Here is a 910,526-nt window from a genome sequence, read left to right as displayed (position 1 = left end):
CCCGGCTCCGGGTGGTCGGCCACGTCCCGGATGCGGCTGAGCAACAGCTCCGTGAGGTCGGTCGTCCCGGTCATCGGCGTTTCCCCGAGGGCCGGCCGCGTCCCCTGCCGCGGGAGGTGGGCTGGTTGCGGGGGCCGACGACCGCGGGTGCCGCTTCGTCGCTCTCGTCGTCCGCGTACGCTGCCCCGTCCGCGTCGGCCGGTGCCTGCTCGCCCTTGGCCGCCCCTTGGGCACGCTTGGCGAGGACCCGCTTCTTGAGGGCCTTCATCTGCGGCTCGGCCTCCTTGAGGTCGGCGACGAGCGGCGTGGCGATGAAGATCGAGGAGTAGGCACCCGCGGCGAGGCCGACGAACAGCGACAGCGAGATGTCGTTGAGCATGCCGGCGCCGAGGACGCCGCCGCCGATGAACAGCAGGCCCGCCACCGGCAGCAACGCGACCACCGTGGTGTTGATGGAGCGGACCAGGGTGCTGTTGATCGAGCGGTTGGCGATCTCCGCGTAGGTCCAGCGGGTCTGCTTCGTGATGTCCTTCGTCTGCTCCTTGAGGCTGTCGAAGACGACGACCGTGTCGTAGAGCGAGTAGCCGAGGATCGTCAGCAGACCGATCACCGTGCCCGGTGTGACCTCGAAGCCGACGAGGGCGTAGATGCCGACCGTGATGGTGATGTCGTGGATCAGGGCGACGAAGGCGGCCAGTGCCATCCGCCACTCGAACGCGATCGCCAGGTAGATCACCACGAGGACCATGAAGATCCCGAGGCCCTGCCAGGCCTTGTTCGCGATCTGGTCGCCCCAGCTGGGACCGACCAGGTCGGCGTTGATCTTGTCCGCCGGGACGTCCAGCTTCCCGGAGAGGTCTTCCTTGATCCGGTCCGACTGCTGGGTGTCGGTGCCCGCGATCTGGATGCGGAGGCTGCCGTCGCCGAGCTTCTGGACGATCGCGTCGTGGCCGGAGGCGTCCTCCGCCCAGGTCTCGGTCTGGGCGACCGAGGCGCTCATGTTCTTCGGGGTGGTGAAGACCGCGCCGCCCTGGAACTCGATGCCCATGTGCAGGCCGCGCACCGCCAGGCCGACGATGGCCGTGATGGTGATGAGGATCGAGATGCCGTACCAGATCTTGCGGTTCTTGACGAAGTCGTAGCCGACCTCGCCGTGGTGCAGTCGGGCGCCGAGTTGTCCGAGCTTCGACATCTCTCACGCCTCCTTCGGGTCGACAGGGCCGGCGGCAGGACGGGACGGACGGCGGGTGCGACGCAGCGGGGGCTTGGCACCCAGGGCCTTGGGGTCGAGCCCGGACCACTTGTGACCGCTGGCGAAGAACTTGCGCCGGGCCATCAGCGTCAGCAGCGGCTTGGTGAAGAGGAACACCACCACCACGTCGAGCAGGGTCGTCAGACCGAGCGTGAACGCGAAGCCCTGCACCTTGCCGACGGTGACGATGAAGAGCACCGCGGCGGCGAGGAAGGACACGAAGTCGGAGACCAGGATGGTGCGCCGGGCGCGCGGCCAGGCCCGCTCGACCGCGGGACGCAGCGTGCGGCCCTCGCGGATCTCGTCCCGGACGCGTTCGAAGTACACGATGAACGAGTCCGCCGTGATGCCGATCGCGACGATGGCACCGCACACGGCCGGCAGGTTCAGCGCGAAGCCGATGGTCGGGCCGAGCAGCGCCATGATCACGTACGTGAGGCCGGCCGAGACCAGCAGCGAGCAGACGGCGATGAACGACAGGCCGCGGTAGTAGAACAGCAGGTAGAGGACGACCAGGGCGAGGCCGATCGCGCCCGCGATCAGACCGGCGTGAAGCTGCTCACCGCCGAGCGCGGCGGTGACGGTGGTGACGCTGTCCTCCTTGAAGGTCAGCGGCAGCGCGCCGTAGGACAGCATGTTGGCGAGGCTCTGGGCCTCTTCCTGGTCGAAGCTGCCGGAGATCTCCGCGTTGCCGCCGGTGAGCTCCTGGCTGACGTACGGGTCGGAGACGACCTCGTTGTCCAGGACGATGGCGAACTGGTTCTGCGGGGACTGCTTCTGGGCCAGCTGGCCGGTGATGTCCGCGAACTTCTTGCTGCCCTTGTCCGTGAACTTCATCGTCACGGTCCAGCCGGCGGCGGTCTGCGTGTTGTAGACGGCGTCGGCCTTGTCGACCTCCGTGCCGTCGACCGCGGCGGGGCCGAGGATGTACTTCTGCCACTGGCCCTGCGCGTTCTGGCCGCAGGCCACCGTCGGGTCGCCCGGCTTGGCGCCCTTGCCGGCCTTGGCGCGGGCGTTGGCGTCGGTGCAGTCCAGGGCCGCGTACTGCTGCTGCAGCTTGGCGGTCGCGTCGTCGCCGGAGGCGCTGGCGCTCGGGGACGGGGAGGCGCCGTCGGAGCTCTTCGCGGAGGGGCTGGGGTCGGCCTTCAGGGCGTCGCTGGCGGCGCGGCCCTGGGTGGTGGCGCTGGCCGACGCGGGGTCGGACGGCGTGCCGCTGCTCGGCTTGTCGCCGTCGGTGGCCTTGTCGCCGTCGGTGGCCTTCTCGGTCGCCTTGTCCGAGGCGCCGCCGGTCTCGCTCGGCGAGGGGCTGCCGGTCGCGTTGGCGCCGGAGAGTTCGGTGGCGAGGACCGGACGGAAGTACAGCTTGGCGGTGGTGCCGACCTGCTCCCGGGCTTCCTTCGAGTTCGTCCCCTTGGGGATGTTGACGATGATGTTCCGGTCGCCCTGGGTCTGGACCTCGGCTTCGGAAACGCCCAGACCGTTGACACGGCGGTTCATGATCTCGACCGCGGTGTCCATGTTGGTCTTGTTGATCGCGGACTCCTGGCCGGCCTCCGGGACGGCCCGGAGCGTGATGCTCGTGCCGCCTGCCAGGTCGATGCCGAGACGCGGAGTCGTGTGTCCGGAGGCGAACATGCCCCCGGTGAGCGCCACGATGGCGATCAGGATCAGGGCCAGCGAGCGCCCGGGCTTACTCTGAGCGCTCGCATTCTTTCCCTTTTTAGGTGCTACCACCTTTGTGTACTCCCTCTCGGGCCGCTTGGCGCCCAGAAGGCGTCACCGGCGGCCATCACATGGTGTCCGGATCCGTGCGAGCCGCGCGTCGCGCGGGGTGCGCGGGAACCCGTCCCGCGCACCCCGGGGCACGGCTTACTTCGCCTCGGAACCGCCGTCGGACTTCTTCGCCTTCTCGTCCGTCTTCGCCTCGGCGGGCGCGGCGTCGGCCGTCGGCTCGTCGACCGTCTCGTCGGCGGGCTCTTCGGCCTTCTTGCCGAGGTCGACGGACTTCTCGTCGGAGGCGGCGTCGGCGGGGGCGTCGGTCTCGGTGAGGGAGGAGGCGTCGTCGGGGACGACGTCCGCGTCGGACTTCAGGTCGTGCTCGATGCCGTGAACGATGCGGTTGTACTCGTCGTCGGTGAGGACGGCGCCGATGCTGTTCTTCGCGAAGAGCAGCTCGACTCCGGGGCCGGCGTCGAGGAGGACCGTGTCGTCGTTGACCTCCTTGACCGTGGCGTACATGCCCCCGATGGTGCGGACACCGGATCCGGGCTGCATCTCGTTCCGCATGTTGGCGGCCTGCTGCTGCTTCTTCTTCGCCGACCGGGTCATCAGGAACATGGCCCCGATGAGCACGATGAACGGGAGGAGGGTCACGAGACTCACGGGTCGGTACTTCCTTCACACGACCGCGATGGTGAGCGGCCTGATGGTTGGGGGTGTGTACGCCGCCGACAAGGGCGGCATCGGCGGAGTCTAGGCGAGTCCGCGCGCATGGAACAACGCCCAGCATGGCACCGGGGTTCCTGCTCCGGCGAATGTGCCTTGCGTGAGCGGGTCGTCACGCCCCGAACAAGTCCTGTTGTCCGTTTCCTGAACTCTGTGAACGCAGCGGGGTGAGGCCGAGATGCGCCCATGCGGCCGGAGTGGCCACGCGCCCGCGTGGGGTGCGGGCGAGCAGGCCCTCCCGTACGAGGAAGGGTTCGGCGACCTCTTCCACTGTCTCACGCTCCTCCCCCACGGCTACGGCGAGCGTGGACAGGCCGACCGGTCCGCCACCGAACAGCTTGAGCAGGGCCTCCAGCACGCCCCGGTCGAGGCGGTCCAGGCCCCGGGCGTCGACCTCGTAGACGGCGAGGGCGGCCGCGGCGATCTCCTGGGTGATCAGGCCGTCGGCCTTGACCTGGGCGTAGTCGCGGACCCGGCGCAGCAGGCGGTTGGCGATGCGGGGGGTGCCGCGCGAGCGGCCGGCGATCTCGGCGGCACCGGTGGCGTCGATCTCCACGTCGAGCAGGCCGGCCGAGCGGTGGATCACGCGCTCCAGTTCCGCCGGTCCGTAGAACTCCATGTGGGCGGTGAAGCCGAAGCGGTCGCGCAGCGGGGGCGGCAGCAGGCCCGCGCGCGTGGTGGCGCCGACCAGGGTGAACGGTGGCAGCTCCAGCGGGATGGCGGTGGCGCCGGGGCCCTTGCCGACCACGACGTCGACGCGGAAGTCCTCCATCGCCATGTAGAGCATCTCCTCGGCGGGCCGCGACATGCGGTGGATCTCGTCGAGGAAGAGGACCTCGCCCTCCTGGAGGGAGGAGAGGATCGCCGCGAGATCGCCGGCGTGCTGGATGGCGGGGCCCGAGGTGATGCGGATGGGGGCTTCCATCTCGGCCGCGATGATCATCGAAAGGGTGGTCTTGCCGAGGCCGGGGGCGCCGGAGAGCAGTACGTGGTCGGCGGTGGCGCCCCGCGCGCGTGCGGCGCGCAGCACCAGGTCGAGCTGTTCGCGGACCTTCTCCTGGCCGATGAACTCGCCCAGGTCCTTGGGGCGCAGGGCGGCCTCCACGGCCTGGTCCTCGCCGTCGGCGACAGCGCCCACCAACCGCTCGGCGGCGGCCTCCGCGTCGGTCGTGTCGTCCCAGTTCACTTCGTTCTCCTTGCCGTGGCGCACCGGGTCGGTGGTGGCGGGCGTGGTCAGCGGGCGCGGTTCAGCGTCTGCAGGGCGGCCTTGAGCAGCGCGCCCACCTGCGGGGTGCCCTCGGCGGCCTCCGCCTGCGGGGTCACGGCGGTGACGGCCTCGTCGGCCTCGCGGGTGGCGTACCCGAGGCCGATCAGGGCGGCGTGCAGCTGGTCGCGCCAGCCGGTGCTGACCGGGGCGCCGACGGCGGGGGCGCCGATCGGTTCGCCGAGCCGGTCCTTCAGCTCCAGGAGCAACTTCTGGGCGCCCTTCTTGCCGATGCCGGGGACGGCGGTGAGCGCCTTCTCGTCCCCGGTGGAGACGGCTCTGCGCAGCGCGTCGGGCTGGTGCACGGCGAGCATGGCCTGGGCGAGGCGGGGGCCGACGCCGCTGGCGGTCTGGAGCAGCTCGAAGACCTGGCGCTCGTCGTCGTCGGCGAAGCCGTAGAGCGTGAGCGAGTCCTCGCGCACGACGAGCGAGGTGGCGAGCTTGGCGGGCTTGCCGAGCCGCAGGGTGGACAGCGTGTTCGGCGTGCACTGGACGGCCATGCCGACGCCGCCGACCTCGACCACCGCGGCGTCGGGGGCGAGGGCGGCGACGGTGCCGCTGACGAAGGCGATCATGCGGGGCGGCCTTTCGACGGGTGGGGGGTCTGCGGGCGGCGCGCGCCCTGTGCGGTGTGCAGGGCCACGGCCTGCTGGAGCCGGTTCTGTGCGGGGGCGCGCCAGATGTGGCAGATGGCGAGCGCGAGGGCGTCGGCGGCGTCGGCCGGCTTGGGCGGGGCGGCGAGCCGCAGCAGGCGGGTGACCATGGCGCCGACCTGCGCCTTGTCGGCGCGCCCGCTGCCGGTGACGGCGGCCTTGACCTCGCTGGGGGTGTGCAGGGCGACGGGGATGCCGCGGCGGGAGGCGCACAGGATGGCGACGGCGCTGGCCTGGGCGGTGCCCATGACGGTGCGGACGTTGTGCTGGCTGAAGACGCGCTCGACGGCGACGAACTCCGGCCGGTGCTCGTCCAGCCACCGCTCGATGCCCTGCTCGACGGCGACGAGGCGGTGACCGAGGTCGGCGTCCGCGGGCGTGCGGACGACGCCGACGCCGACCATGGTGAGCGGCCGGCCCGCGACGCCCTCCACGACGCCGACCCCGCAACGGGTCAGCCCCGGGTCCACCCCCAGTACCCGCACCCTCGCCCACCCCTCTCGTCGATCACCTGTTTGTGCAGGCTATCGGGTGCCACCGACAAAGCGACGGGCCGACGGGTTGTGTCCCCGTCGGCCCGCTGAGCAGGGGACGCGTTACGCGTCCACCTTCTCCATGACCTCGTCGCTCACGTCGAAGTTGGCGAAGACGTTCTGCACGTCGTCGCTGTCCTCCAGGGCGTCGATGAGCCGGAAGATCTTCCGCGCGCCCTCCTCGTCCAGCTCGACCTGCATGGTCGGGACGAAGTTGGCGTCGGCGGACTCGTAGTCGATGCCGGCCTCCTGGAGGGCGGTGCGGACCGCGACCAGGTCGGTGGCCTCGCTGAGCACCTCGAAGGACTCGCCGAGGTCGTTGACCTCCTCCGCGCCCGCGTCCAGGACGGCGCCGAGGACGTCGTCCTCGCCCAGCTCGCCCTTGGGCACGATCACGACGCCCTTGCGGTTGAACAGGTACGACACCGAGCCCGGGTCGGCCATGGAGCCGCCGTTGCGGGTCATGGCGACGCGGACGTCGGAGGCGGCGCGGTTGCGGTTGTCGGTGAGGCACTCGATGAGCACCGCGACGCCGTTGGGGCCGTAGCCCTCGTACATGATCGTCTCGTAGTCGGCGCCGCCGGCCTCGAGGCCGGCGCCGCGCTTGACCGCAGAGTCGATGTTCTTGTTAGGGACCGACTGCTTCTTCGCCTTCTGGATGGCGTCGTACAGCGTCGGGTTGCCGTCGATGTCGGCGCCCCCCATGCGGGCCGCGACCTCGATGTTCTTGATCAGCTTCGCGAAGAGCTTGCCGCGCTTGGCATCGATGACGGCCTTCTTGTGCTTCGTCGTGGCCCATTTAGAGTGGCCGGACATCTGCCTGTCTCCTTCGCGTAACCCGTCTTTGTACGAACGGAGGAATCCTACAAGGACTCCGCCGCCCGGTTCGCGCGCACCATGTCGGCGAAGAGCCGGTGCACCCGGTGGTCGCCGGTCAGTTCCGGGTGGAACGACGTGGCCAGCGCGTTGCCCTGGCGGACGGCGACGATGTGGCCGTCGTGCTCGGCGAGCACCTCGGCGGCCGCGCCCACGGACTCGACCCAGGGGGCGCGGATGAAGACGCCCTCCACGGGATCGCCCTCGACGCCCTTGACGTCGACGGCGGCCTCGAAGGACTCGTTCTGCCGCCCGAAGGCGTTGCGGCGCACGATCATGTCGATGCCGCCGACCGTCTCCTGCCCGGAGCGCGGGTCGAGGATCTTGTCGGCCAGCATGATCATGCCGGCGCAGGTGCCGTAGACGGGCATGCCGTCGCGCACGCGCGCGCGGAGGGGCTCCATCACGCCGAAGAGGACGGCGAGCTTGGAGATGGTGGTGGACTCGCCGCCGGGGAGGACCAGGCCGTCCACCTCGGCGAGTTCTTCGGGGCGCCTCACCGGCCTGGCCACGGCGTCGGCCACGGCCAGGGCGACGAGGTGCTCCCGTACGTCGCCCTGGAGGGCCAGGACGCCGATGACGGGGGTGTCACTCATGGATCGGACGCCTTACCAGCCGCGGTTGGCGTAGCGCTCGGTCTCGGGGAGCGTGTCGCAGTTGATGCCGACCATGGCCTCGCCGAGGTTGCGGGACGCGTCCGCGATGATCTTCGGGTCGTCGTAGAAGGTGGTGGCCTTCACGATGGCGGCGGCGCGCTTGGCCGGGTCGCCGGACTTGAAGATGCCGGAGCCGACGAAGACGCCCTCGGCGCCCAGCTGACGCATGAGCGCGGCGTCGGCGGGGGTGGCGACACCGCCGGCGGAGAAGAGGACGACCGGCAGCCTGCCCAGCTCCGAGACCTCCTTGACCAGCTCGTACGGGGCGCGCAGCTCCTTGGCGGCGGCGTACAGCTCGTTGTTGTCACAGCCGCGCAGCCGGGCGATCTCGTTCTTGATCTGGCGCAGGTGGCGGACGGCCTCGACGACGTTGCCGGTGCCGGCCTCGCCCTTGGAGCGGATCATCGCGGCACCCTCGGCGATGCGGCGCAGGGCCTCACCGAGGTTGGTGGCGCCGCAGACGAAGGGGGTGGTGAAGGCGAACTTGTCGCTGTGGTTGACCTCGTCGGCCGGGGTGAGGACCTCGGACTCGTCGATGTAGTCGACGCCGAGGGACTGCAGGACCTGGGCCTCCACGAAGTGGCCGATGCGGGACTTGGCCATCACCGGGATGGAGACGGCGTTGATGATGCCCTCGATCATGTCCGGGTCGGACATCCGGGCCACGCCGCCGTCCTTGCGGATGTCGGCCGGGACGCGCTCCAGCGCCATGACGGCCACGGCGCCCGCGTCCTCGGCGATCTTCGCCTGCTCCGGCGTGACGACGTCCATGATGACGCCGCCCTTGAGCTGCTCGGCCATGCCGCGCTTCACGCGGGCGGTGCCGGTCTCGGGTGCCTGGTTTTCGGGGAGCGTGCTGGACACGGGTACCTCGCTGAGGGGAAGGGGGTTTCTGCAGCAACGAGGAAACGCGAGGCGAGCAGGCCACAGCAAGGGCCAATGGGAAGGCGGTGGATCGTTTTCGTTTCCCCGGCGGCACTGGTCTCAGGCCGCGCGCTCCACCAGGGCGGTCGGCGACTCGTCGTCCATCTCGAAGGCCAGCGGGAAGGGCGCGTGCCCGGCGAGACGGAACCAGCGGACCTTGCGGTGCTCACGCAGTCGGCGCGCCGCCCCCACCGCGTCGTTGTGGAAACGCCGGGCCATCGGCACCCGCCGTACGGCCTCGGCCAGCTCGTTGGCCGCCGCCTCTCCCCCGGGCGCCTCGCGCAGCGCGTCCACCTGCTGCGCGTCGGCGAACACGGCGCGCAGGGCCTGGCTCAGCTCGCTCTCGGCGACCTCCCGCAGCTCCTCCTCGGCCTGCCGGGCGGCGTGTGCGGCCTCGTAGAGGACCATGGAGGCGGCCGGGTCGAGCACGCCGGAGGTGGCGAGTTCCTGGGCCACGGACGCCCTGCGCAGCAGTTGCGCGTCCAGGGCGGCGCGGGCGGCGTCGATCCGGGCGTGCAGCCGGTCCAGGCGGCCCGCCGTCCAGCTCAGGTACAGGCCGACGGCGACGAGGACGACCAGGATCCAGATGAGGGTTGCGGTCACGGGCCGCAAGCCTATCCGTGGGCGGGACGGCCCCTGCGGGTCAGTCCCTCGCCAGGCCGAAGCGGGCCCGCAGACCCGTCGCCCGGTCGTCCGTCGCCACCGCCGCCGCTCCCGCCGTGACCGTCTCGTAGACGGACAGGATGTCCGCGCCGACCGTGGACCAGTCGAAGCGCCGTACGTGGGCGCTGCCCCGCTCCCGCAGGGCGGCACGCCGCTCCGGGTCGCCCAGCAGGCGTACGGCCGCCTCGGCCAGGGCGTCGGCGTCCTCGTTGGGGAAGAGTTCGCCGGCCGCCCCCTGGTCGAGGACCTGGGCGAAGGCGTCGAGGTCGGAGGCGAGGACGGGAGCGCCCGCCGACATGGCCTCGACGAGGATGATGCCGAAGCTCTCGCCGCCGGTGTTGGGTGCCACGTACAGGTCGACGCTGCGCAGGAAGCGGGCCTTGTCCTCGTCGCTGATCATGCCGAGGAACTCCACGCGGGAGCGCAGTTCCTTCGGCAGGCTCTCGACGGCCTCCTCCTCGTCCCCGCGGCCCGCGACCAGGAGCCGGGTCTGCGGGCGGGCGGCGAGGATCCCGGGCAGGGCCCGCATGAGCACGGGCAGGCCCTTGCGGGGCTCGTCGATGCGCCCTATGAAGCCGATGGTGTCGCCCTGCCACTCGGGCCTGGGCTCGGCGTCGGCGAAGAAGTCGACGTCGACGCCGTTGGGGATGACGACCGCGTCGCCGCCCAGGTGCTCGACGAGCGTGCGGCGGGCGTACTCGCTCACCGCGATCCGGGCGCTGATCTTCTCCAGGGCGGCCTGGAGGATCGCGTACGCGGCGATCATCGCGCGGGAGCGCGGGTTGGAGGTGTGGAAGGTGGCCACGATCGGGCCCTGCGCCGCCCAGCAGGTCAGCAGGCCCAGCGAGGGCGAGGTCGGCTCGTGGATGTGGATGACGTCGAAGGCGCCCTCGTGCAGCCAGCGCCGGACCCGCGCCGCCGACAGGAACCCGAAGTTCAGCCGGGCCACCGAGCCGTTGTACGGCACCGGCACCGCGCGGCCCGCGGAGACGACGTACGGGGGCAGCGGGGTGTCGTCGTCGGCCGGGGCGAGGACGGACACCTCGTGGCCGAGGCGGATGAAGTACTCGGCGAGGTCCCGGATGTGGAACTGGACGCCGCCCGGCACGTCCCAGGAGTACGGGCAGACGATGCCGATCCTCACGACGCGCCGCCCCGCCCGCCGGCCGCCCCCGGCGCCTTGGCCGGGTCGAGATCCTTGAGCCACAAGCGCTGCAGCATGTGCCAGTCCTCCGGGTGGTCGGCGATCCCCGTGGCGAAGGCGTCGGCCAGCGCCTGTGTCATGACAGACGTCTTCTCGGCCCGGGTGCCCGACTCGGGCACCTCGACCGGCGGGTGCACCCGGCCCTGCATCACGGGCGAGTCGTCGTACCAGAGGGTCACCGGCAGCAGCAGCGCGCCCGTCTGCTGGGCGAGCAGGGCGGGGCCGGCCGGCATCCGGGCCGTCTCGCCGAAGAACGCGACCTCCACGCCGGAGGCGGACAGGTCGCGGTCGGCGACCAGGCAGACCAGGCCGCCGTCGCGCAGCCGCCGGGCCAGCGTGCCGAAGGCGGTGCCGCCGCTGTGCGGCAGGACCTCCATGCCGAGGCCCTCGCGGTAGGCGACGAAGCGGTCGTAGAGGGTCTCCGGCTTGAGGCGCTCGGCGACGGTGGTGAAGGGGATGCCGAGCTTCGTGGTGACCCAGGCTCCCGCGAGGTCCCAGTTGGCCAGGTGGGGCAGGGCGAGTATCACACCCTTGCCCGCGGCCATGCCGTCGGTGAGGTGGTGCAGGTCCTTGGGGGCGAAGCCGCCCTTGATCCGCTCGGTGCTCCACGCGGGGAGCCGGAACGACTCCATCCAGTAGCGCAGGTAGGAGCGCATGCCCGCGCGCGAGAGCGCGGCGAGCCGCTCGGGGCTCGCGCCGGGCACCACGCGCGCGTAGTTGCTCTCCAGGCGGCGCACTCCCGTGCCGCGCTGCTTCCAGGCGAGGTCGGCGATGGTACGGCCGAGGCGCACGGCGGCGGGCTCGGGGAGCTTCTTCACGGTGCTCCAGCCGGCGCCGTACAGACCGTCGGTCAGCCGGTCCCGAGCGCTCACTTCGCCGCCTCGGTGCCCTGGCTCTCCTGCGCGGCGGCGTCCGCCTCGGCGGCCTCCCGGCGCACCGTGACGACGCGCTGGACCAGCGTGACGAGGCTGCCGACGGCGACGAGCCACAGGGCGATCGGCAGCAGGTACTGGATGCCGGGCACACCGAACTTGTGCAGTCCCGCGAATCCGGCGGCGACCAGCGAGACGACGAGGCGCTCGGCGCGCTCGACCAGTCCGTTGACGGCCACCGGCAGGCCGATCGCCTCGCCGCGCGCCTTGGTGTACGACACCACCTGCCCGCTGGCCAGGCAGAAGATCGACACGGCGCACAGCACGTTGTCGTCACCCGACCCCGCGTACCAGAGGGCGAGGCCGCCGAAGATCGCGCCGTCCGCGACCCGGTCGAGGGTGGAGTCGAGGAACGCGCCCCAGCGGCTGGAGCGGCCCAGCTGGCGGGCCATGTTGCCGTCTACGAGGTCGGAGAAGACGAAGAGCGTGATCACCACCGTGCCCCAGAAGAACTCGCCCCTGGGGTAGAAGACCAGCGCACCCGCGACCACACCGGCGGTGCCGATCAGCGTGACCGTGTCCGGGCTGACGCCCCGGCGGATGAGAAACGCGGCGAACGGTGTGAGGACACGCGTGAAAAAGGCACGCGCGTACTTGTTCAGCATGGCCTTCTGGCCTTCCCGACGGTCGGTGTGGCGCCGCGGCCCTTGCTGGCCACCGGCTGGCCCATCGTAGTCACGCGCGCGCGTGGGCGGTGGCCGGGCACCCGGAGCCACTGCCGGGCGACGGGCGGGCGGCGGGATCGGGTTCTTCGTATGGACGGGGCGTGACGGGAGTGGAAAGCTCGAAGGACCGCGGGCGTCGCCGGAGCCGCCAGTGAACGCGGTCCCGCGTGTCCGCGCCCACAGTGACCTCACCGTGCACGGGAGGCAAGGACATGGGCGACAAGACACACACCCACCCCGGAGCCGCCGGAAGGGCAACGGCGGCCGACCACCCCGCGTCCGTACGGAACGTGGTGCTGGTCGGCCACTCCGGCTCGGGCAAGACGACTCTGGTGGAAGCTCTCGCGCTGACGACGGGAGCGGTGAACCGGGCGGGCCGCGTGGAGGACGGCGGCTGCGTCTCGGACTACGACGACATGGAGCACCGCCAGCAGCGCTCCGTACAGCTCTCCCTGGTACCGGTCGAATGGGACGGCATCAAGATCAACCTTTTGGACACCCCCGGGTACGCCGACTTCGTCGGTGAACTGAGGGCCGGTCTGCGCGCGGCGGACGCGGCCCTCTTCGTCGTCTCGGCCTCCGACGGCGTCGACGGCGCGACCCGCATGGTCTGGGAGGAGTGCGCCGCCGTCGGCATGCCCCGCGCCATCGTGATCACGCACCTGGAGGCCGCTCGCGCGGACTTCGAGGAGATGACGCGGACCTGCGCGGAGGCCTTCGGCGGCGACGACCCCGACGCCGTACTGCCGCTGTACCTGCCGCTGCACGGCCCGCCCGCCCCCGACGGGCACGCGCCCGTGACGGGCCTGGTGGGCCTGCTGTCGCGCAAGCTCTTCGACTACGCGTCGGGCGAGCGCGTGACGTCGGAGCCGGGTGAGGCGGAGCTGCCGCAGCTCGACGAGGCCCGTTCCCTGCTGATCGAGGGGATCATCTCGGAGAGCGAGGACGAGACCCTCATGGAGCGCTATCTCGGCGGCGAACAGGTCGACGTCAAGACGCTCATCGAGGATCTGGAGCGCGCGGTCGCACGCGGGGTGTTCTTCCCCGTGCTGGCCGCCGCACCCGCCGCCGACGGCGCCCGGCAGGGACTGGGCACGGTCGAGCTGCTGGAACTGATCACGCGCGGCTTCCCGACCCCACTGGAGCGCACGGCACCCCGGGTCACCACGCCCGAGGGCGCCGGGCGCGAACTGCGGATGTGCGACCCGGAGGAGTCGCTGGTCGCGGAGGTCGTCAAGACCTCCTCGGACCCGTACGTCGGCCGGATCTCGATGGTCCGCGTCTTCTCCGGCACCCTGCGCGCCGACCAGACGGTGCACGTGTCCGGGCACGGGATGACCGACCGCGGGCACGAGGACCACGACGTCGACGAGCGGATCGGCGCCCTGTCCACGCCGTTCGGCAAGCAGCAGCGGCCGGTCACGCACGTGATCGCGGGCGACCTCGCCTGCGTGGCCAAGCTGACCCGCGCGGAGACCGGGGACACCCTCTCGGCCAAGGAGGACCCGCTGCTCATGGCGCCCTGGGAGATGCCCGACCCGCTGCTGCCGCTCGCCATCGAGGCCCACAGCAAACCCGACGAGGACAAGCTCTCCCAGGGGCTGGCCCGGCTGGTCGCCGAGGACCCGACGATGCGCCTGGAGCACAACCAGGACACCCACCAGGTGGTCCTGTGGTGCCTGGGCGAGGCCCACGCCGACGTGGCCCTGGAACGGCTGCGCAGCCGCTACGGCGTCCGGGTCGACGTCGTACCCCACCGGGTCTCCCTGCGCGAGACGTTCGGCGGCCGGGCGGCCGGGCGCGGGCGGCACGTCAAGCAGTCCGGTGGGCACGGGCAGTACGCCATCTGCGAGATCGAGGTGGAGCCGCTGCCGGGCGGCTCGGGCATCGAGTTCGTGGACAAGGTCGTCGGCGGCGCCGTGCCCCGGCAGTTCATCCCGTCCGTCGAGAAGGGCGTACGCGCGCAGGCCGCCAAGGGCGTCGCCGCGGGCCACCCGCTGATCGACGTGCGGGTCACACTGCTGGACGGCAAGGCGCACTCGGTGGACTCCTCCGACGCCGCGTTCCAGACGGCGGGCGCGCTGGCGCTCCGGGAAGCCGCGGCCGACGCGAAGATCCACCTGCTGGAGCCGGTCGCCGAGGTGAGCGTGCTGGTCGGCGACGACTACGTGGGCGCGGTGATGAGCGACCTGTCCGGACGGCGCGGCAAAGTGCTCGGCACCGAGCAGACCAGCGGCGGCCGGACCCTGATCAGGGCCGAGGTGCCCGAGATCGAGATCGGCCGCTACGCCGTGGACCTGCGCTCCCTCTCGCACGGCACCGCCCGCTTCGACCGCCGCTACGCCCGGCACGAACCGATGCCGGCCCAGGTCGCGGACCGGCTGCGCGAGGAGGTGCGGGCGGCGTCCTAGCGGAGCCAGGCCCTCCGGTGCGGGGTTCCACCGCACCGGAGGGCGGGCTCCCCCGCGTCGGTAGCCGCCCTGGCGTCGGCGTCCCCGCCCCGGCGTGCGACGGCGCACCGGCGGTCAACCCGCGCGCGTGAGGGCGCCTTTGGGCGTCCCGTGACGCACGGCGCTGCCGACGGATACGCTGATGACCAGATCAACAGGTGTGCGGGGCAGGGAAGTCGGGAAGGCCGCAGGAGCGACAGTGGTGGCGATCGGGGGCGGGAATGACCGTTGACGGCGGTTACGCGGACTTCTTCGGACCGCAGGTGCCGCGCACGGACGACGGCGGCCAGACGGCCACGTTCGCGCTGGCCTCGGCCGCCTACCGGGACACCGAGGCCGAGGAGATACTCAAGGCCAACAGCGAGTGGCACAAGTCGTCCGTGAGCAAGCCCCGGATCAAGCTGTTCCGGCCCAATCTCGGCGAGGCCTACTCCCGCGCCATCATCGACCGGATGCTGGGCCCCAAGCGGGCCCCGCTCATCCAGTCCTTCGGCACCCAGCCCCAGGTGGTCGTGGAGCACAGCCTCGCGGCGCACCGCATACGCAGGGACCGGGACAACTGGCTGAGCGCCGTCATGGTGCTGTGCGGGCTGCTGTTCCTGCCCGGACTGCTGATCTGGCTCCTGGTCTTCCAGATCCGCACCACCGTCGCCCGGCGCGAGGACAAGCGGGCCGGCGCGCTCGCCACCGCGCTGCTGCTCGCGATGGCGGTCCTCGCCGTGCTCTTCCTGCTCAAGATGCCCTTCGGCGGCTTCTGGGCCTGGTACGCGCGCGCCTGCGTGGTCGCCCCGGTGATCGGCTGGTTCTGGGCGAAGCGCATCTGCGAGCGCACGGCGCGCGACCTCCGGGAGCGCTGGAGCGGCCTCCTGTCCGGTGCCGGGGTGGGCGCCAAGGTGCCCGAGGCGGTGCCGAGCAGCCCCGGTGAGACGGCCGCCGAGGAACTGCGGCAGTCCCTGGCCCGGCTCAGCGCCGAGCAGCAGTCCAACTCCGTCTTCTACGCCGGCCCCAAGGGCATCCTCGGCATGGGCACCCGCTGGGGGAACTGGCAGCTCGCCGAGGAACTGGTCCCCGCCGACCCGGACCGGGAGATCAACCCGTTCCGCAGCTGGGACGTCATCAAGGCCATCCACGACCGGCTGCGCATGCTGGAGCGCGGCCCGCTGCACACCGGCGGCTTCACCAAGCCGACCGTGCGGCACTGGATCGTGACCCCGATCGGTGAGAACGCCGACTCGGTGTCCCGGCCCGAGGGCACCGACGTCGAGGCGTACCAGGTCAAGCAGCACGCGATACAGGAGATCTGCGACAAGCAGCAGTTCGGCGCGGGCGACCGGCACTACCTGGGCGTGCAGTGGACGCTGTGGGACGGCCAGTTGGTCATCTCCATGCTGATCACCGTGACGGTGCTGCACGAGACACTGCGCATCGAGGTCACCGGGCACGCCCTGGGGCCGGTGCACTCCCTGTTCACCAGCAAGCCGGCCGCCAAGGAGAAGACGGTCCAGAAGTCGGTCAAGTTCTGGGAGACCCGCACGGTCAAGCTGCCGCTGGTCGACACCGACGAGGTGGTACGGCTGGCCGCGCGGGCCCCGCTGACCTGGTATCCCCCGCTGCTGTACTGGCTGGGCGGCAAGCTCACGCTGCCCGAGCCGTTCGGCGTGCGGCACGCCTGGGCGGACCGGCCCTGGCGGCACCGCTTCATGGCCGACGACGCGCTGCGCGCCGCCACGCCGGTGCTGCGGGCGGTGCACTCGGCGGCGATCAAGGTGCTGAAGGAGAACGGCGTGGACACGGAGAAGTTCGGCGCCCGCGCGGGCGGCCTGAGCGGGGCCGTGCAGGAGGCGGTGCCGAAGAAGGCGGACGTCTACGACGCGTAGGCCTCCGGCGGTGGGGCGGGGGTGTTGGGGTGGGCGTCCCTGGGGGCTGCGCCCCCAGACCCCGCTTCGGCCTGGACGGCCTCGTCCTCAAACGCCGGACGGGCTGATTGGTCCACCCCTCGGCCGAGGGCTAAGCCGTCGGCCAGGCCTCCGCCAGCATTTTGCGGGTGTCGCCCAGGAGCTGGGGCAGGACCCTCGTGTGGCCGATCACGGGAAGGAAATTGGTGTCACCGCCCCAGCGAGGCACCACATGCTGGTGCAGGTGGGCGGCGATGCCCGCGCCCGCCACGGACCCCTGATTCATGCCGATGTTGAAGCCGTGGGCGCCCGACGCGGTGCGCAGGGCCGTCATTGCCTGCTTCGTCAGCTCGGCCAGTTCCGCGGTCTCCACGGTGTTCAGTTCGGTGTAGTCGGCGACGTGGCGATAGGGGACGGTCATCAGGTGGCCGCCGTTGTAGGGGTACAAATTCAGCACCGCGTACACGTGCTCACCGCGCCGGATGATCAGACCGTCCTCGTCGGACTTGGCCGGGATCGAGCAGAAGGGGCAGCCGTCGTCGGCGCCGGGGCCGCTCGGCTTGTTCTCGCCCTGGATGTACGCCATCCGGTGGGGCGTCCACAGACGCTGGAAAGCGTCCGGTGTCCCCACTCCCAGCTGCTGCTCCGGCTCACTCGTCATGCGTGCAGCATATGGCGTCGGCGCCAGGACACTGAAAGGGCCCCCGGGAGCTTCTCCCGGGGGCCGACCCCCGCGTGTGCGGGGAGCAAAGCACCTTCGTGTGTCCGACAACCGGTATGAACGGACCATCCCCGCCGGTGCGGGGAGCATGTCACACCTGAACCCGGCGCTCCACCACATCAACGAGCTTCGCCAGCGCCTGGTCACGCGGGATGCCGTTCTCCTGCGACCCGTCGCGGTAGCGGAACGACACCGTGCCCCCGTGCATGTCCTCGTCACCGACGATGATCATGAAGGGGACCTTCTGCTTCTGCTGCGTGCGGATCTTCTTCTGCATCCGGTCCGAGGACGAGTCCACGTCGACGCGCAGTCCCTTGCGCCGCGCCTCCGCCGCGAACTCCTCCAGGTACTGCACGTGAGCGTCGCCCACTGGAATACCCACCGCCTGCACCGGCGCCAGCCACGCCGGGAAGGCGCCCGCGTAGTGCTCCAGGAGCACCGCGAAGAACCGCTCGATGGAGCCGAACAGCGCGCGGTGGATCATGACCGGGCGGGTCTTGGTGCCGTCCGCGGCGGTGTACTCCAGGTCGAAGCGCTCCGGCAGGTTGAAGTCGAGCTGGATGGTCGACATCTGCCAGGTGCGGCCGATGGCGTCCTTGGCCTGGACGGAGATCTTCGGACCGTAGAAGGCGGCGCCGCCCGGGTCCGCCACCAGCTCCAGGTTCTGCTTCTCGGCGACCTGGCGCAGCGTCTCGGTGGCCTCTTCCCAGGCCTCGTCGGTGCCGACGAACTTCTCCGGGTCCTTGGTGGACAGCTCCAGGTAGAAGTCGGTCAGGCCGTAGTCGCGCAGCAGGTTGAGGACGAAGGTGAGGGTCTTGTCCAGCTCCTCCGACATCTGCTCGCGGGTGCAGTAGATGTGCGCGTCGTCCTGGGTGAAGCCGCGGGCCCGGGTCAGGCCGTGCACGACGCCCGACTTCTCGTACCGGTACACGGTGCCGAACTCGAACAGGCGCAGGGGCAGTTCACGGTAGGACCGTCCCCGGGCGTCGAAGATCAGGTTGTGCATCGGGCAGTTCATGGGCTTGAGGTAGTAGTCCACGCCCTCGTCGAGCTGCATGGGCGGGTACATGCCGTCGGCGTACCAGTCCAGGTGGCCCGAGGTCTCGAAGAGCTTCCCCTTCGTCGCGTGCGGGGTGTAGACGAACTCGTAGCCCTCCTCCTCGTGGCGCCGCCGCGAGTAGTCCTCCATGACCCGGCGGATGATGCCGCCCTTGGGGTGGAAGACGGCGAGGCCGGAGCCGATCTGCTCCGGGATGGAGAACAGGTCCAGCTCGCTGCCGAGCTTGCGGTGGTCGCGCTTCTCGGCCTCGGCGAGGAACTCCAGGTGCGCCTTCAGCTCCTCCTTGGTGGGCCAGGCGGTGCCGTAGATGCGCTGGAGCATCGGGTTCTTCTCGCTGCCGCGCCAGTAGGCGGCGGCGTTGCGCATGAGCTTGAACGCCGGGATGTTGCGGGTGGTGGGCAGGTGGGGACCGCGGCAGAGGTCCTTCCAGCACAGCTCGCCGGTCTTGGCGTCCAGGTTGTCGTAGATCGTCAGCTCGCCGGAGCCGACCTCGACGTCCGCGCCGTCGTCGTGGGACGCGGAGCCCTTGAGACCGATCAGCTCCAGCTTGTACGGCTCGTCGGCCAGTTCCTCGCGGGCGGCGTCGTCGGTGACCACGCGGCGGGAGAAGCGCTGCCCCCGCTTCTGGATCTCCTGCATCTTCTTCTCGATGGCCTTGAGGTCATCGGGGTGGAAGGGCTTCTCGACGTCGAAGTCGTAGTAGAAGCCGTCCTTGACGGGCGGCCCGATGCCCAGCTTGGCCTCCGGGAACAGCTCCTGCACGGCCTGCGCCATCACATGCGCGGTGGAGTGGCGCAGGATGTTCAGGCCGTCCTCGGAGGAGATCTCGACGCCCTCGACGGTCTCGCCGTCCTTGACCTCGTAGGCGAGGTCCTTGAGCTCACCGGCCACGCGCGCCGCGATGATCGAGCGCCGGCCGGCGAAGAGCTCGGCGGCCGTAGTGCCCGTCGTCACCACGCGTTCTTCCTGCTCCGAATCGCGTTGGATGATCACACGGACGTCTGACACCGGTCTCTCCTGACTGAAGGTGGGGCTGCGGCGCCATACCGGAGCGCACGCATGAGGGCGATCGTACCGACCCGGGCCCGCCCACCGCGAAATCAGTACCGGCGCTCGCCTCCGTCGCCGCAGGCCTCCTCGAGGAAGGCCGCGACCTCGACGTGCTCCTGGACGGCCTTGAGCAGCCGGTCCCGCTCCGCCTCGTCGACCTGGACGGGCGTGATCTCGCAGGCTCCGGTGAGCCGGCGGAACCCGCCCCGGCTCTCCAGCCGCCCGAGCACCCGCACCGGCAGCCCGACGAGGTGGGCGTGCCCGGCGATCCGGTAGGCCTCCTCGTCGAGCGCGACGCGCACGTGCGGCACCTCGGCCCCGGCCAGCACCCGCAGCCGTACGGTGCCCGGGCCGCGTGGTCCGGGCCGGCGCATGCGGACGACGGTGCCGGTGATCCGCACCGGGACGGAGGGCTCCGCGCGCAGGTAGCGGGCGGCGGCCTCGCGCAGGGCGGGCAGGTCGCCGGGCGAGAACTCGACGGGTTCGGCGTGGGCGCCGCAGCCCTCGGGGACGCCCGCGGCCGGTGCCCAGCCGACCGCTATCCGGGCGCCCTCGGTGCCGCGGACCAGGGATACGAGCGACTCGGCCAGCTCGTGGCTGACCCCCGCCGCGACGGCCGAGTCGAAGGCCTCGGTGCCACCGGTGGCCCGCCGGTAGTCGACGGCCTCACGCGCGGCGTACAGGGCCTGGTGGAGGCGTACGGCGAGGGCGCGGCCGGTGTCGACGGGGAGGAACGCCGTGAGCAGGCGGCCACCCGGGGCGGGTCCCACCAGGACGTTCTCCAGGGCCGCGGCGGCGGCGTGCCGGTGCCGGGCGCCGTAGTAGCCCGCACGCGCGCGTGTGGCGAGGGCGCCGGCGAGGAGCATCCGCCGGGCGGCGGAGCGCAGCTGCTCTTCGGCGGCCCAGGAGGCGGTGTCGGCGGGCCCGGTCGGGACGTCGCGTTCCCAGCGGATCTCGTCGCTGGGGACGGCGAGGGAGAGCAGGATCTCTCGGGCGGCGGGCGTACCGCTGCGGGACAGGGCGTGCAGCGCCTCGGCGAGGAGGTCGTCGCTGTCGGGGAAGGCGCGGCTGACCGGTACCAGGAGGCTGGTGGCTCCGGCGGCCCGGCCGGGCGGGGTCCAGCGGCCGTAGCGGCCCGGTGCGCCGCCGCGGCGCTGCCAGCCGTGCCGGTGGAGCAGGGCGGTCAGCACGGTCGGGTCGACGGCGTCGGGCCGGGACGGGAGGCCGTCCGGGGTGGCGTCGTCGAGGGTGTCGGCCGGGTGCGGCCGTACGGATCGCAGGGGCTGGACGGACCGCGGGGGTTCGCCGGCCGGGCGGTGCGTCATGGTTTGCCTCCCGTCCCGACCCGCGTCATGATCTCGCACAGCGCCCGGTCGTCGAAGATCCGCGCGGTCGGTATCCGCACGGTGGTGCGCCGCCGTCCGGTGACCGGATGTCCGGCGAGGTTGGTCCAGTAGCAGCAGTGCCTGAGGTCGAGCCGGTCGTGGCCGGCGCGCAGCCACTGGTCCCGGGACCGGGGGACGATCATCACGACCAGGATCTTGTGCACCGACACCGGGGTGCGGGCGAGCTTCGTCAGGTGGTCGTTGTCGAGGGTGAAGGAGAAGAAGCGGCCGGGCGGTCCGGGGGCGATCTGGTAGGTGGCCTTGAGCTGCACCTTGATGGTGACCTCGTCGTCGACGGTGTGCCCGGGGGCGCTGTGGCTGACGTGCCAGTCGATGCCGTTGTCCGGGAAGGGCTGGGAGAGCGAGCAGCCCGCGGCGGCGGCGACCGCGTGGAGGTAGCCGACCTGCAAGGTCTCCATGCAGGCGGTGGTGGCGAGAGAGCCGCGTGGGGGTGCGGTGCGCTCCGGAAGCAGCCCGCCCCGTTCGGGCTGCGCAATGGCCATGACCAACAGCCTTCCAGAACTGGTGAATCCCCGTAGCGGGTCTGTGAACTGCAAAGACCCGTACTCCTGTTGTGTCCTTCCGGCGTACGTCGCAAACAGCCCGGGTATCACCGAACCGGGACAAGGGACGGCGCGTCAGCTGCCGCGCTCGGACGAGGAGTTGAGTGCCCTATGACGAGCTGGTTCGAGGGGCCGCTGGCCGCCTTCGACACGGAGACCACGGGTGTGGACACCGAGACCGACCGGATCGTGTCGGCGGCCCTCGTCGTCCAGGACGCGCCGGGGCTGCGCCCGCGGGTGACCCGGTGGCTGGTGAACCCGGGCGTGCCGGTGCCCGAGGCGGCGACGGCGGTGCACGGGCTGACCCAGGAGCATGTGGAGCGGCACGGGCGGTGGCCGGCACCGGTGATGTACGAGATAGCCGAGGCGCTGACCGAGCAGGCCCGCGCCGGGCGGCCGCTGGTGGTGATGAACGCGCCGTTCGACCTCACCCTGCTGGACCGGGAGTTGCGCCGGCACCGCGCCTCGTCGCTCGGCCGCTGGCTGGAGCGGACGTCGCTGCACGTGCTGGACCCGCGGGTGCTGGACAAGCACCTGGACCGTTACCGCAAGGGCCGGCGCACCCTCACCGACCTGTGCGCGCACTACGGCGTGGAGTTGCAGGGCGCGCACGACGCGGCGGCCGACGCGCAGGCGGCACTGGAGGTCGTACGGGCGGTGGGGCGCCGCTTCCAGGCGCGGCTCGAGCGCCTGTCCCCCGCCGAGCTGCACACCCTTCAGGCGGTGTGGCACGCCGGTCAGGCGCGCGGGCTGCAGGCGTGGTTCGCGCTCAACGGCACGGAGGAGGCGGTCGACCCGGCCTGGCCACTGCGACCGGACCTGCCGGCGGCGGCGTGAGCACATGAGAAAGCCGGTCCGCCTGTGACGGACCGGCTCTTCCCGGTGGGCGATACTGGGTTCGAACCAGTGACCTCTTCGGTGTGAACGAAGCGCTCTCCCACTGAGCTAATCGCCCGGGAACGCACTGAACAATACAGTGCGCTCGGCGTTTCCATCAAACCGCTTGCCGGCCCCCTGCCAGGTGGGCGGCGAGCCCCCGTCGCCCGGCCCGCATCATGAGGCGGTGGTTGGCCCGGAACAGGGGCCTTCCCGGCACCGTGAGGCGCCGCAGCAGGGGCTTGCCGACGACGACCTCCTGGTCGTAGCGGACGAGGGTGCCGGCGCCGTGCGAGGCCACCGTCCAGCGCGCCCAGCCCTCCATGTCGCCGCTTATCACGACCTCCAGCACCCCGGCGGCGGGGTCCCGCCGCCCCTCCCGCAGGACCGTCGTCAGGTCGTACGGGAGGAGGGAGCGGACCCGCAGGACGCCGCTGGTGTCGTCGCGCCGGGTGACCTCGCGCACCTGTGGCCACCAGCGGGGGTAGTCCTCGATGCGTTCCAGGGCCCGGTAGACGTCGGGGGCGGGCGCGGGCAGGGCCCACAGGCTGCGGAAGCGGTAATGGTTCCAGTCCACCCGTGCAGTGTGCCCGCGCCCGCGCCGGCCGGGGGCCCGCTACGGCATCCTGTCCCCCAGGAGTGCGAGGTTCTCGATGGCGGCGAGGCCGTAGAGCGCGGTGTCGTTGGTGGAGACCCAGCTCGCCTCGCTGCCCGGGACCAGGGCGGCGGGACCGCTCACCTTCTCCGTCTTCCAGGGCGCCGACTCCTTGTAGCCGTCGGAGTCGTAGAACTTCTGCCACGCGCGCGTGGCGAGCTTGTCGTCGCCGGTCCGCACGGCGGCGTAGGCGTCGAGGCGCGAGTGGCCCTGGAAGAGGATGAGGCTGCCGAAGTTGGAGCCGTAGCGCTCGGCCTGTTCGGTCTTGCTCGCGTTGAAGTAGCGGCAGTAGTCGTAGTACGCCTCCTCGAACTCCGGCAGGTCGACGAGGTCGATCAGCTCGGCGCACAGCTCGTTCAGGCCGAAGACGGCCGACAGGTGGGAGACCTCGACCTTCGGGGTGTCGGCGACGGCGAACCTCCCGGTGTCCAGGTCGTAGAGGCCGCTGCCCTGGACGAAGCCGTTGGGCTGGGCGGCGATGGTCTCCATGGTGGACAGGACGCGGTCGCGGGCCTTCTCCCATTGCGGGCCCTTGCGTTCCCACTCGGTGAGCCAGGCCGAGACCAGGCCGCTCCAGTCGGTGCCGAAGCCGATCGAGAGGGCGTTGCGGTCGGGGGTGTAGGGCTCGGTGCGGATCTTGCGGAGCGGGTCGAGGGCGAGGAAGGTCTCGTCGGAGTCGACGTTGGCGCGCATGAGGTCGCCGACGCGTTCGTCGGCGGTGAGGAAGTAGTAGAAGCGCCGGTAGGTGGTGTTGGCGATGCGCTGCTGCTTGGCGCTGTCGGCGTAGTGCTGGACGCCGTGGCGGGTGCCCAGGCCGGCCCATTCGCCGAGGTGGTAGACGTCGACCTCGCCGGTGTGCCGGGTCATGGCCTCGGCGAAGCGGAAGATGTCGGTGCGGCCGGAGCGCAGGTAGGCGTACCAGAGCCAGAGGTCCGGGGAGAGTTCGGAGTTGTCCCAGGCGTAGCCGCCGATGTCGTACCGCCAGGTGTGCCGGGCGGCGTCGTAGGTGTGCATGATGTCGCCGTAGTCCCAGAAGCCGTACCAGCGGCGCTGCTCCACCTGGTCCTTGTAGTAGGTGAAGAGGAAGTCGAGGTGGTCCTCGATCCTGGCCTTGGCGGGGGTGGAGCGGTCGGGCTCGGAGTAGAGGCCGGGGCCGAAGACCTTGGCCTTGATGAGCTGCTTCGGCGGGGCCGCCAGTTGCGGCAGGACGCGCACCGCCTCGACCTGTGCGGCGAGCTTCTCGGCGCTCGGGGTGGCGGCGTTGGCCCAGAAGAGGAGTTCCGAGGTGCGGGCGATGCCGTAGGGGGTGCCGAAGCCGGGTTCGTAGTCCTCGTAGGTGATGTTAAGGCCTTCGAGCTGTTCGGGGAACGTGTCCTGGCCCATGCCGTCGTGGTAGAAGCGCAGGTCCATGGGCTGGGCCTCGGGCGACCAGAGCCAGAGGGTGACCTCCGCCTCGTCGGTCCGGGCGTCGCGGATGTCGAGCTGGGCGGGGTGCTTCTCCCAGAAGTCGCGCAGGCCGAAGGAGAGGCCGCCGCTCGCGCCGCCGACGTAGCCGAAGCCGGAGGCGCGCCGTCCGCCGCCGGCGCCGATCCAGCCGTGGCCCTTCTTGGTGCGCTTGCGCACGGTGAAGCCGTCGGCGGAGAGCTGGGAGAGGGTGTAGTCGCCCCATTCGGGGATGTACTGGAGGCGGGTGGTGACCCGCTGGTCCCAGGTGGACGGGTCGGGCAGCTTCTCACCGGCGAACTGCGCGGCCTGCACGGCCGCTCCGGGGTCGCGGCGCAGTCCGGTGATGCCCTTGACGGCCTCGCGGAGCAGGCCGGTGCCCTCGCCGCCGATCCGGATGTGCCGGTCGTAGGCCTCGTCGCGCATCGGGACGGTGAAGCGGACGCCGAGGCCGCGGATGAAGTCGCCGCTTGCCTTGCCGGGTTCCTGCTTCCCGTCGAACGTGACGGTGTGCACCATGCGGAAGGAGTCGGCGCCCGCGTAGAAGTAGAGGCGGATGGAGAAGGGGAGCCAGCCGCGGTGGCCCTTGCGGTGCTTGCCGACGATGCGGACGACGGCGCGGACCGGGCCCTCCTGTTCGACCTTCACCTCGTCGACGGCGCCGTCGAAGCGTTCGTACTTCACCGTGCCCTGGTCGCCGTCCTCGATCTCGGGCTGGCGCAGCAGGACGAGGCGGCCGTTCTTGGCGATCTCGGTGGAGCCGCGGGTGACCGACTTGATCAGGGTCGACCCGGACGTCCCTATTCTCGCGGTGATGACGCCGGTCGATATGTCGATGGTGCCGCCGTGCCGGTCGACGGTGACCTTCTTGGCGGGGGCGGCGGGGGTGCCGGCGGCCAGGGTGAGCTTGCCGTTTCCGGAACCGACGGCGTGGGCGGTCCACTTGAGGGAGCCGTCGGGCCAGTACGCGAGCGGCCAGGACTGTACGGGTACGGCCGTGCCGTCGGCGTCCGTGACGGCGAACGACTGGTCCTCCCGGAAGGTGCCCCTGGGCCAGGGGACGCCGACGGTGGAGCCGGGGGCGGCGCCCAGGCCGCCGTCCTCCAGCCAGTTCAGGGTGACGGGGCTGTCGTCGGCGACCGGCGCGGCGGCGGGCGCGGCCTGCGCGTTCTTCGTGCCCAGTGCCCAGCTGAACTGGGCGGCGGCGCCGGCGACGGCGGCTGCCTTGAGGAGGGACCTGCGGGGGATGGGGGACATGGCCTTTCCTTTCCGTGCGGGTGTGCAGGGGTGTCAAGGGCATGACAGCCAGAGGTGCGACGCCGGGGCGCCGACCTCGGTGGGGGGGGCGGCCGCTCCGGCACGGGACCGCCCCGGGATCAACGGCGCCGGTAGCGCTCCTCCACCGCGACGGCCGCCGCGGCGACGGCGCCCAGGACGGCGACCGCCAGCGGGGCGCTGAACCAGGCGGAGCAGACCACGACGGCCAGCCCGCCGACGAGGAGGAAGGAACCGGCCGGGTCGAGCACCGTGCGCCGCCCCGCGCCGGCCAGCAGCGACCGCCAGGAGGCACCCGGGCGCCAGTCCGCCGCCGCGCGCAGTCCCGCGACGACCGCTCCGATGAGGGCGAGGACGCCGACGGCGCCGACCAGCGGGCCGCCGGGCAGACCGTCCCGTACGGCCCGTACGTCGACCCAGACCACCGCGAGGGCGGCCCACCCGGCGACCCCGACGAGCCATCCGCGACGCACCGCCGCCCGGAAGTCGGCGACGAACTCCCGCCAGCCGCCCCGCTCGTGAGCCATCCGGCGCCCGAGGTGCCGGGCGCCGGCCGCGAAGGCCGCGGGGTAGGTGACCAGCGGCAGCGCGGCCACCGCGATCCACACGCCGGTGAGCAGGCATTCGGCGAACAGGGCGAAGCCCTGGGCGAACCGGGACTCCCCCGGCCGGGTACGGGCCTTGGCACGCGCTTCGGTCATCGCGGCCCCACCTCAGCCCTTCAGGCCGGACGTCGCCATGCCGTCGATCAGATAGCGCTGGAACGCCAGGAAGAAGGCGAGGACCGGCAGCAGGGCGACGAGCGACATGGCGATCATGCCGCCGTAGTTCGCCAGGCCCTCCTGGTCGACGAACATCTTCAGGCCGAGGGAGATCGTGTACTTGCCGGGCTCGTTGAGGTAGATCAGCGGGCCCATGAAGTCGTTCCAGGAGTTGATGAAGGTGAAGATCGCGCTGGTGATCAGCGCCGGCCGGCACAGCGGAAGCACGATCGACCAGTAGATGCGGAAGTGCCCGCAGCCGTCGAGCCGGGCGGCCTCGTCCAGCTCTCTGGGCAGGTTCCGCATGAACTGCACCATCAGGAAGACGAAGAACGCCTCGGTGGCCAGGTACTTCCCCAGCAGGAGCGGGGTGTACGTGTTGATCATGTCCAGGTTGCGGAACAGCACGTACTGCGGGATGAGCAGCACGTGGTAGGGCAGCAGCAGCGTGCCGATCATCAGGGTGAAGAGCAGGTTGCGGCCGGCGAACCTGATCTTCGCGAAAGCGTAGGCGGTCAGCGAGCAGGAGATCACGATCCCGATCACGGAACCGACGGCGAGGAAGAGCGAGTTGAAGAAGAACGTGGAGATCGAGATGTCCGCGATGCCGTCGGCCAGGCTCGTGTAGTTGTCCGTGATCGGGTCGCCCGGGAAGAGGTCCAGGCTGCCGACGATGTCGCCGCTCTCCTTGAACGAGCCGCCGATGACCCAGAGCACCGGGTAGAGGATCACGGCGAGGATCGCCAGCGAGCCGAGGTGCCAGGCGAGCGACCCGGGCAGCCTGCGCCGGAGCACGGCCGCCCTGGTGGACCGGGGCGGTGGGGCGTCTGTGACGGGTGTGACGTCGGTGGCCTGCGCGCTCATCGGCCGCCCTCCTCGTAGTGCACCCAGCGCTTCTGGGACCAGAACAGCACCGCGGTGACCAGGGCGACGGCGACCAGCAGCATCCACGCCATGGCGGAGGCCAGGCCCATGCGGCTGTTCTCGAAGCCCTGGACGTACAGGTAGCAGGTGTAGACCATCGTCCCGTCGGCCGGGCCGCAGGCGTTGCCTCCGGCGCCGCCGCCGACGATGTAGGCCGAGCTGAAGATCTGGAAGGAGTGGATGGTCTCCAGCAGGACGTTGAAGAAGAGGACCGGGGAGATCATCGGCAGGGTGATGTTCCAGAACTGCCGCAGCTTCCCCGCGCCGTCCACGTCGGCCGCCTCGTACAGCTCGCGCGGCACCTGCTTCAGACCGGCCAGGAAGATGACCATCGGGGCGCCGAACTGCCAGACGGTGAGCGCCACCAGGCTGTAGATGATCAGCTCGGGGTCGCCGGTCCAGCCGCCGGCGTCGATCCCGAAGAGCTGCTGGGTGCGGTCGACGACCGCGTCGTCCGAGAAGATCGCCTTCCACACGATGGCGACGGACACGCTCGCGCCGATCAGCGACGGGGCGTAGAACGCGGCCCGGTAGAAGGCCTGGCCGCGCCGCTTCTGCGCCAGCAGCAGGGCGACGCCGAGCGCGGCGATCAGCTTGATCGGCGTGCCGACCACGACGTACCACAGGGTGACCCGGACGGAGTGGCGCCAGCGCGGGTCGCCGAACATCTCGGAGAAGTTGTCCAGGCCGATCCACCGGGGCGCGTCGAACAGGTTGTAGTCGGTGAACGCGAAGTAGAGCGAGGCGACCATCGGTCCGGCGGTCAGCAGCAGGAAGCCGGCGATCCAGGGGGACATGAAGAGGTATCCGGCCAGGTTCTCCCGGCGGCCCCGCTGCTTCGGCCCGGCGGGGCGCGGGGACTTCACCGGACCGTGGCGCGGCTCGGCGTCCGTCCGGGCCTCCGTCGCGGGGGCGTGTGTCACGGCGCTTCCCATCAGCCGGCGAGAGCCGTCTTCGACTCGGTGAAGAACTGCTTGACGGCTTCCTCGACGGACCGCGAGCCGAGCGCCATCTCCTCGGCGATGCGCAGGAAAGCGGCCTCGCAGATGTCGGCGCCGTTCGGGTGCGGGGTGATCTGCTCCAGGACGCCGGCCTCGACGAGCGACTCCTCGTAGGCGGCGATGGCCTTGTTGACGGGATCGGTCGGCTTGTACGCGTCGTACTGGGTCTGCGTCGTCGGGACACCGCGGTCGTAGCCCATGATCTTGGCGACCTCGGGGTCGTGGACCATGAAGTCGATGAACTGGGCGACCTCCTTCGGGTGCTCGGTGCGCTTGTAGGCGCTGAGCATCAGGGAGCCCAGGTACTGGCCGGTCCGCTTGCCGTCGGTGGTCGGGATCGGCGCGAGGCCGTACTCGCTCTTGCCCTCGGAGGTGTAGCGGACGGTGAAGTTGTCCCACGTGAACTCGCTGCCGGCGAGTTCGGCGGAGAGCGCCGACTTGGGCTTGATCTGGGCGACCTTCTTGGGGTCGGCGAACAGGCCGGACTTCACGTCCTTCTCCGCCTTGGTCCACCAGGTGGTCAGGTCGGCCTCGGTGAAACCGAGTCCGTCCTCGGTGAAGAAGGCCTTGCCGTTCTGACGCAGGTACAGGTCGTAGAGGTACATGACGCCGTACATGCCGCTGTCGCCGGCCCGTCCGGTCTTGTCGCGGACCTTCGTCATCGCCTCGTCGAAGTCGTCCCACGTCCAGCCCTGTTCGGGCTTGATGCCGGCCCGGGTGTAGACGTGCTTGTCGATGACCAGGGCCATCGAGTTGGAACCGACGGGCACGCCGAGGAGTTTGCCGTCGATTTCGCCGAACTTCTCCAGGCCCGCGCGGAATCCGTCCATGGAGAGGTTGCCCGCCTCGACCTGTCCGCTCAGGTCGAGCAGCACATTCTTGGCATCGTATTTGCGGAGAAATCCGATGGCATTCTGGAAGACGTCCGGTGGATTGCCTCCAGACGCCTGGGTGTTGAACTTCTTCCAGAAGTCGGTGTACGGCTGGAAGTCGGTCTTGACCTTGATCTTCGGATACTTCTTCTCGAAGAGCGCGATGGTCTTGTTGATGCGTTCGGCCCGGTCCTCGGCACCCCACCAGGAGTAACGGATCGTCACCGTTCCGTCCCCCGAGCCGCTGCCGCCGCCGCACGCGGTGGCCGTGGCCCCCAGTCCCGCGACGGCCAGCGAGGCCCCCGCCGCCTTGAGGATCGTGCGCCTCCCGGCCTGCCGCTCCGCATTCCCGCTCTGCTGCATACGAGCCTCCCCGCGACGTCGCGTCCGCCTCATGAATCGTTTCAAGTAAGCGCTTGCTGGCACAAGGTACGGAGGGCCCGGGGGCGCGTCAATGATTCGGACAGGAATTCACGGGCACCGCCGTGCGAGGGCGACGGCACTCGCTCGTGGTCTCGCGGTCGACGGCAGGGAGAACAGCCAGGTCGGCGCGGTGCGGCCGACGGGCCGAACGCCTGAGGGCCCGCCTGAGCGGGTGGCGCGGAAGGTCACGGTTGGGTGAAGGCGGGCGGAAGCGGAAGGCCCCGGGCCGGGACCCTGCCGACCCCGCGCGACGCGCCTTCGCGAGCCGGCCCACCAGGACGCACGGCCCAGGAAGGCGGGCACCCGCTCACCGGCCGACGCACCCCCGCGTACGGCACACCAAGGCGGCCCCGCTCACTTTCGTGAACGGGGCCGCCTGATGATCCGGTGGGCGATACTGGGTTCGAACCAGTGACCTCTTCGGTGTGAACGAAGCGCTCTCCCACTGAGCTAATCGCCCGGACGCAGGAAGAACATTACCCCATGTCAGAGACGCCCGTGACCAACGGGGGCCGCGACGGCGCACCCCCGCGGGCGATCACTGGTCCTTGATGTTCCAGGGCATCTCGAGGCCGAACTTCCACAGGTAGACACCGGCCAGCACGGCGATGATCACCACACCGGTCGCGGTCAGGATGATGTTCCGGCGCCGCACCTTCGGATCGAGGGCACGCTGCGCCGCCTCGGTGACCTTGCGCTTGGTCCAGCGCAGCACCAGCTGGGCCCAGACGAACTCGGTCGCCCAGATCGCCATGCCGCCGAAGATCACGACCCAGCCCGGTCCGGGCAGCACCAGCATGGCGACGCCGGCCACCACGACCGCGAGGCCGACGACGAAGACACCGACCTGCCAGCTCAGGTGCAGCGCACGGCGCGCCTTGACGAATTCCGGCGCACGGGAGCCGAGCGCGCGCTGCGCCCCGGCCTCGTCCGTCCCCGTACGGTCTTCCGCCACGACTGCCTCGCCGGGCTTGTCACTCCCCGTGTTCATACGGCCAAACACTACCGGAGCGAAACGTGTCACCGGAATGGGCGCACGACCCGAACGATCTCTCGGCCGGAAGAGTTACGTAAACACACGCAAAACACTCAGAGGGGTTTACAACGGCACCGTAGGTGGCATGTCGATTTCGCCGACGTGCGAATCCCCGAGCGCACACTGAGCGAAAGGCCCTGGCGCTTATGAACACCACGGTCAGCTGCGAGCTGCACCTGCGCCTCGTTGTGTCGAGCGAGTCCTCCCTGCCTGTCCCCGCAGGCCTGCGGTACGACACGGCCGACCCCTACGCCGTGCACGCCACCTTCCACACCGGAGCCGAGGAGACCGTCGAGTGGGTGTTCGCCCGCGACCTCCTCGCCGAAGGTCTCCACCGTCCCACCGGGACCGGCGACGTCCGTGTCTGGCCGTCGCGCAGTCACGGCCAGGGCGTCGTGTGCATCGCTCTCAGCTCCCCGGAGGGCGAAGCGCTGCTCGAGGCCCCGGCGCGGGCCCTGGAGTCCTTCCTGAAGCGCACAGACGCCGCCGTGCCCCCCGGCACGGAACACCGGCACTTCGATCTCGATCAGGAGCTCTCGCACATCCTGGCGGAAAGCTAGGGCGGGGCCCCGCGTGAAGCCGCCCGTCGCCGTCGACTCGGGGTGACGGCACGGGCCCGGACAACCGCATACGGCACACACCGGCGTCGCCGCCGCGGATCACCGCGGGGGCGGCGCCGCTGCGTGCGCGGCGCCGGGAACGAAGGCGGGCCGACCGTCGTTGTAGGGGCAGTCTTCAGGGCAATCGGCGGCCGGGACCGGATCGTGACCGGTTCGCCCGCCGCGCGAGCCACTACCATCGGCCAGCATCGGCGGGCGCCCGCCCGACCCCCAGGCCAGGGAGCGAAACGTGCTGATCACCCACGACACCCGGTGCGCGCTCGACACCGTGGTGGATCTGGTGAACACCGTGCCGGAGGACGAATCGGCCCCGGACGGACTGCCGGACGTCGCGTCCCTCCAGGAATTCGTGGGAACGCACGAAATCAGCGACGTCGGCGTGCTCTCGGACGTCGACCTCTCGGCGGTGCGCAGGATTCGCGGACGGTTCGCGGCGGTCTTCGCCGCCCCCGACGCGCGCACGGCCGCCGGACTGATCAACGACCTGGTCGCGGCCGCCGGCACCACACCGCGTCTCACCGACCACGACGGCTACGACTGGCACATCCACTACTTCGCGCCCGGCGCCTCCGTCGCGGACCACCTGACCGCGGACTGCGGGATGGCGCTGGCGTTCTTCGTGGTCGCCGGGGAGCAGGAGCGGCTGCGGCGCTGCGAGGCCCCGGACTGCCGGCGCGCCTTCGTCGACCTCTCCCGGAACCGCTCGCGGCGGTACTGCGACAGCCGCACCTGCGGAAACCGCTTGCACGTGGCCGCGTACCGGGCCCGGCGCAAGGAGGCGGCGGGCTGACGCCGGCCTCGGGGCTTCGGCGGCCGCGGATGCGCGGACGGCGACGCGGCCCCCGGCGGGTGGCGCCGGGGAGCGCGGGTACGGCTCACAGCAACAGCAGATCGTGCAACGAAGCCATGAGCAGCAGACACCCGATCACCGCTAGGAAGATCATGAGCGGTGGCTGGGAAAGGGCGAAGAGGCAGCCGCGTGGTTCTTCCTGCGTCCGCGCGGTTTCGCTCTGTCTCGGGTCCAGCTGGGAATCCAGCTGAGTGGTGTCCGGCATCTCGCCGCGATGATGACGCAGCGGGCGGCGTCCACGCGATCAACACGCCCGCCGAGACCGGGAGTTCGTTGAATGTCGCGATCTTCGTTCGGATCGTGATCATTCCGGAGCACGCGCTGTCGGCCTCGGACCGCTGTGCCGCCTCGGGCTCGGACGCCGGGCGGTGTCTCCCGGGCGCCGCAGGTCCCCGTCCGGGGCCATGCGGGCCCCGCGGTCATATCCCGTGCTTCTTGAGGATGGCCTCGATGTCGCTGAAGTCGTCGTCACCGCCCCGGGACGCCTTCGCCGGCCGGGGCGCGGGCTCGGCGGCCGGACGGGAACCCCCCGGTCCGAGGGAGGGCGCGGAGGCCCCCGGAGCCACCGCGTCGCGCTGTGCGGCGGCCCGGGCCGCCTTGCGCTCCTTGCGGGTGCCGCCGCGGCGGCGCTCCACGGCGCGTGTGGTCATGAAGAGCACCCAGGCCACGCCCAGCACCCCGAAACCGGCCCAGGCCACCGGGCTGAAGGCCGTGTCGGCCAGCCACTCGACGACTCCGGTCATCACCAGGCCGATCGGGACCAGCGAGTAGGCGGCGATACGGGCGGCCGTGAGGAAACGCCTGCGGTACGCGGTGACCGCCGCGATGCCCAGGCCCGCCGCGGACACCGCGGAGCAGACGGTCTCGGCAATCATCCGGTCCTCCAGGCTGGGCTCGATCGGGCATGAGTACTTCGTCCCTTCCATCCTGCACCGTCCGACCACCGTGGGGCCATGCCGCGAGCCCGAGATCAGGGAGATCTCGGGGTCGGCTCCTCCGCAGGTGCCGGCGAGCGGCGTACGACGCCGGTTGGGGCGGCGCGACGTGGGCTGGGAGGATGGGGGCATGAGCGACTCCTCCCCCGTCCGTCCCGCCGCGCCCGTCCTCGACGTCTGGTGCGAGCTCCAGTGCCCGGACTGCCACACCGCCCTGGACGACCTCCGTGCCCTGCGCGCCCGCTACGGCGACCGCCTGGAGGTGCGGCTGCGGCACTTCCCGCTGGAGAAGCACAAGCACGCCTTCGCCGCCGCGCAGGCCGCCGAGGAGGCCGTCGCCCAGGGCATGGGCTGGCCGTACGCCGAAGCCGTCCTGGGCCGGGTCGCGGAACTGGACCGCAAGGGAGAGGCCCTCCTGGTCGAGGTGGCCCGGGAACTGGGACTGGACGCGGAGGAGTTCGACACGGCGCTCGTCGACGGCCGGCACATCCTGATCGTCGACGCCGACCAGGCGGAGGGCAAGGCGATCGGCGTGACCGGCACCCCCACCTACGTGATCGGCGGCGAACGCCTCGACGGCGGCAAGAGCCAGGAAGGGCTGCGCGAACGCGTCGAGGAGATCGCCGACCGGCTGCTCGCCGAGCAGCAGGGCTGAGGAGGTTCCGGACGGCCGAGCCGGGGATTCCGACGGCGGGCCCGAGGACGGGGCGGAGGCGGCCGGGACCGGCCGCCGCCCCGTCACAGCAGCGGTTTGCTGTAGCTGTACCGCGTGGTCCGATAGCCGAGCGACTCGTAGAGCCGCTCGGCCGGGGTGTTGCCCGCGAAGACGTTGAGGCCGATCAGCGGGCGGCCGGCGGCGATCGCCTGGGCCTCGGCCAGCAGCATCAGGGTGCGGCCGTGGCCCCGGCCCCGGTGGGCCGAGTCGGCCTCGACGTCGAAGACGAAGGCCCGGTCCTCCCGCAGCGCCAGCCACAGGATCCCGACCCGCTCGCCCTCGTGCTCCAACACGCTGAAGAGCATGTTCTCGGTCTCCGGACCGCGCGGCAGCAGCACTTCGTGATCCCGGCGGGCCTTCGCGTGCGCGGCGGCCTCGGGCACGCCCCGCTCCATCCAGGTCCTGGCGTAGTGCTCCGTTTCGTACGCCTGCCAGGCGGCGAAGTCCTCCGGTGTCATGGGCCGGGCCCGGCTGCCGTCGGGCAGGCGGGGCGGGGTGTCGCCGAGCGGTTTGGTCATGGTGCGGTTGCGCAGGACGTAGCCGAGCGCCTCCGCGAGCCGGGTGCCCGCCTCGGCGTCGCCGGCGACGCTCGCCTCCATCAGCCGGCAGCCCCAGCCGCGTGCCACCTCCTCCGCGGCGAGCGCGGCCACCGTGCCGCGGCCGCGCCGCCGGTCCGGTTCGTCGACGCGCAGCTTGCGGATCACGGCCACCGAGTCGCCGAGGTCGCGTGACGTGCCGAGGTGAAGCACGCCGACGGGACGGCTGTTCACACACACCTGGTAGTGGCGCGAACGGGTTCCGTCGGCGGCGCGCTGGAGCGGCTCGGTCGGCCGCAGGGTCGTTGTCATCACGGCAGTTCTACCCACCGGGGACGAGAACGGCAGCTGTATTTCGGCGGCTCTACGGATCCAGGTCGTCCCCGGACCGCTCCTCGAAGACGCGCATGGCCTTGGCGGTCACCGGCCCCGGGGCACCCGGCAGTTCGCGGCCGTCGACGCGGTGCACGGCCTGTACGTCCCGCAGCGTGGAGGTGAGGAACACCTCGTCGGCGCGGTCCAGGACGTCCAGCGGGAGGTCGGTCTCGCGGGCCCCGGTCCACTCGACCGTCAGGGCACGGGTGATCCCGGCGAGACAGCCGGAGGCGACCGGCGGGGTGTGGATCTCGCCGTCGAGCACGACGAAGACGTTGGACCCGGTGCCCTCGCACAGCTGCCCCACCGTGTTGCCGAACAGCGCCTCGGTGGCGCCCCGTTCGCGGGCACGGGCGAGGGCGACGACGTTCTCCGCGTACGAGGTGGTCTTCAGGCCGGTGAGCGCGCCGCGTTCGTTGCGGGTCCACGGCACGGTGATCACGGCGGTGGAGTCGGGACGGCGGCCGGCCTCGCCGAGGGCGACGACGAGGGTCGGGCCGTGCTCGCCGCGGTCGGAGCCGAGGGGGCCGTGGCCGCCGGTGTAGGTGATCCGCAGCCGGCCGAGCGGCACGGCGTTGGCCCCGATGACGGCCTCGCAGGCGCGGCGCACCTCGTCGAGGTCGGGGTCGGGCAGGCCGAGGCCCCGGGCCGAGCGGGTCAGCCGGTCCAGGTGCCGGGTCAGTGCGAACGGCCTGCCGTCCATCGTCTTGACCGTCTCGAAGATGCCGTCGCCCACGGTCAGCCCGTGGTCGAACACGGAGACGCGGGCGGTATCGATGTCCCGCAACCCGCCGTCGAGCCAGATCTTCACGTCGCCAGTGCCTCTCCACTCACGTTCGCCTCGTACGCCCCCGACGCTACCGCGAGCAGCCGGGACGCCTTCAGTTCGGTCTCCCGCCACTCGCCCTCCGGGTCGGATCCCCAGGTGATGCCGGCGCCGGTGCCGAAGCGCAGCCGCGCGGCGGGGGCGTCGGCGGCGCGGTCGATCCAGAAGGTGCGGATCCCGACGGCCAGCTCGCCGGTGCCCCGGTCGGCGTCGACCCAGCCGATGCCGCCGCAGTACGGGCCCCGGGGCGCGGTCTCCAGCGCTTCGATGATCCGCAGGGCGCTCGCCTTGGGCGCGCCGGTGACGGAACCGGGCGGGAAGGCGGCGTCGAGCAGTTCGGGCCAGCCGGCGCCCGCGCGCAGCTCGCCGCGCACCGTGGACACCAGGTGGACCAGGCCGGGGTGCTTCTCCAGGACGCACAGGTCGGGCACCGAGACCGTGCCCGTGGCGCAGACCCGCCCCAGGTCGTTGCGGACCAGGTCCACGATCATGACGTTCTCGGCGTAGTCCTTCTCCAGCAGGTCGGCCTCGGTCCGCCCGGTGCCCTTGATCGGCCCGGACTCGACCGTCCGGCCGACCCGGCGCAGGAACAGCTCGGGCGACGCGGTGGCGATCTCGACGCCGTGCTCCGGCAGCCGAATCGTTCCGGCGTACGGCGCCGGGTTGCCGCGGGCCAGCAGGGCGGTGAGCGCGTCCACGTCGGCGCCCGGGCCGATCGGCGCCGTCAGCACCCGGCAGAGGTTGGCCTGGTAGACCTCGCCGGCGGCTATGTGCGCGCGGATGCGCCGTACGGCCGTCGTGTACGCGGCGCGGTCGAGGGAGGACGTCCAGTCGCCGACGGCGGGGCCCCGCCACGTTCCCGGCGCGGGCGCGGGCACCGGCTCCTTCCGTACGTCCGCGAAGCGTGCGCAGGTCAGGCGGCCCTCGAAGTCGGCGCAGACGGCCCAGAACCCCTCGGAGTCGAGGGCGGCGGGATCGCTCGTGACGTCGAGGAGACCGGTCGCGAGACGGTCCCCGAAGCGGGCGAGGGGAGGGAGGTCGAGCACGCTGTCGAGTCTAGGCGGGTGGCCCCGAGGTGACCCGAACGTGTCCTTCCGGGTGCCCTGACCAGGTCCGCGAGCGGACGCACCGCAGCACGCTGCACAAACGCGTTTTTGTGCTGGCCCCGGAATCCGCTAGAGTTCATCACGTCGCCGGGACGCGCAAGCGGACCGAACCGACAGGCGGACGTAGCTCAGTTGGTAGAGCGCAACCTTGCCAAGGTTGAGGTCGCGAGTTCGAGCCTCGTCGTCCGCTCGCAGGAACAGGGGGCCTCCCGGGCCTCCTACGCTCCTGGTGGAGTGGCCGAGAGGCGAGGCAACGGCCTGCAAAGCCGTCTACACGGGTTCAAATCCCGTCTCCACCTCCAAGGACGATTAGCTCAGCGGGAGAGCGCTTCCCTGACACGGAAGAGGTCACTGGTTCAATCCCAGTATCGTCCACTGATCCGCAAGGATCACCGGTCCGCAAGGATCCCCGCGCGATTAGCTCAGCGGGAGAGCGCTTCCCTGACACGGAAGAGGTCACTGGTTCAATCCCAGTATCGCGCACGCAGTACCGCACCTGGTGCTTCCAGGACGATTAGCTCAGCGGGAGAGCGCTTCCCTGACACGGAAGAGGTCACTGGTTCAATCCCAGTATCGTCCACACGGAACGAAGCCCCCGGCCGCCTCGAGCGGCCGGGGGCTTCGTCGTGGGCTCAGCTGGAGAAGAGCATCCGGCCGAAGCTCTTCTGACGGTGGTGGCCGTAGTGACCGTGGCCGCCGTGCGGGGCGCCCCAGGCCGGCGCCTGGGCCGCCGGGTAGGCCTGCGGCGCGGCGGGCGGGGCCGGCGGCGCGGGCTGGGACCACTGGGCCTCCAGGCGGGTCAGCGACTCCAGCTCGCCGTAGTCGAGGAAGATGCCGCGGCAGCCGCTGCACTGCTCGATCTGAACGCCGTTGCGGTTGTAGGTGTGCATCGGTGCGTGGCACTTGGGGCACTGCATGCTCGGCTCAACTCCTCGCCGGTCGGTCCTGCTTCGCGTTTCGCCAGGACAGACTCTGTCCCGCCGCGGGTCGGTTGCACCCTACTGCGCGGAACTTCGCCTCAACCGTGCGGGGCGTCGGGCCGGACCGACGCCATGCGCGCGCAGGCGTCGACTAGGGCGCGCTCCACCTCGTCCAGGGGCCGGTCCGCCAGGACCGCCTTGGTGACGGCCCGCGCCGCGGTCTGGGCGGTGAGGGCGCGGGCCGGGACGTCCAGGGCGGGCCAGGGGTCGCCGTCGGCGGGGACGGCCGGTCCGCCGCGGGCGCGGTAGGCGGTCAGGAAACGGTGCCACTCCTCGGGCGGGAGCAGCCCGCAGGCGTACCAGGCGGCGGGGCGGGCCAGGTCCCAGGCCGGGACGCCGGTGCCGAGGTCGTCGACGTCGATCAGCAGCCAGGGGCCGTCGGGGGCGGGGTGGCGTATGAGCTGGCCGAGGTGGAGGTCGCCGTGGCAGAGGGTGGTGGTGTCCGGCATGGCGGCCGCGCCGCGCGCCCAGGCGGGGAGCGCCGCCCAGGCCGCGCGTACGGGCGCGGTGGCGGGGTGGCCGGGGGCGGTGTCCCGGAGGCGGGCCACCGCCAGGGCCGCTTTCGCGGGTCCGCGCATGGGCGGCACGGCGAGGGGGGCCGCGGTGCGGTGGAGGCGGGCGAGGAGGGTGGCCGCGGCCTCCCACGGCGCCGCGTCCGGATCGTCCGGGTCCACGGGCGCGCCGTAGGGCCAGTACGTGACGAGCCGCCCGTGCAGGACGACGGGGGCCGGGGCGAGCGGGGGCAGGAGTACGCCGGGGAGTCGGGCGGCGGCCGTGACACGGAGGGCCAGCTCGGCGGGGTCGGCGTCGGCGGCGTGGGCCTTGGCGACGGTGCCGGCGTGCCGGACGACGGTGGCGTCGGGGCGGTCGGCGAGGGTGGCCGCGCCGCAGGGACAGGCCGGGGTGCGGGCGTGGGCCGTTTCCCTGACGCGGGCCTCGAGGGCGGGGAGGAGGGCGGGGGCGTCCGTGGTCACGTGGGTGAGGGTACGCAGGAGGGGGTGCCGCCGTGCTCGGTCCCGGCCCGATGCGACGCGGGGGCGGAAAAGCAATGCCGGCGCAGCTCCCCAGCTGCGCCGGCATTTTTGCCGTCCGCCGCACCCCCGTCCCCACGGGGTTTCATGGATGGGTGTCCCCGCCCGGACCGCTCTTCCGGGCCTGGGGTCGCCGCTCAGCGCCCCAGCACCACACCCACGGACGACGCCTGTGTGGCCACTGTCTCCCACCCGTCGAAGACGAGGAGGAGCAGGACCGCCAGGGGCAGGGCCATGAGCGTCGCCACCGCGGGGTGGCGACGGCCGTGACGGCGGCTTTCCCGGGTGCGGACCACTGTCCGCGGAGCCGTCTGGGCCATGGTCCCTCTCCTGACCGTTTCGTTGTCGCGTGTGTTGTCTCGCTGCAGCGGCGGGTGTCTGACCTCGGGGGACGAGTGCTGCACCCGCCGCTTGACCTCAAATCTATGCGTCGGGCGATCGCCCGACGTCATGCCCTCGTACCGATTGCCGGGCCTCCCGGAGGATGAGCCACGACCTGCCGCGTACTCCCCTGGGTGGAGACCGGCTTCCGGGTCTCGGGGTCTTCCCGGACGGGGTGCCCACCGTGTCCGGGTATCTCCGGGCTGTCCGGTGACTTCGCTCACTTCGGCCGCCTCCCGGAACACCTCCGTCCCCGTCCCGGACCCCGCTCGGCCGTCCACCGCGCAACCGCCGCGCGGTGTCCCGCCGCCCTCCCCGGCCGCCTCCGCCCGACCGCCGTCGCCCGGTCCAATCCCCCCGTCCCGGCGGCCGGTTGGGATCATGGACGCGGCGCGGCCGGTCCGTCCGCGCGATCGCTGACCGGGCCTCAACTCTCGCGCGGGGCACTGACAATCCGTTGTCCCGAGAGGGCGCGGCCTCTGCGCACGGGCGGCCGTGGAAACGTAAGCTGTGGCACGTCACAGGGACCGGGCAGCGGGGATGAACATGGCGATGATGCGCCTGAGGCGCGAGGACCCGCGCGTCGTCGGCTCGTTCAGGCTTCACAGGCGGCTCGGCGCGGGTGGAATGGGCGTGGTCTACCTGGGCTCCGACAAGAAGGGGCAGCGGGTCGCGCTGAAGGTCATCCGGCCGGACCTGGCCGAGGACCAGGAGTTCCGGTCGCGGTTCGCGCGCGAGGTCTCGGCGGCCCGGCGCATCCGGGGCGGCTGCACCGCCCGGCTGGTCGCCGCGGACCTGGAGGCCGACCGCCCCTGGTTCGCCACGCAGTACGTGCCCGGCCCCTCCCTGCACGACAAGGTCGTCGACGGCGGCCCGCTCGGCGCGGCCGACGTCGCGGCGGTGGGCGCCGCGCTGTCCGAGGGCCTGGTCGCCGTGCACGAGGCCGGTGTGGTGCACCGGGACCTGAAGCCGTCCAACATCCTGCTGTCCCCGAAGGGGCCGCGGATCATCGACTTCGGCATCGCCTGGGCCACCGGTGCCTCCACGCTCACGCACGTCGGCACCGCGGTCGGCTCCCCCGGCTTCCTCGCACCGGAGCAGGTGCGCGGTGCCGCGGTCACGCCGGCGACGGACGTGTTCTCGCTCGGCGCCACACTGGCGTACGCGTCGATGGGCGACTCGCCCTTCGGGCACGGCAGTTCCGAGGTGATGCTGTACCGGGTGGTGCACGAGGAGGCCCAGCTGCACGGCGTCCCGGACGCGCTCGCCCCGCTGGTGCGGGCGTGCCTGGCCAAGGACCCCGAGGAGCGCCCCAGCACCCTTCAGCTGTCGCTGCGGCTCAAGGAGATCGCCGCCCGGGAGGCACAGGGCATGGCCGACGTACGGCCGCCCGCACCGCGCAGTGGTGAGGCCGACGTGCCCACGGGCCGGCTCGCCGACACCTATCCGGAGCGTGCCCAGCGGCGTCCTCAGGGCCGGGCGGGCGCGCCGGGCACTCCCGCGCCGCGCGGCACGTCGGGGTCGCGGGGGTCCGCGTCCCGGGGTTCCGTGCCGTCGCGGGGTGGAACGCCCGCGCGCGGCGCAGGCCCCTCGCGCGGTGGCACGCCGTCGCGGGGCGGCGGTACGGGGGCGCGGTCCGGGTCCAGGCCCACGCCGTCCCGCGACACCACCGGCCGGAACGCCTCCCGCAACGACGGAGGCCGGTCCGCACCCCGCAGCGGAGCCGGCCGTACGGCGCCCCGGACGACGGGGACCGGCTGGCGGCGGCCCGCCAATCCGCGGCTGCTGCGGCAGCGCCTGTTCGTGTTCGTGGTGGTGACGCTGCTGGTCGCGCTGGGCATCGCCGCGGCACAGGGCTGCCAGGGGCCGGCGCGTGGGCTCGGCGACGACCGCGGCGGTGTGCGGGCCGCCCAGCAGGAGCGGGTGGATCCGCCCGGCGACCTGTCGGAGCGGCGGGCACCCCGAGTCTGAGACGCCGAGTCCGAGGCGCCGGGTCCGGGCGCCGCGGGCGGTCTACGCCGTGGGGCGTCCTGCCGTCACCGCGTAGAAGGCGACCGCGGCCGCCGCGCCCACGTTCAGGGAGTCGACGCCGTGGGACATCGGGATGCGGACCCACGTGTCGGACTTCGCGAGGGCCCGCCGGGACAGGCCGCTGCCCTCGGCACCCAGCATCAGGGCCACCCGGTCCATCCGGTGCGGGGCGACCGCGTCGAGGGACTCGGCCTGTTCGTCGGGGGTGAGGGCGAGGAGCGTGAAGCCCGCCTCGCGGACCTCCCTGAGCCCGGCCGGCCAGAGGTCGAGGCGGGCGTACGGCACGGAGAAGACCGCACCCATCGAGACCTTGACGCTGCGCCGGTACAGCGGGTCCGCGCAGTCCGGGGAGAGCAGCACCGCGTCCATGCCGAGGGCGGCGGCGGAGCGGAAGATCGCGCCGATGTTGGTGTGGTCGTTGACGGACTCCATGACGACGACGCGCCGGGCGGTGGTCAGGAGACCGGCGGCCGTGGGCAGCGCCTTGCGCTGCATCGAGGCGAGCGCGCCCCGGTGCACGTGGTACCCGGTGACCCGTTCGGCGAGCGCGGGGTCGACGACGTACACCGGGGCCGGGGCCTCGTCGATGATGTCGCGCATGGTGTCGACCCACTTGGCGGACAGCAGCATGGAGCGCATCGCGTAGCCCGCCTCGCCGGCCCGTCTGATGACCTTCTCGCCCTCGGCGATGAACAGGCCCTCGGCGGGCTCGCGGTGGCGGCGCAGCTCGACGTCGGTCAGGCCCGTGTAGTCGTGCAGGCGCGGGTCGTCGGGGTCGTCGACGGTGATGAGGTCGGCCATGTCAGACCGTCCCGTGCGGTCCGACGGCGACGACCGCGCCGACGACGATGACGGCGGGCGGCCTGACCTCCTCGGCGACGACCGTCTCGGCGACGGTGGCGAGGGTCGCGTCCACCCGGCGCTGGGCGGCCGTGGTGCCCTCCTGGACGAGGGCGACCGGGGTGTCGGGGGACTTGCCGTGCGCGACGAGGGTCTCGGCGATCCTGCCGATCTTGTCGACGCCCATGAGGATCACCAGCGTGCCGGTGAGCCTGGCCAGCGACGGCCAGTCGACCAGGGAGCGCTCGTCGTCGGGGGCGACGTGCCCGCTGACCACGGTGAACTCGTGGGCGACGCCCCGGTGGGTGACCGGGATGCCGGCCGCGCCGGGGACCGAGATGGTGCTGGAGATGCCGGGGACGACGGTGCACGCGATGCCCGCCTCGGCCAGCGCCTGCGCCTCCTCCATGCCCCGGCCGAAGACGAACGGGTCGCCGCCCTTGAGCCGTACGACCGACTTGCCCTGCTTGGCGTGTTCGATCAGCGCGTTGTTGATGGCCTCCTGGGCCATGTAGCGGCCGTACGGGATCTTGGCGGCGTCGATGACCTCGACGTGCGGCGGCAGTTCGGCGAGGAGGTCGCGGGGGCCGAGCCGGTCGGCGATGACGACGTCGGCCTCGGCGAGCAGGCGGCGGCCGCGGACGGTGATCAGGTCCGGGTCGCCGGGACCGCCGCCGACCAGGGCGACGCCGGGCGTACGGGTGCGCCGGTGCGGGGCGACGAGGGTGCCGTCGCGCAGGCCCTCCACCACCGCGTCGCGGATGGCGGCGGTGTGGCGGGGATCGCGGTGGCGTGCGTCGGTGGTGAGTACGGCGACGGTGACGCCCTCGCTGTGTCCGGTCGCCGGGGTCCAGGCCGTGGCCAGGTCCGCGTCGTCGGAGCGGACGCACCAGACGCGGTGCCGCTCGGCCTCGGCGGAGGCGGCGTTGTTGGCCCCGGTGTCGCTGGTGGCGATCAGGGCGTACCAGGCGTCCGCGAGGTCGCCCTCGGCGTAGGGGCGCCGCTCCCAGGTGATCTCCCCGGCGTCCGCCATGGCTTCGACGGACGGGGTCGCCTCCGGGGAGACGAGGCGGACGTCGGCGCCGGCCGCGATGAGGGCGGGCAGACGGCGCTGGGCGACCTGCCCGCCGCCGAGGACGACCACACGACGGCCGGTGAGGCGGAGGCCTACGGGGTAGGCGGGGTGTTCGGCCATGAGGGGACGGCTCCTCTTGCGGCGGTGGCGCTGACGTGCGGATTTTACGGCGGGGTGGCCCGTGGGGGCTCGGTTGGTCCGGTGGGTGGACCGACTGTCCGGTGGCTGGACGGCCGCCGGACGGGGCTGCGGGCACGGGAGCCCCGCGGGGCCCGGCACGGTGGTCCGGGGCCCCGCGTCGTGCGGCCGCTACTTCTCGGTGACGCCCGCCGAGTCGAACGTCGCCACCTCGTGCATGGCCCGCGCGGTGCTCTGCACCATCGGGAGCGCGAGCAGTGCGCCGGTGCCCTCGCCGAGCCGGAGGTCGAGGTCGACCAGCGGGCGCAGGCCCAGCTTGTTGAGCGCGGCGACGTGGCCGGGCTCGGCGCTGCGGTGACCGGCGATGCAGGCCGCCAGGACCTCGGGGGCGATCGCGCGGGCCACCAGGGCGGCGGCACCGGCGCTGACGCCGTCCAGGATCACCGGGGTGCGCAGCGAGGCGCCGCCGAGCAGCAGGCCGACCATCGCCGCGTGCTCGAAGCCGCCGATCGCCGCGAGCACGCCGATCGGGTCGGCCGGATCCGGCTGGTGGAGTTCCAGGGCGCGGCGGACGACCTCGGTCTTGCGGGCCAGCGTCTCGTCGTTGATGCCGGTGCCGCGGCCGGTGACCTCGGCCGGGTCGGCGCCCGTGAACACGGAGATGAGCGCGGCGGACGCGGTGGTGTTCGCGATGCCCATCTCGCCGGTCAGCAGCGCCTTGTTGCCGGCCGCCACCAGGTCGCGGGCGGTCTCGATGCCGACCTCGATGGCCTGCTTGGCCTCCTCGCGGGTCATCGCGGCACCAGTGGTCATGTCGGACGTGCCCGCGCGCACCTTGCGGGGCAGCAGGCCCGGCGTGGCGGGCAGGTCGGTGGCGACACCGACGTCCACGACGCACACCTCGGCACCGACCTGGGTGGCGAAGGCGTTGCAGACGGCTCCCCCGCCCAGGAAGTTGGCCACCATCTGGGCGGTGACCTCCTGCGGCCAGGGGGTGACGCCCTGGGCGTGCACGCCGTGGTCACCGGCGAAGACCGCGACCGCCGCGGGCTCCGGGATGGGCGGCGGGCACTGCCGGGACAGTCCGGACAGCTGGGCGGAGATGATCTCCAGCATGCCGAGCGCGCCGGCCGGCTTGGTCATCCGCTTCTGCCGCTCCCAGGCCTCGCCGAGCGCCTTGGCGTCCAGCGGGCGGATCTGCGCGACGGTCTCGGCGAGCAGGTCGTGCGGCGCCTCGCCGGGCAGGGCGCGACGGCCGTACGTCTCCTCGTGCACCACCCAGGACAGCGGGCGGCGCTTGGACCAGCCGGCCTGCATCAGCTCGGGCTCGTCCGGGAACTCGTCGACGTAGCCGACGCACAGGTAGGCGACGACGTCCAGGTGCTCGGGCAGGCCGAGGGCGCGGACCATCTCGCGCTCGTCGAAGAAGCTGACCCAGCCGACGCCGAGGCCCTCGGCGCGGGCGGCGAGCCAGAGGTTCTCGACGGCGAGCGCGGAGGAGTACGGCGCCATCTGCGGCTGCGTGTGGCGGCCGAGGGTGTGGCGGCCGCCGCGGGTCGGGTCGGCGGTGACGACGATGTTGACCGGGGTGTCGAGGATGGCCTCGATCTTCAGTTCCTTGAACTGCTTGGCCCGGCCCTTGGGCAGCGACTTGGCGTACGCGTCGCGCTGACGCATCGCCAGTTCGTGCATGGCGCGGCGGGTGTCGGCGGAGCGGATGACGACGAAGTCCCAGGGCTGCGAGTGACCGACGGAGGGCGCGGTGTGCGCGGCCTCCAGGACCCGGAGCAGCACCTCGTGCGGGATGGGGTCGCTGCGGAAGCCGTTGCGGATGTCGCGGCGCTCGCGCATGACCTTCAGTACGGCCTCGCGCTCGGCGTCGTCGTAGGCGGGGGCCGCCGGTCCGGCGGGCTGCCGTGCCTCCGCCGGCTCTTCGGGCTCTTCGGGCGCTTCGGGTGACTCGGGTGACTCCGCAGTCGCTTCGGTGGGCTCGGCGGTCGCTTCGGCCGCCTCCGCCACGTGGTCGTCCTCGCCGGCGCCGCGGGTGTCCAGGTCGTCGACGCTCTGGGCGAGTTCGGGGTCGGCCTCGCGGGGTGCCGGCACCGCCGCCGGGGCGTCCTCGGCCACCGGGGCGGCGGCGACGGGCGCCGGGGCCGCCTCCGGCGGGACCAGGACCGCCTCGGGCGGTGTGGGCGCGAGGTGCGGCGTCGTGGGCACCTGCCCGCCGTCGACGGGGAGGAACTGGCCCACGGGCTGGGCGAGGTGTGGTTCCCGGGCGACGGGGGCCGGCGCGGGCACGGGCTCCTGCGCGGCGGTGGCGCCGGAGGCGGACGTGTCGGGCGCGGACGCTTCGGGCTCCGCCGCTACGTCGGCCACGACGACTTCCTGCTCCTGCTCCTGCATGGTGGCGTCAGTGAGGGACTGAGGGCCCTGGGCGGGCTGCGGCGCGGGGTGGACGTCCGGCTGCGGCGCATCGCCCGGGGCGCTCTGTGCCTCCGGTTGCGAGGGCTGCGCGGGCTCCGGCGACACCGGGGCGGGCTGCTCCGGGGCCGGGGCCGGGGATGGCTCGGGGGCGGCAGCCTCGGGCGCGGCAACTTCGGGCGCGGGCGCGTCGGGTGCGGGCGCATCGGGCTCCGCGACGGCCACGGGCGCGTCGGACGCCTGAGCGTCGCCGAGTTCGGGCTCGGGCTCGGGCTCGGGCACCTCGGCGGGCGCGGGCTCCTGCGGTGCGGCGGCGTGCGGGGTGTCGGCCGCTGGGGCATCGGCCACCGGGGCGTCCGCCACCGACCGTTCGCCGAGTGCCTGCGGTGCTTCTGCCGGGGCCGGGGCCGGTACTTCGCCCGGTGCCGGCGCCGGTACTTCGGCCGGTGCCTCTGCCCGTGCCTCGGCCGGTGCCTCCGCCGCTGCTTCTTCCGGAGCCGGCTGCGCGGGGGCCTCCGGCGCCTCCTGAACAGCGGGTGCTCCCGGCGCTTCCTGACCCGCGGCGGCTTCCTGGATCTCCTGCACCGCAGGCGCCTCCTGGGCCTCCTGAGCGGCAGGCGCCTCCGGGACATCCGTGGCGTCCGGAGCCGCCTGGACGGGCTCGGCCACGGGCTCCGCGGGAACCGTCTCGGGAGCCGCCTCGGGAACCGGTACGGCTTCCTCCGCGGGACCGGTCGCCTGTCCCGCGTCGGTGTGTGCCGGCTCTGTCGCCGGGGCCTCCTGCGGTTCGCCGGGCTCCCCGGCGTCCGCGCGCGTCCCGCCGGTCGCCGCCACGGCCTCCGTCGCCACGCGGGTCACGAGCGCCTGGGCCGCACCCACCGGCTCGGCCGGCTGCTGCTCCGGTACCGGAACAACCGTTTCCGCATGCCCCGCCCCGGTGTTCACCGGCGCCTCCTGGGCCTGCGGTGCCTGCTGGGCCCCCCAGGGCGCCGCCGCCTGCGGGGTCGCCACGGCGGCCTGCGGCACGTCGAGGTACTCGGGCCCCGCGGTCGGCGGGCCGGGATGACGTACCGGCGCGTCGGCGGGGCCGCGGTCGGCGAGCGAGCGGACCGGGCTGGCGGAGGTGTCCGGGATCGGCGGACCGAGGTGCAGGGGTCTGCGCGGCGGGGCCGGGGCGGCAGCCGCGTCCTGAGCCGGTTCGGGCAGGCGGACGCCACTGAGGTCGACCGAGCCGCTGTCACGGCCGGACATCTCGTGCGGGCCGGGCTGGTGCACGGTCTCGACGACCGGCTCCGGCGCCGGCGGCGCGACCTCGTTGCCCCAAGCACTCTGGGCTCCCGGCAGCAACAACAGGTCCTCGTCCTCGGCGGTGGCCTCGGAGAGGTAGGTGTACGCGCCGGGTGCGGGGACGCCCGGCTGCTCCACCATGCCTGCGTTCTCCGGCAGCCCCTCGCCCGGGATCTGGCCGGTGTCGGTCATGCGTAACCCCTCGCCCATCGGTTAGTGCTTCTACGACCAGCTCACCCGGGACGGCGCACCGACCGCCCCGTAGTGAAGAACGAGCGTGCGTGCCCAGCGGCACGAACGACCTGCCGGAAAAGACGACAAAGCCATTCAGTGGCATTGTCGCGGTCGTTCCCCCGCCACGACAGCTTGATCCGCGACGGCCCGCTGTGGACTGCGCCACGTTGCGCGTCCTCCGGTTCTGCCGTACCACACCCACCCCCGAAGGTACGGGTTTTTACGGACATCGCCCGACGAACTGCCGGGTGTCCGCACGCGGTACAACAATCCGCCAGCCTACCCCGCGCAGTATGAACAACCGATCACGGGGCGCGGTCGCCGCCGGTCCTCAGCGGGGTGATTCGCGCCGCACGATCTCTCCGCTGAGCAGGAACGCGACGCTCCGCTCGGTCTCCGTCCAGGCCCGGGTGTCGAGTCCGACGGACTGCAGCAGGGCGCACTCGACGCGGTAGCCGTGCTCCGTCAGGTCCCTGCCGACGAGTTCGGCCGCGTCCCGGGTCGCGGCGTGCGCGACGATGCGCTGCGGGCGGCGGTCGGCGACCGCGGAGACCACGGCCGCTCCCCCGCCGCCGACCCGGACGACATCCGGTTCGGGGAGGTTCTCCAGGACGTGCGGGGCGTTGCCGTGCACGGTCTGGAGCTGGACGCCGAAGCTCCGTGCGGTGGCCTCGGTGCGGGCGCAGGCGTCCCGGTCCCGGTCGACGGCGATGACGGCGGCGCCGGCGCGGGCGGCCTCGGTGGCGAAGGCGCCGCTGCCGCAGCCGATGTCCCACACGAGGTCGCCCAGGCGCGGTCCGAGGCGGGCGAGTTGGGCGGTGCGGAGCAGGTCGGTCTCGCCCTCGCCCAGGTCGCCGCCGTACGCCGTGGCGGGCAGGGACCAGCCGCGCGGTCCGGTGGCGGGGTCGCGGCCGGCGATCCAGCCGGCGCCGTCGCCCGCGGTGGCGGGGCCGGTGCTGCCGCCGGCCACGATGACCACGTTCGGGTCGCGCCAGGTGTGGTCGGCGGCCTTGTCGGAGGTGACGACGGTGACCCGTTCGCGGGTGGTGCCGAGTTCCTCGCAGATGACGAAGGTGCGGTGGACGCCCTCCATCAGCAGCCCGAGTTCGGCCGGCCCGGCGCCCGGTGAGGTGAGGACGGCGACCTTGGGGTGGGCCCGGCACACGTTCACGGCGCGGCGCAGGGTGCGGGGGTGGGCGACGACCACGTGGGCGTCGTCCCAGGGCATCCCGGCGCGGGCGAAGGCGGCGGCCACGGAGGAGACCGCGGGGACGACCTCCACCTCCAGGCCGAACTCGGGGGCCCGCAGGGTGCGTACGACGCCGAAGAAGCCGGGGTCGCCGTCGGCCAGTACGACGGTCGTACCGCGATGGGCGGCGAGGCGGCGGGCAGCGAGGGCGACGCTGCCGAGGCGGATGCGCTCGGCGGCGGGCGGTACCTCGGGAAGTGCCAGGTGGTGGGGGGCGCCGGCCACCAGCGTGGCGGCACCCAGTGCTGAGCGTGCCGCGGCGGTCAGCGGCGAACCGTCCCAGCCGATCACCGTGACCCGGTCGGCCATCGTCGTCAGTCTCCAGGGTTTTCGCAGGTCGTGGTAGCGGAACCGGCGCGGGCGCGCCCCGAGAGGTTACCCGGTGCGGTCCGGGCCCGGGGTGGTGCGGGTGGCCCCGTGTCTCAGTTCCAGTCCGTGAAGGTGGTGAAACCGTCGGTGTCGGTGAGCTGTCCGGTGGCGCCCTCGAGGTCCTCCGGCAGCAGGCTCCACACGATGAAGTCGGTGCGTACGTCCGTCCAGACGCCGTCGTCGGTGCGGGCGCGCGCCATGCAGGCGCCGCGCAGGACGCCCTCGCTGATGCAGCCGATCTTCTGGGCGACCTGCTGGGAGGCGGTGTTGTCGGCCGCGGTGCGCAGTTCGACGCGTTCGAACTTCTGGTCGCCGAAGAGCCACTGGGCGGTGGCCAGCGCGGCCTCGGAGGCGTACCCCTCACCCCGGGCCCAGGGGGCGACTATGTAGGAGAGTTCGGTGGACCGTACGTGCCAGTTGGTCCTGGTCAGCTGGACGACGCCGACCAGTCGCTGGGTGAGGAACTCGGTGACGGCAAGGTCGAGCCCGCGGCCCGCGACGCGTTCGGCGGGGGCGTGGTCGCCGATCCAGGCGGCGGCGTCGGCCTCGGTGAAGGGCTGGGGGACGTGGGTCCAGGCGGCGACCTGCTCGTCGTTCATCATCGCGGCCAGCGCGGGGACGTCGTCCTCGTCGAGGGGGCGCAGCACCAACCGCTCCGTGCTGATGGAGATGTTGGGGAAGGTGCTCGTCATGCGCCGCTCCGTAACCTGGGTAACCGTCAGGGCCTGCTCGAACTGCCCAGCATGCAGCATGAAAGCACTCAACCACACCACCGGGTCCGCCCCGTAGGCACGGAGCGGACCCGGTGGGTGACGCGGGGTTCCGGCCCGGGAAGCGGGCCGGGGGCAGGGTCAGAACGAGGGCAGGACGGCGCCGTCGTACTTGTCCTCGATGAACTTCTTCACCTCGGGCGAGTTGAGGAGCTTCGCGAGCTTCTTGACGCGCGGGTCGTCCTCGTGGCCCTCCTTCACGGCGAGGAGGTTGCTGTTCGGGTTGCCCTTGGCGCTCTCCAGGACGAGGGCGTCCTCGGCGGGCTTCAGGTCGGCCTCGATGGCGTAGTTGCCGTTGACGACCGCGGCGTCCACGTCGTCCAGGGAGCGCGGGGTCTGGGCCGCCTCCAGCTCCTTGAACTCGAGGTTCTTCGGGTTCTTGGTGATGTCCGCGGGGGTCGCCGCGGTGCCGACGCCGTCCTTGAGACCGATGATCCCGTTGGCGGCGAGCAGCTGCAGGGCGCGGCCCTCGTTGACGGTGTCGTTGGGGACGGCGACGGTCGCACCGCTCTTCAGGTCGTCGGCCTTCTTCACCTTGTGGGAGTAGAGGCCCAGGGGCTCCAGGTGCACGTCGACGACGGACACGATGTGGGTGCCGTTCTTCTTGTTGAAGTCGTCGAGGTAGGGCTGGGTCTGGAAGTAGTTGGCCCCCACGGAGCCGTCCTCCGTCGCCGTGTTCGGCGTGACGTAGTCGGTGAACTCCTTGACCTCGAGGTCGAGGCCCGCCTTCTTCGCCAGGTTGTCCTTGACGTAGTTGAGGATCTCGGCGTGCGGGGTGGGGCTCGCGGCGACGACCAGCGGGCCGGAGGTGTCGGAGGCGGAGTCCTTGTCGGAGCCGCAGGCGCTGAGGCCGAGGGTGAGGGCTCCGGCGGCGAGGACGGCGGTGGTGATCTTGGCGGTGTTACGCACGAAAAGTGCCTTTCCTGAGGTGGTGCGACCCCGTTCCGGGTGGCGGACGGGGAGTCTTGAGGGGTGGGGCTACGCGACCTTGCTCACGTCGGCCGCGGCGGGCTCCTTGGCCTTGAGCAGCCGGAGCCTGGGCCCCGCGCCACCGCGTCCGCCGCGGCGGTGCAGGGTGCGGGCCGCGTAGTCGCCGGCGAACTGGATGAGCGAGATCGCGACGGCGAGGAGCGCGACGGTGATCCACATGAAGCCGGGCTCGAAGCGCTGGTAGCCGTAGCGGACGGCGAGGTCGCCGAGGCCGCCGCCGCCGACGGTGCCGGCCATGGCGGAGTAGCCGATGAGGGCGATGACCGTGGTCGTGGTGGAGGCGATCAGGGAGGGGAGCGCCTCGGGGACCAGCACCTTGCGGACGATGGTCCAGGTGTTGCCGCCCATGGACTGGACGGCCTCGACGAGCCCTCCGTCGACCTCGCGCACGGCGGTCTCGACGAGCCGCGCGAAGAAGGGGATGCCGCCGATGGCGAGCGGCACGATCGCGGCCTCGCTGCCGATGGTGGTGCCGGTGACCCAGCGGGTGAAGCTCATCAGCGCGACCATGAGGATGATGAACGGCATCGAGCGGCCGATGTTCACGACCTGCCCGATGACCTTGTTCACCAGGACGTTCTGCAGCAGGCCGCCGCGGTCGGTGAGGACGAGGAGCACGCCGAGCGGGAGCCCGAGGACGACGGCGATCAGGGTGGACCAGCCGACCATGATCAGGGTCTCCCAGGATGCCTGCTCCAGCAGCGGCTGCATCTGCGACCAGGTCACTTGGCACCTTCCTTCACCAGCGAAGCCGAGGCGGCCGAGTCGGCGGACCCGCCCGGTGCGTCCGCCGTCTCGTTCACCACGTCGATCTGCAGGCCCTGTTCGCGCAGGAAGCCGACGGGTACGACGTTGTCCTCGTAGCGGCCGGGCAGTTCGATGCGCATCCGGCCGACCTGGAGGCCGCCGACGGTGTCGATGGCGGCGCCGAGGATCGATATGTCGATGTTGTAGGTGCGCGAGAGCTGGGAGATGACCGGCTGGGTGGCGGCCTCGCCGTGGAAGGTGACGTCGAGGACGGTGCGGTCGTCGCCGGAGGCCTGGCCGCCGACCGGGAAGAGCGCGGCGGCCAGTTCGGAGCCCGGGGTGGCGAGGAGTTCGCCGACCGTGCCGGACTCGACGATGCGGCCCCGGTCCATGAGGGCGGCCGAGTCGCAGACGCTCTTGACGACGTCCATCTCGTGGGTGATGAGCAGGACGGTCAGCCCGAGCTGCCGGTTCAGGTCGCGCAGCAGCTGGAGGATGGAGCGGGTGGTCTCCGGGTCGAGGGCGCTGGTGGCCTCGTCGGAGAGCAGGACCTTGGGGTCGCCGGCCAGGGCGCGGGCGATGCCGACGCGCTGCTTCTGGCCGCCGGAGAGCTGGGCGGGGTAGGCCCCGGCCTTGTCGGCGAGTCCGACGAGGTCGAGCAGTTCCAGCGCCTTGCGGGAACGTTCCTTCCCCGACTTGCCGAGGATCTCCAGCGGCAGTTCGACGTTGTCCTGGACGGTCCGGGAGGAGAGCAGGTTGAAGTGCTGGAAGACCATGCCGATACGGCTGCGCGCCTGCCGCAGTTCCCGGCCCGCGCGGGGGCCGCGCCCGGCCAGCGCGGTGAGGTCCTGGCCGGCGACGGTGACCGTGCCGGCGGTGGGGCGCTCCAGGAGGTTGACGCAGCGGATGAGCGAGGACTTGCCGGCGCCGGACTGGCCGATGACGCCGTACACCTCGCCCTCGCGGACGTGCAGGTCGACGCCGTCCAGGGCGGTGACCTCACGGCCGCGTGAACGATAGACCTTGGTGAGGCCCGATGTGGTGATCACGTGGGTTTCCGTCACTGTCGAGTGCGCGGCACGGTGGTGTGCGCCGGGCACGGGGCGTTGTTCTTCGGGTTCTCGGGGCCCTTCGGAACGCGGCACGGTTCTCGCGGTGGCGGTGCGCCATGGCGGTGGGACCGGGGAGAAACGTGTGCGCGGGGCGTGGCTCGGCCGCGTGCGCGCGGAGCGCGGGCGGAGCAGGAGCGGGCGCTCGCTTCGGGGCGCGAGGCTCAGGTGGTGCGGGGGCCCTCTAGAAGGCGCACATTCGCAGGCACATACAACGAGCACCGGGCGTCGTGGTCGCCTCGGTCGCAGGGGTGCGGTCGCTCGTGGTGCTCATGCCGATCAGTAAAGCAGACCGGCTCCTGTGAGCGGACACCGCTGTCCGCATGGTGGACAGCGGTGGACGGTGGCCGGTCGCGGGGGCGCGGTTCAGTCCCGTACGGAGATCTCGATTCCCGCGTCGGTGACCAGTGCGGACAGGGCCGAGAGGTCCTCGACGACCAGGTCGGCGTCGAGTTCGCCGGCCGGGTGGGTTGTGGCCAACGCCACGGTCCGCATGCCCGCCGCGCGGCCCGCCCGCAGTCCGGCGGGGGCGTCCTCGAAGACGACGCAGGCGGCCGGGTCGACGCCCAGGGCGCGGGCGCCGAGCAGGTAGGGCTCGGGGTCGGGCTTGCCGCGGGTGATGTCGTCGGCCGCCACGAGGGACTTGGGGAGGATGCCGACGGCGTCGAGGCGGGCCTCGGCGAGGCGCCGGGTGGCGGAGGTGACGACGGCCCAGCGGTCGGCCGGGAGCGCGTCGAGGAACTCGCGGGTGCCGGGCAGCAGGTGCACGCCCCCGCCCGGCACGTCCTCGACCTCCAGCTGTTCGATCCGAGCGACGGCCTCGGCGACCCTCGCGGTGGGCAGCAGGTCGGCGGCTATCTCGGCGGCCGGCCGCCCGTGCAGTTCCACCCGCCCGAACCGCTCGGCGGTGATCCCGTACTCGACGGCCCAGCGCGTCCAGCAGCGGCGCACGGAGTCCAGGGAGGAGACGAGGGTGCCGTCGTTGTCGAACAGGAGGGCTTGTGCGTGGAGCTTCATGCCCCCGACCCTACGGGGCCGGGGACCGCGGTCCCTTTCGGCCGTAATAGGCTCGCTGCCATGCTTGACGTCCTGACGCTGGTGACCGGCGTCGCCGCCCTGCTGCTCGCCGCCTGGTGCGGCTGGGCCGCCTACCGTGACCAGCCGACGAAGGACTGGCACTTCATCGGCATGGCCGTGGTCTCGGCGCTGGCACTGATCCAGCTGGTGGTCGGGATCGTGCAGCTGGCGCGGGGCGAGGACCCGGAGCAGGGCACGACGATCTTCGTGGCGTATCTGCTGGGCGCCTTCGCCTGCGTACCGGCGGCGGGGTTCATGTCGCTGGCCGAGCGCACCCGCTGGGGTTCGGTGACGGTCGCCGCCGGCGGTGTCGTCCTCGCCGTCCTCGAGGTCCGGCTGTATGACATCTGGGGAGGCTGACATGGTGGCCACGGAGGAGAAGCAGACCGGACAGCGGCTGATCAGCGGGCCCGGCATCCTGCTGGTGTGGCTGTACGGCGTGATGGTCGTCGGCGCCGTGTCGCGGTCGGTGTACCAGATCGCCACCGAGCTGGACCGCGCACCGCTCGCCTACTCGCTGTCGGCGGTCGCGGGCGTGGTCTACGGCTTCATCACGTACACCCTGGTGCGCGGCGGCGAGACGGCCCGCAGGGCGGCGCTGGTGTGCTGCGCCGCCGAGCTGGTGGGCGTCCTGACGGTCGGCACCTGGACGCTGGTGGAGCCGTCCGCCTTCCCGGACGCGACCGTGTGGTCGGACTACGGGATGGGGTACCTCTTCATTCCGGTGCTGCTGCCGCTGTCGGCCCTGTACTGGCTGCGCCGGGCCCGCACCGCGTAACGGTCGTCGGGGCACCGGCGGTCGCTCAGGCCGTGGTCGCGTACGTCTCCGCCGGCTTCTCCAGGACGATCATGGGTACGCCGTCGGCGCCCTCGGCGGTCCCCACCGTCTCGTAGCCGACCCGGCGGTACAGCCGCAGGTTGCTCTCGCTGCGGTGCCCGGTGTGCAGCCGGAAGCGCTTGGCGCCGCGCTCCTCGACCAGAGCGGACTCCGCGGCCCGCAGCAGCCGGGCTCCGATGCCGTGCCCCTGGAGGCGGGGGTGGACGCAGAGTTTGCCGATGGACGCCGCCCCGTCCTCGGTCACCCGTCCCCGTACCGAGCCGACGACCTCGTCGCCGAGCCGCGCCACGAAGACGCAGTCGGCGGCGACCTCCTGGCGCACGGAGTCCAGGGTCTGGACGAGCGGGTCGATGCGGTAGTTGGCGTACAGCGCCGCCTCGCTCTGGAAGCAGAGGTACTGCAGCCGGAAGATCTGCTCGGCGTCCTGTTCGGTCGCCGCCGAGATGGTCACGCTCATGCCCATGTGCGCATGCCTCCCGCTCACCTGATCACCTGTGGTCCCCCACTCCTATCCCCGTCCTCAGCCGGCCGCAACCTCCGGCGTCAGCAATCGCCGCAGACATCCCAGACATCGGGAGCGTTCCGGACCAAGACTGCCCTGTGAGATACCCAACTCCCCCGCGATTTCCCGGTATGTGAGGTCCTTGGGCGACAACAGGGCCTCCACCAGCCGGGGGCAGCGGCCCGGCAGCCGGCGCACGGCGTCCCGCAGCGCGCGGTGCCGGGCCGCGGCGAGCGCGAGCCGCTCGGGCTCGTGGGCGTACTCGGCGACACCGGCGGGTTCGGTCCCGTACGGCCGCTCGTTGCGGACCCGGCGGCGGGTGCGGCGGGCCTCGGTGCGCACGGCGCTGCGCAGCCAGCGGTGCGGGTCCGAGGGCGGCCCCTCGGACTCCAGGCGTTCCAGCAGGCGCAGCCAGACCGCCTGTTCCAGGTCGCCGGGTTCGGCCCCGGAGGCCTGTGCCTCGGCCGAAGCCTCCGCGGCGAGGAGGGGATGCAGGGAGGTGACCAGGTCGTGCGTCATATGCACGTCGACGCGGCCGCCCGGGCGACGGGTTGCCCGGGCGGCCGGGGCTTCACCCCAACCGGGGCTGTCCGCTCAGCCGTTGACGAAGTCCTCGCGGGCCAGCACACCCGTGTCCGGGTTGTCCGTGAAGACACCGTCGATGCCGGTGGCGAAGTAGGTCCGGAACGCGCCGAAGACGTCGCCGTAGGCGTCGGGGTCGCCGCCCTTGCGGAACTCCGCGGGCAGGAAGGGGTTCTCGTTGCGCATGGTGTACGGGTGCAGGATCAGACCCGCGCGGTGCGCGTCGCGGACGAGCGTCGTCGGCTCGGTGAGGCGGCCGGCCGAGTCCTTGGGGATGACCAGGTCGAGGGTGGGGCCGATGCCCTGGGCGTAGGAGGCGATCTCCTTCAGGCCCTCGGGGGTGATGAGGTCGGCGGTGGTGCGCGGGTCGCCGGTCTCGACGAAGTCCCAGGGACGGCTGTTCGCGCCGGACAGCAGGACGGCGAGGGGGTTGCGGACCAGCTTGCTCATCCGCTGGATGCTGGTGGGTTCGAAGGACTGGATGATGACGGGCGAGTGCTTCCGGTCCTTGCCGTACCTGCGCAGCAGCCGCGCCAGGCGCTCCTCCGTGCCCAGGCCCAGCTTGCGGAAGTAGGTGGGGTGCTTGAGTTCGGGGTAGATCCACACCTGCTTGCCGCGCTTGCGGGTCTGCTCGTTCTGCCAGCGCAGCACCTCCTCGAAGGTGGGGATCTCCCAGCGCCCGTCGTACAGCGTGTTGTGCGGCCGGTTGGCCGGGATGCGTTCGGTGGCGCGGAGCGTCTTGAGCTCGGCGAGCGTGAAGTCCTCGGTGAACCAGCCGGTGACCGAGACGCCGTCGAGCGACTTGGTGCGCCTGCGGTCGGCGAACTCGGGGTGGTCGGCGACGTCGGTGGTGCCGCCGATCTCCGGCTCGTGCCGGCAGACGAGGTGACCGTCATTCGTGGGGACCAGGTCGCCGGCCTCGACGATGTCGGCGCCCAGGTCGAGGGCCAGCTCGTAGGAGCCGAAGGTGTGCTCGGGGCGGTAACCGCTGGCGCCGCGGTGGCCGATGACGGTGGGGACGGGCAGGCTCTTCACCCCGCCGCCGTGTCCGCCGCCGTGCCGGGTGCCGGCGGCTCTCGCCGCGCCGGGCAGGCCGAGGACGGCCCCGCCCGCGCCGAGCACCGCTGCCCCGAGGAGCGCCCGCCGTCCCGTGGTGCCGCCCGTCTGCTCGTCCGACTCCTGCGTTCCCATGGGGCCCTCCTGTCGTCGACCGTCCCGTGCGGGCCGATCGTAGGGGCGCGTACATGGCGAGCGGGAGACCGCGGCGGGAACACACGGGTGCGTGGAGGTGTCGGGTCGCGGGTGCGTGAGGCCGTGGGCGGGCGGACGGCCGGTGTGCCGACGGCGTGCCGGGGTAGGCGGGAGGCACAGGCCCCGGTGGTGTCGCCCGGGCGGCGCGCCTCACGCGGTGCGCGCGCCGCGTGTGCTTGGATCCGGGCCGTGTCCGCACCACGGAACGCCGCTCCGGTGCTCGCGGACGCGACCTGCCTCACATCCGGGCGGGGTCGCGGTCGCGCGCGGGGCCCCGGCTCCGCAGGTGAACGCGCGTCAACCCCGCGCGGCCCCGGGACAACCCGAGGTGCGTGACCCCCCGGACCGCGAGTAATGTCCTCACCTGCACAGACTTCATACCGCATCCCCGACACCGGAGGGCCCGTTGTCCCGCTTCGTGTTCATCAAGGCAGTGCTCGGTCCGATCATGCGCCTGATGTTCCGCACACGGGTGGAGGGTGTGGAGAACATCCCGGGCGACGGTCCGGTGATCCTGGCCGGCAACCACCTCACCTTCATCGACTCGGTGATCATGCCGCTGACCTGCGACCGGCAGGTCTTCTTCATCGGCAAGGACGAGTACGTCACCGGCAAGGGCCTCAAGGGGCGGCTGATGGCCTGGTTCTTCACCGGGGTCGGCATGGTCCCGGTCGACCGGGACGGCGGCCGGGGCGGGGTGGCGGCGCTGATGACCGGCCGCCGCATCCTGGAGGAGGGCCACGTCTTCGGCATCTACCCGGAGGGCACCCGCTCCCCCGACGGCCGTCTCTACCGCGGTCGCACCGGCATCGCCCGGCTCACCCTGATGACGGGCGCCCCGGTCGTCCCGTTCGCCGTCATCGGCACCGACAAGCTCCAGCCGGGCGGCGCGGGTCTGCCCCGGCCGGGCAAGGTCACGGTCCGCTTCGGCGAGGCGATGGAGTTCTCCCGCTACGAGGGCATGGACCGCGACCGCTACGTCCTGCGGGCGGTGACCGACTCCGTGATGACCGAGGTCATGCGGCTGTCCGGCCAGGAGTACGTGGACATGTACGCGAGCAAGGCGAAGGCGGCGTAGTTCCGCGAAACCCCGTACGCGACACGGCGGGCCGCCCGATGGGTGGTCCGCCGTGTCGCGTGGGTGCGCGGTGGCGCCGCTACGGGTGTTCCACCCCGTCCTCCAGGCGCTGGCCCCGCAGCAGGAACCAGGCCGCCGCGGCGGCGGCCAGGAGCACCGCCGCGCCGACGCCCGCCGCGAGGGTCAGACCGTCGACGAAGGCCTGCCGGGCGGAATCCAGCAGCGCCTGACCGGTGGGGCCGGGCAGCTGCGCGGCGGCCTCCACCGCGCCGCCCAGTGACTCGTGGGCCGCGTCCGGGGTGCCCGCGGGGCCGGTGAAGTCGCGGTAGACGCCCGTCACGATGGAGCCGAGCACCGCGATGCCGAGGGCGGCGCCGAGTTCGTACGCCGTCTCGGAGACCGCGGAGGCGGCGCCCGCCTGTTCCCCGGGCACGCTGGAGAGGATCACGTCGGCGGTGACGGTGAACGCGAAGCCCGCGCCGAGGCCGACGACCAGCAGGGCCGTGCCGAGCAGGGGGTAGCCGGTGTGCTGTCCGATGACGGTCAGCGCGGCGAGCGCGAGGCCGACGGCGGCGAGTCCGCCGGAGACCACGGCACGGACCGAGAAGCGCCGGGCCGCACGGCCGGCGATCAGACCGGCGACCACCGCGCCGACGGCGGCGGGCAGTTCGGCCAGGCCCGCCTCGAAGGGCCGCCTGCCCTGGACGAGTTGCAGGTACTGGGAGAGGAAGAACACCAGCCCCGACAGGCCCAGGATGGTCAGCAGGTCGGCCAGGACCGCGCCGCTGAAGCCGCGGTTGCCGAACAGCCGCATGTCCAGCAGCGGGACCGGCATGGTCAGCTGGCGGCGGACGAAGCCGTAGAGCGCGGCGGCGCCCAGCAGACCCGCGCCGAGCGTGGCCCAGGCGAACCCGTGGGCGGCGATCTCCTTCACGGCGTACACGACACCGACCATGCCGACCAGGGACAGGACGACGCTGAGCAGGTCCCAGGGGCCCGGGTTCGGGTTGCGGGACTCGGGAAGCAGCTTCACGCCGACGACGACCAGGACGGCCATCACGGGCAGGTTGATCAGGAAGACGGAGCCCCACCAGAAGTGCTCCAGCAGGAACCCGCCCACGATCGGACCGACCGCCGTGCCCGCGGAGGCGGTGGCGCCCCAGATGCCGACGGCGAGGCTGCGCTCACGCGGGTCGTGGAAGAGGTTGCGGATCAGGGCGAGGGTGGCGGGCATCAGGGTGGCGCCCGCGACGCCGAGCAGGGCCCGGGCGAGGATCATCACCTCGGGGGTGTGGGCGTAGGCGTTGAGGACGGAGATCGCGCCGAACGCCGTGGCGCCGACGAGCAGGATCCGCTTGCGGCCGATGCGGTCGCCGAGGCTGCCCATGGAGACGAGCAGGCCGGCGATGACGAACGAGTAGACGTCGCCGATCCAGAGCAGCTGGGTGCCGGAGGGGGCGAGGTCCTCGCTGATGTAGGGGGTCGCGAGACCGAGGACGGTCGCGTCGACGGCCACCAGCAGCACGGCCAGCACCAGGACGGACAGCGCCAGCCAGCGGCCGGGGCGCCTCACCGCCTCGGTCGGGCGGGCCGGCTGCAGGGTGCGGTTCATGGTTCCTCTCTCCGGAGCGCGCCGCCGAGCAGCAGCTCGGCGATCATGTGGGTGAAGTCGTTGCGGGCCACGCGGCCCTCGGTCACCGCCCAGGCGCCGGAGGCCAGCAGGCCGTACAGCGCCTCGGTGAGCCAGGCGGGCGTGAGGTCGATGCGGAATTCGCCGCCCTCCTGGCCCCTGCGGAACAGCTCGGTGAGGCCGGCGTCGATGCGGGCCCAGCCCTCGTTCTGCTCCTCGCCCTCGAACAGCTGGTTCTCGGTGTAGAGGAAGGCGAGCAGAGCGGCGGAGGGTTCCATCTCGCGGACCAGTCGGCGCACCGCGTCGGCCGCCGGGCCCTCGTCGGTGCGGGCCGCCGCGAGGGCGGCCTCGCACTCGGCGATGCCCAGCGACTCCAGCGCCCGCACCAGGGCGTCGCGCCCGGCGAAGTGCCGGTGCAGCGTGGCCCGGCTGATCCCGGCGGCCCTGGCGACCTCGTCCATGGTCGCGGTGGACTTCCGGGTCAGCAGGGTGGCGGCGCTGCGCAGTACGTGTTCACGATCGACGGCCATGAGACAACGATAACCCACATGAGACATTTTTGTCTCACTCGGAGTGCGCGTAACTCACCGCTCGGGGCGGTCACGGATCCGGGGAGCCCGGCGGTCTCAGTGCCAGGGCAGCTGTCCGCGCCGCTCCCAGTAGGCGCCGGGGGTCTCGACGAGGGTGCCGAGGCGTGCCACCTGGTCGCCGTCGAGGTCGACGACGGCGGCGTGCAGGTTGGAGCCCAGCTGGTTCACGGTCGCGGCGCCGGACAGCACGACGCCGGCCCAGGGCTGGCGCAGGATCAGGGCGAGGGCGACCGCGTCGCAGCCCAGCGCGGTCTCCTCCGCGACGGCCTTGAGGACGGAGGGCGCGTACTGGTCCGCGAGGCGGCCGTTGGCCATGCCCTCCTTGACGATCACGGTGAGCCCGGCCTCGTGCGCCTCCGCCAGCGCGGGACCGGCGGAGGTCTCCAGCGCGTTGTACGTCGACTGGACGGTACGGAAGAGGGGCTCGCCGTCGACGGTCACGGCGAGCGCGGCGCGGATGGCGTCGGCCTGGGCGGGGCCGCTGGTGGAGAAGCCGATGGTGCTGCCCTGCGCGGCCGCCTCGGCCAGCCTCGCGTGCAGGTCCTTGTCGGTGAGGGCCGGGCTGTCCGGGGTGAGCGAGTGGATCTGGTAGAGGTCGAGCCGGTCGCCGAGCAGGGCGTCGGTCTCGGCGCGCTGGCGGTCGTACGTGGCGACGCCGTGGTCCTTGACCTCGTGCTTCTCGGCGTCGGTCGACCAGTCGGCGGTGTAGGTGTAGCCCCACTTGCTGCCGACGACCACGTCGTCGACGTCGGGGCGGTCCCGGAGCCAGTCGGCGAGGAACTCCTCGGAGCGTCCGTAGGAGCGGGCCGCGTCGAAGTAGCGCACGCCCTGCGCGTAGGCGGCGTCGAGGAGGTCGTGGGTGCGTTCGCGCAGCGCCTCGACGGTCCTGTCGGCCGGCAGGTCGCGGTCGCGGCCGAGGTTGATGTAGCCGGGGCGGCCGACGGCGGCGAGACCCAGTCCGATGTGACAGGTGGGGGTGGTCGCCGCGGCCAGGCGGGCGAAGGGCATCGCGGGCTCCGTTCGGTCGGCTGCTGAAGCTGTTGCGCCGCTCAGCCGTTGGGCTGCTGAGCTGTTGACCAACGTAACCGCGATGCCCTCCGGGCACACCGGCGGCCGCCGCGTGCCGCTACTTCTTGGCGTCCGCCCAGGCGTGCTGGGCCGCCACGTCCGCCTTCACCTCGGCGAGCTGGACGGCGACCGCGCCGGGCGCCGTACCGCCGCGTCCGCTGCGGGAGGCGAGGGCGCCGGGGACGTTCAGCACGGTGCGCACCTCGGGGGTGAGGTGCTCGGAGATCTTGGCGAACTGCTCGTCGGTCAGCTCGTCCAGCTCCTTGCCGTCGGCCTCGGCGACCTTGACGCACTCGCCGGCCACCTCGTGCGCGACGCGGAACGGCACGCCCTGCTTGACCAGCCACTCGGCGATGTCGGTGGCGAGCGAGAACCCGGCCGGGGCCAGCTCCTCCATCCGCTCGCGGTGCACGGTGAGGGTGGCCATCATGCCGGTGAAGGCGGGGAGCAGGATCTCCAGCTGGTCGATGGAGTCGAAGACCGGCTCCTTGTCCTCCTGGAGGTCGCGGTTGTAGGCGAGCGGGAGGGCCTTGAGGGTCGCCATCAGGCCGGTCAGGTTGCCGATCAGCCGTCCGGACTTGCCGCGGGCCAGCTCGGCGATGTCGGGGTTCTTCTTCTGCGGCATGATCGAGGAGCCGGTGGAGAAGGCGTCGTGGAGGGTGACGAAGGAGAACTCCTTCGTGTTCCAGATGATGATCTCCTCGGCGATCCGGGAGACGTTGACGCCGATCATCGCGGTGATGAAGGCGAACTCGGCGACGAAGTCCCGGGAGGCGGTGCCGTCGATGGAATTGCCGGCGCTGCCGTGCTCGAAGCCGAGGTCACGGGCGACGGCCTCCGGGTCCAGGCCGAGGCTGCTGCCCGCGAGCGCGCCCGAGCCGTAGGGGGAGACGGCGGTGCGCTCGTCCCACTGGCGCAGCCGCTCCGCGTCCCGGCCCAGCGCCTGGACGTGGGCGAGCACGTGGTGCGCGAAGAGCACCGGCTGGGCGTGCTGGAGGTGGGTGCGGCCGGGCATGGCCACGTCCGGGTGGGCCTCGGCGAGGCCGATCAGCGCGTCCTGGAGGTCGGCGATCAGACCGCCGACGGTGCGGGCGTGGTCCCGCAGGTACATGCGGAAGAGGGTCGCCACCTGGTCGTTGCGGGAGCGGCCGGCGCGCAGCTTGCCGCCGAGGTCGGGGCCGAGGCGCTCCAGCAGGCCCCGCTCCAGGGCGGTGTGGACGTCCTCGTCGGCGATGGTGCCGGTGAAGGAGCCGTCGGCGACGTCCGCCTCCAGCCGGTCCAGCCCGGCGATCATCCGGGTCAGCTCGTCCTCGGTGAGCAGGCCCGCCTTGTGCAGCACGCGCGCGTGGGCCCGCGAACCGGCGATGTCGTAGGGCGCGAGCCGCCAGTCGAAGTGGACGGACGCGGACAGCTTGGCCAGGGCCTCGGCGGGACCGTCGGCGAAACGGCCGCCCCAGAGCCGGACGTCACCGCTGTTGCTGCTCACTTGGGTCGCTCCTCACCGTACGATCACTGTCATGCATGAGTATGCAGAACTCTGCATGATTCGTCAATCTCGCTGCTCGACTGCCCCCGCCACACCCCGCACCCCCATAATCGTTAGGCATGGGAAAGACTTACGAGCGCATAGACGGCAGACTCCGCACCTTCATCGAGGCGCAGCCCCTCTTCTTCACCGCCACCGCTCCCCTGGCCGGCGACGGCACGGTCAACCTGTCCCCCAAGGGCCTCACCGGCTGCTTCGCGGTGCTCGACGAACTCACCGTGGCCTACCTCGACTTCGCGGGCTCGAACGCGGAGACCATCGCCCACCTGCGGGAGAACGGACGCATCACCCTGATGTGGTGCGCCTTCCAGGGCCCGCCGAACATCGTGCGGGTGCACGGCCGCGGCGAGCCGGTCTTCCGCGACGATCCCCGCTTCCCGGAGCTTCTCACCCACTTCCCCGACATCGACACCAGCGTGCACGGCCTGCGCGCGGTCATCGTCGTGCACGCCGAACTCATCCGCGACACCTGCGGCTACGCCGTCCCCTTCATGGCCTACGAGAGCGACCGGGACCTGCACGGCAAACGGTTCGCCCGGGAGGACGACGCCTCGCTCAGCGCCTACTTCACCAAGAAGGAGCACATCGCCCACAGCATTGACGGCCTCCCCGGGCTGCCGCTTCCCCTGCCCCCGTCTACCGTCTGAGCCATGCGCCCCGGTGTCCTCGTCGCCGTCCTCGTCTCCGCCTCCCTCCTCACGCTCGGTGCCGCTCCCGCCGACGGGTCCGCCGCCCGGCCGCTGCCGGCCCGGATGACGGACACCGGCGGCGGCACCCAGCTGATCACCGCGGTCGCGCCGGACACCGGATCGACCACGGGCACCGTCACCTGGTGGGACCGCGGGAGCGGCGGCGACGGCCGCTGGGTGGCGGCCGGTTCCGCGCCCGCCCGCTTCGGCTCCGGCGGACTCACCGAAGGGGCGACGCGCGTCCAGGGCACGAACACCACGCCGACCGGGCTGTACGACCTGCCGTACGCCTTCGGCATCGAGGCGGCGCCGCACGGGACGGCGTACCCGTACCGGCCCGTCCGGCAGGACTCCTGGTGGTGCCAGGACAACGCCTCCCGTTCCTACAACCGCTGGACCGAGCCGCGCCCCGCCGACTGCCGCGCCGCCGAGGCCGAGCACCTGGTCACGTACCGGACCCAGTACGCGTACGCCCTGGTCGTCGGCTTCAACTACGACCGCCCGGTGCGCGGCCGCGGCGCGGGCATCTTCCTGCACGTCGACGGGCGCGGGGCGACGGCGGGCTGCGTATCGGTGCCCGAGGACGCCATGCGGCGGATCCTGCGGTGGGCCGAGCCGGAGGAACGGCCGCACCTCGCGATCGGGACCTCGGGCGGGGCGACGGCGATCACCCGCTACTGAATCCGGAGGGCACGACCGGCGCGGGCTGAACGCTCGACCGGCACGGCGCGTATCTGTGGGCCAAGGGCCAAGTCCCCACGGAGGAACCGTGACCACCACGCTCGCCGGCGGCCGTGCCGCCCGCCGTCAGACGATGCGGCGCATCCGTCCGCGCCGCTCCCCCGCCGTCCCCCTGCTGCTCGCCGTGTGGGCGGGCGCGGCGGGCGTGTTGTGGCTGTGGTGGCGCAACACGCCCGCCATCTCCGACGACACCGGCAGGATTCTCGGCGCGGGCCGGATCACCGGCCTGCTCGCCGGGTACCTGATGGCGCTGGTGGTGCTCCAGATGGCCCGGGTCCCGGCGCTGGAGCGGCGCGTCGGGTCGGACCGGGTCGCCCGCTGGCACGCCATGACCGGCCGCTACACCCTCTGCCTGGTCCTGGCCCACGTCTTCCTGATCATGTGGGGCTACGCGGCGCAGGCCGGCAAGGGCCTCGGCGACATCGTCGCGCAGACGGTCGACTCCGTGAACCAGCTGCCCGACATGGGCAAGGCCGCCGTCGGCACCGGCCTGCTGGTCGTCATCGGATTGCTGTCCGCCGGCCCCGTGCGCCGCCGCATCCCGTACGACGCCTGGTACCACGTGCACCTGCTCACCTACGCGGCGGTGTTCCTGACCTTCTGGCACCAGTTGACCACCGGCAACGACTTCGCCGTCGAGCCGCTCGCCAGGACCGTCTGGTACGCGCTGTACGGCTCCGTGACCGCCCTGGTGCTCTGGTACCGGGCCCTGACCCCCCTCCGGCTCAACCTGCGGCACCGGATGCGGGTGGAGGCGGTGATCGAGGAGACGCCCGGGATCGTGTCGGTGCTGATCGGCGGGCGCCGGCTGCACCGGATGGGCGCCGAGGCGGGGCAGTTCTTCCGCTGGCGGTTCCTGGCGCCCGGCATGCGGTTCAGCTCCCACCCGTACTCGCTGTCGGCGGCGCCCCGTCCGGACCTGCTCCGGATCACCGTGAAGGCCATCGGCGACCACAGCGCCCGGCTGCGCGAGCTGGAGCCCGGCACCCGGGTGTGGGCGGAGGGCCCGTACGGCGCCCTGACCGCCCAGCGCCGCAGCCGCGGCAAGGTGCTGCTGGTGGCGGGCGGGGTGGGGATCACGCCGATGCGGGCCCTGTTCGAGACGCTGCCCGGCGCGTCCGGCGACATCACGCTGCTCTACCGGGCCAACAGCACCCAGGACCTGGCGCTCTGGGACGAGCTGGCGGGGATCGCCGACGAGCGCGGCGCCCGGCTGATGTACGCGGTCAACAGCCCGGACGGGGAGCGCCCGGACATCTCCGCGGAGACCCTGGCCCGGAAGATCCCGGACGTCGAGCGCCACGACGTCTTCCTGTGCGGGCCGCCCGGCTTCGCCCAGTCGGTGTACGAGGCACTGCGCGGCGCGGGGGTCCCCGCCCGCCGTATCCACCACGAGTCGTTCGAGATGTGAGCGACGGACATCAGGAGTCCAGGACCCATGAGGAAAAGCCACCCCGTTCGGCGTGCCGTGCTCGCCGGGGCCGCCACCGTGTCCGGGATCGTGCTGCTGCTGTCGCTGAAACCGGCGTCCGACCCGGGCTCCGCCTCTGCGGCGGGCGGCGCGGTGCCGCCCGTGGCCGCACAGTCGCCGCAGGGCGGCCGGGGCGCCGGAGCCGGCACCGTCACGGGTGACGCGGCCAGTACGCAGTACGGCCCCGTGCAGGTCCGGCTCACCGTGAGCGACGGGAAGATCACCAGGGCCGAGGCCGTGCAGGCACCCAAGGGCGGGCAGAGCGACCGGGTCACCGCCGACGCCGTGCCCAAGCTGAACCAGGCGGCGGTCGCGGCCGGCAGCGCCGACATCGACGCGGTGTCGGGCGCCACCTACACCAGCGCCGGGTACGTGAAGTCACTCCAGTCGGCCCTCGACAAGGCGGCTGCGGCGGCCGGCTCCAACGCCGGAGCCGGAGCCGCCGAGGAGGGCGCCGGAGCCGGGCAGGGCACGCAGGTGCTCACCGGTGACGCCGCGCAGACCCAGTACGGCCCCGTGCAGGTCCGGGTGACCGTCAGCGGCGGGAAGATCACCGGGGTCGAGACGCTGCAGGCGCCCAAGGGTGGCCGCAGCGACCAGGTGACGGCCGACGCCGTACCGAAGCTCGACCGGGCCGCCGTCGCCGCGGGCAACGCCGACATCGACGCGGTGTCGGGCGCCACCTACACCAGCGCCGGGTACAAACAGTCCCTCCAGTCGGCACTGGACCGGGCCGGTGGCTGACCCCGGGACCGGGACCGAGTCCGGGTCCGGGTCCAAGGGCGCGTCCGGGACCGAGCCGGAGTCCGGGTCCGGGGCCGCGTCCGGGGCCGGGTCCGCGTCCGGGGCCGCGTCCGGGGCCGGGGCCGCGTCCGGGGCCGGGGCCGCGTCCCGGGCCGGGGCCGCGTCCCGGGCCGGGGCCGCACAAACTCCCGTCGCGGTGCGTCACGTGGAGGAGGCGATGGGGACCGTCTTCTCCTTCGACGTCCGCGGCGGGAAACCCGCGGCGGTACGGGCGGCGCTGGCCGAGGCGGTCGCCGGACTGCACCGGGCGGACGAGGTGTTCAGCACCTACCGGGACGGCAGCGACATCTCGCGGCTGGCGCGCGGCGAACTGACCGTCGAGGCTTGTGCGCCGGAGGTCGCCGAGGTGCTGGAACTGGCGGCGGAGGCGGAGCGGGTGAGCGACGGCTGGTTCAGCACGCGGTACGGGGGACGGCTCGATCCGACCGGCATCGTCAAGGGCTGGGCCGTGGAGCGCGCCGCGCGGCGGATCTCGGCGATGGTCGCCGGTGCGAGCGGGGTCAGCGTCAACGGGGGCGGGGACGTGCAACTGCTCGGTACGCCCGGGGCGGCGCGGCCGTGGCGGGTCGGGGTGTCGGACCCGCTGCGGCCCGGCGGCCTCGCGGCGGTCGTGTCGGCGGCGGGGGCGGCGGAGCTGGCCGTGGCGACGTCCGGCTCCGCCGAGCGGGGCGCGCATGTCGTCGACCCGCGCACCGGGCGCTCGGCGGTGACCGACCTGCTGTCCGTGACGGTGGTCGCGCCCCGGCTGACCTGGGCGGACTGCTGGGCGACGGCGGCGTTCGCGATGGGGGCGCGGGACGGGCTGCGGTGGCTCGAGTCGCTGCCCGGCGTCGAGGGGCTGCTGATCACGGCGGGGGACGAGGTGCGGTGTACTGGGGGTCTGGCGGCGTGGCTGGGCTGAACCCGGCCCACGGGTGACCGGCGCCGCCGGGCAGGCGTCCGTACGTGGGAGGAGCCCGGAATGGCGGAAGTGCGCGGTGTCGAGGTCGTCGTGTGCGACGTGCTCGGCACGATGGTCGACGAACCGGGGGGACTGCGGACCGCGTTGCGGGAGGCGGTGCCCGGTGCCGACGAGGCGTCCGTCGACCGGTGGCTGACGGTCTGGCAGGAGCACGTCGAGCAGGAGATACGGCGCGTCAACGCCGGGAAGCGGCCGTACGCCGACTCGGGGGTCCTGGACCGCGAGGCGGCGGAGCGGGTCGCCGGGCACGCCGGGCTGACCGACGCGGACGCCGTCGCGCGGCTGGCCGGTGCGGGGCGGCGTCTGGAGCCGTGGCCCGACTCCGTCTCCGGGCTCGCGCGGCTGGCCGAGCGGTTCCCGGTCGTGGGCCTGTCCAACGCCTCCCGTGCGACCCTGCTCCGCCTCAACGAGCACGCCGGGCTGCGCTGGCACCAGGCCCTGTCGGCCGAGGACGCCCGCGTGTACAAGCCCGCGCCCGAGGTCTACCGGCTCGCCCTCACCGCGGCCGGCTGCCCGCCCGAGCGGGTGCTGATGGTCGCCGCCCACGCCTGGGACCTGCGCGGTGCCCGGGCGGTGGGGATGCGCACCGCCTACGTCGGGCGTCCGGTCGGCGACCCGCCGACGCCCACGGACGCCTTCGACTGGGCCGTGGACGGTCTGGACGAGCTGGCCGCGGCGCTGACGGAGGGCTGACCGCCGGGCAGCGCCGTGCTCCCCGCTCAGCCCCCGTTCTGGGCCAGCCGCAGCAAGTGGTCCGCCAGGGCCTGCCCGCCCGCGGGCTCCCGGCTGATCAGCATCAGCGTGTCGTCGCCCGCGATCGTCCCCAGGATGTCGTGCAGTTCCGCCTGGTCGATGGCCGAGGCGAGGAACTGCGCCGCACCCGGAGGGGTGCGCAGGACCACGAGGTTCGCGGACGCCTCCGCGGAGATCAGCAGCTCCGCGGAGAGCCGCCGCATCCGCTCCTCCTTCGCCGACTCCCCGAGCGGTGCCCGCGGGGTGCGGAAGCCGCCCTCGCTGGGCACCGCGTAGATGAGGTCGCCGTCGGTGTTGCGGATCTTGACCGCGTTCAGCTCGTCCAGGTCCCGGGAGAGCGTCGCCTGGGTGACGGTGAGCCCGTCGTCGGCGAGCAGCTTCGCCAGCTGGCTCTGCGAGCGGACCGCCTGCCGGTTGAGGATGTCCACGATCCGGCGGTGGCGTGCGGTGCGGGTCTGCGGCAGGGCGGGCCCGGCCGTCTGCTCGTGCTCCTGCGCGTGGCTCATCGTCGTCTCATTCTCCGGATCGTCCGTCCCCGTGGGCCGTCTCGGCGGCCTGGTCAAGGATGCCGGGCAGCGCCCCGAGGAACGCGTCCACCACGTCGTCGCCGAGGTTCAGCGCGGGCATCAGCCGTACGACATCGGGCGCGGGCGCGTTCACCAGGATTCCGGCGTCCTGAGCCGCCTGCTGCACCCGGGCGGCGAGCGGCTCGGTGAGCACGATACCCAGGAGCAGTCCGGCGCCCCGGACGTGGGCGACGAGCGGGTGGCCGAGGGCTTCGACGCCGCCCCGCAGCTTCTCGCTCTGCCGCTTGACGTTGTCCAGCAGCCCCTCGTCGGCGATGGTGTCGAGGACGGCGAGTCCGGCGGCGCAGGCGACCGGGTTGCCGCCGAAGGTGGTGCCGTGGTGGCCGGGCTGGAGCAGGTCGGCGGCGCGGCCGAAGGCGATCGTCGCGCCGAGCGGCAGTCCGCCGCCGAGGCCCTTGGCGAGGGTGACGACGTCGGGCAGGACGCCTTCGTGGGCCTGGTACTCGAACCAGTGCCCGGTCCGGCCGACGCCGGTCTGCACCTCGTCCAGGACGAGCAGCGCGCCGGTGGCGGCGGTGATGGCGCGGGCCGCCTTCAGGTAGCCGGGGGGCGGGACGACGACGCCGTTCTCGCCCTGGATCGGCTCGATGATCACCAGCGCCGTCTCCTCGGTGACGGCCGCGGCCAAGGCCTGCGGGTCGCCGTACGGCACGTGTGTGACGTCGCCGGGCAGCGGCAGGAAGGGCTCCTGCTTGCCGGGCTGGCCGGTCAGGGCCAGGGCGCCCATGGTGCGGCCGTGGAATCCGCCCTGCGTGGCGACCATGTGCGGGCGGCCGGTCAGCCGGCCGATCTTGAAGGCGCCCTCGTTGGCCTCGGCGCCGGAGTTGCAGAAGTAGACCTTGCCGTCGCGGCCGAAGTGCTGGAGCAGCCGTTCGGCGAGGGCGACGGGCGGCTCGGCGATGAAGAGGTTGGAGACGTGGCCGAGGGAGGCGATCTGCCGGCTCACGGCGTCCACCACAGCCGGGTGGGCGTGGCCGAGCGCGTTGACCGCGATGCCGCCGACGAAGTCGAGGTACTCCGTGCCGTCGGCGTCCCACAGCCGGGAACCCTCACCGCGCACCAGCGGCAGGCGCGGCGTGCCGTAGTTGTTCATGAGCGTGCCCTGCCACCGCTCGGTCAGCTCCGCGTTGCTCACGACTCCCCCTCTTCGTCCGGCACGACCATCGTGCCGATCCCCTCGTCGGTGAAGATCTCCAGCAGGATCGAGTGCTGGACCCGGCCGTCGATGACGCGGGCGGTGGTGACGCCGTTGCGCACCGCGTGCAGGCAGCCCTCCATCTTCGGCACCATGCCGCTGGCCAGGTCGGGCAGCAGTTTCTCCAGCTCGGACGCGGTGAGACGGCTGATCACCTCGTCCGAGTGCGGCCAGTCCTCGTAGAGGCCCTCGACGTCGGTGAGGACCATGAGAGTCTCGGCGCCGAGCGCCGCAGCGAGTGCCGCAGCCGCCGTATCAGCATTGACGTTGTAGACATGGTGGTCGTCCTGGGAACGGGCGATCGACGAGACGACCGGGATGCGGCCGTCGGCCAGCAGGGCCTCGATGGCGCCGGTGTCGATCTCGGTGATCTCGCCGACCCGTCCGATGTCGACGAGCTCGCCGTCGATCTCGGGCTGGTGCTTGGTGGCGGTGAGGGTGTGCGCGTCCTCGCCGGTGAGGCCGACGGCGAGCGGTCCGTGCTGGTTGAGCAGCCCGACCAGCTCCCGCTGGACCTGCCCGGCGAGCACCATCCGTACGACGTCCATGGCGTCCTCGGTGGTGACGCGCAGGCCGGCCTTGAACTCGCTGACGATGCCGTGCTTGTCGAGGGCGGCGCTGATCTGCGGTCCGCCGCCGTGCACGACGACGGGCTTGAGGCCCGCGTGGCGCAGGAAGACGACGTCCTGGGCGAAGGCGGCCTTGAGGTCCTCGTCGATCATGGCGTTGCCGCCGAACTTGATGACGACGGTCCTGCCGTGGTGCCGGGTCAGCCAGGGCAGCGCCTCGATGAGGATCTGGGCCTTGGGCAGCGCGGTGTGCTTCCGCGTGGGTGCGTTGCTCGTTCCGTCGCTCATGAGGAGTACGCGCTGTTCTCGTGGACGTAGTCGGCGGTGAGGTCGTTGGTCCAGATGGTGGCGGTGGCATCGCCCGCGGCGAGGTCGGCCACGATGTGCACCTCGCGGTAGCGCATGTCGACCAGCTCGCGGTCCTCGCCCACGCCGCCGTTCTTGCAGACCCAGACGCCGTTGATGGCGACGTTCAGCCGGTCGGGCTCGAAGGCCGCGTCGGTGGTGCCGATGGCGGAGAGGACGCGGCCCCAGTTGGGGTCCTCGCCGTGGATGGCGCACTTGAGCAGGTTGTTGCGGGCGATGGTGCGGCCCACCTGGACGGCCTCGTCCTCGGTCGCGGCGTTGACGACCTCGACCTTGATGTCCTTGCTGGCGCCCTCGGCGTCCCGGATGAGCTGCTGCCCGAGGTCGTCGCAGACGGTGCGGACGGCCTCGGCGAAGGCGTCGTACTCGGGGGCGACGCCGGAGGCGCCGGAGGCGAGCAGCAGCACCGTGTCGTTGGTGGACATGCAGCCGTCGGAGTCGACCCGGTCGAAGGTGACGCGGGTGGCGGCGCGCAGGGCGCGGTCCAGGGCCTCGGTCTCCAGGTCGGCGTCGGTGGTGATCACGACGAGCATCGTGGCGAGCCCCGGGGCGAGCATCCCGGCGCCCTTGGCCATGCCGCCGACGGTCCAGCCGTCCCGCGTCACGACGGACGTCTTGTGCACGGTGTCCGTCGTCTTGATGGCGATGGCGGCCTTCTCGCCGCCGTGCTCGGAGAGCTGACCGGCGACCGCTTCCACGCCGGGGAGCAGCTTGTCCATGGGCAGCAGTACGCCGATGAGCCCGGTGGAGCAGACGGCGACCTCGCCCGCCCCCGTCCCGAGCACGTCGGCGACCTTCTCGGCGGTGGCGTGGGTGTCCTGGAAGCCCTTGGGCCCGGTGCAGGCGTTGGCGCCGCCGGAGTTGAGCACGACGGCGGTCAGCTCACCGCTCTTGAGCACCTGCTCGGACCACAGGACCGGCGCGGCCTTGACGCGGTTGGAGGTGAAGACGCCCGCGGCGGAGCGTCGGGGGCCGGTGTTGACCACGAGGGCCAGGTCGGGGTTGCCGCTCTCCTTGATCCCGGCGGCGATGCCCGCCGCCGTGAATCCCTTTGCTGCCGTCACACTCACGGCGCAACTCCGATCGTCGTCAGTCCGGTGGTCTCGTCGAGACCCAGGGCGATGTTCATGCTCTGGACGGCACCGCCCGCGGTGCCCTTGGCCAGGTTGTCGATGGCGCCGACGGCGATGATCCGGCCCGCGGCGGCGTCGTACGCGACCTGCACCTGGACGGCGTTGGAGCCGTACACGGAGGCGGTCGCGGGCCACTGTCCCTCGGGCAGCAGGTGCACGAAGGGCTCGTCGGCGAAAGCCTTTTCGTAGGCCGCCCGCACCGACTCGGCGGTGACACCGGGCTTCGCCTTCGCGGTGCAGGTGGCGAGGATGCCGCGGGGCATCGGTGCGAGGGTCGGTGTGAAGGAGACGGTGACCGGCTCACCGGCGACCGCGCCGAGGTTCTGGATCATCTCGGGGGTGTGCCGGTGGCCGCCGCCGACGCCGTACGGCGACATGGAGCCCATGACCTCGCTGCCCAGCAGGTGCGGCTTGGCCGCCTTGCCGGCCCCGGACGTCCCGGAGGCGGCGACGATCACCGCTTCGGGCTCGGCCAGCGACGCGGCGTACGCCGGGAAGAGGGCCAGGGACACGGCCGTGGGGTAGCAACCGGGCACCGCGATGCGCTTGGACCCCTCCAGCGCGGCGCGGGCACCCGGAAGTTCGGGGAGGCCGTAGGGCCAGGTGCCGGCGTGCGGGGAGCCGTAGAACGTCTCCCAGTCGGCCGCGTCCCTGAGCCGGAAGTCGGCGCCCATGTCGACGACCAGGACCTCCGGGCCGAGCTGTTCGGCGACGGCGGCGGACTGCCCGTGCGGCAGCGCGAGGAAGACGACGTCGTGCCCCGCGAGGACGTCCGCCGTGGTCGGCTCCAGCACCCGGTCGGCCAGCGGCAGCAGGTGCGGCTGAAGCGCGCCGAGCCGCTGACCCGCGTTGGAGTTGCCGGTCAGGGCGCCGATCTCGATCTCGGGGTGGGTCAGGAGCAGGCGCAGCAGCTCACCGCCCGCATACCCGCTCGCTCCGGCCACCGCCGCACGTACCGCCATGGAAAACCCTCCTCCTGGATGGCATGACTATACGTTTCGCTGCACGTTTATGCAATCCAGTGAATACCGACCCACGGCGGGGCCGAGCGGGACCTCAGCCCTTGACGGCTTCCGCGATGTGCCGCGCGGCCCGGTCGGGCGTGAGGTGTGTGGTGTCGACGACCTCGGCCTCGGCGTGCAGCCAGGTGCGGGCGGCCTCGGCGTACGGCTCGAGGTACCGGAGACGGAACGGCGAGTTGGGCCCCAGTTCGGTGTCGCCCGCGATGCGCCCCCGCAAGGTCTCCCGGTCGGCGTGGAGGACGAAGTGCCGTACGGGGATCCCGTGCGCGGCGAGGCCGCCCGCGATCTCCCGCCAGTACGCCTCGACCAGCACCGTCATCGGCATCACCAGGGTGCCGCCGGCGTAGTCGAGTACCCGGCGGGCGGTCTCCACGACGAGCGGGCGCCACGGCGGCCAGTGCTGGAAGTTGTCCGTCTCCGGCAGGCCGGGCGTGATGTCCATGAGCGTCTCGCCGACCTTCTCGGCGTCGAACACCCGGGAGTCCGGGAGCAGCCGCTGCACGAGCGCGGCGGTCGTCGTCTTGCCCGCACCGTGGGTGCCGTTCAGCCATACGATCATGCGTCCCCAGGCTAGCCGGGACCGGCGACGCGGTGGGGTGGTCGCGTCGCCGGTCCCGGTCGGGCGCTGCCGGGCTATCGCTGCCTGATCCGCAGGAACGTCACCGAGTTCGGCGGGAAGGTGTACGTGAACTCGCTCGCCACTCCCGAGAAGGTCGAGGTCACCGGGGTCACCGGGGTGTCCGTCTCGGTGTTGACCGCGTCCTGGTCGGCGGCGAGGGTGGTGACCGCGGCCCTGGACGCCACCTTCGCGCCGCCGAGGTCGACGGCGGTGCGGGCGGCCGTGTCCTGGGCGTTGACGACCTTGACGATCAGTTCGCCGGTGCGGTCGTCGCGCGTGACGATCTGGCGGAAGGGCTCGGCCGGCTTGTCGTCGGTGAAGCTGCCCCACTCCTCACCGTCGAGGTAGAGGGTGACCTGGCGGCCCCGGACCTTGACGTCGATGTCGTAGGCGCGGCCCGTCTCGATCGATCCGGCCTTGGACAGGAGCGTCGACTTGCCGCCGTCGGAGGCCTGCTCCACGGCGGACTGGGTGTTGTTCCAGCCGCCCAGGTTCCACCAGTAGTAGTTGCCGGTGTCCTTGACGCCGAAGGCGACCAGGAAGCCCTCCTTGCCGGACTTCTTCGTGGCCTTCACGTGCAGGTCGTAGTCGTGCCAGGCGGGGTCACCCGCCGTGACCAGGGTGTTCTCCGCCGCCGTGTCCGTCTGGACGTACTGGCCGTCCTGGACGGTCCAGCTTCCGGCGCCCGAGTGGGTCCACTGGGAGGCGTCACCGGAGAAGTCGTCGGACAGGAGGGTATCCCCGTCGGCCGAGGTCACCTTCACGTCGTCGTACGCCGCGCTGGTGGCCCAGGTCGACAGGCCGACGGCGCCGGTGATGGGGCCGCTGACGGCGGGGGTGCCGGTGGCCTTCGAGGGGACGACGCGGTCGCCGGTGTTGTTCATGAAAAGCTTCTGGACCTCGTAGTTGGCCGAGCCCCAGGACGCGTGGTTGTTGAACCAGATCAGGTCCGGGCTCCACTGCACGTAGTCCTCGTTGGACAGCAGCGGGGCGTAGGAGGCCAGCTCGACCACGTCGGCGTTGCGTTCCAGGCCGGTCATGAACGCGGCCTCGGCGAGGGCGTTCTTCCAGGCGTTGCCCTGGGAGGCGTACTCGCCGAGGAAGACCTTGGGGCCGTTGCGGTCGTAGGAGTCGTAGCGGTCGTTGTTCTGGAGGAACCACTGCGGGCTGTTGTAGTAGTGCTCGTCGACCATGTCGACGCCCGCGTCGCGGTTGAGCTGCCAGGCGGTGTCGAAGGTGGTGCCGGAGTCGTCGGGACCGGAGTTGGAGACGACGGTGATGTCCGGGTACACGGCCTCGATGGCGGCGCGGAACCGCTCGAAGCGCGCGAAGAACTCCTTCGGGAGGTTCTCCTCGTTGCCGACTTCGAGGTGGGTGAGGTGGAAGGGCTTGGGGTGGCCCATCTCGGCGCGCTTCTTGCCCCATTCGCTGGTGCGGGGGCCGTTGGCGAACTCGATGAGGTCCAGGGTGTCCTGGATGTGCCGCTTCAGCAGCGCGTCGTCGTCGACGGCCCTGTTCTGGCCGCAGCCGGTGACCAGGGCGGGGACGACGGGCAGCGGCATGGCGCCAATGTCCTCGGCGAAGCGGAAGTACTCGTAGTAGCCGAGGCCGTAGCTCTGGTTGTAGCCCCAGAAGTTGGCGTTGGTGGCGCGTTCCTCGACGGGGCCGATGGTGTCCTTCCACTGGTAGGAGCGCTTGCGCTGCCAGCCGGAGTCCGCGCTGTAGTCCTCCATGGAGCCGGTGTTGACCAGGCAGCCGCCGGGGAAGCGCAGGAAGCCGGGCTCCAGGGCCTCGATCTTCTCGGCGAGGTCCTTGCGCAGGCCGTTCGGCTGGTGCTTGTAGGTGTCGCGGGGGAAGAGGGACACCATGTCGAGCGCGGCGGGGGCGGTGGTGGCGACGGCGAGGCGGCCGCGGTTGCTGGTGCGGGTCGCGGTGAAGGTGGCGGTGTACTTGCGCCACTTCCCCTCGGCGGCCACCTCGCGCACCTTCGCGAGGGTGCCCGCGGCGTCCCGGAGGGTGACGGTGAGGGTGGTCCCGCTCCCGGCGCGGGCCCAGAGCGAGAAGTCGTACCTCTTGCCCTTCTCGACGCGGATGCCTGTGTTGTAGCCCGCGTTGGTAACGGTGGAACCGGCGCCCAGGGAGAGGTAGTTGCGGTTGCGCTCGTTGAGGCGGCCGTCGTCGTTCACGACCCGGGCGGTGCCGTCGGCGGTCCATGCGGTGAGCGGGGTGTAGGAGGCGTTGTCGGCGGTGGAGTACTCGAAGGAGCGGTTCTGCACGAGTTCGGCGTACAGGCCGCCGTCGGCGGCCCGGTTGATGTCCTCGTAGAAGACGCCGTACATCGTGTCGCCGATCGCGGGGCCCCGGTCGGTCGGGTCGACGGTGATCGTGTAGTCGGCGGCGGCCTCCGCGTGCGCGGGGGACGGCAGCAGGGCGGACGCCGTCAGGAGGGCGGTGACGCTGAGACCGAGTCTCCAGCGGGTGCGTGACATGGATACTCCGCGGCTCGAATGGATCGTTCGGACCGTTCAGGTTGTTCGAAATATCGGACGTTGGTCAGCACTTCGAACGGCAAGATAGGGAGGGGGACCAGGCGCGTCAATGGGTCGCGCGGCAACCAGTGGGCCGGAGCGGGAAAGCGAGGGGAAATGGGCGAGTTGTGGCCGGTGCCCGACGTACTGGCGTTTCTCGCGGGGCGCTGGCGCACCGAGCGGTCGGTGCGGGACCTGGCGAGCGGCCTGGAGGGCCGGTTCGCGGGCGTCACGTCCTTCGACGCGCTCGACGCCGGCGGGCTGATCAGCCGGGAGTCGGGCGTCTTCACCTGGCAGGGCGTGTCCCGGCCCGCCGAGCGGACGCTGCGCTACGGGCCGGGGGGCGAACCGGGCCGTGCGGACGTGCGCTTCGCGGACGGCCGCCCCTTCCACGGCCTGGACCTCACCTCGGGACACCACGTGGCCGACCACCCGTGCGCCGCCGACCTCTACCGCGGCGAGTTCACCGTCCGGGGCCCGGACCGCTGGCGGACGGTGTGGCGGGTGGGCGGCCCGGCCAAGGACCTGCTGCTCACAACGGATTACCTTCGCGAAACACCGGGCGGGTAGCGCCCTGGTCCGGTGCGCCCTCGAAGCGGAGGTTCCAGCGGCCCGCGCGGCCCGTCACGGTGGTCGTCGACAGCGGACGGACGTCCAGGTTCCAGTACGTTCCGGGCGGCGCCTTGAGCGCGTAGACCAGTGCCGCGCGGATCACGGAGGGTTCGGCCACGGCGACGATGCGGTCGCCGTCCTCGCCGGGACGGGTGTCGAGCCAGCCGCCGACCCGGGTGATGAAGCCCAGCAGCGACTCCCCGCCGTGCGGGGCCGAGCGCGGGTCGGCGAGCCAGGCGTCCACGGCCGCCGGTTCGCGGGCCATGGCCTCGCCGAGCGTCAGGCCACGCCATCGGCCCATGTCGCAGTCGCGCAGGGCCAGTTGGAGCAGCGGCGCACAGCCGAGGGCGTCCCCGGTGGCGCGACTGCGGGGCGTGGGCGAGCAGTAGCGCAACTCGGCCGCGGCGAGCGGCCGCAGGTCGCCCGCCGCGCGCAGCACCTCGTCCCATCCGGCCTGGTCGAGCGGCCGGTCGTCGTCGAAGCGTTCCGCGAGCAGCGGTGAGCTGCGTGCGGCCGCGACGAACGTGACCCGAAGCGCCATGCGGTGATGGTGGAGCGAGCGGGTGCCCAGGTCAAGGGGTGTTACCTGTGGGTCACCCTGGGTGCGCCCCGGCTCACCGACCGCTCGCCCGGCCGCGCGGCACCCTGGTGTGCGCCCGCGTCAGCGGCCCCCCACCTCCAGCCAGGCGGTGCGCAGGCGGCGTACGCCTTCCGCGATCTCCCCGACGTTGGCGACCGCGGCGAAGCTCAGCCGGAAGTGGGCGGCCGGGGGTTCGGCACTGAAGTACGGGCGGCCGGGGGTGATCGCGACGCCCGCGCGCAGGGCGGCCGCGGTCAGGGCCGCCTCGTCGGCCCCCTCGGGCAGGCGCGGCCACAGGTGGTAGCCGCCGGAGGGGACGTGCGCCAGGGTGATCTCAGGGAGTTTCAACCGCAGTGCGGAGGTCATCGCGTCCCGGCGGGTCTTCAACTCGGCGGACACGGCCCGCAGGTGGCGCGGCCAGGCGGGCGAGCCGACGAGTTCCAGCGCCGCCTCCTGGAGGGGCCGGGGCACGAAGAAGGTGTCGACGACCTGGATGGCGCGCAGCCGGTCGAGGACCGGTCCGTGTGCGGCCAGGGCGCTGACCCGGAAGCTGGGCGAGGTCGCCTTGGTGAGCGAGCAGACGTGGACGACGACGCCGTCCGGGTCGTCGGCGGCGAGCGGGGCGGGCAGCGGGCCCGCGTCCTCGTGCACGAGCCGCCGTACGAAGTCGTCCTCCACGACGAAGGCGCCGGCCGCCCGCGCGATGCCCAGCACCTCGCCGCGCCGCTCGGGGGCGAGCACGGCGCCGGTCGGGTTCTGGAACAGGGGCTGGCAGACGAAGACGCGGGCGCCGGTGGCGCGGAAGGCGTCGGCGAGCAGGGCGGGCCGTACGCCGTCGGCGTCCACGGGGACGGGTACCGGACGCAGGCCGGCCGCCCGTGCGATGGCGAGCATGCCGGGGTAGGTCGGGGACTCGACGAGGACGGGGGCGCCCGGCGGGGCGAGGGCGCGCAGGGCGGTGGCCAGCGCGGACTGGCCGCCTGCGGTGATCAGTACCTCGGCCGCCGTGATGGCCCCGCCGATGCCGCGCGCGAACCACTCCCGCAGCTCGGGCAGCCCCTCCATCGGCGGCCGCCCCCAGGCGCCGGGCCGCCGCCCGGCCCGCGCCAGCGCCGCCGCCATCGCCCGCTCCGGTTGCAGCGACGGGTGGAGGTAGCCCCCGTTGAACTCCACGACACCGGGCGGCGGCGCGGCCAGCGAGACCAGCACCCCGGAGGCGTCCACGGAGCGCGGTACGAGGTCGGCTGCACCGTCGGCGCTGAGCGCGACCTCCTGCCAGGAGGTGTCCCCGGCGGGGGCGGCCGAGGGGCGCGGCCGGGCCCGGAAGGCGCCGGCGCCGGGCCGGGTGACGACCAGCCCCTCGGCGGCCAGCTGGGCCAGGGCGCGGGAGACCGTCACCGGACTCACCCGGAACCGGTCGACGAGGGCCCGGCTGGACGGGAGCTTTCCTCCCGGTGAGTAGCGGTCGAGCTCCCGCCGCAACACGGTCACCAGGTCAGCGACGCTGCTACGCTCTTGCATGAGAGCACAGAGTAGCGCTATCGCGGCGCCCCGGATAGCAGTCGGCGTCACGAGCGGGGACACCGGCGGCGGGTCCCTCGGCACGGTCCAGGCCGCCCTCGGCGTCGTCGCCTTCTCCCTCACCTTTCCCGCCACCGCCTGGGGGCTGGAGGGCTTCGGCCCATGGTCCCTGATCGCCGTGCGCAGCATCCTGGCCGCCGCGGTCGCCGGGGCCTGTCTGCTGGTGCTGAGGGTGGCACCGCCCGAGCGGCGGCACTTTCTGGGCCTCGCGGTGGTGGGCGCCGGGGTCGTGCTGGGCTTCCCCCTGCTGACCACGCTCGCGTTGCGGACCTCGACCACCGCGCACGCCGCCGTCGTGGTGGGTCTGCTCCCGCTGACCACCGCGCTGTTGTCGGCCCTGCGCGTCGGCACGCGTCCCTCGCGCACCTTCTGGATCGCGGCCCTGGCGGGTGCGGCGGCCGTAATCGCCTTCACGGTGCAGCAGAGCGGCGGCGCGTTGACCTCGGCCGACGCCTATCTCTTCGCGGCGCTGCTGGTGTGCGCGGCCGGTTACACGGAGGGCGGCCGGCTGGCCCGGGAGATGCCGGGCTGGCGGGTCATCGGCTGGGCGCTGGTGCTGTGCCTGCCGCTGACGGTGCCGATGGCGGCGGTGGCGCTGTCCTACGAGCCGGTGCATCTGACGGCGCACAGTGTGACCGGGATGCTGTGGGTGGCGATCGGGTCGCAGTTCCTCGGTCTGGTCGTCTGGTACCGGGGCATGGCGGCGATCGGCATCCCGAAGGCCAGCCAGTTGCAGCTGGCCCAGCCGCTGCTCACACTGGTGTGGTCGGTACTTCTCCTGGGCGAGCACCTGCCGGTGGCCGCTCCGCTGACGGCCGCGGCCGTACTGGGGTGCATCGCGGTGACCCAGCGGGCCCGGGGGTAGGGCGCTGCCCGGCGGCACACAGGTGAGGAGGCCTCACGGATGCATGCAATCAAGGGCGACCGGTTGGTCCAGCACGGCCGGGTGGTCGGTGAGCACGACAAGGTCGGGGAGATCGTCGAAGTCCTGGGCCGGGACGGCAGTCCCCCGTACCGGGTCCGCTTCGAGGACGGGCACGAGGGCGTGTGCTCGCCCGGCCCCGACACGGAGATCCGGCACAGGGAGGTCCAGCTCTAGAGAGTCGGGGGCTCGGCTCGGCGCGGGACGGCGGCCGGCCGCGTGTAGTGGTCGGCGGCCAGCCGCGCCATCGCGCCGCCGGGGTCCTCGGCGACGTCCTTCGCGGAGAAGTAGACGTGCCCGCGGACCTCGGGGTAGCGGGCGGCCAGCGTGAGATGGCGGGAGAGTTCGGCCGGGTCCCGCCAGGCGGCGGGCTGGGCCGGATCGCCGGACTTGTACAGCGCCTCGCCCACGTACAGCTGGGTGCGGCTGTCCTTGGCCACCCCGGCCCACCACGGCAGCAGCTTCGCGTAGTCGGCGCCGTCCATGCCGATGTGCCAGTACAGCTGCGGCACGACGTAGTCGAGCCAGCCCTCGCGCACCCACTTGCGGGTGTCCGCGTACAGGTCGTCGTACGTCTGCACGCCCGCCCGGGTGTCCGAGCCGCGTCCGTCGGTGGCGGCGTTGCGCCACACGCCGAAGGGGCTGACGCCGAAGCGGGCGGCCGGGCGGATCTGCTTGACGCGGGCCGCCGTCTCGCGCACCAGGCGGTCGATGTTGTCCCGCCGCCAGTCGGCCTTCGTGGCGAAGCCGGTGCCGAAGGTGCGGAAGGTCCCGCCGTCGGCGAAGCTCTGACCGGCCACCGGATAGGGGTAGAAGTAGTCGTCGAAGTGGACCCCGTCCACCTCGTACCGCGCCACCGCGTCCATCATGGCGTCCTGCACGAAGGCCCGGACCTCGGGCAGCCCGGGGTTGTAGTAGAGCTGTCCGCCGTACGGCACCACCCAGCCGGGATTCTTGCGGGCGGGATGGGAGGAGACGAGGCGGGCGGGGTCGTCGTGGACGGCGACGCGGTACGGGTTGAACCAGGCGTGCAGCTGCAGGCCGCGGGCGTGGGCCTCCTTGACGGCCGTGCCCAGCGGGTCCCAGCCGGGGTCGCGGCCCTGGCTGCCGGACAGGTACTGCGACCACGGCTCGTACGGGGAGGGCCACAGCGCGTCGGCCGCCGGCCGGACCTGGAACATCACGGTGTTGAGGCGGTGCCGTACCGCGTTGTCGAGGTGCGCGATCAGCTCCGCGCGCTGCTCGGCGGCGCGCAGCCCCGCGCGCGTGGGCCAGTCGTGGTTGGCCACGGTGGCCAGCCACATCCCGCGCATCCCGGCGGCGGCGCTGCGCGAGGGCTCCGGCTTCGCCGGCGCCGAGGCCGCTGCCGACGGTCCCGGCGCCAGTGTGAACGCCGACAACGCCGCCGCCGTGAAGGCACGGCGCGAGACACCGCCCATGGGACAACCTCCTGAACGCAGTGGATCCGCGCGGTCACGGATCGTGTACGGGGCCTCAGCATGCCCGACCCGGGAGACGGATCCGTGACCATTCGGGGGTAACGTGCTCGATCGGAGCAGGCGACGGGGACCCCGGCATGTCTGCTGCCAGCCGTGGAGTCAGCGAAAGGGACGATGTGACCGGCATCTCGGGAGATATCGCACGCGTCGGCGTGGTGGGCTGCGGTCAGATGGGGGCGGGCATCGCCGAGGTGTGCGCCCGCTCCGGTCTGGAGGTGGTGGTCGCCGAGACCACCGGCGAGGCTCTGGAGATCGGCCGCACGCGGCTGTACAACTCGCTGTCCAAGGCGGCCGAGCGCGGCAAGATGACCGAGGAGGAGCGGGACGCGACGCAGGCGCGCCTCAGCTTCACCACCGACCTCGGCGAGTTCGCCGACCGTGATCTGGTGATCGAGGCCGTCGTCGAGAACGAGCAGGTCAAGACCGAGATCTTCCAGGTGCTCGATCAGGTCGTGACCCGGCCGGACGCGATCCTGGCCTCCAACACCTCCTCGATCCCGCTGGTGAAGCTGGCGGTCGCCACCTCGCGGCCCGACCACGTCATCGGCATCCACTTCTTCAACCCGGCCCCGGTGCAGCAGCTCGTCGAGCTGATCCCGGCGCTCACCACCTCCGAGGGCACGCTCAGCCGGGCCCAGCTGTTCACCGAGAAGGTGCTGGGCAAGCACGCGATCCGCGCCCAGGACCGCTCCGGCTTCGTGGTCAACGCGCTGCTGATCCCGTACCTGCTCTCCGCGATCCGGATGTTCGAGTCGGGCATCGCCAGCCGCGAGGACATCGACAACGGCATGGAGATGGGCTGCGCCCACCCGATGGGTCCGCTGAAGCTGGCCGACCTGATCGGCCTGGACACGGTCGCCTCGGTGGCGTACTCGATGTACGAGGAGTACAAGGAGCCGCTGTACGCCGCTCCCCCGCTGCTCCAGCGCATGGTCGACGCGGGCCGCCTCGGCCGCAAGAGCGGCTCGGGCTTCTACGCCTACGGCTGATCCCGCCCGAGCCTGAGGTGGTGCAGGAGGAGTAACGCGGCCGCCATGTTGGCGGCCGGGACCTCCCCGCGGGCGACGAGGTCGGGTACGAGCTTGAGCGGCACCCATTCCCGGCGGTCCGACTCGAAGGCGTCCACGGGGGGTCCGAGGTACCTGCCCTCGTCGGTCCAGTAGATGTGGTGCCGGGCGTCGGTGAGGCCGTTGGAGGGCTCCACGCTCATCAGATGGCGCAGCGGTCCGGGCCGCCAGCCGGTCTCCTCCTCCAGTTCCCTGGCCGCGGCCACCGCGAGGTCCTCGCCGTCCTCGACGACGCCGGCCGCGAGTTCCCAGCCCCAGCTGTCGGTGATGAAACGGTGCCGCCACAGCAGGAGTACCTCGTCCGCCTCGTTCACGACGGTGGCCGCGGCGACGGGGCGCATCCGTATCAGGAAGTGGTCGAGGTGCCGGCCGTCCGGGAGCGCGACATCGGCCAGATTCACGCTGAACCAGCGATTCGAGTACACATTCTGTTCGCTCTCTTTCGTCCACTGCACGGTTCTGCCACCTTTCTTTGAGTAGGTGGCAATATCGCAGCAGCCGACGTGCCGGCAGCAGGCGTACGACGGCCGCTCACGGCGCAGGGGCGGGCGCAGGGCCGGGTGTCACAGCGGGACGCGCAGCGCCCCGTCGATGAGTTCGGCGGCCTCGGCCGTGCCCGCGCACCCGCTGCTCACCAGGTGCTCGCGCACCGCGCGCAGTCGGTCCCGCAACCGCTGGGACTCCATGCCCCGGGCCTGTTCCGCCATCCGTACGGCGGTGGCCACCGCCTTGTCGGCATGCCCCTGGCGCAGCTCGATCGTGCTGAGCATGGCGAGCCGGTGCACGCGTCCCCGGTCGTGCGCCGGGGTGTCGACGGCCGCCGCCGCGTGCTCTCCGGCCGCCGCGAGTTCGCCGAGGCTCAGCAGTGCCTCCGCCACCTGGACGTTGACCAGGCCGGGCTGGACGTAGCCGGTCTCGTCGGGCTCGTATCCGCGCCGGATGCGCTCGGCGGCCTGCTCGGCCCGGCGGATGCAGGACAGTGCGCTGCTGCCGTCGCCCAGGTGCGCGTACGCCTTCGCCTGCATCGCGTACAGGTCGGAGGCGAGCGCCGGGGTGATGTGCCGGCCCGCGGCGCGCAGCGCGGCCTCGGCGAAGGCGACGGCCTGCCGGTACTCCCGCATGAAGAGCGCCTGGTTGACCAGCAGTGCGATGACGTAGGCGCCGAGCCCCCGGTCGCCGCTGGCCTTGGCGAGCCGGAGCGCCTGGTGGAAGTAGCGCTGCGCGAGACCGTGCGCGTCCGAGTCGTACGCGCAGATCCCGGCGACGGCCACCAGTCCCCCGGTGACCCGGTGCAACTGCCGTCCCGTGGCGTCGGTGTAGCTGCCGCGCAGCAGGGGCGCGGCCTCGGAGTTGAGGAAGCCGACGATGCGGGCGCGGGTCGCGATGCCGCCGGCCTTGCGGTACATCTGCTCGTAGTGCGTGCGGGCGCAGCGCACCATCTCCAGGTCGGCCGCGGTGACCCGGTGCCGTCCGCCGCGGGAGACGTCCGTGTCCTCGGGCGGGTTCTCCCACTCCCACACCGGCAGCACGGCGGGCGTGCCGGTGAGGGCCGGGGCGCCGAGGATGTGCGGGCGTTGCTGCTGGTCGGAGCGCCACAGGGCGGTGGCCCGCTCCACGAACCCGGACAGCGAGCCGGTGTGCGGGGCGGCGGGTTCGCCGGGCACGCCGAGGCCGATGTCGTCGAGGGTGACGGGGCGGTGCAGCCGGGACGCGAGGACCTCGCAGATCAGGTCGGGCACCTGGCCGCGTGGCCGCTGACCCTTCAACCACCGTGCGACGGCGGTGTGTTCGTACCTCAGTACGAGCCCGCGCGCCCGCCCCGCCTGGTTGACGTGTGCGGCCAGTCCCGCGTGCGAGATCCCGGCTTCGTCGAGGATCGCGTCGAGCAGGGTGTTGGGCTGCATGGGTGGCCCCCCGGTGAATCGGTGCCGACAGCGTAGTGCGTCGGTCTTCACACGGGGTGTGAACGGAGTGCGCGCATCCGCAGCGTGTGCGCGCTGTCGCGGAGAGTTCCGGGCCGGTTGACTGAAGGGCCTCGAAAGAGGCCGGCCGGGCCGCCGGCTCCCCCTCGTACAGTGCGGCGGCCCGTATCCACGCCGTCCGCCCGGCTGCCTGCCCGACACTCCGTGGCGGGGCGGACGGCTCCGCCGGCTTCGCGGTGCGACCAGTCGCCGTTCAGGGTGCGGGTGCGTTGTCGAGTGCGGGTGCGTCGTGGTTGGTCGCGCAGTTCCCCGCGCCCCTCATCGGCATGACCGCAGCGCCCCTCAGAAGGCGACGGGGCGCTGACGTCCCTCAAGGGGCGCGGGGAACTGCGCGACCGGCCACCGACTGCCCGCGGCCGCCGAACCGGCAGAAACCCCACGCCCCTTGGGCGAACCGAACCGCTAACTGCGCAGTACCGCTCCGACCCGCTCGCCCGCGAGGGCAACCGCCGCGTCACGGGCGGCCGACGCCTCGTCGACCGTCAGCGTCCGGTCCCCCGCGCGGAAGCGCAGCGCGTACGCGAGGGACTTGCGCCCCTCACCCAGCTGCTCCGCGTTGTCGTACACGTCGAACAGCCGGATGGACTCCAGCAGTTCACCCGCGCCCTCGCGCAGCGCGGCCTCGACCTCGGCCGCCGGGACGAACTCCTCGACGACCAGGGCGACATCCTGCGTCGCCACCGGGAAGGTCGAGATGCCCGGCGCCTGCGGGGTGTCGTCGCCGACCCGCTCCACCGCGTCGAGGTCCAGCTCCATCGCACAGGTCCGCGCGGGCAGTCCGAGCGCCTTGAGCACCCGCGGGTGCAGCTCCCCCGCATGCCCGATCACGCGCTCCTCACCGTCCACGGTGACGAACAGCTCGGCGCAGCGGCCCGGGTGCCACGGCCCGTACTGGCCCTTGCGGACGCCCAGTTCGGCGCCGGCCTCGCGGGCGACGGTGCGGGCGGCCTCCACCGCGTCGGCCCAGTCGGCCGGGCGGCCCTTGCCCCACCAGCCGGCCTGCTCGCGGGCGCCGGCCAGGACCACGGCGACGTGCCGGGGCTGGTCGGGCAGCGCGGCGTCCAGCGCGGCGAGGTCGTCCGCGCTCGGGCGCCGGTCCACCGGCAGGTTCGCGGCGACCCGCTGCTCGTCGCGCGGGAGGAAGACCAGGCCGGTCTCGAAGAGCGCCAGGTCGTGCGCGCCCCGGCCGTCGTTGCGGCGCAGCGCGCCCAGCAGGCCGGGCAGCAGCGAGGTCCGCAGCGCGGGCTCCTCGTCGCTGAGCGGGTTGACGAGCTTGACGACACGGCGGGCCGGGTCGTCGGCGTCCAGGCCGAGCTGGTCGAAGACCTGCTCGCCGACGAACGGGTAGTTCAGCGCCTCGACGTACCCGGCACCGGCCAGGGCACGCCCGACGCGGCGGTGCAGCCGCTGGCGGGCGGTCAGGCCGCGGCCCGCCGGAGGCCGGGGCAGCGTGGAGGGCAGGTTCTCGTAGCCCTCCAGGCGGATGACCTCTTCGGCCAGGTCGTTGATGTCGTCGAGGTCCGGCCGCCAGGACGGGACGGTGACGATCAGCTCGTCCTGTCCGTACACGTCGCAGCCGACCTCCTGGAGGCGGCGTACGACGGTCTCGCGGCCGTAGGTCACGCCCGCGACCCTGTCCGGGTGGTCGGCCGCCACGGTGATCGTGTGCGGCACGGGCGGGGCGCTGATCTCGGTGACGCCGGACTCGGCGGTGCCGCCCGCGAGCAGCACAAGGAGGTCGACGGTGCGCTGCGCGGCAGCGGCGGCGGCCTGCGGGTCGACGCCGCGCTCGAAGCGGCGGGACGCCTCCGACGACAGCTTGTGGCGGCGGGCGGTGCGCGCGATGGCCACCTGGTCGAAGTGGGCGGCCTCGATGACCACGTCGCTCGTCGCCTTCTCGGCGTCGCCGTGGTCGGCGATCTCCGTGTTGGCGCCGCCCATGACGCCCGCGAGGCCGATGGGGCCGCGGTCGTCGGTGATGACCAGGTCCTCGGCGTGCAGCTTCCGCTCGACTCCGTCGAGGGTGACGATCTTCTCGCCCTCCTCGGCCCGGCGCACGCCGATGGTGCCCTGGACCAGTGAGCGGTCGTAGGCGTGCAGGGGCTGGCCCAGCTCCATCATCACGTAGTTGGTGACGTCGACGGCGAGCGAGATCGGGCGCATGCCGACCTTCTGGAGCCGCCGCTGGAGCCAGATCGGCGAGCGGGCCTCGGCGCTGAGGCCGGTCACGGTGCGGGCGGTGAAGCGGTCGCAGCCGGTGGGGTCGGCGATCTTCACGGGGTAGCCGTAGGCGTTCGGCGCGGGCACGTCGAGCAGCGCCGGGTCGCGCAGCGGCAGGCCGTAGGCGATGGCGGCCTCGCGGGCGACGCCGCGGATGGACAGGCAGTCGCCGCGGTTGGCGGTGACGGCGATGTCCAGCACCTCGTCGACCAGCTCGAGCAGCTCGATGGCGTCCTTGCCGACCTCGGTCTCCGGCGGCAGCACGATGATGCCGTGGGTGCCGTCGTCGCCCATGCCCAGCTCGTCGCTGGAGCAGATCATGCCGTGGGAGACCTTGCCGTAGGTCTTGCGGGCGCTGATCGAGAAGCCGCCGGGCAGGGTGGCGCCGGGCAGGACCACGACGACCTTGTCGCCGACCGCGAAGTTCCGGGCGCCGCAGACGATCTCCTGGGGCTCACCGGTGCCGTTGGCCTGGCCGACGTTCACCGTGCAGAAGCGGATCGGCTTCTTGAAGCCCTCCAGCTCCTCGATGGTCAGCACCTGGCCGACGACGAGGGGGCCCTTGAGGTCGGCGCCCAGGTGCTCGACGGTCTCGACCTCCAGGCCGGCCGAAATCAGCTTGGCCTGCACGTCGCGGCCGGTCTCGGTGGCCGGCAGGTCGACGTACTCCCGCAGCCAAGAAAGCGGGACCCGCATCAGATCTCCATCCCGAACGGCCGGGTGAACCGGACGTCACCCTCGACCATGTCTCGCATGTCCTCGACGTTGTGGCGGAACATCAGCATCCGCTCGATGCCGAACCCGAAGGCGAAGCCGCTGTACTTCTCGGGGTCGACGCCGCAGGCGGTGAGCACCCGCGGGTTGACCATGCCGCAGCCGCCCAGCTCGATCCAGCCCTCGCTGGAGCAGGTGCGGCAGGGCCGGTCGGGGTTGCCGACGGACGCGCCCTTGCAGACGTAGCAGAGCATGTCCATCTCGGCGGACGGCTCGGTGAAGGGGAAGAAGTTCGGCCGCAGCCGGGTCTTCATCTCCGCGCCGAACAGCGACTGGACCATGTGGTCCAGGGTGCCCTTGAGGTCCGCCATGGTCAGGCCCTCGTCGACGGCGAGCAGCTCGACCTGGTGGAAGACGGGGGTGTGCGTGGCGTCCAGCTCGTCGGTGCGGTACACGCGGCCGGGGCAGATCACGTAGACCGGCAGCTCGCGGGAGAGCGCGGAGCGGATCTGCACGGGCGAGGTGTGGGTGCGCAGCACGACGCCGGACTCGGCGCCGCCGTCCGGGCCCTGGACGAAGAACGTGTCGGCCTCGCCGCGGGCCGGGTGGTCCGGGCCGATGTTGAGGGCGTCGAAGTTGAACCACTCGGTCTCGGCCTCGGGGCCCTCGGCGACCTCGTAGCCCATGGCGACGAAGATGTCCTCGATGCGCTCGGACAGCGTGGTGAGCGGGTGGCGGGCGCCGGCCGGTACGCGGTCGTAGGGCAGCGTGACGTCCACGGCCTCCTCGACCAGGACGCGCGCGTCGCGCTCGGCCTCCAGCTCGGCCTGGCGGGCCGCGAGCGCCTTGTTCACGGCGCCCCGGGCCATGCCGACGCGCTTGCCGGCCTCGGCCTTGGCCTGCGGGGGCAGGGCGCCGATCTCGCGGTTGGCCAGCGACAGCGGGGAGGTGCCGCCGGTGTGGGCGACCTTGGCCTCCTGGAGCGCGTCGAGGGAGTCCGCGGCGGCGAAGGCGGCGAGCGCCTCGTCCCGCATGCGCTCGATCTCTTCCGGTTTCAACGCCTCGACCTCGACAGGGTCGTACGACTTATTCGGTGCCGACATCTCTTCCCGTGCTTCCGATTGGCTGGCTGGGACGCCCCGTCTACGGTCCTCAGACGGCGCGGAGACGCTTCGTCGACGCTTCGTCTGCGGATCTGGACGCAAAGGTGCCAAAGACCGAGTCTAACGGGGTGGTGGAACGCTGATTACGCCCGTGGGGGCCGTCGGCCGTCTCAGGTGCTTGTCAGCTGAGGTACGCCGGTGCCGCCACGGGCAACGTAAATCGGAACTCGGCGCCGCCGCCGGGGGCGCGGCCGACCGTGATGGTGCCGCCGTGGGCTTCGACGATGCCCTTGACGATGTACAGCCCGAGGCCGGTGCCGCCGCGCTTGCTGCCCCGCCAGAAGCGGGTGAAGACGCGGTTCATGGATTCCTCCGGGATGCCCGCCCCCTCGTCGCTCACCGTGACCGACGTGCCGGTGTCCTCCCCTTCGCGGGGCGACGCCGTGGGCGTGATGTCAATGGTGACGGTTCCCTCGCCGTGCCGCACGGCATTTTCCAGCAGGTTGCTGAGCACCTGGTCGACCTTGTCGGGGTCGGCCCACAGGTCGGGCAGCGGCTGCGCGAGGCGGAGCAGGAACCGGTCGGCCTCCTGGCCGGCGGCGACGTACGCCTGGATGTGCCGGCCGACGGCGGCGCCGATGTCGACGGGCTGGCGACGCACCTCCAGCCGGCCGGAGTCGATGCGGGAGATGTCGAGCAGTTCGGCGATGAGCCGGGTGACCCGGTCGGCGTCGGCGTCGACGGTCTCCAGCATCAGCCGCTTCTGGTCGTCGGTGAACCTCTCCCACTTGGCCAGCAGCGTGGCCGTGAAGCCCTTGACGGAGGTGAGCGGGGAGCGCAGTTCGTGGGCGACGGTGGCGATCAGCTCGGCGTGGCTGCGCTCGGTGCGGCGGCGGGCCTCGGTGTCGCGCAGGGTGACGACGACGCGGTGGACGGGGCCGAGGGGTTCGGTGCGGACGTAGCGGGCGGTGACCAGGACCTCGCGACCGCCGGGGAGCAGGAGGTTGCGCTCGGGCTGGCGGACGCGGATGGCGAGGCCGCCGTAGGGGTCGGTGAGCTGCCACCAGCGCCGCCCCTCCAGGTCTTCCAGGGGCAGCGCGCTCTCCAGGGGCTGTCCGAGGGCCGCGGCGGCGGGGGTGGCGGTGATGCGGACGGCGGCGGCGTTGAAGCAGATCACCCGCCCGTGCTCGTCCGCGACGACCAGCCCGTCGGGCAGCTGGTCCGGGTCGACGCCGAGGCCGGCGGGAGCGGCAAGATCGCCGGGAGCACGGGGCGCGGGCGGACGCGGCGCGCCCCCTGCTCCCGGTGCGCTGCTCGTGCCGACGCTCATCCCCGTACCCCACCTCTCAACCGCGCAGGGGCCCTGAGCTGGTCACCCTACTAGCTCGTGGTGACGGAGCGGCACCCTCCGGCGGCGCGCTGTGCACGCGCCGACGCGTAGAGACATACGGCGGCGGCGGTCGCCAGGTTCAGACTCTCCGCCTTTCCGTGGATCGGGACGCGCAGCACGGCGTCGGTGAGGGCGCGGGTCTCCTCCGGAAGCCCCCAGGCCTCGTTGCCGAACACCCAGGCGGTGGGGCCGCCCATGGTGCCGGCGTCCAGCTCGGTGTCGAGGTCGTCCTCGCCCGCACCGTCGGCGGCCAGCACCCGGACCCCGGCGTCCCTGAGCCCGGCGACGGCGCGCTCGACGGGGACGCCGACGGCGACCGGCAGGTGGAACAGGGAGCCGACGGAGGCGCGTACGGCCTTGGGGTTGTACAGGTCGACGGAGGCGTCGGTGAGCACGACCGCCTCGGCCCCGGCGGCGTCGGCGCAGCGCAGCACGGTGCCCGCGTTGCCGGGGTCCCGCACGTGCGCGAGGACGGCGACGAGCTTGGGCCGGGCGGCGAGGATCTCCTCGAACGGCGTGTCGAGGAACCGGCAGACCCCGACCAGACCCTGCGGGGTGACGGTGGTGGAGATGTCCTGGATCACCGCGTCGTCGGCGAGATGCACCCGCGCGCCCACCTCACGCGCGGCCCCGACGATGTCGGCGTACCGCTCGGCGGCCTCGACGGTGGCGAACAGCTCGACCAGCGTCTCCCCGTACCCCGCGGCCTCCCGCACGGCCTGCGGCCCCTCGGCCAGAAACAGCCGCTCCTTCCCCCGAAAGTTCCGCTTCCCCAGCCGCCGCGCGGCAGCGACACGGGGGGAACGGGGAGAAATCAGCTCGGGGCTGCCAGGTCGCACTCTTGCTCACCTTCACATTTGAATCAACGCGGACTGCAACGCGCCCCTCAGGGGCGCGGGGAACTGCGCGACCAGCCACAACGCACCCGCGGCAGACAACGAACCCAACGACGGCAATCGAAGGGACCCGCAGGCTCCAGCCTGCGGGTCCCTTCAACTACGGCTCAAGCCAGCGCAGCGTCACGCCGCCTTCGGCGCGTTCACATCGCTCGGCAGCGCCTTCTGCGCGACCTCGACGAGCGCGGCGAACGCGTTCGGGTCGTTGACGGCCAGCTCGGCGAGGATCTTGCGGTCGACCTCGACGTTGGCGGCCTTCAGACCCTGGATGAAGCGGTTGTACGTGATGCCGTTGGCGCGGGCAGCGGCGTTGATGCGCTGGATCCACAGCTGGCGGAAGTCACCCTTGCGCTTCTTGCGGTCGTTGTAGTTGTAGACCAGCGAGTGGGTGACCTGCTCCTTGGCCTTGCGGTACAGGCGCGAACGCTGACCGCGGTAGCCGGAGGCCTGCTCGAGGATCGCCCGGCGCTTCTTGTGGGCGTTGACTGCCCGCTTGACGCGTGCCACTTGTTAACTCCTTGTAGCGGGGCCGCGGTGGTCCTCACGCGGCCCGGTATCGATTGGGTCCCGGTCCTGCCGTACGGCGCTCAGCGGCGCCCGTACGTCACTTGCCGAGAAGCTTCTTGATCTTCGCGGCGTCGCCCGGGGCCATCTCGGCGTTGCCGGTGAGGCGACGCGTCACGCGGGACGACTTGTGCTCGAGCAGGTGGCGCTTGCCGGCGCGCTCACGGAGCACCTTGCCGGAGCCGGTGATCTTGAAGCGCTTGCTGGCACCGCTGTGCGACTTGTTCTTCGGCATAGCGCCGTTCTCTCCTCGTCGGTGGCGCTCCGGTGCCCGGTCGTGAAACCGGGCACGGTGTGGAGCGTCGCTCTTGTATCGGTTGTGTCCTGGGGACTGGCGGTCCCCCGGGGTCACGCGTCGGCGGGCGCCTCGGCCGGGGCCTCGGCTTCGGCCTCCGCGGCGTTCTGCGACTTGCCGGGGTTCGCCTTCGCGTCCGCCTTGCGCGCTTCCTGCGCCTGGCGGGCCTCGGCCATCGCCTCGGTCTTCTTCTTGTGCGGACCGAGGACCATGATCATGTTTCGGCCGTCCTGCTTCGGGTTCGACTCCACGAAACCGAGGTCCTGGACGTCCTCCGCGAGACGCTGCAGCAGTCGGTAGCCGAGCTCCGGCCGGGACTGCTCGCGACCACGGAACATGATCGTGATCTTGACCTTGTCGCCCTGCTTGAGGAACCGGACGACGTGACCCTTCTTGGTGTCATAGTCGTGCGGGTCGATCTTCGGCCGGAGCTTCATCTCCTTGATGACCGTGTGCGCCTGGTTCTTGCGCGCCTCACGGGCCTTCATGGCCGACTCGTACTTGAACTTCCCGTAGTCCATGAGCTTGCACACGGGCGGACGGGCGTTCGCCGCGACCTCGACGAGGTCGAGGTCGTACTCCTGCGCAAGCTCCAGGGCCTTGGCAAGCGGGACAATCCCGACCTGCTCGCCGCTGGGACCGACAAGTCGCACCTCGGGAACGCGAATCCGGTCGTTGATGCGGGGCTCGGCGCTGATGGATCCTCCTCGGTAGCACCACGCGACGGTCTGGCGGACAGCCGCGTAACGTCTGTGTTCGATAGACCTAACCGCGCCGGCACACAAAAAATGCCCCGGACGATCACAGGCGGGGCTCCTCGAACTGCTACCGGAGCACCGCCGCGATGACCGCGGGGCGCGATTTCGGGCTGGTCACCGCCGCTGGGACGGGACCGCCTGACCGGTGACCCGCCGTCCGGAGGACGGCCAGGTGGGAGTTCGAAGCCTCCACTTGTGGGCCGGATCCGCTGCCGTGGGCGTACGTGTCCGACCGGTCGTTACACAAGGTTAGCAGCTCGGGAGAGCGTGCGCTAACCCGGTGTCTCCCCGCCCTCCTGCTGTCAAGGGGGCCGGGCCGGGGCCTTATCGTGTGCGGCATGAGTGAGACCCCTCCCGAATCCTCGGCGAATCCCGACTTCGACGCCATGACCCGCGACATCGCCGAGGTCCCGGCGGTCGAGGTGATCGTGACGGTCGCCGTCAACCTGATGAGCGCCGCCGCCGTGAAGCTGGGCCTGACCGAGGAGGGCGAGGACCACAAGGACCTGGACGAGGCCCGCAAGCTGGTGCACGCGCTGGCCGGTCTGCTGGACGCGACCGCGACCGAGATCAGCTCGTTCCACGCGGCCCCGCTGCGCGACGGCCTGAAGTCGCTCCAGCTGGCCTTCCGCGAGGCCTCCCTCGTCCCCGACGAGCCGGGTCAGGGCCCGGGCGAGAAGTACACGGGCGCGGTCTACGGCTGACCGCCGCCCCGCCGCATCCGGAAGCTACCCCCGCACGTACAAGGGCTCGCCCGGCGGCGTCGCCCCGGCCGGCAGCAGTGCCAGGTCGAGGCCGCGCACCAGGCGGGCCCTCAGTGTGTCGTCGGCGGCCAGCCGCTCGGCGACCGCGCGGGCGGCCTTCGCCGCGTCGGCGTCCGGGTCCAGGACCAGCGCCAGGGTGCCGTCGGCCCGTCCCGGCCCGAGGTGGGCGCGGAGCACGGCGGGCTCGTCGGCGAGGGCGGCGCGCACGGCCCCGGCGACGGCGGGGTCGGCGAGCGGGTCGGTCGTCGTACGCCCCTCGGCCAGCGCCAGCAGCACCTGCCCGGTCAGCTCGAACGCCACCGGACCCGCCAGGTCCAGTACGACGGTGTCCGCCTTCTCGTGCGCGGCGGCCTCCAGCGCCTGGTGCACGGCCACGGCGACGGGGCGCGCGGCGGGGTCCCAGCGGGCGAGCGACGCGGTGGACGTGAACGCGGGGAGCGCGGTGCGGTCGCCCGCCTTCAGGGTCGGGACGGCCATGTCGCTGGTCTTCTCCCGGCGCAGCCCGTTCTCGTCCTCCTCCACTTCACCGAGTACGGCGACGACGGGTACCAGCAGCCGGGCGCCCTTGAGCGCCTCGAGGACCGGCGTCACGGCGGTGCGGTCCTCGGCCCAGGCGGCGAGCGCGGCGCTCAGCCGGGGGTCGGCGGTGCCGTCGTCGTCGGAGAAGGCGGAGTCGGGGATGTTCTTGTTCGCCACGGTTCCCGACCCTATCGGGGTGCGGGTACGGCGCTTCCCACCGGCCTCTCAGGGATCTCCGACGTATCTCTGGCCCGGGTCTCACCCCCGTCGTGGGCGCCGTATCGTCGTCGGCTTCGGCACCCTCGGGCGGGGAGGAAGCGGTGGAGACGGTCGAGCCGGTGGAGACGGTCGAGCCGGTCGAGACGGCCGGGCCGCAGGGGGACGGTGACGCGCGACTGGCCGCGGCCATGACGTCGGTGCCGGTGGCGGACGGCGCCGAGGTGTCGGTGGCGGTGCTGGACCCGGACTCCGGCGAGAGCGCCTCGTACGGCACGGGCGCCTACGACACGGCGAGCATCGTGAAGGTCGACATCCTGGCGGCGTTGCTGCTCCAGGCCCAGGACGCGGGGCGTTCACCGACGGCCGCGGAGAAGTCGTACGCCGCCGCGATGATCGAGAACAGCGACAACGACTCGGCGTCGGCGCTGTGGCGGGCGATCGGGACGGCCGACGGACTCGACGCCGCCAACGCGCGCTTCGGCCTGACGGGGACGGAGGGCGGCGAGGGCCCGCTGTGGGGGCTGACGCAGACCACGGCGGCCGACCAGGTCGCGCTGTTGCGGCAGGTGTTCGTCGCCGACGGCTCGGAGCTGACCGCGGCCTCGCGGGCTTGCGTACGGGAGCTGATGGAGCGGATCGCCGACGGTCAGCGGTGGGGCGTGTCGGCGGCGGCCGACGGGCCCGGCGGGACGGGCGGTTCCGGGCGGGCGCTGAAGAACGGCTGGCTGCGCCGCAGCACCACCGGGCTGTGGGTGGTCAACAGCATCGGGCGGGTCGAGTCCGGTGGCCACGGCTACCTGGTGGCGGTGGTGTCGCGGGGCAGTGGCACGCAGGCGGAGGGGATCGCACTGACGGAGGCGGCGGCGCGGGCGGCGGTGGGCGTGTTCACGGAAGACGGCTCGGAGGACCACTAGCGGCTGCTCGCCGGTAAGGGTGATCAGAGGTCGTCGGGGTGTTCGCGGCGGCCTCGCCACAGGACCACGGCCGCGACCACCAGGACGCCGCCCGCGCCGCCGGCCAGCGGGGCGGCCCAGGCCGAGGTGTCGTCGTCGGAGTCGGGGGCGTCGGGTCCCGGGCCGAAGTACTCGTCGCCGTGCGCCGCCGCCCTGAGGCCCTCGGGCTTCAGCCGTCCGGCGGCCTTCATGGCGGCGACCGGGTCGATGAAACCGAAGCCGCGGGAGTCGTCGCGGCCCTCGGCCGGGGCGTTGCGGGCGGTGTCCTCCAGGAGGGCCTTGACCTGGGCCGGGGTGAGATCGGGGTGGGCCGCCTTCACCAGGGCGGCCGCCCCGGAGACGAAGGCGGAGGCGGCGCTGGTGCCCCAGCCCTCGTAGTAGCGGTGGTCGGGGTCGGCGATGATCACGTCGACGCCGGGAGCGCTGACCGTGGCATACCAGCGGCGGGTGGAGAAGGAGGCTCGGGTGCCGTAGCGGTCGACGGCCGTCGCGGCGATCACGCCCGGGTAGGCGGCCGGGTAGGAGACGTGGTCGCCCAGCTCGCCGCCGTTGCCGGCCGAGGCGACGACGACCACGCCCTTTTCCAGGGCGTACTGGATGGCCTCGTCCTCGGCGGGCTCGGGGTGGGCGGAGGCGGAGTCGTCGCCGAGGGAGAGGTTGATGATGTCGGCGCCGTGGTCGGCGGCCCAGCGGATGCCCTCGGCCAGGGCGTTGCCGCGGGTCTTGCGGGCCTTGGCGCGGGAGGGGTCACCGTCCTCCAGGATCACGCGCACGGGCAGGATCCTGGCCTCGGGGGCGATGCCCATGACGCCCTCGGCGTTGCCGGGGCCGTGGCCGTGACCGGCGATGATCCCGGCCATGGCGGTGCCGTGCCGGGCCCAGGAGCGGTCGCCCTCGCTCGCGCCGAAGCCGACCAGGTCCTTGCCGGTGAGGACGTTGCCCGCCAGGTCCGGATGGTCGGCCTCGACGCCGGTGTCCAGGACGGCGACGGTGATGCCCGCGCCCTTGGTGGTGCGCCACGCCTCCTGGGTGTGCAGGGCGCCCAGCGCCCACTGCTGGGCGCGGATGCCGTCGGCGTACGCGGCGGACGCCGGGACGAGGGCGAGGGCGGCGGCGAGGAGGAGGGTCAGCGCCCCGCTCCCGCGGCGGATGTCTGCGGGGGTCACGAGGGGTGCTCCGTGGGGTCGCCGACGTTCTTGCGCAGGGCGCGTTCGACGCGGTCGGCGAGGCCCTGCGCCTCGTGGCCGAGGCCGGCCTGGGCTGGGGCCGACGTGGCGCCCGACTCGATGGCCTCCTCGGCCGGTTCGGGTTCGTCCACGGTGCGGTCGTCGGCCCAGCCGGAGACGGCGTAGACGACGACGGGTGCGTCGGTGAGCACGGAAACGGTCCACGAGGCCCGCTGCGGGGCGCCGAAGCCCTCGGCGACGGTGTCCTTCGCCGCGTACGGCAGGGGCATGAGGTCGGTCCGGCGGCCGAGGCCCTCCTTCTCGAAACGGCCCGCCAGCGAGGTCATGGCGGCGGCGTCGGCCTTGGTGAAGAGCAGGCCGACGGTGGTGACGTAGCTCTGGGTGGCGTCGGTGTAGGTGGCGCGCAGCAGGCGGGAGCAGCCGACCGGGTCGAGCACCTTGGCGAGGAGCCGGTCGAAGGCGCCGGCGCAGTCGCCGTCCGGGGCCACGGCGACCCGCGTCCAGGTGCGGTCGGCTCCGCCGGGGCCCGCGCCCTTGCCCTGGACAGTGGGCGGGAACAGCTGGTCGACGGGCACGCTGTGCCACAGCTCCCCTGCCTCGGCGTACGCGCTGCGCGCGCCGTCGTCCCCGGAGTCCCCGGCGAGCCAGCTGCCGGTGACGGCTCCGGTGAGCAGTCCCACGCCGAGCACGAGGCAGACGGCGGCGGCGAGGGCCTGCGGCTTCGGGCGCCCGCCGAGCGGACGGGGCCGGGCCAGGCCGTCGTACCCCTCGGGCTCGCCGAAGGAGATCCTGGGGCGTGCGTCGTCCGGGAGGGCCGGGGCGCCCGGGGTGCTCCAGGAAAGGGCGGGGGCGGGGGTGGCCGGGGCGGCCGGTCGTGGGGTGGGGAGTGGTGTCCGGGCCGCTGGTTCCGGTGGCGGATCCTGCGCCGTGTCCGCGGGGATCGGGCGCAGTCGGGTGGTCGTCTCGGTCGGTGTCTCGGCGGGGGCACCGGGGCGGTGGCGCGGCGTCTGCGGTACCCCGCCGCCGCGCGGAACCTCACGGCCGACGGTCGGCGCGGTGTCGGGGAAGCGGGCGGAGGCCCGGGGCGGCGCGGGGTCACCGGACCGGCAGTCACCGGACCGGGAATCCCCGGACCGGGAGTCACCGAGCCGGAAGCGCGGGTAACGGGTCCGGGCATCGGAGCCGCCGGAGTCGCCGGGGGTCCCGTCCCGTCCCGCGTCCGAGGCGACACGCCCGTCCGCACCGTCCCCAGGCTGCGCCGGGGTGGCGGAGGAGGACGCTCCGCCGCGCCCCTTCGAGTCGCCCTGCGCGACCTCGGACCCGCCACCAGGCTCCGCCGGGCGCGAGGGGATGCGGGTGTCCGCACGCGGCGGTGCCTGCGGACCGGTCGGGTCCGCCGGACGAGCGCAGGCACCGCCACCCGCTACGGGGTCCGTATCCGACCGGGAATCCGTGCGGGGCGACGTCTCGGGACGGGGGTGAGACCCCCCGGGAGACGAGTCAGAGCGCGACGGCATCCCCGCACGCGGCGGGGTAAGGCGGGGGGAGGTCCCGGGAGGCGACGGCATCCCCGCACGCGGCGGCGTGCTGGGGCGGGGCGGCGTCTCCGTACGCGGCGGCGCGGTAGGGCCGACCGGCGCCTCCGTACGCGGCGGCGTGCCAGGGCCGACCGGCGCCTCCGCACGCGGCGGCGCGGCAGGGCGAGGTGGGGTCTCCGGGGCCGGCGGCGTCGGAGGGTGGGGCGGCCTCGCGGGAGGCGGCGGGGAGGCGGGGCCGGCCGGTGTCTCGGTGTGCGGCGGCGTGGCAGGGCGGGGCGGGGTCTCGGGCTGCGGGGGGAGGGAGGCGCGGCGCGCTTCCGTGCTCATGCACCCCCCGTTTCCTCGGGCCCGGGCCGTTTCTCCGACGCGGGCCGGTGATGTGGTCTCCTGCCCCGGCCCGGCGCGGAACCGATCCGTCCCGGGCACGCATACCCGCACGGGAGGGCCGCCATCCCGGCACGGGCTACGGGGCCCTGCCGCCGGGTTCGGGCCCGCCGTGCGTGCGCGTCACTCTACGGCGTGACCCGGCCGGAGGGGGAACCAGTCCACGCGCCCGTGGCATTGGCCCGGATCGTCCCCCTACCCTGCGGTAATCCTGTCTGGCAGGCTGCCGTCATGACCGCACGCGCCGCAGACCGGGCCCGTTACGACCGGGCCACCGCCCATCTGGACGCCCCCGTGGCGATCGTGGACCTGGAGGCCTTCGACGCCAACGCGGACGACCTGGTCCGCCGCGCCGGCGGCAAGCCGATCCGGGTCGCGAGCAAGTCCGTACGCTGCCGGGCGCTGCTGGAACGGGCCCTGGCCAGGGACGGTTTCGCGGGCGTCATGTCGTTCACGCTGGCCGAGTCCCTGTGGCTGGCGCGCTCCGGTTTCGAGGACGTCCTGCTCGCCTATCCGTCGGCGGACCGCGCCGGGTACGCCGAGCTGACCGCCGACCCGAAGCTCGCCTCCGCCGTGACCGTGATGGTCGACGACCCGGCGCAACTGGACCTCGTCGACGCGGCGCGCGAGGGCGACGGCGGCCGGGAAGTCGTGCGGGTGTGTCTGGAGTTGGACACCTCGCTGCGGTTGTTCGGGGGCCGGGTGCGGGTCGGGGCCCGGCGCTCGCCGCTGCACTCCCCCGCCGAGGTCGCCGACCTGGCCCGCGCCGTGGCCCGTCGGCCGGGGTTCGAGGTCGTCGGCATCATGGCGTACGAGGGACATGTGGCCGGCGTCGGGGACGCGGTGGCGGGTCATCCGTTCCGGTCGCGCGCGGTACGGCTGATGCAGGCCGCCGCCCGTCGCGAACTGGCCGAGCGCCGGGCCGCGGTGGTGCGGGCGGTCCGGGCCGTGGTACCCGGCCTGGAGTTCGTCAACGGCGGCGGCACGGGCAGTGTGCAGCACACCGCCGCGGAGGACGCGGTCACGGAGATCGCCGCCGGGTCCGGCCTGTACGTGCCGCGGCTGTTCGACAACTACACGTCGTTCCGCGGCCGTCCCGCGGCCCTGTTCGCGCAGCCCGTCGTACGGCGGCCCGGCGTCGGGGCCGTGACCGTGCTCGGCGGCGGATACCCGGCCTCCGGCGCGGCCGGCGCCGACCGGCTGCCGGTGCCGTATCTGCCCGAGGGGCTGCGCTACGACCCCCAGGAGGGCGCCGGCGAGGTGCAGACGCCTCTGCTCGGCTCGCCCGCCGACGACCTGCTCATCGGCGACAAGGTGTGGTTCCGGCACGCCAAGGCCGGCGAGCTGTGCGAGCGGTTCGACGCGCTGCACCTGGTGGAGGGGGACGCGGTGACGGCGACGGTGCCGACGTACCGGGGCGAGGGGCACACCTTCCTCTAGTCCGGCCGGCTCCTCGCGGCGGGGTCAGTCCGTCGGGCCGAGGCCGCTGCCGACGCCGCCGCCGGTGTCCGCGTCGCCGATGGGCCGGATGCCCTTGGTGATCTCGTCCATGACGGCAAGGGGCGGCCCGTCCTCGCCGGCGTCGCAGACGTAGCGGACGAGGATCGGGGACTCGGTGCCGACGGTGGAGGGGAACACCATCGACTGCACGTAACCGCCGGGCCCCTTGGCCGTCGTCACCCGCCAGCGCACGTAGTACCCGGCGCGTCCGGCGACCGCGACGGGGCCGGACGCCACCTCCTTGTGGGACTCGATGCCGCCGAAGGGCTTGTTGCCGATCAGGTCGCGGTCGTAGGCGTCGTCGGCCGCGTCCTCGATGTCCTGCTGGGCCAGGACCTTCGGGGAGGACTCGGCGTTGGCCGTGACGGTGCGGGAGACGACGAGGCCGTGCCGGCAGACGCTGCCGTCGGCGGGGCAGTCGTAGGTGCCGTCGGTGGTCATCATGACGTCGTCCTCGGCGACGTACTTGGGCCGGACCCAGCCGTCCGGCAGCGGGAAGGTCACGCCGTTGAGCTGGTCCTCGACCACGGCCGGGTCGTCGGCGGCGGGTGCGGAGGCGGTCGGTGAGGGGGAGGGCGGTGAGGGGGAGGGCGGGTCGTTGACCGGCGAGGGGTCGGTGGCGGTGGCCGTGGCCGGCGGGGTCTGTGTCCGCGGGGTGCCGCCGTCGTCCTCTCCCAGCACGAACACGCCGGTGACGATCGACGCGACCAGGACGGCCGCGGCGCCGGTCACCGCGACGGCCTTCCCGCGTCCGCCGGTGCCCGCCGCCGGTCCGTACCCGACGGGTTCCGGGGGGCGGCGGTGCTCCGTCCAGGCCGTGCCGTCCCACCAGCGCTCCAGGTGCGGGGCCGACGGGTCGCGGTACCAGCCGGGCGGCGGCGTCATGCTCATCCCGGCACTGTAGGACGCCGTGCGCGGGGATCTACAGCGGTGTGACGTACGCCCCCGAGATCCCGCCGTCGACCAGGAAGTCGGTGGCGTTGACGAAGGAGGAGTCGTCGCTGGCCAGGAAGGCGACGGCGGCGGCGATCTCCTCGGCCTCGGCGAACCGGCCGAGGGGGATGTGGACGAGGCGGCGCGCGGCGCGTTCCGGGTCCTTGGCGAACAGCTCCTGGAGGAGCGGGGTGTTGACCGGCCCCGGGCACAGGGCGTTGACGCGGATGCCCTCCCGTGCGAACTGCACGCCCAGTTCCCGGGACATGGCGAGGACGCCGCCCTTGGACGCGGTGTACGAGATCTGCGAGGTGGCCGCGCCCATCCGGGCCACGAAGGACGCCGTGTTGATGACGGAGCCCCGGCGCCGGCGCCGCATGTAGGGAATGGCGGCCTTGCAGCACAGGTAGACGGAGGTGAGGTTGACCTCCTGGACGCGCTTCCACGCCTCCAGCCCGGTCTCCAGGATGGAGTCGTCGTCGGGCGGCGAGATGCCGGCGTTGTTGAACGCGACGTCGACGCTGCCGTAGGTGTCGTACGCCGCCGCGAACAGCGCCTCGACCTGCTCGGCGTCGGTGACGTCGGCCTTGACGAAGATGCCGCCGGTGTCCTCGGCCGCGGCCCTGCCCCGGGTCTCGTCCACGTCGCCGCAGACGACGTGGGCGCCCTCGGAGGCCAGCCGGCGGGCGGAGGCGAGGCCGATGCCGCTGCCGGCTCCGGTGACGACGGCGGTACGGCCGACGAGCCTGCGGCAGACGATGTCTTCGCTCACTGTGCGGGGTCCTCCGTGCTCGACGAGGTGGTGCTGATGAAGACGTTCTTGGTCTCGGTGAACGCGGTCAGCGCGTCCGGCCCCAGCTCGCGGCCGAGGCCGGACTGCTTGAACCCGCCGAAGGGCGTCCAGTAGCGGACGCTCGCGTGGGAGTTGACGGAAAGGTTCCCGGCGCGTACCGCGCCCGACACGCGCAGGGCGCGGCCGACGTCCCGGGTCCACAGCGAGCCGGACAGGCCGTAGTCGGTGGCGTTGGCCAGTCGGATCGCGTCGGCCTCGTCCTCGAAGGGGAGAACGACGGCGACGGGCCCGAAGACCTCCTCGACGGCCACGCGCGCGTGCGCGTCGACGCCGGTGAGGACGGTCGGCGGGAACCAGAAGCCGGGGCCGCCCTCGGGTGCCTTGCCGCGGATGCCGTCGGCGCCGTCGGGGACGTGGGAGCGGACGCGCTCCAGCTGGGCGCGGGAGATCAGCGGGCCCATCTCGGTGCTCTCGTCGGCCGGGTCGCCGACGCGGACGGCCTCGATCGCGGGGGCGAGGAGTTCGAGGAAGCGGTCGTGCACGGACCGCTGGACGAGGATGCGGGTGCGGGCGCAGCAGTCCTGGCCCGCGTTGTCCAGGAACGACATGGGTGTGGCGGCCGCGGCGGCCTCGACGTCGGCGTCGGCGAAGACGATGTTGGGGCTCTTGCCGCCGAGTTCGAGGGTGACGGGTTTGAGGAGGGCGGCGCCCTTGGCGGCCACCCGCCGGCCCACGGCCGTGGACCCGGTGAAGACGATCTTGGCGACGTCCGGGTGCTCGACGAGCGCGTCGCCCGCGACTGGCCCGTGCCCGGGCAGCACCTGGAACAGACCCTCGGGCAGGCCCGCCGCCAGGGCGAGTTCGGCCAGGCGCAGAGCGGTGAGCGGGGTCGTCTCGGCGGGCTTGAGAAGGACGGCGTTGCCCGCCGCGAGCGCGGGTGCCGTGGCCCAGGCCGCGATCGGCATCGGGAAGTTCCAGGGGGCGATGACGCCGACGACGCCGAGCGGTTCGAGAAGCGTGACGTCCAGGCCGCCGGCGACCGGGATCTGGCGTCCGGTGAGGCGCTCCACTCCCCCGGCGGCGTAGTCGAGCAGGTCGCGGACGTTGCCGGCCTCCCAGCGGGCGTTGCCGAGGAGGTGCCCGGCCTGGCGGACCTCCAGGCGGGCCAGTTCCTCCAGGTGCGCGTCGACGCCGGCGGCGAAGCGGCGCAGCAACCGGGCCCGGTCGCCCGGGGCGAGGGCGGCCCAGGCGGTCTGGGCCCGGGCGGCGCGGGCGACGGCGGCGTCCACGTCGGCCGCGGTGGCGGCGGGGACGGTGGCGACGACTTCTTCGGTGGCGGGGTTGAGTACCCGCAGCTCGTCGGGGAGTTCCTCTGACAACTCGGACAACCGGTGCCTCACATGCGTTCGAAGGAGCGGCGCAGTTCCCAGTCGGTGACGGCGGCGTCAAAGGCGTCCAGTTCGACGCGCGCCATGTTGCGGTAGTGGGCGACGACCTCGTCCCCGAAGGCGGCCTTGGCGAGGGTGCTGTTCTCCCAGAGTTCGGCGGCCTCGCGCAGGGTGGTGGGGACGTGTGCGAAGTCGGCGGCGTAGGCGTTGCCGGGGCAGGGCTCGGGCAGTTCCAGCCGCTGTTCGATGCCGTGCAGTCCGGCGGCGACCATGCCGGCCACCGCGAGGTAGGGGTTGACGTCGCCGCCGGGGAGCCGGTTCTCGAAGCGCAGCGAGGGGCCGTGGCCGACGACGCGCAGGGCGCAGGTGCGGTTGTCGTGGCCCCAGGCGACGGCGGTGGGGGCGAAGGAGCCGGGCTGGAAGCGCTTGTAGGAGTTGATGTGCGGGGCGTAGAGCAGGGAGAACTCGCGCAGCGCCACCAGTTGCCCGGCGAGGAAGTGCCGCATGACGTCGGACATCCCGGACCCGTCGGCCATCGCGTTGCGGCCGTCGGCGTCGGCGAGCGAGAGGTGGATGTGGCAGGAGTTGCCCTCGCGCTCGTTGTACTTGGCCATGAAGGTGAGGGACATGCCCTCCTGGGCGGCGATCTCCTTGGCGCCGGTCTTGTAGACGGCGTGCTGGTCGCAGGTGACCAGGGCCTCGTCGTAGCGGAAGGCGATCTCGTGCTGGCCGGGGTTGCACTCGCCCTTGGCGGACTCGACGGTGAGGCCGGCGCCGGCCATCTCGTTGCGGATGCGGCGCAGCAGGGGTTCGACGCGGCCGGTGCCGAGCACGGAGTAGTCGACGTTGTACTGGTTGGCCGGGGTCAGGCCGCGGTAGTTCGCGTCCCAGGCGTGTTCGTAGGTGTCCCGGAAGACGATGAACTCCAGCTCGGTGCCGGCCTGGGCGGTGTATCCGTGTTCCGCGAGCCGTTCCAGTTGGCGGCGCAGGATCTGGCGGGGCGCGGCGAGCACCGGGGAGCCGTCCGCCCAGGCGAGGTCGGCGACGACCATCGCGGTGCCCTCGTTCCAGGGCAGCCGGCGCAGGGTGGCCGGGTCGGCGTGCATGGCGAAGTCGCCGTAGCCGCGGTCCCAGGAGGACATGGCGTAGCCGTCGACGGTGTTCATGTCGGCGTCGACGGCGAGGAGGTAGTTGCAGCCCTCGGTGCCGTGGGCCAGGACCTCGTCGAGGAAGAAGCGAGCGGCGAACCGCTTGCCCTGGAGGCGGCCCTGCATGTCGGGGAAGGCCAGGACGACGGTGTCGATGTCACCGGCGGCGACGAGGGCGTGCAGTTCCTCGACCCCGAGCGGGGGTGTGCGGTCTGCCACGGGGAGAGCCTCCTTCTGGCCGGGAGCCATAAGGTATTGCCGGGAACCATTGGTTGGGAAGGGGGCGCGGCCGCGTGCGGGAGGAATCCGGCGGGAGTGGCGGGAGCGTGACGGACCGGCTGGCGCCGGTACTGCGGCCGGTGCGGGCCGGGAACGGCTTCGAGGAGGCGCTGGAGCAGATCCTCCAGGTCGTGCGGCTGGGCCTGGTGGCGGGGGGCGAGCGGCTGCCGGCCGAGCGGGAGCTGGCGGAACGGCTGGGGATCAGCCGGGTGACGCTGCGCGAGGTGCTGCGGGTGCTCCAGGACCAGGGGCTGGTTCAGGCGCGGCGGGGGCGGTACGGCGGCACGTTCGTGCTGCCGCGGGCGGACGCGGCCGGTGAGGACGAGCTGCGGCGCCGGGTGGCCGGGGTGGACATCGAGGACGTGCTGCGGTTCCGGGAGGTGCTGGAGGTGGGCGCGGCCGGGCTGTGCGCGGCGCACGGGCTGACGGACGCGCAGGCGGGCCGGTTGCGGGAGGCGCTGGCCGGGACGCGCGAGGCGCCGCTGGCGCAGTACCGGCGGCTGGACACGATGCTGCACCTCACGCTCGCGGAGCTGTGCGGCTCACCGGCGCTGGCCGCGCAGTACGCGGCCGTCCGGGCCACCCTCAACGACCTGCTGGACTGCATCCCGCTGCTGGTGCGCAACCTGGAGCACTCCCAGCGCCAGCACGCCGCGCTGGTGGAGGCGGTGCTGGACGGGGACGCGGACGGGGCGCGGGAGATGACGCGGGAGCACTGCGCGGGGACGGCGGCGCTGCTGCGGGGGTTTTTGACCTGAACGCCTTGCCGTGGCGGCGCGCTGCGGCAAGGGTGTGGACGGCAAAGGTGTGGACGCAGCCCATTACCTGGTCCGATCTTCTGGAGGGTGGATGGCGGACAGGCCGCTGATCGGTGTCAGCACGTATCTGGAGTCCGGGGCGCGCTGGGGCGTGTGGGAGCTGGAGGCGGTGCTGCTGCCCGCCGGGTATCCGCGGCTGGTGCGGCGGGCGGGCGGACTGGCCGCGATGCTCCCGCCGGACGATCCCGAGCACGCCGCGGCGGCCGTCGCCCGCGTCGACGGGCTGGTGATCGCGGGCGGCCCGGACGTGGAGCCGGTCCGCTACGGCGCCGAGCCCGACCCGCGCACCGGCCCTCCCGCCCGGGCCAGGGACACCTGGGAGCTGGCGCTGATCGAGGCGGCCCTGGCGGCACGCGTCCCGCTGCTGGGCGTCTGCCGGGGCATGCAGCTGCTCAACGTCGCCCTGGGCGGCACCCTCGTCCAGCACATCGAGGGGCACGCCGAGGTGGTGGGCGTGTTCGGCGGCCACCTGGTCAAGCCGGTGCCGGGGACGCTGTACGCGGGTGTGGTGCCCGAGGAGACGTTCGTCCCGACGTACCACCACCAGGCGGTGGACCGCCTCGGCACGGGCCTGGTCGCCTCGGCGCACGCCGCGGACGGCACCGTGGAGGCCCTGGAACTGCCGGCCGCACCCGGCTGGGTCCTCGGCGTGCAGTGGCATCCGGAGATGGGCGAGGACACGCGCGTGATGCGCGCCCTGGTGGACGCGGCACGGGCGGGCTGAACGACTCCGACGGCACATCACTCCCCCGCCGGACGGCGGACCCCCCTCGGCACCGGCCCGACGGCGGCGGGCCACGCCCTGGACATCACCGGGGGCCCGGAAGCCTTACGAAGGTGCGGCGGGTGCCGTCGCCGGGCGGAACGGGCGGGTTCCGGCGGCCCGCGGGTGCGGTCCGTGCGCCGAGACGACCCCGGCCGCACGTCTACGCCCGGGTCAGGGACAGCAGCCGGCGGGCCGGGCCCGTGGGGCGGTGGCCGGTGGGCCAGACCGCTCGCAGGTCGCGGGCCAGGACGACGTCCGCCACGGGGACGCTCACCAGGCGCCGGGTGGTCAGTTCCTCGCCGACGGCGAGTTCGCTGAGGACGGAGGGGCCGGCGCCGCCCACCGCGGCCGCCTTCACCGCCGTGGTCGACGACAGCTCGATCAGGGGGCGGGCCAGACCGCCCAGCGCCGCGTCCAGGACCTGCCGGGTGCCGGATCCCTTCTCCCGCAGGATCAGGGGGGTCGACGCCAGCTCCGCCGCCTCCAGCGGGCGCCGGCGGCGGGCCCAGGGGTGGCCCGGCGCGGTCACGACGATGAGCCGGTCGTGGCCGATGACCGCGGAGTCGAGGCCCGTCGGCACGCTCACCCCCTCCACGAACCCGAGGTCGGCGTCGTCGGCCAGCAGACGCTCGGCGACCGTCGCCGAGTTGCCGGCGAGCAGCGACACCGCGGTGTCCGGCAACTGGGCGCGCAGCGCGACCAGCCAGCCCGGCAGCAGGTACTCGGCGATCGTCATGCTCGCCGCGACCCTCAGCCGCGAGTCCCGCCGGTCCCGCAGGGCCTGCGCACCCGCGTCGAACGCGTCCGCGGCCTCCACGATCCGCCGCGCCCAGTCCGTGACCAGGGCGCCCGCGTCGGTGAGCCGGGAACCGCGTGGCGAGCGGTCCACCAGGGCGACGCCCAGCTGCCGTTCCATCGAGCGGATGCGGCTGCTGGCGGCCGGCTGGGTGATGCCCAGTTCGCGCGCGGCCCCGCCGAGGCTGCCCAGGCGGGCCACCGCCAGCAACAGCTCCAGGGCCCCGAGGTCCGGCACCCGGTGCGCCAGCGAGCCCGCCACGGACCGCCCCCGGTCGCCCTGCCCGCCCTCGGCGCCACCCGTGCCACCGCCCGCACCACTCGCCGTACCCCTGCTCATAACCCCAGCTTATGCCCTCATAGAGACATGGTCCCTGGTCAGGGCTTTCCCCGGCCGGGACGGTGGAGTCATGGTCACCGCAGCCCAGCCTCGTTCCCCTTCCGCCTCCTCCGCCGTCGGCCCGGCCGTCCGGCGGGTGCCGGCCGTCCGGCATCTCGGGCCCAACTGGTACGCCTGCGTCATGGGCACCTCCATCGTCGGCACGGCGGGAGCCGCGCTGCCCGGTCATGTGCCCGGCCTGCGTTCCCTCTGCACCGCGGTCTGGGCCCTGTCGCTCGTCCTGCTGGTGGTGCTGCTGGCCGCCCGGTCCCTGCACTGGCTCCACCACCGCGACCAGGCCCGCGCCCATCTCCTCGACCCGGCCGCGGCCCCGTTCTACGGCTGTCTGTCGATGGCCCTGCTGGCCGTCGGCGGCGGCGCCCTGGCGCTCGGCCGGGACTGGATCGGCCTGCCGGCCGCGGTCGCCCTGGACACCGTGCTGTTCGTCGCCGGCACGGCGATCGGACTCGCGGCGGCGGTGGCCGTGCCGTACCTGATGGCCGTACGCCACCGGATCGAGCCGGGGCAGGCCAGCCCGGTGTGGCTGCTGCCGCTGGTGGCGCCGATGGTGTCCGCGGCCGTCGGACCGCTGCTGGTGCCGCACCTGCCGCCGGGACAGCCCCGCCAGACGCTGCTGCTCGCCTGTGTCGCGATGTTCGGGGTGAGTCTGTTCGCGACGCTGGTGACGCTGCCGGTGATCTTCGGCCGGCTGCTCACCGGCGGACCGCTGCCGCTGGCGCTCACCCCGTCGCTGTTTCTCGTCCTGGGCCCGCTCGGCCAGTCGACGACCGCCGTCGGCAAGTTCGCGGACGTGGCGCCGGGCGTCTTGCCGGGCCCGTACGCCGAGGGCTTCTCGGTCTTCGCCGTGCTGTACGGGGTGCCGGTGATGGGCTTCGCGGTGATGTGGCTGGCCCTCGCCGCCGCGCACGTCGTACGGGCCCGCCGGGCGGGCATGGGCTTCTCGATGACGTGGTGGTCGTTCACCTTCCCGGTGGGCACCTGCGTCACCGGCGCCGAGGCGCTGGCCCGGGAGACGGGTCTGGTCGTCTACGACGGTCTCACCGTCGCCCTGTACGCCCTCCTCGTGGCCGCCTGGGCCGTGGCCGCCGTGCACACCGCGCGGGGTCTGCTCAGCGGTGCGCTGCTCGCAGGGCCGCGGCCAGGGCCCGGGGCGCCTCGGCCAGTGACGGCCCGTACCACGTGAGGTACCGCCCGTCGACGAGGGCGCAGGGCAGGCCGGGGAAGGCCTCCGGGCCGTCGTCGGCGGTGAAGCGGTACGGCTCGTCCGGCAGGACCACGACGTCCGGGCGGGCCGCCCGCAGTTCGTCCAGCGGAATCCTCGGGTAGCGCTCGGCGTGCGTGGCGTACAGGTGGTCGACGCCGAGGCGGGCCAGGACGTCCCCGGCGAAGGTGTCGCGGCCCAGCACCATCCAGGGCCTGCGCCAGATCGGTACGACGGCCGTGGCGCGCCGCCCCGGGACGGGTGGGTCCGCCCAGGCGGCCTCCGCCTCGTCGAGCCAGCGGGGCCGCGAGGGCGCCCCGCAGGCGGTGAGCGTCCGGTCCAGCTCGGTGACGGCCTGCGGGACGGTGCGCACCTCGGTCACCAGCACCTCGACGCCCCCGGCGCGCAGGGCGTCGAGGTCGGGGGCGCGGTTCTCCTCCTCGTTGGCGATCACCAGGTCGGGGGCGAGGGAGAGGATCCGGTCGGTCTTCGGGTTCTTGGTGCCGCCGACGCGTACGACGTCCAGGCCGGCCGGGTGCGTGCACCAGTCGGTCGCGCCCACCAGCGCCCCGGGGACGGTGCGGGCCACCGCGTCGGTCAGCGAGGGCACCAGGGAGACGACCCTCACGCGCACGCGCTCACCTGCGTCACCTGCGCGGACCTTCCCGGACCGCCTCGATGTGCTCGGCGACGGCGACGACGATCAGCCGGGTGTCGGGCACCGTGGCCCGCCAGCGGTGCCGCACCCCGCCGGTGAGGTACAGCGTGTCGCCCCGCCCGAGCCGGTAGGCGCGCCCCTCGGCCTCGATCTCCACGGCGCCCTCGGCGACGAACATCAACTGGTCGTTGCGGTACTGCAGTTCCCGCCCGGCGTCGTGGTCGCCGGTGAACTCGGAGGCGTGCATCTGGTGGTGCCCGCGCACCAGCGAGCGCACCCTGGGCGCGAAATCGGGGTCGGGGTCCTCGGCGCGGACCACGTCGACGCTGCACGCGGGGTCGGCCGCGGCGAGCAGTTCCACGGCGGTGGTGCGCAGGGCGTCGGCCACCTTCTCCAGGGAGGTCTGGCTGGGCCGTGCCCGGTCGTTCTCGATCTGGCTCAGGAAGGGCACGGACAGGCCGCTGCGCTCGGACACCACGGCGAGGGTGAGTTCGAGGTCGCGGCGCCGCCGCCGTACGGCCGCGCCCACCCGGAGGTGCTGATCTTTGTGGTCGCCCATCGCTCCGGCTCCCTCCTTCACCCGTCCGCGTGCCGTCGACGTGCCCCGTGCGGGGTGCCGTTCTCCTGATGAGTTCTCTGCACCCTACGCATGTTCGGCAAACCGTTTCATGCGGCCGTCACATCGATGTCACGTTGGGGTGGCCGCGACCTCACAGTTCTCGCCACCCGCGGACCGGTCCGCGCACCCTACCGGTTCAAGGCGTGGACGGCCTTCGGTGTTCCCGCCAGCCGCTCCCGTCCCGGCGCGGCCCTGCTCGGGCCGCCGCGTGGCGCTCCGTGGTTGGCCGAATCCCTACCGTGTCCGGGCCGCGAACGACCCGAGGGGCGGGCCGGGCGGTGCGTCTGTCGGGAGAGACGCCGCCGGGCCCACCCCTCGGGGTGACCGTCACGAAGTACCGCGCCGTTACGGGGTCATCCGGCCGACCATGTCCGGGTGCTCCTTCAGCCAGGCCGCGACGGCTTCCTCCTCGTGGCCCTGACCGCGGTCCTTGATCTCGGCCTCCAGGCTGCCCAGCTCGTCCTCGCTCATCTTGAAGTTCTTGATCCACTTCGTGAGCTGCGGGTACTGCTCGGGGAACTTCTTGCTGGAGATGGTCCGGATCGTATTGCCCTCGCCGAAGGCCTTCTTCGGGTCCTTCAGCTTGGTCAGCTCGTAGTCGCTGTAGGCCCAGTGCGGGGACCACAGGGTGACCGCGACCGGCTCCTTCTTGGCGAGGGCGCGCTTGAGCTCGGCCAGCATCGCGGGCGTGGAGCCGTCGACGACCTCGTACTCGTCCTCCAGGCCGTAGCCCGGCAGCACCTCGTTCTTCAGCAGCTGCATCTCACCGGTGCCTGGCTCGATGCCGATGATCTTTCCGTCGAAGAGGTCGCTCTTGCCCTTGAGGTCCGCGAGGGACTTGACGTCCTTCACGTACGAGGGGACGGCGATCTCCAGGGAGGTCGGCTCGTACCAGGTGCCCAGGTCGACGAGGTTGTCCTTGTGCTTGTTCCAGTAGTTGCTCTGGGCGTAGGGCAGCCACGCGTCGAAGTTGAGGTCGATGCCGCCGGAGGCCAGACCGGTGTAGACCGGACCGACGTCCATCTGCTTCAGGTTCATCTTGTAGCCGCGGCGCTCGAGGACGTTCTTCCACAGGTAGGTGACGGCGACGTCCTCCTCCCAGGGGAACCAGGCCACGTCGAGCGGCTGCTTGGCCTCGGCGGGGGTGCCGCCGGAGGCGTTCTCGACCGGGGCGAGCTTGTCGACGACGCCCGGGTTGGCCTTGAGCCAGGTGCGGACGGCCTGCTGCTGCTGTCCCTTGCCGGCCTTGTTGATCTCGGCCTCGAGGCTGGTGAGCTGCTTCTCCGTCATGGAGAAGTCCTTCAGCCACTTGGCCACGACCGGGTTGTCGTCCGAGAAGCCCTTGCGGGACAGCGAGTGCACGCCGTCGCCCTTGCCCCAGGCGCCCTTGGGGTCCTTCAGCTTCTTCAGGTCGTAGTCGTTGTACGCCCAGTGCGGGGACCACAGGGTGACGACGATCGGTTCCTTCTTGCTGTAGGCCCGCTTCAGCTCGGCCAGCATCGCCGGCGTGGAGCTGTCGACGACCTTGTACTCCTTGTCGAGCCCGTACTCCTTGAGGATCTTGCTCTTGAGCAGGTTCATCTCACCGGCGCTGGGCTCGATGCCGGTGATCTTGCCGCCGAAGAGGTCGGCCTTGCCCTTGAGGTCCTCGAGGGAGTTGACGTCCTTCATGTACGACGGGACGGTCAGCTCCAGCGAGGTCTCGTCGTACCAGGAGCCGAGGTCCTCGAGCTGCTTGCCGTACTTCTTCCAGTACTGCTCGTGGGTCGTGGGCAGCCACGAGTCGGTCTGGAAGTCGATGTTGCCCTGGGCCAGCGCGGTGTAGAGCGGGCCGGCCTCGAACTGCTTGGCCTCGACCTCGAAGCCGCGCTGCTCCAGGATCTCCTTCCACAGGAACGTGGAGGCGACGCCCTCGTCCCAGGGGATGTAGCCGATGGAGACCTTCTTGCCGTTGCCGACGTTCTTGCCGCTGCCGGCCGTGTCGGCGTCGCCGGAGCCGCCGCCGAACATGCCCATGCCGCCGGCCACCAGGCCGAGGACGACGATGCCGATCACGGCGACCTGCGGCTGGGGGCGGTAGGACCAGATCTTCAGGCCCTTGGCGGCGCGTGCCTTGGCGGCGGCGCGGCGGCCCAGCGGGGAGACGTGCGTGCCCAGCGCGCTGGTCATGCGGTCCAGGTAGATCGCCAGGATCACGATGGCGAGACCGGCCTCGGCGCCGAGGCCGACGTTGAGCTGGCCGATGGACTCCATGACGTCGCCGCCGAGGCCGCCGGTGCCGACCATGCCGGCGATGGCGGCCATGGACAGGCCGAGCATGATGACCTGGTTGACGCCCGCCATCACCGTGGGCAGCGCCAGCGGGAGCTGGACGCGCAGCAGGGTGTTGCGGGGCGTGGTGCCGAACGCCTCGGCGGCCTCGACCAGTTCCTTGTCGACCTGGCGGATGCCCAGCTCGGTCATGCGGACGCCGGGGGCGAGCGCGAAGATCAGGGTGGCCACGATGCCCGGGGCGGAACCGGTCCCGAAGAACAGGATCGCGGGGATCAGGTAGATCATCGCGGGCAGCGTCTGCATGAAGTCGAGGATCGGCCGCACGAACGCGCTCACGCGGTCCGAGCGTGCCGCCCAGATACCCACCGGCACCGCCACGACCAGGGCGATGATCGTGGCGACCAGCAGGAGCGCCAGGGTGACCATCGCGTTCTCCCACAGTTCGAGGGAGTCGATGAAGGCGAACCCGGCGAAGGAGAGGATGCCCGCGAAGGTGCCGCGCAGCCAGAAGGCGATCACGGCGAAGATACCGGCGAGCAGCAGCGGCTCGGGGGCCTGGAGGACGGCGTTGATGCCGTCGTAGGCGCCGGTAAAGATGTCCTTGAGGAAGGTGAAGAGCCAGGAGACGTTGTCGAGCAGCCAGTCGACGCTGCTGTTGACCCAGTCGCCGAGGGGGATCCTAGGCACGGCTGATCACCTTCTTGCCGCCCTTGTCCCGCGGGGACTGGCAGACGCCGGGTTCGACGTCCTCGTCGCCGAGGAAGCCGATGAGGCGCTGGGCCGGGACGACGCCGACGAGCCGGCGCTCGCCGTCGACCACCGCGACCGCGTGGGGCACCCGGGCGCTGATCGCGCACAGCTCCGAGAACGGCGTCTCGGGCGTGGCGGTCTCGCAGTCGCAGTCGGCCTCGTCGCCGCGCACGTCGGTCTCCATGACGGCGGCCGCGGTCAGGACGCGGGAGCGGTCGACGTCCTTGGTGAAGGAGGCCACGTAGTCGTTGGCGGGACGTATCAGGATGTCCTGCGCGCTGCCTATCTGCACGATCCGGCCGTCCCGCATGACGGCGATGCGGTCGCCCAGGCGCATGGCCTCGTTCAGGTCGTGGGTGATGAAGACGATGGTCTTCTTCAGGGTCTTCTGCAGGTCGAGCAGCTGGTCCTGCATGTCGCGGCGGATCAGCGGGTCGAGGGCGCTGAAGGACTCGTCCATCAGCAGCAGGTCGGCGTCGGTGGCCAGCGCGCGGGCCAGGCCGACGCGCTGCTGCATGCCGCCGGACAGCTCGTCGGGCCAGGACTTCTCCCAGCCGGCCAGGCCGCACAGGGCGAGCGCCTCGTCGGCGCGGCGTTCGCGCTCGGCGCGGGGCACGCCCTGCACTTCAAGACCGTAGGCAGCGTTGTCACGGACGCTGCGGTGCGGGAAGAGCGCGAAGTGCTGGAAGACCATGCTGATCTTCTTGGAACGGACCTCGCGCAGCTCGCGGTCGCTGAGTTCGGTGAGGTCCTGGCCCCCGAAGCGGACGTGCCCGGCGGTCGGCTCGGAGAGACCGTTGAGCATGCGCAGCAGCGTGGACTTGCCCGATCCGGACAGACCCATGACCACGAAGATCTCGCCGGGCTCCACGGTGAAGGACGCGTCGATGACGGCGGCGGTGGTGCCGTCGGCGCGCAGCTCCTCGCGGACGTCCTTCCGGTCCTTGCGGACCTCTCCCTGGTCCTTGCCGACGTCCCCCTGGCGCAGTCGCTCGACGGCCTGGTCCGGTTTCCTGCCGAAGACCTTGTACAGGTTCTCGGCCTCTAGTCTGGCTGACACGCTTACCTCTTGGCTCGGGGGCAGGGGCAGGGCCCAAAGCTCCCCTGACAGTTGAATGCATCAACCAGCTTCGGCCCGGCTGCGCGCCTGCCCCGATGCTTATGCGCCAAACATTTAAGTGAGCCAGTTCACACGTCCTCCCCGGCCCGCCCGCATGACCTGCGGCATGATTGCGAGGCGTGACCGGACGACTCATGCTTCTCGACACCGCTTCCCTCTACTTCCGCGCCTACTTCGGCGTGCCGGACTCGGTGAAGGCGCCCGACGGCACGCCGGTGAACGCCGTGCGCGGGCTGCTGGACTTCATCGACCGCCTGGTGAAGGACCACCGCCCCGACCACCTGGTGGCCTGCATGGACGCCGACTGGCGCCCGTACTGGCGGGTGGAGCTGATCCCCTCCTACAAGGCGCACCGGGTGGCCCAGGAGCGCCCGGCGGGCCCCGACGAGGAGGAGGTGCCCGACACGCTGTCCCCGCAGGTGCCGGTCATCGAGGCCGTCCTGGACGCGCTCGGCATCGCCCGCGTCGGCGTGGCCGGGTACGAGGCGGACGACGTCATCGGCACCTACACGGCCCGGGCCGCGGGCCCGGTCGACATCGTCACCGGCGACCGGGACCTCTACCAGCTCGTCGACGACGCCCGCGGCGTGCGCGTGCTCTACCCCGTCAAGGGAGTGGGCACGCTCAACCTCGTCGACGAGGCCGCGCTGCGCGAGAAGTACGGCGTCGACGGCAGCGGCTACGCCGATCTGGCGCTGCTGCGCGGCGACCCGAGCGACGGTCTGCCCGGGGTGCCCGGCGTCGGGGAGAAGACGGCGGCCAAGCTGCTGGCCGAGTTCGGGGACCTGGCCGGGATCCGGGCCGCCGTGGACGACCCGAAGGCGAAGCTGACGCCCACGCAGCGCAGGCGGCTCACCGAGGCCGGGCCGTATCTCGAGGTCGCCCCGAAGGTCGTACGGGTGGCGGACGACGTCCCGCTGCCGGACGCCGACACGGCGCTTCCGCACGGCCCGCGCGACGCCGGGGCGCTGGAGGAGCTGGCCGCCCGCTGGGGGCTCGGCGGGTCGCTGCAGCGGCTGCTGACCACGCTGAGTGCCTGAACCGTGCGGCGCGGGCACCCGTTCCCCGGGCGTCTGACGCAGCCGGGATGCTAGCTTAGGCATACCTAACTCGGGGAATCGCACGCAGGGAACAGGGAGGCCGTCATGGCAGACCGTCCGGCACGCAAGCCGCGCAAGCCGCACACCGCGCAGGTCGTCCGCACCGAGCGGCTGACCCCGCACATGCAGCGCGTGGTGCTCGGCGGCGAGGGACTGGCCGCGTTCTCGGCGGACACCTGTACCGACCACTACGTGAAGCTGCTGTTCCCCTCCGGGGGCGCCACCTACCCGGAGCCCTTCGACATGGAGCGGATCCGCGAGGAGTTCCCGCGGGAGCAGTGGCCGGTGACCCGGACGTACACCGTGCGCCACTGGGACGCCGAGCACCGGGAGATGACGCTGGACTTCGTCGTCCACGGCGACGAGGGTCTCGCCGGGCCCTGGGCCAAGCGGGTGCGGCCGGGCGAGCGCATCCACTTCATGGGCCCGGGCGGTGCCTACGCCCCCGACCCGGCCGCCGACTGGCATCTGCTCGCCGGTGACGAGAGCGCGCTGCCCGCGATCGCCCGTTCCCTGGAGGCGCTGCCGGACGGTGCCCGCGCGTTCGCCTTCGTCGAGGTCGAGGGGCCGGAGGAGGAGCAGAAGATCGACTCCGACGTGGAGGTGGTCTGGCTGCACCGCGCGGGGCGCCCGGTCGGGCAGGCCCTGGTCGAGGCCGTGCGCGCGCTGGAGTTCCCGGAGGGCCGGGTGCACGCGTTCGTCCACGGCGAGGCGGCCTGCGTGAAGGAACTGCGCCGGTACCTGCGGGTGGAGCGCGAGATCCCCCGCGAGGACCTGTCGATCTCCGGCTACTGGCGGCTCGGTCACAACGAGGACGGCTGGCAGGCCTCCAAGCGCGAGTGGAACGCCCGCATCGAGGCGGAACAGGAGGGCCCGGCGGCGGCCTAGCATCCCTCTCCCTGCCCTTCCCTCCGCGCTCGCGCCGTCAATCGCCGCGCACGCGTGCGGGCAGGTGCGTGTCGTCGCGGCCAGCGGGGTGGAGCAGCGCGCTGCGCCCGGTGGCCGCGAGTGCGGAGTTCAGCGCCCGCGCCGGGCACCCCGCCTGCCGGGACGCCCGGTTCGGTCCGGGGTCACGGTCCCTCTCGATCAATCGCCGCGCACGCGTGCGTGCAGGTGCATGTCGTGCCAGCCGTCGGGGTGGAGCAGGGCGCTGCGCTTGGTGCCCTCCAGGGCGAAGCCGGCCTTCTGCGCCACTCGGCACGAGGCCTCGTTGGCCACCGCGTGGGAGAGTTCCAGGCGCTGGAAGCCGATCTCGTCCAGGGCCCAGCGGGCGAGGGTGCGCGTGGCCCGCGCGGCGACGCCTCGGCCGCGGGCGCCCGCCGTCGTCCAGTAGGCGACCTCCGCCACTCCGTCGCCGAGCAGCACCTGCCGCAGGGCGACCCGGCCGAGCAGCCGGTCGTCGGCCGCGTCGGCGACCGCCCACTGGACGTTGCTCTCCCGGTCCCACGCCTGCTGCCACTCGGCGATCCAGCCCCGTACCTCCTCCTCGGAGTCGGCGGCGCGGATGTGCCACTGGTGCATCACCGGGTCCTGGAAGGCCGCGTGCACGGCGGGCGCGTCCTCGGCGCGCCACGGGCGCAGCAGCAGCCCGTCGCCGGTGGGGATCGTGGGCTGCGGGGTGCGGGACAGGGTGCCGGCGGGGAGGACCGGGCGGTTCAGGTAGGGCATGGGCGGCATCCTGCCAACGGGGGCGGGCGGCGGCCCAGCGGTTTTCCCGGACCACGACTTCCGCCTCGGCCCACCGCCGCAGGTCCCCGCCTCGTACGCTGGCGGTGATGAGACGCCGTACCCCTCCCCCGCCCTCGCCCCTGCCGCAGCGCGACGGCATCGACGCGGTGCGGGTGCGGCTGCCCGCGGACGGGCCGTGGTCCACGGTGCGGGAGCACCTGGTGGAGCGGCTGTCGGGTGCGGGCGCCGGCGTGGTCGACGGCATGTTCGACGCCGGGGCGTTCGTCGGTGCGGACGGGCGCCCCGTGGCGGGCGACGCGCCGTACGAGCCGGGCATGTTCGTGTGGTTCCACCGCGAGCTGCCCGCCGAGGTGCCGGTGCCCTTCCCGCTGGAGGTCGTGTACCGCGACGAGCACGTCGTCGTCGTGGACAAGCCGCACTTCCTGGCCACCACTCCGCGCGGCGGTCACGTCACGCAGACCGCGCTGGCACGGCTGCGCCGGGAGCTGGGCCTCCCGCAGCTCGGCGCCGCGCACCGGCTGGACCGGCTCACGGCGGGGCTGGTGCTGTTCACCGTGCGCCCGGAGGAACGCGGCGCCTACCAGAGGCTGTTCGCCGACCGGCGGGTGGGCAAGGAGTACGAGGCCGTCGCCCCGTACGATCCCTCGCTCGCCCTCCCCCGGACGGTCCGCAGCCGGATCCTGAAGGAGCGCGGGGTGCTCGCCGCCCGCGAGGTGGACGGCGAGCCGAACGCCGTGACCCGCGTCGAGCTGCTCGCCCGCCGGCCGGAACGGGGGCTCGCCCGGTACCGGCTGGTGCCCGGCACCGGTCAGACCCACCAGCTGCGCGTGCACATGAGCGCGCTCGGCGTGCCGATCCTCGGCGACCCCCTCTACCCCGAGGTGGCCGCCCCCGTGCCGGCCGGTGATTTCCGACGCCCGCTGCAACTGCTCGCGCGGGAGCTGGCGTTCACCGATCCCGTCACGGGGCGCGAGCACCGCTTCCGCAGCGGCCGGTCGCTCGGCGCCTGGACGGCGTACCAGGACTGGGCCGCGTACGGCGACGGGCGTCAGTAGCCGCGCCACCAGCGCAGGAAGCGCTGCCAGGCGCCGCGGGGAGGCTGCTGTTCCGCGGTCGGTACCTGCTGGGGCGCGGCGGCCGTCACCGACACGGGCTGCGGCGGGTACGACGGCAGCGGCGGCTGCGTGCGCTGTTCCGGCTTCGGCATGCCGACGTGCCAGGGGGCGCGCCGTTCCGGGACGGGGGCGTGGCTCGGCTGCTGCCTGATGTCCTGCTGTGCCCTGGGTTCGAAGCGCACCGGCAGTTCCACCAGGTGCCGCGACGCGATGGAGGACCGCCACCGCAGTTCGTCCTCGTCGCAGTCGAGCCGGACGTCGGGCAGCCGCATCAGCAGCGCGTCGATGCCGGCGTCGGCGATGGCCCGCCCGATGTCCTGCCCGGGGCACTCGTGCGGGCCGCCGCCGAAGGCGAGGTGGGCGCGGTTGCCCATCATGTCCGCGCTCAGGTCCGGGCGGATGCGCGGATCGACGTTGCCCGGCGCGATGCCGAGCAGCAGGCCGTCGCCGGCGCGGATGCGCTGGCCGCCGAGTTCCGTCTCCTGCTTGGCGAAGTAGGCGAAGACGGTGCTGAACGGCGGCTCGTCCCACAGGGACTGCTCGACTGCCTGGGGCACCGTCATCTGCCCGCCGCTGAGCTGGGCGCGGAAGCCCGGGTCGGTGAGGACCACGCGCAGCACGTTGGAGATCAGGTTGACGGTCGCCTCGTAGGCGGCCAGAAGGACCACCCGCAGGTGTTCGCGGACCTCGTCGTCGGTGAGTCCGGCCGGGTGGGTGACGAGGCGGCCGGCGATGTCGTCGGCCGGGGCGGCCCGGCGGGCGGCGGTGAGCCGGCCCAGTGCCTCCATGACGTAGGCGTGGCTGGCGATCGCCGTCTCGGTGCCCTTGAGGGTGTCGCGGGCGGCCTCCACCAGCCGGTCGCTGTACTCCTCGGGCATGCCGAGGAGATGGCACATCACGCCCATCGGCAGGTGTTCGGCGAACTGGCCGACCAGGTCGGCGCGGCCCTCCTCGCAGAACCGGTTGACGACGCGCTGGGTGTAGCGCTTGATGTGCCGGCGCAGCTCCCGGAAGTCGAGGTCGGACATGGCGCTGGTGACCGCGCCGCGCAGCCGCTTGTGCTCGTCGCCCTCGGCGTGGGAGCAGATGGGCTGCCACGCGATGTGCGGCATCAGCGGGTGGTCGGGCTTGACCATGCCCTCGTTCAGCGGGGTCCAGATCCGGCTGTCGCGGCAGAACTGGGAGGGGGTGCTGACCATGTGCAGGTTCTCGGCGTGCCCGAGGACCACCCACATGGGTACGTCGTCGTGGAGCAGCGCGGGCGCCACCGGCCCGTGCTTTTCGCGCAGCTTCTCGTAGAGCTCCTGCAGGTCGTCGGCCTCGTGCAGCCGGTGCAGTCCGCCCGGCCCGAGGCCGTGCGCGGGGCAGCCGGGCGGGGGTTCGAGCAGGGGTTCGCCCGTTCCGGTCGGGGCGTGGCGTTCAGGCGTCACAGTCTCGCTCCGCAGCAAAAGATGTGGATCACGTCAAATAAGTGGAGGGTGTCGGCGGGGCGCGCCGGTCAGGTCAGCGCGCCCTTCATGGCGAGGGCGTGCAGGAAGCGCATCAGGGTCATCAGCACGTCCCGGCTGGAGGCCCGGCGCCGCACGTCGCAGTCGAGGATGGGGATCTCCTCGGGCAGGTCGAGCGCGGTGCGCAGCTCCGCCATGGGGTAACGGGGCGCGTCGGGGAAGGTGTTGACGGCGACCACGAAGGGCACGCCGCGCTCCTCCAGGCGTCCCATGACGTCGAAGCTGACCTCCAGGCGGCGGGTGTCGACGAGGACGACCGCGCCGAGGGCGCCCTCGAACAGGCCGTTCCACAGGAACCAGAAGCGTTCCTGGCCGGGCGTGCCGAAGAGGTACAGCACCAGTTCGTCGGTGATGCTGATGCGGCCGAAGTCCATGGCGACGGTGGTGGCCGTCTTGGAGGCGGAGCCGTAGTTGTCGTCGACGCCGATGCCGGCCTGGGTCATGGTCTCCTCGGTGGTCAGCGGTCTGATCTCGCTGACCGAGCCGACCATCGTGGTCTTGCCGACCCCGAAGCCGCCCACGATGACGATCTTCACGGCGGCCTCGGCGGTGTGGGGCAGCCGGTCCTCGGTGCGTGGGCCCGGGATCGTGTCAGAGCTTTTGAAGTCCATGCATCACCGCTTCGAGGAGGTTTCGGTCGGCGACCTTCTGGCGGACGATCGGGGCGCGGGCCTGCACCAGCTCCTTCGCCAGCAGGTCGGTGAGCAGCACGGTCACCACGCTGAACGGCAGGCCCAGGTAGGCCGACAGCTCGGCTGTGGACAGGGGGGCCGCGCACAGCCGCAGCAGGGCGGCCTGCTCCGGGGTGGCGGAGACCGGGGGGTCGGCGCGGGCCACGATCAGGGTGACGAGGTCGATGTCGGCGCGTTCGCCGCCCCCTTCGCCGCCGATGACGAAGAGCCGCTCGGGGTTGCGGAGTTCGCCCTCCTTGGCCGGTGCGCCGTCGGGGGCCGGCGCGGCGGGGCCGTCCGGCCCGGGGGTTCGCCTCTGGCGCTGGGGAGGAGTCATACGGTCTGCCCGTTGCGCCGTGCGGGACTGGTGAGGTGGGGTCCGATCCGGGCGACCAGGTCGGCCATGCTCAGGCCCATCCGGCCGGGTTCGCAGCGGACGTCGGAGAGGACGGCGAGGTAGGCGTTGGGGCCTGCGGCCATCAGGTAGAAGTAGCCGCCGTTCATCTCGATGAGCACCATCTTCATGTCGCCGTCGCTGGTGGGGATCTCCTGGCTGACGGCGCTGGCGAGGCTCTGCAGTCCGGCGCAGGCTGCGGCGACGCGGTCGGCGGCGTCGGGGTCGCCGGAGTAGCGGGCGATGCGCAGGCCGTCGGCGGAGAGCACCACGATCATCTCGATGCCCGGGACGCCGTCGTAGAGGTCCCGGAGCATCCAGTCGAACTTGCCTTGCTGCTCGATCACTTGAGGTTCCCCTCGTCGTCTGCCGGGGCGTGGGCCGGCTCGCTGCTGCTGGACTGCTGGTGGGTGGTGCCCGGGTGCTGCTTGAGGCCCTCCCAGAAGGCGCCGATGAAGTGACCCGGCGGCAGGCCGCCCTGGTCCTTGTCCTGTTGGGGCTCCGGGTCCGCGGGCGCCGGGATGCCGTTGCGGGCGCGTTCCGCCGCCTGGCGGGCCTCGCGTTCGGCGTCCTCCCGCTCCCAGGCCGCCTGCTCGGCGAGGCGCTGGCTGAGCGGCATCTTGACCCGGCTGCGGCGCTGTGGCAGGCCGCCCGCCGTCCATTCGGTCACCTCGGGGACGTCGTCCTCCAGGGAGACGGTGGCGGGGATCCGCGGGCTGGTGGGGCGGCGCTTCTTGGGCTTGCGCTGCGGTCCGGGCAGGGCGTCGGGGCCGGGGGTGGGGATGGAGGTGGCGCCGATGCCGTGGGCGAGGCCGACGCCCGGCTCGGTGGTCATCATCTTGCTGGGCACGATGAGGATGGCGCGGACGCCGCCGTACGCGGAGGCGCGCAGCGAGACGTCCATGCCGAACTGCGTGCACAGCCGTCCGACCACGGACAGGCCCAGGCGCGGGTGCTGGGCGAGGTCCTGCACGTCGGTGCCGCGTTTGGCCTGTTCGAGCAGGCCCTCGATGCGGCCGCGGGACTCCTCGCTGAGGCTGACGCCGGCGTCCTCGATCTCGATGCACACACCGCTCTGCACCTCGGTCGCGGTGACGTGCACCTTGGCCGCGGGCGGCGAGTAGCGGGTGGCGTTGTCGAGGAGTTCCGCGGCGGCGTGGATGACCGGTTCGACCGCGGTGCCCTTGATGTTGACCTTGGCGATGGAGGCCAGGTTGATCCGGCGGTACTCCAGGATCCGGGACATGGCGCCGCGCAGCACGCTGTAGAGGGCGACCGGCTCGGGCCACTGGCGTCCGGGCCGGCCGCCGCCGATGACGGAGATGGAGTCGGCGAGGCGGCCGATCAGGGAGGTGCCGTGGTCGATGCGCAGGAGGTCGTCGAAGACCTCGGGGTTGCGCCCGTGGTCCTCCTCCATCTCGCGGAGTTCCTTCTGCTGCTGGTGGACGATCGCCTGGACGCGGCGGGCGATGTCGACGAAGGAACGCTCGGCGGACTCGCGCATGGAGTCCTCGTGGTCGACGATCTCGCAGACCATCCGGATCAGCTCGCGCTGGGGCTCGCCCAGTTCCGGGTAGGAGGGGTCGACCTCGCCGAGGCGGTTCATCACCTCGCGGGGTGTGGCGCCCCGGCGCATGAAGTGCAGGACGTTCGGGATGACCTCGGCGCCGAGGCGGACCATCTCGTCGTGGTGGCCCGCGGCCCGGTGTTCCAGATACGCGCTGTGACGGGCGTGCTCGGCGCGCAGGGTCCGCAGCATGCGGCCGCGGCGTACGGCTTCGGCGGCCGCGACGAGCACCAGGACGATGGCGAGGCCGCCGCACAGGCCGACGGCGAGCCGGGCCGGTTCCGTCACGAGGGCGACGGCGGCCCCGGTGGCCGCGGCCATCAGTATGGCCGGCAGCAACAGCACGCGCGCGTAGGGAAGTTCGCGGCGACCTGGAGGGGAATCAACACTCACCATGTAGGCCCTCTGAAAACGAATAGGCGGGGATGGGGATGCTTGCGGCGGGGTATGTCTGGGAGTTGTCGGGATCTTCGGCGCATTGGGAACAAGCGCGCGATTACACCTCAACTCGGTGCGCTGCGGGCGAGCTTAGTCCGGTGGGATCATCGCTGTGTCATATTCGGCAAGCACCTGAAACGGGCCCGGGGACTGGAGTATGGTCGGGCCCATTTGCACGCCGGGGAGTCGTTCGAACACATGGAGTAGCGCCCTCAAGGTGTACGAAAATCACTCACCGTGATGAGCGAAGGGGCCGCCCGGGGCGGCCGGGAACGCGTGCGGCCCGGCGGGGATTCCCGCCGGGCCTGTGGGGTGTCGGGGCCGGGGTCAGCCCACGGACGAGTAGGCGACCACTCCGCGCAGCAGCTCGTCGACGGCCTTGCGCGCGTTCTTCGGGACGGTGGAGCCCGCGCCGGGCGCGGCGGCCGCGATCTGGCCGAGGACGTCGATGACCTGCTTGCACCAGCGCACGAAGTCACCGGCCGGCATCTCCGCCTCGCGCAGCACCTCGTCCAGCCCCTTGCCGGACGCCCACATGTACGCCGCCCAGGCGAAGCCGAGGTCGGGTTCGCGCTGGCCCACGCCCTCGGTCTGGCTGATCCGGAAGTCCTCCTCCAGGGCGTCGAGCCGGCCCCAGATCCGGACCGTCTCGCCGAGCGCGGCCTTCGCCTTGCCCGAGGGCACCTTCGGCGCCATCGCCTCGTCGGCGGCCCGGGACTCGTAGACCAGCGCGGAGACGCAGGCGGCCAGCTCGGCCGGGGACAGCCCCTCCCACACGCCCTCGCGCAGGCACTCGCTGGCGAGAAGGTCCAGCTCGCCGTAGAGCCGCGCGAGGCGCTTGCCGTGCTCGGTGACCTCGTCGCCGCGCAGGTAGTCCAGCTCGGTCAGCAGCGCCACGATCCGGTCGAAGGTGCGGGCGATGGTGTTGGTCCGGCCCTCGATCCTGCGCTCCAGCTGCGAGGTGTCGCGCAGCAGCCGGTGGTAGCGCTCGGCCCAGCGGGCGTGGTCCTCGCGGTCGTCGCAGCCGTGGCAGGGGTGGGCGCGGATCGCCTTGCGCAGCCGGGCGATCTCCCGGTCGTCGGCGGCCTGGGAGCGCTTCTTGCGGGCCCGCTCCGGCGGGATGTGCCCGGCCTTGGTGCGCAGCGCGGAAGCGAGATCGCGGCGGGACTGCGGCGAGCGCGGGTTGAAGGACTTCGGGATCCGCATCCGGTCCAGCGCCTCGACGGGCACCGGGAAGTCGATCGATGCCAGCCGCTTGACCTGCCGCTCGGCGGTCAGCACCAGCGGGCGGGGCCCGTCGTGGTGGTCGAAGCCGCGGTGGCCGTTGGACCTCCCGGCGGGCAGCCCCGGGTCGAGGACGAGGGCGAGGCCCGCGTACTTGCCCGTGGGCACGTGGATGACGTCGCCCGGCTTCAGCTTCTCCAGCGCCACGGCCGCCTCGGCACGCCGCTGGTTGGCGCCCTGCCGGGCCAGCTCCTGCTCGCGGTCCTTCAGCTCGCGGCGCAGCCGGGCGTACGCGTCGAAGTCGCCGAGGTGGCAGGTCATGGAGGCCTTGTAGCCCTCCAGGCCCTCCTCGTTGCGCTGCACCTGGCGGGAGATGCCGACGACCGACTTGTCGGCCTGGAACTGCGCGAAGGACGTCTCCAGCAGCTCCCGCGAGCGGTGCCGGCCGAACTGCTCGACCAGGTTGACCGCCATGTTGTACGACGGCTTGAAGCTGGAGCGCAGCGGGTACGTGCGGGTACCGGCCAGTCCCGCGAGGTGTTCGGGGTTCATGCCGCGCTGCCACAGCACCACGGCGTGCCCCTCGACATCGATGCCGCGCCGGCCGGCCCGGCCGGTGAGCTGGGTGAACTCGCCGGGGGTGATGTCGGCGTGCTGCTCGCCGTTCCACTTGACGAGCTTCTCGAGGACGACCGAGCGGGCGGGCATGTTGATGCCGAGGGCGAGGGTCTCGGTCGCGAAGACGGCCTTGACCAGGCCGCGGACGAACAGCTCCTCGACGACCTCCTTGAAGGTGGGCAGCATGCCCGCGTGGTGGGCGGCGATGCCGCGCTCCAGCCCTTCCAGCCACTCGTAGTAGCCCAGGACGTGCAGGTCCTCGCGAGGGATGGAGGCGGTGCGCTCCTGGACCAGGGCCCGGACCTGCTCCCGGGCACCCTCGTCGTTGAGCCTGAGGCCTGCGTACAGGCACTGCTGGACGGCGGCCTCGCAGCCGGCCCGGCTGAAGATGAAGGTGATCGCGGGCAGCAGCCCCTCGGAGTCCAGCCGCTCGATGACCTCGGGCCTGCTCGGCGTCCAGATGCGCGAGCGCTGTCTGCGCTCCCGCTCCCGGTCGGCCTCCTTCATGGCGCGGCCACGCCTGCGGTCCTGGTAGGACGGGCGGCTCGCCTCCAGGCGCGCCATGCGCGTCAGGTCGGGGTTGACGGCCTTCTTGTGGCCCTCGGCCTCCTCGAACAGGTCGTACATGCGGCGGCCGGCCAGCACGTGCTGGAACAGCGGCACGGGCCGGTGCTCGGAGACGATCACCTGGGTGTCGCCGCGCACGGTGTCGAGCCAGTCGCCGAACTCCTCCGCGTTGGACACGGTCGCCGACAGTGACACCAGGGTCACCGACTCGGGCAGGTGGATGATCACCTCCTCCCAGACGGCGCCGCGGAAGCGGTCGGAGAGGTAGTGCACCTCGTCCATGACCACGTACCCGAGGCCGAGGAGGGTCTGCGAGCCCGCGTACAGCATGTTCCGCAGGACCTCGGTGGTCATGACGACCACCGGTGCCTCCGAGTTCACGCTGTTGTCGCCGGTGAGCAGGCCCACTTTGTCCGCGCCGTAGCGGCGGCACAGGTCGGCGTACTTCTGGTTGGACAGCGCCTTGATGGGCGTCGTGTAGAAGCACTTCCGGCCCTGCTGGAGGGCGAGGTGGACGGCGAACTCGCCGACGATCGTCTTGCCGGAGCCGGTGGGCGCGGCCACCAGCACGCCCTTGCCCGCCTCGAGCGCCTGACAGGCCTCGATCTGGAAGGGGTCGAGGCCGAAGTCGTACATCTCGCGGAAGGTGGCGAGCGCGGTGGCCTGCTCGACAGCGCGCTGACGGGCTGCCGCGTACCGCTCGGCCGGTGAGAGATCCTCTGTCATCGTGCTTTCGAGCGTACCGGGCCGCACTGACAACAGGACGATCATTATCCGGATCGGCCGTGCGGGGGGCCGCGGGGCGCGGTGGGGTCCTCGGGAGGTCCCGTGGGGGCGGCGACGCCTGCGGTCACCGCCCCGGCTTCCCTCAGGTCACGTCGTCGTACCCGTTGACCCGGTCCGTGGTGGCCTGCTCGGGCAGGGCGCGGGCGGTGGTCACGGCCTCGACCTCGCCGATGGCCTCGGGGGTGAGGTCCAGCTCGGACGCCTCGTCGTCGTCGGGCTCCAGGGCCTCGCGACGGGCCTTGCGGCGGTCGTTCAGCAGCGCGACGGTGACCGCGCCGAAGTACAGCACCCAGATCGGCCCGGCCAGCATGAGCATGGTCAGGGGGTCCGTGCTGGGCGTGGCGATGGCCGCGAACAGCGTGATCCCCATGATCATCGCGCGCCACCAGCCGAGCATCCGCTTGCCCGTGAGCACGCCGGTGAAGTTGAGCATCACCAGCAGCAGGGGCAGCTCGAAGGAGAGGCCGAAGACGAGCACCATGCGCGTGACGAGGTCGAGCAGTTCGTCCAGCGGCAGCAGGTTGTCGACGTCGTTCGGGGTGAACTCGATCAGCACCTTCGCCGAGGTGGGCAGCACCGCGTAGGCGAAGTAGGCGCCGACGAGGAACAGCGGGGCGCCGGTGGCGACGAACGCGTAGGCGTACTTCTTCTCGTTCCGGTGCAGGCCCGGGGCGACGAACGCCCACAGCTGGTAGAGCCAGACCGGCGAGGCCAGCACGACACCGGCCGTCAGGGACACCTTCAGCGCCAGGGTGAACGGGCCGAGCAGACCGTTGATGGTGATCTGCGCGCACGGCTCCGAGCCGGCCTTCGACTGGGCCAGCTCCGCGAACGACTTGTCGCAGCCGATCGACTCGAGGATCGGCTCGGTGAGGAGGTTGATGATCTCCTGATAGAAGAAGGCGGCGGCCACGGTGACGACGACGATGGCCAGCAACGCCTTCGCGAGCCGGTTGCGGAGCTCACGAAGGTGCTCCGCGAGCGGCATCCGCCCCTCGGGATCCTTCTCCTTGTTGCGGGCAGACTTCAGCAACCCACGTTCCCATCTCGTGCGGCGGGCCGGAGGTCACCGGCCCTGCGTCAGCGCTTGGTCGTGTCCGTCGGCTCGGTGACCGGCCGGGAGCTGGTCACGTCGCCGGGGGCGGCCTGGATGGTGCGCTGCGCCGCGGACTGCTCCGGGTTCGGCGGGTCGGCGGGGGCGGCCTCGTCGGACTTGCCCTCGCTCTTCATCGCCTTGGCCTCGCTCTTGAGGATGCGCGCCGACTTGCCGAGCGACCGCGCCATGTCCGGAAGCTTCTTCGCGCCGAACAGCAGGATGATGACGACGAGGATGAGAATGATCTCGGGGGCGCCGAGCCTTCCGAACATAAGTCTTTACCTTCTCACCGAGGCGGCTGGGTGGGGGTGCTGTCCGACCGGTCGGACAGGTGTCCGATCGATCGTGTTGTGCAGCGATCGTAACGCTCAGGGGTGAACGCGAGGCAATCCCCGTGCGTACTCCCGTCCGCGACCGGGCCTCGTTTTCCTGGCCGCGACCAGCAGCGTACCGTCCGAAACCCGTGAGGTGACAGGGCGAAGTGTCCCAAAACATAACTCACACCCGCCCGTCGGGGCACCGGAGCCGACCCGCGGTGGGGTTCACACGGTCACAAGGCGTCCACGGCACGGGCGGCGCTCTCGGTCGCCCGCTCCAGGTCCTCCGCGGCACGGCTGATCCGGCGGGCGGAGTCCGTCACCTGCCGGCCGAGGCGCTCGGCCTCCACGAACACCTTCACGGCGAACACCGCGAGGACGGCAAGACCCAGGAAACCCACGGCAACCGCGAACATCGGCCAGAACATGAGGTCGAGACTAGGGCCTGTCCGGCGGATCATGCCACAGACGCGGGGTCTGGCACGCACATCCGCGGCGTTGTCGTCGGTTGCCGACGCTCCGCGTCGACGCCCTCCTCCGCCTTGCGGCTGCACGCACCAGACCCCGCTCACCAGCGTCGACGAGTTGCCGCGTCTTTCCTGCGACCTGATCCGCCGGACAGGCCCTAGACGGTGGAGTGCAGCCGCAGCGTCCTGACCCCGCCGCCGGTGAGCAGCTCCACGACCCGCTCCCCGGCCGGCTTGCGCACGGCCGACCCGCAGTCGGGGCAGGTGAACGAGTAGAACGTGGTGCGGCTCGTGGCGCCGATCGCCAGGCGCAGGGCGCTCGCGGCGAGTTCGAACCGGCCCCGGCACTCCGGGCAGCCCGCCTTGAAGACGACCGGTGACACACGTCTCATGCCGGCGAACGCGGTCGCCGCCGTCATGCCCGGCCCGGACGGTCCGGGCGTCCCTGCTGGTCCCGTCGGTCCCAGGGGGTCGCTCACAGTGCTCGCTCCTGCCTGTCGTGCCGCCCGTCGACCGCCCCGGCGCCCCGGCGCGCACCGGCCCCGGCGACCGTCCCGGCGTCGCCGTGCTCCCCGGCCGCCTCCACGCCGTCGTACGCGGCCAGCGCCTCGCGGGCGGCCTGCCGGGCACTGTCGGCGAGCGCGGACGGGGAGACGATCCGCCCGTCGCGCCCGAGCCGCAGCGCCAGCCTCCGCAGGGAGGCCGGGTCGGGCGTGCGCAGGGTGATACGCAGGCCGCCGTCGGGAAGTTCATCCGCGCTGTCGTGCGGGTAGTACTCGGCCACCCAGCGCCCGCCCGGGCCGACCTCCACGACCACCTCGGGATCCTCGGCGGCCGGCTGCACCAGCCCCTCCGACAGGTCCCGCAGCTCCACCTCCGGCGGCGCGGACGGCTCGTCCAGGATGCGGATCTCGGCCACCCGGTCCAGCCGGAAGGTGCGCCGGGCCTCCGAGCGGCGGCACCACGCCTCCACGTAGGTGTGCCCGACGCTGACCAGCCGGATGGGGTCGATCTCCCGCTCGGTGACCTCGTCGCGGGCCGGCGAGTAGTAGCGGATCCACAGCCGGCGGCGCTCCGAGATGGCCCGGTCGACGTCGGCGAAGACACCGCCCTCGGACTCGAAGGTGACGGACAGGCGCGAGCTGGCGCCGGCGGCCTCCCCGGCGGAGGTCTCCACCTTCGCGGTCGCCCGCAGCAGCGCCTGCCGGTCGCTCTCGCGCAGCCCGGGCAGGGTCGCCACGGCCCGGGCTGCGACCAGCAGCGCGGTCGCCTCGTCGGCGGCCAGCCGCAGCGGCTCGGCGGCGTCCGCGCCCAGCGCGGCGGGATTGTGCCACCAGATGCGCTCGCCGTCGGTGTCGATGTCGAGGAGGTCGCCGCCGCGGAAGCTGGTGCCGCACATCGGAAGCACGTCGAGGTCGGAGACCAGCTCGTCCTCGGTGATGCCGAAGGCACGCGCCACGTCCTCGATGCGGGCCCCGGGGCGCTCGCGCAGATACGTCACCAGGGACAGCATCCGACGTGTCTGGTCGATGGCGTTCACGGGCCTGACCGGTTTGCCTGCCACTGTGTTGTCCGCTCCCCCTCAGCCCTTGGCGACGGCACGCAGCCGGTCCACCACGTCCGCACGCAACTCCGCCGGCTCCAGCACCACCACGTCCGGCCCGAACTCCACCAGCCAGGCGTCCAGGCCGTGCCCGTACGGAATCTCCAACTCGTCCCAGCCGTCACCGAGTTCCCGCACCCCGGTGGCCTTCGCCCGAAGGGGGTACCCCGCGCCCGTGCGCAGCCGGATCAGCGCGGAACGGTCGGCGGTCTCCCCCGCCCAGCCGGCGACCGTCTCCCGCACGGTGACGACGTCCGGCACCGGTGCGGTGAACCGCGCGCCGCGCGAGCGCACCTTCCCCGTGATCCGCGACAGCCGGAACACCCGCTCCGCACCCCGGTCGCGGTCGAAACCCGCCAGGTACCAGTGGCCGCGCCAGCACTCCAGCGCCCACGGCTCCACATGCCGGGACTCGGGGTGGGCGGCGTTCGCCTTGCGGTAGTCGAAAACGACCGGCCGGCGGTCGCGGCAGGCCAGCATCAGCGGCTCGAAGGCCGCCTCGTGCACCGGGATACGGGGCTCCAGCGCACCGTGCGCCTCGTACGGGTCGACGTCCTCGGGCAGCCCGGCCGCCCGCAGCTTCTGCAGCGCGCCACTCGCGGCCCCGGCGAGCCGCGCCTGCTGCCACACCTTCGCGGCCAGCCCCAGGGCGGCGGCCTCCTCGGCGTCCAGGGTGATGGGCGGCAGCCGGTTGCTGTCCCGGCGGGCCAGGTAGCCGATCTCGCCGTCCAGGCTCTCCACGGTCTCGATGACCAGTCCGAGTTCGCGCAGGTCGTCCTTGTCACGCTCGAACATGCGGTTGAAGGAGTCGTCGGAGCCCGCCTCGAGGTAGGCCTCGACCGACTCGCGCAGCTCGCGCTTGCTGAGTGGCCGCCGTGTCCCGAGCAGACACAGCGCCAGGTTCATCAGCCGCTCGGCCTTGGCAATGGCCATCGACGCCCTTCTCCCTATGGTGCTTACGACGGATGACCGTACCGCCCCGCGGCGGCGCGGCAAAAGCCGAGGGCCCATGCCCGGACAGGCATGGACCCCAGGTGACCGGCTCTGATCGCCGTCCGTTCGGACTTCGATCAGACTCCGAGCAGATCGACCACGAAGATCAGCGTCGAGCCGGGCGGGATCGCCGGGGTGGGGCTCTGGTCGCCATAGGCGAGGTGCGCGGGGATGGTCAGCTGGCGGCGGCCGCCGACCTTCATGCCCTGCACGCCCCGGTCCCAGCCGGCGATGACGCGGCCGCCGCCGAGCGGGAAGCGGAACGGCGTACCGCGGTTCCAGCTGGCGTCGAACTCCTCGCCCGTGCTGAAGGTCACGCCCACGTAGTGCACGGTCACGGTCTGACCGGCCTCGGCAACCGGGCCGTCGCCCTCCCAGATGTCCTTGATCTCGAGGTCCGCCGGGGGCTCGCCGCCCGGGAAGTCGACCTCGGGCTTGTCGATGCTCACGTGTTCAGCTCCTGCTTGTCTGCGGAAAGGCAACGCCCAAGTCTTACATCCCCGGACATCACATCTTCGCGAGGATGTCCACGGAGAAGACCAGCGTGGAGTCCTTCTCGATACCGCTGCCCTCCGGCGGATTGTCCCCGTAGCCCAGGTCCGGCGGGACGACGATGAGGACGCGGCTGCCGACCTTCTTGCCGGTCAGCCCCTGCGACCAGCCCTTGACGACCTGCTGCAGCGAGAACGACGTCAGCTGCTTGCGGGCGTACGTGGAGTCGAACTCCTTGCCGCCGTCCCACAGCACACCCTTGTACTGCACGAGCACACTGTCCTGGGCACCGACCTCGGCGCCGTCCCCCTCCAGGACGTACTCCGCGACGAGCTTCTTCGGCGCGTCGGCCTTCGGCACCTCGATGGAGGGCGCCTTGCCGTCGGTGTTGGTGCCGACCTTGGGCAGGGCCGCGTCGTCCTGCGGGACCTTCTTGCCCTGGGCGCTGCTCCTGGCGTTGAAGGTGTCCTGGACGTCGACCACGAACACCAGCGTGTCGTCGCCCTTGATGCCCGCCTGCTCGTTGCCCTGCTCGCCGTACCCCCAGGTGGGCGGAACGGAGAACTCGACGCGGCTGCCGGTCTTCTTGCCGGTGAGCGCGTACCGCCAGCCGTCGATGATGCTGCCCTGGGCGAGCTGGATGACGAGCGGGGTCTTGCGGTCGTAGGAGTTGTCGAAGACCTTCGCGCTCTGCCAGATCTGGCCCAGGTAGTGCGCCGCGATGAAGTCGCCCTCCGCGACGGCCTTGCCGCCGCCCGCGACGACCGTCTTGACCGCGAGGTCCTTGGAGGGCTCGCCGCTGCCCTTGGCCACGGTCGGCTTCTCGCCGAACTTCGTCCCCGCGGTGATCGCCGGCAGCGGACCGTCGACGATCTTCGGCGGCGGCGCGGAGCCGGCCGACGCCTGCGGAGACGCGCTGTCGCTCGCGTCGCTCGATGAGCCGGAGTCGTCACCGCAGGCGGCGAGCGTGACCAGTCCCGCGGGGACGGCGATGAGGAGGGAACGTCGGCGCACGGTGGGGGCCTCGTATCGGTGTCGGGTCGGTCCTGATGGCTGGCGTGCGCGCAACTCTACGGCGTGAGAAGGGCACCGTACGGCTAACGTACGGTGCCCGTGTGGCGTTCCGCCCTTTCGTGCGGAAAGCCCGGCTCTCACCCCGGCGGGGTCACATCCCGGCGATCAGCTTCTCCACCCGGTCGTCCACCGAACGGAACGGGTCCTTGCACAACACGGTGCGCTGCGCCTGGTCGTTGAGCTTGAGATGGACCCAGTCGACCGTGAAGTCCCGGCGCTGCTCCTGGGCCCGCCGGATGAAGTCGCCGCGCAGCCGGGCCCGAGTGGTCTGCGGCGGGACGGACTTGCCCTCGAAGATCTTCAAGTCGTTGGCGACCCGGGCGGCCTGGCCCTTCTTCTCGAGCAGGTAGTACAGCCCACGACGACGGTGGATGTCGTGGTAGGCGAGGTCTATCTGCGCGACCCGCGGATGCGACATGGTCATGTTGTGCTTGGCCCGGTACCGCTCCAGGAGCTTGTACTTCATGACCCAGTCGATCTCGGTGTCGATGCGGTCCAGGTCCTCTGCCTCGATCGCCTCCAGCGTGCGGCCCCACAGCTCCAGCACCCGCTCCACCGTGCCGGTGCGGATACCGCGGCGGTCGACGAAGTCGACGGCCTTCTCGTAGTACTCCCGCTGCACCTCCAGCGCGGACGCCTCCCGGCCACTGGCCAGGCGCACCTTGCGCCGCCCGGTGATGTCGTGGCTGACCTCGCGGATCGCCCGGATCGGGTTCTCCAGCGTCAGGTCCCGCATCACCGTGCCCGCCTCGATCATGCGCAGCACCAGGTCGGTCGCACCGACCTTGAGCAGCATCGTCGTCTCCGACATGTTCGAGTCGCCCACGATGACGTGCAGCCGCCGGTAGCGCTCCGCGTCGGCGTGCGGCTCGTCACGCGTGTTGATGATCGGCCGGGACCGGGTCGTCGCCGAGGAGACGCCCTCCCAGATGTGCTCCGCCCGCTGACTGACGCAGTACACCGCACCGCGCGGCGTCTGCAGCACCTTGCCGGCACCACAGAGCAACTGCCTCGTCACCAGGAACGGAATCAGGATGTCCGCCAGCCGCGAAAACTCCCCGTGCCGGGCCACGAGATAATTCTCGTGACAACCGTACGAGTTGCCCGCGGAGTCGGTGTTGTTCTTGAAGAGGTAGACGTCGCCCGCGATTCCCTCCTCGTGCAGGCGTCGTTCGGCGTCCACCAGGAGTCCTTCGAGAATGCGCTCGCCCGCCTTGTCGTGGGTGACGAGTTCGGTCACGTTGTCACACTCGGGTGTCGCGTATTCCGGATGTGATCCCACGTCGAGATACAGGCGGGCGCCATTGCGCAGAAAGACGTTGCTGCTGCGGCCCCATGACACGACACGGCGGAAGAGGTAGCGCGCCACCTCGTCAGGCGACAGGCGGCGCTGTCCCCTGAACGTGCACGTGACGCCGTACTCGTTCTCCAGCCCGAAAATGCGGCGGTCCATGACTGAACATTACGCCTGATGACCCGAACTGAAACGGGGTTCGACGGCACGGTTTGGATCATTTTCCGATGAAGCCGCAACCACCGCTCCCCGCACCGGAGCTGCGAGGACCCGCCCGGTGCACGCCAGCACCAGCAGCGAGACACACCCCGCCGCCCCCGGCACCGCGAAACCCCACAGCGCCCCGCCGTACTCCACGACGGGCCCCGCCAGCCCCGTACCCACCGAGGCACCCACCGTGAACGTCGTCACCAGCCACGAGAACGCCTCCGTCACCGTCCCCCTCGGCGCGTGCACATCCACCAGGACGAACGCACACGCGATGCACGGCGCCAGGAACACCCCCGCCACGACCGTCAGCAGCACCATGGCCACCGCGCCCGGCATCAGCATCAACGGCAGGTAACAGACCGCCAGCAGGGCCACCAGCACCCGCAGTCGCCGCGCCGGCTCACCCGCCCACCGCCGCGCCCCGTACACCACGCCCCCGACCAGCGCACCCAGCCCCAGCGCCGCCATCAGCCACCCGTACACGGCGTCACCACCGTGCTCGTCCGCGTACGGCACCGAGGCCACCGTGATCGACCCGAGCGCCATCCCGATGAACAGGAAGGCCCCCAGCAGCGCCAGCAGCCCGCCCGACCGCAACGCACCCAGCCAGTGCGCCTCCCGCGGCGCCGACCGCCACGCCCGCGAAGGCGGCGACACGACCACGGACAGCGCGCCCAGCACACCGATGCCGTTCAGCACCAGCAGGGCCGCCTGCGGCGACCACAGCGACACGCACACCGTCACCAGCAGCGGCCCGACGGTGAACATGACCTCCTGCGCCACGGCGTCCATCGCGTACGCCGTATGCACCTGATCCTCCTTGCCCAGCACACTCGGCCACAGCGCCCGCAGCCCGCCCTCCAGCGGCGGCGTGAACAGCCCCGCCGCCCCCACGGCCGCATACGCGAGCACGGCCGCCCCGGTACCCGCGAAGGCGAACACGGCCATCGCCAGCGCCGACAGCACCGCCGCCGGCAACTGCACCCGCGGCTGCCCGTGCAGGTCCACCAGCCGCCCCAGCACCGGCTGCCCCACGGCGTTCGCGACGCCGTACACCGCCGCCAGCGCCCCCGCCAGGCTGTACGAACCGCCCTCGGCCCGCACGAACAGCACGATCGCGATCGCCGCGGTCGCGTTGGGCAACCGCCCGACCAGCGTGCCGGCCAGCAGCCGTACGGCATGCCGCGCCCGGAGAATGTCCAGATACCCGGCGACCACGACGCACCTCCCCGTCCTCGATCAAGCAGGCGTCAACAAGTGTTACGTATAACTTCCGCTGTCATACGTACCATGTCGCCTGTTCAGCAGTCCAGACGAAAGCGCAGGCGAACGGTGGCACGAGGCAGCACCCGCCCCACGAGCCGGGACGTCGCCCAGGCCGCCGGCGTCTCCCAGGCAGCCGTCTCCCTGGTCCTCGGCGACAAATGGCGCGGACGCGTCTCCGAACCCACGGCCCAGCGCGTCCGCGACGCCGCACTCGAACTGGGCTACCGCCCCAATCTCGCCGCACGGAACCTGCGTCTCGGCCGCACCCGCACCGTCCTGCTCGTCGTCCCCGCCCTCACCACGGAATTCTTCGCCGAGGTCTACACGGGCGCCGCACGCGTCGCCGCCCAACACGGCTTCGGAGTCGTCCTCTACCCCTCACCCGAAGGCGTCGGCCCCGCCCGCGACCCCTTCGCCTCCGCACAGGCCGCACTCGACGGCGTCATCGCCTCCTCCATGGCCGCCGACGCCCTCACCGCCATCCGCGGCGACCAGCTCCCCCTGGTCATGCTCGACAGCGACCCCGAGGGCAGCCTCGGCGCCGCCACGGTCAACCTCGACATCGCCGACGGCATCCGCCAGGTCACCGAGCACCTGCTGAGCCTGGGCCACCGCAGCTTCCTCCACCTCGCCGCCGACATCCCCTCCTGGACCTTCGAGGTACGCGCCCGCGAACTGGCCTCACGGCTCGACGCCGCCCCCGGCACCCTGCTGCGCACGATCAGGGCGCCCATCTCGATCGAGGGCGCCCTGGAGGCCACGGAAGCCGCCCTCGCCGCACCCGGGCCCCGGCCCACGGCACTCGTCTGCGACGACGACAAACTGGCGGCCGGCGCCTACAAGGCCATCCGCCGCGCCGGACTCCGCGTCCCCGACGACCTCTCCGTCACCGGCCTCGACGACCTCGGCCTCGCCACCGCCATCGACCCCGAACTCACCACCGTCCGCCTCGACGCGGAAGCCTTCGGCGAACGAGGCATGCGAGCCCTGCTCGCGGTACTGGAAGGCAGGCCCCCCGAGAAGGGGGACCTGCCGGTCAGCCTGGTGGTACGGGGATCAACGGCCCCGCCCCGGTGAGGTGCGCGCCTACTCCTCGTCCGCCCCGGAGCCGGAGCCGGAGTCGGCCTCGGACCCGCCCTGCGCGGAGGCTTCACCCGCGCCCGCGCCCGATTCCAGCAGCCGCGACAACTGGCCACCCACGAGACGCTTGAACTTGCGCTGCTGCGGACGCGTCCGGTCCAGCACCGCGACCTCCAGCCGCTCCGCCGGAATCTCCCGCTCACTCCCATTGGTGTCGCGGGACAGCGCCTGCACCGCCAGCTTCAGCGCCTCGGCCAGCGTCATGCCGTCCCGGTGCCGCTGGTCCAGATACCCGCTGATCTGCTCCGCGTTGCCCCCGACCGCAACCGAGCCGTGCTCGTCCACGATCGAACCGTCGTGCGGCAACCGGTAGATCTGGTCGTTCTCCGGGCTGTCACCGACCTCCGCGACGACCAGCTCCACCTCGTACGGCTTCTCGGCCTGGCTGGAGAAGATCGTGCCCAGCGTCTGGGCGTACACGTTGGCCAGACCGCGCGCCGTCACATCGTCACGGTCATAGGTGTAACCCCGCAGGTCGGCGTAGCGCACGCCACCGATCCGCAGGTTCTCGTACTCGTTGTACTTGCCGGCGGCCGCGAAGCCGATCCGGTCGTAGATCTCGCTGAACTTGTGCAGCGCACGGGACGGATTCTCACCGACGAACACGATGCCGTCGGCGTACTGCAGCACCACCAGGCTGCGGCCACGCGCGATGCCCTTGCGGGCGTACTCCGCCCGGTCGGCCATCGCCTGCTGAGGAGATACATAGAACGGCGTCGACACCGGTTATCCGTCCCTTCCTGTCGAAATCACTGGACCACCTGACAACACGAGGACCGCTCCCGCTACAGCAGCGCGGCCCGCGGACCGTCGGGCTGCTCGAGCCGCCGCTCGAGCACCGAACGGGCCAGCTCCGCGGACTCGTCCTCGCCGAGCCGGCGGAAACCGTCCTCGGTGATCACAGTGATGATCGGATAGATCCGGCGGGCGACATCGGGACCACCGGTCGCCGAGTCGTCGTCAGCCGCGTCGTACAGCGCCTGCACCACGAGCGTCGTGGCCTGCTCCTCGGTCAGGTCGTCACGGAACAGCTTCTTCATCGCACCGCGCGCGAAGACCGAGCCCGAACCCGTCGTCGCGTAGTTCCGCTCCTCGGACCGGCCGCCCGTCACGTCGTACGAGAAGATGCGCCCCCGGCCCCGGTCCACGTCGTAACCGGCGAACAGCGGCACCACGGCCAGCCCCTGCATCGCCATGCCCAGGTTGGACCGGATCATCGTCGACAGGCGGTTCGCCTTGCCCTCCAGGGACAGCTGGGCGCCCTCGACCTTCTCGAAGTGCTCCAGCTCCAGCTGGAACAGCTTCACCATCTCCACGGCCAGGCCGGCGGTGCCGGCGATACCGACGGCGGAGTACTCGTCGGCCGGGAAGACCTTCTCGATGTCCCGCTGGGCGATCATGTTGCCCATGGTGGCCCGCCGGTCACCGGCGAGGACGACACCGCCGGGGAACGTGACCGCCACGATCGTGGTGCCGTGCGGTGCCTCGACGACGCCCTGCACCGGCGGGAGCTGCCGGTTGCCCGGGAGCATCTCCGGCTGGTGCTCACCGAGGAAGTCCATGAAGGAGGAGGACCCGGGCGTCAGGAAGGCAGCTGGTAGACGCCCGGTGCTACGAGTGTTGGCTTCCACGAAGTTCCCTCCAGGTAGGCGGCAGCCCGACGAACAGCGTCGGGATCGTCTCCCAACTTGCCGATGGCCGAATTGCAGTTGAAGCACAGTACGCCACGGACCTTACCCGTCTTGTGACAGTGATCCACATGTACGGCCGGAGCCTTCAAGCAGATCACGCAGAGGCCCTTTTGAGAGGCGATGATCTTGTCCCGCTCAGCCTCGGTGAGGCCGTAGTGACGCTCTAGGTGACGCGCACGCCCAGCCACTGCCCGGCATGCCTTGCAACGCGTCGACAACCCGTCCGACGCCGCCGCGTTGCGATGCCACTCGTTCCACGGCTTGACCTCGTCACAACCCAGGCAGTGCTTGTACCCCTCGGGCACGTCTGCTCGACGGACCTTCTTGCCTTGAGCCTCCCGGCGGCGGCGGTATGCCTGGGCCCCGCATTCGCGGCAACGGTCCTGAAGCCTGTCGAGCTTGGACCTGTTGGCCGCGAATGCACTGGCAGGCAGAGTCCGCTTGCATGCCGAGCACTTCTTCCCGGCATCCAAATTGGACATTAGGGACTATTCCCCACCCTTTTGGACAAATGACCTCACGAAGTCCTCGGCATTCTCTTCGAGCACATCGTCGATCTCGTCCAGGACGGAGTCCACGTCGTCGTTCAGCTTTTCCTGGCGTTCCTTGAGGTCCTCGGAGGCCTGCGCGTCCTGCGCCTGCTCCTCGACCTCCTCGGTGGACCGCGTGGCCTTCTGCTGCCCGCCGCCGGTGTCCTTGGTCGCCATAACCCTCACCCCGCTCGGTTCGCCCGACACAGTTGCTCGGTCAAGATCAGACCCTACAAGCCCGGTCCGACATCGGCCCCGCACTTTCCTCAACGTACGGGGACCATCTCCATGGTTCCCGGACCTGGGGTATTCCACCCCGTCCGGCTGTCTACTCCCCGGTGCCCGCTCCGTCCGTTCACCCGCCGGACAGGACCCTGACCAGGTCGTCCGCGGTGCGGCAGCGGTCCAGGAGCTCCTTGACGTGATTACGCGTTCCGCGAAGCGGTTCCAGGGTTGGGACCCGCTGGAGCGAGTCGCGCCCCGGCAGGTCGAAGATCACGGAGTCCCAGGAGGCCGCCGCGACGTCGTCCGCGTACTGCTCCAGGCAGCGTCCGCGGAAGTAGGCGCGGGTGTCCTCCGGAGGCTTCGTACGGGCCCGCTCGACCTCGTTCTCGTCCAGCAGGCGCTTGATTCGGCCGCGGTCCACCAGACGGTTGTAGAGGCCCTTGTCGGGCCGCACGTCGGCGTACTGGAGGTCGACGAGGTGCAGCCGGGCGGCGTCCCAGTCGACGTTGTCGCGGCGGCGGTAGCCCTCCATGAGTTCTCGCTTGGCGACCCAGTCCAGCTCGCCGGCGAGGCTCATCGGGTCGTTCTCGAGCCGGTTGAGGGTGTCCTCCCAGCGGCCGAGGACGTCCTTGGTCTGGTCGTCGGCGTCCGCGCCGTACCGTTCCTCGACGTATTTGCGGGCCAGCTCGTAGTACTCCATCTGGAGCTGTACTGCGGTCAGTGTGCGGCCGCTGCGCAGGGTGACGAGGTGCTTGAGGGTCGGGTCGTGCGAGACCTGGTGGAGGGTGCGTACGGGCTGGTCGACGGCGAGGTCGACGGCGATGAAGCCGTCTTCGATCATGGAGAGGACCAGGGCCGTCGTGCCCAGCTTGAGGTAGGTCGAGATCTCCGACAGGTTCGCGTCGCCGATGATCACGTGCAGGCGGCGCCACTTCTCGGCGTCGGCGTGCGGTTCGTCGCGGGTGTTGATGATGGGGCGCTTCAGCGTCGTCTCCAGGCCGACCTCGACCTCGAAGTAGTCGGCGCGCTGGCTGAGCTGGAAGCCGTGTTCGTGGCCGTCCTGGCCGATGCCGACGCGGCCGGCGCCGGTGAAGACCTGGCGGGAGACGAAGAAGGGCGTCAGGTGGCGCACGATGTCCGAGAAGGCGGTTTCCCGCTTCATCAGGTAGTTCTCGTGGGTGCCGTAGGAGGCGCCCTTGTTGTCGGTGTTGTTCTTGTAGAGGTGGATGGGCTGGGCGCCGGGCAGTGCCGCGGCGCGTTCGGCGGCTTCGGCCATGATGCGTTCGCCGGCCTTGTCCCAGAGGACCGCGTCGCGGGGGTTGGTGACTTCCGGAGCGCTGTATTCGGGGTGGGCGTGGTCGACGTAGAGCCGTGCTCCGTTGGTGAGGATGACGTTGGCGAGGCCGATGTCCTCGTCGGTGAGCTGGCTGGAGTCGGCGGCTTCGCGGGCGAGGTCGAAGCCTCGCGCGTCCCGCAGCGGATTCTCCTCCTCGAAGTCCCAGCGGGCCCGGCGGGCCCGGTGCATCGCCGCCGCGTAGGCGTTGACGATCTGGGACGAGGTGAGCATGGCATTGGCGTTCGGGTGGCCGGGGACGGAGATTCCGTACTCCGTCTCGATGCCCATTACTCGCCGTACGGTCATGCGGCCCTCCTTGCCCGGCAGCGCCCGTAGTGGGCGCCGCTCAAGTACCGCTGGCGCTCCGATGCGTGTGCGGTGCCCGTCCCCGCACTGCGCGACTCGGCGGTAGTGAAGAGCCTAGAACGCCTTTGCGCTGGCGGGGAGATCATTTGCGTCATTGCCTTGCTCCAGCCGGGGCTCCGGAAAACAGTCGGCTGCGGGTACCCGGTGAGGGCACCCGCAGCCGCCCCGCCTTTTACAGGTACTGACCGGTGTTCGCCACCGTGTCGATGGAGCGTCCGGTGTCCGCGCCCTGCTTTCCGGTGACGAGCGTACGGATGTACACGATCCGTTCGCCCTTCTTTCCGGAGATGCGGGCCCAGTCGTCGGGGTTGGTGGTGTTGGGCAGGTCCTCGTTCTCCTTGAACTCGTCCACGCAGGCCTGGAGGAGGTGGGAGACGCGGAGGCCCTTCTGGTTCTTGTCGAGGAAGTCCTTGATCGCCATTTTCTTGGCGCGGCCCACGATGTTCTCGATCATGGCGCCGGAATTGAAGTCCTTGAAGTAGAGGACTTCCTTGTCGCCGTTGGCGTAGGTGACTTCCAGGAAGCGGTTCTCCTCGGATTCGGCGTACATCTGTTCCACCGCCGTCTGGATCATGCTCTGGACGGTGGCCGCCTTGTCCTTCTCGTGTTCCGCGAGGTCGTCGGAGTGGAGGGGGAGGCGTTCGGTGAGGTACTTGCCGAAGATGTCCTTGGCCGCTTCGGCGTCCGGACGTTCGATCTTGATCTTCACGTCGAGCCGGCCGGGCCGCAGGATGGCGGGGTCGATCATGTCCTCGCGGTTGGAGGCGCCGATGACGACCACGTTCTGCAGGCCTTCCACGCCGTCGATCTCGGCGAGGAGCTGGGGGACGATGGTGTTCTCCACGTCCGAGCTGACGCCGGAGCCGCGGGTGCGGAAGAGGGATTCCATCTCGTCGAAGAAGACGATGACGGGGGTGCCCTCGCTGGCCTTTTCGCGGGCTCGCTGGAAGACGAGGCGGATTTGCCGCTCGGTCTCGCCGACGTATTTGTTGAGGAGCTCGGGGCCCTTGATGTTGAGGAAGAAGCTCTTGCCGGCGGCCTGGCCGGTGACCTCGGCGACCTTCTTGGCCAGCGAGTTGGCGACGGCCTTGGCGATGAGCGTCTTGCCGCATCCGGGGGGTCCGTAGAGCAGGACGCCCTTGGGGGGACGCAGCTCGTGCTCCTTGAACAGGTCGGGGTAGAGGTAGGGGAGCTCGACCGCGTCGCGGATCATCTCGATCTGTCCGCCGAGGCCACCGATCTGCTCGTAGCCGATGTCGGGGACCTCTTCGAGGACGAGTTCTTCGACCTCGCTCTTGGGGACGACCTCGTAGACGTAGCCGGAGCGGGGTTCGAGCAGGAGGGCGTCGCCGGGGCGGATGGTGAGTCCGCGCAGGGGTTCGGCGAGCCGTACCACCCTTTCCTCGTCGGTGTGGCCGAGCACCAGGGCGCGCTCGCCGTCCTCGAGGATCTCCTTGAGGGTGACGATGTCGCCGACGCTCTCGTACTCCATGGCCTCGACCACGTTGAGTGCTTCGTTGAGCATCACTTCCTGGCCGCGTCGGAGCTCGTCGAGCTCGACGCTCGGGCTGACGTTCACCCGGAGTTTGCGGCCGCCGGTGAAGATGTCGGCGGTGCCGTCCTCGTTGGCCTGCAGGAAGACGCCGAAGCCGGCCGGTGGCTGGGCCAGCCGGTCGACTTCCTCCTTGAGGGCCACGATCTGGTCGCGGGCCTCGCGGAGGGTGCCGGCGAGTCGCTCGTTCTGGGCGGACACGCCGGCCAGATTGGTCTGCAGTTCGACGATCCGCTCTTCGAGAATTCTCGTGTGTCGCGGAGATTCGGCGAGCTTGCGTCGCAGGACGGCGATCTCCTGCTCAAGGTAGGCCACCTGCCCGGCCGGGTCCTCGGACCCGCGTCCCGGGCGGATGCCGCGGTTCATGTCGTCGTCGTGGGCTGCCACGGTCCTCACCTCCTCCAAGGGGAGCTGGACGCTTCCAGACCCTACCTGGGTGGGTGTCGATTGAAACCCCTAGATCACAAAGACGGTAGGGGTGTGTCCGATCTTCACCCTTGCGCTCTCCCTCACGCCAGGGGAATACCCACGGAACGTGGGGGGAACCCCGGCGGGGGTAGGCTCGAAGTGTTCAACACCCGTCAGAGCTGGCCGGATTCCCGAACGGCTGGGCACAGGAAACGGCAGGAGAGATGAGCGTGCAGCAGGAGGCCGTTGTCGACGGTGAGGCTCTGGAAGTCTGGATCGACCAGGACCTGTGTACCGGTGACGGTATCTGCGCCCAGTACGCGCCCGAGGTGTTCGAGCTGGACATCGACGGTCTGGCGTATGTGAAGGGCGCCGACGACGAGCTGCTGCAGGCTCCGGGGGCGGCAACGCCCGTGCCGTTGCCGCTTCTCACGGATGTGGTGGACTCGGCGAAGGAGTGTCCGGGCGAGTGCATTCACGTGCGTCGTGTTTCGGACAGGGCCGAGGTCTACGGTCCGGACGCAGAGTGACCGAATCGTAACTTGGCGCGTACGGTCCGTGACCGCTGTCTGGTGTGTCACACCGTTTGTCCCGGGGCGCCGGTCAGACGGTGCGTGCCTGTGAGGGCGTGTCGCTGACGAACGCGCCGTTCTTCCACTGCCACTTCACGTGGTCGGTGACGTCGGGGCAGCAACTGGGCACGTCGGGCGAGGAGTAGCCGAGGAGCGTGGCGCGGACGGCGCCGTCGCGCACCGAGAGTTCGGTGGCGGTGTGGCGGTCCTTGGGGTCGACGAGGGTGGCGACGACGCGGGGCTCGCCACCGTCGGTGTTCCGTGTGATGACGTACACGCCGTCGGGCGGGGTGCCCATGGGGGCGTCGCAGTGCACGGAGGCCACGGTCTCGGGCCGGCCGTCGCCGTCGAGGTCGCCGGTGGCCTTCTTCTGGACGACGGCTTCGACGGGGCCGCATTCCAGGGGGAAGGTCACGGTGGCGGGGTCGGGCGGCGCGATGTGCGCGGGCGCGCTCTTGGGTCCGGCCGCGGTGGTGTGGCCGCCGGGCTGGGCCGCTGTCGCGGCGTCGGGCTGGAGGACCGAGGACAGGGCGACCACGCCGGCGACGGCCGTGGCGGTGGCGACCCAGTGGATCGGCCGGGTGTGCGTGTGCGAGAGATCCGGAACGGCGGGGTGCTGCACGAGGAGTGTCTCCTGTGAGGGCTGTGCCGGTGGGGGTGGCCAGCATCGTGCCACACGTCACAGTGCGGGGGAACGGCGGGGTGGGTACTGGCTTCCGTTTTCCGCGGGGTCGCTGCTCGCGTCGGGCGGTGGCGGTCAACGCGGCGACGCCGTGGTGGAGTTCCGGGACGCTGCCGGAACTCCACCACGGCGTCTGTTCGTTGCGTGCGGCGCCGGGCCGGGTCAGCGGCCGGAGCCTCCGCCGGCGTTGGGACCGTCGTAGTCCTCGCCGTAGGCGCCCTTGGCGGGGCGGCGGCGGCGCATGGGCGGCTCGACGCCGTCGGCGAGGCGGCGGGCGGTGAGGAGGAAGCCGGTGTGGCCGATCATGCGGTGGTCGGGGCGGACGGCGAGGCCCTCGACGTGCCAGTTGCGGATCATGGTTTCCCAGGAGGTCGGCTCGTTGAAGCAGCCGATCTCGCGGATGGACTCCACGGTCCGGGCGAGCTGGGTGGTGGTGGCGACGTAGCAGCACAGGATGCCGCCGGGCACGAGCGCCTTCTTGACGACGTCCAGGCACTCCCAGGGGGCGAGCATGTCGAGGATGACGCGGTCGACGTCGGTGTCGGACAGGTTGTCCTGGAGGTCGCCGACGGTGAGCTGCCAGGCGGGGTGCGGGCCGCCGAAGTAGCGCTGCACGTTCTGCTGGGCGATCTCGGCGAAGTCCTCGCGGCGCTCGTAGGAGTGCAGCATGCCCTGGTCACCGATGGCGCGCAGCAGGAAGCTGCTGAGGGAGCCGGAGCCCACGCCCGCTTCGACGACGCGTGCGCCGGGGAAGATGTCGGCGAAGGCGAGAATCTGCCCCGCGTCCTTCGGGTAGACGACGGCTGCCCCGCGGGGCATGGACAGGACGTAGTCGGGGAGCAGGGGGCGCAGCGCGAGGTAGGCGACGTTCCCGGTGGTGCGGACAACGCTGCCCTCGGGAGCACCGATCAGTTCGTCGTGGGGGAAGGAACCCTTGTGGGTGTGGAAGTTCTTCCCGGCCTCGAGCGTGAACGTGTAGTGGCGGCCCTTGGGGTCGGTCAGCTGAACCTGGTCCCCGACCTTGAAGGGCCCGCGCCTGCGGGCGGCACCGGTCGGTTCGGACATGTGACCAGCCTACCGGTTCCCTGCCGGGGGCTTGACCAGCGTGGGCGGCTGGTGGCCGTGGTGCGTGCGAACGGCGCGGGGCGTATGGGGTTGCTCGCGCGGTTCCCCGCGCCCTTTCGGGGCGGGTTCAGCTGGGCCTTGCCATGGCCTTGACGAAGGCGCGCTCGACGTCGGCGGCGGACAGGACGCCGTAGATCTCGCCGGTCTCCTCGACGACGAGGTATTCGGTGGCGGGGTTGGCGCGCAGGGCGTCGAGGAGTTCTTCGCCGGACAGTTCGGCGGAGACGCGCATGCCGTCGGTGAGGTCCTGGGCGAGGGTGCTGACGGCCACCCAGGGGCGGCGGTGCTCGGGTACGCCGACGATGGCGGCCTCGCGGACCAGTGAGGCGGGGGTGCCGTCGGCGTCGACGACGACCAGGGCGCGGGCGCCGGAGGCGTTGGCGCGGCGCAGGGCCTCGGAGAGGGGGGTGTCGGCCTGGACGGGGACGGCGCGCCGGGTGAGGGCGCGGGCGCGCAGTTCGGGGAGGTGTTCGCGCAGGCGGGCCATGCGGAGGCTGTTTCCGGCGCCGGTCCAGATGATCGCGGCGAGGATGGCGGCGAGCAGGGCGTCCAGGACGGTGTCCATGCCCACGTCGTCGGCGGCGTTGCTGCCGAGGGACTGGGTGGCCAACGGCAGGCCGATGAGTACGGCGATGGCGAGGGCGCGGCCGACCCAGGCGGCGGCGACGGTGCCGCTCATGGGCTTGCCGGTGAGTTTCCAGACGACGGCGCGGAGCATGCGGCCGCCGTCGAGGGGGAGGCCGGGCAGCAGGTTGAAGACGGCGACGATGAGGTTGGAGGCCATCAGTCCGGCGAGGAGGACGCCGGGGACGCTGTCGGGTTCGACGGGCAGGAGGGCGGCGTAGAAGACGCCGGACAGGACGAGGGAGAGCAGGGGGCCGACGAAGGCCAGCATGAACTCGCGGCCGGGGGTTTCGGCTTCCTTCTCGATCTCGGAGACGCCGCCGAAGAACTGGAGCTGGATGCGGCGTACGGGGAGCTTGAAGCGGAGGGCGGCGACGGTGTGGGCGAGTTCGTGGACGAGGACGGAGGCGTAGAAGGCGACGGCGAAGAAGAGGGAGACGAGGTAGCGGGCGGCGCCGAGCTCGGGCAGTACGCGGTCGAGCTGGCCGCCGAACACCCACGTGATCAGGGCGGCGACCAGGAACCAGCTGGGGGCGACGTACACGGGCACGCCGAAGGGGCGGCCCATGAGCAGTCCGCCTCCGGGTTCCGGTCGGCGCTGCGGGGGCCGTCCCGGGCCGCCTCCGCCGGGGGTGTGGGCTTCGGTGCGGTGGTGGGGGGCGCCGGCGTCGCTCTCGGCACCGGCGGACGGGCCTGCCGGCGGGCGGGCGGCCGCGTCGTCGCCGGCGGCCGGCTGCTTCGGCGGTTCCCCTGCCGTGCCGTGTCCGGCGGCGGGGGTGGACTCGGCGGCGCTGTCGGGGCGGGGTGGGCGCTGGGGGGTCGGGGCGGCGTCCGGGGGCGTGTCCCCGGTGCGCGGGGCGTCCGGGTCGATGCCCTCGGTGGGGCTGAGTGCCGGGTCCGGGGTTCCGGGCGGGGTGTCCGGGGCGTTCCGGCCGGGCGGGGTGTCCGGGGCGTTCCGGCCGGGCTCGTCGCGCGGGGCGGAGGCTTCGGCGGGGGTTTGCTCCGGGCCGGCGGGGGTCTCGCCCGGGCCGGCGGAGGTCTCCCTCCGGCCGGCGGGGGTCCCGCCCGGGCCGACAGGGGTCTCCCCCGGTTCGGCGGGGGTCCCGCCCGGGCCGACAGGGGTCTCCCCCGGGCCGACAGGCGTCCCGCCCAGGCCGGCAGGCGTCCCGCCCAGGCCGGCAGGGGTCTCCCCCGGGCCAGCGGGGGTCTCTCCCCGTTCGGTGGGCGTCGGTGCGCCGGTGTCCGGCGACTCGGGGACCGGGGTTCCTGCTTCCGACGTCTCGTGGTCCGGTGTGCCGGGGTCCGTGGCTGTGGGGCCGGTGACCGTGGGGCCCGTGGGTTCCGGCCGTGTGGTATCGGCGGGGTCGGCGGCCGGGGCCGTGGGATGTTCCCGGGGCTCGGCCGACTCGTCGTTGCCGGACCGCGGCTGCCCGCTCCCGCCGCTCACGTCCACGATGTCCCCTCGTTCGAAGCGTCTCCCGCCTGCCGACGGGAGGGTCTCGTGTCGATGGTATGCGTCCGTCCCGGCCCGTTCAGCCCCGGCACCCCTGTGCTTGCCCTCTGTCACACGGGTCACGGCGTCGGACTGGGTCGCTGTCAGTGTCCGGCCGTAAGGTCTGTGGGCATGGAGACGAGTACCGAGGACGTCGCGGAGGACGCCGGCGGATCCCCCCGACCGGCGGCGGCCGTGGCGGATCAGCCGGGCGTGGTGGTGGAACGGGCGGTCGTGGCGTTGGACGCGCCGACCGGCGATGCCCCGCCCGCGCCCGTGGCGACCGCTCGCGCGGCGACCGCGCCCGCCTCGCTCTCGCCCTCGCGGGCCGGGGACTTCATGCAGTGCCCGCTGCTGTACCGGTTCCGGGTCATCGACCGGCTGCCGGAGAAGCCCAGCGAGGCGGCGACCAGGGGAACCCTGGTGCACGCGGTGCTGGAGCGGCTCTTCGACGCGCCGGCGGCCGAGCGGACGGCTCCGCGGGCCAAGGCGCTGGTGCCGGGCCAGTGGGACCGGCTGCGGGAGAGCAGGCCGGAGGTCGGTGAGCTGTTCGCGGACGATCCGGAGGGTGCCCGGCTGGCGCAGTGGCTGTCGGAGGCGGAGCGGCTCGTCGAGCGCTGGTTCACCCTGGAGGATCCGAGCCGGCTGGAGCCCGCCGAGCGGGAGCTGTTCGTCGAGGCCGAGCTGGACTCGGGGCTGCGGCTGCGCGGCATCATCGACCGGGTCGACGTGGCCCCCACCGGCGAGGTGCGGATCGTCGACTACAAGACCGGCAAGGCGCCCCGGCCGCAGTACGCGGAGGGGGCGCTGTTCCAGATGAAGTTCTACGCGCTGGTGGTGTGGCGGCTGAAGAAGGTCGTCCCGCGGCGTCTGCAGCTGGTGTATCTCGGCAGTGGTGACGTGCTCACGTACGACCCGGTCCCGGCCGACCTGGAGCGGGTCGAGCGCAAGCTGCTGGCGCTGTGGGAGGCGATCCGGCTGGCGACCGAGACCGGCGACTGGCGGCCGCGGCCCACGAAGCTGTGCGGCTGGTGCGACCACCAGGCGCACTGCCCGGAGTTCGGCGGCACTCCCCCGCCCTACCCGCTGCCGGTGAGGGCGGCCGACTCCGGCGGGGCCGAGCAGGGCAGAATGGGACTGGATTAGGGCCTGTCCCATCGAAGGAGACTTACGTGGCCATCCGCGTCCTACTGGTCGACGACCAGCCGCTGCTGCGCACGGGCTTCCGGATGATTCTGGAGGCGGAGCAGGATCTCGCGGTCGTCGGCGAGGCCGGAGACGGCCTCCAGGCCCTCGACCAGGTGCGGGCGCTGCAGCCCGACGTGGTCCTGATGGACATCCGCATGCCGCGGATGGACGGGGTGGAGGCGACCCGGCAGATCACCGGACCCGAGCGGGACGGCCCGGCGAAGGTGCTGGTGCTGACCACCTTCGATCTGGACGAGTACGTGGTGGAGGCGCTGAAGGCGGGCGCCAGCGGCTTCCTGCTCAAGGACGCCCCGGCCAACGAGCTGGTGCAGGCGATCCGCGTGGTGGCGAACGGCGAGGCGATGCTGGCGCCGAGCATCACCCGTCGGCTGCTCGACAAGTACGCCACGCATCTGCCGTCCGGCGACGAGCCGGTGCCGGACACCCTGCACACGCTGACGGACCGTGAGGTCGAGGTGCTGAAGCTGGTGGCGCGCGGGCTGTCGAACGCGGAGATCGCCGCCGACCTGTTCGTGAGTGAGACGACGGTCAAGACGCACGTGGGCCATGTGCTGACCAAGCTGGGTCTGCGGGACCGGGTGCAGGCCGCGGTGTACGCGTACGAGAGCGGTCTGGTGCGTCCCGGCGCGCAGTAGCCGGGCCCGCCGCACAGCCTCTCGCGAGGCACGTGAACAAGCCCGAAGGGCGCCCTCCTCCGTTCGGAGGAGGGCGCCCTTCGGGCTTGTTCGTGCCGACGTCAGCCGCTCACGCCCCGCCCCAGCTCCCAGAGCTGGAGGGAGGAGGAGGAGTTGAGGACGTAGGCCGTGCCGGTGACGTCGTCGCGGGTGGCGACGTACTGCTTGCCCTGCCAGAGCGGGATCAGCGGGACGTCCTTGGCGGTGATGTCCTGGATTTCGGTGAGGTCGTCCACCGCGGAGAGCCGGTCGGCCTCGCCGCGGGAGGCGGGGATCAGCTCGTTGATGATCTGCGAGTTGGAGTACGGGATGTTGAGGGTGTTGCCCTTGTCGAGGAACGGGGCGACAAAGCTGTCGGCGTCCGGGAAGTCGGGGAACCAGCCCATGCCGAAGACGTCGTACTCCCGGTTGCGCTCCGCCTTGTGGAACTTCTCCCAGGGGGTGCCCTTGATGTCGACGTCGAACAGACCGCTGTCGTTCAGCTGCTTCTGGAGGTGCTCGAACTCCGGCTTGGTCGCCGCGCCGTAGTGGTCCGTCGTGTAGTGCAGCGTCAGCTTGACCGGCGTGGTGATGTCCGCGTCCTCCAGCATCGCCTTCGCCTTGGCGACACTGGGGTCGCCGTACTTGTTGAAGAACGAGTTGGAGTGGCCGGTGATGCCGGCCGGAACCATCGAGTACAGCGGTTCGGCCTGGGACCCGTAGACCGCGGAGACGAGTTCGCTGCGGTTGATGAGCTGGGCCATGGCGGCACGGACGGCCTTGTCCTTGACCGTGGCGGCGTCCGTGTTGAAGGCGAGGTAGCGGATCTCGAGACCGGCCACCTCGACCAGGTCGACGTCGCCGTCCGTGGCCTTGGACAGGCTCTGGATCTGTTCCGGCGTCATCGCGCGGGTCATCACGTCGATGTCCCCCTTGTCGATGGCGTCGCCCATGGCGTCGGCGTCGGCGAAGGACACGAGCTCGACCTTGTCGTTGTTCACCTTGAGACTCCCCTTGTAGTTGGGGTTCTTGGTGAACACTGCCTTGGTCATCTGGTCGCCCTTGACCTCGGCCTTCATCGTGTACGGGCCCGAGCCGGTCAGCTCGAAGCCGTCGCGCAGCTTGTCCTTCTGGTAGTCCTTCGGGTTGACGATGCCGGCGACCGGTGTCGACAGCTTGAACGGGAAGGTGGCGTCGGCGGTGTTGAGGTGGAAGATGACCTCGCGGTCGCCCTTCGTCTCGACGGTGTCGACCGTGGAGAGGAGGGAGGCCACCTCGGTGTCGGCGTTTATCTTGCGGACTCGCTCGATGGAGTACTTCACGTCCTCGGCGGTGACCGGGTCACCGTTGGCGAACTCCAGGCCGTCTCGCAGGGTGCAGGCGTAGCGCTCGTTGCCGGTGTCGGTGAATCCGCACTGCTGGGCAGCCTCGGGCACGGGTTCGCCGTCACCACGGGGCAGCACCATCAGCGTCTGCGAGGTCTGGCGCATGATGTTCCAGGCGCCGACGTCGTAGGCGTACGCCGGGTCGAAGGGCGCGGTGATCTCCTTCGAGACGCTGAACCCGTCCGTGGTGCCGACGACGATCGCGTCCCCGTCGCCGCTGCCGCTGTCCGATCCTCCGCAGGCGGCGAGCACCGGCGCGAGCAGGCCGACGACGGCCGGCAGCACCAAAGTCTTGCGGTTCATGCTCGAGTTTCTCCAGAGCTGTCGGTCCGTGTATCCGGCATGCAGGGGTGTCGCGGCGGATCACGGGGGTAGTGGCCGATGTTCTCGCGACGAGATTAGTCCGCGCCCGCACGGGGGTTCGCAGCCACCGGAGTTGAGGGCTCATCACGGAGCGAAACCGGGTGTGGACACACCGAAAACCCGACAGTGGAAGGATTAGTGCAGGGTTTCACCAATCAGGACACAAAGGCTCCCCGACAACGTTCGCCTAGCCGGATGTGGCACACCCGGGCACGCCTGTCGACCCCTGTCGGCGTGGTGAACGTCACAGTTGGTCTTCGATCGCCGGTGCCGGAATTCGGCCATCCGAGGCGAGGGAAATAGCCCGGGAACAGTGGTGGGGCCGCTCGGGGCGGGCCTTCCCGGAATTGGCCGCTTAACGCCGCTGCACGCTCGGTGAACGGCTAGCGCATTTGTGTCATCAGGCCGCGCAGAAATGTCAGATCGACCTCTTCCAGGGAGGCGACCACGGTGCGCCGGGCGGCCGGGGTGATGGGAGCGACCGAGGGCACGGCCACGACGTGACAGCCGGCGGCCTCCGCTGCGGCGACCCCGGTCGCGGTGTCCTCGACGACGGCGCAGCGGGCCGGGTCGACGCCGAGTCCGGCCGCGGCGGCCAGGTAGGGGTCGGGGTGGGGCTTGGTGCGCGGCACCTCGTCGCCGGCGACGGTGAGGGCGAAGTGGTGGGGGCCGAGCGACTTCAGGACGCGGTCGATGATGCGCCGGTGCGAGGCGGAGACCAGGGCCGTGGGGATCTCGTGCGTGGAGAGCTCGGCGAGCAGCCGGGCGGCGCCGGGCATGAGCGGCAGGTCACGGCCGATGCGCTCCTCGAAGCCGTCGTTGAGCAGGACGCTCAGTTCGGCGAGGGTGATGTCGGCGCCGGTGGCCTCGATCAGGAAGCCCGCGCTGCGGGTCATGGGGCCGCCGACCACGACGTGGCGCCAGGAGTCGTCCAGGGTGTGGCCCAGGGAGGCGAAGACCTCCGTCTCGACGTCCCACCAGAAGCCCTCGGTGTCCACCAGGGTGCCGTCCATGTCGAGGAGCACGGCTTGCAGGGCGGACCCTTCGGCCGTACGGGTTCCGAGCGCGGGGACCGTACTGGTCATCCACGTACCTCCTTGAGGGACGATCAGGCCGGCTCCCACGAAGGGAGCCGGCCTGCGGTGGACCGACCAGTGTACGTCGTGCGGGATGCGAACGCCTGGTGTGGCCGACGGGGCGGGTACGGAGCGCCTAGCGGGCGTTGAAGTACTTCGCCTCGGGGTGGTGGATGACGATGGCGTCGGTGGACTGCTCGGGGTGGAGCTGGAACTCCTCGGAGAGGTGGACGCCGATGCGCTCGGGCTCCAGCAGGGCGGCGATCTTGGCGCGGTCCTCCAGGTCGGGGCAGGCGCCGTAGCCGAGGGAGAAGCGGGCGCCCCGGTACTTCAGGGCGAACATGTCCTCCATGTCGGCCGGGTCCTCTCCGGCGAAGCCCAGTTCGGAGCGCACGCGTGCGTGCCAGTACTCGGCGAGGGCCTCGGCGAGCTGGACGGACAGTCCGTGCAGCTCCAGGTAGTCGCGGTAGGCGTTGGCCTCGAACATCCGGGCCGTCTCCTCGCCGATGCGGGAGCCGACGGTGACGACCTGGAAGCCGACCACGTCGATCTCGCCGGACTCCTCCGGGCGGAAGAAGTCGGCCAGGCACAGGCGCCGGCCGCGGCGCTGGCGCGGGAAGGTGAAGCGGGTGCGTTCGTTGCCGTCGTCGTCCAGGACGATCAGGTCGTCGTCCTTGGAGACACAGGGGAAGTAGCCGTAGACCACGGCCGCCTCCAGCAGGTTCTCCGTCTGGAGCCGGTCCAGCAGGCCCCGCAGGCGGGGCCTGCCCTCGGACTCGACGAGTTCCTCGTAGGAGGGTCCCTCGCCGGTGCGGGCCTGCTTGAGGCCCCACTGGCCCTTGAAGAGGGCGCCCTCGTCGAGCCAGGAGGCGTACTCCTTGAGCTGGATGCCCTTGACGACGCGGGTGCCGCGGAACGGCGGCTCGGGCACGGGGTTGTCGGTGGCGACGTCGGAGCGGACGCTGCCCTCTTCCGGACGGTCCTCGATCTCGACGGTGGCCGCCCGCACCCGGCGCTGCTTCAGCTCGGGCAGCTTGGCGCCGGGAACGCCGCGCTTGATGCCGATCAGGGCGTCCATCAGGCGCAGGCCCTCGAAGGCGTCGCGGGCGTAGCGGACCTCGCCGTCGTAGATCTCGTGCAGGTCCTGTTCGACGTAGGCCCTGGTGAGTGCGGCGCCGCCGAGGATGACCGGGTAGTCGGCGGCCAGCTTGCGCTGGTTGAGCTCCTCCAGGTTCTCCTTCATGATCACCGTGGACTTGACCAGGAGGCCGGACATGCCGATGACGTCGGCCTTGTGCTCGTCGGCCGCCTCCAGGATCGCGGACACGGGCTGCTTGATGCCGAGGTTGACGACGGTGTAGCCGTTGTTGGACAGGATGATGTCGACGAGGTTCTTGCCGATGTCGTGGACGTCGCCGCGGACGGTGGCCAGCACGATGGTGCCCTTGCCGTCGTCGTCGGTCTTCTCCATGTGCGGCTCCAGGTGCGCCACCGCGGTCTTCATGACCTCGGCGGACTGGAGCACGAACGGCAGCTGCATCTGGCCGGAGCCGAACAGTTCGCCGACGACCTTCATGCCGTCGAGCAGGGTGTCGTTGACGATGTCGAGCGCGGGACGCTCCTGGAGGGCGTCGTCCAGGTCCTGTTCGAGGCCGTTCTTCTCGCCGTCGATGATGCGGCGCTTGAGGCGCTCCTCCAGCGGGAGGGCGGCCAGCTCCTCGGCCTTGGACGCCTTCAGCGACTTGGCCGTGGCGCCCTCGAAGAGCTGCATGAGCTTCTGCAGCGGGTCGTAGCCCTCGCGGCGGCGGTCGTAGATGAGGTCGAGGGCGGTGGTGACCTGCTCCTCGTCGAAACGGGCGATCGGCAGGATCTTCGACGCGTGCACGATCGCCGAGTCCAGGCCCGCCTTCACGCACTCGTCGAGGAAGACGGAGTTCAGCAGGATGCGGGCGGCCGGGTTGAGGCCGAAGGAGATGTTCGACAGGCCGAGCGTGGTCTGTACGTCCGGGTGGCGCTTCTTCAGCTCCCGGATGCCCTCGATGGTGGCCAGGCCGTCCTTGCGGGACTCCTCCTGGCCGGTGCAGATCGTGAAGGTCAGGCAGTCGACGAGGATGTCCGACTCGCGGATGCCCCAGTTGCCGGTGAGGTCGTCGATGAGCCGTTCGGCGATCTCGACCTTCTTCTCGGCGGTGCGGGCCTGGCCCTCCTCGTCGATGGTCAGCGCGATCAGCGCGGCCCCGTGCTCCCGGGCCAGTCCGGTGACGCGGGCGAAGCGGGACTCGGGGCCGGCTCCGTCCTCGTAGTTCACCGAGTTGATCACCGCGCGGCCGCCGAGCTTCTCCAGACCCGCCCGGATCACCTCGACCTCGGTGGAGTCCAGCACGATGGGCAGCGTCGAGGCGGTGGCGAACCGGCCGGCCAGCTCCTCCATGTCGGCGACGCCGTCCCGGCCGACGTAGTCCACGCACAGGTCGAGCATGTGCGCGCCCTCGCGGATCTGGTCGCGGGCCATCTCCACGCAGTCGTCCCAGCGGCCCTCCAGCATGGCCTCGCGGAACTTCTTGGAGCCGTTGGCGTTGGTGCGCTCGCCGATGGCCAGGTAGGAGGTGTCCTGGCGGAAGGGCACGGTCTGGTACAGGGAGGCGGCGCCGGGTTCGGGCCGCGGGTGGCGCTCGGTGGGTTCGCTGCCGCGGACCCGCTCGACGACCTGGCGCAGGTGCTCGGGGGTGGTGCCGCAGCAGCCGCCGACCAGCGACAGGCCGTACTCGCGGACGAAGGTCTCGTGGGCGTCGGCCAGCTCGGGCGCGGTCAGCGGGTAGTGGGCGCCGTCCTTGCCGAGGACGGGCAGACCGGCGTTGGGCATGCAGGTCAGCGGGATCCGGGCGTGCCGGGCGAGGTAGCGCAGGTGCTCGCTCATCTCCGCCGGGCCGGTGGCGCAGTTCATGCCGATCATGTCGATGCCGAGCGGCTCCAGCGCGGTGAGCGCGGCGCCGATCTCGGAGCCGAGGAGCATGGTGCCGGTGGTCTCGACGGTGACGGAGACGATGACGGGCAGGTCGAGGCCGAGGGCGTCGAGGGCGCGCCGGGCGCCGAGCACGGAGGCCTTGGTCTGCAGCAGGTCCTGGGTGGTCTCCACGAGCAGGGCGTCGGCGCCGCCGGCGACCAGGCCCTCGGCGTTGCGCTGATAGGCGTCGCGCAACACGGTGTAGGGGGCGTGGCCCAGGGTGGGGAGCTTGGTGCCGGGGCCGATGGAGCCCAGGACCCAGCGCTGCCGCCCGTCCCCGGCCGCGAATTCGTCGGCGACCTCGCGGGCGACGCGGGCGCCGGCCTCGGACAGTTCGTGGACGCGCTCGGGGATGTCGTACTCGCCGAGGGCGGAGTGGTTGGCGCCGAAGGTGTTCGTGCCGACGCAGTCGACGCCGGCCGCGAAGTACTCCTCGTGCACCGAACGCACGATGTCCGGCCGGGTCACGTTCAGGACCTCGTTGCACCCCTCCAGCTGCTGGAAGTCGTCCAGCGTGGGGTTCTGGGCCTGGAGCATGGTGCCCATGGCGCCGTCGGCGACCACCACACGGGTGGCGAGGGCCTCTCGGAGGGCGGACACGCGGGTGCGGGTGTCGGCGGGCGGGGTGGATGGCGACGAGGCCATGAAAGGGCTCCCTAGGATGCGACGGCTGTCGGCTTTGCGCCTGCCCGGTGCCGTCCGTCGTGGACGTCCCCGGGGAGTACGCACGCCGCCAGGGTAGCCGGGTCCGGGGGCGGATGGTCAGGGCGTCCACGAGACGGACGAGGATGGCAGGGCGAATACCGGCCGAACGGACGAGTCCGCCGTCCCCCGAAGGGCCCCCGAGGGCGGCAGCGCGCGCCCGGTGCGCGTGGCTTCCCGGAGGGCGGCCGCGGTCCTCGGGAGGTGGCCGGAGTGCAACAGTTGCCCGCCGACCATTAGCGGGAGGTCGGCATGGACCGGTAGTGTTCGGCATTGCCGAACGACGTCAGCGACGCCGAGGTCGGCAGTCGAAGGGGACGGAGGCAGTACGTCGATGGCACGGAACATCCAGTCGCTCGAGCGGGCGGCCGCGATGCTGCGCCTGCTCGCGGGCGGCGAGCGGCGGCTCGGCCTGTCGGACATCGCCTCGTCGCTGGGTCTGGCCAAAGGCACCGCGCACGGCATCCTGCGCACCCTCCAGCAGGAGGGCTTCGTCGAGCAGGACGACGCCTCCGGGCGCTACCAGCTGGGCGCCGAGCTGCTGCGTCTGGGCACGACCTATCTGGACGTGCACGAGCTGCGGGCCCGCGCCCTGGTGTGGACCGACGACCTGGCCCGCTCCAGCGGCGAGAGCGTCCACCTCGGCGTCCTGCACCAGCAGGGCGTCCTGATCGTGCACCACGTCTTCCGGCCCGACGACAGCCGGCAGGTCCTGGAGATCGGGGCCATGCAGCCGCTGCACTCGACGGCGCTGGGCAAAGTCCTGTCGGCGTACGACCCGGTGGCGCACAGCGAGGCGCTGGAGGCCGACCGCAAGGCGTTCACGGACCGCACCATCTGCGAGCCGGACCGCTTCGAGCACGTCCTGGACATCACGCGCGCGCGTGGGTACGCGGCCGACGTCGAGGAGACCTGGGAGGGCATCGCGTCCATCGCCGCCCCCATCCACGACCGCAGGCGGATGCCGGTCGGCGCGGTCGGCATCACGGGGGCCGTGGAGCGGCTGTGCCGGGAGGGCGAGCTGCGGCCCGAGCTGGTCGCGGCGGTACGGGACTGCGCGCGGGCGGTCTCGCGGGACCTGGGCGCCGGGCGGTTCTAGGGCGCGCACACGGGCGGGGCGGGCCGGGACACCGAGGGTGTTCCGGCCCTTTGCGTGTCCGCGGACGGCCGCGGACGTGGGAAGGGCGACCCGCCGGGCCGGCCGGGCAGAGATCGATAGCACACGACGATCAATAACGATCGTGCTTTCGATAACACAGCTCTTGACGCACGCCTGACGCCGAACGAGACTCGCGTCCATCGGTCGGCATTGTCGAACACCTACCGGCAATACGCGTTAGAGTGTGCACAGTGCCAAGGGCCGCCATCGCTCTCACACCGAGGGCGCCGGAACACCCGGAGGGACCCGGGGGTTCGGCTTCCCCTGGACGAAGGACAAAGGAGTCGCGGGTGTCCAGCTCCGACATCTTCATCGGCGAGACCATCGGTACCGCCATACTCATCCTGCTCGGCGGCGGCGTCTGCGCCGCCGTGACGCTCAAGGCCTCCAAGGCCCGCAACGCCGGCTGGCTGGCCATCGCCTTCGGGTGGGGCTTCGCCGTCATGACGGCGGTGTACATCTCGGGTCCGCTCTCCGGCGCCCACCTGAACCCGGCCGTGACCGTCGGCATCGCCATCAAGGACGGTGAGTGGAGCAACGTCCCCACTTACTTCGCCGGACAGATGCTCGGCGCCATGATCGGCGCGGCCCTGGTCTGGCTGGCCTACTACGGCCAGTTCCTGGCCCACCTCACCGACCAGGAGATCGTCGGCGGGCCGGGCGCGCAGGACACCACGGCCAAGTCGGTCGAGGCGCAGGAGAAGGGCGCCGGCCCGGTGCTGGGCATCTTCTCCACCGGGCCCGAGGTCCGCAACGCGGTGCAGAACCTCTCCACCGAGGTCATCGGCACCTTCGTGCTGGTACTCGCCGTACTCACCCAGGGCCTGAACGACGAGGGCAACGGCCTGGGCATCCTGGGCGGCCTGATCACCGCGCTGGTGGTCGTCTCGATCGGTCTGTCCCTGGGCGGTCCGACCGGCTACGCGATCAACCCGGCCCGTGACCTCGGCCCGCGCATCGTGCACGCCCTGCTGCCCCTGCCCAACAAGGGCGGCTCCGACTGGTCCTACGCCTGGGTCCCGATCGCCGGTCCGCTGATCGGTGGTGCGATCGCCGCAGGTGTCTACAACGTCGCGTTCGCCTGAGCGGGCTCCCGCTCGGCGATCATCGAGCCGCAGACCACGCGCCGTAAGCACCGGCCACCCACCACGGAACCCCAGGAGCACACAGTGACCGACGCCCACACCGCCGGAATCGCCTCGCACGGCCACGGGCCGTTCATCGCCGCGATCGACCAGGGCACGACCTCCTCGCGCTGCATCGTCTTCGACCGCGACGGCCGCATCGTCGCAGTCGACCAGAAGGAGCACGAGCAGATCTTCCCCAAGCCCGGCTGGGTCGAGCACGACGCCGCCGAGATCTGGACCAACGTCCAGGAGGTCGTCGCCGGAGCGGTCGAGAAGGCCGGCATCACCCGTGACGACATCAAGGCCATCGGCATCACCAACCAGCGCGAGACCACCCTCGTCTGGGACAGGAACACCGGTGAGCCCGTCCACAACGCCATCGTCTGGCAGGACACCCGCACCGACGCCCTGTGCAAGGAGCTCGGCCGCAACGTCGGCCAGGACCGCTTCCGCCGCGAGACCGGCCTTCCCCTGGCCTCGTACTTCGCCGGTCCCAAGGCCCGCTGGCTGCTCGACAACGTCGACGGTCTGCGCGAGCGCGCCGAGGCGGGCGACCTGCTCTTCGGCACCATGGACACCTGGGTCATCTGGAACCTGACCGGCGGGGTGAACGGCGGCAAGCACGTCACCGACGTCACCAACGCCTCGCGCACCATGCTGATGAACCTGCACACCATGGCGTGGGACGAGAAGATCGCCGAGTCGATCGGCGTGCCGATGCAGATGCTCCCGGAGATCCGCTCCTCCGCCGAGGTGTACGGCGAGATCACCGGCGGCCGGCTCGGCGAGCTGCTCGGCGGCATCCCGGTGGCCTCGGCGCTCGGCGACCAGCAGGCGGCCCTGTTCGGCCAGACCTGCTTCTCCGAGGGCGAGACCAAGTCGACGTACGGCACCGGCACCTTCATGGTGATGAACACCGGTGACAAGCTGATCAACTCCTACTCGGGCCTGCTCACCACCGTCGGCTACAAGATCGGCGACCAGGACACGGTCTACGCCCTGGAGGGCTCGATCGCCGTCACCGGTTCGCTGGTGCAGTGGATGCGCGACCAGATGGGCCTGATCTCCACCGCCGCCGAGATCGAGACCCTCGCCCTGACGGTCGAGGACAACGGCGGCGCCTACTTCGTGCCGGCCTTCTCCGGCCTGTTCGCCCCGTACTGGCGCTCCGACGCCCGCGGTGTGATCGCCGGCCTCACCCGGTACGTCACCAAGGCGCACCTCGCGCGCGCCGTCCTGGAGGCCACCGCCTGGCAGACGCGGGAGATCGCGGACGCCATGACGAAGGACTCCGGGGTGGAGCTGACCGCCCTCAAGGTCGACGGCGGCATGACCTCCAACAACCTGCTGATGCAGACCCTCGCCGACTTCGTGGACGCCCCCGTGGTGCGCCCGATGGTCGCCGAGACCACCTGCCTCGGCGCCGCCTACGCCGCCGGTCTCGCCGTCGGCTTCTGGAACAGCACCGACGACCTGCGCGCCAACTGGCGGCGGGCCGCCGAGTGGACCCCCCGCATGGACGCGGACACCCGCGACCGTGAGTACAAGAGCTGGCTCAAGGCCGTCGAGCGGACCATGGGCTGGCTCGAGGACGAGGAGTAAGAACCACCATGACCACGCAGTCCACCCTGCAGTCCGTGCCTGCCCTGGGTACGCACCCGGCCTCCGGCTCGAACCCGAGCCGGGCCGAGACCCGGGAGCAGCTTTCCAAGGCGTCGTACGACCTTCTCGTGATCGGCGGCGGCATCCTGGGCATCTCCACCGCCTGGCACGCCGCGCAGTCCGGCCTCAGGGTGGCCGTGGTCGACGCCGGCGACTTCGCCGGCGCCACCTCCTCCGCCTCCTCCAAGCTGCTCCACGGCGGTCTGCGCTACCTGCAGACCGGCGCGGTGAAGCTGGTGGCGGAGAACCACTTCGAGCGCCGTGCGGTCTCCCGCCAGGTGGCCCCCCACCTGGCGAACCCGCTCACCTTCTACCTCCCCGTGTACAAGGGCGGGCCGCACGGCGCGGCGAAGCTCGGGGCCGGTGTCTTCGCGTACTCGGCGCTGTCTGCGTTCGGCGACGGCGTCGGCCACCTGCTCTCCCCGGCCAAGGCCGCGCAGGACGTGCCCGAGCTGCGCACCGACAACCTCAAGGCCGTGGCCGTGTACGGCGACGACCAGATGAACGACGCCCGCATGGCGCTGATGACCGTCCGCGCGGCGGTCGAGTCCGGCGCGGTGGTCCTCAACCACGCCGAGGTCACGGGACTGCGCTTCACCAACGGCCGGGTGACCGGCGCCGAGCTGAAGGACCGGCTGTCCGGCGACGAGTTCGGGGTGAACGCCCGCCTGGTGCTCAACGCCACCGGCCCGTGGGTCGACCACCTGCGCCGCATGGAGGACCCGAACGCGGCGCCGTCCATCCGCCTGTCCAAGGGCGCGCACCTGGTGCTCAAGCGCACCGCGCCGTGGCGGGCCGCGCTGGCCACCCCGATCGACAAGTACCGGATCACCTTCGCCCTCCCCTGGGAGGACATGCTGCTGCTTGGCACGACCGACGAGGAGTTCGAGGGCGACCCGGCGGACGTCGCGGTCAACGACAAGGACGTGGCCCAGATACTCGACGAGGCCGCGTTCTCCATCCGCGACCAGCAGCTCGACCGGGACCTCATCACATACTCCTTCGCGGGGCTGCGCGTGCTGCCGGGCGGCCCCGGCGACACGGCGAAGGCCAAGCGCGAGACGGTCGTGACCGAGGGCCGCGGCGGCATGCTGTCCGTCGCCGGCGGCAAGTGGACCACCTTCCGCCACATCGGCCGTACGGTGATGAAGAAGCTGGAGGCGCTGCCGGGCCACCCGCTGGGCGACGACTTCGAGCCGATCGCCTCGCTGCCGAAGAAGCTGCCGCTGCCCGGCGTCGCCAACCCGCGCGCGGTGGCCCACCGGCTGCTGGTGGACGGTTCGGCGCCCGGCCCGCGCATGGCCGCCGACACCGCCAAGCACCTGGCCACGCACTACGGTTCGCTCGCCTTCGACATCGCCCGGCTCGCCAACGAGAGCCCGGAGCTGGCGCAGCGTGTCCACCCGGACGCCCCGGAGATCTGGGCGCAGGTCGTGTGGGCCCGCGACAACGAGTGGGCCGAGACGGCGGACGACGTGCTGCGCCGCCGCACCACGCTGACCATCCGCGGCCTGGCCACGGACGAGGTCCGCGCGCAGGTCCAGGAGGTGCTCGACAAGAAGTAGGAGCCCCTTTCAACGACGGGCGGCGGGTGTCCGCACGCCGGGTACGGGGCAGTGATCGGTTCACTGCCCCGTGCAAAGGGGCTGCGGGCGGCCCCTCGGCACGCCGTAAGGTTGGGGGGTACGCGAGGGCACGTCGGAAGGAGGCGCTGGGTGATCGAGCTCGAGGGGGTTCCCGAGCTGGTCGACCCGGTCATGGTGGCCGCGTTCGAGGGCTGGAACGATGCCGGTGACGCCGCCTCCACCGCGGTCGCGCATCTCGACAGGGAGTGGAAGGGCGAGGTGTTCGCGGCGCTGGACGCCGAGGACTACTACGACTTCCAGGTCAACCGTCCCACCGTGTTCATCGAGGACGGCGTCCGCAAGGTCACCTGGCCGACGACGCGGCTCTCGGTGGTCCGGGTCGGCGGCGAGAAACCGCGCGACCTCGTGCTCGTGCGGGGCATCGAGCCGTCCATGCGCTGGCGCTCGTTCTGCAACGAGCTGCTGGGCTTCGCCCACGAGCTGGGTGTCGAGATGGTGGTCGTCCTGGGCGCCCTGCTGGGCGACACGCCGCACACCCGGCCGGTGCCGATCAGCGGGACCACGTCGGACGCCGACCTGGCCCGGCGCATGGACCTGGAGGAGACCAAGTACGAGGGGCCCACGGGCATCGTCGGCATCCTCCAGGAGGCGTGCACGCACGCGGGCGTGCCGGCCGTGTCGCTGTGGGCGGCGGTGCCGCACTACGTGTCGCAGCCGCCGAATCCGAAGGCCACGCTGGCCCTGCTGAACCGGCTGGAGGACCTGATCGGCGTGCGGGTCCCGCTGGGCGAGCTGCCCGAGGACGCGCGGGCCTGGCAGGTGGGCGTGGACCAGCTGGCCGCGGAGGACACCGAGGTCGCCGAGTACGTGCAGTCGCTGGAGGAGGCCCGGGACACGGCGGAGCTGCCGGAGGCGTCGGGCGAGGCGATCGCGCGGGAGTTCGAGCGGTATCTGCGGCGGCGGGACGGGGGCGGGCCGGGAGGGCACGCCACGGCGGACGGGGGCGAGGGCCCGGCCGGCACGCCGTTCCTGCGGGACAATCCGAGTGGGCGGAGCCGGCCGTCTCGGCCGCCGAAGCCGAGTGGGGACGACGAGGAGTCGTCGGAGGACTGAGCCCTGGCGCATTGCTGAGGGGCGCTTCCCTGGTGGGAGCGCCCCTCAGTCGTTTCGGTGCGGGTTACTGCGGGAGATGCGGGCCGGCGCTGGCCGGGCGCCGCCTGCGCCCACCCGTGCCGCCCCAGCGGCACGACTGCCCGCAGCTGGGGCGGGCGGCGTGGCGACTGCCCCAGCTGGGGCGGGCGCGTGGCGGTTGTCCGGAGTTCTACAGCGCTACGCCCAGCAGGGCGTCCACCGCTCGGGAGACCACGCCCGGGGCGCCGATGTCCGTGCCGCCCGACTGCTGCTGGAGGGCTGCCCAGCGGTCGACCGCTTCCAGGGCGGCCGGGGAGTCCAGGTCGTTGGCCAGGGCTTCGCGGATCTCCTCCACCAGGGCCTCGGCGGGCGGGCCGTCGGGGCGGGAGACGGCGGCGCGCCAGCGGTCGAGGCGGGCGAGGGCGTCCTCCAGCACCTGGTCGGTCCACTCCCAGTCGGAGCGGTAGTGGTGGGCGAGGAGCGTGAGCCGGATGGCGGCCGGGTCGACGCCCTCGCGGCGCAACTGGGAGACGAAGACCAGGTTGCCCTTGGACTTGGACATCTTCTCGCCGTCGAGACCGACCATGCCGGCGTGCACGTACGCCTTGGCCATCGGGAACTCGCCGGTGAGGGCCTGGGCGTGCGAGGCGCCCATCTCGTGGTGCGGGAAGGCGAGGTCGGAGCCGCCGCCCTGGACGTCGAAGCCCATGCCGAGGTGGTCGAGGGCGATGGCGACGCACTCGATGTGCCAGCCGGGGCGGCCACGGCCGAGCGTGCCGCCGTCCCAGCTGGGCTCGCCCTCACGCGCTGCCATCCACAGCATCGGGTCGAGCGGGTTCTTCTTGCCGGGCCGGTCGGGGTCGCCGCCGCGCTCGGCGGACAGCAGCCGCATCGCGGAGGCGTCGAGGTGGGAGACGCCGCCGAAGTGCGGGTCCGCCTCCACGGAGAAGTAGACGTCGCCCTCGAGCTCGTAGGCGGCGCCCGCGTCGCGCAGCCGCTCGACGAGCGGGACGATGCCGGGTATGGCTTCGACGGCGCCTATGTAGTGCCGGGGCGGGAGCATCCGCAGCGCCGTCATGTCCTCGCGGAAGAGGGCGGTCTCCTGCTCGGCGAGGGCGGTCCAGTCGACCCCGTCGCGCACGGCCCGCTCCAGGAGCGGATCGTCCACGTCGGTGACGTTCTGGACGTAGTGGACCTGCCGCTTGGTGTCGAGCCACACGCGCTGCACGAGGTCGAACGCGTTGTAGGTCGCCGCGTGCCCCATGTGGGTGGCGTCGTACGGGGTGATGCCGCAGACGTAGATGCGGGCGACGGGACCGGGGTCGAGGGTGACCAGGCCGCCGGTCGCGGTGTCGTGGATCCTCAGGTCGCGGCCCTGACCAGGCAGGGCGGGGACCTCGGAAGCGGGCCAGGCATGCATGTCATGAGCCTAACCGGACGGATGTTCCGTACACGAACCGGACCGGGCCGGATGGCCGGTAAGGCGCTCTTGCGCATCACCGGCCGGCGTGGCATCGGGTCTCTACACCGGGGGCCACGGGATGGCCGGCCACTCGCCGCTCGGTTCCGGGTGCTTTCCGGAGGCCAGCAGGGCGTCGACCCGCGCGCGCGTGGCGTCGAGTTCGGCGCCGGTGATGAGCGCGGCGAGCCGGGTCGCCAGGGTGCCGCCGTCCTTCAGCGCCTGTCTGAGGGCGTCGAGGACCGCCAGGGCCTCCGCGGTGAGCGGGTCGCCCGCCCAGCCCCACAGGAGGGTGCGCAGCTTGTTCTCGGCGTTGAAGGTGACCCCGTGGTCGATGCCGTACAGGCGCTCCCCCGTCGCGGGCAGCAGGTGGCCGCCCTTGCGGTCGGCGTTGTTGATCACGGCGTCGAGCACGGCGAGCCGGCGCAGCCGTTCGTCGTCGGCGTGGACGAGCAGCGCGGTGCGGCCCTCGCCGACCTCGGCCAGGGCGATGCCCTTCCAGCCGGGGCCCGGTTCCTCCTCGTCGACCAGGGCGAGCAGTTCCGTGTCCGGGACGGCCTCGATCCACAGCTGGACCATGCCCTCGCCGTACGGGCCGTCGCGCAGCACGGTGGGCGGGACCAGGCCCCAGCCGGTGGCCTCGGAGACCTCGTAGGCGGCGACCTCGCGCTGGGCGAGGGTGCCGTCGGGGAAGTCCCACAGCGGGCGTTCCCCGGCGACCGGTTTGTAGACGCAGGCCGCCTCGCGTCCCTCGTGCGTCACCGTGCAGTACAGCGCCGCGTTGGACGCGTCACGGATGCGTCCGCGTACGGTCAGTTCGCCCAGGGCGAGCAGTTCGGCCGCCGCCGCGTCGGTGGTCACGCTCCGCGGCGGTATCCGTTCTGGCGCGGACATACGTGTCCTTCCGGGTCGAGCGGGAGGCTGCACAGCGGGCACGGCGGCCGCCCGGCGTTGACGACGTCGAGGGCGCGCTTGGCGAAGGCCCTGGCCTGCGCGCCGGTGAGGCGGACCCGGAGCATCGGCGGGCCGTTCTCCTCGTCCTGGAGGAGCCGTTCCTCGGCCTCCGCCAGGTCCTCCTCGGACTCGGCGTCCAGCTCCACGAGGGCCTGCGCCTCGACGATCATGCGCTGGTCCTCACCGTCCCAGGCCAGCGCCATGGTGCCGACGCGGAACTCCTCCTCGACGGGGGTGTCGAGGGGCGCGGTGTCGGCGGGCCCGGTGGGTGCGGTGGCGGGGACGGCGGTGCTGCCGCCGCTGCGCCGTACGACTTCGTCCAGAAGCTCGTCCATGCGCTCGGCGAGGGCGGCGACCTGGGTCTTCTCCAGGGCCACGCTGGTCACCCGGGAGCCGGCGGAGGCCTGGAGGAAGAACGTACGGCGCCCGGGCAGCCCGACCGTACCGGCCACGAAACGTTCCGGTTGGTCGTAGAGGAACACCTGACGGGACACGTCCTGTCTCCATGGGAGTCGGGGAAAGCGGAAGATCGGGGGCAGTGCTGCCGCGACCGGTTCACCCTACTGCGGCGGACGATCACGGTGCGCCCGCACCACCCCCGACCGGCGCTTCGTCACCGGACGGCTCCTCGCGCGGGGCGAGGGAGGCGAAGTCGCCGGTGTCGCCGAGGCGGACGAGGAACGGGCGCAGCCGGGTGTAGCGGATCGCGGTGACGGAGCAGGGCTCGACGGAGATCCGCTGGAAGAGGTCGAGGTGGAGGCCGAGGGCCTCGGCGACGAGGGACTTGATGATGTCGCCGTGGGAGCACATGAGGTAGACGGCGTCGGGTCCGTGGTCGCGCTCCACGCGCGCGTTCCACTCGCGTACGGCCTCGGCGGCTCGGGTCTGCATGGCGCGCATCGACTCGCCGCCGGGGAAGGCCGCGGCGGAGGGGTGCGCCTGGACGACCTCCATCAGGGGCTCGTCCTTGAGTTCGGCGAGCTTGCGGCCGGACCAGTCGCCGTAGTGGCACTCCCCGATCCGTTCGTCGGTGTGCGCCCGCAGTTCGGGCCGGGCGTCGAGCAGCGGCCGGAGGGTCTCCTGGCAGCGTTGCAGGGGGCTGGTGACGATCTCGGAGAGCGGCAGGCCGGCGAGCCGCCCGGGGAGCGCGGCGGCCTGCGCGGCGCCGCGCTCGTCGAGGGCGACGCCGGGCGTCCAGCCGGCGAGCAGTCCCTCGGTGTTGGCGGTGGAGCGTCCGTGCCTAACCAGGATCAGCGTGGGCATGCGGCCAGGGTAGGCGTACGGCGCGGCGCAGGGGCGTCCGGGCGAGGGGAGAATGGGTTCGGTGATCGTCGACTGTGCCATCTACCGGGACGGGCACCGCACGGACGGGCCCGACGACCTCTCCGACGCGCTCGGTGCGGCGCGGGGGGCGGGCGGTTTCGTGTGGATCGGGCTGCACGAGCCGACGGCGGAGGAGTTCGACCTGGTCAGCCAGGAGTTCGCGCTGCATCCGCTGGCGGTGGAGGACGCGCTCAAGGCCCATCAGCGGCCCAAGCTGGAGGTGTACGACGACTCGCTCTTCGCCGTCCTGAAGCCGGTGGTGTACGAGCCGGACAGCGACGCGGTCTCCACCGGCGAGCTGATGATCTTCCTGGGCGACGCGTTCGCGGTGGTGGTCCGGCACGGCGAGGGCTCCCCGCTGAAGGCCGTGCGGCAGCGGCTGGAGCACGAGCCGGAACTGCTCGGCAAGGGGCCCACCGCGGTGCTGTACGCGATAGCGGACGCCACCGTCGACCACTACCTGGACGTGGCGGTCGAGCTGCAGACGGACCTGGAGGAGCTGGAGGCGGAGGTCTTCTCGCCGGAGGGCGGCGGCTCCCGGCACACCGCGTCGCGGATCTACACCTTCAAGCGGCAGGTGCTGGAGTTCCGCCGGGCGACGGGCCCGCTCGCGCCGCCGCTGGCCCGGCTGGCCGGTACGGGCGGCTACGGCGGCACGGTGCCGTTCGTGAACGACAAGGCGCGGCCCTTCTTCCGGGACGTGAGCGACCACCTCACGCGCGTGAACGAGTCGGTGGAGAGCCTGGACCGGCTGGTGTCGGACATCCTGTCGGCGCATCTGGCGCAGACGAGCGTCCGGCAGAACGACGACATGCGGAAGATCTCGGCGTGGGCGGCCATGGCGGCGGTTCCCACGATGCTCGCGGGGATCTACGGCATGAACTTCGACCACATGCCGGAGCTGCACTGGGTGTGGGGCTATCCGGCGGTGATCGCGCTGATGGCCGTCCTGGAGGTGCTGCTGTACCGGCAGTTCAAGCGCCGGGGCTGGCTGTAGGGGAGACCGGTGGCCCTCAGGGCTCGGGACTCGGGGCTCGGGACTCGGGGCTCGGGGCTCGGGGCTCGGGGCTCGGGCAGGTCAGGCGACCTCGGGGGCCGCGGTGGCGGGTCCGCCGAGCGCGTCGCGCCGTTCGGGCGCCCGCAGGCTCACCATGCGCCGCCAGCCGGCCGCCCGCTCGGCGGCGTACATGGCGTGGATGCCCGCCGCGAGCAGCGCGGACCTGGCGCGCGACCAGCCGAGGATGCGTCCCATGCGGGCCATCACGGCGAGGCTGACGTCGCGGTGGACGCGGATCTCGGCGTGCGCGCACTCGCGCAGGGTGCGCCGGATGTACGGGCCGTGCCCCGCGGCGGCGTAGCGGAGCAGTTCCTCGTGGGAGTAGGCGAGGTGGTTGTCCTCGTCGGCGGAGATCATCCGGACCGCCCGGCCCAGGTCGGGGTGGTCGGCGAAGTACTTGAGGAGCATCGCCATCTGTTCGGCGGCGCGCTGCTCGGTGACCCTGCTGTGGGCGAGGTAGGTGATGACGTCCCGGACGGTGAGCGGCTGGTCGGCCCTGAGCTTCTCGTGGGCGAGGCCGATGCCGTGCCGCTCCAGGAGCATCGTGTAGTCGGTGTCGGCCGGTACGTCGACGGGTTCGAGGCCGCGCTTCTTCAGCAGGGCGTTGAAGATCCGGCCGTGCTTGTCCTCGTCCGCGCCGTGCCGGGTGATCTTGGGGGCGAGGGCGCGTTCGCTCTCCGGCACCAGCGCGGCGATGCGCGCGTTCTCCCAGCCGCCCTGGGACTCACCGCTGGCCGCGATGGAGCAGAAGAGGCGAAACGCCTCGTCGTTGTCGAGGATCTCCTGGAAAAGGCTCTTGGCCGAAAGCATCGGGGCACCTCTCTGCCGCTGCGTGGGTCCGCAGGTTCCGCACACTCCGCGAAGCCGAGTCAAGTGCGGGCGAGGGGGCACGGCAACAGGTGCGGCGCACGACTGCGCCGAAAGAAGGACGGCCGGACAAGCGCGGGGGCGTAACCCCGCGCGCGTGGGCGCGTTGTTCCTCGTGACGGCCGTGGCGGGGAAGACCCCCGAGCCCCCACCACGGCCGCAGAAACTTTTCCCCCTCCGTTACGCCAGTCCGGCGCGCTCCAGGGCCTCGGTGCCGGCGCGCAGGGCGGCGAGCCGCTCGTCCAGGGTGAAGCCCGCGGGGGCGAGGGTGAGGGTGGTGACGCCGGCCGCGGCGTAGGCCTTCATCCGGTCGGCGATGCGGTCGACGGAGCCGAGCAGCGTCGTCTGGTCGATCAGCTCGTGGGGGACGGCCTCGGCGGCGCCCTGCTTGTCGCCGGACAGGTACTTGTCCTGGATCTCGGCGGCCTCCCGCTCGTACCCCATGCGCTGGGCGAGCTGGTTGTAGAAGTTCTGCTTGCGGCTGCCCATGCCGCCGACGTAGAGCGCGGTGTAGGGGCGGAAGGTGTCGGCGAGGGTGGTGACGTCCTTGTCGTCGCCGAGGGCGAGCGGCAGGGTCGGGCAGACGTCGAAGCCGTCGAGGGTCTTGCCGGCCTTCTCGCGTCCGGCGCGCAGGTGCCTGACGGCGGTCTCCTCCAGGTGGTCGGCGGAGGGGAAGATGAGCAGGGCGCCGTCGGCGATCTCGCCGGTCTGCTCCAGGTTCTTCGGGCCGATGGCGGCGATGTAGAGCGGGATGTGCTCGCGCTGCGGGTGCACGGTCAGCTTGATCGGCTTGCCGGGACCGTCGGGCAGCGGCAGCGTCCAGTGCCGTCCCTCGTAGGACAGTCGCTCCCTGGTCATGGCCTTGCGCACGATCTCGACGTATTCACGCGTGCGGGCGAGCGGCTTGTCGAACTTGACGCCGTACCAGCCCTCGGAGACCTGCGGCCCCGACACGCCGAGGCCGAGGCGGAAGCGGCCCTTGGACAGGGAGTCCAGGGTGGCGGCGGTCATCGCGGTCATGGCGGGCTGGCGGGCGGGGATCTGGAAGATGGCCGAGCCCACGTCGATGCGCTCGGTCTGGGCGGCGACCCAGGTGAGCACAGTGGCAGCGTCGGAGCCGTAGGCCTCTGCGGCCCAGCACACGGCGTATCCGAGCCGGTCGGCCTCCTGGGCAACGGCCAGGTTGTCCGCGTCCATTCCGGCACCCCAGTAGCCGAGGTTGATCCCGAGCTGCATGGCCGATTCCCCTTACCGATCAGTAACGTGGCTGGTGCCCCGACCTTAGCGCGCGGAATTCGGTTGTCCACAGGCCCCCACAGGGCAAGCCGTGGCCAGTAATGTCGGCGTTCATGGAGCAGAGGCATCTCGGCCGCACCGGCCTGCGCGTGTCCCGCATCGGTCTCGGCACCCTGACCTGGGGCCGCGACACGGACGAGCACGACGCCGCGGACCTCTTGAAGACCTTCTGGGAGGCGGGCGGGACGCTCGTCGACACGGCGGACGTGTACGGCGACGGGGAGTCCGAGTACCTGCTCGGGCGTCTGATGGAGGGCCTGGTGCCGCGCCGGGACCTGGTGATCTCGACCAAGGCGGGCAGCGTTCCGGATCCCGACCGCCGGTTCGACGGTTCGCGCGCCCATCTGCTCTCCGCGCTGGACGCCTCCCTGGCCCGCCTGGGCACGGACCACGTCGACGTGTGGCACCTGCACGCCTTCGACCCGCACACGCCGCTGGAGGAGACGCTGCACGCCCTGGACGTGGCGGTGAGCAGCGGCCGGGCGCGCTATGCGGGGGTCTCGAACTTCTGCGGCTGGCAGCTGGCCAAGGCGGCGACCTGGCAGCTGGCGGCGCCGGGGGTCCGCAACCGGGTGGCGAGCACCCAGATGGAGTACTCGCTGCTCCAGCGGGGCGTCGAGCGGGAGGTGCTGCCGGCCGCCCTGGACCTGGGCATCGGGCTGCTCCCCTCGTCCCCGCTGGGCCGCGGGGTGCTCACGGGCAAGTACCGCAAGGACGCCACGCCCACGGACTCGCGGGGCGCCTCGGACCACATGGCCCCGTTCGTCGAGCCCTACCTCGACGACACGGCCGGGCACATCGTGGACGCGGTCGCGACGGCGGCGGACGGGCTCGCGGTGACCCCGCTCCAGGTGGCGCTCGCCTGGGTCCGCGACCGGCCCGGGGTGGTCGCCCCGATCATCGGCCCGCGCACCGCGCAGCAGCTCACGGCGGCGTTGTCAGTGGAGACCCTTAGTCTTCCTGACGAGATCTGCCGGGCGCTCGACGACGTGTCGGCGCCCGTGCACCGCTATCCCGATCACGACTGGAGCACGCTGTGAGCACGGAGCCCGAGCCCGCCTCGAAGGACGCCACGGACACCGTGGACACCGGGCCGGAGACCCCGGGCACGGCGGAGGCGTCCGCGCCCGGGGCCGCCGGCCCGGCCGAGGTGTCCGCGCCGGACGCCGCCGGGCCGGAGACCGCGGCCGGGCCGGACGCCGCGGCCGATGCGGGGGCCGCCTCCGAGGTGCGGCCGGACGAGCCCGCCGGGCAAGGGTCCGATGCCGGGGACGGGGCCGAGGCGGCCGCGCAGGTGTCCGAGGCCGAGGCCGAGCTGGCGGCGCAGCGGGCCGAGCGGGAGCGGATCGAGCGGCGGAAGGCGGAGAAGCAGGGGCCGATCGACGCCGGGGGGAAGCTGAGTGGCACGGCGGCCGATCTGCTCGCCGCAGTACGCGCCGTGGAGAGCGGCGAGAAGCCGGCGGCCCCGGTCTTCGGCGCCCCCGAGCCCGCGCGCCGCCCCGCCCCGGAGTCGGCACGCCGGGCCCGTCCGGAGGCCGCCGCGCCGCCCGCCGCCCACGCCGGGCCCGTCGGTCCCGCGGGTCCGGCGCCGGAGACGGTGCAGTCGGTGCGTCGTGTGCTGGCCGAGGGCGGCGCCCCCGAAGCGCTGGCGCCGCAGACCGCCGCGCTCCTCGGCGAGGGCGCGGCGGACGCGCTGCGCGCCGACCCCTGGCAGTTGCTCCGGGTCGGCGGCGTGCGGCCGGAGCAGGCCGACGGGTTCGCCCGGGCCCTGCTCGGCGCGGAGTGCGGCCCGGACGACGAGCGGCGCGGCCGTGCCGTCACCGTGTGGCTGCTGGAGCAGGCGGCCCTGGCCGGGCACACGGCGCTGGAGCTGCCGCGGCTCACCGCCACGCTGGCCCAGCGGGGCGTTCCGGACCCCGACGCGGCCGTGCAGAGCACGCTCGCCGAGGGCGAGGCCCTCGCCTTCCAGGACGCCCTGGAGGAGTCCGGCGCCCGGCCCGAGCGCGCGGCGGGCGGTGCGGAGGGCGCGTACGCAGAGGGCGCTGAGAGCGGGGAGGGCGAGGAGGGCGAGGAGCGTCCGGTCCGGGTGCTGATCGGTCTCGAGCGGTACGCGCTCGCCGAGGAGAGCCTCGCCGACGGTCTGGCCCGGCTGGTCAACTCGGCGCCCAAACAGGACGGTTCCGCCGCGGACTGGGAGCAGGCCGCCGCCTCCGCACCGGGCTCCGCCGCAGACCTGATCCGTGCCGTCGCGGGCCACGGCCTGGTGCTGCACACCGGCGGCGAGGCGTCCCTGGCCGAGCCCGCCGCCCTGCTGCGCGCGGCGCACGCCCTGGGCCTGCGGGCCTGGGCCGCCGCACCCGGCCCGCTCGGCCGCGACCGCTTCGCCGCCCTGCTGGGCACCCCGTCGTCCGACCCGGCCTCCCCGGGGCCGGCCGCTCCCGCCGTCGTCACCGTGACCGGACTCCTGACCGGCGCGGAGGGGCCGGGGCGGGACGCCGACGGGGCGCTGGACCTCGATCTGCTCGTCGTCCTCGACGCGCCCCAGCTCGACGTCGAGGCGGGCGCCCTGCTCGCGGAGTCATTGCCGGACGGGGCCCGGCTGGTGCTGGCCGGTGACCCGGCGGTGCTCTGGTCCGTGGGCCCCGGCCGGGTCTTCGCGGATCTGCTGGCGGCACGGGTCTGTCCCCAGGTCGCCTCGCGGCTCCCGGACCCCGGCCCCCTCGGCGAACTGGTCTCCGGCATCGGCATCGGCGAGCTGGGCCAGGTGGAGGCGCCCGGCAAGGAGATCGTGATCGTGCCGGTGCGGGACGCGGGAGAGGCCGTGCACCGCACCGTCCAGCTCGTCGCGGACTCGGTGCCGCGCGCGATCGGCGTTCCGGCCGAGGAGACCCAGGTGATCACGCCGGGCCACGGCGGCGCGGCGGGCACGCGCGCGCTCAACGCCGCGCTGAAGGACCGCCTCAACCCCGGCCCCGGCCGCTTCGGAGGCTTCGATCCCGGTGACCGGGTCGTCCACTCCCCCGCGCCGGGCCGGGTGCTGCCGGGCCGGGTGGTGACGGCCGACGCCGACGGGCTGCACCTGTCGTGCGCGGGCGGGACCGTGGTCGTGCCCAGGGACCGGGTGGAAGCGTCCGTGCGGCACGGCTGGGCGCTGACCGCCCACCAGGCGCTGGGCGGCCGCTGGCCCGCCGTGGTCGTGGTCCTGCCCGGCGACGCCGTGCAGGCCCTCAGCCGCCCCTGGATCTACACGGCGTTCGGCCGTGCCGCCCGGCACCTGTCCGTGGTGCACGGCGTGGAGCAGGCCCTTCCCCGCGCCGTGGCGGAGGTCCCGGCCAAGCCGCGCACGACCAGGCTGCCGGTCCTGCTCGCACCCCAGGTCCCGGTCACCGACTGACCAGGCCCGGCCACGGGCGCCGGGCGGCCACGGCACGCAGCCGACACCGTGCCGGGTTCACGGCACGCGGCCTGCCCGGCTCCGTGCTGTGGCTCGGGAACTCAGCGGTCCGCCTCCAGGCGTGCCGGTTCACCGTCCTCGTCCAGGTCCGTGTCGAGGTCCGTGTCGAGATCCTCGTCCAGCTCCGGCAGATCGCCGTCGCCGTCGCCCTCGTCGCCGTCGTCGAGGCCGTCGTCGAACTCCTCGTCGAAGACCGCGCTGACGTCGAAGCGGCAGACCACCCGCTGCGGGTCGACCTGTTCGAACGGGGCCTCCAGCCACTCCCCCGGTTCGGCGCTCTCGTCCGCGGCCGTCACCCAGAGGGTGGAGTCGCCCTCCTCCAGCCCGAACTCCTTGTGCCGGGAGGCGATCTCGTCCGGCTCGAACTCGCCGAACAGGAGGCCGAGCGCCCCGTGCACCGTGTCCGAGGACTCCGCGCCCGGGCCCTCCCCGTCCGCCGCCTCGACCCGTCGGGCCTGGGCCATCAGGCGCTGCGGCTCGGCGACCTCGTAGTCGCGGCGGATCAGGACGCTGAGCGCGCTGGGTTCCTCGGGGCCCGTGTACGGCGGCATCGTGTCCTCGCCGGGGATCTCGAAGGGCGTGACCTCGTCGTACCGGTCGTAGAGCAGTTCGTCGTACGCCTCCGCGGCCGCGGCCAGCTCGTTGAACGCGTCGTAGACGGCCGGGTCTTCCTCTCCCGACCGGCGTTCGACCGCGGCCAGGTGGCGGTCGAGCGCGGTCTTGACCGCCTCGGCGGCGGCGCGTACCTCGGCAGCGGTGGGCTGCGCAGCATCAGACATAGTGCAGACGCTATCCGTACCGGGCCCCAGCCCGCACAATAGATTCGATGCCGGAATACGAATTTGTCGATGTGTACCTACCGCGCGGGGTCACCCGCAAGGAGGCGACACGTCAGCTGACGGACCATGCCGAGTACGGACACTGGGAGTTGTACCGCCTGACCCTGCTGCGTGACGGCAGCCGCAAGGTGCGGTTGCGGCGGCGGATCATCCGCCAAGTGCGCGCCACCTGGTGATCCGGGGCCCGGGCCCGGTCGGGCCCGGGTGACGGAGGCGGACACGGAGCGGGCCCCGCCGATGCGGAGCCCGCTGCGTGTGCCGGTGTGCCCGTCTCACGCCGAGGCGCGTGCCTTGCGGTAGAGCACCGTGCCCGCGAGCAGCGCGCCGGCACCGACCGGCAGGGCGAGGCCCAGCGGCAGGTCGCTGCCGGTCTCGGCGAGCGCCGCGTCGCCTCCCGGCTGGGCGACGTTCTGGGTGCCCGGCTGGTTGTCGTCCGTGGAGTCGCCCGGCGTATCGCCGTCCGAACCGGACGGGTTGTCCGGGGTGTCGGGGTTGCCCGGCTTCTCGGGAGGCGTCTCGTGGTCGCCGGGGGGCGTCGAGTGGTCCTCGCCTCCGCCCCCGTTGTCGCAGTCGTTGCCGAAGGCCGGGTTGAGGGCGCCGATCACGTCGATGCTGTTGCCGCACACGTTCACCGGCACGTCGATCGGCACCTCGACGTGGTTGCCGGAGCCGACGCCCGGCGAGTCCGAGGCGTGGCCGCCCGCGTGAGAGCCGCCGCCGCCGTGCGAGCCGCCGTGCGACCCGTCATGGCTCCCGGAGTCGCCGTATCCGCCGGAGCCGGAGTCGCCGTGTCCTCCGGTGGCACCGCCGCCCTTGTTGGCGCACGAGTTGCCCATCGCCGGGTTGAGGACGCCGACCACGTCCACCGTGTTGCCGCAGACGTTCACCGGCACGTGCACCGGGGCCTGCACCGTGTTGCCGGAGAGCACGCCGGGCGAGCCCGAACTCGCGCCGTGCGCGCCCGAGTCCGCGTGGGCGGTGCCGCCCGCGGCGGCGATCACGCCGGTGGCCGCCGCCATCGTCATCAGGCCCTTGCGGGTGACCTGTCGCATTTCCTGAATCCCTGCCTTGTCTGGTCCCGTGGTACCGAGAATGCGAGCGTGCCGGAATTCCGGCGCTGCCGTCGTCCCCTCGCCTCGAATGTCCCCCGAAAGGCCGTCGGCCCCGGAGCGCATGGCGTGCACTCCGGGGCCGGCGGAATCAGATCCTCACGGGGCGAGGCACAACGTCACTTGTTGACGCAGACGTTGCCGAAGGCGGGGTTCAGCAGACCGATCACGGAGATCGTGTTGCCGCAGACGTTCACCGGGACGTGCACGGGAACCTGAACGACGTTGCCGGAAAGGACGCCGGGCGAGTGCACGGCGGCACCCTGGGCACCGGAGTCGGCGACGGCCATGCCCGCGCCCGCGAGAACCAGACCACCGGTGGCAGCCGCGGCGGCGACGACCTTCTTGAGCATTGTTCCTCCTAGTTGGCAAACGCGATCCCAAAATTGCCGATCGCATCACCTGTAACGAGGAGGGAGTAATGAGGCTACGAGCTTATGAGCGCATTCACTCGTCCCGGTCGCCTCCCGTACACACAGACGATTCAGGAGGCGTCGATGAAGCGGTCGAGCACCCGCACGCCGAACTGAAGTCCGTCGACCGGCACCCGCTCGTCGACGCCGTGGAACATGCCCGCGAAGTCCAGCTCGGGCGGCAGCTTGAGCGGCGCGAAGCCGAAGCCCCGGATGCCCAGGTCGTCGAAGGACTTGGCGTCCGTGCCGCCGGAGAGCATGTAGGGGATCGCCTTCGCGGCCGGGTCCTCGGCCACCAGCGCGGACTGCATCGCGTCGACCAGCGCTCCGTCGAAGGTGGTCTCGACGGCCTTGTTGGCGTGCACGTCCTCGCGCCGCACGTGCGGTCCGAGGATGCGGTCGAGGTCGGCGAGGAACTCCTCCTCGTACCCGGGCAGATAGCGCCCGTCGATGTGTGCGGTGGCCTCGCCCGGGATGACGTTGACCTTGTAACCCGCGCCCAGCTGGGTCGGGTTGGCGGTGTTGCTCAGGGTCGCGCCGATGAGCTTGGCGATGCCGCCGAGCTTGGCGATCGTCCCGTCCATGTCCTCCGGGTCCAGCTCGGTGCCGAGCGCGTCGCCGAGTTCGTCGAGGAAGGCACGGGTGGTCTTGGTGACGCGGACCGGGAACTTGTGCCGGCCCAGACGCGCGACGGCCTCCGACAGTTCGGTGATGGCGTTGTCGCGGTGGATCATCGAACCGTGCCCGGCCGTGCCGGCCACGGTCAGCTTCATCCAGTGGATGCCCTTCTCGGCCGTCTGGATCAGGTACAGGCGGCGCTGCTCGTTCACGGTGAAGGAGAAGCCGCCCACCTCGCTGATCGCCTCGGTGACGCCCTCGAAGAGGTCGGGGTGGTGGTCGACGAGGTGCCGGGCGCCGTAGGTGCCGCCGGCCTCCTCGTCGGCGAGGAACGCGAGCACGATGTCCCGCGGGGGCTTGCGCCCGCTGCGCAGCCGGTCGCGGACGACCGCGAGGGTCATCGCGTCCATGTCCTTCATGTCGACCGCACCGCGCCCCCACACGCAGCCGTCGGCGACCTCCCCGGAGAAGGGGTGGTGGGTCCAGTCGTCCGCGTTGGCCGGGACCACGTCGGTGTGGCCGTGGATGAGCAGCGCGGGCCGGGACGGGTCCTCGCCCTCGATCCGGGCCACCGTGGAGGCGCGTCCGGGGTGGGACTCGAAGATCTTGGGTTCGAGTCCCACCTCGGCGAGCTTCTCGGCGACGTACTCGGCGGCCTTGCGCTCGCCCGGTCCCGAGTGGTCGCCGTAGTTGCTGGTGTCGATCCGGATCAGCTCGCGGCAGAGGTCGACGACCTCGTCCTCGCCGGTGACGCTCCTGGCCGTGCCCGAGTCACTCACGTGGTTCCTCCCGCTGTCACTGCTGATGTCACTGCTGGTGGGTCCCCCTCATCCTCCCCCTGCGGCCGTCCGGGCCCAAGGAGGGGGTGATCGGCCACCCCGGAAAGCCTGGTAATGTTTACGTCGTCGCCAAGGGGAAAACCCGCGCGACAGACACCTTGTCCGGGTGGCGGAATGGCAGACGCGCTAGCTTGAGGTGCTAGTGCCCTTTATCGGGCGTGGGGGTTCAAGTCCCCCCTCGGACACCAGCTGAAACCCCTGCTGAGCAGGGGTTTTCTGCTTTTCCACGACAGTCGCCGCGACCACCTGGAGTTGTCGCCATGACCACCCCTGCCTGCCCCTGCGGACGGTCCGAGCCATACGAGAAGTGCTGCGGCCGTTTCCACGCCGGGGCCGCCGCCGCGCCGACCGCCGAGGCTCTGATGCGCTCCCGTTACAGCGCCTTCGTGAAGGGCGACGCGGGCTATCTGCTGCGCACCTGGCACCCGCGGACCCGGCCCGCGCGGCTCGACCTCGACCCGGGCATGCGGTGGACCGGTCTGGAGATCCTGGAGACGTCCGACGGCTCCGCCTTCCATGCCACCGGGACCGTGACGTTCCGGGCGTCCTACCGCGGCGGCTCGCTGCACGAGCGGAGCCGGTTCGAGCGGGTGGACGGGGCGTGGGTGTACGTGGACGGGGAGTTCCTCGACTGAGGACGCCTCCCGCCCGACGCCGCCGGCGCTCAGGGCGCCAGGATGTCCAGCTCCTGCAACGCACCCTCGGTGATCTCCCGGGTCAGTCGCTCCGCGCGCTCGGCGTCGCGGGCGCGGACCGCCTCGGCGACCTGGACGTGCAGGGTGACGGCGGCCGGGTCGGGGTCCTCGAACATCACGTCGTGGTGCGTGCGGCCGGTCAGGACCTCGGCGACGACGCCTCCGAGGCGGGCGAACATCTCGTTGCCGGAGGCGGTGAGGATGACGCGGTGGAAGGCCACGTCGTGGAAGAGGTACTCCTCCAGCCGGTGACCGCGTGAGTTGGCGACCATGCCGAGCGCGCACTCGGTCAGTTCGGCGCACTGCTCCGACGTGGCGAGCCGGGCCGCCAGTCCCGCCGCGACCGGTTCGACGGCGGACCTGAGCACGGTCAGGGAGCGCAACTGCCGGGGGCGCTCGGAGCCGGCCAGGCGCCAGCGGATGACCTGTGGGTCGTAGACGTTCCACTCGCACTCGGCGAGGACGGTGACGCCCACGCGGCGGCGGGACTCGACGAGGTGCATGGACTCCAGCACCCGGACCGCCTCCCGCATCACGGAGCGCGACACCTCGAAACGCTGGGCGAGCTCGTCCGTGCGCAGCACGCTGCCCGCGGGGTATTCGCCCGCTGTGATCGCGGGGCCGAGGGTGTCCAGTACGCGGCCGTGCAGCCCCCGGCCCGGTGTGCTCATGCACTCAGCGTACGAGGCAGGCCACGGGAACAAAAAGTCAGACTTATATGTCACAGACTCTTGAAGTTGTCGTACTAATGAGTTTCAGTTGCGTCGACATCAGGTGTCGACGAAGACAGCAGACAGCGAGAGTGCGATGCAGCAACTGCACACCCCCCACGTGGTCGTGGTCATGGGCGTCGCGGGCACCGGGAAGACCACCATCGGTCCCCTGCTCGCGGCCCGGCTCGGCGTTCCCTACGCCGAGGGCGACGACTTCCACCCACCGGCCAACATCGCCAAGATGACGGCCGGCACCCCGCTCACCGACGAGGACCGCTGGCCCTGGCTGGACGCCATCGGCGGCTGGGCGCACGGGCGTGCCGGGCTCGGTGGGGTGGTGAGCAGTTCGGCGCTGAAGCGGTCGTACCGCGACCGGCTGCGGGCCGCCGCTCCCGGTGTCGTCTTCGTGCATCTCACGGGCAGCCGTGAGCTGATCGAGGACCGGATGTCGCACCGGCAGGGCCACTTCATGCCGACGGCCCTGCTCGACTCCCAGTTCGCCACGCTCCAGCCGCTGCAGCCGGACGAGGCGGGAGTCGCGGTGGACGTCGCCGGCACCCCCGAGGAGATCACCGGACGGGCGGTCGACGCCCTGAAGGACCTCCCCGAGCCGGTGCAGTAACCCCCCTCACCCCCCACCTCCCCCGGGGTCGTGCCGCCCCCGCGCGCACGGCCCCGAACTCCCCCCGAATCCCCATCACCGCAAGGGAACCACCGTGACCAGACTCAGCGTCGAGATGCTGGCAGCGGACCCCGTCGAGCCGATCACCTCGGCGGGCCACGCCCAGCTGGGCATCGCCGTGCTCCTGGGCATCGCCGTCATCGTCCTGCTCATCACCAAGTTCAAGCTGCACGCCTTCCTGTCGCTGACCATCGGGTCGCTGGCGCTCGGCGCGTTCGCCGGGGCGCCGCTGGACAAGGTCATCACCAGCTTCACCGCCGGGCTCGGCTCCACCGTCGCGGGCGTCGGCGTCCTGATCGCCCTCGGTGCGATCCTCGGCAAGATGCTCGCCGACTCCGGCGGCGCCGACCAGATCGTGGACACCATCCTCGCCAAGGCGACCCCGCGTTCGATGCCGTGGACGATGGTGCTGATCGCCTCGGTCATCGGTCTGCCGCTGTTCTTCGAGGTCGGCATCGTCCTGCTGATCCCGGTCGTCCTCATGGTCGCCAAGCGCGGCAACTACTCGCTGATGCGGATCGGCATCCCGGCGCTGGCCGGTCTGTCCGTGATGCACGGCCTGGTCCCGCCGCACCCCGGTCCGCTGGTCGCCATCGACGCGGTGGACGCCAACCTCGGTGTGACCCTGGCGCTGGGCGTGCTGATCGCGATCCCCACCGTGATCATCGCCGGTCCGGTCTTCTCGAAGTACGCGGCCCGCTGGGTGGACGTCCCGGCCCCCGACCGCATGATCCCGCAGCGCGCCTCCGAGCAGCTGGACAAGCGTCCGAGCTTCGGCGCCACGCTGGCCACGATCCTGCTGCCGGTCGTGCTGATGCTGCTCAAGGCCCTGGTCGACATCATCATCGACGACCCCGAGAACGTGGTGCAGCGCACCTTCGACGTCATCGGCAACCCGCTGATCGCCCTGCTGGTCTCGGTGATCGTCGGCATCTTCACGCTGCTGCGGCCCGCCGGGTTCGGCAAGGACCGTCTCTCCGGCCTGGTCGAGAAGGGGCTGGCGCCCATCGCCGGCATCCTGCTGATCGTCGGCGCGGGCGGCGGCTTCAAGCAGACGCTGATCGACTCCGGCGTGGGCCAGATGGTCCTGGACATCTCCAAGGACTGGTCGATCCCGGCGCTGCTGCTCGCCTGGCTGATCGCGGTGGTGATCCGGCTGGCGACCGGTTCGGCGACGGTGGCGACCGTCTCGGCGGCCGGTCTGGTCGCGCCGCTCGCGGCCGACATGTCGACCACGCACGCCGCCCTGCTGGTCCTGGCCATCGGCGCCGGCTCGCTGTTCTTCAGCCACGTCAACGACGCCGGCTTCTGGCTGGTGAAGGAGTACTTCGGGCTGAACGTCGGCCAGACCATCAAGACCTGGTCCGTCATGGAGACGATCATCTCCGTGGTCGCCGGTGCGCTGGTGCTGCTGTTGTCCCTGGTCATATAGCCGCACCACGCACGGGTCAGAAAGGATCAGGAGTACGACGATGACGGCTCACCCCCTCTTCGACATCGGCGGGCGCACCGCCCTGGTGACCGGCTCCAGCCGGGGCATCGGGCTGGCGCTGGCCCGGGGCCTCGCGGAGGCCGGCTGCCGGGTGGTCCTCAACGGACGCGACGGCGACCGGCTCGCGAAGGCCGCCGCCGGGCTCCCCGGCGAGGTCCACACGGCGGTCTTCGACGTGACCGACGGCCCGTCCGTCACCGCCGGGATCGCCGAGGTCGAGGAGCGGGTGGGCCCGCTCGACATCCTGGTCAACAACGCCGGGATGCAGCTGCGGGCGCCCCTGCTGGAGTTCGCGGACGCCGACTGGCACCGCGTCCTGGACACCAATCTCACCAGCGCCTTCCTGGTGGGCCGGGAGGCGGCGCGCCGGATGACCGAGCGCGGCCACGGCAAGATCGTCAACATCTGCTCGCTGCAGAGCGAGGTGGTCCGCCCGGGCATCGCGCCCTACGCCGCCACCAAGGGCGCGCTCAAGATGCTCACCAAGGGCATGTGCGCCGACTGGGGCCCGTACGGCGTCCAGGTCAACGGGCTCGGCCCCGGCTACATCGAGACCGAGCTGACCCGGCCGCTGGTCGAGGACGAGAAGTTCAGCGCCTGGGTGCGCGGGCGCACTCCGGCGGGCCGGTGGGGCCGTACGGAGGACCTGGTGGGCGGGCTGCTGTTCCTCGCCTCGCCCGCGGCGGACTTCGTCGGCGGACAGATCCTGTACGTCGACGGCGGAATGACGAGCGTCCTGTGAGCGCCGGGGAGGCCTCCGCGCCGGGCTGTGTGATCCACGGTGCGGGCGACCTGCGGGTCGAGGACGTGGCCGTCCCCCGGCCCGGTCCGGGCGAGGCGCTGGTCGCCGTGCGCTACGGCGGCGTCTGCGGCTCCGACCTGCACTACTGGCGGCACGGCGGAGTCGGCGACTTCCGTCTGCGGGAGCCGATGCTGCTCGGGCACGAGGTGGGCGGGACGGTCGTTGCGTACGGCTCCCCGGACACGGCGGGGCCAGCGGCGGGTACGTCCGTCGCCGTGCACCCGGCGACCCCCTGCGGGACGTGTCCGGAGTGCGCGGACGGGCGGCGCAACGTCTGCGGGGACACCCGGTACCTGGGCAGCGCGGCCCGCTTCCCGCACGTCCAGGGCGGCTTCGCGGCGCGGATCGTCGTCCCCGCCGAGCAGTTGCGCGCCCTCCCGGCCGGCCTGGACCCGCGCCGGGGCGCTCTGGCCGAGCCGCTGTCCGTGGCTCTGCACGCCGTGCGCCGGGCCGGGGAGGTGGCCGGGCGGCACGTGCTGGTCACCGGCGCCGGGCCGATCGGCGCCCTGGTGGTCGCGGCGGCGAAGGCGGCGGGCGCGGCCCACGTGACGGTGACGGACCTGCTGCCGGCGGCCCTGGAGTACGCCCGGGCCGCCGGCGCCGACACCCTCGTACGGGCCGACGACCCCGGGGACTGCGGATGGCCGGTGGAGGTGGACACGGCGATCGAGGCGTCCGGTGTGGCCGCGGGCCTCGACACCTGTCTGCGGCTGGTGCGGCGCGGCGGCGTGGTCGTGCAGCTCGGCATGCTGCCGCCGGGGCACAGTCCCTTCGCGGGGAACCTGGTGGTGAGCCGGGAGATCGAGCTGCGCGGGGCGTTCCGCTTCGACGGCGAGTTCGACGACGCGCTGCGCCTGCTCGCGGCCGAGCCCGCGTTCGACGCGCTGGTCAGCGCGGTGGTGCCGGTGCGGGACGCGGCGTCGGCGTTCGAGCTGGCGGCGGACCGGAGCCGGTCCTGCAAGGTGCTGCTGGACTTCGGCGCGGCCCCGGCCGGCTGAGTCGGGCCCACCCCGCGTGCCTCGGGCCCCGGTCGGCCGAGCCGCCGGGGCCCGAGGCATGCTCGGGGGTCCTTCCGTTGTTCGGGGATCCTTCCGTTGTCAGGAGGACGCGGCCTTGTCCAGCTGGAAGGCCTCGTTGCCCTGGCCGATGCGGGCGTGCCGTTCGGGGGCGCGGGAGCGCAGGATCAGACCCTGGACCACTCCGGCGACGGCCGCGAGGCCGATGATGCCGGGCAGCACCCAGCTCAGGGCGGAGCCGGGGCCCGCGCCGACGAGGACGTCGAAGTCCTTGACGGTGTATCCGGCGATCACCAGCAGGGCCAGGCCCGCGACGGTGGAGGTGACCAGGCGTACGCCCTGCGCGCCGGCGGCGCCGCGCCGGACGAAGAAGGCCACCACGGAGAACGAGGCGGCCGCCATCAGCACGATCACGCCGAGGGCACCGATGTTGCCGCCCCAGGTGAACAGGTGGAGCACGGGCTCGGTCGGGTCGCCGTTGGGCTTGTCGTCGGCGACGGCGAAGCCGACGACGACGATCGCGGAGACGGCGGTCTGGAGCAGCGAGCCGGTGCCGGGCGCTCCGCTGCTGCCGCTGGTCCGGCCGAAGGCGGCGGGCAGCAGGCCCTCGCGGCCCATGGCGAAGGCGTACCGGGCGACGACGTTGTGGAAGCTGAGCAGCGCGGCGAACATGCCGGTGACGAACAGGACGTGGAGCACGTCGGTGAAGGTGTCGCCGAGCCGCGACTCGGTCAGGAAGAACAGCAGTCCGGCGCTCTGCTCCTGCGCGGTGCCGACGACTTTGTCGGGTCCGGTGGCCACGGTCAGGGCCCAGCTGCTGAGCGCGAAGAAGACAGCGACCCCTGCGACCGCCAGGAACATGACACGCGGAACGAGCACGTGCGGCCGGCTGGTCTCCTCGGCGTACACCGGCGCCTGCTCGAAGCCGAGGAAGGCGGCGATGCAGAAGCACAGCGCGGTGCCGACCCCGGCGCCGGTCAGCGTGTCCGGGTTGAAGGCGTGCAGCGACAGGCCCTGCGCCCCCGGGTCGGCGACGGCGGCGATGTCGAACACCACCACCAGGACGACCTCGATGAGCAGCAGGACGCCCAGCACGCGCGCGTTGACGTCGATCTTCAGCCAGCCCAGCGCGCCGACCGCGAGGACCGCCAGGAGGGCCGGGATCCACCAGGCCACGTCGAGGTCGGCGTAGGTGGACAGCAGTCCGGAGACCTCGAAGCCGAAGATGCCGTAGATGCCGACCTGGAGGGCGTTGTAGGCGACCAGCGCGACCAGGGCGGCGCCCGCGCCGGCGGTGCCGCCCAGGCCCCGGGAGATGTAGGCGTAGAAGGCGCCCGCGTTGTGCACGTGCCGGCTCATCTCGGCGTATCCGATGCTGAAGAGGATGAGCACGACGCCGAGCACCACGAAGAGGAGTGGCTGTCCGACGATGCCCATGACCGCGAAGGTGGTGGGCATGACGCCCGCGACCACCATCAGCGGGGCGGTGGCGGCGAGCACGGACAGGAGCAGTCCTCCCGTGCCCAGCCGGTCGGCGCGCAGGGCGCGCTCCTCGCCCTTGAAGGTGCTGATGGCGCCACCGCTCGCGGATCTGCTCGTGCTCGAACTGCCCGTGGTCATCGCAGGACGTCCTTCTCTCGTGTTCCTCGTGGGTGATGTGCTTCGGGTTCGTCGGGCGATCAGGTCGTGCCGAGGGCGCCGGCGCGGGCGGCGCGGAAGGCGGAGAGCGGGTCGCGGTCCGGGTACGACCACGGGGCCGGCGTGGCGTGCTCGCCGATGCGGTGGAACAGGGCGGCGGCCTCGGCGCCGCGGCCCTCGCAGGACTTGGCGTGGGCGAGGAAGTTGAGGTCGATCAGCCGGCGCGGGTGGCCGTCCTGCTCCCACTCCAGCCACCAGTCGAAGGCCGCCTTCATCACCAGCCGGGCACGCCGGCCGACCCAGTGCCCCGAGGCCGCCGGGTCGGGGGACTCGTGTCCGGCGGCGGCCAGCACGCGGTAACGCTCGGCGTGCGCGACGACCGGGAGGATGGCCAGCGGGGAGTCGGCGGGTGCCTGCTCGGCGGCCCAGTTGGCGAAGTCGTACACCTCGTGCAGCGGGTCGGGGCCGTCGCCGCCGCGCTCGGCGAGCCGGGCCGCCATCAGGTGGTGGGCGTGGTGGTGGTCGGCGTACCGCCCGCGCACCTCGTCGAAGACGCGGACGACGTCCTCGTCGGCGCCCAGGGAGCGCTCCAGCACGAGCAGCCCGAGCCAGGGCGTGGGGTCGGCCGGGAGGAGGGCGGCGGCGTCCCGGCACGCCTCGCGGACCCGCGCGGGCTTCTCCTTGCCCCGCAGGGCACGGTGGACCAGGGCGTGGGCGAGGAGCACCGAGGCGTCGGCGGAGCCGGGGTCGGCGAGCAGCCACTCGCGGGCCCAGGGGGCGCAGTGGGGCTCCTTGGCCAGGACGGAGACCCGGTGCCCCCGGCGGTCCCAGTCGTCACCCGTGTGGACCAGCAGGGAGCGGACGGACTGCCAGCGTCCCTGGGCCAACGCGGCGCGGGCGGCGATGAGTTCGGCGTCGTCGAGGGCCTCGTCGAAGGCCTGGGCCGCGCGTTTGCGGCCGCGGCCGAGGGGAGGCGGAGGTGGGGACACCGCGGGAAACTTCCTCACGCGACGCGGTAGGTCGTCGTAGCCGGACTGCCATGACCGGATTGCCATGAACTGATCACGCACAGCAAACCGGCAGCCAAGGCTTGACGTCAAGAGGAACCGTGGCGTTACACGCGTCAACTCACGTGACTGGAGGGGAACTTGTGCGACGGCGGGCCACCGTCTCCGTCCCGGAAGCCCGTCGGTGGGCCGCACCCCGAATGCGCCGCCCGCCCGGCACCCGGCGGTCACCCGCACTAGAGTCGGCCCCGACGCCCCCGTGACCCGACTGACGATCGAGGTACGCAGCGTGTCGGTTCTGGTTCTGGTCCTCGCCGTGTGCGCCGCGTGCTGTCTGGGTTTCGGTTTCGTCCTCCAGCAGAACGCGGCCGAGCGCGCTCCGCTGGGCGACTTCCTCTCGCCCCGCCTCCTGCTCGACCTCGCGCGGATGCCGTGCTGGCTGGCCGGTACGGGGCTGATGGTGGCCGGTCTGGTCCTCGGCGCGCTCGCACTGGGCGGCGGCGAACTGAGCCTCGTCGAACCGCTCCTGGCGACGAACCTCCTCTTCGCCCTCGCGCTGTCGCGCATCCGGACCAAGCAGCCGCTGGGGCGCCAGGGCTGGGCCGGCCTCGCACTGCTGGCGGGCGGGGTGAGCGCGTTCATCCTCGCGGGCGAGCCGCGCGGCGGCAGTGCGGTGACCGACCCGGTACGGCACTGGCTGATCGTCGGCGTCATGCTGGGCCTGGCCCTGCTGCTCACACTGTGGGCCGGCCGCGTGCGGCTGACCTGGGGGCCCGCACTGCTGGCACTGGCCGCCGGCCTGGTGTACGGGGTGCAGGACGCGTTGACCCGGGTCAGCGGCCGGCGCTTCACCTCGGGCGGCCCGGCGGAACTGCTGACGGGCTGGCAGCCGTACGCCGTGGTGGTGCTCGGCATCACCGGCCTGCTCCTGGTCCAGAGCGCCTTCGAGACGGCGCCCCTGCGTCGGTCGCTGCCCGCGCTGACGGCGGCCCAGCCGCTCGCCGGGATCGCCTGCGGGGTCGGGTTCCTCGGCGACCGGCTGCACACCGACGCCGGGGCGCTCGCGTGGGAGGCGGGCGGCCTCGCGGCGATCGTGGCGGGCATCGTCCTGCTGGGCCTGCACCCGGCGATGCCGCAGGGGGCGGGCACGGGGACGGGCGAGAGCGGGCGGGAACCGGCGCTGGAGCGGGGCTGAGGGGCACGGCGGTACGGCGGGGGCGGGCCGGTCGGCCGGGCAGGCGGGCCGTTTGGATGGGCGGGCTGTTTGGATGGGCGGATGAGTTCTGCTGACGAGATCCTCGACGTCGTCGACGAGAACGACCGCGTGGTCGGGCGGGCCCGGCGGGGCGACGTGTACGACCGGGGGCTGCGGCACCGGTGCGTCTTCGTGTGGGCGCGCGACCCCGAGGGGCGGGTGTTCGTCCACCGCCGGACGGCTTCGAAGCTGGTGTTTCCCGCGCTGTACGACATGTTCGTCGGCGGGGTGGTGGGCGCGGGCGAGTCGTACGACGACGCGGCGCTGCGGGAGGCGGAGGAGGAGCTGGGGGTGAGCGGGCTGCCGCGGCCGGAGTTCCTGTTCAAGTTCCTGTACGACGACGGGGGTGGGCGGACCTGGTGGTCGGCGGTGTACGAGGTGCGGGTGGCGGGGGCGGTGTCCCCTCAGGTGGAGGAGGTGGCGTGGTACGGGTTCCTGTCCGAGGGGGAGCTGGAGCAGCGGGTCGGGGAGGGAGTGTGGGAGTTCGTGCCGGACGGGGCGGCGGCGTATGCGCGGCTGCGGGCCTGGCGGGGCGCTCGCTGAACCGGGGTTCATTGGTGAACCGGCGTGGTGGTGGACGCGGGGCGGGTTGCGCGGCCCGGCGCTACGGGGTGCCGCTGCGCCCACCCGTGCCGCCCCAGCGGCACGACTGCCCGCAGCTGGGGGGGGAGGGCGGCGACCGCACGCAGCTACGGGGTAGGGCGGGTGACTGCCCGCAGCTGGCGGGGGCAGGGCGGCGACCGCACGCAGCTGGCGGGGGCAGGGCGGCGACTGCACGCAGCTGCGGGGCGGGGCGGGTGGGTGCACGCTGCCAGGGGGCCGGGCGGCGGATAGGGTCCCCGGGTGAGTGAATTTGTGCGGAGTGTTCGGTTGTGGTTCGTGCCCGGGGAGGTGCGGCGGGAAGGGGGGACCCCCGATTACCGGTTCTCGCTGGCCAACGAGCGTACGTTCCTGGCCTGGCTGCGTACCGCCCTCGCGCTGATCGGTGGCGGGTTCGCGGTGGACCAGTTCCTGCCCGACCTGCGGTGGGGCTGGCGGGTCGGGCTCGCGCTCGCGCTGCTCGCCGCCGGGGTGCTGTGCTCGCTGCGGGCCGTGAACCACTGGGCACGCTGCGAGCGCGCCATGCGCCGCGGCGAGGACCTCCCCGTCTCCCGTTTCCCGGCGCTGCTCAGCCTGGTCGTGGCCGTGGTCGCGGTCGTCATGGTCGTCGTGGTCCTCGTCGGCTGGGAGGGCTGAGCGTGAGCGGCGCCGACGCGGACCCCGCGGACCGCGATCCCGGGCTCCAGCCCGAGCGCACCCGGCTCGCCTGGCGCCGTACCACCCTGTCCGGCACGGTCGTCGCCGTACTCGCCGTGAAGGCCGCGCTGCACGGGGGCGCGACGGCCGTCTCGGTGCTGGCCGCCGCCCTGTGCTGCGTCCTCTGGCTGGCCTTCCTCCGCATCGCCCACGGCCGTATCCGCACCCTCGCCGCGGCGAACAGGCCCCGTGCGCTCACCCCGCCGCATGCCGCCGCCGCGGCTCTGTGCACGCTCGCCCTCGCCGCCTGCGGGGCGGTCCTGGTCCTCTGAATCCGAAACCGCGCCCGGCCCCGCCCGTAACACCGATCACGTTCCGTCCGCCCACTGGACGACATACCGACCGGTCGGCATCATGTGGGGGTACCGTTCGCCTGCCCCAGGGAGAGCCGATGAGCCCCGACCACCCGCCCGGACTCGATCTCGACCGGTTGCGCGTCCTGCTCGACCGCGAGCGGCCCGGCCTGGTGACCGGGCCGCTGTCCGGCCGACTGATCGAGGGCGGACGGTCGAACCTCACCTACGCCGTCTCGGACGGCGCCGCCCGCTGGGTCGTACGCCGCCCTCCGCTCGGCCACGTCCTGGCCACCGCCCACGACATGCGGCGCGAGCACCGCGTCATCAGCGCCCTGCATCCGACGGACGTGCCCGTGCCGCGCCCGGTGCTGCTGTGCGAGGACGAGGAGGTGCTGGGGGCGCCCTTCTACGTGATGGAGTTCGTGGAGGGCACCCCGTACCGCACCGCCGAGCAGCTCGCGCGCCTCGGCCCGGAGCGCACCCGCGCCGCGGTGCTGAACCTGGTCGACACGCTGGTCGGGCTGCACGCGGTGGACCCCGCCGAGGTGGGCCTCGCGGACTTCGGGCGTCCCGAGGGCTTCCTGGACCGCCAGCTGCGCCGCTGGGCCAAGCAGCTCGACGCCTCCCGCAACCGTGACCTGGCCGGCATCGACGAACTGCACGCCACCCTCGGCCGGGAGCTGCCCCGCTCCCCCGCCCCCACGGTCGTGCACGGCGACTACCGCCTCGACAACGTCCTGATCGGCAGCGAGGGCGACGGGATCCGGGCCATCCTCGACTGGGAGATGTCCACGCTCGGTGATCCGCTGACCGACCTGGGCCTGCTGGTGATGTACAGCAGCCCGCTGGGCATGCCCGACTCCCCCGTCTCCACCACCGCCCAGGCCCCCGGCCACCCCGCGCCCGCCGAACTGATCGAGCGGTACGCCGCCCGCTCGGGGCGGGACGTCACCACGGTCGCCTGGTACACGGCGTTCGCGTGGTTCAAGCTCGCCGCGATCCTGGAGGGCATCCACTACCGCTACACGCTGGGCCAGACGGTCGGCCGCGGCTTCGACCGCATCGGCGACCTCGTCCCCGTCTTCATCGAGCACGGCCTGACCACCCTTCAGAAGGGCTGACCCCCATGGACTTCGCGTACGACGCACGCACCGAGGAACTCCGCGCCAGGCTGCTCGCCTTCATGGACGAGTACGTCTACCCGGCCGAGCAGGTCGCCCACGAGCAGCGCGCGCGCCTCGCCTCCCCGTGGGAGACGCCGCAGGTCGTGGAGGACCTCAAGGCCGAGGCCCGCCGCCAGGGGCTGTGGAACCTGTTCCTCCCCGACGCCGAGCACGGCGCCGGCCTCACCAACCTGCAGTACGCCCCGCTCGCCGAGATCACCGGCCGCAGTCCGCAGCTGGCCCCGACCGCGACGAACTGCGCGGCGCCGGACACCGGGAACATGGAGGTGCTGGCCCAGTTCGGCGACGAGGCGCAGAAGAAGCAGTGGCTTCAGCCGCTGCTCGCCGGTGAGATCCGCTCCGCGTTCGCGATGACCGAGCCCGACGTGGCCTCCTCGGACGCCACGAACATCACCACGCACATCGAGCGGGACGGCGACGAGTACGTCGTCACGGGCCGCAAGTGGTACATCTCCGGGGCGATGAACCCGGACTGCGGGATCTTCATCGTGATGGGCAAGACCGACCCGGACGGCGAGGACATCCGCCGCCAGCAGTCGATGGTGCTGGTCCCGCGCGACACGCCCGGGGTGACGGTCGACCGGGCCATGCAGGTCTTCGGCTACGAGGACCACTACCACGGCGGCCACGCCGAGGTGACCTTCGACCACGCGCGCGTGCCGGTGACGAACCTGATCGGTGAGGAGGGCGGCGGCTTCGCCATCGCCCAGGCCCGGCTCGGTCCCGGCCGGATCCACCACTGCATGCGGCTGATCGGCATGGCGGAGCGGGCGATCGAGCTGATGTGCCGCCGCGCGGTGTCCCGCGAGGCCTTCGGCAAGACGCTGGCCCAGCAGGGCGTGGTGCACAACTGGATCGCGGACGCCCGGGTCACCGTCGAGCAGTTGCGGCTGCTGGTGCTGAAAACCGCCTGGCTGATGGACACCGTCGGCAACCGGGGTGCGCACACCGAGATCCAGGCCATCAAGATCGCCACGCCCCGCGCGGTGGTCGACATCATCGACCGGGCGATCCAGTTGCACGGGGCGGGCGGCGTGAGCCAGGACTTCCCGCTGGCCGAGCTGTACGCGGGCGCGCGGACATTGATGATCGCCGACGGTCCGGACGAGGTGCACCAGCGTTCGCTGGCCCGCCGGGAGATCAAGAAGTACCTCTGACCGCCCTCCCGCGGGCGGCCGGTCAATAGCCGCCCGAGTAGTGGTGGTCGGCGCGCGCGAGGGCGCGGAGGAAGGCGACGAGACGGGGCCAGGGCGAGGGTCTGCGAGTCATGTACTCAGGCTGGCTCGCGGACCGGGCAGCGGTCCAACAGATGGTTTCGCTGGGACCCATCTCCGGAATAGATCAGCTCTCTCTAGAGTGGGTTGATGGAGATCCGTCAGCTCCGCCACTTCATGGCGGTCGTCACCGAAGGCGGCTTCACCGCCGCCGCGCGCCGCGAACTGATCGTGCAGTCGGCGCTCAGCACCTCGGTCCGCAACCTGGAACGGGAGCTGGGCGCCGACCTGTTCGACCGCACCGGCCGCCGGGTGGTGCTGACCGAGGCGGGCCGCGCCCTGCTGCCGCGGGCCCGTGCGCTGCTGGCCGGCGCCGAGGACGCCCGGCAGGCGGTCGCGGCGGTGACGGGGCTGGCCACCGGACGGGTGGCCATCGGCACCATTCAGACGCTCACCTGCGTCGATCTGCCCGCCGAACTGGCCACGTTCCACCGCCGGTTCCCGGGCGTCCAGGTGTCGGTGCGGGACGCGCCGGTCGGTGAGCTGACCGACGCGCTGCGCGCGGGCGAGCTGGATCTCGCCTATCTCGTGCCGGACGCGGGCGCGTTGGCCGAGGGGCTCACCCCGTACGCGTCCTGGCAGGAGGAGCTGGTACTCATCACCGCTGTGGGCCATCCCCTCGCCGAGGCCGGGCGGACGCTGGTCAGGGACCTCGCCGAGGAGCCGTTCGTCGACTTCCGCGCGGGCACCGGCCTGGAGACGGCCGTACGGCGGCTCGCGGCCCACTGCGGTCTGGAGCGCCGCATCACCTGTGACGTGACCCAGATCGGGCTGCTGGTCGACCTGGTGCGGGCCGGGATCGGCGTGGCGTTCGTGCCGCGCCGGATCGGTGAGCGCGCCGGGCTGCCGTGTGTGGCGATCCGGCAGCCGGAGCCGGGCCGGACCGTCGTACTGGCCGGGCGCGGGCCGCGGCCGCGCAATCCCGCGGCGGCGGCCCTGGCCGATCACCTCACCGGGCGCCTCACGGACGCAGCGCCCGCAGCAGCAGGTCCGCCAGGTGGTCGGCGACCTCCTGCGGGCTGAGCGGACCGTCGGGGCGGTACCAGGTGGACAGGTGGTGGATGGAGCCGAAGTGGTAGTCCACCACCAGGTCGGCCGGGGTCTCCTTCGTGAAGACGCCGGTCCGCTGCCCCTCCTCGATGAGCGCCCGGAAGCGCTCGTGGTAGCGCCGGCGCTCCGCACGCACCTGCTTGTTCTTCTCCGGGCTGAGCTGGTGCATGGAGCGGAAGAAGATCGACGCGTCGTCGAGGTTCTCGATGGTGGTGACGACGACGTCGGCCGCCGCGTCCCGCACCCGCTTCTCGACCGGGTCGTCGGCGTCGGCGAAGGCGTCCAGGCGTTCCTGCTGGAGGCGCAGCACGCGCGCGTACACCTCGTGCAGGAGATCGTCCTTGGAACCGAAGTAGTGGTACAGCGCACCCTTGGTGACGCCTGCCGCCTCGACGATCTCCTGTACCGAGGTGCGGTCGTAGCCCTGCTCGGCGAAGAGCCGGGTGGCGGCGGCCAGGAGCCGCTGCGGCACCGGAGTGCCGTCCCCGTCCGTGGTCCTGGGCACTGCCGTCACCTGCCTTTCCGTTTCACTGTCCGTTCACTGTCGGGTCCTGCCGCGTAGGGGAACGCGGTTCCCGACGGAGGATCTTCCCACTTTCCGGCTCCGGCGCGTCGGGCAGGGCGCCCGGCGCGGGGCGGGCGCCGGGCGTGCGGTCACCCGGCCGTCGCTTCCTCCCACTGCCGCTGGACCCGGTTCATGCCGCGCATCCAGCGGTCGGGGTCGGCGGCCCGCGCCTGGTAGTACCCGGCGACCTCGGGGTGCGGCAGGATCAGGAAACGGTCCTCCTCGATGCCCTGGAACAGGGCGTCCGCGACGTCGCCCGGCTCGATCGCGGTGGGCCGCAGCACCAGGTCGCCGGCGCTGCCGGTAGCGGCCAGCATGTCGGTGCGCACACCCTGCGGGCAGATGGCGTGGACCTTGATCCCGCGGTGCCGGTACGTCAGGGACAGCCACTCGGCGAAGGCGTAGGCGCCGTGCTTGGTGACGCTGTACGGGGCGGCGCCGATCATGGTGAGCAGTCCGGCGGCGGAGACGGTGGAGACGAAGCGGCCGCTGCCGCGCTCCAGCCAGTCGGGGAGCAGTGCGTGGGCCGCGCGGACGTGTGCCATGACGTTGACGTCCCAGGCCAGGGCCCAGACGGACTCCTCCGCCGCCTCCGAACCGCCGCACCCCACGCCCGCGTTGGCGCAGTACACGTCGACCGTGCCGCCCAGCGCGTCACGGGCCTCGGTGACGATCGCGGAGGCGTCGCCGGGGACCGCGATGCCGCCGATCTCGTCGGCGACGGCCTTCGCCCGCCCGGCGTCCAGGTCGTTGACGACGACCCGGGCCCCCTCGGCGGCGAAACGCCGGGCCAGCGCGGCCCCGATGCCGCCTCCCGCCCCGGTGACGACGACTCCGGCGTCCTGCACGGCTTCCACCATCGGTCTCCTTCGACTCGCGACACGCGACACGGCTCGGGCACTGCTCGCTCCCCGTTGCAGCGCCAGACTAACCAGTCGGTATGTGCGGCGGAAGAGGCGAACCGCGGTCTACTCCATTCCCTGCGGCCCGAGCGCGGGTTAGCGTGCGTGCGCATGACACCCGCCGCGATCACGGAGGTCACCGCATGACGCTGTCCAGACGCAACCTGCTCGCCACGACGGCCGCGGTCGCGGCCGGCACCACCACCGCCGCCGTGTCGACCGGCACGGCGCACGCGGCACCCGCGGGGCACGGGGGCCGCCGGCTGCGCACCGGCTTCGAGCGCCTCGCGGACGGCGGCTACGCCCCGCTCGACGGGCAGAAGGTCGGCATCGTCACCAACCCGACCGGCATCACCCGGGACGTACGCCACATCGTCGACGTCATGCACGCCGACGACCGGGTGAACCTGACCGCCGTGTTCGGCCCCGAGCACGGCTTCCGGGGCACGGCGCAGGCGGGCGGCTCGGAGGGCCGCTACGACGATCCCGCGACCGGGCTGCCGGTCTACGACACGTACCTCAAGAGCGGGCAGCCGCTCGCGGACGTGTTCACGGCGTCCGGCGTGGACACCGTCGTCTTCGACATCCAGGACGTGGGCGCGCGCTTCTACACGTACATCTGGACGCTGTTCGACTGCATGGAGGCGGCCTCGCTCGCGGGGAAGCGGTTCGTGGTCCTGGACCGGCCGAACCCGGTGACCGGGCGCGCGGCCCTCGGGCCGGTCCTGCACAAGGAGTTCGCCACCTTCGTCGGGCGGCAGCCGATCGCGCAGGCGCACGGCATGACGGTCGCCGAGCTGGCGCTGCTGTTCAACGGCGAGTTCCTGACCTCGCCGGTGCCGCTGGAGACGGTGACGATGACGGGCTGGAAGCGCTCGGAGTTCTACGACGCCTCCGGGCTGCCCTGGGTGCCGCCGAGTCCGAACATGCCGACGCCGGAGTGCGCGCTGGTGTACTCGGGGACCTGTCTGTTCGAGGGGACGAACCTCTCCGAGGGGCGCGGCACGACCCGCCCGTTCGAGCTGCTCGGCGCCGAGGGGATCGACGGGGGCTGGGCCGCCGCCGCGAACGAGGCCGGGCTGCCGGGTGTGCGGTTCAGGGAGGCGTACTTCGCGCCCACCTTCTCCAAGTTCCAGGGCAAGACCGTCGGCGGTGTGCAGCTCCACGTGCACGACCGGGCCGCGTTCGACCCGGTGCGCACCGGCATCGCCCTCCTGGTGACCGCCAGGCGGACCTGGGAGGGCTTCGCCTGGCGGTCGGACAACTGGATCGACAAGCTCACCGGGTCCACGCAGGTGCGCACGATGATCGACGCGGGCGCGGACACCGACGAGGTGGTGGACGGCTGGGAGCGGGAACTGGCGGCGTTCCGCAGGACCCGCCGCCAGTACCTGCTCTACAAGTGACCGTGGGGCCGGCCGGTCACCGGTGGGACGTGAACTCCACGACCTGCTGGTAGGTCGGCCGGTTCTGCCAGCCGATGCCGCCGTGCTTGATGCCGCCGAGGGTGCGGTGGATCACCGAGTCGGCGCACCACTGGTCCCCGGCCGAGCAGTTGTCGTCGCCGGGATAGACCTGGGCGGCCGTGCGGCCCGCCGCCTCCTTCAGCGTGGAGACCAGGGTGTCCCGGCAGGCGGCGAGGTCGCCGTCGCCGCAGTACGTGTGCGCGAGCGGGCCCTTGACGGACTCGCCGAGCACGGCCCGGATGTCCTTGTCGACATAGCTCCACCAGCCGTACTGGAAGGCGCTGCCGGCGTGGGCGCCGGTCGGGCCGTGGGCGGCGGACGGGGACTCGTCGACGGGCAGGTTGCGGGTGAAGGCGGTGTAGAGGTCGGTGCCGAGGCCGGGTTCGAACTCGGCCTTCACCAGCAGCGGCCACCAGGCGTCCAGGGTGCGGATCGCGTCGGCGTGCGCGTACTTCTTCGAGCCCGCCGAGGTCTCCGTGCGCAGGCCGCCGCCCTCCGACAGCCACGCCTTCAGCCCGTCCACGGCCGCCTTCGCCGCCGGGTCGGTCACCGGCGCGGACTCGACCACCTTCAGCAGGTCGGGCAGGACGTCCTCGGCGCGCAGGTCGGCGAGGGCGGCCTCGGCCATGGCCTTGACCAGCGCGGTGCGGGTGACGCCGCCGTCGGCGACCAGCTTCCTCACCCGGTCGTCGAGGAGGTTGCCGCGGTGGACGGAGCCGTTGCCCCAGGAGGCGGCGGGGTAGTCCTTGGCCTGCTTGTTGTTCCAGGAGATGTAGTAGTCCTGGTCGACCGACTGCGGGTGGGCCGCGGCGCCGGTGTACCGGGCGGTGTTGTCGGCCGGGTCCCAGCCCCGCCACTCGTACGCCTGCCGGGCCCAGACCGGGAACTCGGCGTCGACGCCGTCCGCGCGCACCGGGTTGTCGCCGCTGTTGTAGTACGCGGTGTGCTCGGAGTCGGCGTAGAACCAGTTGAAGGTGTAGTTGATGTGCTGGACCGCGCCCTGGAAGCGCTCCGGGCTGTTGAGGTAGTCCGGGTCGTTCAGCATCTGGAAGCCGATGATGGAGTCGGCCTCGTGCAGGTAGGAGGAGCGCAGGGTGGTGTAGGCGACCTTCTTGCCGCCGACCGTGGCGCGGGACTCGACGGGGCCGTACTTGGTGCGCCAGACGCGCATCGTGTAGGAGCCGGCCGCCGTGGAGTCGGCGACGGTGGGCTTCCAGGCGTTGTGCCGCTCGACCTTCTCCATGGGCGTGCAGGTGCCGCGGTAGAGGTAGTGGTAGTCGTCCTGGCACAGCTCGACCGCGTAGGTGTCGATGATGTCCTGGCCGGAAGTGGTCGCGCTCCAGGCGTAGTCCTGGCCGCGGCCGAGTTCGACGTACATGCTCAGGCCCGCGAAGGAGGCGCCGCGGGCGCTGATGCCGGGGCCCTGGATCTCCTGGAGCATGAGCAGTTGCGGGGCGAAGTAGCCGGTCTGGGGTCCGAAGACGGCGACCGGGTGTCCGCTCGCGGTGTGCTCGCCGCTGACGACGAGGGCGTTGGACATGCCGCGCCGCGCCGAGGTCACGGCCGCGTCCGCCGCCTTCGTGGAGGCGCCGGTCGCGCTCGCCGCACCCGCGCTGCCCGTACGGTCGTACACCAGCGGTTCCGCCTCGACCGAGCCGGCGTCGGGCAGGGCCCGGCCCTGCGGGTCGTCCGGGGTGGGCAGGTACGGGAAGCTGCCGTCCTGCTGGGTGAGGACGGCCTCGGGGTCGTTGCGCTGGCGGAAGGACTCCCAGACCTTCGTGCCCTCGGCGACGCCGTGCTTCTCCTGGGCGGCGAGGAGGGAGAGCGCGTTGTTGACCTCGCCGCCGCCACCGGCGCCGAAGAGGGAGCCGATGACGGAGGCCAGCGCGATCAGGTCGGTGCGCTTGAAGTGCTCGATGGTACCGGCGTTGGTGATGGCGTCCTTGTGTCCGGTCAGGACGTACTCGCCGGGGAAGTAGCGGCCCTTGTCGGAGGCGTCGATGTAGGCGTTGACACCGGCGACGTAGGCGTCGACGTCGGCCAGCGCCAGTTCGCCGCGCTCTCCGGCCTTGGCGGCGGCGCTCTCGATCTGCGCCTCCAGGTCGGCCTCGGTGTAGGGGGCGCTGCGCCAGAACTGCTGCTCCAGGCCCTGGTTGGCGGGGGCGCCGCCGGCGAAGGGGGTCAACTGGCCGCGTCCGACGTGCCGGAAGAGGTCCATGAGCCACAGCCGGTCCTGGGCGGCCGCGTAGCCCGCGCCGAACTCGGTGCCGTAGCGGGTGGTGCCGGTGATGTGCGGCACACCGGTCTTCTTGTCGCGGACGATGGTCACGTCGTCGCGTCCGGCGGGGCGGACGGTGGAGGCGGCCTGGCCGTCCGGGACGCCGAAGGAGGCGTCGTTGAAGAAGGTGTTGATCTTGTCGTTGGTGAGGCCCTTGTAGCCGGTGGCGAGGTTGGCGTAGGGGCCGAGCTGGTCCTCGGCGTGCGCCGGCTGGGTGCCGAACGCCTGGTTGAGGAGGATCTGGGCGAGGGTGGCGTTGCCGTTCTGGCCGGGCGGCAGGATGTCGGAACACTGGCCGCCGCAGTGGTCGTTGGCGGTGGCCTCGGCGGCCGTGACCTCGGTGGACGCGGTCCCGGCGGCCATCGCCGGGGAAAGCGGTGACAAAACTCCGGCAATGAGGGCGCATACGGATGCGGTCTTCAGGAACCCGTGGAGGCCGCGGGGAGTTCTGAGTCTGTCGAGGGCGTTGCGTGGGGTGCGCCGTGGCATGGCAGCTCCTCCCGACGGGGGTGTGGCGGGACGTTACCGCCGGTATCCCCGAGTGGGAAGGTGAACATGCGTCACTTTTTTGGAGCGGGTGGATCGGCTTATGGGGGGCATCGGAAATCGGATGGAGCCGAATCGGTTGTCGATACGTCTATTCGGCGACGTCCGTACGACGACGCCGAAGTGACCGAAGTACAGGTGCAGGTGTGACGGAGGTGCAGGGCGATGGCCGGTTTCCGAAGTCTGGCGAGACAGGTCCGCGATCCACGGTGCGACCTGGCGCTGCGGCGCTATTCGCTGCGCAAGTGCCTTGAGCGTTTCGCCCCTTATGGGCACAGGGCGACCTGGGACCATCTCTGCTCCCGGGCCGGGTTCGGTCCCGAGGACCGCTCCCCCGACCCAGCGCGGCTCGTGGCCGCACTGGAGGAGCTGGAGGAGGCGCGTTCGGTGTGGCTGGCCTACGAGGTCGGGTTCGCGGAGCGGCGCAGGAAGGAGAAGCACGACGGGCTGCGCAGGCCGGGCAGCGTGGACGACTGGCACCGGCTGACCTGGGGCGGGTTCGGGGTGGCCTGGTGCGACGACCCCCGGGTCCACCCCGACGGGCCGCTGGCGGAGGTGCTGCGCCGGCTGATCTCGGCGCTGGAGCGTGAGCCGGGGTCGGTGTGCCCGGTGTGCGACGGGGAGCGCCTCGTGTGGAAGTACGACCTGGACCACGAGCCCTCGACGGGCCCGGTCTGCACGGACTGCGGCATCCTCGTGCCGCGCCCCGTCCTCACTCCGGACGCGCGGGCGGCCGCCCGCCGGGGCCGGTTGCTGATGTCGGCGTAGCCGGCCGCGGGAGTGTGCCGGGGATGCCGCACTCCCGGTGGCCGGTACGGCACCCGAGGGGCGCCGTGCGGATGGTGCCCGTGCCGCCGAGGGCCGACGGGGACTCCCTCACTGCCTCAACGGCGTGGGAGACGCCCCGCCCCGGCGGCGTTGTCAGTGGTGCCCGGCACCATGGGGGAATGGTGCAGTTGTGTGCGAACGGGGCGCGGGGGAGCGCCGACGGTGCGGTGGTGCCGCTGTCGCCGGAGGCGGTCGCGGACTCGGTGGCCGAGGCGGTCGCCGCCGGGGCCACGGACGTCCATGTCCACCCGAAGACACCGTGCGGGCGGGACACACTGTCGCCGCGGGTGCTCGCGGCGACACTGGAGGCGATACGGGCGCGAATGCCGGCCCGTGTTCCGGTCGGGGTCACGACGGGCGCCTGGGCCGAGCCCGATCCGGCGGCCCGGGTGGCGCGGATCCGCAGCTGGACGGCGCTGCCGGACCACGCGTCGGTCAACTGGCACGAGCCGGGCGCCGAGGAGACGGCCGCCGCGCTGCTCGAACGCGGGGTGCCGGTGGAGGCGGGCGTCTGGTCCGGCACGGACGGGGCGGACCGGTTCCTGCGCTCACCGCTCGCGCCGAAGGTGCTGCGCGTCCTGGCGGAGGTCACGGACGCCGACCCGGCGACCGCGCCCGACTCGGCGCGGGCCCTGCTGACCGGGCTCGGCACGACTCACGGCCGCCCCGTCCTGCTTCACGGCGAGGACGGCGGGGCGTGGCCGGTACTGCGGCTGGCCGGCCGGCTGGGCCTGGCGACCCGGATCGGTCTGGAGGACACCCTGTTCCTGCCGGACGGCAGCCGGGCCGCCTCGAACGCCGAACTGGTCACCGCGGCGCTGAGGGAGTGGGCCTCGGCCCGCCGCGACGCGGGGTGGACCTCGACCCACCGCGACGGCGGCTGACCAGAGGCCGGGCCGGAGACTGACCAGCGACCGCGACGGCGGCTGACCGGCGGCCGGGCCGGAGGCTGACGGGCGGCCGGGCCGGAGGCTGACGGCCCACCGGGCCGGAGGCTGACGGGCGGCCGGGCCGGGGTCACCGCGCGGTCAGTCGCCGCAGCACGGCACTTCCGGCTCCCGGGCGCCGCTCGGCCGTCGGCCGCCCTTGGCGGCTGAACCGCGTCGCTCCACGAGCAGCCGGGAGCCGACGCGGCGTTCGCCGAAGGCGTCGTCGGGGTTGGACAGGACGCAGGTCTCCAGGGACAGGCAGCCGCAGCCGATGCAGTCGGTGAGGTGGTCGCGCAGCCGGTTGAGCTGTCTGATGCGCTCGTCCAGTTCGGAGCGCCAGGACTCGGAGAGCCGGGCCCAGTCGTCCGCGGTGGGCGTGCGCCCCTCCGGCAGTTCGGCGAGCGCCTCGCGGATCGTGGCCAGCGGGATGCCGACCCGCTGCGCCGCGCGGACGAAGGCGACCCGGCGCAGCGTGTCACGGCTGAAGCGGCGCTGGTTGCCCGAGGTGCGGCGGCTGTGGATCAAGCCCTTGGACTCGTAGAAGTGCAGGGCGGAGACGGCGGCACCGCTGCGCGCGGCGAGCTGGCCGACCGTGAGCTCTTGGAGCTTCTCTGGAATCTGGGGCACCCCTCGAACCCTACCGACCCGGTCACTCGTCCGGCGGGCTCGTTGACACGGACTGCGGGGACCACCATGCTAAGCAGTTGCTTAGACTGACACAGAGCGCAGACTCGCTTGGACCAGTACGACTTGGGAGGCCGGGACATGGCAGAGCCGAGGATCTTCGCGTCCGCCGACGAGGTGAAGGCGGCGGTGGGCGAGCAACTCGGGTACACCGACTGGGTGGAGGTCGACCAGAAGCGGATCGACCTGTTCGCCGAGGCGACCGGGGACCACCAGTGGATCCACGTGGACCCGGAGAAGGCGGCCGCGGGACCGTTCGGCAGCACGATCGCGCACGGCTATCTGACCCTGTCGCTGCTCCCGCTCTTCGGACCGCAGCTGATCAGGGTCGAGGGCGTGAAGATGGGCGTGAACTACGGCACCAACAAGGTCCGCTTCCCCGCCCCCGTGCCGGTCGGCTCGCGGCTGCGCGCCACGGCGACGATCACCGGCGTCGAGGACGTCAAGGGCGGGGTCCAGGTGAGCGTCGCCTTCACCGTGGAGCGCGAGGGCGGCGACAAGCCGGTGTGCGTCGCCGAGTCGGTCTCCCGCTACTACCTCTGAGCGGCCCCCGAGGGTTCGGCCCCCACCATCCGCAGCACGAGGTCGGCGTAGAGCGCGCCGACCTCGTCGGGCGTCCGGGGCCCGTTCACGTTGAACCAGCGGGCCACGTCGATGCAGAGCGACAGCACGGCCAGCGTGGTGCCCTTGACGTCCGGCACGTCGAACTCGCCCGTCGCCACGCCGTCGTCGATGATGCCGCGCACCGCGGCGTCGCACTGCCGGCGCAGCGTGAGGATCTCCTCCCGGGCCTCGGGACCGAGCGCGTCCAGTTCGTACTGCACGACCCGCGCGGTCGTACGCCGTCCGGCATGCCAGCGGACGAAGGAGCTGACGGCGTCGGCGAGCCGTTCCGCCGCGCCGCCCTCGCCCTGGGCCGCGGAGCGCAGGATGGCCACCGCCCGGGTGTGACCGATGCGGCTGATGCGGTGGAGCAGCTCTTCCTTGGTCTTGTAGTGGATGTAGAGCGCGGCCGGGCTCATACCGGCCCGTCCGGCGATGTCGCGGGTCGTGGTCGCGTGGTACCCGCGCTCGGCGAACGCCTCCACGGCGGCGACCAGGAGCCGCCGGGCCGCGTCAGGCGTGACCTCTTCCCACGGCTCGATGTCGCCGCCCGTCGTCTCGGCCGCCGTACTCATCGCGTGTTCGCCCCTCTCGGTGACAGGAGCACCACCATACCGCCGAAGGTGAGCGGTCGCTTAGGGGCGCTGGCCCGCAGGGGTGCCGCCCGGCTTCTGGAAGGGGTCGTGCTCGACGAGGATCTTGTCGAGCCGCGCCTGGTCCACCCGGCTGACTATCTGGCCGACCTCCTGCCGGTCCCGGATGATCTTGGCCAGCGTGAAGGCCGAGGTGACCAGGTACAGGACGGCGATGGCGAGGAAGGCCCGCACCCAGGCGTCGGCCTGGAGCTGGTAGATGCCGATGGCGGTGGCGGCCATGGCCACCGCGAAGGAGGCGACGGCCTGCCCGTAGAAGGCCGCCGTGTTCTGCTGCTTGACCGGTGTCTCACTCATGGGGACAAGGGTCGGCGGACGTGGCGCGGGCCACATCCGCCGGGATACTCAGGCCGGGTACTCAGAACGCCGAAACCCCGGTCAGCGCACGCCCGATGACGAGCTTCTGGATCTGACTGGTGCCCTCGTAGAGGGTCATCACGCGGGCGTCGCGCAGCAGTTTGCCGGCCGGGTACTCGTCGATGTAGCCGTAGCCGCCGAAGACCTGGAGGGCGTTGTTGGCGGCACGGACAGCGGCCTCGGAGGCGAAGAGCTTGGCCTTGGAGGACTCGACGGCGAAGGGCTGCCCACGGTCGATCAGGTCGGCGACCCGCCAGGTCAGCAGCCGGGCCGCGTCCACATCGAGGGCGATGTCGCTGATCAGCTCCTGCACCAGCTGGTGGCGGGCGATGGCTTTGCCGAACTGCTCGCGCTCCCCCGCGTACTTCACGGCCGCGTCCAGCGCGGCCTGGGCTATGCCGACGCAGCCGGCCGCGACCGACATCCGCCCCTTGGCGAGGGCCGACATGGCGACCGAGAAGCCCTTGCCCTCGGGGCCCAGCATGGCGGAGGCGGGGACGCGGACGTCCTCCAGGACCAGTTCGGCGGTCGCCTGGCCGCGCAGCCCGAGCTTGCCGTGGATGGTGCGGCGGGTCAGACCGGGTGTGTCGGTGGGGACGAGGAAGGCGGAGACGCCCTTGTGGCCGGGGGCGTCCGTGGAGCGGGCGAAGAGCAGGACCACGTCGGCCCAGGTGCCGTTGGTGATGAACATCTTGGTGCCGTTGATGACGTAGTCTCCCCCACTCTCGGCTCCGCTCGAGCGGGAGGGGCCCCCATCGTCACGCACCGCCCGGGCCGTGAGGTTCCCGGCGTCCGACCCGGTGCCGGGCTCGGTGAGGCCGAAGCAGCCGACGTACTCGCCGGAGGTGAGGCCGGGCAGCCAGCGCCGCTTCTGCTCCTCGCTGCCCCAGGCGGCGACGGTCTTGGCGACCAGGCCGAGGGAGACGGAGACGATCCCGCGCACGGAGCTGTCGCCGCGCCCCAGCTCCTCCGTGACCAGGCAGTAGGCGAGGTGGTCGCCGCCACTGCCGCCGTACTCCTCGTCGATGGTGAGGCCGAGGAAGCCGACCTCGCCGAGCTTCTTCACGATGCCCCGGTCCACCTCCTCGGCGCGGTCCCACGCGACGACGTGGGGGGTGATCTCCCGGGCCACGAAGTCCCGGGCGAGCCGCTGTACGGCGCTCTGCTCCTCGCTGAGCTCCAGGTTCATGCCGAGTCACCCCACAGGAAAGAGATCTTGGAAGCAGTACATTGAAAGCCGTACATTTAAATTAGCACTGCTAGTTTCCGTTCGCAGCCCTACTATGTGCGCCATGGCCCGACCGCGCAAGCCCCTGCTCAGCTCCGACCGGATCGTCGAGACGGCCCGCACGCTGGTGGACGCGGAGGGCCTCGCGGCCGTCTCCACGCGTCGGCTCGCCGCGGAACTGGGGGTCAGCGGGCCCTCGCTCTACAACCACTTCCGCACCAAGGACGAGATCCTCGAGGCCGTCGCCGACTCGGTGAGCGCGCAGGTCGACCTGTCGATGTTCGAGGACGGCCGGGAGTGGCGGACCGCGCTGCACGACTGGGCCGTCTCCTACCGATCGGCGCTGCGCGACCACCCCAACATCGTCCCGGTACTGGCCCACGGCCCCGGCCGCCGTCCGGCCGCGCTGCACCTCGCGGACGCCGTCTACGGCGCGATGGTCCGGGCGGGCTGGCCCCCGGCGCAGGCCACGTCCATCGGCGCGCTGATGCGGTACTTCATCATGGGCTCGGCGCTCGGTTCCTTCGCCGGCGGCTTCGTGACGGACGCCGGTGCCTACGACCCCGCCGACTACCCGCACCTCCAGCAGGCCCACCTCCTGGCCGAGCAGCAGGAGAAGATCGACGAGCGGGCCTTCGAGACGGGCCTGACGGCGTTGCTGGACGGCCTGGCGCAGCAGTACGCGCAGGTCGCGCAGGACGCCTGAGAACAGTTCGGCGGCCGCCGAAGCGTGCGTGGCTCATCCTGGACGCATGACCGAGAGGGACAGGAACACCGAGGCACCCGGCCTCGCCCGGCTGGCCGGGCTGATCGCCGACGAGACGCGGGCCGCCTGTCTGCTGGCCCTGCTGGACGGGCGGGCGTGGACCGCCGGTGAGCTGGCCCGGCACGCCGGGGTCGCCGCGTCGACGCTCAGCGAGCACCTGGGCAAGCTCGTCGCGGGCGGGCTGCTCGCCGAGGAACGGCAGGGGCGGCACCGGTACGTGCGGCTGGCCGACGACCGGGTCGCGCAGCTCGTGGAGGACCTGGCGGCCCAGGTCGCGCCCGAGGCCGCCGCCCGGCGTCCGCGCACCCTGCGGGCGTCGAGCGCCGGGTCCGCGATGGCCCGGGGACGCACCTGCTACGACCATCTCGCGGGGCGGCTCGGCATCGCGGTGACCGACGCGCTGACCGGGCGCGGGCTGCTGCGCCAGGACACGGGGTTCGCGCTCACGGACGCGGGGCTCGGCTGGTTCGACACCGCCGGGATTGCGCTGCGGCCCACCGGTCGCCGGCCGCTGGCCCGGGCCTGCCTCGACTGGACGGAACGCCGTCCGCACCTCGCGGGCGTGGCGGGCGCGGCCCTGTGCCGGCACGCCCTGGACGCGGGCTGGTGCCTGCGCATCGGCTCGGAGCGGGCGGTGAAGGTGACACCGGAGGGTGAGCGAGCGCTGTCCGAACTGCTGGGCATCGACGCGGAGTCGCTGCGCTGAGCGCGGCCCCCGTCCGACGCCGACCACTCGGACCGGCTCACCGTCCGAAATCCGCCAGCGGGAGCACCTCCCGCTGCCTAGCCTCAGGAGCATGATGAGCAGCACCCGCACGTCTTCTCCCGCCCCCTGGCACCGTCGCCCCGAGCTGCTCGCGGCCGGCGCGGCCACCGTCACCGTCGTGCTGTGGGCCTCCGCCTTCGTCTCCATCCGCAGCGCGGGCGAGGCGTACTCACCGGGCGCGCTGGCACTCGGCCGGCTGCTGGCGGGCGCGTTGACACTCGGGGCGATCTGCCTCGTGCGCCGCGAGGGGCTGCCGCCGCGCTCGGCCTGGCGCGGGATCGCGATATCCGGCCTGCTGTGGTTCGGCTTCTACATGGTCGCCCTGAACTGGGGCGAGCAGCAGGTGGACGCCGGTACGGCCGCCCTGGTCGTGAACGTCGGGCCGATCCTCATCGCGCTGCTCGGCGCCCGGCTGCTGGGCGACGCGCTGCCGCCGCGGCTGCTGGCCGGGATGGCGGTGTCGTTCGCCGGTGCGGTGACCGTGGGCCTGTCCATGTCGGGCGAGGGAGGCTCCTCGCTGCTCGGGGTGGTGCTGTGCCTGCTGGCCGCGGTGGCGTACGCGGGCGGAGTGGTCGCGCAGAAGCCCGCGCTGGCCCACGCGAGCGCCCTTCAGGTGACGACGTTCGGCTGCCTGGTCGGGGCGGTGCTCTGCCTGCCGTTCACGGGTCAGCTGGTGGCGGAGGCGGCCGACGCTCCCGTCTCCGCGACGCTCAACATGGTCTACCTGGGCGTGTTCCCGACGGCGCTGGCGTTCACCACGTGGGCGTACGCGCTGGCCCGTACGACCGCGGGCCGCATGGGCGCGACCACGTACGCCGTGCCCGCCCTGGTCGTGCTGATGTCGTGGCTGGCACTGGGCGAGGTGCCGGGCCTGCTCACGCTGGCGGGCGGCGCGCTGTGCCTGGCGGGCGTGGCGGTGTCCCGCTCGCGCAGGCGCCCGGCCGCACCCTCGGAACACATCGAGCCCGCGACGGAACCGCGCCGCGAGGACGCGGGACGGATCTAGGCACCGCCCCGCGTCCCGCACGAGAACACCAGCGGCCCTCAGCGGCCCGCGAGTGCGGCGCACGCATCGCCCGGTCACGAGACCTTCCGGCCGTGGACCGGGCGGCGCGCACCGGCCCCGGCCCGGGGCCCGTGGCACGGGCCGAGAGGGCTGGAACGGCTCACGAAGACGCACGGCCGCGCCCCTGACCCGGGCGTGACGCCGACGTGGACCCGGCGGCCCACGACCGCCCCATCCCCCAGCCCGGCACAGGGCCCGTAGCACGGGCCGAGAGGGCTTGAGCGACTCACAAAGACTCACGCCCGCGCCCCTCGCCCGGGCGTGACGCCGACGTAAACCCGACGGCGCACGACCGCCCCATCCCCCGCCCCGGCACAGGGCCCGTGGCACGGGCCGAGAGGGCTGGAACGGCTCACGAAGACGCACGGCCGCGCCCCTCGCCCGGGCGTGACGCCGACGTAAACCCGACGGCGCACGACCGCCCCATCCCCCGCCCCGGCACAGGGCCCGTAGCACGGGCCGAGAGGGCTGGAACGGCTCACAAAGACGCACGCCCGCGCCCCTCGCCCGGGCGTGACGCCGACGTAAACCCGACGGCGCACGACCGCCCCATCCCCCGCCCCGGCACAGGGCCCGCGGCACGGGCCGAGAGGGCTGGAGCGACTCACGAAGACGCACGGCCGCGCCCCCGGCGCGGGCGTGACGCCTGCGTGGCCCCGGCGGTGTACGGCCGCCCCCTCCCCGGAACCGGACCGGACCACGACGGTGCCCTCGGCGGAAGACGCTGGCCGGGTCCATGGGGCAGTGGATCACGCCGCGACCCGGGATGTCGGCGAGCCTCGATCGGCCCCCGGTGCGGCCCACGCCCGACCGTGGCACGGGCCGGCGAAGCCCGCCGGGGCTGCCGGCCCGCAGGAGGAGCCCCTCGGCTCCGCGCCGTGCCCGGCCTGTCCGGCTCCGTTGCGGCGGCGGGGGATTCGGCGAGTCGTCGAGCGGGGGCTAGAACACCACCAATGCCCGGCCGCCCTTGCCCGCCAGCATGTTCTCGAAGGCTGCCGGGATGCCGTCGAGGGCGATGCGTTCGGTGACCAGGGCGCCGAGGTCCAGGCGGCCGGCGCGGGCGTGTTCGGCGAGGACCGGGAGGTCGCGGGCGGGGTCGGCGTTGCCGTAGACGCAGCCGGAGAGGGTGCGGCCCCAGTGGAAGATCTCCAGGGCGTTGAAGGTGACCTGCTGGTCCTTGCCGCCGATGCCGACGACCGTGGTGCGACCGCCGCGCCGGGTGGACTCCCAGGCGGTGCGGATGGTGGCCGCGCGGCCCACGCACTCCACGGCGACGTCGACGCCCTGCTTGCCGGTGAGGGCGCGGATCTCGCGGGCGGTGGTGTCGGAGGCGAGGAGGTAGTCGGTGGCGCCGGCGGCGCGGGCCAGCTCCTCCTTCTCGGGGGACACGTCGACGGCGACGATCTTCGACGCGCCCGCGATCCGCGCCGCCTGGAGGGTGGCGAGGCCCACTCCCCCGACGCCGAAGACCGCGACCGTCTCGCCCTCGCGGACCTTCGCCGAGTGGTGGACGGCGCCGTAGCCGGTGAGAACGGCGCAGCCGAGCAGTGCGGCCTCGGTGAGGGGGATGCCGTCGGGAGCGGGCAGGAGGCAGGACGCGGACACGACCGTCTCCTCGGCGAACGCGGCGACGTTCAGGCCGGGGTGCAGGTCGGTGCCGTCGTCGGCGCGGTGGGCGTGCACGTTCGCCGCGCCGGTCAGGGCGTTGGCGCACAGCCACACCTCGCCGAGCGAGCAGGCGTGGCAGGTGCCGCAGGACGGGGCCCAGTTGAGGACCACGTCGTCGCCGGGGGCCACGTGGGTGACGCCCTCGCCCGCGGCGACGACGGTACCGGCGCCCTCGTGGCCGAGGACGGCGGGCAGCGGCACCCGCATGGTGCCGTTGGACAGGGACAGGTCGGAGTGGCAGACCCCGGCGGCGGCGAGCTTCACCCGGACCTGCCCCGGGCCAGGCTCGGGCAGCTCGATCCCGGTGACCTCCAGGGGGGCGCCCACGGCGGGGACGACGGCGGCACGGACTGCGGTACGGACGGCCATGAGGTGAAGACTCCCCTACGGGCTGGAAGCGGGCTGGAATCGGGCTGAGGGCGGGCTGAAGCGGGCTAGAACTGGAGGGACTTGGTCTGGAGGTACTCGGCGAGCCCGTGGGCGCCCAGTTCGCGGCCCACGCCCGACTGCTTGTAGCCGCCGAAGGGCGCCACCGGGTTGAACCGGCCGCCGTTGATGTCGACCTGCCCGGTGTCCATCCGGCGGGCGAAGGCGACCGCCTCGGCCTCGTCCCCGGCCCAGACGGCGCCGGCGAGGCCGTAGACCGTGCCGTTGGCGATGCGCAGGGCGTCGTCCTCGTCCTCGTAGCGGAGGATGGACAGGACGGGCCCGAAGATCTCCTCCTGGGCGATGGTCATCTCCTCGGTCACGTCGGCGAAGACCGTCGGGCTCACGAAGTACCCCTGCTCGCGCGGGGCTTCGGGGCCGCCCGCGACCAGGCGCGCCCCCTCGGCGACGCCCTTCTCGATGTAACCGCGCACCCGCTCCCGCTGCTTGGCGTTGACGACGGGGCCGATCCGGTCGCCGTACTTCGCGGCGGCCTCGGCGGCGAGCGACACCGCCTCGTCGTACTGGTCGCGGTGGACGAGCATGCGGGTCCATGCGCTGCACGTCTGGCCGGAGTTGGACATGACGTTGGCGACGCCGACGTTGACCGCCCTGGCGAGGTCGGCGCTCGGGAGGATGACGTTGGCGGACTTGCCGCCGAGTTCGAGGGCGACCCGCTTGACGGCGGCACCCGCGGTGGCGCCGATGCGGCGGCCGACGGCGGTGGAGCCGGTGAAGGAGACCAGGTCCACGCCGGGGTGTTCGGCGAGCGCCTGGCCCGCGACCGGGCCGAGGCCGGTGACCAGGTTGAAGACACCGGCCGGGACGCCCGCCTCGTGCACCGCCTCGGCGAAGAGCTGCGCGACGAGCGGGGTGTCCTCGGCGGGCTTGAGCACGATCGTGCAGCCGGCCGCCAGCGCCGGGGCGACCTTCGCGACGATCTGGTGGAGCGGGTAGTTCCAGGGGGTGATGGCGCCGACCACGCCGACCGGCTCGTGGTGGACGACGGACGTGCCGACCTTCTCCTCGAAGGCGTACGTCGCCGCCAGCTCTGCGTAGGAACCGGCGACCGCGATCGGGACGGCGGCGTGCACGGCCTGCGAGAGCTTCGGCGGGGAGCCCAGTTCGGCGGTGACCGTCTCGGCGATCTCGTCCTTGCGTTCCACCAGTACGTCCCGCAGGGCGGCAAGGCGTGCGGCGCGTTCGGCGGGCGGGGTGGCGGCCCAGCCGGGCAGGGCGGCGCGGGCGGCCCGTACGGCGGTGTCGACGTCCAGGGCGTTGCCCGCGGGGACGCGGCCGATGACCTGCTCGTCGGCCGGGTTCACGACGTCGATCGTGTCCCGGCCGTCGGCGGGGCGCCAGGCTCCGTCGATGTACATGCCGTCGTGTGCCTTCATCGCGTTCCTTCCGGGCGGGCCTCGTCGTCAGCCCCAAACTAGCGCCGATAGTTTTACGGCACCAGGGGCTCCCACGATGGTGGCGCGGCTCACCCTCCCGGCGTGCGGAATCCCGGCCGGATCACTCCTCCAGCTCGGGCAGCCGCGCCGGGGCCGGGCAGATGCGGTCGCCGTGCTGGTCGAAGACGAACAGGTGGGCGAGGTCGACGAGGAGAGGCACCTGCATGCCGTGGCGGAGGTCGATGTCGGGGGTGGTCCGGACGATCAGGTCGCCGGGCAGGCGGCCGTCGGGGGCGGCGACCGCGGGTTCGGGCTCCTCGGGTTCGTCCATGACGACCACCGGCCCGGCACGCAGGACGCCCGCGCGTTCCCGCAGCCGCTCCAGGACCGTGCCGTCGCGACGGCGGCGCCTGTCCGGGCGGGTCGCCACCCGCGGGGCCTCCAGGTCGGGCACGACGGCCGGCTGCGAACCGGTGTTGAAGTGCACCAGGACCTCGTGGCCCTGGAACTCGACGTGCTCCACGAGCCCGGTGAGCAGCACCTCGCCGGGGCGGGCGGACGAGGGCTTCGCGATCCGTACGGCCTCCGAGCGCAGGCCCACGATCACCTCGCGGCCCTGCTGGACGCGGAGCAACTGGTGGTCCAGGGAGAGCGGTTCGGGCAGCCGCAGGAACTGCTTGCCCAGGCTGATCGTCATCGCCCCGTCCAGCGGGGCGCGCACGAGGCCGCGCAGCAGGTTGATGCGCGGGGTGCCGATGAAGGCGGCGACGAAGACGTTGCGGGGCAGGGCGTAGACGGCGCGCGGGGTGTCCACCTGCTGGAGGACGCCGCCGCGCAGGACGGCGACCCGGTCGCCCAGCGACATGGCCTCGGACTGGTCGTGGGTGACGTAGATCGTGGTGACGCCCAGCTCCCGGGTCAGCCGGGTGATCTCGGCGCGCAGGTGGTTGCGGAGCTTGGCGTCGAGGTTGGACAGCGGCTCGTCCATCAGGAAGGCGGTGGGGTGGCGGGAGATGGCCCGGCCCATGGCGACCCGCTGGCGTTCGCCGCCGGAGAGCTGGGCGGGGAAGCGGTCGAGCAGGTCCTCGATGCCCAGCATCCGGGCGGTGGCGTCCACGCGCGGGGTGTGGTCGGTCTGCGGGTCCTCGACGCGCAGCGGGAAGCCGATGTTCCCGCGGGTGGTCATGTTGGGGTACAGGGCGAAGTTCTGGAAGACCATCGCCATGCGCCGTTCGGCCGGGAGCAGGTCGTTGGCGTACGCGCCGTCCAGCGTCAGCTCCCCCTCGGTGATCTCCTCGAGCCCGGCGATCATGCGCAGCACGGTCGACTTGCCGCAGCCGGAGGGGCCGAGCAGGACGAGGAACTCGCCCGGCGCGATGTCCAGCGACAGCCGGTCCACCACGCGGACGCCTCGCGCGTAGGTCTTGCTCACGTCGTGCAGGGAGATGGCGCGTGTCATGGAGGTGCCCCCGGGGGCTCACTGAGCGCTTGTGCTCCGCGGTCGGACGCCCTCGTGCGGGTCGTACGGGGCGTGTGAGTCACGGAAGTTAACGGACCGTGCCCGGCCGGGGGAAGACACCGGACCACAACTCGGCGCGAACGTCCATCTGGTGAGAAAGCGGACGGCCGGATTCAGGGCTCGGGGCGTCTCACGGGGTGATCACAGCGGGTCGGCCGCCGGTTCGGCCTCCGGATCAGCCGTCCGACGAGCCTTCCGGGTCGCCGCCCCGGCCGCGGTTGCCGCCGGACCGGCCGGACGCGCGCACCAGTTCGCCGGCCGCCAGGGTCGCCGTCGCCACCGCGCGCGTCCACGGCGGGCCGCCGCGGGCCGCCCACACGACGCAGGCGCAGCCGCCGGCGACGAGGAGCAGGAGGACGGAGAGAATGATCAGGACCACGTTCATCCCTTCGCTTGCCGGCACGGGCGGCCGTCGGCGGCCCGGTCCGGGACATCATGCCCGACCGCCGGACGCCGCCGGCCGGCCACGTCCACCGAAGGTGCCCGCAGGGCGACGCCCGAGGAGAGCAGGAGGAGGGCGCCCAGCATCACGAACGGCGCGGCCACGCCCGCGACGCCCGCGATCAGACCCGCGGCGGCGGGTGCGGCGACCTGGCCGAGACGGTTGCCGGTCAGGCGCAGCGCGAGAGCCGTGGAGCGCGCCTCGTCGGGGGCCGCCTGCACGACCGTCGTCATCGACAGCGGCTGGCCGACGCCCAGACAGAAGCCGAGGACGACCAGCATGGCGGCGAGCGCCCACACCGGCACCGGCAGCGCGACCCCGGCGCACAGCAGCGCGGCCAGCAGGCACGTCGTCGTGAGCAGTACCGTGCGGCCGAGCAGCCGCAGCAGGGGCGTCAGCACGAGCCGGCAGGCGATCGTCGCGGCGGCCCGCAGGCTGAGCAGTACGCCGATCACGGCCGGGGAGATCCCCCGGTGCTCGCCGACCACCGGCAGGTAGGCGGTGAGGATGTCGGTCGCGGAGAGCACGGAGAGGCTGATCATGATGCCCGCGGGCACACCACGGGCCCGCAGGATGCTCCCCACGGGAACGCGCGCACCCTGTTGCGTACGGGACTTGGCGGCCCCCGGGTGCTCGATGCGCCACAGGGACGTGAAGGCGACCGCCGCTCCCGCGCCCGCCACCACCAGGGCGAGCGCGCTGCTGCCGGCCATGTCGGGGCCGCCGATCAGCGCGCCCGCGGCGATCGGGCCGATCAGCTGGCCGAGCGAGGCGCCGATGGTGAAGTGACCGAAGTTGCGGTCCTGTTCGTGCGGCGCGGACTGGCGGGCGACGAGCGACTGGGCGCCGATGACGAAGCAGAGGTGCCCGAGGCCCATGACGCCGCTCCACAGGGCCATCGCCCACAGCGACCCGGCGACGCCGCTCAGCGCGCAGCCCCCGGCGACGAGCACCACCCCGACGGGCAGCAGCGGCGCGCAGCGGCCGTGGTCGGTGCGCCGGCCCAGCGGAACGGCGGCGAACAGCGGCAGCAGCGCGTACACACCGGCGATGACGCCGACGGCTCGTTCGTCGGCGCCCAGCGCGAGCGCCCGGTAGGAGACGGCGGGCCGGGCCATCGACACCGCCCCCTGCGCGAAGCCGAAGGCGATGACGAGGCGGAGCAGCCAGCCGCGGTTCCCACCGGGCGCCATGATCGTGTCCCTTCCTGATGATCCGACGGTCAGATGATGCCGAACAGAATGCCCGCCGCGAGAATCACCAGGCTCGTCAGGACGGCCCACTTGACCACGAACCGGGTGTGGTCGCCGAACTCGACCTTGGCCATGCCGACCAGGACGTACACGGCCGGCACGAGCGGGCTGGACATGTGCAGCGGCTGGCCGACGATCGAGGCGCGGGCGATCTCCAGCGACGACACGCCGTGCGCCTGGCCGGCCTCGGCGAGCACCGGCAGGACGCCGAAGTAGAAGCCGTCGTTCGACATGAAGTAGGTGAGCGGCAGGCTCAGCAGGCCGGTGACCAGGCCCATCTGCGGGCCCATGCCGTCGGGAATGGTGTCCACGAGCCAGTTGGCCATGTGGTCGACCATGCCGGTGCCGGTGAGGACGCCGGTGAAGACGGCGGCGGCGAAGACCATGCCGGAGACGTTGAGGACGTTGTCGGCGTGGGCCGCGATGCGGGCCTTCTGGTCGGGGATGTGCGGGAAGTTGACCGTGAGCGCGAGCGCGGCACCGATCAGGAAGAGCACCGGGATCGGCAGCAGCTCCATGATCATGGCGGTGAGCAGTGCGACCGTGAGCAGCGCGTTGAACCAGTACAGCTTGGGGCGCAGGGTGGGCCGGTTCGGGTCGAGACCCTTGAAGTCGTCACCGGACTCGGCGTCGGACTCACCGGCGGACCCGCCGGCCCCGGCGTCCCGGTCGGCCGCCGCGCCGGAGCCGCCCGCCGCACCGCGAGCCGCACCGGAGCCGCCCGCCGCACCGGCACCGGCACGCGCACCGGATGCCCCGGCGGCCGCACCCGCGCCGACCAGCACCGTCTCGCTCTCGTGTTCCTGCTCCCGCTCCTGCTCCCGCACCAGCGGCCCGTCCAGCGACAGCGTGCCCACCCGCCTGCGCTCACGCAGACCCAGCACGTACGCCAGGACGACGACCGCGACCAGGCCCACGGCCAGGGCCGGGATCATCGGGACGAAGATGTCGGTGGCGTCGACCTTCAGCGCGGTGGCGGCGCGGGCGGTGGGGCCGCCCCAGGGCAGCGTGTTCATCACGCCGTTGGCCATCGCGGCGACGCCGGTCATCACGACCAGGCTCATCTTGAGCCGCTTGTACAGCGGATACATCGCCGAGACCGTGATCATGAAGGTGGTGGAGCCGTCGCCGTCCAGCGAGACGATCGCGGCGAGCAGCGCCGTGCCGACGACGATGCGCATCGGGTCGGCCTTGCAGAACTTCAGGATGGCCCGGACGATCGGGTCGAAGAGCCCGACGTCGATCATCACACCGAAGTAGACGATCGCGAACATGAGCATCGCCGCGGTGGGGGCGAGGCTGGACACGCCGTCGATGACGTAGTCGCCCAGATGGGCGCCCTTGCCGACGAACACGCAGAACAGCGCGGGAATCAGCACGAGCGCCGCGATCGGCGACATCTTCTTCATCATGATCAGGACCAGGAAGGTCGCGATCATGGCGAAGCCGAGGATGGTCAGCATGAGTGAGTACCTAACGTTCGCCCTTGAACATCCCACCGGGCAGGCGGTGCGAGCGACGTTAGGTGGCGTGCTGGAGCGTTAACAAGACGTTGACATGCGAGCAATAAGCGCAAAACTCCAGGTCACAGCCGTGCACCGGTCAGCGGGGTCAGCTCGACGGGTACGCCGTTGAGGACGGCGTTGCCCGAGAGCGGGTCGAGCGTGCCGCCGTCGAGGAGCTGGTTGACGTTGACGCCGGGATCGCCGGCGGCGTGGGTCTGGCGGGTGCCGGGCCGGTCGTGGCCCCAGCCGTGCGGGAGGCTGACCACGCCGGGGCGCACGGTGTCGGTGACCTCGGCGGGCGCGGTCACCGCTCCTCCCGCGCCCTTCACGCGGACGGGCTGCCCGTCGCGCACGCCGAGCCGTGCGGCGTCCTCGGGGTGGAGGTGCAGGGTGCAGCGGTTGGAACCGCCGGTGAGGACCGGGATGTTGTGCATCCAGCTGTTGTTGGAGCGCAGGTGGCGGCGGCCGACGAGGACGAGCCCGGCGGGACGCTCGTCCCGGGCCCGGGCCAGGCGCGGCAGGTCGGCGGCGATCGGCTCCGGCAGCAGCTCCACCTTGCCGCTGCGGGTCTTCAGCGGCTGCGGCAGGCGTGGGCGCAGCGGGCCGAGGTCGATGCCGTGGGGGTGGGCGAGGAGGCGGGCGAGGGTGAGACCGTCCGGCCGGGCGCCGAAGCCGTCGCCGTAGGGGCCGAGGCGGAGCATCAGATCGAGGCGCCGCTCGGGGCCGTTCTCGCCGGTGAGCAGGGCGGTGAGGTCGCCGGGGTCGCGGCCGTGCACGGGCGAGTGCGGCTCGCGCACGGCCTTGGCGAGGGTCTGCTCGATCACCATGGCGTCGACGGCCGCGGGATCGGTGCCGTGCGCCCCGGTGACGGCCAGGGTGAGCCGGGCGAGGATCTCCGTCTCGGCCATCCTGCCGGGCTCCAGGGGGACCGCGGGGCGGGTGTAGCGGACCTGGTTGCGCACGGCGAGGGTGTTGAAGGCGAAGTCGTGGTGCGGACTCTGGGCGGGCGGGGGCGGCGGCAGTACGACATGGGCGTGGCGCGAGGTCTCGTTGAGGTACGGGTCGACGCTCACCATGAAGTCGAGGGCGCCCAGTGCCTTGTCGAGCCGGTCGCCGTCGGGGGCGGACAGCACGGGGTTGGCGGCGACCGTGAGCAGCGCGCGGACGGGCTCGCCCGCGCCGGTGGCGGTGTCGATCTCCTCGGCGAGCGCGGACAGCGGCAGTTCGCCCTTGGCCTCGGGGTGTCCGCTCACCCGGGAGTGCCAGCGGCCGAGCGCGAAGCCGCGGCCGGGCCCGGCGGGGCGCGGTGTCCGGTCGGTGGCGGCCTGCGGGAAGAGGGCGCCGCCGGGCCGGTCGAGGTTCCCGGTGAGGATGTTGAGGACGTCCACGAGCCAGCTGGCGAGGGTGCCGTGCGGGACGGTGCAGCTGCCGATGCGCCCGTACACCGCGGCGGTGGGGGCGGCGGCGAGTTCGCGGGCGAGGGCGCGCGTCACGTCGGCGTCCACGTCGCAGGCGGCGGCGACGGACTCGGGGGTGAAGTCCCGTACGGCTTCGCGGACTTCGCCGACGCCCGTGACGTGCGGGGCGAGGGCGCCGAGGTCGACCAGGTCCTCCTCGTAGAGCACGTGGGCCATCGCGGCCAGCAGCAGCGCGTCCGTGCCGGGGCGGATGGCCACGTGCCGGTCGGCGAGCTTGGCGGTGCGGGTGCGGCGCGGGTCGACGACCGTGAGGGTGCCGCCGCGGGCCCTGAGCGCCTTGAGCCGGCCGGGGAAGTCGGGGGCGGTGCACAGGCTGCCGTTGGACTCCAGCGGGTTGGCGCCGATCAGCAGGAGGTGGTCGGTGCGGTCGAGGTCGGGCACGGGGATGGCGTTCGCGTCGCCGAAGAGCAGCCCGCTGGAGACGTGCTTGGGCATCTGGTCGAGCGTGGACGCGGTGAAGAGGCTGCGGGTCCCGAGAGCGCCGAGCAGGACGTTCGGGTAGAGGGCGCCGGCCATGGTGTGGACGTTCGGGTTGCCGAGGACCACGCCGACGGAGTGCGGCCCGTACCGCTCGACGACCGGCCGGACGCCGGCGGCGACCGCGTCGAAGGCCTCCTCCCAGGTGGCCTCGCGCAGGACCCCGTCCCTGCGGACCAGGGGCGTGCGCAGCCGGTCGGGGTCGGAGTCGACGGCCCCGAAGGAGGCGCCCTTGGGGCAGATGAAGCCGCGGCTGAAGACGTCGTCGCGGTCTCCGCGGGCCGCGGTGACCGTGGTGCCGTCGACGGTGAGGGCCAGGCCGCAGGTGGCCTCGCACAAGGGGCAGATACGCAGGGCGGTGCGGGACACGGGTCCTCCCGTAGGGGGGCGGTGGCGCTCGTCCCGGGTGAGCATACCGACCGGTAGGCATGCTGGGGAGGGGTCGGCCGGACGTGCGGACGCCCCGGGCGCCCCGTCCCGTCAGTCGAGCACGCGCCCGAGATACGCCCGCAGCAGCTCCCGGGCCTCCTCGATGATCTTCTCGTCCCCGTCCGGTGCGACCCGGAAGGCGAGCTGGACGAGGGTGTCGGCGGTCTCCACGGCGACCAGGAAGACGCGGCGCAGGTCGTCGTCGGGACGGCGGCCCAGGTAGCCGGAGAGCAGTTCGGTGAGCCGCTCGGCGACGCGGTGGTTGGGCACGGCGTGGCGGTCGCCTACGGGGATCTGGTTGCCGAAGTCGATCAGGGAGAAGCCGGGCGCGGTCCGCTTCATCGCCAGGTACTCGTCGAGCACGGCGTCCAGTGCGCCGCGCCAGCCGCCGTCCTCCGTCTCCGTCAGCCGTTCGGTCACGCGCTCCGCGTAGCGCTCCAGGTTGCGCTGGGCCAGGGCGTCGGCCATCTGCCGCTTGTTGCCGAAGAAGCGGTAGACCGAGCCGATGGGGACGTCCGCGCGCAGCGCCACGGCCCGGGTGCTGAGGGCGTCGTACCCGACCTCGTCGAGGAGGTCGGCGCAGGCGTCGAGTATCCGGGTCAGCCGTTCGGCGCTGCGCCGCTGCACGGGGGCGCGGCGGAGCGGGGTCGCGTGGGACACGGTCCTCATGATGCCCTGCGGGACCGGTCGGGTGAACCGCGGCCTCCGCACCGGCGGGGGAAGCCGCTCCGGGCGCGGGCGGCGCTCACCGGTCCGTCGCCGGTTCGGTGACCGTCCGGCCCTCGATGTCCTCCGGCTGCGTCGCCCCGGTCGGCTCCGCCTCCGAGGCCGTGATGTCCGCCGTGCTCTCGACGGGCTCGCCGTCGACGGCCCAGACGGTGTCGTCGTCGGCGTACAGGCGGACGGTGAGCTGATGCGTGCCGCGCGGCACCAGGTCGGCGGCGAGGCGGTAGCGCGGGCCGCGCAGGCGGGTGAGGTGGTCGCCGTCGAGGAAGAGGCGGGCGACGCCGCGGCCTGCCACGGCCTTCGCCTCCGTGCCCTCCGGCGAGAACCGGAAGTCGCGGACGGTCAGCCGGACGTCCCAGCTGTCGTCGGCCTCGGGCTGCACCTCGATCCCGACCTCGGGGGCGTGCTCGGCGTCCACCTCGCGGTAGCGCCGGCCCTCCTCGTCGGCGGTGTCGAGCAGCCTGCCCACCGGAGTGGCCGAATCCCCGGCCTCCGATGCACCCACGTCACCGGAGTCGCAGCCCGCCGATCCCGTCAACAGCAGGACACAGACCGCGAGCACGGCGAGCACTCCCCGCGTCCACGACATGACGGGAGACTAGAACACGGGTCCGACACTCCGGATCCCCCGGGGGTCTGGTTCCGGTCATCCTCACGACGGACGGCCGGGCAGGAGCGGAGCGGGGTAGTCCTCTTGTGCCCTCTTGCGCGCGGGAAACCGCAATCCTACGGTGTGCCATAGGAATCGATGTGCCACAGGAATCGGGTCGCGAGGATTCGGGTTGCGAGGGAGCGAGCGATGAGCGGGGACGCGCGGAAGACCGCGGAGGGGCTGGCCTATCTGTCCGGTTTCGGCAACGAGCACAGCTCGGAGGCCGTGGCGGGCGCACTGCCCGAGGGCCGGAACTCGCCGCAGCGGGCGCCGCTGGGCCTGTACGCGGAGCAGCTGAGCGGCACGGCGTTCACGGAGCCGCGGGCGCACAACCGGCGGTCGTGGCTGTACCGGATCCGCCCGTCGGCCGCCCACCCGGCGTTCACCCGTTCCGGCAACGGCACGATCCGCACGGCGCCCTTCAACCAGGCCGTGCCGGACCCGAACCGCCTGCGGTGGAACCCGCTGCCGGTGCCCGGGCCCGCCACGGACTTCGTCGCGGGACTGTGGACACTCGGCGGCAACGGCGACGCGGCCCAGCGCACCGGCATGGCCGTGCACCTCTACCACGCGACGGCCTCCATGGAACGCGTGTTCAGCGACGCCGACGGCGAGCTGCTGATCGTCCCGGAGAACGGCGGCCTGCTGCTGCGCACCGAGTTCGGGCTGCTGCACGCCGAGCCGGGCCACGTCGCGCTGATCCCGCGCGGGGTCCGCTTCCGCGTGGAGCTGCTGGACGGGAACGCCCGCGGGTACGTCTGCGAGAACTACGGCGCCCCGTTCCAGCTCCCCGACCTCGGCCCGATCGGCGCCAACGGCCTGGCCAACGCCCGGGACTTCCGGGCGCCGGTCGCGGCGTACGAGGACGACGAGAGCGCGCCCGGCCCGGTGGAGGTGGTCAACAAGTTCTGCGGCAACCTCTGGACGGCCGAGTACGACCACTCCCCGCTCGACGTCGTCGCCTGGCACGGCAACCACGTGCCGTACGTCTACGACCTGCGCCGTTTCAACGTCATCGGCACCATCTCGTACGACCACCCGGACCCGTCGATCTTCACGGTGCTCACCTCGCCGTCGGACACCCCGGGCCTGGCCGGCGTGGACTTCGTCGTCTTCGCGCCGCGCTGGCTGGTGGGCGAGGACACCTTCCGGCCGCCGTACTTCCACCGGAACGTGATGAGCGAGTACATGGGCCTGATCGAGGGCGCCTACGACGCGAAGGCGGAGGGCTTCGTGCCGGGCGGCGGCTCGCTGCACAACATGATGTCGGCGCACGGTCCGGACCGGGAGACCTTCGACCGGGCGAGCGCGGCCGAGCTGAAGCCGCAGCGGATCGACGACGGGCTGGCGTTCATGTTCGAGACCCGGTGGCCAGTGACCCTCACCCCCCACGCGGCCCGCGCCGAGCACCTGCAGCCCCGCTACGACGACGTCTGGCAGGGTCTGGAGCGGCACTTCCGCCCCTTGCACTGAGGTTTCCCCTACCGGTACGGATGGCCCGTGACCTCCTTCGCCCCGGACTCCATCGTCCTGAACCGCAAGCTGCCGCTGTGGTACCAGGTGTCGCAGTCGCTGCGCGCCTCGATACTCGGCCGCTCGCCCCGGGACCCGCTGCGCCTGCCCACCGAGGAGCAGCTGGCCGGGCACTACGGGGTGAGCGTGCTGACCATGCGGCAGGCGCTGAAGGAGCTGGAGGACGAGGGGCTGATCACCCGGCACCGCCGCCGGGGCACGTTCATCGAGCCGCACGCCCGCCGGGGCGCCCCGGTGCGGCTGCTCGGCTCGGTGGACGCGATCGTGGCCCAGCAGTCCGGCATGAAGGCCGAACTGCTGGACCACAGCACCGCCGCCGTACCGCCCGAACTCGCCGAGTTCTTCCCGGAGCTGCCGGAGGTGGCGACGTACCACCGGCTGCGCTGCGACGAGAAGACCGGCGAGCCGACCAACCACGCCCGCAACTACGTCCGTCCCGAGCTGGCCGGCCGCATCGACCTGGACGACCTCGCCCGGTGGCCGATGACCAAGGTGCTGCGGGACGTGGTGGGCACGGACATCAGCCGGATCACGGACACCGTGGAGGCCCGGCTCGCGGACCCGGAGACGGCACGGCTGCTCGAAGTCCCGCTGCTCAGCCCGATCCTGCACTACACGGGCATCACCTACGACACCGACGGCCGGGTCCTGGACGTGGCGGTCATCCACTACCGGGGCGACCGCTTCTCCTTCACGGTCACCCTGGACGCCACGTGAAGCCGCGGTGCCCCGTCGTACGATGCCGGGCGTGACGCACGACGACGCTCCGCCGCTGGCGGACCTCATGCCGTGGTCCGTCGCACCGCCGCGGCTCGGCCGAGGGTGGCCGGCGGCTCCCGACCCGGGGTCCCTTAAGGCCCGTTGGGACGCCCTGCTGAAGGCCGCGGGACCCGACCGCGCGGCCCTCTTCGAGCCGACCCGCTCGCGCACGCCGTACTCGGCGGTGGGGCGGCTGCCGGGCGGCCCCGGTGGCACCGAGCGCCTGGCGCGCGCCTCGGGGCCCTGTCCCGAGCCGGTCCGGGTGCTGCGGGCGCCGTTCGACGAGCAGTGGCTGATTCCCGACCACCGGCTGATCGACGCGGCCCGTCCGGAGTTGTGGCGCGTGGCGGACGAACGGCAGGTGTTCGCCGTGGAGATCCCCGACGCCGCCGGACCGCCGCTGCTCCTCGCGACCTCGCTGCCGCCGCTGTTCGGACCGGCCCGGATCCGGCCGCTGTACCGCCGCCCCGGCGGCGCGGAGCCCAACCTCGCACCCGGCCTCCTGGACCACCTGTCCGCCCGCCTCGGCCTGCGCCCCGGCCCGCTGGACGTGCTCGCCTGGTCGGTGGCGGCCGTGCGGCCCGGTTCGCCGGTCCCGCTCACCACGGACCCGGAGCTGTGGCAGCACGGCGTCGAGCTGGGCCGACGCGCCCTGTGGCTGATGCGCCGCGACGGAGAGCGCCCCAAGCTGCCCGGCGGCCGCCGTCCGTACGTCCGCGCCCCGCTGCCGCCGCGCCCGCTGACCCTGCGCTACGACCGGGACGAGGAGGCCCTCTTCCTGGACGAGGGCCGCATCTCCCCCGTGCCGCCCGGCGCCTGGGACTTCGAGGTGGGCGGGGCAGGGGTGCTCGAGCAGTGGTTCGCGGCCCGCACGGCGGAGGGCGAGCCGGGCACGCTGACCGCGATCCGTCCGGCCGGCTGGCCGCAGACCTGGACGTCCGAGCTGCTGGAGCTGATCACGGTGCTCGCACTGCTGGCCGAAGTGCGGGACATGTGCCGGGGGTTGACGGTCACGGACGGCATCACCGCCACCGAGCTGCGCGAGGCGGGCGTACTGCCGGTGCCGGCGGCGGCCCGTCGGCCGGCCTCGGTCCTGGACGAACGGGAGGAGGGGCCGGAGGGGCAACTGGCGCTGCTGTGACGCCCGGCGGAGCCGGGCCCCCGGCTCAGGCGAAGCCGTCCAGCACCCGCGTCAGCGCCCGCTCGAAGACGCCCTCCAGGTCGATCGGCCCCGCGTCCTCCGCGAAGGACGCCGCCAGGCGCGGATAGGCGCCGCTCGCGACCTGCCGGCCGAGGTAGGCGATGCGCGCCGCGTTCTCCTGCTCCTCGGACCAGGGCAGCGAGCGGGTGCGCTCGGCGGTGGCGATCTCGTTGCCGACGTACGTCGTCACCACGCCGTTCACCATCGCGACCAGCTCCATCTTGGTGCCGTAGGGCCCCTCGAAGGAGTCGAGGCAGGCCAGACAGTGCTCCAGGTAGCGCAGGGCGTTGGGGCTGAAGCCGTAGACGGGTGACATCAGCCGGGGCAGCCAGGTGTGGCGGTGCATCAGGTCACGGGTCTGATGGGCCACCCGGATCATGTCCGCGCGCCAGTCGCCGCTGGGCTCCCACAGCTCGTGCTCGCCGCTGACCGCGTCCATCATCAGCTCGTACAGGTCCTCCTTGCGGGGGACGTAGTTGTACAGCGACATGGTGCCGCAGCCCAGCTCACCGGCGACGCGGCGCATCGTGACCGCGTCCAGGCCCTCGGCGTCGGCGATCCGCACCGCGGCGGCGGCGATGTCGGCGCGGGAGTACGCCGGTCTGGGCCCCCGGCCGGTGCGCTCGGGGCGCGACCAGATCACTTCGGGTACGGCCGCTCGGCCCGCCATCGTGCATCACCTCGGCCACCATCCTAGTTACGTACAACGTACGTAGTGCGCTATGGTCGACGCATGACTACTACGTACGCTGTACTTAGTGAGGGTCTGGAGAAGCGCTTCGGCACCGTGCACGCGCTGCGGGGCCTGGATCTCGCGGTGGCCGAGGGCACCGTCTGCGGGCTGCTCGGGCCGAACGGGGCGGGAAAGACCACGGCGGTCCGGCTGCTGACGACCCTGCTGCGGCCGGACGCGGGGTCGGCCCGGGTCGCCGGTCACGACCTGGTGCGCGAGGCGTCGGCGGTGCGGCGCCGGATCGGGGTGACCGGGCAGTACGCGTCGGTGGACGGCGACCTCACCGGACGCCAGAACCTGCGGCTGTTCGCCCGGCTGCACCGGGTGCGGGACGCGGCGGCGCGCGCCGACGAGCTGCTGGACCGCTTCGGCCTGGCCGAGGCCGCCGACCGGCCCGCCGCCACCCTGTCGGGCGGCATGCGGCGCCGCCTGGACCTGGCCGCGAGCCTGGTGCGCCGGCCCGACGTGCTGTTCCTGGACGAGCCCACGACCGGTCTCGACCCGGCCAGCCGCAACCGGATCTGGGACGCCGTGCGCGCCCTGAAGGCGGACGGCACCACTGTGCTGCTGACCACGCAGTACCTGGACGAGGCCGACCGACTGGCCGACGACATCGTGCTGGTGGACCGGGGCCGGGTCGCGCACACGGGGTCACCGGCCGAACTCAAGGCGCTGGTGGGGGCGTACGCGGAGGCCGTCGTCGCGGACGCGGACGCGCTGGCGGGGGCGGCGGCGGTCCTGGACCGGCTGACCGGTGCCGAGCCGGTCCTTGACCACGAGCGGCGCACCGCCGGCGCCGTCAGCGCCGATCCGACGCTGACGCTCCCCCGCCTGGTGCGCGAACTCGACGCGGCGGGCGTGCCGCTGGTGGACGCGAGCCTGCGGCCGCCGACCCTCGACGACGTCTTCCTCCGCCTGACCGACGGCGGCGGCAGCAGTGGCAACGGCAACTACGACGGCAAGAACGACGGCAAGGAGCTGGTGGCATGAGCACGGTGACGACGAGGCCGCACGACCCGGCGCCCGGATCGGTGCACGGCGCGGCGTACGGCTCGGCGTACGGCCTGGCCTACGAAGGGGCGGCCATGCTGGGCCGTCAGTTGCGGCGGGTCCGGAACAACCCGGGGCTGCTGATCCTCACCCAGACCATGCCGATCACGATGCTGCTCTTCTTCGGCTACGTCTTCGGCAGCGCGCTGGCCATGCCGGGCGAGGAGTACCGGGCGTTCCTGGTGCCGGGCCTGCTGGTCGCCACGGCCGCGAACGGCATCATGACCGGGATGTTCCAGGCCGCCCAGGACACCCACCGGGGCGTGACGGACCGTCTGCGCACCCTGCCGGTGAGCCGGGCCGCCGTGCCGCTCGGGCAGTCGGTCGCCGACGTGCTCGTCACGGCCGCCGGGACGGTGCCGCTGCTGCTCGTCGGGCTCGCGGTGGGCTGGCGGGTGGAGGGCGGAGCGCTCGGCGCGGTGGGCGCGGTGGGGCTGCTGCTGCTGTTCCGGTTCGCCACGACGTGGATCGGGATCTTCCTGGGGCTGCTCACCCGCAACGAGGAGGCCGCCGGTCAACTGGGCGGCGCGACCTTCATCCTTCCGCTGCTGTCCAACGCCTACATCCCGACGGACGGGCTGCCGGGCTGGCTGCGCACGGTCGCGGAGTGGAACCCGATCAGCGCGGTGACCACGGCGCTGCGGGACCTCTTCGGCAACGCATCCGTACCGGAGGGGGCCGCCTGGCCGGTGTCACATCCCGTGGCCGGATCGCTGGCCTGGTGTGCGGTACTGCTCGCGGTGTTCGTCCCGCTCGCCGTGCGCCGGTACGCACACGGAGGCCGCTGAACGAGCCGGGGTGCGTCACCGCCGGTGGGGAGACGGCGGGACGCGGACGCGGCACGGGAGGGTGAGAACGCCTGCGGGACGGGCACGGGGTGTCGGGTCCGTCGGGGACGGTCCGCGCTCGGGGAGCACACCGGGGCGCCGCTGCGTGCCGTGGGGATGACGGACGAGTGCCGCGGCGCCGCGCCGGGAGGTGTGACCACCGGCGCGCGGGCCTCAGTTGCCGCCGAACAGCGAACGGCGCAGTCGGCGCAGCGGCGCGAACAGCGAGACGCGGCGCACCCGGGCGCCCCTGTTGCTGGGCTTGTGCGCGGGCTCACGCGCGGTCAGCTCACGCATCAGCGACGTCGCCTCCACGGTCTCCCGCGGCGGGAGGGCGGGCCCTCCGAGTACCGCGAGATGACGGTCGAGGCGCGAACTGCTCGCGCTGCTGCCGCAGGTGATCGCAGGGACCCTTGCCCTGCTGCGCACTGTTATCTGTTCCATGTCACTCCCCACCCGTACGAGTCCACCCGGCCCGGGCAGGGTAACCCTATCGCCCCGGTACGGCATGCGTGTATCGCGGTCACAGGATTCACCTTCCCCGTAAGGGGGTTGACGATTACTCTCCGAATCCAACAGATTCCAGGGCGAGTTGGACAACCGGGTTACTCGTCGGCCGGGCCGACCCCCCGGCGGGTTCGACCGTCACCGCGAGTGACGTGGCCGAGCGGCCGAGGCCGGACGCGATCAGGGGCGTGTCGCCGTCGAGGAGCCCGAGGGAGCGCGGCTCGGCGCCGGGGCGCATCAGCCACAGCTGGCGCACGCGGTCGCCCGGCGGCTCGCCGTACCCGCTCAGGGTGACCACCGCACGCCCCTCGGACGCGGAGGCGACCACCGCGACACCGCGGCCCCGCTCGTCGGCGCCCCTGGTGGCGCGGACGTCCGGAGCGGCGAGAACGTGGGCGATCTCACGTGCCCTTTCCCGTGCGGAGTCCAGCTCGTCCTGGGTGCGGCCCGCCTGCACGGCGAAGAGCGAGGCGACCACGAGCGCGGCGGCGGCCGTCGCCGTGGCGAACGGCACGAGCAGCGGGCGCGTCCGGGAGCCTCGGGAGCGCTCGGCCGGCGGCCGGCCGCCCCACACGTGGGCGGGCAGCCGCAGGACGGGCCCGGTCGAGGGCGCGGGCTCCTGCGCGGCGGTGCGTACGGCGGCCAGGACCCGTGCGCGCAGGGCGGGCGGCGCGGGTGCGGCCGTGGACCGGGCCAGCCGGACGGCGTCCTCGGTCAGCGCCCGCACCTCGGCGGCGCACCGCTCGCAGCCCTCCAGGTGCCGTTCGAAGCGGACCCGTTCGGCGCCGTCCAGGGCGTCCAGGGCGTAGGGGGCGGCGAGCGAGTGGAGGGCGCCGCGGCGGCGGCCCGGCAGTCGGCGGACGGGGCTCATGCGGCACCGTCCAGACAGTCGCGCAGGCGGCCGAGCCCGTCTCTCATTCTCGTCTTCACCGTGCCCAGCGGGAGGCGGAGGCGCTCGGCCACCTCGCGGTAGGTGTAGCCGTCGTAGTAGGCGAGGGTGACCGACTGGCGCTGCAGGGCGGTCAGCCGGTCCAGGCAGCGGCGCACCGACTCGCGTTCGAGCCCGGCCTCGACCTCTTCCGCGACCTGGTCGTAGGCGGGGTGGTGGGCGCGGCGGGCCTCGCGCAGGTCGCGTTCGCCGGCCGCGCGGGCGCTGCGCACCCGGTCTACGGCGCGGCGGTGGGCGACGGTGAGGATCCACGACAGTGCGCTTCCCCGGCGCGGGTCGAACCGGGCGGCTGACCGCCACAGTTCGAGCAGCACCTCCTGCGTGACCTCCTCCGACTGGGCGGGGTCGCGCACCACCCGCCGTACGAGGCCGAACACCGGGCCCGACACCAGTCCGTACAGCTCCTCGAAGGCCTTCTGGTCGCCGTCCGCCACGAGCGTCAGCAGCTCGTCCGCCTCCACCGGTCCCCCTCTCCGCGGACCGCGCTCCGGTCCGTCGACGTCGTCGCCGGGCGCGCGTGGCGTGCGCTCCCCGCAGGGGATACGGACGAGCGGCCCGAAAACGCCAGTCGCCGGGCCGGACCGGTTCCGCCGGGGCGCGAGGGAGCCGGAGACCCCGCCGCGCGGGATCTCCGGCTCCGTTTCTCGTCCTCCTTCCGCTCCGGGTCAGGCGGCGCCGTTGAGGACCGGCAGGTAGCCGCCGGACTGGCCGGCCGCGGTGGGGTGGTACGACTCGCCGATGTTCAGCCAGTTGACGCTGTGCAGCCAGGAGCTGCCCGAGCACAGCTCGTGGCCGGTGAAGGTGGTGCGGACGTCGCCGAAGGTGAAGCCGTGGGCGGCGACGCGCTGGGCGATGACGGTGTTGAGGTGGTCGGAGGCGTTGTTGATCGCCTTCCGCTTGGTCTCGGACAGGCCGATGCAGCTGGTGCCGAGCTTGTAGAAGCGCGGGTAGCCGATGACGACGACGTGGGCGTTGGGGGCCTTGTCGCTGATCGCCGAGTAGACGCCGTCGAGCTTGCCGGGCAGCGTCGAGTCGACGTACGCCTCGGCGGTGGCGATCCGCGACAGGCAGGAGCTGTCGGACTGGAGCACACACGCCGTCATGACGTCGCCGAAGCCCGCGTCGTTGCCGCCGATGCTGATGGAGACGAGGCCGGTGGCGGAGCTGAGCGGTCCGAGCTGTCCGGCGAGAACATCACCCGTACGGGCGCCGGAGCAGGCGGTGAAGTCGAACGTGGAGGGCGAGTGGGCGGCCGCCCACAGGTACGGGTGGGACTTCGTGCTGCGCTTGCAGTCGCCGCTGGAGCCGATGTAGCTGCCCGATCCGACCCCGGAGGAGTAGGAGTCGCCGAGGGCCACATAGCCGTCGGCTGCGGCGGGTTGGGCCGCCTGGGCGGTCGCGGCCCCGGTGAGGGCGGCGCCGGCGGCGAGGAGGAGTGAACTCAGGAACCCGACAAGTCGGAAACGTCTCATGGAACCTCCCTTAGCAGGATTGCTGCCACAACCGTGGTACCGGCTACGCGCGTTGATAGGAAGTGTCCATGCCAAAAATTGGCTGACACTCGTTCAACTCGGGACCAAATCAAAGGGGGTGGGGGTGAGGACCGGGAGCGGCGCGTCGAGCGTTCGTGCGACGCGTGTGCCCGGGAAAGCGGGTGCGGGCGGCGGCCGGGTGCCGGATCATGGCGGCATGTCCGTGAACCCGCACGAAGTCCTGCCGATCCGGCTCAACGTGGACGACAGCGACTCCCCGTCCGACGTCGTCGACGCGCTGTTCCTCGGCCGTTTCGCCACGGGTGAGCAGCCGTACTCGCACGCGGCGAACATCGACCGCGTGCGGTCCGGCGCCACGCTGCTGCCGCCCGGCGCACGGGTGCTGCGGATCGCCCGCGACGACGACCGCAGCGCCACCCTGGCGGAGGGCGAGGGCTGGACCCTGCTGGTCTCGCGCTGGAACCGGGGCGCCGACGTCACGGTGACGGCGACCAGCGCCGAACTGGCCGAGAAGGTGCTCGGCCAGGCCACGGACGGGGCGGCGGACGAGCCCGAACCGCAGCCGGAGAACGTGACGATGGGCTTCTGGTACGTCTCCCCGCGGCGCGGCCCGCACCGCACCACCCGCCAGATCGCCGCGGGCACCTGGGACGAGGTCCGGGCCAACTACACGGCGCCGGTCGCCGAGGCGATGGACGGCCTGATGAAGACGACGCCCGAGGACATCGCGGGCCGGCTGCTGCTCCTGCACGGCCCGCCGGGCACCGGCAAGACCTCGGCGCTGCGCACGCTGGCCCGATCCTGGCGGGACTGGTGCCAGGTGGACTGCGTGCTCGACCCGGAGCGGCTCTTCTCCGACGTCGGCTATCTGATGGACATCGCCATCGGCGAGGAGGACGCGGCGGGCAAGGGCCGCTGGCGGCTGCTGTTGCTGGAGGACTGCGACGAACTGATCCGCGGCGAGGCCAAGCACACGGCGGGCCAGGCCCTCTCCCGGCTGCTGAACCTCACCGACGGGCTCCTCGGCCAGGGGCGCAACGTCCTGGTGGGCGTCACGACCAACGAGGACCTGGAGCGCCTGCACCCCGCCGTCGTCCGCCCCGGCCGCTGCCTGGCCCGTATCGAGGTCGGTCCGCTCACCCGCAGGGAGGCGGTGGACTGGCTCGGCACCGAGGAAGGGGTCGGGCGCGAGGGCGCGACGCTGGCGGAGCTGTTCGCGCTGCGCCGGGGCACCTCGCCCACCGCCCTGCCGGAGCCGCGGGCGGGCGCGGACGCCGGGCTGTATCTGTAACACGGTGCTTTGATGGGGCCATGCCCCTGTTCGTCGGCACGTCGGGCTGGCAGTACCGGGACTGGCGGGACGCCTTCTACCCGCCCGGTCTGCCGGTCCGGCGCTGGCTGGAGCACTACGCGGCCGCCTTCGCGACGGTCGAGATCAACAACGCCTTCTACCGCCTGCCCGCCCGGGAGACCTTCGCGGCGTGGCGCGAGCGGCTGCCGCCGGACTTCACGGTCGCGGTCAAGGCGAGCCGCTACCTGACGCACATCAAACGCCTGCGCGACCCGGCGGAACCGGTCGACCGCCTGATGACCCACGCGGCCGGCCTGGGCGACCGCCTCGGCCCGGTCCTGCTGCAACTGCCCCCGACCCTGCGCGCCGACCCGGACCTCCTGGACACCTGCCTCGCCTGCTTCCCGCCCGGCACCCGGGTCGCGGTGGAACCCCGGCACGCGTCGTGGTGGACACCCGAGGTCCACGAGGTCCTGGTCTCCCGGCAGGCGGCCCTGTGCTGGGCGGACGTCCGCGCCCGCCCGGCCACGCCGCTGTGGCGCACCACCGACTGGGGCTACGTCCGCTTCCACGAGGGCCGGGCCGCGGCGTGGCCGCACTACGGCCGCCGGTCGCTGTCGACGTGGCTCACCCGCATCGCCACGACCTGGCCGGCCACGAGCGACGTCTACACCTACTTCAACAACGACCCGAACGCGGCAGCGGTGACCGACGCGGTGTTGTTCGCGAAACTGGCCCGCGCTTCGAATCAGGCGGTCACCCGGACGCGCCTTGAAGGGGCGCGGGGAACTGCGCGACAAGCCACAACGCACCCGCAGCCGAAAAGCAGCCCACCCCCCAACGGCGCTCACCCGTAAGCCGCCCGCAGGGCATCCCGCACCGCGCCGAGCGCGTCCCCCTCACTGAGCCCGAGCCGCCGAGCCCGCTCGGCATACCCCTGGGCCGCGGCGGCCACCTCCCGCTGAGCCGCAGAGCCCGCGGCAGCGACGAACGTTCCGTTGCGCCCCCGCGTCTCGATCACCCCGTCCCCCTCCAGCGCCCGGTACGCCTTGGCGACCGTGTTCGCGGCGAGCCCGAGGGACTCGGCCAGTCCGCGGACGGTGGGCAGCCGGTAACCGACCGGCAGGGCGCCCGACCGCGCCTGTTCGGAGATCTGCGCGCGCACCTGCTCGTAGGGCGGCGTGCCGTCGTCGATACGGATCTTCAAGGTCACCCGGTGATTGTCCCGTATCCCCGGGAAAATGAGAGGCACCCGACCGCCCGGCCGCCGTAGCGTGCGCCCCCATGACCGTTCTCGTACGCGATCTGCGTCCCGACGACCCGGCCGACCTCGCGGCCTTCACCCATGTCCGCCATCGCGCCCTGCCGTTCATCCTGTGGACGCCCGAAGCCGTCGTCCACCGGCTCGTCCACACCCACCCGGACGCCCGGAGCCGGTCCCTGGTCGCGGAGGAGGACGGGGAGGTGATCGGCACGGCCCAGATCGGGCTGGTGCACGACAGCCCGGTGCCCGGCCAGGCCTTCCTGAACATCTACGTCCACCCGGAGCGGGAGCGGCGCGGCGCCGGCGGCCTGCTGGTGCGTACGGCCGAGGAGTACCTGACCGGCGAGGGCGCGACCAAGCTGTACGCCTGGGCGCTGGACGGGCCCGCCAACCTGGCCTTCGCCGAGCGGCACGGCTACCAACGGCGGCGTGCCGCGTACTTCCTCCGGCTGGATCTGTCGGACGCCGCGCTGCCGCCGCTGTGGTCTCCTCCCCCGGGTGTCGAGCTGCGCACCGCGGCCGACTTCGCGGACGATCCGCGGCCCATGTTCGAACTGGACGCGGAGACGGTCGCGGACGAACCGGGTGACGTCGACATCGCGTTCACGGACTACGAGACCTGGCTGGCGGAGACCTGGCGGCACCCGCTGCTCAACCGCGAACTGACCACCGTCGCGGTCGTCGACGGCCGGCCGGCCGCCTTCAGCGTCGCCTACACCGACGGCACCCGGTACTCCACGGCGATGACGGGCACGGTCCGTGCCCAGCGCGGCCGGGGCCTGGCCAAGCTCGCCAAGACCGACTCCCTGCACCGGGCCCGCGCGGCCGGCTACACGGAGGCGCTCACCGGCAACGACACCGACAACGGCCCGATGCTCGCCATCAACAAGTGGCTCGGGTACGAGATCTGCGCGACGGAGGTGCGTCATGTCCGCGAACTCGGCTGAGCCGACGGCCGAGGTGAGCGTCGTGCTGGTCAAGGCGGGCCGGACGAAGATCCGGTACGGGGCCACGCTGCTGCACGACGACGGCACCCGCCTCGCCGTCCGCGCCCCCTGGGCCGGTGACGGCGTGCGCGACTTCGGCTTCGTGCGCTTCGAGGCCGGCGACGTCTTCACCGAGTACTACTGGCGCGACCGGTGGTACGCGGTGAAGGAGGTCCGGACCGGGGCCGGGGTGCTGAAGGGCTGGTACTGCGACATCACCCGCCCCGCCGTGCTGACCGGCACGGAACTGGTCGTCGAGGATCTCGACCTGGACCTGTGGCGCTCCGCCGACGGCACGGACGTACGGCGGCTCGACGAGGACGAGTTCGCCGAGAGCGGGCTGGCGGACCGGGATTCCCGGGCCGCCGACGCCGCCGTGGCCGCGCTGGACGAACTGGAGCGACTGGCCCGCGGGAACGGCTTCACCGGCCTCCTGGCCTAGCGCTCCTGGCCTACCGCTCCTCGCCCGGCGCACCGCCCGGCTCATCCGTACGTCGCCACCACCGCGTACCGCTCGTCCGTGACCTCCCTGCCCCACAGCGACGGGTCGTCCGACAGCCGCTCCACCCGGGCCTGCCCGGCGAGCGGGGCGAGCAGGGCGGTGAGCCGGCCGGCGGGTATGCCGACGGGGGCGACGCTCCCCCACACGCCCTCGACGAGGACCAGCCGTCCACCGGGGCGCAGCAGCTGCCGCCAGTGCCGCAGTGCCCGTCCGGGGTCGGGCAGCGTCCACAGCACGTGCCGCACCAGCACGGCGTCGAAGCGCTGCTCGCCCACGGGCGGCGCCGTGGCGTCACCGGTCAGGAACACCGCGTCACGACCGGCGAGTTTGGCCCTGGCCCGCTCCACCATGGCCGGGGAGAGGTCGACGCCGGTGACGCGGTGCCCCCGCTCGGCCGCGAGCAGTGACAGGCTGCCGGTGCCGCAGCCCAGGTCGAGCACGTCGCCGGGCCGCTCCGGCAGCCAGGAGGCCAGCCGGGTGGCCCAGGCCCGGCGTACGTCCGCGTCCCGCAGACCGTGGTCCGGCTCGTCGTCGAAGGAGGCGGCCAGCGCGTCCCAGTCGACACCCGGCGCGGTCGCTTCGTCACTGTTCTCACTCATGCGCCCAGGGTGACACCCGGCACTGACAACGGAGTCGGGGCGCGGGAACGTGACAACCGCCACTGACAGGGATGCATCGATGAGTGAGTCTCGGGGAAAGGGTCTACCTCCGTGAGAACGCGGAACCCGGTGGATCCGTAAGGAGGCAGCCATGCGCCGTCTGACCGTGCAGAAGCCCCTGAAGAAGACCGACGCCCGCCGAGTCCGCGAGGAGGCCGACGAGCGCCCGTCCGGGCGCCCGGAGGTCCGCAGGGACATCGCGCGCACCTGGTGGCCGGAGAGCTGACCGGGCAGGGCGCGCCATGAGACGCCTCAGAGCAGCCGCTTGCGGTAGTGGACGCGGTCGTAGGGCCCGTCCACGCGGCGTTCGACGACTTCGTAGCCGTACTTCGGGTAGATCTCCCGGTTCTCCCACATCATCGCGTTCGTGTAGAGCCTGACCTCGGGCAGGCCCAGCGCACGCGCGTGCGCGTCCACGAACCGCAGCAGCCGCCGCCCCACTCCCCCGCCGTGCGCGTCGGGGTGGACGGCGATGCTGTCGAGGAACAGATGGTCCGGCCGCGCCTCCACGACGACGAGACCCGCGACGCCCCCACCGGGCCCGTCCGTGACGAACACCTTCCCCGCCGCCACGTCCGCCGCGTGGTCCGCCTCCATGGGCTGCGGCACCACGCCGATGCGCGCCACGTAGGGGCGGTACGCGGCGTCGGTCACCGCCTTGACCGCCGGCACGTCCGAGGCGACCGCCTGCCGGATCCGCTGTCGTTCCATGCCGTGAACGGTAGCTACCTCAGGCCAGCCTCAGCACTCCCTTAACGCGACCATAAGGATCTCCGTCACCCGCCTCCAGCAGGCGATTTCACGGTGTCCTGGGGCTAGCTTGCTGATCAACCCCACGGGTTCCGGCCCGAGTTCCCCAGTCCCCCGTGATCGTTTCGAGGAGTTCCGCATGCCCGCACCGTCCGCGTCCCGCAGGGCCGCCGCCGTCGCCGTCGCCGGTCTCGCCCCGCTCGCCCTGACCACGCTGGCCGCCGCTCCCGCGTCGGCGCACGGTTCGATGGGCGACCCGGTCAGCCGGGTGTCGCAGTGCCACGCCGAGGGGCCCGAGAACCCCAAGTCGGCGGCGTGCGAGGCGGCGGTCGCGGCGGGCGGCACGCAGGCGCTCTACGACTGGAACGGCATCCGCATCGGGAACGCCGACGGCAAGCACCAGCAGTTGATCCCGGACGGCAAGCTGTGCAGCGCGGGCGACCCGGCGTTCAAGGGCCTCGACCTGGCCCGCGCCGACTGGCCCGCGACCGGCGTGAGCAGCGGCTCGTACACTTTCAAGTACCGTGTGACGGCCCCGCACAAGGGCACCTTCAAGGTGTACATCACCAAGCCCGGCTACGACCCCTCGCAGCCGCTCGGCTGGGGCGACCTGGACCTGTCCGCCCCGGTGGCGACCGCCACCGACCCGGTCGCCTCGGGCGGCTTCTACACCTTCTCCGGCACGCTGCCCGAGCGGTCCGGCAAGCACCTGCTGTACGCGGTGTGGCAGCGCTCGGACAGCCCCGAGGCGTTCTACTCCTGCTCGGACGTCACTTTCGGGGGCGCCGACGGCGGCAACGGCGGCAGCGGCAACGGCAGTGGCGGCGACACGGCCGGTGGTGCCGCTCCGGCACCCGAGGCCTCCGCGCCGTCCGAGGAGCAGATCGCGGCGGCGGCCGACAAGTCGACGATCGAGCACCACGGTCACGGTGACCAGGACGCGAAGACCACCACGGACCCGACGGATCCGGCGGCCGCCCCCGACGCGCCGGAGGAGGCTCCGGAGGCCGCCGCCGAGCCCAACCGGGTCAAGGCCGCCGGCGGGGGCACCGAGAACCTCGCCGAGACCGGCGGGGACGGCACCACGCCGTACCTCGCCGTCGGCGGCGCGGCCGCCCTTGCGCTCGGCGCGGCCACCCTGTTCGCGTCGGTCCGCCGCCGCGCCGCGACCGGGGGCCGGCACGGCCGCTGACCCGGGCCCGGGGGAACGCGGGGGAACGCGGGGTCCGTCCGGCGGCTCAGGCCGGGCGGACCCCGCGTGGCGTGCGGCGGGGTGCGGGGGGCGTCCGTCAGCCGAAGACGGAGGCGCAGGTGGTGGGCGTGGCGTGCGCCGGGTCCAGGGCGTTGGTCACCTCGTGGAAGGCGATCCGGTCGAACAGCCCGATCGCCAGGTGCTCGGAGAGGTCGAGCGGACACAGGTCCTGGAGCAGGACATTGCGCACGCCGGGACCGTCGAGGAACTGGCTGCGGTACGGCGTGACCACCTCGTCGTACTTCGTGGCGAGAACGGTGTAGCGCACGCCGGGCACGGTGTCGCCGCCCGCGTTGAGTTCGGTGAGCACGTCGGAGCCGACGACCTGGTCGGCGAGGGCGGGGGTGTGTTCGTTCAGCAGGTCCTCGACGCCGGGGAAGTACGGCAGCAGGCGGGTGAGGCCGGACAGCGTGGTGCCGTGGTTGCTGGGCGCTATGCCGACCAGGGCGTTCACCTTGTCGGCCCCGCCGAGGAACTTCAGGTAGTAGCGGGGCATCATGCCGCCCTGCGAGTGGCCGACCAGGTCGGTCTCGGCGGCGCCGGTCGCGGTGAGCACCTTGTCGACGTAGGCGGCCAGTTGCTCCGCCGACTTCTCGACCGGGCCGAGCCCGTGGAAGAGCGGGACGCCGGGCAGTTGGCCGTAGTCGAGGGAGAAGACGCAGTAGCCGCGGTTCGTCAGGTAGGGCGCGAGTCCCAGCCAGTTGTCGACGGAGTTCCCGAAGGTGCCGTGGACCAGGACGACGGGGCGGGGGTGTGCGGCGGAGGGCTCGCAGGTGAAGTCGTTCCAGCCGGAGCTGGGGCGCGCGTCCGCGGCGGGTGCGGCGGTGGCGGTGACGGCGGGGAGGAGGGCGACCGCGGCGGTCAGCAGCAGCACGGTCAGTGGTCTGAGCAGTCGGCTCCAGGGCAGCATCGGGTGAACTCCTTGCGGATGTGGGGAGTTGCGATGGCAGGACGCCCTGTGATCCGGATCACGGGATGCTGTTCACTCGTCAAGTTACGGGCGAGTAGTGCAAGTGTGAAGTTACGCGTCAGTAAAAACTTCCAGGGATAACCCAGTGATGACCGACGCCGTCGACGCCGCAGGTGAGAGGGTCGGGTTCACCAGGCGGGCCGGATCGGCCCGCCCGGCGCCACCCGCAGCAGGCCGTCACGCAGCGCCCGCACCCCGCCCTCGCCGAGCACGTCGGCCCACGCGCCCACGACCTCGGCGGCCGCCTCCTCCGCGGCCCGCGTGCAGGCCCACCCCGACTCGGTCAGCACGACCAGCCGGGCGCGCGCGTCGTCGGGATGCGGCCGGCGCTCGACGTATCCCCTGCGGACCAGGTCCTCCACGAGCTGGCTGGCGGCCTGCTTGGTCATTCCGAGGTGCACGGCCAGGTCGGTGACGGTCGCACCGTCCGGAGCCAGCCGGGTGAAGGCGAACCCGTGCGCGGGCCGCACCCCCTCGAAGCCCCGGGCGACGACCCCCTCGTGGATGCGCTGCGTGAGCTCGCCGGCCGCGGCGAGCAGGGCGGCGGTCAGGGCCATGGCGTCGGAGTTCTGCACGAGGGCATTGAAACACCCTTGACACATTGGTCAAGCAGCTTGACCATAGAGGCCGTGGAGATAGTCAACCTACTTGACCAAGTATCCAGAGGAGCCCGTCATGCCCGTCGTCCGCTCGTCCGCCGGCACCACCCACGAGATCCACGGCACCCGTTTCGTCTCGTACGCCGGTCCCCGCACCGGCAGCAAGGAGCTGTGCGCCTGGCGGGGTGAGATCCCGGCGGGGACGAAGGCGCCCGCGCACACCGTGAGCCGGGAGGAGGTCTTCCATCTGCTCGCCGGCGAACTGCTGATCACCCTCGACGGCCGCACCGAGCGCGTCACCGCGGGCGACACGGTGATCATCAATGCCGGGGCGGCCTTCGCCGTCGAGAACCCCACCGACCGGACCGCGACCTCCTGGGTCACCACCTCCGTCGGCCTGACGGCGGAGATGGCCGACGGCACCCGCATCGCTCCCCCGTGGGCCAACTGACCCGCGGGCGGGGACTCATGCCGCCAGCGACCCCGGCATCACCGCCCGCGGCCCGAACTTCGCCCGTGCGCGGTCCGCGACCTCCTCGATCCGGCGGACCTTCTCGTCCACGGGGTCGAAGGTGAGCTGGTGGGAGGCGTGTTCGGCCGGCGTGAGGCTTTCGGCGCGCAGGGCGATCGAGCGGACCCGGGCGCGCTGGAGGCCGAGCGCCTCGTACAGGTCGTACGCGGTCCGGGTCAGGGCCGCCGAGTGCGCGGTCGGCTCGGACAGGGTGCGGCTGCGGGTGGTGGCCGACCGGTCGGCGTAGCGGACGGTGAGGGTGAGGGTGCGGCAGACCTTGCCCACGGCGCGCAGCCGGGCGCCCAGCTCCCCGGCGGCCGAGAGCAGGGCGCGGCGGTGCCGGTCCGGGTCGAGTTCGTCGCGGTCGAAGGGGCGGTCGGCGGCCAGGGACCGGGAGACGCCGTTGGGGACGACCCGGCCTCGGTCGACGCCCCGGGCCTTCTCGTGCAGCTCGCGGCCGGCCTTCGCGCCGACCAGGCGCTGGAGCGTGGACAGCGGCGCGGCCGCGACCCGGCCGAGGGTGTCGAGGCCGTACTCGCACAGGGTGCGGGCGGTCGTGGTGCCGACGCCGGGCAGCGCGGCTACGGGCTTGCCGTCGAGGAACGCGCGCTCCTCGCCGCCGGGCACCGCGCGGGTCAGTCCCGGCCGGGCGTCGCGCAGGGCCATGCGGGCCAGCATCGGTCCGGGTCCGGCGCCGATCACACAGTCGACGCCGTACAGCGCGAGGGCACGGACCCGGATCACCGAGGCCAGTTCCACGGCGTCGCGCCCGAAGTACCGCTCGGCGCCGCGCAGGTCGGCCAGCGCCCCGTCGGGCGGCAGCGCCTCGACGACCGGCGTGAACTCCTCCAGGAGCCCGAGCAGTTCGGGCAGGGCCGCCTCGTACATCGGCGGCAGCTGGAAACGTACGCAGAGGATCGTCATCCCGCACTCCCCGGACTCTGGTGCCACAACTTCCTTCCGACCGCGGGCCCTTCGCCCGCGGGGCGCAGATCGGCCCAGGGGTGCATCTCGTACCCGGTGGACATGCGGATCGTCCGCTGCTCCATCGGGTCCCGGGCCGCGGAGCCGGCCGGCGCGGGCCGTCCGTCCGAACCGGCGAGCCGGCGGCGCGCCGGACCGCCCTCGGGGTCGCCGTCCCCGTCCGCTCCTCGGGTCCCGCCCGCCGCGGCCAGCCGGGCGGCGACGCCCTCCAGACCCTCCTCCCGGCGGACCTCCAGCAGGTCGGCGAGGTTCCAGGCGGCAGAGCCGACGACGCTGAGGCTGCGCGGGCCGCGCCGCTGCACCACCCCGCGCACCAGCAGCAGCCAGGAGTGGAAGACGGTGTGCGCGCAGGCGTCGTGCGAGTCGTCGAAGAAGGCGAGGTCGACCAGGCCCGAGCCGTCGTCCAGGGTGGAGAAGATGACCCGGCGGCCGGAGCGGATCGGCGGGGTCTGGGTGGCCGCCTTGGCGCCCGCGACCAGCACCGTCTCCCCGTGCCGCGCCTCGCGCAGCCGCTTGGCCGACACCACGCCCAGCTCGCGCAGGAAGGTGCGGTGGTCGTCCATCAGGTTGCGCGAGGCGTCCATGGAGAGCACGCCGAGTTCGGCGCTGAGCTTCTCCGCCGAGGTGAGGTCGGGCAGCCCGGCGGAGGCGGTCTTCCGGCCGCCGGCCAGGGGCAGTTGGTCCCCGCGTCCGCCCCGGGCGCCGCGGTGCAGCTCGGTCAGGTGCAGTTGCAGGTCGCGGCGGTTGGCGCCGAACGCGTCCAGACCGCCGACCTGGGCGAGCCGCCCGGCCAGCGGTCTGCTGGGGCGGGCCCGTTCCCAGAAGTCGAGCAGGGAGGCGTAGGGCTGCCCCTCGGCGATCCGTTCCGCCTCGGCCTCGCTGATGCCGTGCACGTCGGAGAGGGCGAGGCGCAGGCCCCAGGTCTTCGCCCCGCGTTTCCGTGATTCAGACACCAGTTCGATCCTGTGTGCGACCCCGGACTTGTTCACGTCCAACGGCAGGATCGGCACCCCGCGCCGCCGCGCGTCCGCCAGCAGCAGCCGCTTCGGGTACATGCCGGGGTCGTGCGTGAGCAACCCCGCGTAGAAGGCGGCCGGGTGATGGGCCTTCAGCCACGCCGACTGGTAGGTCGGCACCGCGAAGGCCACCGCGTGCGCCTTGCAGAAGCCGTAGCTGCCGAAGGCCTCGACGATCTCCCAGGTCCGCTGGATCGTTTCCGCGTCGTAGCCGTTCGCCGTCGCGTGCTGGGCGAACCACACCTTGATCCGTCCCTGCGACTCGGGGTCGGAAAGACCGCGCCGCACCCGGTCCGCCTCGCCGCGTCCGCAGCCGGTCATGATGTCGACGATGTCGATGATCTGCTCGTGGAAGACGACGACCCCGTACGTCCCCGCCAGCGGCTCCGCCAGGTCCTCGTGCGGGTAGCGCACCGGCGCCCGGCCGTGCCGGGCCTCGATGAACGGGCGCACCATGTCGGCGGCGACCGGTCCGGGCCGGAAGAGCGAGATGTCGACCACGAGGTCGTGGAAGGTCGCCGGCTGGAGCCGCCCCACCAGGTCCCGCTGGCCCGGCGACTCGATCTGGAAGCAGCCCAGCGTCTCGGCGGACTGGATCATCCGGTACGTCGCGGGGTCGCCCTCGGGTACGGCGTCCAGGTCGACCTCGGCGCCGGTGGCCCGCTTCACCTCGGCGACCGCGTGCGCCATCGCCGACTGCATCCGCACCCCGAGCACGTCCAGCTTGAGCAGCCCCAGGTCCTCCACGTCGTCCTTGTCGAACTGCGCCATCGGAAAGCCCTCGCCGCTGGTCGGCACGACCGGCGTACGGGAGAGCAGGGAGGCGTCGGAGAGCAGGACGCCGCAGGGGTGCATGGCGATGCCGCGCGGGAGGGCGTCCAGGCCCTCGACCAGCTCCCAGAGCTTGCCGTACCGCCCTCCTCCGTCCCGCCGGGACTCCCCCGCCAGCTCCTTCAGCTCGGGCAGCTCCTCCAGGGCCGCGCGGGCGTCGCGGGCACGGATGTGCGGGAAGGACTTGGCGACCCGGTCGATCTCGGCCGGGTCCATGGACAGGGCGGCGCCCACGTCGCGGATGGCGTGCCGCACCCGGTACGTCTCCGGCATGGCGACGGTGGCGACCCGCTCGGTGCCGAACCGGCCGATGATCGCGCGGTAAACCTCGAGCCGGCGCGCGGACTCCACATCGATGTCGATGTCGGGCAGGACCACCCGCTCCTTGGACAGGAACCGCTCCATCAGCAGCCCGTGCTCGACCGGGTCTGCGTGGGCGATGCCGAGGAGGTGGTTGACGAGCGAACCCGCGCCGGAGCCGCGCGCGGCGACCCGGATGCCCATGTGCCGTACGTCGTCCACGACCTGGGCGACGGTGAGGAAGTACGAGGCGAAGCCGTGGTGGGCGATGATGTCCAGCTCGTGGTGCATCCGCTCCCAGTACTCCCGGTGGCCCGGGCGCCGGTCGTAGCCGCGTCGCACCATGCCCGCCGCCGCCCGGGAGGCCAGCGCCCGCTGGGCGGTGCGGCGGCCGGCGCCGACGAGGTGCGGCTCGGGGAAGTGGACGGCGCCCATGCCGAGGTCGTCCTCGGGGTCGACCAGGCACTCGTCGGCCGTGGCCCGGGTCTGCTCCAGCAGGCGGTGCGCGGCCTCGCGCCGGAAGCCCGCGGACTCGACGATCCGCTCGGCGGCGTGTCGCATGGCACCGGCGTCCTTGAGCCAGGCCTCGCCGGAGTCCAGTTCCTTGGTGGCGTCGATCGGGACCAGGCGGCGTGCGGCGTCCAGGACGTCGGCGACCTCGCCCTGGCCGGGGTCGGCGTAGCGGACGGCGTTGGAGAGCACCGGCCGGATGCCCTGCTCGGCGGCGAAGCCGACGGTGCGGGAGGCCAGGCGCAGGGAGCCGGGGCCGGTGCCCTTGCGGCCGTGCCAGACGGCCTCCAGGCGCAGGGCGTCGCCGTAGACCTCGCGCCAGGGGGTGAGGAGCCTGGCCGCGCGGTCGGGGCGGCCGGCGGCGAGGGCGCGGCCGACGTCGGAGTCGGGGCCGAGCAGGACGGTCAGGCCGTCGGCGTGGTTGTCGGGCCAGGACAGCAGCGGGGTGCCCTCGGCCGTGTGGGCGGCGGAGACGAGGCGGCACAGGTCGGCCCAGCCGCGGGCGCCGTCGCGGGCGAGGAAGGTCACCCGCGGGGCCGACTCGTCGACGAAGGCGCCGCCGCGCACGGGGGCGCGGCGCCGGTCCCGGCGTACGGAGGTGTCCGTGCGGTCGGCTCCGGGCTCGGGGGCCGCCACCGCCAGCTCCGCGCCGAACAGCGGACGGACGCCCGCCTTCGCGCAGGCCTTGGCGAAGCGGACCGTGCCCGCGAGGGTGTCCCGGTCGGTGAGGGCGAGGGCGTCCATGCCCCGTTCGAAGGCGCGCTCGGCCAGTCGCTCCGGGTGGGAGGCGCCGTAGCGGGCGGAGAACCCGGAGACGGTGTGCAGATGCGTGAAACCCGGCATCACGCACCTCCCGACTCATGAACCGACGTATGACCACGTAGGCCCGAACGCCATTATCGAACGCCTGTTCCCAGCTACTCCACCCACCATACCTCCATCTTCGAATGTGTGTACGACATCCGTTCGGCCGCGTCCCACCTGCGCAAACACCCCCCGACCCGGACTGTGGGGACATGTCACACACACCGGCGGGCTCCCGCACGCGCAGCGGCTCCTTCCTCGGTGAGGTGAAGGACGCCGTCACCCCGCGGGCCACCCTGCTCGTGCTCGGCGTGATCGCGCTCCAGCTGCTGTTCATCGCCTCCTACGTGGGGGCGCTGCACGACCCGAAACCGGAGGACGTGCCCTTCGGGGTGGCCGCACCCGGCGCGGCCGCCGGACAGACGGTCGACCGGCTGGAGCGACTGCCCGGCTCCCCGCTGGACCCGCGCACGGTGGCCGACGAGGCGGACGCCCGGAAGCAGATCATGAACCGGGAGATCGACGGCGCCCTGATCGTGAACCCCGGGGGCGGACCGGACACCCTGCTGGTCGCCTCCGGCGGCGGCACCGCCCTCGCCACCACCCTGGAGCGTGTCGTCGGCAAGGCGGAGCAGGCCGAACAGCGCACGGCACGGACCGTCGACGTGGCCCCGGCCTCGCCCCACGACTTCAACGGGCTGTCGTCCTTCTATCTGGTCGTGGGCTGGTGCGTCGGCGGCTATCTGTGCGCCTCGATCCTGGCCATCAGCACCGGCGCCCGGCCGTCCAACCCGCGCCGGGCGGCGATCCGGCTGATCGTGATGGCGCTGGTCGCGATCGTCGGCGGGCTCGGCGGCGCGGTGATCGTCGGGCCGATCCTGGGCGCGCTGCCCGGCGGTGTGCTGGACCTGTGGGGGCTCGGCGCGCTGATCACCTTCGCGGTGGGCGCCGCCACGCTCGCCCTCCAGGGCGTCTTCGGGATCGTCGGCATCGGTCTGGCGATCCTGCTGGTGGTGATCGCGGGCAACCCGAGCGCGGGCGGCGCCTTCCCGCTGCCGCTGCTGCCGCCGTTCTGGAGGGCGATCGGCCCGGCGCTGCCGCCGGGCGCGGGCACCTGGGCGGCCCGCTCGATCGCCTACTTCAAGGGGAACGACACGACCGCCGCCCTCCTGGTGCTGTGGGCGTGGGCGGTCCTGGGGACGGTGATCACGATGCTGGCGTCCGTGCTGCCGCGCCGGGGACGGCAGGAGGAGGAGCTGCCGCCCACTTCGGCCGCGCCGACCGGCTGACCGCCGTACGGGCACGGGGGCGCGGCCGAGGACGGACACACGGAAGCCCACGCGGACACGCGGAAGTCCCGCCCCTCGCGCGCGGGACGGGACTTCACAGGTGTGCGGGTACGGCTCAGCCGATCTGCGTACCGGTGGCCGACAGGGCCTCCGTCACCGGCTGGAAGAAGGTCTCGCCGCCCGAGGTGCAGTCGCCGCTGCCGCCGGAGGTGAGGCCGATGGCCTTGTCGCCCGAGAAGAGCGAGCCGCCGCTGTCGCCGGGCTCGGCGCAGACGTCGGTCTGGATCAGGCCGTTGACGATGTCGCCGTTGCCGTAGTTCACGGTGGCGTCCAGGCCGGTGACCGTGCCGTCGTGCACCTGGGTGGTGGAGCCGCTGCGGGTCACCTGCATGCCGACGGTGGCCTCGGCGGCGCCCGAGATGGCCTGCGAGGAGCCGTTGTAGAGGTTCACCTCGCTCGGGTGGTCCACGTCGGCGGTGTACTTGACCAGGCCGTAGTCGTTGTCCGGGAAGCTGGAGGCCGCGTTCTCGCCGATGACGTTCCCGGAGGAGTCCGACCAGGTCGAGATGGACTCGGTGCAGTGCCCCGCGGTGATGAAGTACGGCTCGCCGCCCTTGGTCACGTTGAAGCCGAGCGAGCAGCGCCCGCCGCCTCCGGTGATGGCGTCGCCGCCCGAGACGAAGGGCTTGTACTCGCCCTTGGTCCGCTTGAGCTCGGCCTTGGCGCCCAGTCCGTCGACCACCTTGGTCAGCTTGGCCAGTTCGGCCTCGGAGACCGTGCGGTCGGCGGTGACGACGACCTTGTTGGTGGTCGGGTCGGTCGCCCAGGACGTGCCCGGGATGGTCGCGTCCTCGGTGAGGGTGGTGCGCGCGCTCTTCAGGTCGGCGAGCGAGTTCTCGACGACTCTCGCCTTGGCGCCGGCCTCCTCGACGGTCTGCGCGGCGTTCTCGTCGAGCACGTTGACGACCAGGCTCTTGGCCTGCGCGTCGTAGTACGTGCCCGCCGCGTCGGTGCCCAGGTCACTGAGCAGCGTGGAAGCGAGCTTTCCGGCCGCCGTGACCGACAGGGTCTCGGGCGCCGCGGCCGTGGGGGCCTCGCTGGCGTTCGCGGTCTGGAAGGTGACCCCGGCCGCGACCAGTGCGGTGATGCCCGCACCTACCACGGCGACCCGCCGCCTGGGTATGCGTCGGTGCTTCAACTCACGTCCTCCTGTGGGGGGGCGGTGCACGAGGTTGTGGGGACCCCGTGCACCGGAAGGCTGGTTGACGAGCGTTAACTCTTCCGATCCCACAGGCCGTACACAAGGTCGACTTCAGGACGTGCGCACGACAACTCCAGTGTGGTCACACGGCCTTCACCTCTCTGTCGCGAGCGGGCCCCGGTGCGCGCGCCGGAGGAGGGCGCGCGGCCGCGGTCTCCGCCCACGGCGGGAGTCCGGGTTTCGACCGTGGGCGGATGACGGGGAGATCACCGCGCCGGAGGCTTCGGACATGACTTCTTCACGAACTGCCGGGGATCCGCCGGTCATCAGGGTCGAAGGGCTGACCAAGCGTTACGGCCGCAGAACGGCGGTCGACGACCTGTCGTTGACGGTCCGGTCCGGGAGTGGCCCGGCCGACCGCCGGCGAGCCGGATGACGCACCACACGATCCTGTCGGTGGTCTCGGCCGGATGGGTACTGGCCGCCTGGACGGTCGCGGTCGCCCTGGTCGCGGTCTTCGTCGAGCGACGGCGCGACCTGGCGTGAACGCGCTCCTCCGGCGGATCCGGGCGGCGTACGGCCTGGCGGTCGCGCGCCGCTCGGCGCTGTTCGACCTCGCGCTGGCGACGATCACGACCGGGGTGGAGACCGGACTGCTCTGCGACGACGGGCCCCCGGTCGCCGTGGCCCCGGTCGTGGTGACGGTGCTGGCCGGCTCGGCCCTGCTCGTCCGCCGCCGCGCGCCCCTGACGGTGCTCGTCGCGGCCTGTGCGGGTGCCGCGGTGCTCCTGCCGCTGGGTTACTCGCCGGGCGGGGCGCCCGTCGTGGTCGCCCTCGCCTCGCTCGCCGACCTGCGCGAGCGGAGCGTCTCGGTGGCGGCGCTCGTCCCGACGGCGCTGTTCCTCCAGTCGGCGAGCATCTCCTCGCTGCCCGTCTCGATCGGCGCGTGGGCGCTCGGCTCGTACCTCCAGACCCGGCGGCGCTACACCCGAGCGCTGGAGGACCGCGCGGCCACCCTGGAACGCGAGCGCGAGCAGCTCGACCAGATCGCGGCACAGCGGGAGCGCACCTCCATCGCCCGCGAACTCCACGACATCGTCGCGCATTCGGTCACCGTCACGCTGATCGGCGTGCGCGGCGCCCGGGACATCCTGCCGACCGAGCCCCGGGTCGCGGCCGAGACCCTGGAACGGGTCGAGGTCAACGCCGAGCAGAGCCTGGCCGAGCTCCGCCGGATCCTCGGTCTGCTGCGCACGCCGGACAACGGCGCGCAGTGGCGGCCCCAGCCGTCGCTCGGCCGGCTCGACGAGCTGGTCTCCGAGTACCGGACCACCGGGATGCCCGTGCGACTGGAGATCACCGGCACGGCACGGCCGCTGGCCGGCGGCCTGGAACTGTCGGCCTACCGCATCGTCGAGGAGGCGCTGACCAACGTGCTCAAACACACCGACCCCACCCGGGTCGCGGTGACGCTCCACTACGGCCGGACGCACCTGCGCGTCACGGTCGAGGACGACGGCGGTGGCGGAGCCGAGGGCGGCGGCGGCCACGGCATCCTCGGGATGCGGGAACGTGCCGCGGTGACGGGCGGCACCCTGGACGCCCGCCGTACCGCCGACGGATTCGTGGTGACCGCCCGCCTGCCGGTCGCGGAGAGCGGGGAGGTCGAGGACGAGGCATGACCATCCGTCTTCTCATCGTCGACGACCAGGAGCTGATCCGCATCGGCTTCCGGCTGTTCCTGCAGACCCAGGACGACCTCGAGGTGGTGGGCGAGGCCGCCGACGGCCGCGAGGCGCTCGACCGGGCCGCCGCTCTGCGCCCCGACGTGGTGCTGATGGACATCCGCATGCCCGGCATGGACGGTGTCGAGGCCACCTCCCGGCTGACCGCCTCCGGCTCCCCGCCCCGGGTGCTGATCCTCACCACCTACGACCTGGACGAGTACGTCTTCGGCGCGCTGCGGGCCGGTGCGTCGGGCTTCCTGCTGAAGGACGCCTCGCGCGCCCGCCTGCTGGAGGCGATCCGGGTCGTGCACGCCGGTGAGGCCCTGCTGTCGCCGTCGATCACCCGCCGGCTGATCGAGGACTACGCCACCCGCGCCGCACCCGTCCGGCCGCGGGCCACCGCGCCGGCCGGTCTCACCCCGCGGGAACGGGAGATCCTCCTCCTGGTGGCCAGGGGCCTGTCGAACCCGGAGATCGCCGCGCACCTGGTCGTGACCGAGGCGACGGTGAAGAGCCACATCGGCAGCATGTTCGCCAAGCTCCAGCTGCGGGACCGCGCCCAGGCCGTGGTGTTCGCCTACGAGAACGGCATCGTCTCGCCCGGCAGCACGGGTTGAGCCCCCGCACACCGTCGCTCCGGTGTACGGGGGCTCGTCACGCTGCCGGCCGCGCTCGGGCGTGACCCGGGACAGGCCGGGTCACGCCGCCGTGCGGTCTAGTAGACGCTGACGCCGTAGGCGTTCAGGGCCTCCGTCACCGGCTGGAAGAACGTCGTACCGCCGGAGGAGCAGTTGCCACTGCCGCCGGAGGTCAGACCGTACGCGGTGCCGTTGCTGCCGTAGAGCGGACCGCCGGAGTCGCCGGGCTCGGCGCAGACCGTGGTCTGGATCAGACCGCCGACGATGTCGCCGCCGCCGTAGTTGACGGTGGCGTTCAGGGCGGTGACCCGGCCGCTGTGGGTGCCGGTGGTGGAGCCGTCACGGATGACGGTGGTACCCACGCTCGGGGTGGCCGCGCGGGTGATGTCCACGCCGCCCGCGGTGCCGGGCTTGCTGACCGAGGTGTTGGTGTACCGGACGATGCCGTAGTCGTTGCCCGGGAAACTGGACCCGGCCGTCGAGCCGAGCACGGTGGAGTGCCCGGAGTTGGACCACCAGGTGCCGGCGCCGTCGGTGCAGTGACCGGCGGTCAGGAAGTACTCGGCGCCGCTGCTGGTGCGCACGTTGAAGCCGAGGGAGCAGCGCCAGCTGCTCGCGTAGATGGCGTCGCCGCCCTGGATGAGCTTGTTGAACGTGCCGGGGGTGCGCTTGATCGTGAGCGCGCCGGCCTTGTCGCCGGCCTGCTCCTTGATCTTCGCGATCTCGGCCTGGGAGACGGTGCTGTCGACGGTGAGCAGCACCCGGCCGGACTTGCTGTCGACGGCCCAGGCGGTGCCGGGGACGTCGGCCTGGAGCACCGCGCCGCTGGCGCTGTTCAGTTCGGCGGTGCTGAAGGTGGCCGGGGTGGGTGCCGCGTTCGCGCTGGGGATCGCGATGGCGGCGGCGGCCACGAGGCCGGTGGATACGGCGATCAGCCGAGTCCGTCTCGTGATGCCGCTGCGGGGGTTGGTGCGCTTGATCCTCACTTTTCGTTCCTCCACAGGGGAAGTCGGGGGCCCCTCTTGTGGGGTTGGGGCCCGTGAGGCGCAGCCAGGGACGGACCTCCGGGTTCCGGAAACGTCGTGCCCCTGACAAGCGCTGAGGTTGGAGTATTCGGCCGAACGACCGGTCGGCGCAAGAGTGCCTTTCGGCCGTCAAGCTTTGAACGACTTTTACCCGACTCCCCATCACCAACCGTTGACCTTCGGTGCGGTTCGCCCTTCGCGGCCTCGGCGGGGATGTCCGGAAGTCGCCCCTCCGGATGACCGGGCCTGCCCCCGCCGAGTCAAGCCGCGCCGAACCGTGCCGAGCCGTGCCGGACCGACGGAGGCTGACGGAGCCTCAGCAGCTGCAACCGCAGTCGCACCCGTCACAGCCGCAGCCGCACCCGTCGTCGCCGCAGCAGTTGCTGCAGCAGTCACAGCAGTCGCAGCAGTTTCCGCAGTCGCAGTTGGAGCAGAGCCCTTCCTTGCGCTGACCGCTCCACGGGTCGTGGTAGGTGCCGCAGCACATCTGGCACGTGCAGGCCAGCCCGAGCCACACGGCGCAGCCCGCGAGCAGCCCGCGCCGGTCGCGGCGCGGCGGCTCCGGGGGCGTCGGACCACCGGGGCCGCCGGGCGCACCGGGGGCGCCCGGGGCGCTGCCGGGAGGGGCGTACGGATGGCCGGCGTGGGCGCACGAGACGGTGCCGAACGCGCGGTCCACGGAGGTGCCCAGCTCGTGCACGAGCAGCCGGTGCACCAGCCGCCCGTCGGTGAACTCGGCCTCCCGCAGGGCCAGCCGCACCCCGTGCACGGCGTCGTCGGCGAGCCGCCGGGCCTCGGCGAGCGGCGTCCCGGTGGCGGTGAGCGGGTTCCAGGCGCCGGACGCGGCGTCGGCCGCCCGGTCCTCGACGGCGTCCAGGAGGTGGGCGAGCCTTCCGAAGAGCCGCCCGGCCTCGGCGAGCGGCGCGGCGTTGTCCGGCCGGCCGGCGAGGTGCGCGGTGTGCGCGAAGGCGGCGGCGGTCGCGGTCTCGGTCGGCTCGGTGACGGTGAGCAGCGGCGTACCGGGCCCGGCGAGCGCCTCGATGCCGCCCTGCCGGTCCACGGCGTCGACCAGTACGGCGGTGTCGAACCCGACGGCGCTGCCGCCGCGCGCCCCGGCCGCGTCCCAGCCGCCGGCGATCCGGCGGGCGGCGAGGGCGACCGGCCGGCGGGCCAGCAGGCCGTCGCCGTCGGCGACATGGTCGCGCACCTTGGCCGAGGCCAGTACGAGAGAGACGGCCGCCGCGAGCCGGGCGCCCTCACCGTGCGCGACGGACGCGGTGCGCATCCCGCGCAGCGGGCAGGGCCCGGCGGTGCGCCGCCCGGCACCCGCACCGCCGCGCTCCGCCTGAGCCTCCGTCAAAACCGATATGAGCAGCCCGTCATAGTTCGTCACGATCCGCGCGAACTGTCCGTGGTCCTTGCGCAGTGCGAGGCACAACCCGCACAAATGAGCCATCCACTGGCTCGCGAGGCTCTCCCCGAGCCGGTGCCTGCACGGCCTGACGATTCCGAACACGACGCTCCCCCGTGATTGGTACGACGCTGAGCTGCGGCATCGTACCGACCACCGCCATCACCCGTACGCACCCGCCCTCACCCGTGTGCCGTGAAGAATCATATTTCACTCACAGTCAGCAGCCGTTTGGGAAACGACCCTTGGGACACAAGGACTCTCGACGGATCCGCTGTGCACCAGTACCGTCACAAACCCCCCGCGCGGCGTCTATCCACTTGGCGCGACGTCCGCATCATGGATGACCATAGGGATGCGGAAGCACGAAAGACCGCTGTGAGAGGAGGCGTCCATGGGATCGGTACGCAAGGCGAGTGCGTGGCTCGGCCTCGTCGACGACAACGATGACGAGCGCTACTACGACGACGACTACTCCGAGGGCAACGAGACCGGCGACGCCTGGGTCACGGACCCGCGGGTCAAGGTGGCCTCGGACGTGGCCGAGGAGAAGGGCCGCCGCATCGCGACGGTCACCCCGGACAGCTTCCGGGACGCACGGGCCATCGGCGAGCTGTTCCGGGACGGCGTCCCGGTCATCGTCAACCTGACGGCCATGGAGGGCACCGACGCCAAGCGCGTCGTCGACTTCGCGGCCGGACTCATCTTCGGCCTGCGCGGTTCGATCGAGCGGGTGTCCACCCGGGTGTTCCTGCTGAGCCCGGCCGACACCCAGGTCATCAGCGGCGAGCCCGCCGCGCACCGTTCCGACGGTTTCTTCAACCAGAGCTGAGGCGGGGCCGCGCACCACGGCCCCGCCCCACCCCGCCGGACTCCTACCGGTACCGGCTTCCTACCGGAAGGCGTCGAGTCCGGTGAGCGCCTTGCCCAGCACCAGCTGGTGCATCTCTACGGTGCCCTCGTAGGTGAGCACCGATTCCAGGTTCGTCGCGTGCCGCATCACGGGGTATTCGAGCGAGATCCCGTTGGCGCCGAGGATCGTTCGCGCCGTACGGCAGATGTCGATGGCCTCGCGGACGTTGTTCAGCTTGCCGAAGCTGACCTGCTCGGGACGCAGGCGGCCGGCGTCCATGCGCCGCCCGAGATGGTGGGCGAGCAGGATCCCCTTGTGCAGTTCGACCGCCATGTCGGCGAGCTTGGCCTGGGTCAGCTGGAACCCGCCGATGGCCCGCCCGAACTGCTCCCGCGACTTCGCGTACTCCAGGGCCGCCTCGAAGGAACTGCGCGCCGCCCCCATCGAGCCCCAGACGATCCCGTAACGGGCGTGCGACAGACAGCTCAGCGGCCCGCGCAGCCCGGTCACCTCCGGCAGCACCGCATCGGCGGGCAGCCGTACGTCGTCCATGACCAGCTCGCTGGTGACGCTGGCCCGCAGGGACCACTTGTGCTTGATCTCGGGCGCGGAGAAGCCGGCGCTGTCGGTCGGGACGACGAAGCCCCGGACGCCCTCCTCGGTCTGCGCCCAGACGACGGCGACACCGGCCACCGAGCCGTTGGTGATCCACATCTTGCGCCCGTTGAGCACCCAGTCGCCACCGGCGTCCCGCTTGGCGTGGGTGCGCATGGCGGCCGGGTCGGACCCGTGGTCGGGCTCGGTCAGCCCGAAGCACCCGATGACCTCACCGGCGGCCATGCGCGGCAGCCACCGCTGCTTCTGCTCCTCGCTCCCGAAGCGGTGGACGGCGTACATGGCGAGGGAGCCCTGCACGGAGACCAGGGAGCGGATGCCGGAGTCGGCCGCCTCCAGCTCCAGACAGGCCAGCCCGTACTGGACGGCACTGGCCCCGGCGCAGCCGTACCCGTCGAGGGACATCCCGAGCGCGCCGATGGAGCCGAGCTCGCGCGCCAGCTCCCTGATCCCGGGCAGCTCGCCCTTCTCGTACCAGTCCGCGACGTACGGCAGCACCCGGTCGGTCGCCCAGCCCCGTACGGTGTCCCGGATCGCGAGGGCCTCCGGCTCGAGCAGGTCGTCGATGCCGAGGGGGTCGGCGGGGTCGAACGCGGGCAACTTGGGGGACGCGGCCATGGGACACCCTCCGGAACTATTAAAACTAGCGCCGCTAGTCACGGCTGTCGTTGCCGACGTTACGATGCGGCGCCCCACACGTCCACCATGCCCGTCACCCACCCGCGCACCACCCGTTCACCGTCAAGAGCGGAGTGGACGTCGCCCGTGGGGCTGATCCACCGTCGGCGGCTTGCGGTACATGCCCGGCAGCAGGACACGGCCGCCCGCTGCCTCCCGGCAGCCCCGTCCACTGCCGACGGCCTCGCGGACGACGGCAAACGGGTGGTGCATGGGTGGGAGACCCGCGAAAACGGCCCGCAGCCGCCGACGCTCCTAGGCCACCCACGTGAAACGCCCACCCCTCGGCCGATGGTGAACGGGTGGTGCGTGGGTGGGTGAGGACGGGGTCACACCGAGACACGGGACTGGGGCTCCACGGCACCCCGAGGCGCCGGCACCGAAACCTCCTCGCACTGCATCACCCGCGGCAACCGCAACGCCATCACCGCCCCCAGCAGCAACAACCCCGCACTCACCACCAACGTCACATGCAGCCCGTGCACGAACGCGTCCCCCGCGGCCCGCCGCAGCGCGACCCCCGCCGGCCCCCCGAGCCGCGCGGCAACCTCGTACGCCTCCCCCAGCGAATGCCCCGCCGCCACCGACGCCGACGACGGCACCCCCGGCACGCCGCCCGTCAGCCCGGGCGCGTACGCCGCGTTCATCACGCTGCCCAGCAGGGCGATGCCGATCCCGGCGCCCAGCTGGTACGAGGTCTCCCCGATCGCCGCCGCGCCTCCCGACTGCTCCTGCGGCGCCTCGCTCAGCATCGACTCGTACGCCCCGAACAGCGTCGTCTCCAGACCGAAGCCGAGCAGCACGAACCCGGTCAGCAGCAGCGCGCAGTTGTCGGCGCGGCCCATCGCCGTCAGCAGCAGCACCGCGAAGGCGGTCAGACAGAACCCCGCGCACACCATCCGCCGCGGCCCGAACCGCCGCAGCAGCCGCGCGCCCGCCAGCCCCGCCCCCATCGCCGCGAAGGTCAGCGGCAGCAGCCGCAGCCCGGTCTCCAGCGGGGAAAGACCGAGCACGAGTTGCAGGTACTGCGCCGCGATCAGTTCGAGCCCCACCAGGGCCAGCATGGCCAGCACGATGCACCCGACCGACGTACTGAACGCCGGCCGCCGGAACATCGCGAGGTCCACCAGCGGGTGCGCGCGCCGTCGCTGTCGGCGTACGAAACCCGCCAGCAGCGCCGCGCCCGCCACCAGCGGCAGCAGGGTGAGCAGGCTGGCCACCGGCTCGCCGCCGCCCAGCCGCTTCACCCCCAGCACGACGCCGAACAGACCGCCCGCCGCCATCAGCGCGCCGAGCACGTCCCAGGGCCCGCGGCCGTCGCCCTTCGACTCGGGCAGCAGCAGCCGCCCCACCGGCAGGCTGACCAGCATGAGCGGGATGTTGACGAGGAAGACCGAGCCCCACCAGAAGTGCTCCAGCAGGAAACCGCCGAGCAGCGGTCCGACCGCCGCGCCGACCGCGGCCACGGCGCTCCAGATGCCGATGGCCAGCGCCCGCTCCCGCCGGTCGGGAAAGACCTGCCGCAGGATCGACAGCGTCGCCGGCATGATCATGGCGCCGCCGACGCCGAGCAGCGCACGGGCCGCGATCAGCACCTGGGCGCTCTCGGCGAGGGCCGCGAGCGCGGAGGCGACGCCGAAGAGGGCGTAGCCGAGCAGCAGGACCCGTCTGCGGCCCACCCGGTCGCCCAGCGTGCCGAAGAGGATCAGCAGCGAGGCGCAGACGAGCGGGTAGACGTCGACGATCCAGAGCAGTTCGATGGCGCCGGGCCTGAGGTCCTCGGTGACGGCGGGGACCGCCACGTGCAGCACGGTCGCGTCGACGGCGACGAGCAGCAGGCTGACGCAGAGGACGACGAGGACGACCCAGCGGTTGGCACCGGCCCCGGCCGCCCGACGGCGCGGCGCGGCGGCAGCCGTGGTCGTCCCGGACATGTACGTACCTCCAAGATGTTCCCTCGCGTCCGGCGGGCCGTGGGGTGGGGACTCCCCTGCGGCTCGGCCGGAGGGGAGCGGGGGGCTCCGGGCCGTGCAACGGAACGCGAGTGATTCGCCAGAGTACGCCAGACCGTGCGGTGCACACGTGGCAGGCCTCACACATCCCGCCTCACCCGTGTGGCGTGCGCCACTGCGGCCGCCGTCCCGCCCGCCCGGCGGACCGGCGGCCCTCGCGCCCGGCAGATAATCGAGTCCGTGACCGATCTTGAAACGCGCACCGCGGGCCGCCTCGGCGCCCCGGGCCCGTCCGGTGTCCTGCGTCGGGCCGCCCCGGCGCTCCTCGGCTACGCCGCCGTACGCGCGCTGGGCCTGCTCGCCCTGGCCGTGTGGAGCGCCACGCGCGACAAGAGCGCGTACACGCTGCTGACGGCCCGCTGGGACTCCCTCTGGTACACCAGGGTCGCCGAGCTGGGATACGGCTACGAGGTGCGGCTGCCGAACGGTGACGTCCACTCCAACCTGGCCTTCTTCCCGCTGCTGCCCTGGCTGGAGCGGCTGGGCGCGGCCGTCTCCCCGCTGTCGTACGCGGACGCGGGCTTCGTCGTGAGCCTGCTCGCCTCGCTCGCCGCCGCCTGGGGGATCTTCGCGGTGGCGGACCACGTGTACGGTCGCCGCGCGGGCGTCTGCGCGGTACTGCTGTGGGCCGTGCTGCCGGTCGGGATCGTGCAGTCGATGGCGTACAGCGAGTCCCTGTTCACAGCCCTGGCCGCCTGGTCGCTGTACGCGGTGCTGACCGGGCGCTGGGTGACGGCGGGAACGCTGGCCGCGCTGGCCGGGCTGACCCGCCCGGTCGGGCTCGCGGTGGCGGCGGCGGTGTGGGCGGCCGCGCTCACGGCGTACGTGCGCGACCGGCGCGAGGGCGGTACGGACGGCGGGCGCGGCGTTCGGCGGGTGCTGGGCATGCTGCTCGCGCCCCTGGGCGCCGCCGGTTACGTCCTGTGGGTCGGCCACCGCACCGGCAAGGGCCCGTTCGGCTATCTCGACGTGCAGGCCGGCTGGCGCAACGGCTTCGACGGGGGCGTGGCCTTCGCTCGTTTCGTCGCCGGGAAGTTCACCTCGTTCCCGGCGGCCCTGGCCGGCGTCGGGCTGATCGTCGCGGTCGCGCTGCTGGCCCGGCTGTGCGTGGTGTGCGTACGGCAGCGCCAGCCGCTCCCGCTGCTGGTGTACGCGGGGGTCGTCACCGTGCTCGCCCTGTGCGCGTCGAGCTACTTCGGCTCGAAGCCCCGGCTGCTGCTGCCCGCGTTCCCGCTGCTGTTCCCCCTGGCCGTGGCCCTGGCCCGGCTGCGTACCGCCAGGTCGGCGGCGGTCGTGTGCGGTGTCGCGGCGGTGTCCGCCGTGTACGGGGCCTTCTGGCTGAACGGCTCCGGCCCGCCCTGACCGGCGGGCCAATTCCGTACCAGCATTCGGTGAACTCATTCATAAGCACGATAAAACCGCCGACCGGACAGATCAAAGGAATTGAAGTCCACCGCCGAACGGGATTGCGGATTACCCGGAAATAGGGCACCCGCTGAGAGGAATCCCACATCACATCGTCATCACAAAGCCGTTGATTCGTCAGGGATCACTCCTCACTCGCTGTAACGTCGATTGGGTGCGTACCGAACGGAAGCCCACCCGTCTGGACCGGGTGTTCGCGAGACTGGACCGGGAGCCGGAACGACCGGAGCTCCTGGACGCGCCGGAGATGTCCCGGCACAGGTTCGCGCTGTTCGCCGGAACCCTCGCGTTCTACCTCGCGATCGTGTGGGCCGTGGTGATCACCTCGTGGCTGGTCCGGCTCGACTGGCAGGTCATGTTCTTCCGGCCCTACCAGCAGTGGCCCGAGATCCACGCGTTCGTCGACTACTACGTGGTGCTCGGCCAGCGCGGACCCACCGCCGTGATGGTCGCGGCCTGGCTCGGCTGGCGCTCCTGGCGGCAGCACACGCTGCGTCCGCTGCTGGCCCTCGGGGTCTCCCTGCTTCTGCTGAACGTCACGGTCGGCGCCGCCAAGTACGGCATGGGCCGCCTCGGACCCCACTACGCGACCACGATCGGCGCCAACGAGATGTGGCTCGGCGGCGATATATTTCCGAGCGGTCACACCGCGAACGCCGTCGTGACCTGGGGCATCCTCGCCTATCTGGCCTCGACGCACCGTGCCCGGCGCTGGCTGTCCGCGCTGTCCGCGGTCACCTCGCTGGGGGTGGGCATGTCCACCGTCTACCTCGGCACGCACTGGCTCAGCGACGTGCTCCTGGGCTGGGCGGCGGGGCTGCTGATCCTGCTGGCGCTCCCGTGGTTCGAGCCGCTGATCACCCGCGCGGAGGCGTGGATCCTCGGCCTGCGCGACCGCTGGTACGCCCGCCGCGGCCGGCAGAGGACGGCACGGCGGCCGGTCGGCCCGCCCGTCGCGGTCACGCCGCCGGGCTCCGGCCGGGCGGAGGCACCGGCCCGCGAGCCGGTCGCCGCGCCCCGTACCGCCCGTGCCCCGGCCCACCTGGCGCCGGGCCCGCACACGGCCCGCTCGGACCGTTCGCCGGTGACCCCGGCCGGCAGCCGCCGGCCGCCGCACGCCGACCGCCACCCGCGCAGCTCGGCCCCGGCGGCACGCCCCCTGTCGGGCGGCTGAGCGTGCCGTCGGGGGCGCGTGCGGCGGGTCTCAGCCCTTCCAGGCCCGGGCGACCCGGCCGTCCTTCACCTCGAAGTTGAGGCGGCCCACGCGGTACTCCATGGTGATCACCGTGCCCGGTGCCAGGGACCGCACCGTCGACCAGCCCCGCTCCCGCGCCAGCCGTTCGGCCGCGCCGGAATCGAGGCCCACGTAGGTGTCCGGGCTGTCCTGGGGTTCGGCCGGTGGGGTCGGAATCGGTGCCATGCCGCCACGCTATGCCCTGCCCGGGGAGCGGGGAAGCCCACGCCGGTAACACGGGTCACGGGTGCACCTACGGTCACATTTCTGTCACAGGATCATGATGCGCGTTTTGCTGGAACGCGTTCACACGGACGGACGATTTTGCCCAAGTTCCGAAGACCGCCCAGGTGAATTGTCGCGCGTCGCGGTACCCCGTCGAATAGGCGAGCGGAAAAGGCACTCGGGTCGGCCCGGCGGCACTCCGCATTTCACGCCCGGAGACTCCCGAACACACTTCCGTGCGCCGTGCGGAAGGGCCCGCGGATCGCTTACACGAATCGAACATCGGACACGCCAGCGGTCCCGTCCCGCGCATCCCGCGGCGGTCCGGCTTCAGGCGTTCAGGCGTTCAGGCGTCCAGCGCGACGACGGCGAGCGACAGGTCGTTGTCCCGGGTGTAGTACGGCCCGGCCTCCACGGGGCCGTGCGGCGTGCGCACGCGGGCGCGGGGAAAGGTGAAGACCGGGTTCTTGTCGGCGACGTCGTCCAGCAGCCGCGCGAGGCGCACCGCCGGGCCGTGGTCACCGGCGGGCCGCAGCCACAGGTCCCACACGCCCGGCGCCAGGCCGCCGTAGGGCACCGTGAAGGCGAACTCGGTCCGCTCCGCGACGACCTCCACCCGGCGCACGCCGCCGCCGTCCCGGCCGCCGTCCCCGTCTCCCGGCCGGGCGCGCAGCTCCGCGTCGGCCCCGGGCACGAGCTGGGTGCCGTACACCCGCCCGCGTACGGTCAGGCCGCCGCCGGTGAGGCGCAGGTCCACCGCCTCGGCGTGCGGGGCGCGCAGCCAGCTGCGGACGGTGAGGTTGCCCTGCCGGGTGGCGTACGGGATGCGGACGGCGACATGGCCGAGCAGCCCGCTGGGAGTGCGGTCGGCGAGGGAGCGCAGATCAGTGACGCCGGGCACCAGGCGCCGCGGCTCACCGTCGGAGAGGCGGGCGTACGCGTCCCAGCGGCCCTCGGGAAGGGACACGCTGCTGGGCAGCGCGGCGCGCAGCCGGCCGGCTGCCGCCGGGGCCAGCGGCAGGCTCACCGTGTCTCCGGCGGCGTCGACGGCCTCGTCGGAGCCGCGGCGGCGCAGGATGAGCAGGGCCGCCCCGGGGTTTCCGCGCGCGGCGACGTCGAAGGTCAGACCGCCCGCGGAGTCGCCGATGCAGTCGGCGCGCAGCGGGGCGGCCGGCGGGGCCGGCGGCGTCATGCGGTGCGGTTCCTCCCATGGGCTTGTCGTCGTCCGGTTAGACCCGGAACCCCGCCTTCTGGTTGTCCGTGTCCGATTGCGATGTGGTCACGACCGGGGCGACCGCTCGGCGACGACCATTTCCAGTCACCCTGTTCATTCGCTGATTTCATGATTTGTCGACTCACGGGCAGGCCGGCCAGAGCTGACCCGTCGGCTCAACCCCTGTTCACGGCAGTCGACTTGGGGGCACGGCGACGGTCGCGACGCCCGGAAGACCTGGTGGGTCGCATGGTTCGATTCCGTCGGCCACGGGGCGTGACTCCCGCCACGGATCGCCCGTTGTCTTTGCATGAGCCGGGACCCGCCCGGATCACGGCCCGGGAGCCACCCGGTCCGGCCACGACCGCATCCCGAGGGAGCCACCCGTGCCGCGCATGCTCGACGTCAGCGACGACGTACGCGCCGAGATCGGCGACGAAGAAGCCGACCGCCTGCTGGCCGGGGAGTCCGCCCCGGGCAGCTACGACTGCACGTCCTGCCGCACTCCCGGCGACTGTGAGCAGGAGCGCACCAGCACCGTCCTGTTCATCGGGGACGAGACCGCCGTGCTCGCCTTCGCCCACGCCGGCTGCCTGCCCTCGCAGGTCGTCAAGGTCACCGAGGAGCAGCTCCAGGGGGCCGTGCGGTCCATCAGCGCCGACCAGGCCCGCTCCGAGCCCGCTCCCGCCGCCCCCGAGAAGGCCGCCCCCGAGCAGGCCGTGCTCGGGGTGACCAGCGGACTGATCCTCATCGCCGGGGAGCTGCACCCGGCCCTCGTGGTGGAACCGACCGCGCCCATCGCGCGGCCCGGCACGGTGGGCTCCGGCGACGACTTCCTGCCGCTGCTGATCGAGCAGGGCTTCATGCCGGTCACCGAGCTGTCCACCGCGCCGGCCGTGCTGCACGGCTGGTCGGTGCTGCTCGCGATGGGCCAGCTGCACGCGGTGCTCCAGCCCGGGACGAACGGCGGCCGGCCGGTCGCCTGGTGGCAGGCGCACCAGCCGCTCCAGGTCACCGAGGGCTGGCGCACGGCGGCCAACAAGCACCAGCAGGTGCTGATGTTCGCGGCACCCGTCGGGTCCATCGGCCGGCAGCCGCGCGAGGACCTGCTGCGGGACGCGCTGGACAAGGCGGCGGCGAACGGACAGCTGGTCGCGGCCGCGCTGCCGCTGGCGGGAACCTGAGCCCTTCCGCACGGCCGCCGAACGGCTGTCCCGGGGGCCGCATCCCTTCCCGCGCGAGGTCGTTTGGACATACGTGTACGCATACGACGCCTTCCACCGCCACGGCGGCCCCTCGGCCACGCCGATCTACGACGCGCTCTACGCCGAGTACGTCCGGTCCTTCCGATCGCTGCCCGGCGATCGCAGCGGTGAGGAGGAGCTGGGATTCACGGCCTTCCGGAGCATCCCGCGCGGCAGAAGCGCCTACAGCGCCTACAGCGCGGGGGCCCAGAGCGCCCGCGTCGGCCAGCAGTCGGTGTGGCAGCGCGTCGGCGGCACGCACCACGTCCCGGCGGCACTGCCCCCGGCCCCGCGATCCGGCACCTGACCGCCGTACAGCGGCCGGACGACCAAGGGAGAGGGCGCCCCGAGCGGGGCGCGCTCTCCCTTGGCTGTACGCGCTGCTTGACGTCGTAGTCGTGCGCGCTACTTCTTCTTCGCGCCGCGCTTCTCGCGCACCCGCACGGAGATATGGATCGGCGTCCCCTCGAAGCCGAACTCCTCGCGCAGCCGGCGCTCGATGAAGCGCCGGTAGCCCGCCTCGATGAAGCCGGAGGCGAAGAGCACGAACCGCGGCGGCTTGGTGCCCGCCTGGGTGCCGAAGAGGATGCGCGGCTGCTTGCCGCCCCGCACCGGGTGCGGGTGGGCGGCGACCAGCTCGCCGAGGAAGGCGTTCAGCCGGCCCGTGGGGACCCGGGTCTCCCAGCCCGCCAGGGCGGTCTCGATGGCCGGGACGAGCTTCTCCATGTGCCGGCCGGTCTGCGCCGAGACGTTGACCCGCGGCGCCCACGCCACCTGGCCCAGCTCGGTCTCGATCTCCCGCTCCAGGTAGTAGCGGCGCTCCTCGTCGAGGGTGTCCCACTTGTTGTAGGCGACGACGATGGCGCGGCCCGCCTCGACGGCCATGGTGACGATCCGCTGGTCCTGGACCGAGATCGACTCGGAGGCGTCGATGAGGACGACGGCGACCTCGGCCTTCTCGACGGCGGCGGCGGTGCGCAGCGAGGCGTAGTAGTCGGCGCCCTGCTGGAGGTGGACGCGCTTGCGGATGCCCGCCGTGTCGACGAACTTCCAGGTGACGCCGCCCAGTTCGATCAGCTCGTCGACCGGGTCGCGGGTGGTGCCGGCCAGTTCGTTGACGACGACGCGCTCCTCGCCGGCCACCTTGTTCAGCAGGGAGGACTTGCCGACGTTGGGGCGGCCGATCAGGGCGATGCGGCGCGGGCCGCCGACTGCGGTGCCGAAGGTCTGCGCCGGGGCCTCGGGCAGGGCCTCCAGGACCTTGTCGAGCATGTCGCCGGTGCCACGGCCGTGCAGCGCGGAGACCGGGTGCGGCTCGCCCAGGCCCAGCGACCACAGGTAGGAGGCGTCGGCCTCGCCGCTGGGGCCGTCGACCTTGTTGGCGCACAGCACGACGGGCTTGCCGGCCTTGCGCAGCAGCCGGACGACCGCCTCGTCGGTGTCGGTGGCGCCGACCTTGGCGTCCACGACGAAGACGACGGCGTCGGCGGCCTCGATGGCGTACTCGGCCTGCGCGGCCACGGAGGCGTCGATGCCGAGGACGTCCTGCTCCCAGCCGCCGGTGTCGACGACCTTGAAGCGGCGGCCCGCCCACTCGGCCTCGTAGGTGACGCGGTCGCGGGTGACGCCGGGCTTGTCCTCGACGACGGCCTCGCGACGGCCGATGATGCGGTTCACGAGGGTCGACTTGCCGACATTGGGGCGGCCGACGACGGCGAGGACCGGCAGCGGTCCGTGCCCGGCCTCCTCGATGGCGCCCTCGACGTCCGCGATGTCGAAGCCCTCTTCGGCGGCCAGCTCCATGAACTGCGCGTACTCGGCGTCGCCGAGCGCCCCGTGGTCGTGCTCCTCGCCCGAGCCCTCGGGGTGGATGTGGTCGTTCATGAAGTCCGTACCTCGTTCATCGTGGTGATCGGTGGAACACCCCTGTACCGGGTGATCCACTACTCAAGTGTCACTCAGCGCCCGGTGAGGCGCCTGGCGTTTTCCAGGTGCGCGGTGAGCTGCTTCTGGATGCGCTCGGTGGCCTCGTCCAGTGCCCTGCGGGTGCGCCGCCCGCTGCCGTCGCCCGCGTCGAAGGGGTCGCCGAAGACGACGTCGACCCGGGAGCGCAGCGGGGGCAGCGCCTTTATCAACCGTCCGGGACGGTCCGTGCTTCCCAGCACCGCGACCGGGACGATCGGGGCGCCACTGCGCACCGCGAAGTAGGCGAGCCCGGCCCGCAGGGAGGCGAAGTCGCCCTCGCCCCGGGTGCCCTCCGGGAAGATGCCGAGCACGCCGCCGTCCGCCAGCACACCGAGCGCCTGCCCTATGGCCGTGCGGTCGGTGGAGTGGCGGTCCACCTTCAGCTGGCCGATGCCGGTCAGGAAGCGTCCCAGCGGGCCGACGAACGCCTCCTTCTTGATCAGGAAGTGCGTCGGCCGGGGCGCCACGCCCATGACCATCGGGCCGTCGATGTTGTGCGAGTGGTTGACGGCGTAGATCACCGGGCCGGTGGCGGGCACCCGCCAGGCGCCGAGCACGCGCGGCTTCCACAGCCCGTACATCAGGCCGACGCCGATGCGCCGGCCGACCTCGGCGCCCTTCTCCGAGGGGACGGGCGCTGTGGAGGATGCGGTCACTTGCCCGCCCGCTTCTCCTCGACGAGGGTGACGACGCACTCGATGACCTGCGGCAGGGTGAGGGCGGTGGTGTCCACCTCGACCGCGTCGCCGGCCTTGGCCAGCGGGGAGGTCTTGCGGCTGGAGTCGGCCGCGTCCCGCTTGATCAGGGCCTCGCGGGTGGCGTTGACGTCGGCGCCCTTCAGCTCGCCGCTGCGGCGGGCGGCGCGGGCCTCCGCCGAGGCGGTGAGGAAGATCTTGAGGTCGGCGTCGGGCAGCACGGTGGTGCCGATGTCGCGGCCCTCGACGACGATGCCGAGCGGTGCGGCGGCGGCGATGGAGCGCTGCAGCTCGGTGATCCGGGCGCGGATCTCCGGTACGGCGCTGACCGCGCTGACCTTGGAGGTGACCTCCGGGGTGCGGATCGGGCCGGCCACGTCCACGCCGTCGACCGTGATGGTCGGGCCGGCCGGGTCGGTGCCGGAGACGATCTCGGGCTTGCCGGCCGCGGCGGCGACGGCGTGCGGGTCGTCGGTGTCGATCCCGTTGCTCACCATCCACCAGGTGATCGCCCGGTACTGGGCACCGGTGTCCAGGTAGCTGAGGCCGAGCTGGGCGGCGACGGCCTTCGACGTGCTCGACTTGCCCGTGCCGGAGGGGCCGTCGATGGCGACAATCACGGCCGGGGCGGTCGGGGCGGCGCCGTTTTCCACGGGGGGACACCTTCCTGGTGCGGTGCGGTGGGTGGTGTGCGGGACGCGAACGCGTCCCGCACAAGGTTACCGGGCCGCTGGGACCCCTCCGACAGGCGTCCGGCGCCCCGCGCTCACTGCCGGATCGCCCAGCCCCGCTCCTCCAGGGCCGCCGTGAGAAGGGCGGCGGCCTTCGGCTCGACCATCAGCTGCACCAGACCCGCCTGCTGCCCGGTCGCGTGCTCGATCCGTACGTCCTCCACGTTGACCCCGGCCCGTTCCGCGTCCGCGAAGATGCGGGCCAGCTGGCCGGGCTGGTCGTCGATGAGGACGGCCACCGTCTCGTAGGCCCGCGGCGCCGACCCGTGCTTGCCGGGGACGCGGACCTGCCCGGCGTTGCCGCGCCGCAGCACCTCGGCGATGCCGGTGCCGCCCTCGCGGCGCTTGTCCTCGTCGGAGGACTGCAGGGCGCGCAGGGCCCGTACCGTCTCCTCCAGGTCGGCGGCGACGTCGGTGAGCAGGTCGGCGACCGGGCCCGGGTTGGCGGAGAGGATGTCGATCCACATCCGGGGGTCGGAGGCGGCGATCCGGGTCACGTCGCGGATGCCCTGCCCGCACAGCCGTACGGCGGCCTCCTCGGCGTGCTCCAGACGCGCGGCGACCATGCTGGAGACCAGGTGGGGCATGTGGGAGACGAGGGCCACGGCGCGGTCGTGGGCGTCCGCGTCCATCACGACGGGCACCGCGCGGCAGTGCGAGACCAGCTCCAGGGCGAGGTTCAGCACCTCGGTGTCGGTGTCCCGGGTCGGGGTCAGCACCCAGGGGCGCCCCTCGAAGAGGTCGGCGGTGGCGGCCAGCGGGCCGGACTTCTCCCGGCCGGACATGGGGTGGGTGCCGAGGTACGCCGACAGGTCGAGCCCGCGCGCCTCCAGCTCCCGCCGGGGGCCGCCCTTGACGCTGGCGACGTCGAGGTAGCCCCGGGCGACGCCGCGGGTCATGGCGTCGGCGAGCACGTCGGCCACCAGGGCGGGCGGTGCCGCGACGATCGCGAGGTCGACCGGGCCGTCCGGGGCCTCGTCGGTGCCGGCGCCGAGCGCGGCGGCGGTGCGGGCCTGCTCGGGGTCGTGGTCGGCGAGGTGGACGGTGACGCCCCGGTCGGTGAGGGCGAGGGCGGCGGAGGTGCCGATGAGGCCGGTGCCGATGACGAGTGCGGTTCTCACTGGGCGATGTCCTTGCGCAGGGCCGCGGCGGCGCCGAGGTAGACGTGGGCGATGTCGGCGCGCGGCCGGTCGGACTCGATGTGGGCGAGGACACGCACGACCCGGGGCATCGCGCCCTCGATGTCCAGCTCCTGGGCGCAGATCAGCGGCACGTCGGTGATGCCGAGCCCGCGGGCGGCGGCGGCCGGGAAGTCGCTGTGGAGGTCGGGGGTGGCGGTGAACCACAGGCTGATCAGGTCGTCGACCGTCAGGCCGTTGCGCTCCATGAGGGCGGTCAGCAGGGCCGCGACCTGCTCGTCCATGTGCCCGGCCTCGTCCCGTTCCAGTTGGACGGCGCCCCGGACCGCTCGTACCGCCACGGCGATGCTCCTTGCTGACGTTGCTGCCGATGTTGCTGACGCGTGTATCGGTTCTTGGTCCGTCCAGCCTAGTCAGGCCGCCGCGTACCGGCCCGGGGCGCCCGTCCCCTGAGACGCTGGCCCCACCGCCCGGAAGCCCTCTCCCCCGGAGTTGCGACATGACCCACACCCCGAGCCGCCGTACGGTCCTCCGCTGCACGGGCGCGGGCGCGGCGGCGCTCTGCGCGGGCTGCGGCGGCGGAGGCGACGACGACTCCTCGGCCGCCTCACCGGGCCAGGAGCTGGCGCGCACGGGTGACATCCCGGTCGCCGGCGGCAAGGTCCTCACCGAGGAGAAGATCGTCGTGACGCAGCCGCGGAAGGGCGAGTTCAAGGCGTTCTCGGCGGTCTGCACCCACCAGGGCTGCGTCGTCTCGGACGCGCGGGACGGCACCATCGACTGCGCCTGCCACGGCAGCAGGTTCGCCGTCGCCGACGGCTCGGTCGTGCGGGGCCCGGCGACGAAGCCGCTGCCCGGGAAGCGGATCACGGTGGAGGGAAATTCGATCCGCCTGGCGTGAGCCGCCCGCGTACGCTCCCGCCATGCGCCCCGAACCCCCCGGAAACCACGCGACCCTGGTCCGCGACCACACGATCTACTCCTGCGTCATGGGCTCGCGCGCCTTCGGTCTGGCGACGGAGGACAGCGACACGGACCGCCGGGGCGTCTTCCTCGCGCCGACCGCGCTGTACTGGCGCTTCGAGAAGCCGCCCACGCATGTGGAGGGTCCCGGGGAGGAGCAGTTCAGCTGGGAGCTGGAGCGCTTCTGCGAGCTGGCCCTGCGCGCGAACCCGAACATCCTGGAGTGCCTGCACTCCCCGCTCGTGGAGTCGGTGGACGACACCGGCCGCGAACTCCTCGCCCTCCGCGAGGCGTTCCTCTCCCGCCGGGCCTACGAGACCTTCACCCGCTACGCCCACGGTCAGCGCCGCAAGCTCGACGCCGACGTGCGCACCCACGGCGCCCCGCGCTGGAAGCACGCGATGCACCTGCTCAGGCTGCTGACCAGCGCCCGCGACCTGCTGCGCACGGGCGTCCTGACGATCGACGTCGGTGAGGCGCGGGAGTCGCTGCTCGCCGTGAAGCGCGGCGAGGTGCCCTGGCCGGAGGTGGAGGCGCGGATGAACCTCCTGGCGCGGGAGGGCGAGGAGGCGACCCGGCACAGCCCGCTCCCCGAGGAGCCGGACCGGCGCCGCGTGGAGGACTTCCTGATCCGCACCCGCCGAGCCTCAGCGCTCCAGCCGGACCCGTACGACGAAGTCGTGCAGGGCGTCGTACCCGGCCGGGGCGTCGGGAAGCGCTGAGGCGGCCTGGGCCTCGTCCAGCACGGCGTGCAGCCGCTCCACGTCGGATCGCACGCGCGCGTGGTCGACCCCCGCGTCCCCGTGCTCGCGCTCAGCCTTGGCGGCGACCAGCTCGGGCAGGTACCCCGGAGCGGTGTCGATCTCCTCGACGAGGGTGGGCAGGTGGGGCTGCACCTCGCCGGTGCGCATCAGGTGGATGCCGGTGAGCAGCACCCGGAAGGTGTACAGGAGCGGCTTCAGCTGGCCGGTCTTCTCGAACAGCCGCCACTGGGTGCCCGCGAATCCCCGGTAGTGGTGGGCATGGTGGCGGGTGAGAACACCCGGCGCGAGGGCGGCCAGCTCCCGGTGCGCCTCGGTGGTGTGCACGACCAGCGGGGAGAGCAGCTGCTCCAGTACGTAGCCGTTGCGGCGGAGCATCAGCCGGACGAACTTGCGCAGGTCGTGCGTGACCAGGTCCATCTCGACGCCGTCCCGGTCCCACATCCGCGACCGCGTCTCCTCCGGCTCGCGCAGCCCGACCAGGTCGGCGGCGGGCAGCAGGTGCACGCCGCGCAGGTCGACGTCGGAGTCGCGGGAGGGGAAGCCGTAGAGGTGGGCGCCGGAGACGGTGGCGAACAGCACCGGGAAGGGCTGTTCGGCCACCACCGGGGCCAGGTCGATGTCGAGGGCGTCGATCATGGGCTCAAGCGTCCCAGAGGGCGCCGAGGGCCAGCAGGTCGCCCCGGTACTCGATGCGGTCGGCCCAGTCGGCCGGCCAGGCGTCGGCGCCCAGGTGCGCGCCCGCGAAGGCGCCCGCGAGGCAGGCGATGGAGTCGGAGTCGCCGGAGGTGCAGGCGCCGCGGCGCAGGGCGGTGAGCGGCTCGTCGACGAAGAGCAGGAAGCAGAGCAGCCCGGCCGCCATGGCCTCCTCGGCGATCCAGCCCTCGCCGACGGCCAGGCAGGGGTCGGTCTCGGGCGAGACGGTGCGCACCGCTTCCTGGAGCCGGTCGAGCGTGGCCAGGCACTCGTCCCAGCCGCGCGCGATGAAGTGCTCGGGCGTCGGGTCCTGGGAACGGCTCCACAGGTCGCCGAGCCAGCGCTCGTGGTACCGGGTGCGGTTGTCGTAGGCGTACGAGCGCAGCAGCCCGACCAGGCCGGTCGGCTCGGCGCCCTCCGCCAGCAGTCGTACGGCGTGTGCGGTGAGGTCGGAGGCGGCGAGCGCGGTGGGGTGCCCGTGGGTGAGCGCGGACTGCAACTGGGCGGCGCCCGCCCGCTGTTCGTCGCTGAGGCCGGGGACGAGGCCGACGGGCGCGACGCGCATATTGGCGCCGCAGCCCTTGGAGTGGATCTGACTGGCGTCCTGCCAGGGGCGGTCGGCGCGCTCCAGCAGGTCGCAGGCGCGCAGGCAGGTGTTGCCGGGGGCCCTGTTGTTGTCGGGCGAGCGGTTCCAGGCGATGAACTCCTGCCGTACCGGCTCGGTCATCGCCTCGGGTGCCAGGACGCCCCGGTCCATCGCCGTCCGCAGCCCCTTCCCCAGCGCCAGCGTCATCTGCGTGTCGTCGGTGACGACGGCCGGCCGGGGCAGCTCCATCTCCCGCCAGGGGCCGCACTTGGCGAGGATCGACGGGACGTCGTTGAACTCGGTGGGGAAGCCCAGCGCGTCGCCGAGGGCGAGGCCGATGAGCGCTCCGGTGGCGGCGCGTTTGGTGCCGGGGGTCGTGGTCATGCGGGGCGTCCTTCCCGAGAGGTGCGGAGCAGCGGTGGGTGCAGGGTGGTGGCCGGCCCCGCGCGGTACACGGCGGCGGGCTTGCCGCGGCCTCCGGTGAGGCGGGCGGCGCCCGGGACGGGCTCGACGAAGCCGGGGGTGGCGAGGACCTTGCGGCGGAAGTTCGGCCGGTCCAGGGCCGTGCCCCACACCGTCTCGTAGACCTGTTGCAGCTCGCCGAGGGTGAACTCGGCCGGGCAGAAGGCGGTGGCCAGGCAGGTGTACTCCAGCTTGGCGCCGACGCGGTGCCGGGCGTCGGCCAGGATCCGGTCGTGGTCGAAGGCGAGGCCGCGGGCCTCGTCGTACGGCACCCAGCGGGCCTCGGCCGCGTCACCGCCGCCGTGCGGCTCTGGAGGGTCCGGGAGCAGCGCGGCGAAGGCCACGGACACGACCCGCATGCGGGGGTCGCGGTCGGGCTCGCTGTAGGTCCGCAGCTGCTCCAGGTGCAGCCCGGTCACGTCCGCGAGGCCGGTCTCCTCGGCCAGCTCGCGCCGGGCCGCAGTCTCCGCCGACTCCTGGGGCAGCAGGAAGCCGCCCGGCAGCGCCCAGCGGCCCGCGTACGGCTCCTGGCCCCGCTCGACGAGCAGCACGTGCAGCGCGCCCGCGCGCAGCGTGAGGACGGCGAGGTCGACGGTGACGGCGAAGGGTTCGAAAGCGTGCTTGTCGTAGCCGTGCACGAAACACCCACCCCCTTAATAGTCAGTACGACTATAAAGAAGGCGGGCGCTCGGAACAACCCTCGGAGATGTGGGAGACCTAGAGGTCGACCTCCTGCATCAGCATCCCGACCTCCGTGTTGGACAGCCGGCGCAGCCAGCCCGACTTCTGGTCGCCCAGCGTGATCGGGCCGAAGGCGGTGCGCACCAGCTTGTCGACGGGGAAGCCCGCCTCCGCGAGCATCCGGCGGACGATGTGCTTGCGGCCCTCGTGGAGCGTGACCTCGACCAGGTAGTTCTTGCCGGTCTGCTCGACGACCCGGAAGTGGTCCGCGCGCGCGTACCCGTCCTCCAGCTGGATGCCGTCCTTGAGGCGCTTGCCGAGGTCGCGCGGGATCGGGCCCACGATGTGCGCGAGGTAGGTCTTCTTCACGCCGTACCGGGGGTGGGTCAGGCGGTGGGCCAGCTCGCCGTGGTTGGTGAGCAGGATGACGCCCTCGGTCTCGGTGTCGAGCCGGCCGACGTGGAAGAGGCGGGTCTCACGGTTGGTGACGTAGTCGCCGAGGCACTGGCGGCCCTCCGGGTCCTCCATGGTGGAGACGACACCGGCGGGCTTGTTGAGCGAGAAGAACTGGTACGACTGCGTGGCGACGGTCAGGCCGTCGACCTTGACCTCGTCCTTCTCCGGGTCGACGCGGCGGCCCTGCTCCAGCACGATCTCGCCGTTGATCTCGACCCGGGCCTGCTCGATCAGCTCCTCGCAGGCGCGCCGGGAGCCGTAGCCCGCGCGCGCGAGGACCTTCTGCAGCCGCTCGCCCTCCTGCTCGGCGCCCGGGAAGGTCTTGGGCAGCTTGACGTCCTTCTTCCCGGCGTACCGCTCGCGGTTGCGCTCCTCGGCCCGCGTCTCGTACTCGCGGGACGTGGCGGGCGCGCTGCGGCCGCGCTGCTGGGGCCGCTTGGGGCCGCCCTTGGCGCCGCCCCGGGCCGAGGGACCGCGGCCCGACTTCGGGCCGTCCTTGGTGGCGCCGGGGCCCACGTCGTAGCGCCGCTCCTCCGGGCGCGGCTTCTTGGGACGGCCGCCCTGCTTGTCGTCGCGGTTGTTGCCGGCGCCGCGGTAGTTGCCGCGGCCCCCGCTGCTCCCGCCGCGGCCGCCGCTGTTGCCACCACGGCTCCCGCCGTTGTTTCCGCTGCTGTTCCTGCCGCTGCTGCTTCGCATCAAAATTCCGTCTTGTCGTCTGCGTCCCCGGCATCCGGGGCGTCCGGATCGAACGACGGGACCCCTTCCAGCGTGTCGGCCTCGATCGCCTCCGCCTCCGGGAGGAAGGGCGCGAGCTCCGGGAGCTCGTCCAGGCCGCGCAGGCCCATCCGCTCCAGGAAGTAGTTCGTCGTCACGTACAGGATCGCACCTGTTTCGGGTTCCGTGCCCGCCTCCTCGACCAGCCCGCGCTGCAGGAGGGTGCGCATCACGCCGTCGCAGTTCACGCCGCGGACGGCGGAGACGCGGCTGCGGCTGACCGGCTGGCGGTAGGCGACGACGGCGAGGGTCTCCAGGGCGGCCTGGGTGAGGCGGGCGTGCTGGCCGTCCAGGACGAAGCCCTCGACGGCCGCGGCGTACTCGGGCCGGCTGTAGAAGCGCCAGCCGCCCGCGACCAGGCGCAGCTCGAAGCCGCGCCCCTGGACGGCGTACTCGTCGGCCAGCTCGCGCAGGGCGTCCGCGATCCGCCGCCGGGGCCGCCGCAGTATCTTCGCCAGCTGCTCCTCGGTCGCGGGCTCGTCGACGACCATGAGGACCGCCTCCAGGGCCGGCTTGAGGGCGAGGGCGGCGACGCCGTCCGGCTGGTCCGGAGCCTCGGTGGTTGCTTCACTCATGCCTTCTGCTCCTCCTTCGGCGTCTCGGGCGGCCGGTCGAACTCATCGGTCACCACCGGCTGCGTCTCCCCGTCGCCGCCGGTCCAGCGCACCAGCAGGTCGCCGAGCGCGGTCTCCTGGTCCAGCTCGACGGCCTTCTCCCGGTACAGCTCCAGGAGGGCCAGGAAGCGGGCGACGACGGTCAGGGTGTCCTCGGTGTCCCGGACCAGCACGTGGAAGCTGGCCTCGCCCAGTTCCCTCAGCCGCGCGACGACGATCCCGGCCTGCTCCTGCACGCTGACCAGGGGGGCGTGGATGTGCTCGACGTAGACCTGCGGCTTGGGCTTGGGCTGCATCGCCTTCACGGCGAGCTTGGCGAACCCCTCGGGGCCGATGCTGATGACGACCTCGGGCAGCAGCTCGGCGTGGTGGGCTTCCAGGCCGACGGTACGGGGGTAACGGCGGGCCTCGGCGGCCAGCCGGTCGTTGAAGATCTCCGCGATCTGCTTGTACGCGCGGTACTGGAGCAGGCGGGCGAAGAGCAGGTCGCGGGCTTCGAGGAGGGCCAGGTCGGCCTCGTCCTCGACCTCGGCGGCGGGCAGCAGGCGGGCCGCCTTGAGGTCGAGCAGCGTCGCCGCGACCACCAGGAACTCGGTGGTCTGGTCGAGGTCCCAGTCCGGCCCCATCGCCCGGATGTGCGCCATGAACTCGTCGGTCACCTTCGACAGGGCGACCTCGGTGACGTCCATCTTGTGCTTGGAGATCAACTGGAGCAGCAGGTCGAACGGCCCCTCGAAGTTGGCCAGCCGCACCTTGAAGACACCGTCGCCGGCTTCGTCGGTGATGTCCTCCGAAGGCTTCTGGGACGAGGCGGCGCCGTGCCGCCCGGAGCCCTCCTCGGCGTGTGCCCCGGAAGCCTCCTCACCGCCGACTCGCGGTGCGTCCTGCGGCCCGCCGACCGCGGGCTCCCCACCCGTGGGGGGCACGCTGCCGCGGGGCCCGACGCCGGGCTCCGGCCCGACACCCCCGGGCGCGCCCGGGGCGGCCGGTGCCGCACACGCGTCGGCCGCTGCGACCGCCCCGGTCGCCGGGACCGGCCGCTCGACCGGCGCGAGACCGTCGTGGTCCGCCGCCCGGGGAGATTGTCCCGGCACGGGTGGCGGATCCGTGGCGGGAGCCGCGTCGGGCGGGCCACCCGCCCGTGCTGACTGATCGGCACGCGCGGCGCCCTGTCGGCCGGCTTCGACCGGGGCCCGCCCGATCGCCGCCTCCTCCGTGCCCGTGTCCGCGTCCGGCGGCTCCGCCGCCGAGGGCACTTCCGGACCGGTGGCATCCGGCTCCGTTCCGGTCGCCCCGGCGTCCGAAGTGCCGGCAGAGACTCCGCCCCGAAGGCCCTGCTCGGTGGACTCCACTCCGATGGCCCCGGCGTGGCCCGTGGCATCCGGCTCCGTTCCGGTCGCCCCGGCGTCCGAAGTACCGGCAGAGGCTCCGCCCCGAAGGCCCTGCTCGGCGGACTCCACTCCGGTGGCCCCGGCGTGGCCGGTGGGGTCCGGTCCCGCTTCGGGCGCAGCCGCGCCCGGAGTCCCGGGGTGGTACTCCTCCGCGTCCGGCGCCGCCATCTCGTGGATCCTCGCCGGGTCTCCGGGGTCGGCGGCCGATGCGGCGGCCGGTCCGGCGGGCGCCGGTCCGGCCCGGAGGTCCTGCTCGGCGGGTGCCGCTCCGGCGGTCCCGGACGCGCCGTCGCCGGAGGGCGTCTGCGCGGTGAGCGGCGCGGCCGCCGGCGCCCCCGGCCCCCTGCCCAGCGCACGTCGGCGGCCGGCGCGCGGGGTGCGGCCGGGGTGGGGGGCGTCGTTCGAGGTCATGGCCCCCGCAGGCTACCGCTACCGCCCGCGCAGCCGTCGTACGAGGATGCTGGCGTCCCCGCGGGTCTCCAGGTCGGCGAGGACCACGGCGACCGCCTCGCGGACGATGCGGCCCCGGTCCACGGCCAGGCCGTGCTCGCCCCGCAGCACCAGGCGGGCGTGCTCCAGGTCCATCAGCTCCTCGGCGGAGACGTACACGGTGATCTTCTCGTCGTGGCGCTCACGCCCGCTGGGGCGCCGTGCGGCGGCCCGGCCGCGCTTGCGGGGCCGGTCGGCGCCGGGGGCGGCAGAACCTTCCTGCGCGCCCGTGCCGGGCCCGGAGCCCCGCGCGGCACGCTCCGTGCCGCGGGTGCGCGACTCGCCCGCCGAGCCCGGCTCCGCGTCCGCCGCGGCATGTTCCGCGCCCTCGCCGTCACCGCCCTGGGCGGGCACCGACTGCGGTGCGTCCTCGGCGGCGGCCTGGTCGCTCTCCCCCGCCGGGGCCGGCACCCGGGCCTCGCCGCCCGCCGGTCGCCGCGGGGTGGACGCCTGGAGCGCCATTCCCCCTGTCGTACGGAAGAGTTCGTCGGCCCCCGGCAGACTCACTCGGCGTGACACCGGGCGAGCACCTCCCTGGCGAGCTGGCGGTAGGCGGCGGCACCGACGGAGTTGGACGCGTACGTGGTGATCGGCTCCCCGGCGACCGTGGTCTCCGGGAAGCGGACCGTGCGTCCGATGACCGTGTGGTAGACGTGGTCGTCGAACGCCTCGACGACCCGCGCGAGCACCTCACGGCTGTGCACCGTGCGCGAGTCGTACATCGTGGCGAGGATGCCGTCGAGCTCCAGGTCGGGGTTGAGCCGCTCCTGGACCTTCTCGATCGTCTCGGTGAGCAGCGCGACACCGCGCAGCGCGAAGAACTCGCACTCCAGCGGCACGATCACCTTGTGCGCGGCGGTCAGCGCGTTGACCGTGAGCAGACCGAGCGAGGGCTGGCAGTCGATGACGATGTAGTCGTAGTCGTCCATCAGCGGCTTGAGCGCCCGCTGCAGCGTGGACTCGCGCGCGACCTCGCTCACCAGCTGCACCTCGGCCGCCGACAGGTCGATGTTGCTGGGCAGCAGGTCCATGTTGGGGACCGCGGTCTTCAGCAGCACCTCGTCGGCCGCCATGCCCCGCTCCATGAGCAGGTTGTAGACGGTGAGGTCGAGCTCCATCGGGTTGACGCCGAGGCCGACCGACAGCGCGCCCTGCGGGTCGAAGTCGACGAGCAGCACCCGGCGCCCGTACTCGGCGAGCGCGGCACCCAGGTTGATGGTCGACGTGGTCTTGCCCACGCCGCCCTTCTGGTTGCACATCGCGATGATCTTGGCGGGACCGTGCTCGGTCAGCGGGCCCGGGATCGGGAAGTACGGCAGCGGGCGTCCGGTCGGGCCGATACGCTCACGGCGCTGTCGGGCCGCGTCGGGCGCGAGCGTGGCGGCGTACTCGGGATCCGGCTCGTACTCCGCGTCCGGGTCGTAGAAGTGCCCCTCGGGCAGTTCGTCGTAGTCGGCGAAGTGGTTGCGTGGCGCGCCACTTCCGTCGCCGGCCATGGCGTTCACGTGTTGGCCATCCATACTCATGTGTGCTGTCCGAGTTGCCTGCGGACTGTGGTGGTCGGCTGCGGAGGTGCGTACAGCTACGGAGCCGACGGCCTCGAGACGCCCGGGACCGCTGGTCCGTGCCGGCATTCCTGGTTGACCACCCCCGGGAGTAAATGTCGACTCATTCACAAGTCGTCTTACCTCCTTGGTGACCAGGGAACTTCTAGACAGGTCAGCGTGGCACCATGCCGACGTTCGGCGACTCTATGGCGTGTCGGCCGTCCGCAGCAACACAATCCGCCGGACCCGGCCCGATGTGTCGGCAATGAAACATCCCTCTGTCAAGGGCGTACGGCCGTCGCACAGCAGGTTTCACCGGTGCGCGAATCGGTTGAAGCGTTACGTTCGAGGCGAGTTGACCGAGAATCGCAAAGTGACCATACACACACCCGGCCGGACCTTGTCGGGCAAGGTCCGGCCGGGTGTGCGGGGTTGACGACGCCTGTTGACGTATCGCCTTTGCCGTTTGATGACTTAGGCGAGCAGAGTCGCCGGGTCGACATACTCCAGGCCGTGCGCCTCGGCGACCTCGCGGTAAACCACCTTGCCGTCATGCGTGTTGAGGCCCTTGGCCAGCGCGGGGTCGCGGCGCAGCGCCTCGGCCCAGCCGCGGTCGGCCAGCTCGACGATGTAGGGCAGCGTGGCGTTGGTCAGCGCGTTGGTGGAGGTGTTGGGCACCGCGCCCGGCATGTTGGCGACGCAGTAGAAGACCGAGTTGTGGACCTTGAAGGTCGGCTCGGCGTGCGTGGTCGGGTGCGAGTCCTCGAAGCAGCCGCCCTGGTCGATCGCGATGTCGACAAGGACACTGCCCGGCTTCATGCGGGAGACCAGCTCGTTGGTGACGAGCTTCGGGGCCTTGGCGCCCGGGATGAGCACCGCGCCGATGACGAGGTCGGCATCGAGGACGGCCTTCTCCAGCTCGAAGGAGTTGGACATGACGGCCTTGACCTTGGTGCCGAAGATCTTGTCGGCCTCGCGCAGCTTGTTGATGTCGCGGTCGAGCAGGGTCACGTCGAAGCCCATGCCGACGGCGATCTGGGTGGCGTTCCAGCCGGAGACACCGCCGCCGATGACGACGGCCTTGGCGGGGGTCACGCCGGGCACGCCGCCGGGCAGCACGCCGCGCCCGCCGTTGGGGGCCATCAGGTGGTAGGCGCCGACCTGCGGGGCGATCCGGCCCGCGACCTCGGACATCGGGGCCAGCAGCGGCAGCGCGCGGTTCGGCAGCTCGACCGTCTCGTAGGCGATGGCGGTGGTGCCGGACTCGACGAGCGCGTCCGTGCACTCCTTGGAGGCGGCCAGATGCAGGTAGGTGAAGAGCGTCTGGTCCTTGCGCAGGCGGTGGTACTCCTCCGCGATCGGCTCCTTGACCTTCAGGAGCAGGTCCGCGGTGGCCCAGACCTCGTCGGCGGTGTCGAGTATGCGCGCACCGGCCGCCACGTACTCCTCGTCGGGGATGGAGGAGCCGACGCCGGCGTCGCGCTCGACGACGACCTGGTGACCGTGGCGCACCAGCTCGTGCACGCCGGCGGGGGTGATGGCCACCCGGAACTCGTTGTTCTTGACCTCGCGGGGGATGCCGACCTTCACGTGGATCACGGTCCTTGGCTCAGAGGATGGGTTATTACAAGGCATACCCGCTCAAGCGCGGGCACACCGGGTCAGACCGCAGGAGAAAGTGCGGCAGAGCCAGTTTAATGAAGGTGTTCCCTCTGTCTAGCCTTTCAAAGCATTAATCTTCAGACTCTGCGCTACGGATTTCGCAGGCGTCTGCGGGATCTTCCCTCAACATGCGCTCGGCCGCGCTCCGCTGCAGCCCGGCCGCGGTGGGGTCGCCGAGCCGGTCGAGGGTGTCGGCGAGCCGCAGGTGCAGCGCGGCCTGGAGCCGGTCGTCCTCGGCCCGGCGGGCCCAGTCGACGGCCTCCTGACAGGTGCGCAGCGATTCCTCGGGGCGCCCGGCGTACTCCTGGACCCGGGCCAGCTCGGACAGCGCCCGCGCGTGCGCGGCCACGTCGCCGGTCCTGCGGTACCCGGCGATGGCGGCCCGCCAGGACCGCACCGCCTCGCCGTAGCGTCCGGCGTAGGTGTGGGCGGTGGCGATACGGCCGTAGACCCGGGCGGCGTCGGCGCGCTCGTCCCGGGCGAGGCGCTGGGCGAGGGCCCGGCCGAACCAGTCGGCGGCGCGGTCGTAGTCCCCCAGCTCCAGGTGGGCGCCGCCCACGGATTCCATCGCGCGGCCGGTGGCGTAGGGGTCGTTCGCCTCGCGTCCGGCGTCCAGCGCGGCCCGGTAGCGCACCAGGGCCTCGGCGGTACGGCCGGTACGGGCGTCCAGGTCGGCCAGGTTCAGCAGGGCCGCCGCCTTCTCCCGGGGCAGCTCGCGGCGCTCGGCCACGTCGAGGACGAGGCGGTGGACGCCGTACAGGTCGGGGGCGGCCGCCTGGGTGCCGAAGTGCGCGACCATGGCCCGCACCAGCTGGGACATGAGCCGGCGGGCGAGGGTGTCCAGCTCACCGTCGGCGACCGCGAGGCGGGCCGCCGCCAGCAGGGCGGGGCGTCGGGCGCGCAGCCAGTCGGCGGCGGCCCTGGGGTGCGGAAAGCGCAGGTCGCGCGGTGTGGCGAGGACCTTCTCGCGGGCCTGCGGGCTGTCGGTCTCGGTGACCGCCCGGCAGGACTGGAGCAGGCGCACCGTCCGCTCCAGCATGCGGGCCCGGGCCAGTTGCAGCTCGGCGGGCCGCTCGTGCTTGCGGGCGAGGCGCGTCAGCCGCTCGTGCAGGCACCCGGGGACCTCGTACTCGGGCAGCGGGGAGTCGGCGGCGCGCAGCAGACCGAGGGAGACGAAGTCGTCCAGGGTCGTGCGGGCGCCGCTCACCGAGCAGCCGGCGAGCGCGGAGGCGGTGTGCGGGTCGACCAGGCCGGCCGGGGCGAGGGAGAGCAGGCGCAGCATCCGGGCGGCGGTGCCGGGCAGGGAGGCGTGGACGAGGCGGAAGACGCGGTCGAGCGCGCTCCCTTCCTCGGCCTCCGCGTGCAGGTGCTTGGCCAGGTCGGCGACGGCCGCCTGGGGGCGGGCCGCGAGCCAGCCGCCGGCCAGGGTCAGGGCGGCGGGCTGGGCCTGGCAGAGCTCGACCAGCTGTTCGGCGGCCCGGGGGTCGACGGTGATCCGGACCGAGCCGGTGTGGCGGGACAGCAGCTCCACGGCCGATTTGGTGTCCAGGCCGCCCAGCGTGCAGGGGCGGACGTCCGCGATGCCGGTGAGCGGGCCCTCGGCCACGGCGACGGCCAGGCAGTCCGGGGTGTCCGGCAGCAGCGCGTCGACCTGCTCGGCGTCGGCGACGGCGTCCAGCAGGAGCAGGACCCTGCGGTCGGCGAGCGAGGCCCGCAGCGCCTCGGTGAGGTCGTCCTCGTCGGCGCCGGGCGGGGCGGTGCGGTCCAGCTCGGTGAGCAGGTCCCGGGCGAGGCGCGCGACGGGTACGCGGGTGCCGTCCGGCTCGCTCAGCCTGGCCCGCAGGACGCCGTCGGGGTAGGCGTCCGCGACCTGTGCGGCCAGCTCCTCGGCGAGTGCGGTGCGCCCCGAGCCGGGTCGGCCCGCGATGAGCAGCACGCGCGCGCGGGGGGCCTTGCGGCCGGAGAGGGTGTCGAGGCCGGCGCGCTCGATGTCGGCGCGCAGCTCTTTCAGCTCCCGGGTGCGGCCGAGGAACCCGCTCTCCTCAGCAGGGTCCTGAGACAGCCGTACGCCGTCCGTGTCCACCGCCTGATCCGTCACGGGCCACACTCCCGATCCCACCGCACGCCGGTGCCCGCCGGAAGCCCGGTTCGGGCGATTCCCGAGCCTAGTTCACGCTCTGCGACGTTCCCGGCGGAGCGCGGCGGGCACATCCCCCGATCAGATCAACCGATCGTCACACCGGTCGGGCCCGAAGGCGAAGCAGCGCCGGCCGGGACCCGGGCCCGGCCTCGGGTGGGGCGGCTCGCGCACGGGCACGGTCCGGCCCGGCGACCGACCGGGTCTACCCGCCCCAGGCACGCGGCCCCTGACCCCGGCCACCGGCCACCGGCCACCGGCCACCGGCCAGGGCAACGCCGGGCGGTCGGTTCTGGACGCGGGTGGCACCCGGGCGCCGAACGGCTGCGCGACCCGCCCGGCGGCGTCCGCACCCGTGACTCGCTGGGTACCGCCGCGCACCGGGGGCCTGCCCGGCGGTTCATGCCGCGGACGCGGGGGCCGGCGCACTCTCCCCCACTGCCTCAAGGGCGTGGGTCGTCCAGGGCGTCGTCGTCGGTCGCAGACTCCGCCACGTTCCGCTGCGCCGGCGGGAGGGGCACCGCCGCCCCCGTTCATCGGCGGCAGTGGGGCGCCGCGGGTTTCCTGCGACCGGATCCGCCGGACGGGCCTACGCCTCGAAGGGCCGCGCCGGCCAGGGCGCCTCGGCCGGACGGAGGGCGTCGAGGCCGTCGCCGTGCTCCGCGGCGACCAGCGAGAGCACACCCACGACCAGGCAGTTGTTGTGCAGCTCCCCCGCGAGCACCCCCCGGACCAGGTCCGCCACGGGCACCCGCGTCAGCTCCATGTCGGCCTCTTCGTCCTCGACCTCGAAGCGTTCACCGGCGGCCTCGGACAGACCCCGGGCGAGGAAGATCCGTACGGCCTCGTCGCAGCCGCCGGGCGTGGTGTAGACGTCGGTCAGCACCCGCCAGTGCTCGGCCTTGACGTGCGCCTCCTCGTACAGCTCGCGCTGGGCGGCGTGCAGCGGGTTCTCGCCGGGAACGTCGAGCAGCCCGGCCGGGATCTCCCAGAGCTTCTCGCGCACGGGGTGCCGGTACTGCTTGATGACCAGCACCCGGCCCTCCTCGTCCAGGGCGAGGACGGCGACCGAACCGGGGTGGACCTGGTAGTCGCGGGAGACGACGGAGCCGTCGGGCATGACCACGTCGTCCGTGCGGACCGAGGTCTTCTTGCCCCGGAAGGGGGTCTGGCTGCCCCGGATCTCCCACTCCTCGGGAGTGTCCTTGATCGTGCTGCCCGTCATTGCCTGACCTGCCCTTCCAGACGTACGCGAAAGCCGGGGCCCGCGCCGTTGAATGCGCGTGCCCCGGCCACCGTACAACTGGTGTGTTACTTCGACGTCTTCCGCTCGACCGCGGCCTTGACCAGCCCGGCGAAGAGCGGGTGCGGACGGGTCGGGCGCGAGCGCAGCTCCGGGTGGGCCTGCGTGGCGACCAGGTACGGGTGGACGTCCCGCGGGTACTCGACGTACTCGACGAGCTTGCCGTCCGGGGAGGTGCCCGAGAAGACGATGCCGGCCTTCTTCTCCAGCTCCGCGCGGTAGGCGTTGTTCACCTCGTAGCGGTGGCGGTGCCGCTCCTCGACGTACTCCTTGCCGTCGTAGACCTCGCGCACGATGGAGCCCTCGGCCAGCTTGGCCGGGTACATGCCGAGCCGCATCGTGCCGCCGAGGTCGCCCTCGCCGGCCACGATGTCCAGCTGCTCGGCCATGGTGGAGATGACCGGGTGGGCGGTGGCCGGGTCGAACTCGGTGGAGTTGGCGTCCGCGATGTCGGCCAGGTTGCGCGCGGCCTCGACGACGATGCACTGCAGGCCCAGGCAGAGGCCGAGCAGCGGGATCTTGTTCTCGCGGGCGTACTTGATCGCGCCGACCTTGCCGGTCACGCCGCGCTCGCCGAAGCCGCCGGGGATGCAGATCGCGTCGACGTCGCCGAGCTGCGCCTTGGCACCGGCCGGGGTCTTGCAGTCGTCGGAGGTGACCCACTTGATCTTCACGCGGGCCCGGTTGGCGAAGCCGCCGGCGCGCAGCGCCTCGGTGACCGAGAGGTAGGCGTCGGGCAGGTCGATGTACTTGCCGACCAGGGCCATGACGATCTCGTGCTCGGGCTGGTGCACGCGGTCGAGCAGGTCGTCCCAGGTCGTCCAGTCCACGTCGCGGAAGGGCAGGTCCAGCTTGCGGACGACGTAGGCGTCCAGCCCTTCGGTGTGGACGACCTTGGGGATGTCGTAGATGGAGCGGGCGTCGGGGCAGGCCACCACGGCCGCCTCGTCGACGTCGCACATCAGCGAGATCTTGCGCTTGATCGCGGTCGGCACCTCGCGGTCGCAGCGCAGCACGATCGCGTCCGGCTGGATACCGATGTTGCGCAGGGCGGCGACGCTGTGCTGAGTGGGCTTGGTCTTCAGCTCGCCCGACGGGCCGATGTAGGGCAGGAGCGAGATGTGGACGACGAAGACGTTGTCACGGCCGACCTCGTGCCGGACCTGACGGACGGTCTCCAGGAACGGCAGCGACTCGATGTCGCCGACGGTGCCGCCGACCTCGGTGATCACGACGTCGACCTCGTCCGTCGCCATGCGGCGGATGCGGTGCTTGATCTCGTTGGTGATGTGCGGGATGACCTGCACGGTGTCGCCCAGGTACTCGCCGCGCCGCTCCTTGGCGATCACGGCCGAGTACACCTGGCCCGTGGTCACATTGGCGGTGCCGTCCAGGTCGCGGTCGAGGAAGCGCTCGTAGTGGCCGATGTCCAGGTCGGTCTCGGCGCCGTCGTTGGTGACGAACACCTCACCGTGCTGGAAGGGGTTCATCGTGCCGGGGTCGACGTTGAGGTACGGGTCGAGCTTCTGCATCACGACGCGCAGGCCCCGGGCCTTGAGCAGCATGCCGAGGCTGGAGGCGGTGAGCCCCTTGCCGAGCGAGGAGGCGACACCCCCGGTGACGAAGATGTGCTTGGTCGTCGAGGATTTGGGCGGCATGGCCAAGAGGGGGCTCCCGTGGTCGCGGTCTGGGGTGCGGTGCGTTCGTCCTCCGCCCCGGTCGTACCGGGAGTCGTCGGCGGCGCCGTCGCTGCGGTTCCGGGGTTCTTCTCCCACCGGTCCACGGGCTACCAGCGTAACAGCGCCTCGGGGCGATGGCTTCCGGCCACCCTCCGCGCACGCCCGGACACGCAGAGGGGAACGTCACCGATTCCTCACCCCGCGCTCACCCGTTCGGCGGACCCGGCTTGCCCCGAGCGGCACACAGATCATCTACGTGCGTCGTATCCTGCTCGGACGTTCGCTGCCGAGCCCGCCCGGCGACACGGCACCACCCCTCGCCCGTCACCACCGGAACAACGAGAGCTCGTCCGTTCGTTGAGCAACAATTGTCCCTCGGGGCACCACGTTTGGCTTCCGGGCCGAACGGCTGCTTTGCTTCATGGCTCAACGAGGCATGACACGCGGGGCACACATCCCTCGACCCACATTTCCTGACCCAGACCCCTGACCCCACCCTTGACCGCTGACCGCACTAGCGACCGCCCCCACGCGGGGTGACGTGGCCGTTCGACTGGAGTTGCACGTGGCCGGGCGCATCGAAGACTACGCACTCATCGGAGACATGCAGACCGCTGCCCTGGTCTGCCGGGACGGCACAGTCGACTGGCTGTGCCTGCCCCGCTTCGACTCGCATGCCATCTTCGCCGGCCTGCTGGGCACAGGGGAGCACGGTTTCTGGCGGCTCGGCCCCGCCTACGCCCCCGGCGCCGAACCGCCCACCGCCGCCCGGCGCACCTACCGCGGCGACTCCTTGATCCTGGAGTCCGAGTGGGACACCCCGCGCGGCACCGTCCGGGTGATCGATTTCATGCCGCCGCGCGACGGCGCGCCGCAGCTGATCCGCATCGTGGAGGGCGTCTCCGGCCGGGTGCCGATGCGCTCGGAGCTGCGGATGCGGTTCAGCTACGGCCGGGTGGTGCCCTGGGTGCACAAGCAGGAGGGCCGCACGGTGGCGGTCGCGGGCCCGGACTCGGTGTGGTTCGACACGGAGGCGGAGACCTACGGCAAGGCGCTGACCACGTACGCGGACTTCACGGTGGCGCCGGGTGACCGGATCGCTTTCACCATCTCGTGGGAGCCCTCGCACAAGGAGCCGCCGGCGCTGCCGGAGCCCGAGCAGTCGCTGGTGGCGACGGAGGACTTCTGGCGCGACTGGGTCGAGCACTGCACGTACCACGGTCCCTACCGGGAGGCCGTGGTCCGCTCCCTGATCACGCTGAAGGCCCTGACGTACGCCCCCACCGGCGGCATCGTCGCGGCGCCCACCACCTCCCTGCCGGAGGACATCGGCGGCGTCCGCAACTGGGACTACCGCTACACGTGGCTGCGCGACGCCGCGATCACGCTGTCCTCGCTGCTGCGCACCGGCTACCGCGAGGAGGCCCGGGCCTGGCGCGAGTGGCTGCTGCGCGCGGTCGCGGGCGACCCCGAGAACCTGCAGATCATGTACGGCATCGCGGGTGAGCGGGAGCTGGGCGAGGCGGAGCTGGACTGGCTGCCGGGCTACGAGGGCTCCACCCCGGTCCGGGTCGGCAACGGCGCGGCCCACCAGCTCCAGCTCGACGTGTACGGCGAGGTGACCGAGGCCCTGCACCTGGGCCACATGACGGGCCTGGCCCGCAACGACTACGCCTCGGTGCTCCAGCTCAAGCTGATCCGCTACCTGGAGGACCACTGGAACGAGCCGGACGAGGGCATCTGGGAGGTGCGCGGCCCGCGCCGCCACTTCGTGCACTCCAAGGTGATGGCCTGGGTCGCCGTCGACCGCACCATCAAGCTGATCGAGTCCGGCGACGCGGACGGCCCGCTGGAGCGCTGGAAGCAGCTGCGCGACGACATCCACCGGGACGTGTGCGAGAAGGGCTACGACAAGGAACGCAACACCTTCACGCAGTCCTACGGCTCCCAGGCGCTGGACGCCTCCCTGCTGCTGATCCCGCAGATGGGCTTCCTGCCGCCGGACGACAAGCGGGTCATCGGCACCATCGAGGCGATCCAGCGCGAGCTGTCCACCTCGGACGGCTTCATCCTGCGCTACCCGACGGACGGCGAGGAGGAGGGCGTCGACGGCCTGCCGGGCGACGAGGGCGCCTTCCTGGCCTGCTCGTTCTGGATGGCGGACGACCTGGCGATGATCGGCCGGGTGGACGAGGCCAGGAAGCTCTTCGAGAAGCTGCTGTCCCTGCGCAACGACCTCGGTCTCCTGGCCGAGGAGTGGGACCCCCGCCTGCAGCGCCAGGTGGGCAACTTCCCGCAGGCCTTCAGCCACGTGCCGCTGATCGACACCGCTCTCAGGCTGACGGCGAGCGGGGCGTACGGGGGCTGAGAACACTCAGGAGGAAGGAGTGGCCGTACCCGCCTAGGCTGGAGACAAACCCCAACCCTTTCCGGAAGGGGGCGGCCATGACTTCCCTCTCGACGGCAGATGCGGCGGTGACCGCGCTGCGCGAGGAACTCACCGGCGAGGTGTTCATCCCCGGTGGCCCGGGTTACGACGAGGCCCGGACCGTCCACAACGCCATGATCGATCGGCGGCCCGCCGTGATCGCACGCTGCGCGCACGAGGACGACGTGGTGCGCGCCGTGCGTTTCGGCAGGGAGCAGGACCTGCCCATCGCGGTTCGCGGCGGCGGTCACAGTGTGTCCGGCCAAGCCCTCAACGACGGCGGTCTGGTGATCGACCTGCGTCTGATGCATGAGGTGACGGTCCACCCCGCGGCCGGGACGGTGCAGGTCGGCGGCGGGGCGACGATGAGCCACCTCGACCGTGGCACACAGCCCTACGGCCTCGCCACCACCGGCGGCCGCGCGTCCACCACCGGTGTCGGCGGCTTCGTGCTGGGCGGCGGCACCGGCTGGCTGGACCGCTGGTGCGGACTGGCAGTGGACAATCTGCTCGGTGTGGAACTGGTCACCGCCGACGCCCGGAGGGTCCGGGCCGGCCCCGACGAGAACGCCGACCTGTTCTGGGCACTGCACGGCGGCGGCGGGAACTTCGGCATCGCCACGGCGCTCACCCTGAAGCTGCACGAGCTGCCGGAGTTCTCCATCGCCCTCGTGCTCTACCCGCCGGAGTCCGGCGAGCACGTCGTCCGCACCTATCGGGACATCATCGAGTCGGGTCCGGACGAGGCAGGCGGCGGCGTCCTCTACTTCACCGGTCCGCCCGCGCCATTCGTGCCAACTCACCTGGTGGGCCGCTTGCTGTGCGGGGCGCTCTTCACCTACGTCGGCCCCGAGGCGGGCCTGCGCGAACTCGCCGAGCCTCTGCTGGCACCGCCTCACGAGGCCGAGGTCGTCGGTGCGGTCCCCTACGCCGATCTGCAGTGCATGCTCGACGACCCGCCGGGACTGCGGAACTACTGGTCGGCCGAGTACCTGACCGGGCTGCCCGACGAAGCGGTGGCCGTGTACTGCGCCCGTGCGGCCTCCATGCCCGTGCCGAGCGGCACTCAGCACACCCTGTTCCCGCAGGGCGGTGCGATCTCCGACGGTCCGTCCGAGTACCCGGTGCCCTACCGGGACGCCGCTTGGGTGGTGCACCCCTTCGGGGTGTGGGAGGACCCGGACGACGACGAACGCGCCGTCCGTTGGGTCCAGGACGTCCGCGCGGACGTCCGGCCGTGGAGCACCGGGGCGGTGTACCTGAACTTCATCGGCGACGAGGGCGCGGACCGGGTGGTGGCCGGGCTCGGTACCGAGAACACCCGCAGGCTCGGGGAGCTGAAGCGTCGGTACGACCCGGACAACGTGTTCCGGTTCAACCACAACATCCGGCCCGCGTGACTCACCGGCGCGGGGCGCCCTCACGCGATGTGCCCGTCGGCGGCTCGCGCGGGTAGCGTCCGGCTCATGGACAGCGGCATGAACAGCGGATTCGACACCCAGGGCGCCGGGATCACGGTGCGGCGGGCACTGGAGCTGCCCGGGCTGCGCAGTGGTCTGCCGGAGGTTCTCGCGGGCGCCGACCGGCTGCACCGCACGGTGCGCTGGGTGCACGCCGGTGAGGTGCCCAACATCGCCTCGCTCCTCAAGGGCGGCGAACTGCTGCTGACCACGGGGTACGGCCTGGGCACCCGCCCCGCCGAACAGCGGGCGTTCGTGCGCACGCTGGCCGAGCGCGGCATCGCGGCCCTCGTCGTGGAGCTGGGCCCGCGCTTCGCCCGGCTCCCCGCGGCCCTCGTGGACACCGCCCGCGCGGCCGGGCTGCCGCTGGTCCAGCTGCACCGCGAGGTGCCGTTCGTGACGGTCACCGAGGAGATCCACACCGAGATCGTCAACGGCCACTACGCGCTGCTCCAGCGGGCCGAGGAGGTGCACCGCCGCTGCACCGAGGCCCTGCTGGGCGGCGGCGGGGTGCCCCAGGTCCTCGGCATCCTGGCCGACTTCGCCGGCAACCCCGTGTTCCTGGAGACCCCGGACGGCCGCCTGCTGTACGCCGCCGGTTCCGGCCCCGAGGGCGCCGACCCGCTCCAGGTCTGGGAGGGGCTGCGGGGACCGCACAAGGACGCGCCGCCCCCGGCGGGCTCGGTCCTCGTGGAGGTGCCGGGCGGCGGGCCCGGCACCGGGTCGGTGCGGGCCCGCCTCGTGCTGCTGCCGGTACGGTCCCCGCTGGCGCCGGTGCACCGGATGGCGGCGGAGCGGGCGGCCGGCATCCTGGCCGTGGTGCTGATGCAGGCGCGGCAGGAGGAGGAGTTGGCGGCGCGCGGGCGGGGCGACTTCCTCACCGACCTCGCGGAGGGCCGGATCACGGCGCAGGACGCCCCGGCGCAGGCCCGCGTCCTGGGCTTCAAGCCGGGCACCGGACCGCTGCTCCCGGTGGTGATGCGGCTCGGCGACGCCCTGTCCCCGGCGGGCGGCGGCTGGGCGGTGCTGGCCCGCGCGGTCGCCGAGGAGCTGGCGTCGGTGGGGGTGCCGGTGCTGCTGGGCGTGCGGCCGGTGGAGGGCCGGGTGCCGCTGCTGCTGGGGCTGCGCTCGGAGTCGGAGCGGGTGACGATCGCGGACCGGGTCGCGGCGGCGCTGCGGGCGGGCGTGGAGCGGGCCGGGATGCGGCGGCCGGGGGCGCAGCCGCCGGTCGTGGTGGTCGGTGTGTCCGGCGGCTGGGCGGCGGCGTCGGCGGGTCTCAGGCACGCGGCGGAGACGGCGACGGCGGCGCAGGGCCTGACCGACCGGCCCTGGTACGACGCCCGGCGTCTGGACATCGATCTGCTGCTGTGGCGGCTGCGCGACCATCCGGACCTCGCGGCGTTCGTGGACCGGGCGATCGGCCCGCTGCGGGACCACGACGACCGCTCGAAACCACCTCTGCTGCCCACCCTCCAGACGTACTTGGCGCACGCCGGCCGCAAGGCGGAGACGGCGCGCGAGCTCCATCTCAACCGGCAGACGCTCTACAACCGGCTGGCCCGGATCGGGGAGTTGCTGGGCACGGACCTCGACGACCCGCAGACCGTACTGGCGTTGAGCCTGGCCCTGCGCGCCCGCCGGCACGTTCCGTAGCGGCCGGGGCGCCGGGACGGGTGCCTAGAGCAACGGCGTGGGCTGCGTCAACTCGTCGTAGATGCTCAGGACCTGGGCGACGGTCTCGTCCTCCGTCGGCCAGGTGGCCGCCTGTCGTACGCCCCGTTCCCGCAACTCCTCCTGGCGCGCCGGGTCGGCGAGCAGGCGGACCACGGCGTCGGCGAGCGCCACCGCGTCGCCGGGCGGCACCCGTTCGGCGGCGGCGCCGACCAGCTCGGGGATGCCGCCGACGTCACTGGCGACGAGCGGCACGCGCGCGTGAAGGGCCTCCTGGGCGAGGAGGGAGCGCCCCGGCTCCCGGCGGCTCGGCAGCAGCGCGAGGTCGGCCGCCGCCAGCAGTTCGGGCACGTCGTCGCGGCTGCCGACGAGCACCACCGGCAGCCTTTCGCCCTCGATCCGCGCCTGCAACTCCCCGCGCAGCGGCCCCTCCCCGGCGACGACGACCAGCGGCGCCGGGTTGAGGCGGCGCCACACGCGGGCAGCGTCGAGCAGGACGTCGTAACCCCGGTGCCGGTCGAGGGAGCCGACCGCGATCAGCAACGGGCGGTCGACGGCGCCGAGTTCGGCCCGGACCTTGGGGCGCAGCCGGTCGGGGTCCTCGGGTCCGGGCGGCGGGCCCGGCCGGGCGGGGAGCGCGACGGGGCCGAGCCGGGCGTCCCGCGCGCCGGTCCGTCGTGCCCCGTCGACCAGCTCCGAGGTGGCGCCGAGCACCACGGTGGCGGCCTTCATCACCCGCCGCTCCAGGACGCGCAGCAGCTGGGCGCGGGCCCCTTCGGCGTGCACCCGGTCGTGCCAGGTGACGACGAGCGGGGTGCGCACGCGCCGCCCGCCGAGGGCCAGCACGGCCCGGAAGGAGGCGTGCAGTCCGTGGGCGTGCACCAGGTCGGCGTCCGCGCACACCGTCCGCAGCGCGGCCACGGAGACGGGGTCGCTGCTGCGCGGCACGGGCACGTGGTCGGCTCCGGCGCCCGTGAAGTCGTAGGTGTACTCGGCATCGGAGGGGGCGCACACGGTCACTTTCACGCCCCGTGCGACGAGCCCCGCGGCCAGCGAGCGCACGTGCGTGCTGCTGCCTGCGTTGCCGCCGCCCAGCACCTGCACGGTGCGCAGCGACGACTGGCCGTGCGGTGAGTGGCTGCTCACGGGGGTCACCTGGCCGGGGCTCCTGGTGTTCGGCGGGGGACGGTCACGAAGAACGTACAGAAGGATGGTGCGGACGGGGCGCGCCGCGCGCATTCGGGTGCGCCGCTGCGTCAAGGATGCCAGGCCGTACGGGTGTTCCGGGAACGACGACCGCCGCGAGCGGACCGACGGTGGGACGACGACGGCGAACCGCTTCACCCGTACGAGTGAAGGTGGCGCGTGCGCCCCGAGCCACCGGGGCGCACGTCCCGAAGCGCCCCGGAGCCCGGCGAAGGGTGCCTGCGCGCAGCGCCCCCGACGGTGCCCCGCCGGCGGGACCTCCTACCGGTCCGCCCGGGCCGTCTCCAGCAGCTCCTCCGCGTGGGCGCGGGCCGTCTCGGAGTCCTCCTGACCGGCGAGCATCCGGGACAGCTCCCGGACCCGGTCCTCGCCCTCCAGGACCTTCACGCCGGAGCGCGTCACCGAGCCGTCGTTGGTCTTCTCCACCAGGAGCTGCCGGTCGGCGAACGCGGCCACCTGCGGCAGGTGCGTGACGACCACGACCTGCGCGCTCTTCGCCAGCCGCGCCAGCCGCCGGCCGATCTCCACCGCCGCCTTGCCGCCCACCCCGGCGTCGACCTCGTCGAAGAGATAGGTCGGCACCGGGTCGGTGCCCGCGAAGACGACCTCCACGGCCAGCATCACGCGCGACAGCTCACCGCCGGACGCGCCCTTGGCGATCGGCCGCGGCGGCGCGCCGGGGTGCGGGGCGAGCAGCAGCTCGACCTCGTCGGCGCCCGACGGGCCGTAGGCCACCGTGCGCCCGCCGACCTCGACGCCCTGCTCGTCCTCGGTCTGCCGGATCTCGAACGACACGCGCGCGTGGGGCATGGCGAGCGAGGCCAGCTCGGCGGTCACGGCGGCGGCGAACCGCTCGGCGGCCTCGGTACGCGCGTCGGTCAGCGCCTGGGCGAGCCCGCCCAGTTCCGCCCGCAGGGCGTCCCGCTCGGCGGTCAGCTCGCCGATCCGCTCGTCGTCGCCATCAAGCTCGGTCAGCCGCGCGGCGCTCTGCTCGGCCCAGCCGAGGACGGCGGCGATGTCCTCGCCGTACTTCCGGGTCAGCCCGGTGAGCGCGGCCCGCCGCTCCTCGACGGCCGCCAACCGCAGCGGGTCGGCGTCCAGGTCGTCGGCGTACCCGGCGAGTTCCCCGGCCACGTCGCGCAGCAGGATGCCGACCTCGCCGATCCGCTCGGCGAGCGCGGCCAGCGCCGGGTCGTGCGACCGTACGGCGTCCAGGGCCCGCTGGGCGCCCGCGACCAGCGTCGCGCCGTCCACGCCCTCGGGGTCCTCCGGATTGCCCGCGAGGGCGGCGTGGGCGGCCGTGGCGGCCGACGCGAGCGCCTCGGCGTGTCCGAGCCGCTCCGCCTCCTCCGCCAGCTCCACGTCCTCACCGGCGCGCGGTTCGACCGCGGCGATCTCGTCGAGGCCGTAGCGCAGCAGGTCGGCCTCCTGGGCGCGTTCCCGCGCGCGCGTGGTGATCTCGTCCAGCTCCGTGACCACGGCCCGCAGCCGCCGGTACGCCTCGGCGTACTTGGCGAGCGGCCCGGCGACCGCGTCGCCCGCGTACCGGTCGAGCGCCTGCCGCTGCCGGGACAGCTTGAGCAGCCCCTGCTGGTCGGTCTGCCCGTGCACGGCCACCAGTTCGTCGGCGAGCTCGGCGAGCATCCCCACCGGCACCGACCGCCCGCCCAGATGCGCCCGCGAGCGCCCCTCGGCGGAAACGGTACGGCTGATCAGCAGCGCCCCGTCGTCCAGCTCGGCCCCGGCCTCCTCGGCCCGGACGGCGGCAGCGGCGTCGTCGGGCACGGCGATGCGCCCCTCGACGACCGCGCTCTTCGCCCCGATCCGCACGAGCGCCGCGTCCGCGCGTCCGCCCAGCAGCAGGCCCAGGCTGGTGACCACCATCGTCTTGCCGGCACCCGTCTCACCGGTGACAGCGGTGAACCCGGGCGACAGCTCGACCACGGCGTCGTCAATGACCCCGAGCGACCGTATCCGCATCTCCTCAAGCACGGACACGACCATACGAGGTCGAGGCCGGAAAGCGCACACAGCCCACCCTTGCAGCGCCGTGCGGTGGACGCCGCTCAGGGGCGCGGGACTGTGCTGATAGCGGCTGCGCCGCGGGGCGCGACCAGCCACAACGTGCCCGCAGCCCGCGACGCACGAAAACCACCCCTTCGGGACCGCTAGTGCGGCGCCCCGCGCCACCCGGAAACGGGCAACGCGAACTTCGCCACCAGCCGGTCGGTGAACGACGCATGGTGCAACCGAGCCAACCGCACCGGCACCGCCCCCCGCCGCACCTCCACCCGCGCCCCCGGCGGCAGCTCCACCGTCCGCCGCCCGTCGCACCACAGCACCCCCGGAGGGACGTGCGGCAGCACCTCGACGGCGAGCACCGAGTCCGGCGAGGTCACCAGCGGCTTCGCGAACAGCGCGTGCGCGCTGATCGGCACCATCAGCAGCGCCTCCACCTCGGGCCACACCACGGGCCCCCCGGCCGAGAAGGCGTACGCCGTCGACCCGGTCGGCGTCGACAGCACGATGCCGTCGCAGCCGAACCCGGTCACCGGCCGCCCGTCGATCTCCAGCACGACTTCCAGCAGCTTCTCGGCGCCCGCCTTCTGCACGGCGGCCTCGTTCAGCGCCCAGTCGGTGTGCACGATGTCGCCGTTGCGGTGCACGACGACGTCGACGGTCATCCGCTCCTCGACCTCGTAGGCCCGGTTCACCACCCGGTCGACGACCTTGTCGAGGTCGTCGCGCTCGGCCTCCGCGAGGAAGCCGACCCGCCCGAGGTTGACGCCGAGCATCGGCACCCCGGACGCGCGGGCGAACTCGGCGCCGCGCAGCAGCGTGCCGTCGCCGCCCAGCACGATCAGCAGCTCGCACCCGTCCAGGCACTGCGGAGTGGCCTCGCCGACCAGGTCCACCTCGCCCGGCAGCGGCAGGTCGCGCGCCTCGGCCTCCAGGACGCGGACGCCGATCCCGGCCCGCAGCAGCCCCTTGACCACCAGCTCCGCGCTGCGAATGGCAGCGGGGCGTCCGGTGTGGGCGAGCAGGAAAACAGTACGCGCTCGGTTCTGTGTCAACGCGGCCCCTCCGCCACTGCACGGTCAACATCGGCCGGGTCCGGTTCACCGGCACCGGCCCGCAGCCACAGAAAGTACTCGACGTTCCCGGAGGGACCGGGCAGCGGACTGGCGGTGACCCCCTTCACCCCGAGCCCCAGCTCCCAGGCCCGCTGCGCGACGCCCCGCACCGCCTCGGCCCGTAGCTGCGCGCTGCGTACCACTCCCCCGCTGCCCAGTCGTTCCTTCCCCACCTCGAACTGCGGCTTCACCATCATCACCAGGTCGGCGTCCGGCCGGGTGCACCGCACCAGGGCGGGCAGTACCAGCCCGAGCGGGATGAAGGACAGATCCCCCACAACCAGGTCCACGGGCTCCCCATCGATCGCTTCCAACGTCAACTCGCGTACGTTCGTACGGTCCTTGACGGTGACGCGTTCATCCTGCCGGAGACTCCACGCGAGTTGTCCGTATCCGACGTCCACGGCGACGACGTGCGCGGCGCCCGCCCGCAGCAGTACGTCGGTGAAACCGCCGGTGGACGCGCCGGCGTCCAGCGCCCGCCGCCCCTCGACGACGAGGCCCTGCGGCAGGAACGCGGCGAGGGCGCCGGCGAGCTTGTGCCCGCCGCGCGAGACGTAGTCGGGGTCGCTGTCGTCGGCCCTCACCACGATCGCGGCGGCGGTCTCGACCTGCGTGGCGGACTTCGTCGCGACGGTCTTGCCGACGGTGACCCGTCCGGCGGCGATCAGCTGGCTCGCGTGCTCGCGCGAGCGCGCCAGCTTGCGGCGCACCAGCTCCGCGTCGAGACGGCGGCGTGCGACTCCTGCCACGTTCGGTTCAGCTCCTGCGGTCGTACGGTGATGGCGGCGGGGGCGCCGGTGGTCCCGGGCGCCCCGGGGGCTCCGGAGGTCCCTGGCGGGCGTCGAGCGCGGTGAGCGCGTCGCGCAGCCCCCGGTGTACATCCTCGTACACCTCGACGTGTCCGTCGGTGGCCAGGTGGTCGGCGTCGGCCAGCCGCGCCAGCCGCGCGTCGACCTCGGCGTTCCCGGTGGGGACGCGCGGGACGTCCAGCGGGGCGGGGGCGGCCGGCTCGTACCCGGGGTCGGTGTGCGGCCCGGGCTCCGCCTCCTCGGTCTCGGAGTCCGGCTCCGGTACTGCGTCGCTCATGCCCCGACGCTACCGCGCGGCGCTGCGGTACGGTCGGTCCCGATGGCGACGACTGAGGAGTGCCGTGCCGCACTCGACAAGCTTTCGGACAACATGCGCGGCGCCGAGGGGGACGTGCGGGCGGCCACGGAGCTGGACCGCTCGGTGAGCTGCCACATCACCGACCTGGACGTCACCTTCGCCGGACGCATGGCGGACGGCCGCATCGACGTGCGCGAGACCCTGGAGGGGCCGCCGCGCGAGAAGGCCGAGATCAGGCTGGCGATGACCGGCGACGACCTGGTGGCCCTGGTGGCGGGCGAACTGAACTTCGCCCGCGCCTGGGGCGCGGGCCGGGTGAAGCTGGAGGCGGGCCTGCGCGACCTGTTCCGGCTCAGGAAGCTCCTGTAACGGCCGCCTTCTCCCGCTGGGTACGCCCCTTGCGCGCGGCCGGCACGACCAGCGGCGTGCCCGTCTCCGGGTCGTCGATGATCTGGCAGCGCAGCCCGAAGACCCGCTCGACCAGGTCGGCGGTGACGACGTCCTTCGGCGCTCCCTCGGCGATGACCTCCCCGCCGCGCAGGGCGATGAGGTGGGTGGCGTAGCGGGCGGCGTGGTTGAGGTCGTGCAGCACGGCCACGAGGGTGCGGCCCTGCTCCTCGTGCAGTTCCGCGCACAGGTCGAGGACGTCGATCTGGTGCTGGATGTCCAGGTAGGTCGTCGGCTCGTCGAGCAGCAGCAGCGGGGTCTGCTGGGCGAGCGCCATGGCGATCCACACGCGCTGGCGCTGGCCGCCGGAGAGCTCGTCGACGTAGCGGTCGGCCAGTTCGGCGATGCCGGTCTGCGCCATCGACTCCTGGACGACCCGCTCGTCCTCGGCCGACCACTGGCGCAGGATGCCCTGGTGCGGGTAGCGGCCGCGGCCGACGAGGTCGCCGACGGTGATGCCGTCGGGCGCGATGGACGACTGCGGCAGCAGGCCGAGGGTCCGCGCGACCTGCTTGGCGGGCATCGACTGGATGACCGACCCGTCGAGCAGCACCCGGCCGTCGCTCGGCCTGAGCATCCGCGACAGGGCCCGCAGCAGGGTGGACTTGCCGCACGCGTTCGGGCCGACGATCACCGTGAAGGAGTTGTCGGGTATCTCCACCGACAGCTTCTCGGCGATGACCCGCTGGTCGTAGGCGAGGGTGACGTTCTCGGCGGACAGACGGTTCACGTTGCTCCTTGGGTTGTTCGTCCCGCTGCGGTCGCCGCTGCCGGCGCTCATATCCGGCCCGCCTTGCGCTCGGTGACCAGCAGCCACAGCAGGTAGACGCCGCCGAGTACGCCGGTGACGACGCCCACGGGCAACTGGTCGGCACCGAAGGCCCGCTGCGAGACGAAGTCCGCGCCGACCAGCAGGGCGGCCCCCATGCACAGGGACGGCACCAGGTTGGGGCCGGGCGAGCGGGTCAGGCGCCGGGCGAGCTGCGGGGCGGTGAGCGCGACGAAGCTGACCGGTCCGGCGGCGGCGGTGGCCGCGGCGGTGAGCAGGACGGCGGCCACCATCAGCAGCGCCCGCACCCGCTCGACGCGCACCCCGAGGGCGTAGGAGACGTCGTCGCCCATCTCCATCATCCGCAGCGCCCGTCCGTTGGTGAGCACGAGCGGGACGAGCACGGCGCACAGACCGAGCAGGGGCCAGACCTGGTCCCAGTCACGGCCGTTGAGGGAGCCGGTCATCCAGACGACGGCGCGGGAGGCGTCGACGATGTCGGCCCGGGTCATCAGGTAGCCGTTGACCGCCGTGACGATCGCGGAGACACCGATGCCGACCAGGACCAGCCGGTATCCGTGCACGCCCCGCTTCCAGGCGAGCAGGTAGATGGCGAGGCCGGTCACCAGGCCGCCGACGAGGGCGCCGACGGTGACCTGGGCGGAGCTGCCGGAGAACAGGACGATCATGATGAGCGCGCCGGCCGTCGCGCCCTGTCCGAGACCCAGCACGTCCGGACTGCCGAGCGGGTTGCGGGAGATGGCCTGGAAGAGCGCGCCGCCGACGCCGAGGGCGCCGCCGACCAGCAGCCCGACCAGGACCCGTGGCAGCCGCAGTTCGTTGACGATGAACTCCTGCCCGGCGTCGCCCCGGCCGACCAGGGTCTTCAGTACGTCGGCGGGCGGTATGTCGAAGTCGCCGGTGCCGATCAGCAGCACGCTCGCGGCGAGGGCCAGGAGCAGCAGCAGGGCGACCACGACGGTCGCCCGCACGTCCAGGCGGACGGACAGCCCGCCCGGGCTGCGCACGGCACGGCTGGTCTTCACGGTCTTGCGGTCGTTCCCGTTCTTCACAGCTGGGCCGTCCTCCGCCGTCGTACGAGCAAGATGAAGACCGGCCCGCCGAGGACGGCGGTGACGATGCCGACCTGGAGCTCCGAGGGCCGTGCCACGATCCGGCCGAGGACGTCCGCGCCGAGCAGCAGCACCGGGGACAGGATCGCCGCGTACGGCAGGATCCAGCGCATGTCGGGTCCGGTGAAGGAGCGGACGATGTGCGGGATCATCAGCCCGACGAACACGATCGGCCCGCAGGCCGCGGTCGCGGCGCCGCACAGCACGGTCGCGGCGAGCATGGACAGCGCCCGGGTCCGGTTCAGGTTGGCGCCGAGGGCCTTGGCGGTGTCGTCGCCCATCTCCATGGCGTTGAGCGGCCGGGCGAGCGCGAGGGCGAGCACGGTGCCCACCACGAAGAAGGGCAGCACCTCCCGGATGGTGCCGGTCGTCGCCGAGGCGAGCGAACCGACCGTCCAGAAGCGCATCCGGCCCAGCGCCGCGTCGTCCATGATCATGACTGCCTGGAGGTAGCCGAAGAGCGCGGCGCTGATCGCGGTGCCGGCCAGCACCAGCCGCACCGGCGTGGCCCCCCGGCTGCCGCCCAGGAACCAGACCAGCGCGCCGACCCCCGCCGCACCGGCGAACGCGAACCACACGTACCCGGTCAGCGAGGTGACGCCGAAGAAGGTGATGCCCGTGACGACGGCCGCCGAGGCGCCGGCGTTGATGCCGAGCAGTCCGGGGTCGGCCAGCGGATTGCGGGTGAGTGCCTGCAGCACGGCTCCCGCGAGGCCCAGGGCGGCGCCGGCCAGCAGGCCGAGCACGGTCCGCGACAGCCGCTCGCCGACGACGACGTCGCCGTACGTGCCCGTGTCGTGGAAGAGGCCGTGCCAGACCTGTGCCAGGGACAGGTCCTTGGCGCCGATCGCGATGCTCGCCATCGCGACGCACACCAGGACCGCGACGGAGACGGGCAGCCCCGCTGCGCGCAGGACGCGGCGCTTGGAGGGCGGCGCGGGAGCGGTCTCCGCGCGCTGTTCGGGGGGACTGTCGACCAACACGCAGTTAGGTTAGCCTACCCTGCCAATCGATCACGATCCCCGAGCCCTCCGGGGCACGGCTCGTCCCGGCCCGTGACCCCCCGGACGCACCCGGACACGACACGCCCCCGGCCCGCGAACGGGCGCCTGCCCCGATACGCCGTCTCACAATCCCAGCCGCGCCAGCGCCTTCCCCGAGTCCAGCCCGCAGCCCCGCTCCCCGCCCGCCGTCCAGGCCGCCGCGCACAGGGCCCGCAGCCCGTCCAGCGGGGTGCCGTCGCCCGCCAGCTCCAGCCGCTCCTCGCCGGCCGTCGCCGTCCAGCCGCCGCACCGGAAGCCGTCGTCCGCACCGCCGGTGACCTCCGGCTGGCCGGTGAGCAGCCCGCGCAGGTCGGCGTCGACGTACGTCGGCCGGTGCTGCGGCGGCGCCGCCAGCAGCTGCGCCCCGTCGGTCACGCCGGTCAGGACGAGCAGCGAGTCGACCTCCCCGTTGAACGCCCCCTCGATGTCCGTGTCCAGCCGGTCGCCCACCACCAACGGGCGCCGGGCGCCGGTCCGCAGGATCGTCTCCCGGTGCATGGGGGGCAGCGGCTTCCCCGCGACCTGCGGCTCGGCGCCGGTCGCGATCCGCACGACCTCCACCGCCGCGCCGTTGCCCGGGGCGATCCCCCGGGCGCTGGGAATGGTCAGGTCGGTGTTGGAGGCGTACCAGGGGACACCGCGCGCGATCGCGTAGCACGCCTCGGCGAACCGGCCCCACGGCAGCTCCGGGCCACCGAACCCCTGCACGACGGCTGCCGGATCGTCCTCGGCCGACTCCACGGGCTCGAGACCGCGCTCGCGCAGCGCCACCCGCAGCCCCTCACCGCCGATCACCAGCACCCGCGCCCCCGAGGGCACCTGCTCGGAGATCAGCCGGGCCACCGCCTGCGCCGAGGTGATGACGTCACCGGCGTCCGTCGCTATCCCCAGCTCCGTCAGGTGCGCGGCCACCGTGTCGGGCGTCCGGAGCGCGTTGTTGGTGACGTACGCCAGGCGCATGCCGCCGTCCCGGGCGGTACCGAGGGACTCGACGGCGTGCACGATCGCGTTCCCCCCGGCGTACACCACACCGTCCAGGTCGAGCAGCGCCGTGTCATAGGCCTCGTTCAGGCCCTGCCCACTGCCCTCGGGACTCGTCCTGACGCTCCGGCTCATTCCGCATCGCTCCTCGTTGGTCGCCTTTCCCCCGATCATCCCCCATGCCACTGACACACGTACGATGCCGGGATGAACTCTGCAGGTCACCCGGAAGCAACGGCGCGCCGGGGCCTGGAACTCACCCCGTTCCGAGGCCTCCGCTACGACCCCGACCGGGTCGGCAGCCTGGCCGCCGTGACCTCCCCTCCCTACGACGTGGTGGTCCGCCCCGACGGCCTGCTCCACCTGGAGTCGGCCGACCCGTACAACATCGTCCGGCTGATCCTGCCCCAGGCCGCCACGCCCGAGGCACGCAACGAGCAGGCCGCCCGCACCCTGCGGCGCTGGACGGCGGAGGGCGTCCTGACCCCCGACCCCGAACCGGGCCTGTACGTCTACGAACAGCGCGACGGCGAGGGCATGCTGCAGCGCGGCATCATCGGCGCCGTGCGCGTGTCGGACCCGTCGGAGCAGGTGGTCCTGCCGCACGAGGACGTCATGCCCCATGTCGTCGCCGACCGCGCGGCGCTCATGCGGGCCACCCGGGCCAACCTCGAACCCCTCCTGCTGACCTACCGCGGCGACGGCGAAACGCCCGCCACCACCGCCCTCGTGGAACACACGGCCGAACGGCCGCCGCTCCTCTCCACGACCACGGAGGACGGCTTCTGCCACCGCCTGTGGTCGGTCACCGACCCGGACGCCGTGGCCCGGGTCCGGACCGAGCTGTCCCGCCACCAGGCGCTCATCGCCGACGGCCACCATCGCTGGGCGACCTACCGCACCCTGCGCGCGGAACACCCCTCCCCCAGCCCCTGGGACCACGGACTCGTCCTCCTGGTCGACACGGCCCGCTATCCGCTCCGTGTCCGCGCCATCCACCGCCTGCTGCACGACCTCCCGGTGCCCGACGCCGTGGCCGCCCTGGACGGGCACTTCCGCGTCCGCCGCCTGGACACACCGCTGGACGCCTCCCTGGACACCCTGGCGAAGGCGGCCGACACGGGCAACGCCTTCCTCCTCGCCGGCGACGGCGCCTTCCACCTCGTCGACCGGCCGGACCCCGGCCTGCTGGCCCGCACGGTTCCCACCGACCGGCCCGAGGCCTGGCGCACGCTGGACGCCACCGTCCTGCACGCCACGCTTCTCGCCCATGTCTGGCACGTCCCCGACGACTCGGCGGCCCACGTCTCCTACATCCACGACACGGCGGCCACCGTCGAGAAGGCCGAACGCGACGGCGGTACGGCGGTGCTGATGCACCCCGTCCGCGAGGACGTCGTCCGTGAACTGGCCCGACAGGGCGTCACGATGCCCCGCAAGTCGACGTCCTTCGGCCCGAAGCCGGCCTCCGGCCTGGTGCTGCGCACGCTCGACGCCTGACCCGGCCCACGACGCGGAGAGGGGGCGGACCCGGTTCACGGGCCCGCCCCCTCTCGTCGTGCGGAACGTCAGTCCTCGTCGCCGTCCTCGGCGGAAGCACGCTCCACGCCGCTACCGGACTCGGTCTCGCCCCGGTCCCCGTCCTCGGCCTCGTCCTCGTTCAGGGCGTCCATGAACTCCACGCCGTCCAGCTCGGCGAGCCGGTCGGAGGCGTCCGTGCTGCCGTCCCGGTCGGACTCGACCGCTTTCGCGAACCACTCCCGCGCCTCCTGCTCCCGGCCCGCGGCCAGCAGCGCGTCGGCGTAGGCGTACCGCAGCCGCGCGGTCCAGGACTGGACGGAGTGGGAGGCCAGCTCCGGGCTCTGCAGCGTCACGATGGCCGCGTCCAGCTGCCCCATGTCACGCCGGGCACCGGCCGCCACGAGGCGCATCTCGACCTGGCCGGCCTTGTCCAGCTTGTGCACCTCGGGGGCACCGGCCATGTCCAGCGCCTTCTCCGGCCTCCCGAGCCCACGCTCACAGTCCGCCATGACCGGCCACAGCTCGACGGATCCGGTCATCCGCCGCGCCGCCCGGAACTCCGCCAGCGCCTCGCCGTACTTCTGGTTGGCGTACGCCGCGAACCCGGCCGCCTCGCGTACGGCGGCGACACGGGACGCCAGACGCAGGGCCACCCTGGAGTAGCCGTACGCGGCCTCCGGGTCCTCGTCGAGCAGCCGCGCGACCATCACCAGGTTCCTGGCGACGTCCTCGGCCAGCGTCTTGGGCAGGCTCTGCAGCTCCTGCCGCACGTCCTTGTCGATCTCGTCGCCCGTGACCTCCTCGGGGATCGGCAGGCGCTTGATCGGCTCACGGTCCCGGTCGCGGTCCCGCTCCTCGCGGAAACGCCCACCGCCGCCCTGCCGGTCGTCACGCCCCCGGTAGCCCCCGGGTCGCCCACCGCGGTCGTCGCGCCGGGGCCCACGTCCCCCACGATCGTCGCGCCCGCGGAAGCCGCCGCGGTCGCCGCCCCGTCCGTCGTCCCGCCGGTCGTCCCGCCGACCGAAGCCACCGCGGTCACCACGGTTGTCGTCCCGACGGAAGCCACTGCGGTCACCACGGTCCCCGCGGTCGTCGCGCCGGAAGGGGGGACGGCTGTCACGGCGGTCGTCACGGCGGTCGTCACGCCGATCATCACGGCGGTCGTCACGGCGGTCATCGCGGCGGTACGAGGGACGGTCGCCGCGGTCCCGGCGGTCGTCGCGGTCGTCGCGCCGATAGGAGGGACGGTCACCACCCCGGTCGTCACGACGGAAGCCCCGGTCACCACCCCGATCGCGGTCGTCCCGACGCCCGTAACCGCCACCGCGGTTGTCGTCGCGGCGGGGGTCACGGCGGTCATCACGCCGATCATCGCGGCGGTCGTCACGACGGAAACCGCCGCGCTGCCCTCCACGGTCGTCCCGCCGGCTGTCGTCACGCCGGCCGAAGCCACCCCTGTCATCGCGCCGGTCGTCACGACGGTCGTCACGTCGGTACGCAGGACGGTCGCCGCGGTCCCGGCGGTCGTCACGGTCGTCGCGGCGGAAGGTCGGACGATCACCGCGGTCCCCGCGATCGTCGCGGCGGAAGGACGGACGGTCGCCGCGGTCCCGGCGGTCGTCACGGTCGTCGCGCCGGTAGGACGGACGGTCACCACCCCGGTCGTCACGACGGAAGCCCCGGTCACCACCACGATCGCGATCGTCCCTGCGCGGGCCACGGTCACGGTCGTCACGGCGGAAACCGCCGCGCTGTCCGCCGCGGTCATCGCCTCGACGGTCGTCGCGACGGAACCCGCCACGGTCTCCGCGCTGACCCCTACGGTCATCGCGGTCACCACTGTCCCGTCGCCGCTGGTCGCGCTCCGGTCGGTCGTCGGGAGAGTTGGTGGACATCGGTGACTCCTGTCTTCGGTACCGCAAGTCATTCTCGCGCAGCCGGGTACCCGGTGCGCCCTGGAAAAACGAAAGGACCCCTGGTCCCCAGCTGAACGCTGGGGACCAGGGGTCCTTTCCAAAGATTGTTCGGCGGCGTCCTACTCTCCCACAGGGTCCCCCCTGCAGTACCATCGGCGCTGTAAGGCTTAGCTTCCGGGTTCGAAATGTAACCGGGCGTTTCCCCTACGCTATGACCACCGAAACCCTAATGGTTTCGAGCGAACAAGCACACTCTTTAATTATGCGTTCTGCTCAAAGCCGGCAACGGTCGTTGCCTCAGAACTAACACAGTGGACGCGAGCAACTGAGGACAAGCCCTCGGCCTATTAGTACCGGTCACCTCCACACCTCACGGTGCTTCCAGATCCGGCCTATCAACCCAGTCGTCTACTGGGAGCCTTACCCCATCAAGTGGGTGGGAGTCCTCATCTCGAAGCAGGCTTCCCGCTTAGATGCTTTCAGCGGTTATCCCTCCCGAACGTAGCCAACCAGCCATGCCCTTGGCAGAACAACTGGCACACCAGAGGTTCGTCCGTCCCGGTCCTCTCGTACTAGGGACAGCCCTTCTCAAGACTCCTACGCGCACAGCGGATAGGGACCGAACTGTCTCACGACGTTCTAAACCCAGCTCGCGTACCGCTTTAATGGGCGAACAGCCCAACCCTTGGGACCGACTCCAGCCCCAGGATGCGACGAGCCGACATCGAGGTGCCAAACCATCCCGTCGATATGGACTCTTGGGGAAGATCAGCCTGTTATCCCCGGGGTACCTTTTATCCGTTGAGCGACGGCGCTTCCACAAGCCACCGCCGGATCACTAGTCCCGACTTTCGTCCCTGCTCGACCCGTCGGTCTCACAGTCAAGCTCCCTTGTGCACTTACACTCAACACCTGATTGCCAACCAGGCTGAGGGAACCTTTGGGCGCCTCCGTTACTCTTTAGGAGGCAACCGCCCCAGTTAAACTACCCATCAGACACTGTCCCTGATCCGGATCACGGACCCAGGTTAGACATCCAGCACGACCAGACTGGTATTTCAACGACGACTCCACCCACACTGGCGTGCGAGCTTCACAGTCTCCCAGCTATCCTACACAAGCCGAACCGAACACCAATATCAAACTGTAGTAAAGGTCCCGGGGTCTTTCCGTCCTGCTGCGCGAAACGAGCATCTTTACTCGTAGTGCAATTTCACCGGGCCTATGGTTGAGACAGTCGAGAAGTCGTTACGCCATTCGTGCAGGTCGGAACTTACCCGACAAGGAATTTCGCTACCTTAGGATGGTTATAGTTACCACCGCCGTTTACTGGCGCTTAAGTTCTCAGCTTCGCCTGGACGAATCCAAGCTAACCGGTCCCCTTAACGTTCCAGCACCGGGCAGGCGTCAGTCCGTATACATCGCCTTACGGCTTCGCACGGACCTGTGTTTTTAGTAAACAGTCGCTTCTCGCTGGTCTCTGCGGCCACCCCCAGCTCACGGAGTAAATCCGGTCACCAGGTGTGGCCCCCCTTCTCCCGAAGTTACGGGGGCATTTTGCCGAGTTCCTTAACCATAGTTCACCCGAACGCCTCGGTATTCTCTACCTGACCACCTGAGTCGGTTTAGGGTACGGGCCGCCATGAAACTCGCTAGAGGCTTTTCTCGACAGCATAGGATCATCCACTTCACCACAATCGGCTCGGCATCAGGTCTCAGCCGTATGCAAGGCGGATTTACCTACCTTGCGGCCTACACCCTTACCCCGGGACAACCACCGCCCGGGATGGACTACCTTCCTGCGTCACCCCATCACTCACCTACTACAGGTCTGGTTCGTCGGCTCCACCACTCCCACTGACGGCAAAGCCGGCAGCAGGCGGTCTCACGGACTTAGCATCGCCTGGTTCGATGTTTGACGCTTCACAGCGGGTACCGGAATATCAACCGGTTATCCATCGACTACGCCTGTCGGCCTCGCCTTAGGTCCCGACTTACCCTGGGCAGATCAGCTTGACCCAGGAACCCTTAGTCAATCGGCGCAAACGTTTCTCACGTTTGTATCGCTACTCATGCCTGCATTCTCACTCGTCAACCGTCCACAACTACCTTCCGGTGCTGCTTCACCCGGCAGACGACGCTCCCCTACCCATCCATACAGGCGTTGGCCCTATTGTATGAATGACACGACTTCGGCGGTACGCTTGAGCCCCGCTACATTGTCGGCGCGGAATCACTAGACCAGTGAGCTATTACGCACTCTTTCAAGGGTGGCTGCTTCTAAGCCAACCTCCTGGTTGTCTGTGCGACTCCACATCCTTTCCCACTTAGCGTACGCTTAGGGGCCTTAGTCGATGCTCTGGGCTGTTTCCCTCTCGACCATGGAGCTTATCCCCACAGTCTCACTGCCGCGCTCTCACTTACCGGCATTCGGAGTTTGGCTAAGGTCAGTAACCCGGTAGGGCCCATCGCCTATCCAGTGCTCTACCTCCGGCAAGAAACACACGACGCTGCACCTAAATGCATTTCGGGGAGAACCAGCTATCACGGAGTTTGATTGGCCTTTCACCCCTAACCACAGGTCATCCCCCAGGTTTTCAACCCTGGTGGGTTCGGTCCTCCACGACCTCTTACAGCCGCTTCAACCTGCCCATGGCTAGATCACTCCGCTTCGGGTCTTGAGCGTGCTACTGAATCGCCCTGTTCGGACTCGCTTTCGCTACGGCTTCCCCACCCGGGTTAACCTCGCAACACACCGCAAACTCGCAGGCTCATTCTTCAAAAGGCACGCAGTCACGAGATACGTGCAAGCACGTATCCGACGCTCCCACGGCTTGTAGGCACACGGTTTCAGGTACTATTTCACTCCGCTCCCGCGGTACTTTTCACCATTCCCTCACGGTACTATCCGCTATCGGTCACCAGGGAATATTTAGGCTTAGCGGGTGGTCCCGCCAGATTCACACGGGATTTCTCGGGCCCCGTGCTACTTGGGTGTCTCACAAGCAAGCCGCTGACATTTCGACTACGGGGTCTTACCCTCTACGCCGGACCTTTCGCATGTCCTTCGCCTACATCAACGGTTTCTGACTCGCCCTGTTGCCGGCAGACAACAGAAGTGAGATCCCACAACCCCGCACACGCAACCCCTGCCGGGTCTCACACGTGAACGGTTTAGCCTCATCCGGTTTCGCTCGCCACTACTCCCGGAATCACGGTTGTTTTCTCTTCCTGCGGGTACTGAGATGTTTCACTTCCCCGCGTTCCCTCCACACTGCCTATGTGTTCAGCAGCGGGTGACAGCCCATGACGACTGCCGGGTTTCCCCATTCGGACACCCCCGGATCAAAGCCTGGTTGACGACTCCCCGGGGCCTATCGTGGCCTCCCACGTCCTTCATCGGTTCCTGGTGCCAAGGCATCCACCGTGCGCCCTTAAAAACTTGGCCACAGATGCTCGCGTCCACTGTGCAGTTCTCAAACAACGACCAACCACCCATCACCCTGCCGCAAGCAGCAAGTTCACTGGGGCCGGCAACCGAAGACCCAGCCTCACGGCCGTGCCCTCAGACACCCAACAGCGTGCCCGACCCGGTCCCTGCCCGGACTCACGTTCCACGCCGAAGCAGTACTAGTGATCCATCAAAGGAAACCGTGCCGAGTAGTCAACGTTCCACCCATGAGCAACCGTGCAAGACATTTGCTTGCAGTCGGCCATGTGCTCCTTAGAAAGGAGGTGATCCAGCCGCACCTTCCGGTACGGCTACCTTGTTACGACTTCGTCCCAATCGCCAGTCCCACCTTCGACAGCTCCCTCCCACAAGGGGTTGGGCCACCGGCTTCGGGTGTTACCGACTTTCGTGACGTGACGGGCGGTGTGTACAAGGCCCGGGAACGTATTCACCGCAGCAATGCTGATCTGCGATTACTAGCGACTCCGACTTCATGGGGTCGAGTTGCAGACCCCAATCCGAACTGAGACCGGCTTTTTGAGATTCGCTCCACCTTGCGGTATCGCAGCTCATTGTACCGGCCATTGTAGCACGTGTGCAGCCCAAGACATAAGGGGCATGATGACTTGACGTCGTCCCCACCTTCCTCCGAGTTGACCCCGGCGGTCTCCCGTGAGTCCCCAACCTCCGAAGAGTTGCTGGCAACACGGGACAAGGGTTGCGCTCGTTGCGGGACTTAACCCAACATCTCACGACACGAGCTGACGACAGCCATGCACCACCTGTACACCGACCACAAGGGGGGCACCATCTCTGATGCTTTCCGGTGTATGTCAAGCCTTGGTAAGGTTCTTCGCGTTGCGTCGAATTAAGCCACATGCTCCGCCGCTTGTGCGGGCCCCCGTCAATTCCTTTGAGTTTTAGCCTTGCGGCCGTACTCCCCAGGCGGGGCACTTAATGCGTTAGCTGCGGCACGGACAACGTGGAATGTTGCCCACACCTAGTGCCCACCGTTTACGGCGTGGACTACCAGGGTATCTAATCCTGTTCGCTCCCCACGCTTTCGCTCCTCAGCGTCAGTATCGGCCCAGAGATCCGCCTTCGCCACCGGTGTTCCTCCTGATATCTGCGCATTTCACCGCTACACCAGGAATTCCGATCTCCCCTACCGAACTCTAGCCTGCCCGTATCGACTGCAGACCCGGGGTTAAGCCCCGGGCTTTCACAACCGACGCGACAAGCCGCCTACGAGCTCTTTACGCCCAATAATTCCGGACAACGCTTGCGCCCTACGTATTACCGCGGCTGCTGGCACGTAGTTAGCCGGCGCTTCTTCTGCAGGTACCGTCACTTTCGCTTCTTCCCTGCTGAAAGAGGTTTACAACCCGAAGGCCGTCATCCCTCACGCGGCGTCGCTGCATCAGGCTTTCGCCCATTGTGCAATATTCCCCACTGCTGCCTCCCGTAGGAGTCTGGGCCGTGTCTCAGTCCCAGTGTGGCCGGTCGCCCTCTCAGGCCGGCTACCCGTCGTCGCCTTGGTGAGCCATTACCTCACCAACAAGCTGATAGGCCGCGGGCTCATCCTGCACCGCCGGAGCTTTCGACCCGCCAAGATGCCCTGGCAGGTCAGTATCCGGTATTAGACCCCGTTTCCAGGGCTTGTCCCAGAGTGCAGGGCAGATTGCCCACGTGTTACTCACCCGTTCGCCACTAATCCCCACCCGAAAGTGGTTCATCGTTCGACTTGCATGTGTTAAGCACGCCGCCAGCGTTCGTCCTGAGCCAGGATCAAACTCTCCGTGAATGTTTGCCGGTTATCCGGCGTACACCACGAGAGCGGAACATCGGGAGGAATAGTCCCGACGTTCACAGCGTCCTCGCTGTGTGTTTCAAAGGAACCTCGTCCCAGCCTGATAGCCGGAGACGGGGTATCAACATATCTGGCGTTGACTTTTGGCACGCTGTTGAGTTCTCAAGGAACGGACGCTTCCTTTGTACTCACCCTCTCGGGCTTTCCTCCGGGCGCTTCCCTTCGGTCTTGCGTTTCCGACTCTATCAGATCCTTTTCGATCAGATTCCCTGTCGGCGGGTTTTGTCGTCAGCTTCCGGCTTTCGCTCGTCGGCCTTTCGACATTCACTACGTTAGCCGATTTCTCCGGGGACTCATAATCGAGTCCCGCGAGTTCGAATTCGAGCATGCGGACATGCCGAAGTCGCTCCCGCTAAGGGAAGTCGTAGGTAGTGGGTTGGCCGCTTCCGGCTGCAGGCGATTGCCGTACCCGGGTCAAGCGGCTCGGGCTACGTTACGCGTCTGCCAAAGGAGAGTCAACTTCGGCGCTTCCTCGGGACGTGTGCCCGGTAAGGGCTGACGGTCGGGTCGTCGGCGACCCAGTAGCGCCAGGGGTGGACGCCGCCTTCGCCGGCCACACCCGTACGGGGGCCGTTGCGTACCTGGTCACCGGGGACGGCAGCACCCGTCAGGATGCGCAGCGGGGTGTCCTCGGAGGTGCACGCGTCCGTGCCGTTCAGCGCGCGGTCCACGCCCAGGGCGGTGGCGAGCCGGGCCGGGCCTTTGGCCAGTTCCTTGTCGTTGCGGGCGGAGAGCCGACGGGTCCGGGCCAGCTCGGCGCCCTCGATGATCTCGCCGGCCCGGAGCAGAACCGCGCTCGCCCGCCCCTCGGGACCGCACACCAGGTTCATGCAGAACCACATGCCGTAGGTGAAGTAGACGTACACGTGGCCGGGCGGGCCGAACATCACTTCGTTGCGGGGGGTGCGGCCACGGTAGGCGTGGGAGCCCGGGTCGTTCTGGCCGTCGTAGGCCTCCACCTCCGTCAGGCGGAGGGCGATCGGACCGTCCGGGGTGTTGCGCAGCAGGATGCGGCCCAGGAGGTCGGGTGCCACCTCGAGAATGGGGCGGTCGAAGAAGTTCCTGGGCAGGGGCGTACGGTCGGGGCTCGCGATCATGCCGTCCGAGCGTAACGCAGCCGGGACCGTGCGCGGGGTGGTCAGGGAGCGTCCGCCTTGCCAGGGTGTGGGGCGCGGAACCGGCCACGGCCGGATCGCGTTTGTATGGATCGAGGATCCACACGTAAGCCTGGAGAGGGAGAGACATGGCGTTCAAGAAGCTGCTCGCGAGCCTGGGGGCCGGCGGGGCTTCGGTCGAGACCGTGCTGAGCGAGGTCAACGTCGTTCCGGGGGGTGTCGTCCAGGGCGAGGTGCGGATCCAGGGAGGGTCCGTCGACCAGGAGATCGAGGGGCTGTCGGTCGGACTCCAGGCCAAGGTCGAGGTGGAGAGCGGCGACCAGGAGTACAAGCAGGACATCGAGTTCACCAAGGTGCGGCTCGGCGGTGCCTTCGAGCTGAAGGCCGGTGCGGTGCACGCGGTGCCGTTCGGTCTCGAAATTCCGTGGGAGACGCCGATCACCATGATCGACGGTCAGGCGCTGCGCGGGATGAACATCGGCGTCACCACGGAGCTGGAGATCGCGCGCGCCGTGGACTCCGGTGACCTGGACCCGATCAACGTGCACCCGCTGCCGGCGCAGAAGGCGATCCTGGACGCGTTCATCGGCCTGGGCTTCCGTTTCAAGAGCGCGGACATGGAGCGCGGTCACATCCGGGGTACGCGGCAGCAGCTGCCCTTCTACCAGGAGATCGAGTTCTTCCCGCCGCAGCAGTACCGCGGGCTGAACCAGGTCGAGCTGAGCTTCGTGGCCGACGCCCAGGCGATGGACGTCGTGCTGGAGATGGACAAGAAGCCCGGACTGTTCAGCGAGGGCAGCGACACGTTCCGTTCCTTCAAGGTCGGGCTGAACGACTACCAGGGCACCGACTGGACGGCGTACCTCAACCAGTGGCTGTCGGAGGTCGGCAGCAAGCGCAACTGGTTCTGAGGGATCCAGGGGGGGGGAAGCCCGTAGGCTCGGTCGTCTCTGCACCAGAACATCAGGAGGTACCGAGGTGACCGAGCTGAAGCGGCGTCCGCTCCCCCATGACTTCCACCCGCCCGTGCCGTCGTTCACCGTCACGAGTGAGGACGTGCAGGAGGGCGGGACGCTCAAGGACGCTCAGGTCCACGCGGCCGGGAACACCTCGCCGCATCTGCGGTGGGAGGGATTCCCGGCCGAGACCAAGAGCTTCGCCGTGACGTGCTACGACCCGGACGCCCCCACGGGCAGCGGGTTCTGGCACTGGGTGGTGTTCGACATCCCGGCCTCGGTGACCGAGCTGCCGGTGGGCGCGGGCAGCGGCGCGTTCGAGGGGCTGCCCGCGGGGGCCGTACAGGCGCGCAACGACTACGGCAGCAAGGAGTTCGGCGGTGCCGCGCCGCCGCCCGGGGACGGACCGCACCGGTACGTGTTCACGGTGTACGCCGTGGACCAGGAGAAGCTCGGTCCGGACGCGGACGGCACCCCCGCCTTCGTCGGCTTCAACCTGCGGTTCCACACGATCGCGCGTGCCCAGCTGATCGGTGAGTACGAGGTGCCCGCGGACAGCTGAGTGTTCCGAGCGTTCATGGAACGTTTGCCCGCCCCCGGTCTTGGAATGGATCAGGGGCGGGCATTTTTGTTGCCGGGGGTGGCGAGGGGGCATCCCTCGTTGGAGCAGCAGATATTGCGTTGTCCATCCCGGCGTGCCCGGCCAGAGTTGTTCCCAGCCCGCCAGGGGGTGGGCCGGTGCGCACGGGAGGTGGGCTGGTATGCGGGACACGCTGGTGCTGAACGCGAGCTTCGAGCCGTTGTCGACGGTGACGTTGAATCGAGCCGTCGTTCTGGTGCTCCAGGACAAGGCCGTCGTCGAGCAGGCCCACCCCTCGCTGCGGATGCGCGGAGCCGCGCTCGACATACCCGCGCCGCGGGTGATCAGGCTGTGCCAATACGTCCGGGTGCCGTTCCGAAGACGTGCTCCGTGGTCGAGGCGGGGGGTGCTGGTCCGGGACCGGCACCGGTGCGCGTACTGCGGGCGGCGGGCGACGACCGTCGACCACGTGGTGCCGCGGTCGCACGGCGGGCAGGACACGTGGCTGAACACGGTGGCCTCGTGCGCGGAGGACAATCACCGCAAGGCGAACCGGACGCCGGAGCAGGCGGGGATGCCGTTGCTGCGGGAGCCGTTCGAGCCGACTCCCGCGGATGCGATGTTGCTGGCGCTGGCCCGGGACGACTTCGCCGCGCTGCCGGAGTGGTTGGTGTTGGACGCGGCGTGAGTGTGCGCCGTGGGGGTGATGTGCATCGCTGGCTGCGGGCCCGTTGTGGCTTGTCGCGCAGTTCCCCGCGCCCCTTGCGGGGGCGCGGATGGAACCCTGCGCCAAGTGGTGCCGCCTAGTCGATCGACGGCTTCTCGCGGCGTTCCTGGGCCGGGACGCTTGCGCCGCCGTTGCCGCTTCCACTGCCCGAACCGCCGCCCAGGCCGCCGATGTTGCCCATGGCGCCGGAGAGGCCCTTGAGGGCGTCGCCGATTTCGCTGGGGACGATCCAGAGCTTGTTGGCGTCGCCCTCGGCGATCTTCGGGAGCATCTGGAGGTACTGGTAGGAGAGCAGCTTCTGGTCCGGGTCGCCGGCGTGGATGGCCTCGAAGACGGTGCGGACGGCCTGGGCCTCGCCCTCGGCGCGCAGGGCGGCGGCCTTGGCCTCACCTTCGGCGCGCAGGATCTGGGACTGCTTCTCGCCCTCGGCGCGCAGGATCTCGGACTGCCGGACACCTTCCGCCTGGAGGATCGCGGCGCGCTTGTCGCGGTCCGCGCGCATCTGCTTCTCCATCGAGTCCTGGATGGAGGTGGGCGGTTCGATGGCCTTGAGCTCGACCCGGTTGACGCGGATGCCCCACTTGCCGGTGGCCTCGTCGAGGACGCCGCGCAGGGCCGCGTTGATCTCCTCGCGGGAGGTCAGGGTGCGCTCCAGGTCCATGCCGCCGATGATGTTGCGAAGGGTGGTGACCGTCAGCTGCTCGATGGCCTGGATGTAGCTGGCGACCTCGTAGGTCGCGGCGCGGGCGTCGGTCACCTGGTAGTAGATGACGGTGTCGATGTTGACGACCAGGTTGTCCTGGGTGATCACCGGCTGCGGCGGGAAGGGGACGACCTGTTCGCGCAGGTCGATGCGGTTGCGGATGGTGTCGATGAACGGGACCACGATGTTGAGGCCCGCGTTGAGGGTCCGCGTGTAGCGGCCGAAGCGCTCGACGATGGCGGCGCTGGCCTGTGGAATGACCTGGATGGTTTTGATCAGGGCGATGAAGACCAACACCACCAGGATGATCAGGACGATGATGATCGGTTCCATCGTGGTTGTCCCCGTCCCCTTCTCCGCCTCGGCGCTCCGGCAGATCCTATTGGCGACCAGACCGCTGTCTGGCTCTGACTACTGCTGATCTTACGGCTGTTGAGGATCTTGCTGGTCGAGTCTGACAGACCGTCGCGCGACTCGGGGGTCGTTCGGGCCACTTGTGGCACGGCGGGGTCACATGACGACGGCCGTGGCTCCGTCGATCTCCACCACGTCCACTTCCTCGCCGGGCTCGAAGACCCGCCCTGCGTCCAGCGCGCGTGCCGACCAGATCTCTCCGGCGAGTTTGATGCGCCCGCCGGCGGCGTCGACGCGCTCCGTGACGACGGCCTGTCTGCCCTTCAGCGCGGCCACGCCGGAGGCCAGTTGGGGCTGTTGGGCGCGGTGCCGGGCGGCGACGGGCCGTACGACGGCGATGAGGGCGACCGAGACGATGACGAAGACGAGGACCTGGACGACCAGGTCCGCGCCCAGCCCGGAGGCGACGGCGGCGGCGACCGCGCCGACGGCGAACATCCCGAACTCCGGCATCGCGGTCACCACGAGCGGGATCCCGAGGGCTGCCGCGGCGACGAGCCACCACACCCATGCGTCGATGTCGTTCACGCTGTCATGGTAGGTCCGTTGGGGACGTCGGGGACAGGGCGCACGGGGGGCGGGTCAGGACAGCGGGAGTCCCTTCGCGGTCCACCGGTCCCCGGCCTGCTCGACGACGAGCGGGAGTCCGAAGCACAGGGACAGGTTGCGGGAGGTGAGTTCGAGCTCCAGGGGGCCGGCGGCCAGGACCTTGCCCTGACGGATCATCAGGACGTGGGTGAAGCCGGGGGCGATCTCCTCGACGTGGTGGGTCACCATGATCATGGAGGGGGCGATGGGGTCGCGGGCGAGCCGGCCGAGGCGGCGGACGAGGTCCTCGCGGCCGCCGAGGTCGAGGCCGGCGGCGGGCTCGTCGAGGAGGAGCAGCTCGGGGTCGGTCATCAGGGCGCGGGCGATCAGGGTGCGCTTGCGCTCGCCCTCGGAGAGGGTGCCGAACCTGCGGTCCAGGTACTCGGTCATGCCGAGGCGGTCGAGGAAGGCGCGGGCGCGCTGCTCGTCGATGTCCTCGTACTCCTCCTGCCAGCCGGCGGTCATGCCGTACGCGGCCGTCAGGACGGTCTGCAGGACGGTCTGGCGCTTGGGCAGCTTGTCGGCCATGGCGATGCCGGCGACGCCGATGCGCGGGCGCAGCTCGAAGACGTCGGTGCCGGGCTTGCCGAGGGTCTCGCCGAGGATGGTGGCGGTGCCGGTGCTCGGGTAGAGGTAGCTGGACGCGACATTGAGGAGGGTGGTCTTGCCGGCGCCGTTGGGGCCGAGGATGACCCAGCGCTCGCCCTCCTTGACCGACCAGGAGACCTGGTCCACCAGAGCCCGGCCCTCGCGGACCACGGATACGTCCTGAAGCTCCAGAACATCGCTCATGAGCGCGTTGTCTCCCCTTGCATTGTGGCCGGTCTCGGCTGTCGCGTACACCTGTGACTCGGGCCGCGGCGCCGGTGGGCGCAGGCCCCTCCACGAAATCTACGCCACCGGTCGGCTTCACTGTTCCATCGGTCCGGTCCTTAGGGTGGGGGCATGCTCTCGGAACCACGCGCAGGGCGCCTTGCCGCCTGGGGAAATGCCCTTATTGCCCATATGGTCTCGCCGGACGACGCCGCGGTCGCGATCGTGGGCGACGACGCGGTGCACCGGGTTGCGGAGCTGCCGGGCGAGGACGCGCCGGTCGGTCTCACGCTCGCACTGGGGCGGCTGCGGGCGCTCGGGGCGAGCGGGCTGCGGGTCGCGCTGCCCGCGCCGGGGCATCCGCTGGGGCTGAGCGGGCCGCCGGAGTTCAACGCGCGGGCCCTGGAGGCCGAGGAGGCGGTGATCTGCGAGGGGGCGGCGCTGGGGCTGGTGCCGGAGGTGTACGAGGCGGGGCCCGAGGGTGACGTGCACGTCGAGGTGGTGTGGCACTGCCTGCCGGCGCGGGAGGCCCCGCCGGCGGACGTGCCCTCGCTCGGGGAGGCGGAGCGGGAGTTGGCGGAGGCGCTGCGGGACGCGACGGAGGTGCTGACGCGGCTGGACGTCGCCGGGTCGGGGCCGGTGGCGGAGGCCGCGGTCGCGGCGTACCGGGCGCGGGCGGAGCGGTCGTCCGGGCGGGAGGTGCTGGCGCCGGGGTATCCGCCGCGGGCGGTACGGGTGCTGGAGTTGGCGCAGCGGGTGGGGATGCTGGTGTCGCTGGCGTCCGAGAACGGGCACGGGGGTGCGGTGAGCGCGTCCGAGATGGCCGCGCGGGGGGATGCGCTCAGGCCGGTGGAGCGGGTGGCCCGGCGGGCGCAGGTCGCGGCGTACAACTCCGTTGTGGTGGAGCGGGGGATGCGGTGACCGTTTCTCCGGTCTGTGCTCCGTGCTGGTGTCACCGTCTCGGGGGCTGCGCCCCCAGGCCCCCGCTTTCGGCCTGAACGGCCTCGTCCTCAAACGCCGGACGGGCTGGTTGATGCCGATGCGGCCTCCCGGGAGCCCGGGAGGCCGCAGGCATCGTTGGCGACTGGGGTCAGTGGTTGACGCCCAGGTTGCCGAAGGCCGGGTTCAGGACGCCGATGACGTTGACGCTGTTGCCGACGGCGTTGACCGGGATGTGGATCGGCGCCTGGACCAGGTTGCCGGAGGCGACGCCCGGGGAGGCGATGGCCTCGCCGTGGGCGTGGGCGCCGCCGTCGGTGGCGGAGGCCATGCCCGCACCGGCGGCGATCAGCCCGCCGGCCACCATCGTCACGGCCGCTGCCTTCTTCAGGTTCTTCACTTACGAGCCCTCCTTGCGATCACCGGGGCAGTCGCCGCGGTGCGCACTGAAGAACGGCCGGACCCCTCGAAGGATGCGCCATATGGGGGACATTCCCACGACGGTATGAATCTCCGACCGGAGGGGAACCCTCCGGCGCGTCGTCGCGTACCGGGTCAGCCGGTCACCCCGTGGCGCACGGCCCACAGGGCGGCCTGGGTGCGATCGGCGAGGTCGAGCTTCATGAGGATGTTCGAGACGTGGGTCTTCACGGTCTTCTCGGAGAGGACCAGCGCACGTGCGATCTCCCGGTTGGAGCGGCCGTCCGCGATCAGGCCCAGCACCTCGCGCTCCCGCTCCGTGAGGGAACCGGCTCGGCCCGGTCCGGAGCCGCTCTCCTCCTGGCTCAGCAGGGCGCCCGCGACCTCGGGCTGGAGCAGGATGTGGCCGGCGTGGACGGAGCGGATGGCGCCGGCCAGCGCGTCGGGGTCCACGTCCTTGTACACGTATCCGGCGGCGCCCGCGCGCAGGGCCGGGACGACGGTGCGCTGCTCGGTGAAGCTGGTGACGACGAGCACACGCGCGTGGTTGTCCAGTTCCCGGAGTCTGCGCAGGGCGTCGACGCCGTCCATGCCGGGCATCTTGACGTCCATGAGGATGACGTCGGGTTTCAGCTCCTGGGCGCGGTCGACGCCCTCGGCGCCGTCGGCGGCCTCGCCGACCACTTCGATGTCGTCCTGTACCTCCAGGAAGGTGCGCAGTCCCCGGCGGACCACCTGGTGGTCGTCGACGAGCAGGACCTTGATCGCGTCAGCCACCGGGAACCTCCATCTCGATCGTGGTGCCCTCGCCGGGCGCGGACCGCACGGTCAGCCGGCCGCCGGTGCCGTTCGCCCGGTCCCGCATGGAGACCAGGCCCAGGTGGCGTCCGGCGCGGCGCACCGTGCGGGGGTCGAAGCCGCCGCCGTCGTCGGTGACGCGCAGGACGGTTGCGGTGCCCCGCCGGTGCAGGGTCACGTCGACGTGTTCCGCCCCGGAGTGGCGCAGGGCGTTGTGCAGGGCCTCCTGGGCCACGCGCAGCATCGCCTCCTCCTGGGCGGCGGGCAGGGCCTTGACGCCGCGGCCGGTGAAGGTGACGCGGGCGGTGTGGGCGCGGTCGAGGACCTGGATCTGGGTGCGCAGGGTGGCGACGAGGCCGTCCTCCTCCAGGGCGGCGGGGCGCAGCTCGACGACGGCGGCGCGCAGTTCGTCGGCGGCCTCGGCGGCGAGCGTGGCGACCTGGTGCAGCTCTCCCTTGGCCCGTGCGGGGTCGCGGTCGACCAGGGCGGTGGCGGCCTGGGCGGTCAGGCGCAGTGAGAAGAGCTTCTGGCTGACCGCGTCGTGCAGCTCGTGGGCGAGGCGGGAACGCTCCTCGGCGATGGTCAGCTCACGGCTGCGCTCGTACAGGCGCGCGTTGGTGAGGGCGATCGCGGCGTGCTGGGCGAGGATGCCGAGCAGTTCCTCGTCGTCCTGCGTGAAGCCGCAGGTGCCTTCCGGCTTCGGACAGTTCTTGTTCGCCAGGAAGAGGGCCCCGATGACCTCGTCGCCGTCGCGGATCGGCAGACCGAGGAAGTCGATCAGGTCGGGGTGGGCGGAGGGCCAGCCGCCGAAGCGGGGGTCCTTGCGGACGTCGCCGAGGCGCTCGGGGGTGGCCTCGTGGAGCATCGCGGCGAGGATGCCGTGCTGGCGCGGCAGGGGGCCGATGGCCTTCCACTGCTCGTCGCTGACGCCGTCGACCACGAACTGGGCGAAGCCGCCGTGGTCGTCGGGGACGCCGAGGGCGGCGTACTGCGCGTCGAGCAGCTCGCGGGCCGAGGCGACGATCGTCTTGAGGACGTCGCGCACCTCGAGGTGCCTGCTCATGGCCAGCAGCGCGGAACTCACCGCGGTGAGGCCGGACCGGGGGCCGTGACTCATGTCCTCACGGTACCCGCGGGGGGTGGGGGCGGGATCGGCCCGGTGACGGGCGTCGCCTAGGGCCGTGGGACTAGGTCCCGGGTCCCGCCCGCCGGGCCTAGGGCGAAGGGCCCGCCCCGGTCGGGACCCGTGCCCGAGGTGACCGGCGGCGCCGGGTTCCTACGTTGGGCCCACGCCGGCCGGACGGGCGGCGGGGACGACGAAGGGGACGTGTGTCATGCCGGTTGCGATCATCACGGGGGCGTCCAAGGGACTGGGCCGGGCGCTCGCCGAGGCCCTGGCGGCACGGGGATGGGACCTGGTGCTGGACGCCAGGAACCCGGAGGTGCTCAAGGAGACGGCGACGGCGCTGGAGGCGTACGGCACGCGCGTGACGGCGTTGCCCGGCGACGTCACCGACTCCGGGCACCGGGCGGGGCTGGTGGCTCAGGCCCGGCGGCTGGGCGGCGTGGATCTGCTGGTCAGCAATGCGAGCGCGCTGGGCGCCGAGCCGCTGGTGCGGCTGGAGGAGCTGCCCCTGGAGGGCCTGCGGCGGGCCCTGGAGGTGAACGTCGTGGCCGCGCTCGGCCTGGTGCGGGAGGCGCTGCCGTTGCTGCGGGCGGCTCCGGCGGGCGCGGTGGTGACGGTCAGCTCGGACGCGGCCGCCGAGGCGTACGAGACGTGGGGCGGCTACGGGGCGTCCAAGGCGGCTCTGGACCAGCTGGCGGCCGTGCTGGGTGCCGAGGAGCCGGGGCTGCGGGTGTGGGCGGTCGATCCGGGGGACATGGCCACGGATCTGTACGCCGCGGCCGTACCGGACGACGACGATCCGCGGCCGGATCCGGCGAGTGTCGTGCCGGCGTTGCTGCGGCTGCTGGACGAGCGGCCCGCGAGTGGGCGCTACGGGGCTCCGGCGCTGCTGGAGGCGCGGTGATGTCGTCGCTGGCGGTGAGGGTCCCGGAGGAGTTGTCGGCCCGGGTGCCGGTGGAGCAGCGGGGGCCGGGCCTGGACCGGGACGGCGTTCGCCTGCTGGTGTCGCACGGCACCGAGGTGTCGCACCACGCGTTCGGGGAGCTGCCGGGGCTGCTGCGGGCCGGTGATCTGCTGGTCGTCAACACCTCGCCCACGCTGGCCGCCGCCGTGGACGGCCGGGTCGGGCACGCGCGCGTGGTGGTGCACTTCTCCACGCGCGGGGACGACGGCCGGTGGGCGGTGGAGCTGCGGGAACCGGACGGGAGAGGCACTACGCGCGCGCGTGCGTTGGGAGTGGTGGGGCTCGGGTGCGGTGGTCTGGCGGGGACGAAGGTGCGGTTGCCGGGTGGGGCCCGGCTGGCGCTGGAGGAACCGCTGAGTGCGCGCGGCGAGCGGTTGTGGTGGGCGCGGGTGTCGGGGGTGGCGGTGCCCGAGCTGCTTCGGGAGCACGGGCGGCCCATTCGCTACTCCTATACGGACCGGGACCAGCCGCTGTCCGTCTACCAGACGGTGTTCGCGCTGCCGGCCGCGGACGGGACGGGCAGTGCGGAGATGCCGAGCGCGGCGCGGCCCTTCACGGCGCGGCTGGTGGCGGAGCTGGTGAGCCGCGGGGTGCAGTTCGCGCCGGTGACGCTCCACACCGGGGTGGCGTCGGCGGAGTCGCACGAGCCGCCGTATCCGGAGCGCTTCGCCGTGCCGGAGGCGTCGGCGCGGCTGATCAACGCCGCGCGCGCCGGTGACGGGCGGGTGGTGGCCGTGGGGACGACGGCCGTGCGGGCGGTGGAGTCGGCGGCCGGTGCCGACGGGGTGGTGCGGGCCCGGGCCGGGTGGACCGATCTGGTGGTGACTCCTGAGCGCGGGGTGCGGGTGGTGGAAGGGCTGCTGACGGGCCTGCACGAGCCCGAGGCCTCGCATCTGCTGATGCTGGAGGCGGTGGCGGGGCGGGCGGCGATCGACCGCGGGTACGAGGCGGCGGTGCGGGGCCGGTACCTGTGGCACGAGTTCGGGGACGTCCATCTCCTGCTGCCGTAGCAGGGCGTCGCACACCCCCTTACACATCGCATTGCTTCAGCAACCAAAAGTGAGAACGGCGGGGGGTCGATGTGAGCCCGGGCATAGGGCGCACGTCACGTACGAAGGGGAGTAGGAGAACGACTCGTCCGTTTTGAGCGGGGCAGATGGTCCAATCTGCCCCGCTTTGCCGTTCCCTGATCCACTATCCCGGATCGTACGTCACACCTTTGCCTCCGGATTTTGCGGCCGCTAAGAATTGCTCTCGTCGCTCAGCGCCGTGGGTTCTCCCCCGCGGCGTTTGTGCCGGAAGCACCAACTGTCCCCACCGGACGAGAGCGACCTCCGCGCTATTCGAAGAGGTCTATCCCGCCATGCTCAAGAACATCCTCCCCCGTGGCCGCAGTCGTTCCCTGAACCGCAACCAGAAGGCCGCGATCGCCGGCGTCGGCGCGCTCGGCGCCGCCGCCGTCGCCCTCACCGCCGTCCCGGCCAGCGGTCAGACGACGACCACGAGCGAGGCCGCTCCGACGGCCAAGGTGGCGTACAGCACCAAGCAGATCCAGGACGTGCACGCCGGTGTCACCGGCCAGCTCGCCGGCGCCAGCCAGAAGGTCGCCGCGATCGAGGCCAAGCAGGAGGCGGCCGCGAAGAAGGCGACCGCCGAGAAGAAGGCCGCCGCCGAGAAGGCCGCCGCCAAGCGTGAGGCGAAGGAGTCCACCAGCCGCTCCGCCCAGCGCACGGAGGTCAAGAAGGCCGCGCCGAAGTCCTACCCGAACAACCTCGACGGCTGGATCCGCGAGGCCCGGGCCATCATGAAGAAGCACGGCATCCCCGGCTCCTACGAGGGCATCCACCGCAACATCATGCGGGAGTCCTCCGGCAACCCGATGGCCATCAACGACTGGGACATCAACGCCATCAACGGCATCCCGTCGAAGGGCCTGCTCCAGGTCATCCCGCCGACGTTCAAGGCCTACCACGTGCCCGGAACCTCGAAGAACATCTACGACCCGGTCGCCAACATCGTCGCCGCGTGCAACTACGCCGCGGACAAGTACGGCACCATGGACAACGTCGACAGCGCGTACTGAGGTCGGCGCGGACCTCTTCACGACGTCGCCGACGCCGCACCGTATGCCGAAGGGCGGCACCCTCCTGACGGGGCGCCGCCCTTCGGGGCGTGCGGGGGCCTGCGGGCCCGCCGACGGATTCCGGGCTACTTGCGCATGACCTCGGGCTCGTGCCGGCGCAGGAAGCGGGCCACGAAGAAGCCGCAGATCACGCCGAGGACGATCAGCGCGACCATGTCCAGGCCCCAGGCGCCGACGGTGTGCTCCCACAGCGGGTCGGCCTCGGCCCCCTTCTCGGGCGGGCTGATCTTGTTGAAGTCCAGCGTGGCACCGGCGGCGGCGACCGCCCAGCGCGAGGGCATCAGGTACGAGAACTGGTTGACGCCGACCGCGCCGTTCAGCGCGAAGAGGCAGCCGGTGAAGACGACCTGGATGATCGCGAACATCACCAGCAGCGGCATGGTCTTCTCGGCGGTCTTCACCAGCGAGGAGATGACCAGGCCGAACATCATCGAGGTGAAGCCGAGGGCCATGATCGGCAGGGACAGCTCGACCAGCGTCATCCCCCCGAGGACCAGCCCCTCCTCCGGGATCTCGCGGCTGGCGAAGCCGATCACGCCGACCAGCAGGCCCTGGAACACCGTGATCAGGCCGAGCACGAAGACCTTGGACATCAGGTACGCGGACCGGGACAGCCCGGTCGCGCGCTCCCGCTCGTAGATCACGCGTTCCTTGATCAGCTCACGGACCGAGTTCGCCGCGCCGGCGAAACAGGCGCCGACCGCGAGGATCAGCAGGACCGTGGTGGCGGTGCCGTTCGGGATGATCCGGCCGGTCTGCGGGTTGGCCGGGTTGGGCAGCAGGCCCTTGTCCGCGTCGATGAGCAGGCTCACCGCGCCCAGCACGGCCGGAAGGATCACCATCAGGGCGAGGAAGCCCTTGTCGGAGGCGATCACCGACACGTAGCGCCGCACCAGCGTGACGAACTGGGACATCCAGCCCTGTGGCTTCGGCGGCTTCATCGCCTGCATGGGCGGCACCTGTACGGACTGCGGGGCGACGGCGTCCAGGTCCGCGGCGTACATCTGGTAGTGCTGCGAGCCCTTCCAGCGGCCCGCCCAGTCGTAGTCGCGGTAGTTCTCGAAGGCGGAGAAGACGTCGGCCCAGGTGTCGTAGCCGAAGAAGTTCAGCGCCTCCTCGGGCGGGCCGAAGTACGCCACCGAGCCGCCCGGCGCCATCACCAGCAGCTTGTCGCAGGTCGCCAGCTCGGCCACCGAGTGGGTGACGACGAGGACGGTGCGGCCGTCGTCGGCGAGGCCGCGCAGCAGCTGCATGACGTCGCGGTCCATGCCGGGGTCGAGGCCGGAGGTCGGCTCGTCCAGGAAGATCAGCGACGGCTTGGTGAGCAGCTCCAGGGCGACGGAGACGCGCTTGCGCTGGCCGCCGGACAGGGACGTGACCTTCTTGTCCTTGTGGATGTCCAGCTTGAGCTCGCGCAGCACCTCGTCGATGCGGGCGTCGCGCTCGGCGGCCGTGGTGTCGGCCGGGAAGCGGAGCTTCGCCGCGTACTTGAGCGCCTTCTTGACGGTCAGCTCCTTGTGCAGGATGTCGTCCTGCGGGACCAGACCGATGCGCTGACGCAGTTCGGCGAACTGCTTGTACAGGTTCCGGTTGTCGTAGAGGACCTCGCCCTGGTCGGCGGGCCGGTAGCCGGTCAGCGCCTTGAGCAGGGTCGACTTGCCGGATCCCGAGGGGCCGATGACCGCGATCAGCGACTTCTCGGGTACGCCGAAGGAGACGTCCTTGAGGATCTGCTTGCCGCCGTCGACCGTGACGGTCAGGTGACGGGCGGAGAAGGAGACCTCACCGGTGTCGACGAACTCCTCGAGCCGGTCGCCGACGATCTGGAACGTCGAGTGGCCGACACCGACGATGTCGGTCGGGCCCAGCAGCTGGGTGCCGCCCTTGGGGATCGGCTGGCCGTTGACGTACGTGCCGTTGTGCGAGCCCAGGTCGCGGATCTCCATGCGCCCGTCGGGCGTCGAGTGGAACTCCGCGTGATTGCGGGAGACCTGCAGGTCGGAGACGACCAGGTCGTTCTCCAGGGCACGGCCGATGCGCATCACGCGGCCGAGCGAGAACTGGTGGAACGTGGTCGGGCTGCGGTCGCCGTAGACCGGTGGCGCCCCCGCCGCGCCGCCGGGGCCCTGCTGCTGGGGGAAGTGCGGCGCGGCCTGCTGCGGCTGCTGCTGTTGTTGCTGCCAGCCGGCCTGCTGGGCCTGGTGCGGGTGACCGTGCTGCGGCGCCTGCTGCGGCGGGGTCTGCTGCGCGACCGGCTCCTGCGCCGGCGGTGCCTGCTGGGCCCAGCCCGCGTTGGCGCCCTGCGCGGCGTACGGCTGCTGCTGCGGCTGTGGCTGGGCCTGCGGTGCGCCGGCCGGGGCCTGCGCACCGGTCAGGCTCACGCGCGGCCCGTCGGTCGCGTTGCCCAGGTTCAGCACCGTGCCGGCGCCGAGCTCCATCTGCTGGACGCGCTGTCCGTGCACGAACGTGCCGTTGGTGCTGCCGTGATCCTCGACCACCCAGCTGCGGCCGTTGAAACTGATCGTGGCATGCCGCCAGGAGACCCTGGCATCGTCGAAAACAAGCTCCCCCTGCGGATCGCGCCCTAGCGCGTATGACCGGGACGGATCGAGCGTCCAGGTCCGTCCATTGGATTCCAGTACGAGTTCCGGCACTCCATGCCCCACTGAGTTGTCCCCCGATGTGCTCCCGTCGCGGGGAGTCTAGGGATGTCGAACATCGGGGGGAACTATTTCAGGCTCGCCCCCCTGACCGAAAGTCGGGCCTTGTGAAAACTGCGTAGGCACCCATCGGCCGTTCCCGTTGACGGGGTTGAAACCTGCCCGGAGAGTGGTATTCCACGCGAGGGGGACATGCGCGGCAACCTGACCGCGCAGCGGATCGGGGGGTCTGCCATGAGCGCGTCCACGAGCGTCGGAACCGAGGGGTACGGCATCCGTGTGCCGTGGGGCGACGTCCTGCTGTCCGCGGTCGCCTCCGTGAGCTGGGCGTTGATCGGCATGGCGGGTACGGCTGTGCTCGGTCTGCGGCTGCTGGACGCGGACGCGGCGGGCTCGCTGGGACCGATGACCGCGGCGGTCGTGGCGCTCGGGGCGGGTGGGTCGGTCACTCCGGACGGTGATGTGTCCGCGTTCGGACTGAAAGGGGCCGAGGCGCACACGGCCATCGAGATCACGCCACTGGGCGTGAGCCTGGTCGGCGCGCTGTTCCTGTCGTTCTTCTTCCTGCGGTCCCTGCGGGCGGCCGGAGTTGTCGTCTCCCCCGCCGAACTCCTCGCGCGCGGGGGCGCGGTGGTCGCGCTGTTCGTGGCGATGACGGGCGGACTGGCCTGGGCGGGTCACGACGTCGTCACGATCGACGGCGCCTCGCTCGGGCTCGACGACCTGCCCGGGGGCGACGGCGGTGGCGGCGGGCCGGAGATTCCGGGGCTCGGTGACGTGGGCGGCGACATCGGCGGGCTGCTGCCCGACCGGATCGGCGACCTCGTCGACGCCCGGGCCGCCGTCGGGTTCACCATCGACACCGCGCCGACGCTGCTGGGCGGTCTCGTCTGGTCCGCGGGAGTACTGCTGATCGCGTTGCTGGCCTCGCGCCGCACTCCGCTGCCGCGCGGGTGCGAGGCGGTGCACCGGGTGGTGCGGCCGGCAGTGTCCGCCCTGGTCACGGTGGCGCTGACGACGGTGGCGGCCGGCCTCGCGGCGGCGGCCTGGGCGGCGATCGGCGACGACCGTCCCCGGCGGATCGTCGGCGCCGCACTGCTGGGAACGCCGAACGGGGTCTGGCTCGGTCTCCCCGTCGGCCTGTTCGTGCCCTGGGAAGGGCGGGCCACCGGCGCGCTGGTCGGCGTCCTCCCGGCTCCCCTGGACGACCTGCTCGGCTCGGGCACCGGGGAGCCGGTCACGCTGGGGCGGCTGGCGGAAGCGGACGGGCGGGTGTGGCTGCTCGGGGTGGCCGCGGCGCTGACGATGCTGCTGGCCGGGGTGCTGACGGCGGTCCGGACGCCGGTGGGGCCGGGTGAGGCACGCTCGCTCGCCTTCACCGGGCGCTGTGCGCTGCGGCTGGGCGTCACCGGCGCGCTGACGCTGCCGCTGCTGTCGTGGCTCACGGAGGTGTCCGTGGACGCCTCCCTGTCCGTGCTCGGGATCGACGCCTTCGGCGCGGGCATCGACCTGCGCGGACATCTCGGGGCGGCACTGCTGCTGGGCGCGGTGTGGGGTGCGGGCGCGGGGGCCGTCGGGGCGCTGCTGGCGCGGGTGAGCGGGGCGGTGGGGACACGGGCGTCGAGGTTGGCACTCAGTGCCGGGGCGGTGACGGAGGGTTTCGGTGCGGGTGGTGGGAGCGGCGGCGTGACGTCCGTGGGGGCGCCCTCGGAGCCGTACCGGCCGGGTGAGCCGTACCGGCGGGGGCCCGGCCCGGGCACGCATCCCTACGTGTGGTCCGGGGAGGTAGCCGGGCCCGGCTCCGGCACGGCACCGAGCGGATGGGAACCCGAAGACGCGCGCCCGCCCGACGCGACGCGGTTGCCGGGGCCGGGCCATACGCAGCCCGGGACACCGCCGCCCGACGGCGGCACGGGGTGGGGGCAAGGGCGGGACCGGGGCGCCTGGCAGGGACACGGGCAGGAGCCGCGGGCGACGCGAAGGCAGGAGCAGGCGCTGGGAGAGACGGGCCCGGCGCGACCGGGAGGGAACAGCGTCGGCGGTCGGGGCTCCGGCCCCGGGCCGTACGGCGACGAGGCGGGGCGCGGGGCCGACGGGACGGGCGGGGAGGACCACTGGGCGGCGCGCGAGGCCGACGGGACGGGCGGGGAGGAGGACTACGGGGCCGGGCGCGAGGCCGCCGCGGCGGACCGGTGGGACCACTGGGCGGGCCAGGAGCACGGTGCGGCGGACCGGCAGGAGGACGACGGGGCGGACCGGCGGGCCGACGAGGGGGCGGATCGGCAGGCCGACGACGACGTGTACGGAGCCCCCACGGTGGCCGGGCCGCTCGCCCCTCCGCCGGGACGGCCGCCGCGGCCGGGGGAACGCCGCCCGTCCCGACCCTGGGGCGAGCGTCCTCCGCCCCCTCCACCACCTCCTCCCGCCCCGCCAAGACAACCCGGGGACGGACAGTGAAGGACGGCCGCCGGCAACCATCGTGCCGCGCCTCACCGCCCGAGGCGAGGAGCACCTGTCTCCCGCTCACCTGGGCTGACCGTGGAGAAGGCCGGGTCGCACGGCGCCCCTGGTGTCCCTACGGTGCGGCGTGGGCATCGGGGCTTCGGGTGCGCCGGGACCGAACCCCGCTGCCGCCCCTGCCGCGTGGACCCGCGCGCCTCTCCGCGCCGGCTGTCCGCCAGGCGGACCTCGGGAGCGGGCGGCACCGGGTGCCGGATACGGTGGGAACACCATGAGCGCTACGCAGACCTCTGACGTTCCCACGCTTCTCGTCAAGATCTTCGGCAAGGACCGGCCCGGCATCACGGCCGGCCTCTTCGACACCCTCGCCGCCTACTCCGTCGACGTCGTCGACATCGAGCAGGTCGTCACCCGTGGCCGGATCGTGCTGTGCGCGCTCGTGACCGAGCCGCCCCGCGGACTGGAGGGCGATCTCCGGGCGACCGTCCACAGCTGGGCGGAGTCGCTGAAGCTGCAGGCGGAGATCATCTCCGGCATCGGCGACAACCGGCCGCGCGGCCTCGGCCGCTCCCTGGTCACGGTGCTGGGGCACCCGCTCACCGCGGAGGCGGCCGCCGCCATAGCGGCCCGGATCACCGAGTCCGGCAGCAACATCGACCGTATCTTCCGGCTGGCCAAGTACCCGGTGACCGCCGTCGAGTTCGCAGTCTCCGGCGTGGAGACCGAACCGCTGCGCACGGCCCTGGCCACCGAGGCCGCGGCGCTCGGCGTGGACATCGCGGTGGTCGCGGCGGGGCTGCACCGGCGGGCGCAGCGCCTGGTCGTGATGGACGTGGACTCCACGCTGATCCAGGACGAGGTCATCGAGCTGTTCGCCGCCCACGCCGGCTGCGAGGACAAGGTCGCCGAGGTGACCGCGGCCGCGATGCGCGGGGAGCTGGACTTCGAGCAGTCGCTGCACGCGCGCGTGGCCCTGCTGGCGGGCCTGGACGCCTCGGTGGTGGACAAGGTGCGCGCCGAGGTGCGGCTGACGCCGGGTGCCCGCACCCTGATCCGCACCCTGAAGCGGCTCGGCTACCAGGTGGGGGTCGTCTCCGGCGGCTTCACCCAGGTCACCGACGCCTTGCGGGAGCAACTGGGGCTGGACTTCGCGCAGGCCAACACGCTGGAGATCGTCGACGGCAGGCTGACCGGCCGGGTGACCGGGGAGATCGTGGACCGGGCGGGCAAGGCGCGGCTGCTGCGCCGGTTCGCCGCCGAGGCGGGCGTACCGCTGTCGCAGACCGTGGCGATCGGCGACGGCGCCAACGACCTGGACATGCTGAACGCGGCCGGGCTCGGCGTCGCCTTCAACGCCAAGCCGGTGGTGCGCGAGGCGGCGCACACCGCGGTGAACGTGCCGTTCCTGGACACGGTGCTGTATCTGCTGGGCATCACCCGCGAGGAGGTCGAGGCCGCGGACACGCTGGACGAGGGTCTCGGCGACAGCCTCGGTCTCTCCGCCGAGCGCCTCTGAAGGTCGGCGAACCGGACGGAGGCGGCGGAACGGGCGGACGCCCGGCACGACGAGGGCCCGGACCGCGAGGGTGCCGGGCCCCGTGCCGCGGATGCGGTCAGTCGGTCGGCGCCCAGTAGTCGACCAGGGTGGCCATGCCCGGCTCCACGTCCTTCCAGGAGCCCGTGAAGGTCAGGACGGCGAAGGCGGCGGTCGGGAAGCCCCGGCGGTTGATCCGCTCGCGGACCTCGGCCTCGGCGGAGCCGGCCAGGATCTCGGTCAGTGCCTCCATGCCCGGGTTGTGGCCGATCACCAGCACGTTCGACAGGTCGTCGGGGGTTTCGTTGAGCACGGCGATCAGCTCGCCGGGCGAGGCCTCGTAGATCCGCTCCTCATAGACGGTTTTCGGCCGGTGCGGGAACTCCTGGACGGCGAGCTTCCAGGTCTCCCGGGTGCGGACCGCGGTGGAGCACAGGGCCTGGTCGAAGGTGACTCCGGTGTCCGCGAGCCGACGCCCGGCCTCCGCGGCGTCCATGCGGCCCCGGTCGGCGAGCGGCCGCTCGTGGTCGCTCACCTGTGGCCAGTCGGCTTTCGCATGCCGGAAGAGAACAATCCTGCGGGGTTCTGCGACGCTCATGGCATCCAGCTTCGCATGAAACAGGCCACGGGGCTCTGGGAGTTGACATGCGGATCCACCACGAAGGGCCGGGGGCCCGTGACGGAGCGCGGTCGGCGCTCAGCGTGCGGTCAGCTGCTCCACCCGCTCCAGCAGCTGGGCTATCGCGGGCTGCTCGGCGGCCGCGTGGGCGTCGGCGGGATTGAGGATGAGCAGGAGCAGCGCGACGAAGGCCAGCACGGGCAGGGCCACGGCCCACCAGGGCAACCGGATGTCGACACCGCCCCGGGTCGCCTGGGGAGGCCGGGTCTGAATAGGGGCCGACATGAGTGCCTCCGCTGGTCTTCGGGCGTCCCTGGTCCGTGCTCCGCGGCCCGCCTGTCGCGGGCACATCTCGAAGTTACGGAATCCGCGGGACCCAACCCATCCGGAGGTCCACCCACTTGACCCTGACCCTCACCCCCTAGGGGATGGGGGGTTAACCCCACCATCCATTCGGTGAGGGCGGCGTCACGGAGAGGCGATGGTCGCGATGACGCCGATGATCACGAAGATCGCGAGGAAGGAGCCGAAGACGATCAGCATCTTCTTCTGGCCCTGCTGGGGGTTCGGATCGAGGACTGGCATACGGCAAGTCTCGCATCCCCCGCGCGGACGGCTCCCAGCGCCCCACCGGCCGGCTCGGCGGATCGGCCAGTGGGAGCGACGCACCGAGCGCGCACCGAGCGACGCACCGCCCGCCGGGCTCAGCGGGCCGCCTCGTCCTCCACCGTGCGGTCGCGCCCCGCCAGGACGCCCACCACGATCTGCGGCACCATCAGCGCGCTCATCAGCGCGATCGGCAGTCCCCAGCCACCGCTGTGCTGGTAGAGGACGCCCACCAGGAGGGGACCCGGAATGGAGATCAGGTAGCCGGTGCTCTGCGCGAAGGCGGAGAGCTGGGCGACACCCGCGCCCGTCCTGGCCCGCATGCCGACCATGGTCAGCGCGAGCGGGAAGGCGCAGTTGGAGACGCCGAGCAGCAGGGCCCAGGCCCAGGCGCCGCCGACCGGGGCGAAGTACAGACCGGCGTATCCGGCGAGTCCGCACAGGCCCAGGACCAGCACGATCGGGCCCTGGTGGGGCAGGCGGGTCGCCACGCGCGGGATGACGAAGGCGAGCGGCACGCCCATCACCATGATGACGGCGAGCAGCAGCCCGGCGGTGCCGGCGGAGACGCCCGAGTCACGGAAGATCTGCGCCATCCATCCCATCGTGATGTAGGCGGCGGTGGCCTGGAGGCCGAAGAAGACGGCGAGCGCCCAGGCCGTACGGCTGCGGGTGATCCGCAGCGGGGGCTGGTCCGCCGGCTTCTCGGCGGGCCGGGCGCTCTCCCGCCGCGGCTCCGACGCGGACGGTCCGGCGGCCGTCGGCGCCTTCCGGTTCCGTACGAAGGGGAGCCACGGCACGACGGCCAGGGCCGGCAGTACGGCCCAGACCGCGAGACCGGGCTGCCAGTGGCCGCCCAGCGCGTTCGTCACGGGCACGGTCGCCGCGGCGGCGACGGAGGTGCCGAAGGCGAGGGCCATCGAGTACAGGCCGGTCATGGAACCGACACGGTCGGGGAAGTAGCGCTTGACGATGACCGGCATCAGGACGTTGCTGACCGCGATGCCCATCAGCGCCAGGGCGGTGGCGGCCAGGAAGCCGCCCGTGCCGCCGGCGTACGGGCGTATCAGCAGGCCGGCGGTGATGGCGACCATGCCGGCGCAGACCACCGCTCCGGGCCCGAAGCGGCGGGCCAGCCGGGGGGCGGTGACGCCGAAGACGGCGAAGCAGAGCGGGGGCACGGAGGTGAGCAGTCCGGCGACGCTGCCGCTCATGCCGAGCCCGTCGCGGACCTCTTCCAGGAGCGCGCCCAGGCTGGTGATGGCGGGGCGCAGGTTCAGCGCGGCCAGGACGATCCCGAGGATCAGCAGCCGGGTCGTCCAGGTCGTCCACGCGCGCGTGGTGGGCGCCTCGCCGGGTACCTCGCGCATACCGCTCTCCGCGCGCGTCTCGGCGCGCACGTCCGTACTCGCCTCCGTACGTATCTCGGTCCGGGTCTCGTCACTAGCCATGTGGCCCATCATAGAATCATGGGATGATTGGTTGTCCACACGCTCGTCCGCTCGTGTGCGAAGGTGAGCCATGCCACTGAGCCATCCCCGTCGTTCGGCCCTGTCCGAGCAGGTCATCGCCGCGCTGCGGCAGCAGATCGCCTCGGGCGAGTGGCCGGTCGGTTCACGCATCCCCACGGAGCCCGAACTGGTCGAGCAGCTCGGCGTCGCCCGGAACACGGTCCGTGAGGCGGTCCGCGCCCTCGCGCACAACGGGCTGTTGGACATCCGCCAGGGCTCGGGCACGTACGTCGTGGCGACCAGTGAGCTGGCCGGCGTCATGCAGCGCCGCTTCGCCGGCGCCGAGCCCCGGCACATCGCCGAGCTGCGTTCCACGCTGGAGTCGGCCGCCGCGCGCCTGGCCGCCGAGCGGCGTACGGAGAAGGACCTCAAGCAGATCGACGCCCTGCTGCTGCGCCGGGAGGACGCCTGGGAGTCGGGCGAGGCGGAGGCGTTCGTGGCGGCGGACGCCACGTTCCACCTGGCGGTCGTGGCCGCCTCGCACAACGACGTGCTGACCGCCATGTACGCGGACCTGAGCGAGGTGCTGCGGGACTGGCTGCGGGGCGACGTGGGCGAGGGCATGTCCCCGGCGTCGCACATGGACCACGGACGGCTGGTGGACGCGATCCGCGCGGGTGACGCTGCGACGGCGGCGGAGGAGGCCGGGGCCTATCCGTTCGTGTGCCGTCCGGGGCTGTTCGACCCGCCCCCCGGCGACTGACTCGCGCACCGGCCGGGGCGGCACGGGCGCCGCTCCGGCGACGACGGAAAGACGAACGGGCGAACGGCGAACGGCGAACGGCGAACGAGCCAACGAGCGGAAAGACAAGGGCCCGCACCCCGTACACGGGACGCGGGCCCTCGGTGAGGCGGCCGGTCAGGCGCCGATGGCGTGCAGACCGCCGTCGACGTGGACGATCTCGCCCGTGGTCTTCGGGAACCAGTCGCTGAGCAGCGCGACGATGCCGCGGCCGGCCGGCTCCGGGTCCTTCAGGTCCCACTCCAGCGGGGAACGGCTGTCCCACACGGAGGCGAGGTCCGCGAAGCCCGGGATGGACTTGGCGGCCATGGAACCGATCGGGCCCGCCGAGACCAGGTTGCAGCGGATGTTCTGCTTGCCGAGGTCACGGGCCATGTAGCGGCTGGTGGCCTCCAGCGCGGCCTTGGCCGGGCCCATCCAGTCGTACTGCGGCCAGGCGTACTGCGCGTCGAAGGTGAGGCCGACGACCGAGCCGCCGTTCTGCATCAGCGGCAGGCAGGCCATGGTCAGCGACTTCAGGGAGTACGCCGAGACGTGCATGGCCGTGGCCACCGACTCGAACGGCGTGTTCAGGAAGTTGCCGCCGAGCGCGTCCTGGGGCGCGAAGCCGATGGAGTGCACGACGCCGTCGAGACCGCCCAGCTCCTCGCCGACGACGTCCGCGAGCCGGGCGAGGTGCTCGTCGTTGGTGACGTCCAGCTCGATGACCTTGGTGGGCTTGGGCAGCTTCTTGGCGATGCGCTCGGTCAGCGTCGGCCGCGGGAACGCGGTCAGGATGATCTCGGCACCCTGCTCCTGGGCCAGCTTCGCGGCGTGGAAGGCGATGGAGGACTCCATCAGCACACCGGTGATCAGGACGCGCTTGCCCTCGAGAATTCCGCTCATGGTGATCAGTGACCCATTCCCAGTCCGCCGTCAACGGGGATGACGGCTCCAGTGATGTACGAGGCGTCGTCCGAGGCGAGGAACCGCACCGTCGCGGCGATCTCCTCCGGCCGCGCGTACCGCCCCAGCGGCACCTGCGACACGATGTTCGCCCGCTGCTCGTCGGTGAGCACCTTGGTCATGTCGGTGTCGACGAAGCCCGGCGCGACGACGTTGAAGGTGATGTTGCGCGACCCCAGCTCACGGGCGAGGGAGCGCGCGAAGCCGACCAGGCCGGCCTTGGAGGCGGCGTAGTTCGCCTGCCCCGCGGAGCCGAGGAGCCCGACCACCGACGAGATGAGGACGACGCGGCCCTTCTTGGCGCGCAGCATGGCGCGGTTGGCGCGCTTGACCACGCGGAAGGTGCCGGTGAGGTTGGTCTCGAGGACGGAGGTGAAGTCCTCCTCGGACATGCGGATCAGGAGCTGGTCCTTGGTGACGCCGGCGTTGGCGATCAGGACCTCGACGGGACCGTGCGTCTCCTCGATCTCCTTGTAGGCCTGCTCCACCTGCTCGGTGTCGGTGATGTCGCACTTGACGGCCAGGAAGCCCTCCGGCGGCTCACCCGAGCGGTACGTGATCGCGACCTTGTCGCCGGCGTCGGCGAAAGCGCGGGCGATGGCGAGGCCGATGCCCCGGTTTCCTCCGGTGACGAGAACCGAGCGGCTCAACGGATCACCCTTTCCCTAGCGGTCGTCCACCCGCCCGGTCACCCGTACGGCGGACGGCGACGGCAGGCGGCTTCCTCGAAAATCTATCGGTCCCCGGCCTCCCCCAAAGACTCGGGCACCCACAGTGGCTTACGGGGCTCTCTGTCGGGTCCCTACAGAACCGGTCCCTGGCGCGGCGGGAAAGGTGTGGTCGCCGGACCGCGGACGCGACATGATGCGGCGCAGCCCCCGGTGTCGCGGCAGACGACCGGTCACGTCGACAGAAAGAGACGCAGGTGCCTCACAGCATCGACGAAGCCTTCACGGCACTCCCCCTACGCGCCCTCGCCGACGCCGCCCTCGCCCGGGCGCGTGCGCTAGGTGCGGAGCACGCCGACTTCCGGTTGGAGCGGGTGCGCAACGCGTCGTGGCGGCTCAGGGACGCCAGGCCCGCCGGGTCCTCGGACACCACCGACCTCGGGTACGCGGTGCGGGTGGTGCACGGCGGCACGTGGGGTTTCGCGTCCGGCGTGGACCTGACCCTGGACGCCGCCGCCAGGGTCGCCTCGCAGGCGGTGGCGATGGCGAAGCTGTCGGCGCAGGTGATCAGGGCCGCCGGGTCGGACGAGAGGGTCGAGCTGGCCGGTGAGCCCGTGCACGCCGACAAGACCTGGGTCTCGGCGTACGAGATCGACCCCTTCGGCGTGCCCGACGCGGAGAAGGCGGCGCTGCTGGCCGACTGGAGCGCGCGGCTGCTGGCGGCCGACGGGGTCGACCACGTGGACGCCTCGCTGCTCACCGTGCACGAGAACAAGTTCTACGCCGACACCGCCGGGACCGTGACGACGCAGCAGCGCGTACGGCTGCACCCGGTGCTCACCGCGGTGTCGGTGGACGACTCCAGCGGCGAGTTCGACTCCATGCGCACGCTGGCGCCGCCGGCCGGGCGGGGCTGGGAGTACCTGACCGGGACCGGCTGGGACTGGGACGCCGAGCTGGCCGAGATGCCGGAGCTGCTGGCCGAGAAGATGCGGGCGCCGAGCGTCGAGGCGGGGCTGTACGACCTGGTCGTGGACCCGTCGAACCTGTGGCTGACCATCCACGAGTCCATCGGCCACGCCACCGAACTGGACCGCGCCCTCGGCTACGAGGCGGCCTACGCCGGCACCTCCTTCGCCACCTTCGACCAGCTCGGCAAGCTGCGCTACGGCTCCGAGCTGATGAACGTCACCGGCGACCGCACCGCCGAGCACGGCCTGGCGACCGTCGGGTACGACGACGAGGGCGTCGAGGGCCAGTCCTGGGACCTGGTGAAGGACGGCACGCTGGTGGGCTACCAGCTCGACCGGCGGATCGCGAGGCTCACCGGTTTCGAGCGGTCCAACGGGTGCGCCTACGCCGACTCCCCCGCGCACGTGCCGGTGCAGCGCATGGCCAACGTGTCGCTGCGGCCGGATCCGGGCGGGCTGTCGACCGAGGACCTGATCGGGGGCGTCGACCGCGGGATCTACGTCGTCGGCGACCGGTCCTGGTCCATCGACATGCAGCGCTACAACTTCCAGTTCACCGGTCAGCGCTTCTTCCGGATCGAGAACGGGCGGCTCGCCGGTCAGCTGCGGGACGTGGCGTACCAGGCGACGACCACCGACTTCTGGGGGTCCATGGCGGCCGTCGGCGGCCCGCAGACGTACGTCCTGGGCGGCGCCTTCAACTGCGGCAAGGCCCAGCCGGGGCAGGTCGCGGCCGTCTCGCACGGCTGCCCGTCCGCCCTCTTCAAGGGAGTCAACATTCTGAACACCACGCAGGAGGCCGGTCGATGAGCGTCCGCAGCAGCAAGCCGCACGAGATCGTCGAGCGGGCGCTGGAGCTGTCCCGGGCCGACGGGTGCGTCGTCATCGCCGACGAGGAGTCCACCGCCAACCTGCGCTGGGCGGGCAACGCCCTCACCACCAACGGCGTCACGCGCGGGCGCACGCTGACGGTCGTCGCCACCGTCGACGGGCAGCAGGGCACGGCGTCCGGTGTGGTGTCGCGCTCGGCCGTGACCGTGGACGAGCTGGAGCCCCTGGTGCGGGCCGCCGAGGCCGCCGCGCGGGGTGCCGGTCCGGCCGAGGACGCGCAGCCGCTGGTCCCGGGCGGGCCGGGGTCGCCGGACTTCACCGACGCGCCCGCCGAGACATCGTCGGCGGTGTTCGCCGACTTCGCGCCGGCCCTCGGGGAGGCGTTCGCACGCGCGCGTGCGGGCGGCCGGGAGCTGTACGGGTTCGCGAACCACGAGATGACATCGACGTACGTGGGCACGTCGACGGGGCTGAGGCTGCGGCACGACCAGCCGAACGGGACGCTGGAGCTGAACGCCAAGTCGCCGGACCGGACCCGGTCGGCGTGGGCGGGGCAGGCCACGCGGGACTTCAAGGACGTCGACCCGGCGGCCCTCGACGCCGATCTGGCCGTACGGCTCGGCTGGGCCCAGCGGCGGGTGGAACTGCCCGCGGGGCGCTACGAGACGCTGCTGCCGCCGACCGCGGTCGCGGACCTGCTGATCTACCAGTACTGGTCGGCCTCGGGGCGGGACGCGGTCGAGGGGCGCACGGTGTTCTCCAAGCCCGGAGGCGGCACCCGGGTCGGCGAGCGGCTGGGTGCGCTGCCGCTGACGCTGCGCAGTGACCCGCACGAGCCCGGTCTGGAGAGCGCGCCGTTCGTGGTCGCGCACTCCTCGGGCGGCGACCAGTCCGTGTTCGACAACGGGCTGCCGGTGGCGGCGACCGACTGGATCCGGGAGGGCGAGCTGCACCGGCTGACGACCACCCGGCACAGCGCCGGTCTGACCGGGCTGCCGGTGGCGCCCGCGATCGGCAACCTGATCCTGGACGGCGGCGACCCGGACCGCTCCCTGGACGAGATGGTCGCGGGCACGGAGCGCGGCCTGCTGCTGACCTGCCTCTGGTACATCCGCGAGGTGGACCCGGCGACGCTGCTGCTGACCGGGCTGACCCGGGACGGCGTCTATCTCGTCGAGCACGGCGAGGTCGTCGGCGAGGTGAACAACTTCCGGTTCAACGAGTCGCCGGTGGACCTGCTGGGGCGGGCCTCGGAGGCGGGGCGCACGGAGAAGACGCTGCCCAGGGAGTGGGGCGACTGGTTCACGCGGGCCGCGATGCCGGCTCTGCGGGTCCCCGATTTCAATATGAGCTCTGTCAGTCAGGGCGTATAACCTCGTAGTCGGCCGTCACCCGACTGCCTGAAGATCATCACGCACGCATGAGCACGTAGGAGACGCGAGAACCGTGACGGACATCGTCGACGAGCTGAAGTGGCGCGGGCTGTTCGCCCAGTCCACCGACGAGGACGCTTTGCGCAAGGCGCTCGCGGACGGTCCCGTCACGTTCTATTGCGGTTTCGACCCGACCGCGCCGTCGCTGCACGTGGGGCACCTGGTGCAGGTGCTCACCGTGCGCCGGCTCCAGCAGGCCGGGCACCGGCCGCTGGCGCTGGTCGGCGGGGCCACGGGTCAGATCGGCGACCCGCGCCCGACCGCGGAGCGCACGCTGAACTCGCCGGAGACCGTCGCGGGCTGGGTCCAGCGGCTGCGCGGCCAGATCGAGCCGTTCCTGTCCTTCGAGGGCGAGAACGCCGCGGTGATGGTCAACAACCTCGACTGGACCGAGGGCCTGTCGGCGATCGAGTTCCTGCGGGACATCGGCAAGCACTTCCGGGTCAACAAGATGCTGACCAAGGACTCCGTCGCCCGGCGCCTGGAGTCCTCGGAGGGCATCAGTTACACGGAGTTCAGCTACCAGCTGCTCCAGGCGATGGACTTCCTCCAGCTCTACCGGAGGTACGGCTGCACGATGCAGCAGGGCGGCAGCGACCAGTGGGGCAACCTCACGGCCGGCCTCGACCTGCTGCACCGGCTCGAGCCGGACGCGTCGGTCCACGCCTACGCGACGCCGCTGATGACCAAGGCGGACGGCACCAAGTTCGGCAAGACCGAGGGCGGCGCCGTCTGGCTCGACCCGGAGATGACCACGCCGTACGCGTTCTACCAGTTCTGGCTGAACGTGGACGACCGGGACATCTCGCGCTACATGCGCATCCTGTCCTTCCGCTCCCGCGCGGAGCTGGAGGAGCTGGAGCGGCAGACCGAGGAGCGTCCGCAGGTGCGGGCCGCGCAGCGCGCGCTGGCCGAGGAGCTGACGACGCTGGTGCACGGCGCCGACCAGACGGCCGCCGTGATCGCCGCGTCCAAGGCCCTCTTCGGCCAGGGCGACCTGGCCGAGCTGGACGAGCGGACGCTGGCGGCGGCCCTGTCCGAGCTGCCGCACGTCCGGGTCGCCGAGCCGGCCCCGGTCGTGGACCTGTTCGCCGAGGTCGGCCTGGTGGCCAGCAAGTCCGCCGCGCGCCGCACGGTGAAGGAGGGCGGCGCCTACGTGAACAACGCCAAGGTCGCCGGCGAGGACGCCGTCCCCGCCAAGGAGGACCTGCTGCACGGGCGCTGGCTGGTGCTGCGCCGCGGCAAGAAGAACCTGGCCGCGGTGGAGGTCACCGGCGCCTGAGCGGGCGCACGCGTGAGGGGCGGTCCCGGCGGTCCGATGGCTGCCGGGGCCGCCCCTTCGGCGTACGGGGCCGGAGCGGTCAGGCGCGTTCGCGTCGCCTGCTGCCGCGTACCGAGGTGTAGGCGGCGTCGCCGAGGCCGACCACGATGATCGCCGCCACCAGCTGGAACAGATGCCGCCACCAGTCGATGCCGGCCGTCGCCTCGACGCCGGCCGCGCGGGCGATCGCGTTGCCGATGATCGCGCCGATCATGCCGCAGATGGTGGTGAGCCACAGCGGCATGTGCTGCTTGCCGGGGATGATCGCCTTGGCGATCAAGCCGAGCACGAATCCCACGATGATCGCCCACAACCAGCCCATGGCTGCCTCCTCGTCCGGCTCTACGCGAGCATTGCCACCAGTGTTCGGGCGTACCGCGTACGGCGCATGCCGCGTACGGCCGAACGGGGTACCGGCGCCTGCGCCGGTCGGCGCACGCGGTGCGGTCCGACCGGGGGTGCCCCGGTCTCGTGGGCGGCGCAGACGCGGCGTAACGTGGTGAGTTGTCCGGGACCGGTCTCCCCGAGCGGCCTCGGACGAGAGCGGGGCGGGGAGAGTCCGATGCGGGCGGATGGTGGAACCAGATGCGGAAGCAGAGTGCCGGCGGCAGTGCCGAGGTGTTCCGGATCACCGGGGCCCGGACTGGCCTCCAGGAGGACGTGCGCGGGCGGCAGCGCCGGTACGTCATCTCGATGTCGATCCGTACGCTGTCGGTGATCCTCGCGGTCTGCCTGTGGAACGTGGAACGGCACGTCGCGATCGCGGCCCTGATCCTCGGCGCGGCGCTGCCGTACATCGCGGTCGTGATCGCCAACGCGGGGCGTGAGAACGCGCCATCCTTGCCGTCGACGTTCGTGACGGCGCCGACCCCGCCGATGATCACACCGCCACGGGCCGGGAACGGCGCGGCGGAATCCGTCCCGGAGGGCGCCACGGCCGATCCGGGGCCGCGCGCGGCCGGTGAGTCACGCGGTCGGCCGTGACCGCGGCGCCCCCTCCGAAGGGCGTCGATTCCACGCCAGGCCGAAGAAATGCTCAGATGAATTCGTGTTGTTCCGGGCCCGGGGAAGGATGGGCCGTGACATACTTCGTACGCGCTCCGCATCCCCCGTCGGAGCGACGGACCGACGCCGGGCAGCTCCCCCCGTGGCTGCTCGGCGTCGCCATGTGTGGGGACCTGTGAGAAGAAACCGTGAGTGACGAAACCACCCCGATCTGCTCCGCCAAGGGCTGCCGGACCGCCGCCGTGTGGGTGCTGGCGTGGAACAACCCGAAGCTCCACACCCCGGAGCGCCGCAAGACGTGGATCGCGTGCGACGAGCACCGCGAGCACCTGTCCCAGTTCCTCGGGGTGCGGGGCTTCCTGAAGGACGTGGTCCCGCTCGCCGAGTGGGAGGCCCGGGAGGTCTCCGGCGGGTCCGGGACCGGCGGGTCCGGCCCCGCCTAGCCGCCGATCGCCGACATCGGGCGGTCCGGCTGTACGAACGTCGGGTCGTCCAGGCCCGCGCCCGCCTTCTTGCCCCACATGGCCAGGCGCCAGATGCGGGCGATCTCCTCGTCGGGGGCGCCGGAGCGCAGGGCGGCGCGCAGGTCGGTCTCCTCGGTGGCGAACAGGCAGGTGCGCACCTGGCCGTCGGCGGTCAGCCGGGTGCGGTCGCAGGCCGAGCAGAACGGGCGGGTGACGGAGGCGATGACGCCGACGCGGTGCGGGCCGCCGTCGACCAGCCAGCGTTCGGCCGGGGCCGAGCCGCGTTCCCCGGCGCCCTCCGCGGTCAGCTCGAAGCGGGTGCGCAGGGAGGTCAGGATGTCACCGGCGGTGATCATGCCCTCGCGCTTCCAGCCGTGCTGGGCGTCCAGGGGCATCTGCTCGATGAAGCGCAGCTCGTAGTCGTGCTCGACGGCCCAGGCGAGCAGGTCGGGGGCCTCGTCGTCGTTGAGCCCCGGCATCAGGACGCTGTTGACCTTGACCGGGGTCAGTCCGGCCTCGCGGGCGGCTTCCAGGCCCTCCAGGACGTCCTGGTGGCGGTTGCGCCGGGTGAGGGTCTTGAAGACGTCCGGGCGCAGGGTGTCCAGGGAGACGTTGACCCGGTCCAGGCCCGCCGCCTTCAGGGCCGCGGCCGTGCGCTTGAGGCCGATGCCGTTGGTGGTCAGCGACATCTGGGGGCGCGGGGCGAGGGCGGCGACGCGCTCGACGATGCCGACCAGGCCGGGGCGCAGCAGCGGCTCCCCGCCGGTGAAGCGGACCTCCTCGATGCCGAGGGAGGTGACCGCGATGTCGATGAGGCGGACGATCTCGTCGTCCGTGAGCAGGTCCGGCTTGGCGAGCCACTGGAGGCCCTCTTCGGGCATGCAGTAGGTGCAGCGCAGATTGCAGCGGTCGGTGAGCGAGACCCTCAGGTCGGTGGCCACTCGGCCGTAGGTGTCGATGAGCACGTGGCCCCCTCCCTCGACGCGGATCGGTGGAGCGTTTCTCTCCTCCGACACCGTCGAGCCTACGTGACGGGTCCGACATCGACAGCCGCCCGAACCCACGACGCGGGACGCGGCCGCGTCGTAGGGATCTACGAGCGGCCGCGTCGGCGACGGTCGGACCGGAGGGCGTCAGTGCGCTCCGGTGCCGGTCAGGGACCTGACCTCCAGCTCCGCGTACTTCGCCTCGTCGGGCTTCTCCTTGGACAGGATCGTGCCGAGCCACCCCATGAGGAAGCCGAACGGGATCGAGATGAGCCCAGGGTTCTGCAGCGGGAACCAGGCGAAGTCGACGTCCGGGAACATCGCCTTCGGGTCGCCGGAGACCACGGGCGAGAACAGCACCAGGCCGACGGCGACGATCAGGCCGCCGTAGATCGACCACAGGGCGCCCTGGGTGGTGAACCTCTTCCAGAACAGGCTGTAGAGGATCGTCGGCAGGTTGGCGGAGGCGGCGACGGCGAAGGCCAGGGCGACCAGGCCGGCCACGTTCAGGTCGCGGGCGAGCGCGCCCAGGGCGATGGAGACGATGCCGATGAAGACGGTCGCCCAGCGGGCCGCCCGCATCTCCTCCTTCTCGGTGGCCTGGCCCTTGCGGATGACGTTGGCGTAGATGTCGTGCGCGAAGGACGAGGACGAGGCCAGGGTGAGGCCCGCGACGACGGCGAGGATGGTCGCGAAGGCCACCGCCGAGATCGTGGCGAGCAGGATCGCACCCCAGGCCGAGTCGACGCCGCCCACATGGAGCGCGAGCAGCGGCGCGGCCGTGTTGCCGGACGGGTTGGACGCGATGATCTCGTCCTTCCCGATGAGCGCGGCGGCTCCGAAGCCGAGGGCGATGGTCATCAGGTAGAAGGCGCCGATGATGCCGATCGCCCAGTTGACGGACTTACGGGCGGCCTTGGCGTTGGGCACCGTGTAGAAGCGGATCAGGATGTGCGGCAGACCGGCGGTGCCGAGCACCAGGGCGATGCCGAGCGAGATGAAGTCCAGCTTGGACGTGCCGGTGGCGCCGTACTTCAGTCCGGGCTCCAGGAAGGAGCTGCCCGCGCCGCTGTTCTCGGCGGCCTTGCCGAGCAGGTCGGAGATGTTGAAGTCGAACTTCAGCAGCACCAGGAAGGTGATCAGGATGGTGCCGCCGATCAGCAGCACGGCCTTGACCATCTGCACCCAGGTGGTGCCCTTCATGCCGCCGATGGTGACGTACACGATCATCAGGACGCCGACGAGGGCCACGATGAGGATCTTGCCGGCGTCGGAGGTGATGCCGAGCAGCAGCGAGACCAGGATGCCCGCGCCCGCCATCTGGGCCAGCAGGTAGAAGATCGACACCACGATCGTGGAGGTGCCGGCGGCGGTGCGCACCGGCCGCTGGCGCATGCGGTAGGCGAGGACGTCGCCCATGGTGTAGCGGCCGGAGTTCCTGAGCGGTTCGGCGACCAGGAGCAGGGCGACCAGCCAGGCGACCAGGAAGCCGATGGAGTACAGGAAGCCGTCGTAGCCGAAGAGGGCGATGGCGCCGGCGATGCCGAGGAAGGACGCGGCCGACATGTAGTCGCCGGAGACGGCCAGACCGTTCTGGAAGGCGCTGAACTGGCGGCCGCCCGCGTAGAAGTCGGCGGCGTCCTTGGTCTGGCGGCCCGCCCAGACGGTGATGAACAGCGTCGCGGCGACGAAGACCGCGAAGAGCGTGATGATCAGCGGCCGGTGCTCGCTCGCCTCGTTGGCGGCCAGTTCGGCGGCGAATACGGACTGTGCGGGGCTCATGCGCCGCCCTCCATCCGGGACTTGATGGCCTCGGCCTTGGGGTCGAGCTTCGCGGCGGCGTGCCGCGAGTACCACCAGGCGATGAGGAACGTGGTGACGAACTGGGCGATGCCGAAGACGAACGCGACGTTGATGTTGCCGAAGAGCTTGGTGCCCATGAAGCCGCCGGCGTAGTTCGACAGCAGCACGTAGAGCAGGTACCAGGCGACGAAGGCGACGGTCAGCGGGAACGCGAAGGAGCGGAAGGAGCGGCGCAGTTCGGCGAACTCAGCGCTCTGCTGCACTTCGGAGAACTCCTCGGCGGAGGGGAGTCGGTGCTCCTCTTGCGAGGGGGGCTCCTCTTTCGAGGGGGGCGGTGCGTCGGTGGCCACGGAGTCTCCTCGTACGACGGACATGACGGCTTGGACCTCGGTGTATTCACGGGGGCTGATCGTGCTCGGGCTCCCTGCCCAACGACACGGCGCCCCGAGGGGACCGGTTCAACACCCGCCGCACTTTTCGAAGTCACTCTGAGCGGGTCATTGCTGGCCAGCGACTTCGGGGATAGCTTCACCCTGCACCACTACGTCATGTACCTGCCCGAGCCGTACCCGTGTCTCGGGCAGGTGCCGTTTGCCGATGATGTGGAGACCCCATGGATCATCTGCGTTTCCCGGGTGGCCCGCGCTCCGCACGCGTTTCCCGAGTTTTCCCGACGGACTGGAGACACCACGCATGACCGCACCCCACCCGCGTCACCGTCGTGCCCTCGCGATCCCGGCCGGCCTGGCCGTGGCCGCGTCGCTGGCGTTCCTGCCGGGCACCCCGGCCACCGCGGCACCCGCGGTGGAGTCCGCCCCCTCGGCGGCGACCGACGGGACCTCGCTCAGCTACGTCGTCAACGTCTCCCCGGGGCACCGCCCCTCGGCCACCGTGCGGCGCGCGATAGCCAAGGCGGGCGGCACGATCGTCACGTCGTACGACCGGATCGGCGTGATCGTCGTCCACTCCGCCAACCCGGACTTCGCCAAGAGCGTGCGCAAGGTGCGCGGCGTGCAGTCGGCCGGTGCCACCCGCACCGCCCCGCTGCCCTCGGCCGCCACGACCGACACGGGCGCACCGCAGGTGCTGAGCGGCGCGGAGCTGGCCGCCGCCGAGGCCACCTCCGCGAAGGCCGAGGGCCAGGACCCGCTGGAGTCGCTGCAGTGGGACCTGCCCGCCATCAAGGCGGACAAGGCGCACGAGAAGTCGCTGGGCAGCGAGAAGGTGACCGTCGCCGTCCTCGACACCGGCGTCGACGACACGCACCCGGACATCGCCCCGAACTTCGACCGCGAGGCGTCCGTCAACTGCGTCGCGGGCAAGCCGGACACCACCGACGGCGCCTGGCGGCCGAGCGCGTCGGAGAGCCCGCACGGCACCCACGTGGCCGGGGAGATAGCCGCCGCCAAGAACGGCATCGGCATGACCGGTGTGGCGCCCGGCGTCAAGGTGTCCGGCATCAAGGTCGGCAACCCCGACGGCTTCTTCTACACCGAGGCCGTGGTCTGCGGCTTCATGTGGGCCGCCGAGCACGGCGTGGACGTCACCAACAACAGCTATTACACCGACCCGTGGTACTTCAACTGCAAGGACGACCCGGACCAGAAGGCGCTCGTCGAGGCCGTCTCGCGGGCCACGCGGTACGCGGAGAAGAAGGGCGCGGTCAACGTCGCCGCGGCCGGCAACGAGAACTACGACCTCACCTCCGACGAGATCACCGACCCGTCCTCCCCGAACGACACCACGCCCGGTGACCGGACGGTCGACCCGTCGAAGTGCCTGGACATCCCGACCCAGCTGCCGGGCGTCGTGACGGTCGCGGCGACCGGTGCGAAGGGCCTCAAGTCGTCCTTCTCCAACTACGGCCGGGGCGTCATCGACATCGCCGCGCCCGGCGGCGACTCGACGGCCTACCAGACGCCCGAGCCGCCCGCCACCAGCGGACTGATCCTGGGCACGCTGCCCGGCGGCAAGTGGGGCTACATGGCCGGTACGTCGATGGCCTCCCCGCACGTCGCGGGTGTCGCCGCCCTCATCAAGTCGACGCACCCGCACGCCTCCCCGGCGATGGTCAAGGCCCTGCTGTACGCCGAGGCCGACGCCACGGCGTGCACCAAGCCGTACGACATCGACGGCGACGGCAAGGTCGACGCGGTGTGCGAGGGCCCGAAGAACCGCAACGGCTTCTACGGCTGGGGCATGGCCGACGCGCTGGACGCGGTGACCTGGTAACCGGTACGCGCGCGTGACGCGGGGGCGGCGGACCGGTTCCACCCGGTCCGCCGCCCCACTCGTGGGGGGTATCCGTGTGACGGACACCTACGAGGACCTGCCGGTACGTCGCCGAAGTCGCCCTCGCCCAGGGGAAGCCGCGACCGACCGACCGACGTGGCGCGCGGCTGGTGAAGGGGGAACTTGCCCGGATCTGACGACTTGGTGAAGATCCTGGGGTGACCTCGATGCGACCCCCGACCCGGACCGGCGGTGCCGGACGGCACTCGCGGCCCTCCGGCACCGGCCGGGCCGCGGCCGTACTCGTGCTGGTGGTCCTCGGCGCGCTGATACCCGTGCTCGGCCCGTCCCCCGCGCTGCACGGCACCGGGGAGGCCGAGGCGCCCGGCACCGGCGGCATCGGCCTGCTGCGCACGGTGCTCTTCGCCGCGCTGAGCGTGCCGCTCGGCGAACTCTTCGTCAACCGGCTGGCCCGGTCCCTGCCCGGCGCTCCCCCGGACCGGCCGCGCAGCTGGGCGCCGTACGCGGCGGCCGCCGGTCTCGTCGCCGCCCTGGGGCTGGCCTCGGTCGTGGCCACGGGCAACCTGGTGCCGGGCTCCGCCGCCGACATCGACGTCGGCGGCCTCTACTCCTCCCGCGACGGCAAGCTGGCGCTCGTGGAGGTCAACGGGTTCCTCGCGGCCTGGCTGTGCGCGACCTCCCGCCGGCCCGGGCTCCAGGTCTGGCCGCTGGCCGCCGTGATCGTCGCCGACGCGCTGCGCGCGCATCCCACGACCGAGTACAGCCCGCTGCTCGGCTCCGCTCTGACCCTCGTCCATCTGGCGTGCGCCTCGCTGTGGGTGGGCGGTCTGCTGTACGCGCTGCGGGTGCTGCGGCGTTGGCGGGACGCCGAGGCGGGGCCCGCCCTGCTGGGGCTCTACGCGCGCGTGGCGGCCGTTCTGCTGGCGGCCCTCACGGCGACCGGCGTGTGCAGTTCGCTGCGCCGGATGCCGGCCGGCACGATCCTGGACCAGCTCACGGACACCGCGTACGGGCGCGTCCTGCTCGCCAAGGTGGTGCTGGTGGCCGCCGTCGCCGTCCTCGCGCTGTGGGCCAGGGTCCGGCTGAGCCGCGCCGCCGACCCGCTGGCCGCCTGCTCCCCCGCGCGCGCGGAGGTCGTCGCGCTGGGCGTGGTGGTCGCGGTGTCGGGGCTCCTGACGGCGCTTCCGGTGCCGATCCGCTGGTGAGTGCGCCCGCCGGATGCCGCAACGCTCCTGCCGCGTCAAGGACTTGACGGCACGGGGCACCTGCCGGACCGGAGTGTCGGTCCCGGGCCGTATCCTCATTGACCATGCTCGAAGACCGTACGACCGCAGCGCCGTCCGCCACGGCGTGGCCGGCCGCGTATCCGCAGGGGTACGCGGTCGTCGACGTGGAGACCACCGGCCTGGCCCGCGACGACCGCATCATCTCGGCGGCCGTCTACCGGCTGGACGCCCGCGGCGAGGTCGAGGACCACTGGTACACCCTGGTCAATCCGCAGCGCGACCCGGGGCCGGTGTGGATACACGGTCTGACGAACGACGTACTCCGTGACGCGCCGCTCTTCCCGGACGTCGCGGAGGAGTTCGCGGCCCGGCTGGACGGCCGGGTCCTCGTCGCGCACAACGCCGTCTTCGACTGGCAGATGATCGCCCGCGAGTACGCGCGCGCGAAGCGCGAGGCGCCGGTGCGGCATCGGCTGTGCACCATCGCCCTGTCCAAGGCGCTCGACCTACCGCTGCCCAACCACAAGCTGGAGTCGCTGGCCGCGCACTTCGGCGTCGTGCAGCAGCGGGCGCACCACGCGCTGGACGACGCGCGGGTGCTGGCGGAGGCGTTCCGGCCGAGCCTGCTGGCCGCGGCGGCGGGGGGTGTGCGACTGCCGCTGCACGAGTGCCGGCCGCTGACCGAGTGGTCGGACCGTCCCGCGCCCCGGATCGGGCAGCAGCCGAGCTACGGCAGCTACCGGCCGAACAGTTGGCGCCCCTCCCGCAAAAGGCCCGCATGCCCCTATCCCAACCCGGGCCGGTATGAAGAGGGCAAAAGGCTCAAGCAGGGCATGCGGGTCGCCTTCTCGGGTGACACCTCCGTCGAGCGGGACCTGCTGGAGGACCGTGCCGTCGAGGCGGGACTGCACGTCGCGACCAGCCTGTCCCGGCTGACCAGCCTGCTCGTCACCAACGACCCGGACTCGGGCACCTCGAAGGTGGTCAAGGCCCGGCAGTTCGGCACGCCGGTGGTGGACGAGGCGGCGTTCGGGCAGCTGCTCGCCGACGTCGAGCCGGCGGACGCCGGGTCCTGAGGCAGGCGGTGCCGCGGAGCCGTACGGACGGGTGATTCCGGGCGACTCGCCCGGCGCCCGCCCAGCCGTGCCCGCGGGGACGGCCCACCCTGTGGCGCATGGCGACATGTGAAGTCTGCGGCAACAACTACGGAATGACCTTCGAGGTCCACGCCCAGGGCGCGGTGCACGTCTTCGACTGCTTCTCCTGCGCGATCCACCGGATGGCCCCCATCTGCGAGCACTGCCGGGTGCAGATCATCGGCCAGGGCGTCGAGGTCGACGGCCACTGGTTCTGCGGCGCCCACTGCGCCCGCGCGGAGGGGAGGGCGGGGATCGTCGACAAGGTCTAGCCTCCGGCACACGGCGCCCGAGGGCGCACCCGCCGCATCGCACCCCACGACCGAGTTGTACCGTCGTGGGGTGTACCGCTTCCTGTTGTCCCGCCAGTGGGTGATCCTCACGCTGGTCGCCGTGCTGCTCATCCCCACGATGATCCGGCTGGGCTTCTGGCAGATGCACCGCTACGAGGAGCGCACCGCCCGGAACGACCTGGTCGCGCGTGCGCTCGAGGCGTCGCCGGTGCCCGTGGAGTCGCTGACCGCACCCGGCAAGAAGATCACCACGCGTGAGCGGTACCGCACCGTCACCGCGAAGGGCCGCTTCGACACGGACCACGAGGTCGTCGTCCGCCGCCGCACCGACGGCGACGACAACATCGGCTACCACGTGCTGACCCCGTTCCTGCTGGACGACGGCAAGGTCATGCTCGTGAACCGGGGCTGGATCCCCGCGGACGGCCCGAGTCAGACGGAGTTCCCCGAGATCCCCGCACCGCCCCGGGGGGAGATCACCGTCACCGGGCGGCTGATGCCCGACGAGACGACCGAGGCGAGCGGCATCAAGGATCTCGAGGGCCTGCCGGACCGGCAGATCATGCTCGTCAACAGCGAGCAGCAGGCCGAGCGCCTGGACGCCCCGGTGCTCGGCGGGTACGTCGTCCTGAAGACGCCGGAGCCGAAGAACAACACCCCCGAGCTCATCGGCAAGCCCGGCAACGAGAACGCCGCGCTGAACTACGCCTACGCGATCCAGTGGTGGCTGTTCGCCGCGGCCGTACCCGTCGGCTGGTGGTTCCTGGTCCGCCGCGAGAAGCGCGAGCGGGAGGCCGGCGAGGACGTGCGGCCCGCGGAGGCGGAACCCGCGACGGTGTAGCCGCGCGGAGGGAGCGTGCGGGCGGATCCGATTGCTCCGGCTGCGGCCGGGAAGGGGTCAACCCGTGCACCCCGACATCGAGGACTACGCGCTCATCGGCGACCAGCAGACCGCGGCCCTGGTCGGCACGGACGGCTCCGTGGACTGGCTCTGCCTGCCCCGCTTCGACTCGGCCGCCTGCTTCGCCAAGCTGCTCGGCGACGAGGACAACGGCTACTGGCGCATCGCCCCCAAGGGCGCGGAGCGCTGCACCCGGCGTGCCTACCGGCCGGACACCCTCGTTCTGGACACCGAGTGGGAGACCGAGGACGGTGCGGTCCGCGTCACCGACCTGATGCCCCAGCGCGACCGCGCCCCCGACCTCGTGCGCATCGTGGAGGGCCTGAGCGGCGAGGTCACCGTGCACAGCGTGCTGCGGCTGCGCTTCGACTACGGCTCGATCGTCCCGTGGGTGCGCCGGGCCGACGGGCACCGGGTGGCCGTCGCGGGGCCGGACTCGGCGTGGCTGCGCAGCGAGCCGGAGGTGCACACCTGGGGCGAGGACTTCGGGACGCACGCGGAGTTCACCGTGGCCGCGGGCGAGAAGGTCGCGTTCGTGCTGACCTGGCACCCCTCGCACGAACCGCGGCCACCGCTGATCGACCCGTACGTGTCGCTGGAGCACAGCGTCGAGGACTGGCGGGAGTGGGCGGCACACTGCCGCTACGACGGTCCGCACCGGGACGCCGTGGTCCGCTCCCTGATCACGCTGAAGGCGCTCACGTACAAGCCCACCGGCGGCATCGTGGCCGCCCCCAGCACCTCGCTGCCCGAGGAGCCGGGCGGGGTGCGCAACTGGGACTACCGCTTCTGCTGGCTGCGCGACTCCACTCTCACCCTGGGCGCCCTGCTGTCGGCGGGCTACCTGGAGGAGGCGGAGGCCTGGCGCGACTGGCTGCTGCGCGCGGTCGCGGGCAACCCTGCCGACCTGCAGATCATGTACGGCGTCGCGGGCGAGCGGCGGCTGCCCGAGTTCGAGCTGCCGTGGCTGTCCGGCTTCGCCGAGTCCATCCCCGTCCGCATCGGCAACGACGCGGTGAACCAGCTCCAGCTGGACGTGTACGGGGAGGTCATGGACTCCCTGTCGCTGGCCCGGCTGGCGGGGATGCGCCCGCGACCGCAGATGTGGGAGCTGCAGTGCGCCCTGATGGAGTTCCTGGCCACGGCGTGGCGGGAGCCCGACGAGGGACTGTGGGAGGTGCGGGGCGGGCGCCGGCAGTTCGTGCACTCGAAGGTGATGACGTGGGTGGCGCTGGACCGGGCGGTGCGCACCCTGGAGGACCACCCCGAGCTGGGCGGCGGTGACCTCGACGGGTGGCGGGCGCTGCGCGACGAGGTGCACCGCGAGGTGTGCGAGAAGGGCTACGACCCGGTGCGCAACACGTTCACCCAGTACTACGGCTCGCGGGAGCTGGACGCCTCGCTGCTGCTCGTGCCGCGCGTGGGCTTCCTGCCGCCGGACGACCCGCGGGTGGTCGGCACGGTCGACGCGATCGGCGCGGAGCTGACCCGGGACGGCCTGGTGCGCCGCTACAGCACCGAGGGCCGCCGGGTCGACGGGCTGCCGGGCGGCGAGGGGACGTTCCTGGTGTGCTCGTTCTGGTACGCGGACGCCCTGCACGCGACCGGCCGGACGAAGGAGGCACGGGAGCTGTTCGAGCGGCTGGTGGGGCTCGCCAACGACGTGGGGCTGCTGGCCGAGGAGTACGACCCGGTGGCCGGACGCCAGCTCGGCAACTTCCCGCAGGCCTTCAGCCACGTCGGCCTGGTGAACACGGCCCTCGCCCTGTTCGGGGAGGAGAGGGCAGGATAGGGCCATGGATCTTGGACTGAAGGACCGGGTGTACGTTGTCACGGGAGCCACCCGGGGCCTGGGCAACGCCGCCGCGCGCGAGCTGGTCGCCGACGGGGCGAAGGTGGTCGTCACGGGCCGGGACGAGAAGAGCGTCGCGGAAGCGGCCGCGGCGCTGGGGCCGGACGCGGTCGGGGTCGCCGCCGACAACGCCGACCCGGAGGCCGCCGGGCGGCTGGTCGCGACCGCCCGTGAGCGCTTCGGCCGTTTCGACGGCGTGCTGATCAGCGTGGGCGGGCCGCCGCCCGGGTTCGTCGCCGACACCACCGACGAGCAGTGGCAGGCGGCGTTCGAGTCGGTGTTCCTCGGCGCGGTGCGGCTGGCCCGGACGGCAGCGGCCGAGCTGGCGGAGGGCGGGGTGATCGGTTTCGTGCTGTCGGGCTCGGTGCACGAGCCGATCCCGGGCCTGACCATCTCCAACGGGCTGCGCCCCGGGCTCGCTGGCTTCGCCAAGTCCCTCGCCGACGAACTGGGCCCGCGCGGCATCCGCGTCGTCGGCCTGCTGCCGGGGCGCGTCGACACCGACCGGGTGCGCGAGCTGGACGGGCTGTCCGCCGACCCGGAGGCGACCAGGGCGGCCGCCGAGTCCCGGATCCCGCTGCGCCGCTACGGCGCCCCGGAGGAGTTCGGCCGCGTGTCCGCGTTCCTGCTCTCCCCCGCGGCGTCGTACATCACCGGCGTCATGCTCCCGGTGGACGGCGGCGTGCGGCACGGGTTCTAGGACGGGCGGGGCGCCGACCGGCGTTGGCTGGACGTGGTCGGCGCCCGGCGCGGCGTGTGGGGGCGTCTCCTACGCCCTTGGGCAGTGGAGGAGCGTGCGTCGCGCCGCCGCGCCGACGGGAACGCGACGACTAGGCCTGCCGGCGGGTGCCGGCACCGATCCGTTCGAGCCGTCGGCCGGACGGCGGGCGCCGTGGGCGCGTCGCGGGGACGGAGCAGGCGGGGGCGCAGCCGGGGCGTTTGTCCGGTGGCCCCCTCAGCCGGCCCGCTCGGCTCAACTCACCCGTTCGGCCCCGTGCTTGACGCCCCGGAGGCGGACCTCCGCCGGGAGGGACGGCAGGTGCGCCGAGTCGCGGGCGTGGGTCAGGGCCCGGGTGGTGAGGTCGTGCAGGGCCGTGCCGGGGTCCACGTGGGGGGCGAGGAGCAGCCGGACCCGGGCCGCCGGGGCGTCGCGGCGGCCGGTGAGCCGCACGCCGGCCCGTTCAACGCCGTCCACGCGGTCCGCCTCACCGGCGAGGACCTCCTCCAGCGCCCTGCCGCGCAGGATGGCGCCCTCGCCGTCCCCGGTGTCGACGAGGACTTCGGTGAGCCTGCGGCGGCGTACCACCGCGACCAGCCACCACAGGGCGAGCAGCAGCAGGACGGCGAGGGCGGCGATGACGACCGGCCACCACCAGCCGGCGTCCCGCCACCGGGTGCGTTCGGCGTCGCTGAGCAGCACGTCGTGCGGCCCCTGGTGGACCCGCCAGGAGGGCGCGGGCGCGTCGAACCCCACGGCCAGCACCGCGCCGCCGAGCGCGAGCAGGACCAGGCCTACCAGTCCGGTCAGTACCCGGTTCACGGTCCTGAGCACCGCGCTCACCCCTTCCGTCCGGGGCGCTTGACCCGCAGCGACACGGCGGGCGGCCGGGCCAGTCCGAGGCCGCGCACCGCTCCGTCGAGCACACCGTCCAGGTCGGCCCGTACGTCGTCCAGTTCCCGGAAGTGCGACAGCGCCCGTACCCGGGCCCTGCGGCGGCGCATCCGCACCCGCGCCGACTGCACCCCGGACACCTCCATGGCCCGGTCGCGCAGCACCGTGGCGGCGGCGTCGCGGTGCAGCGCGGCGCGTACGCCGGGGTGGGTGCGCCGCATCGGCAGCAGCCGCCGCAGCCCGGGGGTGAGGGCCAGCACGAGCAGCCAGAGCCCGAGGGCCGCGGCGACTCCCGCGCCGACCAGCACCCACGTGTCGTCGACGGGCCGTTCGGCGAGCTGCCGGGCCAGGTCCCGGCGCCAGCCGAGGGCGGACCGGCCGGCGCGCACGGCGGCGACGTCGTAGAGGAAGGCCCCGGCGAGCAGCAGGAGCACGAGCGCCACGATGCCGGCGGGCACGCGGCGCGTGGACCAGAAGCGGCCGGCCCGGCCGAGGGCGGGCCCGTCGGGGACGCCGGACTCGTACGGGCCGGGTTCCGTGTCCGTCCCGGTGCCGCGTTCCACGACGGGCAGGCGCTGGGTGCTGCCCTCTCCCGTCCCGGCCCCCTGGGGCTCGCTCATCGCGTCCTCCCGTGCCTCGCGCCGTACTCCGCCGCCAGGTGCAGCCGCTCCACCCGGACGACGACCTCCGGCACCGCCATACCCACCAACGCGCGTACCCGCTGGACGACTTGGTGACGCACCCGGGCACAGCGGGCGCCGATGTCGCACGGGTAGTCGAGTTCCAGGTGGACGCTGACACGGGCGGTGTCGTGGTGGACGACGACGGTGGCGAACGGGCGCGCCGCGTCCGGGTGCAGTGGGCCGAGCGCCTCGCGTGCCGCCCGGGCGGCGATCTTGGCGACGACCCGGTCGGCGATCCGGGTGGCACCGCGTTCGCCGGGCGCCACCCGGGCCAGGGGTTGGAGGAGCTCGCCGACCCCGTCGCTCACGGCCCCGTCGCTCACGCCGGTCACCGCCGCCGGTCGTCGCGGCTGCGGAAGAAGTCACCGAGGTCCATGTCCCCCTCCAGGAGGCGGCCGACGACGAACCCGACGGCCCCCAGGGCCGCCACCAGCAGGAAGGCGCCGAAGCCGCCGAAGTAGCCGGCGAAGCCCAGTGCCATGCCGGCGATCATGCCGACCACGGCCATGCTCATGGTGCGCTCTCCTCATTCACCGCTCGGTCCTCTTCCCTCACGGTCGCCCTCACCTGATCCGGGGCTCCGGTTCCTCGTCCTCCTCGTCGGGCAGCTTGACGTCGCTGACCGCGATGTTGACCTCGACGACTTCGAGGCCGGTCATCCGTTCCACCGCCGCGACCACGTTCTCCCGCACGTCCCGGGCCACGTCCGCGATCGACACGCCGTACTCGACGACGATCTCCAGGTCGAGGGCGGTCTGCTTCTCGCCGACCTCGGCCTTCACCCCGCGGGTCACCCCCGACGACTTGGTCCCGCCGGGCACCCGGTCGCGCACGGCGCCGAAGGTGCGCGACATGCCGCTGCCCATCGCGTGCACACCGGCGACGTCGCGTGCCGCCATTCCGGTGATCTTCTCCACGACGCCGTCGGCGATGGTGGTCCGTCCCCGGGTGCCGGGGTCGCCGCCGCCGCGCCTGAGCGCCTGGCCCTTGACCGTTCCGGAGGTCTCGATGCTGTCCGGTCCGCTTCGGTGGCTCTCGATGTCGCTCATCGCCGTACGTCCCTTCCGGTCGTAGTCCTGTTGACCACGTTAGGCGGGGTTGCACGGGCCCGCGCCACGGACGCGGCAGGTTGGAGGACGGGGCGCGGTGGGCGGGGTGGAGAACAGGGTGCGGCGGGCGGGTGGAGAACGGGGTACGGCGGGCAGGGGGAGAACAGGGTGCGGCCGGCGGGCTGCGGATCGGGCTCGCGGATCCCGGCGACGTGCGCGGGGCCGCCGTCCGGCGCCGGGGGCCGCACCCCCTGGGAGCGTTCCTACTCCCCGAGCCCCGCCAGGTCGCGCAGCCGGCGTCCCTGGGCGGCCCGTTCGGCGGTGCGCTGGGCCTCGTAGTCCCGCCGCTGGGCGCCCTGGAGCAGCGCCTTGGTCTCGACGACCGCGTCGCGCGGTGCGGCCAGGATCGCCGACACCAGGTCGTGCACCGCGGGGTCGAGCTGGTCCGCGGGCACGGCGAGGTTGGCCAGGCCGGTGCTCACGGCCTCCTCGGCCGCGACGAAGCGCCCGGTCGCGCAGATCTCCAGCGCGCGGGCGTATCCGACCAGGGACACCAGCGGATGTGTGCCGGTCAGGTCCGGCACCAGGCCGAGGCTGGTCTCGCGCATGGCGAACTGCACGTCGTCCGCGACGACCCGCAGGTCGCAGGCGAGGGCCAGCTGGAAGCCCGCCCCGATGGCGTGCCCCTGCACGGCGGCGACCGACACGAGGTCGCTGCGCCGCCACCAGGTGAACGCCTCCTGGTACTCGGCGATGGTCGCGTCCAGCTCGGCGTCGCCGCCCCGCGCGAGGTCGATGAACGACGGTTCGCCGTCGAAGCCCTCGGGCGTGAACGCCTGCCGGTCGAGCCCGGCCGAGAAGGACTTGCCCTCGGCCCGCAGCACCACGGCCCGGACGGAGCCCGGCAGCAGCCGGCCGGCCTCGGCGAGCGCCCGCCACAGAGCGGGACTCTGCGCGTTGCGCTTGGCCGGGTTGGTCAGCGTCACCGTGGCGATCGCGTCGTCGACGGTGAGCCGCACGCCGTCCTGGTCGAGTGCGGGACCGGGGTCGTGGGCGGGCGAAGCCATGGGGCGCCTCCGAAAGGTGCGGTCGTCGTCCCCGCCGCGCGCCGGACGGTGCGCCGTACCACGGCAGGGCTAAGTGACTGCACAGTAACCACCCGGGCGGTCGGACGACCGACCGGGTGGCCACCATCACTTTCGGAACGCGTTCCAAGCCGGGGGCCGCCCGGGACGTCAGGCCGATGTGGCCTTTTTGCCCCGGGTAGCCCCGCCACGCCCTCGGAGCGTGACGCCCGACTCGCTGAGCATGCGGTGCACAAAGCCATACGAGCGGCCGGTTTCCTCGGCCAACGCCCGGATGCTCGCACCGGCGTCGTACTTCTTCTTCAGGTCTGCCGCGAGCTTGTCGCGCGCGGCGCCGGTCACCCGGCTGCCCTTCTTCAGAGTCTCGGCCACCCGTGCCTCCTCATGGGAAGTGCGCTCTGGTCTTCTCATGATCACCCCTCCAGGCGCTCATGGCCACCCATTCGGCAAGGTCGATGAGACGAGCTGGTGACGACAGGAGCGGGTCCCCACATACGGAATCTGCGATTCCAGAGAATCGGGCGCGTTCGGCCGAACGGGTTTCTCCGCGAAATTCCAGGTCAGAAAGGCGTCGCGGCCGGGACCCCGACAATGGGGGCCCGGCCGCGAAATCGATGTAGGACACACCTCTTGATGAGGAGATCTCACACAGATGGTGGATCACGGATCGGCCGAATGATCCATCACCAGTGGATCATCCATTCGATCAAGCGAGGGCGACGAGGTCCGCGTAGTCGGCGCCCCACAGGTCCTCGACGCCGTCCGGAAGCAGGATGATCCGCTCCGGCTGGAGCGCCTCGACGGCGCCCTCGTCGTGGGTGACGAGGACGACCGCGCCCTTGTAGGTGCGCAGGGCGCCCAGGATCTCCTCGCGGCTGGCCGGGTCGAGGTTGTTGGTGGGCTCGTCCAGGAGCAGCACGTTCGCCGAGGACACCACGAGGGTGGCGAGGGCCAGCCGGGTCTTCTCGCCGCCGGAGAGGACGCCGGCGGGCTTGTCGACATCGTCGCCGGAGAACAGGAACGAACCCAGCGTCTTGCGGACGTCCACGAGGTCGAGGTCGGGGTTGGCCGAGCGCATGTTCTCCAGGACGGAGCGCTCGGGGTCGAGGGTCTCGTGCTCCTGCGCGTAGTAGCCGAGCTTGAGGCCGTGGCCCTCGATCACCTGGCCGGTGTCGGGCTTCTCGACGCCGCCGAGCAGGCGCAACAGCGTGGTCTTGCCCGCGCCGTTGAGGCCGAGGATGACGACCCGGGAACCCTTGTCGATGGCCAGGTCGACGTCGGTGAAGATCTCCAGCGAGCCGTACGACTTGGACAGGCCCTCGGCGGTGAGCGGGGTCTTGCCGCAGGGCGCGGGCTCCGGGAAGCGGAGCTTGGCGACCTTGTCGGACTGGCGGACCGCCTCCAGGCCGGAGAGCAGCTTGTCCGCGCGGCGGGCCATGTTCTGCGCGGCCACGGTCTTGGTGGCCTTGGCGCGCATCTTGTCGGCCTGCGAGTGCAGGGCGGCGGCCTTCTTCTCGGCGTTGGCGCGCTCGCGCTTGCGGCGCTTCTCGTCGGCCTCGCGCTGCTGCTGGTAGAGCTTCCAGCCCATGTTGTAGACGTCGATCTGGGAGCGGTTGGCGTCCAGGTAGAACACCTTGTTGACGACCGTCTCGACCAGGTCGACGTCGTGGGAGATCACGATGAAGCCGCCGCGGTAGGTCTTCAGGTAGTCCCGCAGCCAGATGATCGAGTCGGCGTCGAGGTGGTTGGTGGGCTCGTCGAGGAGCAGGGTGTCGGCGTCCGAGAACAGGATCCGGGCCAGCTCGATACGGCGGCGCTGACCGCCGGAGAGCGTGTGCAGGGGCTGGCCGAGCACCCGGTCGGGCAGGTTGAGCGCGGCGGCGATGGTGGCGGCCTCGGCCTCGGCGGCGTACCCGCCCTTGGTGAGGAACTCGGTCTCCTGGCGCTCGTACTGCCTGAGCGCCTTGTCGCGGGTGGCGCCCTGGCCGTTGGCGATGCGCTGTTCGTTCTCCCGCATCTTGCGGATCAGCACGTCCAGGCCGCGGGCGGACAGGATGCGGTCGCGGGCGAGGACGTCGAGGTCGCCGGTGCGCGGGTCCTGCGGGAGGTAGCCGACCTCGCCGGAGCGGGTGACGGCACCGGCGGCGGGCTGGCCCTCGCCGGCCAGGACCTTGGTGAGGGTGGTCTTGCCGGCGCCGTTGCGGCCGACCAGGCCGATGCGGTCGCCCTTGGCGACGCGGAAGGTGGCGCTCTCGATGAGGACACGGGCACCGGCGCGCAGCTCGATGCCGGAGGCGGAGATCACGGTCAGACTCCTGGGCGGGTGGATTGGCGGGGTGGGCGGCTGTGGAGGATCCCGCCGTCTAGTGCACGAGGAGAATGGCCATGAGGGCCAGTCTAACGGGGCGGTGCAAGCGCTTTTCCCCGCGACCGTTGTCAGTGGCCGGTGGAAGACTGGGCGAACGGGTCCAAAAGCACCACGGACCACCGACTCACCCGGCTCACAAGGAAGTGATCGGCATGGCAGGCAACGACAGCGGGCGCCCGAGCATCTGCCCGACGCTCCGGTACGCGGACGCCAAGGCGGCGATCCGACAGCTCACCGAGGCCTTCGGCTTCACCGAGATCGCGGTCTACGAGGACCAGGACGGCTCGGTGGCCCACGCCGAGCTGGGCCAGGGCAACGGCGTGGTCATGCTCGGCTCGAAGGGCAAGGGCGGCCGCTTCGACGAGGCGATGAAGAAGGGCGGCCCCACCGGGGTGTACGTCGTGGTGGCGGACGTCGACGCCCACCACCGGCGGGCCGTGGAGCACGGCGCGGAGATCCTGATGCCCCCGACCGACCAGGACTACGGCTCACGGGACTACATGGCCCGCGATCTGGAGGGCAACGTCTGGAGCTTCGGGACCTACGCGCCGGAGGTACGCGGGTAGCCTCCGGCGCGGCGCCCGTGGGCCCCTCCGGGCTCAGCCGCCCCCGGTGTGGACCTGGAAGGCCGCCCGGCGGACGGCCTTGGCCAGCGCGGGGTCGGGATGCGCGGCGGCGAGGGCGACCAGGACCTGCACGGTGCGGGGGTGGCCGACGGCGCGGACCTCGTCGAGCAGGGCCGGGACGGTGGGCTGCACCGCCGACTCCAGGTGCCGCACGAGCAGCGGCGCCTCCCCGTGGTCGGCGACGGCCGCCGCGGTGTCGACCCACAGCCAGGTGGCCTCCGGCCGGGTGAGGACCTCGTGCGCGTCCTCGGGGTCGGCGCCGTCGTGCTCGGCCAGCCACAACAGGGCGTACGGGCGCAGCGTCGGCTCGTCGAGGACGCCGCGCACGTCGGGCTCGGCGGGGGCGCCGACGACCCGCAGCGCGTCGAAGGCCAGGCCGCGCAGCAGGGCGTCCTCGCCGCGGGCGGCGCCGATCAGTTCGGCGACGGCGCTGCCCACGGGGCGGGCGGCGAGCCAGGCGCGGTATTCGTCGCGGGCGGCGTTGGGGCGGAGCCGGGCACAGCCGCGGAGCATGCCCTCGGCCGACTGCTCGATGTGGCCGGCCGGGCTCTGCGCGGCGACGCAGATCTGCTCCAGCTTGACCCAGACCGCCCAGCTGCCCAGCGGGGTGAGCGTGGCGTGTCCGTCGCCGCAGGTGAGGGCGCCGACGGAGGCGAGGGCGTGCAGGGCCCAGTCGAGGAGCGGGGCGAGCGGGGTGTCCGTGGCGGGGTCCGGTTCCGGCTCGGCGCCCGGGGTGCCGGGCTCCAGGCGGGGGCCGTAGGGCACCTCGCAGCGTTCGGTGCGCAGTTCGGTGACGCGCTGCTCCAGCAGGTCCAGGAGCTGGGCCACGGGGACGGGTCCGGCGGACAGCTGGAGGAAGGAGAGCACCTGGGGCATCGCGGAGACGACCTCGGCGACGACGGCGGGCTCCTCCGCGGGCTCGGGGTGGGCGAGCGACCAGGCGTCGAAGAGGGCGACCCAGCCGCGCAGCACGGCGCTGTCGTCGCGGTTCCAGGCGCGCAGCCGCCAGCCGGGACGTGCGGTGTCGCCGTGCACCTCGATCAGTCCGGCGAGGCGGGCGGTGTCCCAGTCCGCGCGCACCTTGGCCACGGTGAGGCCCAGTTCGCGGGCCGCGTGCTCGGCGGTGGCGTCGGACAGGGTGGCCTTGCCGTCGGCGGTCGCGCTGCCGCGGCCGGGGCCGAGGGCGGAGTCGGCCCAGCGGGCGACGCGGGCCGCGTCGGCAAGACCGGAGCGTGCCATTCCGGCCAGCTCCGACCGGGCCGGTGTGCCTTCCGGCGGGCGGGGCGCGGGGCGGCGCGGACGCCGCTGATTGATCGCTTGGGGGGCGGCGGCCAGGGGTCGCGGGCGGACGAGTCGAAGCCTGGAGTCGCGCGGGATACGGGACGTCACGGGTGCAGTCTTCCGGTTGACGGTCCGAAAACCCAAACGGAATGCCCCGGCAGCCTCCTGGGACGGCGGACGCGAGGCCCGGGCGCGCTGCCCGGGCACCGGATCAGGCCACTGGTACGGCGTCAACCGGAACGGGAGCGACGCACGTCGGCACAACGGCGGACGGGGGCGTGACGGGGGTGCCGCGGGGTCACACCAGGGGGGTCATGAAGCGGCGGAGGGTCTCCTCGTAGTCCTCGGGGTCGGCGTTCCACATGGCACCGTGCGGGGCGTCGCGGACGGTGTGGAGGGCGACCAGGCGCGAGTGGGTGTCGGCGAGGCGGCGGGAGAGGCGCCAGGGGGCCACCGCGTCGCCGGGGCCGTGGAAGATCAGGGTCGGAACCGCCGGGCGGTACAGGCCCGCCATGCCGGCGTCCCGGTCGGCGTGCAGACCGGCGCGGCCCTGCGCGGCCCGGACGGCGAGCGGCAGGAGCGCGCCGGGGACGCGGCGGGCGGCGGCCAGGGCGCGCAGGGTGGTCTCCCAGCTGAGGACCGGGGAGTCCAGGACGAGACCCGCGATGCGCTCGCGCACGCCGGAGAGCGCGGCGGTGCGCAGGGCCATGGTGGCGCCGGTGGACCAGCCGAGCAGGACGACCTGGCGGGCACCGTGGTCGAGGGCGTAGCGCACGGCCGCGTCCACGTCGCGCCACTCGGTCTCGCCGAAGTGGTGCAGCCCGTCGGGCGAGGGCGGCGCGCCGACGTCGCCGCGGTGGGCGAGGGCGAGGACCGCGACGTTCCTGCGGTGCAGGGGGGCGATCAGGTTCAGGGCGTGTTCGCGGGTGGCGGCCAGGCCGTGCACGGCGATGATCCAGGTCGGGCGGGCCCCGGGCACGAACCAGGCCGGGAGCGGACCGAGTTCCCCCGGCACCTCGACGTCGGTGTAGTCGATGCCGAGGGCCGTGCCCGGGTTCCCGACGTACAGGTTCGGGGTGAACCACGCCCGGTCGCCGGCCTCGAGGGTGCCGTGCGTGACGCCTTCGAGGCGGCGTACGACGGTGTCGGCGCCGTGTTCGGCGGTGCCGAGGACCGGGCCGACGACCGCGTGCGACCCGTCGCCGGCGAGTCCGTACCGGCCGGGGCGCAGCGCGGCCAGATCCCGGGTGAGGGTGATCTGGCCGGCGGCGGTGCCGTGCACGGTGAGCCGGGGCTCGGTGGGCAGGGGCCGGCCGGGGGGCGCCTTGAGCGCGGCGTCGCTGGCGAGCCGGCCGGCGGCGACGCTCGCCGCCCCGGTCGCCAGGGCTGCGGTGACGGCGGCTGCCGTTGCGGTGACAGTGCGCATGGGGCCAGTCTCCTGGGGGAGTCCTCGGGCGGCCAGTGGACGCGTGACAGTGGGTGACGAGGGTGCTCGTGTCCCGTAGCCGGTACCCCCTGAGCCGTCCACCCACGCATCACAGGGCGCGCCCGGGTCACCCGTCGCCACCGAAGGGCGACCCTGCTGCTCCGACGCGACGGCTGGGCGTTCGACTGCGGCACCCTCCGGGCACACTGCGCCCTCTCGCGCCCTGCGCGGCACCTCCCGGCCCGACGCGGCATCCTCCGGGGCCACCACGGCGTCCCCGGACCCGGCGCAGCGCCCTCCGGGCCCGACGCAGCACCTCCGGCCCGCGCGCGGCACCTCCGGGCCCGGCGGGGCACGTCCGGCCCCCGCGCGGCATCTTCCCGCCCGGCGTCTCGGCGCGCTGTGTGATGTCCGCTGTCCGGCCCGATGCGCCCGGCATGCGGCGCGGGTGCCTCGGCGTGTGGACGGATCGGTCCGGTGGCGAGTGGACTCGGGTCGTGCGGCGGGGCTGCCGGGCGGACGGGTGCGCCCGGACCGGCCCCGGTGTCAGCCTCGCTGGCCGTATCCCCGCAGGCGCTCCGCGACCTCCGCCAGTTGGGCCGGTGTCAGCAGGGACGGCGAGTGGCCCGGCACCGAGGAGGCCGTCAGCCACAGGCGGCACATCCACTCGAGCTGGGCGGTGCGGTCGTAGGCCTGGTCGAGCGAGGCGCCGTAGGTGATGGTGCCGTGGTTGCGGAGCAGGCAGCCGGTGCGGCCGGCGAGGGCGTCGAGCATGCCGCGGGCGAGTTCGTCGGTGCCGTAGGCCGCGTACGGGGCGACCCGGACGGGGCCGCCGAGCGCGGCGGTCATGTAGTGCACCGGCGGGAGTTCGGGCACGAGCAGCGAGACCGCCGTGGCGTGCACGGCGTGGGTGTGGACGACGGCCCGGGCGCCGGGGTCGGCGCGGTACACGGCCAGGTGCATGGGCAGTTCGCTGGTGGGGACCAGGGTGCCGAGCACCTGCCGTCCGTCCAGGTCGACGCCGGTCATGTCGTGCGCGGCCAGACGGTCGTACGACACACCCGACGGGGTGACCAGGACCGTGTCGCCGACGCGCACCGAGACGTTCCCGGAGGTGCCCACCACGAGCCCGTCGGCGACCGTCCGCCGGGCCGTCGCGACGAGTTCCGCCCAGGCCGCCTCCCGGGCCGGCTCCGCGGTCGGGTCCCCGGCCGTTTCCCGGGCCGGCTCAGCGGCCCCTTCCGCCCCTCCGGCCCGCGAATACGTCACAGTCACCGTCTCCTCCCGGGCCGTCCGCGGGCCCCTCGCGTGCCGTCGCCGAACGGCCTCCCGGTGATCCTGCCAGGGACGTCTCCGGAGAGCACCGGAGCGGGCACGCAGAGGGAGGCTCGGACACCGCTTCCGGTCACCGTGACGCCCTGCTCAGTTCATCTTCCGTTCACCCTGGTTACCTACGTTCGACGCGCCAACGACCTCGAACGATTGCCTGGGTAAATGGAAAGCTTCTCGCTGATCCTCGCGATTGTGGTGGTAACCGCACTCGCGTTTGATTTCACGAACGGTTTCCACGACACCGCGAACGCGATGGCAACGACCATTTCGACCGGTGCGCTCAAGCCCAAGGTGGCGGTGGCGATGTCCGCCGTCCTCAACCTTGTAGGCGCCTTCCTCTCCGTGGAGGTCGCCAACACGATCTCCAAGGGTCTCGTCGACGAGACCGGCATCCGTCCCGAGGTCATCTTCGCCGCACTGGTCGGCGCGATCCTCTGGAACCTGCTGACCTGGCTGGTCGGACTCCCGTCCAGCTCCTCGCACGCCCTGATGGGCGGCCTGATCGGTGCCGCCGTCGCCTCGGCCGGCATCGGCGCGGTCAACGGCGACGTGCTCGTCACCAAGGTGCTCCTCCCCGCGATCGCCGCCCCGATCGTGGCCGGCCTCGCGGCGTTGCTCGCGACCCGGATGACGTACTCGCTGGGCCGCAAGGCCGACGGCAGGGCCGCCGCGAAGGGCTACCGCGCCGGCCAGATCGCCTCCGCCGGCCTGGTCTCGCTGGCGCACGGCACCAACGACGCCCAGAAGACGATGGGCATCATCACCCTCGCCCTGATCGCCGGCGGCTCGCTCGCCCCCGACTCGGACCCGCCGGTGTGGGTCATCCTGTCCGCGGGCCTGGCCATCGCGCTCGGCACCTACCTGGGCGGCTGGCGCATCATCCGCACCATGGGCAAGGGCCTGACCGACCTCCAGCCGCAGCAGGGCTTCGCCGCCCAGACCAGCGCCGCGACGGTCATCCTGGCCTCCTCCCACCTCGGCTTCTCCCTCTCCACCACGCACTCGGTCTCCGGTGCGGTCATGGGCGCGGGTCTCGGCCGCAAGGGCGGCGTGGTCCGCTGGTCCACGGCCACCCGGATGTTCGTCGCCTGGGGCCTGACGCTGCCCGCCGCGGCCCTGGTCGCCGCGCTCGCCGAGTGGGTCTGCCGCGCCGGCGACTGGGGCACGGCCCTGGTCGCGGTCTTCCTGGTCGCCTCCAGCTTCGCGATCTGGCGGATCTCCCGCCGCGAGGTCGTCGACCACACCAACGTCGTCGACACCGGAGAGCCCGGGGCCGCCGAGCCGGCCGGTGTGGTCACCACGGCGATGGCCGCCGTGTCGCCGCCCCCGGCGGGCACCACCGAGGACCTGACGGCCACCGTCGCGGCCCCGGCCGCCACCCCCGACCCCAAGGCCCCCTCGGCCACCACCGTCTGAGCCCGCGTCCCGGGTACGAAGGAAGCGAACCTCCATGAGCATCGACTGGGCAGCCCTCGGCTCCGTCTTCGGCGTCAGCCTCGTGGTCACGGTGGCCCTGGTGGGCCTGTTCACCCTCGGCATCGTCGGCCTCTCCCGCCAGGAGCGGGCCGTCGCCCAGGGCGGCACCGCGACCCTCGCGGTCGCCGGCGCGTACGCCTGCTTCGCGGCCTGCACGGCGGCGGTGGCGTACGGGATCTATCTGATCGTCGCCTGAGCGTCGCCCGGCCGCGGGCGCACGCTGCGGGGCGGGGCGCGGAACGGACTCGAACCGTTCCGCGCCCCGCCTTTTCGCGTGCCGGCGCACACCGCGCCTGTGTGGGCCTTCGCACACTCCCCCGTCGCAGGTCAACGCCAGGTTGACGGGTGTTCGCGGACCGTGGTGGACTTCCTGGGCCATCTACGGCGGCAGGAGAGGAAGCCCGGTGCGAATCCGGCGCGGTCCCGCCACTGTGACCGGGGAACAGGAACCCCCGGGAGCCAGGAACTCTCACCGCCGGACTCTTCGAACCAGGGCGTGGACACCCTGAGTGAGGACATGACGCGATGCCCGGCTGCCGCCACCGCTCGACGCCCCGTACCAGGTGCCTCCCTGCCCGTGTGACCGGCTGAGCCCATGCGTGCCGGACGCGTCTTCGCGTACGGCGCCACCGCCGGCCTCCTCGGCGACCTCCTCCTCGGCGACCCGCGCCGCGGACACCCGGTCGCCGCGTTCGGCCGTGCCGCGGGCGCCGTGGAACAGGTGCTGTGGCGGGACCACCGGGGCCGGGGCGCCGTGCACACCGCCGTGTGTGCCGGTGGCGCCGCCGCCCTCGGGCTGGCCGCCTCCCGTGCCGTACGCCGCTCCCCCGCCGCCTCCGTCGCCCTGACCGCGGCGGCCACCTGGGCCGTGGTCGGCGGCACCTCGCTGGCCCGCGAGGCGAAGGCCGTCGGCCGTGCCCTGGAGGCCGGGGACGTCGAGGCGGCCCGGGCCCGGCTGCCGCACCTGTGCGGGCGGGACCCGCAGGCGCTGGACGCCGACGGAATCGCCCGGGCCGTCGTGGAGTCCGTCGCCGAGAACACCTCGGACGCGGTCGTGGGCGCCCTCGTGTGGGGTGCCGTCGCCGGAGTGCCGGGGCTGCTCGGCTTCCGCGCCGTCAACACGCTGGACGCGATGGTCGGCCACAAGTCGCCCCGGTACCGCCGCTACGGCTGGGCCTCGGCCCGCCTCGACGACCTCGCGGGCTGGCCGGGCGCCCGCCTGACCGCCGTACTGACCACCGTCGCCGGTGGCGACCCGCGGGGCGCCGTACGGGCCTGGCGCGCGGACGCCGCACGGCACCCGAGCCCCAACGCCGGGCCCGTGGAGGCCTCGTTCGCGGGCGCCCTCGGCGTGCGGCTCGGCGGGACGCTCTCCTACGGCGGGCGCATCGAGCACCGGCCCGTCCTCAACGGGGCGGCGGGCCGCGCCGTACGGGCGTCCGGCACCGGCGACATCGACCGTGCCGTACGCCTGTCCCGGCGCGTGGGCTGGCTGGCGCTGGGCGTGTGCGCGGGCGCGCGGCTGCTCGTGCGACAGGCCGCCTCCTCGAAGAACCGGGGCGTCACGAAGGGACGTACGTCATGAACGGTGGCCTGCTCGTCGCCGGCACCACCTCCGACGCCGGCAAGAGCGTCGTCACCGCCGGGATCTGCCGCTGGCTGGTGCGCCAGGGCGTGAAGGTGGCGCCCTTCAAGGCGCAGAACATGTCGCTCAACTCCTTCGTGACCCGCGAGGGCGCCGAGATCGGACGGGCCCAGGCGATGCAGGCCCAGGCCTGCCGGGTGGAGCCGACCGCGCACATGAACCCCGTGCTGCTCAAGCCCGGCGGGGAGCGCAGCAGCCAGGTCGTGCTGCTGGGCAGGCCCGTCGGCGAGATGAGCGCCCGCGGCTACCACGGTGGACGTCAGGAGCGGCTGCTCGGCACGGTGCTCGACTCGCTCGCCGAACTCCGCGCCTCCCACGACGCGGTGATCTGCGAGGGCGCGGGCAGCCCGGCCGAGATCAACCTGCGCCGCACCGACATCGTCAACATGGGGATCGCGCGGGGCGCCGGCCTCCCCGTCCTGGTCGTCGGCGACATCGACCGCGGCGGCGTCTTCGCCTCCTTCTTCGGCACGGTGGCGCTGCTGGCGCCCGAGGACCAGGCGCTGGTCGCCGGGTTCCTCGTGAACAAGTTCCGGGGCGACGTGTCGCTCCTGGAGCCCGGGCTGGAGATGCTGCACGGCCTCACCGGGCGGCGGACGTACGGCGTGCTGCCGTTCCGGCACGGGCTCGGCATCGACGAGGAGGACGGCCTGCGCGTCTCGCTGCGCGGCACGGTGCGGGAGTCGGCCGTCGCGCCGCCGGTCGGCGAGGACGTGCTGCGGATCGCCGTCTGCGCGGTCCCGCTGATGTCCAACTTCACGGACGTGGACGCGCTGGCCGCCGAACCGGGCGTGGTCGTGCGGTTCGTGGACCGGCCGGAGGAGCTGGCCGACGCCGACCTGGTGATCGTGCCGGGGACGCGCGGGACGGTGCGGGCACTTCAGTGGCTGCGGGAGCGGGGGCTCGCGGACGCGATCGCCCGGAGGGCCGCCGAGCAGCGGCCCGTGCTCGGGATCTGCGGCGGCTTCCAGCTCCTCGGCGAGCACATCGAGGACGACGTCGAGTCCCGCGCCGGGCACGTGGACGGGCTGGGGCTGCTGCCCGTCCGGGTGCGGTTCGACCGCGAGAAGACCCTCACCCGGCCGGTGGGCGAGGCCCTCGGCGAGCGCGTCGAGGGGTACGAGATCCACCACGGGGTCGCCGAAGTCGTAGCAGGTGAACCCTTCCTGGACGGCTGCCGGGTCGGCCAGACCTGGGGGACGCACTGGCACGGCTCGCTGGAGTCGGACGGCTTCCGGCGGGCGTTCCTGCGCGAGGTGGCCGCCGCCGCGGGCCGCCGCTTCGTGCCGGCCCCCGACACCTCGTTCGCCGCGCTGCGCGAGGAGCAGCTCGACCGGCTCGGCGACCTGATCGAACACCACGCGGACACCGACGCGCTGTGGCGGCTCATCGAGTCCGGCGCGCCGCAAGGACTGCCCTTCATTCCACCGGGAGCGCCCGCATGAGCACTGTGCTGTTGTTGTCGACCGCCGACACGGACCTGCTGGCGGCCCGCGCGTCGGACGCCGCCTACCGGATCGGCAACCCGACCCGGATCGACGTCCGCGAGGAGCTGCCGGACCTGGTCGATGGCGCGGACCTCGCCGTCGTCCGCCTGCTCGGTGGCAAGCGCGCCTGGGAGGACGGGCTGGCCGCGCTGAGGGCCGCCGGCCTCCCGACGGTCCTGCTCGGCGGCGAGAGCGTGCCGGACGCGGAGCTGATGGCCGAGTCGTCGGTTCCGGCCGGGGTGGTGGCTCAGGCGCTGCGCTACCTGGTCGAGGGCGGCCCCGACAACCTCACCCAGCTCGCCCGGTTCCTGTCCGACACGGTGCTGCTGACCGGCGAGGGCTTCGACGAGCCGCGGAAGATGCCGGAGTACGGCGTCCACGGCGAAGGCCCCTTCATCGAGGGCCGTCCCACGGTCGGCGTGCTCTTCTACCGCGCCCACCAGCTCAGCGGCAACACCGCGTTCGTCGACACGCTGTGCGACGCGATCGAGGCGCGCGGCGCCAACGCGCTGCCGGTGTACTGCGGTTCGCTGCGCGGCGCGGACCCGGGGCTGTACGAGCTGCTGGGCCGGGCCGACGCCCTGGTCGCCACCGTCCTCGCGGCGGGCGGCACGCACGCCTCGCAGGCGTCGGCAGGCGGTGACGAGGAGGCGTGGGACATCGGGGCGCTGGCCGACTTGAACATCCCGGTGCTGCAAGGACTCTGCCTCACCTCCTCCCGGGCCGCCTGGGAGGCCTCGGACGCCGCGCTCTCCCCGATGGACGCGGCGATGCAGGTCGCGATCCCGGAGTTCGACGGGCGGCTGGTCACGGTGCCGTTCTCCTTCAAGGAGCAGGGCCCGGACGACGTGCCGGTCTACGTCGCCGACCCCGAGCGGGCCGCGCGCGTCGCCGGGATCGCCGTACGGCACGCGGCGCTCGGGCACAAGCCGAACGCCGAGAAGAAGCTCGCGCTGGTCTTCACGGCGTACCCGACCAAGCACTCCCGGGTCGGCAACGCGGTCGGTCTCGACACGCCGGCGTCGGCGGTGCGGGTGCTGGACGCGCTCAGGGACGCGGGGTACGGGGTCACCGAGTACCCCTCCGAGGGCGACGAGCTGATCCACCGGCTGATCGAGGCCGGCGGCCACGACGTGGAGTGGCTGACGGAGGACCAGCTGGCGGCGGCGCCCGCGCGGGTGCCGCTGGCCGACTACCGGGCGTGGTTCGAGAGGCTCGACCCCGAACTCCGGGACGGCATGCGGGAGGCGTGGGGCGACCCGCCGGGCTCGCTGTACGTGGACGGCGACGACATCGTGCTGGCCTCCCTCCAGTTCGGGAACGTCGTGGTGATGATCCAGCCGCCGCGCGGCTTCGGGGAGAACCCGATCGCGATCTATCACGACCCGGACATGCCGCCGTCGCACCACTACATGGCCGCCTACCGCTGGCTGGAGCACAGCTTCGGCGCCGACGCGATCGTGCACATGGGCAAGCACGGCACGATGGAGTGGCTGCCGGGCAAGGGGCTGGGGCTGAGCGCCGGTTGCGCGCCGGACGCCGTGCTCGGCGACCTGCCGCTGATCTACCCCTTCATCGTCAACGACCCCGGCGAGGGCACCCAGGCCAAGCGGCGCGGCCACGCGACGGTGGTGGACCACCTCGTGCCGCCGATGGCCCGCGCCGACACCTACGGCGACCTGGCCAAGCTGGAGCAGCTCCTCGACGAGTACGCGCTCGTCTCCGACCTGGACCCGACGAAGGCGCCGGCGGTCCGGGCGCAGATCTGGACGCTGGTCAAGGCCGCCGAGCTCCACCACGACCTGCACGTGGACGACCAGCCGGACGACGACGACTTCGACGAGTTCGTCATGCACATCGACGGCTACCTGTGCGAGATCAAGGACGTGCAGATCCGCGACGGCCTGCACATCCTGGGCGGCGGCCCGGTCGGCGAGCCGCGCGTCAACCTCGTCCTCGCGGTGCTGCGCGCCTCGCAGGTGTGGGGCGGACAGGCGAACGCGCTGCCGGGTCTCAGGGCGTCCCTGGCCGAGCACTTCGGCCTGGTGGAGAAGGAACTGCTGGCCGCGCCCGGCGCCCCGGTGAAGGTGCCGGCGGAGCTGACGGACCTGGTGGACGGTCCGGCCCGTTCGGCGGCCGACGCGATCGACCTGCTGGAGCAGCTGTGCCGGCGGATCGCGGAGGGCATGGAGCTGCGGGCATGGGACCCGGCGGCCGTCCCGGGCCTGGTCCACGACGTGCTGGGCACCGAACTTCCCGACGCGGTGGCGGTGCTGGAGTTCGCCTGCGCGGAGGTCGTACCCCGCCTCGCCCGGACCACGGACGAGATCGAACACATCCTGCGGGCCCTGGACGGCGGTTACGTCCCGGCGGGACCGTCGGGCTCCCCGACCCGCGGGCTGGTCAACGTCCTGCCGACCGGCCGCAACTTCTACTCCGTCGACCCGAAGGCCATCCCGTCCCGGCTGAGCTGGGAGGTGGGCCAGTCGCTGGCCGACTCGCTGATCCAGCGGTACCTGACCGACACCGGTGAGTACCCGAAGTCGGTCGGCCTCACGGTGTGGGGCACCTCCGCGATGCGCACCCAGGGCGACGACATCGCCGAGATCCTGGCGCTGCTGGGCTGCCGCCCGGTCTGGGACGACGCCTCGCGCCGGGTGACGGGCTTCGAGGTGGTGCCGCTCGCGGAGCTGGGCCGGCCGCGCGTGGACGTCACGGTGCGCATCTCGGGGTTCTTCCGGGACGCGTTCCCGCACGTCGTCGGGTTGATCGACGACGCGGTGCGGGCGGTGGCGGAGCTGGACGAGCCCGCCTCGCAGAACTTCGTCCGCGCGCACGCCGACGAGGACACCGCCGAGCACGGCGACCGGCGCCGGGCGACCTCCCGCATCTTCGGCTCCAAGCCGGGCGCGTACGGCGCCGGTCTGCTGCCGCTGATCGACGCCCGCAACTGGCGCAGCGACGCGGACCTCGCCGAGGTGTACGCGGTGTGGGGCGGCTACGCCTACGGGCGCGGGCTGGACGGGCGGGCGGCGCGCGGGGACATGGAGACCGCGTTCCGGCGGATCGCGGTGGCGGCCAAGAACGTGGACACACGTGAGCACGACCTCGTCGACGCCGACGACTACTTCCAGTACCACGGCGGCATGGTCGCCATGGTGCGGCACCTGACGGGCGAGAGCCCGGAGGCGTACGTCGGCGACTCGGCCACCCCCGACCAGGTGAAGACCCGGACGCTGGGCGAGGAGACGCACCGCGTCTTCCGCGCCCGCGTCGTCAACCCGCGCTGGATGGCGGCGATGCGGCGCCACGGCTACAAGGGCGCCTTCGAGATGGCGGCCACCGTGGACTACCTCTTCGGCTACGACGCCACGGCCGGGGTCGTGGACGACTGGATGTACGAGCGGCTCAGCGCCGAGTACGTCTTCGCCCCGGAGAACCGGGACTTCATGAAGAAGTCCAACCCCTGGGCGCTGCGCGGCATCACCGAGCGGCTGCTGGAGGCGGCCGACCGCGGCCTGTGGGCCGAACCCGACGCGGAGACGCTGGAGCGGCTGCGCGCCACCTATCTGGAGCTCGAAGGCGACTTGGAGGGCGACGACAAGTGAGTACCCCGTTCCCGTTCACGGCCGTCGTGGGCCAGGACGACCTGCGGCTCGCGCTGCTGCTGAACGCCGTCTCCCCGGCCGTCGGCGGTGTGCTGGTGCGCGGCGAGAAGGGCACCGCGAAGTCCACGGCCGTGCGGGCGCTGTCGGCGCTGATGCCGGAGGTGGACGTCGTCTCCGGGTGCCGTTTCTCCTGCGACCCCGACGCCCCCGACCCGGGCTGCCCCGACGGCCCGCACGCGCCGGGTGCCTTCGCCTCGCGCCCGGCCCGCATGGTCGAGCTGCCCGTCGGCGCCTCCGAGGACCGGCTGGTGGGCGCCCTGGACATCGAGCGGGCGCTGGCGGAGGGCGTGAAGGCCTTCGAGCCGGGGCTGCTGGCCGACGCGCACCGCGGGATCCTGTACGTCGACGAGGTCAACCTGCTCCACGACCACCTGGTCGACCTGCTCCTCGACGCCGCCGCGATGGGCGCCTCCTACGTCGAGCGCGAGGGCGTCTCGGTGCGGCACGCGGCGCGGTTCCTGCTGGTCGGCACCATGAACCCCGAAGAGGGCGAGCTGCGTCCGCAGTTGCTGGACCGGTTCGGCCTCACCGTCGAGGTCGCCGCCTCGCGCGAGCCCGACCAGCGGGTGGAGGTCGTACGGCGCCGGCTGGCGTACGACGACGACCCGGCGGGTTTCGCCGCGCGCTGGGCCGACGAGGAGGCCGCCGTACGGGCGCGGATCGTGGCGGCGCGGGAGCTGCTGCCGTCGGTGCGCCTGGGCGACGGGGCGCTGCGGCAGATCGCGGCGACCTGCGCGGCCTTCGAGGTGGACGGCATGCGGGCCGACATCGTGATGGCCCGGACGGCGACCGCGCTGGCGGCCTGGGCCGGGCGGACGGAGGTGCTCGCGGAGGACGTACGGCAGGCGGCACTGCTGGCGCTCCCCCACCGGCGGCGGCGCAATCCGTTCGACGCGCCGGGGCTGGACGAGGACAAGCTGGACGAGACGCTGGAGGAGTTCGGCGGGTCGGACGGGGACGGTCACGACGGGGACGACGATCCCGACCCGGGGCCGGGCGGCGGTCCCGGTGGGCAGCCCGAGCCCGACGACGCGCCGCAGGGCGACGGGGACGCCGCCGCGCGCCCCGAGGCCGGGGAGGACGGTGAGCCGCAGCCGTCCGGTGGTGGCGGTGAGCAGTCCCCCGCGCGTGCCGCCGAGCCGTTCCGGACCAAGGTGCTGAGCGTGCCGGGGCTGGGTGAGGGCGCCGCCGGGCGGCGTTCACGGGCGCGGACCGAGCACGGACGGACCACGGGCGCCCGGCGGCCGCGGGGCGCGCTGACCAAGCTGCACCTGGCCGCCACCGTGCAGGCCGCCGCACCGCACCAGCGGGCCCGGGGCCGCAGCGGACCGGGGCTGGTGGTGCGCCGGGACGACCTGCGGCAGGCGACGCGCGAGGGGCGTGAGGGCAACCTCGTGCTGTTCGTCGTGGACGCCTCCGGGTCTATGGCGGCGCGGCAGCGGATGAGCGCCGTCAAGGGCGCCGTCCTGTCGCTGCTGCTGGACGCCTACCAGCGGCGGGACAAGGTGGGGCTGGTGACCTTCCGGGGTTCGGCGGCCGACGTGGCGCTGCCGCCGACCTCGTCGGTGGACGCGGCGGCGGTGCGGCTGGAGTCGCTGCCGACGGGCGGGCGTACGCCGCTGGCCGCCGGGCTGCTGCGTGCCCACGAGGTGCTGCGGGTGGAGCGGCTGCGGGATCCGGCGCGGCGGGCGCTGGTCGTCGTCGTGACGGACGGGCGGGCCACGGGTGGTCCCGAGCCCGTCGCGCTGGCGGGGCGTGCCGCGCGGCTGTTCGCCGCCGAGGGCACCGCCTCCGTCGTCGTGGACTGCGAGTCGGGACCCGTGCGGCTCGGGCTGGCCGGGCGGCTCGCGGGTGAGCTGGGCGGTACGGCGGTGACGCTGGACGAGCTGCGGGCCGACTCGATCGCCGGGCTGGTGAAGGACGTACAGGCGACCAGGAGGGCCGCGTAATGCCGCAGGGGAAGCCGAGTGTCGTGCCGGACGACGGCCTGACGACCCGTCAGCGGCGCAACCGTCCGCTGGTCGTGGTGCACACGGGGATCGGGAAGGGCAAGTCCACCGCCGCCTTCGGGCTGGCGCTGCGGGCCTGGAACCAGGGGTGGCCGATCGGGGTGTTCCAGTTCGTCAAGTCGGCGAAGTGGAAGGTCGGCGAGGAGAACGCCCTGCGGGTGCTGGGCGCCAGCGGTGAGGGCGGGTCGGTCGACTGGCACAAGATGGGCGAGGGCTGGTCCTGGGTCCAGCGGGACGCGCAGCTGGACAACGAGGAGAAGGCCCGGGAGGGCTGGGAGCAGGTCAAGCGGGACCTGGCCGCCGAGACGTACAAGCTGTACGTGCTGGACGAGTTCGCCTACCCGATGCACTGGGGGTGGGTCGACACCGACGAGGTGGTGTCCGTGCTGCGCGAGCGGCCCGGGACCCAGCACGTCGTGATCACCGGGCGGAACGCGCCCGACGCGCTGGTGGAGTGCGCCGATCTCGTCACCGACATGTCCAAGGTCAAGCATCCGATGGACGCGGGGCAGAAGGGGCAGAGGGGCATCGAGTGGTGACCTCTCCCGATTCCGGTGTTCCCCGGCTGGTCATTGCCGCGCCCTCGTCCGGGAGCGGCAAGACCACCGTCGCCACCGGGCTGATGGCCGCGCTCGCCGGGCGCGGGCTCGCCGTGTCGCCGCACAAGGTCGGGCCCGACTACATCGACCCCGGCTACCACGCGCTCGCCACCGGGCGGGTGGGGCGCAACCTCGACGCGTACCTGTGCGGGCCCGAGCTGGTCGGGCCGCTGTTCCTGCACGGGGCGCGGGGGTGCGACATCGCCGTGGTGGAGGGCGTGATGGGGCTGTACGACGGGGCGGCGGGCGAGGGGGAGCTGGCGTCCACCGCGCAGGTCGCGAAGCTGTTGCGGGCGCCGGTGGTGCTGGTCGTGGACGCGTCGTCGCAGTCGCGGTCGGTGGCGGCGCTGGTGCACGGGTTCGTGTCCTGGGACCCGGAGGTGCGGATCGGGGGCGTGATCCTGAACAAGGTCGCGTCGGACCGGCACGAGGGGTTGTTGCGGGAGGCGGTGGACTCCGTCGGGGTGCCGGTCCTTGGAGTGTTGCGGCGGGCCGCTCCCGTGGAGACGCCTGCACGGCACCTGGGCTTGGTACCCGTTGCCGAGCGGCGTGCGCAGGCGGTGGAGGCGGTTGCGGCGATGGCCGCGCAGATGGCCGACGGGTGTGATCTGGAGGCGTTGGTCGGGTTGGCGCGCAGTGCGGGTGCGTTGCCCTGTGCGGCTTGGGACGCGGACGATGCCTTGGATTTCTCGCCCCCGCCGCCCCTTCCCGTCCCTACCCCGGGGGCTGCCGTCCCCGGATCCCCGCTTTCGGCCCTGAACGGGCCTCGTCCTCAAGCGCCGGACGGGCTGAAAGCGCGCGTCGCCGTCGCCGGAGGGGCCGCCTTCACGTTCTCCTACGCCGAGCACACCGAGTTGCTCGCCGCCGCCGGGGCCGAGGTCGTCACGTTCGATCCGCTTCGGGACGAGGAGTTGCCCGAGGGGACCGCCGGGCTCGTGATCGGGGGCGGGTTCCCCGAGGTGTACGCCTCCGAGCTGTCCGCGAACGAGGGGCTGCGCAAGTCCGTCGCCGAGCTGGCGCTGAGCGGTGCTCCGGTGGCCGCCGAGTGTGCGGGGCTGCTGTATCTGTGCCGGGAGCTGGACGGGTTGCCGATGTGCGGGGTGCTGGACGCCGCCGCGCGGATGTCGGAGCGGCTGACGCTGGGCTACCGGGACGCCGTGGCCGTGTCCGACAGCGCGCTGGCCGGGGCGGGGACGCGGATGCGGGGGCACGAGTTCCACCGGACGGTGGTGGAGCCGGGGGCCGGGGCCGCGCCGGCCTGGGGGATGCGGGCGCCCGAGCGGCGCGTCGAGGGATTCGTGGAGCGCGGTGTGCACGCGAGCTATCTGCACACGCACTGGGCGGCCGAGCCCGGTGTCGCCCGTCGGTTCGTGGAGAGGTGCCGGACGTCATGAGCAGCAGGCTGATCGGTGTGGGGGTCGGGCCCGGGGATCCCGAGCTGGTGACCGTGAAGGGGGTCAACGCGCTGCGGGGCGCCGATGTCGTGGTCGTGCCCGTCATGGACACCGGCGAGCGCGGCCGCGCCGAGGCGACCGTGCTGCACTACGTGGGCGCCGAGAAGGTCGTGCGGGTCGTGTTCGCGCTGAACGAGCGCACCGACCGGGCGCGGCGCGAGGCGGCCTGGGACGCGGCCGGGGAGCGGGTGGCCGGGCTGCTGCGGGAGCACGCCGCCGTCGCCTTCGCGACCATCGGGGACCCCAACGTGTACTCCACCTTCACCTACCTCGCGCAGACCGTCGGCGCGCTGGTGCCGGGGACGGTCGTGGAGACCGTGCCGGGGATCACCGCCATGCAGGACCTCGCGGCACGGTCGGGGGCCGTGCTGACCGAGGGGACCGAGCCGTTGACGCTGGTGCCGGTCACGGCGGGGTCCGCCGTGCTCAAGGACGCCTTGCACGGGCCCGGCACCGTGGTCGCCTACAAGTTCGGCCGGCAGGCGGCCGAGGTGGCCGAGGCGCTGCGGGAGAGCGGGCGCCTCGACGACGCCGTGTGGGGGTCGGCGCTGGGGCTGCCGGAGGAGTCCGTACGGCCGGCTGGCGAGCTGGACGGGGCGCCGCTGCCGTATCTGTCGACGCTCATCGCGCCCGCCCGGCGCGAGGGCGGGCGGGGCGGGAAGCTGTGACCGCCTCCCGTTCCCGGCGCTCACTCCGCGATGCCCACCACCAGCCAGATGAACGCGGCGCCCGCGACCGTGCACAGCAGGGTCGAGCGGGCGGGGTGCTCGTGGTGGGCCTCGGGGAGGATCTCGGCCGCCGCGAGGTACAGGAGCACGCCGCCGAAGAGGCCGAGATAGGCGCCGAGCGCTTCCTCCGGGATCGTGAAGAGCAGCGTGGAGGACGCGCCGACGACGGGGGCGATCGCGTCGGCGACCAGCATGGCGATGGCGCGGCGGCGCGCGTTGCCGTACAGGCTGGTCAGTGTGTAGGTGTTGAAGCCGTCCGCGAAGTCGTGGGCGATCACCGCCATCGCGACCGCCGCGCCCATGCCGCCGCCGACCTGGAAGGCGGCGCCGATCGCCACGCCGTCCATCGCGCTGTGCCCGACCATCGCGGCCGCGGCCGTCAGGCCCACCTCGGGCGAGCGGTGGCCGTGTTCGTCGGCGCCGTGGGCGGCGCGGCGGGCCGCCAGCAGGCGTTCCACCAGGTGCGCGAGCAGGAAGCCGGCGACGAAGAGCAGCAGGGCCGCGGGCACGCCGAACACCTCGTCGCCCGCCGCCTCCAGGGCCTCCGGCAGCAGGTCGAGGCCGACCACGCCCAGCATGAGGCCGCCGGCCAGGCCCAGGACCAGGTGGCGCCGGTCGGTCACGCGCTGTGCCGTCCAGCCGCCGGCCAGCGTCATCAGGAACGCGCCGAGCGCGACGAAGACCGCCATGGGCCCTTGGTATCCGATCACGCCGCGTTCACGCGCGTACGACAGCGGCAACCGCAGTAAATATGCGCAGCGCGCACAGGAACAGGACGCAGACCAGGATGCACAGGAGAGGACCGAACACGATGGATTCCGAGGCCAGGGTGACCTTCGTCGGTGCCGGTCCCGGCGCCGCCGATCTGCTGACGTTCCGTGCGGCGCGTGCCATCGCCGAGGCGGACGTGGTGATCTGGGCGGCGAGCCTCGTCCAGGCGGAGGTGCTCCAGCACGCGCGCGAGGGCGCCGAGGTGCTGGACTCGGCCACGATGTCGCTGGAGGACGTCGTCGCCGTGTACCGGCGGGCCCGCGAGGAGGGGCTGCGGGTGGCCCGCATCCACTCGGGCGACCCGGCGTTGTGGGGCGGCACGCAGGAGCAGCTCGACCGGTGCGCGGAGCTCGGTGTCGCGACCGAGGTGGTGCCCGGGGTCTCCGCGTTCTCGGCGGTGGCCGCGCTCGCGCAGCGGGAGCTGACCATTCCGGAGGTCGCGCAGTCCGTGGTCCTCACCCGGCTCGGCGGGGGCAAGACGCCGATGCCGCCCGGGGAGGAGGTGCGGGAGTTCGCCCGGCACGGGACGACCATGGCCGTCTTCCTGTCGGCGGCCCGCAGCGGCCAGCTGGTGCGGGAGCTGCTGGAGGGCGGTTACCCGACGGACACGCCGGTCGTCGTCGCCTACCAGGCCACCTGGCCGGAGGAACTGGTCGTGCGGTGCACGATCGGGACGCTGGAGGAGACGGTCAAGGAGCACAAGCTCTGGAAGCACACCCTGTTCCTGGTCGGCCCGGCCCTCGACGCGCACGGCACCCGCTCGCACCTCTACCACCCGGGGCACTTCCACGGCTATCGCAAGGCCGACCCCGAGGCGCGCCGGGAACTGCGTGCGCGGGGTGCGAGCACGTGATCAAGGTGGTCGGGGCGGGGACCGGTTCCCCGCCGCCCGAGGACGTGGCCGACGGCGCGGAGCTGGTCGTCGGCGGACGGCGGCACCTGGACGCCGTACGGCTGCCGGAGGGGGCCCGGACGGTGGTCCTCGGGGCGCTGGCGCCCGCTCTGGACACGGTCGCGGAGTACGTCGCCGAGGGGCGGCCGGTGACCGTGCTGGCCTCCGGTGATCCGGGGTTCTTCGGGATCGTGCGGGCGCTGGCCGAGCGGTTCGGGTCCGAGCGGCTGGACGTGCGGCCGGGGGTGTCCTCGGTCGCGGCGGCCTTCGCCCGGGCCGGGCTGCCGTGGGACGACGCCGTGGTGGCCAGCGCGCACGGGCGGGACCTCAGGACCGCGGTGCACCTGTGCCGGGCTTACCCGAAGGTCGCCGTGCTGACCGGTCCCGGGGCCGGTCCGGCGGAGCTGGGGGCCGCGTTGCGGGACGACGGGCGGGTGTTCGTCGTCGCCTCCGCACTGGGCTCGGCCGAGGAGCGCGTGGAGCGGGTGACGCCCGCCGAGGCGGCCGTCCGCGACTGGGGGACGGCGGTGAGTGTGGTGCTGTGCCTGGACGAGGCACGGGTGCTGGGGCCGGTGCGGGCGGTCGCGGGACCGCGTCCCGGTCCGGCCGGGTGGGCGCTGGACGAGGACGCGTTCGTGCACCGGGACTCGATGATCACCAAGTTCGAGGTGCGGGCGCTGGCGCTGGCCCGCCTCGGGCCGCGCCCCGGCGACCTGGTGTGGGACGTCGGCGCGGGCTCCGGCTCGGTGGCCGTGGAGTGCGCGCGGCTGGGGGCCGCCGTCACCGCCGTCGAGAAGACGCCGGACGGGGTCGGGCGGGTCCGTGCCAACGCCGCCGCGCACGGTGTGGACGTGCGGGTGGTGCACGGGGCGGCGCCCGGGGTGCTGTCCGGACTGGGCGAGGACCCGGACGCGGTGTTCGTGGGCGGTGGCGGGCGCGAACTGCCCGCGATCGTCGCCGAGTGCGCGCGGCGGGCCCGGCGCGTCGTGGTCGTCGCCGTGGCCGCGCTGGACCGGGTGCCGGCGGCCCGCGAGGCGCTGCTCGGCGCCGGTCTCGAGTGCGACGGGGTGCTGCTGCAGTCCTCCCGGCTCGCGCCGCTGCCGGGTGACGTGACCCGGCTCGCGGCCACCAATCCCGTCTTCCTGCTGTGGGGCGTCCGGCCGCACAGCCGTATCGAAGGAGTTGCCCCTTGATCGGCCTCATCTCCGCCACGGCGGCGGGAGCGGCGGCGCGGGACCGGCTGGCCGCGGCGTGGCCGGAGCGCACGCGCGTGTACGACGGTCCCGTCGCGGACGCCGTACGGACCGCGTTCGCCGAGTGCGACCGGCTGGTGTGCTTCCTGGCCACCGGCGCGGTGGTCCGGCTCGTGGCGCCGCTGCTGGACGACAAGCGGACCGACCCGGGTGTGGTGTGCGTCGACGAGGGCGGCCGGTTCGCCGTGTCGCTGGTCGGCGGGCACGGCGGCGGCGCCAACGAACTGGCCCGCGCGGTCGGCGAGGTGCTGGGCGCGGAGCCGGTGGTGACGACGGCGACCGACGCGGTGGGGCTGGCCGGCCTGGACACGCTCGGGCTGCCCGTCGAGGGCGACGTCGCCGGGGTGTCGCGGGCGCTGCTGGACGGCGAACCCGTGGCGCTGCGCGCGGAGGTGGCGTGGCCGCTGCCGCCGCTGCCGGTCACCGCCGACGGGGCCTACGGCATCCGGGTGACGGACCGTGCCGTGGAACCGGCCGGGGGCGAGGCCGTCCTGCGTCCGCCGTCCCTGGTCGTCGGGGTCGGCGCCTCCCGGGGCGCACCGGTCGACGAGGTGTTCGGGCTGGTGGAGGAGGCCCTGCGCGAGGCGGGGCTGTCCGCCGCGTCGGTCGCCGAGCTGGCCACCGTGGACGCCAAGGCGGAGGAGCCCGGGATCGTCGGGGCCGCCGAGCGGCTGGGCGTGCCCCTGGTGACGTACGCCGCCGACACGCTGGCGGGCGTCGAGGTGCCGAACCCCTCCGACGCGCCGCTCGCCGCCGTGGGCACCCCGTCGGTCGCGGAGGCGGCGGCGCTGGTGCGCGGGGGCGAACTCCTCGTGCCCAAGCGGAAGTCGGCGGCGGTGCCCGCGATGGCGACCTGTGCGGTCGTGCGGCGGCCCGGGCGCGGACGGCTCGCGGTGGTCGGGCTCGGGCCGGGCGCCCGGGACCTGGTGACGCCGCGGGCCCGGGCCGAGCTGCGGCGGGCGTCGGTGCTGGTGGGGCTCGACCAGTACGTCGACCAGATCCGCGATCTGCTGCGGCCCGGCACGCGCGTGCTGGAGTCGGGGCTCGGCGCGGAGGAGGAGCGGGCCCGGACCGCGGTCGAGGAGGCGCGGCGCGGGTACGCCGTCGCGCTGATCGGCAGCGGGGACGCCGGGGTGTACGCGATGGCCTCGCCCGCGCTGGCCGAGGCGAGCGACGACATCGACGTGGTCGGGGTGCCGGGCGTGACGGCGGCGCTGGCGGCCGGGGCGATCCTGGGCGCGCCGCTGGGCCACGACCACGTGTCGATCAGCCTGTCCGACCTGCACACGCCGTGGGAGGTGATCGAGCGCCGGGTGCGGGCGGCGGCTGAGGCGGACCTCGTCGTGACGTTCTACAACCCGCGCAGCCGGGGCCGCGACTGGCAGTTGCCGAAGGCGCTGGCGATCCTCGCCGAGCACCGGGAGCCGTCGACCCCGGTGGGCGTGGTGCGCAACGCGTCGCGGGCCGACGAGTCGAGCCGCCTGTCCACGCTGGCCGCGCTCGACCCGGCGACGGTGGACATGATGACCGTCGTCACGGTGGGCAACTCCGCGACCCGAAAGATCGCGGGGCGCATGGTGACGCCGCGCGGCTACCGCTGGCAGGACGACCCGGCGTCCCGCCGCTCCCCCGCCGCTTCGTCCCGGCCCTCGGGGTCCGGGACGTCCGTATCCGAGACACCCGCATCCGAGACATCCGAGGAGAACCTGTGACGACCCCGCCCGCCCTGCTCATCGCCGGACACGGCACCCGGGACGAGGCCGGAGCCGAGGCGTTCCGCGACTTCGTGCGCGAGCTGGGCCGACGCCACCCCGAACTGCCCGTCGCGGGCGGCTTCATCGAGCTGTCCCCGCCGCCGCTGGGCGACGCGGTCGCCGAGCTGGTGGAGCGCGGTGTGCGCCGGTTCGCGGCGGTGCCGCTGATGCTGGTCTCCGCCGGGCACGCCAAGGGCGACATCCCGGCGGCGCTGTCGAGGGAGAAGGAGCGCCACCCCGGCATCTCCTACACCTACGGGCGTCCGCTGGGCCCGCACCCCGCGCTGCTGCGGGTGCTGGAGCGACGCCTCGCGGAGGCGGTCGACCCGGCCTGGGACCCGTCCGAGGTGACCGTGCTGCTGGTGGGGCGCGGGTCGACGGACCCGGATGCCAACGCCGAGGTGTTCAAGGCGGCGCGGCTGCTGTGGGAGGGGCGCGGTTACGCGGCGGTGGAGACGGCGTTCGTGTCGCTGGCGAAGCCGGACGTGCCGGGCGGCCTGGACCGGTGTGCGCGGCTGGGGGCGCGGCGGGTCGTGGTGCTGCCGTACTTCCTGTTCACCGGCATCCTCCCGGACCGGGTCCGGCACCAGACCGAGGAGTGGGCCGCCGCGCACCCGGAGACGGAGGTGCGGTCGGCGGACGTCATCGGTCCCGAGCCGGAGCTGCTCGACCTGGTGTGGGAGCGGTACGAGGAGGCCGTGAAGGGCGATCTCCGGATGAACTGCGACAGCTGCGTGTACCGGATCGCGCTGCCGGGGTTCGAGGACAAGGTGGGGCTGCCGCAGCAGCCGCACTTCCACCCCGACGACGACGGCGACCACCACCACGGGCACCATCACGGGCATGGACACGCACACTCCCACGCACACTGATCCCGGCGGCCCGGACCTGCGGCACCACGGGGACGCCGAGGTGCGCGACGACGGTTCGGCGCTGGTGGACCTCGCGGTGAACGTCCGCGCGGACACTCCCCCGGCCTGGCTGCGGGAGCACGTCGCCGCCTCGCTCGGCTCGCTCGCCGCCTATCCGGACGGGCGGGCGGCGCGGGCGGCGGTGGCGGCGCGGCACGGGCTGCCGGTGGAGCGGGTGCTGCTCACGGCGGGCGCGGCGGAGGCGTTCGTGCTGCTGGCGCGGGCGCTGAAGGTGCGCCGGCCGGTCGTCGTGCACCCCCAGTTCACCGAGCCCGAGGCAGCGCTGCGGGACGCGGGGCACGCGGTCGGCCGGGTACTGCTGCGGGCGGCGGTCGGCTTCCGTCTCGACCCGGCGGCCGTACCCGAGGACGCCGACCTGGTGGTGGTCGGCAACCCGACGAACCCGACCTCGGTGCTGCACCCGGCGGACGGGCTGGCGTCGCTGGCCCGGCCCGGGCGGACGCTGGTCGTGGACGAGGCGTTCATGGACGCGGTGCCGGATGAGCGGGAGGCGCTGGCCGGGCGGACGGACGTACCCGGGCTCGTCGTCCTGCGCAGCCTCACCAAGACGTGGGGCCTCGCGGGGCTGCGCATCGGGTACGTCCTGGCCGCCCCGGAGACGATCGCCGAACTGGAGCGCGCGCAGCCCCTGTGGCCGGTCTCCACGCCCGCGCTGGCGGCCGCCGAGGCGTGTGTGGCACCCCGCGCGCTGGCGGAGGCCGCCCACGCCGCCCACCGCATCGCCGCCGACCGGGACCGTCTGGTCGCCGGGCTCGCGGAGTTCGCGGACGCCGGGGTGCGGGCCGCCGGTCCGGCCGAGGGCCCCTTCGTGCTGGTCCGCGTCCCGGACGGTGCCGCCGTACGGCACCGGTTGCGCGGCCTGGGCTACGCGGTGCGGCGCGGGGACACGTTCCCGGGGCTGGGCGAGGAGTGGCTGCGCCTGGCGGTACGGGACCGGACGACGACGGAGGGCTTCCTGCGCGCGCTGCGACGGGCACTGGCGCCGACGCCCCCAGCCTGACGCGCACGCAGTACGGCCCCGCCCGGCCCCCTCACGGTCGGCCCCGCCCGCGCCGGGCCGGGCCCGCCTCGTTACGGGCCCGGGCCGACCCCCCGACCTGCCCCCTCACGGCAAGCCCCGCCGGGCCGGGACCGCCACCCCCCGCCTCACTACGGACCCCGGCCAGCCCCCCAACCGAGGCCACTGCCCGACACCCCCAACCGGTCCCCCCACGGCAAGCCCCGCCGGGCCGGGCCCGCCGCCCCCACCTCGTTACGGACCCCGGCCGACCCCCGGCCGAGGCCGCTCTCGACGCCCCAACCGGTCACCTCGCGGCAAGCGGGGCCGGGCCGGGACCGCCGCCCCCACCTCGTTACGGACCCCGGCCGCCCCTCGGCCGAGGCCGCTCTCGACGCCCCAACCGGTCCCGTCGCGGCAAGCACCGGGGCCCCGCCGGAACCGGGATTGCGGCACCGGCCGCGACGGACGGCACCGACGAGCTGCCGCCCCCCCCCTCGGGCACGACCGCCTCCGGACGGACACCCCGGCCGGAACGGTCCGACGGCGCTGCCCCGGCCAGTCCCGCCTGCCCGTCAGCCCCGCCTGCGCCGGGCCAGCACCAGGGCGCCGCCGCCCGCCAGGACCAGGGCCGCGGCGCCGGCCGCGACGTACGGCGTCGCGGAGCTGCCGCCCGTCTCGGCCAGGTCGGCCTCGGTGCGGGTGCCCTGGGCCTTGACGTCGGCCGCGGGCTCGGCGGCCGGGTCGGCGTCCTGCTGGGCCGGGGGCTGCTCGGCCGGGGGCTGGTCGGCCTCGTCCGCGGGGGCGGTCGGGGACTCGCAGGTCGCCTTCGCCAGGGTGACGGTGCCGTCGACCTCGGCGACGTTCAGGTCGAGCGGGTTGACGTGGACCTTGAGTTCGAGGGCGGTGGCGGCGGCCGTACGGGAGGTGGTCTCCGTCTTCGAGAGGTCGAGCCGTACCTCGCCGACTCCGGGCACCTTCACGTCCGTGGTCCCGCCGGCGGTGAGCGTGACCTTCTTGCCGAGGACGGTCACCGGTCCCAGCAGGTTGGCGTCGGCGACCGGCTTCTTCCCGGCCTCGCAGGTCGCCGTGGAGGTGACCTCCTGCACTTCGATCACCGACAGCAGCGGCAGGCCCGGGACGTGGAGCCCGGCGCGGGCCAGCGTCGTGGTGCCCTCGCTCTTCGCGGCGGTGGCCGTCGCCTTCGCCTCGGCGACGTCGGCGCGCAGGACGCTGAAGGGCTTTCCGCCGTCGACGCCGTCCAGCCGGGCGGTGAGCGCGGTCTTCTCGGCGCTCTCGGGTGCCTGCACCTCGTTGAGGGTGACCGCGAGCGGGACGTTCACGGTCTTGTCGAGCAGGGAGACGTCGAGCCCGGTGCGCAGCACGGTGGCGCTCGCGCGCCCGTGGTCGCCGGTCGCGTGGGCGGATCCCGCGCCGGCCAGGGTCGCGGGGCCCGCGGCCAGGGCCGTGGCCGCCGCGACGGTGGCGAGACGGCGTGCGGGCATGCGGAAGGTGTTGCCGTTCAAGGTGGTGGGACCCCCAGTGAGACATGCGTGCGGGGCACGCATGAGCGACGTGCTTGGGACCCGGACAGAATGTCCCCGCGTCCGCCGAACGGTCAGCGAACTCGGGGCACTTCACCCCTTCGTGGGGTTTCGGCGTACCGTTTCGAACCCTTTTCGCATCGCGCCGTACGGGTGTTCCCCTGCGTCACTCCTGTCGGCTAACCGACGACCCGCCCGTTCAGCACCACCCGGCGCGGAGCGGTGAGCACGCGCACGTCCGCGCGCGGGTCCTGTTCGTACACCACCAGGTCCGCCGGTGCGCCCTCGTCCAGTCCCGGGCGGCCGAGCCAGCGCCGGGCGGCCCAGGTGGTCGCGGCGAGGGCCTCGACGGGCGGGATGCCGGCGGTGACCAGTTCCGCGACCTCCGCACCGGCCAGACCGTGGGCGAGGGCACCGCCCGCGTCGGTGCCGACGAAGACCGGGACGCCGGCGTCGTAGGCGTTGCGCACGGTCTCGTAGCGGCGTTCGTGCAGCCGGCGCATGTGGGCCGACCAGCGCGGGAAGCGCGCCTCGCCGCCGTCGGCCAGCGCGGGGAAGGTGGCGATGTTGACGAGGGTGGGCACGATGGCGACCCCGCGCTCGGCGAACAGGGGGATCGTGTCGTCGGTCAGCCCCGTGGCGTGCTCGACGCAGTCGATGCCGGCCTCGACCAGGTCCCGCAGGGAGTCCTCGGCGAAGCAGTGCGCGGTGACGCGGGCGCCCAGCCGGTGCGCCTCCGCGATGGCCGCCTCGACGGCGCCGCGCGGCCAGCAGGCCGACAGGTCGCCGAGGTCGCGGTCGATCCAGTCGCCGACCAGCTTCACCCAGCCGTCACCGCGCCGAGCCTCCTGGGCGACGTACGCGACGAGGTCCTCGGGCTCGACCTCCCAGGCGTAGTTGCGGATGTAGCGGCGGGTGCGGGCGATGTGCCGGCCGGCCCGGATGATCTTCGGGAGGTCCTCGCGGTCGTCGATCCAGCGGGTGTCGGAGGGCGAGCCCGCGTCACGGATGAGCAGCGTGCCCGCCTCGCGGTCGGTCAGCGCCTGCTTCTCGGCGACGTCCGCGGGGACGGCGCCGTGCTGGTCGAGGCCGACGTGGCAGTGCGCGTCGACCAGGCCGGGCAGCGCCCACCCCTCGACGGTGCGGACGTCGGCGGCGCCGGCGGGCCGGTCGTAGGAGATCCGGCCGTCGATCACCCACACTTCGTCCCGGACCTCCTCCGGCCCGACGAGCACCCGACCCTTCACGTGCAGCACCGCGCGTTCGCTCATGCCCCGCACCCTAAACGGTGCCCGCACACGTGTCCGAGGCCGGTCACCGGCCGCCCCCGCGTGCTGCCGCGCGGGCGCGCGACTCGGTCGCCCAACCGGCCGCGACGGCGCCCGCGACCGCGGTCAGGGCGAGGACGGCGACGCCGGGATTGACGTAGCCGGGGACGTCGGCGGAGTCGTAGGCCTCGCCGTCGACGGTCTCGCAGCTGAAGCGCAGGGGCAGGTAGGAGACGGAGTAGTCGACGACCCGCCCGGACAGCTTCGGGGACACGCCGGTTCGGCAGGGCCGCAGTGGCAGGGAGTCCGTGCCGCCGTCCTCCGCGTCCATGGCCGCGAACCCGACGCACACCAGGCCCCAGAGGTAGAGCAGGCCTGCGGCCCAGCCCGCGACCGCGGCGACGACGCGGAAGGGCGCGCCCGGCTTGCGCGGCGCGGGAGCGAGAGCCGCCGGGGGCAGCCGCGCACGGGGGTACGCGTCGGCGCGCCGGCGCAGGACGACGGCCGTCACCACCGCGACGAGGACCAGCAGCACGAGAGCGAGCACGGGGCCAGTCCATCAGTCCGGCGACCGCCCGGCTGTGACGGAAGCCATGATTCCGGGCGTGGGGGTGTCGCAACGGAAGCACTCCGGCGCGAGTGCGGGCGGGCGCCATGGTTACTCTCGACTCCGTACGCCGCGTACCCGCGCCGGACACCTGCCGTTACTGAAAAGAGCACCGCCGTGACCCATCCCTTCCTGGATCTCGCCCCGCTGAGCGCCGGCCGTTTCGCCGCGATCGAGGACCGGGTCGCGCGTCTGCTGGGCACCGCGCAGGACGTGGTGGTCATGCAGGGCGAGGCGCTGCTGCCGCTGGAGGGCGCGATCCGCGCCGCCGCGGGTCCCGGCACCGTCGCGCTGAACGTGATCACGGGGCCGTACGGGCAGACCTTCGGGAACTGGCTGCGGGACTGCGGCGCGACCGTGCACGACCTCGCGGTGCCGTTCCACACGGCCGTCTCCGCCGAGCGGATCGGCCAGGCCCTCGCCGAGCACCCGGAGATCGACTTCGTCTCCCTGGTGCACGCCGAGGCGGCGACCGGCAACACCAACCCGGTCGCGGAGATCGGCGAGGTGGTGCGGGCGCACGGCGCGCTGTTCTACCTGGACGCGGTGGCCTCCGTGGGCGCCGAGCCGGTGCTGCCGGACGCGTGGGGCGTGGACCTGTGCGTGATCGGCGCGCAGAAGGCGATGGGCGGCCCTGCCGGGGTGTCGGCGGTGTCGGTGAGCGAGCGGGCCTGGGCGCGGATGGCGGCGAACCCGAACGCGCCGCGCCGCTCCTACCTCTCGCTCCTGGACTGGAAGGAGCGCTGGATCGACGGCGGGCGCAAGGCGCTGCTGCACGCGCCGGCGCAGTTGGAGATGCTCGCGCTGGAGGCGTGCGTCGAGCGCATCGAGGCGGAGGGCGCCGCGACGGTGATGGCGCGGCACGCGTCCGCCGCGGCGGCGACCCGGGCCGGTGCGCTCGCGCTGGGCGGTCTGGAGCCGTACGTGTACGAGGCGAAGGACGCGGCGCCGGTCGCGACGACGCTGCGGACGCCGGCGGACGTCGACGCCTCCGCGCTGGTGGCCCGTGCCCTGGAATCGGACCCGGCGCTGCCGCTGGCGGCGGGCGGGGGCGCGCTGGCGGCCGAGATGATCCGGGTCAACCACTACGGTCCGGACGCGACGCGCGGGGCCGTACAGGGCTGTCTGGCGGCACTGGGTGCCGCGCTGGCCGAGCGGGGCCGCAAGGCGGACCTGGAGGCCGCCCGGAGGGCCGTCGAGGAGGCGTGGGAGGCGCCGGCCGGAACCGGCGCTTCGGCCGACGCTTCGACCGACTCCACGGGCGGATGAATTCGAGGGAATTCCCGATGCTCACACAAGCAGAATTAGGGAATTCCACTCAGCGCAGCTTCCCGTATTCTTCTGCCCGCTTTCCCTGGACCTAAACACAACAATTTCACGAGCGCCGATCTTCACATTTCGGACACGTCTCGCACGGGTTACGCGATTGTGACCCGATCCACATGCTGCCCGTTTTGCGGCTTGCGCCCCCCACAAATCGCCCCATAACGCCGCCGGCTCGCGCGGAAGCACGCGCCCGCGTGATAACACACGGGGCGCTCATTCGTAACCCCATCCGGCGATGCAATTTCATTTTTCCCTGGGTAAATTCAATTTGCATGACTGCCGCGCAAGCAGACCTGCAAATCGATCGTCCGAGAGTGGCCGACGGGGCCGCCCTGTGGCGGATAGCGAGGGATTCCAAGGTCCTCGACCTCAACTCCTCCTACAGCTATCTGCTCTGGTGCCGGGACTTCGCCGCCACGTCGGCCGTCGCCCGCGACGAGAACGGTGAGCCGGTCGGCTTCGTCACCGGATACGTACGTCCGGACCGGCCGGACACCCTGCTCGTGTGGCAGGTGGCGGTGGACGAGGCGTACCGCGGGCGCCGGCTCGCCGCCTCCCTGCTCGACGGGCTGGCCGAGCGGACCGTCGCGGAACAGGGGCTGACCACCCTGGAGACCACCATCTCCCCCGACAACACCGCCTCCCAGCGGCTGTTCACCTCGTTCGCCGAGCGTCGCGGCGCCCGGGTGGAGCGCGAGGTGCTGTTCGACACCGCCGTGTTCCCCGACGGACCGCACGAGCCCGAGGTCCTGTACCGCATAGGCCCGCTGTCCGCCACCGGCTGACCGGCCGCCCGGACGGCCCGGCACCCCGTGCCAGTCCGGCCCCCAGACTTCCCGGCGGACCGCACCGGTCCCCGGATCAGTACGACCTTCCTCTCCCACCCTCACCCCACGAGGAGCGATTCGTCGTGACCATCACCCAGCCCGACCTCAGCGTCTTCGAGACCGTCGAGTCCGAGGTGCGCAGCTACTGCCGCGGCTGGCCCACCGTCTTCGACCGTGCGGTCGGCAGCCGCATGTACGACGAGGACGGCCACGAGTACCTCGACTTCTTCGCCGGAGCGGGCTCGCTCAACTACGGGCACAACAACGCCGTCCTGAAACGCGCGCTGATCGACTACCTGGAGCGGGACGGCGTCACGCACGGGCTCGACATGTCGACCACCGCCAAGCGCCGCTTCCTGGAGACGTTCCAGAACACGATCCTGCGCCCGCGGGACCTGCCGTACAAGGTCATGTTCCCGGGCCCGACGGGCACCAACGCCGTCGAGGCGGCGCTGAAGCTGGCCCGCAAGGTGAAGGGGCGCGAGTCGATCGTGTCCTTCACCAACGCCTTCCACGGCATGTCGCTGGGCTCGCTCGCGGTGACCGGCAACGCCTTCAAGCGGGCCGGCGCGGGCATCCCGCTGGTGCACGGCACGCCCATGCCGTTCGACAACTATTTCGACGGCACCGTCGAGGACTTCATCTGGTTCGAGCGGCTGCTCGAGGACCAGGGCTCCGGCCTGAACAAGCCGGCCGCCGTGATCGTCGAGACCGTGCAGGGCGAGGGCGGCATCAACGTCGCCCGGGCCGAGTGGCTGCGCGCCCTGGCCGCCCTGTGCGAGCGCCAGGACATGCTGCTCATCGTCGACGACATCCAGATGGGCTGCGGCCGTACCGGCGCGTTCTTCTCCTTCGAGGAGGCGGGCATCACGCCGGACATCGTCACCGTCTCGAAGTCGATCAGCGGCTACGGCATGCCGATGGCGCTGACCCTCTTCAAGCCCGAGCTGGACGTCTGGGAGCCGGGCGAGCACAACGGCACCTTCCGCGGCAACAACCCGGCCTTCGTCACGGCGACCGCCACGCTGGAGGCGTACTGGGCCGACGGGTCGGCGATGGAGAAGCAGACCCGCAAGCGCGGCGAGCAGGTCGAGCAGCACATGATCGCCATCACCGAGGAGAACCTCGCCGACGTCAAGGAGTACCGAGGCCGCGGCCTGGTCTGGGGCCTGGAGTTCCACGACAAGGGCCGCGCGGGCCGCGTCGCCAAGCGCGCCTTCGAGCTCGGGCTGCTCATCGAGACGTCCGGCCCCGAGAGCGAGGTCGTCAAGCTGCTGCCGGCGCTCACCATCACGCCCGACGAGCTGGACGAGGGCATGAAGACCCTCGCCCGCGCCGTGCGCGAGACGGCCTGACCGTCGGCTCGACCGTCCGACGGCCCGGCCGTCGGGCACCACTGATACTCCCGGCGCCTTCCGCCCGCGCGGCCGAAGGCGCCGGGGCCCCTTGCACATCCTTCACCTAGGAGGCATCGCAACACCGTGATCGTCCGTTCGTTCAAGGAGTTCGAAGGCACCGACCGGCACGTGAAGAGCGCGTCCGGCACCTGGGAAAGCACCCGGATCGTCCTCGCCAAGGAGAAGGTCGGCTTCTCCCTGCACGAGACGATCCTGTACGCGGGTACGGAGACGTCGATGTGGTACGCCAACCACATCGAGGCCGTCGTCTGCACCAAGGGCGACGCCGAGTTGACCGACCGCGAGACGGGGAAGACGTACCACATCACGCCGGGCACGATGTACCTCCTCAACGGCCACGAGCGGCACACGCTCAAGGTCAAGGAGGACTTCCACTGCATCTGTGTCTTCAACCCGCCCGTCACCGGACGGGAGGATCACGACGAGAACGGCGTCTACCCGCTGCTCACCGAGGAGGTGTGAGTCACCGTGACCACGACCACGAACGTCACCGACCTCTATCCCACCCGCGGCGCGACCGAGGTGGCGACCCCCCGGCAGGACCCGGTGGTCTGGGGCTCCCCGGACACGCCCGGCCCGGTCTCGGCGGGTGACCTGCAGTCCCTGGACCGCGACGGCTTCCTCGCCATCGACCAGTTGATCGCGCCGGACGAGGTCGCCGAGTACCAGCGCGAACTGGAGCGGCTCACCACCGACCCGGCCATCCGCGCGGACGAGCGCTCCATCGTCGAGCCGCAGTCCAAGGAGATCCGCTCGGTCTTCGAGGTGCACAAGATCAGCGAGGTCTTCGCCAAGCTGGTGCGCGACGAGCGCGTGGTCGGACGGGCCCGGCAGATCCTGGGCTCGGACGTCTACGTCCACCAGTCGCGGATCAACGTCAAGCCCGGCTTCGGGGCCAGCGGCTTCTACTGGCACTCGGACTTCGAGACCTGGCACGCCGAGGACGGCCTGCCCAACATGCGCACGATCTCGGTCTCGATCGCGCTCACGGAGAACTACGACACCAACGGCGGTCTGATGATCATGCCGGGGTCGCACAAGACGTTCCTCGGGTGCGCGGGGGCCACGCCGAAGGACAACTACAAGAAGTCCCTGCAGATGCAGGACGCGGGGACCCCGTCCGACGAGGCGCTGACGAAGATGGCCTCCGAGTACGGCATCAAGCTGTTCACCGGCAAGGCCGGCTCGGCGACCTGGTTCGACTGCAACTGCATGCACGGGTCGGGCGACAACATCACGCCGTTCCCGCGCAGCAACGTGTTCATCGTGTTCAACAGCGTGGAGAACGCGGCCGTGGAGCCGTTCGCGGCGCCGATCCGGCGGCCGGAGTTCATCGGAGCACGGGACTTCACTCCCGTACGGTGAGCCGAGCCGGCCGGGGGTCCGGGGGTTGTCCCCCGGAAATCACAGCATCGGCGCGCGGGACTTCACCCCGGTGAAGTGACCCGCGTCTGAGACTCGGGCAGGGGCCTTTTCGTGTGGGACGGGAGGCCCCTGCCCGATGCTGTCCCCCGGGGACTCGGGGCTCAGCCCGACAGCACGTCGAGCAGCCGGTCCGCGTCGGCCTCGGTGTTGTACACGTGGAAGGCGGCCCGCAGGTTGCCCGCCCGGTCGGACACCTGGACGCCGGCCCCGCCCAGCTCGCCCTGCCGGTGACCGAGACCCGGCACCGAGACGATCGCCGAGCCCGGTGCGTCCACCGGCTCGTGGCCCAGCGAGCGCACCCCCGCGCGGAACCGGTCGGCGAGGCCGGTGTCGTGGGCGTGCACGACGTCGACGCCCAGTTCCTCGATCAGGGCCAGCGAATGCCGGGCGCCGGTGTACGAGAACAGCGCGGGAGACTCGTCGAACCGCCGGGCGGAGTGCGCGTATTCCTCGACGGGGCCGTAGCAGCTGTCCCAGGGGCGCTCCCCGGTCGCCCACCCCGCGAACAGCGGGGTCAGCCCGGCCGCCGCGCCCAGGTCCTCCGGTACGACGAGGAAGGCGACGCCGCGCGGGCAGAGCACCCACTTGTAGCCGACGGCGGTCACGAAGTCGAAGTCGTCCGCGGCCGTCGGCAGCCAGCCGTTCGCCTGGGAGGCGTCGATCAGCGTCCGCGCGCCGTGTGCCCGGGCGGCGTCCCGCAGCCCGGCGAGGTCGGCGATCCGCCCGTCGGCGGACTGCACGGAGCTGACCGCCACGAGCGCGGTGTCCGGGCCCACGGACTCGGCGATCCGCTCCAGCGGCACGCTGCGCACCTTGAGGTCGCCGCGCGCGTGCAGCGGATTCACCAGGGAGCTGAAGTCGGCCTCGGCGGTGAGGACTTCGGCACCCGGCGGCAGCGACGCGGCGACGAGCCCGCTGAACGTGGCGACCGACGCGCCGATCGCGACCCGGGTGGCGGGAACCCCGACGAGGCGGGCGTAGGCGGCCCGGGCCGCCTCGACGTCGGCGAACATGTCGAGCGGCTGCCCCGCCGCCGCGGAGGCCGCCGCGTCACGCATCGCGACAAGGGTCCGGGCCGGCAGCAGACCGGTGCTGGCGGTGTTCAGGTACGTGGTCTTCGGGGCGAACTCGGTACGGACGAGATTCTCGAAGCTCTCCATGGCACCACTGTGCGGTCCCGTGACCTCCCCGTCCATTGCGTATTTCTACGCGGTTCCTCCAAGCAACGCTTATGCACTGGGTCTCACCTGGTGCTTTACCCGGTCCCTCAGTTCTGGGGCACCGCGCACCCGTCCGGACCGCAGGCCTCGGCACCCCCGTCGTCGACCAGCTTCAGCGGCGTGCGCTCGCCCCACGCCTGGGTCAGCGCCCGGGTGAAGACCTCGGCGGGCTGGGCGCCCGAGACGCCGTAGGCGCGGTCGAGCACGAAGAACGGCACCCCGGTGGCGCCGAGCTGGGCGGCCTCCCGCTCGTCGGCGCGCACGTCGTCGGCGTAGGCGTCGGGGTCGGCGAGCACCGAACGGACCTCGTCCGCGTCGAGCCCGGCGCCGACGGCCAGGTCCACGAGCCGCTCGTCGTCGTTGAACATGGAGCGCTCGTCGGCGAAGTTGCCCCGGTAGAAGGCGTCGAGCAGCGCCTCGTGCCGGCCCCGCTCCTTGGCGAGGTGCAGCAGCCGGTGCATGTCGAAGGTGCTGCCGTGGTCGCGGTCCCGGGTGCGGTAGTCCAGGCCCTCGGCGGCGGCCTGCGCGCCGAGGTTGTCCTCACCGGCCTGCGCCTGGGCCTCGCTCATGCCGTACTTGGCGGTGAGCATCGTCAAGACCGGCTGGACGTCGTCCTTCGCCCGCCCGGGGTCCAGCTCGAAGGAGCGGTGGACCACCTCGACCGCGTCCCGGTGGGGGAAGGCCGCGAGCGCCTTCTCGAAGCGGGCCTTGCCCACGTAGCACCACGGGCAGGCGATGTCGCTCCAGATCTCGACGCGCATGTCTCGACTCTTCTCCAGGTCGTACGGCGGCGGAGGCCCTCTCCGCCCCGTACGTGAACGTTCAAGCAGCCGCGCCCATTCCCGCCCCGGCGTTCAGCTGCCGTCCCGCAGATCCGCGGGCCAGCCCGGCCGGAACTCCAGGTGGTCGTACGTCACCGTGCACCCCTCCCCTGTCGGCGCCTGCGCCAAAAACCCGACGAGGGCCGCGCCCGTCTCCCTCTCGTCCCCCAGCGTGAAGAGCCTGACGAAGGTCCAGCGCTCGCCGTCGAGGGAGGCGTGGAAGGCGAAGGCCCGCCCGCTGCGGCTGACCCGGAACCAGACGGACTCCCCGTCGACGGTGAAGGAGTTGCAGTCGTCGGAGTGCCCCCGGGTGACCACCGTGCAGACGGTGGCCACGTCCGGGGAGTACTCCAGACACAGCTTGGCCCAGGCCCGCTCCCCCACGTGCACGTAGAGCACCCCGGCGTCGAAGGCACCCCGGAACCCGACCGACACCCGCGCGATGAGCTGGAAGTCCCCCTCGGGCGCCCCCAGCAACCGCGGCGCGTCGGACACGGACTCCAGCGACTCCCCGGTCGGCGGCACGAACCGGTCCTGCCGGGCCCCGGCGACCCCGGTGAGCACACCGTCGGCGTAGGTCCAGTGCCCGTCGGGGCCGTAAGGGCGGAGGGGAAACGGCAGTTCGGGAAGCTGAAGAGTCATGCACTGATCATCGCAGGCCCAGTGCATGCCCTCAGGGGCGCGGGGCTGTATCGATTTGCGGCTCCGCCGCGTGGGCGCGACCAGCCACGACGGCGCCGCACCCGGCGAAACACCCGCACCCCTGCGGCGCGCTACCGCTCCAGCACCCCGTTGAACCGCCGCGGCAGCCCCAGCGGATTGTCGTCCCGCAGCTCCACCGGCAGCAAAGCCTCCGGCACCCCCTGATAAGCCACCGGCCGCAGCCACCGCTCGATGGCCGTACCCCCCACCGACGTGGACGTCGAAGTCGTCGCCGGGTAAGGACCCCCATGCTGCTGAGCCGCCGCCACGGCAACCCCCGTCGGCCAGCCGTTGACGAGCACCCGCCCCGCCAACGGCGTCACCTCCGCGAGGAGAGCCGCCCCGGCGCCCTCGCCCGCCACCTCCTCGGCGGAGAGCTGCACGGTGGCCGTGAGGTTCCCCGGCAGCCGGGACAGCACCCCCCGCACCTCGCCCTCGTCCTGGTAGCGGGCCACCACGGTGACCGGCCCGAAGCACTCCTCCAGGAGCAGGTCGTGCTCGCCCTCCGCCGCCAGCCGCGCCGCCGGCACCGTGAGGAACCCGGCGCTGACGGTGTGCTCGCCGCCGGATCCCGGCGTCACCGGGGAGTCCACGTCGGGCAGCGCGGCGCGCTCGGCGACGCCCGCGACGAAGTTGTCCCGCATGCGGTGGTCGAGGAGCACCCCGGCGTCGGTGGCGCTGACCGCGTCGGTGAGGGACTTGACCAGGCCGTCACCGGCGTCACCGGCCGGCACGAGGACCAGGCCGGGCTTGACGCAGAACTGCCCGACGCCCAGCGTCATGGAACCGGCCAGCCCCGCGCCGATGGCCTCCGCCCGCTCCACGGCCGCCGCCTCCGTGACGACGACCGGGTTCAGGGAGCCCAGCTCGCCGTGGAAGGGGATCGGCACGGGGCGGGCGGCCGCCGCGTCGAACAGCGCGCGGCCCCCGCGGACGGAGCCCGTGAAGCCGGCCGCGGCGACCAGCGGGTGCTTGATCAGCTCGACGCCCGCCTCGAAGCCGTGGACCAGGCCGAGGACGCCGTCCGGGATGTCATGGCGGGCCGCGGCCCGGCGCAGCACCTTGGCGACCAGCTCGGACAGGGCCGGGTGGTCGGGGTGCGCCTTGACGACGACGGGGCAGCCGGCCGCGAGGGCGCTCGCGGTGTCGCCGCCGGGGACGGAGAAGGCGAAGGGGAAGTTGGAGGCGGAGTAGACGGCGACGACGCCGAGCGGCACCTTGTAGCGGCGCAGGTCGGGAATGGGCGGGGTGGCGGTGTCGTCGGGGTGGTTGACGACGACACCGAGGTACTCGCCCTCGTCGACGATGTCGGCGAAGGCCCGCAGCTGGTAGCAGGTGCGGGCGAGTTCGCCGGTGAGCCGGACCGGGCCGAGCGCGGTCTCCGCGTCGGCGACCTCGACCAGGGTGCTCTCGGCCGCCTTCAGTTCGTCGGCGGCGCTCCGCAGGAAGGCCGCGCGGACCGTGCGGTCGGCCAGGGCCTCCCGGGCGGCGTGCGCGGCGCGGACGGCGGCGTCCACCTCCTGGGCCGTGGCTTCCACGGCGACCTGTTCACGCTGCTTCCCGGTACGGGGGTCGACACTCCAGACTGGTGCTGCTGCCACCGCGGGTCCCTCCACGTGCTCTGCACTGAACTCGTTCGATATACTGAACGCTGTCTCTACTGATGAATATGCTGTTCGAGACTATAACTTCAGCTTCTCGTCGAACGAAGGGGTCAAGGGCGATGTCGGCTGTCGAGACTGGGGGCGGAGCGCAGGTCAAGTCCGCGGTGCGGACGGTTGAGCTGCTCGAATACTTCGCCGGGCGCCCCGGTATGCACTCCCTCGCGTCGGTCCAGGAGGCCGTCGGCTATCCCAAGTCCAGCCTGTACATGCTGCTCCGCACGCTGGTGGAGCTGGGCTGGGTGGAGACGGACGCCACGGGCACGCGGTACGGCATCGGCGTACGGGCGCTGCTGGTCGGCACCTCGTACATCGACGGCGACGAGGTGGTCGCGGCGGCCCGGCCGACGCTGGACCGGCTCTCCGACGACACGACGGAGACCATCCACCTCGCCCGCCTGGACGGCACGAACGTGGTGTACCTGGCCACCCGCCAGTCCCAGCACTATCTGCGGCCGTTCACCCGGGTCGGCCGCCGGCTGCCCGCGCACTCGACCTCGCTGGGCAAGGCGCTGCTGAGCACGTACAGCGACGAGCAGGTGCGCAAGATGCTGCCGGAGTCGCTGCCCGCGCTCACCGAGCACACCATCACCGACCGGGAGAAGCTCATCGAGGAACTGCACCAGGTCCGGGAGCAGGGCTTCGCCGTGGACCGCGAGGAGAACACGCTGGGACTGCGCTGCTTCGGGGTGGCGGTCCCCTACCGCACCCCCGCGCGGGACGCGATCAGCTGCTCCGTGCCGGTGGCGCGGCTGACGCCCGCGCACGAACAGATGGTGAAGGACGCGCTGTTCGACGCTCGGGACCGGCTGACGCTGGCCACGCGTAGGCTCTGATCCATGCACATCGCACTGCGCGAGGTCCACGACAGCGATCTGCCCGTCTTCTTCCGGCAGATGAACGATCCGGAGGCCCTGCGCATGGCGGCCTTCACCCCGCGGGATCCGGCCGACTGGGAGGCGTTCACGGCCCACTGGCGGAAGATCCGCGCCTCCCGGGACGTCGTGCGCACCATCCTCGGCGACGGTGACGTCATCGGCAGCACGGCGGTGTACGGGGAGCCTGGTGAACGCGAGGTGACGTACTGGGTGGACCGGGCGTACTGGGGACGGGGCGTGGCGACGGCAGCGCTGCGGGCCCTGCTCGCCGAGGTCCGGGACCGCCCGCTGTACGCCCGTGCGGCGGCCGACAACGCGGGGTCGCGGCGCGTGCTGGAGAAGTGCGGCTTCGTGACCAGCGCGCGGGCGCGGGGGTTCGCGCCGGCCCGGGGCGAGGAGATCGACGAGGTCGTCCTGCACCTGGCGGGATGACCCGCTGAGGGGTGCGTCTCCGCCGCGCGGCGGAGGCGGATCGTCACGGCGCAGGACGTACCGCGGGCGTGCCCGCGGGAGCGTGGACGCATGACACCGACACCCGCCACCGCCACCACCCGGCCGGCCCCGCTCTCCCCGGCACCGCCCACGGACCCGGGGCCCGCCCGGGGCCGGCGGCTGCTGCGGGCGGTCGCCGTCGTGGCCTGCCTTCCGTACCTCGCGCTCAAGGCCGCCTGGATCGGCGGGAGCCACGTCGGCATCCCGGAGGGCAGCACGCTGCTCGACCACCGGGTGGCGATGATCGTTGCCAACGGGGTCTCGCTCCTGCTGGACAGCTGCGTGATCGTGCTGGCGCTGGTGCTGACCCGGCCCTGGGGGCGCCGGGTGCCCGCCTGGTCGCTGGCGTTCCCGGTCTGGGTCGCCACCGGGCTGCTCGCGCCGATCATGGCCGGGTTCCCGTTGCAACTCCTCGCACGGGCGTTCACCGGCGGGGTCGCCACGGCCTCCGACCCCCGGCGGGACCCCTTCCTGCACGAGTGGGTGTTCGGGGTCGTGTACGGCGGGTTCATCGTGCAGGGTCTCGCCCTGGGCGCGCTGTTCGTGCTGTACGCCCGGGACCGCTGGGGGCACCTGTGGCGCGGGCGGACGTGGGACCTGCCGTCCACCGCCACCGGGAGGACCCCGAGGATCGCCGTCGCCGTGGCCGCCGTGCTCGGGCTGTTCCCGTTCGCCGTCCGGCTGCTGTGGGCCTGTGGCTCCGCCGCCGGGCTCGGCGCCGACCGGGCGGCGGACCGCACCAGCGACTTCTACGTGCTCGAGGGGCTGTACGTCGCCTTCCTCGTCCTGGCCGTCGGCGCCGGGGTGGCGCTCGCGTTCCGCCGCGCACGCGTCCTGCCGGTCGCCGTGCCGCTCGCCACCGCCTGGGTGTGCTCCGGTGCCGTGGCCTGCTGGGGCGGCTGGATGCTCCTCGCCTCGCTGCTCGGGCCGGGCGAACCCGCCGACCGCCCGACACGGCTGACGGTCCTCACCTACGCTGCCCAGATGACCGTCGGCCTGCTCCTCGTCTCAGCCTGCGCCCACTTCCTCGTCCGGCGGTCGGCCGCCACCCGTATTCGGCCGTGACCGCGCTCGGCCGGTCGCTCTTCGGGCGGCGGGCGCGCCTGAGGTGGATCCATCTGATCCTCGGCGGCGCGCTCGCCATGCCGTACGTCCTCGTCGGCTCGGTCGTCGTCGGTCCCCTCGCGGGGGGTGAGAACGTCTTCGGTTCGCTCTCCCTCCAACTGGCCTCCTTCGCCCTCGGGCTGCCGCTCGCCGCCGTCACCTCGCTGTTTCCCCTCACCCGTCCCCTGGAGTCCGGGGTGGTGCGGTCGCTGTGCGGCGTCGAGGCGGAGCGGCTCGCGTACGGGCCCGCCCGGACGAAGGGCGAGAAGGGCCGCACGGCGGCCTGGTTCACGCTGCATCTCGGTGCCGGCGGGATCGTCGCGGGGATGTCGCTGGCGGTGCCGCCGTTCGCGGTCACGCTGATCGTGCTGCCCTTCGTGCCGGTGCTGCGCGACGGGTGGCCGGGGCTGCCCGGCCTCTTCGGGCACACCTGGACGCTCGTCCTGTCGCCGCTCGCGGGCGCCGCCATGCTGCTCGCCCTCGCCGGGTGCGCCGCGGCCGTCGGCGCGCTGCTGGCCCGCTGGGCGCCGGCCCTGCTCGGCCCGTCCGCCGAGGACCGGGTCGCGGCGGCGGAGGCGCGCGCCGCCGACCTGGCCGTCCGCAACCGGCTCGCGCGTGAGCTGCACGATTCCGTCGGCCACGCCCTGAGCGCCGTCACCCTCCAGGCGAGCGCCGCCCGCCGACTGCTCGACGCCGACCCGGAGTTCGTCCGCGAGGCGCTCGCCGCGATCGAGGACACCACGCGTCGTACGGTCGGTGAACTCGACGCCGTACTGGGCGTACTGCGCGACGGCGACGCGACCGGTGACGGCTGGGGCGCCGCGCCCGCGCCGACGCTCGCCGGCGACCTCGACGACCTGCTGCGCCGCACCCGCGCGGGCGGCCTGCGCGTGGACGCCACCGTCGCCGCCGCCGTCGCCGACCCGCGGGCGCTGCCGGCGCCGGTCTCCCGCGAGGCGTACCGCATCGTGCAGGAGGGGCTGAGCAACGCGCTCCGGCACGCGGGTGAGAAGGTCACCGTGGCGCTGCGCGTCGAGGTGCTGGACGGCCACCTGCGGATCACCGTCGAGAACCCGTTCGGCGTGGCCGTTCCCGCCCCGCGCCCCGGCGGCGGGCACGGCCTGCGCGGTATCGCCGACCGGGCCCGGCTGCTGGGCGGCGCGGCCGAGGCGGGCGCCGCGGGGCCCCTCTGGCGGCTCCACGTCCGGCTGCCGCTGAAGGGAACCTCGTGACCCACCCACCGATCCGGGTCGTCCTCGCCGACGACGAGCGCATGGTCCGTACCGCCCTGCGCGCCATCCTCTCCGCCGAACCCGACCTGGAGGTCGCCGGTGAGGCCGCCACCGGTGCCGAGGCCGTCTCCGTCGTGCGCGAGGTCCGGCCGGACGTGGTGCTGATGGACGTCCGCATGCCCGAGGTCGACGGCATCCGCGCCACCGAGCAGATCCTCGCCACGCTCGCCGAGCCGCCGCGCATCGTCGTCGTGACCACCTTCGAGAACGACTCCTACGTCTACGACGCCCTGCGCGCCGGCGCCGCCGGCTTCCTGCTCAAGCGCGCCGACGCCGACACCCTCGTCGGGGCCGTGCGGCTGGTGGCGCACAGCGACACGCTGCTGTTCCCGTCGGCGGTGCGGACGCTGGCGGCCGAGCACGCGCGCGCGAACCCCGCCGCCCCGGCCTGGGTGGCGCGGCTCACCGAACGCGAGGGCGAGGTGCTGCGCCTGATGGCGACCGGGCTGACCAACGCGGAGATCGCCGGGCGGCTGGGAGTGGGACCGGCCACGGCGAAGACCCATGTTGCGGCGGTGCTGGCGAAGACCGGCGCCCGGGACCGCACCCAGGCGGTGATCCGGGCCTACGAGGCGGGCTTCATGAACGGGCGATGAGAAGAATGAGAAAGATGAGAAAGATGAGAAAACGGGGCACATGGGAACGATCGCCTCCGCCCCGTTCGTCCTGCCGTCGGGATGAACGGGATGAACAAGACGATCAGGCGCGCCTCCGTCTTCACGCTGCTCCTGGTGTTCGCTCTGCTGATCAGGGCGACCTGGGTGCAGTTCTACGAGGGTCAGGCGCTCGCGGACGACAAGGACAACCGGCGGGGCGCGATCGAGACGTACGCGGAGCCGCTCGGGAACATCATCGTGGCCGGCCGGTCGATCACCGGCTCGGCGCCGACGGAGGGAGGCGACCTCGCGTACAAGCGCACGTACAAGGACGGGAAGCTGTACGCGGCGGTGACGGGCTACGCCTCGCAGGCGTACGCGCCGACCCAGCTGGAGGGCATCTACCAGGACGTGCTCAACGGCACCGACCCCCGGCTGAAGACCGTGATGGACACCGTCACCGGCACCCGGGCCGAACCGGGCAACGTGGTGACGACGATCGACCCGGACGTGCAGAAGGCCGGGCTGGAGGCGCTGGGCGACAAGAAGGGCGCCGCGGTGGCGATCGACCCGAAGACGGGCAGAATCCTGTCGGTCGTGTCGACCCCCTCCTACGACCCGACGTCGCTGACCGACGCCAACACCGCCGGCGCGGCCTGGGAGAAGCTGACCAGTGATCCCGACAAGCCGCTGACCAACCGCGCACTGCGCCAGCCGCTGCCGCCGGGCTCGACGTTCAAGCTGGTGGTGGCCGCCGCCGCGCTGGAGAACGGGCTGTACGACTCGGTGGACGTGAAGACCGACAGCCCCGACCCGTACACGCTCCCGGACACCGCGACGGACCTCACCAACGAGAACCCGAACGCCCCCTGCGAGAACGCCACCATCCGCACCGCCCTGCAGTACTCGTGCAACAACGTCTTCGCGAAGATGGCCGTCGACCTCGGCCAGGACGAGCTGCGTGCCACGGCGGAGAAGTTCGGCTTCAACGACGAGTCGCAGGACGTGCCGGTACGGGCGTACACCAGCGTCTACCCGAAGGACATGAACCGGTCCTCGACGGCCCTGACGGGCATCGGCCAGTTCGACGTGACGGCGACCCCGCTGCAGATGGCGATGGTCTCGGCGGCCCTGGCCAACGGCGGCGAGCTGGTCTCCCCGTACATGGTGTCGCAGGTCACCGACAGCGGCGGCGACGTCCTGGAGGACCACACCGACCCGGACTCGAAGCGGATCGTCAGCTCCTCGACCGCCGACCAGTTGCAGTCGGCCATGCAGACCGTCGTCGAGGACGGCACGGGGTCCAACGCGCAGATCGCCGGGGCGACGGTCGGCGGCAAGACGGGCACGGCCCAGCACGGCGAGAACAACAGCAAGACGCCGTACGCCTGGTTCACGTCGTACGCCAAGTCCGACACCTCGGACAAGGAGGTCGCGGTGGCGCTCCTCGTCGAGCAGTCCGACGCGGCCCGCAGCGAGGTCAGCGGCAACGGCCTGGCGGCCCCGGTGGCCAAGGCGATGATGGAGGCGGCGCTCAAGGGCTGACTTTCCGGGGGCCGCTCGGGTTCGGTCTGCCGTACGGTGTTCGGCACCCGGGAAGCCGCTGCGAGGAGAGTCCGCCGTGGGGACAGTCGTCGACGACGCCGCCGCCGCGGAGTTCCACGCCTTCTTCGAGCGCCACTACGCCGAACTGGCCCGGCTCGCCCGTCTGCTGACCGGCGAGCCGGACGCCGCCGACGACCTCGCGGCGGACGCCCTGCTGGCCCTGTGGCACCGCTGGGACCGGGTCCGCGCGGCCGACCACCCGGTGGCGTACGCGCGCGGGGTGGTCGCCAACCTCGCCCGTACCCGTGTCCGGACCGCCGTGCGCGAGCGCAGACGGGTCGCCCTGTTCTGGTCGCAGCGCGAGGAACGGACGGAGAATCCCGACGTCGCGGGCGTGGTGGACGTGCAGGAGGCGCTGCGCAGGCTGCCGTTCCGCAAGCGGGCGTGCGTGGTCCTGCGGCACGCGTTCGACCTCTCGGAGCGGGACACGGCGCTCGCCCTGGGCGTCTCGGTGGGCACGGTCAAGAGCCAGACGTCGAAGGCGGTGGCCGAACTCCAGCGACTGCTCGGCACCCGGGCGACTCCCCGTGCTCCCCGGCAGGTGCACGCGGCGATCGCGCGCAGCGGCGGAGCCGCGGGAGGCACCCGATGACCGGACCGCGGCGGGACGCGGACGACGCGCTGCGGGCCCGGCTGCACGAGGCGGCCGGAGCGCACGAGCCCGACCGGGCCCGGATGCTGGCCCGGGTCGAACGCGGCATGACCGCTGGGGACCGCGTGCCGGGCCGCCCCGCGCTGCCGGGCTGGGTACGGGTGGCCGGGGCCGCCGCGGCAGTGGCCGGCGTCCTGGCGCTGGGCGGCTACGCGGTCACGTCGGCGGCGCGGGACGAGGCTCCCGCCCGGCGCCCGGTCGCCGCCTCGCCGACCTCCGCGCCGTCAGCCGAGGATCCCGCCACGAGCCGGCCGCCCGCCTCCGGGGCCGCGGACGGCCCGTTGTGGTCCGGCGGTTCGGTGGACCCGCACAGCAACGAATACTGGGCGCAGAGCAACCTGACCCTCAGGACGCGCACTCCTCTGACCGCGCTCACCGTCGAACTGAGGGTGGCGCAGACCGGGTCGGTCACCTCCACCGGGGCCTGGCGGTCGCTCCCGGAGGACGACTTCGCGTTCACGGTCGACGAGCGGGACGGTTTCCTCGTCTACCGGTGGACGCTCGAACGGGGCCGTACGGTCCCGGCGGGTGAGTGGGTGTTCGCCGGCCAGTACAACCACGAGCGCGGTGGCCGGGACGCCCGCGGCGACCGCTACGCGGCGACGGCCACGGCCGCGTCGGAACGGCTGTCGGTGCGGGGCGACTTCGCGCCCCGCGACGACGACTCGTAGGGGTCCCCGACCGGCGAAGCGTTCGCTATCTCGACCATCACACGACGGGTCGAAAGAAATCGCTGCCATCCCGTTGACGCCCCGGCCCCCACTGGCGACACTCCAGATGCGCGCTATCCAACATAATCAATCAGACTCCGACAGGAAGTGTCATGCGCCGTCACACCGCCCGTCGCACGCTTCTGGTCCCCTTCCTGGCTCTCCTCCTCGCCCTGCTCGCCGCCCCTCCGGGTACCGCCCGTCCGGGGGCGCCCCCCGCGCCGAAGCCCGCGTACGCCGGTTATCTCTTCGCCTACTTCACCGGCGAGGGCACCGCCGACGGCGAGCAGATCCGCTACGCCCTCAGCCGGGGCAACGACGCCCTGCACTGGCGTGAACTGAACGCGGGCAAGCCGGTGCTGACCTCCACGATCGGCGAGAAGGGCCTGCGCGACCCGTTCGTGATCCGCTCCCCCGAGGGCGACCGGTTCTACCTGATCGCCACCGACCTGCGGATGTACCGGGGCAGCAGCGGCAGCTGGGACGAGGTGCAGCGGCACGGCAGCAAGTCGATCATGGTCTGGGAGTCCACCGACCTGGTCCACTGGACCGACCAGCGCCTGGTGAAGGTGTCCCCGGACAACGCGGGCAACACCTGGGCGCCGGAAGCCTACTGGGACGACGAGCTGGACGCCTACGTCGTCTTCTGGGCCTCCAAGCTCTACGCCGAGGACGACCCGGACCACACCGGCTCGACGTACAACAAGATGCTGTACGCCACCACGAAGGACTTCCGCACCTTCAGCGAGCCGAAGGTCTGGAACGACCCGGGCTACTCGGTCATCGACTCGACGGTCGTCGAGCACGGGGGCACCTACTACCGCTACACCAAGGACGAGCGCGACCCGTCCTCCGGCTCCCCCTGCTCGAAGTTCATCACCGCCGAGAAGTCGTCCTCGCTCACCGATACCTCGTACGACTTCGTCTCCGACTGCATCGGCAGCGGTGCGATGGACCGGGGCGAGGGGCCGACGGTGTTCAAGTCGAACACCGAGGAGAAGTGGTACCTGTTCGTCGACGAGTACGGCGGCCGGGGCTACCTCCCCTTCGAGACCACCGACCTCGACTCGGGCAGGTGGACGCCGTCGACCGACTACCAGCTGCCCGCAAGCCCCCGGCACGGCACGGTGATACCGGTGACCCAGGCGGAGTACGACCGGCTGCTGGCCGCCTACCCGGCGAGCCCCGCCTCGGTCGTGGACGCCACGGCGCGCGGGCAGAAGGGGTACGCGATCGTCAGCGAGGACACCGGCAAGGTCGTCCTGCCGATGGAGCCCCGCACGAACCTGCGGCACCTCGCCCCGAAGCTGTGGGTGGGCGAGGGCGCGACGCTCAGCCCGCCGTCCGGCACGCGCCGCGACTTCCGCAGGCCGCAGACCTACACGGTGACGGCCGCCGACGGCACGAGGCGCACCTGGACCGTCGAGGCGGTGCCCACCCGCAGCCCGGTCCTGCCCGGCCTGTACGCCGACCCCGACGTGCGGTACATGGACGGCCGGTACTGGATCTATCCGACGACGGACGGCTTCGCCGGCTGGAGCGGCACCCGGTTCAAGGCGTTCTCCTCGAAGGACCTGGTCCACTGGAAGGACCACGGCGTCATCCTCGACCTGGGGCCGGACGTGTCCTGGGCCGACAAGAACGCCTGGGCCCCGGCGATCGCCGAACGCGACGGCAAGTACTACTTCTACTTCTGCGCCGAGCAGCAGATCGGCGTCGCGGTGGCCGACTCCCCGGCCGGTCCCTTCACGGACGCGCTGGGCAAGCCGCTGGTCGCCAAGGGGCGGTTCGACGGCCAGATGATCGACCCGTCGGTCTTCACCGACGACGACGGGCAGGCGTACCTGTACTGGGGCAACGGGCACGGGTACGGGGTCCCGCTCGACGACGACATGGTGTCCTTCGACGCCTCCCGGGTGCGGGACATCACCCCGGAGAACTTCCGCGAGGGCTCCTTCGTGGTCAAGCGCGAGGGGACCTACTACTTCATGTGGTCCGAGGACGACACCCGCAGCGCGAACTACCACGTCGCCTACGCGACCGGCCCGTCCCCGCTCGGCCCGTGGACAAAGCGCGGCACGATCCTGTCCAAGCGCCCGGAGTACGGCATCCTCGGCACCGGCCACCACTCCGTGGTCAACACGCCCGGCACCGACGACTGGTACATCGTCTACCACCGGTTCGCGCTGAACGGCCCCGGCGGTCCCGGCGGGGACGGCACCCACCGGGAGACCACGATCGACCGGCTGGAGTTCGCCCCCGACGGAACGATCGAGCCGGTCGTGCCGACCCTGGGGTCCGTCCCCGCCGTTGCCGGGCGCTACTCCACGAAGTAGGTCGGGTTGGGAAGCTTGTACGTGCGGTCCGCGTAGCCGCCCTGGAGGTCGGAGTACTGGTCGCCGAAGTTGGCGACGATGTCGTACCCGAGGTCCCGCTCGATGTGCCGACGGGTGCCCGCCTTGTACTGCACGGTGGTGCACTTCCAGGTGCCGGGGGTGGCGCAGTGGGCCAGGTAGGACGGCGGGTTCGCCTTGTCCTTGAGGAACATGTGGCCGGCGTCGAGGTTCACCTCGGCGCCGACCTTCTTCAGGTTCTCGACGGCGGCGGTGCGCTGCGCCTCGCTCAGACCGGAGTTGTAGAAGACCTCGACGCCCTTCTTCTCGGCGTACCGGGCCAGTTCGGGGCTGCCGGGCACGGCCGGGCGGTCGGCGCGGTCGACGTACGCGGCCCAGGTGGCGCTGTCGTAGCCGTAGTTGTTCTTCTTCTCGTAGTCGAGGCTGAGGAGCAGCGTGTCGTCGATGTCGAAGACGACCGCGGGCCTGGTGTGCTTGTGGTGCGCGGCGCGGGCCGCCCGGTCGATCTGCTTCTTCGCGGCGGCGTCGATGCGGGCCAGGTCGGCGGCGTAGGGGCTGTCCGGCGAGGCCTGGTAGACGCCGTCGTCGTCGAGCGTGGTGCCGTAATAGGCGTCGATGTCCTTGGCCAGCACGCCGATGTTGTACGGCTCGTGCGTGGAGTTGGCGGTCGACTGGCCGGCGGTGGCGGCGCCCGTGCCGTACAGGACGGCACCGGCGACGGCACAGGCGGCGGTGACGGTCGCGATGCGCAGTGGCTTATGCATGGCACATGTTTCTACGCGCGTCACCCGGGTGGGCGCGAGACCCGTGGCCGGATTCGCGCCCCCGTATCTGGCAAAGATCGCGTCAAGCAGGTCAAGTACCGGCCGCGCGGGCCCGGTCGGCCGGGGTCAGTGCCGCCCGCCGTACGGCTGCCGGTCGTAAGGCCGCCAGTCGCCGAGGTAGGCCTCCCGGGTGTGCGCGGCGGCCTCGGCACGGGTGAGCTGCGGCCGGTTCTCGGGGACGGTGACCGCGGCGCCCGGCCCGGTGTTGCGGTACTCGCCGAACCGCTGCTCCTGCCAGGGGTGGGCGTCGCGCATGTTGGCGTACGGGGCCACCGCGTCGATGCCCGCGCCGAGGTGGGTCTCGCGCACGGTGAGCATCGGGCGGGCGGTGGTGTCGGAGCTGGGCACCCAGGGGCGGGCCAGCTTGTAGTAGCCGTCGGGGGCCTCGCTGCTGACGCGGCCGCGGGTCACCAGGTAGCCGCGCGGGTTGGCGCCCGCCGTGGAGGGCGCGAACACGAAGCCGTACGGGGCGGCGTCGAGGTCGGGGCGGACCAGGGTGCGGAAGTGGCACTGCTCGTACACCGCGGTCGCCCGGCCGAAGACGAAGTCGACGTCGCCCTCGACGTAGCAGCGCTCGTAGTACTGGCGGGCGAAGAGCGAGAGGTCGCGGGTGTCGGCGTAGAGGGTGTCCTGGTGGCCGAGGAAGCGGCAGTCGTGGAAGGCGGACCGGTCGCCCATGACCTTGATGGCGACGGCCTGGGTGCCGGTCCAGTCGGGCCGGTCGGCGCGCAGCCAGTCGTTGGCGAAGGTGATGGCGCGTGCGGTGAAGCCGTCGGCGCGCACGGTGGTGGTGGCCGACCCGCTGGTGCCGTAGGTGCCGGAGCCGTCCGGCTTGGGGGTGCCGGCCGCGTTGTCGTAGACGATGACGACGTCGCGGGGGTCCCCGGAGGCGCCGATCCAGGTCGCTCCGGTGCGGCCGGTGTCGACGGAGACCGTCTCGCGGTAGGTGCCGGGCGCGAGGACCAGCGTCCAGCCGTCGCCCGCGGCGGCGTCGACGGCCGCCTGGACGGAGGTGAAGTCGCCGCGGCCGTGCGGGTCGACGTACAGGGTCCTGGCGGTGCGGCGGGCGGCGGGTGAGCCGTAGCGGCCGAAGGGACGCGGGCGGGGCCGGGTGCCGGCGACGGCGCTGCCGGCGGTCGCCAGGCCCAGGCCGAGGGCGGCGCCCGCGCCGGCGGTCGTCAGGAGGAAGCCTCTGCGGGAGGGGGCGGGTCGGTGCATGCGGGTGCTCCTTGGAGGGGTGGGCCGGGGCGGTGCGGGCGCCCCGGCCCGGTTCGTGGGTCGGGTGTCGGTGCCCGTCAGCGCAGCCGGCCGGCGCCCGCGCCGTGGTCGACGACGAAGGGGACCGCCCGGGACGGCAGGACCTTGGTGCGCAGCGTGGGCGTCCAGCCCGCGCCGGAGCGGAGGACGGCGTCCGGGTTCTCCGCGTTGTGGGCCGCGATCAGGTCGACGGTGCGGCCGTTGACGCGGTTGTCGGCGGCGCTGAGCGGCGAGTCGTTCCAGCGCTTGAGCACCTTCGCGGGGCTGACGCCGGCCGGCAGGGTGAAGGCGTTGTGCTCGGCGACGAGCGCGGACTCCTTGCCGACGCCGAAGCTGTAGGCGTAGTCGTCGGAGGCGACGAAGTGGTTGTTGTAGACGTCGACCTGGCCGAAGCGGACGCGGGGCGCGCGCTCGACGAGGTTCTTGAACAGGTTGTGGTGGAAGGTCGCCTTCAGGTGCCCGCGGTCGACGGCGGCGGTGGACTCGCTGTCGCTGTTGCCGATCAGGATGGTCTTGTCGTGCTCGGTGAAGACGTTCCAGGACGCGGTGACGTAGTCGGCGCCCTTGACGATGTCGAGCTGGCCGTCGTGCTGCTGGTAGAGCATGCCGAAGTAGGTGGGCGCCGCGCTGTCGGGGTGCTCGCCGTCGGTGAAGGTGTTGTGGTCCAGCCACACGTGCGTCGACCCGTACACGACCGCGCTGTCGTACTCGGAGTTCCAGTTGCCCTTGTCCCCGTCGGTGGGGTCCCACTGCGGGAAGCAGTCGACGGGGCTCTCGAAGGTCAGGTTGCGGACGATGACGTTGTCCACGCCCTTGATCTGGAGGCTGGCGCCCTTGAGCGCGGCGCCCCGGCCGACGCCGATGATGGTGGTGTTGGAGGGCACGTTCGCCTTGATCGACCGGTCCTGCTGTGCGGCGGAGGCGCGGCGCAGGCCCTCGGGGCTGTCGTCGGGCTCGGCGCTCAGGTCGGTCTCCATGCCCCAGTTCTCCGGGGAGTACTTCTCCAGGTAGGCGTCGAAGTCGTAGCCGGGCGCGGCGAAGGCCTCGCAGCCCTCCGAGACGGCGTCGACGGTGCCCCTGACCTTGATGATCCGCGGCGCGGTGCCGTCGGCGGCGAGGGCGGCCCTGAACTCGGCCCAGGTGGAGACGGTGTACACGTGTTCCGCGTCGGCGGCGGCCCCGCCGGTCGTTCCGGTGCCGTGGGAGGCCCAGCCGTCGCCCGCGGGCAGCGTCTGGCGGGCGGTGTCCCGGGGGTGGTGGTGCCCGGGGCGGGCCTCGGCCGTGGCGGCGGTCAGGCCCAGCACGAGGGCGGTGCAGCCGACGAGCGCGGCGGTTCTCTTCGTGGCATGCCCATGCCATCCCTGAGTGCTCATGGTGCGCTTCTCCCTGCTTCTCGGGGTATCGGGGTAAGGGTGTGCGGGGTGTTACGCGGTGGCCGGTTCCGGCCAGCTGATCCAGGACTCGGGGATCTCCTCGTCCAGCCGGCGCACGTCCCGGTGCGCCAGTACGCGCCCGCGCAGCAGTTCCCGGGCGACGAGCCGGGCGACCGCGATCGCGCCCGGCGGGTTGAAGTGGGTGTTGTCCTGCTCGGTGGCGGTCCAGTTGAAGTACGCCTTGGTCCCTTCGACGCCGAGCCGCTGCCACAGCGCGAGCGACAGCGCCTGCACGTCGAGCAGCGCCACGCCCTCCTGCCGCGCGAGCGCCCGCATCGACGCCGGGTACTCCTTGTGGCTCGGCACGGCGTTCCCCGCCGCGTCGAACCGCCGCCGCTCGACGGGCGTGGCCAGCACCGGCCGCGCCCCGCGGGCCCGGGCCCCGTCGACGTACATCCGCAGATACTCCTGGTACGTTGTCCAGGGCTCGGTGTAGCGGGTGGGGTCCTCGTCCTTCTCGTCGTTGTGCGCGAACTGGATCAGCAGGAGGTCACCGGGCCGGATCGCGCCGAGGACGACGTCGAGCCGCCCCTCGTCGACGAAGCTCTTGGAGCTCCGCCCGTTCACGGCGTGGTTGGCGACCTCCAGCTCCTTGCGGAGGAAGAAGGGCAGGGCCATGCCCCACCCGGTCTCGGGCGCGGCGTCGGAGTACTTCTGCGCGGCGGTGGAGTCCCCGGCGATGTAGAGGGTGCGGGGGTGGTGGTGGCGTCCGCCGGCGTGGGCGGTCTGGGCGGCGGCGAACGCCAGAGGAATGGAGGAGACGGCAGCGGCAGTGACCTGCCTTCGGCTGAGCGACACGCGGGGGTACCTTTCAACTCGGGGGTGGAAAAGTCACCTAGGGGCGCGGGGAACTGCGCGACAAGCCACGGACGGCCCGCAGCCCGCAACGAACGACGGACCGCCCGGGGCGAAACCGAAACCGCCGACTAACCCATCTGCTCCGTCCACTCGGCCTGCGCCTCGTTCAGCTTCTCGGCCAGCCCGTCCAGGAAGTCCTTCGCACTCATGTCACCCAACAGCACCTTCTGGAACCCCGGCTCGCTCTCCGACTTGGACAGCGTGTTCCAGTCCGGCAGGTAGTACGGCAGCTGGACGATGGTCGTGGACCCGTCGTTCAGCGCCTGCGCCGCCAGCTTCGTCGGCTCGGCCTTCTGGATCCACGCGTCGTTCGCGGCCTCGGTGTTGGACGGCACCTGCCCGGCCGACTCGTTGAACTTCGAGTTCTGCTCCTTGGAGGTCGCGAACTCGATGAACTTCCAGGCGGCCTCCTTGTTCTTGGAGCTCTTGAACATGCCGAGCCCGTCGACCGGGTTGGACACCTGCACCCGCTTGCCGGAGGGGCCGACCGGCTGCGGGATGCCGCGGAACTTCTCGACGCCGAGCGCCTTCACGTGGTCCTGGTAGGAGCCCAGGTTGTGGTTGAGCATGCCGATGGTGCCGGTGTCCCACTGGGCGACCATCTTGGCGAAGTCGTTGTTGACGTCGGCGGCCGGCGTGACCTTCTTGTAGAGGGCCGCGTACTTCTCCAGCGCCTCGACGTTCTTCGGGTCGTTGACCGTGGTCTTCTTCTTGCCGGCGTCCCAGAACGAGGTGATGCCGGACTGCCCGTACATCGCGTCGAGGGCCTGGGCGATGGAGCCGGAGCCGCCGCGGATGGTGTAGCCGAACTCGTTCTTGCCCGCGTCGGTCAGCTTCTCGGCGGCGGCGTAGAACTTGTCCCACGTCGTCGGCGCGTCGAGACCGGCCTTCTCGAACAGGTCGGTGCGGTAGTAGAGGACGCCGTTGTTGGCCGAGGTCGGCATCGAGTACAGGGTGCCGTCGCCGCCGCCGGCGGCCTTCAGGGACTCGACCATGTCCTTGTTGAGCTTGTCGCTCAGGGGCGACTTGGCGAGCCGGTCGTCGAGCGGTTCCAGGGCGCCCTGCGCGGAGAAGCCCGCGAGCATCGACGCCGTCACGCCGCCGACGTCCGGCAGGCCGCCGCCCTGGAGGGCGGTGTCGACCTTGGACTGGTACTCGGTGGCGGCGATGCCGACGTACTCCACGTCGATGTCCGGGTTCGCCTTCTCGAAGTCGGCGATGATCGTCTTCCAGACGGCCGTACGGATACCGCCGTTGTTGTCCCAGAAGGTGATCTTCCCCTTGCCGCTGCCCTCGGCCCCCTCGCCGCCGCCCGCGCCGCTGCCGTCGTCACCGCAGGCGGTGGCGGTCAGCGCGAGCACGGCCCCCAGGGCGACGGCGGCGGTCGTGCGGCGCCTGACTGCGCCTTTGTCTCTGCTGCTGAGCATGCTGATCCTCATTGGTCGGCTCTCTTCTTCCGGATCTTCTGGATCGAACAAGGCGGTGGAACGACAACGTGGGGGTTCAGTGGGTTGAGAGGGTTCAGTGGGTTCGGTGGGGCCCGACGCGGAACCGCGTGAAGGTGGCGGTGCCGGCCTGTCCCTGGCCGGCGGGTGCGAGGGCGAACAGGCCGAGCAGTGCGCCGACCCAGCGCCAGGGGGTGGCGGCGAACTCCCGGCCGACGGGACACGGACCGTCGCCGAGGTCGTACGAGAAGCGGCAGCGCGCCCCCGGCACCGTCTCGATCCGCAGCCGCGCCCGTCCCCCGGGTGCGGGGCGGGGCCGGTCGGCGTCCCGCTCGGCCTCGGCCACCGACTCGGCGAACCGGTGCACCAGGTGCACGGTCCCGTCGGTGTCCCGCTGGAGCCCGATCCAGCGGTAGGCGTCGCCGAGCACCGCGAGCCCGGCCCGCGCCCCGGGTTCCTCGCTGTCCAGCCGCAGTTCGACCTCGATCACCGAGGGCTCGCCGGGGAAGCGCTGGGTGAGGACGCCCGGCAGCAGGCGCAGGTCGTGCGCGTCGGCCGAGCGGACGCAGGCCAGGCGCAGCCCGTCCCCGGCGTGCTGGGTGGCCCAGCCGGCCCGGGGGTTGGCCGTCCACGACCACTGGCGGCCGAACCGTCCGCCGGGGAAGTCGTCGTCGGTCGCGGGCGCTGCGGGCGGCTGCGGGGGCAGGGCGGGGCGCGGGTGCTCGGTGACCGGGGCGCCGTCGTCGCCCAGGACCGGCCAGCCGTCCGGCGACCACGTCATCGGCTGGAGGTGGACCACCCTGCCGTACGCGCCGCGCTGCTGGAAGTGCAGGAACCAGTCCTCGCCGGACTCCGTGCGCACCCAGCCGCCCTGGTGGGGGCCGTTGACGTCGGTGTCCTTCTGCTCCAGGACGACCTTCTCCTCGTAGGGTCCGAAGAAGTCCCGTGAGCGGAAGGCGCCCTGCCAGCCGGTCTCCACCGATCCGGCGGGGGCGAGGATCCAGTACCAGCCGTCGTGCCGGTAGAGCTTGGGGCCCTCCAGGGTGAACCAGCCGGGGAGCCGGTCGGCGTCGACGATCACCTTGCCCTCGTCGAGGAGTCCGGTGCCGTCGGGGCGCATGCGGTGGCCGGTGAGGCGGTTCTTGATCCCGGAGCGGGACCGGGCCCAGGCGTGCACGAGGTGCGCCTCGCCGGTCTCCTCGTCCCACAGGGGGCAGGGGTCGATCAGCCCCTTGCCCGCCTTGACCAGGTGGGGCGCGCTCCACGGGCCCCGGATGTCGGGGGCGTTGACCTGGAAGACGCCCTGGTCCGGGTCGCCCCAGAAGATCCAGAAGCGGCCCGCGTGGTGGCGCAGGGACGGTGCCCAGACGCCGCAGTCGTGGCGGGGCCGGGCGAACTCCCGCTCGGGCTCCAGGCGCTCCAGGGCGTGCCCGACCAGGGTCCAGTCGACCAGGTTCCGGGAGTGCAGCAGGGGCAGGCCGGGGACGCGGCCGAAACTGGAGGCAGTCAGGTAGAAGTCGTCGCCGACGCGGATCACGTCCGGGTCGGACCAGTCGGCGTTCAGGACGGGGTTGGTGTACGTCCCCGGGGTTCCGGGGACGGCCTGGGCGGCGGTCACGGGCTCACCGCCTTGCGGACGAGGGCGGCGGCGCCGTCCGCGTCGAGGCGGCCGTCGGCGACGACGGTGACGATCCGGCGGACCAGGGTGTCGCCGGGGGCGACGGTCACCCGCTCCTCGTGGGCCAGCGAGGAACCGACCCCCGGGTACTCCTCGGTACGCACGAACCACGGGTCGCGCCGGGTGCGTTCGGTGGCGCCGGCGAACACCAGCGACCAGGTCTCCCCGCTCAGCGCGAGCCAGTCCGCGCTGCCGCCGTGCACGTCCCGCTCGCCCTCCCGCTCGGCGGTGAACACCCTGGGCGCGGCGCTCTCCTTGCGGGCGCGCCAGAAGAAGCCGCCGTAGGCCGCGCCGGGGCGCCCGTTGGTGGCGGGGCTGCCGAGGCTGAGCGGGTCCGGGGTGACGTTGGTGAGGGAGAAGGTGAAGTCCAGTGCCCAGGCGGTGGCGGTGAGTTCGGTGGCCGCGACCGTGCGGCGCTCGCGCAGCAGCTCGGTGCCGGCGGCGACCCAGCGCAGTTCCTCGACGAAGCCGTCGGGGTCGCGGAGCTGGAAGGCGGTGTGCCGCTGGGTGCCGTGGTTGTCCAGCTCGGTCGGCCCCCGGCCCCGGACGAAGGTGCGCCCGCCCCAGAAGTTGTGCCCCTCGACGTCGGGAACGGCGACACCGACGCCGAGGTGATGGAGGTGGTCGGCAGGGCTGAACTCGGTGACGGCCGTGCCGGCCAGGGTGGTGACGGGGTGCAGGTAGGGGCGCGGGGAGAGCCGGTGGGGCAGCTCGGGCCGGGTGACGTAGCGGGCGACGGGGCGGCCCGCCACGCGCAGCACCGGGGAGTCGGTTCCGGTCATCGGGTGCTCACCTCGTGTCGCGGGTGCTCGGTGCGCGGCGCCCAGGGCGCGCCCAGTTCGGAGTAGAGGGAGAGGGTGTCGGCGGCGGCGGCCACGAGCGCGTCGATGCCGGGGACCACGCGGCGCATCTCCCCGGGCACACGGCGCCAGGCGGCGGCGGGCAGCGGCTCCGGGTCGGGCGCCCGGCGGATCGCCTCGACGACCCGCATGAAGGCGCCCGTCTCGTCCGGGGTCACCAGCAGCGGCGCACCGGTGGCGAGGTGGTCGACCAGGTTCTCCAGCAGGTCGGTGCGCCCGTGCTGGAACTCCTCGGGGCCGTGGCCGCCGCGCTGGAGCAGGACGCGGTCCTGCTTGTACCAGAAGGTGACGCGGCCGCTGGAGCCGTGCACCAGCACGTACGGCTCGCCGGCCCGCTCCGCGCACAGGGTGGCGGCGACGGTGACCCGGTGCCCGCGCTCGGTACCGATCCGCACGCAGGAGGTGTCGTCGGCCTCGATGTCGTTGGCGTGGCTCAGCTCGGTCTCGATGCCGGTGACGTCCTCGGCGCGGGCGGTGCCGCCGAGCGCGAGGGCGGTGGCGACGGCGTGGGCCAGCGGGTTGGTCAGCGCGCCGTCGATGACGTCGGCGCCGTTCAGCCGCCGCTTGCCCGACCAGGGCGCCCGGCGGAAGTAGGCCTCGTCGCGCACCCACGCGCCGGCCGCGCCGATGCCCACGACCTCCCCGATGGCGCCCTGGGCGACCAGCTCCCGGATGGCGGGCACGGCGTGCGAGCCCAGCGACTGGAACCCGATCTGGCAGGCGACCCCGGCCTCGGCGACCCCGTCGGCCATCCGCCGGAACTCGGCGTACGACGGCGCCGGGGGCTTCTCCAGGAGCAGGTGCACCCCCCGCCGGGCGGCGGTCAGCGCGAGGTCGGTGTGGGTGGGGATCGGCGTGCAGATCACGGCGATCCGGGCGCCCGTGGAGTCCAGCAGTGCGCCGAAGTCGGCGGACTGCTCGGGGAGTGCTCCCTGGGCCTCCTCCTCGGTCAGCGGGGTCAGTTCGCAGATGCCGGCCAGCCGGACCAGGCCCGCCCGTTCCAGGCGGCGGATGTTGGCGACGTGCCAGCGGCCGTGGCCGCGGGCGCCGGCGAGGACGACGGGTACCGGGGTCATCCCTTCACCGCCCCCGCGCTGAAGCCGGTGATCAGCCACTTCTGGATGAAGGCGAAGACGATCACGACGGGGACGGCGGCGACGATGCCGCCGGCGGCGAGCGCGCCGAGGTCGACGCTGTCCGCGCTCATCAGGGAGTTGAGGCCGACCGGGATGGTCTGCTTGTGCTGGTTGTTGAGGAACATCAGGGCGAACAGGAAGTGGTTCCAGGAGTGCACGAAGGCGAAGGAACCGACCGCGATGAGTCCCGGCCGCAGCAGGGGCAGTACGACGATCCGGAAGGCCCGGAAGCGTCCGCAGCCGTCGACCCAGGCGGCCTCCTCCAGGGAGTACGGCACGTTCTTGATGAAGTTGCTGATCAGGATGATCGACAGGGGCAGCTGGAAGACCGTCTCGGCGATGATGACGCTGCCCAGCGAGTTGATCATCTGGAGCCCGGCGAAGATCTCGAACAGCGGCACGAGCAGCAGCGCGCCGGGCACGAACTGGGAGCAGAGCAGGGCGAGCATGAAGCCCCGCTTGACCTTGAAGTCGAACCGGGCGAGGGCGTAGCCGCCGGCCAGGGCGACGAGCGTGGTCATCACCAGGGTCGCGAGTCCGACGTACACGCTGTTGGTGAAGTAGGTGCCGAAGCCGCGGTCGGTCCAGACCTTCTCGAAGTGGTCGGTGGTCATCGGCCAGGGCACGAGCGAGGTCGAGCCGGCCGGGCGCACCGCGAAGAGCAGGATCCAGTAGAACGGGATCAGGGTGAAGACCAGGTAGATCCCGAGCGGCAGGTAGATCTGCCAGCGGGGCACCTCGTCCCAGGCGGGGCGGCGCTTCTTCGCCGGCCGCGGTGGTGCGTGGTCGGCCCGCGCGGGGGCGGGGGCGGGCGCGGTGGCCTCCTTGGTGATCACTTGTTCTCGCCTCCGAACTTGCTCAGCCGCAGGTAGACGATCGAGCAGAAGAGCAGGATCACGAACGCGACCGTGGTGAGGGCCGACGCGTAGCCGAAGTCGTGGGCGTCGACGCTGGTGTTGGCGATGTACAGGGGCAACGTCGTGGTCTCGCCGGCGGGTCCGCCGCCGGTCAGGGTGTAGAGCAGGTCGACGTTGTTGAACTCCCACACCGCGCGCAGCAGCGTGGACAGGATGATGGCGTCCTTCAGGTGCGGCAGCGTGATGTGCCAGAACTGCTTGACGCGGCTGGCCCCGTCGACCTCGGCGGCCTCGTACAGGTCCTTGGAGACGGACTGGAGGTCGGCGAGGATGAGGATCGCGAAGAAGGGCACGCCGCGCCAGAGGTCGGCGACCACCGCCGCGGAGAACACGGTCGAGGTGTCGGAGAGCCAGCTGGTGCCGTACGAGCCGATGCCCATGTCGGCGAGGTAACGGGTGACTCCGGTCTGGGAGTTGTAGAGCAGCACCCAGATAGCCGAGGTCAGCACGCCGGAGACGGCCCACGGGGAGAAGACCAGCGCCCGCCCGATGCCCCGGCCCACGAAGGTCTGGTTGACGATGAGGGCCAGCGCCAGGCCGAAGAGCAGTTGCAGTCCGACCTCGACGAAGACCCACTTGGCGCTGAAGGTGAGGGTGTCCCAGAAGACCGCGTCGTCGGTGAAGATCTTGACGAAGTTGTCGAAGCCCGCGAAGCCGTTCCGCCACGGCTTGGTGGGGTTGTACTCCTGCAGGCTGTAGTAGAAGACGCTGATGACCGGGTAGGCGATGAAGCCCAGCATCAGCAGGGCGGCCGGTCCGATCAGCAGGTACGGGAGCCTGCGCGGCGTGGCCGAGGCACGGCGCCGCCGGGGTGGCGCGGGCGGTTTCGCCACGGCTGCGGCTTGGGCCATGACAGTTCTCCGTTCAGTTACGTCTACGTCGTGCGGGTGTCGTACAGGAAGCGCTTTCTCGGCGGGCAGGGCTGTGCGGAGGCGGTTCGTGTCGTACGGGGTTGAGCTGGAGTAGGGGTTCGGCCGGCGTACCGGGGTCAGCCGGCGTACGGGTCCTGCACCTTGCCCGGGCGGGCCAGGAACTCGAAGTCGCAGCCGGTGTCGGCCTGGGTGATCTGTTCGTTGTAGAGCGCGCCGTAGCCCCGTTCGTAGCGGGCGGGCGGCGGGGTCCAGGCGGCCCGGCGGCGCTCCAGCTCCTCGTCGTCCACGCCCAGGTGCAGGGTGCGGGCCTCGACGTCGAGGGTGATCGGGTCGCCGGTGCGCACCAGGGCGAGCGGTCCGCCGACGTACGACTCGGGGGCCACGTGCAGCACGCACGCGCCGTAACTGGTGCCGCTCATCCGGGCGTCGGAGATCCGGACCATGTCCCGCACGCCTTGCTTGAGCAGGTGGTCGGGGATGGGCAGCATGCCGTACTCGGGCATGCCCGGACCGCCCTTGGGGCCGGCGTTGCGCAGCACCAGCACGCTGTCGGCGGTGATGCCCAGCTCCGGGTCGTTGATGGTGCGCTGCATGGTCCTGTAGTCGTCGAAGACGACTGCGGGACCGGTGTGCTTGAGCAGGTGCGGCTCGGCGGCGATGTGCTTGATGACGGCGCCGTCCGGGCAGAGGTTGCCGCGCAGGACGGCGACCCCGCCCTCGCTCGCGACCGGATTGTCGCGGGGCCTGATGACGTCGTCGTGGTGGACGAGGGCGCCGTCGAGCTGCTCGCGCAGGGTGTCGTGGGAGACGGTGGGTCGGTCGAGGTGGAGCAGGTCGGTGATGCGGGAGAGGAAGCCGGGCAGGCCGCCGGCGAAGTGGAAGTCCTCCATCAGGTGGGTCTGTCCGCCGGGGCGGACGTTGGCGAGCACCGGGACGGTGCGGGCGATCCGGTCGAAGTCGTCCAGGGTGAGGGTGACTCCGGCGCGGCCCGCCATGGCGATCAGGTGGATCACGGCGTTGGTGGAGCCGCCGAGGCCGAGCACGGTGGTGACCGCGTCCTCGAAGGCGTCGGCGGTGAGGATGTCGCTCAGTTTCCGGTCCCGGTGGACCAGTTCGACGACGCGCAGTCCGGCGGCGGCGGCCATCCGGTCGTGCCCGGAGTCGACGGCCGGGATGCTGGAGGCGCCCGGGACCGTGACGCCGAGGGCCTCGGCGGCGGCGGTCAGCGTGGAGGCGGTGCCCATCGTCATGCAGTGGCCGGGCGAGCGGGCCAGGCCGCTCTCCAGCTCCTGCATCTCGCAGTCGCCGATGAGGCCGGCCCGCTTGTCGTCCCAGTACTTCCACATGTCGGTGCCGGAGCCGAGGGTCTCGCCGCGCCAGTGCCCGGGGAGCATGGGCCCGGCGGGGACGAAGACCGCGGGCAGGTCCACCGTGGCGGCGCCCATGAGCAGGGCGGGCGTGGACTTGTCGCAGCCGCCCATCAGCACGGCACCGTCGACCGGGTAGGAGCGCAGCAGCTCCTCGGTCTCCATGGCGAGGAGGTTGCGGTAGAGCATCGGGGTCGGCTTCTGGAAGGTCTCGCTGAGCGTGGAGACCGGGAATTCGAGGGGGAAGCCGCCCGCCTGCCACACTCCCCGCTTGACCGCCTGGGCGCGGTCGCGCAGGTGGACGTGGCAGGGGTTGATGTCGGACCAGGTGTTGAGGATGGCGATGACGGGCTTGCCGAGGTGCTCCTCGGGCAGGTAGCCGAGCTGGCGGGTGCGGGCGCGGTGGCTGAAGGAGCGCAGTCCGTCGGTGCCGTACCACTGGTGGCTGCGCAGCTCTTCCGGGGACTTCCTCGGGGTCATATGGACCACCCCGCGGCGATGGCGGCGACCTCGGCGCGCTCGCTCTCCGGCAGCGGCTTGCTCGGCGGGCGGACCTCACGGCGGCATAGGCCCAGCGAGGCGAGGGCCTCCTTGACCACGGTGACGTTGTTGGCGGAGCCGTTGGCGGCGCGCAGCTCCTCGAAGCGGCGGATCTGCTCCCAGACCTTCATGGCGGCCGGGTAGTCGCCGGAGCGCAGCGCTTCGATCATGTTCAGCGAGACGGCCGGGGCGACGTTCACCAGGCCCGAGGTGAAGCCGGTGGCGCCCGCGCTGAAGTACGAGGGGGCGTACGGCTCGGCGAGCCCGGCGACCCAGACGAAGCGGTCGAGGCCGGCGTCGCGGGCGAACGCGGCGAACTTCGAGGCGTCCGGCACCGCGTACTTCACGCCGATGACGTTGGGGCAGGCGTCGGCGAGGTCGGCGAGGCGGGCGCCGGTGAGCTGGGGGTTGCGGATGTAGGGCACCACGCCCAGCTCCGGCACGGCCTCGGCGATGGCGCGGTGGTAGTCGACCCAGCCGCCCTGGGAGACGTAGGGGTGGACAGGCTGGTGGACCATCACCATCGAGGCGCCCAGCTCGCGGGCGTGCCGGGCGGAGGCAACCGCGGTCGGCAGGTCGTGGCCGACACCGACCAGGATGTCCGCGCGCTCGCCGGTCTCCTCGATCGTCAGCTCGGTGACGAGGCGGCGCTCGGCCGGGTCTAGGGCGTAGAACTCTCCGGTGTTGCCGTTGGGGGTGAGGGTCGTGATGCCACCGTCGAGGAGACGACGCAGCAGGGCCCGGTAGGTGGCGGGGTCGACGGTGCCGTCCTCGGCGAACGGGGTCACCGGGATCGCCACCACGTCGGCCAGGGCCGCCCGCTGGGTCTCGAACGTCGCTGTCATGCCTGACCGTCCTCTTCCTGGGCCGCGGTCCCCGCTTCGGGGAAGGCCCGCTCGACGAAGGACGCGATGTGCGCGTGGAGGGCGCGGGCCGCGCCGTCCGCGTCACCGGCGAGGGCGAGGCGCAGGATCTCCTGGTGCTCGCCGGCCTCCCGTTCCCAGGAGGGGTCGGCGGCCCAGGCGACCGCGGAGACGAGGGCCGCCTGGTCGCGGACCTCGTCGAGCATCCGGCCGAGCAGCGGGTTGCCGCACGGCACGTACAGGGCGCGGTGGAACTCCCGGTTGGCCAGCGACCGTTCGGCCGTGTCCGTGGCCCGGTCGGCCTGGGTGAGCGCGTCCCGGGCGGCCTCCAGGGAGGCACCGCGGCGCACGGCGCGCCGCAGGGCCTCGGGCTCCAGGAGCAGCCGCACGTCGTAGACCTCGCGCGCCATGTCCGCGTCCACCATGCGCACGGTGACGCCCTTGTACTGGCTCATCACCACCAGTCCGGTCCCGGCCAGCGTCTTGAGCGCCTCGCGCACCGGTGTCTTGGACACCCCGAACTGTGCGGCGAGGTCGGTCTCGACCAGGGCCTGACCGGGGGTGAGCCGGCCGGTGAGGATGCGGCGTTTGATCTCCTCCAGCACGTACTGCGTGCGGGAGGGGATCGGCGTGGGCACAGAGGTCATGCGCGCCTCTCGGAATCTCGCGTCGGATGCGCGGACCGATCTCGGACATCAGATCTCGCGTATCGCGTCTCATATATGACGTACGGAGTACGACGCGTTGAAGGTAAGAGGGGCGCGCGGCGACGTCAATGCTCCTGACGAAGGAAGTTGTTCGGAGGCAGTTGTCTGGAGGGAGTCGCCCGGAGGAGGTTGTCCGGGTGCCGCCTCGCTCAGGCGGTGCGGGTCCAGCCCGGGTCGCGCCCGCTCAGCCCCACCGCGCGCTCCAGCAGCGGCGCGTCGGCGGGCACGGCGACGACCGGCCCGAACATGCCCTGGTCCCGGTCGGACTCGTCCGCGGCAGCGGCGAGCAGCCCGTAGGCCGCCCGCAGCGCGGCCGGGTCGGGGGTGTACTCCTGGCCGGTCGCGCGGGCCAGGTCCCAGCCGTGGATGACCAGTTCGTCGGCGACGACGGCACCGGCGACGGCGCCCGGCAGGTCGATGCCGCCGGCCCGGGTCATGCCGGTCCAGGCGTCGGGCTCGCGCCAGGCGTCGGCGAGCTCCCCGAGGACCTTCGCGAGCTCCTCGCGCCAGCCGGGCCCGACGTCCGGCACGGACGCCTCGGGGCTGGTGTCCGTGGTGGGTCCCAGGTCCTTGCGCGCGGCGTCGCGGAAGGCCAAGGCGAGGCCGGTCAGGTGCCCGAGCAGGTTGCGCACCGCGAGGTCGGGGCAGGGCGTCGGGTCCGCGAGCCGGTCCTCGCGGACGCCGTCGGCGAGGCGGGCCAGGATCCGGGTCTGCGGTCCGAGGTCGAGGGTGGCGGTGGTGGTCTCGTGTGTCATCCGTGTCTCCCGGGAACGTGCGCTCGCTCTGTCGGTGGGTAGACCGATCACGACAGCGAAACTCATCGGTCTCCGGGGCCCGCGCATAGGTCACCTGCCCGATGCCGGTCGTCGCGCCTTAGCGCCACGATGACCAGGCATGACGACAAGAACGACGGACACCGGGGAGGCGGGGCGGGCCCCCTGGCCCCTGGCCCGTGTCCTGCGCGACCGCAACGCCGGCCTGTATCTCGCCGGGGTGGTGGTGTCCGGTTTCGGCAGCTCGGCGCTCGGTCTGGCGGCGGGCGTGTGGGCGAAGGACCTCACCGGCTCGGACGGCCTGGCGGCGCTGTGTCTGCTCGCGCTCTGGGCGCCGACCCTGGCCGGACCCGCGCTCGGCACGGTCGCCGACCGGGTCCGGCGCAAACCGCTGCTGATCGCCGCGAACCTGCTGCCGGCCGGTCTCCTGCTCACCCTCTTCGCGGTCGACTCACGGGGAGCCCTGTGGCTGCTGTTCGCGGTGCTGTTCCTGTACGGCGTGGCCGGTGTCGTGCAGGACGCGGCCGAGTCGGCACTCGTGGCCGCCGCCGTCGATCCCGGCCTGCTCGGCGACTTCAACGGACTGCGCATGACCGCCAACGAGGGCATGAAGCTGGTCGCGCCCCTCGCCGGTGCGGGGCTCTACGCGGCGTACGGCGGCCCGAGCGTGGCGGCACTGGACGCGGCGACGTTCGTGCTGGCCACGGGGGTGTACGCGGCCCTGCGGGTGCGGGAGGCGCCACCGGAGCGACCCACGGTGAACTGGCGGCGGCAGACGGCGGAGGGCGCCCGGTACCTGTGGGGGCACCCGGGGCTGCGCCCGCTGGTCCTCGCGGGCGGGGTGACGATGCTGTGCGCGGGCGTCGGCGGCGCCACCCTGTACGCCGTCGTCGACAACCTGGGCCGCTCCCCCGCCTACGCCGGTGTCCTGTACGCCGTCCAGGGCGCCGGTTCGGTGACGGTCGGAATCCTGTCCGGCCCCGCTCTGCGCCGCCTGGGCCCGCGCCGGTTCGGGGCGGCCGGGATCGCCCTGTTCGCGGTGGCGGTGGCGGTGCGGGCGGTCCCGTCCGACGCGGTTGTCTGGGCGTCGAGCGTGGCGGTCGGCCTGGGCCTGCCGACAGTCCTGATCGCCGCGTTGACCGCCGTGCAGCGCGAGACGCCGGGGCCCCTGCTGGGCCGGGTCTCGGCGACGGCCAACTCCCTGGTCTTCGCCCCGAACGTCCTCGGCCTGGCCGCGGGCGCGGCTCTGGTGGAGACGGTCGGCCTGTGGCTGCTGCTGCCGGCCCTGGGCACGGTGCTGCTGGCGACGGCGGCGGCACTGGCGCCGGCCCGGAGGCCGACCGACCGGCGCACGCCGTCACCCGCGTAGGGCCAGCCACTCCTGGAGTTCGACGATGTTCCCCTCCGGATCCACGAGGTGGGCGACCCGCATGCGGTCCGTCATGGGGGCCGGACCACGCAGGAGCACGGCTCCCCGCGCGGTGAGCTCCTCGCAGTACCGGTCCAGGTCGTCGACCCGCAGGACGACGAGCGACCGGTGACCGGCCGGCTCGGCGGCGAGTTCGCCCAGCACGTGGGCCATCTGCGCGCGGTCCTGCAGGGCGATGCCCGCGGTGCCGCCGTCCGGGGCGAACTTCGCGTACGGGCCGTCCTCCGCCTCGAACTGCGGCTTCAGCCCCAGCACGTCCCGGTAGTAGCGGTAGCAGCCGGCGAAGTCCGTGACCGGGAGGCGGACCTGGGCGAGTTCCATGGGCATCCCCTTCGCAGAGCGCGACGAGGGCTACCGGGGTCGGTCGGTGACGACCGGCCAGGACGCCCTCGTCCACACCTTACGCGGCGGCCCCGAGCCCCGCCCGCACCGCCTCCAGATCCCCGTCCGACGCCAACCCCGCGTGATACAGCCGCAGTTCCGTCGCCCCCAGCTCCCGCGCGCGGGCCGCGTCGGCCGCGAGGGTGCCGGGGCTGCCGCCCATGCCGGAGACCACCGTGAGGTTGGCGGCGAGGACGGCGCCGTCGACGGCCTGTTCGGCGAACGGCGTCAGCAGGCCCGCGCCGCCCGTGCAGGGGACGACCACGCCGTCCGCGACGGACAGGACGTGCGCGGGGTCGACGCCGGCGTTGGCGCCGCAGTGGAAGGAGACCGGGTCGGCGTGCAGCAGGACCTGGAAGCCGTCGGGTGCGGCGGCGCGGACCGCCGAGACCGCCGCCTCCTGGAGGGTGCGGGCCCGGTCGTCCCGCCACGCGCGCGTGGCGTTCGCCGCCGCCTCGCCGAGGAGCTTCCCGACGCCCGCCCAGCCCCCGTCCGACGGCTCCGTCCCCCGCCACACCGGCTCCAGCGCGGTGCGTACGGCGGCGGCCAGTTCACCGGCGTCGAGGCCCCGGGTGCCGTAGCCCGCGCGGCAGTCGGGGCAGAAGCACAGCGACATCAGGTACTGCCCGGCGTCGCCGAGGGGCACCCCGCCGGTCTTGTCGTGGGCGTGCAGGTGGGCGAGGCCGTACCAGCCGAGGGACTCCAGCTCCGTGCCGCGCGCGCCGGGCCGTACCGCCGCCTCGGCGGCCAGGTCGGTGAGGTACGCGCGCGTGGCGGGCTGCGCGATGCAGGGCGCCCAGGGGTAGCGGTCGCCGTAGGCGTTGACGACGGAGGTGTGCGGGTGCTCCGCACCCAGGCGGGAGTTGTGGGCGAGGACGACCCACGTGTGCACGTCGAGGCCCGCGTCCGCCAGGGCGGCGGCGGCCTCGCCGTACGCGTCGCCGGGGGCCCAGTCGCCGGACTCGTACGGGCGGAGTGCCCGGTCCTGCCAGCGGGCGCCGTCCGGCGGGTAGAGGGCGGCCGCGTACTCGGCGGTGACGACGCGGTGGCTCGGGTGGCGGGGGGTGAGGGCGCGGGTGGAGTGGTAGGCGGCGGCGAGGGTCACCTGCGCCACGCCGAGGTCCGCGATGCGCGCCGGGGCCTGCGGGTCGCCGTTGACGTCCCAGGGGTAGACGAATGCCGACGCCTTCACCGGGCGGCTCCTTCCGCGAGCAGCGCCTGACCCCGCTCGATGATCCGCGCGAGCTGCTTCACGTGGTCCTCGGCCGGCTCCTGCAACGGCGTGCGCACCTCCCCCACGTCCAGGCCGCGCAGGCGTACGCCCGCCTTGACCAGGGCGACGGCGTATCCGCGGCCCTGGGCGCGCAGTTCGACGAACGGCCGGTAGAAGCCGTCCAGCAGGCGGTGCACGGTGGTGTCGTCGCCCTCGCGCAGCGCCCGGTGGAAGGCGACGGCGATCTCGGGGGCGAAGCAGAACACGGCGGAGGAGTAGAGGGGGACGCCCAGTGCGCGGTAGGAGAGCTGGGTCTGTTCGGCGGTCGGGAGTCCGTTGAAGTACAGGAACTCCTCGCCGGGCAGCTCCGTGCGCACCGCGCTGACGATGCGCTGCATCAGGTCGAGGTCGCCGAGCCCGTCCTTGAGGCCGACGACGCCGTCCGTGCGGGCGAGTTCGACGACGCTCTCGGGGGTGAACACGGCGTTGTCCCGCTGGTAGACGATCACGGGCAGCGGGGTCGCGGCGGCCACCTCCCGGTAGTGCCGCACCAGTCCCTCCTGCCCGGCGTGCACCAGGTAGGGCGGCATGGCGAGCAGCCCGTCGGCCCCGGCCTCCTCGGCGAGGCGGGCGTAGCGCACGGCGAGGGCGGTGCCGTAGCCCGCGCCCGCGAGCACGGGCACCCGGCCCGCGCTCTCCTCGACGGCCGCGCGGACACAGGCCGCGAACTCCTCGGGCGTGAGGGCGTGGAACTCGCCGGTGCCGCAGCAGGCGAACACGGCGGCGGCACCGGCCTCGACCCCGCGGCGCACATGGGTGCGGAAGACGTCGAGGTCGAGCCCGCCGTCGGGTCCGTACGCCGTGACGGGGAAGAACAGCGGTCCGCTGGGCACGGTGAGCCGGGCGGCGAGAGGGGCTGAGGTCACGGGCGCTCCCCATTCCGTGTGCGTGGTCGCATCACGACCGTCGTCGTCACACTTATGATTTGCGTCTATATTTCTGAACGCGACCACGCTAAGCCGCCCGGCGAACACCGTCAAGCAGGCGCCCTCTTGACGCGTGACCACCGGTTCCTTAGCGTGTCCACGCATATGAACACGAGGCACGCACTCGTACAACCGGTCACGGTGCCCCGCCCGGCGTACGGGTGCCGCCGCTTCAGGAGACCTAGGAGTCCCGAGGATGCCCGCTCCCCGCACCGTCCTGCTCACCGGCGCCGCCGGCGGCCTCGGCACCCTGATGCGGGAACTGCTCCCCGGCCACGGCTACCGGCTGCGCCTGCTCGACCTGCGCCCGGTCGAGGACGAGCCGGACGCGATCGTCGCCGACCTCGCCGACCGGGACGCCCTGCGCGAGGCGGTCCGGGGCGTCGACGCGATCATCCACCTCGCGGGCATCTCCCTGGAAGCCTCTTTCGAGAAGATCCTGGCGGCGAACATCGAGGGCACGTACAACCTGTACGAGGCCGCCCGCGAGGAGGGCGTCGGCCGCATCGTCTTCGCCTCCTCCAACCACGCCGTCGGCTACACCCCCCGCCCGCAGGGCGACGACCCCCTCATCCCGATCGGGACGCCGCGCCGCCCGGACACCTTCTACGGCCTGTCCAAGTGCTTCGGCGAGGACCTGGCCCAGCTCTACTGGGACAAGCACGGCATCGAGACCGTCTCCGTGCGCATCGGCTCCTGCTTCCCGGAACCGACCAGCGTGCGCATGCTCTCGGTGTGGATGAGCCCCGCCGACGGCGCCCGCCTCTTCCACGCGGCGCTCACCGCCGAGAACGTCGGGCACACCGTCGTCCACGGCTCCTCCGCCAACACCCGCCTGTGGTGGGACCTCACCTCCGCGCGGGCGCTCGGTTACGAGCCGCAGGACGACTCCGAGCCGTACGCCGCCAAGCTCCTCGCCGAACAGGGCGACCTCGACCCGGACGACCCCGCGCACGCGTGCCTGGGCGGCCACTTCGTGACCGACCCCCCGATCTGGCCGTACTGACCGGAAGACGACCCCACAGCACCCCCGAAGAGGCGGACGGGCACCGAACGGGCCCGTCCGCTTCGGCATGCGGGCATCCGCACTGCCCGTTCTCACCCCGCTGCGCGCTGCGCCCCAGGTCCGAGACGGGCACCCGGCACCGCAAACGGGCACAACCGGGCAGTATCGGATCCGCAACAGGCCTGGTCAGTGCCGCAGGACGCCTGTAGAACTTCCCCCAAGGGCCACGCGGGCCCGAACGGGCAACCACACGGCGACGAGGCGGTGAGGCAGGTGTTCGGCATGAGCACGAGGACGACGGAAGAGCGCCGGCACGAGATCGTGCGGGTCGCCCGCGCCACCGGCTCGGTCGACGTCACCGCGCTCGCCGCCGAACTGGGCGTCGCGAAGGAGACCGTACGACGGGACCTGCGCGCCCTGGAGGACCACGGCCTGGTCCGCCGCACCCACGGCGGCGCCTACCCGGTGGAGAGCGCCGGGTTCGAGACCACGCTCGCCTTCCGGGCCACCAGCCACGTGCCCGAGAAGCGCCGGATCGCGTCCGCCGCCGCCGAACTGCTCGGCGACGCCGAGACGGTCTTCATCGACGAGGGCTTCACCCCCCAGCTCATCGCCGAGGCCCTGCCCCGCGACCGGCCGCTGACCGTGGTCACCGCGTCCCTGCCGGTGGCCGGCGCGCTGGCCGAGGCCGGCGACACCTCCGTCCTGCTGCTCGGCGGCCGGGTCCGCTCGGGCACCCTGGCCACCGTCGACCACTGGACGACGAAGATGCTGGCCGGCTTCGTCATCGACCTGGCGTACATCGGCGCCAACGGCATCTCCCGCGAGCACGGTCTCACCACCCCCGACCCGGCGGTCTGCGAGGTCAAGGCCCAGGCCGTCCGGGCCGCCCGCCGCACGGTGTTCGTCGGCGCGCACACCAAGTTCGGCGCGGCCAGTTTCTGCCGCTTCGCGGAGGTCGGCGCCCTGGAGGCCGTCGTCACCAGCACGTTGCTCCCCACGGCCGAGGCCCACCGTTATTCGCTGCTCGGCCCCCAGGTCATCCGCGTCTGAGACACCGTCACACCCCGTCCCGTCCCCTCCCCTTTCCTCCCCGCACGGCACATCCACACCCCTCACTGCCCCTTATATCCCCTTACCTCCCCAAACGTTCAGGAGCGATCCATGCGAACCCAGAGCCGACGGAGGCCGCGAGCCACGCTCGCCATGGCCGCCGCAGGGACGCTGCTCGCCCCGCTGCTCACCGGCTGCTGGGTCGGGGCGGGCGGCGCCGGATCCGGCGGCAACGCCATCAACGTCCTGATGGTGAACAACCCGCAGATGGTCGAGTTGCAGAAGCTCACCGCGGACCACTTCACCAAGGACACCGGCATCAAGGTGAACTTCACCGTCCTGCCCGAGAACGACGTCCGCGACAAGATCAGCCAGGACTTCGCCAACCAGGCCGGCCAGTACGACGTGGCGACCCTCTCCAACTACGAGATACCGATCTACGCCCGCAACGACTGGCTGCACGAGATGAACTCCTACGTCGCCGAGGACCCGGGCTACGACGAGGAGGACATCCTCGGCCCGATGCGCGAGTCGCTCACCGGCGACGACGGCAAGCTCTACGGGCAGCCCTTCTACGGCGAGTCGTCCTTCCTGATGTACCGCAAGGACCTGTTCGCCGAGGCGGGCCTGACCATGCCCGAGCACCCCACCTGGACCCAGGTGGCGGACTTCGCCGAGAAGCTCGACGGGGCCGAGCCCGGCATGAAGGGCATCTGCCTGCGCGGACTGCCAGGCTGGGGCGAGCTGATGGCGCCCCTGACGACGGTCGTGAACACCTTCGGCGGCACCTGGTTCGACCAGGACTGGCAGGCCCGGCTCGACTCCCCCGAGTGGGAGAAGGCGACGAAGTTCTATGTCGACCTCGTCCGCGAGCACGGCGAGTCCGGCGCCGCCCAGTCCGGCTTCGCCGAGTGCCTGAACAACATGACGCAGGGCAAGGTCGCCATGTGGTACGACGCCACCTCCGCGGCCGGCTCCCTGGACGCCGCCGACTCCCCGGTCAAGGGCAAGATCGGCTACGCGCCCGCCCCGGTGGAGAAGACGGACTCCGCCGGCTGGCTCTACACCTGGGCCTGGGGCATCCAGAAGGCCTCCCGCAACTCCGACAAGGCCTGGAAGTTCGTCTCCTGGGCCTCCAGCAAGGAGTACGAGCAGCTCGTCGGCGACGAGATCGGCTGGTCCAACGTCCCGGCCGGCAAGCGCGCCTCGACGTACGAGAACCCGGCCTACGTCAAGGAGGCCGCCGCCTTCCAGGAGATGACCAGGAAGGCCATCGAGGGCGCCAGGCCCAAGGACCCCGGCCTGCAGCCGCGGCCCGCGCCCGGCATCCAGTTCGTCGGCATCCCCGAGTTCACCGACCTCGGTACCAAGGTCTCGCAGGAGATCAGCGCGGCCATCGCCGGACGCCAGTCCGTCGAGGAGGCCCTGAAGAAGTCCCAGCAGCTCGCCGAGCAGATCTCCGAGGAGTACGAGGGACGATGACCGCCACGACCACGGCCCCCTCGGCCGCACCCGAGAACACCCGCCCCACCGTCCGCCCGCCGTCCAACCGGCTGCGCGCCTGGGCCACCCGCGCCCCGCTCCTGCCCGCCCTGGTCTTCATGATCGTGGTCACCCAGCTGCCCTTCGTGGCGACGCTGGTGATCTCCTTCTTCGACTGGAACGCCCTCTACCCGGACGCCCGCAGCTTCACCGGCTTCGCCAACTACGGCGACGTCCTCGGCGACCCCGCCCTGCGCAAGTCGGTGTGGACGACGATCCTGCTGACCGTCGCGGTCGTCCTGGCCAGCCTGGTCCTCGGCCTGGCCCTCGCCCTGCTGCTCGACCGGAGGTTCAAGGGCCGCGGCGTGGTCCGCACCCTCCTGATCGCGCCGTTCCTGGTGGTCCCGGTGGCGGCCGCCCTGCTCTGGAAGCACGTCCTCTACAACCCCGAGTACGGCCTGCTCAACGGCCTGTTGCACTACGTCGGCGGACCCCAGCCGGACTGGATCTCCAACACCCCGCTGCTCGCGGTCGAGGCCTCGCTGGTGTGGCAGTGGACGCCGTTCATGATGCTCATCCTGCTGGCCGGACTGCAGAGCCGGGACCAGCAGCAGATCGAGGCCGCCCGGGTGGACGGCGCGGGCGACTGGCAGATCTTCGTCCACCTCACCCTGCCCCACCTGCGCCGCTACCTCGAACTCGGCGCCCTGCTCGGCTCGATCTACATCGTCCAGAACTTCGACGCGGTCTTCACGATCACGTCCGGCGGCCTGGGCACGGCCAACCTGCCCTACACCGTCTACCAGAGCTTCTACCAGGCCCACGAGAACGGGCTCGCCTCGGCCGCGGGCGTCCTGGTCGTCATCGGCTCGATCATCATCGCCACCTTCGCGCTGCGCGTGGTGTCGTCCCTGTTCCGCGAGGAGGTCGGCCGCGCATGAGCGCCACCGCCGTACGCCCCATCGTCACCGACGCCAAGCCGCCCGTACGCACCCGCCGCAGGGCCGGTGCCGGCCTGGGCCTGGTGGCCTGGCTGGTGGGCATCGTCTTCTTCCTGCCCATCGCCTGGATGGCGCTGACCTCCTTCCACTCGGAGTCGGACGCGGCCACCAACCCGCCCTCCTTCGCGGCCTCCCTGACGCTGGACGGCTACCGCGAGTTCTTCGGCGCGGGGGGCGGCGCCAGCCCCTGGCCGGCGCTGATCAACTCGGCGGTGGCGTCGATCGCCTCGACGCTCTTCGTCCTGGTCCTGGCCCTGCCCGCCGCCTACGCCCTGTCCATCCGCCCGGTGAAGAAGTGGACGGACGTCCTGTTCTTCTTCCTCTCCACCAAGATGCTGCCGGTGGTGGCGGGCCTGCTGCCGATCTACCTGTTCGCCAAGAACACCGACATGCTGGACAACATCTGGCTGCTGGTCATCCTCTACACGTCGATGAACCTGCCGATCGCGGTCTGGATGATGCAGTCCTTCCTGGCCGAGGTCCCGGTCGCGATCATCGAGGCGGCCCGGGTGGACGGCGCGAAACTGCCCACCATCCTGGTCCGCGTGGTGGCCCCCATCGCCCTGCCGGGCATCGCCGCGACGTCCCTGATCTGCTTCATCTTCAGCTGGAACGAGTTGCTCTTCGCCCGGGTCCTGACGGGCGTGGTCGCCGAGACCGCCCCCGTCTTCCTTACCGGCTTCATCACCAGCCAGGGCCTCTTCCTGGCCAAGGTGTGCGCCGCGTCGCTCGTCATCTCCCTGCCGGTGCTCGCCGCGGGGTTCGCCGCCCAGGACAAACTGGTCCAGGGCCTGTCGTTGGGAGCCGTGAAATGAAGGCCGCCGTCATCGAGTCCGTGGGCCGCGCCGTCGTCACCGAGGTCCCCGACCCGACGCCAGGGCCGCGCGAGGTCGTCGTCGAGGTCGCCGCCTGCGGCCTGTGCGGCACCGACCTGCACATCCTCCAGGGCGAGTTCGCGCCCAAGCTCCCGATCGTGCCGGGCCACGAGTTCGCGGGCGCGGTGGTCGGCGTCGGCGACCGGGTCACGGAGGTGTCGGTCGGCGACCGGGTCGCGGTCGACCCCTCCCTCTACTGCTACGAGTGCCGCTACTGCCGCACCGGCCACAACAACCTCTGCGAACGCTGGGCGGCCATCGGCGTGACCACGGCGGGCGGCGCGGCCCAGTACGCGGTGGCGCCGGTCGCGAACTGCGTGAAGCTCCCCGAGCACGTCCGCACCCAGGACGCGGCCCTGATCGAGCCGCTCTCCTGCGCTGTCCGCGGCTACGACGTCCTCCAGTCCCGCCTCGGCGCCCACGTCCTGATCTACGGCTCCGGCACGATGGGCCTGATGATGCTGGAGCTGGCCAAGCGGACCGGCGCGGCCAGCGTCGACATGGTCGACCTCAATCCGACCCGCCTGGAAACGGCCCGCAAGCTCGGCGTCTCGGCGTCGGCGGCGACCCCGGACGAGCTGGACCGCCCCCAGGGCTGGGACCTGGTCATCGACGCCACGGGCAACGCGGCGGCGATCCAGGACGGCCTGGACCGCGTCGCCAAGGCCGGCACCTTCCTCCAGTTCGGCGTCGCCGACTACGCGACGCGCGTCCAGATCGACCCGTACCGCATCTACAACCAGGAGATCACCATCACCGGCTCGATGGCCGTCCTCCACAGTTACGAACGCGCGGCGGAACTGTTCGCGAACGGTGTCCTGGACCCGGACGTCTTCATCAGCGACCGCATCGAACTGGACCGCTACCCGCAGGCCCTGGAGCAGTTCGCGGCGGGCGTGGGCCGCAAGATCGTAGTCGTGCCGTGACTTCATAGCCCGTCCGGCGTTTGAGGACGAGGCCGTCCAGGCCGAAAGGCGGGGGTCTGGGGGCGGCAGCCCCCAGGGACGATGGGGGCACCTCCCGCTCGAGCGAAGCCGAGAGTGGGGGAGGGAAGGGGCGGCGGGGGCGAAATCCACTGGGCCGCCCCCACCGCCGCCTCCTACCATCCCGCCATGCCCAACCCGAACGGCTTCGCCTACACCGCCACCGCATCCGGCACCGTCCACATCACCCACCACAACCACCCCGCCACCACCCTCAACGGCTCCCGGGCCGCCCGCTTCCTGCAAGAGGTCACGGCGGGCGACCCCCAGCTGGTCATGGCCCGCTGGACCGGCAACTACAAGCACGGCAACGAACGCACGGCCCGCAACCACCCCCGAAACCGCCGCTGACCGGGCGCCGACCCGTCGCTCGGGGCCGCGAACCCGATTGGCCCCCGGGTAAGGGAACGGTAAAACGCCCTCGCTCGTTCACCGGGCATGACAGCTATGACCCCCGGCTCGAACATCCCCCTCTCCGCCGCCCGCGTGACGGTGGACGTCGCCGCGCCCGTGCGGCTCGACGTATCGGGCCTGCTGCTCACCGCCGACGGCAAGGTGCGCTCCGACGACGACTTCATCTTCTACAACCAGCCCACCGGCCAGGGCGTGACCTACCGCTCCGGCGGCGGCACCGCCCCGGACGCGATCACGGTCGACACCGCCGCCGTCCCGCCGGGCATCGAGAAGATCGTCGTCACCGCCAGCCCGGACGCCGCCGGCCAGACCTTCCAGGGCATCGAGCCGACCGCCACCATCCGCAACGCGGACGACAACTCCGTCCTCGCCACCTTCACGCCCCCGCAGCTCGGCGCCGAGACCGCCCTGGTCATCGTCGAGGTCTATCTGCGCAACGGCGCCTGGAAGGCCCGCGCGGTCGGCCAGGGCTACGCCAACGGCCTGGCCGGCATCGCGACGGACTTCGGCGTCACGGTGGAGGAGCCCGCGCCGGCCGCTCCCCCGGCCCAGCCGGCGGCCCCGCAGCGGTCCCACGCGGCCACGCCGCCCCCGCCCGCCGCCGCGCCCACGATGCCGGCCGCGCCGCCCGCCCCGCCCGCCGCTCCGCCGGCCCCCGCACCGGGCACCGGCAAGATCAACCTCGACAAGGGCCGGGTCAGCCTCCAGAAGAACCAGACCGTCTCCCTGGTCAAGGGCGGCCGGCCGGTGCTCTCCCAGGTCAAGATGGGCCTCGGCTGGGAGCCGGCGTACCGCGGCAAGGACATCGACCTGGACGCGTCCGTCATCGCCTACGGCCCGCAGCGCAACCACATCGACAGCTGCTACTTCGGCAAGCTCTCCATCGTGAACGGCGCGATCAAGCACTCCGGCGACAACCTGACCGGTGAGGGCGGCGGCGACGACGAGGTGATCGTCGTGGACCTCGGCCGGCTCCCGCAGGAGGTCTCCGGCCTGGTCTTCACGGTGAACTCCTTCTCCGGCCAGAAGTTCACGGAGGTCGCCAAGGCCTACTGCCGCCTCCTGGACGCCGCCACCGGCGAGGAGCTGGTCCGGTTCGACCTCACCAGCGCCGAGCCGCAGACCGGCGTGATGATGGCGAAGCTGATCCGCCAGTACTCGGGCGAGTGGGAGATGACCGCCATGGGCGACTTCGTCAAGTCCCGCACGGTCCGCGGCATGGTGAAGCCGGCCGCGCAGGCGCTGTAGCCGACCGGGACGCACGGGGGCGCCCGGCGGCGGGCGCCCCTACCCCCGTCCCAGTCCCTCCATGACCAGCGACAGATACCGCCGTACGGCCGTGCCGTCCACCTCGTCGGCCGCCTCGGCCGCCGTCACCACCCCGTGCAGCAGCCGCAGCACCTCGACCGGCTCGACGTCCGGCCGCAGTTGCCCCGCCTCCTGCGCGGCCCGCACCAGCCGGGTCGCCGCGCCCCGCACGCAGTCGCCGCACGCGGGTCCGCCGCCGGTGACGGCCGTACCGAGCAGCGCCTTCAGGCCGCGCACCTGGAGCATGCCGACGGCCAGCTCGTCGAGCCACGCCAGCAGCGCCGCACCCGCCGGCCGCGCGGCCGCGATCACGTCGGCGCGGGCCGCGATCGCTTCGAGGCGCTCCAGGTAGGCGGCCTCCAGCAGCGCCTGCCGCGTCGGGAAGTGCCGGTACAGGGTGCCCACCCCCACCCCGGCACGCCGGGCGATGTCGTCCAGGGAGGCACCCTCACCGTGCTCGGCGAACGCCTCCGCCGCGACCGCCAGCAACCGCTCACGGTTACGCCGCGCATCCGCCCGCATGGGCCTGACCTGCGCCATCCCGGGCCTTTCTGCACACAGGGGTCCGTCGCCGCACCCTACCGCGCGAGGGCGCTCCCTTCGAGACCGGTCGAGCGCGACCGCCGCGCTCAGAACAGCGCGCTGTAGGCGTTCAGCGCGGGCTGTCCGCCGAGGTGGGCGTAGAGCACGGTGGCGTCGGCGCCGATCTCGCGCCGGGTGACCAGGTCGACCAGTCCGGCCATCGACTTTCCCTCGTAGACCGGGTCGGTGACCATGCCCTCGGTCCGGGCGGCGAGCCGCATCGCCGCGAGGGTGGTGTCGTCGGGAATGCCGTACGTGCCCGCGTGGTACCGCTCGTCGAGTTCGACGTCCGCCTCGGTGAGCGCGCCGCTCACGCCGATGAGCCGCCCCGTGCGGTCGGCGATCCGGGCGATCTGCTCGCGGGTGCGGGCGGGGTCCGCGGACGCGTCGATGCCGATGACGCGCCGGGGCCGCCCGCCCGCCTCCTCCAAGGCGCGGAACCCGGCCACCATGCCGGCCTGGGTGGACCCGGTCACCGAGCAGACCACCACGGTGTCGAAGAAGACGCCCAGTTCCCTCTCCTGCTCGGCGACCTCGTAGGCCCAGCCGGCGAAGCCGAGCCCGCCGAGCGGATGGTCGGAGGCGCCGGCGGGGATGGCGTACGGCTTGCCTCCCGCGTCCTCGACCTCCTTGAGGGCCTGTTCCCAGCTCTCCTTGAAGCCGATCCCGAATCCGGCCCTCACCAGCCGCACGTCGGCCCCGGCGAGCCGGGAGACCAGGATGTTGCCGACCTTGTCGTACACGGCGTCGGGCCAGTCCACCCAGCTCTCCTGCACCAGCACGCAGCGCAGGCCAGCGCGGGCGGCGACGGCCGCGACCTGGCGGGTGTGGTTGGACTGCACGCCGCCGATGGAGACGAGGGTGTCGCAGCCCTGGGCGAGCGCGTCGGCGACCAGGTACTCCAGCTTGCGGGTCTTGTTGCCGCCGTAGGCGATGCCCGAGTTGAGGTCCTCCCGCTTGGCCCAGAGCGAGGCTCCGCCGAGCCGCTCGGTGAGGCGTTCCAAGGGGTGCACGGGCGACGGACCGAGGAGCAGCGGGTAACGCTCGTACGCGGAGAGGGACATGGGTACTCCCGGTTCAGTCGGTGTCGGCGAGTTCTTCGAGACCGCGCCAGATGTCCGCCGTCACCCGCAGCGCCGTCCCGGTGTCCCGGGCCGCGCAGGCCTCGATGAGCTGTTCGTGCAGCCCGGCCGACCGGCAGGTGCCGGCCTCGCCGAAGCGGCGGCGCTCCAGCCGGCGGATGAGTGGGGTGTAGCGGGCGACGGTGGCGGCCGCGGCCCGGTTCGCGGCGGTGCGGACGAGGACCTGGTGCAGGTCGTCGTCGGCGCGCAGCGCGCCGTCGACATCACCCGCGCGGACGGCTGCCGCGAACCGGGCGTTGGCTTCGCGCATGGCGTCCAGGTCGTTCTCCCGGAGCCGGGGGACGGCGACCCGTGTGACCAGTTCGTGCATGGCGGCGACGACCGCGGCGGCGTCGCGCACGTCGGCCGCGACGACCGGGGTGACCCTGGTGTAGCTCTGCGGCTTGCTCTCCAGCAGCCCTTCGTCCACCAGCCGGGAGAAGGCCTCGCGCACCGGGGCGCGGGACAGGCCGAGCCGCTCGGCCAGGTCGGCGTCGCGCACGACCGCGCCCGGTTCGATCTCCCCGGCGACGATGGCGTCCCGGATGGCTTCGTAGGCGCGGTCCCTCAGCAGGGTCCGGGAGACGGGTCGGATGGACACGATTGAAATGTTAGATGTCAGGAGGGTCGCCCGACAAGAGTGCGGCCCGGCCCCGCGACCAGGTGCGGGGCCGGGCCGGACCTCGGACGGCGGTCGGCTCAGGCCGCCCAGGGCCAGTCGGCGTCCCGGCCCGCCTCGAGCAGCGGGACCGTCCGGAACGCCGCGTCCGAAAGACCCCCGAGCGTGTGCCGGTTCGCCCGTCCCGACGGGCCGTGGCCCGCCCGGTACCCGGCGAGGTTCCAGGTGTAGACCGGCACGTGCGCCGGGATCTGCTCGGTCGGGTCGCCGTGCCGGTTGTACGTGTACTGCTCGTCGGTGACGATCAGCACCCGGTCGTGCCGCTGGTAGTGGCGCCGTACCGCCTCGGTGGTGTCGGTGCCGCCGAGGTCGCGGAACCGGTCCAGGATCTTCAGCACCGACTCGCCCTTGCGGTACGTCACGCGGTTGCTCGACGAACCGAACTCGACCAGGTCCGCGTCGGCCGCCCGCAGCGCCACCGCCGTGCCGAAGACCGCCGCCGCGTCGGCCCGGGTCAGCTCGGAGCGGTCCGACAGCCGGGAGTAGAACATCGAACCCGAGCGGTCCACGAGGATCAGCGTCCGGCCGCCCAGCGCGGGCACGTTGGCCAGCGAGTGGCCGAGCGCCTGCTCCAGCGGGTACGACCAGCGCAGCGACGGCGCGTGCTGGTACGCGGCGAGGTAGCGGAAGGGGAACTGCCGCGAGCGCGCCACCTCGGCCGGGTCGCTGATCCGCGCCGCGACCCGGGCGGCGACCTCGTCCGAGACACCGGCCTCGTCGAAGTTCCGCAGGTTGCGGACGAGCGCCATCGTTCCCATGGACGGGATCACCGCCTCCCAGGCGTCCTTGTCCATCGGGCCCTGGAGCCAGCCGGCCAGCATCTCCCACGTGATGCCCGCCGCGGCGAGCCGCTCGGCGCCGTCGGGCGCCGTGACCACCGCTCGCCGCTGGTCGACGGGCAGCGCCATCAGTTCGCGGTGCGCGGTCAGGACGCGGTTCGAGGCGGGCGGCACCGCGGTGTCCGGGTTGTGCCGGCGGTCGAGGGCGTACTGGAACAGCTCGCCCTGCCAGGGCTTGTCCGGGTCGGGCGCCGCGTGCACCAGGTTGAGGATGTCGCCGAAGCGGTAACCCTTGGACGCGGTGTCGTACTTCAGCAGCGACTTGCCGTGGTAGAGCCGCCGCACGGCGTCGGCGATCCCCCGCTTGACCGGCTTGGGCACGGCGCGGCCGTACGTCGCGGTCCAGTACGCGAGCAGCTCACCGGGCTCGTCGGGCCGCCGCAGGACGGAGGCGACGACCTGCCGGTTGGACGGGCAGGCCTCCCTCGTCTGCTAGGCCGTACGTTCACCGAGCCAGACCTCCTGATAGCGGCGGCTCTGCTTCTGCCGGACGGGCTGCACCTTCGGGTTGTTCAGGTGCTGGTAGTTGGGAGTCAGCGCATGGCAGTTCGGGCACAGCAGTCGGACGTCTTCCGGACGGTTTCTCGAACGGTCGCCCGAGATGTGGTCGACGTGCAGCGGCACTCTTCCAGACACCGGATTCACCTCCGCCCATCCGCAGGTCTCGCATCGCTGCCCTCTGAGCAGCACCAGAGCTTGCTTCACCCGCCAATCCGGACGGCCGTCTTCCCTGGTACCGGTGACCTCGCCGGATCGCCAGGCAGCAAGCCACCGCGCGAACGTACCTGTTCGCTCGTAGCGGTCCTCATTGAAACACTCCCACGAGCAGTACGGACCGCTGGACCGACGGCGTCGTTCCGTCGCCCCGCAACGGAGGCACGGCACGGGCTCGCCGCGTCGCGCCTCCGCTTGTTCTCGGCGGGTTGTGTTGGCGCAGGCTCTGCCGCAGTGCACGGCACCTCGAGTCAGGACGGGCTTTCCGCACTGCGGGCACGGCGGCTTGGGTCTGCGCTTCGCATCAGCCCGTTGCCTCACGGTCCCCGCGAGACTGCACCGATTGCTGCAGAAACGCCTGCGAGGCGATTTCACGAAGTTTCCGCACTGTTCACATGACTTGGACATGTGAGGACAGTATGTCCGGCGCCAGTTGCCAGCTGACGAATCGGACAGGCGCACCCGTAAGAGTGACTCCCAGTTCTAGCGCCGCTGCCGCTTCCACGGCCCCGTGATCGCCAGCATGATGCCCGGCGTCTGGATGTTGGCGTAGAGGGTGCGGCCGTCGGGCGAGAAGGTGACGCCGGTGAACTCGCTGTACTCGGGGTCGTCCTCGGCGCCCAGGTTCAGTTCGTTGCGGGCGATGGGGTAGGTGCGCCCGCTGTCGGTGGCGCCGAACAGGTGCTGGACGCCGTCGCCGTCCTCGGCGATGACCAGGCCGCCGTACGGGGAGACGGTGATGTTGTCGGGGCCGTCGAAGGCGCCGTCCGCGGACGGGTCGGCGTTGACGCCGAGCAGGACCTTCAGGGTCAGGGTGCGGCGCTTGGGGTCGTAGAACCAGACCTGGCCGTCGTGCGGGCGGCCGGGGCTCTCGTCACGGGCGAAGGAGGAGACGATGTAGGCGCCGCCGTCGGCCCACCACATGCCCTCCAGCTTGCGCGCCCGGGTGACCTCGCCGGCGGCGAACTGCTTGCGCACGGAGGTGGTCTTCGCGTCGCGGTCGGGGACGTCGACCCAGTCGACGCCGTAGACGGTGCCGGTCTTCGTGGCGCGGGAGAGGTCGTCGACGAACTTGCCGCCGGAGTCGAAGCACTTGAAGGCCTGGAGGACCCCGGCGTCGTCGGCGAGGGTGCGCAGCCGGCCGCGGCCGTGCCGGAAGTGCTCCGGCGGGGTCCAGCGGTAGAGCAGGCCGTTGGGGCCGGAGGCGTCCTCGGTGAGGTAGGCGTGGCCGCGCTTGGGGTCGATGACGACGGCCTCGTGGGCGTAGCGGCCGAGCGCCTTGATCGGCTTGGGGTCGCGGTTGGCGCGGCGGTCCTCGGGGTCGACCTCGAAGACGTAGCCGTGGTCCTTGGTCATCCCCTCCTCGCCGGCCCTGTCCTCGGTCTCCTCGCAGGTCAGCCAGGTGCCCCACGGGGTGCTGCCGCCCGCGCAGTTGGTGGCGGTGCCGGCGATGCCGACCCACTCGGCGACGTGGCCGCCGCGACGGACCTCGACGACGGTGCAGCCGCCGGCGGCGGCCGGGTCGTAGACGAGGCCCTCGGTGAGCGGGACGGGGTGCGGCCAGTCGTCGCGGTGGCCGCCGAGTTCGTGGTTGTTGACGAGGAGGGTGGTGCCGCGCGGGCCGTCGAAGGCGGCTGTGCCGTCGTGGTTGGACGGGGTGTACTCGCCGGACTCCAGCCTGGTCCGGCCGGAGTGGGTGATGATCTCGTACCGGAAGCCGGCGGGCAGGGCGAGGATGCCGTCCGGGTCGGGGATCAGGGGACCGTAGCCGACCCCGCCGTGGCCGTGGTGGTGGTCGTGTCCGCGGCCGTGCTCCTCCCCCACGCTGTCGGTGTCCGTGGACGCGAGGGCGTTGGGGGCGGTGGCGAGGGCGCCGACGCTGCCCGCCAGCACGACCCCGGCGCCGGTGAGCGCGGATCGGCCGGCAAAGTCCCTGCGGGTGAGCGACATGGTGTCTCCTGTGACGGTGGGGCGGGCCGTGGAGGGTGGCGGACCTCGGTCCGGCGTCACGGTTCCGCCCGCGCCTGAACGGGAGTCCCGGCGGTGCCTGAACGGAAGTTGAACTGGCGGAGACCTCTCCCCCACCCCGGGCCACCGCCCGCCGCCGCCTGCCGCGTCCCGTACGCCGCTCGGCCGCCGCCCCGTTCCGCCCGGCACTCGGCGGCCGACACGTTCCACTCGCCGCTCGGCCGCCGTCCCGTCCCCGTACGCCGCCCCGGGGCGCTCAGCCGCCCTGCTGGGAGCGGGCCTTGAACGCCGCCTTGCGGGCCTCCTTGGCGATCTTCTTGTCGGGGTGCAGCCGTCCCATCGCCTCGAGGACGTCCGGCGTGGCGGGGTGCTCGACCCGCCAGGCCGTGTCGAAGAAGCCGCTGTGCTGCTGGGCGAGGCCCTCCACCAGGGCACGCAGTTCCTCGGAGTTGCCTTCGGCGGCGAGCTGTGCGGCGACGGTGTCGATGGTCAGCCAGAAGACCATGTCCTGCGAGGGGGCCGGTACGTCCCGCGCCCCGTGCTCGGTGAGCCAGACGCGGGCCAGACCGCCCAGTTCGGCGTCGTCGAGGACCTCCCGCAGCGCGGGTTCGGCCTCGGCGCCGACGAGGGAGAGCGCCTGCTGGCAGCGGAGCCGGCGCAGGGGCGCGCCGGGGTCCAAGCCGCGGGCGGCCGCGAGCAGTTCGCGGGCGGCGTCGAGCGGGCCGCGTCCGGCCAGCCACAGCTCGGTCTCGGCGTGGGCGGCGGCCGGCGGGAAGGGGGCGGTGCCGTCGAGCAGCGCGTCGGCGCCCTTGTCGGCGAGGTCGCCGACCGCCGGGGCGTCGAAGCCGGCGTCCAGGAGCCGGGCGCGCAGTCCGTACAGGCCGAGCGGGGTGAGCCGCACCATGCCGTAGCGGGTGACGTCGGCCTCGTCGACCGGGGCGGCGGGCTCCTCGTCGGCGTCGGCCATGAGCGCCTCGTCGACCGGCTGGTACTCGACGAGGCCGACCGGTTCGAGGAGCCGGAACTGGTCGTCCAGGCGCATCATCGCGTCCGACACCTGCTCCAGGACCTCGTTGCTGGGCTCGCCCATGTCGCTGGGCACGATCACGGAGGCGGCCAGGGCGGGCAGCGGCACCGGGGCGTCGCCGGGGCCGTCCTCGCCGACGGTGAGCAGGTAGAGGTTGCCGAGCACACCGTCGAGGAACTCGGACTCGGCGTCGGGGTCCCAGTCGAGGGAGGACAGGTCGACCTCGCCGCCCTCGGCCATCGCGTCGACCAGGTCGTCGAGGTCGGGCACGCTCGCGTCGGCGAGGACCGCTTCCAGGGCGGTGAGCCAGACGCCGAGCACGTCCTGGGGGGAACCGGTGAGCAGGGCGAGGTCCTCGCCGGCGGTCACGGTGCCCGCCTCCTCGTCGGTGATCTCGACCAGCCCGGTGTCCACGGCGATCCGCCAGGCCTCGCTCGCGTGGGCGGCGGCGTCGTCCCCGCTCAGCCCGAGCTGTTCGGCCGCCGCGGGCAGCTGTTCCTCGACGAGTCCGCCCCCGGCGTCGACGCGGGTGTCGGGACCGGCCCAGCGGGCCAGCCGCGCGGCCCGGGCGAGCACCGGCGCGGACAGCGCGTCGCGGGCCAGCTCCGCTTCCGGGCGCAGCCGTGCGGGCGGCAGGGTGGAGCTGTCTGACATCGGAAGTTTCTCCTCGCGCGCCTCTTGACCACCGTACGGCCGCGTTGGGACCGCGTACGGCTCAACGGCCCAGCCTAGACGGGTTTCGCCCCATGCCGCCCGGTTCATCTCCCCGTCGAGTGGTGTACATGGCCGAAACCTTGACAACTGGCCGGACCAGGCTGGAGATTGACGCGCGTAGAGTCCCCGCGCCACGTCACGTCCCCGGAGGGATCCGTTGGCCAGCAAGTCCTCCGCGCGCCTCGCCGCGCTCACCGTCGCCGCCGTCTGCTCGGCCGCGTCCACCGTCGTCCTCACCGTGCCCGCGCACGCCGGTTCGGCAGCGGCCGATCCCGTGCGCGTCCACGACGTCCAGGGCAGCACCAGGCTGTCGCCGTACGCCGGCAAGCAGGTCACGGACGTGGCCGGAATCGTCACCGGAGTCCGCGGCTACGGCTCCTCCAAGGGCTTCTGGATCCAGGACCCGCAGCCGGACGCCGACCCGGCCACCAGCGAGGGCGTCTTCGTCTTCACCGGCAAGGCTCCGGAGGTCGCCGTCGGTGACGCGGTCACCGTCTCCGGCACGGTCTCGGAGTACGTGCCCGGCGGCACGTCGTCGGGGAACCAGTCGCTGACCGAGATCACCCGCCCGACGGTCTCCGTCGTCTCGAGCGGCAACGCGCTCCCGGCCGCGACGACCGTCTCCGCCCGCTCCGTGCCCCGGGCGTACGCTCCCAAGGGCGACCCGGGCGCGAACGGCTCGGTCAACGCCCTGCCGCTGAAGCCCGCGCGGTACGCCCTGGACTACTACGAGTCCCTGGAGGGCATGAACGTCCGGGTGTCCGACGCCCGCGTCGTCGGCGCCTCGGATCCGTACACCGAGCTGTGGGTCACGGTGAAGCCCTGGGAGAACGCCAATCGCCGCGGCGGCACGGTCTACGGCTCCTACGACGACCAGAACTCCGGCCGGCTGCAGATCCAGTCGCTGGGCAAGCCGGCCGACTTCCCCGACGCGAACGTGGGCGACAGGCTGGCCGGCACCACCGCCGGTCCGCTGGACTACAACCAGTACGGCGGCTACACCCTGGTCGCGAGCGAGATCGGCACCCTGGAGAGCGGCGGTACGGAGCGCGAGTCGACGCGCCGACAGAGCGCGCGCGAGCTGGCGGTGGCGACGTACAACGTGGAGAACCTCGACCCGTCGGACGACACCTTCACCGCGCACGCCGAAACGATCGTGCACCGTCTGAAGTCGCCCGACATCGTGTCCCTGGAGGAGATCCAGGACAACAACGGCGCCACGGACGACGGCACCGTCGCGGCCGACGAGACGGTCCGGAAGCTGATCGACGCCATCGTCGCGGCCGGCGGCCCGCGCTACGACTGGCGGGGCATCGACCCGGTCGACAAGGCGGACGGCGGCCAGCCCGGCGGCAACATCCGCCAGGCGTTCCTGTTCAACCCGGAGCGGGTCTCCTTCACCGACCGTGCGGGCGGCGACGCCACCACGGCGACCGGGGTGCGCAAGGTGCGCGGCAAGGCGGCGCTGACCCTCTCCCCCGGCCGGGTCGACCCGGCGGACCCGGCCTGGGAGGACAGCCGCAAGCCGCTGGCGGGCGAGTTCGTCTTCCGCGGCCGGACGGTGTTCGTCATCGCCAACCACTTCAACTCCAAGGGCGGCGACCAGGGTCTGACGGCGCAGTACCAGCCGCCGTCGCGCGGCTCGGAGACCCAGCGCCACGCCCAGGCGAAGGTGGTGAACACCTTCGTCAAGGAGATCCTGGCCGCCCAGAAGAACGCGGACGTCGTCGCCCTCGGCGACATCAACGACTTCGAGTTCTCCGAGACCGCGCGCCTGCTGGAGGACGGCGGCGCCCTGTGGTCGGCCGTGAAGTCGCTGCCGCGGAGGGAGCGTTACTCGTACGTCTACCAGGGCAACAGCCAGGTGCTCGACCAGATCCTGGTCAGTCCGTCGGTCCGCCGCGGCCACCTGTCCTACGACAGCGTCCACGTCAACGCCGAGTTCCACGACCAGATCAGCGACCACGACCCGCAGGTGCTGCGGTTCCGTCCGTAACCGGCGCGCTCCGGGGGCGGGTTCAGCGGGGCACGAGGCCCAGCGCGTGGTCGTAGCGGCCGACCGTGCTGCTCTTCAGACCCGGCCAGTTCTGGACCCGCTCCCACGCGGGCGTCGCCGAGCCGACGCCGTCGCCGGGTGCTGCGAGGGCGTCGATGTGGGCCTGGGCGCTCTCCCACTCGGCGTAGTTGAGGACCCGGGTGCCGTCGGTGCTGAGGTGGAAGTGGGCGGAGATGCCTCCGGGGTGCGGGTCCGGCTCGCTCTCCAGGGCCTCGAAGACGGCGTCGACCCAGGCGCGCTGCCGGTCAGGGTCGGGTCCCTCGAACTCGACGTCGACGATCACGATGCAGCCGGGGACGACGGCTGCCGCCCGGTCCTCGCGGGTGGCGCTGCGGTAGCGCCGGTACCGGTTGAGCGCCAGCCGCTCGATGCCGGGTACGGCGGTGTCGATCTCGTCGACGCGCTCCTGCCGGTGCGTCTTGGCGAAGGCCTCGTAGGCCTGCTCGCTCGCCCACTGGGAGTGGTGGAGCAGGGTGCTGCCGTCATGACCGGTGTAGACGTGGTAGCCGCGCAGGTCGTTGGCGGGCCAGGGCCGGCTCTCCCAGGTGCGGGCGATGGCGTCGACGGTCTGCCGCTGCCGTTCGGGGGTGCCCACTCGCCAGGTGCTGAAGAAGGGCGCCAGGGCGTCCGGGCGGGTGAGCTGGGGGTGGGCGTCGGTGCGGCGGGTCATGCCGGCCTCCGGTGGTCGGTGGTCGTCGGGCGCACCGCGAGGGTGGTGCGCGCACGGTGGGTGCACGCACCACCCTCGGACCTCGACCAAGGTTGAGGTCAAGCCCCTCCCGGCAGCGTGTTCTCAGCAGGACCCGTGGTGACGGCGCCGCACGAGGCCCGCCGCGACCACCACACCCGCCGCCGCCCCGGCGACGAGCACGGCGCGCGGATGCCCGAGCCCCGCGCGCACCGCGCCCCGCGCCCGGCCAGGCGGCGCGTGCCGCTCCGCGGCGTCCTGGGCCCGCCCCGCGCGGTGATGCGCCGTGCGACCGGCCCGGCCCGCCTTGTCCTGTACGGCGTGTCCGGCGTGTGCGGCGGAGCTGCGCAGTTGCACGGACATGGCCCCGGCCCTGTCCTTCAGGTCGGCGGCCCGGGCCTTGGCGCGGCCCTTCACGTCGGCCTTGCCCGCGAGTTCCTCCACGGTGTCGCCGAGTTCGCCGCGGGTCCGTTCGATCTGCTGCCGCAGCTCGTCGGGGCCCTTGGCCCCTCCGACCGGCTGCGCGGTGGAGCCGCTCCTCGTACCGTCCCGGCTCGTCGCGTCGGTCATCGATGTGCCCTTTCCCTGATCTGGTCGACGTCGGCCCTGACGCTGCCGAGGGTCTGCTCGGGCTTGGGGGGTACGGCCCGGCGGAGTTGGGCGCGACCGGTGACGGCCAGGATGCCGGCGATCACGAAGAGCGCCCCCGTCACGATGAGCGCCGCGGCCCAGACGGGCAGCACCAGCGAGAGCGCGGCGACGGCCGTGCCGGCCAGGGCGAACAGGCCCACGTAGGCGATGGCGCCCGCGGCACCGAGCATTCCGCCGCCGACCCCGGCGCGCTTGCCCTTCTCGGCCAGTTCCATCTTGGCGAGGGCCACTTCCTGGCGCACGAGGCGCGAGAGCTGTTCGGTGGCCTGCCCGACGAGTTCGCCCACGGAGTGCTGCTCGTCGCGCACCGGCCTGGTGTGCATGGTTCCGGTCACGGGTTCCCGCCTCCTCTCGGTTCGGAGCACCCCGGGTACCCCGGCCCGAGCGGCACTACCCGCACCCGTACCGCGCCCACCTGTCCGCGAAGCACCCCTTACAGATACCTCGTAGGAGAATTAAGTGGAGCTACACCGTCGGGCCGCCGACACTACTCCCATGACGACAGACGCCCGCCGCCCCGCCCCCTTCGGCCGCACCCTGTGCGCCATGGTCACGCCCTTCGCCGAGTCCGGCGCGCTCGATCTCGACGGCGCCCGGCGCCTCGCCGAGCACCTGGTCGCGCGGGGCTGCGACGGCCTGGTGCTGTCCGGCACCACCGGCGAGTCGCCGACCACGTCGGACGCCGAGAAGGCGGCGCTCGTGGCGGCGGTCCGGGAGGCGGTCGGCGACCGCGCGGCACTCGTCGCCGGGGTCGGCACCGCGGACACCCGGCACACCGTGGAACTGGCACTGGCCGCCGAGAAGGCCGGCGCGGACGGACTGCTGGTGGTCGCGCCGTACTACAGCAGGCCCCCGCAGGACGCCCTGGAGGCGCACTTCCGCGAGGTCGCCGACGCGAGCGGCCTGCCCGTGATGCTGTACGACATCCCGGGCCGCACCGGCACCCGCATCGAACCCGACACCGTCGTCCGCCTGGCCGGGCACCCCCGGATCGTCGCCGTCAAGGACTGCGCGTACGACCTCCTCGGCACCCAGAAGGTGCTCTCCCGCACGGATCTGGCGTACTACGCGGGCTGCGACGAACAGGTGCTCGCCCTCTACGCGATCGGCGCGGCGGGATGCGTCAGCACCGTCGCGAACGTCGTGCCGGGCCTGTTCCGGTCCGTCCTCGACTCCTTCGACGCGGGCGACACCGGGCGGGCCGCCCTGCTGCAGCGCCGGGCGGTCCCGCTCATCGAGTCGATGATGGCGGCCGGCCTGCCCGGCACGGTCACCGCGAAGGCCCTGCTCGGCGCGCTGGGCCTGCCGGCGGGGCCGGTCCGCGCACCGCTGCGGCCCGCGGACCCGGGGACCACGGCCGGTCTGCTGGCGGCCTACGGGGAACTGGCCGCCGGCACCGCTCAGTTCCAGGCGTAGCCGTCACCGAAGAGCAGGGTGTGCTCCAGGACGTCCTCCGCGGGGTCGTCGATCTGCCCCACGTGGACGTTGAGGAGGCCGACCCTGGGGCCGTTGTGCGACCCGGTGGTGGTCTCGTCCGCGTGCGCCGCTCCCACCGTGGCCAGGCACACCAGCACCGCGGCTCCCGCCCCGGCCAGCAGGCGCCCCACGGCCCCCGCCCTCTCGTTCGTCGTCATCCCGGGCCCCTCGTCTCGTCTGATCGGCGTGTGATCGGACTCTGCGTCCACCCCTTCATCAGCCGAGCCCACCGGTAGGTCACGGGCAGTCATCCGTACGTGCGGATACGGTTGCCCGCGATGAGCAGAAGACGCTACGTGGCCCGGGGCGTCCCGGGCGGTTACCGCATCTGGGACACCAAGGGCCGCCGCTGGTGGGGCGACCACTACGAACTGTGCCCCGACGACCTCCTGACCGAGCTGAACGGAGCCGCCGACCAGGCCCGCGTCAGCGCGCTGCTGAAGAGGTACCGGGCCCTGAAACGGTGAGCGCCGCGGACCGCTCCCCGCGGCTCCCCCGAACGCCCGAGCGCCCTCCCCGCGGCATGCGGAAAGGGCGCTCGGCGAACCGGCGTCGGCTCAGTTGTGGCTGTGCAGGACGTCGTTCAGGCCGCCCCACACGGCGTTGTTCGGGCGGGCCTCCACCGTGCCCGTGACCGAGTTGCGGCGGAAGAGGATGTTGGAGGCGCCGGAGAGTTCGCGGGCCTTGACGACCTGGCCGTCGGGCATGGTGACGCGGGTGCCCGCGGTGACGTAGAGGCCGGCCTCGACCACGCACTCGTCGCCCAGCGCGATGCCGACGCCCGCCTCGGCGCCGACCAGGCAGCGCTCGCCGATGGTGATGCGGACGTTGCCGCCGCCGGAGAGGGTGCCCATGGTGGAGGCGCCGCCGCCGATGTCGGAGCCGTCGCCGACCACGACGCCCGCGGAGATGCGGCCCTCGACCATCGAGGTGCCCAGCGTGCCGGCGTTGAAGTTGACGAAGCCCTCGTGCATGACCGTGGTGCCCGCGGAGAGGTGGGCGCCGAGGCGGACGCGGTCGGCGTCGGCGATGCGGACGCCCTTGGGGACGACGTAGTCCGTCATGCGGGGGAACTTGTCGATCGAGGTGACCTGGAGGTGCAGGCCCTCGGCGCGGGCGTTGAGGCGGACCTTCTCGATGTCGTCCACGGCGACCGGGCCCAGCGAGGTCCAGGCGACGTTGGCGAGGAAGGCGAACTGGCCCTCCAGGCTGAGGCCGTGCGGCTTGACCAGGCGGTGGGAGAGCAGGTGCAGGCGCAGGTAGACGTCGTGCGTGTCGAGCGGCTTCTCGTCCAGCGAGGAGATGACCGTGCGGACCGCGACCACCTCGACACCGCGGCGGGCGTCCGGACCGACCGCGGCGGTGGCGCCGCCGCCGAGGAGTTCGGCGGCCCGTTCGGCGCTCAGGCGCTCGGTGCCGGAGGGACCGGGCTCGTCGGTCAGCTCGGGGGCCGGGAACCAGGTGTCGAGGACGGTGCCGTCGGCGGCGATCGTGGCGAGGCCGGCGGCCACGGCGCCGGTGGTGCGGGGAGCAGTCGTGTCGGTCATGAGGGCAACCTAACCGGCCGCCGCCGGTGGAAGCGAGCCGGGACCCCGGCCGTCTCGGGTACCGGGCGCGGGGACCAGCCTGGCCAGCACCTCGCGCGCGTACTCCTCGTCGTACGGCGTGTCCGTCAGCAGGACCTGGAGGCAGATGCCGTCGAGGACGGCGACCAGGGCGCGGGCCGTCACCGGGTCCGTGCGGGCGGCCAGGAGGGCGCCCACGCCCTCGGCCCACTCGGCGGCGACGGGACGCAGGGCGGGGCGGCGCAGGGCGGCGAGGTACAGCTCGTACTCCAGCTCCACGCCGGTGCGGTCGCCGCCGAGCCACTCGCCGAGGACGCGGGCCAGTTCGGCGGGCAGGTCGGCCCCGGGGTCGGACAGGGCGGGGTGGGCGGCGACGACCTTGGCGAAGCCCTCGTTGGCCTGGCGCAGGGCGGCGACCATGAGGTCGTCCAGGGTCGCGAAGTGGTAGGTCGTGGAGCCGAGCGGCACGTCCGCCTCGGCGGCGACGGTGCGGTGGCTGAGGCCGGCGATGCCCTTCTGCCCGACGACGCGGATCGCGGCGTCGATGATGCGCTGGCGGCGCTCCGGGTCGTGGCGGCGGGCCATCAGTGCGCCCCGCCCAGATTGAGGACGACGACACCGACGATGATCAGCGCGATGCCGGCGGCCTTGGTGAGCGTCATTCCCTCGCCCATGAAGGCCACGCCGATGGTGGCGATGGCGGCCGTGCCCACTCCGGCCCAGATGGCGTACGCCGTGCCGACGGCGAGGACCTTCAGGGTCTGGGCGAGGAGCGTGAAGGAGAGGACGTACGCGAGGGCCGTCAGCAGGGACGGCACCAGCCTGCTGAAGCCCTCGCTGTACTTCATGGCGGTGGTGCCGGCGACTTCGGCGGCGATGGCTCCGGCCAGGAGCAGATATCCCATGTGTACGAGCGTACATAACGACGGACGCGGGCGGGTGCGAACACGGGAAACGGCGGCACCCGAAGGCGCCGCCGTTTCCCTGACCAGTGCTGCCGGTGTGGCTCAGACGTTGAACCCCAGCGCGCGCAGCTGCTCGCGGCCGTCGTCCGTGATCTTGTCCGGGCCCCACGGCGGCATCCAGACCCAGTTGATGCGCAGCTCGTTGACCAGGCCGTCCGTGGCGGACTTGGCCTGGTCCTCGATCACGTCGGTCAGCGGACAGGCCGCCGACGTCAGGGTCATGTCGACGGTGGCGATGTTCGCCTCGTCGACGTGGATGCCGTAGATCAGGCCGAGGTTGACGACGTCGATGCCCAGCTCGGGGTCCACGACGTCCATCAGGGCCTCGCGGAGCTCCTCCTCCGAGGCCGGCTTCATTTCCACGGTCTCGCTCATGCCGTCGTCTCCTTCTCGGCGTCGGCGCCTTCCAGCGCCTGGGCCGTCGCGTCCTTCCAGGCCATCCAGCTCAGCAGGGCGCACTTGACCCGGGCCGGGTACTTCGAGACCCCGGCGAACGCGACCGCGTCCTCCAGGACCTCCTCCATCGCGTCGTCGGGCTCGACCTTGCCCTTGGACTGCATCAGCTCCAGGAAGGTCTCCTGGATCCGCTGCGCCTGGGCCAGGTCCTTGCCGACCAGCAGGTCGTTCAGCACGGAGGCGCTGGCCTGGCTGATGGAGCAGCCCTGGCCCTCGTAGCTGACGTCGCTGATCGTCGTGCCGTCGTACTTCACGCGGAGCGTGATCTCGTCCCCGCAGGTGGGGTTGACGTGGTGGACCTCGGCGTCGCCATCCCGCAAGCCCCGCCCGTGCGGGTTCTTGTAGTGGTCCAGGATGACTTCCTGGTACATGGAGTCCAGCTTCATGCTCTTCGCTCGTCCCGTCAGCCGAAGAAGTTCCGTACGTGCTCCAGGCCGTCGACCAGTGCGTCGATCTCGGCCGGCGTGGAGTACAGATAGAACGACGCTCGCGTGGTCGCAGGAATTCCGTAGCGCAGGCAGACGGGGCGGGCGCAGTGGTGTCCGACCCGGACCGCGATGCCCTGTTCGTCGAGGACCTGGCCCACGTCGTGGGGGTGGATGTCCCCCAGCGTGAAGGAGATCGCCGCGCCGCGCTCCTCGGCCGTGGTGGGGCCGATGATGCGCAGGTCCGGGACCTCCAGCAGGCGCTTGACCGCGTACTCGGTCAGCGCGTGCTCGTGGGCGAGGATCTTGTCCATGCCGATCGAGTTCAAGTAGTCGATCGCCGCGCCGAGTCCGACCGCCTGGGCGATCGGCGGCGTGCCCGCCTCGAACTTGTGCGGGGCCGGGGCGTACGTGGAGGAGTGCATCGAGACGGTCTCGATCATCTCGCCGCCGCCGAGGAACGGCGGGAGGTCCTCCAGGAGCTCCTGGCGCCCCCACAGCACACCGATGCCGGTCGGGCCGCACATCTTGTGGCCGGTGAAGGCCACGAAGTCGGCCTGGAGCGCCTGCACGTCCAGCGGCATGTGCGGCGCGGCCTGGGAGGCGTCGATGCACACGAGGGCGCCGACCTCTTGGGCGCGGCGCACGATCGCCTCGACCGGGTTCTGGGTGCCCAGGATGTTGGAGACCAGCACGAAGGAGACGATCTTCGTCTTCTCGGTGATGACCTCGTCGATGTTGGACAGGTCCAGGCGGCCGTCGTCGGTGAGACCGAACCAGCGGAGCTTCGCACCGGTGCGCTGCGCCAGCAGCTGCCACGGCACGATGTTGGAGTGGTGCTCCATCTCCGTGATGACGATCTCGGTGTCGTGGTCCACGCGGTAGGGGTCGTCCGCCCAGCCCAGCATGTTCGCGACCAGGTTGAGGGACTCCGAGGCGTTCTTGGTGAAGATCACCTCGTCGCGCGAGGGCGCGTTGATGAACTCCGCGACCTTGTCACGCGCGCCCTCGTACAGCGCCGTGGCCTCCTCGGCGAGGACGTGCACGCCACGGTGGACGTTGGCGTTGTGCTGCTCGTAGTACTCGTCGAGCACGTCGATGACCTGGCGGGGGGTCTGCGAGGTCGCGGCGTTGTCGAGGTAGACGAGTTTCCGCCCGTCGTGGAGCACTCGGTCCAGGATCGGGAAGTCCTTGCGGATCGCCTCGGTGTCGAGGAGGCCCGGCAGCTGTGTCACTCGGATGCGCCGCCCTTCGTGTATGCCTCGTAGCCCTCGGCCTCCAGCTTGTCGGCCAGCTCGGCGCCGCCGGACTCGGCGATGCGGCCGTTTGCGAAGACGTGGACGTGATCGGGCTTGATGTAGCGCAGGATGCGCGTGTAGTGCGTGATCAGCAGGGTGCCGACCTCACCGGTCTCGCGGACGCGGTTGACGCCCTCGGAGACGACGCGCAGGGCGTCGACGTCCAGGCCGGAGTCGGTCTCGTCGAGGATGGCGACCTTCGGCTTGAGCAGCTCGAGCTGGAGGATCTCGTGGCGCTTCTTCTCACCGCCGGAGAAGCCCTCGTTGACGTTGCGCTCGGCGAAGGCGGGGTCCATGTTGAGGCGCTCCATGGCCTCCTTGACCTCCTTGACCCAGTGCCGCAGCTTGGGGGCCTCGCCGCGGACGGCGGTGGCGGAGGTGCGCAGGAAGTTGGAGACGGAGACGCCGGGGACCTCGACCGGGTACTGCATGGCGAGGAAGAGGCCGGCGCGGGCGCGCTCGTCGACGGACATCTCCAGGACGTCCTCGCCGTCGAGGGTGACGGAGCCGCCGGTGATCGTGTACTTGGGGTGACCGGCCAGCGAGTAGGCGAGGGTCGACTTGCCGGAGCCGTTGGGGCCCATGATGGCGTGCGTCTCGCCCTGCTTCACGGTGAGGTCGACGCCCTTGAGGATCTCCTTCGTGGCGTTGTCGGCCTCGACGGTGACGTGCAGGTCTCGGATTTCAAGCGTTGCCATGGGTGCCTCAGGACTCCTGGGTGAGGGAGACGAGCACGTCGTCCCCTTCGATCTTTACGGGGTATACGGGGACGGGGCGCGTCGCCGGAAGACTGTCGGGCTTGCCGGAGCGGAGGTCGAAGCGCGAGCCGTGCAGCCAGCACTCGATGTGGCAGTCGTCGACCTCGCCCTCGGCCAGCGAGACGTTCGCGTGCGAGCAGATGTCGTGGATCGCGAAGACCTCGCCCTCCGTCCGCACGACGGAGATCGGCGTGCCGTCGAGTTCCACCCGCTTGGGGGTGTCCTCCTCCAGCTCGTCCGCTCCACAGACGCGTACGAAGGTCATGCGACCGACGCCTCCAGCTCCTGAGCGATCTTGCTGAGCAGCCGCTCCTCGATGTCCGCGACGCCGATCTGCTGGACCAGCTCGGCGAAGAAGCCGTGGACCACCAGGCGGCGGGCGTCCAGCTCGGGGATGCCGCGCGCCATCAGGTAGAAGAGCTGCTCGTCGTCGAAGCGGCCGGTGGCGGAGGCGTGACCGGCGCCGACGATCTCGCCGGTCTCGATCTCCAGGTTCGGCACGGAGTCGACCCGCGCGCCGTCGGTGAGGACGAGGTTGCGGTTCATCTCGTAGGTGTCGGTGCCCTCGGCCGCGGCCTCGATGAGCACGTCGCCGATCCAGACCGCGTGCGCGTCGTCGCCCTGGAGCGCGCCCTTGTAGACGACGTTGGACTTGCAGTGCGGGACGTTGTGGTCGACCAGGAGGCGGTGCTCCTGGTGCTGGCCGGCGTCGGTGAAGTACAGGCCGAACAGCTCGGCCTCGCCGCCGGGCCCGGCGTAGGCGACGCGCGGGTGGAGGCGGACCAGGTCGCCGCCGAAGGTGACGACGAAGGACTTGAAGGTCGCGTCGCGGCCGACCAGCGCGTTGTGCTGGCCGACGTGGACGGCCTTGTCGTCCCAGTCCTGTACGGAGACGACGGTCAGCTTGGCGCCGTCGCCCAGGACGTAGTCGACGTTGGCGGCGAGCACCGCGTCACCGGTGTGGTCGATGACGACGACGGCCTCGGCGAAGGCGCCCAGCTCGACGACCTGGTGGGCGTAGGCGGTGCCGCCCTCGCCGTGCACGGTGACGCGGATCGGCTGGGTGAGGACCGTCTCCTTGGGGACGGTGATCACGCCGGCCTTCTCGAACGCCGAGTAGGCCTGGGCGGCGACCCGGTCCACGGGGGTGCCGGCCCTGCCGATGCGCGCGTCGTCGCGGCCGACGGTCTCCACGACGACGCCCTCGGGCGCGTCGACGTCGACCTTCACGCCGTCACCGGTGGCGACGGCGGTGCCGTCGTGCAGCCCGCGCAGCCGCTCCAGCGGGGTGAACCGCCACTCCTCCTCGCGGCCGTGGGGGACCGGGAAGTCCGCCACGTCGAAGGACGCGGGCGCGCTCATGCGCGTGGCGACGGTCGACTCGGCGGCCACCGCGATCTGGCCCGCGGTGGTGGACCCCACGGGGATGTTCTGAGCCTCAGCCATGGCTGTCGGTCTGCTCTCTTCCTACGTTCCTGGATCTGGTGACTGCGGTGGGGGCGGGGGTCAGCCGACCGCGCCCTCCATCTGCAGCTCGATCAGCCGGTTGAGCTCGAGGGCGTACTCCATGGGCAGCTCCTTGGCGATCGGCTCGACGAAGCCGCGCACGATCATCGCCATCGCCTCGAACTCGCTCAGACCGCGGCTCATCAGGTAGAAGAGCTGGTCCTCGGAGACCTTGGAGACGGTCGCCTCGTGGCCCATGGACACGTCGTCCTCGCGGACGTCCACGTAGGGGTACGTGTCGGAGCGGGAGATGGTGTCGACGAGCAGCGCGTCGCACAGCACGTTCGACTTGGAGCCGTGGGCGCCCTCGCCGATCTCGACGAGACCGCGGTAGGAGGTGCGGCCGCCGCCGCGCGCCACGGACTTCGAGACGATGTTGGAGGAGGTGTTCGGCGCCATGTGGACCATCTTGGAGCCGGCGTCCTGGTGCTGGCCCTCGCCCGCGAAGGCGATGGACAGGGTCTCGCCCTTGGCGTGCTCGCCCATCAGGTAGACGGCCGGGTACTTCATCGTCACCTTGGAGCCGATGTTGCCGTCGATCCACTCCATGGTCGCGCCCTCGTACGCCACGGCGCGCTTGGTGACCAGGTTGTAGACGTTGTTCGACCAGTTCTGGATGGTCGTGTAGCGGCAGCGGGCGTTCTTCTTGACGATGATCTCGACGACCGCGGAGTGCAGCGAGTCCGACTTGTAGATCGGCGCGGTGCAGCCCTCGACGTAGTGCACGTAGGCGCCCTCGTCGACGATGATCAGGGTCCGCTCGAACTGGCCCATGTTCTCCGTGTTGATGCGGAAGTAGGCCTGGAGCGGGATCTCGACGTGCACGCCCGGCGGCACGTAGATGAAGGAGCCGCCGGACCACACGGCGCTGTTCAGCGAGGCGAACTTGTTGTCACCGACGGGGATGACGGTGCCGAAGTATTCCTTGAAGAGCTCCGGGTGCTCCTTCAGGGCCGTGTCGGTGTCCAGGAAGATGACGCCCTGCTCCTCCAGGTCCTCGCGGATCTGGTGGTAGACGACCTCGGACTCGTACTGCGCGGCGACACCGGCGACCAGGCGCTGCTTCTCCGCCTCGGGGATGCCGAGCTTGTCGTACGTGTTCTTGATGTCCTCGGGCAGGTCCTCCCAGGACTCCGCCTGCTTCTCCGTGGAGCGCACGAAGTACTTGATGTTGTCGAAGTCGATCCCCGACAGGTCCGAGCCCCAGTTCGGCATGGGCTTCTTCTCGAAGAGGCGCAGGCCCTTGAGGCGGAGCTTGGTCATCCACTCCGGCTCGTTCTTCTTCGCGGAGATGTCCCGGACGACGTCCTCGTCGATACCGCGCTTGGCAGAGGCGCCGGCCGTGTCGGAGTCGGCCCAGCCGTATTCGTACTTGCCCAGGCCCTCGAGCTCAGGGTGAGCAGTCTCCGTGGGGAGAGTCATGCGGGGTTCCTCCCGGCCGTGCTTGCAGATGCGTGAGCGGTGTTCTTGGGCGCGCGCGCCGTCGGTGGCGCGTGCGAAGTCTTCGGAATGAACGTGGTGCAGACCCCGTCGCCGTGCGCGATGGTCGCGAGCCGCTGTACATGCGTACCGAGCAGCTCGGCGAAAAATTCCGTCTCCGCCTCGCACAGCTGCGGGAACTGCTCCGCGACGTGGGCGACCGGGCAGTGGTGCTGGCACAGCTGCTCGCCCTGCTGGGGGTGGGGCGCGCTCCGCGCGGTAGCAGCGTACCCGTCCTTGGTCAGGGCCCTGGCCAGCGCTTCCGCGCGCTTCTCGGCGGGGACGGACTCCACGGCCTTGCGGTACGCGCCCGACTGGGCGGCGATCCGGGCGCGGGCGAAGGCGGCGATCGCCTGCTCCCCGCCCTGCTGCTCGGCGATCCAGCGCAGGGCGTCGGCGGCCAGCTTGTCGTACGACTGGTCGAAGGCGTCCCGGCCGCAGTCGGTGAGCGCGAAGACCTTGGCGGGCCGTCCGCGCGTGCGCGCGCCGTAGACCCGCTGCTCGCGGGCCTCGACCACGTCGTCGGCGACCAGGGCGTCGAGGTGGCGCCGGACGGCGGCCTGGGTCAGGCCCAGGCGCCCGGCGAGCTCGGCGACAGTGGACGGCCCGTGGTCCAGGATGGAGCGCGCGACACGGTTGCGGGTGGACCGCTCACCGGTCGCGAGTTCCTCCTGCGGAGCCTCACCGACGTTTTTCACAACGCCATTGTTGCGTAATTCCTCGGGACCGGGCAAGCCGCGTCCGGATCATCCGACGGTGCCCTGCGTCACTTAGGCATACCTAAGGTGACCTGCGGAAACGATCTCTGATCGATCATCCGCGGGCCAATTCACTGGCGTCCGCACCCGCCTTCCGGGACACTCCCCCGCATGCCCACACCCCCTCCGACCGGCCCACTCGTCACCCGCGGCACGCTCGCCGCCGGGTTGCGCGAACTGGGGGTGCACACCGGCGACACGCTCCTCGTGCACTCCTCCCTCAGCTCCCTCGGCTGGGTCTGCGGCGGCCCCGTCGCGGTCGTCCAGGCGCTCCTCGACGTCCTCGGTCCGGGCGGCACCCTGGTGGTCCCGACCCAGACCGGTGACCTCTCCGACCCGGCCCTGTGGACCAGCCCGCCGGTGCCCGAGGAGTGGTGGGAGACCGTGCGCGCGGCCACGCCCCCGTACGACCCGCTGATCACGCCCTCGCGCGGCGTCGGGGTGGTCCCGGAGACGGTGCGCACCTGGCCGGGCGCCCGGCGCAGCGCCCATCCGCAGACCTCCTTCGCGGCCCTCGGCGCCCGCGCCGCCGAGGTGGTCGCGGGGCACGCGACCGACTGCCGGCTGGGCGAGCGCAGCCCTCTGGCCACGCTGGAACGGCTGGGCGCCCGGGTCCTGCTGCTCGGCGCGGGCTACGACGCGTGCACGGCCTTCCACCTCGCCGAGTACCGGATCCCCGCCCCGCTGGTGGAGGTGGGGCGCCCGGGACCGGTGGGCTGGGAGCGGGTGACCGAGGTGTCGATCACGTCGGAGCGCTTCGACGAACTGGGGCACGACTTCGAACGGGACCGCCCCGTCGTGCGCGGCCGGGTCGGCGCGGCCGACGCACGCCTGTTCCCGCTGGCCGACGCGGTCGCCCACGCCGAGCGGTGGCTGCCCGTGCACCGCCCCCGCGAGTGAGCCCCGTCGCCGGTGTGAGGAGGTTGTCCACACCCGCGCGCCCGGGCGGTCGTCCGTCTCCCTAAACTCGTGACCCATGCGAAGCGAGCCCGTGGTCCAGGTCCAGGCCCTGGTGAAGCGGTACGGCACGAAGACCGCGGTGAACGGCCTCGACCTGGTGGCCCGCACGGGTGTCACCGCCGTGCTCGGTCCCAACGGGGCGGGCAAGACGACCACCGTCGAGACCTGTGAGGGATACCGCAGACCGGACTCCGGCACCGTGCGTGTCCTCGGCCTGGACCCGGTGCGGCAGGGCGCCGGGCTGCGCCCGCGGATCGGTGTGATGCTCCAGTCCGGCGGCGTCTACTCCGGCGCCCGCGCGGACGAGATGCTGCGCCACGTGGCGAAGCTGCACGCCCACCCGCTGGACGTCGACGCGCTGATCGAACGGCTCGGTCTCGGCTCGTGCGGCCGCACCACCTACCGCAGGCTCTCGGGCGGGCAGCAGCAGCGGCTCGCCCTCGCGATGGCCGTGGTCGGCCGCCCGGAGCTGGTGTTCCTGGACGAGCCGACCGCCGGACTCGACCCGCAGGCCCGCCGCGCCACCTGGGACCTCGTCCGGGACCTGCGCGCCGACGGCGTCTCGGTGATCCTCACCACGCACCACATGGACGAGGCAGAGCAGCTGGCCGACGACGTCGCCATCGTCGACGCCGGCCGGGTCGTCGCCCAGGGCTCCCCCGAGGAGCTGTGCCGCGGCGGCGCCGAGAACACCCTGCGGTTCACCGGCCGGCCCGGACTGGACGTCGCGTCCCTGCTCAAGGCGCTGCCCCCGGACTCCGCCGCCGCCGAGACGACCCCGGGTGCCTACCGGGTGAACGGCAAGATCGACCCGCAGCTGCTGGCGACGGTGACGTCCTGGTGCGCGCAGCACGGGGTGATGCCGGACCGCATCTCGGTGGAGCGGCACACGCTGGAGGACGTCTTTTTGGAGCTGACCGGCAAGGAGCTGCGCGGGTGACCACGACGACAGGGACCCCTGGGGACACGGGCACGCCCGGCGGCACGGGGACGTACGCCCCCCGGCCCGGCGCCGCACCGCTCGGGCGGATGATCGCGGCGCAGGCCGTGCTCGAGACGAAGATGCTGCTGCGCAACGGCGAGCAGCTGCTGCTGACGGTGATCATCCCGACGCTGCTGCTCGTGCTGTTCAGCTCCGTGGACATCATCGACACCGGGGCCGGGGAGGCGGTCGACTTCCTCGCCCCCGGCGTCCTCGCGCTGGCGGTGATGTCGACGGCGTTCACGGGCCAGGCCATCGCCACCGGCTTCGAGCGCCGGTACGGGGTGCTGAAGCGGCTGGCCGCCTCCCCGCTGCCGCGCTGGGCGCTGATGACCGCCAAGACGGCGTCGGTCCTGGTCACCGAGGTGCTCCAGATCGTGCTGCTGACGGTGATCGCCTTCGCGCTGGGCTGGTCGCCGCAGGGCAACCCGGGGGCCGTGCTGCTGCTCCTCATCCTCGGCACCGCCGCCTTCTCCGGGCTCGGTCTGCTGATGGCGGGCACGCTGAAGGCGGAGGCCACGCTGGCCGCCGCGAACCTGGTCTTCCTGCTGCTCCTGGTGGGTGGCGGGGTGATCGTGCCGCTGGACAGGTTCCCGGACGCGGCACAGGACGTGCTGGGGCTGCTGCCCATCTCCGCCCTGTCGGACGGACTGCGGGACGTGCTCCAGCACGGGGCCTCGATGCCCTGGGGCGACCTGGGAATCCTCGCCGTGTGGGCGGTCGCGGGGCTCGCGGCCGCGGGGAAGTTCTTCCGCTGGGAGTAGGGACACATGCCACAGGACGGACCCTCGTGAAAGCGTGCACAAGCGGGCGCCTACGATGGACGGCGTGCCAAACGTGACCCGCGCCGACGCCGCAGCCGCCGTGCGCAACCCGCTCGCCTTCATCGCCGCGCGCTGGACCCCGCACCCCCGGACGGTTCAGCGGGCGGCCCTCGCGCCCCTCGTGATGTCCGTGATCATCGTCGTCACCGGCGGCGCCGTCCGGCTCACCGGCTCCGGGCTCGGCTGCCCGACCTGGCCCAAGTGCACCGACGACTCGCTCACCACCACGAGCGAGATGGGCTTCCACGGCATCATCGAGTTCGGCAACCGCATGCTGACCTACGTGCTGTGTGCCGCGGTCGGCTGGGCGATCATCGCCGCCCGCTCGCAGAAGCCGTACCGGCGCAGCCTCACCCTGCTGGGGTGGGCCCAGTTCTGGGTCGTGATGAGCAATGCGGTGCTCGGCGGCATCGTCGTGCTCGTCGGGCTCAACCCGTACACGGTCGCGGCCCACTTCGTGGCGACGACGGCGCTGCTGGCGCTGGCCACGGTGATGTGGCAGCGCACCCGGGAGGGCGACGCGGCACCGCGCCCGCTGGTCGGCAGGTCCGTGCAGCAGCTGGTGTGGGTGATGGTCGCCGTCTCCGCACTGCTGATCACGGTCGGCACCGTGGTCACCGGCGCGGGACCGCACGCGGGCGACTCCAGCGACGTGCCGCGGATGCCGGTCGACTGGGAGATGATCAGCAAGGCGCACGCCGTCCTGGCGTGGATCGTGGTCACGCTGACGTTCGCCCTGTGGTTCGTGCTGAAGGCCGTGGACGCCCCCAAGGGCCCGCTGGCCCGCACCCGTGACCTGTTCCTGGTGCTGCTCGCCCAGGGTGCGGTGGGCTACATCCAGTACTTCACCGACCTGCCCGAGATCCTCGTCGGCCTGCACATGTTCGGCTCGTGCCTGATGTGGATCGCGGTGCTGCGGGTGCTGCTGGCGCTGCGCGAGCGGCCCGAGGAGACGGCGCCCGGACTGCCCGCTCAGGAGTACGACGCCACCAGCGTGTCGATGGCCGGTCCCAGGTAGCTCCGGGTCAGCTCGGCGCGGCGCGCGGTCCACTCCGCCGTGGCCGCGGGCCGCTCGCCGTTCCCGTACCGCCGCTCGGCGACGTCCTCGACGACCTCGCCGGGGGCGCCCAGGGCGGGCAGCTCCGCCAGCGCCTCCCGCTTGGTGATCAGGCGGCCCTCCCGCAGCGTGACGGTGGCGCGGGCGAAGGTGATCAGGCCCAGGTCGACCCAGACGTCCTGCGACCACAGCTCCGCCCTACGCACGTTCGGCCGCCAGAAGTCCCGCTGGTCACGGACGACGAAGGCGTCCAGTTCCGCCTCCGGTACCGGAGGCAGCAGCCGATTCGGCGACTCGCCGTGCAGGACGCGGCCGAAGCTGTGCAGTTCGCGCCGGGTGACGGGGGTGACCGGCCGCTTGAACAGCTGTTCGTGGGCCCAGGTCGGATGCCGCCGGGCCGGGTCGGCGAGCGTGTCCGGCGACAGGTATGTGCAGTGCAGCAGTCCGGCCAGGGGCTCGTCGCGCAGCCGGGCGTGGAGCAGTCCGATGCGCCAGGCCGTGCGGGCCGTGGCCGGCCGGGGCAGGACCGCGATCAGGTCGAGGTCGCTGCGGCCCTCCTGGTAGTCGCCCGCGCCCAGTGAGCCGTGCGCCCAGACGGCGACGGGGTCGAGGGGCGCGAGGCCGGTGAGGAAGCGGTCGAGCAGGGCGTCGGTCGGCATGCGCCCCAGTCTCGGCGCATCGCTCCGGTGTGTACAGCGGCGTCACCGCGGTGTGTACACCCGTCACTCCAGCCCGTACACCCGTCCCGCGTTCCCCGACGCGATCATCGCGGCCACCCGCTGCGCGTCCCCGAGCGCCCACGCCCCCTCGGCCACCCAGGCGCCCAGCACCCTGCCCAGGGCCTCGCGGAACAGGCGGGCGGCGACCACGTGCAGCTCGGGCAGTCCCTGGGCGCCGCTGGAGAAGAGGATCTTGCCGAAGGGGGCCAGCTCCAGGATCTCCGCGAGGACCGTCGCCGCGCGGGCGCCGGTGCGCACCAGGGCGGCGCCGGAGTCGGCGTAGACGTGCGGGAAGACGCCGGCCAGGTGGGCGGCGTGGCGATGGTACGGGTAGCCGTGCAGCAGGACCAGGTCGGTGCCGAGACCCGCGGTGGCCCGCACGAAGTCGGTGAGCAGGACCGGGTCGGTGCGGTCGATGCGCAGTCCCGGCTCGCCGAGGCCCGCGTGCAGCTGGAGCGGCAGGCCGGAGGCGACCGCGATCCACAGCAGGTGGCGCAGCAGCACCGGGTCGCTCAGCTCCCCGCCGACCTCGCGCCCGGTGAGCCAGCGGGCGGCGGCCCCGCGCACCTCGCCCGCGCCGGGCGGCTCCGGGGCGAGGGCGAGGCCGTGCCGTACCCCCGCGACGGAGGTGAAGGCGACCGCGTTCGCGGCGGCGCCGTGCACGGCCTCGGCGAGGTTGGCCAGGAAGGACTCGACGGTGCCGGAGGTGTCGGCGACCTGCTCGGCGAGGAGTTCCAGGCGCACGATCTCGCGGGTGTCGGCGTCCGCGGCCGTGGCCATCTCGGTGGGGCCGGTGAGGTCGCCGGGCAGCCCGGCGTCGACCAGGTAGGTGGTGATGCCGCTGCCGCGCAGCAGCCTGCGGTCGGCCTCCATGACGCCCAGTTCGCGGCGCCGGGCCAGGTAGCGGGCGGGCGGGCAGTGCGGTTCCAGGCCGAGCAAGGGCGGGCACCAGCGGCGTACCGCGAAGCCGGTCTGGGTGTCGAAGAGGGTGGTGCCCGGGGCGGGCGGGCCCTCGGTGCGGGCCAGCTGGGCCTCGAAGGTGCCGAGGCCCAGCTCCGTTCGCAGGACGCCGTGGCAGTACTGGTCCACCAGGGACGGCGTTTCGATCATCCGGGCTCCCCGTGCTGGGACCGTTCGCCTATACGGCTTCCTACGGTCCTAACGGGTGAACCCGGTCTCAGGTGTTGCTCGGGCCTCCGACCTGGATGCCCGCCATGCGCGACCACTCGTAGCGGCCGGTGGTGACCTTGGCCGCGAACTCGCCGTCGAAGTCCTCGTGGACGGTGATCCCGGACTTCTCCACCGCCTTGCGCGCCCGCTCGTGGGTGCGCGCGACCAGGTCGCCCCAGGCGCCGTCCGCACCGACGAGGACGATCCGGGCGCCGCGCTCGCCGAGGTGTGCCACCTGGGCCTCGGCACCGCCGTGGGCCTTGGCGAAGGCTTCGATCCGCCCGGCCGTCCGGTTCACCTCGAACGCGTCCCACCGGTCGGCCCAGCCGCCCTTCGCGCCGGCCTGCTCCGTGTCCACCTGCTGCGTGTCTGCCATGACCAGGATGCTACCGACGGGTAGATCAAACGGCGACGGGCGGGGTGCGTGGCCTTGACCACGCACCCCGCCCGTCGCGGCAGGAGCTCAGCGCAGGAAGGGGTCCACCGCGATCGCGAGGAACAGCACCGACACGTAGGTGATGGACCAGTGGAAGAGCCGCATCTCCTTGAGCTTGCCGCCCGTGACCTCGGCCTTGGCGCGGTTCTGCAGCCCGTGGGCCTCCCACAGCCACATGCCGCCGGCCGCCACGGCGACCGCCGTGTAGAACCAGCCGGTGTAGCCGAGCGGCGTCAGCAGCAGCGACACGGCGACCATCACCCAGCTGTAGATGACGATCTGCCGGGCGACGACCTTGTTGGACGCGATCACCGGGAGCATCGGCACGCCGACGCGCGCGTAGTCCTCCTTGACCTTCATGGACAGCGGCCAGTAGTGCGGCGGCGTCCAGAAGAACATCACCCCGAAGAGGATGATCGGCGCCCAGGACATCGAGTTGGTCACGGCGGACCAGCCGATGAGCACCGGCAGACAGCCGGCGATGCCGCCCCAGACGATGTTCTGCGAGGTGCGCCGCTTGAGGATCATCGTGTAGACGACCACGTAGAAGAGGAGCGCGCCGAGCGAGAGCCAGGCCGACAGCCAGTTGACGGTGAACCCGAACAGCAGCGTCGAGACGATCGCCAGGGTGATGCCGAAGACGAGGCACTCGATGGGACTGACCATGCCGGTCACCAGCGGGCGCTGCGAGGTCCGGTCCATCAGCGCGTCGATGTCGCGGTCGATGTACATGTTCAGCGCGTTCGCGCCGCCGGCCGACAGATAGCCGCCGACGCAGGTCAGCAGCACCAGCTTCAGATTCGGAACACCCTGCTCGGCGAGGAACATCACCGGAACGGTGGTGATCAGCAGAAGCTCGATGATCCGCGGCTTGGTCAGCGCCACGAACGCCTTGACACGGGCCCCGAACGGCCGGTGACTCGGGCTCTGGCTCGTCCCGATAACCCCCGCAGGACGGGATTCAACGGCCGTCACGCACACCCCTGACAGAGACTCCCAGCAAGCCCCACCGTGTGAAGTGGCGGTAAAGGCTCGCGCGTACCACGCCACTTTAGACGTTGCCCATACCTCGGCCTTCGCGGGGGTGGGCTCGTGTTGGCGCGGGCGCTCCGACGGGCGCGCGGAGAGTCGATTGAGCAGTCAGATGAGCGGCTCCGTATTCACTTGCCGAATGCGGTTTCGCCCAGTCGACAGGCGGATCGAGAAGAGTCCCGGCAGTCTGGTTTCCAGCGGAAAAACGCACGTACTTACGGGGGTAGGCTCGGCCTTGGCCGGCCGACTCACGGACGCGCCGGCAGCCGGTGCACCCGTGCACCGGCAACCGACATGTGGAGAGGAGCCCTGACTCAGGGTGAGCACCAAGCCGACCACCACAGACCTCGAGTGGACCGAATTGGACCAGCGGGCCGTGGACACCGCCCGCGTCCTGGCCGCCGATGCCGTACAGAAGGTTGGCAACGGCCATCCGGGTACGGCGATGAGCCTGGCGCCCGCCGCCTACACCCTCTTTCAGAAGGTGATGCGGCACGACCCCGCCGACGCGAACTGGGTCGGGCGCGACCGTTTCGTGCTGTCCGCGGGGCACTCGTCCCTGACCCTCTACACCCAGCTGTACCTGGCCGGCTTCGGCCTGGAGCTGGCGGACCTGGAGTCCTTCCGCACCTGGGGCTCGAAGACCCCCGGCCACCCGGAGTACGGCCACACCACGGGCGTGGAGACCACGACCGGCCCGCTGGGCCAGGGTGTCGCCAACGCGGTGGGCATGGCGATGGCCGCCCGCTACGAGCGCGGCCTGTTCGACCCGGAGGCCGCCGAGGGCGAGTCCCCCTTCGACCACTTCGTCTACTGCATCGCCGGTGACGGCTGCCTCCAGGAGGGCATCTCCGCCGAGGCGTCCTCGCTGGCCGGCCACCAGAAGCTCGGCAACCTGGTGCTGCTGTGGGACGACAACCACATCTCCATCGAGGGCGACACCGAGACCGCCGTCTCCGAGGACACCTGCAAGCGGTACGAGGCGTACGGCTGGCACGTGCAGCGCATCGCCCCGAAGCCGGACGGCGACCTGGACCCGAACGCGATCTACGACGCGATCGAGGAGGCGAAGAAGGTCACCGACCGGCCGTCCTTCATCGCCATGCGCTCGATCATCGCCTGGCCCGCCCCGCACGCCCAGAACACCGAGGCCGCGCACGGCTCGGCGCTCGGCGACGACGAGGTCGCGGCGACCAAGCGGGTCCTGGGCTTCGACCCGGAGAAGTCCTTCGAGGTCTCCGACGAGGTCATCACGCACACCCGCAAGGCCCTGGACAAGGGGCAGGCGGCCCGCGCGGTGTGGGAGAAGTCCTTCCAGCAGTGGCGGGACAACAACCCGGAGCGCGCCGCCGAGTACGACCGCGTGGCCAAGGGTGAGCTGCCGAAGGGCTGGGAGGAGAAGATCCCGGTCTTCGAGGCGGGCAAGAGCCTGGCGACCCGTGCCGCGTCCGGCAAGGTGCTCCAGGCGCTCGGCGCGGTGGTCCCGGAGCTGTGGGGCGGCTCGGCCGACCTCGCGGGCTCCAACAACACGACGATCGACAAGACGTCGTCCTTCCTCCCGGCGGGCAACCCGCTGCCGGAGGCGGACCCGTACGGCCGCACCATCCACTTCGGCATCCGCGAGCACGCGATGGCCGCGGAGATGAACGGCATCACGCTCCACGGCAACACCCGCGTCTACGGCGGAACGTTCCTGGTCTTCTCCGACTACATGCGCAACGCGGTACGGCTGTCCGCGCTGATGCACCTGCCGGTGACGTACGTGTGGACGCACGACTCCATCGGTCTGGGCGAGGACGGCCCGACCCACCAGCCGGTCGAGCACCTGGCCTCGCTGCGCGCCATCCCGGGCCTGAACGTGGTCCGCCCGGCCGACGCCAACGAGACGGCGATCGCCTGGCGCGAGATCCAGCGCCGCTGGACGAAGGAGTTCGGCAAGGGCGGGCCGCACGGTCTCGCGCTCACCCGCCAGGGCGTGCCGACGTACGAGCCGAACGACGACGCGGCCAAGGGCGGCTACGTGCTGTTCGAGGCCGAAGGGCCCGAAGGGCAGAGCGCCGCACCGCAGGTGGTCCTGATCGCCACCGGCTCCGAGGTGCACGTGGCCGTGGAGGCGCGTGAGGCGCTCCAGGCCGACGGCGTGCCGACCCGTGTGGTGTCCATGCCGTGCGTGGAGTGGTTCGAGGAGCAGGACCAGGGGTACCGGGACAGCGTCCTGCCCCCGTCCGTGAAGGCCCGGGTCGCGGTGGAGGCCGGGGTCGGACTGACCTGGCACAAGTACGTGGGGGACGCCGGCCGCATCGTCTCCCTGGAGCACTTCGGTGCGTCGGCGGACGCCAAGGTGCTCTTCGCGGAGTACGGCTTCACCGCCGAGAACGTGGCCTCCGCGGCGCGGGAATCCCTCGCCGCCGCACAGCGCTGACGCTCATATACGACACGTAGTAGGAGATGCAATTTCCATGACAGACGCACTCAAGCGCCTCTCCGACGAAGGCGTGGCGATCTGGCTGGACGACCTGTCGCGCAAGCGGATCACGTCCGGCAACCTCGCCGAGCTGATGGATCAGCAGCACGTCGTGGGCGTCACCACCAACCCGTCGATCTTCCAGAAGGCGATCTCGCAGGGCGACGGCTACGACACGCAGCTCACCGACCTCGCCGCCCGCGAGGTGACGGTCGAAGAGGCCATCCGCATGATCACCACGGCGGACGTCCGGGACGCCGCCGACATCCTGCGCCCGGTGTTCGACAACACCGGCGGCAAGGACGGCCGGGTCTCCATCGAGGTCGACCCGCGGCTCGCCCACAACACCCGGGCGACGGTCGCCGAGGCCAAGCAGCTGGCCTGGCTGGTGGACCGGCCCAACACGCTGATCAAGATCCCGGCCACCGAGGCCGGCATCCCGGCGATCGCCGAGACCATCGGCCTGGGCATCAGCGTCAACGTCACGCTGATCTTCTCGCTGGAGCGCTACCGCAAGGTCATGGACGCCTTCCTGACCGGCCTGGAGAAGGCCAAGGAGCGCGGCCTGGACCTCTCGCAGATCCACTCGGTGGCGTCCTTCTTCGTGTCCCGCGTGGACACCGAGATCGACAAGCGGATCGACGCGCTCGGCACCGACGAGGCCAAGGCCCTGCGCGGCAAGGCCGCCGTCGCCAACGCGCGCCTGGCCTACCAGGCGTACGAGGAGGTCTTCGGCACCGACCGCTGGGCCGCCCTGGAGAAGGCCGGTGCCAACAAGCAGCGTCCGCTGTGGGCGTCGACCGGTGTGAAGGACAAGGCGTACAGCGACACCATGTACGTCACCGACCTGGTCGCGCCGAACACGGTCAACACCATGCCGGAGGCGACGCTGTTCGCCACCGAGGACCACGGCGAGATCGGCGGCAACGCCATCGCGGGGACGTACGAGCAGGCCCGTGCCGACCTCGACGCGGTCGAGAAGCTCGGGATCTCCTACGACGAGGTGGTCCAGCTCCTGGAGGACGAGGGCGTCGAGAAGTTCGAGGCGGCCTGGAACGACCTGCTGAAGTCCACGGAGGCGGAGCTCAAGCGCCTCGCTCCCTCGAAGGGCTGACAATTGTCGAGCAGCAATCCGCTGCGTGACCCCGCAGACCGACGGCTCCCGCGCATCGCGGGGCCGTCGGGTCTGGTCATTTTCGGCGTCACCGGCGATCTGTCCCGCAAGAAGCTCATGCCCGCCGTGTACGACCTCGCCAACCGGGGTCTGCTGCCGCCGGGCTTCTCGCTCGTCGGGTTCGCCCGCCGCGACTGGGAGCACGAGGACTTCGCCCAGGTCGTGCACGACGCCGTCAAGGAGCACTCCCGCACCCCGTTCCGCGAGGAGGTCTGGCAGCAGCTCATCCAGGGGATGCGCTTCGTCCAGGGCACCTTCGACGACGACGAGGCGTTCGAGCGGCTGCGCGGCACCATCGAGGAGCTGGACAAGGCACAGGGCACGGGCGGCAACTTCGCCTTCTATCTGTCGGTGCCGCCGAAGTCCTTCCCGGTGGTCATCCAGCAGCTGAAGAAGCACGGGCTGGCCGACCAGTCGAGCGGTTCCTGGCGGCGCGCGGTGATCGAGAAGCCGTTCGGCCACGACCTGAGGTCGGCCGAGGAGCTGAACGCGATCGTCCACGAGGTCTTCGCCCCGGACCAGGTCTTCCGCATCGACCACTACCTGGGCAAGGAGACCGTCCAGAACATCCTGGCGCTGCGCTTCGCCAACACGATGTTCGAGCCGATCTGGAACCGGTCCTACGTGGACCACGTGCAGATCACGATGGCCGAGGACATCGGCATCGGCGGCCGGGCCGGTTACTACGACGGCATCGGCGCGGCCCGCGACGTCATCCAGAACCACCTGCTCCAGCTCCTCGCGCTGACCGCGATGGAGGAGCCCGCCTCCTTCGACGCGGACGCGCTGGCGGCGGAGAAGACCAAGGTGCTGGGCGCGGTCCGGCTCCCCAAGGACCTGGGCCGCGACACGGTGCGCGCGCAGTACGCCTCCGGCTGGCAGGGCGGCGCCAAGGCCGTCGGCTACCTCGAAGAGGACGGTATCGACCCCAAGTCGAAGACCGACACCTACGCCGCGATCAAGGTCGGCATCGACAACCGCCGCTGGGCGGGCGTCCCCTTCTACCTGCGCACCGGCAAGCGCCTGGGCCGCCGGGTCACGGAGATCGCGGTCGTCTTCCAGCGCGCCCCGCACTCCCCCTTCGACACCACGGCCACCGAGGAACTCGGCTCGAACGCGATCGTCATCCGCGTCCAGCCCGACGAGGGCGTCACCGTCCGCTTCGGTTCCAAGGTGCCGGGCACGTCGATGGAGATCCGGGACGTGTCGATGGACTTCGCCTACGGCGAGTCCTTCACGGAGTCCAGCCCGGAGGCGTACGAACGCCTGATCCTGGACGTCCTCCTGGGCGACGCCAACCTCTTCCCGCGCACGGAGGAGGTCGAGCTGTCCTGGAAGATCCTCGACCCGATCGAGCAGTACTGGGACGCGCACGGCACCCCGGCCCAGTATCCGGCCGGCACCTGGGGGCCCGCCGAGGCGGACGACATGCTGGAGCGAGACGGACGGAGCTGGCGCCGGCCATGAAGACAGACCTCACGGACACCACCGCCAGCAAGATCAACAAGGCGCTGGTGCTGGGCCGCCGGGCCATCGGCACCCCGGCCATCGGCATGGTGCTCACGCTGGTCATCGTCACCGACGAGGAGAACGCCTACGACGCGCTGAAGGCCGCGAGCGACGCCGCGCACGAGCACCCCTCGCGCACGCTCGTCGTCATCAAGCGCGTCTCGCGCTCCCCCCGGGACCGCACCACGTCCCGGCTGGACGCCGAGGTCCGCCTCGGTGCGGACGCGGGCACCGGCGAGACGATCGTGCTGCGGCTGTACGGCGATGTCGTCGACCACGCCCAGTCGGTGGTCCTGCCGCTGCTCCTGCCGGACGCGCCGGTCGTGGTCTGGTGGCCGGTGAACGCGCCCCTCGACCCGGCCAAGGACCCGCTGGGCGCGCTCGCCCAGCGCCGGGTCACCGACACCTACGCCTGCGAGGAGCCGATACGGGAGCTGGTGGCCCGCGCCGACGCCTACGCGCCCGGCGACACCGACCTCTCCTGGACCCGCATCACGCCGTGGCGCTCGATGCTGGCGGCGGCTCTCGACCAGGTCGACTGCGAGGTGCAGTCGGTCGAGGTGGAGGGCGAGGAGTTCAACCCGAGCTGCGAGCTGCTGGCGATGTGGCTCGCGGACCGGCTGGACGTGCCGGTGCGGCGCACGGTGTCGAACGGGCCGGGTCTGACGGCGGTCCGGATGGACACCGACTGCGGTCCGGTCGTCCTGGACCGGGCCGACGGCACGCTGGCGAACCTCTCCATCCAGGGCCAGCCCGCCCGCGCGGTCGCGCTCAAGCGCCGTGAGACGGCCGAGCTGATCGCGGAGGAGCTGCGGCGTCTGGACCCGGACGACACCTACGCCTCGGCGCTGCGGTACGGCGTGGACCGGCTGAACGCGCCGGCCAAAGGAGACCCGGCCGACGAGGGAGCCCTCGCGGTCGCCGCTCCCGTCGGGACGGTCGCGAAGGCTCCCGCGAAGGACGCGGCGCAGGAGAAGACACCGGTGAGGAAGGCGGCGGCGAAATGAGCGACACCCCGCAGCTGGTCGTGCACCGTGACAAGGAGCTGATGGCCGAGGCCGCGGCGGCCCGCCTGATCACGAAGATCGTGGACGCGCAGGCCTCCCGGGGCAGCGCGTCCGTGGTCCTCACCGGCGGCCGCAACGGCAACGGTCTGCTCGCGGCGCTGGCCGGCTCCCCGGCCCGGGACGCGATCGACTGGGGCCGGCTCGACCTGTGGTGGGGCGACGAGCGCTTCCTGCCGGAGGGCGACCCGGAGCGCAACGTCACCCAGGCCCGCGAGGCCCTGCTGGACGCGGTGCCGCTGGACCCGAAGCGGGTGCACGCGATGGCGCCGTCCGACGGCCCCTACGGCTCGGACGTGGAGGCGGCAGCGGCGGCCTACGCGCAGGAGCTGGCCACGGCCTCCGTCCCCGAGAACCACGCCGCGGTCCCGTCCTTCGACGTCCTCCTCCTGGGCGTCGGCCCGGACACCCACGTGGCGTCGCTCTTCCCGGAGCACCCGGGCGTCCGGGAGTCGGAGCGCACGGTGATCGGCGTCCACGGCTCGCCCAAGCCGCCGCCCATCCGCATCTCCCTGACCCTCCCCGCGATCCGCGCCGCCCGTGAGGTGTGGCTGCTGGCGGCGGGCGAGGACAAGGCGAACGCGGTGGCGATGGCCCTGTCGGGCACGGGCGAGATCCAGGCCCCGGCCGCGGGCGCCCGCGGCCGCACCCGCACCCTGTGGCTCCTGGACGCGGCGGCGGCTTCGCAGTTGCCGAGGTCCCTGTATCCACCCGCGTCGGCCTGATCCAGCCCGTCCGGCGCTTGAGGACGAGGCCGTCCAGGCCGAAAGCCGGGGGTCTGGGGGCGGCAGCCCCCAGGGACGGGAACGGGAAGGGGCGGCGGGGGCGAAAACCTCCCCGCCGCCCCACCCCCTCCGTCACTTCACGGACCCCGCCATAACCCCTTGCACGAAATGCCGCTGGAACGCGAAGAACACCACCACCGGTACCACCAGGGACAGGAACGCCCCCGGTGCCAGCACGTCGATGTTGCTGCCGAACTGCCGGATCTGCGACTGGAGTTCCACCGTCAGCGGCTGCGACGAGCTGTCCGCGAAGAGCAGTGCGACCAGCATGTCGTTCCACACCCACAGGAACTGGAAGATGGCGAGGCTGGCGATGGCCGGCTTCCCGACCGGCAGCACCAGCCGCGTGAAGATCCGCCACTCGTTGCCGCCGTCCATGCGCGCGGCCTCCAGCATCTCCTTGGGCATCTCGGCGAAGTAGTTCCGCAGCAGGAACACCGCGAACGGCAGCCCGTAGGCGACGTGGAAGAGCACGACGCCCGGGATGGTGCCGAACAGGCCCAGCTGCCCGAAGAGTTTGGCGACCGGCAGCAGCCCGATCTGCACGGGCACCACCAGCAGCGCGACGACGACCAGGAAGATCGTCTCGCGCCCCGGGAAGTCCAGCCAGGCGAAGGCGTACCCGGCGAGCGCTCCGACGACCACGACGAGCACGGTCGTCGGCACGGAGATCAGCACCGTGTTCCAGAAGGCCTGGGTGATGCCGGAGTTGCCGAGGAGCGCCGAGTAGTTGTCCAGGGAGAGCTGCCCCGGGCTCGCCAGGGCCGTCCACCAGCCGCCCTTCGCCGTGTCCTCGGACGACCGCAGCGAGGACAGGAACAGCCCGGCCAGCGGCGTCATCCACACCAGCCCGATGAGCACGAGGAAGGCCTGGACGACCCCGTTGCCCAGGTACCGCCGGACGGCGTTCATCGCTGACTCCTCATCGCTGACTCCTCTTGAAGCGGCGGACGTTGAAGACCATGGCCGGGACGACGAGCAGCAGGAGCAGCACGCCCAGCGCGCTGCCGAGCCCCTGGTTGTTGCCGCCGCCGAACGACACCAGCCACATCTGCGTCGCGAGCACCGTCGCGTCCTCCTGCACGGGTCCCGGCGCGATGATGTAGACGAGGTCGAAGACCTTCATCACGTTGATCACGAGGGTGATGAAGACGACCGTGAGGACGGGTGCCAGCAGCGGCACGGTGATGCGCCGGAAGATCTGCCACTCGTTGGCGCCGTCCATCCGCGCCGCCTCCAGCGCGTCGCGCGGCAGTGAGGACAGCCCGGCGCCGATCAGCACCATCGCGAACCCGGTCCAGATCCACAGGTACGCCCCGATGATGGCGGGCGTGACGAGCGCGGGTCCGAGCCAGGAGACGCCTTCGTAGGGCGGGGCGAAGTTCGAGGCGGGGAGCTTCACCGTGTAGGAGCCCGGATCCAGCCCTTCGAAGGAGAAGGCTCCGTCGTCGCCGGTGGTCGTGGTGGCGACCGTACGGCCGTCGCGCACCGCCTCGACCTTCATCTCGGGCAGCCCGCTCTCGCGCCGGTCCACCCGGCCCTGCTCCCCTCCCCCGCCGGGCGTGAAGTCCAGGTAGACGACCCCGCGCACCTCGTCGCCGGCGGCGTCCCGTCCCGCCGACCCATACGCGGACTCCGCGCCGGAGGGCAGGTCGTCGGGGCCCACGCCGACCAGGCCGAGGGCCACCGTGTCGCCCGGGGACACGCCCGCGCTCGTGCGGTAGGAGCCGTCCGCCGCCTTGACCAGGCCCCCGTCGCCCTGCCCTTCCCGCGCGCGGGCGCCCGGGTAGCTCGCCGTGCCGGCGAAGGCGTCGTGCACGCCGGTCACCGCGGCGTTGAGGACGCCCTTGTCCGGGTCGTGGTCGTAGGCGAGCCGGAAGACGATGCCGGCGGCGAGGAAGGAGACCGCCATCGGCATGAAGAGGAGCAGCTTGAAGGCGGTGGCCCAGCGGACCTTCTCCACCAGGACGGCGAGGATCAGGCCGAGGCCGGTGAGCAGGGTGGGCGCGACGACGACCCAGATCGCCGTGTTGCGGATGGCCTTGAGGGTGGCCGGGTCGCGGAACATCTCGGTGTAGTTCTCGCCGCCCACGAAGCGCGTGCCGGAGGCGTCGAAGAAGCTGCGGCCGACGGAGAACAGCACGGGGTAGACGACGAGGGCGCCCAGCAGGAGCAGCGCGGGCAGGACGAAGAGCAGGGCGACGGCCGCCCGGCGCCGCCGGGGGCGCCGCAGGGGCGCCGGGCCGGGAGCGGCGGGCGGGCTCGCCTCTTTCACCAGGGTGAAGGTCATGACCGGTCGGCCCTCAGCCCTTGTAGGCCTTGGCCGCCGCGGTCTCCAGTGCGGCCGCGGTCGCCTTCGGGTCGGAGGGGTCGCGCAGGAAGTCCTGGAGGATCTTCCACTCGCCGGTGCCCTTGGTGCCGCCGAAGGCCGCGGGTGCCTGGTCGGACATGTCGAAGCGGACCGAGTTCCCGGCGCCGACGAGGGACTCGGCGGTGGCCCGGGTGACGTCGTCGCCGTAGGAGGCGGGGTCGAGGTTCTTGTTCGGGGAGAGGAAGCCGCCCGCCTCCGCCCACACGGCCGCGGCCTCGGGCGTCGCCAGGTACTCCAGGAGCGCCATGCCGGCCTTGGAGTTCTTGCCGTCCTTGAGGACGACGGCCGCGTCGCCGCCGCTGACCACGGGTGCCTCGCCGCCGCCGACCGCGGGGAACGGGAAGAAGTTCGCGTCCTTGCCGATCTCCTTGCCGAACTGGTCCTTGGCGACCCCGGCGACGAAGTCCCCCTCGTAGACCATGCCGGCCTCGGGCTTCGGGCCGAAGACCTTCTCCACCGAGCCCGGGAAGTCGGTGTTCAGGGCGCCCTTCTGGCCGCCCGCGACGAGCTGCTTGTCCTTGAAGAGCTTGCCGAGGGTGGTGAGCGCCTCGACCACACTGGCGTCGGTCCACTTCAGTTCGTGGGCGGCGAGGGCGTCGTACTTCTCGGGTCCGGCCTGGGAGAGGTAGACGTTCTCGAACCAGTCGGTCAGTGTCCAGCCGTCCTGCCCGGCGACCGAGAAGGCGGCGAGCCCGGAGTCGGAGACGGTCTGCCCGGCCTTGAGCATCTCGTCGTACGTCTTCGGCGGCTCGACCCCGGCCTGGGTGAGGGCCTCGGGGCTGTACCAGACGGTCGACTTGTGGGCGGCCTTGAAGTAGAGGCCGTAGAGGGTGCCGTCGACGGTCCCGTACGTCTGCCAGACGTCGGCGAAGTTGGTGCCGACGGACTTCCGGGCCGTCTTGGACAGCGGCTTCAGCCAGCCGTTGCCGGCGAACTGCTTGAGCACGCCGACCTGCGGGACCATCACGACGTCGGGGGCGTTGCCGCCCTCGATCTTGCTGCCGACGACGGTGGAGACGTTGTCGCCGGTGGAGACGAAGGAGGTCTTGGCGCCGGTCTTCTCGGTGAAGGCGTCCAGCACCTTCTGGAAGTTCTCCTGCTCGGTGCCGGACCAGACGCCGGCCACGGTGACCGACTGCCCGCTGAGCGCCTTGTCGCCGCCGCCCGCGGTGACGGGTCCGGAGCCGCCGCAGGCGGTGGCGCCGAGGGCGAGAACGAGGGCGGTGCAGCCGGTGAGCAGGGTGGTGCCGTGTCGTCGCATCATCGTTGATGTCCCTTCGAGGGTCGGGCAGGAAAAGGTCGGAGGCGAGGTCAGAGGTCGGCGATCCACCAGGCGGCGGTGGAGCCGGGCAGGACGCCGGGCGGACAGGGGCCGTCGCTGGCGAGCAGCGGGGCGCCCGGCACAGGGGCGGGCGTGGGGGCGGTGCCGAAGTTGACGGCGCAGACCAGGCCGTCGCCGCGGACGAAGGCCAGGACGCCGGGCGGGGTGTCGAGCCAGCGCAGGGTGCCCTCGCCCAGCTGCGGCAGTTCCGAGCGGAGTTGCAGGCCGTCGCGGTAGAGGTGCCAGAAGGAGCGGGTGTCGGCGAGGGCGCGGTCGGTGGCGTACTCGGCGAAGTACTCGGGCTGCGGCAGCCAGGGCTTGGCACTCCCGTCGCCCGCGGTGAAGCCGAACGGGGACGCCTGGCCCGACCAGGGCAGCGGCACCCGGCAGCCGTCGCGGACGCGGGCACGGCTGCCGGTGCGGTGGAAGATCGGGTCGGTGAGCGCGTCGTCGGGCAGGTCGACGACCTCGGGCAGGCCCAGTTCCTCGCCCTGGTAGATGTAGGCGGCTCCGGGCAGCGCCAGCATCAGGAGGGCGGCGGCGCGGGCGCGGGCGGTGCCGAGTCCGCTGCCGTCGGTGGCGGGTTCGCCGTAGCGGGTGACGGTGCGGACCTGGTCGTGGTTGTTGAGGACCCAGGTGACCGTGGAGCCGGTGCCGGCGATGTCCTGCATGGCCTCGGAGATGACCTTGCGGAAGGCGTCGGAGTCCCAGGGGGCGCCGAGGAGGTCGAAGAAGAAGGCCTGGTGGAGTTCGTCGGGGCGGACGTAGCGGGCGTGTTCGCGGGCGCTGGGGACCGACACCTCGCCGACGAGGAGGCGTTCGCGGCCGTCGCGGGCGGTGTACTCCTCGCAGACCGCGCGCCACTGCCGCCACACGTCGTGCACCTCGGGCTGGTTCCAGGCCAGCGGGTTGACCGAGTCGCGGGTGCGGGCGTCGGCCTCCGGGTCCGGGGAGTCGGGCAGTTCGGGGTGCTTGTAGAGGCCGGCGGCGACGTCGATGCGGAAGCCGTCGACGCCCCGGTCCAGCCAGAAGCGGAGTATCCGGTCGAACTCGGCGGCGACCTCGGGGGTGCGCCAGTTCCAGTCCGGCTGCTCGGGCGTGAACATGTGCAGGTACCACTGGCCGGGGCGGCCGTCGGGCTCGGTCACCCGGGTCCAGGCGGGGCCGCCGAACATGGCGTGCCAGTTGTTGGGCGGCTCGTCGCCGTCCGGACCGCGGCCGTCGGCGAAGTGGAAGCGGGCGCGGGCCGGGCTGCCGGGCGGGGACGCGAGCGCCTCGCGGAACCACGGGTGCTCGCTGGAGCAGTGGTTGGGGACGATGTCGAGCAGGACCCGGATGCCGAGGCGCCGGGCCGCGGCGACCAGCGCGTCGAACTCGTCGAGGTCGCCGAAGAGCGGGTCGACTCCCCGGTAGTCGGCGACGTCGTAGCCGTGGTCGTGCTGGGGCGAGGGGTAGAAGGGGCTCAGCCAGATCCCGTCCACGCCGAGTTTGCGCAGGTAGGGCAGTCCGGACCGGACGCCGGCGAGATCACCGACGCCGTCGCCGGTGCTGTCGAGGAAGCTGCGGACGTAGACCTGGTAGATCACCGCGTCACGCCACCAGTGGTGCCTGTTCACCCCGAGGACCTGTCTGTTGAGAGCCGTCGCTGTTGTGCATGCATGTTAGGTAGCGGTGTCGCGGGGGTGTCAACGAACGGAACGAAAGCTGTCGAGCGCTTGGGTATCTATATGCGGACTTTTCACCGCATTGAGAACACAGATGAGACGTCGGCGTTACCTAACGCGTAACTAGCGGGTTTCAGTGCCGCGAGATGGCTGCCAGCTCGCGCGCCAGCCGTCGCACCGCCGCCTCGGGCGTCTGCCGCCCGGTCATCGCGTCGTGCACGACCGCCTGCACGGCCAGGCTGACCTGGTCGTAGCGCGGGCTCTTGGGGCGTGGGGCGGCGGCGAGCACGCTCTCGCGCAGGGTCGGCAGGTAGGGGAACGCCTCGATCAGCTCGGGGTCCTCGTACAGGTCGGCCCGTACGGGCGGCAGCGCGCCGCGGGTGAGGACCTGGCGCTGGACGCGCTCGCTGGTGAGGTACGCGATGAGGCGCGCGGCCGAGTCGGGGTGCTCGGCGTGGGTGCCGACGGCCAGGTTGGAGCCGCCGAGGACGCTGGTGCCGGGGCCGTCGGGGCCGGGCAGCGGTACGGCGCCGACTTTCCCGGCGACCGCGGAGTCGGGGGCTGAGGCACTGACGTAGGCGTAGGGCCAGTTGCGCAGGAAGAGCAGGCGGCCGTCCTGGAAGGCCTGCTTGGACTCCTCCTCCTTGTAGGTCAGCGCCGCCTTCGGTATCCAGCCCTCGCGCACCCCGCGGGCCAGGAAGCCGATGCCCTCGCGGGCCGCCGCCGAGTTCACGGTGACGCGTTCGCCCTCGTCGCCGAGGATGCTGCCGCCGGCCGAGTAGACGGACTCGGCGGCGTTCACGGTCAGGCCCTCGTAGGGCAGGAACTGGCCCGCGTAGCCGTCCAGTCCGTGTTTCGGGGCGATGGTCTCGGCGTACCGCTCCAGCTCCGCCCAGGTGCGCGGCGGCGGGACGCCCTCGGCGGCGAGGACGTCCTTGCGGTACAGGAGCAGGCCGGCGTTGGTGACGTACGGGACGGCGTAGAGCCGGCCGTCGTAGGTCGCGGTGCCGACGACCGGCGGCAGGAAGGTGCCGAGCGGGAAGCGGTCGCGGGGCAGCGGGCGTATCCAGTCGGCGGCGGCGAACTCGGAGGTCCAGTTGACGTCGATGTTGAGGACGTCGAAGCGGTGCCGGCCGCCGTCGCGCAGGTCGGTGGCCATCTGCGCGCGGGTCTCGTCGGCGGAGTCGGGCAGTTCGACGAGGGTGACCCGTTCGCCGGGGTGGGCGCGGTTCCAGCCTTCGAGCAGCGGGCCGAGGTAGCCGGTCAGGTCCCCGGCGGTGGCCAGGGTGAGCGGTCCCCGGCCGCTCGCGGCACCCTCCTGCGCGCGGGCGCCGGAGGCGGCGTACCCGGTCAGGACGACGAGGAGGACGAGGAGGCCCCTACCGGCGGCGTGGATCCACCGCATAGGTTCCTCCCTGTACACCCTCGTACACCGGGCTCACTGGCTCGCACCGGCACCGGGCGTCCTCGTCCCGGGTCAGAGGCCATGTATACCTGTTAGGTATGGGCGATACTAGGGCGTGGAGCACATCCGGGGACTCGAACAGAAGCGGGAGGACGGCTGAGTGCGCCTGCACCTCCTGGCTCTCCTGGCCCGCGGTCCGGCCCACGGCTACGAGCTGAAGCAGGACCTTGAGCAACTGCTGGGCTCCGCGTACCCTCAGCCGAACGTCGGCCAGATCTACGTCACCCTCGGCCGTCTCGAGAAGACGGGACTGATCGAGGGCGAGGACGTCGAGCAGTCGAGCCGGCCCAACAAGAAGGTCTACCACCTCACCGACGCCGGGCGCGACGAGCTGCGGGCCTGGTATGAGGAGACGGCGGACGAGCCGCGGGTGCGGGACGAGTTCTTCATGAAGCTCGCCCTGGCTCCGCAGACCGGGCTCGCCGACCAGATCGCCCTGATCAACAAGCAGCGGCGGCAGTACCTGAACACGATGCGGCAGCTGTCGAAGCTGGCCGCCGCCGAAGACCGGGACAACCGCATCGCCCACCTCCTCATCGAGGGCGCGATGCTGCACCTGCAGGCCGACCTCGACTGGCTGGAACGGTGCCAGGAAGAGCTGGAGGAGCTGGAGTGAGCGCTGGGGCGAGTGCCGACCCCGCTCCCGTGCTGCGCGCCGAGGGCCTGGTCAAGACGCACCACGGCGAGGGGGCACCGGCGCACGCCGTGCGCGGGGTGGACCTGACGGTGCGGCGCGGCGAGTTCGTGGCGGTCACCGGGCCGTCCGGCGCCGGGAAGTCGACGCTGCTGCACCTGCTCGGCGGGCTCCAGCGACCGGACGCGGGCAGCCTCTGGCTGGACGGCGCGTGCACGGACGCCTACGGCGAGGCGCGCTGGGCCGTCGAGCGCAGGAAGCGGATCGGGATCGTCTTCCAGTTCTTCAACCTGGTCTCCGACCTGTCCGTCGCCGACAACGTGGAGCTGCCCGCCCTGCTCGCCGGGCTGCCGCCGAAGCGGGCGCGCGCCGAGCGGGAGGAGCTGCTGGCGGAGCTGGGACTGACGGGCAAGGAGCGCAGCATGCCCGGCGAGCTGTCCGGAGGCGAGCAGCAGCGGGTCGCGCTGGCCCGGGCGCTGGTCAACCATCCGCCGCTGCTGCTGGCGGACGAGCCCGCGGGCAGCCTGGACAGCAAGGGCACCCGCGAGGTGATGCGGCTGCTGTCCCGCTTCCACCAGCGGGGCCAGACGATCGTGCTGGTCACCCATGACGCGCGGCTCGCCAGCGCCGCCGACCGGGTGATCAGCTTCTTCGACGGGCGGATAGCCGACGACGCCGAACTGGACGCCGCCGCGCCACCGCGCCGCCGTCCCGGGGCGTCCGCCGTCCTGGAACTCAGGGACTGACATGCGGGCGTACGACCACCGCGCGCACCGCGCACCGGAGGGCTGAGGCCGTGCGAGCCACCCTGCGCTGGGCCCACTCCGATCTGCGCAGCCACCGGGGCGAGGCGCTGTTCCTCGTTCTCGCCACCGCCGGGATCGTCGCGTCGCTGCTGCTCGCCACGGCCCTGTTCGGGTACGCGACCAACCCCTGGCAGCGGGTCTTCACGCAGGCGCGCGGCGCCCACGTCTGGCTGCACACCGACCGCGCCGCCGACACCGGGAGGCTGGCCGCGCTGGACGGCGTCCAGTCCGTCGCCGGTCCCTACCCCACCGCCGCCACCACCGTCGCCGTGCGCGGCACCCGGGCCTCCGTCGAGCTGCGCGGCACCGCCGAGCGGCCCGACGTGGGGCGCCCGCTGCTCACCGCCGGGCACTGGCTCGACGCCGGCGACCCCGACGGGGTGGTCCTGGAGACCCGCCTCGCCCGCGCGCTCCTGGCCCAGCCCGGCGACACCCTGACCCTGCCCGGCACCCCGCGCACCCTCACGGTGCTCGGCATCGCCGACAGCCCCGAACGCCGTTACCGGCCGGGCGAGCAGCCGGGCCTGGTGTGGGCACCGCCGGCCGCGGTGCCCGAGCCGGGCGGCCAGGTGATCGGGCTGCGGCTGACCGATCCCGGGGAGACGGACTACGCCGTGCAGCGGGCGGTGACCGTGCTGGGTGCCGGGGCGATCGGGCAGGTCTCCACCTGGGAGCAGGCCCGCGCGGAGGCCCAGGGCGACAACCGGTTGCTCGGTCAGGTCCTCGGCCTGTTCGGGCTGGGCGCGCTGCTCGCCGCGGGACTGGCGGTGCACGGGGCGATCGGCACCCGGATCCGGGGGCATCTGCGGGACATCTCGGTGCTGAAGGCGATCGGCTTCACACCGGGCCAGGTCGTACGGGTCTTCCTGCTCCAGCACCTCGCCTACGCACTGCTCGGCGCGGTGGCCGCCGCCGCGCTCACCCAGGCCCTCGGCAGCCGGGTGCCGGGGCGGCTCGGGGACGCGGTCGGGGTGTGGCAGGGGCTGCCCGGGCACACGCTCGCGCTGTTCGTCGTACCGGCGTGCGCGGTGCTGTTCATCGGCGCCACCACCGGCCTCGCGGCGTGGCGGGCGGGCCGGGTGCCGCCGGTTCCGCTGCCGCGCCCGGCGGGGGCACAGGGCGGCGGGCTGTCCGGGGCGGCTCGGCGAGTGCTGGGGCTGCGGGGGTTCCGGGTGCCGGTGGGAGTCCGGGTACGGGGGCGTGGCGCCCGGGGGCCTGGTGTCCGGGGTTCCGACGGAGTCGGTGCGCCGGGTGCCGATGCGTCGCATCGGCGGGTGCTGAGGCTGCCGGGGTTCCGGGTGCCTGTGGGGGCCCGCGTACGGGGGCCTGGGGTCCGGGGGCCTGGGGTCCAGGCTTCCGACGGAGCCGGTGCGCCGGGTGCCGACGCGTCGCCCGGGGTGCGCGCGCTGGAGGTGCGTGTGCCGCCGGCGCTCGTACTCGGCTGGCACAAGGCGTTCGCCCGCCGCCCGCGCTCGTTGGCCACGGTGGCGCGGCTCACGCTGCCGCTGCTGCTGATCGTGGTGGCGATGAGCGCGTGGACCACCATCGACCGCTTCCACAGCCGGCCCGAGCAGATCGGCCTGCCGACCGCGCTGACCGTCCGCGTGGACGCCGGTGCCGATGAGCGCGGCACCCGGGCCCTGCTGGAGCGCGACCCCGGGGTCGCCGCCGCCTACCCGGGCGTCGAGGTGGCCGCCCTCGTGCCGGGGCAGACCGCGACGATCGCGCTGCGCGGGCTCGGCACTCGGGCGGACCCCTACCCGTACGCGCTGGCCGAGGGCCGCCGCGCGCACGGACCGGACGAGGCGGTGGCCGGGCAGGGACTGCTGGACCTGCTGGAGGTGGAGGTCGGCGACTGGGTGCGGATGACCGTCGGCGACCGGCCGCAGATCCTGCACATCGTGGGCCGCAGCATCGAGCCGGAGAACGCCGGCCGGGTGATCTCGACCTCCCTGGACACCCTCCGGGAGAACGATCCACGGCTCGAACCGGCCCTCTACCAGCTGCGTCTGCACACCGGCGCCGACCCGGACGAGGTCGCCGGGCGGCTCACCGAGGCCGGGCACGGCAGGCTCGACGTGCATGCCGTGGCGAACCCGGCCGACGGGCTCTCCCCCCTGCGCGGGGTCGTCCTCGGACTGGTCGCCGTCCTCGCGCTCGTCGGTCTGATCGAACTGCTCACGGCGATCGGCGGCACCGTCCGGGAGAGCGAACGGGATCTACTCGCCCTCAAGGCGATCGGGCTCTCCCCGCGCCAGATCACCGGCATCACCGTCACGGCCACGGCCTGCACCGCGCTGGCGGCCGTGCTCCTCGCCGCCGTCCTCGGCCTGCCGCTCGCCCACTGGCTGATCGACGCCCAGGGCGCCTCCAGCGGCATCGGCGCGGGGATCGCCCGGTCCCCCTCCCCCGTCCTCCTGGTGGTCGTGGGCGCGGGGGCCGTGCTCGGTGCGGCGGCGCTGGCCGCGGTGCCGTCGGCGCGGGCGGCCCGGCGGCGGCTCGCGGACACACTGAGCGCGGTGGCCTGACCGGTACGGGCGGGGCGACCGGCGCCCCCGTTCCGGCTCACTGCCGGCCGCGCAGCTCCCGGTAGGCGGCGACCAGTGCCTTGGTGGAGGCGTCCAGGCCGGGGACTTCCGTCCCCTGGGTGAGGGCGGGTTCGACGCGCTTGGCGAGGACCTTGCCGAGTTCGACGCCCCACTGGTCGAAGGAGTCGATGTTCCAGATCGCGCCCTGGACGAAGACCTTGTGCTCGTAGAGGGCGATGAGCTGGCCGAGGACGGACGGGGTCAGTTCGGCGGCCAGGATCGTCGTGGTGGGGTGGTTGCCGCGGAAGGTCTTGTGCGGGACCAGTTCCTCGGGCACGCCCTCGGCGCGTACCTCGTCGGGGGTCTTGCCGAAGGCGAGGGCCTGGGTCTGGGCGAAGAAGTTGGCCATCAGCAGGTCGTGCTGGGCCTTGAGTTCCTCGCTCAGCTCGGCCACCGGGCGGGCGAAGCCGATGAAGTCCGCCGGGATCAGCTTCGTGCCCTGGTGGATCAGCTGGTAGTAGGCGTGCTGCCCGTTGGTGCCGGGCGTGCCCCACACCACCGGCCCGGTCTGCCACTGCACCGGCTTCCCGTCCCGGTCCACCGACTTGCCGTTGGACTCCATGTCCAGCTGCTGGAGATAGGCGGTGAACTTCGACAGGTAGTGCGAGTACGGCAGCACCGCGTGCGACTGCGCGTCCAGGAAGTCGCCGTACCAGACACCCAGCAGGCCCAGGATCAGAGGTGCGTTGGCCCGGGGCTCGGCGTTGCGGAAGTGCTCGTCGACGATGCGGAACCCGTCGAGCATCTCCCGGAAGCGGTCCGGGCCGACGGCGATCATCAGGGACAGACCGATGGCCGAGTCGAAGGAGTACCGGCCGCCGACCCAGTCCCAGAACTCGAACATGTTGGCCGTGTCGATGCCGAAGTCCGCGACCTTGTCGGCGTTCGTCGACAGCGCCACGAAGTGCTTCGCGACCGCCTTCTCCTCGCCGCCGAGGCCGTTCAGCAGCCAGGAACGGGCCGAGGTGGCATTCGTGATCGTCTCGATCGTGGTGAAGGTCTTGGACGCGATGACGAACAGGGTCTCGGCCGGGTCCAGGTCCCGGACCGCCTCGTGCAGGTCGGCGCCGTCCACGTTGGACACGAAGCGCAGGGTCAGCGCACGGTCGGTGAAGGCCCGCAGCGCCTCGTAGGCCATCGCGGGGCCCAGGTCGGAGCCGCCGATGCCGATGTTCACGACGTTCTTGATGCGCCTGCCGGTGTGGCCCGTCCACTCGCCGGAGCGGACCCGGTCGGCGAAGCCGGCCATCTTGTCCAGCACGGCGTGGACCTTGGGCACGACGTTCTCGCCGTCGACCTCGATCACCGCGTCCCGCGGCGCCCGCAGCGCGGTGTGCAGGACCGCCCGGTCCTCGGTGAGGTTGATGCGCTCACCGCGGAACATCGCGTCGCGCAGCCCGAACACATCGGTCGCGGCGGCCAGTTCCTGCAACAGGCCCAGCGTCTCGTCGGTGACCAGATGCTTCGAATAGTCGATGCGCAGGTCACCGACGTGGAGCGTCCAGCCGGCACCGCGCCCCGGGTCCGCGGCGAACAGCTCACGCAGCCGCACCTCGCCGAGCTGCTCGCGATGCTTGGTCAGCGCGGCCCATTCGGGCCTCTGGTGCAGCCTGGTACGGCCGTCTGCGTTCACGTCGGACGTCGGCCGCTAGATCTCGCCGCGCAGTTTCGCGAGCGCCTCGGCGAGGATCGCCTCGCCGTCCGCGTCGCTGCGGCGCTCGCGCACGTACGCGAGGTGGGTCTTGTAGGGCTCGGTGCGCGGCGGGTCCGGCGGGTTGTCCCGGTCCTGTCCGGCGGGGAAGCCGCAGCGCGGGCAGTCCCAGGTCTCCGGGACCTGGGCGTCGCTCGCGAAGCTCGGCTGTGTCTCGTGTCCGTTGGAGCACCAGAAGGAGATGCGCAGACGCGGCGCGGACTCGCCGCGCTCGGCCTCGCCCATCGGCCCCGCCCCGACCCGGCTTCCCCGGATCGCGTTGCCACTTGCCACGGTCGTAACTCCCTGCGTGATGGTGCCGCAAAGCGAGTCGGCGTTTCGCTTCGCTGCGAGCGCCTCAGTCTACGTAAGGCCCAACGCGCGTCCAGTGATTGGAGTTACAAGCTCCGATGCGCAGACGCAAGCCCCATGATAGGCCGCGCGGTGGAGCGCGTACCGGACATGGGGCTTTACGTGCGGATGTGCTGACGGGTCGCCGTGACGGGTCAGTTGTTGGCCTTCATGAGCAGGCCGAGCACCACGATGCACGCGAACCAGAGCAGACCGACCACGACGGTGATCCGGTCGAGGTTGCGCTCGGCGACCGAGGAGCCGCCGACGGACGACTGCATGCCGCCACCGAACATGTCGGAGAGACCGCCGCCCTTGCCCTTGTGCATCAGCACCAGCAGCATCAGCAGCAGGCTGAAGACGATCAGGGCGATCGAGAACCCCAAAACCACGGCTGGACCAACTTCCTCGGATTCGGATGAACGACGGGGGCACGGTGACAGCAGGCCACCATGCCCCCGCAAGGGTACGACGTATCGCCGCTAGCGCATACTCACTGGTCGATCTGCCTCTCGACCCGGGAGCCGGCTACTGGTCGCGGAAGCGGACGATCTTGACGAACTCGTCCGAGTCCAGCGAGGCGCCGCCGACCAGGGCGCCGTCGATGTCGGGCTTCGCCATGATCTCGGCGACATTGCCGGACTTGACGGAGCCGCCGTACTGGATGCGGACCTTGTCGGCCAGCTCCTGGGAGTACAGCTCGGCGAGCTTGCCGCGGATCGCCGCGCAGACCTCCTGGGCGTCGTCGGCGCCGCAGACCTTGCCGGTGCCGATGGCCCACACGGGCTCGTAGGCGATCACGACGGTCTCGGCCTGCTCGGCCGGGAGGTCCTTGAGACCGCCCTCGACCTGGGCGAGGGTGTGCTCGACGTGGTTGCCCGCCTCGCGGACGTCCAGCTCCTCGCCGACGCACAGGATCGGGGTCAGACCGTGCTTGTAGGCGGCCTTGACCTTGGCGTTCACGATCTCGTCGGTCTCGGCGTGGTACTGCCGACGCTCGGAGTGGCCGACGGCCACGTACGCGCACTTCAGCTTGGCCAGCATCGGGCCCGAGATCTCGCCGGTGTAGGCGCCGCCGTCGTGGGCGGAGATGTCCTGGGCGCCGTACTTGATCTTGAGCTTGTCCCCGTCGACCAGGGTCTGCACGGAGCGCAGGTCGGTGAAGGGGGCGAGGACGGCGACCTCGACGGCGTCGTAGTCCTTGTCCGCGAGGGCGAAGGCGAGCTTCTGGACGTGGGCGATGGCCTCGAGGTGGTTGAGGTTCATCTTCCAGTTGCCCGCCATCAGCGGCGTGCGGGTGGTCATCGGGGTCAGTCCTCCAGTGCGGCGAGGCCGGGGAGCGTCTTGCCCTCGAGGTATTCGAGGGAGGCGCCGCCGCCGGTCGAGATGTGGCCGAATGCGTTCTCGTCGAAGCCGAGCGTGCGCACGGCCGCGGCGGAGTCGCCGCCGCCGACCACGGTGAAGCCCGGGGCGTCGACGAGGGCCTGGGCGACCGCTTTGGTGCCCTCGGCGTAGTCGGGGTGCTCGAAGACGCCCATGGGGCCGTTCCAGAAGACGGTGGCGGCGTCGGCGAGCTTCGATGCGTACAGCTTGCGGGTCTCGGGACCGATGTCCAGACCCTCCTGGTCGGCCGGGATGGCGTCCGCGGCGACGGTGGTGGGGTTGGCCGGGGCCTTGGTCTTCAGGTCCGGGAACTCGGGCGCGACCAGGACGTCGACGGGCAGGACCAGCTCGACGCCGTTCTTCTCGGCGCGCTCGATGTACTCCTGGACCGCCGGGATCTGGTCCTCCTGGAGCAGGGAGATGCCGACCTCGTACCCCTTGGCCTTGAGGAAGGTGTACGCCATGCCGCCGCCGATGAGCAGCCGGTCGGCCTTGCCGAGCAGCTGGTCGATGACGGCGAGCTTGTCGGAGACCTTGGCGCCGCCGAGGGCGACCACGTACGGGCGCTGCACGTCGTCGGTGAGCTTCTTCAGCACGCCGACCTCGGTGGCGATGAGGTACCCGGCGTAGTGCGGCAGCCGCTTCGGCAGGTCGAAGACGGACGCGTGCTTGCGGTGCACCGCGCCGAAGCCGTCGCCGACGTAGACGTCCGCGAGGCCGGCCAGCCTGTCGGCGAAGGCGGCGCGCTCGGCGTCGTCCTTGCTGGTCTCACCGGCGTTGAAGCGCAGGTTCTCGATGACCGCGACGCCGCCGTCGGCAAGGCCGGAGACGACGGCCTCGGCGGAGGTGCCGACCGTGTCCTCGGCGAAGGCGACGTCGGCACCGAGCAGTTCACCGAGGCGGGCGGCGGCCGGGGCGAGGGAGAAGGCGGGGTCCGGGGCGCCCTTGGGGCGGCCCAGGTGCGAGGCCACGATCACCCGCGCGCCCGCGTCGGCCAGCGCCTTGACGGTGGGCACCACGGCGCGGATGCGGCCGTCGTCGGTGATGGTGGTGCCGTCCAGCGGGACGTTCAGGTCGGCGCGGACGAAGACGCGCTTGCCCGCGACGCCTTCGGAGAGCAGTTCGTCGATCGTCTTCAAGAGGGCTCCTGGATTCTCGGATCGCTCGTGATCCTACGAGGGCTGGTGGCGGCGGACGCGACGCAGGGCCCGGACAGCGCGACCTTGCGCTGCCCGAGCCCTGCTACCGCATGAGGTGCCTTGCTGAAGTGGATCAGAGCTGGTTGCCGACGAAGACCGTGAGGTCGACGAGGCGGTTCGAGTAGCCCCACTCGTTGTCGTACCAGCCGAGGATCTTCACCGACTTGCCCTCCTGGACCATGGTCAGGGAGGAGTCGAAGGTGCAGGAGGCCGGGTCGCCGACGATGTCCGAGGAGACGATCGCGTCCTCGGTGTAGAACAGGATGCCCTTGAGGTCGCCGTCGTCGGCGGCCTTCTTGAACGCGGCGTTGACCTCGTCCTTGGTGACCTCGCGCTGGAGCTCCACGACCAGGTCGGTGGCCGAGCCGGTCGGGACCGGGACGCGCATCGCGATGCCGTCGAGCTTGCCCTTGAGCTGCGGCAGGACCAGCGCGGTGGCCTTGGCGGCGCCCGTGGTGGTGGGGATGATGTTCTCCGCGGCGGCACGGGCGCGGCGCAGGTCCTTGTGCGGGAAGTCCAGGATGCGCTGGTCGTTCGTGTACGCGTGGACCGTCGTCATCAGGCCCTTGACGATGCCGAAGTTCTCGTCGAGGACCTTCGCCATCGGCGCCACGCAGTTGGTGGTGCAGGAGGCGTTGGAGATGACGTGGTGGTTCGCCGGGTCGTACTTGTCCTGGTTGACGCCCATCACGATGGTGATGTCCTCGTCCTTGGCCGGGGCCGAGATGAGGACCTTCTTCGCGCCACCGGCGATGTGCTTCTCCGCGTCGGCCTTCTTCGTGAAGATGCCGGTCGACTCGATCACGATGTCGACGCCCAGCTCGCCCCAGGGGATCTCGGCCGGGTTGCGCTCGGACAGGACCTTGATGGTCTTGCCGTCGACGGTGATGGTGTCCTCGGTGTGCGAGACCTCCGCCTTGAGGCGGCCGAGGATGGTGTCGTACTTCAGCAGGTGGGCGGTGGTCGCGGTGTCACCCAGGTCGTTGACAGCCACGATCTCGATGTCCGCACCCTGCTCCAGCAGCGCGCGGAAGTAGTTACGACCGATGCGGCCAAAGCCGTTGATGCCTACGCGGATCGTCACGAACCGATCTCCTCGTTGGTACGCCGGCCCGATGTGCCGGCGAGCTGTATTTGGGATGTCCCCGACCACCTCCGACCCTACCTCCCTACGGCGTCGGGGGTGACATCGAGACGGCCCATACCCGGCAGGGCGGTCCGTACCCGCCAGTAGGGGTACGGACCGCCCTGGGCGACGGGGACCGATCACCCGATTTCGCTACACCGGGTCAGTCCCCCGCACACCGGAATTCACTCGTCCAGGGCATGCAGCGCCTGCCGGACCAGCGCCGCGCGGGCGGCCGGTTCGGCGAGGTGCTCCAGGCCGAAGCCGAGCAGCACCGTGTCGTCCGTGGTGACCGCGCCGTAGGTCTGGAACAGGGTCCCGGTGCGGGTCCAGTCCTTCAGGACGGCGGGGCTGCCCTCGGGCGGTCCCGGGACCCGCCAGGCGCCCAGCGAGGTCTCGAAGCCCTCGGTCTGCGTCGCCGTGCCGCCGACGACCAGGGAGGCCTCGTCGGCGAGGACGCCCCGGCCGCCGCTGCCCGGGTCGGTGACGTAGGCGATCGACAGCTCGACGGACTTCCCGGCGTAGGCGCTCAGGTCGAACTCGACCTGCTTCCAGCCGCCGGAGGAGCCGGTGAGGCTGTTCCACTGGCCGGTGGTGCCGGTCGCGGTGCAGCCGTCGTCGGACAGGGTCAGGTAGTGCGCCAGCCAGGGGTGCCCGGCCATGTAGAACCCGGCCGCGCACTCCGCGGGTACGGCGGTGCCGGTGGCGCCGTTCGCCTCGGGCAGGGTGGTCCAGTCGTCGGCGCCGGTGGTGTGCGCCTCGACCAGGGCGTGGTCGTAGCCGCGCTCGGTGTCCCACAGCAGCTGGGTGCGGAGCACGGGGCGGTCGGAGGCGGTGACTCCGGTGAGGTCGACGGTGCGGGTGAGGCGCTTGTAGGCGTCGTCGGTGTGGACGGCGGCGGCCATCCACTCCCCCGCGTAGGGCCCGTACGGGTTGACCGTCCCGGCGAACTTCCCGGCGCCCGCGCTCGCGAACTGCGGGTACGTGCCGGGGTCGAGCTCGTCGGAGGTCACGCTGTACGCCCCGGCGGCGTCCAGCGGGTTGCCGGGGGCGTCGCCGAGGGTCCCGCCGGCCCCGTCGAGCTTGCCGGAGCCCGCGAAGCCGGTGGCGCCGGAGGTGGCGGTGCGGGTGTAGGCGCCCAGGTAGTACTGGCTGAAGTCGTCGGAGAGGGTGCCGCCGCCGAGGTCGACCTCGCCGCCGGCCTGCTCGCCGGCCTCGATCAGCTTGCCGCCCTCGTTGAGGAAGGCGCGCAGCTGGAGCTGGGTGGCGTTGCCGGGCACCGCGGCGCCCGTGTAGTGGACGACCGTGTCGAAGTGGCCGAGGACGCCGAGCGCGTCGGGGGCGCCCTGGGCGGCGACGTCCCAGACGGCGGCGCGCCGGCCGTTGGCCTTGAGGGCGTCCACGTACGTCCGGGTCTGCGTGGCCTTCGCACCCTCCTCGGCGACGACGAGGACGTCGGCGCGGGGCCGCTCGGCGACCGTGTAGGTGAAGTGCTCGCTCTCGGTGCGCTTGCCGTGCCGGTCGTGGCTGCCTCGCGGCTTTTCTCCGGTGAACCAGACCTCGACGCGGTCGCCGGGGTCGGCGCCCCGCACCTTGGCCCGGTACTCGTCGAAGTAGAGGTTGTCCTCGCCGCCGTACGTCTCGCCGCCCCGCCAGGGCCGCAGCGTCGCGTCGTGCGTGCGTCCGCCGTTGACGCGGTACTTCAGCTCCTTGTCGCGCACGGACTTGCGGACGACGACGGAGACCTCTTGGTCGGCGCCGCGCGCGTAGGAGGTGGTGAAGGGGGCCGGGGTGAAGTCGGCGGCGTCCAGGCCGACCGAGGAGGACGGACGGTCGGGGTGGGCGGCGGTCTCGGCGACGGAGAGCGCGAAGGGGATGTTCTTGGCGAACTCCTCCTGGATCAGTTTCTCGTCGTCGGGGAAGTTGAAGCCCGACTGGCAGTCGCGCGCGTTCCACTCGTCGTCGGGCTCCACATCGGAGGCCGTCTGGCAGGTCGACATCTCCGGGGTGAACATCGCCATGCCGTTGACGTTGGCCGCGTGTCCGTCGGCCTCGCCGTTGGTGGTGTACAGCTCCGAGGAGACCTGCGGGTGGTAGCCGGGGATCGCGGAGTTGTCGGGGGTGCCGGCCAGCGCCTTGTAGAGGACGTCGTCCGGGGTGTTGGTGGCCACCTGCCAGCCGACGCCGTAGAGGAGGAGTTCGGCGGCGGAGTGGTAGTTGATGCCGTACGTGAAGCCGATCCGCTTCTGGAAGGCGTCGAGCGCCTTGGTCTCGGGCTCGGAGCCGGGGCTCGCGCCGCGGTAGGTCTCGCTGGTGGGGTTGGGGGACGAGCCCTCGTCGTCGTAGCCCCACTTGTAGGCGAAGTTGCGGTTGAGGTCGACGCCGTCGCCGGTGCTGATGGTGCCGTCGCCGTTGACGTCGCGCAGGTTCTTGCGCCAGAGGCGGTTGTCGTCGCTCTCGAAGGTGTAGTCGTAGCCGTCGGGGTTGGCCGACAGGACGAACCACAGCTCGGTGGAGTCGACGATCTTCCTGATCCGCCGGTCCTTCTTGTAGTTGTCCAGGTAGTGGTGCATCAGCCGCCGGGTCATCTCCGGGGTGATCCACTCACGCGCGTGCTGGTTCGACATGTAGAGGACGGCCGGCTTGGAGCCGTCCCTCGACTTCTTCGCGTGCTTGGTGAGCTTGAGCGCCAGGATGTCCTGGCCCCGCACGGTCTTCCCGATGGAGACGACCTTGGTCAGACCGGGGTTCTCCCGGGCGGTGCGCAGGATCTCCTCGCGCAGTCCGCCGCTGCCGCTGTACGGGCGGAAGACGCCGTCGGCGGCGCTCTCGACCCGCTTCTCGGACTGGGCGGACAGGGTGTGCTCGGTGAGGTCGACGCCCTGTTTCTCCAGCGTGCCGGCCTGCTTCTCGGTGAGGTAGAGCTCGACGGCGGCCGTGCCGCGGTCGGGTACCTGCTCGCCGAGTTCGTGGCCGTCCTGGCCGGCGGCCAGCAGCAGGGGTACCTGCTCCTTGGTGACGTCGGCGCGGAAGACCTTCACTTCGTTCGCGTCCGGGGTCGCCGGGTCCGCGGGTTGTGCCTGGGCGATGGGTGCGAAGCTCGCTCCGCCGATCAGGAGCGCGCCGACGGCGAGGATCGATCTCGCTCTTCGTCTCATGAACCCCCCTAGGTGGGGCCTGTCCGACAGGCCTGGGTCCGCCACAGTGGCGAACAGGTGCCAGGCTCATGACAGCTCATGATCGAGTCAAGAGCCCGGCAGGGACACGCCGAAGCCGGTACCGGTCACCCAAGTGGGCTCCGGTACCGGCCTGTTGGTGGTATCCGCTCGTCGGCGGTGTCGGCTCCGCGGCGGTGTCGGCTCGCCGGCGGCACCGTGCGTCGGCGGTCCTGGCCCGTGCGGTCAGCCGACCAGGTTGTCGGCCAGCTCCTCGCCGAGGTTGGCGTCCGTGCCGGCGATGCCGAGGTCGGAGGCCCGCTTGTCGGCCATGGCCAGCAGGCGGCGGATGCGCCCGGCCACGGCGTCCTTGGTCAGCGGCGGGTCGGCGAGGGCGCCCAGCTCCTCCAGGGAGGCCTGCTTGTGCTCCATGCGCAGCCGGCCCGCGGCGGCGAGGTGCTCGGGCACGTCGTCGGCGAGGATCTCCAGGGCGCGCTGGACCCGGGCGCCGGCGGCGACGGCCGCGCGGGCCGAACGGCGCAGGTTGGCGTCGTCGAAGTTGGCGAGCCGGTTGGCGGTGGCGCGGACCTCGCGGCGCAGCCTGCGCTCCTCCCAGGCCAGCACCGAGTCGTGGGCGCCGAGCCGGGTGAGCAGGGCGCCGATCGCGTCGCCGTCGCGGACCACGACCCGGTCCACGCCGCGCACCTCGCGGGCCTTGGCGGGGATCGACAGCCGACGGGCGGCGCCGACCAGGGCGAGCGCCGCCTCGGGGCCCGGGCAGGTCACCTCCAGGGAGGAGGAGCGGCCGGGCTCGGTGAGCGAGCCGTGCGCCAGGAAGGCCCCGCGCCAGGCGGCCTCGGCGTCGCAGGTGGCCCCCGAGACCACCTGCGGCGGCAGCCCCCGGATGGGCCGTCCCCGGCCGTCCACCAGGCCGGTCTGCCGGGCCAGCTGGTCACCGCCGGCGACCACCCGGACGACGAAGCGCGAACCGCGGCGCAGCCCGCCGGGCGCCATCACGATCAGCTCCGAACCGTGCCCGAAGATCTCCAGGATGTCCTGCTTGAGCCGGCGGGCCGCCCGCGCGGTGTCCAGCTCCGCCTCGATCACAATGCGCCCGCTCACCAGGTGAAGGCCGCCGGCGAACCGCAGAACGGCGGAGACCTCCGCCTTTCTGCAGCAGGTCCGGGTGACGGGGAGCCGGGAGATCTCGTCCTTCACCGCTGCCGTCATCGCCATGGGCCGATCCTTCCATGCATCCGAAAAATACGGTCGTACGCGGCGGCCAGCAGCTCCGGGTCGTGCCTCGGGGTCCCGTCGGTCCGGGCGACCGGAGCCAGCTCGACCGCGGCGCCGAACCGTTTCGCGGCGTCGGTCAGCGAGTCACGGTCGGGCACGGCGGCCTCGTCGGCCAGCACCACGTCCAGGGCGAGTTTAGGGGCGTGTCGTCCCAAAACCTCCAAATGACGCTGCGGTGAGAAGCCCTCAGTTTCTCCGGGCTGCGGGGCGAGGTTCAGCGAGAGCACGCGGCGCGCCTTCGTCTCGACCAGGGCGTCCAGCAGCTCGGGCACGAGCAGGTGCGGGATGACCGAGGAGAACCAGGAGCCGGGGCCCAGCACCACCCAGTCGGCGTCCAGGACGGCGTCGACCGCGTCGGGGACGGCCGGCGGGTCGCTGGGCACCAGGTGCACGGACTGCACCTCGCCCGGCGTGAGCGCCACGGTCGCCTGTCCCCGTACGGTGTCCACCTCGTCGGGACGTTCCGGGTCGTGGCCCCTGACCAGGGCCTGGAGCTCCAGCGGGACGGCGGACATGGGCAGCACCCGCCCGTGCGCGCCGAGCAGCTTGCCCACCAGGTCCAGCGCCTGGACGTGGTCGCCGAGCTGCTCCCACAGGGCGACGATCAGCAGATTGCCGACCGCGTGTTCGTGCAGGTCGCCCTGGGACTGGAAGCGGTGCTGGATGACGCGGGCCCAGGTCTGGCCCCAGTCGTCGTCCCCGCACAGCGCGGCGAGCGCCTTGCGCAGGTCACCGGGCGGCAGCACCCCCAGCTCGTCACGGAGCCGCCCGCTGGAGCCGCCGTCGTCGGCGACGGTGACGACGGCGGTGAGGTCGCCGGTGATCCGGCGCAGCGCGGCGAGCGAGGCGGACAGGCCCATGCCGCCGCCGAGAGCGACGACCTTGGGCTGGGCGCCCCGGCGGCGCGGCTTGCCGCCGCGCGTCTGTTCGGGCCGGGCCGCGCGGGCGTCGGCGGGTCTGCCGCCGCGCCCCTCGGGCACCACCCGGCGCAGCCGGCTCAGCCGCGGAGTGCGTCCTGTCATTCCCCTGTCATTCCCGTCCCATGTCCCGGTGGACGACCACCGTCTCCACGCCCTCGGCGGCGAGCCGGGCGGCGAGCTTCTCCGACATGGCCACGGACCGGTGCTTGCCCCCGGTGCAGCCGACGGCGACGGTCACATAGCGCTTGCCCTCCCGACGGTAGCCCGCCGCGATCAGCTGGAGCAGCTCGGCGTAGCGGTCGAGGAACTCCTTGGCCCCGGGCTGGTTGAGGACGTAGCTCGACACCTCCTCGTTCAGGCCGGTGAAGGGGCGCAGCTCCGGGACCCAGTGCGGGTTGGGCAGGAAGCGCATGTCGACGACGAGGTCGGCGTCGACCGGGAGGCCGTACTTGAAGCCGAAGGACATCACCGTGGCCCGCAGCTCGGGCTCCTCCTCGCCGGCGAACTGGGCGTCCATCTTGGCGCGCAGCTCGTGCACGTTGAGGCTGGAGGTGTCGATCACCAGGTCGGCGTCGCCGCGCAGCTCCCGGAGCAGCTCGCGCTCGGCGGCGATGCCGTCCACGATGCGGCCGTCGCCCTGGAGGGGGTGCGGGCGGCGCACCGACTCGAAGCGGCGCACCAGGGCGTCGTCGGAGGACTCCAGGAAGACGATCCGGCGGGTGACGCCGCGGGCGTCGAGGTCCGCGAGGGACTCGCGCAGGTTGTCGAAGAAGCGCCGTCCTCGGACGTCCACGACCACCGCGATGCGGGCCACGTTGCCCTGGGAGCGGGCGCCGAGCTCCACCATGGTGGGGATCAGCGCGGGCGGGAGGTTGTCGACGACGAACCAGCCCAGGTCCTCCAGACACTTGGCGGCCGTCGAGCGGCCTGCCCCGGACATGCCGGAGATGATCACCAGCTCGGGGATGGCCGCTTCGTGCGTCCCGGCTGTTTCCTTGCCCGTACTCACCTGTGCTCCGTCGTCGCGGGTCTGTTCTCGTGCCGCCGCGGCCTGCGTCTGTTCTCGTCCGGCTGCGGGCCGTGCCTCGTGCTCGGTCATCTCTCCTGCCCCCGTCGTTCGTCCGGGGTGCCCGCGGACACGGGCTCCCCCGGGGCATCCGCCGTCGTCTCGGGTGCCCCGTCGTCGTCATCCATGATCTCTCCGGTCGCCGTGTTCACGGCGGGCCCGGCCGGGGTGGCCCCGGCCAGGGCCACGGCCACGGTCTCGGCCGTCTTGCGGCCTATGCCGGGCACCTCGCAGATCTGGTCGATCGTCGCCGCCCGCAGCCGCTTCACCGAACCGAAGTGCTTGATCAGCGCCTGTTTGCGGGTCTCCCCCAGGCCGGGCACGTCGTCGAGCGGTCCGGCGCGGAAGCGTTTGGCGCGCTTGGTGCGCTGGTAGGTGATCGCGAAGCGGTGGGCCTCGTCGCGGACCCGCTGCAGCAGGTAGAGGCCTTCGCTGGTGCGGGGCAGGACGACGGGGTCGTCCTCGCGGGGCAGCCAGACCTCCTCCAGGCGCTTGGCGAGACCGCACACGGCGATGTCGTCGATGCCCAGCTCGTCCAGCGCCCGCTGGGCGGCCGCGACCTGCGGCTGACCGCCGTCGACCACGACGAGCTGCGGCGGGTAGGCGAACCTCTTGGGCCGGCCGTCGTCGTCCTTGAGCGCCGGGCCGTGGGTGAGCGCCTCGCCGTCGTCCGGTGCGGAGGCCTGGCCACCCGGACCGGCGTCGCCGCCGGGGTGCTGCCCGCCGCCGGGGTGCTGCCCGCCGTCGGCGTGCTGCCCGCCGTCGGTGAGCGACTCGCCGTCCGCCCACTCGCCGGTCTTCTCCTTCTCGGCGAGATAGCGGCGGAAGCGGCGGGTGATGACCTCGTGCATGGAACGGACGTCGTCCTGTCCCTCGAAGCCCTTGATCTGGAACCGCCGGTATTCGCTCTTCCGGGCCAGCCCGTCCTCGAAGACGACCATGGAGGCCACGACGTCGTCGCCCTGGAGGTGCGAGATGTCGTAGCACTCGATGCGCAGCGGGGCGCTGTCGAGGTCGAGGGCCTCGGCGATCTCCTCCAGCGCGCGCGAGCGCGTCGTCAGGTCCGAGGCGCGCTTGGTCTTGTGCAGGACGAGGGCCTGCTGGGCGTTGCGCTGGACGGTCTCCATCAGCGCCTTCTTGTCGCCGCGCTGCGGGATGCGCAGCGACACGCCCGAGCCCCGGCGCTCGGTGAGCCACTGCTGGACGGGCTCGACCGGGTCGGGCAGGGCGGGGACCAGGACCTCCTTGGGCACGGCGTCCCCGCTCTCCTCGCCGTACAGCTGCTGTAGGGCGTGCTCGACGAGGGCGGCGGTGGTGATCTCCTCCACCTTGTCGGTGACCCAGCCGCGCTGACCGCGCACGCGTCCGCCGCGCACGTGGAAGATCTGGACGGCGGCCTCCAGCTCGTCCTCGGCGACCGCGATCAGGTCGGCGTCGGTGGCGTCGGCGAGCACGACCGCGCTCTTCTCCATCGCCTTCTTGAGGGCCCCGATGTCGTCCCGCAGGCGCGCCGCCCGCTCGTACTCCATCTCCTCCGCGGCGTCGGCCATCTGCCGCTCCAGGCGGCGCAGGTAGGTGCCGGTGCGGCCGGCCATGAAGTCGCAGAACTCGTCGGCCAGGTCCCAGTGGTCGTCGGGCGTGATCCGGCCGACGCAGGGCGCGGAGCACTTGCCGATGTAGCCGAGCAGACAGGGGCGGCCGGTGCGGGCGGCGTTCTTGAAGACGCCCGTGGAGCAGGTGCGCACCGGGAAGACGCGCAGCAGGAGGTCGACCGTGTCGCGGATGGCCCAGGCGTGTCCGTACGGCCCGAAGTAGCGCACGCCCTTCTTCTTGTGGCCGCGCATCACCTGGACGCGCGGGAACTCCTCGTTCATCGTCACCGCGAGGTACGGGTAGCTCTTGTCGTCGCGGTACTTGACGTTGAACCGGGGGTCGTACTCCTTGATCCAGGAGTACTCCAGCTGCAGTGCCTCGACCTCCGTGGACACCACCGTCCACTCCACGGACGCGGCCGTGGTGACCATGGTGCGGGTGCGCGGGTGCAGGTGCGCCAGGTCCTGGAAGTAGTTCGCCAGGCGCTGGCGCAGGCTCTTCGCCTTTCCGACGTAGATCACCCGGCGGTGCTCGTCACGGAACCTGTACACCCCCGGGGTGTCCGGGATCTCTCCCGGCCTGGGGCGGTAGCTGGAGGGGTCGGCCATGACTCACACCCTACTGGCGCGGACCGACACCGCGGCGGGGCTGTGGACGACGGGCCGGGCCCCTGTGGACCGCCGGCGGGGAAGACGGTGCGGGGCCGGCCGGTCACGGTGGGTGGCAGCCGGGAGGGCGGGCCCGTGCGTTCTCGGCCAGGAGCGCGTGACGGTCGGGCGTCAGGTGTTGTCCGGACTAGGTCAACACGCTTCAATGCGGGGGGACTCGGGGCCTGAAGCGCGGCGTACGGATGTGAAGACCTCTGCGCCGCGACCGGGGGCGGCCCCGGCCGATCCGTGTCGACGGTCTGACCAGCCGTCGTGAACTTCACAGGAGGGCCCCTGCATGCCGCACGCCACACAGCACGCGGACGTCGCCACGGCGCAACTCGACTCGGCCCTGCGCGGTGGCCCCTTCCACGTCGCGCTGCGCGCGGCGATCGCCGCGCGTGGGCTGCCGCTGCAGCGTGTGCAGCACCATCTGTCGCGCCACGGGGTGAAGGTGGGCGTCACGAGCCTGAGCTACTGGCAGCAGGGGGCCCGGCGCCCGCAGCGTCCGGAGTCCCTGCGGGCCGTGCGGGCCCTGGAGGAGATACTCCAGCTGCCCGAGGAGTCGCTGATACGTCTGCTCGCCGAGTCCGGCGCCGAGGCAACGGACCGCGACCGACGGCCCGCGGGCCGCTCCTACCGCGCCCACCTGGCGGCCTCGGGCGTCCTTGACGGGCTGCTGGCCGAACTGGGGCACCCGTCGCCGGACGGCGGGGTGCACACCCTCGGGCACCACGAACGGATCCGCGTCGGGCCCGGCCGTGAGCTGGCGGGCCGCGAGTCGCACCTCATCGTCCGCGCACACCGGGACGGCGTCGACCGCTTCGTCGCCGTCCACTACGGCGACCCGGGGTGCGTCCCCGCCCGGATGACCGTCCACGCCCTGGAGAACTGCCGCACGGGACGGGTGCGCACCCACCACGAGACCGGCCTGCTGGTGACCGAGCTGCTCTTCGACACGCGGCTGGGGGCCGGCGACACCCACCTCTTCCGCTACGGAGTCGAGGACGGCACGGCCGGTGTGTCGCGCGAGTACGTCCGCGGGTTCGGTGTCGCGGGCGGGCAGTACGCGCTCCAGGTGCGGTTCGACGTCGCGGCCCTTCCGGTGCGCTGCCACCGGTTCACGCAGCACTCCCCGGCGGCGCCGCGCGGTGGCCGGCAGGAGCTGGCGCTCAGCGGACTGCACCGCTCGGTGCATCTCGTGGAGCCGCGGGTCAGGTCGGGGATGCTGGGGATCGGCTGGGACTGGGAGTAGGACGCCGGGGCCCCGGGGAGGGCGTCGGCTGCGGCGCCGGGGAGGGCGTCGGCTGCTCCCGGTCGGGCTCCTGACGGTCGGGCTCCTGACGGTCAGGTCCCCGGGCTCGCGACGATCCGGCCCTGCTTCACCTCGACCGGCAGCTCGATGAGCGGCACGGTCGCCGGGGCGTGCAGCACCTCGCCGGTGCGGGCGTCGAACTCGCTGCCGTGGCAGTTGCAGACGAGCTTGGTGCCCTCCAGCTTCTTGATGGGGCACCCCGCGTGCGTGCACACCGTGCTGAACGCCTTCAGGGAGCCGTCCTCGGCGCGGCTGACCACCACGTTCCCGTCCGGGAACAGCTTCGTCGCGCCCTTGGCGACCTCCCCGTCCGCGCCCAGGTCCACGGGTGCGGTCGGCCTGGCCGGGGCGGCGCCGTCGTCGCCCGGGGAGCAGGCGGCCAGGCCGAGTCCGGCGACGGGCGTGACGGCCACCGAACGCAGGACGGTACGGCGACTCGGGGCGGGGCGGCCGGGCATGAGGTCTCCACTGGTCGGGTTCGGGGCCGGGCGGGGCGTGAGCGGGAGGTGCGCCACAGGGCCGACGATATCCGGCCGGGCGGGTGGTCCCGCGGGCCGGGTGGCCCGGAGGCGGGTCGCCGTCCGGCAGCGCGTAAACGCTTGCGCAAGCGTTTACGCGCCCCTGGCGCGTGGGGTACGGTCCGGCCGGAGCGGGACGTGAGCGACGGGTCCGGGCGGGGACGTGAGTGACAGGTCCGGGCGGGGACGCGAGTGACAGGTCCGGGCGGGGACGTGAGCGAAGGGGGTGCGCCGGTGGCGACCATGGCCGATGTCGCGCGGAGTGCCGGTGTCTCCGTGGCGACCGTCTCGCACGTCCTCAACGGCACCCGCCCGGTGCTGCCCCACACCCGCCAGGCGGTGCTCGACGCCGTGGAGGAGCTGGGCTACACGCCGAACACCCTCGCCCGCTCCCTGGTGACCTCGCGCACCCGTTCCATCGGGCTCGCGGTGTCGGCGATCAGCAACCCGTACTTCACGGAGATCCTCCAGGGCGTCGAGGCCGCCGCCCTGGAGCACGGCTACGGCCTGCTCATCGCCGACCCGCACGACGACCCCGGGCACGAGCGCGAGGTGGTCCGGCTGCTGCACGAGCGGCGTGTGGACGGCATGATCGTCGCGCCCTCCGCCGAGCCCCGGGACCTGGTCGCCTACCTCACCCGCCACCGGGTGCCGGCCGTGTTCCTCGACCGGGTCGTCGACGTGCCGGAGGCCGAGGACGCCCCGCGCTTCGACCAGGTCTGCGCCGAGGGCGCCGAGCCGACCACGGGGCTGGTGGGTCATCTCGCCGGGCTGGGCCACCGCCGGATCGGCCTGGTCGCGGGCCGGCCGGGGTTCAGCACGACCCGCGAGCGGATCACCGGGTACCGGCACGGCCTCGCCGCCGCGGGTCTGCCCTACGACGAGCGGCTGCTGGTGCACGGCGACTCCGAGGCGGCCGGCGGCGAACGGGCCACGGCGCAGCTGCTGTCCCTGGCGGTGCCGCCCACCGCGCTGGTCACCGCCAACAACGCGATGACCATCGGCGCCCTGCGCGCCGTCCGCGAGCGGGGCCTGTCCGTGCCCGGCGACCTCGCGCTGTGCTGCTTCGACGACTTCGCCTGGGCGGACCTCTTCTCACCCGGGCTCACCGCCGTCGCCCAGCCCAGCAGGGAGATCGGTGCGCGGGCCGTGCGGCTGCTCCTCGACCGCCTCGCCGCGCCGGACCGGCCGGCGCGGACCGTACGGCTGCCCTGCTCCTTCGTCCACCGCACCTCCTGCGGCTGCGCCGAGCAGCCCCGGCGGCTCCCGGAGCGGTCCGGGCGGCTCGCCGGGCCGTCCGGAGAACCCCATGCGCAAGCCCATGCCAAGGCCAACGAAAGGACCCTCCCGTGATCGTCGTCGCCGGTGAGGCACTGATCGACCTGGTACCGCAGGGCACGGGCGCCCTCGCCGCGCTGCGGCCCGCGCTCGGCGGCGGTCCGTACAACACCGCCGTCGCGCTGGGCCGCCTCGGCTCGCCCGTGGCGTTCTGCTCACGGGTGTCGTACGACGCCTTCGGCGAGGCGCTCCTCGACCGGCTGCGCGAGACCGGCGTGGACGTCTCGCCGGTGCAGCGCGGGGCCGAGCCGACCACCCTCGCCGTGGCCTCGCTCGACGCGGACGGCTCGGCCGCGTACTCGTTCTACGTGGACGGGACCGCTGACCGGCTGTTCTCGCTGCCCGCCGGCCTGCCGACCGGCACCCGGGCCGTCTCCTTCGGGACGTGTTCGCTGGTGCTGGAGCCGGGCGCGAGCGCGTACGAGGAACTGCTGCGCGAGACGGCCGCGCGGGGCGTGTTCACGGCGCTGGACCCCAACATCCGGGCCGGGCTGATCCCGGACCCTGACGCCTACCGGGCCCGGTTCAAGAGCTGGCTGCCGTCGGTGTCGCTGCTGAAGCTGTCCGCCGAGGACGCCGAGTGGCTCGGCGGCACCCCCGGGGAGTGGCTCGCGGCGGGACCGGCCGCGGTCGTGGTCACCCGGGGCGGCGACGGCCTGACCGCGTTCACCCGCGACGGGGGCGAGTACACGGTGCCGGGCGAACGCGTCGAGGTGGTGGACACGATCGGCGCGGGCGACACGGTGAACGCGGCCCTGCTGCACGGCCTCGCGGCGCGGAACGCCCTCGGCGACGCGGCCGTGGCCGCGCTGGGGCCGGACGGCTGGGCCGGGCTGCTGGGCTTCGCCGCCCGCGCGGCCGCGGTCACCTGCTCCCGGGCGGGCGCGGAACCGCCGTACGCCCACGAGGTCACCGGCTGACGGACGGCGGCGGCGCCGGACCCAGGGGTTCACCCATGGGGTCCGGCGCCGCCGACCGCACTCAGGCCTTGCTCGTCCGCGTGGTCTTCTTCGCGGCGGGCGTGGCGGCCTTCTTGGCCGTCTTGGCGGTCCTGGCCGTTTTGGCGGCGGTCGCCTTCTTGGCCGCCGTGGCGGTGACCGCCTTGGTGGCGGTCTTCCTGGCGGTGGCCTTGGTCGCGACCGTCTTCGCCGCCTTGCGCGGCCTGGTCACCGGGGCCGCGTCACTGACCCGGTCGGCGCCGAGGACGTCCCGGAGGAACTTGCCGGTGTGGCTGGCGGGGACACCCGCGACCTGCTCGGGCGTGCCCTCGGCGACCACCAGGCCACCGCCGGCGCCGCCCTCGGGGCCCATGTCGACGACCCAGTCGGCGGTCTTGATCACGTCGAGGTTGTGCTCGATGACGATGACGGTGTTGCCCTTGTCGACCAGGCCGCCGAGGACCGTCAGCAGCTTGCTGATGTCCTCGAAGTGGAGACCGGTGGTCGGCTCGTCCAGGACGTAGACCGTGCGTCCGGTGGAGCGGCGCTGCAGCTCGCTGGCGAGCTTGACGCGCTGGGCCTCGCCGCCGGACAGGGTGGTCGCGGACTGGCCGAGCCGGACGTACCCGAGACCGACGTCCTTGAGGGTCTTCATGTGCCGGGAGATGGCGGGGACCGCCTCGAAGAAGTCGGTCGCCTCCTCGATCGGCATGTTCAGCACGTCGGCGATGGACTTGCCCTTGTAGTGGACCTCCAGGGTCTCCCGGTTGTACCGGGCGCCGTGGCAGACCTCGCACGGGACGTAGACGTCCGGGAGGAAGTTCATCTCGATCTTGATGGTGCCGTCGCCCGCGCAGTTCTCGCAGCGGCCGCCCTTGACGTTGAAGGAGAAGCGCCCGGGCAGGTAGCCGCGGACCTTCGCCTCCGTCGTCTCGGCGAACAGCTTGCGGATGTGGTCGAAGACGCCGGTGTACGTCGCCGGGTTCGACCGCGGGGTGCGGCCGATGGGCGACTGGTCGACGTGGACGACCTTGTCGACGAGGTCGTCGCCGTCCACGCGCGTGTGCCTGCCCGGGACGTTCCGCGCGCCGTTCAGCTCGCGGGCCAGGTGGGTGTAGAGGATGTCGTTGACCAGCGTCGACTTGCCGGAGCCCGAGACGCCGGTGACGGCGGTGAAGACGCCCAGCGGGAAGGACACGTCGATGTCCTGGAGGTTGTTCTCCCGGGCGCCGTGCACGGTGAGGCGCCGGGAGGGGTCCTGCGGGCGCCGGATGTCGGGCAGCGGAATGGCCTTGCGTCCGGACAGGTACAGCCCGGTCTGCGACTCGGCGTTGTCGAGCAGCTCCTTGACGGAACCGCTGTGCACCACCTTGCCGCCGTGCTCGCCCGCGCCGGGACCGATGTCGACGATCCAGTCGGCGACCTTGATGGTGTCCTCGTCGTGCTCGACGACGATGAGGGTGTTGCCCATGTCCCGGAGCCGGACGAGGGTCTCGATCAGCCGGTGGTTGTCGCGCTGGTGCAGGCCGATGGACGGCTCGTCCAGGACGTACAGCACGCCGACGAGTCCGGAGCCGATCTGGGTGGCCAGCCGGATGCGCTGGGCCTCGCCGCCGGAGAGGGTGCCCGCCGCGCGGTTCAGCGAGAGGTAGTCCAGGCCGACGTCGACCAGGAACCGCAGCCGTTCGTTGACCTCCTTCAGGACGCGCTCGGCGATCTTCTTGTCGCGGGCGTTGAGCGTCAGCTCGCCCAGGAAGTCCGCGCAGTCGCTGATGGACATCGCCGAGACCTCGGCGATCGACTTGCCCATGACGGTGACCGCGAGGACGAGGGGCTTGAGGCGGGTGCCCTCACAGGTGGGGCAGGGCACCTCGCGCATGTAGCCCTCGAAGCGCTCGCGGCTGGAGTCGCTCTCGGCCTCGCTGTGCCGGCGCTTGACGAAGGGGATCGCGCCCTCGAAGGCCGTGGTGTACCGGCGCTCGCGGCCGTACCGGTTGCGGTAGCGGACCTCGACCTGGGTCTTGTGGCCGTTCAGCAGGGCCTTGCGGGCGCGCAGCGGCAGGCCCGCGAAGGGGATGTCCGTGCGGAAGCCGAGCGCGTCGGCGAGGGCGCCGATCAGGCGGCCGAAGTAGTCCTTGGTGTGTCCGTGCGACCAGGGGTGGATGGCGCCCTCGTCGAGGGACTTGTCCTCGTCGGGGACGATCAGCTCCGGGTCGACCTCCATGCGGGTGCCGATGCCGGAGCAGTCGGGGCAGGCGCCGAAGGGCGAGTTGAAGGAGAAGGAACGGGGCTCCAGCTCTTCGAAGGACAGGTCGTCGTACGGGCAGTACAGGTGCTCCGAGTACATGCGCTCGCGCTCGGGGTCGTCCTCGGGGAGGTCGACGAAGTCGAGCACGACCATGCCGCCGGACAGGCCGAGCGCGGTCTCCACGGAGTCGGTCAGGCGCCGCTTGGCGGAGTCCTTCACCGTGAGGCGGTCGACGACCACCTCGATGGTGTGCTTCTCCTGCTTCTTCAGCGTGGGCGGGTTGGACAGCTGGACGGTCTCGCCGTCCACCCGCGCGCGGGAGTAGCCCTTGGTCTGGAGGTCGGCGAAGAGGTCGACGAACTCGCCCTTGCGCTCACGCACCAGCGGCGACAGCACCTGGAAGCGGCTGCCCTCCGGCAGCTCCAGGACCTTGTCGACGATGGCCTGCGGCGACTGGCGCGAGATGGGCCGGTGGCACTCGGGACAGTGCGGCTTGCCGATGCGGGCGAAGAGCAGGCGCAGGTAGTCGTAGACCTCGGTGATGGTGCCGACCGTGGAGCGCGGGTTGCGCGAGGTCGACTTCTGGTCGATGGAGACCGCCGGGGAGAGGCCCTCGATGAAGTCGACGTCCGGCTTGTCCATCTGGCCGAGGAACTGCCGGGCGTAGGAGGAGAGCGACTCCACGTAGCGCCGCTGGCCCTCGGCGAAGATGGTGTCGAAGGCCAGGGAGGACTTGCCCGACCCGGACAGGCCCGTGAAGACGATGAGCGAGTCACGAGGCAGGTCGAGCGAGACGTTCTTCAGGTTGTGCTCGCGCGCGCCACGGACGATGAGACGGTCGGCCACGCCGGTCCGCACCTTTCTTGAGAGAAGTGACAGGGGCGGGGCCCCCGTCTTTCTCAGACTAGGGGGAGCCACTGACAACGCCGGTCGGATTCACCGGTTGTCAACAAACCCCGACTTCCCAGCATGCCCGACGCCGCAGTCGAGCTTATAGCACGTGCATTCGAATTGCGGGGGTCGTCCACAACCTTCACCCGAAGGTGTGGTGCGGTCTAGGGTCAGCAGCATGATTGATCACGCTCATGACCTGGCGTCTGTACGTGACGCTACCGAGCGGCTGCTCACCGCGGTCGGGAAACTGGACAACGCGTCCGTGACGGAGTCGTCACGGCTTCCCGGCTGGAGCCGCGGTCACGTCCTCGCCCACCTCGCCCGCAACGCCGACGCTCTGGTGAACGTCCTCGAAGGGCGCCCCATGTACGTCTCCGGCGAGGCCAGGGACGCCGACATCGAGCGGGACGCCCCGCGCCCCCTCGACGCCCAGCTCGCGGACCTGCGCGAGAGCGCGGCCCGCTTCCAGGGGACGGGAGCGGCGCCGGCGGACTGGTCCCGCACCGTGGAGCTGCGCAACGGCGTCACGGACTCCGCCTCCAGGGTGCCGTTCCGGCGCTGGGTCGAGGTGGAGCTGCACCACGTCGACCTGGGCATCGGGTACGAGCTGGAGGATCTTCCGACGGAGTTCACCGCGCGGGAGATCGACTTCCTCGCCGCCCGGTTCGCCGGGCACCCGGACGTGCCGCCGACCCGGCTCACGGACGGCACGCGCGCGTGGCGCACGGGGCGGGAGGCCGACACCCCCGAGGTGACCGTCACCGGTCCCCCGGCCGATCTGCTCGGCTGGCTCGCCGGTCGCCGTGAGGGCTCCGCACTCACGGCGGAGGGCGGCCCGCTGCCGGCGCTGCCTCCCCTGTAGACGGGCGGACGGGAGGCGGTCTGCGGGCCGCCCCCGGCGCTAGGCTGGCCGTCATGACGTACAGCGGAGAGGTGACGGTCGGCGGACCCGCCGACGTGCACGAGCTCAAGGACCTGATGATCACCAAGGTCGCGGTCGGCCCGATGAACAACAACGCCTATCTGCTGCGTTGCCGGGCCACCGACGAGCAGCTGCTGATCGACGCCGCCAACGACGCGCACACCCTGCTCGGCACGATCGGTGACGACGGCATCGCCTCCGTCGTCACCACCCACCGGCACGGCGACCACTGGCAGGCGCTCGCCGAGGTCGTCGCGGCCACCGGCGCCCGCACCCACGCCGGCCGGCACGACGCCGAGGGCATCCCGGTGCCGACCGACGTCCTGGTGGACGACGGCGACACGATCCGGGTCGGGCAGGTGGAGCTCACCGCACGCCACCTGGTCGGACACACGCCGGGCTCCATCGTCCTGGTCTACGACGACCCGCACGGGCATCCGCACGTGTTCACCGGGGACTGTCTCTTCCCGGGCGGTGTGGGCAACACCCACAAGGATCCGAAGGCGTTCGCGAGCCTGATCCACGACGTGGAGACCAAGGTCTTCGACACGCTCCCGGACGAGACGTGGGTCTACCCCGGGCACGGCAACGACACGACGCTCGGCGCGGAGCGGCCGCACCTGCCGGAATGGCGGGCGCGCGGCTGGTGACGGTCGGGCACGCCGGCCGGCGGCGGGCGGTCGCGCGCCGGTGACGGGCGGACGGGCGCGTACGGACGTGCGGGCCCGCGCCCTCGCGCCTCCGCGCGCGCCCCGTGTGAAGCGTTCGCACACACCCGCGGTCCGCGCGCGCTCCCGCCGCGGTGGTGCGGCGCGGTCGACTGGTGGCAGCCCCGCACAGGATCGACGGCTCCTGGGCGGCACGGGCCGCCGGCCTCCCGATCCCCGCCCTCGGCCGGCGGCCCCGGCGTCTCAGGTCCTGGCCGCACCGGCCCCGGCCAGGGCCGCGATCCGCTCCACGCCGAAGACGTACCCCTGCACCCCGCATCCCGCGACCACGCCGTCGGCGCGCTGCGAGACGTAGGAGTGGTGCCGGAACGCCTCACGCTGGTGGATGTTGGAGATGTGGACCTCGACCACCGGCAGCCCGTCGCAGGTGTTGAGGGCGTCCAGGATGGCGACGGACGTGTGCGAGTACGCGGCGGGGTTGATCACGATCCCGCAGTGGTGCAGCCGGGCCTCGTGGATCCAGTCGACCAGTTCCCCCTCGTGGTTGGACTGCCGGAAGTCCACCGTGCCGCCGTGCGCGGCCGCCGCCTTGACGCACAGTGCCTCGACGTCGGCGAGGGTGTCGGAGCCGTAGATCTCCGGCTGGCGCTGGCCGAGCAGGTTCAGGTTGGGGCCGTTGAGGATCATGATCGGGGCGGTCGCCAGGGTGCGGGGCACGGTTCCTCCGGTCCGTGAGGGGTGCGGCGGCCCTTGCGCGACCGCTGCTCGGTCCCCGGTTTATCACGGTGCGCCGATGCGTCGGCGGGCCGTACTCTCCGCGTATGACGGTGATCGCGTACCCGCCCAAGCCCTCGCCGGGCGACCGCGTCGCGGTGGTGTCCCCCGCGTCCGGACTGCCCGGACTCTTCCCGCTCCCCTACGAGTTGGGCCTGGAGCGGCTGCGCAAGGAGTACGGTCTCGAGCCGGTCGAGTACCCGGCCACCCGGAAGATGGGCGCGTCGCCCGCCGAGCGTGCCGCCGACCTCCACGCGGCCTTCGCCGACCCCGGCATCAAGGCGGTGTTCGCGTCGATCGGCGGCGACGACCAGATCACCGTGCTGCCGCTGCTCGACCGGGAGCTGATCCGGGCCAACCCGAAGCCGTTCTTCGGCGTGAGCGACAACACCAACCTGCTCGCCTACCTGCGCAACACCGGGATCGTCGGCTTCCACGGCGCGAGCGTGATGGTGGAGCTGGGCCGTCCCGGCGCCCTGCACCCGCAGACCGCCGACTCGCTGCGTGCCGCGCTGTTCACCCCGGGGCCTTACGAACTGCGGTCCGCCGAGCGCTGGAACGACGTCGACCGCGACTGGGCCGACCCTGCGACCTTCGAGACCGAACCCGGGGCGCGCCCCGGGACCGGCTGGTCCTGGGAGAACGCCGACCGGGTGGTCGAGGGACGTACCTGGGGCGGCTGCCTGGAGATCCTCGCCTGGCTGCTGATGGCCGACCGCGAGATCGCGCGCGATCCCGCGGAGTACGACGGTGACGTGCTGTTCCTGGAGACGTCCGAGGAACTGCCGGCCGCGGAGGAGGTCTTCCGCATCCTGCGCAACATGGGCGAGCGCGGGCTGCTCGGCCGCTTCTCGGCGCTGCTGATGGGCCGCCCGAAGACGTGGTCGTTCCAGCACCCCAACAGCCCCGAGGAGGCCGACCGGTACGCGGCGGAGCAGCGGGCTGCGGTCCTGCGCGCGATGCGCGCCTATGCCCCGGACACCATGATCGTCTTCGACGTGGACCTCGGCCACACCGATCCGCAGGTGGTCGTCCCGTACGGGGGCACCGTGCGGGTCGACGGACCCGCGCGGCGCATCACCGTGACCTACTGAGTCTCCCGCCGGTCTACGGGTTGACGGCCAGCTCCAGATAGGCCGCGAAGAGCACCAGGTGGACGCCTCCCTGCAGGGGTGTGGCCCGGCCCGGTACGACCGTCAGGGAGGCCACGACCACGGTCAGGGCGAGCAGCACCATGTGGATGGAGCTGAGGCCCAGGACCAGCGGTCCGGAGAGCCACAGCGAGGCCAAGGCGACCGCGGGGATGGTGAGGCCGATGCTGGCCATGGCCGAGCCGAGCGCGAGGTTGAGGCTGGTCTGCACCCGGTCGCGGCGTGCGGAGCGCACGGCGGCGATGGTCTCGGGGAGCAGGACCAGCAGCGCGATGACGACGCCGACGACGGCGTGGTGGAGTCCGGCGGCCTCCACCCCGCTCTCGATGGTCGGCGACACGCCCTTCGCGAGGCCGACGACGCCGACCAGTGCCAGGCCCAGCATCCCGAGGCTGAACAGGGCCGTGTGTGAGGACGGTGCGTGGGCGTGCTCCTCGGCCGTGATCACTTCGCCCTGCCGGGTGATCGGCAGGAAGTAGTCGCGGTGCCGCACGGTCAGCGTGGCGATGAACAGGCCGTAGAGGACGAGCGAGGACAGCGCCGCGAAGGTCAGCTGCACGGTGGAGAACTCGGGGCCGGGCGCGCTGGTGGTGAACGTCGGCAGGACCAGGCTGAGGGTGGCCAGGGTCGCCACCGTCGCGAGGGCGGCGCCGGTGCCCTCCGGGTTGAACACCGCGATGCCGTGCCGCAGGGAGGCGACCAGGAGGCTGAGGCCGACGACGCCGTTGCAGGTGATCATGACGGCCGCGAAGACGGTGTCCCTGGCCAGGGTCGCGCTCTTGTCGCCGCCGTCCGCCATCAGGGTCACGATGAGCGCGACCTCGATGACCGTGACGGCGATGGCGAGGACGAGGGAGCCGAAGGGCTCGCCGACCCGGTGGGCGACCACCTCGGCGTGGTGCACGGCGGCCAGGACGGATCCCGCCAGGACGATCGTGAGCAGCGCGACGACCACGCCGGGCAGCGAGCGGCCCCAGGTGAGAACGAGCAGCACGACCGCGATCACGGGCGTGACGGTCGTCCACTGTGCGAGGAGCGCCCTGGGACCGGTGACCATGCGGTGATCGTCGCAGAGGGGGACGGGGCCCGCACGCCGGATCTCCGGGCCCTTCGCCCACCGACGGCGCCGGGCGGGCCGGGGCCGCCGGACAACGGGGAGCGGCGAACGGCTCCTCGCCGCTCGCCGCTCCCCGGCCCGGGTGGATCAGGCCTCGACGCTGTCCTTCGGGGCGTCGCCTCTCTCGGCCGCCGCCGCTTCCGCCTCGGCCTGCTTCTTGGAGGCGCGGAGGCTGGTGATCGTGGTGACGATCAGGACGGAGCAGATCACGCCGAGCGAGACCGGAATGCTGATCTCGGGGACGTGGACGCCGGACTCGTGCAGGGCGTGCAGCACCAGCTTGACGCCGATGAAGCCCAGGATCACGGACAGGCCGTAGGACAGGTGCACCAGCTTCTTCAGCAGTCCGCCGATGAGGAAGTACAGCTGGCGCAGACCCATCAGGGCGAACGCGTTGGCCGTGAACACGATGTACGGGTCCTGCGTCAGGCCGAAGATCGCCGGGATGGAGTCGAGCGCGAAGAGCACGTCGGTGGTGCCGATCGCGAGCATCACGACCAGCATCGGGGTCATGATCCGCTTGCCGTTCTCCTCGATCCACAGCTTGGTGCCGTGGTACCGGTCGGCGACGCCGAAGCGGCGCTCGGCGGCCTTGAGGAGCTTGTTTCCCTCGAACTCCTCGTCCTCCTCGTCGGCCCGTGCCTCCTGGATGAGCTTCCAGGCGGTGTAGATGAGGAAGGCACCGAAGATGTAGAAGACCCAGGCGAAGCTGGCGAGGATCGCGGCACCCGCGGCGATGAAGATCGCCCTGAGGACCAGGGCGATGAGGACACCGATCAGCAGGACCCGCTGCTGGTACTGCGAGGGCACCGCGAACTTCGCCATGATCAGGACGAAGACGAAGAGGTTGTCCACGCTCAGGGACTTCTCGGTGATGAAGCCCGCGAAGAACTCGCCGGCGGGTTCACCGCCGCCGAAGAGGAGCAGGCCGAGCCCGAAGAGGCCCGCCAGGGCGATCCAGACGCCGGTCCAGATGCCGGCTTCCTTGATCGATACGTCGTGCGGCTTGCGGCCGATGAAGAAATCGACCGCGATGAGGGCGGCGAGGCCCACGATGGTCAGGACCCACAGGGTCGTCGAGACTTCCACTACGCCTCCGGCAGTACGTCACACGGCAGATGTCAGCGTCGTCGCTGCCGGAGGTCTCTTCCACCCCGGCCCGGGACGCGTGATGCGCCCGAACCACGGGCCGACGCCCCGGGATCTGGCCTGATCCGTATTGACGGGTACGCCGCAGCAGACAGGGAGTACTCCCCTCCGTACGGACGACAGTACCCCAATCACCAAGGGAAGGTAAAGAGATTTGCAAATAAAGCTCAAAAGCCCAGTTGGGAGGCGGTCATCGTCCCCATGAGCCACGGGCGGCGGCGACCTGCGCGAGCACCTGCTGGAGCACCTGGCTGCCGGGCGGCACGAGCGGCGGCTCGTAGGTCCAGGCATGTCCGACCCAAGGGTCGGCGAGGTGGTCGTCGGCCACCGGCGTCAGCCGCAGCAGCGAGCGCCACAGCGGATCGAGCAAGGGTCCGAACCCGGCGGACTCCTCGCGGTCGGCGACCATCATCAGGTGGACGCCGACGGTCGGCCCCTCGTCGGCGAGGTAGCGCAGCTGGTTGACGGCCCGGTCGTCGAAGCCGTGCGGGAAGTCGTTGACGATCAGCAGCTGCTGCGAGGTGTCGAGGCCGGGCGGGAGCGCGTCCGGCGCTCCCCCGCGCAGCGCCATCTGCACCAGGTCGACGCGCTGGGTGAGACGGGCCAGCACGTCCGCCGCCCCCGCCGCTCCCTGGGCGGGCGGCGCGGCCAGCACCCCGCTGCGCACCAGCGGCGCCAGCGCCTGCGCCCCCGACCCGGCCGGATCGATGACGTGCACGGTGAACTCGCCCGCCGGGTAGACGGCGAGCAGCCGGGCGGCGTGGGCCACGGCCGTCTCCAGGCCCAGGCGCCGCATCTCGTGGGAGTCGGCGAAGGAGCCGTCGAGCGAGGCCGAGCGCCCGCTGTCGATCCACAGGCCGCGCTCGAGCGGCAGCCGGATCAGCATCGGGACGCGTATGCGGTCGGCCTCGGGCAGATGCAGATCGCCGAGCCGCACGGCCATCGGGATCTCCATGGGGACGCGGTAGGCGTGCCAGACGGGGTTGTCCCAGCGCGCGAAGGCGGCCGGCAGGGCGGGTTCGACGACCTCGGCCTCCGCGACGAGCTGGGCGACGTCCCGGTCCAGGACCTCCCTGGCCTGGGACACCAACTGAGCGTGCCGGCCGCGCGCCGCCTCCCGGGCGGCGTCGCCCTGCCCGCCGATCCGGTTGCGCGGGTCGGACAGGGCCTGGTCGAGTTCCTTCTCCATCCGGGAGTCGGCGAAGTCGACGGCGCTGCGGTAGGCGGCCGTGGTGCGGGCCAGGTCCTCGAACATGCCCCACACCTGGTTGTAGAGGCGTTCCTCCATGGACCAGCCGGTGGCGTCACCGGCGACGGGCCGGGCTGGCTGCCCCGGTTCGGCCGGGGGCGCGGCCGGCGGGGGCGGGGGCGGTGCCGCGGTCTGCCGGCGCGGGTGGCTGTAGTCGATGGGGCCGCCTGCGGCAGGCGCGGCCGGCTGACCGGCGGCGGGCTCCCCGGGGCCGACCGGGCCGCCACCCGGGCCGCCCGTGTACGGCTGCTGCGCTCCGTGCTGTCCCGGCGCCCCGGGCGTCTGCGGGCCGGGGCCGGAGGCCCCCTGGGAGTCGTACGGAGACGTCGGCGGCACGGGGCCGGCGGTGCCGCCCGGGCCGGTCCGGGGCGCGGTGCCGTGGTCAGGTCGGTGCGCCGGGGCGGTGGCCGGCGGAGCCGGTATCGAACGGGCCAGTCCGCTCGCCACCGCCTCGTGGATGCTCGCCGCGAGCTGATGGGCCCGGGACAGCTTCTGGTCGGTGAAGAGTTCGGCGAGGCCGCCCGCGTACCCCTGGCCGACGGCGCGCACCTTCCAGGCGCCCTGGCGCCGGTAGAGCTCCAGGGCGACGACGGCGGACTCGGCCTCCAGACCGGTGAGGGTGTAGCTGGCGACCTCGTCGCCGTCGAGGCCCGTGACGGCGACGAAGGGCGCGGCGACGGCGCCGAACCGGGCCGGGCCGCTCCCGCCGGCGGGCAGGGCGAGCAGCACGCTGACGCGGTGCACGGTGTCCGGCATGGCGTCCAGGTCCACCGCGAGACGGTGGTCGGCGGCGGCCTGCCGGGAGACCTCCAGGCCCGGCAGGGTGGGCGCGCCCGGGTGGGCCACCCCTTCGGCACCGTGGACGGTGCCATTCTCGTCGCCGAGCGTGGCTCCGGCCACGACCGGCGTACCGGCCGAGATCCGGATCTCGAGACGAGCCCCGGGAAGCGGGTGGTTCTGTCCCCGCGTCAGCTCGGCCGTCATCGCCTTTCCCCCTGTGTCGTTCGTGCGTCACCCGCGAGGCGTCATGCGGGTCGGGCCGGTCCCGCGGGCGGGACCGGCCCGTTCCGTCTCGGACTGCTGCGGCCGCCCGCTACAGGACCGGCAGGATCGCCGGCATCAGGTCCTGGAAGGTGCGGCCGTTGGCCGGGGTGCCGATGGCGGTCATCGCCCAGCCCTGGCCCGCCCGGTTCACCTTGGCCATGATCTGGGCCGTGAAGGCACCGCCGCCGGCCAGGGTGTAGCGGGCGAGCTCCTGGCCATTGGTCTCGTCGACCAGGCGGCAGAAGGCGTTCTGCACTTCCTGGAAGGTCTGGCCGGTGAAGGAGTTGACCGTGAAGACGATCTGGTCGATGTGGACCGGAACGCGCTGCAGGTCGACGAGGATCGCCTCGTCGTCGCCACCCTGGCCGACACCGCCGACGAGGTTGTCCCCGGTGTGGCGCACCGAGCCGTCGTCGCTCACCAGGTGGCGGAAGAAGACGACGTCGACCGGCTGCTTGTCCGCGAAGAGGACGGCGGAGGCGTCCAGGTCGATCTCCCGGGTGCGCGAACCGAACAGGCCGCGCCGGGGAGCCGCCTGCCAGCCGAGACCCATGCGCACCGACGTCAGGCTGCCGCCGTCGCTCTTCTGCAGACTGATGGCCTGACCCTTGGTCATGTTGACGGTCACGCGCTGATCCCCTCTCGAACTGTCCCCTGTTGCCGCGGTACCCGCGGTTGACCAGAACCCTACGCAGGGGCACTGACAGTGACCCACCCCGGTCCGCGCTTTGTGTCGGTCTTGCAACACAGTGCGCTGTCCGGACGGGCCAGTCAGGCCAGGCCCGCCTCCTTCATCTGGCGCAGTTCCTTCTTCATCTCGGAGACCTCGTCGCGCAGTCGGGCCGCGATCTCGAACTGGAGGTCGGCCGCGGCGGCCCGCATCCGGGTGGTCAGGTCCTCGATCTGTCCGGCCAGCTCCGCCGCCGGGCGGTCGGTGACCGCCGTCTCCTTGGCCCGGCCCTTGGCCGCCTTGGTCCCGCCGGCCGTCTGGCCGCCCAGCGCGGGCACGGGGGCCTTGGCGGCCTTGCCCTCCTTCGCCTGGCGGTAGCCCGAGCCGAGGAGCTGCTCGGTGTCGACGTCCTCGCGGGCGATCTGGGCGACGATGTCGTTGATCTTCTTGCGGAGCGGCTGGGGATCGATGCCGTTCGCCTTGTTGAACGCGATCTGCTTCTCGCGGCGGCGGTTGGTCTCGTCGATGGCCTTCTCCATCGCGGGCGTGATCTTGTCCGCGTACATGTGGACCTGGCCGGAGACGTTGCGCGCCGCGCGGCCGATGGTCTGGATCAGGGAGGTGCCGGAGCGCAGGAAGCCCTCCTTGTCGGCGTCGAGGATCGCCACCAGGGACACCTCGGGCAGGTCCAGGCCCTCGCGCAGCAGGTTGATGCCGACCAGGACGTCGTACTCGCCGGCGCGGAGCTCGCGCAGCAGCTCGACGCGGCGGAGGGTGTCGACGTCGCTGTGGAGGTAGCGGACCTGGATGCCGAGCTCCACGAAGTAGTCGGTGAGGTCCTCGGCCATCTTCTTGGTGAGGGTGGTGACCAGGACCCGCTCGTCCTTCTCGGTGCGCATGCGGATCTCGTGCACCAGGTCGTCGATCTGGCCCTCGGTGGGCTTGACGACGACTTCGGGGTCGACGAGGCCGGTGGGGCGGATGATCTGCTCGACGGCGCCGTCCGCCCGGGAGAGCTCGTAGGCGCCCGGGGTCGCCGACAGGTACACGGTCTGCCCGATGCGCTCCTGGAACTCCTCCCACTTCAGCGGGCGGTTGTCGAGCGCGGAGGGCAGCCGGAAGCCGTGGTCGACCAGGGTCCGCTTGCGGGAGGCGTCGCCCTCGTACATCGCGCCGATCTGCGGCACGGTGACGTGCGACTCGTCGATGACGAGCAGGAAGTCGTCCGGGAAGTAGTCGAGGAGGGTGTTCGGCGGGGAGCCGGGCGAGCGGCCGTCGAAGTGCATCGAGTAGTTCTCCACGCCGGAGCAGGAGCCGATCTGGCGGAGCATCTCGATGTCGTACGTGGTGCGCATCCGCAGCCGCTGGGCCTCCAGGAGCTTGCCCTGCTTCTCCAGCTCGGTCAGGCGCTCGGCCAGCTCCTTCTCGATGTCGTTGACCGCCCGCTCCAGGCGCTCGGGGCCGGCGACGTAGTGGGAGGCCGGGAAGACGTAGAGCTGCTGGTCGTCGCTGATGATCTCGCCGGTGACGGGGTGGAGCGTGGACAGGGCCTCGATCTCGTCGCCGAACATCTCGATGCGGACGGCCAGCTCCTCGTAGACCGGGAAGATCTCGATGGTGTCGCCGCGCACCCGGAAGGTGCCGCGGGTGAAGGCCATGTCGTTGCGCGTGTACTGGATGTCGACGAAGCGGCGCAGCAGCTCGTCCCGGTCGTGCTCCTCGCCGACCCGGAGGGGGACCATGCGGTCCACGTACTCCTGCGGGGTGCCGAGGCCGTAGATGCAGGAGACGGAGGCGACCACGACGACGTCGCGGCGGGTGAGCAGCGAGTTGGTGGCGGAGTGGCGCAGGCGCTCCACCTCCTCGTTGATCGAGGAGTCCTTCTCGATGTAGGTGTCCGACTGGGGGACGTAGGCCTCGGGCTGGTAGTAGTCGTAGTACGAGACGAAGTACTCGACGGCGTTGTTCGGCAGGAGCTCGCGGAATTCGTTCGCCAGCTGGGCGGCCAGGGTCTTGTTCGGCGCCATGACCAGGGTGGGGCGCTGGACCTTCTCGATCATCCACGCGGTGGTGGCGGACTTGCCGGTGCCGGTGGCGCCGAGCAGGACGACGTCCTTCTCGCCTGCCTGGACGCGCCGGGCCAGCTCGGCGATGGCCGCCGGCTGGTCGCCGCTGGGCTGGTAGGGGCTGACGACCTCGAAGGGCGCCACCGTGCGTTCGATCTGGGAAACGGGCCGCATGGGTTCCACCGTACGACCCCGCACTGACAACGGGTCCCGGTCAGCGGTTCTGCGGGGCGCGGGAGTGCCGGTGGGCGAGGGGGCGGCGGGTGCGGCGGGCGAGGTGGTGTGCCGGGTGCCGGACCGTGCGCGGGGCCTCGGAGTGGGCGGGGACGCCGGGTTTCCGCTCGACGGGGACCACGGCGGGCCTCCCCATGACCATCAGCGGGTCGAACAGGACGACGACGCCGGCGAGGAGGAGGAAGGCGAGGGGGCCGATCAGCATGGGGGCGAGCAGTTCGGCGGACGATCCGCCGACGGCGGGCTCGGCCGTGCCGGTGACGTGGACCCGGAGGGCGGCCATCCCGGTGTAGTGCATGCCGGTGACGGCCAGTCCCATGATCAGGGCCGCGCCGACGCTCCACAGGAAGCCCCGGACCTGCCCGGCCGCCCAGAGGGCGGCGGTGGCGGCGGCCATGGCTATGACGACCGACGCGGCGACGGTGAGCGTGTTGTACGTGAGCTGCCCGTCCAGGTGCATCCCGGCCATTCCGAGGTAGTGCATCGAGGCGATGCCCAGGCCGGTGAGGGTGCCGCCGGTGAACAGGGCCGTACCGCGCGCGCCCCGGTAGCCGACGATGAAGATCCCGACGCCGACCATGACGATGGCGACGGCCAGGCTGGCGAAGGTCATCAGCCAGTCGTAGCGGATCGGGGTGTGTTCGATCGTGAATCCCATCATCGCGACGAAGTGCATGGTCCAGATGCCGGAGCCGATCGCCGCCGAGCCGAGGGCGAGCCATCCGGCGCGCCAGGAACGGCTGACCAGCGTGGCCCTGGCGGTGCAGCGCAGGCCGAGGGCGCCGCCGAGGCAGGCCATGAGGTAGGCCACCAGCGGTGTGACGAGTCCGTAGCTGAATCCGTCGACCGTGTTGTGCATCTGCGGCTGCCTTTCCGCCTACTTACGCCCCGGTGGTGTGCCGGTTCCTTCCGATGTGCGCCCCCTCCCGGAACCGCGCGAACGATCAGGGTCGTGGCAGAGAGTATGACTTCCACCGGAATGGTCGAACGATTCTCCGGCAAAGAATCACGGTCTCGCCCCAGTTGTGCCGCCTGCGTGAGCGTAGTTGAGCAACTCCATTCAGCCTGTGGCCACTCCGCACCCCTCTCTTGTTGACTCTCTGATGTCACAGTGGTGCTGTCCGTGATCGTTCGAGGCGAGGAGTACGCATGCACGTACGCGCAGTAGCCGTCACGACCACCGCTCTTCTGGGGGTCGCCCTCACGGCTCCCCTCTCGCACGCCCGGGCCGACGAGGCGGGCGGCGACGGGCCCACGGTCGTGGCCCACCGGGGTGCTTCCGGGTACGCGCCGGAGAACACGCTGGCCGCCGTCGACCGGGCCGCCGAGCTGGGCATCCGCTGGGTGGAGAACGACGTCCAGCGCACCCGGGACGGCGAACTCGTCGTCCTCCACGACGAGAGCCTGGCCCGCACGACCGACGTGGAGGAGGTCTTCCCGGACCGGTCGCCCTGGAAGGTGAAGGACTTCACGGCCGCGGAGATCGCGCGGCTGGACGCGGGAAGCTGGTTCGGGCCCCAGTACGCGGGCGCGCACGTGCCGACGCTGGAGCAGTACGTGAACCGCGTGGACCACAACCACCAGAAGCTGCTGCTGGAGCTGAAGAGCCCCGGTCTGTACCCGGGCATCGAACAGCAGACCCTCAAGGTGCTCGCCAACGAGGGCTGGCTCGACCGGCGGCACGTGGCGGGACGGCTGGTCGTGCAGAGCTTCGACGCCGACAGCATCCGGACGGTCCACGACCTCAAGCCCGCCGTCAAGACCGGGTTCCTCGGCACTCCGGCCGTCTCGGACCTGCCGGCGTACGCGGAGTTCGCCGACCAGATCAACCCGTCGCACGGCTCCCTGTCCATGGGCTACGTGTCCGCGGTGCACGCGTTCACGGGCCCGCACGGCAGGCCGCTGGAGGTGCTCACCTGGACGGTGAACGACGCGGACACCGCGCGCCGGGTCGCCGGATACGACGTCGACGGCATCATCACCAACAAGCCCGACGTGGTGCGGGACGCCGTGGACTGACCCGGGCGCCGTGGCACCGACGGGGTGCTGCCCGTGGCGGGGTGCTGCCCGTGGCGGGGTGCTGCCCGTGGCGGGGCGTTGTCAGTGGCGGGGCGTTGTCAGTGGCGGGCCGTACGGTGGGCGCATGGACAGCCATGGGCACAACGAGCAGCGGGTCGTGTGGACCGTCGTCGGCACCGACATCGGCCCGCTGCTGCTGGCCGCCACCCGCGACGGTCTGGTCAACGTCGTGTTCCACGCCACCGACGCGGCGCGCGACCGGGCGCTCGAGAGGCTCGCGGCCCGGCTGGGCACGGAGCCCGTCGAGGCGCCCGGCTCCCCGCTGCTGACCGAGGCGATACACCAGGTGCGGGCATACTTCGCGGGCCGGCGGCGCGACTTCGACCTGCCGTTGGACTGGTCGCTGATCTCGGGCTTCAACCGGCAGGTGCTGCGCGAGCTGGCGTCCGGCGTCCCCTACGGCTCGGTCGTCGGCTACGGCGACCTGGCCGGCCGGGTGGGTCAGCCGGGCGCCGCGCAGGCGGTGGGCCTGGCCATGGGGGCCAATCCGCTGCCGGTCGTCGTGCCGTGCCACCGGGTCGTGGAGAGCGACGGGGGCATCGGCGGGTTCGGTGGCGGCGTGGACACCAAGCGGCGGCTGCTCGCGCTGGAGGGCGTCCTGCCCGAGCCGTTGTTCTGACGGACGGCTCGGGCAGGGCGGGACCGGGTCCGCTAGTCGTAGTGCCGGGCCTCGACGATGTTGCCGTCCGGGTCGCCGAAGTAGAAGCTCCGCCTGGCCGGGCCGCGGGCGCCGTAGGAGTCGTGCGAGAGGTCCGAGACCGGTAGGGACTGCTCCTGCAGACGGGCGCGCAGTGCGTCGAAGTCGTCGGCGGGCAGGGACACGCAGATGTGGTTGACGGGATGCCCGGCACTGGCGTCGGCTCCCGGGAGCATGCGCATGCGGGCCGCCATGGACCGCGGTGCGAGGTCGAGGATGGTCTCGTCGTTGATCCGCACGGAGGGGAAACTCACGGTCCCCGCGGTGTACTCGGCGAGCCGCAGGGGCTCCCAGCCGAGGTTCTCCTCGTAGAAGCCGGCCGCGGCGACCGGGTCGCGCACCCACAGGACTACGTGGTCGAGACGTGTCGTGTTGTCTGTCATGGCCCCAGGCTGGTGTCCCGTCCCGGGGGCCGCAACGGTTTTGTTCCGGCACCGGCGGGGTTTGGCCGGGGCTCCCGCCCGCCAGGGATGAGGGAGAGCGGAGCCGAGGGAGACCGTCGGACAGGAGGCAGGCGCGTGCAGCTTGTGGTGTCGGAAGAGGTGCGGGAGGCGCTCGACGCGCGTCGCCCCGTGGTGGCCCTGGAGTCCACGATCATCGCGCACGGCCTGCCGCGCCCGCGCAACCTGCTGGTGGCGCGGGAGCTGGAGGAGGCGGTGCGGCGGGAGGGCGCCGTACCGGCGACGATCGCCGTGCTGGACGGACGGCCGCAGGTCGGCCTCGACAAGGAGCAGCTGGAGCGGGTCGCCAACGAGGACGGCATCCGCAAGCTGGGGCACCGGGACCTGCCGCTCGCGGTGGCCCGTGGGGCGAGCGGGGCGACCACCGTGTCGGCGACCGCCCTGCTGGCGGCCCTCGCGGGCGTCCGGGTGTTCGCGACCGGCGGGCTGGGCGGGGTGCACCGGGAGTGGACGGTGACCCAGGACGAGTCGGCCGACCTGGGACTGCTGGCCCGCACCCGGATCACGGTGGTCTGCGCCGGCGTGAAGTCGATCCTGGACGTCCCGGCGACCCTGCAGCGGCTGGAGACGCTGGGGGTGGCGGTGGCGGGTTACGGGACGGACCGCTTCCCCGGCTTCTACCTGTCCGACTCGGGACACCCCGTGGACTGGACGCTGGACGACCCGGAGCAGGTGGCGGCGGTCATGCGGGCGCAGGACGCCCTGGACGGACCGCCGTCCGCGCTCGTGGTCGCGAACCCGGTTCCCCAGGAGGAGCAGCTCGATCCCGCGCTCCACGCGCGTGTGCTCGCCGACGCGCTGCACGCGTGCGAGGCGGAGGGTGTCACCGGTCAGGCGGTCACGCCGTTCCTCCTCGAACGCCTGGTACGGCTCACCGACGGCGCCTCGCTGAGCGCCAACCTGGCGGCGGTGCGGGGCAACGTGCGGCTCGCGGCCCGGATCGCGGCGGCCTGGACCGGGGCATGAGCACCGCCCCGGACGGTGCGCTGCTGGTCGTCGGGGACGTGGTCACGGACGTCGTCGCCCGGCACCGGGGGCCGCTGGCCGCCGGCACGGACACCGCCGCCTCGATCCGGCGGCTGCCCGGCGGGGCGGGGGCCAACGTGGCCTGCTGGGCCGCGTACACGGGCTGCGCGGACGTACGGATGCTGGGCCGGGTGGGCGCCGACGCGTCCGCGTGGCACGAGCGGGAGCTGGCGGCGTGCGGGGTACGTCCAATGCTCGTCGTCGACGCGTCGGCGCCCACGGGCACGGTGATCTGCCTCGTGGACACCGGTGACTCGGCCGAGCGGACGTTCCTGACGGACAGTGGGGCTTCGCTGCTGATCGGGCCGGACGACTGGTCGGACGCGCTGCTGGACGGGGTGGGCCGGCTGCACCTGTCGGGGTATCTCCTCTTCTCGGCGCCGGGCCGTGCCCTGGTGTCGGTCGTCCTGGCGGCGGCACGCGCGCGTGGGGTGCCCGTCAGCCTGGACCCGGCGTCGGCCGGGTTCCTCGCCGAGCTGGGCGTCGGCCGGTTCCTCGGCCTGGTCGAGGGCGTGGACGTGCTGCTGCCCAGCCGTGCCGAGGCGTGTCTGCTCACGGGGCTGCCCGACGCGGCGGACGCGGCCGCGAAGCTCAGCCGGCACGTTCCGCTGGTGGTCGCCAAGCTGGGGGCGGAAGGGGCGCTGGTGGCCCGGTCCGGCACCGTGGGCGCACGGGTCGCCGCGGTGGCGGCGTCGCCGCGGGACAGCACGGGCGCCGGTGACGCCTTCACCGGCGCGTTCCTCGCCGCGCTGCTCGGGGGCGCGGAGCCCGAGGCCGCGGCGGCCGCCGGGTGCCGGGCGGGCGCCCGGGCGGTCGAAGGGGTGGGCGGGAGACCTCCGCGAGCGGCCGGCCCGCGAGGCGCCGGCGAACAGCTGCAGTCACCCTCATGCGACGAGCGGCGCCGGTCGCCCCTCGCGACGGATGGCGACGGTCCCCTCACGTGACGGGTGGTCGCCCCTCACCCCTTGCGCCCCCACGCCGAGATCATCGGTGCCGTCGCGAGGTCCATGCCCCCGGCCGCGACGTTCGCGAGGTGGCGGTCGATGTCGTCGTGGGAGGCCACCCCCGCGGAGACCAGCTGGTCGCGGATCTGCCGTACGGTCGCGGACTCCAGGGCGGCGCACGCGGGCGAGGTGACCGGGAAGTAGGCGTCGGCCTCCACCTGGCGCAGGCCCGCCTCCCTGAGCAGCCGGGGCAGCCGGCGGCCGTAGGACAGGTCGGCGCCCCGCCGGGACAGCAGTTGGCGGAAGCCGTGCCGGAGCCTGTTCGCCAACTCCTGCTCGGGGCCGTGCTCGTCGGGGCAGAGCAGCGGCTGGAGTGCCGGGTCGGCGTCCTCGACCAGGAGGCGGCCGCCCGGGCGCAAGGACTGGATCATGGACCGCAGCGCCCGCTCCCGGTCGGGGACGTGGACGAGTACGAGCCGGGCGTGCACGAGGTCGAAGCCGTCCCCCGGCGGTTCCTCCGCGCCGACGTCGTGCGCCCGGACCTCGACGGGCGGCCGGCCGGCCGGGGCGACCCGTGAGGTGTCGATGTCCGTCGCGAGGACCTTGCCGGTCGGTCCCACCCGCTTGGCCAGCCACGACACCACCGAGGTGCCTCCGGCCCCGACCTCCCAGCAGCGCCACCCGGGGCCGACGCCGAGCGCCTGGAGGTGCCGGAACGTGGTGGGGTCGAAGAGTGTGGCGAAGGCGTCGAAGCGCTCCGCAGCCTCGGCCTGAGCGTTGTCGAGGAGGTATCCGTCGGTTCGCGTCATGCTGGGATCATCCCAGTTGTCCGGCTTGCCCGAAGGGGGCGACGCTCCGGCGGCAGCGGCCCTGCGGCGTCAGCGGCCCGCCGGGTCAGCCGTTCCAGGCGGGACGGCGTGGATCGTCGGCGCGCACCAGGACGTCGGCGGTGCCGGAGGGGTCGCTCTCCTCGTCGTAGCGCTCGAAGGCGGGCAGGGTCCAGTGCTCGGACTCGGGGGTGCGGCGGCGCAGCGCGCCGGGGGTGAGGACCAGGTGGACGCTCAGGTCCAGGGGGAACCAGTGGCGCAGCAGGAAGGGGCCGTGGAGCAGCAGCACACCGCCGGCGGGCAGCCGGGCGCGGGGGCTGCGGGTGGCGCGGTCGGTGACCGGGTCCCACAGGTCGGGCAGGACCCGCCCGTCGCCGCCGGGCCCGACGGGGTCGAAGACCTCGCGCCACAGGGCTCCGGTGTCGTACCAGCCGTTGTAGTAGGACTCGGCGTCCTGGTGCCCGTACTCCAGGCGGAGCGAGGCGGGCCGCAGGAAGCCCTCCGTTCCCACGACGAGGGAGGGGCGGCCGCGGACGCGCAGCGCCTCGCCGATGCGGTCGGCGAGGTCGCCGGGGCGGGCGGCCGGGGCGCCGTCGAGGGCGACGCGCGTCCAGGCGCTGCCGTCGGCGGGCTCCAGGTCGAGCAGGCGCTCGGCGAGCCGGTCGCCGAGCCGGTCCCAGGTGATCGCTTCCAGTCGCACCCGCCCATGATGCGTCACTCGGCCCGTCCCCCGTCGTGCCGGTCGCCACCCCGGTCTCCTGGACGCTCGCGCATGGGTGTGCGGCGCTCGGCCATGGTCACCGTGCCGGTGCGGCGGTTGACTTGGGGGACGACGGCGGGCGGCCACCGGGCCGGCGGCCACTCGACGGGTGGGAGTGGGCAGGACATGATCGAGGGACCGTACTTCGTGCTGACGGTGCTGGGCGTGCTGGGGACCGGTGTGACGGCCGGTGTCTTCTGCGCCTTCTCCACCTTCGTCATGCGAGGGCTCGCCGCGCTGCCGCCCGCGCAGGGGGTGGCCGCGATGAACGCGATCAACACGGCCGCGGTACGGCCGGCCTTCATGTCGGTGTTCCTCGGAACGGCGGTGCTGGCCGCGGTGATCGCCGTGGTGACCTTGGTGGTGTGGCCCGAGGAGGCGGCGGTGGAGCTGTTGCTCGGCAGTGCGCTCTACCTGGTGGGGGCGTTCGGGGTCACGGCCGGCGCCAACGTGCCGCGCAACACCGCGCTGCTCCGGCTGGAGCCGGGCTCGGCGGAGGCGGCCGGCCGCTGGCCCGGCTACGTCCGGGAGTGGACGGCGTGGAACCACGTCCGTGCGGTTGCCTCCGCCGCCGCGGCGGTCGCGTACGTACTGGCCCTCGCCTGAGCCCTCGGCCGTCGTCCGTCGGGCGTCAGGCGTCAGGCGTCAGGCGTCAGGCGTCAGGCGGCGACCGTGTGCCGCCGCGGCAGGTCAGGGCTTGCGGGCCACCGCCCCGTAGCCCGGGATGACGCCGTCCTCCTGGCCGGCGACCGGGTCGCCCAGTTCGGGGTGCCACAGGTGGGGCACCTGGACGCCGGGTTCGACCAGGTCGAGGCCGGTGAAGAAGCGGGTGAACTCCTCGCGCGAGCGCAGGGCCAGGGTGACTCCGGCGGCCCGGAGCTGCTCGGTGGCCGCCCGCGACTGCTTAGGGGTGAAGTCGGCCGTCGCATGGGTCATCACCAGGTGGCTGCCGGAGGGCAGCGCGTCCAGCAGCCGGCGGACCAGGTCGTGCGCCCCGTCCTCGTCGGAGACGAAGTGCAGCAGGGCGACCAGGGACAGCGCGATCGGCCGGTCGAAGTCCAGGATCTTCCCGGCGCCCTCCAGGACGGCGTCCGGGTCCCGGACGTCGGCCTGGAGGTACTCGGTCTTCCCCTCGGGCGTGCCGCGCAGCAGGGCCGCCGCGTGGGCCAGCACGATGGGGTCGTTGTCGCAGTAGACGACGCGGGCGTCGGGCGCGGTCTCCTGGGCGACCTGGTGCAGGTTGGGCTCGGTCGGTATACCGGTGCCGACGTCCAGGAACTGCCGTGTGCCGTGGGCCGCCAGCCATCGGGTGGCACGGTGCATGAAAGCGCGGTTGACCCGCGCCATCACCGGCACCCTCGGGTCGAGGGTGAGCATCTGCCGGCCCATCGCCTCGTCGACCGGGTAGTTGTCCTTTCCGCCGAGATACCAGTCGTACATCCGCGCGGGGTGCGGCTTGCTCGTGTCGATCCCGGCGGTGGGATGTTGCCCGGTCATGACGCACTCCCAGGTGTTGAGTTCTCGTCGCGATGGGTGATCGACTCAGTGCCAAACAGCTTAAAAAACAACAATCAAGGGGCGCAGGATTCAGGACAGCAGGAAGTCCGCCTCTCCCGCCTTCGCTCCCTCGATGAACGCCGTCATCTCGGCCGAGGTGTAGATCAGCGCCGGCCCGTCCGGGTCGGTGGACTGCCGTACCGCGATCCGGCCGTCGGCGAGCTTCATCGCCTCCAGGCAGTTGCCTCCGTTGCCGCCGCTCCACGGCTTGTGCCAGCCCTCGCTGCCCAGCTCACGGGCGGGCATGCCGTTGTAAATCCGCTCACCGCGGGTCAGTGGCGGGCGCTGGGGTTTGATGCGGTTCATTCACAGCTCCTTGCGGAGATCCCGGAGGATCTCCTTCGTGCGATGTGCCGTGGCGGCCTGCGCCGCCATGCGGTCCATGACCTCGAGGTGGGTCGCCACCTCGGCGCGCGCGTCGAGGTAGACGGCGCCGGTCAGGTACTCGCTGTAGACCATGTCCGGGAGTTCCGGCATGGCGAATCGGAACAGCACGAAGGGCCCGTACGTGCCGGGGTGCGGCCCGTTCGCGAACGGGGCGATCTGCAGCGTCACGTTGGGCAGCTTCGCGGCCTCGAGCAGCCGGTCGACCTGGGCACGCATCACCTCCGGTCCCCCGACGGGGCGGCGCAGCGCGGTTTCGTCCATCACGACCCACAGCCGGGGTGCGTCCTTACGGGTGAGCAGTTCCTGGCGTTGCATGCGCAGGTCGACGTGGCGCTCGATGTCGTCCGGCCGGGTCTGTCCGACGGCGCCCGAGCGCAGCACCCCGCGCGCGTAGTCCTCGGTCTGCAGCACCCCGGGGACGAAGTGGGGCTCGTAGGAGCGGATCAGGGAGGCCGCGCCCTCGAGGCTGACGTACAGCGAGAACCAGCCGGGCAGGATGTCGTGGAAGCGCTGCCACCACCCCGGCTTGTTGGCGTCCTCGGCCAGCCGGACGAAGGCGTCGGCCTCCTCGTCGCTCACGCCGTAGGCCTTCAGCAGGAGCTGGAGGTACGGGATCTTGAGGGCGACCTCGGCCATCTCCATGCGGCGCACCGTGGCCGGGGCGACGCGGAGGATGCGGGCGGCCTCCTCGCGTTTGAGACCGGCGCGTTCCCGCAGGTCCAGCAGGCGCCGGCCGAGTACGACCTGGCCGACCGTCGGCGCGGACCGCGGCTCGCTCACCGCCCACCTCCTGAAGAGTCCTGAAAGAGTCCTTGCGTCCCTGTTCCGTTGTCCGGGCAGCCGCGGCGAGCCCCGGCGTGTCCTGATGCGGACAGCCCGGCGGCGCCATTCGAAGACCTGTTCGAATGGCCGAGGCCTTTCGAACAGCCTGAAGTGGCGCCGCTCGACGTGCTGTTGCGAGCAGTGTGCCACGGCCGTCCAGAACGTCACACAGCACTCTGCATTTTTCAGAGTGACACTTGCCAAGTGTTCACGGCGGGGCGATAGTGGCAAGCGTGATTCCGTCCGCGCCCTTAGGAACAGACGCCACCGTGGGCTCCCTGGGCCTCGGTGCCGCCATGGGAGCCGGCTCCTCGGGAGCCACCGCCGCCGAGCGCCGGTTCCGTTTCGAGCTGGCCGCTCATCCGGGCTCTCCCTCGCAGGCCAGACGCCTGACACGGGCCCGGCTGAGCGGCTGGGCGGTGTGCGAGGACACCTGTGACACCGCGGCCCTGGTGGTCTCCGAACTGGTGACCAACGCGATCGTGCACACGGCGAGCAGGCACATAGTGTGCGAGCTGCACGACGCCGACGATCTGGTCCGCATAGCCGTGCGCGACGAGGGCTGCGCCCCCGGCCAGCCCCACCCCTCGGCCGATCAGCAGCCCGAGGACGAGCACGGCCGGGGTCTGATCCTCGTCGACGCCCTGTGCGACGCCTGGGGCGCGCACGAGCAGGGCCCCGGACTGCTGGTCTGGGCCGAGCTGCCGCGCCGGGCCGACGAACCGCTCGCCCCCTCGGCGCCCCGCAACGACCTGGGCTGGGGCGCCCGACCGAAGCCCGGCCCCGCGGACGCCCCGGGGGACGACGGCGAGGCGGAGTCCCGCCGCCGGGAAAGCCGGGAAACACGCCACGGAACGGGGACCGAATGGCTATGAGGGCTGCGTCCGGCATCCGACCGCTCGGCCTGGACACGATGGTCCGCATCCAACGCGGACGGCACACCGCCCGGACGTCCGTGAGACTGCCGGTGCCGGACGGCATGACCGCACCGCTGGGCTGCGACGCGGTGGCGGTGCCCGCCCTCCTCGCCCAGCAGGTGCTGCCCCGGCTGCCGCGCGTGGGGTGCGTCTACGCCGATGAGACGCACTGGTGGTGGATCGTTCCGTCCGACTCCGACTACGCCCTGGAGTGGCCGGCGCCCGCGCGCTACGCCACCGGTGCGGTGGTGCCGGGGGCCGCGGGCCTCCCCGGCCTGCTGCACCGCTCGGACGGCACGGTTCCCTATACGCCGCCCATCCCGCTGTACCTGGCCCTGTGCCGGCTGACGAACACGACGCCCACCTGGTCGCGGACGGTCAGCGCGTAGGCACCGGGCGGCGGCGGTCAGGCCGCCGCGTCACCCACGCCGTCGCCGCGGCGCACGACGACGAGGAACATGTCCGAGGCGAGGTCCATGACGACCTCGGCCGGCAGGCCTTCCAGACGCCGCGCCTGTGCGAACTCCTCCGCCGGCCAGGATCCCCGCGGTCCGCCGGCGGGAAAGCGTTCGAGCACCGTTCGCCCGTTCACTCCGCACCTCCATGTAGCGCTGTACTCGTAGAGTTAAACGCCAACCATGGAGCGAATGCCTCGCGTGGTGATGGTACTGAGACATGGTTGACACTCGTTCACCACGAAGTGTGATCCGCGCCTCGGCCGTTCGGCCGTTTTCGCCACCGAGCGTCTCAGTCCCCGTACTCGTCGTGATAGCGGACTCTCCCACTGCCCGCGGGAGCACCGAGAGCCGACGCGCGTCCCTCGGGTTTCTCCCACGGCTCCCGCCGGCCGAGCGCGGTCAGGTCGAGCAGGCTGGTGGTCGAGCCCAGCCCGTCCAGGCCCCGCTCGTACGTCGAGTAGGTGTGGAAGACCCGTTCGCGGTCCCGCAGGAAGCAGCTGAGTCCCGGCCGCTCCACCAGCTCGCCCTCGTGCTCGAGGGTCGCCTCGAAGTCGGTGTTGAAGTCGCTGACGTACGACGAGTACCAGGGCAGCGTCCAGCCCATCCGCGCCTTGAACGGCAGGATCCTCGGATACGGCGCCCGGGAGACGGCCGCGAACGACGTGCCGCGGGCCCTGAGGTGGGCGAGGTGGCCGATCTGGTCCAGGAACGCCGAACAGCTGCGGCAGCCGGCCTCCCATTCGGGCGCGAACATGAAGTGGTACACGACGAGCTGCTCGCGGCCCTCGAAGAGGTCGAGCAGGGTGGCCTTGCCGTCGCCGCCCTCGAACACGTACTCCTTGTCGACCTCCACCATGGGCAGCCCGCGCCGCTCGGCGTTGAGGGCGTCACGCGCGCGGGTGGCCGCCTTCTCCTTGACCAGTAAGGCCTCGCGCGCCGCGCGCCAGTCCGCGCGGGTGACGATCTCGGGCAGCGACATGGTTCCAGCCTCCTGTGCGACATGCGTCGTGCTTCGGTCCGACGGCCGACGGCCCGAAGCGGACGGGCCGTCCGGGTGGTGACCGAAGGGCGGAGCGGAACTCATCGCTGCCCGGCAAGATTCTTTTCAAGAGGCCGTTGAGAACGCTCTGAGCAGGCCTTTCACGTGTCGTACTCCTGGATGCGACGCCCGTGGCCCCGGTGGGTCAGGGCGGGCAGCCGCTCCGCCAGCTCCCGGACCGTCTCGGGAAGGTCCACGGTGAGCAGCTCGCGGTCCCGCATGAGGACCCGCCCGTCGACGATCGTGGTGCGCACGTCGGCGGAGCGTGCGCTGTGCACCAGCGTGGCGGCGAGGTCGTGCACGGGCTGGGTGTGCGGGCCGGTGAGGTCGACGAGGATCAGGTCGGCGCGCCGCCCCGGTGCGATGCGGCCGACGGAGTCCCCCAGCCCGACGGCCTCGGCACTCTGCACGGTGGCGTGGTGGAGCGCCTGGCGGGAGGTCAGCCAGCGGGGGTCGCCCTCGGCGGACTTCTGAGTTGATCAGCCCGGGGAGGGCGACCTGGCCGCGTGCGTCGATGCGGTCGGCGGCGGGCACCGCGGCACCGGCGGCGGCGGGCACCGCGGCACCGGCGGCGGCGGTGGTCACGGAGTCGACGGTCCCGTCGCGCACGACGCCGGCCCGGTCCTGCTCGAAGCCGTTCCGTTCCCGGTCGTCGTGCACGAGGACGGTGCAGCCGGTGACGACGAGATCGGCGGGCCCGGGAGAGGGAGGCGTCATGCCGCCAACGTACGGTGCCGCCGCCCCATCCGTCCGCGCCGCTCGGCGAGTTCGTCCCGCAGGGCGGCGAGCCGTTCGGTGTGCCGGGGTGTGAGCCGCCCGGTGTCGTCGAGGTGCACCGCGCACGCGGTGGTGGTGTCGACGAGTCGTTCGAGGACGGCGGCGACCTCGTCGGTGCCCTCGGAGTGCCGGGCGAGGGCGGGCAGTTCGGCGGCGGCCCGGGCGATGGCGGCGCGGGCCTCGGCGAGGGAGCGGTACGCCTCGCGGCGCAGCGTCCAGCGGGTGGCGCGGTCGTCGGACTCGCTCAGTACGTGGGTGAGGTAGGCGTGCGCGGCGGCGTCGGCGGCCTCTACGCCCGCCCGGATGCCGGCGCCCCGCTGCCCCGGCATCGGCAGGTGCCCCACCACGAGCACGATCGCGCAGGCCAGCAGCGTCTCCCCGATACGGCCCGCGGAGGCCGGCGGTTCGCCGCCGACCATGACCAGGGAGAGGACGAGGACGGTGACGACGGTGGTCTGCGCGGCGAAGTGCCGCGCGGCGACCGGCACCAGGGCACCGCAGACCGCGACGAGGACGACCAGCCCCTCGGGCCGGGGCAGCACGGCCGCGAACCCGGCGAACAGCAGCGCCCCCAGCACCGTCCCGGCCACCCGGCACAGCACCCGGGACACGAGCGGGCCGAGGTCGGGCTTGACGAGGAAGACGGCGGTGGCGGGCAGCCAGTACCAGTGCTGGTGGGAGCCGTACCAGTGACCGTGGTGCAGCACCTGGGCGACGGCGGCGCCGGCACCGAAGCACAGCCCGGCCCGCAGCCCGTACTCCCGCCCGCCCGCGCCGAGCACCACCCGCGCCACGGAGCGCGGCGACCGCCTCCGGACGTGCAGGTCCGGTCCCCTGCCCCGGTCGAAGGCCTCGGCCGCGTGCAGCAGTGCGTCGTCCAGGGCGCGCAGGGCGGGGTCGGACCGGCAGGGCGCGGGCAGTGGCCCGGCGGGGCTGTTGCCGCGGACGGCCGCCGCGAGCCGCCGGGGCCCCTCGGCGGCCCGGGCGGGCACGGCCTGCTCCGCCCACGCGAGCGCGGTCGCGGCCTCGCCCAGGGGCAGCGCGGCCGCGTACTGGGCGTGCAGCCGCCGTTCGGCCGCGGTCGAGGCACGGCGCCGCAGCCGGGGTCCGGCGAGCGCGTCCTGCGCGTGGTCGAGAGCGGCGGTGAGCGCGGCCCGCCGGGCGACGGCGTCCCCGGTACCGATCGCGTCGAGCAGCGCGGCGACGGCCTCGTAGACGTCGGCGACGGCCGCCCGCTCCCCGTCGAAGCGGAAGTCGAGGCGCAGGTCACCGGTGAGAGCGGCGGGCGTGGGCAGCACCAGCCGCAGCAGGAGCAGCCAGCCGGCCCCGGCGAGGAAGGCCGGCACGGTCTGCCAGCCGGGGTCGGGCAGCGGCATCCCGGCGCCCACGGCGCTGCCGACCAGCAACTGCGTCCCGGTCGCCGACGCCACGGGACCGATCACGCTGACGGCTCCGGCGGCCAGCCCGAGCCCGGTCAGCAGCGCGGTGAGCGCCACGGCCCCCAGGTGCGACCCGGCGTACGTCCCGGCGAGCAGCCCGGCCGCCCCCGCGAGCGCGGGTACGCCGATCCGTCGCACGGAGGTACGGCGACTGCCGGGACGGTCGTTGATGCCGGCCAGCATGGCGGCGATCGCCGCGACGACCCCGAGGGAGGCCCGCCCGGCGACCAGTGCCGCGATCAGCAGCGGGCCGCCGGCCAGGGCACCCCGGACCACCGCGTTCCACGGCACGGGACCGCGCTGGGCGTTCAGGGCGTGGCCGAGCCAGGGCGGAAGGGCGTGCGGGGCGCGGCGGGCGGTGCGGAACACGGGATGCGGGGCTCCTGTCGTCCGGTCGAGGGCGGTGGTGAGCCTTCGGACGACGGTGGCCGGGCGGGTGTGCGTGGTGACAACGACGTGATGCCAACGACGTGGTGTCGACGCCGTGGTGACAACGACGTGCTGTCAACGCCGTGATGCCAACGATAAGGGAGCACGTGCGCGGCACGGGAACGCGCGTGTTGCGCGCGTGTGACGATCGCGCGCTCGACGGGTTCGGGGGCACGGCCGCGGGTGACGGTAATTCGGGTGCGTGGTGCGGGCGGAGGACGGACGATCGGGAGGCCGTCCGTCCGTCTTCCAGGAGTCCACGTGATCCAGCGCGTGACCGTGCCCGGTCTCTTTCCGCCGCCCGCCTACTCCCACGCCTCCGTCGTCGAGGCCGGGACCAGGCTCGCTCTGCTCGCCGGTTCCGTCCCGCTCGACGCCGAGGGGAAGCTGGTCGGGGAGGGCGATCCGGTCCGTCAGGCGGAGCAGGTGATCGCGAACCTCACCGAGCAGTTGCGCGCCGTCGGGAGCGGTCTGGAGCACGTGGTGTCGACCGACGTGTACGTCGTGAGCACCGGGACCGCCGCGCTGTCCGCCGTCTGGGACGTCGTCGAGGCGTCCGGGCTGAGCGCCGGTCCGCACTCCTCGACGCTGCTCGGGGTGGCCTGCCTCGGCTATCCGGGACAACTGGTGGAGATCACCGCGACCGCGGTCGTGCCGGAGGACGGCCGTCCGTGAGCCCGGGCGAGAACGCCGACGCGGTCGTGCTGCGGCGCGCCTCGGCCGCCGACGCCCGTGCGGCGGCCGACGTCTGGCTGCGGTCCTTCTCCGCCGCGCTGCCCACCGTGGTCCGGCCCCACTCGGACGCCGAGGTCCGTGCCTGGTTCCGGCACGTGGTGGTGGAGCGGTACGAGACCTGGGTGGCGGAGGGGGCCGACGGCGCGGTGGACGGCGTGATGGCGCTGGAGGGCGAGGAGCTGTCTCAGCTGTACCTCGCCCCCGAGCGGCGCGGTCGTGGGATCGGGGACCGGTTCGTCGCCCTGGCCAAGGAGCGCCGGGCGGACGGGCTCTCATTGTGGACCTTCCAGGTCAACGCGCCCGCTCGGCGCTTCTACACGCGGCACGGTTTCAAGCCCGTGGAGTGGACGGACGGCGACCGCAACGAGGAGCGCGAGCCGGACGTGCGCTACGTGTGGCGTCCTTAGGGCCTCACCCTCCGGTGTCGCCGCGCGCGTACCTGTCCGTCGCCGCGATCAGGGCCTCGTCGCCGGCCGTCCCGGCGTCGTGTCCCGCCTCGTCCACGACCACCAGCTCGCTGTCCGGCCAGGCGTGATGGAGCCGCCAGACGATGCCGAGGAGGTTGCCGAAGTCGAGGCTGCCCTGGACCAGGGTGCCGGGGACGCCCTTCAGCAGGTGCGCGTCCCTGAGGACGACGCCCTCGTCGTTGCCGTCGCCCAGGAAGTGGTCGTTGCCCCAGTAGTGCGTGACGGTACGCGCGAAGCCCAGGCGGAACTCCGGGTCCCGGAACCGGGCGACCGAGCCGGGCGGTGCCGGGATCGTCGCCGTCTCCCAGTCGGTCCAGGCCCGCGCGGCACGCTCGCGGACCGCCGGGTCCGGGGACTCCAGCAGACGGTTGTAGGCGGCCGCGAGGTTGCCGTCGCGTTCGTCCGGGGGCAGTTCGGCGAGGAATCGCTCGTGGGCCTCGGGGAAGATGTGTCCCAGCCCGCGGGTCAGGAGGGCCACTTCGGCGTTGGAGCCGGTGGCGACCCCGGTCAGCACCAGCTCGGTCACCACCCCGGGGTGCGTCTGCGCGTACCGCAGGCCCAGCACGGAGCCCCACGACACGCCCCACACCAGCCACCGCTCGATGCCCAGGTGGGCCCGCAGCCGCTCCAGGTCGGCCATGAGGTGGGCGGTCGTGTTGACGCTCATGTCGGTGTCGTGGGCGCCGGCGCGGGGCAGCGAACGTCCGGCGCCGCGCTGGTCGAGGAGGACGATCCGGTAGGCGGCGGGATCGAAGTACCTCCTCAGGCCGGGGCTCGCACGGCTGCCGGGTCCTCCGTGCAGCACCAGCGCGGGCTTGCCCCGCGGGTTTCCGCAGGTCTCCCAGTAGACGCGGTTGTCGTCGCCGACGTCGAGCATGCCGTGGTCGTACGGTTCGATCTCCGGATACAGGCCCATCGGAGCACCGTAGCCGCGGCGGCTGCGGGCGCTCATCCCTTTTGCGGGTGCGGCCTCACCGGGTGGGCAGCCCCGCCGTCTCCGCCGCCGTGCGCAGCACGTCGCGCAGCATCTCGGGGGTGAGTCGGCCGGTGAAGGTGTTGCGCTGGCTGACGTGGAAGCAGCCGTGGAGGTGGAGGTCCGGCCCGTCGGCAGCGTCGAGCGTCACGTGTGCGCCGTGTGCGAAGGCCGGGCGGGGCCGGGGCACGGTCCAGCCCGCCCCGGCGAACGCGGGCAGCGCCGCCTGCCAGCCGAAGGCGCCGAGCACGACCACCGCCCGCAGCGTCGGCCTCAGCAGTTCGAGCTCCTGGACGAGCCAGGCCCGGCAGGTGTCCCGTTCGGCAGGGGTGGGCTTGTTGGCGGGCGGGGCGCAGTGCACCGGGGAGGTGATGCGTACGCCGTACAGTTCGAGGCCGTCGTCCACGCTGACCGCGGTGGGCTGCGAGGCGAGGCCGACGTCGTACAGCGCCTGGTACAGGACGTCCCCGGAACGGTCGCCGGTGAACATCCGGCCGGTGCGGTTCCCGCCGTGGGCGGCGGGGGCCAGCCCGAGGATCAGCAGTCGCGCGTCCGGCGGCCCGAATCCGGGCACCGGCCTGCCCCAGTACGTCCAGTCGGCGAACGCCGCCCGCTTGGTGCGGGCCACCTCCTCCCGCCACTCGACCAGTCTCGGGCACGCTCGGCAGCCCGCGATGCGCCGGTCGAGTACGGGAAGGCCGCCGTTGTCCATGCGTCCACCGTAAGTCCACCACCGCCGGGCCCCGGAAAACGCGGCCCGTGCCACCGTGCCGGGCGGTTAAGGTCGAGGCATGGCTTCCGAGCATGACGAAGGCGGGAGCGGCCCGGTGGCCGCCCCGCAGGACGGCGCCGCTGCCACCGCCGCGACACCGGACCCGAAGACCGCCGCGGCGATCGCCGCAGCCGAGGCCGCCGGGCCGCAGAACGGCGAGACCGTCCGCGTGGACAGCTGGATCTGGGCCGTCCGGCTGATCAAGACCCGCTCCCTGGGCGCCACCGCCTGCCGCGGCGGCCATGTCCGGGTGAACGGCGAGCGGGTGAAGCCCGCGTACGCGCTCCGCGTCGGCGACGAGGTGCGCCTGCGCCACGAGGGCCGGGAACGCGTCGTCGTCGTGAAGCGGCTGATCCGCAAGCGCGTCGGTGCGCCGGTCGCCGTCCAGTGCTACGTCGACAACTCCCCGCCGCCCCCGCCCCGCGAGGCCGTCGCCCCGGCCGGCGTCCGCGACCGGGGAGCCGGCCGCCCGACCAAGCGAGACCGCCGCGAGATGGACCGCCTGCGCGGGCTGGAGGGCCTGAGCAGCTCCCGAAGGGATGCCGGCAGCAGGCCCTGAGGGCGGCCGTGGCACGCCCGGCGCCGGACCGGGTCAGCCGCGCCGGACCCGGGCCCGCACCAGGCGGCGCAGCTCCTCGTTGTGCCCGCGGCGGGCCCGGGCGACGATCAGGAGCGGCACCATCAGGATGAGCGGTGTCGCCGCGTTCTCGCCGTCGAAGTAGGTGAGCTGGACGACGAACGCGCCCACCATCAGCGCGCTCAGGGCCGTCGCCGCCACCGACTGGAGCACCGGGACCAGCAGGGCGACCGCTCCCGCCAGCTCGAGGACGCCGATCGCGTACATGCCGGCGGTGCCCCAGCCCATCTCGGCGAAGGTGTCGGCCGCCGAGGAGTGCGCGATCAGCTTGGGCAGGGCGCTCGCGACGGCGAAGAACACCGCGAGGAGCACCTGCACCACGCGCAGGGCGATGCGGAGCCCACGGCCACGGGCCGTAACGGTGCGAGCGGGGGAAGCGGTGGTGTCGGACATGGAGGTCTCCCGTGGTGAGCGGTCCGTGCTGCTGTCGGGGATACAGACCGCCCGTCGCACCGGAACTCATCGCCGGACCGGCACCGCCCTCACCCACGTCCCGTCGTCGGTGAGATACCGGTCCACCGCGAGTCCCGCCTCCCCCAGCGCCTCCTCGAACGGCTCCCTGGTCAGCGGCCGGGCCCGGAAGGTCTGCGTCCAGACCGCGTCCGGGAACTCGTACTCCGCCCGGACCGAATTGACCCCGTCCCCCACCGGGTCCGCCGACAGGATCCGGACGGTGAAGCCGCTGGGGTCCACCCGCTCACGCGGCAGGTTCGAGTGGTAGTCCGCCCCCTCGCGCTGGATCAGTACACAGCCGTCGTCCGTGACATGCCGGGCACAGGTGCGCAGCAGCCCCCGTCTGACCTCGACGTCCCCGGCGTGCACGAGGAACGACGCCAGCATCACCACGTCGAAGCGCTCGCCCAGGTCGAGGTCCTCGATCGGGCTGCACACGGTGCGCGCACCGCGCACGCGCTCCAGCATCTCGGCGGACTCGTCCACCGCCGTGACGGTGAAGCCGCGCTCCAGCAGGGGATGCGTCATGCGTCCCACCCCGCTGCCCAGCTCCAGTATCCGCGCGCCCTCGGGCACGGCGGCGGCGATGATGTCCGGCTCGGCTCCGGCGGGCAGCCGTGAATAGAGCTCGACCGCGCAGCCGTCCGGGGTGATGGCCCCCGGCCCCGTGCCCTGGTATCCCTCTCGCATTTTCAGCTCCATGCCCGTCCAACGGCCCGCCCCCGCACACCCGTTCCCCTCTGCGGCCGGTTCACCCGACCGAGTGAACGCGTCCCGTCGTGCGGTGCGGCCGGCCGCACCGCACGCGTCGTTTCCCCCGCGCGGCCCGCCGGAGTACGTTCATTACAGGAGTGGTGAACCGATGCGTACGGGCAGTGAACCGACCACCGCGCGCAGTGCGCTGCGGGCGCGTTTCTGGCTGAGCCTGTGGGGGCTGGTCTGGGCGATCTTCGGCACGGCCGCCTTCGCGCTCACGGGACGGTTCGGATGGGCGCTCGCCTGCGGTGTGCTGTGGCTCGTCGCCACGGTCGACCTGACCGTGATCCTGCGGCACATCCGCCAGGGCCCGCACTACCAGCCGGGCCGGAACATCCCGCCGTACCTCCCGCCGAAGCGCTGACGGCCGCGACGGCCGGTCCGCCCCGCCGGAGGTGGGACCGTCAGGAGTCGAACCGCGCCTGCTGCAGGTACTCCGGGTTCGGGTCCAGTGCGGCGGCCAGCCGGAAGTGGCGTCGGGCCTGGTCGGGGCAGCCTCGGCGCTCATAGGTGCGGGCGAGTGCGAAGTGCGCGAACGCGTTGTCCGGCTCCCGCTCCAGGACGATGGTGAACTCCAGCTCGGCCGGTCGCAGTTGCGCCGCCGCGAAGAAGGCACGCGCGCGCAGCATCCGCGCGGCGGTGTTCTCCGGATGGGCGCCGATGACCCCGTCCAGCAGCTTCACCGCACCACGCGGGTCCCGCGCGGCGAGCAGTTGCTCGGCGGCACGGAAGTCGATGACGTCAGTCTCCGGAGTACGTCCGCTCGGACCGCTTGTCTCGGGCACGGCTGAGTCCTTCCCTCGCTGCAAGGGATCAACGCGCGCGAGAGGTTCGCTATTCCGTGCGCCGGTCCGGGTGCGCTTGCGTGTGCGCCCTGCGCACCAGGTCGGCCCACACCTCTTCCACGCGGCGCCGCAGCTCCTCCAGCGGTACGTCGTTGTCGACGACCACGTCCGCGATCTCCCGGCGCTGCTCTCGCGTCGCCTGCGCGGCCATGCGCGCCCGTGCGTCCTGCTCGGTCATGCCGCGCAGCCGTACCAGCCGGTCGAGCTGGGTGGCGGGGTCGGCGTCCACGACGACCACGAGGTCGTACAGCGGTGCCAGGCCGTTCTCCGTGAGCAGGGGGACGTCGTGGACGACGACGGCGTCCTCGGCGGCGGCCTCTTCGAGCGCACGGGAGCGTTCACCGACCAGGGGGTGCACGATGCCGTTCAGGACGGCCAGCTTCTCCGGGTCGGAGAAGACGATCGAGCCCAGCCTGGGCCGGTCCAGGCCGCCGTCCTCGGCGAGGACGTCCTCGCCGAACGCCGCCACGACCGCGGCGAGTCCCGGCGTCCCCGGAGCGACGACCTCGCGCGCGATCCGGTCGGCGTCGATGAGTACCGCGCCGTGCTCGACGAGGAGCCGGGACACCTCGCTCTTGCCGGCACCGATCCCGCCGGTCAGGCCTACCTTCAACATGAGCGGCAGCCTAGAGGGTGCCGGTCACGGCGTCAGCCGTCGCCCTCCCGCTCCGCCAGGAACCGCTCGAACTCGCGGCCGATCTCGTCCGCGGAGGGGATCTCGACGGGCTCGGCGAGCATGTTGCCCCGGGTCTCGGCGCCCGCGGCCGCGTCGTACTGGTGCTCCAGGCCCTGGACGAGGGCGGTGAGCTCCTCGTCGCCCTCCTGGATCTGCCGGTCGATCTCCGTCTGGGTGCGGTGGGCGTCGGTGCGCAGGGAGTGCGCGATGCCCGGCAGCACCAGGCCGGTCGCCGCGGTGATCGCCTCCAGGACGGTCAGCGCCGCGTCCGGGTACGGGGAGCGGGCGATGTAGTGCGGGACGTGCGCGGCGACGCCGAGCACGTCGTGGCCGGCCTGCGCGAGCCGGTACTCGACGAGCGCCTCCGCGCTGCCGGGGACCTGCGCCTCCTCGAAGGGGCTGCGGTGGCCCGGCACGAGATCGGTGCGGGTGCCGTGCGGGGTGATGCCGACGGGCCGGGTGTGCGGGACGCCCATGGGGATGCCGTGGAAGCTCACCGACAGGCGCACGCCGAGCCGCTCCACGATCTGCCGTACGGCGGCCGCGAACCGCTCCCACTCGACGTCCGGCTCGGGGCCCGACAGGATCAGGAAGGGCGCCCCGGTGGCGTCCTGGACGAGCCGCACCTCGATGGTCGGCTCCTCGTAGTCCGTCCAGGTGTCGCGCTTGAAGGTCAGCAGCGGCCGGCGGGCCCGGTAGTCCACCAGCCGGTCGTGGTCGAAGCGGGCGACGACCTGATGGGGCAGCGAGTCGAGCACCTGGTCGACGATCTGGTCGCCGGTCTCACCGGCGTCGATGTATCCGTCGAAGTGGTACAGCATGACCAGTCCGGCAGACTCCTGGGCGAGTGCCATGTCGACGACGGCGAGGCCCTTCGGCTCCCAGGCGTACAAATCCTGCGGATCAAGCACAGTGACCGCTCCCCTCCTTGTGTTCACAAGTGACAACGCCGTTGTGGGGTGGGGCATTCCCGCAGGAGGAACACCGAAGGGGCCGCACCTCGGAAGGTGCGGCCCCTCGGTCAACCGCTGTGCTTCAACCGCTGTGTGTCAGCGGCCGGTGTGCAGAGCTTCAGCTCTGGCCGCCGGCCAGCTTCTCGCGCAGCGCGGCCAGCGCCTCGTCCGACGCGAGGGCGCCGGAGTTGTCGCCACCCTCGGAGGAGTACGAGCCGCCGCCACCGCTGCCGGACGCGGCCTGGGCCGCACCCGCGGTGTCGACGCCCTCGGCAGCGGCCTTCTCGTCCGCCTCGCGGGACTTGATGACCTGCGCCTGGTGCTGCTCGAAGCGCTGCTGGGCCTCGGCGTACTGCGTCTCCCAGGCCTCGCGCTGGGTCTCGTAGCCCTCGAGCCAGTCGTTGGTCTCGGGGTCGAAGCCCTCGGGGTAGATGTAGTTGCCCTGGTCGTCGTAGGACGCGGCCATGCCGTACAGGGTCGGGTCGAACTCGACCGCGGACGGGTCGGCACCGAAGGCCTCGTTGGCCTGCTTCAGCGAGAGGCTGATGCGGCGGCGCTCGAGGTCGATGTCGATGACCTTGACGAAGATCTCGTCGTTGACCTGGACGACCTGCTCCGGGATCTCCACGTGGCGCTCGGCCAGCTCGGAGATGTGGACCAGACCCTCGATGCCCTCGTCCACGCGGACGAACGCACCGAACGGCACCAGCTTCGTGACCTTGCCGGGCACGACCTGGCCGATCTGGTGGGTGCGGGCGAACTGCTGCCACGGGTCTTCCTGGGTCGCCTTCAGCGACAGGGAGACACGCTCGCGGTCCATGTCCACGTCGAGAACCTCGACGGTGACCTCCTGGCCGACCTCGACGACCTCGGAGGGGTGGTCGATGTGCTTCCAGGACAGCTCGGAGACGTGGACCAGACCGTCGACGCCACCCAGGTCCACGAAGGCACCGAAGTTGACGATCGAGGAGACGACGCCGGAACGGACCTGACCCTTCTGGAGGGTGGTGAGGAACGTCTGGCGGACCTCGGACTGGGTCTGCTCCAGCCAGGCACGGCGGGACAGGACCACGTTGTTGCGGTTCTTGTCCAGCTCGATGATCTTCGCCTCGAGCTCCTTGCCCACGTAGGGCTGGAGGTCGCGGACGCGGCGCATCTCGACCAGGGAGGCCGGGAGGAAGCCGCGGAGGCCGATGTCGAGGATGAGACCACCCTTGACGACCTCGATGACGGTACCGGTGACGATGCCGTCCTCTTCCTTGATCTTCTCGATGGTGCCCCAGGCACGCTCGTACTGGGCGCGCTTCTTCGAGAGGATCAGGCGGCCTTCCTTGTCCTCCTTCTGGAGGACCAGGGCCTCGATCTCGTCACCGACGGCGACGACCTCGTTGGGGTCGACGTCGTGCTTGATCGAGAGCTCGCGGCTCGGGATGACACCTTCGGTCTTGTAACCGATGTCGAGCAGGACCTCGTCCCGGTCGACCTTCACGATGACGCCGTCGACGATGTCGCCGTCGTTGAAGTACTTGATCGTCTCGTCGATCGCGGCGAGGAAGGCTTCCTCGTTACCGATGTCGTTGACCGCAACCTGCGGGGTGGTGGCGGTGGTCTCGGTGCTGCTCGTCATGTGGGAAAGGGCTCCGGTACGGACATTGAAGTCGTAGGTACTGCTTACGCCGGGAGCCCGTTTCGCTCTGCAGAAGCCGGACAGCCAAGGAAGCCTCACCGAAATCCACTGGTGACGCCTCGAGAACCGAGGGGACATACAACAGATGCGAGCGCGACCTGCTACGTCTGAGGTGCGCAGGCCCGCAGCGCAACTTGTAGCATACGGGGGCAGCCGGGCAGGGTCAATGCACGAAGCCGCCCACCCGGGGCGGATCCTCGCATACCCGGCACAAAAGCCGTCTCCCGAGGCCACACGGACCCCTGGATGCCCCTTGTGTGACACGCGGGACGGGCGGCACGGAAGAGCCCGCAGACTAGTACGAGGGAGCCGGTCATCCAAGAGCCCGTAACGTCCGAGGCCGCATTCGGGGCCGACGGAGCCGAAGAACCCGAGCCGGAGGCGACCCGGCGTGCCGCAGGTGTCACGGAGAGTTCCCGGGCCAACCGCGGCTGGTGGGACCGGAACGCGGACGAGTACCAGACCGAGCACGGCACCTTCCTCGGCGACGACCGCTTCGTGTGGTGTCCCGAGGGCCTGGACGAGGTGGAGGCCGAGCTGCTCGGCCCGCCGGAGGAGCTGAAGGGCAAGGACGTCCTGGAGATCGGCGCCGGCGCCGCCCAGTGCTCGCGCTGGCTGACCGCCCAGGGCGCCCGTCCGGTGGCCCTGGACCTCTCCCACCGCCAGCTCCAGCACGCCCTGCGCATCGGCGGTTCGTTCCCCCTGGTGTGCGCCGACGCGGCGGTGCTGCCCTTCGCGGACGGCGCGTTCGACCTGGCGTGCTCGGCGTACGGGGCGCTGCCGTTCGTCGCCGACCCGCGGCTGGTGCTGCGGGAGGTGCGCCGGGTGCTGCGGCCGGGCGGCCGCTTCGTCTTCTCGGTCACGCACCCGCTGCGCTGGGCGTTCCCGGACGAGCCGGGTCCCGAGGGGCTGTCGGTGTCCGCGTCGTACTTCGACCGCACCCCGTACGTGGAGCAGGACGACGAGGGCCTCGCGGTGTACGTCGAGCACCACAGGACGCTCGGGGACCGGGTGCGGGACGTGGTGACGTCCGGGTTCCGCCTGGTGGACCTGGTGGAGCCGGAGTGGCCCGACTGGAACACCTCGGAGTGGGGCGGCTGGTCCCCGCTGCGCGGGCACCTGATCCCGGGGACGGCGATCTTCGTCTGCGAGCGCGACTGAGCCGTACCGGAGCGTCGCTGCCACGCGCGCGCGGAGGGCGGTTTCGCGGACGTACGACACTGGGGGCGTGATCCGTTACGACGCCTTGGACGCGCTGCCCGTGCGCGGTGCCCTGCCCGCGCTGCACGACGCCCTGGAGGGGCACGGCACGGCGGTGCTGGTCGCGCCGCCCGGCACCGGGAAGACCACGCTGGTACCGCTGGCGCTGGCCGGGCTGCTGGGCGGGGAGGGCGCTCCCGCGCGGCGCGTGGTCGTGGCCGAGCCGCGGCGGATCGCGGCGCGGGCGGCGGCGCGGCGGATGGCGTGGCTGCTGGGCGAGAAGCCGGGCGAGCGCGTCGGGTACACGGTGCGCGGCGAGCGGGTGGTCGGGCGCCACGCACGCGTGGAGGTCGTCACGACCGGTGTGCTGCTGCAGCGGCTCCAGCGGGAGCAGGAGCTGACGGGCGTCGACGTCGTGGTGCTGGACGAGTGCCACGAGCGGCATCTGGACGCGGACACGACGGCGGCGTTCCTGTGGGACGTGCGGCAGGCCCTGCGTCCTGAGCTGCGGCTGGTGGCCGCGTCCGCCACGACCGACGCGGAGGGCTGGTCCCGGCTGCTGGGCGACGCGCCGGTCGTCGAGGCGCCGGGGGTGTCGTACCCCGTCGAGGTCGTCTGGGCGCCACCGGCGCGGCCGGTGCGACCGCCGCACGGGATGCGGGTGGACCCGGCGCTGCTCACGCACGTGGCGTCGGTGGTGCGGCGGGCGCTGGCCGAGCGGGACGGGGACGTGCTGTGTTTCCTGCCGGGCGTCGGCGAGATCTCCCGTGTCGCCGGGCACCTGGGGGCGCTCGGGGACGTCGACGTGCTCCAGGTGCACGGTCGGGCGCCCGCCGCCGTGCAGGACGCGGTGCTGGCGCCCGGGGCGCGGCGCAGGGTGGTGCTGGCGACCGCGGTGGCCGAGTCGTCGCTGACGGTTCCGGGCGTGCGGGTGGTCGTGGACGCGGGCCTGGCGCGGGAGCCGCGGGTGGACCACGCGCGCGGGCTGAGCGCGCTGACGACGGTACGGGCGTCGCGGGCGGCGGCACGGCAGCGGGCGGGCCGGGCCGGGCGTGAGGCGCCGGGGGTGGTGTACCGCTGCTGGGCGGAGGCGGAGGACGCCCGCCTGCCGCGGTTCCCGGCGCCGGAGATCAAGGTGGCCGACCTGACGGCGTTCGCGTTGCAGGCGGCCTGCTGGGGCGATCCGGACGCGTCCGGACTGGCGCTGCTCGATCCGCCGCCTGGCGGGGCGATGTCGGCCGCCCGGTCGGTGCTGGAAGCGGTCGGCGCGGTGGACGCGGCCGGGCGCGCGACGGCACGGGGCACACGACTGGCCCGCCTCGGAGTGCATCCCCGGCTGGGCCGGGCCCTCCTGGACGCGGAGGAGCTGAGCGCGGAAGTTTCCCGCCGGCCCGCCTCCGAAGCGACGGCATCTCCCGTCCGCTCCGGTGCGCAGTCTTCGCCGTCCCTTGGCCGCTCCGGCGCGCGGTCTTCGGGCCCGGGGTCCTCGCCGGCGAAGACGCCGGACCCACACCACGCCGACGGCGACACCGCACGCCCGGCGTCCTCCCGGGCCGGGAGCGCCGGGACCGAGGGCTCCGGGACAGCACACCGCGGTGCGGGTGCACCGCGGCCCGGCACCTCCGGGACGGGCCCCACCGAAACTCGCGCCGGAACGAGCACTGCTGGACGACGTGGCTCCGGGGCGGGCACCGCGGCGACGGACACCCCCGGGGCGAGGCCCGGTGACACCGACGGTTCCGGGACGGGCTCCTCCGGATCAGGTGGTGCCGGGACCGGCCGCCCCGGAGCGGCTGCCTCCGGGGCGGGCGACCGTGTGGCTGGTGGGGACCGCGCGGGCCGGGGCGGCCGTGGGGGTGAGGTGGTGGCCGAGGTGGTGGGGCTGTTGAGTGAGGAGCCGCCGCGGGAGTACGGGGACGACCTGGCGGCCGTGCTGCGGGCCGCTCGGCGTGGCGGCGACGCGTACGGGGCGCGCTGGCGGGCCGAGGTGCGGCGGCTGCGAGGCGCCGTCGAGGGCGCGGGCGGTGGGCCCGGGCCGCGGGTCGGGGAGGACGTGCTCGCCGGGCTGGTGGCCGCTCTGGCGTTTCCGGAGCGGGTGGCCAGGAAGGACGGCGGTTCGTACCTGATGGTGTCCGGTACCCGGGCGGAGCTGTCGGAGACGTCCGCGCTGCGTGGGGCGCCGTGGATCGCGGTCGCCGTCGCCGACCGGCCCGTGGGCAAGGGGCACGCGCGCGTGCAGCTCGGTGCGGTCGTCGACGAGGACACCGCGCGGCTCGCGGCAGGGGCGCTGCTGACGCGGCGGGACGAGGTGCACTGGGCCGACGGTGACGTGGTGGCCCGGCGCGTCGAGCGGCTCGGGGCGGTGGAGCTCGCGGCGCGGCCCCTCGCCGACGCCGACCACGGTCTCGTACGGGGCGCGCTGCTGGAGGGGTTGCGGAGGGAAGGGTTCGGGCTGCTGCGCCGGTCGGCCGACGGCGACCTGCTGCGCGAGCGGCTCGCGTTCCTGCGGCGACATCTCGGCGAGCCCTGGCCGGACGTGTCCGACGACGCGCTCCTCGCGCGCGTGGACGAGTGGCTGGAGCCCGAGCTGAGCCGGGCCCGGCGGCGGGCCGACCTGGGGCGGATCGACGCCGGCCAGGCGCTGGCACGGCTGCTGCCCTGGGCCTCCGGGGAGGCGGCGCGGCTCGACGAGCTGGCCCCCGAACGGATCGTCGTCCCCAGTGGGTCCAGGATCCGGATCGACTACACCAACCCCGAACAGCCCGTCCTCGCGGTGAAGTTGCAGGAGATGTTCGGGCTGCAGCGGTCACCGGAGGTCGCCGGGGTGCCGCTCCTGGTGCATCTCCTCTCCCCCGCCGGCCGTCCCGCCGCGGTCACCGCGGACCTGGCCTCCTTCTGGCAGGACGGATACCGGGGCGTACGGGCGGAGCTGCGCGGCCGGTATCCGAAGCATCCGTGGCCCGAGGACCCGGCCACGGCGGAGCCGACGCGGTACACGAAGGCACGGATCGGGAAGTGACCGCGGCCCGGCGGGGCGGAGAGCGCCCCGCCGGGTGCGGGCGGGACGGCTCCTACGCCGTCGGTTCGGTCGACGGCTGGGCCGAGGGGGCCGTCGACGGGGCGGTCGACGGGTCCGGTGTCGGTTCGGCCGGCTCGGCCACCTTCAGGGTGATGTCGAGGGTGGCGCCGCCCGGCGTGGTGAGCCGGAGGATGTAGGTGCCCTCGGTGTCGTCGGCGTACAGCTTCGGCAGCCGCAGCAGGCCCTCGGCGTCGGTCTGCCGGCCGGTCAGGGTGCGGACGGCCTTGCCGTCGGCGTCCTTGAAGTAGGGACCCTTGTCGTTCTCGGTCGGGTCGGCGTCCGACTTGATGAGGGTGGCGGTGACGGCGACCTTGTCCGCGACGGCGCCCTTGAGCGTGGCCTTCACCTCCACCTGGTCGGCGAACTCGCCGCCCGGCGTGCACGTCAGCTCCTTCGTACCGGTGCTGGTGAGGGTGTCGGCGACGCGCTCGGTGACGGTGGCCTTGTAGTCGAGTCCCGGGACGGTACGGCCGACCACGGTGGCGCGGACGGTGAACGCACCGGTCTGCTCGCCCGCCACCAGCGCGGGCGCCACGGCCACGCCGGAGGCGTTGGTGGTGACCGCGGCGACCTTCTCGCCGCCGGTGAAGGTGGCGTCCGTGTCGCCCAGGACGGTGAAGCGGATGCGCACCTTGCCGACGGCGTCGCCGGCCTTGGTCTCGGCGCGGGTGCTGATCTTCTTGGCGAAGGTGTCGCCCGCGGTCGCGGTGAGGCCCGTGGTGCCGGCGTTCTCCAGATGGTGAACGGTGTCGGTGGGCGTCGGCGTGGGTGTGGGGGTGGGGGTCTCGGTCGGCGGCGCCGGGTCGGTCGGCGGCTTGGTGCTCGGGCTCCCCGGCTTGGTGGGCTTCTCCGAGGCCGGCGGCTTGCTCGGGCTGGGGGTGCTCGGGGCCCGGGATCCGGGGTTCGCGCCCGTGCGGCCCGGCGGGGGAGTGGCGCCCGCGTTGGGGTCGTCGCTGCGGCCGACCGGAAGGCTGCCGGTGCCGTCCGGGATCTCGTGGGTGCCCTTGCGGTAGTGCTCCAGCCACGACAGGACCGTGTTCAGGTAGTCCTGCGAGTTGTTGTAGCTGAGGATCGCGCGGTTGAGGTCGGCCTGGACGGACAGGTCCCAGTCGTAGCGGCACAGGTAGTGGCCGGCGGCGAGCGCGGCGTCGTAGACGTTGTTGGGGTCTTCCTTGCCGTCGCCGTTGCCGTCGCGGCCCGCCCACGCCCAGGTGGACGGGATGAACTGCATGGGTCCGACGGCGTTGTCGTAACTGCTGTTGCCGTCGTAGACACCGTTGTCCGTGTCCTTGATGAGCGCGAAGCCGTTGCCGTCGAGCTGCGGGCCGATGATCCTGCCGATGGTGGTGCCGTTGGCGTCGACGCGGCCGCCGCGGGCCTGACCGGACTCCACCTTGCCGATGGCGGCGAGCAGTTGCCAGGGCAGGTTGCAGCCGGGCTTGGCACGGCGCAGCTCCGACTCCGCCTTCTTGTAGGCGTCGAGGACGGTCGCGGGGATGCCGGCCTCGGACGAGCCCGGGGACGTGGGAGTGCCCGTGGTCGGGGCCGGGCTGGGGCTGTTGAGCGGCGGCAGGTCGGTGTAGTAGGGCGAGTTGCCGGTGGCGCTGTCCGCGGCGGGCGTGTCGGACGTGGGCACGTTGTCGGAGGTGGTCTGTCTGCCGTTGCCGTCGGCCGTCACGTCGGGGGCCTGGGACGCGGACAGGGCCGCGACCGCGACCGCCGCGACGGTGGTGGTGACCGCCGCCTTGCGGAGCCTCCTGTCGAAATGCGCCGCCATAGAGTGAACCCCTCCCCTGAACGCCCACGCGTCCTCGTCCGTCCGACCCATACGGGGCCGCAGGCGACCCTACGACAACTTGCTTTGCACGGGCACCCGTTCGTGCCCGATATTCACCACTTGCTCATATGAGGAATCGTGGTGGCGCTCGCCCTCCCTCACCCGGCCGCCGTGCCGCCGGGGGCGTCAGTACGGAGCCGGGCCTCCGGGCCGTGTGCCCAGGGGGTCGGTGTTCGCCACGAACACGGTGAAGGTGCGGGCGGGGCGGGGCCGGGGCAGCAGGGTGAGCGCCAGCGCGAGGTAGCCGCGGGCCAGGTCGGCCCACAGGTGCCAGGCGGGTGTCTCGTGCGGGACGGCGGTCCCGGTGGCCCGGGGGACGAGTCTGCCGCGGAGCACCTTCGCGGTGCGGTGCAGGACCGTCGTGAGGGTGGCGGGGGTGCGGCCGGTACTTGCGCCCGGTGCGAAGACCGGGACCGGGAGGAGTGGCACGCGGGCGGGTCCGTCGGTGCGTGCCCGTGCCGGTGTCGTCCGGTGGTGGAGCATGCGTATACCCATGCCCGCATCCTGGGGGGAGAGCGGGGGCGGGGCGTTTCGTCGGGGGCCACCGGAGTGATGGGGGCGGGCGGGCGGGTGGAACGGGGTGCTCCCTGCCTCCGGCGCGGGCTGTGGGCTGTGGGGTGCGTGCGCTCCGGGGCGCCTGTGTGGCCGGCCCCGGGGGCAGCGTGTGCGGTCCGGGGCCGACGGGGCGGTCGCCCCGGGCCCCGGACGGGGCGGGTGCCCACCCGGCGCTACGAGGTGACCGGCACGGGGGCGGGCGGGGGGGCGGGTGCGCAGCCCGGCGTGGCGGGGTGCCGCTGCGCCCACCCGTGCCGCCCCAGCGGCACGACTGCCCGCAGCGACGGCGGAGCGGCGGCGACGGCGGAGCGGCGGCGACGGCGGCACGGCTGCTGCCCGCGACCAGGGCGGCTTGCGGACAGCGTGCAGCCCGCGCGGCAGACAACGGCCGCGGCAGACAGCGGCAGCCGCAGCGCAGCCTCAGCCGCAGCCGAGGGTTAGTGGGCTGCCGATTCCCAGTCGGTGCCTGCGCCGACTGAGACGCCCAGGGGGACCCTGAGCTGTACCGCGTTGGCCATTTCGCGGCGGACCAGTTCCTCTGCCCTGGCGCGCTCGCCGGGTGCGATCTCCAGGACGATTTCGTCGTGGACCTGGAGGAGCATGCGGGAGGCGAGACCGGCCTCGTTCAGTGCCTTGTCCACGTTGAGCATGGCGATCTTGACGATGTCGGCCGCCGTGCCCTGGATCGGCGCGTTCAGGGCCATGCGCTCGGCCGCCTCGCGGCGCTGGCGGTTGTCGCTGTTGAGGTCGGGCAGATAGCGGCGGCGGCCGAAGAGGGTGGCCGTGTAGCCGGTGGCCCGTGCCTCGTCGACGACCCGGCGCAGGTAGTCGCGTACGCCGCCGAAGCGTTCGAAGTAGGCGTCCATCAGGCCGCGGGCCTCGGCCGCCTCGATGTTGAGCTGCTGGGAGAGGCCGAAGGCGGACAGGCCGTACGCCAGACCGTAGGACATGGCCTTGATCTTGCGGCGCATCTCCGCGTCCACGGCCGACTGCTCGACGGAGAAGACCTGGGCCGCCGCGGTGGTGTGCAGGTCCTCGCCGGAGGTGAACGCCTCGATCAGGCCCGCGTCCTCGGACAGGTGGGCCATCACCCGCAGCTCGATCTGGCTGTAGTCGGCCGTCATCAGGGACTCGAAGCCCTCGCCGACCACGAAGCCGCGGCGGATGGCGCGGCCCTCGTCGGTACGGACCGGGATGTTCTGCAGGTTCGGGTCCGTGGAGGAGAGGCGGCCGGTCGCGGCGACCGTCTGGTTGAACGTGGTGTGGATGCGGCCGTCCGCGGCGATCGTCTTGATCAGGCCCTCCACCGTGACGCGCAGCTTGGCCTGCTCGCGGTGGCGGAGCATGATCACCGGCAGCTCGTTGTCCGTCTGGGCGGCGAGCCAGGCCAGGGCGTCGGCGTCGGTGGTGTAGCCGGTCTTGGTCTTCTTGGTCTTCGGCAGGTTCAGCTCGCCGAAGAGGACCTCCTGGAGCTGCTTGGGCGAGCCCAGGTTGAATTCTCGTCCGGCCGCCGCGTGCGCCTCCTTCACCGCCTGCTGGACGGCGCCCGCGAACATCTGCTCCATGGCCTGGAGGTGCTCCCGGTCGGCCGCGATGCCGTGCCGCTCCATGCGGGCGAGCAGCGCGGAGGTGGGCAGCTCCATGTCGCGCAGCAGGTCGGCGGCGCCGACGTCCGCCAGCCGGCCCTCGAAGGCCTCGCCCAGGTCGAGGACGGCGCGGGCCTGCACCATCAGCGCCTCGGCCTCGGCGCCCTCGTCCGCGCCGAAGGCGAGCTGCCCGTCGGCTGCGGCGGCGGGGGCCAGCTCACGGTGCAGGTACTCCAGGGACAGGGCGTCCAGGTCGAAGGAGCGGCGGCCCGGCTTGACCAGGTAGGCGGCCAGCGCGGTGTCCATGCCCACGCCGGCGACGCTCCAGCCGTGCTCGGCGAAGACGCGCATGGCGCCCTTGGCGTTGTGCAGGACCTTCGGCCGGTCCGGGTCGGCGAGCCAGGTCCGGAACGCCGTCTCGTCGGCCTCGTCGGTCTCGGTCGGGTCGAACCAGGCGGCCTTCCCGTCGGCCGCGGCCAGCGCGACCTCGGTGACCGAGCCGGTCCCCAGGGCCCAGGTGTCGACCGTGGCAACGCCGAGCGGCTGCTCTCCGTGCTCGGCGAGCCAGCCGGCCAGCTCACCGGTGCCCAGCACCGTGCCGTCCAGCTCCACGCCGTCCGCGACCACCGGGGCGGCCTCGGCCTCCTCGGCGCCCGGGTCGACGGCGTAGAGCCGCTCGCGCAGGGAGGGGTTGCGGATCTCCAGGGTGTCCAGGATCACCGCGACGCCCTTGCGGTCGTACGCCGTCCGCTCCAGGTCGGTGACCGTCTTCGGCAGCTCGACGCGCCGCTCCAGCTCGGTGAGCCGGCGGTTGAGCTTGACGGACTCCAGGTGGTCGCGCAGATTCTGCCCGGCCTTGCCCTTGACCTCGTCTACGCGCTCGACCAGCTCCGCGAAGGACCCGAACTGGTTGATCCACTTCGCGGCCGTCTTCTCGCCGACGCCCGGGATGCCGGGCAGGTTGTCGGACGGGTCGCCGCGCAGCGCCGCGAAGTCGGGGTACTGGGCGGGGGTCAGTCCGTACTTCTCGAAGACCTTCTCCGGTGTGAAGCGGGTCAGCTCGGAGACGCCCTTGGTCGGGTAGAGGACCGTGGTGTGCTCGCTGACCAGCTGGAAGGAGTCCCGGTCGCCGGTGACGATCAGCACGTCGAAGCCCTCGGCCTCGGCCTCGGTGGCGAGGGTGGCGATGACGTCGTCCGCCTCGAAGCCCTCGACGGCGAAGCGGGGGACGTGCATGGAGTCGAGCAGCTCGCCGATCAGCTCGACCTGCCCCTTGAACTCGTCCGGGGTCTTGGAGCGGTTCGCCTTGTACTCGGTGAATTCCTCGGACCGCCAGGTCTTGCGGGAGACGTCGAACGCCACCGCGAAGTGCGTGGGCGCCTCGTCACGCAGGGTGTTGGCCAGCATCGACGCGAAGCCGTAGATCGCGTTGGTCGGCTGGCCGGTCGCGGTCGTGAAGTTCTCCGCGGGCAGCGCGAAGAACGCGCGGTACGCCAGGGAGTGCCCGTCCATGAGCATCAGCCGCGGTCGGTCGCCGGAGGTGCTGTCGGTCTTCTTCGATGCTGTCTTCGCCACGACTCCGATCCTGCCATGCGGCACTGACAGCCGGTGCCGGGTGCGCCTGTGGCACGGGGGCACTTCTACGGTGCGGGTGCGTCGTGGCTGGTCGCGCCCACGCGGCGGAGCCGCACATCCAGCACAGCCCCGCGCCCCTTTGGCGCGCGCCCCACCGCCCGGCGCCAGTAGACCCGTCCCGCCCCGAGCGACGACGGTGTCGGCGGCTCGTGCAAGGATCGGAGACGTACTTCACAACGCGTAAGCGAAGGAGCGCGCGATGGCGACCAAGCCGCCCAAGGGTGATCCGGTTCAGGACGCGCCGCAGGTCACGGAGCCGCAGCACGCGGCGGCGGGCATCCCGGCGATCGGCCACACCCTGCGGGTCGCACAGCGGCAGATGGGTGTGAAGCGGACGGCGCTGACGCTCCTGCGCGTCAATCAGAAGGACGGCTTCGACTGCCCGGGCTGTGCCTGGCCGGAGGGCGACCACCGGCACAAGGCGGAGTTCTGCGAGAACGGCGCGAAGGCCGTGGCCGAGGAGGCCACCCTGCGCCGGGTCACCCCGGAGTTCTTCGCCGCGCACCCCGTCGCCGACCTCGCCACCCGCAGCGGCTACTGGCTGGGCCAGCAGGGCCGGCTGACGCACCCGGTGTACCTTCCGGAGGGCGGTGAGCACTACGAGCCGGTCACCTGGGAGCGCGCCTTCGACATCGTCGCGGAGGAGATCGCCGCGCTGGACTCGCCGGACGAGGCCGTCTTCTACACCTCGGGGCGCACCAGCAACGAGGCGGCGTTCCTCTACCAGCTCTTCGCGCGCGAGCTGGGCACCAACAACCTGCCGGACTGCTCCAACATGTGCCACGAGTCGTCCGGCTCGGCGCTGTCCGAAACCATCGGCGTCGGCAAGGGCAGCGTCCTGCTGGAGGACCTCTACAAGTCCGACCTGATCATCGTGGCGGGCCAGAACCCGGGCACCAACCACCCGCGGATGCTCTCGGCCCTGGAGAAGGCGAAGGCGAACGGCGCGAGGATCATCAGCGTCAATCCGCTGCCCGAGGCCGGACTCGAGCGCTTCAAGAACCCGCAGACCCCCAAGGGGCTCACCGCGGGCGCCTCCCTCACCGACCTGTTCCTGCAGATCCGGCTCGGCGGCGACCAGGCCCTCTTCCGGCTCCTCAACAAGCTGATCCTGGAGACCGAGGGCGCGGTCGACGAGGCCTTCGTCGAGGAACACACGCACGGCTACGAGGAGTTCGCCGCGGCCGCCCGCGCCGCCGACTGGGACGAGACGCTCGCGGCGACCGGTCTCACGCGCGCGGAGATCGAGGAGGCGCTGCGCATGGTGCTCGCCTCGAAGCGCACCATCGTGTGCTGGGCGATGGGCCTGACGCAGCACAAGCACTCGGTGCCCACCATCCGCGAGGTGGTCAACTTCCTGCTGCTGCGCGGCAACATCGGCCGCCCCGGCGCGGGCGTGTGCCCGGTGCGCGGCCACTCGAACGTGCAGGGCGACCGCACGATGGGCATCTTCGAGCGGCCCGCGCCCGCGTTCCTGGACGCCCTGGAGAAGGAGTTCGGCTTCGCGCCGCCGCGCGAGCACGGCTACGACGTCGTACGGGCCATCCGCGCGCTGCGCGACGGCGAGGCGAAGGTGTTCTTCGCCATGGGCGGCAACTTCGTCTCCGCCTCCCCCGACACGGAGGTCACCGAGGCGGCCATGCGCCGCGCGCGGCTCACCGTGCACGTGTCGACGAAGCTGAACCGCTCGCACGCGGTCACGGGTGCGCGGGCGCTGATCCTGCCGACGCTGGGCCGCACCGAGCGCGATCTCCAGGACGGCGGCGAGCAGTTCGTGACCGTCGAGGACTCCATGGGCATGGTGCACGCCTCCCGGGGCCGGCTGGAGCCCGCGAGCCGGCAGCTGCTGTCCGAGCCCGCGATCGTGTGCCGGCTGGCGCGCCGGGTACTGGGCGAGGAGAGCCGCACGCCGTGGGAGGACTTCGAGAAGGACTACGCGACGATCCGCGACCGCATCGGGCGGGTCGTGCCGGGCTTCGAGGACTTCAACGCGCGCGTGGCGCGTCCCGGCGGCTTCGCCCTGCCGCACGCCCCGCGCGACGAGCGCCGCTTCCCGACGGCCACGGGGAAGGCCAACTTCACCGCCGCGCCGGTCGAGTTCCCCGAGCTGCCCGAGGGGCGGCTGCTGCTGCAGACGCTGCGCTCGCACGACCAGTACAACACCACGATCTACGGCCTGGACGACCGCTACCGGGGCATCAGGAACGGCCGTCGCGTCGTCCTGGTCAATCCGGAGGACGCCCGGAAGCTGGACGTCGCGGACGGCTCGTACGTCGACCTGGTGAGCGAGTGGCGGGACGGGGTGGAGCGGCGGGCGCCCGGCTTCCGCGTCGTGCACTACCCGACGGCCCGGGGCTGCGCGGCGGCGTACTACCCGGAGACCAACGTCCTGGTGCCGCTGGACGCCACCGCGGACACCAGCAACACCCCGGCCAGCAAGTCCGTGGTCGTCCGTCTGGAACAATCGGCGACCGACTGAGCGTTCGCTCAGCGAGGCCAAGCCTGACCAAGCGGCCGGCCGGTCACCGGTGACCGATCGGCCGGCAGACAGACGGATCGACGAAACGGAGCCGGCCATGGGCGAGCAGCAGCAGGTGCAGTTCCCGCAGGAGGTCATCGACGAGTACGCCGCGCTCGGCGTCGACCTGCCCGCACTGTTCTCCGCCGGGCACCTGGGCACGCGCATGGGCGTCCAGATCGTCGAGGCGTCGGCGGACCGGGTCGTCGGCACCATGCCGGTCGAGGGCAACACCCAGCCGTACGGACTGCTGCACGGCGGCGCCTCGGCCGTGCTGGCCGAGACGCTCGGGTCGGTCGGCTCGATGCTGCACGGCGGCGCCTCCAAGATCGCCGTCGGGGTCGACCTGAACTGCACCCACCACCGCGGGGTCCGCTCCGGCCTGGTCACCGGGGTGGCCACGCCGGTGCACCGGGGGCGTTCGACGGCGACGTACGAGGTCGTGATCAGCGACGAGCAGGACCGCCGGGTGTGCACCGCCCGTCTCACCTGCCTGCTGCGGGACGTGAACCCCGGCGACGGCGCCGGGGCGGGCACCGCCGCCTGAGCCCCACGCCGGGCACCCAGGCCGGGGTGTGCGGTGCGCCGACGGCGTGCGCTGCACCGGCGATCACCGGGCGGCGTGCGACGTACCGGGCGGACGTGCGCTGCACCGGCGACCACCGGGCGGGCGTGCGCTCGCTGCACCGGCGATCACCGGGCGCGCGGCACCCGTGCCCGGGCCGTTGCCCCCGCTCGTCCCGGGCCATAGCGTCGGGGCATGGGACGGGGAGGGGCACTCCGGCCGGGTCGGGCGGCGCTGACGCTGGTGACGGCCGTCGGGATCGCCGCGGCCGTCGGCTGCGGCAACTCCGGTGACGGAGCGGACGGTTCCGCCCGTGGCGCGCCCGGCACGTCCGCGTCGTCCGGGCTTACGCGGCCCCCGCGCCCCTTGTCCGGCGCGGAGTTGTGCGTGAGCGCCGTCGGCTACTGGGCGCGCGAGATGCTGGACGGCGGCGAGCCCTACGGCGACTATCAGTCGATGGGACTGTCCAACCGGCAGTACGACATCCTGCGGGAGGTCGTGGACGCGGCGCGGACCGCGAAGCGGGACCAAGGCACCCGGTCGGCCCGGGAGTTGATCGACCGCCAGGTCCGGCAGGCGTGCACCGACGGGTACCGCGACGGCGGTCCGAGCCACGGCCCGTGGCAGTCGTGAGCGGCATCGGCCCCGTCGAACCGGGTGAGGACACCCGCGTCCAGGAGGCGCCGCCGCCCCGGCCGCCAGGACGGCTCGCGCTGATCCACGGACGCCACCGCCGGATCGTCCTCGCCGCCACCGCCACGCTCGCCGTCCTGGCGGGCGGCGGCTACCTGTACGCGAGCCGGCCGCCCCCCGCTCCCCCGCCGCCGTACCCGTCCCAGGCGATCGACCTCGTCTACGTGGCCCCCGTGACCGGCTCCCCGGGGACCGCGGCCGACGGCTTCAGCTTCACGGTGCTGCTGAGCGTGCGCTCGGGACCGCCCGTGACCGTGACGCGGCTGACCCAGCCCTACGACGGCCTGTCGGTGACCTCCTCCCCCGCGGCACCTTTCCAGACAAAATCGCATTCGGCCCGCAAGATCATTGTCACGCTCCGGGTGACGGAATGTGAAAAAGCGCCCCGGAATCCAGGACTCCCTTTCCTGGATGTAACGCTGCGTAATGCGCGTGCAATAGAGGCGCACAGTTTCATCCTGGGGACGCGCTATGCGCGAGACCTCTCCCGGACCCTCGAGGTCGCCTGCAGCAACGATTCCAGGTAATCACCAAAACGCCCCAGACACCTGAACATGCCCCGCCGGTCCTGCGGGTTCTCACCATGCGGACAGGGCGAATCGGCCTGAATTCAGCCCTTCTTCCCAGCCAGTACCGCTCTGCAATACCCGGTGTCATAACAAGAGAGTCACAGCCTGAGTCAGACCCTCCTCCACCTTCCCTACACACGCTTAGAGTCACGGCCAGTCACCGCGCCGTCGGATTGTCATTTCGGCCCCGCGCTCGACTCGACCGCCTCCACGGGGAAGCGGCCGTGCCAGGGAAAGGACTGATCGTGCGTCAACGTTCGCTCATCGCCATCACCGCCGCTCTGGCGGCGGGAGCGCTCACCCTCACCGCCTGCGGCTCGCGCGACGACGACGGCGGCTCGGACTCCGGCAACGGCGGCGGTGGCACCACCGTCGTCATCGGCGTCGACGCCCCGCTGACCGGCGACCTGTCCGCGCTCGGCCTCGGCATCAAGAACTCGGCGGACCTCGCGGCCAAGACGGCCAACAAGGAGAAGACCGTCGACGGCATCACCTTCAAGGTCGAAGCCCTCGACGACCAGGGCCAGCCCTCCGTCGGCCAGCAGAACGCCACCAAGTTCGTCGCCGACGACAAGGTCCTCGGCGTCGTGGGCCCGCTGAACTCCTCGGTCGGCGAGTCCATGCAGAAGGTCTTCGACACGGCCAAACTGGTCGAGGTCTCCCCCGCCAACACCAACCCCGCCCTCACCCAGGGCGTGGACTGGCAGACCAAGAAGGTCCGGCCGTACAAGTCGTACTTCCGTACCGCGACCACGGACGCCATCCAGGGCCCGTTCGCCGCGCAGTACGTCTACAACGACTCCAAGAAGCGCAAGGTCTTCGTCATCGACGACAAGAAGACCTACGGCGCCGGCCTCGCCGCCACCTTCACCCAGGAGTTCAAGAAGCTCGGCGGCAAGGTGGTCGGCACCGAGCACATCAACCCGGACACCAAGGACTTCAACGCGGTCGCCACCAAGGTCAAGAACTCCGGCGCCGACGTCGTCTACTACGGCGGCGAATACCCGCAGGCCGGACCGCTCAGCAAGCAGATCAAGGCCGCCGGGGCCAAGATTCCGCTGGTCGGCGGCGACGGCATCTACAGCGCCGACTTCATCAAGCTCGCCGGCGCCAGCGGCAACGGCGACCTCGCGACCTCCGTCGGCGCCCCGGTGGAGGAACTCCCCTCCGCCAAGGAATTCGTCGCGAACTACAAGGCCGCGGGATACAAGGAGGCCTACGAGGCGTACGGCGGCTACTCCTACGACTCCGCCTGGGCGATCATCGAGGCCGTCAAGAAGGTCGTCGAGGCCAACGACGGGAAGCTCCCCAGCGACGCCCGGGCCAAGGTCGTCGACGCCATGCAGGACGTCTCCTTCGACGGTGTGACCGGCAAGGTCTCCTTCGACGAGTTCGGTGACGCCACCAACAAGCAGCTCACCGTGTACGCCGTCGAGAACGGTGCGTGGGGCTCCGTGAAGTCCGGCACCTTCACCGGCTGACCCAGGACACCCGCACCACAGCCCACGAGCCGCGCGGGGCGCTGTTCCACAGGCGCCCCGCGCGGACTCGCATCCGGCCACATCCGTCGATTATCCGAAAGTCTCGGAGGACATGCGGTGAACGAACTGCCGCAGCAGCTGGTCAACGGCCTGCTACTGGGATCCATGTACGGGCTGATCGCCATCGGCTACACAATGGTCTACGGCATTGTCCAGCTCATCAACTTCGCCCACGGCGAGATCTTCATGACCGGCGCCTTCGGCGCACTCACGGTCTACGTCTACATCCTGCCCGACGGCACCTCCATGCTGATCGCCCTGCCCCTGATGCTCCTCGGCGCCATGGTCGTCTCCGTCGCCGTCGCCGTCGGGGCGGAACGGTTCGCCTACCGGCCCCTGCGCGGCGCACCCCGTCTCGCGCCCCTCATCACCGCCATCGGCCTCTCCCTCGCCCTCCAGCAGGCGGTGTGGGCCTGGTACCCCGAGGCCAAGTCGGCCCGGACCTTCCCGCAGATCGACGGCGGCCCGTTCCACATCGGCAGCGTCACCCTGCAGACCGGCGACATCTTCCTGTTCATCGCCGCCCCGGTGAGCATGGCCATCCTCGGCTTCTTCGTGATGCGCACCCGCACCGGACGGGGCATGCAGGCCACCGCGCAGGACCCGGACACCGCCAAGCTGATGGGCGTCAACACCGACCGCATCATCGTGGTCGCGTTCGCGCTCGGCGCCGTCTTCGCCGCCGTCGGTGCCGTGGCCAACGGCCTCAAGTACGGCCAGATCGACTTCAAGATGGGCTTCATCCTCGGCCTCAAGGCGTTCACCGCGGCCGTCCTCGGCGGCATCGGCAACATCTACGGCGCCATGATCGGCGGCATCACCCTGGGCGTCGCCGAGACCCTGGCCACCGCCTACATCGCCGACATCCCCGGCCTGGACAAGTTCGGCAGCCAGTCCTGGTCCGACGTCTGGGCCTTCATCCTCCTCATCCTCGTGCTGTTGTTCAGGCCACAGGGCCTGCTCGGCGAACGCGTTGCGGACAGGGCGTGACACCGATGACCACACAGACCACCGCGCCGAAGAACACCGGTGCCCCCGCCGCGGGCGACACCTCCGGCCTCATCGGCATCCCCGCGCACATCGGCCGCGCCCTCGCCACCGGCGGCGGCGTCCTCACCGTCGTCTCCACCTTCCTCGCCTGGACCTGGACCGCGGAGTTCCCCGGCGACCTCACCGTCTACGGCTACCCGGGCGGCCTCCAGGTGCTGGTGCTGGTCGCCGGCGCCCTCACCGCCCTCATCGGCCTCGCGTCGTACGGCGTCAAGGGCCTGCGCTGGCTCGTGCCGGCCGGTGCCGACGCGGCCCTCAGGTTCGCCGCCCTCGCCGCCTTCGCCACCACCTGGTACACGGTCATCGCGATCAGCGCCCAACTGGGCGGCCTCGTCAACCTGGAGCCCGGCGGCTACCTGGCCGCCGCCGTCACCCTGATCGCCCTGATCGGCTCCCTCGCCCTGCCCGTCGAGCGCCCCGAGCCCGACCCGTTCGACCCGGACGACACCGGCTGGGAGCAGTTCAGGCACAACAGCGCCCACAACTGGCAGACCGTCAAGGCGGCCTTCGCCTCCGGCAGCCCGCGCCCCGTGCGCGCCCTGCCGTCCTACGCCGAGATCCTGATCATCGTCGCCATCCTCGCCGCCGGCCTGTTCGTCTTCACCTACGGCATCGGCACCGAGTACGACGAGCTCTTCGTCGGCTTCCTCATCACCGCCGGCTTCGGCTTCGCCGCCCTCAACAAGTCCGGCCTGATCGCCCAGGCCTCCGAGATCACCGCACGGCACCAGAACATCACCGTCTGCGGCGCCTTCGTCGCGGCGGCCTGCTTCCCCTTCACCCAGTCCGACGACCAGTACGCCACCATCGGCGTCTACATCCTCATCTTCGCCACCGTCGCCCTCGGCCTGAACATCGTCGTCGGCCTCGCCGGTCTGCTCGACCTCGGCTACGTCGCCTTCCTCGGTGTCGGCGCCTACGCCGCCTCCATGGTCTCCGGCTCCCCCAGCTCCCCGTTCGACCTGCACCTCCCCTTCTGGGGCGCCGTCCTCGTCGGCGCCGCCGCCTCACTGATCTTCGGCGTCCTCATCGGCGCCCCCACCCTGCGGCTGCGCGGCGACTACCTCGCCATCGTGACGCTCGGCTTCGGCGAGATCTTCCGGATCACCGCCAACAACCTGGACGGCACCTCGGGCCCGGACGTCACCAACGGCTCCAACGGCATCTCGTCCATCCCCGACCTCAAGGTCCTCGGCTTCGACCTCGGCATCTCGCACGAGTTCGGCAGCTTCACCATCGGCCGGTTCGCCAACTACTTCTTCCTGATGCTCATCATCACGGCCGTCGTCGTCCTCGTCTTCCGGCGCAGCGGCGACTCCCGCATCGGCCGCGCCTGGGTCGCCATCCGCGAGGACGAGACCGCCGCGCTCGCCATGGGCATCAACGGCTTCCGGGTCAAGCTCATCGCGTTCGCCGTCGGCGCCTCGCTCGCCGGACTCGCCGGCACCGTCCAGGCACACGTGACCTACACCGTCACCCCCGAGCAGTACCTCTTCGCCGGCACCACCCCGCCCAACTCGGCCTTCCTGCTCGCCGCGGTCGTACTGGGCGGCATGGGCACCATCGCCGGTCCGCTCATCGGCGCCTCGCTGCTCTTCCTCATTCCCAACAAGCTCCAGTTCCTCGACGACTACCAGCTCTTCGCCTTCGGACTCGCGCTGGTCCTGCTGATGCGCTTCCGCCCGGAGGGTCTCATCGCCAACCGGCGCCGGAAGCTGGAGTTCCACGAAGAGGACGAAGCGCCCGCAGTCCTGAGCAAGACAGGGGCCTGACCACCATGACCACCGACACCACCACCAAGGACACCGCACCGGGCGCTCCCGCCCCCGGCACCCCCATCCTCGACGCACGCGGTGTCACGATGCGCTTCGGCGGACTGACCGCCGTCAACGGCGTGGACCTCACCGTGAACAGCGGCGAGATCGTCGGCCTGATCGGCCCCAACGGCGCCGGCAAGACGACCTTCTTCAACTGCCTGACCGGCCTCTACATCCCGACCGAGGGCGAGGTCCGCTACAAGGACCGGGTACTGCCGGCCAAGTCCTTCAAGGTGACCGCCGCGGGCATCGCCCGCACCTTCCAGAACATCCGGCTGTTCGCCAACATGACGGTCCTGGAGAACGTGCTGGTCGGCCGCCACACCCGGACCAAGGAAGGCTTCTGGTCGGCCGTGCTGCGCGGCCCCGGCTTCCACCGTGCGGAGAAGGCGTCCCGGGAACGCGCCCTGGAGCTCCTGGAGTTCGTGGGACTCGCGCCCAAGGCCGAGCACCTCGCCCGCAACCTGCCCTACGGCGAGCAGCGCAAGCTGGAGATCGCCCGCGCGCTGGCCAGCGAGCCGGGGCTGCTGCTCCTGGACGAGCCGACGGCCGGCATGAACCCGCAGGAGACGCGGGCCACCGAGGAACTGGTCTTCGCCATCCGCGACAAGGGCATCGCCGTCCTCGTCATCGAGCACGACATGCGGTTCATCTTCAACCTCTGCGACCGCGTCGCCGTCCTCGTCCAGGGCGAGAAGCTCGTCGAGGGCGACAGCGCCACGGTGCAGGGCGACGAACGCGTCGTCGCCGCCTACCTCGGCGAACCTCTGGCCGACGACCCCGGCGCCGCGGAGGCCGCCGAGGTGGAGGCCGCCGAAGCCGCCCAGGCACAGGCCGCGCAAACCGGCGGAGCCGCGAAGACCGCCGAGGCCGACACCACCACGGACACCGCGGCCGGCAAGGAGAACGACCGATGACCGCACTGCTCGAGGTCGAGGACCTCCGCGTCGCCTACGGCAAGATCGAGGCCGTCAAGGGCATCTCCTTCAAGGTCGACGCCGGCGAGGTCGTCACCCTCATCGGTACCAACGGCGCGGGCAAGACCACGACCCTGCGCACCCTGTCCGGGCTGCTCAAGCCGGTCGGCGGCCAGATAAGGTTCGGCGGCAAGTCCCTCAAGAAGGTCCCCGCCCACCAGATCGTCTCGCTGGGCCTCGCCCACTCGCCCGAGGGCCGGCACATCTTCCCGCGCATGACGATCGAGGACAATCTGCGCCTCGGCGCCTTCCTGCGCAGCGACCGGGCCGGCATCGAGAGGGACATCCAGCACGCCTACGACCTCTTCCCCATCCTCGGGGAACGCCGCAAGCAGGCCGCCGGCACCCTCTCCGGCGGCGAGCAGCAGATGCTCGCCATGGGCCGCGCGCTGATGTCCCAGCCCAAGCTGCTCATGCTCGACGAACCCTCCATGGGCCTCTCGCCGATCATGATGCAGAAGATCATGGCGACCATCGCCGAGCTGAAGTCCCAGGGCACCACCATCCTGCTCGTCGAGCAGAACGCCCAGGCCGCCCTCTCCCTGGCCGACCACGGCCACGTCATGGAGGTCGGCAACATCGTCCTGTCCGGCAGCGGCCAGGACCTCCTCCACGACGAGTCGGTCCGCAAGGCCTACCTCGGCGAGGACTGACGCCGCCTCCGGCAGACCGTACGACGAAGGCCCGCGCCCCCTCTTCCGGGGACGCGGGCCTTCACCACGTCTGCTCAGCCCTTGGAGGCCTTCTTCTCCTCGGCGTCCTGGATGACCGCCTCGGCCACCTGCTGCATCGACATCCGCCGGTCCATCGAGGTCTTCTGGATCCACCGGAAGGCGGCCGGCTCGGTCAGGCCGTACTCCGTCTGGAGCACCGACTTGGCGCGGTCCACCAGCTTGCGGGTCTCCAGTCGCTGGCTGAGGTCGGCGACCTCCTTCTCCAGCGCCTTCAGCTCGGTGAAGCGCGAGACGGCCATCTCGATCGCCGGCACCACGTCGCTCTTGCTGAACGGCTTCACCAGGTACGCCATCGCCCCGGCGTCCCGGGCGCGTTCCACCAGGTCGCGCTGCGAGAAGGCGGTCAGCATCAGCACCGGCGCGATGTTCTCCTCGGCGATCTTCTCGGCCGCGGAGATGCCGTCCAGCTTGGGCATCTTCACGTCCAGGATGACCAGGTCGGGCTTGTGCTCCCGGGCCAGCTCGACGGCCTGCTCACCGTCACCGGCCTCGCCGACGACGGAGTACCCCTCCTCCTCCAGCATCTCTTTGAGATCCAGCCGGATGAGCGCCTCGTCCTCGGCGATGACGACACGGGTCGTCAGCGGAGGAACGTGCGACTGGTCGTCGTCGGGCACGTCTACGGGCTGGGGCGACTCGGGGGCGGTCACGTGAGCTCCTCGTTCGGGGCAGGGGTACTGCTGACAAGAGCCTACCTAGCTCCTGTATGTTTGAGTCACCGAGGGGCTACACTGACCTTCGGTTCGAAGAGGCTCCGGTAGTCCAATCGGCAGAGACGATGCCCTCAAAAGGCATTCAGTGTGGGTTCGAGTCCCACCCGGGGCACTTTACCTTCGTTTCGAAGGCCCCTCATGTGCAGTGATGACACCCATTCAGCTGTCGTCCTCCCCGATGTGGTGCACGCGCACCAGGTTCGTCGTACCCGACACCCCCGGCGGTGAGCCGGCCGTGATGACCACGACGTCACCCTTCTCGCAGCGCCCGTAGCGGGTGAGCAGTTCGTCCACCTGGTCGACCATCGCGTCCGTGGAGTCGGCGTGCGGACCGAGGAAGGTCTCCACGCCCCAGGTCAGGCTGAGCTGGGAGCGGGTCGCCGGTTCGGGGGTGAAGGCGAGCAGCGGGATGGGCGAGCGGTAGCGGGAGAGGCGGCGGACGGTGTCGCCGGACTGGGTGAAGGCGACCAGGAACCTGGCGCCGAGGAAGTCGCCGATCTCGGCGGCCGCGCGGGCGACGGCGCCGCCCTGGGTGCGGGGCTTGTTGCGTTCGGTCAGCGGGGGGAGCCCCTTGGCGAGGATGTCCTCCTCGGCCGCTTCGACGATGCGGGCCATGGTGCGCACCGTGTCGGTGGCGTGCTTGCCGACGCTGGTCTCGCCGGAGAGCATCACGGCGTCGGTGCCGTCGATGACGGCGTTGGCGACGTCGGAGGCCTCGGCGCGGGTGGGGCGGGCGTTGTCGATCATCGAGTCGAGCATCTGGGTGGCGACGATGACCGGCTTGGCGTTGCGCTTGGCGAGCTTGACCGCGCGCTTCTGGACGATCGGGACCTGTTCCAGGGGCATTTCGACGCCGAGGTCGCCGCGGGCGACCATGATGCCGTCGAAGGCGGCGACGATGTCCTCGATGTTCTCGACGGCCTGCGGTTTCTCGACCTTGGCGATGACGGGGAGACGGCGGCCCTCTTCGTCCATGATGCGGTGCACGTCGAGGACGTCGCGTCCGCTGCGGACGAAGGAGAGGGCGACGACGTCGAACCCGGCCCGCAGCGCCCAGCGGAGGTCGTCCTCGTCCTTCTTCGACAGGGCGGGCACGGACACGGCGACGCCGGGGAGGTTGAGGCCCTTGTGGTCGGAGACCATGCCGCCCTCGACCACCCTGGTGCGCACCCGGGGTCCGTCGACGTCGGTGACCTCGAGGCAGACCTTGCCGTCGTCGACGAGGACGCGTTCACCGGGGGTGACGTCCTCGGCGAGGCCGGCATAGGTGGTGCCGCAGACATGACGGTCGCCCTCGACGCCCTCTTCGACGGTGATGGTGAAGGTGTCGCCGCGTTCGAGGAGTACGGGTCCTTCACCGAAATGGCCGAGGCGGATCTTCGGACCCTGAAGGTCGGCGAGGGTGCCGACGCTGCGTCCGGTCTCGTCGGACGCCTTGCGGACCCGGTGGTAGCGCTCTTCGTGCTCGGCGTGGGTGCCGTGGCTGAAGTTGAAGCGGGCGACGTCCATTCCGGCGTCGACCAGGTCCTTGATCTGGTCGTACGAGTCGGTGGCGGGACCAAGGGTGCAGACGATCTTTGCTCGGCGCATGGTTCGAGCCTATGACTTACTGCCGGGTAGCGAATTGGCCACGCATGACCACTCAACAACCTTTGAGTAAAGGGACATTGACAAGTGTTGAATTGTGCGGCGGCGCGCTCTGATGAGCATTCGGGTGGGGTCGCACCTCTTGACAGGAGGCATGTTCAGGACAGAATCTACGCGCGTTGCCACTGTCTGCACGGGTCTCCGAGGAGAGTCAGTCATGCCGTTGAACCGCCGTACATTCCTGAGCAGGTCCGCCGTGACGGGGGCGGGGGTCGCGCTGGCCGGCGCGGCGGCGGCTCCGGCGGCCGAGGCGGCGGCGCCCGCGCACGAGGGGCACAGGGGCAGGAAGCCCAAGCGGTACGCGCTGACCGTGCTCGGCACCACCGACCTGCACGGGCACGTCTTCAACTGGGACTACTTCAAGGACGCCGAGTACACGGACGCGGCGGGCAACGCCCAGGGCCTCGGCCGGATCTCCACCCTGGTGAACCAGGTCCGTGAGGAGAAGGGCCGCCACAACACGCTGCTGGTGGACGCGGGCGACACCATCCAGGGCACCCCGCTGACGTACTACTACGCCAAGGTCGACCCGATCACCGCCGAGGGCGGCCCGGTGCACCCGATGGCGCAGGCGATGAACGCGATCGGCTACGACGCCGTGGCCCTCGGCAACCACGAGTTCAACTACGGCATCGAGACGCTGCGCCGGTTCGAGGAGCAGTGCGACTTCCCGCTGCTCGGCGCGAACGCGGTGGACGCGAAGACGCTGAAGCCGGCCTTCCCGCCGTACTTCATGAAGACGTTCCGGGTGAAGGGCGCGCCGCCGGTGAAGGTGGCGGTGCTGGGGCTGACCAACCCGGGCATCGCGATCTGGGACAAGGCGTACGTGCAGGGGAAGCTGGCCTTCCCGGGGCTCGAGGAGCAGGCGGCCAAATGGGTGCCGAAGCTGCGTTCGATGGGCGCCGACGTCGTGGTCGTGTCGGCCCACTCGGGCTCGTCGGGCACCTCCTCCTACGGCGACCAGGTCCCCTACGTCGAGAACGCGGCGGCCAACGTGGCACGGCAGGTGCCGGGCATCGACGCGATCCTGGTGGGGCACGCGCACGAGGAGATCGCGGAGCTGAAGGTCGTCAACGAGGAGACCGGGAGGACCGTCGTCCTCTCTGAGCCGCTGTGCTACGCCGAACGGCTCACCCTGTTCGACTTCGAGCTGGTCTTCGAGCGGGGCCGCTGGCACGCCGAGTCGGTGAAGGCGTCGCTGCGCAACTCCAGCACGGTCGAGGACGACCCGCGGATCACGAACCTGCTGAAGGACGAGCACGCGAAGGTCGTGGCGTACGTCAACCAGGTCGTCGGCACCGCCACCGAGACGCTGACGACGGTCGAGGCGCGGTACAAGGACGCCCCGATCATCGACCTGATCACCAAGGTGCAGGAGGACGTGGTCAAGGCGGCGCTCGCGGGCACGGAGTATGCCGCGCTGCCGGTCCTCGCGCAGGCGTCGCCGTTCTCGCGGACCTCCGAGATCCCGGCCGGCGACGTGACGATCCGGGATCTGTCGAGCCTGTACGTGTACGACAACACGCTGGTCGCGAAGCTGCTGACGGGCGCGCAGGTGCGGGCCTACCTGGAGTACTCGGCGGAGTACTACGTGCGGACGGCCGCCGGTGCGCCGGTGGACGTGGACAAGCTGACCAACGCGAACGGCCGCCCGGACTACAACTACGACTACGTGTCGGGGCTGAAGTACGAGATCGACGTCGCGCAGGCGGCCGGTTCGCGGATCAGGAACCTCACCTACGGCGGTGCTCCGCTGGACGACGCGCAGCAGTTCGTGCTGGCGGTGAACAACTACCGGGCCAACGGCGGTGGCGCCTTCCCGCACGTGGCGTCGGCGAAGGAGCTGTGGTCGGAGTCGACGGAGATCCGTACCCGGATCGCGGAGTGGGCGACGGAGAAGGGCGTGCTGGACCCGAAGGACTTCGCGTCCGTGGACTGGTCGCTGACTCGGGACGGCGAGCCCGTGTTCTGACCCGCTGCGCGCAGGACATGTGAGGCGGCCTCAGATTCCGTCCACCAGCGGGGTGAGTACCCGGTGGTGGCGTGCGGACGGAATCTGGGGCCGGCCGTTTTCCAGGCCGAAGGTGGTGAAGGCGGTGCGGCCGGGCAGCGGGTACGGCTCCTGCCCGGTGAGGTCGTTGAGGATGGTCGCGCTGCGCCAGGCGGCGAGGCCGAGGTCGGGCGTGCCGACGCCGTGGGTGTGCGTCTCGGCGTTCTGGACGTAGACGTTGCCGGTGACGGAGGGGTCGAGGACGAGGCGGTGGCGGTCGTCGACGCGGGGGCGTTCGCGGCTGTCGCGCCGCATGTAGGGGTCGAGACCGGCGAGGAGGCGGCCGAGGGGGCGTTCGCGGTGGCCGGTGGCGAGGACGACGGCGTCGGTGGTGAGGCGGGAGCGGGTCTTCTGCTGTTCGTGTTCGAGGTGGAGTTCGACCTGAGTGGCGCCGATACGGCCGGCGGTGCGGACGTGGACGCCGGGGGTGAGGGTGGTGTCGGGCCAGCCGCCGTCGAGGGTGCGGCGGTAGAGCTCGTCGTGGATGGCGGCGGTGGTGTCGGCGTCGATGCCCTTGTGCAGCTGCCACTGGGCGGCGACGAGGCGGTCGCGGACCGGTTCGGCCAGGCCGTGGAAGTAGCGGGTGTAGTCCGGGGTGAAGTGTTCCAGGCCGAGCTTGGAGTACTCCATCGGGGCGAGGGCCTCGGTGCGGCCGAGCCAGTGCAGGCGCTCGCGGCCGGTGGGGCGCCGGCGGAGCAGGTCGAGGAAGATCTCGGCGCCGGACTGGCCGGTGCCGATGACGGTGACGTGTCCGGCGGCCTGGAGGGTGTCGCGGTGGCGGAGGTAGTCGGCGGCGTGGACGACGGGGACGGCGGGGTCCTCGACGAGGGGTCTGAGCGGGTCGGGGACGTGGGGTTCGGTGCCGACGCCGAGCACGACGTTGCGGGTGTGGGTGCGGCCGAGGGCCTCGGCCTCCCCGTCGGCGTCGAGCTGGGTGTAGTCGACCTCGAAGAGGTCGCGTTCGGGGTTCCAGCGCACCGCGTCGACCTGGTGGTGGAAGCGGAGGGCGGGCAGGTTCTCGGCGACCCAGCGGCAGTAGGCGTCGTATTCGGCGCGCTCGATGTGGAAGCGTTCGGCGAAGTAGAAGGGGAAGAGGCGTTCTCTGGCCCTCAGGTGGTTGAGGAAGGTCCAGGGGCTGGCCGGGTCCACGAGGGTGACGAGGTCGGCGAGGAAGGGCACCTGGACGCGGGCGCCGTCGATGAGCAGGCCGGGGTGCCAGCGGAAGTCGGGGCGCTGTTCGTAGAAGACGGTGTCGAGGCCGGTGAGGGGGTCGGCGAGGGCCGCGAGGGAGAGGTTGAAGGGGCCGATGCCGATGCCGACGAGGTCGCGCGGGGCGTCGGGGCCGGGGTGCGGGGCGGCGTTCATCGGGGGGTGTGTCCTTCCACGAGGGTCAGGAGGGCGGCGAGGTCCTCCGGTCGGGTGTGGGGGTTGAGGAGGGTCGCCTTGAGCCAGAGCCGGCCGTCGGCGCGGGCGCGGCCCAGGACGGCGCGGCCGGTGGCGAGCAGGGTGCGGCGTACGGCGGCGACGGCGTCGTCGGTGGCGTCCGCGGGCCGGAACAGGACCGTGCTGATGGTGGGCGCCGCGTGCAGCACGAACCCGGGGTGTTCCTCGACCAGGCCGGCGAAGTCCCCGGCGAGGGAGCAGACCGTGTCGACGAGCGCGCCCAGCCCGGCGCGACCCAGGGTCTTGAGGGTGACGGCGGCCTTGAGGACGTCGGGGCGGCGGCTGGTGCGCGGGGACCGGTGGAGGAGGTCGGGGAGTCCGGCGTCGGTGTCGTCGTCGGCGTTGAGGTAGTCGGCGCGGTGGTGGAGGGCGGCGAGGTCGGCGGTGTCCGTGACGGTGAGGAGGCCGGCGGGGATCGGCTGCCAGCCGAGCTTGTGCAGGTCGAGCGCGACGGTGTCGGCGGCCTCCAGTCCCGCGAGCCGTGGGCGGTGCCGGTCGCTGAAGAGGAGGCCCGCGCCGTAGGCGGCGTCGACGTGGAGGCGGGCGCCGTGGGCGGCGCAGCGGCCGGCGATCTCGGGGAGCGGGTCGATGAGCCCGGCGTCGGTGGTGCCCGCGGTGGCGGCGACCAGGTGGGGTCCGGGGACCTGGGTGAGCGCCTCGTCGAGGGCGGCGGGGTCGAGGGTGCCGGCGGGGGCGGGGACGACGACGGGGTCGGGCAGGCCGAGCAGCCGGGCGGCGCGGGGCAGGGAGTGGTGGGCGTTCTCGCCGTGGACCAGCCGCAGGTGGGCGCCGTGCGTCTCGCGGGCGAGCAGGACGGCGAGCTGGTTGGACTCGGTGCCGCCGGTGGTGACGAGGGCGTCTGCGGCGCCGGCCTCGCGGGCGAGGGCGCGGGTGACGAGGGCTTCCAGGGCGGAGGCGGCGGGTGCCTGGTCCCAGGAGTCGAGGGAGGGGTTGAGGACGCTCGCGGCGAGGTCGGCGGCGGCCGCGACGGCCAGCGGCGGGGCGTGCAGGTGGGCGGCGCACAGGGGGTGGGCGGGGTCGGCGGCGCCTTCGGCGAGCGCGGTGACCAGGACGCGGAGCGCGTCGGGTTCGCCCCGGTCGGGCAGGATGTCGCCGGCCGCGTCGGCCACCCGGGCGGCGACGGCGTCGGGGCCGCCCGGGGGCAGCGGGCCGCCGCGTGCGGCCGTGCCGGTGCGCAGGGCGTCGAGCACGGTGTCGAGCAGGGGTCGCAGGGCGTCGGTGCCGTGCGGGCCCGAGGCGAGGGGCGGCAGGCCCATGAGCCGTCCTTGGGGCACGGGGACTGGGGTTCCAGCTTGTACGCACGGATGCGCGTACGCCCGGACAGCTCAGTGATCCAACCCGAAAGGGGTATCCCGGCGGCCCGTCACCGGGCCTCGCGGCCGGTCCCCTCCCCCGCCCCGCCGGAGAGGGGGCCGGCCGCGTCCGGGCTCAGTCGGTGTTCGCCTCCCGTACCCGCAGGGCGCGGGCCAGGTCGTCGAGCTGGTCGGTGAGCTTGCGGCGCAGGGCGGGGATCGGGTCGGCGTCCGCGAGGCACTCCCGGCCGAGGCGGAGGGTGTCGGCGTCGACGGCGTGGGCGGGGAAGGCCCAGCGTCCGGCGGCGTCGGCGATGGCGGGGCCGCGGCGGGCGGCGAGGGCGACGGCCTCGGTGTAGTAGCGCGGTACGTAGCCGGCCACGAGGTCGGCCTGCTCGGGCTGCCAGAAGCCCTGGGCGGTGGCGGTGAACAGGTAGTTGGACAGGTCGTCGGAGGCGAACATGGCGTCCCAGGCGCGGGCCTTGGCCTCGGCGTCGGGCAGCGCGGCGCGGCAGCGGGCGGCGCCCTCCTGGCCGGTGGCGCTCGGGTCGCTCGCCAGCTCGGCGGCGATGGCGGCCTCGTCGGTGGCGCCGAGGACGGCGAGCCGGGTGAGGATGCGCCAGCGCAGCTCGGGGTCGAGTTCGGGCCCGCCGGGCACGGTGCCGTCGGCGAGCCAGGCGGCGATGGTGTCGGGGTGGGCGGCGGTGGAGATGCGGTGGCGCACGGCGATCAGGCGCAGGCCGGGGTGGTCGCCGTCCTCGGTGCGGCGGATGAGGTCGCGGCACAGCTCGGCGAGGGTGTTCAGGGCGGCGGGCCGCTGCTCCGGGGTGACGTAGCGGTCGGCGACCTGGCCGGCGGCGAAGGCGAGGACGCCGTCGACGAGGGCGAGGTCGGTCTCGTGCGGGAGGTGGGTGCGGGCGATGTCGAGGTAGGTGGCGGCGGGGAGTTCGCCGTCGCGGACGGCGTCCCTCAGGGCGTTCCAGACGACGGCCCGGGTGAGCGGGTCGGGCAGGCCGGACAGGCTCTCGCGGACGGCGCGGAAGGAGTCGGCGTCGAAGCGGATCTTGGCGTAGCTCAGGTCGCCGTCGTTGAGGACGACGAGGGCGGGGAGCTTGCCGATGGGCCGGGGCCCGTCCTGGGGGACGTCGATGTCGAGGCGTTCGCGCGGGGTGAGGCGGCCCTCCTCGCCCGGGTCCTGGTCGTAGAGGCCGACGGCGATGCGGTGGGGGCGCTCGCCGGTGCGGTGGACGGTGAGGACGCGGCTGCCGTTGTCGCCGGCGATGCTCGGGGTGAGGGTGTCGACGCCGGTGGTGCGCAGCCAGGCGTCGGCCCAGGCGTGGACGTCGCGGTCGGTGGCGGCGGCGAGGGAGTCGATGAAGTCGGCGAGGGAGGCGTTGGCGAACTTGTGCCGTTCGAAGTGGGTGTTGATGCCGGCCAGGAAGTCCTTCTCGCCGAGCCAGGCGACGAGTTGGCGCAGGGCGGAGGCGCCCTTGGCGTAGGAGATGCCGTCGAAGTTGAGGAGGGCGGAGGCGGTGTCCCGGACGTCCTCGGGGGCGACGGGGTGGGTGGAGGGGCGCTGGTCGGCGTCGTAGCCCCAGGCCTTGCGGGTGACGCCGAAGTCGGTCCAGGTGTCGGTGAAACGGGTGGCCTCGGCGGTGGTCTGGTAGCCCATGTACTCGGCGAAGGACTCGTTCAGCCAGATGTCGTCCCACCAGCGCAGGGTGACGAGGTCGCCGAACCACATGTGGGCCATCTCGTGGGCGACGACCATGGCGCGGGTCTGGCGCTGGGTCTCGGTGACGGCGGAGCGGAAGACGAACTCGTCGCGGAAGGTGACCAGTCCGGGGTTCTCCATGGCGCCGGCGTTGAACTCGGGGACGAACGCCTGGTCGTAGGAGTCGAACGGGTAGGGCTCGGTGAACTTCTCGTGGTACCGGTCGAAGCAGGCGCGGGTGACGTCGAAAAGTTCGTCGGCGTCGGCGTCCAGGTGCGGGGCGAGCGAGCGGCGGCAGTGGATGCCGAAGGGCAGGCCGCGGTGCTCGGTGCGCACCGAGTGCCAGGGACCGGCGGCGACGGCGACGAGGTAGGTGGAGATCAGCGGGGTGGTGGCGGCCTTCCAGCGGCCGTCGCCGGTGTGCTCGGTGATGCCGTTGGCGAGGACGGTCCAGCCCTCGGGGGCGGTCACGGTGAGGTCGAAGACGGCCTTGAGGTCGGGCTGGTCGAAGGCGGCGTAGACGCGCTGGACGTCGTCGAGGAAGAGCTGCGTGTAGACGTAGGTCTCGCCGTCGGTGGGGTCGGTGAAGCGGTGCATGCCCTCGCCGGTGCGGGAGTAGCGCATGGCGGCGTCGACGCGCAGTTCGTGCTCGCCGGGCGCGAGGTTCTTCAGCGCCAGCCGGTTCTCGTCGAGCGCGGCCGGGTCCAGGGGCTGTCCGTCCAGGGTGACGGCGCGCAGCTCCGCGGGCTTGACCTCGACGAACGTGTCCGTGCTGTCCGTGTCGCCGCGGACGGTGAACCGGATGACGGTACGGGAGTCGAAGGTCTCGTCCCCACGGGTGAGATCGAGGTCGATCGCGTAGTGGTGGACGTCGAGGAGCCGGGAACGGGTCTGCGCTTCGTCGCGCGTCAGTACGGACATGCACGACATGCTGCCTGATGCGGTGGGCAGGGCACAGAGGCGGTTCGGTACGCGCGGTATGTCCGCTCCGCCGCGCGGCCGTCGCACTCTCCCGGCGTGCGCCCCCGAGGCCGGGGGCGCGGCCGTCTCAGTCGGCGGCCGGTGCGCCGGCGGTGTCGTTGCTCTCGGCGATGCGCTCGTGGTGGTGGATCACCTCGGCGACGATGAAGTTCAGGAACTTCTCGGCGAACGCGGGGTCGAGTTTGGCGCTCTCGGCGAGGGCGCGCAGCCGGGCGATCTGCTGGGCCTCGCGGGCCGGGTCGGCGGGCGGCAGCCGGTGGCGGGCCTTGAGGTGGCCGACCTGCTGGGTGCACTTGAAGCGCTCGGCGAGCATGTGGACGACGGCCGCGTCGATGTTGTCGATGCTGTCCCGCAGCCGGTCCAGCTCCTCGCGGGCGGCGGGTTCGACGGCACCGGTACCGGTGTTGCTGGTGGTCATGGGCGCACACCCTACGGGCGCCGGCCCGGCTGTCGCAGACCGTCTCAGGCGCTGAACGCCGCACGGTCCCCGTACGGCTCCTACAGTGGGACGAGCAGGACTCAGGGAGCAGGGTTCAGGCGTCTTGGGGGTAGGGCGTGGCGAACGGCGGACCGGTCGAGCACGGCTTCCCGCACCTGGAGACGGTGCGGGAGGCGGTCACGGCGCTGTACCGGCGGCTGTCGTACGACACCGTCCGGACCTTCTCGGCCAGTGTGGCCCCGGTGGACGTGGCGTTCTGCGACACGGACGACCTGTATCTGGGCGCGCAGCGGGTGGCCCACGAGCTGGTGCGGCACTACCGGCTGCCGGACGCCCGCATGATCGTCTCCTTCCGCGAGATGACCCACGCGGCGAACGTGGAACTGACGGCGGGACCGGAGTACTTCATCGAGCTGAACGACCGCTTCCGCACGCATCGCCGGGACATCGGGGCGGCGCTCGCGCACGAGGTGATGCACGTCTACCTGCACCGTCTGGACCTGTCCTTCCCGGGCACCCGGGCCAACGAGATCCTGACCGACACGGCGGCGACCTACCTGGGCGCGGGCTGGCTGCTCCTGGACGCCTACCGGGAGGACGCGGCGTCCTCGCAGAAGCTGGGGTATCTGACGCCGGAGGAGTTCGGCTACGTGCTGGCCAAGCGGGCGCTGGTGTTCGGCGAGGATCCGTCGGTGTGGTTCACCAGTCCGCAGGCGTACACGGCGTACGGCAAGGGGCTGGCCCGGGCGCGCCGGGACGAGCAGCAGCCGCCGCTGACGGCGGCCGGCTGGGCGGGCCGCCGCCGCTACGCCCGGGACCGCCGCCACGCCCAGGATCCGCACCCGGCCGGTGCGGCTGCGGACGGCGACGCGTACACGTTCACGGCTCAGACCCCGGGGCAGCTGCGGGTGTCGTTCCCCTGCCCGACGTGTCACCAGCGGATCAGGGTGCCGGTGCGGGGGCGGGTACGGGCGCGGTGCGGGCTGTGCCGGACGGTGCTGGAGTGCGACACGTAATCGGGGGCGCGGGGGGCGGGGGCGCTGCTTGAATGCCCGTATGACACAGGCCATCGAAGAACCCTGGGGCATCAGCGTGTTCGGCTCGGGCACGATGCGGGCCGAACCGTCGGTCGCGCGGGTGAGGCCAGCGGTGGACGTCCTGGAACAGTCGCCGGAGCAGGCCTTCCAGCGGGCCGGGGAGGCGGTGGCCCGGCTGCGGGAGGTGCTGCGGCGGCACGGGGTGCCGGACGCCTCGGTCTCGGGCTCCCGGCTGGGCCTCAGCTCGGAGTACGACGGTCACGGCGGTCGCCGCAGGATGCTCGGGTACCGGTGCCAGGCCTCGTACGCGGTGGAGACCGAGGGGCTGGACGGGCTGGAGCGGCTGATCGCGGACGTGGTCGAGGCGGGCGCGCACCGGATCGACGGCGTCGAGTTCGACGTGCGCGACCGGTCCGCGCTCCTCGACGAGGCGCGGCGCAGGGCGGTGGCCGCTGCCCGTCGCAAGGCCGAGGTGTACGCGGAGGCGGCGGACGCGCGGCTGGGGCCGGTCCTGCACATCCAGGACGTGGAGTCGGAGCCCGTCGCCGCGTTCCGTGCCTCCGCGGGCGGCGGCCCGCCGGGCCCGCTGGCTCCGGGAGTGGTGGAGGTGTCCGCCCGGGTCGTGCTGGGCTTCTCCCTCAGGCATTGACCGGCGACGCTCAGTCGGCCCGCACGATGCCCCGGGCGCGTGCGGCCGCCAGCCACTGGGGGAACTCGGCCACCAGCCGGTCGTAGAGGTCCGCGTCGGTGACCTTGCGGGGGTCGCGGCCGGCGTGGAAGAAGCCGGCGTTGTCGACGACCCGCTTGCCGGGCACCGCGAGTTCGTCGAGCTTGCGCAGGTAGTCGAACTGGCGGCTGTCCGGGTCGCCGAAGCCGACGAACTGCCAGAACAGGGGCAGCGGCGCCGCCTTGCACAGGTACCGCTCGGCGGCCAGCCGGTTGATCGGGCCGCCGTCGGTCTGGAAGACGACCAGCGCCGGGTGGCGGGAGCCGCTGTCCAGGTAGTGGTCGATGACGGCGTCCATGGCCAGGTGGTAGCTGGTCTTGCCCATGTGCCCGAGCCCGGCCACGATCCGCTCGATCCGCCCCTGGTGGTCGGCGAGCGCGATCTCGGTGACGGCGTCGACGTCGGTGGAGAAGAACACCACCGGCACGGTGCCGTCGTCGTCGAGGTGGGCGGACAGGCTCAGCACCCGGTCGGCGAGCGCCTGCACGCTGCCGTCCTTGTAGTACGGCTTCATGGAGCCGGAGTAGTCGACGACGAGGTAGACCGCGGCCCGGGTCCCGTCCATGCCGTGCTTGGTGAGCGACACACCGGCGGTCTGGTACAGATCGACCAGCGCGGGCGCGCTCTCCCGCATCTTGGTGAGACTGATCGCGGCCATGCGGACTCCCCCTGTCATCCCTGCCGTGCGTCGTACGGGTGCCGAGGGTACGGCACGGCGCACCCCGCCTCCCGGCCGGTCCACCGGCATTCGTTATTTTGTTCGCCGCCGTCCCCCACCGGCTCACCGTCCGCCCGTCCCGAGGAGCCGGCCCCCGTGGATTCCGAGTCCACCGCCACCACCTGCTACCGCCATCCCGCGGTGGAGTGCCACGTCCGCTGCACCCGCTGCGAGCGGTACATCTGCCCCGACTGCATGCGCGAGGCGCCCGTCGGCCACCAGTGTCCGGAGTGCGTGAAGGAGGGGGCGCGGTCGGTACGGCAGGCCCGGACGCTCGTCGGGGGCCGGATCTCGACGACGCCCGTGGTGACGTACGTACTGTTCGCGCTGAACGTGCTGGCGTACCTCGCGGAGCTGGTGCGGCCGGGGCTCGTGGACCGGTTCGCCATGGTGGGTTCGCGGCTGGTCGGTCCGGACGGCACCCCTCTGCCCGGCGGTGACGGCCTGTTCCTGGGCTCCGGGCCGCTGCGGGTGGAGGGGGTGGCCGGGGGCGAGTGGGAACGGATGCTCACCAGCGCCTTCCTGCACCAGTCGCCCTTCGACGGCACGTTCGGGCTGGTGCACATCACGCTGAACATGGTCGTGCTGTGGCAGTTGGGGCAGGTGGTGGAGCTGATGCTCGGCCGGGCGCGGTTCGCCGTCCTGTACCTGCTGTCGGCACTCGGCGGTTCCGTCCTGGAACTGGTCCTCACCGATCCCGCGCAGGCCTCGATCGGCGCGTCCGGGGCGGTCTTCGGGGTGGGGGCCGCGTACTACGTGCTGCACCGCAGGCTGGGCGCCGAGCGGGGGCGGGTCAACCGTTTCATGGCCGGGCTGCTGCTGTGGCTGGTGGTGTCGGCCTGGTTCACCTCGTGGCAGGGTCATCTCGGCGGCCTGCTGGTGGGCGGTGCGCTGGCCCTGGCGTACGCGTACGCGCCCCGGGACGGACGCCGGGTCGCGGTGCAGGCCGGGGCGGGGGCCGGGCTGGTGGTACTGCTGGCGGTGACTGCGGCGGTGAAGGTGTCGGAACTGACCGGCGGAAGTGTTCCCCTGTGAGAGGTGTCCCCCTATGAGAGGTGTCCCCCTGTGAAACGTGTCGGAGTGCTGCTCCTCGGGGCCCTTCCCGTGATCGCCGCGGGCGTGTACCTCGCCGTGCCGGACGACTCGGCCGACTCGGCGGGCACCGCATCCTCCGCGTCCTCCTCGTCCCCGGCCACCGCCAAGTCGGCCCGCGACGACGCCAAGGACCGGGCCGAGGAGGAACGGGAGGCGGACGACGCGCTCATCGCCGACCTGCCGCCGGGGCTGGCCGCACCGGCGAAGAAGGAGCTGGCCCAGCAGCTGGTGTCCAGCGCCGAGAACTCGACCACGAAGTGGCGCACCGCCTACGGCAGCATCGAGGACGTCGGGGACGGCGACGGGTACACCGCGGGCATCATCGGCTTCTGCACCGGCACCCACGACCTGCTCATGCTGGTCGAGCGCTACACCGAGGACCACCCGGACAACGGTCTGGCCACGTACCTGCCCGCCCTGCGCAAGGTGGACGGCAGCGACTCCCACGAGGGCCTGGACCCGGGCTTCACGGCGGCCTGGCGGGCGGAGGCCGAGGTCCCGGCGTTCCGCGAGGCGCAGGAGGCGGAGCGCGACCGGGTCTACTTCGAACCGGCGGTGCGGCTGGCCAAGCTGGACGGCCTGGGCACGCTGGGCCAGTTCGTCTACTACGACGCGATGGTCTTCCACGGCCCGGACACGGACGCCGAGGGCTTCTACGGACTGCGCGAGCGGGCCATGGCCGAGGCGAGGACGCCGGGGCAGGGGGGCTCGGAGAAGGCCTACCTGGAGACCTTCCTGGACGTCCGCAAGCAGGCCATGGAGGCCAAGCGCCCGGGCATCGACACCTCCCGCGTCGACACGGCCCAGCGCCGGTTCCTCGCGGCCGGGAACATGAAGCTGGCGACGCCGCTGGTGTGGGAGATGTACGGGGACACCTACCGGGTGCCCTGAGCATGCGACGGCGCCTGCCCTTGGTCCGGTCGGGGACGGGGCAGGCGCCATCAGTGTTCCGCACGCCTTTGTGCGGGACGTTCTTCGGTTGTTCCGTCCGTCAGACCGCGAGGGCGCGGTCGGTCGGGCGGATCGGGGCCGGCAGGTCGCTGGCCCCGGTCAGGAAGCGGTCGGCGCCGCGGGCGGCCGAGCGGCCCTCGGCGATCGCCCAGACGATGAGCGACTGGCCGCGGCCGGCGTCACCGGCGACGAACACACCCGGCACGTTGGTCTGGAAGTCGGCGTCCCGGGCGATGTTACCCCGTGCGTCGAGCGCCAGGCCGAACTGGTCGACCAGACCGTTCTCCTTGTCGGTGCCGGTGAAGCCCATGGCGAGGGTGACCAGCTGGGCCGGGATCTTGCGCTCGGTGCCCGGCTTCGACGTGAGCTTCCCGTCGACGAACTCGACCTCGCTCATGTGCAGCCACTGGACGTTGCCGTCCTCGTCGCCCTCGAAGTGGGTGGTGGAGACGGCGTAGACGCGCTCGCCGCCCTCCTCGTGGGCGCTGGTGACCTTGTACAGCATCGGGAAGGTCGGCCACGGCTGCGAGACCGGGTTCCGCTCCTCGCCCGGCCGGGGCATGATCTCCAGCTGGGTGACGGAGGCCGCGCCCTGGCGGTGGGCGGTGCCCACGCAGTCGGCGCCGGTGTCGCCGCCGCCGATGACGACGACGTGCTTGCCCTCGGCCGTGATCGGGGGCGCCACGTAGTCGCCCTCCTGGACCTTGTTGGCCAGCGGCAGGTACTCCATCGCCTGGTGGATGCCGTTCAGCTCGCGGCCGGGGACCGGCAGGTCGCGGGCGGTGGTGGAGCCGGCGGCGATGACGACGGCGTCGTAGCGCTTCTTCAGGTCGGTCGCCTTGAGGTCGCGGCCGATCTCGACGCCGGTGCGGAAGCGGGTGCCCTCAGCGCGCATCTGCTCTATGCGCCGGTTGATGTGCCGCTTCTCCATCTTGAACTCGGGGATGCCGTAGCGGAGGAGGCCTCCGATGCGGTCCGCGCGCTCGTAGACGGCGACGGTGTGGCCGGCCCGGGTGAGCTGCTGGGCGGCGGCGAGCCCCGCCGGGCCCGAGCCGATGACGGCGACGGTCTTGCCGGACAGGCGCTCGGGGATGCGCGGGGCGACGTCCCCGGTCTCCCACGCCTTGTCGATGATCGAGACCTCGACGTTCTTGATGGTGACCGGCGGCTGGTTGATGCCGAGCACGCACGCCGACTCGCACGGGGCCGGGCACAGGCGGCCGGTGAACTCCGGGAAGTTGTTGGTGGCGTGCAGGCGCTCGGACGCGGCCGACCAGTCCTCGCGGTAGGCGTAGTCGTTCCACTCGGGGATCAGGTTCCCGAGGGGGCAGCCGTTGTGGCAGAACGGGATGCCGCAGTCCATGCAGCGGCTGGCCTGCTTGCTGATGATCGGCAGCAGGGAGCCGGGGACGTAGACCTCGTTCCAGTCCTTGACGCGCTCCTCGACGGGGCGGGTCCTGGCGACCTCGCGTCCGTGGTTCAGAAAGCCCTTGGGATCAGCCATTGGTCGCCGCCTCCATCATCTTCTCGGTGGTCTCGGTCTCGGAGAGACCGGCTCGCTCGGCGGCGTCCTTGGCGGCGAGCACTGCCTGGTACGTGCTGGGGATGAGCTTGCTGAAGCGCGCCACGGCGGCGGGCCAGTCGGCGAGCAGCTTCTCGGCGACGGTGGACCCGGTCTCCTCGGCGTGGCGGCGCACCACGTCGTGCAGCCAGTCCTTGTCGGCGTCGTCCAGGGCGTGGATCGCGTCGACGTTGCCGACGTTGACGTTGTCGCGGTCGAGGTCGACGACGTAGGCGATGCCGCCGGACATGCCGGCCGCGAAGTTGCGCCCGGTCTCGCCGAGGACGACCGCGTGGCCGCCGGTCATGTACTCGCAGCCGTGGTCGCCGACGCCCTCGGAGACGACCAGCGCGCCGGAGTTGCGGACGCAGAAGCGCTCGCCGACCTTGCCGCGCAGGAACATCTCGCCGCCGGTGGCGCCGTAGCCGATGGTGTTGCCGGCGATGGTGGAGTACTCGGCGAGGTGGTCGGCGCCCCGGTCGGGGCGGACGACGATCCGGCCGCCGGACAGGCCCTTGCCGACGTAGTCGTTGGCGTCGCCCTCCAGGCGCAGCGTGATGCCGCGCGGGACGAAGGCGCCGAAGGACTGGCCGGCGGAGCCGGTGAAGGTGATGTCGACGGTGTCGTCGGGCAGCCCGCCGCCGCCGAACTTCTTCGTCACCTCGTGGCCGAGCATGGTGCCGACCGTGCGGTTGATGTTGCGGATGGCGACCTGGGCGCGCACCGGGGCGGCCTGGGCGGCGTCCGGGGCGGCCAGCGCGTCGGCGGCCAGCTTGATCAGCTGGTTGTCGAGCGCCTTCTCCAGGCCGTGGTCCTGGGCGACGGTCTGGTGGCGCACCGCGCCCTCGGCCAGTGCGGGCACGTGGAAGAGCGGGGCCAGGTCGAGGCCCTGCGCCTTCCAGTGGTCGACGGCGCGGGTCACGTCGAGGGTCTCGGCGTGGCCGACGGCCTCCTCGATGGAGCGGAAGCCCAGCTCGGCGAGGATCTCGCGGACCTCCTCGGCGATGAACCGGAAGAAGTTCACGATGTACTCGGCCTTGCCGGAGAACCGCTCCCTGAGGACCGGGTTCTGGGTGGCGATGCCGACCGGGCAGGTGTCCAGGTGGCAGACGCGCATCATGACGCAGCCGGAGACGACGAGCGGCGCGGTCGCGAAACCGAACTCCTCGGCACCCAGCAGCGCGGCGATGACGACGTCGCGGCCGGTCTTGAGCTGGCCGTCGGTCTGGACGACGATGCGGTCGCGCAGGCCGTTGAGCAGCAGGGTCTGCTGGGTCTCGGCCAGGCCCAGCTCCCAGGGGCCGCCCGCGTGCTTGAGCGACGTGAGCGGGGAGGCGCCGGTGCCGCCGTCGTGGCCGGAGATGAGCACGACGTCCGCGTGCGCCTTGGACACACCCGCGGCGACCGTGCCGACGCCGACCTCGGAGACCAGCTTGACGTGAATCCGCGCCTGCGGGTTCGCGTTCTTCAGGTCGTGGATCAGCTGGGCCAGGTCCTCGATCGAGTAGATGTCGTGGTGCGGCGGCGGGGAGATCAGACCGACACCGGGGGTGCTGTGCCGGGTCTTGGCGACCCACGGGTAGACCTTGTGCCCGGGCAGCTGGCCGCCCTCGCCGGGCTTGGCGCCCTGGGCCATCTTGATCTGGATGTCGTCCGCGTTGACCAGGTACTCGGAGGTCACGCCGAAGCGGCCGGAAGCGACCTGCTTGATGCTGGACCGGCGCGCCGGGTCGTACAGGCGCTCCGGGTCCTCGCCGCCCTCACCGGTGTTGGACTTGCCGCCCAGCTGGTTCATGGCGATGGCGAGGGTCTCGTGCGCCTCCTGGGAGATGGAGCCGTACGACATGGCGCCGGTGGAGAAGCGCTTGACGATCTCGGAGACGGGCTCGACCTCGTCGAGGGGGATCGGCTGCCGGTCCGACTTGAAGCCGAACAGGCCGCGCAGCGTCATCAGCCGCTCGGACTGCTCGTTCACCCGCTCGGTGTACTTCTTGAAGATGTCGTACGTGCCGGAGCGCGTGGAGTGCTGAAGGCGGAAGACCGTCTCCGGGTCGAACAGGTGCGGCTCGCCCTCGCGGCGCCACTGGTACTCGCCGCCGATTTCCAGGGCGCGGTGGGCCGGCGCGATGCCGCTGGCCGGGTAGGCCTTGGCGTGGCGGGCGGCGACCTCCTGAGCGACGACGTCGATGCCGACGCCGCCGATCTTGGTGGCGGTGCCGTTGAAGTACTTGGCGACGAAGGCCTCGTCCAGGCCGACGGCCTCGAAGACCTGGGCGCCGCGGTAGGAGGCGACGGTGGAGATGCCCATCTTGGACATGACCTTGAGGACGCCCTTGCCGAGGGCGTAGATCAGGTTGCGGATGGCCTGCTCGGTCTCGATGCCGGGCAGGAAGGTACCCGCGCGGACCAGGTCCTCGACGGACTCCATCGCGAGGTACGGGTTGACCGCGGCGGCGCCGAAGCCGATGAGCAGGGCGACGTGGTGGACCTCGCGGACGTCGCCGGCCTCGACCAGCAGGCCCACCTCGGTGCGCTGCTTGGTGCGGATGAGGTGGTGGTGGACGGCGGCGGTGAGCAGCAGCGAGGGGATCGGCGCGTGCTCGGCGTCCGAGTGGCGGTCGGACAGGACGATGAGCCGGGCGCCGTTCTCGATGGCGGCGTCGGCCTCGGCGCAGATCTCCTCGATGCGCGCGGCCAGCGCGTCGCCGCCACCGTGCACCCGGTAGAGACCGGAGAGGGTCGCGGCCTTGAAGCCGGGCATGTCGCCGTCGGCGTTGATGTGGATGAGCTTGGCCAGCTCGTCGTTGTCGATCACCGGGAAGGGCAGCAGGACGCTGCGGCACGAGGCGGCCGTCGGGTCGAGCAGGTTGCCCTGGGGGCCGAGCGAGGAGCGCAGCGAGGTGACCAGTTCCTCGCGGATGGCGTCCAGCGGCGGGTTGGTGACCTGGGCGAAGAGCTGGGTGAAGTAGTCGAAGAGCAGCCGGGGACGGTCGGAGAGCGCGGCGATCGGCGAGTCGGTGCCCATGGAGCCGATGGGCTCGGCGCCGGCCTTGGCCATCGGCGCGACGATGACCCGCAGCTCCTCCTCGGTGTACCCGAAGGTCTGCTGGCGGCGGGTGACCGAGGCGTGGGTGTGCACGATGTGCTCGCGCTCGGGCAGGTCGGACAGCTCGATCTCGCCGGCTTCCATCCACTCGGCGTACGGCTGCTCGGCGGCGAGCTGGGCCTTGATCTCGTCGTCCTCGATGATGCGGTGCTCGGCGGTGTCCACGAGGAACATGCGGCCGGGCTGGAGGCGGCCCTTGCGGACGACCTTCGCGGGGTCGATGTCGAGGACGCCGACCTCGGAGCCGAGGACGACGAGGCCGTCGTCCGTGACCCAGTAGCGGCCGGGGCGCAGACCGTTGCGGTCGAGCACGGCGCCGACCTGGGTGCCGTCGGTGAAGGTGACGCAGGCGGGGCCGTCCCAGGGCTCCATCATCGTGGAGTGGAACTGGTAGAAGGCGCGCCGGGCCGGGTCCATGGAGTCGTGGTTCTCCCACGCCTCCGGGATCATCATCAGCACGGAGTGCGGCAGCGAACGCCCGCCCAGGTGGAGCAGTTCCAGGACCTCGTCGAAGGAGGCGGAGTCCGAGGCGTCCGGCGTGCAGATCGGGAAGATCCGCTCCAGGTCCGCGGAGGAGCCGAACAGGTCCGAGGCGAGCTGGGACTCGCGGGCGCGCATCCAGTTGCGGTTGCCCTTGACCGTGTTGATCTCGCCGTTGTGGGCGACGAAGCGGTACGGGTGGGCGAGCGGCCAGCTCGGGAAGGTGTTGGTGGAGAACCGGGAGTGCACGAGCGCGATCGCGGAGGCGAAGCGGCGGTCGGACAGGTCCGGGAAGAACGGCTCCAGCTGGCCGGTGGTGAGCATGCCCTTGTAGACGACGGTCCGCGCGGACAGCGACGGGAAGTAGACGCCGACCTCGCGCTCGGCGCGCTTGCGCAGCGCGAAGGCGTGGCGGTCCAGGGCGATGCCCTGCGAGGCACCGTCGGTCACGAAGATCTGGCGGAAGACCGGCATGGTCGAGCGGGCGGTGGCGCCGAGCATCTGCGGCGCGACCGGTACCTCGCGCCAGCCGAGGACGGTGAGGCCCTCCTCGCCGGCGATGGCCTCGATGCGGGCGACGGCGTCGTCGGTGCCCTCGACCGGCAGGAAGGCGATACCGACGGCGTACGACCCGGCCTCGGGCAGTTCGAATCCGGCCACCTCGCGAAAGAAGGCGTCCGGCACCTGGGAGAGGATGCCCGCACCGTCGCCCGAGTCGGGCTCGGAGCCGGTGGCGCCGCGGTGCTCCAGGTTGCGCAGCACGGTGAGTGCCTGGTCGACCAGGGTGTGGGACGCCTCGCCGGTGAGGGTGGCGACGAAACCGACGCCGCACGCGTCGTGTTCGTTGCGGGGGTCGTACATACCCTGCGCGGCAGGGCGAGCATCCATGAAGGACCAGTTCTGGCCATTCGCGGAGTGCTGGGACGGCTGGCGCGGCGTACGCATCGGCTCTCCCGTCGTCGTCATCTGGCATGTGGCAAGTGCCGAGGGACGACGTTGGCCCTCTGCGGTGGTGCAGCAGTCGCTGAAAAATTTGGTGCAGGCTACATGATGGATTGGTTCTCGGTAAACGGGACAATCCGTTCCAACATGCGGACACCGACGGGGTGCGGTGGGGGTTCCGTACCCGTGGTGGAGGCTGTGGGGACCGAAGCGAACAGATCGATGCCCGTCGGCCCGAGGGCGCGGAGGGAGCGTCGTCGCCCACTCCGCGGATGCGCGGCAGGCCTCATTGCCCACAGCGCTTACGGCTCATGCCCGGAGATTACGCACTCGAAACCAGCGAGTAACGGCTGCGAGTGGCGACTACTTATGCGGAGGGCCGCATAGGTTCGAGCCGGGCTATCCTACGGCCGTTCCGAACAGGCTGCCCAGGAGATACGTCACACCGGCGGCCGCGCCACCGAGGGCGAGCTGCCGCAGGCCGCTGTACCACCAGCTGCGGGCCGTGACCTTGGCGACCACCGCGCCGCACAGGAACAGCCCGGCCAGCGCGAGCAGTACGGCGGGCCACAGCGCACTGGCGCCGAGCAGGAAGGGCAGGACGGGGAGCAGGGCGCCCAGCGCGAAGGAGCCGAAGGAGGACACGGCCGCGACGGTGGGCGAGGGCAGGTCGGAGGGGTCGATGCCCAGCTCCTCGCGGGCGTGTATCTCCAGCGCCTGCTCGGGGTCGCTGGAGAGCTGGCGGGCGACCTCGCGGGCCAGCTCGGGCTCGACGCCGCGCGCCTCGTAGAGCGCGGCCAGCTCGGCCTCCTCGTCCGCCGGGTGCTTGCGCAGCTCGCGGCGCTCCACGTCCAGCTCGGCCTCGACCAGCTCGCGCTGGGAGGCGACGGAGGTGTACTCGCCGGCGGCCATGGAGAAGGCGCCGGCGGCCAGCCCCGCGAGTCCGCTGATCACCACGGTCTGCTGGCTCGTCGTACCGCCGGCGACACCGGTCATCAGGGCGAGGTTGGAGACCAGTCCGTCCATGGCGCCGAAGACGGCGGGGCGCAGCCAGCCGCCGTTCACGTCGCGGTGGGTGTGGTTGTCGCGGTGCGCCTCGTGCAGCGCCGCCTCGGTCTCGATGATGGCCATTCGGGATCCCCCGGAAGCTAGTTTGGACTCATTCCACTTTTTAACAACACTCAATCTACGCCGATCATTTCCGCCTCGCCAGCAAGGAAAGGCTGGGCTTACCTGCGGCTTTACCTCTCCGTACTCATTCGTGATCATGCTTGCTCATATGTCGACCGGGTGACGCTGCGCCCGGTTCGGCTGCGGTGCGCACCGCACCGGGGACAGATGTGCCGAGGGAGAGGAGAGGCCGCATGGCATCCACCGCCTGCATTCCCCCGGTCCCCGCGCCCCAGGGCGCCGTCGGGCTCCGCGACCGGGCCCGGGGCGCGCTGCTCGGGCTGGCCGTCGGGGACGCCCTCGGGGCGCCGGCCGAGAACATGAAGCCCTCGGAGATCCGCGCCCGCTGGGGCCGCATCACGGGATACGTGGCCGACCGGCCCGCCGGTACCGACGACACGGAGTACGCGATCTTCTCGGGCCTGCTGCTGGCCCGCCACGGCGCCGCGCTCACCCAGGCCCATGTGGAGACGGCCTGGCACGAGTGGATCGCGGACCGGGAGGAGGGCCCGTTCCGGGGCGCGGGCTTCAGCGAACGCGGCACCCTGGAGAACCTGCGCCGGGGCCTGGCCGCCCCGATCTCCGCCCAGCACCGCCACGCCTGGAGCGACGGACTGGCGATGCGGGCCGCGCCGCACGGCGTGTTCGCCGCCGGGCGCCCGGCGGAGGCGGCCCGGCTGGCGGCGATCGACGGCTCCGTCAGCCACGAGGGCGAGGGCATCTACGGCGGCCAGGCGGTGGCGGCGGGCGTCGCGGCGGCGATGGCCGGGGCGTCGACCGTCGCGGTGGTGGCCTCCGCGCTGGCCGTGGTCCCGGACGACTCCTGGACGGCGCGCTGTCTGCGCCGCGCCATGACGGCGGCCCACCGCGGCGAACGTGCGGTGCGCTCCGCGGTGGTCATCGGCGGCTACCCGTGGACCGACCTGGCCCCCGAGGCCGTCGCCCTCGCCTTCGGCGCGTACGCGGCGGCGGACGGCGACTTCACGGACGCGGTGCTGACGGCCGTCAACATGGGCCGCGACGCCGACACCACGGCCGCGGTGGCCGGCGCCCTGGCCGGCGCGACCCGGGGCGTCCACGCCATCCCGCCCGACTGGGCCGCCGCCATCGGCCCGGCCCGCGGCACCTGCCTGCCGACGATGGCCGGCCACCACGTCCTGGAGGTGGCGGACCTCCTGACACGAGCCTCTCCACCGGCCGCGGAGAGCCGGGGCCCGGCGGAGGTGCCAGCGACCACGGTGCGAGTGCCCCGGGAGCCTGAGAACGCGGAGGGGGTGCCCCGACACCCGGCGGAGGTGCCGTCCGGCCCGGTACGCGTACCACCGGGCGCGGAAGCCCCGCCACCGGACGCCGAGCCTGCGCCAGTGGCCCCGGCGACGCCGGTGGCGCCTCCGGGCGCGGAACGGATGCGGGTGCGGCCGGGCAAGGTGCAGGCGGCCGGCGAGGCGCCGTGGGTGGCGGGGGACTCCGGGCGGGCGCCGTCGGAGGCGATCGAGGCGTCGGTGCAGGAGACGGGGCGGGCGACGCCAGGTCCCGGGACGGCCGCAGCCCGCGTACCGGGCGAAGCGCCCACCGGCTCGCTCCCGCTCGGCGACGGTGGCACCCGGCCCCCGCCCCGTCCGGCCGCGCATCCACCCGCCCCGAAGCCCACACGGCCGGGCACGGCAGCCCCACCACCGGACGCGGTGCAAACACCCCAGAGCACAGAACCGGGGCCACCCACCCCGAAGCCCACACAGCCCGGCGCGGGAGCCGTGCCGCCGGGCGCCCACGGGGCGGAGGCGATGTCGTGAGCCGGGCGCGGGGTGAGGTTCGGGCGACGGGTGTCACGGCGTACGTCGAAGGGCCCGGTGTGCCGGAGGCGAGCGGGTTCGCGGGGAGCGGGCACCGGCCGGGAGCGGAGCCGGCCGTGGCGGCCGGTGGCACCGTGTCGCTCGCCGACCGCATCGAGGGGCTGCTGCTCGGGCTCGCCGCCGGAGACGCCGCCGGCTGGCCGGCCGCCCGGCACCGGGCCGCCCGGATGCCGGAGTGGACGCGTCGGCTCACCCGCGAGCTGGACACCTTCGCCGAGCAGAACGCGACCACCACCCTCCCCGTCCCCATCGCCCTGAACCAGCCGCCGGAACCGCTGCGCCTCGGCCCCTCGGACGACGCCGAGTGGGCGGCGTTCGCGGTGGAGGCGGTGCTGCGGGCGGGCGACGACAGCCTGCTCGGGGACCTGAGCCGGGACCGCCGGATGCGCGCCGCGATCGACCTGACCTGGAACGCCGTCGCCAGCGAGGTCGCCGCGGCGGCCGACCGCGCCCCCGAGGTCGAGTCGGCGGTCCTGCCCCTGCGCGCCCGCATCTCGGTGCGCGCCGGGCTCGGCAACCTCGCCGCCGGGCTGCGCCCGCCCGCCACCGGCCACGACAACCCGCACTACTTCGACGACGCCGCCTGCGTACGGGCCTGCGTCCTGGCCGTCGCCCACCCCGGCGCCCCGCGCCCCGCCGCCGACCTCGCCGAGTTCGACGCCCGCTACACCCAGGACGGCGACGGCGTGCACGGCGCCCGGGCGATGGCGGCGGCACTGGCGTGCGCCCTCGACGGCGCCGACGTGGACGCCTGTACGACGGCCGCGCTCGCCGAACTCCCCGAGGCGACGGAGATCGGCCGCAACGCCCGCCAGGCCCTGGCCCTCGCGGCGGACGCCGAGAGCACCTTCGCCCTGGTCCCGCTCCTCGAGCACCGCATCGTCGACCACGTCTACAGCTACGGCATCGCCGCCGCCGAGACCGTCCCGGTCGCCCTCGCCCTGGCCCGCGCCGCCCGGGGCCGCATCGCCGACGCGGTGCCGGCGGCGGCCTGTCTGTCCCGGGTCGCGGACTCCGCCCCCGCGCTGGCCGGCGCCCTCACCGGCGCGCTCGGCGGCGGCACGTCGCTCCCCGCGTCCTGGCGGGACGCCTGCCGCACCCTGCCCGGCTGCGTACTGCCCCGGCTCACCGGGACCGACCTGGTCGAACTCGCCGCTCTCCTGCACGCCACGCAAGCGTCCCGACCGGAAGGACGAGGCACCGCCCCATGACGCACCGCCCCATGACCTCCACGACCTCCGCATCCCCGGACCACCGGACGACCGTGCCCCTCGACGAGCGGGTCACCGGCGCGCTCGTCGGCGCCGCCGTCGGCGACGCCCTCGGCGGCCCCGTCGAGGGCTACTCCCCCGAGCAGATCCTCGAACGCCACGGCGGCCGCGTCCACGGCGTCGTCGGCCCCTGGAGCGGCGACGCCTGGCGCACCGCCCGTCCCCTCGCGCCGTACCACAAGGGCGACGGCCACGTCACCGACGACACCCTGATGACCCACGCGCTGGTCCGGGTCTACGGCACGGTCCGCGACCACCTCGACGCGTACGCGGTCGCCGAGCACCTGGTCCCCGACCTGATCACGAACCCGCGCTGGATCCCGGAGCTGGAGGCCGAGGCGCTCCCCCTCCAGCGGATCTTCCTCGCCGAGAAGTGGCTGGTCGCGCGCATCCACTACGGCCATGTGGACCCGCGCGAGGCCGGCACCGGCAACATCGTCAACTGCGGTGCCGCGATGTACATGGCCCCGGTCGGCCTGGTCAACGCGGCGAACCCCGCGGCGGCCTACGCCGAGGCCCTGGACGTCGCGGGCGCACACCAGTCGTCGTACGGCCGTGAGGCGGCCGGCGTCTTCGCGGCGGCGGTGGCCGCGGCGTGCGAGCCGGGGGCGACCCCGGACTCCGTGGTGGCCGCCTGCCTGGCCCTGGCCAAGGACGGCACCCGGGCGGCGATCGGCGCCGTGTGCGACGTGGCCGCCCGCCACTCGGACTTCGAGTCGGCGCTGGCACCGCTGCGGGCGGCGGTGGCCCCGTACGACACCGTGGGCCCCGACTACCGCGCCCCCTCGCTCGGCGCCCGCCGCCCCTCGCGCCTGCACGCGATCGAGGAACTGCCCGTCGCCCTCGGCATGCTGCTCGTCTCCGGCGGCGACTTCCGGCACGCCGTGCTCGGCGCGGTCAACTACGGCCGCGACTGCGACTCCATCGCCACGATGGCGGGCGCGCTCGCCGGAGCCCTGGGATCGCCGGTGCCCGAGGACTGGGCCAAGACCGTCGCGGAGGCGAGCCGCCTGGACCTGTGGGCACCGGCGGCGACGCTCACCGAGGTCGCACGGGAGGTCTTCGAGCGGGACGTGCGCGGACGCCGCGCGCACGAGGAGGCGTTCACCGCGATCGGGGGCGCGGGATGCTCCGGCTGACCTGGGTGCAGCCCGAGGACCTGGTCGGCCACGAGCTGCGCCAGGCGCGGCTGGACGGCCGCGACGCGGCGGCGGTGGCGGCCCGCTGGCGGGCGGCGGGCGGCGGCGAGGCACCAGACCGGGCGGGCGCCTCCGCCCGCCCGGTCTCCCCCCGCCTGCGCCGGCTCGCGGAAGACCTCCTGGACGAACTGGCCCGCCTGCCGTGCCCGTCGGCGGACGCCGAGCCCACGGACCTCGACCGGATCAGGGCGCTGTGCCCCGACTGGCCGTCCCCGCGCCCCGCCCGCGCCGTGTCCCCCTCCCGTCTGGAGGCCGCCTGGCTCGGTCGCGCCGTCGGGTGCCTGCTGGGCAAGCCCGTCGAGAAGCTGCCCCTGACCGGCATCCGCCTCCTCGGGCGGGCCGCCGGCAACTGGCCCCCGACCTCGTACTTCACGGCCCGGGGCGTCCCCCGCGACCTGCTCGCCGGGTACCCCTGGAACCGGCGTTCCGCGCCCACCTCCCTCGCCGAGAACATCGACGGCATGCCGGAGGACGACGACCTCAACTACCCGCTCCTGAACCTGCTGCTCCTCCAGCGCCACGGCAGGGCCTTCACCACCGACGACGTGGCCCGCCTCTGGCTCGACGAACTCCCGCCCGGCCGCACCTTCACCGCCGAGCGCGTCGCCCACCGCAACCTCCTGACCGGCATCGAGCCTCCGGACACCGCCCGCCACCGCAACCCCTTCCGCGAGTGGATCGGCGCCCTGATCCGCGCCGACGTGCACGGCTGGACCAACCCGGGCGACCCGGGCGCCGCCGCCGAGCAGGCGCACCGCGATGCGACCCTCACCCACACCGCGGGCGGCGTACACGCGGCGATGTTCGCGGCGGCCGTCATCGCCACCGCAGCCCCCGCCGACGCGCCCGACGTCCACGCCTGTCTGCGCGCGGGCCTCGCGGTCGTACCGCCCGGCTCGCGTCTCGCCGGGGCCGTCCGGCACGCCGTACGGCTCGCGGGCGCGCACGACGACTTCGACACGGTCGTGGACGAGCTCCACGCCGTGCACTCCCCCGCGCACCACTGGGTGCACGCCGTTCCCAACGCCGCCCTGATCGCCGCCGCGCTCACCCACGCGGACGGCGACTTCACCGGCTCGGTCTCGCGCGTCGTCTCCGGCGGCTGGGACACCGACTCCAACGGCGCCACCGTCGGCGGCGTCGCCGGGCTGCTCGCCGGTTCCCCGGGCGCGCTGCCCGAGCACTGGACGGCCCCGCTGAAGAACCGTCTGGCCACCTCCGTCGGCGAGTTCGACGGCACCGGCTTCGACACCCTCGCCCACCTCACCCACCGGGAGGCCACCCGCCCATGCCCGAGCCCGACGTGACCTCTGCGACCGCCGCCCCCGCCGCCTCCCCGGCCCCGCTGGCCGGCCTGCGCGTCCTCGACCTCGCCACCCTCTTCGCGGGGCCGCTCGCCGCCACCATGCTCGGTGACTTCGGCGCCGAGGTGATCAAGGTCGAGCACCCCACCCGGCCCGATCCGTCCCGGGGGCACGGCCCGTCGAAGGACGGGATCGGGCTGTGGTGGAAGCTGCTGGGCCGCAACAAGCACACGATCACCCTGGACCTGTCGAAGCCCGCCGGGCGCGCCACCCTCCTCCGGCTCGCCGCCACCGCCGACGTCGTCGTCGAGAACTTCCGGCCGGGCACCCTGGAGAGGTGGGACCTGGGCTGGAACGAGCTGTCCGCCGTCAATCCGCGCCTGGTCCTGACCCGGGTCACCGGCTTCGGCCAGTTCGGCCCGTACGCGCGCCGCCCCGGCTTCGGCACCCTCGCCGAGGCCATGAGCGGGTTCGCCGCGATGACCGGCGAGCCGGACGCGCCGCCGACGCTGCCGCCGTTCGGCCTCGCCGACTCCATCGCGGCGCTGGCGACGGCGTACGCGGTGATGACCGCGCTGGCCGCCCGGGAGCGCACCGGCGAGGGCCAGGTCGTCGACATGGCGATCATCGAGCCGATCCTGACCGTGCTGGGCCCGCAGCCCCTCTGGTACGACCAGCTCGGACACGTCCAGCCGCGCACCGGCAACCGCTCGCAGAACAACGCACCGCGCAACACCTACCGCACCGCCGACGGCACCTGGGTCGCCGTGTCCACCTCGGCGCAGTCCGTCGCCGAGCGGGTGATGCGGCTGGTGGGCCGCCCGGAGCTGATCGACGAGCCCTGGTTCGCGACGGGTGCCGAGCGGGCCCGGCACGCGGACGTGCTGGACGCGGCGGTGGGCGACTGGATCGCCCGGCACTCCCGCGCCGACGTGCTCGCCGCGTTCGAGAAGGCCGAGGCGGCCGTGGCGCCGGTCCAGGACGTGCGGGACGTGATGGCCGACCCGCAGTACCAGGCCCTGGACACCGTCACCACGGTCGACGATCCCGAGCTGGGCCCGCTGCGGATGCAGAACGTCCTCTTCCGGCTCTCCGCCACCCCGGGCGCGATCCGCTGGGCGGGCCGCCCGCACGGCGCCGACACCGAGGAGGTGCTCACCGGGCTGGGGCTCACCCCGGCGGACGTCAAGGAGCTGCGCGAGGAGGGCGTCGTATGACCGCATCCCGGACCGTATCGCTGACCACACCCCCGTTGACCTGGCTGTACGCCCCCGGGGACCGGCCCCGGGTGGTGGCCAAGGCGCTGGCCGCCGGTGCGGACGTGGTGGTGGTCGACCTGGAGGACGCGGTCGCCGCCGACCGCAAGGAGTACGCGCGCGACGCCACGGCCGAGCTGCTCGGCGAGCCGCAGCCGGTGCCGGTGCACGTCCGTGTCAACGCCCTGGACGGTCCGCTCGCCGCCGGGGACCTGGCGGCGCTGGCCGCGCTGCCGGGGCTGTCCGGGCTGCGGCTGCCCAAGGTGACGGCGCCGGAGCAGGTGACCGAGGTCGCCGAGAGCACCGGCGGGCCGCCGTTGTACGCGCTGCTGGAGACGGCCCTGGGGGTGGAGCGGGCGTACCGGATCGCCGCCGCGCACCCGGCGCTGCGCGGCATCGCCCTCGGTGAGGCGGATCTGAGGGCCGACCTGGGCGTGCGCGGGGACGCCGGCCTGGACTGGTCGCGCTCGCGGGTGGTCGTGGCCGCGCGGGCGGCGGGCCTGGCGCCGCCGTCCCAGACGGTGCATCCGGACACCCGGGACCTGGAGGGCCTGGCGGCGTCCTGCGCCCACGGGCGGGCCCTGGGTTTCCTGGGGCGGGCCGCGATCCACCCCCGCCAGCTGCCGATCATCGAGCGGGCGTATCTGCCGACCGAGCGGGAGCTGGAGGAGGCGGAGACGATCGTGAAGGCGGCCTCGGTGCAGCCGGGCGCGCAGGCGCTGCCGGACGGCCGGTTCATCGACGCGGCGGTGGTGGCGACGGCCCGGCGCACCCTGTCGCTGGCCAGGCGGCCCACCCTGTCCTGAGCCCTGCCCCCCCCGCACGCGCGGAGGGCGCCCGGGGAAGTCCCGGGCGCCCTCGGCGGCACGTACGTCGGGCGGGGTCAGCCCTTCTTGGCGGAGTCGGCGCCGTTCTTCACGCCCTCGGCGTCCGCCGCGTCCTCGGCGTCGGCCGCGTCGCCCGTGTCCTCGGGGGCGTCGGTCTTCCCCGGGGTGTCCGCGTCCTTGTCCTTCTTCGCGGTGTCCGGGTCGTCGGCGCCGGCGTCCGCGGAGGCCGCCCCCGCGTCCTTCTCCCCGTCGGCCCCGGCCGCTCCGTCGGCGGTCTCCGCGCCCGGCTCCACCACGGCCTCCCGGCCCGGCCGCATCCGCGCCGAGAGCACGATGTACAGCACGGCGAGCAGGAACACGAAGAGCGCGGTCCAGTTGTTCAGGCGCAGGCCGAGGATGTGGTGGGCGTCGTCGACGCGCATGTACTCGATCCAGAACCGGCCCGCGCAGTACGCCGCGACGTAGAGGGCGAAGGCCCGCCCGTGGCCCAGCCGGAAGCGGCGGTCGGCCCAGATGACGAGCAGCGCGACGCCGATGCACCACAGCGACTCGTACAGGAAGGTCGGGTGGTAGGTGCCCGGCACCCGTCCGTCGGCCGTCGAGGTGATCTCCACGGCCCACGGCAGGTCGGTCGCCTTGCCGTACAGCTCCTGGTTGAACCAGTTGCCCCAGCGGCCGATGGCCTGCGCGAGGACGATGCCGGGGGCGACGGCGTCGGCGTACGCGGGCATCGGGACGCCCCGGCGCCGGGCGCCGATCCAGGCGCCCACCGCGCCGAACGCGATCGCGCCCCAGATGCCGAGTCCGCCCTCCCAGACCTTGAAGGCGTCGACCCAGTCACGGCCCTCGCTGAAGTACAGCTGGTAGTCCGTGATCACGTGGTAGAGGCGTCCGCCGACCAGGCCGAAGGGAACGGCCCAGACCGCGATGTCGGCCACCGTGCCCGGCCGCCCGCCCCGGGCGATCCAGCGCTTGTTGCCGAGCCAGACGGCAACGAAGACACCGATGATGATGCAGAACGCGTAGCCGCGCAGCGGGATGGGACCGAGGTACAGCACCCCGCGCGACGGGCTGGGAATGAAGGCAAGTTCCATGGCAGGGTCGACGCTACCGTGTCGGACGGGGAGCGCGGCGGGCAGCCCGGCTACGGGTCCGTAACGAGCGGGCGCGCTACTTGTTGGCGTCCTCCACCATCTGCTTCAGCTTGGCCGGGGTCATGGAGCGGTCCTGGTAGATGTTCTTGCCGTCCAGGAGCACCGTGGGGGTGCCGCTGAAGCCGCCGTCCTGGAAGGCCTTGTTCGACTTCTCCACCCAGCTGTTGTGCCTGCCGTTCTTCACGCACTCCTGGAAGAGGGTGGTGTCGAGGCCGTCGACCTTGCCCGCCAGGTCGAGCAGCTTGTCCTCGTCGGCGAAGGCGTCGTCGGTCTCCGGCGGCTGGTTGTCGTACAGCACGTCGTGGTACGCGGGGAACTTTCCGGCGTCCTGGGCGCAGGCCGCCGCGTTGGCCGCCTTGCGGGAGCCGGTGCCGCCCATGTTGCCGTCGATGATCGTGGCCAGGTGGTACTCGACCTTGAGCTTCCCCGCGTCGGTCAGCTCGTGAATGGTGTCGCGGTACGCCAGCTCGAAGGCCTTGCAGGCCGGGCAGCGGAAGTCCTCCCAGACGGTGAGCTTCGACTTGGCGCTCTCCTCGCCGACGGGGATCGCGAGGCCGTCCTTGCCCTGTGCGCCCGAGGGCACCACGATCGGGCCGGTCGACTCGGTGCCGTCGTCCTTGCCCGCGTTCGCCGCGATCACGCCGATCACCGCCGCGAGTCCCAGGACGCAGACCACGCTCGCGCCGACGATCAGCGCACGGCGGCGCTTGTCCCTGGACTTCTGCTTCGCGCGCTCGGCCGCCAGCTTCTCGCGGGCGCTGCGCTTTCCCTGTCGGTTCTTCTCGCTCACACCCCGCAGAACGAACCGGGGAGGCGCAGCGCGCCTCCCCGGTCCCAGGTCCACTCGTACGAGGGACCCCTGTCATGTGCCCGTCCGGCAGGTGCGGGCTCTCACGCCTGTCCGCGCACGCCCTTCGCCAGGTCGGCGGCGAGCGCCCGGACGCCCTCGATGCCGGCCGCGTCGTCGGGCGCGTCCAGCATCCGCTTGACGAAGGCGGAGCCGACGATCACGCCGTCGGCGAAGCCGGCCACCTCGGCGGCCTGGGCGGCGTTGGAGACGCCGAGGCCGACGCAGACGGGGGTGTCGGTGGTGGCGCGGGTGCGCCGCACCAGGTCCTCGGCCTGCGCGCCGACCGACTCGCGGGTGCCGGTGACGCCCATGAGGGAGGCGGCGTAGACGAAGCCGCTGCCGGCCGCGGTGATCTCGGCGAGCCGCGCGTCCTTGCTGCTGGGCGCGACCACGAAGACCGTGGCGAGCCCGTGCTTGTCCGCGTGCTCCCGCCACAGCGCCGACTCCTGGACCGGCAGGTCGGGCAGGATGCACCCGGCACCGCCCGCCTCGGCCAGCTCAGCGGTGAAGCGCTCCACGCCGTAGCGGTCGATCGGGTTCCAGTACGTCATGACGAGGATCGGCTTGCCGGTGGCCTCGTGCGCCTCGTGGACGGTGCGCATCACGTCGGCGATCCGCACGCCGCCGCGCAGGGCGATGTCGTCGGCGGTCTGGATCACCGGGCCGTCGAGCACCGGGTCGCTGTGCGGCAGGCCCACCTCGACGACGTCGGCGCCGCCGTCGAGCGCGGCCTTGACCGCCTCGATGCCGCCGTCCACGGTCGGGAAGCCGGCCGGGAGGTAGGCGATCAGGGCGGCGCGGCCCTCGGACTTCGCGGCCGCGAGGGTGTCGTTCAGCAGCTGTACGTTCCCGCTCACTTGGCGTCCCCCTCGATCTCCGCGGCGCCGGTCCCGTCGGCGGCGACCTCGGCGTCGGTGTCGTACAGCCCGAAGTAGCGGGCGGCGGTGTCCATGTCCTTGTCGCCGCGGCCGGACAGGTTGACCACGATCAGCCCGTCCTTGCCCAGCTCCTTGCCGACCTCCAGGGCGCCGGCCAGCGCGTGGGCGCTCTCGATGGCCGGGATGATGCCCTCGGTGCGCGACAGCAGGCGCAGGGCCTGCATGGCGGCGTCGTCGGTGACCGCGCGGTACTCGCCGCGGCCGGAGTCCTTGAGGTGGGCGTGCTCCGGGCCGATGCCGGGGTAGTCCAGGCCGGCCGAGATCGAGTACGGCTCGGTGATCTGGCCCTCGTCGTCCTGGAGGACGTAGGACCGGGAGCCGTGCAGGATGCCGGGCTCGCCCGCGGTCAGGGTGGCCGCGTGCTCGCCGGTCTCGACGCCGTGCCCGGCGGGCTCGCAGCCGATGAGGCGTACGCCGGTGTCGGGGATGAAGGCGTGGAAGAGGCCGATGGCGTTGGAGCCGCCGCCGACGCAGGCGATCGCGGCGTCGGGCAGCCGTCCGGCCTGCTCCAGAAGCTGGCGGCGGGCCTCGACGCCGATGACGCGGTGGAAGTCGCGGACCATCGCCGGGAAGGGATGGGGGCCCGCGACGGTGCCGAACAGGTAGTGGGTGCGGTCGACGTTGGCGACCCAGTCGCGGAACGCCTCGTTGATCGCGTCCTTCAGCGTGCGGCTGCCGGACTTCACGGCGATGACCTCGGCGCCGAGCATCCGCATCCGGGCCACGTTGAGGGCCTGGCGGCGGGTGTCGATCTCGCCCATGTAGATGGTGCAGTCGAGGCCGAAGAGGGCGCAGGCCGTCGCCGTCGCCACGCCGTGCTGGCCGGCGCCGGTCTCGGCGATGACGCGGGTCTTGCCCATGCGCTTGGTGAGCAGGGCCTGACCGAGCACGTTGTTGATCTTGTGCGAGCCGGTGTGGTTCAGGTCCTCGCGCTTGAGGAAGATCCTGGCCCCGCCGGCTTCGGCGGCGAAGCGGGGGACCTCGGTGAGGGAGGACGGGCGGCCCGTGTAGTGGACGAGGAGGTCGTCCAGCTCGCGGGCGAACTCCGGGTCGGACTTCGCCTTGTCGTACTCGACGGCGACCTCGTCGACGGCCGCGACGAGGGCCTCGGGGATGAACTTGCCGCCGTAGGCGCCGAAGTAACCCTCGGCGGAGGGGGTTTGACCCTCCGGGTCGGGGATGAAGAAGTTGCTGGGCATGCGGGTACCTCACGGTGAGTGTCTGATGTGACTAATCGCCGTGGGGGCGGGGACCTCTTGTCGGCTGCCTGCCGTCTGTGGCTGGTCGCGCAGTTCCCCGCGCCCCTAAAGGACGGGGCGTTGCCATCGCCGTCCGTTTACCTGCCCGGGCTCGTCCCCGATGACGTACCGCACCCGGCGGCCGTGCACCCGGCGTGCGGGCGCGCGGCAGCCCCGGGGCCGGCAGCCGCGTGCGAGGCGGGCGTACGGGTCCCGGGGGGCCGGAGTGGGTACGGGGGTCATCGGGGTCAGCTTACCGGCGTGTCAGCCCCGGCCGTGGCGGAGTGCCGGGTGTTCGCCGGCGGCCACCAGGTCGGAGACCGCCGTCTTGGGGTCGCGGCCGGTGACCAGGGACTCGCCCACCAGGACGGCGTCGGCGCCCTCGTTGGCGTAGGCGATGAGGTCGTGCGGGCCGCGGACGCCGGATTCGGCGACCTTGACGATGTGCGCGGGGATCTCCGGGGCGACCCGTTCGAAGGTGCCGCGGTCGACCTCGAGCGTCTTCAGGTTGCGCGCGTTGACGCCGATGACCTTGGCGCCCGCGTCCACCGCGCGCTCGACCTCGTCCTCGTCGTGCACCTCGACCAGCGGGGTGAGTCCGATGGACTCGGCGCGCTCGATCAGCGACTCCAGGGCCGGCTGTTCGAGGGCCGCGACGATCAGCAGCACGAGGTCGGCGCCGTGCGCACGGGCCTCCCACAGCTGGTACGAGGTGACGATGAAGTCCTTGCGCAGGACGGGGATGTCCACGCGCGCGCGGACCGAGTCCAGGTCGGCGAGCGAGCCGCCGAAGCGGCGCTGCTCGGTGAGGACGGAGATGACGGCGGCGCCGCCCGCCTCGTAGTCGGCGGCGAGTCCGGCCGGGTCGGCGATGGCCGCGAGCGCGCCCTTGGAGGGGCTGGACCGCTTGACCTCGCAGATCACCTTGACGCCGTCGCCGCGCAGCGCGGACACGCCGTCCTGGGCGGGGCGTGCCTTGGCCGCGCGCTCCTTGAGCTCGTCGAGGCTGACGCGCGCCTGCCGCTCCGCGAGGTCGGCACGGACTCCGTCGATGATCTCGTCGAGCACACTCACGCGAGCGGCCCCCTTTCAGACGGCAAAACGTGTGGTCACTGTGATGGTATCCGGAGCCGGGCACCGGTCCCGCATCCACCTGATCGCGATCCCACTACCTGGACACTCCATGGATGATCAAGGGATCAGCCAGCCACCGAACGGCAGGTTCCGGACAACGGTGAAAACCACCAGCAACGTCCCCAGCGTCCACAGGTGGACCGGTCCGAGGTCGACCCGCACCGGACGGCCCCGCGCCACGCGAACCACCCAGACGGTCCACAGCACGGCGAAGCCCAGGTAGGCGAGGACGGCGGGCGCGTTGGCGTGCAGCGCGGCCGTCAGGTCCCCGTGGACGAAGGCGTGGGCGCTGCGCAGGCCGCCGCAGCCGGGGCAGTAGACGCCCGTGAAGCGCAGCAGGGGGCAGACGGGGTAGTGGCCCGGCTCGTACGGGTCCACGCTGCCGACGTAGGCGAAGGCCCCCACGACGGCCGCGAGCACCCCGCCGGGAACGGCCAGGCGCAGGGCCGTGCCCCGCAGTTGTGGGGTGCTGGTCCGGCTGGGTTTCCCGCTCTCGACGTCCACGTCCCGCATTCTGCCCCCGGCGGCACCCGGGCGCACATGAGGGGCGGTCCCGGCACCCGTGTGCCGATCCGCCCCTCAGGAGGTCCGTGACCGCCGTTCGGTCAGCCCTTGGCGCCGGCCTGCGCGTGCTCGCCGGAGACCTGGTGCACGGAGTGGTTCTGCTTCGGTTGGCCGAGGCCCATCATCTTCATGATGTAGCCGACGACACCACCGAGGAGCACGACCGCCATGCCGGCCCAGAAGCCCCACGGCTGGGCCGCCACCATGAACATGCCCGCGATGCAGAAACCGATGAAGGCGATGATGACACCGGTCCAGGCGGCCGGGGTGTGACCGTGGCTGCTGCCCGCCATTGCTTGCTCCTCGTTGCTGTGTGCCATGTCTGAGCAGGACGCTCGCACCCATTGTCCCGCACGGGGGCACGGGCCGTGAGCGGGGGTGCGCCAGCGGGTGAACGCGGGTCCCGGCAGGGGTCAGGCGCTGGTGGGGTCCTCGCCGCGGTCGATGGCCTTCCACAGGTCCTCGGGGCGGTCCGGGTCGACGGTCTGCGGCCTGCGGCGCGGGCGCGGGGTGCCGTCGCGCTCGTAGCGGCCGGACATCGCGGGCCACAGCCGGCCGTAGCGCAGCGCGAGCAGGCCGGCCAGCAGGAGCAGGGCGCCGCCCACGGCCGCCACGTACGGCCAGGCGGTGTGGGAGAGCGCGTCGACGGTGGCCGAGGTGTCGCCGGCCGCCTTGGCCGCCTGGTCGTCCAGGGCGGAGCCGTCGGAGGCGCCGACCAGGGCGGCGGCGACGGTGCCCGCGCCGCTGAGCGCGAGCACGGCGGCGACGGCGAAGCGGCCGGCGCGGCGGACGGCGAAGACGGCGACGAGCGCGGCGAGACCGACTATGGCGAGCGCCGCGGGTACGCCCGTGACGTCGCTGCCCTTGGCGGTCAGCGGGAAGGCGCCGCCGGCCACGGTCGCGGTGCCCTCCGCCCATTCCTGCCGGGTGGCGAGCAGGGCGACGGCGGCGCCGAGCGCGCCGCACAGCAGGGCGACGGCGAGGCTCCGGCGGCCGGCCCGGGCGGGTCCTGCGGCTGGGGTGCGGGGGTGAGGAACGGCTGTCACGTACTCCACTATCACCCGAACCCCGGGCGAACCATCACCCGGGGTTCGGAATCTCCGACGTGAGAATCGCCCCACCGCTCCCGCCGTTTGCCCCTATTGCGTCAGCCGGTTGGCCGTGTGCACGGCCCGCAGCACCGCCGCCGCCTTGTTGCGGCACTCGGTGTCCTCGGCGACCGGGTCGGAGTCGGCGACCACGCCGGCGCCCGCTTGGACGTAGGCCGTGCCGTCGCGCAGCAGCGCCGTGCGGATGGCGATGGCGGTGTCGGAGTCGCCGGCGAAGTCGAGGTAGCCGACGCAGCCGCCGTACAGGCCGCGCCGGGAGGGTTCGAGTTCGTCGATGATCTGCAGGGCGCGCGGCTTGGGCGCGCCCGAGAGGGTGCCGGCCGGGAAGCAGGCGGTGAGGACGTCGAAGGCGGTGCGGTCCGGGGCGACCCGTCCGGTGACCGTCGAGACGATGTGCATGACGTGCGAGTACCGCTCGACGGACATGAAGTCGACGACCTCGACGGAGCCGGGTTCGCAGACGCGTCCCAGGTCGTTGCGGCCGAGGTCGACGAGCATCAGGTGCTCGGCGCGCTCCTTGGGGTCGGCGAGCAGCTCGTCGGCGAGGGCCTGGTCCTCCTGCGGGGTGGCGCCGCGCGGGCGGGTGCCGGCGATGGGGTGCACCAGGGCGCGTCCGTCCTCGACCTTGACCAGCGCCTCGGGGGACGAGCCGACGACGTCGAAGCCGTCGAGGCGGAGCAGGTACATGTACGGGGAGGGGTTGGTGGCCCGCAGCACCCGGTACACGTCGAGGGCGCTCGCCGTGCAGGGCGTCTCGAAGCGCTGGGAGGGGACGACCTGGAAGGCCTCGCCCGCGCGGATGCGCTCCTTGATGTCCTCGACGGCGTCCTGGAAGTCGGGGCCGCCCCACCGCGCGGTGTACTCGGGCAGCTCGGAGGGCGGCAGCGCGGCCGGCGGCTGGGCGACCGCGCGGGTGAGGTCGGACTCCATGGCGTCCAGGCGGGCGATCGCGTCGGCGTAGGCCTCGTCGACGCCGGTCTCCAGGTCGTTGTGGTTGATCGCGTTGGCGATCAGCAGGACCGAGCCCTCCCAGTGGTCCATGACGGCGAGGTCGCTGGTGAGCAGCATGGTCAGCTCGGGGAGCTTCAGGTCGTCGCGCTCGCCGGGACCGACCTTCTCCAGGCGGCGCACGATGTCGTAGCCGAGGTAGCCGACCATGCCGCCGGTGAAGGGCGGCAGGCCCAGGTCGTGGGCGAGGTCGCGCGGGGTGTGCAGGGCCTCCACGGTGGCGCGCAGGGCGGCGAGCGGGTCGCCGTCGGTGGGGACGCCGACGGGCGGGGTGCCCTGCCAGTGGACCTGCCCGTCCTGCTCGGTGAGGGTGGCGGCGCTGCGGACGCCGACGAAGGAGTACCTGGACCAGGATCGCCCGTTCTCCGCGGACTCCAGCAGGAAGGTGCCGGGGCGCTCCGCGGCGAGCTTCCGGTACAGCGCCACCGGGGTGTCGCCGTCGGCGAGGAGCTTGCGGCTCACCGGGATCACCCGGCGGTCGGCGGCCAGCTTGCGGAAGGTGTCGAGGTCCATGTCATGCGTGACGTCCATGGCGGCAGACCCTACTGATCCGCGCCGGGCGCGCCGGTGTCCGCGGCGTCCTCGGCGAGCAGCACGTCGGCGTCGAAGCAGGTGCGGGCGCCGGTGTGGCAGGCGGCGCCCACCTGGTCGACCTTGACGAGCACGGTGTCGGCGTCGCAGTCCAGTGCCACGGACTTCACCCACTGGAAGTGGCCGGAGGTGTCGCCCTTCACCCAGTACTCGCGGCGGCTGCGGGACCAGTAGGTGCAGCGTCCGGTCGTCAGCGTGCGGTGCAGCGCCTCGTCGTCCATCCAGCCGAGCATCAGCACCTCCCCGGTGTCGTACTGCTGGGCGATGGCGGGCACGAGGCCGTCGGCGCTGCGCTTGAGGCGGTCGGCGATCTCCGGGGCGAGGGGGCTGGGCCGCCCGGGGCCGCCGCCGGTGGGGGAGCTGCTGGTCATGCGCCCATTGTGCCGCGCGGGACGGACACGCCTGCGGGATGTCCATTGGGCGGACCCGGCCGGGCGCCGTAGGCTGACTCCATGTCGACTTTCGCCAAGCGTGAACGACTTCTGCTCGCGGACCTGTTGGAGACGGCGGGTCCGGACGCGCCGACCCTGTGCGAGGGCTGGCGGACCCGTGACCTGGCCGCGCACGTGGTGGTGCGCGAGCGGCGTCCGGACGCGGCCGGTGGCGCCCTGATCAAGCCGCTGGCGTCCCGTCTGCACCGGGTGCGGGAGGAGTACGGCGCGAAGCCGTACGAGGAGCTGCTCCAGCTGATCCGCACGGGCCCGCCGCGCTTCTCCCCCTTCCAGCTCAAGCAGGTCGACGAGGCGGCGAACACGGTCGAGTTCTACGTCCACGCCGAGGACGTCCGCCGGGCCCAGCCGGACTGGTCGCCGCGCGAGCTGGACCCGGTCTTCCAGGACGCCCTGTGGTCCCGCCTGGAGCGCGCCGCCCGGCTGATGGGCCGGGGCATCCCGACCGGCCTGGTGCTGCGCCGCCCGAACGGCCAGACGACGGTCGCCCACCGGGGCACGCCGGTGGTGACGGCCACCGGCGAGCCGTCCGAGCTGCTGATGTTCGCGTACGGCCGGCAGGACGCCGCGAAGGTGGAGCTGGAGGGCGAGAAGGACGCGATCGCCAGGCTGCGGGAGACGAAGCAGCTCGGGATCTGAGCCCCGGGCGGGTCGCTCACTTCGGCAGCTCGGCCCGCCGTACGCCGGGCGCGCACAGGGCGACGACCCCGCCGAGGCCGCAGACGGCGGCGCTGACGGCGAAGACCGGGCCGGTGCCCCAGACTCCGATGGCGGCGGCGGACAGGGGCATGCTCAGCGGCGCGATCCCCAGGCTGACGATGCCGCCGACGGCGGTGACGCGCCCCAGGTAGGCGGGGTCGGACTGGGTCTGCAGCAGGGCGCCGCACATGGCGCCGCTGAGCCCCGTGAGCAGGCCGACGAGCACCGCCGTGCCGACGGCCACGGGGAGGCCGGGCGCGTGGGCCAGGGCGGCGATCGCGGCCGCGCCGGGGATGATGGAGCCGGCGGCGACGCACCCGGCGCGAGGCAGGCGTCCCCGTACGGTGAGCAGCAGGGCGGCGACTCCGGCGCCCGTGCCGAAGCCCGCGAGCACCCAGCCCATCCCGGAGGCGCCCCAGCCGCGCTCGTCCGCGAGCAGGGTGAGGCCCACGTTGAGGGGGCCGACGAAGCCGAGGTCGCCCAGGGCGATGGCCACCATGAGCGGGCCGAGGACGCGGTGCCGGCGGACGTAGCGGAGCCCGCCCACGAGGTCCCGCCAGGCGGTGGTCTCCCGCGCGGCGCTCGCGTCGTCGGCGGGGAGGTCACGTATCCGGACGGAGATCAGCAGCGGCACGGACACGGCGATCAGCAGCCCGGCGAAGGCGAAGGCCGCCGCCGCGCCGCCGAGCGCCACGCCGAGCCCGCCGAGCGGTGCGCCCACGACGGCGGCGAAGCGGATGGCGAGGCCGCGCATGCCCTGGACGCGGGCGAGCTGGTCCTTGTGGGTGATCCGCGCCGGAAGCGCTCCGACCGCGGGCATGAACACGGCGTCGACGGTGCCGAAGACGACGGCGAGCAGGGCCAGGAGCCACAGCCCGGGGTCGGCCGCGAAGAGCACGGCGGCGACCGCGAGGACGGTGACGCACCGTACGGTGTCGCTGCCGATGACGACCCGGCGCGGCCCCAGCCGGTCGGCGACCACTCCCCCGCCGAGCATGAGCAGCGCCCGGGGCACCGCGCTCACGGCGGTGACGAGGCCGGCCTGCGCGGGAGTGCCGTTCTGCACGGCGGCCCAGGACAGCGCGAGGAAGAACACCATGTCGCCGACCATGGACGCGGTGTAGGCACCGACCCAGCGCAGGACGTTGGGGTCACGGTGGGCGGGGCGCTCCGGGGCGGTGTGGGCCAGGCGGGCGGCTATGTCGGTGAGGTCGGACACCGGGTCATGCAGCCCAGTCGCGGAGCAGGCGGGCGGTTTCGTTGAGGTCGGCCTCGTCGCTGCGGATGTCGGAGACGAGCTTGGCCATCTCCCCGTACGGCAACTCGAAGGGCAACCCGGACTGCTCCATGTACTCCCAGGCGCAGGCCACACCGATGGACGCGTTGTAGTCGGTGAAGGGCCTCAACCGCAGCGCGGTGTGCAGAAACGTCGCGGCCCGCGCGGGCACCTCCTCGTAGTAGGCCTCACCGGCGACCCGCTCGTACCTGTGCCGCTCGACCATGCAGTGCAGCGCGCCCCAGTCCCGGATCGGCGTGTTCTGAGGTGACACGTTCACCTGGATGTTGAGGACCCAGCCGGTGTCCACGTACAGCGTCACCGCAGGCCCCTCGGGAAGCGCTCTTCGAAGTCGGCCATGATCTCGCGGGCCTTCTTCGAAGCCCCCTCCACGAACCGCTGCTTCTGCCGTCGGCGCACCACGTCCTCGGTCAGTATGTCGTGCGCCAACCGCTTGATCGCGACGCCCTGCTCCTTGGCCTCCGCGCGCAGCTCTGCCAGCTCTTCCTCGGTGAACTCAATCGTGATCCCAGGCATATGAGCACCATAGCCGGGCCGCCACCGGGATCACTACCGCCTTCACTACCAGGGGTGACCTGTCGAACTACCGAACGGGGTGGCCCGCCTCGCGCAGGGCGGTCTTGACCTCGCCGATCCGCAGGTCGCCGAAGTGGAAGACGGAGGCTGCCAGGACCGCGTCCGCGCCCGCCTCGACCGCCGGGGCGAAGTGGGCGAGGCTGCCCGCGCCGCCCGAGGCGATCACGGGGACCCTCACGTGCCCCCGGACCGCCGCCAGCATCTCCAGGTCGTAGCCGTCCTTCGTACCGTCCGCGTCCATCGAGTTGAGCAGGATCTCCCCCGCGCCCAGCTCGGCCGCCCGGTGCGCCCACTCCACCGCGTCGATGCCGGTGCCGCGCCGGCCGCCGTGGGTGGTCACCTCGAAGGTGCCCGCCTCGGTGCGGCGGGCGTCGACCGACAGCACCAGGACCTGGCGGCCGAACCGCTCGGCGATCTCGCGGATCAGGTCGGGGCGGGCGATGGCGGCCGTGTTCACGCCCACCTTGTCCGCGCCGGCCCGCAGCAGCTTGTCCACGTCCTCGGCGGTGCGCACCCCACCGCCGACGGTCAGCGGGATGAACACCTGCTCGGCGGTGCGGCGCACCACGTCGTAGGTCGTCTCGCGGTTGCCCGACGAGGCGGTGATGTCCAGGAACGTCAGCTCGTCGGCGCCCTCGGCGTCGTACACCTTGGCCATCTCGACGGGGTCGCCCGCGTCGCGCAGGTTCTGGAAGTTGACGCCCTTGACGACCCGGCCGTTGTCCACGTCCAGGCAGGGGATGACTCGGACCGCCAGGGTCATGAATCCACGGCTCCTCTATACGCTTCCACTTCGACTGACACCAGGACCCGCGAGTCGATGAAGCCCTCCACGACCAGCAGGGTCGTGGCCGGGCGTACGGAGTCGAACAGCTCCTTGTGGGCACGGCCCACCTCGTCGACGTCGCGCGAATGCGCCAGGTACACACGGGTCCGGATCACGGACTCGATGCCGAGACCGAACTCGCCGATCGCCTCGACCGCGGTGGCGAAGGCAACCTTGGTCTGCTCGTACGGGTCGCCCTCGCCGTACAGCACGTCGCCCTTGAAGGCGGTGGTGCCCGCCACGACGACCCGGTCGCCCGCCGCCACGGCGCGTGCGAAACCGAAGGACTCTTCCCAGGGACTGCCGCTCTGCACGCGCCATACGGCTTCGGACGTCATGTCGACACAGCCTCCAGGGCCTCTTCCAGCGTGAAAGCCTTCGCGTAGAGGGCCTTCCCGACGATGGCCCCCTCGACACCGGCCGGGACGAGCCCGGAGATCGCACGCAGGTCGTCCAGGGACGACACGCCGCCCGAGGCGACGACCGGGCGGTCGGTGGCCGCGCAGACGTTCTTCAGGAGCTCCAGGTTGGGGCCCTGGAGGGTGCCGTCCTTGGCGATGTCGGTGACGACGTACCGGGCGCAGCCCTCCTTGTTCAGGCGGTCCAGCGTCTCGTAGAGGTCGCCGCCGTCGCGGGTCCAGCCGCGGCCCCGCAGCGTGGTGCCCCGGACGTCCAGGCCGACCGCGATCTTGTCGCCGTGCTCGGCGATGACCTTGGCGACCCACTCGGGGGTCTCCAGGGCGGCGGTGCCCAGGTTCACCCGGGTGCAGCCGGTGGCCAGGGCCGCGGCGAGGGTGTCGTCGTCGCGGATGCCGCCGGACAGCTCGACCTTGATGTCCATGGCCTTCGCGACCTCGGCGATCAGCGCGCGGTTGTCCCCGGTGCCGAAGGCCGCGTCCAGGTCGACCAGGTGCAGCCACTCGGCGCCGGAGCGCTGCCAGGCGAGGGCGGCCTCCAGCGGGGAGCCGTAGGAGGTCTCGGTGCCCGACTCGCCGTGCACGAGGCGGACGGCCTGGCCGTCGCGGACGTCGACGGCGGGGAGGAGTTCGAGCTTGCTCATCTCTACCGGGCTCATCTCTACAGGGTCTCGATCCAGTTGGTCAGGAGCTGCGCTCCGGCGTCGCCGGACTTCTCGGGGTGGAACTGCGTGGCCCACAGCGCGCCGTTCTCCACGGCGGCCACGAAGGGCTTGCCGTGCGTGGACCAGGTGACCCTGGGCTCGGCGATCAGCGGGTTGTGCGCCTCCTGGGTCCACTCGTGGACGGCGTAGGAGTGCACGAAGTAGAAGCGGGCGTCCGCGTCCAGGCCGGCGAAGAGCTGGGAGTCGGCCGGTGCCTCCACCGTGTTCCAGCCCATGTGCGGCACGACGTCGGCCTGCAGCGGTCCGACCGTGCCGGGCCACTCGTCCAGGCCCTCGGCCTCCACGTCGTGCTCGATGCCGCGCGAGAAGAGGATCTGCATGCCGACGCAGATGCCCATGACCGGGCGTCCGCCCGACAGCCGGCGGTCGACGATCCAGTCGCCCCGGGCGGCCTTGAGGCCGTCCATGCAGGCGGCGAAGGCGCCGACGCCGGGGACGAGCAGCCCGTCGGCGTTCATGGCCTTGTCGTAGTCGCGGGTGATCTCGACGTCGGCGCCCGCGCGCGCGAGGGCGCGTTCGGCGGAGCGGACGTTGCCGAAGCCGTAGTCGAAGACGACGACCTTCTTGGCGGCGGTCAACTCCAGACCTCCAGCCTCAGGACGCCCGCGAGCAGACACATGCCGGCGCCGATGGAGAGCAGCACGATCAGGCCCTTGGGCATCTGCTGCCTGGCGAAGGAGTAGATGCCGCCGGCCAGGAAGAGGCCGACGACGATCAGTGCGGTGGACGTACCGTTCATGGGTTACAGCGCGCCCTTCGTGGAAGGCAGGATGCCGGCGGCGCGCGGGTCGCGCTCGGATGCGTAGCGCAGGGCCCGGGCCAGCGCCTTGAACTGGCACTCCACGATGTGGTGCGCGTTGCGCCCGTAGGGCACGTGCACGTGCAGGGCGATCTGGGCCTGGGCGACGAAGGACTCCAGGATGTGCCGGGTCATCGTCACGTCGTACTCGCCGATCATCGGCGCCATGTTCTCGGGCTCGGTGTGCACGAGGTAGGGGCGGCCGGACAGGTCGACGGTGACCTGGGCGAGGGACTCGTCCAGCGGGACCGTGCAGTTGCCGAAGCGGTAGATGCCCACCTTGTCGCCGAGTGCCTGCTTGAAGGCGGCGCCCAGCGCGAGGGCGGTGTCCTCGATGGTGTGGTGGGAGTCGATGTGCAGGTCGCCGTCGGTCTTGACGGTCAGGTCGAACAGACCGTGCCGGCCGAGCTGGTCGAGCATGTGGTCGTAGAAGCCGACGCCGGTGGCGATGTCGGTCTTGCCGGTGCCGTCGAGGTCGATCTCGACGAGGACCGAGGTCTCCTTGGTCGTGCGCTCCACGCGTCCCACGCGGCTCATGTGTTCTGCTCCTTCTTGACTTCACGTACCGCGTCGAGGAACGCGTCGTTCTCCTCCGGGGTGCCGGCGGTGACCCGCAGCCATCCCGGTACGCCGTTGTCCCGGACCAGGACGCCCCGGTCGAGGATCTTCCGCCAGGTGGCGTGGGAGTCCGCGAACCGCCCGAACTGGACGAAGTTGGCGTCGGACTCGGTCACCTCGTAGCCGATGGCCCGTAGTTCGGCGACCAGCCGGTCCCGCTCGGTCTTCAGCTGCTCGACGTACTTCAGCAGCGTGTCCGTGTGCTCCAGGGCGGCCAGCGCGGTCGCCTGGGTCACGGCCGACAGGTGGTAGGGCAGCCGTACTAGCTGGACGGCGTCGACGACGGCCGGGTGCGCGGCGAGGTAGCCGAGACGCAGGCCCGCCGCGCCGAACGCCTTCGACATGGTGCGCGAGATGACGAGGTTCGGCCGGCCGTCCAGCAGCGGCAGCAGGGAGGCACCGTGGCTGAACTCGATGTACGCCTCGTCGACCACGACCATCGACGGCTTGGCCGCCTGCGCCGCCTCGTAGAGCGCGAGGACCGTCTCGGGCGGGACCGCGTTGCCGGTCGGGTTGTTGGGGGTGGTGACGAAGACGACGTCCGGGCGGTGCTCGGCGATCGCCCGCACGGCGGCGGGCACGTCGATGGTGAAGTCCTCGTGGCGCGGCCCGGAGATCCAGCCGGTGCCGGTGCCGCGCGCGATGAGGCCGTGCATCGAGTACGACGGCTCGAAGCCGATCGCGGTGCGGCCCGGGCCGCCGAAGGTCTGCAGCAGCTGCTGGATGACCTCGTTGGAGCCGTTGGCCGCCCAGACGTTGCTCACGTCCAGGGGGTGCCCGGAGGTGTTGGTCAGGTACTCGGCGAGTCCGGTGCGCAGCTCGACCGCGTCCCGGTCGGGGTAGCGGTTGAGGTCGCGGGCGGCCTCGCGGACGCGCTCGGTGATCCGCTCGACCAGTGCCTCGGGCAGCGGGTAGGGGTTCTCGTTGGTGTTCAGCCGTACCGGCACGTCCAGCTGGGGCGCGCCGTAGGGGGACTTGCCGCGCAGCTCGTCCCGTACGGGGAGATCGTCGATGCCGAACGTCACTTGCTCTCCGGAACCTTCCACTCGAACCTCGCCTTGATCGCCGCGCCGTGCGCGGGCAGGTCCTCCGCCTCCGCCAGCGTCACCACGTGCCGCGCGACCTCGGCGAGCGCGTCGCGCGTGTAGTCGACGATGTGGATGCCGCGCAGGAAGGACTGCACGGACAGGCCGGAGGAGTGGCAGGCGCAGCCGCCGGTGGGCAGGACGTGGTTGGACCCGGCCGCGTAGTCGCCGAGCGAGACGGGCGCCCAGGGGCCGACGAAGATCGCGCCGGCGTTCTTGACCCGGTCGGCGACGGCGGCGGCGTCGGCGGTCTGGATCTCCAGGTGCTCGGCGCCGTAGGCGTCCACGACCCGCAGGCCCTCGTCCAGGCCGTCGACGAGGACGATCGCGGACTGGCGGCCGGCCAGGGCCGGGCGGATCCGGTCCTCGACGTGCTTGGTGGCCTCGACCTGCGGCTGGAGCTCCTTCTCCACCGCGTCGGCCAGCTCCACGGAGTCGGTGACCAGGACGGCGGCGGCCAGCGGGTCGTGCTCGGCCTGGCTGATCAGGTCGGAGGCGACGTGCACCGGGTCGGCGGTCGAGTCCGCCAGGACGGCGATCTCGGTCGGTCCGGCCTCGGCGTCGATGCCGATCTTCCCGGTGAAGAAGCGCTTGGCGGCGGCGACCCAGATGTTGCCGGGGCCGGTGACCATGTTGGCGGGCGGGCAGGACTCGGTGCCGTACGCGAACATCGCGACGGCGGTGGCGCCGCCCGCGGCGTACACCTCGTCGACGCCGAGCAGGGCGCAGGCGGCGAGGATGGTGGGGTGCGGGATGCCGCCGAACTCGGCCTGCGCGGGCGAGGCGAGCGCGATCGAGCCGACGCCGGCCTCCTGGGCGGGCACCACGTTCATGACCACCGACGACGGGTACACCGAGCGGCCGCCGGGCACGTAGAGCCCGACGCGCTCGACCGGCACCCACTTCTCGGTGACCGAACCGCCGGGCACCACCTGCGTGGTGTGGGTGGTCCGGCGCTGCTCGCGGTGGACGAGCCGGGCACGGCGGATGGACTCCTCCAGCGCGGCGCGCACGTCCGGGTCGAGCCCCTCCAGGGCACGGGTCAGCTCCTCGGCCGGGACGCGCACCCGTTCCAGCCGGACGCCGTCGAACTGCTCGGTGAAGTCGATCAGCGCCGCGTCCCCGCGATGATGCACGGCCTCGCAGATCGGACGCACCTTCTCCAGGGCGACCGAGACGTCGAAGTCGGCTCGGGGCAGCAGGTCGCGCAGGGCGGGGCCCTCGGGGAGGGCGTCGCCGCGCAGATCGATTCGGGAGATCACGGAACCAATTCTCTCAGACCCGCGTCCGGCACGGTCCGCGCGTATCAGTGGCTGATACGGAACGCGACGGACCTCACGCCCCACGGTGAACTCACGCGATCCGTGCTCACTTTGAGTGTTCGACAGGTCACTCAGTGGGCATGAACGGTTGTACGAAGGGTGAGCGACCGACGAGTAGGTGGGGAGGGAGTGAAGCACCGTGACGCAGGGGGCCGGCCATCGTGACGGAGAGCTGCCGGACGACCTGACCACCGCCGAGGCAGGCATGTGGCAGGCCTTCCGCAACGGCAGTGTGTACGACCTGAGCAGCGGCGACGCGCTCGTCGACGACCCGCACGGCGGGCGTCCGTGGGGGCCGGAGCGCACGGTGCGGGCCCGCATCGTGTGCTGGCTGCTCCTCGACGGTCCGCCGGCGCTCGCGGGCCGGGTGTCCTCGCTGCAGCTGGTGGGCGTGCGGATCAGCGACACGATGGATCTGGCCGGCGGCACGGTGGTGCCGTACGTGGAGCTGCGGCGCTGCCGCTTCGACCGGGAGGTGCTGCTGCCGGAGACGCGGTTCACGACGGTGCGGCTGGTGGACTGCGCGGTGCCGCGCCTGGAGGCGGCCCGGCTGCACACCGAGGGCGACCTGCACCTGCCGCGCTCCCGCTTCCCGGGCGGCATCCGGCTCACGGACGCGCAGATAGGCACCGACCTGCTGCTCAACCAGGCGATCGTGCACCGGGACCGCAGCGGGCGCTCGATAGCGGCGGACGGCATGACGGTCGGGCAGGACCTCCAGGCCGAGATGCTGGAGTCGCACGGCGAGGTGAGTCTGCGCAGCGCCCAGGTCGGCGTGTCGCTGAGCCTGCGCGGCGCCCGGCTCCTCAACCCGTACACGCGGCACGCGCTGAACGCCCCGCAGCTGACGGTGGAGCGCACGCTGTACCTGACCCCGGCGGGCCTGGGCAGCCCGCTGCTGCGCGGCACCACGCCCGCGCAGGGCACCCGCATCCAGCGTTTCGAGTGCGAGGGCGGGGTACGGCTCGACGACGGGCGGTTCGGCGACGCGCTGGACCTGGAGCACGCGCGGTTCACCTTCACCGACGACCAGGAGCTGTCGCTGCGCCGGGTGCAGACGCCCGAGCTGCGCTTCCTGGGCGAGCGTCCGGCGCGCGGGCGGGTGGTGCTGTCGGGGGCGCGGGTGGTCAACCTGATGGACCGGGCGGACAGCTGGCCGGGCCCCGGGCGGCTGCACATGGGCGGCTTCGCCTACGAGAACCTGGTGCCGCGCGGGCCGTTCCCGCTGGCGAAGCGGTTGCGCTGGGTGGGCGCCGCGACCGCCGAGTACCACCCGGAGCCGTACGAGCGGCTCGCCGCCGTGCTGCGGGCCGGCGGCGAGGACGAGGACGCCCGCGAGGTGCTGCTCGCCAAGCACCGCAGGCGCCGCGAGAGCCTGCCCATCGCCGCGAAGCTGGTGGGCTACGCCCAGGACTGGACGGTCGCCTACGGCTACCGGCCGGGCCGGGCGGCGGTGTGGATGGCGGTGCTGTGGGCGGCCGGCTCGCTCGCCTTCGCCCGCGCGGAACCGCCCCCGCTGAAGAACGGCGAACACCCGGACTGGAACCCGGCGCTCTACGCCCTCGACCTCCTCCTCCCGGTGATCGACCTGGGCCAGGTGGGCTTCTGGCAGCTGCACGACGGCTGGCAGTGGCTGTCGACGGCCCTGGTCCTGCTGGGCTGGGTCCTGGCGACGACAGTGGCAGCGGGCGCGACCCGCCTGCTCCGCAGAAGCTGACCACCACCCGAGCACCCCGCCTCCCGCTCCCGAGCCCCACCAGGGCCGACCGCACCGGGCGACGCATACCGCGCGCGTGCGGTGCGGCCAGCGTCGGCGCGGGCGTGGAGGTCCGGGTGGCGCGGGCACGGGGGCCCGGTCGGGGGAAGGAGGGGGCGGGGGCGCACAACCATCCCGGAGTCTCGGCCGTCGTACTGGCCATGTTGCGCGCGTTTCTGCGGACCGCCGCTGCCCGGGCCCGTTCCCGGTCACCGCGGCCCGCCCCGGACGACGACGTGCTCCTCGACGCCCCCGACGACCGCCTCGCCCCCGCCCTCGTCGCGGCGGCCCGGGGCGAGCACGTCCCCGCGGCCGGTCTCCTCGCCGGTACCCGCGCGAACGCCGAATGGGACCACCGCGACCGCTACGCGACCCGGCTCGCCGCCTTCGCCCGCTCCCGTGCCGAGTGGCTCGACGCCTGGCGGGCCACGGCTCCGGACGACCCCGACGCCCTGCTGGTCGCGGCCCGGCTGACGGTTCACCGTCACTGGGACTCACCGGCCCGCACCGAACTCCTGCGCGAGGTGATCCCGGCGGTCGTCTCCGCCGCCGAGGCCGCCGGTCCCGTCGACCCGGTGCCGTGGCGGACCGCGCTGGACGCCGCACGGGGCGCCCGCGCCCCGCACGCCGAGTTCGAGCGGCTGTGGGAACAGGCGGTCCGCCGCTCCCCGCACCACTACGGCAGTCACGTCGCCGCCCTGGAGTACCTGGCCGACACCTCGCCCGGCGCCCACGGCGAGTGCCTGGACTTCGCGGAGACGGCCGCCCAGGACGCCCCCGAGGACGCGCTCGTACGGGCCCTGCCCCTGCGCGCGGCCTTCGCCTGCCTGACGGCGCCGGGCACGGGCCCGGGTGCCTCCGCGGAGGGCGCCACCGCCGCCACCGTACGCACGCACCGCCCCCGCCTCGACGCCGCCGCCGACCGTGCCACCGCCCTCTCGGCGGCCCACCCGGCGGCCGATCCGTGGGCGGCGGAGCTGCGGAACCTGCTCGTCTACGTCCTCGTACGCCTCGGACGCCACCGGGACGCCGCCGAGCAACTGCGGCTGACCGGCCCGTACGTCACGTCCTTCCCGTGGGACCGGGACACCGACGACCCCGACCCGCTGGGCCGCTTCCTCCAGGTGCGGGCGGACGTCCGCGCGCACCTGGAGACGGGCGCCCATTAGGCTTCTGCGACGTGACCACCGTCCGGCTCCCCCTCTTCCCCCTGAACTCCGTCCTGTTCCCGGGGCTGGTGCTTCCGCTCAACGTGTTCGAGGAGCGCTATCGCGCCATGATGCGCGAGTTGCTGAAAACCCCGGAGGACGAACCACGCCGGTTCGCCGTCGTGGCGATCCGCGACGGCCACGAGGTGGCCCGCAGCGCCCCCGGCCTGCCCGACCCGACGGCCACCGTGGAGCACGGGCCGACGGCCGGGTTCGGGGCCGACCCGCTCAAGGCGTTCCACAAGGTGGGCTGCATCGCGGACGCGGCGACGATCCGCGAGCGGGCCGACGGCACCTTCGAGGTGCTCGCCACCGGCACCACCCGGGTGCGGCTGGCCTCCGTGGACGCCTCGGGCCCGTTCCTGACCGCCGAGCTGGAGCCCCTGCCCGAGGAACCGGGCGACGAGGCGGGTGCGCTGGCCGAGGGCGTGCTGCGGTCCTTCCGGCAGTACCAGAAGCGGCTGGCGGGGGCCCGTGAGCGGTCGCTGGCGACCGGCTCCGACCTGCCGGACGAACCGGGCGTGGTCTCCTACCTGGTCGCCGCCGCGATGATGCTGGACACGCCGACCAAGCAGCGTCTGCTCCAGGCCCCGGACACCGCCTCACGGCTGCGGGACGAGCTGAAACTCCTTCGCTCCGAGACCTCCATCATCCGTACGCTGCCGTCGTTGCCGGCGCAGGACCTGACGCGCGGCCCGACGAGTCTCAACTGAGGTACTGGCTCCCATGGCGAAGAAGCCGAGCAAGGCGAACAAGAAGCAGCAGTCCGGCGGCACCCCCGCGACGGTGGCGCTCACGGCGGCCGGAGTGGCGTACACGGTCCACGCCTACGAGCACGACCCGGCCCACCCGTCCTACGGCGAGGAGGCGGCCGAGGCGATGGGGGTCTCCCCGGAGCGGGTGTTCAAGACGCTGGTGGCGGACGTCGACGGGACGCTGACGGTCGCGGTGGTGCCGGTGGCGGGCCAGCTGGACCTCAAGGCGCTGGCGGCCGCGGCCGGCGGCAAGCGCGCGGCGATGGCCGACCCGGCCCTGGCCGAGCGCACCACGGGCTATGTGCGGGGTGGCATCTCCCCGCTGGGCCAGCGCAAGCGCCTCGCGACCGTCCTGGACGCCTCGGCCTCGGCCCATCCCACGATCTGCGTCTCGGCAGGCCGCCGCGGCCTGGAGGTCGAACTCTCCCCCACCGACCTGGCCGACCTCACCCACGCGACCCTGGCCCCGATCGCACGCCCCTGACCCCGCCCGGCCTCCCGCCCGAGCGAAGCCGAGAGTGGGGGGCACTCCGCGACGCCGGGCCGCGCACCCATCCCCGGCGAGCCGGACGCAGCCCTACTTGCCCCCGCCCCCGTACGGCCCCGCCGCATACTGCCCGGGCCCCGGCCAGGGATCGGGCTCCGGGTCCCGGGGGCCGAACAGCCCCGTCAACCCCAGATGCACCACGAGCGCCGCGAAGGACCACGCCAGCAGCGCCCCCTTCGCCCCCAGCTTCAGCGGCGCGGAGAACGTGACCCCCTTGCCCACGTCCTTCGCGTGCGCGATCACGTCCTGGGCCGGCCCGAGCCACACCCCGAGCCGCCACGCCAGCAGCGAACCGAGCAGCCCGCCGACGCCGAGCGCCGCCACCAGCGGCACTCCCCCGCGTCGCCGCAGCAGGAAGACCACCACCGCGCTGACCGCCCCGAACGCCAGCGCGAGCAGCGTGAACGTTCCGTCGACGCCGATCGCCTGCTCGCCCTCGGAGTCCTTGAGGTAGACGACCCAGCTGTCGCCGACCACGTCGCCCACCAGCGGCACGCTCGGCGCCAGCTTCCACCACAGCACGCCCAGCAGCGCACCGAAGAGCGCGACCGCCACCACGGTCACGGCGGCCTGCCGCACTTCCTTCAACATCCCGGGGCCGTCCTGTTCGCCATGAGGATCACCGTGGGGGTCGTACGGGCCGCCGGGCGCGGCACCCACCGCGTCGGCGCCCACCGCGTGCGCGCCGACGGGCGGTGGCACCGGCCCGCCCTGGTACGACGGACGTTCGTTCGGCGGCGGTGGCGGAGTCAAGGGTGCGGTCACCGTGCCATCGTGCCAAACCCGCCTGTGCGGCGCGTCACCGGACGGCGGCCCGGCGGTACGCCCAGGTGGCCACGGCCAGCGAGATCACCCCGACCGCGGCGCACACCGCGAGGTCGCCGAGGACGAAGCCCCAGTCGGGCCGTTCGCCGAAGGTGCGGGCGAAGGCCTCCACACCGTACGTGGAGGGCAGCAGGTCCCGTGCGAGGCGCACCACCTGCGGCATCCGTTCGGGCGGCAGCACGCCGAGCAGCAGGGCCGCCGACATCCCGAGCTGGCCCAGCAGCGTGGCGAACTCCGGCCGGGGCGCGAGCAGGCCCAGCGCTGCGCCCAGTCCGGCGAGCGCGGCACCCGCCAGCGGGATCACGGCGACCAGCACCCACAGGTGGGTCATCGGCAGTCCGAAGAGCAGGCATCCGAAGACCGCCGTGACCACGGTCCCGGGCACGGTGAAGGACGCGTACGCGCCCGCCGCGCCCAGCACCACGGCGGCGGGCGGCACCGGCAGCGTCGCGTAGTGGTCGAGGCCGCCGCTGGAGCGCAGCTGGCCGAAGTACTGGGCGAGGAGGTTCAGCGCGACGAAGGCCACGACGAGCACCGCCGATCCGGCGACCACGGCGCGCGCCTCGCCCCCGCCGTCCACGACGCCCCGCATCAGGATCATGATGCCGATCGACTGGAAGGTCGCCACGAACAGCAGCGGGATGCGCGCGACCCGCGCCCGGGAGAGCTGCGCCCGGTACACGGCCACCAGGGAGGGCCACAGCCGCGCCCTGGGCCCCAGCTCGGCCGGGCCGGCCGGGTGCCGCCCCTCGGCTGCCGGGGCAGCGCCCTGCAGGGCATCGGCGGGTACGACACTCACGTCGCGCTGCTCCCCTTCGCTCGGGTCGTTCTCGGGATCGTTCCCGGGGTCGTTCGAAACGGTCACCCGCACGGGTGCGCTCGCCCCGACGGGTACGGATGCTGCGGCCGGTGTGCTCACCGCTCGCGTGCTCACGCCCTCACCAGCCCCTGCCGCGCGGCGCCGCCCAGCGCCAGGTACACGTCCTCCAGGCTGGGCGTGGCCAGGGTGAAGTCGTCCAGGGCGGCGAAGGCGGCGCCGCCGGTGACGGTGGCGACGACCGCGCGGGCCTCCTCGGGGGCGAGCCGGAGCGTCCAGCGGCGCCCCGACTCGACGACGCGGTCGCGCAGGGCGGCGACCTCCGGGACGCCCAGCGGCGCGCTCTCGCGCCACACCAGGTCGACGCGGACCTCTCCGGCGACCTTCTCCTTGAGCCCGGACGGCGTGTCGCAGGCGATCACGCGGCCCCGGTCGAGGACGGCGACCCGGTCGAGGACGGTCTCGGCCTCGATGACGTTGTGGGTGACGAGCAGCACGGTGGTGCCGTGCTCGGCGCGCCGCCGGTCGACGGCCGACCACACCGCGCGCCGGGCCACCGGGTCCATGCCGGTGGTCGGCTCGTCCAGCACGAGCAGCGGGCGCTCCCCCACCAGGGCGGCGGCGAAACAGGCCAGGCGGCGCTGGCCGCCGGAGAGCTTCTTGATCGGGCGGCCGGCCAGCCCGGTCAGACCCAGCTCCTCGAGCACGGCGTCCCGCTCGGCGCGGGCCCGGCGCACCTCGAGGCCGCGGAGCCGTCCGGTGGTCTCGGCGGCGAGCGACACGGTCAGCTCGTCCAGGGCGCTGGACTCCTGGCCCAGGTAGGCGAGGATCCGCGCGGCCCGCTCCGGGTGGCGCACGATGTCGTGCCCGAGGATCTCCACGCTGCCGCCGTCGGGCCGCATCAGGCCGGTGAGCTGGCGTACGAGGGTGGACTTGCCGGCGCCGTTGGGTCCGAGCAGTCCGAAGATCTCACCGCGGCGGATGTCCAGGGTGACGTCGTCGGTGGCCCGTACCTCGGGGGCGGCCGGGGTGCCGCGCCTGCCGCGCACGGCCGGGTAGGTCTTGGTCAGTTCGCGCACCACGCACACGGCATCGCCACCGGGTCGAGGTGCCTGTGCCGCGCGCGTACTCACAAGGGACGAGAGTACGGGGTCGGTCCCTCCGGTCCGTCCCCGGGTCCGCCCATAAGTGTCGATTCAGCCGGGTGCGGCGGAGGTCTGCCGGGGGTCGTGCCGGGGCAGTGCCGGGATGGGCCGGGAGCGCCTCACTCCGCCGCGGGCGTGCGTTCGGTCGCCGTCCGCACGTCGACCTCGCGCCAGAAGCCGGCCCGGATCGCGTACCGGTCGTGTTCGTCGATCTGGTCGTCCTTGTGCGCGAGCAGCCCGAAGCGGGCCGCGTAGCGCAGCAGCTCGCCGTCGACGCGGTGCGGGATGCGCGGGTACATCCCGGAGAGTTTCTGCAGGTGGGCGTGGTCGCCGAGGCGTTCCAGCCAGCGACGGGCGAAGACCTGCCCGACCTCGTACGGGTCGCCGCCGACCGTGGTGATGTCCTCCTCGCGGTCGGCCCAGCGCTGCTCGGCCGTGGTGAGCTGGGCCAGCGTCGGCAGCGAGGCGGCCTCGGACGGCTCGGCGGCGGGCCGGTCGACCCAGCCCTTGTCGGAGGACCAGCGCAGGGTGGCGTTGGCCGGCTGCGGGGCGGGGTGGGCGCCGGGGGCGCGCAGGGCGGCCAGGTCCTTGGGCGTGGGAACGCCCTTGGCGGGCGCCGCCCGCTCGTCGGTGCCGCTCGGCGCGGCGGCCGCCGCGGTGGGGTGCTCGGGCGCCTCGGCGGGCCGCCGGCCCGCGGCGGAGAGGGCGGACTCGGGCAGCGGCGCGGAGAGGATGGCGGCGATCTCGGGGCGGGGCACGGGCGGCGGCGCGCAGATGCCGCCGACCTCCTTGGCACGTACGGCCCTGGTGATCCACGTACGGTCGAGGACGCGGCGTTCGTCGGCCTCGGCGACCAGGTCCTCGGACTGGTTGTAGTCGCCGTCGGCGGCCTGGACGGCCCACAGGTGGACGGCGACTCCGTGCTCCTTGGCGGCCATCATGCCGGGCAGCAGGTCGCCGTCGCCGGTGACCAGGACGACGTCGGAGCAGGCGCGGTTGCGGGCCAGTTCGGTCAGTTCGGCGTGCATGGCGGCGTCCACGCCCTTCTGCGCCCAGCGTCCGTCACTGCGCGTGAGGGCGCCCAGCCGAACGGTGACCCGGGGCATCACCCGCAGGCGTCGGTGCTCGGGCTGCGGGACGCGGTCGGGGGCGCCGTCGAACCAGTAGATGCGCAGCAGGGGCTGCTGCGTGTCGGACTCGGCGCGGTCGCGCAACCCCTGGATGAGGGCGGCGTGATCGACGGTGATGCGCGAGCGCGAGGGCTCTCCTGCCAGGAGACTCGCGGCGGCCCCCAGCAGATACCCGGCGTCCACCAGGACGATGCAGCGGTCCACGCGATCCACCCTCTTTCCGGGAGGTTTGCTTCGGGCTTCCTTCGAGTCTGCCCGACCGCGGGGAGGTTAACGGCCCGAACTCGATCTTCGGCGTGGCGTTTCGGGGTCCCGCACCCCGACGGGCCGCGTCACGGACGGTAATTGCCCGATATGCGTTCTTTGTTGGGCTGTGTGAATCTGGTTCCGGCCCTGGCCCCTAGATCCCCCTCAGGAGGTAGATCACCATGGCCAAGAACAAGAACAACCGTGATCGTAAGCAGCCCCGGTCCGAGCGCTCCCCGCAGACGGCCGAGGCGGCCGTGCTGGACCGCGAGGAGCAGCACTCCCCGCAGCTGACGACGCCCGGCGACGCGGCCGCGCGCAAGCGGAACAAGCGCTTCGGCCACAACTGACATCCACGACGAGGGGCGCACCCGGCAACCGGGGGCGCCCCTCGCTCGTTTCTCCGCTCAGCCCGCCAGACAGGACGGCCCGAGCAGCACCTTCAGGTCGCCGAACAGCGCCGGATCGGGCTTCACCCGGTGCCGGTCCAGGCGCAGCACCGTCGTCTTCGTGGGCCCCTGGAGCTTGATCCGCACCTCGCTGTCGCCCCGGTGGTGGGTGAGGATCTCACCGAGCCTGCTGACCATCGGCGGGGTGACGCGGGTGGCCGGGATGGTGAGCACGACGGGCGCGTTGGCACCGGCGTTGGACAGGTCGGGGATCATCAGCTCCATCGCGACCAGCCTGGGGATGTCCTCCCGCTTGTCGAGGCGTCCCTTGACGAACACCACGGCGTCCTCGACGAGTTGCGTGGACACCAGCTGGTAGGTGGCCGGGAAGAACATGCACTCCAGGGAGCCGGCGAGGTCCTCGACGGTGGCGATGGCCCAGGCGTTGCCCTGCTTGGTCATCTTGCGCTGGAGGCCGGAGATGATGCCGCCGATGGTGACGACCGCGCCGTCGCCGAAGTCACCGCCGGTGAGCTGGGAGATGCCCGCGTCGGCCTTGTCGGACAGCACGTGCTCCAGGCCGAAGAGCGGGTGGTCGGAGACGTAGAGGCCGAGCATCTCCCGCTCCTGGGCGAGGAGATAGGTCTTGTCCCACTCGTCCTCGCCGAAGACCACGTCGAGTCCGAAGCCCGGCTCGTCGTTCTGCTCGTCGCCCATGCCGCCGAAGAGGTCGAACTGGCCCTCGGCCTCCTTGCGCTTGACCGCGACCACGTTGTCGATCATCGGTTCGTACTGCGCGGTGAGGCCCTTGCGGGTGTGGCCCATCTCGTCGAAGGCGCCGGCCTTGATGAGCGACTCCGTCGTGCGCTTGTTGCAGACGACCGCCTCGACCTTGTCCAGGTAGTCGGGGAAGGACGCGTACTTCCCCTTGGCCTTGCGGCACCTGATGATCGACTCGACGACGTTGGTGCCGACGTTGCGCACGGCGGAGAGGCCGAAGAGGATCACGTCGTCGCCCTGCGCGGCGAAGTTCGACATGGACTCGTTGACGTTGGGCGGCAGCACCTTGATGCCCATGCGCCGGCACTCGTTGAGGTAGACGGCCGACTTGTCCTTGTCGTCCTTGACCGAGGTGAGCAGGGCGGCCATGTACTCGGCCGGGTAGTTGGCCTTCAGGTAGCCGGTCCAGTAGGAGACCAGGCCGTACGCGGCCGAGTGGGCCTTGTTGAAGGCGTAGCCGGCGAAGGGGACCAGGACGTCCCACAGGGCCTGGATGGCTTCGTCGCTGTAGCCGTTCTTCCGGGCTCCGGCCTGGAAGAGGACGAAGTTCTTCGCCAGTTCGTCGGGCTTCTTCTTGCCCATCACGCGGCGCAGGATGTCGGCCTCGCCGAGCGAGTAGCCCGCGATGATCTGGGCGGCCTTCTGCACCTGCTCCTGGTAGACGATCAGGCCGTAGGTGACCGCGAGGACCTCCTGGAGGGGTTCCTCCAGCTCCTTGTGGATCGGCGTGATCTCCTGGAGGCCGTTCTTGCGCAGCGCGTAGTTGGTGTGCGAGTCCATGCCCATCGGGCCGGGGCGGTACAGGGCCGACACGGCGGAGATGTCTTCGAAGTTGTCCGGCTTCATGAGCCGCAGCAGGGAGCGCATCGGGCCGCCGTCGAACTGGAAGACGCCGAGCGTGTCGCCGCGCTGCAGCAGTTCGAAGGTCTTGGGGTCGTCCAGCGGCAGCGACAGCAGGTCGAGGTCGATGCCCTTGTTGGACTTCACCATCTTGACGGCGTCGTCCATGATCGTGAGATTGCGCAGGCCGAGGAAGTCCATCTTCAGCAGGCCGAGCGACTCGCACTGCGGGTAGTCCCACTGCGTGATGGTGACGCCGTCGGTGTGCCGCACCCAGATCGGGGCGTGGTCGACGATGGGCTCGCTGGACATGATCACGCCGGCGGCGTGCACGCCCATCTGCCTCACCAGGCCCTCGACGCCCTTCGCGGTGTCGATGACCTTCTTCACGTCCGGCTCGTTCTCGTACATCGAGCGGATCTCGCCGGCCTCGCTGTAGCGCGGGTGCGTCGGGTCGGTGATGCCGTTGAGGTCGATGCCCTTGCCGAGGACGTCGGCGGGCATGGCCTTGGTGAGCCGGTCGCCCATCGCGTACGGGTAGCCCAGCACGCGCGCGGAGTCCTTGATGGCGTTCTTCGCCTTGATCTTGCCGTACGTGCCGATCATGGCGACCTTGTCGGCGCCGTACTTCTCGGTCACGTACCTGATCACCTCGACGCGCCTGCGCTCGTCGAAGTCGATGTCGACGTCGGGCATGGAGACGCGCTCGGGGTTGAGGAACCGCTCGAAGATCAGGCCGTGCGGGATGGGGTCGAGGTCGGTGATGCCCATCGCGTACGCCACGATCGAACCGGCCGCGGAGCCTCGGCCGGGGCCGACCGCGATGCCCTGCTTCTTGGCCCACATGATGAAGTCGGCGACCACGAGGAAGTAGCCCGGGAACCCCATCTGGATGATGACGTCCATCTCGTACTCGGCCTGCTTCTGGCGGTCCTCGGGGACGCCGCCCGGGAAGCGGCGCTCCATGCCGCGGCGGACCTCCTCCTGGAACCAGGTGACCTCGGTGAAGCCGTCGGGGATGTCGAACTTCGGCATCAGGTCGCGCTTCTCGAACATGCCGGTCGTGTCGATCATCTCGGCGACCAGGCGGGTGTTGGCGCAGCCCTCCTGCCAGGCGTCGGAGGAGTCGACGGCGTACATCTCGTCCGTGGACTTCAGGTAGTAGCCGGTGCCGTCGAAGCGGAAGCGGTCCGGGTCGGAGAGGTTCTTGCCGGTCTGGATGCACAGCAGGGCGTCGTGGGCGGTCGCCTCGTGCGCGTAGGTGTAGTGCGAGTCGTTGGTGACCAGCGGGGGGATGCCGAGCTTCCGGCCGATCTCGAGCAGGCCGTCGCGGACCCGGTGCTCGATCTCGATGCCGTGGTCCATCAGCTCCAGGAAGTAGCGGTCCTTGCCGAAGATGTCCTGGTAGTCGGCGGCCGCCTTCAGCGCCTCGTCGAAGTGTCCGAGGCGCAGCCGGGTCTGGACCTCGCCGGAGGGGCAGCCGGTGGAGGCGACGATGCCCTCGGACCACTGGCTGATGGTCTCCTTGTCCATCCGGGGCCACTTCTGCAGCCAGCCCTCGGCGTACGCGTCGGAGGAGAGCCGGAAGAGGTTGTGCAGCCCCGTCTTGTTGGTCGCCCACATCGTCTTGTGGGTGTAACCGCCCGAACCCGAGACGTCGTCCCGCTTCTGGTGCGGCTGGCCCCACTGGATCTTGCGCTTGTTGCGCCGGGACTCGGGGGCGACGTAGGCCTCGATCCCGATGATCGGGGTGACCCCGGCCTTCTGCGCGGAGTGGAAGAAGTCGTACGCCCCGTGCAGGTTGCCGTGGTCGGACATGGCGATGTGCGTCATGCCCATCTCATTGCACGCGTTGAACATGTCCTTGAGCCGCGCGGCACCGTCCAGCAGCGAGTACTGGGTGTGGACGTGCAGGTGCGTGAACGGCGGCTTGGACACGTTCGGCCTCCTCAGGGAACTACGGGCGACGGACGGGCGACGGGCAGCGGTCGGTCCGGGGGGTCAGCGTCGAAGTCTATGCCTCGGGACTGACACTCCGGGGGTCCCCACGCGTACCTTCGGGGACGGGCACTCCCGCACCCGTTCGAACGTTGGCCCGAGTGGAGATCCGCTCCACTCGTCAGGCACCACCCGCACCAGGAGGCACCAGGCATGTCGGTCCCGCAGCTCAACGAGGAGAGGCGCGGCGAGGAGATCCTCGCCGTCTTCGACACCGCCTTCGGCCGGCTGCTGGCCGCGGATCCCGCGGCGTTCCGCGTGAAGTTCCGGAAGATGGCGGCCTCGGCCTTCGCGTTCTACCGCGGCACCGCCGGCCTCTTTTACCGCGATTTGACCGAGGATCCGGAGTTCGGTGACCAGCCCGGCGGCGCCTACCTGGACGAGCGGACCTCCCGGGTGTGGATCCACGGCGACCTGCACGCGGAGAACTTCGGCACCTACATGGACTCCACGGGCCGGCTGATCTTCAACGTCAACGACTTCGACGAGGCCTACGTCGGCCCCTTCACCTGGGACCTCAAGCGCTTCGCCGCCTCCGTCGCCCTGATCGGCTACGCGAAGGCCCTCAGCGACGAGCAGATCTCCGAGCTGGTGCGGGTGTACGCGGTCGCGTACCGCGAGCGGATCCACGCCCTGGCCACCGGCGCCAAGAGCGACGAGGTGCCGCCCTTCACGCTGGACACCGCGGAGGGGCCGCTGCTGGGCGCGCTGCGGATGGCCCGCTCGCTGACCCGCTTCGGGCTGCTGGACTCGATGACCGAGATCCGGGACTTCGAGCGCCGCTTCGCCCCCGGCGGCGGCTCCATCGAGCTGGACGCCGCCACGCGCTACAAGGTGCTCGCGGCCTTCGACGGCTACCTGGAGACGCTCCCCGAGTCCTCCCTGGCCCGCCCGGACTCCTACCGCGTGAAGGACGTCGTCGGCCGCCGGGGCATCGGCATCGGCTCGGCCGGCCTGCCCTCGTACAACATCCTGCTGGAGGGCAACAGCGACGCCCTGGAGAACGACGTCGTGATCTACATCAAGCAGGCCCAGACCCCGGCCGTCTCCCAGCACATCACCGACCAGGCCATCCGGGACTACTTCCAGCACGAGGGCCACCGCACGGTGATCTCCCAGCGCGCCCTCCAGGCGCACGCCGACCCGTGGCTGGGCTGGACCGAGCTGGACGGCGCAGGGCAGCTGGTCGCGGAGGTCTCGCCGTACGCCGTCGACCTGGACTGGGGCGACATCGACGACCCGGAGGAGATCGCCGAGGTCGTCGCGGACCTGGGCCGGGCGACCGCGACCATGCACGCGGCGGCCGACGACCAGTCCGGGGAGTCCCTGGTGCCGTTCTCCACGGAGCGGGCCATCGACGCGGCGATCGCGGCCGACGAGGAGGGCTTCGCGCCCCTGCTGATCGACTTCGCGCACCGGTACGGCGCACGCGCGCGTGCCGACCACCAGACCTTCGTCGACCTGTTCCGCAACGGCCGCATCCCGGGTCTGTGACCGTCGGGATTCTCACAGGAACCCTTTAGGGGTCCCTTACCGGACCCCGTGACACACTCTTCTACTGCTATGGACATATCCGGAACCCCGCTCAGAGCCGTACGCGCGGCGCTGTTCACGGCCCTCGCCGTGACCCTCAGCACCGCGTCGCACGTGCTGCTGTCCGGGGTTCCGCTGCCGCTGCCCACGGTGGCCGCCGTCGCGGCCGCCGTGTTCCTGATCGCCTATGCCCTGGCCGGGCGGCGCGAGCGCGGCTTCGGGCGGATCGCCGCCCTGCTGATCCCGCTGGAGCTGGCCGCCGACACCGTCTTCACCACCGGCCAGCACGTCTGTTACGGCCGGGCGGGCGGCCCCGTCGCGGGCCCGCTGCGCTCGGTCGGCTTCGACGTGCTGTGCGGCGACGGGACCGGCATCCACGCCGGGGTGACGGCCCCGCTGACCCGGGTCACCGGGGCCGAGACCGACCGGATGGCATCGGTGCTGGCCCAGGCCGACCCCGGCACCGCCTGGCTGCTGCTGGGCGCGCACGTCGGCGTCGGGCTGCTCGCGGCGGCCTGGCTGCGGCGCGGCGAGCGGGCCCTGGCCCAGCTGCTCGGCGCGGTGGCCGCGACCACCTTCCGGCCGCTGCTGCTCGCCGTCGCGGCCGTGAGCGCACGCCGGGCCCCGGCGGCGCGCCGCCCGGTGCCCCCGGTCCGCCGCACGGCCGGCGCCCGTGAGCGGATCCTCACGCACTCCCTGGGACGTCGCGGACCGCCGCGCCCGGTGACCGCCCTCGTGTGACCCGGCACCCGAGCCGCAGCAGTCGCACGAGCACCCACCGAGCACGGCAGTCCCCCCATACGTACTTCCGCACACCCCCGTGTGCGCGTCCCCGGAGAGATCATCATCATGAGCAAGCGGAACAGCCAGGCGGCGAAGACGGCGGCCCGTGAGCGCCTGCGCCAGGAGCGCGAGCGCCAGGCCAAGCGCGACAAGGTCAAGCGGCAGGTCGTCGTGGCCGCCTCCATCGTCGGTGTGCTGGCGGCGGCCGGCGGCATCAGCTACGCCGTCGTGCAGGGCAACAAGCCCTCCGGCTGGGAGAAGGCCGCCGAGGCGAAGGTGGTGGCGCCGGCCAACACCTCCGGCAAGGACGGCACCACGATCGTCATGGGCGAGTCCAAGTCCGACAACGTCGTCCACCTCTACGAGGACCCGCGCTGCCCGGGTTGCGCGGCGATGGAGCAGAGCATCGGCGAGAGCGTCAACAAGGGCATGGAGGACGGCGACTACAAGCTGTCCTTCACCATCGGCACCTTCCTCGACGGCAACCTGGGCGGCGAGGGCTCGAAGAACGCGCTGAGCGCGCTCGGTGCGGCGCTGAACGTCAGCCCGGAGGCTTTCGTCGACTACAAGACGGCGCTCTACTCCACGAAGTACCACCCCGAGGAGTCGACCGACGAGTTCGCCAAGGACGACTACCTGATCAAGGTGGCGAACTCGGTCGACGCCCTGAAGAACAACAAGAAGTTCCAGGACGCCGTGGAGAAGGGCACCTACGACGCCTGGGCGATGCGGATGAGCAAGTCCTTCGACGAGTCCGACGGCGTCCAGTCGACCCCGACCATCAAGATCAACGACAAGGTGGTCGAGACCCCGAGCACGCCCGACGCGTGGCAGAAGGCGCTCAAGGACGCGGGCGTCACCAAGTGACCCGGTGATTCCTTGATTCCGTGAGTCCGTGAGTCCGTCGATTCCGGTGATCGCCGGCTGACGAGTGGGCGAACTTTCGCGAGTTCGCCCACTCGCGCGCGTACCGATCAGTAACCTGATCGGCCGTGACCAGTCGACACAGAGCCTCCGAAGACAACGAGACATCCGCGAACTCCCGGACCCCGAGCCGCCGTACGGTCGTCAAGGCCGCGGCGGCCGGCGCCGTTCTGGCCGCCCCGCTCGCCGCGGCCCTTCCCGCCGGCGCCGCCGACGCGGCCCCCGCCTTCCTGCACGGCGTCGCCTCCGGCGATCCCCTGCCCGACGGGATCCTGCTGTGGACCCGGGTGACCCCGGTGCCCGAGGCCATACCCGGGTCCGGTACCGGCCCGGACACCGACGTGAGCTGGGTCGTCGCGACGGACAAGGCCCTCACGAACGTCGTCGCCAAGGGCACCGTCACCGCGACGGCCGCCTCCGACCACACCGTCAAGGCGGACGTCCGCGGCCTCGCGCCCGCCACGGACTACTGGTTCCGCTTCTCCGCGGGCCCCACCGACTCCCCCGTCGCCCGCACCCGCACCGCCCCCGCGCACGACGCGGCCGTCACCGGTCTGCGCTTCGGCGTGGTCTCCTGCGCCAACTGGGAGGCCGGATACTTCTCCCCGTACCGCCATCTCGCGGCCCGCGGCGATCTGGACGCCTGGCTGCACCTGGGCGACTACATCTACGAGTACGGCACCGGCGAGTACGCCAACCGTGACACCGTCGTGCGCCCGCACGCCCCGGCCCACGAGATCCTCACCCTCGCCGACTACCGGATCCGGCACGGCCGTTACAAGACCGACCCCGACCTCCAGGCCCTGCACGCCACCGCGCCGGTGGTGGCCATCTGGGACGACCACGAGATCGCCAACGACACCTGGTCGGGCGGCGCCGAGAACCACACGGAGGGCGCCGAGGGGACCTGGGCGGCGCGGCAGAGTGCCGCCAAGCGGGCCTACTTCGAGTGGATGCCGGTGCGCCCGGCGATCGCCGGCACCACCTACCGGCGGCTGCGGTTCGGCAAGCTCGTCGACCTCTCGCTGCTCGACCTGCGCACCTTCCGCTCGCAGCAGGTGGCGCTCGGCAACGGCGAGGTCGACGACCCGGACCGCACCCTCACCGGCCGCGCCCAGCTCGACTGGCTCAAGTCCGGTCTCGCCTCCTCCGACGCCACCTGGCGGCTGGTCGGCAACCCGGTGATGATCTCGCCGTTCGCGGTCGGTTCGCTCCCGGCCTCGCTGCTCGGACCGCTCGCCGAGCTGCTCGGGCTGCCGAAGGAGGGCATCGCCCTCAACACCGACCAGTGGGACGGCTACACCGACGACCGCCGCGAGCTGCTGGCCCACCTGCGCGCGCACGCGGTCCGCAACACCGTGTTCCTGACCGGCGACATCCACATGGCCTGGGCCAACGACGTGCCGTACAACGCCGGGACCTATCCGCTGTCCGCGTCGGCGGCCACGGAGTTCGTCGTCACGTCGGTGACCTCGGACAACCTCGACGACATCGTGAAGGTCCACGAGGGCACCGTCTCGGCGATCGCGGCGCCGGTGATCCGGGCCGCGAACCGGCACGTGCACTGGGTCGACACCGACCGGCACGGCTACGGCGTGCTGGACGTCACCGCGGACCGGGCGCAGATGGACTACTACGTCGTCTCCGACCGCGCCGACGCGGACGCCACCTCCGCCTGGGCCCGCTCCTACCGCACCCGCAGCGGCACGCAGCGGGTCGAGCGCGTCTACGCCCCGGTCTGAGCCTCCTGGAGGGTCTCGAGGAAGCCGAGCGCCACCCGCCAGGTGGCCTCGGCCGCCTCCGCGTCGTAGTCGTCCAGCTCCGGGTCGGTGTACAGGTGACCGGCGCCGGGATATCGGTGCACCTCGACATCGGCGCCGATCCGGCCCATCTGCAGATACCAGGCGCTGAGCCAGTCGTCGGTCTCGAAGGGGTCCGGCTCGGCAACGTGCAGCTGGACCGGCAGCTCGTCGACCGAGGCGTTGGGCGCGAGGTCCGAGGTGCCGTGCAGGAGGAGCAGCCCGCGCGCCCGGTGGTCGCCGAGGGCGAGGGTCTGGGCGATGGAGGCGCCGAGCGAGAACCCGGCGTACACCAGCCCGCGCTCCGAGTAGGGAGCGGCGGCCAGCACCGCCCGCTTCAGCAGCTCCTCCCGGCCGATCCCGTCCTGGTGGGCCATGCCCTCCTCGACCGTGTCGAAGGTACGGCCCTCGAAGAGGTCCGGGGTCCACACCTGGTGCCCGGCGTCGCGCAGCCGGTCGGCGGCCTGCCGCACCGCGGGCCTCGGGCCGAGGGTCGAGTGAAAGAGCACGATGTTCATGAGGCCATGGTGCCAGCCGGGTGCGACGACGCGGCGCGCGGCGATGCCCCCCGGCGGGAGATAAGTCACAGGTTCACAGGCCCGCGCGGCCGGTTACGTTCGAGGGATGGAGACGATACTCCGCCCGCTGATCGTGGTCGGCGGCTCGGTTCTGCTGACCCTGGTCATCGGCTGGGCCACCGACCTGTTGCTGCGCAAGGCCGACGGACGCCACCCCGAGACACCGCTGTGGGGGCTGCTGCGCCGTGCCCGCGTGCCGTACCAGATCGTGCTCTGCTCGGCGCTGCTGAGAGGGTCGTACGTCGAGGCCGAGGTGTTCCCCGAGCACGGGACCGCGGTCGGCCGGACGCTGACGCTGGCGCTGATCGGTTCGGCGGCCTGGCTGGTGGTCCGGATCGCCGCGGCGGTCGTCGAGACGTCCTACTCCCGGTACGCGCACGCCCACGCCGAGCGGGACCCGGCCCGGGTGCGGCGCGTGCGGACCCAGGTGTCGCTGATCATGCGGGTGGTGACGGCGATCGTCGGCGTGGTCGCCGTGGCGTCGATGCTGCTGACGTTCCCGGCGATGCGCGCGGCCGGTGCCTCGCTGCTGGCCTCGGCCGGGATCATCGGCATCGTCGCCGGTGTGGCGGCCCAGTCCACGCTGGGCAACCTGTTCGCCGGGTTCCAGATCGCCTTCGGCGACATGGTGCGCATGGGCGACACGGTCGTGGTGGACGGGGAGTGGGGCACCGTCGAGGAGATCACGCTGACCTACCTGACGGTGCGCACCTGGGACGAGCGCCGGATCACGATGCCGGTGTCGTACTTCACCTCGAAGCCGTTCGAGAACTGGTCGCGCGGCACCCCGCAGATGACCGGGACCGTCTACTGGCACCTCGACCACACGGCGCCGCTGGAGGCGATGCGGGAGCGGCTGCGCGACCTGCTGCGCCAGTGCCCGGCCTGGGACGGGCGCAGCTACAACCTGACGGTCACGGACACCACCCCGAACACCATGGAGGTGCGGGCCCTGGTGACGGCGAAGGACGCGGACGACATCTGGACGGTACGGGTCACGGTCCGCGAGGGGATGATCCGCTGGCTGGCCGACGAGCACCCGTACGCGCTGCCGCGGATCAACACGGCTCAGGCGGCGCCGCGCCCGCTGCACGAGGACCTTCCGCACGCCCGCCGCTCCCCCGACGCGGACGCGGACTCCCACCGCTCCCCTGACGCGGGCCACCACCGCCCCTCGGACGCGGGGTCCCGCCACTTCACGCAGCGGCCGACGAAGAGCCGGAGCCGGTGACCCGCGCGGGCCCGCGCACGCGGGTCAGCGCAGGCTGCGCACGTCGAGGTGGCGCAGGACCCGGTCGACGATCTCCGGGTCGGCGCCGGGCTCGCTGCGGGCGGCCAGCACCTCGTGCCGGGCGGCGCTCAGCATCTCGCCCTGGATGCGCCGGACCCGCTTGATCCGCCGCGCCCGCTGCTCCTGCGCCTCCCGGCGCTCCTCGTCCCCGAGGTCCGGGCTGATGCGTATGCCGATGTCGAAGGCGCGCCGCAGCATCTGCTCGGACAGCTCCTCCGGCAGTTCCTCGACCGCTTCGATCTCCTTGAGCCGCTGCTTGGCCGCCTTGGCCGCCCGCAGGGCCAGGCCCCGCTCGAACTCCTGCTCCCGCTCGGTGTCCGCCCGCACCCCGAGCCGGCCCACCAGCCAGGGCAGCGTCAGGCCCTGCAGCAGCAGCGTGCCCATGATCACGCCGAACGCGACGAAGACGATCTCCTCCCGGTGCGGGAAGGGCGCCCCGTCGTCGGTCTCCAGCGGGATCGCCAGGGCGAGCGCGACGGAGGCCACGCCCCGCATCCCCGCCCACCACATGACCACCGTCTCCCGCCAGCTGGTCGGGATGTCCTCGTCCTGGTCGCGCCGGGCGTGCAGCCGCTGGGTCAGCCAGGTTGCCGGCAGCAGCCACAGCAGCCGGACCAGGACGACGACGACCAGGATCGCCGCCGCCCAGCCGAGCAGCTGGGTCCAGCGGCCGGAGGCGGTACGGACGGCGTTGTGCAGTTCGAGCCCGATCAGCCCGAAGGCCACCCCGGTGACCAGGGTGTCGACCACGTCCCAGACGGTGTGGCCGCCGAGCCGGGTCATCACGTCGTCGGCGTCCGAGGCGTACTCGGCGAGGAACATGGCGGTGGTGAGTACGGCGAGGACGCCCGAGCCGTGCAGTTCGTCGGCGGCGACGTAGCTCACGAACGGCACCAGCAGCGTCAGCCCGATCTGGAGGGTCGGGTCGCCCAGCACGCTCATGAGCTTGTTGGAGCCCCAGCCCAGGGCGAGCCCGACCGCGACGGCGACGACGGCGGACAGCACCAGGTCGAGCCCGGCCTCCCACGGCGAGAAGGAACCGCCGACCGCCGCGGCGATGGCCACGTGGTACAGGACGATGGCCGTCACGTCGTTGAAGAGCCCCTCGCCCTCCAGGATGGACACCAGGCGGCGCGGCAGCCCCAGTTGCCCGGCGACGGCGGTCGCGGCGACCGGGTCGGGCGGCGCCACCAGCGCGCCCAGCGCGAAGGCGGCGGCGAGCGGCAGACCCGGCACGATCGTGTGGGCCACGGAGGCCACACAGACCATCGTGACGAAGACCAGGGCGACGGCCAGCAGGAAGATCGGGCGCTTGTTGGCCGCGAACTGCCGCCAGGACGTGCGCCGCACGGCGGCGTACAGCAGCGGGGGCAGCAGCCCGGGCAGGATCAGTTCGGGCGGGATGTCGACGTTGGGCACGAAGTCGAGCAGGGCCAGGACGATCCCGAGGACGGTCATCAGCACCGGCGCCGGCAGTCCGAGCCGGGCACCGATCGGGACGCTCAGCAGGGCCCCGAGCAACAGCATGAACAACAGGGCCAGCTGATCCACGGTCACCGCTCCGGTGGGGTCTAGGGGCTGTGGTCTGGGTGTTCACCCGGCGGCCCCAAGCCTGCCACGCCACCGGCCCCACCGGCCGGTCCGGCGCCCTGGCTACAGCGAGCGGCGCATCGCGCGGTGGGGGATCCCGGCGTCGGGGAACTCGGGCCCGTACGCCTGGTACCCCAACCGTTCGTAGAATCCCAGAGCGTGGGTCTGCGCGTGCAGGTCCACGGCGGTGAGGCCGCGCGCGCGTGCGGCGTCCTCCACGGCCCGCACCAGCGCGGCCCCGACGCCGAGCCCGCGGGCCGCCGCGGTCACCGCGAGCCGGCCCAGGGAGCCGACGGCCGGGTCGCCGTCGCCGTTCTTCGCGGCGGCCGCCGCGCCGTGCAGCAGGCGGCCGGTGCCGAGCAGGACGCCGTCCGCGCGGACGGCCAGGACGTGCACCGCGTCGGCGTCGTGGGCGTCGTACTCGATGTCCTCGGGGACCTTCTGCTCGGCGACGAAGACGTCCTTGCGCACCGCGAAGCAGGCGTCCCGGTCGGCGGGGTCCTCGGCGACGCGTATCTCGTAGGCCGGGGCCGGGCTCGGGGTGCTCATCCGTAGGTCTCCTCGCGGACCTGGTCGAGGGCCTGCTGGAGGTCCTCGGGGTAGTCGCTGGCGTACTCGACCCAGTCGCCGGTGCCGGGGTGCTCGAAGCCGAGGCGGACGGCGTGCAGCCACTGGCGGGTCAGCCGCAGCCGCTTGGCGAGGGTGGGGTCCGCGCCGTAGGTCAGGTCGCCGACGCAGGGGTGGCGGTGGGCGGCCATGTGGACGCGGATCTGGTGGGTGCGGCCGGTCTCCAGCTTCACGTCGAGCAGGGAGGCGGCGCGGAAGGCCTCGATGAGGTCGTAGTGGGTGACGGAGGGCTTGCCCTCGGCGGTGACGGCCCACTTGTAGTCGTGCTGGGGGTGGCGGCCGATGGGGGCGTCGATGGTGCCGCTGGTCGGGTCGGGGTGGCCCTGCACCAGCGTGTGGTAGCGCTTGTCGACCGTGCGCTCCTTGAACTGGCGCTTGAGCGAGGTGTAGGCGCGCTCGGACTTGGCCACCGCCATCAGCCCGGAGGTGCCGACGTCGAGGCGGTGCACGATGCCCTGGCGCTCGGCGGCGCCGGAGGTGGAGATGCGGAACCCGGCGGCGGCCAGTCCGCCGATGACGGTCGGGCCGTTCCAGCCCGGGGAGGGGTGGGCGGCGACGCCGACCGGCTTGACGATCACGACGACGTCCTCGTCGTCGTGCACGATCTCCATGCCCTCGACGGGCTCGGCGACCACCTGCACCGGCGCGGGCGCCTGCGGCATCTCGACCTCGAGCCAGGCGCCGCCGTGGACCCGCTCGGACTTGCCGACCACCGATCCGTCGACCTGCACCTTCCCCGCCGCCGCCAGCTCGGCGGCCTTGGTGCGGGAGAAGCCGAACATGCGGGAGATGGCGGCGTCGACGCGCTCGCCCTCCAGGCCGTCGGGCACGGGCAGGGTACGGATCTCGGGAATCGTGCTCACCCGTCGAGTATGCCGGACGGCCCGGGCCCGCCCGAACGCGCGCTCAGTCCCTGTGGACGATCGGGCCCCTGTGGACAACCGGGCCCCCCGTGCGGGTCAGTCCTTGTGGACGGTCCCGTCCGGGTCCAGGCCCCGGAAGGAGAGGATCACGATCAGGATGCCGCCGCAGACGATCGCCGAGTCGGCGAGGTTGAACACGGCGAAGTGCTTGGGCGCGATGAAGTCCACGACCGCGCCCTCGAAGACGCCGGGCGCGCGGAAGATCCGGTCGGTGAGGTTGCCCAGGGCACCGCCGAGCAGCAGGCCGAGCGCGATCGCCCAGGGCAGGCTGCGCAGCTTGCGCGCGAGGCGGGCGATCACGACGATCACGGCCGCCGCGATCACCGTGAAGATGACCGTGAAGGCCTCGCCGAAGCCGAAGGCCGCGCCCGCGTTGCGGATCGCCGCGAGCCGCAGCCAGTCCCCGATGATCTCGATCGGCTCGTGGTGCTCCAGCTTCGCGACCACGATCATCTTGCTGACCAGGTCGAGCAGGTACGCGAACACCGCGACCGCGAACAGCACGGCGACCCGACGCTTGCCCCGAGGGCGCTCCGGAGCCGGCTCCGGCGTCTGCTCCTGCTCGGCGTCGGGCCGCTCCTGCCCGTCCCCCGCCGCTTCCGGGGTGTCCGGAGTACCGATGATGCGCTCCGCCTCTGCCACGTGAGTCCCTCAGCCTAGGTCCTTGACTGAGGACGAGGGTACGGCACGCCACCCGTCCCGGCTGCTGGCCAGTACCGGCTCAGTACCGCCGTTCCTGCTTCTGCTTGCACTCGACGCACAGGGTGGCCCGCGGGAAGGCCTGCATCCGCGCCTTGCCGATCGGGTTGCCGCAGTTCTCGCACAGGCCGTAGGTGCCCGCGTCCAGGCGTTCCAGGGCGCGCTCGGTCTGGGTGAGCACCTCGCGCGCGGTGGCGGCCAGCGCCAGCTCGTGCTCGCGCGTGATGTTCTTGCTGCCGGTGTCGGCCTCGTCGTCGCCCGCGCCGTCGCCGGAGTCCCGCATCATGCCCTGCAGCGACCGCTCGGAGGAGTCGATCTCGGTGCGCAGCCGGTCGGCCTCGGACTGCAGCTCGCCCCGCGCCTCCTCGACCTCTTCCGGGGTCCAGGGTTCCTCGCCGGGGCGTACCGCGAGTTCGCCGGGGTCCGCGGCGGTGCCGCGGGCCTTGGGGACAGCGGTCTTGGCCGCCGTGGCCGTGCCAGGAGTCTTCTTCGCAACCACCGTCGTGGCTCCCGTCTGCTCCGCGGCCTCGGCCGCGCCCACTTTCTTGGCCGTGCTCTTCTTCGCCGTGCTCTTCTTCGCCGTGCTGGCGCTCGCCGCGGTCTTCTTCGCCGCGGCCTTCTTCGCCGGGCTCTTCCTCGCCGCCGCCTTCTTCGCCGCCTTCTTCTCCGGGTCCTGCTCCGCGGCACTCTCCTCGGCGGCGCCCTGCTTCGCGGCCGTCGTCTTCTTCTTCGCCACCATGGCCGCGGCCCCTTCACATATTGTGATCTTGCGCGCGAATCGTGCTGGGACGATAAATCGACTCCGGTCCCGCGGCAACGGGGCACGCCGCCCGACTCGCCCGCCCACCGTGCGCCGCGCGGCGAGCATGCATGCGTTGTGCCCAGCTCCCCGCCCGGTAATCCGCCGGAACGTCCCCCGGCCGGTCCGTCCGGGGGACGGACCTCGGACGGCGGCATTCGGGTCACGCCAAAACCGGTCGGCCGCTGTCCGCGCGGCGCCGTACACTGGGCGCAGCGAAAAGCGTGGATGGGGACGAGTAGCGGCGTCAGCAGCCCAGAGCGACCCGGGGACGGTGTGAGCCCGGGGGCGAGCGCGACGTGAAGATCACCCCGGAGCCGCCGGAAGAAAGCCGTGGCAGGACAGCCGCGGCGAGTAGAACCGGCTCGCGACCCCAATGAGGGGGCTCACCGGAGCACACGACGCACCGGCCGGGCCAAGGAGGGTGGTACCGCGGGAGCACGGCTCTCGTCCCTCCGACGGAAGGCAGCACGTCCGCCGGAGGAAGCTCGCTGATGACAACGCCTCAGTACCGCCAGGTACCCGCCCAGGTCGACCTGCCCGCGCTCGAACACGCGGTGCTCGACTTCTGGCGCGAGCAGAAGATCTTCGCCAAGAGCCTGGAGCAGTCCGAGGGCCGCCCCGAGTGGGTGTTCTACGAGGGCCCGCCCACCGCCAACGGCATGCCCGGCGCCCACCACATCGAGGCGCGCGTCTTCAAGGACGTCTTCCCCCGCTTCCGCACGATGCGCGGCTACCACGTGGGCCGCAAGGCCGGCTGGGACTGCCACGGCCTGCCCGTGGAGCTGGCGGTGGAGAAGGAGCTGGGCTTCTCCGGCAAGCAGGACATCGAGGCGTACGGCATCGCCGAGTTCAACGCGAAGTGCCGCGAGTCGGTGACCCGCCACACCGACGCCTTCGAAGAGCTCACGACCCGCATGGGCTACTGGGCAGACCTCCAGGACCCGTACCGCACGATGGACCCGGAGTACATCGAGTCCGTCTGGTGGTCGCTGAAGGAGATCTTCAACAAGGGCCTGCTGGTCCAGGACCACCGCGTCGCCCCCTGGTGCCCCCGCTGCGGCACCGGCCTGTCCGACCACGAGCTGGCCCAGGGCTACGAGACGGTCGTCGACCCCTCCGTCTACGTCCGCTTCCCGCTGACCTCCGGCCCGCTGGCCGGCGAGGCCGCGCTGGTCGTCTGGACGACGACCCCGTGGACCCTGGTCTCCAACACCGCGGTCGCCGCGCACCCCGAGGTCACCTACGTCGTCGCGACCGACGGCGAGGAGAAGCTCGTCGTCGCCGAGCCGCTGGTGGGGAAGGCGCTCGGCGAGGGCTGGGAGACCACCGGGCAGTCCTTCACCGGCGCCGAGATGGAGCGCTGGACGTACCGGCGCCCCTTCGAGCTGGTCGAGTTCCCGGAGCCCGCGCACTACGTGGTGAACGCCGACTACGTCACCACCGAGGACGGCACCGGCCTCGTCCACCAGTCCCCCGCCTTCGGTGAGGACGACCTCAAGGTCTGCCGCGCGTACGGCCTGCCGGTGGTCAACCCGGTCCGCCCCGACGGCACCTTCGAGGAGGACGTCCCGCTGGTCGGCGGCGTCTTCTTCAAGAAGGCCGACGAGAAGCTGACCGAGGACCTGGACGCCCGGGGCCTGCTCTTCAAGCACATCCCGTACGAGCACAGCTACCCGCACTGCTGGCGCTGCCACACCGCACTGCTCTACTACGCGCAGCCGTCCTGGTACATCCGCACCACGGCGATCAAGGACCGGCTCCTCCAGGAGAACGAGAAGACCAACTGGTTCCCGGAGGCGGTCAAGCACGGCCGGTACGGCGACTGGCTGAACAACAACATCGACTGGGCCCTGTCCCGCAACCGCTACTGGGGCACCCCGCTGCCGATCTGGCGCTGCGAGGAGGACCACCTCACGGTCGTCGGCTCCCGCGCGGAGCTGACCGAGCTGTCCGGCACCGACCAGTCGGCCCTGGACCCGCACCGCCCCTTCATCGACGAGGTCACCTTCGCCTGCCCGCAGGACGGCTGCGGGAAGACGGCCACGCGCGTGCCGGAGGTCATCGACGCCTGGTACGACTCGGGTTCGATGCCGTTCGCGCAGTGGGGCTACCCGTACAAGAACAAGGAGCTGTTCGAGAGCCGCTACCCGGCGCAGTTCATCTCCGAGGCCATCGACCAGACCCGCGGCTGGTTCTACACGCTGATGGCGGTCGGCACGCTGGTCTTCGACAAGTCGTCCTACGAGAACGTGGTCTGCCTCGGCCACATCCTCGCCGAGGACGGCCGCAAGATGTCCAAGCACCTGGGCAACATCCTGCAGCCGATCCCGCTCATGGACCAGCACGGCGCCGACGCGGTGCGCTGGTTCATGGCGGCCGGCGGCTCCCCGTGGGCGGCCCGCCGGGTCGGCCACGGCACCATCCAGGAGGTCGTCCGCAAGACGCTCCTCACGTACTGGAACACGGTCGCCTTCCAGGCCCTGTACGCCCGCACCTCGGGCTGGGCGCCGAGCGAGGCGGACCCGGCCCCGGCCGACCGCCCGGTCCTGGACCGCTGGCTGCTCTCCGAGCTGCACGCGCTGACCGACCAGGTCACGCAGGCGCTCGACGCGTACGACACCCAGCGGGCCGGCAAGCTGCTCTCCGCGTTCGTCGACGACCTGTCCAACTGGTACGTGCGCCGCTCCCGCCGCCGCTTCTGGCAGGGCGACAAGGCCGCGCTGCGCACCCTGCACGAGGTCGTCGAGACGGTCACCAAGCTGATGGCGCCGCTCACCCCGTTCATCACCGAGCGGGTCTGGCAGGACCTGGTCGTGCCGGTCACCCCGGGCGCGCCGGAGTCGGTCCACCTGTCCTCGTGGCCGGAGGCCGACCTCACGGCGATCGACCCGGAGCTGTCGAGGCAGATGGTCCTGGTCCGCCGCCTGGTCGAGCTGGGCCGTGCCACGCGCGCGGAGTCGGGCGTCAAGACCCGGCAGCCGCTCAGCCGCGCCCTGATCGCGGTGGCGGGCTTCGACGCGCTCTCCCCCGAGCTGCACGCGCAGATCACGGAGGAGCTGAACGTCGAGTCCCTCGCCTCGCTCAGCGAGGTCGGTGGTTCCCTGGTCGACACGACGGCGAAGGCCAACTTCCGGGCGCTGGGCAAGCGGTTCGGCAAGCGGGTGCAGGACGTCGCGAAGGCCGTCGCGGGCGCGGACGCCGCCGCGCTGTCCCTCGCCCTGCGCGAGGGCACGGCCTCGGTGGAGGTCGACGGCGAGACGATCACCCTCGCTCCGGACGAGGTGATCATCACCGAGACGCCGCGCGAGGGCTGGTCCGTCGCCTCCGACTCGGGCGCGACGGTGGCGCTCGACCTGGAGCTGACGGAGGAGCTGCGCCGGGCGGGCCTCGCGCGGGACGCGATCCGTCTGATCCAGGAGGCCCGCAAGAACAGCGGCCTCGACGTCGCCGACCGGATCGCCCTGCGCTGGACGGCCACGGACCCGGCGACGATCGCGGCGCTGACCGACCACGCGGGCCTGATCGCCGACGAGGTCCTGGCGACGGACTTCGCGCAGGGCGAGGCGGACGACACGTACGGCGCGCCGTTCACGGACGAGGGGCTGTCCCTGGTGTTCCGCCTGCGCAAGCAGTAGCCGCCTGGCAGTACCTGGGCCCGGCCTCCCTCACGCGAGGGGCGCCGGGCCCAGTGCTGTCCGCCGGTGTGAGCCGAGGGTGGGTTTCGCTCCCCGGCGCTTGCCGGGTGCCGCTGCGCCCACCCGTGCCGCCCCTGCGGCACGACTGCCCGCAGCTGGGTGTACGCACAAGGGCGGGCCCCGGGTCAGAAACCCGGGGCCCGCCCTGAACGTTGCCGACGGCTACGCCGTACTACAACTCAGTTGTCGTCCTCGTCGATCAGGAACCCTCGCATCGGCGAAGGCGCCTGCCCCATCGGCGACGGCCCCTGCGGCCGCACCGGCGCCATCGGCTGGGTCATCGCCGGCGACATCTGCTGCTGACCGCCGTAGGAGGGACCCGACTGGCTCGGACCGCTGCCCATCGACTGGTTGCCGCCGTAGGACGGGGCGCTCGCGCCGGCCGGTGCCATCGAGGGCGCCGGGGACGGCGGCAGCGAGGCCGTCGCGGGCGTACGCGGCGGGGCGAGCGAGTCGTCCGCCTGCGTCTCCAGCTGGCGCAGCTGCGACTCCAGGTAGGACTTCAGCCGCGTGCGGTACTCGCGCTCGAAGCCGCGCAGGTCCTCGACCTTGCGCTCCAGCGTGGCGCGGGCGGACTCCAGGGAGCCCATCGCGACGCGGTGCTTTTCCTGCGCGTCCCGCTCCAGGGCGTCCGCCTTGGCACGGGCGTCCCGCTCCAGACCCTCGGCACGCGAACGCGCCTCGCCGACGATCTTGTTGGCCTCGGAACGGGCCTCGGCGATCGCCTGGTCGGCGGTCTGCTGGGCCAGCGAGAGGACGCGGGCGGCGCTGTCGCCACCCGGGCCGCCCTGACCGGGCATGCCGGGACCACCGGGGCCGCCGGGACCCTGCGGGCCGCCCATGGGGCCACCCATCGGACCGGGACCCATCTGGCCCTGCATCGGACCCGGGCCCTGGCCCATCGGCCCCGGACCCTGGCCCATCGGGCCGGGACCCTGCGGGCCACCCTGTCCGCCGGGGCCGGCGGGCAGCTGCGGGGCACCGCTCGGCAGCTGGGGCGGACCACCCATGGGGCCACCCATCTGCTGCTGCGGCGGGCCCGATATGCCGGCGGGCACCGGAGCGCCGGGACCTCGCATGCCCTGCTGGGGCATGCCGCCCTGCTGCGGCGGACCCTGCTGCTGGTGCTGCTGCTGCTGATCCTGCGGCGGCTCCGGAGGCTTGCGCATGTTCTGCTGGTTCTGCGCGGCCGCGCGCGTGGCGGCGGCCAGCTTGGCGCGCAGGTCCTCGTTCTCGCGGAGCAGTCGGGTCAGTTCGGCTTCGACCTCGTCGAGGAAGGCATCGACCTCGTCCTCGTCATAGCCTTCTCGGAGGCGGACGGTCGTGAACTGCTTGTTCCGCACGTCCTCGGGGGTCAACGGCATCTCTTCACCTCAACGTTGTCGTCGGCATTCGGCAAGCCCGTATCTCTCTCATCGATCACAGCCGGCTCACGATCGAGATCAGGATGTAGACGATGATCATCAGTACGAAGAAGGACAGGTCGAGCGCCACGCCCCCGAGACGCAGCGGCGGGATGAACCGCCGCAGAAGCTTCAGCGGTGGATCGGTGACAGTGTAGGTGGCCTCCAGAACGACCACCATCGCCTTGCCGGGTTGCCACGAGCGGGCGAACTGGAAGACGTAGTCCATGACCAACCGGAAGATGAGCACGATGAGGAAGCACATCAGCGCGATGTAGACGACATCCAGGACCACGCTCATGACCCTTGCTTCCCTCTCCCCTGAACCATCTCTCGGACCCGTTGTCGGATCCGTGTGTCTTGCTCACTGCCGGTGGTGCGTCTCAGCTCTGGTTGAAGAACCCGCCCTCTGCGATGCGGGCCTTGTCCTCCGCCGTGACATCGACGTTAGCAGGAGACAGCAGGAACACCTTCTGCGTCACCCGCTCGATACTGCCGTGAAGACCAAACACCAAACCGGCCGCAAAGTCGACAAGTCGCTTCGCATCTGTGTCATCCATCTCAGTGAGATTCATGATCACCGGAGTGCCCTCACGGAAGTGTTCCCCGATGGTACGGGCCTCGTTGTAGGTCCGGGGGTGAAGCGTGGTGATCCGGTAGGGCTCTCGTTCGGACACGACCTTGGGCATGATGACCGGTGCGCTCTTTTCCAGGCTTGCGCGTTCTTGTGTGATGGACGCCACGGGCGCGATGCGCGCCGGACGACTCGATTCCGCCGCGAGCGAAGAGGAACGGGGCATGGGCTCGCGCTGCGCGGGCGGTTGGACGACTCGTACCTCTTCGTCCCTTTGGGGCTGATGTGAACCATGTGACTGGTGCGCCGGTTCGTGGCGCCGGTGATCCCGCTCGGGTTCCGGGTCCAGTTCGGGTTCGAAGTCGTCGTCGGGGTCGAACCCCCGGCCGTCGTACCCATCGTCCTCCACGAGGCCGAGGTAGACCGCCATCTTGCGCATCGCGCCGGCCATGCTCTGAGTCCTCCGCTCTGTGGTGGATCTGCTGACGACTCCAAGTGCCTGCGATCCACGAGGTCGTTGCGTCCGCCTTTCGGCGGTAATGACCATATTTTCTGCTGTGGTCCGACTTCTTGGCGACGTTACCCGAGCCCGGGGCGGACTCCGAGTACCGCAGTGCCGACGCGTACATGTGTCGCTCCGGCGGCCACGGCCTGTTCGAGGTCCGCACTCATTCCTGCGGAGACCATGTTCGCAGCCGGATGGGTTCGGCGCACGCGGGTCGACAAATCCATGAGGTGCTCGAACGCCGCCTGTTGGCGTCCCGCGTACTCGCCGGTGAGCGGGGCCACGGTCATCAGCCCGTCGAACCTGAGCCCGTCCGATCCGGCGACCAGGTCGGCCAACTCTTCGATTCCTTGCGGCGAGACGCCCCCGCGCTCCCCGCGTCCACTCTCCCCCGCGTCGAGCGCGACCTGGAGCAGGCAGCCCAGCTCGCGGCCGGCTCGTACGGCCTCCTTGGACAGGGCCGTGACGAGCCTGGCCCGGTCCACGGACTGCACGACGTCCGCGTAACCGACCACGGAACGCACCTTGTTGGTCTGCAACTGACCGACGAAATGCCACGAAAGCGGCAGATCCGAGCATGCGGCGGCCTTCGGCGCGGCGTCCTGGTCACGGTTCTCCGCGACGTGCCGCACCCCGAGTTCGGAGAGAATGCGCACATCGTCCGCCGGGTAGGTCTTGGTGACCACGATGAGGGTCACGTCCTCGCGCGGGCGGCCAGCGGCCGCACACGCGGCGGCGATGCGCTCTTCCACTTTCGCCAGATTCGCGGCGAGTTCCTGCTTACGGTCCGTCATGCCCCATCAGTCCAGCCAGACATAGCCCGCGAGCCGCCCGGTGGTGCGGTCGCGTCGGTACGAGAAGTGGTCCTTCGACTCCCGGGTGCACACCGGCGACTGCGCCCGGTCGCGCACCCCGAGGCGCTCGAGCTGTGCGTGCACTCCGGCGCTCACGTCGACGGCCGGCGTGCCCCAACTCGTGTCGGCGTACGCGGCCGGCTCGACGGCGGCCACCTCGGCGCGCATCTCCTCGGGCACCTCGTAGCACCGGCCGCACACGGCGGGTCCGGTGCGGGCGACGATCCGGGCGGGGTCGGCGCCGAGTTCGGTCATGGCCCGTACGGCGGCGGGGACGACCCCGGCGACCAGTCCGGGCCGGCCGGCGTGGGCCGCGGCGGCGATGCCGGCGACCGGGTCGGCGAGCAGGACGGGCACGCAGTCGGCGGTGAGGACGGCGAGGGCGAGACCGCGCTCGGCGGTGACGACGGCGTCGACCCGCGGGACCGGGCGGTCCCCCCAGGGCGCGTCGACCACGGCGACGTCGGCACCGTGCACCTGGTTCATCCAGACCACCCGGGCCGGGTCGGCGCCCAGCGCCTTGGCCGCCAGCTCCCGGTTGGCCGTGACGGCGGCGGGGTCGTCGCCGACCGCGCCGCCGAGATTGAGCTCCTCGTACGGAACGGCGCTCACTCCGCCCCACCGGTCGGTGAAGCCGAAGTGCGCGCCGTTCACGGTGTCGCGCTGTCCTATCACTTCAGGAAGTCCGGCACGTCCAGTTCCTCGGCCGCGCTGTCCGAGTAGGTGCGGGACGGCGGGACCGGCGGCGGGGAGACCGGCGGCAGGTCGCTCACCGGCTCCGGGGCGGGGGCCGGCTCCGGCTCCTCCTTCGGCTTGACGCTGCCGAGCGAGCCGAACGACGGACGGCTCTCGGGCTGCCGGGCCGGAGCGGGCTCCTCGCGCTTGGCCTGGGAGGAGGCGCCGAGGACGTTGTCCCGCTGCTTGGAGGGCGGCTGGCCCCCGTCGAAGCCGGCCGCGATCACGGTGACCCGCACCTCGTCGCCGAGGGCGTCGTCGATGACCGCGCCGAAGATGATGTTGGCCTCGGGGTGGGCGGCCTCGCTGACCAGCTGGGCGGCCTCGTTGATCTCGAACAGGCCGAGGTCGGAGCCGCCGGAGATGGAGAGCAGGACCCCGCGGGCGCCGTCGATGGACGCCTCCAGGAGCGGGGAGGAGATGGCCATCTCGGCGGCGGCCACCGCGCGGTCGTCGCCGCGGGCCGAGCCGATGCCCATGAGGGCGGAACCGGCCTCGGACATGACCGACTTGACGTCGGCGAAGTCCAGGTTGATCAGGCCGGGCGTGGTGATGAGGTCGGTGATGCCCTGCACACCGGAGAGCAGCACCTGGTCGGCGGACTTGAACGCGTCGAGCACGCTGACCTGGCGGTCCGAGATGGACAGCAGCCGGTCGTTGGGGATGACGATGAGGGTGTCGACCTCTTCGCGGAGTTCCGCGATGCCGTCCTCGGCCTGGTTGGCCCGGCGCCGTCCCTCGAAGGTGAACGGGCGGGTGACCACGCCGATGGTGAGGGCGCCCAGCGAACGGGCGATGTTGGCCACGACGGGTGCGCCGCCGGTGCCGGTGCCGCCGCCTTCACCGGCTGTCACGAAGACCATGTCGGCCCCCTTGAGGACCTCCTCGATCTCCTCGCGGTGGTCCTCGGCGGCCTTGCGGCCGACGGCCGGGTTGGCTCCGGCGCCGAGTCCGCGGGTGAGTTCGCGGCCGACGTCGAGCTTGACGTCGGCGTCGCTCATCAACAGCGCCTGTGCGTCGGTGTTGATGGCGATGAACTCGACGCCCTTGAGACCGACCTCGATCATCCGGTTGATGGCATTGACACCACCGCCGCCGACACCGATGACTTTGATGACTGCGAGGTAGTTCTGCGGTGCTGCCACGTCGAAGGCCTCTCGCCTCGAGTTACGTGTCGCCCGACCGCCGAAGCACTGATGCCCCCGCGACCCGACGACTGATGCCGATTGGGACGGTCCGTAGTGCCGACCCGAACCCTAACGCTGAAGTTTAGGGTTACCAGTGTGTCTGTTCCTTGGACTCTTCCGAACAGGACACTAAGTCGACAAGTGGCGCACGTTCAACGAACACGCCGAACCTCCCGTTTTTCTTTTCACCCTATGTGATCAGCCGTAGCGCTGCCCAACCAGGGTGCTGGCCTGCGCGTATACCCGTCAACTCCCGGATGACGCCGGGGCGGTGGGAACACTCACGTCGAAGTGCCGTGCGTCCGGCGTCGCTTTCATGAGCGCGGTGAGCGCGCGCGCCTTGCGCACACCCCGCTCACCACTCCCCCACGACACGGTCCGCTCGCCGCTCAACTCCAGCGAGATGTCGTCGTAGGAACGGACCTTGACGACCCGTGTGTCCCGGGCGACCCGGTCCGGGAGCCGGCCGGCCACCCGTACCGCCTCGCGCACCAGGCGGTCGTCGTCGAAGCGGCGCAGGCTCGCCGCGGCGGAACCGGAACGGGTGGGTTCCAATTCCAGCTCGGGCACGCCTTTCGGAGCGCGGGAAACCGTGGCGAAACGGACGCCTTCATCGTCCACTTCCACGAACTTTCCGGCCTTTTGCACAATCAGGACCGGAGTACGCTCCGTCACTTTCAGCCCGATTCCGTGCGGCCAGGAACGCTCCACCTCGACCTCGTCAATGCGGGGCAATTTCCGGCGCAGTCGGGCCTCGACCGCTTCCGTGTCCACCGAGACCAGCGGGTTCCCGACCGGCACGTCGGCGGCCTCGCGCACCTGCGCGGGCGTCAGGACGCGCGTTCCCGACACCGACACCTGTTCCAGTCGCGTCCAGTTCGAGCCGTAGAGCACCCAGACGGTTCCGCCCGCGACGAGCACGAGCGCCACGGCGAGGATGATGATCATACGAAGGCGGGGCGGGCGGAAGCGGCGCGCGCGGGGCGGGCCGGACGACTCCTGCTGGCGCGCACCGCGTTCGGCGGTGGTCGGTCCGGCCACGCTCCCCTGCCTTCCGTCAGTGTCTAGCGGTGCGCACGGGCGGAGATCGCCTCGTACACCATGCCGACGAGGAGGTCGTCGGCGTCCCGGCGGCCGAACTCGGCGGCGGCGCGGGACATCTCGTACAGCCGGTGCGGGTCGGCCAGTACGGGCAGGACGTTCTGCTGGAGCCACTCGGGCGTGAGGTCCGCGTCGTCGACCAGCAGTCCGCCACCGGCCTTGACCACCGGCTGGGCGTTGAGCCGCTGTTCGCCGTTGCCGATGGGCAGCGGGACGTAGGCGGCCGGGAGCCCGACGGCGGAGAGTTCGGCGACGGTCATCGCGCCCGCGCGGCAGAGCATCATGTCCGCGGCGGCGTACGCGAGGTCCATCCGGTCCAGATAACTTACCGGGATGTACGGGGGCATCCCCGGCATCTGGTGGACCTGCGGCAGTTCGTTCTTGGGACCGACCGCGTGCAGGATCTGGATCCCGGCCTGCTGGAGCCACGGCGCGACCTGCTGGATCACCTCGTTGAGGCGGCGGGCGCCCTGCGAACCGCCGGTGACCAGCAGCGTCGGCAGGTTGGGGTCGAGCCCGAACATGGCGCGGGCCTCGGGCCGGGCGGCGGCACGGTCGAGGGTGGCGATGGAGCGGCGCAGCGGGATGCCGATGTAGCGGGAGTTGCGCAGCTTGCTGTCGGGGGTGGAGACGGCGACCTGCGCGGCGTAGCGCGAGCCGATCTTGTTGGCCAGGCCGGGGCGGGCGTTGGCCTCGTGAACGATGATCGGCACGCCGAGCCGCTTGGCCGCGAGGTAGCCGGGCAGCGCGACGTAACCGCCGAAGCCGACGACCGCGTCCGCCTTGGTGCGCTCCAGGATCTGCTCGGTGGCCTTGATGGTGCCGCGCAGCCGGCCCGGGACGGTGATCAGCTCGGGGGTGGGCTTGCGGGGCAGCGGTACGGCCGGGATCAGCGCCAGCTCGTATCCGCGCTCGGGCACCAGGCGGGTCTCCAGGCCGCGTTCCGTGCCCAGGGCCGTGATCCCCACGGTCGGATCCTGCCTGCGCAGGGCGTCCGCGAGGGCGAGCGCGGGCTCGATGTGGCCCGCGGTTCCTCCGCCGGCGAGTACGACATGCACCGAAATTCACCGCTCTCCGGACGAACGCGCCGCCGAGGCGCGCCGTCGCATCGTGTTCCAACTCCGGGGGCTCCGCCTGACCGCGGGTCCCCTGGCTCCCCGCTTTCTACCAAAGCGAGGTTGCCGCAGCGCAAGCGCCGCCCGCGCACCGGGTTCGTCACGCGCGAAGGCGATCAGCAGACCGACGGCGAACATGGTCGGCAACAGGGCGGAACCCCCGTAGGAGAACAGCGGGAGCGGGACGCCGGCGATCGGCAGCAGTCCGAGGACCGCACCGATGTTGATCACGGCCTGGGCCGTGATCCAGGTGGTCACGCCTCCCGCGGCATACCTCACGAAGGGGTCCTCCGTGCGTCCGGCCACGCGGATACCCGCATAGCCTAGAGCCGCGAACAGGGCGAGTACCGACAGCGTCCCCGCCAGGCCCAGTTCCTCACCGGTGACGGCGAAGATGAAGTCGGTGTGCGCTTCGGGGAGTTGGCCCCATTTCTCCACACTGGCGCCGAGCCCGGAACCGAACAGTCCGCCCGAGGCGAGGGCGTAGATGCCGTGCACCGCCTGCCAGCAGGAGTCGCCGGGGCCGGGGTCGGTGGCGCCGAGGCAGTTGAGCCGGGCCATGCGGTTGGGGCTGGTCTTGATGAGGATGAAGCCGAGCAGCACGGCGATGGACAGCACGCCCGCGAACAGCCGGGTGGGCGCACCGGCCAGCCACAGCAGGCCGAACAGGATCGCCGTGAGGATGATCGCGGTCCCCATGTCGCCGCCGATCATGATCAGCCCGAGCAGCATGAACGCGGCCGGCACCAGCGGCACCAGCATGTGCTTCCACTGGGTCAGCAGCTTCTTGTCGTGCTTGCGGGCGAGCAGGTCGGCGCCCCACAGCACCAGGGCCAGCTTGCCGAACTCGCTGGGCTGGATCTGGAAGGAGCCGCCCAGTGAGATCCAGTTCTGGTTGCCGTTGACCGCGACTCCTATCCCCGGCACCTGGACCAGGATCATGAGGAAGACGGCCCCGGCGAGGATGGGGTAGGCGAGGGCGCGGTGCAGCTTGACCGGCATCTTCATCGCGGCGACCAGGAGGCCGGCGCCGATCAGCGCCGCGAGGGCCTGCTTGCGGAAGAAGTAAGAGCCGGGCAGCGACAGCTGGAGCGCGGTGATCTGGGAGGCGGAGTAGACCATCACCAGGCCGAGCACGGTGATGAGCGCGCTGCCGCCGCAGATCAGGTAGTAGGCGGTCAGCGGCCGGTCCCAGGCGCGGCGCAGACGCAGGTACAGGCTCAGCACCGGGTTCTCGCGCGGCGGGCGCGGCGCGGCGGGTCGCTTGACGGCCCGCTGGACGGGCGGACGCCCGGTGCGGCTCTGGGGACTACCGGGCATCGCTGCCTCCGCTGTACGTCGGCATGGACCGTCCCACGCGTCCTCCCGAGTTCACCCGGCGCGGGAGCGCGGCCGGGTCAGGCGCCGAGTTCGCGAACGGCCTGCGCGAACGCGTCACCGCGCTGGTTGTAGTTGGTGAACATGTCCATGGAGGCACAGGCCGGGGCCAGCAGCACCGTGTCGCCCGGCCGGGCGAGCCGCCGTGCCTCCTGGACGGCCTGGAGCATCGCACCAGTGTCGGTCCGGTCGAGGTCGACCACGGGTACTTCGGGGGCGTGTCGCGCCAGGGCTTCGCGGATCAGGGCGCGGTCGGCGCCGATGAGGACCGCGCCGCGCAGCCGCTTCGCCGCGCCCGCGACCAGCTCGTCGAAGGTCGCTCCCTTGGCCAGTCCGCCGGCGATCCACACGATCGACTCGTAGGCCGCCAAGGAGGCTTCGGTGGCGTGGGTGTTGGTGGCCTTGGAGTCGTCCACGTACGCCACCCCGTCCACGTCGGCGACGTGCGCGATGCGGTGGGCGTCCGGCGTGAAGGCGCGCAGCCCGTCCCGTACGGCGGCGGCGGAGACGCCGAAGGCGCGGGCCAGGCCCGCGGCGGCAAGGGCGTTGGCGATGTTGTGCGGGGCGGGCGGGTTGACGTCCGAGACCTCGGCGAGTTCCTGGGCGTTCTTCTGCCGGTCCTCGACGAAGGCGCGGTCGACCAGGAGGCCCTCCACGACGCCGAGTTGGGACGGCCCGGGCGTGCCGAGCGTGAAGCCGATCGCCCGGCAGCCCTCCTCCACGTCGGCGGCGCGGACCAGGTCCTCGGTGGACGGTTTGTCGGTGGCGTCGACGTTGTAGACGCAGGCGACGCGGTTGCCCTCGTAGATGCGGCCCTTGTCGGCGGCGTAGGCCTCCATGGAGCCGTGCCAGTCGAGGTGGTCCGGGGCGAGGTTGAGCACGGCGGCGGAGTGGGCGCGCAGGGAGGGCGCCCAGTGGAGCTGGTAGCTGGACAGCTCGACGGCGAGGACGTCGTACTCGGTGTCGCCGGTGACCGCGTCCAGCAGGGAGACGCCGATGTTGCCGACGGCGGCGGTGCGCAGACCGGCCGCCTTCAGGATCGAGGCGAGCATCTGGACGGTGGTGGTCTTGCCGTTGGTGCCGGTGACCGCCAGCCAGGGCGCGGCGTCCGGGCCGCGCAGCCGCCAGGCCAGCTCCACGTCGCCCCAGACCGGGACACCGGCCTGCCCGGCGGCCGTGAACAGGGGCTTGGTGGGCTTCCAGCCGGGTGCGGTGACGATCAGCTCGGTGCCTTCGGGAAGCGTGTCCCCGTCGCCGAGGCGCACGGTGACGCCGAGCGCCTCCAGCTCCGCCGCCTGTGTCCGGGCGCGCTCGTCGTCGCCGTCGTTGACGACGGTCACGTGCGCGCCGAGTCCGTGCAGGACCTTGGCGGCCGGGACGCCGGAGACGCCGAGTCCGGCGACGGTGACGTGCTTGCCGGTGAATTCCGAAGGCACCGAGGAGGTCACTTGTCCGCTGCCCATCCCGCGTAGAAGAGGCCGAGTCCGACGATCACGCAGATGCCCTGGATGATCCAGAAACGGACCACGACAAGGACCTCGGACCAGCCTTTGAGTTCGAAGTGGTGCTGGAGTGGCGCCATCCGGAAGACCCGCTTACCGGTGAGGCGGAAGGAGCCGACCTGGATGACCACCGACATGGTGATCAGGACGAACAGGCCGCCGAGGATGGCCATCAGCAGTTCGGTGCGCGAGCAGATCGCCAGACCCGCGAGCACACCGCCGAGCGCGAGCGAACCGGTGTCGCCCATGAAGATCTTGGCCGGCGAGGTGTTCCACCACAGGAAGCCGAGGCAGGAACCCATCAGAGCGGAGGCGACCACCGCGAGGTCGAGCGGGTCTCTCACCTCGTAGCAGGCGCCCGGGTTGGTCAGGGTCAGCGCGTTGGCGCAGGACTCCTGGAACTGCCAGACACCGATGAAGGTGTAGGCGCCGAAGACCAGGACGGAGGCGCCGGTGGCCAGGCCGTCCAGGCCGTCGGTGAGGTTCACGCCGTTCGACATCGCGAGGATCATGAACAGGGCCCAGATGACGAACAGCACCGGGCCGATGGACCAGCCGAAGTCGGTGATGAACGACAGCTTGTCGGAGGCCGGGGTGTTGCCCCGGTTGTCCGCGAACTGCAGCGAGAGCACGGCGAAGGCGATGCCGACGAGCAGCTGGCCGGCCATCTTCGCCTTGGCCCGCAGGCCCAGCGAACGCCGCTTGACGATCTTGATGTAGTCGTCGAGGAAGCCGACCAGGCCCATGCCGACCATCAGGCCGAGCACCAGCAGACCGGAGAAGGTCGGCCCCGCGTCGATGTCCGGGTCCAGGTAGCTGGTGATGCCCTTGGCGAGGAAGTACGCGGCAACCGTCGCCAGGATGAAGGCGATACCACCCATGGTCGGCGTACCGCGCTTGCTGGCGTGCTCGCGCGGTCCGTCGTCCCGGATGTACTGGCCGTAGCCCTTGCGGGCCAGAAGCTTGATCAGCAGCGGGGTGCCGACCAGCGTCAGGAAGAGGCCAATGACTCCTGCGAACAGGATCTGCTTCATCATCGGGCGGCAACCTCACCCTCGGCGCCGGTCTCGAGCAGCGCCGAGGCGACGCTCTCCAGACCCACCGAACGGGACGCCTTCACGAGCACGACGTCCCCCGGGCGCAACTCGCTGCGCAACAGGTCGACCGCCGCCTGTGCGTCGGACACGTGCACCGACTCCTCACCCCACGAACCCTCGTTATATGCGCCCAGTTGCAGCCATTGGGCTTCCCTGCCCCCGACCGCGACGAGCTTGCTGACGTTGAGCCGGACGGCGAGCCGTCCGACCGCGTCGTGCTCGGCGAGCGCCTCGTCCCCGAGCTCGGCCATCTTGCCGAGCACCGCCCACGTACGACGCCCCCTGCCCATGGCCACCAGCGCACGCAGTGCGGCCTTCATGGACTCGGGGTTCGCGTTGTAGGCGTCGTTGACGACCGTCACGCCGTCCGGGCGCTCGGTGACCTCCATCCGCCAGCGGGAGAGGGAGCCCGCCTCGGAGAGCGCGGTGGCGATCTCGTCTGCGGACATGCCCAACTCGTGGGCGACGGCGGCCGCGGCGAGCGCGTTCGACACGTGATGCTCACCGTACAGGCGCATGGTCACATCGCTTGCACCGGAGGGTGTGTGAAGGCTGAAGGAAGGCTGTCCGGTGTCCGTGAGTCGCACGTTCTCGGCGCGAACGTCCGCTTCGTCGGACTCTCCGAAAAGGAGCACCTTCGCCTTCGTTCGGGAGGCCATGGCCCGTACGAGGGGGTCGTCCGCGTTGAGGACCGCGGTGCCGCCCTCCTCGGCCGGCGGCAGCGCCTCGACGAGCTCGCCCTTGGCCCGGGCGATCTGCTCCCGGCCGCCGAACTCGCCGATGTGCGCGGAGCCGACGTTGAGGACGAGGCCGATGCGCGGCGGGGTCAGCTCGCACAGGTACCGGATGTGGCCGATGCCGCGGGCGCCCATCTCCAGGACGAGGAACTTCGTCTCGTCGGTGGCGGTGAGCGCGGTGAGCGGCAGCCCGACCTCGTTGTTCATGGAACCGGGCGTGAACACCGTGGGCGCCTTGCGGCGCAGTACCTGGGCGATCAGGTCCTTGGTGCTGGTCTTGCCGGCCGACCCGGTGAGGGCCACGAGGGTGGTGCCGAGGCGGTGCACGACGTGCCGGGCGAGGGCGCCGAGGGCGGCCTGGACGTCGTCGACGACGATCGCGGGCACGCCGACGGGGCGGGAGCCGAGGACGGCCACCGCTCCCGCTTCGACGACCTGCGCGGCGAAGTCGTGGCCGTCCACCCGTTCGCCGACGAAGGCGACGAAGAGGCTGCCGGGCCCGGCTTCCCGGGAGTCCCGGACGACCGGCCCGGTGACCTCGGCGGACGCGTCCGGTATGTCGTACATCCGCCCGCCGACGACTTCTGCGATCTCGGCGAGTGAGAGGGTGATCACAAGTTCGTCCCCTGGATCAGGATCAGGATCGGCTGGACCATTCGGGATCTCGTCCCTTGGATCATCGGGGATCTCATCCCTGGGTCTTCTTGATGGCTTCGCGCAGTACCTGGCGGTCGTCGAAGGGGCGGACGACTCCGGCGATGTCCTGGCCCTGCTCGTGCCCCTTGCCGGCCACCAGCACGGTGTCGCCGGGCTCGGCCCGGGCGACGGCGGCGGCGATGGCGGCGGCCCGGTCCTCGAAGACCTGCACCTCGCCGCGCTCGTGCGCGGGCACGGACGCCGCGCCCTGGAGCATGGTGGCGAGGATCGCGAGGGGGTCCTCGGAGCGGGGGTTGTCGGAGGTCAGTACGGCGGTGTCGGCGAACCGGGCCACGGCGGCGCCCATCGGCTCCCGCTTGGTGGTGTCCCGGTCGCCGCCGCAGCCGAGCACGGCGTGCAGCTTGCCCTCGGTGACCTTGCGCAGGGCCCGCAGGACGGACTCGACGGCGTCGGTCTTGTGGGCGTAGTCGACCACCGCGAAGAAGGGCTGGCCCTCGTCCACGCGCTCCAGCCGGCCCGGCACGCCCGGTACGGCGGCGACGCCGTCGGCGGCGGCCTGCGGGTCGAGCCCGGCGGCGGCGAGGGAGACGATCGCGGCGAGGGTGTTCGCCACGTTGAACGGCCCGGCCAGCGGCGACTTGGCGGTGATCCGCTCGCCCTTCGGCCCGAGCACGGTGAACGTGGAGTCCAGCGGGCCGACCTCGACCTCGTCGGCGCGCCAGTCGGCGTCCGGGTGGCCCTCGGCGGAGTAGGTGACGACCGGGACGGTGGCTTCGTTGGCGAGGCGGCGCCCGTACTCGTCGTCGACGTTGACCACGCCGAGCCTGCTCCGCTTCGGCGTGAAGAGCTGCGCCTTGGCCTGGAAGTAGTCCTCCATGCCGGAGTGGAACTCCATGTGCTCCGGGCTGAGGTTGGTGAAGACCGCGATGTCGAAGACGCAGGCGTCGACGCGGCCGAGCACCAGGGCGTGGCTGGAGACCTCCATGGCGACCGCCTCGGTGCCGCGCTCGCGCATCACCGCGAACAGGGCCTGGAGGTCGGTGGCCTCGGGGGTGGTCCGCTCGGACTTGATGCGCTCGTCGCCGATGCGCATCTCGACGGTGCCGATCAGCCCGGTGGACTTGGCCGTGCGCAGACCGCCTTCGACCAGGTAGGCCGTGGTGGTCTTGCCGGAGGTGCCGGTGATGCCGATCTGGAGGAGGTCGCGGCCGGGGTGGCCGTAGATCGTCGCGGCCAGTTCGCCCATCCGCGCGCGCGGGTCGCCGACGACGAGCGCCGGCAGTCCGGCGGCGGCGACGCGCTCGGCGCCGGCCGGGTCGGTCAGCACGGCGGCGGCGCCGAGGCCGGCGGCCTGGGTGACGAAGTCGGCGCCGTGGGCGCGGGCTCCGGGCAGGGCGGCGTACAGGTCACCGGGGCGGACGGCGCGCGAGTCGTGGGTGATGCCCGTGACCTCGGCGGAGCCGTCCGGAGCGGTGACACCCAGCTGATCGGCGAGTTCCGCGAGGGGGGTGGCGGAGATCCGCACCGGCCGGGGCGGTCCCGGGTATGTCACGGGGTGGCCCTTCTGGGTGGTTTGGGACTGATCAGGGTGTGGCACGGCGGTGAGCGTACCGGGAGTACCCGCCTGCGGGCGAAGCGAGGGGGAAGGGCTGTTCTGGTTCCCGGGGTCGGGGGTGATCGTTGTCACGGGTGGTTCCTGGTGGCTCGGTACTGAAACGGCGCTGGCTCGGTACGGGCTCGGTGGCTGTGGGGCGGTGCGGCTCAGGGCTTGAAGGTGACCGGGAGGTTCGCGGGGTCGGCGCCGGTCGGCGGTACCTGGAGGGTCTTCAGGGCGAACTCCATGACCTGCTTGTAGATGGGGCCGCAGATCTGGCCGCCGAAGTAGCTGCCCTCGGTGGCGTTCTGGATGGCGCAGTAGACGGTGACGCGGGGCTTGTCCGCGGGGGCGAACCCGGCGAAGGACGAGGTGTAGCCGTGGTACTTGCCGGTGGCCGGATCCACGCGGTTGGCCGTGCCCGTCTTGCCCGCCACCCGGTAGCCCGGGATGCGGGCCTTGGTGCCGGTGCCCTCCTCGTCGTCGACGACGGACTCCAGCATCCGCGCGAGGGTCTTCGCGGTCTTCTCGCTGGTCACGCGGGTCTTCTTGGGCTCGGGAGCCGGGGTGAAGCGTCCGTCGGCGCCCTTGGTGCCGCGCACGAGCGTGGGTTCGATCCGGACGCCGCCGTTGGCGATGGTCGAGTAGATGGAGGCCGCCTGGAGCGCGTTCACGGAGACGCCCTGGCCGAAAGGAATCGTGTACTGCTGCGAGGTCGACCACTGGTCGGGCGGCGCGAGGATGCCCTTGGTCTCGCCGGGGAAGCCGAGCCCGCTGTAGCCGCCGAGGCCGAACTTGCGCAGGTAGGAGTAGAGCACCTTGTTGGCCTCGGCCTGGGTCTTGCCCAGTTCGCCGGTGGCCATGATGGTGCCGATGTTGCTGGACTTGGCGAGCACGCCGTTGAGCGTGAGGTACCAGGTCGGGTGGTCGATGTCGTCCTTGAAGAGCCGGTCGCCGCGCTTGAGGCGGTTGGGGACGGTGATGTGGGTCCCGGGGGTGGCGACGTTCTCCTCCAGCACGGCCGCCATCGACAGCACCTTGGCGGTGGAGCCGGGTTCGAACGCGTCCTGGAGGGCGGCGTTGCCGAGGGCGTCCGGGTCGGCGTGGGCGAGGTCGCCGGGGTCGAAGCTGGGCGCGTTGGCCATGGCGAGGATCTCGCCGGTCTGCGTGTCCTGGACGATGACATAGCCGCCGTCGGCCTTGGACTTCTTCACCTGCTCGCTGATGGCGTGCTGCGCCGCCCACTGGATGTCGCGGTCGATGGTGAGCTCGACGTCGCTGCCGGGCACGGCGGGCGTCTCGGTGGATCCGGCGGTGGGCACCTGGCGCCCGCCGGACTGGGCGTAGCGGATCTTGCCGTCCTCGCCGGCCAGCGTCTTGTCCAGCTTCCGTTCCAGGCCGCCGCCGCCCTTGCCGTCGGCACCGACCCAGCCGAGGATGCCGGCGGCGAGGTCGCCGCCCGGGTACACGCGCTTGCTGCTGGGGTCGGCGAAGACGCCGGCGAGCACGTTGACGGCGGACCTGTCGGTCTCCGCCTTGGTGGTGAGCGCGGTCTTCAGATCCTTGATCTGTTTCCAGACCTGGGGGGTCTGCCGGCGTGCGAGACGGACGTAGCGCAGTTTCTCGTTCTTCGGGCGGAGCACGTCGGCCAGGTGTTCCTGGTCCTGGCCGAGGATGGGCGCGAGCAGCGCCGCCGCCTGCTCGGGTCCGTCGTCGACCTTCAGCTGTTCGCGGGTGAACATCGTGGGGTCGGCGGTGATGTCGTAGGAGTCCACGGTGGTCGCGAGGGCGACGCCGTTGCGGTCGGTGATCCCGCCGCGCTCGGCGGGCAGGGTGTGCACGACGTAGCGGTTCTGTTCGGCCTTCGCCGAATACGTGCCGGCGTCGACGGCCTGCACCTGAAGGAGCCGTACGACGAAGGCGGCCAGCACCAGGGTCAGCGCGAGGCCGATCATGCGCAGGCGGGGGCGCGGGCTGCCCAGCCGGAAGGCGCGGGGCGCCGGCCGGGGCGGGCCCGGCCTGCGGGCCGGCCGGGTGCCGGGTCCCGGGCGGCGCCCGCCGCCGGGGCGGACGGGCCTGGCGGGTCCGGGCACGCGGCGGCGCGGCGGTTCCCTGTCGGACACTTCCGTCACCTGCCGGGAGTCGGGGTCGGGGTGGGCTTCGCCGCCGGGGTGGGGGTGGCGGACGTGCCCGCGGTGGTGGACGTGGGAGCCGGCGCGGACGGTTCCGCGTAGGCGGACGGGGTGGGCGCGGACGGGCTGCCGGACGTCGCGGTCAGCGCCTCGGGGGCGAGCACGAGGGGGGTGGCCGCGGCGGGCGCGGGGCTGGGCGAGCCCTTGACGCTTCCGTCGGGGTCGAGGAAGGCGGGGTCGCCGCCGGGGACCATGCCCAGTTCGCGGGCGCGGCGCTGGAGGGCCCGTGGGGCGGAGTAGGCGTCGATGTCCCGCTGGAGCGCCTGTTCCTCGTCGGTGAGTTCCTTGGTCCGCTGTTTGAGGTCGTCCAGTTGGAAGGAGCCCTCGCTCAGGGCGGAGTTGAGCACCAGGAGTCCGATGAGACCGCCGCCGAGGAGGACGACGACCAGGAGGACGAAGGGTGCCCGGGCCGCCTGGCCGCGGGCGCCGCCCGTCGGGAGCAGCCGGGCGAGGCGGGCCGCCCTGCCCCTCAGTTCGGGTTTCCTGTTCACTCGCCCTCCCCTCGGCCCGGTGGGGTCGTCCGCACCCGCCCGTTTCCGGCCTGCCTCGCTCGGTCCATCCGAGGGACTCCCTTCACCCGAGGGACTCCCTGATGCGCTCGGCGCCGCGCAGCCGTGCCGGTGCCGCCCGCCGGTTCTCGGCGATCTCCTCCTCGGTGGGAAGTTCGGCACCGCGCGTCAGCAGCTTGAGGCGCGGCGCGTAGCGTTCGGGGACGACGGGCAGACCGGGTGGCGCGGTGTTGGCGGCGCCGGCCGCGAACACCTGCTTGACCAGCCGGTCCTCCAGCGAGTGGTACGACAGCACGGCGATCCGTCCGCCGACCGCGATCGACTCGACGGCCGCCGGGATCGCCCGCTCGAGCACGGACAGCTCGCCGTTCACCTCGATGCGCAGGGCCTGGAAGGTGCGCTTGGCGGGGTTGCCGCCGGTGCGCTTGGCGGCCTGCGGCAGCGCGGCGCGGATCAGCTCGACGAGGCGGGCGCTGTTGGTGAACGGCTCCTTCTCGCGCTCGCGCACGATCGCGGACACGATCCGCTTGGCCTGCTTCTCCTCGCCGTACGCCCGCAGGATGCGGACGAGTTCGCCGGGCGGGTAGGTGTTGAGGACCTCCGCCGCGCTCATGCCGGTGCTCTGGTCCATCCGCATGTCGAGCGGGGCGTCCTGGGCGTAGGCGAACCCGCGGTCGGCCTCGTCGAGCTGCATGGAGGAGACGCCGAGGTCGAACAGCACGCCCTGGACACGCGGGACGCCGAGCCGGTCGAGTACGTCGGGCAGCTCGTCGTAGACGGCGTGCACGAGGGTGGCGCGCTCGCCGTACGGCGCGAGCCGCTCGCCGGACAGGCGCAGGGCCTCCTTGTCGCGGTCGAGCGCCACGAGCCGGGCCTCGGGGAAGCGTTCGAGGAGCGCCTCGCTGTGCCCGCCGAGTCCCAGCGTGCAGTCGACGACCACGGCTCCCGGCTTCTGAAGGGCGGGCGCCAGCAGGTCCAGACACCGCTGGAGCATCACCGGGACGTGTCGACTCTGGCTCAAGTGGGGCGGCCTCTCAGGTCCGGCACGGCGACACGCACCGCCGGGTCCCCTCCCGCTCGCATCTGAAGGGGAGGCCTGCCGGCGCCAAAAGCGTCGGCCGGCCGGGAGCGGGAGGAGGCCGAGCCGTACGTACGCGCCGCGCACGTGGGGAGATCTGGCGGGACGTCGCCCAGGTCTCCGGGGATTTCAGTCCAGCAGGGAGATCCTCGCCTCCCGCTTCGCGTCACTTTAGTCCACCGTGTCGCCCGGTCAATCAACCGGCCTGCGCGTCGCGGCCGACGGCGCCCGCAAACCGGCACCGCGGGGCTTTTCACCCGTACGGCCGCCTTCGCACCACCCTGTGGATTGGCTCACAACGCGCCTCGATGACATTCTTTGTCCCGCTTCGCAGCGGGCCACCGGCCGGGACGGCCAGTAACGTCATGGATATGACGACTTCTGCATCGGTACCCGCAGGCCCCGACTCCGCCACGGCCGACCACACCGTCACCGACCGGCTCGTCGAAGCGAACGAGCGCTACGCCTCGGCGTTCAGCGACCCCGGCATGGACGCCCGTCCCGTCCAGCGCGTCGCGGTCGTGGCGTGCATGGACGCGCGCATCGACCTGCACGCCGCGCTCGGTCTGAAGCTCGGCGACTGTCACACGATCCGCAACGCCGGCGGCGTCGTCACCGACGACGTGATCCGTTCCCTGACCATCAGCCAACGGGCGCTCGGCACCCGCAGCGTGGCCCTCATCCACCACACCAACTGCGGCATGGAGTCCATCACCGAGGACTTCCGGCACGACCTGGAGCTGGAGGTCGGCCAGCGTCCCGTGTGGGCGGTGGAGGCCTTCCGGGACGCCGACCAGGACGTGCGGCAGTCGATCGAGCGGGTGCGCACCTCGCCGTTCCTGCTGCACTCCGACGACGTGCGCGGTTTCGTCTTCGACGTGAAGACGGGCCTGCTGCGCGAGGTCGACCCTGCCTGATGCGGTGGCCGGCCCGCCCCGACGCTCCCGCCGGGCACGTGCCGCGCGCCGCACGGGCCGTAAGGGCCGACATGTCGCGGCCAGTTGTCCACAGGCAGTGACACGAATCGGTAACGGCGGCAAGAATGCGGGAAGTGGTGTCGCACCGGAACTTTTTCCGGGCGGCGTCCGTGATTCGGGGTGGGCCGGTCCGTGGAGAGGGACCGGCCCGGCAAGTTGGGGTACCCCCATTTCTCAGGAGTGCGGGGCAAGGCCGAGGAGGGCCGGGTGACGACCTATGACGATCAGGCGAGCCATGGGGGCGCCGCCGCGCGAGCGTACGGGAGCGTGGGGGAAGATCTGACCGCCGTGGTCGATCGGGTCCGCGGTTCGGTGGAGAACGTGATCGAGGGCAAGCCCGAGGTCGTACGGCTCTCGCTGACCGTGCTGCTGGCCGAGGGACACCTGCTGATCGAGGACGTCCCCGGGGTCGGCAAGACGATGCTGGCCAAGGCGCTGGCGCGGTCCATCGACTGTTCGGTCCGCCGGATCCAGTTCACGCCGGACCTGCTGCCCTCGGACATCACCGGGGTGTCCATCTGGGACCAGCAGCGCCGGGACTTCGAGTTCAAACCGGGCGCCATCTTCGCGCAGGTGGTGATCGGGGACGAGATCAACCGCGCGTCGCCGAAGACGCAGTCGGCGCTGCTGGAGTCGATGGAGGAGCGCCAGGTCACCATCGACGGCCAGACCTACGAGCTGCCCAGCCCCTTCATGGTGGTGGCGACGCAGAACCCGGTCGAGATGGAGGGCACCTATCCGCTGCCGGAGGCCCAGCGGGACCGTTTCATGGCCCGGGTCTCCATCGGTTATCCGAGTCCGGAGGCCGAGCTGCAGATGCTCGACGTGCACGGCGGGGTCAGCCCGCTGGACGATCTGCAGCCGGTGGCGCACGCGCACGAGATCCTGAAGCTGATCGAGGCGGTCCGCGGCGTCCACGTGGCGGATCCGATCCGGCGGTACGCGGTGGAGCTGGTCGCGGCGACCCGCACCCACCCGGATCTCAGACTCGGCGCCTCGCCGCGTGCCACGCTGCATCTGCTGCGCGCGGCGAAGGCGTCCGCCGCCCTGAGCGGCCGGGACTACGCGCTGCCGGACGACGTGCAGGCCCTCGCGGTCGCCGTCCTGGCCCACCGGCTGCTGCCGACCGCGCAGGCCCAGCTCAACCGCCGCACCTCCGAGCAGGTCGTCCAGGAGATCCTGCAGCACACCCCGGTGCCGGCCGAGCCCCGGCCGCAGACGGGCCTCGGTGTGGGCCGCGGTACGCCGGGATACGGTCAGCAGCCGCCGCGGAGGCTGTGATGGACGCCGGGGGGACGGCCGGGGCCGGGGAGGACCGGGGCGAGGGCGGCGGCGTCCGGACCGCGCTGGCCGGACTGACCACCCGCGGACGCTCCTTCCTGGCCGCCGGCATCGCGGCCGCGGTCTGCGCCTATGTCCTCGGACAGAGCGATCTGCTGCGCGTCGGGCTGCTCCTCGGCGTGCTGCCCCTGCTCTGCGCGGCCGTGCTCTACCGCACGCGCTACCGGGTCGCGGGCAGTCGCCGGCTCTCCCCCGGGCGGGTGCCCGCGGGCAGCGAGGCCCGGGTCCATCTGCGCGTCGACAACGTCTCCCGGCTGCCCACCGGTCTGCTGATGCTCCAGGACCGGGTGCCCTACGTGCTCGGCCCGCGGCCCCGCTTCGTCCTCGACCGGGTCGAGCCGGGCGGCCGCCGCGAGGTGTCCTACCGGGTCCGTTCCGACCTGCGCGGCCGCTATCCGCTGGGCCCGCTGCAGTTGCGCCTGACCGACCCGTTCGGCCTGTGCGAGCTGACCCGCTCCTTCTCGACGTACGACACGCTGACCGTGATCCCGCGGGTGGAGGCGCTGCCGCCGGTGCGGCTGAGCGGGGAGGCGAAGGGGTACGGCGAGGGCCGGCAGCGCTCACTCGCCCTGGCCGGCGACGACGACGTGATCCCGCGCGGGTACCGGTACGGCGACGACCTGCGCCGCGTGCACTGGCGCTCCACCGCGCGGTACGGCGAGCTGATGGTGCGCCGCGAGGAGCAGCCGCAGCGGGCACGGTGCACGGTGCTCCTGGACACCCGGGTGGTGGCCTTCGAGGGCGCGGGTCCCGACTCGGCCTTCGAGTGGGCGGTGTCGGGCGCGGCGTCCGTGCTGGTGCACATGCTGGAGCGGGGTTTCTCGGTCCGGCTGCTCACCGACACGGGCGACTCGGTGCCGGGCGACGGCTTCGCGGGGGCGAGCCAGGGCACGGCCGATGCTGCGGGCCTGATGCTGGACACCCTCGCGGTGATCGACCACTCCGACGGCACGGACCTGTCCCCGGCGTACGACACGCTGCGCGGCGGGAACGAGGGGCTGCTGGTCGCCTTCTTCGGCGACCTGGACGAGGAGCAGGCCGCGGTGGCCGCGAAGATGCGGCAGCGCAGCGGCGGCGCCCTCGCCTTCCTCCTGGACAGCGAGACCTGGTCCCGGGAACCGGCCGACGTCCCCGGCCCGTTGGACAGGAGCGCGGAACGGCTGCGCATGCTCCGCGAGTCCGGCTGGACCGCCGTGACCGTCCCCCGGGGCGCCACGGTGGAGGGGCTGTGGCGCGCGGCGGACCACGAACGCACCACCCTCACGACCCCGACCGGCGGAAAGGCGGCGCGATGAGCGGGCGGGCGCGGTTGGCGTTGTGTGCTTGGGCGGCCACCTTGATGGCGGCGTGCGCGTTGCTGCCGTTGGTCGACCCGGCCACGTGGATTCTGCAGGCGGCGGTGCTGCTGGCGGTGCAGTCCGGGGTGGGCGCGGTGGCGCGGCGGGTGCCGTTGGCGCGGCCCCTGACCATCGCCGCGCAGGCCCTGGTCACGCTGGTGCTGCTGACCCTGGTCTTCGCCCGGAAGCAGGCGATCGCCGGTCTGGTCCCCGGCCCGCAGGCCTTCCAGCACTTCGCCGATCTGCTGCAGCAGGGCGGCGACGACATCGCCCGGTACGCGATCCCGGCGCCGCTGGAGTCGGACGGCATCCGGCTGATGCTGGTCGGCGGCGTCCTGGTGATCGGACTGCTGGTGGACACCCTCGCGGTGTCCTTCCGCAGCGCCGCCCCGGCCGGCCTGCCGCTGCTCGCGCTCTACTCGGTGGCCGCGGGGCTGTCGGAGGGCAGCGCCGACTGGCTGTGGTTCCTGGTCGCGGCGGCCGGCTATCTGATGCTGCTGCTGGCCGAGGGACGTGACCGGCTCTCCCAGTGGGGCCGTGTTTTCGGCGGCTCTCCGCGCTCCCCGGGCGCGGACCAGGGGCGCGCGCTCGCCCCGGTCCGCGCCGGACGCCGGATCGGCGCGTTCGCGCTGGGCATCGCCCTGGTGGTGCCGCTCGCCCTGCCCGCGATGGACGGTGGGCTGCTGGACAGCGCCCGCGGCGGCGTGGGTTCCGGGACCGGGGGCGGCGGCACGATCTCCGCGGTGAACCCGCTGGTCTCCCTGCGGGACAGTCTCAACGTGAACGAGGACCGCGAGGTCCTCACCCTCCAGACCGACTCCGAGAGCCTGTCCGACCTGTACCTGCGCATCGTCTCCCTGGACGACTTCGACGGCACGACCTGGAAGCCGTCCAAGCGGCACATCACCGCCGTGCCGGACGGCACGTTCCCGACCCCGGCCGGTCTCGGCCCCGACATCAGGCGCACGGAGATCCGGACCCTGATCTCGGCCGCGGACGATTTCGCCCAGGATTGGCTGCCGATGCCCTATCCGCCCAGCGGCGTGCGCGTCGCGGGCAACTGGCGCTACGAGCCGGTCGGCATGACCCTGGTCGGCGACCACGGCCAGAACACCCGCGGGCTGACGTACGAGGTCCGGAGCCTGAGCCTGCAGCCGACGGCGCAGCAGCTCGCCGCGGCGCCCCAGGCGTCGGCGGCGCTCAGGCGCGAGTACACGGAGCTGCCTGACTCGCTGCCCGAGGTGGTCTCCCGGACCGCCCGCGAGGTCACCGCCGGCGCCGCGAACCCCTACGAGCAGGCCGTCAAGCTCCAGGAGTACTTCGCGGTCAACGGCGGCTTCGAGTACGACACGCAGGTCGACATCGGCAGCGGCTCGGAGGCGATCGCCCGGTTCCTGAAGGAGAAGGAGGGCTTCTGCGTCCACTTCTCCTTCGCCATGGCGGCGATGGCCCGCTCCCTGGGCATCCCGGCCAGGGTCGCGGTGGGCTTCGCGCCGGGCTCCCCGCAGGCGGACGGCTCGGTCTCGGTGGGGCTGCGGGACGCGCACGCGTGGCCCGAGGTGTACTTCGAGGGCGTGGGCTGGACCCGGTTCGAGCCGACGCCGACGCGTGGCTCGACCCCGGCGTACACCATCACGGACCGGCCGGGCAGTACGGTGCCGGATCCCGCCCTGCCCTCGCGGAACAGCCGGACGGAGCCGTCGGCGGCGCCCTCGGAGAGCGACGCCTGCTCCCCGCAGGACAAGAAGCTGGACGCCTGCGCCACCGAGTCGGCGGCGGCCGTGCCCGTCACCGGCGGTGACGGACCGAAGTGGTACGCGCTGCTGGGCTGGGCCCTGGCCGGGCTCGTCGTGCTGCTGATCCCGCTCGCGCCGATGCTGTGGCGGCTGCGCGTCAGGGCGGTACGGCTCGGGGCACACGGCCGCGGTGAGGCGGACGCCGGTCCGCACACCCTCGCGGTGTGGCAGGAGCTCATGGACACGGCGTGGGACCTCGGGATCCTGCCGGAGGAGTCGCAGACCACCCGCAAGGCGGCGGCCCGCGTCGTCCGGCTGGGCCGGCTCGACGCGGCGGCCGCGGCGGCGGTGCACCGGGTGGCGGACGCCGTGGAGCAGGTCCTCTACGCGCCGCGCCCGCGTCTGACGGCGGGGCTGACGGAGGACGTCCGGCTGGCCACCGCCGGTCTGCGGGCCACGGCCGGCCGCGCCAAGCGGTGGCGCGCACGGCTCGCGCCGCGTTCGGCCGTACGGGTGGCCTGGGCGGTGTCGGTCCGGTGGACGGCCCTGAAACGGCGGGCCGCGACGGCTCGCCCGGTGTGGCGCAGGACGTCGGACCAGCAGGGCTGAGCCGAACGGGCGCCGGCCCGGCCGGGGCGGCGCCCACAGCTCTCTGGGGGCTCGGACACTCAGGGCACCGCGCTGGGCTGCCTGGGGCACTCACCGCGCCGCTGGTTCTCCCGGGCCGCTTCAGGTCCCCGTCGCGGTCACTGCCGACCAGGTCACTGCGGACCCCCTCGGGGGCTTGTGGCCGGCTTCGGGCGCTTTCCGGCACGCGTGAGGGGGTGACCACCCGAACGGTGGTCACCCCCTCACGCGGATGTCCTGGTGAGCGCTTGCCGGGGCGCTACTGGCCGCCCTGCTGCTCGTCTCTGCGACGCTGCCAGCGCTCGTCGATGCGGTCCATCATCGAGCGTTTCTGCCTTCCCTGGCGGCGCGCGGCCTGCGGTCCGGCACCGGCCGCCTGCTGCTGCTCGCCCGGTTTGGGGGCCTTGCGCCAGCCGGTCACGGCGAGAACCGCGCAGCCCAGCATGACCAGGAAGCCCACCACACTGAGCCACACCTGCTGGGCGACCATTCCGGCCATGAGGAGCGCAATACCTACGAGGAAGCCCGCGACCGCCTGGTAGACCCGTCGCCGGGTGTACGTACGCAGCCCGCTTCCCTCGAGCGCTGTCGCGAACTTGGGATCTTCGGCGTACAGCGCTCGCTCCATCTGCTCGAGCATGCGCTGCTCGTGCTCCGAGAGCGGCACGGAGTCCTCCTCATCGTGCAGTCGCCGGGGCGACCCGGGGGGTCTCTTCAGGATAGGCAGGGAATCGCCCCCGTGAAACCCGCCCCTCTGCGCCAATTGACCAACCGGACTCCGTCATGGCCGTGCCGGCTCGCTGAAGTTCCCATTCCCCAGCGGCCGACCCGTCATGCCGGGCCGTCTCCCTCGATCATACGGCGACTGCCCCCCGTTCGGGGGGCCTGTGGCGTACTCCATCTGCAGTCGCGTCCCTGATCAGCGGCTTACCCCGGCGGACGCTCAGGACTCTTCGGCACCTCGTGTCTCACCGAGCACATGGAGCTGCGTGGCCACGGAGTGGAACGCGGCGAGTTCGGCCGCCGCGGCCTCCAGCTTCAGCAGCGCGTCCACGGCGCCCGGCTCGGTGTCCACCAGCACGCCGGGGACGAGGTCGGCGAAGACCCGTACCCCGTGCACGGCGCCGATCCGGAGCCCGGCGGCCTCGACCAGACCGGTGAGCTGCTCGGCGGTGAACCGGCGCGGCACCGGGTCACCCGTGCCCCAGCGGCCGTCCGGGTCGGCCAGGGCCTGCCGGGCCTCCGTGAAGTGGCCGGCGAGGGCGCGCGCGAGCACGGCACCGCCCAGGCCGGCGGCGAGCAGGCTGAGGACGCCGTCGGCGCGCAGGGCCGCCACCGCGTTGCGGACGCCCTCCGCGGGGTCGTCCACGTACTCCAGGACGCCGTGGCACAGCACCGCGTCGTAGCCGCCGCGCTCGACCACGTCGAAGAGGCCGCGGGCGTCGCCCTGGACGCCCCGCACGCGCTCGGCGACGCCGGCCTCGGCCGCGCGGCGCTCCAGGGCGAACAGGGCGTTGGGGCTCGGGTCCACGACGGTGACGCGGTGGCCGAGGCCGGCCACGGGCACCGCGAAGTTGCCGCTGCCGCCGCCGGTGTCGAGGACGTCCAGCGTCTGTCGGCCCGTGGCCTTGACCCGGCGGTCCAGGGCGTCCTGGAGGACGTCCCAGACCACGGCGGTACGAAGGGCCGACCGGGAACGGGAGGGCTCGGAGCGCGGCGACGCCGTCTGCGGTCGGGGGTGGGAGGCGGGCGGGCGCATCGGGTCCGACACGGCTGTTGACTCCTCGGCGCGGCACCGCCCCGGAAACGGGCGGAGCGAAACGGGCTGCCGCCCCCGCCCGGCGCGGGGAGGGGGAGGCTTCAGGCGTCTCCCACCCTATTGCCTCCGCCGCGCCCGCCGGTCACCCGTTCACCACCCGGTCACCCGTGCCCTCCCCGGTCAGCCCGCGTCCGGCAGGTCCCGGCCGGGGTGACCGGCGTCGGGGCGGTCGGAGCGCTCCGGGCCCGGTGGGTCCGTGTCGGGGCGCGGCTGGGGCAGCACGGGCTGGAGGACCAGCATCCGCTCCACCAGGCGCAGGAACATCGCCACGTCGCGTATCAGGTCGTCGGCGTCCCGGGTGCCCGCGGCCCCCTGGATGCCCGCCTCGGCCCGGGCCCGGCGGCGCGCACCGGAGGCGAACAGGGCGCTCCAGTCGGACAGCTCGGGCGCGATCTCGGGCAGCACCTCCCAGGCGCTGCGGATGCGGGCCCTGGCCCGTGGGCTGGTCTCCGGGCGGCCACGCGCGGCCAGCACCGCGGCGGCGGTGCGCAGGGCGGCGAGATGGGCCGTCGCGTACCGCTCGTTCGGCGTTTCGAGGACGGCGGCCTCTTCCAGTCCGGCCCGGGCCTGGGCGAGCAGGTCGAGGGCGGCGGGCGGGGCTGTTGTCCGGCGGAGCACGGGGTGCACGTCGCTCGCCGGTCCGGTCAGTGAGGGTGCAGGGCCGGCTGCGCGGCGCCGCCGGGCGGCGGCTGCGGACGAGTGGGCCATGACGATCCTCCTGTCGTCTCCGTGACGGCACGCTCCTGGCAGGAGGTGCCGTATGTGCCCATCGTGAGGTATGCCACTGACAATCCGTTCTGACCTGGACTTTTGTTTCGATCAACCGTTCGGTGCGGCGGTCGGCGCGGCCCCGGTCCGGGCTGCGGTGACGGCCGTCGGCGGGGTGCTGTGAGAATCGGGAGCATGGAAAGCAGCAGCACCGCCTCGCAGAGCGGCAGTCGTCGCGAGGCCACCCGGCAGAAGCTGTACGAGGCGGCGGTCACCCTCATCGCCGAGCAGGGGTTCTCCGCCACCACCGTGGACGAGATCGCCGAGCGGGCCGGGGTCGCGAAGGGCACGGTCTACTACAACTTCGCCAGCAAGTCCGTCCTCTTCGAGGAGCTGCTGCGGCACGGCGTCGGCCTCCTGACCGCCTCGCTGCGCCGGGCGGCGGAACAAGCGGCCCGGGAGGGCCTCGACCGCGTCGACGCCCTGGACGCGATGATCCGCGCGGGGCTCGTCTTCATCGACCGGTACCCGGCCTTCACCCAGCTGTACGTGGCCGAGCTGTGGCGCACCAACCGGGCCTGGCAGTCCACGTTGCTGGTGGTCAGGCAGGAGGCCGTGGCGGTGGTGGAGGGCGTGCTGCGCGAGGGTGTGGCCAGTGGTGAGTTCAGTGCGGAGATCGACGTGCCGCTGACCGCCGCCGCGCTCGTCGGCATGGTCCTGGTGGCCGCGCTGGACTGGAAGGCGTTCCAGCCGGAGCGTTCCCTGGACGACGTGCACGCCGCGCTGTCGCGGCTGCTCCAGGGCCGCGTGAGCGGCCGGGGCTGAGCGCGGCCGGGGCTGAGCACGGGCAGGGGCTGAGCGGACGGCGGCTGAGCGACCGTGGCGGACCGCTGACCGGTCGGCCGGGCACGAAGAGCGCCGGTCCGTGGTGGCCGCGTCCCCCGCGGGCCGCCACGAACCGGCGCCTTCTCCTGCTCCCCCGTACGTCCCCCCGTCGGAACCCCCGTCGCCGGTCGTCCCTCCGGGCTCCCCCGTCTCGCTCCCGCCGACCGCGGTCGGCGGAAGGAGCGGATCGCGGGCCCGGCTCCGTTCCGGCGCCCCGTGCCGCCGGTGCCGGAGCCGTGCCCCTCTCCGTGTCTCCACTCTCTCGTTCGCGCAGGTCGGAGCCCATCCGCGCGCGTACTCATCTGCCGGACTGAGTACACCTACTCAGCTCTGCGCACCCCGCCCCACGGCCCGGCCCCGCCGACCGGTCACCCGGACGTCCGTCGCGGTGCTCAGCCCTCGCACGGGGGTGTCGGTGGCGGCGGATAAAGTCCCTGGCATGGCACGGATTGCGGTGATCGGCGCCGGGACGGGCGCCATGGCGGCGGCCGCCCGGCTGGCCGTCGCGGGCCACCGGGTGGTGGTGTACGAGCGGGCGCGGACCTACGGCGGAGCCCTGGGCCGCTTCGAGCGGGACGGGTTCTCCTTCGACACCGGCCCCGGTCTGCTTCCGCTGCCCGCGGTCTGGCGCGATCTGTTCGTGAAGACCGGCAAGGAGCCGCTGGAGTCGTGCGTCGAGCTGGTCCAGGTCGACCCGTCGTGCCGGCACGTCTTCGCGGACGGCACGGAGGTCTCGCTGCCGAACGCCTCGCGGGCGGGTGTCGTCGCCGCCCTGGACTCCGCGCTCGGTGCGGGCGCCGGGGAGCGCTGGGGCGACTTCCTGGTGCGGGCCCGGGAGACCTGGGACCGGACCCGCCGCCCCCTCCTGGAGGAGCCGCTCTGGCCGAACTGGCGGGTGCTGGCCGAGCGCGAGCCCTATCCGGCGGTCCCGCACAAGCGGCTGCTGCGCACCCGCCGGGCCGGCACGCTCGCCGAGGTCGCCGCCCGGGAGCTGCGCGACCCCCGGCTCGCCGCCCTGCTGGAGAGCCACGCCCTCGCGTACGGCCTTGACCCCCGCACCGCCCCGGCGAACGCGGCCGTACTGCCGTACATGGAGTACGCGTTCGGCATGTGGTACGTGCGCGGCGGCGGTCTGCGGGAGCTGGCGCGGGCGGTGTACGAGCGGTGCCTGGCCCGCCGGGTCGAGTTCCGCTTCGAGGCGGAGGTCACCGGGATCGTCGAGAAGGACGGCCGGGTGGCCGGCGTGGAGCTGGCCGACGGCACCGTGGAGGAGGCCGGGTTCGTGGTCTCCGGCGTGGCACCGGCGGTGCTGGACCGCCTCCACGGCGGATCACCGGTGCGCACCGACGGCGAGGTGCCGGCACAGCGCGGCGGGGCGAGCCGGCTGACGGTGCTGCTGGCGCTGCGGGGCGGGCGCCCCGGCGGCACGGCGCACCGGACGGTGGTGCACGCGGCGGACCGTGCGGCCGAGTTGGACCGCCTGTTCGGCGCCGCTCCCGGGATGGCCGCGCGGCCCACGGTCACCGTCCTGCGGCCCGACGACCCCGCGCTGGTCCCGGACGCGGACCACGAGGCGGTCACCCTCTCCGCGGTGGTGCCCGCCCCGGGCGACGCGTCCGACGGGCCCACACCCGAGGTGTACGCCCGCTGGGCCGAGCAGTTGATCGACGTCGCCGAGCGGGCGGTGCCCGGCCTGCGCGACCGCCTCCTGTGGCACGAGGTGCGCACCCCGGCCGAGGTCGCGGCGGACACCGGTGTGCCCGACGGCGCGATCCCGGCGCCGGCGCTGGCGGGGGCCGCCGGACGCCTGCTGCACGCGGCGAACTCGACGCGCACGGACGGCCTGTTCACGGTCGGCGGCTGGTCGCACCCCGGCGGAGGGCTCCCGCACGCGGGCATGTCGGGCGCGCTGGTCGCCGGACTCGTGGTGGAGGGACCGGAGTTCCGCGGCTCCCAGTGAGCCGCCGACGGGCGCCCGGCGAAGACCGGCCGGGGGCTCAGAAGCGGTACTGCTCGTCGTAGCCCTGGCTCGACCCCTGCGTCTGGTCGTTGCCCTGGTAGGGATACGGCTGCTCGGCCGGGAGTTCGCCGCCGTAGGGGTCGTCGGTGCTGCGCTGCTGCGGCACCCACACCCCGCCGGCCGGGGTCTCGCCGCCGTAGCCGCCGGGCGCACCGGTGCCGCCGGTGGCGTACGGGTCCTGCCCGTAACCCTGCTGGCCGTACTGCTGCCCACCGGTCGTGTCGTAGGCGCCGGTGTCGTACGACCCGCCGTCGTAGGTGTGGGTGCCGATGTACGGGTCGGAGTAGGCGGCGTACTGCTGCTGCGCGCCGGTGTCGTAGCCGTAGCCCTGCTGCTGTCCGTAGCCCGAGTAGTCGTAGGCGTAGGCCTGGTCGGCGCCCGGCGCGGCCGCCGCCTGCTGCTGGCCGGTGCCGTAACCGGAGTCGGCGTACACGCCGTACGAGCCGGTGTCGTCCGGCATGGGCTGCGGCGCGTAGACGGCGGTGGTCTCCGCGGCCGTGGGGTCGGCGGTGGGGCGGGCGGGGGTGAAGACGTCGTCGCGGTCGTAGTCGTCGGCCCCGTAGGGCGGGCCGTCCTGGCCCGCGACGGGCCCCTGGGCGTGCTCGTCGTAGCCGTCGTGGTGGTCCCGGTCGCCCGCGGCGGATTCGGGTCCCGGGGTCTCGAACGCCGGGTCGTGGCGGTCCCGTTCGGGACGTGCGCGCCTGCCGACGAGGCTCGCCGGGGCGTTGACCGCCCAGCCCGCCTCGAAGCCGCGGCGGAACGACAGGGTGACGTAGGTCTGGCCGACCGCGAAGGCGGCCGCGCCGACCCCGATGACGAGCACGTTCGACATCAGCACACCGGCCACGACGCCGACGAAACCGCCGAAGGCGAGCAGCCGCCAGCGCAGCCGCGCCTTGTACTGCAACAGCACCTCGCCGAGCAGCCACAGCGCGACGACGCCGAACGCGATGTAGAGGACCGTCCAGCCCATGTACGCCCCTCTCCCAGTGGCCGTTACGCAGTGTGTCGCAAATACGTGCGGCCGGTCTAGGCCCGCGGTGGGTGGTGCAGGCCCAGGTTCTCGTAGATTTCCAGCGTAGCCGTGGAGTTGTTGAGCGTGATGAAGTGCAGTCCGGGCACACCCTCGGCCAGCAGCCGCGCGCAGAACTCCGTGGCGAACTCGATCCCGATCGAGCGTACCGCCGCGGGATCGTCCTTGACTGCGAGGATCCGCTCTTTCAGCTCCGCGGGGAACGAGGCGTTGCTGAGCTTCGGCAACCTCTCCAGCATCTTCACACTGGTCACCGGCATGACCTCCGGGATGACCGGGGTCTCGCAGCCGGCCGCGGCGACCCGGTCGCGCAGCCGGAGGTAGGACTCGGGCTGGAAGAACATCTGGGTGATCGCGTAGTCGGCGCCCGCCCGGCACTTGTCGACGAAGTGCGCCACGTCCGTGTCCCAGTCGGCGGAGCGCGGGTGCATCTCGGGGAAGGCGGCGACGCCGACGCAGAAGTCGCCCGACTCCTTGATGAGCCGGACCAGTTCGGCGGCGTACGTCAGGCCCTCGGGGTGCGCGATCCAGTCGGCGGTCGGGTCGCCGGGCGGGTCGCCGCGCACGGCGAGCATGTTGCGGATCCCGGCGTCGGCGTACTGGCCGATGATGTTGCGCAGTTCGGCGACGGAGTGGTCGACGGCGGTGAGGTGGGCCACCGGGGTCAGGGTGGTGTCGGCGACGATCTGCTCGGTCTCCCGGACCGTGCCCGCGCGCGTGGAGCCGCCGGCGCCGTAGGTCACGGAGACGAAGTCCGGGGCCACGGCCTCGACCCGCCGCAGCGCGCTCCACAGGTTCTTCTCGCCCTTGGGCGTCTTCGGCGCCGAGAACTCGAACGAGTACGTCGTCTTGCCGGTGGCGAGGATGTCGCGCACCGTGCGGGCGCGATCAGTCCTCGTGCTTGCGGTTCCGAGGGCCATACCGGCAGGTTAGCCAGGGTGCGGCGGTCCCCCAACCGGATGGGGGACATTTGTCCATATTGTCGAGTTGTTGTCCACCTTTTGGACACCCGGCCCGCTCGCGGCTGCGCGGGGCTACTCCCCTGCCGGGACCTGCCGCAGCCGCTTCGCGAACTCGGCCGCCGCCGCGCCGGGGTCGTCGGCGGCGGTGATCGCGCGGACGACGACCACGCGCCGGGCGCCCGCCTCCAGCACCTCGTCGAGGTTGCCGAGGTCGATGCCGCCGATCGCGAACCAGGGGCGGTCGGTGCCCAGCGCCGCCGTGTACCTGACCAGGTCGAGGCCGGGTGCGTGGCGGCCGGGCTTGGTGGGGGTGGGCCAGCACGGTCCGGTGCAGAAGTAGTCCACGCCGTCCTGGACGGCGGCAGTGGCCGCCTCGGACTCGGCGTGCGTGGAACGGCCGATCAGGACGTCGTCGCCGAGGATCGCGCGGGCGGCGGGCACCGGCAGGTCGCCCTGGCCGAGGTGCAGCACGTCGGCGCCGGCGGCGTGCGCGACGTCCGCGCGGTCGTTGACCGCGAGGAGCCTGCCGTGGCGGGCGCAGGCTTCGGCGGACACCTTCAGGTGCTCCAGTTCCTCGGCCGCCTCCATCCCCTTGTCCCGCAACTGGACGATGTCGACCCCGGCGGCGAGCACGGCGTCCAGGAACTCGGGCAGATCGCCCTGGCTCCGGCGGGCGTCGGTGCACAGGTAGAGCCTGGCGTCGGCGAGCCGGGCGCGGGCGGTGGTCGGGGCGGTGTCGGGCATGCGGGTGTCCCCCCGGTTCGGTGGCGCGGGCCCGGGACCGGGCCGCGCGATTCTGGCACACGGCCGCGGACCGGGCCCCTCCCGGGCCGTGGTCCGCGGCTCGTACGCCGGGCGGTGTGGCGGATCAACCGTGCGACGGACCGGACCGGCGAGGTCGCGGATCGGCCGCGATCACGCGGTGTGACAGGCCGGCGCCGTGGCGGTCAGACGGCGAGCGCCTGGGCGCGGCGCTTCACCTCCGTACCGCGGTTCTCGGCCAGGGCCTGGGCGGGGGTGCCGGGCAGGCTCGGGTCGGGCGTGAAGAGCCACTCCAGCATCTCCTCGGCCGTGAAGCCGTCGTCCCGCAGCAGTGTCAGGGTCCCGGCCAGGCCCTTGACGACCTTGTCCTCGTCGATGAAGACCGCCGGGACGTGCAGCGCGCGGTTCTCGCCGCGGCGGACGGCGATGAGCTGGCCTTCCTTGATCAGCTGGCGTACCCGGGTCACCTCGACGCCGAGCTTCTCGGCGATGTCGGGGACGGTGAGCCAGGCGGGCACGAGAGCATCGGTCTTTGCGTCAATCTCGGTCACGCCCCCAGCCTGCCACCTGGCACTGACAGTCGGAAACCGGACCGGGCCGGACCGCGCCGGGGCTACGCCGACGCGGCCGTCGTCGCCTTCAGCGGCTTCGCGGGGTCGGCCAGCAGGTCCGGGTCCATCGTCGTGCCCGCCTGGATCAGCCGTTTGCCCTGCGCCAGGTCACGGGGGCGCCCCACCGCCAGCAGGGCGACCAGGCGGCCCTCGCGCAGCCAGCAGACCGTCCAGGCCGGGCTCGCCGGGTCGCCGCGCCACAGGGTGGTGTCGGCGGCCGTGTGGTGACCGGCGTACTGGACGAAGCGGCCGAACTGCTCGGACCAGAAGTACGGCACCGGGTCGTAGGCCGCCGGGGCCTCGCCCGTCGGGGCTCCGACGATGTCGGCGGCGACCGTGCGCGGGCCCTGGAGTGCGTTGTCCCAGTGGTGCACGAGCAGCCGCTCGCCGTAGCGGGCGGAGGGGAAGGAGGCGCAGTCGCCGACCGCGTGGACGTCCGGCGCGGACGTGCGCAGGCGGTCGTCGGCCAGGACCTCGCCGTACGCGCCGAGCGCGATGCCGGAGCCCGCCAGCCAGCCGGTGGCCGGGCGCGCGCCGATGCCGACGACGACCGCGCCGGCCGGCAGCCGGGTGCCGTCGTCGAGGACGACACGGGCGGGCTCGCCGGGGCCGCCGGGCTCGACGCGCTCCACGCGCGCGCGGGTGCGCAGTTCGGCGCCCGCCTCGGCGTACCAGTCGGTCATCGGCGCGGCGACCTCGGCGGGCAGCGCGTCGGCCAGCGGCCGGTCGGCGGCCTCCACGACGGTCACCGCGCAGCCCGCCTCGCGCGCGGCGGTGGCGAACTCGGCGCCGATCCAGCCCGCGCCGACGACCACGACCTCGTGCCGGCGGGCGAGCACCGGGCGCAGCCGTTCGGCGTCGTCCAGGGTGCGCAGCAGGTGCACGCCGGGCACGCCCTCGGCGCCGGGGAGCCGGACCGGTTCGGCGCCGGTCGCGAGGACCAGGGAGTCGTAGGGCACGGGGCCCTCGGAGGTGTCCAGGACGTGTGCGCCGGGGCGGACGCCCAGGGCCTCGCAGCCCAGCCGGAGGGTGATGCCGAGCGCCTCGAAGTCGACGTCGAAGGCGGAGCCCTCGGCGGTGCCCAGCAGGACGGCCTTGGACAGCGGGGGCCGGTCGTACGGTTGGTGCGGCTCCGCGCCGACGAGGGTCACCGGGCCGGTGAAGCCCTGTTCCCGCAGGGCGACCGCGGTCTGCACGCCCGCCATCCCGGCGCCCACCACGACCACCCGGCGCTCCGCGTCCGCCGCCGGTCCCTGTCCCCGCTCCCGCGTCTGCTCACTCACCCGATCACCATAGACACCCGGCGTTTCGTCGGTCGGCGCGCGTGCCCGACGAGCCGGCGGCCGCGCGGATCGGCGGCCCCCGGGGTTCTGCTCCGTCGGGGAGGCTCCCTTACCCGGGCGACGCGCCGCGGGCTAGGGTGGCCGACGCAAGGCACTCGCGGGAGCCCGGACGCACCGGGCTGAGAGGGAGGCTGGCGGCCTCCGACCGTACGAACCTGATCCGGGTCATGCCGGCGAAGGGAGGGGCTGGACGCCCATGTCGTCTCCACCACACACGCCTCCACACACACCTCGAACCCCCCGTACGTCCGACGTGCTCGTCGTCGGCGGCGGGATCGTCGGGCTGGTCACGGCCTGGCGGGCCGCGCAGCGCGGGCTGGTCACGGCCCTGGTGGACCCCGAGCCGGGCGGCGGCGCGGCCCAGGTGGCGGCCGGGATGCTGGCCGCCGTCACGGAGCTGCACTACGGCGAGGAGACGCTGCTCGCGCTGAACCTCGCCTCGGCCCGCCGCTACCCGGACTTCGCGGCCGAGCTGTCCGAGGCGACCGGCCGGGACCTCGGGTACCGCCGCTGCGGCACGCTCGCCGTCGCGCTGGACGCCGACGACCGCGCCCACCTGCGTGAGCTGCACGCGCTCCAGCAGCGGTCCGGCCTGGAGTCGGAGTGGCTGTCGGGGCGCGAGTGCCGACGCCTGGAGCCGATGCTCGCGCCGGGCGTGCGCGGGGGGCTCCGGGTGGACGGCGACCACCAGATCGACCCCCGCCGCCTCGCCCACGCGCTGGTGACCGCCTGCGAGCGGGCGGGCGTGGTCTTCCACCGGGTGTGGGCCGAGCGGCTCACCGTCGGGCGCGGGGACCGGGCCACGGGTGTCGTCACCGCCGACGGCACGGCGCTGGAGGCGGGGCAGGTGGTGCTGGCCGGGGGCAGCCTCAGCGGGCGCCTCGCGGGCGTGCCGGAGGCCGTACTGCCGCCGGTGCGGCCCGTGAAGGGGCAGGTGCTGCGGCTGACGATGCCGAGGACGCACGGACCGCTGCTGAACCGGACGGTGCGCGCCGTGGTGCGCGGCAACCACGTCTACCTGGTGCCCCGCGAGAGCGGCGAGCTGGTCGTCGGCGCCACCAGCGAGGAGCTGGGCTGGGACACCACGGTCACCGCGGGCGGCGTCTACGAGCTGCTGCGCGACGCGCACGAGCTGGTCCCCGGCATCACGGAGCTGCCGCTGACGGAGACCCGCGCGGGGTTGCGCCCCGGCTCCCCGGACAACGCCCCGCTGCTCGGCCCGACCGCCCTGGACGGCCTGCTGCTGGCCACCGGCCACTACCGCAACGGCGTTCTGCTCACCCCGGTCACCGGCGACGTCATGGCGCACGCCCTGACCACCGGGAGGCTGCCCGAGGAGGGGCGCCCCTTCACGCCGCGCCGCTTCGACGCCGTTCCCGCGCTTCCCCCACTCCCGCACCTCTCGGAGCAGTCCGCATGAACATCTCCGTCAACGGCGAGCCGCGCGAGGTGGCTCCTGGTACGGCCCTGGACGCGCTGGTGGGCACGCTCACCGCGGCACCGTCCGGAGTGGCCGCCGCCCTGAACGAAACCGTCGTCCCGCGCGCGCAGTGGTCCGCCACCGCCCTGGCCGACGGCGACCGTGTCGAGGTCCTCACCGCCGTCCAAGGAGGCTGACCATGGCTGACGATCCCTTTGTCCTCGACGGCACGTCGTACGGGTCCCGCCTGATCATGGGTACGGGCGGGGCGCCCAGCCTGGACGTGCTGGAGCGCGCGCTGGTGGCCTCCGGGACGGAGCTGACCACCGTCGCGATGCGGCGGGTGAACGCCTCGGTGCACGGGTCGGTGCTGTCCGTGCTGGAGCGGCTCGGCATCCGGGTGCTGCCGAACACGGCCGGCTGCTTCACGGCCGGGGAGGCGGTGCTGACCGCGCGGCTGGCACGCGAGGCGCTCGGCACGGACCTGGTCAAGCTGGAGGTCATCGCCGACGAGCGCACCCTGCTGCCGGACCCGGTCGAACTCCTGGACGCGGCGGAGACGCTGGTCGACGACGGCTTCACGGTGCTGCCGTACACCAACGACGACCCGGTGCTCGCGCGGAAGCTGGAGGACGTCGGGTGCGCGGCGATCATGCCGCTGGGCTCGCCGATCGGCTCGGGGCTCGGGATCCGCAACCCGCACAACTTCCAGCTGATCGTGGAGCACGCGCGCGTGCCGGTGATCCTGGACGCGGGGGCCGGTACGGCGTCGGACGTGGCGCTGGCGATGGAGCTGGGGTGCGCGGGTGTGATGCTGGCCTCGGCGGTGACGCGGGCGCAGGAGCCGGTCCTGATGGCGGAGGGGATGCGGTACGCCGTGGAGGCGGGGCGGCTGGCCCGGCGGGCGGGGCGGATTCCGCGGCGGCACTTCGCCGAGGCGTCGTCTCCTGCGGAGGGCCTGGCGGTGCTGGATCCGGAGCGGCCCGCTTTTCAGTGAGCCTGCGCCGCACCGGGTTTCGTCTCCCACCCGCGCACCACCCGTTTCCGGTCGGGCAAGAGGTGGCCCGACCCGCGAGGGTGCGCCGCCGTCGGCGGCGCACGGTGCGTGGGAAGCGTCACAGATGCGCTGCAGTACCGGCCCGATTCCGCTCGACGACACGGGGTGTCGGTGTCGGCTCGTAGACTCCCTGCGTGGACACGACCCTTCAGGACCCTCTCGTCGGGCAGGTGCTCGACGGCCGGTACCGCGTCGAGGCGCGGATCGCGGTCGGCGGGATGGCCACGGTCTACCGGGCCGTGGACACCCGCCTGGACCGCGTGCTCGCGCTGAAGGTGATGCACCCGACGCTCGCGACCGACGCCACCTTCGTCGAGCGGTTCATCCGCGAGGCCAAGTCGGTGGCGCGGCTCGACCACCCCAATGTCGTCCAGGTCTTCGACCAGGGGGCCGAGGGGGCGTACGTCTACCTGGCGATGGAGTACATCGCCGGCTGCACCCTGCGGGACGTGCTGCGCGAGCGCGGGGCGCTCAGGCCGCGGGCCGCGCTGGACATCCTGGAGCCGGTCCTCGCCGCGCTCGGTGCCGCGCACCGGGCGGGGTTCGTGCACCGGGACATGAAGCCGGAGAACGTGCTCATAGGGGACGACGGCCGGGTCAAGGTCGCCGACTTCGGCCTGGTCCGGGCCGTGAACACCGTCACCAGCACCACCGGCGCCGTCCTCGGCACCGTCTCCTACCTGGCGCCCGAGCAGATCGAGCACGGCACGGCCGATCCCAGGGTCGACGTGTACGCGTGCGGTGTCGTGCTGTACGAGATGCTGACCGGCGCCAAGCCGCACGACGGGGACTCGCCCGCCGCGGTGCTCTACAAGCACCTGCACGAGGACGTGCCGCCGCCGTCGGCCGCCGTGCCGGAGATGGCGTTCGAGCTGGACGAGCTGGTCGCCGCGGCGACGGCACGCAACCCGGAGATCCGGCCCCACGACGCGGTGGCGCTGCTCGCGCGGACCCGCGAGGCGCGTGCGGCGCTGAGCGCGGACCAGCTGGACGCGGTGCCGCCGCAGGCCCTCGCCGCGGAACACGACAACGCCGAGGACCGTACGAGCGTCATCCCGCGCGCGCTGACGATGCCCCGCCCGCTGCCCGTCAACGAGGACGAGGGCGACGGCGCGTTCGGCGCCGACGGCGGGCCCGGCACGGACGGGGTCCACCGCACCAGTCGGCTCTCCGCTCCCCCGCCGGCCCCGCCCCGGTCCCGCCTGCCCCGGCCGCGACGCGGTCCGCTGGCGATCGTCGTCGCCGTCCTGCTGGTGCTCGGGGTCGGCACCGGCGTCTGGTACATCAACTCCGGCCAGTTCACCAAGGTGCCGCCGCTGCTGTCCAAGACCGAGGCACAGGCCCGGGACCGGCTGGACGAGGCCGGTCTCGACGTCGGCAAGGTGAAGCACGCCTACAGCGACACCGTGGAGCGCGGCAAGGTCATCAGCACCGACCCCGGAGTGGGCGACCGCATCCGGAAGAACGACTCCGTGTCCCTCACCGTCTCCGACGGCCCCGACACCGTGAAGCTGCCGGACGTGTCCGGCTACCGGCTGGACAAGGCGCGCAAGCTGCTGGAGGACGAGGGCCTGGAGCCCGGCATGGTCACCAAGGCCTTCAGCGGCGAGGTGGCCAAGGGCTTCGTGATCTCCTCCAAGCCCCGGTCGGGCACCACCGTGCGCGCGGGCTCCGCGGTCGCCCTGGTGGTCAGCAAGGGCAGCCCGATCGACGTCCCGGACGTCACCGGCGACGACCTGGAGGACGCGAAGAGCGAGCTGACGGAGGCCGGCCTGAAGGTGAAGGTCGCCGACGAGCGGGTGAACTCGGAGTACGACAGCGGCCAGGTGGCCCGGCAGACGCCGGATGCGGGCGGCCGTGCCGCCGAGGGCGACACGGTGACGCTCACGCTGTCCAAGGGCCCCCGGATGATCGAGGTCCCGGACGTGGTCGGCGACAACGTGGACGACGCCAAGCGGAAGCTCCAGGACGCCGGCTTCGACGTGGACGAGGACCGCGGCCTGCTCGGACTGTTCGGCGACACCGTCGAGAAGCAGTCCGTGGACGGCGGGGACACGGCTCCCGAGGGGTCCACCATCAAGATCACCATCAGGTGACGGGGCACCGCCGGCCGCATGACACCCTGGATGGGTGAAGAGTCAACGGTCCGCCCCCTCCCCCACGGCCCCCTCACCCGCCGTCCTCCCCCGCAACCCCGTCGGCGGCCACATCCCGGTGGCCGGCGGGCTGCACTCCGTGGGGCTGTCCTACGCCCGTGAGCTGAAGGCGGAGACCGTGCAGGTCTTCGTCGCCAACCCGCGCGGCTGGGCGACCCCGGTCGGCAACCCGAAGCAGGACGAGGCCTTCCGCGAGGCCTGTGCGGCCGAGTCGATCCCGGCGTACGTGCACGCGCCGTACCTGATCAACTTCGGTTCGCACACCGAGGCGACGGTGGAGCGGTCGGTGGAGTCCCTGCGGCACTCGCTGCGGCGCGGGCGGGCCATCGGGGCGCTCGGCGTCGTCGTGCACACCGGGAGCGCGACCGGCGGACGGGACCGGGCGGTGGCGCTGAAGCAGGTGCGGGAACACATGCTTCCGCTGCTCGACGAGCTGACCCACGACGACGACCCGTACCTGCTCCTCGAGTCGACCGCCGGGCAGGGCGCCTCGCTGTGCTCGCGGACCTGGGACTTCGGGCCGTACTTCGAGGCGCTGGACGCCCATCCGAAGCTCGGGGTGTGCCTGGACACGTGCCACATCTTCGCGGCGGGCCACGACCTGACCGGCCCTTCCGGCATGCACCGGACCCTCGACCTGCTGGTGGACACGGTCGGCGAGGGCCGGCTGAAGCTGATCCACGCCAACGACTCCAAGGACGTGGCGGGAGCGCACAAGGACCGGCACGAGAACATCGGCGCCGGTCACATCGGCGAGGACCCCTTCCGCGCGCTGATGACCCACCCCGCGACCGAGGGGGTGCCGCTGGTCATCGAGACGCCCGGCGGCAAGGAGGGGCACGCGGCGGACGTGGAGCGGCTGAAGAAGCTGCGCGACGGCTGATCCGCCCACCGGGGCCGGGTCACAGCTCGGGGCCGTCCCCGGGTTCCTCCTGGTAGGAGTAGCGCTGCTCGCGCCACGGGTCGCCGATGTTGTGGTAGCCGCGCTCCTCCCAGAAACCGCGCCGGTCGGCGGTCATGTACTCGATGCCGCGGACCCACTTCGGGCCCTTCCAGGCGTACAGGTGCGGGACGATCAGCCGCAGCGGGAAGCCGTGCTCGGCGGTGAGCAGCTCGCCGTCCTTGTGGGTGGCGAAGAGGGTGCGTTCGGCGGCGAAGTCGGACAGCCTGAGGTTGGAGCTGAAACCGTACTCGGCCCAGACCATCACGTGGGTGACGGCGGGCGCGGGCGGGGCCAGCTCCAGGATCGCGGCGGCCGGGACGCCGCCCCACTCGGAGCCGAGCATGCTGAACTTCGTGACGCAGTGCAGGTCGGCGACGACCGTGGTGTACGGCAGGGCGGTGAACTCGTCGTGGGTCCAGCCGTGCTTCTCGTCGTCGGTGGTGGCGCCGAAGACCCGGAACTCCCAGCGCTCCGGCCGGAACTTGGGGACCGGTCCGTAGTGGGTGACGGGCCAGCCGCGCTGCAGTCGCTGCCCGGGCGGGAGCTCGAACCGCGACGCTCCTTGCGAACCGTCTTCTCCCGATCCGTGTTCCACCGGCTGACCCATGCCTCCATCCTGACAGACCCGGACCGATGCCCCTGACCCGCCCCACTTACATTCGGGCAAAACGCCCTCAATCACCACCAAAGCGACTAAGCCTGTACTTACTTACTAAGTCAAGACTTACTGGACGATCTTCGACGCCGGTGCAATCATGCCGCGCAACACGCCTGTTCCCGTTCGAAGGAGCGTCAAGCGATGCAGGGCGACCCGGAAGTCATCGAGTTCCTCAATGAGCAGCTGACCGCCGAGCTCACGGCCATCAACCAGTACTTCCTGCACGCGAAGCTGCAGGACCACAAGGGCTGGCACAAGCTCGCAAAGTACACGCGCGCGGAGTCCTTCGACGAGATGCGCCACGCCGAGGTGCTCACCGACCGCATCCTGCTCCTGGACGGCCTGCCGAACTACCAGCGCCTCTTCCACGTGCGGGTCGGCCAGAGCGTGACCGAGATGTTCCAGGCCGACCGGGAGATCGAGCTGGAGGCGATCGACCGGCTGCGCCGGGGCATCGAGGTGATGCGGGCCAAGCACGACATCACGTCGGCCAACGTCTTCGAGGCGATCCTCGCCGACGAGGAGCACCACATCGACTACCTGGAGACCCAGCTCGACCTGGTCGAGAAGCTGGGCGAGTCGCTGTACCTGTCGACGGTGATCGAGCAGACCCAGCCGGACCCGTCGGGACCGGGCTCCCTCTAGAACGGCGGGGCTAGGCCGCCTCCTAGAACGGCGGGGCTAGGCCGCCTCGGGAAGCTCCGCGAGAACCGGGGCGCCCTGGTCGGCCAGCTGCCGGCGGGGGCAGGCGCCGCGCCCGAGCAGGGCCTGGATGCGCCGTACGCAGCCGCCGCAGTCGGTGCCCGCCTTGCAGGCGGAGGCGATCTGCCGGGGCGTGCACGCGCCGGCCTCCGCGTGACTCTTCACCTGTTCCTCGGTGACACCGAAGCAGCTGCAGACGAACACGCGGTTCACCTCCCGAGCGGGGTACAAAGTCGTGCCGTACCGACGACCGGAGGGCCCGACTGATCGGTGAGGCAAACCTAACCTTACCCATCGCGCAAGGCCGGCAAAAGTGGGAGGGGCGCGGATCCCGTGTGACCCGCGCCCCATTTCACCCGCCCGCCGTGGGGCGGACCGTCACTGGTCCCGGTACATCTCCGCCACCAGGAACGCCAGGTCGAGCGACTGGCTGCGGTTCAGCCGCGGGTCGCAGGCCGTCTCGTAGCGCTGGTGCAGGTCGTCGACGAAGATCTCGTCGCCGCCGCCCACGCACTCGGTGACGTCGTCGCCGGTCAGCTCCACGTGGATGCCGCCCGGGTGGGTGCCGAGCGACTTGTGCACCTCGAAGAAGCCCTTGACCTCGTCGAGCACGTCGTCGAAGCGGCGGGTCTTGTGGCCGGAGGCCGCCTCGTAGGTGTTGCCGTGCATCGGGTCGGTGATCCAGGCGACGGTCGCGCCGGACGCGGTGACCTTCTCCACCAGCTCCGGGAGCTTGTCGCGGATCTTGTCCGCGCCCATCCGGACGATGAAGGTCAGCCGCCCGGGCTCGCGCTCCGGGTCCAGCCGCTCGATGTACTGCAGCGCCTCCTCGGCCGTGGTGGTCGGGCCGAGCTTGATGCCGATCGGGTTGCGGATCCGCGAGGCGAACTCGATGTGCGCGTGGTCCAGCTGCCGGGTGCGCTCACCGATCCACACCATGTGCCCGGAGACGTCGTACAGCTGCCCGGTGCGCGAGTCGACGCGGGTGAGGGCCGACTCGTAGTCCAGCAGCAGCGCCTCGTGCGAGGAGAAGAACTCGACGGTCTGGAACTCGGCCGGGTCCGTGCCGCAGGCCCGCATGAAGTTCAGCGCGTTGTCGATCTCCCGGGCGAGCTGTTCGTAGCGCTGGCCGGAGGGGGAGGACTTCACGAAGTCCTGGTTCCAGGCGTGCACCTGCCTGAGGTCGGCGTAGCCGCCGGTGGTGAAGGCGCGCACCAGGTTCAGCGTGGACGCCGAGGCGTGGTACATGCGCTTGAGCCGCTCGGGGTCGGGGACCCGGGCCGCCTCGGTGAAGTCGAAGCCGTTGACGGAGTCGCCGCGGTAGGTCGGCAGCGTCACGCCGTCGCGGGTCTCGGTCGGCTTGGAGCGCGGCTTGGAGTACTGGCCGGCGATCCGCCCGACCTTCACCACGGGCACGGACGCGGCGTAGGTGAGGACGGCGCCCATCTGGAGCAGCGTCTTGAGCTTGTTGCGGATGTGGTCCGCGGACACCGCGTCGAAGGCCTCGGCGCAGTCGCCGCCCTGGAGGAGGAACGCCTCTCCCTTGGCGACGGACGCCATCCGGGCGCGCAGCTGGTCGCACTCGCCCGCGAAGACGAGCGGCGGATACGACTCGAGGTCCGCGATCACTGCGCGCAGAGCCTCGGTGTCGGGGTACTCGGGCTGCTGCGCCGCGGGCAGGTCTCGCCAGGTGTTGCCAGCGCTCGCGCTGGTCTTAGCGTTCACGGTCACCCCTTAACACTACGGGGTCACGCGACGCGGTTTTCCCATCGCTCGACAGGTGAGACGGGACCCCCGTGCAGGACCCCGCGCCCGGGTTGGTAGCCTCACGCGCCTCTGTAGTTCGGATCACAGCGGACTCACACACATATTCATATCGAGGGCATACCGGGGTGGGGTTTTGAGCGCGGACCATCGAAGAGACCGCAAGAAGAAGAGAATGCTCGTCTACGGCGTCGCCTCGGCGGTGGCCGTCGCCGCCACGGCCGGCGGCCTGGCCCTGGCCTCGCCCGGCCTGCTCGGCTCGGACCCGGCGCAGGCGTCCGTGGCCCCGGGGGCCCGGCTGCAGAGCGAGTTCGAGCAGGCCGCCGAGGAGTTCGACGTCCCGCAGAGCGTGCTGATGGCGGTCTCCTACCGGCAGACGCGCTGGGAGGACCACGACGGCCTGCCGAGCACCACCGGCGCGTACAACGTCATGGGTCTCACCGACGTCGACGCGGACAGCCTCGAGAACGGCAGCGCCGCCGAGGAGCGCGAGCACCGGCTCGAGCACATGAACCGCAGCGGCGACCCCGTCGTCGAGAAGCACTTCGACGCCGACAAGGCCCTCAAGAGCCTCGACGAGAAGCCCGTCGACACCGAGGACCCGCGGCTGCACACCCTGGACGAGGCGGCCGGCCTCATCGACGCGTCGGCCGAGAAGGTGCAGAGCGACACCGGCGAGAGCATCCGGGCGGGCGCCGCGCTGCTGGCCAAGTACCAGAAGGACGCGACCGGTTCGCTGCCCGAGGACCCCGGCGCCTGGTACCCGGCGGTGGCCCGGGCCAGCCAGGCCCCGGACCACAAGGGCGCCCAGCTCTTCGCGAAGCGCGTGTTCGAGTCGATCAAGACCGGTGAGAAGCGCGTCACCGCCGACGGCCAGTCCCTGACGCTGCCGGCCGACCCGGCGGTCGAGCCGAAAAAGACGACGGACCTGGAGCTGGCCGCGGCCTCCGCCGCCCCCACCCCCGAGTGCCCGTCCGGCCTGAACTGCGACTTCCGTCCGGCCGCCTACAAGCAGAACGGCGGCATCGACGACTGGGGCAACTACAACATCGCGAGCCGCCCCACGGCCGGTCACGAGATCACCTCGATCGTGATCCACGACACCGAGGGCAGCTACAGCAGCGCCCTGGGCGTCTTCCAGAACTCGTACTCGTACGCCAGCGCCCACTACCTGATCCGCGCCTCCGACGGTCTGGTCACCCAGATGGTCGAGACGAAGAACGAGGCGTGGCACGCGGCCAACAAGACCCTCAACATGCACTCGATCGGCATCGAGCACGAGGGTTACGCGATCAAGGACGGCAGCTGGTACACCGAGCCGCAGTACGAGTCGTCGGCCGCGCTGGTGAAGTACCTGGCCGGCAAGTACGACATCCCGCTGGACCGTGAGCACATCCTCGGCCACGACGAGGTCCCGGGCGTCCTGGACGGCAACGTGAAGTCCCAGCACTGGGACCCGGGCCCGTTCTGGGACTGGAACCACTACATGGACCTGCTGGGCGCCCCGACCGGCGCCGAGGGCCCGGGCGGCCCGTACCGGCCCGGCCAGGTGATCCGCGTCGTCCCGCCGTTCACCACGGCGAACCAGCCGAAGATCACCAACGGCGGCTCCTCGGTCCCCAAGCAGCCGGCGAACTTCGTCTACCTCTACTCCTCGCCGTCCACCTCCTCGGCCATGCTCACCGACCCGTACCTGGGCAGCCAGTCCTGGTCCGAGGGCTGGAACTGGGGCAACAAGGTCCTGGCCGGCGGCGAGTTCGTGGTCGCCGAGGCACGGCAGGACTGGACGGCCATCTGGTACGGCGGCAAGAAGGCCTGGTTCTACAACCGGGGCGGCCAGTTCGCCGCCGCCGTCGGCACGCCGGACGTGGTCACGGCCAAGGCCGGGGCGAGCTCCATACCGGTGTACGGGCGCGCCTACCCCGAGGACAGCGCGTACACGGGCACCGGAGTGCCGGTCCAGAGCAAGAACAACGAGTCGCTGAGCAAGTACGGCGTCCTCTCCGGGCAGAAGTACGCCCTGGCCGGCGGCGCCATGAAGGGCTCGTACTACAACAGCGGCAACATCGACGGCTCGGGCGAGGGCTCGCGCACGGTGGTCGTGGGCGACACCACGTACTACCCGATCCGCTTCAACCACCGCATCGGCTACGTCCGCACGGCCGACGTCCAGCTGGTCAAGGGCACCGCGCCCGACCCGGGCACCGACCGGTACGACATCCTCGGCCGGGACTCCTCGGGCGTGCTGTGGCAGTACCAGGGCACCGGCAGCGCCTCCTCGCCGTTCTTCGGCCGCTTCCGCATCGGCGGCGGCTGGAACACCTACAACGCGGTGACGACGCTCACGGCGCTGCGCGCCGACGGCACCGGCGACGCGGTGGCCCGCGACAAGAGCGGCGTGCTCTGGTACTACAAGGGCAGCGGCGACATGACAGAGCCGTTCGAGTCCCGCACCCGGGTCGGCGGCGGCTGGTCCGTCTACGACACGATCACCGGCGCCCGGGACCTCACGGGTGACGGCAGGCCGGACCTGATCGCCCGCGACAAGAGCGGCGTCCTGTGGCTCTACAAGGGCACCGGCAACACCGCCGCGCCCTTCGAGACCAAGTCCAGGATCGGCGGCGGCTGGTCCGTCTACAACATGCTGACCGACACCGGCGACCTCACCGGCGACGGCAAGCCGGACCTGATCGCCCGCGACAAGAGCGGCGTCCTGTGGCTGTACAAGGGCACGGGCGACGCGTCGGCCGTGTTCGACGCCCGCACCCGGGTCGGCGGCGGCTGGTACGTGTACGACATGCTGAACGGCCCGAGCGACCTGAACCGCGACGGGGTGCCGGACCTGATCGCCCGCGACAAGGACGGCGTGCTCTGGTTCTACCAGGGCACCGGCAGCGCCTCGGCGCCGTTCAAGGGCCGCACCAGGATCGGCGGCGGCTGGAACACGTACGGCATGATCATCTGATGCGGTGCGCCGCGGCCGTCCCGCATCGCGGGACGTGCCGCGGCGCCGCGCGCGGATGCGCTAGGGTCGACGCCATGTTCGCGCACTCGACCCAGAACTGGTGGTGGACCGCTCATCCGGCGGCCCACTGACTGCGCGCGACGCAAGACTCCGCGAAGGCCGCCCGAGGGGCGGCCTTCGGCGTTTCCGAGCCCGGGTCCGTTCCTCCTCTCCGACGAACTCTCCGCCGAACCGAGAAGGACACGGACCATGACACCGCTCGACAGCCTCCTGACCGACCCCCGCCCCTTCGCCCTGCTGCGCCGCCGCGCCCCGGGCCACGACCACGACCTCGTGGAACTGCTGCTCGGCCCGGTCACGGAGCACGACGAACTCGCCGACCTGCCCGACGAAGGCCTGGCGCTCGTCCCCTTCCGGCAGATCCGCGAACGCGGCTTCGACGTCCGCGACGACGGCACCCCGCTGCTGATGCTCACCCCCGAGGAGCGGTACGGCATCCCGCTCGCCGAGGCGCTGGCGCAGCTGCCCGCGCACGAGGTGCGGGTCGAGGGCGGCGGCTTCGACGTCGGGGACGAGGAGTACGCGCGGACCGTCGGCCGGGTCCTGGACGAGGAGATCGGGCGCGGCGAGGGCGCCAACTTCGTGATCCGGCGGACGTACGAGGGGCGGATCCCCGGGTTCGGGCGGGCCGACGCGCTGGCCCTGTTCCGGCGGCTGCTGGAGGGCGAGCGGGGCGCGTACTGGACGTTCGTCGTGCACACCGGGGACCGCACGCTGGTCGGGGCCAGCCCGGAGGTGCACGTGCGGATGTCCGGGGGCACGGTCGTCATGAACCCGATCAGCGGCACGTACCGCTACCCCGCGGAGGGGCCGACCCCCGAGCACCTGCTCGACTTCCTCGCCGACGGCAAGGAGATCGAGGAGCTGTCGATGGTCGTCGACGAGGAACTGAAGATGATGTGCACCGTCGGCGACATGGGCGGCGTCGTCGTCGGCCCGCGGCTGAAGGAGATGGCGCACCTCGCGCACACCGAGTACGAGCTGCGCGGCAAGTCCTCCCTGGACGCCCGGGAGGTGCTGCGGGAGACGATGTTCGCGGCGACGGTCACCGGCTCGCCGGTGCAGAACGCCTGCCGGGTGATCGAGCGGCACGAGACCGGCGGGCGGGGCTACTACGCCGGCGCGCTGGCCCTGCTCGGGCGGGACCCGGGGGACGGCCCCGGGCGTTCCGCCGGCCCCCAGACGCTCGACTCCCCCATCCTGATCCGCACCGCCGACATCGATGCGGAGGGCCGGCTGCGGGTGCCGGTCGGCGCCACTCTGGTGCGGGGCTCGGACCCGGCGGGCGAGGTCGCCGAGACCCACGCCAAGGCGGCCGGCGTACTGGCGGCGCTGGGCGTACGTCCGGCCCGGCCGCGGGCGGAGGCCGAGCGTCCGCGGCTGGCCGATGATCCCCGGGTGCGGGCCGCGCTGGACGGGCGCCGCGCCTCGCTGGCCCCGTTCTGGCTGCGGATGCAGGAGCCGTCGGCCGCGCTGACCGGGCACGCCCTGGTCGTCGACGCGGAGGACACCTTCACGGCGATGCTCGCGCACGTGCTGCGCTCCTCGGGGCTCACGGTGAGCGTACGGCGGTACGACGAGCCGGGGCTGCGCGAGGCGGTACTGGGGCACGGGGGCGGCCCGGTGGTGCTGGGGCCGGGACCCGGTGACCCCTCGGACCGGGCCGACCGCAAGATGCGCTTCCTGCGTTCCCTGACCGCCGAGGTGCTCGGGACGCACCGGCACGGCGTCCTCGGCGTCTGCCTCGGACACGAGCTGATCGCGGCCGAGCTGGGGCTCGGCATCGTCCGCAAGGAGGTGCCGTACCAGGGGGCGCAGACGGAGATCGACCTGTTCGGGCGGCGGGAGACGGTCGGCTTCTACAACAGCTTCACGGCGCGCTGCGACGACGAGGCCGCTCTGGAGCTGGCCGCCCACGGCATCGAGGTGAGCCGCTCGGCGGGCGGCGAGGTGCACGCGCTGCGGGGTGACGGCTTCGCCGGGGTGCAGTTCCACCCGGAGTCGGTGCTGACGCTGAACGGCACGGCGATCGTGCGGGAGCTGGCCGGTCAGCTGCGCGGGACGAGCACGTTCTCCGAACGGCGGCCCGCCCGGTAGTCGAGGACGTTGCGCACGGTCGTCTCGACGATCTGCCCGACGGCGTCCTCGGTGTAGTACGCCTGGTGCGAGGTGACCAGCACGTTCGGGAAGGTGACGAGGCGGGCCAGGGTGTCGTCCTCGACGGCCTCCAGGGACTTGTCGAGGAAGAACAGGCCCGCCTCCGCCTCGTACACGTCCAGGCCCACGCCCGAGAACCGGCCCGCGCGCAGTTCGCCGACGAGGGCCGCGGTGTCGATCAGTCCGCCGCGGCTGGAGTTGATCAGGATGGCGTCGTCGCGCATCGCCCTCAGCGCGGCGGCGTCGATCAGGTGCCGGGTCTCGGCCATCAGCGGGACGTGCAGGGTGATCAGGTCGGAGCGGGCGAGCAGCTCGTCCTTGGGGACGTAGCGCATGCCCAGCTCCGCGCAGGCCGGGTTCTCGGCGACGTCCCAGCCGAGCAGGCGCATGCCGAAGCCGTGGGCGATCCGGGCGAAGGCCTCGCCGATCTTGCCGGTGCCGAGCACGCCGGCGGTGCGGCCGTGCAGGTCGCGGCCCATCAGGCCGTCGAGGCGGAAGTCGAAGTCGCGGGTGCGGATGGAGGCGCGCACGATCCGCCGGTTGACGGCCATGGCGAGGGCCCAGGCGAACTCGGCGACCGAGTACGGCGAGTAGTACGACACCCGGGCCACGGTCATGCCGAGCCGCTCGGCGGTGGCCAGGTCGACGTTGTTGAAGCCGGTGGAGCGCTGGGCCACCATCCGGGTGCCGCCGGCCGCGAGGATCTCCAGGACCTCCGCGCCGAGGTCGGCGTTGACGGACGTGGAGACGATCTCGTGGCCGGCCGCGATGGGGGCGGTGTCCCCATTGAGGAAGACGTCCAGGCAGCGGACGTCCTCGTGGTCGCCGAAGGCGCGTTCGATCAGGGGCTTCTCGTCGGCCTGTACGCCGAAGGCAAGGATCTCCATGACCGCTCCCGTGGTGGTGGGCTCCGGGCCGAATATACGGCCCTCGGCTCACCCCCGCCGGTCAGCGGCAGGTCCCTCGCCGGTCAGCGGCCAGTCCCTCGCCGGTCAGCCGAAGAAGACGCCGACCTCGTCGTACAGCGCCGGGTCGACGGTCTTCAGCCGGGCGGTGGCCTCGGCGATCGGGACGCGGACGATGTCCGTGCCGCGCAGGGCGACCATCTTGCCGAAGTCCCCGTCGTGCACGCAGTCGACGGCGTGCAGGCCGATGGGGGTCCCCCCACGCCGTTCAGGCAGTGGGGGAGGGTGGCGAGCCAGCGGTCGAAGGCGCTGGGGGTGCCGCCGCGCTGGACGTGGCCGAGGACGGTGGTGCGGGCCTCGTTGCCGGTGCGCTTCTCGATCTGCTTGGCCAGCCACTCGCCGACCCCGGACAGCCGGACGTGCCCGTAGGAGTCCAGCGACTCGTCCTTGAGCACCATGTCGCCGTCGCGCGGCATCGCGCCCTCGGCGACGACCACGATCGGGGCGTAGGAGGCCCGGAAGCGGGAGGTCACCCAGGCGCACACCTGCTCGACGTCGAAGCGCTGCTCGGGGATGAGGATGACGTTGGCGCCGCCGGCCAGGCCGGAGTGGAGGGCGATCCAGCCGGCGTGCCGGCCCATGACCTCGACGACCAGGACGCGCATGTGGGACTCGGCGGTGGTGTGCAGCCGGTCGATGGCCTCGGTGGCGATGCCGACGGCGGTGTCGAAGCCGAAGGTGTAGTCGGTGGCGGACAGGTCGTTGTCGATGGTCTTGGGGACGCCGACGCAGGGCACGCCGTACTCGTCGGCGAGGCGGGTGGCGACGCCGAGGGTGTCCTCGCCGCCGATGGTGATGAGCGCCTCGACGCCGAGTGCGGCGAGGTTGTCCTTGATGCGCCGGATGCCGTCCCGCTGCTGGAGCGGGTTGGTGCGCGAGGAGCCGAGGACGGTGCCGCCGCGGGGCAGGATGCCGCGGACGGCCGGGATGTCGAGCGGGACGGTGTCGCCCTCCAGGGGGCCGCGCCAGCCGTCCCGGAAGCCGGTGAAGTCGTAGCCGTACTCCTGGACGCCCTTGCGGACGACGGCCCGGATGACGGCGTTGAGCCCGGGGCAGTCGCCGCCGCCGGTCAGTACTCCGACCTTCATCGCGTGATCCCCTTGCCACAGTGGGTGGTTGAGGCCAGTCCACTGTCCCGCGCGGGTCACGCGTCGTCCAGACCCCGTTCTATCGCGTACCGCACCAGCTCCACGCGGTTGTGCAGCTGGAGCTTGCCGAGGGTGTTCTGGACGTGGTTCTGCACGGTGCGGTGGGAGATGACGAGGCGTTCGGCGATCTGCTTGTAGCTCAGGCCCTTGGCGACCAGGCGCAGCACCTCGGTCTCCCGGTCGGTGAGCCGGGGCGCGCCGGGGTCGTCGGTGCCCGCGGCGGGCGCGGGTTCGGAGGCCAGGCGGCGGTACTCGCCGAGGACGAGTCCGGCGAGTCCCGGGGTGAAGACCGGGTCGCCGGCGGCCGTACGGCGCACCGCGTCCCGCAGTTCCTCGGTGGAGGCCGACTTCAGCAGGTAGCCGGTCGCGCCGGACTTGACCGCCTCCAGCACGTCGGCGTGCTCCCCGCTCGCCGAGAGCACGAGGACACGCAGCTTCGGGTCGGTGCCGACGACCTCCTTGCAGACCTGGACGCCGGGCTTGCCGGGCAGGTTGAGGTCGAGCACGAGGACGTCGGGCGCGACGGCGGCTGCCCGGCGCACCGCCTGGTCGCCGTCACCGGCGGTGGCGACCACGTCGAAGCCGGACTCGGCCAGGTCGCGGGCCACGGCGTCGCGCCACATCGGGTGGTCGTCGACCACCATGACCCTGATCGGGCCCTGTCGTTCACTCATGATCCGCTGCCTTCCCCCGTGCGCCGGTACCGCGGGTACCGGCGGTCTTCTTCGGTGCCTTCAGTTCGACTTCGGTGCCCTGGCCGGGCACCGAGATCAGTTCGGCCGTGCCGCCGAGGTCGCGCAGCCGGCCGCGGATCGACAGGGCCACGCCGAGCCGGCCCTCGCCCTCGGCCTCGGCCAGCCGCCCGTCCGGGATGCCGGGCCCCTCGTCGCGGACGGTGACGATCACCTCGTCCGGTTCGTCCTCGACCAGGATCCACGCGCGGGCCTGCTCACCGACGTGCTCGCGGACATTGTCCAGCGCGGCGCCCACCGCGGCCGCCAGCTCCCGTGCGGCCGCCGGGGCGAGCAGGACCGGGGCGCCCGGCTCGGCGAGGTTCACCAGCGAGCCGGCGTACGGGGCGAGCAGGGCGCGCAGGTCGACGGGGCCGTCCGGGTCGGCCCCCTCCGGTTCCTCGACCATCCGGACGACGGCGCCCTCCGCGGCGTCCTCCGACACACGGGAGACGGGCACCAGGCCCCCGGAGACCAGGGTGCGCAGGGCCACCTCCTGCTCACCGGCCAGCCGGCCCAGTTCGGCCGCCTCGCCGCCGATGACGGCGCCCCGGCGCTGCACCATCGCCAGCACCTGGAGCACGCTGTCGTGGATGTCCCGGGCGAGGCGCTCGCGCTCCCTGGTCGCCGCCTCGATCTCCAGGGCGCGGGCGAGGGTGCGCTCGGAGGCGCGGGCGACCTCGACGACGTAGCCGATGGCGATGGAGGCGACCCAGACGAGGACGACGTTGTGGACGGTGTCGCGGGCCGGGGTGCCGCGTTCGACCAGGTTGGCGACGGCGACGAGGGTGGAGGCGACGGCGGCCCAGCGCCAGCCGCCCTTGATGGCGAAGGCCAGCACGGAACCGGCGGTCCATATCGACGGCAGGGTCGGACCGCCGTCCATGACGCGCTCGTGGGCGTCGGCGAAGGGCGTGAGCAGGATGCCGGTGAGCGCGACGGTGAGGTCGGCGGCGAGGAACCGCTTGGTGCAGTTCGCGGCGTTCGTGACCTTGGGGAGGGTGGCCAGGGTCCAGACGAAGAGGACGGCGTAGTAGGCGACGGCGAGCCAGGGGCGGGCGAACCCGGAGTAGGCGGTGGCGAAGAACCCGATCGCGTACAGCATGGTGAGCACGCGGTAGCCGGCGAGCGCGCGCCACAGCGGCAGCTCGACCGACATCCTCATGACTCTCTCGCGCCTGGCCATGTTCCCCCCTCCCCGGGCCCTTCCCGGGCTACGTCCCGGCCCGGTCCTTCCCGGCCTTCGCCGCCTTGCCCGCTTCCTTCTCGGCCTTCGCCGCCTCCGCGAGCTGCCGCTTCATGGCGGTCGCGTACATGTCGACGTACTCCTGGCCGGAGAGCTTCATGATCTCGTACATGACCTCGTCGGTCACCGCGCGGAGCACGAAGCGGTCGTGCTCCATGCCCTGGTAGCGGGAGAAGTCCAGCGGCTTGCCGATGCGGATGCCGGGACGCATCAGCTTCGGCATCACCTGGCCGGGCGGCTGGATCTTCTCGGTGTCGATCATGGCGACCGGGATCACGGGCGCGCCGGTGGCGAGGGCCACGCGCGCGAGGCCGCCCGGCTTGCCGCGGTAGAGGCGGCCGTCCGGGGAGCGGGTGCCCTCGGGGTAGATGCCGAACAGCTCGCCGCGCTCCAGGACCTCTATGCCGCTCTTGATGGCGGCCTCTCCCGCGCCGCGCGCGCCGGAACGGTCCACGGGGAGCTGGCCCACGCCCTTGAAGAAGGCGGCGGTCAGCCTGCCCTTGACCCCGGGCGTGTTGAAGTACTCGGCCTTGGCGATGAAGGTCACCTTGCGGTCGAGGACGGCGGGCAGGAAGAACGAGTCGGAGAACGAGAGGTGGTTGCTCGCCAGAATGGCGGGGCCGTCGGCCGGGATGTACTCCAGGCCCTCCACCCAGGGCCGGAAGGCAAGCTTCAGCGACCCTCCGATGGTGAGCTTCATCGTGCCGTACAACAACCCAGTGCCTCCCGTGTCCGTGGGTCAGACCTTATCCCGGGACACCGTCAATGGCCCCGACGGCCCTGGTCGGTGTCAGTGCGGTCGCGTACGGTGAAAGACCCGCGAGTCCCCCCTGACGACAGGAGACCGAGACGTGCCGGTGCTGCCCGGAGCCGAGCCGTTCCGCCACGAGGGCGGGGAGGCCGGCGTCCTCCTCTGTCACGGTTTCACGGGTTCCCCGCAGTCGCTGCGTCCCTGGGCCCGGTATCTGGCCGAGCGCGGCCTGACGGTGACGCTGCCGCTGCTGCCCGGGCACGGCACCCGCTGGCAGGACATGCAGGTCACGGGCTGGCAGGACTGGTACGCGGAGGTGGACCGCGAGCTGCGCGCCCTGCGCGAGCGCTGCGCCCGGGTCTTCGTGGCCGGCCTGTCCATGGGCGGCGCGCTGGCGCTGCGGCTGGCCGCGAAGCACGGGGACGCGGTGGCGGGCGTCGTCGTCGTGAACCCGGCGAACCGCATGCACGGCGTCGCCCAGCACGCCCTGCCCCTCCTGCGCCACCTGGTGCCGGCCACGAAGGGCATCGCCAGCGACATCGCCAAGCCACTCAGCACGGAGCTGGGGTACGACCGGGTGCCGCTGCACTCGGCGCACTCGCTGCGCGCCTTCTTCCGGCTGGCCGACGGCGACCTGCCCCAGGTGACCCAGCCGCTGCTGTTGCTGCGCAGCCCGCAGGACCACGTGGTGCCGCCCGCCGACTCGGCGCGGATCCTGGGCCGGGTGTCCTCGACGGACGTGACGGAGATCCTGCTGGAACAGAGCTACCACGTGGCGACGTTGGACCACGATGCGGACCGGATCTTCGCGGAGAGCGTCGCGTTCATCGGCCGGCTCGCGCCCGGTTCCGTCAAAGAACCGGAGTCCGGTCTCGGCGAGGAAGGGACGGCCGCAGGTGGCTGAGCACGACTCCGACCGCGAGGACCGCGAGGAGCGGGACCTGGAGCGGGAGCACCGCGAGGGGCGGGAGCCGGCCGCGGACGGCGGGCCCGGGGCGCAGGACGTGCCCTTCGACGAGGCCGCCGCCTGGGACGCGATCGTCGCCGGGTACGGGGAGGAGCCCCCGGATCCGCCGGGCGCGAAGCCTTTCAAGTCGGTCGAGGACCTGGCGCTGCTGGAGCCGGAGGTGAACGACGAGAAGCCGTCGGCGGACCGGCCCGCCCCGGACCGGCCGCTGGGCAGCTCCGTCGCGTTCGCGCCCGGTGTCGGTCCCCGCGACCACACGCCCGCCGAGCCGTCCGACGACGACTTCGACCCGGACGACGAGGGCCACTTCGTGCCGCCCGAGCCGCCGCCGCTGCCCGATGCCGACCCCACCGCGAAGTTCGCCTGGCTGGGGGTGATCGGCGGCCCCGTGCTGCTCCTGCTGGCGGTGCTGCTCGGCTGGGACATGACCTGGTGGCTGACGACCCTGAGCATCGGCGGCTTCCTCGGCGGCTTCGCCACCCTGGTCGTGCGGATGCGGACGGACGACGAGGACGACGACGATCCGGGGCGGGGCGCGGTGGTGTAGCCGGTCGGCCGGACTCCGGTCAGGCGGGGGTCGCGGGTACGCGGAGGGCGGTCAGGACCGGGAGGTGGTCCGTGGCCGCCCTCAGGTCGTCCTCCGCCACTCCGGGCAGTCCCGACGGCACCCCGCAGCCCAGCACCTCGACGCCTTCGGTGACGAAGACCGCGTCGATACGGCGGTCGGGGGCGGTGGCGGGGAAGGTGTACTCCCCGCCCCAGGGCGCGGCGGTCCAGCAGTCGCGCAGTCCGTCGCCGAGCCGCCGGAAGGTGCGGCCGCCGGGGCGCTCGTTCAGGTCCCCGCCCGCCACGGCGTGCGGCACGCCGAGGCCGGCCAGGTGGTCGAGGAGCAGGCCGGCCTGCTGGTGGCGCTCCTCGGCCCGCAGCGACAGGTGGGTGCTGAGGACGCCGAGACGGGCCCCGCCGAACCGGACCACGGCGGTGGCCAGGCCCCTGCGGTGCTGACCGGGGGTGAGCGGAAGCAGCACGTCCTCGGTGCGCTCCACGGTGGCCCGCAGGGAGCAGAGCAGCGCGGGGCCGGCGGCGGTGGCGCCGCCGGAGAGCAGGACCAGGTCGCTGGCGGCGGCGAGCCGGGTGATCTTCTTGCGCCAGCGGAAGAAGCGGGGTGCCTCCTGGAGGAGGACCAGGTCGGGCGCGCAGGCCTTGATGACGCGGGCGAGGGCGTCGGTGTCGTCGCGCAGCGAGCGGATGTTGTAGCTCAGGACGCGGACGACCGCGGAACCGTCGGGTTCTGTCTGGGAGTTGGGGAGCTGCTCCATGTTGATCAATGTACGCCTACGAGCTCGGGGCGCGAGGTTCGTGGGCGACTGCCGGTAATACGTGGCTTGTCGCGCAGTTCCCCGCGCCCCTGAGGTCGGGACGGATCCCGTCGCTCGAAAAGCGACCGTTACATGATCGGGTCGGGTTCCCGGGCCAGGTCGGCCGCGCCGACCAGGCCGGCCTTGTTGCCGAGTTGGGCGGCGATCACGTCGGCGACCGGGCGCCAGTTGCCGCCGACCAGCCAGCGCTTGTACGACTTGCGGATCGGGTCGAGGACCAGGTCGCCCTCGTCCGAGAGGCCGCCGCCGACGATGAACGCGGACGGGTCGAAGAGCGAGGCCAGGTCGGCGAGGCCGGCGCCGGCCCAGCGGGCCAGTTCCCGGTAGGAGTCGACGGCGACCGGGCAGCCCTGGCGGGCGGCGACCGAGATGTGCTTGCCCTCGATGCCGTCGGGGGTGCCGTCGCCGAGCGCGAGCAGTACCTCAGCGCGCTCGGGGGTGGCATTGGCACGCTGCTTGGCGTACCGCACCAGCGCCCGTCCCGACGCGTACTGCTCCCAGCAGCCCTGCGAGCCGCAGCCGCACAGCAGGCCGTCGGGCACCATGCGGATGTGGCCGAACTCCGCGGCCACGCCGAAGTGACCGCGGCGCAGCTTGTTGCCGATGATGATGCCGCCGCCGAGGCCGGTGCCCAGGGTGATGCAGATGACGTTGCGGTGGCCCTTGCCGCCGCCGAACTTGTACTCGCCCCAGGCCGCGGCGTTGGCGTCGTTCTCCACGACGACGGGGAGGCCGACGCGCGCCTCGACCTTCTCCTTGAGCGGCTCCTGGCGCCAGTCGATGTTGGGCGCGAAGTAGACCGTGGAGCGCTGGCGGTTGACGTATCCGGCGGCACCGATACCGACGCCGACGATCTCGTGCCCCACGCGCGCGCCCTCCACCGCGGTGGCGATGGCGTCCACGATGGCCTCGGGTGTGGTGGGGGTCGGCACCTTGTGGGTCGAGAGGATGTTGCCTTCCTCGTCGACCACGCCGGCCGCGATCTTCGTGCCGCCGATGTCGACGCCGATGGTGAGTCCCATGAATCCCTCAGTTCGGTCGAGCCCCGCTAAGGGCAACCGTACCCGAGGCGGGGCTCAGTCCAGGTCGATGCGCTGGCCCGGACCGGTGCCGCCGTCGTCCTCGTCCCGGCCGTCGGTGCCGCGTTCGCCCTGGTCGCGGGGGTCGCTCGGATCCTTGGCGGCGGTGTCGCCGGTGGTCCAGCGGCGTTCCTGGTTCTGGACGGCGGAGCGGTAGGCGGCGAGGAGTTCGCCGCCGGCGGCGGCGAGGTGGTCGAACACGTCCGGGTTGCGCTCGATGACCGGTTCGACGGCGGCCTTCGCCTGCTGGACGACCTGCCGGACCACCTGCTGGGCGGCGGGCCCGGCGACCTGGCCGAGCAGCGGGGACTGGAGGCCGGCCAGCTTGTCGGCGACGGTGTCGACGAGCCGGCGCAGCTCCTCGGCGGCGGAGCCGGGCGGCGGCCCGTACTCGGCACGGCGGCGGGCCTTCTCCGCCTCCAGGTCCTCGGCGCACGCCGTCGCCCAGGCGTCGGCGTCGGTGGCATGCGCCTCGGCGGTCGCTCGCGTCTCACCGGTCGCACGCGTCTCGTCGGTCGCACGCGTCTCGTCGGTCGCACGTGTCTCGTCGACCGTGTCGGCCTCGTCGGGGCGGGGCGCCTCGGACGGGGGGAGCTCTTCGCTCATGACGGACTCCTGACTACGGTTCGTCCTTACGACGTTACCCGAACGGCCCCGGCCCCCGTCGGGTCATCGTCCCCGCGGCCACAGCCCCGGGTCCGGCGCGAACCGGACGGCGAGGGTGTCCTCCCGCAGCGCGGCCCCGTCCACGGTGCAGCGACGCAGCGCGGAGGGCAGCGGGACGGTGCGGCGGAACGGACCCGCAGCGACGACCAGTTCGTCCCCGCGGCGGACCAGGTCGAGCTCCTCGCGTACGGCGCCGGGCAGCGGGATGTGCCAGACCAGGACGCCGTCCTCGGCCAGCCGGTCGGTGACGGGCCACTCGACCGGGGAGGCGGCCGGGTTGACGCCGGGCACGTCGAGGGCGGCGAGGTCGTCCGTGCCGCGCGGGTCGCGGCCGAGGTGGGCGACGGCGTGGACGTCGTACGTGCCCTGCCACTCCTCCAGCGTCTTGCGCTGCTGGGCGAGGGGGCCGCCGAGCCAGCTGTCCGCCGGGACGTCCTCGGGCAGGACGCGGTTGGCGACCAGCAGGTCGGTGCGCAGGCCGCGCAGGGCGAGACCGAGGGTGGTGGCGCGGACGGCGTCGGCTCCGGCCGGCCCCGGCTCGGCGACCAGCCGGACGGTGGTGTTCCGGTCGGCCAGGACGGCCTCCGCGGCGGCCAGTTCCAGCTCCCAGCGGGCGGTCGCCTCGTACAGCGCCTCGGCGGGCATGGGGACGCCCGCGAGCCGGCCGAGGACGGGGCGCAGGGCCCGGGCGGCCTGTCGTTCGGGCGGGAGCAGGCGGCGCAGGCTGCGGCGCAGTTCCTCGGGCGCGGCGAGCAGGGCGAGGGCGCGGGGCGCGGGCGGGAGGTCCACGACGAGGAGGTCGTGCGCCTCGGCGAGGGCGGCCTCGCGCAGGGCGCGCAGCAGGGCGAGGTCGTCGGCGCCGGGGAGCGGGGTCAGCTCCTCGGGGTCGAGGCGGGAGGCGCCGAGCAGGTCGAGCGCGGAGGCGGCGCGGTCCTGGAGGGCGGCGAGGGCGTCCCGGAAGCCCTGGGCGGCGTCGGGGCGCCACGCGGTGAGGCCGGGGGCGACGGGGGTGGGCGCGGGGCCGGTGGGCACGCCGAGTACGGCGCCGAGGGTGTCGTCGCGGTCGGTGCCGAGGAGGAGGGTGCGGGTGCCCTCGCGGGCGGCCTTGAGCGCGGTGGCGGCGGCGACGGTGGTACGGCCGGTGCCGCCGGGGCCTGTGAGCAGGAGGGTGCGCATGGGGGTGAACGGTACCTGGGGCTCCGCCGGTTGGCTGGTGACCCGGCGCTGGGGCTCGGGGGGGGGAGCGCGGCCCGGCGCTGCCGGGGTGCCGCTGCGCCCACCCGTGCCGCCCCAGCGGCACGACTGCCCGCAGTTACGACGGCTTGGCGACTGCCCGCGGCTACGGCGGCGTGGCCACTGCCCGCGGCTGCGTTACTTTTTCGACTCCACGCGCTTCTTCAGGCCGGCCAGGGCTCGGTCGATGATGACCTTTTCCGCCTTGCGCTTGATCATGCCGAGCATGGGGATCTTGACGTCCACCGTGAGGCGGTAGGTGACCTCCGTGCCGGTGCCCGCCGGGCGGAGGAGGTAGGAGCCGTCGAGGGAGCGCAGCATCTGGGACTTCACCAGCGTCCAGGAGACCTCGTGCTCGCCGGTCCAGGTGTAGCCCAGCGTCTGGTCGTCCTTGATCGCGCCGGCGTCCATGACGAGTCGGACCTGCTCGGCACGCCCCTGCGCGTCGGTCGAGAGGACCTCGGCCTCCTTCACCTCGCCCGTCCAGTCGGGGTAGCGCGCGAAGTCGGCGATCACCGCCATGACGTCGGCGGGTGCCGCCTCGATGGTGATGCTCGAGCTGGTGTGTTCCGCCATCGCCGTGGCTCCTCCGGATGCGGGCCGCTACTGAGGTGGTCGTGCGCGCATGACGCGCACGTGTGTGCCGCGTGAAGGCTATCGCGCACCGCGACGGCGGATGCCACCACCCACCTGCACGGGTTCGCCGCGCACGTTCACCACTCCAGCGCCCACGGCCGTCCCGTCGACGCGAAGTGGCCGACGTTCACGCACTCGGTCGCCCCGATGCGCATGCGCCGGACCAGCGGCTGGTGGACGTGCCCGAACAGGGCGTACCGGGGGCGGGTGCGGCGGATCGCGTCGAGGAGCGCCAGACTGCCCCGCTCGAAGCGCCGGGCCACCGTGTCGTAGACCAGTTCCGGCACCTGGGGCGGGATGTGCGTGCACAGCACGTCCACCTCGCCGACGGCCTCGATCTTCGCGGCGTACGCCTCGTCGCTGATCTCGTACGGCGTGTTCATCGCGGTGCGCAGCCCGCCGCCGACGAAACCGAAGACGCGGCCGCCGATCTCCACCCGCTGCCCGTCGAGCACGGTGGTGCCGGGACCGGCATACTCGGACCACAGCGGCGGCACGTCGACGTTGCCGTAGGTGGCGTAGGTGGGGGTGGGGAAGGCGGCGAACAGCTCGGCGTACTGCTTGCGCACCGCCCGTTCGATCAGCTCCCGCCGGTCCCCGTCGACCCCGGCCCACAACCGCGTCCCGAACTCCCGGGCCTCGTCGAAGCGGCGGGCGGTGCGCAGCGCGACGATGCGGTCGGCGTTGGCGACGCCGAACAGGTCGGGGAAGATGCCGCGCGAGTGGTCGGCGTAGTCGAGGAAGAGGACCAGGTCCCCGAGGCAGATCAGGGCGTCGGCGCCCTCGCCGGCCCTGGCCAGGTCGCGGGCGTTGCCATGGACGTCGCTGACCACGTGGACGCGCGTGCTCGTGTTACGGGGCGGTGTGGGTGCCATGGCGATCAAGCGTAAGCAGCGCGCGGCTGATGTGAACAGTGGCGGCCGGACCTGCGGTTACTGGCTGGTCGGTTGATCCGTCGACTACTGTGCGCAAAGCAAACCCCATCCGTGTGACGCAGCGAACATCTCGTGGGGACCCCCTGTCGGAGAACGCATACCGGCGGGTAACGTCCGGGCAGTCCAGTCGTGCTCTGGGTTTCAACATGTGAATTCCGCATGAGTTTCCCGAGCACTTGCCCGAGCCTTGGACCGCACCGTCGCATCACACAGTGTCGTGGCGCCGGCGCCCTATGAGGAGCAGCAGTCTTGCGCGAGTTCAGCCTTCCGGCCTTGTACGAGGTCCCCGCGGACGGAAACCTGACCGACATCGTCCGCAGAAACGCCGCGCAGCATCCCGACGTCGCCGTCATCGCCCGGAAGGCGGGCGGCGCCTGGCAGGACCTGACCGCGCGTGCCTTCCTCGCCGAGGTGCACTCCGCCGCCAAGGGTCTGATCGCCTCCGGCGTCCAGCCGGGCGACCGGGTCGGCCTGATGTCCCGCACGCGGTACGAGTGGACCCTGCTGGACTTCGCGATCTGGAGCGCGGGCGCGATCACCGTGCCGGTGTACGAGACCAGCTCGCCGGAGCAGGTGCAGTGGATCCTCAGCGACTCGGGCGCCACGGCGTGCGTCGTGGAGTCGGCCGGGCACGCCGCCGCCGTCGAGTCGGTGCGCGAGCAGCTGCCCGCCCTGAAGAACGTCTGGCAGATCGACGCGGGCGGCGTGGAGGAACTGGGTCGCCTGGGCCAGGACGTCACGGACCGCACCGTCGAGGAGCGGGGCTCGATCGCCAAGGCCGACGACCCCGCGACCATCGTCTACACCTCCGGCACCACGGGCCGCCCCAAGGGCTGTGTCCTCACCCACCGCAGCTTCTTCGCCGAGTGCGGGAACGTGGTGGAACGGCTGCGGCCGCTCTTCCGCACCGGTGAGTGCTCGGTCCTCCTCTTCCTGCCCCTCGCGCACGTCTTCGGGCGGCTGGTGCAGGTCGCGCCGATGATCGCGCCGATCAAGCTGGGCTGCGTCCCGGACATCAAGAACCTCACCGACGAGCTGGCCGCCTTCCGGCCCACGCTGATCCTCGGCGTGCCGCGCGTCTTCGAGAAGGTCTACAACTCGGCGCGCGCCAAGGCGCAGGCCGACGGCAAGGGCAAGATCTTCGACCGCGCCGCGGACACCGCGATCGCGTACAGCAAGGCCCTGGACACCCCGTCGGGTCCGTCCGTCGGCCTGAAGATCAAGCACAAGGTCTTCGACAAGCTGGTCTACAGCAAGCTCCGTACGGTCCTCGGCGGGCGCGGCGAGTACGCCATCTCCGGCGGCGCCCCGCTCGGCGAGCGGCTCGGCCACTTCTTCCGCGGCATCGGCTTCACGGTCCTGGAGGGCTACGGCCTGACCGAGTCCTGCGCGGCCACCGCCTTCAACCCGTGGGACCGGCAGAAGATCGGCACGGTCGGCCAGCCGCTGCCCGGCTCCGTGGTGCGCATCGCGGACGACGGCGAGGTGCTGCTGCACGGCGAGCACCTGTTCAAGGAGTACTGGAACAACCCGGGCGCGACCGCCGAGGCGCTGGCCGACGGCTGGTTCCACACCGGCGACATCGGCACCCTCGACGAGGACGGCTACCTGCGGATCACCGGTCGCAAGAAGGAGATCATCGTCACCGCCGGCGGCAAGAACGTCGCCCCGGCCGTCATAGAGGACCGCATCCGCGCGCACGCACTGGTCGCGGAGTGCATGGTGGTCGGCGACGGGCGGCCCTTCGTGGGCGCGCTGGTCACCCTCGACGAGGAGTTCCTGGGCCGCTGGTGCGCGGAGCACGGGAAGCCGGCCGGCTCCAGCGCGGTGTCGTTGCGGGAGGACCCGGAGCTGCTCGCGGCGATCCAGGACGCGATCGACGACGGGAACGCGGCGGTGTCGAAGGCTGAGTCGGTGCGCAAGTTCCGGGTGCTGGGGGCGCAGTTCACCGAGGACTCGGGGCATTTGACGCCGTCGTTGAAGCTGAAGCGGAATGTTGTCGCCAAGGACTACGCGGACGAGATCGAGGCGATCTACGCCAAGTAGTGGGGAGGGGGCGCCTTGTGGGGTGCCCCCTTGTCGCCGCGGGCGAGTGCGGGTGCGTCGTGGCTTGTCGCGCAGTTCCCCGCGCCCCTAGGTGTCTTCAGTCCCCGGTGCTGCCCAGGGGACCGTGTTACAGCAACGCCTTCAAGTGCTCCGCCAGTAGGTCCCAGCGCCATTTTTCCTCCACCCACGTCCGGCCCCGCTCGCCCATCCTGCGGCGGAGTTCCGGGGCGGCGAGGAGGGTGGTGATGCGGTCCGCGGACTCGTTCGGGTCGTTGCCGTGGACCACCCAGCCGGTCTCGCCGTCGAGTACGGCGTCGGGGGCGCCGCCCGAGTCGCCAGCGACGACGGGCAGGCCGGTTGCCGAGGCCTCCAGGTAGACGATGCCCAGGCCCTCCACGTCGAGGCCGCCGCGGCGGGTGCGGCAGGGCATGGCGAAGACGTCGCCGGCGCCGTAGTGGGCGGGCAGCTCGGACCAGGGCACGGGGCCGGTGAAGTGGACGGAGTCGGCCACGCCGGTCTCGGCGGCGAGGCGGCGCAGGTCCTTCTCGTAGGGGCCGCCGCCGACGACGAGGAGGACGGCGTCCGGCTCGGCGGCGAGGATGCGGGGCATGGCGCGGATCAGGGTGTCCTGGCCCTTGCGCGGGACCAGGCGGGAGACGCAGACGACGACGGGGCGGTCGGTCAGGCCCAGGCGGGCGCGCACCTCGTCGCCGCCGCTGGCCGGGTGGAAGGTCTTCTCGTCGACGCCGGGCGGCAGTTGCACCATCCGGGCGGCGGCCTCGGGCGTGAGCGCGCCCGCGATGCGGGAGCGGGTGTACTCGCCGAGGTAGGTGATCGTGTCCGTCGACTCCCCGATCCGGCGCAGCAGTTGCCGGGCGGCGGGCAGCTGGGCCCAGCCCGCCTCGTGGCCGTGGGTGGTGGCGACGAGGCGCTCGGCGCCCGCCCTGCGCAGGGCCGGGGCCATCAGGCCGAGGGGCGCGGCCGCCCCGAACCACACCGAGGTGCAGCCGTGCTCGCGCAGCAGGCCCACCGCCCGCCGGGTGGCGCCCGGCGTCGGCAGCAGCATGGTCGTACGGTCCCGTACGACGGTGAAGGGCTGCTCGGCGTCGAAGGCGGCGGTGGCCTCGACGCCCTCGCGGCCGCGCTTCCAGGTGGAGGCGTAGACGACGAGCCGCTCGGGGTCCAGGCGCAGCGCCATGTTGTGCAGGAAGGCCTGGATGCCGCCCGGACGGGGCGGAAAGTCGTTCGTTACGATCAAGGTCTTGCGCACGTCGCCGACCCTACCGAACCGGTCGCCGGGTGCCGGGCGGGGTCGCCTCCTGTGGCACGCGTACAGGTGTCCGGGTCATCATGTCCGCACCAGAAGGCGGCATGGACCGGCGGGCACGGACGGGCAGGGAGCACGTGAAGACGAAGGACGCGAGGCGGTCACCGGTGTGGCTGCTGTCGACCTGGGGCGCCTCGCGGCTGGTGCTGCTGCTGTTCGTGCTGAAGGTGCTGGTCTTCCCCGGCCCGGACGTCACGAGCGACGTGTCCGTCATCTACCGGGGCTGGTACGACGTCCTGGGCACCGGAACGTTTCCGCTGGACGACGTCACCTGGCAGTACCCGCCGGCCGCGGCCCTGGCGATCCTCTCCCCCGCCCTGCTGCCCTTCCTGACGTACCCGACGGCGTTCTTCGTCCTCGTCTGCGTCACGGACGCCGCCGTCCTCGCGCTGCTGTGGCACGCGGGGCGGGGGGCGGGGCGCTCGCCGCGCGGTGCGTGGGTGTGGGTGGTGGGCGTGCCGCTGCTCGGTCCCACGGTGTACGCCCGCTACGACGTGATGGTCACCGCCGTCGCGGTGGCCGCGCTGCTCGCCGCCGCCCGGCATCCGCGCGTTGCGGGGGGCCTGGCGGCGTTGGGGGCGCTGCTGAAGGTGTGGCCGGCGCTGGTACTGCTCGGGATGCGGGGGCGGGCGCCGTGGGTCGCCGCCGTGCTGAGCGGCGCGGGGCTCGCCGCGCTGTTCGCCGTGTCGATGCCCGGCGGGTTCGCGTTCCTGACGTTCCAGCGCGAGCGGGGCATCGAGGTCGAGTCGCTGGGCTCGCTGGTCTTCCACGTCGCCCGGCACTTCGGCTGGGAGGGCGGGGTGCTGCTGAACTACGGCTCGATGGAGTTCCTGGGCCCGCACGTGGGCACGGTGGGCACGGTCTCGCTGGGGCTGAGCGCGGTGGCGTTCGGCTGGCTGCTGCTGTGGCGGCTGGCGGCCGCCCGGCGGCCGGTGGCCGCGCGGTTCGCGGCGCACACGGCGGCGGACGCGGCCTTCGTGGCGGTGCTGATGTTCACGGTGACCAGCCGGGTGATCAGCCCGCAGTACCTGGTGTGGCTGATCGGCCTCGGTGCGGTCTGCTGGTGCTTCCGGGCGAGCCGGATGCGGGTGCCGGTCACCCTGGTGCTGGTGGCGAGCCTGGTGACGGTGCTGGAGTTCCCGCTCCTGTTCGGCGACGTCGTGACGAGCACCCCGCTGGGCATCGCGCTGCTGGCCGTCCGCAACGGCCTGCTGGTGGCCGCCTCCGTGGTCGGCGCCCGGGTCCTGTGGCGGGACACGGTGCGGCGGCGCGGGACGCCGGTCGGGGCCGGGGAGCCGGAGCCGCTCAGCCGAGCCGCGTCCGCAGATACTCCCGCCAGCGCGCCGTGAAGTCGTCCGGGGTCGTTCCGAGCACCTTCCTCATCGCGTCCTCCACGGCGCCGGCGCGCTCGTCGTGGGCGCCCACGGCGCGGTAGAAGGCGTCGAGCCGGTCCTCGCCCCACTGCTCGGCGATCATCCGGCAGGCCAGCCAGCCGCCCTCGTACGCCCGGGCCAGTTCCTCGGCGTCGGCGGTGAAGCCGAAGTCGTCGTCGATCGGCAGCCGCGCGGGCAGCTCGCCACCGGCGACCGCGCCGGCCAGTTCGGGGGCGGCCTGGGCTGGGGTGCGTCCGCTGTCGCGGTAGCCGACCCAGTCGGCGTACCCCTCGGAGAGCCACAGCGGGGTGGCGGAGGTGGTGTCGGCGCGGGTGGCGACGTGGGTGGTCTCGTGGGTGAGCACCACCTGCTTGCCGAGGTCGCCGAGGAGCCCGTAGGCGTCGGGGTTGACGATGATCCGGTCCGCGGGCGCGCGCTCCCGGCCGCCCGTCTCCCCGGTGGTGACGGCGGCGATGCCCCGGTAGGAGGAGGCGGGGGACCCGAGCAGGCCCGCCATGCCCTCCAGGGAGCGGGGGACGACCACGACGACCCGGCGGGCCCAGTCGCCGTCCCAGGCGTCCGAGACGGCGGGCACCGCCCGGTCGGCCAGGGCGGCGAAGCGGCGCAGGGTGTCGGTGGGCTGCCCGACGCCCAGGACGAGGCTGTGCGTCCCGCGGACGACCTGGACCGCGCCCTGGTCCCAGGGCTGCTGGCCGGACTTCTTCGCGGGCCGGTCGGAGTCGACGGACCAGCCTCCGCCGCTGCCGTCCCGGCTCAGCCGGACCGTGCGGCCGGTGGCGACGGCGCCCCGGTCGTAGCCCTCGACGCGGTAGCGCAGCTCGACGTCGGCGGTGGCCCGGTCGCCGGTGCGGTCCACCTCCCGCACCCGGTAGGACCAGGCGGCCAGCGGGATCGCGCTCAGGTTGCCGAAGCCGGTGCCGGTGCCGGTGCGCGCATAGGCGGTCGCGTCGTGGGCGAGGACGGCCGCCGCGCGCCGGTCCAGCACCCGCTGGACGTCGGTCCGGTCGGAGTCGGTCGTGCTCCGGCTGCCGCAGCCCACGAGCCCGGCCAGCAGCAGGCACAGCACCACCACCGAGGACCCCGACACCCGCCTGCGACCAGCCACCTTCCCGATCGTACGGGCGGGGGCGGCGGAAGGCAGCGGGCGAGGTGCGTGGGGGCCGCGGACGTGGCGGGCGTGCGGAGCAGGCACCCGGGCGGTCCGTGCGGGCCGCCGGGGGCCGCCGCCCGGGCCGCGGTGGACCGCACCGGCGGCGGGGGCGAAGACGCCGGGAGAGGCCCCACCCGCCGCCGGGGGCCGGGATGGGCGGCACGGGCTGCGAAAGGCCTCAACGGGCCACCGGGAGCCGCCGCCCGAGCCGCGGTGGACCGCACCGGCGGCAGGGGCGAAGACGCCGGGAGAGGCCCCACCCGCCGCCGGGGGCCGGGAAGGGCGGCACGGGCTGCGAAAGGCCTCAACGGGCCACCGGGAGCCGCCGCCCGAGCCGCGGTGGAACCGCACCGGCGGCAGGGGCGAAGACGCCGGGAGAGGCCCCACCCGCCGCCGGGGGCCGGGAAGGGCGGCACGGGCTGCGAAAGGCCTCAACGGGCCGCCGAGGGCCGCCGCCCGGGCCGCGGTGGACCGCACCGGCGGCGGGGGCGAAGACGCCGGGAGAGGCCTCGCCCGTCGCCGGGGGCCGGGAAGGGCGGCACGGGCTGCGAGAGGCCTCAGCGGGCGGCCTGCGGGCCCGCGCCGGTCACACCCGGGTGACCGAGGAGATCGGCATCATGCCGACCGGGTCGTAGCGCACCGGTGCGCCGGGGTAGGGGGCGTGGATCACCTGGCCGTTGCCGGCGTACATGGCGATGTGACTGGCGTCGTCGCGGTAGGCGACCAGGTCGCCGGGGCGTGCCTCGGCCAGGGAAACGTGCCGTCCGGCGCCGGTCTGCGCCTGCGAGGTGCGCGGGATGCCGACGCCGGCCTGCGCGTACGCCCACTGGGTCAGGCCCGAGCAGTCGAAGCCGGAGGGGCCGTTGGCGCCCCAGACGTACGGCTTGCCGAGGGCGGAGCGGGCGGCGGCGAAGGCGGCGGCGGCCCGGCCGGAGGCGGGGGCGGCGGCACCGGCGAGGGCGGTCAGGTCCTCGCGGCCGGAGCGGGAGCCGCGCCGGTAGGCGGCGCGTTCGTCGTCCGGCAGGGCGGCGAGCAGGGCGCGGGCCTTGGCGAGCTTGCGCTCCACGGTCTTCTTGTGGGCGGCGACGGCCTTGCGGCCCTTCTCCAGCTCGGTCAGCTTGGCAGCCGCCTCCGCACGGTCCTGGGCGAGGTCGCGCATCGCCTGCTGGAGTTCCTTCAGCTCCCCGGCCCGGCGGGTGGTGATCCGGTCCAGCACCAGGGCCCGGTCGAGGTAGTCGTCCGGCTCGGCCGAGAGCAGCAGCGCCAGCGATGGGTCGACGCCGCCGGAGCGGTACTGGGCACCGGCCAGCGAACCGAGCGCGTCCCGCAGGGTGTTGACGTGCTGCTGCTGCCGGGCGATGGAGTCCTGCGCGGTCGCGACCTCCTCGCGCAGCCGGTCGGTGCGCGCGTCGGCCTGGTTGTAGGCCTCGGTCGCCCGCTCCGCCTCGGCGTGCAGCCGGTCCACCTCCGCCCGCCGGTCGTCGTGCGGGGCGGCCGTGGCCGGTACGGCGCCCAGGAGTGCGGCGGCCACGGAGAGCAGGCCGACGGCGGCGGTGGAGCCGCGGTCGAACCCGGATGGTGCAAGGCGGCGATGGGACCCCACGGGAAGCCGCACTCCTTCCGCTGACGGACGGGGAAACGCGGCAGACAGTAACCCCGCGACGGGGCACCGGCCAACGACCTCCGGGGCCGCGCAGCGCGACGCCCCGCCGCTGACGCAGGTCACCGGCGGGGCGGGGGGTCACAGGGCCCGGACGCGATTCGCCCGAACGGGCGGTACGGCAGGGGTGACTTCGGGTGGCGCGGGCCTCGGGATCCCGGGCCCTCGGGTCAGACCCGTACGCCGAACATGAAGGGGCCGCCGATGGTGCTCATCGACTCGTAGCGCACGTTCGTGCCGGTGCGCGGCGCGTGCAGGACCTGGCCGTTGCCGGCGTAGAGGCCGACGTGGTGCAGGTCGTTGAAGAAGAAGACGAGGTCGCCGACCTGCAGCTGGCTCATCGAGGAGATCCGCGTGCCGTAGTTGGCCTGTGCCTGGGAGGTCCGCGGGATGCCGACGCCGGCCTGCGCGTACGCCCAGGAGGTCAGGCCCGAGCAGTCGAAGGAGGACGGGCCGGTGGCGCCGTAGACGTACGGCGTGCCTATCTTGCTCTGCGCGGCGGCGAAGGCGGCGCCCGCGCGGCCGGAGGCGGGGGTGGTCTTGCCGGAGAGGACCTGGCGCTCGCTGGTGCGGTTGGCGCGCTGCTCCTCCTGCTGGAGGGCGGCCTTCTCCTGCGCGGTGAGCGTGTTGAGCAGCTTCTGCGCGGAGGAGAGCTTGCCCTGGACTTCCTTCTTCTTGTTGCCCAGTTCGGTGCGGGTGGCGGAGAGGTCCTTGAGCTTCTCGGAGGCCTCGGAGCGCTGCTGGGCCAGGTCGCGCTGCTTCTCCTGGATCTTCTTCAGCGCCTCGACCTGCTGACCGCTCAGCTGGTCCAGGGTGGAGGCCTTGTCCAGGTAGTTGTCCGGGTCGGCGGACAGGAAGAGCTGGAGGGAGGGGTCGATGCCGCCGGAGCGGTACTGGGCGCTGGCCATCGAACCGAGGCCGTCGCGCAGCTCGTTGAGCTCCTCCTGACCGCGGGCGACGTTGTCCTGGAGGGTGGAGATCTCCTTCTGGAGCTTCTCCTGCTTCTCCTTGGCGCCGTTGTACTTCTCGGTGGCCTGCTCGGCCTCCTCGTAGAGCTTGTCGACCTTGGCCTTGACCTCGTCCTTGCTCGGCTTCTCGCTCGGGGCGGCGTTGGCGGCCTGGGAACTGAGAGCGACAGCGGCGGCGGCAGCGGTGGTGAGCACGGTCACACGCGTGCGGCTCGGCTGCTTGGGACGACGGTGGGACGCCACGGAGACGAGCTCCTTCTTGAGAGGGATCACCCGTTCGAGGGTTCGAAGGGTGACCCTAGTGACCCACTCGTGATCAGTTCAAATCCTCCGCCGAAAAATCACGGTTACGCACCGCGTTATTTGCCGCAACTCACCTGCAGTGACGCCCATCTGACACTACGTTGCGTGACGGTTCCGTCAATTCGGGCATAGAGCGCCTACGTTACGGTTGGTGCGGAAGTGATGAGGGGCTAGGAAAGCCGCTTGAGGAGCACCGCGGACGCCACCGGGCGTGCGCCGGCGCGCGCCACGCCGTCGGCGACCTCGCGGTCGGTGGAGACGACGATGACCGGCCGGCCCGGCGGTTCGGCCCGCACCAGCTGGCGGATCAGCTCGTCGGCGGTGACACCGGGCTTGGAGAACAGCACCCGCACCCCGCGCGGCGGCGCGAGCAGCACGGGCGCCACCAGTTCGGCCCCGTCGAAGACACAGGTCATCTCGGCGCCGGTCTGCGCGGCGAGCTGGGAGAGCTGGCCGAGCAGCCGCAGCCGCTGCTTCTCCAACGGCATCTGCGGATAGCCGGTCTTGGTGACGTTGTAGCCGTCGACGACCAGATGGGCCTGGGGCAGCGCCAGCAACTGGTTCAGGATCGCCGGGTCGTTCTCGGACAGGGCCCGGTTGGCGATGTCCTTGGGCGTCATCCGGCCCGGCTCGACCGCGTCCACGGTCTCGGCGGGCCGCACGGACACCGGGGGCAGCGCCAGCTCGCGGCGCAGCCCCTGGGTGGCGTCGAGGAGGGTGTCGAGCAGCAGCCGTACGCGCATGTCCTCGACGCTGCGTCCCTCGCGGGCCGCCTTGCGGGTGGCCTCCAGGGCGGCCTCCGCCTCCCCGAGGCGGGTCTTGAGCCGTCGGGTCTCGCTCTCGGCGGCGGACACCCGGGTGTGCGCATCGGCGCGCACGGCGTCCGTCTCGGCCCGGAGCTTGCGCAGGGCCGCCTCGCCGCGTTTGACGTCGCTGAGGGCGGAGCGCAGCTTGCGGTGCAGCGACTCGGTCTCCCGCTTCGCCGCGTCCAGCTCGGCCCGCAGCCGCTCGCTCTCGCCCTTGGTCTGCTCCCGGGCCCGGGACAGCTCCTCGCGCAGTCGTTCCAGCTCCGCGCGGCTCTCCTCGTCGGCGCGCTCGGCGTCCGCGCGCTGCGCCTCCTCACCGGCGGCGGTCACCAGCTTCACCCAGCCGTGCGGGCGCAGCACGTAGGCGGCGGCGGCCACGTCCAGGGGGTCGGCGGCCGGGAGCGCGGACCCGGCGTCCAGGGCGCCGGCCAGTTCGGGCTGGGCGTCGCGGAGCTTCTCGCCGATGCGCTGCCGGAAGAGCGCGTCGGTCTCCACGGCGGCGGCCATGGCGTTGCCGGCGAACTTGACCCGGCGGTTCGGCGCGAACCTGGCGTACTGCCTCAGCTGGGCGGGCAGCTCGCCGAGGGTGAGCGAGCCGAAGCCGTCGGACACGATCTGCACGACCCGGCGGCGCACGCCGTCGGGCAGCGGGCGGTCGAGCACCTCAGCGGCGCCGTCGCCCGGCCCCCCGCCGTGTGTCTCCACCATCCGTCACCCCAATGTCTCAGGGCGATCCCGGGCCGGAATCGCCTTGTGCGGGGCCGCTCCGCTCAGGAGGCGGCATCCGGCCTGTCCACGAGTTCCACCTGGTCCACGGCGTTGCACCAGCGGCACCGCACCGACTCGATGGTCTCACTGAGCACCTCGCGCTCCTCCACCGTCGGCTCGCCGGCCAGGTCGAGATGCACGTACTCGACGACCTTCGAGGCCCGGGTCACGTCGAAGCGGGTGAGGTTGCCGCAGAGGGTGCAGCGCCATCGCGTCGTGTCGGTCGGCAGGGGAACCGTCATCGTGGCTGTTCGCTCTCTTCCGGTGTCGGTGACGCGCCGGGCTCCCCCGGTGCGTGTGGCTCGTAACCCTACGGCCTGGCGGGTACCCGACGCCCGCGTGTCCACGGCGGCGAGGCGCTATGACCCCCCGCGCCCGTTACGTCATGCTCTGTGTTCATGATCCGCAACTGGAGCACGGCGGCCCGCACCACGCTCGCGGCGGTCAGGAGGCTCGCCCCGGCCGGGCCGTCCCGGCGCCGGACGGCACCGGTGACGTACACGCTGATCACCCTGTGCTGCCTGCTCTTCCTGATCAGCCCGGCGGCCGGTCTCAATCCGGTGTACGGCACCGGGGAGGAACTGCTGGCCGCGCAGCGCGCCTACTTCCGGCGCTGGGGCGTGATCCCCGCAGAACTGTTCGAGGACTCCCCCGGGTCTGCGCTGACCCCGGCCACGGCGCTGTTCGTCCACGGCAGCTGGGTGCACCTGCTGGGCAACATGCTCTTCCTCTACGTCTTCGGCGCGATGACCGAGGAACGGATGGGCAGGCTCCAGTTCGCCCTGTTCTACCTCGGCTGCGGCTACCTGGCCCTGCTGGGCTACGCGGGCGCCAACGCCCACTCCCAGGAGTCCCTGGTCGGCGCCTCGGGGGCGATCTCCGCGGTCCTCGGCGCGTTCCTGTTCCTCTTCCCGCGGGCCCGTGTGACCAGCCTCCTGCCCTTCCTCTTCTTCCTGCCGCTGCGCTTCCCGGCCTGGGTCGTGCTGCCGTTCTGGGTGACCCTGCAGTGGATGGCGGCGGGGCGGGCCGGCGACGGTCCGGGGGTGGCCTACCTCGCGCACCTGGTGGGCTTCGGTCTGGGCTTCGCCTTCGCCTGGGTGCGGTTCGGGCCTGCGGCTAGAGTGAAGAGCGTTCCAGTGACGGCGCCCGAGGGAGAGAACCAGCCGTGATCAGCGCGATCGTCCTCATCAAGACCAGCGTGGACCGCATCCCCGAGATCGCGGAGCAGATCGCCGCGCTGGAGAGCGTCAGCGAGGTCTTCTCCGTCACCGGCACCTACGACCTGATCGCCATGGTGCGGGTGAGCCGGCACGAGGACCTGGCCGAGGTCATCCCCGGCCGCATCAGCAAGATCCCGGGCGTGGAGGGCACGGACACCCACGTGGCCTTCCGCACCTACTCCCAGCACGACCTGGAAGCGGCCTTCGCCATCGGCCTGGACAACTGATCACCCCGAGCGGGAAGCGCCCCCAAAGGGGCGCGGGGAACTGCGCGACCAGCCACAGCGAACCCGCAGCAATCCGCAGCCGGACATGAAGGGTCCTTCATCCGGGATTCATCCGGCCCGCCGGACACCCCGCGCAGAATCCACCGCATGGTCTTCTCCCGCCGCATGGCGGCCCTCGCGGCCGTCGTCCTGATCCCCCTCGGCATCGCCGCGACCAGTTTCGCCCTGACCGACAGCCCGCAGGAGCCCAGGGTCCCGGCCAAGGTGGAGCTGGAGAGCGGCTCCCCCGGCCCGAAGCCGACCTCCTCGCCCGAGCCGACGCCCAGCGACCAGGTGGTGACGCGGCCGCCGGTCACCGACGGCCCTTCGGATGACGACGATGACGACGACCGGGGCGGCGACGCCGACGACGGACCCGGCGACGGGTGAGCGCGAGCGCCGCCGGGTCTCGGCCCGGGTCCGCATCCTGCTGTGGCTGCTGCTCGTGATGGCCGTCGCGCTGGCCTCGGTCGCGGCGACCACCCGTTCGATCCTGCTGCGCGACACCGACCAGCGGATCAGCGGCCTGCTCGCCCAGGAGGCCGGCGAGTTCGCCAACTTCGAGGAACAGGGCTTCGACCCGGAGACCGGCCGCCCGTTCACCGACCCGGGGCGGCTGCTGCGGGTCTTCCTGGAGCGGCAGTACGCCGACCTCGACGAGGAACTGGTCGGCCTGGTCGGCGAGGTCGGCAGCAGCAGGCCCACGCAGATCATCCAGCAGCGGGAGATCCCGGTCGACCGGCCCCTGCACGAGGACGCCGACGCCCGCCGCCGCATCTACGCCTCCCCCGACTCCACCGGCACCCTGGACCGGCCCGAGGGCGAGATCCGCTGGGCCAAGGTCACCGTGGCCCGCTACGGCGGCGAACCGGCGGCCGCGTTCGTGGTCGCCTTCCACCCGGGGCGCGAACAGGCGCGCGCGGACGAGGTGTTCCGCGTCCTGCTCGCCATCTCCGGCGTCGCCCTGCTGATGACGACCGGCATCGCCTGGGTGGTCGCGGGCCGCATCCTGAAACCGGTACGGCTGGTGCGCACGACCGCCGCCCAGCTCACCGAGCAGGACCTGACCCGGCGCATCCCGGTGCACGGCCACGACGACGTGGCGGCCCTCGCCGAGACGTTCAACGCCATGCTGGACCGCCTGGAGCGCGCCTTCGCCACCCAGCGCCGGTTCGTCGACGACGCCGGGCACGAACTGCGCACCCCGATCACCATCGTCCGCGGCCATCTGGAGCTGATGGGCGACGACCCGGCGGAGCGCGAGGAGACCGTCCGCCTGGTCACCGACGAGCTGGACCGGATGAGCCGCATCGTCGAGGACCTGCTGCTGCTGGCCAAGGCCGAACGCCCCGACTTCGTCACCCCCGAACCGGTGCAGCTCGCCGAACTCACCGCCGACGTCTTCGTCAAGGCCCGCACCCTGGGCGAGCGGGAGTGGGTGCTGGACCAGGTCGCCGACCGGGAGGCCCGGCTCGACCCCCAGCGCATCACCCAGGCGATGGTGCAGCTCGCGCAGAACGCCGTGCAGCACACCACGGCGGGCCAGCGGGTCCGCATAGGCTCCCGCGCCGACGGCCCGCGCATCGAGCTGTACGTCGCCGACTCGGGACCCGGCGTCCAGCCGCAGGACGCCGAGGTGATCTTCGAGCGCTTCCGGCGCGGCACGGCCCGGCGCGGGGTGCGCGGCACGGGGGCCGGACTCGGGCTGTCGATCGTGCGGGCCATCGCCGAGGGCCACGGCGGCCGGGCCGAGCTGCGCGCCACCGAGGGCGGCGGCGCCACCTTCGTACTCACTCTGGAAGAGGCACGACCATGAACCGCATCCTCATCGTCGAGGACGAGGAGCGCATCGCCTCCTTCGTCGAGAAGGGCCTGCGCGCCAACGGCTTCACCACCACCGCGGTCGCCGACGGCGACGCCGCCTACGAGTACGCCCTCACCGGCGGTTTCGACCTGGTCGTCCTGGACATCGGGCTGCCCGGCCGGGACGGCTTCACGGTCCTGCGCGAGCTGCGCGAGTCCCGGGTGACCACCCCGGTGATCGTGCTGACCGCGCGGGACTCCGTGCGGGACACGGTGGCCGGCCTGGAGGGCGGCGCCGACGACTGGATGACCAAACCGTTCCGCTTCGAGGAGCTGCTCGCCCGGGTACGACTGCGGCTGCGTACGGCGGCCAGGGCGCCCGAGGTGACGGTGCTGCGGTCCGGCGACCTCTCCCTGGACCTGCGCACCCGCCGGGCCCGCTCCGGGGAGCGGACGGTGGACCTGACGGCCCGTGAGTTCGTGCTGCTGGAGCTGTTCCTGCGGCATCCGGGGCAGGTCCTGTCGCGGGAGCAGATCCTGTCCCACGTGTGGGGCTACGACTTCGATCCGGGCTCCAACATCGTGGACGTCTACGTGCGGGCGCTGCGCAAGAAGCTGGGGGCCCAGCGGGTGGAGACGGTGCGGGGCATGGGGTACCGGCTGCCGGGATGACCGGTGGGACGACCGGCTGAATAACCGGCTTTCGTGTGAGGTTTCCTTCATGTCGGGCTCATTGAGGACTCACCGCCCGGGAGAACCCTCGAGGGCGTGACGTTGAACCTCCGCCTGGCGGCGGCCCTGTGCGTGGCGCTGTCCCTGTGCGCGCTGCTGGCGGTCCCCGCCAACTTCCCCGCCCTCGGCGGCGACGCGCGCCTCACCCTCGCCGTGTTCGCGCTGGCCACTTGCGCCTGGATCGGTACGCCGGTCGACGACACGTACATCGCGCTGGGTGCCGGGCTGGCTCTGACCGCGACCGGCGTGATCAGCAGCGACACCCTCTTCGGCACCCTCGGTGACGCCACGGTGTGGCTGCTGATCTGCGCCTTCGTGCTCGCGGCGGCGGTGGCCCGGACCGGGCTCGCGGGGCGGGCGGCGGCCTTCCTGGTCGGCGGGGCGCGCACCGTACGGCAGTTGACGCACCTGACGACGGCCGCGCTGGTCGTCACGGCGTTCGCGGTGCCGGCCACCTCGGGCCGGGCGGCGCTCGCGCTGCCCGTGTTCCTCGCCCTCGCCAAGGCCCTGGCGGACCGCAGGCGCCTGGTCGTGATGCTGGCGCTGCTCTTCCCGACCGTGATCCTGCTGTCGGCGGTGGCGACCCTGATCGGCGCGGGCGCGCATCTGATCACGGTGTCGGTGCTGTGGGAGGCGACCGGGGACCGGATCGGCTTCACCCAGTGGCTGCTGCTCGGCCTGCCGCTGGCCGTCGCCTCCTCCCATCTCGCCGCCGAGACGGTCCTGCTGACCACCACCCGCCGGGCGGACCGCGAGGGCCCCGTCCACATCACCGCCGAGGAGATACAGCGGCACAGCGAGAGCCCGGTCACCGGCCCTTGGACACAGGCGGAGAAGCGCTGCGCGCTGCTCCTGGCCACGGTGGTGGCCCTGTGGTGCAGCGAGCCCCTGCACCAGGTCTCCCCCGCCGGCGTGGCGCTGATCGGCGCGGTCGTCGCCTCCTCCCCCGCGCTCGGCACCGTGGGGCTCAAGGACGCGCTGAAGACGGTGCCCTGGTCGCTGCTGCTGTTCATGGCGGCGACCATGGCGATGGGGGTCGCGCTCGCCGACTCCGGCGCGGCGAAGTGGCTGGTGTCGGGGCTGCCCGGGCACGTCGGGCCGGCGGTCTTCCTCGGCGTCGTGGTGGCGGTGAGCACGGCGGCCCACCTGGTGCTCCAGTCCCGCTCGGCCCGCTCCTCGGTGCTGGTGCCGCTGGTCGTCGCCGCGGCCGTGGGCGCCGGGGTCAATCCGGTCACCGCCGCGCTCGCGTCCACGGCGGCGGCCGGTTTCTGCCACACGCTGCCGGCCTCCGCCAAGCCGGTCACGCTCTTCTCCGAGGTCCCCGGCGTCCCCACCTACACCCCGCGCGACCTGCTCCGGCTGTCCGCCGTCCTGGCGCCGCTGACCGCCGCGCTCGTGCTGTTCTTCGCCGCCGCCGTCTGGCCGCTGCTCGGCGTACCCGTGACCCGCTGAAGTGACCCGCTGAAGGAGCCCTCCATGCCCTCTGTGCCCTCTGTGCCCTCCGCGTCCTCCGCGTCCTCCGTGCTGAGCCGTGTCGTCGTGGCCCCCAGCGGCTTCAAGGAGTCCCTGTCCGCGCAGGCCGCCGCCGACGCCATCGCGGTGGGCGTCCGCCGGGTCCTGCCCGATGCCGAGATCGACCGGATCCCGCTGGTGGACGGCGGCGAGGGCACGGCCGTCGCGCTGGCCTCGGCGACCGGCGGGCGCCTGGTCGCGCTGCCCGCCACCGGCCCGGTGGGAGAACCGGTCGGCACCCACTTCGCGCTGCTCGGCGCCGGGGACACGGCGGTGGTGGAGATGGCGGCCGTGGCGGGTCTCTCCCTGGTCCCGCGCGGCCTGCGCGACCCGGGGGCCACGACCACCTACGGCGTCGGCGAGCTGATCCGCGCCGCGCTCGACACCGGGGTGCGGCGCGTCCTCGTCGGCTGCGGCGACTCCGGTACGTCGGACGGCGGTGCCGGCGCGCTCCAGGCGCTCGGGGCCCGGCTCCTCGACGCGGACGGCCTCGAACTCCCCCACGGCGGCAGGGAGCTGGCCCGTCTCGCCCGTATCGACCCCTCCGGCCTGGACGCCCGGCTGAAGGACACCGAACTGCTCGTCGCCTGCAACCCGTTCAACGTGCTGTGCGGAGAGCGCGGAGTGGCCCGGGTGTTCGGCCCGCAGAAGGGGGCGACGCCCGCACAGGTCGAGGAGTTGTCGGCCGGCCTGGAGAACTGGGCGCGCGTCGTCGGCCGCGACCTCGGTGTCGTCGGCACCGACCTGCGCACCGGCCCCGGCACCGGCGCCTCCGGCGGTCTCGGCGCGGGGCTCGCCGCAGTCGGGGCCCGGCTGCTGCCCCGCTTCGACGTGCTGCTCGACCACCTCGACCTGGACGCCCGGCTCGCCCGCGCCGACCTGGTCCTCACCGCGGAGGGCGCGCTGGACCACCAGACGCCGCGCGGCAAGGTCCCGGCCGAGGTGGCCCGCCGCGCCAAGCTGCACGGCCGTCCCGTCCTCGCCCTGGCCGGCACGCTCGGCGAGGGCGCGCACGACGTGCCGGGGGTGGACGCCTGCCACGGCATCCTGCCGGCGCCGATGGCCCTCGCGGACGCGCTGCTGCGAGCCTCGGAACTCCTGACGGACGCCACGGAACGGGCGCTGCGGATGATCCTCCTGGGCTCGCGGTTGCCGGGCCGGACGGATCGAGCGGGCCTGGCGGGTCCGCCCGCTCAGGCGTCGGCGGCCGAGGTGGTGTCGGGCACGCAACGGCCGTCCTCGGTGCGGTAGTTCCACCGGGCGCCGTCGCTCACCAGCTCCTTGACGGCGTTCACGAACCGCTCGACGTGCTCGTCCGGAGTGCCCGCGCCGAAGCTCACCCGGACGGCGTTGAGGGACTTCTCCCCGGGTGCCGCCTCGGGGGCGCCGCACTCGCCCTGCGCCTGCGGGTCGCTGCCGAGCAGGGTGCGCAGCAGCGGGTGGGCGCAGAAGAGGCCGTCGCGCACGCCGATGCCGTACTCGGCCGAGAGGGCCGCGGCGAAGTGCGAGCTGTTCCAGCCCTCTACGACGAAGGAGAGCACCCCGACACGCGGCGCGTCGTCGCCGAAGAGCGAGAGGACGCGGACCTCGGGGACGTCGGCGAGGCCCTCGCGCACCTTGCGGATCAGGTACTCCTCGCGGGCCACCAGCGTGTCGAAGCCGGCCTCCGTGAGCGCCTTGCAGGCGGAGGCGACGGCGTACGCGCCGATGACGTTGGGCGACCCGGCCTCGTGCCGGGCGGCGCTGTCGTGCCACTGGACGTCCACGCCGCCGTCGGCACGCCGGCTCACCCTGCGGCTGGCGCCGCCCCCGGCGAGGTACGGCTCGGCCTCGCGCAGCCAGTCGGCCCGCCCGGCCAGCACACCGGAGCCGAAGGGGGCGTACAGCTTGTGGCCGGAGAAGGCGACCCAGTCGACATCCAGGTCGGCCACCGAGACCGGGTGGTGCGGGGCGAGCTGGGCGGCGTCCAGCACGATCCGGGCGCCGTGCGCGTGCGCGGCGGCGGCCAGTTCGCGCACAGGCCACAGCTCGCCGGTGACGTTGGAGGCACCGGTCACGCAGACCAGGGCGGGCCCGTACGGCTCGCGGGCGGCCAGGGCCCGCTCCAGGGTCTCGACGGCCTGCGCGGGGGTGCGCGGGGCGTCCAGGTACGTCACGTCGGCCTCGCGCCAGGGCAGCAGCGAGGCGTGGTGCTCGGTCTCGAAGACGAAGACCCGGCTCCCGGCGGGCAGCGCGGCGGCGAGCAGGTTGAGGGAGTCGGTGGTGGACCGGGTGAACACCACCTGGTCGTCGTCCCGGCAGCCGAGGAAGTCGGCCACGGTCCGGCGGGCGTTCTCGAACAGGTCGGTCGACAGCTGCGACAGGTACCCGGCGCCCCGGTGGACGCTGCCGTAGTACGGGGCGTAGGCGGCGACGTCGTCCCAGACCCGCTGGAGCGCGGGCGCGCTGGCGGCGTAGTCGAGCGCGGCGTACGTGACCTCCCCGCCGGTGACGAGCGGGACGGTGACGTCCCGGCCGAGGACGGGCAGCGGGGCGGCGATGGCGGAGGCAGCGGTGACGGAGGCAGGGGCGGGTGCGGACATGACGGACTCCCGTGAGAACCAGCGCGCGGCAGGGCGCTGCGAAAGAGAAGAAAAGGGATGTGCGGAGGCGGGGCTCTGCGGCCCTATCGCATTCGCTGGTTCACGGAAGACTCCCTCGGACGACCCAGGACCCCTGGTTCCGCGAGGGGTCCGCGCTTGCCGTGGACCTTGCTGTCCACGACCTGGTCTTCACCCGGGGCACCCCGCCACGGACGGAGGGTTGCCGGACAGTCGGCCGGGGCCTCATGACTGTCACTCATGACCTGTCGAAAAACCTAGGGGAAGTGATCGGCGCCCCGCAACCCGAGTCCGGATCGCGGGACGCACGTCACACGCGGGGGCGTAGGCGGCGACTACGCGTGGGTCGCCGCCACCCAGCGCTCCAGGGCGCGCCTGGCCGCGCCCGAGTCGATCGACTCCGCGGCCCGGTCCATCCCGGCCCGGATCTGTTCGGCCAGCGGTCCCGGACCCGGCTCCAGGGCCACCAGGGCCGCCGCCGAGTTCAGCAGCACCGCGTCCCGTACGGGGCCCGTCTCGCCGGCCAGCAGCCGGCGAGCGACGTCGGCGTTGTAGGAGGCGTCGGCGCCGCGCAGCGCCTCGACCGGCACCAGCTCGATGCCGACGTCGCGCGGGTCGAAGGTTTCCTCGGTCACCGAGCCGTCGCGCACGATCCAGACCCGGGAGGTGGCGGTCGTGGTCAGCTCGTCGAGGCCGTCGTCGCCGCGGAAGACCAGCGAGGAGTTGCCGCGCTCGGCGAAGACGCCGGCGATGATCGGTGCCATCCGGGCGTGGGCGACGCCGATCGCCTGGGCCTTCACCCGGGCCGGATTGGTCAGCGGGCCCAGGAAGTTGAACACCGTGCGAATGCCGAGCTGGCCGCGGGCCGCCGCCACATGGCGCAGCGCCGGGTGGAACTTCACCGCGAAGCAGAAGGTGATGCCGGCCTCCTCGGCGACCTCGGCCACCCGCTTCGGCGTCAGCTCCAGGTTGACCCCGAGCTTCTCCAGGACGTCGGAGGCGCCGGACGCGGAGGAGGCGGCCCGGTTGCCGTGCTTGACGACCTTCGCACCCGTGCCGGCCACGACGATCGCGGACATGGTGGAGATGTTGACCGTCTTGGCGCCGTCGCCGCCGGTGCCGACGATGTCGACGGTCTCGCCCGGCACCTCGATCACGTTGGCGTGCTCGTACATGGTGCGGACGAGGCCGGAGATCTCCTCGACCGTCTCCCCCTTGTACCGCAGGCCGACCGCGAAGGCGGCGATCTGCGCGTCGGTCGCCTCGCCGCGCATGATCACGTCCAGCGCCCAGGCGGTGTCGTCCGCGGACAGGTCGCGGCCGTCCAGCAGTCCGTTCAGCAGGGCGGGCCAGGAGCGGCCCGCCGCGGTGTCGCCTCCAGCGGGGGTCACAGCGCTCATGAGCCGCTCCTGAATCGTGTGTCGTGCGGAAAGTCGTGGACGGGGGATTGCGCTTCCACCCTATCCAGCCCGGACACGGTCGAAGGGCCCCGTCCGCGGAACGGACGGGGCCCTTCGATCGTGGTGTGGCGACGCTGGAGGGTCAGTGGTGGCCGTGGCCGCTCGTGATCTCCTTGTACTCCTCGACGGTCGGCTTCGGAATCTGCGACTCCTCGCCGTAGTAGGCCTCGCTGAGCTTGGCGCGGAGCTTCTCGCTGCCCTTCACCTTGCGCTCGACGCCGTTCTCGTCGACCGTGGGGCCGATCTCGGCCGGCTTGTACTGCTCGTGCGCCGTGAGCGTGTGCAGCGCGCCCTGGCTGAGCGGCTCGTGCACCTCGATGAACTCACCGTGCGGCAGGCGCTTGATGATGCCCGACTCGCGGCCGTGCAGCACCTTGTCCTTGTCCCGGCGCTGGAGGCCGAGGCAGATCCGCTTGGTGACGACGAACGCGATGACCGGTCCGACGAAGAACCCGATCCGCACGAACCAGGTGACCGCGTTGATCGACAGGTGGAAGTGCGTGGCGACGATGTCGTTGCCACCACCGATCAGCATGATCATGTACGCGGTGACCCAGGCGACGCCGAAGGCGGTACGGGTCGGGGCGTTGCGCGGCCGGTCCAGGATGTGGTGCTCGCGCTTGTCCCCGGTCACCCACGCCTCGATGAACGGGTAGAGGGCGATGAGCGCCAGGAAGATTCCGAAGATCACCAGCGGGACGAACACACCGAGGACCAGTGTGTGACCCCAGAGGTTGATCTCCCAGCCCGGCATGGCGCGGACCAGACCCTCGGCGAAGCCCATGTACCAGTCGGGCTGGGCGCCGGTCGACACCTGGTCCGGACGGTAGGGGCCGATGCTCCAGATCGGGTTGACCGAGGCGATGCCGGCGACCACCGCGATGACACCGAAGACCAGGAAGAAGAAGCCGCCCGCCTTCGCCATGTACACCGGCAGCAGCGGCATGCCGACGACGTTCTTGTTGGTCTTGCCGGGGCCCGCGAACTGCGTGTGCTTGTGGTAGAAGACCAGGATCAGGTGGCCGACCACGAGCCCGAGCATGATGCCCGGCAGCAGCAGGATGTGGATCGAGTAGAACCGGGCGACGAAGTCGGTCCCGGGGAACTCCCCGCCGAACAGGAACATCGAGATGTACGTGCCGACGATCGGCACGGACAGGATCGCGCCCTGGGTGAAGCGGACACCGGTGCCGGAGAGCAGGTCGTCCGGGAGCGAGTAGCCGGTGAAACCGGTGAACATGCCGAGGACGAACAGCAGGAAGCCGAACAGCCAGTTGATCTCGCGCGGCTTGCGGAACGCGCCGGTGAAGAAGACGCGCATCATGTGCACGAACATGCCGGCGAGGAAGATGATCGCCGCCCAGTGGTGGATCTGCCGGATCAGCAGACCGCCGCGCACGTCGAAGCTGATGTCGAGCGTCGACTTGTACGCCTCACTCATCAGCTGTCCCTGCATCGGGACGTACGAGCCGTGGTACGTGACCTCGTTCATCGACGGGTGGAAGAACAGCGTCAGGTACACACCCGTGAGGATGATGATGATGAAGCTGTAGAGGCAGACCTCACCCAGCATGAACGACCAGTGGTCGGGGAAGATCTTGCGCATGTTGGCCTTGGCCAGGGAGTAGATCCCCAGCCGGCCGTCGGCCCAGTCGGCGACGCGTTCGCCGGCCGGTGCCTTCCCGCGAGAGCGGGGTGCGTCGTTGTCTGCAGTACTCATCCGCGCTCCCAGAATGCAGGACCGACGGGCTCGTCGAAGTCGCTGAGCGCCTCGAGATACCCCTCGTCGTTCACACCGATGCGCAGCTGCGGCAGCGGGTGACCGGCGGGACCGAAGATGACCCGGGCGCCGTCGGCAAGGTCGAAGGTGGACTGGTGGCAGGGGCAGAGCGCGTGGTGCGTCTGCTGCTCGTACAGGGAGATCGGGCAACCGACGTGGGTGCAGATCTTCGAGTACGCCACGATGCCCTCGTGCGACCACTCGAGCTCGCGCTTGTCCTTGATGGAGTCCGGCTCCAGCCGGATGATCATCAGGGCGGCCTTGGCGATCTCGTTCTGGAAGTCGTGGTCGTGCTCCTCCAGGCCCTCGGGCTTGGCGAAGGTGAGGGAACCGACCCCGATGTCCGACGGGCGCATCGGCTCGTTGGTGTTCATGTTGACGAGCAGCTTGCCCTTGGACCACAGCGTGTGGCGCAGCTTCGTCCCGGGCAGCGGACCGAGGTCGCGCAGCAGGACGACGCCGGAGAGCGGCACCAGCGTGAGCGCGCCCAGCATCGTGTTGCGGATCAGCTTGCGCCGACCGATCACCGACTCCTTGGCACCCTGCTTGAAGTCCGCGTGGACCTTCGCACGGGTCTCGGGGTCCGCCTCGATCGGGTGGCGCTCGTCGGCGACCTCCTCGTCGGACATCAGGGTGCGCGCCCAGTGGACGGCGCCCGCGCCGATGGTGAACAGCGCCACGCCCAGCGTCAGGCCCAGCGCGAAGTTCATCGCGCTGATGTGCCCGATCGGGAAGACGTAGATCGACTTGTCCTGCGGGATCGCGACGAACGAGGCGATGAAGCCGATGGTGGCCAGCATGGACACCGTGAACAGCAGGGCGACCGTGCGCTCGGACCGCTTGGCGGCCCGCTCGTCGATGTCCTGGATCCGGTGCTCGTGGGGCGGCAGCCCCGGGTCCGCGAACGGGTGCTTGTCGTCCGCGGGCTTCGGCACGTGCGTGCCGCCCTGCTCAGCCGGCAGGTTCTCTTCTGGAATGTCTTGGCTACTCATGACTTCTTGGCCTTTGCGGTCCGAGCGGCGACCCACACGGCGACGGCGATGCAGGCTCCCAGGCCGAAGATCCAGCCGAACAGGCCCTCGCTGACCGGCCCGAGGCCGCCGAGCGACAGACCGCCCGGGTCCACGGTGTCGTCGCTGTTGACCGCGTCCAGGTAGGCGATGATGTCCTTCTTGTTCTGCTCCGACAGCGTGGTGTCGGGGAAGGAGGGCATGTTCTGCGGGCCGGTCTGCATGGCCTCGTAGATGTGCTTCGGGTCGACACCCTCGAGGCTCGGCGCGTACTTGCCGTGCGTCAGGGCGCCACCCTTGCCGGTGAAGTTGTGGCACTGCGCGCAGTTGGTGCGGAACAGCTCACCGCCCTTGGCGATGTCCGCGCCCTCGGGGCCGTACTTCTCCTCCGAGGGGATGGCCGGACCGGCACCCAGCGAGGCGACGTAGGCCGCGAGCTGGTCGATCTCCGCCTGGGAGTAGATGACCTTCTTCTTCGGGACCTGCGCGCCCGGCTGCTGGGCCGGCATGCGGCCGGTGCCCACCTGGAAGTCGACGGCCGCGGCGCCCACGCCGACCAGGCTCGGACCGTCGGTGGTGCCCTGCCCTCCGGTGCCGTGGCAACTGGCACAGCCGACGGCGTAGAGCTTCTTGCCCTCGTCGATGGCGAGGGACTGGGCGGTTTCATCGGCCTGCGCCTTGCTCGCGGGTGCGAACGCGGCGTACAGCCCCCCTGTGCATGCCAGCGCGAGGAGTAGGACGACGAGTGCCGCCAGCGGATGGCGTCGTCGTGCGGAGAGCTTTTTCACGGATTACCCCGGTGTCAGGATCTTCTGCGTCGATGCTTCTGGTATTGCGCGGGTGCGTGCCGCGACTACTTGATCAGGTAGATCGTGGCGAACAGGCCGATCCAGACCACATCGACGAAGTGCCAGTAGTAGGACACGACGATGGCGGCGGTCGCCTGCTCGTGGGTGAACCTCCGGGCCGCGTAGGTGCGGCCCAGGACCAGCAGGAAGGCGATCAGTCCGCCCGTCACGTGCAGTCCGTGGAAGCCGGTGGTCAGGTAGAACGCCGAGCCGTACGGGTCCGACGAGAGCGAGATGCCCTCGTGCTTGACCAGCTCGGTGTACTCGAACACCTGACCGCCGATGAAGATCGCACCCATCACGAAGGTGACGATGAACCACATCCGGAGCTTCTTCACGTCCCCGCGCTCGGCCGCGAACACGCCGAGCTGGCAGGTGAGGGAGGAGAGCACCAGGATCGTGGTGTTCGTCGCGGAGAACGGGATGTTCAGCGCGTCGGCCTTCTCGGACCAGAAGTCCGGGCCGGTCACCGATCGCAGGGTGAAGTACATCGCGAAGAGGGCCGCGAAGAACATCAGCTCGGAACTCAACCAGATGATGGTTCCGACGCTGGTGAGGTTCGGCCGGTTGACCGACGGGTGCGCGTGCCCGGTTTCTACTGTCGTTGCTGTCGCCACGACCGACATTATGTCGGTCGCTTATCCCGCCCTCACCCCGGGGGGTGCCGTTCGGTGTGTTCCCCCTGCTTGTACGGCCCGGATGGCCCATCGAACGGCCCGTCGGTGGCCTGTCGAAGGCCTGTCCGAACCAGTGCTGACGGGGCGTTCGAGGGAGTAGCATCCGCCCCAACGGGCTACGACAGCCTTCACCGGTCTCACCGCGTATCGGAGGAAGCATGCAGGCGACCGCCACGGTGCTGGTCTACAGCGACGACTCCAACACCCGCGAACAGGTGCGGCTCGCGACCGGCCGCCGGCCGGCTCCGGACGTGCCCGTGGTCGAGTTCGTGGAGTGCGCGACCCCGGCCGCCGTGCTCAAGGAGCTGGACAAGGGCGGGATCGACGTCTGCGTCCTGGACGGCGAGGCCGTGCCCATGGGCGGCATGGGCATGTGCCGCCAGATCAAGGACGAGGTCTTCCAGTGCCCGCCGGTGCTGCTGCTCATCGCACGGCCGCAGGACGCGTGGCTGGCGACCTGGAGCCGGGCGGAGGCGGCGGTGACGGCGCCGGTGGAGCCGGTGGAGTTCGCGTCGGCGCTGGCCGCTTTGCTGCGGGAGAAGAGGCTGCAGGGGGTTTAGGGCGCCTTCCAGCTCGAGGGTGCGGGTGGCATGGGCGGGTGCGGCGCCGTTGTGGCTGGTCGCGCAGTTCCCCGCGCCCCTGACGGCACTGCCCCGGACGGCGTCTTCATGCGCTCTCCGGTCGCAGGCGGGCCTGTTCTGCCGTGCCGGACGCGTTCCCCGCGGTGCCCGTCAGGGCGCTGCCGGTGCGCCATTTCGCCCAGTCCATGTTCCAGTCGCCGAAGCCGTTGCCGAAGGGTTCCATCGTTTCGCCGCCGGAGTTGACGACCTCGACGAGGTCGCCCTCCTGGACCTCGTTGAAGAACCACTCCGCGCTGTCGGTGCTCATGCCGACGCAGCCGTGGCTGACGTTGGCGATGCCCTGGGAGCCGACGGACCAGGGGGCGGCGTGCACGTACTCGCCGCTCCAGGTCACCCGGGTGGCCCAGTAGACCGGCAGGTCGTACGACTCCGAGGAGCCCTCGGCGATGCCGACGGTGCTGCTGCGCATGCGTACGAAGGATTCCTTGCCGAGGACGACCTTGACGCCGTTGCGGGTCTCGAAGCCGGGCTTGCCGGTGGTGACCGGGATCTCCCGGATCGCCTCGCCGTCCTGGTAGACGGTCAGCGTGTGCGCGGCGGCGTCGGTGACGGCGACGACGCGGTCGTCGGTGGTGATCTTCAGGGGTTTGGCCTTGCCGCCCCACATCCGGTCGCCGATCTTGATGCCGTCGAGGGTGCTGTGGACCTGGATGGTGGCGTGGGCGGGCCAGTAGTCCTCGGGCCGGTAGTGGAGCTTCTTGTCGTCCACCCAGTACCAGGCGCCCTTCACCGCGGGCGTGGAGTCCACCTTCAGGGCGCGCTCCACTATGGCCCGCTGGGCCGGGTCCTTGACCGGCTGGCTGAGTTCCGCCGTGATGGGCTGGCCGACGCCGTACGCGCCCGCCTTGGGCCCGAAGACGACGTCCAGGGCCTTCTTGGCGCCCGGCTTCCCGGTCTCGAAGGTGAGCACCTTGCGGCCCGGCGCCCCGTCGCCGTCCTCGGTGCTGACACGCACCGTGTAGCTGGCGTTGGCGGCCAGCGGTGAGGTGCTGTGCCAGCGGGCGCCGTCGGCGGACAGCTCGCCCGCGACGTAGCGTCCGGTCGCGTCCACGGCTGTGACGTCCGTGATGCGCCCGTCGGCGCCCTCGGCGACCACCTCCAGGGGTTTGTCCGGGTCGGCCTTCTTCCCGGCGTCCGTGGGGCCGTTGAAGGAGATCTGGCCGGCCGCGTCGTAGGGGGTGGCGGACAGCGGGTCGTCGGCGTCGCCGCTGCAGGCGGTGACGCTCGCGCCGAGGGCCATCACCAGCAGCGTGCAGCCGACGACCGTACGCCCCCGCGCCTGGAAGTGAACCGTGTTGCTCATGGACTCACGCTAAGGAGAGACGTCAACGGCGGCACGGTGGATAAGCCGGACGAGTGAGCGGCGGTACGACAGACGAAGGGGCCCGGACACCCCTGACGGAGTGTCCGGGCCCCTTCGGGCTCGGCGCGTGCTACTGGGTGCGGTTCTCACCGCGGTAGTACTCGAAGACCCAGCCGAACAGGCCGATCAGCAGGATCGGTGCCGAGAAGTACATCAGCCACCAGCCGAGGGCGATGCCCATGAAGGCGAAGGCGCCGCCGATGGCGAGCGCCAGCGGCTGCCAGCTGTGCGGGCTGAAGAACCCGACCTCGCCGGCGTCGTCCGCGACGTCCGCCTCCGTGTTGTCCTGCGCGCCCACGTCGACCCGCCGCGCCGTGAAGGCGAGGTAGAAGCCGACCATGATGGCCAGGCCGAAGGCCAGGAACAGCGCCGTGGTGCCCGCGGGCTCCTTCGACCAGTAGCCGTAGACGATCGCCACGGCGAGCAGGAAGACGCTCAGCCAGATGAAAATCTTGCCCTGGATCTTCACTTCCCGGCCTCCTTGCCGCCGGCGAGGGCCTTCTCACCGTGACCGACGTTCTCCAGCTGGTCCAGCGCGGAGATCTCGGGGTGGTGCAGGTCGAAGGCCGGGGATTCACTGCGGATGCGCGGCAGCGTGAGGAAGTTGTGCCGCGGCGGCGGGCAGGAGGTCGCCCACTCCAGCGAACGGCCGTAGCCCCAGGGGTCGTCCACCTCGATCTTCTTGCCGTACTTGGCCGTCTTCCAGATGTTGTAGAAGAACGGCAGCAGCGACATGCCGAGCAGGAACGAGCTGATCGTCGAGATCGTGTTCAGGGCGGTGAAGCCGTCGGCCGCCAGGTAGTCCGCGTAACGGCGCGGCATGCCCTCGGCGCCCAGCCAGTGCTGGACCAGGAAGGTGCCGTGGAAGCCGACGAACAACGTCCAGAACGTGATCTTGCCCAGGCGCTCGTCCAGCAGCTTGCCGGTGAACTTCGGCCACCAGAAGTGGAAGCCGGCGAACATCGCGAACACCACGGTGCCGAACACCACGTAGTGGAAGTGCGCCACCACGAAGTACGAGTCCGAGACGTGGAAGTCCAGCGGCGGCGAGGCCAGGATGACACCCGTCAGACCACCGAAGAGGAAGGTGATCAGGAAGCCGGTGGACCACAGCATCGGTGTCTCGAAGGACAGCGAGCCCTTCCACATGGTGCCGATCCAGTTGAAGAACTTCACACCGGTCGGGACCGCGATCAGGAAGGTCATGAAGGAGAAGAACGGCAGCAGCACGCCGCCCGTGACGTACATGTGGTGGGCCCACACGGTCACCGACAGACCCGCGATCGCGATCGTCGCGCCGATCAGACCCATGTAGCCGAAGATCGGCTTGCGGGAGAAGACCGGGATGATCTCACTGACGATGCCGAAGAACGGCAGCGCGATGATGTACACCTCTGGATGCCCGAAGAACCAGAACAGGTGCTGCCACAGCAACGCGCCGCCGTTGGACGAGTCGAAGATGTGGGCACCGAACTTGCGGTCGGCCTCCAGCGCGAACAGGGCCGCGGCCAGCACCGGGAAGGCCAGCAGGACCAGCACACCGGTCAGCAGCACGTTCCAGGTGAAGATCGGCATGCGGAACATCGTCATGCCGGGCGCGCGCATGCAGATGATCGTGGTGATGAAGTTGACCGAGCCGAGGATGGTGCCGAAGCCGGAGAAGGCCAGACCCATGATCCACAGGTCACCGCCGATACCGGGCGAGTGCACCGCGTCGGACAGCGGCGAGTACGCGAACCAGCCGAAGTCGGCCGCGCCCTGCGGGGTCAGGAACCCGCCCACCGCGATCGTCGAGCCGAACAGGTACAGCCAGTAGGCGAACATGTTCAGCCGGGGGAACGCCACGTCCGGCGCGCCGATCTGCAGCGGCATGATCCAGTTCGCGAAGCCCGCGAACAGCGGCGTCGCGAACATCAGCAGCATGATCGTGCCGTGCATCGTGAACGCCTGGTTGAACTGCTCGTTCGACATGATCTGCAGACCCGGCCGGGCCAGCTCGGCGCGCATGAAGAGCGCCATCACGCCGCCGATCACGAAGAACGCGAACGACGTCACCAGGTACATCGTGCCGATCGTCTTGTGGTCAGTGGTCGTGAGCCACTTGATCACGACGTTGCCGGGCTGCTTGCGCCGTACCGGCAGCTCGTTCTCGTACGAGTCCTCCGCTGCCGAGGCACCCTGGGGTTCGTTGAGGATGCTCACAGGTTGTTCGTCTCCCGGTTCTTCTCGTGGCTCGTCTGAGCGATGCCCGCGGGAACGTAACCGGTCTGCCCCTTCTTCGCGAGGTCCTGGAGGTGCTGCTCGTAGCGCTCCGGGGAGACGACCTTGACGTTGAACAGCATCCGGGAGTGGTCCACGCCGCACAGCTCGGCGCACTTGCCCAGGAAGGTCCCCTCCTTGTTGGGGGTCACCTCGAAGGCGTTGGTGTGGCCCGGAATCACGTCCTGCTTCATGAGGAACGGCACCACCCAGAAGGAGTGGATGACGTCACGCGAGGTCAGGACGAAGCGGACCGTCTTGCCCTTGGGGAGCCAGAGGGTCGGGCCCGGGTTGTTGGTCTGCGGGTTCCGGGTGCCGGGGGTACCGCAGTCGTAGACACCGCCGGCGTTCGCCGGGAAGTCCTCGACGAACCGGTCCGGGATGCCGGCCAGTTCCTTGGAGGTCTTGGCGTCGCCGGTGGAGCCCGGGACGTCCTCGATGTGGTTGAAGCACCAGCTCCACTGGAAGCCGACCACGTTGACCGTGAGGTCGGGCTTCTTGTTGAGGCTCATGAGATCGGACTCGTCACGAGCGGTGAAGTAGAACAACACCGAGACGATGACGAGCGGAACCATGGTGTACAGCGCCTCGATGGGCAGGTTGTACCTGGTCTGTGGAGGGACCTCGACCTTGGTGCGGCTGCGCCGGTGGAAGAAGACACTCCACAGGATCAGGCCCCACACCAGCACGCCGGTGGCCAGCGCGGCAGCCCAGGAGCCCTGCCACAGGGAGAGGATCCGCGGAGCCTCTTCCGTGGTTGGGGTGGGCATACCGAGGCGGGGGAAGTCCTCGTATGTGCAACCGGTGGCGGTCGCCAGGACCAGGCCCGCGGTCAGTGCCTGCAGCAGCTTCCGCCGCATCGGGCGCCGCGGCGAGCGGTCGGAGCCGTTGGGACTCACGTAGCGCCTTCCCGAGAGTCTCGCCCGCGCGGTTGGCTGCGGCCTGCCTTCTCGCTGGTCGGTCGCCGCCCTGCGTCGGGCAGGGGTTTGATGTTTATGCGGACCAAACCCTAGCCGACGCCCTCCGGGGGGTCGCGGGGAGGGTGGCATACGCGCCGGGGGTCACTCTTTAAGGGTGGGATGGGGGCGCCTGCGGAACGGGGAGGTGCGGTTTCGTTGGCGGCTGACGGTGCGTCGTGGCTTGTCGCGCCCGCGCGGCGGAGCCGCACATGTCACAGCCCCGCGCCCCTGGCGGGGCGCTGCAGTCCCCGGCGTTCTAGCGTTGGCCTGTGGCCTACTTCGATGCTGCTTCCGCTGCTCCCCTTCATCCCGTTGCCCGGCAGGCGCTGTTGGCGTCTCTTGACGAGGGGTGGGCCGATCCCGCTCGGCTGTACCGGGAGGGGCGGCGGGCGCGGTTGCTGCTGGATGCCGCTCGGGAGGCGGCGGCCGAGTGCGTGGGGTGCCGGGCGGACGAGTTGGTGTTCACCCCTTCGGGGACACGAGCGGTGCATTCAGGGGTGGCGGGGGCGCTGGCCGGGCGGCGGCGCATCGGAAGGCACCTGATCGTGTCAGCGGTCGAACACTCCTCCGTACTGCACGCGGCCGAGGCGCACGAGGCCGACGGCGGGAGTCTCACGCAGGTGGGCGTGGACCGCGCGGGCGCGGTGGACCCGGCGGCGTACGCGGCGGCCCTGCGCGAGGACACCGCGCTGGCCTGTCTCCAGTCGGCCAACCACGAGGTGGGCACGGAACAGCCGGTGACCGAGGTGGCGGAGGCCTGCCGGGCGGCAGGCGTACCGCTGCTGGTGGACGCGGCCCAGTCGCTGGGCTGGGGGCGGGTCGAGGGCGACTGGTCGTTGCTGACGGGCAGCGCCCACAAGTGGGGCGGGCCTTCGGGGGTGGGGCTGCTCGCCGTACGCAAGGGTGTCCGGTTCGCGCCGCAAGGGCCCGGGGACGAGCGGGAGTCGGGGCGGGCACCCGGTTTCGAGAACCTGCCGGCGATCGTGGCCGCGGCGGCGTCACTGCGGGCGGTGCGGGCCGAGGCGGCGGCGGAGGCGGCCCGGCTGCGGGAGCTGACGGAGCGGATCCGGGCCCGGGTGCCGGCCCTGGTGCCGGACGTGGAGGTGGTCGGCGATCCGGTGCGCCGCCTGCCCGGAGTCGTCACCTTCTCGTGTCTCTATGTCGACGGAGAGACCTTGCTGCACGAGCTGGACCGTGTCGGTTTCTCCGTCTCGTCCGGATCGTCCTGCACGAGCAGCACGCTGACGCCGAGCCACGTCCTGAAGGCGATGGGCGTCCTCAGCGAGGGCAACGTCCGGGTGTCGCTGCCGCCGGGGACCGTGGCCGAGGACGTCGAACGGTTCCTGGAGGTGCTGCCGGGCACGGTGGCCGCGGTGCGCGAGAAGCTGGGGGCGCCGGCCGCGACGGGGACGATCCGCGCGGCCGGCCCCGACCTCGTCGTGGACGCGCTGGGCCGGCGCTGCCCCATTCCGGTGATCGAACTGGCCAAGGTCATCGGCGACGTCCCCGTCGGCGGCACCGTCCGCGTCCTCTCCGACGACGAGGCGGCCCGCCTGGACATCCCGGCGTGGTGCGAGATGCGGGGGCAGGAGTACGTGGGCGAGGAGCAGGCGGAGCGGGGCACGGCTTACCTGGTGCGCCGGATGAGCTGACTCACCCAGGGGCGCGGGGCTGTGTCGATGTGCGGCTCCGCCGCGTGGGCGCAAATGACCCCCACGCACCCGCACACGACACCGCACATCAAGGGGCACCCCCGTAGTCGCACCCTTCGCTTCAGCCCAGGTGCGCCTGGACCTCCCCCGCGGCCTCGTCCCCGTACGCCTTCGTGAACCGCTCCATGAAGTGCCCGCGCCGCAACTGGTACTCCTGCGTCCCCACCGTCTCGATGACGAGCGTCGCCAGCATGCAGCCGACCTGCGCCGCCCGCTCCAGCGAGACGCCCCAGGCCAGCCCCGACAGGAACCCCGCGCGGAAGGCGTCGCCGACGCCGGTGGGGTCGGCCTTGCGCTCCTCGTCGGGGACGCCGACCTCGATGGTCTCCTCGCCGACCCGCTCGATGCGCACGCCCCGCGCGCCGAGGGTGGTGACGCGGTGGCCGACGCGGCCGAGGATCTCCTCGTCCGTCCAGCCGGTCTTGGTCTCGATGAGCCCCTTCTCGTACTCGTTGGAGAAGAGGTAGGTCGCCCCGTCCAGCAGTATCCGGATCTCGTCGCCGTTCATCCGGGCGATCTGCTGGGAGAAGTCGGCGGCGAAGGGGATGGACCGGGTCCGGCACTCCTCGGTGTGCCGGAGCATCGCCTCCGGGTCGTCGGCGCCGATGGAGACCAGGTCCAGGCCGCCCACGCGGTCGGCGACGGTCTTGAGCTCGATGAGGCGGGCCTCGCTCATCGCGCCCGTGTAGAAGGAGCCGATCTGGTTGTGGTCGGCGTCGGTGGTGCAGACGAAGCGGGCGGTGTGCAGGGTCTCGGAGATGCGGACCGAGCCGGTGTCGACGCCGTGCCGGTCCAGCCAGGCCCGGTACTCGTCGAAGTCCGCGCCGGCCGCGCCGACCAGGATCGGCCGGGTGCCGAGCTGCCCCATGCCGAAGGCGATGTTCGCGGCGACGCCGCCCCGGCGTACGTCCAGCTGGTCGACCAGGAAGGAGAGCGAGACCGTGTGCAACTGGTCCGCCACGAGCTGGTCGGAGAAGCGGCCGGGGAAGGTCATGAGGTGGTCGGTGGCGATGGAGCCGGTGACTGCGATGCGCACGGCGTGGACTCTCTCCTGAGGGGAGGCGGGTTGACGGTTCACGCTACCCGGCGGCGCCCCCAGGCTGAAGCAGGCGAAACTACCCGGTAGTACAACTTTCTCCGCGGGACGGGACGTGCCTACGGTTCTGTCATGACGAACCTGAGGACCGCCGACCCCGCCCCGGCCGACCTGGACGGCGACCTGGCGTCGCTGCGCGGTGACTGCGCCCGGATGACCCCGCGCTGGTCGGCGCCCGCCGACGCCTCCGTCCGGCCGGTGCCGCTCGCCCTCATCCACGGCGTGCGGGTGCCTCCGGCGTCGACCCGGTTGCTGGAGGCGATGTCGGACTACGGCGACTGAGCGCCGCGGGGCGGCTCCGGCGCGTTCCGGGCGGCACGGGGCGCGTTCGGGCCACTCGTCGGCCGTTCGCGCCACGCGTCGGCCGTTCGGACGGCCGGTGGGCCGTTCGAGTGGTGTTGCGGGGGCCGTCCGGGCGACGTGTGCCGTCACCGGGAACCGGATCCCGCTCCACCGCGTCCCATCGCTGTCCCCAGCAACAGCCGAAGGAGCGATGCGGTGAACACCGAGCGACCCGACAACGACGACGCCGCCGCCGACGACGAGGCGGGCACCGGGCGTCCCGCGCGGCGGCGCCCCCGGGCGGTCGCGGTCGCGTCGGTGGCCGCCGCCGTGCTGATCATGGGGGGCGGCGGCGCCTACCTGGCCACGTCGGCCGCCGGGGACGACACGGACGGCGGTACGTCGTCGGGCGCGGACCCGGCCCCGGGCGACGACACTCCCCCGCCGCTCCCCCTCGACGACTACGCCGCGGCGTCCCCCGAGGGCGGCTCGAACGGCATCGCGCCCGGCGAGCCCAACCCGTACGGCGTCACCTACCGCGCCGACGGGCCGCTCCCCGAGGGCCCCGGTTCGGCGCCCGTGTACCGGGCGAAGGGCGACGTCACCGAGGCCGAGGTGGCGCGGCTGGCCCAGGCGCTGGGGCTGGAGGGCGCGCCCCGGGTCCAGGGCGGGGCCTGGAAGGTCGGCAACGCGAAGGACGGTTCGGGTCCGCTGCTCACGGTGGACCGGCAGGCGCCGGGCACCTGGACCTTCCACCGGTACACGCCCCGCACGGACAACTGCAAGAAGGGCGCCGAGTGCAAGGCCCCGTCGGCCGACGGGAACCCGGTGGGCGAGGCGGCCGCGAAGAAGGCGGCGGCACCGGTGCTGAAGGCGCTGGGCCAGGACGACGCCAAGTTGGACGCGAGCCAGGTCATGGGCGCCCGGCGGGCCGTGAACGCGGCACCGGAGGTGGGCGGGCTGCCCACGTACGGCTGGACGACCGGGGTGGTCGTCAGCGCGCTGGGCGAGGTGGTCGGCGGCAGCGGGCAGGTGAAGGCGCCGGTCAAGGGGGACACGTATCCGGTCCTGGACGCCGAGCGGACGCTGGCGCTGCTGAACGCGCCGGGCGCCGGTACCGGGGCCGGGAGCGTCGGGGGCATCGGCGGCTGTGCGAGTCCCGTACCGCATCAGGACGGGGCGGACCTGCCCTGCGCCCCGCCGACCGGTGCGCCGGAGAAGCCCGGGGCGGGCAAGAAGCAGGTCGCCACCGTCGAGGACGCGGTGTTCGGGCTGGCCGCGCACCCGGTGCGGGGGCGGCCGACGCTGGTGCCGTCCTGGCTGTTCGAGGTGCGGGCACCGGGCGCGGACGACGCCGTCACGGTCACGTACCCGGCGGTCGACCCGAAGTACCTGACGACGGCGTCCCCCGCCTCGCCCGCCTCACCGGCCCCGTCCGACGAGCCGACCTCGAAGCCCGGGGAGCCGCGGGACGTGCGGGTGAGCGGTTACACGGCCGCCGACGGCGAGCTGACCGTGCACTTCACCGGCGGCGTGTGCTCCGACTACGACGCGAAGGCGAAGGAGAGCGACGGGAAGGTGACCGTCACGGTGACCGAGACCCCGCATCCGGACAAGGTCTGCATCCTGATCGCCAAGGAATACGAGCGGACGGTGCGGCTCGACAAGCCGCTCGGCGACCGGACGGTCGTGGGCTCGGACGGCAAGGACGTCCCGGTGCACAAGCCGGGCGCGCGGCTGCCCGCCCCGTCCGGGGGCCGGTGACGCCCACGACGCAACAGGGGCATGACGGAAGGGCGGCGGCCCGGGACGAATCCCGGGCCGCCGCCCTTCTCGCACTTCGGTGCCGCGCGCATAGCCGTCGGCCGTCGGCTGCCGCCTTTCGGCTGCCGCCCGCTGTCGGCTGCCGGCGGTCAGCTGAAGGAGTCGCCGCAGGCGCAGGAGCCCGTCGCGTTCGGGTTGTCGATCGTGAAGCCCTGCTTCTCGATCGTGTCCACGAAGTCGATGGTGGCGCCGCCGAGGTAGGGGGCGCTCATGCGGTCGGTGGTGACCTTGACGCCGCCGAAGTCCTTCACCACGTCACCGTCGAGCGAACGCTCGTCGAAGAAGAGCTGGTAACGCAGGCCGGAGCAGCCGCCGGGCTGGACGGCGACGCGCAGGGCAAGGTCGTCGCGGCCTTCCTGGTCGAGCAGGGCCTTGACCTTGGCCGCGGCGGCGTCGGTCAGGATGATGCCGTCGGTGACGGTGGTGGTCTCGTCCGATACGGACATCTACATCTCTCCCGGGTTGTACGGAGACTGCTTGCCGACGGTGTCAACCGACGGAGCCGCGGATTCATTCCGGGCACGGCCGAGTCTTTGCCTCGGCGTCCCCTTCATGCTCGCACACGCCCCCGCCGACGGTCAGCGGCTGTGGACGGCGGCCGGGAACGGCGCGGGGACGGCGACGGGGAACGGCGCGGGGACGGTGGCTCGGAGGCCGGGATTCACGTCACACCGACACTATGGGCATCGTCAAAGTGACGTGAACCGGTTATGATAGATAACGTCAATTCGACGAAAAGGGTCGACCGAAAAGTAGAAAGGGTGCGTGTCGTGACCACCGCCCAACCCCAGGAGCTCGACGTTCAGCCGACGCCCCTCGCCCTGCTGCTGCTCGGCCGCGAGGCCGACCCGAGGAGCGAGCGCGGTGTGGAGTGCCCCGGCGACCTGCCCTCGCCCTCCGACCCGGACCTGGTCGCGCGTGCCCGTGCGGCCAAGGAGAAGCTCGGCGACAAGGTCTTCGTGCTCGGTCACCACTACCAGCGCGACGAGGTCATCCAGTTCGCCGACGTCACGGGCGACTCCTTCAAGCTGGCCCGGGACGCGGCGGCGCGTCCGGAGGCGGAGTACATCGTCTTCTGCGGTGTGCACTTCATGGCGGAGTCGGCCGACATCCTGACCTCGGACGACCAGAAGGTGGTCCTGCCCGACCTGGCGGCCGGCTGCTCCATGGCGGACATGGCCACCGCCGAGCAGGTCGCCGAGTGCTGGGACGTACTGACCGAGGCCGGGATCGCCGAGCAGGTCGTGCCCGTGTCGTACATGAACTCGTCGGCGGACATCAAGGCGTTCACCGGCAAGCACGGCGGCACCATCTGCACCTCCTCCAACGCCGAGCGCGCCCTCAACTGGGCCTTCGAGCAGGGGGAGAAGGTCCTCTTCCTGCCCGACCAGCACCTGGGCCGCAACACCGCGGTGCGGGACCTGGGCATGTCCCTGGAGGACTGCGTCGTCTACAACCCGCACCGGCCGAACGGCGGGCTGACGGCGCAGGAGCTGCGCGCCGCGAAGATGATCCTGTGGCGGGGCCACTGCTCGGTGCACGGCCGCTTCAGCCTCGACTCGGTCAACGACGTGCGCGAGCGCATCCCGGGCGTGAACGTCCTGGTGCACCCCGAGTGCAAGCACGAGGTCGTGGCGGCGGCGGACTACGTCGGCTCGACCGAGTACATCATCAAGGCCCTGGAGGCGGCCCCGGCCGGTTCCAAGTGGGCCATCGGCACCGAGCTGAACCTGGTCCGCCGGCTGGCGAACCGTTTCGCCGCCGAGGACAAGGAGATCGTCTTCCTCGACAAGACGGTCTGCTTCTGCTCGACCATGAACCGCATCGACCTCCCGCACCTGGTCTGGGCGCTGGAGTCGCTGGCCGAGGGCACCCTGGTCAACCGGATCGAGGTCGACAAGGAAACGGAGGCCTTCGCGAAGCTGGCCCTGGAACGGATGCTGGCCCTGCCGTAACCGGCCCCCGCGCGTGCGCGCCCCGCCCGGCCACCACACCTGTGCCGGGCGGGGCGCCCTGTCAGGCGACCGGCCGACGACCACGCGCCCTGCCGTGCAACGTCAAGTAGAAGGTGCGCAACGACTCCTGGGCACTGCCAGCCGCGAAGCAGTTGCGGACCTTGCCCAGGGGGTTCCACACCCGCCCGTCCGGCATCCGCACGCCCACCGGCTGCCCGAAGTACGCCTGCTGGTCCGCGTCGAAGTCGATCCACGTCGCGCCCGCACGGCGGACGAGCACCTCGCCCACGTACGCCCCCAGATCGAGCAGCACCTCACCGCCTCGCGCCTCTTCGGCACCGCTCCTGCGCAGTCCGTCGAGAAGGAAGTCGGCGACCCGGAGACTGGCCACGGAGTAGTCGAGCGGAAGCCTGCCGCGCCTGCCGACGCGCTGGACGAAGATCGCCGCCCTCGTCCGCATCTCCTGAGCTTTCGGCATGCGTTCACCCACGTCGGCCATGGGTTCAACCCCCTCCACTCGATGCTGAGGCGGAGGCCCTCCCCCTCCCCACCACCAAGCGGATGCCGTTCCGCAGTCGTCACGGCTTCACGATGTGCGTAATCCCATACGGCTTCCCCCGACTTCCGCTACAACCTTTTCCCCGGTGAAGCGTCCGTCCCGGTGTCGAACGGCGAACGGCCCGTCCCGGGGTGCTTCCCGGGACGGGCCGTTCGGTTGCCGGGTGCTCCCGCGACTCGGCGGGAGCACCCCTACGGCACTCCGCGTCGCTCAGACCTGCGCCGGCTCCGGCTCGTCCGAGGCTGCCGCCTGCGGCGGCACGTCGCCGCCGCCCTTCTTCGCGGCCCGCTTCTTCGCACGGCGCTCCTTGCGGAGTTCCAGCATCGCGTAGAGGGTCGGGACCAGGAGGAGGGTGAGCAGGGTCGAGGTGATCAGGCCGCCGATGACGACCACTGCCAGCGGCTGGGCGATGAAGCCGCCCTCGCCGGTGACGCCCAGCGCCATCGGGAGGAGGGCGAAGATCGTCGCCAAGGCCGTCATGAGGATGGGGCGCAGGCGGTGGCGGCCGCCCTCGATCACGGCCTCGACGACGCCGTAGCCCTGCTTGCGGTACTGGTTGATCAGGTCGATCAGCACGATGGCGTTGGTGACCACGATGCCGATCAGCATCAGCATGCCGATCATCGCGGGGACGCCCATCGGGGTGCCCGTGGCGATGAGCAGGCCGATCGCGCCGGTCGCCGCGAACGGGATGGACACCAGCAGGATCAGCGGCTGGGCCAGCGACCGGAAGGTGCCGACCAGCAGCATGAAGACGATGGCGATGGCCGCGAGCATGGCGAGGCCCAGGTTGACGAAGGCCTCGTCCTGGTCCGCCGTGACGCCGCCGATCTCGGCGGTGGCGCCGGCCGGCAGGTCCAGGCCGTCGATCTTCGACTGGAGGTCCGCGCTGACCGCGCCGGTGTTGTCGCCAGTCGGCTTGGCGGTGATGGTCGCCGCGCGCTGACCGTCGATGCGGGTCATCGAGACCGGGCCGTCCACCAGCCGCACGGTGGCGATGTCACCGAGCTTCACCGCGCCCAGGTTCAGGGCCTTCAGCTCGGCCATCGTGGTGGCCGGCCGGGCCGACCTGATGACGACGTCGCGCTCGGTGTCGTCCAGCGTCGCCTTGGCCGCCGGGGTGCCGCGCACCGCCTGGGCGACGGCCGCGCCGAGGCTCTGGTCGGTGAAGCCGGCCTCGGCGGCCTTCGCGTTGGCCTTGACCGAGATGCGCGGCACGCTCTGCGCCAGGTCGCTGGTGACGTCGGTGACGTCGTCGAGGCCGGCGACGGTCTTGCGGACCTGCTCGGAGGCCTCACGGAGGACCTGCGCGTCGGCCGCCTTGACGACGACGCTCAGATCCTGGCTGCCGAAGCCGTCGCCGGCGGCGACCGTGGTGGTGCCGATGCCGTCGCCGAGCTCGGCCAGCCCGTCCTCGATGTGGTCCTGGACGTCCTCGGAGGACGCCGAGTCCTCCAGCATGATCTGGTACGAGGCCTGGTTGCTGTCCGTGCCGCCGCCGAAGGCGGCCAGGAAGCCGGACGAGCCGATGGTGACCTGGTAGTCCTTGACGCCCTCGGTCTCGCCGAGCAGCTTCTCGACCTTCTTGGCCTGCTCGTCGGTCGCGCCGAGGCTGGTGCCGGGCTTCAGCTCCTGCTTGACGCTGAGGACCTCCTGCTCGCCCTGGTCGAAGAAGTTGGTCTTCAGCAGCGGCGCCATGCCGAAGGTGCCGAGCAGCACGACGACCGCGATGGCCACGCTGATCAGCCGGCGGCGGGTGGCGAAGCGCAGGACGGGGACGTAGAAGCGCTGCAGGCGGCTCTTGGCCTCCTTCTCCTCGGCCAGCCTGCGGGCCTCGGCCGCGTCCTCGGGCGTGCCCTTCGGGGGCCGCAGGAACCAGTACGACAGCACCGGGACGACCGTCAGCGACACCAGCAGGGACGCGAGCAGCGCCGCGGTGACGGTGAGGCTGAAGGAACCGAACAGCTCGCCGACCATGCCGCCGACCAGACCGATCGGCAGGAACACGGCGACCGTGGTGAGCGTGGACGAGGTGACCGCCCCGGCGACCTCGCGGACGGCGCCCAGGATGGCGTCCTTGCGCTCCTCGCCGTAGCCCAGGTGCCGCTTGATGTTCTCCAGGACCACGATCGAGTCGTCGACGACGCGGCCGATGGCGATGGTCAGCGCACCCAGCGTCAGCATGTTGAGCGACAGGTCGCGCGTCCACAGGACGATCAGCGCCAGCACCACCGACAGCGGGATGGAGACCGCGGTGACCAGGGTGGAGCGGATGGACGCCAGGAAGACCAGGATGACCAGCACGGCGAAGAGCAGGCCGAGCCCGCCCTCGGTGGTCAGGCCGGAGATGGCCTTGGAGACCGCCGGGCCCTGGTCGCTGACGACGGTGAGGGTCGCGCCGGAACCGAGCTGCTCGCGCAGGTCGGGGAGCTTGTCCTCGACGGCGTTCGAGATGGAGACCGCGCTGCCGTCGTGGTCCATCGTCACGGCGACCGCGAGGGACGGCTTGCCGTTGGTGCGGGTGAGGGAGTCGGCCTTGGCCTCCTCCTCCTTGACGGTGGCGACGTCGCCGAGGCGGACCGGCTTGTCGACGCCCTCACCGGTGATCATGAGGTTCTGGATCTGCTCGACCGAGGTGAAGCCGCCGCCGACCTGGACGGTGCGGTTGGCACCCGCCTCGTCGAAGGAACCGGCCGGGACGGTCGCGCCGCCCGCCTGGAGGGACTGGGCGAGCGCCTGCGGGCCCACCTTGGCCGCGGCCAGCTTCGCCGGGTCCGGCGTGACCGTGACCTGGACGTCGCGGACGCCGTCCACCACGACCTGGGCGACGCCGTCGATGTCCTTCAGCTCGGAGACGACCGTCTTGTCGAGCTGGTCGGCCAGCGCCTGCTGGTCCTTGTCCGAGGTGACGGCGAGGACGACGGTCGGGATGTCGTCGGTCGAGCCGGAGATGACCTGCGGGTCCACGTCGTCCGGGAGCTGGGCGCGGGCCCGGTTCACGGCCTGCTGGACGTCGGCGACGAGCTGCTGGGTGTTCGGGCCGTAGTCGAAGGACGCCATGATGACGGCGTTGCCCTCACTGGCCGTGGAGGTGACGCCCGAGATCCCGTCGACGGCCTCGAGGCTGTCCTCGATGGGCTCGACGACCTGCTTCTCGACCACGTCCGGCGAGGCACCCTGGTACGGGGCCAGCACCGACACCATGGGCAGTTCGATGGTGGGCAGCAGCTGCTGCTTGAGCTGCGGAATCGCGATCGCCCCGAAGACGAGCGCGACGATCGACATCAGCCCTATCAGGGCCCGTTGCGCGAGGCTGAATCTCGACAGCCAGGACATGGATCAGGGTCTCTCTTCTGTGGCCGAGCGGGGGACGGGGCACATGGCAGCGCCGGGCGCGGGCGACACACGTGAGCGCCCACCCCAACACCCTGAGCCATGCGGGGCCCCGCATCCCTAGGCCCCAGGTCCATTTCCTTATCCCGCGCCTACTCCCTCCGCAGTACGCGCGGGCGGCCCTCACTCCACCCTTGGACGTACCAGCCCGGATTCGTACGCGATGACGACCAGCTGGGCCCGGTCGCGGGCGCCGAGCTTGGCCATGGCGCGGTTCACGTGGGTCTTCACGGTGAGCGGGCTGACCTCGAGGCGCTCGGCGATCTCGTCGTTGGAGTGCCCGCCGGCCACCTGGACCAGCACCTCGCGCTCCCGCACGGTCAGCGATTCGAGGCGCTCGGCGCGGGCCGGGTCGCGGTCCTCGTCGTCCATGCCCTGCTGGGCGAGGAAGCGGGCGATCAGTCCCTTGGTGGCGGTCGGCGACAGCAGCGCCTCGCCGCCGGCCGCGACGCGGATCGCGCTGAGCAGCTCGTCGGGCTCCGAGCCCTTGCCGAGGAAGCCGGAGGCGCCGGCCCGCAGCGACTGCACCACGTAGTCGTCGACCTCGAAGGTGGTCAGTATGACCACGCGGACGTGGGCGAGGGCCGGGTCGGCGCTGATCATGCGGGTGGCGGCGAGTCCGTCGGTGCCCGGCATCCGGATGTCCATCAGCACCACGTCGGCCCGCCGTTCGGCGGCCAGCCGGGCCGCCTCCGCGCCGTCGGACGCCTCCCCCACCACCTCCATGTCGGGCTCGGAGTCGACCAGCACCCGGAAGGCGCTGCGCAGCAGCGCCTGGTCGTCGGCGAGCAGGACACGGATCGTCATACGGGGTCCCCCGTGGCTTGGGTGGCGGCGTCGGTGCGGCTCTTGACCGGAAGGATCGCATGCACGCGGAAACCCCCTCCGTAGCGGGGGCCGGTGGTGAGGGTGCCACGCACGGCGGTGACGCGCTCGCGCATGCCGAGCAGCCCGTGCCCGCCGCCCTCCACGGGAGCGTCCGGGGCCTCACCGTCGCCCGTCCCGTCGTCGAGCACGGTCACCTCGATGTTCGGCCCCACCCGTACGACGCTGACCTCGGCCTTCGCCTGCCGGCCCGCGTGCTTCTGCACGTTGGTCAGCGCCTCCTGGATGATCCGGTACGCGGCCAGGTCGACGGCGGCGGGCAGCTCGGTGCCCTGGTCGGTGCGGGCCACCTCGACCCGCAGCCCGGCGTGGTGGAAGGTGCCGACGAGTTCGTCGAGGCGGGCCAGGCCCGGGGCGGGCTCGGTCGGTGCCTCCGGGTCGCCGGACTGGCGGAGCAGGCCGACGGTGGCCCGCAGCTCGTCCAGCGCGGAGCGGCTGGCCTCCCGTACGTGGGCGAGCGCCTCCTTGGCCTGGTCGGGCCGCTTGTCCATGACGTGCGAGGCGACCCCGGCCTGCACGTTGACCAGGGCGATGTGGTGGGCGACGACGTCGTGGAGGTCGCGGGCGATGCGCAGCCGTTCCTCGGCGACGCGGCGACGCGCCTCCTCCTCGCGGGTGCGCTCGGCCTTCTCCGCCCGGTCCCGGATGGCCTGCACGAAGGCACGGCGGCTGCGCACGGCGTCCCCGGCGGTGGCACCGATGCCGGTCCAGGCGAAGACGGCGAGGTTCTCCTGCGCGTACCAGGGCAGCGGACCGGCCAGCATGGCGGCGCCGGTGAGCACCGTCATGGTGAGCAGGCCGACCCGCCAGGTGGTGGGCCGGTCGGTGGAGGCGGCGACGGTGTAGAGGGCGACCACGGCGGACATGACGACGGGGGCGCGCGGCTCGCCGGTGACGCTCTCGACGACGGAGACGCAGCCGGTGACGGCGAGCACCGCCATCGGCGCCCGGCGGCGGAAGGCGAGCGCGGCGGCGCCGACGGTCATGAGGGCGAGACTGAGCGCGTCGGGGGTGCGCAGGCCCCAGCTGACGCTCTCCGGGCCGTGCGGGTCCACGAAGGAGCCGGCGACCATGCAGACCAGGACGGCCGCGGCGATGGCGGCGTCCAGGGCGGAGGGGTGGGCGCCGATGGTGCAGCGGGCGCGGGCGAGGGTGCTCACGGTTTTTTACGGTAGCTGGAGTGGGGGTGTCTTATGAGGGGGCCCGCATGCAGTGGGCGTCCTGCTGGGGGCTGCGCCCCCAGGCCCCCGCTTCGGCCCTGGACGGGCCTCGTCCTCAAACGCCGGACGGGCTGGATATACCGACCGGCGTCGCAAAGGCACCGGGGACGGGCTGGATGCACCGGCCAGCGTCGCAAAGGCACCGGACGAGCTGGATGAACCCACCGGCCTCGCAAAGGCACCGGACGGGCCGGATGAACCCACCGGCCTCGCAAAGGCACCGGACGGGCCGGATGAACCCACCGGCCTCGCGAAGGCACCGGACGGGCCGGATGAACCCACCGGCCTCGCGAAGGCACCGGACGGGCCGGATGAACCGAGACGCGCGTCAACAAGGCGCCGTATGAGCCGCGGCACGCGCCACCGGCGTCGTTCGTCAGGTCCCGCCCGGGATGAGCCCGTCGTCGCTCAGGAGCTCCCGGACCTCCTCCAAGGTGGCGTCCGGGGACGGGAGGATGAGGTCGGAGGGCTCGAGGGCGTCGTCGGGGAGCGGGTCGCCCAGTTCGCGGACCTTGGCCAGGAGGGCCTGGAGGGTCGCGCGGAAGCCGGGGCCGTCGCCGTTCTCCATCTCGGCGAGGAGTTCGTCGTCCAGCTCGTTCAGCTGGGTGAGCCGGCCGTCGGCCAGCTTCAGCTGTCCCTCCCCCATGATCCGTACGATCATGTCGGCCCTCCTAGGCGTGGGCTACTGCTTGTCGAAGCGCGGGGTGTCCTGCGGCTGCTGCTGGGACTGCGACGGGGCCTGGCCCTGACCCTGGCCGCCCTCGATGGCCTGGCGGTCGGCGGTGGAGCCCCCGGCCAGCTCGGCCTTCATGCGCTGCAGTTCCAGCTCTACATCCGTACCACCGGAGAGCCGGTCCAGCTCGGCCTGGATGTCGTCCTTGTGCATGCCGGACTGGTCGTCGAGGGCGCCGGAGGCGAGCAGCTCGTCGATGGCGCCGGCCCGGGCCTGGAGCTGGGCGGTCTTGTCCTCGGCCCGCTGGATGGCCAGGCCGACGTCGCCCATCTCCTCGGAGATGCCGGAGAACGCCTCGCCGATGCGGGTCTGCGCCTGGGCCGCCGTGTAGGTGGCCTTGATGGTCTCCTTCTTCGTCCGGAAGGCGTCCACCTTGGCCTGGAGACGCTGGGCCGCGAGGGTGAGCTTCTCCTCCTCGCCCTGCAACGTGGCGTGCTGCGTCTCCAGGTCGGTGACCTGCTGCTGGAGCGCGGCGCGACGGGAGAGCGCCTCGCGGGCCAGGTCCTCGCGGCCCAGCGCGAGCGCCTTGCGGCCCTGGTCCTCCAGCTTGCCCGACTGGGACTGGAGCTGGTTGAGCTGCAGCTCCAGGCGCTTGCGGCTGGTGGCCACGTCGGCGACGCCGCGGCGCACCTTCTGCAGCAGCTCCAGCTGTTTCTGGTACGAGTAATCGAGGGTCTCGCGCGGGTCCTCGGCCCGGTCAAGGGCCTTGTTGGCCTTCGCGCGGAAGATCATCCCCATACGCTTCATGACACCGCTCATGGGCTTCGCGCGCCCCCTTCTGACCGACTCCAGCTCCAGCGACTGCAACAGAACCCACAGTACGGGCCCTGCATCCATTACCGCACTGTTCGGGGACGGATGCGCTCATCCCCAAGGACGACTGCGTACGTTCCCCGTCCGGCGCAGGGAGTAGGTGCTTCCCGGGGTTGTCCGGAAAGTCCAGGTGGCCGGGCGCGTACGCACCATCCGCTCCGTACTTCCGCTCTGTCCACTTACAGACGTCCGGCGTTGCCGGATCGTTCCCCACCGGGCTGGGGTCCACACCCCGGCACCCCGTACCCTTGGGTTTTGTGTTCCGTAGCCGTGCCAAGGATGAGAAGGCCCAGAGCGCCGTCAGTGCGCCGGTGACCGACTCCAAGCAGCCCCGTGACCCGCAGGCCCCCAAGGGAAGGCCCACGCCCAAGCGCAGTGCGGCCCAGTCCCAGCGCCGCAGCGTCGCCAATACGCCGATGACGCGCAAGGACGCCGCCAAGCGGCAGCGCGAGGAGCGGCGGACCGCGATGGCGCGGCAGCGCGAGGCGCTGGCCAAGGGCGACGAGCGGTACCTGCCGGCCCGTGACAAGGGCCCGGTCCGCAGGTTCGCGCGCGACTTCATCGACTCGCGGTTCAACATCGCGGAGTACTTCCTGCCGATGGCCGTGATCATCCTCGTGCTGAGCATGATCCGGGTGGCCTCGCTGCAGAACATCGCGCTGCTGCTGTGGCTGATCGTGATCGTGCTGATCGTGCTGGACTCGATCGTCACCGGCTTCCGGCTGAAGAAGCGGCTCGCCGAGCGCTTCCCGGACGAGCGCAGGCGCGGCGCGGTCGCCTACGCCCTGATGCGTTCCCTCCAGATGCGCCGGCTCCGGCTGCCCAAGCCGCAGGTCAAGCGCGGGGAGCGGCCCTGAGCACGACGCCGTTCACCGGGGACGCGGCCGAGGCCTGGACGGCCGGGTTGTCCGGGCTTCGCAATGTCGTCCGGCAGGAGATGGTGGCCCGTCAGCTGGACGAGCAGATAGCCGGGCGCTTCGCCGTGGGCAGGCGGCTGCGCGTGCTCGACGTCGGGATGGGCCAGGGCACCCAGGCGCTGCGGCTGGCCCGGGCCGGGCACCAGGTGACCGGCGTGGAGCGGGACGCGACGATGATCGCGGCCGCCCGGGAGGCGCTGGCCGGGCAGCCGGAGGGCATCCGGGAGCGGATGCGGATCGTGGAGGGCGACGGCCGGGACACCGGCGTGCACTTCCTGCCGGGCAGCTTCGACGTGGTGCTGTGCCACGGCGTGCTCATGTACGTCGAGGAGCCCGATCCGCTGCTCGCGGGACTGGCCCGGATGCTGGCACCCGGCGGCCTGCTGTCGCTGGTGGTGCGCAACGGCGACGCGCTCGCGCTGCGCCCCGGCCTGCACGGCGACTGGGCGGGCGCGCTGGCCGCCTTCGACACCGTCAACTACCGCAACCGCCTGGGCCTCGACGTCCGCGCGGACCGGCTGGCGACGCTGACGGCGAAGCTCGCGGGCATCGGCGCGCCGCTGCACACCTGGTACGGCGTACGGGTCTTCACGGACACGGCACCCGACGCGGCCGTGCCGCCCGACGGCCTCGATGCCCTGCTGGCCGCCGAGGAGCGGGCCGGCCGGACCGACCCGTACCGCTCGGTCGCGGCGCTGCTCCACCTGTGCGGGGTGCGCGGCTAGCCGGGGCTTCGCCCGTTCGGGTGTTCACCGGGGGCCGGGTGTCCGGGGCGCGGCGAGACTCGAGCCATGGACACTTCCCGCGCCCGCCCGTCCCGGCTGCTCGCTCCGATCGCCGTCCTGGCCTGCTCCGTGCTGCTGCTGGGCGGCTGTTCCGACGCCGGTTCGGGGACCGGACGGGACTCGGAGAGCGCCCGGGAGGGCGACACGGCGCAGGCCGCGGCGCAGAGCGCGGCCAACGATCTGCAGGCCGACTACGAGCGGGTGATCAAGGACGTCCTGCCGTCGGTGGTGCAGATCCAGGCGGGCGACTCGCTGGGCTCCGGGATCGTGTACGACGACAAGGGGCACGTCGTCACCAACGCGCACGTCGTCGGGAACAGCAAGTCCTTCCGGGTGACCACGGCCCGCAACGAGGGCGCCCTGGGAGCGAAGCTCGTCTCCTCCTACCCGGAGCAGGACCTGGCCGTGATCAAGCTGGACAAGGTGCCCGACGGCATGAAGGCGGCCCGGTTCGCGGACTCCGCGAAGGTCGAGGTCGGGCAGATCGTGCTGGCGATGGGTTCGCCGCTCGGCCTGTCCTCCAGCGTGACGCAGGGCATCGTGTCGGCGATCGGCCGGACCGTCACGGAGGGCGGCAGCGGGGGCGGCACGGGCGCGACCATCGCCAACATGGTGCAGACGTCGGCGGCCATCAACCCCGGCAACAGCGGGGGCGCCCTGGTGAACCTGGACGGGCAGGTGATCGGCATCCCGACGCTGGCGGCGACCGACCCGGGTCTCGGCGACAGCGCGGCGCCCGGCATCGGGTTCGCGATCCCGGCGTCGATGGTGACGACGGTGGCCGATCAGATCGTCAAGGACGGCAAGGTCACCGACTCGGGCCGGGCCGCGCTGGGCATCACCGCCCGGACGGTCGTCGACGACAGCTACCGGCCGGCCGGTGTGGCCGTCGTCGAGGTGAGCGACGGCGGGGCCGCCGACAAGGCGGGGCTGCGGCCCGGGGACGTCATCGTGAGGCTCGGGGACACGGACATCACCACCATCACCTCGCTGTCCGAGGCGCTGGCGTCGATGCGGCCGGGCGACCGGACGAAGGTGACGTACACCCGGGACGGCGACGAGCGCACCGCCGAGGTGACGCTGGGCGAGCAGTGACGGGGAGCCCGCCTCCGCCCGCCCACGAGCCGCGAACCCGGCCCTCGGCCCCTCAGGCCTCGGACCCGGCCTCGGCCTCGGCCTCCTCGGCGTGCAGGCTCATCGGGCCGTAGATCTCCGTGGAGTCCTCGAAGAGCCGCACCTGGTCGGTGCCGCCCTCCTGGAGGTCCTTCCAGTGCTCGCCGATCCAGGACTCGGCGTCCCCTTGCGTGGTGAACTCCTCCGGCTGCACCGCGGGCTGGACCTCAGTCCCGCCGGCCGTCTCGAACCGCCACGTCCATGCCGCCATGTACGCCTCCCAGATGTGAGCACATGCAGTGCGGAAGCCGGATCATGGTCCGGCCCCCGCCCGCAGCCTATGCGCTGACGCGGGTGCGCCGTAGAAGGCGTCGCACGCCCCTCGGGGGACTCGGGCGCGCACGTCGCCGGGCGACCGGGGAAAATCGGTGCGTGGACGTGACTCTGCTCGGCACCGGTGCCCCCGCGGGACTGCCCCGCCCCGACTGTCCCTGCGCGGCCTGTGCCGCGGCGCAGGGCGAGGACGCGCGCGCGGCGACCGCGCTGCTGGTGGACGGTGCGCTGCTGCTCGACCTGACGCCGGGCGCCGCGTTCGCCGCGGCCCGGGCCGGGCGCTCCCTGGCCGGCGTACGGCAGGTGCTGCTCTCCCACCCGCACGACGGTCCCGCCGTGGAGGTGCCGGCCGGGCTGCCGCAGCCGGGCCGGGTGCCGGACGGGCGGGAGCTGGCGCTGCTGACCGGGCACCGGGTGCGGGCGGTGGCGCTGGACGCGCCGGGCACCGGGTACGCGGTGACGGGACCGGACGGCGGGCGGCTCCTGTACGTGCCGCCGGGCGGGGCGCCTGCGGGTCTGGAGGCGCCGGCGGAGCCGTACGACCTCGTCCTCGCGGACGTCGTGGGACGGCCGGACGCGCTGGCGAGGCTGCGGGCGGTGGGCGCGGTGGGCCCGACGACGGACGTCGTCGCCGTCCACCTGGACCACGACGTGCCGCCGGGCCGGGAGCTGGGACGGCGGCTCGCGGCGGCCGGCGCGCGGGCGGTGCCGGACGGCACGACGCTGGCGGTGGGCTCGTACGAGGACGTGCCCGACGTACCGCGGCGCACCCTCGTGCTGGGCGGCGCCCGGTCGGGCAAGTCGGTGGAGGCGGAACGCCGCCTGGAGTCCTTCCCCGACGTCCTCTACGTGGCCACCGGCGGCTCCCGGGCCGGCGACGCCGAATGGGCGGCCCGGGTCGGCGCGCACCGGGAACGCCGCCCCGTTTCGTGGCAGACCGCCGAGACGTGCGACCTGGTCCCCCTCCTGAAGGACGAGGGCCCGCCCCTCCTCGTCGACTGCCTGTCCCTGTGGCTGACGGACGCGATGGACGCGGTCGGCGCGTGGGACGACGCGGAGTGGGCCGACGGCGGCGAACGGGCGCTCCGGGACCGGGTCCGGGAGCTGACGGAGGCGGTCCGCACCACCCGGCGCACGCTGGTGGCGGTGTCGAACGAGGTCGGCTCGGGCATCGTCCCGGCCACCGCCTCCGGCCGCCGCTACCGCGACGAACTCGGCCGCCTGAACGCGGCGTTCGCCGCCGAGTGCGAGCAGGTGCTGCTCGTGGTGGCGGGCCAGGCGCTGGTGCTACGCGGCTGAGACCGAGGCGTCCTTGCGGGCGATGACGCGGTGGGCGCGGGCGCCGGTGAGGACGGTGCAGCCCTGGGCCACGAGTTCGGCGTTCAGCCCGACGGCGTGGACCGGGAACAGCCGGCGCGGGTCGGCCACGTCGACGAGCAGATGCCCGCCGGGCCGCAGCACCCGCAGCGCGCCCCGCAGTTCGGCGCGCGGGTCCGCGACCCGCTCCAGGTACTGGAAGAGGCTGACGACGTCGTAGCGCTCCCGCAGCCGGACCGCGATGTGATGATCGGTCAGCCGCCCGACGAACGCCTCCTCCACCCGCTCCACCGCGCGGGCCCGCAGCACCCGATGGGTGGGGTCGAGGCCGTCGAACGAGGTGTAGGGGAAGTGCGCGCGGGCGGTCAGCGGGAAGTCGGCGTCCCCGGTACCGACGTCCAGCCAGCTCTCGGGCTCGGGGCAGTGGCGGAACATCGCACGCGCGGCCAGACCGTGCCGCACCCGCACGCCGGCGCGGACCACGGGGTGTTCGGCGGCGGGCGGGAGCGGCGGGTTCCGGAAGACGTGCCGGCAGTCCGCACACCGCTCGACCGGCGACCGGTGGGGTGCGCCCTGCCGCGGCCCGTCTCCGCGCAGCCGGGCCCGCAGCCGCCGCGAACCGCACCAGGGGCAGTCCCGGCGGTACGGCCCGTACGAGGGGACGGGAGGCACCGAGGGGGCGGAGGGTCCGGACACGGGCGGCTCCCGACACGAGACGAGGGCGTACGAGGGGACGTACGCGAGGGACCTATGACAATCCAGGCAAAACGTTACGTAGGTGATCGCGCTCCGGGGCGCAACGACGCAGCCCGGGTCTGCCGCCCACGGGCCTTCCACCGCGTTCGACCGGGGCCGGTACTGTTCGGCGAATGAGCTCGCTGAATCTCGACGACTTCACCGACCTGATCGAGCGCCCGGACGGCGGGGTCCGCCGCGACGCGGAGGCGCGCCGGGAACGTCAGGCCGTCCCGCCCGGCTCCCTGGGCCGCCTGGACGACCTGGGCGAGTGGCTGGCGGCCGCGCAGTCCGCCGTACCGGTACGGCCCGTCGTGCGGCCCCGGGTGGTGCTCTTCGCCGGTGACCACAAGATCGCCGAGCTGGACGTCTCGGCGCGGCCCGCGGGCGGTGCCGGCGAACTGGTGCGCGAGGTGCTGGAGGGGGGCCGGCCGGTGTCGGTGCTCGCCCGGCGTCTGGACGTCCCCGTGCGCGTCGTCGACATGGCCCTGGACTGCGACCCCGAGACGCTGCCGGCCGAGGTGGCCGGACACCGGGTGCGGCGCGGCGGCGGACGCATCGACATCGAGGACGCGCTGACCCCGGACGAGGCGGAGGCCGCCTTCCGGGCCGGGATGGCGGTGGCCGACGAGGAGGCCGACTCGGGCACGGACCTGGTGGTGCTCGGCGACGTCAGCGTGGGCGGTACGACGGCGGCGGGCGTCCTGGTGGCGGCGCTGTGCGGGACGGACGCGTCGGTCGTCACCGGCCGGGGCGGGCTGCCGATCGACGACCTGACCTGGATGCGCAAGTGCGCGGCGATCCGTGACGCGCTGCGCCGCGCGCGCCCCGTCCTCGGCGACCAGTTGCAACTGCTCGCCACGGTCGGCGGCGCGGACCTCACGGCCATGACGGGCTTCCTGCTGCAGAGCGCGGTGCGGAAGATGCCGGTGATCCTTGACGGCGTCGTGACGGCGGCGTGCGCGCTGGTCGGGCAGCGGGTCGCCTTCCGGGCGCCGGACTGGTGGCTGGCCGCGCACGACAGCGGAGAGCCGGGGCAGGCGAAGGCGCTGGACCGGATGGCCATGGAGCCGCTGCTGTCCCAGGGCGTGAAGGTGGGCGAGGGGGTGGGCGGACTGCTGGCGCTGCCCCTGGTGCAGGCGGCGGCGTCCCTGGCGGCGGAACTGCCGGAGGTCTCCGACGGCGAGGCCGTGAACGCCGGCGAGTGAACACGGCGTCGTTCGCCGGGGTTCCTTAGTCACCCGGCGCGGGCGCGGGTGGGCCCACCGGCCCGGAGTTGCCCGGTCACCCGGGGCGGCTGCGGGCGGGGTCCCGCGCCCCGGCGTCGGCGTGGCACCCGGCGTGGGCCCACCGGCCCGGGGTTGCCCGGTCACCCGGCGCGGGGGTGGGCGCGGGGTGGGTCACGCGGCCCGGCGTTGCGGGGTGCCCGGCGCGGGTGCGGGCGCGGGGTGGGGGACGCGGGCCGGCGCTGGCCGGGTGCCGCTGCGCCCACCCGTGCCGCCCCAGCGGCACGACTGCCCGCAGCTGGGGCGGCGTGGCGGGTGCCCGCAGCTGGGGCGGCGTGGCGGGTGCCCACAGCTGGGGCGGCGTGGCGGGTGCCCACAGCTGGGGCGGCGTGGCGACTGCGTGCAGTGATGGCGGCGACGGCGTAGCGGACTGCCCCGCAGCTAGAGGGCGGGGAGCCGCGTACGGCGCGTATGGGGCAGTGGCGTGGGGCGGCCCGCAGGCGCGTACGGCGAGGAGGGGGCGGGGCGGGGGGTGTCCGCCCGCAGCGGTTGGCGCGTCAACAGGGTTCACTTCTGTGGCCGACCGATTCCGCGCCGTTCCGAGGACGGACACCCCCCGGCACGCCCCCGACCCACCCACCGGACCCGAGGCGCTACGCGCACCCCCACCGAACCCGCACCGGCGCCGCAGGCACCCCGCGCCACCGCCGGAGGCACCCGCACCGGCGCCGCAGGCATCCCGCGCCACCCACCGCCGGAGGCACCCGCGTCGTCATCGTGGGTCCGGGCGGCCGCCGATCCAGTCCTGGACCGCGCGGCGGGGGCCGGACCAGCGGCGGTCGTGGCGGTAGGCGCGGAGGCGGGCCTTCGCGCGGGCGCGCGGGCGGCGGGCGTAGAAGCGGCGGGCCCACGGAGACCCGGGACGGGCCAGGCGGACCGCGCCGACCAGCGCGATCACGGGCACGATGACCCCGAAGATCGCGAGTCGCGCCTTGCCCTTGGCCAGGGCGAGGAGGGAGAAGAGGAAGTTCCCGGCGACCGTCGCGATGACGTTCGCGCGGTCCTGCAACTCGTCCTGGCTCACGCCGTCGACGCCGAAGGGCGTGAAGCCCGCCAGGACCAGCCCGACCAGGGCCGCGGTGAGCACCACGACCTCCACGCTCTTGCGCCCCGCCTCGCTCCAGTACACGTCGTCGAGGTGCAGGATCAGCGCGAACTCGTCCAGGACGAGCCCCGCGCCCATGCCGAAGACCACCGCCGCGACCGCGGACCCGAACCCGTGCCGCCCTCCCGCGACCGCGGCGAAGCCGCCGACGACGGTGAGGACGATCCCGGGGACCACGTGGTGGACGTGCACCCCGCCCGCCTTGACGTTGCCGAAGGGCCCCTTGCCCGCCCGGATCAGACGGGTGATGACCCGCGTGACCGCGAACGTCAGCACGAACGCTGTCAGCGCGAGGAGCAGCGGCAGCTTGCCCGGTTCCATGATGTTGCGCTGCCACCAATCTCCCATGTGCGCACGTTACGGCGATACGTCCACCGGGGCCCGGCAACGCCCCGCCGACCGCCGGGTAGTCTGCGCCGGTGCTCCAGACCCCCTCCGCCGACGGCCTCCGGTTCGCCTTCGGCACTCTCACCGTGCTCCCCGTCAAGGTGACCCGCTGGGACCGCGACGCCGCGCGCGGCGGCATGCTGTGCGCCCCGCTGGCCGGGCTGACCGTGGGCGTCCTCGCCGCGGCCGCCGGGCTGCTGCTGCTCGCGCTGGGCGCCGGCACCCTGCTCGCCGCGGTCGCCACGGCCGCCGTCCCCGCCGTACTCACCCGCGGACTGCATCTGGACGGGCTGGCCGACACCGCCGACGGTCTGGGCAGCGGCAAACCCGCCGAGGACGCCCTGCGGATCATGAAGCAGTCGGACATCGGGCCGTTCGGCGTACTCACCCTCCTGTTCACGCTCCTCGCCCAGGTGGCCGCCCTCGCCCAGGCCTACGACGGCTCGTGGGCCCGGGGCGCGCTCGCCGCCGTGGTGTCGGCGACCGCCGCCCGGCTGGCGCTCACGACGGCGGCCCGGGCCGGGGTGCCCGCCGCCCGCCCGGAGGGACTGGGCGCGGCGGTCGCCGGAGTCGTCCCGACCGGCCGGGCGCTGACCGCGGCGGCGGCCGTCACCCTGGCCGCCGCGGCGGCGGGCGCGTCCCTGAGCCCGTACGACGCCCTGCGCACCGCGCTCGCCGTCGTGTGCGCGATCGCCCTCGCCGAACTGCTGCTGCGGCACTGCGTCCGCCGCTTCGGCGGCGTCACGGGCGACGTCTTCGGCGGGGTGGCGGAGACGGCGGCCACGACCGCGCTGGTGGTGCTGGTCCTGGGCTGACCGGTGCGAGGCCCAGGCGTGGGCAGGCCTGAGCAGACCTCGGCAGACCTCGGCAGGCAGCGCGTCAGCAGGCCTCGCGCCAAGCGTCCAGTTCGTACTTCTTCAGCATCGAACTGAGCCGTAGCTCACGGGAGTCGGCGCAGAAGCGTTCCGTCGGCAGCTCGTACTCGACGTGGAAGACCGCCTTGCCCGCGTCGACGAACGGCCGGTTGTCGGCGCACTCGCCGTACTGGGCGCACTGCTCGTTGACGGCGAAGTCGAAGTCGTCGACGAGTTCCGGGATCTGGTCCAGGTCGTTCTTCAGGCCGACGGCCATCCCGCGATCGTGGGCGAGCTCGGCGATCAGCCGGTTGTAGCGGAGCTGGTCGTCGCCGGTGAGCGGGAAGCCGGTGTCGTTCTTGTAGCCGTCCATGTTGTCCGGCTCCACGGCGTCGAAGCCCTTGTCGCGGCACATGTCGAGACGCTCGGCCATCAGCGGCTCCAGGACGTCCGTCGCGCGGATGTCCAGCCACCGCTCGCCCTCCCAGCCGTTGCCCTTGCCCAGCACCTGAGCCGGGAACGCGTCGGCGTCGGGCCGGAAGTCCTCCCAGGCGCCGGTGGAGACGTAGCAGATGACCTTGCGTCCGTCCTCGTGCAGACCCGCGACCGTGGCCCCGTCGTGGTCGAAGCCGTCGATGTCGTAGACCGGTACGTCCACGGACGTGTCCAGTTTGCCGCTGAGCTGCCACTGCCAGGCGGTGCCCGGCGTCGGCCGCCAGTGGGCGGCGTCCCCGCCGCCGGCACCGTCGTCGCCGGGGGCCGACGTGCAGCCCGCGAGCAGCAGCAGGAGGAGGGCTGTCGACAGGACCGGGCGTCTCACGGGGGTTGCTCCAGAGTGCGGTTGGGGTGGCGGCGTACTCCCGGAATGATCTCCCATCCACGGCTCGGCGCGGAAACCGCGGCCCCGCGGGAGGGGGTGCGGCCGGGGGCGAGCGTAGGCTCGTGCCGAGTGTTCGCCTGCCCAGGCGAGGACCGCATCGCAGGAGGGATCTAGGGTCGGATGTCGGGCCCGGTCGACCCACCCGCATTCGGCCACACCAGACTTCATACGGAAGCGAGATTTCACCACCGTGACTGCTCTCACTCTCTCCACCGCCGCGGCGCCCGGCCTCCGGGCCGACGCGATCGTGATCGGTGTCGCCAAGGGCGCGAACGGCCCGTCCGTCGCACCGGGCGCCGAAGCCGTGGACAAGGCCTACGACGGCCGGCTCGCCGGCGTCCTGGAGACCCTCGGCGCCTCGGGCGCCGAGGGCGAGGTGACGAAGCTGCCCGCGCCGTCCGGCTTCAAGGCACCCGTCGTCGTGGCGGTGGGCCTCGGTGCCGAGCCCGAGAAGGACGCCGGCTTCGACGCGGAGGCGCTGCGCAGGGCCGCCGGCGCGGCCGCCCGTGCGCTGGCCGGCGCCAAGAAGGCAGCCTTCGCCCTGCCGCTCACGGACGCCGCCGACGCCGGTGTCGTCGCCGAGGGCGTGCTGCTCGGCGCGTACTCCTTCGACGCGTACAAGGAGTCCGCGAAGGAGACCAAGCCCGCCAAGGGCAACGGCAACGGCAAGGCCCCGCTGGCGGAGGCCGCGCTGCTGGGCGGCAAGCCCCGCGACAAGGCGTACAAGGCCGCCATCGAGCGCGCCGCGGCGGTCGCCGAGGAGCTGAACCGCGCCCGCGACCTGGTCAACACTCCGCCGAACGACCTGAACCCGGAGGCGTTCGCGGCGGTGGCGCAGGCCGCGGCCAAGGAGCACGGCATCAAGGTGCAGGTGCTCGACGAGAAGGCGCTGACCAAGGGCGGCTACGGCGGCATCCTGGGCGTCGGCGCCGGTTCGGCGTCGGGTCCGCGGCTGGTGAAGCTGTCGTACACCTCGCCCAAGGCGAAGAAGTCCCTCGCCTTCGTCGGCAAGGGCATCACCTACGACTCGGGCGGCATCTCGCTGAAGCCGGCCGGGCACAACGAGACGATGAAGTGCGACATGGCGGGCGCCGCCGCCGTGTTCGCCGCGGTCGTCGCCGCCGCGCGGCTCGGCCTTGAGGTCAACGTGACCGGCTGGCTGGCGCTGGCCGAGAACATGCCGTCGGGCTCCGCGACGCGCCCGGGTGACGTGCTGCGCATGTACAGCGGCAAGACGGTGGAGGTGCTCAACACCGACGCCGAGGGCCGGCTCGTGCTCGCCGACGCGCTGTGGGCGGCCTCGCTGGAGAAGCCGGACGCGATCATCGACGTGGCGACGCTGACCGGCGCGATGATGCTGGCGCTGGGCAGCCGGACGTACGGGATCATGGCGAACGACGACGCGTTCCGCTCCGCGGTGCACGAGGCGGCGGAGGAGTCGGGCGAGCCGGCGTGGCCGATGCCGCTGCCGGAGCACCTGCGCAAGGGCATGGACTCGCCGACCGCGGACATCGCGAACATGGGTGAGCGGATGGGCGGCGGTCTGGTGGCCGGTCTGTTCCTGCGGGAGTTCGTCGGCGAGGGCATCACGTGGGCGCACCTGGACATCGCGGGTCCGGCCTTCAACGAAGGCGGGCCGTTCGGGTACACGCCGAAGGGCGGCACGGGGACGGCGGTACGCACGCTGGTGCGGGTCGCCGAGCGGGTTGCCCTCGGCGATCTCGGCTGACGTACGCCTGAGAACTCGGGGGTGCGGGTGATTGCGCGGCAGCGGGTCCGTCGTGGCTCGTCGCGCAGTTCCCCGCGCCCCTTGGTGGGCTGTCCCGGCGTCGGCCGAGAAGAACCGCAGGGGAGTCCGCTCATGTGAACGTGGGGTGTCTCACACCCCGGCCCCACGTCTCGTTCGTCTCTCACAAGTGCGAAGATGGAGCCCGGCAGGACAGGGCCCACCCAAGGGCCGAGAACAAAGAGCGGCCGGACACCAGCCGCCGACCGGTCACTGGAGACCGGCGTGGCGCACATGCATGGAGGACGTGACGTGGCGAACGACGCCAGCACCGTTTTCGACCTAGTGATCCTCGGCGGTGGCAGCGGTGGTTACGCCGCGGCCCTGCGCGGGGCGCAGCTGGGCCTGGACGTCGCCCTGATCGAGAAGAACAAGCTTGGCGGCACCTGCCTGCACAACGGTTGTATTCCCACCAAGGCCCTGCTCCACGCGGGCGAGGTCGCCGACCAGTCCCGCGAGAGCGAGCAGTTCGGCGTCAAGACGTCCTTCGAGGGCGTCGACATGGCGGGCGTGCACAAGTACAAGGACGAGGTGATCGCCGGCCTGTACAAGGGCCTGCAGGGTCTGGTCGCCTCCCGCAAGATCACCTACATCGAGGGTGAGGGCCGCCTCTCCTCCCCCACCTCCGTCGACGTCGACGGTCGGCGCGTCGAGGGCCGCCACGTCCTGCTCGCGACCGGCTCCGTGCCGAGGACGCTGCCGGGTCTGGAGATCGACGGCAACCGGATCATCTCCTCGGACCACGCCCTCACGCTGGACCGCGTGCCGAAGTCCGCGATCGTCCTGGGCGGTGGCGTCATCGGCGTGGAGTTCGCCTCCGCGTGGAAGTCCTTCGGTTCCGAGGTCACGGTCATCGAGGGCCTCAAGCACCTGGTCCCGGTCGAGGACGAGAACAGCTCCAAGCTCCTGGAGCGTGCCTTCCGTAAGCGGGGCATCAAGTTCAACCTGGGCACCTTCTTCCAGAAGGCGGAGTACACCCAGGACGGCGTCAAGGTCACCCTCGCCGACGGCAAGGAGTTCGAGGCCGAGGTCCTGCTCGTCGCCATCGGCCGCGGCCCGGTCTCGCAGGGCCTGGGCTACGAGGAGAACGGCGTCGCGATGGACCGCGGCTTCGTCCTCGTGGACGAGTACATGCGGACCAACGTCCCGACCATCTCCGCCGTCGGTGACCTCGTTCCCACCCTCCAGCTCGCGCACGTCGGCTTCGCCGAGGGCATCCTGGTGGCGGAGCGGCTCGCCGGCCTGAAGACCGTCCCGGTCGACTACGACGGCGTGCCGCGGGTGACGTACTGCCACCCGGAGGTCGCCTCCGTCGGCCTCACCGAGGCCAAGGCCAAGGAGGTGTACGGCGCGGACAAGGTCGTCTCGATCAAGTTCCCGCTGGGCGGCAACGGCAAGAGCCGCATCCTGAAGACCGCGGGCGAGATCAAGCTCGTCCAGGTCAAGGACGGTGCCGTGGTCGGCGTCCACATGGTCGGCGACCGTATGGGCGAGCAGGTCGGCGAGGCGCAGCTGATCTACAACTGGGAGGCGCTGCCGGCCGAGGTGGCCCAGCTCATCCACGCCCACCCGACGCAGAACGAGGCGCTCGGCGAGGCCCACCTGGCGCTGGCCGGCAAGCCGCTCCACATGCACGACTGACCGCTCAGGTCTTCGGGCGCGACGACACAGACTTCCGCACTTTCGTAAGGAGCAACCGAAACCATGGCGGTTTCCGTAACCCTGCCGGCGCTCGGCGAGAGCGTCACCGAGGGCACCGTCACCCGTTGGCTGAAGGCCGAGGGTGAGCGTGTCGAGGCCGACGAGCCGTTGCTCGAGGTCTCGACCGACAAGGTCGACACCGAGATCCCGGCGCCCGCCTCCGGCGTGCTGTCCTCCATCAAGGTCGCCGAGGACGAGACCGTCGAGGTCGGCGCCGAGCTGGCGCTGATCGACGACGGCAGCGGCGCCCCCGCCGCCGCCGAGGCCCCGCAGGCCGAGCCGGTCGCCGAGCCGGCTCCCGAGCCCGCCCCGGCCGCCCCGTCCACCGAGCAGGCCGCCCCGGCGCCCGCTCCCACCGCCGACGCCGCCGCCGGTGGCTCCGCCGAGGGCACGGACGTCGTCCTGCCCGCGCTCGGCGAGTCCGTCACCGAGGGCACCGTCACCCGCTGGCTGAAGTCGGTCGGTGACAGCGTCGAGGCCGACGAGCCGCTGCTCGAGGTCTCGACCGACAAGGTCGACACCGAGATCCCGGCGCCCGCCTCCGGCACCCTGCTGGAGATCGTGGTCGGCGAGGACGAGACCGCGGAGGTCGGCGCCAAGCTCGCCGTCATCGGTGCGGCGGGTGCCGCCCCGGCCGCGGCCCCGGCCCCGGCCCAGGAGGCTCCGGCCGCCCCGGCCCAGCCCGAGCCCACCCCGGCTCCGGCGGCTCCGGCCCCGGCCCCCGCGCAGGCCGCTCCGGCTCCGGCCGCCCCGGCTCCGCAGGCGCCGCCGGCTCCCGCCGCCCCGGCGCCCGCGCCGGCCCCGGCCGCCGCCCCGGCTGCCCCGGCCGCCGCCCAGCCGGTGGACGACGGCGCCTACGTCACCCCGCTGGTGCGCAAGCTCGCCGCCGAGAACGGCGTCGACCTGTCCACCGTCAAGGGCACCGGCGTCGGCGGCCGTATCCGCAAGCAGGACGTCGTCGCCGCCGCCGAGGCCGCGAAGGCCGCCCCGGCTCCGGCTGCCGCCGCCCCGGCCGCGCCCGCCGCGAAGAAGGCCCCCGTCCTGGAGGCCTCCCCGCTGCGTGGCCAGACAGTCAAGATGCCGCGCATCCGCAAGGTCATCGGCGACAACATGGTCAAGGCGCTGCACGAGCAGGCCCAGCTGTCGTCGGTCGTCGAGGTCGACGTCACCCGTCTGATGAAGCTGCGCGCCCGTGCCAAGGACGCGTTCGCGGCGCGTGAGGGCGTCAAGCTCTCGCCGATGCCGTTCTTCGTCAAGGCGGCGGCCCAGGCGCTGAAGGCGCACGCGCCGATCAACGCCAAGATCAACGAGGCCGAGGGGACCATCACCTACTTCGACACCGAGAACATCGGTATCGCGGTGGACTCCGAGAAGGGCCTGATGACCCCGGTCATCAAGAACGCCGGTGACCTCAACCTGGCCGGCATCGCCAAGGCGACCGCCGACCTGGCGGGCAAGGTGCGGGCCAGCAAGATCAGCCCGGACGAGCTGGCGGGTGCGACCTTCACCATCAGCAACACCGGTTCGCGCGGCGCGCTGTTCGACACGATCATCGTGCCGCCGGGCCAGGTCGCCATCCTCGGCATCGGTGCCACGGTCAAGCGCCCGGCCGTCATCGAGACGGAGGACGGCCCGGTCATCGGCGTCCGCGACATGACGTACCTGACCCTGTCCTACGACCACCGTCTGGTGGACGGCGCCGACGCCGCCCGCTACCTGACGGCGGTCAAGGCGATCCTGGAGGCGGGCGAGTTCGAGGTCGAGCTCGGCCTGTAATTCCCCCTCGCAAGTGGGCCTGTACGGTGCCCCCGCCCGGATCCTTCCGGGCGGGGGCACCGCCGTGTTCCGGCCGGGGCACGCTGTGTAAGTCTCGTCTCACCTGCGTAAAAGCGCCCCCATGCGCCCTTCCCGCCCGCCGTGACGGCCGTATTGTCTAAACGTCAGCCGCCCCAGGGGTCCGAAAGGGGACCCTCCCGAAGGAGCTCCCATGACCGCGCCCGTCGTCCACTCGCTGCGCGAACAGATCCGCGAGCACATCCTGGAAGGGATCATCAGCGGGCGCTGGCAGCCGGGCGAGCGGATCGTGGAGCGGCGGATCGCGACCGAGCTGGAGGTCAGCCAGACGCCGGTCCGGGAGGCGCTGCGGGAGCTGGAGTCGCTGCGGCTGATCGAGTCGGCGCCGAACAAGGGCGTACGGGTGCGCAACCTGACCGCCGCCGACCTGGAGGAGAGCTACCCGGTCCGGGCCGGCCTGGAGGCGATCGCGGCCGAGCTGGCGGCGGACCGGCTCGCCGTGGACTGCTCGGCCCTGGAACCGCACGTCGCCGCGCTGTACGAGGCCGACCGGGTCTCCGACGGCACCGGCCAGGTGCGGCACACGGTGGGTTTCCACCGGGAGCTGGTGCGGGCGGCGGGCAACTCGGTGCTGCTGCACACGTGGGAGGGGCTGGGGATCGAGGTGTTCACGGCGCTGTCGATACGGTGGCTGGGGACGGTGCAGCAGTCGTACGCGGAGGAGCACGAGGAGCTGGTCGCCGCCTTCCGCCGCCGGGACCCGCGCATCCCGGAGATCGTCAAGTCCCACGTCCTGGGCTGCGCCCCGCGCCCCTAGTTCTTCTTCGCCCCCGCCGCCCCGTCCCGTCCCGTCCCTGGGGGCTCCGCCCCCAGACCCCCTTTTGCGCAGTTCCCCGCGCCCCTGAAGAACGGCGCAGCCGTTCCCAGGGGCGCGGGGAACTGCGCGATCAACCACGACGCACCCGCAGGCGCCACACAGCGGAACCACCCGAGCCGCACCGCGCTCACCTGCACAAACCCCCAACTTCAAGGTCACCCCGTGCCACCGCCGGAGGCACCCCGTGCCGACTTTCTCGTGATCAAGAGGTTTTGCCCCTCAACCCTTTGATCGATCATCGATCAGGGAGTTACAGTCACGTTGGACTCCCACCGGAGCCCAGCCCTGTCCTGCCAAAGACCTAGGGCACCCCCGAACCCTTGCCGATGAGGGAACCCCCTTCGACTGAGGAAGGCGGCGACATGACGACCGACCCGAAAGCCATCCAGCCGAGCGAGCTCGACCAGCTCCCGGACCGCGACCCCGAGGAGACCGCCGAGTGGCAGGCCTCCCTGGACGCCGTCACCAAGGCGGCCGGGCCGCACCGTGCCGCGTACCTGATGCGCCGCACGCTGGAGCGCGCCGAGGGCGCCGGCCTCGCGCTGCCGAAGCTCCTCGAGACGGACTACGTCAACACCATCCCCACCTCCGCCGAGCCCGCCGTGGACGGCGACGAGGCGATGGAGCAGCGGATCACCGCCTGGAACCGCTGGAACGCGGCGGCGATGGTGACCCGCGGCAGCAAGCACGGCGTCGGCGGCCACATCGCCACCTTCGCCTCCGCGGCCTGGCTCTACGAGACCGGCTTCAACCACTTCTTCAAGGGCAAGGAGGGTGACGGCTCCGGCGACCAGCTCTACATCCAGGGCCACGCCTCCCCCGGCATCTACGCCCGCGCCTTCCTCGACGGCCGTCTGAACGAGGAGCAGCTGGACAACTTCCGCCGCGAGGCCGGCGGCAACGGTCTGCCGTCCTACCCGCACCCGCGCCGACTGCCCTGGCTGTGGGAGTTCCCCACCGTCTCGATGGGCCTCGGCCCGATCTCCGCGATCTACCAGGCGCGGTTCAACCGCTACCTGACCAGCCGCGGCATCAAGGACCTGACCAACTCCCACGTGTGGGCGTTCCTCGGTGACGGCGAGATGGACGAGCCGGAGTCCACCACCGCGCTCACCCTCGCCTCCCGTGAGGGCCTGGACAACCTGACCTTCGTCATCAACTGCAACCTGCAGCGCCTCGACGGTCCGGTCCGCGCCAACTTCAAGATCGTGCAGGAGCTGGAGGCCCAGTTCCGCGGCGCCGGCTGGAACGTCATCAAGTCGCTGTGGGGCACCGCCTGGGACGAGCTGTTCCAGCTCGACACCACCGGCGCGCTGGTACGCCGCCTGCGCGAGGTACCGGACGCGCAGGTCCAGACGTACCAGACCCGCGACGCCGCCTACATCCGCGAGGACTTCTTCAACAAGGACCCGCAGCTCGCCGAGATGGCGAAGCTCCTGTCCGACGACAAGATCCTCGACTGCTTCCACTTCTCGCGCGGCGGTCACGAGTCCCGCAAGGTGTACGCCGCGTACAAGGCCGCGCTCGCCCACAAGGGCGCGCCGACCGTGATCCTGGCCCAGACGGTCAAGGGCCACACCCTCGGCACCGGCTTCGCGTCGAAGAACGCCAACCACCAGATGAAGAAGCTCTCGGTGGACGAGTTCAAGAACATGCGCGACCTGCTCGGCCTGCCGATCGCGGACAGCGCCTTCGTCGACGGCGTGGTCCCCTACGGCCACCCGGGCGCCGACTCCCCGGAGGTCCGCTACCTCCAGGAGCGCCGCGCGGCCCTCGGCGGTCCGGCCCCCGCCCGTCGCGTGCACCCCCTCGCCCCGCTGCCCGCCCCCGCGGACAAGGCCTTCGCGGCCTTCGACAAGGGCTCCGGCTCGCAGAGCGTGGCCACCACCATGGCCTTCGTCCGCCTGGTCAAGGACCTGGTCCGCGACAAGGAGACCGGCAAGCGCTGGGTGCCGATCGTCCCCGACGAGGCACGCACCTTCGGCATGGAGAGCCTCTTCCCGTCCCTGGGCATCTACTCCCCCAAGGGCCAGACGTACGAGCCGGTCGACCGCGACCAGCTGATGTACTACAAGGAGGCCAAGAACGGCCAGATCCTCAACGAGGGGATCACCGAGGCCGGTTCGATGGCCGACTTCATCGCCGCGTCCACCGCGTACGCGACGCACGGCGAGGCGATGATCCCGTTCTACATCTTCTACTCGATGTTCGGCTGGCAGCGCACCGCCGACCAGATGTGGCAGCTCGGCGACCAGCTCGGCCGCGGCTTCCTGGTCGGTGCCACCGCGGGCCGCACCACCCTCACCGGTGAGGGCCTCCAGCACGCGGACGGCCACTCCCCCGCCATCGCGGCGACCAACCCCGCCGCCCTCTCCTACGACCCGGCGTTCGCGTACGAGATCGCGACGATCGTCAAGGACGGTCTGCGCCGCATGTACGGCGAGGCGGCCCCGGGCGAGGACCCGAACGTCTTCTACTACCTGACGGTCTACAACGAGCCGATGCCGCAGCCGGCCAAGCCGTCCGGCGTGGACGAGGGCATCGTCAAGGGCCTGTACCGCTTCAACACGGCGGAGACAGCAGGTCTCACGCCCGCCGCCAACGCCCCGCGCATCCAGTTGCTGGGCTCCGGCACGGCGATCCACTGGACGCTCAAGGCGCAGCGGCTGCTCGCCGAGGAGTGGGGCGTGGCCGCCGACGTGTGGTCCGCGACCTCCTGGACGGAGCTGCGCCGGGACGCCATGGACGCCGACGCGGCACTGCTGCGCGGCGAGGAGCGGGTGCCGTACGTCCGCCGGGCGCTGCAGGGCGCCGAGGGCCCGGTCCTCGCGGTCTCCGACTACATGCGCCAGGTCCCGGACCAGATCGCGCAGTGGGTCGAGCAGGACTACTCGTCGCTGGGTGCCGACGGCTTCGGCCTGTCGGACACCCGTGACGCCGCCCGCCGCCACTTCGGGGTGGACGCCGAGTCCATCGTGGTCGCGGCCCTGGCCCAGCTCGCCAAGCGCGGCGAGGTCAAGGCGACGGCCGTGAAGGAGGCGCGCGAGCGCTACGGCCTGTGAGTCTCGGGCAGTGAGAGAAGGCCCCCGCCACCACGGCGGGGGCCTTCCGCGTCCTCCGGCATCATGTGGGGATGCGTGCTGCCCGCCTGATCAAGATGGTGCTGCTCCTCCAGTCCCGCCCGGCCATGACCGCCGCGGAGCTGGCCCGGGAGCTGGAGGTCTCGGAGCGAACCGTCACGCGGGACGCGCAGGCCCTGTCGGAGGCGGGCGTGCCGGTGTACGCGGAGCGGGGCCGGGCCGGCGGCTACCGCCTGATCGGCGGCTACCGCACCCGGCTGACCGGGCTCGCCCGGGGCGAGGCGGAGGCACTGTTCCTGTCCGGGGTCCCCGGGGCGCTGCGCGAGATGGGCCTGGAGGACGCGGCCTCGGCGGCCCGCCTGAAGGTGTCGGCGGCCCTGCTCCCCTCCCTGCGGGACGCCTCCCGTACGGCGGCGCAGCGGTTCCACCTGGACGCGCCGAACTGGTTCCGCGAGCCGGAGACGCCCGAGCTGCTGCCCGCGGTGGCGGAGGCGGTCTGGGACGACCGGCGGGTCGCGGCGCGTTACCGGCGCGGGGAGGAGGAGGTCGTCCGGGAGCTGGAGCCGTACGGCCTCGTGCTGAAGGCCGGGGTCTGGTACCTGTGCGCGAGGGTCGCGCGGGCGACGGGTGACGGTGCATTCCGCGTGTACCGCATCGACCGCTTCACGGCGGTGGAGGCGGGCGGGGAGCGTTTCGAGCGGGACGAGCACTTCGATCTGCCCGCGTTCTGGGCGGAGCGGGCCGGGCAGTTCGCGCGGTCGATCCTGCGGGCGGAGGTCGTGGCGCGGCTGTCTGCCGACGGCGTACGCAGGCTGCCGTACGCCGTCGACGCGCTGTCCGCCCGGGAGGCGCTGGAGGCCGCGGGGGCGCCGGACGCGGACGGCTGGGTGACGGTGACGCTGCCGGTGGAGTCGGAGGAGGTCGCCCACGAGCAGCTCCGCGTGCTCGGGCCGGAGGTGGAGGTGCTGGCACCGACGCCCCTGCGGGAACGCTTCGCTCGGGATGCGGGGCGGTTGGCGGGGTTGTACGGGAGGTGAGCCGACGGGTGAGTGGGCCCACCGGCCCGGCGTCGGCGTGGCACCCGGCGCGGGTGCGGGGTGGGCCCATCGGCCCGGGGTTGCCCGGTCACCCGGCGCGGGTGTGGGCACAGGCGGGGAGCGCGGCCCGGCGTTGCGGGGTGCCGCTGCGCCCACCCGTGCCGCCCCAGCGGCACGACTGCCCGCAGCTGCGGCGGCGGGGCGGCTGCTCGCAGCGACGACGGCGGGAGCCGCGTACGGCGCGTATGGGGCAGTGACGTGGGGCGACGGAAAGCCGCGTACGGCGAGGAGGGGGCGGGGCGGGGGGTGTCCGCCCGCAGCGGTTGGCGCGTCAACAGAGCTCGCTTCTGTGGCCGACCGATTCCGCGCCGTTCCGAGGACGGACACCCCCCGGCACGACCCCGACCCACAGACAACCCACCGCGCTACGCGCACCCCCACCCCACCCGCACCGGCGCCGCAGGCACCCCGCACCCCCACCGAACCCGCACCGGCGCCGCAGGCACCCCGCACCCCCACCGAACCCGCACCGGCGCCGCAGGCACCCCGCGCCACCGCCGGAGGCACCCGTGGATAACGATCCGCCGCACTCCGCGTGCGTCACCCGCGTGCAGGGCAGATGCTGGACCCGTGATGGACGAGACGGAGTTCTGGGAGCTGATCGACGACACGCGGCAGCGCGCTGACGGTGATCCCGAGGACCAGGCCGACCTGCTCGTGGAGCGGCTGCTCGGCATGGACCCGGACCTGGTGCTCGACTTCGCCCGTCACTTCGAGGCCCGCTACAACCGCGCCTGCGCCTGGGACCTGTGGGCCGCCGCGTGGGTGCTCCTGGGCGGGGCCAGCGACGACGCGTTCGACTTCTTCCGCTGTTGGCTGATCGGCCAGGGCCGCGAGGTGTACGAGGGTGCCGTGCACGATCCCGACTCGCTCGCCGAGCTGCTCGACGACTTCGACGACGAGCTGGACGGCGACGGCGAGGAGCTGGGATACGCGGCCGACGAGGCGTACGAGCAGCTCACCGGCGCCGTCGCTCCCGACCTCGGCATCGCGCCCGCGCCCGCCGAGCCGCTGGGTGCGCCGATCGACCTGGAGAACGACCGCGCCCTCGCCGAGCGCCTGCCCCGCCTGTGGGCGAAGTTCGGGCCGGACTGAGAGTCAGGCGCGCCCCTGGAGGCGGGCCGCCGTGTCCCTGATGTCGCCGAGGCGCGCGGTGAGGGCCGCGCCCGGGCAGCTGGTCGCGTAGCCGTCGTCGTGGCCCGCGACGGCGGGCAGCGTGGCGGTGGCGCCCGCGGCGAACCGGCTGAGGCCGTTGCTGGAGACGAGGGCGACCCTCCCCCGCGGGTCGGTGCCGCTCTCGCCCAGTTTCCAGGCGGCCACGGCGGCGATCGCGTCGGTCAGCGCGTCGGGCACGGGCACGCCCGCGGTGTAGGTGCCGAGGGCGGCGATCCCGGTGGTGCGGTGGTTGAAGCCCTGGGTGTGGGCGCCGGTGACGGGCCGGTCGATCCCGCCGGCCCGGCCCTCGTAGATGGTGCCGCAGCGGTCCACGACGAAGTTGTAGCCGATGTCGTCCCAGTCCCGGGCGCCGGTCTGTCCCTGGTACACCCCGCGCAGGATGGCCGGCACGTCGGCGCAGTCGTAGCCGTTCGGCGTGTCCGTGTGGTGGACGAAGACGGCGACGACCTTGTCGTCGTAGCGCGGGGCCGGCTGGGCGCGGGCGGCGTCGCCCAGCCAGACCGACCGGGGCACGATGTCGGGCCGGGGCGCGGCGTACCGGTCGGCGGCGGCGGCCGGGGCGGCGCGGGCGGTCTGCTCGTCGGCCGCCCGTTCCACACCGTTCGCGCACAGGAAGAGCGCGGCGACGGCGGCGAGGCCGGGCAGGGCGCCGAGCAGCGCCCGGGCCGCGACCGGCGTGCGGGCGGCGCCGGGTATGCCGGAGGTACGGCGCTCCCGGGCCCGGCGCGGTCCTCGGAAGACTCGCATGGTCCTACTGTCCGGCGGATCCGCTCTGTCCGCGATGTGTGGTGTGCCACCCGGTGGAACCATCGTCCCGGTGCACGGCGTTTCACGGTTGACCGCACACGTTCGCTCGCACGGGGTAGCCGTTTTCGGACACCCGTGCGCCTCAGGCTGATCATCGGCCCGGTACGGCACGTACTGAGGGTCCCGGGGTCCGGCAGAAAGGCGGTTCGCGTGGACCTACTCGACATTGTGCTGCTGCTGGTGGTGCTGGCCTACGCGGCGTCCGGGTACCGGCGCGGGCTGGTGGCCGGCTGTGTGTCGCTGGCCGGCTTCGTGGGCGGTGCGGTGCTCGGCGTGTGGGTCCTGCCGTGGGTGACGGACCTGGTGGCGCGTGGCTCGACGGCGGCGACGGTGGTCGCGGTGGTCACGGTGCTGCTGCCGGCGATGGTGGGTCACGAACTGGCGGGGCGGCTCGCGCTGCGGCTGCGCCGCGAGCTGGACGCCGGTCCGCTCCGGGTGGCCGACGGGGTCGGCGGGGCGGTGGCGAACGCGGCGGCGGCGCTGATCGTGGCGTGGGTCGCGGCGAGCGTGCTGGCGGCCTCCTCGTCCTCGCTGCTCACCTCGGCGATCCGGGATTCGAGTGTGCTGGGCGGGGTCCAGCGGGTGATGCCGGACACCACCCCGGCCTGGTTCTCACGGGCGACGTCAGCGCTGTCGGAGGCCGGGTTCCCGCAGGTCTTCAACCCGTTCGAGAACGATGCGGCCGCCGAGGTCGCCGAGCCGTCCGGCGACAGCGTCACGCCCGCGGCCACCCGGGCGGCCAAGCTCAGCACGGTGAAGGTGGAGGGCGTGGCCGGCACCCAGGGCCGGGAGGGCAGCGGCTTCGTGTACGCGCCGGAGCACGTGATGACCAACGCACACGTGGTGGCCGGCATCGACGACCCGACCGTGCGGGTCGGCGGGGTGGGCCCGGCGTACGAGGCGCGGGTGGTGCTGTTCGACCCGGACAAGGACGTGGCCGTGCTGTACGTCCCCGACCTGCGGGCGCCGGTGCTGCGGTTCGACGAGGACGCCGCGCGGGGCGACGCGGCGGTGGTCGCGGGCTATCCGCAGGACGGCGCCCTGGACCTGCGGGCGGCGACGGTGGCGAACCGGATCCGCGCCACCGGCCAGAACATCTACAACGACGAGAGCGTCACCCGGGAGATCTACTCGATCCGTTCCACGGTCCGCCCGGGGAACTCGGGCGGACCCCTGCTGACCACCGACGGCCGGGTGTACGGCGTGGTGTTCGCCCGTTCCACCTCCGACGCCGAGACCGGCTATGTGCTGACGGCGGCGGAGGTGGCCCCGGAGGCACGCGACGCGGCGGACGCCACCCGGGCGGTGGACACGGGCGAGCCGGTCACATCGTGAGCATCTGTCCCATCAGGACGTCGTCGACGTACTGACCGTCGAGGTGGAACTCCTCGGGCTGTACGCCCTCGACGACGAAGCCCTCCGACTCGTAGAGCTTCCGGGCGGCCGTGTTGTGGCCGAGGACCCGCAGGGTGATCCGGCGGAAGCCCTCCTGCCGGGCCTCCTCGACGGCGGCCCGGACCAGGGCCCGCCCCACGCCGTGGCCGCGGGCCGCGCCGGCGACGGCGAGGCCGCGGATCTGGCGGACGTGGGTGTTGGAGGCCAGCGGGGTGGGGAAGCCGAGCCGGACGTAGCCGACGACGGCGCCGTCGAGTTCGGCGACCAGGTGGGCCTCGGGCCCGCAGGTGTCGCGGAAGAAGGGGTCGTCCGGCCCCGGCGGGGGCGAGACGGCGTGCAGGTGGGACCAGGTCTCCAGGTCGATCCGGCGCAGCGGCTGCTCGTCCTCGGACCTGGCGTTGCGTATGTGCGGGGCTGGCATGACGGTCACTGTACGACGCGGTGGGGAGGACCGTTCCGCGGTTTTCTCCGGGCCGCCCGGCAGGATGGGACCATGAACGACGGACGCGTGAACGACGGAGGCTTGGGCACGGGACGTTCCCGCATCGCGGTGGCCGGTGCGTCCGGTCTCATCGGCGGCGCGCTGGTGCGGTCCCTGACCGCGGACGGGCACAAGGTGGTGCGCCTGGTGCGGCACGCGCCCGGAGGGCCGGACGAGGTCCGCTGGGACCCCGAGAACGGGCGGGTGGACGCGTCCGGGCTCGAGGGCTGCGACGCCGTGGTCAATCTGGCCGGGGCGGGGGTGGGCGACCGCCGCTGGAGCGACGCGTACAAGACGCGCATCCGCAGCAGCCGGGTGCACGGCACGACGGCGCTCGCGGAGGCCGTCGCCTCGCTGGAGCGACCGCCGCGCGTCTTCGTCAACGGCAGCGCGATCGGCTTCTACGGGGAGACCGGCGACCGGCCCGTGGACGAGAGCGCGCCCGCCGGTGAGGGCTTCCTGCCGGGTCTGTGCGTGGAGTGGGAGGCCGCGGCGGCCCCGGCCCGGGAGGCGGGCGTGCGGACGGTGTTCCCGCGCACCGGGCTGGTCGTCGCGCGCGGGGGCGGGGCCTGGGGGCGGCTCTTCCCGCTCTTCCGGGCGGGGCTCGGCGGGCGGCTGGGCGACGGGTCGCAGTACTGGTCCTTCGTGGCGCTGCACGACGAGGTGGCGGCGATCCGGCACCTGATGGACCGGGACGACCTGTCGGGCCCGTTCAATCTGACCGCCCCGCAGCCGGTGACGAACCGTGAGGTGACGGTGGCCATGGGGCGGGTGCTGCACCGCCCGGCGCCGTTCGCGGTGCCCGCGCCGGTCCTGCGGACGGTGCTCGGCGAGATGGCGGGCGACGTGCTCGGCAGCGCCAGGGTCCTTCCCACCCGCCTTCTGGACTCGGGCTTCCGCTTCGCGTTCCCGGAGATCGACGGGGCGATCCGGGCGGCGCTGTAGGGGTGGAAGCGTCGCTCACCGCCCCTCCGGCCGACTGGACGAGGCCGAACAGCGACCGGCCGCTGACCGTTTGACAACCGATTGACAACCGCCTGGCGACCGAGTGACGACCGAACAGCGGCCGTATCGCCCCCGCATGCGACCGGTGTGCGACCGTGTACCGCCTCCGTGCGACTCCCCCTGACCGTTCCTGACCCTAACCTCGTCTCGAACTCGGTGATTCCGCAAGGCTGTTGAGGGCATGACGTTCCCAGCGGCCGCGCAACCTCGAGGAGGGGCACGTGCTTGAGCCCGCGTACCAGGCGGACGTCGTCGTCGTGGGGGCCGGGATCGCCGGACTCGCCGCGGCGGAACGGCTGACCAGCGCAGGAGTGACGACTACGGTCCTGGAGGCCGCCCATGCGGTGGGCGGCCGGATGGCCACCGAGAAGGTCGACGGTTTCCGGCTCGACAGAATCGGACAGCTGCTGTCCACGGCGTATCCCGAACTGCGCCGCACCCCCGGGCTCGACGGCCTCGCGCTGCTGCCCTTCGCCCCAGGTGTCCTGCTGCACAGCGAGGGCCGGCACCACCGCGCGGGCACCCCGGCGGGCGTACGGAGCGCACTCCATGCGGTGCGCGCCCTGGCGAGCGCCCCTCGCTCGATGTCCGCGCCCCGGCGCACGATCCACGCGCCGGGGGCCGCGCCCGGCAGGCCCGCCACCGCGCCCCGCACCCGCGCGGGCGCCCCACTCGGCACCGCGGTCGACCAGGCCCGGCTCGGTGCCGCGCTGGCCCGGCTGGCGCACACCCCGGCCGAGCGGCTGCTGGCCCGCCCGGAGCTGCCCGCCGCCCGGGCGCTGGCCGCCCGCGGGCTGCCGGCCCGCACCATCGACGGATTCCTGCGTCCGCTGCTCGCCGCCCTGCTGTACGACCCGGACCTCACGACCTCCAGCCGGTGCGCGGACCTCGCGCTGCGCGCCTTCGCCGGCGGGCGGCTGGCGCTGCCGGAGGGCGGCGCGGAGGCCCTGCCGGAGCACATGGCGCAGTCGCTGCCGCCGGGCACCGTGCACACCGGGGTGCGCGTCACCTCGGTGGCGACCAACGCCGTGACCACCGCGGAGCACGGCGTCATCCGCTGCCGGGCCGTCCTGGTGGCGACCGACGCCCGTGCGGCGGCCGAGCTGCTGCCGGGCCTGCGGGTACCGGACTTCCACCCGGTGACGGTGGTCCACCACACCACCGACGAACCGCCGACGACCGGCGCGTCCCTGCTGCTCGACGCCGACCGCGGCGGCCCGGTCGCCCACACGGCGCAGATCAGCCGAGTGGACCCGTCCCGCGCGCCCGCCGGCCGCACCCTGGTCTCGTCGACGGTCCTCGGCCCTCCGCCGCCCGACCTCGACACCGCCGTACGCATCCATCTCGCCCGCCTCTACGGCACCCCGACCACCCGCTGGGAGACCCTCGCCGTGCACCACACGCCCGAGGCGGTGCCCGCGATGCGCCCGCCGCACGACCCGCGCAGGCCGGTACGGCTGCTGGCCGGGCTGTACGTGTGCGGCGACCACCGGGACACCAGCACCGTCCAGGGCGCGCTCCACTCGGGCCACCGCGCCTCGGCGGCGATCCTGTCGGACCTCGGCCTGAACCGCCCGATGCACTCGGCGGAATCCCTGGGCCCGGCCCAGGCGGCTTAGCACGCCCGAGCAGCCCGGCACCGTCCGAGCGGCCCGGCACCACCCGCCCGGGCGGACCCGACTCCCCGGGACCGCCCGAGCGATCCGGGCCCGCGAGGGCACCGCGCCGACACTCACGGCGGGGACGCCGGAGCGAGCGACACCTCACGCGACCGCGCACCACCCCGCCCGAGCCCGTCCCGGCCGGGGACGGCCCCCAGTACCCGGAACCGCCCCCGGACGGGCACCGCGTCCGGGGCGGCGGCGTGGTCCCGGTGGGTGGGCCGGGGCTGCCCCGGACCGTCACCGTCGGCGCGGCCGGCGGCGCATGCCTACCCGAGGGCCGCCACCTTGTCCCGGTATCCCCGGACCGGGGCCGCGTCCCGGTACGGCTCCAGTCGGCGTTCGAAGTCGCGGACGTACTCCGTGGCGCGCACCGAGCGCATCTCGGCCGCCTGCCCCGCCGCCTCCGCGGCCAGCTGGCAGGCCTGGTCGAGTTCGCCGAGGCCGAGCCGGGCGGTGGCGAGGACGACCCGGCTGAACAACCGGCTGCGGGCGTAGACGGGGGCGCGCAGTTGCAGCGAGCGCTCCGCGTGCTGGGCGGCGGCGCGGAACTGCTGCAGGTCGCGGTGGCAGTGCCCGAACTCGTCGGCGAGCTGCGCCTCGTCGAAGAAGCGCGCCCAGTGGGGCACCTCGTCGCCCGGCCGGGCGGCCTCCAGCGCCCGCTCGGCGCGCACCAGGGCCGCGGTGCAGGCCCGCACCTCCCCGAGGACGGCGTGCGCCCGCGCCTCCGCGGCGTGCAGCAGCGTCTGCACGACCGGCGGCGCCGAGGTCCCGACCCCCTGCTGCGCGACCCGCGTGAGCTGGACGGCCTCCCGCCCGTGCCCCAGGTAGACGGCCTGCCGGCTCATCGTGACCAGCACGTACGAGCCGTACGCCCGGTCCGCCGCCGCCTGCGACAGCCGCAGGGCCTGCACGAAGTAGCGCTGGGCGAGTCCGTGGGCGGCGATGTCGTACGACGTCCAGCCGGCGAGCCGGGTCAGGTCGGCGGCGGCGGCGAAGAGGCGCCGGCCGGTCTGCTCGCCGTAGGTGCCGCGCAGCATCGGCTCCAGCTCGTGCTCCAGGTACCGCACGAGGGCCTGGCGGGCGTGTCCGCCGCCGTACCGGTCGTCGAGGCTGCGGAACAGCTCGCCGACCGAGCGCAGGGCGGCGAGGTCGCCGCCGCTGACCTTCTGCCCCGGGCCGCGTTCGGCCGGGGTCCGGCGCCTGGACGGGTCGAGCGGGACGGCGAGCCTCGGGGTCGCGGGGCGGCCCTGCGCGGGGATGCGGACGGGCACCTCGGTGCGGGCCACCTTCTCGTCGGCGCGGCCGATCAGCCAGTCCCGGCTGGGCACGACGAGCCCGGCCGGGGTGAAGGCGATCTTCCGCAGCTCGGCATGGCTGCCGGAGTCCTTGCGCCACAGCCCGCCGACGATGTCGACCGCCTCTTCCGGGCTCCCGGCGAACTCCAGGCCCGCGTAGACGGGCGCGCAGGCGTCCAGGCCGAGGTCCTGGGCGGTCAGGCGGCGGCCCAGGCGCCGGGTGAAGACCTCGGCGATCAGGGCCGGGGTGGTGCCGCGGGGCTGCTGGCCGCGCAGCCACCGGGTGACGGACGTCTTGTCATATCTCAGGTCCAGGCCGTGTTCGAGTCCGAGCTGGTCGACGCGTCGCGCGAGACCCGCGTTCGAGAACCCCGCTTCGGCGATGAGCGCGGCGAGCTGGCGGTTGGCGGTGCGCTGCGCGGGTCGTTCCGTCATGGTGCGGTGCGGTCTCCTGCCTTCCGGGCGTTCGAAGTGCCCGGAGCGCCTGTGAGCAGCCCTTATGGCCTCGTGAAGGCGTGAATGTAGCGGAGAGTAAGCGCCCGATCGCACAATTCACCCGGCATTCATCCGATCGTGTGAGGATTGCCCGCCCGGCTGACGACGCACGGACGGTCGTACAGTGGCGTGGGCACGCTTCGTGCCTTACGACCTTGCAGGGAGGCACGTGCCGTGAGTGAGCTGCGCTTCGTCCGGATGGGCTTCGGTGCCGAACGCGTCGACTACCAGGAGGCGTGGGACGAACAGCGCCGGGTGCACGCCGCGCGGTTCGCCGACGAGGTCCCCGACACCGTGCTGCTCCTCGAACACCCGCCGGTCTACACCGCCGGCCGGCGCACCGAGGACAGCGAGCGGCCCCTCGACGGCACCCCGGTCATCGACGTGGACCGCGGCGGCAAGATCACCTGGCACGGCCCGGGCCAGCTGGTGGGCTACCCGATCCAGAAGCTGCCGCGCCCCGTCGACGTGGTGGCCCACGTCCGGCGCCTGGAGGAGGCCCTGATCCGCACCTGCGCGGAGTTCGGCCTGGAGACCACCAGGGTCGAGGGGCGCAGTGGCGTCTGGGTCCTCGGCGACCCGGTCGAGCGGCGCCCGAAGCTCGGCGGCCTGTCCCTGGACTTCGACCCGCGCCTGACGGACGAGGAGTTCGACCCCCGGCTCAACGGCCCCGAGTACGCCCCGTCCAACGCGGGCCAGCGCCGTGAGGACCGCAAGATCGCCGCGATCGGCATCCGGGTCGCCAAGGGCGTCACGATGCACGGCTTCTCGTTCAACGTGAACCCCGACAACAAGTGGTTCGACAAGATCATCCCCTGCGGCATCCGCGACGCGGGCGTCGCCTCCCTGGCCAACGAACTCGGCCGCGACGTCACCATCGAGGAGGTCCTCCCGGTGGTGGAGCGCCACCTGCGGGACATCCTGGAGAACGCGGACCTGAAGCCGAGAGAGATCGAGAAGACCCCGGCGGCATGAATCCGCCCCGGCGGCACAGCTCCGGCCCGGCGGCACAAATCCAGGCGCCGGGGGCATAAATCCAGCCCGTCCGGCGTTTGAGGACGAGGCCCGTCAGGGCCGAAGCGGGGGCCTGGGGGCGGCAGCCCCCAGAGGCCAGCACCAACGCCGACCAACAAATCAACGGGCGTACCCTGAAGAACGCCGAAGAATCAAACGCTAGGGAGCCGGTCGTGTCCGCAGTCGCACCCGACGGACGCAAGATGCTGCGCCTGGAGGTCCGCAACAGCCAGACCCCCATCGAGCGCAAGCCCGAGTGGATCAAGACCCGGGCGAAAATGGGCCCCGAGTACACCAAGATGCAGAACCTCGTGAAGAGCGAGGGCCTGCACACGGTCTGCCAGGAAGCCGGCTGTCCCAACATCTACGAATGCTGGGAGGACCGCGAGGCGACCTTCCTCATCGGCGGCGACCAGTGCACCCGGCGCTGTGACTTCTGCCAGATCGACACGGGCAAGCCCGAGGCGCTGGACCGCGACGAGCCGCGCCGCGTCGGCGAGTCCGTGGTCACGATGGACCTGAACTACGCCACCATCACCGGCGTCGCCCGCGACGACCTCCCCGACGGCGGCGCCTGGCTGTACGCGGAGACGGTGCGCCAGATCCACCAGCAGACTGCGGAGCGCGCCGACGGCCGCACCAAGGTCGAGCTGCTGGCCCCCGACTTCAACGCGGTCCCGGAGCTGCTCCGGGAGGTCTTCGACTCCCGCCCCGAGGTCTTCGCGCACAACGTCGAGACGGTCCCGCGGATCTTCAAGCGCATCCGCCCCGGCTTCCGCTACGAGCGCTCCCTGAAGGTCATCACGGACGCCCGCGACTACGGCCTGGTCACCAAGTCGAACCTGATCCTCGGCATGGGCGAGACCCGTGAGGAGATCAGCGAGGCGCTGAAGGAACTGCACGAGGCCGGCTGCGAGCTGATCACCATCACGCAGTACCTGCGCCCGTCCGTGCGCCACCACCCCGTGGAGCGCTGGGTCAAGCCGCAGGAGTTCGTGGAGCTCAAGGAGGAGGCCGAGCAGATCGGTTTCTCCGGCGTGATGTCGGGCCCGCTGGTCCGGTCCTCGTACCGGGCGGGACGGCTCTACGGAATGGCCATGGAGCAGCGCCGGTCCGCCACCGTGTGAATTCCCGCACAAGTCACTACTCGCCAGTAATGGCCGAGATGCCGCGGCCCCGACCGTCCTCGCTGATGAGGGCACCGGTCGGGGCCGCGCGCCCGTTCCACGGCCCGGCAACGCGGCTTCATGTGCGTTTGACCGGCGGGTCACGCCCTGGTAACACCAATCAGTGACCCTGGAATCACAGCACGTGCACGATCACGTACACCACCGCGTACACCAGTCTCCGCACCCGGAGCCGTACCGAGGGGGGACCTTCACGATGCAGGCCGCGCCCGTTCGCGCCACCACCGTCCGCGCCACCGCCATCCCGTCGTTCGGCACCGCCCTGCGGGCCGTCGAGTCGCTGCTGATGAGCGGCGGCCAGCGCACCGCCCGGCGCAACGCGTGGAACTCCGTCCTCGAGGACCGCCGCCGTGCCAAGGACCGCATCGAGACGGAGCGCGCGCTGCGGCAGTCCGTCGCCGGCCGTCCCTGAGCCCGGCTCCCGGCCCTCCCGTCTCCCCGCCGCCGGGCACTGCCGTCGTCGGCGCTTTCGGGGGCACGTAGACTTCGTGCCATGGCGAGGAAGGAACCCGCAGCGGACGCTGCGAACCCCGGGCGACTGAAGCAGATCGCTCTGACCTACAAGATGACCCGCAAGGCCGACAAGAAGATCGGTCTTGTGCTCGCGGGTGTCGGCATCGTCGTCTTCGGTGTCCTCCTCGGGATCGGTTTCTTGATCGGTCACCCCATCTATCTCGGCATCCTGGGCGTGCTGCTCGCCTTCCTCGCGACGGCGATCGTCTTCGGGCGCCGGGCCGAGCGGGCGGCCTTCGGCCAGATGGAGGGACAGCCGGGCGCGGCGGCGGCCGTACTGGACAACATCGGCCGGGGCTGGACGACGACCCCCGCGGTGGCGATGAACCGCAACCAGGACGTGGTGCACCGCGCGGTCGGCAAGGCCGGCATCGTGCTGGTCGCCGAGGGCAACCCGAACCGGGTGAAGTCCCTGCTCGCGGCCGAGAAGAAGAAGATGAACCGCATCGTGGCCGACGTCCCGGTGCACGACCTGATCGTGGGCACCGGCGAGGGTCAGGTCGAGCTGAAGAAGCTGCGCACGACCATGCTCAAGCTGCCCCGCGTCCTGAGCGGCCCGCAGGTCACCGTGACCAACGACCGGCTGCGTGCCCTGGGCGACCTGATGAGCAACATGCCGCTGCCCAAGGGCCCGATGCCGAAGGGCATGAGGATGCCCCGCGGCGGCAACCCCAGGCAGCGCTGACCCGCAGGACTCCGAGACGCCGGTACGGCGACGGGGGCGGCCCGATCCACTCGGGCCGCCCCCGTCGCCTACCGGCGTCGTCGTCCTGGTGCGTGCGGGTCAGACCCGGATTTCCACGGTGCGCGCCAGCCGGTCGTGCAGGCCCCGGCCGTCGCGGTCCCAGATGAGCGCCGGGAGGGCGAGGCAGAGCAGGACCGAGCGCAGCAGGGCGCGCAGCGGGCTGGGCCGGCCCGTGGCGACGTCCACGACCCGCAGGCCGAAGAGGCGCTTGCCGGGGGTGGAGCCGATCGTGCCGACGGTCAGCACGCTCAGGACGAAGAAGATCAGCAGGGTCCAGTTGCTCGCCGTCTGCCCGTAGCTGCCCGTGATCAGGCCGTATGCGATCAGGGAGCACAGGATCCAGTCGACGGCCAGCGCGCCGAGCCGCCTGCCCGGGCGGGCGATCGAGCCCGGTCCCTCCTCGGGCAAACCGAGCTGCTCGCCGCGGTATCCGAGATCGGCGCCGGCCTCTTCGACGGCCGCGCGGGGGCCGGAGAGCCACGAGCCGATTGCTTGCCTGTTGTCCACCCGACCACGGTACTGCGCCCGTATACGGACCGGGGACGGTGGGGTGTGAGGGTCCCCGATCCGGCCTAGGCTGGGCAGGGAGCCGGTTAACTTCTGCGAAACAAATGGGTCACGCCCGAGAAATCACCCGTCCCTAGGGTCGAGGAAGCGTGTGCCACCCGCACTGGCCGCACGAACGATCTACCAACCCGGCGGGACGGTCGGGAGTAGGAGGAGCTGGATGTTCCAGAACGCCGACGACGTCAAGAAGTTCATCGCGGACGAGGACGTCAAGTTCGTCGATGTCCGGTTCTGCGACCTGCCGGGCGTCATGCAGCACTTCACGTTGCCCGCCGAGGCGTTCGACCCCGACGACGAGCAGGCCTTCGACGGATCCTCGATCCGCGGCTTCCAGGCCATCCACGAGTCGGACATGTCCCTGCGCCCCGACCTGTCCACCGCGCGCGTCGACCCGTTCCGCCGGGACAAGACGCTCAACATCAACTTCTTCATCCACGACCCGATCACGGGCGAGCAGTACTCCCGCGACCCGCGGAACGTGGCGAAGAAGGCCGAGGCGTACCTGGCCTCCACGGGCATCGCCGACACGGCGTACTTCGGCCCGGAGGCGGAGTTCTACGTCTTCGACTCGGTCCGCTTCAAGACCGCCGAGAACGAGTCCTTCTACCACATCGACTCCGAGGCCGGCGCCTGGAACACCGGTGCCCTGGAGGACAACCGCGGCTACAAGGTCCGCTACAAGGGCGGCTACTTCCCGGTCCCGCCGGTCGACCACTTCGCCGACCTGCGCGCCGAGATGTCGCTGGAGCTGCAGCGGTCCGGTCTCCAGCTGGAGCGCCTGCACCACGAGGTGGGCACCGCCGGCCAGGCCGAGATCAACTACAAGTTCAACACGCTGCTCGCCGCCGCCGACGACCTGATGCTGTTCAAGTACATCGTCAAGAACGTGGCCTGGCGCAACGGCAAGACGGCGACCTTCATGCCGAAGCCGATCTTCGGCGACAACGGCTCGGGCATGCACGTCCACCAGTCGCTGTGGACGGGCGGCGAGCCGCTCTTCTACGACGAGCAGGGCTACGCCGGCCTGTCGGACACCGCCCGCTACTACATCGGCGGCATCCTCAAGCACGCCCCGTCGCTGCTGGCCTTCACCAACCCGACGGTGAACTCCTACCACCGCCTGGTGCCGGGCTTCGAGGCGCCGGTCAACCTGGTGTACTCGCAGCGCAACCGCTCGGCCGCGATGCGCATCCCGATCACGGGCTCGAACCCGAAGGCCAAGCGCGTCGAGTTCCGCGCCCCGGACGCCTCCGGCAACCCGTACCTGGCCTTCTCGGCGCTGCTGCTGGCGGGCCTGGACGGCATCAAGAACAAGATCGAGCCGGCCGAGCCGATCGACAAGGACCTCTACGAGCTGGCTCCCGAGGAGCACGCGAACGTGGCACAGGTCCCGACCTCGCTGGGCGCGGTCCTCGACCGCCTGGAGGCCGACCACGAGTTCCTGCTCCAGGGCGACGTGTTCACGCCGGACCTGATCGAGACGTGGATCGACTTCAAGCGCGCCAACGAGATCGCGCCGCTGCAGCTGCGTCCGCACCCGCACGAGTTCGAGATGTACTTCGACGTGTGATCGACCGGGCCCGTGCCCGAGCCGTTCGGCGCCCGCGCCCCCTCCTTCCGGACCTTCCCGGAGGGCGGGGGCGCCGTCGTGCGTGGCCGAAAACACTTCACAGGGCCCGGGCGTGCCGGGATCATGTGTCTTGGACGGTTGTTCGAGTCAGGGGGACGGGGAGAGTGCCGGAGATGCCGGATCGGGACGACGAGGAGCGCGAGTACGACCTGAGATGGGCGGACGGCGCCGAGCACAAGGAGCCCTCGGCGCGGGCCCGGATGCTCGCGGCGCGCTGGAAGGAGAACCCTCCCGGACCGGTCCCCTTCCGCGCCGATCCCGAGCACGTGGGCTCCGGGCGCCGGTCGTCGTGGGTCTCCACCGCCGTGGTGCTCGGCTGTGTGGCCGCGGTGATCGTGCTGCTCGGGTACATCAACTTCCGGGCGCCCTACTAGACCTGCCTGCCGGTGGCGCCGGGCTCAGCGGAACGCGGCGACGTTGCGGGCGGCCCAGTCGGTGAACGGGCGCGGGGCGCGGCCGAGGACGCGCTCGACGTCGGGGCTGACCCGCAGTTCGGCCGGGCTCGGGTTGCCGAGGATGTCCAGCGTGTCGTCGGCCAGCTCCGCCGGCATGCTGCGTGCCATGGCGGCCATGGCCTCGTCGCGGGTCAGCTCGTGGAACGCCACGGGTGAACCCAGCGCGGCGGCGAGCGCCTCCGTCTGCCCGCGCGGCGTGATCACCTCCGGGCCGGTCAACTCGTACGCACCGCCGGTGTGCCGGTCGTCCAGCAGACAGGCCGCCGCCACCGCGGCGATGTCCGCGGGGTCGACGACCGGCACTCCGACGTCGCCGAAGGGCGCGGCGACGACCCGTCGCTCACGGACGGACTCGGCCCACCACAGGGCGTTGGAGGCGAAGCCGCCGGGCCGCAGGACGGCCCACTCCAGGCCGGATTCCCGCACCGTGTCCTCCAGCGCCCGCATCGCGATCCGCGTCGCCCCGAAGGGCCTGGTCACCACGCCGAGCGTGGAGAGCAGGACGATACGGCGGACCCCGCTGTCGGCGGCTTCGCCGACGATGTCGGCGGGGTTGGCGCCGAGGGCGTGCAGGTCGCCGGAGAGCAGCAGGAACAGCGACTTCGCCCCGGTCAGCGCGGGCCGCAGGCCGGCCGGGTCGGCGAGGTCGGCCACCAGGTGGCGGACCCCGTCCGGCACCGGCGCCGGGTGCCGTGACACCGCCGTCACCTGCTCGCCCGCCTCTGCCAGCGCCCGCGTCAGCGGCCGCCCGATGTTCCCGGTCGCCCCGGTCACCACGATCATGTCCAGCTCCTTCTCGGATGTGCTTTGTGGACCTTCAAGCTAGGAGGGCCGACTAACTTTTGGTAAGGGCATACCTGGAGGTAAGCTCATGACATGACGGAAGGCGTGCAGCGCAGGCGGGTCGAGACCGGCGAACGGTATGACGTGTTTCACACCGACTGCCTGGCGCGCGACGTGGTCGACCACGTGACCAGCAGGTGGGGCATCTGGGTGCTGATCTCCCTGCGCCGCAACGACCTCCGCTTCTACGAGCTGCGCGAGAGCATCCAGGGCATCAGCGAGAAGATGCTCGCCCAGACCCTGCGCGTCCTGGTCGAGGACGGCCTGGTCTGGCGGAAGGTCGAGCCGACGACGCCGCCGCAGGTCACGTACGGGCTGACCGAGTTCGGCCGGGACATCGGGGAGCCGCTGACGGACCTGTTCGACCGGATCACGGGGCGGCTGTCGGCGCTCGGCACCCGCTAGTTTCCGGGGCGCCGGGTGCACACTGGACATCGGGACGAGTGCCCGACTGCGAGGTGGTGCAGATGCAGAGCCGCTTCCGGAGTGACCGGCGGTTGACCGTGCGCATGGGGGTCACGCTGTTCCTGCTCGGTCTGTTGTACGTGGGCTTCGTCGCCGCGCTGATCGCCCTGCTGAAGTCCTGGGTGCTGGTCGTGGTGATCGTCGCGCTGCTCTTCGGGGCGCAGTACTGGTTCTCCGACCGGATCGCGCTGTTCGCGATGCGCGGCCGAGTCGTGGAGCGGGACGAGTATCCGGAGCTGCACGGGGTGGTGGACCGGCTGGCGGCGATGGCCGACATGCCGAAGCCGGTGGTCGCGGTCTCGGAGATGGAGATGCCGAACGCGTTCGCGACCGGCCGCAATCCGGACAACGCGGTGGTGTGCGTCACCACCGGGCTGTTGCGGCGGCTGGAGCCCGCGGAGCTGGAGGGCGTGCTCGCGCACGAGCTGTCGCACGTGGCGCACAAGGACGTCGCGGTGATCACGGTGGCGTCGTTCCTCGGCGTGATCGCGGGGCTGATCGTGCGGTTCGCCTTCTACTCGCAGCTCTTCGGCGGGCGCCGGGACCAGAACACGATGGCCGTCCTGGCCGTGGTGATGGGCGTCTCGGCCGCCGTGTACGCGCTCAGCTTCCTGCTGATCAGGGCCCTGTCCCGGTACCGGGAGCTGGCGGCGGACCGGGCCGCGGCCCTGCTCACCGGGCGTCCCTCGGCGCTGGCGGCGGCCCTCACCAAGGTCACCGGCGACATCGCGCGCATCCCGACCAAGGACCTGCGCACGGCCCAGGCCTTCAACGCCTTCTACTTCACCCCGGCCTTCGGTGCCGAGCCCGGCCTGAGCCGGATCTTCGCCACTCATCCCAGCCTGGAGCAGCGGCTCGACCAGCTGGGCCGGATCTCCACCGAGCTGGGCGAGGCGACGGCCCCCGGCAAGGCCTGAGACGCGGGCGGCCGCGGGAAGGACGGACACCAGGGCATGGGACTGCTGGACATCCTGCTCGGCCGGTCCAGGGCGGTGGGGCCCGATCTCGACCGGCTCTTCGCACTGCCCTCGGCGGCGGTGGGCCTGGAGGCCGCGGCCGGCTTCCGGCCGACCGGGCAGGGGGCGGTGTGCTTCGCGACGGTCGAGGGCGCCGCCTTCGAGCGCACGCACCGCGAGATCCGCGCCCTGCTGGACGCGGACGCCGGCCGGACCCCGGTGGATCTGACCCACGACTCCTACGGATACTCCTGGCTCATCTCGCACCGCTCCCCGGACGAACTGCCCCTCCTGGTGAACGACCTGCACGCGGTGAACAGCATCTTGGAGGCGGGCGGCTTCGGGCCGCGGCTGCTGTGTTCCCTGGCCGGTTTCGCGCAGGACGACGGGCGGCGGCTCGCCCTCGTCTACCTCTACAAGCGGGGCACGTTCTACCCCTTCGCTCCCCTGCCCGGTGAACGGCGGCAGCGGGACAACGCGCTGGAGCTGCGGATACGCGCCGCGCTCGCCGCCGAGCTGCCGGTGGAGGGTGATCTGGGCCGCTGGTTCCCGGTCTGGGGCGCGCCCGGCCTGTGACCGCCGTTGGCCCCCGCCTGTCAGTGGTGTCGGGCACGATGTCCCTACCGAGGACGCGTACCGAGGGCGCACGGCCGGACCGAGGACGCCGCGGACGTACGGACGGGCGGAGGACCTGTATGGGTGAGGGCGCACGACGGCACATCGACGCGACCGAACGGCGGGGCCGGCTGGCCCTGCGGCACCGGCTGGCGGCGGCCACGCGGGCGGAGGGTCCGGAGGAGGTCGCCGGTTCCCTGGTCGCCCTGCACGGCACGGACCCGGCGACGGTCCACCTGGCCGTGGGCGCGCGGCTGGCGGACGCGGCGAAGACCGTGGGCGAGACGGAGCGGGCGCTGTACGACGACGGGACGCTGGTGCGGATGCACGGCATGCGGAACACCGTGTTCGTGTTCCCGACGGAGCTGACGGCGGTCGTGCACGCCTCCACCGGCCGCACCGTCGCCGCCCGGGAGCGGGCCAGGCTGCTGAAGAACATGGCCGAGGCCGGCGCGCCGGACGCCGCCTGGCTGACGGAGGTCGAGGAGTCGGCACTGGCCGCGCTGGCCCGGCGCGGCCAGGCCACGGCGGCCGAACTGGCCCGCGACGAACCCCGCCTGAAGGAGCAGTTCGCCTACGCGGCCGGGAAGAGCTACGAGGGGGTGCACACCGTCTCCACCCGCCTGTTGAGGGTGCTGGGGGTGGAGGGCAAGGTGGTGCGGGGCCGGCCGCTGGGCTCGTGGACGTCCAGTCAGTTCCGCTGGGCTCCGGCGCCCGAGCATCCGGAGCTGGATCCGGGCGAGGCGCAGGCGGAGCTGCTGCGGCGCTGGCTGGCGGCGTGCGGGCCGGCGACCGAGGACGACCTCAAGTGGTGGACCGGGTGGCGGGTGACGGAGGTGCGCCGGGCGCTGACCGCGATGGGCGCGGAGGCGGTCTCGCTGGACGAGGGCACGGGGTACGTCGTCGCCGGGGACGCCGGCCCGGTCGCCGGGCCGGGCGAGCCGTGGGCGGCGCTGCTGCCCGCCCTGGACCCGACGGCGATGGGCTGGCAGCAGCGGGACTGGTACCTCGCCCCCGAGCTGCGGCCGGCGCTGTTCGACCGCAGCGGCAACGTCGGCCCCACGGTGTGGTGGAACGGCCGCGTGATCGGCGGCTGGGCCCAGCGGCCGGACGGCGAGATCGTCTGGCGGCTGCTGGACGCCGAGGGCGTCGGCCGCGACGCGGAGACCGCGATCGGAGCGGAGGCGGAGCGCCTGACGTCCTGGGTGGGCACGACCCGGGTCACCCCGCGGTTCCGTACGCCGCTGGAACGGGAGTTGTCGGCGTAGCCCGTCAGCCCTCCGAGCACCGGCCGGCATCATCCAGCCCGTCCGGCGTTTGAGGACGAGGCCGTTCAGGCCGAAGCGGCGGCCTGGGGGCGGCAGCCCCCGGAGAGGGCGACGCAGGCGCCGGGCACCGCGAAAAGACACGGCACCCGGCGCCGACGTCACCGCGAGTACCGCATCAACGCCCGCACCATGTGGCACGTCGTGTCCGACGGCGGATGAACCCCGATGGTCAGCGCAGCGCTCCGTATCCTCTCGTTGCGCGCCTGGTTGGGCAGGTAGACGCCGGAGTCCAGCAGGGCGATGGCGAGCCGCATCGCCTTGAGCCGGCGGTTGTGCGTGATGTACCACTCGCGGGGGCGGCCCGCCGGCAGCGGACGCTTCTCCACGGGTTCGTACGGCAGGTCGAGCAGGACGGGCCGCTTGGCGGTGGACTGGGTGGGCAACGGCTTCGGCTTCAGTGCGGCAGCGGGCACGGGCATCCTCCTGTCGCGGTCGGGGTGCCGTCCGGACTTCCCGGCGACACCCTCGAACACTGCTTCTATTTTACCGCCCACCACTGACAAAAGCCCCTGACCACAAGGCCTTTCGGGGCCGCTGTGACGGGCGTGGTGAACGAGTTCCCGCGCCCTCCGGATACCGTGTGCGGCATGGAGATCTGGATCAACCCGGCCTGCTCGAAGTGCCGCAGCGCGATCAGCCTGCTCGACGCGGAAGGGGCCGACTACACCGTCCGCCGCTACCTGGAGGACGTACCGAGCGCGGAGGAGATCCGCGGGGTGCTCGCCCGGCTCGGACTCGAACCGTGGGACATCACCCGCACCCAGGAGGCGGCCGCCAAGGAACTCGGCCTGAAGGACTGGCCCCGTGACGAGGCGTCACGCGACCGCTGGATCACCGCACTCGCCGAACACCCCAAGCTGATCCAGCGCCCGATCATCACGGCGGACGACGGAACGGCCGTGGTGGGCCGCACCGATGAGGCGGTCAGGGACGCTCTGTCCCGGTAGGTCGGGACTTGTCGCGCGCCGCGACTCGGGGTGGTCCTCGCTGTTACCCTGCGCGGCCATGACCCACGATGATCAAGGGCCGTCCCACGGGCACATACCCCAGGGACAGCAGCCGCCGTACGGACACCCGCAGCCGTACGGGCAGCAGCCCGAGCAGTACGGTCCGTACGCCCCCTCCGCCGCCCCCGCCCCCTGGCCCGCCGAGCAGCGCCGCCGACGCGGCCGCGTCCGGCCGGCGGTACTGGCGGCGACGGGCGTCGTCCTCGCCGCGGCCGTCGCCGGCGGCGCCCTGATGTACACGGGCGGCGACGACGCCCCCGCCGCCGCGCCGGGCGCCTCGGCGACCGTGACGCCCGCCGCCGTCCCCTCGGTGACCGGGAGCCTGCCCTCCGACGCCCCCTCCGCCCTGGCGTCGCTGCTCGCGCGGCCGGTCGTACGCCCCGAGCAGGCCTTCCCGGAGTCGGCCGTGCGCCTGGCCGACGGTTCCCGGTACGAGCGCGTCGACCTCGCCACGACCACCGACTGCGCCCGGGGCATGTCGCAGGATCTGGCCGCCCTGGCCGAGCAGGGCGAGGGCTGCTCCCGGCTCACCACGGCCCTGTTCACGGACGCCGAGCGGCGTTCGCAGGTGTCCGTGACGGTGGCGAGCTTCGTGCGCGCGGAGGACGCCGGGGCGGTGTTCGGCATGGCCTCCATGGACCCGGTGACGTACCAGACGGTGTCGCTCGATCCGCCGCCCGGGGCGGGGCTGCCGACGGTGCCGCCCGGGTCGCCCGGCGTGTTCCGGCGGCTGATGACCGTACGGTCGGTGGTGTTCGCGAACGGCCAGTGGGGCGACGGTTCGGAGACCGGGGAGGCGGACCTCACCCGGCAGACCGAGGACCTGCTCCAGTACGTCAACGACAACGTGGTGGCGTACGAGGAGGGCTGAGGACGGGCGGGGGCGACCCCGGGGCGTGTGACGCAGGTTACGTACGCACGTCGACGTGACCGCTGAGTAACTCCGTTCGGTATCTCGTACATAGCGGCGTACGCTCCCCTACCTCTTCAGGAGGCGCGCATGTCGCGCAGGAGAACTGTCGGCACGAAGAAGAAGATCGCGCTCCTGGTGGGCGCCGCGACCGTGGCGGGCGGCGGCGCCTTCGTCATGGCGAACGCGTCGAACGCCGCGCAGCCCACCCAGCAGGCGCGGACGAAGGCCGCCCAGGACTCGGGCGTCTGCCAGGGCCTGGCCACCGCGCTCGGCAACAACCAGCGGTTCATAGAGGGCCAGCGGGCCAACCCGGACGCGCAGTCCGCCGCCCGGATCGAGAACCGCGAGGCGGTCGTCGCGGAGATCGAGCGCAAGCAGGCGGCGTCCGGCTGCGCGGTCGGGGAGTCGGCTCAGGACTCCCAGGCCGCACAAGACGCCGCTCAGGACGCCGGACAGGCCGCGGGTCGGGACGCCCGGCAGGACGCCGGAGAACAGGCCGGGGGCCCGGCCGGGGACCGGGCGGGCGCCGGGGCCGGAGAGGCCGCGCGGGCCGGCGAGCAGGTCTGCGCCGGCTCCACCGTCACCCTCTCCGGCGAGGGCGGGGCACCCGCCGCCTCCAGCAATCAGTTCCCCGTGGGCACCAGGCTGAAGGTGACCAACCTCGACAACGGCAGGTCCACGACCGTCGAGGTGAACTCGGTCTCGGGCAGCTGCGCGCTGCTCAACAACGCGGCGTTCGAACAGGTCCGGGAGGAGGGCAAGTTCCTGATCCGGCGGGCGCTGATCGAGAAGGTCGGCTGAGTGCCCGAGGCCGCCGACGCTAGGGCCGGTCCGGCGCGGCGAGGAAGTCGGCGAGGCGGCGGCCCAGCCCGGGCGGTGCGGCCTGCGGCAGCGCGTGGTGGGAGACGTCCGGCAGTACGGCGGTCTCCACGTGCGGCAGCTGGGTCCGCGCCCGGGCCGCCACCCCGGCCGGGTCGTGCGTCCTGCTGTTCCCGGCCAGGAGCAGCAGGACCGGCACGTCCAGGGCGCGCAGCGCGTCGGGGGCCGGGCGCGGTCCGGTGACCGGCCGGCGCTCCGGGAAGCCGACGGCGGCCTCCTGGAGGGCGAGCCAGTCGGCGTCGAGCGGGGTCGCGCCGGTCTCCCAGTCCAGGAAGGCGCGGACGCGGCGGGGCGTGGGTCGCAGCAGCATCGGCAGCGCACGCAGCAGGTAGGCCGCCTTGAACCCGGCGAAGCACTGGGTCGGGTCCAGGAGGAACAGGCGGCGTACCCGGCCGGGGGCGTGCAGGGCGTGGTGCAGGGCGATCCAGGCACCGTAGGAGTGCCCGCCGAGGTCGGTCTCCGCGATGCCGAGGCCGTCGAGGAGAGCGTCCAGCCAGCCGGTGAGGTCGGCGACCGTACGGGGGTGGCGGTCGCCGGCCGGCGTGCTGCGGCCGGGGGCGCCGACCAGGTCGACGGCGTGGACCCGGTGGGTGCGGGACAGCTCGGCGGCCTGGGCGTACCAGGACGCGGAGGTCGCCGCACCGCCGCCCGGCAGCAGGACGAGGGGGCGGGCACCGGCCGGGCCGGTCACGTGGACGTGCGTCTCGCCGAAGGGGGTGGGCACGGTCACCGACCCGGTCCCCCCGGGCCACTTGGCCATGACCTTGTCGTAGGCGTCGTGGAACCGGCCGGCGTCGTACGGGCCGTGAGCGCTCATGAGTGGTGCCCCCTGTTTCGCTTGTTCCCTGTTCCCGCTTCTCGTGCGTCAACGGTATTCTCTCGTTGGGCGAGATACTTGTCGAGCGAGGAAATGCGGGAGGAGCGGCATGCCCGACCAGGGGCCGGAGATGGAGGTCGTCCATCTGCTGCGCGCGGTCACCGTCGAACTGGGGGCGCACAGCGCGCGGTTCGCGCAGCGCAACGGCATGCACCCCACCGACGTCCGCGCGCTCATCGCGCTCATGGACGCCGCACGCGCGGGCGAGGCGATGACCGCCGGGCGCCTGGGCACCGCGCTCGGGCTGAACTCCGCGGGGACCACGGCGCTGGTCGACCGGCTGGAGCAGGCCGGACACGTGCGGCGGGTACGCGACGCACGGGACCGGCGCAGGGTCACGGTGGAGGTGGACGAGCGGGCCGTCGCGCTGGGCCGGGCCCACTTCGGACCGCTGATCGGGCGGACGGTGGAGCTGCTGCGCGGATACGACGAGCGGGAACTGGCGGCGATCCGGGGCTTCCTGACCGGCGTACGGGAGGCGGCCGGGGACGACGGGCGTGAGCCGCACCACAAGGACCCCAGGTAACACGGGGTTCACATACGGGCAACGGTCGGGAAATCGCCCGTTGGCACGCTGCACGGCAGCAGACGCGGCGCCCCTGCCGCCCCAGCACCGCGAGTGCGGCGAGACCCACCCCGAAGGATGTGGCCCCCGTGACCTTCAAGGCCGAGTACATCTGGATCGACGGCACCGAGCCGACGGCCAAGCTCCGTTCCAAGACGAAGATCATCACGGATGCCCCCGCCGGCCTGGACGCCCTGCCGCTGTGGGGCTTCGACGGCTCCTCGACCAACCAGGCCGAGGGCAACTCCTCGGACTGCGTGCTCCGGCCGGTCTTCTCCTGCCCCGACCCGATCCGCGGCGGCGACGACATCCTGGTGCTGTGCGAGGTCCTCGACACGGACCTGACGCCGCACCCGAGCAACACCCGCGCCGAACTGGCCGGGGTGGCCGAGCGCTTCGCCGCGCAGGAGCCGGTCTTCGGCATCGAGCAGGAGTACACCTTCTTCAAGGGCTCCCGTCCGCTCGGCTTCCCCGAGGGCGGCTTCCCGGCCGCGCAGGGCGGCTACTACTGCGGTGTCGGCTCGGACGAGATCTTCGGCCGCGACGTCGTCGAGGCGCACCTGGACAACTGCCTGAAGGCCGGTCTCGGCATCTCCGGCATCAACGCCGAGGTCATGCCCGGCCAGTGGGAGTTCCAGGTCGGCCCGCTGTCCCCGCTGGAGGTCTCCGACCAGCTGTGGGTGGCCCGCTGGCTGCTCTACCGCACCGCCGAGGACTTCGAGGTCTCCGCCACCCTCGACCCCAAGCCGGTCAAGGGCGACTGGAACGGCGCGGGCGCGCACACCAACTTCTCCACCAAGGCGATGCGCGAGGGTTACGACGCGATCATCACCGCCGCCGAGTCGCTCGGTGAGGGCTCCAAGCCGATGGACCACGTCAAGAACTACGGCGCCGGCATCGACGACCGCCTCACCGGCCTGCACGAGACCGCCCCGTGGAACGAGTACTCCTACGGCGTCTCCGACCGCGGCGCCTCGGTGCGCATCCCGTGGCAGGTCGAGAAGGACGGCAAGGGCTACATCGAGGACCGCCGTCCCAACGCCAACGTCGACCCGTACGTCGTGACGCGCCTGCTCGTCGACACCTGCTGCACGGCGCTGGAGAAGGCCGGCCAGGTCTGAGACCGGGTCACTACGACGCTCCCCGGCCGCTCGGCCACCGGGGAGCGTTGTCAGTGGCCCGTGCGATGGTGGGGTCATGGAGATCGACGGGGACCTCGCCATCAGGGTCGAGACGGAGAACTGGCAGACGCACGCCCGCATCCGGGCGGCCGAGCTGCGGGAGCTGGTGACGCGCATCGGCCACGCCGGCGACCGCTTCCTGGTGGTGCAGCGGATACCGGACATCCCCGACGTGTTCGCGCAGGTGTGGCACGAGGAGGGCGGGGAGTACCGGCTGGAGTACCGGGCCGCCGCGGACGCGTTCTTCGGCACCGACCTCGACGACCCCCGCCGCGTGGCCGACCTCCTGACCGGCTGGGCACGCCGGGAGCCCGGCTGGGACGCGGGCGTGGCCTGGGAGCCGATCGACCTGGGGCCCGAGAAGGACGTTCCGGAGCTGCCGGACGGGGTCCGGCAGCAGGTCGAGCGGCTGATCCGGGAGCGGCTGAGCTGCGGGTACGACAGCCGCAAGACGCTGGTCGAGATCGCGGAGGAGTACCGCGACCCCGACGCCGACGACGAGCGGCCGGTGTCCCGGGCCCAGGCCTGGCAGTTGGTGGACCGGCTCTGGCTGGAGCGGCTGGCCGAGCAGGAGACCTGGGGCGAGGAGATCACCGACCCGGACCGCCTCACCCGGGTCTTCCGGGCCCTGGACGCGGCCGGTGTCACCGCCCGGGAGAACTTCGCCTGCTGCCGCGGCTGCGGCACCGCGGAGATAGGGGCGGAGCGCGAGGGCGCCCGCGGCTTCGTCTTCTTCCACCGGCAGAGCACCGAGGCCGCCGCCGAGGGATACGGGCTCATGCTGCACTACGGCGGTTTCGACGGCTCGGAGGAGACGACCACGGCCGTCGGGCACGAGGTCGTGGCGGCGTTCGCGGGGTCCGGACTGTCCACGGAGTGGAACGGCGACCCGGGCAGAGCGATCGAGGTCTCCCCACTGAACTGGCGCAAAAGGCTGGAGGGTTGACCGGTCCGGCGGCTGGTTCGAGCCAGTCGGTGTCCACACACTGAGAGGAGTCTCCTCTCCCCCGCCGCCGTCTGCTTCAATGAGCCCATGGTCGGCTTCCGGAAGTACGCAGCGACGGGTCGCCATGACCTCGAGCCCTTCTGGCCTTCCCGTCAGCACGACGACTTCGACCGGGTGTGTTGCCGCGCGACGATCGCGCCGGCCCGCTAGAAGCCGTACCTCCCAGGCCTTCTGCGCCTGCCGCCGGTGCGCACGACGTACGTCCCGCGACGCGCCGCGACCACGCACGCGCGCCCGTCGCCCCTCCCGACGAACCTCTCGCGCGAAAGAGCTGACGTCTCATGGCGACCACCCGTTCCCTGTCCACCGTTTCCCTCGACTCCCCCACCGTCCTCCCCGACTCCGGCGGCCCCCGGCACCGGTTGCGCGCCGTCGCCCCGGACGAGGTGGCGGACCTGCTGCCGCCGGGCGCCACCTGGCTGCCCGCACCCGAGCACACCCTGCCGACGCTCCCGGGACACCCGCCGATGGTCGGCTACCTCGTCCTCGTCCCCGCCGACCGGCAACCGCCGTTCCCGGCCCCGGAGCAGGCCCGGCCCCGGAGCACTGGCCCGGGCCGCGCGGAGAACCCGCTCGTCCGGATCGACCCGGCGCGGCGCACCGCCGCCGTCGACGGACGCGAACTCGACCTGACCTACCTGGAGTTCGAACTGCTCGCCCACCTCGTCGCCCATCCGAACCGGGTGCACACCCGCGACCAGTTGGTCACCACGGTGTGGGGCTACGGGCACGTGGGCGACGGCCGCACCGTCGACGTGCACGTGGCCCGGCTGCGCCGCAAGCTCGGCACGGAGCACCGGCAGACCATCCAGACCGTGCGACGCGTCGGCTACAAGTACACCCCGCCCGCCGGCCGCTGAGCCGCCGCGTCAATCTGCCGACGGCAGAGGCCCGTTCCCTCCGGTCGCCGGACCCGGCACAGTGACCGGTATGAGGCTACTGGTGCTGGGCGGTACGGAGTTCGTGGGGCGGGCCGTGGTCGAGGCGGCGCTCGGCCGGGGCTGGGAGGTGACCGTCCTGCACCGCGGACGGCACGCCCCGCCGGCCGGAGCGCGGGCGCTGCACGGCGACCGCACCGCGCCCGACGGGCTCGCCGCCCTGGCCGGGGCCGAGGGCACGTGGGACGCCGTCGTCGACACCTGGTCGGCGGCGCCCCGCGCGGTCCGAGACGCGGCGCGGCTGCTGCGGGACCGCGCCGGACGGTACGTGTACGTGTCGAGCCGCTCGGTGTACGCCTGGCCCCCGCCCGCCGGGTGCGCCGAGGACGCCCCGCTCGTCGAGGGCGCCTCGGCGGACGCCGGACAGAGCGACTACGCCCGGGACAAGCGGGGCGGGGAACTGGCCGCCACGGACGCCTTCGGCGCGGACCGCTCCGTGCTCGTACGGGCCGGGCTGATCCTCGGCCCGTACGAGAACGTCGGCCGGCTGCCGTGGTGGCTGAACCGCGTCGCCCGCGGCGGGCCGGTCCTCGCACCGGGCCCGCGCGACCTGCCCCTGCAGTACATCGACGTCCGCGATCTCGCCGACTGGACGCTCGGCGCGGTGGAGCGGGAGCTGAGCGGACCGTACAACCTGGTCTCCCCGCCGGGGCACACCACCATGGGCGGCCTGCTCGACGCCTGCGCGAGGGTCACGGGCGGCGCGGCGCAGCTGCGCTGGACCGACCCCGCGACCGTCCTCGCCGCCGGGATCGAGCCCTGGGTGCAACTGCCGGTGTGGACGCCCCCGGACAGCGACCTGTACGACGCCCTGCACACGGCGGACGTCACCCGGGCCCGGGCGACGGGCCTCGCCTGCCGGCCCGTCGAGGACACGGTGGCCGACACCTGGACCTGGCTGCGGGACATCGGCGGCACCGCACCCCGGCGCCCGGACCGGCCCCCGGTCGGACTGGACCCGGAAACGGAGGCCAAGGCCCTCGCCTCGGCCGACGGTCCTCCGGAGGGCGCGGGTGTACCTGGCACCACCCCCTGACCGGGGTGCCCGGCCCAGTGCCCCCGCGCCGGCGCCTCGGCGAGACTGATGCCATGAGCATCGAGACGAAGAGCGGCACACGGCAGGCGCGGACCCCGGCCCGGACCCGGACACGGGATGTCGCGCTGGCGGCCGTGCGGGGACTGACACTGACGTTCATCGCCCTGCCCGGCGCGGTGCTCTGCTTCTGCCTGAGCCTCGTGTCCATCGCCCTCGTCCCGATCGGGATCGGCATCGTCACCACGCCGTGGGTGCTGACCGGCGTGCGGAAGTTCGCGGACTGGCGGCGGCTGCTCGCCGCGGAGTGGGGCGGGGTACGGATCCAGCGGGGCTACCGGCCGCTGCCCGCGGACGCCAACCCGTGGGCCCGCACCCTCGGGATGCTCCGTGACCCGGCGACCTGGCGGGACGTCCTGTGGCTGCCCGTCGACATGACGGCGGGCGCCGTCACCGCACTGCTCGCCTTCGTGCTGGCCCTCTACCCGCTGGAGGGCTTCGCCATCGCGGCCGGGCTGTGGCGGGTGCTGCCCGACGGGTACTGGTACGGCTTCGTCAAGGTCACCGGCCAGGCCTCCGCCCTCTTCGCCGCCGTACTGGGCGCCGTGCTCCTCGTCGCCTCCCACTGGCTCACCCCGCTGCTGCTGAGAACCCACTTCCGGCTCACCGGGGCGATCCTCGGCTCGGGCCGGACCGAACTCGCCGAGCGCGTACGGGTCCTGACCGAGACCCGGCGCGACGCCGTCGACACCTCCGCCGCCGAACTGCGCCGTATCGAGCGCGACCTGCACGACGGGGCGCAGGCCCGGCTGGTCGCCATGGGCATGGACCTGGGCACCATCGAGGCGCTGCTGGAGAAGGACCCGGCGAAGGCCAGGGAACTGCTCGCCCAGGCCCGCCGCTCCTCCGCCGACGCCCTGACCGAGCTGCGCGAACTCGTGCGCGGCATCCACCCGCCGGTGCTCGCCGAGCGCGGCCTGGGCGACGCGGTGCGCGCGCTGGCGCTGCGGCTGCCCGTCACCGTCGAGGTCGACGTGGACCTGCCCGGCCGGCCCGAGGCCCCCGTGGAGTCGGCCGCGTACTTCGCGGTCAGCGAGGTGCTCACCAACGCCGTGAAACACTCCGGCGCCGACCGGATCTGGATCGACATCCACCACGGCGAGGGCCTGCTGCGCGTCTCCGTCACGGACAACGGCAAGGGCGGCGCCGCGATCGGAGCGGGCTCGGGCCTGGCCGGGGTGGAGCGGCGACTGGGTACATTCGACGGCGTCCTGGCCGTCGGCTCGCCCGCGGGCGGCCCCACCATGGTCACCATGGAGATCCCTTGCGTGTTGTCCTAGCCGAAGACCTGTTCCTGCTGCGCGACGGGCTGGTCCGGCTCCTGGAAGCCCACGACTTCGAGATCGCCGCCGCCGTCGAGACGGGCCCCGAGCTGTCCCGGGCCCTGGCCGAGCTGAAGCCGGACGTCGCCGTGGTCGACGTCCGGCTGCCGCCCACGCTCACCGACGAGGGCCTGCAGTGCGCGCTGGAGGCCCGTCGCAACCGGCCCGGACTGCCGGTGCTGGTCCTCTCCCAGCACGTGGAGCAGTTGTACGCGCGCGAGTTGCTGGCCGACGGGAGCGGCGGGGTGGGGTACCTGCTCAAGGACCGGGTGTTCGACGCGGAGCAGTTCGTGGACGCCGTACGGCGGGTGGCGGCGGGCGGTACGGCGATGGACCCGCAGGTCATCCAGCAGCTGCTCAGCCGGCGGGCGGCGGAGGACCGGCCGTTGGAGCGGCTCACCCCCCGCGAGCTGGAGGTGCTGGAGCTGATGGCGCAGGGCCGGACCAACGCGGCGATCGCCGGGAAACTCGTCGTCACGGAGCGCGCGATCGCCAAGCACACGGCGAACATCTTCGCGAAGCTGAGCCTGGAGGTCTCGGACGACGACAACCGCCGTGTCCTGGCGGTTCTGGCGTATCTGGACCGCGGCCGCTGACCCTGTCGCACGTCCCACGCGTCCCACGGGACCCGGCAATTCCCCACACGGGTGAACACCTCCGGAGCGGCTTCCGTATGGATGGGAGCCGCTTCACCCCTGTCGGGCGCCCTCGATGCCCCGCAAGCGATGCCTCCGCAAGGAAGTTTGAGGAGTTCCATGGGACGCAACACAAGAAAACGCCGTACGCCGCTGGCCACCAAGATCGTTGCCGGGGCGGCGGCCCTGGCGGTCGGCGGGGGCGGACTCGTCTGGGCCAACTTCTACGCTTCGGCGCACGAGGAGCATTCCGGCCACAACCGGACCAGGTCGGCCGCCGCGCAGGTGGCGACGATCGACTGCCCCGACGTCGGCCAGGAGATCCGGGACGTGCCGGACCGGGCGCGCGGGGAGGTGGACGGCGAACTGGCCACGATGGACAGCCAGATCACCGACGCCTACCAGCGCCTGGCCACCACACGGCGGGCGCAGGCGGGTGACGCGCAGTTCGTCCAGAACGCCATTCTCGGCCCGCTCAAGGACCGGCGGAAGGCGATCATCGACCGGATCCAGCTGGAGATCAACCGGGCCGGCGGCAAGGCCGACGACAACCTGGACCAGCTGGCCGAGTGCCAGGGCCGCCCCGCGGACCAGATGCAGAACGGCGACGGCCAGAACGGCGGCGGTCAGAACGGCGACGGCCAGAACCAGGGCGGCAACGAGGGCAACGACGACAACGGCAACGGTGTCGCGGGCCCGGTCGCCGACGACTTCGTCGACATCAACGACGTACAGCCGAACTCCCGCAACAACCGCAACGGTCTCGCCGCGAACGGCGACGGCGGCTCCACCGGCACCTTCACCACCGACTGCGGCGTCAACGAGAACAACCTGTTCAACAGCGACAACCTGATCGCCGCCCCGGGCGTCGACAACGGCGCGCACCACACGCACGACTACGTCGGCAACCAGGACAACGACGCCTTCTCCAGCGACGAGGACCTGGCCAACGCGGACACCTCCTGCCAGAACCAGGGCGACAAGTCCACGTACTACTGGCCGGTGCTGCGCCTCCAGGACGGTACGCAGGAGTTCGACGCGGGCGACCAGGGCGGTGGTGCCGAGGGCAACATCGGCAAGATCCTCAAGCCCGCCGAGGCCCGGATCCAGTTCGTCGGCAGCAGGCAGGGCGACGTGGTCGCGATGCCGAAGTTCCTGCGCATCATCACCGGTGACGCCAAGTCCTTCACCAACGGCGACGCGAACGCCAACACCTCGTGGAGCTGCTCGGGCTTCGAGGACCGGCAGGTGACGGACAAGTACCCGCTGTGCCCCGAGGGCAGCCAGGTACTGCGGACGACCAACTTCCAGAGCTGCTGGGACGGTCAGAACATCGACAGCGCCAACCACCGGGACCACATGGCCTTCGTCCAGGAGGACGGCAGCTGCCCGAACGGCTTCCAGGCCATCCCCCAGCTGCAGATCCGCCTCGCGTACGACATCCCCACCCCGACCGTCGAGAACGGCCAGGTGCGGAACCCCTACGCCGTGGACAGCTTCCCGGAGCAGCTGCACAAGCCGATCACCGACCACAACGACTTCATCAACGTCATGGACGAGAACCTGATGAACAAGGTGGTCGACTGCATCAACCGCGGCGAGGACTGCCAGTAGCGGCGCGGGGACCTTCGGTCGGAAGAGGGCCGGTGGCGGGGATCCGCCACCGGCCCTCTTCGGCTTCCCGTGCCTGCGGTCAGCCGCCGTGCGCGGCGTGTTCACCGTGCCCGCCGGAGTGCCCGGCGTCGTGCCCGCCGCCGCCGTGCTGGACGCCCTGCTCCAGGATTCCGCCGAGCCGGCCGCGCAGGTCCGCCACCACGTCCTCGTGGCCGACGGCGACCCATTTGCGGCCGACGAGGTAGTAACCGCCGTAGTCCTTCGCGGTGTTGATCCACTCGCGCTGGCCGCGGTCGGTGGCGAAGGTGGCGAGGACGTACTTCTCGTCGCCCTTGCCGCACAGGGCCTGGCGGATGGTGTCGGCGTCGGTCTGCATGTCCGGCGCGCACTTCGCCTCGGCGGCCAGGTGTTCCAGGCTGCCGGTCGCCGTCTCGGGCACGGCGGCCCCGCCGTCCCCGTCGGCGCCGCAGCCCGTCAGTGCCAGGACCGCCGCCAGGGCGGCCGGCGCGAGCATCGGTCGGGTCAGCCTCATGTGTTCCTCCGGTCCGCCGGTGCGACATGCCGCACGGAGCCCCCGAAGAGGGGCTCTCGCCATCGATACGGGCGCGGCGCGCGAAGTACTCAGGAACCCGCGTGCCCTTGTGCCTGGACCGTGCGAGAGTGGCGGGGTGGACCAGGACTGGGAAGAGCGCGTGACGGCCGCCTGGGCGGCATTCGACGACTACGCCGAGGAGGACGCCGCCGACTTCCGGGCGGTGATCGACGCCCTCGCCGACGAGCTGCCCGCGGACAGTCCCCTCGGCCTGTTCGAGCGGGCCTGCGCCTGGGACTCCACGGGCCACTCCGACCGGGCCGTGCCGCTGTACCGCGAGGCGCTGGAGCGCGGGCTCGGCGAGGTCAGCCCGTACAAGGGGCGCCGGGCGAAGATCCAGCTCTCCAGCTCCCTGCGCAACACCGGGCACCCGGAGGAGGGCGTGAAGCTGCTCTCGCCGGAACTGGTCGCGCCGCCGGACGAGTTGGACGACGCGGTGCGCGCGTGTCTCGCGCTCTGCCTGTCGAGCATGGGCCGCGACCGCGAGGGCCTGTCCCTGGTGCTCGGCGCGCTGGCTCCACATCTCCCCCGGTACCAGAGGTCGATGGCCAACTATGCGCGGCAGCTGGTGGAGGTGGACCCCGAGGAGGAGTAGCCCGGCTCGCCGTGGGGCGCGGTGGAACGGTGACCATCCCCCGGTTCGCTCGTTCTGCTGAACGTGCAGCCACAGGATGTCGCCCCGCGCCCCGCACCGTCCTCCGCCTCTCCGTCCGACCCGGTCGTCGACGTCGAGCAGGCCGAGGCCGCGCTCGTCGAGCACTATCCGCGCCTGGCCCGGCTGGCCTATCTGGTGCTGCCGCCGGGCCTCGGCCGGGGCCGTCGCGTCCTGACCGCACACGCCCTCACCCAGCGCGCCCTGCCCCGGAACCGGACGACGACCGCGGTGATCCCGGCCCAGTCCACCGGCCGGGAGGTCGATCCCGGGTACGCGCTGGTCCGGCTCAGGGTGGTGCGTACGGCGCTGGAGGCGGGGCTGCCGCTGCGACGGAGGGCGTGGCCGAGGCGGTCCCAGCTGCCGCCGCTGCTGCCCCAGGTGCGGGGCCTCAAGCTCTTCCCGCGCTCGGGCGGCGCCGACGAACTCGCCCTGGACCAGGCGCTGTCCGCGCTGTCCGGCGCGGGCCGGGCGGCGTACGTGCTGCGCGGTCTGGAGCGGCTGCCCGACGACGGGGTGCGGCAGGTGCTGACGGCCGCCGGGGTGGCCGACGCGGACGCGGCGCTGCGGGAGGCCGACGGGGTGCCGGGGCAGTACGCACTGCTGGGCTCCCCCGAGTTCGACCCCTGCTCGCTGCAGGCCCGCCCGACCGATCTGCTGCGCCGGCGTCAGCACACGAAGGCCGCGCTGGTCGCCGGGGCGGCGCTGGTGGTGTGCGGGGCGCTGCTCGGCCTGCCCGGGGACGGCTGGGGGCCGGACGGTGCCGCCGCCCCGCCGTACGCGCGCAACCCGGCGGCCGAGGCCGCGCTCGACCCCGGGAAACTCACCAGGGTCGCGCCCGCCGTCTGGGAGACGTCCGCGCGCACGGACTTCTCGGTGTGGCCGGCGCGCGGTGACCTCACCGGCGACGAGGAGCTGCTGCGCCGCGCCCTGGCCGTCTGGGCCCGGCCCGGCGAGAGCGTGGGGGTGTCGGCGACGCCGGGGACCCAGACCGGCGCTCCGGCCGGTCCGCCGCAGCTGCTGTACGCCGGGAACGTGGACAACGCGCGGGTGGTGATCCTGCACGACGGTCTGCGCCTCGTCCGGTACGCCGAGCCGGAGAACGGTTCCGCCGGTGCCGCCCTGGACTTCGCGCGGACCGACGGGGCCGGCCGGGCCACGGCGACCGCGGTGGTGCTGGGCCGGGCCGACGGGAACGTCCGCTATCTGACGGCCCCCTGGGTGACGGAGGTGGCCGCGCGCGATCTGGTCGAGCCGGGCTCCGGCCCCAAGGAGCTGACGCTCACCGACGGTGTGACGTCCCCGCTGGCCAGCCCCGTGCAGCAGCAGTCCGGCGCCTGTACGTCGTGGAACGCGCTGGAGCTGACCGACGGTTCGGACACCCGGGTGGTGACCGACCTGGGCGAGCTGGTGCCGGCCCGCCTCACCGCCGGGCGCCCCGGTGCCGCGAAGGACGCCTCGGGCGCCGAGGCGCTGGACGCCTGGGCGCCGTACGCCTGCTCGCTGGGCGCGGTGCGCGGGCAGGGGGTCCGGTCGGTGAACGCCTGGGAGTTCGCGGAGCAGCCGCTGCCCGACGGGACGGGCTCGGGCGACTGGGTGTGCACCCGCGCGGAGACCTGGCGGGGCGAAGGGGCGCGGGTGCTGGCGCAGTTCCGTACGCCGGGCGGGGCGCAGGGCGCGGTGGCGGCGAGGGCGCAGGACGTGCCGGCCTGTGGTGAGCGCGATCCGCACGTGCTGGCCGGGGTGCTGTGGAAGTCGGAGGGCGGGCACTGGTATCTGCTCGCCGCGGCCAGTCGCGGCACGACGTCGATCGAGGCCACCGGCGGTATCAGCGACTCCGCCGACGGGAACCTGCTGACGGCGAAGGCCGAGCAGGGTGCGCGGGCCGAGCTGAAGGGCACGCTGGAGAGCGGGCGGACGATCGGCGGACTGCGCTAGCCACCGTCCACCGCGACCGGGTCGCTTGCTGACATCGGCGTCAACAAGTCTCGGCAGAAGGGTTCCCCGCGGACTTACCGCTCAGTACATTGACGCCATGTCTAACAAGCCTGTCCCGTTCATGGCACGGCTGCGGAAGCCGACGACCCTGCTCCTCGCGGCCGGCGCCGCGCTCGTCGTGGGCGCGGGCGCGGTGCGGCGCCGGACGCCGGGCTCGCCGCCCCGGACGAGGTCCGCCCCGCGCCCGTCGGCCTCCGGGCCGCCCCGCCCCCGCGCGCTGACGCTGCTGGTGACCGCGCACGAGCGGCTGGCCGACGGGGTGGTGCGGCTGCGCCTGGAGGGGACCGACCTGCCCCGCTGGGAGCCGGGTGCCCACCTGGACCTGGTCCTGCCGTCGGGCCTGGTGAGGCAGTACTCGCTGTGCGGCGATCCGGAGGACACCTCGTCGTACACGGTGGCCGCGCGGCTGGTCGAGGACGGGCGGGGCGGTTCGCGCGAGCTGCACGAGCAGGTGCAGGAGGGCACGGAGCTGGAGGTGCGCGGCCCGCGCAACCGTTTCCCCCTCGTCGACGCCCCCGCCTACGCGTTCGTCGCCGGGGGCATCGGCATCACGCCCGTGCTGCCCATGCTGCGGGCGCTGCCCGAGGGCGCCGAGTGGCGGCTGCTGTACGGCGGGCGGACGCGCGCGTCGATGCCGTTCCTGGAGGAGGTCGAGAAGCTGGCCCCGGAGGGCGGGCGAAGCGGGCCGGGGGTACCCCCGGCCGAGGGCTGGGGGCGCGTCACCGTCGTCCCCGAGGACGAGGACGGGCGGCCCGATCTCGACGCCTTCCTGGCGGACCTCCCGGCGGGCGCGGCCGTGTACTGCTGTGGTCCGGAGGGTCTGATGGCGGCCGTGGAGGAGCGCCTTCCCGCGGGCGCCGCCCTGCACCTGGAGCGGTTCGCGCCCCGCACGACGGCCGACGGCGACGGGGAGTTCGAGGTCGAACTGCACCGCAGCGGGCGCACGCTGACCGTGCCCGGCGACTCCTCGGTGCTGGCCGCCGTGCGCGCCGAGCTGCCCAACACCCCGTACTCGTGCGAGCAGGGGTGGTGCGGGACCTGCCAGCAGACGGTGTTGGAGGGCGAGATCGATCACCGGGACGACCTGCTGACCGACTCGGAGCGCGGCGACTCGATGCTCATCTGCGTGTCCCGGTGCCGGGGTACACGGCTCGTGCTCGACATGTGAACACCGATGTCCGGTCCGGCCCGTTCGGGGGCCGGATTCGATCGGTAAGGTGTTCGTATGACTACCGGGGTACGCCGCAGGATGGGCGTCGAGGAGCGGCGGCGGCAGTTGATCGGCGTCGCGCTGGAGTTGTTCAGCCGCCGCTCGCCCGACGAGGTCTCCATCGACGAGATAGCGTCGGCCGCGGGCATCTCGCGCCCGCTGGTCTACCACTACTTCCCCGGCAAACTCAGCCTGTACGAGGCCGCGTTGCAGCGCGCCTCGGACGATCTGGCGGCCCGGTTCGTGGAGCCGCACCAGGGCCCGCTGGGTGCGCGGCTGCTGCGCGTGATGGGCCGGTACTTCGACTTCGTGGACGAGCACGGCCCGGGTTTCTCCGCCCTGATGCGCGGCGGCCCGGCCGTCGGTTCCTCGACGACCAACGCACTGGTGGACTCCGTACGGCAGGCCGCGTATGTCCAGATCCTTTCGCACCTGGACGTCACCGAGCCGCCCGCTCGGCTGGAACTGGTCGTCCGCTCCTGGATCTCGCTCGCCGAGTCGACGGCGCTGATCTGGCTGGACGGCCGCCGCATCCCGCGCGCCGAGCTGGAGGTCCAGCTCGTGCACGACTTCGCGGCGCTGCTCGCGGTGAGCGCCGCCCGGGACGAGGAGACGGGCGCGCTCGTCCGCCGGGTCCTCGCCGACGAGCCGGACGACGGTCCCTTCGCGGACCTGGTGGAGCGGCTGCTCGCCCTGACGGCCCGGTGAGCGCCGCGCCGACGTGGGGGCTGGTCGTGGAGACGACCCTGGGCACCGGGGAGCGCAAGCACACCGAGGCCCAGGTCGTGGCGCACGTCACCGGGTCCCGCGAGGAGGCGCTCGCCGAGTTGGAGCGACGGGCGCGGAGCTACTCCCCCACCCACCCCCTCAGCCCCCGGCGGCGTCGCCTGCTGCGGGTCGGCGACGGGTTCCTGCTCGTGGTGGACGGGGCCTGGCAGTCGTTCGTGACCCGGTTCACGGTGGCGGAGCTGCTGACGGACTCCGCGGCGCCTCGGGCACCCGAACCGGAACCGGTGCCGGAACCGTTGCCGGAACCGGAGGCCGGAACGGCCAGGGAGCCGGTGGCCGAGGCGGCCCCGCCCGCGCCCGTCGCCGCGCGGGAGCCCGAGCTGGACGCGGACGGGGTGCCGGTGCGGCCGGCCTGGCTGGGCCGCCGCGACCTCTCGTGAGGCCCGGGCCGGCCCGTCCGGCTACTCGGTCTCGAACTTGCGGTACGACGGGTCCAGGTCGCGGACCTCGGCGGAGGCGTGCAGGGCGAGGCCGTCGCCCGGCTTGGCGTACTGCCGCAGCAGTTCCAGGACGGCCTCGGTCAGCCGCACCTTGGTCTCGTCGGTGCGGCCCGCGAGCAGCCCGAGCGTGACGTGCACGACGGCGTGCCCCTCGGTGTCGGGGCCGACCACGGTGTCCTCGGTGCGGCGGAACTGCGTCTTGCACGCCGGCGGCCTGGCGGACGCGATCTCGACGACGGCCTCGTGCAGGGCCCGCGCGAAGGCGGGCCGGTCGAAGTCGTCCGCGAGCCGACCGGAGTAGTCGACGGTGATCTGCGGCATGAGCCCTCCCGTTTGCGTTCGGCACGTCAACAGCAGGGCTCACCCTAACCGCAGATCCCCCGCCCTCAGCCGGTCCGCTCGAAGACCGCGACGGTGCGGGCCGGCACGGTGAAGGTGCCGGTCTTCGCCGCGTACGCCGACTCCTTCACCACCGGGTCCGCGCCCGCCGCCTGCACCGGGTGCAGCCGGTAGCCGGTCCCGGCCGCCGCGCCGACGCGCTGTTCCTGCTTCTCGGGCGTGGCGTTGAAGACGACGACGAGGTCGCCGAGGCTCATGGTGATCACCCCGGGTGTCTCGTCCTCGCCGGAGAGCGGGAAGGAGAGCCGGGACCGCACCTGCGCGGTCGTGGCGAGGGAGAAGTCCTTCTCGCCGCTGCGGATCCTCAGCAGGTCCCGGTACGCCGCCGAGGCGCCGTTGATCTGCGGGCAGCCGACCCGCACGGTGTCCAGCAGGGGCTTGGCGTAGGGCCACTTGTCCTGGTTGTCGGCGGCCGGTGGCAGGCCCCGGCCGAAGCCGTTGCCGTCGGCGCAGTTCCAGTGCAGGGCGTTGAACCAGTCGCCGCTGTCGTAGGAGTTGCGGTCCAGCGACTTGGAGCGCAGCAGGTCGGTGCCCGCCTGGGAGAGCGCCGGGCCCTGCGAGAGGGTGGCGGTCGCCATGGCGAGGACCTGCATGCGGGCCCGGTCGTCGGCGGAGGTGTCCTTGGGCAGCTTGAAGGCGAGCGCGTCGAACAGGGACTCGTTGTCGTGCGCGTCGGCGTAGGCGAGGGCGTCGCCGGGTGCCGCCGCGTATCCGGCGGGGGCGCCGTTGTAGTCGACCTCGGAGCCCTTGACCTCCTTGCCGTCGGTGTCGGTGAAGGCGTAGTCGGCGAGGTTGCCGGTCAGGCCGACCTTGATCAGGTCCTGGTAGTGCAGGAGGCGGGCCTTCTGCTCGGCCTCGGTGCCGTTGGCCTTCGAGGAGTTGGGGTCGGTGTAGAGGCCGGAGGCGAAGCCCTGCACGCCGGGGTCCTCGTCGAAGGGGCCGCCGCCGCGCACGGCGTCGCGGGCCCGGTCGGAGAAGGTGGCGATGCCGGTGCCGGCCATGTTCTTCTGGGTGGCCTGGACGAAGCGGGCGTCGTCGGCGACCTCGCCGAAGTTCCAGCCCTCGCCGTACAGGATGATCTTCTTGCCGTCGACGCCGTCCTTCTTGAGCGTCAGCTCGTCCAGCGCCTTGCGGACCGCGAGGATGTTGGCCTTGGGATGGTGGCCCATGAGGTCGAAGCGGAAGCCGTCGACCTTGTACTCCTTGGCCCAGGTGACGACCGAGTCGACGACGAGCTTGCCCATCATGGCGTTCTCGGTGGCGGTGTTGGAGCAGCAGGTGCTGTTGGCGACCGAGCCGTCGGCGAGCAGCCGCTGGTAGTAGCCGGGCACGATCCGGTCGAGGACGCTGGTCTTGGCCTGGCCGCTCGCGGCCGTGTGGTTGTAGACGACGTCCATGACGACGCGCAGGCCGTCGTCGTTGAGGGCCTTGACCATCTTGCGGAACTCGACGGTGCGCTCGGTGCCGTCCGGGTCGGTGGCGTAGGAGCCCTCGGGGACCGTGTAGTGGTACGGGTCGTAGCCCCAGTTGAAGGCGTCCTTGGCGGCGGCCTTCGTCACGCACTCCTGCTGCTTGTCGGAGTCGGCAGGGTAGGAGGCGAGGTCGCAGTCGGGCGTCGTCCGCTCGGACTTCTTCTCGGGGATGGTGGCGATGTCGAAGGCGGGCAGCAGGTGCACGTAGGACGTGCCGGCCCCGGCCAGCTCGCGCAGGTGCTTGGAGCCGTCGCTCTTCTCGTCGGTGAAGGCGAGGTAGGTGCCCCGGTGGTCCGCGTCCGCCGTCGGGTCGGCGACGGAGAAGTCGCGGATGTGCAGCTCCTGGATCTGCGCGTCCCGCAGCGGGACGGCCTCGGGCTTGCGGTAGTGCTCCCAGCCGCGCGGGGCGAGGGAGCGGTCGTCCAGGTCGACGACGAGGCTGCGCTCGGAGTCGGTGGTCAGGGCGAGGGAGTACGGGTCGGTGACCTTGTTGGTGACGACCTCGCCCGCGGTGGGCGCCCACACCTTGACGGCGTACCGGTAGGGCTTGCCCGTCCAGGACTTCGGGCCGGTGACGGACCAGACGCCGGAGGCGTCGTCGCGGCGCATCCGCACGGTGCGGTCGCCGATCTCCAGCTTCACGTCCTGCGCCGTCGGCGCCCACACGGAGAGGGTGGGCCGCCCGTGCCGGAAGACCGGGCCGAGGTCGGCCTTGGTCGCCCGGTCCGCGTACAGGTCGTCCAGGGCGCCGGCGGTCTGTACGCCCGTCGCGGCGAGCAGCGCGCCATTGGCGGTGCGCTGGGAGGCGACGACCTGGCCGCGCAGGGCCTCGCGGACCCGGTCGCGGTCGCGCGGGTCGACCGACCAGGCGGTGTACTCCTTCAGGTGCGGGAACTTCGCCTTCTGGGCGTCGGTGAGGGCGCTCCTGGTGAGGCGGAGCCACTGCTGGTCGTCGCCGGTGAGCCTGCCGTCTTCGGCGGCGATGGAGCCGGTGCGGGAGGCGAGCAGCTGGGTGGAGGCGGCACCGTCGGAGCCGTTCCAGGCGACGGTGTTCCGGTCGATCCAGACCGCCTTGGAGGTGGTGAGGTCGACGGCCGCGGCCGAGCCCGCGGGCTGCGGCAGCAGGTACTCCTCCTGACCGCTCAGCAGCCACACCTCGTGGCCGTCGGCCTTGAGGTCGAGGGCCTGGTCGGTGGGCAGGTCCTTCTCGTCGCCCTTGTGGACGATGTAGCTGACGCTGCTCGCGCCCTCGGTGAGGGGCACCTCGAAGACCGCGCCGTAGGGGTCGGTCCGGACCGGCTGGAGCGGCTTGGCCCAGTCGGTGGGGTTCGCGGCGTCGCCCCAGACGTGCAGGCCCCAGCCGTCGTAGTTCCCGTCGGCGCGCTGGTAGTGCAGTACGGCCTTGGTGGTGTCCTGGGCCGGGTACTCGGGCCGCTCCGTGGCGACCTGTTCCTTGCCCTGCTCGATCCACACCTCGCCGGTCTCGGTGACGTCGATGGTGCGGTCGGCGGCGACGTCCTTGTTGCCGTCCTTGTCGATGACGAGGAAGCCGACGTTCGACGCGCCCGGCTTGAGCTTGACGTAGGCGAAGGCGCCGTAGGCGTCGCGGCCGGTGAAGGGGTGGGTCTCGGGCCAGGTGGTCGCCTCGCCGTCGGCGAGGTCGCCCCAGGCGTACAGGCCCCAGTCGTCGTAGTTGCCGTCCGCGCGCTTGTAGTGGACGACCGCGTAGTCGCGGGACGCGGCGGTGGGCACCTCCTCCGCGGGCGGCGTGCCGGTGCTGGAGGCGGCCGTGGCGCTCGCGGTGCGGCCGGCCGAGTCCACGACGACCGCCTTGTAGCGCAGGGCGGTGCCGGCCGGGGTGTCCGCGCCGATGGTGTGGGTGACCTTGTAGGGGGCGTGGTCGGCGGTGCCGAGGGTGCGCCACTTGCCGTCGCCGGTCTGGGCGGCGAAGACGACGCGGTTGAGCTGTCCGCCCGCGACGTCGGCACTCAGCTCGACGGTGCCGGTGGCGCCGGGGGCCGGGGCGTGCAGGGTGATCGTCGGCTCGGCGGCGGGCCGGGCGAGCGGGCCCGCGGCCTTGAGGACGACGGCCGACCGGGCCGGGACGGTGACGGTGACCTTCTTGTCGGCGCCCGACTTCACGGTGGCGTCGGTGCCGTAGATGCCGCGGAAGGCCATGCCGGCCGAGCCGGTGGCGAAGGTGGCGCTCTTCTCGGTGCCGGCGTTGTTGAAGGCGACGACGTACTCCGTGCCGGTCTTCGCGTCGGTGCGGGAGACGGCGTAGATGCCGGCGCCGTCGGCCGCGTAGCGCTCGGTCTGGACACCGTCGGCGAGGGCCGGGTTGGCCTTGCGGAGCTTGGCGAGGGCGCTGATCCGCCGGTAGAGCGGGGCGCTCGTGTCGTAGGCGGCCTCGGCGTGGGTGCGGTCGGTGCCGAGCTGGTCGTCGTCGAGGTAGTCGGCCGTGCGGGAGGCGAACATCGGCTGGCGGGCGTCCTTGTCGCCGCCGGCGCCGGTGAAGCCCTGCTCGTCGCCGTAGTAGATCACCGGGTTGCCGCGGCTGAGGAACATCAGCTCGTTGGCGAGCTTGTCCTTCTGCAGCAGTTCGGCATCCGTGGCCTCGGGGGCGTCCTGCTTCAGGAAGGTCCCGATGCGGCCCATGTCGTGGTTGCCGAGGAAGGTGACCTGCTCGTACGCGTTGGCCTTGTCGGTCGTGTACTTGTAGTCGTCGCCGAAGACGGAGGCGAGCTTCTGGGCGCTGCCGCCCTGGGAGGCGTAGGCGCGGGCCGCGTCCTGGAAGGGGAAGTCCAGCGTGGAGTCCAGGCGGCCCTGGGTGACGTAGGGCGCGGTGACGGAGGTGTCGGCGGAGTAGACCTCGCCGAACATGAAGAAGTCGTCGCGGCCCTTCTTGGCGGCGTAGGCGTCCAGCGCGGTCGCCCACTGCGTCCAGAACTCCATGTTGACGTGCTTCACGGTGTCGATCCGGAAGCCGTCGATGGCGAAGTCCTTGACCCACCGCTGGTAGATCTTCTCCATGCCGCTGACGACCTCGGGACGCTCGGTCCACAGGTCGTCGAGGCCGTTGAAGTCGCCGTAGGTGGCGGACTCGCCGGCCCAGGTGGAGTCGCCCCGGTTGTGGTACATCGCCGGGTCGTTGAGCCAGGAGGGGACCTTGAGGTTCTTCTTGGCGGCCGGGACCGTCGGGGTGCGCGGGAAGGAGCCGGAGTCCACGCGGGGGAAGCGGCGCTCGCCGTCCGCGTAGTCGGCGTCGTCGAAGGGCTTTCCGTCCTTGGTCAGGTACGGGAAGGCGCCCTTGGAGAGGTAGTCGTAGGACTTCTCCTCGTAGTCGACGACGTCGGCGGTGTGGTTGGTGATGACGTCGAAGAAGACCTTCATGCCCTTGGCGTGGGCCTTGGAGATGAGGTTCTTGAGGTCCTGGTTGGTGCCGAAGTGCGGGTCGACCTGGGTGAAGTCGGTGATCCAGTAGCCGTGGTAGCCGGCCGAGGCGTCCTTGCCGGTGCCCTGGACGGGCTGGTTCTTGAAGATGGGCGCCATCCAGATGGAGGTGGTGCCCAGGCCCTTGATGTAGTCGAGCTTCTCGGTCAGGCCCTTGAGGTCGCCGCCCTGGTAGAAGCCCTTGTCGGTGGGGTCGTAGCCGGTGGCGAGCCGGGTGCCGGTCAGACCGCCGCGGTCGTTCCCGGCGTCCCCGTTGGCGAAACGGTCCGGCAGGACGAAGTAGAACTGCTCACGCGTCAGGTCGTGACGCGCGGCGGTCTTCGCCAGCTTCGCGTCGGACGGGGGCGCGGGCGGGGCGTCGGCGCGCGCGGCGAGCGGGGGAAGCAGTGCGGCGGCGAGCGCGGTCACGGTGACGGCCGCGACCCGTCTCACTCGTGCGGTACGGCGCGCGACAGGCACCGGCCATCTCGGTATCACAGGCGTGAGCTCCTTGCGAGTACGGCTCGTTCGGGTCCGACCCCGGCGAGACCGTAGCGCTGCCGCAAGGCTTGCAGCAAGACTTGCGAAAGTAACGGAAAGGATTTTCACAGGACTTGCTCGCCCCATCCGGGGCGGACGTGCGAAGGGCCCGCCACCTCCCCGTGGGAAGCGGCGGGCCCTTCGACGGCCCGAGGGAGTGTCAGGCCCGGGTCCACCACACCGTGGTGTCCGCCGGGACCTTCGCCTCGCCGGACGTCTCGGTGATCTCGCCGCTGGCCAGCAGGACGCGGCCGTAGGCGGGCAGGGCGACCGACTCGCCGGTGGTGTTGGCGACGCAGACGAAGTCGCCGCGGCGGAAGGCGACGACGCCTTCGGGGGCGCGCAGCCACTCCACCGCGTCGCCCGCGCCGAGGTCGGCGGTGGCGCGGCGGACGGCCAGGGCCTCGCGGTACAGCTCCAGGGTGGAGCCGGGCTCGCCGGTCTGCGCCTCGACGCTCAGCTCGCCCCAGCCCGCCGGCTGCGGCAGCCAGCTGCCGCCGTCGCCGAAGCCGTACGAGGAGCCCTCGCGGGTCCAGGGGATCGGTACCCGGCAGCCGTCGCGGAAGCCGTCCTGGCCGGCGCCGCGGAAGTACGCCGGGTCCTGGCGCACCTCGTCGGGCAGGTCGACGACGTCCGGGAGGCCCAGTTCCTCGCCCTGGTAGACGTAGGCCGAGCCGGGCAGGGCCAGCATGAGGAGGGTGGCGGCGCGGGCGCGGCGCAGGCCCAGCTCGCGGTCGCCGGCCAGGCGGATCTGGGTGCCGAGGCCCGCCGGGTTGGCGAAGCGGGTGGCGTGCCGGGTGACGTCGTGGTTGGACAGCACCCAGGTGGCGGGGGCGCCGACGGGGCGCATGGCGTCGAGGGTGCGGTCGATGACCGTGCGCAGTTCCTCGGCGTCCCAGTGGGTGCCCAGGTACTGGAAGTTGAACGCCTGGTGCAGCTCGTCGGGGCGGACGTAGTTGGCGGTGCGCTCGACGGTCGGGGTCCAGGCCTCGGCGACGAAGATGCGCTCACCGGAGTACTCGTCGAGGATGCGGCGCCACTGCCGGTAGATGGCGTGCACGCCGTCCTGGTCGAAGAACGGCATGACATCGTTGCCCAGCAGCTTCAACTGCTCGTGGGATCCCAGGTCGGGCAGCCCCTCGGCCTTCACCATGCCGTGGGCGACGTCGATGCGGAAGCCGTCCACGCCCATGTCCAGCCAGAACCGCAGAATGGAGCGGAACTCGTCGCCGACGGCCGGGTGCTCCCAGTTGAAGTCGGGCTGCTCGGGCGCGAAGAGGTGCAGGTACCACTCCCCCGGCGTGCCGTCGGGCTCGGTGACCCGGGTCCAGGCGGGGCCGCCGAAGATGGACTCCCAGTCGTTGGGCGGCAGTTCGCCGTTCTTCCCCTTGCCGGGGCGGAAGTGGTAGCGGTCCCGCAGCGGGGAGCCGGGGCCCTCGGCGAGGGCGCGCTTGAACCACTCGTACTGGTCGGAGGAGTGGTTGGGCACCAGGTCGACGATGATGCGCAGGCCCAGCGCGTGGGCGTCGCGGATCAGCGCGTCGGCGTCCAGCAGGGTGCCGAACATGGGGTCGACGGCCCGGTAGTCGGCGACGTCGTAGCCGGCGTCGGCCTGCGGGGAGGCGTAGAAGGGGCTGAGCCACACGGCGTCCACGCCCAGGTCGCGCAGGTAGGGCAGGCGGGTGCGGACACCCTCCAGGTCGCCCATGCCGTCGCCGTTGCTGTCGGCGAAGCTGCGCGGGTACACCTGGTAGATGACCGCGTCCCGCCACCAGTCGTGGCGCTCGGAGACGGTGGCGACGGCGGAGGTGGGGGCCGGTGCGGCGGAAGGCTGCTGGCTCATGTCGTCCTTGGTACGTAGCGAAACGGAGCGGAACGGAGTGGAGGCGTCGGTGGCGGAAGAGGCGGCCGGCCGCGGTGCAGCGGGGTCGGATGGGCACCGCGGCCGGACGTTTCCGGGTCGGGCTCTCGGCCCTGGACGGTCGGGCGGTCAGCCCTTCGTGCCGCCCGCGGTGAGGCCGGTCACCAGGTTCTTCTGCACGAGGTAGAAGAACGCGGAGACGGGTATCGCGACGAGCACGGCGGTGGCCGCCATCAGGTTGCGCTGCGCGTCGTGCTCGCTGATGAAGCTCTGCAGGCCGACGGCGAAGGTGTACTTCGTGTCGCTGAGCATGAACGTCGAGGCGAAGGCGACCTCGCCGAAGGCGGTGATGAAGCTGTAGAAGCCGGCGACCGCGAGGCCCGGCCGGGCCAGCGGCAGGATCAGCCGGAAGAAGGTGCCGAACGGGGTCAGCCCGTCCACCCGTCCGGCCTCGTCGATCTCGAACGGGATGGTGTCGAAGTAGCCCTTGAGCAGCCAGGCGCAGTACGGCACCGCGGTGGAGCAGTAGACGAGGATCAGACCGAAGTAGCTGTCGATGAGCTGGAGCTCGGACAGGAGCTGGTACATCGGCACGATCAGGACCGCGATGGGGAACATCTGGGTGACCAGCAGGACCCACATGAGCTTCTTGTAGCCGGGGAAGCGCATGCGCGAGACCGCGTAGCCGGTCGTCGCGGCGACCAGCACACCGATGACGGTGGTGCCGAGCGAGACGAGCAGCGAGCTCTTCAGCCAGTGGAAGAAGTTGGTGTCCTGGAGCACGAACGCGTAGTTGTCGAAGGTCATCTTCGACCAGATGCGCCCGGGGTGCAGGTAGTCGTTCTTGTCCGGGCCGAGGGACAGGTAGACCAGCCAGGCGACCGGGAAGAGCGCGATGAGGCTCGCGAGGGTCAGCACGCCGTGGGAGGCGAGGGACGCGGCGCGGCTGCGTTCGCCGCGGCCACGGACCTTGCGCGGCGGTGCGGTGGACGCGGTGACCTGCTCGGCGGGCGCCTTGGTGGGTGCGGTGCTTGTACTCATGGCGGCTCCTGCCTCAGTTCGCGAGCTGCTGCTCATTGCGGTTCAGCCAGCGGCGGTAGAAGGAGGTGAAGACGATCAGGATGGCCAGCAGCAGGATGCCGTAGGCCGCGGACTGCGCGAAGTCGCGCGGCTGCTGTCCGAAGCCGAGCTGGTACGCCCAGGTGACGAGGATCTGCGCGTCGGGGGCGGTGTTGCCGAACAGCAGGAAGATCACGGCGAACTGGTTGAAGGTCCAGATGATGCCGAGCAGGACGACGGTGGAGCTGACCGAGCGCAGACCGGGCAGGGTGACGTAGCGGAAGCGCTGCCAGGCGTTGGCGCCGTCCATCTCGGAGGCCTCGTAGAGGCTGTTGTCGATGGACTGCAGGCCGCCCAGGAGCGAGACCATCATGAACGGCACACCGCACCAGGTGTTGACCATGATCGCGGAGAACCGCTGCCAGAAGGTGTCCTCGAGCCAGGCGGGCGTCGGCAGGTGCAGCCAGTCCAGGGCGGAGTTGATGATGCCCTGGTCGGCGAGCATGAAGCGCCAGCCGAAGACGGTGACGAAGGTGGGCACGGCCCAGGGCAGGACCAGGATCAGCCGGTACAGGGTGCGGCCGCGCAGCTTCTGGTTGAGCAGCAGGGCGAGCCCGAGGCCGATGAAGAAGTGCAGGCCGACGCAGACGGCCGTCCACACGATGGTCCAGATGAAGTGCGACCAGAAGCGGTCGTAGGCGGTCGGGCCCCACAGAATGTCGGCGTAGTTGTCCAGGCCGACGAACTTGTAGGTGGCCTCGATCTCGTTGACGCCGATGGTGCGCGCGCTGTTGAGGCTGTTGGCGTCGGTGAGGGTGAGGTAGAGGCCGTACCCCAGCGGGTACAGCACGAGGACGCCGATCACGACGGCCACCGGCGCGATCATGGCGTAGGCGTACCAGTGCTTCTGGTAGCCGTCTTTCAGACGCCGGCCGAGGCCGGGCCGCGGGGCGCGGTCACCGCGGCGCTTGCCGGTCGCGCGGTCGATGGTGACTGTCATGGTTCGACACCTTCGGGAGCGATCATCGGGAGGATCGGAGGATCAGGGGTGCGGCGCAGGCCGGTGGCCGCCGGGTCCCTCCCCCGAGGGTGGGGACCCGGCGGCCACGCGGACTCACTTGCTGAAGTCCGGCACCAGCTTGGTGATCGCGGCCTCGGCGTCGCCCAGACCCTCGTCCAGGGACTTCTTGCCACCGGCGATCTGGGGCAGCTCGTCGTCGAGCGGCGTCCACAGGGAGCTGTACTCGGGCAGCGCGGGGCGCGGCTGGGCGGCGGGCAGGACCGTCTGGAAGCCGGCGATGCCCGGGTCGGCCTTGACCTTGGCGGTGTAGGCGTCGTCGCGGGTCGGCAGCGTGGAGTTCTTCAGGGCGACGGTCTCCTGGGACTTCGCCGAGGTCATGAACTTCACGAGCTTCAGCGCCGCCTCCTGGTGGGCCTTGTCCGAGCCGGCGTAGACCGACAGGTTGTGGCCGCCGGTCGGGGCGCCCGCCTTGCCGGTGGAGCCGGCCGGGACGGTGGCGATGCCGAGGTTGTTCTTGTCCTTGAAGGCGGAGCCCTTGTAGAAGTTGGTGATCTCCCACGGGCCCTGGATGATCGAGGCGACCTTGCCGCTGACGAACGCCTCCTGGATGTGGGCGTAGGCGTCCGCGGTGGTGTCGGCCTTGTGCAGGCCCTTGCCGTCGAAGAGGCTCAGCCAGGTGCCGTAGGCCTTCTTGGCCTCGGGCGAGTTGACCGTGACCTTCTTGGCCTCGGCGTCGACCGTGTCGGTGCCCTCGCCGTAGAGGAACGGCTGCGCGTAGTAGCCGGCCGTGGAGGCCCAGTAGCCGTCGACGCCGGTCTTGTCCTTGATGGTGGCGGCGGCCTTCTTCAGGTCGTCCCAGGTCTTGGGGACCTCGACGCCGGCCTTCTCGAACAGTGCCTTGTTGTAGACGAAGGCGAGGGTGTCGGTGACCAGCGGGACGCCGTAGGTCTTGCCCTCGTACTTGGCCTGCTCGATCAGGTTGGGCTGGAACTTGTCCTGCTCGGCGAGGGCCTCGGTGCCGTCCAGCGGCAGGAAGAAGCCCTTCTTGGCGAAGGCGGGCGTCCAGCCGACCTCGGAGCGCAGCACGTCGGGGGCGCCCTTGGAACCGGCGGCGGTGTCGAACTTGTTCTGCGCCTGGTCGAAGGGCACGTTGACGAAGTTGACCTTGATGCCCTTGTTGGCGGCCTCGAACTCCTTGACCAGGGCCTTGTAGGTCGGCGCCTCGTTGGTCGCGTTGGAGGTGTCCCAGTAAGTGATGGTGACCGGTCCGCCGGACTCGCTGTCGCTGTCGCCGTCCCCGCCGCACGCCGTCGCCGCGAGGGCGAGGGACGCCACCAGAGCGGTGGCCGCTATGCCACGCCGCATGAGTTCTCCTTGAGGGTGAAAGCCCGTGTGGTGCAGGGTGCGGGCCCGTCCGCCGCTCCTGCCGACACCGACCGCGTCCTTGCCGCCGTCGGGCGACGTGAACGTAACAGCGTTGAAAGCCCGGCGAAAGGTCTTGCAGCAAAAATGTGCAAGAGATCTCCGAAGTTATCCGGGCGTGACCTCTCGGCGACCGTCATGAGACGCTTGTTTACGGGGCCCGAGCGGTATCGGGCCGGTTGTGCAAGACTCTGCAAGCTCTTGCCACCACTTTCACGAGGGAGCGCGATGACGCAGCAGCCCGCGCCGGGCCGTCCGACGGGCCGCCCAACAGGCCGTCCACGGCGCCCGATCGGTGTGCAAGGAGGCGGCCGACAGGTACAGTCCACCCCTGTGACCACACGGCTTGCCGACATCGCCGCCCAGGCGGGAGTGAGCGAAGCGACCGTCAGCCGCGTCCTCAACGGGAAGCCGGGCGTCGCAGCCACCACCCGCCAGTCCGTGCTCGCCGCCCTCGACGTGCTGGGGTACGAGCGGCCCGTGCGGCTGCGGCAGCGCAGCGAGGGCCTGGTCGGCCTGATCACCCCGGAGCTGGAGAACCCGATATTCCCGGCGCTGGCCCAGGTCATCGGCCAGGCGCTGACCCGCCAGGGCTACACCCCGGTCCTCGCCACCCAGACGCCGGGCGGCTCCACCGAGGACGAGCTGACCGAGATGCTGGTCGACCGCGGGGTCGCCGGCATCATCTACGTCTCCGGACTGCACGCCGACACCACCGCCGACATGCAGCGCTACGAGCGGCTGCGCGCCCAGGGCGTGCCGTTCGTCCTCGTCGACGGCTTCTCGTCGCAGGTGCAGGCGCCGTTCATCTCCCCCGACGACCGGGCCGCGATGAGCCTCGCGGTCACCCACCTCGTCTCGCTCGGCCACACCCGGATCGGGCTGGCCCTCGGGCCGAAGCGGTTCGTCCCGGTGCAGCGCAAGATCGAGGGCTTCGTGCGCACCGTCCAGGAGCAGTTGGGCCTGGAGGCGGAGACGGTGGAGAAGGAGCTGGTCCAGCACTCGCTGTACACCCTGGAGGGCGGCCAGGCGGCGGCCTCCGCGCTCATCGGGCGGGACTGCACGGCGGTGGTGTGCGCCAGCGACATGATGGCGCTGGGCGCGATACGGGCGGCCCGCCGGCTGGGCCTGGACGTGCCCAAGGACGTCTCGGTCGTCGGCTTCGACGACTCGCCGCTGATCGCCTTCACCGACCCGCCGCTGACCACCGTCCGCAAGCCGGTCCCCGCGATGGGGCAGGCGGCGGTGCGCACCCTGCTGGAGGAGATCGGCGGGACGCCCGCGCCGCACAGCGAGTTCGTGTTCATGCCGGAGCTGGTGGTGCGCGGCTCGACGGCGTCGGCACCGGGCGAGCGCGGCCGGCCCTGATCCGCGGCTCGCGGCACCGGGTGCCGGATGCGGGCCGGACCGGCCTGGGGGATGATCGGTGGGAGAAGGCTTTTCTGGCAGACTTCATGCCTATGGGTGACGTGACCGTGAGGACTGGGGAACGCCTTGAGAACGGCGTTCCGCACCCCGTCACCGAGACGACGGGGAAGGGCCTCCTGCGCCGGCTCCGCGCCCCGCGCCGGCCCCGCCTCTGGTTCGAGATCCTGCTGATCGCGCTCAGTTACTGGACGTACTCCCTGGTCCGCAACGCGGTGCCGGAACAGCGGACCGCGGCGCTGCGCAACGCCGACTGGATCTGGCGGGTCGAGCAGCAGCTCGGCATCGCCGTCGAGGAGACCGTCAACCACGCCGTGAACTCGGTGACATGGCTCGTGGTCGGCATGAACTACTACTACGCCACGCTGCACTTCGTGGTGACGCTCGGTGTCCTGGTGTGGCTCTACCGCAGTCACCCGGGCCGTTACGCGGCGACCCGTCTGGTGCTCTTCGCGACGACGGGCGTCGCCCTGGTCGGCTACTACTTGTATCCGCTCGCCCCGCCCCGGCTGATGACCGGCGGGCACTTCATCGACACGGTGATGGTCCACGAGACGTGGGGGTCGATGGCGTCCGGGGACCTGAAGAACATGTCCAACCAGTACGCCGCGATGCCGTCGATGCACATCGGGTGGTCGGTGTGGTGCGGCCTGACGATCTTCGCGCTGGCCTCGGTGCCGTGGGTGCGGGTGCTGGGGCTGGTGTATCCGGCGCTGACGCTGGTGGTGATCGTGGCCACGGCGAACCACTTCTGGCTGGACGCGGTGGGGGGCTTGGCGTGTCTGGCGTTCGGGTACGGGTTGGCTTACGTCTGGTACGGGCGGATGCCTTATGCCCTTCCCTCCCAGCTGCGGGCAGTCGTGCCGCTGGGGCGGCACGGGTGGGCGCAGCGGCACCCCGTCAGCGCCGGGCCGCGCGACCCCCGGCCTCAACCCCAGCAGAAGTGACGCGGGGGCGCAGCCGAGGCGGCAGCCGTCACGCGTAGAACAGCTCCTCCACCACCATCCGCGCCCGGCGGGCCGTGCGGCGGTACTCGTCGAGCATGTCCCCCGCGTGACCCGACCCGTGGCCCAGATAGCGGCCCACGGCCGCCAGCTCGCGCGGGTCAGTCGGGAAGGTGTCGCCGGCCCGCCCCCGGACCAGCATCACCGCGTTGCGCACCCGCGTGGCCAGCACCCACGCCTCGTCGAGGGTCTCGGCGTGCTCCGCCGACACGAACCCCGCGTCGCGCGCGGCGGCCAGCGCCGGGCGCGTCCTGGTGGTCCGCAGCCCGGCGACCTCGTGCCCGTGCCGCAGCTGGAGCAGCTGCACGGTCCACTCCACGTCGGACAGGCCGCCGGGACCCAGTTTGGCGTGCAGCTTGGGGTCGGCCCCGCGCGGCAGCCGCTCGGACTCCATCCGGGCCTTGAGCCGCCGGATCTCCCGTACGGCGTCCTCGGTGAGCCCGCCCGCCGGATAGCGCAGCGGGTCGATCAGCTCGACGAAGCGCCGCCCCAGGTCCTCGTCGCCGGCGACGAACTCGGCCCGCAGCAGCGCGTGCGACTCCCACCCGAGGGACCAGCGCCGGTAGTAGGCCTCGTACGACTTGAGGGTCCGCACCAGGGGCCCCGACCGGCCCTCGGGCCGCAGGTCGGCGTCGATCAGCAGGGGCGGGTCGGCGCTCGGCACCTGGAGCAGGCGGCGCATCTCGGCGACGACCTTGTTGGCGGCGTCCCCGGCCTCCCGCTCGTCCACCCCGTCGCGGGGCTCGTGCACGAAGAGCACGTCGGCGTCGGAGCCGTAGCCCAGCTCGTGTCCGCCGAAGCGGCCCATGCCGATGATCGCGAACCGGGTGGGCAGGACGTCGCCCCACTTGTCCCGTACGACCGCCCGCAGCGTCCCCGCCAGTGTCGCCGCCGTCAGGTCGGACACCGCGCCGCCGACCAGGTCCACCAGGGCGCCCTGGTCGGCCTCGACGGGCTGGGCCTCGGTGCCGTAGGAGCCGACGATGTCGGCGGCGGCGGTGCGGAACAGCTCCCGGCGCCGTACGCCGCGCACGGCGGTGACGGCCTGTACGGCGTCGTCGGCGCGGCGGACCGCGGCGAGGGTCTCCTGCTCCAGCTGGGCCCGCCCGCGCGGCCGCAGTCCCCCGGCGACCCCGTCGCCGAGCAGCGCGACGGCCTCCGGGGCCCGCATCAGCAGGTCGGGGGCGAGCCGCCCGGCCGACAGGACACGGGCGAGGTTCTCGGCGGCGGCGCCCTCGTCGCGCAGCAGCCTGAGGTACCAGGGGGTGGTGCCGAGGGCGTCGGAGACCTTGCGGAAGTTGAGCAGCCCGGTGTCCGGGTCGGCGGAGTCGGCGAACCAGCCGAGCAGCACCGGCAGCAGGGTGCGCTGGATGGCGGCCTTGCGGGTGACGCCGGACGCCAGCGCCTCCAGGTGCCGCAGGGCGGCGGCCGGATCGGCGTACCCGAGGGCGACCAGGCGCTCCCGGGCCGCCTCGGGGCTGAGCCGGGCCTCGCCGGGGGCGAGCTGGGCGACGGCGTCGAGCAGCGGCCGGTAGAACAGCTTCTCGTGCAGCCGGCGGACGACGGAGGCGTGCCGCCTCCAGGCGCGCAGCAGCCCGGCGACGGGGTCGGTGCGCAGGCCCAGCGAGCGGCCGAGGCGGCGCAGGTCGGCCTCGTCCTCGGGCACCAGGTGGGTGCGGCGCAGCCGGTGCAGCTGGATGCGGTGCTCCATGGAGCGCAGGAACCGGTACGCCTCGTCGAGCTGGGCGGCGTCGACGCGGCCGACGTAGCCGCCCGCGGCGAGCGCCTCCAGCGCGTCCAGGGTCGTGCCGCTGTGCAGGGAAGTGTCGGCCCGTCCGTGCACCAACTGGAGGAGCTGCACGGCGAACTCGACGTCCCTGAGTCCGCCGGGGCCCAGCTTGAGCTGCCGGTCGACCTCGGCGACGGGGATGTTCTCCACCACCCGGCGGCGCATCTTCTGCACGTCGGGGACGAAGTTCTCGCGGTCGACGGCCTGCCACACCAGGGGCTGGAGGGCGGCGACGTACTCGGCGCCGAGGCCGGGGTCGCCGGCCACCGGGCGGGCCTTGAGCAGCGCCTGGAACTCCCAGGTCTTGGCCCAGCGCTGGTAGTAGGCGACGTGGCTGCTGAGGGTGCGCACCAGCGGGCCGTTGCGGCCCTCGGGCCGGAGGTTGGCGTCGACCGGCCAGATGGAGCCCTCGACGGTGGTCTCCGAGCAGATCCGCATCATGTGCGAGGCGAGCGCGGTGGCGGCGCGCAGCGCCTTGGTCTCGTCGACGTCCACGCCGTCGGCGGGCTCGCCCACGAAGATCACGTCGACGTCGGAGACGTAGTTCAGCTCGTGTCCGCCGCACTTGCCCATCGCGATCACCGCGAGCCGGCAGCGCGCCGCGTCCTCGGGTGCGGCGGCCTCGGCGAGGGCCAGGGCGGCGCGCAGGGTGGCGGTGGCGAGGTCGGCCAGCTCGGCGGCGGTCTCGGCGACGTCGATCGTGCCGCACACGTCGCGGGCGGCGATGGACAGCAGGCAGCGCCGGTAGGCGACGCGCAGGGAGACCGGGTCGGTGGCCTCGGCGAGCCCCCGCTCGAACTCCTCGACCCCGCGGTGCAGGTCCCGCGGCTCGTACGTCACCAGGGCCTGCCAGTCCCCGGCGTGCCGGGCGAGGTGGTCGCCGAGCGCCTCGCTGGCGCCGAGCACTCCGAGGAGACGGTCGCGCAGCGGCTTGGCCGCTATCAGGGTGTCCAGCAGCTCCTGCCGGGCGGTGGGGTCGGGCTGCGCCTCCAGGAGCCGCACCAGTCCGTGCAGGGCGAGGTCCGGGTCGGCGGTCGCGCCCAGGGCCTCCAGGAGGACGGGGTCGGCGCGCAGCTCGGCCAGCTCGGCGCCGTCGAGGAGCCGTTCGGCGGCGGAGGGGTCGGTGAAACCGTGCCGCAGCAGCCGCGTGAAGGTACTGCTCCTGCGCCCCGGCGCCGTCATCTCGGCCTCCTGTCGCACTGTGCGGGCCACGGGCTCCGCGGGATCAAGGTCGTACGGGCCGAGCGTAACCGGGGAACGGCCGCGGAGCACCGAACAGGGTCTGCCCGGCGTGCAAAGGCGATAGCTTGTACCAGGCGCTCCCCAGGAAGCAGGAAGAGATGATGCCGTGTCCCGTGATGGCCGACCCCGGCACCGTCCGGCCCCGCCGCCCCGGCAGGTGGGCGAGGACGCCGCACTGGTCCACGACTCACGCCGCGAGGGAGACGTGCCGCTTGCGCCGGAAGAGTACTCGCCGACATGCGCGGAAACGCTGTATCTGCTCCGCTCGCCCGCGAACGCCCGGCGCCTGCTCGACTCGATCACCGAGGCCCGGGCGGCAGCGGACCCGCGTGCGCCGGAAGGCGCCCCCTACTGACGCTGTGCTCGACTGACACCGCGACCGACGCAAGCCCAAGGAGTCATGCCATGGACTTCACGCTCGAAGTCATCCCGCTCCCCGTCTCCGACATCGACCGCGCCCGGGACTTCTACCGGGACAAGGTCGGCTTCCACGTCGACATCGACCAGGAGGTCATGCCGGGCATGCGCATCGTCCAGCTGACGCCCCCGGGCTCCGGCTGCTCGGTTGCCCTCGGGGACGCCATCTGGGACATGGCCCAGGGCCAGACCAAGCCGGAACCGGGCTCGTACCAGGGCCTCCAGCTCTGCGTCGCCGACATCAAGGCGGCCCACGCGGAGCTGACCGCGCGGGGCCTGGAGGTGTCGGAGCCGGTGCAGTACGCCCCGGACGACGGCGCGACCTTCATGTACTTCAAGGACCCGGACGGCAACGGCTGGGCGATCCAGGAGTACCGGCGCCGGGTGGCGGAACCGCTGCACAAGGTGCTGGCCGACCTCAAGCGCGAGGGCTGACCGGCTTCGCGCCCCGCTCGGCCAGCAGGTCGGCCATCAGCCGGATCTCCGACTCCTGGGACTCCACCATGCCCTGGGCCAGCCGCTTCTCCACGCCGACCGTGCACCGCTCGACGCACCCCTTCGCCATGTGGACGCCGCCCTTGTGGTGCTCGGTCATCAGCTGGAGGTAGAAGATCTCGGCCTGCTTGCCGTTCAGCGTGCCGAGCTTCTTCATCTCCGCGTCGGTGGCCATGCCCGGCATCAGCGAGCCCTCGCCGGCGGAGGGCGCGTCGCCCATGCCCATCCAGGTCATCGGCGGGTCGGACGACACCTTGGGCAGCGCCCACAGGTCGAGCCAGCCGATCATCATGCCGCGCTGGTTGGCCTGGGTCTGCGCGATGTCGTACGCGAGCCGCCGCACCTCCTCGTCGTCGGTGCGGTCGCGCACGATGTACGACATCTCCACGGCCTGCTGGTGGTGGACCGACATGTCCCGCGCGAACCCGGCGTCCGCGGAGTCGGCGGACGGGGCCCGGGTGCCGCCGTCGTCCCCGGCGACCGCGTAGGTGATGCCGCCGGCCGCGACGAGCACCGCCGCCGCGGCACCGGCGATCCAGCCGGTCCGTTGCGCCGTCACTGGGAGAGCCCGTTGGTGCACGCGGCCCCCGGCTCGGGGGTCTGCTCGCCCTGGACGAACTTCTCGAAGAACTTGTCCACGTTCGGGTCGTCGGCGCCGGTCACCGTGCGCTGGTGCCCCCAGGCGGACAGCACGATCGGGTCCTTCTGCTTGTCGTCGGGGCTCATCAGCGAGTACGGCGTCTTCTTGACCTTGGCGGCCAGCTTCTCCACGTCGGCCTTGGGCGCCTTGTCGGTGTACGTCACCCAGACGGCGCCGTGCTCCAGCGAGTGCACGGCGTTCTCGTTGTTCAGCGGCTTGGTGTAGACGTCGCCGTTGCAGTTCATCCAGACCTGGTTGTGGTCGCCGCCGACGGGGGGTTCGACGGGGTAGGTCACCTTCTCGGTGACGTGGTTGCGGCCGAGGTCGCCCTCCCAGGTGCGCAGCCCGTCGGCACCGGTGACGAACTTGCCGGAGGTCTTCGTCCCGTCGCCCTTCGACTCCATGCCGTCCGAGTCGTCGGACTGCGAGCGGACCACGAGGACGCCGCCGACGACGAGAGCGGCGACGACCACGGTACTGAGCGTGATCGTGAGGATCCGGTTGCGGCGGTTGCGGGCCTCCTCGGCACGCCGCATCTCGGCTATGCGGGCCTGTCGCGCCGTGTTGCTGCTCTTCTTGGCGGAACCCATGGGGTGTTGCCCTTCTGGGAAGAAATCTCGGGACGGAGGAGCGTGAGGTCCGCTGATCGTAATGGGGCGAGGCCGGTCCTTCGTAGGCCGGGCACAGGATCTGTCCCGGCCGGATCGCAGGAATGGCCCGATCGAACAGGTGGCCTCTACGCTGCGGTCACGGGGTGGGCCGGCCCAGCGAGGTCGGCAACGCGTACGTAACGGCGCTGTGGTGTGATGCTCAGGTGCAGGGCCACCTCCCGCCGCATCGGATACAGGCGGCCTGACCAGCAAGGATGGGGAAGCGGAAGATGGACAAGCAGCAGGAGTTCGTGATCCGGACGCTGGAGGAGCGCGACATCCGGTTCGTACGCCTGTGGTTCACGGACGTGCTGGGCTTCCTCAAGTCCGTCGCCGTGGCCCCGGCCGAGCTGGAGCAGGCCTTCGACGAGGGCATCGGCTTCGACGGCTCCGCGATCGAGGGTTTCGCCCGGGTCTACGAGTCCGACATGATCGCCAAGCCGGACCCCTCCACCTTCCAGGTCCTGCCCTGGCGCGCGGAGGCCCCCGGCACGGCCCGCATGTTCTGCGACATCCTCATGCCGGACGGCTCGCCGTCCTTCGCGGACCCGCGCTACGTCCTCAAGCGCGCCCTGGCCCGCACCTCCGACCTGGGCTTCACCTTCTACACCCACCCGGAGATCGAGTTCTTCCTGCTGAAGGACAAGCCGGTCGACGGCTCGGTGCCGACCCCCGCCGACAACTCCGGCTACTTCGACCACACCCCGCAGAACATCGGCATGGACTTCCGCCGCCAGGCGATCACGATGCTGGAGTCGATGGGCATCTCGGTGGAGTTCTCCCACCACGAGGGTGCCCCCGGCCAGCAGGAGATCGACCTGCGCTACGCCGACGCGCTCTCCACGGCCGACAACATCATGACGTTCCGCCTGGTCATGAAGCAGGTGGCCCTGGAACAGGGTCTCCAGGCCACCTTCATGCCGAAGCCGTTCTCGGAGTACCCCGGCTCGGGCATGCACTCGCACCTGTCCCTCTTCGAGGGCGACCGCAACGCGTTCTACGAGTCGGGCGCCGAGTACCAGCTCTCCAAGGTCGGCCGCTCCTTCATCGCGGGCCTGCTGCGGCACGCGGCGGAGACGTCGGCGGTCACCAACCAGTGGGTGAACTCCTACAAGCGGATCTGGGGCGGCACGGAGCGCACGGCGGGCGCGGGCGGCGAGGCCCCGTCCTACATCTGCTGGGGCCACAACAACCGCTCGGCCCTGGTCCGGGTCCCGATGTACAAGCCCGGCAAGACCGGCTCGGCCCGCGTCGAGGTCCGCTCCATCGACTCCGGCGCCAACCCGTACCTGACCTACGCCGTCCTCCTCGCCGCCGGTCTCAAGGGCATCGAGGAGGGCTACGAGCTCCCGCCGGGCGCCGAGGACGACGTCTGGGCCCTCTCCGACGCCGAGCGCCGCGCCCTGGGCATCGAACCCCTCCCCCAGAACCTGGGCGAGGCTCTCGCCCTGATGGAACGCAGCGACCTGGTCGCCGAGACCCTGGGCGAGCACGTCTTCGACTTCTTCCTCCGCAACAAGCGCCAGGAGTGGGAGGAGTACCGCTCCCAGGTCACGGCGTTCGAGCTGAAGAAGTCGCTGCCGGTGCTGTAGGGCCGACCGGCGGCTGTCCAGCCGCGCGGACACGAGGGCCGGCGGTCACGAACCGCCGGCCCTCGATGTGTCACACCCCGGGTGGCATGCTCCGGGGTGCGGATCGGCGCCGAACAACCCGTGAATCTCCACGGGGTTCACCGACCGGTCGCACGTACGGGATGCGGTGGACGCCCTCCGGGGCGGGCTGTGGGCCTCGTGGCGCCCAACAGCCTCGCGGCCTGAGCGGGTGGCGTGAAGATCCGGGCGCTTTCCCTGACCGCATTCACACACTGATGAACGCGGCGACGCCGGGCGGCGGCGGTCAACGGCTCGCGGATGGTGGGCCGTTCACCCCCGTGCTTTGATCGGTGCGCGGCACGCCGGTGGCCCCTCCGGAGGCCCCAAACTCCGGATGCCGGGCATGCGCGCCGCACCGCTCCCCTTCCCCACGAAAGGAACAGACCTGCCATGAACACTGTCCCCCAGGTCGAAACGGCCCAGCTCTCCGACACGGACCTGGACCAGGTGTCCGGCGGCATCGGCCTCACCGCGAGCGCGGCCCTCGTCGCGGGCGACGGCGCCCTCGCGGCCGGCCTCCACGCGGAGTCCGGCCCGTTCGCCCTCACCGGCGGCCTCGGCGTCTCGGCGCCCTTCGGCGGCGCGGCGGCCAACGCCCACACCACGAGCGTCTGACCCGACCGCAGCCTCGCACCACCCCGGGCCCCGGACCACCTCGTCCGGGGCCCATCGGGTTCCGCTCGGCGGGCTGTTGGCGTCGATGGCGACCGCACCTACACTGCCCTCCACATCGCGCAACGGCCGGGGGAAGGGACTCGTGGTGCGGGAGTGCTGGTTCTGCGGCGAGGCCACAGCACCGTCGTGGCACGACCGCGTCCTGGGGCTGCACAAGGACACGGACACCACCATGACCCCGTGGATCGTCGTCCTGCGCTCCACCTGGCGGATGGAGATCGTGTCCGTGCCCCGCTGTGCCCGCTGCCACACCGGGCACCAGCTGGAGCAGACCGCGGCGGTGCTCTCCCTGGCCGCGTTGATCGCCTACGCCGCCAGTGGCCAGCTGGACCGGCTGCTGGGCATCCTGTCGCCCTCGACCGGTGAGCGGGTCGTCGCGGCGGTCTGGGCGGCCGTCGCCTATCTGCCGGGGCTCGGGTGGATCGCCATCCGCCGGGGCCGGCTGCCGTGGCGACGCCTGGCGCCCCGCCGCATGGGCTACGCCCGCCACCACCCGGAGTATCTGCGGCTCCGGGAAGACGGCTGGAAGCCCAGGGCGGGCCCCCTCCACTACTGGCGAAGCCCGCCGAACCCCCATCACCCCCCGCCCGCGAATCGCCCCCGGCGGCTGATCGGGGGCACCTTCGAGCTGCTCGGAGCAGCGTGCGGCATCGCCGTCCCCGTCGCCTACTTCCAGGGCTACGAAGAACTGGCCGGAGTCTTCATCGCCGCAACGGCAGGGCTGTTGTTCGTGGCGTCGAAGGTCAGGCCCGAGGACTGAACGCGCCCGGCCAGGCCACGAACGTCGTCCACGTCGCCGATGCGACGGAGAGGCGGGGGCCGTCGGGGCGCTTGGAGTCGCGGATGTGGATGGTGGCGGGGGCTATCGCGACCTCGACGCAGTCGTTGCCGTCTCCGCTGCTGCTGTAACTGCTCTTGAACCAGACGGGACCGGGGGCTTCCGAGGGTGCGGTGACCGGGATCATGACTCTCCAAGCATCTGCTCGATGACGGCCCGCGACTCTCGGGGCGTGAGAGCCTGGGCCCGGATCATGCCATAGCGCAGTTCGAGGATCCGGAGCTGTTTGGGGTCGGACACGGGCCGCCCGCTGAACGCCCCTTCGGAGCGCCCGACCGCCGTACCGTCTGGGAACTTCAGCACCTCGATCAGGCCGCCCGTGCCGAAGTGTTCGTCGCAGGCGGTCGGCATCACCTGAATCGAGACGCTTCGCAACTCACTCAACTCCAGCAGTCGTTCGAGCTGCCCACGCCACGCCATTCTGCCCCCTACGGGCCGCCGCAGCGTCGCCTCCTCCTGGACGAAGCTGAACGTCGGCGCCGGGGATCGCTCGAACACCGACCGGCGAGCCAACCGTGCCGCAACCATGCGCTCGGTCTCCTCCTCCGTGTACGCGGGCAGCCATGTGTCGAAGAGCGACCGCATGTGCTCCTCGGTCTGGAGAAGGCCGTGGATGTTGTGGTTGGCGTACAGCGAGATCTCGACCGCCGTGGCCTCCAGCTTCGCGAGCTCTCGCACGTGCTTGGGATAGCGGACCTTCTTCACGTCCTCCCAGGCCGCGGCGATGAGCCCGCCCGCGTCGAGAACCTGGTCCGCCTTCTCCAGGTACTCCCGGCGGGGGATCCGCTTGCCGCCCTCGACCTTGTAGACGAGGTCCTCCCCGTAACCGACCGCCACCCCGAAGTCGCCCGCGCGCATGCCCACCGCCTCGCGGCGCAGCTTCAGCTGTCTGCCCACGGTGGTGAGGACGGCCACGCCCCACTCGTCGTCCGGGTCGACCTCCCAACCCGGTTCGTCCGCCCCGCCGTTCGTCGGCATCCGCACCCCTCCGCCGTACGCGTCCTGTCGCGATGGGCGTCACGTTAGACGGGGAGGCAACGCAGGGTGACGGGATACGGGCCCTCTGTCACTCGGACGTGCGGCACCGTTCCCGGCGGTGTCAGCGGGCCGCGCCGTGCGTCAGCGACGTCAAAATCTCCTCGGCGTGCGTCCACAGCAGGGCACCGCCGATGCCGGGGACGACGCGGCGGCGGGCGCCGGGGATGCGGGAGGCGAGCAAGGCGCCGTGGTCGGGCGAGTGGGCGGTGTCGTGCTCGCCGTACCAGATGTCGACGGGCAGGGCGAGGGAGCCGAGGTCGAAGGGCCACGGTCCCATGGCCAGAACCGTGTCACGGGCGTAGCCGGCCGCCGCGCCCCGGGCGAATCCCTCGGCGAGGGCGCGGCGGTAGGCGGCGGAGAAGCCGGGGTCCCGGTACACGGCGAGGTCGCAGTCCGGGCTGCCGTCCATGACCAGGCCCCACATCCTCTCCGCGTCGAAACCCGCGAAGAACTCCTCGGCGCCCGAGGGGTCGTGCACCGCGCGTTCGGTCAACGCACGCAGTTCGGCGGGCAGTACGGCGGCGAACTCGGGGGCCGCCACCTCGTCCGCGGCCGACACCAGGGCCAGCGCGGAGGCGAGGCCCGCCTCCGCGCAGGCGAGGGCGAACGGAGCGCCCTGCGAGTTGCCGACCACGGCGGGGCGGTCGAAGCCGCGCCGGGCACACAACTCCCGCACGTCGGCGGCGAAGTCCGCGAAGCTCCGGCCGGGTGCGGGCGTGGACGCGCCCAGGCCGGGCCGGTCGACGGCGACGAGACGGATGCCGAGGGCGGCCACGGCTCCGGGGCCGAAGCCGAGGCGTCGGCTGGTGGCCGCGCCGGGGCACAGCAGAACCGGCGTGCCGTCCTGCGGGCCCCACTCGGCCCAGCCGAGCAGACGTCCGTCCGGCAGCCGCGTCTCACCGAGGCGGGCGGGGGTGGTGATGTGGACGGTCATGGTCCCCATCATGCTGCGGGGGCGGGCCGCGCCGCACGGGGCTTTCCGCCGACGCGCGCCGGGCGGGGACCCGTCACCGTCGTACCGTCTCCACCGCCTCCGGCACGTGCCCCGCGACCACCCGCTCGCGCCCGGGCAGCGCACCCATGGTGACCCGGCGTCGGTCCACCGCCCAAGCCGTGCCCGCGACCGCCAGGCCGAGGACGGCCAGCGCCGCGCCCGCCGTCGCCGGGGACGTGACGCCGAACCCGGCGGCGAGTGCCAGGCCGCCGATCCAGGCGCCGCCGGCGTTGGCGAGGTTGAAGGCGGCCTGGTTGGCGGAGGAGGCGAGGGACGGGGCGGCCGCGGCCTTCTCCATCACCATCAGCTGGAGCGGGGACCCGGTGACGAAGGCGGCCATGCCGAGCAGGGCCACCGACACCGCGGCCGTGACCGGCGTACGCATCAGCAGGGGGAACAACGCCAGCACGACGACCAGGGAGGCCAGGCCGCCGAACAACGTGCCGCGCAGGGAGTGGTCGGCCAGGCGGCCGCCCAGCAGGTTGCCCGCGGTGGCGCCGACGCCGAAGAGGGCCAGCAGCAGCGTCACGCTGGTCTCGGCGAACCCGGCGGCGTCGGTCAGCATCGGCGTGATGTAGCTGTACGCGGCGAAGAGCGCGCCGAAGCCGGCGACCGTCGTGCCCAGCGCCAGCCAGACGGGCAGGGAGCGCAGGGCGGCCAGTTCGCCGCGCAGGCCGGTCGTGGGGGCGGGGGCGCTGTCGCGCGGGACGAGGAGGGCCAGCGCCGCTATCGCCGCCACGCCGATCGCGCTCACGCCGAGGAAGGTGGCCCGCCAACCGAGCTGCTGGCCCATGGCGGTGGCGGCGGGGACACCGACGATGTTGGCGACGGTGAGGCCCAGGAACATCAGGGAGACGGAGCGGGCCTTGCGTTCCGGCGCGACCATGCCGGTCGCGACGACCGCGCCGACGCCGAAGAAGGCGCCGTGCGGCAGGCCGCTGACGAAGCGGGCGGCCAGGAGGGAGATCTCGCCGGGGGCCACGGCGGAGAGGGCGTTGCCCACCACGAACAGCGCCATGAGGGCGATCAGGACGGCGCGGCGGGACATCCGGGTGGTCGCCGCCGCGAGCAGCGGGGCGCCGATGACGACGCCGAGCGCGTACGCGGAGACGAGGTGGCCCGCGGTGGGGATGGAGATGCCCAGGTCGTCCGCGACGTCGGGCAGCAGGCCCATCATCACGAACTCGGTGGTGCCGATGCCGAAGGCGCCCACGGCAAGGGCGAGCAGGGCCAGGGGCATGAAGGGTCTCGCCTTTCGAGAGCGGGTTCCGTACGGGGGACGGGACACAGGGGGACGACTGTATGTTCCCGTACGGAACAAAGGCTCTCAGGGCAGGTATTCCGCAGGCGAATTTCAGGAGGCCGTTGTGTCGACCTTCACACGCGCGGCGATCGGGAGGTGGTCGCTGCCGGTCGCCGGGAGGGTCCAGCTGGTCATGGGTTCCACGCCGGTGACCAGGATCTGGTCGATGCGGGCCATCGGGAAGGACGCCGGCCAGCTGAAGCCGAAGCCGTTGCCCACGGCGCCCTGCGGGGAGCGCAGCTGCGAGGTGATCGCGGTGAGCGAGCGGTCGTTCATGGTGCCGTTGAGGTCGCCGAGGAGGATCTTGCGTGGCAGCTTCTCGTCGGCGATGGCCTCGCCGAGGGCCTCGGCGCTCTTGTCCCGCTGCCGCGCGGTGAACCCGGCCTCCAGCTTCACCCGTACGGAGGGCAGGTGGGCGACGTAGACGGCGATCGGCCCGGACGGGGTGGCGACGGTGGCGCGCATCGCGCGCTTCCAGCCCAGCTCGATGTCGACCGGCTTCACGCCGCTGATCGGGTACTTGCTCCACAGCCCGACGGTGCCGACGACCTCGTGGTGCGGGTACTTGGCCTCCAGCGCCTTCTCGTACGTCGGCACGGCGGACGCCTTGAGTTCCTCCAGGGCCAGTACGTCCGCCCCGGCGGCGGCGACGGCACGGGCGGTGCCCGCCGGGTCGGCGTTGTCGGCGTTGACGTTGTGCGTGGCCACCGTGAGGTCGCCGCCGGAGCCGGTCTTGTCGAAGAGCAGGCCGCCGAAGAGGTTGAGCCACACGCTCACCGGCAGCACCAGCGCGATCAGCGCCGTCGCCGACTTGCGGACCAGGGCGATCACCAGCAGGACGGGGATCAGCAGACCGAACCACGGCAGGAAGGTCTCCGAGAGGCTGCCGAGGTTGCCGATGGTGTTGGGGATGTGCGAGTGGGCCGCCATGACGCCCGACAGGAGGAGCGCGACGGCGGCGGTGACCAGGCCCCGGCGCCAGATCCGGCGGTCGCCCCGCCAGCCGCTGACGGCCCGGTCGAACAGGCGCCGAATCCGGGGCTCCCGGCGCTCGGGGTCCGAGCCGCCGCCGTCCGTCTCCGTCATGTACGCCTGCTGCGCCATACCGTCGCCTCACTGCCTGCCGTGCACACCGTCGCCCCCTGTGACTCAGCACCATAGGGGATGATCGGTTCCGATCCCGCCGTCCCTCGACGGCCGTACGGGCACGAGGACGTACGGGCCCGTCCGGGAAGTTCCGTACGGCGCCGGGACGGGCCGCTCTGTGACACAACGGGCACATTTCACCCCATGAGCGACCCCATGAGACGGGATGACACGGGATGGCGGGCGATGGCCCGCGATGGCGCGTGACGGAGGTCCCGGCGGGGGTCCCCTAGCCGTCGGCACGCCACAGGTGCCACCATGGAAGGGATCCGGGGACGCCGTCAGGGCGCCTCGAGATGACATGAAGGAGCCGTTGCCATGACGCAGCTTTCGGCTGCCCAGACGCCGCAGCGCACCCCCGCCGACGGGAGCAGGGCGCTGTACGGGGGCAAGATCAACCGCCGTATCACCGTCCGGGACATCACCGCCGCCAAGGAGCGCGGCGAGAAGTGGCCCATGCTCACCGCGTACGACGCCATGACCGCCTCCGTCTTCGACGAGTCCGGCATCCCGGTGATGCTCGTCGGCGACTCCGCGGGCAACTGCCACCTCGGCTACGAGACTACCGTGCCCGTCACCCTCGACGAGATGACGATGCTCTCGGCCGCGGTCGTCCGGGGCACCAGCCGCGCCCTGATCGTGGGCGACCTGCCCTTCGGCTCCTACCAGGAGGGCCCGGTGCAGGCGCTGCGCTCGGCGACCCGGCTGATCAAGGAGGCCGGGGTCGGGGCGGTCAAGCTGGAGGGCGGCGAGCGGTCGCACGAACAGATCCGGCTGCTCGTCGAGTCCGGCATCCCCGTCATGGCGCACATCGGCCTGACCCCGCAGTCCGTCAACTCCATGGGGTACCGGGTGCAGGGCCGCGGCGAGGAGGCGGCCCAGCAGCTGCTGCGCGACGCCAAGGCGGTGCAGGACGCGGGCGCCTTCGCGGTCGTCCTGGAGCTGGTGCCGGCCGAGCTGGCCGCCGAGGTGACCCGGACGTTGCACATCCCGACGGTCGGGATCGGCGCGGGCCCGGACACCGACGCCCAGGTACTGGTGTGGACCGACATGCTCGGGCTGACCGGCGGCCGGGTGCCGAAGTTCGTCAAGCAGTACGCCGATCTGCGCAAGGTCATGGGCGACGCGGCGAAGGCGTACGCCGAGGACGTCGTCGGCGGGACCTTCCCCCAGGACGAGCACTCCGTCCACTAGCAGACCATCGCGGTACGACACCGGCCCCGCCGATCATCCCCCGTCGGCGGGGCCGAGTGGCTCCCGGACCGGATGTCGGCGGGATGTCGGTGCCGCAGGCCGTGCTGTCGGTGGGATGTCGGTGCTTTGTCGGTGGCCGCTGCCATCGTCTGGGGCATGAAGCGAATCGACGACATCCCCCGGGCCGCGGACAGCGCGGTCACCGTGCGGGGGCTGGTCAAGCACTACGGCGAGACCAAGGCGCTGGACGGCGTCGACCTGGACGTGCGCGAGGGCACCGTGATGGGAGTGCTCGGGCCGAACGGCGCCGGCAAGACCACCCTCGTACGCATCCTGTCCACCCTCATCACCCCCGACTCCGGCCAGGCGCACGTCGCCGGGTACGACGTCGTACGGCAGCCGCGGCAGCTGCGCCGGGTCATCGGGCTGACCGGGCAGTACGCCTCCGTGGACGAGAAGCTCCCCGGCTGGGAGAACCTCTACATGATCGGCCGGCTGCTCGACCTGTCCCGCCGGGACGCCCGCACCCGCGCCGACGAGCTGCTGGAGCGGTTCTCGCTCACCGAGGCCGGCAAGCGGCCCGCGTCCACCTACTCCGGCGGCATGCGGCGCCGGCTCGACCTGGCCGCCTCCATGATCGGGCACCCGGCCGTGCTGTTCCTGGACGAGCCCACCACCGGCCTCGACCCGCGCACCCGCAACGAGGTGTGGGACGAGGTCAAGCGCATGGTCGGCGACGGCGTCACCGTGCTGCTCACCACGCAGTACATGGAGGAGGCCGAGCAGCTCGCCTCCGAGCTGACCGTCGTGGACCGCGGCAAGGTCATCGCGAACGGCGGCATCGAGGAGCTGAAGGCCAAGGTCGGCGGCCGCACCCTGCGGGTCCGCCCGGCCGACCCGCTCCAGCTGCGCCCGCTCGCCGCCTACCTGGACGAACTCGGCATCACCGGGCTCGCCAGCACCACGGTGGACACCGAGCGCGGTGCCGTCCTGGTGCCGATCCTCAGCGACGAGCAGCTGACGGCCGTGGTCGGCGCGGTCACCGCGCGCGGCATCACCGTCTCCTCCGTCACCACCGAACTGCCCAGCCTGGACGAGGTCTTCCTGTCCCTCACCGGCCACCGCGCCAGTGCCCCGCAGGATCCCGCGCCCGCCACCGACGACGCCCGCGAGGAGGTCGCCGTATGAGCGCCACCACCACCGCCCCCGCCCCCGCACCCGCACCCGCCGTCACCCCCGACGCGCGGATCTCGCTGCGCGCGCACGTCCGGCACACCGGGGCCCTGGTCCGCCGCAACCTGCTGTGGATCCGGCAGGACCCGGAGTCGATGTTCGACGCGCTGCTGATGCCGATCGTCTTCACCCTGCTGTTCGTGTACGTCTTCGGCGGGTCGATCGGCCAGGCCCTGGGCGGCGGGCAGGACGGCTATGTGCAGTACGTGATCCCCGGCATGATCGCGATGATGAGCATGACGCTGTCCCAGGGCGTCGGCACCGGCTTCAGCCAGGACTTCAACTCCGGTGTCATGGACCGTTTCCGGTCGCTGCCGATCGGGCGCGGCTCGGTGCTCTTCGCGAAGATCGCGGTCGAGATGGCGCGGATGCTGTTCGCCACCACGGTGCTGATGATCGTCGCCGTCCTGGTCGGCTTCGACATCAACCACTGGGCCGGGCTGTTCGCGACGGTGGGCCTGTCCGCGGTGTTCGCCTCGTCGATCATGTGGGTGTTCCTCACCCTGGGCGTGGTCCTGAAGAACGCGCAGTCCGTGCAGGCGATGGGCTTCATGGTGCTGTTCCCGTTGCAGTTCGGCTCGTCGATCTTCGCGCCGACGCAGTCGATGCCGGGCTGGTTGCAGTCCTTCACCGACTACAACCCGCTGTCCACGCTCGCCGACGCGGCGCGCGGGCTGATGGTGGGCGGGCCGGTCGCGCACGACCTGTGGATCACGCTCGGCTGGGCGGTGGCGATCACGGCGGTGATGGCGCCGGTCGCCATCCACAAGTTCCGTACGAAGACCTGAGCGTGGCGCGGGCGCCGTACGGCTCGTGCGCGTCAGACGAGGGCGGCGGCCTCCTGTGCGGAGAGCCGGCCGCCCTCGGCGTACGCGGCGTCGTACGCCTCGGGGCCGAGCGCCTCGCGGACCCGCTCGACGGCCCGTTCGCGCGCGTCGCGCTCCATGCCCGTCGACACGTGGCCCGGCGGCAGCAGGGCGTCGGCGGCGCCCAGGCAGCGCGCCCCGTCCGCGGCCAGGCTCCGGTCGCCCACGCGGGCCATCGCCATCGCGGCGATGGTCAGGTAGGCGGAGCGCATGTGCGGGGCGATGGCCGTCGCCAGCGGGTCCTCGGCCCGTTCGAGCGACCGGCGGACCTTGGTCAGGCACTCCTCGTGCCGGCCCTCCAGCGTGGCGATCCAGGCCTCCGCGGCGAGGATGAAGGCGTCGAAGACCACGAAGTGGGCGATGGAGAACTCCTCGCGCAGCAGCCGCAGCTGTTCGCCGGCCTCGGCGGTCCGCCCGGTCGTGCCGAGCCGCCCGGCGAGGAACAGGCGGGCCGCGGGCATCGCGCCGTTGTGGCCCGTCCCCCGGGTGCGTTCGATGACGTCGCGCAGGATGCGCTCGCCCTCCTCGTGCTCGCCCGCCTCCAGCAGCACACTGCCGAGACGGGCGTCGAGGACGTCCACCTGGGCGTGGGCGCCGAGCCGCTCGGCGTGCTGCGCGGCGGCCCGGTAGTCGTCGGCGGCGAGACCGTACTCGCCGACGCGCTCCCGGGCCTCGGCGCGTCCGGAGAGGGCCTCGGCCATGCCCCAGGCGTCGCCGAGGCGGCGGTAGATCTCCAGCGACTCGTCGGCGTCGCGGAGCGCGTCGCCCGCCCAGTCGGTGCGGTTGGCGAGCATCTGGGCGCGCATCTGCAGGCCGCCGGCCAGCTCCCACTCGTAGCCCGGGGTGTCGCGGCAGGTGCGCAGGGTGGCGTCCATGATCTCGCGCAGCCGGGTCATGTCGCCGGTGAGCATGACGGCGAAGAACCAGAGCAGGCCCGGGCTGGAGCAGGTCTGCGGCATCCCCGGCTCGTACGTGGCCGCGATGACGCGCAGCTTGCGCTGGGACGCCGGGTTCTGCCACGCGTCGAGTTCGGTGTCCATGCAGGCCAGATGGGCCAGGTGGACCCCGCGGCGGGCCTCGGCGAGGACCTCGCCGGTCATCGGGGGCGGGGCGGAGGTGCAGCGCTCCCACAGCGGCCGGGCGGGGCGGACCGGTTCGGTGAAGGGGTCCGGGCCGAGCGCCATGACCTCGGCGAACCAGTTCCGGGCCTCGACCCTCAGGTCGCGCATCTGCCAGTACCAGACCAGCGACAGCGCCAGGCACAGCGCCTCCTGCTCGTCGCGCTCGGCGACGGCGTGGCGCAGGGCGGTGCGCAGGTTCTCGTACTCGCGCTCCAGCCGCTCGATGGCGGCGAGCTGCTGCGGGCCGCGGAGCAACGGGTCGGTGGTGCGGGCGAGTTCGCGGTAGTACGTGAGGTGGGCGCGGGCGGCCGCGGGGCGGGCGCCGGCCTCGTCGAGGCGCTCGCCGGCGTACTCGGCGACGGTCTCCAGGAGGCGGTAGCGCATGCCGTCGCCGGTGCCGCGGTCGGTCACGGGGGCGGCCACGACGAGGGACTTGTCGACGAGGGAGCCGAGGGCGTCCAGCGCGGCGGGCCCGCACACGGCCTCGGCGGCGGCGAGGTCGCAGCCGCCCGCGAAGACGGACAGCCGTCCCAGGACGTCGCGTTCGTCCGCGTCGAGCAGGTCCCAGGACCAGTCGACGACCGCGCGCAGCGTCTGCTGGCGGGGCAGGACGGTGCGGCTGCCGGAGGTGAGCAGCCGGAAGCGGTCGTCGAGGCGGTCGGCGATCTGGCGCGGGGTGAGGATCCGGAGCCGGGCGGCGGCCAGTTCGATGGCGAGCGGCAGTCCGTCGAGGCGGCGGCAGATCTCGGCGCAGGCGGCGGCGGTCTCCTCGTCGGCGTCGACGCGGAAGCCGGGGCGGGCGGCGGCGCCCCGGTCCGCGAGCAGCCGCAGCGCGGCGGGTTCGGGCAGCGGCTCCACGGGGCGCAGCGACTCCCCCGGTACGCCGAGGGGCTCGCGGCTGGTGGCGAGGACGGTGAGGTGGGGACAGCGGGCGAGGAGTTCCTCGGTGAGGCGGGCGGCGGCGTCGACGACGTGCTCGCAGTTGTCGAGGACGATCAGCATGCGGCGCCGGCCGCAGTGCTCGACGAGCCGCTCGACGGCGGTGTCCTGCCCCTCGGAGGCGGTGACGGCCCGCATCTCCTCGGCGCCGGCGCGGTAGAGCACGGTCTCGCGGGCGCCGACGGCGGTCAGGACGGCCTCCGGTACGTCGGCGGGGTCGTCGACGGGCGCCAGCTCGGCCAGCCACACGCCGTCGGGCGCGGTGTCCCCGGCCCCCTCGGCGGCCTCCTGCGACAGCCGCGTCTTGCCGGCCCCGCCGGGCCCGAGGAGGGTGACGAGCCGGGTGCTCGCCAGGTCGGCGCGCAGGGTCTCCAGGTCACCGTCCCGGCCGACGAAGGAGGTGAGCCGGGCGCGCAGGTTGCCCCGCACGCGGGGCGTCGCGGCACGAGGCGGCTGGGCCGGGGCGGGGGCGGCGGGCCCGGCGGGCGGCGCGCCCGGCACGGTGGCCGCGGTGGCCGCATTGCCCGCATTGGCCGCATTGGCCGCGGGATCGGCGGCACCCAGGAGTTCGGTGTGCAGGGCCCGCAGCTCCGGGCCCGGGTCCGTGCCGAGGCGGTCGGCGAGGAGGTGGCGTACGGCCTCGTAGGCGGCCAGGGCCTCGGCGGTGCGGCCTGTGTCGCGCAGGGCGCGCAGCCGCAGGGCCTGGAGGGGCTCGTCGAGGGGGTGGCCGTCGCACAGGGCGGTCAGCTCGGGCAGGGAGTCCTCGGCCCGGCCGAGGTCCAGGGCGGCGGTGTGGCGGGCGCGCAGGGCGTCGACGTGCCGGGTCTCCCAGCGGGCCGCCTCCGCGGTGCGGTCGGGCAGGTCGGCGAGGACGGGGCCGTGCCACAGCGCGAGGGCGTCGTCGAGCACGACGGCCGCCTTCGCGGGGTCGCCGTCGGCGAGGGCGCGGGTGCCCTCACCGGCGAGCCGGTCGAAGCGGTGCAGGTCGACGTCGTCCGGTGCGGCGGTGAGCCGGTAGCCGCCGTCGGCCGAGGCGACCGCCTCCGCGCCCAGCGCGCGGCGCAGCCGCCCGACCAGTGCCTGCAGGGCGCCCGGTGCGTCGGCGGGCGGGTCGCCGTTCCACACCTCCTCCACCAGCAGCCCCGCCGGGACGGCGCGGCCGGCCCGGAGGGCGAGCACGGTCAGCAGGGCACGCAGCCGCGCCCCGCCGAGCGGAACGGCGGTGCCGTCGGGGCGGAGTGCCTGTGTGGTGCCGAGGATGCGATAGCGCACGGGCCCATTGTCCCTGCTGCCCTCGGAGCCGGTCACGGGGTTTCCTGCGCGCGGCGTGCCCGGCCTCCGCCCCTCCCCCGTCCCCGTCCCCGTCCCCCGGCTGTTGCGGAACGACCGCCGCCCGCGAGACGTTTCCCCGGTGCGCCCGGTACGGTCGGGCAGTCCCGCACCCCGCGGGTGCCCGTCACGCGTGCCCGACAGTCAGGGAGTTCCATGTCGACCGCCACCGCCCGCCCCAGTGACCGGAGGATCAGTCCCGTCTTCCTCGGGATCGTCGCCGTCGCCGCGGTCACGGGCTGGGCCACCTGGACCGGGTTCGCCGAGCAGCCGGGGCTCGCGGTGTTCCTGTTCGTGACGGCCGCGTGGGTCGTGTCGCTGTGCCTGCACGAGTACGCGCACGCCCGCACCGCGCTGCACAGCGGCGACATCTCGGTCGGCGCGAAGGGCTACCTCACGCTCAACCCGGTGAAGTACACCCACGCCCTGCTCAGCATCGTTCTCCCCGTCCTCTTCGTGATCATGGGCGGGATCGGGCTGCCCGGCGGTGCCGTCTTCATCGAGCGCGGGCGGATCAGGGGGCGGTGGCGGCACAGCCTCATCTCGGCGGCCGGGCCGCTGACGAACGTGCTGTTCGCCGTCGTGTGCACGGCGCCGTTCTGGCTGGACGCGCTGGACGGCGTGCCGCTCGACTTCCGGCTGGCGCTGGCCTTCCTCGCGCTGCTCCAGGTGACGGCCGCGATCCTGAACTTCCTGCCGGTGCCGGGCCTGGACGGCTACGGCGTGATCGAGCCGTGGCTGTCGTACAACGTGCGGCGGCAGGTGGAGCCGCTCGCGCCGTTCGGGCTGCTGCTGGTGTTCGCGCTGCTGTGGATCCCGGCGCTCAACGGCGTGTTCTTCGACGCGGTCGACGCGTTGCTGCGGGGTCTCGGGATCGGCGAGATCGACACGTACTGCGGCTTCGAGCTGTACCGCTTCTGGCAGACCGACCCGCTGTGCACGCCGGGCGGCTGACGCCGGTCAGGAGGCGGCGGACGTGCGCCGGGCGTCCCGGTCGCGCTTGACGTAGTACCAGCACATGTTGGACGAGAGCCCCGACAGCAGCACCCACACGACGCCGATCACGACGCTGCCCCGCACGAAGGAGACGACGGCGGCGGCCACGGCGAGGACGCAGACGGCCAGGGCGTAGAGGGCGAGGCGGGGCATGGGAACGGCTCCTGTCGGGGGGACACTGATGCCCACCAGTGTCCCCCATCGCCTCATACGTCCGTGACGCGGAGCCCGGCGTGTGCCTTGTAGCGGCGGTTGACGGAGATCAGGTTGGCGACCAGCGACTCGACCTGGTGGGCGTTGCGCAGCCGCCCGGCGAAGACGCCGCGCATGCCGGCGATGCGTCCGGCGAGTGCCTGCACGATCTCCACGTCGGCGCGCGCCTCGCCGAGCACCATCACGTCGGTGTCGATCTCGTCGACCTCCGGGTCCTGGAGGAGGACGGCCGAGAGGTGGTGGAAGGCGGCGGCGACCCGGCTGTCCGGCAGCAGGGCGGCGGCCTGCTCGGCGGCGCTGCCCTCCTCGGGCTTGAGCGCGTAGGCGCCCTTCTTGTCGAAGCCGAGCGGGTTGACGCAGTCGACGACGAGCTTGCCGGCCAGTTCCGCGCGCAGGGATTCGAGGGTTTTGGCGTGGCCGTCCCACGGCACGGCGACGATCACGACGTCGCTGCGGCGGGCGGTCTCGGCGTTGTCGGCACCCTCCACGCCGTAGCCGATCTCCTCGGCGGCGGCCTCGGCGCGCTCGGCGGCGCGGGAGCCGACGACCACCTTCTGGCCGGCCTTGGCGAGGCGGTACGCGAGGCCCTTGCCCTGGGGCCCGGTGCCACCGAGTACGCCGACGACCAGCCCGGAGACGTCGGGCAGGTCCCAGGGGTCCTTGGCCGGAGCCTTGGCGGGGGCCTTCTGTGCGGCGCTGTCCGCACTGTCGGTAGAGGTCATGGGGGCGACCCTACGTCCGTGACGGCCCGCCCGGGAGCACGGGCCCGCCCGGTGGCAGCCGGTCCCCGGCGGGTGGAAGCCGGTCCCCGGCCGGGTGAATCCGGGGCGAACGCCGGACCGCGCGGAGGCTGCTGCGGCAGGATGCGGCCGCATGGACGCCGTACGGGTCGCGCTGCTGCGGGAAGTGCTCGCCGGGACCGAGTGGCTGGGGGCCACCTGGTCCTTCGCGGGGGCGCTGCGCGGGTCGGTGGTGCCGCACGGGGGCGGTCTGCTGCTGGTGGGCACCCCCGGTTACGAGCCCTGGCACCTGGCGGCGCACCTGGTGGACGAGGCCGCCTGGTCGGGGACGCCGGAGCTGGCGCCCACGCTGGTCCGGCACGGCGCGCGTCCCTCGGACCCGGCGCATCTGGCGGTCGGCCTGGGGCGGCTGGCGGCGGCCCGGCGCGGGGAGACGCTGCTGGTGGTGACGCCCGACGATCCCGGCGCCGGGCTCCTGGAGCGGGTGCACGACGCGCGCCGGGCCGGTGCGACGGTGCTGGCGCTGGGCACCGACCGGGAGCCGGGCGAGCGGGAGCTGGCGGCGATGGCGCACGAGACGCTGACCGTCCCGGACGGCGCCGAGCTGGACCTGGACACGGTGCAGCACCTGGTCAGCGCGTCGGCCGGGGAGAACGCGGTGCCGCCGCCCCGGGGCCGCCGTCGCTTCCGGGACCGCCTCTCCCGCCTGGCCGACCACCTGACGGCCCCACCCCCGTCGGGGTGGTGACCCCCGCGAAGAACGGCCCGCCGCCCCCGGCCCACTCGCCCCGCCCCGCCCGGCCCCTCCCGCCACCGCAACAGCCGGTCACCCTCCGCTCCCCTCCCGCCCCGCCGCCGACTCCGGAGACGCTCGTCCCACCCGGCCGACCACCTGACGGCACCACCGCCGTCAGGGTGGCCCTGCCGGAAAACGGCCCGCCTCCGCCGCCCCACTCGCCCCGCCCCGCCCGGCCCCTCAAGGCACCGCCGCCGTCCCGCTGATCCTCCCGCCACCGCAACAGCCGGTCACCTGCCTCGGCCGAGCCGCTGACCACGCCGCCGTGGTCCGACCGGTGGTCGTCGCCCGGTGGCCGTCGCCGCGAAAACCGGTTGCCCGTGGTCGTGTGCCGCCGGACGATGGCCCCTCGTGACCGAGACCTCCCCCACCGACGCGCCCGCGGGGACGCCCGCCGAGCCGCCGGCCGGCCTGCGTGCCCTGTTGCCCGACCTTGCTCCCTGGCGGGCGTCCCGGGACTTCCGGCGGCTGTGGGTCTCCGGGCTGATCACGAACTTCGGGAGCTTCCTGACGTTCGTCGCGCTCCCGGTGCAGATCAAGGAGCTGACGGGTTCGGCGGCGGCGGTGGGCGCGATCGGGGCCGTGGAGCTGGTGCCGCTGGTGGTCTTCGGGCTGTACGGCGGTGCGCTGGCCGACGCCTGGGACAAGCGGAAGCTGATCCTGTGGACGGAGGCCGGTCAGGGCGTGCTGTGCGCGGCGCTGCTGGTCAACGCGCTGCTGCCGAGCCCGGCCGTGTGGCCGCTGTACGTGATCGCCGCGTTCACCTCGGCGCTGGGCGCGGTCCAGCGCCCGGCCCTGGACTCGCTGATCCCGCGGATCGTGGCCCACGAGCACCTGCCCGCCGCCGCCTCACTGAACGCGCTGCGCTGGCAGGTCGGCGGCATCGCCGGACCGGCCCTGGCCGGCGTGGTGGTGGCGTACGCGGGTCTCGGCTGGGCGTACGCGGTGGACCTGGCCACCTTCGCCGCCTCCGTGGCCCTGGTGGCCGGCCTCGCCTCCTCACCGGCCTCGCACGAGGCGGGCAGGCCGTCGTGGGCGGCGATCGCCGAGGGCGCCCGGTACGCGTGGAGCCGCAAGGAACTGCTGGGCACGTACGCGGTCGACGTCGCGGCGATGCTGCTGGCGATGCCGCTCGCGGTACTGCCGTTCCTGGCCGACGAGTTGGACGCCGAGTGGTCGCTGGGGCTGATGTACGCGGCAATTCCGGCGGGCTCGCTGCTGGTGAGCGTGAGCAGCGGCTGGACCTCACGGGTGCACCGGCACGGGCGGATGGTGGTGCTGGCGGCGGCCGGGTGGGGCCTGGCGATCGCCGCCGCGGGCTTCGCCGGGAACGTGTGGCTGGTGCTGCTGTGCTTCGTCCTCGCCGGGGCCTGCGACATGGTCAGCGGCGTCTTCCGCAGCGCGATGTGGAACCAGACCATCCCCGACGAGCTGCGCGGCCGGCTCGCCGGGATCGAGCTGCTGTCGTACTCGGTGGGCCCGCAGCTCGGCCAGGTCCGGGCGGGCGGCACGGCCGCGCTCGCCGGGGTGCGGGCCTCGGTGTGGTCGGGCGGGCTGCTGTGCGCGGGCGCGGTGGGGCTGCTGGCGCTGTGCCTGCCGACGATGATGACGTACGACGCGCGGACGAACGAGCATGCGGTGCGGCTGCGCGAGAGGCGCGCAGCCGACGCCGCGGGCGGGTGACCGGCCGGCCCGTGACCGACCGGCTCCGCGCGTGCTCAGTCGTCCCGGTCGCCGTCGGCGCTCCCCGTCGAGGAGGCGTCGTGCCACTTGGGGTCGTTCTCCCACTCGAGGTTGCGCTCGCGGGCCGTCTGCATCGCGTGCTCGGCCTCCGTGCGGGAGGCGTACGGCCCGAAGCGGTCCCGGCCCGGGCAGTCCGGGCCCTCCTCGACCTTCTGGTGCTCCAGGCAGTAGTACCACTCGCCCGGTTTGCCGACCGTGCGCTTCTTGAACAGGGCCATGGACAGCTCCTCTCGCCACCGACATGTTCCCCCATGCGTGCTGGTTAGACTCGCTGCATGTCTGGCCAGTCGCTGCTCGTCCCAGGGGAGCTGTCCCCCACCCGTTCCGTGCCCGGAAACATCCGCAGGCCCGAGTACGTCGGCAAACCCGCGCCGACGCCGTACACCGGTCCGGAGGTGCAGACGCCCGAGACCGTCGAGGCGATGCGCGTGGCCGGGCGGATCGCGGCGCGGGCGATGGAGGAGGCCGCGAAGCACATCGCGCCCGGCGTGACGACGGACGAACTGGACCGGGTGGCGCACGAGTACATGTGCGACCACGGCGCCTACCCGTCCACCCTCGGCTACCGGGGCTACCCCAAGTCCCTGTGCAGCTCGGTCAACGAGGTCATCTGCCACGGCATCCCCGACTCCACGGTGCTGCGCGACGGCGACATCGTGAACCTGGACGTGACGGCGTACATCGGCGGGGTGCACGGCGACAACAACGCGACCTACCTGGTCGGCGACGTGGACGAGGAGAGCCGGCTGCTGGTCGAGCGGACCCGGGAGTCGCTGGCCCGCGCGATCAAGGCGGTCAAGCCGGGCCGGCAGATCAACATCATCGGCCGGGTCATCGAGTCGTACGCGAAGCGGTTCGGGTACGGGGTGGTGCGGGACTTCACCGGCCACGGCATCAACACGTCGTTCCACTCGGGGCTCATCGTCCCGCACTACGACAGCCCGCACGCGACGACCGTCATGCAGCCCGGGATGACCTTCACGATCGAGCCGATGCTGACGCTGGGGACCCACGAGTACGACATGTGGGACGACGGCTGGACGGTCGTGACGAAGGACCGCAGGCGGACGGCGCAGTTCGAGCACACGCTGGTGGTGACGGACTCGGGCGCGGACATCCTGACGCTGCCCTGACAGACACCGATACACGTCCGCACGTCGTTCGACGGCCCGCTCTCCCCGGAGGGCGGGCCGTTTCGCGTCCGGGTGGGTACGCTTTTACCGACAGCCCGTCGGCAAGCCTATTGACTTAGGTAAGCCTAACCATAGAAAATCATGCTCATGGACTCCTTCTCGACGCTCATCCGCACCGCTTCCCACGAGCAGCACGTGGAGGCGGAGACCTCGACGTTCATGAGCGACCTGCTCGGCGGCCGGCTCGGCGTCGACGCGTACGCGCGCTACACCGAGCAGCTGTGGTTCGTCTACGAAGCCCTGGAGACCACCGCCGGACGGCTGGCGTCGGACCCGGTGGCCGGGCCGTTCGTCCGGCCTGAGCTGCTGCGGCTGGCCTCCCTGGAGCGGGACCTGGCGCGCCTGCGCGGCGCCGACTGGCGCGCGGGCCTGACCGCCCTGCCCGCCACCGAGGCGTACGCGGCCCGGGTGCGCGAGTGCGCCGAGGAGTGGCCTGCGGGGTACGTCGCGCACCACTACACGCGCTACCTGGGCGACCTGTCCGGCGGGCAGATCATCCGCGACAAGGCCGAGCGGACCTGGGGCTTCGCCAGGAAGGGCGACGGGGTCCGGTTCTACGTCTTCGAGGAGATCTCCAACCCGGCCGCCTTCAAGCGGGAGTACCGCGACCTGCTGGACGGCATCCGCGCGGACGACCTGGAGAAGCAGCGGGTGGTCGCCGAGTGCAAGCGCGCCTTCGCGCTGAACACGGCGGTCTTCCGGGCGCTGGGCGAGGAGTTCCCGCTGTCCGCCTGAGTCACCCGCTCTCCGTCCGGGTCACCGCTCCAGGCGCACCCGCCCGCCGATCTCGACCCAGCCCTCGGGCTGCGGTGCGGTGAGGATCTGGGAGCCGACGCCCTGGGTGATGTTGAGGGCGCGGCCCAGCCGTGCGGTCAGCAGTAGCGCCGCCGCGCCCGTCGCCTCGTCCTCGTCGATGCCGTCGTCGCGCCCGGGGAAGGCGCGGGCGCGCACCCGGCCCGCCGCCTCGTCCTCCCACGCCCAGGCGTAGATCCACTCCCCCTTGGGCGGCACCGCGAGGTCGTCGACCTCGGCGACGGTGGCGTACTGACGCAGGGTGCGCGGCGGGGCCCACTCGGGCCGGGCCTCGATCCAGCTGAACTCCCCGTCCAGCCGGGCGCCCACCACCCCGGCCGGCGTGACGAGTTCGGGCACGTCGAGCAGCCAGGCGGTGCCGACGCAGGGGTGGCCGGCGAAGGGCAGGCGCAGGGTGGGCGTGTAGATGTCGACGACGCCGCGCTCGGGGTCGTCGACGAACACGGTCTCGCTGAAGCCGAGTTTGGCGGCCAGCTCCTGCCGCCGCTCGGGCTCGGGCAGTACGGATCCGTCCCGGACGACGCCCAGTTCGTTGCCGTATCCGCCGTTCGGCGCGCAGAAGACCCGCAGTACGTCGTAGTCGGTCACCGGGGCATTCAAGCATCGTCCGCGGGCGGCCAGAGCGGGGTGGGGGCCTCGTCGTACGGAAGGGTGGCGAGCGCGTCCGCGTACCCGCGTTCCAGGGCGGCGCGTCGGCGTTCGGTTCCCGGTCCGGCGGGGCGCTCCGACAGCCGGGACAGGCGCTCCGCGTGGCCCTCGGCGACCGCGTCGGCGGTCCGGCGCCACTCCGCCTCGTCCGGCAGCCGGGCCAGCACCGTACAGGCCGGTTCGGCGCCCTCCGCCAGCGCCGCCACGGCCCGGTCGTGCCCGTCCAGGATCAGCCACCCGTCGAGGAAGGACACCCACCACAGCAGGACCGGGGCGAGCGTGCCGTCCCGGGCGTGCTTGCGGTACGCCTTCACGCGCGGCGCGTCGGGCGGGGAGAGCGGGCGCAGGGGCAGAACGCCGTGCCAGCCGCCTCCGCAGAGCAGTTCGAGGACGGTGTCGGGCCAGTCCCGTACGAAGTCCTCGGTCCAGATGCCGGGGGCGAACGACGTGCGTGCGGTGAGCGACCAGCGTCCGTCGTGCAGCGGCCCGTGGGGCGTGTCCTCCAGCCACCGGGCGCAGCGGTGGCGCCAGTCGGTGTCCGGTGCGCGCATCGACGCGGCGCGCAGGGGCGGCAGCGGGGAGCGGTGGCCGGGCAGCCGGCGCAGATGCAGCTCGCGGCAGCAGCCGTCGCCGTGCCACCGAGCCCGGGTGAGGGGGCCCTCGCCCTGGTGGAGCGTGGGCGGGCCGCCGTCCCGGGCCCGAACGAAGCGCAACGGCGGTGGGCCGGGGCGGCCCCGCACGTCCAGGACCAGGGGTCCCCCGGTCGCTTCCCGCACCGCCCGTTCCATCCGGCCAGTATCGGGTCTGGGCCGCCCCGGCCCGCAAGGGATTACTCGGCGGACTGTCCCTGGGCCCGCCGCCTGCGCGTCGCGTACACCGCGCCCGCGCCGACCACGACCGCGACGCCGGCCGCCGCGCCCAGCGCCGGGCCGGGTATGTCCGAGCCGGTGGAGGCGAGGCTGCCGCCGCCGAGGGAACCGCCGGTGGTCGTGCCGGTGCCGCCGACGGTCGATCCGGTGCCTCCGGCGGTGCCCGTGCCCCCGCCGGTGGAGCCGCCCGCCGTGCCGGAGCCGCCGCCCGTGCCGCCGGACGTGTCCGAACCGCCGCCGTCCGGCAGTCGGGCGTCGTCGCTGAGCGCCACCGACAGGTCGACGGTGTCGAGCGCGGTGCCCGCCCGGTAGAAGTCGCCGAAGGCCTTGGCGCCGGCCGCGGTGAGCGTGGCGGCGACGTCGTCGACGGTGACGACGTCCTGCGCGGCCTTCAGGTCGCCGGACTTCGCCACGAGGTCGGCCAGGACCACGCCCTTGGTCTGGGTGCCGAGGCTGTTCACGTCGGCGCGGAGGGTGCCGGTGCCGCCGTCGAGGGTGGCCTTGAGGTTGCTGAGGGTCAGGTCGAGGCCGTAGGAGCCGCCCGACTCGTGGCCCTTGAAGTTGACGGCGCCCTTGAAGGTGGCGGTCAGCTTGTCGGCGTCGGTGTCGTAGGTGCCGGTGGCGTCCTTGAAGGTGAACGCGCCGTTCCCGGCGGCCTGGGTGGCACCGCCGGAGACGGTGACCCGGCCCTTGGCGACGGTGCCGACGACGTAGGCGCGGAAGGACTCCTTCACGCCCCAGCCGAGGGTGCCGTCGGCGATCTCGTCCTTGGTGGGGGCGGTGGTCGCGGGGGCCGTGGTCGCGGGGGCCGAGGGCGCGGCGCTGGTGCTCGCCGTGGGGCTCGGTTCCCGGGTGGCCGGCGTGGTCTGCGGGCCGGTCGGTTCCGGGTCGGTGGTCGGCTCCTTGGACGGCTCCCCGGTGGTGGGCTCCCCGCTGGGCCCGGTCGTGGGACCTGTCGTGGGACCGGTGGTGGGTTCCGTGGTCGGCGGCGTCTTCTTGACCACCGTCAGCGGGTCTCCCGCCGCGCCCGCGTAGCCGTCGCTGCCGAGGTACTCGCCCGCCTCGGTGGTGAGGGTGGTCGCCATGTCGGTCATCGTGCGGGTCACGGCGACCTTGGCGAGCGGCACGTCGTCGCCCTTCTTGGTGGGCGTCGCGCCGGAGGTGTCGACCGTGGTCACGTCGGCGGTGATCTCACCGGCGCCGCTGTCGAAGCGCACGTCGGTGAGCGTGACCTCGAAGTGGTGCGCGGCGGAGGCGCTCACCAGCCTGCCCCGGAAGGCGAGGTCGACGGTGTGCGCCGTGGTGTCGTAGGTGCCGGTGCCGTCGGTGAAGGTGAAGGCGCCGTTGCCCGCGGCCTGGCCGGCGCCCTCGGAGGCGGTGAAGCTGCCGAACATGCCGACGTACGTCCGGTAGGACTGCTTGATGCCCCAGGTCAACTCGTAGTCGGCGAGCGCGGCTTCGGCCGCGGAGGCGGTGGTGGCGCCGCCCAGGGCGGCGAGGGCGGTCGCGCCGAGGGCGGTGGCCGTGGCCACGGCGGCGGCGAGTGCGGTGGAACGGCGTCGTCTGACGGGCATGGGTCGGTTCTCCTGGCTGTCGGGGGGCGGGAGTGGTCAGCCCTGGTCCGGGTCCGAGGGGGACGCGGCGGGCCGGGCGCGGCGCCTGCGGAGGGCGGCGGCCACGAGGGCCGCGGCCGCCAGCAGCAGGGCGCCGGCCGTGAGGGAGACGGGAAGTGCGGGGAAGCCGCCGTCGTCGGTGGTGCTCGCGACGGGCGCGGCGGAGGTGTCCGGGGTGGTGGTCTTCCTGGGCTGCGGGCTCACGCTCGGGGTGGGATCGCTGCCGAGGTCGGGCAGGGCGGGCAGTTCCGCGTCGGCGGTGAGGGCGACGGCCAGGGAGACCGGGTCCATGTCGGTGCCCGCCCGGTACAGGCCGCCGAAGGCCTCGGCGCCGCGTGCGGTGAGCTTCGCGGGGGCCTCGGTGAGCCGCACCAGGCCGTCGGCCGGTTTCGGTTCGCCGGCGGTGAAGGTGACCAGGGGCACCTTCTTCTCCTTGACGTCCGGGCTCGTCACGTCGGCGTACAGCGTGCCCCTGCCGTCCTTCACGGTGACCCGTACGCCGCTGAGGGTCAGGTCGAGGCCGTGGGCGCCGGTGAAGCGCACCGCGCCCTCGAAGTCGGCGGTGAGTCGGCCGTCCCGGTAGGTGCCCTCGCCGCCGGGGAAGCGGAAGAGCGCGCCGCCGTCCTGGGCGCCCGCGGACAGGGCCCACGTGCCGTCGGCGATGTCGCCGGTGACGTACTCGCGGAAGGTGCGGCGCACGCCCCAGTCGACGGCGCCGTCCCGGATCGCACCGCCGGACGTCATCGCGGGCTTCGGCGACTCGGCGGACGGCGAGGGGGTGCCGGACGGCTGCCTCTCCTGCCCCGGCGCGGGCGCCTCGACGTCGGCGGACAGGCTCACCGGGTCGAGCGCGGTGCCGGCGGTGTAGTACCCGGCGAAGGAGCGGGCGCCCTCGGCGGTGAGGGTGGCGGGGAGGTTGTTCAGGGTGACGGTGCCGCCGCCGCCCCGCATGTCGATGCCACCGAGGGAGAGGGAGGCGAGGGGCACCTGACGGGACGTCGTGACCGTCCCGGTGTCCTTCGCCTTGCTGGTGACGTCCACGTGGAGCGTGCCGGTGGAGCCGGAGATGCTCACGGTGGGACGGCTGAGGGTGAGGTCGAGCTGGTGGCCGCCGCCGCTCGTGGGGTGGCCGAGGAAGTGCACGCCGCCCGAGAAGGCGGCGCGGAAGGCGCCGGTGGCGGGGTCGTAGGTGCCGGTCGCCGAGTGGAAGCGGAAGGTACTGCCGCCGACGGTCGCCGCCCCCTGGGTCAGCGAGTAACTGCCCTTGGCGATGGGCCCGGTGACGTAGCTCTGGAACGAGGACTTGATGCCCCAGTCGAGCCGTCCGCCCTGCACGGTCCGGCTCTCGGCGTGGGCGGCGGTCACGGACAGCAGGGCGCCGAGAACGGCCGCGCACACCACGGTGACCAGGGCGCGAAGGCGGGCGGGCATGCGAAGTCCTCCGGATCGGGGGGCCGGTAGCGAAGTAAGGCAAGGCTAACCTAAGCTCTAACTGACTGATACGGCAGTCGACGAAAGGACGGGACGGAACCGTGCGACGCTTGCGCAACCGACTGGCGGGAGCACTGCTGTCCGTGCTCGCCCTCGCCCTGACCGCGACGGGATGCGGAGACTCCTCCCGGGCGGCCTCCGGGGCCGCGTCCGGGGCCGGGGCCGACTCGGCGACCGCCCCGGCCGAGGGGTCCGTCGCGAACCGGGTCGAACCGCTCGCGCGGAAACCCGAGCCCCGGCTCCCGGTGACCGTCCGGTCCGCCGACGGCGAGCAGGTCACGGTGAAGGGCGCCGAGCGGGTCGTCCCCCTCTCCGGCAGCCTCAGCGAGATCGTCTTCACCCTCGGCCTCGGCGACCGGGTCGTCGCCCGGGACGTCACCGCCACCTTCGAGCAGGCGGCGCGGCTCCCGGTGGTGACCCGGGGCCACGACGTCTCCGCCGAGAGCGTGCTGTCACTGAAGCCCGACCTGGTGCTCGCCGAGACCACCACGGGCCCCGGGGAGGCGGTGGACCAGATCCGCGCCGCCGGGGTCCCGGTGCTCTTCGTCGAGGCGGCGAAGGGCCTGGACGACGTGGGCCCGCGCATCGAGGCGGTCGCCGACGCGCTCGGCGTACCGGCAGCCGGGAAGGAGCTGACCCGGCGCTCGGAGCAGCGGATCGAGGCCGTACGCGCGGAGGTTCCGCACGGGGAGAAGCCGCGGGTCGCCTTCCTCTACCTGCGCGGCTCGGCCTCCGTCTACCTCATCGGCGGCAAGGACTCCGGCGCCGGTTCGCTGATCGAGGCGGCCGGGGCGGTGGACGCCGGGGCCGCCTCCGGCCTCGGCAAGGACTTCACCGCCATCACCAGTGAGGCCCTGGTCAAGGCCGCGCCGGACGCGATCCTGGTGATGAGCAAGGGACTCGAATCCGTCGGCGGCGTCGACGGGCTGGTGAAGATCCCCGGTGTCGCCCAGACCCCGGCCGGGATGGACCGCCGGATCGTCTCCGTCGAGGACGGCGTACTGCTCAACTACGGCCCGCGCACCGACCAGGTGCTGAAGTCGGTCGTGGCGCAGCTCCACGGCGAGGACGGCGCCAAGTGACCGTACTGGACAAGCCGGTTGACACCTCGGCGCCCACAGAACCCATCGCCCCCCGCGCCCGGCGCTCCACCGCCTGGCTGCTGACCGCCGCCCTCGCGGCCGGCCTGCTGGTCCTCGTCCCGGTCGCGGCCGGCACCGGCGCCTACCCGATCCCGGTCGGCGACGTGCTCGGCTCGCTGCTGCACCGGACGGGGCTCGGCGGCACGGAACTGGACCGGGTGGCCGAGTCGGTGCTGTGGAACGTGCGCTTGCCCAGGATCGTGCTCGCGCTGCTCGTCGGCGCCTCGCTGGGCTGCGCGGGCGCGCTGATGCAGGGCGTGTTCGGCAACCCGCTGGCCGAGCCGGGCGTCATCGGTGTCTCCTCGGGTGCGGCGGTGGGCGCGGTCGCCGCCATCGCGTTCGGCCTGAACTTCCTCGGCACCTGGACGGTGTCCGCTTTCGCCTTCGTCTCCGGGCTGGTCACCGTCCTGGTCGTCTACGCGATGTCCCGCTCGGGCGGCCGTACGGAGGTCGTCACGCTGATCCTGACGGGCATCGCGGTGAACGCCTTCGCGGGCGCGCTGATCGGGCTGTTCCTGTTCTTCGCGGACACGGCGGCGGTCAACCAGATCGCCTTCTGGCAGCTGGGCTCGCTCGCCCAGGCGACCTGGCCGAAGGTGCTGGCGGTGCTGCCGTGCGCGGCCCTGGGCCTCGGGCTCGCCCCGCTGTACGCCCGCCGGCTGGACCTGCTCGCCCTCGGTGAACGCCCGGCCCGGCACCTGGGCGTGGACGTGGAGCGGCTGCGGATCGTCCTCGTCCTGGTGATCGCGCTGCTGACCGCGGCGGCGGTGAGCGTGGCCGGGGTCATCGGCTTCGTGGGGCTCGTCGTCCCACACCTGCTGCGGATGGCGGCGGGCCCCGGGCACCGGTTCCTGATCCCGGGCAGCGCCCTGCTCGGCGCGCTGGTGCTGCTCGCCGCCGACCTGGCCGCCCGCACGGTCGCGGAGCCGGCCGAGCTGCCGCTCGGGGTACTGACGGCGCTGCTGGGCAGTCCGTTCTTCTTCTGGCTGCTGCGCCGCACCCGGCGCCGGCAGGGAGGCTGGGCATGAGAAAACCGAGACTGCCGCGGCTCGTACCGTCGTCCCGTCCGGCGCCGCCGCCCCCGCCCGCGCCCGGCGACGTCCTCGCCGAGGCCGAGCGGGTGCGCGTGCACCTGGGCGGCCGGCCGGTCCTCGACGGCGTGGACGTGACGGTCCGCGCGGGCGAGGTGCTCGCCCTGGTCGGCCCCAACGGGGCGGGCAAGTCCACCCTGTTGGGCGCGCTGGCCGCCGACGTCCCGGCCGCCGAGGGCGTCGTACGCGTCCACGGCCGAGCGGTGACGGCATGGTCGGCGCCCGAACTCGCCCTGCGCCGGGCCGTGCTGCCCCAGTCGGCGTCGCTGTCCTTCCCGTTCGCGGTGGAGGAGGTGGTCCGGATGGGCCGGGCGCCCTGGGCGGGCGGCGACCGGGAGGACGAGGACGACGCGGCCGTGGCCGAGGCGATGGCGCGCACGGAGGTGACCGGCTTCGCCGGGCGCCCGTTCTCCGCGCTCAGCGGCGGCGAGCGGGCCCGGGTCGCGCTCGCCCGGGTCCTGGCCCAGCGCGCTCCCCTCCTGCTGCTCGACGAGCCGACGGCGGCCCTGGACCTCAGGCACCAGGAACTCGTGCTGCGGCTGTGCCGGGAGCGGGCGCGGGCCGGGGACGCGGTGGTGGTCGTCCTGCACGACCTCGCGCTGGCGGCGGCGTACGCGGACCGGGTGGCGGTCCTGCGCTCCGGCCGGATCGCGGCGGACGGCCCTCCGGCGCGGGTGTTCGCCGAGGAGCTGCTGTCGGAGGTCTACGACCAGCCGGTGGAGGTGTTCCCGCACCCGCGCACCGGGGCGCTGCTCGTCGTCCCGCACCGAACCCCGTGACGCCCCGCCGTCCCCCGGCAGGCCATCCTTGGCACACCTTTGACCTTCCTATGAACACCTCATTGAGCCACCGTGACCGACCCGTGCTCATACACCGTCCATGAGATTCGGATCACCGCACGGACGGGTTTTGCTTAGGAAATCCTTAGGTATGTTAGGCCAGCCTCACCTTCCCTCAGAGGTCCGTCACGCGCACTTTTCGGCCATCCCTTGGAGCCCCGCATGCGAGCCGCCAGACTCTCCGCCGTCACCGCCGTCGCCACCGTCGCGGCCCTGGCCGCCGTCACGGGCTGCACGGAGAAGAGCGGTGCCGAGGACGGCGAGCACGTCATCACGGTGACGGCGACGGACGACACGTGCGAGGTCTCGAAGTCGGAGTTCCCGGCCGGGCACGTCGAACTGGCCATAGAGAACAAGGGTTCCAAGGTCACCGAGGTCTATCTCCTCTTCCCCGACGACCGGGTGGTCACCGAGCGGGAGAACATCGGCCCCGGCACCAAGCAGCGGGTCACCGCCGAGGTGAAGGCCGGCGACTACCGGATCGCCTGCAAGCCCGGCATGAAGGGCAAGGGCATCCGCCAGGACGTGAAGGCCACCGGCGGCAAGGCGGCCGAGCGCGACCCCCGGCTCGACAAGGCCGTGGCCGCCTACCGCCAGTACGTGCAGGCGCAGGCCGACGAGACCCTGCCGAAGGCCGAGGCGTTCGCGAAGGCCGTCGAGGCCGGTGACCTGGAGGGCGCGAAGAAGGCGTACGCCACCTCCCGCATCGGCTGGGAGCGCACGGAGCCGGTCGCGGAGTCCTTCGGCGACATCGACCCGAAGGTGGACGTCCGCGAGGACGGCCTGGAGGAGGGCCAGGACCCGGCGACCGACTGGACCGGCTGGCACCGCCTGGAGAAGGCGCTGTGGCAGGACGGGAAGATCGGCGACCGGGAGAAGGAGCTGGCCGCCACCCTGGTCACCGACCTGAAGGACTGGCAGAAGCGGGTCGGCAAGGCGGACATCACCCCCACCTCCATGGCCAACGGCGCCAAGGAACTGCTCGACGAGGTCGCCACCGGCAAGGTCACCGGCGAGGAGGAGCGCTACTCGCACACCGACCTGGTCGACTTCAAGGCCAACGTCGAGGGCGCGCAGAAGTCGTACGAGCTGCTGAAGCCGGTCGCGAAGGAGAACGACGCGGCGCTGACGACCGAACTGGACCGCCAGTTCGGGGCGCTGAACAAGCTGCTCGACCAGTACCGTCCGAGCACCTCCTCCTACGAGTTCACCTCCTACGACAAGGTCGGCAAGGCGGACCGCAAGGAGCTGTCGGACGCGGTCAACGCGCTGGCGGAGCCGCTGTCCAAGCTCGCCGCGGCCGTGGTCACCAAGTAGGCGCGGGGAGACGACGATGACGGACACCGAGCCCTCCTCCCCCGACCCCGGCAGGGCCCCCGCCCCCTCCCGGCGGGCGCTGATCGGCTGGGGCGGCGCGGGCCTCGCGCTCGGCGCCGCCGCGGCGGCCGGCGGTGCGGTGGCGATGGACCGCACCGGCGACGACGTGGACCCGGCCGGCGCCGACGCGGGCTCCGCCGTCCCCTTCCACGGCGCGCACCAGGCGGGCATCGCCACGCCGGTGCAGGACCGGCTGCACTTCGCGGCGTTCGACGTGACGACCGAGGACCGGGCCGCGTTCGTCGCGCTGCTCAAGGAGTGGACGGCGGCGGCCCGCGCGATGACCGCCGGTCACGCGGTGGGCGAGGGCGCCTACGGCGGCCTGCCCGAGGCCCCGCCGGACGACACCGGCGAGGCGCTGGGCCTCAAGCCGTCCCGGCTGACCCTCACCATCGGCTTCGGCCCGTCCCTCTTCACGAAGTTCGGCCTCGCCGACCGGCGCCCCGAGGCCCTGGCCGACCTGCCGAAGTTCCCCGGGGACAACCTCGACAAGGCGCGCAGCGGCGGCGACCTGTGCGTCCAGGCCTGCGCCGACGACCCGCAGGTCGCCGTGCACGCGATCCGCAACCTCGCCCGGATCGGCTTCGGCAAGGTCGTCGTGCGCTGGTCGCAGCTCGGCTTCGGCAAGACCTCGTCCACGACGCCCGACCAGCAGACGCCCCGCAACCTGCTCGGCTTCAAGGACGGCACCCGCAACATCGCGGGCACGGAGAAGGACCGCCTGGACAAGTTCGTCTGGGCCGCCGAGAAGGACGGACCGGCCTGGATGGCGGGCGGTTCGTACCTCGTCGCCCGCCGCATCCGCATGCACATCGAGACCTGGGACCGGGCCTCCCTGCAGGAGCAGGAGGACGTGTTCGGCCGCGACAAGGGTGAGGGCGCGCCGGTCGGCAGGGCGAAGGAGCGCGACGAGCCGTTCCTGAAGGCGATGAAGCCCGACGCGCACGTCCGGCTCGCCCACCCCGACTCCAACGGCGGGGCGACGCTGCTGCGCCGCGGCTACTCCTTCACCGACGGCACCGACGGCCTGGGTCGCCTGGACGCCGGTCTGTTCTTCCTCGCCTACCAGCGCGACGTGCGCACGGGCTTCATCCGCGTCCAGCGCAACCTGGCGACGGACGCGCTCAACGAGTACATCCAGCACGTGGGTTCGGCGGTCTTCGCCGTGCCGCCCGGCGTCCGCGACGCGGACGACTGGTGGGGCAGCACGCTGTTCGGCAAGGAGGCGTAACCGTGTTCTCCAACTACCTGATCGGACTGCGCGAGGGCCTGGAGGCTTCCCTCGTCGTCTGCATCCTCATCGCCTATCTGGTCAAGACGGACCGCCGGGACGCCCTGAAGCCCATCTGGGCGGGCATCGGCGTCGCGATCGCCATCGCACTCGGCTTCGGCTGCGCGCTGGAGTTCGGCTCGCAGGAGCTGACGTTCAAGGCGCAGGAGGCGCTGGGCGGTTCGCTCTCCATCCTGGCCGTGGTCCTGGTGACGTGGATGGTCTTCTGGATGCGCCGCACCGCCCGGCACCTGAAGGCGGAGCTGCACGGCAGGCTGGACGCGGCCCTGGCGATGGGCACCGGCGCGCTGGTGGCCACCGCGTTCCTGGCGGTCGGCCGGGAGGGCCTGGAGACGGCCCTGTTCGTGTGGGCGTCGGTGCACGCGGCCAGCGACGGCACCCCGCGCCCGCTGATCGGCGTGGCCCTCGGGCTGGCCACCGCCGTCCTGCTGGGCTGGCTGTTCTACCGGGGCGCGCTGCGCATCAACCTGGCCCGGTTCTTCACCTGGACCGGCGGCATGCTGGTCGTCGTGGCGGCGGGCGTCCTCGCGTACGGCGTGCACGACCTCCAGGAGGCCGACCTGCTGCCGGGCCTGACGAAACTGGCCTTCGACATCAGCGACACGATCGACCCCTCCAGCTGGTACGGCACCCTGCTCAAGGGCGTGTTCAACTTCCAGCCCGATCCGACCGTCCTCCAGGTCACGGTGTGGCTGCTGTACCTGGTCCCGACGCTCGCGCTCTTCCTCGCCCCGGTAGGGTTCGCCTCCGGGAAGGGGAAGGTGAAGGAACCTGATGAGCCAGGACCGCGGCCCTCGAAGGCCCCGCAGGCTTGAGAAGTGCGCGCTCATATCCGCCTCGGCGACCGCTTTGTCGTTGGCGGCGAGCGGATGCGTGGTGGTGCACGGTGAGCGCGAGGTGCTCCCCTCGGCCACCCGGGCCGAGGCCGCCAAGGCGCTGGAGCAGTTCACCACCGCGTACAACAAGGCCGACAAGGCGTTCGACGCCGATCTGGACGCCGACCGTACGACGGGCGCCCTCGCCGCGATCGACTCCGCGCGGCTGGAGGCGGGCGCGGCCAACCACCCGGACGGCAACCCGACGCACACGCCGCTGGAGTTGAGCGACGCCGAGTTCACCATCCCGAAGAAGGCGGGCTGGCCGCGCTGGTTCCTCGCGGACACCAAGGCCAACAAGGGCGGCGACGCCCGCTGGCTTCTGGTGTTCACCCGCGACGGCCTGGAGGACACCTGGGAGGCGGCGTATCTGACGCTGGTCGCCCCGGGCAAGGTGCCCGAGTTCAAGACCGACGCGGACGGCTGGGCGGAGGCCGTGCCCGCGAACGCGACCGACGTGAGCATGCCGCCGGCCGAGCTGAGCAAGGGCTACACGACGTATCTGCAGGACGGCGGGAAGACCTTCGCGGACGGGACGCACACCAGTTCCTGGCGCGCGCTGCGCGAGAAGCGGTCGACCCGCCCCGGACTGGCCACGCAGTACATCGACGAGCCGCTGACGAACGGCGACTACGCGCCGCTGGCGCTGCGGACGAAGGACGGCGGGGCGCTGGTGTTCTTCACCACCCGGCACTTCGAGAAGCAGACCGCCGCGCGGGGCGCGTCGGTGCCGACGCCGAACAAGGACGTGCTGGCGCTGACGGACGGCGAGATCAAGCAGTCGCTGACGATGGAGTTCGTCTCCAACGAGGTGGCGCTCGACCCGGCGGACGGGCCGGTGTCGGTACTGGGCCGCGTCCAGGGCCTGACGTCGGCGAAGGGCGAGTAGCCGCCGCGTCCGTCGCGGATCCTCAGCGGCGCAGGGGCCAGGCGGCACCCGCCTGGTCGCTCTCCTCGCCGGCGTGCCGGGCGCAGGCGTCGGTGAGGGTCTCCAGGAGGGTCAGCGGGTCGGGCAGCGGGTGCTCGGCGCCGCGTACCCAGTGCACGCTCCGGCCCTCGCCGGGCAGCCGGGCCGGCGGCACCAGCACGTAGGACCCGCGGCAGTGCCAGCGCAGTCCGGGGTGCTCGTCCATGGTCTCGGGGTGGCAGTCCAGCTCGCAGGGCCACCACTCGTCCTCGTCCTCGGGCGTACCGCGGGTGAGGGTGAAGAACATCATGCGCCCGTCGTCGCTCTCGGCGACCGGGCCGACCTCGACACCGGCGTCGAGCAGTCGCCCCAGCGCCTCGCGACCGGCCTGGAGCGGCACGTCGAGGACGTCGTGCACCATGCCGGTCGCGGTGATGAAGTTGGCCTCGGGCTGGTGCCGGGCCCAGCGCTCGATCTGGGCGCGGTCGGTGGTGGACTGCGTCTGCCAGGCGAACGACACGGGGTGCCGGGCCGGGGTGGGACAGCCCACGCGGTCGCAGGAGCAACGGTATCCGGCGGGGTGCGCGGCGGGCGCCAGGGGCAGTCCCGCACCGGCGGCGGCGAGCAGCAGGTCCTCCCGGCCACCGTCTCCGGCGGCCTCCTTGGGACGGCGTCCGCGCAGCCACGAGGAGAGTTTGCCCTGCAGACCGCTCCGACCGCCGAACTCCGCGCTCATCTATCCCCTTGCCCTCACCGTCGTGCGCACCAGCATGCCCTATCGTCCCACCATTTAGCGCTTCGGGGTCGCGAAGGGACAAACTTCCCTGGTCAGGCCGACCCGCTCAGCGAGGGGCGAGCCCGTGCAGCGCGTAGTCGACGAGGGTGTCGGTGTAGGCGTGGGAGAACGGCCCCGTGTGCTGGAGCCAGCGCTGGGCGAGCGGGGAGACGAAGAGCTCCAGGGCGATCCGCGGGTCGATGTCCTGCCGCACCTGTCCGGCCTTCTGCGCGGAGCGCAGCCGGTCGGCGTGGAGCTGAAGCGACGGCTCCAGGAGCCGCGCCACGAAGGTCCGGCCCAGTTCCTCGTTGACGACGCCCTCCGCGGCCAGGGCGCGGTAGGGGGCCTCGAACCTCGGATCCCGCAGTTCATCGACGGTGGCACGCAGGACGGCCTTGAGGTCGGCGGCGACGTCACCCGTGTCCGGAATGGTGTACGCCTCCTCGCCGGCGGCCTCCACGAGCCGGTCGCCGAGGTCGAGGAAGGCCTCCAGCAGGACGTCCGCCTTCGAGGACCACCAGCGGTAGATCGTCTGCTTGCCGACGCCGGCGCGGGCGGCGATGCCCTCGATGGTGGTCTTGGGGTAGCCGACCTCGCCGACCAGCTCCAGGGCGGCGTCGTAGATGGCCTGGCGGGACCGCTGGCTGCGCCGGGTGGCGTCGGGGTGCGGCCGCTCGGCGGCGGTGGCGGGCGGGCGGGTGGACTTCTGTGTGGCCATGCTCCGAAGCTACCAGGTTGACAAGACGCCGCGTCTCGCTGACGGCCGGGCTCAGCGACGCGGCGCCCGAGCGTTCTCCAGGTAGTGCAGAACGGCCGCCACCCGCCGGTCGACCTGGTCGGCCGGGGACAGGTCGAGCTTGGCGAAGATGCTCCGGATGTGCTTGTGGACGGCCCCGTCGGTGACCACGAGCCGCCCGGCGATGGCACTGTTCCCCAACCCTTCGGCCATCAGACCGAGCACCTCCCGCTCCCGCGGACTGAGCCGCTCCAGCCGGGTGTCCTGCCGCGTCCGGGTGAACAGCTGGGCGACGACCTCCGGATCGATGGCGGTGCCACCGCCCGCCACCCGCCCGAGCGCGTCCATGAACTCCTCGACCCGGCCGACCCGTTCCTTGAGCAGATACCCGAGGCCGCCGACCCCGCCGGTCAGCAGGTCGGTGGCGAAGGACTGCTCCACGTACGCGGAGAGCACCAGAACGGCGAGTCCGGGACGCCGCCGCCGCGCCTCGACGGCCGCGCGGACGCCTTCGTCGGTGTGGGTGGGCGGCATGCGCACGTCCAGGATGGCCACGTCGGGCTCGTGCGCGTCGATGGCGTCCAGCACCGACTCGGCGGTGTCCGCGGTGGCCACCACGTCCATCCCCTCGGCCCGCAGCAGCAGGGCGAGCCCTTCGCGCAGCAGCGGGTCGTCCTCGGCGATCACGATCCGCAGGGCGCGGTGCACGTCACGTTCCACGGGGAGGTCCACTTCCAGGTCGTCGGGCCGCAACGACCTTACTCGGTGGCGCGGTTGACGACGCCCGTCACTTGTCCCCGGCCGGCCAGGGGTCGCCCCAGGCCGCGTCCCGGGCCGCCTTGTACAGGTCGCCGTGGCGCTTGGTGACCGTCCGGCGGCTGATCCGCTCGTCGGGTTCGCACAGGTCGAGCAGGACCTGGCCCTTGCGGATCTGCGGGCGCCGGACCACGCGGGAGGGGGCGGGTTCGGCGGGGAGCCGGGTGGCGGCGACGTAGCTGAACTTCTCGTCCTCGTAGGCGAGGGAACCGCTCTTGACCTGCCGGTGCAGGCTGGACCGGCTGACGCGGGCCGCGAAGTGGCACCAGTCCGTGCCGGGCACGATGGGGCAGGCGGCGCTGTGCGGACAGGGCGCGGCGACCCGGAACCCGGCGGCGATCAGCCGGTCGCGGGCCTCGATGACGCGGGCGTACCCGGCGGGGGTGCCGGCCTCGACGATCACGACGGCCTGCGCGGCGCCGGCGGCGGCGTCGACGAGGGCGGCGCGGTCGGACTCGGTCAGCTCGTTGAGTACGTAGGACACCGTGACGAGATCGGCACTCCCGACGCTGAGCCCGGCTCCGATCCGGGCGCGCTGCCAGCGGGCGTCGCGCAGGGCGGGGAGCGAGGCGGCGATCTCCCGCCCGAGGGCGAGCGCGGGCTCGGCCCAGTCGAGCACGGTCACCGGGCGCGGGCCGTCCCAGGTGTCGCTGACGGCCCAGGTCGCGGCACCGGTGCCGCCGCCCACGTCCAGGTGGCTGCCGGGTGCCCAGTCCGGCACGGCCGCGGCGAACTCGGCCAGCGCGGAGCGTACGGCGGCGAAGGTGGCGGGCATGCGGTACGCGGCGTAGGCGACGACGTCGGCGCGGTCGCGGAGGATGGGGGCGTCGGTCGGGGTGTCCCCGCGGTAGTTGGCGATCAGCCGCTCCACGGCCTGCGCGGCCTGGCGGGGCGGGAGCCCGTCGACGAGGTCGGCGAGGGTGGCGCGGAGGGTGTCGGCGGGGTGGTTCACCTGGCGATTGTACGAGGCACTCCGTGGGGTGCGGGGTGGGTCCGCGGGGTGGGCCCACCGGCCCGGGGTTGCCCGGTCACCCGTCGCGGGTGTGGGGGCGGGGTGGGTCACGCGGCCCGGCGTTACGGGGTGCCCGGCGCGGGTGCGGGCGCGGCGTGGGAAACGCAGGCCGGCGCTGGCCGGGTGCCGCTGCGCCCACCCGTGCCGCCCCAGCGGCACGACTGCCCGCAGCTACGGCGGCATGGCGGGTGCCCGCAGCTGGGGCGGCATGGCGGGTGCCCGCAGCTGGGGCGGCATGGCGGGTGCCCGCAGCTGGGGCGGCGTGGCGACTGCCCGCAGCTGGGGCGGCGTGGCGACTGCCCGCAGTGAGGGGCAGCGTGGCGGCTGCTTACAGCGACGGCGGCGACGGCATCGGCGGGGAGCCGCGTACGGCGGGGACGGGGCAGTGACGTGGGGCGACGGAGAGCCGCGTACGGCGAGGAGGGGGCGGGGCGGGGGGTGTCCGCCCGCAGCGGTTGGCGCGTCAACAGAGCCCACTTCTGTGGCCGACCGATTCCGCGCCGTTCCGAGGACGGACACCCCCCGGCACGCCCCCGACCCACCCACCGAACCCAAGGCGCAACGCGCACCCCCACCCCACCCGCACAGGCGCCGCAGGCACCCCGCACCACCACCGAACCCCACACCGGCGCCGCAGGCACCCCGCACCACCCACCGCCGGAGGCACCCGCACCGGCGCCGCAGGCATCCGCACCCGCTCGTCAGACCCGTACCGCTCGGGCCACCCTCGTGCACAGTGCGGCGCGGGGGCCGTTGGAGGCGGGGCGGCGGCGGGGGTGGACGGTGTTGGCGAGGAGGATGGCGAAGGTGTCCGTCGCGCGGTCGAGGACCAGCATCGTGCCGGTGAAGCCGGTGTGGCCGGCCGTCCCGCGCCCCGCCAGCTCGCCCATGAACCACGGCTGGTCGAGGACGAAGCCGAGCCCCGGTTCGGTGAAGAGCAGCTCCACGAAGTCGGGTCCCAGGATCCGTGCCGGCCCGTGGGAGCCCCCCGCCAGCAGCGTCCGGCTGAAGACAGCGAGGTCCCGCGCCGTCGAGAACAGCCCCGCGTGACCGGCCACCCCGCCCAGCGCCCACGCGTTCTCGTCGTGGACGACCCCGCGCAGCATCCCCCGGTCCACCTTGGCCCAGGGCCGCCGCTGGTCCTCCGTGGCCGCCGCGCCGGGGCACGGCCCGAAGCGCGTCGCCGTCATGCCCAGCGGCCGGGTGATCCCGTCACGGACGAGCACGTCGAGGGTGCGGCCGGTGATGCGCTCCAGGACCTGCTGAAGGAGCAGCATGTTCAGGTCGGAGTAGCAGTACGTGCCGGGCACCCCCACCGGCGGCTCCGCGCGCAGCCGCCGCAGCCGTTCCTCATCGTCGGCGCAGTCGTACAGCGGGAGTTCGGGCCGCAGCCCGGAGGTGTGGGTGAGCAGCTGTCGTACGGTGACCCGGTGCCGGGCCGCGGCCCGGAAGTCCGGCAGGTAGGCGGCGACCTCCGCGTCGATGCCGAGCGTGCCCCGCTCGATCTGCTGCACGGCGGCGACCGCGGTGAACAGCTTCGTCAGGGAGGCCAGGTCGAAGGGCGTGTCGACGCTCATCGGCACCCGGGAGTCCGCCGGCAGCTCCACGCCCGTGTCGCTGTACGGCTCGTAGGCGGCGTAACGCACCGCCCACCCCGCCGCCTCCTCGACGGCGAGCACGGGCCCGCGCCCGACGGCCACCACGGCGCCCGCGGCCCAGGGGCGTTCACCGGCCGTGAGGTCGTGCACCTGGGCGACGACACCGCGGAGCCCCTCGGGATCGAGCCCGGCCCGCTCCGGGGTGTCGCCGCGCAGTCTCGGAGCACTCAGTTGTCCGCTCCCTTGCCAACTCCCTGCCCGCGGCACATGGTCACGAGGAAGCCGAGCGCCACCACCGCCGCCGCCAGCTGGACCACGGCCATCGGTACGGCGGTGTCCTCCCCGGCGATCCCGACCAGCGGGGAGGCGACGGCACCGATGAGGAAGGAGGACGTGCCGAGCAGCGCGGAGGCGGAGCCGGCGGACTGCCTGACCCGCATCAGGGCGAGCGCCTGGGTGTTGGGCAGGCTGATGCCCATCGCGGACATCAGCACGAACAGCGCGGCGGCGACCGGCCCGAGCCCGACCTCGCCGAAGACGCCCAGGGACATCAGCAGCAGCGCGGTCGCGGCGGCGATCACGACGAGGAGACCGAGGCCGAGCACCCGGTCCAGCCTGACCCGTCCGACCAGGATCTTGCCGTTGATCTGCCCGACCACGACGAGCCCGATCGAGTTGAGGCCGAACAGCAGGCTGAACGTCTGCGCGGAGGCCCCGTAGATCTCCTGCATGACGAACGGCGACGCCGCGACGTAGGCGAACAGCGAGGCGAAGGCGAATCCGCCCGCGAGCATGTACCCGGTGAAGGCGCGGTCGGCGAGCAGCCCGCGCATCGCGCGCAGGGTGTCGCCGACGCCGCCCGCGTGCCGCTCCGCGACGGGCAGCGTTTCGGGCAGCCTGGCCCACACGACCACCCCGAGCACCACGCCGACCACGACGAGGACGACGAACACGCCCCGCCAGTCGGTGAAGCGCAGGATCTGCCCGCCGATGAGCGGCGCGACGACGGGCGCGACGCCGGAAATCAGCATGAGGGTGGAGAAGAAGCGGGCCATGGCCACACCGTCGTACAGGTCGCGTACGACGGCGCGGGCGATGACGATCCCGGCGGCGCCCGCGAGTCCCTGGACCAGCCGGAAGGCGACGAGGACCTCGACGGTGGGCGCGACGGCGCACAACGCGGTGGCGACGACGTAGACGGCGAGCCCGGCCAGCAGCGGACGCCGGCGTCCCCACTTGTCGCTCATGGGGCCGACCACGATCTGTCCGAGGGCCATGCCGGCCAGGCAGGCGGTGAGCGTGAGCTGGACGGTGGCGGCGGGCGCGCTCAGGGACCGGGTGACCTCCGGGAGTGCCGGGAGGTACATGTCCATCGCCAGCGGAGGCGTGGCGGTGAGGCTGCCGAGGATGAACGTGACGAGCAGACCGATACGGCGGGTGGCGGCCGACGTACGGGCGGCCGGCCCCGTTCCCGGTCCGGCCGCCGGTCCGGCCGCCCGTACGGGCCCCCCGGTGTTCACGTGTGACGATGACGGCGTTGACGACGATGACGGCGTTGGCGACGTGGTCATGTCCGGTGACCGATGCGGTATGGACGGCCCGCGCTCGGGCATGTGCCCCTCCCTCTCCTACGGATCCGCCGCCTATGCTCTCAGCTCGTACGCGTTTGAACGAACCTGAGCGAGGGTGGGGCAGGGTGTCAGCGGTGACCGGGCAGAAGGTGCGCTGGGGGATTCTCGCGACCGGCGGGATGGCGGCGCGATTCACGGCGGATCTGGTCGATCTGCCGGACGCGGAGGTCGTGGCGGTGGCGTCGCGGACCGAGGCGTCGGCGAAGGCGTTCGCGGAGCGGTTCGGGATACCGCGGGCGTACGGCGGCTGGGAGACGCTGGCGCGGGACGAGGACGTCGACGTGGTGTACGTCGCCACCCCGCACTCGGCGCACCGGACGGCGGCCGGCCTGTGCCTGGAGGCGGGCCGGAACGTGCTGTGCGAGAAGCCGTTCACGCTGAACGCGCGCGAGGCGGCGGAACTGGTCGCGCTCGCCCGTGAGAAGAACGTCTTCCTCATGGAAGCGATGTGGATGTTCTGCAACCCGCTGGTGCGGCGCCTGAAGACCCTGGTCGACGACGGCGCGATCGGCGAGGTCCGCAGCCTCCAGGCGGACTTCGGCCTGGAGGGCCCCTTCCCGCCCGCGCACCGGCTCCGCGACCCGGCGCAGGGCGGTGGCGCACTGCTGGACCTCGGGGTGTACCCGGTGTCGTTCGCGCAGCTGCTGCTCGGTGAGCCGTCGGACGTCGCCGCCCGCGCGGTGCTCTCCGAGGAGGGCGTCGATCTGCAGACGGGTGCGCTGCTGAGCTACGACGGCGGCGCCCTCGCCTCCCTCCACTGCTCCATCACCGGCGGTACGCCCAACTCCGCGTCGATCACCGGCTCCGAGGGCCGCATCGACGTACCGAACGGCTTCTTCTTCCCGGACCACTTCGTGCTGCACCGCACCGGCCGGGAGCCGCAGGAGTTCCGGGCCGACCCGGCGGACGGGCCACGGGAGAGCCTGCGGCACGAGGCCGAGGAGGTGATGCGGGCCCTGCGCGCCGGGGAGAGCGAGTCGCCGCTGGTCCCCCTCGACGGCACGCTCGCCGTGATGCGGACGCTCGACGCGATCCGGGACCGCGTCGGCGTCCGCTACCCGGGAGAGACGGGAGGAACGGGGGAATCCGGAGAGGCGGCGGAGCCGGTCGTCACGCCGGCTTGAGCCCCGGCTCCCCCACCTCCGTCACGAAGGACCCGGCGGTCGTGAGCGGCGCGCCCTCGGTGCTGACGTGGGACACCGTCTTGAAGTCGGCGCGCGCCGACCGGCGGCCCAGGGACACCGTGGCGTAGCCGCGCCGCCCGTTGAAGAACTTCAGGTGCGGGTTGGCTGCCATGAGGGTGTCCCAGTTGGACGGCTTCTCGGAGCCGTCGCCGCCGCTGGTGATCGAGGTGGTGACGATCTCCGTGCCCAGGGTCCGGGAGTCCGGGTCGTCGAAGTCGCGCTTGATGTCGAAGCCGTAGGAGACGTGCACGTCGCCGGTGAGGACCATGAGGTTCTCGATCCCGGCGGCCTGCGCGCCGGCCAGCACCCGCTCGCGGGAGGCGGGGTAGCCGTCCCAGGAGTCCATGGAGACCTTGGACGGCGTGGTGGTCATGTTGTACCGCTGGGAGAAGGTGACCTGCTGGGGCACCACGTTCCACAGGGCGTCGGACCGGTGCCAGCCGTTGATCAGCCAGCGCTCCTGGGCGTCGCCGGTGAGGGTGCGGCCCGGGTCCTCGGACTCGGGTCCGGGGAACTGCCAGCCGTCCCCGTAGGCCTGGTTGGAGCGGTACTGGCGGGTGTCGAGCACGTCGAACTGGGCGAGGCGCCCCCAGTGCAGACGGCGGTAGAGCTGAAGGTCGGGGCCGTCGGGCAGCTGGGGCCTGCGCAGCGGCATGTTCTCCCAGTAGGCGCGGTAGGCGGCGGCCCGGCGGATGAGGAACTCCTCCGGCGGGACGCTGTTCTCCGGCGTCTCGTCGGCGTAGTTGTTCTCGGTCTCGTGGTCGTCCCAGGTGACGACGAACGGGTGCGCGGCGTGCGCGGCCCGCAGGTCGGGGTCGGACTTGTAGAGGGCGTACCGCAGCCGGTAGTCCTCCAGCGTCACCGTCTCGTGGTTGAAGTGGGCGGGCAGGGTGCCGGCGGGGTAGGCGCGGGAGCCGCCGGTGGCGTTGACGGCGTACTCGTAGAGGTAGTCGCCGAGGTGGAAGACGACGTCGACGTCCTCCCGGGCCAGGTGCCGGTACGCGGTGTAGTAGCCCTGGTCGTACTTCTGGCAGGAGACGACGCCGAAGGTGAGGTCGGCGACCCGGCTGTGCCGCGCGGGTGCGGTGCGGGTGCGGCCGGCCGGGCTGACGTAGCGGCCGGCGCGGAAGCGGTAGTGGTAGACGTGGCCGGGCGCGAGGTGGCCGACCTCGACGTGCACGGTGTGGTGGAACTCGGGGTGGGCGGTGGTCCGGCCCCTTCTGACGACGCGGCGGAACCGTTCGTCCAGGGCCACCTCCCAGCTCACTTCGACGCGTTTGGCGGGCAGCCCGCTGTCGGCCTGGTACGGGACCGGGGCCAGGCGCGTCCACAGCAGTACGGAGTCGGGCTGCGGGTCGCCCGAGGCGACGCCGAGCGTGAAGGGGTCGGCGGTCAGCTGCGCGGCGTCCAGCTCGGCGGCGCTCGCGGTCCCGGCGGCCGGCAGGTTCACGGAGAAGGCGAGCGCGGCGGCGGCGCCGGTCACGGTCAGGAAGCGGCGGCGGCCCAGGCTGCGGGCGGCGGCACGGAGTTCGGGCGCGTGCGAGGACTGCGACCGGGCCGGGCTCGGGACCGGGGTCGGGACCTGGTGGTTCGCGGGTGTCATCCGTTCCTCCCCTTGCGGTGGTTGCAAGGGGAATTCGAAGGGCCGGGAACGACCCGGGCTTGGCGCGGACATGGCGATCGCATGTCGGACGGATGAGTTCCGCATGTTCCGCGACCCGTACGCTGCCGAGTCATGAACACCGTGAGAACCAGCGACGAGGAACGCACCGACGAGCGCACCGCCGAGCGACGCGTCGGCGAAGGGCGCACCGGTACGCGGAAGGTGGCCGTCGTCACGGGCGCCGGTTCCGGCATCGGCCGGGCGGTCGCCGTCGAACTGCTCGCCGCCGGGTGGTCGGTGGCCCTGGCCGGCCGCCGCCCCGAGCCCCTGGCCGAGACGGCCGCGGCGGCGCCGGCGGGCTGGGGGTACCTCCCAGGCCGTTCAGGCACTGGGGGAGGCACACCGCTCACCGTCCGCGCCGACGTGTCACGCCCGGAGGACGTGGCGGCCCTGTTCGGCGCGGTGCGCGACCGGTTCGGGCGGCTGGACCTGCTGTTCAACAACGCGGGGACCTTCGGCCCCGGCGGCGTGCCGGTCGAGGAACTGCCCTACGACGCCTGGCGGCACGTGGTGGACACCAACCTCAACGGGGCGTTCCTGTGCGCGCAGGCGGCGTACCGGCAGATGAAGGAACAGGATCCGCGGGGCGGCCGGATCATCAACAACGGCTCGATCTCGGCGCACACTCCGCGCCCGCACTCGGTGGCGTACACCGCGACCAAGCACGCGCTGACGGGCCTGACCAAGTCGCTGTCGCTGGACGGCCGCCCCTACGGCATCGCGGTCGGCCAGATCGACATCGGCAACGCGGCGACCGACATGACGGCCGGGATGCAGACCGGCGCGCTCCAGGCCAACGGGGAGACGGCACCCGAGCCCGTGATGGATGTCGCCGACGTGGCGCGCACGGTGCGGCACATGGCGGAGCTGCCCCTGGAGGCGAACGTGCAGTTCGCGACGGTCCTGGCGACGGCGATGCCGTACGTGGGGCGCGGCTGAGTCCGGTCACACGATCGGAATTTCAGAATCCGCGGTATTGCGGCCGGTGGAGGACGTATGCTCAAATCTCCTTCACCAGAACTTCACACTTGAAGCGTTGGTACTCCACAACGCTCCATGAGCCATACCGAGGGGGGGGAGGCGGCAGCCGTTCCACCGCACCGGTCGCACCGGTGGGCGGAACGGCTGCCGCACCGTTTCCGTTTCTGCTCCTGCTCCTGCTCCTGCTTCGCAGTTACGCCTGCCCGGTCTCGAAGCGGGCGATCCGGCCCTCCTCGTCCACGGTGAAGTCCCACCGGGTGCGCATCTCGCCCCAGGTGTCGTTGCGGTAGCGGGCGATGAGGGCGCGACCGCCGTTCGACTCGTTGTCGACCTCCATGTGGCCGTTGGAGGAGAAGATCTCCTGGTCGATCCACTGGTCGAGGTTCCGGTCGTCTCCGTCGTCGGCCATGGTGGCGTCCGGGGCGAGCAGCGAGAGGAAGGCCTCGCGGTCGTGGGCGTTGACGGCGGTGACGAAGGCGCGGACGGCCGGGTCGCTGAGTCGCGTGGTCTGAATCGTCATGGCGGCAGCGTCACACCGGCTCCGCACCCCCGCCACCCGAACGCCGCCTGTGGCGGGCCCGCGTGGCGCGGAGGGGCGACGGTGGACGGGTGAGCCACCCGCAGCGTACGAGGGAGCCGACGTGAACTGTTTCGACCGGCGTGATCTGGGCCTGCTGCTGCTCCGGCTGGGCACCGGCGGCGTCCTGGCGGCGCACGGGTCGCAGAAGCTGCTCGGCTGGTTCGGCGGCGGCGGGATCGAGGCCACCGGCCAGGCCATGGAGGCCATGGGCTACGCACCCGGCCGGGCCAGCGCCACCGCGGCGGGACTCGCGGAGGCGGGCGGCGGCATGCTGCTCGCCCTGGGCCTGGCGACCCCGGCGGCGGGCGCGGCGGCGGTCGGCGCGATGGCCGGCGCGGCGGCGGTGCACGCCCCGAACGGCTTCTTCGCCCAGGCCGGCGGCTACGAGTACGCGGCGTCCCTCGGCCTGACGGCGGCGGGCCTCGCGGTCTCGGGCCCCGGCCGGCTCTCCCTCGACCACGCCCTCGGCCACGCGGTCAACCGCAACTGGATGGTCCCCGCCGCCCTCGCGGCGACGGCGGCGGCCACGACGGTGGTCGTGGGGGCACGGAACAGGCGGCTGCGGAAGGCCGCCGAGGGACAGCAGGAACCGCTGTTCGACTGACCGCACCCGGCCGTCCCCGTGGCACGCTGCTCCACATGAGCGACCACCCGCACGGCGCGCGAGCCGACCTGTGGACCACGATCGACGACCTGTGGAAGTGGCTGGAGGCGGACCAGCCCGTCCGCGGCCGGGAGGGCCTCCTCCTACGCATGCTGAAGCTGTCGGAGGAGGTCGGCGAGGTCGCCGAGGCGGTGATCGGCGCGACCGGCCAGAACCCGCGCAAGGGCGTCACGCACACCTGGGACGACGTGCGGGCGGAGCTGTGCGACGTCGCGATCACGGCGCTGGTGGCGCTGCGCACCCTGACGCCCGAGGCCCGCGAGGTCTTCGGCCGGCACCTGGCCTGGGTGGCGGACCGGCCCCGGGGCGCATCGTCCGGTGCCAGCGAATCGTGACCGCCCGCCACCGCGGTTCGCCCCGCCCGGAGCAGTTCTACATCAGTCCGTGGCGGGACGGCGTGACGGCGGGACGGCGTGACGTGGCGGGGCCCGGGAGTCGTATCCAGCTCCCGGGCCCCTGGGGATGCCACCCAATTGCGCACACCGGCGGCGTTTAAGAGGACGGATCAGTCATCAGGCCATCGCGTTCTGCCTTTGAACTACCGCACCGTGAAGAGGTGCAGACGAGATTCGAACTCGCACTCGACGGCGTTCGTCCGTCCCCGGTCGAGCCGGTGATCGGCGGCAATACTGAAGCTGGAGCGAGAGTCTGAGATTGACGGTCCGGACCGTTGCGGCCCGAGCCTCTTCAGGCTGATCTTCAGTTTCAGCTTGCGCTCATCGCGCGAGCCGGTCCTCAATCCGGCCCGCGCCTGTTGCGCACCCCCGCGCTCGCACGCGGGGGCGTTCGTGAAGGCTACCCGTCACCGGCCTCAGCCGAGCAGGTAACCGAAAATGGCGTCACCGACCCGCTGGTCGACGACCTCGGCGCCGTTGGCCTCCTCGCGGGCGTACTTCACGGCCTGCTGGAGCTTCTCGATCCGCTCCACCAGCTCGTTCACTCGCCGCGCCGGGAGGGCGCCGGAGAACTTCACGGTGGTCCAGTACCCGATGGGCACGTCCTCGTAGTACACCTCGACCTGCGCCGGGTGCTTGTCGGTCGCCTCGGCCTTGACGTGGTTGCGCGGGACCTTCTTCGTCCGGATGGTGCGCACCGGGTCCGTCTTCCACCAGTCCGTGGAGGGGTCCTGCGACCAGGACTCGGCGGCGTCCAGGGTGGGCAGCTTCCTGACGAACGCGTGCAGATCGGCGAGCTGCTTCTCCAGGAAGAGCAGATGTCCGACCGGGACGTCGGCGACCACGGTCCGCCCGTCGACCGTGACGTCCGCGCGGGCCGAGCAGTTCGCCCAGTCCTTGGTCGCGGTCACGTCGAACAGCCGCGTCAGCGACGCGGACATCTCGCGCAGTACGTCCTCGGCCTGCACCTGCACCCGGGTGGACTCGGGCGGCAACTGCTCGCCCTCCTCGTCCTTGGGCTGGTACGAGCGCGAGATACCGGCCAGCAGCGCCGGCTTCTGCACCTTCTGGTGCGCCGCGGTGATGTCCTGGAGCGACTTGCTCTTGACGCCCTTCTCGACGGCGATGATCTGGTTCAGTTTCGTCATGTCTGGTCCCCCTCCGAACAGGCATGACCGTATCCCACCGGTCCGGGGACCCGCACGTTCAATTGTTCGCGCGGGCCCCCGGGTTCGGTCATCCCGCGGTGCAGGAGACCGAGGGCCAGGTCCAGTTGCCGTTGGCCTGGATGGTGGCGCCCCAGTTGTTGCCGCTGCCGTTCGACTTGGCGGTCAGCGTCTGCGCGTTGGGATAGGTCGCGTTGATGTTCCAGGTCGACATGACCTTCGCCGGCGACGGCACGTTCATCGTCACCGTCCAGTCACTGGCCCCGCTGACGGACACGTTGAGGTTGTAGCGGTCGCCCCACTTCTGCCCGGCGGACAGTGTCGCGGTGCAGGCACCACCGCCACCACCGTTGTCACCTCCCCCGCCTTCCCCGCCGCCACCGCTGCCGTCGGGGGCGACCGCACGGCCGGTCTGCGGCGAGATCATGCCGGAGCACAGCCCCTTGCTCGCCAGGGTCTGCGCGATGCGCGGGATGGCGGCGAGGGTGTTGGCCGGCCAGTCGTGCATGAGGATGACCTGGCCGTTGCCGAGGCGCGAGACGGCCTGCACGATCGCGTCGGTACTGGCGTTGTTCCAGTCCTGCGAGTCGACGTCCCAGATCACCTCGGTCAGCCCGTACTTGGCCTCGACCGACCGGAGCGTCGCGTTGGTCTCGCCGTACGGCGGCCGGAACAGCTTGGGCGTCCCGCCGCCCGCGCCCGCGATCGCCTGCTGGGTGCGGGAGATCTCGGAGTCCATCTGGGCCTGGCTGAGCTGGGTCATGTGCGGGTGGGTGTAGCTGTGGTTGGCGACCCACATGCCGGCGTCGACCTGGGCCCGGACCAGGGACGGGTTCTGGGCGGCGTACTGGCCCTCATTGAACATGGTGGCCCGCAGCCCGTTCTGCCGGAGCGCGTTGAGCAGGGACTGGGTGCTGCCGGAGGGGCCGTCGTCGAAGGTGAGGCCGACGTAGCCGTTGCAGGCCGCGGCCCGGGCCGGGGCGGCGCTCCCGGCCGCGACGGTGCCGGCGGCGGCGAACGCGGTGACGGCGACGCCGGTGGCCAGGGTGCGCAGGGGGCGCGACGAGGCGCGTGATCCGGTACGCATACGAGTGATTCCTCCTCTCGGGGCGTGCGGTGGTGGGGTCATCCCGCGGTGCAGGAGACCGAGGGCCAGGTCCAGTTGCCGTTGGCCTGGATGGTGGCGCCCCAGTTGTTGCCGCTGCCGTTCGACTTGGCGGTCAGCGTCTGCGCGTTGGGGTAGGTCGCGTTGATGTTCCAGGTCGACATGACCTTCGCCGGGGACGGCACGTTCATCGTCACCGTCCAGTCGTCGGCCCCGCTGACGGACACGTTGAGGTTGTAGCGGTCGCCCCACTTCTGCCCGGCGGACAGCGTGGCGGTGCACCCGCCGCCTCCGCCACCGTCGCCGCCACCGCCGTTGTCGCCGCCACCGCCGCTCGTACCGCCGACGTTGATGTTGGAGCTGCCGCTGCTCTGGTAGCCCTCGGTGGCCATGATCATGTAGTAGCTGAAGTTGCCGAGCGGCATCCCAGCCCGCGCCCACGCGTCGAAGTGGTTGCCGGTGGTGATGGTGCCGCCGGTCCGCTTCGACTGCCGGACGCTCCAGTACTGGTCGAAGGTGCGGGTGCCCTCGACGGAGGGCTTGTTGACGCGGGTCGTCTTGTAGATGTCGTAGGTGCCGCCGTCACTGGTGACGGTGCCCTTGTACTCGCCCGTGGGCCGGTAGGTGCCCCAGTTGTCGACGATGTAGTACTCGACGAGCGGGTTGGACGTCCATCCGTAGAGCGCCAGGTACGCGTTGCCCGACGGGTTGAAGGTGCCCGAGTACTGCACGGTCCGGCGACCGCCGTTGGCCCAGCCCTTGCCGGCGACGAAGTTGCCGGTGTTGCGCCACGAGGTGCTGTACTGACCGCCGGACCCCATGTTCATGGAGACGGTGCCCTGGCTGTCGGTCCAGAACGAGTAGTAGTAGCCGTTGTTGGTGCCCTCCTGGTTGGTCGTGACGACCGTGTCGGCCTGGGCGGTGCCCGGCAGCATCAACGCGGCGAGCGCGGCCAGCGCGACGGCCCACGCACTCCTGATCAGCAACGTGACGGGACCTCGTCTGCGGCGCCTCGGTTGAACGAGCAGGTTCATGGGGGGTGTTCCTCTCCTGCGGAGGTGCGGACAACGGCGCCAGTGTTGGCCTGCACTCGTCAAGCGTCAACAGTTTCGGTAGATGTTTCGAAACCTTCGCCGGTCCATGAGACACCCACCGCGAAAGATATCTGCAGCTCAATCCGCCTTCCTCCCCTGTCTGCACACTGCAGTCGGGAATCATCCGACGAAGCCTCCTGAAAGCAGGAGGCACACATCCGAAAATTTCGACGCCTTGCTCTCTGGACAGCCGCGGTGTGACCTCACATCCTCGGTGGAGGCAGAGCACCGTTCCCCACGACGGAAGTTGGTCGCTCGTGAAGTTCAGCTACGCGATGCTCCCCGACTACCCGCTGGCCGAGTCCCTGGAGTCGATCCGGCTCGCCGACGAACTCGGCTTCCACGCCTGTTACGCCGCCGACGAGACCTGGCACAAGGACCTCTGGCTCCTCTTCGCCGCGGCGGCCGGCCACACGAACCGCATCCGCCTGGGCCCCAGCGTCTCCCCGGTGACGCTGCGCGAGCCGACCCTGATCGCCCAGGCCCTCGCCACGCTCGACGAGCTCTCGGACGGGCGTGCCGAAGGCGTCCTGTCCAGCGGCAACTTCGGCCTGCTGGCCCAGTACCGCATCGACTGGGCCCGCACCAGGCCGCTGTCCCGCGTGAAGGAAGCCCTGCACGTGATGCGCACGTTCCTGGACGAGGGCGCAATCACGCACGAGGGCGAGTTCTTCTCCTACGACGGGCTGTTCACGTTCGCCCGGCCGGTCCAGGACCGGCTGCCGCTGAAGCTCGGCGCGATGCGCGGACCGAAGTCCTTCGAGGCGGCCGGGGAGTTGTCGGACGGCTGCCACCACGCCCTGAGCTACACCCGCGAGGCCTACGACTACGCGGTGCGGCACATCAGGGCGGGCGCGGAGCGGGCCGGCAAGGACTGGCGCTCGCTGGACATCGGGGCCTGGGTGGTCTTCGCCACCGGGCCCGACTCGGCGACCGCCAAGGAGGCGGCGCGCAGCATGGTCGGCATCTACGCCTCCTCCATGCCCGCGGAGCAACTGCGCCGCAACGGCGTCGACCCGGCGGAGCTGAAGCCGGTCATCGACGCGATCGGCGCCGGCGACCTGGCCCGCGGCATCGAACTGACCACCCCGGAGATCGCCGACCGCCTCTCCGTCGCGGGCACGCCCGAGGAGTGCCGGGAGAAGATCGAGCGGGACATCGCACCCAGCGGCGTCAACCACATGATCTGCGCGATCACCGACCGCGCTCTGGTGAGGGCGTTCACGGGCCGGGACCTGGCGGGGGCGGCCGACGTGAACACGCAACTGCGGCTGATCGCGGAGCGGGTGATGCCGGGGCTCGGGTGAGGCTCGTAACTGCGAGGGCTCGGGTGAGGCTCGTAACTGCGGGGGCTCGGGTGGGGCGCGTGACTGCGGGGCTCGGGGGTGGGGCTCACCCGAAGGGGCCGAAGTCCCTCATCTGCTCCATCGTGCTCTCGTGGCTCCGCTTCACGTAGTCGTCGGCGGCCTGGTTCAGAGCCTGGTCACGGGCGCTCCGGAGTTTTCCGTAGGTCTGGGGGCTGAACTGCTCGATCTTCTGGACGGCGTCCGCGCCGTCGCCGAACTTCTTGGCCGTCGCCAGGCCGCCGAGAATCATCGACCCGATCTTGACCCCCGCCTTGATGCCGGGGTGCGGGATGGCGTTCGCGACCTGGCCCACCGCCCCGCTCGTCGCCACGGAGCCGAGGAGGGTCCCCTCCATTTCCCGCTTCTTCGACTCCAGCGTTTCGTCGAACTGGGCCATGAGCCGCTGGCTCTCCTCCGGGCTCGCCTGCTGCGCGGCCCGCTCGACCACCTGGCGCACCTTGTCCTCGCCCTCGAGCGCGACCCAGGCTGCCCAGCGCATCCCCTCCGTCACGCTCTCCGCACTCGGCGCGGGCTCGGTGAACACCGCGGCCCGACTGGTGACGGCCGACTGCGCCCCCTTGCCCAGCCCCGTCAAGAACGGACTGTCCGACGTGTGTTCGGCCATCTTCTGCCGTGCCAGCTTCGCCAGCACGTCGGCGAGCGGACCGGAGCTCGGCCCGCCCTGGGACGCCCCGGGACCGCCGCCACTCGACTGCCGCTGGTTCATCTGCCGCAGCATCGCGCTCGGAGTGGCGGGAACGGGCGCCCGCTGCGGCTCCGCGAGGGTCTTGATGACGCGGGCGCAGATGACCTCGACCAGTTCCTCCGCGCCGGCTTTGCTGTCCTCGTAGACGTGGTTCTTCTCCTCGGCCAGGAGCCCCTTGATCACGGCAACGGCCGCGAACTCCACACGGCCTGACGCCCCGAGACCGAGGTTGGCCCCCATGCGGGTTTTGACGCCTTCGAGGATCGAGACGTGGTACTGCCCGAGGAACGCCCGAACGCTCTCCTCGTTGCTCAACTCCCGCGTGCTCTGCGGATTCTGCGCGTCCCGGAGGCTCACCCGCCGCTGGATCACGCCCACCCCGGCGGCGGAGTGCCGGTGCCGCTGCGACCGAGGCTCCGCGTGCCCGGACTGACGGACCATCTGTACGGCCGCCGCGTTGCCGGCCTTCCCCTGAAGGCCGAGCAGGCCCTGCAGTTGTCCGGGAAGGGCCGGACCGGATCGGTGGGGTGCACGCGCGTCCTTCTTGGCCCCGCCCGTCCTGGCGCTCTCATGGCTGTACAAGGAAGCTCCTCCGATGACGTGCAGTCGTCAAACTTCCTACCCGATGTCCTCCCCCTGCCGCCAGGTACTCCCGAGCAGTACCGGCTGCTCGAAGGGGCAATGATCGCGCCGAGCCGGCCCCGGGAGGGAATGGTGGGCGCCACCATCCGCCGGCCCGGAATTGTGTGACGGGCCCACGTGCCCGAGGTCTCCCATCCTTCCTACGGTGTTCCGCCATGGAGAGCACCGAGAGTCCCCTCACCCACCGGTTCCTGACCGGACGCAAGGCCCTGGTCACGGGGGCCGCCGGCGGAATCGGCCGGGCCTGTGCCGAGGCCTTCGCCGCGGCGGGGGCCGAGGTGTACGTCGTGGACCTGGTCGCCGAGGCCGCCAAGGACGTGGCCGCGGCGACCGGCGGCACGGCGATCGTGGCCGACCTCGCCGACCCGGACGCGGTGGAGGCCCTGCCGGACGACGCCGACATCGTGGTCAACAACGCCGGCCTCCAGCACGTCGCCCCCGTCCACGCGTTCCCGATGGACCGCTTCGCCCTGATCCAGCGGGTGATGGTGGAGGCGCCGTTCCGGATCGTGCGCCGCGCCCTTCCGCACATGTACGCGCGGGAGTGGGGCCGGGTCGTCAACATCTCCTCGGTGCACGGCCTGCGCGCCAGCCCCTACAAGTCGGCGTACGTCATGGCCAAGCACGCCCTCGAAGGGCTCAGCAAGGTGGTCGCCCTGGAGGGTGCCGCCCACGGCGTCACCAGCAACTGTCTGAATCCCGGCTACGTCCGCACCCCGCTCGTCGAGGACCAGATCGCGGACCAGGCGCTCGCCCACGGCATCCCGGCGGGTGAAGTGGTCGAGCGGGTCTTCCTCGAACGCACCGCCATCAAGCGGCTGATCGAGCCGGCCGAGGTCGCCGGGGCCGCCCTGTGGCTGTGCGCCGAGAACACCGGCTACGTCACGGGCTCCTCGCTGCCGCTGGACGGCGGCTGGACGGCCCACTGAGGGCCCACTGGCGCCCTTAACCCCCGTAGCCCCATCCCCCGTCCCCATAGCCCCACCCCCCACCGCCCACTCCCCCGGACCCGCTCGACCGTCCCCGACGTCCCCCGAGCCCGGCGGATCCGACCCATATCGCCCCGAGACGGTGACACACATGGCCAGCGCTCACACCGCCGTGAACGAACCAGGCAGCCCCAAGAAACCGGCCGGCCTCCGCAAGGTCGTCGCGGCCAGTCTCGTCGGCACCACCATCGAGTGGTACGACTACTTCCTCTACGGCTCCGCCGCGGCCCTCGTCTTCGGCCGGGTCTTCTTCCCGGAGTCCGACCCGCTCACCGGCACCCTGCTCTCCTTCCTCACCTACGCCATCGGCTTCGCCGCCCGCCCCGTCGGCGCCGTCGTCTTCGGCCACTTCGGCGACCGCCTGGGCCGCAAGAAGCTCCTGGTGATCAGCCTGCTGATGATGGGCGGCTCGACCACCCTGATCGGCTGCGTCCCCGGCTACGACACGCTGGGCGTCGCCGCTCCGCTGCTGCTCACCACGCTGCGCCTGGTCCAGGGCTTCGCGCTGGGCGGCGAATGGGGCGGGGCGGTGCTGCTGGTGTCCGAGCACGGCGACGCCCGGCGCCGCGGCTTCTGGGCGTCGTGGCCGCAGGGCGGCGCGCCGGCGGGCAATCTGCTGGCCGTCGGTGTCCTCTCCCTGATGACCACCGTGCTCAGCGACGACGCGTTCAACTCCTGGGGCTGGCGCGTCCCGTTCCTGCTCTCCGGTGTCCTGGTCATGGTCGGCATGTGGATCCGGCTGTCCGTCGACGAGTCCCCGCTGTTCAAGGAGGCACTGGCCAGGTCGAAGGAGCGCGAGGCGAAGCAGCGGGCCGAGCAGTTGCCGTTCGTCGCGGTCGTCCGCGACCACTGGCGGGACATCCTGGTCGCGATGGGCGCCCGCATGGCGGAGAACATCTCGTACTACGTGATCACCGCCTTCGTCCTGACGTACTGCGTGGAACACCTCGACATCGACAAGCAGCCCGCGCTGAACGCGGTGCTGATCGGCTCGGCGGTGCAGTTCTGCCTGATCCCGCTGTTCGGCGCGCTCTCCGACCGGGTCGGCCGCAAGCCGGTCTACCTGGTGGGCGCGATCGGTGTGGGCGCGTGGTCGTGGGCGTTCTTCGGTCTGCTGGACACCCGGTCGTTCCCGGCGCTCGTCCTGGCGGTCACCGTCGGGCTGGTCTTCCACAGCGCGATGTACGCCCCGCAGGCCGCGTTCTTCTCCGAGCTGTTCGCCACCCGGATGCGCTACACCGGTGCCTCCATCGGCGCCCAGCTCTCCTCGGTCGCGGCCGGCGCCCCCGCCCCGCTGATCGCCACGGCGCTGCTGGGTTCCTACGGCTCCTCCGTCCCGATCTCGGTGTACGTCGCACTGTCGGCGGTCGTCACCGTGATCGCCGTCGTCGCCGCCCGGGAGACCCGCGGCACGGACCTGGCCGCGGTCGGGCCGGCCGGTCCCGGAGCGGCGGCCCGTCCGGCCCCCGACCCGAAGGAGACCGCCTCCACGTGAGCCGTCCATGAGGGCCGTGGGATGACGGAGGGGGCGGACTTCCCGCCCCCTCCGTCATGTCTCTCCCGTCCCCGCCCTGCCTCTCACCCCGTCGCCCTTGCGGGAGCTGCCCGCCTTCCTCACAATGGTCCGCCCATGCCCACGAACACGTCCGTCGCCGCCCACCTGCGCCGACTCCTCGACCTCCTGGCCTCCGGTGCCCCCGCCGAGGACTTCGGCACCGTCGCCACCGAGGCGCGGCGCGGCGGCGTCGACGGCGACGACCTCGCGGAGATCGAGCAGGCCACCCAGGCCGCGTTGCGCGTGCGCGGCGCGCTGCGGCAGCACCAGCGCCGGGAGGCGGAACTCACCGCCCTGTTCGACACCGCCGGCGACCTCGCGGCGCTGCGCGACCTGGACGCGGTACTGCGGTCCATCGTGCGCCGCGCCCGCATGCTGCTCGGCACCGACACGGCGTACCTGACGCTTCCCGACGAGGAGGCGGGCGACACCTTCATGCGGGTCACCGACGGCTCCGTGTCCGAGCTGTTCCAGAACCTGCGGCTGCAGCTCGGCGAGGGCCTCGGCGGCCTGGTCGCGCAGACCGCGCGGCCCTACGCCACGCCCGACTACCGCACGGACGAACGCTTCCACCACACGCACAGCATCGACGCCGGTGTCCTGGACGAGGGCCTGGTCGCGATCCTCGGCGTTCCCCTGCTGCTGGGTTCCGGGAGCGGCGGCAAGGTGATCGGCGCCCTGTTCGCCGCCGACCGCACGCCGCGCACCTTCTCCCCGGACGAGGTGGCCCTGCTGTGTTCGCTGGCCAACCACGCCGCCATCGCGATCGACACGGCGAAGGCCATGACCGACGCGCGGGTCGCGCTGGCCGAACTGGCCGAGGCCAACGCCGTCATCCGGGAGCGCTCGGCCGCCATGCAGCGGGCCGAAGAGTCCCACGACCGGCTCAGCGACCTGGTGCTGCGGGGCGGGGACGTGGCAGACGTGGCCGCCGCCGTCGCGGACCTCCTGGAGGGCGACGTCACGGTGTTCGACGCGGGAGGGTGGCCGCTCACCCCGACGGCGCACGGCGCCGGGGGCGCCGGCGGGAGCGCCCCGGCCGGCACGAGCGGTACGGACGCCCCGAAGGGCTTCGTCGGCACCGACGGCACTGGTGGCACCGACGACGCCGCGGCCCTGGTGCGGGCCGCCGAGGAGTCGCGCGCCACCGCCCACGCAGTGGTCCACGACGGACGGTGGGTGTGCGCGGTGCTGGCCGGGCAGGAGATGCTGGGCAGCCTGGTGCTGTCGGGGCGCCCCGACCTGGACGGCCCCGACCGGCGCCTGTTCGAGCGGAGCAGCGTCGTCACCTCGCTGCTCCTGCTGCTGCGCCGCTCGGTCGCCGAGGCGGAGAACCGGGTGCGCGGCGACCTGATCACCGACCTGCTCACGGCGCCCGATCGCGACCCCGCCGGTCTGGTGGCGCGTGGCCGCAATCTCGGCATCGACCTGAACCGTCCGCATCTGGTGCTGGTCGCCTCGACGGACGCGGACGTGCGCGACCGGCTGGCGGGCGCCGCCGTGCAGTACCTGTTCGGCGGCGACGGTGTCAGCGCGGAACACGCCGGTACGGTCATGCTGGTCCCGGACGGCGGGGCCACGCCGGGCGACGCGGCCGGCGCCGCCGCCGAGCAGCTCACCCACCTGGTGGGCGCCCCGGTCACCGTGGCCGGTGCCGGGCCCGCCGCCGGACCGCGCGCCCTCGCCGACGCCCACGCCGAGGCCGCGCGCTGTCTGCAGGCGCTCACGGTGCTGGGCCGCCGGGGAGCCGGCGGGAGCGCCGGCGAACTCGGCTTCCTCGGGGTGCTGCTGGGCGAGGACCACGACGTCGAGGGTTTCGTCAGGGCCACCCTCGGCCCGCTGCTGGAGTACGACGACCGGCGCGGCACCCAGCTGGTGCGCACCCTGGGCGCCTACTTCGGCTGCGGCGGGAGCCTGACCCGGGCCAAGGAGGAGCTGCACGTGCACATCAACACGGTGGTGCAGCGCCTGGACCGCGTCCAGGCCCTCCTCGGCCCGGACTGGAACAGCCCGGAGAACGCCCTGGAGCTGCAACTCGCCCTGCGCCTGCGGCTGCTGTCCCGCGGCTGACCCTCGGCCGGCAGGTACTCCGCCGGTTCCCGGCACCCTCGGGAAATTGGGCTGAGGGGACCGCCCCGCGCCTGCTTCGATGGGCCCATGATGTCCTCCGAGCGGTTGCTCGCCTTCGCGGCGATGTCGTTCCTGCTGATCGTGATCCCGGGCCCCAGCGTGCTCTTCGTGATCGGCCGGGCGCTTGCGCAAGGGCGCAGGGCCGCGCTGACCACGGTCGTGGGGAACACGCTGGGCGCCTACGCGCTCGTCGTGGCCGTGACGCTCGGGGTCGGGTCGGTCGTCGAACGCTCGGTGCTCGTCTTCACGACGCTGAAGCTCGCCGGCGCCGCCTACCTGGTCCACCTGGGTGTCAGGGCGTGGCGGCAACGCGGCTCGTTGCACGCCGCGGTCACGGAACGGGAATCCGCGCGGAACGGCGGCGGCCTGCGCACGCTGTGGGAGGGGTTCGCGGTCGGTGTGGCCAACCCGAAGACCATGGTCTTCTTCGCCGCCGTCCTCCCCCAGTTCGTGGACCGCGCCCAGGGCCACGTGATGACGCAGATGCTGTTGCTGGGCCTGATCTTCAACATCATCGCGGTGGCCTGCGACAGCGTGTGGGGCCTGGCCGCCGCGGCCGGCCGCGACTGGTTCGCCCGCTCCCCCCGACGCCTCTCCCTGGTCGGTGGAATCGGCGGCCTCACGATGATCGGCCTCGGCGTCACGGTCGCGGTGACGGGACGCAAGGACTGATCCGAGGATCTCCGTGTTTCACTCCTGCTCGTCGTCCTCCTCTTCGAAGTCGAACGCCAACTGGTTCGGTACCGCACGATCCGGCAGGACAACTGGCGCAGTTGCTGTCGGATCCAGCGCGTCGTCCACCTCGTGGGGCAGGGCGTAGTCGTCGGCGAGGCGTGCGAGGTGCAGGATCAGAGGCAGAGCCAAGCCGTCACGACCAGCGCGATAGTCCTCGCTGAATCGTTGCTGGTGGACGAATACCGCCCACGCCTCCGCGTCGTCACCGGGCTGGAGACACGCCGCGGTCAGTTCGAGAAGGTCGGGGTTCCAGGCGTTCGTCGTCGGCCGGTACGCGTTCTTGCCCGACGGGTTGGTGTGCGGCGTCAGCTTTGCGTCGTCGTTGGTGAGCTTGGACTGCGTGCCCGACTTGCCGATCGTGCTGTAGAAGACCCGGTCGGAGTCACCCTGTGCCTGCGGCCGCCACAGCCCCATCGCGATCCCCGCACTCTGTCTGCCGTCCAGTTCGGGATGAAGTTCCTCACCTTCGGCCCAGCACTGTGCCGTCTCGTCCCGGCTGCCGTCGGCAACCCGGACGATGCGAAGCTGCTTGCCGTACAGACCGATCCGCTGAACGGGACCGCCGTCGAGTCCGAGCCTGTCCCGTTCCAGACCATCGTTCTTCAGCCACGGCCAACGCTTCCGGACGTCCTGCGCATGCACCAGGACAAGCGTCGGAGCACTGCGCAGCTGGGCGAGTGTCTTCTTCACGAAGGCTGCCGTGAGTGCCGACTGCTCGGCGCTGTTCCTCCTGCCTTCCACCCGTCCCGTCAAGGACTTGAGGAGTTCGGGGTACGGCACCCATGTGTGCATGTCGACAGACTTGCCCAGCACGCACTTCGCGCCTGGCCGGATGAGCACCGCGATCGGCGTGAACTGCTGCTTGCCCGTGGGGCTGTCGACTCGACGTTCCACGAGGTGGAAAGCCACCTGACTCAGGTTCGGGGGGATGAGCTCGTCACCGAGCGCGTGCCGCGGCACCAGCCGCACCCCGGTCTGGCGCAGGCCGTCCGACCATGCCGCGGCGGCACGCAGACCCGCATCGGTGAGAGCTTCCTCCGCGTCGTCATCCGGGTCCGGAGGGCGGATGAACTGGGTCACCAGGCCCGCGTCGGCACAACCGAGGCGGATTGCGTGCTTGGGGTCGGCGCGTCGCCTGGCGTGGCGGAAGGCGTCCCGACCATCGAGTTCCACGAAGGCCAGCCGCGCTCCGGGAACCGCTTCACGCAGCGTGGTCATGGCTCGCGCCACACCAGTGCGGCGCTCCTCGATGGCCTTGTCGTGTTCCCGCCCGCGACGCGGCACGTTGTCGCCTCCCAGCGGTGCGCCAAGGGCCCCAAGGGGCAGCGCGTGCAGCCGGACGGTCAGCTCCTCCGCCTCCCACACCCAGGTTTCGGGACCCTGCGCGCGCCGGTGCGCTGCCAGCCCCAGGCTGGACTCGGCCGCCCTGATCATCTGATCGCGAATGACGTCGTTCTGGTGGAGCACGACTGCGGTGAGATCCTCCCCTTCGAGTGCCTCGGCCAGTCGTGCCCGCAGGACCTTGGCATTGTGGGCCGCGTTCAGCTCACGCTCCTCCATGATGGCGGCCAGCTCCTCGGGATCCTTCTTCTCCTTGTTCTTGGGGACGGACGGCAGCTTCTTGAGCTGCTTGCCCGGCGGTCGCGTGTACGCACTGCGCTTGAGGCGCGGAACGGGAACGAACTCGGGGGCGATCGCCTGCTCCGCCCACTCGATCAGTCGTCGACGCTCGCTGGGCATCAGTCCGGTGCCGATCGCGTGCCTGCCCATGGCCGCCTGGTGCCCGACCGCGATCTGGATGCCGTCCCGACCGTGGATCCAGTGGTCGGCCTCCTTTACCAGGCGGTCCGGGGACGGCAGTGCGTCGAGTGCGCTGATCCGGGCGAGCATGCCTTCCGCTCCGCCCTGGCGCCAGTTCGTAGTGCCGTTCTTCCACTCCAGCATGGCGACGGCGAAGCGCTGCGACTGAGGACCGTCGTGAACGAGGGAACCGTCCGGGAGCAAGTACGCAGACACACCCTTGCCGTAGGGCATGTAGACCTTGCCGGTGACGAACCGACGTACCCCGGCGGCCAAGTGAACACGGGGCACGGGTGAGAAGGGTACGGTGCGCACGGTGATGCGGAGGGTAGCCGCGTAGTAGGCCGGCTTGCCGTCACCGCCGCCGGCACGCCGCGCGGGTACGTACTCGATCAGGTCCGACATCAGCTCGGCTCCCCCGCTGCCTTGTCCCCGGGCACCGGTGCGACCCGCGACTTGCCGGAACGACAACTGCCGCCCGTGGTGCTCGTACGGTGCCTGGCGCGCGATCCGTTCGGCGAGGACATCGGGAAGCAACCGGTATACGTGAGGTGCGGGCACAGCGGTGCCGGCGGGCGACAGCTTCTGTTCGAGGAGGTCGACCGCGCCGGGCTGCCAGCCGAGAGCCGCGGTGTCCAGGTCGCGGAAGCAGCCCGTCAGCAAGGCCGCACTCTCGGGATCCTCGGTATCGCGCTGAAGGCTCCTGAGCCAGGCGGCGAGGTAGAGGTTCGTCACCGCCGTCGGGTACGCCTCCTGGCAGTACAGCCAGGGGTTCTCCGAGCCGAACCGTGCCGTGGAGTCGATCGCGACGATGTCCGGCGCGGTGGCACGCAACAACTGGTTGAACGCCGCCGTGGGGACGCGACGCCGTCGCTGAGCCTGTTCCTTGGCCATTCCACCGTGGTAGAGGCGCAGTAGTGGTTCCTCCCAGTGGGAGGGCAGGGAGAGCGCGTGCATCGGGACGACGAAGGGTCCCTGTACCGGGTCGGGCAGGTATGCGGCCGGGCGGTTGTACTGGTACTGGGCCATGAGACCGGTTCTCCTTGGGAAGGCGCGAAGACTGTGATGAGACGCCGACACGTCACGGGTACGTGCGTGCTGTGGCGGACGCCGTCAGCCCATGTCGACCAGGGCGTGGTAGAGCGGTTCGTACAACTCACGGACAAGGGACTTGTCAATAGGGGCGGGGTCGCTGCCCGCCGTTGTCCCGTCCCCGAAGTAGGGGGCGAGCACCTCGCGCATGCTCGCCAGCAGGCTGGTGTCGGGGGTGTCCGCATCCTGGAACCCGGCTTCCCGGGGGGAGAAGGCCGCGTCGACGAAGACCACCCGGGCGGGCACACCGCCGCGCACCAGGCGACCGATGACCTGCCACATGACGACGAGCTGATCCCAGGTGAACGCCTCCTTCTCCTCTTCTCGCAGGCTCGACCAGGCCAGGCGCCGCGTGAGGAAGCGATTCCACCGGTGCCGTGCGCGGCTGCGGAACGCCACCGCCGCTTGGTCGGGGGTGCCGGCGGCGAGCGCGCTCTGCCTGAAAGAACCGTCGGCGTCTCGGAGCTGGCGCACGGCCCAGTCGTTGATGGACTGAATGGCGAGCGAGATGTCGTCGGGGCGCGGGTGAGGTCGAGCCAGGAAGTAGACCGTGCCGATGGCCGCCTTGCCGCCACGCAGGACGATGTTGTGTCCTCGCTCCACGGCGAGGAGCGGAGCGACGAGAACGTCCCCGCCCACCGAGGGAAAGGCTTTCACGTCGCCCCGGGGCAGTGTCCGGGCGGCGGCGCTCTCCGGCAACCGGACCCAGGACGTGTCGGAGTCCGCGTCGTCGGAGACCAGCCGGGTGACACGGCCGTTCCACTCGGGGATCTGGTTGAGGTATTCGGCGGCTCGTCGTGCCTCGTCGTAACTGCCGACGAGCAGGAGGATGCGGCGACGGTCGGGATCGTCGATCTCCTTCAACTCCGTGTCCAGCATGCTCTCGGCATCGGGCAGGCTGCGGTCCGGCACCGCGAGCTGGTCCAGCATGTGGAGGAGAGCCTGTGGCCGTTCTTCGGCGTCGCATCCGGACAGGCGCAGTGGTCTGGGCCGGTCGTTTCCGGGCCAGTACAGGAACTCCTTGCGGAACTCGCTGCCCAGTACGGCTTCGACTTCCTCGTCGTGCGGGCGCAGGATCGCGCCGACCTCGGCGTGCACGTGGTACCTGCTCGAGGTGCCCGCCCAGCTCGTCGCGGACATGAGCAGGACGTTCGGGCCCGGTCGGCCGTCCACTGCCGAGAGGTCGCCGAGTCGCATGAGCAGCTCGCGGCCCACACCGTTGCAGTGGAAGAAGCGCAGCTCACCGCTGCGGTCGCCGTCGCGCTCACGATCATCGTGACGGAACTGGAAGCCGAGCACGTTCCCCATGGGCGACTCGGGGATGACCGCCTCGTAGTCCTTCGGAGGCCTGCGGGAGAGTACGTTCGAGGTGCTCTCGAGACTGAGTGCCGCCTCGACGCGGGGCCACAGTGTGGTCATGAAGTCGAGACGGCTGTGCAAGGCGGCGAGGAGAAGGGTGAACTCGAAACGGCGGGCTTGGAGGTCGGCGTCCGCCAGGACCGTACTCTCGTCTCCGACGATGCCGGTAAGTGTGTCACGCAGCCTTTCTCGCGTCCGTGCTCCCTGGGGCGCGTGCAGGAGTTCCAGGGTGAGGTGGACGAAGGTGTTCACCAAGGGCGTCACTTCGTCGTCGGAGCCTTCGCTCAGCTGCTCGTGCAGCGGATCGTCGCGGAACCGGCCGAGCGCGCCGTCCAGCGTCCGGGCCGCCGCGATCGGGCTCTCGCCTTCCTTCCGCCCCGGGAACCAGCTGTCCAGCAGCAGGTTGTGCAGGGTGAAGGCGCTGAAGTAGTCGACGCTGATCCACCGCCTGAGTGTGTCGTCCTTGACGAGCAGGGCGAAGAGGCGGTCGGTGGCGGCACTGACCGTGTTGACCGCGTTGGTCCAGTCGTCGACGTCGCGGGCGGATAGCTGGAGCCGGCCGTCCCGGGCCATCTGCTGGAACTTGTGAACCGCTACTTCGTCGAACCATGAATTGGGGGCCCTGCCCACCAGGGTGCTGGCCGGGGCGAAAGCCGTGTCGAGCTGCATCTGCACCCGGTCCGCCTCGTCCACGATGACCAGGTCGCTGAGTCTGCACGCGAGTTCGAGGTAGCGGATCTGCTCCTGGTGCTGGTGCAGCGGGACGGAGCTGTGTACGAGGCCGGCGGGGGTGGCAACCCACACCTGAGCATCGACCAGGTCACGCGACGCACGGTGACGCGGGCAGCGGTTCCACAACGGGCACAGTCTCCGCTGAGGCTTCGGGCCGCGGACACTGGGCCGCGTGCTGCCGCTTTCGTCGTCCAGGAAGGCGTCGCCGTCCGTGCTCTCCCGCTCGGGGACGGTGTACAGCGTGATGCACGGTGCCTCGCGGACGCCGAGCGGGCGTCGGGCTTCCAGGCCGCGCAGCACGTCGACCGGGCAGGCGCTGCTCAGGTGGGCGAAGCCCGGGTGGTCGTGCCCGAGCATGGTGGCGGCGCCCGCCGTCGCGGTGCGTCGGTGCAGCCGGTTGATGTTGCGTTCTCGGGTGGAGTGCCCCAGGATCGGCGCCGCCCGCACCCCGAGCCGGTCGAACTGGTCAACTACGGCGAGCATCTCGGCGACGTCGCCGACGACGATGGTCACCCGGCGGGCTGACCGGGACACGATGTGGTATGTCAGGATGTCGCGGAGGGTGGACTTGCCGGCTCCCACCATCCCCACCAGATGCAGGAGCCGGTTGATCTTCAGTCGGCCCCGTTGGGTGAAACGGCCGAGCTCCGTGTCACGGACGAGCAGTTTCACCCGCTGGAGTCGTCCGGCCCAGCCGTTTCGCGGCCCATCCGGAACCACGGCCTCGATGGCGTCCATCTCGTCGGCGGCCTTCTCGAACTCTTCCCAGGAGACGTCGATGGGCTCTCCGTCACCGGCCGGTGGTGCGTCGAGGGCGTGGGCCCGCGGCAGGGTTTCCGTCAGCAGTTCCTCGTCGAACACCACGGAGTGGGTGCGGTCCTGCACCCGGAAGGTGTGCTCCCCCACCTCGGCGAACGGAATGGACCGTGTCGCAAACCGTGGCGGGGTGCTGAGCAGTTCCTCGAAGACCTCGAAACGGCGTCCGGCACGTGACGTCTCGCGACGGCGTGGTACGGCAGTGGGCCTGTCGAGGTCGTACCCGCGCAGGTGCTGCGGGACCTTCAGGTAGTCGGCCAGCGCTTCCCGCCAGGCGTGGCGGCGCCGCATGTCCCACAGATAGTGGCGGGCGCGCATCACGCGCAGTCGCTGTTCCTCGGTGCGGACGTCGCCGAACACCTCGCTGTACGGGTAACCGCCCAGCAGTGGCCAGACGTCTGCGGCCGTCCGGGTGGGTGTCACGTCCTGCAGCAGATACAGACCAAGTTCGACGTCGAGAAGGTCGCCCGGGCGGAAGCTTCCGAGATGCTCCGGCCACACCTCGTTGAGCTGCTGCGGTGAACAGCTCCGGTGCCATCCCCTTCGGTCACGCACGGCGTCCTCCTTCGGTACGCAGGTCCTCCGTCTTGTCACGCGCGGCGGAGATCTCATCGGCGACCAACCTCAGGAAGGCCTGGTCGTCCAGAAGGATGACCCGGTCGACCAGGTCCTCCGGCAGATTGCGGCGGAACTGCCGTCCATACGCCTCGTTGTCACGGAAGCGGTACCGGGGCACGACGAGAAACGCCCGGTCGTAGGGTGGCTCGTTCCTGAACGGCGTGAGGGAACGCGCCAGGAGGACGGGATTCACCCGGTCCTTGACGTCCACCGCCCAGTGCCGTCTCCCCGGCAGCGGGACGCGCAGGTCGTACGCGTCGTAGTTGGGCCACATCTCGGCACTGATCCCGAACCTCTTCGCCAGTGCGGCTTGCAGATCGGTCTCCGCCAGCCCGGGGCTGGTGACGAACATCCGCAAGGGACGGCTGAGCTGGAACACCCCGCCCTTGTCGGCACGCAGCGGCGTGCCGTCGTCCGGGACACCGTCGCGGCGGCACCGGTCCAGTTCGCACCGGTACCCTCCGAGCAGCAGCGGCACCATGAGACAGCGGCAGCGAGCGCACTGCCGGTAGGTGCCGTGCCGCAGATAGGCGGCGGGCACGGGCTCGTAGCAGCGTCTGATCACGTCGTGCAGCAGCATCCCGCAGTCGGGGTCGCCGCCCAGCAGTGCGAGTTCGGCACCGGTCAGGACGGGCCTGGAAGTGAGCAGAGCCCGGAATGCGGTGTACGCCTGGGGCGCCTTGGCCGCACGACACACGGCGAGTGCCTCGAGGATGCGTTCGTTCTCGAAGAGCTCGGCGGCCGGGTCGGCCGCGTTCACCTCCCACTCCATGCACAGTTGGTACGGCAGCCGCGTCTCCGGGTCGACGAGCAGGGCAGCACCCGGGAAGTTCTCCCGCGGCAGCTCCAACGGCCACTCTTCCAGGGGGCGCTCGCATGCCCAGCGGACCATCTGCGGCACGCTGCCCGGTGGCTCCGTGCCGCGCCGCAGGCAGTGCAGCACGAGGCGGTTGTACGCGTTCTGCACCTTGGCCGGGTAGACCGGGTTGGGCACGCTCCGCTGCCGGGACAGAGTCGCCAGGGCACTGGTGACCTGACGGAGCAGCGCTTCGTCCGTCCCGCGGGCTTCCTCGGACCGTTCGTCTGTGCTGCGGGTCAAGGTCATGCCTCCCCCTCTTCCGCTCCGGCGTCGTCGTTCGCCGGGTTGCTCGGGCACCACCGTGATACCGGACAGGTCTGACAATGCGGTCCGGGTCGGGCGTCCCACGTCTCGTCCTCCCGCCACGGGCCGGCGTACCGCTGCAGAACCGAGAGCGCCTTGCGCTGACGGCCGGGGTCCGCCGGGTCGATCACGTGCGGGTCTGAACCGTCCGGCCGGAGAATCTCCACCTCAACGCGCGAACCGCCCGGATCGCCGCCCAGCGCGCCGTGCGCCAGGAGCGTTACCGCCAGGGCGAGTTGGGGGTAGGTGTCGAGAAAATCCTCGTGGCGGCCACGGCGCTTCCGCGTCGTCTTGAGCTCCCGCCACACCCACGAACCGTCCTCCAGGTACAGCAGGTCGGGTTTGGCGAGGACCACCGCCTGCGCCGCGGTGTCGTGGACGACCCGGAGTGCTTCGGGCTCGACCCGCTGAACCAGGGCGGCGTCCTGGAAGGGACAGGCGTCGACGTGGTGCAGCAGCATGTCCCTGCCGGTGGCGGCATCCTCGTCGCCGACCCGCCAGCGTCCCTCTGTCCAGTTCTCGCCCTCGTGCGGCATGTCACCGACCGTGCACGGTGGCCATCCCGGCCGCCGGTGCAGCTTCTCGATCCAGCCGTGCACGGCCTGACCGAGCCTGGCGGCACTGCCGTACTCGTCGGACTTGGGCAGGTGCAGGGCCCGGAGGAACCCCTGCGCGGGGCAGGCCCGGTGGTAACGCAGGTCGCTCACGGACACCTTCCGCAACGACGCGGCCCGCGAGGAGAGTCCAAGGACGCCAGGCCTGCGGGGAATGGCCTCGCATCCCGTGAACTGCTTGCACTCGACGCAGGAGGAGCCGGGCGTGGGCCTGCCACCGGACACGACACGGGCCACGTATGCGTGCCCGTGTTCGGCGTAGTACGCCTCGGCCTCTTCGGCCGTGCCGTCGAACTGCACCCGCGGCCGTCCGTCGGCCAGTCCGACCTCGACGACGCGGACCCGGTCCGGCCGGGCGGCGGGCCCGTCCGGCTGGAAGGCACGCGCCCACTTCCGGGGCCAGGCCGCCCGGCGTCCGTTGACGGCCACGTACACGGCGATGGCGATCTCGCCGGGCTCGGACGTCTTCGCCTCGCCGTGCCGCAGTCGCCGGTACTCGCGCAACCGGCCGTCGGCCGACTCGTACCTGCGCCACCAGGCGTACATCTCCCAGAACTTGCCGTTCTCGCGTTGCGCCACCCAGTACGGGTGGACCGGCCGCAGCTCGTGCTCCGCGTCGTCGGCGCACGCGTCCAGGTACGACCGGACGGCGTGCTCGACGTACGTCAGGTGACCGGGGTGCAGTACCGGGGTACGCGAGCGGAGTCCCGCCAGAGCCTGCTCCGGCGTCTCACCGTGGAACTCGACCTGGTCGACGGCGTCCATGACCGGGCCGAGGGTGAACGTCTCGACTTCCGGCTTCGGCAGCCCGAGACGCCGGGCGGGCCGCAGACCGGGCCGCGCCTTGGCGGCGGCGTGCGAGGGGCAGGTGTGCTCCTCGCTCCCGCCTGTGCCGGGCCCCACGCGCACGAGGCCCTCGTCTCCGGTCAGCCAGGCCGGCCGGTGCCATGCGGTGCTGCGGCTCATTGCCTCCCCCTCGTCCTGGAACACGTGACGCCCTCGACCGAGCCGGGTGCGCCGTCCTTTTCGACCGTAGCAGAAACTTTGGAAGTCCTTGGAAGTTATTGGCACAGGTTGGTTCCTGCGCTAGGCTGCCTCACATGGCGGCATCACTGGAGGAGCTCGAGCAGCGCCTGTCCCACCTGCGCACCGAGCTGCGCGGTGCCGTGCGCGCACGGGACAAGGCGGAGACGGCACGCATCCGCCGCGCGCTGCGCGAGGCCGAGGCGACTTGGGAACAGGCCCTCGAAGCCGAAACCGAAGACGAAGACGATCCCGGAGCCGATGCCGGAGCGACCGCCGGGACACCCCTGGCCGAGCCCCCGCCGGCGCCGACGACCGCGGGCCAACCACGCACCCGCAGGACGCGTCCGACGCAGAGCCCCATCCCGGTCCGCGAGCAGGTCCACCAGTCGCTCACACTGCTGGGCGCCCCCGCCTCCCCGAAGCTCATCTCGTCCACGTACGAGGCGTTCTTCACCGAGCCGCTGGTCGCCACCAAACTCGCCTCCCTCCGCCGCGACGAGGAGCGGTCCTTCTCGGCGCAGGGTTACGCCCGCCCGTACTACATCTGCGCGGCGCTCACCCACGACCGCCTCGTGCCCGCCCGCGGACTCCTGGCCCTGTCCACCTGGCCCGTGGAACGGCGGATCATCGGACCGCTCAGCCCGCGCGCGGACTTCCTCACCCACGCGGTGGGAACCGCCGAGCAGATCCAACGACTCACCACGGCAGGGCATCCGGCCCCGGACGCGGCCTGGCGGCTCCTGCGCCGGTTCGCCCTCACCATCCCCGGCGCCTTCGACGCCGCCGCGGCGGAGCCGGACCCCGCCCGCGTGATCTCCGCCGCCCATGCCGAAGCGGCCGTCCACCAGCAGGAGGACGACCAGCAACGGCGGACGGCCGCCCAACGCGCCCGTTCTCAACTCGCCGACGTACAACAGCTGTTTGGCGCCCCACCCATGCGTGACGCCCTGCGCGACGCGAGCGGGACCCTGCCCTGACCCTTCCCTGCGGTGCCCCCGCCGCACGCCCCGCGCCGCGGCGAGCCCCGAAGACGTTCCCGAAGTAGAGACGATGCCCTCGCAGCAGTCCGCACCTCCCGACGACCGCCTCGCCCGGCTGCGCGGCCCCCAGCCCCCTCAGCCGTACACCGCCCGCAAGATCACCGCACTGACCGCCAACCCCGCCTGCTCCCGCCGCGCCGTCCTCGACGCGGCCGGGGTGGACAAGGCGCTGCTCGCCCAGCAGGTCGGATACGAACCGCGCTTCGGCCAGTCCCCCTTCGCCCTCGCCCGTGAGCGGGCCTTCCACGACCTCGTGAAGTGGGGCGCGTACGCCGAACTCATCCGGCTCCTGCGCGAGCGACTCTCCGTCCCCGTGGCCGAGGCCCACGTCACCGACCTCAACGAGGTCGGCGGCAACACGACCCTGCCCGTTCGCGAACGGGAGACCCGCCGCCTCATCGCCCACGTGGCCTCCGGCCAGGACGTGCGCCTGATCCTCGACCGGCCCGTACTCACCCTCGAAGTCGCCGGCCAGAAGGCGTACTTGGAGCCGGACGCGCTCACCCACCGCATCGGCGGGAAGTTCTACGTCGTCCTGATCCGCTCCTTCGCGGCGATCGACGGCCAGGCCAACCCGAAGGCCGTCGCGGAGGCGGCCAAGCAGGCCGCGGTGTACGTCCTCGCCCTGCGCCGCGCCTTCGAGACCGCCGGCTTGCCCACCGAGCAGATCTCCCACGAGTTCCTGCTCGTCTGCCCCAAGGACTTCTCCAACCGCCCCTACGGCAGCCTGATCGACCTCAGACAGGAAATCGACGCGCTGCGTTTCCAGCTCTCCCGCCTGCGCCGCGCCGACGACCTCGCGGCGCGACTCCCGGAGTCGGCGACCCTCGACACGAGCCGCACCACGGACGAACTCACCGCCTCGATAGACGCGTTGGACGCCTCGTACACCCCCACCTGCCTGTCCTTCTGCGAGATGGCCCGGTACTGCCGCGACGAAGCCGACGACTGCGCCTCACCGGCCCGCCTGGGCAACGGCGTACGCAACGACCTGCCGGGCATCGACTCGACCCGCACCGCCCTCGACTACCTGGACGGCGTCGCCGCACCCGGGGACGCCGAGGCGGAAGCCGCCGCACTCCTGCGCGCCGCCGACCGGCTGCGCCGACTCCGCCAGGGGGCCGCGTGAGCGTCCTGTCCACCGTCGCCGCCCTCACGGCGTCCCGCACCGGCCACGCCGAACCGCTGACGACCGTCCGCCACCAGCACCTGGACGAGAAGCCGTTCGTCCTGGTACCGCTCACACTCGCCGGCGAGGCGTGCGCACCCCTGGCCGCGCTGGCCGGTACGGACCCCGAGCACCCGGCCCTTCTCACCGTCCGCCAGCCCCGCAACCGCGCCGAACGCTTCCGCTTCGCCGAACGCCTCGCCGCGCTCCTCCTCGCCCACATCGACGCGTGCCGGACGGAGACGGAGCCCTACACCGTGGGCCGCAGCAGGGAGAAGGAGGAACGCCGGCGCCACCTGCGAGCCCCGCAGCTCCTTGTCCCGAACGGCGAGGCCATCGCGTACGTACGCCTGCTCGGCCGCCTGACGCGACTGCGGGCCACCGAGGGCCCGTACGCCGTCGCCCCGTCCGTCCCCACCCTGGGCAAGTGGCTCACCTGGTTCGCGGAACTGGCCGAGTTCCCGAACTCCGGCGTGCTGCTCGCGATGACCCGGCTGCTCTCCGCGCACTGGGCCACGGGCCAGAGCTCCTCCGAGGACTCCCACCTCGCGTCCCTGGTCGCCTGGATAGACCCACCGGACGGCAGCGACGGCGCACGAGCGGCACGCGAGGCGGAGGACCCCACGACGTGGCCACCCGCCGGCCCGTCCACCGACCCGATCTTCGACCGCACCCTGCACGAGCTGATGACGCGCTACGACGAGGCGTCCGACGAACACGGTCGTGAAGCGGTGGGCCGCCAGATCGACGCCGAGCTGCGCGACCAGATGCTGCCCACCTGGCGTCTGATGTGGCGCGGGGTGGAGCTGCTCCGCGACCTGCCCGAGGGCGACCACGTCCCCGGGCGCTGGGCCTGGGACCGCCGCTGGTTCTCCGACTACGCCGAGTACCTGGATGCCGACGGCCGCCCACAGGCCCGCCGCGACCACGCCGTGGGAGCCGCCCGCCGCCTGGCCAGGCTGGAGGACGCGATCACCCGCTTCGAAGCGGAGCGCGCCTACGACGACCCGCTGGTGATGGCGGAGTACGAACTGACCGGCGAGGCGTTCACGGGGACGGTGACGGACAGGGACGAGAACCGCTTCCTCCCCGGCGCCAAACCCGGCTCCCAGGTATGGCGCCCCACGATCACGCTGCGCACCGAAACCGCGGTCGGCCTGTCAGTCGGCACGGAGGTGAAGTCCCCGGCCCGCCCCGGCCAGCAGGCACACATCCTCGACGTACGTCAGGAGGAGGACGGCGGCCACGTCGTGGTCCTCCAGCTCAAGGGAGGCTTCGCGAACAAGCGCAAGCCTCCGGCCCCGGCCGGCACGCTCGCCGAGACCGGCGAGGAGCTGACGTACACGACGCTCAACCCGGCCGCCGTGCCCTCTGCCCTCCCCGGCGAGGAGGACACCCCCTGGACCCACGGCGGCCCGCCCCGCCCGTACGAACCGACCGACGAGGACGCAGAGGAGACCTGGGAATGACCGCCGTCCTCCCCGGCACCGGGAACCCCGAAGCCCTCACCCCCGGCGAACGTGCGGACCAAGCGGTGTCCGGCATCCTGGCCGGCCTCGACACGGCGACCGGCCGGGGCGTGGTCGTGGACTCGCCTCCCGGAGCCGGGAAGTCCACGCTGGTGGTGCGGGCCACCGGACACCTGACGTCCGCGGGGCACCAGCTCATGATCGTCGCGCAGACCAACGAACAGGTCGACGACCTCGTGGACCGCATCGCGCGCGAACACCCCGGCCTGGACATCGGCCGCCTCCACGCGGGCAGCCACGTCCTCCCTCCCCGTGTCACCGGCCACGCGAACGTCACCGGCAGCACCCAGGCGACCGACCTGCGCGACCTGCCCGTCGTGGTGTCCACCGCGAAGAAGTGGTCGTTCGTCACCCCGGACAAGTGCGCGCCGTGGCGGTGGGCCATCGTGGACGAGGCCTACCAGATGCGCTCGGACGCGCTGCTCGCGACGGCTCCGTTGTTCGCCCAGGACGACTCACAGGTCCTCTTCGTCGGCGACCCCGGGCAGCTGGACCCCTTCGCCACCGTGGAGACCGACCGCTGGCACGGCCTGACCTGGGACCCCCTGCGCAACGCGGTCGACGTCACCCTCGCCCACAACCCCGACCTGGCCCGCCACCAGCTCCCGGTCTCCTGGCGCCTCCCGGAAACGGCGGCACCCCTGGTCGAGCAGGCCTTCTACCCCTTCTACCGCTTCATCCCCGGCACGACTGCACAGGAACGTGTGCTCTCCTACGGCGTCCTACCACACGGCTCCGGCCCCCTGGACGACGTCCTCGCCAGGGCCGCCGACACCGGCTGGGGGCACCTGGAACTCCCCGCCCGCCACACCTTGGACCAGGATCCCGAGGTCGCGGAGGCCCTTGCGGCGACGGCCGCCCGGCTGCTGCAGCGCGGGGCGCTGGTCAACGGCGAACCGTTGACCGCCTCCCGCATCGCGATCGGCGCGGCGCGCACGGTCCAGGTGGAAGCGGTCCGGGCTCGCCTCGACGCCCACGGCGTGAACGGCATCACCGTGGACACCGCCAACCGCCTCCAGGGTCGCGAGTTCGACGTCACCCTCGTCTGGCACCCCCTCTCCGGCCGCCAGGACGCCTCCGCCTTCCACCTGGAGACAGGGCGTCTGTGCGTCCTGCTCTCCCGGCACCGGTTCGCGTGCGTGGTGGTGGCCCGCGCCGGCATCCGGGATCTCCTGGACCGGCATCCACGGAACAGTCCGGTGTACCTGGATGTGCCGCCGAAGTTTCCCGATGGGTGGCGGGCGCATCAGGTGGTTATGGGGAGGTTGGAGCGGGGGGAGCATCGGGTCCGAGCGGCATGATCACGCACGGGTAGGGCCATTGTCAGTGACGGGAGGTACAGCCATCCAAGTGGCCCTGGCAGCATCGGGAGAGGCTGAATTAGGAGGTCAAGATGTCGTTTGCCACCGCAGGCAACAACCACAGTACCCTCGAATCACCGCAGTGCTGGCACGTGCCAAGCTAGGGGCATGTGGAAGGCAAAAAAACTGTAACGACGCCCGAGCGGCAAGCGGCTGGGGTCTGTTGGACCGTGGCTGCTACACCATCTCTCCCCGCGGTCGCTCTACCGCGCACCGCCGAGGGTGATACTCCAAGCTTTCGCGCAGTCCCGGCGTGGCTCCAAGAGATGCGCCGGTCGGCACAGTGCGCCTGGTCATCAATCAGCTTCAATGCTCAACTGGGTTGACGAGTCTCCTTGCTTCAGTGCAGCGTCTGCCTCAGGGTCCTTGCTCGACGGGGTTGGGGCGTCTGTCAGTTTGAGCGCGACGCCACCCTCGATCTTCTTCACCGCCCGCTCGACGGCCTTGAGATCCTGGCCCTCCATGAACCGCACAGCAGAGAGAGCAGCGTATGCAGGGTCCAACTCGAACGACAGCCAGCTCCTACCCAGGTCTTCCGCCGCCCGGCCAGTCGTGTTCGACCCGGCGAAGAAATCTACAACGACGTCACCCGGATCAGTCAGCATCTTAATGAAGAATGTGGGCAGCTTGATTGGGAATCGAGCGGGGTGACCTGGGCGTTCCATCGCCTTCAACGTACGTTGATACGCATCGTTGGACTGACTATTAGGAAGCTCAAGCAGGTTGGGAATCTCAAGCAAATCCTCAAGAAGATAAGGAATCTCAAGCAGATTGGAAGGAAGTGCGCCACCGTTATCGACACCGAACGCCTTGCCAATGTTGTGGTGAGACGGCCTTTCCTTTGGCCTATAATAGGCTGCGGGATCCTTTAGCAGCTGCTGCATGGACTTGGAGTAGGGCACGCGAACCTTACCGACATCAGCCTTCGGCCGCTCGGTCTTCGAGAGCCACCAAACCGTATTGACGGCATCTTTGGCGCGATACTTACGCTTGTTTACCCACTCAATAGGCGACGGCAGCTTCGAAGGATTGAACCAGTAGAATTCTTCGGCGAGAAAGTAGCCAAGATCGTCAACAAACGCGAGCAGCGCGCGGAATTGATGTAGCGACCTTACTGGCTCGCCTTGCTGGTAAGCACCACCGATGTCGATCACGAGGCTACCCGTGGGTTTGAGTGCATCCTTCGCTAGCTTCGCGAACTTCACGAGCCAGGCGACGTATTCCTCTTGATCCTTGTTCCCGTAAGCCTTCTTGCGCAGGAGGGGAAACGGAGGGCTGGTCATGAAGAGGTCGACGCTGTTCGCCGGCAACTCCCCAAGCAACTCCAAGCTGTCACCTGTGAGCTGAGTGCCGTGCGGCGTGGTGTAACAGACCCGACCCGACCGCAGGCGTTCAATGATGTCCTGCATGTAGAGCCCCTCCGCAACCGATCAACCCCAGCCACTATAGCGGCCAGGTGGGGCTGCCAAGTGCCATGGCGATGCCCCGGATCAGGCACAACCCCCTGAACCAGGTCCGATGTCAGTGACGTCTGAGACTGTGTACAGGATCAACGACGGACAGTAAGGTTGGGGACGAGGGGGAGGCTTGGGATCGACAACACCCGGCTGGCTCGCACTGCCGGAGGACGAGTTCGAGGAGCGGTACCGGCCTCCCAGAGGCTTCACCAGCGGCTACTTGCATCGCGTACTGGTCCGCGCCTTGGGGCCTGCCGTCAACGCGGCACCCTCCGACGAAGCCCTGAAGCGCAAGCCACTCGTTCTCGATCTGACCTCGCCGCTGCCCCCGCGCCTCCGCTTCTACCTCTACGCAGCGACGCAGCACCAGTCTGAGCGCCAGCCGGGGACTTTCAAGATCCAGTTGAGTGTTGGTGTCACCCGTGATGGCAAGCCTGCCCCTCCGCGGGCAAAGCGGCGCTGGTTCGACCGGACTGACAACATTCGGCCGATCGCCATCGGATACCACCCCGACTGGAACTTGTTCATCTTGTGGGACGCCGACCTACATGACCTGAACGGCGGCTTTGGTTCCTCCAAGAATGTACAAACTCCGCCCGAGATCGTCTGGTCCGCCTTGGCGAAGGACATCTCACACGGGTCTCGCAGGCTTCATGGAGGACTGACGGAGACGATCGTCGCCGCTCGCCCCCATCGCCTCGTGGAGGCACTGAGTCTGCGAATCGACCTGAGCAACGAATCAATGTGTGAGGGGTTGTTCTGATGCTCAGGAACCTCGGCAGCCTGCGTACTGAATACACCACCGATACCGACGACATCCCTCGCGACTTCTATGACCCGTGCCTGCGCGAGGCGTCCCGTTATGACCGAATCACCGGCTTCTTCAGCTCGACGGCCTTCCACCTGATTCAGTCCGGGCTTGAGGCTTTCTTCCTAGAGAATTCGGGATCCATGCGCATGCTGTGCTCGCCCAGACTGAGCACAGCCGACGCGGACAGTCTCGTCTACGGCTACGAAGTGCGCGACGACGCCGAGCTCACCGCGAAGTTGCGAGGCGAACTCGCACAGCTTCTTCGCTCTTCTCATGCCGACACCGCTCGCCTCCTGGCGGCACTGGTCGCCGCAGGCCGGCTGGATGTGAAGTTGGCCCGCGTCACAGCCAAGACATCCATTCAAAATAAACGGATGTTCCATGACAAAGTAGGGCTTTTTACTGACGCTGCTGAAGATGTTGTCGGATTTCGCGGATCTGCCAACGAGAGCTACCTCGGACTCTCACCTGACGGCAACATTGAATCGATCGATGTGTGGCCTTCTTGGGAGGGAGGCCGTGATGCCGAACGGGCCCGCCATGCCGTCGCTCGCTTCGATCGGCTTTGGGAAGGGGTCGTCCCAGGTGTCACCATAATCGGCCTCCCTTATGAAATCAGAGAGGAACTTGAACACGTCGCGGAAGATGCGGACCTCGCTGCCCTGCTACGCGACGTCGCTGCAGGACGCATCGGCCGACCGCGCAAAGAGAAATTCACGCTCGGAGGAATCCAACTCCGCGAACATCAGCGCGCGGCAGTACGTGCATGGGAAACTCACGAGCACACCGGACTACTGGCTCATGCCACGGGTTCCGGCAAGACGATCACCGGTCTCTACTCTGCCGGCCTGGCCCTTGAGCAAGGTCTGACGCCACTGATCCTCGTACCGTCCCGCCTACTACTGGATCAGTGGGCAAAGCAGGTTCATGAATTGCTCGGCGCCCGCTCAGTGCTGGCAGGTGGCGGGCACGACCGCTGGAGCCGCAGCGGCGCACTCCGGGCCGCCGTCGAGTCCAGCCGTCCCGGACGCAAGCACGTTCTGATCGCCGTCCTCAACACGGCGTCCAGCCCTGGGTTTCGGGCACAACTGCGAGCGGTGGCTAGCAAGGTGTTCACCATCGCTGACGAAGCACATCGGCTGGGCAGCCCTCAGTTCCGCACTATCCTCGAGTGGCTGGACACCCCTTGGCGTCTCGGGCTGAGCGCCACACCGGAACGGGCCTACGACCCGGAAGGCACGTCTGCGGTAGACACCTACTTCGGTGGCGTCATCCATCAGTACTCCTTGAAGGATGCCCTTGACGACGGCGTACTGGCTCCGTACGTCTACCACCCGTCCTGGGTAGGCCTGACGGAGGACGAAGAGGAACGCTGGGATCGCCTGACCAGCGAGATCCGGCAGCGACACGCCATGGCTCAGGCACCTGGCGCGACGCCCCATGCTAAAGACCAATTGCACCGGAAGCTCATCGAGCGAGCCCGTATCGCCAAGGGCGCGGCGCTCAAGGTGTCCCGAGCCGCTGACCTCGTAGCAGAGCACTATCGCCCCGAAAAGGATCAGAAATGGCTCATCTACTGCGATAACCAGGACCAAATGTCCCTCGTGCGGCAAGCACTCTCAGCCAGGGGCATTTCATCCCTTGAGTACCACAGCCAGATGCGCGGAGATTCGGATGCCACACTGAGACTGTTTGATATCAGTGGCGGAATCGTGGTCGCGATTAAATGCCTGGACGAGGGTGTAGATATTCCTTCGGCTTCACATGCTCTGATCCTGGCCAGTTCGCGGAACCCTCGAGAATTTATTCAACGACGGGGACGAATCCTTCGGCGCTCTCCCAACAAGACTGTAGCTACACTGATCGACGTATTGGTACTGCCAGAAACTACGCAGAGGGGCGATCCATCGTGGCCCCTTGTTGCCGGTGAACTGTCACGAGCCATTCAATTCGCCAGCTGGAGTATTACACAGAGTTCCGTTTCGATTCTGGAAAACAAGTGGGTATCGATGGGGTTGTCTATCAGAGAGCTTGATGAGATTCGCCCGAAGGGTATCGAGGACGATGAGGGGGAGGCAGATGCCTGACCGAAGTGAAGAGACAGCGGACTTGCGGACGACCGTGGAGGAGGTGCGGAAAGAACGCTACCCGGACCTGGATCCTGAACTAGTCAGTGAAATTCTTCAGGTGCAACACCGGTTCGCCGAGGACCACGCCGAAGCCCGCAAGCGTACAGAACAGATCGTCAACCGGTGGGTTAGCCAACGGACATCTGCGGAGAGAGCTGTCTGATGTTGACTCTTGATCGACTCGCAGTCGAGGACTTCGGCCCATATAGAGGACGCCAAGAGATGGCCTTCTCCAGCGACTGCGGAGTCTACATCGTCTACGGACCTAATGGGCGCGGTAAGACCACTCTCCACAACGCCTTCCGGTACGCATTGTACGGCGAAATTCATGGCCGTCGCGGCACCGAAGAAACCTCTGACCTCGTAAACACGGAGGCTCGCAAGGAGGCAGGCGGCGTGGGAGCCTTCGAAACCGTGCTTGACTTCCACGAAAAAGATGTTCCCTACCGTCTGATCCGACGGTACGACGAAAGCGCACAACCGAACGAAACCGTCATCTTGCAGCGCGACGGCGAGGTACTTTCTCCGGATGATTCCAAGAGAGTCATCCAGATGATTGCTCCGGAATCGGTGAGCCAGTTCTTCCTGTTCGACGGTGAGCTCCTTCGCCAGTACGAGGACCTGCTTGACCCGGGGAGTGAAAAGGGCGCCGAGCTGGAACGGAGCATCGAACGCGTTCTCGGCATTCCGATCGTCGGCAACGCAAAAGCTGATGCCGTAGCGATTTCGCGCGCGGCGTCGAAGCAGATGAGCGAGCAGTACGCTGCCAACGACGAAACCAACCGTATGGGTCTGGCTCTCAAAGAAGCGCAGGACATACGCGACCGTATGCAGCAGGACTACAGCGATATCGAATCCGAGATCGAGGCGGGCCAGGATCGAATTTCCGAGCTCGATGCCTTGATGCGCGAGCAGCAGAAGGCTCAGCACATCCTCGGGAAGATTGACCAATTGGAAGTACAGATCGCAGGGGTAGAGGGCCGGGAGACAGCAGCAATAGCCGCCCTTAATGAGCTTTCACCCGATCTATGGAAAGCCGTTCTGGCTCGCTCCGCAACTGGCCATCTCGCCGAAGTCGACAGTGCTGTCGCCATGGCTGAGGCCGAGCTCAGCGAAGTAGCAGCTGCTATGCGAGACCTGACGCACCTACACGCATCTAACGACTGCCCGGTCTGTCGCCGCGAGATCAAGCCGAACTTGCATGCCGAACTGACCGAGAAGATCAAGCAAATCGCATCGACTGGGCACCAAGAGGACGTGCAAACTCGATTGGACCGGCTCCGAGCGAAGCGTCGAACTCTTCAAACTCTCGCACAACAGGACGTCCGCCTGATCGTGGAACGTGACGCCAATCTCCGTCAAGTGCGACTGGAGAAGGAAGAGCTGCACGGCGACATCGCCGAGCTTAGGCAGCAGATTAATGAGATCGGGCAGAGTGAGGAGCAGGTACGCGCGCTTTCTACCGAGCGCGATGAGCGCCACGCCAAGCTCGAGCGCGATAAAGATCGCCTTGCGGCTCGTGGAGAACAGATCCGTATGAAGGAAGCTGACATTGAGGACTTCAAGCGGCGGCTCCGGAAGCAGGTGCCTCCTGACCGCACCATCGAGTTGAAGGACGAGGTGGCCCAACGGCTCCGCGATCTATTCAGCGACTCGATCGACGCCTATAGAACAAAGCTCCGCCGCCGCGTCGAAGAGCACGCCTCAGAAATCTTCCGCATCCTGGCGTCCGAACCCGATTACGTGGGGCTGCGCATCACCGACAGTTATGGGCTTGAGATCCTTGACAAAGATGGCGGAGTCGTGAGGCGATCCGCAGGGTACGAGCATCTCGTGGCCCTGTCTCTGATTGCCGCTCTTCAAGACAGCGCAGCGGTACGGGGACCGGTGGTCATGGACTACCCATTCGGTCGCCTGGATACCGAAAACACGGCGCACGTCGTCGCAGCCCTGCCACGAATGGCGCGGCAGGTGATCCTACTCTCATTCGACGGAGAGTTTGATCGAGGAGCCGCGCTCCAAGCCCTAGGCGGCAATCTGGTGGCCGAGTACCAGTTGGAGCGGCGAAGCTCTAAGCACACTGTAATCGAACGTCGGAGGGCGGCTGTCTGATGGCTGATCTCAGAAACATCTCGCTCACCATCGAGGCGGCCCAGGCCGCAGATGATCTCCTCCATTGGCTGGGCATTTCGGAGAAGGAAACGCAGTTGTCGGACCGAGTACGTCTCGGTTTCGCCTATGCGATCGAGAACCAGGTCGACCTGATCCGCGCCCCTGGCACCCGCGGCGGGAGCAACTACGACACCGGTGGCCTTGACCCCGACGGTCTGATGGCCCAGGCAGTCAAGATCTATTATCCGGAGCCAGGTGTTGTCGCAGAGCCTTATAGGGCCGTGGAGATCTTGATGAACAAGGGGCTACTCCTGCTCGGCGAGCACTGGTCGGCAGGAGAGATTGGCAGCATGGGAGACCTGGTGGACAGGCCCACAGGCTGAAGGAGCCCGCTACCGACGTCTCAGCAGGCACCTTGACTTCATGAGCTCCGACGAGGCCAGCGCGTGTGGGCACGCCAGAACCGTATTAGCGTACCCACACACAGCTCAGTCCTGCGTCACAAACCCCACGAATCGCGACCACCCCTCGTGGCTGATGTCGAAGCGAGGGCGCGTCGTGGCCTTCGAGTCGCGTACGCGCACGGTCTGTTCGGTGACGGCGACCTCGACGCAGTCGTCTCCCTGAGTTCCGCTGTAGCTGGACTTGAACCAGACCAGTTCCGTCGTGCTCATCGCTCTCCTCGGAGTCGCTCCAGCAGGTCCCGCGAGTCCTTGGGGTTGAGGGCCTGCGAGCGCAGTGTGTCATAGCGTTGACAGAGGAGGCTCACCTCTTTCTGGTCGGAGATAAGCCGGCCGTTCTGCTGGCCTTCCGAGTACGCCATCCGCTGCCCCTTGGGTGTCTCCAGCAGCCGCACGGGACCGTCGAGACACGCATGGGACTCAGTACTCAACGGCATGATCTGGAGGGCCACGTTACGCGGGGCAGTCAGCTCAAGCACGTGCTCGATCAGGTCCTTCATGACCTCGGGCCCGCCCAGTTGGCGCCGGAAGACGTACTCCTCGACGATGAAGCTGAACACGGCGTTCGGCCGCTCCCTGAACAGCTTCTGACGTTCGAGACGCGCCCGAACCTGGTCCTCCAACTGCCCGTCTGACAGTGGCGGAATGGCGTTGTCGAACACCGCCCGCGCATACCCCTCCGACTGCAACAACCCCGGTACCAGCCGGCACTCATACGTGCACAGGCTCACCGCCACCCGCTCCAGCCGAGCCCACTGCCGGAACCAGGCCGCGAGCCCCACGTCCCCGCGCCCCCGCGTCACGTGCTTCGCCGACCGTCGCAGCGCCCCCGTGTTGCCCAGCGCCTCCTCGGAGCGCTCCACCAGCGCCACGTCGGGCATCCGGCGTCCCAGCTCCACCGACTCCACCGTGTGCTTGGAGAAACTCACCAGATCCGCGAACTGCGCCCTGCTGTACCCGGCGTGCTCGCGGAGAGCCTGCAGGACCGCCCCGAACGTGCGCAGGCTGTCGGAGGGGTCGGGTTCCCGGTCCGTCTCGCCGCACGGCATGCTGTCATCGCTGTCCACCACACTGCCGTCGGTCATCCGCGGCCACCTCCGGTTCCGTACCCGCGCGGTTCGTTGCCCCACACCCAACGACACCCAGCGTGACGTACGAACCGTCGTACCGTCCACGGAATGTGTCCGTACGCTGACGCAGCGTACGGAGTGGGGCTATGGAACACGCTCCGCGCGCCCGTCACCGTGGGCTCATGAACCACTCCACTCCCCAGGTCGCGCCCGCCGTACTCACGTTCGCCCAGCTTCTCTCGTCCACCCGGCGCGGGGCACGGTTGGCCCGTCTTCTGACCGTCGAGCAACTGCGCGCGTGGCCGGTGCCGCACGGCGTCACCGAGCGTGCCGAGCAGATCGTGGCCGAACTCAGCGCCAACGCCGCCCTGCACGGCCGGGTCGGCAGTCGTCTCTTCCGGCTCACCCTCGCCCTCGACCCCACGGCCGGCCTGCTCCGCGTCGCCGTCACCGACGCCCGGGGAGAGTGCCTCCCGTCGCCGCCCGGCGCCTGTGAAGCGCCGTTGGACTCCGAGTCCGGTCGCGGCCTCCTCCTGGTGGCCGCCCTCGCCGACCGGTGGGGTGTCGAGCCGTATCCGCCCAGTGGCAAGACGATCTGGGCCGAGTGTGACTGGGAGAGCCCCGGCCCCTCGGCCTCCTGACACCGCGATGCCCGCTGTGGCCGGATTCGGCCCACCCTGTTGATCGAGTCCTGCCCGCCCCGGAGGATGGTCGTCAAGTCTCTCGCCGCACGGTGAGAGCCGAGGGGATGTGGTGCCGGTCTTTCGACGCCGGTGGATCGGGGGCGGGTCGTGTCGGTGGGCAGTGGTGCGGTCGTGAGGGGTGCCGGATGAGGCATCGGATGCAGGTGGCGCTTCAGGTCGTACTGGCGCTGATCGCCTGCTTACTCGGCATCACCACCAACTACGCCACCAGCACGGACGACGCTCCATGGGCGCTGCAGGTCATCCAGCGGTTCTCGGTGCCGGCGATCGGGCTGCTGGTGGTGGCCATGGTGGTCGGGCAGGTCGTGGTGTACCGGCTGGAGAATCCCGCGCCGCCGCCGGCCGACTGGCCACGTGACCGGGTTCCGTATCCGGGCCTGGACGCGTACGACGAGGACGAGGCGGCCGTCTACTTCGGCCGGGAGGCACAGGCCGCCGAGCTGACGCGCAGGCTGCACGCCACCGCGACGGGGCCCTCCGAACGGTTCCTGCTGCTGGCCGGGGCGTCAGGCAGCGGGAAGTCCTCGCTCGTGCGGGCCGGGGTGCTGCCCCGGCTGCGGGCACGCCGCTGGACCGTCGTACCGCCGTTCTCACCCGGGGCGAGTCCGCTCGGCGCGCTCGCCTCGTCACTCGCGGCCGCCGCCGGGGAGCGGGAGACGGCCGGTGCGGTACTGCGGCGGCTGCGACAGGGTCCGGACGCCCTGCGGGCCGAGCTGGCCCGGTTGCGCGGCGGGCGGTTTCGGCGGACCCTCCTCGTCGTCGACCAGTTCGAGGAACTCGTCACCCTCGGGGGCGAACGCGAACGAGCCCGCTTCCTCGACTCGTTGCGTGCCTGTCTGGAGCAGGACTCGTCGGTACGGGTGCTGGCCACGCTCCGCGTGGATTTGTTGGGGAGGCTGCTCGGTACCGGTCATGCCGAGCTCTTCCAGCATCCCGTCGCGATCGGCACGCTGGGCAGGGCGCAGCTCGCCGAGGTGGTGGAGGCGCCCGGCGCGTTGGTGGGCCTCTCCTTCGAGCCTGGCGTGGTCGAGACGATCGTGGACGAGACGGGCACCGACGACGCGCTGCCGCTGCTCGCCTATCTCCTCCAGGAGCTGTACTTCGCCTCCGGGCCGGGCGGCACGGTCACCGAGGAGCTGTACCAGCGGCTCGGCGGTGTGCCGGGCGCCCTGGCACGGCAGGCCGACAACACCGTGACCGATCTCGGTGCGGGCGACACCATCGACTTCGTCCTGCGGGTGCTGCTGAAGTTCGTCACCGTGGAGGGGCAGGAAGTCGCCCGCCGGCATGTGCCGCTCTCGGATCTCACCGACCGTGAGCGGCATGTGGTGGACGCGTTCATCGACGCCAGACTGCTGCGGTCCGACGTACGTGGGAACGCGTCCGTCGGCCAGGAGCCGTACGCGCAGGTGACGCATGAGGCCCTGTTCCGGCAGTGGGCGCCGCTGCGGCAGGAGGTCGAGACGCGGGCCGAGCGGCTGCGGGAGCGCGCCGAGCTGGAGCGGTGGGCCGAGGACTGGGAGAGGTCAGGGCGTAGTACCGACTACCTCCTCGTCGGCGAGCGACTCACCGTGGCCAGGCGATGGCTTGAAGCCCTGGACGAGAGCGGGCAGGCGTCTGCGCGCGGCCGGGCCCTCGTCGAGGCGTCGCAGCGCCGGGACGTCGCGTTCCTGAGTCGTGTGTCCGACGGCATCGGCCGGACGGTGCTCGGCAGCGCGGAGAGCGAACCCGAGCGGGCGCTGCTGCTGTCCCTGGCCGCGCTCGGCGAGTGCACACCGACGCCGTTGGCACGGCGAGGGCTGATGGCGGCGTTGGCCACCAGCCACCCGCGCACCCGGCTCGACGGGCACACGGACACGGTGCGCGACATCGCCTGGTCGCCGGACGGGCGGTTGCTGGCAACGGCGTCCCGGGACGGTACGGCCCGCATCTATGACGCCCGATCGGGGCGCCCTGTGTTGGTCTTGCCGTCCGACGGCGCGATGGTCGAGTCCGTCGCCTGGTCCCCGGACTCGGCACAGGTGGTCACCGCGGGCCGGGACCAGGTCGTACGGATCTGGGACGCCGTGTCCGGTGAGCCCGTACGACTGCTCACCGGGGCCGGGGACATCGGCAGGCAGGTGGCCTGGTCGCCCGACGGACTGTACGTCGCGGCCACGTTCAAGGACCGGGTGGTACGCGTCTGGGAGCCCTCGACCGGCCGACTCGTGCACGCGCTGTGCGGGCACGGCGACGACGTCTGGGGCGTCGCATGGTCCCCGGACGGCGCCCGCCTCGCTTCCGCCTCCCACGACCAGACGGTGATCGTGTGGGACCGTGCGACGGGAACGGCAGGCGTGACGCTGACCGGGCACACGGACTTCGTCGAGGGTGTCGCCTGGTCGCCGGACGGGCGCCGTATCGCGACCGGCTCCGGTGACCACACCGTCCGTGTCTGGGACGCGGAGACGGGCGAGCTCCGGCTTCTGTTGCGCGGACACACCGACTACGTATGGAACCTGGCCTGGTCGCCGGACGGCCGGATGCTGGCATCCGCCTCGTCCGACCGGACCGTGCGCATCGTCGACGCCGAGGATGCGAAGGTGCTGGCGGTGCTGCGCGGACACATCGACACCGTGTGGGGAGTGGCCTGGTCGCCCACCGGCGCCCAGGTCGCCACCGGTTCCTCCGACGGCTCCGGGATCGTGTGGGATCTGCGTCCGCGTGGGGCTGAGACCACCCTGGTCGACGGGCACGACGGTCCGGTGAACGAGGCCGCGTGGTCGGGCTATGACGGCAGGGTCGTCACCGCCTCCGACGATGGCACCGTGCGGTACTGGGACGCGGTGACGGGCGCTCCCGTCGGAGCGGTGACAAGGCTGGAGGACCGTGTGTGGAGCGTGGCGTGCGCGCCGCACGGTGACCGACTCGCGCTCGGTACCAACGACGGACTGTTCCGCGTCCTGGACGGGACGGGCCGCACACTGTTCGAGCGGCGCGGGGAGGTCGTCGAGGGGTGTGCCTGGTCCACGGACGGTCGGCGGATCGCGACCGGTGGGCATGACGGCGCCGTGCGCGTCCTGTCGGCGCAGGACGGGACGGAACTGATGAAGTTCGAGGAGCACCAGGACTGGGTGGGCCGCGTGGCCTGGTCACCGAGCGGCCGGCTGCTCGCCAGCTGTTCCGACGACCGGACCTGTCGGCTGTGGGACACCGGCGACGGCCGACAGCTCACCGTCCTGCGGGGGCACGACAACTACGTGGAGGACGCCGCATGGTCCCCGGACGAGGCACGTGTCGCCACGGCCTCGGGGGACTGGACGGCCGCTGTGTGGAATGCGGCCACGGGGCGCCGCGTCGACGTCCTGAAAGGTCACGAGGGGCGGGTCCGTGCCGTCGCCTGGTCGCCCGACGGGAGGTACGTGGCGACGGGAGGCGACGACCGCACGGTACGCGTGTGGTCCGCGGCCACCTTCGAGGAGGTCTCTGTAGTCGGCGTACATCAGGACAAGGTGACCTCGGTGGCGTGGTCCCGCGACGGCAGCCGACTGCTGACCGGCTCCGCCGACGGGACGGCCCGGGTGTGGCCCGCGCAGCCTGACTACGACCGGCTGGAGGCGGTTGCGAGGGGGCGGGTCTTCCGCACGCTCACGGAGGAGGAGCGACGGCACCACATGCTGCCGCTCGAACCGTCGTGATCAGTGGACCTGTTCGACCGTACGGTCGTCGGTGTGGACGAGGTAGTCGTCCGGGTTGAGGTTCATCGCCTCGCGCTCGGACGACGACCAGTACAGCGCGTTGCGCTCCTGGAAGGTCTCGGGGCCGTCGTAGGAGATCAGCCAGACGAACTGGTTGCGCTCCCGCTCCACCCACGCCCCGCCGATGGTGAAGCCCAACTTCAGCCGCAGCGGCACGATCTCCTGCCGCCAGCGCTCGACCCACTCGTCGAGCATGCCGTCACGAACGGTGTACGTACGCAGTTGCGTGGTTCTGGGCATGAAGGACGGCCTCCCGGCGCTAGGTTGTCGTGGCACACAGCCTAGGTAGCTCCGTGGCCGCTTCGTCAGACCCCGACCACATGCACATCCACAGGCGCCAGCACCGCCAAGTACGCCTGGATGTCCCCCGGATCGGTAGTGAACACCACCGCGCTGCCGTGCCGGGCCGCCGTCAGGGCCACCCAGGCGTCCACCGCGTCCGGCCGTTTCTTCGCCGGCAGGGTCGCGCTGCCCAGGGCGGTGCCGATGCGGCGCCAGTCCGCGAGGTCCGGGCCCGTGGCGCAGGCCAGGCATTCCGGACGGCCCGCCTTCGTTTCGCGCATGGGCGGCTCGGATGTCCGGGCCTGGGGGACGGTGCAGTCCTTCAGTACCCCGGACAGGGCGTGCACCAGAGCTGGTTGCGGGCGCCACACCTGGGCGAGGACCGGGCCGAGCACCAGGGCCCGGTGCGGGAGGGTGCGCAGCCCCTCGTGGAGGGCCACCGCCTTCGCCTTGCGGTCGGCCAGGGCGATGAGCATGCCGGTGTCGTAGACCGGGACCCGTGGGCTCACGCGGCGTTTCCCGGGCGGTGGCCGTGCCGGTCACGGCCGTGGGCAAGGCCGAGGGCCTCCTCGATCTCGCGGCGTTCCTGCTCCGTCAGTTCCGCGGTCGGCTCCTGGGCGGAGTCTGCGGGCAGGCCGTCGGCTGCCTGCTCCGCGCGGGCGATGAGGGCGTCCACCTTGGCGAACTGTTCCTCTATGGCGTCGCTCTCGGCCATCTGGCGCGTCGCGGCGTGCACCAGGTACGCCGAGACGTCCATGCCCGCCCGCTCCGCATGCTGCCTGATGCGTTCGGCCTGGGTCTGGTCCAAGCTGATGCTGATCCGCGTCTTCGCCACACGGTCATCGTAATACGCGTATGACGAGGGCGCGAGTGTCGGTGAAGGCACCGTCGTCACCTGTCATCAGGCCGGGGTTCAAGGGCTCCGACCACCCGCTCGACCTCGTCACGCCATGCCCGCAGCTCGACCTGCGTGGGTTCCAGTTCGTACCCGTGGTAGTGGCAGGCCCTGCTCAGGCCTCCCCAGGTCGCCGACCAGCGACGGGCCGTGTCCTGGTCGGCGTAGGAGGCGAGGCACAGGGCCTGGGCGTGGGGTGGGCAGCGAGCCAGCTGGGGTTTGCGGGCCTGCCAGTAGCGGCGCAGGGCCTCTTCCAGGGCGTGGCGCAGCAGGAGTGCGACGGCGCGGGGCCAGACGCCCGTGGTGGAGGCGGTGGCCGTGCCGAGCAGTCGGTCCGCTCCTGCGAGCAGGTCGGCCGGGGTCGAGACGGACGGTGGTGGGGGCGAGGGGAATGCCGGGCCGCCCCGGGGCGGGCGCGGTGGTGGGACGGGGGATGCGGTCGGGTGGGTCGTGGTCACAGGGCTCGTACCGCCTTCGCGAGGTCCGCGGTGCGTCGGATGATGTCGTCCGCGTCGGCGAAGGGGACGGCTTCGTGGGTGCCCTTGTTGCACCAGCGGATGTGGTCGGTGGCCTCCGCTCCGTAGGCGCGGGTCAGGTCCGTCATGGCGTCGCCGCCTCGGTCCGCAGCGCCGTAGAGGGCGAGGGAGGCCAGCTCGGTCAGTTTGCGGGCCTTGGCGATGTGCCGCTCGATGTCGGTGTGCGGCATGCCTGTGCCGAGGAGCCGGCGGCGGGCCGGTTCGAGGAGGGCGGCCTCCAGTGCGGTGCGGCACAGGCCGGGCAGGACGCGGGCGACGACGTCGCCGGGCAGGTCGCGGGTCTTGGCGAGCGCCTTCGCGTCGTAGAGGGCCTGCTTGACGGGGTCGTCGCCGGAGCGGACCCGTACGGCTGAGTGTTCGCGGCGGTCGACGGTGAGGACGGTGGCGGGCAGGCGCAGGTACTTCAGGGCCTGCGGCAGTCGGCTGTCGTGGGTGAAGACGACGACCTGGCGGTGTTCGGCGAGCAGGGCGAGGACGCGGGCGAGGCCGTCCACCTTGGCGGGGTCCATGGACTGCACCGGATCGTCGATGACGAGGAACCGGAAGGGGTTTTCCGGGAGGAAGGTACGCGGCAGGAAGAGGGACAGGGCGAGGGCGTGCAGCTCGCCCTGGCTCATCACGCCGAGGGCGGGGGCGTCGATGTCGTCGACGGTAACGTCGAGGGCGACCTTGCGCTGGGTTCCGGAGCCGCCCAGGCGGACGGGGCCGAGGGCGACGTTGCTCTGCTGGCGCAGGTGGGACCAGATGCGTTGGGCGTCCTCGGCGATGGGGCGCATGCGGTCGGCGCGGATCTCCTCGTGCGCCGCCTTGAGCCACTTCTGGGCGGCCTTCACGCGGGCGAGGCGCGGGGCCGCCTGCTCGGCGGCGTGGGCCTTGTCGAGCCAGGCGGCGAGGGCCCGGGCGGCATCACGCCAGGCGTCGTCCTGGTCGGCGAGGCGTGTGGCGGCCTCCTGGCGGGTGATCCGTGCGGCGTCGGCGGCGGTTTGTGCGGCGTTCACGGCGAGGGACGCCAGTACGGCGGGGTCGGAGACGGTGCGGCATCGCAGCCAGTCGTTCCAGGCTTCGGCGATGTCGGACGGCAGCCAGCCGGGGGGTGGCACGGCCAGGTCGCGGACGGCCCGGACTGCGGCGTCGAGTTCACCCCGGGCGGCGAGGGCCTGCTCCGCCTCGGCGCGCAGCATGCCTTCCTGTTCGGCGGCATCCCGTGCCCACGCCTCGTCGAGACGGGCCGCGCCGCCGCAGACCGGGCAGGTGTCGAGGGCGGGGTGGGCTCGGTGGTGGGTGAGGGCGCGGGCGAGGAGTTCGGCACGGCGCAGGGCGTCCTCGGCGGACGTCCCTCGCAGGTCGTCCGAGGAGGCGACGGCTTCGCGCAGGCGGGCCACGGCCGTGGCGACCGCCTCGACGTCGGGGCCGGTGAGGGTGGCGCGGCGGCGGAGGTCGAGCAGCAGGGACTCGTCGGACGCGCCGGTTCCGGCCGCCAGTTCGGCGGCTCGGGCCAGATCGGGGCGCGGCCCGCTCAGTGCGGCCTGGGCGGCCTGGGCTCGAGGGTCGTCGGTGTTGCCCAGCAGGGCGAGGAGGGCGGGGAGTTCGGCCTTGGCCGCCTTGGCGGGTGCGTCGTACTCGCGGGCCAGCTCGCGCAACCGTTTGTCTGCGGCGGCGAGTTGCTCCAGACCGAGGATGGAAGCGACGGCGTCGTACATCTCGCTGGGTCTACCGCCGATGACCTGGCCGAGTTCGGAGTACGACAGGAAGGGACGGTAGGTCGCCAGGTCGTCCTGCCAGCCGAGGTCCGGGAGGGGGACGGGGGTGCGGCCGGGCCGGTCGAGTTCGGCGGTCGAGTCGGCCACGTCGTCTCCGTGCCAGGTCCGCAGAGCGGTGGCCGGTTCGGAGTCGCCGTCGATGCGCAGCTCCACGGCGACCTGCGGGTCTTGGCCGTGGTGGAGGTTGCGCCAGCTCTTGCGCCAGATGTCACTACGGCCGCGCCAGCGGGCGTTGTCGCCGGTCAGCGCGATTTCGATGGCTTCGGCGAAGCTGGACTTGCCCGAGCCGTTGCGGCCGGTGACCAAGGTGAGCCCTGGACCCGGGTTCAGGGGCAGGCGGGTGGTACGGCCGATGCCGCGGAAGCCGCTGACCGTGACCGACTGCAGGTAGCAGCCGGGCATGCGGCCACGCCGCGGTGTCTCGTCCTCGAAAGCGGCCAGCAGGACGGCCCGGGACTCCGCGTCGAGGTCCGATGCGGTGAGCCGTTCGGCGATGAGGTGGGTGAGGGTACCGACGGACGGGTCGTGGGCGGGTGGCCCGGCGGGAGCGGCGTCCGGTGCGGAATCGGCTGGTACGGGCATGGAAGGACCCCCGTGGAAGCTGTGGCTGCGTAGCGGGCGGGGCAGACGGGGCCGGACGGGCCGGCGCCGGTTGGCGATGGGAAGCGCGTAGGCGTGACGGGGCGGCTCACAGGCCGTGCGCCGCGCGCTGTGGATGACCATAGCCCAATCGACGCCAATAATGGAATTCTTTGGAACTACTTGGATGTGCTTGGGTGAGGCGGCCGGGGCACGGGGCCCCGGCCGCCGGCAGCACTCACAGACGCCACTCCTCGGCGAGCATGCCCAGCAGTTCCTCCTGCCGGGCCTTGAGCAGCTCGGGAGTCCACTCGGCATGCTGAAGGACCTGGCTGGTCAGCGCGAAGGGGACCACTCCTCCGCGTCCCGTGAAGTACTTGGCCTTCTTGGCTGCGAAGTCGTAGTTCTGGGCCGCGGAGTTCTTGGCCCTGTTCAGCAGCACCAGGTTCCCCAGACGGTGCGTCCACTGTGCGCGCTGCTCCTCGTCGAACACGTCGACCCACTCGGAGTCGGCGCTCGGGCTCTGCGGCAGGACGTGCTCGACGGTGATGAGCGGGTGCTCGTACGTCACTCCCTGGCTGCGGGCGAGCAGCTCGTCGAGGCGGAGAAGGACGTACTTGCGGATCCTGCGGACGTGATAGAGGTCGCCGTCGAGCCAATTCCGCGTCTCCAGCTTCTCGTCGTCCCGCAGATCGAAGGCCGGGGAGTCGAGACCCTGCCCTTCGTCGAGTTGCCGGAGCAGTTCGGCATAGCGGGTGACACGCGGCGTCGTGTAGACGCGGCGGATGAACATGCTGGCCGACAGGCGCTCCAGGGCCCGCATGAACGCGTCGAGCCACGCGGGGTCGTTCTCACGATGGCGCAGTGCCCAGAGAGCGGCCGGTCGCCAGTCGTAGTTGTCGATCTGCTGCAGCCGCCTGAACCAGGCGTTGACCGACTCCGCGCCAGAGGCGGACTCGTAGCGAGCCTCCCTGATCTGGGCGTAGGCCTCGGCGTAGGGCCGGACGACGTCGTGCACGAAGGCCTCGGCCCGCTCCGGCAGGTAGCGGCTGAGCACCTGCTCGGGAAACTCCTTGAGCAGCTCCTGATCCGCTCGCTTCTTGGCGAAGATCATCCGCAGGTGCAGGAAGAGCTCCGCGAAGTCGTCCCGCCCCAGCAGTTCCTCGGCGTCCTCCCAGGTGGCCGCGCACGCCTCGGATGCCTCCTCGTCCAGATCACCGATGACCCGTGACTTGAAGATGTCGGTGGGCGACAGATCCAGACCTCGGGAGTTCATGACGCTGAAGATGCGGTGGGCACTGTCGAGGTCCGGCGTGCTGACCACGACCAGGAACGTCCGCTCGGCGAGCATCTGGGCCAGGGCCAGGCGGCTCTCCTCGGGCAACGCGCTGAGACGACGATGCAGAGCGGCCGCATTGCACAAGACGGCCCTCTGCGCATCGGTACGCAGGCCTTCCGGCTCCAGTGCCAGCAAGGTCTCCACGGCATCCTTGGCCTGCACATACTTCTCGAAGAAGTCGGCGTCGCGGCTCCGCAGGGTGAGCCGAGGCCTCGGAGGCAGCCCGCGGATCTTGGCTCCCGGCTCCATCACCAGACGATCGAGGTCGCCACGCAGGTCCGGGTCGTCCGTGAGGTCGCGCAGGACGGACAGAAGGATGGTCAGGGTCGTGAGGCGCTGCTGGCCGTCGATAACCTCCGCTCTCGGGGCTCCGCCGTCCTTGACGAGCACGATGGACCCGAGGAAGTAGGGCTCGTCCGTCCCTCGGTCCAGGGCCTCCTGCAGGTCCAGCAGCAACTGTGACGCCTGCTCCTCCTGCCAGGCGTACGGGCGTTGATAATCGGGGATCTTGAAGTCGTAGTCGCTGCTGAAGACTTTGTGCAGGGGCATCTCGTGCGCCTCGAGCTTTTGCATATTCCGATGATGGCGGAGATGCGCAGTTCGTGACGCCCAATCAAGCACACCCGTCTGCTTGCAGACGGATGGGGCTCGTATACGCCTGAACAGCACCTGGACGACGTGCGCACTCGCACCCGGCGGGACTTCACGCGACGGACCCCGGCCGCGCAGGAAGCGGCCGGGGCCCGTTGGCGTTCGTCCGGGGGCGAGTTACGGAGCTTGGATCACCATGCCGGTGTTCCGCAGTAGCCGCCGGTCAGGCATGCGCGGAAGTTGAGCCCGTTGAGGCCGTTGTAGTCGCCGGAGAACGACTCTCCGTTGGCGGCGGTACGGATGGGAGTCCAGCCCTTGCCCGACCACTTGGCCTGGAGAATGACCCACTTGCCGTCCTTGGCGTGATCGTAGAACTTTCCGGAGAAGCTGCCGTAGTAGGACTTTCCGCTTGCGCTCTTGTACCAGGACCAGCAGACATAGACGGAGCCCTTGCCGTTGCTGGTCCTCACGGTGGTGCACTTGCTGCCCTGTGCGGTGGCGGCGCCTTGGTCGGTGGCCACGGCAGAGCCGGAGAAGCCGACGATGAGGGCGGCAGCTGCCGCCATCGACGCGACGAACGACTTGGTCTTGGTCATGGTTCCTCCCGTGTTGGACGGCTGCTGAATCCCGCTGGTCAAGCGGGTACCGCCGCCGAAGACAGTACGGAAGGGTTCTCTTGGCGGCGTCCCGCCAGAGGTTGAATACCTTCTCAATCAAGCGCGGTAACCCACTCGCGTCTACACCTCGTGCAGTAGAGCCCTGGGTTGACGAGGAACGCAGCACCGCTATCCGGCTCAGGGACCTTCGATACAGGTCAGAGGGTCCCTTTCCAGGCAAGGCCGCAAACAGCGGCAGACGAGTCGGGCTGTACGCCGGGTTCTGTTCCGACGGGGCCTCGCGGTCCCGTCGGCGACGGCCATCCATCTAGGGCCGGCGTTGCCACCGGCCTCCAGCGGTCTACCCGCGGACTCGGGCGGGCAGCCCTCGATCGTCCGCGCAGAGCGCGTTTTACGGCGCTCCTCTTGACCTTGCTCCGGGTGGGGTTTACCTAGCTGCCCAGGTCGCCCTGGGCACTGGTGGTCTCTTACACCACCGTTTCACCCTTACCGGGGGCCGAAGCCTCCGGCGGTCTGCTTTCTGTGGCACTGTCCCGCGGGTCACCCCGGGTGGCCGTTAGCCATCACCCTGCCCTGTGGAGCCCGGACGTTCCTCGGGAAGTCCCGTGAGGGACTCCACGCGGCCGCCCGCCCGGCTCGTCTGCCGTGTCGACCATGGTACCCGGCGGACCTCCCGCCCCGGACCGGCGGCGGCCGTCGCGAGGACCGAGCCGGCCAGGATCAGCGTGAAGGCGACGCCGATGCCGAGGGTCAGGTCCTCGTCCAGGAGGAGAGCGCCCGCGGCGACGGCGACCGCCGGGTTGACGTAGGTGATGACGCCGGCGCGGACCGGGCCGACCTCCTTGATCAGCTCCAGGAAGGCCACGAAGGCGATCGCGGTGCAGACGACGCCGAGGCCGGCCAGGGCCGCCAGGGCCTCGCCGGAAGGGAGCGTGGTGGGCCGGGTCAGGAAGGCCGCGGGGGCGTAGACGACGGCGGCCAGGGTGAGGCAGGGGGTGATGAGCTGGAGGGTGGGGACGTCCTTGAGGTGGCGGGCGGCGATCAGGGGGGCGGTGGCGTACCCGACGACCGTCACCAGCACCTCGGCCAGCGAGCGGGCGTCGCCGCCGGTGAGGTGCGGCACGGTGAGGACGGCGACGCCCCCGAGGCCGAGGCCGAGTCCGGTGATCCGGCGGGCGCCGACCCGTTCCGCGGCGCCGAAGAAGCGCGCCAGGAGCACGCCGACGATCGGCACGCCCGCGATCAGCAGCCCGGCGGTGGAGCTGGACAGGTGCCGCTCGGCGTCGGTCAGGGTCCACCAGGGGCCGATGATCTCGATCACCGCGAAGGCCAGCATGGGCTTCCAGTGGCGCCGTACGGTGCCGAAGAGGTCTCCCTTGCGCAGGGCGAAGGGGAGCAGGAGGGCCGCGCCGAGCGCGCAGCGCGTGAACACCACTCCGGACGGGGACACCTCGTCCACCGCCACCTTGATCATCAGGTAGGGGATGCCCCAGACCACTCCCATCAGGGAGAACAGGAACCAGCCGCGTGCAGTCATGCGGCGAGTCTCGGCCGCCTCACCCCGCGCGGTCTTGAACGCTGTTGCGGTACGCCGCCGGGGTCACCCCGAGGACCCGGCGGAACCAGCGGGTCAGGTGCGCCTGGTCGGCGAAGCCCACCAGGGCCGCCACCTCGGCCGGGCGCAGGCCCGCGTCCAGGAGCCCGCGCGCCCTGGCCACCCGGTGCTGGGCGAGCCAGGCGTACGGCGGCATCCCCGTCGCCGTACGGAAGGCCCGCAGGAGTTGGTAGCGGGACAGGCCGAGGTCGGTGGCGAGGGCGGCCAGCGGCGGCGGGGCGAGGAGTTCGTCGGCGAGCCGGTCGCGTACGACGCGGGCGACGCGGTCGGAGCCGGGGACGGCGTCGTCGGCGGCGCGGGCCGTGGAGTGGCGGCGGGCGAGCGCCGTGAGCAGCCAGGGAAGGCGGGACTCGGCCTCCAGCGGGTCGGGGTGGCGGGCCAGGTCGGTGTGTGCGGCGCGCAGGGCGGCGGCGAGTTCGGGATCGTCGATGACGGGCTCGCGGAAGTGCGGGAGGGCGGTGGCGCGGGTGCCGTCGGTGAGGAGGGACGGGGTCGCGTACAGGGCGCGGTACGAGTAGCCGTCGGGGGCGGCCGGGCCGCCGGTGTGCACCTCGCCCGGCTCCAGGACGACGATGGAGCCCGGCCCTGAGTGGATGTGCCCGCCCCGGTAGGCGATGACCTCGAGTCCGCCTACGGTGACGCCGACCGTGAACTCGTCGTGGGCGTGCGGAGCGTAGACGTGCCGGTCGAAGCGGGCGGTGAGGAGGTCGAGGGTCGGGCCGGCCGTCCCCAGCCGTGCCCTCGTCCAGCGTGCCTGCTCGCCGCGCGCGTCCATCGCCGACCACCCCCTGCGTCTACGGGATCAGAGGAAGTCGGTGGTGTCCAGGTCGAAAGAGAAGGGGGCGGGGAGGGTCAGCGGCTTTCCGAGGGCGACGGTGCAGTGCTGTCGGTAGTCGTCGTGGCCCGGGTCGCTGAACAGCGTGATCGACGACTCCTGGCGGTCGACGAGCAGGTAGAACGGGATATCGCCGCGCGCATGGGCACGGCGTTTGGTCTCGCGGTCGGCCTCGGGCTTGCTGGAGGTCACCTCCAGCACCAGTGAGACACCGTCGCAAGGCATCCAGGGCTCGGCTCCGCGATAGAGCCTGGAAGCCGCGGGCGCGAAGGTGCCGTCAGGGATCACATGGTCCGCCAAGAGGCCATCGGCGTTCTTCAGTTTGAGTCCCTTGTTGCCGGAGAACTGCATGTCGGTGACGGACCGCCGGTGCACCTGGCTCACGATCAGTCCGATGCAGTCCTCGTGGTCCCCATCCGGCGGCGGTGTCACGACGATCTCCCCCTCGATCAGTTCCGCCCGGAACCCCTCCGGGGTGTCCAGGGCGAGAAACCACTCCAGCAAGAGGTCCTGCGTGATCGGTTCGTGTGCCATGGCAGTCATGTCACGCCCCTCCTTCGGTCGCTCGCCAGGCTGGGGCATCGGCTGATCACCTGTCCGAGAGATCGGGAACCGTTCCCTCGATCGTGGCACAGGATCGGCGTCGGTGTCCGGAAGGCGAACCGCCGCGCTTGACCCTGTCGCAACGTCAACGTTTCTACTGGGGCCATGCGGATCGGAGAACTCGCCGGTGCCGTCGGCGTCACCACGCGGACCGTGCGGCATTACCACCATCAGGGCCTGCTGCCCGAACCGGAGCGGCTGGCCAACGGGTATCGGACGTACACGTTGCGGCATGTCGTCGTGCTGGCCCGGATCAGGCGGCTGACCGAGCTGGGGCTCGGGCTCGCGGAGGTGCGGGACGTGCTCGCGGAAGAGGCCGGGAAGGATCTCGCCGAGGTGCTGGAGGAGCTGGACGCGGATCTCGCGCGGCAGGAGGCGGCGATCCGGGACCGCCGGGCGCGGTTGCGGGAGCTGCTGGAGGCGGAGGGCGGGGTGCCGGTCGAGGGGCCGGTGTCGCCGGAGCTGGCCGAGCTGTTCGCCGGGATCGGGGACATGTCCGGCTCGCCGATGGCCCTGCGGGACCGGGAGATGCTGGTGCTGCTGGAGAGCACCGTCGCGCCGGAGGAGCGGGCGGGGCTGCTGGCCGCGATGCGCGGTGCCCTGGGCTCGCCGGAGGCGGCGGCACGGGCCCGCCGTACCTATGCGCTGCTCGACGAGCTGGCCGACGCCGGCGCCGACGATCCCCGCGTGGCGGAGGCGGCCCGCGAACTCGCCGACTCCATGCCCGCCGAGCTGCTGCCCGAGGAGGGCTTCGACCTCGACTCCGGCCACGGTCTCCTGCGCGCCCTGTACGCCGACTTCGCGCCGGCCCAGGCGGAGGCGATCCGGCAGGCCATGGTGCTCGCCTCCCGGGGACGGCGGTCATGAGGGGCACCGGTCTCGCCGCGGTTCCGTTCCTGCTCGTGCGGCACGAGCTGCGGCTGTGGGCGAGCCTGTGGCTGTGGGCCGCCCGGCGCACGCACGACCCGGCGGCCGGCGGGGCCGTCTTCGGGTACGCGCGGGGGCAGGGCGCGATGATGGGCGGATTCGCCTTCGTGTGTGTCGTCGAGTCCGTGATGATGTCCGTGCTGCTGCGGGACTGGCCCGCCGTGCACCACGTGATGCTGGTGCTGGACGTGTACACCGTGGTGATCGTGATCGGGCTGCACGCCGCGTCCGTGGTCCGGCCGCACGTCCTGGATCCGGACGCCGGGACACTGCGCATCCGGCGGGCCCTCCACGTCGATCTGCGGATACCGCTGGAGCGGATCGCCTCCGTCCGGCATGAGCTGCGTACGACGCACGAGCCGAGGGACGGGGAGCTGGACCTCGCCGTGGGCTCCCAGACCTCCGTCACCGTCGAACTCGCCGAGCCCGTCACCCACGTCTCCTTCTTCGGGCGGCGGCGGGAGGTGCGGGTGGTGCGGTGCCATGCCGACGCCCCGGGGTCACTGGTGCGGGCCGTCGAACGGGCGCGGGCGGGGGACGCCGTACCCTGACCTGGGGCCGAGAGCTTGTCGTGAAGGAGTACGTGTGCTTGTCCTGCTGCCGCCGTCCGAGGGGAAGGCCGCGTCCGGCCGGGGCGCCCCGCTGAAGACCGGGTCGCTGTCCCTGCCGGGGCTCACCGCGGCCCGGGAGGCCGTCCTCGGCGAGCTGGTCGGGCTGTGCGCCGGCGACGAGGAGAAGGCGCGCGAGGTGCTCGGGCTGAGCGAGGGGCTGCGCGGCGAGGTCGCCAAGAACGCGGAGCTGCTGACCGCGGGTGCCCGTCCGGCGGGGGAGATCTACACCGGGGTGCTGTACGACGCCCTGGACCTGGCCTCGCTGGACGCCGCCGCCAAGCGGCGGGCGGCCAGGTCGCTGCTGGTGTTCTCCGGGTTGTGGGGTGCCGTGCGGGTGACCGACCGGATTCCCTCCTACCGCTGCTCGATGGGCGTGAAGCTCCCCGGTGTCGGGGCGCTGGGCACGCACTGGCGGGCGCCGATGGCCGAGGTGCTGCCGGAGGCGGCCGGGAGCGGGCTCGTCCTCGACCTGCGTTCGGCGGCGTACGCGGCGGCCTGGAAGCCGAAGGGCGAGGTCGCTTCGCGGACGGCGACCGTGCGGGTGCTGCACGCGCCGACCCGGAAGGTGGTCAGCCACTTCAACAAGGCGACCAAGGGGCGGATCGTACGGAGTCTGCTGGCGTCCGGCACCTCGCCCGAGGGGCCGGCCGAGCTGGTGGACGCGTTGCGGGCCCTCGGGTACGTGGTGGAGGCGGAGGCGCCCGCGAAGGCCGGGAAGCCGTGGTCGCTGGACGTGCTCGTGGACGAGGTGCACTGAGTCCCCGCCCGCCGAGCATCGTTGCATGTGCTGCAACGGTAATTGCAGAGCGTGCGTTTCGGCGGCACGATGAGGGCATGAGTTCTCCGCTGCCCTCCTCCCCCGCCGCCTCGGTGCTGGATCTCGCGCCCGTCGTCCCCGTCGTGGTCGTCGACGACCTCGCCGACGCCGTGCCGCTCGCCCGGGCGCTCGTCGCCGGCGGGCTGCTCGCGATCGAGGTGACGCTGCGGACGCCGGTCGCCCTCGACGCGATCCGGGCGATCGCCGCCGAGGTGCCGGACGCGGTGGTCGGCGCGGGCACGGTCGTCACCGCGGAGCAGGTCGGGGAGGTCGTGGCGGCCGGGGCGCGATTCCTGGTCAGCCCGGGGTGGACGGACGTACTGCTGGAGGCGATGCGGGGGTCGGGGGTGCCGTTCCTGCCGGGGGTGTCGACCACCTCGGAGGTGGTGGCGCTGCTGGAGCGCGGGGTGCGGGAGATGAAGTTCTTCCCGGCCGAGGCGGCGGGCGGCACCGCGTATCTCAAGGCGCTCGCCGCGCCCTTGCCGCAGGCGCGCTTCTGCCCGACCGGCGGCATCACGCCGGCCTCCGCTCCGGAGTACCTGGCGCTTCCCAACGTCGGGTGTGTGGGCGGCAGTTGGATGCTGCCCAAGGACGCGGTGGCCGACCGGGACTGGGCGCGGGTGGAGCGGCTCGCCCGCGAGGCGGCCGGACTGCTCAGCGCAGGTGGGACGTCTCGTTGAACAGGCGGACGCTCGCGCCGCCGTCCGCGTAGTACGCCACCGCCGACAGGGACGCCGCCGACAGTTCCATCCGGAACAGTGACTCGGGCGGGGCGCCCAGGGCCAGCTGCAGGAAGGTCTTGATCGGCGTCACGTGGGAGACCAGCAGTACCGTGCGGCCCGCGTACGCCGCGACCAGCTTGTCGCGGGTGGCGGCGATCCGGGCGCCGGTGGCCGCGAAGCTCTCGCCGCCGCCGGTGGGTTCCGCGTCCGGGGAGGCCAGCCAGGCGTCCAGGTCGTCGGCATAGCGCTCGCGCACCTCGCCGAAGGTGAGCCCCTCCCACGCGCCGAAGTCGGTCTCCCGCAGCCCCTCCTCGACCGCCACCTCCAGGCCGAGGCGGGCGGCGACGATGCCGGCGGTCTCGCGGGTGCGGGCCAGGGGTGAGGCGACGATCGCCTCGATCGTGCCGCGCCTGGCCAGGCTCTCGGCGACCTTCTCGGCCTGCTCCCGGCCGACGGCCGACAGGGACGGATCGGTGCCGCCGCTCCCGGAGAAGCGCTTCTGCGGGGTGAGCGGCGTCTCCCCGTGCCGCAGGAGGACGAAGGTGGCGGGGGCGCCCAGGTCGGGGGGTCCCCAGCCGGGCGAGGCCACGGCCTTCGCGGCCCGGACGTCGGTGTCGGCGGCCGCCCGTGAACCCACGCCGGCGCTGGCCGCGTCGGACGCGGCGTCGAGCTCCGCCGTCGACTCGGACGGCGACCACTGCTCGCCGCGAGCGCCCGCGTCCATCGCCTCGTTGGCCAGGCGGTCGGCGTGCTTGTTGTCCGCGCGGGGGATCCACTCGTACGTCACGCGGCCGGGCGGGAAGACCCGGGCCGCCTCGGTCGCCAGCGGCTTCATGTCGGGGTGCTTGATCTTCCAGCGGCCCGACATCTGCTCGACGACGAGCTTGGAGTCCATGCGGACGTGCACGCGGGCGTCCGGGTCCAGCTCCTTCGCCGCGTGCAGGCCGGCCAGCAGGCCCCGGTACTCGGCGACGTTGTTGGTGACGACCCCGAGGTACTCGGCGGCCTCCACCAGGGTCTCCCCCGTCACCGCGTCCAGCACCACCGCGCCGTAGCCGGCGGGCCCGGGGTTGCCCCGTGACCCGCCGTCGGCCTCGACGACGAACTCCCGCGCGGGTCCCGCCACCGGACGCTCCGCCTGGTCGGCCACCGGACCGGCCCTACAGCCCGGAGTCGGCCGTGCGCACCAGGATGCGGCGGCAGTTCTCGCAGCGGACGACCGTGTCGGGCGCCGCCGCGCGGATCTCGCTCAGCTCGGTGATGGCCAGCTCCTGGCGGCACCCCTGGCAGCTGCGCTGGTACAGCTTGGCCGCGCCGACGCCGCCCTGCTGCTCGCGCAGCTTGTCGTAGAGCTTCAGCAGGTCCTCGGGGACGGAGCCCGCGACGACCTCGCGCTCCTTGGTCACCGAGGCCGCCTCGCCGTCCAGCTCCTCGACGGCCGCGTCACGGCGCGCGGTGGCGTCGTCGATCTTGCCCTGGACCGCGCCGACCCGCTCGGTCAGCTCGGCGACCCGCTCCTGCGCGGACTCGCGGCGCTCCATCACCTCCAGGACGACGTCCTCGAGGTCGCCCTGGCGCTTGGCGAGGGAGGCGATCTCGCGCTGGAGGTTCTCCAGGTCCTTCGGGGAGGTGACGGCGCCGGAGTCCAGACGCTGCTGGTCGCGGCCGGCGCGCTGGCGCACCTGGTCCACGTCCTGCTCGGCCTTGGTCTGCTCGCGGGCGCAGTCGCTCTCCTCGGTCTGCGCGGCCACGAGCAGGTCGCGCAGCTGGGTGTGGTCCTTGGTCAGCGACTCGATCTCGGCGTGCTCGGGCAGGGACCGGCGCTTGTGCGCGAGCTGCTGGAGCCGCGTGTCGAGGCCCTGGACGTCGAGGAGGCGGATCTGGTCGGCGGGCGCGGCTTTCAGTTGGGGGCTCCCATTGCGCTAGAGGTCGGGGCGGACGCCGCGTGGGCGGTCCAGGGGTCGGTGACCGTCTTCGAGACGTGGACCCTGAGGTCCCAGCCGTTGCGGTCGGAGATCTCGTCGAGCTGGGCCGCGCCCAGCTCGCACCAGGGCCACTCGGTGGCCCAGTGCGCCGCGTCGAGCAGCGCGAGGGGGCTGTGGGCGCGGGCTTCGGACACGGGGTGGTGGCGGAGGTCCGCGGTGAGGAAGGCGTCGACGCCCGCCGCCCGTACGTGGTCGAAGAGGCTGTCGCCGGAGCCGCCGCTGACGGCGACCGTGCGCACGGTCGCGTCCGGGTCGCCGGCGACGCGGATGCCCTGCACCGTGGCGGGCAGCCGCTCGGCGGCGCGGGCGGCCAGCTCGCGCACCGTCAGCGGATGCCGCAGCTCGCACACCCGGCCCAGACCGCGACGCCCCTCGGGGTCGGTCGGGTCCGGCACCAGCGGCCCTACGACGTTCAGGTCGAGGGCGCCGGCCAGCGCGTCGGAGACGCCCGGGTCGGCGGTGTCGGCGTTGGTGTGGGCGACGTGCAGGGCGATGTCGTTCTTGATCAGGGTGTGCACCACACGGCCCTTGAAGGTGGACGCCGCGACCGTCGTCGTCCCGCGCAGATACAGCGGGTGGTGGGTGACGAGCAGGTCGGCGCCGAGCTTCACCGCCTCGTCGACGATCTCCTGGACGGGGTCCACCGCGAACAGGACCCGCGTGACCTCCTGGTCGGGGTCGCCCACGACGGTGCCGACCGCGTCCCAGGACTCGGCCCGCTCGGCGGGCCACAGGTTGTCCAGCGCGGCGATGACTTCTGACAGACGGGGCACGCGTGCAAGGCTACCTGGAGGTTCTGCGCCGTTGTACCCGCAGCCGCAACCCTCTGCCGCGCCCCTCTGCCGCGCCCCTCTGCCGCGCCCCTCTGCCGCGCCCCTCTGCCGCGCCCCTCTGCCGCACCCCCGCCGTCCGGTCCGGCCCAGCACACACCGTGCCCTTCCCTCAGGCGAATCGTTCCTGTGACACACGTATGTGTGATGGGAACCGGCGCCGGTCCCACGCCCGTGCGTGCGAAAACTAGCTTCGTCGCCGGAGGTGACCGAACGATGACGGCCTGTGCGATCGAGCCCTCGGCGGACCCCGGCGACGGCGGGGCCCCGCCGGTGGGCTGCAGCATCACCGCGGAGGGTGCCTACGCCGCGCGTCTCGCCCGGAGCGGCGGTGGCGGCGGTGCGGCCTGGTACCCCGAGCGCTGGACCCTGGACGGTCCCGAGCCGTACGCGGTGCCGCTGCCGGGCAACCAGCCCGAGGAGCCCGGCACCGAGGTGCAGCCGATGGGGGACGGGCGGGTCCTGGTCCACCGGGTGGCGGCCGGCCGGCACCTTTTCGCGCTGCTGTACCCGACCGGGCCCGGCACCGGCGAGCTGCCGCTCGGCGCGGTCGAGTGCCCGGCCGACAGCACCGGGATGCGGCTGCTGCCTCCGGTTCCGGGCGGCGAGCGGGCGTACGCCCTCGCGGCCGGTCCGCGTGCGACGGTGCTGTGGCGGATCGCGGGCGGCGCCTTCGGGCCGGAGCGGGTGGCCGAGATCCCCGGCCGCTGCTCGGGCGGGGCCTGGCTGGACCGCACGGGACGGATGCTCGCGGTGGACCGGGAGACCGGCGGGCGCACCAAGGCGGTCGTGGTGGACCTGGAGCGGGACGGCGAGGTGTCGCCGCTGCTGCAGATCGCCCCGGACAGCGACGACCGGCTGCTGCTGGCCGACCCCGACAGCGGGCTGGTGCTCATCGGCTCGGACGCCCCTTCGCCGGGGCGGGAGCGGCTCGGCTGGGGCGTGCTGGGCAGCACGCTGCCGGTGCGCTTCCCGGAGTGCCTGCGGATGCCGGACTGCGTCGTGACGCCGTTCGCCGTCCAGCCGGGGCAGGTGCTGACCCCGGAACGCTGCGCGGTGGCCCTGCGCGTGGACGGCGCGTTCGGCAGCTGGGTCGGGGTGTGGCGGCCCGCCGAACGGAAGGTGCGTCATCTTCCGGCGCCGGAGGGGTGGTTGACGGGGGCCGGGCTGTGGACCCCGGACGGGGAGCTGCGGCTGCCCTGCTCCACACCGCGGTCGCCGTGCGGGGTGGCCCGGCTGGTCGCACCGGACACCGCCGACGCGGGTGGCGCGGACCTAGCGGACGGAGCGCACGGAGCGGGTGGCGCGGACGGTGCAGGTCACACGAACGGCGCGGGTGGCACCGGCGGTGCGGGGGGCACCAGCGGTGCCGGTGGCACTGACGGCGCGGGTGGCACTGGCGGCGCGGGTGGCACCGGCGGTGCGGCCGGCACTGGTGCGGCCAGCGGTACGGACGGCGAGCGGCCCGGGAATCCGGAGGCGACGACTCCGGGCGAGCCCGGCGACGACCCCGGTACGGCGGACACTCCCGCCGCCGCCCAGCCGCGCCCCGTACCGCTGCAACAGGCCCCGCTGGCACGGCTTGTAACGAAGTAGTGCCGGTTGGCGTGGCCGCCTGGATCCGTCCCGAGGTGTGCCGGTTAGACTCGCCCGGCTGTAGGAAAGATCATGTTGACGGGGTGAATTCCTTCCGATGAACGACGCCAGCACGACCCAGCCGATGCAGGCCGCCGGTGCCGACGTTTCCGAGATCGACGCCGGTCACGGCAAGCACCGTGGACCGGTCTCCAGCCAGGAGGGCGAGGCGACTCCGCAGGGCCGCCACCGCAAGCCTGCCGAGGAGTCCGGGACGGCCGCCTGACGGCACGGACCAGGCACAGGCACACACAAAAGCACGCGGCTCCGGCCCCGTTCGTCGCATCCGACGGGCGGGGCCGTTGTCGTGCCCCGCGGCACCGCCTCCGCCCTACCCGTACCGGACGACCGTGTCGTCGAGGACGGGCGCGTCGCCGCGCTCCACGACGCTCACGACCACTCGCGCCTCCCCCGCGCCGCCGCCGTCCGACCCACCGACGTCCGGCACGCCGCCGTCCGGCCCGCCGCCGTCCGATCCGGTGGCCCGCCACATCCGCACCCGCAGCGTCTCCCCCGGGTACACCACCCCCGCGAACCGCGTGCGGTACCCGCGCACCCGGGTCACGTCGCCGTCCAGCAGCGTGTCGACGACCGCCTTGAGCGTGGCGCCGTACGTGCACAGCCCGTGCAGGACGGGCCGCTCGAAGCCGGCGCGCGCGGCGAACTCCGGGTCGGCGTGCAGGGGGTTCCAGTCGCCGGAGAGCCGGTAGAGCAGGGCCTGGTCCTCGCGCACGGCGCGTTCGACGACGTGGTCCGCCGGCTCGGCGGGCGGTGGCGAGGGGCGTCCGGACGGGCCCCGCTCACCGCCCCAGCCGCCTTCCCCGCGGACGAAGACCTCGGCCTCGTCGGTCCACAGCGGTCCGTCGGCGTCGGTGACCTCGGTGCGCAGGACGAGGACGGCCGCGCTGCCCTTGTCGTACACGGCGACGACGCGTGAGGACGCCCTCGCCCTGCCCCGCACCGGGACGGCGGGCCGGTGCAGCCGCAGCCGCTGCCCGGCGTGCAGGACGCGGGCGAGGTCGACGTCGACGCCGGGCACGGACAGGGTGCCGATCACTCCCGGGGCGCCGCCGCCGGCCACCGTCGCGAAGCTCGGCAGCACGTGCAGCCGGGACTCCAGGGTGTAGCGCAGCTCGCCGGGGTCGGTGGCGGGCCGGCCCGCGCCGATGCCGAGGTGGTAGAGCTGGACGTCCTTGTGGTCCCAGGCGATCTCGCGGACCCGGGGTGCGGCGGCGAGCGCCCCGGCTGCGTCGATGGGCATGGCTCTCCCGGCTCGTCTCCCCCGCGTCCCTGCTGTCCCGGTCACCGTACGGGACGCCCGCCACCCATGACATTTGTCCTGCCGATCTCCGGACAACCGCATCTGCCGTAGGCCCCCGCCGGCTCCGTAGCGTCATCGGCATGACACCGACAGAGGGCACCACCCCCGCCGTCTCCTTCGCGGGGGCGGCCAAGGCGTACGGCGACGTCCGCGCCGTCGACGGCATGGACCTGCGCATCGAGCGCGGCGAGACCGTCGCGCTGCTCGGCCGCAACGGCGCGGGCAAGTCGACGGCGATCGCGCTGCTGCTCGGCCTGCGCCCGCCCGACGCGGGCACGGTGGAGCTGTTCGGCGGTCCTCCGGAGAGTGCCGTGCGCGCCGGCCGGGTGGGGGCCATGCTCCAGGAGGCGCGGGCGGTCCCCCGGGTCACCGTGGGCGAGCTGGTCGCCTTCGTGGCCGGCCGCTATCCGGCGCCGATGCCCGTCGGGCAGGCCCTGGAGCTGGCGGGGATCGCCGCGTTGGCCGGGCGGCGCGTGGACCGGCTGTCCGGCGGCCAGGTCCAGCGGGTGCGGTTCGCCCTCGCGCTGGCCGGCCGCCCCGACCTGCTGGTCCTGGACGAGCCGACGGCGGCCCTGGACGTGGAGGCCCGGCACGCCTTCTGGCAGTCGATGCGGGCCTACACCCGGGGTGGCAGCACGGTCCTCTTCTCCACGCACTACCTGGAGGAGGCCAACGCGCACGCCGACCGGATCCTGGTCGTCGACCGGGGCCGCGTCGTCGCGGACGGCACCGGCGACGAGTTGCGCCGGGCGGCGGGCGGCAGCCGCGTCTCCTTCGACCTGGCCGGCCGGCCCACCGACGACCTGACGCTGCTGCCCGGGGTCCGCTCGCTGGAGGTGCGCGGGGACCGTGCGCTGCTGCGCACCGACGACTCCGACGCGACCGTGATCGCCCTCGCGGAACTCGGCGCGATTCGCGGCCTGGAGGTCTCCCCCGCGTCCCTGGACGACGCGTTCCTGGCCCTGACGACCCCGGTGCCGGCACCCGCGCCGGCGCCCGCGACACCCGCACCCGCACCGGAGAAGGAGAGCATGCGATGAGGGACTACCTGGTCCTGGAGACGCGCCGTACGCTGCGCGATCCCGGCTTCGTGATCGGCGGCATCGCCATGCCGGTCCTGATGTACCTGCTGTTCACCAACCTCGGGGACGACACGGGCGAGTGGAAGACGGGTGCGATGGTCGGCATGGCCGCGTACGGCGCGGTCGGCTCGGCCCTGAACACCGGCGGCGGGGTCGCCGAGGACCGGGCGATCGGGTGGCTGCGGCAGCTGCGGGTGACGCCGATGCTGCCGCACCAGGTGGTCGTGGGCCGCGCCCTGACCTCCTCCGTCACCGTGCTGCCCGCGATCGCGGCGGTGCTCGGCGCGGGCGGCCTGATCAACGGCGTACGGCTGGACGCCTGGCAGTGGGCGGCGCTGGCGCTGCTGCTCTGGCTCGGGTCGGTGCCGTTCACGCTGCTGGGGCTCGGCAACGGCTACCGGCTGACCGGGCAGACCACGGGCGTGGCGAACATGGTGGCCAACCTGGGCCTCGCGGTGATCGGGGGCCTGTGGTTCCCGCTGGCGCTGTTCCCGGAGTGGCTGCGCACGGTGTCGGGGTTCACTCCGAGCAACCGCTTCGCCGAGCTGGGCACTTCGGTGGCCACGGGGCAGGCACCGCCCGCGGGTGGAATCCTCGTCCTGGCGGGATGGCTGCTGGCGTTCGGTGCGTACGCCGTCCTGTCCTACCGCCGCGGCGCGGGAAACGACTGAGCGCCCGGTGCGCCCGAGCGGAAGGAAGCCGACAGCCATGACCGGGACCCGAGGGCGGCTGCGCAGGATGTCGCACCGCCTGGACGCGTGGCAGCTGGCACGGCAGCCCGAGCCCGAATCCGAACCGGCCCAGGGCGGCGAACGGCCGGAGCGCGTCGGCCCTCCGCCGACCGGATTCACCCTGCTGCCGTGGCTGCTGATGGGCCTCGGCAGCCTGGCGAACATCTTCCAGGGGAACAGCGCCAACCCGTGGATCGGCGGCGCGGGGCTGATCGTCTTCAACTCGCTCTACATCCACGTCGCCTTCCGCTCCTTCCACAAGACCTTGCGGGAGTCGCTGAACACGCGGCTGGCACTGGCCGCGATGGCGGTGGTGACCTGCGCGCTGGCGCTCGCGTACGGCGGCAGCTGGCTGCTGTTCTTCCCGCTGCTGGGCCTCGCTGCGGGGGCGGCGCTGCGCGGCCGGTGGCTGGGCCGGTGGGGCTGGTCGCTGGCGGTGGTGGCGGGTGTCGTGGCCGGTGTCCGGGAGGGCTGGGACGGCCTGAACATCGCCTACGCGACCTTCCTGTCGACGATGGTGACGGCCGCGATCCTGAGCCTGTCCGACGCCGTACGGCAACTGCGCGCCGCCCGGGAGGAACTGGCCACCCGCGCGGTGGCGGAGGAACGGCTGCGGTTCTCGCGCGACCTGCACGACCTGCTGGGGCACACACTGTCGGTGATCGTGGTCAAGTCGGAGGCCGCCCGCCGGCTGGCGCCCCGGGACCTGGACGCGGCGCTGACCCAGATCACGGACATCGAGTCGGTCGGCCGCCAGGCGCTGACCGAGGTCCGCGAGGCGGTCACCGGCTACCGGGAGGGCAGCCTCGGCACCGAGCTGGACCGGGCCCGTTCGGCACTGGACGCGGCGGACGTGGAGGCGGTGGTCCGCCGCTCCGGCCCGCCGCTGCCGCCGCAGACGGAGGCGCTGCTGGGGTGGGTGGTGCGGGAGGCGGTCACCAACGTCGTACGGCACAGCGGCGCGAGCCGCTGCGAGATCGCGGTCTCGGGCGGTGCGGACCGGGTGCGGCTGACGGTCACGGACGACGGCACGGGCGTGGCGGGCCAGACGCAGGGTCCGGGCACGGGCCTGACCGGCCTCACGGAACGCCTGGCCACGGCGGGTGGTTCGCTCACGGCGGGGGTGGAGCCGCGGGGCGGCTTCTCGGTGACGGCGGAGCTTCCGGTGCGGGAAGAGGAACGGCCGGTGGACGCACTGGCGTAGCTGCCGGGCCGGCGCCCCGGACCCGGCGCCCGGACCTTTCGTCGGCCGCCGCGGGCCCTCAGTACGGCAGCCGCCCGGGCCTTCGTGCGTCCGCACGGCCGGTGCGTCCTAACCTTGCCCCGTGACCGACGAGACTCCCCGCAGCCACCCCGTCCGCGTCCTCCTCGCCGAGGACCAGGGCATGATGCGCGGCGCGCTCGCGCTGCTGCTCGGGATGGAGGCGGACATCGAGGTGGTCGCGCAGGTGGCGGCCGGGGACGAGATCGTCGCCGCCGCGCTCGCCCACCGCCCCGACATCGCCCTGCTCGACATCGAACTGCCGGGCCTGAGCGGCCTGGACGCCGCCGCCGAGCTGCGGGAGCGGGTGCCCGGCTGCCGGGTGCTGATCCTGACCACCTTCGGCCGCCCCGGGTACCTGAGGCGGGCCATGGACGCGGGTGCCGCCGGTTTCCTGGTGAAGGACGGCCCGGTGGAGGAGCTGGCCGGCGCGATCCGCCGGGTGCTGGCCGGTGAGACGGTCGTCGACCCGGCGCTGGCCGCGGCCGCGCTCAGCGCGGGGCCCAGTCCGCTCACCGGCCGGGAGTGCGACGTGCTGCGGGCCTCGGCGGACGGTGCGACGGTCGCGGACATCGCCGCGGTGCTGCATCTGTCCGAGTCCACGGTCCGCAACTATCTGTCCGCCGCGATCGGCAAGACCGGTACCCGCAACCGGGCGGAGGCGCTGCGCGCGGCTCGGCAGCGGGGGTGGGTCTGAGCGGGGGGTGGGTTGCGGTGGTTCGTCGGCCGCGGGCCGGTGGGGGTTGCTCGCGCAGTTCCCCGCGCCCCTTGGGAGCGCCCCTGCGGGGCGTCCCTTCGGGGCGTCCCTCCGCGCGCGTTCAATCCTTCGCGTGTGTCTTCGGCAGCCATGCCCACATCAGTACGGCCGCCACGACCAGGACCGCCGTCGCCGTGCGGAAGACCAGGGCGTAGCCGTCCGTCAGGGCCGCCGGGTCCGCGTGCTCGCCCCCGGAGCGGGCCGCCGCGATCGTCGACATCACCGCGAGTCCCAGCGAACCGCCCATCGTCCGCGAGGTGTTGATCAGCCCGGAGACCAGTCCGGCGTCCCCGGGGGCCGCGCCGGAGATGGCCAGCGAGGCCAGCGGGGTGGCCGTCAGGCCCGCGCCCAGCATCATCAGCACGCCGGGAATCATGATCGCGGTCAGATAGCCGCCGTCCGCGGTCATCGTCGACTGCCAGCCGAAGCCGACCGCGGCGACGAGCGCGCCGAGCACGGCCACGTTCCGGGCCCCGAGCACCGGCAGGAACCGCGGGGCCGCCTTCGAGCCGAGGATCACCGCGAAGGAGCTGGGCACCAGGGCGAGGCCGGCCTCCAGCGGGGAGTAGCCCAGGACGTTCTGCGTGTACAGGGTCATGAAGAACCACATCGAGAACATCGACGAGCCCGACACCAGCATCGCCACGTTCGCCGACGCCACCGACCGCAGCCGCAGCAGCGCGAGCGGGATCAGCGGGGCCGCCGTCCGCGCCTCGACCAGGAGGAAGAGCCCGAGCAGGACGAGGCCGGCGAGCAGCGGCAGCAGCGCGGCGCCCGCCGTCCACCCCTCGGACTCGGTCTGCGAGATGCCGTAGGCCAGCGTGGCGAGCCCTGTGGTCACCAGCAGGGCGCCCGGCAGGTCGAGGCGGCGGCGCTCGCCGCCCCGGCTCTCGGTCAGCCAGCGCACGGCGCCGGCCAGCACGACCGCGCCCACCGGCACGTTGATCAGCAGCACCCAGCGCCAGGACAGCCCGTCCACCAGGACGCCGCCCACCAGACCGCCCGCGGCACCGCCGCCCGCGCCCACCGCGGTCCAGGTCGCGATGGCGCGGGCCCGGGCCGCGCCCTCCGGCACCGCGGCGGTCAGCAGCGTCAGCGTCGAGGGGGCGAGTACGGCCGCGCCGAGGCCCTGCACGGCCCGTGCGGCCAGCAGCTGCCAGCTCTCCTGGGCGAACCCGCCGCCCAGCGAGGCCAGGGTGAAGAGCCCGAGGCCGACCAGGAACATCCGCTTGCGCCCGTACAGGTCGCCGGCCCGGCCGCCGAGCAGCATGAACCCGGCGAAGGCGATGGCGTAGGCGTTGACCACCCACTGGAGGCCCTGGGCGCCGAGTCCGAGGTCGGTGCGCATCGAGGGCAGGGCGACGTTGACGACGGACACGTCGAGCACGACCAGGAACTGTCCGGCGCAGGCGAGCACCACGACCAGCCAGGTCGGAGGCGTGCGGCGCGCGGATATGCGGCGGGTCGGCGTGGAGGGGGTGGAGGCGGGGCCGGTGGCTTCGAGCATGGGTGTCATGGTCTCAACCCGGGTCTGCCCCTTGCATCGGTTTTTGGTCCCGCGCCCGTCCCGGGCCGTCCTAGGACCCGAGTCCTAGGCGACGGAGGTCCGAGGCACGGGCGACCGGCCGGTGAACCGCGTGCAGGGGTGTTCCCAAGAGAAGGTCAAGAATTAGTTAGGGACTCGAAGCAACGGAATAGTTGCCCGGGCGCACGAGGTTCAGCCTGCACGTACCCACGATCCAACGCGTTCACCGATTTCCGGCCTGGAGGCCCCACCCCATGTCCCACACGACGACCGACGAGCCCGTGCGGCGAGCGAGCGGGGCCACCGTCCCGGTGCTCGCGTTCGCGGGCATCGTCGTCGCGGTGATGCAGACCCTGCTCGTCCCGGTCATCAAGGACCTGCCCCGACTCCTGGACACCTCACCCAGCAACGCCACCTGGGTCCTGACCTCCACGCTCCTGTCCGGAGCCGTGGCCACGCCGATCATGGGCCGACTCGGCGACCTGTTCGGCAAGCGCCGCATGCTGATCGCCAGCCTGTCGGTGATGGTCGTCGGCGCGCTGCTCAGCGCGCTCACCGACGCGCTGATCCCGATGATCGTCGGCCGTACCCTGCAGGGCTTCGCGATGGGCGCGATACCCCTGGGCATCGGACTGATGCGCGACATGCTGCCCCGTGAGCGGCTCGGCTCGGCGATGGCGCTGATGAGCTCCTCGATCGGCGTCGGCGGCGGTCTGGCGCTGCCCGCCGCCGCCCTGGTCGCCCAGCACACCGACTGGCACGCCCTGTACTTCGGCGCCGCCGGCCTCGGTGTCCTCTCCATCGCCCTGACCCTGCTGGTCGTACCGGAGTCCCCGCTGCGCGCCAAGGGGTCCTTCGACCTGCCGGGCGCGCTGGGCCTGTCCGCCGGTCTGATCCTCTTCCTGCTGCCGATCAGCAAGGGCAGCGACTGGGGCTGGTCGTCGCCCACCACGCTCGGCCTGTTCGGCGCCGCCGTCGTGGTCCTGCTCCTGTGGGGCCTGATGGAGCTGCGCGTCGCGGCCCCGCTGGTCGACCTGCGCACCACGGCCCGCCGCGAGGTCCTGCTCACCAACCTCGCCTCGATCATGGTCGGCGTCTCCTTCTTCGTCATCTCCCTCGTCCTGCCGCAGCTCCTCCAGCTGCCCACCGGGACCGGTTACGGCCTCGGTCAGTCGATGGTCGTCGCGGGCCTGTGCGTGGCCCCGCTGGGCCTGACGATGATGTTCACGGCGCCGGTCTACGCCCGTCTGTCCGCCCGCTACGGCCCGCGCACCACCCTGATCATCGGCCTGGTGATCATCGGGATCGGTTACGCCGGCGGCCTCGGTCTGATGAACGCCGCCTGGCAGACCGTCCTCACCTCGGTGCTGATCGGCGCGGGCATCGGCCTCGCCTACTCCTCCCTGCCCGCGCTGATCATCGGCGCGGTCCCGGCCTCGGAGACGGGCGCGGCCAACGGTCTCAACACCCTGATGCGGTCCATCGGTACGTCGGTGTCGAGCGCCGTCATCGGCATGGTGCTCGCCAACACGTCGACCGACGCGGGCGGCGTCGCCGTCCCGACGATGCACGGCTTCCGCGTCTCCTTCCTGATCGCGGCCGCCGCCGTCGCCGTCGGCCTGGTGCTGGCCTTCTTTCTCCCGCGGCGCAGTCCCGCGGGGGTCTCCCAGCTGCGCGCGAGCAGCGAGGAGGACGCCAACCTGGCCCGCGCCGAGCAGGCCCTCGCCGGCGCCGGGGAGGGGCCCGCGCACGGCTTCCGCGGCCGGGTGCTGGCCGCCGACGGCGCTCCGGTCGCCCGTGCCAAGGTGACGCTGATCGACCGGCACGGTCGCCAGGCGGGCGCGACCCTCTCCGCGGGGGACGGCAGCTACGCCGTCGCCGTGCCCGCCCGGGGCCCGTACGTCCTGGCCGCCCGTGCCGCGGGCCACGCCCCGCTCGCCCACGCGGCGACCCACGGCGGCGACCGTCCGGTCGACCTGGACCTCTCCCTGCCGGGCGAGACGGTCCCGGCCTGACCCGCACCCACCCCGAACCCCCCTGTCGCGGCACGCGGCAGGGGGGTACGGCAGCATGGGGCGCCGGCACACCCGCATCGGGCACCACGCACGACGATCGACGTTCGACGCACGACGCACGACGCACGACCACCGAAAGGCCCCCATGACCGCGGCCCCCGCCTCCGCCTCCGCCTCCGCCTCCTCCCCCACCCCGTCCCCCGACGTCCTGGCCGCCTTCGAGGCCGCGAAGGGGTTCATGCCCGCGCACGAGGGCCACGCGCTGTACGCCGCCGCCGTGGAGGCGGGCGGGCTCGGGCTGCCGCTGCTGGAGGTCGGCACGTACTGCGGGCGTTCCACCGTGCTGCTCGCGGACGCGGCCCGCCGGGCCGGGGTCACCGCGCTCACCGTCGACCACCACCGGGGCAGCGAGGAGCAGCAGCCGGGCTGGGACTACCACGACCCGGAGACGGTCGATCCGGAGCTGGGCGTGATGGACACCCTGCCCACCTTCCGCCGCACCCTGCACCGGGCGGGCCTGGAGGAGCACGTGGTCGCCCTGGTCGGCCGCTCCCCGCAGGTCGCCGCGGTCTGGAACTCCCCGCTGGGCCTCGTCTTCGTGGACGGCGGCCACACCGACGAGCACGCGACCGCCGACTACGAGGGCTGGGCCCCGCACGTGGCCGACGGCGGCCTGCTGGTCATCCACGACGTCTTCCCGGACCCGGCCGACGAGTTCACCGGCCAGGCCCCGTACCGCGTCTACCTCAGGGCGCTGGCGTCCGGCGCGTTCACCGAGGTCTCGGCGACCGACTCACTGCGCGTCCTGCGGCGAACCGGCGCGGGTATCTGAGGGCGCGGTTAGAGTCGCTGACGTGTCGTACACAGGCCCGGACTTCGAACCTCCCCAGCCCCGCCGCTCCCCGCTGCGCCGTCCCCTGACCGTGGCGGTCGCCGCGCTCGTGCCCGGGGCGCTGCTCGGGTGGGGGGTGTACGCGGCGGTCGGCGGCCCTGACGACGGCGACGGGGGCGGCGCCGACCGCGCGGGCGCCGTACGGACGTCGGCGGCGCCGTCCGCCGGTGCTTCCGCGGCCCCGGGCGAGGCCGACGGCAAGAAGCCCGCGGGCTCCTCCCCCGCCCCCACGTCCAAGAAGCCCTCCGCCTCCCGGCCCGCCGCCCCGGGCCCCCTCAAGGGCAAGGTCGTCGTCATCGACCCCGGCCACAACCCCGCCAACTTCCGGCACGCGTCCGAGATCAACCGCAAGGTGAACGTCGGCACGCACTGGAAGGAGTGCGACACGACGGGCACGGCCACCAACGCGGGCTGGCCGGAGGCCAAGTTCACCCTCGACGTGGCCCACCGGCTGCGCGACCTGCTGGAGAAGCAGGGCGCGACCGTGAAATTGACTCAGGACGGCGACCGTTCGTACGGCCCCTGCGTGGACGAGCGGGCCCGGATCGGCAACGAGGCGAAGGCCGACGCCGCCATCTCGATCCACGCCGACGGGTCGGGGGCGGGCAACCGCGGCTTCCACGTGATCATGCCGGGCTCCGTGCACGAGGGCGCCGCGGACACCCGCGCCATCGTGGCGCCCTCCGCCGAACTGGGCAAGAACGTCGCGGGCGCCTTCGTGCGCGTCACGGGCTCCGCGCCCTCCAACTACCTCGGCGACGGCACCGGCCTGGTCACGCGCACGGACCTGGGTGGTCTCAATCTGTCAACGGTTCCCAAGGTGTTCATCGAGTGCGGCAACATGCGGGACGGCACGGACGCGGCGCTGCTGACCAGCGGCAGTTGGCGGCAGAAGGCGGCGGAGGGGATGTCTGAGGGAATCGTGAGTTTCCTGCGCGGGTGAGGGCCCGCGTCCCGATCCCTGCGGACAGCCCCGACCTGTGGACGATAGTGTCGTCCGTACGATGAGGGGCCACCCCCGCGCTTCACACCGGAACCTTTCGGCGCCATCGTGACAGCGACGCCTCTACCGACGACGAGACGACCTACGAAGGACCTGAAGTGAATATCCGCTCCCTCACTCGAGGCGACGGCGTGGTGATCGGAGCAGCGGTGTTGCTGTTGATCGCGTCGTTCCTCGACATCTACTCGATCGAAGGTGCGCCGGACAGCGCCGACATCCCCACCCTGTGGGGCAGTGGCCCGGTCGTGCTCGGTGTCGTCCTCGCGGGTGTGATCGGCGCCGCGCTCGTCGTCGTGAGCCACGCCATGCCGCAGCCCAGGAAGGTGGCCGGTCTCGACCTCGGCCAGTTCGGCATCGCGTTCACGGTGTTCGCCGCGTGGTGCGCGCTCGGCAACATCTTCGACCCGGCGGGGGCCTTCGACAACGACGGCGGCCTGGACAGCGTCAGCGCCGGCATCGGCCTGATCCTCGCCCTCGTCGCCACGCTGGTCATGGCCGCCGCGGCCGTGGCCACCCCGCTGCTCCCCGCCCTCAAGGGCACCCTGGTCCCGGCCGCCCGTCCGGCCGCGCCGCAGCCCTACGGCGGCCAGCCCCAGGGCGGCTACGGCTACCCGGGCGCCCAGCAGCAGCCGTACGGCGGCCAGCCCGGACAGCCGGGTCAGCCCGGTCCGTCCTTCGGCGGCCAGCCGCAGCCGGGCCAGCCGCAGCCGGGGCAGCCGCAGCCCGGTCAGCCGCAGGCGCCGCAGCAGGCCCAGGCGCAGCCGGCCGGGGACTTCTCCCCGTTCTGGTTCGCCGTGCCGGTGCCGCGTCCGCTGTTCGCGGAGGACGGCTCGCCGACCCCGATCGCCGAGCTGGCCCCGGGTACCTGGTACCTGGCCGTCGAGCAGCGCGGCGCCAACCTGGTCGCCCAGACCCAGGACGGCCGCCGCGGCGTCCTCCAGGACACCTCGGGCATCCAGCGCGGCTGACGACGCCGACGCCGCCGGCACCTCAACGGCCCTGCTTCCGGAACCAGTTCCGGAAGCAGGGCCGTCGGCGTAGGTTTCCTCCGGCCCTGCGGGGCCATACGGAAGGCATGTCTGGATACAGCGGTTCCACCTCCGCCGGCCGGGCCGTCGCGATCGTCGCGGACATCATGGCCTTCATCCTCGGCCTGTGGATCCTGATGTACCTGTTGGACGCCAACCGGGCCAACGACCTGGTGCGGTTCGTCCATGACGCGGCCGACTGGCTGGCCGGCTGGTCGCACGACCTCTTCACGTTCGACGAGGCGTGGGCCCGGGTCGTCGCCGGCTACGGACTGGCCGCGGTCGTCTACCTCTTCGTCGGCCACGCCGTCGCCAACCGCCTCGGCCGTCGCTGACCGCCGGTCCGCCGGTCCGCCCGCTCAGACGCAGCAGTCCGGGTCCAGTCCCCTGGGCAGCCGGTCGCCCGCGAAGACCTGGCAGGTGGCCTCGTGGCCGCCGAGCGCGGCGACGGCGAGGAGCAGCGACCCGGCCGTCCAGGTGGTCAGTTCGCGGGGCCAGATCGCGTCGTCCTCGAAGACGTAGCCCGTCCAGTACAGGCCGCTGTCCGCATCCCGCAGGTGCTGGATGGACTGGAGGATCTCCAGGGCGTGGTCGGACTCGCCCACCGCCCACAGGGCGAGCGCGAGTTCGGCCGACTCGCCGCCGGTCACCCACGGGTTGGGGACGACGCAGCGCACGCCGAGGTCCGGGACCACGAAGCGGTCCCAGCTCTCCTTGAGGCGGGACCTGGCCTCCGTGCCGGTCAGCGCGCCGCCGAGGACCGGGTAGTACCAGTCCATCGAGT

Annotated in this window: 824 protein-coding genes, 9 tRNA genes, 3 rRNA genes, 1 other RNA gene, 3 pseudogenes and 3 riboswitches (2 of these 843 running past the window's edge); of the genes and pseudogenes, 350 read left to right on the top strand and 490 right to left on the bottom strand. The window is 72.2% G+C overall.

Going from position 1 to position 910,526, the window contains the following annotated elements; genetic code table 11:
• From D1J63_RS30225 to pgsA, 14 genes are all read right to left on the bottom strand, one after another.
• Positions 1-74: the beginning of an adenine phosphoribosyltransferase gene (locus D1J63_RS30225; protein ID WP_125633196.1), read on the bottom strand. Its footprint begins 475 nt before the window's first position; only the first 74 of its 549 coding nucleotides appear in the window; the start codon lies at positions 72-74; its stop codon lies beyond the left edge, outside the window.
• On the bottom strand, positions 71-1,192 hold the full coding sequence (secF, locus tag D1J63_RS30220) for a protein translocase subunit SecF (protein WP_125633194.1): 1,122 nt from the start codon (positions 1,190-1,192) through the stop codon (positions 71-73). The genes D1J63_RS30225 and secF overlap by 4 nt, the downstream gene beginning before the upstream one ends.
• A gap of 3 nt (positions 1,193-1,195) precedes the next feature.
• A complete protein-coding gene (gene secD / locus D1J63_RS30215; RefSeq protein ID WP_164713042.1) occupies positions 1,196-2,986 on the bottom strand; it encodes a protein translocase subunit SecD in 1,791 nt (596 codons plus the stop codon).
• A 135-nt stretch (positions 2,987-3,121) separates the two neighbouring features.
• A complete protein-coding gene (gene yajC / locus D1J63_RS30210) occupies positions 3,122-3,634 on the bottom strand; it encodes a preprotein translocase subunit YajC (protein ID WP_125633192.1) in 513 nt (170 codons plus the stop codon).
• A 175-nt stretch (positions 3,635-3,809) separates the two neighbouring features.
• The gene (ruvB, locus tag D1J63_RS30205) at positions 3,810-4,883 is read right to left on the bottom strand and encodes a Holliday junction branch migration DNA helicase RuvB (protein WP_125633190.1); all 1,074 of its coding nucleotides are present in this window, start codon (positions 4,881-4,883) and stop codon (positions 3,810-3,812) included.
• Between the two features lie 47 nt (positions 4,884-4,930).
• Complete coding sequence (ruvA, locus tag D1J63_RS30200; protein ID WP_102927933.1) at positions 4,931-5,536, bottom strand: Holliday junction branch migration protein RuvA; 606 nt, start codon at positions 5,534-5,536, stop codon at positions 4,931-4,933.
• Positions 5,533-6,099: a crossover junction endodeoxyribonuclease RuvC gene (ruvC, locus tag D1J63_RS30195; protein WP_125633188.1), complete on the bottom strand. Its 567-nt coding sequence runs from the start codon at positions 6,097-6,099 to the stop codon at positions 5,533-5,535. Before ruvC ends, ruvA begins: the two co-directional genes overlap by 4 nt.
• A gap of 111 nt (positions 6,100-6,210) precedes the next feature.
• Positions 6,211-6,963, bottom strand: a complete 753-nt coding sequence (locus D1J63_RS30190; RefSeq protein ID WP_102927935.1) for a YebC/PmpR family DNA-binding transcriptional regulator — start codon at positions 6,961-6,963, stop codon at positions 6,211-6,213.
• Between the two features lie 47 nt (positions 6,964-7,010).
• The gene (gene pdxT / locus D1J63_RS30185) at positions 7,011-7,619 is read right to left on the bottom strand and encodes a pyridoxal 5'-phosphate synthase glutaminase subunit PdxT (protein WP_125633186.1); all 609 of its coding nucleotides are present in this window, start codon (positions 7,617-7,619) and stop codon (positions 7,011-7,013) included.
• 12 nt (positions 7,620-7,631) lie between these two features.
• Positions 7,632-8,543, bottom strand: coding sequence for a pyridoxal 5'-phosphate synthase lyase subunit PdxS (gene pdxS / locus D1J63_RS30180; RefSeq protein WP_125633183.1), 912 nt, complete (start codon positions 8,541-8,543; stop codon positions 7,632-7,634).
• 120 nt (positions 8,544-8,663) lie between these two features.
• The gene (locus D1J63_RS30175) at positions 8,664-9,206 is read right to left on the bottom strand and encodes a hypothetical protein (protein WP_125633181.1); all 543 of its coding nucleotides are present in this window, start codon (positions 9,204-9,206) and stop codon (positions 8,664-8,666) included.
• Positions 9,207-9,246: 40 nt separating this feature from the next.
• Positions 9,247-10,410 carry a glycosyltransferase family 4 protein gene (locus D1J63_RS30170; protein ID WP_125633179.1) on the bottom strand — a complete coding sequence of 388 codons (1,164 nt, stop codon included), beginning with the start codon at positions 10,408-10,410 and terminating at the stop codon, positions 9,247-9,249.
• Complete coding sequence (locus D1J63_RS30165) at positions 10,407-11,342, bottom strand: phosphatidylinositol mannoside acyltransferase (RefSeq protein WP_125633177.1); 936 nt, start codon at positions 11,340-11,342, stop codon at positions 10,407-10,409. The genes D1J63_RS30170 and D1J63_RS30165 overlap by 4 nt, the downstream gene beginning before the upstream one ends.
• Positions 11,339-12,007 (bottom strand): phosphatidylinositol phosphate synthase, encoded by a 669-nt coding sequence (gene pgsA / locus D1J63_RS30160; protein WP_102927941.1) that lies wholly within the window; start codon positions 12,005-12,007, stop codon positions 11,339-11,341. The genes D1J63_RS30165 and pgsA overlap by 4 nt, the downstream gene beginning before the upstream one ends.
• A gap of 272 nt (positions 12,008-12,279) precedes the next feature.
• Between pgsA and D1J63_RS30155 the strand changes: the two genes are divergently transcribed.
• Positions 12,280-14,478 carry an elongation factor G-like protein EF-G2 gene (locus D1J63_RS30155; protein ID WP_125633175.1) on the top strand — a complete coding sequence of 733 codons (2,199 nt, stop codon included), beginning with the start codon at positions 12,280-12,282 and terminating at the stop codon, positions 14,476-14,478.
• A gap of 260 nt (positions 14,479-14,738) precedes the next feature.
• Entirely contained in the window at positions 14,739-16,394 is a 1,656-nt protein-coding gene (locus tag D1J63_RS30150; protein ID WP_125633172.1) for a hypothetical protein, read from the top strand.
• A 130-nt stretch (positions 16,395-16,524) separates the two neighbouring features.
• Here D1J63_RS30150 and D1J63_RS30145 read toward each other — a convergent pair whose 3' ends face one another.
• The 4 genes from D1J63_RS30145 to D1J63_RS30130 all read right to left on the bottom strand — a co-directional run bounded on the left by D1J63_RS30145 (position 16,525) and on the right by D1J63_RS30130 (position 21,131).
• Complete coding sequence (locus D1J63_RS30145) at positions 16,525-17,073, bottom strand: HIT domain-containing protein (protein WP_125633170.1); 549 nt, start codon at positions 17,071-17,073, stop codon at positions 16,525-16,527.
• A gap of 151 nt (positions 17,074-17,224) precedes the next feature.
• Positions 17,225-19,201, bottom strand: coding sequence for a threonine--tRNA ligase (gene thrS / locus D1J63_RS30140; RefSeq protein WP_125633168.1), 1,977 nt, complete (start codon positions 19,199-19,201; stop codon positions 17,225-17,227).
• Positions 19,202-19,293: 92 nt separating this feature from the next.
• Complete coding sequence (locus tag D1J63_RS30135) at positions 19,294-20,568, bottom strand: hypothetical protein (protein WP_125633166.1); 1,275 nt, start codon at positions 20,566-20,568, stop codon at positions 19,294-19,296.
• Positions 20,565-21,131 carry a DUF4365 domain-containing protein gene (locus D1J63_RS30130; protein WP_125633164.1) on the bottom strand — a complete coding sequence of 189 codons (567 nt, stop codon included), beginning with the start codon at positions 21,129-21,131 and terminating at the stop codon, positions 20,565-20,567. The genes D1J63_RS30135 and D1J63_RS30130 overlap by 4 nt, the downstream gene beginning before the upstream one ends.
• A gap of 171 nt (positions 21,132-21,302) precedes the next feature.
• On the opposite strand from D1J63_RS30130, the gene D1J63_RS30125 reads away from it, so the two are divergent.
• Positions 21,303-22,028 carry a 3'-5' exonuclease gene (locus D1J63_RS30125; protein WP_125633162.1) on the top strand — a complete coding sequence of 242 codons (726 nt, stop codon included), beginning with the start codon at positions 21,303-21,305 and terminating at the stop codon, positions 22,026-22,028.
• A gap of 46 nt (positions 22,029-22,074) precedes the next feature.
• On the opposite strand, the gene D1J63_RS30120 is transcribed toward D1J63_RS30125, so the two are convergent.
• The 9 genes from D1J63_RS30120 to D1J63_RS30080 all read right to left on the bottom strand — a co-directional run bounded on the left by D1J63_RS30120 (position 22,075) and on the right by D1J63_RS30080 (position 30,412).
• Positions 22,075-22,146 (bottom strand) — tRNA-Val (locus D1J63_RS30120).
• Between the two features lie 39 nt (positions 22,147-22,185).
• Entirely contained in the window at positions 22,186-22,644 is a 459-nt protein-coding gene (locus D1J63_RS30115) for an SRPBCC family protein (protein ID WP_125633160.1), read from the bottom strand.
• A gap of 39 nt (positions 22,645-22,683) precedes the next feature.
• Complete coding sequence (locus tag D1J63_RS30110) at positions 22,684-25,422, bottom strand: Tat pathway signal sequence domain protein (protein ID WP_125633159.1); 2,739 nt, start codon at positions 25,420-25,422, stop codon at positions 22,684-22,686.
• Positions 25,423-25,541: 119 nt separating this feature from the next.
• Positions 25,542-26,141 (bottom strand): hypothetical protein, encoded by a 600-nt coding sequence (locus D1J63_RS30105; RefSeq protein ID WP_125633157.1) that lies wholly within the window; start codon positions 26,139-26,141, stop codon positions 25,542-25,544.
• Between the two features lie 12 nt (positions 26,142-26,153).
• A complete protein-coding gene (locus tag D1J63_RS30100; protein ID WP_125633155.1) occupies positions 26,154-27,065 on the bottom strand; it encodes a carbohydrate ABC transporter permease in 912 nt (303 codons plus the stop codon).
• Entirely contained in the window at positions 27,062-28,060 is a 999-nt protein-coding gene (locus tag D1J63_RS30095) for a sugar ABC transporter permease (RefSeq protein ID WP_164713041.1), read from the bottom strand. The genes D1J63_RS30100 and D1J63_RS30095 overlap by 4 nt, the downstream gene beginning before the upstream one ends.
• Complete coding sequence (locus D1J63_RS30090) at positions 28,060-29,361, bottom strand: extracellular solute-binding protein (RefSeq protein ID WP_125633153.1); 1,302 nt, start codon at positions 29,359-29,361, stop codon at positions 28,060-28,062. Before D1J63_RS30090 ends, D1J63_RS30095 begins: the two co-directional genes overlap by 1 nt.
• Positions 29,362-29,809: 448 nt before the next feature.
• Positions 29,810-29,881: transfer RNA gene (locus tag D1J63_RS30085), tRNA-Val, on the bottom strand.
• A 78-nt stretch (positions 29,882-29,959) separates the two neighbouring features.
• On the bottom strand, positions 29,960-30,412 hold the full coding sequence (locus tag D1J63_RS30080; protein WP_125633151.1) for a TIGR02611 family protein: 453 nt from the start codon (positions 30,410-30,412) through the stop codon (positions 29,960-29,962).
• A gap of 191 nt (positions 30,413-30,603) precedes the next feature.
• Between D1J63_RS30080 and D1J63_RS30075 the strand changes: the two genes are divergently transcribed.
• Positions 30,604-31,017 (top strand): SsgA family sporulation/cell division regulator, encoded by a 414-nt coding sequence (locus D1J63_RS30075; RefSeq protein ID WP_004002642.1) that lies wholly within the window; start codon positions 30,604-30,606, stop codon positions 31,015-31,017.
• A 289-nt stretch (positions 31,018-31,306) separates the two neighbouring features.
• Complete coding sequence (locus D1J63_RS30070; protein ID WP_125633149.1) at positions 31,307-31,867, top strand: CGNR zinc finger domain-containing protein; 561 nt, start codon at positions 31,307-31,309, stop codon at positions 31,865-31,867.
• A gap of 85 nt (positions 31,868-31,952) precedes the next feature.
• Here the strand turns inward: D1J63_RS30070 and D1J63_RS30065 are convergent, their stop codons facing one another.
• Together D1J63_RS30065 and D1J63_RS30060 are read right to left on the bottom strand one after the other, a co-directional pair.
• Entirely contained in the window at positions 31,953-32,132 is a 180-nt protein-coding gene (locus tag D1J63_RS30065; RefSeq protein ID WP_102927956.1) for a hypothetical protein, read from the bottom strand.
• A 214-nt stretch (positions 32,133-32,346) separates the two neighbouring features.
• The gene (locus D1J63_RS30060; RefSeq protein ID WP_102927960.1) at positions 32,347-32,802 is read right to left on the bottom strand and encodes a hypothetical protein; all 456 of its coding nucleotides are present in this window, start codon (positions 32,800-32,802) and stop codon (positions 32,347-32,349) included.
• A 190-nt stretch (positions 32,803-32,992) separates the two neighbouring features.
• Here D1J63_RS30060 and D1J63_RS30055 point away from each other — a divergent pair, with 190 nt between their 5' ends.
• On the top strand, positions 32,993-33,517 hold the full coding sequence (locus tag D1J63_RS30055) for a DsbA family protein (protein WP_164713040.1): 525 nt from the start codon (positions 32,993-32,995) through the stop codon (positions 33,515-33,517).
• Between the two features lie 83 nt (positions 33,518-33,600).
• Here the strand turns inward: D1J63_RS30055 and D1J63_RS30050 are convergent, their stop codons facing one another.
• The 3 genes from D1J63_RS30050 to D1J63_RS30040 are packed head-to-tail and all read right to left on the bottom strand — an operon-like array spanning position 33,601 to position 36,360.
• Positions 33,601-34,425 carry a GNAT family N-acetyltransferase gene (locus D1J63_RS30050; protein WP_164713039.1) on the bottom strand — a complete coding sequence of 275 codons (825 nt, stop codon included), beginning with the start codon at positions 34,423-34,425 and terminating at the stop codon, positions 33,601-33,603.
• Positions 34,426-34,477: 52 nt separating this feature from the next.
• On the bottom strand, positions 34,478-35,299 hold the full coding sequence (locus D1J63_RS30045; RefSeq protein WP_125633145.1) for an aminodeoxychorismate lyase: 822 nt from the start codon (positions 35,297-35,299) through the stop codon (positions 34,478-34,480).
• Entirely contained in the window at positions 35,296-36,360 is a 1,065-nt protein-coding gene (locus tag D1J63_RS30040) for a chorismate-binding protein (RefSeq protein ID WP_125633143.1), read from the bottom strand. The genes D1J63_RS30045 and D1J63_RS30040 overlap by 4 nt, the downstream gene beginning before the upstream one ends.
• Before the next feature lie 177 nt (positions 36,361-36,537).
• Here D1J63_RS30040 and D1J63_RS30035 point away from each other — a divergent pair.
• From D1J63_RS30035 to D1J63_RS30015, 5 genes are all read left to right on the top strand, one after another.
• Positions 36,538-36,610 (top strand) — tRNA-Gly (locus D1J63_RS30035).
• A gap of 38 nt (positions 36,611-36,648) precedes the next feature.
• Positions 36,649-36,722, top strand: a tRNA-Cys gene (locus D1J63_RS30030).
• Between the two features lies 1 nt (position 36,723).
• A tRNA-Val gene (locus D1J63_RS30025) sits at positions 36,724-36,795 on the top strand.
• A gap of 36 nt (positions 36,796-36,831) precedes the next feature.
• Positions 36,832-36,903: transfer RNA gene (locus D1J63_RS30020), tRNA-Val, on the top strand.
• Between the two features lie 25 nt (positions 36,904-36,928).
• Positions 36,929-37,000, top strand: a tRNA-Val gene (locus D1J63_RS30015).
• Between the two features lie 52 nt (positions 37,001-37,052).
• Here D1J63_RS30015 and D1J63_RS30010 read toward each other — a convergent pair.
• The 3 genes from D1J63_RS30010 to D1J63_RS30000 form a co-directional block, all read right to left on the bottom strand.
• On the bottom strand, positions 37,053-37,337 hold the full coding sequence (locus D1J63_RS30010; protein ID WP_061445717.1) for a zf-TFIIB domain-containing protein: 285 nt from the start codon (positions 37,335-37,337) through the stop codon (positions 37,053-37,055).
• Positions 37,338-37,438: 101 nt separating this feature from the next.
• Positions 37,439-38,374 (bottom strand): phosphotransferase, encoded by a 936-nt coding sequence (locus D1J63_RS30005; RefSeq protein WP_125633140.1) that lies wholly within the window; start codon positions 38,372-38,374, stop codon positions 37,439-37,441.
• A gap of 194 nt (positions 38,375-38,568) precedes the next feature.
• The gene (locus D1J63_RS30000) at positions 38,569-38,751 is read right to left on the bottom strand and encodes a hypothetical protein (protein WP_102932230.1); all 183 of its coding nucleotides are present in this window, start codon (positions 38,749-38,751) and stop codon (positions 38,569-38,571) included.
• A 601-nt stretch (positions 38,752-39,352) separates the two neighbouring features.
• On the opposite strand from D1J63_RS30000, the gene D1J63_RS29995 reads away from it, so the two are divergent.
• Positions 39,353-40,783, top strand: a complete 1,431-nt coding sequence (locus D1J63_RS29995) for a serine/threonine-protein kinase (RefSeq protein ID WP_164713248.1) — start codon at positions 39,353-39,355, stop codon at positions 40,781-40,783.
• Positions 40,784-40,825: 42 nt separating this feature from the next.
• Here D1J63_RS29995 and D1J63_RS29990 read toward each other — a convergent pair whose 3' ends face one another.
• The 9 genes from D1J63_RS29990 to D1J63_RS29950 all read right to left on the bottom strand — a co-directional run bounded on the left by D1J63_RS29990 (position 40,826) and on the right by D1J63_RS29950 (position 53,089).
• Complete coding sequence (locus D1J63_RS29990) at positions 40,826-41,644, bottom strand: RNA methyltransferase (protein ID WP_125633136.1); 819 nt, start codon at positions 41,642-41,644, stop codon at positions 40,826-40,828.
• A 1-nt stretch (position 41,645) separates the two neighbouring features.
• Entirely contained in the window at positions 41,646-42,878 is a 1,233-nt protein-coding gene (gene cobA, locus D1J63_RS29985) for a uroporphyrinogen-III C-methyltransferase (protein WP_125633134.1), read from the bottom strand.
• 189 nt (positions 42,879-43,067) lie between these two features.
• Complete coding sequence (gene cobT, locus D1J63_RS29980) at positions 43,068-46,796, bottom strand: nicotinate-nucleotide--dimethylbenzimidazole phosphoribosyltransferase (protein ID WP_125633132.1); 3,729 nt, start codon at positions 46,794-46,796, stop codon at positions 43,068-43,070.
• 373 nt (positions 46,797-47,169) lie between these two features.
• Positions 47,170-48,396, bottom strand: coding sequence for a precorrin-6y C5,15-methyltransferase (decarboxylating) subunit CbiE (cbiE, locus tag D1J63_RS29975; protein ID WP_102931107.1), 1,227 nt, complete (start codon positions 48,394-48,396; stop codon positions 47,170-47,172).
• 113 nt (positions 48,397-48,509) lie between these two features.
• A complete protein-coding gene (locus tag D1J63_RS29970) occupies positions 48,510-49,148 on the bottom strand; it encodes a GNAT family N-acetyltransferase (RefSeq protein ID WP_164713038.1) in 639 nt (212 codons plus the stop codon).
• A 159-nt stretch (positions 49,149-49,307) separates the two neighbouring features.
• Complete coding sequence (locus tag D1J63_RS29965) at positions 49,308-50,135, bottom strand: MetQ/NlpA family ABC transporter substrate-binding protein (protein ID WP_125633130.1); 828 nt, start codon at positions 50,133-50,135, stop codon at positions 49,308-49,310.
• Between the two features lie 69 nt (positions 50,136-50,204).
• Complete coding sequence (locus D1J63_RS29960; RefSeq protein ID WP_164713037.1) at positions 50,205-50,942, bottom strand: methionine ABC transporter permease; 738 nt, start codon at positions 50,940-50,942, stop codon at positions 50,205-50,207.
• The gene (locus D1J63_RS29955; protein ID WP_164713036.1) at positions 50,939-52,012 is read right to left on the bottom strand and encodes an ATP-binding cassette domain-containing protein; all 1,074 of its coding nucleotides are present in this window, start codon (positions 52,010-52,012) and stop codon (positions 50,939-50,941) included. The genes D1J63_RS29960 and D1J63_RS29955 overlap by 4 nt, the downstream gene beginning before the upstream one ends.
• 426 nt (positions 52,013-52,438) lie before the next feature.
• A complete protein-coding gene (locus tag D1J63_RS29950; RefSeq protein WP_125633126.1) occupies positions 52,439-53,089 on the bottom strand; it encodes an HAD family hydrolase in 651 nt (216 codons plus the stop codon).
• A 60-nt stretch (positions 53,090-53,149) separates the two neighbouring features.
• Between D1J63_RS29950 and D1J63_RS29945 the strand changes: the two genes are divergently transcribed.
• Together D1J63_RS29945 and D1J63_RS29940 are read left to right on the top strand one after the other, a co-directional pair.
• A complete protein-coding gene (locus tag D1J63_RS29945) occupies positions 53,150-53,509 on the top strand; it encodes a hypothetical protein (protein WP_007390225.1) in 360 nt (119 codons plus the stop codon).
• A gap of 1 nt (position 53,510) precedes the next feature.
• The gene (locus D1J63_RS29940) at positions 53,511-53,927 is read left to right on the top strand and encodes a hypothetical protein (RefSeq protein WP_102931112.1); all 417 of its coding nucleotides are present in this window, start codon (positions 53,511-53,513) and stop codon (positions 53,925-53,927) included.
• Positions 53,928-53,952: 25 nt separating this feature from the next.
• Here D1J63_RS29940 and D1J63_RS29935 read toward each other — a convergent pair whose 3' ends face one another.
• From D1J63_RS29935 to D1J63_RS29925, 3 genes are all read right to left on the bottom strand, one after another.
• Positions 53,953-54,450 (bottom strand): GNAT family N-acetyltransferase, encoded by a 498-nt coding sequence (locus D1J63_RS29935; protein WP_125635923.1) that lies wholly within the window; start codon positions 54,448-54,450, stop codon positions 53,953-53,955.
• Positions 54,451-54,507: 57 nt separating this feature from the next.
• On the bottom strand, positions 54,508-55,008 hold the full coding sequence (locus tag D1J63_RS29930; RefSeq protein ID WP_125633124.1) for a sigma-70 family RNA polymerase sigma factor: 501 nt from the start codon (positions 55,006-55,008) through the stop codon (positions 54,508-54,510).
• 75 nt (positions 55,009-55,083) lie between these two features.
• On the bottom strand, positions 55,084-56,262 hold the full coding sequence (locus tag D1J63_RS29925; protein ID WP_125633122.1) for a glycerophosphodiester phosphodiesterase: 1,179 nt from the start codon (positions 56,260-56,262) through the stop codon (positions 55,084-55,086).
• 517 nt (positions 56,263-56,779) lie between these two features.
• Here D1J63_RS29925 and D1J63_RS29920 point away from each other — a divergent pair.
• Positions 56,780-57,400, top strand: coding sequence for a lysophospholipid acyltransferase family protein (locus tag D1J63_RS29920; RefSeq protein WP_232249631.1), 621 nt, complete (start codon positions 56,780-56,782; stop codon positions 57,398-57,400).
• 79 nt (positions 57,401-57,479) lie between these two features.
• On the opposite strand, the gene D1J63_RS29915 is transcribed toward D1J63_RS29920, so the two are convergent.
• From D1J63_RS29915 to argH, 4 genes are all read right to left on the bottom strand, one after another.
• The gene (locus tag D1J63_RS29915; RefSeq protein WP_125633120.1) at positions 57,480-59,012 is read right to left on the bottom strand and encodes an MFS transporter; all 1,533 of its coding nucleotides are present in this window, start codon (positions 59,010-59,012) and stop codon (positions 57,480-57,482) included.
• A complete protein-coding gene (locus tag D1J63_RS29910; protein ID WP_240798631.1) occupies positions 59,009-59,560 on the bottom strand; it encodes a TetR/AcrR family transcriptional regulator in 552 nt (183 codons plus the stop codon). Before D1J63_RS29910 ends, D1J63_RS29915 begins: the two co-directional genes overlap by 4 nt.
• 96 nt (positions 59,561-59,656) lie before the next feature.
• Entirely contained in the window at positions 59,657-60,628 is a 972-nt protein-coding gene (locus tag D1J63_RS29905) for an aldo/keto reductase (protein ID WP_125633116.1), read from the bottom strand.
• A gap of 118 nt (positions 60,629-60,746) precedes the next feature.
• Positions 60,747-62,174, bottom strand: coding sequence for an argininosuccinate lyase (argH, locus tag D1J63_RS29900; RefSeq protein ID WP_102929882.1), 1,428 nt, complete (start codon positions 62,172-62,174; stop codon positions 60,747-60,749).
• Between the two features lie 119 nt (positions 62,175-62,293).
• Between argH and D1J63_RS29895 the strand changes: the two genes are divergently transcribed.
• The 6 genes from D1J63_RS29895 (at position 62,294) to D1J63_RS29870 (ending at position 67,593) form a co-directional block, all read left to right on the top strand.
• Positions 62,294-62,881, top strand: a complete 588-nt coding sequence (locus D1J63_RS29895; RefSeq protein WP_102929881.1) for a pyridoxamine 5'-phosphate oxidase family protein — start codon at positions 62,294-62,296, stop codon at positions 62,879-62,881.
• 3 nt (positions 62,882-62,884) lie between these two features.
• On the top strand, positions 62,885-63,604 hold the full coding sequence (locus tag D1J63_RS29890) for a L,D-transpeptidase family protein (protein WP_125633114.1): 720 nt from the start codon (positions 62,885-62,887) through the stop codon (positions 63,602-63,604).
• Positions 63,605-63,692: 88 nt separating this feature from the next.
• Positions 63,693-65,075, top strand: a complete 1,383-nt coding sequence (locus D1J63_RS29885) for a ferredoxin reductase family protein (RefSeq protein ID WP_164713034.1) — start codon at positions 63,693-63,695, stop codon at positions 65,073-65,075.
• Between the two features lie 27 nt (positions 65,076-65,102).
• The gene (locus tag D1J63_RS29880) at positions 65,103-65,879 is read left to right on the top strand and encodes an FMN-binding protein (RefSeq protein ID WP_164713033.1); all 777 of its coding nucleotides are present in this window, start codon (positions 65,103-65,105) and stop codon (positions 65,877-65,879) included.
• Positions 65,880-66,096: 217 nt separating this feature from the next.
• Positions 66,097-66,840, top strand: a complete 744-nt coding sequence (locus D1J63_RS29875) for an FAD:protein FMN transferase (RefSeq protein ID WP_125633112.1) — start codon at positions 66,097-66,099, stop codon at positions 66,838-66,840.
• A gap of 60 nt (positions 66,841-66,900) precedes the next feature.
• Complete coding sequence (locus D1J63_RS29870) at positions 66,901-67,593, top strand: haloacid dehalogenase type II (protein WP_125633110.1); 693 nt, start codon at positions 66,901-66,903, stop codon at positions 67,591-67,593.
• Positions 67,594-67,619: 26 nt separating this feature from the next.
• Here D1J63_RS29870 and D1J63_RS29865 read toward each other — a convergent pair whose 3' ends face one another.
• The 7 genes from D1J63_RS29865 to D1J63_RS29835 all read right to left on the bottom strand — a co-directional run bounded on the left by D1J63_RS29865 (position 67,620) and on the right by D1J63_RS29835 (position 75,633).
• Entirely contained in the window at positions 67,620-68,159 is a 540-nt protein-coding gene (locus tag D1J63_RS29865; RefSeq protein WP_007447727.1) for an arginine repressor, read from the bottom strand.
• A 7-nt stretch (positions 68,160-68,166) separates the two neighbouring features.
• Positions 68,167-69,375: an acetylornithine transaminase gene (locus D1J63_RS29860; RefSeq protein ID WP_102927798.1), complete on the bottom strand. Its 1,209-nt coding sequence runs from the start codon at positions 69,373-69,375 to the stop codon at positions 68,167-68,169.
• Positions 69,372-70,292, bottom strand: coding sequence for an acetylglutamate kinase (gene argB, locus D1J63_RS29855; protein ID WP_125633108.1), 921 nt, complete (start codon positions 70,290-70,292; stop codon positions 69,372-69,374). Before argB ends, D1J63_RS29860 begins: the two co-directional genes overlap by 4 nt.
• Complete coding sequence (gene argJ / locus D1J63_RS29850; protein ID WP_102927796.1) at positions 70,289-71,440, bottom strand: bifunctional glutamate N-acetyltransferase/amino-acid acetyltransferase ArgJ; 1,152 nt, start codon at positions 71,438-71,440, stop codon at positions 70,289-70,291. Before argJ ends, argB begins: the two co-directional genes overlap by 4 nt.
• Positions 71,437-72,465 (bottom strand): N-acetyl-gamma-glutamyl-phosphate reductase, encoded by a 1,029-nt coding sequence (argC, locus tag D1J63_RS29845; RefSeq protein WP_125633106.1) that lies wholly within the window; start codon positions 72,463-72,465, stop codon positions 71,437-71,439. Before argC ends, argJ begins: the two co-directional genes overlap by 4 nt.
• A gap of 94 nt (positions 72,466-72,559) precedes the next feature.
• The gene (locus D1J63_RS29840; protein ID WP_125633104.1) at positions 72,560-73,084 is read right to left on the bottom strand and encodes an AAA family ATPase; all 525 of its coding nucleotides are present in this window, start codon (positions 73,082-73,084) and stop codon (positions 72,560-72,562) included.
• Between the two features lie 74 nt (positions 73,085-73,158).
• A complete protein-coding gene (locus D1J63_RS29835) occupies positions 73,159-75,633 on the bottom strand; it encodes an alpha-L-arabinofuranosidase C-terminal domain-containing protein (RefSeq protein ID WP_125633102.1) in 2,475 nt (824 codons plus the stop codon).
• Between the two features lie 156 nt (positions 75,634-75,789).
• Between D1J63_RS29835 and D1J63_RS29830 the strand changes: the two genes are divergently transcribed.
• Complete coding sequence (locus D1J63_RS29830; protein ID WP_125633100.1) at positions 75,790-76,242, top strand: DUF6314 family protein; 453 nt, start codon at positions 75,790-75,792, stop codon at positions 76,240-76,242.
• Here D1J63_RS29830 and D1J63_RS29825 read toward each other — a convergent pair.
• Together D1J63_RS29825 and D1J63_RS29820 are read right to left on the bottom strand one after the other, a co-directional pair.
• Entirely contained in the window at positions 76,205-76,825 is a 621-nt protein-coding gene (locus tag D1J63_RS29825) for a histidine phosphatase family protein (RefSeq protein ID WP_125633098.1), read from the bottom strand. The genes D1J63_RS29830 and D1J63_RS29825 overlap by 38 nt on opposite strands.
• Before the next feature lie 120 nt (positions 76,826-76,945).
• A complete protein-coding gene (locus D1J63_RS29820; RefSeq protein ID WP_164713032.1) occupies positions 76,946-78,385 on the bottom strand; it encodes a PLP-dependent aminotransferase family protein in 1,440 nt (479 codons plus the stop codon).
• Here D1J63_RS29820 and D1J63_RS29815 point away from each other — a divergent pair.
• Both D1J63_RS29815 and D1J63_RS29810 read left to right on the top strand, forming a co-directional pair.
• Complete coding sequence (locus tag D1J63_RS29815; RefSeq protein ID WP_125633096.1) at positions 78,384-79,310, top strand: DMT family transporter; 927 nt, start codon at positions 78,384-78,386, stop codon at positions 79,308-79,310. The genes D1J63_RS29820 and D1J63_RS29815 overlap by 2 nt on opposite strands.
• A gap of 39 nt (positions 79,311-79,349) precedes the next feature.
• The gene (locus D1J63_RS29810) at positions 79,350-79,544 is read left to right on the top strand and encodes a DUF1918 domain-containing protein (RefSeq protein WP_102931887.1); all 195 of its coding nucleotides are present in this window, start codon (positions 79,350-79,352) and stop codon (positions 79,542-79,544) included.
• On the opposite strand, the gene D1J63_RS29805 is transcribed toward D1J63_RS29810, so the two are convergent.
• The gene (locus D1J63_RS29805) at positions 79,541-80,806 is read right to left on the bottom strand and encodes a family 10 glycosylhydrolase (RefSeq protein WP_125633094.1); all 1,266 of its coding nucleotides are present in this window, start codon (positions 80,804-80,806) and stop codon (positions 79,541-79,543) included. The two genes, D1J63_RS29810 and D1J63_RS29805, sit on opposite strands and share 4 nt — an antisense overlap.
• Before the next feature lie 137 nt (positions 80,807-80,943).
• Between D1J63_RS29805 and D1J63_RS29800 the strand changes: the two genes are divergently transcribed.
• Complete coding sequence (locus D1J63_RS29800) at positions 80,944-81,855, top strand: 3-hydroxybutyryl-CoA dehydrogenase (RefSeq protein ID WP_102931889.1); 912 nt, start codon at positions 80,944-80,946, stop codon at positions 81,853-81,855.
• Here the strand turns inward: D1J63_RS29800 and D1J63_RS29795 are convergent.
• The 9 genes from D1J63_RS29795 to infC all read right to left on the bottom strand — a co-directional run bounded on the left by D1J63_RS29795 (position 81,846) and on the right by infC (position 91,795).
• Positions 81,846-82,388 carry an NUDIX hydrolase gene (locus D1J63_RS29795; RefSeq protein WP_125633092.1) on the bottom strand — a complete coding sequence of 181 codons (543 nt, stop codon included), beginning with the start codon at positions 82,386-82,388 and terminating at the stop codon, positions 81,846-81,848. The two genes, D1J63_RS29800 and D1J63_RS29795, sit on opposite strands and share 10 nt — an antisense overlap.
• 108 nt (positions 82,389-82,496) lie before the next feature.
• The gene (locus D1J63_RS29790) at positions 82,497-83,837 is read right to left on the bottom strand and encodes a transcriptional regulator (RefSeq protein ID WP_102931891.1); all 1,341 of its coding nucleotides are present in this window, start codon (positions 83,835-83,837) and stop codon (positions 82,497-82,499) included.
• 480 nt (positions 83,838-84,317) lie between these two features.
• A complete protein-coding gene (gene pheT, locus D1J63_RS29785; RefSeq protein ID WP_125633090.1) occupies positions 84,318-86,831 on the bottom strand; it encodes a phenylalanine--tRNA ligase subunit beta in 2,514 nt (837 codons plus the stop codon).
• Positions 86,831-87,952, bottom strand: coding sequence for a phenylalanine--tRNA ligase subunit alpha (gene pheS / locus D1J63_RS29780; protein ID WP_102932821.1), 1,122 nt, complete (start codon positions 87,950-87,952; stop codon positions 86,831-86,833). Before pheS ends, pheT begins: the two co-directional genes overlap by 1 nt.
• A gap of 181 nt (positions 87,953-88,133) precedes the next feature.
• Complete coding sequence (locus tag D1J63_RS29775) at positions 88,134-89,282, bottom strand: ATP-binding protein (RefSeq protein WP_102932822.1); 1,149 nt, start codon at positions 89,280-89,282, stop codon at positions 88,134-88,136.
• Positions 89,283-89,332: 50 nt separating this feature from the next.
• Positions 89,333-90,181, bottom strand: a complete 849-nt coding sequence (locus D1J63_RS29770) for an RNA methyltransferase (RefSeq protein WP_125633088.1) — start codon at positions 90,179-90,181, stop codon at positions 89,333-89,335.
• Between the two features lie 180 nt (positions 90,182-90,361).
• Positions 90,362-90,745, bottom strand: coding sequence for a 50S ribosomal protein L20 (rplT, locus tag D1J63_RS29765; protein WP_003977226.1), 384 nt, complete (start codon positions 90,743-90,745; stop codon positions 90,362-90,364).
• A gap of 97 nt (positions 90,746-90,842) precedes the next feature.
• Positions 90,843-91,037 carry a 50S ribosomal protein L35 gene (gene rpmI / locus D1J63_RS29760; protein ID WP_003977225.1) on the bottom strand — a complete coding sequence of 65 codons (195 nt, stop codon included), beginning with the start codon at positions 91,035-91,037 and terminating at the stop codon, positions 90,843-90,845.
• A 113-nt stretch (positions 91,038-91,150) separates the two neighbouring features.
• Positions 91,151-91,795, bottom strand: a complete 645-nt coding sequence (infC, locus tag D1J63_RS29755) for a translation initiation factor IF-3 (protein WP_102932824.1) — start codon at positions 91,793-91,795, stop codon at positions 91,151-91,153.
• Positions 91,796-92,193: 398 nt separating this feature from the next.
• On the opposite strand from infC, the gene D1J63_RS29750 reads away from it, so the two are divergent.
• Positions 92,194-92,559 carry a DUF1844 domain-containing protein gene (locus D1J63_RS29750; protein ID WP_061445672.1) on the top strand — a complete coding sequence of 122 codons (366 nt, stop codon included), beginning with the start codon at positions 92,194-92,196 and terminating at the stop codon, positions 92,557-92,559.
• A gap of 24 nt (positions 92,560-92,583) precedes the next feature.
• On the opposite strand, the gene D1J63_RS29745 is transcribed toward D1J63_RS29750, so the two are convergent.
• Positions 92,584-93,315 carry an SseB family protein gene (locus D1J63_RS29745; RefSeq protein WP_125633086.1) on the bottom strand — a complete coding sequence of 244 codons (732 nt, stop codon included), beginning with the start codon at positions 93,313-93,315 and terminating at the stop codon, positions 92,584-92,586.
• Between the two features lie 65 nt (positions 93,316-93,380).
• On the opposite strand from D1J63_RS29745, the gene D1J63_RS29740 reads away from it, so the two are divergent.
• Entirely contained in the window at positions 93,381-94,271 is an 891-nt protein-coding gene (locus D1J63_RS29740) for a class A beta-lactamase-related serine hydrolase (protein WP_241235709.1), read from the top strand.
• Positions 94,272-94,294: 23 nt separating this feature from the next.
• On the opposite strand, the gene mycP is transcribed toward D1J63_RS29740, so the two are convergent.
• Positions 94,295-95,476 carry a type VII secretion-associated serine protease mycosin gene (gene mycP / locus D1J63_RS29735; RefSeq protein ID WP_125633084.1) on the bottom strand — a complete coding sequence of 394 codons (1,182 nt, stop codon included), beginning with the start codon at positions 95,474-95,476 and terminating at the stop codon, positions 94,295-94,297.
• On the bottom strand, positions 95,473-96,186 hold the full coding sequence (locus D1J63_RS29730; protein ID WP_125635913.1) for a hypothetical protein: 714 nt from the start codon (positions 96,184-96,186) through the stop codon (positions 95,473-95,475). Before D1J63_RS29730 ends, mycP begins: the two co-directional genes overlap by 4 nt.
• A gap of 1,464 nt (positions 96,187-97,650) precedes the next feature.
• On the opposite strand from D1J63_RS29730, the gene D1J63_RS29720 reads away from it, so the two are divergent.
• Positions 97,651-98,859, top strand: a complete 1,209-nt coding sequence (locus tag D1J63_RS29720) for an amino acid deaminase/aldolase (protein WP_102932547.1) — start codon at positions 97,651-97,653, stop codon at positions 98,857-98,859.
• Positions 98,860-98,883: 24 nt separating this feature from the next.
• Here D1J63_RS29720 and D1J63_RS29715 read toward each other — a convergent pair whose 3' ends face one another.
• Genes D1J63_RS29715 through glnA4 form a run of 4 tightly spaced genes read right to left on the bottom strand, consistent with a single transcriptional unit; the run spans position 98,884 to position 103,400 of the window.
• Positions 98,884-99,804 (bottom strand): DUF2510 domain-containing protein, encoded by a 921-nt coding sequence (locus D1J63_RS29715; protein ID WP_125635911.1) that lies wholly within the window; start codon positions 99,802-99,804, stop codon positions 98,884-98,886.
• Positions 99,805-99,841: 37 nt separating this feature from the next.
• Positions 99,842-100,624, bottom strand: a complete 783-nt coding sequence (locus D1J63_RS29710) for a 3-oxoacyl-ACP reductase (RefSeq protein WP_125633082.1) — start codon at positions 100,622-100,624, stop codon at positions 99,842-99,844.
• Positions 100,621-102,024, bottom strand: a complete 1,404-nt coding sequence (locus D1J63_RS29705; RefSeq protein ID WP_125635909.1) for an aldehyde dehydrogenase family protein — start codon at positions 102,022-102,024, stop codon at positions 100,621-100,623. The genes D1J63_RS29710 and D1J63_RS29705 overlap by 4 nt, the downstream gene beginning before the upstream one ends.
• Positions 102,025-102,041: 17 nt before the next feature.
• Complete coding sequence (gene glnA4 / locus D1J63_RS29700) at positions 102,042-103,400, bottom strand: gamma-glutamylethanolamide synthetase GlnA4 (protein WP_125633080.1); 1,359 nt, start codon at positions 103,398-103,400, stop codon at positions 102,042-102,044.
• Positions 103,401-103,507: 107 nt separating this feature from the next.
• On the opposite strand from glnA4, the gene D1J63_RS29695 reads away from it, so the two are divergent.
• Together D1J63_RS29695 and D1J63_RS29690 are read left to right on the top strand one after the other, a co-directional pair.
• Positions 103,508-104,218, top strand: a complete 711-nt coding sequence (locus D1J63_RS29695; RefSeq protein WP_125633078.1) for an FCD domain-containing protein — start codon at positions 103,508-103,510, stop codon at positions 104,216-104,218.
• A gap of 91 nt (positions 104,219-104,309) precedes the next feature.
• Positions 104,310-105,002, top strand: coding sequence for a gamma-glutamyl-gamma-aminobutyrate hydrolase family protein (locus tag D1J63_RS29690; RefSeq protein WP_125633076.1), 693 nt, complete (start codon positions 104,310-104,312; stop codon positions 105,000-105,002).
• Between the two features lie 202 nt (positions 105,003-105,204).
• On the opposite strand, the gene D1J63_RS29685 is transcribed toward D1J63_RS29690, so the two are convergent.
• Complete coding sequence (locus D1J63_RS29685; protein WP_125633074.1) at positions 105,205-106,179, bottom strand: LysR family transcriptional regulator; 975 nt, start codon at positions 106,177-106,179, stop codon at positions 105,205-105,207.
• Positions 106,180-106,249: 70 nt separating this feature from the next.
• On the opposite strand from D1J63_RS29685, the gene D1J63_RS29680 reads away from it, so the two are divergent.
• Positions 106,250-107,422, top strand: coding sequence for a TDT family transporter (locus D1J63_RS29680; RefSeq protein WP_125633072.1), 1,173 nt, complete (start codon positions 106,250-106,252; stop codon positions 107,420-107,422).
• Here the strand turns inward: D1J63_RS29680 and D1J63_RS29675 are convergent.
• The 4 genes from D1J63_RS29675 to D1J63_RS29660 form a co-directional block, all read right to left on the bottom strand.
• Positions 107,349-108,068: a helical backbone metal receptor gene (locus D1J63_RS29675; RefSeq protein ID WP_125635907.1), complete on the bottom strand. Its 720-nt coding sequence runs from the start codon at positions 108,066-108,068 to the stop codon at positions 107,349-107,351. The two genes, D1J63_RS29680 and D1J63_RS29675, sit on opposite strands and share 74 nt — an antisense overlap.
• A gap of 19 nt (positions 108,069-108,087) precedes the next feature.
• Positions 108,088-108,657: an XRE family transcriptional regulator gene (locus D1J63_RS29670; protein WP_102930529.1), complete on the bottom strand. Its 570-nt coding sequence runs from the start codon at positions 108,655-108,657 to the stop codon at positions 108,088-108,090.
• A 405-nt stretch (positions 108,658-109,062) separates the two neighbouring features.
• Entirely contained in the window at positions 109,063-111,678 is a 2,616-nt protein-coding gene (locus tag D1J63_RS29665; RefSeq protein ID WP_125633070.1) for an ABC transporter permease/substrate binding protein, read from the bottom strand.
• Positions 111,671-112,801, bottom strand: coding sequence for a betaine/proline/choline family ABC transporter ATP-binding protein (locus D1J63_RS29660; RefSeq protein WP_102930527.1), 1,131 nt, complete (start codon positions 112,799-112,801; stop codon positions 111,671-111,673). Before D1J63_RS29660 ends, D1J63_RS29665 begins: the two co-directional genes overlap by 8 nt.
• Before the next feature lie 194 nt (positions 112,802-112,995).
• Between D1J63_RS29660 and D1J63_RS29655 the strand changes: the two genes are divergently transcribed.
• Together D1J63_RS29655 and D1J63_RS29650 are read left to right on the top strand one after the other, a co-directional pair.
• Positions 112,996-113,901, top strand: a complete 906-nt coding sequence (locus D1J63_RS29655; RefSeq protein WP_125635905.1) for a 5'-3' exonuclease — start codon at positions 112,996-112,998, stop codon at positions 113,899-113,901.
• Between the two features lie 105 nt (positions 113,902-114,006).
• A complete protein-coding gene (locus D1J63_RS29650) occupies positions 114,007-114,849 on the top strand; it encodes a siderophore-interacting protein (protein WP_125633068.1) in 843 nt (280 codons plus the stop codon).
• Between the two features lie 198 nt (positions 114,850-115,047).
• Here the strand turns inward: D1J63_RS29650 and D1J63_RS29645 are convergent, their stop codons facing one another.
• Positions 115,048-115,629, bottom strand: a complete 582-nt coding sequence (locus tag D1J63_RS29645; protein WP_164713030.1) for a GNAT family N-acetyltransferase — start codon at positions 115,627-115,629, stop codon at positions 115,048-115,050.
• Between the two features lie 107 nt (positions 115,630-115,736).
• Between D1J63_RS29645 and D1J63_RS29640 the strand changes: the two genes are divergently transcribed.
• On the top strand, positions 115,737-116,705 hold the full coding sequence (locus tag D1J63_RS29640; protein ID WP_125633064.1) for an RluA family pseudouridine synthase: 969 nt from the start codon (positions 115,737-115,739) through the stop codon (positions 116,703-116,705).
• Here D1J63_RS29640 and D1J63_RS29635 read toward each other — a convergent pair.
• From D1J63_RS29635 to D1J63_RS29560, 16 genes are all read right to left on the bottom strand, one after another.
• Positions 116,699-118,195, bottom strand: coding sequence for a cytochrome P450 (locus D1J63_RS29635; RefSeq protein ID WP_125633062.1), 1,497 nt, complete (start codon positions 118,193-118,195; stop codon positions 116,699-116,701). The two genes, D1J63_RS29640 and D1J63_RS29635, sit on opposite strands and share 7 nt — an antisense overlap.
• 68 nt (positions 118,196-118,263) lie before the next feature.
• Positions 118,264-118,884 carry an ATP/GTP-binding protein gene (locus D1J63_RS29630; protein ID WP_061445651.1) on the bottom strand — a complete coding sequence of 207 codons (621 nt, stop codon included), beginning with the start codon at positions 118,882-118,884 and terminating at the stop codon, positions 118,264-118,266.
• Positions 118,865-119,281 carry a DUF742 domain-containing protein gene (locus tag D1J63_RS29625; RefSeq protein ID WP_125633060.1) on the bottom strand — a complete coding sequence of 139 codons (417 nt, stop codon included), beginning with the start codon at positions 119,279-119,281 and terminating at the stop codon, positions 118,865-118,867. The genes D1J63_RS29630 and D1J63_RS29625 overlap by 20 nt, the downstream gene beginning before the upstream one ends.
• Positions 119,278-119,685 carry a roadblock/LC7 domain-containing protein gene (locus D1J63_RS29620; protein WP_003977197.1) on the bottom strand — a complete coding sequence of 136 codons (408 nt, stop codon included), beginning with the start codon at positions 119,683-119,685 and terminating at the stop codon, positions 119,278-119,280. The genes D1J63_RS29625 and D1J63_RS29620 overlap by 4 nt, the downstream gene beginning before the upstream one ends.
• Positions 119,682-121,301 carry an ATP-binding protein gene (locus D1J63_RS29615; RefSeq protein ID WP_125633058.1) on the bottom strand — a complete coding sequence of 540 codons (1,620 nt, stop codon included), beginning with the start codon at positions 121,299-121,301 and terminating at the stop codon, positions 119,682-119,684. The genes D1J63_RS29620 and D1J63_RS29615 overlap by 4 nt, the downstream gene beginning before the upstream one ends.
• A gap of 369 nt (positions 121,302-121,670) precedes the next feature.
• On the bottom strand, positions 121,671-124,523 hold the full coding sequence (locus tag D1J63_RS29610; protein WP_125633056.1) for a DEAD/DEAH box helicase: 2,853 nt from the start codon (positions 124,521-124,523) through the stop codon (positions 121,671-121,673).
• Positions 124,524-124,620: 97 nt separating this feature from the next.
• Positions 124,621-125,571 carry a twin-arginine translocase subunit TatC gene (tatC, locus tag D1J63_RS29605; protein WP_102930519.1) on the bottom strand — a complete coding sequence of 317 codons (951 nt, stop codon included), beginning with the start codon at positions 125,569-125,571 and terminating at the stop codon, positions 124,621-124,623.
• Positions 125,572-125,618: 47 nt separating this feature from the next.
• Positions 125,619-125,906, bottom strand: coding sequence for a Sec-independent protein translocase subunit TatA (gene tatA / locus D1J63_RS29600; protein WP_102930518.1), 288 nt, complete (start codon positions 125,904-125,906; stop codon positions 125,619-125,621).
• 278 nt (positions 125,907-126,184) lie between these two features.
• Positions 126,185-126,379 (bottom strand): hypothetical protein, encoded by a 195-nt coding sequence (locus D1J63_RS29595; RefSeq protein WP_052837748.1) that lies wholly within the window; start codon positions 126,377-126,379, stop codon positions 126,185-126,187.
• A 197-nt stretch (positions 126,380-126,576) separates the two neighbouring features.
• Positions 126,577-126,837 carry a hypothetical protein gene (locus D1J63_RS29590; RefSeq protein WP_061445645.1) on the bottom strand — a complete coding sequence of 87 codons (261 nt, stop codon included), beginning with the start codon at positions 126,835-126,837 and terminating at the stop codon, positions 126,577-126,579.
• A 56-nt stretch (positions 126,838-126,893) separates the two neighbouring features.
• Positions 126,894-127,982, bottom strand: a complete 1,089-nt coding sequence (locus D1J63_RS29585; RefSeq protein ID WP_125633054.1) for a WYL domain-containing protein — start codon at positions 127,980-127,982, stop codon at positions 126,894-126,896.
• 18 nt (positions 127,983-128,000) lie between these two features.
• Positions 128,001-128,954 carry a WYL domain-containing protein gene (locus D1J63_RS29580; protein ID WP_102932331.1) on the bottom strand — a complete coding sequence of 318 codons (954 nt, stop codon included), beginning with the start codon at positions 128,952-128,954 and terminating at the stop codon, positions 128,001-128,003.
• Between the two features lie 137 nt (positions 128,955-129,091).
• Positions 129,092-129,463, bottom strand: coding sequence for an FKBP-type peptidyl-prolyl cis-trans isomerase (locus D1J63_RS29575; RefSeq protein ID WP_102932332.1), 372 nt, complete (start codon positions 129,461-129,463; stop codon positions 129,092-129,094).
• A gap of 58 nt (positions 129,464-129,521) precedes the next feature.
• Positions 129,522-130,520, bottom strand: a complete 999-nt coding sequence (locus D1J63_RS29570) for an FKBP-type peptidyl-prolyl cis-trans isomerase (protein WP_125633052.1) — start codon at positions 130,518-130,520, stop codon at positions 129,522-129,524.
• A 151-nt stretch (positions 130,521-130,671) separates the two neighbouring features.
• Complete coding sequence (pafA, locus tag D1J63_RS29565) at positions 130,672-132,033, bottom strand: Pup--protein ligase (protein WP_061445640.1); 1,362 nt, start codon at positions 132,031-132,033, stop codon at positions 130,672-130,674.
• A 9-nt stretch (positions 132,034-132,042) separates the two neighbouring features.
• Positions 132,043-133,302 carry an MFS transporter gene (locus D1J63_RS29560; RefSeq protein ID WP_102932334.1) on the bottom strand — a complete coding sequence of 420 codons (1,260 nt, stop codon included), beginning with the start codon at positions 133,300-133,302 and terminating at the stop codon, positions 132,043-132,045.
• A gap of 114 nt (positions 133,303-133,416) precedes the next feature.
• On the opposite strand from D1J63_RS29560, the gene D1J63_RS29555 reads away from it, so the two are divergent.
• Complete coding sequence (locus D1J63_RS29555) at positions 133,417-134,427, top strand: LacI family DNA-binding transcriptional regulator (protein ID WP_164713029.1); 1,011 nt, start codon at positions 133,417-133,419, stop codon at positions 134,425-134,427.
• 9 nt (positions 134,428-134,436) lie between these two features.
• Here D1J63_RS29555 and prcA read toward each other — a convergent pair whose 3' ends face one another.
• From prcA to arc, 6 genes are all read right to left on the bottom strand, one after another.
• On the bottom strand, positions 134,437-135,213 hold the full coding sequence (gene prcA / locus D1J63_RS29550; protein WP_125633048.1) for a proteasome subunit alpha: 777 nt from the start codon (positions 135,211-135,213) through the stop codon (positions 134,437-134,439).
• A gap of 62 nt (positions 135,214-135,275) precedes the next feature.
• Positions 135,276-136,121 (bottom strand): proteasome subunit beta, encoded by an 846-nt coding sequence (prcB, locus tag D1J63_RS29545; protein WP_125633046.1) that lies wholly within the window; start codon positions 136,119-136,121, stop codon positions 135,276-135,278.
• Positions 136,073-136,663, bottom strand: a complete 591-nt coding sequence (locus tag D1J63_RS29540) for an endonuclease VII domain-containing protein (RefSeq protein WP_121701352.1) — start codon at positions 136,661-136,663, stop codon at positions 136,073-136,075. The genes prcB and D1J63_RS29540 overlap by 49 nt, the downstream gene beginning before the upstream one ends.
• Positions 136,664-136,669: 6 nt before the next feature.
• Positions 136,670-136,888, bottom strand: coding sequence for a ubiquitin-like protein Pup (locus D1J63_RS29535; RefSeq protein ID WP_043374843.1), 219 nt, complete (start codon positions 136,886-136,888; stop codon positions 136,670-136,672).
• A gap of 178 nt (positions 136,889-137,066) precedes the next feature.
• Complete coding sequence (gene dop, locus D1J63_RS29530) at positions 137,067-138,578, bottom strand: depupylase/deamidase Dop (RefSeq protein ID WP_346656427.1); 1,512 nt, start codon at positions 138,576-138,578, stop codon at positions 137,067-137,069.
• A gap of 232 nt (positions 138,579-138,810) precedes the next feature.
• Complete coding sequence (gene arc / locus D1J63_RS29525; protein ID WP_102932339.1) at positions 138,811-140,577, bottom strand: proteasome ATPase; 1,767 nt, start codon at positions 140,575-140,577, stop codon at positions 138,811-138,813.
• A 245-nt stretch (positions 140,578-140,822) separates the two neighbouring features.
• On the opposite strand from arc, the gene D1J63_RS29515 reads away from it, so the two are divergent.
• Positions 140,823-141,128 (top strand): ferredoxin, encoded by a 306-nt coding sequence (locus tag D1J63_RS29515; protein WP_102932341.1) that lies wholly within the window; start codon positions 140,823-140,825, stop codon positions 141,126-141,128.
• 73 nt (positions 141,129-141,201) lie between these two features.
• On the opposite strand, the gene D1J63_RS29510 is transcribed toward D1J63_RS29515, so the two are convergent.
• From D1J63_RS29510 to D1J63_RS36825, 3 genes are all read right to left on the bottom strand, one after another.
• Positions 141,202-141,792, bottom strand: a complete 591-nt coding sequence (locus D1J63_RS29510) for a hypothetical protein (RefSeq protein WP_125633044.1) — start codon at positions 141,790-141,792, stop codon at positions 141,202-141,204.
• Positions 141,793-142,014: 222 nt separating this feature from the next.
• Positions 142,015-142,917, bottom strand: a complete 903-nt coding sequence (locus tag D1J63_RS29505) for a tRNA (adenine-N1)-methyltransferase (protein WP_007447851.1) — start codon at positions 142,915-142,917, stop codon at positions 142,015-142,017.
• A 127-nt stretch (positions 142,918-143,044) separates the two neighbouring features.
• On the bottom strand, positions 143,045-145,054 hold the full coding sequence (locus D1J63_RS36825; protein ID WP_164713028.1) for a site-2 protease family protein: 2,010 nt from the start codon (positions 145,052-145,054) through the stop codon (positions 143,045-143,047).
• Between the two features lie 171 nt (positions 145,055-145,225).
• On the opposite strand from D1J63_RS36825, the gene D1J63_RS29495 reads away from it, so the two are divergent.
• On the top strand, positions 145,226-146,239 hold the full coding sequence (locus D1J63_RS29495) for a RecB family exonuclease (protein WP_125633042.1): 1,014 nt from the start codon (positions 145,226-145,228) through the stop codon (positions 146,237-146,239).
• Between the two features lie 26 nt (positions 146,240-146,265).
• On the top strand, positions 146,266-146,937 hold the full coding sequence (locus D1J63_RS29490; RefSeq protein WP_003977171.1) for a response regulator transcription factor: 672 nt from the start codon (positions 146,266-146,268) through the stop codon (positions 146,935-146,937).
• 101 nt (positions 146,938-147,038) lie between these two features.
• Here D1J63_RS29490 and D1J63_RS29485 read toward each other — a convergent pair whose 3' ends face one another.
• From D1J63_RS29485 to metH, 3 genes are all read right to left on the bottom strand, one after another.
• Entirely contained in the window at positions 147,039-148,643 is a 1,605-nt protein-coding gene (locus D1J63_RS29485; RefSeq protein WP_125633040.1) for an ABC transporter substrate-binding protein, read from the bottom strand.
• A 443-nt stretch (positions 148,644-149,086) separates the two neighbouring features.
• Entirely contained in the window at positions 149,087-149,788 is a 702-nt protein-coding gene (locus D1J63_RS29475) for an HAD family phosphatase (protein ID WP_102932489.1), read from the bottom strand.
• A gap of 127 nt (positions 149,789-149,915) precedes the next feature.
• The gene (gene metH, locus D1J63_RS29470; RefSeq protein ID WP_102932490.1) at positions 149,916-153,428 is read right to left on the bottom strand and encodes a methionine synthase; all 3,513 of its coding nucleotides are present in this window, start codon (positions 153,426-153,428) and stop codon (positions 149,916-149,918) included.
• 391 nt (positions 153,429-153,819) lie between these two features.
• Here metH and D1J63_RS29465 point away from each other — a divergent pair, with 391 nt between their 5' ends.
• From D1J63_RS29465 to parJ, 5 genes are all read left to right on the top strand, one after another.
• Entirely contained in the window at positions 153,820-154,584 is a 765-nt protein-coding gene (locus tag D1J63_RS29465) for an IclR family transcriptional regulator (protein WP_061445627.1), read from the top strand.
• Positions 154,585-154,934: 350 nt separating this feature from the next.
• Complete coding sequence (locus D1J63_RS29460) at positions 154,935-155,729, top strand: MIP/aquaporin family protein (RefSeq protein ID WP_125633038.1); 795 nt, start codon at positions 154,935-154,937, stop codon at positions 155,727-155,729.
• Positions 155,730-155,813: 84 nt separating this feature from the next.
• On the top strand, positions 155,814-157,373 hold the full coding sequence (glpK, locus tag D1J63_RS29455; RefSeq protein ID WP_102932492.1) for a glycerol kinase GlpK: 1,560 nt from the start codon (positions 155,814-155,816) through the stop codon (positions 157,371-157,373).
• Positions 157,374-157,381: 8 nt separating this feature from the next.
• Positions 157,382-158,998 carry a glycerol-3-phosphate dehydrogenase/oxidase gene (locus tag D1J63_RS29450; protein ID WP_125633036.1) on the top strand — a complete coding sequence of 539 codons (1,617 nt, stop codon included), beginning with the start codon at positions 157,382-157,384 and terminating at the stop codon, positions 158,996-158,998.
• Positions 158,999-159,148: 150 nt separating this feature from the next.
• Positions 159,149-160,132, top strand: a complete 984-nt coding sequence (parJ, locus tag D1J63_RS29445; protein WP_102932494.1) for a filament polymerization regulator ParJ — start codon at positions 159,149-159,151, stop codon at positions 160,130-160,132.
• Positions 160,133-160,340: 208 nt separating this feature from the next.
• Here the strand turns inward: parJ and mshC are convergent, their stop codons facing one another.
• The 4 genes from mshC to D1J63_RS29425 all read right to left on the bottom strand — a co-directional run bounded on the left by mshC (position 160,341) and on the right by D1J63_RS29425 (position 163,826).
• A complete protein-coding gene (gene mshC, locus D1J63_RS29440; RefSeq protein ID WP_125633033.1) occupies positions 160,341-161,570 on the bottom strand; it encodes a cysteine--1-D-myo-inosityl 2-amino-2-deoxy-alpha-D-glucopyranoside ligase in 1,230 nt (409 codons plus the stop codon).
• A gap of 102 nt (positions 161,571-161,672) precedes the next feature.
• A complete protein-coding gene (locus D1J63_RS29435; RefSeq protein ID WP_164713027.1) occupies positions 161,673-162,503 on the bottom strand; it encodes an SCO1664 family protein in 831 nt (276 codons plus the stop codon).
• On the bottom strand, positions 162,467-163,057 hold the full coding sequence (locus D1J63_RS29430; protein ID WP_030187752.1) for a DUF3090 domain-containing protein: 591 nt from the start codon (positions 163,055-163,057) through the stop codon (positions 162,467-162,469). Before D1J63_RS29430 ends, D1J63_RS29435 begins: the two co-directional genes overlap by 37 nt.
• A gap of 82 nt (positions 163,058-163,139) precedes the next feature.
• Complete coding sequence (locus tag D1J63_RS29425; RefSeq protein WP_102932497.1) at positions 163,140-163,826, bottom strand: histidine phosphatase family protein; 687 nt, start codon at positions 163,824-163,826, stop codon at positions 163,140-163,142.
• Positions 163,827-163,887: 61 nt separating this feature from the next.
• Here D1J63_RS29425 and corA point away from each other — a divergent pair, with 61 nt between their 5' ends.
• Positions 163,888-164,883 (top strand): magnesium/cobalt transporter CorA, encoded by a 996-nt coding sequence (gene corA / locus D1J63_RS29420; RefSeq protein ID WP_164713026.1) that lies wholly within the window; start codon positions 163,888-163,890, stop codon positions 164,881-164,883.
• Between the two features lie 81 nt (positions 164,884-164,964).
• Here corA and D1J63_RS29415 read toward each other — a convergent pair whose 3' ends face one another.
• Both D1J63_RS29415 and D1J63_RS29410 read right to left on the bottom strand, forming a co-directional pair.
• The gene (locus D1J63_RS29415; RefSeq protein ID WP_125633027.1) at positions 164,965-165,753 is read right to left on the bottom strand and encodes a ferritin-like domain-containing protein; all 789 of its coding nucleotides are present in this window, start codon (positions 165,751-165,753) and stop codon (positions 164,965-164,967) included.
• A 237-nt stretch (positions 165,754-165,990) separates the two neighbouring features.
• On the bottom strand, positions 165,991-167,046 hold the full coding sequence (locus tag D1J63_RS29410; RefSeq protein ID WP_125633025.1) for an LLM class F420-dependent oxidoreductase: 1,056 nt from the start codon (positions 167,044-167,046) through the stop codon (positions 165,991-165,993).
• A gap of 113 nt (positions 167,047-167,159) precedes the next feature.
• Between D1J63_RS29410 and D1J63_RS29405 the strand changes: the two genes are divergently transcribed.
• Both D1J63_RS29405 and D1J63_RS29400 read left to right on the top strand, forming a co-directional pair.
• Positions 167,160-168,146, top strand: coding sequence for an aldo/keto reductase (locus tag D1J63_RS29405; protein WP_102929952.1), 987 nt, complete (start codon positions 167,160-167,162; stop codon positions 168,144-168,146).
• Entirely contained in the window at positions 168,143-170,500 is a 2,358-nt protein-coding gene (locus D1J63_RS29400) for a helix-hairpin-helix domain-containing protein (RefSeq protein WP_125633023.1), read from the top strand. The genes D1J63_RS29405 and D1J63_RS29400 overlap by 4 nt, the downstream gene beginning before the upstream one ends.
• A gap of 101 nt (positions 170,501-170,601) precedes the next feature.
• Here D1J63_RS29400 and D1J63_RS29395 read toward each other — a convergent pair whose 3' ends face one another.
• Positions 170,602-171,339 (bottom strand): hypothetical protein, encoded by a 738-nt coding sequence (locus tag D1J63_RS29395; protein WP_125633021.1) that lies wholly within the window; start codon positions 171,337-171,339, stop codon positions 170,602-170,604.
• A gap of 47 nt (positions 171,340-171,386) precedes the next feature.
• Between D1J63_RS29395 and D1J63_RS29390 the strand changes: the two genes are divergently transcribed.
• Positions 171,387-171,575 carry a DUF5703 family protein gene (locus tag D1J63_RS29390; protein WP_007388288.1) on the top strand — a complete coding sequence of 63 codons (189 nt, stop codon included), beginning with the start codon at positions 171,387-171,389 and terminating at the stop codon, positions 171,573-171,575.
• A 96-nt stretch (positions 171,576-171,671) separates the two neighbouring features.
• Here D1J63_RS29390 and D1J63_RS29385 read toward each other — a convergent pair whose 3' ends face one another.
• From D1J63_RS29385 to D1J63_RS29375, 3 genes are all read right to left on the bottom strand, one after another.
• Complete coding sequence (locus D1J63_RS29385) at positions 171,672-172,451, bottom strand: chaplin (RefSeq protein WP_125633019.1); 780 nt, start codon at positions 172,449-172,451, stop codon at positions 171,672-171,674.
• 176 nt (positions 172,452-172,627) lie between these two features.
• Positions 172,628-172,861 carry a chaplin ChpH gene (gene chpH / locus D1J63_RS29380; RefSeq protein WP_019325258.1) on the bottom strand — a complete coding sequence of 78 codons (234 nt, stop codon included), beginning with the start codon at positions 172,859-172,861 and terminating at the stop codon, positions 172,628-172,630.
• 131 nt (positions 172,862-172,992) lie between these two features.
• Positions 172,993-174,318, bottom strand: coding sequence for a M20/M25/M40 family metallo-hydrolase (locus D1J63_RS29375; protein ID WP_125633017.1), 1,326 nt, complete (start codon positions 174,316-174,318; stop codon positions 172,993-172,995).
• 160 nt (positions 174,319-174,478) lie between these two features.
• Here D1J63_RS29375 and D1J63_RS29370 point away from each other — a divergent pair.
• Together D1J63_RS29370 and D1J63_RS29365 are read left to right on the top strand one after the other, a co-directional pair.
• Positions 174,479-174,566: transfer RNA gene (locus tag D1J63_RS29370), tRNA-Leu, on the top strand.
• Positions 174,567-174,638: 72 nt separating this feature from the next.
• Positions 174,639-175,013: a YchJ family metal-binding protein gene (locus tag D1J63_RS29365; protein WP_125633015.1), complete on the top strand. Its 375-nt coding sequence runs from the start codon at positions 174,639-174,641 to the stop codon at positions 175,011-175,013.
• A 29-nt stretch (positions 175,014-175,042) separates the two neighbouring features.
• Here the strand turns inward: D1J63_RS29365 and D1J63_RS29360 are convergent, their stop codons facing one another.
• A complete protein-coding gene (locus D1J63_RS29360) occupies positions 175,043-175,744 on the bottom strand; it encodes an FCD domain-containing protein (protein ID WP_102929282.1) in 702 nt (233 codons plus the stop codon).
• A 136-nt stretch (positions 175,745-175,880) separates the two neighbouring features.
• On the opposite strand from D1J63_RS29360, the gene D1J63_RS29355 reads away from it, so the two are divergent.
• The 4 genes from D1J63_RS29355 to D1J63_RS29340 all read left to right on the top strand — a co-directional run bounded on the left by D1J63_RS29355 (position 175,881) and on the right by D1J63_RS29340 (position 179,760).
• Complete coding sequence (locus D1J63_RS29355) at positions 175,881-176,408, top strand: gluconokinase (protein ID WP_102929281.1); 528 nt, start codon at positions 175,881-175,883, stop codon at positions 176,406-176,408.
• A gap of 94 nt (positions 176,409-176,502) precedes the next feature.
• Positions 176,503-177,900: a gluconate:H+ symporter gene (locus D1J63_RS29350; RefSeq protein WP_125633013.1), complete on the top strand. Its 1,398-nt coding sequence runs from the start codon at positions 176,503-176,505 to the stop codon at positions 177,898-177,900.
• Between the two features lie 40 nt (positions 177,901-177,940).
• Complete coding sequence (locus D1J63_RS29345) at positions 177,941-178,702, top strand: SDR family oxidoreductase (protein ID WP_061445608.1); 762 nt, start codon at positions 177,941-177,943, stop codon at positions 178,700-178,702.
• Positions 178,699-179,760, top strand: coding sequence for an L-idonate 5-dehydrogenase (locus tag D1J63_RS29340; protein ID WP_125633011.1), 1,062 nt, complete (start codon positions 178,699-178,701; stop codon positions 179,758-179,760). Before D1J63_RS29345 ends, D1J63_RS29340 begins: the two co-directional genes overlap by 4 nt.
• 99 nt (positions 179,761-179,859) lie before the next feature.
• Here D1J63_RS29340 and D1J63_RS29335 read toward each other — a convergent pair whose 3' ends face one another.
• The gene (locus D1J63_RS29335; protein WP_125633009.1) at positions 179,860-181,398 is read right to left on the bottom strand and encodes an APC family permease; all 1,539 of its coding nucleotides are present in this window, start codon (positions 181,396-181,398) and stop codon (positions 179,860-179,862) included.
• Between the two features lie 59 nt (positions 181,399-181,457).
• On the bottom strand, positions 181,458-182,405 hold the full coding sequence (locus D1J63_RS29330; protein ID WP_164713025.1) for a hypothetical protein: 948 nt from the start codon (positions 182,403-182,405) through the stop codon (positions 181,458-181,460).
• Positions 182,406-182,712: 307 nt separating this feature from the next.
• On the opposite strand from D1J63_RS29330, the gene D1J63_RS29325 reads away from it, so the two are divergent.
• From D1J63_RS29325 to D1J63_RS29295, 7 genes are all read left to right on the top strand, one after another.
• Complete coding sequence (locus D1J63_RS29325) at positions 182,713-183,618, top strand: DMT family transporter (RefSeq protein ID WP_125633005.1); 906 nt, start codon at positions 182,713-182,715, stop codon at positions 183,616-183,618.
• Positions 183,619-183,699: 81 nt separating this feature from the next.
• Positions 183,700-184,221: an NUDIX domain-containing protein gene (locus D1J63_RS29320; protein ID WP_164713024.1), complete on the top strand. Its 522-nt coding sequence runs from the start codon at positions 183,700-183,702 to the stop codon at positions 184,219-184,221.
• Between the two features lie 300 nt (positions 184,222-184,521).
• Complete coding sequence (locus tag D1J63_RS29315; RefSeq protein WP_102930287.1) at positions 184,522-184,914, top strand: DUF202 domain-containing protein; 393 nt, start codon at positions 184,522-184,524, stop codon at positions 184,912-184,914.
• Between the two features lie 2 nt (positions 184,915-184,916).
• Positions 184,917-185,246 (top strand): DUF202 domain-containing protein, encoded by a 330-nt coding sequence (locus D1J63_RS29310; protein WP_125633001.1) that lies wholly within the window; start codon positions 184,917-184,919, stop codon positions 185,244-185,246.
• 119 nt (positions 185,247-185,365) lie between these two features.
• Positions 185,366-186,391 carry a phosphotransferase family protein gene (locus D1J63_RS29305; RefSeq protein WP_125632999.1) on the top strand — a complete coding sequence of 342 codons (1,026 nt, stop codon included), beginning with the start codon at positions 185,366-185,368 and terminating at the stop codon, positions 186,389-186,391.
• A 5-nt stretch (positions 186,392-186,396) separates the two neighbouring features.
• A complete protein-coding gene (locus D1J63_RS29300) occupies positions 186,397-187,611 on the top strand; it encodes an acyl-CoA dehydrogenase (protein WP_125632997.1) in 1,215 nt (404 codons plus the stop codon).
• Positions 187,612-187,818: 207 nt separating this feature from the next.
• On the top strand, positions 187,819-188,751 hold the full coding sequence (locus D1J63_RS29295) for a LysR family transcriptional regulator (RefSeq protein ID WP_125632995.1): 933 nt from the start codon (positions 187,819-187,821) through the stop codon (positions 188,749-188,751).
• Here the strand turns inward: D1J63_RS29295 and D1J63_RS29290 are convergent.
• Positions 188,690-189,283, bottom strand: coding sequence for a TetR/AcrR family transcriptional regulator (locus D1J63_RS29290; protein ID WP_125632993.1), 594 nt, complete (start codon positions 189,281-189,283; stop codon positions 188,690-188,692). The genes D1J63_RS29295 and D1J63_RS29290 overlap by 62 nt on opposite strands.
• 149 nt (positions 189,284-189,432) lie before the next feature.
• The gene (locus tag D1J63_RS29285) at positions 189,433-190,203 is read right to left on the bottom strand and encodes an SDR family oxidoreductase (protein ID WP_125632991.1); all 771 of its coding nucleotides are present in this window, start codon (positions 190,201-190,203) and stop codon (positions 189,433-189,435) included.
• A gap of 185 nt (positions 190,204-190,388) precedes the next feature.
• Between D1J63_RS29285 and D1J63_RS29280 the strand changes: the two genes are divergently transcribed.
• Complete coding sequence (locus D1J63_RS29280; RefSeq protein WP_176155617.1) at positions 190,389-191,651, top strand: DUF1343 domain-containing protein; 1,263 nt, start codon at positions 190,389-190,391, stop codon at positions 191,649-191,651.
• 16 nt (positions 191,652-191,667) lie between these two features.
• On the opposite strand, the gene D1J63_RS29275 is transcribed toward D1J63_RS29280, so the two are convergent.
• Positions 191,668-194,478, bottom strand: coding sequence for a penicillin acylase family protein (locus D1J63_RS29275; RefSeq protein ID WP_164713023.1), 2,811 nt, complete (start codon positions 194,476-194,478; stop codon positions 191,668-191,670).
• A 222-nt stretch (positions 194,479-194,700) separates the two neighbouring features.
• Between D1J63_RS29275 and D1J63_RS29265 the strand changes: the two genes are divergently transcribed.
• Together D1J63_RS29265 and D1J63_RS29260 are read left to right on the top strand one after the other, a co-directional pair.
• Positions 194,701-195,303, top strand: a complete 603-nt coding sequence (locus D1J63_RS29265) for a hypothetical protein (protein ID WP_102930296.1) — start codon at positions 194,701-194,703, stop codon at positions 195,301-195,303.
• A gap of 179 nt (positions 195,304-195,482) precedes the next feature.
• Positions 195,483-196,247: a 3-keto-5-aminohexanoate cleavage protein gene (locus D1J63_RS29260; protein ID WP_164713022.1), complete on the top strand. Its 765-nt coding sequence runs from the start codon at positions 195,483-195,485 to the stop codon at positions 196,245-196,247.
• Positions 196,248-196,391: 144 nt separating this feature from the next.
• On the opposite strand, the gene soxR is transcribed toward D1J63_RS29260, so the two are convergent.
• Positions 196,392-196,919, bottom strand: coding sequence for a redox-sensitive transcriptional activator SoxR (soxR, locus tag D1J63_RS29255; protein WP_125632987.1), 528 nt, complete (start codon positions 196,917-196,919; stop codon positions 196,392-196,394).
• 138 nt (positions 196,920-197,057) lie between these two features.
• Between soxR and D1J63_RS29250 the strand changes: the two genes are divergently transcribed.
• Entirely contained in the window at positions 197,058-197,519 is a 462-nt protein-coding gene (locus tag D1J63_RS29250; protein WP_102930298.1) for a MaoC family dehydratase, read from the top strand.
• Here D1J63_RS29250 and D1J63_RS29245 read toward each other — a convergent pair.
• From D1J63_RS29245 to D1J63_RS29235, 3 genes are all read right to left on the bottom strand, one after another.
• Complete coding sequence (locus tag D1J63_RS29245) at positions 197,510-198,154, bottom strand: TetR/AcrR family transcriptional regulator (RefSeq protein ID WP_102930299.1); 645 nt, start codon at positions 198,152-198,154, stop codon at positions 197,510-197,512. The genes D1J63_RS29250 and D1J63_RS29245 overlap by 10 nt on opposite strands.
• A 60-nt stretch (positions 198,155-198,214) precedes the next feature.
• The gene (locus tag D1J63_RS29240) at positions 198,215-198,529 is read right to left on the bottom strand and encodes a YiaA/YiaB family inner membrane protein (RefSeq protein ID WP_125632985.1); all 315 of its coding nucleotides are present in this window, start codon (positions 198,527-198,529) and stop codon (positions 198,215-198,217) included.
• Between the two features lie 61 nt (positions 198,530-198,590).
• Positions 198,591-199,778 carry an acyl-CoA dehydrogenase family protein gene (locus D1J63_RS29235; RefSeq protein ID WP_125632983.1) on the bottom strand — a complete coding sequence of 396 codons (1,188 nt, stop codon included), beginning with the start codon at positions 199,776-199,778 and terminating at the stop codon, positions 198,591-198,593.
• Positions 199,779-199,881: 103 nt separating this feature from the next.
• Between D1J63_RS29235 and D1J63_RS29230 the strand changes: the two genes are divergently transcribed.
• From D1J63_RS29230 to D1J63_RS29220, 3 genes are all read left to right on the top strand, one after another.
• Positions 199,882-200,523: a TetR/AcrR family transcriptional regulator gene (locus D1J63_RS29230; protein ID WP_102930302.1), complete on the top strand. Its 642-nt coding sequence runs from the start codon at positions 199,882-199,884 to the stop codon at positions 200,521-200,523.
• Between the two features lie 46 nt (positions 200,524-200,569).
• Positions 200,570-201,289, top strand: coding sequence for a winged helix-turn-helix domain-containing protein (locus D1J63_RS29225; protein WP_125632981.1), 720 nt, complete (start codon positions 200,570-200,572; stop codon positions 201,287-201,289).
• 91 nt (positions 201,290-201,380) lie between these two features.
• Entirely contained in the window at positions 201,381-202,355 is a 975-nt protein-coding gene (locus D1J63_RS29220; protein WP_125632979.1) for a DMT family transporter, read from the top strand.
• A 999-nt stretch (positions 202,356-203,354) separates the two neighbouring features.
• Here D1J63_RS29220 and D1J63_RS29215 read toward each other — a convergent pair.
• The 9 genes from D1J63_RS29215 to D1J63_RS29175 form a co-directional block, all read right to left on the bottom strand.
• Positions 203,355-204,452: a Zn-dependent alcohol dehydrogenase gene (locus D1J63_RS29215; RefSeq protein WP_125632977.1), complete on the bottom strand. Its 1,098-nt coding sequence runs from the start codon at positions 204,450-204,452 to the stop codon at positions 203,355-203,357.
• Positions 204,453-204,517: 65 nt separating this feature from the next.
• Positions 204,518-205,906 carry an aldehyde dehydrogenase family protein gene (locus tag D1J63_RS29210; RefSeq protein WP_125632975.1) on the bottom strand — a complete coding sequence of 463 codons (1,389 nt, stop codon included), beginning with the start codon at positions 205,904-205,906 and terminating at the stop codon, positions 204,518-204,520.
• A gap of 121 nt (positions 205,907-206,027) precedes the next feature.
• A complete protein-coding gene (locus tag D1J63_RS29205) occupies positions 206,028-207,365 on the bottom strand; it encodes an ABC transporter ATP-binding protein (protein ID WP_125632973.1) in 1,338 nt (445 codons plus the stop codon).
• Positions 207,366-207,600: 235 nt separating this feature from the next.
• Positions 207,601-207,810, bottom strand: a complete 210-nt coding sequence (locus D1J63_RS29200; RefSeq protein WP_125632971.1) for a hypothetical protein — start codon at positions 207,808-207,810, stop codon at positions 207,601-207,603.
• A complete protein-coding gene (locus D1J63_RS29195; RefSeq protein WP_125632969.1) occupies positions 207,807-209,060 on the bottom strand; it encodes an MFS transporter in 1,254 nt (417 codons plus the stop codon). Before D1J63_RS29195 ends, D1J63_RS29200 begins: the two co-directional genes overlap by 4 nt.
• Before the next feature lie 29 nt (positions 209,061-209,089).
• Positions 209,090-210,583, bottom strand: a complete 1,494-nt coding sequence (locus D1J63_RS29190; RefSeq protein ID WP_125632967.1) for a citrate:proton symporter — start codon at positions 210,581-210,583, stop codon at positions 209,090-209,092.
• Between the two features lie 122 nt (positions 210,584-210,705).
• Positions 210,706-212,949, bottom strand: a complete 2,244-nt coding sequence (locus D1J63_RS29185) for a molybdopterin oxidoreductase family protein (RefSeq protein ID WP_125632965.1) — start codon at positions 212,947-212,949, stop codon at positions 210,706-210,708.
• Positions 212,950-213,060: 111 nt separating this feature from the next.
• Positions 213,061-213,678 (bottom strand): TetR/AcrR family transcriptional regulator, encoded by a 618-nt coding sequence (locus tag D1J63_RS29180; protein WP_102927390.1) that lies wholly within the window; start codon positions 213,676-213,678, stop codon positions 213,061-213,063.
• 76 nt (positions 213,679-213,754) lie between these two features.
• The gene (locus D1J63_RS29175) at positions 213,755-214,324 is read right to left on the bottom strand and encodes a hypothetical protein (protein WP_125632963.1); all 570 of its coding nucleotides are present in this window, start codon (positions 214,322-214,324) and stop codon (positions 213,755-213,757) included.
• 210 nt (positions 214,325-214,534) lie between these two features.
• On the opposite strand from D1J63_RS29175, the gene hmgA reads away from it, so the two are divergent.
• From hmgA to D1J63_RS29160, 3 genes are read left to right on the top strand one after another with little or no spacing between them, the layout of a single operon-like run.
• Positions 214,535-215,860 carry a homogentisate 1,2-dioxygenase gene (gene hmgA, locus D1J63_RS29170; protein WP_125632961.1) on the top strand — a complete coding sequence of 442 codons (1,326 nt, stop codon included), beginning with the start codon at positions 214,535-214,537 and terminating at the stop codon, positions 215,858-215,860.
• Positions 215,861-215,887: 27 nt separating this feature from the next.
• On the top strand, positions 215,888-216,637 hold the full coding sequence (locus D1J63_RS29165) for a GntR family transcriptional regulator (RefSeq protein WP_125632959.1): 750 nt from the start codon (positions 215,888-215,890) through the stop codon (positions 216,635-216,637).
• A gap of 22 nt (positions 216,638-216,659) precedes the next feature.
• Positions 216,660-217,820 (top strand): type ISP restriction/modification enzyme, encoded by a 1,161-nt coding sequence (locus tag D1J63_RS29160; RefSeq protein ID WP_164713244.1) that lies wholly within the window; start codon positions 216,660-216,662, stop codon positions 217,818-217,820.
• A 25-nt stretch (positions 217,821-217,845) separates the two neighbouring features.
• On the opposite strand, the gene D1J63_RS29155 is transcribed toward D1J63_RS29160, so the two are convergent.
• On the bottom strand, positions 217,846-218,550 hold the full coding sequence (locus tag D1J63_RS29155) for a TetR/AcrR family transcriptional regulator (RefSeq protein WP_125632955.1): 705 nt from the start codon (positions 218,548-218,550) through the stop codon (positions 217,846-217,848).
• A gap of 63 nt (positions 218,551-218,613) precedes the next feature.
• On the opposite strand from D1J63_RS29155, the gene D1J63_RS29150 reads away from it, so the two are divergent.
• Together D1J63_RS29150 and D1J63_RS29145 are read left to right on the top strand one after the other, a co-directional pair.
• Positions 218,614-219,603: an ATP-binding cassette domain-containing protein gene (locus D1J63_RS29150; protein ID WP_125632953.1), complete on the top strand. Its 990-nt coding sequence runs from the start codon at positions 218,614-218,616 to the stop codon at positions 219,601-219,603.
• 95 nt (positions 219,604-219,698) lie between these two features.
• On the top strand, positions 219,699-220,451 hold the full coding sequence (locus tag D1J63_RS29145; RefSeq protein ID WP_241235708.1) for an ABC transporter permease: 753 nt from the start codon (positions 219,699-219,701) through the stop codon (positions 220,449-220,451).
• 213 nt (positions 220,452-220,664) lie between these two features.
• Here D1J63_RS29145 and D1J63_RS29140 read toward each other — a convergent pair whose 3' ends face one another.
• The 4 genes from D1J63_RS29140 to D1J63_RS29125 all read right to left on the bottom strand — a co-directional run bounded on the left by D1J63_RS29140 (position 220,665) and on the right by D1J63_RS29125 (position 223,418).
• Entirely contained in the window at positions 220,665-220,934 is a 270-nt protein-coding gene (locus D1J63_RS29140; protein ID WP_061445569.1) for a hypothetical protein, read from the bottom strand.
• A gap of 115 nt (positions 220,935-221,049) precedes the next feature.
• Positions 221,050-221,868, bottom strand: a complete 819-nt coding sequence (locus D1J63_RS29135) for an anti-sigma factor (protein ID WP_125632951.1) — start codon at positions 221,866-221,868, stop codon at positions 221,050-221,052.
• Positions 221,865-222,407: a sigma-70 family RNA polymerase sigma factor gene (locus D1J63_RS29130; RefSeq protein WP_125632949.1), complete on the bottom strand. Its 543-nt coding sequence runs from the start codon at positions 222,405-222,407 to the stop codon at positions 221,865-221,867. Before D1J63_RS29130 ends, D1J63_RS29135 begins: the two co-directional genes overlap by 4 nt.
• A 204-nt stretch (positions 222,408-222,611) precedes the next feature.
• Entirely contained in the window at positions 222,612-223,418 is an 807-nt protein-coding gene (locus tag D1J63_RS29125) for an SGNH family lipase (protein WP_125632947.1), read from the bottom strand.
• Between the two features lie 217 nt (positions 223,419-223,635).
• Here D1J63_RS29125 and D1J63_RS29120 point away from each other — a divergent pair, with 217 nt between their 5' ends.
• Together D1J63_RS29120 and D1J63_RS29115 are read left to right on the top strand one after the other, a co-directional pair.
• Positions 223,636-224,730, top strand: coding sequence for a DUF5925 domain-containing protein (locus D1J63_RS29120; protein ID WP_125632945.1), 1,095 nt, complete (start codon positions 223,636-223,638; stop codon positions 224,728-224,730).
• A gap of 20 nt (positions 224,731-224,750) precedes the next feature.
• A complete protein-coding gene (locus tag D1J63_RS29115) occupies positions 224,751-225,587 on the top strand; it encodes a DUF72 domain-containing protein (protein WP_125632943.1) in 837 nt (278 codons plus the stop codon).
• On the opposite strand, the gene D1J63_RS29110 is transcribed toward D1J63_RS29115, so the two are convergent.
• Complete coding sequence (locus D1J63_RS29110) at positions 225,578-225,943, bottom strand: GntR family transcriptional regulator (protein ID WP_164713021.1); 366 nt, start codon at positions 225,941-225,943, stop codon at positions 225,578-225,580. The two genes, D1J63_RS29115 and D1J63_RS29110, sit on opposite strands and share 10 nt — an antisense overlap.
• Before the next feature lie 71 nt (positions 225,944-226,014).
• Between D1J63_RS29110 and D1J63_RS29105 the strand changes: the two genes are divergently transcribed.
• On the top strand, positions 226,015-226,941 hold the full coding sequence (locus D1J63_RS29105; RefSeq protein ID WP_125632939.1) for a GNAT family N-acetyltransferase: 927 nt from the start codon (positions 226,015-226,017) through the stop codon (positions 226,939-226,941).
• Positions 226,922-227,422 (top strand): DUF402 domain-containing protein, encoded by a 501-nt coding sequence (locus D1J63_RS29100; RefSeq protein ID WP_125632937.1) that lies wholly within the window; start codon positions 226,922-226,924, stop codon positions 227,420-227,422. Before D1J63_RS29105 ends, D1J63_RS29100 begins: the two co-directional genes overlap by 20 nt.
• A gap of 41 nt (positions 227,423-227,463) precedes the next feature.
• Here the strand turns inward: D1J63_RS29100 and D1J63_RS29095 are convergent, their stop codons facing one another.
• A complete protein-coding gene (locus D1J63_RS29095) occupies positions 227,464-228,081 on the bottom strand; it encodes a class I SAM-dependent methyltransferase (protein WP_125632935.1) in 618 nt (205 codons plus the stop codon).
• A 151-nt stretch (positions 228,082-228,232) separates the two neighbouring features.
• Here D1J63_RS29095 and D1J63_RS37605 point away from each other — a divergent pair, with 151 nt between their 5' ends.
• The gene (locus tag D1J63_RS37605) at positions 228,233-228,367 is read left to right on the top strand and encodes a hypothetical protein (protein WP_102932303.1); all 135 of its coding nucleotides are present in this window, start codon (positions 228,233-228,235) and stop codon (positions 228,365-228,367) included.
• A 26-nt stretch (positions 228,368-228,393) separates the two neighbouring features.
• Here the strand turns inward: D1J63_RS37605 and D1J63_RS29085 are convergent, their stop codons facing one another.
• Positions 228,394-228,852 carry a GNAT family N-acetyltransferase gene (locus tag D1J63_RS29085; protein ID WP_125632933.1) on the bottom strand — a complete coding sequence of 153 codons (459 nt, stop codon included), beginning with the start codon at positions 228,850-228,852 and terminating at the stop codon, positions 228,394-228,396.
• A 178-nt stretch (positions 228,853-229,030) separates the two neighbouring features.
• On the opposite strand from D1J63_RS29085, the gene D1J63_RS29080 reads away from it, so the two are divergent.
• Entirely contained in the window at positions 229,031-230,083 is a 1,053-nt protein-coding gene (locus D1J63_RS29080) for a lytic polysaccharide monooxygenase (protein WP_125632931.1), read from the top strand.
• Positions 230,084-230,180: 97 nt separating this feature from the next.
• Here the strand turns inward: D1J63_RS29080 and D1J63_RS29075 are convergent, their stop codons facing one another.
• Together D1J63_RS29075 and D1J63_RS29070 are read right to left on the bottom strand one after the other, a co-directional pair.
• Positions 230,181-231,053: an alpha/beta fold hydrolase gene (locus tag D1J63_RS29075; protein ID WP_125632929.1), complete on the bottom strand. Its 873-nt coding sequence runs from the start codon at positions 231,051-231,053 to the stop codon at positions 230,181-230,183.
• A 188-nt stretch (positions 231,054-231,241) separates the two neighbouring features.
• A complete protein-coding gene (locus D1J63_RS29070; protein WP_125632927.1) occupies positions 231,242-231,688 on the bottom strand; it encodes a MarR family winged helix-turn-helix transcriptional regulator in 447 nt (148 codons plus the stop codon).
• Between the two features lie 100 nt (positions 231,689-231,788).
• On the opposite strand from D1J63_RS29070, the gene D1J63_RS29065 reads away from it, so the two are divergent.
• The gene (locus tag D1J63_RS29065) at positions 231,789-232,163 is read left to right on the top strand and encodes a cupin domain-containing protein (protein WP_125632925.1); all 375 of its coding nucleotides are present in this window, start codon (positions 231,789-231,791) and stop codon (positions 232,161-232,163) included.
• Between the two features lie 15 nt (positions 232,164-232,178).
• Here the strand turns inward: D1J63_RS29065 and D1J63_RS29060 are convergent, their stop codons facing one another.
• The gene (locus D1J63_RS29060; protein WP_125632923.1) at positions 232,179-233,147 is read right to left on the bottom strand and encodes a hypothetical protein; all 969 of its coding nucleotides are present in this window, start codon (positions 233,145-233,147) and stop codon (positions 232,179-232,181) included.
• Positions 233,144-236,707, bottom strand: a complete 3,564-nt coding sequence (dnaE, locus tag D1J63_RS29055) for a DNA polymerase III subunit alpha (protein WP_125632921.1) — start codon at positions 236,705-236,707, stop codon at positions 233,144-233,146. The genes D1J63_RS29060 and dnaE (D1J63_RS29055) overlap by 4 nt, the downstream gene beginning before the upstream one ends.
• A 173-nt stretch (positions 236,708-236,880) precedes the next feature.
• Here dnaE (D1J63_RS29055) and D1J63_RS29050 point away from each other — a divergent pair, with 173 nt between their 5' ends.
• The gene (locus tag D1J63_RS29050) at positions 236,881-237,957 is read left to right on the top strand and encodes a DUF3533 domain-containing protein (protein WP_125632919.1); all 1,077 of its coding nucleotides are present in this window, start codon (positions 236,881-236,883) and stop codon (positions 237,955-237,957) included.
• Between the two features lie 115 nt (positions 237,958-238,072).
• On the opposite strand, the gene D1J63_RS29045 is transcribed toward D1J63_RS29050, so the two are convergent.
• Positions 238,073-239,155 carry a S1 family peptidase gene (locus D1J63_RS29045; protein ID WP_102927554.1) on the bottom strand — a complete coding sequence of 361 codons (1,083 nt, stop codon included), beginning with the start codon at positions 239,153-239,155 and terminating at the stop codon, positions 238,073-238,075.
• A gap of 545 nt (positions 239,156-239,700) precedes the next feature.
• Here D1J63_RS29045 and D1J63_RS29030 point away from each other — a divergent pair.
• The gene (locus tag D1J63_RS29030; protein WP_125632917.1) at positions 239,701-240,840 is read left to right on the top strand and encodes a histidine kinase; all 1,140 of its coding nucleotides are present in this window, start codon (positions 239,701-239,703) and stop codon (positions 240,838-240,840) included.
• A complete protein-coding gene (locus tag D1J63_RS29025; protein WP_125632916.1) occupies positions 240,837-241,502 on the top strand; it encodes a response regulator transcription factor in 666 nt (221 codons plus the stop codon). Before D1J63_RS29030 ends, D1J63_RS29025 begins: the two co-directional genes overlap by 4 nt.
• Positions 241,503-241,600: 98 nt before the next feature.
• Here D1J63_RS29025 and D1J63_RS29020 read toward each other — a convergent pair whose 3' ends face one another.
• Both D1J63_RS29020 and D1J63_RS29015 read right to left on the bottom strand, forming a co-directional pair.
• Positions 241,601-242,509 (bottom strand): S1 family peptidase, encoded by a 909-nt coding sequence (locus tag D1J63_RS29020; RefSeq protein ID WP_102927587.1) that lies wholly within the window; start codon positions 242,507-242,509, stop codon positions 241,601-241,603.
• A 355-nt stretch (positions 242,510-242,864) separates the two neighbouring features.
• On the bottom strand, positions 242,865-244,064 hold the full coding sequence (locus D1J63_RS29015) for a DUF5685 family protein (protein ID WP_164713020.1): 1,200 nt from the start codon (positions 244,062-244,064) through the stop codon (positions 242,865-242,867).
• Between the two features lie 289 nt (positions 244,065-244,353).
• Between D1J63_RS29015 and D1J63_RS29010 the strand changes: the two genes are divergently transcribed.
• On the top strand, positions 244,354-244,791 hold the full coding sequence (locus tag D1J63_RS29010; protein ID WP_061445547.1) for a cell division protein SepF: 438 nt from the start codon (positions 244,354-244,356) through the stop codon (positions 244,789-244,791).
• Positions 244,792-244,851: 60 nt separating this feature from the next.
• Here the strand turns inward: D1J63_RS29010 and D1J63_RS29005 are convergent, their stop codons facing one another.
• Positions 244,852-246,045 (bottom strand): acyl-CoA dehydrogenase family protein, encoded by a 1,194-nt coding sequence (locus D1J63_RS29005; RefSeq protein ID WP_125632914.1) that lies wholly within the window; start codon positions 246,043-246,045, stop codon positions 244,852-244,854.
• A 389-nt stretch (positions 246,046-246,434) separates the two neighbouring features.
• Positions 246,435-248,039, bottom strand: coding sequence for an MFS transporter (locus tag D1J63_RS29000; RefSeq protein WP_125632912.1), 1,605 nt, complete (start codon positions 248,037-248,039; stop codon positions 246,435-246,437).
• Between the two features lie 258 nt (positions 248,040-248,297).
• Here D1J63_RS29000 and D1J63_RS28995 point away from each other — a divergent pair, with 258 nt between their 5' ends.
• Complete coding sequence (locus D1J63_RS28995) at positions 248,298-249,479, top strand: glycosyltransferase family 39 protein (protein WP_125632910.1); 1,182 nt, start codon at positions 248,298-248,300, stop codon at positions 249,477-249,479.
• Positions 249,480-249,696: 217 nt separating this feature from the next.
• Complete coding sequence (locus D1J63_RS28990) at positions 249,697-250,716, top strand: phosphatase PAP2 family protein (protein WP_125632908.1); 1,020 nt, start codon at positions 249,697-249,699, stop codon at positions 250,714-250,716.
• Positions 250,717-250,746: 30 nt separating this feature from the next.
• Here D1J63_RS28990 and D1J63_RS28985 read toward each other — a convergent pair whose 3' ends face one another.
• A complete protein-coding gene (locus D1J63_RS28985; protein ID WP_102931031.1) occupies positions 250,747-250,962 on the bottom strand; it encodes an I78 family peptidase inhibitor in 216 nt (71 codons plus the stop codon).
• 385 nt (positions 250,963-251,347) lie between these two features.
• On the bottom strand, positions 251,348-252,193 hold the full coding sequence (locus D1J63_RS28980) for a hypothetical protein (protein ID WP_125632906.1): 846 nt from the start codon (positions 252,191-252,193) through the stop codon (positions 251,348-251,350).
• Positions 252,194-252,600: 407 nt separating this feature from the next.
• Between D1J63_RS28980 and D1J63_RS28975 the strand changes: the two genes are divergently transcribed.
• Positions 252,601-253,398, top strand: a complete 798-nt coding sequence (locus tag D1J63_RS28975; RefSeq protein ID WP_102931334.1) for a hypothetical protein — start codon at positions 252,601-252,603, stop codon at positions 253,396-253,398.
• A gap of 73 nt (positions 253,399-253,471) precedes the next feature.
• Entirely contained in the window at positions 253,472-253,765 is a 294-nt protein-coding gene (locus D1J63_RS28970; RefSeq protein WP_102931335.1) for a hypothetical protein, read from the top strand.
• A gap of 98 nt (positions 253,766-253,863) precedes the next feature.
• On the opposite strand, the gene der is transcribed toward D1J63_RS28970, so the two are convergent.
• The 5 genes from der to aroH all read right to left on the bottom strand — a co-directional run bounded on the left by der (position 253,864) and on the right by aroH (position 258,329).
• The gene (gene der, locus D1J63_RS28965; RefSeq protein WP_102931336.1) at positions 253,864-255,342 is read right to left on the bottom strand and encodes a ribosome biogenesis GTPase Der; all 1,479 of its coding nucleotides are present in this window, start codon (positions 255,340-255,342) and stop codon (positions 253,864-253,866) included.
• A gap of 74 nt (positions 255,343-255,416) precedes the next feature.
• Complete coding sequence (locus D1J63_RS28960; protein WP_164713243.1) at positions 255,417-256,004, bottom strand: lysophospholipid acyltransferase family protein; 588 nt, start codon at positions 256,002-256,004, stop codon at positions 255,417-255,419.
• A gap of 71 nt (positions 256,005-256,075) precedes the next feature.
• Positions 256,076-256,771 carry a (d)CMP kinase gene (gene cmk, locus D1J63_RS28955; RefSeq protein WP_102931338.1) on the bottom strand — a complete coding sequence of 232 codons (696 nt, stop codon included), beginning with the start codon at positions 256,769-256,771 and terminating at the stop codon, positions 256,076-256,078.
• Positions 256,772-256,884: 113 nt separating this feature from the next.
• Positions 256,885-257,970, bottom strand: a complete 1,086-nt coding sequence (locus D1J63_RS28950) for a prephenate dehydrogenase (RefSeq protein WP_125632904.1) — start codon at positions 257,968-257,970, stop codon at positions 256,885-256,887.
• Positions 257,967-258,329 carry a chorismate mutase gene (aroH, locus tag D1J63_RS28945; RefSeq protein ID WP_007448000.1) on the bottom strand — a complete coding sequence of 121 codons (363 nt, stop codon included), beginning with the start codon at positions 258,327-258,329 and terminating at the stop codon, positions 257,967-257,969. The genes D1J63_RS28950 and aroH overlap by 4 nt, the downstream gene beginning before the upstream one ends.
• A gap of 158 nt (positions 258,330-258,487) precedes the next feature.
• Between aroH and D1J63_RS28940 the strand changes: the two genes are divergently transcribed.
• Positions 258,488-258,889 carry a Rieske (2Fe-2S) protein gene (locus D1J63_RS28940; protein WP_102931340.1) on the top strand — a complete coding sequence of 134 codons (402 nt, stop codon included), beginning with the start codon at positions 258,488-258,490 and terminating at the stop codon, positions 258,887-258,889.
• Between the two features lie 22 nt (positions 258,890-258,911).
• Positions 258,912-259,673 carry a nucleotidyltransferase domain-containing protein gene (locus D1J63_RS28935; protein ID WP_125632902.1) on the top strand — a complete coding sequence of 254 codons (762 nt, stop codon included), beginning with the start codon at positions 258,912-258,914 and terminating at the stop codon, positions 259,671-259,673.
• Here the strand turns inward: D1J63_RS28935 and D1J63_RS28930 are convergent.
• The 12 genes from D1J63_RS28930 to D1J63_RS28870 all read right to left on the bottom strand — a co-directional run bounded on the left by D1J63_RS28930 (position 259,599) and on the right by D1J63_RS28870 (position 274,168).
• Positions 259,599-260,351, bottom strand: a complete 753-nt coding sequence (locus D1J63_RS28930; RefSeq protein WP_125632900.1) for a nucleotidyltransferase domain-containing protein — start codon at positions 260,349-260,351, stop codon at positions 259,599-259,601. The two genes, D1J63_RS28935 and D1J63_RS28930, sit on opposite strands and share 75 nt — an antisense overlap.
• Positions 260,352-260,355: 4 nt before the next feature.
• Positions 260,356-261,378 carry an ADP-ribosylglycohydrolase family protein gene (locus D1J63_RS28925; RefSeq protein ID WP_125632898.1) on the bottom strand — a complete coding sequence of 341 codons (1,023 nt, stop codon included), beginning with the start codon at positions 261,376-261,378 and terminating at the stop codon, positions 260,356-260,358.
• Positions 261,375-262,094 (bottom strand): NUDIX domain-containing protein, encoded by a 720-nt coding sequence (locus tag D1J63_RS28920; RefSeq protein WP_125632896.1) that lies wholly within the window; start codon positions 262,092-262,094, stop codon positions 261,375-261,377. The genes D1J63_RS28925 and D1J63_RS28920 overlap by 4 nt, the downstream gene beginning before the upstream one ends.
• 79 nt (positions 262,095-262,173) lie before the next feature.
• Positions 262,174-263,289, bottom strand: coding sequence for a pseudouridine synthase (locus tag D1J63_RS28915; RefSeq protein WP_073731048.1), 1,116 nt, complete (start codon positions 263,287-263,289; stop codon positions 262,174-262,176).
• On the bottom strand, positions 263,289-263,942 hold the full coding sequence (gene scpB / locus D1J63_RS28910; protein WP_125632894.1) for an SMC-Scp complex subunit ScpB: 654 nt from the start codon (positions 263,940-263,942) through the stop codon (positions 263,289-263,291). Before scpB ends, D1J63_RS28915 begins: the two co-directional genes overlap by 1 nt.
• Positions 263,939-264,907, bottom strand: a complete 969-nt coding sequence (locus D1J63_RS28905) for a segregation/condensation protein A (RefSeq protein ID WP_241235621.1) — start codon at positions 264,905-264,907, stop codon at positions 263,939-263,941. Before D1J63_RS28905 ends, scpB begins: the two co-directional genes overlap by 4 nt.
• Positions 264,908-265,801: 894 nt before the next feature.
• Positions 265,802-266,323 carry a hypothetical protein gene (locus D1J63_RS28895; protein ID WP_232249812.1) on the bottom strand — a complete coding sequence of 174 codons (522 nt, stop codon included), beginning with the start codon at positions 266,321-266,323 and terminating at the stop codon, positions 265,802-265,804.
• A gap of 41 nt (positions 266,324-266,364) precedes the next feature.
• Complete coding sequence (locus D1J63_RS28890; protein ID WP_078884777.1) at positions 266,365-267,495, bottom strand: ParA family protein; 1,131 nt, start codon at positions 267,493-267,495, stop codon at positions 266,365-266,367.
• Between the two features lie 387 nt (positions 267,496-267,882).
• The gene (gene ald, locus D1J63_RS28885; protein WP_125635891.1) at positions 267,883-268,998 is read right to left on the bottom strand and encodes an alanine dehydrogenase; all 1,116 of its coding nucleotides are present in this window, start codon (positions 268,996-268,998) and stop codon (positions 267,883-267,885) included.
• Between the two features lie 142 nt (positions 268,999-269,140).
• Positions 269,141-271,168, bottom strand: a complete 2,028-nt coding sequence (locus D1J63_RS28880; protein ID WP_164713018.1) for a tetratricopeptide repeat protein — start codon at positions 271,166-271,168, stop codon at positions 269,141-269,143.
• Between the two features lie 628 nt (positions 271,169-271,796).
• Positions 271,797-272,432 carry an NUDIX hydrolase gene (locus tag D1J63_RS28875; RefSeq protein ID WP_102927261.1) on the bottom strand — a complete coding sequence of 212 codons (636 nt, stop codon included), beginning with the start codon at positions 272,430-272,432 and terminating at the stop codon, positions 271,797-271,799.
• Positions 272,433-272,518: 86 nt separating this feature from the next.
• Entirely contained in the window at positions 272,519-274,168 is a 1,650-nt protein-coding gene (locus tag D1J63_RS28870; protein WP_125632890.1) for a CTP synthase, read from the bottom strand.
• Positions 274,169-274,754: 586 nt separating this feature from the next.
• Between D1J63_RS28870 and D1J63_RS28865 the strand changes: the two genes are divergently transcribed.
• The 3 genes from D1J63_RS28865 (at position 274,755) to D1J63_RS28855 (ending at position 279,730) form a co-directional block, all read left to right on the top strand.
• Entirely contained in the window at positions 274,755-276,557 is a 1,803-nt protein-coding gene (locus D1J63_RS28865; RefSeq protein ID WP_164713242.1) for a glycoside hydrolase family 15 protein, read from the top strand.
• 77 nt (positions 276,558-276,634) lie between these two features.
• Complete coding sequence (locus D1J63_RS28860) at positions 276,635-278,017, top strand: FAD-binding oxidoreductase (protein WP_125632888.1); 1,383 nt, start codon at positions 276,635-276,637, stop codon at positions 278,015-278,017.
• Between the two features lie 66 nt (positions 278,018-278,083).
• A complete protein-coding gene (locus D1J63_RS28855) occupies positions 278,084-279,730 on the top strand; it encodes a PucR family transcriptional regulator (RefSeq protein ID WP_125632886.1) in 1,647 nt (548 codons plus the stop codon).
• Between the two features lie 24 nt (positions 279,731-279,754).
• Here D1J63_RS28855 and D1J63_RS28850 read toward each other — a convergent pair whose 3' ends face one another.
• The 5 genes from D1J63_RS28850 to D1J63_RS28830 form a co-directional block, all read right to left on the bottom strand.
• On the bottom strand, positions 279,755-280,903 hold the full coding sequence (locus D1J63_RS28850) for a glycosyltransferase family 4 protein (RefSeq protein ID WP_125632884.1): 1,149 nt from the start codon (positions 280,901-280,903) through the stop codon (positions 279,755-279,757).
• A gap of 312 nt (positions 280,904-281,215) precedes the next feature.
• Positions 281,216-282,958 (bottom strand): DNA repair protein RecN, encoded by a 1,743-nt coding sequence (gene recN / locus D1J63_RS28845; RefSeq protein WP_176155599.1) that lies wholly within the window; start codon positions 282,956-282,958, stop codon positions 281,216-281,218.
• A 164-nt stretch (positions 282,959-283,122) separates the two neighbouring features.
• Complete coding sequence (locus D1J63_RS28840) at positions 283,123-284,028, bottom strand: NAD kinase (RefSeq protein WP_102927286.1); 906 nt, start codon at positions 284,026-284,028, stop codon at positions 283,123-283,125.
• The gene (locus tag D1J63_RS28835; RefSeq protein ID WP_102927287.1) at positions 284,025-284,840 is read right to left on the bottom strand and encodes a hemolysin; all 816 of its coding nucleotides are present in this window, start codon (positions 284,838-284,840) and stop codon (positions 284,025-284,027) included. Before D1J63_RS28835 ends, D1J63_RS28840 begins: the two co-directional genes overlap by 4 nt.
• A gap of 7 nt (positions 284,841-284,847) precedes the next feature.
• On the bottom strand, positions 284,848-285,177 hold the full coding sequence (locus tag D1J63_RS28830) for a hypothetical protein (RefSeq protein WP_125632882.1): 330 nt from the start codon (positions 285,175-285,177) through the stop codon (positions 284,848-284,850).
• 42 nt (positions 285,178-285,219) lie between these two features.
• Between D1J63_RS28830 and D1J63_RS28825 the strand changes: the two genes are divergently transcribed.
• Entirely contained in the window at positions 285,220-285,567 is a 348-nt protein-coding gene (locus tag D1J63_RS28825; RefSeq protein ID WP_102927289.1) for a sterol-binding protein, read from the top strand.
• Here D1J63_RS28825 and D1J63_RS28820 read toward each other — a convergent pair.
• From D1J63_RS28820 to D1J63_RS28805, 4 genes are all read right to left on the bottom strand, one after another.
• Positions 285,551-286,426, bottom strand: coding sequence for an ABC transporter ATP-binding protein (locus tag D1J63_RS28820; protein WP_125632880.1), 876 nt, complete (start codon positions 286,424-286,426; stop codon positions 285,551-285,553). The genes D1J63_RS28825 and D1J63_RS28820 overlap by 17 nt on opposite strands.
• Positions 286,423-287,460, bottom strand: a complete 1,038-nt coding sequence (locus D1J63_RS28815; RefSeq protein ID WP_125635889.1) for an iron chelate uptake ABC transporter family permease subunit — start codon at positions 287,458-287,460, stop codon at positions 286,423-286,425. Before D1J63_RS28815 ends, D1J63_RS28820 begins: the two co-directional genes overlap by 4 nt.
• 23 nt (positions 287,461-287,483) lie before the next feature.
• A complete protein-coding gene (locus D1J63_RS28810) occupies positions 287,484-288,530 on the bottom strand; it encodes an iron chelate uptake ABC transporter family permease subunit (protein ID WP_125632878.1) in 1,047 nt (348 codons plus the stop codon).
• A gap of 144 nt (positions 288,531-288,674) precedes the next feature.
• Positions 288,675-289,706, bottom strand: coding sequence for an HAD hydrolase-like protein (locus D1J63_RS28805; RefSeq protein ID WP_125632876.1), 1,032 nt, complete (start codon positions 289,704-289,706; stop codon positions 288,675-288,677).
• A gap of 72 nt (positions 289,707-289,778) precedes the next feature.
• Between D1J63_RS28805 and D1J63_RS28800 the strand changes: the two genes are divergently transcribed.
• Entirely contained in the window at positions 289,779-291,071 is a 1,293-nt protein-coding gene (locus tag D1J63_RS28800) for a DUF1015 domain-containing protein (protein ID WP_125632875.1), read from the top strand.
• Between the two features lie 68 nt (positions 291,072-291,139).
• Here D1J63_RS28800 and D1J63_RS36930 read toward each other — a convergent pair whose 3' ends face one another.
• From D1J63_RS36930 to D1J63_RS28770, 6 genes are all read right to left on the bottom strand, one after another.
• Positions 291,140-291,862, bottom strand: a complete 723-nt coding sequence (locus D1J63_RS36930) for a tetratricopeptide repeat protein (RefSeq protein WP_240798628.1) — start codon at positions 291,860-291,862, stop codon at positions 291,140-291,142.
• A complete protein-coding gene (locus D1J63_RS36925; RefSeq protein ID WP_241235620.1) occupies positions 291,799-292,920 on the bottom strand; it encodes a hypothetical protein in 1,122 nt (373 codons plus the stop codon). The genes D1J63_RS36930 and D1J63_RS36925 overlap by 64 nt, the downstream gene beginning before the upstream one ends.
• Before the next feature lie 194 nt (positions 292,921-293,114).
• A 5S ribosomal RNA gene (gene rrf, locus D1J63_RS28790) occupies positions 293,115-293,231 on the bottom strand.
• Positions 293,232-293,335: 104 nt separating this feature from the next.
• A 23S ribosomal RNA gene (locus D1J63_RS28785) occupies positions 293,336-296,456 on the bottom strand.
• Positions 296,457-296,736: 280 nt separating this feature from the next.
• A 16S ribosomal RNA gene (locus D1J63_RS28780) occupies positions 296,737-298,263 on the bottom strand.
• Together the 16S, 23S and 5S rRNA genes form the textbook arrangement of a ribosomal RNA operon.
• Positions 298,264-298,784: 521 nt before the next feature.
• Entirely contained in the window at positions 298,785-299,426 is a 642-nt protein-coding gene (locus tag D1J63_RS28770; protein ID WP_125632871.1) for a DNA-3-methyladenine glycosylase, read from the bottom strand.
• A 146-nt stretch (positions 299,427-299,572) separates the two neighbouring features.
• On the opposite strand from D1J63_RS28770, the gene D1J63_RS28765 reads away from it, so the two are divergent.
• From D1J63_RS28765 to D1J63_RS28755, 3 genes are all read left to right on the top strand, one after another.
• Positions 299,573-300,355 carry a sporulation protein gene (locus tag D1J63_RS28765; RefSeq protein ID WP_102927320.1) on the top strand — a complete coding sequence of 261 codons (783 nt, stop codon included), beginning with the start codon at positions 299,573-299,575 and terminating at the stop codon, positions 300,353-300,355.
• Between the two features lie 67 nt (positions 300,356-300,422).
• Positions 300,423-300,962: a YbhB/YbcL family Raf kinase inhibitor-like protein gene (locus D1J63_RS28760; protein WP_102927319.1), complete on the top strand. Its 540-nt coding sequence runs from the start codon at positions 300,423-300,425 to the stop codon at positions 300,960-300,962.
• 199 nt (positions 300,963-301,161) lie between these two features.
• Positions 301,162-301,668 (top strand): HNH endonuclease, encoded by a 507-nt coding sequence (locus tag D1J63_RS28755; protein ID WP_007388340.1) that lies wholly within the window; start codon positions 301,162-301,164, stop codon positions 301,666-301,668.
• A 115-nt stretch (positions 301,669-301,783) separates the two neighbouring features.
• On the opposite strand, the gene D1J63_RS28750 is transcribed toward D1J63_RS28755, so the two are convergent.
• The 3 genes from D1J63_RS28750 to D1J63_RS28740 form a co-directional block, all read right to left on the bottom strand.
• Positions 301,784-302,743 carry an SPFH domain-containing protein gene (locus tag D1J63_RS28750; protein ID WP_102927318.1) on the bottom strand — a complete coding sequence of 320 codons (960 nt, stop codon included), beginning with the start codon at positions 302,741-302,743 and terminating at the stop codon, positions 301,784-301,786.
• A gap of 177 nt (positions 302,744-302,920) precedes the next feature.
• A complete protein-coding gene (locus D1J63_RS28745) occupies positions 302,921-303,352 on the bottom strand; it encodes an NfeD family protein (RefSeq protein ID WP_125632869.1) in 432 nt (143 codons plus the stop codon).
• A 54-nt stretch (positions 303,353-303,406) separates the two neighbouring features.
• Positions 303,407-304,204: an ABC transporter ATP-binding protein gene (locus tag D1J63_RS28740; protein WP_125632867.1), complete on the bottom strand. Its 798-nt coding sequence runs from the start codon at positions 304,202-304,204 to the stop codon at positions 303,407-303,409.
• A 153-nt stretch (positions 304,205-304,357) separates the two neighbouring features.
• Between D1J63_RS28740 and D1J63_RS28735 the strand changes: the two genes are divergently transcribed.
• On the top strand, positions 304,358-305,146 hold the full coding sequence (locus tag D1J63_RS28735) for a hypothetical protein (protein WP_125632865.1): 789 nt from the start codon (positions 304,358-304,360) through the stop codon (positions 305,144-305,146).
• Positions 305,147-305,315: 169 nt separating this feature from the next.
• Here the strand turns inward: D1J63_RS28735 and chpE are convergent, their stop codons facing one another.
• From chpE to D1J63_RS28720, 3 genes are all read right to left on the bottom strand, one after another.
• A complete protein-coding gene (gene chpE, locus D1J63_RS28730; RefSeq protein WP_102927314.1) occupies positions 305,316-305,564 on the bottom strand; it encodes a chaplin ChpE in 249 nt (82 codons plus the stop codon).
• Positions 305,565-305,719: 155 nt separating this feature from the next.
• Entirely contained in the window at positions 305,720-306,361 is a 642-nt protein-coding gene (locus tag D1J63_RS28725; protein WP_102927313.1) for a response regulator transcription factor, read from the bottom strand.
• Entirely contained in the window at positions 306,354-307,499 is a 1,146-nt protein-coding gene (locus tag D1J63_RS28720) for a GAF domain-containing sensor histidine kinase (RefSeq protein WP_125632863.1), read from the bottom strand. Before D1J63_RS28720 ends, D1J63_RS28725 begins: the two co-directional genes overlap by 8 nt.
• Positions 307,500-307,716: 217 nt before the next feature.
• Between D1J63_RS28720 and D1J63_RS28715 the strand changes: the two genes are divergently transcribed.
• The 3 genes from D1J63_RS28715 to D1J63_RS28705 all read left to right on the top strand — a co-directional run bounded on the left by D1J63_RS28715 (position 307,717) and on the right by D1J63_RS28705 (position 310,555).
• Positions 307,717-308,412, top strand: a complete 696-nt coding sequence (locus D1J63_RS28715) for an SDR family NAD(P)-dependent oxidoreductase (RefSeq protein ID WP_125632861.1) — start codon at positions 307,717-307,719, stop codon at positions 308,410-308,412.
• The gene (locus D1J63_RS28710) at positions 308,412-309,482 is read left to right on the top strand and encodes an S-adenosylmethionine:tRNA ribosyltransferase-isomerase (protein ID WP_125632859.1); all 1,071 of its coding nucleotides are present in this window, start codon (positions 308,412-308,414) and stop codon (positions 309,480-309,482) included. The genes D1J63_RS28715 and D1J63_RS28710 overlap by 1 nt, the downstream gene beginning before the upstream one ends.
• Positions 309,483-309,835: 353 nt before the next feature.
• On the top strand, positions 309,836-310,555 hold the full coding sequence (locus D1J63_RS28705) for a transglycosylase SLT domain-containing protein (protein WP_125632857.1): 720 nt from the start codon (positions 309,836-309,838) through the stop codon (positions 310,553-310,555).
• A 125-nt stretch (positions 310,556-310,680) separates the two neighbouring features.
• Here D1J63_RS28705 and D1J63_RS28700 read toward each other — a convergent pair whose 3' ends face one another.
• Complete coding sequence (locus tag D1J63_RS28700; protein ID WP_206436795.1) at positions 310,681-313,269, bottom strand: FHA domain-containing protein; 2,589 nt, start codon at positions 313,267-313,269, stop codon at positions 310,681-310,683.
• 240 nt (positions 313,270-313,509) lie between these two features.
• On the opposite strand from D1J63_RS28700, the gene D1J63_RS28695 reads away from it, so the two are divergent.
• Together D1J63_RS28695 and serB are read left to right on the top strand one after the other, a co-directional pair.
• Entirely contained in the window at positions 313,510-315,732 is a 2,223-nt protein-coding gene (locus D1J63_RS28695; protein WP_125632853.1) for a streptophobe family protein, read from the top strand.
• A gap of 274 nt (positions 315,733-316,006) precedes the next feature.
• A complete protein-coding gene (gene serB / locus D1J63_RS28690) occupies positions 316,007-317,251 on the top strand; it encodes a phosphoserine phosphatase SerB (RefSeq protein ID WP_125632851.1) in 1,245 nt (414 codons plus the stop codon).
• A 97-nt stretch (positions 317,252-317,348) separates the two neighbouring features.
• Here serB and D1J63_RS28685 read toward each other — a convergent pair whose 3' ends face one another.
• From D1J63_RS28685 to D1J63_RS28670, 4 genes are all read right to left on the bottom strand, one after another.
• Positions 317,349-317,867, bottom strand: coding sequence for a histidine phosphatase family protein (locus D1J63_RS28685; RefSeq protein WP_125632849.1), 519 nt, complete (start codon positions 317,865-317,867; stop codon positions 317,349-317,351).
• 99 nt (positions 317,868-317,966) lie between these two features.
• Positions 317,967-318,173, bottom strand: coding sequence for a hypothetical protein (locus D1J63_RS28680; RefSeq protein WP_125632847.1), 207 nt, complete (start codon positions 318,171-318,173; stop codon positions 317,967-317,969).
• 183 nt (positions 318,174-318,356) lie between these two features.
• Positions 318,357-318,473, bottom strand: a complete 117-nt coding sequence (locus D1J63_RS37600) for an SGM_5486 family transporter-associated protein (RefSeq protein WP_125632845.1) — start codon at positions 318,471-318,473, stop codon at positions 318,357-318,359.
• 119 nt (positions 318,474-318,592) lie between these two features.
• Positions 318,593-319,957: a CynX/NimT family MFS transporter gene (locus D1J63_RS28670; protein ID WP_206436794.1), complete on the bottom strand. Its 1,365-nt coding sequence runs from the start codon at positions 319,955-319,957 to the stop codon at positions 318,593-318,595.
• Between the two features lie 58 nt (positions 319,958-320,015).
• Here D1J63_RS28670 and D1J63_RS28665 point away from each other — a divergent pair, with 58 nt between their 5' ends.
• Complete coding sequence (locus D1J63_RS28665) at positions 320,016-320,708, top strand: FadR/GntR family transcriptional regulator (RefSeq protein ID WP_125632843.1); 693 nt, start codon at positions 320,016-320,018, stop codon at positions 320,706-320,708.
• 156 nt (positions 320,709-320,864) lie between these two features.
• Here the strand turns inward: D1J63_RS28665 and fabI are convergent, their stop codons facing one another.
• Together fabI and fabG are read right to left on the bottom strand one after the other, a co-directional pair.
• Positions 320,865-321,632 (bottom strand): enoyl-ACP reductase FabI, encoded by a 768-nt coding sequence (fabI, locus tag D1J63_RS28660; RefSeq protein WP_031047682.1) that lies wholly within the window; start codon positions 321,630-321,632, stop codon positions 320,865-320,867.
• Between the two features lie 5 nt (positions 321,633-321,637).
• On the bottom strand, positions 321,638-322,342 hold the full coding sequence (gene fabG, locus D1J63_RS28655) for a 3-oxoacyl-[acyl-carrier-protein] reductase (RefSeq protein ID WP_125632841.1): 705 nt from the start codon (positions 322,340-322,342) through the stop codon (positions 321,638-321,640).
• A gap of 275 nt (positions 322,343-322,617) precedes the next feature.
• Here fabG and D1J63_RS28650 point away from each other — a divergent pair, with 275 nt between their 5' ends.
• The 3 genes from D1J63_RS28650 (at position 322,618) to tyrS (ending at position 326,877) form a co-directional block, all read left to right on the top strand.
• A complete protein-coding gene (locus D1J63_RS28650; protein ID WP_125632839.1) occupies positions 322,618-324,141 on the top strand; it encodes a TldD/PmbA family protein in 1,524 nt (507 codons plus the stop codon).
• Positions 324,138-325,535, top strand: a complete 1,398-nt coding sequence (locus D1J63_RS28645) for a metallopeptidase TldD-related protein (protein ID WP_102930405.1) — start codon at positions 324,138-324,140, stop codon at positions 325,533-325,535. The genes D1J63_RS28650 and D1J63_RS28645 overlap by 4 nt, the downstream gene beginning before the upstream one ends.
• A gap of 73 nt (positions 325,536-325,608) precedes the next feature.
• Positions 325,609-326,877 carry a tyrosine--tRNA ligase gene (tyrS, locus tag D1J63_RS28640; protein ID WP_125632837.1) on the top strand — a complete coding sequence of 423 codons (1,269 nt, stop codon included), beginning with the start codon at positions 325,609-325,611 and terminating at the stop codon, positions 326,875-326,877.
• A gap of 79 nt (positions 326,878-326,956) precedes the next feature.
• Here the strand turns inward: tyrS and D1J63_RS28635 are convergent, their stop codons facing one another.
• Entirely contained in the window at positions 326,957-327,238 is a 282-nt protein-coding gene (locus tag D1J63_RS28635; RefSeq protein WP_102930403.1) for a GlsB/YeaQ/YmgE family stress response membrane protein, read from the bottom strand.
• A 263-nt stretch (positions 327,239-327,501) separates the two neighbouring features.
• Between D1J63_RS28635 and D1J63_RS28630 the strand changes: the two genes are divergently transcribed.
• Together D1J63_RS28630 and D1J63_RS28625 are read left to right on the top strand one after the other, a co-directional pair.
• A complete protein-coding gene (locus D1J63_RS28630; RefSeq protein WP_176155579.1) occupies positions 327,502-327,900 on the top strand; it encodes a DUF3099 domain-containing protein in 399 nt (132 codons plus the stop codon).
• Positions 327,901-328,109: 209 nt separating this feature from the next.
• On the top strand, positions 328,110-328,364 hold the full coding sequence (locus D1J63_RS28625) for a hypothetical protein (protein ID WP_125632835.1): 255 nt from the start codon (positions 328,110-328,112) through the stop codon (positions 328,362-328,364).
• Here D1J63_RS28625 and moaA read toward each other — a convergent pair.
• The 3 genes from moaA to D1J63_RS28610 all read right to left on the bottom strand — a co-directional run bounded on the left by moaA (position 328,361) and on the right by D1J63_RS28610 (position 331,524).
• Entirely contained in the window at positions 328,361-329,350 is a 990-nt protein-coding gene (moaA, locus tag D1J63_RS28620; RefSeq protein WP_241235619.1) for a GTP 3',8-cyclase MoaA, read from the bottom strand. The two genes, D1J63_RS28625 and moaA, sit on opposite strands and share 4 nt — an antisense overlap.
• 168 nt (positions 329,351-329,518) lie before the next feature.
• A complete protein-coding gene (locus D1J63_RS28615; RefSeq protein WP_102930399.1) occupies positions 329,519-331,153 on the bottom strand; it encodes a cation acetate symporter in 1,635 nt (544 codons plus the stop codon).
• A complete protein-coding gene (locus D1J63_RS28610; protein ID WP_031047659.1) occupies positions 331,150-331,524 on the bottom strand; it encodes a DUF485 domain-containing protein in 375 nt (124 codons plus the stop codon). Before D1J63_RS28610 ends, D1J63_RS28615 begins: the two co-directional genes overlap by 4 nt.
• A 343-nt stretch (positions 331,525-331,867) precedes the next feature.
• Here D1J63_RS28610 and D1J63_RS28605 point away from each other — a divergent pair, with 343 nt between their 5' ends.
• The 7 genes from D1J63_RS28605 to D1J63_RS28575 all read left to right on the top strand — a co-directional run bounded on the left by D1J63_RS28605 (position 331,868) and on the right by D1J63_RS28575 (position 339,535).
• Entirely contained in the window at positions 331,868-333,406 is a 1,539-nt protein-coding gene (locus D1J63_RS28605; protein WP_125632833.1) for a S8 family serine peptidase, read from the top strand.
• Between the two features lie 227 nt (positions 333,407-333,633).
• Positions 333,634-334,632 (top strand): CopD family protein, encoded by a 999-nt coding sequence (locus tag D1J63_RS28600; protein ID WP_164713016.1) that lies wholly within the window; start codon positions 333,634-333,636, stop codon positions 334,630-334,632.
• A gap of 104 nt (positions 334,633-334,736) precedes the next feature.
• Complete coding sequence (locus D1J63_RS28595; RefSeq protein WP_125632829.1) at positions 334,737-335,729, top strand: DEDDh family exonuclease; 993 nt, start codon at positions 334,737-334,739, stop codon at positions 335,727-335,729.
• A 98-nt stretch (positions 335,730-335,827) separates the two neighbouring features.
• A complete protein-coding gene (locus D1J63_RS28590; RefSeq protein ID WP_003976994.1) occupies positions 335,828-336,061 on the top strand; it encodes a hypothetical protein in 234 nt (77 codons plus the stop codon).
• Between the two features lie 70 nt (positions 336,062-336,131).
• Positions 336,132-336,923 carry an SURF1 family protein gene (locus tag D1J63_RS28585; protein ID WP_125632827.1) on the top strand — a complete coding sequence of 264 codons (792 nt, stop codon included), beginning with the start codon at positions 336,132-336,134 and terminating at the stop codon, positions 336,921-336,923.
• Between the two features lie 64 nt (positions 336,924-336,987).
• Positions 336,988-338,775: a glycoside hydrolase family 15 protein gene (locus tag D1J63_RS28580; protein ID WP_125632825.1), complete on the top strand. Its 1,788-nt coding sequence runs from the start codon at positions 336,988-336,990 to the stop codon at positions 338,773-338,775.
• Positions 338,776-338,779: 4 nt separating this feature from the next.
• A complete protein-coding gene (locus tag D1J63_RS28575; RefSeq protein ID WP_125632823.1) occupies positions 338,780-339,535 on the top strand; it encodes an SDR family oxidoreductase in 756 nt (251 codons plus the stop codon).
• A 273-nt stretch (positions 339,536-339,808) separates the two neighbouring features.
• On the opposite strand, the gene amaP is transcribed toward D1J63_RS28575, so the two are convergent.
• From amaP to D1J63_RS28530, 8 genes are all read right to left on the bottom strand, one after another.
• Entirely contained in the window at positions 339,809-340,396 is a 588-nt protein-coding gene (gene amaP, locus D1J63_RS28570) for an alkaline shock response membrane anchor protein AmaP (RefSeq protein WP_125632820.1), read from the bottom strand.
• The gene (locus tag D1J63_RS28565) at positions 340,393-341,067 is read right to left on the bottom strand and encodes a DUF6286 domain-containing protein (RefSeq protein WP_125632817.1); all 675 of its coding nucleotides are present in this window, start codon (positions 341,065-341,067) and stop codon (positions 340,393-340,395) included. Before D1J63_RS28565 ends, amaP begins: the two co-directional genes overlap by 4 nt.
• Entirely contained in the window at positions 341,064-341,462 is a 399-nt protein-coding gene (locus D1J63_RS28560) for an Asp23/Gls24 family envelope stress response protein (protein WP_125632815.1), read from the bottom strand. The genes D1J63_RS28565 and D1J63_RS28560 overlap by 4 nt, the downstream gene beginning before the upstream one ends.
• Entirely contained in the window at positions 341,459-341,644 is a 186-nt protein-coding gene (locus D1J63_RS28555; protein ID WP_031047637.1) for a hypothetical protein, read from the bottom strand. The genes D1J63_RS28560 and D1J63_RS28555 overlap by 4 nt, the downstream gene beginning before the upstream one ends.
• Positions 341,645-341,693: 49 nt before the next feature.
• Positions 341,694-342,179, bottom strand: a complete 486-nt coding sequence (locus tag D1J63_RS28550) for an Asp23/Gls24 family envelope stress response protein (protein WP_102930909.1) — start codon at positions 342,177-342,179, stop codon at positions 341,694-341,696.
• A 263-nt stretch (positions 342,180-342,442) separates the two neighbouring features.
• A complete protein-coding gene (locus D1J63_RS28545; protein WP_102930908.1) occupies positions 342,443-343,246 on the bottom strand; it encodes an enoyl-CoA hydratase/isomerase family protein in 804 nt (267 codons plus the stop codon).
• Positions 343,247-343,414: 168 nt separating this feature from the next.
• Positions 343,415-343,636 (bottom strand): helix-turn-helix domain-containing protein, encoded by a 222-nt coding sequence (locus tag D1J63_RS28540; protein WP_003976983.1) that lies wholly within the window; start codon positions 343,634-343,636, stop codon positions 343,415-343,417.
• Positions 343,637-343,970: 334 nt separating this feature from the next.
• Positions 343,971-345,569 carry an ABC-F family ATP-binding cassette domain-containing protein gene (locus D1J63_RS28530; RefSeq protein WP_102930906.1) on the bottom strand — a complete coding sequence of 533 codons (1,599 nt, stop codon included), beginning with the start codon at positions 345,567-345,569 and terminating at the stop codon, positions 343,971-343,973.
• A 215-nt stretch (positions 345,570-345,784) separates the two neighbouring features.
• Between D1J63_RS28530 and D1J63_RS28525 the strand changes: the two genes are divergently transcribed.
• The gene (locus D1J63_RS28525; protein ID WP_164713015.1) at positions 345,785-346,198 is read left to right on the top strand and encodes a VOC family protein; all 414 of its coding nucleotides are present in this window, start codon (positions 345,785-345,787) and stop codon (positions 346,196-346,198) included.
• Positions 346,199-346,231: 33 nt separating this feature from the next.
• On the opposite strand, the gene D1J63_RS28520 is transcribed toward D1J63_RS28525, so the two are convergent.
• From D1J63_RS28520 to D1J63_RS28510, 3 genes are all read right to left on the bottom strand, one after another.
• Positions 346,232-347,647: a hypothetical protein gene (locus tag D1J63_RS28520; protein ID WP_164713014.1), complete on the bottom strand. Its 1,416-nt coding sequence runs from the start codon at positions 347,645-347,647 to the stop codon at positions 346,232-346,234.
• Positions 347,648-347,837: 190 nt separating this feature from the next.
• Positions 347,838-348,965 carry an alpha/beta fold hydrolase gene (locus D1J63_RS28515; protein WP_125632809.1) on the bottom strand — a complete coding sequence of 376 codons (1,128 nt, stop codon included), beginning with the start codon at positions 348,963-348,965 and terminating at the stop codon, positions 347,838-347,840.
• Positions 348,966-349,511: 546 nt separating this feature from the next.
• Entirely contained in the window at positions 349,512-350,234 is a 723-nt protein-coding gene (locus tag D1J63_RS28510) for a class II aldolase/adducin family protein (protein WP_125632807.1), read from the bottom strand.
• 225 nt (positions 350,235-350,459) lie between these two features.
• On the opposite strand from D1J63_RS28510, the gene pitH reads away from it, so the two are divergent.
• From pitH to cobI, 9 genes are all read left to right on the top strand, one after another.
• Entirely contained in the window at positions 350,460-351,713 is a 1,254-nt protein-coding gene (pitH, locus tag D1J63_RS28505; protein WP_125632805.1) for a low-affinity phosphate transporter PitH, read from the top strand.
• A 34-nt stretch (positions 351,714-351,747) separates the two neighbouring features.
• Entirely contained in the window at positions 351,748-351,969 is a 222-nt protein-coding gene (locus D1J63_RS28500) for a hypothetical protein (RefSeq protein ID WP_061445465.1), read from the top strand.
• 148 nt (positions 351,970-352,117) lie between these two features.
• A riboswitch (cobalamin riboswitch) is annotated at positions 352,118-352,263 on the top strand.
• Positions 352,264-352,368: 105 nt separating this feature from the next.
• Positions 352,369-353,358, top strand: a complete 990-nt coding sequence (locus tag D1J63_RS28495; protein ID WP_125632803.1) for a cobalamin biosynthesis protein — start codon at positions 352,369-352,371, stop codon at positions 353,356-353,358.
• Positions 353,355-354,863: a cobyric acid synthase gene (locus D1J63_RS28490; protein ID WP_125632801.1), complete on the top strand. Its 1,509-nt coding sequence runs from the start codon at positions 353,355-353,357 to the stop codon at positions 354,861-354,863. Before D1J63_RS28495 ends, D1J63_RS28490 begins: the two co-directional genes overlap by 4 nt.
• Positions 354,860-358,513: a cobaltochelatase subunit CobN gene (gene cobN, locus D1J63_RS28485; protein ID WP_125632799.1), complete on the top strand. Its 3,654-nt coding sequence runs from the start codon at positions 354,860-354,862 to the stop codon at positions 358,511-358,513. The genes D1J63_RS28490 and cobN overlap by 4 nt, the downstream gene beginning before the upstream one ends.
• Complete coding sequence (locus tag D1J63_RS28480; protein WP_125632797.1) at positions 358,510-360,522, top strand: putative cobaltochelatase; 2,013 nt, start codon at positions 358,510-358,512, stop codon at positions 360,520-360,522. The genes cobN and D1J63_RS28480 overlap by 4 nt, the downstream gene beginning before the upstream one ends.
• Positions 360,522-361,121 carry a cob(I)yrinic acid a,c-diamide adenosyltransferase gene (cobO, locus tag D1J63_RS28475; RefSeq protein WP_102929786.1) on the top strand — a complete coding sequence of 200 codons (600 nt, stop codon included), beginning with the start codon at positions 360,522-360,524 and terminating at the stop codon, positions 361,119-361,121. The genes D1J63_RS28480 and cobO overlap by 1 nt, the downstream gene beginning before the upstream one ends.
• Positions 361,118-362,575 carry a cobyrinate a,c-diamide synthase gene (locus D1J63_RS28470; protein ID WP_125632795.1) on the top strand — a complete coding sequence of 486 codons (1,458 nt, stop codon included), beginning with the start codon at positions 361,118-361,120 and terminating at the stop codon, positions 362,573-362,575. Before cobO ends, D1J63_RS28470 begins: the two co-directional genes overlap by 4 nt.
• Complete coding sequence (gene cobI / locus D1J63_RS28465; RefSeq protein WP_125632793.1) at positions 362,572-363,303, top strand: precorrin-2 C(20)-methyltransferase; 732 nt, start codon at positions 362,572-362,574, stop codon at positions 363,301-363,303. Before D1J63_RS28470 ends, cobI begins: the two co-directional genes overlap by 4 nt.
• 20 nt (positions 363,304-363,323) lie before the next feature.
• Here the strand turns inward: cobI and D1J63_RS28460 are convergent, their stop codons facing one another.
• Positions 363,324-364,052, bottom strand: a complete 729-nt coding sequence (locus tag D1J63_RS28460; RefSeq protein WP_125632791.1) for a ZIP family metal transporter — start codon at positions 364,050-364,052, stop codon at positions 363,324-363,326.
• A 122-nt stretch (positions 364,053-364,174) separates the two neighbouring features.
• Between D1J63_RS28460 and cobM the strand changes: the two genes are divergently transcribed.
• The 5 genes from cobM to cobC are packed head-to-tail and all read left to right on the top strand — an operon-like array spanning position 364,175 to position 369,965.
• Complete coding sequence (cobM, locus tag D1J63_RS28455) at positions 364,175-364,987, top strand: precorrin-4 C(11)-methyltransferase (protein WP_102929784.1); 813 nt, start codon at positions 364,175-364,177, stop codon at positions 364,985-364,987.
• A complete protein-coding gene (gene cbiE / locus D1J63_RS28450; RefSeq protein WP_164713013.1) occupies positions 364,984-366,219 on the top strand; it encodes a precorrin-6y C5,15-methyltransferase (decarboxylating) subunit CbiE in 1,236 nt (411 codons plus the stop codon). Before cobM ends, cbiE (D1J63_RS28450) begins: the two co-directional genes overlap by 4 nt.
• Positions 366,216-367,991 (top strand): precorrin-3B C(17)-methyltransferase, encoded by a 1,776-nt coding sequence (gene cobJ, locus D1J63_RS28445; RefSeq protein ID WP_241235618.1) that lies wholly within the window; start codon positions 366,216-366,218, stop codon positions 367,989-367,991. The genes cbiE (D1J63_RS28450) and cobJ overlap by 4 nt, the downstream gene beginning before the upstream one ends.
• Positions 367,988-368,905 carry a sirohydrochlorin chelatase gene (locus D1J63_RS28440; protein ID WP_102928821.1) on the top strand — a complete coding sequence of 306 codons (918 nt, stop codon included), beginning with the start codon at positions 367,988-367,990 and terminating at the stop codon, positions 368,903-368,905. The genes cobJ and D1J63_RS28440 overlap by 4 nt, the downstream gene beginning before the upstream one ends.
• Positions 368,877-369,965: an Rv2231c family pyridoxal phosphate-dependent protein CobC gene (cobC, locus tag D1J63_RS28435; protein ID WP_164713012.1), complete on the top strand. Its 1,089-nt coding sequence runs from the start codon at positions 368,877-368,879 to the stop codon at positions 369,963-369,965. The genes D1J63_RS28440 and cobC overlap by 29 nt, the downstream gene beginning before the upstream one ends.
• Positions 369,966-370,537: 572 nt before the next feature.
• On the opposite strand, the gene D1J63_RS28430 is transcribed toward cobC, so the two are convergent.
• From D1J63_RS28430 to D1J63_RS28420, 3 genes are all read right to left on the bottom strand, one after another.
• Positions 370,538-371,488: an SCO1860 family LAETG-anchored protein gene (locus D1J63_RS28430; protein WP_164713011.1), complete on the bottom strand. Its 951-nt coding sequence runs from the start codon at positions 371,486-371,488 to the stop codon at positions 370,538-370,540.
• Between the two features lie 197 nt (positions 371,489-371,685).
• A complete protein-coding gene (locus D1J63_RS28425; RefSeq protein ID WP_102927380.1) occupies positions 371,686-372,777 on the bottom strand; it encodes an amidohydrolase family protein in 1,092 nt (363 codons plus the stop codon).
• A gap of 43 nt (positions 372,778-372,820) precedes the next feature.
• Entirely contained in the window at positions 372,821-373,321 is a 501-nt protein-coding gene (locus D1J63_RS28420) for a hypothetical protein (RefSeq protein ID WP_125632787.1), read from the bottom strand.
• A gap of 177 nt (positions 373,322-373,498) precedes the next feature.
• Here D1J63_RS28420 and D1J63_RS28415 point away from each other — a divergent pair, with 177 nt between their 5' ends.
• From D1J63_RS28415 to thpD, 5 genes are all read left to right on the top strand, one after another.
• Positions 373,499-374,650: an aminotransferase class V-fold PLP-dependent enzyme gene (locus tag D1J63_RS28415; RefSeq protein WP_125632785.1), complete on the top strand. Its 1,152-nt coding sequence runs from the start codon at positions 373,499-373,501 to the stop codon at positions 374,648-374,650.
• 329 nt (positions 374,651-374,979) lie between these two features.
• Positions 374,980-375,492: a diaminobutyrate acetyltransferase gene (gene ectA / locus D1J63_RS28410; RefSeq protein WP_125632783.1), complete on the top strand. Its 513-nt coding sequence runs from the start codon at positions 374,980-374,982 to the stop codon at positions 375,490-375,492.
• 125 nt (positions 375,493-375,617) lie between these two features.
• Positions 375,618-376,889, top strand: coding sequence for a diaminobutyrate--2-oxoglutarate transaminase (gene ectB, locus D1J63_RS28405; RefSeq protein ID WP_102929418.1), 1,272 nt, complete (start codon positions 375,618-375,620; stop codon positions 376,887-376,889).
• A gap of 126 nt (positions 376,890-377,015) precedes the next feature.
• Positions 377,016-377,414 (top strand): ectoine synthase, encoded by a 399-nt coding sequence (locus D1J63_RS28400; RefSeq protein ID WP_030184764.1) that lies wholly within the window; start codon positions 377,016-377,018, stop codon positions 377,412-377,414.
• 6 nt (positions 377,415-377,420) lie between these two features.
• Complete coding sequence (gene thpD, locus D1J63_RS28395; RefSeq protein WP_164713010.1) at positions 377,421-378,317, top strand: ectoine hydroxylase; 897 nt, start codon at positions 377,421-377,423, stop codon at positions 378,315-378,317.
• A gap of 161 nt (positions 378,318-378,478) precedes the next feature.
• Here the strand turns inward: thpD and D1J63_RS28390 are convergent, their stop codons facing one another.
• The 4 genes from D1J63_RS28390 to D1J63_RS28375 form a co-directional block, all read right to left on the bottom strand.
• Positions 378,479-379,573, bottom strand: coding sequence for an aminotransferase class V-fold PLP-dependent enzyme (locus D1J63_RS28390; RefSeq protein WP_125632781.1), 1,095 nt, complete (start codon positions 379,571-379,573; stop codon positions 378,479-378,481).
• 71 nt (positions 379,574-379,644) lie between these two features.
• A complete protein-coding gene (locus D1J63_RS28385) occupies positions 379,645-380,358 on the bottom strand; it encodes a DsbA family oxidoreductase (protein ID WP_125632780.1) in 714 nt (237 codons plus the stop codon).
• 93 nt (positions 380,359-380,451) lie between these two features.
• A complete protein-coding gene (locus D1J63_RS28380) occupies positions 380,452-381,060 on the bottom strand; it encodes a DUF1349 domain-containing protein (RefSeq protein ID WP_125632779.1) in 609 nt (202 codons plus the stop codon).
• A gap of 131 nt (positions 381,061-381,191) precedes the next feature.
• A complete protein-coding gene (locus D1J63_RS28375; protein WP_125632777.1) occupies positions 381,192-382,721 on the bottom strand; it encodes an aldehyde dehydrogenase (NADP(+)) in 1,530 nt (509 codons plus the stop codon).
• Between the two features lie 122 nt (positions 382,722-382,843).
• Between D1J63_RS28375 and D1J63_RS28370 the strand changes: the two genes are divergently transcribed.
• The 9 genes from D1J63_RS28370 (at position 382,844) to D1J63_RS28330 (ending at position 392,446) form a co-directional block, all read left to right on the top strand.
• A complete protein-coding gene (locus tag D1J63_RS28370) occupies positions 382,844-383,617 on the top strand; it encodes an IclR family transcriptional regulator (RefSeq protein WP_102929422.1) in 774 nt (257 codons plus the stop codon).
• A 3-nt stretch (positions 383,618-383,620) separates the two neighbouring features.
• Positions 383,621-384,091 (top strand): GNAT family N-acetyltransferase, encoded by a 471-nt coding sequence (locus tag D1J63_RS28365; protein ID WP_125632775.1) that lies wholly within the window; start codon positions 383,621-383,623, stop codon positions 384,089-384,091.
• A gap of 90 nt (positions 384,092-384,181) precedes the next feature.
• Entirely contained in the window at positions 384,182-385,216 is a 1,035-nt protein-coding gene (locus D1J63_RS28360; protein ID WP_206436793.1) for a hypothetical protein, read from the top strand.
• Positions 385,213-386,487 (top strand): histidine kinase, encoded by a 1,275-nt coding sequence (locus tag D1J63_RS28355; RefSeq protein ID WP_125632773.1) that lies wholly within the window; start codon positions 385,213-385,215, stop codon positions 386,485-386,487. The genes D1J63_RS28360 and D1J63_RS28355 overlap by 4 nt, the downstream gene beginning before the upstream one ends.
• Positions 386,484-387,143 (top strand): response regulator transcription factor, encoded by a 660-nt coding sequence (locus D1J63_RS28350; protein WP_125632771.1) that lies wholly within the window; start codon positions 386,484-386,486, stop codon positions 387,141-387,143. The genes D1J63_RS28355 and D1J63_RS28350 overlap by 4 nt, the downstream gene beginning before the upstream one ends.
• A 90-nt stretch (positions 387,144-387,233) precedes the next feature.
• Positions 387,234-388,688 (top strand): penicillin-binding transpeptidase domain-containing protein, encoded by a 1,455-nt coding sequence (locus tag D1J63_RS28345; protein ID WP_125632769.1) that lies wholly within the window; start codon positions 387,234-387,236, stop codon positions 388,686-388,688.
• A gap of 76 nt (positions 388,689-388,764) precedes the next feature.
• Entirely contained in the window at positions 388,765-389,340 is a 576-nt protein-coding gene (locus tag D1J63_RS28340) for a SigE family RNA polymerase sigma factor (protein ID WP_125632767.1), read from the top strand.
• Positions 389,337-390,071, top strand: a complete 735-nt coding sequence (locus D1J63_RS28335) for a hypothetical protein (protein ID WP_125632765.1) — start codon at positions 389,337-389,339, stop codon at positions 390,069-390,071. Before D1J63_RS28340 ends, D1J63_RS28335 begins: the two co-directional genes overlap by 4 nt.
• A 152-nt stretch (positions 390,072-390,223) precedes the next feature.
• Complete coding sequence (locus D1J63_RS28330) at positions 390,224-392,446, top strand: family 43 glycosylhydrolase (RefSeq protein ID WP_125632763.1); 2,223 nt, start codon at positions 390,224-390,226, stop codon at positions 392,444-392,446.
• On the opposite strand, the gene D1J63_RS28325 is transcribed toward D1J63_RS28330, so the two are convergent.
• From D1J63_RS28325 to D1J63_RS28260, 14 genes are all read right to left on the bottom strand, one after another.
• Positions 392,431-393,228, bottom strand: coding sequence for an HAD family acid phosphatase (locus D1J63_RS28325; RefSeq protein WP_125632761.1), 798 nt, complete (start codon positions 393,226-393,228; stop codon positions 392,431-392,433). The genes D1J63_RS28330 and D1J63_RS28325 overlap by 16 nt on opposite strands.
• A 126-nt stretch (positions 393,229-393,354) precedes the next feature.
• Positions 393,355-394,506 carry a pectinesterase family protein gene (locus tag D1J63_RS28320; protein ID WP_125632759.1) on the bottom strand — a complete coding sequence of 384 codons (1,152 nt, stop codon included), beginning with the start codon at positions 394,504-394,506 and terminating at the stop codon, positions 393,355-393,357.
• A gap of 77 nt (positions 394,507-394,583) precedes the next feature.
• Positions 394,584-395,918, bottom strand: coding sequence for a polysaccharide lyase family 1 protein (locus tag D1J63_RS28315; protein ID WP_125632757.1), 1,335 nt, complete (start codon positions 395,916-395,918; stop codon positions 394,584-394,586).
• Positions 395,919-395,969: 51 nt separating this feature from the next.
• Complete coding sequence (locus D1J63_RS28310; protein WP_125632755.1) at positions 395,970-396,776, bottom strand: rhamnogalacturonan acetylesterase; 807 nt, start codon at positions 396,774-396,776, stop codon at positions 395,970-395,972.
• Between the two features lie 128 nt (positions 396,777-396,904).
• The gene (locus D1J63_RS28305) at positions 396,905-398,263 is read right to left on the bottom strand and encodes a sugar ABC transporter substrate-binding protein (protein WP_125632753.1); all 1,359 of its coding nucleotides are present in this window, start codon (positions 398,261-398,263) and stop codon (positions 396,905-396,907) included.
• A 94-nt stretch (positions 398,264-398,357) separates the two neighbouring features.
• The gene (locus tag D1J63_RS28300) at positions 398,358-399,899 is read right to left on the bottom strand and encodes a glycoside hydrolase 43 family protein (RefSeq protein ID WP_125632751.1); all 1,542 of its coding nucleotides are present in this window, start codon (positions 399,897-399,899) and stop codon (positions 398,358-398,360) included.
• Positions 399,896-400,741 carry a PmoA family protein gene (locus D1J63_RS28295; protein ID WP_102927762.1) on the bottom strand — a complete coding sequence of 282 codons (846 nt, stop codon included), beginning with the start codon at positions 400,739-400,741 and terminating at the stop codon, positions 399,896-399,898. The genes D1J63_RS28300 and D1J63_RS28295 overlap by 4 nt, the downstream gene beginning before the upstream one ends.
• Complete coding sequence (locus D1J63_RS28290; protein ID WP_102927761.1) at positions 400,738-401,895, bottom strand: Gfo/Idh/MocA family oxidoreductase; 1,158 nt, start codon at positions 401,893-401,895, stop codon at positions 400,738-400,740. The genes D1J63_RS28295 and D1J63_RS28290 overlap by 4 nt, the downstream gene beginning before the upstream one ends.
• Positions 401,892-402,791, bottom strand: coding sequence for a carbohydrate ABC transporter permease (locus D1J63_RS28285; protein WP_125632749.1), 900 nt, complete (start codon positions 402,789-402,791; stop codon positions 401,892-401,894). The genes D1J63_RS28290 and D1J63_RS28285 overlap by 4 nt, the downstream gene beginning before the upstream one ends.
• Positions 402,788-403,723, bottom strand: a complete 936-nt coding sequence (locus tag D1J63_RS28280; RefSeq protein ID WP_125632747.1) for a sugar ABC transporter permease — start codon at positions 403,721-403,723, stop codon at positions 402,788-402,790. Before D1J63_RS28280 ends, D1J63_RS28285 begins: the two co-directional genes overlap by 4 nt.
• Positions 403,724-403,860: 137 nt before the next feature.
• Positions 403,861-405,591 carry an L-arabinonate dehydratase gene (gene araD, locus D1J63_RS28275; protein ID WP_125632745.1) on the bottom strand — a complete coding sequence of 577 codons (1,731 nt, stop codon included), beginning with the start codon at positions 405,589-405,591 and terminating at the stop codon, positions 403,861-403,863.
• The gene (locus D1J63_RS28270; protein ID WP_125632743.1) at positions 405,588-406,496 is read right to left on the bottom strand and encodes a dihydrodipicolinate synthase family protein; all 909 of its coding nucleotides are present in this window, start codon (positions 406,494-406,496) and stop codon (positions 405,588-405,590) included. Before D1J63_RS28270 ends, araD begins: the two co-directional genes overlap by 4 nt.
• Positions 406,493-407,161 carry a GntR family transcriptional regulator gene (locus tag D1J63_RS28265; RefSeq protein ID WP_125632742.1) on the bottom strand — a complete coding sequence of 223 codons (669 nt, stop codon included), beginning with the start codon at positions 407,159-407,161 and terminating at the stop codon, positions 406,493-406,495. The genes D1J63_RS28270 and D1J63_RS28265 overlap by 4 nt, the downstream gene beginning before the upstream one ends.
• A gap of 209 nt (positions 407,162-407,370) precedes the next feature.
• Positions 407,371-407,976 (bottom strand): TIGR03086 family metal-binding protein, encoded by a 606-nt coding sequence (locus tag D1J63_RS28260; RefSeq protein WP_125632740.1) that lies wholly within the window; start codon positions 407,974-407,976, stop codon positions 407,371-407,373.
• Between the two features lie 139 nt (positions 407,977-408,115).
• Here D1J63_RS28260 and D1J63_RS28255 point away from each other — a divergent pair, with 139 nt between their 5' ends.
• A complete protein-coding gene (locus tag D1J63_RS28255; protein ID WP_125632738.1) occupies positions 408,116-409,363 on the top strand; it encodes an MFS transporter in 1,248 nt (415 codons plus the stop codon).
• Here D1J63_RS28255 and D1J63_RS28250 read toward each other — a convergent pair.
• The 3 genes from D1J63_RS28250 to D1J63_RS28240 form a co-directional block, all read right to left on the bottom strand.
• Entirely contained in the window at positions 409,352-409,744 is a 393-nt protein-coding gene (locus tag D1J63_RS28250) for a VOC family protein (RefSeq protein ID WP_125632736.1), read from the bottom strand. The two genes, D1J63_RS28255 and D1J63_RS28250, sit on opposite strands and share 12 nt — an antisense overlap.
• Before the next feature lie 79 nt (positions 409,745-409,823).
• Positions 409,824-410,996 carry a hypothetical protein gene (locus tag D1J63_RS28245; protein ID WP_125632734.1) on the bottom strand — a complete coding sequence of 391 codons (1,173 nt, stop codon included), beginning with the start codon at positions 410,994-410,996 and terminating at the stop codon, positions 409,824-409,826.
• Positions 410,993-411,943: a 5-dehydro-4-deoxyglucarate dehydratase gene (locus tag D1J63_RS28240; protein ID WP_125632732.1), complete on the bottom strand. Its 951-nt coding sequence runs from the start codon at positions 411,941-411,943 to the stop codon at positions 410,993-410,995. Before D1J63_RS28240 ends, D1J63_RS28245 begins: the two co-directional genes overlap by 4 nt.
• Positions 411,944-412,199: 256 nt before the next feature.
• On the opposite strand from D1J63_RS28240, the gene D1J63_RS28235 reads away from it, so the two are divergent.
• From D1J63_RS28235 to D1J63_RS28200, 8 genes are all read left to right on the top strand, one after another.
• Positions 412,200-413,009, top strand: coding sequence for an NAD(P)-dependent oxidoreductase (locus D1J63_RS28235; RefSeq protein ID WP_125632730.1), 810 nt, complete (start codon positions 412,200-412,202; stop codon positions 413,007-413,009).
• A 282-nt stretch (positions 413,010-413,291) separates the two neighbouring features.
• Positions 413,292-414,062: a DeoR/GlpR family DNA-binding transcription regulator gene (locus D1J63_RS28230; protein WP_125632728.1), complete on the top strand. Its 771-nt coding sequence runs from the start codon at positions 413,292-413,294 to the stop codon at positions 414,060-414,062.
• Positions 414,063-414,173: 111 nt separating this feature from the next.
• Positions 414,174-415,544: a sugar ABC transporter substrate-binding protein gene (locus tag D1J63_RS28225; RefSeq protein WP_125632726.1), complete on the top strand. Its 1,371-nt coding sequence runs from the start codon at positions 414,174-414,176 to the stop codon at positions 415,542-415,544.
• Entirely contained in the window at positions 415,541-416,485 is a 945-nt protein-coding gene (locus D1J63_RS28220; RefSeq protein WP_125632724.1) for a sugar ABC transporter permease, read from the top strand. Before D1J63_RS28225 ends, D1J63_RS28220 begins: the two co-directional genes overlap by 4 nt.
• On the top strand, positions 416,482-417,360 hold the full coding sequence (locus D1J63_RS28215) for a carbohydrate ABC transporter permease (protein WP_125632722.1): 879 nt from the start codon (positions 416,482-416,484) through the stop codon (positions 417,358-417,360). Before D1J63_RS28220 ends, D1J63_RS28215 begins: the two co-directional genes overlap by 4 nt.
• Positions 417,357-418,346 (top strand): zinc-dependent alcohol dehydrogenase family protein, encoded by a 990-nt coding sequence (locus D1J63_RS28210; RefSeq protein ID WP_125632720.1) that lies wholly within the window; start codon positions 417,357-417,359, stop codon positions 418,344-418,346. The genes D1J63_RS28215 and D1J63_RS28210 overlap by 4 nt, the downstream gene beginning before the upstream one ends.
• A 186-nt stretch (positions 418,347-418,532) precedes the next feature.
• A complete protein-coding gene (locus tag D1J63_RS28205; RefSeq protein ID WP_125632718.1) occupies positions 418,533-418,754 on the top strand; it encodes a hypothetical protein in 222 nt (73 codons plus the stop codon).
• A gap of 96 nt (positions 418,755-418,850) precedes the next feature.
• Positions 418,851-420,065, top strand: coding sequence for a TerD family protein (locus D1J63_RS28200; protein WP_125635874.1), 1,215 nt, complete (start codon positions 418,851-418,853; stop codon positions 420,063-420,065).
• Between the two features lie 39 nt (positions 420,066-420,104).
• Here the strand turns inward: D1J63_RS28200 and D1J63_RS28195 are convergent, their stop codons facing one another.
• The 7 genes and pseudogenes from D1J63_RS28195 to D1J63_RS28165 form a co-directional block, all read right to left on the bottom strand.
• A complete protein-coding gene (locus D1J63_RS28195) occupies positions 420,105-420,665 on the bottom strand; it encodes a TetR/AcrR family transcriptional regulator (protein ID WP_125632716.1) in 561 nt (186 codons plus the stop codon).
• 89 nt (positions 420,666-420,754) lie between these two features.
• Positions 420,755-421,771 carry a 1-aminocyclopropane-1-carboxylate deaminase gene (locus D1J63_RS28190; RefSeq protein WP_125632714.1) on the bottom strand — a complete coding sequence of 339 codons (1,017 nt, stop codon included), beginning with the start codon at positions 421,769-421,771 and terminating at the stop codon, positions 420,755-420,757.
• Positions 421,772-421,784: 13 nt separating this feature from the next.
• Positions 421,785-422,432, bottom strand: a complete 648-nt coding sequence (locus D1J63_RS28185; RefSeq protein WP_125635872.1) for a GntR family transcriptional regulator — start codon at positions 422,430-422,432, stop codon at positions 421,785-421,787.
• A 95-nt stretch (positions 422,433-422,527) separates the two neighbouring features.
• A pseudogene (locus D1J63_RS28180) lies at positions 422,528-423,760 on the bottom strand (TROVE domain-containing protein); the annotation flags it as partial.
• Positions 423,761-423,778: 18 nt separating this feature from the next.
• Complete coding sequence (locus D1J63_RS28175) at positions 423,779-423,982, bottom strand: hypothetical protein (RefSeq protein ID WP_125632712.1); 204 nt, start codon at positions 423,980-423,982, stop codon at positions 423,779-423,781.
• Between the two features lie 561 nt (positions 423,983-424,543).
• On the bottom strand, positions 424,544-426,010 hold the full coding sequence (locus D1J63_RS28170) for a PhoX family protein (RefSeq protein ID WP_125632710.1): 1,467 nt from the start codon (positions 426,008-426,010) through the stop codon (positions 424,544-424,546).
• 274 nt (positions 426,011-426,284) lie between these two features.
• Entirely contained in the window at positions 426,285-427,709 is a 1,425-nt protein-coding gene (locus D1J63_RS28165; protein ID WP_125632708.1) for a hypothetical protein, read from the bottom strand.
• 217 nt (positions 427,710-427,926) lie between these two features.
• Between D1J63_RS28165 and D1J63_RS28160 the strand changes: the two genes are divergently transcribed.
• A complete protein-coding gene (locus tag D1J63_RS28160) occupies positions 427,927-429,765 on the top strand; it encodes an endonuclease/exonuclease/phosphatase family protein (protein WP_125632706.1) in 1,839 nt (612 codons plus the stop codon).
• A 22-nt stretch (positions 429,766-429,787) separates the two neighbouring features.
• Here the strand turns inward: D1J63_RS28160 and D1J63_RS28155 are convergent, their stop codons facing one another.
• From D1J63_RS28155 to D1J63_RS28145, 3 genes are all read right to left on the bottom strand, one after another.
• Complete coding sequence (locus D1J63_RS28155; protein ID WP_125632704.1) at positions 429,788-430,495, bottom strand: antibiotic biosynthesis monooxygenase; 708 nt, start codon at positions 430,493-430,495, stop codon at positions 429,788-429,790.
• Between the two features lie 123 nt (positions 430,496-430,618).
• The gene (locus D1J63_RS28150; protein ID WP_125632702.1) at positions 430,619-431,083 is read right to left on the bottom strand and encodes a DUF3618 domain-containing protein; all 465 of its coding nucleotides are present in this window, start codon (positions 431,081-431,083) and stop codon (positions 430,619-430,621) included.
• Positions 431,080-431,499, bottom strand: coding sequence for a phage holin family protein (locus D1J63_RS28145; RefSeq protein WP_125632700.1), 420 nt, complete (start codon positions 431,497-431,499; stop codon positions 431,080-431,082). Before D1J63_RS28145 ends, D1J63_RS28150 begins: the two co-directional genes overlap by 4 nt.
• A 160-nt stretch (positions 431,500-431,659) precedes the next feature.
• Here D1J63_RS28145 and dapA point away from each other — a divergent pair, with 160 nt between their 5' ends.
• Complete coding sequence (dapA, locus tag D1J63_RS28140) at positions 431,660-432,580, top strand: 4-hydroxy-tetrahydrodipicolinate synthase (protein ID WP_164713007.1); 921 nt, start codon at positions 431,660-431,662, stop codon at positions 432,578-432,580.
• Here the strand turns inward: dapA and D1J63_RS28135 are convergent.
• Positions 432,565-432,798, bottom strand: coding sequence for a hypothetical protein (locus D1J63_RS28135; protein WP_125632695.1), 234 nt, complete (start codon positions 432,796-432,798; stop codon positions 432,565-432,567). The genes dapA and D1J63_RS28135 overlap by 16 nt on opposite strands.
• Positions 432,799-432,918: 120 nt before the next feature.
• Here D1J63_RS28135 and D1J63_RS28130 point away from each other — a divergent pair, with 120 nt between their 5' ends.
• Positions 432,919-433,107, top strand: coding sequence for a hypothetical protein (locus D1J63_RS28130; protein ID WP_164713006.1), 189 nt, complete (start codon positions 432,919-432,921; stop codon positions 433,105-433,107).
• 90 nt (positions 433,108-433,197) lie between these two features.
• On the opposite strand, the gene dapD is transcribed toward D1J63_RS28130, so the two are convergent.
• The 11 genes from dapD to D1J63_RS28075 form a co-directional block, all read right to left on the bottom strand.
• Entirely contained in the window at positions 433,198-434,187 is a 990-nt protein-coding gene (gene dapD / locus D1J63_RS28125; protein ID WP_102928046.1) for a 2,3,4,5-tetrahydropyridine-2,6-dicarboxylate N-succinyltransferase, read from the bottom strand.
• Between the two features lie 9 nt (positions 434,188-434,196).
• Positions 434,197-434,790, bottom strand: a complete 594-nt coding sequence (locus tag D1J63_RS28120) for a TetR family transcriptional regulator (protein ID WP_125632693.1) — start codon at positions 434,788-434,790, stop codon at positions 434,197-434,199.
• Entirely contained in the window at positions 434,790-435,110 is a 321-nt protein-coding gene (locus tag D1J63_RS28115; protein WP_125632691.1) for a multidrug efflux SMR transporter, read from the bottom strand. The genes D1J63_RS28120 and D1J63_RS28115 overlap by 1 nt, the downstream gene beginning before the upstream one ends.
• A gap of 102 nt (positions 435,111-435,212) precedes the next feature.
• Positions 435,213-435,545 (bottom strand): metal-sulfur cluster assembly factor, encoded by a 333-nt coding sequence (locus tag D1J63_RS28110; protein ID WP_102928049.1) that lies wholly within the window; start codon positions 435,543-435,545, stop codon positions 435,213-435,215.
• Positions 435,542-436,012, bottom strand: a complete 471-nt coding sequence (gene sufU / locus D1J63_RS28105; protein ID WP_102928050.1) for a Fe-S cluster assembly sulfur transfer protein SufU — start codon at positions 436,010-436,012, stop codon at positions 435,542-435,544. The genes D1J63_RS28110 and sufU overlap by 4 nt, the downstream gene beginning before the upstream one ends.
• Positions 436,013-436,029: 17 nt before the next feature.
• Positions 436,030-437,286 (bottom strand): cysteine desulfurase, encoded by a 1,257-nt coding sequence (locus D1J63_RS28100; RefSeq protein WP_102928051.1) that lies wholly within the window; start codon positions 437,284-437,286, stop codon positions 436,030-436,032.
• On the bottom strand, positions 437,283-438,047 hold the full coding sequence (gene sufC / locus D1J63_RS28095) for a Fe-S cluster assembly ATPase SufC (RefSeq protein ID WP_061445397.1): 765 nt from the start codon (positions 438,045-438,047) through the stop codon (positions 437,283-437,285). The genes D1J63_RS28100 and sufC overlap by 4 nt, the downstream gene beginning before the upstream one ends.
• Positions 438,048-438,054: 7 nt before the next feature.
• Positions 438,055-438,372 carry a non-heme iron oxygenase ferredoxin subunit gene (locus D1J63_RS28090; RefSeq protein WP_019329250.1) on the bottom strand — a complete coding sequence of 106 codons (318 nt, stop codon included), beginning with the start codon at positions 438,370-438,372 and terminating at the stop codon, positions 438,055-438,057.
• On the bottom strand, positions 438,369-439,553 hold the full coding sequence (gene sufD, locus D1J63_RS28085; RefSeq protein ID WP_102928052.1) for a Fe-S cluster assembly protein SufD: 1,185 nt from the start codon (positions 439,551-439,553) through the stop codon (positions 438,369-438,371). The genes D1J63_RS28090 and sufD overlap by 4 nt, the downstream gene beginning before the upstream one ends.
• Positions 439,554-439,613: 60 nt before the next feature.
• On the bottom strand, positions 439,614-441,035 hold the full coding sequence (gene sufB, locus D1J63_RS28080; protein WP_061445394.1) for a Fe-S cluster assembly protein SufB: 1,422 nt from the start codon (positions 441,033-441,035) through the stop codon (positions 439,614-439,616).
• Entirely contained in the window at positions 441,032-441,790 is a 759-nt protein-coding gene (locus tag D1J63_RS28075) for a metalloregulator ArsR/SmtB family transcription factor (protein WP_102928053.1), read from the bottom strand. The genes sufB and D1J63_RS28075 overlap by 4 nt, the downstream gene beginning before the upstream one ends.
• Before the next feature lie 171 nt (positions 441,791-441,961).
• Between D1J63_RS28075 and D1J63_RS28070 the strand changes: the two genes are divergently transcribed.
• From D1J63_RS28070 to D1J63_RS28055, 4 genes are all read left to right on the top strand, one after another.
• On the top strand, positions 441,962-442,750 hold the full coding sequence (locus tag D1J63_RS28070) for an AAC(3) family N-acetyltransferase (RefSeq protein ID WP_125632688.1): 789 nt from the start codon (positions 441,962-441,964) through the stop codon (positions 442,748-442,750).
• Between the two features lie 76 nt (positions 442,751-442,826).
• Positions 442,827-443,750 (top strand): ABC transporter ATP-binding protein, encoded by a 924-nt coding sequence (locus tag D1J63_RS28065; RefSeq protein ID WP_125632686.1) that lies wholly within the window; start codon positions 442,827-442,829, stop codon positions 443,748-443,750.
• Complete coding sequence (locus D1J63_RS28060; RefSeq protein WP_125632684.1) at positions 443,747-444,556, top strand: ABC transporter permease; 810 nt, start codon at positions 443,747-443,749, stop codon at positions 444,554-444,556. Before D1J63_RS28065 ends, D1J63_RS28060 begins: the two co-directional genes overlap by 4 nt.
• Before the next feature lie 55 nt (positions 444,557-444,611).
• A complete protein-coding gene (locus tag D1J63_RS28055; RefSeq protein WP_125632682.1) occupies positions 444,612-445,634 on the top strand; it encodes a COX15/CtaA family protein in 1,023 nt (340 codons plus the stop codon).
• On the opposite strand, the gene D1J63_RS28050 is transcribed toward D1J63_RS28055, so the two are convergent.
• The 4 genes from D1J63_RS28050 to D1J63_RS28035 all read right to left on the bottom strand — a co-directional run bounded on the left by D1J63_RS28050 (position 445,589) and on the right by D1J63_RS28035 (position 448,979).
• Positions 445,589-446,332, bottom strand: coding sequence for a nucleotidyltransferase domain-containing protein (locus D1J63_RS28050; RefSeq protein WP_125632680.1), 744 nt, complete (start codon positions 446,330-446,332; stop codon positions 445,589-445,591). The genes D1J63_RS28055 and D1J63_RS28050 overlap by 46 nt on opposite strands.
• Before the next feature lie 63 nt (positions 446,333-446,395).
• Entirely contained in the window at positions 446,396-447,502 is a 1,107-nt protein-coding gene (locus D1J63_RS28045; RefSeq protein WP_125632678.1) for an amidohydrolase family protein, read from the bottom strand.
• Between the two features lie 67 nt (positions 447,503-447,569).
• Positions 447,570-447,938: a hypothetical protein gene (locus D1J63_RS28040; RefSeq protein ID WP_164713005.1), complete on the bottom strand. Its 369-nt coding sequence runs from the start codon at positions 447,936-447,938 to the stop codon at positions 447,570-447,572.
• An 87-nt stretch (positions 447,939-448,025) separates the two neighbouring features.
• Positions 448,026-448,979, bottom strand: coding sequence for a heme o synthase (locus D1J63_RS28035; protein ID WP_164713004.1), 954 nt, complete (start codon positions 448,977-448,979; stop codon positions 448,026-448,028).
• Between the two features lie 370 nt (positions 448,980-449,349).
• Between D1J63_RS28035 and tkt the strand changes: the two genes are divergently transcribed.
• From tkt to pgl, 5 genes are read left to right on the top strand one after another with little or no spacing between them, the layout of a single operon-like run.
• Positions 449,350-451,452: a transketolase gene (tkt, locus tag D1J63_RS28025; protein ID WP_125632674.1), complete on the top strand. Its 2,103-nt coding sequence runs from the start codon at positions 449,350-449,352 to the stop codon at positions 451,450-451,452.
• A gap of 37 nt (positions 451,453-451,489) precedes the next feature.
• Complete coding sequence (gene tal / locus D1J63_RS28020) at positions 451,490-452,608, top strand: transaldolase (protein WP_125632672.1); 1,119 nt, start codon at positions 451,490-451,492, stop codon at positions 452,606-452,608.
• A gap of 3 nt (positions 452,609-452,611) precedes the next feature.
• The gene (gene zwf, locus D1J63_RS28015) at positions 452,612-454,135 is read left to right on the top strand and encodes a glucose-6-phosphate dehydrogenase (RefSeq protein WP_125632670.1); all 1,524 of its coding nucleotides are present in this window, start codon (positions 452,612-452,614) and stop codon (positions 454,133-454,135) included.
• Positions 454,132-455,184: a glucose-6-phosphate dehydrogenase assembly protein OpcA gene (gene opcA / locus D1J63_RS28010; protein WP_125632668.1), complete on the top strand. Its 1,053-nt coding sequence runs from the start codon at positions 454,132-454,134 to the stop codon at positions 455,182-455,184. Before zwf ends, opcA begins: the two co-directional genes overlap by 4 nt.
• Complete coding sequence (gene pgl / locus D1J63_RS28005; RefSeq protein ID WP_125632665.1) at positions 455,181-455,966, top strand: 6-phosphogluconolactonase; 786 nt, start codon at positions 455,181-455,183, stop codon at positions 455,964-455,966. The genes opcA and pgl overlap by 4 nt, the downstream gene beginning before the upstream one ends.
• Before the next feature lie 132 nt (positions 455,967-456,098).
• Here the strand turns inward: pgl and D1J63_RS28000 are convergent, their stop codons facing one another.
• The 5 genes from D1J63_RS28000 to D1J63_RS27980 all read right to left on the bottom strand — a co-directional run bounded on the left by D1J63_RS28000 (position 456,099) and on the right by D1J63_RS27980 (position 462,787).
• Complete coding sequence (locus tag D1J63_RS28000; RefSeq protein WP_125632664.1) at positions 456,099-456,938, bottom strand: carbohydrate ABC transporter permease; 840 nt, start codon at positions 456,936-456,938, stop codon at positions 456,099-456,101.
• 10 nt (positions 456,939-456,948) lie between these two features.
• Positions 456,949-458,316 carry an ABC transporter permease subunit gene (locus D1J63_RS27995; RefSeq protein ID WP_125632661.1) on the bottom strand — a complete coding sequence of 456 codons (1,368 nt, stop codon included), beginning with the start codon at positions 458,314-458,316 and terminating at the stop codon, positions 456,949-456,951.
• A 13-nt stretch (positions 458,317-458,329) separates the two neighbouring features.
• Positions 458,330-459,661 (bottom strand): ABC transporter substrate-binding protein, encoded by a 1,332-nt coding sequence (locus D1J63_RS27990; protein ID WP_125632659.1) that lies wholly within the window; start codon positions 459,659-459,661, stop codon positions 458,330-458,332.
• 47 nt (positions 459,662-459,708) lie between these two features.
• Entirely contained in the window at positions 459,709-461,334 is a 1,626-nt protein-coding gene (locus D1J63_RS27985; protein WP_125632657.1) for a glycoside hydrolase family 13 protein, read from the bottom strand.
• 181 nt (positions 461,335-461,515) lie between these two features.
• On the bottom strand, positions 461,516-462,787 hold the full coding sequence (locus tag D1J63_RS27980; protein ID WP_125632655.1) for an ABC transporter substrate-binding protein: 1,272 nt from the start codon (positions 462,785-462,787) through the stop codon (positions 461,516-461,518).
• Positions 462,788-462,947: 160 nt separating this feature from the next.
• Here D1J63_RS27980 and D1J63_RS27975 point away from each other — a divergent pair, with 160 nt between their 5' ends.
• The 3 genes from D1J63_RS27975 to D1J63_RS27965 are packed head-to-tail and all read left to right on the top strand — an operon-like array spanning position 462,948 to position 466,815.
• Positions 462,948-463,463, top strand: coding sequence for a PadR family transcriptional regulator (locus D1J63_RS27975; protein ID WP_061445374.1), 516 nt, complete (start codon positions 462,948-462,950; stop codon positions 463,461-463,463).
• Positions 463,460-464,227 (top strand): ABC transporter ATP-binding protein, encoded by a 768-nt coding sequence (locus D1J63_RS27970; RefSeq protein ID WP_102932188.1) that lies wholly within the window; start codon positions 463,460-463,462, stop codon positions 464,225-464,227. Before D1J63_RS27975 ends, D1J63_RS27970 begins: the two co-directional genes overlap by 4 nt.
• A 50-nt stretch (positions 464,228-464,277) precedes the next feature.
• Positions 464,278-466,815, top strand: a complete 2,538-nt coding sequence (locus D1J63_RS27965; protein ID WP_125632653.1) for an FtsX-like permease family protein — start codon at positions 464,278-464,280, stop codon at positions 466,813-466,815.
• Positions 466,816-466,852: 37 nt separating this feature from the next.
• On the opposite strand, the gene pgi is transcribed toward D1J63_RS27965, so the two are convergent.
• The 11 genes from pgi to uvrC form a co-directional block, all read right to left on the bottom strand.
• Positions 466,853-468,508 carry a glucose-6-phosphate isomerase gene (pgi, locus tag D1J63_RS27960; protein WP_125632651.1) on the bottom strand — a complete coding sequence of 552 codons (1,656 nt, stop codon included), beginning with the start codon at positions 468,506-468,508 and terminating at the stop codon, positions 466,853-466,855.
• Positions 468,509-468,523: 15 nt separating this feature from the next.
• Complete coding sequence (locus tag D1J63_RS27955; protein ID WP_003976875.1) at positions 468,524-468,859, bottom strand: RNA polymerase-binding protein RbpA; 336 nt, start codon at positions 468,857-468,859, stop codon at positions 468,524-468,526.
• A 212-nt stretch (positions 468,860-469,071) separates the two neighbouring features.
• On the bottom strand, positions 469,072-469,308 hold the full coding sequence (secG, locus tag D1J63_RS27950; protein ID WP_078884770.1) for a preprotein translocase subunit SecG: 237 nt from the start codon (positions 469,306-469,308) through the stop codon (positions 469,072-469,074).
• A gap of 136 nt (positions 469,309-469,444) precedes the next feature.
• Positions 469,445-470,221, bottom strand: coding sequence for a triose-phosphate isomerase (tpiA, locus tag D1J63_RS27945; RefSeq protein ID WP_102932172.1), 777 nt, complete (start codon positions 470,219-470,221; stop codon positions 469,445-469,447).
• A gap of 5 nt (positions 470,222-470,226) precedes the next feature.
• Entirely contained in the window at positions 470,227-471,438 is a 1,212-nt protein-coding gene (locus D1J63_RS27940) for a phosphoglycerate kinase (RefSeq protein WP_102932173.1), read from the bottom strand.
• A gap of 133 nt (positions 471,439-471,571) precedes the next feature.
• On the bottom strand, positions 471,572-472,582 hold the full coding sequence (gene gap, locus D1J63_RS27935; protein WP_102932174.1) for a type I glyceraldehyde-3-phosphate dehydrogenase: 1,011 nt from the start codon (positions 472,580-472,582) through the stop codon (positions 471,572-471,574).
• A gap of 227 nt (positions 472,583-472,809) precedes the next feature.
• Positions 472,810-475,782, bottom strand: coding sequence for a M14 family metallopeptidase (locus tag D1J63_RS27930; RefSeq protein ID WP_125632649.1), 2,973 nt, complete (start codon positions 475,780-475,782; stop codon positions 472,810-472,812).
• A 243-nt stretch (positions 475,783-476,025) separates the two neighbouring features.
• Positions 476,026-477,015, bottom strand: coding sequence for a DNA-binding protein WhiA (gene whiA / locus D1J63_RS27920; RefSeq protein WP_061445365.1), 990 nt, complete (start codon positions 477,013-477,015; stop codon positions 476,026-476,028).
• A complete protein-coding gene (gene yvcK / locus D1J63_RS27915; RefSeq protein ID WP_125632647.1) occupies positions 477,006-478,097 on the bottom strand; it encodes a uridine diphosphate-N-acetylglucosamine-binding protein YvcK in 1,092 nt (363 codons plus the stop codon). Before yvcK ends, whiA begins: the two co-directional genes overlap by 10 nt.
• Positions 478,098-478,104: 7 nt before the next feature.
• Positions 478,105-479,094 carry an RNase adapter RapZ gene (rapZ, locus tag D1J63_RS27910; RefSeq protein WP_125632644.1) on the bottom strand — a complete coding sequence of 330 codons (990 nt, stop codon included), beginning with the start codon at positions 479,092-479,094 and terminating at the stop codon, positions 478,105-478,107.
• Positions 479,091-481,262, bottom strand: coding sequence for an excinuclease ABC subunit UvrC (gene uvrC, locus D1J63_RS27905; RefSeq protein WP_125632642.1), 2,172 nt, complete (start codon positions 481,260-481,262; stop codon positions 479,091-479,093). Before uvrC ends, rapZ begins: the two co-directional genes overlap by 4 nt.
• 337 nt (positions 481,263-481,599) lie before the next feature.
• Between uvrC and D1J63_RS27900 the strand changes: the two genes are divergently transcribed.
• On the top strand, positions 481,600-482,556 hold the full coding sequence (locus D1J63_RS27900) for a hypothetical protein (RefSeq protein ID WP_125632640.1): 957 nt from the start codon (positions 481,600-481,602) through the stop codon (positions 482,554-482,556).
• Positions 482,557-482,648: 92 nt separating this feature from the next.
• Here D1J63_RS27900 and D1J63_RS27895 read toward each other — a convergent pair whose 3' ends face one another.
• The gene (locus D1J63_RS27895) at positions 482,649-483,074 is read right to left on the bottom strand and encodes a Rieske (2Fe-2S) protein (RefSeq protein WP_102931965.1); all 426 of its coding nucleotides are present in this window, start codon (positions 483,072-483,074) and stop codon (positions 482,649-482,651) included.
• A 294-nt stretch (positions 483,075-483,368) separates the two neighbouring features.
• On the opposite strand from D1J63_RS27895, the gene D1J63_RS27890 reads away from it, so the two are divergent.
• Together D1J63_RS27890 and D1J63_RS27885 are read left to right on the top strand one after the other, a co-directional pair.
• Positions 483,369-484,487 carry a LacI family DNA-binding transcriptional regulator gene (locus D1J63_RS27890; RefSeq protein WP_125635867.1) on the top strand — a complete coding sequence of 373 codons (1,119 nt, stop codon included), beginning with the start codon at positions 483,369-483,371 and terminating at the stop codon, positions 484,485-484,487.
• Positions 484,484-485,392 carry a carbohydrate kinase gene (locus D1J63_RS27885; protein ID WP_125632638.1) on the top strand — a complete coding sequence of 303 codons (909 nt, stop codon included), beginning with the start codon at positions 484,484-484,486 and terminating at the stop codon, positions 485,390-485,392. The genes D1J63_RS27890 and D1J63_RS27885 overlap by 4 nt, the downstream gene beginning before the upstream one ends.
• 61 nt (positions 485,393-485,453) lie before the next feature.
• Here the strand turns inward: D1J63_RS27885 and uvrA are convergent, their stop codons facing one another.
• Positions 485,454-488,504, bottom strand: coding sequence for an excinuclease ABC subunit UvrA (uvrA, locus tag D1J63_RS27880; RefSeq protein WP_125632636.1), 3,051 nt, complete (start codon positions 488,502-488,504; stop codon positions 485,454-485,456).
• 223 nt (positions 488,505-488,727) lie between these two features.
• Here uvrA and D1J63_RS27875 point away from each other — a divergent pair, with 223 nt between their 5' ends.
• Complete coding sequence (locus tag D1J63_RS27875) at positions 488,728-489,414, top strand: maleylpyruvate isomerase family mycothiol-dependent enzyme (protein WP_125632634.1); 687 nt, start codon at positions 488,728-488,730, stop codon at positions 489,412-489,414.
• A gap of 53 nt (positions 489,415-489,467) precedes the next feature.
• Positions 489,468-490,124, top strand: coding sequence for an MBL fold metallo-hydrolase (locus tag D1J63_RS27870; protein ID WP_125632632.1), 657 nt, complete (start codon positions 489,468-489,470; stop codon positions 490,122-490,124).
• Between the two features lie 261 nt (positions 490,125-490,385).
• Here D1J63_RS27870 and aroQ read toward each other — a convergent pair whose 3' ends face one another.
• Positions 490,386-490,859 carry a type II 3-dehydroquinate dehydratase gene (gene aroQ / locus D1J63_RS27865; protein WP_125632630.1) on the bottom strand — a complete coding sequence of 158 codons (474 nt, stop codon included), beginning with the start codon at positions 490,857-490,859 and terminating at the stop codon, positions 490,386-490,388.
• A 104-nt stretch (positions 490,860-490,963) separates the two neighbouring features.
• On the opposite strand from aroQ, the gene D1J63_RS27860 reads away from it, so the two are divergent.
• On the top strand, positions 490,964-492,010 hold the full coding sequence (locus D1J63_RS27860) for a S66 peptidase family protein (protein WP_125632628.1): 1,047 nt from the start codon (positions 490,964-490,966) through the stop codon (positions 492,008-492,010).
• A gap of 13 nt (positions 492,011-492,023) precedes the next feature.
• Here D1J63_RS27860 and D1J63_RS27855 read toward each other — a convergent pair whose 3' ends face one another.
• From D1J63_RS27855 to D1J63_RS27830, 6 genes are all read right to left on the bottom strand, one after another.
• Positions 492,024-493,124, bottom strand: a complete 1,101-nt coding sequence (locus tag D1J63_RS27855) for an ionic transporter y4hA (RefSeq protein WP_125632625.1) — start codon at positions 493,122-493,124, stop codon at positions 492,024-492,026.
• Between the two features lie 147 nt (positions 493,125-493,271).
• Positions 493,272-494,273, bottom strand: coding sequence for a TerC/Alx family metal homeostasis membrane protein (locus D1J63_RS27850; protein ID WP_125632623.1), 1,002 nt, complete (start codon positions 494,271-494,273; stop codon positions 493,272-493,274).
• Between the two features lie 250 nt (positions 494,274-494,523).
• Positions 494,524-496,566: a TerD family protein gene (locus tag D1J63_RS27845; RefSeq protein ID WP_125632621.1), complete on the bottom strand. Its 2,043-nt coding sequence runs from the start codon at positions 496,564-496,566 to the stop codon at positions 494,524-494,526.
• Positions 496,567-496,675: 109 nt separating this feature from the next.
• The gene (locus D1J63_RS27840; RefSeq protein WP_030185838.1) at positions 496,676-497,254 is read right to left on the bottom strand and encodes a TerD family protein; all 579 of its coding nucleotides are present in this window, start codon (positions 497,252-497,254) and stop codon (positions 496,676-496,678) included.
• Positions 497,255-497,397: 143 nt separating this feature from the next.
• Entirely contained in the window at positions 497,398-499,536 is a 2,139-nt protein-coding gene (uvrB, locus tag D1J63_RS27835) for an excinuclease ABC subunit UvrB (RefSeq protein ID WP_125632619.1), read from the bottom strand.
• A 40-nt stretch (positions 499,537-499,576) separates the two neighbouring features.
• Positions 499,577-500,455: an MHYT domain-containing protein gene (locus D1J63_RS27830; RefSeq protein ID WP_125632617.1), complete on the bottom strand. Its 879-nt coding sequence runs from the start codon at positions 500,453-500,455 to the stop codon at positions 499,577-499,579.
• 290 nt (positions 500,456-500,745) lie between these two features.
• Between D1J63_RS27830 and D1J63_RS27825 the strand changes: the two genes are divergently transcribed.
• The gene (locus D1J63_RS27825) at positions 500,746-501,615 is read left to right on the top strand and encodes a glycerophosphodiester phosphodiesterase family protein (protein ID WP_125632615.1); all 870 of its coding nucleotides are present in this window, start codon (positions 500,746-500,748) and stop codon (positions 501,613-501,615) included.
• A 124-nt stretch (positions 501,616-501,739) separates the two neighbouring features.
• The gene (locus D1J63_RS27820; protein WP_125632612.1) at positions 501,740-502,294 is read left to right on the top strand and encodes a methylated-DNA--[protein]-cysteine S-methyltransferase; all 555 of its coding nucleotides are present in this window, start codon (positions 501,740-501,742) and stop codon (positions 502,292-502,294) included.
• A 32-nt stretch (positions 502,295-502,326) separates the two neighbouring features.
• Here D1J63_RS27820 and D1J63_RS27815 read toward each other — a convergent pair whose 3' ends face one another.
• Positions 502,327-502,755: a VOC family protein gene (locus D1J63_RS27815; RefSeq protein WP_125632610.1), complete on the bottom strand. Its 429-nt coding sequence runs from the start codon at positions 502,753-502,755 to the stop codon at positions 502,327-502,329.
• 135 nt (positions 502,756-502,890) lie between these two features.
• Between D1J63_RS27815 and D1J63_RS27810 the strand changes: the two genes are divergently transcribed.
• Positions 502,891-503,799 (top strand): pseudouridine-5'-phosphate glycosidase, encoded by a 909-nt coding sequence (locus D1J63_RS27810; RefSeq protein ID WP_164713003.1) that lies wholly within the window; start codon positions 502,891-502,893, stop codon positions 503,797-503,799.
• A complete protein-coding gene (locus D1J63_RS27805) occupies positions 503,796-504,803 on the top strand; it encodes a PfkB family carbohydrate kinase (RefSeq protein WP_241235617.1) in 1,008 nt (335 codons plus the stop codon). The genes D1J63_RS27810 and D1J63_RS27805 overlap by 4 nt, the downstream gene beginning before the upstream one ends.
• 14 nt (positions 504,804-504,817) lie before the next feature.
• On the opposite strand, the gene D1J63_RS27800 is transcribed toward D1J63_RS27805, so the two are convergent.
• The 3 genes from D1J63_RS27800 to D1J63_RS36820 form a co-directional block, all read right to left on the bottom strand.
• Positions 504,818-505,612 (bottom strand): methyltransferase domain-containing protein, encoded by a 795-nt coding sequence (locus tag D1J63_RS27800; RefSeq protein WP_125632606.1) that lies wholly within the window; start codon positions 505,610-505,612, stop codon positions 504,818-504,820.
• Positions 505,613-505,697: 85 nt separating this feature from the next.
• Positions 505,698-506,330, bottom strand: coding sequence for a uridine kinase (locus D1J63_RS27795; protein WP_125632603.1), 633 nt, complete (start codon positions 506,328-506,330; stop codon positions 505,698-505,700).
• Between the two features lie 14 nt (positions 506,331-506,344).
• A complete protein-coding gene (locus D1J63_RS36820) occupies positions 506,345-506,518 on the bottom strand; it encodes a hypothetical protein (RefSeq protein ID WP_164713002.1) in 174 nt (57 codons plus the stop codon).
• Here D1J63_RS36820 and D1J63_RS27790 point away from each other — a divergent pair.
• On the top strand, positions 506,517-506,996 hold the full coding sequence (locus D1J63_RS27790; RefSeq protein WP_125632601.1) for an anthrone oxygenase family protein: 480 nt from the start codon (positions 506,517-506,519) through the stop codon (positions 506,994-506,996). The two genes, D1J63_RS36820 and D1J63_RS27790, sit on opposite strands and share 2 nt — an antisense overlap.
• 84 nt (positions 506,997-507,080) lie before the next feature.
• Here D1J63_RS27790 and D1J63_RS27785 read toward each other — a convergent pair whose 3' ends face one another.
• The 3 genes from D1J63_RS27785 to D1J63_RS27775 form a co-directional block, all read right to left on the bottom strand.
• Positions 507,081-507,887 (bottom strand): SAM-dependent methyltransferase, encoded by an 807-nt coding sequence (locus D1J63_RS27785; protein ID WP_125632599.1) that lies wholly within the window; start codon positions 507,885-507,887, stop codon positions 507,081-507,083.
• 90 nt (positions 507,888-507,977) lie between these two features.
• Positions 507,978-508,253, bottom strand: a complete 276-nt coding sequence (locus D1J63_RS27780) for a DUF397 domain-containing protein (RefSeq protein WP_102929095.1) — start codon at positions 508,251-508,253, stop codon at positions 507,978-507,980.
• Positions 508,254-509,114 carry a helix-turn-helix transcriptional regulator gene (locus D1J63_RS27775; protein ID WP_102929094.1) on the bottom strand — a complete coding sequence of 287 codons (861 nt, stop codon included), beginning with the start codon at positions 509,112-509,114 and terminating at the stop codon, positions 508,254-508,256.
• Positions 509,115-509,380: 266 nt separating this feature from the next.
• On the opposite strand from D1J63_RS27775, the gene D1J63_RS27770 reads away from it, so the two are divergent.
• The gene (locus tag D1J63_RS27770; RefSeq protein WP_125632597.1) at positions 509,381-510,031 is read left to right on the top strand and encodes an ATP-binding protein; all 651 of its coding nucleotides are present in this window, start codon (positions 509,381-509,383) and stop codon (positions 510,029-510,031) included.
• A complete protein-coding gene (locus D1J63_RS27765) occupies positions 510,028-510,462 on the top strand; it encodes a hypothetical protein (RefSeq protein WP_102929092.1) in 435 nt (144 codons plus the stop codon). The genes D1J63_RS27770 and D1J63_RS27765 overlap by 4 nt, the downstream gene beginning before the upstream one ends.
• Before the next feature lie 17 nt (positions 510,463-510,479).
• Here D1J63_RS27765 and D1J63_RS27760 read toward each other — a convergent pair whose 3' ends face one another.
• The 4 genes from D1J63_RS27760 to D1J63_RS27745 form a co-directional block, all read right to left on the bottom strand.
• Entirely contained in the window at positions 510,480-510,665 is a 186-nt protein-coding gene (locus D1J63_RS27760) for a hypothetical protein (protein ID WP_102929091.1), read from the bottom strand.
• A 155-nt stretch (positions 510,666-510,820) separates the two neighbouring features.
• Entirely contained in the window at positions 510,821-511,510 is a 690-nt protein-coding gene (locus D1J63_RS27755; protein ID WP_102929090.1) for a DUF899 domain-containing protein, read from the bottom strand.
• A 161-nt stretch (positions 511,511-511,671) separates the two neighbouring features.
• Positions 511,672-511,980 carry an amidohydrolase family protein gene (locus tag D1J63_RS37365; protein ID WP_309318663.1) on the bottom strand — a complete coding sequence of 103 codons (309 nt, stop codon included), beginning with the start codon at positions 511,978-511,980 and terminating at the stop codon, positions 511,672-511,674.
• Positions 511,981-512,283: 303 nt separating this feature from the next.
• Positions 512,284-514,155 (bottom strand): FUSC family protein, encoded by a 1,872-nt coding sequence (locus D1J63_RS27745; RefSeq protein ID WP_125632595.1) that lies wholly within the window; start codon positions 514,153-514,155, stop codon positions 512,284-512,286.
• Positions 514,156-514,476: 321 nt separating this feature from the next.
• Between D1J63_RS27745 and D1J63_RS27740 the strand changes: the two genes are divergently transcribed.
• Both D1J63_RS27740 and D1J63_RS27735 read left to right on the top strand, forming a co-directional pair.
• Positions 514,477-514,890 carry a RidA family protein gene (locus tag D1J63_RS27740; RefSeq protein ID WP_102932204.1) on the top strand — a complete coding sequence of 138 codons (414 nt, stop codon included), beginning with the start codon at positions 514,477-514,479 and terminating at the stop codon, positions 514,888-514,890.
• The gene (locus D1J63_RS27735; protein WP_164713000.1) at positions 514,887-515,357 is read left to right on the top strand and encodes a GNAT family N-acetyltransferase; all 471 of its coding nucleotides are present in this window, start codon (positions 514,887-514,889) and stop codon (positions 515,355-515,357) included. Before D1J63_RS27740 ends, D1J63_RS27735 begins: the two co-directional genes overlap by 4 nt.
• A gap of 4 nt (positions 515,358-515,361) precedes the next feature.
• Here the strand turns inward: D1J63_RS27735 and pip are convergent, their stop codons facing one another.
• Positions 515,362-516,333: a prolyl aminopeptidase gene (gene pip / locus D1J63_RS27730; RefSeq protein WP_125632593.1), complete on the bottom strand. Its 972-nt coding sequence runs from the start codon at positions 516,331-516,333 to the stop codon at positions 515,362-515,364.
• Between the two features lie 55 nt (positions 516,334-516,388).
• Complete coding sequence (locus tag D1J63_RS27725) at positions 516,389-517,102, bottom strand: uracil-DNA glycosylase (RefSeq protein WP_125632591.1); 714 nt, start codon at positions 517,100-517,102, stop codon at positions 516,389-516,391.
• A 79-nt stretch (positions 517,103-517,181) separates the two neighbouring features.
• Here D1J63_RS27725 and D1J63_RS27720 point away from each other — a divergent pair, with 79 nt between their 5' ends.
• Positions 517,182-517,721, top strand: a complete 540-nt coding sequence (locus D1J63_RS27720) for an RNA-binding S4 domain-containing protein (protein WP_125632589.1) — start codon at positions 517,182-517,184, stop codon at positions 517,719-517,721.
• Between the two features lie 33 nt (positions 517,722-517,754).
• Here D1J63_RS27720 and D1J63_RS27715 read toward each other — a convergent pair whose 3' ends face one another.
• Together D1J63_RS27715 and D1J63_RS27710 are read right to left on the bottom strand one after the other, a co-directional pair.
• The gene (locus D1J63_RS27715; protein ID WP_102927191.1) at positions 517,755-518,192 is read right to left on the bottom strand and encodes a DoxX family protein; all 438 of its coding nucleotides are present in this window, start codon (positions 518,190-518,192) and stop codon (positions 517,755-517,757) included.
• Positions 518,193-518,258: 66 nt separating this feature from the next.
• Positions 518,259-518,942, bottom strand: coding sequence for a class I SAM-dependent methyltransferase (locus D1J63_RS27710; RefSeq protein WP_125632587.1), 684 nt, complete (start codon positions 518,940-518,942; stop codon positions 518,259-518,261).
• A gap of 172 nt (positions 518,943-519,114) precedes the next feature.
• Between D1J63_RS27710 and D1J63_RS27705 the strand changes: the two genes are divergently transcribed.
• Complete coding sequence (locus tag D1J63_RS27705; RefSeq protein ID WP_164712999.1) at positions 519,115-519,372, top strand: DUF6343 family protein; 258 nt, start codon at positions 519,115-519,117, stop codon at positions 519,370-519,372.
• Positions 519,373-519,412: 40 nt separating this feature from the next.
• Here D1J63_RS27705 and D1J63_RS27700 read toward each other — a convergent pair whose 3' ends face one another.
• The 4 genes from D1J63_RS27700 to rpsA form a co-directional block, all read right to left on the bottom strand.
• The gene (locus D1J63_RS27700) at positions 519,413-519,793 is read right to left on the bottom strand and encodes a tetratricopeptide repeat protein (protein WP_102927188.1); all 381 of its coding nucleotides are present in this window, start codon (positions 519,791-519,793) and stop codon (positions 519,413-519,415) included.
• 49 nt (positions 519,794-519,842) lie between these two features.
• Positions 519,843-520,469: a dephospho-CoA kinase gene (gene coaE, locus D1J63_RS27695; protein WP_125632585.1), complete on the bottom strand. Its 627-nt coding sequence runs from the start codon at positions 520,467-520,469 to the stop codon at positions 519,843-519,845.
• Positions 520,470-520,501: 32 nt separating this feature from the next.
• Positions 520,502-521,440, bottom strand: coding sequence for a PAC2 family protein (locus D1J63_RS27690; RefSeq protein WP_102927186.1), 939 nt, complete (start codon positions 521,438-521,440; stop codon positions 520,502-520,504).
• A 160-nt stretch (positions 521,441-521,600) separates the two neighbouring features.
• Positions 521,601-523,109 carry a 30S ribosomal protein S1 gene (rpsA, locus tag D1J63_RS27685; protein WP_061445320.1) on the bottom strand — a complete coding sequence of 503 codons (1,509 nt, stop codon included), beginning with the start codon at positions 523,107-523,109 and terminating at the stop codon, positions 521,601-521,603.
• Positions 523,110-523,335: 226 nt separating this feature from the next.
• Here rpsA and D1J63_RS27675 point away from each other — a divergent pair.
• Together D1J63_RS27675 and D1J63_RS27670 are read left to right on the top strand one after the other, a co-directional pair.
• Positions 523,336-524,330: pseudogene (locus D1J63_RS27675) on the top strand (class I SAM-dependent methyltransferase).
• A 67-nt stretch (positions 524,331-524,397) separates the two neighbouring features.
• Complete coding sequence (locus D1J63_RS27670) at positions 524,398-527,388, top strand: ATP-dependent helicase C-terminal domain-containing protein (protein WP_125632581.1); 2,991 nt, start codon at positions 524,398-524,400, stop codon at positions 527,386-527,388.
• 52 nt (positions 527,389-527,440) lie between these two features.
• Here D1J63_RS27670 and D1J63_RS27665 read toward each other — a convergent pair whose 3' ends face one another.
• The 3 genes from D1J63_RS27665 to polA all read right to left on the bottom strand — a co-directional run bounded on the left by D1J63_RS27665 (position 527,441) and on the right by polA (position 533,001).
• Positions 527,441-529,225 (bottom strand): lytic transglycosylase domain-containing protein, encoded by a 1,785-nt coding sequence (locus tag D1J63_RS27665; RefSeq protein WP_125632579.1) that lies wholly within the window; start codon positions 529,223-529,225, stop codon positions 527,441-527,443.
• Positions 529,226-529,411: 186 nt separating this feature from the next.
• On the bottom strand, positions 529,412-529,780 hold the full coding sequence (locus D1J63_RS27660; protein WP_197924309.1) for a hypothetical protein: 369 nt from the start codon (positions 529,778-529,780) through the stop codon (positions 529,412-529,414).
• Between the two features lie 497 nt (positions 529,781-530,277).
• Positions 530,278-533,001: a DNA polymerase I gene (polA, locus tag D1J63_RS27650; protein ID WP_125632575.1), complete on the bottom strand. Its 2,724-nt coding sequence runs from the start codon at positions 532,999-533,001 to the stop codon at positions 530,278-530,280.
• Positions 533,002-533,260: 259 nt separating this feature from the next.
• Between polA and D1J63_RS27645 the strand changes: the two genes are divergently transcribed.
• From D1J63_RS27645 to D1J63_RS27605, 9 genes are all read left to right on the top strand, one after another.
• Positions 533,261-535,540: an FdhF/YdeP family oxidoreductase gene (locus D1J63_RS27645; protein WP_125632573.1), complete on the top strand. Its 2,280-nt coding sequence runs from the start codon at positions 533,261-533,263 to the stop codon at positions 535,538-535,540.
• Between the two features lie 97 nt (positions 535,541-535,637).
• Positions 535,638-536,126: a hotdog fold thioesterase gene (locus D1J63_RS27640; RefSeq protein WP_125632571.1), complete on the top strand. Its 489-nt coding sequence runs from the start codon at positions 535,638-535,640 to the stop codon at positions 536,124-536,126.
• Positions 536,127-536,339: 213 nt separating this feature from the next.
• Positions 536,340-536,777 (top strand): hypothetical protein, encoded by a 438-nt coding sequence (locus D1J63_RS27635; RefSeq protein ID WP_125632569.1) that lies wholly within the window; start codon positions 536,340-536,342, stop codon positions 536,775-536,777.
• Positions 536,774-537,364, top strand: coding sequence for a Tat pathway signal sequence domain protein (locus D1J63_RS27630; RefSeq protein ID WP_125632567.1), 591 nt, complete (start codon positions 536,774-536,776; stop codon positions 537,362-537,364). Before D1J63_RS27635 ends, D1J63_RS27630 begins: the two co-directional genes overlap by 4 nt.
• 287 nt (positions 537,365-537,651) lie before the next feature.
• Complete coding sequence (locus D1J63_RS27625; RefSeq protein ID WP_164712998.1) at positions 537,652-538,887, top strand: branched-chain amino acid ABC transporter substrate-binding protein; 1,236 nt, start codon at positions 537,652-537,654, stop codon at positions 538,885-538,887.
• Between the two features lie 117 nt (positions 538,888-539,004).
• Positions 539,005-539,937 carry a branched-chain amino acid ABC transporter permease gene (locus D1J63_RS27620; protein ID WP_007388355.1) on the top strand — a complete coding sequence of 311 codons (933 nt, stop codon included), beginning with the start codon at positions 539,005-539,007 and terminating at the stop codon, positions 539,935-539,937.
• Positions 539,938-539,942: 5 nt separating this feature from the next.
• A complete protein-coding gene (locus D1J63_RS27615) occupies positions 539,943-541,769 on the top strand; it encodes a branched-chain amino acid ABC transporter permease (RefSeq protein ID WP_125632565.1) in 1,827 nt (608 codons plus the stop codon).
• Positions 541,770-541,774: 5 nt separating this feature from the next.
• On the top strand, positions 541,775-542,731 hold the full coding sequence (locus D1J63_RS27610; protein WP_125632563.1) for an ABC transporter ATP-binding protein: 957 nt from the start codon (positions 541,775-541,777) through the stop codon (positions 542,729-542,731).
• Positions 542,728-543,444, top strand: coding sequence for an ABC transporter ATP-binding protein (locus D1J63_RS27605; protein ID WP_102930586.1), 717 nt, complete (start codon positions 542,728-542,730; stop codon positions 543,442-543,444). Before D1J63_RS27610 ends, D1J63_RS27605 begins: the two co-directional genes overlap by 4 nt.
• Positions 543,445-543,518: 74 nt before the next feature.
• Here the strand turns inward: D1J63_RS27605 and D1J63_RS27600 are convergent, their stop codons facing one another.
• Entirely contained in the window at positions 543,519-544,175 is a 657-nt protein-coding gene (locus D1J63_RS27600) for a response regulator (RefSeq protein WP_125632561.1), read from the bottom strand.
• A 101-nt stretch (positions 544,176-544,276) separates the two neighbouring features.
• On the opposite strand from D1J63_RS27600, the gene D1J63_RS27595 reads away from it, so the two are divergent.
• Positions 544,277-544,350 (top strand) — tRNA-Leu (locus tag D1J63_RS27595).
• Between the two features lie 47 nt (positions 544,351-544,397).
• Here the strand turns inward: D1J63_RS27595 and pyk are convergent.
• The gene (gene pyk, locus D1J63_RS27590; protein WP_125632559.1) at positions 544,398-545,828 is read right to left on the bottom strand and encodes a pyruvate kinase; all 1,431 of its coding nucleotides are present in this window, start codon (positions 545,826-545,828) and stop codon (positions 544,398-544,400) included.
• A gap of 214 nt (positions 545,829-546,042) precedes the next feature.
• Here pyk and D1J63_RS27585 point away from each other — a divergent pair, with 214 nt between their 5' ends.
• Positions 546,043-547,857, top strand: coding sequence for a 5'-nucleotidase C-terminal domain-containing protein (locus tag D1J63_RS27585; protein ID WP_125632557.1), 1,815 nt, complete (start codon positions 546,043-546,045; stop codon positions 547,855-547,857).
• Between the two features lie 30 nt (positions 547,858-547,887).
• Here the strand turns inward: D1J63_RS27585 and D1J63_RS27580 are convergent, their stop codons facing one another.
• The 4 genes from D1J63_RS27580 to D1J63_RS27565 form a co-directional block, all read right to left on the bottom strand.
• Positions 547,888-549,300, bottom strand: coding sequence for a SidA/IucD/PvdA family monooxygenase (locus D1J63_RS27580; RefSeq protein ID WP_125632555.1), 1,413 nt, complete (start codon positions 549,298-549,300; stop codon positions 547,888-547,890).
• Entirely contained in the window at positions 549,297-550,655 is a 1,359-nt protein-coding gene (locus tag D1J63_RS27575; protein ID WP_125632553.1) for an aminotransferase class V-fold PLP-dependent enzyme, read from the bottom strand. The genes D1J63_RS27580 and D1J63_RS27575 overlap by 4 nt, the downstream gene beginning before the upstream one ends.
• 172 nt (positions 550,656-550,827) lie before the next feature.
• A complete protein-coding gene (gene pepN, locus D1J63_RS27570) occupies positions 550,828-553,326 on the bottom strand; it encodes an aminopeptidase N (protein WP_164712997.1) in 2,499 nt (832 codons plus the stop codon).
• 127 nt (positions 553,327-553,453) lie between these two features.
• Positions 553,454-553,804: a chorismate mutase gene (locus D1J63_RS27565; RefSeq protein WP_125632549.1), complete on the bottom strand. Its 351-nt coding sequence runs from the start codon at positions 553,802-553,804 to the stop codon at positions 553,454-553,456.
• A 137-nt stretch (positions 553,805-553,941) separates the two neighbouring features.
• On the opposite strand from D1J63_RS27565, the gene D1J63_RS27560 reads away from it, so the two are divergent.
• Together D1J63_RS27560 and D1J63_RS27555 are read left to right on the top strand one after the other, a co-directional pair.
• On the top strand, positions 553,942-554,841 hold the full coding sequence (locus D1J63_RS27560; protein WP_125632547.1) for a hypothetical protein: 900 nt from the start codon (positions 553,942-553,944) through the stop codon (positions 554,839-554,841).
• 40 nt (positions 554,842-554,881) lie between these two features.
• Entirely contained in the window at positions 554,882-555,511 is a 630-nt protein-coding gene (locus D1J63_RS27555; protein ID WP_164712996.1) for an SIMPL domain-containing protein, read from the top strand.
• Between the two features lie 10 nt (positions 555,512-555,521).
• Here D1J63_RS27555 and D1J63_RS27550 read toward each other — a convergent pair whose 3' ends face one another.
• Positions 555,522-556,247 (bottom strand): VWA domain-containing protein, encoded by a 726-nt coding sequence (locus D1J63_RS27550; protein ID WP_164712995.1) that lies wholly within the window; start codon positions 556,245-556,247, stop codon positions 555,522-555,524.
• A 156-nt stretch (positions 556,248-556,403) separates the two neighbouring features.
• Here D1J63_RS27550 and D1J63_RS27545 point away from each other — a divergent pair, with 156 nt between their 5' ends.
• The gene (locus D1J63_RS27545; protein WP_125632543.1) at positions 556,404-557,342 is read left to right on the top strand and encodes a rhomboid family intramembrane serine protease; all 939 of its coding nucleotides are present in this window, start codon (positions 556,404-556,406) and stop codon (positions 557,340-557,342) included.
• A 30-nt stretch (positions 557,343-557,372) separates the two neighbouring features.
• Positions 557,373-558,293: a chitosanase gene (locus D1J63_RS27540; protein WP_125632541.1), complete on the top strand. Its 921-nt coding sequence runs from the start codon at positions 557,373-557,375 to the stop codon at positions 558,291-558,293.
• A 100-nt stretch (positions 558,294-558,393) separates the two neighbouring features.
• Here the strand turns inward: D1J63_RS27540 and D1J63_RS27535 are convergent, their stop codons facing one another.
• The 3 genes from D1J63_RS27535 to D1J63_RS27525 form a co-directional block, all read right to left on the bottom strand.
• Positions 558,394-559,857 carry a glutamate synthase subunit beta gene (locus D1J63_RS27535; RefSeq protein ID WP_125632539.1) on the bottom strand — a complete coding sequence of 488 codons (1,464 nt, stop codon included), beginning with the start codon at positions 559,855-559,857 and terminating at the stop codon, positions 558,394-558,396.
• A complete protein-coding gene (gene gltB, locus D1J63_RS27530; protein WP_241235616.1) occupies positions 559,850-564,445 on the bottom strand; it encodes a glutamate synthase large subunit in 4,596 nt (1,531 codons plus the stop codon). Before gltB ends, D1J63_RS27535 begins: the two co-directional genes overlap by 8 nt.
• Before the next feature lie 396 nt (positions 564,446-564,841).
• Positions 564,842-565,573, bottom strand: a complete 732-nt coding sequence (locus D1J63_RS27525; protein WP_125632535.1) for a VIT1/CCC1 transporter family protein — start codon at positions 565,571-565,573, stop codon at positions 564,842-564,844.
• Between the two features lie 233 nt (positions 565,574-565,806).
• Between D1J63_RS27525 and D1J63_RS37360 the strand changes: the two genes are divergently transcribed.
• The 6 genes from D1J63_RS37360 to D1J63_RS27495 are packed head-to-tail and all read left to right on the top strand — an operon-like array spanning position 565,807 to position 573,301.
• Positions 565,807-567,405 carry an ADP-ribosylglycohydrolase family protein gene (locus D1J63_RS37360; protein ID WP_241235615.1) on the top strand — a complete coding sequence of 533 codons (1,599 nt, stop codon included), beginning with the start codon at positions 565,807-565,809 and terminating at the stop codon, positions 567,403-567,405.
• On the top strand, positions 567,402-568,676 hold the full coding sequence (locus D1J63_RS27515; RefSeq protein WP_125632533.1) for an ADP-ribosylglycohydrolase family protein: 1,275 nt from the start codon (positions 567,402-567,404) through the stop codon (positions 568,674-568,676). The genes D1J63_RS37360 and D1J63_RS27515 overlap by 4 nt, the downstream gene beginning before the upstream one ends.
• 11 nt (positions 568,677-568,687) lie before the next feature.
• Positions 568,688-569,875: an ADP-ribosylglycohydrolase family protein gene (locus tag D1J63_RS27510; RefSeq protein WP_125632531.1), complete on the top strand. Its 1,188-nt coding sequence runs from the start codon at positions 568,688-568,690 to the stop codon at positions 569,873-569,875.
• A complete protein-coding gene (locus D1J63_RS27505) occupies positions 569,863-571,242 on the top strand; it encodes an ADP-ribosylglycohydrolase family protein (RefSeq protein ID WP_125632529.1) in 1,380 nt (459 codons plus the stop codon). Before D1J63_RS27510 ends, D1J63_RS27505 begins: the two co-directional genes overlap by 13 nt.
• Entirely contained in the window at positions 571,224-572,456 is a 1,233-nt protein-coding gene (locus D1J63_RS27500; protein ID WP_125632527.1) for a CoA transferase, read from the top strand. The genes D1J63_RS27505 and D1J63_RS27500 overlap by 19 nt, the downstream gene beginning before the upstream one ends.
• A gap of 20 nt (positions 572,457-572,476) precedes the next feature.
• Entirely contained in the window at positions 572,477-573,301 is an 825-nt protein-coding gene (locus D1J63_RS27495; RefSeq protein WP_125635859.1) for a CoA ester lyase, read from the top strand.
• A 77-nt stretch (positions 573,302-573,378) separates the two neighbouring features.
• Here the strand turns inward: D1J63_RS27495 and lgt are convergent, their stop codons facing one another.
• The 10 genes from lgt to hisI all read right to left on the bottom strand — a co-directional run bounded on the left by lgt (position 573,379) and on the right by hisI (position 582,279).
• On the bottom strand, positions 573,379-574,416 hold the full coding sequence (gene lgt / locus D1J63_RS27490; protein WP_125632525.1) for a prolipoprotein diacylglyceryl transferase: 1,038 nt from the start codon (positions 574,414-574,416) through the stop codon (positions 573,379-573,381).
• A gap of 76 nt (positions 574,417-574,492) precedes the next feature.
• Complete coding sequence (locus D1J63_RS27485) at positions 574,493-575,266, bottom strand: thioredoxin domain-containing protein (RefSeq protein WP_164712994.1); 774 nt, start codon at positions 575,264-575,266, stop codon at positions 574,493-574,495.
• 101 nt (positions 575,267-575,367) lie between these two features.
• Positions 575,368-576,183 (bottom strand): tryptophan synthase subunit alpha, encoded by an 816-nt coding sequence (trpA, locus tag D1J63_RS27480; protein WP_125632523.1) that lies wholly within the window; start codon positions 576,181-576,183, stop codon positions 575,368-575,370.
• Entirely contained in the window at positions 576,180-577,463 is a 1,284-nt protein-coding gene (gene trpB / locus D1J63_RS27475; protein WP_125632521.1) for a tryptophan synthase subunit beta, read from the bottom strand. Before trpB ends, trpA begins: the two co-directional genes overlap by 4 nt.
• Positions 577,464-577,766: 303 nt before the next feature.
• Positions 577,767-578,576 (bottom strand): indole-3-glycerol phosphate synthase TrpC, encoded by an 810-nt coding sequence (gene trpC, locus D1J63_RS27465; RefSeq protein ID WP_125632517.1) that lies wholly within the window; start codon positions 578,574-578,576, stop codon positions 577,767-577,769.
• A gap of 117 nt (positions 578,577-578,693) precedes the next feature.
• Positions 578,694-579,149, bottom strand: a complete 456-nt coding sequence (locus D1J63_RS27460; protein WP_176155502.1) for a DUF2752 domain-containing protein — start codon at positions 579,147-579,149, stop codon at positions 578,694-578,696.
• Positions 579,150-579,241: 92 nt separating this feature from the next.
• A complete protein-coding gene (locus D1J63_RS27455; protein WP_061445281.1) occupies positions 579,242-579,493 on the bottom strand; it encodes an HGxxPAAW family protein in 252 nt (83 codons plus the stop codon).
• 120 nt (positions 579,494-579,613) lie between these two features.
• Positions 579,614-580,255 carry a TIGR02234 family membrane protein gene (locus D1J63_RS27450; RefSeq protein ID WP_125632512.1) on the bottom strand — a complete coding sequence of 214 codons (642 nt, stop codon included), beginning with the start codon at positions 580,253-580,255 and terminating at the stop codon, positions 579,614-579,616.
• Positions 580,256-580,339: 84 nt separating this feature from the next.
• Entirely contained in the window at positions 580,340-581,848 is a 1,509-nt protein-coding gene (locus D1J63_RS27445; protein WP_125632510.1) for an anthranilate synthase component I, read from the bottom strand.
• Between the two features lie 11 nt (positions 581,849-581,859).
• A complete protein-coding gene (gene hisI / locus D1J63_RS27440; RefSeq protein WP_125632508.1) occupies positions 581,860-582,279 on the bottom strand; it encodes a phosphoribosyl-AMP cyclohydrolase in 420 nt (139 codons plus the stop codon).
• 81 nt (positions 582,280-582,360) lie between these two features.
• Here hisI and D1J63_RS27435 point away from each other — a divergent pair, with 81 nt between their 5' ends.
• Entirely contained in the window at positions 582,361-582,996 is a 636-nt protein-coding gene (locus D1J63_RS27435) for a TIGR03085 family metal-binding protein (RefSeq protein ID WP_102932554.1), read from the top strand.
• A gap of 16 nt (positions 582,997-583,012) precedes the next feature.
• On the opposite strand, the gene D1J63_RS27430 is transcribed toward D1J63_RS27435, so the two are convergent.
• The 11 genes from D1J63_RS27430 to hisD form a co-directional block, all read right to left on the bottom strand.
• Positions 583,013-584,275, bottom strand: coding sequence for an MFS transporter (locus tag D1J63_RS27430; protein ID WP_277601472.1), 1,263 nt, complete (start codon positions 584,273-584,275; stop codon positions 583,013-583,015).
• Positions 584,276-584,279: 4 nt separating this feature from the next.
• Entirely contained in the window at positions 584,280-584,654 is a 375-nt protein-coding gene (locus tag D1J63_RS27425) for a hypothetical protein (protein WP_102932555.1), read from the bottom strand.
• A complete protein-coding gene (locus D1J63_RS27420) occupies positions 584,651-584,869 on the bottom strand; it encodes a hypothetical protein (RefSeq protein ID WP_102932556.1) in 219 nt (72 codons plus the stop codon). Before D1J63_RS27420 ends, D1J63_RS27425 begins: the two co-directional genes overlap by 4 nt.
• Before the next feature lie 67 nt (positions 584,870-584,936).
• Positions 584,937-585,692: an imidazole glycerol phosphate synthase subunit HisF gene (gene hisF, locus D1J63_RS27415; RefSeq protein WP_125632506.1), complete on the bottom strand. Its 756-nt coding sequence runs from the start codon at positions 585,690-585,692 to the stop codon at positions 584,937-584,939.
• Positions 585,689-586,093 (bottom strand): RidA family protein, encoded by a 405-nt coding sequence (locus D1J63_RS27410; RefSeq protein ID WP_125632504.1) that lies wholly within the window; start codon positions 586,091-586,093, stop codon positions 585,689-585,691. Before D1J63_RS27410 ends, hisF begins: the two co-directional genes overlap by 4 nt.
• On the bottom strand, positions 586,090-586,815 hold the full coding sequence (gene priA / locus D1J63_RS27405) for a bifunctional 1-(5-phosphoribosyl)-5-((5-phosphoribosylamino)methylideneamino)imidazole-4-carboxamide isomerase/phosphoribosylanthranilate isomerase PriA (RefSeq protein WP_061445275.1): 726 nt from the start codon (positions 586,813-586,815) through the stop codon (positions 586,090-586,092). Before priA ends, D1J63_RS27410 begins: the two co-directional genes overlap by 4 nt.
• 17 nt (positions 586,816-586,832) lie before the next feature.
• Positions 586,833-587,480, bottom strand: a complete 648-nt coding sequence (gene hisH / locus D1J63_RS27400; RefSeq protein ID WP_125635855.1) for an imidazole glycerol phosphate synthase subunit HisH — start codon at positions 587,478-587,480, stop codon at positions 586,833-586,835.
• A complete protein-coding gene (locus D1J63_RS36815; RefSeq protein WP_164413412.1) occupies positions 587,471-587,635 on the bottom strand; it encodes a hypothetical protein in 165 nt (54 codons plus the stop codon). Before D1J63_RS36815 ends, hisH begins: the two co-directional genes overlap by 10 nt.
• Positions 587,636-587,638: 3 nt before the next feature.
• On the bottom strand, positions 587,639-588,232 hold the full coding sequence (gene hisB / locus D1J63_RS27395; protein ID WP_007448566.1) for an imidazoleglycerol-phosphate dehydratase HisB: 594 nt from the start codon (positions 588,230-588,232) through the stop codon (positions 587,639-587,641).
• Positions 588,229-589,338, bottom strand: coding sequence for a histidinol-phosphate transaminase (locus D1J63_RS27390; RefSeq protein ID WP_125632502.1), 1,110 nt, complete (start codon positions 589,336-589,338; stop codon positions 588,229-588,231). Before D1J63_RS27390 ends, hisB begins: the two co-directional genes overlap by 4 nt.
• Positions 589,335-590,660: a histidinol dehydrogenase gene (gene hisD / locus D1J63_RS27385; protein ID WP_102932561.1), complete on the bottom strand. Its 1,326-nt coding sequence runs from the start codon at positions 590,658-590,660 to the stop codon at positions 589,335-589,337. The genes D1J63_RS27390 and hisD overlap by 4 nt, the downstream gene beginning before the upstream one ends.
• Positions 590,661-590,859: 199 nt before the next feature.
• Here hisD and D1J63_RS27380 point away from each other — a divergent pair, with 199 nt between their 5' ends.
• The 4 genes from D1J63_RS27380 (at position 590,860) to ybaK (ending at position 594,923) form a co-directional block, all read left to right on the top strand.
• Positions 590,860-592,437, top strand: coding sequence for an oxidoreductase (locus tag D1J63_RS27380; protein WP_102932562.1), 1,578 nt, complete (start codon positions 590,860-590,862; stop codon positions 592,435-592,437).
• Positions 592,438-592,637: 200 nt separating this feature from the next.
• Positions 592,638-593,645 (top strand): hypothetical protein, encoded by a 1,008-nt coding sequence (locus D1J63_RS27375; protein WP_125632500.1) that lies wholly within the window; start codon positions 592,638-592,640, stop codon positions 593,643-593,645.
• Between the two features lie 11 nt (positions 593,646-593,656).
• Positions 593,657-594,397, top strand: coding sequence for an LON peptidase substrate-binding domain-containing protein (locus tag D1J63_RS27370; RefSeq protein WP_125632498.1), 741 nt, complete (start codon positions 593,657-593,659; stop codon positions 594,395-594,397).
• Positions 594,398-594,410: 13 nt separating this feature from the next.
• A complete protein-coding gene (ybaK, locus tag D1J63_RS27365) occupies positions 594,411-594,923 on the top strand; it encodes a Cys-tRNA(Pro) deacylase (protein ID WP_125632496.1) in 513 nt (170 codons plus the stop codon).
• Positions 594,924-595,016: 93 nt separating this feature from the next.
• Here ybaK and D1J63_RS27360 read toward each other — a convergent pair whose 3' ends face one another.
• From D1J63_RS27360 to D1J63_RS27345, 4 genes are all read right to left on the bottom strand, one after another.
• The gene (locus tag D1J63_RS27360; RefSeq protein ID WP_125632494.1) at positions 595,017-595,751 is read right to left on the bottom strand and encodes an AAA family ATPase; all 735 of its coding nucleotides are present in this window, start codon (positions 595,749-595,751) and stop codon (positions 595,017-595,019) included.
• A gap of 34 nt (positions 595,752-595,785) precedes the next feature.
• Positions 595,786-596,610 carry an ABC transporter permease gene (locus D1J63_RS27355; RefSeq protein ID WP_125632492.1) on the bottom strand — a complete coding sequence of 275 codons (825 nt, stop codon included), beginning with the start codon at positions 596,608-596,610 and terminating at the stop codon, positions 595,786-595,788.
• Positions 596,611-596,741: 131 nt separating this feature from the next.
• Positions 596,742-597,716, bottom strand: coding sequence for an ABC transporter ATP-binding protein (locus D1J63_RS27350; protein ID WP_125635853.1), 975 nt, complete (start codon positions 597,714-597,716; stop codon positions 596,742-596,744).
• A gap of 176 nt (positions 597,717-597,892) precedes the next feature.
• The gene (locus D1J63_RS27345; protein ID WP_125632490.1) at positions 597,893-599,107 is read right to left on the bottom strand and encodes an NYN domain-containing protein; all 1,215 of its coding nucleotides are present in this window, start codon (positions 599,105-599,107) and stop codon (positions 597,893-597,895) included.
• 224 nt (positions 599,108-599,331) lie between these two features.
• On the opposite strand from D1J63_RS27345, the gene D1J63_RS27340 reads away from it, so the two are divergent.
• Positions 599,332-599,499: a hypothetical protein gene (locus D1J63_RS27340; protein ID WP_102928440.1), complete on the top strand. Its 168-nt coding sequence runs from the start codon at positions 599,332-599,334 to the stop codon at positions 599,497-599,499.
• 57 nt (positions 599,500-599,556) lie between these two features.
• On the opposite strand, the gene dnaE (D1J63_RS27335) is transcribed toward D1J63_RS27340, so the two are convergent.
• A complete protein-coding gene (dnaE, locus tag D1J63_RS27335; RefSeq protein ID WP_102928439.1) occupies positions 599,557-603,096 on the bottom strand; it encodes a DNA polymerase III subunit alpha in 3,540 nt (1,179 codons plus the stop codon).
• A gap of 213 nt (positions 603,097-603,309) precedes the next feature.
• Here dnaE (D1J63_RS27335) and D1J63_RS27330 point away from each other — a divergent pair, with 213 nt between their 5' ends.
• From D1J63_RS27330 to D1J63_RS27315, 4 genes are all read left to right on the top strand, one after another.
• Positions 603,310-604,650, top strand: a complete 1,341-nt coding sequence (locus tag D1J63_RS27330; RefSeq protein ID WP_125632488.1) for a DUF2252 domain-containing protein — start codon at positions 603,310-603,312, stop codon at positions 604,648-604,650.
• A gap of 69 nt (positions 604,651-604,719) precedes the next feature.
• Complete coding sequence (locus D1J63_RS27325) at positions 604,720-605,430, top strand: hypothetical protein (protein WP_125632486.1); 711 nt, start codon at positions 604,720-604,722, stop codon at positions 605,428-605,430.
• Between the two features lie 108 nt (positions 605,431-605,538).
• A complete protein-coding gene (locus D1J63_RS27320) occupies positions 605,539-606,339 on the top strand; it encodes a DsbA family protein (protein ID WP_125632484.1) in 801 nt (266 codons plus the stop codon).
• Between the two features lie 125 nt (positions 606,340-606,464).
• On the top strand, positions 606,465-608,138 hold the full coding sequence (locus tag D1J63_RS27315) for an alkaline phosphatase D family protein (protein ID WP_125632482.1): 1,674 nt from the start codon (positions 606,465-606,467) through the stop codon (positions 608,136-608,138).
• On the opposite strand, the gene D1J63_RS27310 is transcribed toward D1J63_RS27315, so the two are convergent.
• Positions 608,123-608,713, bottom strand: coding sequence for a dienelactone hydrolase family protein (locus tag D1J63_RS27310; RefSeq protein ID WP_102932677.1), 591 nt, complete (start codon positions 608,711-608,713; stop codon positions 608,123-608,125). The two genes, D1J63_RS27315 and D1J63_RS27310, sit on opposite strands and share 16 nt — an antisense overlap.
• A gap of 106 nt (positions 608,714-608,819) precedes the next feature.
• On the opposite strand from D1J63_RS27310, the gene D1J63_RS27305 reads away from it, so the two are divergent.
• The gene (locus D1J63_RS27305) at positions 608,820-610,004 is read left to right on the top strand and encodes a mechanosensitive ion channel domain-containing protein (protein WP_125632480.1); all 1,185 of its coding nucleotides are present in this window, start codon (positions 608,820-608,822) and stop codon (positions 610,002-610,004) included.
• A 24-nt stretch (positions 610,005-610,028) separates the two neighbouring features.
• Here the strand turns inward: D1J63_RS27305 and D1J63_RS27300 are convergent, their stop codons facing one another.
• The 5 genes from D1J63_RS27300 to D1J63_RS27280 form a co-directional block, all read right to left on the bottom strand.
• Positions 610,029-611,615 (bottom strand): Na+/H+ antiporter, encoded by a 1,587-nt coding sequence (locus tag D1J63_RS27300; RefSeq protein WP_125632478.1) that lies wholly within the window; start codon positions 611,613-611,615, stop codon positions 610,029-610,031.
• 102 nt (positions 611,616-611,717) lie between these two features.
• Positions 611,718-612,203, bottom strand: a complete 486-nt coding sequence (locus D1J63_RS27295) for a GNAT family N-acetyltransferase (RefSeq protein ID WP_125632476.1) — start codon at positions 612,201-612,203, stop codon at positions 611,718-611,720.
• On the bottom strand, positions 612,200-613,144 hold the full coding sequence (locus D1J63_RS27290) for an RluA family pseudouridine synthase (RefSeq protein ID WP_102930918.1): 945 nt from the start codon (positions 613,142-613,144) through the stop codon (positions 612,200-612,202). The genes D1J63_RS27295 and D1J63_RS27290 overlap by 4 nt, the downstream gene beginning before the upstream one ends.
• 96 nt (positions 613,145-613,240) lie before the next feature.
• On the bottom strand, positions 613,241-613,846 hold the full coding sequence (gene lspA / locus D1J63_RS27285; RefSeq protein ID WP_102930919.1) for a signal peptidase II: 606 nt from the start codon (positions 613,844-613,846) through the stop codon (positions 613,241-613,243).
• Positions 613,847-613,925: 79 nt separating this feature from the next.
• Positions 613,926-614,642, bottom strand: coding sequence for a TraR/DksA family transcriptional regulator (locus D1J63_RS27280; RefSeq protein WP_125632474.1), 717 nt, complete (start codon positions 614,640-614,642; stop codon positions 613,926-613,928).
• A gap of 554 nt (positions 614,643-615,196) precedes the next feature.
• Here D1J63_RS27280 and ileS point away from each other — a divergent pair.
• Positions 615,197-618,340 carry an isoleucine--tRNA ligase gene (ileS, locus tag D1J63_RS27275; RefSeq protein ID WP_125632472.1) on the top strand — a complete coding sequence of 1,048 codons (3,144 nt, stop codon included), beginning with the start codon at positions 615,197-615,199 and terminating at the stop codon, positions 618,338-618,340.
• Between the two features lie 239 nt (positions 618,341-618,579).
• Here the strand turns inward: ileS and divIVA are convergent, their stop codons facing one another.
• The 16 genes from divIVA to rsmH all read right to left on the bottom strand — a co-directional run bounded on the left by divIVA (position 618,580) and on the right by rsmH (position 636,560).
• The gene (gene divIVA, locus D1J63_RS27270) at positions 618,580-619,764 is read right to left on the bottom strand and encodes an apical growth/hyphal branching protein DivIVA (protein WP_125632470.1); all 1,185 of its coding nucleotides are present in this window, start codon (positions 619,762-619,764) and stop codon (positions 618,580-618,582) included.
• Between the two features lie 55 nt (positions 619,765-619,819).
• Positions 619,820-620,104, bottom strand: a complete 285-nt coding sequence (locus tag D1J63_RS27265) for a YggT family protein (protein ID WP_007448661.1) — start codon at positions 620,102-620,104, stop codon at positions 619,820-619,822.
• A gap of 82 nt (positions 620,105-620,186) precedes the next feature.
• Positions 620,187-620,828 carry a cell division protein SepF gene (gene sepF, locus D1J63_RS27260; protein ID WP_102930922.1) on the bottom strand — a complete coding sequence of 214 codons (642 nt, stop codon included), beginning with the start codon at positions 620,826-620,828 and terminating at the stop codon, positions 620,187-620,189.
• A 128-nt stretch (positions 620,829-620,956) separates the two neighbouring features.
• A complete protein-coding gene (locus D1J63_RS27255; protein ID WP_125632468.1) occupies positions 620,957-621,676 on the bottom strand; it encodes a YggS family pyridoxal phosphate-dependent enzyme in 720 nt (239 codons plus the stop codon).
• A gap of 6 nt (positions 621,677-621,682) precedes the next feature.
• A complete protein-coding gene (gene pgeF, locus D1J63_RS27250) occupies positions 621,683-622,411 on the bottom strand; it encodes a peptidoglycan editing factor PgeF (protein WP_125632466.1) in 729 nt (242 codons plus the stop codon).
• Positions 622,408-623,616, bottom strand: a complete 1,209-nt coding sequence (ftsZ, locus tag D1J63_RS27245; RefSeq protein ID WP_061445250.1) for a cell division protein FtsZ — start codon at positions 623,614-623,616, stop codon at positions 622,408-622,410. Before ftsZ ends, pgeF begins: the two co-directional genes overlap by 4 nt.
• 288 nt (positions 623,617-623,904) lie before the next feature.
• Positions 623,905-624,699 (bottom strand): cell division protein FtsQ, encoded by a 795-nt coding sequence (gene ftsQ / locus D1J63_RS27235; protein ID WP_125632464.1) that lies wholly within the window; start codon positions 624,697-624,699, stop codon positions 623,905-623,907.
• 23 nt (positions 624,700-624,722) lie between these two features.
• The gene (gene murG / locus D1J63_RS27230) at positions 624,723-625,817 is read right to left on the bottom strand and encodes an undecaprenyldiphospho-muramoylpentapeptide beta-N-acetylglucosaminyltransferase (RefSeq protein WP_102930927.1); all 1,095 of its coding nucleotides are present in this window, start codon (positions 625,815-625,817) and stop codon (positions 624,723-624,725) included.
• 6 nt (positions 625,818-625,823) lie between these two features.
• Positions 625,824-627,194, bottom strand: coding sequence for a putative lipid II flippase FtsW (gene ftsW, locus D1J63_RS27225; protein ID WP_125632462.1), 1,371 nt, complete (start codon positions 627,192-627,194; stop codon positions 625,824-625,826).
• Between the two features lie 77 nt (positions 627,195-627,271).
• Positions 627,272-628,687: a UDP-N-acetylmuramoyl-L-alanine--D-glutamate ligase gene (murD, locus tag D1J63_RS27220; RefSeq protein WP_125632460.1), complete on the bottom strand. Its 1,416-nt coding sequence runs from the start codon at positions 628,685-628,687 to the stop codon at positions 627,272-627,274.
• 8 nt (positions 628,688-628,695) lie between these two features.
• On the bottom strand, positions 628,696-629,787 hold the full coding sequence (mraY, locus tag D1J63_RS27215) for a phospho-N-acetylmuramoyl-pentapeptide-transferase (protein WP_125635851.1): 1,092 nt from the start codon (positions 629,785-629,787) through the stop codon (positions 628,696-628,698).
• On the bottom strand, positions 629,787-631,202 hold the full coding sequence (gene murF / locus D1J63_RS27210; RefSeq protein ID WP_125632458.1) for a UDP-N-acetylmuramoyl-tripeptide--D-alanyl-D-alanine ligase: 1,416 nt from the start codon (positions 631,200-631,202) through the stop codon (positions 629,787-629,789). Before murF ends, mraY begins: the two co-directional genes overlap by 1 nt.
• A 73-nt stretch (positions 631,203-631,275) precedes the next feature.
• A complete protein-coding gene (locus tag D1J63_RS27205) occupies positions 631,276-632,796 on the bottom strand; it encodes a UDP-N-acetylmuramoyl-L-alanyl-D-glutamate--2,6-diaminopimelate ligase (RefSeq protein WP_125632456.1) in 1,521 nt (506 codons plus the stop codon).
• 209 nt (positions 632,797-633,005) lie between these two features.
• Complete coding sequence (gene ftsI, locus D1J63_RS27200) at positions 633,006-634,970, bottom strand: cell division protein FtsI (RefSeq protein ID WP_125632454.1); 1,965 nt, start codon at positions 634,968-634,970, stop codon at positions 633,006-633,008.
• On the bottom strand, positions 634,967-635,521 hold the full coding sequence (locus D1J63_RS27195; RefSeq protein ID WP_125632452.1) for a septum formation initiator family protein: 555 nt from the start codon (positions 635,519-635,521) through the stop codon (positions 634,967-634,969). Before D1J63_RS27195 ends, ftsI begins: the two co-directional genes overlap by 4 nt.
• Positions 635,522-635,603: 82 nt before the next feature.
• A complete protein-coding gene (gene rsmH, locus D1J63_RS27190; RefSeq protein ID WP_102928965.1) occupies positions 635,604-636,560 on the bottom strand; it encodes a 16S rRNA (cytosine(1402)-N(4))-methyltransferase RsmH in 957 nt (318 codons plus the stop codon).
• 422 nt (positions 636,561-636,982) lie between these two features.
• On the opposite strand from rsmH, the gene D1J63_RS27185 reads away from it, so the two are divergent.
• The 4 genes from D1J63_RS27185 to D1J63_RS27170 all read left to right on the top strand — a co-directional run bounded on the left by D1J63_RS27185 (position 636,983) and on the right by D1J63_RS27170 (position 642,617).
• Entirely contained in the window at positions 636,983-637,534 is a 552-nt protein-coding gene (locus D1J63_RS27185; RefSeq protein WP_164712993.1) for a carbonic anhydrase, read from the top strand.
• 327 nt (positions 637,535-637,861) lie between these two features.
• Complete coding sequence (locus D1J63_RS27180; protein ID WP_102928963.1) at positions 637,862-638,875, top strand: MoxR family ATPase; 1,014 nt, start codon at positions 637,862-637,864, stop codon at positions 638,873-638,875.
• Positions 638,875-640,230, top strand: coding sequence for a DUF58 domain-containing protein (locus D1J63_RS27175; RefSeq protein ID WP_164712992.1), 1,356 nt, complete (start codon positions 638,875-638,877; stop codon positions 640,228-640,230). Before D1J63_RS27180 ends, D1J63_RS27175 begins: the two co-directional genes overlap by 1 nt.
• Positions 640,227-642,617: a DUF3488 and transglutaminase-like domain-containing protein gene (locus D1J63_RS27170; RefSeq protein WP_125632444.1), complete on the top strand. Its 2,391-nt coding sequence runs from the start codon at positions 640,227-640,229 to the stop codon at positions 642,615-642,617. Before D1J63_RS27175 ends, D1J63_RS27170 begins: the two co-directional genes overlap by 4 nt.
• 277 nt (positions 642,618-642,894) lie before the next feature.
• Here the strand turns inward: D1J63_RS27170 and D1J63_RS27165 are convergent, their stop codons facing one another.
• The 3 genes from D1J63_RS27165 to D1J63_RS36810 form a co-directional block, all read right to left on the bottom strand.
• Positions 642,895-643,302, bottom strand: coding sequence for a spore wall synthesis complex protein (locus tag D1J63_RS27165; RefSeq protein WP_011028137.1), 408 nt, complete (start codon positions 643,300-643,302; stop codon positions 642,895-642,897).
• Between the two features lie 276 nt (positions 643,303-643,578).
• The gene (locus tag D1J63_RS27160; RefSeq protein WP_164712991.1) at positions 643,579-644,406 is read right to left on the bottom strand and encodes a methyltransferase; all 828 of its coding nucleotides are present in this window, start codon (positions 644,404-644,406) and stop codon (positions 643,579-643,581) included.
• 168 nt (positions 644,407-644,574) lie between these two features.
• Positions 644,575-645,162 carry an SAV_6107 family HEPN domain-containing protein gene (locus tag D1J63_RS36810; RefSeq protein WP_164712990.1) on the bottom strand — a complete coding sequence of 196 codons (588 nt, stop codon included), beginning with the start codon at positions 645,160-645,162 and terminating at the stop codon, positions 644,575-644,577.
• 195 nt (positions 645,163-645,357) lie between these two features.
• On the opposite strand from D1J63_RS36810, the gene D1J63_RS27150 reads away from it, so the two are divergent.
• Both D1J63_RS27150 and D1J63_RS27145 read left to right on the top strand, forming a co-directional pair.
• Positions 645,358-645,987, top strand: coding sequence for a TetR/AcrR family transcriptional regulator (locus D1J63_RS27150; RefSeq protein ID WP_125632440.1), 630 nt, complete (start codon positions 645,358-645,360; stop codon positions 645,985-645,987).
• 499 nt (positions 645,988-646,486) lie between these two features.
• Positions 646,487-648,007, top strand: coding sequence for an NAD(P)/FAD-dependent oxidoreductase (locus D1J63_RS27145; protein ID WP_125632438.1), 1,521 nt, complete (start codon positions 646,487-646,489; stop codon positions 648,005-648,007).
• A gap of 37 nt (positions 648,008-648,044) precedes the next feature.
• On the opposite strand, the gene D1J63_RS27140 is transcribed toward D1J63_RS27145, so the two are convergent.
• The 5 genes from D1J63_RS27140 to D1J63_RS27120 all read right to left on the bottom strand — a co-directional run bounded on the left by D1J63_RS27140 (position 648,045) and on the right by D1J63_RS27120 (position 652,718).
• Positions 648,045-649,040, bottom strand: a complete 996-nt coding sequence (locus D1J63_RS27140; protein ID WP_102930712.1) for a hypothetical protein — start codon at positions 649,038-649,040, stop codon at positions 648,045-648,047.
• Between the two features lie 56 nt (positions 649,041-649,096).
• A complete protein-coding gene (gene metF / locus D1J63_RS27135) occupies positions 649,097-650,020 on the bottom strand; it encodes a methylenetetrahydrofolate reductase [NAD(P)H] (RefSeq protein ID WP_125632436.1) in 924 nt (307 codons plus the stop codon).
• Between the two features lie 114 nt (positions 650,021-650,134).
• Positions 650,135-650,806: a thiamine phosphate synthase gene (gene thiE / locus D1J63_RS27130; protein WP_125632434.1), complete on the bottom strand. Its 672-nt coding sequence runs from the start codon at positions 650,804-650,806 to the stop codon at positions 650,135-650,137.
• A gap of 203 nt (positions 650,807-651,009) precedes the next feature.
• Entirely contained in the window at positions 651,010-651,375 is a 366-nt protein-coding gene (locus D1J63_RS27125) for an Rv2175c family DNA-binding protein (RefSeq protein WP_102930715.1), read from the bottom strand.
• Between the two features lie 62 nt (positions 651,376-651,437).
• Complete coding sequence (locus tag D1J63_RS27120) at positions 651,438-652,718, bottom strand: FAD-dependent oxidoreductase (protein ID WP_206436792.1); 1,281 nt, start codon at positions 652,716-652,718, stop codon at positions 651,438-651,440.
• Between the two features lie 147 nt (positions 652,719-652,865).
• A riboswitch (TPP riboswitch) is annotated at positions 652,866-652,977 on the top strand.
• Here D1J63_RS27120 and thiO point away from each other — a divergent pair.
• The 5 genes from thiO to D1J63_RS27095 all read left to right on the top strand — a co-directional run bounded on the left by thiO (position 652,975) and on the right by D1J63_RS27095 (position 658,294).
• Positions 652,975-654,198, top strand: coding sequence for a glycine oxidase ThiO (thiO, locus tag D1J63_RS27115; protein ID WP_125632432.1), 1,224 nt, complete (start codon positions 652,975-652,977; stop codon positions 654,196-654,198). Its footprint overlaps the riboswitch before it by 3 nt.
• Positions 654,195-654,395 (top strand): sulfur carrier protein ThiS, encoded by a 201-nt coding sequence (gene thiS / locus D1J63_RS27110; RefSeq protein WP_030402143.1) that lies wholly within the window; start codon positions 654,195-654,197, stop codon positions 654,393-654,395. Before thiO ends, thiS begins: the two co-directional genes overlap by 4 nt.
• Positions 654,396-654,397: 2 nt before the next feature.
• Entirely contained in the window at positions 654,398-655,195 is a 798-nt protein-coding gene (locus tag D1J63_RS27105; protein ID WP_125632430.1) for a thiazole synthase, read from the top strand.
• A gap of 194 nt (positions 655,196-655,389) precedes the next feature.
• On the top strand, positions 655,390-657,351 hold the full coding sequence (pknB, locus tag D1J63_RS27100) for a Stk1 family PASTA domain-containing Ser/Thr kinase (protein ID WP_125632428.1): 1,962 nt from the start codon (positions 655,390-655,392) through the stop codon (positions 657,349-657,351).
• Between the two features lie 34 nt (positions 657,352-657,385).
• Positions 657,386-658,294 carry a deoxyribonuclease IV gene (locus tag D1J63_RS27095; RefSeq protein WP_125632425.1) on the top strand — a complete coding sequence of 303 codons (909 nt, stop codon included), beginning with the start codon at positions 657,386-657,388 and terminating at the stop codon, positions 658,292-658,294.
• A gap of 19 nt (positions 658,295-658,313) precedes the next feature.
• Here the strand turns inward: D1J63_RS27095 and D1J63_RS27090 are convergent, their stop codons facing one another.
• Positions 658,314-658,961, bottom strand: a complete 648-nt coding sequence (locus D1J63_RS27090; protein WP_102931048.1) for a sulfite oxidase-like oxidoreductase — start codon at positions 658,959-658,961, stop codon at positions 658,314-658,316.
• Between the two features lie 192 nt (positions 658,962-659,153).
• Between D1J63_RS27090 and bfr the strand changes: the two genes are divergently transcribed.
• A complete protein-coding gene (bfr, locus tag D1J63_RS27085; RefSeq protein WP_030402138.1) occupies positions 659,154-659,657 on the top strand; it encodes a bacterioferritin in 504 nt (167 codons plus the stop codon).
• Between the two features lie 36 nt (positions 659,658-659,693).
• Here bfr and D1J63_RS27080 read toward each other — a convergent pair whose 3' ends face one another.
• Both D1J63_RS27080 and D1J63_RS27075 read right to left on the bottom strand, forming a co-directional pair.
• The gene (locus D1J63_RS27080; protein WP_030869393.1) at positions 659,694-659,927 is read right to left on the bottom strand and encodes a (2Fe-2S)-binding protein; all 234 of its coding nucleotides are present in this window, start codon (positions 659,925-659,927) and stop codon (positions 659,694-659,696) included.
• A gap of 165 nt (positions 659,928-660,092) precedes the next feature.
• Entirely contained in the window at positions 660,093-661,445 is a 1,353-nt protein-coding gene (locus tag D1J63_RS27075) for a 3-deoxy-7-phosphoheptulonate synthase class II (RefSeq protein WP_125632423.1), read from the bottom strand.
• Positions 661,446-661,614: 169 nt separating this feature from the next.
• Here D1J63_RS27075 and D1J63_RS27070 point away from each other — a divergent pair, with 169 nt between their 5' ends.
• Both D1J63_RS27070 and D1J63_RS27060 read left to right on the top strand, forming a co-directional pair.
• Positions 661,615-664,443, top strand: a complete 2,829-nt coding sequence (locus D1J63_RS27070) for an N-acetylmuramoyl-L-alanine amidase (protein WP_125632421.1) — start codon at positions 661,615-661,617, stop codon at positions 664,441-664,443.
• A gap of 249 nt (positions 664,444-664,692) precedes the next feature.
• Positions 664,693-666,600, top strand: coding sequence for an anthranilate synthase family protein (locus tag D1J63_RS27060; RefSeq protein ID WP_125632416.1), 1,908 nt, complete (start codon positions 664,693-664,695; stop codon positions 666,598-666,600).
• Here D1J63_RS27060 and D1J63_RS27055 read toward each other — a convergent pair.
• From D1J63_RS27055 to D1J63_RS27035, 5 genes and pseudogenes are all read right to left on the bottom strand, one after another.
• Complete coding sequence (locus tag D1J63_RS27055; RefSeq protein ID WP_125632413.1) at positions 666,552-667,547, bottom strand: 2-hydroxyacid dehydrogenase; 996 nt, start codon at positions 667,545-667,547, stop codon at positions 666,552-666,554. The genes D1J63_RS27060 and D1J63_RS27055 overlap by 49 nt on opposite strands.
• Positions 667,548-667,652: 105 nt before the next feature.
• Positions 667,653-668,713, bottom strand: a pseudogene (locus D1J63_RS27050) (6-phosphofructokinase).
• A 56-nt stretch (positions 668,714-668,769) separates the two neighbouring features.
• Positions 668,770-669,447: a response regulator transcription factor gene (locus D1J63_RS27045; protein WP_164712989.1), complete on the bottom strand. Its 678-nt coding sequence runs from the start codon at positions 669,445-669,447 to the stop codon at positions 668,770-668,772.
• Positions 669,440-670,690: a DUF5931 domain-containing protein gene (locus D1J63_RS27040; RefSeq protein ID WP_102930952.1), complete on the bottom strand. Its 1,251-nt coding sequence runs from the start codon at positions 670,688-670,690 to the stop codon at positions 669,440-669,442. Before D1J63_RS27040 ends, D1J63_RS27045 begins: the two co-directional genes overlap by 8 nt.
• Positions 670,691-670,718: 28 nt before the next feature.
• Entirely contained in the window at positions 670,719-671,450 is a 732-nt protein-coding gene (locus D1J63_RS27035) for a lysophospholipid acyltransferase family protein (RefSeq protein ID WP_180989103.1), read from the bottom strand.
• A 151-nt stretch (positions 671,451-671,601) separates the two neighbouring features.
• Here D1J63_RS27035 and D1J63_RS27030 point away from each other — a divergent pair, with 151 nt between their 5' ends.
• Complete coding sequence (locus tag D1J63_RS27030) at positions 671,602-672,405, top strand: alpha/beta fold hydrolase (protein WP_125632411.1); 804 nt, start codon at positions 671,602-671,604, stop codon at positions 672,403-672,405.
• Positions 672,398-673,015 (top strand): hypothetical protein, encoded by a 618-nt coding sequence (locus D1J63_RS27025; RefSeq protein WP_125632409.1) that lies wholly within the window; start codon positions 672,398-672,400, stop codon positions 673,013-673,015. Before D1J63_RS27030 ends, D1J63_RS27025 begins: the two co-directional genes overlap by 8 nt.
• 19 nt (positions 673,016-673,034) lie before the next feature.
• On the opposite strand, the gene D1J63_RS27020 is transcribed toward D1J63_RS27025, so the two are convergent.
• From D1J63_RS27020 to D1J63_RS26995, 6 genes are all read right to left on the bottom strand, one after another.
• Entirely contained in the window at positions 673,035-673,787 is a 753-nt protein-coding gene (locus D1J63_RS27020) for an endonuclease/exonuclease/phosphatase family protein (RefSeq protein WP_125632407.1), read from the bottom strand.
• Positions 673,788-673,915: 128 nt separating this feature from the next.
• Positions 673,916-674,869: an ROK family glucokinase gene (locus tag D1J63_RS27015; protein ID WP_102930948.1), complete on the bottom strand. Its 954-nt coding sequence runs from the start codon at positions 674,867-674,869 to the stop codon at positions 673,916-673,918.
• A 54-nt stretch (positions 674,870-674,923) separates the two neighbouring features.
• Positions 674,924-675,532, bottom strand: coding sequence for a DUF5304 domain-containing protein (locus D1J63_RS27010; protein ID WP_125632405.1), 609 nt, complete (start codon positions 675,530-675,532; stop codon positions 674,924-674,926).
• 63 nt (positions 675,533-675,595) lie between these two features.
• Positions 675,596-676,768, bottom strand: coding sequence for an ArsA-related P-loop ATPase (locus tag D1J63_RS27005; RefSeq protein ID WP_125632402.1), 1,173 nt, complete (start codon positions 676,766-676,768; stop codon positions 675,596-675,598).
• 195 nt (positions 676,769-676,963) lie between these two features.
• On the bottom strand, positions 676,964-677,401 hold the full coding sequence (locus D1J63_RS27000) for an SRPBCC family protein (RefSeq protein ID WP_125632400.1): 438 nt from the start codon (positions 677,399-677,401) through the stop codon (positions 676,964-676,966).
• A gap of 137 nt (positions 677,402-677,538) precedes the next feature.
• Complete coding sequence (locus D1J63_RS26995) at positions 677,539-678,336, bottom strand: metallophosphoesterase (RefSeq protein ID WP_125632397.1); 798 nt, start codon at positions 678,334-678,336, stop codon at positions 677,539-677,541.
• A 309-nt stretch (positions 678,337-678,645) separates the two neighbouring features.
• Here D1J63_RS26995 and D1J63_RS26990 point away from each other — a divergent pair, with 309 nt between their 5' ends.
• Positions 678,646-680,442, top strand: a complete 1,797-nt coding sequence (locus D1J63_RS26990) for an AMP-dependent synthetase/ligase (RefSeq protein ID WP_125632395.1) — start codon at positions 678,646-678,648, stop codon at positions 680,440-680,442.
• Between the two features lie 127 nt (positions 680,443-680,569).
• Here the strand turns inward: D1J63_RS26990 and D1J63_RS26985 are convergent, their stop codons facing one another.
• Entirely contained in the window at positions 680,570-681,712 is a 1,143-nt protein-coding gene (locus D1J63_RS26985; protein ID WP_125632393.1) for a glycosyltransferase family 4 protein, read from the bottom strand.
• Between the two features lie 134 nt (positions 681,713-681,846).
• Between D1J63_RS26985 and D1J63_RS26980 the strand changes: the two genes are divergently transcribed.
• Positions 681,847-683,118: a glycosyltransferase family 87 protein gene (locus D1J63_RS26980; protein ID WP_125635842.1), complete on the top strand. Its 1,272-nt coding sequence runs from the start codon at positions 681,847-681,849 to the stop codon at positions 683,116-683,118.
• Here the strand turns inward: D1J63_RS26980 and D1J63_RS26975 are convergent.
• From D1J63_RS26975 to D1J63_RS26955, 5 genes are all read right to left on the bottom strand, one after another.
• Entirely contained in the window at positions 683,075-684,268 is a 1,194-nt protein-coding gene (locus D1J63_RS26975) for a hypothetical protein (RefSeq protein WP_241235614.1), read from the bottom strand. The two genes, D1J63_RS26980 and D1J63_RS26975, sit on opposite strands and share 44 nt — an antisense overlap.
• Before the next feature lie 631 nt (positions 684,269-684,899).
• The gene (locus D1J63_RS26970) at positions 684,900-685,916 is read right to left on the bottom strand and encodes a C40 family peptidase (RefSeq protein WP_125632391.1); all 1,017 of its coding nucleotides are present in this window, start codon (positions 685,914-685,916) and stop codon (positions 684,900-684,902) included.
• Positions 685,917-686,143: 227 nt separating this feature from the next.
• Entirely contained in the window at positions 686,144-687,184 is a 1,041-nt protein-coding gene (locus D1J63_RS26965) for a C40 family peptidase (protein ID WP_102928469.1), read from the bottom strand.
• 230 nt (positions 687,185-687,414) lie between these two features.
• Positions 687,415-688,758 (bottom strand): NYN domain-containing protein, encoded by a 1,344-nt coding sequence (locus tag D1J63_RS26960; RefSeq protein ID WP_125632389.1) that lies wholly within the window; start codon positions 688,756-688,758, stop codon positions 687,415-687,417.
• Positions 688,759-688,820: 62 nt separating this feature from the next.
• Positions 688,821-689,060, bottom strand: a complete 240-nt coding sequence (locus D1J63_RS26955) for a hypothetical protein (protein WP_030402115.1) — start codon at positions 689,058-689,060, stop codon at positions 688,821-688,823.
• A 156-nt stretch (positions 689,061-689,216) separates the two neighbouring features.
• Here D1J63_RS26955 and D1J63_RS26950 point away from each other — a divergent pair, with 156 nt between their 5' ends.
• The 7 genes from D1J63_RS26950 to D1J63_RS26920 all read left to right on the top strand — a co-directional run bounded on the left by D1J63_RS26950 (position 689,217) and on the right by D1J63_RS26920 (position 695,602).
• A complete protein-coding gene (locus D1J63_RS26950; protein WP_125632387.1) occupies positions 689,217-689,987 on the top strand; it encodes a rhomboid family intramembrane serine protease in 771 nt (256 codons plus the stop codon).
• A complete protein-coding gene (locus D1J63_RS26945) occupies positions 689,984-690,265 on the top strand; it encodes an Lrp/AsnC ligand binding domain-containing protein (RefSeq protein ID WP_031035777.1) in 282 nt (93 codons plus the stop codon). The genes D1J63_RS26950 and D1J63_RS26945 overlap by 4 nt, the downstream gene beginning before the upstream one ends.
• Positions 690,266-690,412: 147 nt before the next feature.
• A complete protein-coding gene (locus tag D1J63_RS26940) occupies positions 690,413-690,694 on the top strand; it encodes a small secreted hydrophilic protein (RefSeq protein WP_102932002.1) in 282 nt (93 codons plus the stop codon).
• Between the two features lie 58 nt (positions 690,695-690,752).
• Positions 690,753-692,120, top strand: coding sequence for an ATP-binding protein (locus D1J63_RS26935; RefSeq protein WP_125635840.1), 1,368 nt, complete (start codon positions 690,753-690,755; stop codon positions 692,118-692,120).
• Positions 692,117-692,779: a response regulator transcription factor gene (locus D1J63_RS26930; protein WP_102932001.1), complete on the top strand. Its 663-nt coding sequence runs from the start codon at positions 692,117-692,119 to the stop codon at positions 692,777-692,779. The genes D1J63_RS26935 and D1J63_RS26930 overlap by 4 nt, the downstream gene beginning before the upstream one ends.
• 96 nt (positions 692,780-692,875) lie before the next feature.
• Positions 692,876-694,291: an SLC13 family permease gene (locus D1J63_RS26925; protein WP_164712988.1), complete on the top strand. Its 1,416-nt coding sequence runs from the start codon at positions 692,876-692,878 to the stop codon at positions 694,289-694,291.
• 69 nt (positions 694,292-694,360) lie between these two features.
• Positions 694,361-695,602: a glycerate kinase gene (locus D1J63_RS26920; RefSeq protein ID WP_164713236.1), complete on the top strand. Its 1,242-nt coding sequence runs from the start codon at positions 694,361-694,363 to the stop codon at positions 695,600-695,602.
• On the opposite strand, the gene D1J63_RS26915 is transcribed toward D1J63_RS26920, so the two are convergent.
• The 6 genes from D1J63_RS26915 to D1J63_RS26890 form a co-directional block, all read right to left on the bottom strand.
• The gene (locus D1J63_RS26915; RefSeq protein WP_125632383.1) at positions 695,545-696,933 is read right to left on the bottom strand and encodes an aminotransferase class V-fold PLP-dependent enzyme; all 1,389 of its coding nucleotides are present in this window, start codon (positions 696,931-696,933) and stop codon (positions 695,545-695,547) included. The genes D1J63_RS26920 and D1J63_RS26915 overlap by 58 nt on opposite strands.
• A 147-nt stretch (positions 696,934-697,080) precedes the next feature.
• Positions 697,081-697,197, bottom strand: a riboswitch (SAM riboswitch).
• An 89-nt stretch (positions 697,198-697,286) separates the two neighbouring features.
• Positions 697,287-698,351: an anthranilate phosphoribosyltransferase gene (gene trpD / locus D1J63_RS26910; protein ID WP_125632381.1), complete on the bottom strand. Its 1,065-nt coding sequence runs from the start codon at positions 698,349-698,351 to the stop codon at positions 697,287-697,289.
• 142 nt (positions 698,352-698,493) lie between these two features.
• The gene (locus D1J63_RS26905) at positions 698,494-700,131 is read right to left on the bottom strand and encodes a cytochrome bc complex cytochrome b subunit (protein WP_125632379.1); all 1,638 of its coding nucleotides are present in this window, start codon (positions 700,129-700,131) and stop codon (positions 698,494-698,496) included.
• Entirely contained in the window at positions 700,128-701,183 is a 1,056-nt protein-coding gene (locus D1J63_RS26900; RefSeq protein WP_102927418.1) for a Rieske 2Fe-2S domain-containing protein, read from the bottom strand. The genes D1J63_RS26905 and D1J63_RS26900 overlap by 4 nt, the downstream gene beginning before the upstream one ends.
• A complete protein-coding gene (locus tag D1J63_RS26895; RefSeq protein WP_102927417.1) occupies positions 701,180-701,989 on the bottom strand; it encodes a c-type cytochrome in 810 nt (269 codons plus the stop codon). The genes D1J63_RS26900 and D1J63_RS26895 overlap by 4 nt, the downstream gene beginning before the upstream one ends.
• 65 nt (positions 701,990-702,054) lie before the next feature.
• Entirely contained in the window at positions 702,055-702,675 is a 621-nt protein-coding gene (locus D1J63_RS26890; RefSeq protein WP_003976664.1) for a heme-copper oxidase subunit III, read from the bottom strand.
• A gap of 209 nt (positions 702,676-702,884) precedes the next feature.
• On the opposite strand from D1J63_RS26890, the gene D1J63_RS26885 reads away from it, so the two are divergent.
• Positions 702,885-703,286, top strand: coding sequence for a hypothetical protein (locus D1J63_RS26885; RefSeq protein ID WP_125632377.1), 402 nt, complete (start codon positions 702,885-702,887; stop codon positions 703,284-703,286).
• A 106-nt stretch (positions 703,287-703,392) separates the two neighbouring features.
• Here the strand turns inward: D1J63_RS26885 and D1J63_RS26880 are convergent, their stop codons facing one another.
• The 4 genes from D1J63_RS26880 to coxB all read right to left on the bottom strand — a co-directional run bounded on the left by D1J63_RS26880 (position 703,393) and on the right by coxB (position 707,888).
• Positions 703,393-704,670 carry an Ig-like domain-containing protein gene (locus D1J63_RS26880; RefSeq protein ID WP_125632375.1) on the bottom strand — a complete coding sequence of 426 codons (1,278 nt, stop codon included), beginning with the start codon at positions 704,668-704,670 and terminating at the stop codon, positions 703,393-703,395.
• Between the two features lie 130 nt (positions 704,671-704,800).
• A complete protein-coding gene (locus D1J63_RS26875; protein WP_102927414.1) occupies positions 704,801-705,199 on the bottom strand; it encodes a cytochrome c oxidase subunit 4 in 399 nt (132 codons plus the stop codon).
• Complete coding sequence (gene ctaD, locus D1J63_RS26870; RefSeq protein ID WP_125632373.1) at positions 705,196-706,932, bottom strand: cytochrome c oxidase subunit I; 1,737 nt, start codon at positions 706,930-706,932, stop codon at positions 705,196-705,198. The genes D1J63_RS26875 and ctaD overlap by 4 nt, the downstream gene beginning before the upstream one ends.
• Positions 706,929-707,888 carry a cytochrome c oxidase subunit II gene (gene coxB / locus D1J63_RS26865; RefSeq protein ID WP_061445190.1) on the bottom strand — a complete coding sequence of 320 codons (960 nt, stop codon included), beginning with the start codon at positions 707,886-707,888 and terminating at the stop codon, positions 706,929-706,931. Before coxB ends, ctaD begins: the two co-directional genes overlap by 4 nt.
• 329 nt (positions 707,889-708,217) lie before the next feature.
• Here coxB and D1J63_RS26860 point away from each other — a divergent pair, with 329 nt between their 5' ends.
• Positions 708,218-709,600, top strand: a complete 1,383-nt coding sequence (locus D1J63_RS26860; RefSeq protein ID WP_125632371.1) for a cysteine desulfurase/sulfurtransferase TusA family protein — start codon at positions 708,218-708,220, stop codon at positions 709,598-709,600.
• Between the two features lie 121 nt (positions 709,601-709,721).
• On the opposite strand, the gene D1J63_RS26855 is transcribed toward D1J63_RS26860, so the two are convergent.
• Entirely contained in the window at positions 709,722-710,696 is a 975-nt protein-coding gene (locus tag D1J63_RS26855) for a carbohydrate kinase family protein (protein WP_102931939.1), read from the bottom strand.
• A gap of 132 nt (positions 710,697-710,828) precedes the next feature.
• On the opposite strand from D1J63_RS26855, the gene D1J63_RS26850 reads away from it, so the two are divergent.
• Positions 710,829-711,038: a hypothetical protein gene (locus D1J63_RS26850; RefSeq protein WP_125632369.1), complete on the top strand. Its 210-nt coding sequence runs from the start codon at positions 710,829-710,831 to the stop codon at positions 711,036-711,038.
• Between the two features lie 216 nt (positions 711,039-711,254).
• On the top strand, positions 711,255-712,802 hold the full coding sequence (locus D1J63_RS26845) for a hypothetical protein (RefSeq protein ID WP_125632367.1): 1,548 nt from the start codon (positions 711,255-711,257) through the stop codon (positions 712,800-712,802).
• 149 nt (positions 712,803-712,951) lie between these two features.
• Here the strand turns inward: D1J63_RS26845 and D1J63_RS26840 are convergent, their stop codons facing one another.
• Complete coding sequence (locus tag D1J63_RS26840; RefSeq protein ID WP_030405042.1) at positions 712,952-713,308, bottom strand: iron-sulfur cluster assembly accessory protein; 357 nt, start codon at positions 713,306-713,308, stop codon at positions 712,952-712,954.
• Between the two features lie 324 nt (positions 713,309-713,632).
• On the opposite strand from D1J63_RS26840, the gene nadA reads away from it, so the two are divergent.
• Positions 713,633-714,817 carry a quinolinate synthase NadA gene (gene nadA / locus D1J63_RS26830; protein ID WP_102931943.1) on the top strand — a complete coding sequence of 395 codons (1,185 nt, stop codon included), beginning with the start codon at positions 713,633-713,635 and terminating at the stop codon, positions 714,815-714,817.
• A gap of 61 nt (positions 714,818-714,878) precedes the next feature.
• On the opposite strand, the gene D1J63_RS26825 is transcribed toward nadA, so the two are convergent.
• The 6 genes from D1J63_RS26825 to D1J63_RS26800 form a co-directional block, all read right to left on the bottom strand.
• Positions 714,879-715,316: a hypothetical protein gene (locus tag D1J63_RS26825; RefSeq protein ID WP_125632363.1), complete on the bottom strand. Its 438-nt coding sequence runs from the start codon at positions 715,314-715,316 to the stop codon at positions 714,879-714,881.
• Positions 715,317-715,586: 270 nt separating this feature from the next.
• Entirely contained in the window at positions 715,587-718,712 is a 3,126-nt protein-coding gene (locus D1J63_RS26820; RefSeq protein WP_125632361.1) for an efflux RND transporter permease subunit, read from the bottom strand.
• A gap of 180 nt (positions 718,713-718,892) precedes the next feature.
• On the bottom strand, positions 718,893-719,576 hold the full coding sequence (locus D1J63_RS26815) for a response regulator transcription factor (protein ID WP_125632359.1): 684 nt from the start codon (positions 719,574-719,576) through the stop codon (positions 718,893-718,895).
• Entirely contained in the window at positions 719,573-720,814 is a 1,242-nt protein-coding gene (locus D1J63_RS26810) for a sensor histidine kinase (RefSeq protein WP_125632357.1), read from the bottom strand. The genes D1J63_RS26815 and D1J63_RS26810 overlap by 4 nt, the downstream gene beginning before the upstream one ends.
• A gap of 436 nt (positions 720,815-721,250) precedes the next feature.
• Complete coding sequence (locus D1J63_RS26805; RefSeq protein WP_007448724.1) at positions 721,251-721,535, bottom strand: hypothetical protein; 285 nt, start codon at positions 721,533-721,535, stop codon at positions 721,251-721,253.
• 21 nt (positions 721,536-721,556) lie between these two features.
• Positions 721,557-722,354, bottom strand: a complete 798-nt coding sequence (locus D1J63_RS26800; RefSeq protein ID WP_258009197.1) for a PspA/IM30 family protein — start codon at positions 722,352-722,354, stop codon at positions 721,557-721,559.
• A gap of 284 nt (positions 722,355-722,638) precedes the next feature.
• Here D1J63_RS26800 and D1J63_RS26795 point away from each other — a divergent pair, with 284 nt between their 5' ends.
• From D1J63_RS26795 to D1J63_RS26785, 3 genes are all read left to right on the top strand, one after another.
• Positions 722,639-723,277 carry a DUF3043 domain-containing protein gene (locus D1J63_RS26795; protein ID WP_164713235.1) on the top strand — a complete coding sequence of 213 codons (639 nt, stop codon included), beginning with the start codon at positions 722,639-722,641 and terminating at the stop codon, positions 723,275-723,277.
• 83 nt (positions 723,278-723,360) lie between these two features.
• Positions 723,361-724,062 carry a methyltransferase domain-containing protein gene (locus tag D1J63_RS26790; protein WP_125635836.1) on the top strand — a complete coding sequence of 234 codons (702 nt, stop codon included), beginning with the start codon at positions 723,361-723,363 and terminating at the stop codon, positions 724,060-724,062.
• Positions 724,063-724,128: 66 nt separating this feature from the next.
• Positions 724,129-725,217 (top strand): trypsin-like peptidase domain-containing protein, encoded by a 1,089-nt coding sequence (locus D1J63_RS26785; protein WP_125632353.1) that lies wholly within the window; start codon positions 724,129-724,131, stop codon positions 725,215-725,217.
• 52 nt (positions 725,218-725,269) lie between these two features.
• On the opposite strand, the gene D1J63_RS26780 is transcribed toward D1J63_RS26785, so the two are convergent.
• Positions 725,270-725,506: a hypothetical protein gene (locus tag D1J63_RS26780; protein ID WP_125632351.1), complete on the bottom strand. Its 237-nt coding sequence runs from the start codon at positions 725,504-725,506 to the stop codon at positions 725,270-725,272.
• A gap of 161 nt (positions 725,507-725,667) precedes the next feature.
• Between D1J63_RS26780 and D1J63_RS26775 the strand changes: the two genes are divergently transcribed.
• On the top strand, positions 725,668-726,867 hold the full coding sequence (locus D1J63_RS26775; RefSeq protein WP_125632349.1) for a bifunctional adenosylcobinamide kinase/adenosylcobinamide-phosphate guanylyltransferase: 1,200 nt from the start codon (positions 725,668-725,670) through the stop codon (positions 726,865-726,867).
• Here the strand turns inward: D1J63_RS26775 and D1J63_RS26770 are convergent.
• On the bottom strand, positions 726,856-727,581 hold the full coding sequence (locus D1J63_RS26770) for a class I SAM-dependent methyltransferase (protein WP_164712987.1): 726 nt from the start codon (positions 727,579-727,581) through the stop codon (positions 726,856-726,858). The genes D1J63_RS26775 and D1J63_RS26770 overlap by 12 nt on opposite strands.
• A 173-nt stretch (positions 727,582-727,754) precedes the next feature.
• Here D1J63_RS26770 and cobT (D1J63_RS26765) point away from each other — a divergent pair, with 173 nt between their 5' ends.
• Positions 727,755-728,828: a nicotinate-nucleotide--dimethylbenzimidazole phosphoribosyltransferase gene (cobT, locus tag D1J63_RS26765; RefSeq protein WP_125632347.1), complete on the top strand. Its 1,074-nt coding sequence runs from the start codon at positions 727,755-727,757 to the stop codon at positions 728,826-728,828.
• Between the two features lie 790 nt (positions 728,829-729,618).
• On the opposite strand, the gene D1J63_RS26755 is transcribed toward cobT (D1J63_RS26765), so the two are convergent.
• The gene (locus D1J63_RS26755) at positions 729,619-730,359 is read right to left on the bottom strand and encodes a hypothetical protein (protein ID WP_125632345.1); all 741 of its coding nucleotides are present in this window, start codon (positions 730,357-730,359) and stop codon (positions 729,619-729,621) included.
• A 71-nt stretch (positions 730,360-730,430) separates the two neighbouring features.
• Between D1J63_RS26755 and D1J63_RS26750 the strand changes: the two genes are divergently transcribed.
• The gene (locus tag D1J63_RS26750) at positions 730,431-731,213 is read left to right on the top strand and encodes an adenosylcobinamide-GDP ribazoletransferase (RefSeq protein WP_125632343.1); all 783 of its coding nucleotides are present in this window, start codon (positions 730,431-730,433) and stop codon (positions 731,211-731,213) included.
• Between the two features lie 64 nt (positions 731,214-731,277).
• Here the strand turns inward: D1J63_RS26750 and D1J63_RS26745 are convergent, their stop codons facing one another.
• On the bottom strand, positions 731,278-732,072 hold the full coding sequence (locus D1J63_RS26745) for an endo alpha-1,4 polygalactosaminidase (protein WP_102930190.1): 795 nt from the start codon (positions 732,070-732,072) through the stop codon (positions 731,278-731,280).
• Positions 732,073-732,322: 250 nt separating this feature from the next.
• On the opposite strand from D1J63_RS26745, the gene D1J63_RS26740 reads away from it, so the two are divergent.
• The 7 genes from D1J63_RS26740 to D1J63_RS26700 all read left to right on the top strand — a co-directional run bounded on the left by D1J63_RS26740 (position 732,323) and on the right by D1J63_RS26700 (position 743,562).
• Positions 732,323-733,861 (top strand): leucyl aminopeptidase, encoded by a 1,539-nt coding sequence (locus D1J63_RS26740; protein ID WP_125632341.1) that lies wholly within the window; start codon positions 732,323-732,325, stop codon positions 733,859-733,861.
• Positions 733,862-734,170: 309 nt separating this feature from the next.
• The gene (gene lpdA / locus D1J63_RS26735) at positions 734,171-735,559 is read left to right on the top strand and encodes a dihydrolipoyl dehydrogenase (protein WP_164712986.1); all 1,389 of its coding nucleotides are present in this window, start codon (positions 734,171-734,173) and stop codon (positions 735,557-735,559) included.
• Between the two features lie 63 nt (positions 735,560-735,622).
• Complete coding sequence (gene sucB, locus D1J63_RS26730; protein WP_125632339.1) at positions 735,623-737,395, top strand: 2-oxoglutarate dehydrogenase, E2 component, dihydrolipoamide succinyltransferase; 1,773 nt, start codon at positions 735,623-735,625, stop codon at positions 737,393-737,395.
• A gap of 211 nt (positions 737,396-737,606) precedes the next feature.
• Positions 737,607-738,230 carry a GntR family transcriptional regulator gene (locus D1J63_RS26725; protein WP_031030713.1) on the top strand — a complete coding sequence of 208 codons (624 nt, stop codon included), beginning with the start codon at positions 737,607-737,609 and terminating at the stop codon, positions 738,228-738,230.
• Between the two features lie 422 nt (positions 738,231-738,652).
• Positions 738,653-741,352: a pyruvate dehydrogenase (acetyl-transferring), homodimeric type gene (aceE, locus tag D1J63_RS26720; RefSeq protein ID WP_125632337.1), complete on the top strand. Its 2,700-nt coding sequence runs from the start codon at positions 738,653-738,655 to the stop codon at positions 741,350-741,352.
• A 71-nt stretch (positions 741,353-741,423) separates the two neighbouring features.
• Positions 741,424-742,407, top strand: coding sequence for a WYL domain-containing protein (locus D1J63_RS26715; RefSeq protein WP_125632335.1), 984 nt, complete (start codon positions 741,424-741,426; stop codon positions 742,405-742,407).
• 633 nt (positions 742,408-743,040) lie between these two features.
• The gene (locus D1J63_RS26700) at positions 743,041-743,562 is read left to right on the top strand and encodes a DUF4240 domain-containing protein (RefSeq protein WP_125635832.1); all 522 of its coding nucleotides are present in this window, start codon (positions 743,041-743,043) and stop codon (positions 743,560-743,562) included.
• A gap of 3 nt (positions 743,563-743,565) precedes the next feature.
• Here the strand turns inward: D1J63_RS26700 and D1J63_RS26695 are convergent, their stop codons facing one another.
• Complete coding sequence (locus tag D1J63_RS26695) at positions 743,566-744,453, bottom strand: peptidoglycan recognition protein (RefSeq protein ID WP_125632333.1); 888 nt, start codon at positions 744,451-744,453, stop codon at positions 743,566-743,568.
• Positions 744,454-744,600: 147 nt separating this feature from the next.
• Between D1J63_RS26695 and D1J63_RS26690 the strand changes: the two genes are divergently transcribed.
• Positions 744,601-745,785, top strand: a complete 1,185-nt coding sequence (locus D1J63_RS26690) for a MarP family serine protease (protein ID WP_125632331.1) — start codon at positions 744,601-744,603, stop codon at positions 745,783-745,785.
• Here the strand turns inward: D1J63_RS26690 and D1J63_RS26685 are convergent.
• Entirely contained in the window at positions 745,775-746,266 is a 492-nt protein-coding gene (locus tag D1J63_RS26685; RefSeq protein WP_206436791.1) for a GNAT family N-acetyltransferase, read from the bottom strand. The genes D1J63_RS26690 and D1J63_RS26685 overlap by 11 nt on opposite strands.
• Before the next feature lie 72 nt (positions 746,267-746,338).
• On the opposite strand from D1J63_RS26685, the gene D1J63_RS26680 reads away from it, so the two are divergent.
• Both D1J63_RS26680 and D1J63_RS26675 read left to right on the top strand, forming a co-directional pair.
• The gene (locus tag D1J63_RS26680; protein WP_125632327.1) at positions 746,339-747,271 is read left to right on the top strand and encodes a TIGR01777 family oxidoreductase; all 933 of its coding nucleotides are present in this window, start codon (positions 746,339-746,341) and stop codon (positions 747,269-747,271) included.
• 281 nt (positions 747,272-747,552) lie between these two features.
• Positions 747,553-748,950, top strand: a complete 1,398-nt coding sequence (locus tag D1J63_RS26675) for an NAD(P)/FAD-dependent oxidoreductase (RefSeq protein ID WP_125632325.1) — start codon at positions 747,553-747,555, stop codon at positions 748,948-748,950.
• Positions 748,951-749,261: 311 nt separating this feature from the next.
• On the opposite strand, the gene D1J63_RS26670 is transcribed toward D1J63_RS26675, so the two are convergent.
• A complete protein-coding gene (locus tag D1J63_RS26670; RefSeq protein WP_102927474.1) occupies positions 749,262-750,725 on the bottom strand; it encodes a regulator in 1,464 nt (487 codons plus the stop codon).
• A 234-nt stretch (positions 750,726-750,959) separates the two neighbouring features.
• On the opposite strand from D1J63_RS26670, the gene lipB reads away from it, so the two are divergent.
• The 4 genes from lipB to D1J63_RS26650 all read left to right on the top strand — a co-directional run bounded on the left by lipB (position 750,960) and on the right by D1J63_RS26650 (position 754,184).
• Positions 750,960-751,760 carry a lipoyl(octanoyl) transferase LipB gene (gene lipB / locus D1J63_RS26665; protein ID WP_125632323.1) on the top strand — a complete coding sequence of 267 codons (801 nt, stop codon included), beginning with the start codon at positions 750,960-750,962 and terminating at the stop codon, positions 751,758-751,760.
• Positions 751,761-751,972: 212 nt separating this feature from the next.
• Positions 751,973-752,926, top strand: a complete 954-nt coding sequence (gene lipA / locus D1J63_RS26660) for a lipoyl synthase (RefSeq protein ID WP_102927476.1) — start codon at positions 751,973-751,975, stop codon at positions 752,924-752,926.
• Positions 752,927-753,182: 256 nt separating this feature from the next.
• A complete protein-coding gene (locus tag D1J63_RS26655; protein ID WP_102927477.1) occupies positions 753,183-753,398 on the top strand; it encodes a hypothetical protein in 216 nt (71 codons plus the stop codon).
• Positions 753,399-753,479: 81 nt separating this feature from the next.
• Positions 753,480-754,184, top strand: a complete 705-nt coding sequence (locus tag D1J63_RS26650) for a DUF4191 domain-containing protein (protein WP_061445156.1) — start codon at positions 753,480-753,482, stop codon at positions 754,182-754,184.
• Positions 754,185-754,283: 99 nt separating this feature from the next.
• Here the strand turns inward: D1J63_RS26650 and D1J63_RS26645 are convergent, their stop codons facing one another.
• A complete protein-coding gene (locus tag D1J63_RS26645; RefSeq protein WP_125632321.1) occupies positions 754,284-754,751 on the bottom strand; it encodes an RDD family protein in 468 nt (155 codons plus the stop codon).
• A gap of 220 nt (positions 754,752-754,971) precedes the next feature.
• On the opposite strand from D1J63_RS26645, the gene glnA (D1J63_RS26640) reads away from it, so the two are divergent.
• Both glnA (D1J63_RS26640) and D1J63_RS26635 read left to right on the top strand, forming a co-directional pair.
• On the top strand, positions 754,972-756,381 hold the full coding sequence (glnA, locus tag D1J63_RS26640) for a type I glutamate--ammonia ligase (RefSeq protein ID WP_007388370.1): 1,410 nt from the start codon (positions 754,972-754,974) through the stop codon (positions 756,379-756,381).
• Positions 756,382-756,554: 173 nt separating this feature from the next.
• Positions 756,555-756,815: a hypothetical protein gene (locus tag D1J63_RS26635; RefSeq protein ID WP_176155446.1), complete on the top strand. Its 261-nt coding sequence runs from the start codon at positions 756,555-756,557 to the stop codon at positions 756,813-756,815.
• A gap of 24 nt (positions 756,816-756,839) precedes the next feature.
• Here the strand turns inward: D1J63_RS26635 and D1J63_RS26630 are convergent, their stop codons facing one another.
• The gene (locus D1J63_RS26630; RefSeq protein ID WP_125632317.1) at positions 756,840-757,679 is read right to left on the bottom strand and encodes an NAD(P)H-binding protein; all 840 of its coding nucleotides are present in this window, start codon (positions 757,677-757,679) and stop codon (positions 756,840-756,842) included.
• Between the two features lie 93 nt (positions 757,680-757,772).
• Here D1J63_RS26630 and D1J63_RS26625 point away from each other — a divergent pair, with 93 nt between their 5' ends.
• The 4 genes from D1J63_RS26625 (at position 757,773) to D1J63_RS26610 (ending at position 761,043) form a co-directional block, all read left to right on the top strand.
• Positions 757,773-758,144 (top strand): helix-turn-helix domain-containing protein, encoded by a 372-nt coding sequence (locus D1J63_RS26625; protein ID WP_125632315.1) that lies wholly within the window; start codon positions 757,773-757,775, stop codon positions 758,142-758,144.
• Positions 758,145-758,206: 62 nt separating this feature from the next.
• Entirely contained in the window at positions 758,207-759,121 is a 915-nt protein-coding gene (gene htpX / locus D1J63_RS26620) for a zinc metalloprotease HtpX (RefSeq protein ID WP_125632313.1), read from the top strand.
• A 36-nt stretch (positions 759,122-759,157) separates the two neighbouring features.
• Positions 759,158-759,736: a hypothetical protein gene (locus tag D1J63_RS26615; protein ID WP_125632311.1), complete on the top strand. Its 579-nt coding sequence runs from the start codon at positions 759,158-759,160 to the stop codon at positions 759,734-759,736.
• A 119-nt stretch (positions 759,737-759,855) separates the two neighbouring features.
• Positions 759,856-761,043 (top strand): winged helix DNA-binding domain-containing protein, encoded by a 1,188-nt coding sequence (locus D1J63_RS26610; RefSeq protein ID WP_125632309.1) that lies wholly within the window; start codon positions 759,856-759,858, stop codon positions 761,041-761,043.
• A 158-nt stretch (positions 761,044-761,201) separates the two neighbouring features.
• Here the strand turns inward: D1J63_RS26610 and D1J63_RS26605 are convergent, their stop codons facing one another.
• Positions 761,202-761,516, bottom strand: a complete 315-nt coding sequence (locus tag D1J63_RS26605; protein ID WP_125632307.1) for a hypothetical protein — start codon at positions 761,514-761,516, stop codon at positions 761,202-761,204.
• Positions 761,517-761,690: 174 nt separating this feature from the next.
• On the opposite strand from D1J63_RS26605, the gene D1J63_RS26600 reads away from it, so the two are divergent.
• The 3 genes from D1J63_RS26600 (at position 761,691) to D1J63_RS26590 (ending at position 763,824) form a co-directional block, all read left to right on the top strand.
• On the top strand, positions 761,691-762,050 hold the full coding sequence (locus D1J63_RS26600; RefSeq protein ID WP_125632305.1) for an arsenate reductase family protein: 360 nt from the start codon (positions 761,691-761,693) through the stop codon (positions 762,048-762,050).
• Positions 762,051-762,108: 58 nt separating this feature from the next.
• Positions 762,109-762,981, top strand: a complete 873-nt coding sequence (locus tag D1J63_RS26595) for a hypothetical protein (RefSeq protein WP_125632303.1) — start codon at positions 762,109-762,111, stop codon at positions 762,979-762,981.
• Positions 762,982-763,110: 129 nt separating this feature from the next.
• Complete coding sequence (locus D1J63_RS26590; RefSeq protein ID WP_125632301.1) at positions 763,111-763,824, top strand: hypothetical protein; 714 nt, start codon at positions 763,111-763,113, stop codon at positions 763,822-763,824.
• Positions 763,825-763,843: 19 nt separating this feature from the next.
• Here the strand turns inward: D1J63_RS26590 and D1J63_RS26585 are convergent, their stop codons facing one another.
• Positions 763,844-764,719: an alpha/beta fold hydrolase gene (locus D1J63_RS26585; protein ID WP_125632299.1), complete on the bottom strand. Its 876-nt coding sequence runs from the start codon at positions 764,717-764,719 to the stop codon at positions 763,844-763,846.
• Between the two features lie 109 nt (positions 764,720-764,828).
• On the opposite strand from D1J63_RS26585, the gene D1J63_RS26580 reads away from it, so the two are divergent.
• From D1J63_RS26580 to D1J63_RS26540, 8 genes are all read left to right on the top strand, one after another.
• On the top strand, positions 764,829-765,305 hold the full coding sequence (locus D1J63_RS26580; RefSeq protein ID WP_125632297.1) for a MarR family transcriptional regulator: 477 nt from the start codon (positions 764,829-764,831) through the stop codon (positions 765,303-765,305).
• 128 nt (positions 765,306-765,433) lie between these two features.
• Positions 765,434-766,465 carry a glutamine synthetase gene (glnII, locus tag D1J63_RS26575; RefSeq protein ID WP_102932197.1) on the top strand — a complete coding sequence of 344 codons (1,032 nt, stop codon included), beginning with the start codon at positions 765,434-765,436 and terminating at the stop codon, positions 766,463-766,465.
• A 76-nt stretch (positions 766,466-766,541) separates the two neighbouring features.
• On the top strand, positions 766,542-767,471 hold the full coding sequence (locus D1J63_RS26570; RefSeq protein ID WP_125632295.1) for a hypothetical protein: 930 nt from the start codon (positions 766,542-766,544) through the stop codon (positions 767,469-767,471).
• A 341-nt stretch (positions 767,472-767,812) separates the two neighbouring features.
• Positions 767,813-768,391, top strand: coding sequence for a winged helix-turn-helix domain-containing protein (locus D1J63_RS26560; RefSeq protein ID WP_125632291.1), 579 nt, complete (start codon positions 767,813-767,815; stop codon positions 768,389-768,391).
• A gap of 70 nt (positions 768,392-768,461) precedes the next feature.
• Positions 768,462-769,505 carry an SDR family oxidoreductase gene (locus D1J63_RS26555; RefSeq protein ID WP_125632289.1) on the top strand — a complete coding sequence of 348 codons (1,044 nt, stop codon included), beginning with the start codon at positions 768,462-768,464 and terminating at the stop codon, positions 769,503-769,505.
• Positions 769,506-769,558: 53 nt separating this feature from the next.
• The gene (locus D1J63_RS26550; RefSeq protein ID WP_125632287.1) at positions 769,559-770,842 is read left to right on the top strand and encodes a sensor histidine kinase; all 1,284 of its coding nucleotides are present in this window, start codon (positions 769,559-769,561) and stop codon (positions 770,840-770,842) included.
• Positions 770,827-771,480 carry a response regulator transcription factor gene (locus tag D1J63_RS26545; protein WP_102928324.1) on the top strand — a complete coding sequence of 218 codons (654 nt, stop codon included), beginning with the start codon at positions 770,827-770,829 and terminating at the stop codon, positions 771,478-771,480. The genes D1J63_RS26550 and D1J63_RS26545 overlap by 16 nt, the downstream gene beginning before the upstream one ends.
• Positions 771,481-771,639: 159 nt before the next feature.
• A complete protein-coding gene (locus D1J63_RS26540; protein ID WP_125632285.1) occupies positions 771,640-773,133 on the top strand; it encodes a DUF1996 domain-containing protein in 1,494 nt (497 codons plus the stop codon).
• Positions 773,134-773,212: 79 nt separating this feature from the next.
• Here D1J63_RS26540 and D1J63_RS26535 read toward each other — a convergent pair whose 3' ends face one another.
• A complete protein-coding gene (locus D1J63_RS26535; RefSeq protein WP_125632283.1) occupies positions 773,213-773,665 on the bottom strand; it encodes a hypothetical protein in 453 nt (150 codons plus the stop codon).
• A 136-nt stretch (positions 773,666-773,801) separates the two neighbouring features.
• Between D1J63_RS26535 and D1J63_RS26530 the strand changes: the two genes are divergently transcribed.
• The 5 genes from D1J63_RS26530 (at position 773,802) to D1J63_RS26510 (ending at position 778,754) form a co-directional block, all read left to right on the top strand.
• Positions 773,802-774,320 (top strand): tetratricopeptide repeat protein, encoded by a 519-nt coding sequence (locus D1J63_RS26530; RefSeq protein ID WP_240798607.1) that lies wholly within the window; start codon positions 773,802-773,804, stop codon positions 774,318-774,320.
• Positions 774,321-774,383: 63 nt separating this feature from the next.
• Positions 774,384-776,315, top strand: a complete 1,932-nt coding sequence (locus D1J63_RS26525) for a hypothetical protein (protein ID WP_125632280.1) — start codon at positions 774,384-774,386, stop codon at positions 776,313-776,315.
• Between the two features lie 97 nt (positions 776,316-776,412).
• Entirely contained in the window at positions 776,413-777,543 is a 1,131-nt protein-coding gene (locus tag D1J63_RS26520; RefSeq protein ID WP_241235613.1) for a PDR/VanB family oxidoreductase, read from the top strand.
• Between the two features lie 57 nt (positions 777,544-777,600).
• Entirely contained in the window at positions 777,601-778,293 is a 693-nt protein-coding gene (locus D1J63_RS26515; protein ID WP_125632278.1) for a TetR/AcrR family transcriptional regulator, read from the top strand.
• Positions 778,290-778,754, top strand: a complete 465-nt coding sequence (locus D1J63_RS26510) for a hypothetical protein (protein WP_125632276.1) — start codon at positions 778,290-778,292, stop codon at positions 778,752-778,754. Before D1J63_RS26515 ends, D1J63_RS26510 begins: the two co-directional genes overlap by 4 nt.
• A 21-nt stretch (positions 778,755-778,775) precedes the next feature.
• Here D1J63_RS26510 and D1J63_RS26505 read toward each other — a convergent pair whose 3' ends face one another.
• The 6 genes from D1J63_RS26505 to D1J63_RS26480 form a co-directional block, all read right to left on the bottom strand.
• Complete coding sequence (locus tag D1J63_RS26505; RefSeq protein WP_125632274.1) at positions 778,776-779,135, bottom strand: 5-carboxymethyl-2-hydroxymuconate Delta-isomerase; 360 nt, start codon at positions 779,133-779,135, stop codon at positions 778,776-778,778.
• 65 nt (positions 779,136-779,200) lie between these two features.
• Positions 779,201-784,615 (bottom strand): pullulanase-type alpha-1,6-glucosidase, encoded by a 5,415-nt coding sequence (gene pulA / locus D1J63_RS26500; RefSeq protein WP_164712985.1) that lies wholly within the window; start codon positions 784,613-784,615, stop codon positions 779,201-779,203.
• Between the two features lie 202 nt (positions 784,616-784,817).
• Positions 784,818-786,500, bottom strand: a complete 1,683-nt coding sequence (locus D1J63_RS26495; protein WP_125632270.1) for a glycoside hydrolase family 13 protein — start codon at positions 786,498-786,500, stop codon at positions 784,818-784,820.
• 147 nt (positions 786,501-786,647) lie between these two features.
• The gene (locus tag D1J63_RS26490) at positions 786,648-787,559 is read right to left on the bottom strand and encodes an ABC transporter permease subunit (protein WP_102927407.1); all 912 of its coding nucleotides are present in this window, start codon (positions 787,557-787,559) and stop codon (positions 786,648-786,650) included.
• 13 nt (positions 787,560-787,572) lie between these two features.
• Positions 787,573-788,577 (bottom strand): sugar ABC transporter permease, encoded by a 1,005-nt coding sequence (locus D1J63_RS26485; RefSeq protein ID WP_102927406.1) that lies wholly within the window; start codon positions 788,575-788,577, stop codon positions 787,573-787,575.
• 114 nt (positions 788,578-788,691) lie between these two features.
• On the bottom strand, positions 788,692-789,963 hold the full coding sequence (locus D1J63_RS26480; RefSeq protein ID WP_125632268.1) for an extracellular solute-binding protein: 1,272 nt from the start codon (positions 789,961-789,963) through the stop codon (positions 788,692-788,694).
• Positions 789,964-790,353: 390 nt separating this feature from the next.
• On the opposite strand from D1J63_RS26480, the gene D1J63_RS26475 reads away from it, so the two are divergent.
• Together D1J63_RS26475 and D1J63_RS26470 are read left to right on the top strand one after the other, a co-directional pair.
• Complete coding sequence (locus tag D1J63_RS26475) at positions 790,354-791,388, top strand: LacI family DNA-binding transcriptional regulator (RefSeq protein WP_125632266.1); 1,035 nt, start codon at positions 790,354-790,356, stop codon at positions 791,386-791,388.
• Positions 791,389-791,480: 92 nt separating this feature from the next.
• The gene (locus D1J63_RS26470; RefSeq protein ID WP_125632264.1) at positions 791,481-792,392 is read left to right on the top strand and encodes a phosphatase PAP2 family protein; all 912 of its coding nucleotides are present in this window, start codon (positions 791,481-791,483) and stop codon (positions 792,390-792,392) included.
• A 28-nt stretch (positions 792,393-792,420) separates the two neighbouring features.
• Here D1J63_RS26470 and D1J63_RS26465 read toward each other — a convergent pair whose 3' ends face one another.
• On the bottom strand, positions 792,421-795,420 hold the full coding sequence (locus D1J63_RS26465; RefSeq protein WP_125632262.1) for a bifunctional [glutamine synthetase] adenylyltransferase/[glutamine synthetase]-adenylyl-L-tyrosine phosphorylase: 3,000 nt from the start codon (positions 795,418-795,420) through the stop codon (positions 792,421-792,423).
• 166 nt (positions 795,421-795,586) lie between these two features.
• On the opposite strand from D1J63_RS26465, the gene D1J63_RS26455 reads away from it, so the two are divergent.
• Both D1J63_RS26455 and D1J63_RS26450 read left to right on the top strand, forming a co-directional pair.
• A complete protein-coding gene (locus D1J63_RS26455) occupies positions 795,587-795,835 on the top strand; it encodes a hypothetical protein (RefSeq protein WP_125632258.1) in 249 nt (82 codons plus the stop codon).
• A 50-nt stretch (positions 795,836-795,885) separates the two neighbouring features.
• Positions 795,886-796,332, top strand: coding sequence for a VOC family protein (locus D1J63_RS26450; RefSeq protein ID WP_102930235.1), 447 nt, complete (start codon positions 795,886-795,888; stop codon positions 796,330-796,332).
• Here D1J63_RS26450 and D1J63_RS26445 read toward each other — a convergent pair.
• A complete protein-coding gene (locus D1J63_RS26445) occupies positions 796,316-796,951 on the bottom strand; it encodes a DUF305 domain-containing protein (protein ID WP_125632256.1) in 636 nt (211 codons plus the stop codon). The two genes, D1J63_RS26450 and D1J63_RS26445, sit on opposite strands and share 17 nt — an antisense overlap.
• A complete protein-coding gene (locus tag D1J63_RS26440; RefSeq protein WP_102930237.1) occupies positions 796,948-797,622 on the bottom strand; it encodes a DUF3105 domain-containing protein in 675 nt (224 codons plus the stop codon). The genes D1J63_RS26445 and D1J63_RS26440 overlap by 4 nt, the downstream gene beginning before the upstream one ends.
• A gap of 290 nt (positions 797,623-797,912) precedes the next feature.
• Between D1J63_RS26440 and glnA (D1J63_RS26435) the strand changes: the two genes are divergently transcribed.
• The 3 genes from glnA (D1J63_RS26435) to D1J63_RS26425 all read left to right on the top strand — a co-directional run bounded on the left by glnA (D1J63_RS26435) (position 797,913) and on the right by D1J63_RS26425 (position 800,769).
• Positions 797,913-799,274, top strand: a complete 1,362-nt coding sequence (gene glnA / locus D1J63_RS26435) for a type I glutamate--ammonia ligase (protein ID WP_030403969.1) — start codon at positions 797,913-797,915, stop codon at positions 799,272-799,274.
• 450 nt (positions 799,275-799,724) lie between these two features.
• A complete protein-coding gene (locus tag D1J63_RS26430) occupies positions 799,725-799,949 on the top strand; it encodes a hypothetical protein (protein WP_125632254.1) in 225 nt (74 codons plus the stop codon).
• Between the two features lie 85 nt (positions 799,950-800,034).
• Positions 800,035-800,769, top strand: coding sequence for a hypothetical protein (locus D1J63_RS26425; RefSeq protein ID WP_241235612.1), 735 nt, complete (start codon positions 800,035-800,037; stop codon positions 800,767-800,769).
• Here the strand turns inward: D1J63_RS26425 and D1J63_RS26420 are convergent.
• From D1J63_RS26420 to D1J63_RS26400, 5 genes are all read right to left on the bottom strand, one after another.
• Entirely contained in the window at positions 800,753-800,974 is a 222-nt protein-coding gene (locus tag D1J63_RS26420) for a DUF397 domain-containing protein (RefSeq protein ID WP_125632252.1), read from the bottom strand. The genes D1J63_RS26425 and D1J63_RS26420 overlap by 17 nt on opposite strands.
• Positions 800,971-801,825, bottom strand: coding sequence for a helix-turn-helix transcriptional regulator (locus tag D1J63_RS26415; RefSeq protein ID WP_125632249.1), 855 nt, complete (start codon positions 801,823-801,825; stop codon positions 800,971-800,973). Before D1J63_RS26415 ends, D1J63_RS26420 begins: the two co-directional genes overlap by 4 nt.
• A 121-nt stretch (positions 801,826-801,946) precedes the next feature.
• Positions 801,947-802,819: an alpha/beta fold hydrolase gene (locus tag D1J63_RS26410; RefSeq protein WP_125632247.1), complete on the bottom strand. Its 873-nt coding sequence runs from the start codon at positions 802,817-802,819 to the stop codon at positions 801,947-801,949.
• 73 nt (positions 802,820-802,892) lie between these two features.
• Positions 802,893-804,119: an MFS transporter gene (locus D1J63_RS26405; RefSeq protein WP_125632245.1), complete on the bottom strand. Its 1,227-nt coding sequence runs from the start codon at positions 804,117-804,119 to the stop codon at positions 802,893-802,895.
• Between the two features lie 114 nt (positions 804,120-804,233).
• A complete protein-coding gene (locus D1J63_RS26400) occupies positions 804,234-805,286 on the bottom strand; it encodes an endonuclease/exonuclease/phosphatase family protein (protein WP_125632243.1) in 1,053 nt (350 codons plus the stop codon).
• 360 nt (positions 805,287-805,646) lie between these two features.
• Between D1J63_RS26400 and panB the strand changes: the two genes are divergently transcribed.
• The 3 genes from panB to D1J63_RS26385 all read left to right on the top strand — a co-directional run bounded on the left by panB (position 805,647) and on the right by D1J63_RS26385 (position 808,543).
• Entirely contained in the window at positions 805,647-806,522 is an 876-nt protein-coding gene (gene panB / locus D1J63_RS26395; RefSeq protein ID WP_102930244.1) for a 3-methyl-2-oxobutanoate hydroxymethyltransferase, read from the top strand.
• 156 nt (positions 806,523-806,678) lie between these two features.
• Complete coding sequence (locus tag D1J63_RS26390) at positions 806,679-807,710, top strand: ATP-binding cassette domain-containing protein (protein ID WP_125632241.1); 1,032 nt, start codon at positions 806,679-806,681, stop codon at positions 807,708-807,710.
• Complete coding sequence (locus D1J63_RS26385; protein WP_125632239.1) at positions 807,707-808,543, top strand: ABC transporter permease; 837 nt, start codon at positions 807,707-807,709, stop codon at positions 808,541-808,543. Before D1J63_RS26390 ends, D1J63_RS26385 begins: the two co-directional genes overlap by 4 nt.
• A 32-nt stretch (positions 808,544-808,575) precedes the next feature.
• Here D1J63_RS26385 and D1J63_RS26380 read toward each other — a convergent pair whose 3' ends face one another.
• Positions 808,576-811,953 (bottom strand): BTAD domain-containing putative transcriptional regulator, encoded by a 3,378-nt coding sequence (locus D1J63_RS26380; protein ID WP_241235611.1) that lies wholly within the window; start codon positions 811,951-811,953, stop codon positions 808,576-808,578.
• A 213-nt stretch (positions 811,954-812,166) separates the two neighbouring features.
• Between D1J63_RS26380 and D1J63_RS26375 the strand changes: the two genes are divergently transcribed.
• Positions 812,167-812,964, top strand: a complete 798-nt coding sequence (locus D1J63_RS26375; RefSeq protein WP_061445086.1) for a site-2 protease family protein — start codon at positions 812,167-812,169, stop codon at positions 812,962-812,964.
• Between the two features lie 6 nt (positions 812,965-812,970).
• Here D1J63_RS26375 and D1J63_RS26370 read toward each other — a convergent pair whose 3' ends face one another.
• Positions 812,971-813,159, bottom strand: coding sequence for a hypothetical protein (locus D1J63_RS26370; RefSeq protein ID WP_164712984.1), 189 nt, complete (start codon positions 813,157-813,159; stop codon positions 812,971-812,973).
• Between the two features lie 53 nt (positions 813,160-813,212).
• On the bottom strand, positions 813,213-813,941 hold the full coding sequence (gene npdG, locus D1J63_RS26365) for an NADPH-dependent F420 reductase (RefSeq protein ID WP_102931578.1): 729 nt from the start codon (positions 813,939-813,941) through the stop codon (positions 813,213-813,215).
• A gap of 151 nt (positions 813,942-814,092) precedes the next feature.
• Here npdG and D1J63_RS26360 point away from each other — a divergent pair, with 151 nt between their 5' ends.
• Both D1J63_RS26360 and D1J63_RS26355 read left to right on the top strand, forming a co-directional pair.
• On the top strand, positions 814,093-814,707 hold the full coding sequence (locus D1J63_RS26360; protein WP_125632233.1) for a hypothetical protein: 615 nt from the start codon (positions 814,093-814,095) through the stop codon (positions 814,705-814,707).
• Between the two features lie 399 nt (positions 814,708-815,106).
• A complete protein-coding gene (locus D1J63_RS26355; RefSeq protein ID WP_125632231.1) occupies positions 815,107-816,438 on the top strand; it encodes an MFS transporter in 1,332 nt (443 codons plus the stop codon).
• Positions 816,439-816,473: 35 nt separating this feature from the next.
• On the opposite strand, the gene D1J63_RS26350 is transcribed toward D1J63_RS26355, so the two are convergent.
• On the bottom strand, positions 816,474-816,716 hold the full coding sequence (locus tag D1J63_RS26350; protein WP_164712983.1) for a hypothetical protein: 243 nt from the start codon (positions 816,714-816,716) through the stop codon (positions 816,474-816,476).
• Between the two features lie 57 nt (positions 816,717-816,773).
• Here D1J63_RS26350 and map point away from each other — a divergent pair, with 57 nt between their 5' ends.
• Both map and D1J63_RS26340 read left to right on the top strand, forming a co-directional pair.
• Positions 816,774-817,631: a type I methionyl aminopeptidase gene (map, locus tag D1J63_RS26345; RefSeq protein ID WP_030403983.1), complete on the top strand. Its 858-nt coding sequence runs from the start codon at positions 816,774-816,776 to the stop codon at positions 817,629-817,631.
• A 147-nt stretch (positions 817,632-817,778) separates the two neighbouring features.
• On the top strand, positions 817,779-818,426 hold the full coding sequence (locus tag D1J63_RS26340) for a biliverdin-producing heme oxygenase (protein ID WP_125632229.1): 648 nt from the start codon (positions 817,779-817,781) through the stop codon (positions 818,424-818,426).
• Between the two features lie 21 nt (positions 818,427-818,447).
• Here the strand turns inward: D1J63_RS26340 and D1J63_RS26335 are convergent, their stop codons facing one another.
• From D1J63_RS26335 to D1J63_RS26320, 4 genes are read right to left on the bottom strand one after another with little or no spacing between them, the layout of a single operon-like run.
• On the bottom strand, positions 818,448-819,092 hold the full coding sequence (locus D1J63_RS26335) for a PhzF family phenazine biosynthesis protein (RefSeq protein ID WP_102930102.1): 645 nt from the start codon (positions 819,090-819,092) through the stop codon (positions 818,448-818,450).
• Between the two features lie 8 nt (positions 819,093-819,100).
• Positions 819,101-819,940, bottom strand: a complete 840-nt coding sequence (locus D1J63_RS26330) for a hypothetical protein (RefSeq protein WP_164712982.1) — start codon at positions 819,938-819,940, stop codon at positions 819,101-819,103.
• A 41-nt stretch (positions 819,941-819,981) separates the two neighbouring features.
• Positions 819,982-821,595: an HtaA domain-containing protein gene (locus D1J63_RS26325; RefSeq protein ID WP_125632227.1), complete on the bottom strand. Its 1,614-nt coding sequence runs from the start codon at positions 821,593-821,595 to the stop codon at positions 819,982-819,984.
• 36 nt (positions 821,596-821,631) lie between these two features.
• Positions 821,632-823,065, bottom strand: coding sequence for an HtaA domain-containing protein (locus tag D1J63_RS26320; protein ID WP_125632225.1), 1,434 nt, complete (start codon positions 823,063-823,065; stop codon positions 821,632-821,634).
• Between the two features lie 101 nt (positions 823,066-823,166).
• On the opposite strand from D1J63_RS26320, the gene D1J63_RS26315 reads away from it, so the two are divergent.
• The 7 genes from D1J63_RS26315 to D1J63_RS26285 all read left to right on the top strand — a co-directional run bounded on the left by D1J63_RS26315 (position 823,167) and on the right by D1J63_RS26285 (position 830,629).
• Complete coding sequence (locus tag D1J63_RS26315) at positions 823,167-824,207, top strand: ABC transporter substrate-binding protein (RefSeq protein WP_125632223.1); 1,041 nt, start codon at positions 823,167-823,169, stop codon at positions 824,205-824,207.
• Positions 824,204-825,295 carry an iron ABC transporter permease gene (locus D1J63_RS26310; protein WP_125632221.1) on the top strand — a complete coding sequence of 364 codons (1,092 nt, stop codon included), beginning with the start codon at positions 824,204-824,206 and terminating at the stop codon, positions 825,293-825,295. The genes D1J63_RS26315 and D1J63_RS26310 overlap by 4 nt, the downstream gene beginning before the upstream one ends.
• The gene (locus tag D1J63_RS26305) at positions 825,292-826,137 is read left to right on the top strand and encodes a heme ABC transporter ATP-binding protein (RefSeq protein WP_125632219.1); all 846 of its coding nucleotides are present in this window, start codon (positions 825,292-825,294) and stop codon (positions 826,135-826,137) included. Before D1J63_RS26310 ends, D1J63_RS26305 begins: the two co-directional genes overlap by 4 nt.
• Positions 826,138-826,359: 222 nt before the next feature.
• Positions 826,360-827,514: an iron uptake system protein EfeO gene (gene efeO, locus D1J63_RS26300; protein WP_125632217.1), complete on the top strand. Its 1,155-nt coding sequence runs from the start codon at positions 826,360-826,362 to the stop codon at positions 827,512-827,514.
• A 16-nt stretch (positions 827,515-827,530) separates the two neighbouring features.
• Entirely contained in the window at positions 827,531-828,805 is a 1,275-nt protein-coding gene (gene efeB / locus D1J63_RS26295; protein ID WP_125632215.1) for an iron uptake transporter deferrochelatase/peroxidase subunit, read from the top strand.
• A gap of 2 nt (positions 828,806-828,807) precedes the next feature.
• A complete protein-coding gene (gene efeU / locus D1J63_RS26290; RefSeq protein ID WP_125632213.1) occupies positions 828,808-829,680 on the top strand; it encodes an iron uptake transporter permease EfeU in 873 nt (290 codons plus the stop codon).
• Complete coding sequence (locus D1J63_RS26285) at positions 829,640-830,629, top strand: hypothetical protein (protein ID WP_164712981.1); 990 nt, start codon at positions 829,640-829,642, stop codon at positions 830,627-830,629. The genes efeU and D1J63_RS26285 overlap by 41 nt, the downstream gene beginning before the upstream one ends.
• A gap of 22 nt (positions 830,630-830,651) precedes the next feature.
• On the opposite strand, the gene D1J63_RS26280 is transcribed toward D1J63_RS26285, so the two are convergent.
• From D1J63_RS26280 to D1J63_RS26250, 6 genes are all read right to left on the bottom strand, one after another.
• Positions 830,652-831,383 carry a bifunctional DNA primase/polymerase gene (locus tag D1J63_RS26280; protein ID WP_102931771.1) on the bottom strand — a complete coding sequence of 244 codons (732 nt, stop codon included), beginning with the start codon at positions 831,381-831,383 and terminating at the stop codon, positions 830,652-830,654.
• 106 nt (positions 831,384-831,489) lie between these two features.
• Positions 831,490-832,140: a TetR/AcrR family transcriptional regulator gene (locus tag D1J63_RS26275; RefSeq protein WP_102931770.1), complete on the bottom strand. Its 651-nt coding sequence runs from the start codon at positions 832,138-832,140 to the stop codon at positions 831,490-831,492.
• Between the two features lie 51 nt (positions 832,141-832,191).
• Entirely contained in the window at positions 832,192-832,854 is a 663-nt protein-coding gene (locus D1J63_RS26270) for a response regulator transcription factor (RefSeq protein ID WP_164713233.1), read from the bottom strand.
• A gap of 91 nt (positions 832,855-832,945) precedes the next feature.
• Entirely contained in the window at positions 832,946-833,926 is a 981-nt protein-coding gene (locus tag D1J63_RS26265; protein ID WP_125632209.1) for a small ribosomal subunit Rsm22 family protein, read from the bottom strand.
• 761 nt (positions 833,927-834,687) lie between these two features.
• A complete protein-coding gene (locus tag D1J63_RS26255) occupies positions 834,688-835,851 on the bottom strand; it encodes a serine hydrolase domain-containing protein (protein ID WP_176155411.1) in 1,164 nt (387 codons plus the stop codon).
• On the bottom strand, positions 835,812-837,197 hold the full coding sequence (locus tag D1J63_RS26250) for a multidrug effflux MFS transporter (RefSeq protein WP_125632205.1): 1,386 nt from the start codon (positions 837,195-837,197) through the stop codon (positions 835,812-835,814). The genes D1J63_RS26255 and D1J63_RS26250 overlap by 40 nt, the downstream gene beginning before the upstream one ends.
• A 92-nt stretch (positions 837,198-837,289) precedes the next feature.
• Between D1J63_RS26250 and D1J63_RS26245 the strand changes: the two genes are divergently transcribed.
• Positions 837,290-838,339, top strand: coding sequence for a Gfo/Idh/MocA family oxidoreductase (locus D1J63_RS26245; protein ID WP_164712980.1), 1,050 nt, complete (start codon positions 837,290-837,292; stop codon positions 838,337-838,339).
• On the opposite strand, the gene D1J63_RS26240 is transcribed toward D1J63_RS26245, so the two are convergent.
• Positions 838,326-840,002 carry an alkaline phosphatase D family protein gene (locus tag D1J63_RS26240; RefSeq protein ID WP_125632201.1) on the bottom strand — a complete coding sequence of 559 codons (1,677 nt, stop codon included), beginning with the start codon at positions 840,000-840,002 and terminating at the stop codon, positions 838,326-838,328. The two genes, D1J63_RS26245 and D1J63_RS26240, sit on opposite strands and share 14 nt — an antisense overlap.
• Before the next feature lie 132 nt (positions 840,003-840,134).
• Between D1J63_RS26240 and D1J63_RS26235 the strand changes: the two genes are divergently transcribed.
• Complete coding sequence (locus D1J63_RS26235; RefSeq protein ID WP_232250555.1) at positions 840,135-841,001, top strand: SDR family oxidoreductase; 867 nt, start codon at positions 840,135-840,137, stop codon at positions 840,999-841,001.
• 235 nt (positions 841,002-841,236) lie between these two features.
• Here the strand turns inward: D1J63_RS26235 and D1J63_RS26230 are convergent, their stop codons facing one another.
• Complete coding sequence (locus tag D1J63_RS26230) at positions 841,237-841,563, bottom strand: nuclear transport factor 2 family protein (protein WP_102928549.1); 327 nt, start codon at positions 841,561-841,563, stop codon at positions 841,237-841,239.
• A gap of 121 nt (positions 841,564-841,684) precedes the next feature.
• Here D1J63_RS26230 and D1J63_RS26225 point away from each other — a divergent pair, with 121 nt between their 5' ends.
• A complete protein-coding gene (locus D1J63_RS26225; RefSeq protein WP_125632199.1) occupies positions 841,685-842,227 on the top strand; it encodes a DoxX family membrane protein in 543 nt (180 codons plus the stop codon).
• A gap of 35 nt (positions 842,228-842,262) precedes the next feature.
• Entirely contained in the window at positions 842,263-842,622 is a 360-nt protein-coding gene (locus D1J63_RS26220; RefSeq protein ID WP_125632197.1) for a MazG-like family protein, read from the top strand.
• Between the two features lie 476 nt (positions 842,623-843,098).
• Here D1J63_RS26220 and D1J63_RS26215 read toward each other — a convergent pair whose 3' ends face one another.
• The 3 genes from D1J63_RS26215 to D1J63_RS26205 all read right to left on the bottom strand — a co-directional run bounded on the left by D1J63_RS26215 (position 843,099) and on the right by D1J63_RS26205 (position 845,987).
• Positions 843,099-843,830, bottom strand: a complete 732-nt coding sequence (locus D1J63_RS26215) for a hypothetical protein (RefSeq protein WP_125632195.1) — start codon at positions 843,828-843,830, stop codon at positions 843,099-843,101.
• An 88-nt stretch (positions 843,831-843,918) separates the two neighbouring features.
• Positions 843,919-844,935, bottom strand: a complete 1,017-nt coding sequence (locus D1J63_RS26210) for a polysaccharide deacetylase family protein (protein WP_125632193.1) — start codon at positions 844,933-844,935, stop codon at positions 843,919-843,921.
• A 38-nt stretch (positions 844,936-844,973) separates the two neighbouring features.
• Positions 844,974-845,987, bottom strand: coding sequence for a glycoside hydrolase family 11 protein (locus tag D1J63_RS26205; protein WP_125632191.1), 1,014 nt, complete (start codon positions 845,985-845,987; stop codon positions 844,974-844,976).
• Between the two features lie 317 nt (positions 845,988-846,304).
• Between D1J63_RS26205 and D1J63_RS26200 the strand changes: the two genes are divergently transcribed.
• The gene (locus tag D1J63_RS26200) at positions 846,305-847,354 is read left to right on the top strand and encodes an LLM class flavin-dependent oxidoreductase (RefSeq protein ID WP_125632189.1); all 1,050 of its coding nucleotides are present in this window, start codon (positions 846,305-846,307) and stop codon (positions 847,352-847,354) included.
• Positions 847,355-847,439: 85 nt separating this feature from the next.
• Here D1J63_RS26200 and D1J63_RS26195 read toward each other — a convergent pair whose 3' ends face one another.
• Positions 847,440-848,681, bottom strand: a complete 1,242-nt coding sequence (locus D1J63_RS26195; RefSeq protein WP_125632187.1) for a hypothetical protein — start codon at positions 848,679-848,681, stop codon at positions 847,440-847,442.
• 215 nt (positions 848,682-848,896) lie between these two features.
• Between D1J63_RS26195 and D1J63_RS26190 the strand changes: the two genes are divergently transcribed.
• From D1J63_RS26190 to D1J63_RS26175, 4 genes are all read left to right on the top strand, one after another.
• Complete coding sequence (locus tag D1J63_RS26190; protein WP_125632185.1) at positions 848,897-849,670, top strand: 3-hydroxybutyrate dehydrogenase; 774 nt, start codon at positions 848,897-848,899, stop codon at positions 849,668-849,670.
• A gap of 151 nt (positions 849,671-849,821) precedes the next feature.
• Positions 849,822-851,225 carry an MFS transporter gene (locus tag D1J63_RS26185; protein ID WP_125632183.1) on the top strand — a complete coding sequence of 468 codons (1,404 nt, stop codon included), beginning with the start codon at positions 849,822-849,824 and terminating at the stop codon, positions 851,223-851,225.
• Positions 851,226-851,360: 135 nt separating this feature from the next.
• Positions 851,361-853,355 (top strand): GAF domain-containing protein, encoded by a 1,995-nt coding sequence (locus D1J63_RS26180; RefSeq protein ID WP_125632181.1) that lies wholly within the window; start codon positions 851,361-851,363, stop codon positions 853,353-853,355.
• A gap of 87 nt (positions 853,356-853,442) precedes the next feature.
• Positions 853,443-854,087 carry a LysE family translocator gene (locus D1J63_RS26175; protein ID WP_125632179.1) on the top strand — a complete coding sequence of 215 codons (645 nt, stop codon included), beginning with the start codon at positions 853,443-853,445 and terminating at the stop codon, positions 854,085-854,087.
• 18 nt (positions 854,088-854,105) lie between these two features.
• On the opposite strand, the gene D1J63_RS26170 is transcribed toward D1J63_RS26175, so the two are convergent.
• The 4 genes from D1J63_RS26170 to D1J63_RS26155 form a co-directional block, all read right to left on the bottom strand.
• Complete coding sequence (locus D1J63_RS26170; RefSeq protein ID WP_125632177.1) at positions 854,106-856,979, bottom strand: DUF3962 domain-containing protein; 2,874 nt, start codon at positions 856,977-856,979, stop codon at positions 854,106-854,108.
• A gap of 84 nt (positions 856,980-857,063) precedes the next feature.
• Positions 857,064-860,504 carry a signal recognition particle gene (locus tag D1J63_RS26165; RefSeq protein ID WP_125632175.1) on the bottom strand — a complete coding sequence of 1,147 codons (3,441 nt, stop codon included), beginning with the start codon at positions 860,502-860,504 and terminating at the stop codon, positions 857,064-857,066.
• Positions 860,497-861,672 carry an HU-CCDC81 and SPOR domain-containing protein gene (locus D1J63_RS26160; protein ID WP_125632173.1) on the bottom strand — a complete coding sequence of 392 codons (1,176 nt, stop codon included), beginning with the start codon at positions 861,670-861,672 and terminating at the stop codon, positions 860,497-860,499. Before D1J63_RS26160 ends, D1J63_RS26165 begins: the two co-directional genes overlap by 8 nt.
• The gene (locus D1J63_RS26155) at positions 861,669-863,309 is read right to left on the bottom strand and encodes a PD-(D/E)XK nuclease family protein (protein WP_125632171.1); all 1,641 of its coding nucleotides are present in this window, start codon (positions 863,307-863,309) and stop codon (positions 861,669-861,671) included. The genes D1J63_RS26160 and D1J63_RS26155 overlap by 4 nt, the downstream gene beginning before the upstream one ends.
• 134 nt (positions 863,310-863,443) lie before the next feature.
• Between D1J63_RS26155 and D1J63_RS26150 the strand changes: the two genes are divergently transcribed.
• From D1J63_RS26150 to D1J63_RS26135, 4 genes are all read left to right on the top strand, one after another.
• Positions 863,444-864,346: a hypothetical protein gene (locus D1J63_RS26150; protein ID WP_125632169.1), complete on the top strand. Its 903-nt coding sequence runs from the start codon at positions 863,444-863,446 to the stop codon at positions 864,344-864,346.
• Positions 864,347-864,419: 73 nt separating this feature from the next.
• Positions 864,420-865,538 carry a hypothetical protein gene (locus D1J63_RS26145; RefSeq protein WP_125632167.1) on the top strand — a complete coding sequence of 373 codons (1,119 nt, stop codon included), beginning with the start codon at positions 864,420-864,422 and terminating at the stop codon, positions 865,536-865,538.
• A complete protein-coding gene (locus D1J63_RS26140) occupies positions 865,535-867,046 on the top strand; it encodes a hypothetical protein (RefSeq protein WP_125632165.1) in 1,512 nt (503 codons plus the stop codon). The genes D1J63_RS26145 and D1J63_RS26140 overlap by 4 nt, the downstream gene beginning before the upstream one ends.
• Positions 867,043-868,407 carry an AAA family ATPase gene (locus D1J63_RS26135; RefSeq protein WP_125632164.1) on the top strand — a complete coding sequence of 455 codons (1,365 nt, stop codon included), beginning with the start codon at positions 867,043-867,045 and terminating at the stop codon, positions 868,405-868,407. Before D1J63_RS26140 ends, D1J63_RS26135 begins: the two co-directional genes overlap by 4 nt.
• A gap of 356 nt (positions 868,408-868,763) precedes the next feature.
• On the opposite strand, the gene D1J63_RS26130 is transcribed toward D1J63_RS26135, so the two are convergent.
• Positions 868,764-869,876, bottom strand: coding sequence for a site-specific DNA-methyltransferase (locus D1J63_RS26130; RefSeq protein WP_125632162.1), 1,113 nt, complete (start codon positions 869,874-869,876; stop codon positions 868,764-868,766).
• 178 nt (positions 869,877-870,054) lie between these two features.
• On the opposite strand from D1J63_RS26130, the gene D1J63_RS26125 reads away from it, so the two are divergent.
• The 4 genes from D1J63_RS26125 to D1J63_RS26110 all read left to right on the top strand — a co-directional run bounded on the left by D1J63_RS26125 (position 870,055) and on the right by D1J63_RS26110 (position 875,359).
• Positions 870,055-870,687, top strand: coding sequence for a hypothetical protein (locus D1J63_RS26125; RefSeq protein WP_125632160.1), 633 nt, complete (start codon positions 870,055-870,057; stop codon positions 870,685-870,687).
• Positions 870,687-872,822 carry a DEAD/DEAH box helicase family protein gene (locus tag D1J63_RS26120; RefSeq protein WP_125632158.1) on the top strand — a complete coding sequence of 712 codons (2,136 nt, stop codon included), beginning with the start codon at positions 870,687-870,689 and terminating at the stop codon, positions 872,820-872,822. Before D1J63_RS26125 ends, D1J63_RS26120 begins: the two co-directional genes overlap by 1 nt.
• A gap of 204 nt (positions 872,823-873,026) precedes the next feature.
• Positions 873,027-874,976, top strand: a complete 1,950-nt coding sequence (locus D1J63_RS26115) for an AAA family ATPase (protein WP_125632156.1) — start codon at positions 873,027-873,029, stop codon at positions 874,974-874,976.
• Positions 874,976-875,359 carry a hypothetical protein gene (locus D1J63_RS26110; RefSeq protein WP_125632154.1) on the top strand — a complete coding sequence of 128 codons (384 nt, stop codon included), beginning with the start codon at positions 874,976-874,978 and terminating at the stop codon, positions 875,357-875,359. The genes D1J63_RS26115 and D1J63_RS26110 overlap by 1 nt, the downstream gene beginning before the upstream one ends.
• 105 nt (positions 875,360-875,464) lie before the next feature.
• Here the strand turns inward: D1J63_RS26110 and D1J63_RS26105 are convergent, their stop codons facing one another.
• Both D1J63_RS26105 and D1J63_RS26100 read right to left on the bottom strand, forming a co-directional pair.
• Positions 875,465-875,650, bottom strand: coding sequence for a DUF397 domain-containing protein (locus tag D1J63_RS26105; protein ID WP_125632151.1), 186 nt, complete (start codon positions 875,648-875,650; stop codon positions 875,465-875,467).
• Complete coding sequence (locus tag D1J63_RS26100) at positions 875,647-876,522, bottom strand: helix-turn-helix transcriptional regulator (RefSeq protein WP_125632149.1); 876 nt, start codon at positions 876,520-876,522, stop codon at positions 875,647-875,649. The genes D1J63_RS26105 and D1J63_RS26100 overlap by 4 nt, the downstream gene beginning before the upstream one ends.
• A 167-nt stretch (positions 876,523-876,689) precedes the next feature.
• Between D1J63_RS26100 and D1J63_RS26095 the strand changes: the two genes are divergently transcribed.
• Both D1J63_RS26095 and D1J63_RS26090 read left to right on the top strand, forming a co-directional pair.
• On the top strand, positions 876,690-877,148 hold the full coding sequence (locus D1J63_RS26095) for an ATP-binding protein (RefSeq protein ID WP_125632146.1): 459 nt from the start codon (positions 876,690-876,692) through the stop codon (positions 877,146-877,148).
• Between the two features lie 200 nt (positions 877,149-877,348).
• On the top strand, positions 877,349-880,888 hold the full coding sequence (locus D1J63_RS26090; protein ID WP_125632144.1) for an AAA family ATPase: 3,540 nt from the start codon (positions 877,349-877,351) through the stop codon (positions 880,886-880,888).
• Here D1J63_RS26090 and D1J63_RS26085 read toward each other — a convergent pair whose 3' ends face one another.
• The 8 genes from D1J63_RS26085 to rnpB form a co-directional block, all read right to left on the bottom strand.
• Positions 880,889-881,188: an NIPSNAP family protein gene (locus tag D1J63_RS26085; protein ID WP_125632142.1), complete on the bottom strand. Its 300-nt coding sequence runs from the start codon at positions 881,186-881,188 to the stop codon at positions 880,889-880,891. It lies immediately after the preceding gene.
• 65 nt (positions 881,189-881,253) lie between these two features.
• Positions 881,254-881,739 carry a hypothetical protein gene (locus D1J63_RS26080; RefSeq protein WP_206436790.1) on the bottom strand — a complete coding sequence of 162 codons (486 nt, stop codon included), beginning with the start codon at positions 881,737-881,739 and terminating at the stop codon, positions 881,254-881,256.
• On the bottom strand, positions 881,736-882,065 hold the full coding sequence (locus D1J63_RS26075; protein ID WP_241235609.1) for a hypothetical protein: 330 nt from the start codon (positions 882,063-882,065) through the stop codon (positions 881,736-881,738). The genes D1J63_RS26080 and D1J63_RS26075 overlap by 4 nt, the downstream gene beginning before the upstream one ends.
• Before the next feature lie 56 nt (positions 882,066-882,121).
• On the bottom strand, positions 882,122-882,583 hold the full coding sequence (locus D1J63_RS26070) for a hypothetical protein (RefSeq protein WP_125632138.1): 462 nt from the start codon (positions 882,581-882,583) through the stop codon (positions 882,122-882,124).
• Complete coding sequence (locus D1J63_RS37595) at positions 882,580-885,003, bottom strand: ATP-binding protein (protein ID WP_125632125.1); 2,424 nt, start codon at positions 885,001-885,003, stop codon at positions 882,580-882,582. Before D1J63_RS37595 ends, D1J63_RS26070 begins: the two co-directional genes overlap by 4 nt.
• A 235-nt stretch (positions 885,004-885,238) precedes the next feature.
• On the bottom strand, positions 885,239-886,912 hold the full coding sequence (locus tag D1J63_RS26060; protein WP_125632123.1) for a DUF262 domain-containing protein: 1,674 nt from the start codon (positions 886,910-886,912) through the stop codon (positions 885,239-885,241).
• A gap of 209 nt (positions 886,913-887,121) precedes the next feature.
• Complete coding sequence (locus tag D1J63_RS26055; RefSeq protein WP_125632121.1) at positions 887,122-887,526, bottom strand: hypothetical protein; 405 nt, start codon at positions 887,524-887,526, stop codon at positions 887,122-887,124.
• A gap of 256 nt (positions 887,527-887,782) precedes the next feature.
• Positions 887,783-888,186, bottom strand: an RNA gene (rnpB, locus tag D1J63_RS26050) — RNase P RNA component class A.
• Between the two features lie 524 nt (positions 888,187-888,710).
• Here rnpB and D1J63_RS26040 point away from each other — a divergent pair.
• Positions 888,711-889,028 (top strand): hypothetical protein, encoded by a 318-nt coding sequence (locus D1J63_RS26040; protein ID WP_125632119.1) that lies wholly within the window; start codon positions 888,711-888,713, stop codon positions 889,026-889,028.
• Between the two features lie 75 nt (positions 889,029-889,103).
• Here D1J63_RS26040 and D1J63_RS26035 read toward each other — a convergent pair whose 3' ends face one another.
• Together D1J63_RS26035 and D1J63_RS26030 are read right to left on the bottom strand one after the other, a co-directional pair.
• Positions 889,104-889,937: an AraC family transcriptional regulator gene (locus D1J63_RS26035; RefSeq protein WP_125632117.1), complete on the bottom strand. Its 834-nt coding sequence runs from the start codon at positions 889,935-889,937 to the stop codon at positions 889,104-889,106.
• 27 nt (positions 889,938-889,964) lie between these two features.
• On the bottom strand, positions 889,965-890,531 hold the full coding sequence (locus tag D1J63_RS26030; RefSeq protein WP_125635820.1) for a Uma2 family endonuclease: 567 nt from the start codon (positions 890,529-890,531) through the stop codon (positions 889,965-889,967).
• A 174-nt stretch (positions 890,532-890,705) separates the two neighbouring features.
• Here D1J63_RS26030 and D1J63_RS26025 point away from each other — a divergent pair, with 174 nt between their 5' ends.
• The 4 genes from D1J63_RS26025 (at position 890,706) to eda (ending at position 893,635) form a co-directional block, all read left to right on the top strand.
• The gene (locus D1J63_RS26025; RefSeq protein ID WP_125632115.1) at positions 890,706-891,467 is read left to right on the top strand and encodes a MerR family transcriptional regulator; all 762 of its coding nucleotides are present in this window, start codon (positions 890,706-890,708) and stop codon (positions 891,465-891,467) included.
• Positions 891,464-892,078: a hypothetical protein gene (locus tag D1J63_RS26020; RefSeq protein WP_125632113.1), complete on the top strand. Its 615-nt coding sequence runs from the start codon at positions 891,464-891,466 to the stop codon at positions 892,076-892,078. Before D1J63_RS26025 ends, D1J63_RS26020 begins: the two co-directional genes overlap by 4 nt.
• Positions 892,079-892,112: 34 nt before the next feature.
• Entirely contained in the window at positions 892,113-892,895 is a 783-nt protein-coding gene (gene yaaA / locus D1J63_RS26015; protein ID WP_125632111.1) for a peroxide stress protein YaaA, read from the top strand.
• Positions 892,896-892,972: 77 nt separating this feature from the next.
• Positions 892,973-893,635, top strand: a complete 663-nt coding sequence (eda, locus tag D1J63_RS26010) for a bifunctional 4-hydroxy-2-oxoglutarate aldolase/2-dehydro-3-deoxy-phosphogluconate aldolase (RefSeq protein WP_125632109.1) — start codon at positions 892,973-892,975, stop codon at positions 893,633-893,635.
• Here eda and D1J63_RS26005 read toward each other — a convergent pair.
• From D1J63_RS26005 to D1J63_RS25995, 3 genes are read right to left on the bottom strand one after another with little or no spacing between them, the layout of a single operon-like run.
• On the bottom strand, positions 893,610-894,827 hold the full coding sequence (locus D1J63_RS26005; protein ID WP_125632107.1) for a bifunctional RNase H/acid phosphatase: 1,218 nt from the start codon (positions 894,825-894,827) through the stop codon (positions 893,610-893,612). The genes eda and D1J63_RS26005 overlap by 26 nt on opposite strands.
• A 10-nt stretch (positions 894,828-894,837) precedes the next feature.
• The gene (locus D1J63_RS26000; RefSeq protein ID WP_061445042.1) at positions 894,838-895,581 is read right to left on the bottom strand and encodes a C4-type zinc ribbon domain-containing protein; all 744 of its coding nucleotides are present in this window, start codon (positions 895,579-895,581) and stop codon (positions 894,838-894,840) included.
• Positions 895,578-896,435, bottom strand: coding sequence for a Nif3-like dinuclear metal center hexameric protein (locus D1J63_RS25995; protein ID WP_125632105.1), 858 nt, complete (start codon positions 896,433-896,435; stop codon positions 895,578-895,580). Before D1J63_RS25995 ends, D1J63_RS26000 begins: the two co-directional genes overlap by 4 nt.
• 273 nt (positions 896,436-896,708) lie before the next feature.
• On the opposite strand from D1J63_RS25995, the gene D1J63_RS25990 reads away from it, so the two are divergent.
• On the top strand, positions 896,709-898,088 hold the full coding sequence (locus tag D1J63_RS25990; RefSeq protein WP_125632103.1) for a hypothetical protein: 1,380 nt from the start codon (positions 896,709-896,711) through the stop codon (positions 898,086-898,088).
• 97 nt (positions 898,089-898,185) lie between these two features.
• Positions 898,186-898,353, top strand: coding sequence for a hypothetical protein (locus D1J63_RS25985; protein ID WP_102927449.1), 168 nt, complete (start codon positions 898,186-898,188; stop codon positions 898,351-898,353).
• Between the two features lie 105 nt (positions 898,354-898,458).
• On the opposite strand, the gene D1J63_RS25980 is transcribed toward D1J63_RS25985, so the two are convergent.
• Positions 898,459-899,388 (bottom strand): MaoC/PaaZ C-terminal domain-containing protein, encoded by a 930-nt coding sequence (locus D1J63_RS25980; RefSeq protein WP_164712979.1) that lies wholly within the window; start codon positions 899,386-899,388, stop codon positions 898,459-898,461.
• Between the two features lie 140 nt (positions 899,389-899,528).
• Here D1J63_RS25980 and D1J63_RS25975 point away from each other — a divergent pair, with 140 nt between their 5' ends.
• The 4 genes from D1J63_RS25975 to D1J63_RS25960 all read left to right on the top strand — a co-directional run bounded on the left by D1J63_RS25975 (position 899,529) and on the right by D1J63_RS25960 (position 903,219).
• Positions 899,529-900,488 (top strand): ABC transporter ATP-binding protein, encoded by a 960-nt coding sequence (locus D1J63_RS25975; protein ID WP_125632099.1) that lies wholly within the window; start codon positions 899,529-899,531, stop codon positions 900,486-900,488.
• Positions 900,485-901,201 (top strand): ABC transporter permease, encoded by a 717-nt coding sequence (locus D1J63_RS25970; RefSeq protein ID WP_125632097.1) that lies wholly within the window; start codon positions 900,485-900,487, stop codon positions 901,199-901,201. Before D1J63_RS25975 ends, D1J63_RS25970 begins: the two co-directional genes overlap by 4 nt.
• Before the next feature lie 37 nt (positions 901,202-901,238).
• The gene (locus D1J63_RS25965; RefSeq protein ID WP_125632095.1) at positions 901,239-902,465 is read left to right on the top strand and encodes a sensor histidine kinase; all 1,227 of its coding nucleotides are present in this window, start codon (positions 901,239-901,241) and stop codon (positions 902,463-902,465) included.
• Between the two features lie 121 nt (positions 902,466-902,586).
• Entirely contained in the window at positions 902,587-903,219 is a 633-nt protein-coding gene (locus D1J63_RS25960) for a response regulator transcription factor (protein WP_125632092.1), read from the top strand.
• Positions 903,220-903,340: 121 nt separating this feature from the next.
• Here the strand turns inward: D1J63_RS25960 and D1J63_RS25955 are convergent, their stop codons facing one another.
• Positions 903,341-904,786, bottom strand: a complete 1,446-nt coding sequence (locus D1J63_RS25955) for an MFS transporter (protein ID WP_164712978.1) — start codon at positions 904,784-904,786, stop codon at positions 903,341-903,343.
• 272 nt (positions 904,787-905,058) lie between these two features.
• Here D1J63_RS25955 and D1J63_RS25950 point away from each other — a divergent pair, with 272 nt between their 5' ends.
• From D1J63_RS25950 to D1J63_RS25930, 5 genes are all read left to right on the top strand, one after another.
• Positions 905,059-906,819, top strand: coding sequence for an MFS transporter (locus tag D1J63_RS25950; protein WP_125632088.1), 1,761 nt, complete (start codon positions 905,059-905,061; stop codon positions 906,817-906,819).
• Between the two features lie 145 nt (positions 906,820-906,964).
• Positions 906,965-907,651 (top strand): class I SAM-dependent methyltransferase, encoded by a 687-nt coding sequence (locus D1J63_RS25945; protein WP_125632086.1) that lies wholly within the window; start codon positions 906,965-906,967, stop codon positions 907,649-907,651.
• 22 nt (positions 907,652-907,673) lie between these two features.
• The gene (locus tag D1J63_RS25940; RefSeq protein ID WP_125632084.1) at positions 907,674-908,654 is read left to right on the top strand and encodes an N-acetylmuramoyl-L-alanine amidase; all 981 of its coding nucleotides are present in this window, start codon (positions 907,674-907,676) and stop codon (positions 908,652-908,654) included.
• 158 nt (positions 908,655-908,812) lie between these two features.
• Positions 908,813-909,682, top strand: a complete 870-nt coding sequence (locus D1J63_RS25935; protein ID WP_125632082.1) for a DUF5336 domain-containing protein — start codon at positions 908,813-908,815, stop codon at positions 909,680-909,682.
• Between the two features lie 107 nt (positions 909,683-909,789).
• On the top strand, positions 909,790-910,077 hold the full coding sequence (locus D1J63_RS25930) for a hypothetical protein (protein WP_102932213.1): 288 nt from the start codon (positions 909,790-909,792) through the stop codon (positions 910,075-910,077).
• A gap of 24 nt (positions 910,078-910,101) precedes the next feature.
• Here the strand turns inward: D1J63_RS25930 and D1J63_RS25925 are convergent, their stop codons facing one another.
• Positions 910,102-910,526, bottom strand: partial view of a prenyltransferase/squalene oxidase repeat-containing protein gene (locus tag D1J63_RS25925; RefSeq protein WP_125632080.1) — the 3' portion only. 664 nt of this gene lie beyond the right edge of the window; 425 of the gene's 1,089 nt are visible here — the last part of the coding sequence; its start codon lies off the right edge, out of view — the gene reads right to left on this strand; it ends in the stop codon at positions 910,102-910,104.

Source organism: Streptomyces sp. KPB2 (assembly GCF_003950055.1).
Taxonomy (GTDB): domain Bacteria; phylum Actinomycetota; class Actinomycetes; order Streptomycetales; family Streptomycetaceae; genus Streptomyces; species Streptomyces salinarius.
Note: the sequence above shows the minus strand (reverse complement) of the source record. Positions and strands in the feature narration are given on the sequence as shown.

What these genes read in the sequence shown, in the direction of transcription:
- D1J63_RS27980 (WP_125632655.1), bottom strand. Translation starts at nt 462,787, where the DNA reads ATGCGGTGGATCCACGCCGCCGGTAGGGGCCTCCTCGTCCTCCTCGTC.
- map (WP_030403983.1), top strand. Translation starts at nt 816,774, where the DNA reads ATGTCTGGCCAGTCGCTGCTCGTCCCAGGGGAGCTGTCCCCCACCCGT.
- D1J63_RS29200 (WP_125632971.1), bottom strand. Translation starts at nt 207,810, where the DNA reads ATGAACGTGGTCCTGATCATTCTCTCCGTCCTCCTGCTCCTCGTCGCC.
- D1J63_RS30065 (WP_102927956.1), bottom strand. Translation starts at nt 32,132, where the DNA reads ATGCCGGACACCACTCAGCTGGATTCCCAGCTGGACCCGAGACAGAGC.
- D1J63_RS27815 (WP_125632610.1), bottom strand. Translation starts at nt 502,755, where the DNA reads ATGACAGACAACACGACACGTCTCGACCACGTAGTCCTGTGGGTGCGC.
- D1J63_RS29405 (WP_102929952.1), top strand. Translation starts at nt 167,160, where the DNA reads ATGGAGCAGAGGCATCTCGGCCGCACCGGCCTGCGCGTGTCCCGCATC.
- D1J63_RS25990 (WP_125632103.1), top strand. Translation starts at nt 896,709, where the DNA reads ATGACGGCCTGTGCGATCGAGCCCTCGGCGGACCCCGGCGACGGCGGG.
- D1J63_RS27830 (WP_125632617.1), bottom strand. Translation starts at nt 500,455, where the DNA reads ATGCACAACACGGTCGACGGATTCAGCTACGGACTCGTCACACCGCTG.
- D1J63_RS29075 (WP_125632929.1), bottom strand. Translation starts at nt 231,053, where the DNA reads ATGCTGCCCTGGAGCCGACTGCTCAGACCACTGACCGTGCTGCTGCTG.
- chpH (WP_019325258.1), bottom strand. Translation starts at nt 172,861, where the DNA reads ATGCTCAAGAAGGTCGTCGCCGCCGCGGCTGCCACCGGTGGTCTGGTT.
- D1J63_RS26880 (WP_125632375.1), bottom strand. Translation starts at nt 704,670, where the DNA reads ATGAGCAACACGGTTCACTTCCAGGCGCGGGGGCGTACGGTCGTCGGC.
- D1J63_RS37605 (WP_102932303.1), top strand. Translation starts at nt 228,233, where the DNA reads ATGCGCCGTCTGACCGTGCAGAAGCCCCTGAAGAAGACCGACGCCCGC.
- D1J63_RS28960 (WP_164713243.1), bottom strand. Translation starts at nt 256,004, where the DNA reads ATGTACGGGCTGTGGAAGCCGCGCGTGCTCGGCGCCTGGCGGGTGCCC.
- D1J63_RS28985 (WP_102931031.1), bottom strand. Translation starts at nt 250,962, where the DNA reads ATGGCACCGATTCCGACCCCACCGGCCGAACCCCAGGACAGCCCGGAC.
- D1J63_RS29100 (WP_125632937.1), top strand. Translation starts at nt 226,922, where the DNA reads ATGTCCGCGAACTCGGCTGAGCCGACGGCCGAGGTGAGCGTCGTGCTG.
- whiA (WP_061445365.1), bottom strand. Translation starts at nt 477,015, where the DNA reads ATGGCGATGACGGCAGCGGTGAAGGACGAGATCTCCCGGCTCCCCGTC.
- D1J63_RS28615 (WP_102930399.1), bottom strand. Translation starts at nt 331,153, where the DNA reads ATGAGCCCCGCACAGTCCGTATTCGCCGCCGAACTGGCCGCCAACGAG.
- D1J63_RS26695 (WP_125632333.1), bottom strand. Translation starts at nt 744,453, where the DNA reads ATGGTTCCACCGGGTGGCACACCACACATCGCGGACAGAGCGGATCCG.
- D1J63_RS29065 (WP_125632925.1), top strand. Translation starts at nt 231,789, where the DNA reads ATGCCCGTCGTCCGCTCGTCCGCCGGCACCACCCACGAGATCCACGGC.
- D1J63_RS26935 (WP_125635840.1), top strand. Translation starts at nt 690,753, where the DNA reads ATGGCCGTCGCGCTGGCCTCGGTCGCGGCGACCACCCGTTCGATCCTG.
- D1J63_RS29385 (WP_125633019.1), bottom strand. Translation starts at nt 172,451, where the DNA reads ATGCGACAGGTCACCCGCAAGGGCCTGATGACGATGGCGGCGGCCACC.
- D1J63_RS29180 (WP_102927390.1), bottom strand. Translation starts at nt 213,678, where the DNA reads ATGAGGACCGTGTCCCACGCGACCCCGCTCCGCCGCGCCCCCGTGCAG.
- D1J63_RS26210 (WP_125632193.1), bottom strand. Translation starts at nt 844,935, where the DNA reads ATGCGTACCGGATCACGCGCCTCGTCGCGCCCCCTGCGCACCCTGGCC.
- D1J63_RS29175 (WP_125632963.1), bottom strand. Translation starts at nt 214,324, where the DNA reads ATGTCGTGGACGCGGGGAGTGCTCGCCGTGCTCGCGGTCTGTGTCCTG.
- D1J63_RS27445 (WP_125632510.1), bottom strand. Translation starts at nt 581,848, where the DNA reads ATGGACGTCACGCATGACATGGACCTCGACACCTTCCGCAAGCTGGCC.
- D1J63_RS29145 (WP_241235708.1), top strand. Translation starts at nt 219,699, where the DNA reads ATGCTGGGCCGTCAGTTGCGGCGGGTCCGGAACAACCCGGGGCTGCTG.
- D1J63_RS28550 (WP_102930909.1), bottom strand. Translation starts at nt 342,179, where the DNA reads ATGAGCGACATCGAGAGCCACCGAAGCGGACCGGACAGCATCGAGACC.
- D1J63_RS26285 (WP_164712981.1), top strand. Translation starts at nt 829,640, where the DNA reads ATGAGCCAGGACCGCGGCCCTCGAAGGCCCCGCAGGCTTGAGAAGTGC.
- D1J63_RS29250 (WP_102930298.1), top strand. Translation starts at nt 197,058, where the DNA reads ATGGCAGAGCCGAGGATCTTCGCGTCCGCCGACGAGGTGAAGGCGGCG.
- D1J63_RS26840 (WP_030405042.1), bottom strand. Translation starts at nt 713,308, where the DNA reads ATGTCCGTATCGGACGAGACCACCACCGTCACCGACGGCATCATCCTG.
- coaE (WP_125632585.1), bottom strand. Translation starts at nt 520,469, where the DNA reads ATGTTGAAGGTAGGCCTGACCGGCGGGATCGGTGCCGGCAAGAGCGAG.
- tpiA (WP_102932172.1), bottom strand. Translation starts at nt 470,221, where the DNA reads ATGACCACCCGCACGCCGCTGATGGCGGGCAACTGGAAGATGAACCTC.
- D1J63_RS30105 (WP_125633157.1), bottom strand. Translation starts at nt 26,141, where the DNA reads ATGACCGAAGCGCGTGCCAAGGCCCGTACCCGGCCGGGGGAGTCCCGG.
- D1J63_RS27615 (WP_125632565.1), top strand. Translation starts at nt 539,943, where the DNA reads ATGACCACACAGACCACCGCGCCGAAGAACACCGGTGCCCCCGCCGCG.
- D1J63_RS27375 (WP_125632500.1), top strand. Translation starts at nt 592,638, where the DNA reads ATGTTGCGCGCGTTTCTGCGGACCGCCGCTGCCCGGGCCCGTTCCCGG.
- D1J63_RS29155 (WP_125632955.1), bottom strand. Translation starts at nt 218,550, where the DNA reads ATGGCGGGCCGAGCGGCCGTACCCGAAGTGATCTGGTCGCGCCCCGAG.
- D1J63_RS28215 (WP_125632722.1), top strand. Translation starts at nt 416,482, where the DNA reads ATGAGCGCCACCGCCGTACGCCCCATCGTCACCGACGCCAAGCCGCCC.
- D1J63_RS26440 (WP_102930237.1), bottom strand. Translation starts at nt 797,622, where the DNA reads ATGGGTTCCGCCAAGAAGAGCAGCAACACGGCGCGACAGGCCCGCATA.
- pheS (WP_102932821.1), bottom strand. Translation starts at nt 87,952, where the DNA reads ATGTCGGCACCGAATAAGTCGTACGACCCTGTCGAGGTCGAGGCGTTG.
- gltB (WP_241235616.1), bottom strand. Translation starts at nt 564,445, where the DNA reads ATGCGTACGCCGCGCCAGCCGTCCCAGCACTCCGCGAATGGCCAGAAC.
- D1J63_RS26025 (WP_125632115.1), top strand. Translation starts at nt 890,706, where the DNA reads ATGCGGATCGGAGAACTCGCCGGTGCCGTCGGCGTCACCACGCGGACC.
- sufB (WP_061445394.1), bottom strand. Translation starts at nt 441,035, where the DNA reads ATGACTCTCCCCACGGAGACTGCTCACCCTGAGCTCGAGGGCCTGGGC.
- D1J63_RS28385 (WP_125632780.1), bottom strand. Translation starts at nt 380,358, where the DNA reads ATGCGCGTCGAGATCTGGAGCGACATCGCCTGCCCGTGGTGCTACGTG.
- D1J63_RS29880 (WP_164713033.1), top strand. Translation starts at nt 65,103, where the DNA reads ATGAGGAAAAGCCACCCCGTTCGGCGTGCCGTGCTCGCCGGGGCCGCC.
- eda (WP_125632109.1), top strand. Translation starts at nt 892,973, where the DNA reads ATGAGTTCTCCGCTGCCCTCCTCCCCCGCCGCCTCGGTGCTGGATCTC.
- D1J63_RS30125 (WP_125633162.1), top strand. Translation starts at nt 21,303, where the DNA reads ATGACGAGCTGGTTCGAGGGGCCGCTGGCCGCCTTCGACACGGAGACC.
- D1J63_RS26385 (WP_125632239.1), top strand. Translation starts at nt 807,707, where the DNA reads ATGAGCGCCACCACCACCGCCCCCGCCCCCGCACCCGCACCCGCCGTC.
- bfr (WP_030402138.1), top strand. Translation starts at nt 659,154, where the DNA reads ATGCAGGGCGACCCGGAAGTCATCGAGTTCCTCAATGAGCAGCTGACC.
- D1J63_RS26815 (WP_125632359.1), bottom strand. Translation starts at nt 719,576, where the DNA reads ATGACGATCCGTGTCCTGCTCGCCGACGACCAGGCGCTGCTGCGCAGC.
- D1J63_RS28890 (WP_078884777.1), bottom strand. Translation starts at nt 267,495, where the DNA reads ATGCCGGCACGGACCAGCGGTCCCGGGCGTCTCGAGGCCGTCGGCTCC.
- D1J63_RS28500 (WP_061445465.1), top strand. Translation starts at nt 351,748, where the DNA reads ATGAGCATCGACTGGGCAGCCCTCGGCTCCGTCTTCGGCGTCAGCCTC.
- ileS (WP_125632472.1), top strand. Translation starts at nt 615,197, where the DNA reads ATGACAACGCCTCAGTACCGCCAGGTACCCGCCCAGGTCGACCTGCCC.
- D1J63_RS26890 (WP_003976664.1), bottom strand. Translation starts at nt 702,675, where the DNA reads ATGTCGGTCGTGGCGACAGCAACGACAGTAGAAACCGGGCACGCGCAC.
- D1J63_RS28090 (WP_019329250.1), bottom strand. Translation starts at nt 438,372, where the DNA reads ATGACCTTCGTACGCGTCTGTGGAGCGGACGAGCTGGAGGAGGACACC.
- D1J63_RS27825 (WP_125632615.1), top strand. Translation starts at nt 500,746, where the DNA reads ATGCACGTACGCGCAGTAGCCGTCACGACCACCGCTCTTCTGGGGGTC.
- D1J63_RS29000 (WP_125632912.1), bottom strand. Translation starts at nt 248,039, where the DNA reads ATGTCCGGGACGACCACGGCTGCCGCCGCGCCGCGCCGTCGGGCGGCC.
- D1J63_RS27460 (WP_176155502.1), bottom strand. Translation starts at nt 579,149, where the DNA reads ATGCGGGACGTGGACGTCGAGAGCGGGAAACCCAGCCGGACCAGCACC.
- D1J63_RS26670 (WP_102927474.1), bottom strand. Translation starts at nt 750,725, where the DNA reads ATGACGGAACGACCCGCGCAGCGCACCGCCAACCGCCAGCTCGCCGCG.
- D1J63_RS27535 (WP_125632539.1), bottom strand. Translation starts at nt 559,857, where the DNA reads ATGGCTGATCCCAAGGGCTTTCTGAACCACGGACGCGAGGTCGCCAGG.
- D1J63_RS29615 (WP_125633058.1), bottom strand. Translation starts at nt 121,301, where the DNA reads ATGGTGAGTGTTGATTCCCCTCCAGGTCGCCGCGAACTTCCCTACGCG.
- D1J63_RS26100 (WP_125632149.1), bottom strand. Translation starts at nt 876,522, where the DNA reads ATGACCGACGGCAGTGTGGTGGACAGCGATGACAGCATGCCGTGCGGC.
- D1J63_RS28055 (WP_125632682.1), top strand. Translation starts at nt 444,612, where the DNA reads ATGGACGGCGTGCCAAACGTGACCCGCGCCGACGCCGCAGCCGCCGTG.
- D1J63_RS26515 (WP_125632278.1), top strand. Translation starts at nt 777,601, where the DNA reads ATGACTACCGGGGTACGCCGCAGGATGGGCGTCGAGGAGCGGCGGCGG.
- pyk (WP_125632559.1), bottom strand. Translation starts at nt 545,828, where the DNA reads ATGCGCCGAGCAAAGATCGTCTGCACCCTTGGTCCCGCCACCGACTCG.
- D1J63_RS29590 (WP_061445645.1), bottom strand. Translation starts at nt 126,837, where the DNA reads ATGACGGCGGCGACCGCGTTCGCCGGCATGAGACGTGTGTCACCGGTC.
- D1J63_RS29870 (WP_125633110.1), top strand. Translation starts at nt 66,901, where the DNA reads ATGGCGGAAGTGCGCGGTGTCGAGGTCGTCGTGTGCGACGTGCTCGGC.
- D1J63_RS28325 (WP_125632761.1), bottom strand. Translation starts at nt 393,228, where the DNA reads ATGCATAAGCCACTGCGCATCGCGACCGTCACCGCCGCCTGTGCCGTC.
- D1J63_RS28220 (WP_125632724.1), top strand. Translation starts at nt 415,541, where the DNA reads ATGACCGCCACGACCACGGCCCCCTCGGCCGCACCCGAGAACACCCGC.
- D1J63_RS27330 (WP_125632488.1), top strand. Translation starts at nt 603,310, where the DNA reads ATGTCGGTCCCGCAGCTCAACGAGGAGAGGCGCGGCGAGGAGATCCTC.
- D1J63_RS25985 (WP_102927449.1), top strand. Translation starts at nt 898,186, where the DNA reads ATGAACGACGCCAGCACGACCCAGCCGATGCAGGCCGCCGGTGCCGAC.
- mraY (WP_125635851.1), bottom strand. Translation starts at nt 629,787, where the DNA reads ATGAAGCAGATCCTGTTCGCAGGAGTCATTGGCCTCTTCCTGACGCTG.
- D1J63_RS29240 (WP_125632985.1), bottom strand. Translation starts at nt 198,529, where the DNA reads ATGAGTGAGACACCGGTCAAGCAGCAGAACACGGCGGCCTTCTACGGG.
- D1J63_RS26400 (WP_125632243.1), bottom strand. Translation starts at nt 805,286, where the DNA reads ATGGCGCAGCAGGCGTACATGACGGAGACGGACGGCGGCGGCTCGGAC.
- D1J63_RS27510 (WP_125632531.1), top strand. Translation starts at nt 568,688, where the DNA reads ATGACCTCCACGACCTCCGCATCCCCGGACCACCGGACGACCGTGCCC.
- tatA (WP_102930518.1), bottom strand. Translation starts at nt 125,906, where the DNA reads ATGTTCGGAAGGCTCGGCGCCCCCGAGATCATTCTCATCCTCGTCGTC.
- D1J63_RS26715 (WP_125632335.1), top strand. Translation starts at nt 741,424, where the DNA reads ATGCGTGCTGCCCGCCTGATCAAGATGGTGCTGCTCCTCCAGTCCCGC.
- mshC (WP_125633033.1), bottom strand. Translation starts at nt 161,570, where the DNA reads ATGCATGCCTGGCCCGCTTCCGAGGTCCCCGCCCTGCCTGGTCAGGGC.
- D1J63_RS29475 (WP_102932489.1), bottom strand. Translation starts at nt 149,788, where the DNA reads ATGACCAGTACGGTCCCCGCGCTCGGAACCCGTACGGCCGAAGGGTCC.
- D1J63_RS28930 (WP_125632900.1), bottom strand. Translation starts at nt 260,351, where the DNA reads ATGATCGACGCCCTCGACATCGACCTGGCCCCGGTGGTGGCCGAACAG.
- D1J63_RS30190 (WP_102927935.1), bottom strand. Translation starts at nt 6,963, where the DNA reads ATGTCCGGCCACTCTAAATGGGCCACGACGAAGCACAAGAAGGCCGTC.
- D1J63_RS27705 (WP_164712999.1), top strand. Translation starts at nt 519,115, where the DNA reads ATGCGTACGGGCAGTGAACCGACCACCGCGCGCAGTGCGCTGCGGGCG.
- D1J63_RS26560 (WP_125632291.1), top strand. Translation starts at nt 767,813, where the DNA reads ATGGCGACCACCCGTTCCCTGTCCACCGTTTCCCTCGACTCCCCCACC.
- D1J63_RS29395 (WP_125633021.1), bottom strand. Translation starts at nt 171,339, where the DNA reads ATGTCTGATGCTGCGCAGCCCACCGCTGCCGAGGTACGCGCCGCCGCC.
- D1J63_RS29345 (WP_061445608.1), top strand. Translation starts at nt 177,941, where the DNA reads ATGACGGCTCACCCCCTCTTCGACATCGGCGGGCGCACCGCCCTGGTG.
- D1J63_RS28590 (WP_003976994.1), top strand. Translation starts at nt 335,828, where the DNA reads ATGGCGACATGTGAAGTCTGCGGCAACAACTACGGAATGACCTTCGAG.
- cbiE (WP_102931107.1), bottom strand. Translation starts at nt 48,396, where the DNA reads ATGGCCGACCGGGTCACGGTGATCGGCTGGGACGGTTCGCCGCTGACC.
- D1J63_RS27585 (WP_125632557.1), top strand. Translation starts at nt 546,043, where the DNA reads ATGCCGTTGAACCGCCGTACATTCCTGAGCAGGTCCGCCGTGACGGGG.
- D1J63_RS28515 (WP_125632809.1), bottom strand. Translation starts at nt 348,965, where the DNA reads ATGCGCACTGTCACCGCAACGGCAGCCGCCGTCACCGCAGCCCTGGCG.
- D1J63_RS26105 (WP_125632151.1), bottom strand. Translation starts at nt 875,650, where the DNA reads ATGAGCACGACGGAACTGGTCTGGTTCAAGTCCAGCTACAGCGGAACT.
- D1J63_RS28720 (WP_125632863.1), bottom strand. Translation starts at nt 307,499, where the DNA reads ATGAGTCACGGCCCCCGGTCCGGCCTCACCGCGGTGAGTTCCGCGCTG.
- D1J63_RS26430 (WP_125632254.1), top strand. Translation starts at nt 799,725, where the DNA reads ATGAACACTGTCCCCCAGGTCGAAACGGCCCAGCTCTCCGACACGGAC.
- metH (WP_102932490.1), bottom strand. Translation starts at nt 153,428, where the DNA reads ATGGCCTCGTCGCCATCCACCCCGCCCGCCGACACCCGCACCCGCGTG.
- D1J63_RS30010 (WP_061445717.1), bottom strand. Translation starts at nt 37,337, where the DNA reads ATGCAGTGCCCCAAGTGCCACGCACCGATGCACACCTACAACCGCAAC.
- D1J63_RS26130 (WP_125632162.1), bottom strand. Translation starts at nt 869,876, where the DNA reads ATGCAGGACATCATTGAACGCCTGCGGTCGGGTCGGGTCTGTTACACC.
- D1J63_RS26465 (WP_125632262.1), bottom strand. Translation starts at nt 795,420, where the DNA reads ATGACGGCGCCGGGGCGCAGGAGCAGTACCTTCACGCGGCTGCTGCGG.
- D1J63_RS27790 (WP_125632601.1), top strand. Translation starts at nt 506,517, where the DNA reads ATGATCGAGGGACCGTACTTCGTGCTGACGGTGCTGGGCGTGCTGGGG.
- D1J63_RS26175 (WP_125632179.1), top strand. Translation starts at nt 853,443, where the DNA reads ATGATGTCCTCCGAGCGGTTGCTCGCCTTCGCGGCGATGTCGTTCCTG.
- D1J63_RS26590 (WP_125632301.1), top strand. Translation starts at nt 763,111, where the DNA reads ATGTCGCGCAGGAGAACTGTCGGCACGAAGAAGAAGATCGCGCTCCTG.
- D1J63_RS29790 (WP_102931891.1), bottom strand. Translation starts at nt 83,837, where the DNA reads ATGCAGCCCAACACCCTGCTCGACGCGATCCTCGACGAAGCCGGGATC.
- cobT (WP_125633132.1), bottom strand. Translation starts at nt 46,796, where the DNA reads ATGACCGACACCGGCCAGATCCCGGGCGAGGGGCTGCCGGAGAACGCA.
- D1J63_RS29205 (WP_125632973.1), bottom strand. Translation starts at nt 207,365, where the DNA reads ATGACACGCGCCATCTCCCTGCACGACGTGAGCAAGACCTACGCGCGA.
- D1J63_RS29280 (WP_176155617.1), top strand. Translation starts at nt 190,389, where the DNA reads ATGACGCTGTCCAGACGCAACCTGCTCGCCACGACGGCCGCGGTCGCG.
- D1J63_RS29630 (WP_061445651.1), bottom strand. Translation starts at nt 118,884, where the DNA reads ATGGACTTCAAAAGCTCTGACACGATCCCGGGCCCACGCACCGAGGAC.
- D1J63_RS28230 (WP_125632728.1), top strand. Translation starts at nt 413,292, where the DNA reads ATGAGCACGAGGACGACGGAAGAGCGCCGGCACGAGATCGTGCGGGTC.
- D1J63_RS26755 (WP_125632345.1), bottom strand. Translation starts at nt 730,359, where the DNA reads ATGGGAGATTGGTGGCAGCGCAACATCATGGAACCGGGCAAGCTGCCG.
- D1J63_RS28130 (WP_164713006.1), top strand. Translation starts at nt 432,919, where the DNA reads ATGAGCAGAAGACGCTACGTGGCCCGGGGCGTCCCGGGCGGTTACCGC.
- D1J63_RS27575 (WP_125632553.1), bottom strand. Translation starts at nt 550,655, where the DNA reads ATGGGCCTGCCGCCCCTCGCCTCGGGCCCGCACGGCACCGACGCCCTG.
- D1J63_RS29655 (WP_125635905.1), top strand. Translation starts at nt 112,996, where the DNA reads ATGCTTCTCGACACCGCTTCCCTCTACTTCCGCGCCTACTTCGGCGTG.
- D1J63_RS27800 (WP_125632606.1), bottom strand. Translation starts at nt 505,612, where the DNA reads ATGACGCGAACCGACGGATACCTCCTCGACAACGCTCAGGCCGAGGCT.
- D1J63_RS29295 (WP_125632995.1), top strand. Translation starts at nt 187,819, where the DNA reads ATGGAGATCCGTCAGCTCCGCCACTTCATGGCGGTCGTCACCGAAGGC.
- D1J63_RS28935 (WP_125632902.1), top strand. Translation starts at nt 258,912, where the DNA reads ATGCGCCCCGAACCCCCCGGAAACCACGCGACCCTGGTCCGCGACCAC.
- D1J63_RS28630 (WP_176155579.1), top strand. Translation starts at nt 327,502, where the DNA reads ATGCGGAAGCAGAGTGCCGGCGGCAGTGCCGAGGTGTTCCGGATCACC.
- D1J63_RS29990 (WP_125633136.1), bottom strand. Translation starts at nt 41,644, where the DNA reads ATGGCCGACCTCATCACCGTCGACGACCCCGACGACCCGCGCCTGCAC.
- opcA (WP_125632668.1), top strand. Translation starts at nt 454,132, where the DNA reads ATGAAGACAGACCTCACGGACACCACCGCCAGCAAGATCAACAAGGCG.
- D1J63_RS27060 (WP_125632416.1), top strand. Translation starts at nt 664,693, where the DNA reads ATGACACCGCTCGACAGCCTCCTGACCGACCCCCGCCCCTTCGCCCTG.
- D1J63_RS27310 (WP_102932677.1), bottom strand. Translation starts at nt 608,713, where the DNA reads ATGAACATCGTGCTCTTTCACTCGACCCTCGGCCCGAGGCCCGCGGTG.
- npdG (WP_102931578.1), bottom strand. Translation starts at nt 813,941, where the DNA reads ATGACCTCTACCGACAGTGCGGACAGCGCCGCACAGAAGGCCCCCGCC.
- scpB (WP_125632894.1), bottom strand. Translation starts at nt 263,942, where the DNA reads ATGAGTGAAGCAACCACCGAGGCTCCGGACCAGCCGGACGGCGTCGCC.
- D1J63_RS27855 (WP_125632625.1), bottom strand. Translation starts at nt 493,124, where the DNA reads ATGGTCACCGGTCCCAGGGCGCTCCTCGCACAGTGGACGACCGTCACG.
- uvrB (WP_125632619.1), bottom strand. Translation starts at nt 499,536, where the DNA reads ATGCGGCCCGTTTCCCAGATCGAACGCACGGTGGCGCCCTTCGAGGTC.
- D1J63_RS26115 (WP_125632156.1), top strand. Translation starts at nt 873,027, where the DNA reads ATGTTGACTCTTGATCGACTCGCAGTCGAGGACTTCGGCCCATATAGA.
- D1J63_RS27305 (WP_125632480.1), top strand. Translation starts at nt 608,820, where the DNA reads ATGGAGACGATACTCCGCCCGCTGATCGTGGTCGGCGGCTCGGTTCTG.
- efeO (WP_125632217.1), top strand. Translation starts at nt 826,360, where the DNA reads ATGCGAGCCGCCAGACTCTCCGCCGTCACCGCCGTCGCCACCGTCGCG.
- D1J63_RS28365 (WP_125632775.1), top strand. Translation starts at nt 383,621, where the DNA reads ATGCACATCGCACTGCGCGAGGTCCACGACAGCGATCTGCCCGTCTTC.
- D1J63_RS29805 (WP_125633094.1), bottom strand. Translation starts at nt 80,806, where the DNA reads ATGGGCGGTGTCTCGCGCCGTGCCTTCACGGCGGCGGCGTTGTCGGCG.
- D1J63_RS26350 (WP_164712983.1), bottom strand. Translation starts at nt 816,716, where the DNA reads ATGGCCCTGTTCAAGAAGCGCACGGTCGGCAAACCGGGCGAGTGGTAC.
- lgt (WP_125632525.1), bottom strand. Translation starts at nt 574,416, where the DNA reads ATGGAACTTGCCTTCATTCCCAGCCCGTCGCGCGGGGTGCTGTACCTC.
- D1J63_RS28765 (WP_102927320.1), top strand. Translation starts at nt 299,573, where the DNA reads ATGGCGTTCAAGAAGCTGCTCGCGAGCCTGGGGGCCGGCGGGGCTTCG.
- D1J63_RS25945 (WP_125632086.1), top strand. Translation starts at nt 906,965, where the DNA reads ATGACCGCGGCCCCCGCCTCCGCCTCCGCCTCCGCCTCCTCCCCCACC.
- D1J63_RS26220 (WP_125632197.1), top strand. Translation starts at nt 842,263, where the DNA reads ATGAGCGACCACCCGCACGGCGCGCGAGCCGACCTGTGGACCACGATC.
- D1J63_RS27410 (WP_125632504.1), bottom strand. Translation starts at nt 586,093, where the DNA reads ATGACGTCCGAAGCCGTATGGCGCGTGCAGAGCGGCAGTCCCTGGGAA.
- sufU (WP_102928050.1), bottom strand. Translation starts at nt 436,012, where the DNA reads ATGAAGCTGGACTCCATGTACCAGGAAGTCATCCTGGACCACTACAAG.
- D1J63_RS37600 (WP_125632845.1), bottom strand. Translation starts at nt 318,473, where the DNA reads ATGCCAGTCCTCGATCCGAACCCCCAGCAGGGCCAGAAGAAGATGCTG.
- D1J63_RS26020 (WP_125632113.1), top strand. Translation starts at nt 891,464, where the DNA reads ATGAGGGGCACCGGTCTCGCCGCGGTTCCGTTCCTGCTCGTGCGGCAC.
- D1J63_RS29580 (WP_102932331.1), bottom strand. Translation starts at nt 128,954, where the DNA reads ATGGCCATTGCCAAGGCCGAGCGGCTGATGAACCTGGCGCTGTGTCTG.
- cobN (WP_125632799.1), top strand. Translation starts at nt 354,860, where the DNA reads ATGAGCACTGTGCTGTTGTTGTCGACCGCCGACACGGACCTGCTGGCG.
- D1J63_RS28770 (WP_125632871.1), bottom strand. Translation starts at nt 299,426, where the DNA reads ATGATCGCGAGCCCCGACCGTACGCCCCTGCCCAGGAACTTCTTCGAC.
- D1J63_RS29120 (WP_125632945.1), top strand. Translation starts at nt 223,636, where the DNA reads ATGTCCGTGAACCCGCACGAAGTCCTGCCGATCCGGCTCAACGTGGAC.
- hisB (WP_007448566.1), bottom strand. Translation starts at nt 588,232, where the DNA reads ATGAGCCGCGTGGGACGCGTGGAGCGCACGACCAAGGAGACCTCGGTC.
- D1J63_RS27805 (WP_241235617.1), top strand. Translation starts at nt 503,796, where the DNA reads ATGAGCACCGCCCCGGACGGTGCGCTGCTGGTCGTCGGGGACGTGGTC.
- D1J63_RS27990 (WP_125632659.1), bottom strand. Translation starts at nt 459,661, where the DNA reads ATGATGCGACGACACGGCACCACCCTGCTCACCGGCTGCACCGCCCTC.
- D1J63_RS29105 (WP_125632939.1), top strand. Translation starts at nt 226,015, where the DNA reads ATGACCGTTCTCGTACGCGATCTGCGTCCCGACGACCCGGCCGACCTC.
- D1J63_RS28150 (WP_125632702.1), bottom strand. Translation starts at nt 431,083, where the DNA reads ATGACCGACGCGACGAGCCGGGACGGTACGAGGAGCGGCTCCACCGCG.
- D1J63_RS28200 (WP_125635874.1), top strand. Translation starts at nt 418,851, where the DNA reads ATGACCCCCGGCTCGAACATCCCCCTCTCCGCCGCCCGCGTGACGGTG.
- D1J63_RS26805 (WP_007448724.1), bottom strand. Translation starts at nt 721,535, where the DNA reads ATGATCGTACGGATCATGGGGGAGGGACAGCTGAAGCTGGCCGACGGC.
- D1J63_RS26655 (WP_102927477.1), top strand. Translation starts at nt 753,183, where the DNA reads ATGCAGGCCGCGCCCGTTCGCGCCACCACCGTCCGCGCCACCGCCATC.
- D1J63_RS26370 (WP_164712984.1), bottom strand. Translation starts at nt 813,159, where the DNA reads ATGCCCCGCCTCGCCCTCTACGCCCTGGCCGTCTGCGTCCTCGCCGTG.
- D1J63_RS28495 (WP_125632803.1), top strand. Translation starts at nt 352,369, where the DNA reads ATGCGTGCCGGACGCGTCTTCGCGTACGGCGCCACCGCCGGCCTCCTC.
- D1J63_RS29275 (WP_164713023.1), bottom strand. Translation starts at nt 194,478, where the DNA reads ATGCCACGGCGCACCCCACGCAACGCCCTCGACAGACTCAGAACTCCC.
- D1J63_RS29905 (WP_125633116.1), bottom strand. Translation starts at nt 60,628, where the DNA reads ATGCCCTTCGCCCGCCTGGCCGCGGCGACCACCCCCACCTGTCACATC.
- D1J63_RS29910 (WP_240798631.1), bottom strand. Translation starts at nt 59,560, where the DNA reads ATGGCCGTCGATCGTGAACACGTACTGCGCAGCGCCGCCACCCTGCTG.
- D1J63_RS29680 (WP_125633072.1), top strand. Translation starts at nt 106,250, where the DNA reads ATGGTCACCGCAGCCCAGCCTCGTTCCCCTTCCGCCTCCTCCGCCGTC.
- D1J63_RS28755 (WP_007388340.1), top strand. Translation starts at nt 301,162, where the DNA reads ATGCGGGACACGCTGGTGCTGAACGCGAGCTTCGAGCCGTTGTCGACG.
- D1J63_RS30050 (WP_164713039.1), bottom strand. Translation starts at nt 34,425, where the DNA reads ATGACAACGACCCTGCGGCCGACCGAGCCGCTCCAGCGCGCCGCCGAC.
- D1J63_RS29125 (WP_125632947.1), bottom strand. Translation starts at nt 223,418, where the DNA reads ATGAGACGTTTCCGACTTGTCGGGTTCCTGAGTTCACTCCTCCTCGCC.
- D1J63_RS26240 (WP_125632201.1), bottom strand. Translation starts at nt 840,002, where the DNA reads ATGACACCCGCGAACCACCAGGTCCCGACCCCGGTCCCGAGCCCGGCC.
- D1J63_RS27900 (WP_125632640.1), top strand. Translation starts at nt 481,600, where the DNA reads ATGCCGCACGCCACACAGCACGCGGACGTCGCCACGGCGCAACTCGAC.
- pgsA (WP_102927941.1), bottom strand. Translation starts at nt 12,007, where the DNA reads ATGCTGAACAAGTACGCGCGTGCCTTTTTCACGCGTGTCCTCACACCG.
- D1J63_RS26800 (WP_258009197.1), bottom strand. Translation starts at nt 722,354, where the DNA reads ATGAAGCGTATGGGGATGATCTTCCGCGCGAAGGCCAACAAGGCCCTT.
- pgl (WP_125632665.1), top strand. Translation starts at nt 455,181, where the DNA reads ATGAGCGACACCCCGCAGCTGGTCGTGCACCGTGACAAGGAGCTGATG.
- D1J63_RS26490 (WP_102927407.1), bottom strand. Translation starts at nt 787,559, where the DNA reads ATGAGTACAAGCACCGCACCCACCAAGGCGCCCGCCGAGCAGGTCACC.
- D1J63_RS26155 (WP_125632171.1), bottom strand. Translation starts at nt 863,309, where the DNA reads ATGAGCCGCAGCACCGCATGGCACCGGCCGGCCTGGCTGACCGGAGAC.
- D1J63_RS26280 (WP_102931771.1), bottom strand. Translation starts at nt 831,383, where the DNA reads ATGAGCGCGGAGTTCGGCGGTCGGAGCGGTCTGCAGGGCAAACTCTCC.
- D1J63_RS28925 (WP_125632898.1), bottom strand. Translation starts at nt 261,378, where the DNA reads ATGACCACGACCCCCGGCACCAAACGCGCCGCCACCGGAGCGCTCATC.
- glnA (WP_007388370.1), top strand. Translation starts at nt 754,972, where the DNA reads ATGTTCCAGAACGCCGACGACGTCAAGAAGTTCATCGCGGACGAGGAC.
- D1J63_RS28695 (WP_125632853.1), top strand. Translation starts at nt 313,510, where the DNA reads ATGAGCGCGTCCACGAGCGTCGGAACCGAGGGGTACGGCATCCGTGTG.
- secF (WP_125633194.1), bottom strand. Translation starts at nt 1,192, where the DNA reads ATGTCGAAGCTCGGACAACTCGGCGCCCGACTGCACCACGGCGAGGTC.
- D1J63_RS26095 (WP_125632146.1), top strand. Translation starts at nt 876,690, where the DNA reads ATGAACCACTCCACTCCCCAGGTCGCGCCCGCCGTACTCACGTTCGCC.
- D1J63_RS29830 (WP_125633100.1), top strand. Translation starts at nt 75,790, where the DNA reads ATGGGCGAGTTGTGGCCGGTGCCCGACGTACTGGCGTTTCTCGCGGGG.
- D1J63_RS26625 (WP_125632315.1), top strand. Translation starts at nt 757,773, where the DNA reads ATGACGGAAGGCGTGCAGCGCAGGCGGGTCGAGACCGGCGAACGGTAT.
- D1J63_RS29610 (WP_125633056.1), bottom strand. Translation starts at nt 124,523, where the DNA reads ATGATCGTCCTGTTGTCAGTGCGGCCCGGTACGCTCGAAAGCACGATG.
- D1J63_RS28370 (WP_102929422.1), top strand. Translation starts at nt 382,844, where the DNA reads ATGTCGGCTGTCGAGACTGGGGGCGGAGCGCAGGTCAAGTCCGCGGTG.
- D1J63_RS29425 (WP_102932497.1), bottom strand. Translation starts at nt 163,826, where the DNA reads ATGCCCACGCTGATCCTGGTTAGGCACGGACGCTCCACCGCCAACACC.
- D1J63_RS27455 (WP_061445281.1), bottom strand. Translation starts at nt 579,493, where the DNA reads ATGGCGGGCAGCAGCCACGGTCACACCCCGGCCGCCTGGACCGGTGTC.
- D1J63_RS27875 (WP_125632634.1), top strand. Translation starts at nt 488,728, where the DNA reads ATGATTGATCACGCTCATGACCTGGCGTCTGTACGTGACGCTACCGAG.
- D1J63_RS28525 (WP_164713015.1), top strand. Translation starts at nt 345,785, where the DNA reads ATGGCAGGCAACGACAGCGGGCGCCCGAGCATCTGCCCGACGCTCCGG.
- der (WP_102931336.1), bottom strand. Translation starts at nt 255,342, where the DNA reads ATGAACGACCACATCCACCCCGAGGGCTCGGGCGAGGAGCACGACCAC.
- D1J63_RS27145 (WP_125632438.1), top strand. Translation starts at nt 646,487, where the DNA reads ATGGCACGGATTGCGGTGATCGGCGCCGGGACGGGCGCCATGGCGGCG.
- rpmI (WP_003977225.1), bottom strand. Translation starts at nt 91,037, where the DNA reads ATGCCGAAGAACAAGTCGCACAGCGGTGCCAGCAAGCGCTTCAAGATC.
- D1J63_RS28135 (WP_125632695.1), bottom strand. Translation starts at nt 432,798, where the DNA reads ATGACGACGAACGAGAGGGCGGGGGCCGTGGGGCGCCTGCTGGCCGGG.
- D1J63_RS28120 (WP_125632693.1), bottom strand. Translation starts at nt 434,790, where the DNA reads ATGGCCCGCCGCCACGACCCGGAGCGCCGCCAGCGCATCATCGACGCC.
- D1J63_RS25950 (WP_125632088.1), top strand. Translation starts at nt 905,059, where the DNA reads ATGTCCCACACGACGACCGACGAGCCCGTGCGGCGAGCGAGCGGGGCC.
- D1J63_RS26570 (WP_125632295.1), top strand. Translation starts at nt 766,542, where the DNA reads ATGGAGATCGACGGGGACCTCGCCATCAGGGTCGAGACGGAGAACTGG.
- D1J63_RS27580 (WP_125632555.1), bottom strand. Translation starts at nt 549,300, where the DNA reads ATGAACGCCGCCCCGCACCCCGGCCCCGACGCCCCGCGCGACCTCGTC.
- D1J63_RS29595 (WP_052837748.1), bottom strand. Translation starts at nt 126,379, where the DNA reads ATGTTCTGGCCGATGTTCGCGGTTGCCGTGGGTTTCCTGGGTCTTGCC.
- D1J63_RS29050 (WP_125632919.1), top strand. Translation starts at nt 236,881, where the DNA reads ATGTCACACACACCGGCGGGCTCCCGCACGCGCAGCGGCTCCTTCCTC.
- D1J63_RS26305 (WP_125632219.1), top strand. Translation starts at nt 825,292, where the DNA reads ATGAGAAAACCGAGACTGCCGCGGCTCGTACCGTCGTCCCGTCCGGCG.
- D1J63_RS28000 (WP_125632664.1), bottom strand. Translation starts at nt 456,938, where the DNA reads ATGAACGCCGTCCGGCGGTACCTGGGCAACGGGGTCGTCCAGGCCTTC.
- D1J63_RS27725 (WP_125632591.1), bottom strand. Translation starts at nt 517,102, where the DNA reads ATGGACAACGGCGGCCTTCCCGTACTCGACCGGCGCATCGCGGGCTGC.
- D1J63_RS26930 (WP_102932001.1), top strand. Translation starts at nt 692,117, where the DNA reads ATGAACCGCATCCTCATCGTCGAGGACGAGGAGCGCATCGCCTCCTTC.
- D1J63_RS28165 (WP_125632708.1), bottom strand. Translation starts at nt 427,709, where the DNA reads ATGTCAGACAGCTCCACCCTGCCGCCCGCACGGCTGCGCCCGGAAGCG.
- D1J63_RS28390 (WP_125632781.1), bottom strand. Translation starts at nt 379,573, where the DNA reads ATGGACGGGGAGGTCACGGGACCGCACAGTGGTGCCATGGAGAGCTTC.
- D1J63_RS27185 (WP_164712993.1), top strand. Translation starts at nt 636,983, where the DNA reads ATGGATATGACGACTTCTGCATCGGTACCCGCAGGCCCCGACTCCGCC.
- D1J63_RS26555 (WP_125632289.1), top strand. Translation starts at nt 768,462, where the DNA reads ATGAGGCTACTGGTGCTGGGCGGTACGGAGTTCGTGGGGCGGGCCGTG.
- D1J63_RS29825 (WP_125633098.1), bottom strand. Translation starts at nt 76,825, where the DNA reads ATGGCGCTTCGGGTCACGTTCGTCGCGGCCGCACGCAGCTCACCGCTG.
- thiE (WP_125632434.1), bottom strand. Translation starts at nt 650,806, where the DNA reads ATGCCCGACACCGCCCCGACCACCGCCCGCGCCCGGCTCGCCGACGCC.
- D1J63_RS28705 (WP_125632857.1), top strand. Translation starts at nt 309,836, where the DNA reads ATGCTCAAGAACATCCTCCCCCGTGGCCGCAGTCGTTCCCTGAACCGC.
- D1J63_RS26160 (WP_125632173.1), bottom strand. Translation starts at nt 861,672, where the DNA reads ATGACCTTGACCCGCAGCACAGACGAACGGTCCGAGGAAGCCCGCGGG.
- D1J63_RS27150 (WP_125632440.1), top strand. Translation starts at nt 645,358, where the DNA reads ATGGAAAGCAGCAGCACCGCCTCGCAGAGCGGCAGTCGTCGCGAGGCC.
- D1J63_RS29815 (WP_125633096.1), top strand. Translation starts at nt 78,384, where the DNA reads ATGAGAGCACAGAGTAGCGCTATCGCGGCGCCCCGGATAGCAGTCGGC.
- D1J63_RS26725 (WP_031030713.1), top strand. Translation starts at nt 737,607, where the DNA reads ATGACCGCGCCCGTCGTCCACTCGCTGCGCGAACAGATCCGCGAGCAC.
- D1J63_RS27820 (WP_125632612.1), top strand. Translation starts at nt 501,740, where the DNA reads ATGGACAGCCATGGGCACAACGAGCAGCGGGTCGTGTGGACCGTCGTC.
- D1J63_RS28225 (WP_125632726.1), top strand. Translation starts at nt 414,174, where the DNA reads ATGCGAACCCAGAGCCGACGGAGGCCGCGAGCCACGCTCGCCATGGCC.
- D1J63_RS29720 (WP_102932547.1), top strand. Translation starts at nt 97,651, where the DNA reads ATGACCGCACGCGCCGCAGACCGGGCCCGTTACGACCGGGCCACCGCC.
- D1J63_RS29365 (WP_125633015.1), top strand. Translation starts at nt 174,639, where the DNA reads ATGACCACCCCTGCCTGCCCCTGCGGACGGTCCGAGCCATACGAGAAG.
- D1J63_RS30000 (WP_102932230.1), bottom strand. Translation starts at nt 38,751, where the DNA reads ATGGCCCAGACGGCTCCGCGGACAGTGGTCCGCACCCGGGAAAGCCGC.
- D1J63_RS37360 (WP_241235615.1), top strand. Translation starts at nt 565,807, where the DNA reads ATGGCATCCACCGCCTGCATTCCCCCGGTCCCCGCGCCCCAGGGCGCC.
- D1J63_RS27565 (WP_125632549.1), bottom strand. Translation starts at nt 553,804, where the DNA reads ATGACCACCAGCAACACCGGTACCGGTGCCGTCGAACCCGCCGCCCGC.
- D1J63_RS29305 (WP_125632999.1), top strand. Translation starts at nt 185,366, where the DNA reads ATGAGCCCCGACCACCCGCCCGGACTCGATCTCGACCGGTTGCGCGTC.
- D1J63_RS26150 (WP_125632169.1), top strand. Translation starts at nt 863,444, where the DNA reads ATGGCGGCATCACTGGAGGAGCTCGAGCAGCGCCTGTCCCACCTGCGC.
- D1J63_RS27325 (WP_125632486.1), top strand. Translation starts at nt 604,720, where the DNA reads ATGGACATATCCGGAACCCCGCTCAGAGCCGTACGCGCGGCGCTGTTC.
- D1J63_RS29920 (WP_232249631.1), top strand. Translation starts at nt 56,780, where the DNA reads ATGTTCCGCACACGGGTGGAGGGTGTGGAGAACATCCCGGGCGACGGT.
- D1J63_RS28605 (WP_125632833.1), top strand. Translation starts at nt 331,868, where the DNA reads ATGACCGCACCCCACCCGCGTCACCGTCGTGCCCTCGCGATCCCGGCC.
- D1J63_RS28155 (WP_125632704.1), bottom strand. Translation starts at nt 430,495, where the DNA reads ATGACCCGCCGCACCGACGCCCACCCCCAGCTCACCCGCCCGGACGCC.
- D1J63_RS28050 (WP_125632680.1), bottom strand. Translation starts at nt 446,332, where the DNA reads ATGCCGACCGACGCCCTGCTCGACCGCTTCCTCACCGGCCTCGCGCCC.
- D1J63_RS26135 (WP_125632164.1), top strand. Translation starts at nt 867,043, where the DNA reads ATGACCGCCGTCCTCCCCGGCACCGGGAACCCCGAAGCCCTCACCCCC.
- D1J63_RS26450 (WP_102930235.1), top strand. Translation starts at nt 795,886, where the DNA reads ATGGACTTCACGCTCGAAGTCATCCCGCTCCCCGTCTCCGACATCGAC.
- D1J63_RS26485 (WP_102927406.1), bottom strand. Translation starts at nt 788,577, where the DNA reads ATGACAGTCACCATCGACCGCGCGACCGGCAAGCGCCGCGGTGACCGC.
- D1J63_RS29915 (WP_125633120.1), bottom strand. Translation starts at nt 59,012, where the DNA reads ATGAACCGCACCCTGCAGCCGGCCCGCCCGACCGAGGCGGTGAGGCGC.
- D1J63_RS28710 (WP_125632859.1), top strand. Translation starts at nt 308,412, where the DNA reads ATGTCGTCGCTGGCGGTGAGGGTCCCGGAGGAGTTGTCGGCCCGGGTG.
- D1J63_RS26940 (WP_102932002.1), top strand. Translation starts at nt 690,413, where the DNA reads ATGGTCTTCTCCCGCCGCATGGCGGCCCTCGCGGCCGTCGTCCTGATC.
- D1J63_RS28260 (WP_125632740.1), bottom strand. Translation starts at nt 407,976, where the DNA reads ATGACACACGAGACCACCACCGCCACCCTCGACCTCGGACCGCAGACC.
- D1J63_RS27640 (WP_125632571.1), top strand. Translation starts at nt 535,638, where the DNA reads ATGGGCGAGCAGCAGCAGGTGCAGTTCCCGCAGGAGGTCATCGACGAG.
- D1J63_RS28205 (WP_125632718.1), top strand. Translation starts at nt 418,533, where the DNA reads ATGCCCAACCCGAACGGCTTCGCCTACACCGCCACCGCATCCGGCACC.
- trpB (WP_125632521.1), bottom strand. Translation starts at nt 577,463, where the DNA reads ATGCCCAGCAACTTCTTCATCCCCGACCCGGAGGGTCAAACCCCCTCC.
- D1J63_RS28565 (WP_125632817.1), bottom strand. Translation starts at nt 341,067, where the DNA reads ATGAGCGAGCCCCAGGGGGCCGGGACGGGAGAGGGCAGCACCCAGCGC.
- D1J63_RS27420 (WP_102932556.1), bottom strand. Translation starts at nt 584,869, where the DNA reads ATGCCTGGGATCACGATTGAGTTCACCGAGGAAGAGCTGGCAGAGCTG.
- argC (WP_125633106.1), bottom strand. Translation starts at nt 72,465, where the DNA reads ATGGCGGTACGTGCGGCGGTGGCCGGAGCGAGCGGGTATGCGGGCGGT.
- efeB (WP_125632215.1), top strand. Translation starts at nt 827,531, where the DNA reads ATGACGGACACCGAGCCCTCCTCCCCCGACCCCGGCAGGGCCCCCGCC.
- metF (WP_125632436.1), bottom strand. Translation starts at nt 650,020, where the DNA reads ATGGCCCTCGGAACCGCAAGCACGAGGACTGATCGCGCCCGCACGGTG.
- serB (WP_125632851.1), top strand. Translation starts at nt 316,007, where the DNA reads ATGAGCGCTACGCAGACCTCTGACGTTCCCACGCTTCTCGTCAAGATC.
- D1J63_RS26505 (WP_125632274.1), bottom strand. Translation starts at nt 779,135, where the DNA reads ATGCCGCAGATCACCGTCGACTACTCCGGTCGGCTCGCGGACGACTTC.
- D1J63_RS26055 (WP_125632121.1), bottom strand. Translation starts at nt 887,526, where the DNA reads ATGACCAAGACCAAGTCGTTCGTCGCGTCGATGGCGGCAGCTGCCGCC.
- D1J63_RS29230 (WP_102930302.1), top strand. Translation starts at nt 199,882, where the DNA reads ATGGCCCGACCGCGCAAGCCCCTGCTCAGCTCCGACCGGATCGTCGAG.
- D1J63_RS26320 (WP_125632225.1), bottom strand. Translation starts at nt 823,065, where the DNA reads ATGCCCGCCCGCCTTCGCGCCCTGGTCACCGTGGTGTGCGCGGCCGTT.
- D1J63_RS29865 (WP_007447727.1), bottom strand. Translation starts at nt 68,159, where the DNA reads ATGAGCCACGCGCAGGAGCACGAGCAGACGGCCGGGCCCGCCCTGCCG.
- D1J63_RS29465 (WP_061445627.1), top strand. Translation starts at nt 153,820, where the DNA reads ATGGCACGGAACATCCAGTCGCTCGAGCGGGCGGCCGCGATGCTGCGC.
- D1J63_RS27860 (WP_125632628.1), top strand. Translation starts at nt 490,964, where the DNA reads ATGACGGTGATCGCGTACCCGCCCAAGCCCTCGCCGGGCGACCGCGTC.
- D1J63_RS26060 (WP_125632123.1), bottom strand. Translation starts at nt 886,912, where the DNA reads ATGCAAAAGCTCGAGGCGCACGAGATGCCCCTGCACAAAGTCTTCAGC.
- D1J63_RS26680 (WP_125632327.1), top strand. Translation starts at nt 746,339, where the DNA reads ATGAACGACGGACGCGTGAACGACGGAGGCTTGGGCACGGGACGTTCC.
- D1J63_RS29235 (WP_125632983.1), bottom strand. Translation starts at nt 199,778, where the DNA reads ATGAACCTGGAGCTCAGCGAGGAGCAGAGCGCCGTACAGCGGCTCGCC.
- D1J63_RS26580 (WP_125632297.1), top strand. Translation starts at nt 764,829, where the DNA reads ATGCCCGACCAGGGGCCGGAGATGGAGGTCGTCCATCTGCTGCGCGCG.
- D1J63_RS28040 (WP_164713005.1), bottom strand. Translation starts at nt 447,938, where the DNA reads ATGGCAGACACGCAGCAGGTGGACACGGAGCAGGCCGGCGCGAAGGGC.
- D1J63_RS26650 (WP_061445156.1), top strand. Translation starts at nt 753,480, where the DNA reads ATGGCGAGGAAGGAACCCGCAGCGGACGCTGCGAACCCCGGGCGACTG.
- D1J63_RS26495 (WP_125632270.1), bottom strand. Translation starts at nt 786,500, where the DNA reads ATGAGCCAGCAGCCTTCCGCCGCACCGGCCCCCACCTCCGCCGTCGCC.
- D1J63_RS29355 (WP_102929281.1), top strand. Translation starts at nt 175,881, where the DNA reads ATGCAGCAACTGCACACCCCCCACGTGGTCGTGGTCATGGGCGTCGCG.
- D1J63_RS28825 (WP_102927289.1), top strand. Translation starts at nt 285,220, where the DNA reads ATGGCGACGACTGAGGAGTGCCGTGCCGCACTCGACAAGCTTTCGGAC.
- D1J63_RS26700 (WP_125635832.1), top strand. Translation starts at nt 743,041, where the DNA reads ATGGACGAGACGGAGTTCTGGGAGCTGATCGACGACACGCGGCAGCGC.
- D1J63_RS28360 (WP_206436793.1), top strand. Translation starts at nt 384,182, where the DNA reads ATGACACCGACACCCGCCACCGCCACCACCCGGCCGGCCCCGCTCTCC.
- D1J63_RS26360 (WP_125632233.1), top strand. Translation starts at nt 814,093, where the DNA reads ATGGACGCCGTACGGGTCGCGCTGCTGCGGGAAGTGCTCGCCGGGACC.
- D1J63_RS26390 (WP_125632241.1), top strand. Translation starts at nt 806,679, where the DNA reads ATGAAGCGAATCGACGACATCCCCCGGGCCGCGGACAGCGCGGTCACC.
- D1J63_RS28110 (WP_102928049.1), bottom strand. Translation starts at nt 435,545, where the DNA reads ATGAGCGAGACCGTGGAAATGAAGCCGGCCTCGGAGGAGGAGCTCCGC.
- D1J63_RS29820 (WP_164713032.1), bottom strand. Translation starts at nt 78,385, where the DNA reads ATGCAAGAGCGTAGCAGCGTCGCTGACCTGGTGACCGTGTTGCGGCGG.
- D1J63_RS26900 (WP_102927418.1), bottom strand. Translation starts at nt 701,183, where the DNA reads ATGAGTAGCCAAGACATTCCAGAAGAGAACCTGCCGGCTGAGCAGGGC.
- D1J63_RS29670 (WP_102930529.1), bottom strand. Translation starts at nt 108,657, where the DNA reads ATGGGCGACCACAAAGATCAGCACCTCCGGGTGGGCGCGGCCGTACGG.
- rpsA (WP_061445320.1), bottom strand. Translation starts at nt 523,109, where the DNA reads ATGACGAGCAGCACCGAGACCACCGCCACCACCCCGCAGGTTGCGGTC.
- D1J63_RS27505 (WP_125632529.1), top strand. Translation starts at nt 569,863, where the DNA reads ATGCTCCGGCTGACCTGGGTGCAGCCCGAGGACCTGGTCGGCCACGAG.
- D1J63_RS27105 (WP_125632430.1), top strand. Translation starts at nt 654,398, where the DNA reads ATGGCTGACGATCCCTTTGTCCTCGACGGCACGTCGTACGGGTCCCGC.
- D1J63_RS27895 (WP_102931965.1), bottom strand. Translation starts at nt 483,074, where the DNA reads ATGCCCGGCCGCCCCGCCCCGAGTCGCCGTACCGTCCTGCGTTCGGTG.
- D1J63_RS28575 (WP_125632823.1), top strand. Translation starts at nt 338,780, where the DNA reads ATGGATCTTGGACTGAAGGACCGGGTGTACGTTGTCACGGGAGCCACC.
- D1J63_RS30150 (WP_125633172.1), top strand. Translation starts at nt 14,739, where the DNA reads ATGACCGTTGACGGCGGTTACGCGGACTTCTTCGGACCGCAGGTGCCG.
- D1J63_RS29935 (WP_125635923.1), bottom strand. Translation starts at nt 54,450, where the DNA reads ATGGGCATGAGCGTGACCATCTCGGCGGCGACCGAACAGGACGCCGAG.
- uvrC (WP_125632642.1), bottom strand. Translation starts at nt 481,262, where the DNA reads ATGGCCGACCCCTCCAGCTACCGCCCCAGGCCGGGAGAGATCCCGGAC.
- ybaK (WP_125632496.1), top strand. Translation starts at nt 594,411, where the DNA reads ATGGCGAAGAAGCCGAGCAAGGCGAACAAGAAGCAGCAGTCCGGCGGC.
- D1J63_RS28345 (WP_125632769.1), top strand. Translation starts at nt 387,234, where the DNA reads ATGAACAAGACGATCAGGCGCGCCTCCGTCTTCACGCTGCTCCTGGTG.
- D1J63_RS29190 (WP_125632967.1), bottom strand. Translation starts at nt 210,583, where the DNA reads ATGCTGACCATCCTCGGCTTCGCCATGATCGCGACCTTCCTGGTCCTG.
- D1J63_RS27645 (WP_125632573.1), top strand. Translation starts at nt 533,261, where the DNA reads ATGGCGACCAAGCCGCCCAAGGGTGATCCGGTTCAGGACGCGCCGCAG.
- D1J63_RS27635 (WP_125632569.1), top strand. Translation starts at nt 536,340, where the DNA reads ATGGGACGGGGAGGGGCACTCCGGCCGGGTCGGGCGGCGCTGACGCTG.
- D1J63_RS28805 (WP_125632876.1), bottom strand. Translation starts at nt 289,706, where the DNA reads ATGAGCCGGAGCGTCAGGACGAGTCCCGAGGGCAGTGGGCAGGGCCTG.
- D1J63_RS27295 (WP_125632476.1), bottom strand. Translation starts at nt 612,203, where the DNA reads ATGAGCACCCCGAGCCCGGCCCCGGCCTACGAGATACGCGTCGCCGAG.
- D1J63_RS26410 (WP_125632247.1), bottom strand. Translation starts at nt 802,819, where the DNA reads ATGACCGTCCACATCACCACCCCCGCCCGCCTCGGTGAGACGCGGCTG.
- D1J63_RS27040 (WP_102930952.1), bottom strand. Translation starts at nt 670,690, where the DNA reads ATGGCCAGGCGCGAGAGAGTCATGAGGATGTCGGTCGAGCTGCCGCTG.
- D1J63_RS29320 (WP_164713024.1), top strand. Translation starts at nt 183,700, where the DNA reads ATGAGTTCTGCTGACGAGATCCTCGACGTCGTCGACGAGAACGACCGC.
- D1J63_RS29210 (WP_125632975.1), bottom strand. Translation starts at nt 205,906, where the DNA reads ATGAAGGCACACGACGGCATGTACATCGACGGAGCCTGGCGCCCCGCC.
- D1J63_RS26375 (WP_061445086.1), top strand. Translation starts at nt 812,167, where the DNA reads ATGTCGACCGCCACCGCCCGCCCCAGTGACCGGAGGATCAGTCCCGTC.
- D1J63_RS36925 (WP_241235620.1), bottom strand. Translation starts at nt 292,920, where the DNA reads ATGACCGTAGGGGTCAGCGCGGAGACCGTGGCGGGTTCCGTCGCGACG.
- D1J63_RS27015 (WP_102930948.1), bottom strand. Translation starts at nt 674,869, where the DNA reads ATGGGACTCACCATCGGCGTCGACATCGGCGGCACGAAGATCGCGGCC.
- D1J63_RS28265 (WP_125632742.1), bottom strand. Translation starts at nt 407,161, where the DNA reads ATGACCTCTGTGCCCACGCCGATCCCCTCCCGCACGCAGTACGTGCTG.
- D1J63_RS29225 (WP_125632981.1), top strand. Translation starts at nt 200,570, where the DNA reads ATGACCGAGAGGGACAGGAACACCGAGGCACCCGGCCTCGCCCGGCTG.
- D1J63_RS27550 (WP_164712995.1), bottom strand. Translation starts at nt 556,247, where the DNA reads ATGGCCGCGATCAGTCTCACCAAGATGCGGGAGAGCGCGCCCGCGCTG.
- hisI (WP_125632508.1), bottom strand. Translation starts at nt 582,279, where the DNA reads ATGACCAGCAGCTCCCCCACCGGCGGCGGCCCCGGGCGGCCCAGCCCC.
- D1J63_RS29115 (WP_125632943.1), top strand. Translation starts at nt 224,751, where the DNA reads ATGCCCCTGTTCGTCGGCACGTCGGGCTGGCAGTACCGGGACTGGCGG.
- D1J63_RS28255 (WP_125632738.1), top strand. Translation starts at nt 408,116, where the DNA reads ATGACGACAAGAACGACGGACACCGGGGAGGCGGGGCGGGCCCCCTGG.
- D1J63_RS26405 (WP_125632245.1), bottom strand. Translation starts at nt 804,119, where the DNA reads ATGCCCCTGGCCCTGCTCGCCCTTGCCGTGGGCGCCTTCGGCATCGGC.
- D1J63_RS26600 (WP_125632305.1), top strand. Translation starts at nt 761,691, where the DNA reads ATGGAGATCTGGATCAACCCGGCCTGCTCGAAGTGCCGCAGCGCGATC.
- D1J63_RS28545 (WP_102930908.1), bottom strand. Translation starts at nt 343,246, where the DNA reads ATGGCTTCGCCCGCCCACGACCCCGGTCCCGCACTCGACCAGGACGGC.
- D1J63_RS29025 (WP_125632916.1), top strand. Translation starts at nt 240,837, where the DNA reads ATGACCATCCGTCTTCTCATCGTCGACGACCAGGAGCTGATCCGCATC.
- D1J63_RS29875 (WP_125633112.1), top strand. Translation starts at nt 66,097, where the DNA reads ATGGGGACCGTCTTCTCCTTCGACGTCCGCGGCGGGAAACCCGCGGCG.
- D1J63_RS27010 (WP_125632405.1), bottom strand. Translation starts at nt 675,532, where the DNA reads ATGAGCGAAGAGCTCCCCCCGTCCGAGGCGCCCCGCCCCGACGAGGCC.
- D1J63_RS28555 (WP_031047637.1), bottom strand. Translation starts at nt 341,644, where the DNA reads ATGAGCATGGCCGTGGTCGGCATGATCGCCGGCATGGCACTGGGCTTC.
- D1J63_RS26950 (WP_125632387.1), top strand. Translation starts at nt 689,217, where the DNA reads ATGATCCGCAACTGGAGCACGGCGGCCCGCACCACGCTCGCGGCGGTC.
- tal (WP_125632672.1), top strand. Translation starts at nt 451,490, where the DNA reads ATGACAGACGCACTCAAGCGCCTCTCCGACGAAGGCGTGGCGATCTGG.
- D1J63_RS25965 (WP_125632095.1), top strand. Translation starts at nt 901,239, where the DNA reads ATGACCGGGACCCGAGGGCGGCTGCGCAGGATGTCGCACCGCCTGGAC.
- D1J63_RS26170 (WP_125632177.1), bottom strand. Translation starts at nt 856,979, where the DNA reads ATGGCCCAGTACCAGTACAACCGCCCGGCCGCATACCTGCCCGACCCG.
- D1J63_RS26585 (WP_125632299.1), bottom strand. Translation starts at nt 764,719, where the DNA reads ATGAGCGCTCACGGCCCGTACGACGCCGGCCGGTTCCACGACGCCTAC.
- D1J63_RS28595 (WP_125632829.1), top strand. Translation starts at nt 334,737, where the DNA reads ATGCTCGAAGACCGTACGACCGCAGCGCCGTCCGCCACGGCGTGGCCG.
- D1J63_RS26520 (WP_241235613.1), top strand. Translation starts at nt 776,413, where the DNA reads ATGTCTAACAAGCCTGTCCCGTTCATGGCACGGCTGCGGAAGCCGACG.
- D1J63_RS29085 (WP_125632933.1), bottom strand. Translation starts at nt 228,852, where the DNA reads ATGGAACGACAGCGGATCCGGCAGGCGGTCGCCTCGGACGTGCCGGCG.
- D1J63_RS29195 (WP_125632969.1), bottom strand. Translation starts at nt 209,060, where the DNA reads ATGGCGCCCGGTGGGAACCGCGGCTGGCTGCTCCGCCTCGTCATCGCC.
- cobO (WP_102929786.1), top strand. Translation starts at nt 360,522, where the DNA reads ATGCCGCAGGGGAAGCCGAGTGTCGTGCCGGACGACGGCCTGACGACC.
- cobI (WP_125632793.1), top strand. Translation starts at nt 362,572, where the DNA reads ATGAGCAGCAGGCTGATCGGTGTGGGGGTCGGGCCCGGGGATCCCGAG.
- D1J63_RS27870 (WP_125632632.1), top strand. Translation starts at nt 489,468, where the DNA reads ATGACGTACAGCGGAGAGGTGACGGTCGGCGGACCCGCCGACGTGCAC.
- D1J63_RS29690 (WP_125633076.1), top strand. Translation starts at nt 104,310, where the DNA reads ATGGCGGACAGGCCGCTGATCGGTGTCAGCACGTATCTGGAGTCCGGG.
- D1J63_RS29135 (WP_125632951.1), bottom strand. Translation starts at nt 221,868, where the DNA reads ATGAGCCCCGTCCGCCGACTGCCGGGCCGCCGCCGCGGCGCCCTCCAC.
- D1J63_RS26825 (WP_125632363.1), bottom strand. Translation starts at nt 715,316, where the DNA reads ATGGCCGACGTGGGTGAACGCATGCCGAAAGCTCAGGAGATGCGGACG.
- D1J63_RS25955 (WP_164712978.1), bottom strand. Translation starts at nt 904,786, where the DNA reads ATGCTCGAAGCCACCGGCCCCGCCTCCACCCCCTCCACGCCGACCCGC.
- D1J63_RS26630 (WP_125632317.1), bottom strand. Translation starts at nt 757,679, where the DNA reads ATGATCGTGGTGACCGGGGCGACCGGGAACATCGGGCGGCCGCTGACG.
- recN (WP_176155599.1), bottom strand. Translation starts at nt 282,958, where the DNA reads ATGGTCGTGTCCGTGCTTGAGGAGATGCGGATACGGTCGCTCGGGGTC.
- ruvA (WP_102927933.1), bottom strand. Translation starts at nt 5,536, where the DNA reads ATGATCGCCTTCGTCAGCGGCACCGTCGCCGCCCTCGCCCCCGACGCC.
- D1J63_RS27720 (WP_125632589.1), top strand. Translation starts at nt 517,182, where the DNA reads ATGGCTTCCGAGCATGACGAAGGCGGGAGCGGCCCGGTGGCCGCCCCG.
- D1J63_RS27035 (WP_180989103.1), bottom strand. Translation starts at nt 671,450, where the DNA reads ATGAAGCTCACCATCGGAGGGTCGCTGAAGCTTGCCTTCCGGCCCTGG.
- D1J63_RS29150 (WP_125632953.1), top strand. Translation starts at nt 218,614, where the DNA reads ATGACTACTACGTACGCTGTACTTAGTGAGGGTCTGGAGAAGCGCTTC.
- D1J63_RS25975 (WP_125632099.1), top strand. Translation starts at nt 899,529, where the DNA reads ATGACACCGACAGAGGGCACCACCCCCGCCGTCTCCTTCGCGGGGGCG.
- D1J63_RS29650 (WP_125633068.1), top strand. Translation starts at nt 114,007, where the DNA reads ATGGCAGACCGTCCGGCACGCAAGCCGCGCAAGCCGCACACCGCGCAG.
- D1J63_RS26250 (WP_125632205.1), bottom strand. Translation starts at nt 837,197, where the DNA reads ATGCCCGAGCGCGGGCCGTCCATACCGCATCGGTCACCGGACATGACC.
- D1J63_RS26145 (WP_125632167.1), top strand. Translation starts at nt 864,420, where the DNA reads ATGCCCTCGCAGCAGTCCGCACCTCCCGACGACCGCCTCGCCCGGCTG.
- D1J63_RS28270 (WP_125632743.1), bottom strand. Translation starts at nt 406,496, where the DNA reads ATGACAGCGACGTTCGAGACCCAGCGGGCGGCCCTGGCCGACGTGGTG.
- rapZ (WP_125632644.1), bottom strand. Translation starts at nt 479,094, where the DNA reads ATGACCGAGCACGAGGCACGGCCCGCAGCCGGACGAGAACAGACGCAG.
- D1J63_RS29800 (WP_102931889.1), top strand. Translation starts at nt 80,944, where the DNA reads ATGTCTGCTGCCAGCCGTGGAGTCAGCGAAAGGGACGATGTGACCGGC.
- D1J63_RS26325 (WP_125632227.1), bottom strand. Translation starts at nt 821,595, where the DNA reads ATGCCCGTCAGACGACGCCGTTCCACCGCACTCGCCGCCGCCGTGGCC.
- pheT (WP_125633090.1), bottom strand. Translation starts at nt 86,831, where the DNA reads ATGCGGGTCCCGCTTTCTTGGCTGCGGGAGTACGTCGACCTGCCGGCC.
- sucB (WP_125632339.1), top strand. Translation starts at nt 735,623, where the DNA reads ATGGCGGTTTCCGTAACCCTGCCGGCGCTCGGCGAGAGCGTCACCGAG.
- cobT (WP_125632347.1), top strand. Translation starts at nt 727,755, where the DNA reads ATGAGCTCGCTGAATCTCGACGACTTCACCGACCTGATCGAGCGCCCG.
- D1J63_RS29515 (WP_102932341.1), top strand. Translation starts at nt 140,823, where the DNA reads ATGAGCGTGCAGCAGGAGGCCGTTGTCGACGGTGAGGCTCTGGAAGTC.
- D1J63_RS28740 (WP_125632867.1), bottom strand. Translation starts at nt 304,204, where the DNA reads ATGAGCGATGTTCTGGAGCTTCAGGACGTATCCGTGGTCCGCGAGGGC.
- D1J63_RS29450 (WP_125633036.1), top strand. Translation starts at nt 157,382, where the DNA reads ATGACCACGCAGTCCACCCTGCAGTCCGTGCCTGCCCTGGGTACGCAC.
- D1J63_RS29245 (WP_102930299.1), bottom strand. Translation starts at nt 198,154, where the DNA reads ATGAGTACGGCGGCCGAGACGACGGGCGGCGACATCGAGCCGTGGGAA.
- D1J63_RS28170 (WP_125632710.1), bottom strand. Translation starts at nt 426,010, where the DNA reads ATGTCGCTCACCCGCAGGGACTTTGCCGGCCGATCCGCGCTCACCGGC.
- D1J63_RS26425 (WP_241235612.1), top strand. Translation starts at nt 800,035, where the DNA reads ATGGCGACCGCACCTACACTGCCCTCCACATCGCGCAACGGCCGGGGG.
- yvcK (WP_125632647.1), bottom strand. Translation starts at nt 478,097, where the DNA reads ATGACAGGACGCACTCCGCGGCTGAGCCGGCTGCGCCGGGTGGTGCCC.
- D1J63_RS26085 (WP_125632142.1), bottom strand. Translation starts at nt 881,188, where the DNA reads ATGCCCAGAACCACGCAACTGCGTACGTACACCGTTCGTGACGGCATG.
- D1J63_RS26215 (WP_125632195.1), bottom strand. Translation starts at nt 843,830, where the DNA reads ATGACGAAACTGAACCAGATCATCGCCGTCGAGAAGGGCGTCAAGAGC.
- divIVA (WP_125632470.1), bottom strand. Translation starts at nt 619,764, where the DNA reads ATGCCGTTGACCCCCGAGGACGTGCGGAACAAGCAGTTCACGACCGTC.
- D1J63_RS26230 (WP_102928549.1), bottom strand. Translation starts at nt 841,563, where the DNA reads ATGACGATTCAGACCACGCGACTCAGCGACCCGGCCGTCCGCGCCTTC.
- D1J63_RS28820 (WP_125632880.1), bottom strand. Translation starts at nt 286,426, where the DNA reads ATGAGCGCCGGCAGCGGCGACCGCAGCGGGACGAACAACCCAAGGAGC.
- D1J63_RS28665 (WP_125632843.1), top strand. Translation starts at nt 320,016, where the DNA reads ATGCCACTGAGCCATCCCCGTCGTTCGGCCCTGTCCGAGCAGGTCATC.
- cobM (WP_102929784.1), top strand. Translation starts at nt 364,175, where the DNA reads ATGGATTCCGAGGCCAGGGTGACCTTCGTCGGTGCCGGTCCCGGCGCC.
- D1J63_RS26190 (WP_125632185.1), top strand. Translation starts at nt 848,897, where the DNA reads ATGGAGAGCACCGAGAGTCCCCTCACCCACCGGTTCCTGACCGGACGC.
- D1J63_RS30090 (WP_125633153.1), bottom strand. Translation starts at nt 29,361, where the DNA reads ATGCAGCAGAGCGGGAATGCGGAGCGGCAGGCCGGGAGGCGCACGATC.
- D1J63_RS29285 (WP_125632991.1), bottom strand. Translation starts at nt 190,203, where the DNA reads ATGGTGGAAGCCGTGCAGGACGCCGGAGTCGTCGTCACCGGGGCGGGA.
- D1J63_RS27175 (WP_164712992.1), top strand. Translation starts at nt 638,875, where the DNA reads ATGGACGCCGGGGGGACGGCCGGGGCCGGGGAGGACCGGGGCGAGGGC.
- D1J63_RS29685 (WP_125633074.1), bottom strand. Translation starts at nt 106,179, where the DNA reads ATGAGCAGGGGTACGGCGAGTGGTGCGGGCGGTGGCACGGGTGGCGCC.
- D1J63_RS28895 (WP_232249812.1), bottom strand. Translation starts at nt 266,323, where the DNA reads ATGGCGCTCCAGGCGTCCACCCCGCGGCGACCGGCGGGCGGCGAGGCC.
- D1J63_RS29410 (WP_125633025.1), bottom strand. Translation starts at nt 167,046, where the DNA reads ATGCAGCTCGGGATCAACCTCGGCTACTGGGGTGCCGGAATGGACGCG.
- D1J63_RS27265 (WP_007448661.1), bottom strand. Translation starts at nt 620,104, where the DNA reads ATGAGCGTGGTCCTGGATGTCGTCTACATCGCGCTGATGTGCTTCCTC.
- D1J63_RS26550 (WP_125632287.1), top strand. Translation starts at nt 769,559, where the DNA reads ATGAGCATCGAGACGAAGAGCGGCACACGGCAGGCGCGGACCCCGGCC.
- D1J63_RS26780 (WP_125632351.1), bottom strand. Translation starts at nt 725,506, where the DNA reads ATGGCGGCATGGACGTGGCGGTTCGAGACGGCCGGCGGGACTGAGGTC.
- D1J63_RS29360 (WP_102929282.1), bottom strand. Translation starts at nt 175,744, where the DNA reads ATGAGCACACCGGGCCGGGGGCTGCACGGCCGCGTACTGGACACCCTC.
- dapD (WP_102928046.1), bottom strand. Translation starts at nt 434,187, where the DNA reads ATGACCGACACGACTGCTCCCCGCACCACCGGCGCCGTGGCCGCCGGC.
- D1J63_RS28670 (WP_206436794.1), bottom strand. Translation starts at nt 319,957, where the DNA reads ATGATGGGCCACATGGCTAGTGACGAGACCCGGACCGAGATACGTACG.
- D1J63_RS26995 (WP_125632397.1), bottom strand. Translation starts at nt 678,336, where the DNA reads ATGGCACCCACACCGCCCCGTAACACGAGCACGCGCGTCCACGTGGTC.
- D1J63_RS29435 (WP_164713027.1), bottom strand. Translation starts at nt 162,503, where the DNA reads ATGTCCGCGCCAGAACGGATACCGCCGCGGAGCGTGACCACCGACGCG.
- D1J63_RS29640 (WP_125633064.1), top strand. Translation starts at nt 115,737, where the DNA reads ATGAGACGCCGTACCCCTCCCCCGCCCTCGCCCCTGCCGCAGCGCGAC.
- argB (WP_125633108.1), bottom strand. Translation starts at nt 70,292, where the DNA reads ATGAGCGACGGAACGAGCAACGCACCCACGCGGAAGCACACCGCGCTG.
- fabI (WP_031047682.1), bottom strand. Translation starts at nt 321,632, where the DNA reads ATGAGCGGAATTCTCGAGGGCAAGCGCGTCCTGATCACCGGTGTGCTG.
- D1J63_RS27845 (WP_125632621.1), bottom strand. Translation starts at nt 496,566, where the DNA reads ATGACGGCCGAGCTGACGCGGGGACAGAACCACCCGCTTCCCGGGGCT.
- pitH (WP_125632805.1), top strand. Translation starts at nt 350,460, where the DNA reads ATGGAAAGCTTCTCGCTGATCCTCGCGATTGTGGTGGTAACCGCACTC.
- htpX (WP_125632313.1), top strand. Translation starts at nt 758,207, where the DNA reads ATGCAGAGCCGCTTCCGGAGTGACCGGCGGTTGACCGTGCGCATGGGG.
- D1J63_RS29895 (WP_102929881.1), top strand. Translation starts at nt 62,294, where the DNA reads ATGGGAAAGACTTACGAGCGCATAGACGGCAGACTCCGCACCTTCATC.
- pip (WP_125632593.1), bottom strand. Translation starts at nt 516,333, where the DNA reads ATGGGCCTGTATCCGGAGATCGAACCGTACGACCACGGCATGCTCGAC.
- D1J63_RS27555 (WP_164712996.1), top strand. Translation starts at nt 554,882, where the DNA reads ATGACACAGGCCATCGAAGAACCCTGGGGCATCAGCGTGTTCGGCTCG.
- D1J63_RS27780 (WP_102929095.1), bottom strand. Translation starts at nt 508,253, where the DNA reads ATGAACCGCATCAAACCCCAGCGCCCGCCACTGACCCGCGGTGAGCGG.
- D1J63_RS27045 (WP_164712989.1), bottom strand. Translation starts at nt 669,447, where the DNA reads ATGAGTGAACGACAGGGCCCGATCAGGGTCATGGTGGTCGACGACCAC.
- D1J63_RS27765 (WP_102929092.1), top strand. Translation starts at nt 510,028, where the DNA reads ATGAGGGCTGCGTCCGGCATCCGACCGCTCGGCCTGGACACGATGGTC.
- D1J63_RS26120 (WP_125632158.1), top strand. Translation starts at nt 870,687, where the DNA reads ATGCTCAGGAACCTCGGCAGCCTGCGTACTGAATACACCACCGATACC.
- D1J63_RS27785 (WP_125632599.1), bottom strand. Translation starts at nt 507,887, where the DNA reads ATGACCGGGCAACATCCCACCGCCGGGATCGACACGAGCAAGCCGCAC.
- D1J63_RS29930 (WP_125633124.1), bottom strand. Translation starts at nt 55,008, where the DNA reads ATGACGCACGACCTGGTCACCTCCCTGCATCCCCTCCTCGCCGCGGAG.
- D1J63_RS26820 (WP_125632361.1), bottom strand. Translation starts at nt 718,712, where the DNA reads ATGTCCTGGCTGTCGAGATTCAGCCTCGCGCAACGGGCCCTGATAGGG.
- hisF (WP_125632506.1), bottom strand. Translation starts at nt 585,692, where the DNA reads ATGACCCTGGCGGTCCGAGTCATCCCCTGCCTGGACGTGGACAACGGC.
- priA (WP_061445275.1), bottom strand. Translation starts at nt 586,815, where the DNA reads ATGAGCAAGCTCGAACTCCTCCCCGCCGTCGACGTCCGCGACGGCCAG.
- cobA (WP_125633134.1), bottom strand. Translation starts at nt 42,878, where the DNA reads ATGGCCGAACACCCCGCCTACCCCGTAGGCCTCCGCCTCACCGGCCGT.
- D1J63_RS29995 (WP_164713248.1), top strand. Translation starts at nt 39,353, where the DNA reads ATGAACATGGCGATGATGCGCCTGAGGCGCGAGGACCCGCGCGTCGTC.
- D1J63_RS26235 (WP_232250555.1), top strand. Translation starts at nt 840,135, where the DNA reads ATGAACACCGTGAGAACCAGCGACGAGGAACGCACCGACGAGCGCACC.
- D1J63_RS26110 (WP_125632154.1), top strand. Translation starts at nt 874,976, where the DNA reads ATGGCTGATCTCAGAAACATCTCGCTCACCATCGAGGCGGCCCAGGCC.
- D1J63_RS26905 (WP_125632379.1), bottom strand. Translation starts at nt 700,131, where the DNA reads ATGAGTACTGCAGACAACGACGCACCCCGCTCTCGCGGGAAGGCACCG.
- D1J63_RS27170 (WP_125632444.1), top strand. Translation starts at nt 640,227, where the DNA reads ATGAGCGGGCGGGCGCGGTTGGCGTTGTGTGCTTGGGCGGCCACCTTG.
- D1J63_RS28045 (WP_125632678.1), bottom strand. Translation starts at nt 447,502, where the DNA reads ATGATCGAAACGCCGTCCCTGGTGGACCAGTACTGCCACGGCGTCCTG.
- D1J63_RS28715 (WP_125632861.1), top strand. Translation starts at nt 307,717, where the DNA reads ATGCCGGTTGCGATCATCACGGGGGCGTCCAAGGGACTGGGCCGGGCG.
- D1J63_RS27005 (WP_125632402.1), bottom strand. Translation starts at nt 676,768, where the DNA reads ATGCGCACCCTCCTGCTCACAGGCCCCGGCGGCACCGGCCGTACCACC.
- D1J63_RS28860 (WP_125632888.1), top strand. Translation starts at nt 276,635, where the DNA reads ATGACTTCCCTCTCGACGGCAGATGCGGCGGTGACCGCGCTGCGCGAG.
- D1J63_RS28685 (WP_125632849.1), bottom strand. Translation starts at nt 317,867, where the DNA reads ATGAGCGTCGCAGAACCCCGCAGGATTGTTCTCTTCCGGCATGCGAAA.
- D1J63_RS29940 (WP_102931112.1), top strand. Translation starts at nt 53,511, where the DNA reads ATGGTGGCCACGGAGGAGAAGCAGACCGGACAGCGGCTGATCAGCGGG.
- trpD (WP_125632381.1), bottom strand. Translation starts at nt 698,351, where the DNA reads ATGAGCGCTGTGACCCCCGCTGGAGGCGACACCGCGGCGGGCCGCTCC.
- D1J63_RS28875 (WP_102927261.1), bottom strand. Translation starts at nt 272,432, where the DNA reads ATGACGGGCAGCACGATCAAGGACACTCCCGAGGAGTGGGAGATCCGG.
- sufD (WP_102928052.1), bottom strand. Translation starts at nt 439,553, where the DNA reads ATGGCTGAGGCTCAGAACATCCCCGTGGGGTCCACCACCGCGGGCCAG.
- D1J63_RS28290 (WP_102927761.1), bottom strand. Translation starts at nt 401,895, where the DNA reads ATGACCCCGGTACCCGTCGTCCTCGCCGGCGCCCGCGGCCACGGCCGC.
- D1J63_RS27995 (WP_125632661.1), bottom strand. Translation starts at nt 458,316, where the DNA reads ATGACCTTCACCCTGGTGAAAGAGGCGAGCCCGCCCGCCGCTCCCGGC.
- D1J63_RS28800 (WP_125632875.1), top strand. Translation starts at nt 289,779, where the DNA reads ATGAACTCTGCAGGTCACCCGGAAGCAACGGCGCGCCGGGGCCTGGAA.
- D1J63_RS26535 (WP_125632283.1), bottom strand. Translation starts at nt 773,665, where the DNA reads ATGAGGCTGACCCGACCGATGCTCGCGCCGGCCGCCCTGGCGGCGGTC.
- aceE (WP_125632337.1), top strand. Translation starts at nt 738,653, where the DNA reads ATGACGACCGACCCGAAAGCCATCCAGCCGAGCGAGCTCGACCAGCTC.
- D1J63_RS28210 (WP_125632720.1), top strand. Translation starts at nt 417,357, where the DNA reads ATGAAGGCCGCCGTCATCGAGTCCGTGGGCCGCGCCGTCGTCACCGAG.
- hmgA (WP_125632961.1), top strand. Translation starts at nt 214,535, where the DNA reads ATGAGCGGGGACGCGCGGAAGACCGCGGAGGGGCTGGCCTATCTGTCC.
- D1J63_RS29390 (WP_007388288.1), top strand. Translation starts at nt 171,387, where the DNA reads ATGCCGGAATACGAATTTGTCGATGTGTACCTACCGCGCGGGGTCACC.
- D1J63_RS28295 (WP_102927762.1), bottom strand. Translation starts at nt 400,741, where the DNA reads ATGACCGGAACCGACTCCCCGGTGCTGCGCGTGGCGGGCCGCCCCGTC.
- D1J63_RS25930 (WP_102932213.1), top strand. Translation starts at nt 909,790, where the DNA reads ATGTCTGGATACAGCGGTTCCACCTCCGCCGGCCGGGCCGTCGCGATC.
- D1J63_RS28735 (WP_125632865.1), top strand. Translation starts at nt 304,358, where the DNA reads ATGCTCTCGGAACCACGCGCAGGGCGCCTTGCCGCCTGGGGAAATGCC.
- D1J63_RS28600 (WP_164713016.1), top strand. Translation starts at nt 333,634, where the DNA reads ATGCGACCCCCGACCCGGACCGGCGGTGCCGGACGGCACTCGCGGCCC.
- D1J63_RS26035 (WP_125632117.1), bottom strand. Translation starts at nt 889,937, where the DNA reads ATGGACGCGCGCGGCGAGCAGGCACGCTGGACGAGGGCACGGCTGGGG.
- D1J63_RS28065 (WP_125632686.1), top strand. Translation starts at nt 442,827, where the DNA reads ATGCGAAGCGAGCCCGTGGTCCAGGTCCAGGCCCTGGTGAAGCGGTAC.
- ectA (WP_125632783.1), top strand. Translation starts at nt 374,980, where the DNA reads ATGACTGCCGCGCAAGCAGACCTGCAAATCGATCGTCCGAGAGTGGCC.
- D1J63_RS28460 (WP_125632791.1), bottom strand. Translation starts at nt 364,052, where the DNA reads ATGGCGGTCTTCGTCGCGCTCGGCGCGTTCCTGATGACGCTGGCCGGC.
- D1J63_RS29160 (WP_164713244.1), top strand. Translation starts at nt 216,660, where the DNA reads ATGCCGGGCGTGACGCACGACGACGCTCCGCCGCTGGCGGACCTCATG.
- dop (WP_346656427.1), bottom strand. Translation starts at nt 138,578, where the DNA reads ATGACCGTACGGCGAGTAATGGGCATCGAGACGGAGTACGGAATCTCC.
- D1J63_RS26275 (WP_102931770.1), bottom strand. Translation starts at nt 832,140, where the DNA reads ATGGCCACACAGAAGTCCACCCGCCCGCCCGCCACCGCCGCCGAGCGG.
- D1J63_RS29540 (WP_121701352.1), bottom strand. Translation starts at nt 136,663, where the DNA reads ATGTCCAATTTGGATGCCGGGAAGAAGTGCTCGGCATGCAAGCGGACT.
- D1J63_RS27020 (WP_125632407.1), bottom strand. Translation starts at nt 673,787, where the DNA reads ATGGAGCAGCTCCCCAACTCCCAGACAGAACCCGACGGTTCCGCGGTC.
- D1J63_RS28830 (WP_125632882.1), bottom strand. Translation starts at nt 285,177, where the DNA reads ATGAGCGACGCAGTACCGGAGCCGGACTCCGAGACCGAGGAGGCGGAG.
- D1J63_RS27525 (WP_125632535.1), bottom strand. Translation starts at nt 565,573, where the DNA reads ATGGCCATCATCGAGACCGAGGCGGCGCTGCACGAGGCGCACCGCGAC.
- D1J63_RS26955 (WP_030402115.1), bottom strand. Translation starts at nt 689,060, where the DNA reads ATGACGGTTCCCCTGCCGACCGACACGACGCGATGGCGCTGCACCCTC.
- D1J63_RS26480 (WP_125632268.1), bottom strand. Translation starts at nt 789,963, where the DNA reads ATGCGGCGTGGCATAGCGGCCACCGCTCTGGTGGCGTCCCTCGCCCTC.
- D1J63_RS27665 (WP_125632579.1), bottom strand. Translation starts at nt 529,225, where the DNA reads ATGGCGGCGCATTTCGACAGGAGGCTCCGCAAGGCGGCGGTCACCACC.
- D1J63_RS27320 (WP_125632484.1), top strand. Translation starts at nt 605,539, where the DNA reads ATGAGCAAGCGGAACAGCCAGGCGGCGAAGACGGCGGCCCGTGAGCGC.
- D1J63_RS26185 (WP_125632183.1), top strand. Translation starts at nt 849,822, where the DNA reads ATGGCCAGCGCTCACACCGCCGTGAACGAACCAGGCAGCCCCAAGAAA.
- D1J63_RS28870 (WP_125632890.1), bottom strand. Translation starts at nt 274,168, where the DNA reads ATGCCGCCCAAATCCTCGACGACCAAGCACATCTTCGTCACCGGGGGT.
- D1J63_RS29840 (WP_125633104.1), bottom strand. Translation starts at nt 73,084, where the DNA reads ATGATCGTATGGCTGAACGGCACCCACGGTGCGGGCAAGACGACGACC.
- D1J63_RS30075 (WP_004002642.1), top strand. Translation starts at nt 30,604, where the DNA reads ATGAACACCACGGTCAGCTGCGAGCTGCACCTGCGCCTCGTTGTGTCG.
- D1J63_RS30055 (WP_164713040.1), top strand. Translation starts at nt 32,993, where the DNA reads ATGAGCGACTCCTCCCCCGTCCGTCCCGCCGCGCCCGTCCTCGACGTC.
- D1J63_RS29535 (WP_043374843.1), bottom strand. Translation starts at nt 136,888, where the DNA reads ATGGCGACCAAGGACACCGGCGGCGGGCAGCAGAAGGCCACGCGGTCC.
- D1J63_RS37595 (WP_125632125.1), bottom strand. Translation starts at nt 885,003, where the DNA reads ATGCCCGTACCAGCCGATTCCGCACCGGACGCCGCTCCCGCCGGGCCA.
- D1J63_RS27000 (WP_125632400.1), bottom strand. Translation starts at nt 677,401, where the DNA reads ATGGCGGAACACACCAGCTCGAGCATCACCATCGAGGCGGCACCCGCC.
- panB (WP_102930244.1), top strand. Translation starts at nt 805,647, where the DNA reads ATGACGCAGCTTTCGGCTGCCCAGACGCCGCAGCGCACCCCCGCCGAC.
- D1J63_RS30060 (WP_102927960.1), bottom strand. Translation starts at nt 32,802, where the DNA reads ATGATTGCCGAGACCGTCTGCTCCGCGGTGTCCGCGGCGGGCCTGGGC.
- D1J63_RS26615 (WP_125632311.1), top strand. Translation starts at nt 759,158, where the DNA reads ATGGGACTGCTGGACATCCTGCTCGGCCGGTCCAGGGCGGTGGGGCCC.
- D1J63_RS26415 (WP_125632249.1), bottom strand. Translation starts at nt 801,825, where the DNA reads ATGCCGACGAACGGCGGGGCGGACGAACCGGGTTGGGAGGTCGACCCG.
- D1J63_RS30100 (WP_125633155.1), bottom strand. Translation starts at nt 27,065, where the DNA reads ATGAGCGCGCAGGCCACCGACGTCACACCCGTCACAGACGCCCCACCG.
- D1J63_RS26420 (WP_125632252.1), bottom strand. Translation starts at nt 800,974, where the DNA reads ATGATCCCGGTCACCGCACCCTCGGAAGCCCCCGGTCCCGTCTGGTTC.
- D1J63_RS29485 (WP_125633040.1), bottom strand. Translation starts at nt 148,643, where the DNA reads ATGAACCGCAAGACTTTGGTGCTGCCGGCCGTCGTCGGCCTGCTCGCG.
- D1J63_RS27280 (WP_125632474.1), bottom strand. Translation starts at nt 614,642, where the DNA reads ATGGTGGCGAAGAAGAAGACGACGGCCGCGAAGCAGGGCGCCGCCGAG.
- D1J63_RS27435 (WP_102932554.1), top strand. Translation starts at nt 582,361, where the DNA reads ATGTCGACTTTCGCCAAGCGTGAACGACTTCTGCTCGCGGACCTGTTG.
- D1J63_RS27660 (WP_197924309.1), bottom strand. Translation starts at nt 529,780, where the DNA reads ATGGGTATACGCATGCTCCACCACCGGACGACACCGGCACGGGCACGC.
- D1J63_RS29750 (WP_061445672.1), top strand. Translation starts at nt 92,194, where the DNA reads ATGAGTGAGACCCCTCCCGAATCCTCGGCGAATCCCGACTTCGACGCC.
- D1J63_RS30080 (WP_125633151.1), bottom strand. Translation starts at nt 30,412, where the DNA reads ATGAACACGGGGAGTGACAAGCCCGGCGAGGCAGTCGTGGCGGAAGAC.
- D1J63_RS28940 (WP_102931340.1), top strand. Translation starts at nt 258,488, where the DNA reads ATGACCCACACCCCGAGCCGCCGTACGGTCCTCCGCTGCACGGGCGCG.
- D1J63_RS28645 (WP_102930405.1), top strand. Translation starts at nt 324,138, where the DNA reads ATGAGCGTCCGCAGCAGCAAGCCGCACGAGATCGTCGAGCGGGCGCTG.
- D1J63_RS28330 (WP_125632763.1), top strand. Translation starts at nt 390,224, where the DNA reads ATGCGCCGTCACACCGCCCGTCGCACGCTTCTGGTCCCCTTCCTGGCT.
- D1J63_RS29945 (WP_007390225.1), top strand. Translation starts at nt 53,150, where the DNA reads ATGCTTGACGTCCTGACGCTGGTGACCGGCGTCGCCGCCCTGCTGCTC.
- D1J63_RS29265 (WP_102930296.1), top strand. Translation starts at nt 194,701, where the DNA reads ATGGCCGGTTTCCGAAGTCTGGCGAGACAGGTCCGCGATCCACGGTGC.
- D1J63_RS25980 (WP_164712979.1), bottom strand. Translation starts at nt 899,388, where the DNA reads ATGCCCATCGACGCAGCCGGGGCGCTCGCCGCCGCACCCCGGGTCCGC.
- pafA (WP_061445640.1), bottom strand. Translation starts at nt 132,033, where the DNA reads ATGGACCGCCGCATTTTCGGGCTGGAGAACGAGTACGGCGTCACGTGC.
- pepN (WP_164712997.1), bottom strand. Translation starts at nt 553,326, where the DNA reads ATGTCCGTACTGACGCGCGACGAAGCGCAGACCCGTTCCCGGCTCCTC.
- D1J63_RS29495 (WP_125633042.1), top strand. Translation starts at nt 145,226, where the DNA reads ATGGAGACGAGTACCGAGGACGTCGCGGAGGACGCCGGCGGATCCCCC.
- D1J63_RS28380 (WP_125632779.1), bottom strand. Translation starts at nt 381,060, where the DNA reads ATGACTCTTCAGCTTCCCGAACTGCCGTTTCCCCTCCGCCCTTACGGC.
- D1J63_RS29925 (WP_125633122.1), bottom strand. Translation starts at nt 56,262, where the DNA reads ATGGGAACGCAGGAGTCGGACGAGCAGACGGGCGGCACCACGGGACGG.
- D1J63_RS26960 (WP_125632389.1), bottom strand. Translation starts at nt 688,758, where the DNA reads ATGGTGGAGACACACGGCGGGGGGCCGGGCGACGGCGCCGCTGAGGTG.
- D1J63_RS27610 (WP_125632563.1), top strand. Translation starts at nt 541,775, where the DNA reads ATGACCACCGACACCACCACCAAGGACACCGCACCGGGCGCTCCCGCC.
- D1J63_RS29645 (WP_164713030.1), bottom strand. Translation starts at nt 115,629, where the DNA reads ATGCCCTACCTGAACCGCCCGGTCCTCCCCGCCGGCACCCTGTCCCGC.
- D1J63_RS27140 (WP_102930712.1), bottom strand. Translation starts at nt 649,040, where the DNA reads ATGGGCTGGACGGTCCTCTACATCGCGTTCGGCGTCGTCGCGCTGTGG.
- D1J63_RS29415 (WP_125633027.1), bottom strand. Translation starts at nt 165,753, where the DNA reads ATGCTTTCGGCCAAGAGCCTTTTCCAGGAGATCCTCGACAACGACGAG.
- D1J63_RS29215 (WP_125632977.1), bottom strand. Translation starts at nt 204,452, where the DNA reads ATGGCCGTCCGTACCGCAGTCCGTGCCGCCGTCGTCCCCGCCGTGGGC.
- D1J63_RS29005 (WP_125632914.1), bottom strand. Translation starts at nt 246,045, where the DNA reads ATGGCCGCGTCCCCCAAGTTGCCCGCGTTCGACCCCGCCGACCCCCTC.
- D1J63_RS27090 (WP_102931048.1), bottom strand. Translation starts at nt 658,961, where the DNA reads ATGGGTCAGCCGGTGGAACACGGATCGGGAGAAGACGGTTCGCAAGGA.
- D1J63_RS27710 (WP_125632587.1), bottom strand. Translation starts at nt 518,942, where the DNA reads ATGCGAGAGGGATACCAGGGCACGGGGCCGGGGGCCATCACCCCGGAC.
- pdxT (WP_125633186.1), bottom strand. Translation starts at nt 7,619, where the DNA reads ATGAGTGACACCCCCGTCATCGGCGTCCTGGCCCTCCAGGGCGACGTA.
- D1J63_RS36810 (WP_164712990.1), bottom strand. Translation starts at nt 645,162, where the DNA reads ATGGCCCACTCGTCCGCAGCCGCCGCCCGGCGGCGCCGCGCAGCCGGC.
- D1J63_RS29970 (WP_164713038.1), bottom strand. Translation starts at nt 49,148, where the DNA reads ATGACGAGCACCTTCCCCAACATCTCCATCAGCACGGAGCGGTTGGTG.
- D1J63_RS27255 (WP_125632468.1), bottom strand. Translation starts at nt 621,676, where the DNA reads ATGACGGACCGTAAGCAGGAACTCGCCGCGAATCTGGCGAAAGTGGAA.
- D1J63_RS26850 (WP_125632369.1), top strand. Translation starts at nt 710,829, where the DNA reads ATGACGAACCTGAGGACCGCCGACCCCGCCCCGGCCGACCTGGACGGC.
- araD (WP_125632745.1), bottom strand. Translation starts at nt 405,591, where the DNA reads ATGACCCCGAGGAAGTCCCCGGAAGAGCTGCGCAGCCACCAGTGGTAC.
- D1J63_RS28280 (WP_125632747.1), bottom strand. Translation starts at nt 403,723, where the DNA reads ATGGCCCAAGCCGCAGCCGTGGCGAAACCGCCCGCGCCACCCCGGCGG.
- D1J63_RS27605 (WP_102930586.1), top strand. Translation starts at nt 542,728, where the DNA reads ATGACCGCACTGCTCGAGGTCGAGGACCTCCGCGTCGCCTACGGCAAG.
- D1J63_RS28305 (WP_125632753.1), bottom strand. Translation starts at nt 398,263, where the DNA reads ATGCTCAGCAGCAGAGACAAAGGCGCAGTCAGGCGCCGCACGACCGCC.
- D1J63_RS30135 (WP_125633166.1), bottom strand. Translation starts at nt 20,568, where the DNA reads ATGACGCACCGCCCGGCCGGCGAACCCCCGCGGTCCGTCCAGCCCCTG.
- D1J63_RS28115 (WP_125632691.1), bottom strand. Translation starts at nt 435,110, where the DNA reads ATGGGATATCTGCTCCTGGCCGGAGCCATCGCCGCCGAAGTCGCCGGC.
- D1J63_RS30130 (WP_125633164.1), bottom strand. Translation starts at nt 21,131, where the DNA reads ATGGCCATTGCGCAGCCCGAACGGGGCGGGCTGCTTCCGGAGCGCACC.
- D1J63_RS28490 (WP_125632801.1), top strand. Translation starts at nt 353,355, where the DNA reads ATGAACGGTGGCCTGCTCGTCGCCGGCACCACCTCCGACGCCGGCAAG.
- D1J63_RS26090 (WP_125632144.1), top strand. Translation starts at nt 877,349, where the DNA reads ATGCAGGTGGCGCTTCAGGTCGTACTGGCGCTGATCGCCTGCTTACTC.
- D1J63_RS29715 (WP_125635911.1), bottom strand. Translation starts at nt 99,804, where the DNA reads ATGACGCCGCCGCCCGGCTGGTACCGCGACCCGTCGGCCCCGCACCTG.
- D1J63_RS26540 (WP_125632285.1), top strand. Translation starts at nt 771,640, where the DNA reads ATGGGACGCAACACAAGAAAACGCCGTACGCCGCTGGCCACCAAGATC.
- D1J63_RS28315 (WP_125632757.1), bottom strand. Translation starts at nt 395,918, where the DNA reads ATGAGCACTCAGGGATGGCATGGGCATGCCACGAAGAGAACCGCCGCG.
- D1J63_RS28195 (WP_125632716.1), bottom strand. Translation starts at nt 420,665, where the DNA reads ATGGCGCAGGTCAGGCCCATGCGGGCGGATGCGCGGCGTAACCGTGAG.
- D1J63_RS28980 (WP_125632906.1), bottom strand. Translation starts at nt 252,193, where the DNA reads ATGACGCCGCCGGCCCCGCCGGCCGCCCCGCTGCGCGCCGACTGCATC.
- D1J63_RS25970 (WP_125632097.1), top strand. Translation starts at nt 900,485, where the DNA reads ATGAGGGACTACCTGGTCCTGGAGACGCGCCGTACGCTGCGCGATCCC.
- D1J63_RS29950 (WP_125633126.1), bottom strand. Translation starts at nt 53,089, where the DNA reads ATGAAGCTCCACGCACAAGCCCTCCTGTTCGACAACGACGGCACCCTC.
- dapA (WP_164713007.1), top strand. Translation starts at nt 431,660, where the DNA reads ATGACGACAGACGCCCGCCGCCCCGCCCCCTTCGGCCGCACCCTGTGC.
- D1J63_RS30110 (WP_125633159.1), bottom strand. Translation starts at nt 25,422, where the DNA reads ATGTCCCCCATCCCCCGCAGGTCCCTCCTCAAGGCAGCCGCCGTCGCC.
- ftsW (WP_125632462.1), bottom strand. Translation starts at nt 627,194, where the DNA reads ATGCCCGGTAGTCCCCAGAGCCGCACCGGGCGTCCGCCCGTCCAGCGG.
- D1J63_RS36815 (WP_164413412.1), bottom strand. Translation starts at nt 587,635, where the DNA reads ATGAACGGTACGTCCACCGCACTGATCGTCGTCGGCCTCTTCCTGGCC.
- D1J63_RS28855 (WP_125632886.1), top strand. Translation starts at nt 278,084, where the DNA reads ATGGACAGCGGCATGAACAGCGGATTCGACACCCAGGGCGCCGGGATC.
- D1J63_RS30155 (WP_125633175.1), top strand. Translation starts at nt 12,280, where the DNA reads ATGGGCGACAAGACACACACCCACCCCGGAGCCGCCGGAAGGGCAACG.
- D1J63_RS28320 (WP_125632759.1), bottom strand. Translation starts at nt 394,506, where the DNA reads ATGCACCGACCCGCCCCCTCCCGCAGAGGCTTCCTCCTGACGACCGCC.
- D1J63_RS29060 (WP_125632923.1), bottom strand. Translation starts at nt 233,147, where the DNA reads ATGACGATCCTCTGCGTACGTTTCCAGCTGCCGCCGATGTACGAGGCG.
- D1J63_RS29010 (WP_061445547.1), top strand. Translation starts at nt 244,354, where the DNA reads ATGGGATCGGTACGCAAGGCGAGTGCGTGGCTCGGCCTCGTCGACGAC.
- D1J63_RS28235 (WP_125632730.1), top strand. Translation starts at nt 412,200, where the DNA reads ATGCCCGCTCCCCGCACCGTCCTGCTCACCGGCGCCGCCGGCGGCCTC.
- D1J63_RS36820 (WP_164713002.1), bottom strand. Translation starts at nt 506,518, where the DNA reads ATGTCCTGCCCACTCCCACCCGTCGAGTGGCCGCCGGCCCGGTGGCCG.
- D1J63_RS27930 (WP_125632649.1), bottom strand. Translation starts at nt 475,782, where the DNA reads ATGAGACGAAGAGCGAGATCGATCCTCGCCGTCGGCGCGCTCCTGATC.
- D1J63_RS27500 (WP_125632527.1), top strand. Translation starts at nt 571,224, where the DNA reads ATGCCCGAGCCCGACGTGACCTCTGCGACCGCCGCCCCCGCCGCCTCC.
- D1J63_RS28750 (WP_102927318.1), bottom strand. Translation starts at nt 302,743, where the DNA reads ATGGAACCGATCATCATCGTCCTGATCATCCTGGTGGTGTTGGTCTTC.
- sufC (WP_061445397.1), bottom strand. Translation starts at nt 438,047, where the DNA reads ATGGCAACGCTTGAAATCCGAGACCTGCACGTCACCGTCGAGGCCGAC.
- D1J63_RS27715 (WP_102927191.1), bottom strand. Translation starts at nt 518,192, where the DNA reads ATGTCCGACACCACCGCTTCCCCCGCTCGCACCGTTACGGCCCGTGGC.
- D1J63_RS28425 (WP_102927380.1), bottom strand. Translation starts at nt 372,777, where the DNA reads ATGAGCGAACGCGCGGTGCTGCACGTGAAGGGTCGGGTGCTCGTCGGG.
- D1J63_RS29095 (WP_125632935.1), bottom strand. Translation starts at nt 228,081, where the DNA reads ATGAGTGAGAACAGTGACGAAGCGACCGCGCCGGGTGTCGACTGGGAC.
- glnA (WP_030403969.1), top strand. Translation starts at nt 797,913, where the DNA reads ATGGACAAGCAGCAGGAGTTCGTGATCCGGACGCTGGAGGAGCGCGAC.
- D1J63_RS26785 (WP_125632353.1), top strand. Translation starts at nt 724,129, where the DNA reads ATGGACACTTCCCGCGCCCGCCCGTCCCGGCTGCTCGCTCCGATCGCC.
- D1J63_RS26470 (WP_125632264.1), top strand. Translation starts at nt 791,481, where the DNA reads ATGGGTGACGTGACCGTGAGGACTGGGGAACGCCTTGAGAACGGCGTT.
- D1J63_RS29140 (WP_061445569.1), bottom strand. Translation starts at nt 220,934, where the DNA reads ATGGAACAGATAACAGTGCGCAGCAGGGCAAGGGTCCCTGCGATCACC.
- dnaE (WP_125632921.1), bottom strand. Translation starts at nt 236,707, where the DNA reads ATGCCGGGTTTCACGCATCTGCACACCGTCTCCGGGTTCTCCGCCCGC.
- D1J63_RS29080 (WP_125632931.1), top strand. Translation starts at nt 229,031, where the DNA reads ATGCCCGCACCGTCCGCGTCCCGCAGGGCCGCCGCCGTCGCCGTCGCC.
- D1J63_RS26915 (WP_125632383.1), bottom strand. Translation starts at nt 696,933, where the DNA reads ATGTCCGCACCCGCCCCTGCCTCCGTCACCGCTGCCTCCGCCATCGCC.
- D1J63_RS26595 (WP_125632303.1), top strand. Translation starts at nt 762,109, where the DNA reads ATGACCCACGATGATCAAGGGCCGTCCCACGGGCACATACCCCAGGGA.
- D1J63_RS27755 (WP_102929090.1), bottom strand. Translation starts at nt 511,510, where the DNA reads ATGTCGCTGCCCGAGATCGTCACCCGCGCGGACTGGCGCGCGGCGCGC.
- D1J63_RS29260 (WP_164713022.1), top strand. Translation starts at nt 195,483, where the DNA reads ATGGTGCAGTTGTGTGCGAACGGGGCGCGGGGGAGCGCCGACGGTGCG.
- D1J63_RS28190 (WP_125632714.1), bottom strand. Translation starts at nt 421,771, where the DNA reads ATGTCCCTCTCCGCGTACGAGCGTTACCCGCTGCTCCTCGGTCCGTCG.
- D1J63_RS30145 (WP_125633170.1), bottom strand. Translation starts at nt 17,073, where the DNA reads ATGACGAGTGAGCCGGAGCAGCAGCTGGGAGTGGGGACACCGGACGCT.
- sepF (WP_102930922.1), bottom strand. Translation starts at nt 620,828, where the DNA reads ATGGCCGGCGCGATGCGCAAGATGGCGGTCTACCTCGGCCTCGTGGAG.
- D1J63_RS26635 (WP_176155446.1), top strand. Translation starts at nt 756,555, where the DNA reads ATGCCGGATCGGGACGACGAGGAGCGCGAGTACGACCTGAGATGGGCG.
- D1J63_RS29300 (WP_125632997.1), top strand. Translation starts at nt 186,397, where the DNA reads ATGGACTTCGCGTACGACGCACGCACCGAGGAACTCCGCGCCAGGCTG.
- D1J63_RS28635 (WP_102930403.1), bottom strand. Translation starts at nt 327,238, where the DNA reads ATGGGCTGGTTGTGGGCGATCATCGTGGGATTCGTGCTCGGCTTGATC.
- D1J63_RS29835 (WP_125633102.1), bottom strand. Translation starts at nt 75,633, where the DNA reads ATGTCACGCACCCGCTGGAGACTCGGTCTCAGCGTCACCGCCCTCCTG.
- D1J63_RS29220 (WP_125632979.1), top strand. Translation starts at nt 201,381, where the DNA reads ATGATGAGCAGCACCCGCACGTCTTCTCCCGCCCCCTGGCACCGTCGC.
- D1J63_RS26685 (WP_206436791.1), bottom strand. Translation starts at nt 746,266, where the DNA reads ATGCCAGCCCCGCACATACGCAACGCCAGGTCCGAGGACGAGCAGCCG.
- D1J63_RS28335 (WP_125632765.1), top strand. Translation starts at nt 389,337, where the DNA reads ATGACCGGACCGCGGCGGGACGCGGACGACGCGCTGCGGGCCCGGCTG.
- D1J63_RS29505 (WP_007447851.1), bottom strand. Translation starts at nt 142,917, where the DNA reads ATGTCCGAACCGACCGGTGCCGCCCGCAGGCGCGGGCCCTTCAAGGTC.
- D1J63_RS30095 (WP_164713041.1), bottom strand. Translation starts at nt 28,060, where the DNA reads ATGGGAAGCGCCGTGACACACGCCCCCGCGACGGAGGCCCGGACGGAC.
- D1J63_RS29335 (WP_125633009.1), bottom strand. Translation starts at nt 181,398, where the DNA reads ATGACCACGGGCAGTTCGAGCACGAGCAGATCCGCGAGCGGTGGCGCC.
- cobC (WP_164713012.1), top strand. Translation starts at nt 368,877, where the DNA reads ATGGACACGCACACTCCCACGCACACTGATCCCGGCGGCCCGGACCTG.
- D1J63_RS26885 (WP_125632377.1), top strand. Translation starts at nt 702,885, where the DNA reads ATGCAGGCGACCGCCACGGTGCTGGTCTACAGCGACGACTCCAACACC.
- D1J63_RS29810 (WP_102931887.1), top strand. Translation starts at nt 79,350, where the DNA reads ATGCATGCAATCAAGGGCGACCGGTTGGTCCAGCACGGCCGGGTGGTC.
- D1J63_RS29625 (WP_125633060.1), bottom strand. Translation starts at nt 119,281, where the DNA reads ATGACTCCTCCCCAGCGCCAGAGGCGAACCCCCGGGCCGGACGGCCCC.
- thiO (WP_125632432.1), top strand. Translation starts at nt 652,975, where the DNA reads ATGTCGTCTCCACCACACACGCCTCCACACACACCTCGAACCCCCCGT.
- D1J63_RS26610 (WP_125632309.1), top strand. Translation starts at nt 759,856, where the DNA reads ATGGGTGAGGGCGCACGACGGCACATCGACGCGACCGAACGGCGGGGC.
- D1J63_RS27340 (WP_102928440.1), top strand. Translation starts at nt 599,332, where the DNA reads ATGGCCAAGAACAAGAACAACCGTGATCGTAAGCAGCCCCGGTCCGAG.
- D1J63_RS29890 (WP_125633114.1), top strand. Translation starts at nt 62,885, where the DNA reads ATGCGCCCCGGTGTCCTCGTCGCCGTCCTCGTCTCCGCCTCCCTCCTC.
- D1J63_RS28915 (WP_073731048.1), bottom strand. Translation starts at nt 263,289, where the DNA reads ATGCGAAGCAGCAGCGGCAGGAACAGCAGCGGAAACAACGGCGGGAGC.
- D1J63_RS28250 (WP_125632736.1), bottom strand. Translation starts at nt 409,744, where the DNA reads ATGGAACTCGCCCAGGTCCGCCTCCCGGTCACGGACTTCGCCGGCTGC.
- D1J63_RS27055 (WP_125632413.1), bottom strand. Translation starts at nt 667,547, where the DNA reads ATGGAGATCCTTGCCTTCGGCGTACAGGCCGACGAGAAGCCCCTGATC.
- D1J63_RS28680 (WP_125632847.1), bottom strand. Translation starts at nt 318,173, where the DNA reads ATGTCGGCCCCTATTCAGACCCGGCCTCCCCAGGCGACCCGGGGCGGT.
- D1J63_RS29775 (WP_102932822.1), bottom strand. Translation starts at nt 89,282, where the DNA reads ATGAGCGTCGGCACGAGCAGCGCACCGGGAGCAGGGGGCGCGCCGCGT.
- D1J63_RS26330 (WP_164712982.1), bottom strand. Translation starts at nt 819,940, where the DNA reads ATGGAACGGGCGGTGCGGGAAGCGACCGGGGGACCCCTGGTCCTGGAC.
- D1J63_RS28070 (WP_125632688.1), top strand. Translation starts at nt 441,962, where the DNA reads ATGCCCACACCCCCTCCGACCGGCCCACTCGTCACCCGCGGCACGCTC.
- D1J63_RS26340 (WP_125632229.1), top strand. Translation starts at nt 817,779, where the DNA reads ATGGACTCCTTCTCGACGCTCATCCGCACCGCTTCCCACGAGCAGCAC.
- D1J63_RS26180 (WP_125632181.1), top strand. Translation starts at nt 851,361, where the DNA reads ATGCCCACGAACACGTCCGTCGCCGCCCACCTGCGCCGACTCCTCGAC.
- D1J63_RS26205 (WP_125632191.1), bottom strand. Translation starts at nt 845,987, where the DNA reads ATGAACCTGCTCGTTCAACCGAGGCGCCGCAGACGAGGTCCCGTCACG.
- thiS (WP_030402143.1), top strand. Translation starts at nt 654,195, where the DNA reads ATGAACATCTCCGTCAACGGCGAGCCGCGCGAGGTGGCTCCTGGTACG.
- D1J63_RS26030 (WP_125635820.1), bottom strand. Translation starts at nt 890,531, where the DNA reads ATGGCACACGAACCGATCACGCAGGACCTCTTGCTGGAGTGGTTTCTC.